The sequence below is a fragment of the Halioglobus sp. D3-4 genome, assembly GCF_055809315.1.
In genome coordinates, this window is sequence record NZ_CM147907.1 from 57,672 (window position 1) to 980,417 (window position 922,746).

General features: G+C 55.7%; 774 protein-coding genes, 4 tRNA genes, 6 pseudogenes, 4 riboswitches and 1 other annotated feature (2 of these 789 running past the window's edge). Of the genes and pseudogenes, 463 read left to right on the forward strand and 321 right to left on the reverse strand.

Annotation, left to right across the window (positions count from 1 at the left end):
- Positions 1 to 942: the 5' portion of an efflux RND transporter permease subunit gene (locus AC0L6S_RS00245; RefSeq protein ID WP_473426407.1), read on the reverse strand. Its footprint begins 2,196 nt before the window's first position; 942 of the gene's 3,138 nt are visible here — the first part of the coding sequence; the start codon lies at positions 940 to 942; the stop codon falls past the left edge of the window.
- Entirely contained in the window at positions 942 to 2,258 is a 1,317-nt protein-coding gene (locus tag AC0L6S_RS00250; protein WP_473426408.1) for an efflux RND transporter periplasmic adaptor subunit, read from the reverse strand. Before AC0L6S_RS00250 ends, AC0L6S_RS00245 begins: the two co-directional genes overlap by 1 nt.
- Before the next feature lie 219 nt (positions 2,259 to 2,477).
- On the opposite strand from AC0L6S_RS00250, the gene AC0L6S_RS00255 reads away from it, so the two are divergent.
- The 4 genes from AC0L6S_RS00255 to AC0L6S_RS00270 are packed head-to-tail and all read left to right on the forward strand — an operon-like array spanning position 2,478 to position 5,646.
- Positions 2,478 to 2,933 (forward strand): MaoC family dehydratase, encoded by a 456-nt coding sequence (locus AC0L6S_RS00255; RefSeq protein WP_473426409.1) that lies wholly within the window; start codon positions 2,478 to 2,480, stop codon positions 2,931 to 2,933.
- A gap of 59 nt (positions 2,934 to 2,992) precedes the next feature.
- On the forward strand, positions 2,993 to 3,685 hold the full coding sequence (locus AC0L6S_RS00260; RefSeq protein ID WP_473426410.1) for an NUDIX hydrolase: 693 nt from the start codon (positions 2,993 to 2,995) through the stop codon (positions 3,683 to 3,685).
- Positions 3,686 to 3,706: 21 nt separating this feature from the next.
- Positions 3,707 to 5,245, forward strand: a complete 1,539-nt coding sequence (locus tag AC0L6S_RS00265) for an FAD-dependent oxidoreductase (protein WP_473426411.1) — start codon at positions 3,707 to 3,709, stop codon at positions 5,243 to 5,245.
- On the forward strand, positions 5,242 to 5,646 hold the full coding sequence (locus tag AC0L6S_RS00270; RefSeq protein ID WP_473426412.1) for a c-type cytochrome: 405 nt from the start codon (positions 5,242 to 5,244) through the stop codon (positions 5,644 to 5,646). The genes AC0L6S_RS00265 and AC0L6S_RS00270 overlap by 4 nt, the downstream gene beginning before the upstream one ends.
- 36 nt (positions 5,647 to 5,682) lie before the next feature.
- Here the strand turns inward: AC0L6S_RS00270 and AC0L6S_RS00275 are convergent, their stop codons facing one another.
- Entirely contained in the window at positions 5,683 to 6,870 is a 1,188-nt protein-coding gene (locus AC0L6S_RS00275; RefSeq protein ID WP_473426413.1) for a lipid-transfer protein, read from the reverse strand.
- Positions 6,871 to 6,898: 28 nt separating this feature from the next.
- On the reverse strand, positions 6,899 to 7,333 hold the full coding sequence (locus AC0L6S_RS00280; protein ID WP_473426414.1) for a Zn-ribbon domain-containing OB-fold protein: 435 nt from the start codon (positions 7,331 to 7,333) through the stop codon (positions 6,899 to 6,901).
- A 150-nt stretch (positions 7,334 to 7,483) separates the two neighbouring features.
- Between AC0L6S_RS00280 and AC0L6S_RS00285 the strand changes: the two genes are divergently transcribed.
- Together AC0L6S_RS00285 and AC0L6S_RS00290 are read left to right on the forward strand one after the other, a co-directional pair.
- The gene (locus AC0L6S_RS00285; RefSeq protein WP_473426415.1) at positions 7,484 to 8,170 is read left to right on the forward strand and encodes an SOS response-associated peptidase; all 687 of its coding nucleotides are present in this window, start codon (positions 7,484 to 7,486) and stop codon (positions 8,168 to 8,170) included.
- Between the two features lie 146 nt (positions 8,171 to 8,316).
- Entirely contained in the window at positions 8,317 to 9,081 is a 765-nt protein-coding gene (locus AC0L6S_RS00290) for an SDR family oxidoreductase (RefSeq protein ID WP_473426416.1), read from the forward strand.
- Positions 9,082 to 9,169: 88 nt separating this feature from the next.
- Here AC0L6S_RS00290 and AC0L6S_RS00295 read toward each other — a convergent pair whose 3' ends face one another.
- From AC0L6S_RS00295 to AC0L6S_RS00315, 5 genes are all read right to left on the reverse strand, one after another.
- Positions 9,170 to 9,775, reverse strand: a complete 606-nt coding sequence (locus AC0L6S_RS00295) for a PqiC family protein (RefSeq protein ID WP_473426417.1) — start codon at positions 9,773 to 9,775, stop codon at positions 9,170 to 9,172.
- Entirely contained in the window at positions 9,772 to 10,737 is a 966-nt protein-coding gene (locus AC0L6S_RS00300; RefSeq protein WP_473426418.1) for an MlaD family protein, read from the reverse strand. Before AC0L6S_RS00300 ends, AC0L6S_RS00295 begins: the two co-directional genes overlap by 4 nt.
- On the reverse strand, positions 10,734 to 11,519 hold the full coding sequence (locus tag AC0L6S_RS00305) for an ABC transporter ATP-binding protein (RefSeq protein WP_473426419.1): 786 nt from the start codon (positions 11,517 to 11,519) through the stop codon (positions 10,734 to 10,736). Before AC0L6S_RS00305 ends, AC0L6S_RS00300 begins: the two co-directional genes overlap by 4 nt.
- Positions 11,516 to 12,646: an MlaE family ABC transporter permease gene (locus AC0L6S_RS00310; RefSeq protein WP_473426420.1), complete on the reverse strand. Its 1,131-nt coding sequence runs from the start codon at positions 12,644 to 12,646 to the stop codon at positions 11,516 to 11,518. Before AC0L6S_RS00310 ends, AC0L6S_RS00305 begins: the two co-directional genes overlap by 4 nt.
- Before the next feature lie 63 nt (positions 12,647 to 12,709).
- Entirely contained in the window at positions 12,710 to 13,216 is a 507-nt protein-coding gene (locus tag AC0L6S_RS00315; protein ID WP_473426421.1) for a DUF3806 domain-containing protein, read from the reverse strand.
- A gap of 166 nt (positions 13,217 to 13,382) precedes the next feature.
- On the opposite strand from AC0L6S_RS00315, the gene dapA reads away from it, so the two are divergent.
- The 3 genes from dapA to AC0L6S_RS00330 are packed head-to-tail and all read left to right on the forward strand — an operon-like array spanning position 13,383 to position 16,074.
- A complete protein-coding gene (gene dapA / locus AC0L6S_RS00320) occupies positions 13,383 to 14,255 on the forward strand; it encodes a 4-hydroxy-tetrahydrodipicolinate synthase (protein WP_473426422.1) in 873 nt (290 codons plus the stop codon).
- Positions 14,256 to 14,260: 5 nt separating this feature from the next.
- Positions 14,261 to 15,310: an outer membrane protein assembly factor BamC gene (gene bamC, locus AC0L6S_RS00325; protein WP_473426423.1), complete on the forward strand. Its 1,050-nt coding sequence runs from the start codon at positions 14,261 to 14,263 to the stop codon at positions 15,308 to 15,310.
- Positions 15,310 to 16,074 carry an MBL fold metallo-hydrolase gene (locus AC0L6S_RS00330; protein ID WP_473426424.1) on the forward strand — a complete coding sequence of 255 codons (765 nt, stop codon included), beginning with the start codon at positions 15,310 to 15,312 and terminating at the stop codon, positions 16,072 to 16,074. Before bamC ends, AC0L6S_RS00330 begins: the two co-directional genes overlap by 1 nt.
- A 186-nt stretch (positions 16,075 to 16,260) precedes the next feature.
- On the opposite strand, the gene AC0L6S_RS00335 is transcribed toward AC0L6S_RS00330, so the two are convergent.
- A complete protein-coding gene (locus AC0L6S_RS00335) occupies positions 16,261 to 16,761 on the reverse strand; it encodes a hypothetical protein (RefSeq protein ID WP_473426425.1) in 501 nt (166 codons plus the stop codon).
- A 36-nt stretch (positions 16,762 to 16,797) separates the two neighbouring features.
- Between AC0L6S_RS00335 and AC0L6S_RS00340 the strand changes: the two genes are divergently transcribed.
- From AC0L6S_RS00340 to AC0L6S_RS00355, 4 genes are all read left to right on the forward strand, one after another.
- Positions 16,798 to 18,273 (forward strand): hypothetical protein, encoded by a 1,476-nt coding sequence (locus AC0L6S_RS00340; RefSeq protein WP_473426426.1) that lies wholly within the window; start codon positions 16,798 to 16,800, stop codon positions 18,271 to 18,273.
- A 7-nt stretch (positions 18,274 to 18,280) separates the two neighbouring features.
- Entirely contained in the window at positions 18,281 to 19,183 is a 903-nt protein-coding gene (locus AC0L6S_RS00345; RefSeq protein WP_473426427.1) for an HD domain-containing protein, read from the forward strand.
- 15 nt (positions 19,184 to 19,198) lie between these two features.
- Positions 19,199 to 20,008 (forward strand): class I SAM-dependent methyltransferase, encoded by an 810-nt coding sequence (locus AC0L6S_RS00350; protein WP_473426428.1) that lies wholly within the window; start codon positions 19,199 to 19,201, stop codon positions 20,006 to 20,008.
- A 104-nt stretch (positions 20,009 to 20,112) separates the two neighbouring features.
- The gene (locus AC0L6S_RS00355; RefSeq protein ID WP_473426429.1) at positions 20,113 to 20,868 is read left to right on the forward strand and encodes an SDR family NAD(P)-dependent oxidoreductase; all 756 of its coding nucleotides are present in this window, start codon (positions 20,113 to 20,115) and stop codon (positions 20,866 to 20,868) included.
- Here AC0L6S_RS00355 and dapE read toward each other — a convergent pair.
- The 7 genes from dapE to map form a co-directional block, all read right to left on the reverse strand.
- A complete protein-coding gene (dapE, locus tag AC0L6S_RS00360) occupies positions 20,860 to 21,987 on the reverse strand; it encodes a succinyl-diaminopimelate desuccinylase (RefSeq protein ID WP_473426430.1) in 1,128 nt (375 codons plus the stop codon). The genes AC0L6S_RS00355 and dapE overlap by 9 nt on opposite strands.
- Positions 21,988 to 22,011: 24 nt before the next feature.
- The gene (gene dapD / locus AC0L6S_RS00365; RefSeq protein ID WP_473426431.1) at positions 22,012 to 23,031 is read right to left on the reverse strand and encodes a 2,3,4,5-tetrahydropyridine-2,6-dicarboxylate N-succinyltransferase; all 1,020 of its coding nucleotides are present in this window, start codon (positions 23,029 to 23,031) and stop codon (positions 22,012 to 22,014) included.
- Between the two features lie 28 nt (positions 23,032 to 23,059).
- The gene (locus AC0L6S_RS00370; RefSeq protein ID WP_473426432.1) at positions 23,060 to 23,416 is read right to left on the reverse strand and encodes an ArsC family reductase; all 357 of its coding nucleotides are present in this window, start codon (positions 23,414 to 23,416) and stop codon (positions 23,060 to 23,062) included.
- A gap of 73 nt (positions 23,417 to 23,489) precedes the next feature.
- Complete coding sequence (gene nth, locus AC0L6S_RS00375) at positions 23,490 to 24,143, reverse strand: endonuclease III (RefSeq protein WP_473426433.1); 654 nt, start codon at positions 24,141 to 24,143, stop codon at positions 23,490 to 23,492.
- A gap of 10 nt (positions 24,144 to 24,153) precedes the next feature.
- A complete protein-coding gene (gene dapC / locus AC0L6S_RS00380; protein ID WP_473426434.1) occupies positions 24,154 to 25,344 on the reverse strand; it encodes a succinyldiaminopimelate transaminase in 1,191 nt (396 codons plus the stop codon).
- Positions 25,344 to 28,016: a [protein-PII] uridylyltransferase gene (gene glnD / locus AC0L6S_RS00385; RefSeq protein ID WP_473426435.1), complete on the reverse strand. Its 2,673-nt coding sequence runs from the start codon at positions 28,014 to 28,016 to the stop codon at positions 25,344 to 25,346. Before glnD ends, dapC begins: the two co-directional genes overlap by 1 nt.
- A 7-nt stretch (positions 28,017 to 28,023) precedes the next feature.
- Positions 28,024 to 28,812: a type I methionyl aminopeptidase gene (gene map, locus AC0L6S_RS00390; protein ID WP_473426436.1), complete on the reverse strand. Its 789-nt coding sequence runs from the start codon at positions 28,810 to 28,812 to the stop codon at positions 28,024 to 28,026.
- A 362-nt stretch (positions 28,813 to 29,174) separates the two neighbouring features.
- Between map and rpsB the strand changes: the two genes are divergently transcribed.
- The 15 genes from rpsB (at position 29,175) to AC0L6S_RS00465 (ending at position 45,857) form a co-directional block, all read left to right on the forward strand.
- Positions 29,175 to 30,011 carry a 30S ribosomal protein S2 gene (gene rpsB / locus AC0L6S_RS00395; protein ID WP_473428530.1) on the forward strand — a complete coding sequence of 279 codons (837 nt, stop codon included), beginning with the start codon at positions 29,175 to 29,177 and terminating at the stop codon, positions 30,009 to 30,011.
- A gap of 121 nt (positions 30,012 to 30,132) precedes the next feature.
- Complete coding sequence (gene tsf / locus AC0L6S_RS00400; protein ID WP_473426437.1) at positions 30,133 to 30,990, forward strand: translation elongation factor Ts; 858 nt, start codon at positions 30,133 to 30,135, stop codon at positions 30,988 to 30,990.
- A 207-nt stretch (positions 30,991 to 31,197) separates the two neighbouring features.
- On the forward strand, positions 31,198 to 31,923 hold the full coding sequence (gene pyrH / locus AC0L6S_RS00405; RefSeq protein ID WP_473426438.1) for a UMP kinase: 726 nt from the start codon (positions 31,198 to 31,200) through the stop codon (positions 31,921 to 31,923).
- Positions 31,924 to 31,977: 54 nt separating this feature from the next.
- Positions 31,978 to 32,535 carry a ribosome recycling factor gene (frr, locus tag AC0L6S_RS00410; protein WP_473426439.1) on the forward strand — a complete coding sequence of 186 codons (558 nt, stop codon included), beginning with the start codon at positions 31,978 to 31,980 and terminating at the stop codon, positions 32,533 to 32,535.
- A 9-nt stretch (positions 32,536 to 32,544) separates the two neighbouring features.
- Positions 32,545 to 33,327 (forward strand): polyprenyl diphosphate synthase, encoded by a 783-nt coding sequence (gene uppS, locus AC0L6S_RS00415; protein WP_473426440.1) that lies wholly within the window; start codon positions 32,545 to 32,547, stop codon positions 33,325 to 33,327.
- A complete protein-coding gene (locus AC0L6S_RS00420; protein WP_473426441.1) occupies positions 33,320 to 34,156 on the forward strand; it encodes a phosphatidate cytidylyltransferase in 837 nt (278 codons plus the stop codon). The genes uppS and AC0L6S_RS00420 overlap by 8 nt, the downstream gene beginning before the upstream one ends.
- Before the next feature lie 5 nt (positions 34,157 to 34,161).
- Positions 34,162 to 35,373, forward strand: a complete 1,212-nt coding sequence (gene ispC / locus AC0L6S_RS00425; protein WP_473426442.1) for a 1-deoxy-D-xylulose-5-phosphate reductoisomerase — start codon at positions 34,162 to 34,164, stop codon at positions 35,371 to 35,373.
- Positions 35,373 to 36,728: an RIP metalloprotease RseP gene (rseP, locus tag AC0L6S_RS00430; protein WP_473426443.1), complete on the forward strand. Its 1,356-nt coding sequence runs from the start codon at positions 35,373 to 35,375 to the stop codon at positions 36,726 to 36,728. Before ispC ends, rseP begins: the two co-directional genes overlap by 1 nt.
- Positions 36,729 to 36,809: 81 nt before the next feature.
- A complete protein-coding gene (gene bamA / locus AC0L6S_RS00435; protein WP_473426444.1) occupies positions 36,810 to 39,377 on the forward strand; it encodes an outer membrane protein assembly factor BamA in 2,568 nt (855 codons plus the stop codon).
- 32 nt (positions 39,378 to 39,409) lie between these two features.
- Positions 39,410 to 39,928: an OmpH/Skp family outer membrane protein gene (locus AC0L6S_RS00440; protein WP_473426445.1), complete on the forward strand. Its 519-nt coding sequence runs from the start codon at positions 39,410 to 39,412 to the stop codon at positions 39,926 to 39,928.
- Between the two features lie 72 nt (positions 39,929 to 40,000).
- Positions 40,001 to 40,429: a 3-hydroxyacyl-ACP dehydratase FabZ gene (gene fabZ, locus AC0L6S_RS00445; protein WP_473426446.1), complete on the forward strand. Its 429-nt coding sequence runs from the start codon at positions 40,001 to 40,003 to the stop codon at positions 40,427 to 40,429.
- Between the two features lie 32 nt (positions 40,430 to 40,461).
- A complete protein-coding gene (gene rnhB, locus AC0L6S_RS00450) occupies positions 40,462 to 41,061 on the forward strand; it encodes a ribonuclease HII (RefSeq protein WP_473426447.1) in 600 nt (199 codons plus the stop codon).
- 118 nt (positions 41,062 to 41,179) lie between these two features.
- Positions 41,180 to 44,674, forward strand: a complete 3,495-nt coding sequence (gene dnaE, locus AC0L6S_RS00455; RefSeq protein WP_473426448.1) for a DNA polymerase III subunit alpha — start codon at positions 41,180 to 41,182, stop codon at positions 44,672 to 44,674.
- A 75-nt stretch (positions 44,675 to 44,749) separates the two neighbouring features.
- Positions 44,750 to 45,541, forward strand: coding sequence for an SDR family oxidoreductase (locus tag AC0L6S_RS00460; protein WP_473426449.1), 792 nt, complete (start codon positions 44,750 to 44,752; stop codon positions 45,539 to 45,541).
- Between the two features lie 28 nt (positions 45,542 to 45,569).
- Entirely contained in the window at positions 45,570 to 45,857 is a 288-nt protein-coding gene (locus AC0L6S_RS00465; RefSeq protein WP_473426450.1) for a DUF1244 domain-containing protein, read from the forward strand.
- 94 nt (positions 45,858 to 45,951) lie between these two features.
- On the opposite strand, the gene AC0L6S_RS00470 is transcribed toward AC0L6S_RS00465, so the two are convergent.
- Positions 45,952 to 47,178: a hypothetical protein gene (locus tag AC0L6S_RS00470; protein WP_473426451.1), complete on the reverse strand. Its 1,227-nt coding sequence runs from the start codon at positions 47,176 to 47,178 to the stop codon at positions 45,952 to 45,954.
- Positions 47,179 to 47,320: 142 nt separating this feature from the next.
- Between AC0L6S_RS00470 and AC0L6S_RS00475 the strand changes: the two genes are divergently transcribed.
- Positions 47,321 to 48,859: an MBOAT family O-acyltransferase gene (locus tag AC0L6S_RS00475; protein WP_473426452.1), complete on the forward strand. Its 1,539-nt coding sequence runs from the start codon at positions 47,321 to 47,323 to the stop codon at positions 48,857 to 48,859.
- Positions 48,860 to 48,877: 18 nt separating this feature from the next.
- On the opposite strand, the gene AC0L6S_RS00480 is transcribed toward AC0L6S_RS00475, so the two are convergent.
- From AC0L6S_RS00480 to AC0L6S_RS00505, 6 genes are all read right to left on the reverse strand, one after another.
- Positions 48,878 to 49,735, reverse strand: coding sequence for an SAM-dependent methyltransferase (locus AC0L6S_RS00480; protein ID WP_473426453.1), 858 nt, complete (start codon positions 49,733 to 49,735; stop codon positions 48,878 to 48,880).
- Entirely contained in the window at positions 49,735 to 50,457 is a 723-nt protein-coding gene (fabG, locus tag AC0L6S_RS00485) for a 3-oxoacyl-ACP reductase FabG (RefSeq protein ID WP_473426454.1), read from the reverse strand. The genes AC0L6S_RS00480 and fabG overlap by 1 nt, the downstream gene beginning before the upstream one ends.
- The gene (locus AC0L6S_RS00490) at positions 50,454 to 51,830 is read right to left on the reverse strand and encodes a class I adenylate-forming enzyme family protein (RefSeq protein ID WP_473426455.1); all 1,377 of its coding nucleotides are present in this window, start codon (positions 51,828 to 51,830) and stop codon (positions 50,454 to 50,456) included. Before AC0L6S_RS00490 ends, fabG begins: the two co-directional genes overlap by 4 nt.
- A gap of 2 nt (positions 51,831 to 51,832) precedes the next feature.
- The gene (locus AC0L6S_RS00495; RefSeq protein ID WP_473426456.1) at positions 51,833 to 52,069 is read right to left on the reverse strand and encodes an acyl carrier protein; all 237 of its coding nucleotides are present in this window, start codon (positions 52,067 to 52,069) and stop codon (positions 51,833 to 51,835) included.
- A gap of 126 nt (positions 52,070 to 52,195) precedes the next feature.
- Positions 52,196 to 53,455, reverse strand: coding sequence for a hypothetical protein (locus tag AC0L6S_RS00500; RefSeq protein ID WP_473426457.1), 1,260 nt, complete (start codon positions 53,453 to 53,455; stop codon positions 52,196 to 52,198).
- A 48-nt stretch (positions 53,456 to 53,503) separates the two neighbouring features.
- Positions 53,504 to 53,908: a hypothetical protein gene (locus AC0L6S_RS00505; protein ID WP_473426458.1), complete on the reverse strand. Its 405-nt coding sequence runs from the start codon at positions 53,906 to 53,908 to the stop codon at positions 53,504 to 53,506.
- Between the two features lie 223 nt (positions 53,909 to 54,131).
- On the opposite strand from AC0L6S_RS00505, the gene AC0L6S_RS00510 reads away from it, so the two are divergent.
- The gene (locus AC0L6S_RS00510) at positions 54,132 to 54,470 is read left to right on the forward strand and encodes a hypothetical protein (RefSeq protein ID WP_473426459.1); all 339 of its coding nucleotides are present in this window, start codon (positions 54,132 to 54,134) and stop codon (positions 54,468 to 54,470) included.
- A 149-nt stretch (positions 54,471 to 54,619) separates the two neighbouring features.
- On the opposite strand, the gene AC0L6S_RS00515 is transcribed toward AC0L6S_RS00510, so the two are convergent.
- A complete protein-coding gene (locus tag AC0L6S_RS00515; protein WP_473424440.1) occupies positions 54,620 to 55,828 on the reverse strand; it encodes an IS256 family transposase in 1,209 nt (402 codons plus the stop codon).
- Between the two features lie 115 nt (positions 55,829 to 55,943).
- Between AC0L6S_RS00515 and AC0L6S_RS00520 the strand changes: the two genes are divergently transcribed.
- Complete coding sequence (locus AC0L6S_RS00520; protein WP_473426460.1) at positions 55,944 to 57,575, forward strand: NHL repeat-containing protein; 1,632 nt, start codon at positions 55,944 to 55,946, stop codon at positions 57,573 to 57,575.
- Positions 57,576 to 57,927: 352 nt separating this feature from the next.
- Here AC0L6S_RS00520 and AC0L6S_RS00525 read toward each other — a convergent pair whose 3' ends face one another.
- Entirely contained in the window at positions 57,928 to 58,191 is a 264-nt protein-coding gene (locus AC0L6S_RS00525; protein ID WP_473426461.1) for a hypothetical protein, read from the reverse strand.
- Positions 58,192 to 58,716: 525 nt separating this feature from the next.
- Between AC0L6S_RS00525 and AC0L6S_RS00530 the strand changes: the two genes are divergently transcribed.
- The 3 genes from AC0L6S_RS00530 to AC0L6S_RS00540 all read left to right on the forward strand — a co-directional run bounded on the left by AC0L6S_RS00530 (position 58,717) and on the right by AC0L6S_RS00540 (position 61,377).
- On the forward strand, positions 58,717 to 60,273 hold the full coding sequence (locus tag AC0L6S_RS00530; protein ID WP_473426462.1) for a hypothetical protein: 1,557 nt from the start codon (positions 58,717 to 58,719) through the stop codon (positions 60,271 to 60,273).
- Between the two features lie 236 nt (positions 60,274 to 60,509).
- Positions 60,510 to 60,971 carry a DUF2141 domain-containing protein gene (locus AC0L6S_RS00535; protein ID WP_473426463.1) on the forward strand — a complete coding sequence of 154 codons (462 nt, stop codon included), beginning with the start codon at positions 60,510 to 60,512 and terminating at the stop codon, positions 60,969 to 60,971.
- Between the two features lie 169 nt (positions 60,972 to 61,140).
- Positions 61,141 to 61,377, forward strand: a complete 237-nt coding sequence (locus AC0L6S_RS00540) for a hypothetical protein (RefSeq protein ID WP_473426464.1) — start codon at positions 61,141 to 61,143, stop codon at positions 61,375 to 61,377.
- Positions 61,378 to 61,428: 51 nt separating this feature from the next.
- Here AC0L6S_RS00540 and AC0L6S_RS00545 read toward each other — a convergent pair whose 3' ends face one another.
- From AC0L6S_RS00545 to AC0L6S_RS00555, 3 genes are read right to left on the reverse strand one after another with little or no spacing between them, the layout of a single operon-like run.
- Positions 61,429 to 61,788: a nuclear transport factor 2 family protein gene (locus AC0L6S_RS00545; RefSeq protein WP_473426465.1), complete on the reverse strand. Its 360-nt coding sequence runs from the start codon at positions 61,786 to 61,788 to the stop codon at positions 61,429 to 61,431.
- A 15-nt stretch (positions 61,789 to 61,803) separates the two neighbouring features.
- Positions 61,804 to 62,943, reverse strand: a complete 1,140-nt coding sequence (locus AC0L6S_RS00550; protein ID WP_473426466.1) for an acyl-CoA dehydrogenase family protein — start codon at positions 62,941 to 62,943, stop codon at positions 61,804 to 61,806.
- A 13-nt stretch (positions 62,944 to 62,956) separates the two neighbouring features.
- Positions 62,957 to 64,144: an acyl-CoA dehydrogenase family protein gene (locus AC0L6S_RS00555; RefSeq protein WP_473426467.1), complete on the reverse strand. Its 1,188-nt coding sequence runs from the start codon at positions 64,142 to 64,144 to the stop codon at positions 62,957 to 62,959.
- Positions 64,145 to 64,422: 278 nt separating this feature from the next.
- Here AC0L6S_RS00555 and AC0L6S_RS00560 point away from each other — a divergent pair, with 278 nt between their 5' ends.
- Positions 64,423 to 65,172: an SDR family NAD(P)-dependent oxidoreductase gene (locus AC0L6S_RS00560; protein ID WP_473426468.1), complete on the forward strand. Its 750-nt coding sequence runs from the start codon at positions 64,423 to 64,425 to the stop codon at positions 65,170 to 65,172.
- Positions 65,173 to 65,189: 17 nt separating this feature from the next.
- Here the strand turns inward: AC0L6S_RS00560 and AC0L6S_RS00565 are convergent, their stop codons facing one another.
- Positions 65,190 to 66,263 carry a S1C family serine protease gene (locus AC0L6S_RS00565; protein ID WP_473426469.1) on the reverse strand — a complete coding sequence of 358 codons (1,074 nt, stop codon included), beginning with the start codon at positions 66,261 to 66,263 and terminating at the stop codon, positions 65,190 to 65,192.
- 7 nt (positions 66,264 to 66,270) lie between these two features.
- Entirely contained in the window at positions 66,271 to 66,993 is a 723-nt protein-coding gene (locus AC0L6S_RS00570) for a DUF1499 domain-containing protein (protein WP_473426470.1), read from the reverse strand.
- A 224-nt stretch (positions 66,994 to 67,217) separates the two neighbouring features.
- Between AC0L6S_RS00570 and AC0L6S_RS00575 the strand changes: the two genes are divergently transcribed.
- Together AC0L6S_RS00575 and AC0L6S_RS00580 are read left to right on the forward strand one after the other, a co-directional pair.
- Positions 67,218 to 67,988, forward strand: a complete 771-nt coding sequence (locus AC0L6S_RS00575; protein ID WP_473426471.1) for a glucose 1-dehydrogenase — start codon at positions 67,218 to 67,220, stop codon at positions 67,986 to 67,988.
- Positions 67,989 to 68,009: 21 nt separating this feature from the next.
- Positions 68,010 to 68,720 (forward strand): hypothetical protein, encoded by a 711-nt coding sequence (locus tag AC0L6S_RS00580; RefSeq protein ID WP_473426472.1) that lies wholly within the window; start codon positions 68,010 to 68,012, stop codon positions 68,718 to 68,720.
- A gap of 100 nt (positions 68,721 to 68,820) precedes the next feature.
- On the opposite strand, the gene AC0L6S_RS00585 is transcribed toward AC0L6S_RS00580, so the two are convergent.
- From AC0L6S_RS00585 to AC0L6S_RS00615, 7 genes are all read right to left on the reverse strand, one after another.
- A complete protein-coding gene (locus tag AC0L6S_RS00585) occupies positions 68,821 to 70,980 on the reverse strand; it encodes a sulfatase-like hydrolase/transferase (protein ID WP_473426473.1) in 2,160 nt (719 codons plus the stop codon).
- A gap of 36 nt (positions 70,981 to 71,016) precedes the next feature.
- Positions 71,017 to 71,898, reverse strand: coding sequence for a protease HtpX (gene htpX / locus AC0L6S_RS00590; RefSeq protein ID WP_473426474.1), 882 nt, complete (start codon positions 71,896 to 71,898; stop codon positions 71,017 to 71,019).
- A gap of 50 nt (positions 71,899 to 71,948) precedes the next feature.
- Positions 71,949 to 72,245 carry a hypothetical protein gene (locus AC0L6S_RS00595; protein ID WP_473426475.1) on the reverse strand — a complete coding sequence of 99 codons (297 nt, stop codon included), beginning with the start codon at positions 72,243 to 72,245 and terminating at the stop codon, positions 71,949 to 71,951.
- A gap of 153 nt (positions 72,246 to 72,398) precedes the next feature.
- Positions 72,399 to 73,121, reverse strand: a complete 723-nt coding sequence (locus AC0L6S_RS00600; protein WP_473426476.1) for a DnaJ domain-containing protein — start codon at positions 73,119 to 73,121, stop codon at positions 72,399 to 72,401.
- An 8-nt stretch (positions 73,122 to 73,129) separates the two neighbouring features.
- The gene (locus AC0L6S_RS00605) at positions 73,130 to 73,816 is read right to left on the reverse strand and encodes a VWA domain-containing protein (protein ID WP_473426477.1); all 687 of its coding nucleotides are present in this window, start codon (positions 73,814 to 73,816) and stop codon (positions 73,130 to 73,132) included.
- Positions 73,817 to 73,840: 24 nt separating this feature from the next.
- The gene (locus AC0L6S_RS00610) at positions 73,841 to 74,029 is read right to left on the reverse strand and encodes a hypothetical protein (RefSeq protein WP_473426478.1); all 189 of its coding nucleotides are present in this window, start codon (positions 74,027 to 74,029) and stop codon (positions 73,841 to 73,843) included.
- Positions 74,030 to 74,200: 171 nt separating this feature from the next.
- Positions 74,201 to 76,219, reverse strand: a complete 2,019-nt coding sequence (locus AC0L6S_RS00615; RefSeq protein ID WP_473426479.1) for an alkaline phosphatase D family protein — start codon at positions 76,217 to 76,219, stop codon at positions 74,201 to 74,203.
- A 65-nt stretch (positions 76,220 to 76,284) separates the two neighbouring features.
- On the opposite strand from AC0L6S_RS00615, the gene msrA (AC0L6S_RS00620) reads away from it, so the two are divergent.
- The 8 genes from msrA (AC0L6S_RS00620) (at position 76,285) to AC0L6S_RS00655 (ending at position 88,111) form a co-directional block, all read left to right on the forward strand.
- On the forward strand, positions 76,285 to 76,929 hold the full coding sequence (gene msrA / locus AC0L6S_RS00620; protein ID WP_473426480.1) for a peptide-methionine (S)-S-oxide reductase MsrA: 645 nt from the start codon (positions 76,285 to 76,287) through the stop codon (positions 76,927 to 76,929).
- 107 nt (positions 76,930 to 77,036) lie between these two features.
- On the forward strand, positions 77,037 to 78,497 hold the full coding sequence (locus tag AC0L6S_RS00625) for a tyrosine-type recombinase/integrase (protein WP_473426481.1): 1,461 nt from the start codon (positions 77,037 to 77,039) through the stop codon (positions 78,495 to 78,497).
- A 3-nt stretch (positions 78,498 to 78,500) separates the two neighbouring features.
- Entirely contained in the window at positions 78,501 to 82,127 is a 3,627-nt protein-coding gene (locus AC0L6S_RS00630) for a VPA1269 family protein (RefSeq protein ID WP_473426482.1), read from the forward strand.
- Positions 82,120 to 82,839, forward strand: coding sequence for a hypothetical protein (locus AC0L6S_RS00635; RefSeq protein ID WP_473426483.1), 720 nt, complete (start codon positions 82,120 to 82,122; stop codon positions 82,837 to 82,839). Before AC0L6S_RS00630 ends, AC0L6S_RS00635 begins: the two co-directional genes overlap by 8 nt.
- Before the next feature lie 842 nt (positions 82,840 to 83,681).
- A complete protein-coding gene (locus tag AC0L6S_RS00640) occupies positions 83,682 to 84,695 on the forward strand; it encodes a DNA cytosine methyltransferase (RefSeq protein WP_473426484.1) in 1,014 nt (337 codons plus the stop codon).
- Positions 84,695 to 86,563 (forward strand): hypothetical protein, encoded by a 1,869-nt coding sequence (locus AC0L6S_RS00645; RefSeq protein ID WP_473426485.1) that lies wholly within the window; start codon positions 84,695 to 84,697, stop codon positions 86,561 to 86,563. The genes AC0L6S_RS00640 and AC0L6S_RS00645 overlap by 1 nt, the downstream gene beginning before the upstream one ends.
- Positions 86,553 to 87,392 carry a hypothetical protein gene (locus tag AC0L6S_RS00650; RefSeq protein ID WP_473426486.1) on the forward strand — a complete coding sequence of 280 codons (840 nt, stop codon included), beginning with the start codon at positions 86,553 to 86,555 and terminating at the stop codon, positions 87,390 to 87,392. The genes AC0L6S_RS00645 and AC0L6S_RS00650 overlap by 11 nt, the downstream gene beginning before the upstream one ends.
- On the forward strand, positions 87,389 to 88,111 hold the full coding sequence (locus tag AC0L6S_RS00655) for a DUF6339 family protein (protein WP_473426487.1): 723 nt from the start codon (positions 87,389 to 87,391) through the stop codon (positions 88,109 to 88,111). Before AC0L6S_RS00650 ends, AC0L6S_RS00655 begins: the two co-directional genes overlap by 4 nt.
- Positions 88,112 to 88,366: 255 nt before the next feature.
- On the opposite strand, the gene AC0L6S_RS00660 is transcribed toward AC0L6S_RS00655, so the two are convergent.
- Together AC0L6S_RS00660 and AC0L6S_RS00665 are read right to left on the reverse strand one after the other, a co-directional pair.
- Positions 88,367 to 89,176 carry a hypothetical protein gene (locus tag AC0L6S_RS00660; protein WP_473426488.1) on the reverse strand — a complete coding sequence of 270 codons (810 nt, stop codon included), beginning with the start codon at positions 89,174 to 89,176 and terminating at the stop codon, positions 88,367 to 88,369.
- A gap of 106 nt (positions 89,177 to 89,282) precedes the next feature.
- Positions 89,283 to 89,495 (reverse strand): helix-turn-helix domain-containing protein, encoded by a 213-nt coding sequence (locus AC0L6S_RS00665; RefSeq protein WP_473426489.1) that lies wholly within the window; start codon positions 89,493 to 89,495, stop codon positions 89,283 to 89,285.
- A 170-nt stretch (positions 89,496 to 89,665) separates the two neighbouring features.
- Between AC0L6S_RS00665 and AC0L6S_RS00670 the strand changes: the two genes are divergently transcribed.
- Entirely contained in the window at positions 89,666 to 91,000 is a 1,335-nt protein-coding gene (locus tag AC0L6S_RS00670) for a hypothetical protein (RefSeq protein WP_473426490.1), read from the forward strand.
- A gap of 455 nt (positions 91,001 to 91,455) precedes the next feature.
- Here the strand turns inward: AC0L6S_RS00670 and AC0L6S_RS00675 are convergent, their stop codons facing one another.
- The 8 genes from AC0L6S_RS00675 to AC0L6S_RS00710 all read right to left on the reverse strand — a co-directional run bounded on the left by AC0L6S_RS00675 (position 91,456) and on the right by AC0L6S_RS00710 (position 102,873).
- Entirely contained in the window at positions 91,456 to 94,029 is a 2,574-nt protein-coding gene (locus AC0L6S_RS00675; protein ID WP_473426491.1) for a TonB-dependent receptor, read from the reverse strand.
- Between the two features lie 274 nt (positions 94,030 to 94,303).
- A complete protein-coding gene (locus AC0L6S_RS00680; protein ID WP_473426492.1) occupies positions 94,304 to 95,011 on the reverse strand; it encodes a 16S rRNA (uracil(1498)-N(3))-methyltransferase in 708 nt (235 codons plus the stop codon).
- Positions 95,012 to 95,018: 7 nt separating this feature from the next.
- A complete protein-coding gene (gene rimO, locus AC0L6S_RS00685; protein WP_473426493.1) occupies positions 95,019 to 96,344 on the reverse strand; it encodes a 30S ribosomal protein S12 methylthiotransferase RimO in 1,326 nt (441 codons plus the stop codon).
- A 262-nt stretch (positions 96,345 to 96,606) separates the two neighbouring features.
- Complete coding sequence (locus tag AC0L6S_RS00690) at positions 96,607 to 97,908, reverse strand: mechanosensitive ion channel family protein (RefSeq protein ID WP_473426494.1); 1,302 nt, start codon at positions 97,906 to 97,908, stop codon at positions 96,607 to 96,609.
- Positions 97,909 to 98,053: 145 nt separating this feature from the next.
- Complete coding sequence (locus tag AC0L6S_RS00695; RefSeq protein ID WP_473426495.1) at positions 98,054 to 99,697, reverse strand: DcaP family trimeric outer membrane transporter; 1,644 nt, start codon at positions 99,695 to 99,697, stop codon at positions 98,054 to 98,056.
- Positions 99,698 to 99,719: 22 nt separating this feature from the next.
- The gene (locus AC0L6S_RS00700) at positions 99,720 to 100,019 is read right to left on the reverse strand and encodes a putative quinol monooxygenase (RefSeq protein ID WP_473426496.1); all 300 of its coding nucleotides are present in this window, start codon (positions 100,017 to 100,019) and stop codon (positions 99,720 to 99,722) included.
- Between the two features lie 114 nt (positions 100,020 to 100,133).
- The gene (locus AC0L6S_RS00705) at positions 100,134 to 100,793 is read right to left on the reverse strand and encodes a thermonuclease family protein (RefSeq protein WP_473426497.1); all 660 of its coding nucleotides are present in this window, start codon (positions 100,791 to 100,793) and stop codon (positions 100,134 to 100,136) included.
- A complete protein-coding gene (locus AC0L6S_RS00710) occupies positions 100,780 to 102,873 on the reverse strand; it encodes a DUF3604 domain-containing protein (RefSeq protein ID WP_473426498.1) in 2,094 nt (697 codons plus the stop codon). The genes AC0L6S_RS00705 and AC0L6S_RS00710 overlap by 14 nt, the downstream gene beginning before the upstream one ends.
- Before the next feature lie 148 nt (positions 102,874 to 103,021).
- On the opposite strand from AC0L6S_RS00710, the gene AC0L6S_RS00715 reads away from it, so the two are divergent.
- Positions 103,022 to 103,798, forward strand: coding sequence for a crotonase/enoyl-CoA hydratase family protein (locus AC0L6S_RS00715; protein WP_473426499.1), 777 nt, complete (start codon positions 103,022 to 103,024; stop codon positions 103,796 to 103,798).
- Between the two features lie 6 nt (positions 103,799 to 103,804).
- Here AC0L6S_RS00715 and AC0L6S_RS00720 read toward each other — a convergent pair whose 3' ends face one another.
- The 10 genes from AC0L6S_RS00720 to AC0L6S_RS00765 all read right to left on the reverse strand — a co-directional run bounded on the left by AC0L6S_RS00720 (position 103,805) and on the right by AC0L6S_RS00765 (position 112,157).
- Entirely contained in the window at positions 103,805 to 104,275 is a 471-nt protein-coding gene (locus AC0L6S_RS00720) for a DUF2244 domain-containing protein (protein WP_473428531.1), read from the reverse strand.
- Positions 104,276 to 104,459: 184 nt separating this feature from the next.
- Positions 104,460 to 105,773, reverse strand: a complete 1,314-nt coding sequence (locus AC0L6S_RS00725) for an ATP-binding protein (RefSeq protein WP_473426500.1) — start codon at positions 105,771 to 105,773, stop codon at positions 104,460 to 104,462.
- Positions 105,770 to 106,438: a response regulator transcription factor gene (locus AC0L6S_RS00730; protein ID WP_473426501.1), complete on the reverse strand. Its 669-nt coding sequence runs from the start codon at positions 106,436 to 106,438 to the stop codon at positions 105,770 to 105,772. The genes AC0L6S_RS00725 and AC0L6S_RS00730 overlap by 4 nt, the downstream gene beginning before the upstream one ends.
- Positions 106,438 to 106,749, reverse strand: coding sequence for a PepSY domain-containing protein (locus AC0L6S_RS00735; protein WP_473426502.1), 312 nt, complete (start codon positions 106,747 to 106,749; stop codon positions 106,438 to 106,440). The genes AC0L6S_RS00730 and AC0L6S_RS00735 overlap by 1 nt, the downstream gene beginning before the upstream one ends.
- A 22-nt stretch (positions 106,750 to 106,771) precedes the next feature.
- On the reverse strand, positions 106,772 to 107,071 hold the full coding sequence (locus AC0L6S_RS00740) for a PepSY domain-containing protein (protein WP_473426503.1): 300 nt from the start codon (positions 107,069 to 107,071) through the stop codon (positions 106,772 to 106,774).
- A gap of 161 nt (positions 107,072 to 107,232) precedes the next feature.
- Positions 107,233 to 108,045 carry a DUF4198 domain-containing protein gene (locus AC0L6S_RS00745; protein ID WP_473426504.1) on the reverse strand — a complete coding sequence of 271 codons (813 nt, stop codon included), beginning with the start codon at positions 108,043 to 108,045 and terminating at the stop codon, positions 107,233 to 107,235.
- A complete protein-coding gene (locus AC0L6S_RS00750; RefSeq protein ID WP_473426505.1) occupies positions 108,042 to 108,536 on the reverse strand; it encodes a DUF2271 domain-containing protein in 495 nt (164 codons plus the stop codon). The genes AC0L6S_RS00745 and AC0L6S_RS00750 overlap by 4 nt, the downstream gene beginning before the upstream one ends.
- Positions 108,533 to 109,123 (reverse strand): PepSY-associated TM helix domain-containing protein, encoded by a 591-nt coding sequence (locus tag AC0L6S_RS00755; protein ID WP_473426506.1) that lies wholly within the window; start codon positions 109,121 to 109,123, stop codon positions 108,533 to 108,535. The genes AC0L6S_RS00750 and AC0L6S_RS00755 overlap by 4 nt, the downstream gene beginning before the upstream one ends.
- Before the next feature lie 57 nt (positions 109,124 to 109,180).
- Positions 109,181 to 111,277, reverse strand: a complete 2,097-nt coding sequence (locus AC0L6S_RS00760; RefSeq protein WP_473426507.1) for a TonB-dependent receptor domain-containing protein — start codon at positions 111,275 to 111,277, stop codon at positions 109,181 to 109,183.
- A 217-nt stretch (positions 111,278 to 111,494) separates the two neighbouring features.
- Positions 111,495 to 112,157 carry a pseudouridine synthase gene (locus AC0L6S_RS00765; protein ID WP_473426508.1) on the reverse strand — a complete coding sequence of 221 codons (663 nt, stop codon included), beginning with the start codon at positions 112,155 to 112,157 and terminating at the stop codon, positions 111,495 to 111,497.
- Between the two features lie 91 nt (positions 112,158 to 112,248).
- Here AC0L6S_RS00765 and AC0L6S_RS00770 point away from each other — a divergent pair, with 91 nt between their 5' ends.
- The 15 genes from AC0L6S_RS00770 to AC0L6S_RS00840 all read left to right on the forward strand — a co-directional run bounded on the left by AC0L6S_RS00770 (position 112,249) and on the right by AC0L6S_RS00840 (position 126,373).
- A complete protein-coding gene (locus AC0L6S_RS00770; RefSeq protein WP_473426509.1) occupies positions 112,249 to 112,902 on the forward strand; it encodes a class I SAM-dependent methyltransferase in 654 nt (217 codons plus the stop codon).
- 186 nt (positions 112,903 to 113,088) lie between these two features.
- Positions 113,089 to 114,036, forward strand: a complete 948-nt coding sequence (locus tag AC0L6S_RS00775; RefSeq protein WP_159171406.1) for an acetyl-CoA carboxylase carboxyltransferase subunit alpha — start codon at positions 113,089 to 113,091, stop codon at positions 114,034 to 114,036.
- A gap of 6 nt (positions 114,037 to 114,042) precedes the next feature.
- Complete coding sequence (gene tilS, locus AC0L6S_RS00780; RefSeq protein WP_473426510.1) at positions 114,043 to 115,389, forward strand: tRNA lysidine(34) synthetase TilS; 1,347 nt, start codon at positions 114,043 to 114,045, stop codon at positions 115,387 to 115,389.
- Between the two features lie 127 nt (positions 115,390 to 115,516).
- Positions 115,517 to 117,166 (forward strand): CTP synthase, encoded by a 1,650-nt coding sequence (locus tag AC0L6S_RS00785; protein ID WP_473426511.1) that lies wholly within the window; start codon positions 115,517 to 115,519, stop codon positions 117,164 to 117,166.
- Positions 117,163 to 118,014 (forward strand): 3-deoxy-8-phosphooctulonate synthase, encoded by an 852-nt coding sequence (gene kdsA / locus AC0L6S_RS00790; protein WP_473426512.1) that lies wholly within the window; start codon positions 117,163 to 117,165, stop codon positions 118,012 to 118,014. Before AC0L6S_RS00785 ends, kdsA begins: the two co-directional genes overlap by 4 nt.
- 20 nt (positions 118,015 to 118,034) lie before the next feature.
- Complete coding sequence (eno, locus tag AC0L6S_RS00795) at positions 118,035 to 119,324, forward strand: phosphopyruvate hydratase (RefSeq protein WP_473426513.1); 1,290 nt, start codon at positions 118,035 to 118,037, stop codon at positions 119,322 to 119,324.
- 11 nt (positions 119,325 to 119,335) lie between these two features.
- Complete coding sequence (gene ftsB / locus AC0L6S_RS00800) at positions 119,336 to 119,635, forward strand: cell division protein FtsB (protein ID WP_473426514.1); 300 nt, start codon at positions 119,336 to 119,338, stop codon at positions 119,633 to 119,635.
- Positions 119,636 to 120,367: a 2-C-methyl-D-erythritol 4-phosphate cytidylyltransferase gene (ispD, locus tag AC0L6S_RS00805; RefSeq protein ID WP_473426515.1), complete on the forward strand. Its 732-nt coding sequence runs from the start codon at positions 119,636 to 119,638 to the stop codon at positions 120,365 to 120,367.
- 28 nt (positions 120,368 to 120,395) lie between these two features.
- Positions 120,396 to 120,875: a 2-C-methyl-D-erythritol 2,4-cyclodiphosphate synthase gene (gene ispF / locus AC0L6S_RS00810; RefSeq protein WP_473426516.1), complete on the forward strand. Its 480-nt coding sequence runs from the start codon at positions 120,396 to 120,398 to the stop codon at positions 120,873 to 120,875.
- Complete coding sequence (gene truD, locus AC0L6S_RS00815) at positions 120,872 to 121,927, forward strand: tRNA pseudouridine(13) synthase TruD (protein ID WP_473426517.1); 1,056 nt, start codon at positions 120,872 to 120,874, stop codon at positions 121,925 to 121,927. Before ispF ends, truD begins: the two co-directional genes overlap by 4 nt.
- Entirely contained in the window at positions 121,914 to 122,576 is a 663-nt protein-coding gene (locus tag AC0L6S_RS00820) for a protein-L-isoaspartate(D-aspartate) O-methyltransferase (protein WP_473426518.1), read from the forward strand. Before truD ends, AC0L6S_RS00820 begins: the two co-directional genes overlap by 14 nt.
- Positions 122,576 to 123,517, forward strand: coding sequence for a DUF368 domain-containing protein (locus AC0L6S_RS00825; RefSeq protein ID WP_473426519.1), 942 nt, complete (start codon positions 122,576 to 122,578; stop codon positions 123,515 to 123,517). The genes AC0L6S_RS00820 and AC0L6S_RS00825 overlap by 1 nt, the downstream gene beginning before the upstream one ends.
- A gap of 9 nt (positions 123,518 to 123,526) precedes the next feature.
- Positions 123,527 to 124,459 (forward strand): peptidoglycan DD-metalloendopeptidase family protein, encoded by a 933-nt coding sequence (locus AC0L6S_RS00830; protein ID WP_473426520.1) that lies wholly within the window; start codon positions 123,527 to 123,529, stop codon positions 124,457 to 124,459.
- 173 nt (positions 124,460 to 124,632) lie between these two features.
- Complete coding sequence (gene rpoS / locus AC0L6S_RS00835) at positions 124,633 to 125,703, forward strand: RNA polymerase sigma factor RpoS (RefSeq protein WP_473426521.1); 1,071 nt, start codon at positions 124,633 to 124,635, stop codon at positions 125,701 to 125,703.
- A 217-nt stretch (positions 125,704 to 125,920) separates the two neighbouring features.
- On the forward strand, positions 125,921 to 126,373 hold the full coding sequence (locus AC0L6S_RS00840; protein ID WP_473426522.1) for a VOC family protein: 453 nt from the start codon (positions 125,921 to 125,923) through the stop codon (positions 126,371 to 126,373).
- Positions 126,374 to 126,423: 50 nt separating this feature from the next.
- Here the strand turns inward: AC0L6S_RS00840 and AC0L6S_RS00845 are convergent, their stop codons facing one another.
- From AC0L6S_RS00845 to mutS, 3 genes are all read right to left on the reverse strand, one after another.
- Positions 126,424 to 127,155 carry a hypothetical protein gene (locus AC0L6S_RS00845; protein WP_473426523.1) on the reverse strand — a complete coding sequence of 244 codons (732 nt, stop codon included), beginning with the start codon at positions 127,153 to 127,155 and terminating at the stop codon, positions 126,424 to 126,426.
- Between the two features lie 145 nt (positions 127,156 to 127,300).
- Entirely contained in the window at positions 127,301 to 127,624 is a 324-nt protein-coding gene (gene fdxA / locus AC0L6S_RS00850) for a ferredoxin FdxA (protein WP_473426524.1), read from the reverse strand.
- A 112-nt stretch (positions 127,625 to 127,736) separates the two neighbouring features.
- Complete coding sequence (gene mutS, locus AC0L6S_RS00855) at positions 127,737 to 130,361, reverse strand: DNA mismatch repair protein MutS (protein WP_473426525.1); 2,625 nt, start codon at positions 130,359 to 130,361, stop codon at positions 127,737 to 127,739.
- A 261-nt stretch (positions 130,362 to 130,622) separates the two neighbouring features.
- Here mutS and AC0L6S_RS00860 point away from each other — a divergent pair, with 261 nt between their 5' ends.
- The 12 genes from AC0L6S_RS00860 to AC0L6S_RS00915 all read left to right on the forward strand — a co-directional run bounded on the left by AC0L6S_RS00860 (position 130,623) and on the right by AC0L6S_RS00915 (position 147,006).
- Positions 130,623 to 131,663: a phytanoyl-CoA dioxygenase family protein gene (locus AC0L6S_RS00860; protein WP_473426526.1), complete on the forward strand. Its 1,041-nt coding sequence runs from the start codon at positions 130,623 to 130,625 to the stop codon at positions 131,661 to 131,663.
- Positions 131,664 to 131,942: 279 nt separating this feature from the next.
- Positions 131,943 to 132,977, forward strand: coding sequence for a phytanoyl-CoA dioxygenase family protein (locus AC0L6S_RS00865; protein WP_473426527.1), 1,035 nt, complete (start codon positions 131,943 to 131,945; stop codon positions 132,975 to 132,977).
- 163 nt (positions 132,978 to 133,140) lie between these two features.
- The gene (locus tag AC0L6S_RS00870) at positions 133,141 to 134,700 is read left to right on the forward strand and encodes a B12-binding domain-containing radical SAM protein (protein ID WP_473426528.1); all 1,560 of its coding nucleotides are present in this window, start codon (positions 133,141 to 133,143) and stop codon (positions 134,698 to 134,700) included.
- Between the two features lie 40 nt (positions 134,701 to 134,740).
- The gene (locus AC0L6S_RS00875; RefSeq protein ID WP_473426529.1) at positions 134,741 to 138,151 is read left to right on the forward strand and encodes a glycosyl hydrolase; all 3,411 of its coding nucleotides are present in this window, start codon (positions 134,741 to 134,743) and stop codon (positions 138,149 to 138,151) included.
- 186 nt (positions 138,152 to 138,337) lie between these two features.
- Complete coding sequence (locus AC0L6S_RS00880; protein ID WP_473426530.1) at positions 138,338 to 139,204, forward strand: hypothetical protein; 867 nt, start codon at positions 138,338 to 138,340, stop codon at positions 139,202 to 139,204.
- A gap of 142 nt (positions 139,205 to 139,346) precedes the next feature.
- Positions 139,347 to 140,561 (forward strand): acyltransferase family protein, encoded by a 1,215-nt coding sequence (locus AC0L6S_RS00885; protein WP_473426531.1) that lies wholly within the window; start codon positions 139,347 to 139,349, stop codon positions 140,559 to 140,561.
- 305 nt (positions 140,562 to 140,866) lie between these two features.
- On the forward strand, positions 140,867 to 142,054 hold the full coding sequence (locus tag AC0L6S_RS00890) for an acyltransferase family protein (RefSeq protein WP_473426532.1): 1,188 nt from the start codon (positions 140,867 to 140,869) through the stop codon (positions 142,052 to 142,054).
- Positions 142,055 to 142,129: 75 nt separating this feature from the next.
- Entirely contained in the window at positions 142,130 to 143,206 is a 1,077-nt protein-coding gene (locus AC0L6S_RS00895) for an NAD(P)H-dependent amine dehydrogenase family protein (RefSeq protein WP_473426533.1), read from the forward strand.
- A gap of 7 nt (positions 143,207 to 143,213) precedes the next feature.
- Positions 143,214 to 144,008 (forward strand): hypothetical protein, encoded by a 795-nt coding sequence (locus AC0L6S_RS00900; protein WP_473426534.1) that lies wholly within the window; start codon positions 143,214 to 143,216, stop codon positions 144,006 to 144,008.
- A gap of 49 nt (positions 144,009 to 144,057) precedes the next feature.
- Positions 144,058 to 144,798 (forward strand): SIMPL domain-containing protein, encoded by a 741-nt coding sequence (locus AC0L6S_RS00905; protein WP_473426535.1) that lies wholly within the window; start codon positions 144,058 to 144,060, stop codon positions 144,796 to 144,798.
- A gap of 40 nt (positions 144,799 to 144,838) precedes the next feature.
- The gene (locus tag AC0L6S_RS00910) at positions 144,839 to 146,137 is read left to right on the forward strand and encodes a spinster family MFS transporter (protein WP_473426536.1); all 1,299 of its coding nucleotides are present in this window, start codon (positions 144,839 to 144,841) and stop codon (positions 146,135 to 146,137) included.
- A gap of 11 nt (positions 146,138 to 146,148) precedes the next feature.
- Positions 146,149 to 147,006 carry an SDR family oxidoreductase gene (locus AC0L6S_RS00915; RefSeq protein ID WP_473426537.1) on the forward strand — a complete coding sequence of 286 codons (858 nt, stop codon included), beginning with the start codon at positions 146,149 to 146,151 and terminating at the stop codon, positions 147,004 to 147,006.
- Positions 147,007 to 147,052: 46 nt separating this feature from the next.
- On the opposite strand, the gene AC0L6S_RS00920 is transcribed toward AC0L6S_RS00915, so the two are convergent.
- Complete coding sequence (locus AC0L6S_RS00920; protein ID WP_473426538.1) at positions 147,053 to 147,934, reverse strand: LLM class flavin-dependent oxidoreductase; 882 nt, start codon at positions 147,932 to 147,934, stop codon at positions 147,053 to 147,055.
- 10 nt (positions 147,935 to 147,944) lie between these two features.
- Positions 147,945 to 148,910 (reverse strand): 3-oxoacyl-ACP synthase III family protein, encoded by a 966-nt coding sequence (locus AC0L6S_RS00925; protein WP_473426539.1) that lies wholly within the window; start codon positions 148,908 to 148,910, stop codon positions 147,945 to 147,947.
- Positions 148,911 to 149,250: 340 nt separating this feature from the next.
- On the opposite strand from AC0L6S_RS00925, the gene AC0L6S_RS00930 reads away from it, so the two are divergent.
- The 5 genes from AC0L6S_RS00930 to AC0L6S_RS00950 all read left to right on the forward strand — a co-directional run bounded on the left by AC0L6S_RS00930 (position 149,251) and on the right by AC0L6S_RS00950 (position 154,970).
- Positions 149,251 to 150,444 carry a glutathione S-transferase C-terminal domain-containing protein gene (locus AC0L6S_RS00930; RefSeq protein WP_473426540.1) on the forward strand — a complete coding sequence of 398 codons (1,194 nt, stop codon included), beginning with the start codon at positions 149,251 to 149,253 and terminating at the stop codon, positions 150,442 to 150,444.
- Positions 150,445 to 150,684: 240 nt separating this feature from the next.
- On the forward strand, positions 150,685 to 151,740 hold the full coding sequence (recA, locus tag AC0L6S_RS00935; protein ID WP_473426541.1) for a recombinase RecA: 1,056 nt from the start codon (positions 150,685 to 150,687) through the stop codon (positions 151,738 to 151,740).
- A gap of 92 nt (positions 151,741 to 151,832) precedes the next feature.
- On the forward strand, positions 151,833 to 152,303 hold the full coding sequence (locus tag AC0L6S_RS00940; protein WP_473426542.1) for a regulatory protein RecX: 471 nt from the start codon (positions 151,833 to 151,835) through the stop codon (positions 152,301 to 152,303).
- 113 nt (positions 152,304 to 152,416) lie between these two features.
- On the forward strand, positions 152,417 to 152,953 hold the full coding sequence (locus tag AC0L6S_RS00945; RefSeq protein ID WP_473426543.1) for a phosphate-starvation-inducible PsiE family protein: 537 nt from the start codon (positions 152,417 to 152,419) through the stop codon (positions 152,951 to 152,953).
- A gap of 7 nt (positions 152,954 to 152,960) precedes the next feature.
- Complete coding sequence (locus tag AC0L6S_RS00950) at positions 152,961 to 154,970, forward strand: neutral/alkaline non-lysosomal ceramidase N-terminal domain-containing protein (RefSeq protein WP_473426544.1); 2,010 nt, start codon at positions 152,961 to 152,963, stop codon at positions 154,968 to 154,970.
- A gap of 108 nt (positions 154,971 to 155,078) precedes the next feature.
- On the opposite strand, the gene AC0L6S_RS00955 is transcribed toward AC0L6S_RS00950, so the two are convergent.
- Positions 155,079 to 156,704, reverse strand: coding sequence for an FMN-binding glutamate synthase family protein (locus AC0L6S_RS00955; protein WP_473426545.1), 1,626 nt, complete (start codon positions 156,702 to 156,704; stop codon positions 155,079 to 155,081).
- Between the two features lie 43 nt (positions 156,705 to 156,747).
- Positions 156,748 to 158,496 carry a thiamine pyrophosphate-dependent enzyme gene (locus tag AC0L6S_RS00960; RefSeq protein WP_473426546.1) on the reverse strand — a complete coding sequence of 583 codons (1,749 nt, stop codon included), beginning with the start codon at positions 158,494 to 158,496 and terminating at the stop codon, positions 156,748 to 156,750.
- 161 nt (positions 158,497 to 158,657) lie between these two features.
- Between AC0L6S_RS00960 and AC0L6S_RS00965 the strand changes: the two genes are divergently transcribed.
- On the forward strand, positions 158,658 to 159,380 hold the full coding sequence (locus tag AC0L6S_RS00965) for an alpha-ketoglutarate-dependent dioxygenase AlkB family protein (protein ID WP_473426547.1): 723 nt from the start codon (positions 158,658 to 158,660) through the stop codon (positions 159,378 to 159,380).
- Between the two features lie 44 nt (positions 159,381 to 159,424).
- Here AC0L6S_RS00965 and AC0L6S_RS00970 read toward each other — a convergent pair whose 3' ends face one another.
- Positions 159,425 to 161,161 carry an N-acyl-D-amino-acid deacylase family protein gene (locus AC0L6S_RS00970; RefSeq protein ID WP_473426548.1) on the reverse strand — a complete coding sequence of 579 codons (1,737 nt, stop codon included), beginning with the start codon at positions 161,159 to 161,161 and terminating at the stop codon, positions 159,425 to 159,427.
- Between the two features lie 216 nt (positions 161,162 to 161,377).
- Here AC0L6S_RS00970 and AC0L6S_RS00975 point away from each other — a divergent pair, with 216 nt between their 5' ends.
- The 4 genes from AC0L6S_RS00975 to AC0L6S_RS00990 all read left to right on the forward strand — a co-directional run bounded on the left by AC0L6S_RS00975 (position 161,378) and on the right by AC0L6S_RS00990 (position 166,209).
- Positions 161,378 to 162,475 (forward strand): NADP-dependent oxidoreductase, encoded by a 1,098-nt coding sequence (locus AC0L6S_RS00975; RefSeq protein ID WP_473426549.1) that lies wholly within the window; start codon positions 161,378 to 161,380, stop codon positions 162,473 to 162,475.
- A gap of 62 nt (positions 162,476 to 162,537) precedes the next feature.
- Complete coding sequence (locus AC0L6S_RS00980; protein WP_473426550.1) at positions 162,538 to 163,506, forward strand: LLM class flavin-dependent oxidoreductase; 969 nt, start codon at positions 162,538 to 162,540, stop codon at positions 163,504 to 163,506.
- Positions 163,507 to 163,709: 203 nt separating this feature from the next.
- Entirely contained in the window at positions 163,710 to 165,230 is a 1,521-nt protein-coding gene (gene exaC / locus AC0L6S_RS00985; protein WP_473426551.1) for an acetaldehyde dehydrogenase ExaC, read from the forward strand.
- Between the two features lie 49 nt (positions 165,231 to 165,279).
- Complete coding sequence (locus tag AC0L6S_RS00990; protein WP_473426552.1) at positions 165,280 to 166,209, forward strand: hypothetical protein; 930 nt, start codon at positions 165,280 to 165,282, stop codon at positions 166,207 to 166,209.
- Positions 166,210 to 166,218: 9 nt separating this feature from the next.
- Here AC0L6S_RS00990 and AC0L6S_RS00995 read toward each other — a convergent pair whose 3' ends face one another.
- Together AC0L6S_RS00995 and AC0L6S_RS01000 are read right to left on the reverse strand one after the other, a co-directional pair.
- The gene (locus AC0L6S_RS00995; RefSeq protein WP_473426553.1) at positions 166,219 to 167,157 is read right to left on the reverse strand and encodes an alpha/beta hydrolase; all 939 of its coding nucleotides are present in this window, start codon (positions 167,155 to 167,157) and stop codon (positions 166,219 to 166,221) included.
- 80 nt (positions 167,158 to 167,237) lie between these two features.
- Positions 167,238 to 168,473, reverse strand: a complete 1,236-nt coding sequence (locus tag AC0L6S_RS01000; protein ID WP_473426554.1) for a NupC/NupG family nucleoside CNT transporter — start codon at positions 168,471 to 168,473, stop codon at positions 167,238 to 167,240.
- A 206-nt stretch (positions 168,474 to 168,679) separates the two neighbouring features.
- Between AC0L6S_RS01000 and AC0L6S_RS01005 the strand changes: the two genes are divergently transcribed.
- Positions 168,680 to 169,807, forward strand: a complete 1,128-nt coding sequence (locus AC0L6S_RS01005) for an Rv3169 family protein (protein ID WP_473426555.1) — start codon at positions 168,680 to 168,682, stop codon at positions 169,805 to 169,807.
- Between the two features lie 83 nt (positions 169,808 to 169,890).
- On the forward strand, positions 169,891 to 170,784 hold the full coding sequence (locus tag AC0L6S_RS01010) for a ThuA domain-containing protein (protein WP_473426556.1): 894 nt from the start codon (positions 169,891 to 169,893) through the stop codon (positions 170,782 to 170,784).
- Between the two features lie 8 nt (positions 170,785 to 170,792).
- Here AC0L6S_RS01010 and AC0L6S_RS01015 read toward each other — a convergent pair whose 3' ends face one another.
- The 10 genes from AC0L6S_RS01015 to AC0L6S_RS01060 form a co-directional block, all read right to left on the reverse strand.
- Positions 170,793 to 171,977, reverse strand: coding sequence for a DUF1214 domain-containing protein (locus AC0L6S_RS01015; RefSeq protein WP_473426557.1), 1,185 nt, complete (start codon positions 171,975 to 171,977; stop codon positions 170,793 to 170,795).
- A 49-nt stretch (positions 171,978 to 172,026) separates the two neighbouring features.
- Complete coding sequence (locus AC0L6S_RS01020) at positions 172,027 to 172,446, reverse strand: nuclear transport factor 2 family protein (protein WP_473426558.1); 420 nt, start codon at positions 172,444 to 172,446, stop codon at positions 172,027 to 172,029.
- 28 nt (positions 172,447 to 172,474) lie between these two features.
- Complete coding sequence (arfB, locus tag AC0L6S_RS01025; RefSeq protein ID WP_473426559.1) at positions 172,475 to 172,891, reverse strand: alternative ribosome rescue aminoacyl-tRNA hydrolase ArfB; 417 nt, start codon at positions 172,889 to 172,891, stop codon at positions 172,475 to 172,477.
- Positions 172,892 to 172,914: 23 nt separating this feature from the next.
- On the reverse strand, positions 172,915 to 174,099 hold the full coding sequence (locus tag AC0L6S_RS01030; protein ID WP_473426560.1) for a hydroxymethylglutaryl-CoA reductase: 1,185 nt from the start codon (positions 174,097 to 174,099) through the stop codon (positions 172,915 to 172,917).
- Between the two features lie 500 nt (positions 174,100 to 174,599).
- The gene (recQ, locus tag AC0L6S_RS01035) at positions 174,600 to 176,390 is read right to left on the reverse strand and encodes a DNA helicase RecQ (protein WP_473426561.1); all 1,791 of its coding nucleotides are present in this window, start codon (positions 176,388 to 176,390) and stop codon (positions 174,600 to 174,602) included.
- Positions 176,391 to 176,480: 90 nt separating this feature from the next.
- Positions 176,481 to 178,808 carry a putative bifunctional diguanylate cyclase/phosphodiesterase gene (locus AC0L6S_RS01040; protein WP_473426562.1) on the reverse strand — a complete coding sequence of 776 codons (2,328 nt, stop codon included), beginning with the start codon at positions 178,806 to 178,808 and terminating at the stop codon, positions 176,481 to 176,483.
- A gap of 260 nt (positions 178,809 to 179,068) precedes the next feature.
- Positions 179,069 to 179,338 carry a hypothetical protein gene (locus tag AC0L6S_RS01045; protein WP_473426563.1) on the reverse strand — a complete coding sequence of 90 codons (270 nt, stop codon included), beginning with the start codon at positions 179,336 to 179,338 and terminating at the stop codon, positions 179,069 to 179,071.
- Positions 179,339 to 179,532: 194 nt separating this feature from the next.
- Positions 179,533 to 180,945 (reverse strand): TIGR03013 family XrtA/PEP-CTERM system glycosyltransferase, encoded by a 1,413-nt coding sequence (locus AC0L6S_RS01050; protein WP_473426564.1) that lies wholly within the window; start codon positions 180,943 to 180,945, stop codon positions 179,533 to 179,535.
- Between the two features lie 405 nt (positions 180,946 to 181,350).
- Positions 181,351 to 182,598, reverse strand: a complete 1,248-nt coding sequence (locus AC0L6S_RS01055) for a pyridoxal-dependent decarboxylase, exosortase A system-associated (protein WP_473426565.1) — start codon at positions 182,596 to 182,598, stop codon at positions 181,351 to 181,353.
- On the reverse strand, positions 182,595 to 184,199 hold the full coding sequence (locus tag AC0L6S_RS01060) for an acyl-CoA ligase (AMP-forming), exosortase A system-associated (protein WP_473426566.1): 1,605 nt from the start codon (positions 184,197 to 184,199) through the stop codon (positions 182,595 to 182,597). Before AC0L6S_RS01060 ends, AC0L6S_RS01055 begins: the two co-directional genes overlap by 4 nt.
- 138 nt (positions 184,200 to 184,337) lie before the next feature.
- On the opposite strand from AC0L6S_RS01060, the gene AC0L6S_RS01065 reads away from it, so the two are divergent.
- From AC0L6S_RS01065 to AC0L6S_RS01100, 8 genes are all read left to right on the forward strand, one after another.
- Positions 184,338 to 185,132 (forward strand): S1C family serine protease, encoded by a 795-nt coding sequence (locus AC0L6S_RS01065; RefSeq protein WP_473426567.1) that lies wholly within the window; start codon positions 184,338 to 184,340, stop codon positions 185,130 to 185,132.
- A gap of 175 nt (positions 185,133 to 185,307) precedes the next feature.
- Positions 185,308 to 185,799: a low molecular weight protein-tyrosine-phosphatase gene (locus AC0L6S_RS01070; protein ID WP_473426568.1), complete on the forward strand. Its 492-nt coding sequence runs from the start codon at positions 185,308 to 185,310 to the stop codon at positions 185,797 to 185,799.
- Positions 185,800 to 185,899: 100 nt separating this feature from the next.
- Positions 185,900 to 186,733, forward strand: coding sequence for a PEP-CTERM/exosortase system-associated acyltransferase (locus AC0L6S_RS01075; protein ID WP_473426569.1), 834 nt, complete (start codon positions 185,900 to 185,902; stop codon positions 186,731 to 186,733).
- 170 nt (positions 186,734 to 186,903) lie between these two features.
- On the forward strand, positions 186,904 to 188,868 hold the full coding sequence (locus AC0L6S_RS01080) for a ThiF family adenylyltransferase (RefSeq protein ID WP_473426570.1): 1,965 nt from the start codon (positions 186,904 to 186,906) through the stop codon (positions 188,866 to 188,868).
- Between the two features lie 6 nt (positions 188,869 to 188,874).
- Positions 188,875 to 190,119, forward strand: a complete 1,245-nt coding sequence (locus tag AC0L6S_RS01085; protein WP_473426571.1) for a glycosyltransferase — start codon at positions 188,875 to 188,877, stop codon at positions 190,117 to 190,119.
- A gap of 144 nt (positions 190,120 to 190,263) precedes the next feature.
- The gene (locus tag AC0L6S_RS01090; protein ID WP_473426572.1) at positions 190,264 to 190,941 is read left to right on the forward strand and encodes an acyltransferase; all 678 of its coding nucleotides are present in this window, start codon (positions 190,264 to 190,266) and stop codon (positions 190,939 to 190,941) included.
- Between the two features lie 100 nt (positions 190,942 to 191,041).
- Positions 191,042 to 193,843 (forward strand): XrtA/PEP-CTERM system TPR-repeat protein PrsT, encoded by a 2,802-nt coding sequence (prsT, locus tag AC0L6S_RS01095; protein WP_473426573.1) that lies wholly within the window; start codon positions 191,042 to 191,044, stop codon positions 193,841 to 193,843.
- A gap of 332 nt (positions 193,844 to 194,175) precedes the next feature.
- On the forward strand, positions 194,176 to 195,135 hold the full coding sequence (locus AC0L6S_RS01100) for an EDSAP-1 family PEP-CTERM protein (RefSeq protein ID WP_473426574.1): 960 nt from the start codon (positions 194,176 to 194,178) through the stop codon (positions 195,133 to 195,135).
- Positions 195,136 to 195,288: 153 nt separating this feature from the next.
- Here AC0L6S_RS01100 and AC0L6S_RS01105 read toward each other — a convergent pair whose 3' ends face one another.
- From AC0L6S_RS01105 to AC0L6S_RS01115, 3 genes are all read right to left on the reverse strand, one after another.
- Positions 195,289 to 196,512, reverse strand: a complete 1,224-nt coding sequence (locus AC0L6S_RS01105) for a hypothetical protein (protein ID WP_473426575.1) — start codon at positions 196,510 to 196,512, stop codon at positions 195,289 to 195,291.
- A gap of 68 nt (positions 196,513 to 196,580) precedes the next feature.
- Positions 196,581 to 197,417: an outer membrane lipoprotein-sorting protein gene (locus AC0L6S_RS01110; RefSeq protein WP_473426576.1), complete on the reverse strand. Its 837-nt coding sequence runs from the start codon at positions 197,415 to 197,417 to the stop codon at positions 196,581 to 196,583.
- Positions 197,410 to 199,749 carry an efflux RND transporter permease subunit gene (locus AC0L6S_RS01115; RefSeq protein ID WP_473426577.1) on the reverse strand — a complete coding sequence of 780 codons (2,340 nt, stop codon included), beginning with the start codon at positions 199,747 to 199,749 and terminating at the stop codon, positions 197,410 to 197,412. Before AC0L6S_RS01115 ends, AC0L6S_RS01110 begins: the two co-directional genes overlap by 8 nt.
- Before the next feature lie 504 nt (positions 199,750 to 200,253).
- On the opposite strand from AC0L6S_RS01115, the gene AC0L6S_RS01120 reads away from it, so the two are divergent.
- Together AC0L6S_RS01120 and prsT (AC0L6S_RS01125) are read left to right on the forward strand one after the other, a co-directional pair.
- Entirely contained in the window at positions 200,254 to 200,790 is a 537-nt protein-coding gene (locus AC0L6S_RS01120) for a hypothetical protein (RefSeq protein ID WP_473426578.1), read from the forward strand.
- A 311-nt stretch (positions 200,791 to 201,101) separates the two neighbouring features.
- A complete protein-coding gene (gene prsT / locus AC0L6S_RS01125; RefSeq protein WP_473426579.1) occupies positions 201,102 to 203,885 on the forward strand; it encodes an XrtA/PEP-CTERM system TPR-repeat protein PrsT in 2,784 nt (927 codons plus the stop codon).
- A 105-nt stretch (positions 203,886 to 203,990) separates the two neighbouring features.
- Here the strand turns inward: prsT (AC0L6S_RS01125) and prsR are convergent, their stop codons facing one another.
- The gene (prsR, locus tag AC0L6S_RS01130; RefSeq protein WP_473426580.1) at positions 203,991 to 205,346 is read right to left on the reverse strand and encodes a PEP-CTERM-box response regulator transcription factor; all 1,356 of its coding nucleotides are present in this window, start codon (positions 205,344 to 205,346) and stop codon (positions 203,991 to 203,993) included.
- On the reverse strand, positions 205,343 to 207,490 hold the full coding sequence (gene prsK, locus AC0L6S_RS01135; protein ID WP_473426581.1) for an XrtA/PEP-CTERM system histidine kinase PrsK: 2,148 nt from the start codon (positions 207,488 to 207,490) through the stop codon (positions 205,343 to 205,345). Before prsK ends, prsR begins: the two co-directional genes overlap by 4 nt.
- A gap of 155 nt (positions 207,491 to 207,645) precedes the next feature.
- Here prsK and AC0L6S_RS01140 point away from each other — a divergent pair, with 155 nt between their 5' ends.
- Positions 207,646 to 208,680 carry an SDR family oxidoreductase gene (locus AC0L6S_RS01140; protein ID WP_473426582.1) on the forward strand — a complete coding sequence of 345 codons (1,035 nt, stop codon included), beginning with the start codon at positions 207,646 to 207,648 and terminating at the stop codon, positions 208,678 to 208,680.
- 12 nt (positions 208,681 to 208,692) lie between these two features.
- Positions 208,693 to 210,003 carry a nucleotide sugar dehydrogenase gene (locus tag AC0L6S_RS01145; RefSeq protein WP_473426583.1) on the forward strand — a complete coding sequence of 437 codons (1,311 nt, stop codon included), beginning with the start codon at positions 208,693 to 208,695 and terminating at the stop codon, positions 210,001 to 210,003.
- 49 nt (positions 210,004 to 210,052) lie between these two features.
- Here AC0L6S_RS01145 and AC0L6S_RS01150 read toward each other — a convergent pair whose 3' ends face one another.
- The 5 genes from AC0L6S_RS01150 to AC0L6S_RS01170 all read right to left on the reverse strand — a co-directional run bounded on the left by AC0L6S_RS01150 (position 210,053) and on the right by AC0L6S_RS01170 (position 213,491).
- On the reverse strand, positions 210,053 to 211,129 hold the full coding sequence (locus tag AC0L6S_RS01150) for a nucleotidyltransferase domain-containing protein (protein ID WP_473426584.1): 1,077 nt from the start codon (positions 211,127 to 211,129) through the stop codon (positions 210,053 to 210,055).
- Positions 211,126 to 212,046 (reverse strand): HprK-related kinase A, encoded by a 921-nt coding sequence (locus AC0L6S_RS01155; protein ID WP_473426585.1) that lies wholly within the window; start codon positions 212,044 to 212,046, stop codon positions 211,126 to 211,128. Before AC0L6S_RS01155 ends, AC0L6S_RS01150 begins: the two co-directional genes overlap by 4 nt.
- Positions 212,047 to 212,313, reverse strand: coding sequence for an HPr-rel-A system PqqD family peptide chaperone (locus AC0L6S_RS01160; protein WP_473426586.1), 267 nt, complete (start codon positions 212,311 to 212,313; stop codon positions 212,047 to 212,049).
- A gap of 116 nt (positions 212,314 to 212,429) precedes the next feature.
- On the reverse strand, positions 212,430 to 212,819 hold the full coding sequence (locus AC0L6S_RS01165; RefSeq protein ID WP_473426587.1) for a hypothetical protein: 390 nt from the start codon (positions 212,817 to 212,819) through the stop codon (positions 212,430 to 212,432).
- Positions 212,820 to 213,284: 465 nt separating this feature from the next.
- The gene (locus AC0L6S_RS01170; RefSeq protein WP_473426588.1) at positions 213,285 to 213,491 is read right to left on the reverse strand and encodes a hypothetical protein; all 207 of its coding nucleotides are present in this window, start codon (positions 213,489 to 213,491) and stop codon (positions 213,285 to 213,287) included.
- Positions 213,492 to 213,667: 176 nt separating this feature from the next.
- Here AC0L6S_RS01170 and AC0L6S_RS01175 point away from each other — a divergent pair, with 176 nt between their 5' ends.
- From AC0L6S_RS01175 to AC0L6S_RS01245, 15 genes are all read left to right on the forward strand, one after another.
- Complete coding sequence (locus AC0L6S_RS01175; RefSeq protein ID WP_473426589.1) at positions 213,668 to 216,082, forward strand: AAA family ATPase; 2,415 nt, start codon at positions 213,668 to 213,670, stop codon at positions 216,080 to 216,082.
- 216 nt (positions 216,083 to 216,298) lie between these two features.
- Positions 216,299 to 216,955, forward strand: coding sequence for an XrtA/PEP-CTERM system exopolysaccharide export protein (locus AC0L6S_RS01180; protein WP_473426590.1), 657 nt, complete (start codon positions 216,299 to 216,301; stop codon positions 216,953 to 216,955).
- 32 nt (positions 216,956 to 216,987) lie between these two features.
- Positions 216,988 to 218,610: an XrtA system polysaccharide chain length determinant gene (locus AC0L6S_RS01185; protein WP_473426591.1), complete on the forward strand. Its 1,623-nt coding sequence runs from the start codon at positions 216,988 to 216,990 to the stop codon at positions 218,608 to 218,610.
- Positions 218,611 to 218,667: 57 nt separating this feature from the next.
- Positions 218,668 to 219,708, forward strand: coding sequence for an AAA family ATPase (locus AC0L6S_RS01190; protein WP_473426592.1), 1,041 nt, complete (start codon positions 218,668 to 218,670; stop codon positions 219,706 to 219,708).
- A 2-nt stretch (positions 219,709 to 219,710) separates the two neighbouring features.
- Positions 219,711 to 221,204 carry a TIGR03016 family PEP-CTERM system-associated outer membrane protein gene (locus AC0L6S_RS01195; RefSeq protein WP_473426593.1) on the forward strand — a complete coding sequence of 498 codons (1,494 nt, stop codon included), beginning with the start codon at positions 219,711 to 219,713 and terminating at the stop codon, positions 221,202 to 221,204.
- Between the two features lie 11 nt (positions 221,205 to 221,215).
- A complete protein-coding gene (gene wecB, locus AC0L6S_RS01200) occupies positions 221,216 to 222,358 on the forward strand; it encodes a non-hydrolyzing UDP-N-acetylglucosamine 2-epimerase (RefSeq protein WP_473426594.1) in 1,143 nt (380 codons plus the stop codon).
- A complete protein-coding gene (locus AC0L6S_RS01205) occupies positions 222,355 to 223,230 on the forward strand; it encodes an XrtA system polysaccharide deacetylase (RefSeq protein WP_473426595.1) in 876 nt (291 codons plus the stop codon). Before wecB ends, AC0L6S_RS01205 begins: the two co-directional genes overlap by 4 nt.
- On the forward strand, positions 223,227 to 224,258 hold the full coding sequence (locus tag AC0L6S_RS01210) for a FemAB family XrtA/PEP-CTERM system-associated protein (protein ID WP_473426596.1): 1,032 nt from the start codon (positions 223,227 to 223,229) through the stop codon (positions 224,256 to 224,258). Before AC0L6S_RS01205 ends, AC0L6S_RS01210 begins: the two co-directional genes overlap by 4 nt.
- A gap of 5 nt (positions 224,259 to 224,263) precedes the next feature.
- Complete coding sequence (gene xrtA / locus AC0L6S_RS01215) at positions 224,264 to 225,805, forward strand: exosortase A (protein WP_473426597.1); 1,542 nt, start codon at positions 224,264 to 224,266, stop codon at positions 225,803 to 225,805.
- The gene (locus tag AC0L6S_RS01220) at positions 225,805 to 226,962 is read left to right on the forward strand and encodes a TIGR03088 family PEP-CTERM/XrtA system glycosyltransferase (protein ID WP_473426598.1); all 1,158 of its coding nucleotides are present in this window, start codon (positions 225,805 to 225,807) and stop codon (positions 226,960 to 226,962) included. Before xrtA ends, AC0L6S_RS01220 begins: the two co-directional genes overlap by 1 nt.
- Before the next feature lie 18 nt (positions 226,963 to 226,980).
- Positions 226,981 to 228,882 carry an XrtA/PEP-CTERM system amidotransferase gene (locus tag AC0L6S_RS01225; protein WP_473426599.1) on the forward strand — a complete coding sequence of 634 codons (1,902 nt, stop codon included), beginning with the start codon at positions 226,981 to 226,983 and terminating at the stop codon, positions 228,880 to 228,882.
- Between the two features lie 5 nt (positions 228,883 to 228,887).
- The gene (locus tag AC0L6S_RS01230) at positions 228,888 to 229,958 is read left to right on the forward strand and encodes a glycosyltransferase family 4 protein (protein WP_473426600.1); all 1,071 of its coding nucleotides are present in this window, start codon (positions 228,888 to 228,890) and stop codon (positions 229,956 to 229,958) included.
- Positions 229,955 to 231,304 (forward strand): phenylacetate--CoA ligase family protein, encoded by a 1,350-nt coding sequence (locus AC0L6S_RS01235; protein ID WP_473426601.1) that lies wholly within the window; start codon positions 229,955 to 229,957, stop codon positions 231,302 to 231,304. Before AC0L6S_RS01230 ends, AC0L6S_RS01235 begins: the two co-directional genes overlap by 4 nt.
- A 24-nt stretch (positions 231,305 to 231,328) precedes the next feature.
- Positions 231,329 to 232,648, forward strand: a complete 1,320-nt coding sequence (locus tag AC0L6S_RS01240) for a putative O-glycosylation ligase, exosortase A system-associated (protein ID WP_473426602.1) — start codon at positions 231,329 to 231,331, stop codon at positions 232,646 to 232,648.
- Positions 232,649 to 232,691: 43 nt separating this feature from the next.
- Entirely contained in the window at positions 232,692 to 233,678 is a 987-nt protein-coding gene (locus AC0L6S_RS01245; protein WP_473426603.1) for a polysaccharide deacetylase family protein, read from the forward strand.
- 2 nt (positions 233,679 to 233,680) lie between these two features.
- On the opposite strand, the gene AC0L6S_RS01250 is transcribed toward AC0L6S_RS01245, so the two are convergent.
- The 3 genes from AC0L6S_RS01250 to AC0L6S_RS01260 form a co-directional block, all read right to left on the reverse strand.
- Positions 233,681 to 234,427 carry a tetratricopeptide repeat protein gene (locus tag AC0L6S_RS01250; protein ID WP_473426604.1) on the reverse strand — a complete coding sequence of 249 codons (747 nt, stop codon included), beginning with the start codon at positions 234,425 to 234,427 and terminating at the stop codon, positions 233,681 to 233,683.
- A gap of 118 nt (positions 234,428 to 234,545) precedes the next feature.
- Entirely contained in the window at positions 234,546 to 235,322 is a 777-nt protein-coding gene (locus tag AC0L6S_RS01255; RefSeq protein WP_473426605.1) for a hypothetical protein, read from the reverse strand.
- Between the two features lie 26 nt (positions 235,323 to 235,348).
- A complete protein-coding gene (locus AC0L6S_RS01260) occupies positions 235,349 to 236,365 on the reverse strand; it encodes a glycosyltransferase family 2 protein (protein WP_473426606.1) in 1,017 nt (338 codons plus the stop codon).
- Positions 236,366 to 236,700: 335 nt separating this feature from the next.
- Between AC0L6S_RS01260 and AC0L6S_RS01265 the strand changes: the two genes are divergently transcribed.
- The 4 genes from AC0L6S_RS01265 to AC0L6S_RS01280 all read left to right on the forward strand — a co-directional run bounded on the left by AC0L6S_RS01265 (position 236,701) and on the right by AC0L6S_RS01280 (position 241,050).
- On the forward strand, positions 236,701 to 238,446 hold the full coding sequence (locus tag AC0L6S_RS01265) for an arsenate reductase/protein-tyrosine-phosphatase family protein (RefSeq protein ID WP_473426607.1): 1,746 nt from the start codon (positions 236,701 to 236,703) through the stop codon (positions 238,444 to 238,446).
- A gap of 11 nt (positions 238,447 to 238,457) precedes the next feature.
- Positions 238,458 to 239,234 carry a hypothetical protein gene (locus tag AC0L6S_RS01270; RefSeq protein ID WP_473426608.1) on the forward strand — a complete coding sequence of 259 codons (777 nt, stop codon included), beginning with the start codon at positions 238,458 to 238,460 and terminating at the stop codon, positions 239,232 to 239,234.
- Between the two features lie 107 nt (positions 239,235 to 239,341).
- Positions 239,342 to 240,166 carry a hydrolase 2, exosortase A system-associated gene (locus AC0L6S_RS01275; protein ID WP_473426609.1) on the forward strand — a complete coding sequence of 275 codons (825 nt, stop codon included), beginning with the start codon at positions 239,342 to 239,344 and terminating at the stop codon, positions 240,164 to 240,166.
- Positions 240,163 to 241,050, forward strand: a complete 888-nt coding sequence (locus AC0L6S_RS01280) for a hydrolase 1, exosortase A system-associated (RefSeq protein WP_473426610.1) — start codon at positions 240,163 to 240,165, stop codon at positions 241,048 to 241,050. Before AC0L6S_RS01275 ends, AC0L6S_RS01280 begins: the two co-directional genes overlap by 4 nt.
- Positions 241,051 to 241,085: 35 nt before the next feature.
- Here AC0L6S_RS01280 and AC0L6S_RS01285 read toward each other — a convergent pair whose 3' ends face one another.
- Entirely contained in the window at positions 241,086 to 242,192 is a 1,107-nt protein-coding gene (locus AC0L6S_RS01285; RefSeq protein WP_473426611.1) for a GNAT family N-acetyltransferase, read from the reverse strand.
- Between the two features lie 185 nt (positions 242,193 to 242,377).
- Here AC0L6S_RS01285 and AC0L6S_RS01290 point away from each other — a divergent pair, with 185 nt between their 5' ends.
- From AC0L6S_RS01290 to AC0L6S_RS01300, 3 genes are read left to right on the forward strand one after another with little or no spacing between them, the layout of a single operon-like run.
- On the forward strand, positions 242,378 to 242,626 hold the full coding sequence (locus AC0L6S_RS01290; protein ID WP_473426612.1) for an acyl carrier protein: 249 nt from the start codon (positions 242,378 to 242,380) through the stop codon (positions 242,624 to 242,626).
- 3 nt (positions 242,627 to 242,629) lie between these two features.
- Positions 242,630 to 243,457 carry a hydrolase 2, exosortase A system-associated gene (locus tag AC0L6S_RS01295; RefSeq protein WP_473426613.1) on the forward strand — a complete coding sequence of 276 codons (828 nt, stop codon included), beginning with the start codon at positions 242,630 to 242,632 and terminating at the stop codon, positions 243,455 to 243,457.
- The gene (locus AC0L6S_RS01300) at positions 243,454 to 244,308 is read left to right on the forward strand and encodes a hydrolase 1, exosortase A system-associated (protein WP_473426614.1); all 855 of its coding nucleotides are present in this window, start codon (positions 243,454 to 243,456) and stop codon (positions 244,306 to 244,308) included. The genes AC0L6S_RS01295 and AC0L6S_RS01300 overlap by 4 nt, the downstream gene beginning before the upstream one ends.
- A 24-nt stretch (positions 244,309 to 244,332) precedes the next feature.
- Here the strand turns inward: AC0L6S_RS01300 and AC0L6S_RS01305 are convergent, their stop codons facing one another.
- Complete coding sequence (locus tag AC0L6S_RS01305; protein ID WP_473426615.1) at positions 244,333 to 246,219, reverse strand: asparagine synthetase B family protein; 1,887 nt, start codon at positions 246,217 to 246,219, stop codon at positions 244,333 to 244,335.
- 271 nt (positions 246,220 to 246,490) lie between these two features.
- Between AC0L6S_RS01305 and AC0L6S_RS01310 the strand changes: the two genes are divergently transcribed.
- Positions 246,491 to 248,050, forward strand: coding sequence for an MBOAT family O-acyltransferase (locus tag AC0L6S_RS01310; protein WP_473426616.1), 1,560 nt, complete (start codon positions 246,491 to 246,493; stop codon positions 248,048 to 248,050).
- Between the two features lies 1 nt (position 248,051).
- Positions 248,052 to 249,182, forward strand: a complete 1,131-nt coding sequence (locus AC0L6S_RS01315) for a hypothetical protein (RefSeq protein WP_473426617.1) — start codon at positions 248,052 to 248,054, stop codon at positions 249,180 to 249,182.
- Positions 249,183 to 249,202: 20 nt separating this feature from the next.
- Here the strand turns inward: AC0L6S_RS01315 and AC0L6S_RS01320 are convergent, their stop codons facing one another.
- A complete protein-coding gene (locus AC0L6S_RS01320) occupies positions 249,203 to 250,429 on the reverse strand; it encodes an HAD-IIIA family hydrolase (protein ID WP_473426618.1) in 1,227 nt (408 codons plus the stop codon).
- 136 nt (positions 250,430 to 250,565) lie between these two features.
- On the opposite strand from AC0L6S_RS01320, the gene AC0L6S_RS01325 reads away from it, so the two are divergent.
- From AC0L6S_RS01325 to AC0L6S_RS01350, 6 genes are all read left to right on the forward strand, one after another.
- Complete coding sequence (locus AC0L6S_RS01325; RefSeq protein ID WP_473426619.1) at positions 250,566 to 251,774, forward strand: TIGR03087 family PEP-CTERM/XrtA system glycosyltransferase; 1,209 nt, start codon at positions 250,566 to 250,568, stop codon at positions 251,772 to 251,774.
- A complete protein-coding gene (locus tag AC0L6S_RS01330; RefSeq protein ID WP_473426620.1) occupies positions 251,774 to 252,991 on the forward strand; it encodes a TIGR04063 family PEP-CTERM/XrtA system glycosyltransferase in 1,218 nt (405 codons plus the stop codon). The genes AC0L6S_RS01325 and AC0L6S_RS01330 overlap by 1 nt, the downstream gene beginning before the upstream one ends.
- 2 nt (positions 252,992 to 252,993) lie before the next feature.
- Positions 252,994 to 254,025: a GHMP family kinase ATP-binding protein gene (locus AC0L6S_RS01335; protein ID WP_473426621.1), complete on the forward strand. Its 1,032-nt coding sequence runs from the start codon at positions 252,994 to 252,996 to the stop codon at positions 254,023 to 254,025.
- Positions 254,007 to 254,603: a D-sedoheptulose 7-phosphate isomerase gene (gene gmhA / locus AC0L6S_RS01340; RefSeq protein ID WP_473426622.1), complete on the forward strand. Its 597-nt coding sequence runs from the start codon at positions 254,007 to 254,009 to the stop codon at positions 254,601 to 254,603. The genes AC0L6S_RS01335 and gmhA overlap by 19 nt, the downstream gene beginning before the upstream one ends.
- Before the next feature lie 81 nt (positions 254,604 to 254,684).
- Complete coding sequence (locus tag AC0L6S_RS01345; RefSeq protein ID WP_473426623.1) at positions 254,685 to 255,095, forward strand: hypothetical protein; 411 nt, start codon at positions 254,685 to 254,687, stop codon at positions 255,093 to 255,095.
- 111 nt (positions 255,096 to 255,206) lie between these two features.
- Positions 255,207 to 256,658: a lipopolysaccharide biosynthesis protein gene (locus tag AC0L6S_RS01350; RefSeq protein ID WP_473426624.1), complete on the forward strand. Its 1,452-nt coding sequence runs from the start codon at positions 255,207 to 255,209 to the stop codon at positions 256,656 to 256,658.
- Between the two features lie 58 nt (positions 256,659 to 256,716).
- On the opposite strand, the gene AC0L6S_RS01355 is transcribed toward AC0L6S_RS01350, so the two are convergent.
- Together AC0L6S_RS01355 and AC0L6S_RS01360 are read right to left on the reverse strand one after the other, a co-directional pair.
- Positions 256,717 to 258,030 carry a pyridoxal phosphate-dependent aminotransferase gene (locus AC0L6S_RS01355; RefSeq protein ID WP_473426625.1) on the reverse strand — a complete coding sequence of 438 codons (1,314 nt, stop codon included), beginning with the start codon at positions 258,028 to 258,030 and terminating at the stop codon, positions 256,717 to 256,719.
- Positions 258,031 to 258,057: 27 nt separating this feature from the next.
- Positions 258,058 to 259,440, reverse strand: coding sequence for a KamA family radical SAM protein (locus tag AC0L6S_RS01360; protein WP_473426626.1), 1,383 nt, complete (start codon positions 259,438 to 259,440; stop codon positions 258,058 to 258,060).
- 439 nt (positions 259,441 to 259,879) lie between these two features.
- On the opposite strand from AC0L6S_RS01360, the gene AC0L6S_RS01365 reads away from it, so the two are divergent.
- The 5 genes from AC0L6S_RS01365 (at position 259,880) to AC0L6S_RS01385 (ending at position 266,806) form a co-directional block, all read left to right on the forward strand.
- Complete coding sequence (locus AC0L6S_RS01365) at positions 259,880 to 260,122, forward strand: acyl carrier protein (RefSeq protein WP_473426627.1); 243 nt, start codon at positions 259,880 to 259,882, stop codon at positions 260,120 to 260,122.
- 140 nt (positions 260,123 to 260,262) lie between these two features.
- Positions 260,263 to 261,858, forward strand: a complete 1,596-nt coding sequence (locus AC0L6S_RS01370; RefSeq protein WP_473426628.1) for an acyl-CoA ligase (AMP-forming), exosortase A system-associated — start codon at positions 260,263 to 260,265, stop codon at positions 261,856 to 261,858.
- A gap of 224 nt (positions 261,859 to 262,082) precedes the next feature.
- A complete protein-coding gene (locus tag AC0L6S_RS01375; protein WP_473426629.1) occupies positions 262,083 to 262,421 on the forward strand; it encodes a hypothetical protein in 339 nt (112 codons plus the stop codon).
- A 75-nt stretch (positions 262,422 to 262,496) separates the two neighbouring features.
- Entirely contained in the window at positions 262,497 to 263,402 is a 906-nt protein-coding gene (locus tag AC0L6S_RS01380) for a hypothetical protein (protein WP_473426630.1), read from the forward strand.
- Positions 263,403 to 263,683: 281 nt separating this feature from the next.
- A complete protein-coding gene (locus AC0L6S_RS01385) occupies positions 263,684 to 266,806 on the forward strand; it encodes an HzsA-related protein (protein ID WP_473426631.1) in 3,123 nt (1,040 codons plus the stop codon).
- Between the two features lie 7 nt (positions 266,807 to 266,813).
- Here the strand turns inward: AC0L6S_RS01385 and AC0L6S_RS01390 are convergent, their stop codons facing one another.
- Positions 266,814 to 267,161 (reverse strand): hypothetical protein, encoded by a 348-nt coding sequence (locus AC0L6S_RS01390; protein ID WP_473426632.1) that lies wholly within the window; start codon positions 267,159 to 267,161, stop codon positions 266,814 to 266,816.
- A gap of 247 nt (positions 267,162 to 267,408) precedes the next feature.
- On the opposite strand from AC0L6S_RS01390, the gene AC0L6S_RS01395 reads away from it, so the two are divergent.
- Positions 267,409 to 268,671 carry a hypothetical protein gene (locus AC0L6S_RS01395; RefSeq protein WP_473426633.1) on the forward strand — a complete coding sequence of 421 codons (1,263 nt, stop codon included), beginning with the start codon at positions 267,409 to 267,411 and terminating at the stop codon, positions 268,669 to 268,671.
- 359 nt (positions 268,672 to 269,030) lie between these two features.
- On the opposite strand, the gene AC0L6S_RS01400 is transcribed toward AC0L6S_RS01395, so the two are convergent.
- Positions 269,031 to 269,117, reverse strand: a tRNA-Leu gene (locus AC0L6S_RS01400).
- A gap of 201 nt (positions 269,118 to 269,318) precedes the next feature.
- On the opposite strand from AC0L6S_RS01400, the gene AC0L6S_RS01405 reads away from it, so the two are divergent.
- Genes AC0L6S_RS01405 through AC0L6S_RS01435 form a run of 7 tightly spaced genes read left to right on the forward strand, consistent with a single transcriptional unit; the run spans position 269,319 to position 273,460 of the window.
- Positions 269,319 to 269,582: a hypothetical protein gene (locus tag AC0L6S_RS01405; protein WP_473426634.1), complete on the forward strand. Its 264-nt coding sequence runs from the start codon at positions 269,319 to 269,321 to the stop codon at positions 269,580 to 269,582.
- Between the two features lie 49 nt (positions 269,583 to 269,631).
- A complete protein-coding gene (gene queA, locus AC0L6S_RS01410) occupies positions 269,632 to 270,702 on the forward strand; it encodes a tRNA preQ1(34) S-adenosylmethionine ribosyltransferase-isomerase QueA (RefSeq protein ID WP_473426635.1) in 1,071 nt (356 codons plus the stop codon).
- A gap of 14 nt (positions 270,703 to 270,716) precedes the next feature.
- Positions 270,717 to 271,820 carry a tRNA guanosine(34) transglycosylase Tgt gene (tgt, locus tag AC0L6S_RS01415; RefSeq protein WP_473428533.1) on the forward strand — a complete coding sequence of 368 codons (1,104 nt, stop codon included), beginning with the start codon at positions 270,717 to 270,719 and terminating at the stop codon, positions 271,818 to 271,820.
- Positions 271,820 to 272,143, forward strand: a complete 324-nt coding sequence (locus AC0L6S_RS01420) for a YqfO family protein (RefSeq protein WP_473426636.1) — start codon at positions 271,820 to 271,822, stop codon at positions 272,141 to 272,143. Before tgt ends, AC0L6S_RS01420 begins: the two co-directional genes overlap by 1 nt.
- Positions 272,140 to 272,751, forward strand: a complete 612-nt coding sequence (locus tag AC0L6S_RS01425; protein ID WP_473426637.1) for an NUDIX hydrolase — start codon at positions 272,140 to 272,142, stop codon at positions 272,749 to 272,751. The genes AC0L6S_RS01420 and AC0L6S_RS01425 overlap by 4 nt, the downstream gene beginning before the upstream one ends.
- Positions 272,748 to 273,272 (forward strand): gamma carbonic anhydrase family protein, encoded by a 525-nt coding sequence (locus tag AC0L6S_RS01430; RefSeq protein ID WP_473426638.1) that lies wholly within the window; start codon positions 272,748 to 272,750, stop codon positions 273,270 to 273,272. Before AC0L6S_RS01425 ends, AC0L6S_RS01430 begins: the two co-directional genes overlap by 4 nt.
- Positions 273,269 to 273,460: a DUF1289 domain-containing protein gene (locus tag AC0L6S_RS01435; RefSeq protein ID WP_473426639.1), complete on the forward strand. Its 192-nt coding sequence runs from the start codon at positions 273,269 to 273,271 to the stop codon at positions 273,458 to 273,460. The genes AC0L6S_RS01430 and AC0L6S_RS01435 overlap by 4 nt, the downstream gene beginning before the upstream one ends.
- 18 nt (positions 273,461 to 273,478) lie before the next feature.
- Here the strand turns inward: AC0L6S_RS01435 and AC0L6S_RS01440 are convergent, their stop codons facing one another.
- Both AC0L6S_RS01440 and AC0L6S_RS01445 read right to left on the reverse strand, forming a co-directional pair.
- A complete protein-coding gene (locus tag AC0L6S_RS01440) occupies positions 273,479 to 274,735 on the reverse strand; it encodes an HlyC/CorC family transporter (protein WP_473426640.1) in 1,257 nt (418 codons plus the stop codon).
- A gap of 102 nt (positions 274,736 to 274,837) precedes the next feature.
- On the reverse strand, positions 274,838 to 275,641 hold the full coding sequence (locus tag AC0L6S_RS01445; RefSeq protein ID WP_473426641.1) for a cytochrome C assembly family protein: 804 nt from the start codon (positions 275,639 to 275,641) through the stop codon (positions 274,838 to 274,840).
- A 140-nt stretch (positions 275,642 to 275,781) separates the two neighbouring features.
- On the opposite strand from AC0L6S_RS01445, the gene ffh reads away from it, so the two are divergent.
- From ffh to AC0L6S_RS01520, 15 genes are all read left to right on the forward strand, one after another.
- Positions 275,782 to 277,176 (forward strand): signal recognition particle protein, encoded by a 1,395-nt coding sequence (gene ffh, locus AC0L6S_RS01450; RefSeq protein WP_473426642.1) that lies wholly within the window; start codon positions 275,782 to 275,784, stop codon positions 277,174 to 277,176.
- 164 nt (positions 277,177 to 277,340) lie between these two features.
- On the forward strand, positions 277,341 to 277,589 hold the full coding sequence (rpsP, locus tag AC0L6S_RS01455; protein ID WP_473426643.1) for a 30S ribosomal protein S16: 249 nt from the start codon (positions 277,341 to 277,343) through the stop codon (positions 277,587 to 277,589).
- A gap of 31 nt (positions 277,590 to 277,620) precedes the next feature.
- The gene (gene rimM / locus AC0L6S_RS01460) at positions 277,621 to 278,178 is read left to right on the forward strand and encodes a ribosome maturation factor RimM (RefSeq protein WP_473426644.1); all 558 of its coding nucleotides are present in this window, start codon (positions 277,621 to 277,623) and stop codon (positions 278,176 to 278,178) included.
- 10 nt (positions 278,179 to 278,188) lie between these two features.
- Positions 278,189 to 278,941, forward strand: coding sequence for a tRNA (guanosine(37)-N1)-methyltransferase TrmD (trmD, locus tag AC0L6S_RS01465; RefSeq protein ID WP_473426645.1), 753 nt, complete (start codon positions 278,189 to 278,191; stop codon positions 278,939 to 278,941).
- A 37-nt stretch (positions 278,942 to 278,978) separates the two neighbouring features.
- Entirely contained in the window at positions 278,979 to 279,329 is a 351-nt protein-coding gene (rplS, locus tag AC0L6S_RS01470; RefSeq protein ID WP_473426646.1) for a 50S ribosomal protein L19, read from the forward strand.
- 359 nt (positions 279,330 to 279,688) lie between these two features.
- The gene (locus AC0L6S_RS01475; protein WP_473426647.1) at positions 279,689 to 281,023 is read left to right on the forward strand and encodes a hypothetical protein; all 1,335 of its coding nucleotides are present in this window, start codon (positions 279,689 to 279,691) and stop codon (positions 281,021 to 281,023) included.
- Positions 281,024 to 281,097: 74 nt separating this feature from the next.
- Positions 281,098 to 282,003, forward strand: coding sequence for a site-specific tyrosine recombinase XerD (gene xerD, locus AC0L6S_RS01480; RefSeq protein WP_473426648.1), 906 nt, complete (start codon positions 281,098 to 281,100; stop codon positions 282,001 to 282,003).
- A gap of 84 nt (positions 282,004 to 282,087) precedes the next feature.
- On the forward strand, positions 282,088 to 282,837 hold the full coding sequence (locus AC0L6S_RS01485; protein WP_473426649.1) for a DsbC family protein: 750 nt from the start codon (positions 282,088 to 282,090) through the stop codon (positions 282,835 to 282,837).
- Positions 282,838 to 282,986: 149 nt separating this feature from the next.
- Entirely contained in the window at positions 282,987 to 284,183 is a 1,197-nt protein-coding gene (gene alaC / locus AC0L6S_RS01490; protein WP_473426650.1) for an alanine transaminase, read from the forward strand.
- A 32-nt stretch (positions 284,184 to 284,215) separates the two neighbouring features.
- A complete protein-coding gene (locus tag AC0L6S_RS01495) occupies positions 284,216 to 285,523 on the forward strand; it encodes a homoserine dehydrogenase (RefSeq protein WP_473426651.1) in 1,308 nt (435 codons plus the stop codon).
- Between the two features lie 33 nt (positions 285,524 to 285,556).
- The gene (gene thrC, locus AC0L6S_RS01500) at positions 285,557 to 286,954 is read left to right on the forward strand and encodes a threonine synthase (protein WP_473426652.1); all 1,398 of its coding nucleotides are present in this window, start codon (positions 285,557 to 285,559) and stop codon (positions 286,952 to 286,954) included.
- A gap of 15 nt (positions 286,955 to 286,969) precedes the next feature.
- Positions 286,970 to 288,712, forward strand: coding sequence for a single-stranded-DNA-specific exonuclease RecJ (gene recJ, locus AC0L6S_RS01505; RefSeq protein ID WP_473426653.1), 1,743 nt, complete (start codon positions 286,970 to 286,972; stop codon positions 288,710 to 288,712).
- A 114-nt stretch (positions 288,713 to 288,826) separates the two neighbouring features.
- Positions 288,827 to 290,416, forward strand: a complete 1,590-nt coding sequence (locus AC0L6S_RS01510; protein ID WP_473426654.1) for a molybdopterin-dependent oxidoreductase — start codon at positions 288,827 to 288,829, stop codon at positions 290,414 to 290,416.
- A gap of 502 nt (positions 290,417 to 290,918) precedes the next feature.
- A complete protein-coding gene (gene cueR / locus AC0L6S_RS01515; protein WP_473426655.1) occupies positions 290,919 to 291,329 on the forward strand; it encodes a Cu(I)-responsive transcriptional regulator in 411 nt (136 codons plus the stop codon).
- The gene (locus AC0L6S_RS01520) at positions 291,326 to 292,486 is read left to right on the forward strand and encodes a permease (RefSeq protein WP_473426656.1); all 1,161 of its coding nucleotides are present in this window, start codon (positions 291,326 to 291,328) and stop codon (positions 292,484 to 292,486) included. Before cueR ends, AC0L6S_RS01520 begins: the two co-directional genes overlap by 4 nt.
- A 30-nt stretch (positions 292,487 to 292,516) precedes the next feature.
- Here the strand turns inward: AC0L6S_RS01520 and AC0L6S_RS01525 are convergent, their stop codons facing one another.
- On the reverse strand, positions 292,517 to 293,461 hold the full coding sequence (locus tag AC0L6S_RS01525) for a hypothetical protein (RefSeq protein WP_473426657.1): 945 nt from the start codon (positions 293,459 to 293,461) through the stop codon (positions 292,517 to 292,519).
- Positions 293,462 to 294,002: 541 nt separating this feature from the next.
- Here AC0L6S_RS01525 and AC0L6S_RS01530 point away from each other — a divergent pair.
- From AC0L6S_RS01530 to AC0L6S_RS01540, 3 genes are all read left to right on the forward strand, one after another.
- Entirely contained in the window at positions 294,003 to 294,533 is a 531-nt protein-coding gene (locus tag AC0L6S_RS01530) for a dockerin type I domain-containing protein (protein WP_473426658.1), read from the forward strand.
- A gap of 87 nt (positions 294,534 to 294,620) precedes the next feature.
- A complete protein-coding gene (locus AC0L6S_RS01535; RefSeq protein ID WP_473426659.1) occupies positions 294,621 to 300,212 on the forward strand; it encodes an RHS repeat-associated core domain-containing protein in 5,592 nt (1,863 codons plus the stop codon).
- 595 nt (positions 300,213 to 300,807) lie between these two features.
- Positions 300,808 to 301,416, forward strand: a complete 609-nt coding sequence (locus tag AC0L6S_RS01540; RefSeq protein WP_473426660.1) for a hypothetical protein — start codon at positions 300,808 to 300,810, stop codon at positions 301,414 to 301,416.
- Positions 301,417 to 301,567: 151 nt separating this feature from the next.
- On the opposite strand, the pseudogene AC0L6S_RS01545 reads toward AC0L6S_RS01540, so the two are convergent.
- The 3 genes and pseudogenes from AC0L6S_RS01545 to AC0L6S_RS01555 form a co-directional block, all read right to left on the reverse strand.
- Positions 301,568 to 301,699: pseudogene (locus AC0L6S_RS01545) on the reverse strand (IS3 family transposase); the annotation flags it as partial.
- 70 nt (positions 301,700 to 301,769) lie between these two features.
- Complete coding sequence (locus AC0L6S_RS01550) at positions 301,770 to 302,978, reverse strand: IS256 family transposase (RefSeq protein ID WP_473424440.1); 1,209 nt, start codon at positions 302,976 to 302,978, stop codon at positions 301,770 to 301,772.
- A gap of 103 nt (positions 302,979 to 303,081) precedes the next feature.
- Positions 303,082 to 304,155: pseudogene (locus AC0L6S_RS01555) on the reverse strand (IS3 family transposase); the annotation flags it as partial.
- Positions 303,761 to 303,877: a sequence feature (AL1L pseudoknot), on the reverse strand. Its footprint overlaps the pseudogene before it by 117 nt.
- A gap of 767 nt (positions 304,156 to 304,922) precedes the next feature.
- Between AC0L6S_RS01555 and prfB the strand changes: the two are divergent.
- From prfB to AC0L6S_RS01570, 3 genes are all read left to right on the forward strand, one after another.
- A protein-coding gene (gene prfB, locus AC0L6S_RS01560) for a peptide chain release factor 2 (protein ID WP_473426661.1) occupies positions 304,923 to 306,021 on the forward strand; the annotation gives its coding sequence in 2 pieces (ribosomal slippage) (positions 304,923 to 304,997 and positions 304,999 to 306,021; 1,098 coding nt in all).
- 10 nt (positions 306,022 to 306,031) lie between these two features.
- Positions 306,032 to 307,546: a lysine--tRNA ligase gene (gene lysS, locus AC0L6S_RS01565; protein ID WP_473426662.1), complete on the forward strand. Its 1,515-nt coding sequence runs from the start codon at positions 306,032 to 306,034 to the stop codon at positions 307,544 to 307,546.
- Positions 307,547 to 307,771: 225 nt separating this feature from the next.
- Positions 307,772 to 308,269, forward strand: coding sequence for a hypothetical protein (locus AC0L6S_RS01570; RefSeq protein ID WP_473426663.1), 498 nt, complete (start codon positions 307,772 to 307,774; stop codon positions 308,267 to 308,269).
- Here AC0L6S_RS01570 and AC0L6S_RS01575 read toward each other — a convergent pair.
- From AC0L6S_RS01575 to AC0L6S_RS01585, 3 genes are read right to left on the reverse strand one after another with little or no spacing between them, the layout of a single operon-like run.
- Positions 308,238 to 309,749 carry a sensor histidine kinase gene (locus tag AC0L6S_RS01575; RefSeq protein WP_473426664.1) on the reverse strand — a complete coding sequence of 504 codons (1,512 nt, stop codon included), beginning with the start codon at positions 309,747 to 309,749 and terminating at the stop codon, positions 308,238 to 308,240. The genes AC0L6S_RS01570 and AC0L6S_RS01575 overlap by 32 nt on opposite strands.
- Complete coding sequence (locus AC0L6S_RS01580; RefSeq protein WP_473426665.1) at positions 309,746 to 310,120, reverse strand: response regulator; 375 nt, start codon at positions 310,118 to 310,120, stop codon at positions 309,746 to 309,748. The genes AC0L6S_RS01575 and AC0L6S_RS01580 overlap by 4 nt, the downstream gene beginning before the upstream one ends.
- Positions 310,117 to 311,562 carry an adenylate/guanylate cyclase domain-containing protein gene (locus tag AC0L6S_RS01585; protein ID WP_473426666.1) on the reverse strand — a complete coding sequence of 482 codons (1,446 nt, stop codon included), beginning with the start codon at positions 311,560 to 311,562 and terminating at the stop codon, positions 310,117 to 310,119. Before AC0L6S_RS01585 ends, AC0L6S_RS01580 begins: the two co-directional genes overlap by 4 nt.
- A gap of 285 nt (positions 311,563 to 311,847) precedes the next feature.
- On the opposite strand from AC0L6S_RS01585, the gene AC0L6S_RS01590 reads away from it, so the two are divergent.
- A complete protein-coding gene (locus tag AC0L6S_RS01590) occupies positions 311,848 to 312,495 on the forward strand; it encodes a Crp/Fnr family transcriptional regulator (RefSeq protein WP_473426667.1) in 648 nt (215 codons plus the stop codon).
- Positions 312,496 to 312,651: 156 nt separating this feature from the next.
- On the opposite strand, the gene xseA is transcribed toward AC0L6S_RS01590, so the two are convergent.
- Complete coding sequence (xseA, locus tag AC0L6S_RS01595; protein ID WP_473426668.1) at positions 312,652 to 314,013, reverse strand: exodeoxyribonuclease VII large subunit; 1,362 nt, start codon at positions 314,011 to 314,013, stop codon at positions 312,652 to 312,654.
- Positions 314,014 to 314,168: 155 nt separating this feature from the next.
- Here xseA and guaB point away from each other — a divergent pair, with 155 nt between their 5' ends.
- From guaB to AC0L6S_RS01610, 3 genes are all read left to right on the forward strand, one after another.
- Positions 314,169 to 315,638, forward strand: coding sequence for an IMP dehydrogenase (gene guaB, locus AC0L6S_RS01600; RefSeq protein WP_473426669.1), 1,470 nt, complete (start codon positions 314,169 to 314,171; stop codon positions 315,636 to 315,638).
- A gap of 23 nt (positions 315,639 to 315,661) precedes the next feature.
- Positions 315,662 to 317,239: a glutamine-hydrolyzing GMP synthase gene (gene guaA, locus AC0L6S_RS01605; RefSeq protein WP_473426670.1), complete on the forward strand. Its 1,578-nt coding sequence runs from the start codon at positions 315,662 to 315,664 to the stop codon at positions 317,237 to 317,239.
- Between the two features lie 287 nt (positions 317,240 to 317,526).
- Positions 317,527 to 317,751, forward strand: a complete 225-nt coding sequence (locus AC0L6S_RS01610) for a hypothetical protein (protein ID WP_473426671.1) — start codon at positions 317,527 to 317,529, stop codon at positions 317,749 to 317,751.
- A 289-nt stretch (positions 317,752 to 318,040) separates the two neighbouring features.
- On the opposite strand, the gene AC0L6S_RS01615 is transcribed toward AC0L6S_RS01610, so the two are convergent.
- Positions 318,041 to 318,985: a helix-turn-helix transcriptional regulator gene (locus AC0L6S_RS01615; protein ID WP_473426672.1), complete on the reverse strand. Its 945-nt coding sequence runs from the start codon at positions 318,983 to 318,985 to the stop codon at positions 318,041 to 318,043.
- A gap of 295 nt (positions 318,986 to 319,280) precedes the next feature.
- On the opposite strand from AC0L6S_RS01615, the gene AC0L6S_RS01620 reads away from it, so the two are divergent.
- The 4 genes from AC0L6S_RS01620 to AC0L6S_RS01635 are packed head-to-tail and all read left to right on the forward strand — an operon-like array spanning position 319,281 to position 322,945.
- On the forward strand, positions 319,281 to 320,300 hold the full coding sequence (locus AC0L6S_RS01620) for an HAD family hydrolase (RefSeq protein WP_473426673.1): 1,020 nt from the start codon (positions 319,281 to 319,283) through the stop codon (positions 320,298 to 320,300).
- A gap of 57 nt (positions 320,301 to 320,357) precedes the next feature.
- The gene (locus AC0L6S_RS01625; protein WP_473426674.1) at positions 320,358 to 321,224 is read left to right on the forward strand and encodes a transporter; all 867 of its coding nucleotides are present in this window, start codon (positions 320,358 to 320,360) and stop codon (positions 321,222 to 321,224) included.
- Positions 321,225 to 321,277: 53 nt separating this feature from the next.
- Positions 321,278 to 321,997, forward strand: a complete 720-nt coding sequence (locus AC0L6S_RS01630) for a sulfatase-like hydrolase/transferase (protein ID WP_473426675.1) — start codon at positions 321,278 to 321,280, stop codon at positions 321,995 to 321,997.
- 3 nt (positions 321,998 to 322,000) lie between these two features.
- A complete protein-coding gene (locus AC0L6S_RS01635; RefSeq protein WP_473428534.1) occupies positions 322,001 to 322,945 on the forward strand; it encodes a sulfatase-like hydrolase/transferase in 945 nt (314 codons plus the stop codon).
- 398 nt (positions 322,946 to 323,343) lie between these two features.
- On the opposite strand, the gene AC0L6S_RS01640 is transcribed toward AC0L6S_RS01635, so the two are convergent.
- Positions 323,344 to 324,243, reverse strand: coding sequence for a LysR family transcriptional regulator (locus AC0L6S_RS01640; protein WP_473426676.1), 900 nt, complete (start codon positions 324,241 to 324,243; stop codon positions 323,344 to 323,346).
- A 150-nt stretch (positions 324,244 to 324,393) separates the two neighbouring features.
- Here AC0L6S_RS01640 and AC0L6S_RS01645 point away from each other — a divergent pair, with 150 nt between their 5' ends.
- The 5 genes from AC0L6S_RS01645 to AC0L6S_RS01665 all read left to right on the forward strand — a co-directional run bounded on the left by AC0L6S_RS01645 (position 324,394) and on the right by AC0L6S_RS01665 (position 327,642).
- On the forward strand, positions 324,394 to 324,837 hold the full coding sequence (locus AC0L6S_RS01645) for a DoxX family protein (protein ID WP_473426677.1): 444 nt from the start codon (positions 324,394 to 324,396) through the stop codon (positions 324,835 to 324,837).
- A 33-nt stretch (positions 324,838 to 324,870) separates the two neighbouring features.
- Positions 324,871 to 325,467, forward strand: coding sequence for an FMN-dependent NADH-azoreductase (locus AC0L6S_RS01650; RefSeq protein WP_473426678.1), 597 nt, complete (start codon positions 324,871 to 324,873; stop codon positions 325,465 to 325,467).
- Between the two features lie 2 nt (positions 325,468 to 325,469).
- Entirely contained in the window at positions 325,470 to 326,429 is a 960-nt protein-coding gene (locus AC0L6S_RS01655; RefSeq protein WP_473426679.1) for a glutathione S-transferase family protein, read from the forward strand.
- Between the two features lie 29 nt (positions 326,430 to 326,458).
- Positions 326,459 to 327,292, forward strand: coding sequence for a pirin family protein (locus AC0L6S_RS01660; protein ID WP_473426680.1), 834 nt, complete (start codon positions 326,459 to 326,461; stop codon positions 327,290 to 327,292).
- Between the two features lie 107 nt (positions 327,293 to 327,399).
- On the forward strand, positions 327,400 to 327,642 hold the full coding sequence (locus AC0L6S_RS01665) for a hypothetical protein (RefSeq protein WP_473426681.1): 243 nt from the start codon (positions 327,400 to 327,402) through the stop codon (positions 327,640 to 327,642).
- A 164-nt stretch (positions 327,643 to 327,806) separates the two neighbouring features.
- Here the strand turns inward: AC0L6S_RS01665 and AC0L6S_RS01670 are convergent, their stop codons facing one another.
- The 4 genes from AC0L6S_RS01670 to AC0L6S_RS01685 all read right to left on the reverse strand — a co-directional run bounded on the left by AC0L6S_RS01670 (position 327,807) and on the right by AC0L6S_RS01685 (position 335,032).
- Positions 327,807 to 329,135, reverse strand: a complete 1,329-nt coding sequence (locus AC0L6S_RS01670; RefSeq protein ID WP_473426682.1) for a PepSY-associated TM helix domain-containing protein — start codon at positions 329,133 to 329,135, stop codon at positions 327,807 to 327,809.
- Between the two features lie 69 nt (positions 329,136 to 329,204).
- Positions 329,205 to 331,355: a TonB-dependent siderophore receptor gene (locus AC0L6S_RS01675; protein WP_473426683.1), complete on the reverse strand. Its 2,151-nt coding sequence runs from the start codon at positions 331,353 to 331,355 to the stop codon at positions 329,205 to 329,207.
- Between the two features lie 641 nt (positions 331,356 to 331,996).
- Positions 331,997 to 333,124 carry a PepSY-associated TM helix domain-containing protein gene (locus AC0L6S_RS01680; RefSeq protein WP_473426684.1) on the reverse strand — a complete coding sequence of 376 codons (1,128 nt, stop codon included), beginning with the start codon at positions 333,122 to 333,124 and terminating at the stop codon, positions 331,997 to 331,999.
- 3 nt (positions 333,125 to 333,127) lie between these two features.
- Positions 333,128 to 335,032, reverse strand: a complete 1,905-nt coding sequence (locus AC0L6S_RS01685) for a TonB-dependent receptor (RefSeq protein ID WP_473426685.1) — start codon at positions 335,030 to 335,032, stop codon at positions 333,128 to 333,130.
- A gap of 284 nt (positions 335,033 to 335,316) precedes the next feature.
- On the opposite strand from AC0L6S_RS01685, the gene AC0L6S_RS01690 reads away from it, so the two are divergent.
- Positions 335,317 to 336,300, forward strand: coding sequence for a helix-turn-helix transcriptional regulator (locus AC0L6S_RS01690; protein WP_473426686.1), 984 nt, complete (start codon positions 335,317 to 335,319; stop codon positions 336,298 to 336,300).
- Between the two features lie 245 nt (positions 336,301 to 336,545).
- Positions 336,546 to 337,589 carry a TIGR03857 family LLM class F420-dependent oxidoreductase gene (locus AC0L6S_RS01695; RefSeq protein WP_473426687.1) on the forward strand — a complete coding sequence of 348 codons (1,044 nt, stop codon included), beginning with the start codon at positions 336,546 to 336,548 and terminating at the stop codon, positions 337,587 to 337,589.
- 121 nt (positions 337,590 to 337,710) lie between these two features.
- Here the strand turns inward: AC0L6S_RS01695 and AC0L6S_RS01700 are convergent, their stop codons facing one another.
- A complete protein-coding gene (locus AC0L6S_RS01700) occupies positions 337,711 to 338,016 on the reverse strand; it encodes a hypothetical protein (protein ID WP_473426688.1) in 306 nt (101 codons plus the stop codon).
- Between the two features lie 9 nt (positions 338,017 to 338,025).
- Complete coding sequence (locus AC0L6S_RS01705) at positions 338,026 to 338,268, reverse strand: DUF2970 domain-containing protein (RefSeq protein ID WP_473426689.1); 243 nt, start codon at positions 338,266 to 338,268, stop codon at positions 338,026 to 338,028.
- A 110-nt stretch (positions 338,269 to 338,378) separates the two neighbouring features.
- On the opposite strand from AC0L6S_RS01705, the gene AC0L6S_RS01710 reads away from it, so the two are divergent.
- Both AC0L6S_RS01710 and AC0L6S_RS01715 read left to right on the forward strand, forming a co-directional pair.
- Positions 338,379 to 339,785, forward strand: coding sequence for an aminotransferase-like domain-containing protein (locus AC0L6S_RS01710; protein ID WP_473426690.1), 1,407 nt, complete (start codon positions 338,379 to 338,381; stop codon positions 339,783 to 339,785).
- A gap of 376 nt (positions 339,786 to 340,161) precedes the next feature.
- On the forward strand, positions 340,162 to 340,419 hold the full coding sequence (locus tag AC0L6S_RS01715; RefSeq protein WP_473426691.1) for a DUF3144 domain-containing protein: 258 nt from the start codon (positions 340,162 to 340,164) through the stop codon (positions 340,417 to 340,419).
- Positions 340,420 to 340,449: 30 nt separating this feature from the next.
- Here the strand turns inward: AC0L6S_RS01715 and AC0L6S_RS01720 are convergent, their stop codons facing one another.
- Complete coding sequence (locus AC0L6S_RS01720; RefSeq protein WP_473426692.1) at positions 340,450 to 341,877, reverse strand: tetratricopeptide repeat protein; 1,428 nt, start codon at positions 341,875 to 341,877, stop codon at positions 340,450 to 340,452.
- Between the two features lie 310 nt (positions 341,878 to 342,187).
- Between AC0L6S_RS01720 and AC0L6S_RS01725 the strand changes: the two genes are divergently transcribed.
- The 3 genes from AC0L6S_RS01725 (at position 342,188) to AC0L6S_RS01735 (ending at position 344,573) form a co-directional block, all read left to right on the forward strand.
- Positions 342,188 to 343,015, forward strand: a complete 828-nt coding sequence (locus AC0L6S_RS01725; protein WP_473426693.1) for an NmrA family NAD(P)-binding protein — start codon at positions 342,188 to 342,190, stop codon at positions 343,013 to 343,015.
- Positions 343,016 to 343,017: 2 nt separating this feature from the next.
- The gene (locus AC0L6S_RS01730; RefSeq protein WP_473426694.1) at positions 343,018 to 343,449 is read left to right on the forward strand and encodes an anthrone oxygenase family protein; all 432 of its coding nucleotides are present in this window, start codon (positions 343,018 to 343,020) and stop codon (positions 343,447 to 343,449) included.
- A gap of 137 nt (positions 343,450 to 343,586) precedes the next feature.
- Entirely contained in the window at positions 343,587 to 344,573 is a 987-nt protein-coding gene (locus tag AC0L6S_RS01735) for an AraC family transcriptional regulator (protein WP_473426695.1), read from the forward strand.
- Positions 344,574 to 344,639: 66 nt separating this feature from the next.
- On the opposite strand, the gene AC0L6S_RS01740 is transcribed toward AC0L6S_RS01735, so the two are convergent.
- Positions 344,640 to 345,554 carry a LysR substrate-binding domain-containing protein gene (locus AC0L6S_RS01740; protein WP_473426696.1) on the reverse strand — a complete coding sequence of 305 codons (915 nt, stop codon included), beginning with the start codon at positions 345,552 to 345,554 and terminating at the stop codon, positions 344,640 to 344,642.
- A gap of 142 nt (positions 345,555 to 345,696) precedes the next feature.
- Here AC0L6S_RS01740 and AC0L6S_RS01745 point away from each other — a divergent pair, with 142 nt between their 5' ends.
- On the forward strand, positions 345,697 to 346,599 hold the full coding sequence (locus AC0L6S_RS01745) for a pirin family protein (protein ID WP_473426697.1): 903 nt from the start codon (positions 345,697 to 345,699) through the stop codon (positions 346,597 to 346,599).
- Positions 346,600 to 346,720: 121 nt separating this feature from the next.
- Here AC0L6S_RS01745 and AC0L6S_RS01750 read toward each other — a convergent pair whose 3' ends face one another.
- The 10 genes from AC0L6S_RS01750 to AC0L6S_RS01795 all read right to left on the reverse strand — a co-directional run bounded on the left by AC0L6S_RS01750 (position 346,721) and on the right by AC0L6S_RS01795 (position 359,198).
- Positions 346,721 to 348,394 carry an aspartate:alanine exchanger family transporter gene (locus tag AC0L6S_RS01750; protein WP_473426698.1) on the reverse strand — a complete coding sequence of 558 codons (1,674 nt, stop codon included), beginning with the start codon at positions 348,392 to 348,394 and terminating at the stop codon, positions 346,721 to 346,723.
- 79 nt (positions 348,395 to 348,473) lie between these two features.
- A complete protein-coding gene (locus tag AC0L6S_RS01755; RefSeq protein ID WP_473426699.1) occupies positions 348,474 to 348,953 on the reverse strand; it encodes a hypothetical protein in 480 nt (159 codons plus the stop codon).
- Between the two features lie 327 nt (positions 348,954 to 349,280).
- On the reverse strand, positions 349,281 to 350,087 hold the full coding sequence (locus AC0L6S_RS01760; protein WP_473426700.1) for a PEP-CTERM sorting domain-containing protein: 807 nt from the start codon (positions 350,085 to 350,087) through the stop codon (positions 349,281 to 349,283).
- Positions 350,088 to 350,493: 406 nt separating this feature from the next.
- Positions 350,494 to 351,135: a response regulator gene (locus AC0L6S_RS01765; RefSeq protein ID WP_473426701.1), complete on the reverse strand. Its 642-nt coding sequence runs from the start codon at positions 351,133 to 351,135 to the stop codon at positions 350,494 to 350,496.
- The gene (locus tag AC0L6S_RS01770; RefSeq protein WP_473426702.1) at positions 351,128 to 352,975 is read right to left on the reverse strand and encodes a sensor histidine kinase; all 1,848 of its coding nucleotides are present in this window, start codon (positions 352,973 to 352,975) and stop codon (positions 351,128 to 351,130) included. The genes AC0L6S_RS01765 and AC0L6S_RS01770 overlap by 8 nt, the downstream gene beginning before the upstream one ends.
- 270 nt (positions 352,976 to 353,245) lie before the next feature.
- Positions 353,246 to 353,800: a Tll0287-like domain-containing protein gene (locus AC0L6S_RS01775; RefSeq protein WP_473426703.1), complete on the reverse strand. Its 555-nt coding sequence runs from the start codon at positions 353,798 to 353,800 to the stop codon at positions 353,246 to 353,248.
- A gap of 185 nt (positions 353,801 to 353,985) precedes the next feature.
- On the reverse strand, positions 353,986 to 356,157 hold the full coding sequence (locus AC0L6S_RS01780; protein WP_473426704.1) for a VWA domain-containing protein: 2,172 nt from the start codon (positions 356,155 to 356,157) through the stop codon (positions 353,986 to 353,988).
- A gap of 320 nt (positions 356,158 to 356,477) precedes the next feature.
- Positions 356,478 to 357,326, reverse strand: coding sequence for a DUF4437 domain-containing protein (locus AC0L6S_RS01785; RefSeq protein ID WP_473426705.1), 849 nt, complete (start codon positions 357,324 to 357,326; stop codon positions 356,478 to 356,480).
- The gene (locus tag AC0L6S_RS01790) at positions 357,326 to 358,132 is read right to left on the reverse strand and encodes an SDR family NAD(P)-dependent oxidoreductase (RefSeq protein ID WP_473426706.1); all 807 of its coding nucleotides are present in this window, start codon (positions 358,130 to 358,132) and stop codon (positions 357,326 to 357,328) included. The genes AC0L6S_RS01785 and AC0L6S_RS01790 overlap by 1 nt, the downstream gene beginning before the upstream one ends.
- 28 nt (positions 358,133 to 358,160) lie before the next feature.
- Positions 358,161 to 359,198 carry a zinc-binding alcohol dehydrogenase family protein gene (locus AC0L6S_RS01795; protein WP_473426707.1) on the reverse strand — a complete coding sequence of 346 codons (1,038 nt, stop codon included), beginning with the start codon at positions 359,196 to 359,198 and terminating at the stop codon, positions 358,161 to 358,163.
- Between the two features lie 104 nt (positions 359,199 to 359,302).
- Here AC0L6S_RS01795 and AC0L6S_RS01800 point away from each other — a divergent pair, with 104 nt between their 5' ends.
- The 8 genes from AC0L6S_RS01800 to AC0L6S_RS01835 all read left to right on the forward strand — a co-directional run bounded on the left by AC0L6S_RS01800 (position 359,303) and on the right by AC0L6S_RS01835 (position 366,966).
- Positions 359,303 to 360,238: a LysR family transcriptional regulator gene (locus tag AC0L6S_RS01800; RefSeq protein ID WP_473426708.1), complete on the forward strand. Its 936-nt coding sequence runs from the start codon at positions 359,303 to 359,305 to the stop codon at positions 360,236 to 360,238.
- Positions 360,239 to 361,989: 1,751 nt separating this feature from the next.
- Entirely contained in the window at positions 361,990 to 362,373 is a 384-nt protein-coding gene (locus tag AC0L6S_RS01805; RefSeq protein ID WP_473426709.1) for a TIR domain-containing protein, read from the forward strand.
- Positions 362,374 to 362,379: 6 nt separating this feature from the next.
- The gene (locus AC0L6S_RS01810) at positions 362,380 to 363,213 is read left to right on the forward strand and encodes a RipA family octameric membrane protein (protein ID WP_473426710.1); all 834 of its coding nucleotides are present in this window, start codon (positions 362,380 to 362,382) and stop codon (positions 363,211 to 363,213) included.
- A gap of 67 nt (positions 363,214 to 363,280) precedes the next feature.
- Positions 363,281 to 363,601 (forward strand): hypothetical protein, encoded by a 321-nt coding sequence (locus AC0L6S_RS01815; protein WP_473426711.1) that lies wholly within the window; start codon positions 363,281 to 363,283, stop codon positions 363,599 to 363,601.
- A 1,327-nt stretch (positions 363,602 to 364,928) separates the two neighbouring features.
- Positions 364,929 to 365,645 carry a hypothetical protein gene (locus tag AC0L6S_RS01820; RefSeq protein ID WP_473426712.1) on the forward strand — a complete coding sequence of 239 codons (717 nt, stop codon included), beginning with the start codon at positions 364,929 to 364,931 and terminating at the stop codon, positions 365,643 to 365,645.
- A complete protein-coding gene (locus AC0L6S_RS01825; RefSeq protein WP_473426713.1) occupies positions 365,614 to 365,778 on the forward strand; it encodes a hypothetical protein in 165 nt (54 codons plus the stop codon). The genes AC0L6S_RS01820 and AC0L6S_RS01825 overlap by 32 nt, the downstream gene beginning before the upstream one ends.
- On the forward strand, positions 365,779 to 366,447 hold the full coding sequence (locus AC0L6S_RS01830) for an AbiU2 domain-containing protein (RefSeq protein WP_473426714.1): 669 nt from the start codon (positions 365,779 to 365,781) through the stop codon (positions 366,445 to 366,447).
- A gap of 87 nt (positions 366,448 to 366,534) precedes the next feature.
- Complete coding sequence (locus tag AC0L6S_RS01835) at positions 366,535 to 366,966, forward strand: GFA family protein (RefSeq protein WP_473426715.1); 432 nt, start codon at positions 366,535 to 366,537, stop codon at positions 366,964 to 366,966.
- A 181-nt stretch (positions 366,967 to 367,147) separates the two neighbouring features.
- On the opposite strand, the gene AC0L6S_RS01840 is transcribed toward AC0L6S_RS01835, so the two are convergent.
- From AC0L6S_RS01840 to AC0L6S_RS01850, 3 genes and pseudogenes are all read right to left on the reverse strand, one after another.
- A complete protein-coding gene (locus tag AC0L6S_RS01840) occupies positions 367,148 to 368,014 on the reverse strand; it encodes an SDR family oxidoreductase (protein WP_473426716.1) in 867 nt (288 codons plus the stop codon).
- Between the two features lie 19 nt (positions 368,015 to 368,033).
- Positions 368,034 to 368,342: a DUF2218 domain-containing protein gene (locus AC0L6S_RS01845; RefSeq protein ID WP_473426717.1), complete on the reverse strand. Its 309-nt coding sequence runs from the start codon at positions 368,340 to 368,342 to the stop codon at positions 368,034 to 368,036.
- A pseudogene (locus AC0L6S_RS01850) lies at positions 368,306 to 368,602 on the reverse strand (alkyl sulfatase dimerization domain-containing protein); the annotation flags it as partial. The pseudogene AC0L6S_RS01850 and the gene AC0L6S_RS01845, both read right to left, overlap by 37 nt.
- 191 nt (positions 368,603 to 368,793) lie before the next feature.
- On the opposite strand from AC0L6S_RS01850, the gene AC0L6S_RS01855 reads away from it, so the two are divergent.
- The gene (locus AC0L6S_RS01855; RefSeq protein ID WP_473426718.1) at positions 368,794 to 369,702 is read left to right on the forward strand and encodes a LysR family transcriptional regulator; all 909 of its coding nucleotides are present in this window, start codon (positions 368,794 to 368,796) and stop codon (positions 369,700 to 369,702) included.
- Positions 369,703 to 369,770: 68 nt separating this feature from the next.
- Here AC0L6S_RS01855 and AC0L6S_RS01860 read toward each other — a convergent pair whose 3' ends face one another.
- From AC0L6S_RS01860 to AC0L6S_RS01870, 3 genes are all read right to left on the reverse strand, one after another.
- Positions 369,771 to 370,319, reverse strand: coding sequence for a hypothetical protein (locus AC0L6S_RS01860; RefSeq protein ID WP_473426719.1), 549 nt, complete (start codon positions 370,317 to 370,319; stop codon positions 369,771 to 369,773).
- Between the two features lie 247 nt (positions 370,320 to 370,566).
- Positions 370,567 to 371,151, reverse strand: a complete 585-nt coding sequence (locus tag AC0L6S_RS01865) for a TetR/AcrR family transcriptional regulator (protein ID WP_473426720.1) — start codon at positions 371,149 to 371,151, stop codon at positions 370,567 to 370,569.
- A 230-nt stretch (positions 371,152 to 371,381) separates the two neighbouring features.
- Positions 371,382 to 372,221 (reverse strand): metal-dependent hydrolase, encoded by an 840-nt coding sequence (locus tag AC0L6S_RS01870; RefSeq protein ID WP_473426721.1) that lies wholly within the window; start codon positions 372,219 to 372,221, stop codon positions 371,382 to 371,384.
- Between the two features lie 608 nt (positions 372,222 to 372,829).
- Here AC0L6S_RS01870 and AC0L6S_RS01875 point away from each other — a divergent pair.
- Together AC0L6S_RS01875 and AC0L6S_RS01880 are read left to right on the forward strand one after the other, a co-directional pair.
- Complete coding sequence (locus tag AC0L6S_RS01875) at positions 372,830 to 375,343, forward strand: TonB-dependent receptor (protein WP_473426722.1); 2,514 nt, start codon at positions 372,830 to 372,832, stop codon at positions 375,341 to 375,343.
- A gap of 244 nt (positions 375,344 to 375,587) precedes the next feature.
- A complete protein-coding gene (locus AC0L6S_RS01880) occupies positions 375,588 to 376,469 on the forward strand; it encodes an SDR family NAD(P)-dependent oxidoreductase (protein ID WP_473426723.1) in 882 nt (293 codons plus the stop codon).
- An 84-nt stretch (positions 376,470 to 376,553) separates the two neighbouring features.
- On the opposite strand, the gene AC0L6S_RS01885 is transcribed toward AC0L6S_RS01880, so the two are convergent.
- The 4 genes from AC0L6S_RS01885 to AC0L6S_RS01900 all read right to left on the reverse strand — a co-directional run bounded on the left by AC0L6S_RS01885 (position 376,554) and on the right by AC0L6S_RS01900 (position 382,397).
- Entirely contained in the window at positions 376,554 to 379,070 is a 2,517-nt protein-coding gene (locus AC0L6S_RS01885) for an arylsulfatase (RefSeq protein WP_473426724.1), read from the reverse strand.
- On the reverse strand, positions 378,970 to 379,818 hold the full coding sequence (locus AC0L6S_RS01890) for an SDR family NAD(P)-dependent oxidoreductase (protein WP_473426725.1): 849 nt from the start codon (positions 379,816 to 379,818) through the stop codon (positions 378,970 to 378,972). Before AC0L6S_RS01890 ends, AC0L6S_RS01885 begins: the two co-directional genes overlap by 101 nt.
- Before the next feature lie 28 nt (positions 379,819 to 379,846).
- On the reverse strand, positions 379,847 to 380,644 hold the full coding sequence (locus AC0L6S_RS01895; protein ID WP_473426726.1) for an enoyl-CoA hydratase/isomerase family protein: 798 nt from the start codon (positions 380,642 to 380,644) through the stop codon (positions 379,847 to 379,849).
- Positions 380,645 to 380,729: 85 nt separating this feature from the next.
- On the reverse strand, positions 380,730 to 382,397 hold the full coding sequence (locus AC0L6S_RS01900) for an AMP-binding protein (protein ID WP_473426727.1): 1,668 nt from the start codon (positions 382,395 to 382,397) through the stop codon (positions 380,730 to 380,732).
- Between the two features lie 250 nt (positions 382,398 to 382,647).
- Here AC0L6S_RS01900 and AC0L6S_RS01905 point away from each other — a divergent pair, with 250 nt between their 5' ends.
- The 16 genes from AC0L6S_RS01905 to AC0L6S_RS01980 all read left to right on the forward strand — a co-directional run bounded on the left by AC0L6S_RS01905 (position 382,648) and on the right by AC0L6S_RS01980 (position 398,462).
- Positions 382,648 to 383,166 (forward strand): hypothetical protein, encoded by a 519-nt coding sequence (locus tag AC0L6S_RS01905; RefSeq protein ID WP_473426728.1) that lies wholly within the window; start codon positions 382,648 to 382,650, stop codon positions 383,164 to 383,166.
- Positions 383,163 to 383,633 carry a MaoC/PaaZ C-terminal domain-containing protein gene (locus AC0L6S_RS01910; RefSeq protein ID WP_473426729.1) on the forward strand — a complete coding sequence of 157 codons (471 nt, stop codon included), beginning with the start codon at positions 383,163 to 383,165 and terminating at the stop codon, positions 383,631 to 383,633. Before AC0L6S_RS01905 ends, AC0L6S_RS01910 begins: the two co-directional genes overlap by 4 nt.
- A gap of 190 nt (positions 383,634 to 383,823) precedes the next feature.
- Complete coding sequence (locus AC0L6S_RS01915; RefSeq protein WP_473426730.1) at positions 383,824 to 384,981, forward strand: acyl-CoA dehydrogenase family protein; 1,158 nt, start codon at positions 383,824 to 383,826, stop codon at positions 384,979 to 384,981.
- A gap of 55 nt (positions 384,982 to 385,036) precedes the next feature.
- Positions 385,037 to 385,831 carry an enoyl-CoA hydratase/isomerase family protein gene (locus AC0L6S_RS01920; RefSeq protein ID WP_473428535.1) on the forward strand — a complete coding sequence of 265 codons (795 nt, stop codon included), beginning with the start codon at positions 385,037 to 385,039 and terminating at the stop codon, positions 385,829 to 385,831.
- Positions 385,832 to 385,847: 16 nt separating this feature from the next.
- On the forward strand, positions 385,848 to 386,588 hold the full coding sequence (locus AC0L6S_RS01925) for an enoyl-CoA hydratase/isomerase family protein (RefSeq protein ID WP_473426731.1): 741 nt from the start codon (positions 385,848 to 385,850) through the stop codon (positions 386,586 to 386,588).
- A 44-nt stretch (positions 386,589 to 386,632) separates the two neighbouring features.
- Positions 386,633 to 387,100 (forward strand): MaoC family dehydratase, encoded by a 468-nt coding sequence (locus tag AC0L6S_RS01930; RefSeq protein ID WP_159169402.1) that lies wholly within the window; start codon positions 386,633 to 386,635, stop codon positions 387,098 to 387,100.
- Positions 387,101 to 387,163: 63 nt separating this feature from the next.
- Positions 387,164 to 387,604 carry a Zn-ribbon domain-containing OB-fold protein gene (locus tag AC0L6S_RS01935; RefSeq protein ID WP_473426732.1) on the forward strand — a complete coding sequence of 147 codons (441 nt, stop codon included), beginning with the start codon at positions 387,164 to 387,166 and terminating at the stop codon, positions 387,602 to 387,604.
- Positions 387,605 to 387,692: 88 nt separating this feature from the next.
- A complete protein-coding gene (locus AC0L6S_RS01940; protein WP_473426733.1) occupies positions 387,693 to 388,658 on the forward strand; it encodes a VOC family protein in 966 nt (321 codons plus the stop codon).
- A gap of 26 nt (positions 388,659 to 388,684) precedes the next feature.
- Complete coding sequence (locus AC0L6S_RS01945; protein WP_473426734.1) at positions 388,685 to 392,245, forward strand: indolepyruvate ferredoxin oxidoreductase family protein; 3,561 nt, start codon at positions 388,685 to 388,687, stop codon at positions 392,243 to 392,245.
- Positions 392,246 to 392,276: 31 nt separating this feature from the next.
- Positions 392,277 to 393,167: an SDR family NAD(P)-dependent oxidoreductase gene (locus tag AC0L6S_RS01950; RefSeq protein WP_473426735.1), complete on the forward strand. Its 891-nt coding sequence runs from the start codon at positions 392,277 to 392,279 to the stop codon at positions 393,165 to 393,167.
- A 49-nt stretch (positions 393,168 to 393,216) separates the two neighbouring features.
- The gene (locus AC0L6S_RS01955) at positions 393,217 to 394,365 is read left to right on the forward strand and encodes a thiolase C-terminal domain-containing protein (RefSeq protein WP_473426736.1); all 1,149 of its coding nucleotides are present in this window, start codon (positions 393,217 to 393,219) and stop codon (positions 394,363 to 394,365) included.
- Positions 394,366 to 394,413: 48 nt separating this feature from the next.
- On the forward strand, positions 394,414 to 394,818 hold the full coding sequence (locus AC0L6S_RS01960; protein WP_473426737.1) for a VOC family protein: 405 nt from the start codon (positions 394,414 to 394,416) through the stop codon (positions 394,816 to 394,818).
- A gap of 69 nt (positions 394,819 to 394,887) precedes the next feature.
- On the forward strand, positions 394,888 to 395,604 hold the full coding sequence (locus tag AC0L6S_RS01965) for an SDR family NAD(P)-dependent oxidoreductase (RefSeq protein WP_473426738.1): 717 nt from the start codon (positions 394,888 to 394,890) through the stop codon (positions 395,602 to 395,604).
- A gap of 232 nt (positions 395,605 to 395,836) precedes the next feature.
- Positions 395,837 to 396,457, forward strand: a complete 621-nt coding sequence (locus tag AC0L6S_RS01970) for a TetR/AcrR family transcriptional regulator (protein WP_159169394.1) — start codon at positions 395,837 to 395,839, stop codon at positions 396,455 to 396,457.
- 119 nt (positions 396,458 to 396,576) lie between these two features.
- A complete protein-coding gene (locus AC0L6S_RS01975; RefSeq protein WP_473426739.1) occupies positions 396,577 to 397,767 on the forward strand; it encodes an acyl-CoA dehydrogenase family protein in 1,191 nt (396 codons plus the stop codon).
- 104 nt (positions 397,768 to 397,871) lie between these two features.
- Entirely contained in the window at positions 397,872 to 398,462 is a 591-nt protein-coding gene (locus tag AC0L6S_RS01980) for a carboxymuconolactone decarboxylase family protein (protein WP_473426740.1), read from the forward strand.
- A gap of 22 nt (positions 398,463 to 398,484) precedes the next feature.
- Here the strand turns inward: AC0L6S_RS01980 and AC0L6S_RS01985 are convergent, their stop codons facing one another.
- The 9 genes from AC0L6S_RS01985 to AC0L6S_RS02025 form a co-directional block, all read right to left on the reverse strand.
- A complete protein-coding gene (locus tag AC0L6S_RS01985) occupies positions 398,485 to 399,672 on the reverse strand; it encodes a cytochrome P450 (RefSeq protein ID WP_473426741.1) in 1,188 nt (395 codons plus the stop codon).
- Positions 399,673 to 399,703: 31 nt separating this feature from the next.
- Entirely contained in the window at positions 399,704 to 400,510 is an 807-nt protein-coding gene (locus AC0L6S_RS01990; protein WP_473426742.1) for an enoyl-CoA hydratase-related protein, read from the reverse strand.
- A gap of 10 nt (positions 400,511 to 400,520) precedes the next feature.
- Positions 400,521 to 401,690, reverse strand: coding sequence for an acyl-CoA dehydrogenase family protein (locus AC0L6S_RS01995; protein WP_473426743.1), 1,170 nt, complete (start codon positions 401,688 to 401,690; stop codon positions 400,521 to 400,523).
- Complete coding sequence (locus AC0L6S_RS02000) at positions 401,687 to 402,835, reverse strand: acyl-CoA dehydrogenase family protein (protein ID WP_473426744.1); 1,149 nt, start codon at positions 402,833 to 402,835, stop codon at positions 401,687 to 401,689. Before AC0L6S_RS02000 ends, AC0L6S_RS01995 begins: the two co-directional genes overlap by 4 nt.
- 78 nt (positions 402,836 to 402,913) lie before the next feature.
- Positions 402,914 to 404,215: an acetyl-CoA hydrolase/transferase family protein gene (locus tag AC0L6S_RS02005; protein ID WP_473426745.1), complete on the reverse strand. Its 1,302-nt coding sequence runs from the start codon at positions 404,213 to 404,215 to the stop codon at positions 402,914 to 402,916.
- Positions 404,216 to 404,249: 34 nt separating this feature from the next.
- Positions 404,250 to 404,987, reverse strand: a complete 738-nt coding sequence (locus AC0L6S_RS02010) for an enoyl-CoA hydratase/isomerase family protein (protein WP_473426746.1) — start codon at positions 404,985 to 404,987, stop codon at positions 404,250 to 404,252.
- Between the two features lie 38 nt (positions 404,988 to 405,025).
- Entirely contained in the window at positions 405,026 to 405,799 is a 774-nt protein-coding gene (locus tag AC0L6S_RS02015; protein ID WP_473426747.1) for an SDR family NAD(P)-dependent oxidoreductase, read from the reverse strand.
- A 25-nt stretch (positions 405,800 to 405,824) separates the two neighbouring features.
- Positions 405,825 to 407,042, reverse strand: a complete 1,218-nt coding sequence (locus AC0L6S_RS02020) for an acetyl-CoA acetyltransferase (protein ID WP_473426748.1) — start codon at positions 407,040 to 407,042, stop codon at positions 405,825 to 405,827.
- An 82-nt stretch (positions 407,043 to 407,124) separates the two neighbouring features.
- Positions 407,125 to 408,597, reverse strand: coding sequence for a 3-oxoacyl-[acyl-carrier-protein] synthase III C-terminal domain-containing protein (locus tag AC0L6S_RS02025; RefSeq protein ID WP_473426749.1), 1,473 nt, complete (start codon positions 408,595 to 408,597; stop codon positions 407,125 to 407,127).
- A 236-nt stretch (positions 408,598 to 408,833) separates the two neighbouring features.
- Between AC0L6S_RS02025 and AC0L6S_RS02030 the strand changes: the two genes are divergently transcribed.
- The 5 genes from AC0L6S_RS02030 to fumC all read left to right on the forward strand — a co-directional run bounded on the left by AC0L6S_RS02030 (position 408,834) and on the right by fumC (position 415,880).
- The gene (locus tag AC0L6S_RS02030; RefSeq protein WP_473426750.1) at positions 408,834 to 409,997 is read left to right on the forward strand and encodes an acyl-CoA dehydrogenase family protein; all 1,164 of its coding nucleotides are present in this window, start codon (positions 408,834 to 408,836) and stop codon (positions 409,995 to 409,997) included.
- A gap of 58 nt (positions 409,998 to 410,055) precedes the next feature.
- On the forward strand, positions 410,056 to 410,436 hold the full coding sequence (locus AC0L6S_RS02035) for a PaaI family thioesterase (RefSeq protein WP_473426751.1): 381 nt from the start codon (positions 410,056 to 410,058) through the stop codon (positions 410,434 to 410,436).
- A 290-nt stretch (positions 410,437 to 410,726) separates the two neighbouring features.
- Complete coding sequence (locus tag AC0L6S_RS02040) at positions 410,727 to 413,075, forward strand: TonB-dependent receptor (protein WP_473426752.1); 2,349 nt, start codon at positions 410,727 to 410,729, stop codon at positions 413,073 to 413,075.
- A 381-nt stretch (positions 413,076 to 413,456) separates the two neighbouring features.
- A complete protein-coding gene (locus AC0L6S_RS02045) occupies positions 413,457 to 414,371 on the forward strand; it encodes a sterol desaturase family protein (RefSeq protein WP_473426753.1) in 915 nt (304 codons plus the stop codon).
- Between the two features lie 105 nt (positions 414,372 to 414,476).
- A complete protein-coding gene (fumC, locus tag AC0L6S_RS02050; protein WP_473426754.1) occupies positions 414,477 to 415,880 on the forward strand; it encodes a class II fumarate hydratase in 1,404 nt (467 codons plus the stop codon).
- A 193-nt stretch (positions 415,881 to 416,073) separates the two neighbouring features.
- On the opposite strand, the gene AC0L6S_RS02055 is transcribed toward fumC, so the two are convergent.
- A complete protein-coding gene (locus tag AC0L6S_RS02055; RefSeq protein ID WP_473426755.1) occupies positions 416,074 to 418,206 on the reverse strand; it encodes a TonB-dependent receptor in 2,133 nt (710 codons plus the stop codon).
- A gap of 297 nt (positions 418,207 to 418,503) precedes the next feature.
- Positions 418,504 to 419,775, reverse strand: a complete 1,272-nt coding sequence (locus AC0L6S_RS02060) for an MFS transporter (protein WP_473426756.1) — start codon at positions 419,773 to 419,775, stop codon at positions 418,504 to 418,506.
- Between the two features lie 501 nt (positions 419,776 to 420,276).
- Here AC0L6S_RS02060 and AC0L6S_RS02065 point away from each other — a divergent pair.
- The gene (locus tag AC0L6S_RS02065) at positions 420,277 to 422,352 is read left to right on the forward strand and encodes a TonB-dependent receptor (protein WP_473426757.1); all 2,076 of its coding nucleotides are present in this window, start codon (positions 420,277 to 420,279) and stop codon (positions 422,350 to 422,352) included.
- Between the two features lie 215 nt (positions 422,353 to 422,567).
- Here the strand turns inward: AC0L6S_RS02065 and AC0L6S_RS02070 are convergent, their stop codons facing one another.
- Positions 422,568 to 422,858, reverse strand: coding sequence for a hypothetical protein (locus AC0L6S_RS02070; protein WP_473426758.1), 291 nt, complete (start codon positions 422,856 to 422,858; stop codon positions 422,568 to 422,570).
- Between the two features lie 17 nt (positions 422,859 to 422,875).
- Between AC0L6S_RS02070 and AC0L6S_RS02075 the strand changes: the two genes are divergently transcribed.
- From AC0L6S_RS02075 to AC0L6S_RS02090, 4 genes are all read left to right on the forward strand, one after another.
- Positions 422,876 to 424,579, forward strand: a complete 1,704-nt coding sequence (locus AC0L6S_RS02075; RefSeq protein WP_473426759.1) for a cation:proton antiporter — start codon at positions 422,876 to 422,878, stop codon at positions 424,577 to 424,579.
- Positions 424,580 to 424,820: 241 nt separating this feature from the next.
- A complete protein-coding gene (locus tag AC0L6S_RS02080) occupies positions 424,821 to 426,080 on the forward strand; it encodes an FG-GAP repeat domain-containing protein (RefSeq protein ID WP_473426760.1) in 1,260 nt (419 codons plus the stop codon).
- A gap of 94 nt (positions 426,081 to 426,174) precedes the next feature.
- Positions 426,175 to 428,304, forward strand: coding sequence for a hypothetical protein (locus AC0L6S_RS02085; RefSeq protein WP_473426761.1), 2,130 nt, complete (start codon positions 426,175 to 426,177; stop codon positions 428,302 to 428,304).
- A 203-nt stretch (positions 428,305 to 428,507) separates the two neighbouring features.
- Positions 428,508 to 430,622 (forward strand): PAS domain S-box protein, encoded by a 2,115-nt coding sequence (locus tag AC0L6S_RS02090; RefSeq protein WP_473426762.1) that lies wholly within the window; start codon positions 428,508 to 428,510, stop codon positions 430,620 to 430,622.
- 38 nt (positions 430,623 to 430,660) lie between these two features.
- Here AC0L6S_RS02090 and AC0L6S_RS02095 read toward each other — a convergent pair whose 3' ends face one another.
- Both AC0L6S_RS02095 and AC0L6S_RS02100 read right to left on the reverse strand, forming a co-directional pair.
- Positions 430,661 to 431,053: a hypothetical protein gene (locus AC0L6S_RS02095; RefSeq protein WP_473426763.1), complete on the reverse strand. Its 393-nt coding sequence runs from the start codon at positions 431,051 to 431,053 to the stop codon at positions 430,661 to 430,663.
- Positions 431,054 to 431,063: 10 nt separating this feature from the next.
- Complete coding sequence (locus AC0L6S_RS02100) at positions 431,064 to 432,818, reverse strand: putative bifunctional diguanylate cyclase/phosphodiesterase (RefSeq protein ID WP_473426764.1); 1,755 nt, start codon at positions 432,816 to 432,818, stop codon at positions 431,064 to 431,066.
- A 204-nt stretch (positions 432,819 to 433,022) separates the two neighbouring features.
- Here AC0L6S_RS02100 and AC0L6S_RS02105 point away from each other — a divergent pair, with 204 nt between their 5' ends.
- Both AC0L6S_RS02105 and AC0L6S_RS02110 read left to right on the forward strand, forming a co-directional pair.
- Positions 433,023 to 434,873, forward strand: a complete 1,851-nt coding sequence (locus tag AC0L6S_RS02105; RefSeq protein WP_473426765.1) for a 7TMR-DISM family protein — start codon at positions 433,023 to 433,025, stop codon at positions 434,871 to 434,873.
- A 302-nt stretch (positions 434,874 to 435,175) separates the two neighbouring features.
- Positions 435,176 to 435,808 (forward strand): response regulator transcription factor, encoded by a 633-nt coding sequence (locus AC0L6S_RS02110; protein ID WP_473426766.1) that lies wholly within the window; start codon positions 435,176 to 435,178, stop codon positions 435,806 to 435,808.
- A 116-nt stretch (positions 435,809 to 435,924) separates the two neighbouring features.
- On the opposite strand, the gene AC0L6S_RS02115 is transcribed toward AC0L6S_RS02110, so the two are convergent.
- The 3 genes from AC0L6S_RS02115 to AC0L6S_RS02125 form a co-directional block, all read right to left on the reverse strand.
- Entirely contained in the window at positions 435,925 to 437,160 is a 1,236-nt protein-coding gene (locus AC0L6S_RS02115; RefSeq protein ID WP_473426767.1) for an EAL domain-containing response regulator, read from the reverse strand.
- A 138-nt stretch (positions 437,161 to 437,298) separates the two neighbouring features.
- A complete protein-coding gene (locus AC0L6S_RS02120) occupies positions 437,299 to 440,505 on the reverse strand; it encodes a PAS domain S-box protein (RefSeq protein ID WP_473426768.1) in 3,207 nt (1,068 codons plus the stop codon).
- Between the two features lie 1,127 nt (positions 440,506 to 441,632).
- Positions 441,633 to 442,184: a hypothetical protein gene (locus tag AC0L6S_RS02125; protein WP_473426769.1), complete on the reverse strand. Its 552-nt coding sequence runs from the start codon at positions 442,182 to 442,184 to the stop codon at positions 441,633 to 441,635.
- A gap of 429 nt (positions 442,185 to 442,613) precedes the next feature.
- On the opposite strand from AC0L6S_RS02125, the gene AC0L6S_RS02130 reads away from it, so the two are divergent.
- Complete coding sequence (locus tag AC0L6S_RS02130) at positions 442,614 to 442,769, forward strand: hypothetical protein (protein WP_473426770.1); 156 nt, start codon at positions 442,614 to 442,616, stop codon at positions 442,767 to 442,769.
- Between the two features lie 130 nt (positions 442,770 to 442,899).
- Here the strand turns inward: AC0L6S_RS02130 and AC0L6S_RS02135 are convergent, their stop codons facing one another.
- The gene (locus AC0L6S_RS02135) at positions 442,900 to 443,436 is read right to left on the reverse strand and encodes a response regulator transcription factor (protein WP_473426771.1); all 537 of its coding nucleotides are present in this window, start codon (positions 443,434 to 443,436) and stop codon (positions 442,900 to 442,902) included.
- On the reverse strand, positions 443,433 to 444,740 hold the full coding sequence (locus AC0L6S_RS02140; RefSeq protein WP_473426772.1) for an ATP-binding protein: 1,308 nt from the start codon (positions 444,738 to 444,740) through the stop codon (positions 443,433 to 443,435). Before AC0L6S_RS02140 ends, AC0L6S_RS02135 begins: the two co-directional genes overlap by 4 nt.
- A gap of 177 nt (positions 444,741 to 444,917) precedes the next feature.
- Between AC0L6S_RS02140 and AC0L6S_RS02145 the strand changes: the two genes are divergently transcribed.
- Positions 444,918 to 447,062 (forward strand): TonB-dependent receptor family protein, encoded by a 2,145-nt coding sequence (locus tag AC0L6S_RS02145; RefSeq protein WP_473426773.1) that lies wholly within the window; start codon positions 444,918 to 444,920, stop codon positions 447,060 to 447,062.
- 60 nt (positions 447,063 to 447,122) lie between these two features.
- Positions 447,123 to 448,445: a PepSY-associated TM helix domain-containing protein gene (locus AC0L6S_RS02150; protein WP_473426774.1), complete on the forward strand. Its 1,323-nt coding sequence runs from the start codon at positions 447,123 to 447,125 to the stop codon at positions 448,443 to 448,445.
- Positions 448,446 to 448,460: 15 nt separating this feature from the next.
- On the opposite strand, the gene AC0L6S_RS02155 is transcribed toward AC0L6S_RS02150, so the two are convergent.
- Both AC0L6S_RS02155 and AC0L6S_RS02160 read right to left on the reverse strand, forming a co-directional pair.
- Positions 448,461 to 450,011 (reverse strand): hypothetical protein, encoded by a 1,551-nt coding sequence (locus AC0L6S_RS02155; RefSeq protein WP_473426775.1) that lies wholly within the window; start codon positions 450,009 to 450,011, stop codon positions 448,461 to 448,463.
- Positions 450,012 to 450,185: 174 nt separating this feature from the next.
- Positions 450,186 to 450,971 carry an SDR family oxidoreductase gene (locus AC0L6S_RS02160; RefSeq protein WP_473426776.1) on the reverse strand — a complete coding sequence of 262 codons (786 nt, stop codon included), beginning with the start codon at positions 450,969 to 450,971 and terminating at the stop codon, positions 450,186 to 450,188.
- A 93-nt stretch (positions 450,972 to 451,064) separates the two neighbouring features.
- On the opposite strand from AC0L6S_RS02160, the gene AC0L6S_RS02165 reads away from it, so the two are divergent.
- Positions 451,065 to 452,051: an alpha/beta fold hydrolase gene (locus AC0L6S_RS02165; protein WP_473426777.1), complete on the forward strand. Its 987-nt coding sequence runs from the start codon at positions 451,065 to 451,067 to the stop codon at positions 452,049 to 452,051.
- 157 nt (positions 452,052 to 452,208) lie between these two features.
- Here AC0L6S_RS02165 and AC0L6S_RS02170 read toward each other — a convergent pair whose 3' ends face one another.
- Complete coding sequence (locus tag AC0L6S_RS02170) at positions 452,209 to 453,600, reverse strand: mechanosensitive ion channel domain-containing protein (protein ID WP_473426778.1); 1,392 nt, start codon at positions 453,598 to 453,600, stop codon at positions 452,209 to 452,211.
- A gap of 212 nt (positions 453,601 to 453,812) precedes the next feature.
- Between AC0L6S_RS02170 and AC0L6S_RS02175 the strand changes: the two genes are divergently transcribed.
- Complete coding sequence (locus AC0L6S_RS02175) at positions 453,813 to 454,277, forward strand: VOC family protein (protein ID WP_473426779.1); 465 nt, start codon at positions 453,813 to 453,815, stop codon at positions 454,275 to 454,277.
- Positions 454,278 to 454,312: 35 nt separating this feature from the next.
- Here AC0L6S_RS02175 and AC0L6S_RS02180 read toward each other — a convergent pair whose 3' ends face one another.
- From AC0L6S_RS02180 to AC0L6S_RS02210, 7 genes are all read right to left on the reverse strand, one after another.
- Positions 454,313 to 455,479: a dipeptidase gene (locus AC0L6S_RS02180; protein ID WP_473426780.1), complete on the reverse strand. Its 1,167-nt coding sequence runs from the start codon at positions 455,477 to 455,479 to the stop codon at positions 454,313 to 454,315.
- An 82-nt stretch (positions 455,480 to 455,561) separates the two neighbouring features.
- Positions 455,562 to 457,670: a molybdopterin oxidoreductase family protein gene (locus AC0L6S_RS02185; RefSeq protein ID WP_473426781.1), complete on the reverse strand. Its 2,109-nt coding sequence runs from the start codon at positions 457,668 to 457,670 to the stop codon at positions 455,562 to 455,564.
- Between the two features lie 113 nt (positions 457,671 to 457,783).
- Complete coding sequence (locus AC0L6S_RS02190; RefSeq protein WP_473426782.1) at positions 457,784 to 460,051, reverse strand: TonB-dependent receptor; 2,268 nt, start codon at positions 460,049 to 460,051, stop codon at positions 457,784 to 457,786.
- A gap of 45 nt (positions 460,052 to 460,096) precedes the next feature.
- Positions 460,097 to 460,618: a DUF1254 domain-containing protein gene (locus AC0L6S_RS02195; protein WP_473426783.1), complete on the reverse strand. Its 522-nt coding sequence runs from the start codon at positions 460,616 to 460,618 to the stop codon at positions 460,097 to 460,099.
- Complete coding sequence (locus tag AC0L6S_RS02200; protein WP_473426784.1) at positions 460,615 to 461,220, reverse strand: DUF1214 domain-containing protein; 606 nt, start codon at positions 461,218 to 461,220, stop codon at positions 460,615 to 460,617. The genes AC0L6S_RS02195 and AC0L6S_RS02200 overlap by 4 nt, the downstream gene beginning before the upstream one ends.
- Positions 461,221 to 461,264: 44 nt before the next feature.
- Complete coding sequence (locus AC0L6S_RS02205; protein WP_473426785.1) at positions 461,265 to 462,926, reverse strand: sulfatase-like hydrolase/transferase; 1,662 nt, start codon at positions 462,924 to 462,926, stop codon at positions 461,265 to 461,267.
- 69 nt (positions 462,927 to 462,995) lie between these two features.
- Entirely contained in the window at positions 462,996 to 463,850 is an 855-nt protein-coding gene (locus AC0L6S_RS02210; RefSeq protein ID WP_473426786.1) for a metal-dependent hydrolase, read from the reverse strand.
- Between the two features lie 408 nt (positions 463,851 to 464,258).
- On the opposite strand from AC0L6S_RS02210, the gene AC0L6S_RS02215 reads away from it, so the two are divergent.
- Complete coding sequence (locus tag AC0L6S_RS02215) at positions 464,259 to 466,178, forward strand: alpha/beta hydrolase family protein (protein ID WP_473426787.1); 1,920 nt, start codon at positions 464,259 to 464,261, stop codon at positions 466,176 to 466,178.
- A gap of 57 nt (positions 466,179 to 466,235) precedes the next feature.
- Here AC0L6S_RS02215 and AC0L6S_RS02220 read toward each other — a convergent pair whose 3' ends face one another.
- Genes AC0L6S_RS02220 through AC0L6S_RS02230 form a run of 3 tightly spaced genes read right to left on the reverse strand, consistent with a single transcriptional unit; the run spans position 466,236 to position 468,518 of the window.
- The gene (locus AC0L6S_RS02220) at positions 466,236 to 466,829 is read right to left on the reverse strand and encodes a uracil-DNA glycosylase family protein (RefSeq protein WP_473426788.1); all 594 of its coding nucleotides are present in this window, start codon (positions 466,827 to 466,829) and stop codon (positions 466,236 to 466,238) included.
- A 52-nt stretch (positions 466,830 to 466,881) separates the two neighbouring features.
- The gene (locus AC0L6S_RS02225; protein WP_473426789.1) at positions 466,882 to 468,198 is read right to left on the reverse strand and encodes a type II toxin-antitoxin system HipA family toxin; all 1,317 of its coding nucleotides are present in this window, start codon (positions 468,196 to 468,198) and stop codon (positions 466,882 to 466,884) included.
- Positions 468,192 to 468,518 carry a helix-turn-helix transcriptional regulator gene (locus AC0L6S_RS02230; RefSeq protein WP_473426790.1) on the reverse strand — a complete coding sequence of 109 codons (327 nt, stop codon included), beginning with the start codon at positions 468,516 to 468,518 and terminating at the stop codon, positions 468,192 to 468,194. Before AC0L6S_RS02230 ends, AC0L6S_RS02225 begins: the two co-directional genes overlap by 7 nt.
- A 311-nt stretch (positions 468,519 to 468,829) precedes the next feature.
- Here AC0L6S_RS02230 and AC0L6S_RS02235 point away from each other — a divergent pair, with 311 nt between their 5' ends.
- Positions 468,830 to 469,975, forward strand: coding sequence for a phospholipase D-like domain-containing protein (locus tag AC0L6S_RS02235; protein ID WP_473426791.1), 1,146 nt, complete (start codon positions 468,830 to 468,832; stop codon positions 469,973 to 469,975).
- A gap of 51 nt (positions 469,976 to 470,026) precedes the next feature.
- On the opposite strand, the gene AC0L6S_RS02240 is transcribed toward AC0L6S_RS02235, so the two are convergent.
- Positions 470,027 to 471,214 (reverse strand): hypothetical protein, encoded by a 1,188-nt coding sequence (locus AC0L6S_RS02240; RefSeq protein ID WP_473426792.1) that lies wholly within the window; start codon positions 471,212 to 471,214, stop codon positions 470,027 to 470,029.
- A gap of 300 nt (positions 471,215 to 471,514) precedes the next feature.
- On the opposite strand from AC0L6S_RS02240, the gene AC0L6S_RS02245 reads away from it, so the two are divergent.
- Both AC0L6S_RS02245 and AC0L6S_RS02250 read left to right on the forward strand, forming a co-directional pair.
- Positions 471,515 to 471,823 carry a hypothetical protein gene (locus AC0L6S_RS02245; RefSeq protein WP_473426793.1) on the forward strand — a complete coding sequence of 103 codons (309 nt, stop codon included), beginning with the start codon at positions 471,515 to 471,517 and terminating at the stop codon, positions 471,821 to 471,823.
- 214 nt (positions 471,824 to 472,037) lie between these two features.
- Complete coding sequence (locus AC0L6S_RS02250; protein WP_473426794.1) at positions 472,038 to 472,601, forward strand: PEP-CTERM sorting domain-containing protein; 564 nt, start codon at positions 472,038 to 472,040, stop codon at positions 472,599 to 472,601.
- Positions 472,602 to 472,720: 119 nt separating this feature from the next.
- Here the strand turns inward: AC0L6S_RS02250 and AC0L6S_RS02255 are convergent, their stop codons facing one another.
- Complete coding sequence (locus tag AC0L6S_RS02255; protein ID WP_473426795.1) at positions 472,721 to 474,595, reverse strand: alpha/beta hydrolase family protein; 1,875 nt, start codon at positions 474,593 to 474,595, stop codon at positions 472,721 to 472,723.
- A gap of 9 nt (positions 474,596 to 474,604) precedes the next feature.
- A riboswitch (cyclic di-GMP riboswitch) is annotated at positions 474,605 to 474,691 on the reverse strand.
- A gap of 176 nt (positions 474,692 to 474,867) precedes the next feature.
- Here AC0L6S_RS02255 and AC0L6S_RS02260 point away from each other — a divergent pair.
- From AC0L6S_RS02260 to AC0L6S_RS02310, 11 genes are all read left to right on the forward strand, one after another.
- Entirely contained in the window at positions 474,868 to 475,689 is an 822-nt protein-coding gene (locus AC0L6S_RS02260; RefSeq protein WP_473426796.1) for a 4'-phosphopantetheinyl transferase family protein, read from the forward strand.
- A gap of 469 nt (positions 475,690 to 476,158) precedes the next feature.
- A complete protein-coding gene (locus tag AC0L6S_RS02265) occupies positions 476,159 to 478,162 on the forward strand; it encodes a B12-binding domain-containing radical SAM protein (protein WP_473426797.1) in 2,004 nt (667 codons plus the stop codon).
- Between the two features lie 95 nt (positions 478,163 to 478,257).
- Positions 478,258 to 487,635 carry an SDR family NAD(P)-dependent oxidoreductase gene (locus AC0L6S_RS02270; protein ID WP_473426798.1) on the forward strand — a complete coding sequence of 3,126 codons (9,378 nt, stop codon included), beginning with the start codon at positions 478,258 to 478,260 and terminating at the stop codon, positions 487,633 to 487,635.
- Between the two features lie 80 nt (positions 487,636 to 487,715).
- The gene (locus AC0L6S_RS02275) at positions 487,716 to 488,507 is read left to right on the forward strand and encodes a class I SAM-dependent methyltransferase (RefSeq protein ID WP_473426799.1); all 792 of its coding nucleotides are present in this window, start codon (positions 487,716 to 487,718) and stop codon (positions 488,505 to 488,507) included.
- Between the two features lie 57 nt (positions 488,508 to 488,564).
- Positions 488,565 to 489,350, forward strand: a complete 786-nt coding sequence (locus AC0L6S_RS02280; RefSeq protein ID WP_473426800.1) for a class I SAM-dependent methyltransferase — start codon at positions 488,565 to 488,567, stop codon at positions 489,348 to 489,350.
- A gap of 60 nt (positions 489,351 to 489,410) precedes the next feature.
- Positions 489,411 to 491,396: a B12-binding domain-containing radical SAM protein gene (locus tag AC0L6S_RS02285; protein WP_473426801.1), complete on the forward strand. Its 1,986-nt coding sequence runs from the start codon at positions 489,411 to 489,413 to the stop codon at positions 491,394 to 491,396.
- A 67-nt stretch (positions 491,397 to 491,463) separates the two neighbouring features.
- A complete protein-coding gene (locus AC0L6S_RS02290) occupies positions 491,464 to 496,197 on the forward strand; it encodes a type I polyketide synthase (protein WP_473426802.1) in 4,734 nt (1,577 codons plus the stop codon).
- A gap of 77 nt (positions 496,198 to 496,274) precedes the next feature.
- The gene (locus AC0L6S_RS02295) at positions 496,275 to 496,601 is read left to right on the forward strand and encodes an acyl carrier protein (RefSeq protein WP_473426803.1); all 327 of its coding nucleotides are present in this window, start codon (positions 496,275 to 496,277) and stop codon (positions 496,599 to 496,601) included.
- 13 nt (positions 496,602 to 496,614) lie between these two features.
- Positions 496,615 to 498,225 (forward strand): alkaline phosphatase family protein, encoded by a 1,611-nt coding sequence (locus AC0L6S_RS02300; RefSeq protein ID WP_473426804.1) that lies wholly within the window; start codon positions 496,615 to 496,617, stop codon positions 498,223 to 498,225.
- Between the two features lie 51 nt (positions 498,226 to 498,276).
- Positions 498,277 to 499,236, forward strand: coding sequence for an alpha/beta fold hydrolase (locus AC0L6S_RS02305; protein WP_473426805.1), 960 nt, complete (start codon positions 498,277 to 498,279; stop codon positions 499,234 to 499,236).
- Positions 499,233 to 501,713, forward strand: a complete 2,481-nt coding sequence (locus AC0L6S_RS02310) for a CaiB/BaiF CoA transferase family protein (RefSeq protein ID WP_473426806.1) — start codon at positions 499,233 to 499,235, stop codon at positions 501,711 to 501,713. The genes AC0L6S_RS02305 and AC0L6S_RS02310 overlap by 4 nt, the downstream gene beginning before the upstream one ends.
- On the opposite strand, the gene AC0L6S_RS02315 is transcribed toward AC0L6S_RS02310, so the two are convergent.
- Positions 501,710 to 503,977 (reverse strand): HlyD family secretion protein, encoded by a 2,268-nt coding sequence (locus AC0L6S_RS02315; RefSeq protein WP_473426807.1) that lies wholly within the window; start codon positions 503,975 to 503,977, stop codon positions 501,710 to 501,712. The genes AC0L6S_RS02310 and AC0L6S_RS02315 overlap by 4 nt on opposite strands.
- Positions 503,978 to 504,218: 241 nt before the next feature.
- Between AC0L6S_RS02315 and AC0L6S_RS02320 the strand changes: the two genes are divergently transcribed.
- Both AC0L6S_RS02320 and AC0L6S_RS02325 read left to right on the forward strand, forming a co-directional pair.
- Positions 504,219 to 505,145, forward strand: coding sequence for a tetratricopeptide repeat protein (locus AC0L6S_RS02320; RefSeq protein WP_473426808.1), 927 nt, complete (start codon positions 504,219 to 504,221; stop codon positions 505,143 to 505,145).
- A gap of 50 nt (positions 505,146 to 505,195) precedes the next feature.
- Positions 505,196 to 507,487, forward strand: coding sequence for a class I SAM-dependent methyltransferase (locus tag AC0L6S_RS02325; RefSeq protein WP_473426809.1), 2,292 nt, complete (start codon positions 505,196 to 505,198; stop codon positions 507,485 to 507,487).
- A gap of 58 nt (positions 507,488 to 507,545) precedes the next feature.
- Here AC0L6S_RS02325 and AC0L6S_RS02330 read toward each other — a convergent pair whose 3' ends face one another.
- A complete protein-coding gene (locus tag AC0L6S_RS02330; protein ID WP_473426810.1) occupies positions 507,546 to 508,949 on the reverse strand; it encodes a condensation domain-containing protein in 1,404 nt (467 codons plus the stop codon).
- Positions 508,950 to 508,980: 31 nt separating this feature from the next.
- Positions 508,981 to 510,543, reverse strand: coding sequence for a carboxylesterase/lipase family protein (locus AC0L6S_RS02335; protein WP_473426811.1), 1,563 nt, complete (start codon positions 510,541 to 510,543; stop codon positions 508,981 to 508,983).
- Positions 510,544 to 511,135: 592 nt separating this feature from the next.
- Here AC0L6S_RS02335 and AC0L6S_RS02340 point away from each other — a divergent pair.
- The 4 genes from AC0L6S_RS02340 to gdhA all read left to right on the forward strand — a co-directional run bounded on the left by AC0L6S_RS02340 (position 511,136) and on the right by gdhA (position 515,788).
- A complete protein-coding gene (locus tag AC0L6S_RS02340; protein ID WP_473426812.1) occupies positions 511,136 to 511,714 on the forward strand; it encodes a sulfotransferase in 579 nt (192 codons plus the stop codon).
- 131 nt (positions 511,715 to 511,845) lie between these two features.
- Positions 511,846 to 513,228 (forward strand): MmgE/PrpD family protein, encoded by a 1,383-nt coding sequence (locus tag AC0L6S_RS02345; protein WP_473426813.1) that lies wholly within the window; start codon positions 511,846 to 511,848, stop codon positions 513,226 to 513,228.
- Between the two features lie 37 nt (positions 513,229 to 513,265).
- Positions 513,266 to 514,333: a phosphotransferase gene (locus AC0L6S_RS02350; protein WP_473426814.1), complete on the forward strand. Its 1,068-nt coding sequence runs from the start codon at positions 513,266 to 513,268 to the stop codon at positions 514,331 to 514,333.
- 102 nt (positions 514,334 to 514,435) lie between these two features.
- The gene (gene gdhA / locus AC0L6S_RS02355; RefSeq protein WP_473426815.1) at positions 514,436 to 515,788 is read left to right on the forward strand and encodes an NADP-specific glutamate dehydrogenase; all 1,353 of its coding nucleotides are present in this window, start codon (positions 514,436 to 514,438) and stop codon (positions 515,786 to 515,788) included.
- Between the two features lie 65 nt (positions 515,789 to 515,853).
- On the opposite strand, the gene AC0L6S_RS02360 is transcribed toward gdhA, so the two are convergent.
- Entirely contained in the window at positions 515,854 to 516,621 is a 768-nt protein-coding gene (locus AC0L6S_RS02360) for an enoyl-CoA hydratase/isomerase family protein (protein ID WP_473426816.1), read from the reverse strand.
- A 235-nt stretch (positions 516,622 to 516,856) separates the two neighbouring features.
- On the opposite strand from AC0L6S_RS02360, the gene AC0L6S_RS02365 reads away from it, so the two are divergent.
- The 4 genes from AC0L6S_RS02365 to AC0L6S_RS02380 all read left to right on the forward strand — a co-directional run bounded on the left by AC0L6S_RS02365 (position 516,857) and on the right by AC0L6S_RS02380 (position 521,315).
- The gene (locus tag AC0L6S_RS02365; RefSeq protein WP_473426817.1) at positions 516,857 to 517,591 is read left to right on the forward strand and encodes a ThuA domain-containing protein; all 735 of its coding nucleotides are present in this window, start codon (positions 516,857 to 516,859) and stop codon (positions 517,589 to 517,591) included.
- Between the two features lie 225 nt (positions 517,592 to 517,816).
- Positions 517,817 to 518,281 carry a hypothetical protein gene (locus AC0L6S_RS02370; RefSeq protein WP_473426818.1) on the forward strand — a complete coding sequence of 155 codons (465 nt, stop codon included), beginning with the start codon at positions 517,817 to 517,819 and terminating at the stop codon, positions 518,279 to 518,281.
- A 290-nt stretch (positions 518,282 to 518,571) separates the two neighbouring features.
- On the forward strand, positions 518,572 to 519,891 hold the full coding sequence (locus AC0L6S_RS02375; RefSeq protein ID WP_473426819.1) for a spinster family MFS transporter: 1,320 nt from the start codon (positions 518,572 to 518,574) through the stop codon (positions 519,889 to 519,891).
- A 170-nt stretch (positions 519,892 to 520,061) separates the two neighbouring features.
- Entirely contained in the window at positions 520,062 to 521,315 is a 1,254-nt protein-coding gene (locus tag AC0L6S_RS02380; protein ID WP_473426820.1) for a serine hydrolase domain-containing protein, read from the forward strand.
- A 57-nt stretch (positions 521,316 to 521,372) separates the two neighbouring features.
- Here the strand turns inward: AC0L6S_RS02380 and AC0L6S_RS02385 are convergent, their stop codons facing one another.
- The 4 genes from AC0L6S_RS02385 to AC0L6S_RS02400 form a co-directional block, all read right to left on the reverse strand.
- Entirely contained in the window at positions 521,373 to 521,630 is a 258-nt protein-coding gene (locus AC0L6S_RS02385; protein WP_473426821.1) for a hypothetical protein, read from the reverse strand.
- Entirely contained in the window at positions 521,627 to 522,085 is a 459-nt protein-coding gene (locus AC0L6S_RS02390) for a hypothetical protein (RefSeq protein ID WP_473426822.1), read from the reverse strand. The genes AC0L6S_RS02385 and AC0L6S_RS02390 overlap by 4 nt, the downstream gene beginning before the upstream one ends.
- A gap of 40 nt (positions 522,086 to 522,125) precedes the next feature.
- Entirely contained in the window at positions 522,126 to 522,437 is a 312-nt protein-coding gene (locus AC0L6S_RS02395; RefSeq protein ID WP_473426823.1) for a hypothetical protein, read from the reverse strand.
- A 91-nt stretch (positions 522,438 to 522,528) separates the two neighbouring features.
- Entirely contained in the window at positions 522,529 to 522,693 is a 165-nt protein-coding gene (locus AC0L6S_RS02400; protein WP_473426824.1) for a hypothetical protein, read from the reverse strand.
- Between the two features lie 400 nt (positions 522,694 to 523,093).
- Here AC0L6S_RS02400 and AC0L6S_RS02405 point away from each other — a divergent pair, with 400 nt between their 5' ends.
- The gene (locus AC0L6S_RS02405) at positions 523,094 to 524,449 is read left to right on the forward strand and encodes a sigma-54-dependent transcriptional regulator (RefSeq protein WP_473426825.1); all 1,356 of its coding nucleotides are present in this window, start codon (positions 523,094 to 523,096) and stop codon (positions 524,447 to 524,449) included.
- A 64-nt stretch (positions 524,450 to 524,513) separates the two neighbouring features.
- On the opposite strand, the gene AC0L6S_RS02410 is transcribed toward AC0L6S_RS02405, so the two are convergent.
- On the reverse strand, positions 524,514 to 524,765 hold the full coding sequence (locus tag AC0L6S_RS02410; RefSeq protein WP_473426826.1) for a PRC-barrel domain-containing protein: 252 nt from the start codon (positions 524,763 to 524,765) through the stop codon (positions 524,514 to 524,516).
- 577 nt (positions 524,766 to 525,342) lie between these two features.
- Between AC0L6S_RS02410 and AC0L6S_RS02415 the strand changes: the two genes are divergently transcribed.
- Both AC0L6S_RS02415 and AC0L6S_RS02420 read left to right on the forward strand, forming a co-directional pair.
- Positions 525,343 to 525,954 (forward strand): BON domain-containing protein, encoded by a 612-nt coding sequence (locus tag AC0L6S_RS02415; protein ID WP_473426827.1) that lies wholly within the window; start codon positions 525,343 to 525,345, stop codon positions 525,952 to 525,954.
- Positions 525,955 to 525,997: 43 nt separating this feature from the next.
- Positions 525,998 to 526,165, forward strand: a complete 168-nt coding sequence (locus tag AC0L6S_RS02420) for a DUF1328 domain-containing protein (RefSeq protein ID WP_473426828.1) — start codon at positions 525,998 to 526,000, stop codon at positions 526,163 to 526,165.
- A 98-nt stretch (positions 526,166 to 526,263) separates the two neighbouring features.
- Here AC0L6S_RS02420 and AC0L6S_RS02425 read toward each other — a convergent pair whose 3' ends face one another.
- Positions 526,264 to 526,434: a PLDc N-terminal domain-containing protein gene (locus AC0L6S_RS02425; RefSeq protein ID WP_473426829.1), complete on the reverse strand. Its 171-nt coding sequence runs from the start codon at positions 526,432 to 526,434 to the stop codon at positions 526,264 to 526,266.
- A gap of 238 nt (positions 526,435 to 526,672) precedes the next feature.
- Between AC0L6S_RS02425 and AC0L6S_RS02430 the strand changes: the two genes are divergently transcribed.
- Positions 526,673 to 527,254: a superoxide dismutase gene (locus AC0L6S_RS02430; RefSeq protein ID WP_473426830.1), complete on the forward strand. Its 582-nt coding sequence runs from the start codon at positions 526,673 to 526,675 to the stop codon at positions 527,252 to 527,254.
- Between the two features lie 86 nt (positions 527,255 to 527,340).
- Here the strand turns inward: AC0L6S_RS02430 and AC0L6S_RS02435 are convergent, their stop codons facing one another.
- The 3 genes from AC0L6S_RS02435 to AC0L6S_RS02445 are packed head-to-tail and all read right to left on the reverse strand — an operon-like array spanning position 527,341 to position 530,575.
- Complete coding sequence (locus AC0L6S_RS02435) at positions 527,341 to 528,669, reverse strand: MFS transporter (RefSeq protein WP_473426831.1); 1,329 nt, start codon at positions 528,667 to 528,669, stop codon at positions 527,341 to 527,343.
- A 26-nt stretch (positions 528,670 to 528,695) separates the two neighbouring features.
- The gene (locus AC0L6S_RS02440; RefSeq protein WP_473426832.1) at positions 528,696 to 530,009 is read right to left on the reverse strand and encodes a multiheme c-type cytochrome; all 1,314 of its coding nucleotides are present in this window, start codon (positions 530,007 to 530,009) and stop codon (positions 528,696 to 528,698) included.
- Between the two features lie 2 nt (positions 530,010 to 530,011).
- A complete protein-coding gene (locus AC0L6S_RS02445; protein WP_473426833.1) occupies positions 530,012 to 530,575 on the reverse strand; it encodes a cytochrome c3 family protein in 564 nt (187 codons plus the stop codon).
- A gap of 75 nt (positions 530,576 to 530,650) precedes the next feature.
- Between AC0L6S_RS02445 and tadA the strand changes: the two genes are divergently transcribed.
- A complete protein-coding gene (gene tadA / locus AC0L6S_RS02450) occupies positions 530,651 to 531,103 on the forward strand; it encodes a tRNA adenosine(34) deaminase TadA (RefSeq protein ID WP_473426834.1) in 453 nt (150 codons plus the stop codon).
- A gap of 24 nt (positions 531,104 to 531,127) precedes the next feature.
- On the opposite strand, the gene mltF is transcribed toward tadA, so the two are convergent.
- The gene (gene mltF, locus AC0L6S_RS02455; RefSeq protein WP_473426835.1) at positions 531,128 to 532,555 is read right to left on the reverse strand and encodes a membrane-bound lytic murein transglycosylase MltF; all 1,428 of its coding nucleotides are present in this window, start codon (positions 532,553 to 532,555) and stop codon (positions 531,128 to 531,130) included.
- 144 nt (positions 532,556 to 532,699) lie between these two features.
- On the opposite strand from mltF, the gene purL reads away from it, so the two are divergent.
- The 23 genes from purL (at position 532,700) to AC0L6S_RS02570 (ending at position 556,114) form a co-directional block, all read left to right on the forward strand.
- A complete protein-coding gene (purL, locus tag AC0L6S_RS02460; protein ID WP_473426836.1) occupies positions 532,700 to 536,596 on the forward strand; it encodes a phosphoribosylformylglycinamidine synthase in 3,897 nt (1,298 codons plus the stop codon).
- A gap of 112 nt (positions 536,597 to 536,708) precedes the next feature.
- Positions 536,709 to 538,589 carry a protein translocase subunit SecD gene (gene secD / locus AC0L6S_RS02465; RefSeq protein ID WP_473426837.1) on the forward strand — a complete coding sequence of 627 codons (1,881 nt, stop codon included), beginning with the start codon at positions 536,709 to 536,711 and terminating at the stop codon, positions 538,587 to 538,589.
- Positions 538,586 to 539,515: a protein translocase subunit SecF gene (gene secF / locus AC0L6S_RS02470; RefSeq protein ID WP_473426838.1), complete on the forward strand. Its 930-nt coding sequence runs from the start codon at positions 538,586 to 538,588 to the stop codon at positions 539,513 to 539,515. The genes secD and secF overlap by 4 nt, the downstream gene beginning before the upstream one ends.
- Positions 539,516 to 539,536: 21 nt before the next feature.
- The gene (locus AC0L6S_RS02475; RefSeq protein ID WP_473426839.1) at positions 539,537 to 540,331 is read left to right on the forward strand and encodes an inositol monophosphatase family protein; all 795 of its coding nucleotides are present in this window, start codon (positions 539,537 to 539,539) and stop codon (positions 540,329 to 540,331) included.
- Positions 540,332 to 540,361: 30 nt separating this feature from the next.
- A complete protein-coding gene (gene trmJ / locus AC0L6S_RS02480; protein WP_473426840.1) occupies positions 540,362 to 541,123 on the forward strand; it encodes a tRNA (cytosine(32)/uridine(32)-2'-O)-methyltransferase TrmJ in 762 nt (253 codons plus the stop codon).
- 108 nt (positions 541,124 to 541,231) lie between these two features.
- Positions 541,232 to 541,705, forward strand: a complete 474-nt coding sequence (locus AC0L6S_RS02485; RefSeq protein ID WP_473426841.1) for a Fe-S cluster assembly transcription factor — start codon at positions 541,232 to 541,234, stop codon at positions 541,703 to 541,705.
- 39 nt (positions 541,706 to 541,744) lie between these two features.
- The gene (locus AC0L6S_RS02490; RefSeq protein WP_473426842.1) at positions 541,745 to 542,959 is read left to right on the forward strand and encodes an IscS subfamily cysteine desulfurase; all 1,215 of its coding nucleotides are present in this window, start codon (positions 541,745 to 541,747) and stop codon (positions 542,957 to 542,959) included.
- 22 nt (positions 542,960 to 542,981) lie between these two features.
- Positions 542,982 to 543,365 (forward strand): Fe-S cluster assembly scaffold IscU, encoded by a 384-nt coding sequence (gene iscU / locus AC0L6S_RS02495; protein WP_159169294.1) that lies wholly within the window; start codon positions 542,982 to 542,984, stop codon positions 543,363 to 543,365.
- Between the two features lies 1 nt (position 543,366).
- Complete coding sequence (gene iscA / locus AC0L6S_RS02500; RefSeq protein ID WP_473426843.1) at positions 543,367 to 543,690, forward strand: iron-sulfur cluster assembly protein IscA; 324 nt, start codon at positions 543,367 to 543,369, stop codon at positions 543,688 to 543,690.
- 23 nt (positions 543,691 to 543,713) lie between these two features.
- Positions 543,714 to 544,250, forward strand: a complete 537-nt coding sequence (gene hscB, locus AC0L6S_RS02505; RefSeq protein ID WP_473426844.1) for a Fe-S protein assembly co-chaperone HscB — start codon at positions 543,714 to 543,716, stop codon at positions 544,248 to 544,250.
- A 20-nt stretch (positions 544,251 to 544,270) separates the two neighbouring features.
- Positions 544,271 to 546,154, forward strand: coding sequence for a Fe-S protein assembly chaperone HscA (gene hscA / locus AC0L6S_RS02510; protein WP_473426845.1), 1,884 nt, complete (start codon positions 544,271 to 544,273; stop codon positions 546,152 to 546,154).
- On the forward strand, positions 546,151 to 546,489 hold the full coding sequence (fdx, locus tag AC0L6S_RS02515; protein WP_473426846.1) for an ISC system 2Fe-2S type ferredoxin: 339 nt from the start codon (positions 546,151 to 546,153) through the stop codon (positions 546,487 to 546,489). The genes hscA and fdx overlap by 4 nt, the downstream gene beginning before the upstream one ends.
- Before the next feature lie 14 nt (positions 546,490 to 546,503).
- Positions 546,504 to 546,698, forward strand: coding sequence for a Fe-S cluster assembly protein IscX (iscX, locus tag AC0L6S_RS02520; protein WP_473426847.1), 195 nt, complete (start codon positions 546,504 to 546,506; stop codon positions 546,696 to 546,698).
- Between the two features lie 349 nt (positions 546,699 to 547,047).
- A complete protein-coding gene (ndk, locus tag AC0L6S_RS02525) occupies positions 547,048 to 547,473 on the forward strand; it encodes a nucleoside-diphosphate kinase (RefSeq protein ID WP_473426848.1) in 426 nt (141 codons plus the stop codon).
- Positions 547,474 to 547,494: 21 nt separating this feature from the next.
- Complete coding sequence (gene rlmN / locus AC0L6S_RS02530) at positions 547,495 to 548,652, forward strand: dual-specificity RNA methyltransferase RlmN (RefSeq protein WP_473426849.1); 1,158 nt, start codon at positions 547,495 to 547,497, stop codon at positions 548,650 to 548,652.
- 2 nt (positions 548,653 to 548,654) lie between these two features.
- Positions 548,655 to 549,449 carry a type IV pilus biogenesis/stability protein PilW gene (pilW, locus tag AC0L6S_RS02535; RefSeq protein ID WP_473426850.1) on the forward strand — a complete coding sequence of 265 codons (795 nt, stop codon included), beginning with the start codon at positions 548,655 to 548,657 and terminating at the stop codon, positions 549,447 to 549,449.
- The gene (locus tag AC0L6S_RS02540; RefSeq protein WP_473426851.1) at positions 549,446 to 549,925 is read left to right on the forward strand and encodes a helix-turn-helix domain-containing protein; all 480 of its coding nucleotides are present in this window, start codon (positions 549,446 to 549,448) and stop codon (positions 549,923 to 549,925) included. Before pilW ends, AC0L6S_RS02540 begins: the two co-directional genes overlap by 4 nt.
- Positions 549,922 to 551,055: a flavodoxin-dependent (E)-4-hydroxy-3-methylbut-2-enyl-diphosphate synthase gene (ispG, locus tag AC0L6S_RS02545; RefSeq protein WP_473426852.1), complete on the forward strand. Its 1,134-nt coding sequence runs from the start codon at positions 549,922 to 549,924 to the stop codon at positions 551,053 to 551,055. Before AC0L6S_RS02540 ends, ispG begins: the two co-directional genes overlap by 4 nt.
- Before the next feature lie 27 nt (positions 551,056 to 551,082).
- A complete protein-coding gene (gene hisS / locus AC0L6S_RS02550; RefSeq protein WP_473426853.1) occupies positions 551,083 to 552,366 on the forward strand; it encodes a histidine--tRNA ligase in 1,284 nt (427 codons plus the stop codon).
- Positions 552,367 to 552,390: 24 nt separating this feature from the next.
- A complete protein-coding gene (locus tag AC0L6S_RS02555) occupies positions 552,391 to 553,128 on the forward strand; it encodes a YfgM family protein (protein ID WP_473426854.1) in 738 nt (245 codons plus the stop codon).
- 4 nt (positions 553,129 to 553,132) lie between these two features.
- Entirely contained in the window at positions 553,133 to 554,308 is a 1,176-nt protein-coding gene (gene bamB / locus AC0L6S_RS02560; protein ID WP_473426855.1) for an outer membrane protein assembly factor BamB, read from the forward strand.
- A complete protein-coding gene (gene der, locus AC0L6S_RS02565) occupies positions 554,308 to 555,723 on the forward strand; it encodes a ribosome biogenesis GTPase Der (protein WP_473426856.1) in 1,416 nt (471 codons plus the stop codon). The genes bamB and der overlap by 1 nt, the downstream gene beginning before the upstream one ends.
- 4 nt (positions 555,724 to 555,727) lie before the next feature.
- Positions 555,728 to 556,114, forward strand: a complete 387-nt coding sequence (locus AC0L6S_RS02570) for a group III truncated hemoglobin (protein ID WP_473426857.1) — start codon at positions 555,728 to 555,730, stop codon at positions 556,112 to 556,114.
- A gap of 24 nt (positions 556,115 to 556,138) precedes the next feature.
- Here AC0L6S_RS02570 and AC0L6S_RS02575 read toward each other — a convergent pair whose 3' ends face one another.
- Positions 556,139 to 558,424, reverse strand: a complete 2,286-nt coding sequence (locus AC0L6S_RS02575) for a TonB-dependent receptor (RefSeq protein ID WP_473426858.1) — start codon at positions 558,422 to 558,424, stop codon at positions 556,139 to 556,141.
- A gap of 350 nt (positions 558,425 to 558,774) precedes the next feature.
- Between AC0L6S_RS02575 and AC0L6S_RS02580 the strand changes: the two genes are divergently transcribed.
- From AC0L6S_RS02580 to AC0L6S_RS02600, 5 genes are all read left to right on the forward strand, one after another.
- On the forward strand, positions 558,775 to 559,407 hold the full coding sequence (locus AC0L6S_RS02580; protein WP_473426859.1) for a c-type cytochrome: 633 nt from the start codon (positions 558,775 to 558,777) through the stop codon (positions 559,405 to 559,407).
- A 60-nt stretch (positions 559,408 to 559,467) separates the two neighbouring features.
- Positions 559,468 to 560,625: a cytochrome-c peroxidase gene (locus AC0L6S_RS02585; RefSeq protein ID WP_473426860.1), complete on the forward strand. Its 1,158-nt coding sequence runs from the start codon at positions 559,468 to 559,470 to the stop codon at positions 560,623 to 560,625.
- Positions 560,622 to 562,148 carry a parallel beta-helix domain-containing protein gene (locus AC0L6S_RS02590; protein ID WP_473426861.1) on the forward strand — a complete coding sequence of 509 codons (1,527 nt, stop codon included), beginning with the start codon at positions 560,622 to 560,624 and terminating at the stop codon, positions 562,146 to 562,148. Before AC0L6S_RS02585 ends, AC0L6S_RS02590 begins: the two co-directional genes overlap by 4 nt.
- 293 nt (positions 562,149 to 562,441) lie before the next feature.
- The gene (locus AC0L6S_RS02595) at positions 562,442 to 564,037 is read left to right on the forward strand and encodes an isocitrate lyase (protein WP_473426862.1); all 1,596 of its coding nucleotides are present in this window, start codon (positions 562,442 to 562,444) and stop codon (positions 564,035 to 564,037) included.
- Between the two features lie 258 nt (positions 564,038 to 564,295).
- Positions 564,296 to 564,814 (forward strand): winged helix-turn-helix transcriptional regulator, encoded by a 519-nt coding sequence (locus AC0L6S_RS02600; protein ID WP_473426863.1) that lies wholly within the window; start codon positions 564,296 to 564,298, stop codon positions 564,812 to 564,814.
- Between the two features lie 20 nt (positions 564,815 to 564,834).
- Here the strand turns inward: AC0L6S_RS02600 and AC0L6S_RS02605 are convergent, their stop codons facing one another.
- Complete coding sequence (locus tag AC0L6S_RS02605; protein ID WP_473426864.1) at positions 564,835 to 566,109, reverse strand: O-acetylhomoserine aminocarboxypropyltransferase/cysteine synthase family protein; 1,275 nt, start codon at positions 566,107 to 566,109, stop codon at positions 564,835 to 564,837.
- Between the two features lie 179 nt (positions 566,110 to 566,288).
- A riboswitch (cobalamin riboswitch) is annotated at positions 566,289 to 566,459 on the forward strand.
- A gap of 160 nt (positions 566,460 to 566,619) precedes the next feature.
- On the opposite strand from AC0L6S_RS02605, the gene AC0L6S_RS02610 reads away from it, so the two are divergent.
- Genes AC0L6S_RS02610 through bluB form a run of 12 tightly spaced genes read left to right on the forward strand, consistent with a single transcriptional unit; the run spans position 566,620 to position 577,175 of the window.
- Entirely contained in the window at positions 566,620 to 568,065 is a 1,446-nt protein-coding gene (locus AC0L6S_RS02610; RefSeq protein ID WP_473428536.1) for a cobyric acid synthase, read from the forward strand.
- Positions 568,059 to 568,769: an adenosylcobinamide amidohydrolase gene (locus AC0L6S_RS02615; RefSeq protein WP_473426865.1), complete on the forward strand. Its 711-nt coding sequence runs from the start codon at positions 568,059 to 568,061 to the stop codon at positions 568,767 to 568,769. The genes AC0L6S_RS02610 and AC0L6S_RS02615 overlap by 7 nt, the downstream gene beginning before the upstream one ends.
- Before the next feature lie 5 nt (positions 568,770 to 568,774).
- Positions 568,775 to 569,815 carry a FecCD family ABC transporter permease gene (locus tag AC0L6S_RS02620; protein WP_473428537.1) on the forward strand — a complete coding sequence of 347 codons (1,041 nt, stop codon included), beginning with the start codon at positions 568,775 to 568,777 and terminating at the stop codon, positions 569,813 to 569,815.
- Positions 569,816 to 569,817: 2 nt separating this feature from the next.
- Positions 569,818 to 570,591: a heme ABC transporter ATP-binding protein gene (locus AC0L6S_RS02625; protein WP_473426866.1), complete on the forward strand. Its 774-nt coding sequence runs from the start codon at positions 569,818 to 569,820 to the stop codon at positions 570,589 to 570,591.
- A 13-nt stretch (positions 570,592 to 570,604) separates the two neighbouring features.
- Positions 570,605 to 571,129 (forward strand): bifunctional adenosylcobinamide kinase/adenosylcobinamide-phosphate guanylyltransferase, encoded by a 525-nt coding sequence (gene cobU, locus AC0L6S_RS02630; RefSeq protein WP_473426867.1) that lies wholly within the window; start codon positions 570,605 to 570,607, stop codon positions 571,127 to 571,129.
- Between the two features lies 1 nt (position 571,130).
- Positions 571,131 to 572,171 carry a nicotinate-nucleotide--dimethylbenzimidazole phosphoribosyltransferase gene (gene cobT, locus AC0L6S_RS02635; RefSeq protein ID WP_473426868.1) on the forward strand — a complete coding sequence of 347 codons (1,041 nt, stop codon included), beginning with the start codon at positions 571,131 to 571,133 and terminating at the stop codon, positions 572,169 to 572,171.
- Positions 572,171 to 572,794, forward strand: coding sequence for a histidine phosphatase family protein (locus AC0L6S_RS02640; RefSeq protein WP_473426869.1), 624 nt, complete (start codon positions 572,171 to 572,173; stop codon positions 572,792 to 572,794). Before cobT ends, AC0L6S_RS02640 begins: the two co-directional genes overlap by 1 nt.
- A complete protein-coding gene (locus AC0L6S_RS02645) occupies positions 572,791 to 573,555 on the forward strand; it encodes an adenosylcobinamide-GDP ribazoletransferase (RefSeq protein ID WP_473426870.1) in 765 nt (254 codons plus the stop codon). The genes AC0L6S_RS02640 and AC0L6S_RS02645 overlap by 4 nt, the downstream gene beginning before the upstream one ends.
- Positions 573,556 to 573,559: 4 nt before the next feature.
- Positions 573,560 to 574,513 (forward strand): adenosylcobinamide-phosphate synthase CbiB, encoded by a 954-nt coding sequence (gene cbiB / locus AC0L6S_RS02650; protein WP_473426871.1) that lies wholly within the window; start codon positions 573,560 to 573,562, stop codon positions 574,511 to 574,513.
- On the forward strand, positions 574,510 to 575,547 hold the full coding sequence (gene cobD, locus AC0L6S_RS02655) for a threonine-phosphate decarboxylase CobD (protein ID WP_473426872.1): 1,038 nt from the start codon (positions 574,510 to 574,512) through the stop codon (positions 575,545 to 575,547). The genes cbiB and cobD overlap by 4 nt, the downstream gene beginning before the upstream one ends.
- Entirely contained in the window at positions 575,532 to 576,422 is an 891-nt protein-coding gene (locus AC0L6S_RS02660) for a cobalamin-binding protein (protein ID WP_473426873.1), read from the forward strand. The genes cobD and AC0L6S_RS02660 overlap by 16 nt, the downstream gene beginning before the upstream one ends.
- A gap of 42 nt (positions 576,423 to 576,464) precedes the next feature.
- Positions 576,465 to 577,175: a 5,6-dimethylbenzimidazole synthase gene (bluB, locus tag AC0L6S_RS02665; RefSeq protein ID WP_473426874.1), complete on the forward strand. Its 711-nt coding sequence runs from the start codon at positions 576,465 to 576,467 to the stop codon at positions 577,173 to 577,175.
- 170 nt (positions 577,176 to 577,345) lie between these two features.
- On the opposite strand, the gene cobO is transcribed toward bluB, so the two are convergent.
- The 9 genes from cobO to AC0L6S_RS02710 form a co-directional block, all read right to left on the reverse strand.
- On the reverse strand, positions 577,346 to 577,963 hold the full coding sequence (gene cobO, locus AC0L6S_RS02670) for a cob(I)yrinic acid a,c-diamide adenosyltransferase (RefSeq protein WP_473426875.1): 618 nt from the start codon (positions 577,961 to 577,963) through the stop codon (positions 577,346 to 577,348).
- Between the two features lie 25 nt (positions 577,964 to 577,988).
- Entirely contained in the window at positions 577,989 to 579,863 is a 1,875-nt protein-coding gene (locus AC0L6S_RS02675) for a TonB-dependent receptor plug domain-containing protein (RefSeq protein WP_473426876.1), read from the reverse strand.
- A gap of 101 nt (positions 579,864 to 579,964) precedes the next feature.
- Positions 579,965 to 580,100: riboswitch (cobalamin riboswitch) on the reverse strand.
- 68 nt (positions 580,101 to 580,168) lie between these two features.
- Positions 580,169 to 580,858 carry a DUF2894 domain-containing protein gene (locus tag AC0L6S_RS02680; protein WP_473426877.1) on the reverse strand — a complete coding sequence of 230 codons (690 nt, stop codon included), beginning with the start codon at positions 580,856 to 580,858 and terminating at the stop codon, positions 580,169 to 580,171.
- A 2-nt stretch (positions 580,859 to 580,860) separates the two neighbouring features.
- On the reverse strand, positions 580,861 to 581,502 hold the full coding sequence (locus tag AC0L6S_RS02685) for an OmpA family protein (RefSeq protein WP_473426878.1): 642 nt from the start codon (positions 581,500 to 581,502) through the stop codon (positions 580,861 to 580,863).
- On the reverse strand, positions 581,502 to 583,856 hold the full coding sequence (locus AC0L6S_RS02690) for a coiled-coil domain-containing protein (protein ID WP_473426879.1): 2,355 nt from the start codon (positions 583,854 to 583,856) through the stop codon (positions 581,502 to 581,504). The genes AC0L6S_RS02685 and AC0L6S_RS02690 overlap by 1 nt, the downstream gene beginning before the upstream one ends.
- A 4-nt stretch (positions 583,857 to 583,860) precedes the next feature.
- A complete protein-coding gene (locus tag AC0L6S_RS02695; RefSeq protein WP_473426880.1) occupies positions 583,861 to 584,625 on the reverse strand; it encodes a DUF3348 family protein in 765 nt (254 codons plus the stop codon).
- Between the two features lie 230 nt (positions 584,626 to 584,855).
- Positions 584,856 to 585,173: a DUF2149 domain-containing protein gene (locus tag AC0L6S_RS02700; protein WP_473426881.1), complete on the reverse strand. Its 318-nt coding sequence runs from the start codon at positions 585,171 to 585,173 to the stop codon at positions 584,856 to 584,858.
- Entirely contained in the window at positions 585,163 to 585,618 is a 456-nt protein-coding gene (locus tag AC0L6S_RS02705; RefSeq protein WP_473426882.1) for a MotA/TolQ/ExbB proton channel family protein, read from the reverse strand. The genes AC0L6S_RS02700 and AC0L6S_RS02705 overlap by 11 nt, the downstream gene beginning before the upstream one ends.
- Positions 585,615 to 590,009, reverse strand: a complete 4,395-nt coding sequence (locus tag AC0L6S_RS02710) for a cobaltochelatase subunit CobN (RefSeq protein ID WP_473426883.1) — start codon at positions 590,007 to 590,009, stop codon at positions 585,615 to 585,617. The genes AC0L6S_RS02705 and AC0L6S_RS02710 overlap by 4 nt, the downstream gene beginning before the upstream one ends.
- Positions 590,010 to 590,274: 265 nt before the next feature.
- Positions 590,275 to 590,479: riboswitch (cobalamin riboswitch) on the reverse strand.
- Positions 590,480 to 590,595: 116 nt separating this feature from the next.
- Between AC0L6S_RS02710 and AC0L6S_RS02715 the strand changes: the two genes are divergently transcribed.
- The 4 genes from AC0L6S_RS02715 (at position 590,596) to AC0L6S_RS02730 (ending at position 593,777) form a co-directional block, all read left to right on the forward strand.
- Complete coding sequence (locus AC0L6S_RS02715; RefSeq protein ID WP_473426884.1) at positions 590,596 to 591,090, forward strand: DUF501 domain-containing protein; 495 nt, start codon at positions 590,596 to 590,598, stop codon at positions 591,088 to 591,090.
- A 36-nt stretch (positions 591,091 to 591,126) separates the two neighbouring features.
- On the forward strand, positions 591,127 to 592,182 hold the full coding sequence (locus tag AC0L6S_RS02720; RefSeq protein ID WP_473426885.1) for a 3-deoxy-7-phosphoheptulonate synthase: 1,056 nt from the start codon (positions 591,127 to 591,129) through the stop codon (positions 592,180 to 592,182).
- A 163-nt stretch (positions 592,183 to 592,345) separates the two neighbouring features.
- A complete protein-coding gene (locus AC0L6S_RS02725) occupies positions 592,346 to 593,203 on the forward strand; it encodes a TIGR03619 family F420-dependent LLM class oxidoreductase (protein ID WP_473426886.1) in 858 nt (285 codons plus the stop codon).
- A gap of 13 nt (positions 593,204 to 593,216) precedes the next feature.
- Positions 593,217 to 593,777 (forward strand): PadR family transcriptional regulator, encoded by a 561-nt coding sequence (locus AC0L6S_RS02730; RefSeq protein ID WP_473426887.1) that lies wholly within the window; start codon positions 593,217 to 593,219, stop codon positions 593,775 to 593,777.
- Here AC0L6S_RS02730 and msrA (AC0L6S_RS02735) read toward each other — a convergent pair whose 3' ends face one another.
- On the reverse strand, positions 593,778 to 594,377 hold the full coding sequence (msrA, locus tag AC0L6S_RS02735; RefSeq protein WP_473426888.1) for a peptide-methionine (S)-S-oxide reductase MsrA: 600 nt from the start codon (positions 594,375 to 594,377) through the stop codon (positions 593,778 to 593,780).
- A gap of 237 nt (positions 594,378 to 594,614) precedes the next feature.
- On the opposite strand from msrA (AC0L6S_RS02735), the gene AC0L6S_RS02740 reads away from it, so the two are divergent.
- Positions 594,615 to 594,917 (forward strand): DUF4124 domain-containing protein, encoded by a 303-nt coding sequence (locus AC0L6S_RS02740; RefSeq protein WP_473426889.1) that lies wholly within the window; start codon positions 594,615 to 594,617, stop codon positions 594,915 to 594,917.
- A gap of 33 nt (positions 594,918 to 594,950) precedes the next feature.
- Here the strand turns inward: AC0L6S_RS02740 and AC0L6S_RS02745 are convergent, their stop codons facing one another.
- The 5 genes from AC0L6S_RS02745 to AC0L6S_RS02765 are packed head-to-tail and all read right to left on the reverse strand — an operon-like array spanning position 594,951 to position 598,381.
- Positions 594,951 to 595,832, reverse strand: coding sequence for a DMT family transporter (locus tag AC0L6S_RS02745; RefSeq protein WP_473426890.1), 882 nt, complete (start codon positions 595,830 to 595,832; stop codon positions 594,951 to 594,953).
- Positions 595,833 to 595,892: 60 nt separating this feature from the next.
- Positions 595,893 to 596,801 carry an RNA polymerase sigma factor SigJ gene (gene sigJ, locus AC0L6S_RS02750; protein WP_473426891.1) on the reverse strand — a complete coding sequence of 303 codons (909 nt, stop codon included), beginning with the start codon at positions 596,799 to 596,801 and terminating at the stop codon, positions 595,893 to 595,895.
- Positions 596,798 to 597,406: an SCO family protein gene (locus AC0L6S_RS02755; RefSeq protein WP_473426892.1), complete on the reverse strand. Its 609-nt coding sequence runs from the start codon at positions 597,404 to 597,406 to the stop codon at positions 596,798 to 596,800. Before AC0L6S_RS02755 ends, sigJ begins: the two co-directional genes overlap by 4 nt.
- Positions 597,399 to 597,800 carry a hypothetical protein gene (locus tag AC0L6S_RS02760; protein ID WP_473426893.1) on the reverse strand — a complete coding sequence of 134 codons (402 nt, stop codon included), beginning with the start codon at positions 597,798 to 597,800 and terminating at the stop codon, positions 597,399 to 597,401. The genes AC0L6S_RS02755 and AC0L6S_RS02760 overlap by 8 nt, the downstream gene beginning before the upstream one ends.
- Positions 597,797 to 598,381 carry a carboxymuconolactone decarboxylase family protein gene (locus AC0L6S_RS02765; protein ID WP_473426894.1) on the reverse strand — a complete coding sequence of 195 codons (585 nt, stop codon included), beginning with the start codon at positions 598,379 to 598,381 and terminating at the stop codon, positions 597,797 to 597,799. The genes AC0L6S_RS02760 and AC0L6S_RS02765 overlap by 4 nt, the downstream gene beginning before the upstream one ends.
- A gap of 141 nt (positions 598,382 to 598,522) precedes the next feature.
- Here AC0L6S_RS02765 and AC0L6S_RS02770 point away from each other — a divergent pair, with 141 nt between their 5' ends.
- Entirely contained in the window at positions 598,523 to 600,304 is a 1,782-nt protein-coding gene (locus AC0L6S_RS02770; protein ID WP_473426895.1) for a wax ester/triacylglycerol synthase family O-acyltransferase, read from the forward strand.
- Between the two features lie 97 nt (positions 600,305 to 600,401).
- The gene (locus AC0L6S_RS02775; protein ID WP_473426896.1) at positions 600,402 to 601,394 is read left to right on the forward strand and encodes a hypothetical protein; all 993 of its coding nucleotides are present in this window, start codon (positions 600,402 to 600,404) and stop codon (positions 601,392 to 601,394) included.
- A 41-nt stretch (positions 601,395 to 601,435) separates the two neighbouring features.
- Here the strand turns inward: AC0L6S_RS02775 and AC0L6S_RS02780 are convergent, their stop codons facing one another.
- Both AC0L6S_RS02780 and AC0L6S_RS02785 read right to left on the reverse strand, forming a co-directional pair.
- Positions 601,436 to 602,062, reverse strand: coding sequence for an START domain-containing protein (locus tag AC0L6S_RS02780; RefSeq protein ID WP_473426897.1), 627 nt, complete (start codon positions 602,060 to 602,062; stop codon positions 601,436 to 601,438).
- Positions 602,063 to 602,067: 5 nt separating this feature from the next.
- On the reverse strand, positions 602,068 to 603,546 hold the full coding sequence (locus tag AC0L6S_RS02785) for a MerR family transcriptional regulator (protein WP_473426898.1): 1,479 nt from the start codon (positions 603,544 to 603,546) through the stop codon (positions 602,068 to 602,070).
- Between the two features lie 187 nt (positions 603,547 to 603,733).
- On the opposite strand from AC0L6S_RS02785, the gene AC0L6S_RS02790 reads away from it, so the two are divergent.
- Entirely contained in the window at positions 603,734 to 604,597 is an 864-nt protein-coding gene (locus tag AC0L6S_RS02790; RefSeq protein ID WP_473426899.1) for a metal-dependent hydrolase, read from the forward strand.
- 222 nt (positions 604,598 to 604,819) lie between these two features.
- On the opposite strand, the gene AC0L6S_RS02795 is transcribed toward AC0L6S_RS02790, so the two are convergent.
- Positions 604,820 to 605,293, reverse strand: a complete 474-nt coding sequence (locus AC0L6S_RS02795) for a DUF2059 domain-containing protein (protein ID WP_473426900.1) — start codon at positions 605,291 to 605,293, stop codon at positions 604,820 to 604,822.
- Positions 605,294 to 605,561: 268 nt separating this feature from the next.
- Here AC0L6S_RS02795 and AC0L6S_RS02800 point away from each other — a divergent pair, with 268 nt between their 5' ends.
- The 3 genes from AC0L6S_RS02800 (at position 605,562) to AC0L6S_RS02810 (ending at position 610,047) form a co-directional block, all read left to right on the forward strand.
- On the forward strand, positions 605,562 to 607,160 hold the full coding sequence (locus AC0L6S_RS02800) for a cation:proton antiporter domain-containing protein (protein WP_473426901.1): 1,599 nt from the start codon (positions 605,562 to 605,564) through the stop codon (positions 607,158 to 607,160).
- A gap of 114 nt (positions 607,161 to 607,274) precedes the next feature.
- A complete protein-coding gene (locus tag AC0L6S_RS02805) occupies positions 607,275 to 609,041 on the forward strand; it encodes an ExeA family protein (protein WP_473426902.1) in 1,767 nt (588 codons plus the stop codon).
- A gap of 64 nt (positions 609,042 to 609,105) precedes the next feature.
- Positions 609,106 to 610,047 (forward strand): general secretion pathway protein GspB, encoded by a 942-nt coding sequence (locus tag AC0L6S_RS02810; protein ID WP_473426903.1) that lies wholly within the window; start codon positions 609,106 to 609,108, stop codon positions 610,045 to 610,047.
- Between the two features lie 93 nt (positions 610,048 to 610,140).
- Here the strand turns inward: AC0L6S_RS02810 and AC0L6S_RS02815 are convergent, their stop codons facing one another.
- Positions 610,141 to 611,556, reverse strand: coding sequence for an alkaline phosphatase (locus AC0L6S_RS02815; protein ID WP_473426904.1), 1,416 nt, complete (start codon positions 611,554 to 611,556; stop codon positions 610,141 to 610,143).
- Between the two features lie 279 nt (positions 611,557 to 611,835).
- Here AC0L6S_RS02815 and AC0L6S_RS02820 point away from each other — a divergent pair, with 279 nt between their 5' ends.
- From AC0L6S_RS02820 to AC0L6S_RS02830, 3 genes are all read left to right on the forward strand, one after another.
- A complete protein-coding gene (locus AC0L6S_RS02820) occupies positions 611,836 to 612,174 on the forward strand; it encodes a P-II family nitrogen regulator (protein WP_473426905.1) in 339 nt (112 codons plus the stop codon).
- 2 nt (positions 612,175 to 612,176) lie between these two features.
- Positions 612,177 to 613,496: an ammonium transporter gene (locus tag AC0L6S_RS02825; protein ID WP_473426906.1), complete on the forward strand. Its 1,320-nt coding sequence runs from the start codon at positions 612,177 to 612,179 to the stop codon at positions 613,494 to 613,496.
- Positions 613,497 to 613,558: 62 nt separating this feature from the next.
- The gene (locus tag AC0L6S_RS02830; RefSeq protein WP_473426907.1) at positions 613,559 to 614,533 is read left to right on the forward strand and encodes an alpha/beta fold hydrolase; all 975 of its coding nucleotides are present in this window, start codon (positions 613,559 to 613,561) and stop codon (positions 614,531 to 614,533) included.
- Positions 614,534 to 614,560: 27 nt separating this feature from the next.
- Here the strand turns inward: AC0L6S_RS02830 and AC0L6S_RS02835 are convergent, their stop codons facing one another.
- Positions 614,561 to 616,069 (reverse strand): Ppx/GppA phosphatase family protein, encoded by a 1,509-nt coding sequence (locus AC0L6S_RS02835; RefSeq protein ID WP_473426908.1) that lies wholly within the window; start codon positions 616,067 to 616,069, stop codon positions 614,561 to 614,563.
- A 110-nt stretch (positions 616,070 to 616,179) separates the two neighbouring features.
- Positions 616,180 to 618,237: a DUF3604 domain-containing protein gene (locus tag AC0L6S_RS02840; RefSeq protein ID WP_473426909.1), complete on the reverse strand. Its 2,058-nt coding sequence runs from the start codon at positions 618,235 to 618,237 to the stop codon at positions 616,180 to 616,182.
- Between the two features lie 202 nt (positions 618,238 to 618,439).
- On the opposite strand from AC0L6S_RS02840, the gene AC0L6S_RS02845 reads away from it, so the two are divergent.
- Positions 618,440 to 618,991, forward strand: coding sequence for a glycine zipper 2TM domain-containing protein (locus AC0L6S_RS02845; RefSeq protein ID WP_473426910.1), 552 nt, complete (start codon positions 618,440 to 618,442; stop codon positions 618,989 to 618,991).
- A 29-nt stretch (positions 618,992 to 619,020) separates the two neighbouring features.
- Here AC0L6S_RS02845 and acnA read toward each other — a convergent pair whose 3' ends face one another.
- Both acnA and AC0L6S_RS02855 read right to left on the reverse strand, forming a co-directional pair.
- On the reverse strand, positions 619,021 to 621,696 hold the full coding sequence (acnA, locus tag AC0L6S_RS02850) for an aconitate hydratase AcnA (protein WP_473426911.1): 2,676 nt from the start codon (positions 621,694 to 621,696) through the stop codon (positions 619,021 to 619,023).
- A 72-nt stretch (positions 621,697 to 621,768) separates the two neighbouring features.
- A complete protein-coding gene (locus AC0L6S_RS02855; RefSeq protein WP_473426912.1) occupies positions 621,769 to 623,286 on the reverse strand; it encodes an acetyl-CoA acetyltransferase in 1,518 nt (505 codons plus the stop codon).
- 232 nt (positions 623,287 to 623,518) lie between these two features.
- Here AC0L6S_RS02855 and AC0L6S_RS02860 point away from each other — a divergent pair, with 232 nt between their 5' ends.
- Positions 623,519 to 624,601, forward strand: coding sequence for an AI-2E family transporter (locus AC0L6S_RS02860; protein WP_473426913.1), 1,083 nt, complete (start codon positions 623,519 to 623,521; stop codon positions 624,599 to 624,601).
- A gap of 1 nt (position 624,602) precedes the next feature.
- Here the strand turns inward: AC0L6S_RS02860 and AC0L6S_RS02865 are convergent, their stop codons facing one another.
- Genes AC0L6S_RS02865 through AC0L6S_RS02900 form a run of 8 tightly spaced genes read right to left on the reverse strand, consistent with a single transcriptional unit; the run spans position 624,603 to position 632,121 of the window.
- Positions 624,603 to 626,117 carry a class I adenylate-forming enzyme family protein gene (locus AC0L6S_RS02865; RefSeq protein WP_473426914.1) on the reverse strand — a complete coding sequence of 505 codons (1,515 nt, stop codon included), beginning with the start codon at positions 626,115 to 626,117 and terminating at the stop codon, positions 624,603 to 624,605.
- Positions 626,110 to 627,189, reverse strand: coding sequence for an alanine racemase (gene alr / locus AC0L6S_RS02870; protein ID WP_473426915.1), 1,080 nt, complete (start codon positions 627,187 to 627,189; stop codon positions 626,110 to 626,112). The genes AC0L6S_RS02865 and alr overlap by 8 nt, the downstream gene beginning before the upstream one ends.
- Positions 627,189 to 628,046 (reverse strand): aminotransferase class IV, encoded by an 858-nt coding sequence (locus tag AC0L6S_RS02875; protein ID WP_473426916.1) that lies wholly within the window; start codon positions 628,044 to 628,046, stop codon positions 627,189 to 627,191. The genes alr and AC0L6S_RS02875 overlap by 1 nt, the downstream gene beginning before the upstream one ends.
- Before the next feature lie 48 nt (positions 628,047 to 628,094).
- The gene (locus AC0L6S_RS02880) at positions 628,095 to 628,964 is read right to left on the reverse strand and encodes a glutamate cyclase domain-containing protein (RefSeq protein ID WP_473426917.1); all 870 of its coding nucleotides are present in this window, start codon (positions 628,962 to 628,964) and stop codon (positions 628,095 to 628,097) included.
- Positions 628,961 to 629,893 (reverse strand): 5-oxoprolinase subunit C family protein, encoded by a 933-nt coding sequence (locus AC0L6S_RS02885; RefSeq protein ID WP_473426918.1) that lies wholly within the window; start codon positions 629,891 to 629,893, stop codon positions 628,961 to 628,963. Before AC0L6S_RS02885 ends, AC0L6S_RS02880 begins: the two co-directional genes overlap by 4 nt.
- Positions 629,894 to 629,895: 2 nt before the next feature.
- Positions 629,896 to 630,576, reverse strand: a complete 681-nt coding sequence (pxpB, locus tag AC0L6S_RS02890) for a 5-oxoprolinase subunit PxpB (RefSeq protein ID WP_473426919.1) — start codon at positions 630,574 to 630,576, stop codon at positions 629,896 to 629,898.
- 6 nt (positions 630,577 to 630,582) lie between these two features.
- Positions 630,583 to 631,323, reverse strand: a complete 741-nt coding sequence (locus AC0L6S_RS02895) for a 5-oxoprolinase subunit PxpA (protein WP_473426920.1) — start codon at positions 631,321 to 631,323, stop codon at positions 630,583 to 630,585.
- 15 nt (positions 631,324 to 631,338) lie between these two features.
- Entirely contained in the window at positions 631,339 to 632,121 is a 783-nt protein-coding gene (locus tag AC0L6S_RS02900; protein ID WP_473426921.1) for a putative hydro-lyase, read from the reverse strand.
- Between the two features lie 146 nt (positions 632,122 to 632,267).
- Here AC0L6S_RS02900 and AC0L6S_RS02905 point away from each other — a divergent pair, with 146 nt between their 5' ends.
- Together AC0L6S_RS02905 and AC0L6S_RS02910 are read left to right on the forward strand one after the other, a co-directional pair.
- Complete coding sequence (locus tag AC0L6S_RS02905; RefSeq protein ID WP_473426922.1) at positions 632,268 to 633,107, forward strand: acyl-CoA thioesterase; 840 nt, start codon at positions 632,268 to 632,270, stop codon at positions 633,105 to 633,107.
- Positions 633,108 to 633,176: 69 nt separating this feature from the next.
- Positions 633,177 to 634,748 carry an acyl-CoA synthetase gene (locus AC0L6S_RS02910; protein ID WP_473426923.1) on the forward strand — a complete coding sequence of 524 codons (1,572 nt, stop codon included), beginning with the start codon at positions 633,177 to 633,179 and terminating at the stop codon, positions 634,746 to 634,748.
- 6 nt (positions 634,749 to 634,754) lie between these two features.
- On the opposite strand, the gene AC0L6S_RS02915 is transcribed toward AC0L6S_RS02910, so the two are convergent.
- Entirely contained in the window at positions 634,755 to 635,957 is a 1,203-nt protein-coding gene (locus tag AC0L6S_RS02915) for an iron-containing alcohol dehydrogenase (protein WP_473426924.1), read from the reverse strand.
- Between the two features lie 188 nt (positions 635,958 to 636,145).
- Here AC0L6S_RS02915 and AC0L6S_RS02920 point away from each other — a divergent pair, with 188 nt between their 5' ends.
- The gene (locus tag AC0L6S_RS02920; protein ID WP_473426925.1) at positions 636,146 to 637,705 is read left to right on the forward strand and encodes a hypothetical protein; all 1,560 of its coding nucleotides are present in this window, start codon (positions 636,146 to 636,148) and stop codon (positions 637,703 to 637,705) included.
- Positions 637,706 to 637,743: 38 nt separating this feature from the next.
- On the opposite strand, the gene AC0L6S_RS02925 is transcribed toward AC0L6S_RS02920, so the two are convergent.
- Positions 637,744 to 640,806, reverse strand: a complete 3,063-nt coding sequence (locus tag AC0L6S_RS02925) for an efflux RND transporter permease subunit (RefSeq protein WP_473426926.1) — start codon at positions 640,804 to 640,806, stop codon at positions 637,744 to 637,746.
- Positions 640,807 to 640,812: 6 nt separating this feature from the next.
- Positions 640,813 to 641,880, reverse strand: a complete 1,068-nt coding sequence (locus tag AC0L6S_RS02930) for an efflux RND transporter periplasmic adaptor subunit (RefSeq protein WP_473426927.1) — start codon at positions 641,878 to 641,880, stop codon at positions 640,813 to 640,815.
- A 377-nt stretch (positions 641,881 to 642,257) separates the two neighbouring features.
- Between AC0L6S_RS02930 and AC0L6S_RS02935 the strand changes: the two genes are divergently transcribed.
- From AC0L6S_RS02935 to AC0L6S_RS02945, 3 genes are all read left to right on the forward strand, one after another.
- A complete protein-coding gene (locus tag AC0L6S_RS02935) occupies positions 642,258 to 643,898 on the forward strand; it encodes a DUF3336 domain-containing protein (protein WP_473428539.1) in 1,641 nt (546 codons plus the stop codon).
- 354 nt (positions 643,899 to 644,252) lie between these two features.
- Complete coding sequence (locus AC0L6S_RS02940; RefSeq protein WP_473426928.1) at positions 644,253 to 644,945, forward strand: PEP-CTERM sorting domain-containing protein; 693 nt, start codon at positions 644,253 to 644,255, stop codon at positions 644,943 to 644,945.
- A 161-nt stretch (positions 644,946 to 645,106) separates the two neighbouring features.
- A complete protein-coding gene (locus tag AC0L6S_RS02945) occupies positions 645,107 to 645,616 on the forward strand; it encodes a DNA-deoxyinosine glycosylase (protein WP_473426929.1) in 510 nt (169 codons plus the stop codon).
- Here AC0L6S_RS02945 and AC0L6S_RS02950 read toward each other — a convergent pair.
- The 4 genes from AC0L6S_RS02950 to AC0L6S_RS02965 form a co-directional block, all read right to left on the reverse strand.
- The gene (locus tag AC0L6S_RS02950; RefSeq protein WP_473426930.1) at positions 645,600 to 646,817 is read right to left on the reverse strand and encodes an acyl-CoA dehydrogenase family protein; all 1,218 of its coding nucleotides are present in this window, start codon (positions 646,815 to 646,817) and stop codon (positions 645,600 to 645,602) included. The genes AC0L6S_RS02945 and AC0L6S_RS02950 overlap by 17 nt on opposite strands.
- 178 nt (positions 646,818 to 646,995) lie before the next feature.
- Positions 646,996 to 648,231: an acetyl-CoA C-acetyltransferase gene (locus AC0L6S_RS02955; RefSeq protein WP_473426931.1), complete on the reverse strand. Its 1,236-nt coding sequence runs from the start codon at positions 648,229 to 648,231 to the stop codon at positions 646,996 to 646,998.
- Positions 648,232 to 648,242: 11 nt separating this feature from the next.
- On the reverse strand, positions 648,243 to 649,007 hold the full coding sequence (locus AC0L6S_RS02960; protein WP_473426932.1) for a crotonase/enoyl-CoA hydratase family protein: 765 nt from the start codon (positions 649,005 to 649,007) through the stop codon (positions 648,243 to 648,245).
- 57 nt (positions 649,008 to 649,064) lie between these two features.
- Positions 649,065 to 650,087, reverse strand: a complete 1,023-nt coding sequence (locus AC0L6S_RS02965) for a phosphotransferase family protein (RefSeq protein ID WP_473426933.1) — start codon at positions 650,085 to 650,087, stop codon at positions 649,065 to 649,067.
- Between the two features lie 337 nt (positions 650,088 to 650,424).
- On the opposite strand from AC0L6S_RS02965, the gene AC0L6S_RS02970 reads away from it, so the two are divergent.
- Positions 650,425 to 650,967, forward strand: a complete 543-nt coding sequence (locus AC0L6S_RS02970) for a C40 family peptidase (RefSeq protein ID WP_473426934.1) — start codon at positions 650,425 to 650,427, stop codon at positions 650,965 to 650,967.
- A 33-nt stretch (positions 650,968 to 651,000) separates the two neighbouring features.
- Positions 651,001 to 651,597 carry a SprT family zinc-dependent metalloprotease gene (locus tag AC0L6S_RS02975; RefSeq protein WP_473426935.1) on the forward strand — a complete coding sequence of 199 codons (597 nt, stop codon included), beginning with the start codon at positions 651,001 to 651,003 and terminating at the stop codon, positions 651,595 to 651,597.
- Here AC0L6S_RS02975 and AC0L6S_RS02980 read toward each other — a convergent pair.
- The 3 genes from AC0L6S_RS02980 to AC0L6S_RS02990 all read right to left on the reverse strand — a co-directional run bounded on the left by AC0L6S_RS02980 (position 651,594) and on the right by AC0L6S_RS02990 (position 656,680).
- Positions 651,594 to 654,410 (reverse strand): DUF748 domain-containing protein, encoded by a 2,817-nt coding sequence (locus AC0L6S_RS02980; RefSeq protein WP_473426936.1) that lies wholly within the window; start codon positions 654,408 to 654,410, stop codon positions 651,594 to 651,596. The genes AC0L6S_RS02975 and AC0L6S_RS02980 overlap by 4 nt on opposite strands.
- 88 nt (positions 654,411 to 654,498) lie before the next feature.
- Positions 654,499 to 655,500 carry an AraC family transcriptional regulator gene (locus tag AC0L6S_RS02985; protein WP_473426937.1) on the reverse strand — a complete coding sequence of 334 codons (1,002 nt, stop codon included), beginning with the start codon at positions 655,498 to 655,500 and terminating at the stop codon, positions 654,499 to 654,501.
- 7 nt (positions 655,501 to 655,507) lie between these two features.
- Complete coding sequence (locus AC0L6S_RS02990) at positions 655,508 to 656,680, reverse strand: GGDEF domain-containing protein (RefSeq protein ID WP_473426938.1); 1,173 nt, start codon at positions 656,678 to 656,680, stop codon at positions 655,508 to 655,510.
- A gap of 134 nt (positions 656,681 to 656,814) precedes the next feature.
- Between AC0L6S_RS02990 and AC0L6S_RS02995 the strand changes: the two genes are divergently transcribed.
- The 23 genes from AC0L6S_RS02995 to AC0L6S_RS03105 all read left to right on the forward strand — a co-directional run bounded on the left by AC0L6S_RS02995 (position 656,815) and on the right by AC0L6S_RS03105 (position 683,991).
- Positions 656,815 to 657,990 (forward strand): acyl-CoA dehydrogenase family protein, encoded by a 1,176-nt coding sequence (locus AC0L6S_RS02995; RefSeq protein ID WP_473428540.1) that lies wholly within the window; start codon positions 656,815 to 656,817, stop codon positions 657,988 to 657,990.
- A gap of 40 nt (positions 657,991 to 658,030) precedes the next feature.
- Complete coding sequence (locus tag AC0L6S_RS03000) at positions 658,031 to 658,822, forward strand: SDR family NAD(P)-dependent oxidoreductase (protein WP_473426939.1); 792 nt, start codon at positions 658,031 to 658,033, stop codon at positions 658,820 to 658,822.
- A 78-nt stretch (positions 658,823 to 658,900) separates the two neighbouring features.
- Positions 658,901 to 660,034 (forward strand): CaiB/BaiF CoA transferase family protein, encoded by a 1,134-nt coding sequence (locus tag AC0L6S_RS03005; protein WP_473426940.1) that lies wholly within the window; start codon positions 658,901 to 658,903, stop codon positions 660,032 to 660,034.
- A 26-nt stretch (positions 660,035 to 660,060) separates the two neighbouring features.
- On the forward strand, positions 660,061 to 660,849 hold the full coding sequence (locus AC0L6S_RS03010) for an enoyl-CoA hydratase/isomerase family protein (RefSeq protein ID WP_473426941.1): 789 nt from the start codon (positions 660,061 to 660,063) through the stop codon (positions 660,847 to 660,849).
- A 97-nt stretch (positions 660,850 to 660,946) separates the two neighbouring features.
- On the forward strand, positions 660,947 to 662,482 hold the full coding sequence (locus AC0L6S_RS03015) for an acyl-CoA carboxylase subunit beta (RefSeq protein ID WP_473426942.1): 1,536 nt from the start codon (positions 660,947 to 660,949) through the stop codon (positions 662,480 to 662,482).
- On the forward strand, positions 662,472 to 663,491 hold the full coding sequence (locus AC0L6S_RS03020) for an AraC family transcriptional regulator (protein ID WP_473426943.1): 1,020 nt from the start codon (positions 662,472 to 662,474) through the stop codon (positions 663,489 to 663,491). The genes AC0L6S_RS03015 and AC0L6S_RS03020 overlap by 11 nt, the downstream gene beginning before the upstream one ends.
- A gap of 76 nt (positions 663,492 to 663,567) precedes the next feature.
- Positions 663,568 to 664,338, forward strand: a complete 771-nt coding sequence (locus AC0L6S_RS03025) for an SDR family NAD(P)-dependent oxidoreductase (RefSeq protein WP_473426944.1) — start codon at positions 663,568 to 663,570, stop codon at positions 664,336 to 664,338.
- A 90-nt stretch (positions 664,339 to 664,428) separates the two neighbouring features.
- The gene (locus AC0L6S_RS03030) at positions 664,429 to 666,330 is read left to right on the forward strand and encodes a TIGR00341 family protein (protein ID WP_473426945.1); all 1,902 of its coding nucleotides are present in this window, start codon (positions 664,429 to 664,431) and stop codon (positions 666,328 to 666,330) included.
- Positions 666,331 to 666,383: 53 nt separating this feature from the next.
- Entirely contained in the window at positions 666,384 to 667,316 is a 933-nt protein-coding gene (locus AC0L6S_RS03035; RefSeq protein ID WP_473426946.1) for an MBL fold metallo-hydrolase, read from the forward strand.
- 244 nt (positions 667,317 to 667,560) lie between these two features.
- Positions 667,561 to 669,066, forward strand: coding sequence for a B12-binding domain-containing radical SAM protein (locus AC0L6S_RS03040; RefSeq protein WP_473426947.1), 1,506 nt, complete (start codon positions 667,561 to 667,563; stop codon positions 669,064 to 669,066).
- A gap of 305 nt (positions 669,067 to 669,371) precedes the next feature.
- Positions 669,372 to 670,472 carry an OmpA family protein gene (locus tag AC0L6S_RS03045; RefSeq protein ID WP_473426948.1) on the forward strand — a complete coding sequence of 367 codons (1,101 nt, stop codon included), beginning with the start codon at positions 669,372 to 669,374 and terminating at the stop codon, positions 670,470 to 670,472.
- Positions 670,473 to 670,749: 277 nt separating this feature from the next.
- Positions 670,750 to 672,213, forward strand: a complete 1,464-nt coding sequence (locus AC0L6S_RS03050; RefSeq protein ID WP_473426949.1) for a flavin-containing monooxygenase — start codon at positions 670,750 to 670,752, stop codon at positions 672,211 to 672,213.
- Positions 672,214 to 672,347: 134 nt separating this feature from the next.
- Entirely contained in the window at positions 672,348 to 672,989 is a 642-nt protein-coding gene (locus AC0L6S_RS03055) for a glutathione S-transferase family protein (RefSeq protein WP_473426950.1), read from the forward strand.
- Positions 672,990 to 673,055: 66 nt separating this feature from the next.
- Positions 673,056 to 675,422, forward strand: a complete 2,367-nt coding sequence (locus AC0L6S_RS03060; RefSeq protein WP_473426951.1) for a PEP/pyruvate-binding domain-containing protein — start codon at positions 673,056 to 673,058, stop codon at positions 675,420 to 675,422.
- Positions 675,423 to 675,560: 138 nt separating this feature from the next.
- On the forward strand, positions 675,561 to 675,878 hold the full coding sequence (locus AC0L6S_RS03065) for a UxaA family hydrolase (protein ID WP_473426952.1): 318 nt from the start codon (positions 675,561 to 675,563) through the stop codon (positions 675,876 to 675,878).
- Positions 675,875 to 677,074, forward strand: coding sequence for a UxaA family hydrolase (locus tag AC0L6S_RS03070; RefSeq protein ID WP_473426953.1), 1,200 nt, complete (start codon positions 675,875 to 675,877; stop codon positions 677,072 to 677,074). Before AC0L6S_RS03065 ends, AC0L6S_RS03070 begins: the two co-directional genes overlap by 4 nt.
- A gap of 3 nt (positions 677,075 to 677,077) precedes the next feature.
- Positions 677,078 to 678,097, forward strand: a complete 1,020-nt coding sequence (locus AC0L6S_RS03075; protein ID WP_473426954.1) for an aldo/keto reductase — start codon at positions 677,078 to 677,080, stop codon at positions 678,095 to 678,097.
- Between the two features lies 1 nt (position 678,098).
- Positions 678,099 to 678,929 (forward strand): amidohydrolase family protein, encoded by an 831-nt coding sequence (locus AC0L6S_RS03080; RefSeq protein WP_473426955.1) that lies wholly within the window; start codon positions 678,099 to 678,101, stop codon positions 678,927 to 678,929.
- Between the two features lie 39 nt (positions 678,930 to 678,968).
- A complete protein-coding gene (locus AC0L6S_RS03085; protein ID WP_473426956.1) occupies positions 678,969 to 679,709 on the forward strand; it encodes an SDR family oxidoreductase in 741 nt (246 codons plus the stop codon).
- Between the two features lie 39 nt (positions 679,710 to 679,748).
- On the forward strand, positions 679,749 to 680,597 hold the full coding sequence (locus AC0L6S_RS03090) for a fumarylacetoacetate hydrolase family protein (protein ID WP_473426957.1): 849 nt from the start codon (positions 679,749 to 679,751) through the stop codon (positions 680,595 to 680,597).
- Positions 680,598 to 681,109: 512 nt separating this feature from the next.
- Positions 681,110 to 682,435: an L-fucose:H+ symporter permease gene (gene fucP / locus AC0L6S_RS03095; RefSeq protein WP_473426958.1), complete on the forward strand. Its 1,326-nt coding sequence runs from the start codon at positions 681,110 to 681,112 to the stop codon at positions 682,433 to 682,435.
- Positions 682,436 to 682,465: 30 nt separating this feature from the next.
- Entirely contained in the window at positions 682,466 to 683,593 is a 1,128-nt protein-coding gene (locus AC0L6S_RS03100) for a mandelate racemase/muconate lactonizing enzyme family protein (RefSeq protein WP_473426959.1), read from the forward strand.
- Positions 683,590 to 683,991 carry an L-rhamnose mutarotase gene (locus AC0L6S_RS03105; RefSeq protein WP_473426960.1) on the forward strand — a complete coding sequence of 134 codons (402 nt, stop codon included), beginning with the start codon at positions 683,590 to 683,592 and terminating at the stop codon, positions 683,989 to 683,991. The genes AC0L6S_RS03100 and AC0L6S_RS03105 overlap by 4 nt, the downstream gene beginning before the upstream one ends.
- Positions 683,992 to 684,078: 87 nt before the next feature.
- Here the strand turns inward: AC0L6S_RS03105 and AC0L6S_RS03110 are convergent, their stop codons facing one another.
- Positions 684,079 to 684,657: a YSC84-related protein gene (locus AC0L6S_RS03110; protein ID WP_473426961.1), complete on the reverse strand. Its 579-nt coding sequence runs from the start codon at positions 684,655 to 684,657 to the stop codon at positions 684,079 to 684,081.
- Positions 684,658 to 684,761: 104 nt separating this feature from the next.
- Entirely contained in the window at positions 684,762 to 685,553 is a 792-nt protein-coding gene (locus tag AC0L6S_RS03115) for an SDR family NAD(P)-dependent oxidoreductase (protein ID WP_473426962.1), read from the reverse strand.
- A 99-nt stretch (positions 685,554 to 685,652) separates the two neighbouring features.
- Between AC0L6S_RS03115 and AC0L6S_RS03120 the strand changes: the two genes are divergently transcribed.
- Positions 685,653 to 686,402, forward strand: a complete 750-nt coding sequence (locus AC0L6S_RS03120; RefSeq protein ID WP_473426963.1) for a transporter substrate-binding domain-containing protein — start codon at positions 685,653 to 685,655, stop codon at positions 686,400 to 686,402.
- A 36-nt stretch (positions 686,403 to 686,438) separates the two neighbouring features.
- A complete protein-coding gene (locus AC0L6S_RS03125; RefSeq protein WP_473426964.1) occupies positions 686,439 to 687,473 on the forward strand; it encodes a phosphotransferase in 1,035 nt (344 codons plus the stop codon).
- Between the two features lie 33 nt (positions 687,474 to 687,506).
- On the opposite strand, the gene AC0L6S_RS03130 is transcribed toward AC0L6S_RS03125, so the two are convergent.
- Positions 687,507 to 688,412, reverse strand: coding sequence for a VOC family protein (locus tag AC0L6S_RS03130; protein WP_473426965.1), 906 nt, complete (start codon positions 688,410 to 688,412; stop codon positions 687,507 to 687,509).
- Positions 688,413 to 688,692: 280 nt separating this feature from the next.
- On the opposite strand from AC0L6S_RS03130, the gene AC0L6S_RS03135 reads away from it, so the two are divergent.
- The 9 genes from AC0L6S_RS03135 (at position 688,693) to AC0L6S_RS03175 (ending at position 699,040) form a co-directional block, all read left to right on the forward strand.
- Positions 688,693 to 689,133, forward strand: coding sequence for a Zn-ribbon domain-containing OB-fold protein (locus AC0L6S_RS03135; protein ID WP_473426966.1), 441 nt, complete (start codon positions 688,693 to 688,695; stop codon positions 689,131 to 689,133).
- An 11-nt stretch (positions 689,134 to 689,144) separates the two neighbouring features.
- Complete coding sequence (locus AC0L6S_RS03140) at positions 689,145 to 689,660, forward strand: Zn-ribbon domain-containing OB-fold protein (protein WP_473426967.1); 516 nt, start codon at positions 689,145 to 689,147, stop codon at positions 689,658 to 689,660.
- Between the two features lie 3 nt (positions 689,661 to 689,663).
- Positions 689,664 to 690,731 carry a lipid-transfer protein gene (locus AC0L6S_RS03145; RefSeq protein ID WP_473426968.1) on the forward strand — a complete coding sequence of 356 codons (1,068 nt, stop codon included), beginning with the start codon at positions 689,664 to 689,666 and terminating at the stop codon, positions 690,729 to 690,731.
- Complete coding sequence (locus tag AC0L6S_RS03150) at positions 690,731 to 691,894, forward strand: thiolase domain-containing protein (RefSeq protein ID WP_473426969.1); 1,164 nt, start codon at positions 690,731 to 690,733, stop codon at positions 691,892 to 691,894. The genes AC0L6S_RS03145 and AC0L6S_RS03150 overlap by 1 nt, the downstream gene beginning before the upstream one ends.
- A gap of 43 nt (positions 691,895 to 691,937) precedes the next feature.
- Positions 691,938 to 693,566, forward strand: coding sequence for an acyl-CoA synthetase (locus AC0L6S_RS03155; protein ID WP_473426970.1), 1,629 nt, complete (start codon positions 691,938 to 691,940; stop codon positions 693,564 to 693,566).
- A 363-nt stretch (positions 693,567 to 693,929) separates the two neighbouring features.
- Entirely contained in the window at positions 693,930 to 694,748 is an 819-nt protein-coding gene (locus tag AC0L6S_RS03160) for a crotonase/enoyl-CoA hydratase family protein (protein ID WP_473426971.1), read from the forward strand.
- A gap of 118 nt (positions 694,749 to 694,866) precedes the next feature.
- Positions 694,867 to 695,541 carry a nitroreductase gene (locus AC0L6S_RS03165; RefSeq protein ID WP_473426972.1) on the forward strand — a complete coding sequence of 225 codons (675 nt, stop codon included), beginning with the start codon at positions 694,867 to 694,869 and terminating at the stop codon, positions 695,539 to 695,541.
- Positions 695,542 to 695,557: 16 nt separating this feature from the next.
- Positions 695,558 to 696,319: an enoyl-CoA hydratase-related protein gene (locus AC0L6S_RS03170; RefSeq protein ID WP_473426973.1), complete on the forward strand. Its 762-nt coding sequence runs from the start codon at positions 695,558 to 695,560 to the stop codon at positions 696,317 to 696,319.
- A gap of 252 nt (positions 696,320 to 696,571) precedes the next feature.
- A complete protein-coding gene (locus tag AC0L6S_RS03175; RefSeq protein WP_473426974.1) occupies positions 696,572 to 699,040 on the forward strand; it encodes a penicillin acylase family protein in 2,469 nt (822 codons plus the stop codon).
- A 75-nt stretch (positions 699,041 to 699,115) separates the two neighbouring features.
- On the opposite strand, the gene AC0L6S_RS03180 is transcribed toward AC0L6S_RS03175, so the two are convergent.
- The gene (locus tag AC0L6S_RS03180; protein ID WP_473426975.1) at positions 699,116 to 699,571 is read right to left on the reverse strand and encodes a hypothetical protein; all 456 of its coding nucleotides are present in this window, start codon (positions 699,569 to 699,571) and stop codon (positions 699,116 to 699,118) included.
- 97 nt (positions 699,572 to 699,668) lie between these two features.
- Here AC0L6S_RS03180 and AC0L6S_RS03185 point away from each other — a divergent pair, with 97 nt between their 5' ends.
- On the forward strand, positions 699,669 to 700,652 hold the full coding sequence (locus AC0L6S_RS03185; protein ID WP_473426976.1) for a LysR family transcriptional regulator: 984 nt from the start codon (positions 699,669 to 699,671) through the stop codon (positions 700,650 to 700,652).
- A 223-nt stretch (positions 700,653 to 700,875) separates the two neighbouring features.
- Positions 700,876 to 701,478, forward strand: coding sequence for a PEP-CTERM sorting domain-containing protein (locus tag AC0L6S_RS03190; protein WP_473426977.1), 603 nt, complete (start codon positions 700,876 to 700,878; stop codon positions 701,476 to 701,478).
- Here the strand turns inward: AC0L6S_RS03190 and AC0L6S_RS03195 are convergent.
- On the reverse strand, positions 701,465 to 703,681 hold the full coding sequence (locus AC0L6S_RS03195; protein WP_473426978.1) for a molybdopterin-dependent oxidoreductase: 2,217 nt from the start codon (positions 703,679 to 703,681) through the stop codon (positions 701,465 to 701,467). The two genes, AC0L6S_RS03190 and AC0L6S_RS03195, sit on opposite strands and share 14 nt — an antisense overlap.
- Before the next feature lie 221 nt (positions 703,682 to 703,902).
- Here AC0L6S_RS03195 and AC0L6S_RS03200 point away from each other — a divergent pair, with 221 nt between their 5' ends.
- The gene (locus tag AC0L6S_RS03200) at positions 703,903 to 704,793 is read left to right on the forward strand and encodes a TIGR03619 family F420-dependent LLM class oxidoreductase (protein ID WP_473426979.1); all 891 of its coding nucleotides are present in this window, start codon (positions 703,903 to 703,905) and stop codon (positions 704,791 to 704,793) included.
- Here AC0L6S_RS03200 and AC0L6S_RS03205 read toward each other — a convergent pair.
- The 5 genes from AC0L6S_RS03205 to AC0L6S_RS03225 all read right to left on the reverse strand — a co-directional run bounded on the left by AC0L6S_RS03205 (position 704,738) and on the right by AC0L6S_RS03225 (position 712,576).
- Entirely contained in the window at positions 704,738 to 707,914 is a 3,177-nt protein-coding gene (locus AC0L6S_RS03205) for an efflux RND transporter permease subunit (RefSeq protein WP_473426980.1), read from the reverse strand. The two genes, AC0L6S_RS03200 and AC0L6S_RS03205, sit on opposite strands and share 56 nt — an antisense overlap.
- 4 nt (positions 707,915 to 707,918) lie before the next feature.
- Positions 707,919 to 709,019, reverse strand: a complete 1,101-nt coding sequence (locus tag AC0L6S_RS03210; RefSeq protein WP_473426981.1) for an efflux RND transporter periplasmic adaptor subunit — start codon at positions 709,017 to 709,019, stop codon at positions 707,919 to 707,921.
- Positions 709,020 to 709,063: 44 nt separating this feature from the next.
- Positions 709,064 to 710,176, reverse strand: coding sequence for a 3,4-dihydroxy-2-butanone-4-phosphate synthase (gene ribB / locus AC0L6S_RS03215; protein ID WP_473426982.1), 1,113 nt, complete (start codon positions 710,174 to 710,176; stop codon positions 709,064 to 709,066).
- 25 nt (positions 710,177 to 710,201) lie between these two features.
- Positions 710,202 to 711,383, reverse strand: coding sequence for a thiolase family protein (locus tag AC0L6S_RS03220; RefSeq protein ID WP_473426983.1), 1,182 nt, complete (start codon positions 711,381 to 711,383; stop codon positions 710,202 to 710,204).
- Positions 711,384 to 711,586: 203 nt separating this feature from the next.
- Positions 711,587 to 712,576: a GlxA family transcriptional regulator gene (locus AC0L6S_RS03225; protein WP_473426984.1), complete on the reverse strand. Its 990-nt coding sequence runs from the start codon at positions 712,574 to 712,576 to the stop codon at positions 711,587 to 711,589.
- A 125-nt stretch (positions 712,577 to 712,701) separates the two neighbouring features.
- On the opposite strand from AC0L6S_RS03225, the gene AC0L6S_RS03230 reads away from it, so the two are divergent.
- From AC0L6S_RS03230 to AC0L6S_RS03275, 10 genes are all read left to right on the forward strand, one after another.
- The gene (locus tag AC0L6S_RS03230) at positions 712,702 to 714,561 is read left to right on the forward strand and encodes a beta-ketoacyl synthase (protein WP_473426985.1); all 1,860 of its coding nucleotides are present in this window, start codon (positions 712,702 to 712,704) and stop codon (positions 714,559 to 714,561) included.
- A 25-nt stretch (positions 714,562 to 714,586) separates the two neighbouring features.
- Positions 714,587 to 715,390 carry an FkbM family methyltransferase gene (locus AC0L6S_RS03235; RefSeq protein ID WP_473426986.1) on the forward strand — a complete coding sequence of 268 codons (804 nt, stop codon included), beginning with the start codon at positions 714,587 to 714,589 and terminating at the stop codon, positions 715,388 to 715,390.
- A gap of 77 nt (positions 715,391 to 715,467) precedes the next feature.
- On the forward strand, positions 715,468 to 716,025 hold the full coding sequence (locus AC0L6S_RS03240) for a nitroreductase family protein (RefSeq protein ID WP_473426987.1): 558 nt from the start codon (positions 715,468 to 715,470) through the stop codon (positions 716,023 to 716,025).
- A gap of 37 nt (positions 716,026 to 716,062) precedes the next feature.
- Entirely contained in the window at positions 716,063 to 716,875 is an 813-nt protein-coding gene (locus AC0L6S_RS03245; protein WP_473426988.1) for a crotonase/enoyl-CoA hydratase family protein, read from the forward strand.
- Positions 716,876 to 716,956: 81 nt separating this feature from the next.
- Positions 716,957 to 717,889, forward strand: a complete 933-nt coding sequence (locus tag AC0L6S_RS03250; RefSeq protein ID WP_473426989.1) for a peptidyl-prolyl cis-trans isomerase — start codon at positions 716,957 to 716,959, stop codon at positions 717,887 to 717,889.
- Positions 717,886 to 718,890 carry a HupE/UreJ family protein gene (locus tag AC0L6S_RS03255; RefSeq protein WP_473426990.1) on the forward strand — a complete coding sequence of 335 codons (1,005 nt, stop codon included), beginning with the start codon at positions 717,886 to 717,888 and terminating at the stop codon, positions 718,888 to 718,890. The genes AC0L6S_RS03250 and AC0L6S_RS03255 overlap by 4 nt, the downstream gene beginning before the upstream one ends.
- Positions 718,891 to 718,912: 22 nt before the next feature.
- Positions 718,913 to 719,749 carry a polyphosphate kinase 2 gene (gene ppk2, locus AC0L6S_RS03260; protein ID WP_473426991.1) on the forward strand — a complete coding sequence of 279 codons (837 nt, stop codon included), beginning with the start codon at positions 718,913 to 718,915 and terminating at the stop codon, positions 719,747 to 719,749.
- Between the two features lie 136 nt (positions 719,750 to 719,885).
- Positions 719,886 to 720,842, forward strand: coding sequence for a calcium/sodium antiporter (locus AC0L6S_RS03265; RefSeq protein WP_473426992.1), 957 nt, complete (start codon positions 719,886 to 719,888; stop codon positions 720,840 to 720,842).
- A gap of 196 nt (positions 720,843 to 721,038) precedes the next feature.
- Positions 721,039 to 722,823: an SLC13 family permease gene (locus AC0L6S_RS03270; RefSeq protein WP_473426993.1), complete on the forward strand. Its 1,785-nt coding sequence runs from the start codon at positions 721,039 to 721,041 to the stop codon at positions 722,821 to 722,823.
- Positions 722,824 to 723,025: 202 nt separating this feature from the next.
- Entirely contained in the window at positions 723,026 to 724,153 is a 1,128-nt protein-coding gene (locus tag AC0L6S_RS03275; protein WP_473426994.1) for a zinc-binding dehydrogenase, read from the forward strand.
- An 8-nt stretch (positions 724,154 to 724,161) separates the two neighbouring features.
- Here the strand turns inward: AC0L6S_RS03275 and AC0L6S_RS03280 are convergent, their stop codons facing one another.
- On the reverse strand, positions 724,162 to 726,006 hold the full coding sequence (locus AC0L6S_RS03280; protein WP_473426995.1) for a carboxylesterase/lipase family protein: 1,845 nt from the start codon (positions 726,004 to 726,006) through the stop codon (positions 724,162 to 724,164).
- 34 nt (positions 726,007 to 726,040) lie between these two features.
- Positions 726,041 to 726,829, reverse strand: a complete 789-nt coding sequence (locus AC0L6S_RS03285; RefSeq protein WP_473426996.1) for a hypothetical protein — start codon at positions 726,827 to 726,829, stop codon at positions 726,041 to 726,043.
- A gap of 64 nt (positions 726,830 to 726,893) precedes the next feature.
- Here AC0L6S_RS03285 and AC0L6S_RS03290 point away from each other — a divergent pair, with 64 nt between their 5' ends.
- Positions 726,894 to 727,706 carry an alpha/beta fold hydrolase gene (locus AC0L6S_RS03290; RefSeq protein ID WP_473426997.1) on the forward strand — a complete coding sequence of 271 codons (813 nt, stop codon included), beginning with the start codon at positions 726,894 to 726,896 and terminating at the stop codon, positions 727,704 to 727,706.
- Positions 727,707 to 727,712: 6 nt separating this feature from the next.
- Positions 727,713 to 728,039, forward strand: a complete 327-nt coding sequence (locus AC0L6S_RS03295; RefSeq protein ID WP_473426998.1) for a DUF3301 domain-containing protein — start codon at positions 727,713 to 727,715, stop codon at positions 728,037 to 728,039.
- Between the two features lie 12 nt (positions 728,040 to 728,051).
- Here AC0L6S_RS03295 and AC0L6S_RS03300 read toward each other — a convergent pair whose 3' ends face one another.
- Both AC0L6S_RS03300 and AC0L6S_RS03305 read right to left on the reverse strand, forming a co-directional pair.
- Positions 728,052 to 729,500 (reverse strand): coniferyl aldehyde dehydrogenase, encoded by a 1,449-nt coding sequence (locus AC0L6S_RS03300; protein WP_473426999.1) that lies wholly within the window; start codon positions 729,498 to 729,500, stop codon positions 728,052 to 728,054.
- A 21-nt stretch (positions 729,501 to 729,521) separates the two neighbouring features.
- Positions 729,522 to 731,228, reverse strand: coding sequence for a GMC family oxidoreductase (locus tag AC0L6S_RS03305; RefSeq protein ID WP_473427000.1), 1,707 nt, complete (start codon positions 731,226 to 731,228; stop codon positions 729,522 to 729,524).
- A 93-nt stretch (positions 731,229 to 731,321) separates the two neighbouring features.
- Here AC0L6S_RS03305 and AC0L6S_RS03310 point away from each other — a divergent pair, with 93 nt between their 5' ends.
- Positions 731,322 to 731,963, forward strand: coding sequence for a TetR/AcrR family transcriptional regulator (locus tag AC0L6S_RS03310; RefSeq protein WP_473427001.1), 642 nt, complete (start codon positions 731,322 to 731,324; stop codon positions 731,961 to 731,963).
- 530 nt (positions 731,964 to 732,493) lie between these two features.
- Here AC0L6S_RS03310 and queD read toward each other — a convergent pair.
- On the reverse strand, positions 732,494 to 732,850 hold the full coding sequence (gene queD / locus AC0L6S_RS03315) for a 6-carboxytetrahydropterin synthase QueD (RefSeq protein WP_473427002.1): 357 nt from the start codon (positions 732,848 to 732,850) through the stop codon (positions 732,494 to 732,496).
- Between the two features lie 198 nt (positions 732,851 to 733,048).
- On the opposite strand from queD, the gene AC0L6S_RS03320 reads away from it, so the two are divergent.
- Positions 733,049 to 733,124, forward strand: a tRNA-Val gene (locus AC0L6S_RS03320).
- A gap of 23 nt (positions 733,125 to 733,147) precedes the next feature.
- Positions 733,148 to 733,224 (forward strand) — tRNA-Asp (locus AC0L6S_RS03325).
- A gap of 391 nt (positions 733,225 to 733,615) precedes the next feature.
- Here the strand turns inward: AC0L6S_RS03325 and AC0L6S_RS03330 are convergent.
- Positions 733,616 to 734,488 carry an esterase/lipase family protein gene (locus AC0L6S_RS03330; RefSeq protein WP_473427003.1) on the reverse strand — a complete coding sequence of 291 codons (873 nt, stop codon included), beginning with the start codon at positions 734,486 to 734,488 and terminating at the stop codon, positions 733,616 to 733,618.
- A 165-nt stretch (positions 734,489 to 734,653) separates the two neighbouring features.
- On the reverse strand, positions 734,654 to 734,923 hold the full coding sequence (locus AC0L6S_RS03335; RefSeq protein WP_473427004.1) for a hypothetical protein: 270 nt from the start codon (positions 734,921 to 734,923) through the stop codon (positions 734,654 to 734,656).
- A 503-nt stretch (positions 734,924 to 735,426) separates the two neighbouring features.
- Here AC0L6S_RS03335 and AC0L6S_RS03340 point away from each other — a divergent pair.
- Entirely contained in the window at positions 735,427 to 736,188 is a 762-nt protein-coding gene (locus AC0L6S_RS03340) for an SDR family NAD(P)-dependent oxidoreductase (RefSeq protein ID WP_473427005.1), read from the forward strand.
- A gap of 75 nt (positions 736,189 to 736,263) precedes the next feature.
- On the opposite strand, the gene AC0L6S_RS03345 is transcribed toward AC0L6S_RS03340, so the two are convergent.
- Positions 736,264 to 737,133, reverse strand: coding sequence for a hypothetical protein (locus tag AC0L6S_RS03345; RefSeq protein ID WP_473427006.1), 870 nt, complete (start codon positions 737,131 to 737,133; stop codon positions 736,264 to 736,266).
- A gap of 56 nt (positions 737,134 to 737,189) precedes the next feature.
- Between AC0L6S_RS03345 and AC0L6S_RS03350 the strand changes: the two genes are divergently transcribed.
- The 4 genes from AC0L6S_RS03350 to AC0L6S_RS03365 all read left to right on the forward strand — a co-directional run bounded on the left by AC0L6S_RS03350 (position 737,190) and on the right by AC0L6S_RS03365 (position 741,344).
- Entirely contained in the window at positions 737,190 to 737,456 is a 267-nt protein-coding gene (locus AC0L6S_RS03350) for a DUF4212 domain-containing protein (protein ID WP_473428542.1), read from the forward strand.
- A 21-nt stretch (positions 737,457 to 737,477) separates the two neighbouring features.
- Positions 737,478 to 739,232 carry a sodium:solute symporter family protein gene (locus AC0L6S_RS03355; RefSeq protein WP_473427007.1) on the forward strand — a complete coding sequence of 585 codons (1,755 nt, stop codon included), beginning with the start codon at positions 737,478 to 737,480 and terminating at the stop codon, positions 739,230 to 739,232.
- Positions 739,233 to 739,309: 77 nt separating this feature from the next.
- A complete protein-coding gene (locus tag AC0L6S_RS03360; RefSeq protein ID WP_473427008.1) occupies positions 739,310 to 739,726 on the forward strand; it encodes a hypothetical protein in 417 nt (138 codons plus the stop codon).
- A gap of 283 nt (positions 739,727 to 740,009) precedes the next feature.
- Positions 740,010 to 741,344, forward strand: a complete 1,335-nt coding sequence (locus AC0L6S_RS03365) for a DEAD/DEAH box helicase (RefSeq protein WP_473427009.1) — start codon at positions 740,010 to 740,012, stop codon at positions 741,342 to 741,344.
- A 112-nt stretch (positions 741,345 to 741,456) separates the two neighbouring features.
- Here AC0L6S_RS03365 and AC0L6S_RS03370 read toward each other — a convergent pair whose 3' ends face one another.
- Entirely contained in the window at positions 741,457 to 742,065 is a 609-nt protein-coding gene (locus tag AC0L6S_RS03370; protein ID WP_473427010.1) for a class I SAM-dependent methyltransferase, read from the reverse strand.
- A gap of 129 nt (positions 742,066 to 742,194) precedes the next feature.
- The gene (locus AC0L6S_RS03375; RefSeq protein ID WP_473427011.1) at positions 742,195 to 742,512 is read right to left on the reverse strand and encodes a hypothetical protein; all 318 of its coding nucleotides are present in this window, start codon (positions 742,510 to 742,512) and stop codon (positions 742,195 to 742,197) included.
- A 227-nt stretch (positions 742,513 to 742,739) separates the two neighbouring features.
- On the opposite strand from AC0L6S_RS03375, the gene AC0L6S_RS03380 reads away from it, so the two are divergent.
- Entirely contained in the window at positions 742,740 to 743,831 is a 1,092-nt protein-coding gene (locus tag AC0L6S_RS03380; RefSeq protein ID WP_473427012.1) for a ligand-gated ion channel, read from the forward strand.
- Between the two features lie 59 nt (positions 743,832 to 743,890).
- Here the strand turns inward: AC0L6S_RS03380 and mscL are convergent, their stop codons facing one another.
- The gene (gene mscL, locus AC0L6S_RS03385; RefSeq protein WP_473427013.1) at positions 743,891 to 744,337 is read right to left on the reverse strand and encodes a large-conductance mechanosensitive channel protein MscL; all 447 of its coding nucleotides are present in this window, start codon (positions 744,335 to 744,337) and stop codon (positions 743,891 to 743,893) included.
- 386 nt (positions 744,338 to 744,723) lie between these two features.
- Here mscL and AC0L6S_RS03390 point away from each other — a divergent pair, with 386 nt between their 5' ends.
- The 4 genes from AC0L6S_RS03390 (at position 744,724) to AC0L6S_RS03405 (ending at position 748,158) form a co-directional block, all read left to right on the forward strand.
- Positions 744,724 to 745,053, forward strand: a complete 330-nt coding sequence (locus tag AC0L6S_RS03390; RefSeq protein ID WP_473427014.1) for a hypothetical protein — start codon at positions 744,724 to 744,726, stop codon at positions 745,051 to 745,053.
- Positions 745,054 to 745,261: 208 nt separating this feature from the next.
- Entirely contained in the window at positions 745,262 to 745,453 is a 192-nt protein-coding gene (locus AC0L6S_RS03395; protein WP_473427015.1) for a hypothetical protein, read from the forward strand.
- 354 nt (positions 745,454 to 745,807) lie between these two features.
- A complete protein-coding gene (locus tag AC0L6S_RS03400) occupies positions 745,808 to 747,274 on the forward strand; it encodes a purple acid phosphatase family protein (protein ID WP_473427016.1) in 1,467 nt (488 codons plus the stop codon).
- 50 nt (positions 747,275 to 747,324) lie between these two features.
- Complete coding sequence (locus tag AC0L6S_RS03405; RefSeq protein WP_473427017.1) at positions 747,325 to 748,158, forward strand: tetratricopeptide repeat protein; 834 nt, start codon at positions 747,325 to 747,327, stop codon at positions 748,156 to 748,158.
- A gap of 15 nt (positions 748,159 to 748,173) precedes the next feature.
- Here the strand turns inward: AC0L6S_RS03405 and AC0L6S_RS03410 are convergent, their stop codons facing one another.
- Entirely contained in the window at positions 748,174 to 749,169 is a 996-nt protein-coding gene (locus AC0L6S_RS03410; protein ID WP_473427018.1) for a YhdH/YhfP family quinone oxidoreductase, read from the reverse strand.
- 388 nt (positions 749,170 to 749,557) lie between these two features.
- Here AC0L6S_RS03410 and AC0L6S_RS03415 point away from each other — a divergent pair, with 388 nt between their 5' ends.
- The 4 genes from AC0L6S_RS03415 to AC0L6S_RS03430 all read left to right on the forward strand — a co-directional run bounded on the left by AC0L6S_RS03415 (position 749,558) and on the right by AC0L6S_RS03430 (position 754,101).
- On the forward strand, positions 749,558 to 750,493 hold the full coding sequence (locus tag AC0L6S_RS03415; RefSeq protein WP_473427019.1) for a DUF5715 family protein: 936 nt from the start codon (positions 749,558 to 749,560) through the stop codon (positions 750,491 to 750,493).
- Positions 750,494 to 750,660: 167 nt separating this feature from the next.
- Entirely contained in the window at positions 750,661 to 751,563 is a 903-nt protein-coding gene (locus AC0L6S_RS03420; protein WP_473427020.1) for an MBL fold metallo-hydrolase, read from the forward strand.
- A gap of 125 nt (positions 751,564 to 751,688) precedes the next feature.
- The gene (locus AC0L6S_RS03425; protein ID WP_473427021.1) at positions 751,689 to 752,147 is read left to right on the forward strand and encodes a TerB family tellurite resistance protein; all 459 of its coding nucleotides are present in this window, start codon (positions 751,689 to 751,691) and stop codon (positions 752,145 to 752,147) included.
- Between the two features lie 124 nt (positions 752,148 to 752,271).
- On the forward strand, positions 752,272 to 754,101 hold the full coding sequence (locus AC0L6S_RS03430; RefSeq protein WP_473427022.1) for a cation:proton antiporter: 1,830 nt from the start codon (positions 752,272 to 752,274) through the stop codon (positions 754,099 to 754,101).
- Positions 754,102 to 754,129: 28 nt separating this feature from the next.
- Here AC0L6S_RS03430 and AC0L6S_RS03435 read toward each other — a convergent pair whose 3' ends face one another.
- Together AC0L6S_RS03435 and AC0L6S_RS03440 are read right to left on the reverse strand one after the other, a co-directional pair.
- Positions 754,130 to 755,884 carry a chloride channel protein gene (locus tag AC0L6S_RS03435; RefSeq protein ID WP_473427023.1) on the reverse strand — a complete coding sequence of 585 codons (1,755 nt, stop codon included), beginning with the start codon at positions 755,882 to 755,884 and terminating at the stop codon, positions 754,130 to 754,132.
- A gap of 34 nt (positions 755,885 to 755,918) precedes the next feature.
- Positions 755,919 to 757,337: a DUF1254 domain-containing protein gene (locus AC0L6S_RS03440; protein ID WP_473427024.1), complete on the reverse strand. Its 1,419-nt coding sequence runs from the start codon at positions 757,335 to 757,337 to the stop codon at positions 755,919 to 755,921.
- 241 nt (positions 757,338 to 757,578) lie between these two features.
- Here AC0L6S_RS03440 and AC0L6S_RS03445 point away from each other — a divergent pair, with 241 nt between their 5' ends.
- The 7 genes from AC0L6S_RS03445 to AC0L6S_RS03475 all read left to right on the forward strand — a co-directional run bounded on the left by AC0L6S_RS03445 (position 757,579) and on the right by AC0L6S_RS03475 (position 769,922).
- Positions 757,579 to 758,370 (forward strand): hydroxyacylglutathione hydrolase, encoded by a 792-nt coding sequence (locus AC0L6S_RS03445; RefSeq protein ID WP_473427025.1) that lies wholly within the window; start codon positions 757,579 to 757,581, stop codon positions 758,368 to 758,370.
- Between the two features lie 47 nt (positions 758,371 to 758,417).
- Positions 758,418 to 759,596, forward strand: coding sequence for an AI-2E family transporter (locus AC0L6S_RS03450; RefSeq protein WP_473427026.1), 1,179 nt, complete (start codon positions 758,418 to 758,420; stop codon positions 759,594 to 759,596).
- Between the two features lie 161 nt (positions 759,597 to 759,757).
- Positions 759,758 to 762,211 carry an acyl-CoA dehydrogenase gene (locus AC0L6S_RS03455; protein WP_473427027.1) on the forward strand — a complete coding sequence of 818 codons (2,454 nt, stop codon included), beginning with the start codon at positions 759,758 to 759,760 and terminating at the stop codon, positions 762,209 to 762,211.
- Positions 762,208 to 763,077, forward strand: a complete 870-nt coding sequence (locus AC0L6S_RS03460; RefSeq protein WP_473427028.1) for an SMP-30/gluconolactonase/LRE family protein — start codon at positions 762,208 to 762,210, stop codon at positions 763,075 to 763,077. The genes AC0L6S_RS03455 and AC0L6S_RS03460 overlap by 4 nt, the downstream gene beginning before the upstream one ends.
- 379 nt (positions 763,078 to 763,456) lie before the next feature.
- On the forward strand, positions 763,457 to 765,796 hold the full coding sequence (locus AC0L6S_RS03465) for a PKD domain-containing protein (protein WP_473427029.1): 2,340 nt from the start codon (positions 763,457 to 763,459) through the stop codon (positions 765,794 to 765,796).
- Between the two features lie 15 nt (positions 765,797 to 765,811).
- A complete protein-coding gene (locus tag AC0L6S_RS03470) occupies positions 765,812 to 768,625 on the forward strand; it encodes a DUF1592 domain-containing protein (RefSeq protein ID WP_473427030.1) in 2,814 nt (937 codons plus the stop codon).
- Positions 768,626 to 768,635: 10 nt separating this feature from the next.
- Complete coding sequence (locus tag AC0L6S_RS03475; RefSeq protein ID WP_473427031.1) at positions 768,636 to 769,922, forward strand: DUF1552 domain-containing protein; 1,287 nt, start codon at positions 768,636 to 768,638, stop codon at positions 769,920 to 769,922.
- 83 nt (positions 769,923 to 770,005) lie between these two features.
- Here the strand turns inward: AC0L6S_RS03475 and AC0L6S_RS03480 are convergent, their stop codons facing one another.
- Positions 770,006 to 770,602 carry a hypothetical protein gene (locus tag AC0L6S_RS03480; protein ID WP_473427032.1) on the reverse strand — a complete coding sequence of 199 codons (597 nt, stop codon included), beginning with the start codon at positions 770,600 to 770,602 and terminating at the stop codon, positions 770,006 to 770,008.
- Positions 770,592 to 770,960 (reverse strand): hypothetical protein, encoded by a 369-nt coding sequence (locus tag AC0L6S_RS03485; protein ID WP_473427033.1) that lies wholly within the window; start codon positions 770,958 to 770,960, stop codon positions 770,592 to 770,594. Before AC0L6S_RS03485 ends, AC0L6S_RS03480 begins: the two co-directional genes overlap by 11 nt.
- Positions 770,961 to 771,242: 282 nt before the next feature.
- Between AC0L6S_RS03485 and AC0L6S_RS03490 the strand changes: the two genes are divergently transcribed.
- A complete protein-coding gene (locus tag AC0L6S_RS03490; RefSeq protein ID WP_473427034.1) occupies positions 771,243 to 772,616 on the forward strand; it encodes a malonyl-CoA decarboxylase in 1,374 nt (457 codons plus the stop codon).
- On the opposite strand, the gene AC0L6S_RS03495 is transcribed toward AC0L6S_RS03490, so the two are convergent.
- From AC0L6S_RS03495 to AC0L6S_RS03505, 3 genes are read right to left on the reverse strand one after another with little or no spacing between them, the layout of a single operon-like run.
- The gene (locus AC0L6S_RS03495; protein WP_473427035.1) at positions 772,613 to 773,362 is read right to left on the reverse strand and encodes a fumarate reductase iron-sulfur subunit; all 750 of its coding nucleotides are present in this window, start codon (positions 773,360 to 773,362) and stop codon (positions 772,613 to 772,615) included. The genes AC0L6S_RS03490 and AC0L6S_RS03495 overlap by 4 nt on opposite strands.
- Entirely contained in the window at positions 773,359 to 775,341 is a 1,983-nt protein-coding gene (locus tag AC0L6S_RS03500) for a fumarate reductase flavoprotein subunit (protein ID WP_473427036.1), read from the reverse strand. Before AC0L6S_RS03500 ends, AC0L6S_RS03495 begins: the two co-directional genes overlap by 4 nt.
- A 3-nt stretch (positions 775,342 to 775,344) precedes the next feature.
- On the reverse strand, positions 775,345 to 776,073 hold the full coding sequence (locus tag AC0L6S_RS03505; protein ID WP_473427037.1) for a fumarate reductase cytochrome b subunit: 729 nt from the start codon (positions 776,071 to 776,073) through the stop codon (positions 775,345 to 775,347).
- Positions 776,074 to 776,235: 162 nt separating this feature from the next.
- Between AC0L6S_RS03505 and lipA the strand changes: the two genes are divergently transcribed.
- Together lipA and AC0L6S_RS03515 are read left to right on the forward strand one after the other, a co-directional pair.
- Positions 776,236 to 777,225 carry a lipoyl synthase gene (gene lipA, locus AC0L6S_RS03510; protein WP_473427038.1) on the forward strand — a complete coding sequence of 330 codons (990 nt, stop codon included), beginning with the start codon at positions 776,236 to 776,238 and terminating at the stop codon, positions 777,223 to 777,225.
- A 77-nt stretch (positions 777,226 to 777,302) separates the two neighbouring features.
- A complete protein-coding gene (locus tag AC0L6S_RS03515; protein WP_473427039.1) occupies positions 777,303 to 778,133 on the forward strand; it encodes a 1-aminocyclopropane-1-carboxylate deaminase/D-cysteine desulfhydrase in 831 nt (276 codons plus the stop codon).
- A 4-nt stretch (positions 778,134 to 778,137) separates the two neighbouring features.
- On the opposite strand, the gene AC0L6S_RS03520 is transcribed toward AC0L6S_RS03515, so the two are convergent.
- Entirely contained in the window at positions 778,138 to 779,604 is a 1,467-nt protein-coding gene (locus AC0L6S_RS03520; protein WP_473427040.1) for an HAD-IB family hydrolase, read from the reverse strand.
- Positions 779,605 to 780,054: 450 nt separating this feature from the next.
- Between AC0L6S_RS03520 and AC0L6S_RS03525 the strand changes: the two genes are divergently transcribed.
- Positions 780,055 to 782,019, forward strand: a complete 1,965-nt coding sequence (locus AC0L6S_RS03525) for a hypothetical protein (RefSeq protein WP_473427041.1) — start codon at positions 780,055 to 780,057, stop codon at positions 782,017 to 782,019.
- Positions 782,020 to 782,044: 25 nt separating this feature from the next.
- Here AC0L6S_RS03525 and AC0L6S_RS03530 read toward each other — a convergent pair whose 3' ends face one another.
- Together AC0L6S_RS03530 and AC0L6S_RS03535 are read right to left on the reverse strand one after the other, a co-directional pair.
- The gene (locus AC0L6S_RS03530; protein WP_473427042.1) at positions 782,045 to 783,553 is read right to left on the reverse strand and encodes an endo-1,4-beta-xylanase; all 1,509 of its coding nucleotides are present in this window, start codon (positions 783,551 to 783,553) and stop codon (positions 782,045 to 782,047) included.
- Between the two features lie 84 nt (positions 783,554 to 783,637).
- Positions 783,638 to 785,707, reverse strand: coding sequence for a TonB-dependent receptor (locus tag AC0L6S_RS03535; RefSeq protein WP_473427043.1), 2,070 nt, complete (start codon positions 785,705 to 785,707; stop codon positions 783,638 to 783,640).
- Between the two features lie 154 nt (positions 785,708 to 785,861).
- Here AC0L6S_RS03535 and AC0L6S_RS03540 point away from each other — a divergent pair, with 154 nt between their 5' ends.
- From AC0L6S_RS03540 to AC0L6S_RS03565, 6 genes are all read left to right on the forward strand, one after another.
- On the forward strand, positions 785,862 to 786,581 hold the full coding sequence (locus AC0L6S_RS03540) for an ABC transporter permease (RefSeq protein ID WP_473427044.1): 720 nt from the start codon (positions 785,862 to 785,864) through the stop codon (positions 786,579 to 786,581).
- 102 nt (positions 786,582 to 786,683) lie between these two features.
- The gene (locus AC0L6S_RS03545; RefSeq protein WP_473427045.1) at positions 786,684 to 788,030 is read left to right on the forward strand and encodes an NfeD family protein; all 1,347 of its coding nucleotides are present in this window, start codon (positions 786,684 to 786,686) and stop codon (positions 788,028 to 788,030) included.
- Between the two features lie 6 nt (positions 788,031 to 788,036).
- Positions 788,037 to 788,780, forward strand: a complete 744-nt coding sequence (locus AC0L6S_RS03550) for a slipin family protein (RefSeq protein ID WP_473427046.1) — start codon at positions 788,037 to 788,039, stop codon at positions 788,778 to 788,780.
- Positions 788,781 to 788,826: 46 nt separating this feature from the next.
- Complete coding sequence (locus AC0L6S_RS03555; protein WP_473427047.1) at positions 788,827 to 789,270, forward strand: nitroreductase/quinone reductase family protein; 444 nt, start codon at positions 788,827 to 788,829, stop codon at positions 789,268 to 789,270.
- Between the two features lie 75 nt (positions 789,271 to 789,345).
- Complete coding sequence (locus AC0L6S_RS03560; protein ID WP_473427048.1) at positions 789,346 to 789,726, forward strand: hypothetical protein; 381 nt, start codon at positions 789,346 to 789,348, stop codon at positions 789,724 to 789,726.
- A 61-nt stretch (positions 789,727 to 789,787) separates the two neighbouring features.
- Complete coding sequence (locus AC0L6S_RS03565; protein ID WP_473427049.1) at positions 789,788 to 790,636, forward strand: MOSC domain-containing protein; 849 nt, start codon at positions 789,788 to 789,790, stop codon at positions 790,634 to 790,636.
- Between the two features lie 26 nt (positions 790,637 to 790,662).
- Here AC0L6S_RS03565 and AC0L6S_RS03570 read toward each other — a convergent pair whose 3' ends face one another.
- From AC0L6S_RS03570 to AC0L6S_RS03580, 3 genes are all read right to left on the reverse strand, one after another.
- Entirely contained in the window at positions 790,663 to 791,073 is a 411-nt protein-coding gene (locus AC0L6S_RS03570) for a YkvA family protein (protein WP_473427050.1), read from the reverse strand.
- Positions 791,074 to 791,086: 13 nt separating this feature from the next.
- A complete protein-coding gene (locus tag AC0L6S_RS03575; RefSeq protein WP_473427051.1) occupies positions 791,087 to 791,962 on the reverse strand; it encodes a helix-turn-helix transcriptional regulator in 876 nt (291 codons plus the stop codon).
- A 122-nt stretch (positions 791,963 to 792,084) separates the two neighbouring features.
- Positions 792,085 to 792,978, reverse strand: a complete 894-nt coding sequence (locus AC0L6S_RS03580; RefSeq protein ID WP_473427052.1) for a DUF1853 family protein — start codon at positions 792,976 to 792,978, stop codon at positions 792,085 to 792,087.
- A gap of 94 nt (positions 792,979 to 793,072) precedes the next feature.
- Between AC0L6S_RS03580 and AC0L6S_RS03585 the strand changes: the two genes are divergently transcribed.
- The 7 genes from AC0L6S_RS03585 to AC0L6S_RS03615 all read left to right on the forward strand — a co-directional run bounded on the left by AC0L6S_RS03585 (position 793,073) and on the right by AC0L6S_RS03615 (position 799,170).
- Positions 793,073 to 793,957: an NAD(+) kinase gene (locus AC0L6S_RS03585; protein WP_473427053.1), complete on the forward strand. Its 885-nt coding sequence runs from the start codon at positions 793,073 to 793,075 to the stop codon at positions 793,955 to 793,957.
- Positions 793,957 to 794,814: a rhomboid family intramembrane serine protease gene (locus AC0L6S_RS03590; RefSeq protein WP_473427054.1), complete on the forward strand. Its 858-nt coding sequence runs from the start codon at positions 793,957 to 793,959 to the stop codon at positions 794,812 to 794,814. Before AC0L6S_RS03585 ends, AC0L6S_RS03590 begins: the two co-directional genes overlap by 1 nt.
- A gap of 16 nt (positions 794,815 to 794,830) precedes the next feature.
- A complete protein-coding gene (locus AC0L6S_RS03595; protein ID WP_473427055.1) occupies positions 794,831 to 795,085 on the forward strand; it encodes a YeaC family protein in 255 nt (84 codons plus the stop codon).
- The gene (locus AC0L6S_RS03600) at positions 795,086 to 795,922 is read left to right on the forward strand and encodes a DUF2797 domain-containing protein (RefSeq protein ID WP_473427056.1); all 837 of its coding nucleotides are present in this window, start codon (positions 795,086 to 795,088) and stop codon (positions 795,920 to 795,922) included. It begins immediately after the preceding gene.
- A gap of 4 nt (positions 795,923 to 795,926) precedes the next feature.
- The gene (gene pepN / locus AC0L6S_RS03605; RefSeq protein WP_473427057.1) at positions 795,927 to 798,584 is read left to right on the forward strand and encodes an aminopeptidase N; all 2,658 of its coding nucleotides are present in this window, start codon (positions 795,927 to 795,929) and stop codon (positions 798,582 to 798,584) included.
- A gap of 123 nt (positions 798,585 to 798,707) precedes the next feature.
- A complete protein-coding gene (locus AC0L6S_RS03610; RefSeq protein ID WP_473427058.1) occupies positions 798,708 to 798,878 on the forward strand; it encodes a hypothetical protein in 171 nt (56 codons plus the stop codon).
- 85 nt (positions 798,879 to 798,963) lie between these two features.
- Positions 798,964 to 799,170 (forward strand): cold-shock protein, encoded by a 207-nt coding sequence (locus AC0L6S_RS03615; protein WP_159169088.1) that lies wholly within the window; start codon positions 798,964 to 798,966, stop codon positions 799,168 to 799,170.
- A gap of 64 nt (positions 799,171 to 799,234) precedes the next feature.
- Here AC0L6S_RS03615 and AC0L6S_RS03620 read toward each other — a convergent pair whose 3' ends face one another.
- From AC0L6S_RS03620 to AC0L6S_RS03645, 6 genes are read right to left on the reverse strand one after another with little or no spacing between them, the layout of a single operon-like run.
- Positions 799,235 to 800,962: a BatD family protein gene (locus AC0L6S_RS03620; RefSeq protein WP_473427059.1), complete on the reverse strand. Its 1,728-nt coding sequence runs from the start codon at positions 800,960 to 800,962 to the stop codon at positions 799,235 to 799,237.
- Positions 800,946 to 802,931, reverse strand: coding sequence for a VWA domain-containing protein (locus AC0L6S_RS03625; RefSeq protein WP_473427060.1), 1,986 nt, complete (start codon positions 802,929 to 802,931; stop codon positions 800,946 to 800,948). Before AC0L6S_RS03625 ends, AC0L6S_RS03620 begins: the two co-directional genes overlap by 17 nt.
- Complete coding sequence (locus AC0L6S_RS03630; RefSeq protein WP_473427061.1) at positions 802,928 to 803,974, reverse strand: vWA domain-containing protein; 1,047 nt, start codon at positions 803,972 to 803,974, stop codon at positions 802,928 to 802,930. The genes AC0L6S_RS03625 and AC0L6S_RS03630 overlap by 4 nt, the downstream gene beginning before the upstream one ends.
- Positions 803,971 to 804,447 (reverse strand): DUF4381 domain-containing protein, encoded by a 477-nt coding sequence (locus AC0L6S_RS03635; protein ID WP_473427062.1) that lies wholly within the window; start codon positions 804,445 to 804,447, stop codon positions 803,971 to 803,973. Before AC0L6S_RS03635 ends, AC0L6S_RS03630 begins: the two co-directional genes overlap by 4 nt.
- On the reverse strand, positions 804,444 to 805,385 hold the full coding sequence (locus tag AC0L6S_RS03640) for a DUF58 domain-containing protein (protein WP_473427063.1): 942 nt from the start codon (positions 805,383 to 805,385) through the stop codon (positions 804,444 to 804,446). Before AC0L6S_RS03640 ends, AC0L6S_RS03635 begins: the two co-directional genes overlap by 4 nt.
- Before the next feature lie 7 nt (positions 805,386 to 805,392).
- Positions 805,393 to 806,349, reverse strand: coding sequence for an AAA family ATPase (locus AC0L6S_RS03645; RefSeq protein ID WP_473427064.1), 957 nt, complete (start codon positions 806,347 to 806,349; stop codon positions 805,393 to 805,395).
- Positions 806,350 to 806,582: 233 nt separating this feature from the next.
- Between AC0L6S_RS03645 and AC0L6S_RS03650 the strand changes: the two genes are divergently transcribed.
- Both AC0L6S_RS03650 and AC0L6S_RS03655 read left to right on the forward strand, forming a co-directional pair.
- Positions 806,583 to 811,442, forward strand: a complete 4,860-nt coding sequence (locus AC0L6S_RS03650) for an NAD-glutamate dehydrogenase (RefSeq protein ID WP_473427065.1) — start codon at positions 806,583 to 806,585, stop codon at positions 811,440 to 811,442.
- A gap of 69 nt (positions 811,443 to 811,511) precedes the next feature.
- Positions 811,512 to 811,901 (forward strand): hypothetical protein, encoded by a 390-nt coding sequence (locus AC0L6S_RS03655; RefSeq protein ID WP_473427066.1) that lies wholly within the window; start codon positions 811,512 to 811,514, stop codon positions 811,899 to 811,901.
- 6 nt (positions 811,902 to 811,907) lie between these two features.
- Here the strand turns inward: AC0L6S_RS03655 and AC0L6S_RS03660 are convergent, their stop codons facing one another.
- The 3 genes from AC0L6S_RS03660 to AC0L6S_RS03670 form a co-directional block, all read right to left on the reverse strand.
- Positions 811,908 to 812,480, reverse strand: coding sequence for a TIGR00645 family protein (locus AC0L6S_RS03660; RefSeq protein ID WP_473427067.1), 573 nt, complete (start codon positions 812,478 to 812,480; stop codon positions 811,908 to 811,910).
- A 365-nt stretch (positions 812,481 to 812,845) separates the two neighbouring features.
- The gene (gene rmf, locus AC0L6S_RS03665) at positions 812,846 to 813,049 is read right to left on the reverse strand and encodes a ribosome modulation factor (RefSeq protein WP_473427068.1); all 204 of its coding nucleotides are present in this window, start codon (positions 813,047 to 813,049) and stop codon (positions 812,846 to 812,848) included.
- A gap of 403 nt (positions 813,050 to 813,452) precedes the next feature.
- Positions 813,453 to 814,346, reverse strand: coding sequence for a DMT family transporter (locus tag AC0L6S_RS03670; RefSeq protein WP_473427069.1), 894 nt, complete (start codon positions 814,344 to 814,346; stop codon positions 813,453 to 813,455).
- A 262-nt stretch (positions 814,347 to 814,608) separates the two neighbouring features.
- On the opposite strand from AC0L6S_RS03670, the gene AC0L6S_RS03675 reads away from it, so the two are divergent.
- The 3 genes and pseudogenes from AC0L6S_RS03675 to AC0L6S_RS03685 form a co-directional block, all read left to right on the forward strand.
- Positions 814,609 to 817,140 (forward strand): TonB-dependent receptor, encoded by a 2,532-nt coding sequence (locus AC0L6S_RS03675; RefSeq protein WP_473427070.1) that lies wholly within the window; start codon positions 814,609 to 814,611, stop codon positions 817,138 to 817,140.
- A gap of 254 nt (positions 817,141 to 817,394) precedes the next feature.
- Positions 817,395 to 819,284: a bifunctional metallophosphatase/5'-nucleotidase gene (locus tag AC0L6S_RS03680; RefSeq protein WP_473427071.1), complete on the forward strand. Its 1,890-nt coding sequence runs from the start codon at positions 817,395 to 817,397 to the stop codon at positions 819,282 to 819,284.
- Positions 819,285 to 819,337: 53 nt separating this feature from the next.
- Positions 819,338 to 819,589, forward strand: a pseudogene (locus AC0L6S_RS03685) (IS6 family transposase); the annotation flags it as partial.
- Positions 819,590 to 819,608: 19 nt separating this feature from the next.
- On the opposite strand, the gene AC0L6S_RS03690 reads toward AC0L6S_RS03685, so the two are convergent.
- Positions 819,609 to 820,667, reverse strand: a complete 1,059-nt coding sequence (locus AC0L6S_RS03690; protein ID WP_473427072.1) for a hypothetical protein — start codon at positions 820,665 to 820,667, stop codon at positions 819,609 to 819,611.
- Between the two features lie 389 nt (positions 820,668 to 821,056).
- On the opposite strand from AC0L6S_RS03690, the gene AC0L6S_RS03695 reads away from it, so the two are divergent.
- A complete protein-coding gene (locus AC0L6S_RS03695; RefSeq protein ID WP_473427073.1) occupies positions 821,057 to 821,506 on the forward strand; it encodes a PEP-CTERM sorting domain-containing protein in 450 nt (149 codons plus the stop codon).
- Positions 821,507 to 821,674: 168 nt separating this feature from the next.
- On the opposite strand, the gene AC0L6S_RS03700 is transcribed toward AC0L6S_RS03695, so the two are convergent.
- Complete coding sequence (locus tag AC0L6S_RS03700; RefSeq protein ID WP_473427074.1) at positions 821,675 to 822,319, reverse strand: TetR/AcrR family transcriptional regulator; 645 nt, start codon at positions 822,317 to 822,319, stop codon at positions 821,675 to 821,677.
- Positions 822,320 to 822,522: 203 nt separating this feature from the next.
- Between AC0L6S_RS03700 and AC0L6S_RS03705 the strand changes: the two genes are divergently transcribed.
- The 6 genes and pseudogenes from AC0L6S_RS03705 to AC0L6S_RS03730 all read left to right on the forward strand — a co-directional run bounded on the left by AC0L6S_RS03705 (position 822,523) and on the right by AC0L6S_RS03730 (position 827,400).
- Positions 822,523 to 823,059, forward strand: coding sequence for a cupin domain-containing protein (locus tag AC0L6S_RS03705; RefSeq protein WP_473427075.1), 537 nt, complete (start codon positions 822,523 to 822,525; stop codon positions 823,057 to 823,059).
- A 177-nt stretch (positions 823,060 to 823,236) separates the two neighbouring features.
- Complete coding sequence (locus AC0L6S_RS03710; RefSeq protein ID WP_473427076.1) at positions 823,237 to 824,241, forward strand: alpha/beta fold hydrolase; 1,005 nt, start codon at positions 823,237 to 823,239, stop codon at positions 824,239 to 824,241.
- A gap of 321 nt (positions 824,242 to 824,562) precedes the next feature.
- Positions 824,563 to 824,823 (forward strand): hypothetical protein, encoded by a 261-nt coding sequence (locus AC0L6S_RS03715; RefSeq protein ID WP_473427077.1) that lies wholly within the window; start codon positions 824,563 to 824,565, stop codon positions 824,821 to 824,823.
- Between the two features lie 44 nt (positions 824,824 to 824,867).
- Complete coding sequence (locus tag AC0L6S_RS03720) at positions 824,868 to 825,530, forward strand: PEP-CTERM sorting domain-containing protein (protein ID WP_473427078.1); 663 nt, start codon at positions 824,868 to 824,870, stop codon at positions 825,528 to 825,530.
- A gap of 115 nt (positions 825,531 to 825,645) precedes the next feature.
- Positions 825,646 to 826,181 (forward strand): annotated as a pseudogene (locus AC0L6S_RS03725) (IS6 family transposase); the annotation flags it as partial.
- A 92-nt stretch (positions 826,182 to 826,273) separates the two neighbouring features.
- Positions 826,274 to 827,400 (forward strand): IS3 family transposase gene (locus tag AC0L6S_RS03730; RefSeq protein WP_473427079.1). Its coding sequence is split into 2 segments (ribosomal slippage): positions 826,274 to 826,523 and positions 826,523 to 827,400, totalling 1,128 coding nucleotides; the frame shifts between segments, so codons are not numbered across the junction.
- Between the two features lie 113 nt (positions 827,401 to 827,513).
- Here AC0L6S_RS03730 and AC0L6S_RS03735 read toward each other — a convergent pair.
- The 4 genes from AC0L6S_RS03735 to AC0L6S_RS03750 form a co-directional block, all read right to left on the reverse strand.
- Positions 827,514 to 827,915, reverse strand: a complete 402-nt coding sequence (locus AC0L6S_RS03735) for a hypothetical protein (protein WP_473427080.1) — start codon at positions 827,913 to 827,915, stop codon at positions 827,514 to 827,516.
- Positions 827,916 to 827,926: 11 nt separating this feature from the next.
- Positions 827,927 to 829,186 carry a hypothetical protein gene (locus AC0L6S_RS03740; RefSeq protein WP_473427081.1) on the reverse strand — a complete coding sequence of 420 codons (1,260 nt, stop codon included), beginning with the start codon at positions 829,184 to 829,186 and terminating at the stop codon, positions 827,927 to 827,929.
- Between the two features lie 440 nt (positions 829,187 to 829,626).
- Positions 829,627 to 831,216, reverse strand: a complete 1,590-nt coding sequence (locus tag AC0L6S_RS03745) for a peptidoglycan DD-metalloendopeptidase family protein (RefSeq protein WP_473427082.1) — start codon at positions 831,214 to 831,216, stop codon at positions 829,627 to 829,629.
- 15 nt (positions 831,217 to 831,231) lie between these two features.
- Positions 831,232 to 832,686: a hypothetical protein gene (locus tag AC0L6S_RS03750; RefSeq protein ID WP_473427083.1), complete on the reverse strand. Its 1,455-nt coding sequence runs from the start codon at positions 832,684 to 832,686 to the stop codon at positions 831,232 to 831,234.
- A gap of 653 nt (positions 832,687 to 833,339) precedes the next feature.
- Here AC0L6S_RS03750 and AC0L6S_RS03755 point away from each other — a divergent pair.
- From AC0L6S_RS03755 to AC0L6S_RS03770, 4 genes and pseudogenes are all read left to right on the forward strand, one after another.
- A pseudogene (locus AC0L6S_RS03755) lies at positions 833,340 to 833,727 on the forward strand (DDE-type integrase/transposase/recombinase); the annotation flags it as partial.
- A gap of 41 nt (positions 833,728 to 833,768) precedes the next feature.
- Positions 833,769 to 834,452 carry an IS6 family transposase gene (locus tag AC0L6S_RS03760; protein WP_473427084.1) on the forward strand — a complete coding sequence of 228 codons (684 nt, stop codon included), beginning with the start codon at positions 833,769 to 833,771 and terminating at the stop codon, positions 834,450 to 834,452.
- Positions 834,453 to 834,550: 98 nt separating this feature from the next.
- Positions 834,551 to 835,783 (forward strand): restriction endonuclease subunit S, encoded by a 1,233-nt coding sequence (locus tag AC0L6S_RS03765; RefSeq protein WP_473427085.1) that lies wholly within the window; start codon positions 834,551 to 834,553, stop codon positions 835,781 to 835,783.
- An 87-nt stretch (positions 835,784 to 835,870) separates the two neighbouring features.
- Complete coding sequence (locus tag AC0L6S_RS03770) at positions 835,871 to 837,421, forward strand: reverse transcriptase domain-containing protein (protein WP_473427086.1); 1,551 nt, start codon at positions 835,871 to 835,873, stop codon at positions 837,419 to 837,421.
- Positions 837,422 to 837,477: 56 nt separating this feature from the next.
- On the opposite strand, the gene AC0L6S_RS03775 is transcribed toward AC0L6S_RS03770, so the two are convergent.
- The 7 genes from AC0L6S_RS03775 to AC0L6S_RS03805 all read right to left on the reverse strand — a co-directional run bounded on the left by AC0L6S_RS03775 (position 837,478) and on the right by AC0L6S_RS03805 (position 843,632).
- Positions 837,478 to 838,260: a hypothetical protein gene (locus AC0L6S_RS03775; protein WP_473427087.1), complete on the reverse strand. Its 783-nt coding sequence runs from the start codon at positions 838,258 to 838,260 to the stop codon at positions 837,478 to 837,480.
- A gap of 146 nt (positions 838,261 to 838,406) precedes the next feature.
- Positions 838,407 to 838,853, reverse strand: coding sequence for a thioesterase family protein (locus AC0L6S_RS03780; RefSeq protein ID WP_473427088.1), 447 nt, complete (start codon positions 838,851 to 838,853; stop codon positions 838,407 to 838,409).
- Positions 838,854 to 838,875: 22 nt separating this feature from the next.
- Entirely contained in the window at positions 838,876 to 839,253 is a 378-nt protein-coding gene (locus AC0L6S_RS03785; protein WP_473427089.1) for a glutaredoxin family protein, read from the reverse strand.
- A gap of 31 nt (positions 839,254 to 839,284) precedes the next feature.
- A complete protein-coding gene (locus AC0L6S_RS03790) occupies positions 839,285 to 839,566 on the reverse strand; it encodes a SemiSWEET transporter (RefSeq protein ID WP_473427090.1) in 282 nt (93 codons plus the stop codon).
- 278 nt (positions 839,567 to 839,844) lie between these two features.
- Positions 839,845 to 841,080, reverse strand: a complete 1,236-nt coding sequence (gene glcF / locus AC0L6S_RS03795) for a glycolate oxidase subunit GlcF (RefSeq protein ID WP_473427091.1) — start codon at positions 841,078 to 841,080, stop codon at positions 839,845 to 839,847.
- A 13-nt stretch (positions 841,081 to 841,093) separates the two neighbouring features.
- A complete protein-coding gene (glcE, locus tag AC0L6S_RS03800) occupies positions 841,094 to 842,179 on the reverse strand; it encodes a glycolate oxidase subunit GlcE (RefSeq protein WP_473427092.1) in 1,086 nt (361 codons plus the stop codon).
- Positions 842,172 to 843,632 (reverse strand): FAD-linked oxidase C-terminal domain-containing protein, encoded by a 1,461-nt coding sequence (locus tag AC0L6S_RS03805; protein ID WP_473427093.1) that lies wholly within the window; start codon positions 843,630 to 843,632, stop codon positions 842,172 to 842,174. Before AC0L6S_RS03805 ends, glcE begins: the two co-directional genes overlap by 8 nt.
- A 257-nt stretch (positions 843,633 to 843,889) precedes the next feature.
- Here AC0L6S_RS03805 and AC0L6S_RS03810 point away from each other — a divergent pair, with 257 nt between their 5' ends.
- The gene (locus AC0L6S_RS03810) at positions 843,890 to 845,806 is read left to right on the forward strand and encodes a flavin-containing monooxygenase (RefSeq protein WP_473427094.1); all 1,917 of its coding nucleotides are present in this window, start codon (positions 843,890 to 843,892) and stop codon (positions 845,804 to 845,806) included.
- A gap of 21 nt (positions 845,807 to 845,827) precedes the next feature.
- On the opposite strand, the gene AC0L6S_RS03815 is transcribed toward AC0L6S_RS03810, so the two are convergent.
- On the reverse strand, positions 845,828 to 846,670 hold the full coding sequence (locus AC0L6S_RS03815) for a patatin-like phospholipase family protein (protein ID WP_473427095.1): 843 nt from the start codon (positions 846,668 to 846,670) through the stop codon (positions 845,828 to 845,830).
- 270 nt (positions 846,671 to 846,940) lie between these two features.
- Here AC0L6S_RS03815 and fusA point away from each other — a divergent pair, with 270 nt between their 5' ends.
- Together fusA and AC0L6S_RS03825 are read left to right on the forward strand one after the other, a co-directional pair.
- On the forward strand, positions 846,941 to 849,025 hold the full coding sequence (fusA, locus tag AC0L6S_RS03820; protein ID WP_473427096.1) for an elongation factor G: 2,085 nt from the start codon (positions 846,941 to 846,943) through the stop codon (positions 849,023 to 849,025).
- A gap of 204 nt (positions 849,026 to 849,229) precedes the next feature.
- On the forward strand, positions 849,230 to 850,105 hold the full coding sequence (locus tag AC0L6S_RS03825; protein WP_473427097.1) for an SDR family NAD(P)-dependent oxidoreductase: 876 nt from the start codon (positions 849,230 to 849,232) through the stop codon (positions 850,103 to 850,105).
- 63 nt (positions 850,106 to 850,168) lie between these two features.
- Here the strand turns inward: AC0L6S_RS03825 and AC0L6S_RS03830 are convergent, their stop codons facing one another.
- Complete coding sequence (locus AC0L6S_RS03830) at positions 850,169 to 851,425, reverse strand: cytochrome P450 (RefSeq protein ID WP_473427098.1); 1,257 nt, start codon at positions 851,423 to 851,425, stop codon at positions 850,169 to 850,171.
- Between the two features lie 149 nt (positions 851,426 to 851,574).
- Between AC0L6S_RS03830 and AC0L6S_RS03835 the strand changes: the two genes are divergently transcribed.
- From AC0L6S_RS03835 to prsT (AC0L6S_RS03850), 4 genes are all read left to right on the forward strand, one after another.
- On the forward strand, positions 851,575 to 853,014 hold the full coding sequence (locus AC0L6S_RS03835) for a lipopolysaccharide biosynthesis protein (protein ID WP_473427099.1): 1,440 nt from the start codon (positions 851,575 to 851,577) through the stop codon (positions 853,012 to 853,014).
- Positions 853,015 to 853,064: 50 nt separating this feature from the next.
- Positions 853,065 to 854,672 carry an AMP-binding protein gene (locus tag AC0L6S_RS03840; protein WP_473427100.1) on the forward strand — a complete coding sequence of 536 codons (1,608 nt, stop codon included), beginning with the start codon at positions 853,065 to 853,067 and terminating at the stop codon, positions 854,670 to 854,672.
- 184 nt (positions 854,673 to 854,856) lie between these two features.
- Positions 854,857 to 856,125, forward strand: a complete 1,269-nt coding sequence (locus AC0L6S_RS03845) for a cytochrome P450 (protein ID WP_473427101.1) — start codon at positions 854,857 to 854,859, stop codon at positions 856,123 to 856,125.
- A gap of 229 nt (positions 856,126 to 856,354) precedes the next feature.
- The gene (gene prsT, locus AC0L6S_RS03850) at positions 856,355 to 859,111 is read left to right on the forward strand and encodes an XrtA/PEP-CTERM system TPR-repeat protein PrsT (protein WP_473427102.1); all 2,757 of its coding nucleotides are present in this window, start codon (positions 856,355 to 856,357) and stop codon (positions 859,109 to 859,111) included.
- A gap of 42 nt (positions 859,112 to 859,153) precedes the next feature.
- Here the strand turns inward: prsT (AC0L6S_RS03850) and AC0L6S_RS03855 are convergent, their stop codons facing one another.
- Positions 859,154 to 859,882, reverse strand: a complete 729-nt coding sequence (locus AC0L6S_RS03855; RefSeq protein WP_473427103.1) for a sterol desaturase family protein — start codon at positions 859,880 to 859,882, stop codon at positions 859,154 to 859,156.
- A 258-nt stretch (positions 859,883 to 860,140) separates the two neighbouring features.
- On the opposite strand from AC0L6S_RS03855, the gene AC0L6S_RS03860 reads away from it, so the two are divergent.
- Positions 860,141 to 860,668: a nuclear transport factor 2 family protein gene (locus AC0L6S_RS03860; RefSeq protein ID WP_473427104.1), complete on the forward strand. Its 528-nt coding sequence runs from the start codon at positions 860,141 to 860,143 to the stop codon at positions 860,666 to 860,668.
- Between the two features lie 146 nt (positions 860,669 to 860,814).
- Positions 860,815 to 861,213 (forward strand): hypothetical protein, encoded by a 399-nt coding sequence (locus AC0L6S_RS03865; RefSeq protein WP_473427105.1) that lies wholly within the window; start codon positions 860,815 to 860,817, stop codon positions 861,211 to 861,213.
- Between the two features lie 80 nt (positions 861,214 to 861,293).
- Here the strand turns inward: AC0L6S_RS03865 and AC0L6S_RS03870 are convergent, their stop codons facing one another.
- The 13 genes from AC0L6S_RS03870 to AC0L6S_RS03930 all read right to left on the reverse strand — a co-directional run bounded on the left by AC0L6S_RS03870 (position 861,294) and on the right by AC0L6S_RS03930 (position 873,852).
- Positions 861,294 to 862,454 (reverse strand): hypothetical protein, encoded by a 1,161-nt coding sequence (locus tag AC0L6S_RS03870; protein ID WP_473427106.1) that lies wholly within the window; start codon positions 862,452 to 862,454, stop codon positions 861,294 to 861,296.
- 58 nt (positions 862,455 to 862,512) lie between these two features.
- Positions 862,513 to 862,956, reverse strand: a complete 444-nt coding sequence (locus AC0L6S_RS03875) for a hypothetical protein (protein WP_473427107.1) — start codon at positions 862,954 to 862,956, stop codon at positions 862,513 to 862,515.
- Positions 862,957 to 863,209: 253 nt separating this feature from the next.
- The gene (locus AC0L6S_RS03880; RefSeq protein ID WP_473427108.1) at positions 863,210 to 863,689 is read right to left on the reverse strand and encodes a Spy/CpxP family protein refolding chaperone; all 480 of its coding nucleotides are present in this window, start codon (positions 863,687 to 863,689) and stop codon (positions 863,210 to 863,212) included.
- Between the two features lie 28 nt (positions 863,690 to 863,717).
- Positions 863,718 to 864,104: a hypothetical protein gene (locus AC0L6S_RS03885; RefSeq protein WP_473427109.1), complete on the reverse strand. Its 387-nt coding sequence runs from the start codon at positions 864,102 to 864,104 to the stop codon at positions 863,718 to 863,720.
- Positions 864,094 to 864,624 carry an RNA polymerase sigma factor gene (locus AC0L6S_RS03890; RefSeq protein WP_473427110.1) on the reverse strand — a complete coding sequence of 177 codons (531 nt, stop codon included), beginning with the start codon at positions 864,622 to 864,624 and terminating at the stop codon, positions 864,094 to 864,096. The genes AC0L6S_RS03885 and AC0L6S_RS03890 overlap by 11 nt, the downstream gene beginning before the upstream one ends.
- A gap of 81 nt (positions 864,625 to 864,705) precedes the next feature.
- Positions 864,706 to 866,091, reverse strand: coding sequence for a DUF1501 domain-containing protein (locus AC0L6S_RS03895; protein WP_473427111.1), 1,386 nt, complete (start codon positions 866,089 to 866,091; stop codon positions 864,706 to 864,708).
- A 25-nt stretch (positions 866,092 to 866,116) separates the two neighbouring features.
- Positions 866,117 to 867,892, reverse strand: coding sequence for a DUF1800 domain-containing protein (locus AC0L6S_RS03900; RefSeq protein ID WP_473427112.1), 1,776 nt, complete (start codon positions 867,890 to 867,892; stop codon positions 866,117 to 866,119).
- Between the two features lie 220 nt (positions 867,893 to 868,112).
- On the reverse strand, positions 868,113 to 868,361 hold the full coding sequence (locus AC0L6S_RS03905) for a thiamine-binding protein (RefSeq protein ID WP_473427113.1): 249 nt from the start codon (positions 868,359 to 868,361) through the stop codon (positions 868,113 to 868,115).
- Positions 868,362 to 868,401: 40 nt separating this feature from the next.
- Positions 868,402 to 869,964 (reverse strand): FAD-dependent oxidoreductase, encoded by a 1,563-nt coding sequence (locus AC0L6S_RS03910; protein WP_473427114.1) that lies wholly within the window; start codon positions 869,962 to 869,964, stop codon positions 868,402 to 868,404.
- A gap of 40 nt (positions 869,965 to 870,004) precedes the next feature.
- Entirely contained in the window at positions 870,005 to 870,355 is a 351-nt protein-coding gene (locus tag AC0L6S_RS03915) for a hypothetical protein (RefSeq protein WP_473427115.1), read from the reverse strand.
- A gap of 53 nt (positions 870,356 to 870,408) precedes the next feature.
- The gene (locus AC0L6S_RS03920) at positions 870,409 to 871,230 is read right to left on the reverse strand and encodes an SDR family oxidoreductase (protein WP_473427116.1); all 822 of its coding nucleotides are present in this window, start codon (positions 871,228 to 871,230) and stop codon (positions 870,409 to 870,411) included.
- Positions 871,231 to 871,282: 52 nt separating this feature from the next.
- Complete coding sequence (locus AC0L6S_RS03925) at positions 871,283 to 872,554, reverse strand: outer membrane protein assembly factor BamB family protein (protein ID WP_473427117.1); 1,272 nt, start codon at positions 872,552 to 872,554, stop codon at positions 871,283 to 871,285.
- A gap of 110 nt (positions 872,555 to 872,664) precedes the next feature.
- Positions 872,665 to 873,852, reverse strand: coding sequence for a serine hydrolase domain-containing protein (locus AC0L6S_RS03930; protein ID WP_473427118.1), 1,188 nt, complete (start codon positions 873,850 to 873,852; stop codon positions 872,665 to 872,667).
- A 352-nt stretch (positions 873,853 to 874,204) separates the two neighbouring features.
- Here AC0L6S_RS03930 and AC0L6S_RS03935 point away from each other — a divergent pair, with 352 nt between their 5' ends.
- Complete coding sequence (locus tag AC0L6S_RS03935) at positions 874,205 to 875,776, forward strand: right-handed parallel beta-helix repeat-containing protein (RefSeq protein WP_473427119.1); 1,572 nt, start codon at positions 874,205 to 874,207, stop codon at positions 875,774 to 875,776.
- 193 nt (positions 875,777 to 875,969) lie between these two features.
- On the opposite strand, the gene AC0L6S_RS03940 is transcribed toward AC0L6S_RS03935, so the two are convergent.
- From AC0L6S_RS03940 to AC0L6S_RS03950, 3 genes are all read right to left on the reverse strand, one after another.
- The gene (locus tag AC0L6S_RS03940) at positions 875,970 to 877,016 is read right to left on the reverse strand and encodes a glycosyltransferase (protein ID WP_473427120.1); all 1,047 of its coding nucleotides are present in this window, start codon (positions 877,014 to 877,016) and stop codon (positions 875,970 to 875,972) included.
- 252 nt (positions 877,017 to 877,268) lie between these two features.
- On the reverse strand, positions 877,269 to 877,865 hold the full coding sequence (locus AC0L6S_RS03945; protein ID WP_473427121.1) for a HupE/UreJ family protein: 597 nt from the start codon (positions 877,863 to 877,865) through the stop codon (positions 877,269 to 877,271).
- Positions 877,866 to 878,450 (reverse strand): HupE/UreJ family protein, encoded by a 585-nt coding sequence (locus tag AC0L6S_RS03950; RefSeq protein WP_473427122.1) that lies wholly within the window; start codon positions 878,448 to 878,450, stop codon positions 877,866 to 877,868.
- A gap of 258 nt (positions 878,451 to 878,708) precedes the next feature.
- Here AC0L6S_RS03950 and folE point away from each other — a divergent pair, with 258 nt between their 5' ends.
- Positions 878,709 to 879,389: a GTP cyclohydrolase I FolE gene (folE, locus tag AC0L6S_RS03955; protein ID WP_473427123.1), complete on the forward strand. Its 681-nt coding sequence runs from the start codon at positions 878,709 to 878,711 to the stop codon at positions 879,387 to 879,389.
- Between the two features lie 235 nt (positions 879,390 to 879,624).
- The gene (locus AC0L6S_RS03960) at positions 879,625 to 880,569 is read left to right on the forward strand and encodes a thrombospondin type 3 repeat-containing protein (RefSeq protein ID WP_473427124.1); all 945 of its coding nucleotides are present in this window, start codon (positions 879,625 to 879,627) and stop codon (positions 880,567 to 880,569) included.
- A 143-nt stretch (positions 880,570 to 880,712) separates the two neighbouring features.
- Here AC0L6S_RS03960 and AC0L6S_RS03965 read toward each other — a convergent pair whose 3' ends face one another.
- The 3 genes from AC0L6S_RS03965 to AC0L6S_RS03975 all read right to left on the reverse strand — a co-directional run bounded on the left by AC0L6S_RS03965 (position 880,713) and on the right by AC0L6S_RS03975 (position 885,368).
- The gene (locus AC0L6S_RS03965; protein ID WP_473427125.1) at positions 880,713 to 881,873 is read right to left on the reverse strand and encodes an acyl-CoA dehydrogenase family protein; all 1,161 of its coding nucleotides are present in this window, start codon (positions 881,871 to 881,873) and stop codon (positions 880,713 to 880,715) included.
- 56 nt (positions 881,874 to 881,929) lie between these two features.
- Positions 881,930 to 884,077 (reverse strand): 3-hydroxyacyl-CoA dehydrogenase NAD-binding domain-containing protein, encoded by a 2,148-nt coding sequence (locus AC0L6S_RS03970; RefSeq protein ID WP_473427126.1) that lies wholly within the window; start codon positions 884,075 to 884,077, stop codon positions 881,930 to 881,932.
- Positions 884,078 to 884,159: 82 nt separating this feature from the next.
- Positions 884,160 to 885,368 carry an acetyl-CoA C-acetyltransferase gene (locus tag AC0L6S_RS03975; protein ID WP_473427127.1) on the reverse strand — a complete coding sequence of 403 codons (1,209 nt, stop codon included), beginning with the start codon at positions 885,366 to 885,368 and terminating at the stop codon, positions 884,160 to 884,162.
- Between the two features lie 161 nt (positions 885,369 to 885,529).
- On the opposite strand from AC0L6S_RS03975, the gene AC0L6S_RS03980 reads away from it, so the two are divergent.
- Positions 885,530 to 886,537 (forward strand): AraC family transcriptional regulator, encoded by a 1,008-nt coding sequence (locus tag AC0L6S_RS03980; RefSeq protein ID WP_473427128.1) that lies wholly within the window; start codon positions 885,530 to 885,532, stop codon positions 886,535 to 886,537.
- A gap of 141 nt (positions 886,538 to 886,678) precedes the next feature.
- Here AC0L6S_RS03980 and AC0L6S_RS03985 read toward each other — a convergent pair whose 3' ends face one another.
- Both AC0L6S_RS03985 and AC0L6S_RS03990 read right to left on the reverse strand, forming a co-directional pair.
- A complete protein-coding gene (locus tag AC0L6S_RS03985; protein ID WP_473427129.1) occupies positions 886,679 to 887,689 on the reverse strand; it encodes an NADPH:quinone oxidoreductase family protein in 1,011 nt (336 codons plus the stop codon).
- Between the two features lie 177 nt (positions 887,690 to 887,866).
- Positions 887,867 to 888,751, reverse strand: coding sequence for a LysR substrate-binding domain-containing protein (locus tag AC0L6S_RS03990; RefSeq protein WP_473427130.1), 885 nt, complete (start codon positions 888,749 to 888,751; stop codon positions 887,867 to 887,869).
- Between the two features lie 121 nt (positions 888,752 to 888,872).
- Here AC0L6S_RS03990 and AC0L6S_RS03995 point away from each other — a divergent pair, with 121 nt between their 5' ends.
- Positions 888,873 to 889,979 carry an S-(hydroxymethyl)glutathione dehydrogenase/class III alcohol dehydrogenase gene (locus AC0L6S_RS03995; protein WP_473427131.1) on the forward strand — a complete coding sequence of 369 codons (1,107 nt, stop codon included), beginning with the start codon at positions 888,873 to 888,875 and terminating at the stop codon, positions 889,977 to 889,979.
- Positions 889,980 to 890,216: 237 nt separating this feature from the next.
- On the opposite strand, the gene AC0L6S_RS04000 is transcribed toward AC0L6S_RS03995, so the two are convergent.
- Complete coding sequence (locus AC0L6S_RS04000) at positions 890,217 to 890,618, reverse strand: carboxymuconolactone decarboxylase family protein (protein ID WP_473427132.1); 402 nt, start codon at positions 890,616 to 890,618, stop codon at positions 890,217 to 890,219.
- 12 nt (positions 890,619 to 890,630) lie between these two features.
- Positions 890,631 to 891,677, reverse strand: a complete 1,047-nt coding sequence (locus AC0L6S_RS04005) for a MarR family winged helix-turn-helix transcriptional regulator (protein ID WP_473427133.1) — start codon at positions 891,675 to 891,677, stop codon at positions 890,631 to 890,633.
- A gap of 105 nt (positions 891,678 to 891,782) precedes the next feature.
- On the opposite strand from AC0L6S_RS04005, the gene AC0L6S_RS04010 reads away from it, so the two are divergent.
- Genes AC0L6S_RS04010 through AC0L6S_RS04025 form a run of 4 tightly spaced genes read left to right on the forward strand, consistent with a single transcriptional unit; the run spans position 891,783 to position 895,814 of the window.
- Entirely contained in the window at positions 891,783 to 892,664 is an 882-nt protein-coding gene (locus tag AC0L6S_RS04010) for an NAD(P)-dependent oxidoreductase (protein WP_473427134.1), read from the forward strand.
- A gap of 15 nt (positions 892,665 to 892,679) precedes the next feature.
- Complete coding sequence (locus tag AC0L6S_RS04015; RefSeq protein ID WP_473427135.1) at positions 892,680 to 893,453, forward strand: SDR family oxidoreductase; 774 nt, start codon at positions 892,680 to 892,682, stop codon at positions 893,451 to 893,453.
- Positions 893,454 to 893,496: 43 nt separating this feature from the next.
- Positions 893,497 to 894,963: an aldehyde dehydrogenase family protein gene (locus tag AC0L6S_RS04020; RefSeq protein WP_473427136.1), complete on the forward strand. Its 1,467-nt coding sequence runs from the start codon at positions 893,497 to 893,499 to the stop codon at positions 894,961 to 894,963.
- Between the two features lie 23 nt (positions 894,964 to 894,986).
- Complete coding sequence (locus AC0L6S_RS04025; protein WP_473427137.1) at positions 894,987 to 895,814, forward strand: SDR family oxidoreductase; 828 nt, start codon at positions 894,987 to 894,989, stop codon at positions 895,812 to 895,814.
- A gap of 51 nt (positions 895,815 to 895,865) precedes the next feature.
- On the opposite strand, the gene AC0L6S_RS04030 is transcribed toward AC0L6S_RS04025, so the two are convergent.
- From AC0L6S_RS04030 to AC0L6S_RS04040, 3 genes are all read right to left on the reverse strand, one after another.
- Entirely contained in the window at positions 895,866 to 897,029 is a 1,164-nt protein-coding gene (locus tag AC0L6S_RS04030) for a hypothetical protein (protein WP_473427138.1), read from the reverse strand.
- Between the two features lie 67 nt (positions 897,030 to 897,096).
- A tRNA-Arg gene (locus AC0L6S_RS04035) sits at positions 897,097 to 897,173 on the reverse strand.
- Positions 897,174 to 897,223: 50 nt separating this feature from the next.
- Entirely contained in the window at positions 897,224 to 898,732 is a 1,509-nt protein-coding gene (locus tag AC0L6S_RS04040) for a flavin-containing monooxygenase (RefSeq protein WP_473427139.1), read from the reverse strand.
- A 276-nt stretch (positions 898,733 to 899,008) separates the two neighbouring features.
- Here AC0L6S_RS04040 and AC0L6S_RS04045 point away from each other — a divergent pair, with 276 nt between their 5' ends.
- Positions 899,009 to 899,431, forward strand: coding sequence for an Hsp20/alpha crystallin family protein (locus AC0L6S_RS04045; RefSeq protein WP_473427140.1), 423 nt, complete (start codon positions 899,009 to 899,011; stop codon positions 899,429 to 899,431).
- Here AC0L6S_RS04045 and AC0L6S_RS04050 read toward each other — a convergent pair.
- Positions 899,428 to 900,084 carry a TetR/AcrR family transcriptional regulator gene (locus AC0L6S_RS04050; protein ID WP_473427141.1) on the reverse strand — a complete coding sequence of 219 codons (657 nt, stop codon included), beginning with the start codon at positions 900,082 to 900,084 and terminating at the stop codon, positions 899,428 to 899,430. The genes AC0L6S_RS04045 and AC0L6S_RS04050 overlap by 4 nt on opposite strands.
- 124 nt (positions 900,085 to 900,208) lie before the next feature.
- Here AC0L6S_RS04050 and AC0L6S_RS04055 point away from each other — a divergent pair, with 124 nt between their 5' ends.
- From AC0L6S_RS04055 to AC0L6S_RS04080, 6 genes are all read left to right on the forward strand, one after another.
- Entirely contained in the window at positions 900,209 to 901,489 is a 1,281-nt protein-coding gene (locus AC0L6S_RS04055; protein ID WP_473427142.1) for an aromatic ring-hydroxylating oxygenase subunit alpha, read from the forward strand.
- Complete coding sequence (locus AC0L6S_RS04060; protein ID WP_473427143.1) at positions 901,486 to 902,055, forward strand: aromatic-ring-hydroxylating dioxygenase subunit beta; 570 nt, start codon at positions 901,486 to 901,488, stop codon at positions 902,053 to 902,055. The genes AC0L6S_RS04055 and AC0L6S_RS04060 overlap by 4 nt, the downstream gene beginning before the upstream one ends.
- Positions 902,056 to 902,373: 318 nt before the next feature.
- On the forward strand, positions 902,374 to 904,248 hold the full coding sequence (locus tag AC0L6S_RS04065; protein ID WP_473427144.1) for a transglycosylase SLT domain-containing protein: 1,875 nt from the start codon (positions 902,374 to 902,376) through the stop codon (positions 904,246 to 904,248).
- 56 nt (positions 904,249 to 904,304) lie between these two features.
- On the forward strand, positions 904,305 to 905,261 hold the full coding sequence (gene arsS, locus AC0L6S_RS04070) for an arsenosugar biosynthesis radical SAM (seleno)protein ArsS (RefSeq protein ID WP_473427145.1): 957 nt from the start codon (positions 904,305 to 904,307) through the stop codon (positions 905,259 to 905,261).
- A complete protein-coding gene (locus tag AC0L6S_RS04075; RefSeq protein WP_473427146.1) occupies positions 905,261 to 905,938 on the forward strand; it encodes a TIGR04283 family arsenosugar biosynthesis glycosyltransferase in 678 nt (225 codons plus the stop codon). The genes arsS and AC0L6S_RS04075 overlap by 1 nt, the downstream gene beginning before the upstream one ends.
- Positions 905,928 to 906,608 (forward strand): TIGR04282 family arsenosugar biosynthesis glycosyltransferase, encoded by a 681-nt coding sequence (locus AC0L6S_RS04080; RefSeq protein WP_473427147.1) that lies wholly within the window; start codon positions 905,928 to 905,930, stop codon positions 906,606 to 906,608. Before AC0L6S_RS04075 ends, AC0L6S_RS04080 begins: the two co-directional genes overlap by 11 nt.
- Positions 906,609 to 906,656: 48 nt before the next feature.
- On the opposite strand, the gene AC0L6S_RS04085 is transcribed toward AC0L6S_RS04080, so the two are convergent.
- Together AC0L6S_RS04085 and AC0L6S_RS04090 are read right to left on the reverse strand one after the other, a co-directional pair.
- Positions 906,657 to 907,049: a hypothetical protein gene (locus AC0L6S_RS04085; RefSeq protein ID WP_473427148.1), complete on the reverse strand. Its 393-nt coding sequence runs from the start codon at positions 907,047 to 907,049 to the stop codon at positions 906,657 to 906,659.
- 331 nt (positions 907,050 to 907,380) lie between these two features.
- On the reverse strand, positions 907,381 to 907,746 hold the full coding sequence (locus AC0L6S_RS04090) for a translation initiation factor Sui1 (RefSeq protein WP_473427149.1): 366 nt from the start codon (positions 907,744 to 907,746) through the stop codon (positions 907,381 to 907,383).
- Positions 907,747 to 907,832: 86 nt separating this feature from the next.
- Here AC0L6S_RS04090 and AC0L6S_RS04095 point away from each other — a divergent pair, with 86 nt between their 5' ends.
- From AC0L6S_RS04095 to AC0L6S_RS04115, 5 genes are all read left to right on the forward strand, one after another.
- Positions 907,833 to 908,066, forward strand: a complete 234-nt coding sequence (locus tag AC0L6S_RS04095; RefSeq protein ID WP_473427150.1) for a SlyX family protein — start codon at positions 907,833 to 907,835, stop codon at positions 908,064 to 908,066.
- A 23-nt stretch (positions 908,067 to 908,089) separates the two neighbouring features.
- Positions 908,090 to 909,325: an acyl-CoA dehydrogenase family protein gene (locus AC0L6S_RS04100; protein ID WP_473427151.1), complete on the forward strand. Its 1,236-nt coding sequence runs from the start codon at positions 908,090 to 908,092 to the stop codon at positions 909,323 to 909,325.
- 9 nt (positions 909,326 to 909,334) lie between these two features.
- Entirely contained in the window at positions 909,335 to 910,459 is a 1,125-nt protein-coding gene (locus tag AC0L6S_RS04105; RefSeq protein WP_473427152.1) for an acyl-CoA dehydrogenase family protein, read from the forward strand.
- 60 nt (positions 910,460 to 910,519) lie between these two features.
- Entirely contained in the window at positions 910,520 to 912,229 is a 1,710-nt protein-coding gene (locus tag AC0L6S_RS04110; RefSeq protein ID WP_473427153.1) for an amidohydrolase, read from the forward strand.
- 134 nt (positions 912,230 to 912,363) lie between these two features.
- A complete protein-coding gene (locus tag AC0L6S_RS04115) occupies positions 912,364 to 914,001 on the forward strand; it encodes a hypothetical protein (protein WP_473427154.1) in 1,638 nt (545 codons plus the stop codon).
- Between the two features lie 31 nt (positions 914,002 to 914,032).
- Here the strand turns inward: AC0L6S_RS04115 and AC0L6S_RS04120 are convergent, their stop codons facing one another.
- The 3 genes from AC0L6S_RS04120 to AC0L6S_RS04130 form a co-directional block, all read right to left on the reverse strand.
- A complete protein-coding gene (locus tag AC0L6S_RS04120) occupies positions 914,033 to 915,184 on the reverse strand; it encodes an epoxide hydrolase family protein (RefSeq protein WP_473427155.1) in 1,152 nt (383 codons plus the stop codon).
- A 4-nt stretch (positions 915,185 to 915,188) separates the two neighbouring features.
- Positions 915,189 to 915,521, reverse strand: coding sequence for a hypothetical protein (locus AC0L6S_RS04125; RefSeq protein WP_473427156.1), 333 nt, complete (start codon positions 915,519 to 915,521; stop codon positions 915,189 to 915,191).
- 102 nt (positions 915,522 to 915,623) lie between these two features.
- Positions 915,624 to 915,839, reverse strand: a complete 216-nt coding sequence (locus tag AC0L6S_RS04130; protein ID WP_473427157.1) for a hypothetical protein — start codon at positions 915,837 to 915,839, stop codon at positions 915,624 to 915,626.
- Positions 915,840 to 915,966: 127 nt separating this feature from the next.
- Between AC0L6S_RS04130 and AC0L6S_RS04135 the strand changes: the two genes are divergently transcribed.
- The 6 genes from AC0L6S_RS04135 to AC0L6S_RS04160 form a co-directional block, all read left to right on the forward strand.
- The gene (locus AC0L6S_RS04135) at positions 915,967 to 916,710 is read left to right on the forward strand and encodes a lysophospholipid acyltransferase family protein (protein WP_473427158.1); all 744 of its coding nucleotides are present in this window, start codon (positions 915,967 to 915,969) and stop codon (positions 916,708 to 916,710) included.
- A 71-nt stretch (positions 916,711 to 916,781) separates the two neighbouring features.
- Positions 916,782 to 917,039, forward strand: a complete 258-nt coding sequence (locus tag AC0L6S_RS04140) for a hypothetical protein (protein WP_473427159.1) — start codon at positions 916,782 to 916,784, stop codon at positions 917,037 to 917,039.
- A 73-nt stretch (positions 917,040 to 917,112) separates the two neighbouring features.
- Entirely contained in the window at positions 917,113 to 918,297 is a 1,185-nt protein-coding gene (locus tag AC0L6S_RS04145; protein ID WP_473427160.1) for an acetyl-CoA C-acyltransferase, read from the forward strand.
- A 193-nt stretch (positions 918,298 to 918,490) separates the two neighbouring features.
- Complete coding sequence (locus AC0L6S_RS04150; protein ID WP_473427161.1) at positions 918,491 to 919,111, forward strand: class I SAM-dependent methyltransferase; 621 nt, start codon at positions 918,491 to 918,493, stop codon at positions 919,109 to 919,111.
- Complete coding sequence (locus tag AC0L6S_RS04155) at positions 919,108 to 920,883, forward strand: autotransporter assembly complex protein TamA (RefSeq protein WP_473427162.1); 1,776 nt, start codon at positions 919,108 to 919,110, stop codon at positions 920,881 to 920,883. Before AC0L6S_RS04150 ends, AC0L6S_RS04155 begins: the two co-directional genes overlap by 4 nt.
- A 71-nt stretch (positions 920,884 to 920,954) precedes the next feature.
- Positions 920,955 to 922,746, forward strand: the 5' end (the start) of a protein-coding gene (locus AC0L6S_RS04160) for a translocation/assembly module TamB domain-containing protein (protein ID WP_473427163.1). The gene runs 1,853 nt beyond the window's last position; only the first 1,792 of its 3,645 coding nucleotides appear in the window; it begins with the start codon at positions 920,955 to 920,957; its stop codon lies off the right edge, out of view.

The following is a 922,746-nucleotide window of genomic DNA, read 5'->3' on the forward strand; positions in this document are numbered from 1 at the left end:
GGGCAGGTTGGCTGTGCGCTCGGCGACAAACGCTTTGGCGGCATCGGCGGTTTCGATAATATCCTGCCTGCCCATCGCGAATACATTGATGCCCAGGGAATAGACACCATTAAACGCGGCGAAGCCGGCAGCGTCGACGAACCCGTCCTCCACCCTGGCAATATCCCTCAGCAGTAGGCGCGTGCCATCGGGCCAGGTCTTGAGCACAATATTCTCGAAATCCTGTTGGACATAGGCCTGTCCGGTGGTGCGCAGCATGATTTCGCCATTTTCGGTGCGCACTGAGCCCGCCGGAAGGTCCAGTGAGGAGGCCGAAATAATGTTGGCCACGTCGCCGAGTGTCAGGTGGTATTCGCGCAGCAACTGTTCTGAAATCTCGATAGCGATTTCGTAATCGCGTGCACCGACCACTGTAGCAGCCGAGATCGCCGGGTAGGTGAGTAATTCGCGCCGGATATTGTCCGCCAGTGATTTCAGGCTGCGTTCATCAATGTTGCCGGATAACTGCAGAGTGAGCGCTGGAAACATCACTTCCGGCTGGCTGACGATAGGCTTTTCAGCCTCCTGTGGGAAGTGCTGTATCGCATCGATCCGATTGCGAATATCGGCCATCAATTTGCTTAAATCCACGCCGTCCTGTGGGTCTATCCACATTCTGGCACCAGATTGAAACGAGTCGGATTCTACCCGCTTGATGCCCTCGATATCATTGATAGCCTCCTCAACCTTCAGCACAACGCCCTGCTCAACCTCTTCAGGTGCAGCGCCCGGGTAGGCGAGGCTTATGTAGATCGCTTCGATCTCGATCGCGGGGAACATCGCGCGCTGGATAGTAAACGCAGACCCCAGTCCTACGACAATAATGATTAACATCAGTAGATTGGCAGCGACCGGATTGTACGCGAACCAGGCGATGATCCCTTTCTTCGCGGGGGTTTGCATCAGCCGCCCTCGCTGTCGCCGGCTGTGGGCTCTGCGCCGGGTGAAGGTTCTGTGCTGGCCGATGGCTCCACCGAGGCGGTGACTTTACTCGCATCTTTCCGCCCGGATTGATCCATCAGGCGACCCTGCTGGTCCAAAATATTGCTGGGGGTGGACGATTCGATGATGACTTCCGAGCTGTCAAACGAGCTATCCAGTGTCGTCAGTGACACGCGGTCGCCCTCGTCCAGGCCTTCGCTGATATAGACAAGGTCGCCACCGGTGCGCAGTAGCGTCACCTGTCGATTGCGCAGGTGACCGCTTTCATCGACCACCCACAGATTGTTGCCTGCGCGCATCACGTGGCGGGGCAGCGTCACGATACCGTCGAACTCCTTGCCCTGAATGTTGGCGTTAACGAAAGTGCCAATGCGCAGCGGTGTTTTGTCGGGGTCGAGAACCGCGTAGGGGTCCTCGATGCGTGCCACCGCGTACAGCACTCGGGAGCGCTCGTCGAATACGCCCTCTGTGCGGTGTAACTGCGCCGTCCAGTGTTTCACTTCGCCACCCACATCGGTGTAAATGTCGATGGGAGAGCCGTTACCATTTTCATTCAGGCCCGGTAATTCCAGATAGGCGAGCTTGCTCTGGGGGATAGGCAGTCGGATCTCGGCGTAGTCCACTGAAAAAATATCAGCCAGCGGGCTGCCGGCAGCGACAAACTGTCCTAGCTCGACGTGTTTATCCCGAATCAATGCATCGTACGGTGCCTTGATTAGAGTCCGCTCTAGGTTGTCTCTGGCGGTGTTGAGATCCGCCTGCGCTGCCAGCATCTGAGCCTGGGCCTGCTCCAGTTGCGGTTTGCGCAGATAGAGATCCTTGGCCTCCTGGCTGCGCTGGCTGCCCTCGGGTAAACGCTGCCACTCCCGTTCGGCAACCTGGGCGCGGCCTTTCTCCTGCGCCAGATTGCTCTGGGCCGATTTCAGTGCGGCTTCGGCGCGCAACAGGTTGGTTTCGTAATCGCGGGGATCAATGCGCACCAGGATTTCGCCCTTGCGGACGAACCCGCCAACAGCGAAGGAAGGTGATGTATGGATGATGCGCCCATTGACCTCTGATAACAGTGAGGTCTCCTGCATTGGGGTAACGGTTCCCTGGGCCTGTACCTCAATGCGCAGTCTCTCCTTTACGGCTTCCGCGACGTCTACTGACACCGGCTGGTACTCCGGTTCGGCGATCTTCGCGGGGGGGCGGTTCAGGTAAAGCGCAAACGTGATAGCGGTGGAGATCGCCAGCAGGGCAACTGAGACTACAATTTGTTTTTTTCTTGAGGCCACAATAGCTACCAGTACGTATGCGAGGAAACCGGTCACCGTGGCCAGGCAAGGGGCAGGGCACCAATCTACAAGGGGCGCATTTATACCACATTACGGCCCTGTAAATCTGTTAAATACTGGTAATGAACAGCACACGCGCAAGCTGCGGTGCCACGGTTAAAACCGGCTGGCACAATGGTATAGTGCCGGATCATTTTTCAAGCCGGGGAGCGATAGAGCATGACCACAACATTTGAAAACCCTTCCGCACTGCTGGGCGCAGTGGGGCAGCATCTGGGGTACAGCGACTGGGTCGAGATTGATCAGCAGCGAATTGACCTCTTTGCCGATGCCACGGGCGATCACCAGTGGATACACGTCGATCCCGAAAAAGCGGCAACTGGCCCGTTTGGCTCGACCATTGCGCACGGGTATCTCACCCTGTCGCTGGCCAATCTGTTCCTGCCGCAGATCATGCGGGTCGAGAATACCTCAATGGGCGTCAACTACGGCTGCGAGAAGGTGCGTTTTCCGGCGGCGGTACCGGTGGGCAGTCGCGTTCGCGGTGGTGGTGAAATTGTCAGCGCGGAGGAAGTGAAAGGGGGCGTGCAGGCGGTGGTGCGCATGACCATCGAAATCGATGGCGGTGAACGCCCCGCTTGCGTCATCGACACCATCAGTCGCTTTTTCCCCTGACAGTTTCTGCGTTAGTGTAGAGTGTAGACTGCCCGGGACCCGAAAACAGGAGATTACAGTTGCTGGAGACCAGTGATATTGTCGAGCCCGTCTTTCCCGCCGCCACAGTGGTACTTGTTCGCGACGGTGATGAGGGCCTGGAAGCGCTGCTGGTACAGCGCAACAAGACCGTGCAACACATGGGCGGCATGTGGGTGTTTCCCGGCGGCAAGGTGGACGAAGCGGATTACCCAGGTGATCGCGACGAATACCGGGCGGCAATCAATGCGGCAATCCGCGAGACGCAGGAGGAAGCCGGACTAAACGTCACGGCAGAGCAACTCGTCTACCTGTCGCACTGGACAACCCCCGAGGGTGCGAAAAGACGCTTTGCCACCTGGTTTTTTCTCACCATTCTGGAGGACGGGCAGGAGGTTGTCGTCGACGGTGGTGAGATCGCGCGACACCGCTGGGTGAATCCCGGGACGGCGCTTGCCGAGTGTGCGGACGATGCCCATCCCCTGCGCCTGATGCCGCCGACCTATGTCAGCCTGTCCGATATTGCGGACTGCCAGAATTGCGCTGAGGCGCGCGCGCGTATGGGGCGGCGCGAGGCGGTGATGTACGAGCCGCGCATGGTCGGTGTAGACGATGGCATCTGTTTTCTGTACGAGGGCGATGCCGGTTATCAGGAGGTCGCAGTGGATGCAGAAGGCCAGCGTCACCGCCTGTATATGATCGATAACCGCCTCGAATACATCCGGCACAGCTGATATCCGTGATAGAGAAATTCTGTGACTGAAACCTCAGGAAAACCCGGTGTAACACGCCGTCGCTTGTTGGGCGGTATCACCGTCACTGCGGCAGCGACGCTGGCAGCCGGTGCCGCCGCGGTGCCGCGAGCAGAGGTTAAATCCTGGGATATGCGCACGGCAGTCCTCGTTGTCGGCTCCGGCGCTGCGGGTGTCAGCGCCGCGATCGAGGCGCGCCGGGCCGGTGCCAATGTGATGCTGATTGAATCCCTGCCACGCTTCGGTGGTTCCTCGGCCATGTCCGGTGGGGTGGTTTACGCCGGCGGCGGCACCGCTCTGCAGAAAGCGCTGAATGTGCAGGACAGCGCTGAGCAGATGTACCGCTTCCTGACGCTGGCCGGTGCCTTGCATCCGCCACTGGACAAGATTCAGTTGTACTGTGAAGGCAGCCCCGGGCATTTCGACTGGCTGGTAGAGCAGGGCGTTCCCTATACCGACAAACTCACCCTGGCCAAAGGCCTGCCGATGGGTGATGAGTCACTGTATTTCTCTGGTACGGAACTGGCGTGGCCGGCGCGTGATTTGGCGGTACCGGCCCCGCGTGGGCATGTGCCCGGCGTGCCCGGCATGAATGGCGGCAGGCGCCTGATGGAGGCCCTGCTGTCTCAGGCCGAGGCCCTCGGGGTGCGAATGCAAGCCGGTGTGGGTGCGCACCGGCTGGTGACAGAGAGCGACGGTCGTATTGTCGGCGCCATCGTAACGGTCGAGGGTGAACAGCGCAGCATCGCAGTACACCGTGGTGTGGTGTTGGCCTGTGGCGGTTTTATTCACAACCGTGAGATGCTGCGCCTTTATGCACCGCATTTGTACGAGTGCTCGGTGCCCTGGGGCAATGCCGCAGACCTTGGTACAGGCATCAATATGGGAATTGCTGTGGGAGCGGCCGCGCTGCGCATGAACGAGGGCTTCGCAATCGCCCCCATCTATCCGCCCGAATCTGTGCTTTCCGGTATCATTGTCAATGCGTCGGGGCAGCGGTTTATATCGGAGGAGTCCTATCACGGCGTGCTCGGGGATGCGATAGCCTATCACGAGGGCGGGCGCGCATGGCTGATCACTGACCGCGACAGCAGTTACGCCTTCCATCAGGACAACTTCCTGCCGGTGGCGACAGCCAGCACGATCGGCGATATCGCAGCGCAGCTGGCGTTTCCCAAAGGCGCCTTGCAGCAGACCGTCGCCTACTACAACCTGCACGCCGCCAATGGCGAGGACCCGATGTTCCGCAAGAGCACTGCCTATCTGCGCCCATTACAGGGACCGCCGTATACCGCCTGGGATCTGTCGACGTCGCAGGCGTTCTTTCCCGCCCACACCTTTGGCGGCCTGCAGACCACTACCGATGGGCAGGTGCTCAGCAGCTTCGGTGAGGAGATTCCAGGCTTGTACGCCGCCGGCCGAAACACCGCCGGGATACCCACCGCGCCGTATATCGCCAGCGGCCTGTCCGTGGGCGACTGTACGTTTTTTGGCCGTCGTGCGGGTCATGCGGCCGCGTCCAACAGGAGGGCGCCGGCGTGAAATCTCCGCTGATCCCAATACTGTTGCTGGGGTTGCTTGTCGTGGGCGGGCCGCTACAGGCGCAGCAGCTAATGCCACCCGGAGACCCGGCCAGGGGCCGGCTGGTGTTCGCCCCCTGTCGTACCTGCCATTACCCGGAGGCGGCAATGGGGCACAATAACGGCCCGAATCTGCACCGTATTTTCGGCAAGGTAGTCGGCGAGCAGCCCGGCTTCGAGTATTACTCCGAGGAGTTCAAAAACGCTCGGTTTGTATGGACGCCCGAGTTGATGTTCGCCTGGCTGGAAAACCCGATGGCGATGTTCCCCGGCTCAACCATGATGAGTCTCGGTGTGCCTGTCGCGCAGCAGCGGGCCGACCTGATCGCCTACCTCAAGCAGGCCTCGGTGCGCGAGCCCTGATCGAGCCCGCACAATCTTGCCGATTAACCGATGCGGCTATTTCTTGACGATAACCGAACTGCCGTGGCCGAACAGGCCCTGGTTGGCGGTAATGCCGACTTTTGCACCTTCCACCTGCCGGTCGCCGGCCTGACCGCGCAACTGCCATGTCAATTCGCAGACCTGGGAAAGCGCCTGGGCAGGCACCGCCTCACCGAAGCAGGCCAGGCCTCCGGAGACATTCACCGGAATCTTACCGCCCAGTGCGGTGTCGCCGGCGCGCAGCAGGGCTGCCGCCTCGCCGCGGGGAGCCAGTTGCAAGTCTTCAATCCAGTCCAGTTCCAGCGCTGTCGACAGGTCGTAGACTTCAGCCAGATCCACGTCCTCGGGACCAAGGCCCGCTTCCTCATAGGCTTTTACCGGCAGGCTGGCTCGATAGGCCTGCGCTTCAACACCTGCTGCTGCCGCTGAATCTGTGGCGATATCGGGCATTTCCACCACGCTGCTGGCGAAAGTCGGTGTCACTGTGGAAATAGCCGCCACGCGCGGGGCATCGGTTTTGCCAATTTTACGCGCGTATTCCAGGCTGGATACGATGATGGCTGCACCGCCGTCGCTGGTGGCGCAGATATCCATCAAGCGCAGCGGGTCGGCGACCATGGCAGATGCCGCGACGTCCTCGGCACTGAAGCATTTGCGGTAGCGTGCACGCGGGTTCTTGCTGCCGACCAGTGAGTTCTTCACCTTGACCGCAGCGAAATCCTCGAGTGTGTCGCCGTAGAGGTCCATGCGGCGGCGGGCGTACAATGCAAAATACGTCGGGTTGGTGATCCCGAGATAGAAGCGCACCCAGTCCGGGTCCTCCGGGCGATAGCCACCGGCCGGGGCCAGAAAGCCCTTCGGCGTGGTGTCCGCACCGACTACCAGTGCAACTTCGGCTTCGCCGGAGAGAATCTTGTTGCGTGCAGCCGCCAGTGCCTGTGAACCCGAAGCGCACGCTGCGTACGAGGTGTTTACCTCCGCCCCCTGCCAGCCCAGCGCCTGTGCAAAGGTCGCGCCGGCAACGTAGCCGGGGTAGCCGCAGCGTATGGTGGCGCCGCCGGACACAAAGGAGATGTCCTGCCAGGGCACACCTGCATCCGCCAGTGCTTCGCGGGCTGCAGCAACGCCGTATTGAACAAAGTTGTGACCCCATTTACCCCAGGGGTGCATACCGACGCCGAGAATAGCGATTTCGTTGGACATTGCGTTCTACTCCAGATTCAGTTGGCGTCTACTGCGCGGCGGGTTGCCACTTCCAGGTGACTTTGATGTCGTCGTCGGTCTCGTGCAGGGCCTCCAGCACCAGTTCCATCGGCATCCCGACTTTCAGGTCTTCTACGGATACACCTTCGATCACCTGCCCCAGCACCACCATTTGTTCTTTTTCCAACTGTACGGCCGCTATCGCGTAGGGCTCAAACGGTTCGTTGGCGACATAGGGTGCGGGCGGCTTGTAGCAGGCATTCGTGTAACTCCAGATGTGTCCGGTGCGGCTCAACTCCACCTCGCGGAATTCAGTGCTGTCACACTGTGGGTTGCGGCAGTAGTCGTTTTGCTTCGGAAAAAAGTAGGTGCCGCAACTCTCGCACTGTGTGCCTATCAAATGCGGTTGCGCCGCCATGGTGTGCCAGCCTTCGATGGCGGCGACCTGTGGTTTTTGGCTCATGGTTAACTCCCGGAAAAAACGTCGAACAGGGTACTACTGCACCTTGGATGCAAGCAAGCGCGCATTCCATGTCGCGCGGACAAGCCGCAGCGGGTCTACTATGGCAGACCTGTGCTTGCCCCGCCTCCCGTCTTTGGGCACAGTGAGTCCATGTGCGGACGTTTTAATGTGATAGACAGCCCCGGCCTGCAGCAGCTGCTGCGGGATTTGGGGATCGACTTGTCTCTGCCCCAGGCGGTAAATGTGGCGCCTACCGAGCAGGTATCGCTGGTGCGCAGCGGCGTTACTGGGCAGGCGGGGGATGCATGCGTGGACGCAGCACGTTGGTGGCTGACACCCTCCTGGGCAAAAGAGGTGAGCCAGGCCTATTCCATGTTCAACGCCCGCAGCGAGACGCTGGCCAAAAGCCCGGCTTTTCGCGGCCCGTTCCGTTCCCAGCGGGGTCTGGTGCCGATGAGCAGCTTTATAGAATGGCGCGTCGAGGACGGCGTTAAACAACCGTGGCTGATCTCTACCGAGCGACAGGCGTTGGCAGTGGCTGCACTGTGGGATGTATGGGAGGGCGCGGATACCCCGCTGCTGTCCTGCACTCTGGTAACCACTGCAGCGGCGCCTGAATTCACTCCCTGGCACAAACGCATGCCGGTGATACTGGCCGCCGATGAGCGCGAACGCTGGCTGGACAATACCCGAGCGATACCCCCCGATGATGCAATATTTCGCAGCGAGTTGAAGACGCCGCTGCATCTCACACCTCTGGCGCGAAGCGTGAGCAATGCCCGCAACAAGGATCCTGCAGCGATGGCGGGGGTGGGCAACACTGTCGTGCTGGCCTGACGAGTACTGTTGCCGTGCTTTTCCGGGAAAGTGACGCAACGCGGTATTACATATTGGCCGCCTGGCACATTTCACCCCTGCACCCACTGGAACACAATCCCGCTTCTGTTCAGAATTAACGATCAACCACTACGATGGAAGCGACTATGCGCATATATGCAATGACAGGCGGAGCAACAGGCATCGGTGCCCAATTGAAGCAGCAGCTACTGAGCGCCGGCCACAAGGTTATTTCGGTTGATATCAAAGAGGGCGATATTCTTGCCGACCTGTCTACCGCAGCCGGGCGTGCAGCCGCGGTCGACGGCATTCGCGCCATGGCACCGGACGGACTGGACGGCTTTATCCCCTGTGCCGGCCTGCCGCCCGTGGCCAAACCGCTGTCACTGATTACGCAGGTAAACTATTTCGCTGTCATCGCCACGGTAGAGGGCGTACGCGACCTGCTGGAGAAGAAAAAGGGCAGCGTACTGTTTGTCTCCTCAAACTCTGCGCCGATGGTCCCCGGTGACGATTCCTACATCCAGTCTTGCCTCGCAGGCGATGAGGAGGCGGCCTGTGCGGAGATAGAAGGTCGCGATGGGCACACTGCCTACGCCGGTGCCAAGCGCGCATTAACCATGTGGATGCGTCGCCACGTGGTGGAGTGGGCGACGTCCGGTGTACGCCTGAATGCGGTAGCCCCCGGCATTACCATGACGCCACTCACCGAGCGCGTTTATGCAGACGCCGAACTCGGTAGCGTCATGAAAGAATTCGGGGATTCTGTGCCTGTTGGCAGAACCGCCCAGCCAGCCGATATCGCCAATGTGATGCGCTTCATGCTGAGTGACGAATCGAGCTACCTGTGTGGCTCACTGGTGTTTGTCGACGGTGGGTCGGATGCCATGTTGAGGCCGGACGATTTTTAGAGTCTGGTATCGGTGGCTTTAAACAGATCGCAGTTTGCCGCCGTATTGAGGCGGCGAACAAGGCAATTTCGTTTCTGCAGCGGAGTATCTATTGTTCGTTCGGGCCACTGCGGTCTGCTGCAATCGCCGCTGCAATAATCTCACTCAGCTGGTAAAGCAAATCGCTGTAGGCAACAGCCACTTGCTCCGCCTCCGCTGTGCCCGCGCCCAGAGTAGCCTGCAGCGCGCTGATACGACGCTTCACCTGTGCGGAGCTGTTCGGCCGATAGACCAGCCACTCCGCGGTGAGTGATACCTGTTGCTCAGAGGCTTCCAGTTGCAGCACATTGACCTTTACGCCGTACTGCGGCGCGCGCTGTGGGTGCCAGGGGAAGGACTGTACATCCTGCGTGTTTAATAGCCCCGCCAGATTGAGCACCATGACGCGCTCCACCCCGTTGACCAGTGGTTCTGCCCACAGGTCCAGACTGGCGACCTGCAGCGAATTGCCCTGGCGGTTGTAGACCATGCTCTTGCGGTCGAGGTAGGCGGGTATTTCAATCGGGCCGACGCCAACTGACGGTGTCTCGCCGCTGATGTCGGAAAACTGATGGGCCGAGAGCAGATAGTAGTTGTTGGGCGGGCTGGTGCCGCAGCCAGCGAGCAGCAGGGCCAGCGTAAAAGCGGAGGTCAGTGACAGGATTCTGGGTTTCATGGTGTGTCTCCGCGCTTGCCCCGAAGCAGTGATTCGGGTTGTGCTTCCAGTGTGTTGGACAGGGATTGTAATGATCTGCCGGCTCGGGTCATTTCCTGTAGTGCCATGTTCAATTGGTACAGCGTTGCTGAATCCGGAGACACCAGTCCGTCAATGCCGTTCATGCCTTTCTCGAAGGAGGCGATGGCGGCATTGAGCGTTTTCAGGTTTGTTTCGATCAGTGTCGCAAGCTTGGGCAGCTGCGCATTCGCGCTGGCCACGGTGACCGCAGCCTCATCCAGTACGGTGTCCAGTTTTGGCCCGCTGGTGGTTAGCTGCGCCTGCAGCTGTTGTGTCAACTCGCGCACGGATTCCAGCGTGCTGGCAAGATCGGCCGGCAGTTGTTGAAACTGCTTGCTGCTGACGAGGGAATTCACGCCGTGGCTGATACTTTCCAGTTCATCGGTAAGCTTGGATATGTCGAGATCCTGCAGCTTCTTGGTGATGCGTTCGAGGTTGGTCGGAATAGTGGGGAACTGCAGGTAGGGCGAGTCGATATCCACGAGGTTGAGCGGGCTCTCAGGGTGAAAATCCAGCTCGACATAGAGTAATCCGGTCAACAGGCTCTGGCTGTTCAATTGCGCTCGCAGCCCACGCGAAATCAATTCTTCAGTCAGGTTGGCATCAGTAATACCTTTGCGGTGAATATTCTCGGCGTCAAAATTGGCTTCAATCTGCATGATCACATTGGTTTTGGCCGAGTCCAGGATCAGGTCAATGTCGGTTACTTCGCCAACCTTTACACCGCGCAGTGCCAGCGGCGCACCGATGTTTAGCCCTTTGACTGAGCCGTCGAACACCATAACGACTTTCTCTGTTTTTCCGAAGCCGGAGCCCAGCAGGTAGATCAGCAAGAGCAGGATGATCAGGCCGGCGCCGATAACAAAGGCACCGATGGCGACAGTTTGTTGTTTTTCACTCATGGTTTGTCCTCAATGGCGGCCGCTGCACTGCGTGTCAGGAACTGCCTCACCACCGGCTCGGTACTGTGGTCTCGCAGATCAGATGGGTTGCCATAGGCGATCATCGTATGGCTGATATTATCCAGATACACCGAGTTGTTTGCGATAGCGAAAATGCTCGGTAACTCGTGCGTTACGATCACAACGGTGGCGCCCATGGATTCCTTGATTTGCACAATCAATTCATCGAGCAGGCGCGAGCTGATTGGATCGAGGCCGGCGGATGGCTCATCAAAAAACAGGATTTTCGGGTCCAGCGCGATAGCGCGGGCCAGCGCCGCCCGCTTTTGCATGCCTCCGCTGATCTCGGACGGGTAGTATTTCTGGTAACCGGCCAGGCCGACCAAGGCCAGCTTATACGCGACAATATCGGCGATTTCAGCGCGTGTGTATTGCGTGTAGAGCTCCAGTGGCAGGGTGATGTTTTCCGCCAGCGTCATCGCGCTGAACAGGCCGCCGGACTGATAGGTGATACCCCAGCGCTGGCGCATCGCACCCTGCTCGTTTTCGCTGGCTTGAAAAAAACTGTTGCCGCTGTAGAGGATGTCGCCGCTATGGGGCCGCAGCAGGCCGAGCATATGCTTCAACAGCGTACTCTTGCCGCAGCCACTGCCGCCCATGATAACGAAGATATCCCCTTCGTTAATTGTGAAGTTCAGGTCGCGCTGTATCACCGATTTGCCGTACGCCATGGTGAGGTTGCGAACTTCGATGTCAGTGGGCTGTGGCTTGGCGTCTGTCATATTTTCAGCTGCTGGAAAATAATATTGATCGCGGCATCGGCGACAATAAGGTAGACAATGGCGGTAACCACGGCGTTTGTTGCAGCCTGGCCCACTGCCGCGGAGCTCCTGCCAGAATTAATTCCCGCGCGGCAGCCGGCAACGGCGATGAGCACGGCGAACACCAGCGCCTTGAGCAGACCCACCGCGACATGCGAAAAGCTCAGCGCAGTCTCGCCCTGGGTGATGTATTGAATGGGTGTGATACCCATACCGCCGGCAACGATGCCGCCGCCGACAATGCCCAGCAGATCGGCATACAGTGTCAGCAGCGGCATGATCACGATCAGTGCCAGCATGCGCGGCAGCACCAGAAATTCAATTGGCGAGATGCCCATTGTGGTCACGGCATCGATTTCCTGGTTGGTCTGCATTGTGCCCAACTGGGCAGCGTAGGCTGCACCGGTGCGGCCGGCCATCACCACCGCTGTCATCAGGACGCCCATTTCCCGCAACATGCCGATGACCACCAGATTCGCGACGTAAACTTCGGCGCCGAACTGCTTTAATTGCACCGCGCCCAGATAGGCCAGGATCATGCCGACCAGCACACTGGTGAGACTGATGATGGCGAAAGCGTGGGGGCCGGCCTGATAGCAAAAATTCTTGAAGTCGACAAAGCGGGTATTGGCTTTGCCGCGCGCCAGGCGTAGCAGGGCGACCGTGACCTCGCCGGTAAATGCCAGCGATTCCCGCAGGTGTTCCATAAGCTCCCGCGCCAGGCGACCGGGTTCGAGTTGTGACAGCCAGGAGGTGCGCACCTGCGGTTGTTCAGCGCGAGCTTCCACGGCTGTCGCAACCGCGAGCAGTTGGTCGACGCCCTCGGGCATGTTTTTCATGTCAAAGGCAATACCCTGCGCGGTGCAGTAGTCGTGACATTTCAGCAGGAAGCCCATCAACAGGGAATCCCATTCGCCCAGCGCCGAGCCCTCAACGCAGAGGTGGTTGATATGGCGACTGGCCAACTCCGATCGTACGCGGCTGAAACTGGCCGTGTGTTGCCCCTGTTGCCATTCACCACAGAGCACTAACGTCGCCGCGTCCTGTTCGTCGTCCTGGATTGTGTATTGCGGTGGTTGTGAACTCATGCAGCATCGCTGGCTATTGCTGAAGCCCTAAGTCTACTGGCTGCTCAGTGCAAATACCATGCACTACTGAAACGGCATTGCGGGCCGACGCTTATCGATGATGTCGTAGGCCTTCTGGTAGATGTCCACTACCGGGGTTTGGTTGCCCACCTCGCGGCGCCTGGCGATCATGGTGATCGGGAACAGGTAGTTCTCGCTCTCCTGCCATCGCAGGGCACGGCTGCGGCCCGCGTCGTCTTCGTAGATCACCCAGTGCATGTCGAGGTCTGCGGCCAGCAGATCGCCCAATATGACGCCCATCGCCTGCAGTTCACGCACCTGGTCTGGGCCTACCAGGCCCTGGTCCAGCATGGTCTGCAGCAGTTCGAGATCTCGCGCTTTGTCACCGCTGAACTGCCGCCCCAGATTGCCGGCAGCCAGATCCTGTAATATCTGCCGCTGCTGTTCCATGTATTGCAAATCCAGCGCGGACAGCTCGCTGATCTGTACGGTCTGCTCAGCCAGGCCGGTGCTGGATACCCAGTAACAGCACAGGAGCAGTGTCAAACGGATGGTATTTTTGATGAACATGCTCTATCTCCTCAGTTGCCCGTGTGTGCGGGGGAGGGTGCCCCCACACGTTCATTTTAACCTACAAGGTTGTTATCCTGACGCTGTCATGGATAATGGCGGGCTTTCCCCCGGCGAGTGCGGGTGCCTGTCCCGTACCCCAATCCTCATGATGCGGAGAGAGTAAATGATTACCGGCAGTATTGTCGCTCTGGTTACCCCAATGAGTGCCGATGGCAGTGTTGATTGGGAAGCGCTGGAACAGCTTCTGGATATGCATCTGGAAGCGGGAACCGCTGCTATTGGTGCTGTGGGCACCACCGGCGAAAGCGCTACCCTCAACGTCACTGAACACTGTGATGTCATCAAGTTTTGTGTGCGACATACCGCCGGGCGTATGCCTGTGGTGGCGGGCACTGGCGCGAACTCCACCCGCGAAGCCATTGAGTTAACCAAAGCCGCCGCCGCCGCCGGCGCCGCCGCCTGCCTGTTGGTGACGCCCTACTACAACCGCCCCACGCAGCGCGGACTTTACGAGCATTTCAAGGCCGTCAATGATGCCGTGGCAGTACCCCAGATATTGTATAACGTACCCGCGCGCACTGCTGTCGATATGAGCAATGACACCGTTATGCGCCTCGCCGAACTGGAACACATCGTCGGCATCAAGGACGCGACCGGTGATCTGCCGCGCGGCGTGGAGTTAATCCAGCGCAGCGGTGGCTCGATTGCGGTTTACTCCGGCGATGACCCCACCGCGATGGAACTGATGCTCGCCGGTGGCAATGGCAATATTTCTGTCACTGCCAATGTTGCACCCGCACTGATGGCGCAGCTCTGTACCCATGCCCTGGCCGGGGAGCGCGCTGAGGCAGAGGCGATAAACGAGCGCCTGACACCGCTGAACAAGGCGCTGTTTCTCGAGCCAAACCCGATTCCCGTCAAGTGGGCGCTGTTCCACCGCGGGCTGATCGCCGAGGGGATACGCCTGCCCCTGACCACCCTGGATGAGCGATACCACGCCCAGGTTATTGATGCCCTAGATACTGCAGGAGTGTGATAGTTATGCTGATTAGAGTCGTGCAATCTGTTTTGGTTGGCTCCCTGGTGCTCTCCGGCACGGGGTGCGGCTATATTTTTGGCGATGACGGCATTTTTCGCGACCGCTCAGAAGACTACAAGGCCGCCCCCGAGTTGCCGCCTATTTCAGTGCCCCCCGGTATGGACCCCGTTCCGCTGCGCGAGATTTACGTGATCCCGCCGGTGGAGGACAAGTTCTTGGCGCAGGGCGAGTTTGTGGTGCCAAAGCCGGCGCCTTTGTCTGCCGGGGCCGGTTCAGATGTGGTTCGTATACAAAAATTGGGTGACGCCAGCTGGGCCCTGATCGGCGTCGCGCCCGGCCAGGTTTGGCCACAGGTGCGCAATTTTATTTCGGCTTCGGGTATGCAGGTCACGCGCGCCGATGCTCAGGCCGGCATCATGGAAACCAACTGGGTGACGGTTGAGGGCAAAAACCTGACCAGTCGCTTTCGGTTCCGCATCGACCAGGGCGTGCAGCGCGGAACCAGCGAGTTGCATGTCCTGCAGATGAACCAGACAGCTGGCGATCCCTCATGGCCCGCCGAATCTGATGACCCGGCTCAGGCTCGGGAAATGCTCATGGCTGTCTCCCAGTACCTTGCCGACAGTGCAGAATCGGCGCCGGTATCCATGATCGCCGAGCAGGGGATTAGCGCCGGTGGTCGTATCGCGATGCTGGAGGGGCCGGATGGCTCCAGTTACCTGCAGTTGGATCTGCCGTTTGACCGCGCCTGGGCCTCGCTCGGGCGGGCGCTGGAAGAGGCCTCCTTCGAGATAACGGACAAGGATCGCAGTAGCGGTGTCTACTATGTGCTGTTCACCGGTGAGGCCGAAGCCAAGGAGGAGGGCTGGTGGGGTTCACTGTGGAATAGCGATGATGATCAGCCCATGGTTGGCGAGGCATTTGTGATCAATGTGCAGACGATCTCGGAGCGCGCGGTGACTATACAGCTGCGCCCGCAGGATGCGAGCATCCCGTTTGATAATCGTGACGGCCAGCAATTGCTGTCGCTGATCAAGGGCAATATCGATTAGTGCAGTTTGCGTCTCTCGGCTCCGGTAGCAAGGGTAATGCTACGCTGGTGAGAGCGGGGGAGACCCTGGTCATGATCGACTGTGGGTTTTCCCTGAGAGAGACCGTGCGACGCATGGGACGACTGGGTGTCGAGCCGCAGCAGCTGGACGCGATTCTGGTAACTCACGAGCACTCCGATCACGCCAGTGGTGTTGCAGCGCTGTCTCGCAAGTTCCAGATACCCATGTACCTGACCCACGGCACATTCAGCACCGGTCGCTGCGATGGTGGTTATGAACAGCGCCTGTTCAATTGCGGCGACACTCTGACTATCGGCAAGCTTTCGATCAGTGCAGTGGCTGTGCCTCACGATGCGGTCGAACCCTGCCAGTACCGGCTCAGCTGCGGCGAATATACGCTGGGCGTACTTACCGACCTGGGTAGTGTTACACCGCATGTGCTCGATAGCTTCAGTGCCTGCCACGGTCTGTTGCTGGAGTTCAATCATGATCTTTCGATGCTGCTGGACGGTCCTTACCCACCGCAACTGAAGCGCCGTGTCGGTGGCGACTGGGGGCATCTCAATAATGAGCAGGCGGCCGATCTGCTACGGCAGATCAATAGCGAGCAGCTGCGGCATCTGGTGGTCGCGCATATCAGTGAAAAAAATAACAGCCGATCACAGGCCGAGCGAGCATTGTTGAGCGTTCTGGATACGCTCGACCGGGTAGTGTTTGCCGGACAGTCGGGTGGTTTTGATTGGCTGGATTTGAGCGGCGCCTGACACCTTAGACACTTTTTCCAGAAGTGTGAATTCCCTCCCGTTCCTGTCGGCAAAATTTGTCCTGGACTTTTCCCTGGCCGGCGCCTGCGATAGCCTGCGAAACGTTAAGCGTGAGGGGCGTGAAACCCGCTAAGGCGCTAGTTTGTCACTGAGGTGCGAGTAGGGCCGAATTCAGGCATTAAGTGGTCAGAGGCAGTGTTCTGGCAGGATGACGGTGGTTACCTGGGACAGGGTTCCGGGGCGCGGACACTGCAGTGTGGGGTTGCCGGACAGGTCGAGATGACGCAGGGCCGACAATTGCTCCAGCGGCACCGGGTCCACAACACGATTATCGTCCAGGTACAGGGCTTCCAGTGAGGTCATTTGCGTGAGTTCGAGAAGGTTTCGGACCTCGTTGTCTGACAGTCGCAGCACGGTGAGGCCGGTGAATACGGACAGACCCTCGAGGTTGTCAATGCCTGCAAAGCTGCAATCGAGGGTGGTTAACTGCTGCGCGCTGGTGATAACACCGTCATTGATGGTCTGCTCCAGACAGCTGTTCAAGCCGGTGTCAGGGACGGAATACTCTTTGAACAGTGGCTTGGGCGCGTACACCACTTTGTCATTGACCGTGACATCGTAGCCCTGGCAGGCGCTGAGCAGGATAAACGCCGGAAAAATGACGAAATTAACCAGACGGTGCGGCATACAGGATGCTCCTTCCCACTCACGGAAACATGAAATTTGACAAGTTCCAACGGCTCAGACGTGGCTAGCACGCCAACAGACACCTATAATGCCAGTAGTTGCGAATTACTTCACTACAACTTTGAGCCTATGGGGGCCTATTTCGACATGCCAACATCCAGTGACAAAGGTGGTGCAGGACAGGTGGTGCACGGTGAGGGCAGCGGTGCAGGCAAAGCAGCCGGAGGTGGCGATGAATCGCCCAGCGCCATCAGTATTGTCCAGCGTGGCAATCTAAAGTCGCTCGAAAAGACGCTGCGCAAACAGTGGCGTATGGGCCAGAATATCGTGCTGTGTTGGAGCTCTGATGAGCGCGGTGTGCTGGTTATTCTGGTGCCACACTATTTCCTCGGCAATTTCTGTGCCGACGTGGATATCACCACAGATCAGAGCCGCGACAACGAGGCGTTTATCCGCAAGTTGATATCGGGCGAGCGGCGCAAATCGCGGGAGGCGCTGTTTGAAATCAGCGCCCGGCTGGATGTCTCCCCAACCTTTATCAAGCTTGAATCGGCGTTGTCGGAGGAACCCCAGGTCCTGCAAGCAGTAGAGCAGGTCATCAAGCGCTATGGCCTCAGTTATGTTGAAAACCGTGCCGTCATTCTGTTCGATATTGTCGATTTCTCGCTCTATACACCGTTCGAGCAGGCGAGCCAGCTGAACAGCCTCTCTTACTCCCTCAACTCCGCCTATAACAAGTTGCTTGCCCAGGGGATTGAGATCAATTTTGCGCGCACCACAACGGGCGATGGATATTACATCTGGAACCGTGATTTCAGTCCCAGTGCCAACCAGGACTTATTCGTCTTCATGTTGCTGGTGGTCGCGGACAACATGGTGGCGCAGGTGGCCTCGAAAGGGCACACGGTGCCGGTGATTCGTACCGGCTATCATATTGCCGGCCACTATGAGCTTTATCAGGCAGAGGGCGTTAACCCCTCAGTGTTCAGTTATATTGTCGGTGATGTCACTATTGATTTAGCCCGTATGCTGGATCTGGCCAAGGCCAACCAGATATTGATCGGCGACTTTCATTGTGAACCGGCGCGTTGGGGGTCCAATACGGTCAAATCTATAACGGCGGTGTCGGCGGTCACCTTTGTCAATGCTTGCAGTCGAATGCTGCCATCGCTGCAGGGCATCCAGCTGTCGGGAAAGCGGATCGACGCAATTTCCTGTCGGCTGACTGAAGGTTCAGATGTCGATGGCGAGTCGCGACCACGGCGATTTCGTATTGTAGATAAACACGGTTTGTCGCGGTCCGCATACAACCTGCAGATTGAAATAGATCTGGCCGGTAAAAAGCTGGATTTGGGACTGGACGAGCGGGGTCTGCCCGTTACCACGGATGATGACTACAATGAACCCGTTTCCACCAAGCCTATAGAGGCTGCACCCACTGCGGAAGCGCTGTTCGACGATCTGGCAGGGTTATTGAAGAAAAAATCACCCAATATAATTAGTGAGGACTGAGTTCGTTATGGGGATTCTCGAACGAGCCGGACACATGGATGTCAGCAACACGGTGGACGTGTCGGACACTGTGAGCGTTGCCTCTACAGTCACCTCCATATTATCGGCGTGTTACCCGGGGGTGGATCTGTCTCCGCTGGCGGTACTGTTTCACGATTTTGATCGTTTATACAGCGGCGCCTATCCGGGGTACCGAGCCTGTGATGTCCGCTACCATAACGCGCAGCATGTTCTCGATGTCACTCTGGCAATGGCGCGCCTGTTGGACGGTCACGAACGCAGTCACCCAGCGGAAGAGGCGCTGGGGCCAGAGAGGGCGATGATAGGTATCGCCGCGGCACTGTTCCACGATTCCGGCTATATCAGGCGCACGCGAGACAGCCGCCACAAGAATGGCGCGGCCTACACGCGAATACATGTTAGCCGTGGCATTCGATTCGTTACCGACTACCTGCCGACCGTCGGGCTGGATCACATGGTGGCGCCTTGTGCTCGCATTCTGCACTTCACCGGCTATGAGGTAGACCCGGCCGATGTGCCCGTGGCGGACGGGCGTGAGCATCTATTGGGCAAATTGCTCGGCACGGCAGATCTTATTGCCCAGATGGCAGATCTTGAGTATGTACAAAAGTGCCGTGAATACCTCTACGAGGAGTTTGCCGCCGGCGGGCTCGCGGGAAAGGAAGGTGGGGAGGGCTATAAGGGCGTGATATACAAGTCGCCCGAGCAGCTGCTGGACCAGACACCCGAATTCATGCGTACTGCGATTGATAAGCGCCTGAACGGGCATTTCAATGGTGTGCACCGCTATGCCGCCAGCCATTTCGGTGGTCGCCACCTTTATATGGACGCCATTCAGGAAAACTGCCGTGACCTGGTGGCGATGCTGGCGCGCGGTGAACACAGCTGACCAGGGATCTGCCCCTTGCCCGCTACAACCGGACAGCCTGAACTGGCGCTTCTGGCGGCGTGCGAAGCCGATGCCGCCAGAGCCGCCGATCTCGCACAACGCCTCGATCTTCCGCTGCTGACAATCGGCATCGATCCCGTCCTCTGTCGCGCTGCAACCACTGTGTTGATTGTTGAAGACGGGGTGCTGCGTTTGCAACTTACGGGGCGAGGCGCACCCGGGCCTGTTTGGGTTAACTTCGGGAGTGCGGGTATGCGTCATCGGCGTAATTCCGGCGCGCGTGAACTGCTTGGCAAGGCTGTCGGGTATGGTAAGAAGGCGGTGTTGAACGTGTTTGATGCCACTGCTGGGCTAGGTACAGACGCTTTTGTGCTGGCCGACCTGGGCTGTGAGATAGTGCTTTGTGAACGCGAACCGGTGATTGTCGAACTGCTTCGCTCAGGACTGCAGGTTGCCCTCGGCAGTGGCGACCGCTGGTTGGAAGGCGTGGTTCAGCGCATGCGACTGTCTCCAGGTGATGCCCGCGGGAAAACTTCGATCGAAATGCAGGGAGTGGATGTCATCTATCTCGATCCGATGTTTCCGCCGCGCCGCAAAAGTGCCGCAGTCAAAAAGGAGATGGCGGTGTTTCAATCGCTGCTGGAACGAGCCACAAGTCCGCAGGACGCCGATGACCTGCTGGAATGGGCGCTGCGGCAGAATACGCCGAGAGTTGTGGTGAAGCGGCCTGCCAAGGCGGCCAGTCTGGCCGGGCAGCAACCCTCGCACTGTATCAGCGGCAAGTCTGTGCGCTACGATGTTTATGTACATCGCAAGCTGTTGTAATCTTGACCCCGCAAAAAGTACACGATGTCCCGGCTGTGCATGCAGGCATCCTCCGCTTTCACCCCATCGCTGCACGTACGCATTCACTATAAACAGGAGCAATCATGTCTGGAGAAAAAGTAACCGCCCTGGTCACAGGCGCGTCCTCCGGTCTAGGCGTCGAATTTTGTCGGCAGTTGGCCGACCGTTGTGATGTCATCATTGCCGTGGCGCGGCGTGCAGAGCGACTAAATGCGCTGGCCGAGGAACTGGTGGGTAGCGTTGAGGTGCACTGCCTCGCGGTGGACCTCGAGAGTATCGAGGGTGTCGCCAGAACGCTGGAGGCACTGCGCCAGAAAGGGCCGGTCAATTATCTCATTAATAATGCCGGGTTTGGAGAGCTCGGGCGCTTCGACAGCCTGTCGATAGATCGTCAGCGCGCGATGGTGAACCTGCACATCGATACGAGTATGACACTGTGTCGCGCTGCAATCCCGTTTATGCGTGAACTGGGCGGCGGAACCATTATCAATGTTTCCTCGCTGGCCGCGTTTATGTCGGGTAAGGGGATGGCGGTTTACGGCGCATCCAAGGTCTTTCTCAACTACTATTCCCTGGCACTGCAAGCGGAACTGGCGAGCAGCGGCATTGAAGTTCAGGCACTCTGTCCGGGCTATACACGTACCGAATTCCACGATGCCTTGGCGAAAGAAACGTTTGATCCCACACGTATTCCCGAACAGAGCTGGATGAGCAGCGAAGCGGTGGTGACGTCCAGCCTGGAGGCGCTGGGTAGTGGCAATGTGCTGGTGGTGCCCGGCGAGGATAACCTCGCAGTGGCGCGATCCGGGCTGCGGCAGCAATTAGAAAGCCTACAATAGCAGGCGCGCCATTATCCCCTTGTAGATTGCCGACAGTTGCGACAGATCCGCAGCGCGCACGTGCTCATTGAGCTTATGGATGCTGGCGTTAACGGGGCCGATTTCGATTACCTGGGCACCGGTGGGTGCGATAAAGCGCCCGTCGGAGGTGCCGCCCGCGGTCGAGAGTTCCGGTGTGAGGCCGGTGATCTCATCGATACTGGCGACGGCGGCATCGACCAGTTCACCGCTGGCCGTCAGGAAGGGCTGACCGCTCAGTTGCCAGTCGAGGGTGTACTCCAGTGGGTGCTTCGCCAGAATCGCTTCGGTTCGCGAGCGGAGTTCGGTATCGGTCACCTCGGTGGAAAAGCGGAAGTTGAACACCACCTGCACGTCCCCGGGAATCACATTGGTGGCCCCTGTGCCGCCATTGATGTTGGAAACCTGCATCGAGGTGGGCGGGAAAAAGTCGTTCCCTTCATCCCAGACTTCCACTGTCAGCTCATGCAGTGCGGGCAGGAGGCGGTGGATAGGGTTGTCGGCGAGGTGGGGGTAGGCGATATGCCCCTGCACACCATGGACAGTCAATGTGGCGCCCAGCGATCCGCGGCGGCCGTTCTTGATAGTATCGCCCAACATGTCTGAACTGGAGGGTTCGCCGACCACGCACCAGTCAATCGATTTGCCGTTTTCTCGCAGGTAATCGAGTACCTTGACCGTGCCATCGACGGCCGGACCCTCTTCGTCCGAGGTGATCAGAAAACCGATGCGGCCCGCATGATCGGGGTGTTCGGCAACGAAGTTCTCGCAGGCTGTCAGCATCGCCGCCAGACTGCCCTTCATATCGGCCGCGCCACGGCCGTACAGCAAGCCATCGCGCAGCGTGGGCTCAAACGGCGGCGAGTGCCACTGCTCAATGGGGCCGGTGGGCACCACATCGGTGTGTCCGGCAAACGCCAGTAGCGGCCCCTGTGTGCCGCGTTCCGCCCAGAAGTTGCTCACTTCGCCAAACGGTAGCTCCGTACACTGGAAGCCGAGTGCCCGCAGACGCTCCATCATGAGGTGCTGGCAACCGGCATCCGCTGGTGTTACCGAAGCGCGGCGGATCAGCTCGCAACAGAGATCCAGTGTTTTTTCCACGTCGCCTAATACTCGCTGTTGGACTCAGTTGTGAGCGTGCAGTTCTTCGTTCAGCTCTATCGCTGTGCGATTGGTGAGGCACTCCACAGCCCCGGTGCTGGAATTGCGGCGGAACAGCAGGTCGGACTTACCGGCGAGATCGCGGGCCTTGGCAGTCTCTGCGGGCATGCCATCGGCATCGAGCAGCGTCACCTTGGTGCCGGCGGTGATAAACAGGCCTGCTTCGACGGTGCAGCGATCACCCAGCGGGATGCCGATACCCGCATTGGCGCCGATCAGACATTTTTCGCCCACCGAAATCACGATATTGCCGCCGCCGGACAATGTACCCATCGTCGAACAGCCGCCACCGAGATCCGAGCCGCTGCCGACCATGACGCCGGCTGAGATGCGTCCCTCAATCATGCCGGGACCTTCGGTGCCGGCGTTAAAATTGACGAAGCCCTCATGCATGATAGTGGTGCCTTCTCCCAGATGTGCGCCAAGGCGCACGCGTGCGGTGTGCGCAATGCGAACGCCTTCGGGCACCACGTAATTGGTCATCTTCGGAAATTTATCGACACAGCTGACTTCCAGCACTTCTCCGCGCAGTCGGGCCGCTAGCTGGCGTTGGGGCAATTCAGCCAGGTCGATGGCGCCCTCGCTGGTCCAGGCGACATTGGGCAGGACGCCGAACAGTCCCTCCAGATTGGTGCCGTGGGGCTTCACCAGACGGTGCGAAAGCAGGTGCAGTTTTAAGTAACCCTCCGGTACATTGGCCGGGGGTTTGTCACTTTCAAGCAGTACCGCGACCACAGGACGCCCGCTTTCCAGCAACTGCGCCGCCAGCTGTGCCTGCGATTTCTCACCCGATTCGGCGAGTGCTGCCTGCAGTGCCGCCAGTTCGTCACGGTCGAGCGCGTGGTCGTTATCGCAGTCTTCCAACACTGCCGCCAGTGTTGGTGAGGGATTGAGCAGCGGTTGGGGGAAAAATATTTCCAGCCACTGTCCGTTGTCATTGCGTGTGCCCACGCCAAGGCCGAGGGCAAATGCGCCGTCTGTCATGCTGTCTCCATTGTGAGTGACACGCCGGTCAGAGCGTGTGTGCGTTAAAAATCTTTGCGTAGTTCGCTGCGGAAAAGCCGGTATAGCGCTGTTCCCCGGTATCCAGTAGTGGCCGCTTGATCAACGTTGGATGTGCCAGCACCGCCTTGTGGGCAGCCTCATCATCCATGGATGCGCGCGCACCTTCATCCAGTGTTTTCCAGCTTTGACTGCGCCGGTTCAACAGGTTCTGCCATCCCAGTTCGTCTATCCAGGCAGCGACGGCATCGCTGTCCAGGCCATCTTCGCGGAAATCGTGAAACTGGTAGTCGATATTGTGCGTATCCAGCCACTTGCGCGCCTTTCTTACCGTGTCGCAGTTCTTGATACCGTAGAGTGTAATCACAATAATCTTCCATTGGGTAGCGTGGTCGCCACGGCCGGGTAGCATAGCAAAGCCTCGGCGGTAGGTGTAGCGCTCAAGCCTTGTGGCATTTCTTTGGGTGTTTGCGGTTGGGATAGCATGTTCGGCAAATTTCACAGACCCGCCCGTCGCAGCCGCGCGCCGTGCAGTACTGGCGGCCGTAGAAAATAATCTGCAGGTGCAGCCTGTTCCAGTACTCCCTGGGGAACAGGCGTTTCAGATCACGCTCGGTCTGGGTCACGCTTTTGCCGCGCGTCAGACCCCAGCGTTGCGCCAATCTGTGGATATGCGTGTCCACCGGGAACGCCGGTACGCCGAAGGCCTGTGACATCACCACACTAGCTGTTTTGTGGCCGACGCCGGGCAGGCGCTCCAGCGCCTCCATGTCCTCTGGCACGACCCCGCCGTGTTCTTCAAGAAGAATCTCACTCAGGCGTTTTATCGCCTTTGATTTCTGCGGCGAGAGGCCGCAGGGGCGGATGATGGCCTTGATCTGGTCGACGTCCAGCGCCGCCATGTCTGCCGGGTTGTCGGCCAGTGCAAACAGCGCGGGAGTGACCTGATTGACACGCTCATCAGTGCACTGGGCGCTGAGCAGTACGGCGACCAGCAGCGTGAACGGATCGCTGTGATCCAGTGGCACCGGTGTTTCCGGGTACAGCTCCTGCAGGCGGTGCAGTATGTAATCGGAGCGTTCAGCGATCAGCATAACGTTGTCTTTACAATTCGCCCAGGCGGTGAACAATGCGCTGCGCGGCTTCCACGCAGTGCTCTTTGCTTGCGACCAGTGCCATGCGCACCCTGTTTTCCCCCGGGTTTATGCCGTGTGATTCACGTGCCAGATAGCGCCCTGGCAGCACCACGATATTCTCACCGGCATAGAGCTGGCGGGCGAACTCTGTATCGCTCACTGGGGTGTTTGGCCACAGGTAAAAACCGGCATCCGGTGCGCTGACGGCCAGGTGTCCGTCAAACTCGGCCAGCACAGCAGAAAACTTCTCGCGGTACTTCTGACGGTTATCCCTGACATGCTCCTCGTCATTCCACGCAGCGATGCTTCCCAACTGGTGATGTATCGGCAGGGCACAGCCGTGATAGGTGCGGTATTGCAGAAACGAACGCAATATCTGTGCATCGCCGGCGACAAAGCCCGAGCGCAGGCCGGGCAGGTTGGAGCGTTTGGACAGGCTGTGGAATACCACGCAGCGCTGGTAGTCCGTGTCTCCCATCGCGGCACAAGCCTGTAGCAAGCCGGGGGGTGGCGCTGCCTCGTCGAAATAGATTTCCGAGTAACACTCATCGCTGGCGACGACAAAGTCGAACTCATGTGCCAGTCCGATTAGCTCCTGCAATTGCGCAACTGACAGCACGGCGCCGGTCGGGTTGCCCGGGCTGCACAGATATAACAGCTGGCACTGCTGCCACTGCTCGGCGGTGACACTTGAAAAGTCCGGCAGCAGCCCTGACGCCTGCGTGCAGTTGATAAAATGCGGCCTCGCACCTGCCAGCAACGCCGCACCCTCGTAGATCTGGTAGAACGGGTTCGGGCTCATCACCAGCGCCTGCGGCCCGGGTGTCACCACGGCCTGGGCAAAGGAGAACAGGGCTTCGCGTGTGCCGCTCACCGGCAGAACCTGGTTGTCAGCGTCAATCGCCTGCAGTGCGAAACGGCGTGTCAGCCAGCCTGCGATGGCGCTGCGCAGTTCAGGCAGTCCCGCTGTTGTGGGGTAGTTGGCCAGGCGGTGCAGGTTATTCGCGATCACATCGAGTACAAACTGCGGTGAGGGATGTTGTGGTTCACCGATAGACAGCGCGATCGGGGATTTATCACCTGCCGGTGTCAGGTCACTGAACAGCTGTTGCAGTTTGGTGAACGGATAGGGTTCCAGGTGTTTCAGGTTGGGATGCACTAGGCCGCCGCCTGTTCGTCAAGTTCTTCGCAAATCCTGCGTTGCAGGGCGGCGCAGGTTTCTGCATCAGTAATGGGCTGTTGTTTGTCATCGGTGATAAAGAAAACGTCTTCCACTCGTTCGCCCAGTGTCTGGATTTTTGCGGCCTGCAATTCGATATCGAAGGCGACAAATATTCTCCCGAGCCTTGCCAGCAGGCCAGGGCGATCCGGCGTCGAGACTTCCAGCACAGACATATTTTTTATCTCGTCGAGATAAATACGCGTTTCGGTAGGTACAGAAAAAGACTTCATTTTCCGCGGTGTGCGCCATTCCGGTATGGCCACTTTGCCGGTGTCACTGGCAAGTGCGTCGCTCAGGTATTCCTTGATGTGGGCCTGCCGGGCGACATCGTGGGTAATCGGTTTTCCGCTTGAGTCCAGTACAAAGAAGGTATCCAGGCTCATACCGTTGTTGGCATCGTAGATGCGTGCGTCGTGGATGCTCAGGTCCAGTTGTTCCAGCGCTGTGCAGATGCGGGAGAATAACTGGCCTGAGCTGCGTGCATGAATAAAAATCTGTGTGGTATTGGCGACGCTTGACTCGGCATCGTGGCGAATCAACACCAGTGGTGTGTCGAGTTTGTGGTGCCCCGCGACGGCCTCTGTATGCCAGGCGATATCCTCCGTGCGCTCGCGCAGAAAATAATCTTCTCCACGGCTCTGCCATAGTTCATCCAACTCTTCGAGGGTGAATCCGCGCCCTTCGAGAATATCGCTGGACGCGCGACGCACCTGTTCTGCCACCACCTGCTTGTCGACCGGGTTGTCCAGGCCCCGGCGCAGGGCTCTTCGCGTCTCGGTGTACAGCTGGCGCAGCAGGCTGCCTCGCCAGGCGTTCCAGAGCGTGGGGTTGGTGCCATTGATATCGGCAACGGTCAGCGTCAGCAGGTAGTCAAGATGCTCTTCATCCCCCACATGTTCGGCAAACTGCTGGATGACTTCCGGGTCCGAAATATCCTTGCGTTGCGCCACGGCGGACATCAGCAGGTGGTTGCGCACAAGCCATACCACCAGTTCACTGTCTTTCTCATCCAGGCCGTGATTTTCACAGAACCGCTGGGCATCCACAGCACCCAGTTCCGAGTGATCGCCGCCGCGTCCCTTGCCGATATCGTGGTACAGCGCGGCGATATACAGCAGTTCAACTTTGCGCAGCCGCCGCGCGACACGACTGGTTACCGGGAATTTATCTTCGCTGTCGTAGGCCGCAAAACGTCGGGCATTCTTGATCACTTCCAGCGTGTGGGCATCCACCGTGTAGGTGTGAAACAGATCGTGTTGCATTTGCCCCATAATGTGGCCGAATTCCGGCAGGTAGTCGCCGAGGATGCCGTAGCTTGTCATGCGGCGTAGTTGTCGTGTCATCTTGTTGGGGCTGCGCATGATTTGCAAAAACATCTGCTTGTTCTGCTCGTCAGCTCGAAATGTGTCATCGATCAGGTGCCGATTGTCGCGAATGAGACGGGTCGTGGGTGCCGCAATTCCGAGAATTTCCTTGTGCTGTGCACACAGCAGAAACACCTCCAGCAGGGCATTGGGAGTCTTGCTAAACAGGTTATCGTTGCGCGCTTCGATATAGCCATTGCGTACCTGAAATCGCTCGTTAAGGATGCTGACATCATCCTCCTTGTCCTGGTGCAGTATCGCCTGATCGAAGTTCTGTATGAGAACTTCATTGAGCTGCCCCAGCGCCAGTGCCCAGCGATAGTACGTTTGCATGAACTGTTCTACCGCCAGCTTGTCGCCGTCCTTGAACCCCCACAGTGAGGCGAGTTCCCGTTGGTGGTCGAACAGCAGCCTGTCTTCCTCGCGGTCGGCGATCATATGTAGTGCGTAGCGTACCTGCCACATAAAATCGCGCCCCTTGGTGAAGATCGCCATTTCCTCCGAGTTGAGAAATTCCTTAGCGGTAATCTTTTCAATGGATTCGACGCCGAAGTGGCGCTCGGCGATCCAGCCGATGATCTGCAGGTCGCGCAAACCACCGGGCGAGCTTTTGACGTTGGGCTCGAGGTTGTACTCGGTATCGGCAAATTTCTTGTGTCTGGCCAGTTGTTCTTCCAGCTTGGCCTGAAAGAAATCCTTGCTGGACCACATTTTGTCCGGGCCAGTGCGCTCTTGCACCTGCTGCATTAACCGTTCGGGGCCGCGGATTACCCGCGCCTCCATCAGGCTGGTCAGTATGGTGATATCACCGGCGGCGCGCTCGACACACTCGTCCAAATCGCGGACGCTGGGGCCAATATTGAGACCTGTGTCCCACAGCAGGGTCAGAAAATCAGACAGTACGCTCTTGCAGCTGTCGGAGTTCTCGCCCAGTAGGATGAGCAGGTCGATATCTGAATAGGGGTGTAGTTCGCCGCGCCCGTAGCCGCCGACCGCAACGAGCGCCAACTCCGAGGAGCCCCAGTCCTGGTGATCCCAAAGTGCTGCCAGAAATGCATCCATGAAGCCAGCGCGCTGGCGTATCAGGTCTCTGGCTTGAGCGCCGGCGCGAAACTGCGAGTGCAGGTAGGCAGTGGACTTGTCGATGGCTTCCTTGCAACACCGGATAGCATTTGTCTGAGAGAGTTGAGCCCTGAACGCAGCGGCATCAAACATTTTTGGCGGCAGTGTGGTCTCTTCAGTCATTGTCAGCTCAGGCGCTTGTAGCCAGGCGGGTTTCGTCACTGCGCCTGGTGAGGACTTCGCAGCCATCTTCGGTCACCAGAATGGTGTGTTCCCACTGGGCCGACAAGCGTCCGTCACGCGTGGTGACAGTCCAGCCATCGGCTTTGTTGAGTCGCGTATGGCGGCGTCCGGCGTTGATCATCGGCTCGATGGTGAATGTCATGCCGGGTTCCAGTGCCATCCCTGTGCCTTTTTTGCCGTAGTGGAGTACCTGCGGGTCCTCGTGAAATATCCGGCCGATACCGTGACCACAGTATTCGCGAACCACAGAGTAGTAGTGCTTCTCGGCGTATTGCTGAATCACATGGCCGATATCGCCCAGCGTGGCGCCGGGCTTTACTAGCTCAATCGCCCGGTACAGGCATTCCTGGGTGACGTCGATCAGGCGGCTTGCATGGTTTGGTACATCACCCACTTGCACCATGATGCTGGAGTCACCGTGGTACTCGTCCTTGATCACAGTGACATCAATATTCACAATGTCGGCATCCTTCAGTTTTTTTGTATCCGAGGGGATGCCGTGACATACCACGTCATTGATGGATGTGCAGATAGAGCGCGGAAAGCCATGGTAGTTGAGTGGCGCAGGTATGGCCTTCTGTGTCTGCGTAATGTAATCGTGGCAAATACGGTCCAGTTCACCGGTTGTCACGCCAACCTGGACATAAGGTACGATCATTTCCAGAACTTCCGCGGTGAGGCGGCCCGCGACGCGCATCCGTTCAATTTCGTCGGCGGTTTTGATCGATGCTGTCATCGTTAACCTATTGAAAAATAAGAATTAATAAAGAACTTTCCGAGCCGATGCCCAGGCGCGGGGTGGATATTCTACCCTATCCGAAGCAAAATATAGTACCGTCTCGCCCGGCGGCGACTATTTCCGACAGATAGCCTGACTTTATGGGTTGGCTCTTTTATCCCTGCCGCCATTATGATATAAAGCGCGCCTCCTGCTGGCCCGAGTCCGAAATCTTTGCAATTACGGCGCGGTGCACAGACAGGAAAAACCAAAACGACACACACATATCAGCACCTGAATCAGGGTGCCATCGCGCTTTCGGGCTGGGATGGTTTGATGTCAGGGATATGTGGAGGATTAACCCATACAAGGTAACTATTATGTCTCAAGTGCAAGTTAGCATGCGCGACCTGCTTCAGGCGGGCGCTCATTTCGGTCACCAAACACGCTACTGGAATCCTAAAATGGACCAGTATATCTTCGGTGCCCGCAACAAGATCCACATTATCAATCTCGAGCACACCGTACCGGCGTTCAATGAAGCGCTGGAACTGGTCAAACGGCTCGCAGGCAACAAAAACAAAATTCTGTTTGTTGGTACCAAGCGCGCTGCCGGTAAGGTAATTAAAGAGCAAGCCGAGCGAGCTGGTATGCCTTATGTCAACCACCGTTGGTTGGGCGGCATGCTGACTAACTACAAAACTATTCGCGCCTCCATCAAGCGCCTGCGTGATCTGGAAGCACAGCAGAGTGATGGCACGTTTGAGCAACTTACCAAGAAAGAAGCGCTGATGCGTACCCGCGATATGGAAAAGCTTGAGCGCAGCATTGGCGGTATCAAGGATATGGGCGGTCTGCCCGACGCGCTGTTTGTGGTGGATGTCGATCATGAAAGAATTGCGATCAGTGAAGCCAACAAGCTCGGCATTCCGGTGATAGGAATTGTTGATACCAACAGCAACCCCGACGGCGTTGATTACGTTATCCCCGGAAATGATGATGCAATCCGGGCGGTCAAGCTGTATGTCACTGCCGTAGCGGATGCCGCTGTGGCTGGTAAGGTTGAAGCCGGTGAAGCGGTTGCTGCAAGCAATGAGTTTGTCGAGGAAGAGGCCGCACCTGCCGAAGAGGCTGCACCAGCAGCTGAGGAAGCAGCTCCGGCAGAAGCAGTCGCTGACGCCGCAGCCGGTGAAGAGGCTGCAAAGTCTGCAGAATAATTCATATGGGTTGACGCCGGACCATTGACCGGCCGTGGCGTCATAACACCCCTGGTATCACAGCCGGGGGTTTTCGTTTTTGGGGGGGCGCGTTCCCCGATATTGATTAGGAGGTGTACCAATGTCAGCAGCACTGGTAAAAGAATTGCGTGAGCGCACAGGTTTAGGGCTTCTGGAATGCAAAAAGGCATTGGCAGCGGTTGGTGGCGATGTGGAAAAGGCCATTGAGGAACTGCGCAAGTCCAGCGGTATGAAGGCCGCGAAGAAAGCAGGTAGAACAGCTGCCGACGGTGTGGTTGCCGTACGTGTGGCCGATGACTGCAGCTTCGGTGTGTTGGTGGAAGTGAACAGCGAAACAGATTTTGTGGCGCGCGACGAGGGCTTCTTGGGCTTTGTCGATAGAGTTGTCGAAGCCGCGTTTGAGAGCAAGCAGTCTGACACTGCTGCCCTTATGGCGGGTGAACTGGAGTCCGTGCGCGAGGCGCTGGTCCAGAAAATCGGCGAAAATATCGGCGTGCGCCGCATCGAGCTGGTCGAAACCGAAGCTGGCGTAATTGGTTCTTATGTGCACAGTAATAACCGCATCGCTGTTCTGGTGAAGCTCAAAGGCGGTGACCAGGATCTGGCAAAAGATGTGGCTATGCACGTAGCGGCTGTAAACCCGCAGGTGGTTTCTGCTGCGGACATGCCTGAAGAGCTGGTGGCTAAAGAGAAGGAGATTTTTATGGCCCAGGCGCAGGAATCGGGCAAGCCAGCCGACATCATTGAAAAAATGATCGGTGGGCGTATCAAGAAATTCCTGGCAGAGAACAGCCTCACTGAGCAGGCGTTTGTCAAAGATCCGGATGTCACAGTCGGCAAGTTGGTTGCCAACGCTGGCGCCGAAATCGAGTCCTTTGTGCGCTTTGAAGTGGGCGAGGGGATCGAAGTGGAGAAGGTCGACTTCGCCGACGAGGTTGCCGCTCAGCTCAAAGGCTGATTTGCAGCTGCAATAGATTCGAATACGGGGCTCTGCCCCGTTTTTTTCGCCTTGATTCAAGGTCGGAATCCCGCGGGCACACAGCCCCATTGAGATTCCAGTCGGCGGGTTGGTTTATTGCAAAAAGAGCCGTAAATATCAATCGAAGCTACTAGGGAGATCGCCTGATGTCCTGTAAGATACGACACAGCTTTTGGAGGGAGTTTTATGCCCAACGTGGCAGGTGATAAAAAATATAAGCGGATACTACTCAAGCTCAGCGGTGAGGCACTCACCGGCAGCGAAAGTTTTGGTATAGACCCGAAAATTCTCGACTCAATGGCGCTGGCCATTGGGCAACTGGTGGGGATCGGTGTACAGGTGGGGCTGGTAGTAGGTGGCGGCAACCTGTTTCGCGGTGCGGCCCTGCAGCAGGCCGGGCTGGACCGGGTAACCGGCGATCACATGGGGATGTTGGCTACCGTAATGAATGCGCTGGCCATGCGGGATGCGCTGGAGCGCTCCAATATAGCTACACAGGCGATGTCGGCCATTCCAATGACTGGCGTGGTGGATCACTACGACAGGCGGAAGGCCATCCGGGCGTTGATGAATGGCGATGTCGTGATTTTCTCGGCCGGTACCGGCAACCCTTTCTTTACGACAGACTCCGCCGCCTGCCTTCGTGCAATTGAGATGGATGCCGATCTGGTGCTCAAGGCGACAAAAGTCGACGGTGTGTACTCTGCGGACCCGATGAAAGATCCCGATGCCGTGAAGTATGAACGGCTCAGCTACGATGAAGTGTTGGATAAAAAGCTGGAAGTTATGGATTTGACAGCGATTTGCCTGTGTCGCGATCACAATATGCCGGTGCGAGTCTTCGAGATGGAAAAGCCCGGTGCACTGTTGAATATTGTCAGGGGCGGTAACGAAGGCACTTTGATCGAGTAATGGCCGACTGCGTGTTATGTCGAAGTCGAACGGTGGGCCAGTGGAGGATTGAATATGATCGACGATATTAAGGAAGAAGCCAGTGAGCGGATGGCGAAAAGCCTCGAGGCACTGTCGCATAATTTTAACAAGATACGCACCGGGCGGGCGCATCCCAGTTTGCTGGATGGCCTGCGGGTAGAGTACTACGGTTCAGATACGCCGCTTAACCAGGTTGCCAATATCAGTGTTGAAGATGCCCGTACACTGAGTCTTTCTGTGTGGGACAGATCCATGATTCCGGCGGTAGAAAAGGCCATTTATAAATCAGACCTCGGGCTGAATCCCGTTACTGCGGGAGAGGTTATCCGGATTCCGATGCCTATGCTGACCGAGGAAACCCGCAAGGGCTATACACGGCAGGCCCGGACTGAGGCTGAATCCGGCCGCGTCTCGGTGCGCAACGCCAGACGCGATGCGATGGCGATGCTCAAGGAAATGGTCAAGGAAAAGGAAATATCCGAGGATGATGAGCGCCGCGGGCAGGATGAGATACAGAAGCTGACCGATAGCCATATCGCAAAAATTGAACAGATGTTGGCAGAGAAAGAAGCCGACCTGATGCAAATATAGCATTCGTCAGTGGCTACCCACGAACCCCTGTCTCCCCCCGCAGACGACGTTCCCTTGGTAATTCCTCGCCACGTGGCCATCATTATGGATGGCAACAACCGTTGGGCTAAACGCAGGAGTGTATCTGGCCCGACGGGGCACCGTGCCGGCGTCGAGGCCGTGCGTGGCGTTCTACGTGCCTGTAAACACCACGGTGTGGAGGTGCTCACCCTGTTCGCATTCAGCAGTGAGAACTGGGGCCGCCCCGTGCCCGAGGTGCGCGCATTGCTGGCGCTGTTGTCGCGTTATCTGCGCAACGAGGTCAGGGAATTGCACGAGGATGGTATTCGTATCCGCTTCATTGGCGAGCGCAGCCGTTTTAGTCGGCGACAGCAGAAACTGATGGAGCAGTCGGAGGAGTTGACGCGCGGGAACACCGATGCAACGGTGGTAATTGCGGTCGACTACGGCGGCCAGTGGGATATCGCCCAGGCCACCCGGAGGCTGGCGCAGCAGGTGAAAGACGGCGCATTGCAGGTAACAGATATCACCCCCGAGTTGATAGACCGCAATATTTCGATCAGCGATTTACCCCGGCCGGATTTGTGTATCCGCACCGGTGGCGATGCCCGCATCAGCAATTTCATGTTGTGGCACTTTGCCTACACGGAGCTGTATTTTACCGGCACGCTGTGGCCTGATTTTACCGAAATTGAATTCGCGCGGGCGTTGACAGAATACAGCCAGCGCGAGCGGCGCTTTGGTGTGCGTGAACCGGATGGCCTGGTCACCGGTGGCAAAGGCAATGCTTAAGCAGCGGGTCATCACGGCGCTGATAATGGCGGGCCTGTTTTTGGCCGCTATCGCCTACGTGCCGATTCCCGGCCTGGCCCTGTTGTTTGGTGTTCTGGTCGGCCTGGGTGCCTGGGAATGGTCGGGTATGGCGGGCTGGCAACATCGCGCCGCCCGAGGTGCCTATGTGGCACTGGTGCTGGCAGCGATGGCTGCGGTGTATGTCTACTGCCAGCTCGGTGATGAGCCGCCGCGGGTGCAGGTGCAGCCGCTGCTGGGCCTTGCATGTCTGTGGTGGTCATTCGCGCTGCTGTGGGTAAAGGGTTATCCTGACAGTGCCGTACTCTGGCGAACAGTGCTGATGCGCAGCCTCATGGGGCTGCTGATTCTCGTGCCCGGTTGGCTGGCAGCAGTGTATCTGTTGAGCTTTCCACCAGGTGGGTTGATGATGGTGATTCTGGTGATTGTGGCAGCGACAGCGGATATCGGAGCATATTTTTCAGGAAAGCGCTTTGGTAAGCACAAACTGGCAGTGTCGGTCAGTCCGGCCAAGACCTGGGAGGGCTTCTGGGGTGGTGTCGCCGCCAGTACGCTGCTGGCGATCCTGCTGTGGAGCCAGCTGCCGGAGACGGCCGCACACATTGGTTTGGCTTCTGTTGTAGTGGTGATTATCAGCACCGCTCTGGCGTCTGTGGTCGGAGATTTAACTGTGAGTATGGTCAAGCGCGAAAGTGGTATCAAGGATTCCGGCAGCCTGCTGCCGGGTCACGGCGGTGTGCTGGATCGCCTTGACAGTCTCTGTGCCGCAGCTCCGGTGTTTGCGCTGGGTCTGCTGTTGGCGGACTGGTAGCCGCGGTGAATACCAAACGGGTGGTCAGCGTGCTGGGTTCGACCGGTTCGATCGGGGTCAATACCCTGGATGTCATCGCGCGTCACCCGGATCGCTTCGAGGTGTATGCGCTGGCGGCAAATACCTCTGTTGACGCGATGCTCGCCCAGTGTCTGGCCTGTGCGCCGCGCTATGCCGTGATGATGGATGAAGCCGCCGCCACTGAGTTGCAGCAGCGCTTGCCGGCGGAGGCGGTCACCGAGGTGCTGCAAGGAGAGATTGGCCTGGCAGCAGTGGTGACTGCACCCGAGGTGGATGTGGTGATGGCGGCTATTGTCGGTGCTGCCGGTCTGCCATCAACACTGGCCGCTGCCCGTGCCGGCAAGACCCTGTTGCTGGCGAACAAAGAGTCACTGGTGATGGGCGGGCATCTGTTGATGCAGGCGGTGCGGGAAAACGGTGCCTGCCTGTTGCCCATCGACAGCGAACACAATGCGATATTTCAGTGTATGCCCGTGGACGATTGTGGAACGCCATCGCACCGGGGCGTGAGCAAGGTGCTGTTGACAGCTTCCGGCGGGCCCTTCCGGCAGTGGAGCCACGCACAGATGGCAAATGCCACACCGGATCAGGCCTGCGCGCACCCCAACTGGTCTATGGGCCGCAAGATTTCCGTGGATTCCGCCAGTTTGATGAACAAGGGGCTGGAGTTTATCGAGGCGTGCTGGATTTTTGATCTCGCGCCCGAGCGCGTCGAGGTCGTCGTGCACCCGCAGAGCATTATTCATTCAATGGTGCAGTATCTGGATGGTTCGGTGCTGGCGCAATTGGGCAACCCCGATATGCGCACCGCCATAGCATATGGCCTGGGTTGGCCGCAGCGGCTGGAATCCGGTGTCCCGCCGCTGGATCTGGTGGCCACAGCCCGGCTCGATTTTGAAGAGCCGGATGAGTCACGCTTTCCCTGCCTGCGCCTGGCCCGCGAGTCCGTGGCGGCCGGCGGTACGGCGATGGCCGTGTGTAATGCGGCCAACGAGGTGGCCGTGGACGCCTTTCTGGACAACGGTATACACTTCACTGATATTCCGGTGGTAATAGAGCACACGCTGGAGCGGGTCGACAATGTCGAGGCTGTCAGCCTGGTGGTGGTTGAGGATGCGGATGCCCGGGCGCGGCAGGTAGCGACCGAGTTTCTGGCGGATTTCCGGCACACCGGTGCGATGGTGAAACGAGTCTGATGGAACTTCTCTATACAATTCTGCTGACGCTGGGCACGCTGGCTATTTTAGTGGCCATCCACGAGTTTGGGCATTTTTGGGTGGCGCGTCGCTGTGGCGTGAAAGTGCTGCGGTTCTCTATCGGCTTTGGTACGCGGCTTTACAGCTGGCACGACGCGCAGGGCACCGAGTACAGCCTATCGGCGATTCCTCTCGGTGGCTACGTCAAGATGCTGGACGAGCGAGAGGGGGAGGTGCCTGCAGAGGAACTGCACCGGGCGTTCAACCGCAAACCGGTGTTGCAGCGCATAGCCGTTGTCAGCGCAGGTCCGCTGGCAAACCTGCTGTTGGCAATCGTGGCTTACTGGTTCCTGTACATGGCCGGAGAGTCCGGTTTTGTTCCCCTGATCAGCGATGTCGAGCCCGATTCGGTGGCCGCAGTGGCGGGTCTGGAGCCGGGGCAGGAAATCGTGGCTGTCGATGGCGGCGAAACCCCGACTTGGCAGGCACTTAATTTCCGGCTGCTGGACCGTATCGGAGACTCCGGGACCATCCGCTTTGCCGTGAAGTATCCCGATTCCGATGTTATCTATGAATCCGAGGCAGCCATTGATCAGTGGCTGTCCGAGCAGGAGCAGCCGGACCTTTACGGTGGGCTGGGCATCGAGCTCTACACACCGCCGTTCCCGCCGGTAGTAGGTGAGGTGGTAGCGGATAGCCCCGCTGCTGGAATCGGCATGCAGCCCGGCGACACGGTATTGCGCGCGGATGGCCTGCCGATGGATTTGTGGATGGACTGGGTCGATTACGTACGGGCCCGCCCTGGGCAGGCAATCGACGTGGAGTTTCAGCGCGATGGCGATATTTTACAGGCGGTACTGGTGCCCGAGGGCGTCACTGACGACGACGGTGAAACGATCGGCCGTGTCGGAATTGCCGTGGCAATGCCCGATATGCCGCCGGAACTGCAGCGACAGTTCGCGCGAGGGCCGTTGGAGGCACTGGGTGCCAGCGTCGTACGCACCTGGGATCTCTCGGTATTTACCCTCAATTCAATTAAAAAGATGTTGATGGGCCTAATCTCACCAAAAAACTTGAGTGGACCTATTACCATTGCTAAAGTGGCGACCGCTTCTGCCAAATCCGGTCTGGAGTCCTATATAAGCTTCCTGGCGTTGCTAAGTGTCAGCTTGGGAATATTGAATTTGTTGCCTATTCCGGTGCTCGATGGAGGTCATCTTTTGTTCTATACAATCGAGCTATTGGCGGGACGCCCGGTACCTGAGAAGATACAGGCCCTGGGTTATCAGTTGGGTCTGTTTATGGTACTCGGGATAATGGTGTTGGCCTTGTACAATGACTTCACACGCCTGTAGAGGGCGCCGTGAATAAAAAACTTACAGGATTCCTGCAACCTGCAGCTTCCAGGGCGATTGGGTAGATTTTTGATTAGACATATGCCGAAAGTAATGGTGCTGGTGCTACTGCTTGTCGCACCTTTCGTTGCCGCGCAATCCTTTGTCATTTCTGACATTCGCGTGGAGGGACTACAGCGGATATCCGCTGGAACCGTGTTCGCGGCGCTGCCTGTGGGCGTGGGTGATACCGTAGACTCACGTGCGATCAGGGAGGCCACGCGCAGTCTGTTTTCGACAGGCAATTTTGACGATATCCAGATTGGTCAGGACGGCAATGTGCTGGTAGTGGTCGTGACGGAGCGGCCGAGTATCAGCGAGATCAATATCGAGGGCAACAAAGCCATCGAAACGGAGGCCCTGCTGGAGGGTCTGAAGGGCGCTGGTCTGGCCGTGGGGCAGGTGTTTCAGCGGTCCACACTGGAGGGCATGCAGTTGGAGCTGCAGCGTCAGTACGTGCTGCAGGGTCGCTACGATGCAGCCATCGAAACAGAGGTAATACCTGAGCCACGCAACCGCGTTACCGTAAACATCGATGTCGACGAGGGTACTGTTGCCGCGATCAAGCATATTAATGTCGTGGGCAATAAGGTCTTCACCGACGAAGAACTGCAGGATCAATTCGAACTGCAGACTACCGGCTGGCTTTCCTTCTTCACGAACGACGACAAATATTCCAAAGAGAAACTGACAGGTGATCTGGAATCGCTCAGGTCCTACTACATGGACAGGGGCTATCTGGAGTTCCGTATCGACTCTACGCAGGTCTCCGTATCGCCCAACAAGAAAGAGGTTTACATCACGGCCAATATCACCGAAGGAGAGAAGTTCACCATCAGTTCGGTCGATCTCTCCGGTGATCTGGTGCTGCCCGAAGCTGACCTGCGCCGTTTCCTGCTGGTTTCCGAAGGACAGATTTTCTCCCAGATTATGGTAACCAACTCAGAGGAATACCTGACACGCCGCCTCGGCGATGAGGGCTACAACTTCGCCAAGGTTACCGGCATTCCAGAGGTCAACGACGAGGACAACACCGTCGCGATGAAGTTTTTCGTCGATCCGGGTAAACGCACCTATGTGCGCCGCATCAGCTTCAAGGGAAACCTGAAAACGGCCGATGATGTGCTGCGTCGGGAGATGCGCCAGATGGAGAGTGCTCCGGCTTCCGCAGCGGCCATTGAGCAGTCCCGGGTGCGTCTGGAGCGGTTGGGCTACTTTAGCAAGGCGACAGTGGAAACACCTGGGGTGGCCGGACATGATGATCTTATCGACGTGGATTACACCGTTGAGGAGCAGTCTTCCGGCAGTATTGGTGCCAGCATCGGTTTTGCGCAGGACGCCGGGGTTATTCTCGGGTTGAATCTGCAGCAGGATAACTTTATGGGTACCGGCAAGCGGATCGGTATTGGCGTTAACTCATCCAAGTATCAGGATTTCTACAATTTCAGCTACACCAACCCCTACTACACGGAGGACGGGGTGAGTCGCGGTTTCAACATATTCTATCGCTCTACGGATCTCGATGAGGTCAACGTGGCGAACTACAGTACTAATACGCTGGGTGGCGCTGTCAATTTTGGTTATCCCATCAAGGAGACGGAACGCCTGGGTTTCAGCTTCGGTGTGGCTAATACGGACATTAATACCGGCGAGTATGCGGTGCAGGAGATCGAGGCCAGCCCGAGGCTGCAAAGCGGAGTCGGTTGGTTCCAGAGTACCCTGCAGGAAGATGGTACCTATAGCGGCATTGAAACCATTCAGCCCATAAGTGAAGCTGAGGCGTTAGGTTACGTGATTGAGCCGGCTAATGAAGGCTTTCTGGACGAGAATGGTCACGAGTTCCTGAACTACACCATGACGGCCAGTTGGACGCAGTCCACCTTGAACCGCGGCCGCATGGCGACTCGCGGTGCCTCGCAGACAGTAGCGCTGGAAGTCTCCATGCCGTTCTCCGATCTTGAGTTCTACAAGATCACCTATGCCGGTGAAATCTATCTGCCGGTGCCTGTGCTGGATGCCTGGACATTCAGGCTGCGTACCGAGCTGGGTTACGGTGGCGGCTACGGAGATACCAACGGGTTGCCATTCTACGAGAACTTCTTCGCCGGTGGTTTTGGGTCGGTGCGTGGATATGAAAGCAATACCCTGGGGCCGCGCAGTACCCCGGCTGATATTTATGCGGCACAGCGGCCGGTAACCGCGATTGATGACGAAGGCAACCCCACCGAATTTGGGTCCGAGTTTGCCTATTACCGTAACGATGGAGATCTGGTCTATTTTGTGGCGGATGATGAAGTCGACCCCTTCGGCGGTGATATCCTGATTGAAGGCAGTGCGGAACTGTTATTTCCCTTGCCCTTTATCAAAGATCAGAGTCAAATACGCACCGGTTTCTTCCTCGATGTCGGTAACGTGTTCGATACCGATTGTGGCTCCACTCAGGCGGCCTGCTACGATCTGGATTTCGGCGAGTTACGTTACTCGGTGGGTGTTGGTTTGACATGGGTGACCGGTTTCGGCCCCATGTCGTTCAGCCTCGCCAAACCGCTTAATTCGGGTGAGTATGATCAGGAAGAAGTATTCCAGTTTACGCTGGGCCGTGGTTTCTAATTTTATGTTTGTGCAATTAACCGGAGGGGAATGTGTCTAGATTAATCAAGGTAACGCTGGCAGTAATGGCACTGTCGTTATCCACGCTCAGTTGGGCGGAGGAGAAGATTGCCGTGGTCGATGTTCAGGGCGCAATTCTGCAGACTGATTTCGCGCAGAAGCGCCTTGGTGAAGTGCGCGATCAGGCAGACTACAAGAAGAATAAAGAGGAGTATGAGCGCCTCAAGTCTGAGGGCGAAGCATTGCTCAAAACCTTTCAGAAGGATGCGGCTGTAATGAGTCAGGATCAGAAGGTTGCGGCGCAGAATAAACTGACCAGTATGCAGGAAGATCTCGATCATGTGACGGGCAAACTGCAGCAGGCGGAGCAGGTTGCCGGCCAGGCGCTGTTGCAGGAAATGGCGCCCCGAGTACAGGAAGTACTGCGCGAAATTATCGAGAAAGAGCAAATCGGCCTGCTGTTGCAACGCAACGCAGTGATTCATGCTGAGCCCAGCTACAGCATTACAGCCGCGGTGACGGACAAGCTGAACCAGCTGGTCGCCAAGTAATCATTTAGCGGGGGCTCGGCGGAGCGAGTCACCCCGTTCAGTAGTCAGTACAGGTAGGAGGGGGTATAGCGTATGGAGATTACGGATATTCGCAGGTATCTTCCTCATCGCTACCCCTTTCTGTTAGTCGACCGAGTGGTCGAGGTGAATGCTGGCGAGTCCATTATCGCCTACAAAAACCTCTCCGTGAATGAACCCTTCTTTACCGGGCACTTCCCTGACAACCCCATCTTTCCCGGCGTGCTGCTGTTGGAGGCCATGGCCCAGGCAGCCGGTATTCTCGGTTTTTGCACGCAGGGCAAAACCAATGATGACGGCTCCACATATTATTTTGCCGGCGCGGACAACGTGCGCTTCCGACGCCCCTGTGTGCCCGGAGACAGGGTGATGTTGCGCGCCGCCCTGGTGTCGCAACGGCGCGGGATATGGAAGTTTGAGGTCAGTTCCGATGTGGACGGCGACATGGCGGGGTCTGCCACTATACTCTGTGCGGATCGCTAGCGTGTGTATCGCGGGGTGTTGTCCCGCCGATCATGAATGACTTGTTTGAGCCAAGCTACCGCGGCGAATATATCGCCGGGGTAGATGAAGTTGGGCGTGGACCACTGGCCGGCGAGGTGGTGGCTGCGGCTGTGATTCTTGATTCACAGCGACCCATCGAGGGCTTGCGGGATTCCAAAAAGCTGTCGGCAAAGCGTCGCGAAGCTCTGGCGCCACTGATTCGCGAGCGCGCCCTGGCCTGGTCCATAACCAGCGCCACAGTGGCCGAAATCGATGAGCTCAATATATTGCAGGCCTCTCTGTTGGCGATGCACCGCGCCGTTCAAGCGCTGGACCCACAGCCGGGCTATGTGTTGGTGGACGGCAACCGGTTGCCGCGTTGGGACTATCCCTCTGAACCGGTGGTGGGCGGAGATGACAGGGTCCCGGCTATCGCCGCTGCTTCCATACTGGCCAAGGTTTACCGGGACAATGCGCTGGTAGAGCTGGAGTCAATCTACCCTGGTTATGGCTTCGCAGCGCACAAAGGCTATCCTACTGCCGCACATCTGCAGGCGTTGCAGACCCTCGGCGTAACGCCTGTCCACCGTCGCAGCTTCGGGCCGGTAAAGAAATTGCTGTCGCCCACGTAGTCGTTCACCCTGTAGCCGCATAGCGAGGGTTTGTTAGAAGCGGCAGGACAGAGCACTGGTACTGTTTCCTGAACCAGTACCAGTGCAACCGCTTGGATAAGTCGCGTAGAATCAATCCATGACTGATTTCGTTCACCTTCGAGTACATACCGAGTTTTCACTGGTCGACGGACTGGTCCGCATCAAACCGTTGGTGGCGCGTACCGCCGAGCTCGGTATGCCAGCTGTCGCTGTAACCGATGTCTGCAACTTTTACGGCCTCATCAAGTTCCGCAAGGCCGCTTTTGCGGCTGGTGTGCAGCCGATATTCGGTGTCGATCTGCGCGTGATGGAAGCGGACGATCCCGAGCGCTCTTATCCACTGTGCCTGCTGGCAATGAATCATAACGGGTATCACAACCTGACCCTGCTGATTTCACGTGCTTACACCGAGGGTCAGTATTTGGGTATGCCCTATGTCCATAAGGAGTGGCTGGAGGAAACGGCAGAGGGTGTCATCGCGCTGTCGGCCGGCGTCGCCGGGGATGTCGGGCAGGCGCTGGTGGGAGATAAGGAAGAATTGGCCTACGAGCGCGCCCGCTACTGGATGAAGCTCTATCCGCAACGGTTCTACCTCGAATTGCATCGCACAGGCCGCGATGGTGATGAGACCCACCTGCACGCTGCGGTGAAACTGGCGCAGGACCTGCAATGCCCTGTGGTCGCCACCAACGACGTGCGCTTCTTGTCTGCGGATGAGTTCGAGGCGCACGAGGCACGGGTGTGTATTCGCGAGGGCCGCACACTGGACGATCCGCGCCGGGCCCGACTCTACACCGAGCAACAATACCTGCGTTCGGCGGAGGAGATGGCAGAGTTGTTCGCGGACATTCCCGAGGCGCTGGCCAACAGTGTGGAGATTGCCCGGCGCTGCAACGTAGAACTGGAGCTGGGGAAACCTTATCTGCCCGACTACCCAGTTCCAGAGGGGCTCACGATGGATGAGTTCTTCCGGCAGCTATCGCACGAGGGGCTGGATAAGCGGCTGGAGGTATTGTTCGACAGCGCTGCAGAGGACTTTGCGCAGAAGCAGGAGGAGTATCGGGCACGGCTGGAGTTCGAGCTCGAGACCATCATCCAGATGGGTTTCCCCGGCTACTTCCTGATTGTTATGGACTTTATTCGCTGGGCTAAGCGGAACGATATCCCGGTGGGCCCCGGGCGCGGTTCCGGCGCGGGCTCACTGGTGGCGTACTCCTTGGAGATTACCGACCTCGACCCGCTTGAATACGACCTGCTTTTCGAACGTTTTTTGAATCCCGAGCGGGTATCCATGCCGGATTTCGACGTGGATTTCTGTATGGAAAAGCGCGACCTCGTGATCGAGTACGTGGCGGATACCTATGGGCGCGAGGCGGTGTCACAGATTATCACCTTCGGCACGATGGCGGCCAAGGCGGTGGTGCGCGATGTGGCCCGGGTGCAGGGCAAGTCCTACGGGCTTGCCGACAAACTCTCCAAGATGATTCCCTTCGAAGTGGGCATGACGCTGGAGAAAGCGCTCGAGCAGGAGGAGCCGCTGCGGGAGTTTCTGCAGGAGGACGAGCAGGCGCATGAAATATGGGACATGGCCGAGCAGCTCGAGGGCGTTGTGCGCAACGTCGGCAAGCACGCCGGCGGTGTGGTCATCGCGCCCTCCAAGCTCACGGATTTCTCTGCACTGTATTGCGATGAAAGCGGCTCCGGGCTGGTAACTCAGTTCGACAAGGGTGATGTCGAAGATGCGGGGCTGGTAAAGTTTGACTTCCTCGGTCTGCGCACGCTGACCATCATTGACTGGGCGGTGAAGATGATCAACCCGGCGCGGGAGCGAGCGGGGGAACTGCCGCTGGATATTATGCAGATCCCGCTGGATGACGGCCCCAGCTTTGAATTGCTGCGTTCGGGCGAGACCACCGCCGTATTCCAGTTGGAATCGCGCGGTATGAAGGAACTGATAGAGCGCTTACAGCCCGATTGCTTTGAGGACATTGTCGCCCTGTTGGCCCTCTTCAGGCCCGGCCCATTGCAGTCGGGCATGGTGGACAACTTCGTTAACCGCAAACAGGGGCGGGAGAAACTGGCCTATCCCGATGCCCAGTACCAGCACGAATCGCTGCAGCCCATTCTGCAGCCCACTTACGGCATTATCCTCTACCAGGAGCAGGTGATGCAGATCGCCCAGGTGCTGGCCGGCTATACGCTGGGCGGCGCCGACATGTTGCGCCGGGCGATGGGCAAGAAAGATCCAAAAGAGATGGAGCGGCAGCGGGAAATCTTCGAGGCAGGCGCTAATGCGAAGGGTGTGGACGGCAATCTGGCGATCAAGATTTTCGATCTGGTAGAGAAGTTTGCCGGCTACGGTTTCAACAAGTCGCACTCGGCGGCTTATGCCCTGGTGTCCTATCAGACGGCCTGGCTGAAGGCGCGGTACCCGGCCCACTTCATGGCGGCGGTAATGAGTTCCGAACTGGATAACACGGATAAGATCGTGGTGTTCGTGGACGAGTGCAAGCGCATGAAGCTCTCGCTGAAGCTGCCGGATGTCAACGAAGGCCAGTACATGTTTACTGTCAACACCGCGAACGAGATCATCTATGGCCTGGGTGCTATCAAGGGGCTGGGCGAGGGTCCAGTGGAGAGCATCCTGAACGCGCGCAATGAAGGCGGACCATTCACTGATCTGTTCGATTTCTGCGCCCGCACGGACCCGCGCAAGGTCAATCGGCGGGCGCTGGAGGCATTGATCCGATCCGGCGCGTTGGACTCGCTGAACGTGGAGCGGTGGGTGCTGTTGGCGGCGCTGGATGATGCACTCAAAGCCGCGGAGCAGAGTGCGAGTAATCTCGAAAGCGGTATGGCTGACCTGTTCGGGGAAGTCGTTCCCTCGGCGAGCAGTGGTAACGGCGACGTGTATGCAGAGTTCCGCCATGCCCGCGCCTGGTCTGACAAGGAGCGTCTCGGTGGCGAACGGGATACCCTCGGCTTGTATATCAGCGGGCATCCCATCGACGAATACCGTGCAGAAGTGCGCAAGTTCGCACCCAACCGTATCGCCGACCTGAGCCCGGATTCTCACGGCAGGGCGGGGAATCAGGTGATCGTCGGTTTGATTATGGCGACACGTACCATGAACAGCCGCCGCGGAACAATGGCGGTGATGACACTGGATGACAGCAGTGCACAGATTGAAGTCACATTGTTTTCTGACGCGTATACCGAGTTTCGGGAACTGCTGGTCAAGGACACGATTGTTATCGCCGAGGGAAGAATTTCCACCGACGACAGAACCGGTAACCTTGCGATGCGTGCCACCGGCCTGCGCAGTCTCGCCGAGGCCAGACAGAACAGTGTCTCGGATTTGACCATAGAAGTTAGCGCAGAAAAGGCCAACGAGCAGTTCGCGCAGTTGCTGGAGAAAACCCTGGCTGGTGCCAGTGGCGGCAGTTGTCCGGTGTCCCTGGTGTATCGACAGCGTTGCAACTCGGCGCGGATCAGGCTGGGTGAGCGCTGGCAGGTCATGCCAACCGATGAATTGCTGCAGGAGTTACGCGAGGTGCTAGGGGCTGAAAAGGTCGCTCTGCAGTACCGCTGAGCCCGCTCGTTATCGCTTGCATCTGAACTTTGGAAACCATTATTAATTATCCCAATAAAACTGGAGAACCTTACGATGTTGCTAAAAGATAAAGTGGTTATTGTTTCGGGTATCGGCCCTGGACTGGGGCAGGAGTTGTCTACGCTGGCTGCAAAAGAAGGCGCCAAAGCTGTAGTACTGGCAGCGCGTACCGCCGCGAAACTGGAGGTGGCAGAGCAGGAGATAAACGATCTGGGTCTGGGAACAGCGGTACTGAAAGTTGCCACCGATATTTCCGATCAGGCGCAATGCCAGGCGCTGGCCGATCAAGCCGTGGAAGCATTCGGCCGCATCGACGTGCTGTTTAACAGCGCCTATGACCCCGGTAGCTTTGAGCCCATTGAAGAGGCCGATATGGATGGTTGGCGGCGCGCCATGGACGTCAACTTATTTGGCACAATGCATCTCACGCAGGCCTGTGTCCGCTATATGAAAGACAGTGGCGGCGGTGCAATTGTGATGATAGCGACCATGGTGGAGCACAAGCCGTTGGCTACACAGGCCGGTTACGGTGCCTCGAAATCGGCGTTGCGCTGCGCTACCAAACACCTTGCGCTGGAACTGGGGAAATACAATATCCGCGTCAACAGCTGCCATATGGGTTGGATGTGGGGTCCCAGTGTGGAGGGCTATTTTAGTTGGCAGGCGCAGGCAACTGGCAAAAGTCAGGAGGAGCTGATTGCAGAGGTCACTCGCAGTATTCCGCTGGGCGTGATTCCCGATGACGGGGAGTGTGCGAAGGCGGCGATGTTCTTCGGCTCCGATTATTCAAGTGTGGTCACCGGCGCAGCACTGGATGTGAATGGTGGAGAATTCATGCCCATTTAGCGGGCGCGGAGGATAAGGAGCAGCGCAAATGAGCGATACAGACAACATTGAAGCGGCGGTGTTTCGCCGCCTTCTCGAACATCTGGACAGCCGCAAGGATGTACAGAATATAGACCTGATGAACCTGGCGGGATTCTGCCGTAACTGCCTGTCCAAGTGGTATGTTGCTGCGGCAGATGAGGCAGGACAGGAAGTTGACTACGAGCAGGCTAGGGCGCGTGTCTACGGCATGCCGTACGATGAGTGGAAGGCGAAGTACCAGACCCCGGCAACGGCAGAGCAGAAGGCGGCCTTTGACCAGCGTAAGAAGGACTAGTCGCGCAATCGATACCGCGGCTATCAGGTAGTATGTAGCAGCGGGATACCGAGAATACTATAATTATGGAGTGTTTCGCTCCGGTAAGATGGCACTATTTGAGGCCCAGACGCCAGCGCGTTTTTGAGAGAAGTTTTGAATGTTCTTTGGCATACGAGTCACGCAATTCTTCTGTCTTTTGTAGATAGCTTTCAATGGAGCCTTCGTCGAGAAGTGTAGGTTGAATGTTCAATGCACAAGGCCCAGAAAGGCATTCGAGAATCTGGGCTCCTGCCGTGCGACTCAAGTGAACTCCGTCAATAAACAGTGCATGTGGTGCGCCCAGCGCCTCCATTACAATTTTCTCCTGATCTTCTACGCCATAAATTTTGGTATCAGAATTGTGTAGCGTTACCTGTCTTACCAGCTCTCGCTGCCAGTCGAGGTGTAGTTCCCAGCCATCGGAAAACTCAAGCGTATTCAAGAGAAGCCCTTGCATCGGTAGGATGAAAAGAATTGTTTGAATCTGATTTCGCTCGGTGAAATTGAGCAACTCGGTCAGTTGGTCCATCTGGAACCCGGCAGATTCAGCCGCGAGTGAACTCGCATACACCTGCTGCGCCATACGTTGATAACGGGCCATGGGGGGGCTTTGATTTTTTCCTGCGAGGTCCCAGGTGCCATTGTCGTGAAATGCATCTCCGTCTGGGCCGCTCCCGAATGTAATACGCCAGGAATCCATAATCGCATCAAGCGAAAAGAGGCTGCGCCAGTAGTCTTCGATTCGGTGGAATGTGAAGCTTAACCTCTCAATCAGGCTGGGATTGAGCTTACGGTAGCGATTAGGGTTTTCTGGAATTGAATGGTTGGCTAATACGTCGGCTAAATGCTCGAGTTGCGGTGCAACCGATGCTTGCTTTAGTGCTTCGACCGGATCAGATGTATCCCATGCACTCTTCAGGAATAAGTCTGTATCGACACCAATAAATACAACTTCTAGCGGGTTGATGGCATGCGCGTGTTCTACCATACGGCGGATGTCACGCAATGAGGTTCCTGGAATCGAGGCGTTATAAGCGCTTTCCCCCGATTGACTTAACAGGTCGGGAGGAAAAGTCGCAGAGCGAGAATTACCGGCTATCAGTGCGGAAGGCCGGGCGAACTCCACAGCAAGGGGCGTTTGCATATGCTTTACAAACAGCAAATCTATCGAAGTCTCCGGACTGAGACCCGCAACCGATGGATACATTTTGTAAGGATCTACAACGAAAGAAAATGCCACGATGCTAATTGAGACGAGAATCGCAGTCCCCAGCGCAGTAACCTTGTAACTTCGAGACATATTTCTACTAAGGCTCCTGGGCCAGTGGTTGCCGGAGGTTCGTCCCGTGGCGATGATATCCTACCGGTTGATTAGAAACAAAGTTATACTGCCGCTACAGGGGTGTCACCAGATAATAATCTAAAGCCAAGCCGCGCTATATATGTTGTTCAATTCGATTGAGTTCCTCTTCTTTTTCCTGCCGGCGGCGTTGCTGGGGTTTCTGCTGTTGCAGAAGGTGGAGAATCTGCGCCTGATCAAAGCCTGGTTGGTAGTATGCTCGCTGTTTTTCTATGCTTGGTGGAATCCGGTCTATCTGCTGTTGCTTCTTCTCTCAGCGGCAGTGAACTATTCTCTGGGTAAAGTTGTTGCGAAGGGAGGGAAAGATCAGGGTCGACGTTGGATGGTGCTTGGTGTCCTGTTTAATCTGGGATTGCTCGGGTATTTCAAGTACGGCAATTTTTTCCTCGATAGTGTTACCCAGGCTTTACACTTAAGCTTCAACTTCGAATATATTATTCTGCCGCTCGCGATATCGTTCTATACATTCCAGCAAATTACTTATTTGGTTGATTCCCAGAAAGGTTTAACGGATCCACATAACCTTTTGGATTACCTTCTTTTCGTTAGCTTTTTCCCGCAGCTTATCGCTGGCCCGATTGTCCACCACAAGGAGATACTTCCGCAGTTCAATGGCCTCACCAACAGGTCAAACACCTCGGCAAACATTACCATTGGCCTGTCAATCCTGGTTGTTGGTCTGTTCAAAAAAGTGGTTGTCGCAGACGGGTTTGGCTTTTTCTCAAACGGCGTATTCGCACTTGCAGCGCAGGGTAGCCCACTTGCGACATTGGATGTACTTGTCGGAATTTTTGCATACAGCTTCCAGCTCTATTTCGACTTCTCCGGCTACAGCGATATGGCTATCGGTCTTGCTTGCCTCTTCGGTATTAAGCTACCTGTGAACTTTTTCTCCCCGTTTCGAGCGCAGAACATCAGTGATTTTTGGCGCATGTGGCATGCCACCTTGTCACGGTTCCTTCGAGATTATGTGTATGCACCCCTCGGTGGCTTTTTTTGCAGCCCCACAAGGCAAAGGTTCAATTTGTTTGCGACGATGTTTGTCGGCGGTGTATGGCACGGAGCAGGTTGGACCTTTATCGTGTACGGCCTTTGTCATGGGAGCTATGTCATCATTCATCAGCTATGGCGCGTTAAGGTGTCGGGACCGCTCGGGTTGGTGGGGAAGAGAAGTTACAACGCGCTTGCGCAGGTGTTCACGTTTCTGGTGGTTGCACTCACCCTCGTCGTTTTTCGCGCAGATTCAATGGTCACAGCAGGGCGAGTTTACAGCGCGCTATTTAACTGGAATGGCCTGCAGTTTCTGCCTCAATACGAGTTCAAAATCCTCGGTAACAAAACGCTTGAGTTGGCGTCGGATTTGTTTGGTGTCAGTAATAAAGAGAGTGTCATTTTCTTCTTGTTGGCAATGGCGTTGGCCGCCTGTTGGCTACTCCCCAGCACCTACCAGCTGTTCCGTCACTGTGATATTGCCATAGATAAGCCGCTCGCAGGACGTGAGCCCATTGTGGCGTTGCGGTGGCAGGCGAACTGGCGGTGGGGCTTGTTTGTTGGATTTCTAGCCATCGCCTCAATGGTAAACCTTACACAGGTCAGTGAGTTTCTATACTTTCAATTTTAGGCTGGCCGTGGGAGGTGATCAGCGACTTTTCTGTGCGCTGATTATCCCGTAGCAGAGTATGTTGTTCTGCCAAAAATTTTCGAGTACGTCACAGGACAACGAAAACTGCTCCCATGCGCGTTCGCCCATCAGTTGGCAGACACTTTCGCGGTTCTCCCTGGCATTCTGCCGCCAGTGTTCAAAGGTGGGGTAGGTCTGTGAAGATATATCAGATGCTGTAGTCGTCAGCAGTCCGTGGGACTCAAGTTGCTCTTGATAGAACGACAGTGGTTCCATGATGGCGCGACCGAAAACATCTCTAAGCAGCAGGAATTCATCGCGGTACTGGATCACATCCTCGATCGCCAATTTTTGTTTTACCATAATATCGCACAGTACGACCCGACCGCCTGGGCGAAGAACTCGAACGCACTCCCGGAGCAGGGCAGGTTTGTTCTGCATGAGGTGTGAAGATTCCATCACCCAGACACAATCAAAGCTCTGGTCGGCATATTGCATGTCTGTGCCGTCACCATTACAGAAATCAACAGCGTCCTGCAGATTCATGCTTCGGGATAGCTCCAAGGCTTTTTCTACACAAACTTTACTGGGAGAGATACCCACTACCTTCGCGGAATGCTCACCAGCCATTCTGCAGGCCGCTTTGCCGGTTCCGCAACCAACATCGAGAACATTATCGCCCCGCTGCAACGCGGCCAGCCTCAACATTTCATCGGTCAGGGCATTTGTTGCCTCTACAAGTGGTTCTCGTCCGGTGCGGAAATATCCATAGTGTAAATCTTCCTGAAGTAACTCTCCCCACGCGGTAACCACAGTATCGTAGTGCTTCGCGGGCGCGCTGTCAGGAGAGATTGCAGATACAGGTAGCTTGGCCATCAGGCGCTGATACCTCCATCGACGACCAGTACCTGACCGGTGATGAAATTGGCGCTCTCGCTAGCCAAAAACTCAACGGCGCCCGCCACATCCTGAGCCGTGCCCATACGACCCATGGGCGTGCGACCAACAATTTGTGCACGTTGTTTTTCGCTGATCTCCTCCGTCATTTCTGTGGTGAGATAACCGGGTGCAACCGAGTTGACTGTAATGTTGCGCGCACCCAGCTCCCGGGCAAGCGAGCGGGTAAAACCATCAAGTCCCGCCTTGGTAGCGCTGTAAACTGACAGGCCTCGGTATCCGGATAACCCGACAATTGAAGATATATTGATAATGCGCCCCCATCCCAGGGATAGCATCGGGCGGCAGACCATGCGTGTAAGGTAAAAGGTTCCCTTGAGATTGGTATCGATCAATCGATCAATGGTATCGTCGTCGGCCAGGGCAAGCACTTCGGTGTGTGCCACGCCAGCGTTATTTACCAGGATGTTGATGTCGCCCAGCTTGTGTTGAACATTCTGCACATAGTGTTTACAGGCTGTCTCATCGCCCAGACTCAGTGTTTCAAAGTAAAAGTTGTCGCCGTACTGCTTCTGCCAGGCCTCAGTCTTGGCAGTTGCAGAGCGACTGAAGGTGGCGACCTTAAACCCCCGTTCCAGAAAATTTTCCACCAAGCCGGCACCCAGCCCTTTACTGCCACCACTGATCAGCACTACTTTCATGAGCTCTGCTTCTGCCTTTTTAGCTTAAAATTATGCGTTTCCATAGTATCAACAAATTGGATACTGCGCGGACGCGCGTGACGACCAAGCTCCAGGCAGGCCGCGCGGATAGCGTCCTCCACAGCTGGCTCTGTGTAGCCATCTCGGATCACCACCTCGACAGCGACTATTTGCCCTACTACCGGGTTATCCATGCCAAACACGCGTGCCAGCTTAACGCCAGCAACGGCTGATATCACATTCTCCACTTCCAGGGGGTGGACCTTGACGCCTCCGACATTGATTGTCTCTGTACGTCTGCCCATAAATAGAATGCGGTTATTCTCAATGCGGACCAGATCACCGGTTGCCAACCAGCCGCCCTCATCCCGGTCAGCGCGTTCATCCGTGCCCGCATAGTCACGCATCCCATGGGTACTGCGGATATAGAGTTCTTCTTCTCTGATCTGGAACTGCACGTCAGCATCTTCAGGCCTTTGCAGAATCGAGGCAGGCAGTCCAGGCAGCATATCGCTCACGCTGAGACATGACCCCGCTTCCGTTGAAGCGTAGATATGCACAATGCGAGTGTCTGGAAACACTTTCCGCAGCTGCTCCAATAGTGAAGCCGAAACCGGTTCGCTCCCCAGTGTAATGTGCTTGAGCGCCAGCCCATGGTCTGCTACGGGTAAAGTGGCTAATGCATACCGCCAGAATGTCGGGGTCGAGCTGACATGTGTGACAGGATATTGCCGCATAGCGTCCAGGGCATGGCTGACCTTGCTTGATTTCGCAACTACCAGAGTGCTGGTGTTGTATAGCACGTGTACCAGCATCTGCAGGCCGGCGAAATGATTCAGGCGATACGCCAGCAGCCAACATTCAGGTTCGTGTGCGTCCCGCTCCCTGACCTGGGCGAATAGGTCGGCCCAGGTGTAACGAGCACATTTAGGTTCGCCCGTGGTCCCCGAGGTGAGAATCAGTACCTCCGCTTCCGTTTCAGAACCGTCGCTGGAATGTGCTTCTTCGGCTAGTGCATCCAGTGCCTTCTGGTCCAGCATCCTGGCGCAGAGTTTGTCTCGCGGGATTGAGTCACATAGCAGCGTGTCCACATCGTAGCGCTGTAATAGGGACGGCAATTGTTGCTCACTGAAGTCCCGGCTCAGGACCAGCAGTGACTTGCCGCTCATTCCCGCTGACAACATGACAGCAATCAGCTGGGCCGAGTCTGCCATGTAGCAAGCTATGCGGTGCCCTGGCAGGCGAGTGAAGCCAGCCGCTAACCGGCAGCAATAGTGATAAAAGTCTGAGTAGTTGTACTCGTTCTTGCCTTCGAGCAGAAAAGCCTGTTCGGGACAGCGAGCTAGCGCGTCACGAAAGCGCTGCTCTATCACGTTCAGGCGTTACCGTAGAAACTGACAATGTCACCAACAGTCCGAGGCATCTCTTTGCTGGTGTATGGGTCTCTGCCGTAGGTCTTCTCCAGTATCGCGGACAGTTCGGCGACACACAGGGAATCCAGACCTATGCCATCATCGTATAGTTCGGAGGAGGGTGTGACGTCGTATTCTGGCATGGCCTGATGCTTGAGAATTGTCTTTATCATCTCAATGATTTCTGCTTCTTTGCTCAAGTCAAAGTCCCCTGATATACGCCTTTCGGCGGTTATAGTTAGTAGAGGAGCAGTGTATACGTCAGTGCAAATTGCGTCTACTGGCTCGGTTTCTGCGATGATGCGAGATAACGTAAGCGCCCAGGCTTAGGACTCAGGGGCCTGCATATCGAGATTCCGGTGAAGGCCCAACAATTTCCGTAACGTCGCGAGATGGCCGGGATTCTCCCTGGCATACCGTATACGCAAGCCTTCTGACGTGTTGAGATAAGCGTCGATAGAATCCTCATCCAGATGGGTGGGTTGAAAACCCAGTTCGCAGGGTTGGGCTATGAGACAGGAGAGTATCTCGCGCCCCGCTTTGCGAGTCAGATGTGCCCCATCGACAAACAGGGATTGTGATGTTCCCACCTCATCCAGTACAACTCTGGCTTGATCTTCTACACCGAAAATTGTTGTGACGGAATTGTGTGCATTGACCAGCGTTACAACGTCGCGTTGCCACAGGAGGTGTTGGTCCCAGGTCCCCGCCAATTCAATGGTGTTAAGCAGTAGCCCGTGCATAGGAAGGAGGAATAGGGTGGTTTGTATCTGATGCGTTGCGGTAAAATCGAGTAGTTCACTCAATTCATCCACATTGATTCCGGATGCCTCTTCATTGATTGAGCGTGCATATTTCTTTCGTGCCAAGTGCAAGTAACGGGCCATGGGTGGGCTTGGGTTTTTTCCCTCAAGGTCCCAGGTGCCGTTTGTGTGATATGCACTACCGTCGGGGCTTTTCCCGAATAGTATGTTGCAGGAGTCTCCCACCGCATCCCGCGAGAATAGGCTACTTCCGAAATCTTCGAGCCGGCTCAAAGCATAATGCCAGCTTTCAGACAGACTGGGGTCGAGCTTGCGATAGCGGCCTGGATTGTCCGGTACCATATTCTCGGCGAAGAGTATCTCCAGCCTCTGCAGACCAGAGTCGGTTCTGCGGTTGGAGTTTTCATTATATGCAGCAGTGTTTTGCGCCCGGCTCTTCAAGAATAACTGAGGATCGAGGCCAAGAAATAACTGCTTCAGGGGGGTGATCGCGTGTGCATGTTCCACCATGCGACGAACCTCAAGTAACGAGGCTCCCGGCAGCGACGCATTATAGGAAGCTTCGTTCTCCTGAGCGAGAACTTCCGGCGGAAACGTCGCTGAACGCGAATTTCCCGTTATCAGCACACTGGGCCGGACATTTTCTACTGCATACGGTGCTTGCATGCGCATGACAAGCAGCAGATCCATCGATCTCCCCGGGCTGACGCCGGGCACGTCCGGGTACATTTTGTACGGATCCACAGTGTAGGTGAAGGCTATGATACAGATTGAGGCCAGGACCGCAGCAGCCAGTACTGTGATCGAGTAGTTTCGTGGCATGACAATTACCGGGCTCCTGGGCTGATCGCGGCCATAAGGCCTCGGAGCCTACAGCGGCCCGTAGGGCAGGTAGCGGTTTTCATTCACTTCGCGAAGCCATTGCAGCAGCGATTTATCCAGACGTACACCGCGTTGACGCAGTACTTTTGCCAGTGGAATGACAGGAGATTCAGCACCTGCCTCCCAACCGGGTAGGTTTTCTGCGACGGCGAAGAAACGAATCAGGCGTATCAGATCAGCTTCGGCAAGGTCTTCGGCAGCAGTTCGCCATGCGGTGTGATCGAGTTTCATCAGTCCCGCCAAACGTTGCTTTTCCTCGTCATTGAGCAACTGCTCCAACCGGGACAGGGCGTCCTCCTTGTCGTATTCGATAAGTCGGTTCAGAAGGGCGGAGGTCAGCAGCAGTTCGCTGTTTGCCGATGCCAGTTTCGGATCCCAGGTGCCCAGTGTCATTTGATATTCGCCAGCAGAGAATGAACTCATAGTGTACTGAATTAGCACTCGGAGTGTGTAGCTCAATCGTTGGCCTTTTGCTTGAGGATAGAACGAAGGCAGTTGACAAGACAGAATGTGTTTCGTAGAGTGATAATCGGTCATAATTATTCCACGTAGTCGTGCCGAGTCGCATAATCAGGCTTGTATTCATATAATCAATACTAAGAAATCGGAGCAGGATATGAAGTGGATGAGAATAATGATCACATTTGCAACGCTGATGGCTAGCGCTATGAGCGTTAATGCACTTACCGTTCTGGAATCTAATAGAACTATTAAGTATCTAGCCATAAACACTTCCGGCGAGGCACATATGACAGTCAATGATCCGCTCACTTTAAATGGTAATTGCGGGTTGTTTTTAGCCGTTGAAGTCCCCGTCGATACACCAGAGGGCCGTATGGTCTATGGCACACTGCTTGCGGCCAAAACTGCTAATCAGCCAGTCTCCTTCAATTATGACGATCACGATAACGCGACAGACTGCACACTAATACAGGTGAACCTGGAAGAATTCTAAATAGAACGTAAACTTCGCGAGCTCATTTGTTCTAGTAGATTGTGTAATGCCCAGAGAGAACCCCGCATGGAAAACGCAGTAGTTCAACTGGTGCTTGGTAGTGTAAATATTTTTTCGCACTTTTTTCTCGGGGGCTTCCCGGTCCCTGGTCATGCTACCGAATAGATGGCCTCCTGATCCATCTCGTTGAGAAGTTGCATATTCATGTACTTGCGGGTTCCCCACGTAGTGCTGGAGACGTGCCGCAACCTGGCTGCCACAAGCATCAGAGCAGAGTTCCCATCAGGGAAGGCACCGACAACTTTGGTTCTCCGCCTCGCTTCCTTGAGTAGCCGCTCCATGGGATTGTTGGTTTTGAGCTTCAGCCAGTGTTGAGGTGGATAGGCAAAGTAGGCGAAGGTTTCATGGATCGATTTCTCGACCAACTCAGCAGCCGCTTTCAACTTCATGCCCTGCAGCTTGATGACGACATCTTTGGCCTTGCTCTCCGCTGCATCTCGACTCTCCTGAGCGTGAATCGCTTTTAGCATAGCTGCCACCTCTCGTATCTTGCCACGGGGCACATGGGAGAACACGTTGCGATAGAAGTGGACCGCGCAGCGCTGCCAATCCACGTCCGGGAACACCTCGGAAATCGACTCGACCAACCCCAGACAGGCATCGGAAATCATCAGCCGGACGCCAGTAAGGCCACGTTGTTTAAGCTCCTTAAGGAAGCCCAGCCAGCCTGCTTTGTCTTCCTTGTGTCCCTCTGAAACGCCCAGAATGCGCCGATAGCCGTCACTATCGACCCCGATGGCCGCCAGGACGGAGACGTTCTTGATCTCGCCGCCCCAGCTGCGCTTGAGCACAATGCCGTCCAGGTAGACGTAGGCGAACTTGCCTTCGATCTCCTGGGTGCGCCAGCGCTCGATATGCTTGTAGACCTTCTTGTTGAGGTTGGAAACCGTGCCGGAGGAGACCCTGGTGCCCCACAGGGCTTCGGTGACATCCTCGACTCGACGGACGGAGACGCCCGCGAGGTACATCTGGACGATAGCTTCCTCAATAGAAATATCCCGGCGTCGGTAGCGCTCGATAATGGCCGTCTCGAAGGTCTGCTTCCGCAGCTTGGGCATCTTAACCTCGACCTCCCCGGCCTTGGTATGCAGTTTGCGTTTGTAGCTACCTGCGCGCGTATCAATACGATCCGGTGAGTGCTCGTAGCGTTGGGCGTTGCACATCTCGTCTGCCTCTGCATCCAGCATGGCGTTCAGGGTCTCCTCTACGGTGCCCCGGACCATCTCATCCAGGTGCCCACGGATCTCGCTCTCGTCGATGCGTATCACTTTGCTCAATGACTTTGTGCTATCGTTCATTTGGGTGGTCCTCATTGGGTTCGTTACTGTGGTTTGGCGATTACAGTTTTAACAAACCGGGGCCACCCCCTTCAAAAAATGTGCGAAATATAATTTACGTTATCTGGTGCTTCGAATGACGGTGGCACTTATCTTCTTCATCCCTGGCGCGACGCTTAGCGCGAAGCGGACTCATATCATGTTGGGCGATGATGGCAATGTCATACCAATCACCAGTTATAAGCGAGCAGATTCCTCCAAGTACTTTCTAAAAGAAACTTATTCCTTAGATTCAAGCGCTTCACTTTTCCCATGGGCTTTAACAATATCCAATGACAGCGTATGGGCCATTGGGGAATTAGCATTTCGGAGTCTCCAAGGGCTGATCCCTGATAGTTCTGGAGATTATCCTCCCTCGACAACGGCTTATAAAATTCCTCTAGAAATTAAGGGCGAAGTTTCCACAAATGCACCTTTTCGAGGTAAGGTTCTTGGGGGTCCTGAGGAGCAGGTCGACTTCAGTACACTCGGGGAAGAAATTATCGCGGATGAACTAGGTCGGATTTGGTTTTCTCAGGCTGGAAGCAATACCACTCCACTGAGCGTAACGAATTACAGTCGCGTTATATCCTATGTACCTCCGAGCGCAGAGGATAGTGATGGCGAGTTTTGTGTCTACAATATCCCAGACGACAATGCAGATGTTTTAGCCGTGGCTTGGGATGCAGATCGAGATTTACTTTGGTTTGCTCAAAGCAGTGTTTACGGAGGAATAGGAGCTATCGTTTCTTTTAAACCGTCTGATATGACCACATGCAGCAACTTGTACGAATGGGAGCTCAGTCCCGAAGGCGTTGCGGTTACAGATTTCGACTACGACTATTGCGACGTTCCTGACACGCAGGGTTGTTTTACAAAATATCCATTACCAACGAATTATCATGTAGAGTTCTCTGCCCTCCCATGGTTAGGCTTACCTGACATGGATACAACGGGATCGGCGGCCTTTTTGACTGTCCTTCAAGAGCCACACCCTGACGCCGGTGCAGTTTGGTATTCGCTTAGTTTTGGTGATGCCATAGGGCGGCTGGATCCAGAGGCACCGGGTGGCCCAACACAAACCGCTTTTCCCATTGGAGATGATGCGTATTCTAGAGAGTGGGTTACCAGCAACAACGCTGGGGTATGGGACATTGACGTGCATCCGCTCTCAGGGGACATTGTTTTCACAGGTTACTCCGGACGACTTTTAGGGCGTTTCGATATGGACACATATCTGGACATTTCATATGAAGGGGAATGCGAAGCTGCGCTTGGAATTGGACAAGTTAATCCTTGTATGCAGTTGATGTCGGTTCCGAGGCTGTCATCTGTTCATCGCGTCCACCAGTTGAATTTTGATAAATACGGTAATGCTTGGTTCTCGGTAACTACGGAAGGATGTCTACTTGAATACGACGATTTTCCTCATGAGCCAGCATCGGTTGGTTTTATAAATTCTGATTGGACAGAGGTGATCTATTTCGACGCACTAAATTTCAATTTTGATGAAGCGGATGAGGCCATTTTTGCAACCATAGATACCTCGGGACGTTTGGAGTGCAACAATGCGAAAGACTATTTTTACACAGGAATTGTTACGGATTTCGTAGAGGATAGATTGAATGTTTGGTTTACAGACAGTTTTAGCAGGAAAATTCGCCGACTCGAAGTGAAGCCAGAGTATATTGGAGAAAATCTATATTGCGCAATGACTGCTTGTAGTTAGTCGGGTCGTTTTTGTATTTTGAATAGCGGACATAGCGCACTGTGGGAGCACTGCACTAGTAGTGGATTTCGAGTCTTTTTCCTGATGACAACGGTCACCATCTTTCATTCACTAGCTGTATCGTGTTTGTGATCACTCTGCGTGCCGAAATGATCAAATTGCTACCAGTTTATAGCGATCTGTGAACTAAAATTGCCTGTGGTTAAGAACGTATCTGACACAATGCGACGATCAGTTTTAGTAGAATGTCCACTAGATTCTAAGACGGTGCCTCATGCCGCATACCGAGCGGTGGGGCTTGCAAGTCTGCTCCCGTTTAGGGCAATTGCTAGCGGATCAAAGAACTAGCTTGTTAACGATCGGCATTCATCATATCTCGGAAGTACACATACCGGCTGGAATAGGGCTCCACGGCGTCATCGGCGATGTTCTGCAACAGTGTAGAGATAGACCGGTCATCGGCCTCATCGCGTTGTGTGATGTGTCTGCCCAGTTGCGTGATGCCGTCGCCGATAACTGAGGCGCTTTCTATCGTCGCTTGTACGAGGAACATCTCCGCCATGACGAGGTCATTGACGGTCCGGCGGACACGGCCAGGTGCGAGGTTTGGTGGCATTGTGCTCTCTCCTGTATTGATTAATCGTGGCTACTGGCGCGGGTAATGCCTCCAGCCACTATGAATGCTCGCCCGCAGTGCAATCCACAGAAGTAGTGCTCTGCTGCGGGGCAATTTGGGCTGCGCAACGCCAATTTTGTGGCATTTCGTACGCCTTTTGGTTTATAAAGCAATCACTATGCCAAGGCGGCGACATGATAATGCGATTTAATGACAGTGCAACGGCTGGTAGGGACTAATGGCTGTGAATTTTTGCGCATAACATGGTTGGTCGACTGAATATAGGCTTTGTAGCTTGTTCAGTTTTGATACTGCACATTGAGGAAGCCCCGAGTCGATAATCGGGTTAACCCCATCTTTTCCGGCAATGAGATGGATGTGGTAGACTGAGCGGCTGCAGAGAAAAACTGAAAGAAAAGGAGATGGTGCTAGTCGATCTTCTGCGTATGGAGAATGAGCAGGCGAAGTTATGTACGGGCTACTTTTAGTCTAGTTGTGTAGCTTCGTAAGCCCCATGGAGGGAGCTTGAAAACTTGGATTGCCGCATTAAGGACTTTTTTGTCTGGTGATAGATGGTTGCCTTGGTTGCCTGTTGTCGCCTCCTTTTTGGTTTACGTGAGTGTGTTGGGTCGCGGTTTTCTTTGGGATGATTTCCTGCACTTATACGATATTGCGAATAGTAACTCTCTGATAGACGTGCTGTTTGCGAAGCACGAACATTTGCTTCAAAGCTTCAGGCTTTCCCTGTGGTTGAATTATTCCATTTTCGGCTCGAATCCCCTTCCACTTTTTGTGCTTGGATTGTTACTTCATCTCGTTAGTGTTCGCCTACTTTTCGGAATTACTCTCTTATTGACACACAAAATTAATCTCGCCGCGTTCGGTGCATCGATATGGGGGATGAGTCCCTTTATTGGAGGAACGCTGGGTTGGATTTCCGTTCATGGCTCGATCTACTCGACCGTGTTGGTACTTTGGGTTTTGCTTGATTTAGTGAGATGTAGTGAATGTCCAGCCAGCTTGACCAGTAACATGCTATTTCGACATGTTTTTCTAATGCTTATCTCTGCTACGAGCTTCGGAATTGGGTGGGTATTGGCCATGGTTTTTGTACTGTTCAGTGCGCTATGGAATCCGGTCCCTACAGAACGCCGGAGACTGATGATAGCTTATGGGTCTACCGCAATACTTGCGCTGCTAATTTATGCTGTTTCAAACAGCATCCAGGGTGATACGACAGTATATTTTGAAAAGTATGTCGACGGAGCTTATTCCAATTACATGTCACCAGTGATTATCTTCTACAAGATGCTTGTTATTGGTGTCGCGCAGCTAATTCTGGGGCCGGCGATTGTGGGACAAGTTTCATTGTTCGAAGGGGGTGATTTCGTAGGTGTTTACGGTTGGACCGGTTTTACTACTGCATTGCCTATGCAGGTTTCTACCTTAACCATGTTTATTTTTGCTCTGCCGCTTTATCTCTTGGGATTTTTACAGGCAAACAAATTTGAACGGCGCACTCTGCTTGCGATGATGATGCTTCCGTGTGCCGTTTATATGGCCATTGCCCTGGCTAGGTTGGGCTTTTGGGCCGATTTGGTTCCGGCAATGCCGCGCTACTATTATTTTTCGACGACAATCTTGACGATCGTTTTCTGTGTTCTGTTGGGTAATTTAGTTGATCGCCTTCCTTGTCGCTTTGCCCAGCTCGGTCGTCCGGCATTGTTGATTTGGTTAGTGTTTGCAATCTACCCATACCATCTGGGAGCGTCCCCGGTAGCTAGCCGAGAAACGATCGAAATGCAGGAGCAGCGACTTACAGTGGCGATGGATGAGATTCGTATCGCAATTGAAAAAGGTAAAGATGGAGAAAATGTCTATATCAGAAATCGCCCAACCGAGTTGGCTGGTCTAGCCAAGATTCCGGAACTCGCTGCACTTTATATAATTTTGTATCGTGAGAACATTGTGGACGGTAAACGGATTTACTTTCTTGAGGAGTCAGAGGAGGAGGTGAAGTTCTATCAAGCTAAGCAAGGATCGAGAATTTCTGAGATTCTTGTGATTGATAAGGGTATATAAAGAGCTAAAGAAGCACCAACTGACGGGAGTGGGCGTCGCTCTTGGGGGCGTAGGCAGGGAGGTTGCAGTCTTATGCGCCTTTGCGCTCGCATTCCAGCGGTGAGTTAGGCCTGAGGATGGAGCTTGGATCAGTTTGAAGAATGTCCCTCTGGTTTATCGGGGAAGGGTGTATACTTGAACAAAAGTTACCTTAACGAATAAGCCTTTCAAAGGAGCCCATACTTGGGAATATCAGAATGAGGAATCGATCGCTGAGTTTAGTACGCACAATTGCATTTCTGTTTTTGGGAGTGGCCAGTCAGCTAGCACTGGCAGATGAACTCACCGGCATTGTCACCGTCGAGATATCCGGCCTGCAGGATGCGCAGGGCAATGTCTATATCGCGGTGTATGATTCCGATGACACCTGGTTGGGTGATGAGGTGGTGCTTCAGAAGAAAGTCGCGATTGCCGAAGCGCTCGACGGCGAATTGGTCCGAACTGAATTGCAATTGCCGCTGGGAGAATACGCCTTGTCAGTATTCTACGACCGCGATGACGACGGGGAACTGGATACAAACTTTATCGGCATTCCGAAGGAGCCGGTTGCGTTGTCCAATAATGCAACGGCGAAGTTCGGCCCGCCCAGCTATGAAGACGCGGTGTTTGTGCTGGGTGCTCAACCGATCATCCAGAGCATTATCATGCGCGATATCTAGCTCTGATCTGGCTGCCAGACTGCGGAATCAGCTCACAATTGCGTGCTAATCTGGGAAATACTGTGTATTGCTTCACAACGCTGCGCTGGGAAATCTGACTTTTGTATCTGTGGCTGCTATGAATAAGGTGAACGGGGCGCAGTACGAAACAGGGTGCTCAGGGGGCAACGTGAATAATCTGGCAGAGCAGCACAGGGCAGGTCCGGATAGCGCAGGGCGCAACGCAGCGCAGATACTTTCCCGCGATGAAATGTTCCGCATGCGTATGGAAAGCCAGTGTCAGCAGATAAAGCGTTACCGGCTTCAGGTGTTCCGCGAGAGTGGCCGCCTGCTCAATATGGATGACGCGGCGCTAGAGTGGATAGCGCGGTTCGCTGCCAGTTTTGACCACAACACGCTCGATTGAGATCAGCGGCCGGGGCCTGTTGACTGAGACACCCCGGCCACTGCCGGGCGATCACGCCGACTTCATATTCCCGTCACTCCAGTACGCTTTCATGCTGTTGACCTTGCCCGCGTCGTTGAACTCGAAGACATCGATGATATCAATGGTGACGCCTGGCATCACAACCTGAAAGGGGAAGGCAACAGCATTACCCGAGCAGCGTGGCTCCCCAGTGAGGCTGAGCTTGGCGCCTGACTTCAGGGCGCCCTCGTAGAAGGCGCACACCGCTTCGATGCCTACATGAAGGTCTGTGCCAACCGGGTCCTCAACCTTGGCGTCGTCGGCATAAATCTCCCGGATAATGTCCATGTCCTGCTTTTCGAATGCTTCCACGTACTTGTGGACCATTGCGATCTTGTTACTGGCTTCCATAGTTATTCCTCGTTGTCAGTAGCCACTGAGAGTGGCGTAGCGATCCTTGTGAAAACCGGCATCACCAAAAATTTGCATGGTGACCCGGCCGCGTTTCAGAAAGAAGCCAATATCCAGTTCATCGGTCACCCCGATACCGCCGTGCATTTGCACCGCTTCATTGGTGATCAGCTTGACCAGTTCGTTCAGCTTCGTCTTGGCCAGGCTGGCCAGCAGCGGTAAATCCTGCGGGGCATCGTCCACGGTGGACAGCGCCTGCAGTACCACAGAGCGACACAGTTCGATTTCCGATTGCATGTGCGCAGCGCGGTGTTGCAGTGCCTGAAAGCTACCGATCAAGGCGCCGAATTGCTCGCGCTCCTTGAGGTATTCCATGGTGCGCTCAAAGGCCTCCAGCGCTACACCCATCATCTCGGCGGCAATCGCCACCCGACCGCGATCCAGCACAGGTTCCAGCACGGCCCAGCCCTGTCCTATCTCCCCGATGATATTGCCGGCGGGCACAGACACATTCTCAAACTGAATATCAGCGGCATTGCGGCTGTCCATCAGGATGGTGCGCTGGCTGCTCACGCCTGTCGCCGTGCGGTCGACGAGCACCAGGGTAAGCCCGTCGCTGTCGCGCTCAGCACCGCTGCTGCGCGCAACGACAATTAGCTGGTCAGCGCTGTGGCCGTCGAGTACAAATCGCTTGCTGCCATTGAGCACTACGGTGTCGCCCTGCACCTGTGCCGTGGTGCTGATGTGTGTCGGCCGGTGGTGGTTGGATTCTTCCAGCGCCAGCGCCAGGGTGAGTTCACCGCCGGCAATAGCCGGTAGTAGCGTTTGCTTTTGCTCTTCACTGCCGCCCAGAATCAGCGTCGATGCGCCCACCACGGCAGAGGCAAACAACGGAGAGGCAACCAGTGAACGGCCGGATTCTTCCAGCACCACACCCAGGCCAGCGAAGCCGAATTCGAGGCCGCCGTAAGCTTCGGGCAGGATTATACTGGCCCAACCCATCTCCACCATCTGCTGCCAGAGCTCGGTAGAGTAACCCAGTGGGTCTTTCTCATCGCGCAGTTTTCGCAGCGCAGCCACCGGTGCGTTGCTTTCCAGAAAATCTTTTGCAGTGTCCTTTAACAGGCGTTGCTCTTCAGTCAATACAAGGGCCATCTATTATTGTCTCCTAAGACTGGGGTAACTTGAGAACATTCTTGGCGATCAGGTTCAACTGAATCTCGGTACTGCCGCCGGCAATTGTCATGGCTTTGGACATTGCCCACAGGCGTGCCGTGTCAATTTCCTGATCGGTAAATTCATCGCCCTCCCAGCCCAGGCCCCGACTGCCCATTATAGCCAGCAGCAATTCGCTCTTGGTTTTTTCGGCTTCGGTGCCCACGTACTTCATGACCATGCCCGCAGCGCTGCGGATGCCGGCTGCTTTCTCCTCGAACGTGCGAAAGTGTGTCAGTGCCACGGCCTGCATCTGCATATCGTAGTCGACCAGGTCGCTGCGCAGCCGCGGATCTGCAATCTTGCCGTCTTCAAACTCCAGATATTCGCGCGCGGCCGCATTGGGCACCAGCACACGGCGCGGGCTGTCGCTGCCCATTTCCGACATCAGCTTGCGCTCGTGCACCAGCAATGCTTTGGCGACTGACCAGCCCTTATTGAGCTCGCCGATCAGGTTTTCCTTGGGCACTTTTACATTGTCGAAAAAGGTCTGGCAGAATTCTGATTCACCACTGATCAGTGGGATAGGGCTGGTGCTCACACCGGGGTCGTCCATATCGATCAACAGGAAGCTGATACCCTCCTGTTTCTTGACGTTGGGATCGGTGCGCACCAGACAGAAGATCCAGTCGCATTTGTCTGCGGCAGTGGTCCAAATTTTACTGCCGTTCACCAGAAAGTGGTCGCCCTTGTCCTCCGCCTTACACTGCAGGCTGGCAAGATCGGAGCCGGCACCGGGTTCGGAGTAGCCCTGGGCCCAGCGCGTTTCGCCGTTGACAATGGCGCGGATATGTTTCTGTTTCTGTTCTTCATTGCCGTATTCCAGCACCGCCGGTCCCAGCATCCAGATGCCGATACCGTAGACCGGTGTACGCGCATTAATACGCTTCATCTCTTCTTTGAGGACTCTGCCCTGCTGTGGGGTGAGTCCGCCGCCGCCGTACTGCGTGGGCCACTCGGGAGTCGTCCAGCCCTTGTCTCGCATGCGTTCAAACCAGATCTTCGCATCTTCGCTGGGGAACTTGCCGCGGCGACCGCCCCAGTACTGATCTTCACGTTGCATCGGCTGGCGCTGCGACTCGGGGCAGTTAGCTTCCAGCCACTGCCGGGTTTCCATTCGGAATTGTTCCAGGTCTTCCACGTTATTTCTCCTGACAAGTGCTTATGTGGCCGCCCCGATCGCACAGGGCCAGCGGGGCGTGCCGCAGTCGGCGTATGATACGGGCGCATTACAGGTAGATAAAGGTACACCGGCTGTCGTACCGCACAATGGCTTAATAAGTCAGTCCGACCTGACGTAATCGATCGCACAGACCGTGTTCGTTAATCATATGGTTCCGGTTTATTGCCGCGAACCGCGCGGTTTGACCCAACCGATCGCGATAGGCATTCTGCTTGACTCACTCAGGGGGATGGATCATGCAACGTTTTACTGACAAAGTGGTACTGGTGACGGGCGCCGGCAGTGGCATTGGCAAGGCCAGCGCATTGCGCCTAGCGGTAGAGGGCGGTTCGGTATCCTGCGTTGACCTCAATCGCGAGGCGGTGGAAGCAACAGTGGCAGAGATCGCCGCCGCAGGTGGTGAAGCTTCATCACAAGTCTGTGATGTGGGCGATGAAGCCAGCGTACAGGGTGCAGTGCAGGCCTGTATCGATCGTTACGGCAGCCTCTACAGCCTCGTCAATATGGCAGGAATATTGCGTTTTGATGATACCGAGGAGTTGCAAACCGACCACTGGCAGAAAGTGATTGATATCAACCTGACGGGCACCATGTACCTGTGCCGCGCTGTGTTGCCGCACTTGGTAGAGAGCAAGGGTAGTATTGTCAACGCAGCGTCAACTGCGGCGCTTTCGGGGCTGCCCTGTGGCCTGGCGTATTCCGCCAGCAAGGGTGGGGTGTTGGCCATGACACGCAGTATTGCGGTGGAGTACGCCAAACGTGGCGTGCGGGCTAATTGTGTGTGTCCCGGCGATATCAATACCAATATGACGGACGGTATTGCTTTTCCCAAGACAATGGATTTCGATCTGATGCCGCGCATCATGTCGCTCAGTGGTGCCAAGTCACCGGAAGTGGTCGCAGGTGTTATTGCAATGCTGGCCTCCGAGGACGGCATTCATATCACTGGCGAGGATATCCGCGTCGACGGCGGCACACTTTCCTAGCGCGAACGCTACCGGGCTTACTGCGATTCTATGAGTACAATATCATAGGAGCGCGTTTCGTCTCCCCGGCGAGTGGTCACCTTGACGGTATCGCCGGGGTCGTGATCTTCAAGCGCGCTGAAGTAATCGTCCTGGGTGCGGATCGGCTTGTCGTCGATATGGGTGATAATGTCACCCAGCACCACTTCACCACGGCCATTGCGATACGCACCGCTGATGCCGGACTCGGCCGCCGGCAACCCCGGATACGCCTGGACGACAGGCAGGCCTTCAATGCGGTAGCGTTTCACCCAGCGATCACTGGCCAGCTCCACGCCGATCATCGGGCGTAGCACGCGGCCATAGCTGATCAACTGCGGCACCACATCCTTGACGGTATTTACTGGAATGGCAAAGCCGATACCGGCACTGGCACCGCTGGGGCTGTAAATTGCCGCATTAACGCCCACCAGTTGCCCCAGTGAATTCAGTAGCGGGCCACCGGAATTGCCCGGGTTGATGGCTGCGTCCGTCTGGATCACGCCGCGGATTCTGCGGTTGCCGGGTGCCTGAATTTCACGGCCCAGTGCACTGACGATTCCTGTGGTGAGCGTGGTGTCCAAACCGAACGGGTTGCCGATGGCCAGTACCTTGCGCCCCACCGTCAACTCCGAGGAATCACCCAGCGGCAGTGTCACCAGATCATCAGGGGGATTGTCGATACGCAACACAGCGAGGTCCTTTTCTGGTGCTACCCCTATGACCTCGGCGGCATGTTCTGAGCGATCCTGCAAGGTCACTGTCAATTTCTGCGCACCGGAGATTACATGGTAGTTGGTCACTACCAAGCCGTTTTCATCCCATACAAAGCCGGTCCCGGAACCGCGCGGAATTTCCATAATGTCCAGGCTGAAAAAGTTGCGCCGCAGGGCGCTGTTGGTGACGTACACCACAGCTGGGCTGGCTTTGCGAAAGATCTCAGTGGTATTGGTTTCATCCTCGGTGGCAAAGCTGAGGTAGTCTACGCCGCTTGCCTTTGCGCAGGACGTGAGCAGTATAAAAGCGGCGCAATACCAAAGGGCGTGAGTTCTACAAGATCGTGATGTGGACACGCTGTTACTATCCCTGCTGCTGGAATGCCTCGATAAAGGTTCGAATACGTTGTGCATTGGCGCCGATATCGCTCTGGCCAACGCGGGACACTGAGCGCAGGTCTACTAATGTTCCCTGCGCATTGGTGCGCAGCCGTATCACGATATCATCCTTGAATCCCATGACGGCGGTGGTATCCACGGCCTCAATGACACCGGCATTACGATCCTCGTGATAGATCTCCCAGCCTAACTCGGTAGCGACCTGTACCGCCCGGCTATAGGCCGCGTCAAACGGTTGGACTGTAGTCAGCGTTTCGAGGTCCGGATAGCCCTCCTGTTGCAGTGCGATGACATCCTCGTCGAGCTCCAGTGAATTGGCGTTCGCACCGCGCAGTTCAGGGGCTTTACTGAAAATCGGGGGGTCGGCTGTATCAGTGGTAATGTCGTGAATTCGCGGCACGGGAGTGCCCGAGAAGAGCATAATCAATATCGCTGTGCCCGGCAGAGCGGGGAGGGCGCGCAGCAGAATGGCTTTACGCCATGCAGAAAAACGCGGCAGTAGCAGAAGTACCACTGAGAGCGCCACTAACAAAGCACTGCCGAAGCAGGCGATGGCGTAGAGCAGCAAACCTTGCTGCCAGGCGCCGGAGCGTACGGTAAGTACCGACAACGGCAACACCACCAACAGTGTCAGCGCGAGGTAGAACGTCCAGTTGATCAGGCTTGGTGTTTTGTTTTGTCCCGTCATTATGGTTCTCCCGGTGATGTTGTTGAATAGTGGCGTAAGAATACTACCCCGCCGCCTGTGGCTCAACGTGGTTCAATTGGATAGTCCTATTGCGTGTTTAGCACCCAGCAGTTTGAGCTGGTCGGAGGCATCTGATTAACTTGCATCCAGTTTGACAAGCGCTGTAGTCCGTCGAGGAAAGCGGGGTCGCAGATTTTAGAGCAATTCGTAAAGAGAGTGGGTTTATGGCTAGAGTAGCGGGCAAAGTCGCCCTTGTAACAGGCGCAGCCAGTGGTATGGGCAGGGCCGACGCACAATTGCTGGCTGCTGAAGGCGCCACCGTGGTAGTGGCTGACCTGAATGTGGAGGAGGGCGAAGCCACTGTTGCATCAATAGGCGGGAATGCTGTATTTATGCGCCTCAACGTGGCTGACGAGGAAAACTGGCAGAAGGTGATTGCCGACATCGTCAACAAGTTCGGCAAGCTCGATATTCTGGTGAACAATGCAGGCATCATCGCTCTGGGTACCATCGTCGATACCACGTTGGAATCCTGGCGGTTGGTGAACTCAGTGAACAGCGACGGCGTTTTTCTGGGCTGTAAACACGCCATCCCGGCAATGGCCGAATCCGGTGGTGGTTCCATTATCAACATGTCGTCAGTGGCGGCTATTCACGGCCAATCGTTTGTCGCGGCCTACACAGCCAGCAAAGGTGCAGTCCGTGCGCTGACCAAGAATATTGCGATGTACTGCAAGGAACAGAAGAACGGCATTCGCTGCAACTCGATACACCCGGACGGGGTGAAAACGCCGATGGTAGTGAAGGTTGCTACCGGCAAAGAGACAGCGACGCAGGAAGATATCGATGAGATCGGCAAATTCGGCAATATGTGCGAACCGGAGGATATTGCCAATCTGGTCTTGTACCTGGCATCCGATGAGTCACGCTTTGTGAATGGGGCTGAGATGCTGATCGATAACGCCTCTACAATTACACCACCATTGGGCGTGTAGCCCATACCCGGGGAGTACCGTATGGAAAAGCTGTTGTATCCGTTGTGGAAACCCGCCCCGCTGGACGGGGATGCATTTCGCGATGTGCTACTGCAGCAGCTGGCACCGCAGTTGAGCGAGCTTGCCGGTGTGCACAGTGTGCGTCTGTGCGTTGCCGACAGCGCAGTGGCGCCTGCAGCGGCGCGACGTATCGAGAGTCATGCGCCGGTCCCGGATGCCATGCTCTCGCTATGGGTTGATTATGCCGGCGCTGCAACGCGCTGGGAGCCGCTGCTCGATGAGTTCGTACAGCGCAAATGCGCCTATCTCGTCGCCGAGGCGGAGCCCTTGGTAAATCAGGAGCGGCACCCGTCAAAGTCGGGCGAACGCGTATACGGTATGTGTCATGTGGTGTTTATGTCGTCGCCTGCGACCATGGAGTATCAGGAGTGGTTGGCCGTGTGGAAAGACAGCCACTCGCAAATTGCCATCGACACACAGTCCACATTCGGCTATCGCCAGAACCTGGTCGTGCGACGCCTTAGCGAGGACGTCGTGCCGTGCCATGCCATTGTAGAGGAGAATTTTCCCCCTGAGGCAATGACATCGGATCATGCGTTTTATGCGACCGGGGGTGATGAAGAGCTTCTGAAGAGCAATATGGCAGCGATGATCGAGAGTTGTGCCCGCTTTATTGATTTTGAGCAAATTGATGTGATTCCAATGAGCGAGTATCTGTTCAAATCGGTATAGAGCTGGTGCAGCCTGTTTCCTAACGTGCGGCATGGACGTCCTGAATACCTGCATGGTCTGAGCGGATAACCGATTTGGCTGCGGTTTGTGGTGCGATCCCCTACTCAATATCCAGCTCGTAGAGCTTCTCGTTTGCGACGAGGTATACGCCGATATTGTTGTCAGTGCCAAGCACATTTTGCGGCAGCATTGCCATAAACCGCTGTTCAACACCTTTAAACGTCACCAGCGGCGATGCCGTCACAAAGGTGCCGTTGACAGCGATCAGAACCTTGCTCTGTGCAGCGGGTGTGAATTCAAGGTTACCCATGACGACGCCCAGTGGCGGCTTGTCCGGTGACGGGTGATGCAGCTTTTCCAGTTCCTCGACGTGTGCACGTCTCCCGTCAACAACCTCGAATTCCGCGGGGGATCGGCCGATAAACTCCTGCAGGCCAAGACGATCGTTCAGTAGCTCCAGTACATCACTCGCGCCCTGCGAACTCCCTATCGCTCGAGAAGTGTATTGAGGAAAGTGTTTAGTGTCACTAAACCGCTTCGGCTCGCCCAGTGCGGGATTTCTGCTAAAGGCGGTGCTCGCCTGAACACCATAAAATAGTTTTTGATCTCCACGTTGGGATATCCCGGGATGACTGGCCGGGAGGCCTGACACCTCCCAGGGAATGTCGATATTGAGGGTATCGGCAAGTGTCGGCAGTAGGTCGAAAGCCATCAGGTTGCTGTCATCGATGGAGCCACGTTGTTGCATGGGCTCTTTGATAAAAAGCGGGACGTAGGCAATCGCGTCGCTGGATATCTGTGTGAACCAGCGTGCCGGCGTGTCTGCCTTGAACGAGCGGCCATGATCTGCGGTAACCACCACCACCGATTTATCCCAGATGCCCAATTCCTGTAATTGGGCGAACACCATACCGAGTAGCAGATCGGTGTATTGCACCTGGTGCAGAAAACGGTATTCCTGTAGATTTCTCATCCACTCTCCGCCATAGCGGTTGCTCGTCCTGGCGGTGTTTATCGCAAAGGGCAGTTCGTACATTTGTCCATCGCCAAAAAAACGCCAGGGTGCGTGCGGCATCTGAAGGTGGATGTAGTACAGCGCAGGCTGATCACCCGCAGTGAAGGTTCGGATAAATTTTGCGAGCCGTTTTGGTCCAGTGCTCGCATATTCGACGTGTCTGGCAGGATCAAAAAGCGCAGCCAGATTTTTGTCGACATCGGCGGCTGGATTGGCAGCTGAGGCAGGTTGATCGCTCAGCTCCTCCGCGAAGTCGTCCATTGCATTACCTGTGTACTGTGACAACGCAACCCTGCGCATCCACAGTGTGGCAGTTTTTGACAGCAGAGCCTTCATGCGAGGTGCAGGTTTCTCTATGGCATCGCCTGGTGCACTTTGACTGCATTGGTCCAGCCCGCACAAGTTGGTCAGGTTTTCAAAGACGGTCAGATGGTGTGTCGGCGCTAGAAGGCGGAACAGATTGTTGGGCTGAGCTGCCATGTTGGGTGTTAGAGATCGGGGTATGCTGCCGGTAAGAATCGATGGGACAGAAAACCCCGTCAGGTCGGCCATTGCGGTATAGTGCCGGTACCAGGTGGCTTCCTCAGAGAGCGTGCCTAGATTGGGGAAGCGGGCCTTGTCCAGGTTCCCTTCGCTGTCCAGCAGTGCCATGGTGGGGAATTCGTCCAGCATTATAAAAATGATAGAGTGTGTATCAGCTGGTGCGACGCGCGCCACCTTGCCGGCTACGTGGCGCATCGCAGTAGCGGTTTCCGAGGAGGTTATGAACACTCCCATTATTATCAAGGGTGCGATGGCCGCCACCTTCAGAATGGAGTGGACTGCTGCCCATCGTCGATAGGCCAATATGAAAGCAATAGCTCCCGCTGCCGCGAGGCCAGTGAGCAGCCAGGCGCGTTCAATCCCCAGACTCCATTTACCCAGTTGAATCAGCCACAATGCACCGAGGCCAAGCACAAACAGCTGATATAGCGCTCTGGCAGCCTTCTTATTGACGAGCGCGGTCATTGCGGTGATGAGCCATAGCACCAGCGCAGGGAGCAGCGCAGCAATAAGCGCATACAGAACAACCTGTGGCGTGGTGTCGATGTTGTAAAAATAAAAGATCTCGGGGTTGACGCCAAAAATCGTCAACACCGGCTCCGTGATGGTAAAGCCCGTGAGGGCTAGCAATACCAGCAGGCGATCCGGAACACTGTCCCTGCTGCGTTCGCTCGTGGCAGGGCCGCTAGCGCTGTCGTTCAAGCGTCGACTCGATGTTCATGCATGTAATCGAGGTACTCAAGATTGTTGCAGGGCTCGAATTCTGTCATCCAGCGGTGGGTGCGAACTGAACAGCTGGGCAAAACCCTGTTTTAACGGTTCGCTGATACCAAACGCTTTCAATTCACCCGGCATTGCCTGGGATTGCCCCTGTTCGAGTTGCAGCCTTTGTAGCGCGGCAATCATACCGGGCTTGCTGGCCAGCGTAGCGCCGGCCTGATCTGCCCTGTACTCCCGCCAGCGGGAGAACCAGAAGACGATAGCACTGGCCAGAAAGCTCAGTACCAGCTGTGCGACGATAGTGACCACATAGTAGCCGATGCCGTAACCGCGTTCGTTTTTGAATATCACCCTATCCACGGTGTGTCCGATAATACGCGCGAGGAATAATACGAATGTATTCACCACGCCCTGTATCAGCGTCAAAGTGACCATGTCGCCGTTCGCTACGTGTCCGATTTCATGTGCCATGACCGCGCGGGCCTCTTCGGGCTCAAAGCGTTGCAGCAGCCCGGCGCTTACCGCTACCAGTGCCGCGTTGCGGTTCCAGCCGGTAGCAAAAGCATTGGATGCCTCGGACGGAAAAATCGCCACCTCCGGCATTCCGATACCTGCTTCCTCCGCCAACTCTTTTACCGTCGCGACCAGCCATTGCTCCTGTGCGTTGCGCGGTTGGTCGATAACGTAGGCACCGGTGGAGCGCTTGGCCATCCACTTGGAAAGAAAGAGTGAGATCAGTGAACCGCCGAAGCCAAATACGGCGCACATCAGCAACAGCGGCCCGAGGTTTAGGTCGACGCCGTTTTCCGCCAGTACGCCCTGCAGTCCCAGCAGATTGAATACGATGCCCACCAAGAGCAGCACCGCCATGTTTGTGCCAAGAAACAGAAGAATTCTCATGGCGTTTCAATCCTCCTCATAGCAGAGATGTTTGCGTTGACTATATGCGTTCACGGTGCGGGGTGCGACTCATGTTCTTCCTCAGGCTTGGCGGCCTCCTGTTCGGAATCGTCCAGCAGTGGTATCTGGCTGGGCTCGATAACAGGCTCGCCCCGTTCGCAAAGCTCAGTGCAGACGACTTCACCGCGCAGTTCGGTATCGCGGGAGCTCAGCTCAAACAGGGTATTTACCGCCTCGTCCTGGTGTTTGGTGCGTAAAACCGCCTTCGGGCTCGAGCCGTCCACCCAGGTTTTGGCTTTGCCCCAGTAGTGTCCAAGTTGATTGCGAACGACAAAAACGTCAGTCATGACAGTGCTGAAACCTCACTAAAATTTGCGCCCAAGTGTAAGCATTTGAGCGCCCTGAATCCAGTAGTGGCAGCATCTGATAGTAGCTCGATTTGCAACAGTTACGCGAGCGCCTTGCGAACCGCTGCGAGCCGCAGGTGGAACGCTTACTGGTCACCCCAGAAGCAGGTCTTTGGCCTGGTTGATTTGCGCGGCGAGGTAGTCATTGCCGCCGCGGTCGGGGTGCAATTTCTGGATCAGTTTACGGTGCGCCGCTGCGATTTCTTCCTTGCTGGCACCCTCGCTAAGGCCCAGTACCGCGAAGGCCTCGGCGCGGCCCAGCGTGTGGTTGCCGGCCGGGGTTCCCTGATGCTGCCCGCCGAAGCTGGCTTCACCGGGGAATCGTTGTTGCAGGTAGCTGTCCAACAGTTGCACCGAGTCGCTGTCCTGCGCGCGGCAGTAGCTGAAAAGCTGCTCGAGTTGTTGCCGGTCCATGTCGGCGAGTCGCCATCCCTGAAAGCTGCCGCCGAGCACTTCACCCTCCAAATTGCCGGTATCGTGATCCAATTGCATGCGCAGCAGGGGCGTTTCCACGGTGGAAGTCTGGCCTCCACTAGTGCCACCGCCAGCGCTTTTGTGGCGCAGGCTGGCCAGCATTGGAAACAGGCGGATAATGAGCGGTAGCCCCTGCCGTGCAGCCACCAGCAGGGCGGTAAAAGCAGCGCCGAGCCAGTTCATCTTGCCTGTCGCCGCCAGCAGAATGGTACCCACCAGGGCGATACCGAGTCCGAGCTTGATGTATTCGGCGCGGCGTTTGTGGGGCGGCATGGATCGCGCGCGGCGCAATAGAATGTAAATAACGGCAATAACCGCGATCAGCAGTATCAGTCGGGCCACATTGTCTCTCAGTGATTGAGCTGTTGGAGCAATAGTTTAGCACTGTCACTGCCACGTTTTTCAAGTGCGGTGCGACCACCGGTGGCAAAGCTGGCCACGGCACCGAGCAGTTCAGCCAATTTCCCGGCGCTGCTGGTGTCGAAGCGGGCATAGGCACCGCGGCTGACCTTGGCCATGGCGCGAAATGTCTGTTCCACCGAGTGGTCGGCCCCCTCCTGGAACAGGAATAGCGGCAATTGCATTATGCCGCACTGTCCGGCGAGGTCGCAGAGCGTATCCGGGTTCTCCTCCATGGCATCGCCGATGAACACCAGCGCTCGCACTGCGGTGTTGCGGTGCTCGCGCTGAGCATGCTTGAGCAATCTGGCGATTTGCGTGTGGCCACCTTCGCAGTGTACCCGTCCCATCAATCTTGCCAGTGCAGCACTGTCGGTCAGCCAGCGGCTGGCCTGGAACTCGCCGAACCCCCGGAAGTAGCACAATTGCACTGCGAGTGACGCGACTTTGCCGCTGGCGAGAAACATCTCCTGTTGCAGGTGGGTGGCGTGATCCCAGGTGGGTTGACGACTGGCTGTGGCATCGACGGCAAACATCAATCGAGGCTGCTTTTCTACGAATTCGGAGATGGCCCGGCTCTTTTGCAGGAACTGCGCGATTTCTTGGGGGGAGGAGCGTTTGGCGGGTGCCTTGGCCATTGTCAGAGCGGGTCAGGCAACGCTTTAATTGCGTTGCAGGTTCTTTAGCTGGTCGATCTCTTGCAGTTTGTTGAGGTCGTGACAACGCTTGGCGAGCTCGGCGATCACTTCGGATAGCTCGTCAGAGCTGATTTCATCCCTGTAGGGGGTGTCTGCCAATTGCCAAAGTTTTCTGCTGGAAAGCTCCTCTGGATTAATTCTTTGAGTATTCATCGTTTTCTACCATCCATTTACGGGTCCCTTCTGTATGGTGCCGGGGACTTCCCCCAGGCCTGTGTTGCATCCGGGGCGATCTTAATTAGTGATTGTGACAGTGGTGTGAAAATACTGATCGGCGCATACCCACCGGGCTGCACCGGCATTTTCACCAGCTCATAGCCCAGCTTACACCGTCTCTGGCTCGAAAGGGAAGGGTACGCCGCCCTCAAATTCGGGCCCTTGCAGCTGTGGCGATTCGCCGGCTTGCCAGCGCGGCAGGCTGAAACGTGCAATATGGGCAATGGCCGGTGGTTTGACGAACTCCCTGCGGCAATCCTGCATAGCGACCAACTGCACACTGACCTTGTCGGTCTCGACCGTCGCCAGGCCGTAGCCATTGACAGTGGTGTCGACATAGCGCAGGCCGGGGTTGGCGGCGTTGGGACCGAGCCAGTCGGTGAGGACACTGATCCCGGTCTCGGCGTAGGTGTATGCCGCCAGTACCCCGTCGAGCATCGAGATGTTCCACACTGGCTCCACGGCGTCGTCAGTCTGGCGGTAGACCACCGGGGCGAAATCGGGGTGGTCGTTGCGGGCAACGGCGAGCAGGTCCTCAAAAATGGGTGTCGAACTGATGCCCGCGACGGTAAAGTCCACTGCGACAGGCTTGGCAGTGGTATCTGTGGTGGAGTACGCGACCGAACCCGCGCCGTGCATGTGGTGGTCGCCGGAGAGTGAAACCACACCGGTGACCCCACCCTTCTCAAACGCCTGCATCAGCAGGCCCTGCTCGTAGGGGTAGCCCGCCCAGCCATCGATACTGAATATGCTGTCTTCATAGCCCGTCATGGGCAGGGAGGACAAATCCAGCCGCATCGGCATCAGGGGAAGTGCATTGGCCCATAGTTTCCACGCTGCGGTGGAGTTTGTTACCGTCTCCAGAAACCACTCGCGCTGCTCGGTGCCCAGCAAGCTGCCGGGCGCGCGATCCCGAGCGGGGTTGGCCACGGTGCCATCGCCATAGGGCAGTGTGGCGGGCGGCTGGCCGTTGGCATAGGCGCTGCCTGCGTCGGCAATAGCGACGAGCTCGACCGTATTCATCGGCATGCCCAGGCTCTCAGCGAAGCCGGCAGGTAGGCAGGGAGCGCTGCGATAACTGCGGTTGTCGGTGAGGACGACGTCCAGGTTTTTGCCCCAGTTCAATTTGCGATAAATGCGCAGACTGTCCAGTGCAGCCCGATTGCGTGTCGCCTCGTCCCGTCCCTGTGGCTGTCGTTGGAAACCGTGCGCGGGCTGCTCCTGCACTTCGTCCAGTACGGCCGGGATATACTCGAACCATGCCTGATTCGCGTCGGTTTTACGCTGTGCATCCAATACCCCGGGGCCGTCGTAGGTGGTATAGCTCTGGTAGTTGTCGTTGGCGAACTCGTGGTCGTCCCAGGTGCAGATAAAGGGCCAGTTCGCACGCGCCTCCTGCAGGTGTGTGTCGCTCAGGTAGGTCTTGTAAAGGTGGCGGTAGTCCGCCAGGGAAACGGCATAGCGGTTTTCGGGCGTGTCCACGCCATTTGGAAATGGCGGCACTGTGCGCGAATTGGGGCCGCCATCAGGGCGTTCCTTCCAGCAGCGCTCGTAGATGAAGTCGCCCAGATGCAGCACAAAATGTATGCGCTCGTCATCTGCGGCGGCGTTGTCGTCTTCCAGCATACGGGCCCAACTGCCATAGAACGCCTGCTCATAACTCTGGCAGCTGGCAAAAGCCAGGTTGACCCTGCCCGTGTGGTCCGGCCCAGGGGCCGTGCGGGTGCGCCCGACGCGTGAAACAGACTCATCCTGCCCGGCGGTGCCACTGACAAAACGGTAGTAGTACTGGGTGTTCGGCGCGAGCCCGTCGATGTAACTGCGCACCGTATAGTCGCTTTGCGGATTCGCGCGGAGTTGCGCCTGCAGCAGCGGGGTGGAAAAATCGGCGTCCCGGCTGAGTTGCACCAGCAAACTGACCGCTTTATCACTGTCGGTTCGCGGGACCGCCCTCGTCCATAACATGATACCGTCCGGCTGCGGGTCGCCGGAGGCAACCCCCTGAGGGAAATCCAGCGGCATTGATCCGGCTGGCAGTTGTGCTGCCAGCGTGGTGCCGGGGGACACAGTGAGGAAAAACGTACTACTGGACATCAGTCCCAGCAGCTTACGGCGTGTTATTGGCATGATGACCGCGTCTTTTGTGGCTGAGTCAGGTCACTTTAGCGCATTTGTGGCTATACTTGGAGCCTATGAACCTATTCAATATTCGCAGGAAACATACCATGCCGACGCCGGAAACTGCACTCCCTGGACGGGACGATGCCATGCCCGTTCCCACATCCCATTTTGTCAACGGCAATCCGCTGCGTGGCCCCTTCCCCGAGCATCTGCAACAGGCCGTGTTCGGCATGGGCTGCTTTTGGGGTGTAGAGCGTAAGTTCTGGCAACTCCCCGGTGTGTATACGACCGCGGCGGGTTATGCCGGTGGTTTGACGCACAACCCCACCTATCAGGAGGTCTGCAGCGGCAAGACCGGGCACAACGAAGTCGTACTCGTTGTTTTCGACCCGGCGCAGGTCAGCTACGAGGCACTGCTCAAGGTGTTCTGGGAAGGACACGACCCCACCCAGGGCATGCGCCAGGGCAATGATATGGGCACGCAGTACCGCTCGGGAATCTATACATTTGGCGATGAGCAGGCGGGCTTGGCTGCCGCCTCCAAAGCGGTTTTCCAGCAGGCGCTGGACGCGGCTGGCTACGGCAGTATCACGACAGAAATTGTCCCTGCTGGAGAGTTTTATTACGCCGAGGACTATCACCAGCAATACCTCGCAAAAAACCTTAGTGGGACCTGCCCAGTTATATCGAAGCCCCTTATTCCATATCCCAAATAGCGAGTAAAAGAGCCTGAAATTCTAATAAAAGCCGCTTTTTGACCTTTCTGGAGGGTTATCCACCCGTATATCATACAAATACTGTATGAATAAACAGGGGTGTATAGATGTCCAGGCAATATCACGTAAAAGTGATCTCTGATTGTACCGATTTTAGTGGTCGGCCTTTTCCCATGATCTACTTAGCAGACGGGGAGAAGGGCTACGTCATTAACCAGTGGATCTACTGGTTAATGCGCGGAAAGATGCCTGAATCTACCTTGAATGCCCATATTGATCACTTGATGTCGCTTTATGATTTTCACTATCACCGGTATCAGGATAGAGAGCTTGACCAGCAGAAGGCTAATAGTCTTATACCTGATTTTCTTGCGGCGAAAGAAAACGGTTGTGAATCTTTGGGCTGGAAACCCATCCGGCGCACAAAGACTTTACAGAAAATATGGAAATCAATCTGTCTTTTTGACGAGTGGCATGTGGCCCACCATGAAGCGATCTCGTTAGCGCCGTTTGAATCTCGGATGATGTCTGCGTGGGATACATGGTGTCGATGGCGTCAACGCGAACAGTGGTCGCCAACCTTTCACCTCACAGGATCTCTTGATAGGTCCATTAAGTCCCGAAATTTTGAACCGTTTCGTTTCGAGCATAGAAGTTTGAAACGAGGGAGTTTTGTAGCGAAGCGCGCCTTTCCTTTGGGGCGCTTCGAAGAGCTTATAGAGACAACACCGAATCCGAGGGATCAGATGGCATGGTTGCTACAGGGTGGGTGTAGTCTTCGGATGAGTGAGCCTTTACACCTGTTTGTCGACGATGTGTTGCCTCTGGAAGTTAATGGTCAACGTCAAATAAGATTGGATCACCCAGTTGAAGGGCGATATATCTACGAGAAGGACGGTCGCTCTATCGAAAAAAGCCGTGATTTTTATCTTCGCGACCGTTTCGAGAATAGTAGGTTTCGCGAGACCAGGCCCAAGCTCTATAAACTCAGAAATCGAACTTCTTACTCCCTAAACGATTCTATGTATTCGGGTTGGAAAGGTATGACTTACCACGACCCAAAAGAAATGACGCTACAGGACGGTAGGGTTGTCCACTTCAATTTTGCTCATTGGCTACATCCGAATCTTGCAGCTCGGTTCGCTCGTGCCTACGACGAATATATGGAAAGGTACTTCTATAGTCGACCTCCGGGCTGGCCATATCACCCCTGGCTTTTTATAGATGTGCATGGAGATCACCTCGGCCTCCCATGGTCGATCTCTTCATCTACAAAGGCATGGAAGCGTGCCCTAAGGCGAATAGGCCTTGATAACACCAATCTGGGCGAGCATTCGCTACGTCACATGTATGGATACTGCATGGCTTCTGCGGGTTTAGATTTGGCCACTGCAAAAATTGCCATGCATCACTATTCGACGACATCAACAGAGGTTTACTACCACCTTTCTCACGAGAAAGTTCGGCAGAGTATTGAAGACGCTATGAAAGGAATTCCTACGGAAAAGCAGTTCTATGTATTGCCTGGTGGGGAAGAGCAAAAAGCACTACTAGGGAGCTGGAGATAGCAAATGCTAGAAAATGGAGCTGTACTCGTAACTGCAAACAATGTCACAGAAGCAGAGGGGTTTTGGTCAAAAGAAAAAGTCGTCTTTAACCAAAGTCTATCCGACTTTATTGTATTGGATGAAACACTCTCCGCGAAGGGAGTTGAGGAATTGGTATTTGTATATTTAGATGAATTTCTCCCGCAAGCTATAGAAAGTTGGTTGAGAGTAGGAACCAGGCGACGGAGAAGTACACATTCCTGTGAACTCTGGCCTACTCACGGCACAATGAAGACGCAATTTCTAATCGCTAATACACACCTTCAACGTGAACTAGCGTTACCAAATGGGAGTGGATGGGACTCGATCTATAGCTGGGCTGAAGAAAATTTCCACACTGAAGAAGACCAAATTGGAGGTGTTGCCACTGTAATTTCGCGAGAGATAATTCAGAATCCTCAGGTAGTTTGTCGTAGAAATACGATTCCAGTAGCGCAGCTTGGAGGTGAGGTATCAAAGCAAAATATGCGCCTTTGGTCCCACCAAGATTTGTCAGGTCTCGATACCGTTCAGCGCATGACGATTGCAGCGAGGCTGAAAAATATAACCAAGGTGAATGATCAAACAATTAGTGATTATAAGGCGTTACTGCTAGAAAGCGGATGGTACTTCCCGGAGGGATGGGGTGAATCGTCTCTCTCAAATGCCAGCTTCGTTAAGGTTGCTCAAGCACTTAGTCGTGCCGCATTGGCAATGTTGCGTTTTCGCAAGAAGTTGCTTTTTCCACCACTCGATGAGCTCGTAGCCTACCTCCAGTATACACCTAGCGCTAACCTGAAGTTCGTGGATCAAGTTCTTTCAGATAGAGCGTTAGGAGAAAAAATCGCTACCTCATGGCGCCGGCTTGTACTAAATATCCTTGTTTCAAGCACCATCGATACGATTGATGATGTTCCGGCAAATATAAGTGATATCGTGCAGCCGTTTCCTGATTCTAAGCTTCTCAATAAGGCATTTGGCACGGGATTATATGCCTATGGTGAGACAAAAGGTGGCGAGCGATTCCCGCTGAAAACGTTACATAGAAACAAATCAAGAAGAGGTAAGATACCTAAAAGAGGGTCTATTGAGTGGGTAGAAAAAGAATCTCTTCCGGAGCCATGGGTGTGTTACACAAGGATCATTATCAATAGCTCAAAAGCAGCTGAGGGAACTAAGCGGAAGAAGGTGATCTCCCTTATCGAGTGGGCATGGTATGAGAGAGGATTTGCGAGCCCACGAGATATCCGCATCAGTGATCTTCTAGATGTGAGTAATCCAGAGCGAGAAGATACATTTTTTGCTTACGTAGATAAACGTGAAGGTAAATGGGACCGTTGGAATGCAGCGGCTCATGGCTTCAGAATGGTCTGCAACAATGAAAAAGTAGTCGCAGACCTGGCGAGTCGGCTTATTGAAAGCGACATATTTGAGCCCTTGGAAAATCCATTTTTGGGGAAAAAAAATAAGGGAGCAACGCTGAGAACGCGGCTGCCAAATGACTATCATGAGGCAATGATGCAAGTATTGCTCTCGCCGGATAGTGATGGGGTTCCAACGTTCCATTTTGTTAAGTATGAGCTGGGCTATGATTGGTTTGAGCATAGGGGTGAGGACGCCGGTAGTGTAGAGAGAATTTGGTGCCCTTCTAGGGCTAGAGCCCTTGCTTTCCAGCTGTCTCTTGGGATTCGTAGGCATCAAATTCAATGGCTTGATCAGGGATTATTGGATCAGCGTAGATGGGATTGTTCTAAACACAAATATGTTGAGAACAATCATCCGCTTAGTGGCTGGGTTCATCCCGATACTGGTGAAAGCCACGAGCGATTCTATGGTCGCGCTACTGGAGTGATTCAACCAATAACCGACGCCGTAACTATGGAGGAAACTGCTTGTCTATTTGTCTGCACGAACAAGACTCAGATGTGGAATCCTGAAGCAAGAAGAGGGTATGAGTGTTGGTGGCCGCGCTCCACACAGCTTCAGAATAGCGATATTGCGCTTACTTTGCGCCAAGAGGAGTGGTTGGATCGCCCTTGGGAATTGATAGAGGAACAGGTTACATGGTTGGAAAAATATGATCCTAATCCAACTCCGGTAACGTTTTCGGAATTCGGAGACAACGAGTCGCGTCTGTCAAAAAAGTGTTGCTACCCATATCTCACGCCGATCTTTCGAGATCTATCGAATCCGCACTATCGTGAAGACGGAGCTCAGATATTTTTACCAGTTACGTCTGCACGGATTGAAACTCTATTTAGTGCTATTGCAGTTGAAGCAGAGAAGCGTTTACGCGATCAAGGGGTAAGCGCGACTCTTACAGAATCGGTAGGCAGACGCAATGGAGCTTACAAGGGCAAAAAATGTAGATGGCCAGGGCACCATTCAAGAGTATTCGGTATCAGTTATCTCCTTGAGCTAGGTATACCATTACCAATTGTTCAAATGGTTGTCGGTCACGCTACGCCAGTGATGACTTTGCAGTATAACAAAGCAGATCCACATTTCGTTCAATCGCTACTTCTTGGAAAAATCGCTGAGTCCGGGCTCTTTGATGGGTGGGGAAAAAGTGCTGAAGCACCTGATCTAGAGTCAAGATTTGTAACAACTAACCCTGCTTTCCAGGACAATCTTATACCGGTCCTACAGATTGATCAGAAAAACTATTCCGGCGTAACTTCGACCCATGGAGGACTATGCTTGGCCGGTCGTACTGGCTGTCACGAGGGGATGCTAAAAGAGGAGTATCAGAGTCTCGTGAAGTTCCAGACAGTTCAGAGTGGGTGCGGAAACTGTCGGTTCTTTGCTGTCACTCCTTCACAACTTTTCGAGCAGGCTTTTGTGCTAAATGATCTCTTTATCGAGATTCGCTCACATGGCAAGAAGCAGATCGCAACCGCCCATGAACTCACCAACCTAAGATTTTCTGAGAACACATACCAGGACCAGCAGAAAATGGAAGAGTTGACTCACCAGCTTGAAGAAATAGAAAGACAGTTGGCTCCGAAAGTCCAAGAGTGGATGAATAGGTTTGAGATGTTTAGAGAATGCCATGAACAGCTGGATCAATACGTGGAGTTTATACGGGACAAGCAGGGAGAGGATTCAGGGTTAATTCTTCTCTCGAGCATGACTAGACAGGAAGCAGCCCCGGAGATCGAGCTTAGGCTTGAGAAAAGTGGCGAGTTTCAGCTTGCGAGACAGACCCTACTTGGTGCGCACATCCAAGGAGGGATTGATAAAGCCAGTGAACTCAGTAGAAGGCAGTTAAGGGATTTTGTGGACCGACTGCTCATTCATGATGATCCAAGTAGCTTGCTCATCAGAATTTCCGATGAGTCAACTCGTGACAAAGTAGCTTTCTTGGCGTCAGAGATGATGGCTTCAATGGTTGGGGCAGGCTCAGTGCAAGAAGCGCTCGATAGCGACAAGGGATTGTCGTCTATCGCCACAGACAAGGACCTTTTCACATCGCTACGATCCTATCTTGGAGATTTGTTTGACAATGCGATGAGTTCACAGGCTAGAGGCGAGAAGCCTACATTAGAGAGCTTGATGCCCGCGTCTTCGAAGTTTGTTTTGGAACCAAGGGGAGTTGATTCGAATGAGTAATGATGAAGGAAGTTCAGCGGAGGTATATCGGGAGCTACGGAAAGTTCATGCCGACACCAAGGGGAAGAAGACTTTGGAAAATTTGGTGAAGGCCTGTGACCACATTGAAGAGCATAAGATGCTAATGAACTATTCATCTGTCGCCAGAGTGGCCTCAGAAGTACTTAGGCTGGTAGGTGGCCCCGCTCATTCGACTGTCCAGGGCAGTACTGATTGGAAGCGGTATATCGCAGCGCGAAAGTATGAGTATGAAGAGGGAAAAAAGTTCGTAAGGCCATTGACGCGAAGCGGAAAGGCCGAGTCTGCTAAAGCGTACCCCGAGGCTGGTTTAAGTGCCATAGTTAGAGAGTGCATAGATACGCTTCGAACGAAGCTCTCAGCTCAGATATCTATCACGAATGGATTACGCAAAGATTTGATGCGGCAGCGGCGAGAGAACCCTATAGATGTCGGCGCCTCAGTTTCCCGTGGGCCATCAGCGTGTATGGGATTGCAGATAAGTGACCCAGTACGCCTCGATGAAGAAGTGAGCGTGTTGCGTGGAGCCGTAGCGAAGATTTTACAGCTCCCGGATAAGGACGGCAGTGGGTTGATTTCTCATCGGAGAGAAGATCAGGAAATAGTTGAGCTTGACGGAGATCATAAATGGTACTTGTCGAGCAAAGAAATGGCTGTCCTAAAGCGCTTTGCTTCGTCTGAAAACGATATGTAGATACAGTGGGGCTCCATTAAATCAATTCGAAGAGCATTAAAGCATCCGGAAAATATCTTTGCCGAATTTCTCGATCTATGGTGATGCAAGTGAGAATATTGTCGACGAACACTGGTCATGAGAATTTTTAATGTCGCACGAATGTATTAGGTCCCATGGTGCAAGCATTTCGGTCTCCAGGAGGGAGTATGATGCAGCAAGCAAGGAAGAAAGGGTCAGACAGAATTTGAAGGTTAGGGCGGAAGGGCAGATGATTCTGCCTCGGCATGCTTCGATACATCGTGCCGAGTAATGGAGTGTGGCGTTATTTTGTAGCTGTTTTTGCCTTTGGTCTAATAAGTCGCTGTGGGCTTGCTCGAGAGCTCGAAATTTTGTTGGCGCTCAAATAGGGTTAGGTGGCATTATTAGAGTGTTCGAGGGCCTAAGTGAGGCACGTTTCCGTATCTAGCTGAAATATAAAAAAATAAAGAGCTCAGATCTATCTTAGAGGTTTCTAGTAGTCTACATATAAAAAATGTAGCCATATAATCATAAAGTTGCTATTATCCCTGCTTGTGCATTAATTTCCTTCATTTTCGAGCCATTATTGTCTATTAATTGAGCTATATATGTCATGAGTAGGGATAAGTCCGCGAAATTTGTTGAGCTCGCTAATAAGAGAGTAAACCGCGTAATTAAGGACCTTCGTTTAGTGGGTAATCTTGCAAACCGTCGAAATTATGACTTTTCGAATGAGCAAGCAAGAAAGCTAATTGGTGCAATCCAGGTTGAGGTGGATAAGTTAGCCCGTCAGTTTGAGGACTCTAAAGAAGTGTCACCCGAAGAATTTAAGCTGTGATCGAATGAGCCATGAGTATAAAGCAGCCGCGCTTTTCGCGGGAATAGGTGGATTCTGTAGCGGCTTCAAATCCGTTGGAATAGCTACGTCTTGGGCGATTGAAAATGACCAGGCGGCAGTAACTACCTACGAGAAGAACTTTCCAGACGTCCAGGTAATTAAACATGGCGACGCGCCAGCTGACATTCGCAATGTTTCAGTTAGCGGGGATAGTCTTAGCCCTGTTGATGTATTACATGCAGGCTTTCCCTGCCAGAGTTTTTCGGGAGCTGGTGACAAGAAAGGGTTTGAAGACGAGCGAGGGAAGCTTTTTTACGAGGTAATCCGGATTTTACGAGAGTTCGGAGATGATCGACCGTCAGTGCTGGTTCTGGAAAATTCCCCGTACTTGAAGATTGGGAATGGTGGAGAGTGGTTTCTTGAGGTTTCCAAAGAGATCAAGCGTGCTGGGTATTGGTTTCGCGAAGCGAATAGTGCCGAGCTCAATTCTTGGGATATCACTCCACTACCGCAGCAACGTAATCGACTTTTCATGGTCGCGTTCTCTACCAGTCGATTTAGAAATGGGCGAATTGACTTTCCAATTAAGAGATCCAGGGCGAAAAAGAGCTTAGAGAAGCACATAAAATTTGACTCGAAGTTAGACGACGATTTTTATTACCTTCCAAAGGAAAATCGCTATCACAAGCTTATTAGTAAGCACATAGATGAGCCGCGTGCTATTTACCAGTTGCGGAAGTACTTCGTACGAGCGAAAGATCCAAATGTTTGCCCCACACTAACCGCCAACATGGGCCTAGGCGGACATAATGTGCCGTTCATCATGGATGCTGGCGGTCTTAGAAAGCTGACTGAATACGAATGCCTTTCATTGCAGGGTTTTGAGCGCGGTTTCAAGTTCCCTGATGAGGTTATTCGTTCTAAGAGGTATGTGCAGATAGGAAATTCTGTGTGTGTGCCGGTAGCAAAGCTATTAGGCAAGGCCGTTTACGAGAAAATAGAGAGGGATCGTAAGTAATGGATGATGCTATAGGATGGAACCACCCGATCGACGACGCGGACCAGTGGGACGGATTTAATGACCCTGGGATAGAGCATTTTGCAGGTAGTCCAATCAGAAGCCTTGCTCGGGAAGTTACCCAAAATTCTATGGACGCGGTCGACAAAGGAATTGTCGACCTCAGATTTCATGTGAGTTCGGTATTGACTGATTCAGTACCTGGAATTGATCAGCTGAAAGCGACGATGAACGCGTGTTTGGCTGATGCTGATGCTGAAGGCCCGAAGGCAAAAGCATTTTTTGAAAATGCTGTGAAATTGTTGAAGCAGAAAAGACTGAAAGTTTTGACAATATCGGACTACAACACCAAGGGCATGAGGGGGCCTTGTGAGAACGGAACTCCGTACTACGCCTTTATGAAGGCCAAGGGGCAGAGTGTTAAGCCTGATCCTAGTTCGGTAGGCTCATTTGGTATAGGTAAGTTTGCACCCTATGCAAACTCAAAGCTTCGTACCATCTTCGTATCCACGGTGTTTGAGACTGTTACAGGTGATTACGAGCAGTTCACTCAAGCCAAGTCCGTATTAATGTCGCACGACCTTGAAGGAAAGAGACGACAAGGATATGGCTTTTGGGGTGTGGCAGACCGGTGTCAGCCCGTAATCGGAGCAAATGAGCAAATTCCGGATTGGTTACTGAGGTGTGCCGACGAAAAAGAATTGCCAGATTCTGTGGGCAGTAATCTCGCATTGTTGGGGTTTGAACCTGTAAAGGATTGGGAGGATCATCTGGTTGCTTCTTTGGCGGAGAATTTTTTCGGTGCAATTTTCGATGGAAAGCTTCGTGTCGAAATTACCGACAAATATGTCATAGACCAAGGAACCATCAGCGATTTATTGGCTAATACCAAAATCCGTTCCAAACTGGATGGAATTAAAGATGAACCCCAGAGGTTTGACCGTGGATCGCACTATCTACGGTCGCTTGATGATACGCCTGATGTTGTAGTCGAGGAGCATGAGAACCGTGAGCTAGGGTTATGTGAGCTCAGGATATTGTTGGGGGAAGATTTGCCAAAGAGTGTCGCAATTTTAAGAAATGGCATGTTTATTTCTGACTATTTGGACGGGCTAAAGAGCTTTTATGATTTTAAGGATTTCGCTGCTGTAGTTCGTTTTCATAGTGAGAAAGGTAATGCTTTACTGCGGGCTATGGAGCCCCCCAAGCATGATGACTTTGAGCCAGATCGGCTAAATGGTGCAAAAGAGCAAGCCCGTGGTGCAAAAGCGCTTCGTGAGCTGGCTAAGTGGGTCCGCGATTCGCTAAAAAGGCATGCAAAAGACCCGGTAGCCGAAGTTACCGAAATTGATGAATTGAAAGAGTTCTTTGCTCACGAGGGTGATGAAGAGTCAGGAAAAGGGATGGATGAGATTAATCCATTTGGGCAAGTTATTATCAGGGCCAAACCTATCAAAACTAGAATGCTTGGCGCTCAAGTCGGGGGGGGCTCCGGTTCATCCGGCGGAAAAGGTAGTGGCAGCGGTGGCTCCGATAGCGGCTCAAGTGAAAGTGGTAGCTCGAAAGGGGGCAGTTCGGGTAGCGCTGGGAACTCTATCATGCTTAATGATATTAGGGCTGTGGTAGATGGGCCTGACTCGAGGGTAGTTTCCTTTACGCCGACAAGGTCGGGGAAAGTTTCGATTCAATTGTTTGAAGCTGGTGCTGACGCTGATTATTTGGTTAATGTTTCCAAGTCTTCAGCCGGTAAGATTTCGAAAGATGGCTCGGTGAAACTAAGCGTTAGTGCGGGAAAGAGGGTAAGCCTCGAAGTCACGCTTGCTGAAAAGTTTGATGGCGCGATGAAGGTGATTGCTGATGAAGTTTGATTACAACAAAGCTTACCCCTACCCAGTGCTCCGTCCGCATAGCGATGACTTTATTGATTCAGAGTTTCAGGCTGCGGTCGAATTCGATATCTCAGCTGGATCCAGTGAGGCGAAAGTAAACTTGGAGTATGCCATATCAGTACCTGAAATTGACGAGCTAATCGGGAAAAAGAAAGCTGCTTATGTGTCGATTGTCTCATGCCGGGACACTTACTTTCGCGAGGTTATTTCATCTCATGATCAAGTGGCGGTGATCGAGATGGATGCTAATGCTCTCCGAGGAGAAGTGAGGGTTGACTCGTTCGTTGTCGTTCAAAAATCTATCAAGACTTTCTCGTGCCCTGATATTAACCCTGAGTTTGGTAAAGGGAAGTTCTCTTATGGTCCCGGAGATCTGCTGGCACAAGACGAACCCCAGGTCTTTTTTATTGACCGAGATATGTTCAAACCTGTCACGTCTGTCTTTGATCTGGTCAAAAGAGATGGTCTCGCGGAGGGTGATTGGACAGTGGGGTTTGATGATCAACATATTCAGATAGGGCTAAATCAGAAGACTAAAGAAGCAATAGATGACGCTAGAAACAACCAAAAAAACAGGATCATTTTGGTGAACTCGATCTATTTCGCTGCGGTTATGCAGGCGATCGCAAAATTGCAAACTAATTCCGCAGACTACTCACATTTGAAGTGGGCTGAGGTGATTGCACGACAAGCACACAATATAGGATGCGACATAGAGAAAGGGGAGCCATACTTTATTGCGCAAAAGCTCATGAAGTCGCCACTATCTTTATTAAAAGCCTATGTTTTTGAAGGAGGTGCAGAGTGAAGCTTACTCTACTTAAACAAGCAAAACTCGAAGAGCTATACAAGGACGTAGAAGCCAATCTGGACTCGTACCGTGAAGGAGATTTTGCGTCGCTTGCCATCGACCCATCTGCATATATAGAGACTGAGCTTGATATCGACGCTACCGAACTTGCCAAAGTAGCTTGTTCTGCTGATGATCATGATGAAGTGAACAACTGTATTCGAATATACAAATCACTAAATGGGCTGACTCCATACCTGGCTCGTGATCATCGATTATGGGCGCACCTCGTGCACTTGCATTTGCTAGCCTATTCGCGCAATAGATGGCCTATTCCAGATGATGACGAAAAAGCAGTAAAACATATACGGACGCACTATTTTGTAAGAGATGCTAGGGGGTTCGAGAGGGATAATGCTGCATCCAGACTTTGGTGGATGGCCGCATTGTGTGATCGTGTAGATGGTGTCAGCCTGAAAAGGGCGCTAACGCTTTTATTGCATATGTATGATGTTAGAGCAAATATTATTGAGAGACCAACAACATCTCAGAGCAAGGTTGTTTTTTCTTCAATAATCAAGGCACTAGATTCGTCTTATAAGAAAGATAAGTTATTATTCGAGCGAGAAAGGTTTCGTGGTGTCATGGCATCTCTCAATCTTAAGGGTGGGACGAAGCTCCTTGAGGCCTTGCCGGAAAAGGAAATGGAAGCGGTGTTGGCGCAGTGCCTGAAGTAGATTGAACTTAGTCAGGTGCACTTGTAGGTTTTTGCCTAGGCATTTGTTCAAGTTGATTTGGGTGTTATAGCTCAGGCCCGTCCTGGTAGTCATTGTAGTACCAATCGCTAACCCTGTAGCGCGCTTTCACGGAATTCGGGGAAAATATGGGCCGAAACCTAGGGTTAGATTCTGCGGAGAGCTGCCGCTTAGTAAAGTACAGAGCAGCGGTGCGCTAGTGGATTAAAAATTAAGGAGTGATGTTGTCTTTCCCTTTTAGTTCTCGTTGCTCGCTACGTCCTGCTCTTCCTGAAGCTCCCTCTTGAGTCGCGCAAATATCGCCAATATCTTGAACATTGTGTCTGCTAGTAGCAGCATATTGATGCTATCTTGAAACGTGGCGTGTTGCTCGGAATATCCATGCATGTGATCGTGGCGATTAGGGAGTTGAAATCCCGAATCTTGGTGCCGGGAATCTCTATATACATGCTCCGTGAGAACCTCGTAAACAACACTTGCCCTCATCTCGGGTGGAAGTAGTGAAACAGGCAGATCGCCTAGTACTGCGAGAACTGGCTTCAGACCGGCATTGATCTTGTTGTTTAGTTGAACTCCCTCGAGCGCCCCTCTAGATGCCATTTCGATCTCGGCGAATAGGGTTCGCGGTATGCACCGAAACAGCTCTTCCTCGTGGGCAGATAGACACTGACGCATTGTCTCCTGATGGTCGCCACCAAGTTCTTGATAAGCATCGTTACTTTCAAGTGTCTTCCTAATGTCGACCCAGTTTTGTTTTATGTACCTCATCACGAAGCCGTCGACGTCCTGGGAGGTTTTGTCTATTTCCGCACTTATGTCGTCAAGTGCGAGGCACGCATGCGGGAACCACCCATATTGAGCGATCTTCTTGTCGCGTTCGGCCTGCGCGAACACATCTTGAAAAATTGCATTAAGCAGCGATAAGGTTTTCTCCGCTCGGGTTACCAGACTCTTTGATGGAGCAAGCGCATCTTCAACTCGACTTAAGAGTTTGCCGATCTCTCCAGCGCTCCTTCGAATGGATTCGCCTGCTTGTTCTTTGGTCATTTCACCACCTCTTTTTCATTGCGAGTATATAAAGCAGCAAAGCATCATTGCTGAAGGGGGCATCTGCGTGATCGAATAGAAAGTATTGACTACTATGATTCTTAGATTAGTTTGTTTCCAGAAAGGCAACAATAGGGACGTCAAGTGCGTCAGCGATCCGCTTTAGAGTTGTGATTCGGATATCCTTTTTCCCTCGTTCAATAAATCCTATGTGGCTTCGGTCAATACCTGCCATGTTGGCGAGTTGCTCCTGCGAGACCTTTTTATCCCGACGAATTTTTTTGATTTGCTGGCCGAGTTTGCTCAGTAAAGGATCCACTGCCTTTCCTCTTACCCAAAGGTAAGAAATATTGACATTTGAGCGCAAAAACACCACGGGCTATAATGCTCATTTTGGTGAGGGTAAAAGATGGCAGCGCTTTTGGAGGATAAGCAATCAAGAGGTCCTGTCTTCTACTGTGTCAACCTGGAAAGCGTCAACTCTTTGACATGCCCATAATTAGAAGAACTCCAGCGGACGTTGAATGTCCGCATATCTATGAGATCTTTTTTTCTCTCCAAGGCACAAAAATAATTTCCTATATTGGGAAAACAGTCGGCGAGAATGGTTTGTATGTCTCTGGGTCTTCTGAGTTGGATAGAGTCATCTCTAATACAATTTTGTTCTACGGCCAGGAGACTGCATATGAAGGCTGGCACAAGGTTGTTTTGGCAGAATTTCCTCCAGGTACATCCGACGCCATAATTAGTGAAGAAGAAAAGAGGTTGATCCTTAGATCATACGATCAGTGCAGTAAATTGGGGCCGGGGCAAAGCTGGGAGATCCTAAACAAAAGTTTTCTCATGAAGACCTGGAAAGAGGATGCTAGACATGTGTTAAAAAAATTGCGCACGGATCAGTGTGAAAACTTGCATCCACGCCCCTTTTCTCAATCGAGAAGGCTGTTTCCTACGAAATTTATAAGTCAACCTGATAGCGCTGGCGAGCTGGCCAATCAAGCACCATCTGAGCCTGAATCACGAGAAAGCAGGCTCCTTGTGCAGCCAAACTTTCCACAAAGGGTAATTGCTAGTATTGGGCGAGAAATAGCCGTATCTTTGGATTTGATGGCTTTTCCGGGGCTGGGGCGAGCTTCAATCAAGTTGAGATTGTTGTTCTCGTTACTTGCGAATTTTTCGAGGTTTGAAGGTACAGAAAAACAATACTACGAGATCAAAACGTCGACTCTCCGTTATCTTTTGGATGAGCCAAATTTGACAAGTGCTAGGGCGAAGGTTGCGTTCTACGAGTTATCAGATGCAGTCGAGTCCGATAGTTTGGTGAGGCTGACGGAGCTACACTCGGGTAAAAAATCTACGAATTTCTGTATTGAGCTTGCATCTGATAATCCAGCAACCATGAGCGCTTTAGTTAGCATAGACTACGATAAGTTTATACGCCTCGCCAGTAGTGGTCAGCAGTCAGCTCTCGGGAGGAGATATTTTGCCGTATTGGCTGCTTGGCAGACATACAAGCGCACGGGCTATGGACTACCGTTTGATATTGCAATGACTTTAATTTCGGGAAGGCCGTTGCCAGTGCTGGCAGATGTTGCGGGGCGAAAGGAGCTGCAAGCATCTTGTAGGAAGGCGATAAAGCAGTCTGAAACCTGGTTGGCTGATGCCTTGGGCTCTTCATTTGTAACAAATTACTTTACAAAGAAGAGGCTCAGGCAGCTCTCAGGAGAGTTTTCCGATTGTACTAGCGACTTTCAAGTAGTCTTCGAGTTCGCGGAAGTGCCGCTCGCAGATTTCGTGGTTCTTATGGCAGATCGAAGACTTTAGAGCAGTTCATTGTTAGATGCTATGTGCCCTAGGCACATAAGAGGCCAACTTCTTGTAAATTCTCCGACCATGTGTCAGCTTTGGACTCGATGATGGCTTTTCGCCCACAGAGACGTAGCGATAGGTGCATCCATACATCCATATAGCAGCATTTCATATATGTATGAACTCCTCTTTCTTGGTGAGGCCTGTAACATTATGATAAATATAGATAAGTTAGGAGTTTTCTTCACGTCACATGGTATCCATATAGAAAAGGGGCTGCTCCACAAGGCTGGCGGCTATTGTGGGCTGGGCGGCACCGGAGTGAGTTGTCCGGAGGGTTTGTGCAACGCTTAGGGTGAACGCATCTGCGGATGCAGGCGGTGTTCAGTGGCTCTTGCTGCAGATTATGCGGGACGAAAAAAAGCCCGGCGTGATGGACGATCATGCCGGGCTCCGTTTTGCGAGTCAGCTTACCAGGTGTAAGCGGCCTCGATACCGTAGGTGCGCGGCAGGTTGTAGCTGGTGGCTGCCACGCCGGTATTGTCTACCAGCGGTGTGCCGCCCTGAACATAGCGGTCGTCGGTCAGGTTGTTACCCCAAGCGGTGACACGCCACGCCATATCGGGTGAGTTCCATGTAAGGCGTGCTGTGACATCTGTCTGGTCTACTTTCCATATGCCGGAAACACAACTGGACGCGTCAAAGCAGTTATTCAGGTTCGTGCGATAGGACGCCGATAGTAGCGGTACGATCGTGCCGTACTCTGTCTCAAACGTGTACTGTGCTGCCAGATAGAACACACTGTCTGGCAGACGCGGCAGGCTCTCGTTGGAGCGATCAATATCGCAGTTCAAAACAGTTTGGCCAGAGCCCGGAATCACGATTTCAGAGCAACCGTCCGGGATGGGCTCCCCTGCGGGGGGAACCGCACGGATCTGCTCATCTTCATACTCGTCAATTTTGCTGTCGTTAAACGTCACATTGGCTGTGAGCTGCAGGTTTTCGATCGGCAGTACCACTGCCTCAAACTCAATACCTGAGATGTATGAGGATTTGGCGTTGATCAGAGCGCCCGAAATACGGCCCTCCGGGCTGATCCTGACGGTGGACAGCTGCCGGTCCTGGTAATCGGTATAGAAAATCGCTGTATTCAGCCGCAGTTTTCTGTCCCAGGCGTCCATTTTGAAGCCTATTTCATAGTTCCAGACCTCCTCCGGTTTGTATTCACCCATCAGGCCGGTGACCGTATCCACGGTGTCTGTCAGGCCGCCGGAGAGGAAGCCGTTGGCGACGGTGAAGTATGCGTTACCGAAGTCCATAAAGCCGATACCGTCAAAGGTACGCTGGATGCTGGCCATCGGGGTAACCTTGGTCTTGTCATACCTCTGCGTCTGGTTGGCTGTCGGGTCGGGCATCCCGTCTATCATTTCTGTGACGAACCCGTGATTGGGGTTGAATGACTGTCCACCATCGGAAAAGGCGTAGACTTGAGGCGCAAGGCCCGGGAATGGTTGAGTCACTGTTCCTGAGGTCGCCATGGTGTTTATATCGGGAATCATGAAATTGCGCGTCAGTTTGCGCTCCTCCCAGGTGTATCGTGCGCCGACGGTCAGCGTCCAGTAATCGTCAAAATGCCAGTCGGCCTGGCTGAAAAGTGAGGCTGATGAGTTTTTCGCCAGCAGTTCGGTGAGGCTGTTGATGTAGAAGGCTGTGCTAGCGTTCCCGATAGGTGCGGGCGCGTTGAAGAAGGGGCCGGTAGGCGAGGAGGCGGCACCTTTGTCGGTATGCTCGTGGAACCCGAAGACACCAACCACATAATCGAGTTTCTCATCGAATGCGCTACCCGCCAACTGGAATTCCTGGCTGTAGGCGTCGGTATTCCGCTCATCGGCACCGATGCCCATGTAATTACTGCGGCCCAGCAACGAGATTCCTATTGCATCGAGTTCGTTGGCTTCACCGCCCTCTGTGTTACGCCAGGCTGTGATGCTCTTGAAGTTCAAATTATCGTTGATATCCCAGTCAGCGGTGAGCGATAGTGTGTTCACCTCAGCCCTGTAGCGGTTGGGCGTCACGTTGGCCATGATCTTGTCTTTACCGAGATCGTGGTTTGCCTGACACCAGTCGGCGATCGACTGGCCTGTCGAGGGTATTATTACCGAGTTGTCCTGTAATCCCGCCTGCCAGCCGGCACCCGGTATATTTGTCACTACCTGACAGTCCTGGCCGGTGGCCTTCTGGTCTGTTTTACCGTAGTTGTAGTTCAGGTCGAGAATGAGGTCATCTGTGGCTACCCAGCGCAGTTGAGCCTGGCCTCCCCAACGGTCGATATCGTTGTACTCATCCTCGATAAACGGTGAATTGCCGACAGCCTGTGCCGGCAGGTTATCCGGTATTTCGCTTTGCACGTAACCGTCATTCTTGGTTTTATACAGAGAGAAACGCGACATCAATGTGTCGCCAATCAACGGCACGTTGACGGTAACCTTACTGTCCAGTTTGTTGTAGTTCCCAACCCGGACTTCCGCGTGACCGCCGTATTCTTCATTGGGCTTGTTGGTGGTGTAGAGAATGGCGCCACCGGTGGTGTTCTTGCCAAATAGCGTGCCCTGCGGGCCGCGCAATACCTGCACACTCTGCACATCGACATTGTCGAGCACTGCGCCGTCTGCACGTGATACGTAGACGCCGTCGACATAAATGCCCACGCCGGAGTCGAAGTTCACACCGGTATTACGGGCGCCGATACCGCGGATGAAGACGTTGGCTGCACCGGTCGTACCGTTGCCGGAGTACATATCGACATTGGGTACGACCCTGGTCAGGTCAGAAATATCGTTGATGCCCAGTTCCTGCAGGTTTTCGCCAGAAAAGGCCGATACAGCGACGGGTGTCTCCTGCAGTGTTTCCTCCCGTTTACGCGCGGTGACCACCACTTCTTCGAGCATGGATTGGCCCAGCGCTACAGTAGGTATGACTCCCGCTGAGGTTGCGGCTACTACGGCCGAGAGGTGAGATACGATTAAACGTTTTTTTGCAGACATTGTAGGGCCTCTCAAGTCTCTTATGTTATTAACATCATAATAGAAGCAATCGCGTAACTTCTGCACGGGAAGTCACTGTGACTTTTTCACTGGATTCGGAACAGTTGCGAGATACTCCAAAGCCAAGCGGGAAGCTAGCACTATGTTCTCGCAAATACTACGCTCGGAGCGGGTTTGATCAGGCCGCGTTTAAAAAGTCATTTCTGAGTTTAAAATATTGTGTGTCGGTGGGTTTTTTGGCGTGGGGCGAAAGGGCATGCTCGCGCTGTGGCGGCTAGAATAAACGCCCCAACGAACTGGTAACGGCGTTCTCCACGCGCAGGATACGCGTGCCAAGGGAGACCGGCTGGCAGCCGCTGTCCTGCAGTTTTTCCACCTCGTAGGGGATGAAACCGCCCTCCGGCCCGATAACCAGCAGACAAGGCCGCCCGATGTTTCGCGGGCAAGGCGGATGCTCGCCGGGCTGGGCCAGCAGTGCCATTCGCCCTGTGAGCAACCCGGGTAGGCTGTCTTCCACAAAGGGCTTAAAACGTCGGTGGTAGTGAACTGCGGGCAGACGGGTATCCCGAGACTGCTCCAGGCCCTGTAACAGGTATTCCCGCACAGTCGCCTCCTCAAGTACGGGGCTTAGCCAGTAGCTTTTTTCCACGCGGTAGCTGTTGATAAGGTGCAATTCAGCGACACCCAGTTCAGCCACATTGCGCAGTATACGGCGCAGCATTTTCGGGCGGGGCAAGGCCAGTATCAGGGACAGCGGCAGTTTCGGGGGCGGAGGCTGATCCAGCGTAACATCCAGTACGGCGGCCTTATCGTCAATTTGCAGTATCCTGGCCTCGCCCATCAGGCCGTTGATTTCGCCTGCGCGCAGTGTGTCGCCAGCCTGGGCGCGGTGCACCTGCAGCAGGTGCTGCAAGCGACGGTCGTGCACGGTCACCCGATTGGCACTGCGTCGATCGGCGTCACTAAACAGCAGCAGATTCACAGCGAGTTCAGCCGACCCACAAATCGTACTCGTCGGCGGCAGTGACCTGTCCCTCTACAAAATCTCCCGGGTGCAGGCTGGTGGCCCCGTCCAGATACACCTTACCGTCGATTTCCGGCGCGTCGGCGCTGGAGCGACCTATTGCACCGTGTTCATCGACCTCATCGATCAGAACTTCAATAGTGCTGCCGATTCTGGATTGCAATTTGGCAGCGCTGATTTCCTGCTGCAGTGCCATAAAGCGCTCCCAGCGCTCCTGCTTCACCTCGTCGGCGACGGGGTCGGGCAGTGCATTGGCACGCGCACCTTTGACCGGGGAGTACTGAAAACAGCCAACCCGGTCGAGTTGTGCTTCGCGGATGAAGTCCAGCAATACGTCAAATTCCGACTCTGTTTCCCCGGGGAAGCCGACGATAAACGTGCTGCGTAGGGTGATATCCGGGCAGATGTCGCGCCATGCTTTTATCCGCTCCAGCGACTTCTCTGCTGCGGCGGGCCGTTGCATACGCTTGAGTACGGCGGGGCTGCCGTGCTGAAACGGCACGTCGAGATAGGGCAGAATTTTGCCCTCGGCCATCAGCGGTATCACTTTATCCACGTGCGGGTAGGGGTATACATAGTGCAGCCGTACCCAGATTCCGAATTCGCCCAGTGCCTCGCACAGCTCCTGCATCCGGGTTTTCAATGGGCGGCCGTTCCAGAACCCGGTGCGATACTTTGTATCTATACCGTACGCGCTGGTGTCCTGTGAGATAACCAGCAACTCACGTACGCCGGCTCGCACCAGACGCTCGGCTTCTTCCATCACGTCACCGATGGGCCGGCTGACGAGGTCGCCGCGCATATCGGGGATGATGCAAAAGCTGCAGCGGTGGTTGCAGCCCTCGGAAATCTTTAGATAGGCATAGTGGCGGGGGGTTAACTTGATGCCTTGTGGCGGAACCAGGTCAGCAAAGGGATCGTACACGGGTGTGTGGGGTACATACTGGTGTACCGCACCGACCACTTCTTCGTACGCCGCAGGCCCGCTAACGCTCAATACCTTGGGGTGTAAAGCCTTAATGGATTGCGCGTCATCCCCCTTCCCCATGCAGCCTGTAACGATCACTTTGCCGTTCTCGCTGATGGCCTCACCGATCGCGTCCAGAGACTCCTGTTTGGCACTGTCGATAAATCCACAGGTATTTACGACGACAACATCCGCACCTTCATAGGTGGGTACGATGTCGTAGCCGTCCATCTTGAGTTGTGTGAGAATGCGCTCGGAATCGACCAGTGCCTTGGGGCAACCCAGACTCACGAACCCAACACATTTCTTGTCCGAATTGCTCATTCAATTACCATTTACTGTGCTTTTGGGCGTAACGCGATCTGCCAGCGCCTGATTGATGATTGCAGCCTTAATAGCGCGCCGAAGCGAAGTGTTAAAAAGTCGCGCGATCATACCCCAAAGCGCCCTGTTATGCAGGCCAATCTGTACGAAATTTGGGCAGCCGGGCAGGCCAATGCCGTGTGGATATGGCCGGCAGTTGCAGTGCTTTAGCGCGACGAGTGCAACAATACCGGTCCTGCCCCAGCCGGTTCTGCGGCGTATCTTATTGCCCGGGATTGAGAATCTTAACTTCTCGCTGCGGAAAGGGTATTTCGATGCCGTTTTCTTTCAGCGTCTCCAGAATAATCAGCATCAGATCTCCGCCAACCCGGTTTCTGCCGTCATCGACACCGATCATCCAGAATTCGACAAACATATTGATCCCGGAGTCTCCAAAGCTGTCTATTTCACAGTCGGGTCTCTCCTCAAACGGTACATCCGGACCACTGACCACCTGCTCGTGTTCAGCCACTGCCGCTTTGATTAACTCGACCATACTGCGCACGTCAGTGGAATAGGGTACCGAGAAATCAACGCGGTATCGTTGCTTGGGGTCCTTGTGTGTCCAGTTCACCATCAAGGTTGAAATGAAGGTTTCATTCGGAACCAGGATATCCTTACCATCGTAGGTCTCCAGAATGGTATAGCGCATCCTGAATTCCCGGACAAAGCCCACTTGTCCACCTTCCAGTTCTATAAAGTCACCAACCGTCAGTGAGCGGTCGAGCAGTATGATGATGCCGGAGATAAAGTTAGAAGCGATAGACTGTAAGCCCAAGCCGAGGCCAACGCCGACAGCTCCGCCAAAGACTGCCAACGTGGCCATGCTGACGCCCATAATATTGAGCAGCGACAGTGCGACAATGCCGAAAATCGCAATCTCAAACAGCTTGCTGAAGACCTCTTTGGTCGGCACATCGAGCGAGTCCTGCTTTCTGATGACAGCCTTGCCAAAATTATTGGACGCGCGGCCCAGCCAAAAGAGAAAGCTACCAAAAATAAGGACCCTCACGACACCGTAGGCGGAGATGCTGAAGTTGCCCGCATGCAGCGATATTTCCTCCAGAGCGCTGATGACAGTCGGCAGCAGATCCAGTAGGTGCAAGAGCAATATAGGTAGGCCAATCCATCTGAACAGGGATGCGGCGAGTGGGTTTTGAACAAAGACGCGTATTAACGAGTTAAAAAACAGCAAAACAGCAATGGCCAAGGCGGTTTCGATTAGCCAGGGTGTAAATGTCAGGGTTTCACTGATTTTTGTTGATATCTGCAGCAGGACAATAGCAAATAGTGGAAAGAGTATTCCGCCGATTCTGTACCCGAGTTTGCGCACCGGATGGGCGCTCTCCAGTGGCTCATTCTGAGTGAGGCCGATACTGTTGCGGACCTTGTGGGCTGCAGCAAAAGACAGGAGATAGATGAGGACAATACCGAGAACCTGGATATAAGTACCACTGTCACTGGCAGCGACCTGAGCGGTTTGCGCAAGTTCCTCTATTGTTGCAGAGCCTGATGTGATATCCATTTGGTGCTAACCCACACTTACTGGCCAGTTAACGGAATAGAACCAAAAGGAAGACATTTGTCTTTAGGTCCCAGCCGATAGGCAGTTGATGAAAAATTGTGCAGTTCCCCTCGCCGTAACGCAGTAAGATTTTCGGCTGATGCCGTCAGAACCGATATTTTACTGCAAACTGAAACTGCGTGGCATCACCGTACTCGCCATCTTTATTTTCCCGGCGCCCCCACAGGTATTCCCCACCCAGGTCGATACGGGGAATGGGAGACCAGATCAGGTTGGTTGAAAACCGGTATGTTCGCTGGTAGGCGTCTCCCTCTGCAAAGCCAGGGTTGTTGAGGTCGACAAAGCCAAACGTGATGTTGGATCTCAGTTGGTTGAGCCCCCACCAGTGTTGCCACGACGCATACCCGGCTGTGACGTCGAAGAGTTGGAGTTTGTTAGTGCTGGGATCGAAGATGCCATCGTAATTGCCGATACTGGACAGGTCGTTGACGTAACGGCCGATGGCTCTGCCGTAATTCAACTGGAACAGCAGGCTGTCACGCTCGTCCAACATCGGTGTCATAAAGCGCCCGCTCAGCGAGGCGCCCCATGCAAACTCTTTCTCGACGTTGCCGGTGGTATCATCCTGGCCACGTATTTCACGCATTAGCAGGGCGAGTTTGACGTGCAATCGAGCGCGAGGCTGAAACCGCCCTGCAATAACAACATCCGGTGTGCGGGTAACCCCAGAGCCATTCTGAACCTGTGGGTTCGGATCTTCGAGCGCAAACTGCAGCTCATATTTCTTGCCAAAGGTAGGCATGAATCGAACTTGTGCCTGACGCACATTGATGCGAGCGTTCAACCCTTCGAAGTCAATTTCTTCGGGTGATGCATCCGGGTCCATGAAGGTGGACCAGGTCTTGCCGGCGAGCATTTGCCGCCACTGGCCGAAAGCGTGGCGCAGGCGGAAGGTGTCGTTACTTCCAGCGAAATCTCCTTCGATAAATGCGCGCATGATGCCGTAGTCGGTCTGTGACCTCAGGTCAAAATTCAGCCGGGATTGATCAGCGGTGATGCTGCTTTGAGCTTCGTCTCCAGTAGTTTCATTAACTCCGACCGGGATGGAGCCGGTGATAAATCTGTCCTTGATCTGCAGCGGGTCAAAGTTGTAGACAATGTCGGTTTTCACAAACCCGCCGATCGCCAGTGCGGCATCGGTGCCGGGCAGGCGCCAGGCGCCTTTGAAATCGTCTAGCAAGTCCCGGCTGGGGTCATCTGCCTGAGCCTGCGCGACAGCGTTGCCGGTGGCTATTTCCTGTTCCTTCTCTGTTTGGGGCGTCTCCGGTTCAGGTTTTGTGGCGGGTTCGGGAGATGTGGCGGCGGCGACCGAGATTTTGGTGGAGGTCGTGCTCGCCTTTGGCAGAGGCTCCTGCATGGTCTCCAGTTCGCTTGTCAGCGTAGAAATTTTCTCCGATTGACTGTTAAGCAGCGTGCGCTGTGCAGTCATTTCCTGTTTTACTGCAGGTAGCGGTGCCCGAACGGCTTCCAGCTCCTTGGTGAGTGCGTCGATTTGTTCAGCCTGTTTCTCGAGCAGTTTTCTTTGTGCGGCCAGCTCTTTCTGCTGCTCACGGAACAGGGCGATGACATCGCCCATGTCCATGTTTTCCTCGAACGCTTTCAGTGTGCCGTCTGCAGCCATCTCCGAGAGGTGCGAGACCGAATCCTGAGCCTGCTCCGCTTGCACGGGCGCTATGGCCAGTATTCCCAGCAGGGCGAAAGCGGATGCTCGGAGCGTCACAATGTTCATACAGCGTCGTTAGCGGGATCGCTCAGAATGGTTGTATTTCTTTGACCTCGTAGAACTTCAGGTCCATCGCAGTGGGCGGGTTGGCGCCTATAGCCTGCTGGAATTCGGCCATATGCGCTGTTCCCATGTGTTCCATAAGCGCTTCGAGGCTCTGCCATTTCTCCACTATCCGCAGCGTGCCGGGGTTGTTCAGTTCGACGCTGAATGTATAGTCATCGCAGCCGGGTTCTGCTCGACTGGCCTTTTCCATTGTGCCGATAGCGTCTTTTAAAGCGGCTATGTCATCCGGTGTGCTTTCTATTATGGCGTTCACAACGATCATTATTTATTCCTCGGATTAAAGTGTATGCGTCTGTTTCCTGAGCGCGATAAATTTACCGCAATCGCGCTGCGGTTGACAGTGAATATGCCTGATTGACCGGTTTCTGCTATTGCTTCAGCGCTTGTTCCTGCGCCACTCCCACGGTGCGACCGGGTTCGGCTCGGCCCAAAGTCCCAACTTTTGCGTGCGTGCCTGCCGCTGCGCGGTCTGTAATAAGTGTTCATGCGGTGCGTAGTACTGGTACCACCAGGCGTAGCCGCTGGCGACCATGGCGGCATTGATATTGCGTCCGCCCTGATAAAGCGTGCCTACTATGCGGCCGTAGCTGTCCGTCTCCACGATCACCACACCTACTGGTTGCTCATCGACAAGCTGTAACAGGGCTTTTTTTGCCGCGTTACCATAGGGCTGGTCGCGCTCCGGCGTGTCGATGCCGTAGAGGCGCACCTTGTGCTGTGTGTTGCTGCTGTCGAGAATGGACACGGTATCGCCGTCGGCAACCCGCACCACGCGTCCTGTCAGATCAAAATCAGTGGCAGTCTCGCCCTCGCGCGCCGCACCGATTTCTTCAAGCGATGTGGCCGCGCGGCGCCAACCGGCCTCGGGGCGTGAGGCGTACTCCGAAATCGTTGAGGCGACTTTCTGATAGATGGCGAACGGCCAGCGAACTGTTCCTGTGTTGACGTACTGCACCAGGCTGAACAGCGCCAGTACGATCACCACTTTTCGAAGTTGGCGAAATCTCCTGTTTGGTCTGGTGTTACGGCTTCTCACTGGCTTCTCCATCGCCGATTGCCATGTCTACCGTGCTCTGTTCCGGTAGCGTCAGTGTGCCCTGTGTTTGCGCTACAGTGTTTGGGCGGAACCAGATGGGCGAGGACCAGGCCCTTTCCTGGATGGTTTTTGGCAGATCGGAGCGCGGCTCTTCGTCGGCGCGTATCGCGTCCCAGGTCGACCAGCGACAACTGGGGTTTTCCAGTACGCGGACATAGTAGAAGGCCTCCTGATCGGGGTTGAAATCAGGATCGTGCCACAACGCTTTCAGCTCGCTCGCACCGCTGCCGGTGGTGGAACAGTCATTCAGGTTCACCGCAGCGCCGTTATCGGGGCACAGTCCGGTGGATGGATCCGGATGAAGGTCGTTCGCGCAGGCGGCATCGTAAATACGCTCCTGATGCGCGCCGTTCTCCAGATAGCCTTTGATGATCTGCACGCGCTGCAGGGCTGTGCCCGATGGATCTGCGGCGGCCCAGACAATAAATGCAGGTGATCTAGCTCCCTCTCCGGGTAAATCGCTGCCCATGGTGACACCGCGCTGGTAGGCAATGCGGGTCAAGCGCGGGCTGTCGAGCATCCCGGGGGCGAAATCATAGCCGCCGAAAAAGCGAACTTTTATTCGCGGGCCGCTGGTGGCAAACGTCTCCTTGCGGCGGAAGGCGCGGTAGATCGACTCGCGTGTGTTTTCCTCGGCCCAGACGCCGGCCATGCCGGAGGCAGACCAGTATTCGAACGATGAACTGGCCATGTAGTCCTTGCCGTCGACCTCTTTTACCAGGCCGGGATCAAGGAACTTGACGACGGTTCCAGTGAGGAATGATGCTGGGATGGAGCCGCGCAGTTCGGGGGTGCCGTCCAACATGCCGGCCTTGGAGAAGAACGTCTCTTCATCCTCTGAACTGGCGGCATCGTGCGTGTCGCTGGAGCCGATCAGGCCAAATTTGTAGGGGTTTACGACACCTTCTGATTGAAGGTGCAGACCGCGCAGATAGGCATCGCGCACGTAGCTACCAAGTGGTTCGCTGTGCAGCTTGGTGGCGACACGGTACGGCGCGATTTCGAAATTAGCCCATTCGTCATTGGGGGAGAGCAGTGGATGGGTATCCGAGGTGCCCTTGATCTGGGTGATTTCCACCAGTGGCTCGTTGCGCATGCGCTGCTCCGAGTAGGCATCGTCGATAGGGTTGCCTGCCCAGTCCGACATTTTAAACATTTGCCCGTTGGAGCCATTGGAGTTGTGCGGAATCGCCAGGCTCTCTACACCCTGCGCGCGCAGATTGTCCATCCACTGCCATAACCCCTCGGGATTCTGCGAGTTGAAACGCGAGAATGGTATCGCCGGAAGGCGGTCGCTGTCGCGGAAAATCACGTTGCGGTGCAGGTTGCCCTGATCGTCGGAGGAGGAGGTGTATTCGAACGCGGCAAATGTGGTGAATGCGCCGGGGACGTAGGCCTCATTCGCTGCCCTTATTGCATCTCGCCACGCCGATTTTGTCACTTCCTCCACCATCGACATATCAATACTGCCATCGAGTAGTCCACCTACCGCGCCGGGTAGAAAACTGGCGAACGCGGTACCGCGGTCCGGCAGGCTGTATTCGTTCATATTGTCAGGTGCATTGATGTTATGCAGCGGTTCGGATACCGCATAGCGAGAGAACTCGCTGTCGGTGTCTGCCGCTTCCTTCACCAACCCCATCAGCATGGCGTGATCCGTCACGGCGTAGAAATCCATCGGCTGCTGCAATTGCACCTCATAACCACTGGGGTGCTCCAGTGCCTGGCCCTTGGCATAGCGGTAGGCATCATCGGGCGTGCTGACAGTGCCGAAGACATAGGCGTCGAAAGAGTACGCGGTATGTACGTGGAGATCGCCGAAATAGGCATTGCGATCCGGGTTGGGTGGCGGCCGCAGCGTCAGGATTTCCTCGTTGGGCGGGAACAGGCTGTTGGTGCCGCGCGAGACGCCTGCAAAACCGACGTCTTCATTCTTTTGCATCTCGTCGAGAGAGCTCTCCGGGCCGGAACAGGCACCGAGTAATAATAGAGTAGAGAGTAGAGTGAGCTGGATTCTCATGCGGGAGGTCTCTTTTTTTTGCGTGAGAGGATGATAGGCGGCGCGGGTATGGCAGTCCAGTGCTCGGACTGTTGAGAGACTGGTGTCACAGTACACGCTAAAAGCAGTATGCTCTATCGTCAGCGTGACTTTTGGAAGAGGTGGGAATATGGATAAAGTACTAGTGGAGGTTCGGGAGCGTATCACTGTGGTCAGCATCAGGCGGCCAGAGGTGCGCAACGCTGTCGATGGTGATACAGCGCGGGCACTGACACAGGCTTTTCACAAATTCGAGGACGATCCTGAATCGGATGTCGCGGTGCTGTATGGCGATTACGGCAATTTTTGTGCCGGAGCCGATCTCAAGGCCATTGCCAGAGGGTCCGGCGGCAATTCATTGACTCCCGACGGGGACGGGCCGATGGGGCCGTCACGTATGCTGCTGGGCAAGCCGGTGATTGCAGCCATAGCCGGACATGCGGTGGCAGGCGGTCTGGAACTGGCGCTGTGGTGCGATATGCGCGTGGTGGAACGCAGCGCGGTGATGGGGGTTTACTGCCGTCGCTGGGGCGTTCCACTGATTGATGGTGGCACTGTGCGTTTGCCGCGCCTGATCGGCCACAGCCGCGCGATGGACCTGATTCTCACCGGCAGGGGGGTGGCGGCGGATGAAGCGCTGCAAATGGGGTTGGCAAATCGCGTGGTAGCGGACGGGGAAGCGCTGTCGGCGGCATTGGAATTAGCGCAGCTGCTGAGCCGGTTTCCGCAAAACTGCCTTCGCTCCGACCGCCTCAGCGCCTATGAACAATGGGGGATGCCCCTGCAGGAGGCCTTGAGCAACGAGTTCGCACGGGGGCTCACAGTTGTCGATTCCCGCGAAACAGTGGAGGGCGCTACCCGGTTCGCTTCCGGAAAAGGCCGCCACGGTGACTTTGAGGAGATTTGAGGTGGCCTAGAATTCCCGCAGCGCGCCTGAGCCGAGTGCGCGAACCCGGATCTCGCGTTGCAGCAACTCGAGCAGCTTCAGGCTGTCCTCCCGATTCAGGAATTCACCCAGCGGAATGAACACGTTGTGATCGTGTAAGCACAGTTGCGGAGCCTCCCAGGGGTGTCGCTGTGCGGTGACGGTCAATCCCGATTTGTGCCTGACAAGCTGCCAGTGTTCCAGCGGCGTGCTGTAGCCTTTGTCGATACAAACTGTGTCGCCGCTAACGGTGATAACATGCTGGTACTGTAAGCGGTGGTTTACCCGGTAGAGCGCTATGCCCAGCGCGAGCAGTTCCAGCCCGGCGAACGGGAGAATCAGCCAGGCGCCCAGCAGGGCAAAGGGAATGGCGATACCCAGCATCGGTACAGCAAGGGCCAGCAATACCGATACATTGGTGTTCCAGTGCGCCGATCGGTTCGGTCTCGCCACGATCATGACGCGTGTTGAGGTGCGGCTACTACTGACCAAGGTGAGCGCCCCATACGTGTTTTTTCTCAGTCTAGACAATTTCCCCCGCTTCGCCTACTCAGACAGGAAGTTTATCCGCGCAAGGGGCTGCCTGCGGGAGCGTCGGGTGCTGCCAGTTGTTGTGGCACCGGAAAATGCCGGTACCGCTGAGCTACGGCCATGGCAGCTGTACACGTACAGTCAGCCCGCCAGCTTTACTCCTCTCAAATGACAATTTGCCCCGATAGGCCTCCACCTTGTCCGCAACAATCGCCAGACCGAGTCCGTGGCCGAAGACGTTTTCATCCAGCCGCGTGCCGCGTTGTATGACCTGCTCCAGTTTGTGCGTGGGAATGCCGGGCCCATCGTCGTCTACCTGTATAAGCAATGTGTCGGCAGCACGGCCCATCGTCAGGGAGATGGACGCCCGACCCCATTTGCAGGCGTTGTCCAAAAGATTGCCGAGAATTTCCAGTATGTCTTCCCGCTCCCATGGAATCCGACCGTGCAGGTCTATACGTTCGCCAATGGTCATCTTCTGTTGGTGAGCGCTGCTTACGCTGTCGAGCAGCAGTGGCAGGTCTGCTTCAATGTCGAATAAGTCATGCGCGCTGTGCATGCCCGCAGTTCGCGCATGTGCCATCTCTCGTGTGATACGCTGGCGTATGTACTCAATCTGCGAATTCAGCGCCTCCTGCAGGGCCGGGTCGCCACGGATGATGTCGCGATCCGCCAGATTGCGCAGTACGGCCAGCGGCGTCTTCAGCGTGTGACTCAAGTCGCCGACTGCGACCCGTGACCGGTGCAATTGTTGCTGCGTGTCGCGCAGCAGACGGTTGATTTCGTGCACCAGCGGCGCGAGCTCTTCCGGAACATCTTCCATTAGTGTCGTTATCGAGCCATTGCGCAGTTGTTCAACCTGCCGGCGTGCGAGTTCCAGCGGGCGCAATGAGCGGCGCACCAGAAATCGCTGCAGCAGCGCCAGCATCACCAGCACAGCAACGCCACTGGCCAGCAGTACAAGCCTTATATTGCGTATGTCCTGCAAAACACCGGAGTAATCGATGCCTACTACCACTTCCAGAGATTCACCCAGGCGCTGGTAACCTGTGGCCAACCACAGCAGGCGCTGCCCATTGGGGCCGTCGACCAGTTGATCGGTCAGGCCAACTCGCTCGATCGGCGTCAGCTGCTCGTCCCAGAGTGAGCGTGAGCGCCACTGCCGTTCACCGACAGTTACCAGGAAGTACCGCCCCGACAGCGGCTGCTCATAGGCGGGGTCAATGACAGCGCTATCCAATAGCAGTCCGTTGGGGCCGCGCCTGATCGCCTTGAGCAGGCTGCGACTCTCTTCTTGCAAGTCGGCCATCATGTAGTCGCGCAGGGTGTTGTCCAATAACCAGTTGGCCGTCAGCGTCATGGCGATGCCCGCCAGCAACAGGCTGCCGATCACTCCCACCGTCAGCAGGCGGTTGATGGATATCATGCCGAGACGCCGCGAAACAGGTAACCCTGGCCGCGCCGGGTTTCTATCACGCCGCGGCCGAGCTTGCCGCGCAGGCGATTGATATGTACCTCAATGACATTGCTGTCGCGCTCCCGTTCATTGTCATAGAGGTGTTCCGCAAGGTGTGAGCGCGACAGCAGTTTGCCGGCGTGCAGCATAAAGTAGCGGAGCAACTGGAACTCCGCGCCCGTTAACTCGATGCGCGTGTTGCCGCTGGTGACACAGTGGCGGTCTTCATCCAGCAGCAGCCCGCCCGCTTCCAGTACTGGCTGGTTTGCCAGATTGTGTGTGCGTCGCAACAGCGCCTGAATTCGCAACAGCAGTTCTTCGGGGTGAAAGGGTTTGGTGAGATAGTCATCTGCACCTGCTTTCAAGCCGTCTATGCGGTCGGCCCAGGTGTCTCGCGCAGTGAGGACGAGCACCGCCGTCGACAACTTTGACGCGCGCCATTCCTGCAGGATATCAATGCCGTCCCGGCCCGGAAGTCCCAGGTCGAGCACGATAATGTCGTAACAGTTGTCGCTGGCCTGCACGCTGGCGTCGCGGCCATCGACCAGCCAGTCCACTGCGTAGCCGTTGCGTTGCAGCAGCGGCATCAACTCATCGGCCAGTGCGACATTGTCTTCAACCAGCAGCAGTCGCATCAGTCCTCCAATTCGTCCTCGAGGAGGGTGCCGCTGACGGCGTCGATTTCCAGTTCGCGCACGCTGCCATCGCCGACGAGAATCTCTATTTCATAGAGGTAATTGTCATCCTCAGCTTCCAGTTCCACTTCCAGTATCTGCATATCGGGGTAGCGCTGGGCAACGGATTGCACAATGTCTTGAAATGGCGCGACGGCACCGGAGCGTCGAAGTTTCAGCACTTCATCCTGATTGAGCTCATCGGCGTTGCCGGCAACACCGGCAACGCACAGAGCTACAGCGACAAAACAGCTGGCGAGATAGGGCGACATAGCTGTCGCAATAGCCCCTTGCCTAGTTGTCCTGCTTGGTTTTGAGGATGTCACCGGTCGTGGCATCAATGTCGACATCCCATTCCTGACCGTCGGCATCGTGCAGTTCGACCTCGTAGATGTACTTGCCGTACTTGTCTTCGAGTTCGGTGTCGGTAATAGTCGCGCCGGGATGTGCCTTGAGTGCGATTTCGTTCAGCGTTTCAAACGGCTTTATTTTTCCATCGCTCTGCAGCTTGGCGGCTTCGTCGACGCGGACGTCGGCAAGGGCGATACCTGCAATAAAACTGGATGTGAGGATAACGGCGGTTACTCTTTTCATACGATTCTCCCTTTCAGTTATGTGGCTGACTTTGCCACGGTTCCAACCTTAACGCGATAACATTAACTGAAACTTAAATTACCCGATGGAGAATCTGTCACCTTCGCGCAACTGCCCGTGCACTGCAACGTCGCGAGGCGCGAAGCTGACCCCGCGTTTCCTCAGGGGGCCAGCACTTCGAGCGTCAGGTAGTAGCTGTAGTAGCGCTCGGTGATCTCGCCGTCATCCGGGGTCTCCTGCAAGCCCGCTTCTATCAGATAACGACCGGGTTCCGGCCAGCTAACGGTGACAGTTCCGCTGGCGTCTGTTACATACTGCTGCTCCTCTGGGTCGTCGCGGTAGCGGCTGCCATCGGGTTGTACGGCCACTGCCAGTCCCTCCACTGGCTCCCCGTTCAGTGTGAAACTGAACTGCGCTGACTCGTCGCTGTACAACTCATTGGGATGGTAATCGCTGATCTGCAGTTGCAGTCCGGCGCTGTCGTCAGCTGGTGCTGGAAGGGTGCCGGCGCCCAGCGTGACATAGGTTTCTATCAGGCTGTGTGACTCTGCAAATTCAACGGCCGATGCGTTTTCCGGAAGCCCGGCTTTCAGCTCGTCGAGAGAGCCGCGCGCGTGCTGCTTCTCGGGCTGGTCGGGCAGTTGATAGGAGACAAAGTACATCGGCGGCCCACCCGCAGCAATGCGGTAGGTGCCACTCGACTCGACATCGATGTCGAAGCTCGAGCGCCGTGCACCTTCTGTCGGGTTAGCGAGAGGAACTTGCGCACCGGCGGGGTTTGACACGGAAACGATCGCCAGTGGCATACCTTTGTCCACGTAGAAAATATTGTTTGATGCGGTGAAATCAACAGTGACGGTTTCCGCATCACTGAGTGTGAAATCGGTGGGCATAAACCACCGTTTGTGTGCATGTCCGGTCGAGCTGAGCAACGCGGTTGTCAGGAATAATGCTGCAGTGCGAGAGTATGTCATGGTGTCGACTCCGGAGTAATGGTTAGAGAGACTTCGCCGAGTTCGGAACTGCCACGCTCGGCGATGCTAAGGTCCTGCACAGGCCAGTCGAAGGGTATTTTGATATGCTCGCGACCGCCGACCTCGCGAACAGCCTCGATATTCAATGTGTATTTGCCCGCCGGCAGATCCTGAACCGATGAGACGGTATAGCTGCCCGGCTTTCGCGTGGCGCCGGAGACCCCGTCAACCGGAAGTGCGAGCTTTTTACCGCCGCGCCTCCACCAACTGCGCAGATCCCTGTGCCATTTTTCCTGTTCCAGCCACAGTGCGAGCTGCGCGACCTGTTGGCGTTGATCGTCCTCAATCCACAGGGCGATGTAGGGTCGGTGATATTCAGCGGCGTCGATGGATGGAATCTCAAAATCCACTGTCACCTCGGCAGCGCTCGCAGCGCAGGGCACAAGCGCAAACATCAGGGAGCTGGCAAAACAAAGCGATTTTAGTTTCAAGGTACAAATATCCAGTAGAGTAGTAGGGGCAGCGCGGTGCCCAGGGTAACCAGAGGCCATGTACTGCGTCGCTTGCTCGCGTGAATATAGAGTAGCAGCAGCCCGGTAATGGAAAATACGATGCAGATGATGGCCGTGATATCGATCAGGTAGAACCACACCAGGCCGGAGTGGCGCCCTTTGTGCAGATCGTTGATGACCGCCACGAGGCCGTCGCTCACCTGCTCCAGAGTCAGGGTGCCACTGTCCAGTTCGAGTACTACCGTGGACAAGCCGCCCGGGCGCTGGTAATCCAGTACCCACTCGTATTCATCGCGATCGATATTGCGCGGCACCCCCAGGCCCCAGCGTGCATCCAGTTCTTTCGCCAGATAGTCCAGACGCGTGACCTCGTCGGCCCGCTCAAACGCCTGTAACCACTGCTCTGGCAGTTCCACTTCCGTGAACTGTTCCGTCGGTGTTGCCGAAAACCACTGCGGGTGATTCAGCGTGATACCGGTGACGGAGAAGAACAGCAGGCTGGCCAGCCCCAATGCGGAGCTGATCCAGTGTATTGTCCGGCTGGCTTTGGCCAGTGTGGGATGCATCTCAGTAATCTATCCGGCCTGTGGTGTTTACCGTGTATTCCCCGGGTTTGAAACTGCCTAGAATTCGTAGGAGATCGTCGCCTTGTAATTGCGCCCGGGCTCGTAGTCTGTCAGTTGCAGCTCGCCAAAACGCGGGTGCGAGGACAGGCCTGTGCGCGAGGACTGCGAAGCGTAGTACTCATCCAGCAGATTGTCTACGCCGACGGTCAACGAAAGACCAGACACCCACGGGGGTGACCAGCGCGCAGATACATTGACGACGGTAAACCCATCCTTGCTGTTGTCCAGTGTCGCCCCGTCGAGGTCAAGCCCGGAGCCGAGACTTTCAACCCACAGCACATCGGAGTGCAGCGCTACGTTGTACGCGTCCAGCATATAGTCGACATTGAGGCTGTAAGTATCACCCTGCTCGCGGTCGAGGCGGGCGCCATCGAGATCGGTGTAATCACTATTGGCGGAGAGGTCGCTGTCAGACAAAGAATAGGTCAGCATCGTTTTCAATGCACCCCACTCGTAGCCGATGTAGCTTTCCACGCCATCGATGCGCATATCACCGACGTTGTCCTGCCAGTAACCACTACCCTGTGATGGCGGAACGGCGGCATACTCGTAGATGTAGTCCTCGATGTCGGTGTAGAACAACGTAAATCCGGCTGAAAAGCGATCAGCACCGAACAGTTGATCGTTGTAGGCAACGGACAGTTCAGCGTTGTATCCCGATTCGTTGTCGATATCCGGATTGGCCGTGTCGTAAAGTCCCGCGCCGGTAAATACCTCGCTAATCTCCGGCCCCTGGAATAACTGCGTTCCGCTCAGTTTGACCACCAGCGTATCGATGACCGTCCATTCAACGGCGAGCGCGCCGCTGAGTGCGTCGTAGTTGTCGTCAACCACGTTGGAATCAATATCATAGTAGTCGTAACGCACGCCTGGAATCAGTGCCAGTGAGGGGTTCAAATCAATACGGTCCTGTAAAAAGATCGCCGAGTTTGTCGCGTTCTCTCTTGATAGAACGGAGCCGTCGGGTTTGTATTCGGTATCGTATTCAATGATGTCCACACCGTAGGTGAGCTGATGCGTGATATTCTCGCCCAGAGTGCTCAGGGCCAGTACATTGAAGCCTTTATTCTCAGCCTTTCCTTCCACATAGGCCGGGTCTTCCGGCCACAGGGCATGCACTGCCGACTCGTCGCGCGAGAGCGTACTCTTATTGCCAAACAGCGCGGCAGTCAGCGATGAGTTGTCGCCCCACTGTAACTCGTAGTTCAGGGTCACCGTATCGCGGTCGAAGCGGGTGTCAAAGGTCAATGGCAGCCCCAGGCTGTCGCCTATCGCAATATCAGTCGCCAGCCCCATGTCCGGGCGATAGCTGTAGTCGCCGGCATCCTTGTAGTGCTCATAGGATAGTTGCAGGCGCTGGTTGGGCGTGAGGTCCCAACCGACCTTGACCAGCGTGTCGTCCAGGTTGCCCTTGAGGCCCTTGACCTGACCATCGGTTCCGGGAATTTCCTGGCCGTTGGAGTCCTCAATTTTGCCGCCGCCGACCTTGTAGTTGTCGCGGTCCAGGTGGTGGTAATAGGCGAGAGCATCGATGTTATCGGTGATCTTACCGAAGGCGATCGCGGAATAACCGGTACCGGTGTTGTCGCCGTACGTACCTTGTAAACGCATACCGTAACGCTGGCCGTCGTTGAGCAGGTGCCGCGCATCTTTTGTCTCAAAGCGGACCGAGCCGCCCAGGCCGCCGTGGATCACCGAGTTGGTACCCACATCGATATCCACCGACTGCAGTATGTCGGCGTGAATCTGCAGGTTGCCCATGTGGTGGTACATATACGTGTTCTGGTTGGCCCCGTCGATACTGACTTTTAGGTCCCTGTCTCCGAGGCTGCGGATTGTGATGCGCTGATTGAGGGAGTGTGCGCCGCCGACGTCGACCCCGGGGATAGTGCGCAACAGATCGCTGAGGTGGTCCGCCTGCTTGATACTGAAGGCCTCTTCACCGAGTTCCACGGAGGAGGTGCGCACCTGCGTGGCCCAGACGACAACCTCCTCTAATTTTGGTGGCTCCTCGGCAAGCGTTCCGTTGGCGATGCTGAGCGCGGCGGCAAGAGCGGTCAGTTGGGTGGCAGTGGGTAGGCGGTTGTGGGTCATTCCTGTGGGCTCCGTGGCGTAGTGAACGTCGAATTTGTTCGCGCAGATGATAATGATTCTCAACACTATGATCAAGTGAATAAGAATCGTTATTAATATTTATATTATTTATTTTATGATAAGGCACGAGAAGTGCCCTTTACCCGGGCTGGGTAAGGGGATTGGGCGTGATTGTCGGCCTGAGCAGCGGCCTATTGGGTGGAGCAGTGTGAGAGAGCTAGAAATCCGGCGGGCATTCGCCGCGCAACCACTGGCCCGTGGTGGGGTGTGTAAATTCCAGTGTGGTGGCATGCAACATCAGGCGGTCCGCCATCCCCAGCGCGGTTTCATGCGCGTACATATCGCAGCCCAGAATAGGGTGACCCAATTCGCGCATATGAATGCGCAACTGGTGAGAGCGCCCGGTGACGGGTTTCAGCAACAGCCGGCTGCGGTCTTCTTTTCGCGCCAATACCTCGAACCGGGTGAGAGCGTTGCGGCCATTTTCGTGGCATATTTTCTGCAGTGGGCGCCGTTCCCAGTCGCAGGTGATGGGCAGGTCTACCTCGCCCTCATCGGGTTGCACTGCGCCATAGACAATAGCGTGATAGCTTTTTTTGACTTCGCGTTGCTGAAACTGCCGACTGATGTGCGCGTGAGTCGGCTTGTTCAGTGGTATGACCATAATGCCCGAGGTGTCCAGATCCAGCCTGTGCACGATACTGGCGGTCGGGAAGCGCTGTTGCAGGCGCGTTATCAGACAGTCCTTGTTGAGTGGGTGACGCCCCGGAATACTCAATAGCAGTGTCGGTTTGCGCACCAGTAGTAAATCGCTGTCCTCGTACAGTATGCTGATCTCTTCAGTGCTGTGGGGAACAAGGTAGGGTGGTAGTTCTTCCATGTCGGGTGATCTGTACTCTGGCGCGCCGCAGCGGTTTTTAACCCGCGCGGCGCTTATACTGCGGCCACGCTAAAACGGAGGCGTCCGCGAAATGATTGAGCCACACAGCTTACAGCAACATCTGCAGGGAATCATTCCCTGCGCCCGGCTGGAACAGACCGGGCTGCCGGACTGCCCGTCGATTAAGCTGTGGTTGCTAAATGGTGACTACCCGCAGGGCGACCTCGAACCGGAGCAGGTGCAGCAGGTGATGGACAATCCGCTGTACTGGGTGTTTTGCTGGGCCTCCGGGCAGGTGCTGGCCGATTTTCTGCTGTCTAATCCGCACTGGGTAGCGGGCAAGCGCGTGCTGGATTTTGGCTGCGGCAGCGGTGTGGTCGCTGTTGCTGCGGCGCTGGCGGGCGCAGCCCAAGTGATAGCCTGTGATATCGACCCGATGGCGCAAGCGGCCACGGCGCTGAATGCCCGTCTCAATGAGGTAAAGCTGATAGTAGCGCCGGACTTCGACGCGGTGGCGGGGCCGCTCGACCTCATTATTGTGGCGGACGTACTCTACGACAAGGCCAATTTTCCCTGGTTGCAGCGCTTCACGCAGCGCGCCGAGCGGGTGCTGATCGCCGACTCCCGGGTAAAGAACTTCGATGTTCCGCCGTACCGGCAGATCGCGCAGCGCGCCAGTTTCACCGTGCCGGACCTCGATGAGTCGGCCGAGTTTCGCGACGTAAGAATCTATCTGGCCGACTGACCGGAGGCACTGGCGAGGGTCGTGCATCTGCAGGTTCGGCAATTCGCCACACGGCTGTGTTGGTCACTTTCCCGCAAAGGCTCTCGACTCTGGCCAAGGGCCATTCTCGTGAATTCTGGCTATTGGTCTGCGCAGGATTAATTTTGTACACTGTGCGCCAATTCAATCTGTTGAGACTACCCGAGCATGAATCCCAATTACCTGGACTTTGAACAGCCTATCGCCGAGCTGGAGGTCAAAATCGAGGAGTTGCGACTGGTCGGCTCTGATAACGAGATCAATATCAGCTCGGAGATTGAGACGCTGCGGGCCAAGAGCACCAAGCTCACTGAAAAAATCTATTCCAATCTCAGCAGCTGGGATATCGTCAAAGTGGCGCGCCACCCGAGGCGCCCGTATTCCCTCGATTACATTCCACTGGTATTTACCGAGTTCGATGAACTGCACGGTGATCGTCACTTCGGTGATGACAAAGCTATCGTTGGGGGCGTGGCCCGTATCGATGGCCAGCCGGTAATGGTGATCGGACAGGAAAAGGGGCGGGCGGTGAAGGACAAGGTGCTGCGTAATTTTGGCATGCCCAAGCCGGAGGGCTACCGCAAAGCGCTGCGCCTGATGGAGATGGCCGAACGCTACCGCATGCCGGTGGTGACACTGATAGACACACCGGGGGCGTATCCGGGCATTGATTCCGAGGAGCGAGGTATCAGTGAGTCTATCGCCCAGAACCTGGCGGTGATGTCGAGACTCGCGACGCCCATCGTCTGTATTGTGATTGGTGAGGGCAGTTCCGGTGGTGCACTGGGTATCGGTGTCGGGGATCACCTGGCCATGCTGCAGTACTCCACCTACTTTGTGATTTCTCCCGAGGGCTGTGCCAACATTATCTGGAAGGATACCGCGCACGCGCCTGACGCCGCAGAGGCGATGGGCGTCACCTCGAAAAACCTGCAGGACCTGGGCATCGTCGATGCCACGATTCCGGAGCCCCTGGGCGGTGCCCACCGCGATGTCGGGCTGATGGCCGAGCGCATCCGCGAGCATATCGTCACCCAACTGGGGTTGTTGCAGGGATTACCGCTGGAGGACTTGCTGTCCAAGCGCTATCAGCGGCTTATGTCCTACGGGAACTAGGCCGGATTGCTCCAGCACACCGATCTGGATGCGCCGTTAACCGAGCTGCTCGCCGCCCCCGGCTGGTATGTGGCCTATAGCGGCGGTCTGGATTCAACCGTTCTGCTCCACCTATTGCAGCGCTGGTGCGCGGCCAATCCCGGGGCGCCTCCACTACGCGCGATCCATGTTAATCACGGCCTGCAGGAATCTGCCAACAGTTGGCAGCAGCACTGTGAGGCGCAGTGCCTGGTATGGCAGGTGCCCTGTGTGACCTGCGCAGTGGAGGTCGCCACCCAGGGCAGTCTGGAGGCGGCGGCGCGGGAGGCGAGATACAGCGCTTTCGAAGCACAGCTGGAAACTGGCGCTGTCCTTTTTATGGGGCATCATCTCGATGATCAGATTGAGACATTTTTCCTGCGCCTGCTGCGCGGCGCGGGGGTTGACGGGCTCGCTGGCATGCCGCGCCAGCGGCGTCTTGGCAGTGCGGTGCTGGTGCGCCCCCTGCTCGATTATGCGCGCGAGGAACTGGAGGGTTATGCGCAACAGCATGCGCTCACTTTTGTCGAGGACCCCAGCAATCAGGATACCGCGATGGATCGCAATTACTTGCGCGCCGAGCTATTGCCGGTGTTGAGTTCAAGATGGCCGACATACCGCAACTCTGTGGCACGCGCGATGACTCACCTGGCGAGTGCCGGCGAGGTCGTGGCCGCGGTAGCGGGGGTGCCGGATACCCTGCGCAGTGTGATGGGCGATCCCGGGGTGCATATTTCTGCATTGCTTGAGCCAGCACAGGAAGTCGCCGCGGTGCGGCTGCGAGCCTGGCTGTCTGCACGGGGAGTGCAGGCGCCGGATCGCGCTGCGATGCTGGAGTTTTTACGCCAGCTGCAGGTCGCGCCGGTGGATGGCAGTCCACGGCTGGACTGTGGCTCATACGCGCTGCAGCGCTACCGCGACGCTGTGTATTTGGAGCCCGGGTCTGTGGCGTCCGCGCCGGGGGAGGCCGTATACCTGGCGCCGGGTGAACACTGTGAGATACCCGGTGTCGGGACATTGAACCTGAAGCAGCAGCCCTCCGATGGACTGTGTTTGCAGCCCAAAGAGCAGCTGACCGTGCGCTGGCGCGCAGGCGGGGAGCGCTGCCGTCTGGCGGGGCGCGCCGGTAGTCGCAGCCTGAAGGCCCTGATGCAGGAATGGGGGGTGCCGCCCTGGTGGAGGAGCCGCGTGCCACTGTTATGCCTGGGTGACGAGGTGCTCGCAGTGGGGGATTTGGCGCGCTGTGAATCCAGTCGCTGGCGGGCCGTGGCCCCCGAGGGTGAGTCGCTGTGGGTTTTCGAATGGAAGCGGCCTTGTGACACCGGTTCTGATTGAGGTCACACGCCCTTTCTGGTAGCCTAACTGCCCATCTTTTGCAGGACCAGCACCGGTAGATAAAACTCCCCGAGAGCTCCGGAAGCAGGGACTGTATGTCCGGCACTAAAGCATACATAGGCTATTCATGACGCGTTATATTTTCGTCACCGGTGGGGTGGTTTCGTCCCTGGGGAAAGGCATTGCTGCCGCATCTTTGGCCGCAGTGCTGGAGGCCAGGGGAATCAAGGTGACGCTGCTGAAGCTGGACCCTTATATCAATGTCGACCCGGGCACTATGAGCCCGTTCCAGCACGGTGAGGTTTTCGTCACCGAGGATGGCGCGGAGACCGACCTCGACCTGGGCCACTACGAACGTTTCACACACACGGTGATGAAGCGTACCAATAACTTCACTACCGGCAGGGTCTACAACGCGGTGCTGCGCAAGGAGCGGCGCGGTGATTACCTCGGCGGCACGGTGCAGGTCATTCCCCATATTACCGACGAGATCAAACGGCGTGTGGTACTGGGTGCTGGCGACGCCGATGTGGCCGTGGTCGAAATTGGCGGTACGGTCGGTGATATCGAAGGCCTGCCCTTTCTGGAGGCGGCGCGACAGTTGAAGGTGGAGATGGGCCCCAGTCGCGCCCTGCTGATGCATCTCACACTGGTGCCCTATATAGCGACCGCCGGTGAAATCAAAACCAAGCCTACCCAGCACTCGGTCAAGGAGTTGCGCTCCATCGGCCTGCAGCCCGATATACTGCTGTGTCGCTGTGCGGTCGAGATCGAGGAGAGCTCACGCAAGAAAATCTCGCTGTTTACCAATGTGGAAGAGCGCGCTGTCATCCCACTGCTCGATGTCGATTCGATCTACAAGATACCGGGTATGCTGCGCGACTTTGGTCTCGATAAATTTGTCGTCGAGCGTTTTGGTATCGATTGTAAGGATGATGCTGACCTGTCTGATTGGGCAGATGTTGTCGAGCGTGAATTCACTGTCAGCAGCGGACGGGTGAGAGTGGCCATGGTCGGCAAGTATGTCGACCTGCAGGATGCCTATAAATCACTCAATGAGGCCCTGGGCCACGCAGGCCTGCAGACGCTGACAGACGTGCAGATCGAATACATTGATGCGGAGGATATCGAGCGCAATGGAACGACCTCGCTAGAGGGAGTGGATGCCATCCTGGTGCCGGGCGGTTTCGGAGATCGCGGTGTGGAAGGCAAGATTACCGCCGTGCGTTTTGCGCGCGAGAATAATATCCCCTTCCTCGGTATCTGCCTGGGTATGCATGTCGCTCTCGTGGAGTACGCGCGCAACGTCTGTGGGCTGGAGGGCGCTGATTCCACCGAGGTGAATCCATCCACGCCGCATCCCATCGTCGCGTTGATTACCGAGTGGAAGAATGCGGACGGCAGTGCCGAGCAGCGCGATGAAGCGTCCGATAAGGGTGGCACCATGCGCCTCGGCGCACAACCCTGCCATCTGGAGCCCGGTAGCAAGGTGCGGGAAATCTACGGCGCGGATGTGATTTCCGAGCGCCACCGTCACCGTTACGAAATCAACAACAACTATATCGAGCGATTGCAGAATGCCGGCATGCGCATTGCGGGCTGGTCTGCAGATCGCTCCCTGGTGGAGATGGTTGAGTTGCCTGATCATCCGTGGTTTGTCGCCTGCCAGTTCCACCCGGAGTTCACCTCCAGGCCGCGCGGTGGACATCCCTTGTTTACCAGCTATATCAAGGCCGCCATCTCTCATGCCCAGAGGGGCAAGCAGGCAAGCGAATGACCGGGAAAGCTGTTTCCATTGGTAAACTGAGTATCGATAACGCGGCACCTTTTGTTCTTCTGGGCGGTGTCAATGTGCTGGAGAGTCGCGACTTTGCGCTGCGGGTGGCCGAGCACTATGTACAGGTATGCACCAGACTCGGCATACCCTACGTGTTCAAAGCCTCTTACGACAAGGCTAATCGCTCGTCCATTCACTCTTTTCGGGGCCCCGGCCTGGAAGAGGGGCTGAGTATCCTGGCAGAGGTGAAAGCCACGTTCGACGTGCCCATTATCACCGACGTGCACACGCCCGAGCAGGCCGCACCTGCTGCCGAGGTCTGCGATATTATCCAGCTACCCGCATTTCTGGCGCGACAGACCGATCTGGTCGCGGCGATGGCGGCAACCGGTGCGGCCATCAACATCAAGAAGCCACAGTTCCTCAGCCCCTCGCAAATGGCCAACATCGTGGAGAAGTTCGCCGAATGCGGCAACACGCGGGTGATGCTGTGCGAGCGCGGCAGTAATTTCGGCTATGACAACCTCGTTGTGGATATGCTGGGCTTCGGTGTGATGAAGCGCAGTTGTCATGATGTGCCCCTGATCTTTGATGTGACTCATGCACTGCAGTGCCGCGACACCGGCGGCGCGGCATCCGGCGGGCGGCGTTCGCAGGTGGTGGAGCTGGCACGTTCGGGCATGGCACTGGGTCTGGCGGGTTTGTTTCTGGAAGCTCATCCAGAGCCCGACAAGGCGCGCTGCGACGGCCCCAGTGCGCTGCCGCTGGCGCAATTGGAACCTTTTTTACAGCAAGTGAAGGCGGTCGATGACCTGGTGAAGTCATTGCCCCCGCTAATTATTGAGTAGCAACTACGGAGTTTGACCGCATGACATCAATAACAAACGTACAGGCCTTTGAGGTAATGGACTCACGTGGCAATCCCACGGTGATGGCCGAGGTAACGCTGGATACAGGCGAGGTCGGCGCCGCATGCGCGCCCTCGGGTGCCTCTACCGGTTCGCGTGAAGCGCTTGAGTTGCGCGATGGAGATGTCAAACGCTATCTGGGCAAGGGTGTGCTGAATGCCGTGGGCCACGTGAATGGGCCGCTGCGCGACTTGCTGCTGGGTGCTGATGCTACTGCGCAGCGCGATCTGGATGCCGCGATGATTGCCGCAGACGGTACCGACAACAAAGGGAAGTATGGGGCCAATGCGATTCTCGCGGTCTCTCTGGCGGCCGCCAAAGCTGCGGCGCTGGCGCGCAAAATACCGCTGTACCAGCACATCGCCGATATCAATGGTACCTCCGGTTTTACCATGCCGGTACCGATGATGAACATCCTCAACGGCGGAGAGCACGCAGACAACAACGTCGACATTCAGGAATTCATGGTGCAACCCGTTGGCGCCCCGAGCTTCGCAGAGGGTTTGCGCGCGGGTGCGGAAATCTTCCACCAGTTGAAAAAAGTACTGTCTGCACAGGGCCTCAATACAGCGGTGGGTGACGAGGGCGGTTTTGCGCCCAACCTGCCGTCCAATGAAGCCGCGTTGGAGGCCATTGCCGATGCGGTTGATAAAGCCGGTTATACGCTGGGCAAGGATATTACCCTGGCGCTGGACTGTGCCGCGTCTGAGTTTTACCGCGACGGCCTCTACGACCTGGCCGGCGAGGGCAAGCAGTTCAGCAGTGCGGCCTTTACCGACTACCTCGCCGATCTCGCTGCCAGTCACCCGATCATATCTATTGAGGACGGACTGGACGAGTCCGACTGGGACGGGTGGAAACTGTTGACGGACAAAATTGGTGACAAGGTGCAACTGGTTGGTGACGACCTGTTTGTGACCAACACGAGTATCCTCAAGGAGGGTATCGATAAGGGCGTGGCCAACTCGATACTCATCAAGTTCAACCAGATCGGCAGCCTATCTGAAACACTGGATGCGATCGCGATGGCCAAGGCGGCTGGATACACGGCTGTCATCTCTCATCGCAGCGGTGAAACCGAGGATACAACCATTGCCGATCTCGCCGTCGCCACGGCAGCGGGTCAGATTAAAACCGGCTCGCTGTGTCGCTCTGACCGTGTGGCCAAGTACAACCGCCTGCTGCGAATCGAGGCCGAACTGGCCAGCAGTGCGCCGTACCGCGGTATGGCGGAATTCTCTCGCGCGTGAAGGGCTGACATTTGCGCTGGCTGTTGCTGACATTGCTGTTGCTGCTGGGTGTGATGCAGTATCGCCTGTGGTTTGCAGAAGGCAGTTTTGCCGAGCGACACCGCCTGCAGCTTCAGGTCGAGGAACAGACGCGCATTAACGCGGAATTGAAAGCGCGCAACGCTGTGCTGGAGCGCGAAGTACTGGAACTCCAGACCGGTAAGAAAGGTGTGGAGCAGCGCGCTCGTGAACAACTGGGTCTGGTGCGAGAGGGCGAGATGTTCTACCAGATTGTGGAGACGCCCGAGGGCGCGTCAGAAGAGGCGCAGTGAGTGAGCACAACGGATTCGGCGCTGCAGGAATCACGATGCTGGGCTGTGTTGCCCGCTGCCGGTATCGGCTCCCGTATGGGCGGCGAACTCCCCAAACAGTATATGCAACTTGCCGGTGTCACATTGCTGGAGCACAGTCTGCAAGCATTGTTGGGCTGTGCTCGCATCACATCAGTGGTGGTGGCGCTGCATCCGCAGGACATCAGGGCGCGGGAGTTCGACATTCTTGGCAACGATCGGGTGCAGACGGTAATCGGTGGCGAGCAGCGCAGCGATTCGGTACTGGCTGGGCTGGATGCCCTGTTTGAACAAGCGTCGGCGCGGGACTGGGTGCTGGTGCATGATGCGGCGCGCCCCTGCCTGCGAGCGGCCGATATTGACGCGCTGATTGAGGCTGTCATTGCTCGCGATACCGGCGGCATACTGGCCGAACCTATTGTGGATACAGTGAAACAGGCGTCTGCCGATGCACTGGTAGAGCGCACACTGGACAGGACGACGCTATGGCGAGCGCAGACGCCACAGATGTTCCGTCTCGAGGAACTGCGTCGGGCACTGCGCCGGGCGCAGGAACAGGCATTGGCAGTGACCGACGAGGCATCGGCGATGGAGTTGGCCGGCTATCCAGTGCAACTGGTAGTTGGGCATGCCGCTAACCTCAAAGTAACCGTCCCCGCCGATCTGCCGCTGGCGGCCTGGTATCTGCAGGCAGCGAGCACAGGAGGGAAATAATGAACGACACCGACATGAGCGCCGCTGCATGCGTATAGGCCACGGTTATGATGTCCACCGCTTCGGCCCGGGTAATGCAGTGGTGCTGGGCGGCGTTAGTATCCCCCATGATCGCGGCCTGCTAGCCCACTCGGATGGCGATGTGTTGATTCACGCCGTCTGTGATGCACTGCTGGGCGCGCTCGGTGAGGGTGATATCGGCAGGCACTTCCCCGATACCGATCCCGCCAATGCGGGGATCGACAGTCGCAAGCTGCTGCGTCGGGTTATGGAGATTGTGGCGAGCGCAGGTTGGGAGCTGGGTAATCTGGATGCCACAGTGATCGCGGAGTCGCCGCGTATGGCGCCGCACATCGCGCAGATGCGTAACAATATGTCCGCTGATATGGCCGCCACCGCGAGCCAGGTGAATGTCAAGGCCACGACCACGGAAACGCTGGGTTTTACCGGCCGGAAAGAGGGAATCGCTGCCCATGCGGTGGTGTTGTTGCAGACTGCTCAAGCATGAAGAACGACTGGCCTCGGGTTTGGGGCGAGCCATGCGGTAGTGCTCAGATTCGCTGCAGCCCCGAGGATTTCCAGGTCAGTGAGGAATTGGGGTTTGAGTTGTCCGAAGCGGGCGAGCACTGTTTCCTGTATCTGCAGAAACGACAGCTCAACACTCTGGATTTGCTACAGCGCGTATCTGCGCTCAGTGCGGTGCCGCTGCGGGACATTGGCTATTGTGGGCTGAAAGATCGCAATGCGGTAACCCGGCAATGGTTCAGCGTGGGCATGGCGGGGCGTGCCGAGCCCGATTGGCAGACGCTGGCGCGCGAAGGTGATGTACAGGTGTTGTCGGTGGGTCGCCACACGCGCAAACTCAAGCGCGGAGTGCATCGCGCCAACCGCTTCAGGCTGGTGCTGCGCGCGCTGACTGCAGAGCGGGCCATATTGGAACAACGTCTGCAGCTATTGCACACCTGGGGTGTGCCCAATTATTTTGGTGAGCAGCGCTTTGGTCGCAATGGTTCAACACTGGAACAGGCGCGGCGCTGGATGCGCGGTGGGTGGCGGATTTCACGCAACAAACGCAGCCTGTATTACTCGGCGCTGCGCGCCTATGTGTTTAACCGCATGCTGGCCCTGCGGGTAGAGCAGGGTGAATGGAATCAGGTGGTGGCGGGCGATATGTGCATGTTGCAGGGTACGCGGAGTCATTTCCGTTGCGAGGAGGTGACCGACGACATTCGAACACGCGCAGCCAGCGGTGATCTCCATCCGGGCTTGCCGCTGTGGGGGCGGGGACAGGCGGATACCGACGCAGCAGACCTGCAACAGGCGGTCGCTCTGGACGAGTGTGGCGAGATTTGTGCGTTTCTCGAGGCCTCCGGTCTGGCGTTGGCGTGGCGGCCGGCGCGGTTGCTGGCGGATGACTTTTACTGGCAGTTTTGTGATGATGACATGCTGCAACTGGACTTCTCCCTGGGTGCTGGCAGTTATGCCACCGCGCTGCTGAGAGAGTTCGTGCAGTACGAAGAAGGGTATACACACAGTGGTATCAGTAGTGAACAGGATTGACCTTCACGGGATCGGGATGACCTCCCAGCGTACCCGGGAGCGTCTGGTGCAGCGATTGGTTGAGCAGGGCATCAAGGATGCCGCAGTGCTTGATGTCATGCGTATCACGCCACGTCATCTGTTTCTGGATGAGGCGATGGCGCATCGAGCCTATGAGGATGTCGCGCTGCCCATCGGGTTCCAGCAGACCCTGTCGCAACCCTATGTAGTGGCGCGAATGACGGAGTTGTTGCTGGCCGAAGGGCCGCGCTCACGCGTGCTCGAGATTGGCACTGGCTCCGGTTACCAGACTGCGATTTTGGCGCAGCTGGTCGCCGAGGTTTACAGTGTCGAGCGTATCAAGGCCCTGCAGCAGAAGGCGCGTCAGCGCATGCGCCAGCTCAAGTTGCGCAACATACAAATGAGTCACGCCGATGGTGGCATGGGATGGGAGGAATGCGGACCTTACGACGGCATCGTGGTAACTGCCGCGCCGGAGCGTATTCCCGAAGACCTGCTTTCACAACTGGCCACCGGAGGACGATTGATTATTCCGGTGGGCAAAGAGCGGCAGCACCTGCAGGTGATAACGCGCACCCTTGAGGGCTACGAAACCGAAATCGTCGAGGATGTTTTCTTCGTACCGCTGCGACCAGGAAAAACCCGGTAATGTCCCTATCTACAGCAGGCATATTCCTGCGCGGTTTGCTCATGGGCGCTGCCGATATCGTACCCGGCGTATCCGGCGGCACGATGGCGTTCATCACAGGCATATACGACACATTGCTGGCCAGTATACGCGCCTTCGATCTAGCGCTGCTGGGCAAGCTTTTCCAGCTTGATATCGCCGGTGCCTGGGAACATGTTAACGGTGCGTTTCTACTTGCACTATTTGCCGGTATCGCCACCAGTATCTTTTCGCTGGCGCAGCTTGTCTCGTGGCTTCTGGAGTATCACCCGGTGCCACTCTGGGCCTTCTTTTTTGGACTCATTCTAGCTTCTGCATTGGTCCTGCTCAGTGAGGTTCAGCGCTGGTCATTCGCGCCGGTGCTAAGTCTTGTCACGGGCGCGGCGATAGCGCTGTTTATAGCCCTGTCACCGGTTATGACCTTGGATATAGGGCTCCCTGGGGTGTTTTTGGCTGGCTTTGTAGCCATTTGCGCGATGATACTGCCGGGTATCTCAGGCAGTTTTATCCTCGTGTTGCTGGGAATGTACAGCACCGTTCTGGTGGCGATAAAATCTCTGGATCTCGTTTTCGTGGGCGTGTTTGTGCTTGGCGCCGGTTCGGGCCTGCTGTGTTTTTCACGGTTGCTGCACTGGCTCTTACATCGCTTTCACCAGTCGACAATGGCATTGCTGACTGGTTTTCTTTTTGGTTCCCTGGCTGTGGTCTGGCCCTGGAAACGGGTGCTGGCTTGGGTGGAAAACAGCCACGGCGAACAGACGCCGGCTCAGCAGTTACCGGTCCTGCCCATGGATTTTCAGGTCTATACGGGTCAGGAGCCCCAACTGTGGCTTTGCATCGGCCTGATGTTGTTAGGGTTTGGGCTTGTCTGGTTGATACACACCCGCTGGGGCAATACCGGATCGGCTGGGGCGTCACAGTGAGGAACGCTCGTGCTCGCTAGAATTCTGTTGACTCTGATAGTCTGCAGCCTGCTGGGGTGTGGGACGACTACCCGCGCGCCGGTGGAAGACCGGAACGCGCAAGCTCCAGGCAGTATTTACACCGTAATGCGCGGAGATACGCTGTACTCCATTGCATTTCGCTCTGGGATGGATTATCGCAAAGTGGCGGCGGCCAATGATATTTACCCGCCCTATACGATTTACCCGGGTCAGAGCATCAAACTCGTTGAGACCTCCACCTCACCGGCCGGGAGCGCGTCATCAGCGCCGCAGGTGCAGTCCCGCTCTCATGCCTCGGAGAGTGCCGCAGGCGTGACTGTGCCGTTGCGTTCACACGGTTCCTCAACAGCGCACTCGTCGGCGGCGGAGCCCGCCGAGCAGGGCGCTGCGGCTAGTACTTCGCCGCTGCCCATCACTGGCGGGGCGGCCATTATTGCAGCGACTCCCAGCCCGTCAGTGACACCGACAGTGACGCCTGTTCCCACTCCGGAGCCTACCCGCACAGAGCCCGAGGTGGTAAAACAGCCGCAGACGGCAGAGTTTGTCGGGGAGAAGGTGGACGTGTGGCGCTGGCCGACAACGGGGCCCGTGACCCGAGGATTCTCGGAAAGTGTGCACAAAGGGATCGACATCGGGGGCGCACGCGGTGATCCCGTGGTAGCTGTGGCCGCTGGCAAGGTCGTCTATGCCGGCACCGGTATCGTCGGTTTTGGAGAATTATTGATCATAAAACACAACGAGGAATATCTCAGTGCCTATGGTCACAATAACCGCCTACTGGTCACAGAGGGCCAAGCAGTCACCGCGGGGCAGATTATTGCAGAGAAGGGCAGTTCCGGTACTGATACCGTAAAGCTGCATTTTGAGATAAGGGTGGAAGGTAAGCCCACTGACCCGCAAAGGGTATTGCCGCGACGGTAGTCACTGCCGAAATACGGCATTATGGCAAAACTTGCAAGGCCTGAAATATAGCAACAACTAGAAAAACATCAAAGTTCCTGTGATTGCAATTGACATTGCAACTGGGTTAGTCTGACAGGCCGGGCGAGAAATACTCTAATTCTAAGTAGTAACCAGTAGAGTGGGTTAAGGCCATGGATGTGGATCAGACCAGTGTGCGTTCGAAACGGAATTCGAAGTCAGCAATTGTCACAAAGCAGCCCGATATTGCATCGTCTGCGAGCTCATCAATTTCTGAGCATGATTGTTCAGATGAACCCGGCAGCCCCGGACGACCTACCATACCTGATACCGACAATTTAGCGGCTTCGGTCGATGACAGCGATGCCGAGTTTGCCCGTGCCAAGCTTGAAAATCCCCGTAAGACAGAAAAATCTCTCGATGCCACCCAGTTGTATCTCAATGAGATAGGCTATTCGCCTCTGTTGAGCGCCGACGAAGAAAAATACTACGCACGTCTGGCGCGCAGTGGCGATGAATCAGGGCGCAAGCGAATGATCGAGAGCAATCTGCGTCTCGTGGTCAAAATATCCCGGCGCTATATCAACCGCGGCTTGACGCTGCTTGACCTTATCGAAGAGGGAAATCTCGGCCTGATCAGGGCAGTGGAAAAGTTCGACCCGGATCTGGGGTTTCGCTTCTCGACCTATGCGACGTGGTGGATACGCCAGACCATTGAACGTGCGATCATGAACCAGACACGCACCATACGATTGCCTATTCATGTGGTGAAAGAGCTCAACATCTATCTGCGGGCCGCGCGTGAGTTGACGCAAAAGCTGGATCATGAACCCGCGCCGGAGGAGATCGCTGATCTACTCGATCGGCCTGTCGCCGATGTAAAACGCATGCTGGGACTGAATGAACGGGTCGTTTCCATGGATATGCCTGTGGGGCCCGATTCAGACAGCTCTATGGCGGATATGATACCCGACACTCAGGTCGTCGACCCTTCACTGGTGTTGCAGGATACGGATATCAAGGACAATATTGCTCTCTGGCTGGAAGAGCTCTCGGAAAAGCAGCGCGAAGTCGTGTCCCGTCGCTTCGGCTTGCGTGGCTACGAGAGCAGCACGCTGGAAGAGGTGGGGAGGGAGATCGGCCTTACCCGGGAGCGCGTGAGACAGATTCAGGTGGAAGCGCTCAAGCGTCTGCGCATCATCATGGAAACGCAGGGACTTAGCAGCGACTCATTGTTTAGTTAAGACAGCCTCAGTTAAATCAGGTCCAGCTGAGAAGGGTTAAGCCATACAAAGTCTAACAAGAAAAAGGCCCAGCTAAACAGTCCAGTAATGAGGCTTCAGCTCGATTGGTTTTGTCAGAACGGGCATCTTTGCCAGTGCGCGTCTACCCGGTGTACAACCACTCCCAATCTGCCAAGCGGCCATTGTAAAGTAGTGATCAACATAGTGAGCATATGTCATGGGTGGAGATATCAGGACGCAACTCAATCTGCCGGACCTGGATCAGGTTGGCTTTGTGGTACGCGATCTGGAACAGGCGCTCGCCCTGTATGAGCCGCTTTTCGGGCCATTCTCACGGATGGACCCCGGCCCGATGGTGTACGACTATCGGGGAGTGCAGGAGGAGTGCACGATGCGCCTCGCTTTTGGGAGTAGTGGCGATGTTGAAATCGAGTTGATCGAGTGGATTGAAGGAGGGTGCCCGCACAAGGAGTTTCTGGATGCGGGGCGCGAGGGAATGCACCATTTGCGCTTCATCGTCGAGGATCTGAATGCAATAGTGGCTGAGGCCCGTTTGTTCGGTTACGAGGCGATCTGGGCCAAGCGTTACGGGGCGGGGCTGGCGGTGGCTTACATGGAGCGTGCCGGTGACCCGTTGCTGATCGAATTTTTTGAAAACCATGCCGGGTGAATTGTTGTCGGCGGGAAAACTCAGTGAGCGAGTAATACCCGGGGATTGCGCTAAGCCGCTTTCCCCCGATCGGTGTTGGCACCGATGGGCGGCGGGGGCGTCATATCCAGAGTGGCTTCCCCTTTGGCATGTAAAATAATACGGTAGTACAGGCCCTCGGCGGACCCATTGAGCAGGGCGTCTGCCACCATATCATCGGTGTCTACCGCCTGTCCGGCCCTCAGTAGTTTACTGAAGGTTTTGGTGTAGTTGTCGCTGTGTCGGATGCGCGTGGGCGTGCTGAAAAATATCTCGTGCAACACCGCCTTGTTGTCGAGGTCACCTATCGCCAGCGCGATCATTTTCCGAATAAACCACGCGTGGTCACCCGTGGAGGAAATGGCACGTTGTTCAGTGAATTCCTCCCCGGTTATTTCTCCGGTGCCGGTAGGCCCGCATACTGACATATAGTGAAAGCCGGCAATGGCGCCCAGTTGCTGCTGTACCAGATTCAGTAGCTTGAAATAGCTGTCCTGTTGGGAGTGTAACTCCAGCCGGCGGGCGCTTTGTTCCTGTAGTTTGATAGCCCGGGTGTTGGCACCGATTTCCTTTTGCTGCATGAAGTGGCCGATGACCAGCCACAAAAAAGCCAGCGGTGCGAATGCGCCCTCCAGAAAGCTGCCAATATCGGCGGTCGCCAGATGGATAAAATTGTTAGCACCGACAATCCCCAGCAGATAGAACAGCCCGGCGCTGATCCACAATACCGTAATGGACAACCCGAGGGCGACGCGCCAATCCATTTATACCTCCGACCAATCAATTATTATGCTGACAGTGTGTACGGTGTACGCCCAGTGTAAACTGCCTGATATCCAGCGGCCATGTGTTGCGCAAAAAAAAGCCCCGTCACGACGCCATGACGGGGCTTGCTTTTTTTGTTGGCGCCTAGCGCTCGAGCAGGGCGAGCTTATCGGGTTTGCCGGCCCATTCTTCTGCATCAGGCAGGGCGGGTTTCATTTCGGTGATGCAGGGCCATACTTCGGCCAGCTCGGCATTCAGTTCCAGGAATACGGCCTGTTCTTCCGGTAACTCGTCTTCTGAGAAGATCGCGTCAACCGGACACTCCGGCTCGCAAAGAGCGCAGTCGATACATTCGTCCGGATGGATAACCAGAAAGTTTGGTCCCTCGTAAAAGCAGTCAACCGGGCAAACTTCCACACAGTCAGTGTGCTTGCAGTTGATGCAGTCTTCACCTACAACAAATGTCATTCCTGATACGCCTCTTGAGTATTGATAGCTGGACTAAGGGGCGGTAGTTTACCTGCTGCAAGCGCAGAAAAGAAGGCCTCTGTGGTGGATAATCCATGCTCTGTGAAGGGGGTCACACGCGGCTCCGGTCAGCCCTGTCGGGCGCTGCTTCGTCGATTTGCGATTTCAACTCATACAGCTTTTCGAGAGCCTGACGAGGCGTCAGGTCATTCACATCCAACGCACTCAGCGCGTCGATAACCGGGTGGGCAGCGGCGCTGAACAGGTCATTTTGTGCCGGGGGTGCAGCGCTCACCTGCGCAGGCACCGCGGCACCTGCAACGCTGTGTTCCAGCTCGCGCAGTTTCTGCTGTGCAGCTTGCAATACCGGCGCTGGAATACCGGCCAGTTTGGCCACCTGCAGGCCGAAACTGCGGTTGGCGGGGCCCTCCTGGATGTTGTGCAGGAATACCACGTGATCCTCGTGCTCGGTGGCATCCAGGTGCACATTGGCCATTGAGGGGCACTGCTCCGGCAGGCTGGTCAGCTCGAAATAATGGGTCGCAAACAGGGTGAAGGACTTCACTGAGCGCGCCAGTTGTACCGCCGCGGCCCAGGCCAGGCTGAGTCCGTCGAAGGTACTGGTGCCTCGGCCCACCTCGTCCATCAGCACCAAGCTGCGGGGCGTGGCATTGTGCAGGATGTTGGCGGTTTCGGTCATTTCTACCATAAATGTGGAGCGCCCCCCTGCCAGATCATCCGATGAACCGATACGGGTGAAGATGCGGTCGATGGGCGCCAGTTTAGCGCCGCTGGCCGGGACGTAACTGCCGATATGCGCGAGCAGCGCAATCACCGCGTTCTGGCGCATATACGTGGATTTACCGCCCATATTGGGCCCGGTGATGAGAAGCATGCGGCGCTGCTCATTGAGCAGTGTGTCGTTGGCGATAAAGGGCTCATCCAGCACCTGCTCCACTACCAGGTGGCGCCCGGCGACGATCTCAAATACCTGCTCCTCACAAAATTCTGGTTGGCACAGCCCGAGATTATCGGCGCGCTCGGCAAGGTTGGCGATGACATCGAGTTCGGCAACGGCGGCGGCACTGTCCTGCAGTGGTGACAGGTGCTCGTTGAGGCGCTCCAACAGTTCCTCGTACAGGCGCTTTTCACGCGCCAGTGCGCGGCTCTTGCTGGACAGGGCCTTGTCCTCGAACGCTTTTAACTCGGGGGTGATGAAGCGCTCGGCATTTTTGAGTGTCTGGCGCCTGACATAGGCATCCGGGGCCTTGTCAGATTGGCTGCGGCTGATTTCGATGTAATAGCCGTGTACCCGGTTGTAGCCGACTTTCAGGGTGCTGATTCCGGTCGCCTGGCGCTCGCGCTGTTCAATCTCCAGCAGAAAGTCGCCGGCATTGCTGCTGATGCGGCGCAGTTCGTCCAGCTCTATATCGTAGCCATCGGCGATCACACCTCCGTCGCGGATAACAACCGGCGGGTTTTCGATGATGGCGCTCTCCAGCAGTGTGCACAGCTCGGGGTATTCGCCGGCCTGCAGATCGAGCGCCTGCAATAGCCCGGAGTTGGCGCCGACCAGTTCCGCGCGCAAGCGGGGCAGGGCCTGCAGTGAGCTCAACAGCCGGGTCAGGTCGCGTGGGCGCGCCGAGTGCAGGGCTACACGGGTCAAAATGCGCTCCATGTCGCCAATGGGTTTGAGCGCACTGCGCACGGCCTCATAACGATAGTTGTCGCACAGCGCCTCAATGGCCGCATGCCTCGTTCGCAATACCTCAATGTCGGTCAGGGGGCGGTGCAACCAGCGCCGCTGCAGGCGGCTGCCCATTGCCGTCTCGCACCTGTCCATCACCGACAGCAGGGTATTGTCCTGGCCGCCCAGCATATTGCTGTCGATCTCCAGGTTGCGTCGGGTCGCGGCGTCCAGAATGACGCTGTCACTCCGGCTTTCCTGCCCGATGGAGCGGATGTGGGGAAGATTCCCGCGCTGGGTATCTTTTACGTACTGCAACAGGCAGCCGGCGGCGCCCAGCGCCAGTTCCAGTGTCTCGCAGCCGAAGCCCCGTAAATCGTGGGTCTGGAACTGGGTGTTGAGGGCGCGGCGCGCACCCTGCGTGTCGAACTCCCAGGCTGGCTGGCTGCGTGCGCCACGGCGCGCGGTAATGTCCGGGTGATAGATTGATTCGTGATACAGCGTCTCCGCCGGGTCCAGTCGCTGCAATTCCCCGACCAGTGCTTCCTCGCCGCTTATTTCCAGCACGCGAAACCGGCCGGTGCTGAGATCGAGGTAGGCAATCCCGTAGTCCTGCTGATGCTGGGTTATCGCCAGTAGCAGATTGTCGACCTTGTCTTCCAGCAGCGCCTCATCTGACAAGGTGCCCGGTGTGACCACGCGCACCACTGCACGCTCCACTGGCCCCTTGCTGGCAGCCGGGTCGCCGATCTGCTCGGCGATGGCGACGGATACACCGGCTTTTACCAGCCGGGCAAGATAATTCTCGGCCGCGTGGTAGGGAACCCCACACATTGGAATGGGCTCGCCGCCGGATTTTCCACGCGCGGTCAGTGTAATATCCAGCAACTGAGCGGCGCGTTTGGCATCGTCAAAAAACAATTCATAAAAATCACCCATGCGGTAGAACAGCAGGTCATTCGGGTGATTTGCCTTGATGCTGAGAAATTGCTGCATCATAGGTGTGTGATCGCCGTGATTGGGCGTGGATTTTTCTGCAGTTCCTGCCATTGAGTCTCTTAAAATACAGTTGTAACAAGCGGTGCAAAGGATTGATCAATTTGATCAATGTTGCCTTCACTCAGTTTCTTGACTTATTCTGGCTACACTCGAATGGCGGTAACAACCCGAGCCAATCGCCAAGAATACCCATTGCGCAGCTAAACCACTATCAAAGCAGTCGAGGTCGGGCCGGCTGTGTAGAGTATAAGGACAGCGGGGCCGTTGCAATCGGCGGGTGGGCCTGGGTCGATAATGATAGAAGGAACACATTTGAAACGTTTATTTGCCAGGCGATCAGCCCCTGTTATCCCCGAGCCCAAATACGATGTGCGCGGGGCAGATAACGAATTGAGATGGATCGCAAACCTTTCCGAGGCGGTACGTGAAACCGGCGATGCTGCGGCAGCGGCCGAGTTGATCAGGTTGCGCCACGAAGTCTGGCAGATTGGCGAGTACCCGCAGCCCCCTGAGCCCTGGCCAACGGCGCCGCAGGCTGTGGCTGCGGCCAGTGGGATTCCGACCGTGCGGCCCGGTGAACTCACCGCCGAAGCACTCCAAAATGCTATCAGCAGCCGCTCGTGTCTGCTGGTTCCCGGTCTGATGTCCAAGCGGGATGCCGATGAGCTGGTCGCCGGCACAGACCGCGCCCTGGAGGCTAGCCAACGGCTTGCGACCGGCGATACAGACCCGGCGCTGGATGGCTGGTTTTTACCCTTCATACCGGAGGGCACTAAAGACCAGTATTCGCGAGCCCGTAAATGGACCACCGAAACGGGGACCGTTTACGCCGCAGACTCCCCGCGCAACTTCAATCGTATGGTCGATATCTGCCACTCCATGGGCATTCTCGAACTGCTGACGGATTACTTTGGTGTGCGTCCGGTTATGTCTGTCCCCAAAGCCGCTTTCAAGCGCGTGCCGCCTACCGGCGCACCGGTGGGGTGGCACCAGGATGTCCACGCCTATGGGGCGAACACACGCGCATTGAATATGTGGGTCGCACTGTCATCGTGTGGCCGGGATGCGCGCGGTCTCGGGCTGGTTCCCATCAACCCGGGCGGCGTGGTCGAAGATCTTCCACCGCCCCCGCCGCTGTTGTCCATCAGCGATGAGACCATCGATCGACTGGCGGCAGAGGGAACGCCCCCTGTGGAACCTGTCTTTGAAAAAGGTGACGTACTGTTTTTTGACACACTCCTACCCCATACGACGCAGCAAGGTGACGGGTTCACCAGGGATCGGTATGCATTGGAGTGTTGGTTCTTTGCACCTACTACTGTCGATGAAATTTGGTTGCCACTGCAGGTATGAGCCGCCGGTGTTGTGTGGCGGCATTGATATAAGTCATTGAAATAAAAACTATAAATAATTCCGCAATCTACCCGGACAATCCCGATTTGCGTTTGACCTGCGACTGGGCTTATTGTGTCTACTGGCGTGCTGGGAGGATTAAACTATAACAACTTCTGGTGCTATCAATGGCGCGGCCGAACAACTGCAAAAGCTGCCCGAGCCTGATCCAACGGTACTTCCAGTAATCACCAGACCGGATCGCTGAGCAGGCTCCCTGAACAACGCAGAGGCGTTTACATGGTACATCCAGATGGTGAACAACTTCTTTCCCAGACAAGTGATCTCCCGGGTGGAGTGGACAATGAGCTACGTTTGATCAGTGCGCTTGTCGAAGCAGTGCGAACTGCGGGCGATGCAAAAGCTGCGGCAGAACTGATTCATTTGCGCTATAAGGTCGGCCTGACCGGGCAACATCCGACACCCCCACAGCCGTGGCCACGTGTCGTGTCTAGCAGTGTTGGAGGTACTGAAATACCGACCGTCAGCCCGGACGCACTCAACGTAGAAGTGCTGCAGGATGCCATTAGCAAGCAGTCGTGTTTACTGGTGCCGGGGTTGATGCCTGAGCGTGATGTGGATGAAATGGTCGCTGGCATAGACAAGGCTCTCGATGCCTTCCAGCGCCGCAAGGCAGGCGATAAAGACCCTGCACTGGAATCCTGGTTTCTACCGTTTGTGCCCGAGGGCAGTAAAGATGCCTACGCCGAGGTGCGTCACTGGGCGAATATGTGCGGTACTGTTTTTGCAGCCGACTCGCCGAGAAATTTCCAGCGATTCGTGGATATTTGCAATGCGATGGGTGTATTCGATCTACTGACAGATTATTTTGGCGTGCGGCCGGTGATGTCGGTTCCCAAAACGACCCTCAAGCGCGTGCCACCGGAAACCCCTATCGGGTGGCACCAGGATATCCGGGCCTACGGTGAGAATACGCGGGCACTGAATATGTGGATCGCACTTTCACCCTGCGGCAAGGATGCGCGCGGTCTTGGGGTGGTGCCGATCAATCCGGGCGGCCCTGTGGAGGACACACCACCGCCTCCGCCTCTGGTCCCTATCAGCGATGAGACAATTGCCCGCTTGGCCGCAGAGGGAACCCCGGCGCATGAGCCGCTTTTTGAAAAAGGTGATGTGCTATTTTTCGACACTGTGCTCCCGCATACCACGCAGCAGGGCAATATCGAGAAGTTCACCAAGAATCGCTATGCCATGGAATGTTGGTTTTTCTCACCGACAACACTAGAGGAGATATGGCTGCCTTTGCATGTCTAAACCCCGTGCTGCTGACATGCTGGTCATTGACGAGTGTGATTCTGGTCACCGAATAAGAATAAGAAGCAAGCGTTTTAACTATATTCAGAGTCTATAGCAATGATAAGCTCGGCGTAGTGTGCGCTGAAGCATCGGTATACTCTAAAAACTATAGGCATATTCCGTGAGTAATATTGCGATCATTAAAATTCACCCGGGCTTGAATATGGCCCTCCCCCAACTCTCCGGTGATTTGAATCGGGCGGGTCATACAACCAAAATGTTCTTTTTCAAGGACTACAAAATCGAAGAGCAGTATTTCAAATCCTTTTCACGCGAGCAATCGTTGGAGTTGCAACAAGCTGGAGAATCTTACGGCGAGTTTGAGGAAGAGTATCACCTGCTAGCTGCAGAACTGAGGGAATTCAACCCGGATGCCATCGGACTCTCGGTGATCAGTCTTTCGATTCCGGAGGCCATCAAAACGACGCAGTTTTTGCGAGAAAATTTTGATATGCCGATTATCTGGGGAGGGGTCGGCGTCACACTGCAGCCGGAGATTGCGATTGAATACGCAGATATGGTGTGTGTCGGCGAGGGCGAAGAGGTTTTTATCGAGTTTGCCGACTGTATTCAGCACAACCGGGACTGGGCCACGATTCCGGGTACTTGGGCCCGTACGCCCGATGGGGAGGTTATACAGAACCCCAAGCGTCCGATACCCAATCTGGACTCTATTGCCGTGCCCAACTGGGAGCCGAGGAGTATTCGTTATATTACCGGCAACAAAGTGGTAAAACACAAACTCGCTTTTCAGCGGCTCACCAATGGCGACTACCAGATCATGACGCAGCGGGGCTGTCCATTTTCATGCTCGTTTTGTGTCGAGAGCCGCTATCAGGAAATGTTTGGCAAGAAAAACTCGCTGCGCCGGCGCAGCGTCGATGTTGTGATAGATGAGCTGGTTGCCGCCAGAGAAAATTACAACCCGAAGGTGCTGTGGTTCTGGGATGATGTGTTCACAGTCAACCCGCGCTGGTTGAAAGAATTTCTGCCAAAGTACAAGGAGAAGGTGGGAATTCCTTTCTGGTGCTATACCTATCCGACAACTCATAATTTTCAGTTATTGAAAGATCTCAAAGAGGCCGGCTGCAATACCATGACAATGGGTATCCAGTCCGGTAGCAAGCGAATTCTGGAGGAGGTCTACAACCGCCCGACGCCGCTGGACCGGGTGGTGGAAGCGGCGCAGGAAATCATCGATGCGGGCATTATCGGCTACTTTGATCTGATCACTAAATCGACATTTGAAACAGAGGCTGATTTGCGGGCAACGTTTGAGTTTCTTCTGGATTTGCCGCAGGAGATGAACTACGGCGGACACGGCGAAATGAAAAGTTACCCAACGTACGCATACACCAACAAAGAGAACGCGGCCAGAGAAGGCAATATTGCGACGTCTATTGTGACCCTCGATGACAAAACCTACGACTACTACCACAACCTGTATTGGGTCGCTCGAAATCCCTATATCGATAGAAGTGAGAAGCTCAGCATTGCCGATGAACCTGTGTTCAGGGCGCAGCCCGATTTGTTGACGCAATACTTCTACGGCATGCGTAGCATGCATGAGTCCATTGTCCTGATGCGTGAAACTACTGCAAAGGGCCAACATCCGAATGTCCTGTACCCGCCGCCGGAGTACGTACACACACCGCTGATCCAATACAGTCAGACGGTGTGACCTGCCCTTTCCCTCGTTGTTAATGGCAATAACTGCATGCATGCCTGAGTGTTCAAAAGGCCGCTTCTCGCAAGCGGTTTTCACCGCAATCTGGGCTGTGCTTCTTTTGCTCTGTGGTGCAGCGCCCTGGGCCTGGGGCGACGCACTCGAGCAGCAGTTCCGCTCACCTCCCGAATCAGCCAAGCCCCGTGTGTGGTGGCACTGGATGGACGGCAATGTATCAGAGGCAGGTATCGCGGCCGATCTGCAGTGGATGCGCCGCGTCGGCATAGGTGGAGTGCACCTTGCTGATGTCGGGCTGAATACGCCGCTATGGGTTGACGATCGCAAACCGTTTATGAGCCCTGGCTGGAAAAAAGCCTTCTCATACAGTGTCAATCTGGCCGCCGATGAGGGACTGGAGTTCGGCGTTTTTTCCTCCCCTGGTTGGAGTGTCACCGGGGGGCCGTGGGTAAAGCCCGAGCAGGCGATGAAAAAACTGGTCTGGTCAGAAGTCCGGGTTGCAGGTGGCAGTGTCTTCAGGGGCACACTCCCTAACCTACCGCTAGCGACAGGGCCGTTCCAGAACGTCGGCAAAATTTTTAGTGGTAAGAAGGTCGCCGGCGGAGTGCAGCAGCAGTTGCCGGAATATCACCGTGACACCATTGTCATTGCCTACCGTGAGCCGTCTGCTATACAGCCGATGCCAGTTCCTGTGGTAGAAGCCAATTTCGAACTCGACAGTGCAGCCACGCTGATCGACGATGATCCAGAAAGTGGCCTGACGCTGCCGCCACGGACAATGGGCAAGAAACCGTTGTGGATACAGATGGATTACGGGCAGTCCCTGCCTGTGCGATCGGCGACAGTGTCAGCCAGCCCTGCGGGCACCATCGTCAACCTGGCGGTTAGTGAGGACGGTCGAAAGTTTCGGCATCACAAAACGTTCTTCCTCGGTGCCATCGGGCAGGCCACTGTGGATATGGAGCCGGTTACCGCGCGTTATTTTCGTTTCTCTTTCCCGCTTCTCCCACCCTCTGCCGGTTTCTTCTCGCCGAATGCCGCGCCGGGCGCGTCCAGGGTCGGGGCGGATGAATTACTCGGTACCCCACTGGCAGAAAAGCCGCCTGTCGTGGTGCGCAGCCTGTTGCTGCGGCAGGCTGCGCGCGTAAACCACTTCGAAAAAAAGGCCGGTTTCGAACTACCGCATAATTACTATGCGATTGATACGCCCCCCGTGCCGCAGCACCTCAGCGTTCCCGTGCACGATGTGATAGATCTAACACCGCTGATGCAGGAAGATGGCTATCTTGAGTGGCAGGCGCCGCCGGGCGACTGGATAGTGTTGCGAATGGGTTATTCGCTGACGGGAAATGTGAATCAGGCCGCCTCGGCCGCAGGTACCGGGCTGGAGGTCGACAAACTGAATCGACGCTATGTCGAGCAGTATATGGCGTCCTACCTGCAATCCTATGAAGACATCCTGGGGCCAGAGCTGATGGGGGAGCGCGGGCTGAACGCGTTTATGACGGATAGTTTCGAAGTCGGTTTGCAAAACTGGACAGACGATATCCTCGAGCAGTTTGAGCGCTTGCGCGGCTATGATCCGCGTCCGTGGTTGCCAACCCTGACGGGTATCGTGATAGCCAGTGCCGAGGAAAGTGATAGGTTTCTCTGGGATTTTCGCCGAACCATAGCGGATCTCGCGCGCGACTCACACTACAAAGTCATTGCTGAAGCCGCGCAGGCGCAGGGCCTGACAGTGTACGGTGAAGCGCTTGAATCGCAGCGCTATTTTCTCGGTGACGATATGGACTTTCGTCGTTTTACCGATATCCCGACGGCAGCGATGTGGATGTTCTCGCCAGAAGTAGGCCCCCAGCCGGGTTTCGTCGCCGATATTCTCGGGGCGGCATCGGTGGCGCATGTCTACGGCAAAGACCTCGTAGCTGCCGAGTCGTTGACCAGCGCGCTGGCGCCTTGGGTCTCGGCGCCGCGGGAACTGAAGCCCGTAATCGACCTGGAATTTGCACTCGGTATCAACCGGCCTATTATCCACAGTTCAGTTCACCAACCGCGCGATGATCGAAAACCGGGTCTATCGCTGTCTATTTTCGGGCAGTATCTTAACCGCCATGACACCTGGGCGGATTCAGCCAAGGCCTGGATAGACTACCTGTCTCGCACTGCGTATTTGCTGCAGCAGGGACGCTACCAGGCCGACATCGCCTATTTTTACGGCGAGGAGACGCCGCTCTCCGTGATGTTCAATGCCGCGCTGCCAACGGAAATCCCGCGCGGTTACGGTTACGACTTCGTCAACGCCAATGCGATCCTCACGCGCCTGTCAGTAGACGACGGATATATCGTGACGTCATCCGGAATGCGTTACCGCCTGCTCTATCTCGGTGGTACCAGTAAACGGATGACGCTGCCGGTGCTCAGGAAGTTGCAGACATTGGTCGCTGCGGGCGGTGTGGTGGTGGGGCACAAACCAATCAGCTCTCCCAGCCTTGCGGACGACGAAGCTGAGTTTCACCGTATTGCCGCAGATATGTGGGGACCGGGTGCTGGGGCAAGCGGTGCGCCTATCGCCTATGGCGAGGGCCTGATCTTTGCCGACACGAATATCGATGTGGCGCTTACGCAATTGCAGATTGCAAAGGATTTTGACTATGCGGCGGCAGACTCGGACACCAACATCGTGTTTAACCACCGTGTACTGCCTGGAGCAGAACTGTATTTTGTCAGCAATCAGTCAAATCGCGCGGAATCGGTCGAGGCAATATTTCGAGTGGGTGGAAGACGAGCCGAGTTGTGGCATGCGGACGATGGCAGTATAGAGGATGTATCGTACCGCACAGTAAATGGCAGGACGGCTGTGCCGCTGAACCTTGCGCCGTTTGAATCAGTGTTTGTTGTTTTTCGCGAAGATACCCAGCTGGATTCACAGCAGATTATACCACCGGAGTCGGTCGTCGTTGGGCAGTTGGACCGTGATTGGCAATTGGCTTTTGCGCCCCATGGTAAAGCACTGACACGTATTGAAAATCTCGCAACCGGCTCTTGGAGCGGACACCCGAACGAGGATTTGAAGTACTTTTCTGGCACCGCCACTTACTCCAGGGAATTTGATGTTCCCGGCGATTGGCTCGACTCAGGAAGCCGTTATGTGATGGAGCTGGGAGAGGTGCGGGAACTTGTGGAGGTTTTTCTCAATTCGCAATCTCTGGGCACTCTGTGGAAGCCGCCCTACAGGATGGATATTACCGGGGCTCTGCGCGAAGGCCCGAATGTGATCACTCTCAAGGTCACCAACCTGTGGGTCAATCAATTGATTGGTGATCAGCGACCCGGGCGTGAGGCTGCGACTGCCACCGGCACGCCGACGTATCTGCCCGACGCCAGCTTGCGGCCATCGGGGCTCATCGGCCCTGTGTATATTGAGAGATTGTCTACGCAAAAGCAGTGACTGGTGGCCGGGAGTTGTTTCTGCAGACGCCGGTGCCGGTTTCAATCGAATTCATCACCTTCACGGACTCATCGCTGTTAGCTTCGATTCTCGATTCGGAGGGTTTCCCGGGTACTGTGCTGCTTGCAAACAGAGCTGTCTGATATTAGTCTGTGCCGTTGCAATTTACCGTGAAATTAAAGCGATATGAGGTATTTTCCCACATCGGTTCAACGCACTTTCCGCGGCAATTGGAAGTTCCAGTGGCGACTCCTTTTATTCTCTTTTGGCATCTTCAGTGCAGGCAGTGCCGCTGCTGACGGTGCGATGGATGTGGACGCTGCAAACCCTGTCGCTGTCACTGATTTTGTTTTCAATGATGACTTTGAGCGCGATAACGCCGATACGCTTGGCTCACAGTGGACCGATTGCAACTCGGTTATGCCGGACAGTTATGAGCCGCTTGGCGTCTACGATGGCGGTGTAGTCATCTCGGATCCCTATACCCGGCCAGGGAATTACGGTGCTCCCCCATTGGTGGATCCCGCCAGGGAAGGAGAGTTATTCCCCGGCATCGGGTGTGCATTTGTCGATACCGGTTCGACGTCAGTTTCTGTCAAAATCGTGTGGAGTGGCAATCACGGTATCGAGTCGGGCATGCCGTACTCGCATGTTGAAGCGACGCCGTTACTGTATATTACACCCTCCAATCCGCGGTTTGGATTCGGTACATGGATTTCAGAACTTTGGGGGCAGCCGGTAGTGTTCGTGGGCTATATTGTCTCCCCGCCGGAAGCTTTTGAGATCATTGCCACCGCGGTACTGCCGGAGCATAAGAGTGGTACACCCCGAGAGCTGGAACTGCGGGCTGATAAACCGGGCGAGGTGACAATGTGGCTGGATGGTGAGCAAATTATGTTCAATCCGGGTGGGGTTCCTACAGCAAGCGTCGATCCGACGATGATTGGGAGCACCTTGCACGGAATTGCGATTGACGCACATATTGTTGCGCCGCAATCAAACATACAGACAACCAAGGGTATTGAGACTGTCACGATTAAAACTCTGGATTAGTCCGGCTTCAGGCAAACAGGTATTGTGCAAAGTCGGTCTGTTCTGTTTTCCTTCAAAGCTCTCGTAAATTTCATGAATAACACTCACCGCTGGCTGCGGTTGAGCTATTTTTGGCCGAATGTAACTTGATAGAACTACCGTAATGACGACCAACACTGCGCCACGCCGCTCCCCATTGTTTCCCTACTATCCCGCATTGGATGGGCTGCGAGGGTATTTCGCCATCGCGGTGCTGCTGCATCACTTCAGTGGCAATGACTGGTTTGGCGGTGCGCTGCTGCTAATGCCCGGCTTTTTTGTACTGAGCGGTTTTTTGATCGCCAGCCTGCTTATCGCTGAACACGAGCGAGACGGGCGGATCGATATCGGCAACTTTCTGATTCGCCGGGCGAAACGTCTGCTGCCCGCGTCCTTCCTCACCATGTTCATTGTGGCCGTATTATGGAACCTCTATGAGCTCAGGTTTCCTGGCAGTGTTGATCCGGAGGAGGTCAGGCACAACACCAATATGCAGATTCTGGCATCAGTGTTTTATGTGCAGAACTGGTATGTGGCCACGGGCCCTGTGTGGACAACCTTCGGCGCCTATTTTTATCCGGGTGCTCCAGGCCCCAGTCCTGTTGGACATTTCTGGTCGCTGGCCGTTGAAGAGCAGTTCTATCTGGTCTTTCCGTTCATTGCAGTGGTGTCACTGGGCTTGCTGGGTGGGAGGCGCGCTCTGGCAGTGGTAATCATTATCGGACTGATGCTTTCAGTTGGCCTGCAGCCGACAATTGACGGTACACACGGTATGGAAAAATTCTACCGGATGCACCGAATCTATGTCGGTACCGATGTGCGGGCGGCGGAGTTTCTGATTGGCACGCTGATGGCGGTACTTTTTTCCTATCCTGCCATCCGGCGATGGATCACCACTAGTCGATGGGTGACTGTCGCCGGGATAGCCGCTATGACACTGGTAACCTACTGGGTGTTTACCGAACTGGTGATTTCCTACTGGCTTTATGAACGCGGTGGGTTCGCAATGGTTGGCGCCGCGTTTGCACCATTGATTTTTTCACTGACGCAGTCGCGCAGCGTGCTGGTACGGCTGCTGGATGTCCGGCTCTTGCGCTGGATCGGCGAACGCTCCTACGGTATGTACGTGTATCATGTGGTGTTGATGACAGGGTTGTGGGGGCCGACGGACAGTTGGCCAGTGGTTGCTCGCGTGGCCCTGCTGTCCGTCTGTACGATGATTGTCAGTGGGCTGTCGTACACCTATTTTGAACAGCCAATCCGCAGAGGCTATCGGCCCTGGCGGAAACACAGGAAAGGGGGCCCTGCGCAGTCTCGTGCGGCTAAGGCCAGAGAGTAGTTACACACAATGGCAGGACATATCCCGCTGTTATAGCGCAGTGTGGCTTGCATAAATCGCTGCCTGATATTAATGTGGATCGCTGAATATTAATGTGAAGATGAAGGCTTTTTTGCGCTTTACCCTGGATGTTTTCGGCGCAATCTCCATGACGAACAGAATATCCGGCGGCAGCTTTTTATTCTTTTTCCACTGGAAGTTTGGGAACAGGCAATGTGATCGCGACAGGGCGATCAATGTTGGCGCGTACCGATGATCTCAGCGGTGCTTCAGCCCGCAAAGTGGAAGATGACGGAATTATAATAATGACCTCCAATTCAGCGCCACGCCGCACCCCACTATTTCCTTATTATCCCGCTTTGGATGGCCTTAGAGGATATTTTGCAATTGCGGTGTTGCTGCATCACTTCAGTGGCAACGACTGGTTCAGCGGCGCGCTGCTGCTGATGTCCGGTTTCTTCGTGCTGAGCGGATTCCTTATTGCCAGCCTACTGGTTGCTGAGCATGAGCGCGATGGGCGGATCGATATCGGCAATTTTCTGATTCGCAGGGCGAAACGCCTGCTGCCGGCGTCGATACTAACAATCATTATTGTGGCTGTGATGTGGAATCTGTTTGAGCTCCGTTTCCCGGGTGGCGTAGACCCGGAGGAGGTAAAGCACAACACCAATATGCACCTGTTGGCGTCGGTGTTTTATGTACAGAACTGGCATGCGGCCACAGGGCCTGTGTGGTCAACATTTGGCGCCTATTTTTACCCCGATACGCCGGGCCCGAGCCCCGTCGGTCACTTCTGGTCGCTGGCCGTTGAAGAGCAATTCTATCTGGTCTTTCCGTTTATCGCGGTGTTGTCACTGGGGTTACTGGGCGGGCGACGCGCGCTGGGCTTCGTGATCATTGTCGGCCTGATGCTCTCGATTGGACTTCAGCCAACAATTGATGGCACACAGGGTATGGAGAAGTTCTACCGAATGACCCGCATCTATGTCGGAACGGATGTTCGCGCGGCGGAGTTCCTTATCGGTGCGTTAATGGCGGTAGTGTTCTCCTACCCCGCAATCCGGCAATGGATAACGACGAGTCGATGGGTGGCGGCTGCCGGGTTAGCCGCGCTGGTATTCGTAACATTCTGGGTGTTTACTGAAAAAGTCACTTCCTATTGGCTATTTGAACGGGGTGGGTTTGCCAAGGTTGGTGTTGTTTTCGTACCGATCATTTTCGCCCTGACGCAGGCGCACGGTGTGTTGATTCGCCTGCTGGATATCTCGTTTTTGCGCTGGATAGGCGAGCGCTCCTACGGCATGTACGTTTACCATGCGGCGCTTATGACGGGCTTCTGGGGGGCGACGGACAGTTGGCCTGTTATGGCTCGTGTCACCCTGCTGGTGGTTTTAACGGTTATAGTCAGCGGCGTATCGTACACATATTTTGAGCAACCGATACGAAGAGGCTATAAGCCCTGGCAGGGCAAGGTGGGAAAAGTGTCTGCCTAGCAGCCCGATTTCAGCGGTGCCTTGCTGCTACTCATCTTATATACTGCTCACACAGTTCTCGGAGGTAGTGGGTACATGGCACTAAAAATTGTAGTTTGGGGAACGGGAAACGTGGGTAGGCCGGCGATCCGAGCGGTACTTTCGCACAGTGAACTGGAACTTGTCGGTGTCATCGTATCCAGTCGGGAGAAAGTCGGGCTGGATGCTGGTGCGATAGCGGGTGTCGAAGCTACTGGTGTACTTGCCACAGACGATTGGCGCAACGTGCTCGACTCCGGTGCTGATGCTGTGATTTACACGGCCACCGCCGATATCCGTCCGGTTGAAGCGATGGAAGATCTGATGGCCTGCCTGGAGGCGGGTATCAATGTGGTCTCCAGCGCTTTCTACGCTTTCTTGCATCCGGCATCGTGCGCACAGGAAGTGTTGCAGCCCGTTACCGATGTCTGTGCCAGAAGCGGTGCTTCCCTCTTCGTGTCCGGCATAGATCCGGGGTGGGTTATGGATATGCTGCCGGTAGTACTCAGTGGTGCTGTCTCTGGGATTCGCGAAGTTCGCACCCGGGAAATATTCAATTACGCACTCTATGATCAGCCACAGGTTGTGCGCGAGGTCATTGGTTTTGGCGGGTCGATGGACGAACTGCCAATGATGTTGCATGATTTTGCGATCGAGATGGTGTGGGCACCGATGGTCCGACTGGTCGGGGAGGCCCTCGGGAAGCCGGTGGAGAAGGTGGAGGTGCGGGTTGAACGCCTGCCGCTGGAGCGTACCATCGAGGTGCCGGGTATGGGAGTTTTTGAAGCCGGTACGCAGGGCGCTTTTCGCTTTGAGGTACTTGGTTATAATAATGGTGAGCCCTTGTATGTGCTGGAGCACGTCACCCGTATCGACGATGAATGTGCTCCGGATTGGCCCTACCCGCCGCAGGGACAAGGTTGTCATCAGGTGCTTATCAGTGGCGACCCCGATCTGCATGTCAGTGTGCATGCAGAGGATCATTTTGAGCCCGGTGTCGCCGGGGGCGGAAATGCCTCGGCTGCGAGTTGGATAGTCAATGCGCTGCCGGGTGTATGCAGCGCTAAACCCGGTATAGTGACAGTTATGGATCTTCCGCAAATCACAGGAGCGGGTCAGTTAAGGAACGGATAAATTTGCTATGAGTACTGAGTCAGCTGAAAGACCTGAAGAACACGCAGCGCCTGCACACGAGCCGGAGGAACATGAGCTGGAGGCTCACGCACCCGAAGAACACGCGCAAGATCAGCCTGCCGCTGAAAGCACAGGCTCCTTTGAAGACGTGGGAGAAAATCCGCTTGTTGGCCAGCCATTTCCACTGGAAGAAGACGAAATTCCTGAATCGGCAACTCAACCCGAGCAAAGTCGTTCGCGGCTGAATAAACTGGCACGGAATCACGGTCTGGTGTTTCTGGTGGCGATACTGTCCTTTGCGGCCGCTGACACCTGGAGCACGCTCAGTGGATTGCTGATTGCCGACCTTCTCAGTGTGATTACCGCAGCGCTTGCGGGGATCACTATCACCACGCTTGCGCACGAATGGTTTCACTACTTTGGCGCGCGATTTTCAAGAGCGCATATTAATATTCCTACCCGACAGGGGCTGTTTGTCTATCTCTGGGATTTTGATCGCAACAGCGCAGGTCAGTTTTTGATTATGAGTGTGGCGGGCAGTATAGGCGGTGCACTGGCCGTGCTTCTGCTGTGGACCACGGTGCCGGCTGATACATTGGCTCGCGCAGTTTTGCGCAGCGCAGCGGTGGCAAGTTTTGTATATTCCGCCCTGATCGAGTGGCCGGTGCTCAGGCGCGCGAGGCACAGCGGTGATCCGCTGGCGGAATTGTCGCAAATCGATAAACGGCTCTTGTCGCGCAGCTTACTGGTCGCGAGCGTGTCCGGCATTGTGCTGACCATACTGATGATGGCTGTGAACTGAGCCACACCACCGCGACACATCAAACCACCAAGATTGGCAGGAGATTCAGGTGAAAAAACAGTTGAAAGCCCCAGCGTTAGCAGTTGCAGCCCTCTTGGTAGTGCTGAGCTTCATCGGCCAATTTGCCCATGCCGCAGATGAGCCGCAGCCGCGTATTACGGTGACAGGGGAGGGCAGTGTTAACATCGCACCGGATATGGCGGTGCTGTTGCTGAGTGTCAGCCGTGAAGCGCCGACAGCGCGGGAAGCATTAACGGACAATTCCGCGGCCATGAGCAAAGTGCTCGAGGCGATGACAGGACTGGGAATAGACAAACGCGATCTACAGACAGCCAGTTTCGATATTCAGCCGCGCTATATCTATCCCAATCGTCAGAGTGGCGGGCCAGCAGACCCACCGAAGTTGGTGGGTTACACGGTGCGCAACGCACTGTCGGTGCGCGTGCGTGATATCAGCAAAGTCGGCGAGGTGCTTGATACGTCGGTGACGCTGGGTGTCAATGAAGGCGGTAGTATCCACTTCACTAATGACGATCCATCCGCAGCTATTACGAAGGCGCGGGGCGCGGCGGTGGAAGCTGCAATGGCAAAAGCCCGTACATTGGCCGATGCGGCTGGCGTGGGATTGGGTGACATACTTGAAATCTCTGAGCAGAACTTCGCCTCGCGGCCCGCGCCGATGATGGCCAAAGGTTTGATGGCCATGGATAGCGCCGAGTCAGTGCCCGTTGCAGCTGGCGAGAACAGTTACAGCGTCACTGTAAACCTATCACTGGCGATAACGCAGTGAGTGCTTCTGGCGGCTTTGCCGGCGGCTCTGGCACAGCGTTTTGAAACAGCCTACGGTGCCGGTGCAGGACAACCCCTACGCGGTCCGTAAAAAGGCGTACTACACTCTCGTCATACTGACTATTGTCTATAGTTTCAATTTTATCGACAGGCAATTGCTGGCAATTCTGCAGGAGTCGATCAAAGCTGATCTGGCACTTTCTGACGCCCAACTCGGTTTGCTCACCGGCTTTGCCTTTGCCGTATTCTATGTGACAGCGGGTATTCCCATCGCGCGTTGGGCAGACCGTTCCAACAGGCGCAATATCGTGGCGTTATCGCTTTTTGTCTGGAGCTTTATGACGGCGATAAGCGGCCTGGTGCAGAACTATGTTCAGTTGCTGTTGGCGCGCATCGGCGTCGGTGTGGGTGAGGCTGGAGGCAGCCCTCCTTCGCACGCGATTATCTCTGATATTTTCGGTCCGAATGAGCGCGCTAGCGCCATCGGTTTCTACTCCATGGGTGTCAGTATTGGGATACTCTTTGGTTTTCTCGCCGGCGGTTGGTTGAATGAGTTTTTTGGCTGGCGCGTTGCGTTTATGGTGGTCGGTATTCCGGGTATCGTGTTGGCCATTATCGTGCGCTTTACCATCACCGAACCGGTTCGCGGACTGAATGAGGAGCGCCAGGACCACGATGCGGTGGTACCCCTGCGCGATGTACTTGCGCTGCTGTGGAGCCGACGATCTTTCCGGCATATGGCTCTGGGCGCCGCACTGAATGCATTTGCCGGCTACAGTACCAGCAACTGGATAGCATCGTTTATGATCCGTTCGCACGATATGACCACCGGTGAACTCGGTACGTGGTTGTCGCTGACAATTGGACTCGGTGGCGCAGTGGGCGTGTTCTGCGGAGGTTTGCTGGCCGATCGAATGGGGCGGCGGGACCAGCGCTGGTATTTGTGGTTGCCCTCGCTGGCAGGTTTTATCTGCGTGCCTTTTATGGTTGCAATCTACCTTGTTCCCAACGCCTATGCGTCTCTCCTACTAGGGATCGTGCCCGGTATTCTCTTTAATACTTATCTGGGGAATGTCATCGCAACCACCCATGGGCTGGTAGGTTTACGCATGCGCGCGCTGTCCTCGGCAATTCTCTTCCTGATCATTAATATCATTGGGCTCGGGTTGGGACCCTGGAGTACGGGTATGCTCAGCGATGCGTTACAGGGTTCGCTGGGCACAGATTCCCTACGTTACGCGATGCTCTATCTGTTGCCCGCCATCATGTTTTGGTCGGCCTGTCACTTTTATCTGGCGGCGCGCACACTGCGCGCGGATCTGGCAGCCGCGCCCCCGTGAAGGAGAGTTCCATGCCTGTTACACCCGGTACAGTAGAGAGCGCGTTTGCTCAGCAGGTGGTCTGGATAACCGGCGCCTCATCTGGCATAGGAGAGGCGCTCGTGAGGGCTTTTGCAGCTGCCGGCGCGAGTGTGGTGCTGTCGGCGCGCAATGTGCCTGAACTGCGCCGTGTGCGCGATGGGTGTATTGCAGCGGGTGCCGATGATGGCGCGTTGCTGCTTCTGCCACTTGACGTACAGGACTACGATGCTCTGCCCAAAGCGGTGCGCGCAGTGCAGGATGCGTATGGACGCATCGACATGTTGATCAATAATGCCGGTACTTCGCAGCGCTCTTTCTGCCTGGAAACCGAGCTGCAGGTTTACCGCACTTTGTTCGAACTCAATGTCATTGCACAGATTGCGCTGACCAAGGCTGTACTCCCGATAATGGTGGAGCAGGGTAGCGGTCATGTGCTGGTAACGGCGAGCGTGGCAGGTAAGGTTGGAGTGCCGCTGCGCACCGGGTACTGTGCCGCCAAGCACGCGGTAATGGGTTTTTTCGACGCGTTGCGCACAGAGGTTGCACACAGCGGTATCAGGGTAACCACCATCGTCCCCGGTTTCATCCGCACTAATATCGGCGCCAATGCCCTCACGGGAACGGGAGAACCCACCGGTATGCAGGACGCTGATATAGAATCGGGTATGGACGTCACTGTGTGTGCCGAACGTATCTTGCAAGGCATCGCCGAGGGTGTCGAGGAGATTACGGTCGGGGATGGACCCGAGATGGAACTGCTGGAACTCAAGCGGCAGGATCCGACTTCGACGTTCCGGTTACTGGAGTCTATGGCTGAAGATGTACGCAGTAAGCGCGACGATGGATAGCTCTGGCTGCCCCTACAATCTTTTTTGACGAAATAGACGCCGCGGCTTAGTGCCACTTTTTGGCGAGGGCGCCATGCGCCTCTACCGCATCATCAGAGGCGATGAGAACGGCGATATGCCCGGCTCCGGCCTCGCGGAATGCGTGGAGGCTGTCGGCGACTTGTCCCGCGGAGCCAGTGATGACGTGGCGCTCTATCGCCGCTGGGTCGGCGCGGAAAAGATTGGTCGCCCATCTACGGGCATCGTCTGCGCTCCAATCAGCCCGGTCGACCGAGGCGATTACCAGCACCGCCCTCTGCACTTCAGCCGGGTCCCTGCCGGCGGTTTCCGCCAGTTCGTCGAGTTGTTTTAAGCGACGCGAAAAGCTCGCCGCGGAAATAAACATAGGGAACCAGCCGTCGCCCGCAACGGCGGCTCGCTGCAGCGAACGCTCCGAGCGACCGCCGACCCAGATGGGAATATCGGGTGCAGCCGGGCGCTGCTCAAACCAGCTGTCTCCGGGTGACCATAATTCTCGCAGCTCGCCAATGCCGTGGTCCAGGGCAGCACCCCTGTTGGCGAATGTAGCCCCCGCGCGCTCGTATTCCTGCCGGTGTTCGCCGACACCGACGCCGAGCACAAAACGCCCGCTCGACAGCGCCGCTAATGTGGCGCAGGATTTGGCTACCGCGGCAACCTGACGCAACGGCAACTGGATGACACCGGTGCCGATCAGGCACTCCTGTGTTGCACTCGCTGCAACGGCAGCCATGGTGAGAGCGTCGGGTGTATCTGAGGGAAAGAAAAGGTGGTCCGTCAGCCAGATTGCCGAACAGCCGTCGGACTCCAACTGGGCGAATGCCTCGCCTGCGCTGGGCCACTGGGCGACGGGGCCTGGGCCTTTCGGCAGCACCAGCCCGAGTCCGGGCGCCATTGCTTGCCCGGTCAAGGGAGGGCGCTCATCCCAGCCATCGCAACAGGACAGCTGCAGCGGTGTAGCCGGAACCGACTGTGTTGAGCAGCACGCGGTCACCGCTGGAAAGTGTGTCGAGGTTTTCGTACCACGCGCCGCAAAACGCGGTGAGGACACCAGCTGCGCCCTGGTTGCCGGCCCACTCAAAATTGTGCCACTGTCGCCCCCAGGGGACGCCAAGTCGTTCGCCCAGCGAGCCTAATACGCTTTGGTTGGCCTGGTGGCCGACGATATGGGCTATGTCCTCGACACCCAGACCGGCGCCCTCAAGTGCGGCGCGAGATACTTTCTCGCCCATTTCCATCACATGCCGAAATGCACTGCGATTGTCGTGCTGGAAATGTCCGTTGCGAGGTACCCGCACAGCCTCGGAATGCCTCGCGTCATTCAACATGGAAATGACCTCGATGCCAAAGCCCGATTCGGTATCGCTGCGCTCTACCAGCAGGCAGGCGGCGGAGTCACCGAAGAATACTGACGAGTGGGAATCACGGTAATCTGCGCTGGCTGTCGGTCGCTCGACAACACACACTGCCGCGCGCTTTAGCGAGGAGTCCGCACTCATCATTGAATGTGCGACGGCGATGGCATACAGCGCGGACGAACAGGCCGCGTTGACATCGAAGGCCACTGCATCAGGGTTCACAGCCTGCGCAATTACCGACGCTCTGGCTGGCATCAGGTCTTCCAGAAAGGAGGCGCCGCACACTATGAGGTCGAGGTCGTCGCCACTCCATCCGGCCCGTGCCAGAGCCTGTTCGGTTGCAGAAATGCCGAGGTCAACGACGCGTTCGTGCGGGAGTGCTACACGACGGGTCTTCATGCCCAGCCGCTCCCCAACCCAGCCCGATTCGAGATTGGGTAGCACCTCTTCGAGCTGATGAGTGTCGAGAACCGTGGTGGGATGTCCATGCCCGCCAGCGACAATACGAAAACCGGTTACTTTTATCATGCGGCGAGTGTAGCAGGGAAAATAAATATTAAGAAGTCGATGGCGACCGCGAATTCTTCAATCTGTGACGGTATCTGTGAAACTGTTCAGTGCCTCACAAAACACCTGTAGACAGGTTGCGTATGAACGCTATTCGCAACTTCGGACACTGTCGGGTAGTGTCTGCTGGCCTGTCTGTTATCGCCTCCGGCATGTCGTTCAGCGCGCGATTACTAGCAGGTCCGCGACGTCGGAGGTTTACCTTAGTTATGCCGTGGATTGTGGGGCTGTGCACCGGAATAATTGCGCCGGTAGCAGATGGGTGTCAGTATTGTCGGCTTGATTGCGGTAACTGCGGATAATGGCGAAATTTATTCTCTGGGGCCTGACGGCGTCACCCTACCAGTTGAAAATGCAGGCGCTACTGGATTTTTCCGGCCACGCCTGGGAACGCTGGCCAGAGCAGGGTGGACGACTGTCGTCCCTGTGTATGTTGGTGCGCCTCGGCAGGGCGAAACGCCGCGGCACAGTCGGGCGTTTCCCGTCGATGTCCGCCGAGTTGGATGAGTATCCGGCAGTGCCGTTCTACACCGAGGATGGTCGTCGCTTTTACTACGACTCCTCCTCGCTCGCAAGCTATCTGGACCAGCATCCTGAACGTCGTGCAGAGGCGCTGCAGCCGGTTGATCCCCAACTCGCGTTTATCTGCCAGTTGATAGACGAGGCCTTCGATGAGTTCGGCCTGTATATGGTGCACCACATGCGCTGGGTCGGCTCTGCGCGTAGCACGCCGATGGGTGACATGACCGCGCGGGAGTTTCGGCCACTGCTATTACCGGGGCTGGCGCCGCTGCTTGCCGCGCGCCTCTACCGGCGGCAGGTCTCGCGCTGCCCGTATCTGTTCAGTGTTGCGCCCGAGGGTTACGACGCCGGTGTAGGCCGCGATAGAACGCCGCCGTCGCGCGCCGGTTTTCCCGCTACCCATGAACTGCTGGACGAGGCCTGGCGCGGTTATCTTGCGGCCATGGAGCAGCTGTTGGCAGAACAGCCCTATCTGTTGGGAGCCCGCTTCACACTGGCTGATGCGAGTGCCTACGGTCAGCTCGGCATGAACCTCGTAGACCCGGAGGCCATTGCTCTTCTGGAGAAACTCGCGCCGCAGACTTTGCGCTGGTTGTGCGGCATCCGCTCGGGCCTGCACAGAGACGAGGGGGGGCAGCTGATGCTGACCCCGGCTCTACAACCACTGCTGCAGATGATCGGCAAGACGTTTATACCGTTGATGGTGCAGAACGAGAACGCCTACAAAGCCGCAATTGCTCGTGGCGAAACACTGTTCAATGAAGCCGCGTTCGACTGCCACCGCGCACTGTATAACGGATACTTGCTCGATTATCCCTTCCGGACGGTGGTGAAAACTTTCCAAGTGCGTGTCTGGCGAGAGTTGAGGGTCAGTTGGATGGCTCTCGATACCGCTGCCAGAGCGACATTGGAGCGGGATTACCTGCCCGGTATCAGTGCTGCATTTGCAGCGCAGGGCAAGCCCGCAGCGTGAACACCGCTGTGGTCTTGCACCTGTCGATAATTCAGGCAGGTATTTTCCGGTAGCGTCAAATGGCCAAATTTAATCGCTTTCAGGGCTTGCAATCCGAATTCAAACAACTGAGTATATATACAGTAGTTTTGCTGTACAGCGCTTGCAATCAAACCAACGTTGCTGACAGCGGGATGAACGGGAACCAGGGCGGGATTAAACGGGAATTCGCTGATTACCAGCATAAAGAGAGAGGCCATTATGGACGCTAACAAGACGAAAGCACTCGACGCAGCACTGAGCCAGATCGAGAAACAGTTCGGCAAGGGAACTGTTATGCGCATGGGAGACAAGGAGCGGGTGGCAATTCCCTCCATTTCTACGGGCTCTCTGGGTCTGGATATTGCGCTGGGTATAGGCGGGCTGCCACGGGGGAGAATCTGCGAAATCTATGGTCCTGAATCATCCGGTAAAACAACCCTGACCCTGCAGGTGATCGCGGAGTGCCAGAAACTGGGCGGCAATGCAGCGTTTATCGATGCGGAACATGCACTCGATCCATCATACGCGGAAAAATTGGGTGTCCAGGTGGATGATTTGATCCTGTCCCAGCCCGATACGGGTGAACAGGCACTGGAAGTGGCGGAGATGCTGGTGCGTTCCGGCGCGGTGGAAGTGCTGGTCATCGATTCGGTAGCGGCATTGACACCGAAAGCCGAGATCGAGGGTGAAATGGGTGCGTCGCATATGGGCCTGCAGGCCCGATTGCTCAGTCAGGCCATGCGCAAGTTGACGGCATCCATCAAACAGACCAACTGTCTGGTGATCTTTATCAACCAGATTCGTATGAAGATTGGTGTGATGTTCGGCAGCCCGGAAACGACTACCGGCGGTAACGCGCTCAAGTTCTATTCTTCGGTGCGCCTGGATATCCGCCGTACCGGCTCGGTTATGAATGGCGACGAAGTCATCGGTAACGAAACACGGGTGAAAGTCGTGAAGAACAAGGTCTCCCCACCTTTCAAACAGGCCGAGTTTCAGATCATGTATGGCTCCGGTATCTATCAATTGGCAGAGGTTCTCGACTGGGGCGTCAAGCTCAATCTGGTGGACAAGGCTGGCGCCTGGTATTCCTATAAAGGAGACAAAATTGGTCAGGGCAAAGCCAACGCCGCCAAGTTTTTGGGTAGTAATCCTGCGGTAGCCAGTGAAATTGAAGGGCAGATTCGCGCGCAGATGCTCAATCTGGATGCGCCGAAAAAAGACGCCGAGGCCGCTAAGGACGAAAGTGAAGAGGAATCCCTGTCGGAGGAATAACACGCAGTTGGATACCGTGTTTTTAATGAACCCTTTCCACAGGCGCCGGGGTCCCGCTTCCCCCATTCACGTACTCGGCGCCTTTTTTTTTCATGGCTGACGAAGCGGAGGCGGTGGATACCGCCATTGACCCTGCTGACATCCGCCTGGCGGCGATGAACCTATTGGCACGCCGGGAACACTCTGTTTGGGAGTTGCGCCGGAAACTCAAACGCCGTTTCCCCGACGGTGAATTACTGGATGAACAGCTGGCTCGGCTCGCCGAGGAGAACCTCCAGAGTGATATGCGTTTCGCTGAAAGTTACGTCCGCCAACGTATTGAACGCGGCTATGGGCCTGTGCGCCTGCGTGAAGAGCTTCGTGAGCGCGGCATTACCCGGTCTGACATAGCGCTGACGATGGACGATCTGGAAATTGACTGGCATGCGCATGCAGCAGAGGTGTTGAAAAGCAAGTTTGGTGAACAGCCGCCGGCGGATATCAAGGAGGAGGCGCGGCGCGCGCGGTTTATGCAACATCGCGGCTTTACCACCGAGCACTACCGGCGATCGCGCCACGATTGATACACCACAGAGGGTTAATCTGTCCCCGGGTCTTGCCTGCAGCGGGAATTCCCAGTACTTTCGTTGCGTGAGCCTGGCGGTCGGCGCCGGCGACAGTTTGGGAGTGAGCGGAAATGACGGAGGAGGAACCCAGAGACGAGTCTGCTTTCCATCAGGAACTTTCCACAGACTTCCACGATCCATTGATCCGTGTACTGCACAGTGCGATTCGCCTGTGCATCAGAATGCTTGCGATACTGATGGTGCTGGTGATCTTTCTCGGCGTACTCGACGTTGTGTACCACCTCTACGACGCGCTGAAAGAGCCGCCAATATTACATTTGACTGTCAGCGAGATATTCGAGATTTTCGGCGCGTTTATGGTGGTACTGATCGCCGTCGAAATTTTTATCAATATTCGCCTGTATCTAGGCTCCAATACTTTACCTATCCAGTTGGTGGTTGCGACAGCATTGATGGCTATCGCGCGTAAAGTCATCGTACTCGATCTCACTGACACTCCCGCATCTTATGTGTTCGCCATCGGCGTGGTAACGCTGGCACTGGGTGTGACCTACTGGTTGGTTAGCGTCAGTTCCGCGACGAAAATTCGCAGCACAAAAAAGGAGGAGCCGGAGTCGGAGTTCTCGCCGGCGCAGTCTGCGGATTAACAGGCCATTGACCAACCGGGCGGTTCTGCGCAGCCTGTTTGGACTGGCAGCGGTTTTCTATGCGGCAGTTTGCGCTGCGCAGCCACCGTATCACTACAGTATTGGGCGCGGCATCGCCGATGTGACCGGTCCACTTGTCGGTGTGCAGCTTTGGGGCTTTGGTCGTCCGGATCAGCTAGGAGAAGGGCTGCATACCCGCCTGCGTTCACGGGCATTCATTATTGTTCAAGCGGATGATCCGACCCGGCGACTGGTGTTTGTCAGTGCCGATCTCGGCAGTATCGATCACCATATCACCCTGGATGTTGTCGATCGGCTGAAGCGGCAATTCGGCACTGCCTACGATCTGGACAATGTCATTATCACCGCCACCCACACGCATTCCGGCCCCGGCGGCTACTGGCAATCGCGCACGGAAACCGGGCTCGATGGCGGACTTTATCCCGAGCATTATGAAACCATTGTAGGCGGTATTACGGCATCGATAGTAAAGGCGCACCGGGACCTGCAACCGGGGAATATCTTTATCGCCAGGGGAGAGTTGCACAATGCCGGGGCCAATCGCTCTATCGTGGCGTATCTTGAGAACCCGCACGAGGAGCGTGCCCGCTATAGTACAGATACCAATACAACCATGACAGTGCTGAAGTTTGTCGATGACTCGGGGGCGATCGGCATGCTCAACTGGTACGCATTGCACCCCACCGCGATGAACTTCTACAACCACCTGATTTCCGGCGATCACAAAGGGTTTGCCTCTTTGCAGATGGAGCGCGAGGCGGGTGTTACCTATGCATCGGATGAGGATTTCGTCGCGGCGTTTGCGCAGTCCGACCCCGGTGATGTCACACCGAATACCAATCTGGACAATACCGGGCCCGGTGCCTCGGATGTGGAGACTACGCGGATTATGGGTGAGCGCCAGTTGCAGCTGGCAAAGCAGCTGTTTCAAGAGGCGGACAAAGAACTTCGCGGCCCGGTAGATTCGCGGCGCGTCTATGTCGATTTAAGCGATTACCGAGTTATGCCTCGCTTCAGCGGTGACGGGGAACAGCGCACCTGCCCGTCGGCCTATGGTTATTCCTTTGCCGGGGGTTCTACAGAGGATGGCGGCGGACACTTTCTGTTCCGCGAGGGCATGGTGGAGCAGCGCATATGGCTGGACTGGTTGATTCGCGCTGTGACCGGAGCGCCGAAGTGGACGGAGTCGGTTCACGCCTGCCAATCACCCAAGCCCATCCTGTTTGAGACCGGCACCGGTGACCCCCCTTTGCAATCACAGATACACTCAGTGACCGTTGCACGCATTGGCCAGTTGGTGATACTTGCTTTACCTGTGGAAGCTACGACCATGGCGGGTAGACGCTTGCGTAACAGCGTGATGGAGGAACTCGGCGACTGGGCACGCTATATCGTTCTTGCCGGTTACGCCAATGGATACGCTGGTTACGTGACCACCCCGGAAGAATATCAATTGCAGCAGTACGAGGGTGGCCATACATTGCATGGACGCTGGAGTTTGCCGGCTTACCAGCAGGTCGCCAGTGAACTGGCCAGTGCCCTGCAATCTGGTGCGCCGGTGTCTGATGATATTCCCTATGACGACTGGCGCGGCAAAGCGCGTGGTCAGCCGCTTCCCATCGGCGAAGCAACGTCGCCGCGTGCGGGGACGCATTACGGAGATGCACTGATCTCGGCTGAGTCTGAGTACGGGCAGGGTGAGACCGTTGAGATCGACTTTCTGTCAGTTAACCCCACGGCGCATTTCACGACAGGGAATAACTTTATGCTGGTGGAGCGCAGAACACCTGCTGGCTGGCGAGTCGTTGCCGACGACGGGGATTGGAACACCCGCGTGCACTGGCGATTTGAGGACGATGCCTATATAGCACAGCTTAGCTGGGCGATTCCGGTGGATGCCCCGGCCGGCGAATACCGCATCACTCACTATGGCATCGATCATGCCGGCAACGCGTTCAAGGGGCAGCCCGAAAGTTTCCACTACGCGACAGAGTAATCCTGCCAGTCATACCGGATGTCGTATTGAGCAGACTGGCGCGCGAATACTTCCACCGCGTGGCAAAGTAATCCGGCCAGTTCCCCGGGACTAGCGGTCAGCCAGTGTTCATTTGTCTCCGCCCGCCTGCTGGGCCATTCGCAAGATCTCGGTATTGGGCGCAAAACTGTCCGCTGATGCGAGCTGCCAGTCCAGTATCCAGTCGCTGGGAATTTTCTCTTCCTCAAGCAGCACATTGGGCGCCAGCGGTGGGAAAACATCGTCAAAATGTTGATTGACGCCATCTGCACTGCGCCGCCAGATCAGGTGTGGGAATAGGGTATCGGGATCATCTATCCCCATTGCACCAATCATTTCAAACGCTGAGTGAAGTGTGCGCTTTTGGAAACTGGCAACGCGTTTGTGCCGCGCTTCGACATCCAGTGCCTTGCCCCGGTTCGGGTCCTGGGTGGCGATACCGGTCGGGCACTTGTTGGTGTTACATGACTGGGACTGAATGCAGCCCAGCGAGAGCATCATGGTGCGCGCTGCATTGGTCAAGTCCGCGCCGACGGCCAGCTTGGTAACGATATCAAAGCCGGTAGCGGTCTTGCCCGATGAAATGACCCGGATCCTGTCTCGTAAGCCTGTCCCGACAAGACAGTTGTGGACGAAACTGGTGCCTTCCAGGCAGGGTACGCCCAAGCGGTTGGTGAATTCGACCGGCGCGGCGCCAGTGCCGCCTTCTGCACCATCCACGGTGATGAAATCAGGCGTTATTCCCGTTTCCAGCATGGCCTTGCAGATCGCCAGAAACTCAAATTTTCGGCCGATGCACAACTTGAATCCCACCGGCTTGCCGCCGCTCAAATCGCGCAGTTTCACGACAAAATCCAGCAGGCCCTTGGGGGTATTGAACTCGCGATGACCCGGAGGCGAGATCACATCTTCGCCTATGTTGACCAGGCGAATGCGCGAAATTTCTTCGGAGACTTTCGCAGCGGGCAGTACGCCGCCATGTGAAGGTTTCGCACCCTGCGAAATTTTAATTTCGATCATTTTGACCTGTTCGAGGGTCGCTGATTTCTTGAAAGATTCAGGGTCAAAGCCGCCATCGGGCGTGCGGCAGCCGAAGTATCCCGTGCCTATCTGCCAGACGATATCACCGCCCTGGCGGTGATAGGGGCTGAAGCCGCCTTCACCGGTATTGTGATAGAAGCCGCCCAGCTTGGCGCCTTTGTTGATAGCCATAATGGCGTTGGCACTGAGGGCGCCAAAGCTCATGGCCGAGCAGTTCAGGCGCGCGGCGCTATACGGCTGTTTGCATTGATCTCCGCCAATCAGCACGCGCTTGGTGTCTTCTTTCACCACGGTTGGCGCTATCGAGTGAGCGGCGCCCAGCCAGCCCGTCGCGGTGATCTCATGTTCGGTACCAAAGGGTTGGGTGTCATCCAGACCCTGGGCGCGTCGGTAGACAAGATCGCGCTCCTCTCTGCTGAACGGCAGCTCCTCTGTGTCACCGGCAATAAAGTACTGGCGAATTTCAGGACGAATGAATTCCAGCGCATAGCGAATGTAAGCCGCCACAGGATAAAGGCGATTCAGTGTGTGGGGGCTGAACCACAAATCATAGATGCCGACAATGACATAAAGCCCGAGAATAACAGCGAGTACCTGCCCCGTGATGGTCCAGGTGGAGAGGTAGACTGCTGCCGGGAAGGCGAGCAGTGCGATGACCCAAAAAAGTTTCTGCATGAATGTCACGGTGTGTGCTCCCGGTGGCAGTTAATGGTATGTATCAGGAAAAAAATGCTTTGAATTCATCGCGCCATTCCTTCCAGACGCTGTGGTCCCCCTTGACGCCCAGAATACCTTCCTTGAGCTTCGATATGCCAAACCCGTAGAACTCCTCCATACCTATGTGTGGCGGCATCGAGAGTTCTCCAGCGCTGACGATTGCATCGATAATAAAGGGTTTGTCTGAGGCGATGGCCTGCTTGATGGCTGGTACGATATCGGCGGCGTGTTCGACGCGAACACCATCACCGCCGCACGCTTTGGCGTAGGCGGCGAAGTCGGGGTTGGTCAAACCTGTTGCCTCGTCGTTCTTGGGCATACCCGCTACCTGCATTTCCATCGCCACAAAACCGAGCTCGCTGTTGTTGAATATCAACACTTTCAGCGGCCAGCCATAGCGGACTGCGGTAACAAAGTCGTTCATTGACATGCCAAATCCGCCGTCGCCGCACAGCGCCCATACTTGTCGGGAGGGGTCCAGTGCTGAGGCGCCCAGCGCGGTGGGCAGACCCGAACCGAGCGAGCCGTGATTGAAGCCGCCGATCATTCGACGGTTGCCCCCCATCGACATCTGCCGGGCAACCCAGATGGCACACTCGCCGACGTCAATGGCAAATATCGCGTTGTCGTCGGCAGCATCACTGATGGCCTTGGCAAATAACTGCGGGTGCAGTGGTTCGTCAGTGCGTGACAGGCTCGCCTGCGCATCCATGTGCTTGCACCACTTCTGTCGCACCTGTACCAGATGATCCCGGAATTTGACCGACTTCCTGTCATCGTTCAGCAGGGTGAGCAGCGAACGCACTGTCTCACCCACATCGCCCACCAGTCCCAGCGTGACGGGCGCACGTCGACCGATATGATCGACATTGTTATCCACCTGAATGATGGGGCGGCCATCCGGGAGGAATTCGGCGTAGGGGAAGTCTGTGCCGAGCATCAACAATACATCGCAGTCGTTGACCGCGTGCAGGCCGGCCGGGTTGCCGATATTGCCGGTGAGCCCGACGACAGGGCCGTCATCGTATTGAAAGATATCGAGCGCCCGTAGCGTGTGGGCGACAGGCGCTCCCAGCTTGTCTGCCAGCGCCAGTACATCGGCTTTGGCAGCGCGGCATCCGATACCGCAAAACAGCGTCACCCGGCTACCCTGTTGCAGCAGTTCTGCGGCTTTCTCCAGTTCAGCTTTGGGTGCGGAGACGGCGGGTAACGCGTGTACCAGCGGGTGGGTGTAGTGCTCGCTGCTAATGTCTTTGACGAAAATGTCGGCGGCTACCTCGACCCGGGTGACCACGCGTTCAGTCAGTGATTTCTGCGCTGCGATTTCCACCATGCGTGGCACCTGCGCCGGTGTCTCGATAACGGCTTGGTAAGCACAGACATCATCGAACACCTTGGTCAGGTCCATCTCTTTGTGGAAATCGCTGCCGCGTTGCGCGGTTGGCACCTGGCCGGTGATGGCGATCACTGCGGCACCTTCTTTTTGCGCATTGTACAAACCGTTGATCAGGTGCAGTGCACCCGGCCCGGCGGTGCCGGCACACACTCCGATGCGTCCGGTCAGCTGGGATTGCGCGGCGGCGGCGTAGCCAGCGTGCTCCTCATGACGGACTGTAATCCAGCGGAAGCGCGGGTCTTTTATGGCCGCCAGTACGAACGGGTTGATCACATCCCCGACAACACCGAATATATCGCGGGCTCCCGCATCGGCCAATACATCCAGTATTGCTTCAGAAATACTGCGAGCCATAAAAAATCTCCTGACATTGGATTGCTTTCATCGGGGTGATGGCAGCCATAATACTAACTTACCTTTTATTACACAGGCAATTTCGACGCGCTGCAGTGTCGGTATTGGCCGGCCCGGAACTCATCTGTGATAGTGTACACGGCGTGATACCGGGTGGGGGAATGATATTTGAATCTGAGCATATTGTGTGGTGCGCCAGCGCTTATCGCGGTGAGCCGGTTGTGCGGAAGCGCCCACGATCGACGGGTCTGGACCTGTCGATGACCTACGATCTGTTTTCGTCTTACAGTGAGTGTTCGAACACGGCCTACCGCATCGATATGCCAGACGGGGATGTGCGCCTCTACGCGGCCCTGTTTTCACCGTGCGAAGCGACTCAGTTGCTGGAGCTGCTGCAGCGCGAGATACAGTGGCAGCAGGAAACGATTCGCCTGTATGGCAAGGTCCATAAACAGCCGCGGTTGAGCGCCTTGTACGGTGACGCTGGTATTACGTATCGGTATTCGGGAATTACCATTGAATCGACACCGTGGATACCGGCCCTGTTGCACATCAAGGCGCGTATCGAGCAGGTGTCCAATGCGCGCTTTAACAGTGTGTTGCTGAACCGTTACCGCGATGGGCGGGACTCGATGGGCTGGCATGCCGATGACGAACCCGAACTGGGCCGCAATCCGGTTATCGGCTCGGTGAGCCTGGGGCAGAGTCGCACCCTGCAAATGAAGCATAGGTTCTACAAGTCCGAAAGGCGGGACATCCCGCTGGCCAATGGCAGCTTCCTATTGATGCAGGGCGAGGTTCAACACTACTGGTTGCACCAGATTGCAAAGTCCAGGCGTCACCTCGACGAACGAATAAATTTAACCTACAGACTCATCCGTTGAGGACGGCGCGCAGCGCCTCTGCTGCGCCGGTATCCGTGCTGTGATCAGGCTGCTTGTGGTGCTGCCTGAGAACCCCGAATCAACTTGCCGGGCACAGCGCCGGTGTACTTCCCATTCTCCATTATGATTTCGCCGCTGACGATGGTGGCGATATAGCCGCGCGCATCCTGAAACATGCGTCGTCCACCGGCCGGCAGGTCGAAGATGATTTCTGGTGCGCCCAGTTGCAGGTTGTCAAAGTCGATCAGGTTGAGGTCTGCCTTCATGCCGACTTCCAGTGTGCCGCGATCCTCCAAGCCGACACAGCGGGCGGTGTCGTGGGTTTGCTTTTTCACTACTTCCTCCAGCTTCAGTCGATGGCCGCGCTCGCGGTCGCGAACGTAGTAGCTGAGCATCTGGGTGGGGACGCTGGCATCGCACAATACGCCACAGTGGGCACCGGTGTCCGCCAGCGATATGACCGTGCTGTCGTCTTCCAGCAACGCGACCTGGCGGGTGAGGTCGTTGGCGCCGTAGCCAAAGCACGGAAAGTAGACAACGGTTTTGCCGCCGTTTTCCATCATCAGATCGTAGCAGTATTCCTGCGGAGGCACGCCAGCTTTGGCCGCTCTGGCAGCGATGCTGTCCTCGGGTCCCGGCTCATAGTTGGGCGGGGTGCCCAGCGGGTAAAGTTTGTCGTAGCCTCCGATGATGGTGTCCATAAAGGCATCGCCCATCAAAGGTAAATCCTCCGCGAGTATGGCTGCACGTACTTCCGGCTTTTGCAGTTCAGCGTACCGTTGTTCGTGGGTCATCACCGACAGCGGGCCGTAATGGGTGTGAAAGCTGAAAGGGTTGATGGTGCCGTCCCAACTGAGCAGGATATTCACCGGCCGCGCGCCCACATGCGGGATAAGTTTCGCGCCTTCGGCCTGTGCCTGACGGCAGTAGTCCAGCTGTTTGAGGACGCGATCCCAGTCGGCTTCCTCGCGGAAAAACAGGACGAAATTAATCTGGCAGTTGTTCTCGATGGATAGGCGCTTCATCCAGTCCATCTCCTGCTCCCAGTTGTGGAAGTCCGACACCAGTCCGAAGATACCCTTGCCGCCCAGTTCGCCGATCGCCTTGCCGATACCCAGCAACTCTGCTTCGTCGGCGTAGGTACCGGGCATGGCCTGGTCACCCCCCGTGGTATGCAGTTCGGTGCGAGAGGTGGTGAAGCCCAGCGCACCGCGCTCTATGCCTTCCCTGACGATAGCCGCCATCGAGGCCACATCCTCGATGGTGGCTTTCTCGTTGTTGGCACCGCGTTCGCCCATCACGTAGGTGCGTACCGCACAGTGTGGCACCTGTGCGCCGACGTCGATGGCTCGCGGGAATTTTTCCACGGCATCGAGGTACTCCGGAAAACTTTCCCAATCCCACTTTACGCCTTCATGCAGCGCTGCACCGGGGATATCCTCCACGTCTTCGACCACGGTGATCAATCGGGCCTGGGCCTCGGGGTTCGGCTTGCAGGGTGCGAAGCCGATGCCGCAGTTCCCCATCACCAGTGTGGTGATGCCGTGATTAGCGGCCGGGCTGCACAGGGGGTCCCAGGTGGCCTGTCCGTCCATATGGGAGTGCACATCCACCCAGCCTGGCGTCAGCAATTTGCCATCGGCATCTATTTCTCTCCTGCCCTTGTCACTGACCTCACCGAGGCAAGCAATTTTGCCGTCACTGACAGCCAGATCGCCCGTAAAAGCAGGCTTGCCCGTACCGTCTACTATCGTTGCATTTCGAATAACCAGATCATACATGTCCTTCGCTCCCACAAGCATTTGTCTGCAGTTTACTCAACTTTTGGGTGTAAGGCTGTGCCGTGGACGAGGATTCGTTCTATCGGTTCAAATTTGACTACCTGTTGTGGCAGGTATTCTTTTTAATGGACTGATTACGCGTGCTGATAACGCGACAGTGTGAGCTGAGTGAGCTATGGTTAGTCTTTGCAATCTAATTCTAAAATGAGGCTTACCATGAATATGAACCGTCGAGAGTTTACGCTGGCTTCACTCACCGCACTGGGTACGCTGGCAGTGAACCCGGCTCAGGCCGCAACGTCCGCGACCAACCGCCGCTGGGTTTTGGCATCGAGGCCGGAGGGCAAGCCGGGCGTCGAAAATTTCCGTCTTGAGACAGCACCCGTGCCGCAACCGGAAGAGGGGCAGGTATTGCTGCAGACCCGGTTTCTCTCGCTGGACCCGTATATGCGTGGCCGCATGAACGCGGGCAAGAGTTACGCCGAGCCGGTGGCGTTGGATGACGTGATGGTCGGCGGCACGGTGAGCGAGGTGGTGGCGACACGCAACCCCGGTTTTGCCGAAGGCGAATTGGTAACGGCGTACGCCGGCTGGCAGGACTACGCACTATCAGATGGCAGTGATCTGATGAAGGTGGACCCGCGTATTGTCCCATCCTCCTACGCGCTGGGTGTGCTGGGTATGCCGGGGCTGACTGCCTACGTGGGGTTGCTCGATATCGGTCAACCCCAGCCGGGCGATACCGTCGTGTTGGCAGCGTCAACGGGTGCAGTTGGGTCGGTGGTGGGACAGATCGCCAAGCTCAAGGGGTGCCGGGTGGTCGGCATAGCGGGCGCAAAGGAGAAGTGTGAGTACGCCGTGGAGGAACTGGGCTATGATGCGTGTGTCAGCCATTACGATAAGGACATGGCTGCACAACTGGCCGCAGCCTGCCCGGACGGTATAGACGTGTATTTTGAAAACGTCGGTGGCAGCTCCTGGGAGGCAGTGATGCCGCTGCTCAACAATTTTGCCCGCGTACCGATTTGCGGTCTGATCGCACACTACAACCAGACGGAGTTACCGCCCGGGCCGGATCGCATGAGTATTATGCAGGCACTTATCCTGCAGCGCAGTTTAAAAGTGCAGGGTTTCATCGTTGGTAACTATCGGGCGCGCATTCCGGAATTTGTCGCGGATATGAGCCGCTGGGTGGCAGAGGGAAAAATCAAATATCGAGAGGATGTTGTCGACGGGTTGGAGAATGCGCCGGAAGCGTTTTTCGGCCTTTTTTCAGGGGCAAATTTCGGCAAACTGGTGGTGAAGGTTAGCTGAGTCTAATCCAGGTTGGTTTATGATCAGCGTTCCCTGGAGCCACTAACTATTGTGAAATGGGCATGACAACGGGCCTCGTGGTAGGTACGACGGCCTGGGCTTGGCATGCGCTTGGCTCCGCGCAGGCATTATGCGCGCAGGCCGAGCAGGCCGAAGCTCAGGGGTTCCACTCATTCTGGTTGCCGGAGAATCATTTCAGTGGCAGCGCTGCCATTCCATCGCCGTTGATGCTGTTGGCCGCTATAGCCGGGCGGACACAGCGTATTCGTCTGGGGTGTACGTCCTATCTGCTGCCCATTCGCAACCCGCTGCTGGCTGCCGAAGAAGTAGCGGTGCTTGATCAGTTGTGCGAAGGGCGATTAATTCTTGGCCTTGGGCGCGGCCTGTCCGGCACCATGTTCAAGGCGTTTGGTGTAGATGCTGGCGACAAACGTAAACTGTTTCAGGCCAATCTCGACATAATGCAGCGCGCGTGGAGTGGAGAGGCTCTGGATAGCGATGAAAATGGCCAGCCTGTCAGGCTCTCACCACTGCCAATACAGCGTCCCTCTCCTGCGCTGTGGGTGGCGGCATTCGGACCGCTGGCGCTGCAGCAGGTAGCTCGGCTGGGTCTGCCCTATCTGGCGTCACCGATTGAGTCTATCGATGTGCTGGAAGGCAATTACCGGCGTTATCACCGCGATGTGGCCGACGCCGGACAGGACGCGGTGTCGACGATTCCTGTTATGCGCACCGTCTTTGTGACGGAGGATGCCAGGCAGGCGGAGCAGGTGCGCACGGCACTTGCTGAAAGCGTACCGAGCGCTTTCAGAAAAAAGCACATTGCCGTAGACGAGTGGGCGATTGTCGGCGATCGCCACTACGCACGCGATAAACTGGCGGAGTATATCGATCGCATAGCTCTCAGCCATCTGATTGTGCGGGCTGGTTTGCCGGGAGTCGACGAGGCAACGCAACTGTCGAGTCATGAGCGCCTGCTCAAACTAACCGCTGAACTCAGATCGCCAGGGCCTCAGTCGAGCTGCCAGTAATCGCTGCTTTGTGCCCCAGCAGCCTGCGTAGATCGGTGCTGTGTAGCGACATGCTTGACAACATGGTATCAACAAGGCGTAAAGTGTTCCTGTTCGCCGGAGGGGTCGCTGTGTCCGCTCCTCGAACACCATAATCTGCGCTGTAAATTGTTGCGGATTGGACTATATTGAATGTCAACATAAGAACTCCAGAGGAGTAGCCCATGCTGTACGCCATGCCAGGGTCAGAAGGCGCCCTGTTCAATTTCCGCGACAAATATGACAATTTCATCGGGGGCGAGTGGGTCGCGCCGGCCGAGGGACAGTATTTTGAGAATGTAACGCCGGTTACCGGCGCCGCCTTCTGCGAGGTGGCGCGTTCCACGCCCGCCGACCTGAATCTCGCCCTGAATGCGGCGCATGGGGCCGCCCCTGCGTGGGGCAGGGCACCGGTAGCGGAGCGCTCCAATACGCTGCTGAAAATAGCCGATCGCATAGAGGCCAACCTGGAGACGCTGGCTTATGTGGAAACCTGGGAGAATGGCAAGGGGATACGTGAAACCCTGAACGCCGATATCCCGCTGCTGGTGGATCACTTCCGCTATTTTGCCGGGTGCCTGCGGGCTCAGGAGGGCAGCGCCAGCGACATTGATGGCAACACGGTCAGCTATCATTTCCACGAGCCACTGGGTGTGGTGGGGCAAATCATTCCGTGGAATTTCCCACTGCTGATGGCGGGCTGGAAACTCGCCCCGGCTCTGGCGGCCGGCAATTGCGTGGTATTGAAACCCGCCGAGCAGACACCGATCTCCATTCTGGTGCTGATGGAAATGATCGCCGATCTGGTGCCGCCGGGTGTGATCAATATTCTCAATGGCTTCGGCGAGGAGATCGGGCAGGCGCTGGCCAGCTCCGACCGTATTGCCAAGATCGCGTTCACGGGATCCACTGCGGTGGGGCACCTCATCCTTTCCAGCGCTGCCAAGACACTGATCCCGTCGACTGTAGAACTGGGGGGTAAGTCACCCAACATCTACTTTGAGGATGTGATGGCGCAGGAGGACGAGTTCGTCAGCAAATGTGTTGAGGGCCTGCTGCTCGGTTTTTTCAATCAGGGCGAAGTCTGTACCTGCCCCTCGCGGGCGCTGGTGCAGGAGAGCATCTATGATGACTTCATCGAGCGTGTGATGGAGCGGGCGAAAATGATCAAGCAGGGCAACCCGCTGGATACCGAGACCATGGTAGGAGCGCAGGTGTCGCGCGAACAGTTTGATCGCATCATGGGATATATGGATGTCGCCCGATCCGATGGCGCCAAATTCCTGCTCGGCGGTGAAAAGGCTGTTGTCGGCAGTGATATTGCCGGTGGGTTTTATGTACAGCCCACCCTGCTGCAGGGCACCAACGACATGCGTGTGTTCCAGGAGGAGATATTCGGCCCTACGCTCGGTGTGACAACATTCAAGGATGAAGCCGAGGCACTGGCCATTGCCAACGCCACTGAGTACGGCCTCGGTGCCGGCGTCTGGACGCGGGATACCAACAGGGCATTTCGCATGGGTCGCGGTATACAAGCGGGCCGTGTGTGGATGAATTGTTACCACGCGTATCCGGCTCACGCCGCTTTTGGTGGCTATAAAAAATCGGGTATTGGCCGTGAAACCCACAAGATGGCGCTGGAACATTACCAGCAGACCAAGAATCTGCTGGTGAGCTATGATACCAACCCGATGGGTTTTTTCTGAGTGATATAGCTGTCACGCAGTTCCCCGACATTGACGTCCGGAGTGCCAGATGAACATTATCCGCGTAATAGCGCTGCTACTGTTAGTGCCCCAATGGCTTGTCGCATGTAGTGCCAGTGACTCGATGAATAAAATTGTGCAGAACGGCGGCACAATTCTCATCGGTCTGGGGTCGCACGAAGAGCTGGGGCAGGTGAATCTGTCTGCTACCGACCTGAGTGCTACTCTGACAGATGTCGGCAGTACCCAGGCCGATGTGACCGTCAGGGAGGTGTTTCCGCTCAACGTAGACCGGACCAGCGAACTGAATCACACAGAGGACCTGGGAGAGGATGGTTACAGTGGTTTCTGGTTTGCGGCGATCGATCTGGTCGACCCCAATTCCGGTCTGGCGACAACGTTGTCCGATGGTACAGCGACGCTGGAAATACAGGGTTTGGGATCGGCGCTGACGCGCTCGCTGAAAATCCTGCCGGGCGCCGGTTCGGTCAACCCCATCATGTCAGTCAGCGGGCTGAATACGCTGAACATGTTGCGGCCCGCGGATCAGGTCAAGTACATACTTCGAGATCCGCAAGTGGTGTTTACAGAGCAAAACCTGCTCGGCGCTATCGAGTTCCGGTTCGAATATCCGACGATTGATGTCGACGGCCTGCCACCGGCGCAGTGGCCGCGAGGTGTGTCGGCCAGCAACAATGAGCACCTGCAGGTTCACAGCTACACGCGCTCCGAAAATGGCACGAACACACTGTATGTCGTGGTTCTGAATCCAGCGGGCATTGGAGCGGTGTCAACTCAGAGTGCTGCTATGCCCGAGTTTTACCAGTCCAGCAAGGTGCAGGCGGTCCGCTTCAGTGTGGTCTACCCACCACAGTTCAGTGCCGCCCAGTTTGCCAGTGCCAGTGACGTCACCGGGTATGGCACCGATGGTGCCGAGATGAACATCGATCAGCTGGTTATCGCGACCCCGACTATTTGACCCCGGACACTAGTCGGCAGCGGCGGCGAAGGCCTTCTGCAGAAACTGAATGCGCTCTAGCATGGATTGCCTGGCGAGGCTGCTTTTCGCATTGCCGTCGTAGCCGTGAATGGTTCGCTGGGTTTCGTTGGCGACAACCTCGATATTCTCTACGCGTAGCGCCGCGATGTAATTCAAGCCCTCATCTCTCAACGGGTCGAATTCTGCTGTCTCCACGTAGCTCAGCGGAAGGTCCCGCAATTCACCGTGCCCGGGTGCGGCATAAGGTGGTGTTGCGTCACCTGCATACCGGCTGAGATACATCTCCCACATGCGGCCGTTGGAGATGGCATTCCACAGCGGCACATCGACAAAGTCTGTGGCGGATGGCGTGGAGCAACTGTTGTCCAGCACGGGGTATATCAATAACTGCCCGCACAGCGTGACCAGTTGCTCATCGCGCGCCTTTTGCGCGACACCGGCAGCCAGGGCGCCGCCCGCGCTGTCGCCACCCACAGCAATCTTCGAGGCATCAATGCCAAGGGAATCGCTTTCTTTGACGACCCACTCCAGTGCGGTGTAGCAATCATCAAAAGCGCAGGGAAACGGATGCTGCGGCGCGAGCCGGTAATCGACAAAGACCACCACACAGTGCGCCTCATTGGCGTAGCGTTCACAATTCGCCAGGTGGTTACTTGCGTAGCTCAATGCGAACCCGCCACCGTGATAGTACAGCAGTACAGGGGCCGGCCGCTGCAGTGTGTGCGGTGTCATTACCATGACCTTGAAGTGACTGCCATCGGCACTGCTGAGCGTGTGGTTTTCGGTTGCCAGATCAAAAGAGCGTTTGCCCAGCCAGCGGGTCACCCTGATCAGTAAATTCATCAGCCACACGATCGCTGCGCTGAATTTGAAGGTAAATACCGGGAACTTTGCAAAGTCCGGGTGGATGTCGTATTTGGAGGGCATTGGATTTTTTAGTCTCTCGCAAGTGGATATCTAGAGTAGCAAACGCCGGTGCGTCGACAAACGCTTTTTCTGCGAGCCGCTCACAGGATCAGGCCGACGATACAGCCCGTCATACAGGTTGCCAGCAAGCCCGACCAGATCGCGCGCGGAGCCAGGCGCAGAATATCGGCCGAGCGCTCCGGGCACATTGCCGTCAGCCCGCCGATCATGATGCCGAGGCTGCCGAAGTTGGCGAAACCGCACAACGCGTACGTCATAATGAGCTGACTGTGTGCGCTCAGTGCGCCCGGCTCCAGCGCAGCGAGGTCCAGGTAGGCGACCAGTTCATTGATAAAAACCTTGGTGGCCAGCAGTTCGCCCGCTGTGGTTGCCTCAGCCCAGGGGATGCCCGTCAACCAGGCCAGTGGTGCCATCAGTAGACCAAACACGCCCACCAGTGTCAGTGGTTTGCCCCCTGTTGGTACCAGGCTCAGCACGGCATCTGCGAGATACACCAGAGCGACGAAAACGATCAGCATGCCGATAATACTGGACAGCAGGCGCAGGCCTTCCCCGGTGCCGCTGACAAGTGCATCCATGCTGCCACTATAGTGCGACTGCATGCGCACAGGCGCACCCTGTTCACTGCGTTCGGGTGGGAGCATCACGGCGGCGAGCATGATGGCTGCCGGTGCGCTGATCAGCGAGGCCACCAGAATATGGCTGAGTGAGGAGGGTATAGTCGCTGCGAGAATGCCCGCGTACAGCCCCATTACGGTGCCTGCCACCGTGGCCATTCCGGCGCTCATCAGCATAAACAGTTCACTGTTGGACAGCGTCTTCAGATACGGCTTGATCAGCAGCGGCGATTCAACCATGCCCACAAAAATTGAGCTGGCACCACCCATGCTGACAGCACCGCTGAGGCCCATGGAATGCTGCAGCAGACGCGCCAGTGCTGAAATGGCGACCGGAATCACCCGCCAGTGCCACAACAGTGCGCTCAGTGCAGCGAAGACAATGACGATTGGCAGTGCCCTGAACGCCAGTACAAAACTGTATTGTGGTGAAGTTGTCTCAAAAGGCGCGGGAGCCCCGCCGAGGAAGCCGAATACCATTGCCGTGCCCTCTCCAGTTGCGGCTTCCAGTGTCAATACCAGTTGATTGATCAACAGCAGGGCATCCTGCAGCAGTGGTACCTTCAGGAACGCGGTGGCCAGCACCAGTTGTGCCAGCAGTCCGCTGACGACCAACCGCAGCGGAAATTGACGCCGATTGCTGCTGCTCAGCCAGGCGAGCAGGATGATACAGGGAAGGCCTAGCAGGGCCTGCGACATAATGCGTTTCTCATCACAAATGATTGACGGTAGAGGAGGGCGCCGGAAAAGTCCATCACAAGGCCCCAGTCAGGGTTACTGGGCGCGGCACGCTGGACCGGGTTTGAATTAATATACGCGCAGGCAGTGATTGTGCGCATGGCTTGTTGATGGGAGCAATGTAGTCCATGCTGGCTGGCCTAATAAGTTCGGGAGTGACAGTTGCCATGCTATCCAAATTTGACGATTACCCCATTCACCAGACCCCTGAGCCGGTCTTTCATACCGCATCCAGTGATCGGTTTTTCTACGATCGCTACTGGTACAACGGCCACGCTCAAGATGGCAGTTTTTATTTTGGCATCGGCATGTGTCGCTATGCCAATCTGGGTATTCTGGACTGTAGCCTGAGCCTTGCTATTGACGGTCACCAGTATGCGTTTCACGGCTCGCGTCGCGCCCCCCATGAACCCACTGATACGTCGGTAGGGCCTTTTGCGTTGCAGATACTGGAGCCGATGGGGCGCCATCGGCTGGTCATCGCCGCCAATGAAACCGGCATCGAGTGCGACCTTGTGTTTACCCCGCGCACGGCGTGTATAGAGGAGGGGCGGCAGACCCTGCGCAATGAGCGCCACATAGTGATGGACGCCACCCGATTGGATCAGTTTGGTTTCTGGGCCGGCTGGATACGTTATGACGGCAAGAAAGTTAAGGTAGACGGTCGCACCACGTACGGTTTGAAGGATCGTTCCTGGGGCATTCGCCCTGTCGGGGATGCTTACACCGGTGGAGCTCCGCTGGCGGAGTACCAGGCGGTGCACTTTAACTGGATGCCTGTGCACTGGGAGGATGAGTGCAGTCTCGCCGGCTGGTTTGAGGACGGAGAGGGCCATCAGTGGCATACCGATCAGGTGTTCCTGCCGCACTATCCGAGTGTTGACGCCATTCCTGGCACAGTCGACCCCAACGCCCGCGTATGGCAGGGTGAGGTGGAGCACAAGTTGACGATGATCCCCGGCACGCGCCGCGCGAGTTCGGCTGTCGTTACCATGCACGATCGCTCCGGAGAGAGTCTGGAGGTACACCTTGAGCCGGTGCTCGTGCACCGGATGAAAGGCCTGGGTTACCAGCACCCGGAGTGGGGGCACGGCAAGTGGCATGGGGAGTTGGCCATCGCGGGCGAGAGTTGGAAAGACAGCGATCTCGATCCGCTGGCACTGGAGAACCTGCACATTCAGCAGATCGTAAAAGCCACCTGCGGCGACCGGGTAGGACACGGTGTGCTGGAACAGATGCACATCGGGCCCTCGACCAAGCTGGGTTTTGACGACTGGTTTGATGGTGCTAAATAGCGTTACCCTTTGCCGGAGTGCAGCAACCCGCTCCTACTGTGGACCGGGCTGGCTGCAGTGAGAGCCATTTGGAGTGAAACGCGATGTCCAAGTCGAAAAGCCTGCCGCTGAAAATCCTTAAAATTGTGTTTGCTATTGCTGTTATCACCCTGGCGGCAGCGCTTATCGCAGTCTGGCAAATCGGTGCGTGGAATCTCGTCTTCCCGAACAGGAGCCATGACACAGCAGCACCGAAAATCCCCGCCGACCTCGAAACACCTGCAGTGCTAGTGTTCTCTAAAACCAATGGTTTTCGCCACGTTGAGGGCATTGAAGGTGGGGCAAAAATTTTGCAGTCGATTACTAGCAAACATCAGTGGGGGATATTCCACACGGAGAACGGCGCCGTGTTCAACAAGCGCGATTTGCAGCGGTTCGACGTGGTAGTGTTTCTCAATGCCACAGGGGATATGCTCAGTAAAGCGCAGGAAAAGGCGTTTCAATCGTGGATGCTCTCGGGAGGCGGATGGTTGGGTATTCACGCGGCCGGCGATTCATCCCACCTGGAATGGCAGTGGTACCGGGACAATCTGATCGGAGCGACCTTCACGGCGCACATTATGGGCCCGCAGTTCCAGAGCGCGTCTGTTGTGTTGGAAAATCATCAGCATCCCGCCCTGCAGGATCTGCCGGATATCTGGCAACACGAGGAGGAGTGGTACTCCTGGGAGAAAAGCCCGAGGCTGGAAGGCTTTACTATTCTCGCTACGCTGGACGAATCCTCCTACGTGCCGGAGGCGGATTTCATGGGTACGAAAACAGATCTTCGCATGGGTGATCACCCGGTTGTCTGGGGCAATTGTGTCGGCCAGGGCAAGAGTGTCTACACGGCTATGGGCCACCGAGCGGATGCTTTTGAGCAGCCGCAGAACCGCCGCCTGCTGGATAATGCGCTGACCTGGTTAATCGATATGCGCGGCCAGCCCTGCGAGCAATAGCCGGGTGACTAGGATAGCGTGATGACCTCGGTTTCCAGCGGGGCGATGTCGCCCTTGGGTAACTGGAATCGCCAGAACATAATGCCGTAAGGTCGGCCCTCGGTATCCAGCCAATTCGGGCGACCCGGGTCGCGGTGCGCCAGAATCATTTCGAAATTGCCATCGTTATCCAGCACTGTCTGTGCCCTGTTCAGCGAGATGTTGCGCTCCTCATAATCCAGCGTCTGGAGAAAGCGGTTGAACAGTACCACGTTGGAAAAACGGCAATCGGGGAACCGCCCCCGAATCAACAGGGCCTGGTCGGGTCCCAGCACAAACGGTGCCATCGCATAGACATTGTCGCGGGCGGCATAGGTGATAGCCTCGTGACTGTCATCCTTTTTTGGCGGCACGAACTGGTTCGGTACCCGCGACACCCAGGCCGGGCTGTTGTCGTTGTTCATCGTGATGACATTGCCTTTTACGAACGTTGTGACGCGACGAATTCCGGCGGCGATATCAGCGTCGTTGGGCGATTGTCTCGGGGCTACCTTTTCAAGATTCTGGATGTCTATAGGGATATGGTGCAGCCTATCGTTGTTAATCGATTGCTCGCGTTCATAATAGTGACGTGTGGTGACGCTGGACGCCCCCTTGGTCAGCGGCAGCCAGTTGCCCTCGGCTTTCTCGGTGCTGAGAATGATTTCGTAATCGCCATTTTCATCGGAGTTGAACTGCGTGTCGTTCAGCGTGGAGCCAATGCCGTCACCGTCAGTCCCCGCGCCCAATTCGATGGTAAAGCTGGTGTAGGTGGCGCCCGCGAGATTGCCGCGAATGCGATAACTGTGCTGATCATCAATGACTGCCGTGTAGTAGCGCGCGTCGGGGTTGTCGCCCAGTAGCTTCTTGTGCTGGTTTATAAACGCGGTGAAAAAGGGTCTGGCGGGGTCCGCCTCCAGCCAGCTTTGCAGGCCGTGCATCAGGGCATGCAGCATCACACGCCGGGCCTCGGCGTAATCCTGGGGGGTGCGCAGCTTCCACTCAGGGCTGGCGAAAGCGACCTCCAGTTCATCCAGTGCCTGCTGCAGTTCTGCCAGCGCCTGTGCGGCCTCGCTGTCGGCCTTGTCCTGCGCGGCAGTTGCTATTGTCGGCGCTAGCAGGGTGCCAGCCAGACTGCTCAGTGCTGCGCCTTTGAGTAAATCGCGACGATGCATAGTCATTTCTCCCGCGTCATCCGCTCTGGGATGGCGCATGTTTTATTGTTTAACTGTCAAGTAATGGGCGCTGCCCACCACAGAGGATATCCGTTACGCGCTCTGTATCCATGTACTCCTTCAGTTTGAGAAGTTTTCCATCCTCAAACTCGAACAGAAAGTGATACTCATTGGAGTAGGTCTGGCCAGAGACATGCTGGCCTTCACTGGAGGCCTCCACGGCGACCTTTTCTCCCTCTGCGACCATGCCCGTAGGTGTAAATTTCAAACCCTGCGGGAATACCTCGAAAATTCCGCGCACACTGTCGGCAATCTGATCACGATTGAATACGCCGGAAATAAGGGTGTGTCCCAGGGTCTGAACGCAGCCCTGCGGAGAATAGGCATTGACGATATAATCCACGTCTCCCCGGTTAAGGGCATCGAAAAAACGCGTGACAAGGGTTTTGGTGGATTCGCCGTTGCGCATGTGTATATCCTTGTACCCAATTGACTTATTATATTTTGACACGACCGCGCTGGGATTTCAGTTGGCCGTGCTTTGTTTTGCTGTCCATCCGTTTTTGCTGGCTGCTGCGGCTGGGTTTGGTGGGCTTGCGCTTCTTTCGCGTTGCCCCTGCAGCCCTTATTAGCTCAGCCAGACGATTGAGGGCGTCCTCGCGATTCTTTTCCTGACTGCGAAAGCGCTGTGCTTTGATGACAACCATACCGTCTTCGGTAATGCGTTGATCGCGCATGCGATGCAGACCCTCCTTGTATTCGTCGGGCAGGGAGGAGGCATTGATGCTGAAGCGCAGGTGAACAGCAGAGGACACTTTATTGACGTTTTGCCCACCCGCGCCCTGCGCGCGTATCGCCTGAAACTGTATTTCTGACAGCGGCACAGCAAGCTGATTGGTGATTTTCAGAGTCATCGTCAATATACGACGTAGCGCATTCAGCGATTGCGGCCGAGTCGCTCGTGCGCATCCACCCACTCATTAGTTCGCGTTTCCTTGTCGATTTTTGCTGCTGCCCCCAGCGAGAGTTCACCGGCGAGCGCCAGAGATGCGGCAATTTCAGCAAGCTTCATGACTTTGCCAGGACCGTAACAGTCCATGATCTGCAGGCATTCGCGCTGCGTTGGCAAGGCAGTGCCGCCGCCGTAAGTGGCCAGAATCAGTGCTGGCAGGGTAATGGAAAAGTAGTAGTCGCCATCACGAGTCACTTTGTTATAGGTGGTGCACTGGTTGGACTCCCCGATATTAGCGATATCCTGTCCGGTTGCCAGGTATAGCGCCGCCAGGCCATTGGCCGGGTGTGCTGCGTTGTTGGAGGAACTGGACAGGAAGGCGCTGAGCGTACTGATGCCCTGACCGTAATGCATCTGCTGCGGTGATATACGCAGGTTCTTGATCATGACGTCGCGGGGAATCGTGATCTCGGCGGTAACGCGTCTGCCGCGCCCTTTGAGCATATTCACAGACGAGGTCTTTTTCTCTGTATCGAAATTTCCGGACAGCAGATAGTGTGAAATGCCCTTGAATTCCTTGTTGATCCACTCGCAGGCGAAGAAGGTTGCCTTGCTGGTCATATTCTGGCCAGCAGCATCTCCGGTACTGTAGTCGAAGCGCGTAAAGACCATATTGTGCGCGTGGTAGTGCTCGATTTCATTCAGCTTGCCCACTGAGGTGGTGGACTCCGCAATCTCCTTGATGCGGTCAAAGTGCTCGTCCAGCCACAGGCCGAAATCCCGTGCTTCGCGAGCGCTGGGGAAAACGAATACCGGTGCGCGTTGCATCGCATCTCCCGAGACTGTGGTAATGACACCGCCACTTTCGCGGATAACCCGCATGCCACGGTTGTAGCTGGCCAGCATGGTACCCTCGACAGTCGCCATCGGTACAAAGAATTCACCCTTGGCGTGCTCGCCATTGATCAGTAGTGGGCCGGCCAGGCCAATGGGTACTTGTGCCACGCCGAAAAGGTTCTCGATATTGCCCGACATATCGCCGGGTTCGAAGGAAAACTGTTTGGTGTGGTCCAGTTTTGCCGGCGTATTTTCCTCTATAAAGGCCTGACGCTCGCGGATGATGTCGAGGCTGTAATCATTGTCGTTTGATCGGGGTATCTTTTTGCTCACTGGAATATCTCTCAATTAACTGATGGATAGAAATTACGCGCTTAGCAGGCGCGGGTCAATCCATCCTGGGGATCAGACGGCTGTTCGGTGACGACATGGAATTTTTAATAAGGGAGGCGGGGTTTGTTTTGGTTCACGGGCTCGTATCCCGGCAGGCGTTTCAGTCGCTCCACAAAATTCGCTTGGTGAAACTCCCGCCGGGATACGAGCCCTGAATCGCGAAGCTACGGCGACTTTGGGAAGATGATTCCAGAACGAGAGAAAGCGCGTAACATTCTATTGTGACAGTGAGTTTGAGAAATGGCACTAACTGAGGTTGCGGATAGCGAGGTGTTGCTCTCCAAGCGAATTTCGTGGAGCGACTGAGCAACACCTCGTTATTCGCAAGCGCTCGCTAGCATCTCAAACCAAGCCGCACCGTCCCCCCTGTTTATTACCGCCCCCTCACATAGCTTCAAAACGGTTCAATACGCTGCTACAGCAAGTGTTTTGTGATACCCCTAGAGATATTCATTGATAGCCCGCAAAAACGCCGCACCGTACTTGTCCAGTTTGCGCTCACCCACACCCGTGATGTAGCCAAATTCCTCGGGCGTTCGCGGCAACACTACGCACATTTCCTTTAGGCTGCGATCGTGGAAAATGACATAGGGCGGAACGCCCTGCTCTTCGGCGAGTACCCGCCTGCATTCGCGCAACGCTTCCCACAGGCCGACATCGATATCGGCGGGCAGTGCGGTTTTCGTGTGCTGACGGGTAATTTTGCCACCGGTATCGCGGCGCAGCTGAATGTCCTGTTCTGCGCGCAACAGCGGACGACATTTCTCTTCCAGACGCAGTGCGCCAAACTGTGCGATATCCACGCTCAGGTAGGCGCGTGCCACCAGTTGCCTGAATACCGAGCGCCACTGTGTGTTATCGAGTTCTTTGCCTAGTCCGTAGGTCGAAAGTTGCTGATGCTCGAACTGCCTGATCTTGTCATTGTCTGCGCCGCGCAGTACGTCGATCAGGTGATTGACGCCGAAACGCTGGCCCGTGCGGTAGACAGTGCTCAGGGCTTTACGGGCCGCTTCCGTGCCGTCCCATGTGTCCACTGGCTCCAGGCAGGTATCGCAGTTGCCGCAGGGCTGCGGCAGGGCGTCGCCAAAGTAGTTCAGCAGGCTTTCGCGTCGACAGGTAGTGATCTCGCACAGGCCCAGCATCGCATTCAGCCTATGCTGCTCCGCCCGTTTGTGTTCTTCGCTGCCATCGGAGTTGGCCATCATCTGCCGCAACTTGATCACATCCTGTAAGCCGTAAATCATCCAGGCATCGGCCGGTTCGCCGTCGCGTCCTGCGCGCCCGGTCTCCTGATAATAGGACTCCACGGTTTTCGGCATGTCCAGATGAGCGACAAACCGCACGTCCGGTTTGTCTATTCCCATGCCGAACGCGATGGTGGCGACAACGATGACGCTTTCCTCGCGTAAAAAACGCGCCTGATGATCCGCCCGCAGGGCGGGGGGGAGGCCGGCATGGTAGGGCAGGGCGTTGAATCCCTGGCCCTGCAGCCACAGAGAAATCTCCTCTGTCTTTTTACGGGAGAGGCAATAGACTATGCCGGAGTTGCGCGCATGTTCGTCTTTCAAGAACTGCAGGAGTTGCGCGCGTGGATTGGTTTTGAGTGCGATGCGGTAGCGAATATTAGGGCGATCGAAGCCCGCGATAAACTGCTCGGCCTGAGCCAGGTCCAGACGCTGGATAATCTCGGCACGGGTACGTTCATCCGCAGTCGCGGTGAGAGCAATACGGGGGACATTGGGAAAGCGTTCGTGCAACAGTGTCAATTGCAGATAATCGGCGCGAAAGTCGTGCCCCCACTGAGACACACAATGTGCTTCATCAATTGCGAACAACGCTATGTCTGCCTGCTCCAGCAGGGCCAGGCAGCGGCCCTGTGTCAGGCGTTCTGGTGCGATGTATAGCAGGTCCAGTTCACCGCCCAGCAGTTCACGCTCGACGCGACGCGCCTCATCAGCACCCAGCGTCGAGTTCAGATAGCTTGCCCGCACGCCAAGTTGCCGCATTGCGCTCACCTGATCCTGCATCAGTGCAATCAGTGGGGAGATGACGATGCCGCAACCGGGTCTGGCGAGGGCGGGAATCTGGTAGCACAGCGACTTTCCGCCACCAGTTGGCATCAGTACCAGCGCATCATCACCGGCGATAACGCTCTCGATTATCGCGTCCTGCGGCTCACGGAAGGATTCGTAACCAAAGACTGACTGTAGGATTTGCAGGGCATCTTTCATCGCCGCGCAGTATACCCCAGAGCCTTCCATCTGGTGGAATATTCGCTCGAAACTGACTGGAAATGGCAGTACAGGCCTCGCCGGGCTGACTCAATTGGTATTTAGTTCAGCGATCTGGTCCTTGAAATACCCGGGTACGAGCATCGCTTTGAGTTCTTCCAGCGGTACCGGTTTACTGAATAGGTAGCCTTGAATAATGCTCGAGCCGTTGTTGCGCAGAAAGTGGTATTGTTCTCGCGTTTCCACACCTTCGGCAACCAACTTCAGGCGCATACTCCTGGCCATTGCAATGATAGCTATCACCAAGCTGGCGTCGTTTTCGCTTTTGTCAAAATCGATCACGAAGCTGCGATCAATTTTCAGTTCATCTAGCGGATAACGGCTGAGATAGCTCAGCGAAGAGTAACCGGTACCAAAGTCATCGATGGACAGTTGTACACCAAGCTCCTTGAGGTCGCTTAGGGCGCGTATGGTATCCTCCTTGTTGTCCATCATAATGCCCTCGGTCAACTCCAGTTGCAGCCGTCTCGGGCGCAGCCCCGTCGTTTGCAGAACTTCGGACACGCGCCTGATGAAGCTTTGGTTGAACTGCAGCGCAGAGACATTGACCGAGACCTTTGGTAATTCCAGCCCCAGCGACTGCAGTTCCACCATTTGGCGACAGGCTTCCTCCAGACCCCATTCCCCTACTGCCCCGATCAGCCCCATTTCCTCCGCCAGCGGGATAAACTTGAACGGCGGCACCATCCCGAGTTCCTCGTGCGGCCAGCGCATCAGCGCCTCGGCGCCGGTGACTGTGCCGGAGAGCGTGTCTACCTGTACTTGATAGTGTAATTGCAGGCCGTTGTTTTCCAGCGCCTTGCGCAGTGCATTTTCCAATTCCAGTCGCTCGACGCCGGCGGCATCCATGTCGCTGCTATAAAACATAAAGGTGTTCTTGCCCGAGGATTTGGCGTGGTACATCGCGGTATCCGCTGCTTTCAACAGGCCCTCGACAGTTTGTGTCTCGGTGGTATCAGAGCGGGCGATTGCGATGCCAATACTGGGGGTAACGACAATTTCATGCCCTTCGATGATAATGGGCTGTGTCAGCACATCGAGCAGTCGCTGTGCGACCATCGCCGCCGAATCCTGGTCGTCGAGCTGATTGAGCACGACGGTAAATTCATCACCGCCGAGGCGGGACACATCGATCTGCGAGGCGGGCTCCACATAGTGGGCAATCACGTCACTCTCCCTGATGCATCGGGCGAGACGCTTGGCAACCTCGCGCAGCAGCAAATCGCCAGAGCTGTGCCCCAGTGAGTCGTTGATGCGCTTGAAGTTGTCCAGATCGAGAAATAGCAGTGCCAGCGTTTCCTCGTTGCGTTTTGCCAATCGCAGCAGCAGATCGAGTTGCTCGGTGAACAGGCGGCGGTTAGGTAGCCCGGTAAGGCTGTCGTAGTAGGCCAGTTTTCGCAGGCGGTTTTTCGTTTCGGTGACCTGTTTTACCGCCTGGCTCAACTCCTCATTCCGTTTCGACAACTGCGATGTGCGCTCCTCTACTTTCATGCTAAGCAGCTGGTGGTCGACATCCATCCGGGTCTTATAGGTGTTGAGACCACCGATGATAGTGTTGAGTAGCACGACGACTTCCTTGAACTCGCCGCTGTCAGCAAGCCCGCGCTGTTGCACAGCCGTACCTGATGAAATATCGTCTGCCATGCGTTTTATCATGGAAAAGGGTGCGGTGATTCTGCCTGCAATGTGTCTGCTGAAAATGCTGCACAGGAGTATGAATGCCATCGCCAATCCCACGACGGTCAACATACCGGGAAGAATCTGTTGCAACATGAGCGAGCGGCTGATTCCCAGTTGGATGTATCCCACAACATACAGGCTGCTCGCTTTGCGTGACTCTGCGAGTAAGGCCCCCAGTGCTTCGCGGCTGACGTTCTCGTGCAGGGGGTTGATCACCGATAACACTGGAATGGTCAGATCCCAGATGAGGTCGCTGCCGGGTAGGGCCTGGAACGTTGAAGAATCGGTACCGGCGGAATCACTGTGCCGCGTCCTGATATTGACATCCAGTATGGAGGTGCTGCCGCGGATCTCATCGAAAGGCGTAGAGTCAACTTCCCCTGTATCCGGCAGTTGCACTCGGTCGAGTTCGAGGCCTGTCTGATCGCGGGCAATGGCGTACAGGATCGTGGGTGAGGACTGCAGTATGTCCTGCAGGGTTGCCTGCAACTCCGTATTGTCTCTCAGGTAGATTGCGACCTGTAACTGCGGCTGACTCTGAACCAGATTGATGGACTGTTCGATGATCTGCTCGCGGGTCGCGGAGTACTCGCGCTGGAACACCGTGGCGGTGAGAAGGCAGCCAGCGATAACGGCAGTGGATATCACCAGGGCATTAATTTTGCCAGCGATCGTCATGGGCCCGAAATCCTCACCTCGGCGAGGTCAGGCGCAACACGGGTCTCGATTGTTGCCATTCATTATTTCCCGGTCTGCGGAACCAGCCGCTGGAGTATCGCCTGTCAATTTGCCGCGTTAACATGGCGTTATTATTGCGGATAGATTTTTATATAAAAACAAGCACTTGCGTGAAAATAGCATGAATTGAAACAGCGGTGCAATCATAGAAAAGGCGCAGCAATACCAGATGACCGGAATGACCCGGCCAGATGACGCGGTCAGCTTGTCATACGCCTGTCCGGTCGGGTACGCCGGTCATTGGCAATTAGAATGCTGTTTACGGTGAGGGGGAAAGTCACAGGTCTGCCGCTTCGCCTATCGACGGGATTACGCACAATGCGCGCGCGGGGGTGCGCATTGTCTGCGTTTCCCCGACGGTTCTCATGGTCATCAGAAACGTAGGTTCGGGCGGCCACGGTAAATACATAGGTGGATACCGCCACAGCGCCCAAACCTGAGAGCCCGAGGATGATGAGTACCACATCCATGACAATAACAGTCCTCTAACCCGCTGAATCAGAAAGTGCAATAGATATGCAAGTATCGCGCCTATTTGGTTAGTACTTAGTACAATAAGAGCGCTAGCGGGATGTTAGCGCCTGAGTTCGGCGCCAACAATAGGAGAGTGTAAAAATTCCTGACACATTTGGGTCAGCAAACGTGTCGGGCCAGACGGTGTTTTCTACCGCGCACCTTTGCCGAACAGAACGACTTCGACGGTGCTCAGTGTGACCATTAAGTCCAAAAACAGGCTCTGGTTTTTTACATAGTAAAGATCGAACTGCAGTTTCTGCCGGGCATCATTTTCTGAAGCACCATAGGGATAACACAGTTGTGCCCAGCCGGTGATGCCGGGCTTAACAGCATGTCGGGAATTGTAATAGGGAATGCGTTCAGCCAGTTGCTGGACAAACTCGGGTCGCTCCGGACGGGGGCCGATAAAGGCCATTTCACCCGACAGTACATTAAATATCTGTGGTAGCTCATCGATACGGGTGCGGCGAATGAAGGCGCCGACTTTAGTGACCCGGCTGTCGTTCACAGTGGCCCAGCGCGCTTTGCCATCACCTTCCGCATCGATACTCATGCTGCGGAACTTGAGCACCTGAAAGGCTTTGCCATTGAGTCCGACGCGCTGCTGGCTGAAAAAGATCGGTGCCTTGAAGCCGTCTTCTATCCAGATGGCCAGCGCAGTCACCAGCATGATTGGCCAAGTCGACATCAGCAGGATAAAGCTGGCAAAAATATCGAAACAGCGCTTTGTCAGGCTGTTGGAAGCGCTGCTGCGGAGGTCTTCGGTAAGAGTCATCCAGCCCGGTGTAGCAAAGTCCACCAGTATTTTGCCCGCTTCGCGCTCAAAAAAGTTCACCAGATTCATGACTTTTATGCCCTGCAGGCGGCATTTGAACAGCTCATCAGTCGGTGTCTGGTCACGCTTGTTGTCCAGTGCAACGACGATCTGGTCGATCTCTGTCTGTTTGGCATATTCAGCGAGTGGCTGGCGCAGGTTGATCACCCGCTCACCGGTGACTTTGGGCTCCTCGTCTTCGACCCTGACAAAGCCGACGATGGTAAATCCCTGACGATCGGTTTTGCGCCGCATAGCGCTGGTAATGGTAGATGCCGCTGAGCCCGAGCCATACACCAGTACACGGCTTTTGAACTGTTCCAGATCAGTGAGGTTTATGAATACGATGCGGCTGATAAGGTTGGCGCTGAAAGAGAGTAATACTGCGTATAGCAGTATGCCGCGCCACTGTTGGACGTCCGGCAGGAGTGCAAAGACACCTGCGGTGAACAGGCTGGCAGTGGCAAAGCCGCCCAGTGTTCTCACCAGTACGCCTGATCTGCCTTCGCGCATGCGCGGTTCGTAGAGGCCCATCGCAAACAGACACAGCACTGCAATCACGGCGTAGATCAGGGCGCGGTTGGGAATCTCGGGTACCATGGCCTGGAAACTGCCGGGGTGCATGGCAACGAGGCTGTGGATGTAAGCCCCGGCATACAAAGCCATCACAAACAGCGCTGCATCTACCAGGGCTAGCCAATAAAATGATGTATGAACGTGGTGGTTGAATACCCTGACGGTAGCCATTCTCCAATCCTTTCTACTGCTCTGATCTCGGTTTTCGCCTGCTGGTAAACCCTTGAGGTTTGATGCCTGACTGGGGGCGAACTGTCTCCGATCCGTTATTTGACACTTTGCTGTCGTTGCCAGTAGCCCAATAGAACGGGCGGGCACTTATGCACAGCTAGTTGCGATACTTATCCACAAATGAATCCGTGGAGTAAACAAAAGTAGCACGGGTTTTTTGTGGCTGCTTGGATTCTTGCGAAAAATGTGAACTTAGTCCCGACCTTATCAATGCGATATGACACACGGGTGACAGCGGTATGTCCGCCGATCTCGCAGATGCCAGCCGCTGCGTAAAAAAATCTAATAAAAACAATGGGTAATGGTCGGGGGGAGTTTCGCTTTGTAGTGGTTGCGCTGCAACCGTCAGAGCAGCACCTCGGCGGGGTGTGGGTGGCTGAGAAAACCCCGGGGACTGGCCGTCAGGCCATAGGCGCCCGACTGGAAAATGACGATTAGGTCTCCCGGTTCGGTGACAGGCAATGCGATTCGGTGTCCGAGTATATCCAGCGGCGTGCACAGTGGTCCCACCACATTGACCTCTTCGGTCTCCCCGGATACACGATTGCCAACGCAAACTGGGTAGTTTTTGCGAATGACCTGTCCGAAATTGCCGGATACCGCGAGATGGTGGTGTAAACCGCCATTGGTGACCAGAAAGGTCTCTCCACGGGACACTTTCCTGTCGATAATCTCACTGACGTAGATGCCCGCTTCCGCAGTGAGATAGCGGCCCAGTTCCATCACGATTTCCACGCCCGGCAACTGAGTTCTGGCGGTATCGACCAGGCCGGTCAGATTGTCCCCGATGGGGGTCAGATCCAGCCGTTGCTCGCCGGGAAAATAGGGGATGCCCAATCCACCGCCGATGTTCAGCCAGCGCACGGGTGCAGGTGCGGATTGGCTCAGGCGCAGGGCGAGCTCGAACGTCTTTGTCTGGGCCTCGATGATCGCCTGCTCGCGCAGATTCTGCGAACCGCTGAAAATATGGAACCCGATAAAATCCAGTGGCAGGTCGGCCAGCTCCGCCAGCATGGCAGGTACCTGCTCCGCATCGACGCCAAACGGTTTGGGGCCGCTGCCCATTTTCATGCCTGCAGATTTGAGTTCAAAGTCCGGGTTGACCCGAATCGCAACTTTTGGGCGTTTACCGGTATCTAGCGCCAGTGCGGCGATGCGCTGCATCTCGCCGGCCGATTCCATATTGATAATGACGCCGCTGTTCACCGCCGCGTTGAGGTCTTCAGTGGATTTACCCGGTCCGGCGAAACTGATATTGCGGGTATCAACCCCGGTATCCAGCGCGATGCGCAGTTCACCTGCAGAGGCGACGTCCAGTCCGTCAGTAATTGCTGCGAGATGGTGCACTACCTCCGGCATCGGGTTGGCCTTCATCGCATAATGCAGGTGAATGCCCGGGGGCAAAGCGTGACGCAGAGCCTCTACCCGGGCGTCCATCACCTTGCGGTCGTAGGCGTAAAATGGCGTGCTGCCAATGGTTTTGGCCAGATCGGGTAGAGATACGCCACCGATGTGCAGGCAGTTGTCCACCACCTCAAACTGGTTCATCGTCGCATGTTGCGGCACATTTTCGGCACTGTGTGAGTCGCTCATGCCGGGGTCACCTGAAATATGTCCCGATACTCTTCGGCGAGCAGTCGCCGATCGATTTTACCGTTCTGGTTGAGCGGCAATGCACTGCGTACGACGATGATGCTGGGCACCATGAAATTCGGCAACTCCCTGCGACAATGTGCCATCACGTCCTGTTCGATGTCCTGATCGGCAGTGGTGTCTGCACCGGGGGTTGCAATCAGCAATATGGCTTGTCCCAGCGCAGCGTGTGCCAGCCCCACTGCAGCCACGGCGGTCACAAGGCCAGAGGCGTAAGCGCATTCTTCAACCTCGGTAGGGCTCACACGATAGCCGGAGGTTTTAATCATTTCGTCCTTGCGGCTGATGAAATAAAGATACCCTTCCTCATCCCGCATGACCTGATCCCCCGACCAGACCACCAGTTCTGGATTGGGTAGTTCCGCGGGTTGGGTCGGGCACGGTTTGAAGCGTTCCGCCGTTTTCTCCGGGTCGTTCCAGTAGCCCAGGCTTACAAGCGCCCCGCGGTGCACCAGCTCGCCGGGTTCGTGTGGGGCGCACTCACATCCATCTTCATTGATCACCATAATTTCAGCGTTGGGTATGGCTTTGCCCATTGACTCCGGTCGCACGCTGACCTGATCCGGTGGTAGATACGTCGAGCGGAATGACTCAGTGAGGCCATACATTAAATAGATCAGTGTCTGCGGCAGCAATTTCTGCAGGGCGAGGGTGGTCGGCACTGGCATGGCGCCGCCCGTATTGGTGATATAGCGCAGCGACGCAACGGCCTCCGGCGGCCACTCCAGACTCTTCAGTTGATTCCACAGTGGCGGCACAGCCGCCAAACCCGTGATGCCATAACGCGCGACAGCGCGGACAACATCGCGAGGCAGAAGGTAGTCCATCAGGACAACCGAAGCGCCAACCGTAAATGCCGTGGTGAGCTGGCTGAGACCGGCGTCAAAGCTCAGTGGCAACACCGCCAGAATACGGTCCTCGGGGACGTTGTGCAGATAGCTGGCGACGCTGCGCGCTCCCGCCACCATATTGCGGTGTGACAGTACCACGCCCTTGGGATTACCGGTACTGCCGGACGTATAGAGGATGGCTGTCATGTCGGTATCGATCCGGCGGTGCGGCGTACGCTCGCTGCTCCCCGCTCGGCAAAACTCAGCAAAACTGAACAGTTTCTGTGAGAAATCGTGTGCATTGTCCGGCACGCGATCTTCCACGACGACAATCGTATGCAGGTCGGGGCATGCCTTGACGACTTCCGCCAGCAGTTCCAGGCGCGGGAGGGAAGTTACCAGTACCCGTACGTTGCAATGAGGCAGGATGTGCGACACCTGACGCGGTTTCAGCAGCGGGTTGATCGGTACGAAACACGCGCCGGCTGCTGCCGCGCCAAACATCCCGAACACGGCTTCCGGCTGCTTCGGCAGGTAGACGGCGACCCGTTCGCCCGGTGCTATACCCAAATCCATAAGCGCATTGGCAAACAGCTCAACCTGATGCTGCAATTGCGCATAGCTGAAGTGCTTGTCCTTGAACAGCAGGGCGGGCGCGTCGGGCGAGGCCTGCGCACTGTTGGCGATACACTGGTGAATCAGGTCTGGCATTGTCGTGTGGTTATATGCTTGTGGCTCGTCGCGGCTGGGGTGCTATTGTAGCCTGAATCATTTCCGTCCCGGCGTAGATTGTGCGATGAATACGAGGTTGGGACAATGGCAACAATAACGAACTGTGAGTAATTGTACATGAAGAGCCGAATTGTGTTGTTTCGAGTGTGTACCCTGATTTCGGTATTGCTGGCGCCTGTTGCCTGGTCCGCTGGGCTGCCAGACCTGATTGAGAAAATCACCCCCGGTGTGGTTGGGGTGGGTACGGCCTATCCACCGCGCCAGCCAAATGTAAAAGGCGAGCGCGTGGTTTACCTTGCCACAGGCTTTGTGGTGGGCGATGGACGGCATATCATCACCAATGCACATGTTACTGCATTGCCGCTGGATTCAGACAACAACCAGACGCTGGCAGTCTTCACCGGCCGTGGTGTGGACGCCACTGCTCATCCCGCGCGGGTGGTGCGTGAAGATGAGGAGCACGATCTGGTAGTGCTGCAGATAGAGGGCTCGAAACTGCCCGCCTTGCAACTGGGGAATTCTGATTTGGTGCGCCCAGGCCAGGATATCGCGTTTACCGGTTTTCCGCTGGGCATGGCACTGGGACTCTATCCGGTGACGCATCGCGGTATCGTTTCGGCGATCACACCCGCTGCCCACCCCTCGGCTCACTCAGACAGGCTGAACTCCATTAAAATAAAACGCATGCGCAGCGGCTTCGATGCCTTTCAGTTGGATGCTACGGCTTATCCCGGGAACAGTGGCAGTCCCGTGTTCGAGCTCTCCAGTGGCCGGGTGATTGGCGTGATAAACAGTGTTGTGGTCAAGGAGACCAAAGAGACAATGTTGGCTAATCCCTCGGGCATTACCTACGCCATTCCCGCGCGGTATATTCAGCCACTGCTGTCTGGTTTGGGTGTGTCCGGGCCCTGAGTCGCGGTGATTATTAACAGGTCGGTACCAAATCCGGGCGAAAACCTTCGATCAGTGCACGCTCTGCGCAGTCCGTAACGCCAAAGCTGCAGCCCGGATTGATTCTCTGGTAGCATGTGCGGCAAATAATCGTATCGCAGCCCGCACAGCGTGCCGCTCCCCCGGAGGCTTTTGCTTGGCCCTGTTTCAGCGCAAGACCCGCATATTGTTGGTCTGTACGGAGAATATTTGTCGCTCGCCCATGGCCGAGGGCTTGCTTCGGCATTATATCCAGCAGTCCGAACTGAATGGGACGGTGGAAGTGAGCTCTGCGGGCACCCGCTGCTCGATGCCAGGTTGCAGGCCGGATCAGCGCGCGCAGAAAATTGCCGCGCTCCGGGGTATAGACCTGTCGGGGATCAAGGCGCGCCGAGTGACTGAACGCGAATTGCAGCGCAGCGATTTTGTGTTCGTGATGGATGAATCCAATATGAGGGATGTCCGGCAACTTTGTCCGACTGAGCAACACAGCAAGCTGGCGTTTTTACTCAGTCACCACGCCTGGCAATCGCGGACGGAGGTGCCTGATCCGTACTTTGGCAGCGCCGATGGCTTTGCACGGGTATTTCAAATTATAGAGGATGCAATGGACAGCTTGGTATCCTATATAGGGAGCAGGATAGAGTGAACAGCGACTATACTCATCAGAGGTTCGGTGCTCCGGTGTCAGTGACTCCGGCGCATGCGGCAGGCGGCGTTTGTTTAACAGTGACAGGCGGGTGAGTCTTATGGAGAAGAAGAACGCATCCCTGGTAGAGGAATTCCAGCGATATTTCAGTATTGAACAGGCGACTACGCGAGCGCAACTGGAGAGTGTGTACAGGGTGCGGTATCGGGTGTACTGCGAGGAGTTTCAGTATGAACCCGCTGATGCCTGCTCCAATCAAATGGAGACAGATGAGTTCGATGCTCATTCCGTACACAGTCTCGTTGTTCACAGGGCCTCGGGTATGCCCGCCGGTTGCGCGAGATTGGTGAAGGCCAGTGAACAGCGTCTGATGCCTATGGAGAGATATTGTTCCGAGGCGATTGACGAGAAGATTCTCCGCTCCTTTGATGGTCGGAGAGATACGATGTGTGAATTTTCCAGGCTGGGGGTGGACGGAGCTTTTCGTCGCCGACCTGGTGAACACGAATCACGATTCGGGGAAATCTCCGCACTTGAATACAGTACACGGGAGCAACGCACCTTTCCGCTGGTCGCGATGGCCACCATTCTCTCGGCACTGGCTCTTAGTGAGTTGATCGGTCGTCCCTACTGCTTTGCGATGATGGAGCCTTTTTTACCCCGACTACTGAGGCGCTCCGGCCTGTTGGCGCGTCCTGCTGGTGAGCAGATTGAATACCATGGAACCCGCTCGCCATTCTACTGGGAGACCAAAGAAGGGGTCAGTACGCTCGAGGACGAGTTCAAGGAGTTCTACGATGCCATTCTTGCGGAATTTGCCCGCTCGCAGTCGCCCCGCGCGAATGGCGCGGTTGCCAACGCCCGTGCCAGAACTCAGGGGCCGGACGCCCACGGCGTATGGGTACCGTACTTTCAACCACACTTCGCTGTTTAGGGCGCCGCCCCGATTCCCCGACCTGTACTGCCCGGTAATTATGATGAGTACTTGTCATTGGATCGGGCGCTGCATAAGATGCGATACGACCAGCCGGGTCACCGCTTTGGGCGGGGCGATCGCCCGGCGGCAGAACTTACGCACAGGCGCACAGGATTGTGAGGCTCTGAATGTCCTTTGATTACCACGAAGCCTTTTCCCGAAATCTTGGCTGGGTGACGGAGACGGAGCAGGAGGTCCTGCGCAATAAACGTATTGCCATAGCCGGTATGGGCGGGGTTGGTGGCAGTCACTTGCTGACGTTGACGCGGCTTGGCATAGGCCAGTTCAATCTTGCCGATTTTGATCAGTTTGAGCTCGCCAACTTCAATCGTCAGGCCGGTGCCAGTACCGCCCACCTCGGCAGAAACAAACTTGAGGTGATGGTAGAGATGGCGCGGGGCGTCAATCCGGGCCTGAAAATCGAACAGTTTCCCACCGGCATCAGCGTCGACAATCTGGATGCATTTTTGCAGGGAGTCGATCTCTATGTCGACTCGCTGGACTTCTTTGCGCTGGATATCCGGCGGGCCGTTTTTGCCGCCTGCTACGCGAAGGGTATTCCAGCAATCACCGCTGCACCGTTGGGTATGGGCGCAGCTCTGTTGTGCTTCTTCCCGGGACAGATGAGTTTTGAAAAATACTTTTTGCTAGAGGGCCAGCCCCGAGAAGAGCAGGCACTGCGTTTTATGTTGGGCTTGGCACCCAGGCCACAGCAACTGGCTTACCTGGCGGACGACAGCAAGGTCGATCTGGAAGCCGGGAAAGGCCCCTCTACGCCCATGGCCTGTGAGCTCTGTGCCGGATTTGCCGGGACGTATGCGCTGAAGATCCTGCTCGCCCGCGGCGGCGTGCCGGCCGCCCCGCGCGGCATTCATTTTGATGCCTATCGCAACCGGCTGGTGACCACGTGGCGCCCCTGGGGAAATGCCAACCCCATACAGCGGCTGGGCCTGAAAATTGCCCGTAAAAAAATCAGCTCCGGCGTGTCTGGCCCCGAGGCTGACAGCACCCCACGGGAGCGATCGGTGGAACGGATTCTTGACCTCGCACGCTGGGCTCCCAGTGGCGACAATGAACAACCTTGGCAGTTCGAAATAGTCGATGACCACCACGCGGTCGTGCACGGCAGGGATACCCGCGACTGGTGTGTCTACGATCTCGATGGTACCTCTAGCCAGATTGCACTGGGCGCGCTGCTGGAAACAGTGCGTATCGCCGCATCGGGCGAAGGGATGACGGCGGAGTGTGTGTTGCGCCCCGACGCCCCTGAGGATGCCCCTGTAATCGATGTCAAACTGACCCACAATGCGGGGGTGAAGCGTGATGCGCTGCAACCCTTTATCACGTCGCGGGTCACGCAGCGTAAACCATTTTCCACACGGGCGTTGACAGCACACCAGCGCCGGGCACTGGAGCAAGCCGTGGGGGAGGGGTTCAGTGTGCGCTGGATCGATGATACGGGCGGCCGCCGCCGCATGGCCAAACTGCTTTTTCACAATGCCCATATCAGGCTTACGACACCGGAGGCCTACGAGGTTCACCGGCAGAATATTGAATGGGGAACACAGTTTAGCGAACACCATTTACCCGAGGGTGCGCTGGGGCTGGATCTACCGACACGCAGGATAATGCGCTGGGCGCTGAAAAGCTGGGGCCGCGTCCGTTTCCTGAACCGTTTTTTTGCCGGTACATGGCTGCCCCGTTTACAGATGGATTGGCGCACTGCGCTGGGTTGTGCGGCGCACTTTGTGATTGTCGCGGACAAACCCTTGCATACGACGCAGGATTATTTGGCCGGCGGCGGCGCCACACAGCGCTTCTGGCTCGAAGCCACCCGGCTGGGGCTGCAGCTGCAACCGGAAATGACCCCGCTGATCTTTTCTCGCTATGTTGCCGACGCGCGAACGTTTACGTCCGTAGCCAGCGAACAGCGGCTCGCGGAGAACCTGGCGCGCGAGTTGAACAAGCTGGTCGGGTCGGTGCAGGACCCTCACCAGAGGGTCTATATGGGCAGGATCGGTTACGGCCCGGCGCCGCAATCCCGCTCCGTGCGCCCGCGTTTGGAATCCATGCTGATCACTGCACCCAACTGACAGCGCATGACTGACCGTACAATCAGTGCGCGCAGAATACGTATACTGTTTATTGCTGAGGCCGTGACACTGGCGCATGTTGCGCGCCCCGTCACGCTGGCCGGGGCGTTGGATCGGCAGCAGTTCGATGTGCACCTGGCGCATCATCCACGCTATCGGAGCTTGATGGGTGAGCTGTCCATGGCAGAGCATGAGATTCACTCCATTTCCCCGCAGCAGTTTATGCAGGCGCTGGCATCGGGTAGTCCCGTCTACGATCTCCCGACATTGAGTCGCTACGTTGAGGACGATGTGGATCTCATTACTAGAGTGCAGCCGGATATCGTCGTCGGAGACTTCCGGCTATCCCTCGCTGTGAGCGCAGCGTTGGCAGCAGTGCCGTATGTGGCGCTGAGCAACGCCTACTGGTCGCCCTATAGCCAGCAGGACTATACCGTTCCCGATCTACCCCTGACGAGAATGCTCGGCGTTACGCTGGCCCAGCAGGTGTTTTCTCTCGCCCGGCCACTGGCGTTCGCGCTGCACTGTCTGCCCATGCACCGGCTGTGTCGTCGCTATGGGCTGCGCAGCCCAGGTTTTGATTTGCGCAGGGTTTATACGCGTGCCGATTACACGCTCTACGCCGATATCCCCGAGCTGTACCGGATGCGAAACCTGCCCTCAGACCACCGATTTATTGGGCCTGTTGTCTGGTCCCCCGCCGACCCCCGTCCCGACTGGTGGGACGATGTGCCGCAGGCCGACCCCATCGTGTATGTGACACTGGGCAGTTCCGGAAATGCCGGCCTGCTGCCGCGATTGATTGCCGCACTGGGCGAGGTCAACGTCACTGCACTGGTGTCAACCGCCGGTATGCCCCTGCCGGGTGCAGCGCCAAAAAATGTCTATCTGGCACCCTACCTGCCGGGCGAGGAAGCCGTGAAGCTCGCCAGTCTGGTTATTTGCAACGGCGGCAGTCCCAGCACCCACCAGGCACTGACGCACGGTGTTCCTGTCATCGGAGTGGCGAGTAATCTGGATCAGTATTTAAACATGAATGCGATTGTCGGCGCGGGTGCGGGTTGTCTGGTACGGGCGGGCACATGTAACTCCGGTGAACTGGTGGCGGCGATCAGACGCATGTTGTCTGATTCGAGCTGTACCCTGGCGGCGCGGCAACTCGCCCAACGACTTGCAGCGCACAGAGCCGCCGGTAACTTTATTGAAACTATTGGCGAGATAGCCGGTGTTGCAGGGTTGCCCGGTAAATAGCGCGTTAAGCAAGGGGGAGTGCGGCTGTCGTTGCCGCCACAATTGCAAGCTTGCCTTGCGTAGCGTATAAACTGAAATCTACCGGCTAATCAATAAGATAGGTGTGTAATCTTAGTAGGTAGGCAGATTGTAAGGGGGCGACATATGCGTAAAATCACAGCGGGTCAGATTGGTTGTTTCACGCTGTTGCTCACAGTGATCATACTGTTGGCGGTGTTTACTACCAATCTTCTTGTACACAGGTCGTGGTTGGGTGATTTCTACGCAGTGGTCTACGTCATGATGCTGATCCTGTCAGTCTACTGCTGGGCGTTTGTGGTTTACCGGCTGTTCTTGCGCCGGTGCCCGCTGCAGGAAGGCTATATCGAACCTGGTTCCAGTGCCGAATTTGCCGCCCAGGTAAACATACTGTTTTACCTGATGTTATTTAATACATTGATTCGCACGGAGTTTCTGCCCGTTCCAATCAAAACGCTGGTGTATTCGTGTCTGGGTACCAAGATTGGCTCAAACAGTTTCAGTCCGGGTACGATATTGGACCCACCGCTCACCGAACTGGGTGACAACACGATCATCGGGCACGCCGCGACACTCTATTCACACGCGATAGAAGGGCACCATTTTTCGCTGGAGCGCATCGTGTTGGGCAATAATGTGACAGTAGGTGCGCACGCTATCATCATGTCCGGTGTGACGGTCGGAGACGGCGCCATTGTGTCTGCTGGTGCAGTCGTTAAAAAGGGCACGCAGATCGGTCCGGGGGAACATTGGGGAGGCGTGCCCGCGCGCCGTTTGGGCAGTGGTCCCGATGAATCCGTGTGACGGGCCATACAAAGACAGGTATGTGGGCAGCGGGTCCGAATGACCCGCGGGTAAAGCCAATAATTTCATCGATAATTGTAATGTGGAGCGACCGGGGTATATGAACAGGGAATTAGTGAAACGTTTGGCGCTTGGCGCAGTCTTTCTGGCGGCTTCCAGCCTGCTGGTCTCATGTGCAAAGGATTTGACGCCGACTGAGCACATCGACAAGGCGCGCAGCCATATCGAGGCCGGTGAGTTTGATGCTGCGACTATTGAGTTGAAGAATGCCGCGAGTAAGGACCCGCACAATTCCCAGGCCCGCTATGAACTGGCAAACGTCGCACTCGCTACCGGGGAGGCTGCCACAGCCGAGAAGGAGGCTCGCCGTGCCGAGGAGCTCGGGATGCTCTCCCGTGATGTGATTCTTCTGCAGGTGCAAGCGATATATCTGCAGGGCGATTTTGACAGGCTGCTGGAAAAGTCCGAGAAACTGCCGAAAAAGGTGCCCGCCCCGGCGCTTGCCGATATCCACGGCTACCGCGCACACGCCCTGATTCAAAAGCAGCAGTTCAGGCTGGCCGACGCCGAGATTGCCAAGGCACTCAAGTTCAATGAATCGTCGGTAATTGCGATACTGGCGCGGGCCAGCTACGAGGCTCAGGTCGGACGACGTGAGACGGCTATGACGTTGACCGACGATGCTCTGAAAATTGATCCCAAGTCGGCGGAGGCATGGGCTTTGAAGGGGGACTTACTGGTAGTCGACGGTGAACTTCCCGCTGCGCGGGAAGCTTATGATAACGCGGTTGTGAATCGCAACTATGAATCTCTGTTACTCGCCAGGCGCGCGTTGGTCGAGGCTCAACTCGGCGATTTTGACGCGGCCAAGAACGATATAAAAACCTTGAATGACGGTGGGTTCAAAGAGCACCCCTACGTCAATTTTGTAAAGGGCTATATCGAGTTCGAGCAGGAAAATTTCGCGGTTGCATCAGAGGTGCTGGAGATCGCAGTTGCCGGTAACCCGCAGGATCCGCTCGCCAAGCTCTACCTCGTGGCCAGCTACATGGCTGAGGGCAAGCTGGAGCAGGCCCAACTGATTGCCAATCAGCTTTACTACGACATCCCCAACTCCGTTGAAGTGGCTCGGATGTTCGCCTCTCTGAGTATTCAGCAGCAGGATCTGGGCGCGGCCAAAGAAACGCTGGGTAAACTGCTTGAACAGCAGCAGGAAGATACGATGGCGTTGGGCATGCTGGGCACAATAGCGCTGATGGAAGGCAAGGGCGATGAGGCGATTGACTATTTACAGCGGTTGTCTGATCTGTCGCCACAGAATATGTCGGTGCAGAGTATGTTGAGTCTGGCCCGGACCATGCGGGGAGACTTTGTTGACGAGATTATCGCAGCGGCAGAGCTGAGGGTCTCTGAAGAAGAATTCTCCAAAGTGTTGATTTCGGCCGGTGCGGCGCTGGAGCAGGGCCGCTTGAAGGAGGCGGTCACAATCGCAGAGAATCTGCAGCAGCAGTATCCCGATCGCGTGGACCCGCTGAACATGCTGGCTGCAATCTACCTCTATGGTGGAGACTGGCGCAGGGGCCAGGCGTATCTGGAAAAGTCCCTGCTTATTGCACCCATGGACCCCTCAGCCGTTAAAAACCTGGCGAAGATATACATGCGAACGGGCGAGGAAGCGCGTGCCGAGGAGATGTTGGCAGCCTACCTGAAGGAGAACCCGGATGACCTGGAAGCAGTTGGGGTGCAGATGGAGTTAGTCGTTGCCACCAAGGATTTCCAGAGTTCGGAGAAACTGCTCGCTGAATTGCAGAGTCAGTACCCGGACAATCTGGAGATACAAGCCCGGCTGGCCAAACTCTATTTTGACAATAGACGGTATGAGCAACTGTCGGTACTCACTGAAAACCTGAGTGAAAAAACCATCAAGCAGCAGCCTTCACTGATGGAATTACGCGGAAAATCATTGATGAATCTCGGTAATGCAGAGGGTGCGTCCAAGGTATGGGAGAGGTGGGTTGAGATATCTCCCGACTCAGTGCTGGCAAATTTTTACTATGCCGACTCCCTGGCAAATTCGGACGATCTTGAGGAGGCGTTACAGCATCTGGAGATCGCCCGGGAGCTGAAACCCGGGTATATGCCTGCTAGGCTCTCTATCATCAGGTTTACAGCGCTGTCAGGCGATATGGACACTGCATTTGAGGAGATGGAAAAACTGCAGTCGGAGGTGCCACAGGATCGCGCAGACGTCTGGTATACGCAGGGCTGGTTAAATGTCCGTGCAGGGAATATTGAAGCCGCTGAGCAGGCGCTGCAGACGTCGCTGGCACTGCAGCCCACTCCGGATACCGTGATGCTGCTCTTCACTACGCTCAACAGCTTGGGTAAAGCGGCTGAGGCGTTGCAGGTATTGGAAGCCGGGTCTGAAAATTTTGTACGCAGTATTAGCCTGATGGCGGTGTTGGGGCAGAGCTACCTCGCGCGCGATGAGAAGGAAAAGGCGATTGGTGTTTACAAGCGGTTGCTCCGGGTTCAGCCGGAATCGGTGCTGGCGCTTAACAATCTGGCGTGGTTGACGCGTGATTCAAACCCCGAGCAGGCGCTGGAATACGCCACTCGGGGGAACGAACTGGCTCCTCAGGATCCCTACATGCTGTCGACATTTGGAACGGTATTGGTGGCCAATGGCGATGTGGACAAGGGAGAGCAAACGCTGCGTAAGGCGGTCGCGCTTTATCCGGAAAATATGCAGTTAAAGCTGGACCTAGGCCGTTTGTTGCTTGATATTGGTAAAAACGGGTCTGCCAGACCGTATCTGGAATTGGTAGTAGAAGGCGCTGATAACGCGGACACTGTGGCTGCGGCCAAGGAATTGCTGTCCACAATTGTAAAAGGTGGGTAGCATATTGCTGGTTTAGTCGGAAACCTGCGTCAGAAGAATGTCACTTAAACAGATTGAAGCTCAATAATGAGACTTGGTTCCTGTTTTTAGGCGACCGGTGAGAGGTATAATCGGGCCAAATTTTAGGGCATATTTGGGGTGTCAGCTTTTTTTACAACTGCGTGATATTTGAAGTTTTTAAAGTACTAAAAGTTTTTCAAGTGTTTGTATTTAAAGTAAAAAATATTCTTGGCACACACTTTGCTAAATAAGATTCAGAAGGATTCAATAGCCAGTGAGCAGCAACTGGTTGTAGAACAGCAGGCAGAGTTAACATTTTTTAGGAGCTCGACATGAAATTCAGTAAAGGGAAATTAGCAGTTGTATTCAGTGCGGCACTGGGGCTCGGTTTGAGCGGCCAGGCGTCTGCTGATGTTTATGGTCTGAGTTACCTGAACGTCGATAATCTCGGCGTCACGTTCAATGCCACCAGCGGTAGTGCAGGGCTGTATACCTTCAGCGCCAACCAGGACGCGATCCTTAATGGTGTTGACGATCCATTAAGTGGTGCGGCGAACTGCGCTGGCAGCTTTGGTGTGTTCACCTCCTGCTCCATTGCCCCCCCAACCCTGAGCGGCAAAGTGCAGAATGCACCGCCTGCCAGTGCTGGCGTTCGCGGTGAGGGCGACTACACAGTATTCGGGATGGCGGGGGACTACTCCAATGCGGAAGCTGAAGTGATTTCAGCGGCGCTGACTGGCGATGCGTTCACTCACGTGACGTCAATCTCCGAGAGCAACCTGGATCTTGGCGCCAGCGCCCAGTCCAATACCAATGCCGGTTCAAACACCAGTCTGGCCCTGACGTTTACTGGTACTAGTGGAACGCTCAGCGTGGCGTTTGACGCTGATATCAATGTTCACACCGAGGTGACAGAGGGTGATCTGGGTATCGCGCAAGCGGCGTCTGGAGCGACACTGTTGCTACAGAAAGATGGGGTAACAATCGCATCATGGGCACCTACTGGCACTAACACAGTAACAACATGTGAGGCAGGTCTGACCTGTACAGCAACAGAGACAGCATTGTCACTGAACAACACCTCTTCAAGTGATGGTGTGGCCAACATCGTGGCTGGCAGCGGCAGCTACAAAATCGATATCTCTGGCCTGTCTTCAGGTAATTATACTCTGGCCTTTAACACCACTACTTCTACGGACTTGTTCCGAGTAGTACCGGTGCCCAGCTCTCTGCTGCTGATGGGTACTGGCCTGCTGCTGGGTGCGCGCGCTACACGACGCAACAAGAAGTAAACATGCCGGTTGCCTGACAATTCAGGCAGCTTTATAAAAACCGCACTGCAAAGTGCGGTTTTTTTTGCCTGTATAATCCTATCCAGATACGCACGAGCTGTGGCTGGCGTGGAACCCTCGCTGAGCTGCAGGCTTTTCCGCGAAACAAGCCTGCTAAAAATATCGTGTGAGCTCGATGCCGAGATAATCATCGGACCTGAAGAAATAGAGGTTGTCCTTGTCGTCCGTGTTTGTCGTAAAGCGCAGTTCCAGTGACAGCACCCAGTTTTCACCGAGGCGGCGCGATGCCTCTATGTTGCCGAAAACCGCCTGCGTGTCTGTGTCGTAAAGTACGCCCGCCAGTGCCATGGTGCTGGCAAGATCGTTTGCCGTGAGCCGCAGCCCGAGGTAAATATCGCTCTGTAGGCCATTGGTGGCCTCGTCGCCGCGTTCATCGTAGTGATATTCCAGCAACAGGCCCAGATCGATGTTTGAAGTGGCCACTCCAAAACTGGTTCTTTCGAAACCACCCACATAGGCATAGTAATCTTCGAGGGTATTCCAGTTATAAATTGCCTCTAGTTTCCACAGCCATGCCCCTTTGGTGGCTTGCGCATCAAGGCTGGTCTGATCGATCTGGATATAATAGGGCAACAGCTTCAGGTCGCTGTTCAAGACGGCCGGGTTCAGATAGGGCTCACGGCTTGTGCCCGAAAAATGCGCCAGACCAATATCCCAGTCACCCAGGTTATGGCTCCAGCGGAGTGCGAAATCGATGTGTTTCTCCTTGGCGCCAGATTCATACTGTGGGTCGCGCGTATCGACTTCGGGATCTGTGCGCAATCGACCGTGCTTGCCTGGAAAGGTTCTTTCCCGGAAGTAGGGCAGGACATAGATCTGCCAGTTACCCCAGTCACTGTAGTAATCGAGGTTCAGCATCGGCTGGCCGAGCTTTTCCTCGCCGTCGATGTTTTCGACCAGGTCTGTCTGGTTGATGATGTCGACAAGGTGCTGGGATTCTGTAACCCCCCAGAAGACGACGTCCAGGCCTACTTTACCCACCCAGCGCCGGTGCTCAATCTGCCAGTACAATTCTCTGATGTCGGCGTGTGTGCGCTGATCGTCCGCTGTGTCGTAGCGAAAGAAGGGACTGAATGCGAATTGCTGGTCGCCGTTGTCCCAGTCGGTATAGTACTCAGGCTTGAAGGCCAGTGAAAAATCCTGATCCTCCTGATCGGCGAACTCCGGTGACTTTGGAAATAGCCGTGCATCGATACTGAGGTAGCCTGACCACTCCCCCCAATTTATTGAGCGCTCAGAGGCAGCATCGGCCTCTGTGTTTGAAACCGCGGTTGCAGGTGGTGCGATATCACCCACGGCACGTTCTGTGCCGGACAATATCGATAAAACCATCGCTACAGGTAGCGCCGACCGTACCACTTAATATCCTCTACACTATTTGTGTGCTAACGGATGCGGGAGATGGCGCTCGGCGTGAAGTCCGAATCACGCAAGCCGGCCCTGAATTGATAGTTGCCGAATTTCAATGTTGTGCTTTTACCCGTCTGGTGATTGCGCATAATCATTTCTGCCGGGCGCCAGTACTGGTTCAGGTATTGCTGATAGTTCACCGGGCTCATCGTTTTCAGCAGCGTATTTTTGCGATCATAGTAATCCACGCGCTGCAGTCGGTACTCCGCCTGGTCCACCCAGATTATCTGCCGTGTATATCCCGAGTTTTTGTCGGTCGGGATACGTTCCACCACAAAGCAGGGTTCGCCGTTGATCGTTTCGTCCCGCAGATACTTGTAACTGTACTTCTCCACCTCCTGCGATGAAAGGTCTTCATACGCGAACTCACTGCCCATAAAGGGCCCCGATTTATCAGCCGATGATATACGTTTGACGCGCTTTAGTGCCGGTAGGTACAGCCACTGCTCATCAGAGTCGAGCTTATGGGTGAATGTAAGGATTGCTGTCCCTTTCAGGTCTCTGGGGCGATCGAAGACCATGATACTTTTATCGCCGTCGCCTTCCACTTCCAGCACCATTTGGCGCATTTCACGGGTGGTAGCATTGTCCGCAGACGACGCTATCACCATCGTCAGGTCAACAGCGGTATCGCCAAAGCCACTGTCACGCCGATCCGCTTCAATGGCAATGGCCAGGCCTTTGTCGGTATCAGGGCTTGCCAGAGCAGCTGGTAAGCCAAGGAGGCAGAGAAAAACAGTAATCAGTGCGCGCATCGAATGCCTGGCGGTTGAATGATGGCTTTCAGCGATCTCGCGGTTGGGCTTATACATTGGAATGTCCCGGGTGTTGTTTGTCTGGCTGGGGGTGGATCAGCCACCGATCTATCTTCAAAAGCAGTGCTGGCAGGAACAGGAGATCCAGTACAATCGCTGCGGCTATTGTCAGTGCCACAAGCAGCCCGGACGTTGAATTAACTGCAAAGTCCGAATATACCAGCACTAGAAAGCCTGCAGCCAATACGATAGAGGTGGATACCAGTGCGTTGCCGACGGTGGCAAATGTGTGATGTATCGCCTGCGGTGCGGGCATTTTTTCGTGCACGCGCGCCTCTCTGTACTTGACCAGGAAATGTGTGCTGTCATCGACTACGATGCCGAGTGTGAGACTGAATACCACCGAAGCCGCCATGTTGATCTCGCCGACGAGGGCACTCCAGATGCCGAGAATGACGAGGGCGGGGAAGAGGTTGGGCAGGAAACTCAGCAGGCCAAATTTCATTGAGCGGAAGGCGATTATCATACAGGTTGAAATGACAGCGATGGCAAACAGGGAACCGCCCAACATGCTTTCTATATTGCGCATGCCAATACGGGCAAAGCTGATGGACTGGCCAGCCCCGCGCGCGACGATATCCGGAGTGTTGGCCTCCATCCACTGCCGCGCGCGTTCCTCAAATGCAATCAGGCCCTGCGATTTCTGGTTCTTGAGTACAGCCGAGACCTTTAGAGCAGTTTTTTCGGCATTTATTTGATGGGTCACATCGAGCCCGTACGGGATCGAAATTTCGTACAGGAGGAGGTATTGGGACGTCATTTCAGATGTGTCCGGCAGGCGATGCCAGGCAGGGTCATCCTCATGCAATACCTGGTTGAGGCGTTTCAGCGTGTCTGTGAAAACCTCCACATTGACAACTTCGGGCTGTGTCCTCAACCAGCGCGCAAAACTGGCTACCGATTGGAGGAACTCGGGGTCCGCGACTCCCCCCGGGCTATTAGCTTCAACCGAATAGTGCAGAGACTGGTTCCCCGATAACTTGTCTTCAACGACTTTAATGGCGTTGGTCAGCGGGACATTGGAGGAGAAGTAGTCTGTTGGGTCGTCGTTCAGTTCAAGGCTGGGTATATAGCTGATTGCCAGCGCAGTCAGCGCAAGAGAACTCCATAAAATGGCCGTGTGGTGGCCTGTAACAAACCGCGCCAGTCGCATTAGCGGCAGGCCCGTACCGGTTGCACCGGAGCCGATTTTGAAGGGCAGGGCAAGCATCAAACCAGGAAGAACTGTTAAAGTCACCCACAGAGCACCCAGTACACCGACAGCAGAGATGGTACCCAATTCCCGGAAAGGCGGAGAGTCGCTGAAGTTCATACTGATGAAGCCCAATGCCGTCGTGATGCTGGTTAGCACAATCGGGTACAGCGTCTGTCGTAGACTTGAGGTCACAGCGGCCGCTCGGGATTCCCCGCCGCGCAACCTGGCAAGAAAGGCGCTGAGGACGTGCACGCAGTCGGCAATAGCGAGCGTCATAATAATCGTCGGAGCGGAGGCATTCACACTGTTGATGCCGATGCCAACCCAGCCTGCATACCCCATGCCGACGACAACACTCAGAATTATCGCAATCACGGTGCACAGCGATGCAGCCGCTGATCGGAGCAGCAGGGCCAGCAGTAGGAGCACGATGAAGAACATCATTGGCATCAAGCTCACCGAGTCTGCCTGGGTGATCTCTGCCAGAGTCTGTTCGGTCAGGGCCCAGCCGGCAAGGTGAATCTGCAAGTCGGGGTTGTCGCGGATTGCCTGGTCCCGAATGCCGCGCGCATACGCGACAGATTCGGCGATCGCTGTGGCTTTATCGGTACCCGGCATGGCAAGGTTCAAGCTGACGTTGACCGCTGCCACGCCCCCACTGTCAGACAGCAGGCGGCCCTTTAGTGGTTCCTGCGACAGGGCTGTTTCCCTTATTTGCACAATGTCAGCCGCCTCCAGCGAGGCTGCGTCCTCGACCAGGGGACCAATATGTATGTCATCCCCTTCTACGACTGGATAGAGATAATTGTTGAGAGAATCCACTCGTCTTGAGTGGGGTATGAGCCAAGATTGTTCTGTGATCTGCTGCAGCGAGATGAGGTTGTCGGTTGAGAAAATGTCGCCGCTGTGCGCCTCAATCACAAAGAGGATGTTGTCCTCTCGACCATAGGTGCGTTCAATATTCTCCTGCGCAAGTAGATTAGGGTCGTTTTCACTGAAGAAGACTTTGATGCCCGACTCCAGTTGTAGCCGGCTCGCACCAAACCCAAGCGCGAGAACCATTATCAAGCTGCACGCAGCTATCGCGCCAGCGTGGCGGACCAGCGTCGCTATAAATGTTTCTTTAAGCGTCATCTTCACAGTACTAATATAGCGGCCAATTGCAGTGCGCAGCGCGTCAACGGCCCCGATGATAACGCATTCAAGCTCGACCCCGAGAGCATAGTTTCTCCATTGCTCGCTGCTCCCCGAACAGGCTCAGCCTGCGTTTTGCGGGCGAGGACTTCCCAATTTGTGCGGAGCAGGCCCGCATGTCGCGGATAATACCCTGTTTCTGTACCGACAATAGGGGGGAGGGCGTTCATCTGGACAATGGATAGATTATTCCTATCTCTTTTTGGGATTAAAGTAAACATACATTCTTGCTTATAAGCGGTATTTATTTTTCAAAAGTGTCGTATTTCTCACATTATGGCCATACAATAAATGTTCTGTTGAGCCCCGTGCCAGGCTTTTTAGAATAATAGCAATAGCTATTTATCCTGCTGATAACTGTGGTTTGATGGCGAATGTATACGCTGTCTCAGGCCTTTAGGGCCTCTTTAAGGACATTATAAGAAGGAATGGAGGGTCACCACTGTGTCACTTGAGTTCAAAATAACCCGAGACCCTCACATACTGGATCAGTATTACCTTTTGCGGGAGCAGTGTTATCGTTCCGAACTGGGGCTTGCGGAGTTCGATGGGTCGGAAGACGATCAGGACAAGCATGCAAAGATTATGGTGGCGATGGAAGGTGACCGCTGTATAGGTGGTGTTCGAATTTCATCGCATATCACACTCACCAGCCAGCTGGAGCAATTGGGCCTCGATAAAGATCGGTGTTGCATGTGGGAGCGTTTCGCCATCAATCCCGTCATGCGGACGCTGGGCGTATTTCGAGAGTTTAATGATTATCTGGTCGCCGCCTCGCGAGAATGTGGGTACGAGAATGCGATGGTTTTGAGTTCGCTTACAAATGCGCGCTTCTATCGTCGCTGCCATTCGGCACTGGGTGTTAAGTTTCAGATTCATCGCCAGGTACCGCACTGTGCACAGGGCATTTTTTCCGGTCTGGAGCATTATCTGTCAGTCGCTCATTTGCAGCCTCGCAACGCGCTTCAAATCGCTGTTTGACCAACATCATTCGCGCTGGTTGACGCGCGATTTTTAGATGCACTTCACAAAACGTGCATTCGCTGGTTCCAATACACCCGACACCCTGTGGTGACAGCCACTTCACGAAGACAATTCGTATAGACTGCTTTCACTCGGGAGTATTGTTTCCAACTCTGGCCAACCCTTTCTCGTTTGCTGTGCGGTTGACTTTATGGATAATGATCTGGCGACGTGTTTCAACGTGCTGTCTCCTAACCCATGAACAGTGATGCCGCTGCCGATGGGCCCCGACCCCTTTGGGAACTCGAATAAACAAGTGAGTAGGTAGAATGAAGACATTATTACGTACCCTCCCAGCGCTTTTTTTTGTAAGTCTGTTTATTGTGGGGTGTGGTGAAGACCTGAGTAGTGAGGAACACCTCAATAACGCCGATAAGTTTGTGGAGGAGGGCAAGTATCAAGAGGCCATAATCGAGCTAAAGAACTCGCTGCGTAAAGATAACAGTAATGCGCGGGCGCGCGCGACCCTAGGTGCTATCTACTTTCAGGAAGCGTTCTATGCGGACGCGGACAAAGAACTGTCCAGAGCACTTTCATCCGGGATGGACCCAACAGCTGTGGTGCCGGTGCTGGCTCAGGTGCTGTTGAATCTGCGCGAGTATGACCGGCTCGAGGATCTGTCGCTAGATGGGCTGGATGCTGAGAGTCGATCTACGCTGCTGGCTGCACAAGGTCTTTCCAAGCTCTATTCGCAGGAGTCGGAAGCGGCGTTTGAACTTGTCGATGCGGCAATGGAGAACGAGCCAAGTTCGATCTATGCCAAGGTGGCAGCGGCGAGAGTATCGATGCTAAGGGGGAAACCGGACGAAGCTCGCGCTCAGTTGCGGGAGGTATTCAAGGTCGATAAAAATTTCGCCCAGTCGTGGATATTGTTGGGAGATATAGAACGTGCGCAGGGAAACTCTAAAAAGGCGAAGCAAGCGTACTCCAGAGCCTTTCACCTCACCAAAAACAAGTTTGAGCCTCTGTTGAACCGAGCGATGGTGCGAATTGATCTGGGTGAGTTTGAAGAAGCGGAAGAGGATCTTAATCGGCTGGAGCGCGCCTACAAATCGGCTGGTGAGCACCCTGGCGTGCAGTTTGCGAAAGGTCTGGTCTATATTGAGTCCAAGCAGACAGATGATGCCGAGGATGCGCTTGAGATAGCCTCGCAGTACCCCGACAACTACCCGGAAGCACTCTACTACCTGGCAGCTATTCAAGCTGACAAAGGTCGTACTACCAGAGCATTGAATCTGATCAGCCAGTATCTGGTGCTAAGGCCGGAAAGTGCAGACGGTGCAAAACTGGCCGCAAAACTCGAGCTGCGCAAGAAAAATTACCGTAGTGCGGAGAGGTTATTGGTCCCCGTAGTCAACGCTAACAAGGATGATGTGGAAGCCATGAATCTCTTGGCCAATGCACGTATGGCTCAGGGTAACAATGATGCAGGTATAGATTTGCTGGCGCAGATCGTAGCTTCTCAGCCTGATTCCAGCGACGCCAAAGCGCGACTGGGTGCCGCTTATCTTGCGGCGGGTTCCGAGGAGCAGGGGATTGAGACGCTACAGAGCATTTTGAAAGAAGCCCCGAATTACGATAAGGCCGACAATTTAATCGTAATGTACTACCTCAGTAAGCAGGAGGTGGATAAGGCGATTGAGTCGGCGCAACAGTATACGCAACGAAATCCGTCACCCAAGTCCTATGTGCTGTTGGCGCGCACCTACATCGCCAATGACGAAGCCGATTCCGCCAAGGCCGCTTTTGGCCAAGCGCTGGAAATCAAACCCGGTCACCCCATCGCGGGCAACAGTCTGGCTGAGTACGCCCTCAGAGAGAGCGATTATGAGACGGCGCGAAGCTACTACAATCAGGTGCTTGAGCAGAATCCTGATCATATGGACACGCGAATGAAGCTCGCTTCCACGTATGCGATGGAAGGCAATTATGAGGAGATGCTGGCCTATCTCGACGAGACATTAGCCGAATATCCGCGTTCCATGGAACCCCGTCTGGTGAAGGCGCGGTACTTTATCTCCATTGGTGAGATGGAGAAGGCTATCCCGCTGTTTGAAGCGCTTTCCGAAGAACAGAAAGAGCATCCGGATGCGCTGGAAACTATAGCGACTTTTGAGTTGGAGACGGGACGTTTCAACCAGGCTGTTGGAACCATCGGTACGTTGATCGACAAAAAACAGAATGTGGCGAACTACCACTTTATGAAATCCAGGGCGTATGCAGGTCTGGGTGAGCAGGAAAAGATGTCAGCGGAACTTGCCACGACATTGCGACTGGATCCTAACCATTTTGGTGCAAAGATTGCGAGTGCACGCGTCGCCCTCCTTGATGATGACCTGCCGGAATTTGAGAAGAAACTGGCAGGACTGAAAAAAGTTGCACCAGATAACCCTGAGGTTATCCGTCTGGAAATTGCCTACGCACACAAGGAAGGTGACAACACGCGAGCCAAAAAATTGTTAGAAGGTCTCTTCGAACGAGAGCCCACGACAAGCAATGCAATCGCGCTGGCCACACTAAAACAGAGTTCCGGTGATATGGACGGTGCGATAGTGCAGCTTGAAGAGTGGGTTCAGAAGAATCCGGGTGATGTGGCGGCAAGGGGTCGATTGTCGGAACTCTATGGCAGTGTTAATCGGGTAAGTGATGTGATGAAACAGTGTCGCGAGATACTCAAGCTGGAGCCGGACAATATCCCGGCACTGAACAACCTGGCATGGTATCTACTCAAAGACGATCCCAAGCAGGCGCTGGCCCATGCAGAACGCGCAGTGGCACTGGCTCCGGACTCAAGTGCTGTGTTGGATACGCTTGCTCTGGCTCAACTCGAGAACGGCAATATTGTCGACGCCAGGCGAAGCATAGACCGCGCGCTCGCCGATTCACCCAAGAGCGCAGATATTCGATTTCACGAAGCCAGGATAAGGGCTGCTGAGGGCGATCGTAGCGGTGCTGTCGTCGCATTGAACTCGCTGCTTAACAGGGACGAGGAGTTTGCAGAGAAGCAGGCTGCGGAGGCGTTACTAAAAGAGTTGCAATCACAAGGCAGCTAGCGGTTTACCGGACAGCGCACCACAGGGGTAACACCTCACAGTTGTCGCAATCGAGGGAGGTGGGCGCGGCATCGGGTCCTCCGACCCGCTTCCGTGCCCCTGTCATCACACTTTCAGGCCCAGTCGCTCCAGCAGTTTGTACAGCGTCGGACGGGTGACACCCAGTGCGTTGGCGGCGTCGGTAATATTCTGGTTGCTGTGGTTCATCGCGCGGATGATCGCCTTGCGTTCTGCTTCGTCGCGAACTTCCTTCAGGTTGAGCGGCGTGGGCTCCATAACGGCCTCAGCTAACTGTAGGTCATCCGGTCGGATAAGGTTACTATCAGCCATAATGACCGCACGTTTCACGCGACTTTCGAGTTCGCGTACGTTGCCGGGCCAGTCGAAAGCTTCCATTGCTGCGATGGCCTCAGTGGAAAAGTTCATGGCCGATTTTCCGTATTCCTTGCTCCATACATTCAGGAAGGATTTCGCCAATACCAGAATGTCACTTTCGCGATCTTTCAACGGCGGTATTTCGAGAACGATCTCGCTGATTCGATAGTACAGGTCTTCGCGAAACAGGCCTTTCGAAATCAGGGACTGGATATCCTGGTGTGTCGCACAGAGAATGCGCACATCGACGGGGATTTCCTTGCGACCACCAATTCGTTCCACGACACGCTCCTGCAAAAAGCGCAGCAGTTTGGCTTGCAACTCCATTGGAAGGTCACCTATTTCGTCGAGAAACAGGGTGCCGCCATCAGCGTACTCTATTTTTCCAGGCGTTTGTTTTGCCGCTCCAGTGAAGGCGCCTTTCTCATAGCCAAACAATTCACTTTCCAGCAGGTTGTCCGGAATTGCCGCGCAGTTGATGGCAACCATCGGCCCCTGCGATCGTGTACTCAAATCGTGTAAGGCCTGCGCGCATCGCTCTTTACCCGTCCCGCTTGCACCCAGCAGCAATGTGGTGATATCTGACGGTGCGATTTTTTCTATGGTACGACACACTTTGAGCATCTGCGGGCTCGCTGTGATAATACCTTTGAGTGGCATGTTCTGATCGTGTTGTTGCAGTCGGCGATTCTCAACTTCAAGTTGATAGACGTGGTAGGCACGGCTCACCAGCAGGGCCAGCAATTCCGGGTCTGCCGGCTTCTGGTGAAAGTCGTAGGCGCCCATGGCGATAGCCTTTACCGCATTCGCCCTGTCATTGTCTCCGGTGACAATAATCACTTTGGTTTCAGGTGCCAGAGAAAGTATTTCATTCAGTGTTGCCAGGCCCTCTGTAACCCCGCCTGGATCCGGCGGCAGCCCCAGATCCAGCAGTACTACACCGGGCTGAATCCTGCGTAGCTGATTGATAGCTTCGGTACGATCTCCCGTCACAGTGACTTCGAAGTCGTCAAAGGCCCAGCGCAACTGGCTTTGCAGTCCCTTGTCATCTTCCACAACCAAAAGATGTTTTTTGTCGTTTTTCACGAGATTGTTACCTTTTGTGGTGTATTTTCGTGTTCATCTGTCGCTACTTCCGTGCAGGGTATAAAGACACGGAACAGCGAGCCGGTACCCAGTGTGCTCTGTACTTTTATACTGCCACCGATACTGTGGATGAAATCACGGCTTTCAAAAGCACCTATGCCCATTCCCGTTAAACCCTTGGTGGAGTCGAACGGTTTGAACAGGCGCTGGCGGATAAACTCCTCATCCATTCCTATGCCGGTATCTTCCACTTCTACCACGGCGCCGCCCCGCTCACGCAACAGGCGAACGGTGACAGTCCCGCTTTTATCCGTGGCCTCCTGGGCATTCTGCAGGAGGTGTCCAAAAACGGTTTGCAGGCGATCGCGATCGCAGGTCAGGGAAAACGTGCAGTCGCCCAGTTCCATGGCGGGAGCTGGGTCCCTGTGTCGTGCCTCGGTTACTACCGTTTCCAGCAGGTCGGCCAGATCAAACTCTTGCTGTTCTGTTTGACCTGCGCCGCTGCGCAGTTGAGCCATCAGCTTGCTCATGCGTGTGACAGTATTGCTGACGGTGCTGACCATGTCATCAATAAACTCGGGATTGTGCTTGTGCTTCTGTGCGTTGGAAACCATCAGAGAGAGTTGCGCCAGAATGTTTTTCAGATCGTGAATGACATAGGCTGAGAGACGATTGAACGCCTCAAACTGGCGTGATTCCATCAGAGCCTTATCCGCCTGAAACTGAGCCAGGTGACTGCCGGCCTGCTTGCCCGCCACCTTGAGAAGATCGCGATCCTCCCAGTTGAATTCCTGCGGTAAATCGGATTCTCGCAGCAGCAAAATACCCTGCAGGCGCTCCCCGAACAACAATGGGATAATCAGCCACGCGCGGGGGATACTGGTAAGCTCCTCAGGCAACTGCAATCCGCCGTACAGGTCGGGCACCTGACGCCACTCTCTAAGATCGATGATCCAGCCCTCTTCCTGTAGCCACAGTGCCAGACCGCCAAGGTCTGCCTCGTTGCTGGGCAGCGGCATCTCCCAATTGGCGACAATATTGAATCGTCCATCGTCTGTTCTGCTCCAGAGTATGCCTGCCGGGCTCTTGACCAGATGGGCAACTGCGCGCGTGATATTCTCGGGGATGTCGTTATTACCACTGGCCAGCGTGGCAGTGAACTGCAGCCATTCCAGACGGTAGTCGTATTTGTAGCTGAAGAAGTTCTTACTGAGCCATACCCGTGCGCTGGCCCGGATGCGTCCCGAAAACAGCAGTACAACCAGGGTCAGGCCTGCGGCACACAGAAAAGTAATTTGCAGTACGCCGCCCCAGCTTCCGCCCAGATAGCGGATAAAATAGGCGGCAAGGGCCATGGTGATCAGGTAGATACCTGACACCATGAGCGTTAGTGAATGGAAGGCGACGTGACGCGAGAGGTGAATGCCCGGTGCATTATCCGGCGCCTCACTGCGATCGGTGCGACTGATGCTGATGGCCATCAGTATGGCAGCCATCGCGCTGACAATGCCTCTGGCCTGCCATGAGTTGCTGTCCAACTGGCGGAACAGCAGAGCCTCGGCATACATAAAGAAATCGAATGCGAACAGGATGCCCAAACCGAGACAAAGATGCTTTGTCGCCCAGAGTTCACTCTCATTGCTATTGCGGAAAAACTGCTCCAGTAATAGCATCCCTACAACCGACATGGCGATCCAGGTACTGAAACTCAGGTTGACAGACAGGCTGTACAGCGCCGGTACATAGTTAGTCAGAATTTCCGCACCCGGCAGGGCAGCCAGCACCAGAACAAAACCGAGGGTAAACCAGGGAATCCAGCGACTGGTCGCCAGAATGTGATCCGTGCCCTGCACCCTCATGCCAATAAGTTTTAGAAGAACGAAGATCCATGCCGCATTTCTGGCGATCTCTGTCAGTTGCATAAGAAGAATCTGCGGTTCGGCGAGCAGCGTTGAAGCGGTAACCACAGCAGCCCACAGCGCACTGAGGGAACTGGCCACCAGAAGTGCATTTCCCAGTGGGTTATGACGACGGACAATAAGAACCAACAGCAGCAACATCGAATAGGCGAGCAGGGCTGTGCCGTAGCTGTATGAGCCAATATTGCTGAGGACTGTCGTTTCTGTCTCCAATTCTAAACTCATCAAATCGTGTGCCAAGTCACGTTCCGCGATAGCGGCGCTGGGACAGAAACACTATACTGCTGCTCCATTGGAGTAAATCCTGTCAGGGGATAAGTGGGATACGCCGCACAATAATACGCGTACCCATTCGGGGAATTGTAGTAAGGGGCCACACATTGTCCAAGTCTGCCTTTGAGGCGCTAGAACCAGAGCTTTTTCAGCGGTCATCCCGGTGGCTGGTGACGGGTGCTGCGGGATTTATCGGATCTCATCTGATAGAGAAATTGCTGACCCTTGATCAGGAGGTTGTAGGGCTCGATAATTTTGCTACTGGGTCACGTGCAAACCTTGAGCATGTGCGCGCGGGCGTAGGTGAGGAGAAGTGGCGCCGCTTTACTTTTTTTGAGGCTGATATTTGCGATCTACAAGCCTGTCAGCAAGCCACCAGCGGCGTGAAATATGTTCTGCACCAGGCGGCGTTGGGAAGCGTGCCGCGCTCGGTTGCCGACCCGCTGCTGACAAACAGAGCCAATGTCGATGGCTTTCTCAATATGCTGGTGGCGTCTCGGGATGCCAATGTAGAGCGTTTTATTTATGCAGCTTCATCCTCGACCTACGGTGATCACCCCGGGCTGCCAAAGGTGGAAGACCTGATAGGTAAACCCCTGTCTCCCTACGCGGTCACCAAGTATGTGAATGAACTCTATGCCGACGTCTTCGCTCGGACCTACGGCATGAAGTGTATCGGCCTGCGATATTTCAACGTGTTCGGGCCAAGGCAGGATCCACAGGGTGCTTATGCCGCGGTCATCCCCCGGTGGTTCGAACAATTGTGCCAGGGTGTCGCACCACAGATTAATGGCGATGGTGAAACCTCCCGAGATTTCTGCTTTATCGACAATACAGTGCAGGCCAATTTGCTGGCGGCGACCAGTGAGCACCCCGATGCCTGTAATCAGGTTTACAACGTTGCGGTAGGCGGGCGGACTTCCCTGAATGAATTGTTCTATTCCATCCGCGCTCTGCTCGGTGCCGCGAACGAAACGGTTCTGGCTATTGAGCCGTTGTATGCCGGTTTCAGGGAAGGGGACGTACGTCACTCGCAGGCGGACATCAGCCGGGCGCGCGAGTTGCTCGGGTATCAGCCTACGCATACGGTCGACCAGGGGCTGGCAGTTACCTGTGATTGGTTTTTGGGACTTCAAAGATAGGATTTTCTGGGCATGGAAAAAGACACAGTTGCAATTGTAGGCTTGGGGTATGTCGGTTTGCCTCTGGCCGTGGCTTTTGGTCGTACGCGCCGGACGATAGGTCTGGATCTGAATGAGGAGAAACTCGCGCATTACCGCAGCGGTGTCGATCCCAGTGGAGAAGTAGAGCCTGAACAGCTGGCTGAGGCAAACCAGCTTGAGTTCACCAGTGATGCCAGCCAGCTGTCGCAGGCGCAGGTGATTATCGTTGTCGTGCCCACGCCCATCGATCAGGCGAGACGTCCAGATCTCTCGCCACTGGAGGGGGCCTGCCGCGCAGTGGGAGCGCACCTGCAAGCGGGTGCGACGGTCATCTTTGAGTCGACGGTATATCCAGGCTGCACTGAGGAGATTTGTGTGCCGCTGCTGGAGAAAGCATCTGGCCTGCCCTGGGCTGGCCGCAGTCCCGGTAGTGATGAGAAGGGTTTCTATGTCGCGTATTCTCCGGAGCGGATAAACCCCGGTGACAAGGAGCACAGGCTGGAGACCATCACCAAAGTGGTGTCCGGCGATACACCTGAGACACTGGAGAAAGTCGCCAATCTCTACGAGACCGTCGTAATGGCCGGCGCACACCGCGCGGCCAGCATCAAAGTCGCTGAAGCGGCAAAGGTCATCGAGAATACCCAGCGCGATCTCAATATCGCATTGATGAACGAATTAGCGCTTATTTTTAACCGTCTGGATATCGATACGCTCGATGTGCTGGAAGCGGCCGGCACCAAGTGGAACTTCCTGCCGTTTCGGCCGGGCCTGGTCGGCGGTCACTGTATCGGTGTTGATCCGTATTATCTTACCTACAAGGCTGAGGCTGTGGGTCATCATCCCCAGGTCATCCTCGCGGGGCGTCAAACCAATGACACCATGGGTAAATTTGTAGCCGAGCAGACCGTCAAACGACTGGTACAACACGGACACCGGGTGAGCGGCGCAAAAGTGGCGGTGCTGGGTTTGACGTTCAAGGAAAACTGCCCCGATCTGCGCAACTCCAAGGTGGTGGATATCATCGACGAGCTCAATGAGTACTGCTGTGATGTGCTGGTGCATGACCCGCTGGCTGAGCCGGCGGAGGCGCAGTCGGAGTACGGTATAACACTGCGTGACTGGCAGGATCTGAAAGATTGCCAGGCGGTGATACTGGCGGTTCCACATGCCAGCTATCTGCAAACGAGCGTGTCGGATTTCGGCGCGATGATGGCAGAGGGGGCGACACTGATAGATATCAAATGCGTTCTCGACCGCAAAGAGCTTGAGGCCGCCAACCTGAATGTGTGGCGCTTATAGCGCCGATGGCAGGTGCGCGAAAGCACATCGTTTCGGCGCGCGTAGTTGCTCAGTCAGTTTCTTTTTTATCAAACCGGCGCACCCAGGCCTTTCTGGCCAGATGTGGCAGTAGCAGATACAGAGGCATGCGCAGGTAGTGCGAGCGCAGATAGAGTAGATTGAGCGCCAGCTCTGTATACGGCAGTTTGCACTGCGGATGGTCTGGCCGGAACGCCCTGAGGAACAGGAAGTCCATTATCGGTTTTCGCCAGGTCAGCGCGCGACTGGCAGCGGCATCCAGAATACCTGCCGGCAGCGGTGTGCCGAATACTTGTTGCGTATAGTTGAGCCCGTGGAACAGGGAATCCGCCAGCTGTAATTCCTGCGCTCTGTAAACCAGTCCCTCCCAGAAATGCGGATCGCGGTCCGGAAAGTCGCGCAGCATACGATCCAGATCCCATAGATCCCGCAAGCCGTGGTGAAACTCGCCTTCGTGGAAGAGGTGAGTCGCGCTGTGAATGACCATGTCCTGCCAGGAGAGTGTGTAAACGCCGGGCTTGATCTCTATAAGGTTCTCAAAAAGCAGATCGGCGTTGACGTCAGGGCCTGCGGTGGGCGGTAGTATATTGTGGTGCACGTCCAGTGTTGTGCCCCGTTTTGCATGACTCAGCGGCGGAATCTCATGTCCCCACTTTCGATAGTAGTGGTCATCGTAGGCGCTGACCTCCCCTCTGTGCCAGTCGAAGTTCATCAGGGCTTTTTCCGCCGCATCGATATTGCGCTGGGGTACGATAATATCGATATCGGTGATAAATCGCCCGCGCCCTACCGGTAATTCCGCCAGTAAATAGGCGGCGCCCTTCAGCAGCACCAGTTTTTCATTGGCAGAATCCAGCGCTATTTTTATCTTGTCGGTATCGTAGGCAAGGTCTTGCTTCTGCTTCTGATGCACCAGACGCGCGGACTGAAAGTGCCGCTCGACGTTATGGGGAAGCTGTGAATCGATTCCAAGCCTGTGCAATTCCACCGCGAGGGAGCCCAGCAGCCTCGCGTTGCGTCCCTGGGATAACAACAGGTTCAGCTGCGCATTGTCTAATTCAAGCACGCGCTGTGGCTCAAGGAGCATCTGTTGTAGCAGAAAACTCATTGGCGGGCCGGCAGGTTGGGAACCTGATCCATTGCGTAAATGGCCCAGTCGAGATCGTGATAGACAAGGTCGTAGCAGTCGATACCTTCGATCAGGGTTTTCATCGCGGTGAAGCCGCTTTCACAGAGCAGGCTGTAGTTGAAGGAATGGTAGGCCGCCAGAATAAAACTGTCCGTTTTCCTACGCCGGGTGAGCTGTTGCTCCTCCTCCCTTGAGTATCTCGGGAAGATCATTGCCTTTGCCCGCAGGTGGTTTTTGTCGTGGCTGTCGGCGTGAATATCCGCTTTCATATGGGAGACAACACCCTTGTGTGTCTCCTTGCTCACCGGGCCCAGCACGGCCTCCGGGGAGAACGATTTGATCACCTCGATACTCTCATTCTTCAGGCTGACCGGGCGACAAAGTGGCACGACTTCCGTGGTGCCCGGTGGGATCATTGCGTGTTCATCAGACAGGATACGCCACCCGCTCAATCCCAGTGCTGCGCACAGCGTACTTTTGCCGGCTCCGGGTACGCCTGGCATGATGACGGCGGAATCTCCGCGCGAAACAACTGCCGCGTGTAGTTTCAGGAACTCGTTGGTGTGCAGCGATACACACCAGTTCATCCCCCACTCCAGAAACGCATATTCCTGACCGAGGGGGATTGTCTCGAACGGGTTTTTCCCATCAAACAGGAACTCTGATTCACCCCGCAGGCGTTGCAGGCCGCGTCCGCGCATCAGCGCGATGTTGTAGTCGACAAAGTCACCGGGGTCAGCGAGGCTGAAATCGCGGTAGAGTGTGTGGATGCCTTCTGCCACGGAGGGGCGATCACTTTGCAGGCAATAGACATACGGGCCAATGCGAAGTGGAAGGTCCCCATCGTTCAGCCGCCTGCTGAACTCGTTGGGAGCCAAGTCGTTGAGTAGTCGCATTCAGGGTTTGAGGATATCGAGGAGGACGAGCTCTTCCAGTACGCTGGTGATAGCATTTTCCAGGTCCGGTATATCCTCGGGATCGATGTCCCGGGAAGCCCGTTTCACCAATTCCTCAGTGCTCATTGGTTGGTTGTTCAGCTGTTGCATTACATAGCCAGCAAAGTCGCTGAGCAGGTGGGTATCGCCACTGTAAGCGTCGAAGTACACCACGGTACTTTCATTCGCGTCATATAACTGACCCTTGGAATAAGTTTGCCACATCATAGATAAAGGAAATACCTTGTTGGGGCGATGATTATTCCAAAAGGCTGGGTACAAGGCCAGCAGCGGGGGTGTCTGGTTGGAGGCTCGGTTGAGCCGGGCTCATCGAAAACGCACTATTACGGCGGGCCGCAGTTGCCCTTGACCAGACATACACCATCGACTGAGCCGGGCTCCTTGCAGGAGGACCATGTGCCATCGGTACCCAGATAATTGGGCGCCGAGGAAATTCGGTGGATTTCCGAAGCGAGGTCTTTGTTATGTTCGGGTCTTCCGGCGGGCGCTGAGATGAAGTTTTGCGATCCCGGGTCGAAGGAATTTAGTGTGGCCACAGACATACAGCCTACGGTCTGCCCCCAAGCTGCCCTGTTACCCAGAGACAGCAGCACCGCGCTGCCGGCGATGGCCGAGCGGGAGAAGCGGCGGCGGCCGGGATCGGGAACCTGATTGGCAGGTGCCGTACCGTCTGTACTCTCTGTGTTGCTGTCCTTGTCGGTGAAGCTGCTCACATTAACCCCCGGATAAGCTTGCCAAAACGATAATTGCCGTGCCCCAGTGTCGCCCTGTTATAAAGATAGTCGACAGCGTCAACACTACCACTCTCGGATTGCTCCCGTACAGCGGCATGAAAGACGCTTGTGAATCAGTTCACATTACGTCACGGCCTGTTGTTTCAATGCGATGCAAATTCTGTACCGCTCTATCTGCTAAGTCAATAAATACAATGACTTAACTGCACTTTTTGCTGCCGTAAGCGTGTCGGGGAGGGGCGGCTATGCAAATTTGTAAAGAAAGCTGACGGAGGTTGGGCGCCGTCGATCCATTCGGCGACCGGGCACACTGCTGGTAGACGCCATCGATGCCTTTCTGAAACCGGCGCCGCGACGGCCCGTACGGCATGATGCGAGGCAGTCCGGGAGGGTGTTATGCGCCGCCTCTGGTGAGGGGCTCCGCGCGCTCCCAAGGCTTGGGCACTATTCTTCGCGTTTTTCAGTATGCAGGTTTTCCAGCTTGACCAGACACGCGAAAACCATCAAGCCAACGCCCGCAGTGAAAAGGGTCGTCGATTGATAGCCCGCCAGATAGTAGAAACCCGCCATGCGGGCAAGCCCGGCAATGAGGCAGATAATGGCTCCCAGAATGCCTGCTATTGAACCGGCCAACACAAGGTTTTTATACATAGTTTATTCTCATTGAGTTGTATACGACGCGAGCAGTTCTGCTCCCGGATGCGCCTCGCCCGGAAGGTATTTCAGTTTAAATCAAAAAACCGTGAAGCGTAACGACAAAGTGCCTTGCAAAGGGTCTTGAAGTCTGTAAAGTCTTTGGCAGGTTAATATGCAAGCGAAAAATCCGGATGTACGAAATCTTCTATAACTTTACCGCTGAACCCTTCCGGCTCAGTCCGGACCACCGGTTCTGCTTCGAGCACAACAGCTACGGTAAGGCCCGTGCCTATCTAGCTTATGCCTTCAAGCGTGCGGAAGGATTCGTGATGATTACCGGTCGGCCCGGTACCGGTAAAACCACCCTCATCGGTGAGTTGATAGAGAGTCTCTCCACCGACAAGGTGATCACGGCTAACCTGGTGTGCACACAGTTACAGGCTGACGATTTGCTGAAAACGGTGGCCTACAGTTTTGGTGTCAGTCCCGCCCAGGCCGGCAAGGCCGAACTCATGCAGCACCTTAGCCAACTTCTGCACAGCTGGCATAGAGAGGGTCGGCGCGCGCTTCTGGTGGTAGATGAGGCACAGGACCTTTCATCCTCCGCGATGGAGGAACTGCGACTATTGACCAATATCCAGTATGGCGGACAGCCGCTGCTGCAGATATTTTTGCTGGGGCAGCCGGAGTTGCGAGACCTGATTCTCTCGCGGGAAATGGAACAGGTTCACCAGCGAATTGTGGCCGCAAGCCATATCGAGGGTCTGGAGGCAGATGAGACTGAAGCCTATGTCATGCACCGCTTATCCAGAGTGGGTTGGCAGGGTGATCCGGCAATCGACAGGGCCATCTTTCCGCTTATTCACAGGTTCAGTGAAGGCGTGCCCCGGCGGATCAACCTTATCTGTAGTCGTTTGTTTTTGCTTGGCAGCGTGGAAGAGCGCCATGCGATAGAAGTGAAAGATGTGAGCGTGGTTATTGGCGAGCTTCAGGCGGAAAACCTCGCAGCAGGGACCGGAATATCCCGAGAAGATTTTCGCAACAGCGCTGAGCCCGATTGGGTGCCGGTGCCCAAGATGGAAGGGCAGGCGGCGCCCCCATTGCAGGGGGATAACAGTGCGCCTGCACAGGCCGCAGACGACAGTTCGGCTGAGCAATCGGTCGAAGTAAAAAAAAAAGACAATCCTGACACTCGCCCAGTAGCGGAAGTTACGGCAGTCAAAGATGCAGTAGCTCAGGATACAGCCGAGCCAGGTCTGGGTGGCTCTACCGACACACCCACTGGATTGGTAGAGGGCTCTGACGCTCCAGCGGAGGAAGATGACACGGATGTGTTGACCGAGATAGAGTTGGATGTTGTGGAAGCCGAGGAGTCCGCTCTTTCAGCTGAGCCGGAATCAGGGGTTGAGGCTGCCAGTGAAGCGGCAGAGGATGCACCGGCTTCAGAGGACGATAGTGAGGTATTCCCGATACGGGAGAATGCCCCTGCTGCATTATCAACGGTTGATATGCTTGCCCAATCCTCGTCAAACCCGGAGACAGCGAGCGCAGCGTTCGCCGAGGCCAGTGGCGAACCACATGGCGTTAACGAAGCGGAAAATCCTCCGTTGGCCAGCGATGGGGCGGTAGTCTCCCCCGCGCCACGCAAACGATTGATGCTCATTGCATGCCTGGTGGCGGTGACGCTGGCAGCAGCCTTCGTTTTGAAAACCTGCGGCGTCACTCGGGATGAAACGGCTGTGCCGGATATGGGGCCGGAGGCTTCGATCGGCGAAAGTCCGGCGCTAGTGTCATCAAAACCAGCGCCTTCAAAGCCAGCGACTCCAAACGTCGCTACCTCGAAACCGGAGACTTCGAAAGCAGTGACTCTTAAGCCCGCGCCTTTAGCGTCCGCATCTTTACGCAAGGTTGACGATAATGTCGAGGCGCTTGCTGTTACCGACCAGGTGCCGGATTCATCGGCTTCTGAACGCGCGGTGAAACCTAACAAGAACACAGCGGCATCGACGGCGGAATCCGCTGCCGATACAGAACAGGAGCTGCTGCCGATGGTGGTCGAGGCGGGTTTGCGCGTGCTGATTCCCGTGGCAACAGCAGAGGATACTGCGCTGGCTGAGGTTACAGCGCAAATTAGTCCGGCTAACACAGAAGCGCCAATTGATGCGAATCTACTCGCGACGGAGTCGGCACCCAATACCGAACCAGCAGGGCCAGCAGAGGATGCCGTGGCCGTGGAGATTGCCGCGCAGCAGCATTGGCAAGAGACTTTTCTGATCTCCTTTTCCTTCGATAGCGATGCTCTCGATTCCGATGCGCTTCCTAAACTGGACAGGGTGGTCGCGATGTTGCGTGAGAGCGACGCTGCCACTGCTGCAATCACCGGGTTCACCGACAACCTTGGAGATTCACAATACAATCTGCGCCTGTCCAAAAAACGCGCCGATGCGGTGGAGCGCTATCTGGTCGATGCCGGTATCGCGCGGGATCGGTTACAGGTTGAGGGTCGCGGTGTATTGAGTGATCCGGTGAAGCCCCCTGTAGAAGAAATAGGTGACCCCATGGAACCGTACCGAATTGTGCAGATAAAGCTACTCAGCGAAGGGTAAAAATTCGCACTCAATCTTCATCTGTATGCTATACAGTTCACAGGGGAAAATGGTGAAATACTTGCAGCAGGCGCCCGTGTTACAGATGGGCATCAGAGAATCAAATTATCTGTGTGACGTTGTTCACAATGTTAGTCCGGCAAGTGAAATACACTGCTGGGCGCGTGATAAAGTCTAACAACTAAGACGGGTGGTCGCATGCCCAAGGAGATATCGATGACTGACAAAACTGGCGCGCACTTGAGTGCTTTCTCACCAATGCAGAGGGTAACCTCTGGGATTGCAATTCTGTTTTTCATGCTTTGCGCAGCGTGTACGACTCCCCAGCATCCCCCGGTGCCACAATCGGAGCGGAACATAGAAGTTGATTATGACTATGTTTTGGCGCCGGGCGATTCGGTAACCATCTTTGTATGGGGTAACGAGGAGTTGAGTTCCCAGGGAACAATTCGCCCCGACGGAAAGCTGACGACTAACCTGGTGGAAGATCTGCAGGCCGCAGGCAAGACATCCACGCAACTGGCCCGCGATATTGAAATAGCCTATTCGGAATATGTACGCCAGCCGGTAGTAAGTGTCATTGTCGGTGGGTTTGTCGGCATACCCGATCAGACTATCCGCGTGGTGGGAGAGGCCAGTAACCCCACTCGCGTACCTTACGTAAAATACATGACGCTGCTGGATCTTATGATTACCGTCAATGGCTTGACGGAATATGCAGACGGCAATAACTCAGTGTTGGTTCGCATGGTTGATGGAGAGCAGGTGACGTACAACCTGCGTCTCGATGACCTGCTCAAGGATGGCGATATTACCGCTAACGTGTCCATGATGCCGGGCGACATTCTGATCGTTGCGGAATCCTGGTTCTAAGGCTAATTACGGCGGTTTAAGGGGAAAAGCGGATGCAGGAAATTCTTGCACAAGTATTTTCATATATCTGGGGAGTGTGGCGCCATCGCTGGTTGGCGCTGGCAACAGCCTGGGTGGTTGCCATCGGCGGCTGGATATGGGTGTGGCAGATGCCTGAGGCCTATGTGGCGCGCGCCAGAATATACGTTGATACGAATAGCCTGTTGGGGCCGCTCCTGGAAGGTTTGACCATTCAGAATGATTCCGGAGACCGCATCGGTTTGCTCAGTCGTACCTTACTGAGTCGTCCAAATATTGAAAAACTGATGCGCATGACCGACCTCGACCTGCAGGTGACAACCGCCAAAGAGAAAGACAAGCTGCTGACAGACCTGATGGACTCGATTTCCTTTACCGGAGGTCAGCTGGATACATCACTTTATTCTGTACGCGTGCAGGATCCAGATCGCGACACTGCGAAACGAATCGCACAGGCCCTGATTACCGTTTTTATTGAAAGTTCATTAAGCGGCAAGCGTGAAGATGCTTCTGGCTCTCTTGGGTTCCTCGACAATCAGATCAAAGCCTATGAGCAGCGCCTGATCGCAGCGGAAAACCTCGCCGCCGATTTCAAGCAGAAGCACGTCGATATTCTGGGTACACAGGGAGGGTTTTACGCGAATCTCAACAGGGAGAAGTCGAAGCTCAACTCGGCGAAGATGCTGTTGAAAGAAGAGGAAAACCGGGCGATTGAACTGCAGCGACAACTGGATGGTGAAGATCCGCTTTACGATCCACTGTTTATCTCTGAAGCGCCTGTTATTTCCAGGAATTCTGCGATTACGGATCCCCTAACACCGCTTGATAACCAGATTATATCTGTTCAGCAGTACCTGAATGACCTGACCATGAAATACACGCCCCGTCATCCGGAAGTGCGTCAAATGACAGCGCTGCTGGATCAACTGGTGGATGAGAAGAACGCCGAGGAAGCCAAAATGGCTGCGGCGAATCGCGCCATGCAAATGGCGCAGATGGCCGAAATGGGCGGCTCCGGCAGTGCCCTGCCCTATGATGGCCTTACCAGCAGCCCGGTATATTTGGCAATGCGTGAGGAATTGGCTGAAACCAATGGCAAGATCGCAGCGCTTAAGGCCCGGGTCGCCACGTATCAGGCCCGAGTCTCTGATCTGGAAGAGAAGGTGACCACTATTCCGAAGATCGAGGGGCAGCTCAAACAATATATTCGAAATCGCGATATCCTGAATATCCAGCACTCTGAATTAATGCAGAAACGTGAGCTGGCGAGACTCGGCCAGGATGTCGAAGAGAAGGCCAGCGATGTGACGTTCCGAGTGATCGATCCGCCCTATGTGCCTCTGAAGCCCAGCGAACCAGACAAGTTGATTCTGAACGCAGTGGTCCTCGGTGTGGCGATCGCAGCGGGTATCGGTGTCAGTTTACTGGTCTCACTTATCTACCCGGTCATTTTCGATGTGCGTACGCTCATGATGATCACTGGCCTGCCGGTTCTCGGGGCAGTCACCATCAATGTTCACAGTGATCAGCGACGCAAGGAGCGCTACGGCATTATGGCATTTACGTCCCTGAGTATATGCCTGCTCCTTGTCTTCGTAGGAATGGCCGTTGGACAGAGCGATTTGCTTTCAAGCTGAGCGATATCCCATGCAAAACAAAAACCAAAACCGGAATGTTAACGAGCGGGATCAGTCATGAGTATTATTGAAAAGGCGGTCAACGCGCTTGGTAAGGGTAAAGCATCCGGGAGCGACAACGCGAAGGAAACGGGCTCCGAAGTCGACGCACCGGCCCCTGATCCCACGAATACCGTACAGAAAGCTGCCAGTCATCCTGTTCCACAAAATTCCACCGGTGCTGATGCGACCCCCGAAGCCACTGGTCGCCGCTCTGGCAGTGGAACTGTTGCGCAGGAAGAGTCGACCATTTCATATGACCCGAACGTCGAGAATATGGTCAAGATTCCATTTATGGAGCTGCGCGAAGCCGGTATGTTGACGCCCGCTGTTCCGCGCAGTGCAATCGCGGAAGAGTACAGGACTATTAAGCGTCCCCTACTGACGAACATCTCTGGGGATTCAGTTACGCCGGCTATTCCGCATGGCAACCTGATTATGGTTACCAGTGCTTTGGAGGGTGATGGAAAAACGTTTAGCTCGATCTGCCTGGCTCTCAGTATTGCGATGGAGCGAGAGAAAAACGTGCTCTTCGTAGACGCGGATACCGCTAAGGCGGAAGCCGGACGGCAGTTGGGTGTGCCTTCGACAAGCCCTGGACTGATAGATGTGCTGGAAGATGAAGACGCCCGAGTTGAGGACTTCATTTTACCGACTAATGTTGAAAAGCTGCGCATCCTGCCAGCCGGTGGTCTGCATACCCATGCGAACGAGCTGTTGGCCAGTGCCAGAATGCACCGCTTGATGCTGGCGTTGTCGGAGGAGGACCCGGACCGCGTGATTGTGTTTGATTCTCCGCCGCTGCTGTTAACCACAGAAGCTGCAGTGCTGGCGAGCTTTATGGGGCAAATCGTATTCGTGGTGAGTTCGGATTCCACACCGCAGTATGCGGTTACGCAAGCCATCGAACATATTGGTGAGGAGAAAATGGTGGGTATGATTCTAAATCGTGCCCGCAAGCGAACCAACCCGTACTCCTATTACACCTATGAGTACCGTGGCGGTCCCTATGGCTATGGGCACCGGGAAGGCGAATCGGCGGCAGGCATGGGGCAATAGGGATGAAGTCCGTTTCCGCTAACTTATTGCTCAGGTCGTTGCCATTGGCTGTTGGTTGCTCCCTGCCTGTCAGTGTATTGGCTGCGGAATTCACCACATCCGCGTCTGTAGCTCCTGGTATCACCTATACTGACAATGTATGTCAGAGCAATGACAACAAAAAGGATGCTTGGGTAGGTACATTGACCCCGTCCGGCTCGATTAAGGGCAAGGGCAGGAATGCCGACTTTACCGTAAGCGGGTCTGTCCAGCTTAATACGCTCACCGATAGTCAGCTCAGAGATAATGATTGCAGCGGCGGCTCCTTCGGCAACCGCAAGCAGTTTGCGCCCAGTATTAACGCCAAGGGATCGGCAATATTAATTGAGGATTGGCTCAAGGTTTCAGCCAGCGGCAGGGCGAACCAGAACGAGGTTACTCCTACGGCCGGTGGTGCCAACTCATTTGACACCAATGGCAACACCAACACCTACTACCGCTATTCGGTCAGCCCCGAACTCTCGAGGAGGCTGAAGGACTTTGCCACCTACTCCCTGCGCTATAACTACAATGAAGTGATCAATACCGCGGATAATCTGAGCAACAGCGCTAGTGATTCCTGGTCCACCAATCTGGCGGGAGGGACAGCTACTCGCATATCCTGGGATCTGTTCGGTAACTACCGCAAGGTCTCATACGATGACAATGACTTCTTCCTTGAGGAGGATGGCACCCTGGTACCCCGCGAGAATGCCGAGCTCAAATCGGCAGGTTTGAATATGGGTTACCGCCTGGACAGACGCTGGCAGCTGACCGGAACATACGGCTGGGAGTGGAACGATTTTCAGACCTACAACGACGACGACATAGACGGTCAGTCCTGGGAACTGGGTGTAAACTGGACGCCGAACCCCCGCACCAAAGTAGGCCTGGGTATTGGCGACCGTTTCTTTGGCAAGACACCCCGTCTGAGTATTTCTCACAGGCATAAACGCAGCGTGTTCTCAGCGAGTTATAAAAAGTCGATTACATTCGGTCGCGATATCCTGACCGAGGGTAACGATTTTAACCAGAGTATCCGTAATTTTTCCTCCCAGAATTCGCAGAGTCCAATCATCGACGAACGCTTTACTGTCGGCTACTCCTACGATGGTCGTCGCGCCAAGATCAACTTTATCGGCAGCCATTCTGATCAGACACAGGAAGACAACGGGGAAAAGTCTACGTATGACGACCTGGCATTGACAGTTTCACCGCAGGTCTTCATCTCCAGAGCCTATAGCCTGTCTGCGACGATAAGCTGGAGACAGGATGAGCCGCAATCGCTGTTTGGGCAGTCCAATCAAAACTTCGCTAATAATAGCGAAGCTTGGATTACAAGTGTGACGGTGGGTCGAGTGCTGAATGATCGCATGAGCGTGTCGTTGAACTACCGCTACACAGATCAACAATCTGACAACTCCTTCAATGAATATCAGGAAAACAGGGTCATGGCGACTCTCAATATCCGCCTCTAGGGAAAACAACTATGGGCGCCTTATTGGGGTCCCGGCAGATTCTTTGCGTCGTCGGAGCCCGACCAAACTTCATGAAAATTGCCCCAATTATGCGGGCCTTCGCTCAACCTGAGTCGGCCTTGTCCGCTCGGCTGCTGCACACGGGGCAGCATTACGATGCGGCGATGAAGCACTCGTTTTTCGAGCAGCTGGATATTCCCGAACCGGACGTAGACCTCGGCGTTGGCTCCGGCTCCCATGCCCAGCAGACAGCAGACATCATGAAGCGATTTGAACCGGTTCTGGATGAATCGCGGCCATTTGCAGTTCTCGTGGTGGGAGATGTGAACTCCACGATTGCCTGCGCTCTGGTGGCCGTTAAGAAAGGTATTCCGGTAATTCATGTGGAGGCAGGATTGCGCAGCGGCGATCGCGGCATGCCCGAGGAGATAAACCGGATTCTCACCGACCAACTTTCCGACCTGCTGTTCATCACCGAGGCGGACGCGCGCGAGAACCTGAAACTCGAGGGCATAGCATCTGAAAAAGTGCATTTTGTGGGCAACGTGATGATCGATTCGCTGCGTTACAACCTCACCAAAGCGGTGCCTGCAAGTACAACATTAGCCAGCCTGAACACTGCATTTGCTAAAAGCCCAGAATCAGATTACGGACTGATAACCCTGCACCGGCCATCAAATGTGGATGATCCTGCTGTGCTCACGCGGCTGTTGAAGGTGCTTGCGAAAATCAGCCAGCGCACACCATTGATATTCCCAATGCATCCGCGCACCAAATCTTGCATAGCGGCCGCCAATCTCGAGGGTTTGTTGACGGATTCCGCCATAACGACTATCGGCCCCCAGGGGTATCTGGAAATGCTGGGTTTGATGAAGGATGCCCGCGTTGTGCTCACCGATTCCGGCGGAATACAGGAGGAGACAACAGCCCTGGGTGTCCCGTGTATTACGCTGCGCGAAAATACCGAGCGTCCCATTACAGTGAGCCAGGGGACTAATACTATCGTGGGTACGGACGCCGATGCGATACTTACATGTTACGAAGACGTGATGACAACGGGTGGCAAGACGGGGCGAATTCCCGACCTCTGGGATGGCGAGAGCGCACAGCGGATAGTCCAGACCCTGAATGCGTGGGCGGACACAGGGGGATGAATCAACCCGACGCTACAGCGACTGCAGCCGGCGTCATCAATGCTATGACCGTGGATGTTGAGGACTACTTTCAGGTCTCCGCGTTTGAGTCCCGGGTTGATAAAGCGCAGTGGCAAAAATGGCCACTGCGAGTGGAGAACAATACCCACCGGATACTCGATTTGTTTGCGGCGCACGATGTGCAGGGTACGTTTTTCACGCTGGGTTGGGTTGCACAGCGCTTCCCCGATCTAGTTAAACGGATCGTCAGTGAAGGCCATGAAATTGCCAGCCACGGCTGGGAACATATCAGAGTGAACACCCAGACTCCCGAGGCGTTTCGGGAGGACATTGAGCGTACACGAAAACTGCTGCAGGATATCAGCGGAGAGCCGGTACTGGGATATCGCGCTGCCAGTTATTCCATCGGTGCCAACGAGTCCTGGGCTTGGGAGCAGCTGGCCCAGGCAGGTTATCGCTACAGCTCCAGTATCGTCCCGATCAAGCATGATCTCTACGGCATCCCCGGCGCGCCGCGATTTGCGTTCGATACAGCGGGTGATCAGCTGATGGAGATACCCATTACTACCGTGCCGCTGCTCGGGCGCAATATCAATTGCGGCGGGGGTGGGTGGTTTCGACTGTTTCCCTACGGGTTCTCCCGCTGGGCGATGTCACGGGTTAATAAGGTTGATAAAGAGGCGGGCATCTTCTACTTCCACCCATGGGAGATAGACCCCGAGCAGCCGCGGCCAGAGGGGCTGGGTATGCGAACCCGTTTTCGACATTACCTGAATCTCGATCGCACTTACGCCCGTCTGGACCGGTTGCTCGGCGATTTCCGTTGGGGACGAATGGACGCTATATTTTTGCCCGGAGAGACTCACTCGTGACGTTGACCGTTGAAACGCTGAACAACCAGGATATGGGCCGCTGGGACGATTACGTGAACAGCGCTGCGGCTGCGACTTTCTTTCATCGCGCTGGCTGGAAGACTGTACTGGAGAGTGCCTTTGGGCACAGCACCCATTTTCTCTATGCACAGGACGGCGAAAATATTGTAGGGGTGCTGCCTCTCGCCCAGATCAAAAGCGCGCTGTTCGGAAATAGCCTCTCTTCGCTTCCGTTCTGTGTCTATGGAGGTATCGTTGCTGACAACGAGCAGGCGGCCGCAGCGCTACGGGAAGCGGCGTGTCGGCTCGCAGAGCGCCTTAAAGTCGGTGCCCTTGAACTGCGCAACAGGGAGGCCAGCGACGCCGATTGGCCGGTGAAAGAACTCTACTTCACGTTTCGCAAGGAGATTGATCCCAGCGACGATGTCAACCTGAAAGCCATTCCCAACCGACAGCGTGCGATGGTGCGAAAAGGTCTCAAGGAAGGCCTCAGTAGCGAATGGGATGACGGTATAGAGCGCCTCTACCGAGTGTATTCGGAGAGCGTGAGAAACCTTGGCACACCGGTATTTTCGTCCAGGTACCTCGGCATACTGCGGCAGGTCTTTGGCAGTGATTGCAGTGTGCTGATGATTACACATGAAGGGGAGGATGTTGCAGCCGTGATGAATTTTTACTTCAGGGATGAGGTGATACCTTACTACGGTGGAAGCACAGCCGCTTCCCGCGCTCTCAAAGGCGTCAATCACGTGATGTATTGGGAATTGATGCGCCATTCAGCGGCACAGGGCTATCGCCTGTTCGACTTTGGTCGCAGCAAGGCGGGCACCGGTCCTTTCAGTTTCAAAAAGAATTTCGGCTTCACGCCGCAGCCGCTACCGTATGAGTACTATCTGGTAACTTCCAGCGCTGTACCCGATGTCAATCCGCTGAACCCGAAGTATCGTCTAATGGTGAATGTGTGGAGTAAACTGCCGCTGCCGATTGCGAATTTCGTCGGCCCATTTCTAGCGCGGTCGCTGGGGTAGATGTAATGGGTACTGCGCGATTAACCGATAGTTTGACAGTACGCGGCAGTCTGTGGGCGGCCGGTCTCTTTTCTCTGGCGCTGTTACTCATCTACCATGAAACCGCGTGGTCGATGGTGTCTATCTGGTCGCGTTCGGATACATTTGCCCACGGTTTTCTGATATTGCCGATCTCACTCTGGCTGATCTGGAATCGACGGGAGTATCTTGCCTCGGTCAACCCCCGTCCCGCTTGGTGGGTGGGGCTGTTGCTGTTGCCCATTGGATTCGGGTGGCTGCTGGCGTGGCTTGTTGATGTTTCCGTGATTCAGCAGTTCGCGCTGGTAGCAATGCTGGTGGTGGGCGCCTGGGCAATTCTGGGACACAAGCTGGGCGCATTGCTGGCTTTCCCGCTGTTCTTTCTCTTCTTCGCGGTACCCATCGGCGAGGGGCTGGTTGCCCCTATGATGGAGTTTACCGCCACGACTACGGTCTGGATGATTCAGATGACAGGGATTCCGGTTTATCGGGAGGGTTTGTTCTTTACTTTGCCCACCGGTAGCTGGTCCGTGGTTGAGGCCTGCAGTGGCGTGCGCTACATCATCGCGTCGATCACCGTGGGCGTGCTGTATGCCTATCTTACCTACCGTAGCTGGACGCGCCGCCTGCTGTTTGTGCTGGTCTCGGCGATAATGCCTATCTTTGCGAACACCGTGCGCGCCTATATGATCGTAATGCTGGGTCATATGAGTGACATGACCATTGCCACGGGTGCCGATCATCTTGTCTACGGCTGGGTCTTTTTCGGCCTGGTAATTTTCCTGCTGTTCTGGGCGGGCTCTTTTTTCCGTGAGGACCATTTGGATAAGGCGCCGGTGCGCGCGGATACTGCTGCAATCGCAAGTCACCCCGGAGTCACCAATAAACTGCTGTGGGCAACGTTTGCCAGTACATTGTTGCTGGCTTCGATAGCCCCGATGCTTGCACATATGGTTTTTGACCGAGACTCCGCGGTGCGATCCTCCGTATCGCTTCCAGTACCGGATGGCGGGTTTCGCACGGTGGCGACGCCCGACTGGAATTGGAATCCTCCCTCCAGGGTGTCCGGACAAACGGCCTCGTACTTTGACGATGGTGAGGATGACATCGGCGTTATTGTGCAATTTGCGAACGGTACGGTTGAAGGTGAGGAAGTTATCGGCAGCAGTGCGTGGTTTACGCAGGAGGACAGCGGTTGGCGCGTAGTTGCTAAGGAAAAAGCCGAAGTGCAGGGTCCCGATGGCACTATGGTAGTGGATGTTGCGCAGTTACGCGGTGTGCGTGACAACCTGCTCGTCTGGTCCTGGTATGTCGTCGGAAGTGTCAGTACTTCTAATGATTACCAGGCAAAATTTCAGCAGACTCTGACGCGCCTCGGTTTTGGTGATGCTGGAACCTATCGGATTATCGTAGTAACGCCTTTGGAGTCACAGCGCGGGAACGCATCCGGTCGATTGCAGCAATTTGTAGCGGAGTATATGCCTGCGTTGTACGAAAGCTTGCGGCACCCGACGCCTGCGGCAGATTAATGCGAGATAGGCCGTTAGTCGCTCATATTATCTATGCCCTGTCCACCGGTGGTTTAGAGAACGGCCTGGTCAATATCATCAACCGATCTCCATCCGAACGCTATCGACACGTCATTATTTGCCTCACGACAGCGGATGATTTTGCCCATCGTATCACTGCCCCGGATGTGCAGGTTATTGAGTTGCACAAGCGCGAGGGTCACGATTTTCAATGCTATGCAAAACTGCGGCGGTTGCTGCGAGAACTTAGACCGGCAATTATCCACAGCCGTAATATGGCGGCGCTGGAATCCCAGCTGTGCAGCCTTGGTCTTCCCGGCGTAAAGCGCGTGCACGGAGAGCATGGGCGCGAGGTGAACGACCTCGATGGTAGCAATTGGAAGTATCTGCTCTTTCGCAAATTCATGCGCTTTTTTATTCATCGGTATATTGCCGTCAGCAAGGATCTGGAGAGCTGGCTCAAAGCCAGGGTCGGTGTTCGAGAGAGCCGTGTCACACAAATTTACAATGGCGTCGATCACAGCCGATTCGCGCCCGAAACTGTGAAGCCATTGGCATTATTGCCAGCGCAGTGGCAGTCCCTAGATGGTATCTTGGTGGCAGGCACCGTGGGGCGTTTGACTCCCGTGAAAGATCAGCAACTCCTGCTGCGCGCAGTTGCGCATTTACGGGAAAGTGACCCTGAATTGAGTGAGCGGCTGCGTCTGATCGTCGTCGGAGACGGGCCTTTATTTACACAGCTGAATGAATTGATCGACCAGCTGGCGCTGCGCGATAGTGTTTGGATGGCAGGTGACAGACAGGACGTACCTGATCTGCTACAGGCGATGGATGTCTTTGTGCTTCCCTCACTCGGTGAGGGGATATCCAACACGGTGCTTGAGGCGATGGCGAGTGGCCTGCCAGTAGTTGCAACCGCAGTCGGCGGCAACGTCGAGCTGGTTGAGCAGGGTTTTAACGGTAGCCTGATCCCCACGGGGGATCATGTCGCACTCGCGGTTGCGATGGCTGCACTGCTAGAGAATGACGAAGATAGAACAAGGCAAGGTGAGAACGCGCGGCAACGCGTGTGTCACCGATTTGACTGGAATCGAACGGTGAATGCCTACTTGCATGTTTATGACGAGCTGCTGGGGCGCGCAAGCGCCGTAGATTGAGAGATAACAGGATAGGCTATGTGTGGTATTGCCGGGCTTTTCGATACTGTCGGATACAGTGAGTTCGATCGGAACCTGTTACAGGCGATGAACCAGTCGCAGTTTCATCGCGGCCCCGATGAGGGCGGCGATTTTCTCGAGCGGGGCGTTGCGCTGGCTCACCGTCGTCTTTCGATTATCGATTTGTCTTCCGGTCAGCAACCGATGTTCAGTGCCGATGGCAATGTCTGCCTGGTGTACAACGGTGAGATCTACAACTTTGGTGAACTGGCGCAGGAGCTCAAGGGCCGCGGCTACCAGTTTCGGACCCGTTGCGATACCGAGGTCATCATCTACGCATGGCAGGAATGGGGCGAAGCCTGTGTAAAGCGCTTTCGCGGTATGTTTGCATTTGCGCTGTACGACAAGACGCGCCAGTGTATTTTTATGGCGCGCGACCGGCTTGGTATTAAACCGCTGTTCTTTTCGTTTATCGATGGTAAGACGCTGGCCTTTGGCTCCGAGTTGAAAGTGTTGAAGGCGCATCCGGGGCTGTCGCGGAAACTTGAACCGCAGGCCGTGGAGGACTACTTCACCCTCGGCTACATTCCCGAGCCCAAGACCATCTACCGCGATGTTTATAAGCTACGCCCCGGACACACCATGCTAGTGGAGCGCGGCAAGCCGCTGCCAGCACAGCAGGAGTACTGGGATGTGCCCTTTGACCCGGTGGCGGTGGGTTCAGAGCAGGACCTGTGTGATGAACTGTTTGCGCGCATGCGCGAGGCCGTGGATATCCGTATGGTGGCGGAAGTACCGCTGGGTGCATTCTTATCTGGAGGTGTGGATTCAAGTGCCGTCGTAGCGGCGATGGCGCAGTTGCAGAGCGATCCGGTCAATACCTGCGCGATTGGATTCGACGTCGCTCAGTACAATGAGACAGATTTCGCCCGCGAAGTAGCCGAACGTTACAAGACCAACCATCTGCAGCGGGTAGTCGCCAGCGATGATTTTGATCTGCTGGATACACTGGCGGGACTGTACGATGAGCCCTATGCCGACAGTTCTGCAATGCCCACCTATCGGGTGTGTCAACTTGCGCGGGAGCGAGTGACGGTGGCGTTATCCGGCGATGGCGGGGATGAAAACTTTGCCGGGTACCGGCGCTATCGCTGGCATATGAACGAGGAGCGGTTGCGTGGTGCATTGCCGCTGGGAGTGCGGGCACCGATATTTGGTGCGCTGGGTCGGCTCTATCCCAAACTTGATTGGGCGCCGCGTGTGTTTCGTGCGAAGACAACCTTTGAATCTCTGGCGCGCAATTCGGTGGAGGCTTACCTGCACTCGGTGTCACTGACATCCGAGCAACAACGCAAGGCGATGTTCAGTGATGCCCTGCAACGCGAATTGCAGGGATACCGCGCGGTCGAGACATTCAATTACCACGCCCAGCGCAGTCCTACCGATGACCCTCTGTCACTGATTCAGTACCTGGATATGAAAACCTATCTGGTCGGGGATATTCTCACCAAGGTCGATCGCGCGAGTATGGCGCATTCGCTGGAAGTGCGCGTGCCACTGCTCGATCACAAGTTTGTGGAATGGGTGTCCGGCTTGCCGGTGGATTACAAATTACGCGGCCAGGAAGGGAAGTACATTCTCAAAAAGGCGTTGGAGCCACACCTGTCGCAGGAGGTCTTGTACCGCCCGAAAATGGGTTTTGGTGTGCCACTGGGCAAATGGTTCCGCGGGCCCCTGAAGCAGCGGCTGCGCGATTCACTACTCGGGGGTGGGCTGGCGCAGACCGGTCTGTTCAACCAGGACTTCCTCGAGAAACTGGTGAACGATCATCAATCCGGTTTGCGTGAATACAGTGCGCCGCTGTGGTCGTTGATGATGTTCCAGGCCGCTGTTGCCGATGACGAATTCTCGGTGAGATGAAGCGCATGCGTTTAGGGCTTGTCGGGCCGCTGCCACCGCCGAACGGTGGAATGGCGATGCAGACCTTGCAACTGGCGCGATTGCTGGCGGAAGAGGGCGTGGCCGTGGAAACGGTGCAGACCAATCCCCCGTACTGGCCAGCAGCGGTGGGGAAGGTCAGAGGCCTGCGCGCCCTGTTTCGCATTCTGCCCTATCTGTGGCGAGTCTGGCGTATGGCCGGCAGGGTCGATGTGATTCACCTGATGGCGAATTCCGGCTGGTCGTGGCAGTTGTTCGCCGCGCCGGTGATTTGGATCGGTTGGTTGCGTAAAAAGCCGGTGCTGGTGAATTACCGTGGTGGTGAAGCGAGAGAGTACCTGCGGGCGTCAGCGCGCTGGGTCAAACCCACACTGGCGCGGGCAGCACAACTGGTCGTACCCTCCGGCTTTCTGCGGCAGGTGTTCAGCGAATTCGGCGTGGCGGCCGCTGTGATCCCGAATATTATCGATCTGAAACTGTTTACCCCGGCGTCTGAACCGCCATCAGAGACTGGGTTCACCCTCGCTGTTACCCGTAATCTGGAGCCGATATATGGCCTTGAAACGGCCTTGCGCGCCCTTTCACTGGCCAGAAAGACCGAGCCAGCGCTGCAACTGAAGATAGCCGGCAGCGGGCCGCAGGGAGCAGAACTGGAGCGTCTGGCTGACACTCTCGACCTGGGCGATGCCGTCAGGTTTCTGGGTAGACTGGACCGTGCGCAGATTGTCGAGCTCTATCACAGTTCCCACGCTATGCTGAACCCATCGAGGGTGGATAATATGCCGAACTCCGTGCTGGAGGCACTCGCCTGCGGGCTGCCGGTCATATCTACTGATGTGGGTGGTGTGCCGTATATCGTGGAGGATGAACAGACAGCACTGCTGGTGCCGCGGGATGACGCATCGGCAATGGCACAGGCGATGATCCGGCTCTACCGTGACAGTTCGCTGCGCAGTCAACTGCGGGAACAGGGGCGTCGCACAGTCGCGCAGTATGCCTGGGACGAGGTCCGGCCGCAGTGGCTGGCGCTATATAACAAGCACGCGGTGGCGGCATGAATCTGTATACGAAACTGGTCTCCGGCGCGCTGTTTCCGCTGCACGAGAGACTGAAGGGGCACACCTCAGTACAAGTGCTGCGCGATATGGAGCGTACCCAGTGGTTGCCGGTCGGGGAAGTGGCGCAGTTGCAGGTGCGCTATTTGCGGGAGTTCCTCGTGCGCATAGGGCGCGACGTACCGTATTACCGCGCGCTGTTCAGTCAGTTGGAGTTTGATCCCGCCAGCGTGACGAGTGTGGCTGATCTGCAGCGTTTGCCGCTGACAGGCAAGGCCGACATTCGCGCGAATATGGAGCAGCTAAAGGCGGATAATGCCGGCGCGCTGGAAAAATTCAGTACCGGGGGTTCCAGTGGTGAACCACTGATTTTTTATCGTGGTAAAGAGCGGGTCAGTCACGATGTTGCGGCAAAGTGGCGGGCCACGCGCTGGTGGGATGTCGATATCGGTGATCCAGAGATTGTCGTGTGGGGTTCCCCGATAGAACTGGGCTCCCAGGACAGAATACGGCTGGTGCGCGATAAACTACTGCGCACTGAATTGCTGTCCGCGTTTGAGATGTCCAATGCCAACTTGCTGCAGTTCACCCAGCGTATTAAAAAATTGCGGCCACGCATGCTGTTCGGGTACCCCTCGTCGCTGGCGTTGATGGCCGAGTATGTGACAAGCAACGGCTATGCCGTTGATAACCTCGGCATCAAGGTGGTATTCGTCACGTCTGAGAAGCTCTATCCCCATCAGCGTGAGGCGATTGAAACCGCCTTCGGCGCGCCGGTAGCGAACGGTTACGGTGGCCGCGATGCGGGATTCATCGCACACCAATGTCCGCAGGGCGCGCTGCATATTACGGCAGAGGATATTGTGGTGGAAATCGTCTCTGAGGATGGCGAGGTGCTGCCGCCTGGGGAGAAAGGGGAGATCGTCATCACCCATTTGCGCACGGGTGACTTTCCCTTCGTGCGCTATCGCACGGGCGACGTCGGCAGTGTGTCAGGGGAAAGCTGTGCCTGTGGGCGCGGTCTACCCATCCTCGCTGAAATTGAAGGGCGCTCAACAGATTTTGTCACGGCCGCCGACGGCACGGTGTTGCACGGCCTGGCATTGATCTATGTGCTGCGGGAGATACCGGAAGTTGAGGAGTTTAAAATCGTACAGGAATCCCTGACCAGAATGACGCTGCAACTGGTGACGTCATCAAGCGAAACCGAGCACCTGGAGCGCACCGTCACGGAGCAGTTCAGGCGCCGGCTGGGCGATTCGCTGGTAGTGGATTTTGTCTATGTCCGTAACATTGAACGTGAGGCTTCGGGTAAATTTCGGTATGTTGTCAGTAAGCTTGCAAACTAGCCCGGCGAATCGGGAGAGGATCTGATGCGCGACATCCTAATCACCGTGATGGTGTTCGGAATACTGCCATTCATTCTGCGCTACCCCTGGTACGGCGTCCTGGCCTGGTCTTGGCTGAGCTATATGAATCCGCACCGTCTGGCGTGGGGCTTTGCCTACAATATGCCCTTCGCCCAGATCGTCGCGATGGTGCTGCTGGTCTCGTTGCTGCTCAGTAAGGAAAAAAAGAGTTTACCAGCAAACTCGATGGTGGTTGTGTGGGTCGTGTTTCTGGTCTGGCTGTCGATTTGCTCGGTATTCGCGTTCTATCCCGATCTGGCGTATCTGCAGTGGAGTAAGGTGATGAAGATACAGCTCATTACCATCGTCACGCTGATGTTGCTGCGTGACTTTGAACGGGTCAATCAGCTCATCTGGGTGATTGTGTTTTCCATCGGTTTCTACAGCGTCAAAGGCGGGATATTTACCATTATGACCGGCGGTGGCTATCACGTGTTCGGGCCCGACGGCAGTGAAATTATGGAAAACAATGCACTGGCGATCGCAATCCTGATGATCGTGCCCTTGATGGTCTATCTCAACAAGTTTCCACCTAAGCCGTGGGTCAAAAAAATTATGCCCTATTGCATTTTCTTCAGCCTTGCCTCGGTGATTGGTTCCCAGTCGCGCGGTGCGGTGTTGGCGATACTCGCGGTGGGCGGTTATTACTGGTGGAAATCCAACAGTAAGCTGGTCACGGCGACGCTGTTCGCCTTTCTTGCAACGCTGACAGTGTTGTTCATGCCGCAGAGCTGGCACGACAGGGTAGACTCGATCTCCGAGTACCAGCAGGATTCGTCATCCATGGGGCGCATCCGTGCCTGGCAATACAGCATTGAGGTAGCGAATGATCGGATCACAGGTGGTGGCTTCGGGTCCTGGTCGTTGCAGAACTACTATCGCTACGGCATCAATACGGAGAGGGCGTTTGTCGCACACAGTATCTACTTCAGCGTACTCAACGATGCGGGTTGGCCAGGGTTGATTATGTTCCTTTTGATACTGTGGCTCATGTGGCGACAACTCAGCAAGGTGATCAAGTTAACCGAGAACATTCCCGAGCGGGCACAGCACAATTTTCTGGCGCGGATGATGCAGATCTCTATCGTCGCTTTTATGGCCGGCGGCGCGTTTTTGAGTCTGTCCTATTTTGACCTCGCGTGGCATTTTATGGCCATCACTATCACACTTTATAATCTGGCCAGGATGCCGTACGAGGGTGAAGGCGTCGCCAAAGAGGAACCCAAAGTTGTGCGGCGGGGCGTCAGGGCACCGCTGCGCGGTCCCAGAGCCGAGTCTTCCTGATGGTGCCCTGCGCTAGCAGGCCTGCCGTGAGGGTGGGCAAATCGTGAGAAGCCTGAGTGCAGGTATTGCCACCAGAGTGGTGCCGTTGGTATTCAATGCCTATCGCAAGCAGCGCCTGTCCATTCTCATCTATCACAGGGTGCTGGCACAGCGCGATCCAATGCGGGCCGCTGAACCGACTACCGCAGAGTTCGATACGCAGATGAGGATACTGCGTGAGTACTTTCACCCGCTGCCACTGCTGGAGGCTGTGGAGAGAGTGAACGCCGGAACACTGCCTGATGGCGCAGTCTGCGTGACCTTTGATGATGGCTATGCCGACAACGAAATACATGCCCTGCCCGTGCTAAAAAAATACGGTATACCGGCGACGGTTTTTGTCAGCACCGGTTTTTTGAATGGAGGGCGGATGTGGAACGACTCTGTGATAGAGGTGTTACGCGGTTGTAGCGGCGAGGTGTTGGATTTGCGCGAACTGGAGCTCGAATGTTACAGCATTGAAACGATAGAACAGCGTGTGGCCGCCGCCGAGAGTATTCTGCAGCAGATTAAACATCTCGATCCGCAGGACAGGTTGGCGTTGGTCAATGAGATACAAAAGCACAGCGCTAAACTGCCTGATGACCTGATGATGACCGATGCCCAGGTGCAGTCGCTGGCGCGAAATGGTATTGCCATCGGTGCGCACACCGTCAACCACCCGATACTCTCCAGTATCGAGAATGATCATGCGTATCGGGAAATCCAGGAGAGCAAGCAGTCATTGGAAGCACTGCTGCAGACCTCGGTCGATGCTTTCGCCTACCCCAACGGCAGGCCGGAACTTGACTATAACACCCGGCATCGGGATATGGTCAGCGAACTCGGGTTCAAGGCAGCCGTATCGACACACTGGGGTGTAGCGACCAGCCAGAGTGATCTCTACCAGCTGCCGCGATTTACGCCCTGGGACAGGCACCCCGTGAAGTTTACGGTGCGCCTGTTAGCCAACTACAGGAACATCGACCCGTTAATCGGCATACCAAGCTGATACTACGGCGTATTCAGTTCAACTTTCGGCGGGGATTTCTCTGCGGGGACGGCGCTGGTCTCATCCCCTGTTGGCCACTGCCCGGCAGCAATCAACTTGTTCTTCAAGCCGGGTAGCGGCATGCCGGCAGCATACACGGCATTGGCCACTTTTAGTGCTTCTTCGTACTGCTCAAGTTCCACCAGTGTCAGGCCCATATTGTATTGCATTATCACGTCATTCGGCTGGAGCTTTACAGCCACCTGATAGACAAAGAGTGCTTTTTCGTACTGCTGCCATCTGTGCAGTAGCAAGCCGTACATCATGTATGGAATAGGATCTTCCGGGCTAAAGGCCATGGCGCGTTGCAGCTGGCATTCCGCCGGAGGCACTGTAGCTTTTTCCGGCCATGGATTGTTCGTCATGCGGAATTTTATCGCACTGTGCAGCGCCCGGTGATGGTTCGGCCAGGCCATGATGGTGTAAGCAATATCATTGATGGCGGTGGATGTATTACCCGTCTGTAGCGCTTCGACCTCGGGTGTAAAGTGCGCGTTCTCAACAACAGCCAGTTGTTCCGGCAAGCGCGTACGATTGCGGTAGTCATAGGGGCCAAAGCCGATGCTCTTGCCGACACATTTTTCCCCCTCGAGGGTTTCTCCAACCCATGGCGCTCGTGTGTCTGCATGCCCAGGTGTGCTGGAAAAGCCGATCGTCAGAGCGGCGATAGCAAGGGTAAAAAGGCTGGTTTTTCCTAGATGTGTGGGCATTTTTTCCCTCTGCTGTGTTGGTGGATGACTGATCTTATCGTACTTGCTACCGGTGTGTCAGGTAGTCGGTGCGCGCGATCGCAGTGCATAGTGCTCATGTGCCATCGGGAATTCATGGTTACGCCAGATTTGCTACGCTGCTGCGGTCACTACGGCTAATCAGTGCACTTCGCGCACCGCTGTACGCGCTGTAGGCATCATGCATTAGAGTCTCATCGACCGCCCACTGCTCGTAGTGTGATGCCTCCCTGCGAATACGGCCGGCTCTCAGAGCCTCGGAACTATCGCCGTATCGCTCCCGTGATGTATTCTTCTGCAGTGAATATGTGTCTGAGAGTGGCGTGTCCAGTTGCAGCCAATCGCTAAGGCTGCCAAGGAACTCGTCTGGCTGCAATTTTATCGATTCTGCATCAAAGTAGAAAAACGGCTGCTCGACAGACTCCGCGATGCTTTTCAGCATGGCCAGGCGCTCCACGTAGTAGCGGGTCGCAAACGCTTCAGAATTGAACTCATGCGCGGGGTCTATTTTCCGATACAGCTTCAAAATACTGGGAATGACCTCCTGGGGACGTCGCAGACAGAACAGCGACCTGGTCCTGCGACTATTGAGTACATTCAGGGCAACGCTGTGCTCATTGTGCAGTATCTTGTCGAACATGCAGGAGAAACCTGGCTTGGGACTTTCCTGTTTGAAGTACAACAACTTCTGCCGAATCGGGCTCTTCCAACTGTGGTAGCCTATGTGCATCTCATAGTACCCGCAGATTGCCGGATTAGAGCCCATAATGTGTCCAAAGAGACTGGTATAGGCGCGCATATGACTCAGCAAGAAAATATGCGTCTTGGGTACCACGATTGCGGCTGCCTTCTGCACTGGGGCGAGAATCTTGAGCATAGCGCTATACCCCGTGTCGGCTGCGTTCAGGAATCGATGTCACTGGACGAACCGGTGGGGTTTAACCAGGCCTTGAACGTGAGATACACGGTATAGGCGAGCCAGCGCGGGTTGAAACCGTTCAGCAGCGTCGCCCGGGCGTACTGGGCTGCGCTGCGGTAGCGCTTGTTTTCGGCGAGCAGGGTTGCGGCATGTTTCAGTTCATACATTTTTCCCTTGCAACAGAAGCGTATCACAACGTCCTGTTTACAGAGGGCTATGCCCTTGTCGTACACGCGCATCTGGTAGAGCTTTTTCTGGATGCTGGAACTCACTGTCGACATATTGTTTTTGGCATTGACATCTGGAATGTTGTGCAGTGATGAGTAGCGTGTGCTGAACAGGATAACCCTGGCAGCATCAATTGACCGGATGAAGATATCCCTGTCGTTCTCATAGCGGATGCTTTCATCCATACCGCCGAGAGCCTCGTAAAAATCGCGTTCAAAAATGCTGCAGTTCAGGTGAGCGAAACCGCTACCGGAAAGCAGAAATTCAGTGTCAACGAGGTAGCTGTCTTCGCCGTTCCTGGTTTGCTGCTGCGCTCTTGGAATAAGGTCATCCAGCCACAGGTTTTTCGTTTGCATCACGCCATGGGAATCGACAGCCCGCTGGTTACTGTAGTGTAAATCCACCGGCTTGTTGGCGGCTGTAATACTGTTGTAAACGTGATCGAGGTAATTTTCGTCAGTCCACTGGTCATCATCGTCCAGAAAACACAGATACCGCCCCCGGGAGTTATTCGCGCCGAAGTTCATGGTATAACTCTGGCCATGGCCGTTTGGCCGGTGCAACAGCCTCAGGAACGTGACGTCCTGATTTTGACTTTCCAGCTCCGTGTACTGTGCGAGGTTCTCATCGGTTGAGCCATCGATGACGACGATGATCTCCTTGTGCACAAAACGTTGCTGCAGCACAGAGCTTAGCGCAACCTGAAACAGTGCTGGCCGATCCCTGGTGGAAATTATAATAGAGAAAAAGGGGGGCTCGTCATCTGATGCCATTGCCGACTCATTACGTTTTTATGGTAGATACGGGTTTTATGGCCTGCTGTAGCCGCCGGAAATATTTGCAGGCCTCCGGCCGCCAGCTATGCGCCACGCTTGGGTTCATTGTAAAGGCTTGGCTCCTGCTCTGTCTCAGGTATTTTGGGAATTAGTGGAGGGGACATGGGAAGGCGCTCACAATTTCAATAGAAAATTGTATAATAACCGGGCCATCGCTGGCATAAACGTCTTTCGTAACCCTGCCGGTATTTCACACTGCATGATACTTCGGAGATTACGTCCACCGATCAGGAAATTTGGGATAGAACAGCGCCAGTGATTGAGTCCTCACAATGAAGCGAGAGAACAAGCCCCGAGTGCTGGTGTTGGATGCGGATTTAGTGCCGTGTTTGAGCATCTCTCGCTCATTGTTCCGCCGTGGTTGCGTTGTCGATGCTGCCAGCCATACGCTGCGCCCCCTGAGTCGTTATTCCAATACGGTGAATGCCGTGTTCCAGTACCCCGATCCGATGGCTGCGCCCGATGCGTTCATCGAGTGGCTGCTCGAGCAAGTGCGCACCACTGCCTACGATTTAATCGTCCCCGTGACCGAACGGACTCTCGTGGCGTTATCGGATCGCCGCGAGCGCTTGTCGCATGTTCATATAGCGATGCCAGAGGCTTCGAGCCTGGAGGTTGCGCTTGACAAGGCCCAGACACTGGCACTGGCTGACAGGGTTGGAGTGCCGCGGCCCATGGGGGTCACCCTGACATCGCTGGCTGAGCTTGACGAGCTGAAGAAGACACTCAAGTTTCCCGTCGTGCTTAAACCCGCCCGATCAATCGGTTCTGCTGCCGGGGGGGCCAGCCAGTTGCAGGTCAGCTACGCTTTTGATGCCTCGGAATTACAGGCCGGCTGCGCGCATGCACTGCAGTTCGGCCCTGTGTTGCTGCAAGAATTCTTTTCCGGTATTGGAGTGGGTGTGGAGCTTATCGCCAAAGACGGAGAAATCGGTTACGCCTTTCAGCACCGGCGCCTGCACGAGGTCCCGCTTACCGGAGGTGGCAGCAGTTTACGCAAGAGTGAGCCGGTGATGCCACAACTGCTTGAGGCATCCCAGCGCCTGATAGCCGCGCTGAACTGGAGTGGTGTCGCGATGGTCGAATTCAAAATGGATCCGCGGACACAGGAATACAGCCTGATGGAGATCAATGGTCGATTCTGGGGTTCGCTGCCGCTGGCAGTCGCGGCCGGGGCAGATTTCCCATCGATGCTGCTGGATCTGGAGCTGGACGGGGAATTGAAGCCCTGTGCTCCGTACCGCAACAATATCTATTGCCGCTTGCTGTCGCGGGATCTGTCCTGGTACGAGGCGGTCCTGCGCGGCGGAACTGATCAGCGGATCGCGACAGTCCCCAGTCGTTGGGAGGTGTTCAAGGGCCTGGGGCTTTTCTTCCATCCCGGGCACCGTTACGACGTGCAGGGTATCCGCGATCCCTTGCCGGGGATTGCGGATGTTAGCAGGCTTTTCAAAGGATATACCCAACGGCTGCTCACACTGACCAATGAAAAGCGCTTTGCCGCGCGACAGCGACGAGCCTGGAAAAGTGGTGAAGTTGCCACTGCGATTTCGCAGGCCAGATCCATGCTGTTCCTTTGTTACGGGAATATTAATCGCAGTGCACTGGCGGATGTCATGGTCCGGGCCTATGCCGAGGATTCGGGTATTTTGGTGGCATCCGCCGGTTTTCACCGTGAATCCGGCAGATCCGCTGATCCGGTTATGATCGAAGTGGCACGGCAGTCGGAGGTGGATATGACGGGCATTCGTTCGACCTGTCTCACCGAGGCGCAACTCCACGACAGCGACATTATCTTTGTGATGGAAAAAGCGCACTATGATCGACTGGTAGCCGTTGATCCCAGCGTCGCCCAGAAAGTGTACCTGCTGGGTGCACACCGCAATGGCGCGGGCTGGCCCGTTGAAATTGCCGATCCCTACGGGCAGTCCCGGGCGAATTATCAAGCCTGTTATGAACGTATCGCAGAAGCAGTGGATAACATCAAGGCGTTGATTGCTGAAGGCGCCAGTGATTAGAGTGGCCCCCGATGTCCGATTCCAGTAAAAAAGTTCTGATAGGTCTTGGGTCCGGCCGCTCTGGCACTGCCTCGCTGACATCCTTGATCGATCGTCAGCCCGGCGCGATCTGCTTTCATGAAATGAACCCGTCCTGTGCAGTATTCAGTGGAAATCCACAGCCTCACATCAATGCGGTTAGCGAGTTCACCCGACTGCTAGCTGGCGGTGACAGAGCGCGGTTAAGTATCGACTATGGGCGTCCGTCATCTGTGAAAACCTATGCGGATCTGCAGGCTATGCCCGAGCTGACGTTGATCGGCGATATCGCCTACTACTACCTCAATTATATCGAGGATTTGTTCGAGCAGTTTCCCGCATGTGTGGCGGTGTGTATGAAGCGGGACAGGGCGGCAACGGTGAACAGCTGGATGAAAAAGTCTGCGATAAATCGCTGGCCGTCACTTCACCTGGCAGACAGGTTGAAATCTTGGCTGACGCGAACCCCTTTTTACACAGAGTACAATTACTGGCAGGACCACGACGGCAGCCAGTGGCAAAAAGACCCAGTGTGGGACAGTTGCTTCCCCAAGTTCGAGGCCGCTTCGAAGCGCGAAGCGATTGGCATGTACTGGGATTATTATTACCTGGAGGCCGATCGATTGGAGAGGAAATTTCCGGATCGCTTCAGGGTATTTGACGTGCGGGATCTGAGTGATCCGGCTGGACAAAAGAGCATTCTTTCCCTGCTCGGAATTGCAGAAGACGCGATGGTTTTTGGGGAAGACGTGCATCTGCACCAATCGTAGTATTGCTCACCGATTGAATGCCCCGAGGGCTGGTGCGAATGTGGGCGTGTTGAAAGTCTGTCACCGGTTGTGTGCTGAATCGCTGTAAAAACAGGAATTATGATGGAATGAAGAACAACGATATACAGGTTTGTCCCCGCTTTCTGGGCGAAGAAGGGGAGCGATTCTTCACGTTGCAAGTCCGTTGTCGCCAGCAGCCCAAGGCCCACATCGTCTTCGTGCCGCCTTTCGGGGAAGAGATGAATCGCTGCCGGGCACTGGTCGCCGAGCAGGCCAGAAATTTTGCGGCGGCAGGGTATGCGTGCACCCTGATTGATTTTTACGGCTCGGGTGACAGCGAGGGGGAGTTGTACGAGGCCTCGCTGAAGATTTGGCAGGCGAATATCCGGCTTGCGATCAATACGCTGCAGAGTGAGGAAAACATCCCTGTTAATTTGTGGGGCCTGCGACTCGGTGCATTTGTCGCGCTCGATTTTGCCGCAGCATCGCCCGGTGCGATCGAAAATGTTCTCCTCTGGCAGCCGGTGGTGTCAGGCAAACGGTATGTTACGCAGATCCTGCGCCAGCGCGTGGCCTCTCTGGCCGGTAAGAATCTTCCGCCCGAGACTACCGCGCAGATTCGGGAGAAACTCAACAAGGGTGAGCACGTCGAAATCTCTGGCTACACGGTGGGTGGTACCCTGATGGATGACATCGAGAACCTGTCGCTGGCTGAAATGACTGCGCTCTGTTCAGGAAAGATTCATTGGTTCGAGAATATCAGTGAGCCCGGAGAAGAACTGACTGGGGCAACACAGAAAGCGGTCAACCAGTTGAAGCAACTCCAGAATGATGTTCAGGTATACCCGTTCACCGGGCCGCAGCTATGGCAATTACACAAGCGCGATACTTTGCCTGAATTGCTATCCCTTACCAGCAGTTTAACGTTATGAACGCAAACACGATGAAAGAAATACCACTGGTTTTCGATTGTTTGGGTGACGGCCTGGTGGGCATTGTTCACAAGCCCTTAGAGCCGTCGGAGATTGGCGTAATCACCATCGTTGCAGGCGGGCCGCAATACCGTGCCGGTGTCGGCAGGGGCATGGTGAGCCTGGCGCGAAGTCTGGCCCGCCAGGGTGTAGCTGTCATGCGCTTTGATTACCGTGGGCTCGGAGACAGTACCGGCGATTTTCTCGGATATGCGAGTATGGCCGAGGATATTCAGGCCGCTGTGCAGGCGTTCCAGCGAGAAGTGCCGCAGGTGAAAAAAGTAGTGTTGTGGGGCGGTTGCGATGCCGCGTCCGGCGCCATGATCCACGGCTGGAAAGTCACAGGCGTGGAGAGTATGGTGCTCGGTAATCCCTGGGTAAGTACGGACGAGATTCGCTCTGCTGTACTCAGAAAACATTACACCAAGCGTCTGGGGGAGGCACAGTTCTGGCGAAAACTTATCCGCTTCGAATACAACCTGCTGGAGTACGCGGTGGCGGGTATGAAGAAAGTTAAGGATAAGCTCGCGCAACGACTGGCACCACCTGCGCACTCTGACGGCGCAAAAGTCGGTGGAGACCCGGGGCGTCCCATCGATCTGATGCTGTCGGGGTTACGTGAGTTCAAGGGGCCGGTGTTGTTCCTGATGAGCGGTCGCAGTCTGGTGAGCAATGAGTTTGATGAACTGATCAATGGCAGCCCCGATTGGCGCGCCGTCTACAATCGACCCTCCTGCAAACGCGTTGATCTCCCCGATGCGGACCAGACTTTCTCGGACGGCGATTCCAGAGAGCGGGTGAATCAGGCGATATTTGATTGGGTCACAGAATTAAAGCGGGGGTGATGCCCTGGCACTGTGGCATCGCGCTTTAGCAGGATTCAACGGCGGGCGAGCTTTTTCAGCAGGCGCTTCAGCGTGTGAGCCGCCAGCATCGTGATGCCTGTCAGCGAGCGCGGATTATACGCGGCGAGGCCGTGCCGCTCTCTGCGCTCCGTCATCCAGTCCGCCTTGTAGGTGTCATCGCCGGAAAGATAATCGATTCGGTCTATATGATCTTCCTCTATCACCCGCTGCATCATATAGGCTGTGAGTACAGTGCCGGGTGAGAGTTGCTTATAGTCTTCGTGGTAGGCGAGCTTGAATATGTAGGCCGTACCGCTGTGCACCAACCAGATCTGACTCGCGACGGGCCGGCTTTCGTAGCTCGCAATTCCCAGGCGCAGCCAGCCCCTGTGGGCGGCCAGGCGCAGCAGTTGCGGCACGAAATCCCGATAAGGCTCCTCATTCTTCCAACTGTTGTTATAGACCGCCGTGTATTGTGCAATGGCCTGTTCCAGCTTGCTCCCACCTGTAACGAGTTCCAGGCACCCCGCATCCTGCGAAAGAAATTTCTTTGACTTGCGACGGACAGTACTTCTTAATTTTGACGGTCGCGATGCTAGATAGGTTGCATAGTCCGCGCCACCCGTATCGTGAATCCAGTTCCCGAAACAGAAATACTCATGGCAGCCCTTCCAGCCGGCCCGCACCAGTGCATCCCGCTGCACAGGGAAGTGGGGCGATAGGATATCCATTGGCGCAAGTGTCAATGTGGCGAAACGCTCCTCGCGCGCGAGGTATCCAAAAAGCGCGGCAAACAGTGTCTCGGGGTTGTCGGATCGAACAAGTGGCGAGTACGCTGATGTGTAGAATGTGCTCAGCGAGGTGGCGTGTTTGTGATCTGATGCAATTTTGATCGGGCAGGCCACGAACTCATCAGCGCTCAGTCTGGCGACATAGAGCACCGCTTCGTCGCCCTCATCCAGCGCATGGAGAGCAAGGTTATTTAGCCAGTCCTGCCCATATTGCGGGTTCTTTGCCTCGTACTCAGAGAATGCCCGATACAGGGCGTCGTCGATTGAGTCCTGCGGCAGACGCAATTTCTCTATCTGAATGTGATTATTCTGGTCTGCCAACGCGAGGATGCCGGATACTGAGTCAATCAAACACTATCGATGAAATGGCTGGGAATGGCAATACTTCTGTCGATTATGATAGCCTGATCTCATTTCTGCCTTGAGAAGAGACAGCCGCAAGGTTAGCATTGACCCGACGCTAACAGGCCAGCGCATTTTCCCTGGATTCTCCTTTGGCACCGCAAACTTCAGCCATCAGTAATAGTGTTAAGTATATGGATATTCAGTCAGACGTCATTGTTATCCTGCAGTCCACACTCGGCGTTCCCGAGGGTGCGATTGCGGCTCATCCCGACACCCGGATTCTGGGTGCCATTCCCGAGATGGATTCAATGTCGGTAGTGGGTATTCTGGCCAGCCTGGAAGAGCAGTACGGCATCGTCGTGGATGACGACGAAATTGATGCTGATGTATTTGCCACCGTGGGCAGCCTTACAGCGTTTGTTGAGGCGAAACTTGGCTAACCCATGAACCCGGGAAAATTTAGTATCAGCGGTGATTTTCTCGAGCATAAGGGCAGGACGCTATTCTATGTGTTGTTGGAGCCGACCTCTGTTGATGCTCGTGGCTCGATACTTTTTTTACCGCCCTTCGCCGAGGAAATGAACAAATCCCGACATATTATTGCGAGTCAGGCGCGGGCCCTTGCAGAGAAGGGCTATAGAGTCATGCTGCTGGACCTCACTGGTTGTGGCGATGCCGGCGGCGATTTTTCCGACGCCAGTTGGCAGATCTGGCTGGAGGACGGGCTGGTTGCAGCCGATACACTGGTAAAAATGGGATCTGGGCCGCTGCATCTGTGGGGACTTCGGCTCGGCGCGTTGTTGGCCTGCGAACTGGCAACTACGCGGTCAGATGTTGAGAAGCTCATACTCTGGCAACCCGTGTTGAACGGCGAGCAGCAAATCGATCAATTTTTGCGCCTGCGCACGGTGGCGACAGCTGTCAATAGTGCGGGTACTTTCGATCGCAAAACCCTGTGGAGTGAACTGCGCGCCGGGCGTTCTCTGGAGATAGCAGGCTATGCGCTGTCCTCCTCTCTGGCGCAGGAAATGGCGAAGTCGAGGCTGAGTGATCTCAAACCCGCTTGTAGTGAGATTCACTGGTTGGAGATCGGCGCTCTGGCACGCAACAGCCTTTCCGTCGCATCCGAAAATGTTATCGCGAACTGGGAAAAACAGGGGATCACCCTGTCCAAAAGCGCCGTGCTTGGCGATCCTTTCTGGCGAACAGTGGATGCCGGTATCAATTTCTCCCTGCAGCACACCACCTCAGAAGCGTTTGCAAAGACATGACAGCATACAGCGAACAGGCGGTGGTGTTCAGCGTCGGTAGTGATCGCCTCTTTGGGATTGCCGCCGTGCCCGAGGCCGCCGCCAGTGTCGGTGTACTCATTCTGGTGGGCGGGCCGCAGTACCGGGTCGGCAGCCACCGTCAGTTTACCCTTCTGGCCAGAAGCCTTGCTGAAGCGGGCGTTGCCTCGCTGCGTTTTGACTACCGCGGCATGGGTGACAGCGAGGGTGAGAAAAGCGAGTTTGATGACACTGAAGACGATATAGTAGCGGCGATTGACGCGTTGATTGCCAACGCGCCGGACGTTACCCGCGTGGTGTTGTGGGGTCTTTGCGATGCCGCTTCCAGCGCGCTGATTTTTGCTCATCGGCACCCTCGCGTCGGCGGTCTGGTGCTGCTCAATCCATGGGTGCACAGTGGGGATTATTCGCCCCAGGTGAAGTTGGCGCACTACTATCGCCCGTCACTAGCGAAGTCGGATCAGTGGCGTCGCCTGTTTTCCGGGCAGATACGCCTGCTGCCTGCGCTTTTAGAGTTGGCGCAGGATGGCTTGGCGCTGCTGGGTAGATATCTGTGGCGAGGTTCGCGCGATGCGCCCAGCCGCTCCTTCGTCGAGGTGATGCTGGAGGGCTTGCAAGAGTTTAGGCACACAATTCTGATCGTTCTGAGTGAGGCGGATCTTACGGCGCGGGAGTTTTCGACCCTGCTATCCACTGATCCGGCGTGGAAAGCAGCTGCGGCGAAATCCACGGTGACGATTCATACCGTTGTGTCTGCTGACCATACTTTCTCGGAGAGCCCGTGGCAGGAGGAAGTATCACGGTTGACTGTCGACTGGGTTAGTCGACAGTAGCGCAACCGCCGCTTTTTTAGCGGGTCATGTGGCGCTGCTTTGTGGATGCCCCTGCATCCATAGTTCAAACACCGTAAGAATCCAGACCAATTCGCCGTAGTACGCCGCGTGCTGACTCTGGTGCATCTCGATCGCCTTGTCGATGAACGCCGGCTGAATCAGCCCTCGATCTTTCAGTTTGAGTAAATTGTCGTAGGCCATTTCCCGCAGGGGTTGGTAGGTACGCATCCATACGCCGAACGGCAGGCCGAAGCCTTGTTTGGTTTTTTCGATGGTCTCGCGGGGCAACCAGCCCCTGAGCGATTCCTTGTAGAAGTGGCGCAAATCCTTGCCCTGTATTTTCCAGGCGCTGGGCACCGTGCAGGAGAACTCTACCAATTCGTCATCCAGCATCGGGTAAGCGACCTCCACTCCTGCCAGTGAACAGGTGTGGCTGACCTTGCGCAGGTCGTTATCGGCCAGTGTTATCTGCCAGTCAAGATACAGCATTTTATTCAACCGCGAAGCAGGTTCCGGCCGGTGATAGATGGAGCGCAGCAGGTCCAGCGGCAGTGCCTTGTTCACGTCCCTGAGAAAGGCCTCCGGGAAAATTTCGTTGGCGGCATGGCGGTGCAAAAAGTTGTAGCTCTGCAGTCGGTCGGGGAGCGGCGTATTGGCCTGTACGATATAGCTTTTCGCCTTGGGGGCCAGTGGCAGACCAGTCGGCATCAGTTGTACTAGCGGCTCGATCAAACCCTTGCGCAGCACTGTGGGGACTTTCCCGTAGTGCTCGAATACTTCCTGTTTCAGGTACCGTTCATTCCCACCGAAAAACTCATCGCCACCATCTCCGGCCAGCAGTGTGTCCACGCCATTCTCGACAGCCATTTTGGCGCAGAAATACGCCGGCAGGGCAGAGGAGTTGCCAAAGGGTTCATCGTAGCTGGCGGCGATGCGGGGCAGGGCTTCAACCACGTCCTGCGGCGTTACGTAGTACTCGTTCAGCTTTACACCGAAGTGCTTTGCAGTAATTCTGGCAAAGGCCATTTCGTCGTAGCCTTCTGCGGAAAAGCCGATGGAATACGCTTCTGCGTCTTTCTGACCCAGTTCCGACAGCATTCCCGTTACCGTCGAGCTATCGAGACCACCGCTTAGAAAGGCACCTACTTTCCCGGAGTTGGGCAGGCATTTTTCTACCGACGATCGCAGCCTGATTTTAAGTTCCCGGGAGAACTCGGCAACGGAACTGCCCTGGGCTGCGTCAGAAAATTGTGGGCACCAGTAGTTTACCAGTCGACTCACGCCGTTCTGGTAGTCGAGGTAGTGGGCGCCGGGTAATTTCCTAAGGCCGGAGTAAACGGTGTCGGGGCTTGGTACCATGTGGAAGTAGACATAGTTGTAGACACCCTGATTTTGTAGTGGTGACTGCGCATCGACACAGGCCAGTGCCTCTGTGGCAGAACTGCCAAAGGCCAGTGCCTCTTCGCTGGTGTGATAGTACATGGAGTGTTGGCCCAGCCGGTCAATCGCAATCAGTACACGGTTGGATTGGGTATCTACAATGACGCAGAAAAACGCGCCATACAACTTCTTGAATATATCCTGTGAGTGGCTTTCATAGCCGCTGGCAACTGCCGCGCTGATGCCCTGGGCCTGCGCCATCTGGGCGAGGTCGGCGTCGCGAAAATGTGGGCGCCCACCGATCACAACCAGGCCACCCTGGGACAGGCGATGCGAGGACGCGGTGGTCGACACGGCAAAATCGTCAGCGCATTCAGTGACTGCCGGAAAGGATGACTGCAGCGCTTGCTGCATCGCTTCAGTACAATCTCCCGCGGCTACTGAGCTATCAGTAGGAGTGTACCTCCCAGCGATACTGTGTCGTTTCAAACCGTTCTCAGCGCTGTCGTTATTGTCCGGGCGGTGCTTCATTACGGTGCTCTCACTCACGATAACCAGGGGCTCCAATGCTACCATTTGACCACAGTAAGGGTAAGCTGACGGGTTCACATACTGGAGAATCGGCATTCAGGTAAAGCCGCTTATGACCGTCTGTGAAGCCCTCGGGTGCGCACAGCAGTGTTGCCGCGCCGGACCGACTGTGACCTGCTTAATAAAACGTGGGTATTTTTGTGGTCTGGGTTGCTAGAATCTGCGAGAGTAGTTCAAATAAGAGCGCGTTCTCCCTCGAGGGTTGTTGGCCTTGCTGTTTAATTCTTACGAGTTTATTTTTCTCTTCTTTCCGCTGTGCGCGCTCGGCTTTTTTATCTGTGCCCGGTATTTTTCACTGGATACCGCTCTAGGGTTTCTGGTGTTCGCCTCACTGGGTTTCTACGCGTACTGGAAACCGGAGTACCTGCTGCTGTTGCTGTTTTCCATCGGCTTCAACTTCGCTGTCGGGCGGGCGCTGTCGCGGGAAAATTATTGGCGGAGGCGAAGCACGCTGATCTTTGGGATTGCTGTCAACCTGGGCCTGCTCGCGTACTTCAAGTATGCCAATTTCTTTATCGACAACGTCAATGCCGTTTTTGGCATGCATTGGGATGTGGGCACCATATTTCTGCCGCTGGCGATTTCCTTTTTCACGTTCCAGCAGATTTCGTATCTGGTCGACGCCTGGCAGGGCAAGACCCACGAGTACAACTTCCTGCATTACGCGCTGTTCGTGTGTTTTTTTCCACAGCTGATTGCAGGGCCCATCGTGCACCATAAAGCGATTCTGCCGCAGTTCATGAAGCCGGAAAACCTCACGCCAAGGTGGTCCAATTTTGCTGTGGGGATCTCTATTTTTGCGATCGGCCTGTTCAAGAAGACGGTGATAGCAGACAGCCTCTCGGCCTATGTCGGTCCCGTGTACGACGCTGGTTCAGTGGGCAGCAACGTGGATTTTTTCCGCGCCTGGGGAAGCTCGCTCGCCTACACCTTCCAGCTGTATTTTGATTTTTCCGGTTACTCCGATATGGCGATCGGGGCCGCCCGCGTGTTTGGCGTACGTTTGCCGGTGAATTTTTTCTCGCCCTATAAATCAACCAGCATCATTGAGTTCTGGCGGCGCTGGCATATCACCCTTTCGCAGTTTTTGCGCGACTACCTGTATATCGCGCTCGGTGGCAATAGAAAGGGGCCGACGCGGCGCTACGTCAACCTGTTCCTGACCATGCTGCTCGGTGGCCTGTGGCATGGGGCCGGCTGGCCTTTTGTTATCTGGGGTGGGTTGCACGGCAGCTACCTGATGGTGAATCACGGCTGGCGGCACATCATGTCGCGCCTGGGATGGGACTTCACCCGCGCACCGCTCTACCGGGCGGCGGCCTGGCTGCTGACATTCATTGCGGTGGTGTTTTCCTGGGTGTATTTCCGCGCTCCTACACTGGAGCATGGCAACCAGATCGTTATGGCCATGCTGGGCATGTCGGGTTTCCATATCCCCGCTGGCATTCTGGCTCGCCTCGGAGATGCCGGTACGTCATTGACAGCAATGGGTTTTGTACCTGTACAGGGCGGTGGTGCGACCATCATCAGCAACTATCTCTGGATTATGATTGTGGCGCCCATAGCGCTGGTGTTGCCCAATGTCGCGCAGATATTCTGCCAGCATGATCCGGTGCTGTATGAGAACGACAAGGCCTTCAGGAATATTCGTGGCAGTACGCTGCTGAGCTTCGACTATAACAACCGATGGGCGGTGGCGGTGGCGTTGGCCGGAGTGGCTGGGATTCTGACGCTGCAGCAAGTGTCCGAATTCCTGTACTTCCAGTTCTAATATGAAAGCAAGAGCCTATATCCTGCGAGCTCTACTCTGCGCCCTGGCCGGCTGCTTCGTGGTGGCGGGCCTCAACTATCTGGTCGATCCTTACGGGATTACCGGGGTGTCGCGGATACCCGGGTTAAATGAGTATAAATCTGAGATCAACGAACACACGCGCGTGTTGAAAAAATATCAACCCCTGTTCTCCCCTCACAATGCGCTGATCGTTGGAAACTCACGGGTCGAGTTGGGCATTCCGCCCGAACACGACTGTTTCCTCGGCGCCGAAATGGCAGTCTACAATCTGGGCATGCCCGGTGCGGAAGTGGCGACGCAACTGGCCTATGCGCTGAATATGATATATCAACAGCCGGTCGAAACGGTGTTCCTGAGCGTTGATTTCACTGATTTTGTCTCAACCAGTGAAACCCCTCGGCCCGGTGCCTCGGCGCGGCTGGAAACGGCGAGTGAGGCATTCAGGTTCACAGTAGACGAACAAGAGAACCCCGATTATCGCTGGACGGTACTACGGGATTATTTCAAATCCCTGTTTTCACTCGATGCCCTGGTGGCTTCGGTAAAAACGCTGCTGTTACAGCGCAGTACCTCTGCCGACCGCGATCTGGCGGGTTTTAATCCCGCGCGGGATTTTGCTGCAGCGGTAAAAATCGAAGGCCCACGGGCGCTGTTTGACCAGAAGATGGCCAACTTGAGCAAAAAATACAGTCGCCCCTGGTACTTCCGCGATGCGCAGGGGCAGCCGAACGCCGCGATGGAGGAACTCGCCAGGTTCCTGGATATCGCCACAGCGCGCGGCATCAAGGTGTATCTGTTCACCAATCCCTTCCATCAGAACTTCTGGGAGCTGTTTCGCACTCAGGGACATATGCCGACCTACAAGGATTGGCTGAAGGCGATTCGGCAGTTGGCGCAGCAGTACCCGGGCGGTGCCGTTGAACTATGGGACTTTTCCGCCGATTCCCCGTTTATTCACGAGACTGTGCCGGAGGCGGGTGTTCTCTCCGGGCCGCTGCAATGGTTCTGGGAACCCGCTCACTACCGGCGCGAACTGGGGGATTTGATGGTTGAGGCGATGCTGTCAGAGAGTTGCGACACCGAGGGCGCCTTTGGTCACAAGCTTTACTAGCGCGCTGAAAACGCCGGCGGTCAGTGCTGTGCCAGTAACTGTTGCACTTCCTGCAGGATAGCGGCGGGCTCAATTTTTTTACCGAGTATGCCCGCTGCCGTACCCGCCTGCGCATCCTTGTCGGTATCCCCCAACATAAAGCTCCCGGATAATTGCGGGTTCCACTGCGCGATCAGGCTGTCCAGCATTCCGGTGTTGGGTTTGCGGCATTCACAGGCTATTGCGAGCTCCGGTACGCTGCCCTCGGGGTGGTGCGGGCAATAGCGGATATCGTCAATATGTGCACCCGAGCGGGCCAGTTCATGCGCTACCCATTCGTGGAGCGCCTCGACCGTTGCGTTGTCGTAATAGCCTCTGGCGATACCCGCCTGATTGGTGACAATGAACACCAGATAGCCGGCATCGTTCAGTGCCTTAATCGCGTCGATGGCGCCGTCGATCCAGCGAAACTCCTCAATTCTATGGGTGTAACCATCATCGTGGTTCAGGGTGCCATCGCGGTCGAGGAAGGCGGCCGGTTTTCTGAGGTTCTCGGTAAGGTTGGCTCTGGCCGCTTCCAAATCCTCCGGAATACCGATATCGATAAAGAAGCCACTGTAGGCCCGGCCCACGAGACGACCCTCGCGCGCCAGTTTGGGAAACACATCCTGCTCCAGTGAGCAGGGTGTCTCCGGCAGGGCATCGAGCATGCTGGACTTGATCCAGTACACCCCGCTGTTTATCAGCCCTGATTGCGGCTCTGTGGGCTTTTCCCTGAAAGCGGTAATCTGCGAGCCCTGCAACGCCACAAAGCCATAGCGCGTAGCGTTCTCAACCGGTAACAGTGCCACGCGACACAGCCAGTCTGCCGGTTCGTTGTCGCGCTCACAGTTCGACAGATCCAGATAGTTAAAATCGAAGATCGAGTCACCGTTCAGCAACAGGAATTCCTCTTTCAGGTGATCCCGGGCATACTTCAGTGCACCGCCTGTTCCCATCGGAGAGGGTTCTACAACGACTTTGATGGTGGCCTGCACCTCCCGGGCAAATGCCGAGTTCTCACCGTAGGCCTCGGAAACCACGCCGGCCTGGTAGCCCGCCAGTAGCACAAACTCGCTAAAACCGAAGCGCCGCAGATTGAGCATAACGTGCTCGACAAACGGGCGTCCGCAGACTTCCAGCAGGGGTTTGGGTGTGCTGCGAACGGCGTCGCCTAAACGGGTACCCTTGCCGCCGATGAGAATGGCGGCTTGTTTCACAATTTTCATAAAAATATGCTTTCCGCAGGCCGCTGAGCGCTTTAACTATGACTGCCGGCCCATTAGTATTTGGAGGTCAATATAACTGTGCCCTTGCGGTGGGGCAAGGATACACCTTGCTGCAGTCAATCTGAAAAGAAACAGAATGAAAAAATTGCTGTACCTGGTTCACCGGTTGCCTTTTCCCCCCAACAAGGGCGACAAGATTTCCTCCAATAATATGCTCAACTACTTTTCCGGTCGTTGGCGCGTGCATCTGGGCACATTCGTCGACGACCCTGAGGATTGGCAATACGTCGATCTCGTCAAGGAAAAGTGTGAGGACAGCTGTATCGTCGATCTGCCGAGTCGCAAACGGGTGACGGGCAGCATCGCCGGTCTGTTGACCGGGCAGGCCCTGAGCCTGAGTTATTACGACAATGCAGAATTGCAGGACTGGGTGCGTAGCAGTGTTGAGCGGGAGTGTCCGGATGCCGTACTGGTTTTCAGCGGCGTTATGGGGCGCTTTGTAAAAGGCCTGTTGCCCGCGCATGTGCCGGTAGTCTTCGATGCCGAGGATGTCGACAGCGAAAAATGGCGCAGTTATGCCCAGGCGAAGCCCTGGCCGGTGTCCTGGCTGTATCAACGTGAGGCCGATAAACTGCTGGCCTTTGAGCGCGAGATGGCGGCCTCGACGCATGTCAGTATTTTTGTTTCTGAGGAAGAGGCCGCACTGTTCAGGCAGTTGGCGCCGGAAAGTGCCGAGAAAGTCCATTTCAGAACACAGGGCGTCGACAGTGCGTATTTCGATTCGGCACTGCCATTTGACAATCCCTACCAACCCGGGCAGAAGGTGCTGGTGTTTACCGGCGCGATGGATTATTGGCCGAATGTCGACGCAGTGAAATGGTTTTGCGAGCACGTGCTACAGTCATTGCTTGCGCGCGAACCGAATTTTCTCTTTTGTATCGTCGGCATGAAACCGACCGATGAAGTGCTGCAACTCGACAAGTTGCCCGGTGTCCGGGTGACCGGGGGAGTTCCCGATGTGCGCCCCTACCTGCATCATGCGCACGCGGCCTGTCTGCCGTTACAAATTGCCCGCGGTATCCAGAACAAGGCGCTGGAAGCGATGTCGATGAAACTGCCGGTACTCGCCACGCAGGATGCAATGACCGGCATCGTGGACTATCCGGGTGTACTCTCCGTGGTGGCCAATGATCCCGCCGCGATGACGTCTGCTGCTCTGGCGTTATTGGCGCAACCGCGGCAAATGAACACTGCTGGCCGCGAGTGCGTGTTGGAATATTACAACTGGGATACCAACCTGCGACGTATGGAAGAATTTCTGATTAACGAAGAGGGTGTTCAGTAATGCACGTGTTACACGTACTTGATCACTCCATCCCACTGCAAAGTGGCTACACCTTCCGTACGCGCGCCATTCTGAATGAACAGCGCGCGCTGGGGTGGAAGACCACGCAGGTAACCGGGCCAAAACACAACCCCGGCAAATCGGTGCCTCCCGTTGAAGAGGTCGACGGGCTGGCGTTCTATCGTTGTCAGGGGGCAGAAAGCCTGCTGGAAAAATTGCCAGTACTCGGGCAGTGGTCGGTGATCAGTGTGTTGACGAAACGCCTGATCGAGGTGGCGCGCAGGGAGAAGCCGGATGTCATTCACGCGCACTCACCGGCATTGAACGGTGTGGCCGCGATCCGGGCGGGCAGGGCGCTCGGCTTGCCGGTGGTTTACGAAATTCGCGGCTTCTGGGAGGATGCCGCCGTCAGTCATGGCACCAGCCGCGAGGGCGGGCTGCGCTATCGCCTGACGAGAGCGATGGAAACCTGGGTGCTCAAGCGCGCCGATGAAGTGACATGTATCTGTGACGGTATCCGCCAGGACCTGATCGCGCGGGGCATTGATCCGCAGAAAATTTCGATAGTGCCCAACGCGGTCGATGCCAGCCGCTTTCAGCCGGTGGGTGACCGCAATCCCGAGATCGAGCAGCGCCTGAATCTCACCGGAAAGAAGGTGATTGCCTTCATCGGGTCGTTCTATGCCTATGAAGGTCTGGATTTACTGGTGGCGGCGATGCCCAGATTATTGGCGGCGCGCCCTGATATCCGGCTGTTGCTGGTCGGTGGTGGGCAGGTATCCGAGGACATCAAGCAGCAAATCGCGCAACTGGGATTGCAGGACAGCGTCATCATGACGGGCCGCGTTCCCTATGAGGAGGTTGAGGGCTACTACTCGGTGACGGATGTGCTGGTCTACCCGCGTAAATCGATGCGCCTGACCGATCTTGTTACCCCGCTAAAGCCACTGGAAGCGATGGCGCAGAAAAGTATGTTCCTGGCCTCGGATGTGGGTGGGCACAAAGAACTGGTGCGCGACGGCATCACCGGGACCTTGTTCAAGGCGGATAATCTCGATGACCTGGTCAATTCCCTGCTGGATTTGCTCGATCGGGAGGAAAGCTGGCCTGCTATTCGTGAGGCGGGTCGCGATTTCGTTGAAAATGAACGCAATTGGGTCAACAGCGTGGCAAACTTGAAACCCGTTTATCAGCGACTCGTACCCGGAGAGATTTAGTCATGTTAATCAGGTCAAAGGCACCACTGCGGCTCGGTCTGGCCGGTGGCGGCAGTGATGTAGCCCCCTATTGCGATCTCTACGGGGGTGCTGTCCTGAATGCGTCAATCAACCTGAGCTCGTACTGCACGATAGAGCCCTGCGATGACGGCTCGGTTACGTTTGTCGCGACAGATCGCGAGGAGATATTTACCGCGCCCTCAGCGCCGAGCTACAGCTACGATGGACTGCTGGATCTGCACAAGGGCGTGTACAACCGTATCGTGCGCGACTTCAATGACGGCGAGCCGTTGTCGCTGAAAATCAGTACTCATTCAGACGCCCCGGCGGGGTCGGGCCTGGGGTCGTCATCCACTATGGTGGTGGCGATTCTGACAGCGTTTGCCGAACTGCTGCACCTGCCGCTGGGTGAGTACGATGTCGCGCATCTGGCGTTTGAGATTGAGCGTCAGGATATCGGCCTCAGAGGGGGGGCACAGGATCAGTACGCCGCCACTTTTGGCGGCGTCAACTTTATGGAATTTCACGAGCAGAACCGGGTTACCGTCAACCCCTTGCGCATCAAGAAATGGATTTTGAGCGAGTTGGAGGCCTCCACGGTACTCTATTACACCGGTGTTTCCCGCTCCTCCGATATGATCATTGCGCAGCAGATCGAGAGCTTCAAGTCGGGGCAGGGCAAGTCTGTGGAGGCGGTGCACCAGCTCAAGCAGGATGCGAGCGCGATGAAGGACGCGCTGTTGCGTGGCAATATCCGGCGCTTTGGTGAAATACTCGGTCGCAGCTGGGAGGCCAAGCGCAACCTCGCGGACAAGATCAGCAACCCGCACATCGAAGAGATCATGCGCGTGGCGCTGGATGCCGGTGCCTGGGCCGGGAAAGTCTCCGGTGCCGGCGGTGGTGGCTTTATCGTATTTATTGTCGACCCGGTAGAGCGTGTGCAGTTGATCCGGGCGTTGAATCAACAGGACGGCGATGTCGTTCCCTTTCAGTTTGAACCACATGGAGCCAGCGCATGGAACGTCCCGACCTGAGTTACGTCGTCAATGAATTTCAGGCGTCAGTCGCGGTCAAGCAACGCATTCTCGATGATACCGCGTTTATGCAGCTGATCACGGATATGGGCCACCTGCTGATCGACCGCTATGAGGCGGGCAACAAATTGCTGGTGGCAGGGAATGGCGGCAGCGCGGCCGATGCCCAACATATCGCGGCGGAGTTTGTCAGCCGGTTCAATTTCGATCGGCCCGGGCTGCCTGCACTGGCGTTGACCACCGACACTTCTATTCTTACGGCTGTCGGAAACGACTACGGCTATGACCAGCTATTTCGTCGCCAACTGGAGGCAAATGGCCAGCCCGGCGATGTCTTTCTGGGGATATCGACCTCCGGCAACAGCCCGAACATTCTGATGGCACTGGAGGCGGCGCGTCTCAAGGGTATTACGACCATCGGGCTCACTGGCCAGTGCGGCGGTAAAATGCGCGATCTGTGCGATCACTGCCTGTGTGTGCCCAGCGACGATACTCCCAGGATCCAGGAGGCGCATATTGTAATCGGGCATACACTGTGTGCGATGGTGGAGCTGGCGTTATTTGAGGACCCCCGCTAGCGATTTGCGCTGGTAACGCGCGTTGGAGTAAGCTGTCCGAGCGTCAGTAGATGAAGCGCTAGCGCTCCGCTGGAGATCAAAATGCAGCTTACTATTCTTATTGTCGCGATGATGCTGGGGCTGCTGGTCCTGTTCAGGTTGCGCCTGATCCGGTCCGCGCACCCGAATAATCGCAAGCACGACAGAAGAAGGGGCTTTGCAGCCTCCCACCCGTTTCGTGCGGTCTCCATTGAAACCACATCCGGTAGTTGTAATGCCGCACGGTCAATCGCCGAGCAGCGATTTTTGCGGGAGGGGGCGCCGCCGCTACCATTGGCAAAATGCAATGCGGCGCAGTGTCGGTGCCGTTACCGGTACCATGAAGATCGACGCAGCGGCGATCACGATCGCAGGCTGGGGCCGGTAGAGGAGTCGGACGAGTCGGAATTCTGGAGCATGCGTAATCGCCGCAGTTTCCTCGGCCGTCGGTTAACAGAGAAAACATCCTTATAATATATCGCTCATTTAACCGCGTAGTATTTTGTGGTCTACTGAATTATTGTTCGTGCAGGTGTAAATTTTTGTGTTGATAGCTTTTGAATCCTTTCAGCGGCAGGCGGTGGCGTGAGCGTTCGTCGGTCTGTCACTATCTTCTTTAGTGCCAAGTATGTTGAGTTGTTGTTGGGGCTGGTATCCAGTCTGATACTGGCTCGACTGCTCTCGCCTGAAGAGTTTGGCATCTACAGTATTGCGGCTTCCGTAGTCATTATCGGCTACCTGTTCCGCAACTTTGGCGTCGGACAGTACATCGTTCAGGTCGAAAAACTCAATGACGGCATCCTGCGCTCAGCCTTTGCGGTCACACTTGCCATCTCGTGGACAATCGGCCTGCTGCTGATAGTCGCAGCGCCCTGGCTGGGCGGTTATTACGAGAACTCTGGCATTACCACGGTATTGCGCTTTCTCTCGCTGAACTTCTTTTTACTGCCGTTTGGTTCGATTGCCGATGCGGTGCTGCGCCGCAATATGTCGTTCGACAAGCTGGCTGTGATCAATGTCAGTGCGGCGTTTGTCACGCTGGTTGTGGGTGTCACGGCGGCCTATCTGGGTGCCAGTTATCTCTCCATCGCCTGGGCCGCGAATGCGTCGACGGTCACCTCGATTGCCCTGACACTGTTTTTCCGCCCCGCTGGGCTGCCGTGGCTTCCCGGTACCAGCCATCTGCGAGAGGTGTGTAAGTTCGGGCTCAAGGTCGGCATGATGGATCTGGTCAATCGCGGCAGTGATGCGGCGACAGAGCTTATTATTGGCCGCGCCCAGGGCCTGTTTAGTCTGGGTATTTACTCCCGCGCGTACGGTACGTTCTGGTTATTTGAGTACGCGTTCACGCAGGGTATTCGACCGGTAATCCTACCGTACCTGTCAAAGGCCAAGCATGAGAAGGCTGACCTCGGCGAACTCTATATTACTATCGTCAAGTTCACTTCAATTTTCCTGCTGCCGTTTTTTGTCTTTCTTGGCCTGAATGCCCATGATGTCATCAATGTCATGTACGGCGATCAGTGGACTGCAGCGGGTACCGTGCTGCAGGTGCTGTGCATCGCCGGTTTGTTTTTCGCGCCGACAATCTTCTTCGAACAGTTGATGATTGCACAGGGGCGTCCCGGTCAGGGGTTGAGATACATTGTGATATCCCAACTGGTGCGTGTCGTTGCGCTGGCGGCGTGGGTCGGGATCAGTCTGGAGGCAGCCGCTGCCGCTCTCATCGTCTGGGCGCTGGTGAAGGTCGGGTTGGTGTTCTCCATGGCCAGGCAGCATTTCAGTCTGCGTCCACTGGCCTTCCTGAAAGCGCTGTGGCCGGCCATACTTACGGCCTTTTTCCTGGCGCTGGCAATCTGGGGGATGACGAATGCCACTGCGACCTGGGAGGTGCCGCTGTTCAGGCTTATGGCGATTGGCGTGTGTGCTGCGGTAACGTGGTTTGCGTCGATCTTTGCGTTTGATCACCCGATCACCGTGGAGGTGCGCAACCTGGTGATCAAGCTCAGGGGCGGTGTGCCACAAAAGCAACCTTAGAAGGGGGCAATGGGGTTTTGCGCGGCGGTAGAAGACGCGCTGGCATGTGCCAGCGCTGTCAGCGGGTCGGCGCTTCCGGCAGAGCACTGGCCCAATGACAGATGGCATCGATGGCTGCGACGCAATCAGCGCAGTGGGTCTCGCTGAAAGTATCCGGTAGAGGCGCGTCCCGAGGGATGCGGCTCGCCGCCTCCAGTGCCAGGCCCCCGTCAAAATCGACAAACGCAATTCGCACGGTCAGCTCAGACGCCGGCCGGCCGAAAGCCACCCCCGGCAACAACGCCACACCGGTCTCATTCAGTAACTGTTCACACAGTTCAACACTATTCCCAATGCCCTTTCCGCTGAGGCCCGGCTGGAATCTTTCGAAATCCAGAAACAGATAAAAGCCTCCCTGGGTCGGTGCAATATCAAACCCGGCCCTGTTCAGGCGCCCTACCAGTGTGTAGGACAAATGTGCCAGTATCCGACGTGATTGAAACAGGTATTCATCAATCTCCGGTCCGCCCTCAAAGGCTTTGATAGCAGCATACTGGATGGGCGCGGACGTCGATGTGTAGGTCTCGCTGGCCGCTGTCGCCATCGCATTTTTCAGCCACTGCAGCTGGGCCGGAAACGTGAACGTACCGAGGCGCCAGCCACCCGCACCGCACCACTTGCTCAAACCGCTGCTGACGATAGTGCCCTCCGGATAGAACTGGGCGATAGATGTCTGCTCACCCAGGAAGTGAACCTCGCCATAGATCTCGTCAGCGAGTACTAGCATGCTGTACTTGCGGGCCACTGCGGCAATAGCTTCAAGCTCGCTATTGCAATAGGTATAGCCGTGGGGATTGGACGGGTAGTTGAGTATTATTAGGCGAGGGCGGTCGGGGTCTGTGCTGCACAGTTTTTCCAGGTTCTCCGGCGTAACCTTCCAGTTGTTTCTCGCCTCGGTTTCCAGCCATTTGATCTGCCGCCCGATGATGTGAGCCTGCGGCGCGTACGATACCCAACTCGGCGTGGGGATCACCAGCTCACCGTAGTACACCAACTGCAGGATAAACATCAGTTCTTTGGAGCCGGGGCCGATCATGACATCTTCGCCCGCGAAGCTCAGCCCTTGCGTCCGCTGGTAGTACTCGGCGACGGCCGAGCGCAGTTCGGGCAGGCCCAACACGGGCAGGTAGTTTTTCTGGAAGGCATTTTCCTTGAGCGCGTTCACCACCACGTCCGGCACCGGAAAAGGGGATTGGCCCAGCCCGAGTTTATAGATGCGCCTGCCTTCCTTGATCAGCTGGTGGCTGCGCTCATTAATCCCCAGCGTTGCTGAGATAGGTAAACCGCGAACATTGAGGTTCAGGTGGGAGGTGAGTCCGGGTTTGTTGGGCATGTCGATCCTGCCATGAGAAGGACGCGATTAGTTGATGTGGCGAGCCTGCTGCATCTCATTGTACTCGCGTTCGAAGAAAAACGCTTTCTCGCCGAAAGCGGGTTTGAGCTGGTCGAGCCATGTGGCTTTTTCGCAGTACTGTGCAAAAAATGGTCGGTAGGCCCAGTCGGGGTTGCGGCTCTGCAGAAACCGCAGTACGAATACCTTTTCACCGTGTATTTCAGCGACGCCCTGAACTTCGACTTTCCCCGGCGAGGCGCTCATGACCGGCCCGCGCGCTGTGCGTCCCAGTCCGGACACTTGCTTGACTGCGCCGCTGTAGATCGACCAGGCCTTCGCCAGCGGCATTTCAAAGTACTGTCTGGCACCGGTATCCCGCTCTACAAACATGTAGTAGGGGATGATGCCCGCCTTCACCTGCATGCCCCAGGTTTTGGCCCAGCTGTCTGCGTCGTCGTTGATATGGGCCAGTACTGGCCCCTGGCTGCGGATCTCCACTCCGGTCTGGCGCAGCAGTTCGATGGCGTTTTGCGCGATCGCGGTATCCAGCTCTCGCCAGTGATTGAAGTGCGCCATGATGGCCACGTGCTTGCCGGACTTCACCAGGTGCGAGAGCAGCTCCAGCAGCTCCGGCGCATCGCTGTCGCTGACGAAGCGCTGCGGCCAGAATGTCAGTGACTTGGTGCCGATACGGATTGTTCTAATATGGGCATATTGCGGGTCTGTCAACGGTTTCAGCAGTGCTGCCAGATGCCGTGTTTTCATCACCATAGGATCGCCACCTGTTACCAGCAGATCGCTGACTTCCTGATGCTCTCTTAAATATGTGTGAAGCTCGGCGGTATCCGTGGAAGCCATACGAAGGTTTTCATCGCCGACAAACTGTGCCCAGCGGAAACAGAACGTACAGTAGCTGTGACACGTTTGCCCCTGTGTCGGGAAGAACAAAACCGTTTCCCGATATTTGTGCTGAAGGCCGTTCAGGCGTTTGCCGTTGCTATCCAGCGGTACGTTCATTTCCAGCTGGCCACTTGGCTGTGGGTTGAGTTGCGTGCGCAGTTTTGTGGCCAATGCCTGAATCTCTTTGCGCGGCGCATCCTGCTCAACCAGCTGTGCCATTTGTTGATACAGCTGTGGGGGTAGCATATCCCGCTGCGGGAAAGTTAATTGGTACAGGGGATCATCCGGCACTTTGGACCAGTCGATCAGGTTTTCGATCACATACTGATTAACCCGAAATGGCAGTATGGAGGAAACCACTTTCATTTCAAAAAGTGCCGCACTGTCGACAGCGTCCAATTGTGGTATATCGTCAATATCTTTGTGTGTGTAAACCTTGAACTGCGACAGGATGCTGGTCGGTATGACGTTGTCAGTCTCGGTTCCGTCAAATACTGAAATGTGGTTCATACGTCCTTCCGTCCGTCCAAAGATATGCGGCTTGTTATTGGTGGTGCGACTGTGGATTTTTAGAGACAGTCGATTGTCAGGCGGGGTGCAAACCCGGTTCTGGAAACCACCGTTCAGCATTACCGCAATTTGAGTATCGAAGAGGCCTGCGTTCGACCATCAACGAGACACAAGAATAATTCTAGCGCGACCGTTGCAATGTACCTTCCTGCAGAATATGCTCAGTTCAGTACAGCAATACCCGAATGGTAGAGTAGAGTCGACTTATTTTCTAGTAGATTCCCCAGAATCTTCTGGTTTGCGATCTAGCGCACATAATCAATAGCCTATTGGTATGTATTTCTCTCATCTCAAAATATAGTGTGATGCTTGGTGCAGATGAGCATTCTCTGCCATCGAGTGTGGGTGTAACGTTCTTACAATAAAGGGGGTGTAGTCTGTGGAAGCCTTGAATCTGGCAAAGAAAGTGCTTGCGACCAATCTGCAGTTGGAACTGGATGAGCTGACAGAAGACACGGAGATTCTAGGCAACTATCCGCAGTTCAACTCGCTCACGATTGTCGGTGTTATCGGCTCGATCGAAGACGAACTGGATTGTGTTATCGACGATGAGGATATCACCACCGATATTTTCGCCACCGTTGGCGATCTGGCTGAGTTTATCGAGGGCCTCGACAGCTGACAGTGTGTCAGCGACTTCCGCATGTCATAGGGAGTGTCACCACCGCGCAGAAAATCGTGCGCTTGGCATCGCGGTTCCGCGAATCATCCCGCATGGAAAAGTGAAGTTACCATCTGTTCAGAGATAAACTGGAGTAAGCAATGAAGGCAAGGCGCGTGCGGTTGTTACATGACCTGGTCTACGCCACGGCGGAAGCAACCCCGGAGTCAACGGCGCTGCTTTTCAAAAAGGAGGCCCTGACGTTTGAGCAATTGGCCGCAGGGGTAGATCGCTTCTCTGAGAGTGTTTGTGGGCTCGGCTTAAACCCGGACGAGCGAGTGGCAATCTATCTTCCGAAACAGGTGGAGGTGGTAACCGGCGTGTTCGGGGCAGCCGCAGCGGGTGGCGTGGCAGTGCCGGTCAACCCCATGCTGAAGGCGCAGCAGGTTGCGCATATTCTGCGCGACTGTAATGTCCGCGTTCTGATCACGTCTGCGAGCCGCGCCAAGCAGCTTCAGGAAATCCTGCCCGAGTGTCCCGATCTTGAGTTTTTAGTACTGACAGGCAAGGTAAAAGAACCGCTGCAAATCCCCGCAATCAAAACGCTCACCTGGGAGGAATTGCACGATACACCGCCCGTCAAACCGCACCGGCGCATAGATTCAGATATGGCGGCCATTCTCTACACCTCGGGTAGCACGGGGTCACCCAAGGGGGTGGTGCTGTCGCACCTGAATATGGTTGCTGCCGCCGAGAGCTCGGCTGACTTTCTAGAGTTAACGGCCAGTGATCGCCTGTTGGCGGTGCTGCCACTCAGCTTTGACTATGGGCTCACACAGCTTACGACAGCCTATTATGTCGGCGCGTCAGTTGTATTGATGGACTACCTGCTGGCCAAGGAAGTAGTTGCGGCAGTGGATAAATTCGGGGTGACCGGCATCTCGGCTGTACCGCCTATCTGGAACCAGCTGGCGGTGCTGGAGTGGCCGGAAAGCGCGCGCAAAACGATGCGCTATATCACCACCTCTGGCGGTGCGGCCAGACGCTCCACGCTCGACAAACTGCGCACCAAGTTGCCCGACACTGTCATTTTCCAGATGTACGGGCTTACCGAGGCATTCAGGTCTTCCTACCTGCCGCCCGCCGAGATCGATCAGCGCCCCGGCAGTGTCGGCAAAGCACTACCCAATGTCGAACTGATGATTGTGCGTGAAGACGGCACGCGCTGCGCGCCGGATGAACCCGGCGAGCTGGTTCACAGGGGGTCGCTGGTTGCCAGGGGGTACTGGAATGATCCCGAGCGCACGGCGCAGCGTTTTCGCCCCGCACCGGGGCAACCGGCCGGTATTCCGCTGCCCGAGATTGCCGTGTGGTCGGGCGACCAGATGCGCATGGATGCCGACGGCTATCTCTATTTTGAAAGCCGAAAAGACGAAATGATCAAGACATCCGGGTACCGGGTCAGCCCTACGGAGGTAGAGGAAATCATCTTCGCCTCCGGGCTTGCCGCCGAAGCGGTGGCGCTGGGTGTCACGCACCCCGAACTGGGGCAGGCTATCGTCTTGCTGGTAGATCCCGCCAATGACGAGGTCGATGTCGAGGCGCTGCTCGCACTCTGCCGCAAGGAAATGCCCAGCTATATGGTGCCTGAGCATATTAAGCTGAGCAGCGATCTGCCGCGTAACCCGAACGGCAAAATAGATAGGGCGAAGCTGTCGGTGCAGTATAAAGCGCATTTTGAGACGGGCGACAGCTAGTTTGGTATAAGCGCGTAGCCAGTCAGTATCGGCACCTTCTGGGGTGTCTGTGCCGGCGATTGCTGATGCCCGGGCCACACCCGCTTCTGTGAAAGCTGCCGGTATATCAAGGTGGCACTTCGCCGCAAAATGTTATCCAATAATTCAATTCGTCCGAGATACGGTGGTATCCTGTCGTGCTCATGAGCAGTGATGCGCCCAATTTACAGTTTAGGAGTAGTTGAATGAGTATACCGGTATTTGTCAGCATCGACCCCAAATCGACGGCCACCTTCGATGGAAAGCCTGTCGAGGGCCGGTTCATGGGCGATGAAATCGGCATCACTGTAGATATTCAGGATGAAAGAGCCACATTGACGGAGCCTTTTAACAATGTGGAAGTCTCTATGGCGGCCATCGGGCTCAATGGCATCAACGTTATCGTCAACGGCGAGCAGGTACATGTAGTCGGTAATTACGAGCCAGACAATATCACCTTCCGAGCCTGTGCCGCACTCGGCGGTACTTTTGCCGTTTGCAACAGTGCTCGCCTGACCCGTGCCGGGGAGACCGTGCGCAGCTAGTACTGCGCAATTGCAGTCGTCGCGCGCAGGGATTGCCAGTGAGCCCCGTGCTTGCACTTCGATAAGGGAACTATCATGACCAGGACACACCTTCTGCTGGCCGCCTGTGCCGCGCTCACCTTAACCGGTTGCAAACTTGATGTGGTGGTTCCCCCGGGGGGAATGGTGGCGTCAGCGTCCGGCGCGCGCGACTGTGATGCGGCTCTTGAAGGCAAATACTGCACATTCGATCTCTCTGCCGTAACGCTTCCCTTCAGTGAAACCTTTACCGCCAGCGCAAAGCCCGGTTACCGGTTCGTGCAATGGAATAAAGGCGACGGGTTCAAATGCGGTGGCTCAACCGACCCTGTCTGTACGCTTGAAATTGAAGACAGCGCATATACCCGGGCAGCGCTGGCCGGGTTCAAAACCGTCTACCTGATGCCGGAGTTTGAGTATCTGGGCATCGATACCGATGGCGATGGCATTCTGGACCCGCATGATAACGATGATGACGATGACGGGCGCAATGATACGGAAGACAATTGTCCGTTGACCTGGCCGGACGAGGACGGTTTTGGCTGTCCGAATCCGTTGCCGAACTCCAACATTGCCGATGGTAAGGAATGGGCGCAGCCCATCGATTTCCTTAATCTCACCTGGGAGGATGTCCACGAGGTCTGCCCCCCTATACACGGCCTGCCGCTGTGCCGGGGGCAACTCAACGGTGTAGATTTGAGAGGGTGGAGATGGGCGACCTCGGCGGAGGTGGAGCCGTTTATTCGGTCATATGGGGGCGGTTGCAGTAATCTCGGCGATGTATTTACATTTGTAACGACTTTCGAGTTTGGTCCGATAATCTCAGGCTGGGTTTCCGACACCAGTACCCATAAATTCTTGACGACGGGCGACCAGCAACAGTTCGGCTGTTACATGGGTCTTGTTTCGGCGCAATTAGAGTCAGCATCGACTGGAAGCTGGTTCTACCGCCTCGTTCAGTAAACGGTATTCAACGCTCTGCTGACAGCCGGCCTGCGGGGGGTATCTGTTGGGAGCAATACCCAATGGTCGTCCCTGTACTGTATGTGCAGCTAACTCGGCGCAGGCTTTAGCAACACTTCGCCAGACTGCTGTTGTCGCCTCGACCTCCGTTGCAACTGCTGCCATCGTGTCTGCCCATTTCCCGGCCATGGGCAGAGGTGATTGCGATGTTCTGTTATGCTTTGCAGATATGCTTACCATAGGGTGCCGTGCCAAATGTTTGTCTGCTTTGGAATGACCGGATGTTCAAGCCCCTGAATATTGTATCGCTGCGCTGGGCACTGGTGCCACTCCTCGTGTGTCCTGTGCTTTCACTCTCGGCTATGGCTGACGACTCTTTTGTGTTCACGATTGGGTCGACTTCGGTCCCCGCCGGCTACACCGTAGCCAATGTCAATTCCTGGGACGAGTTCAAGCGCATCAAGCAGGGTGACAACCCGGAAGCTACCGATGTCGATAACGACACTGATACGGGTGCTGCATCGCTCGCCGAGCGCGTTCTCGCCGCCAGTAAAGCAGACAGTACGGCAGACAGTACGGCAGACAGTACGGCAGACAGTACGGCAGACAGTACGGCAGACAGTACGGCAGACAGTGGAGCAGGCAGTGGAGCAGGCAGTGGAGCAGGCAGTGGAGCAGGCAGTGAAGCAGGCAGTGAAGCAGATAGCCTGCCGCTGTCAGAGCCAGCGCCGGCCAAGGCTAAAGCCGCGGTGAAAAAACCGGCCCCCGCCACAAAAAATGTGCCCCTCCCCGCTGCGGGAAAGCTCGCTGCAAAACAGTCCTCGGCGACACCAGTGAAAGCGGTACCCGTTAAATCTACAGCAGCGCCCACCGCGAAAGTCGTGCCGCCGGCTGACATGAAGGGCACAGCCCTGGTTTACACCCGCCAGCCCTACAAATCCGCACCGATACCCGGTAACACCGCCGATTCCGAGGTGGCCAATTTCCAGTACGCAACCGATGTGCGCCGCATCAACGATCTGCTGGCCGAGGCGGACGTGGTGATTGATCCGCTCGATGGCAGTACACCGGAGGTGATCTTCGACTGCACCGGCAACGACGCGCTCAACTGTGTTGCACAGGAAGCGCGTGTCAGCCCCGATGGTAAAAAAATTGTGTACAGCGTGGGCTTTGCCGCGCCAGGCAAGAATGGGATTCTGCCGCAGTTTAACGGCCGCATTGAGCAACTCGCCCCACTGCTGTGTGCGCAACTTTACATCTACGATATTGAGACAAAAACCAATACCCCCATCGGCAATCACCCCGGCGGCGGCTGTGCCGAGAATTATGACAATGTGCCCAAGGCGATAGACCGACAGCCGGCCTGGCTGTCCAACACCGAACTCGTCTTCGTGTCCAATCGCGCTGGCAAGTGGCCCAATCGCGAGGGTGGGAACCAGCATCTGAAGTACTGCAACAATTTTCCATATTGCGTTTCCCAGACCTATCCCTACGGGCCGGCGGGCAAGGCGATGCAATTGTGGAAGATGAACATCGATGGCACCGAGGCCGTTAACTGGGGGCCGCAGGATCTCAACGCGCTGTCACCGGAGGTGATGGCCAACGGCGATGTGGTGTACTCCTGCTACAACGCACACGCCGACAAGGGGTTCTACCCCGGCCAGAATATACAGGTCGCGCTGCCCAACCTGATGTGGCTGTGCCGTGTGGATGGCAACGGCGCGGATATGACAGTGAAACTGCACGGCCACAAACAGAATATTCTCAAGACGAAAGGCTGGCTACCCACAGCGCCTACGATTGGAGGCGTAAGCAAAACCAAAGGCGGCTTGATAGGGTTTGAGGAAATCCGTGGATTGCGCTCAGTGGCAGAGATTTTCAAGAACAAGCTGGCGCTCACCACCTATTACCGTTCCAACCACAATGGCAGCAACGGCGCAGTGTACGCTTTTGACTACGGTCACCCGCATGTTGAAGGATGCAGCAAGGCATCCTGTATCCAATACCCCTATCTGCAACCGGCCAGCAATGCGCCCGGTAGCGGCACCTTTCTGCCATCGTCGTTCAAGTCACTGACTCCCTGGGGGCAATCAGGCGATGCCCAACCGGGTTTCGAGTACCGGGGCCACGGCCTACCGGATCGCTCATTCGGCAAGGCCGGTTATCCGGCGGCACTGGATGCCGATCACTTCCTGATCACGCATGCGAGGGGGCAGTGCTATGCCGTCGCGACAGGCGCGCAGGTAACGAAGAAGTGGCTGGGGGACGACTCGGTATGCCGTAGAACTATCATGCGAGTAAACGCACCGGCAGGCGCGACCAGCGAGCTTCCCACCACAACCAACCCATTTGACCCCGCGCAGATGACGCCGGTAGTGGATGATCCCAACTACCAGGTGTGGGACGCCAAGCCGATCAAAACCTATCAGGAACTCTTTGGACAACACGCACCCCACAGGCCAGAACCACTGACGCCGGGAAAATGTTATCTGCAAGTGGTAGATGCGCGTCAATCGGAACTCTATGCGCGGCCGGGCTCACACCCGCAGGCGGCTTCCACCCAGCGCTGTGCATGGCAGGGTTGCGCGGTGCAGCCGCAGACAGAGAACCCGAACTATTTTGCAAACAACATCAAGTATCTGTCCATCTCACTTCCCGAACTTTGGGATATCAGCTACAACGGCAATAGCGAACTGTACAAGATGACGATGAACACCCTGGGTTTTCGCGACATAAAGGGATACCAGAGGGTGCCGCTGCAAGCGGATGGCTCGGTGAAGATGGAAGTACCCTGCGATACGCCCCTGATGATGAGCGGTGAGAATGCCAATGGCGAGGTAATCGCCCACGACGATATGCTGCACTCCCTGCGCCCCGGTGAGACTAGAACCTGTCACGGCTGTCACGATGCCCACTCCGAGGAGCGCTTTGCCGAGCTCGGCGAGGTCCCGGCAGTTAAACGATTTGCCAGTACGCTCGCCGCGCAAACGACGCTAAAAGCGGGGACGCCCCACGATCTGCCGAAGTTCGCGCAAGTGCAACCCATTATCACGCGTTCCTGCGGCGGCTGTCATAGCGGCTTTGAAAACGATGAACTACTGTATTCGAGGGTTGTCTGGGACACGCAGCAGCGCGATTTCAAACCGTGGCTGCCTGTCGTCCCGGTAACGCCGGGCGTGCGTGATAACTCCCTGTGGCGGCCGCTCACCAGCCGCTTCGTCTCCAAGTTTGCGCTGGAATCACCGCTGTACTGGTACGCCAACAACAAGCGTATGGACGGTAGGACCAATGACACGTTCAACTGGGATATCGATTACAAAACAGGGCATCCCGATACCGGGATTTCGAAAGAGGAGAGGGTGATACTCAAGGACTGGCTCGATCATGGGGCGCCTTACCAGTAGTGCGGCGTCAGCTCTGTGCGGCTCGGCACTCCAGAGGTATTGCCAGCGGCATGTCCTCTTTCAATAAGATCTGCAGGAAAAAGGTGTCGGGAATCATATCGCGCACCGCATGACGGGCCAGGCACGCCGTCCTTTCTTCAGCGATGCTGGGCTGGGCCACTCTGGCCCCTTCGAGCTTGGAGACCTGAATAAGGTAATCCCCGTAGCAAAGCAACTGGTCGAGTTCCTGTTCTGAGAGTCGATATGTATCGCGCTCGATCAGACGGCCGAGTTCAGCGACTGCAGCAGCCAGCTTCGCCTCGACAGGATTTTTGAGTCGCAGTGCCGCAAGTACCAGTTTGTTCAGAATGCCCATGTCAGCCCACTTTGTCTCTTGGGGATATTAGCTATAGCTATCATGGTACAGGGGCAAAGCAAAACTCTTTTTGGCTAAAAGCGCCATTCTTATGGCCTAAGACGACAGTTGTGCGTGTTGTTTCACCTTTTTGCGGCGGAAGTGACTGCGTTGACCTAAGGAATCTGACCCTTTGCCTGACTCCCTGCCTCCCTGCCCCCAGCGTTGTGCTAACCTGTGAGTAAGCGATTTTGCAGGGAGGTTTAAATTGAGGCGTTTCGCGAATAATCTACCTGTGCAGTGTCGCTGTATTCTCACGCTATTACTCTTCTATGCCAGTGTCGCGAGAGTCATGGCGTACTCCCCCGATCCCTCACTGACGACTGACGAGATCATTGCGTCGGCTGATGTGGTATTGAAGCGCATTTCCGTTAATAACGTTCAGGCAGCAAAGGAGGTCGATACGATATTCCTGGCAGCCAACCGTCTCGTAGAGGAGGGTGAGCCAGAGAAGTCCCTCCGCTACTTCGAGGCAGGGCTGCAGTTGTCTCCCTGGGACATGGCCCAGCAGATGAATTATGCCGATGCCCTGAACGTATTGGACGAACCGCAGCGCGCGGCTGGCGTGGCACGCTTGGTTGCGCAAACGACGGAGACGGCCAGCCTTTTGCATCGATCCCAAAAACTTGCGGGAATTCCAACCCCGAATAGCGTTGCGCTGCTCCCGGAAGGGGCTTTCGAGCACCCCGTGATCGTTCTGGTGCGCGTTGGCGATGTAGCGCAGTGGATTCTGCAGCAGGCGGGCCAACGCTTGCAGGACACCCTGGGAACTCCTGTGTATGTACTGGAAGAGGTAGTACAACTGCCGCCCTATCATCGCAGCTATTTCCAACGTTGGTCCGAACAACTCAAAGACAATATTGTGTGGGATCATCCGTATATTAAGTGGCAGATGCGGGACCTATCGATTGCATCGCGCGAAACCGCAACACTCGATGAAACCCTGGAGTTGCTGGCCCGAATCAGTGTTGCGCAAGGTGAGGATGACCCACGTGCGTCCTTCCCTGAACTCAAGCAGCAGGTACAAGCGCAGGACCAGCAGTGGGATGCAAAGCAGTTGTGGGGGGCTGTCCAGCAGATTGCGCAGGAACGGGAGAACGCTATTTTTCTCGGTATCACGCAGGCCGATATTTATACGGACGATAATAACTTCGTCTTTGGGCTGGCCGACATAGGCGCCGGCTACGCGATAGTCTCAACGCGACGTTTTGAAGCGCAGTTTAACGGTGAACGAGAAAATCAGCAGCGCTTTCTCGACAGGCTCCACAAGCAGCTTTTGTCATCGGTTGGGTTTGCTTTTGGCATTGCGCGGCCAACTGATCCGAGGTCTGCGCGATCCTATCCCAACGGGTTGGCAGACCATGACCTGAAAGGCACCTGGTTATCGCGGGAAGATCTTGAAGCCTTTGAGGAAGTGCTGGGGTACAAGCTGCCACAGGGGACTTGGGACGCCTCAACGGTACATTGGTGAACTGAAGAAGGCATCAAGTGGGTAGGTTCAAGGGGTGGTTTCTTGTTGCGTATGGTCTGAGTGTAATTCAGCAAAGCCTTTAGGTGTCGGACTCTTGTAGATCAATCTAACGTGCAGTTGTGATCAATGCACCTGACGTTCTATTTAGCTATTGTGTGACTATGGCAAAGTTTTGAGGGGCCAATACTCAGGTGAGCGAGTTTGTTCTGTCACTAGTCGCAAGGCGGATGTGCGAAGGTTCCGAAAAGTTTTTTGTGCTAGCCGCGAGCGATACGAATAGCCTGAGCGTTCTGCTGGACTAGATCTTTATATCGAGATTTAGAAACGAGGATATACAAAAAACTGAATATATAACGTGATGGTACCGGAGGCCGGACTTGAACCGGCACGCTATCGCTAGCATCGGATTTTGAATCCGACGTGTCTACCAATTTCACCACTCCGGCATTGAGAGGTAGGTGAGGGCTGAAAGGCCTCCCCCTGGAGAGCGCGGGATTATAGCAATCGGCGGGGAAACTTCAATATTTATCCTTAACTCCCGGCGACTTTGCGGGTACACTGCCGCCCGGTTCGATTCTGAACCAATAATCTGAGTTTCGCCCCAGTGGGCGAGTGATCTGAGTATCCCGGGAGAAAAGAGCATGGGCATGAAGTTAGTCAAGAAGACAGCCGAGTACAGCATCTACCAGCGCGGTGATGAGCGGTATGCGGTGAAAGACGCCAACAAAAAGGCGGTAAACGGTGATGAGAAAGTACGCATCCTGGTAGAAGAGGAACTGCTTAAAGTCGCTGTGCCCGCTGAAAAGCCGGTAGTTGAAGAAGCGGCTGAAGAAGCGCCTGAAGCCGAAGCGTCTGAAGAGGCTCCGGCAGAAGAAGCTGCAGCTGAAGAAGCGGCAGAAGAAGACAAGTAAGCTTTTCAGCTTATGCAAGAGAGCCGGCCACGCGCCGGCTTTTTTATCGATGAAACGCAGTGATTTTAATTACCAATTGCCCCCGGAACTGATCGCCCAGCACCCGCTGGCCGAGCGCAGTGCGAGCAGGCTGTTGGTGCTGGACGGCCCCAGCGGGGCGGTCAGCCACCATCAGTTCAGCGAACTGCTGGATTATCTCAACCCCGACGATCTGCTGGTGTTCAACGACACCCGAGTGATTCCCGCCCGGCTCTGGGGGCGCAAGGCCACCGGTGGCAATGTGGAGATACTGCTGGAGCGCCTCACGGGCCCAGACACCGCGCTGGCACATATTCGTTCCAGCAAGTCGCCCAAGGCGGGCGCATTGTTGCACCTGAGCCGTGAACCGAGGAGTGAGCCCGGCGAGCACCGCTTGCAGGTCACGGGCCGCGAGGGCGAGTTGTTCTGCATCGCCTCGCAGGAGGGGCATACACTGGCGGATATCTTGCAGGATATCGGCCATATGCCGCTGCCGCCCTATATCGAGCGCGGCGATCAGGCCGAGGATGAAGAGCGCTACCAAACAGTGTATGCAAAGCGCGAAGGCGCGGTGGCCGCCCCCACGGCGGGCCTGCATTTTACCGAGGCACTGCTGGCGCAGATCGATGCCCGCGGAATCCGCCGGGCAACGGTTACCCTGCATGTCGGTGCCGGAACGTTTCAGCCGGTGCGCGCCGATGACATTGAAGATCACCTGATGCACAAAGAGTATTTCGAGGTGGATGAAAGCGTGTGCGAGGCGGTGCGTGAGACGCGCGCGCGCGGCGGGCGGGTGATTGCGGTGGGGACTACTGCGGTGCGCTGTCTGGAATCGGCCAGCCGTGCCACCGGGTCGATAGAACCGCTGCGCGGCGATACCGATATCTTCATCTATCCCGGATACACTTTCTGCAGTGTGGACGCGATGCTGACCAATTTTCACCTGCCGGAGTCGACGCTGCTGATGCTGGTGAGTGCCTTTGCCGGTCGGGCGCCTATAATGGCGGCCTACGCGCAGGCAATTGATGAGAAGTACCGCTTTTTCAGCTACGGCGATGCGATGTTTATCACCGCCAGGGCACCAGCACAGGGCACCGTATGAGCCAACCATGTGATATGCAGTTCGAACAGCTCGGCAGCGATGGCCAGGCCCGTCGCGGCCGCCTGACATTCCCGCGCGGCTCGGTGGAAACCCCGGCGTTTATGCCGGTGGGCACCTATGGCACGGTGAAGGGCATGCTGCCGCGCGATATTCGCGCCACCGGTGCAGAGATTCTGCTCGGCAATACGTTTCACCTGTGGCTGCGCCCCGGCACGGACATCATTGAGCAGCACGGCGATCTGCATGATTTTATGGGCTGGGATGGCCCCATCCTCACCGATTCCGGCGGCTTTCAGGTGTTCAGCCTGGGGGCGATGCGCAAGATCTCGGAAGAGGGGGTGAAGTTCCAGTCGCCGGTGGATGGTGCCAAAGTCTTTCTCGACCCGGAAACTTCCATGCGCATCCAGAAGAGCCTGGGTTCGGATATCGTGATGATCTTCGACGAATGCACGCCGTACCCGGCGACCGAGAGCGAGGCCCGCGAATCCATGGCGCTGTCACTGCGCTGGGCACAGCGCAGTAAGGCCGCGCATGCAGGCAACTCCGCTGCGCTGTTCGGCATTGTGCAGGGCGGCATGTACCCGGCGCTGCGCAGGGAGTCGCTGGCCGGCCTTGAGGAGATCGGTTTCGATGGCTATGCCGTCGGTGGCCTGTCGGTGGGCGAGCCCAAGGACGATATGCTAAACGTACTCGAAACACTGGCGCCCGTGCTGCCGCAGGATAAACCGCGCTACCTGATGGGCGTGGGCACACCGGCTGATCTACTGGAGGGGGTGCGCCGCGGTATCGATATGTTCGATTGCGTGATGCCCACGCGCAATGCCCGCAACGGCAACCTGTTCACATCGCGTGGCGCGCTCAAGCTGCGCAATGCACGCCACAAAACAAGCACGCTGCCGCTCGATGAAGACTGCGATTGCTACACCTGCCAGAACTTCAGCCGCGCCTATTTGCACCACCTGGACAAATGCAATGAGATACTGGGGTCGCAGCTCAACACCATTCACAACCTGCATTTTTATCAGCAGCACATGGCAGCGATACGCAGCGCCATCGAAGCCGGGCGCCTGGAGCAGTTTGCCGGCGAGTTCTACGAACAACAGGCGAGGGGCGTGTAATGTATAAACTCTGCTTCTATGTACCGGAGTCTCATCTGGAGGTGGTTAAGGCCGCAGTGTTCGCTGCCGGTGCCGCCAGAATCGGCGACTACGACAGTTGCTGCTGGCAGGTACTGGGGCAGGGCCAGTTTCGTCCGCTGGACGGCAGCAAGCCGTACCTTGGCCAGCAGGGTAAGCTTGAAGTAGTGCCGGAATACCGCGTGGAAATGGTTTGTGAGAAGCGCTTTGTACGCGCGGCCGTCGCGGCGCTGATCGAGGCGCACCCGTTTGAAACACCGGCGTGGGATGTGGTCGAGATGGTCACCGAGTTGCCCGAGGGATGACAGCCTCCGTCCTCCAGCGTATCGATGCAGGCCTGCCGCTACACGAGCGCAAGTGGCCGCGCCCGATGGAAGAGGGGCAGTGGCCGCAGGCGGCCGTGCTGGTTGCGCTCACCACTGAACAGGCACCACGCGTACTGCTAGGGCGTCGCGCGATGCACCTGAACAACCATCCGGGGGAAATCGCCTTTGCCGGCGGCAAGCGTGAACAGTCGGATGTGTCGCCGTGGGAGACAGCCCAGCGCGAGGCGATGGAGGAGGTGGGCCTGCCCGCTGACATTATCAACCCGCTGGGCGAGTTTGAGCCGCTGATCACGCGCACCGGTTTTGAGGTATACCCCTGCATAGCCGGCATACCGGCTGATCCCACCCTGGTGGTGGACACGGGCGAATTTGACAGTGTGTTCTTTGCCCCGCTGGCGGCATTCGCCGATGCCGGCATCTACCGGCTGGAAACGATGTCCGACGGCAGGGTCAAACGAAAAGTCCCGCATTATCAGTTGGGCGACGACAATGTGTGGGGTGTAACCGCAGCGATACTGGTGATGTTGGCCAATGTCGCCTACGATGCGGGTCTGGATTTACAGCGTAATTGGGAGCAAGCACCGTGAAATACAGTTTAGGTGATAAACGCGTCACACTGGTGGGCAGTGGGCATTACATCGCTCCGAATGCCATCCTCATCGGGGATGTCACCCTGCAGGAAAACGCCAGCGTATGGTTCGGCTGCGTCCTGCGCGGCGATGCGGATCATATCGAAATCGGGCCGGGCAGCAATGTGCAGGATGGCACGGTTATGCACGCAGATCCGGGTTTTCCGCTGACCTTGGGCGCCGATGTCACCGTCGGGCACAACGCGATGTTGCACGGCTGTACGATTGGCGACGGTTCGCTGGTCGGTATAAACGCCGTCGTGCTCAATGGTGCGAAAGTGGGCAAGGGCTGCCTGATTGGCGCTAATGCGCTGGTAACAGAGGGCATGGAGGTGCCGGACGGCGCAATGGTGCTGGGTTCTCCCGGCAAGATCAAAACGCAACTGTCAGAAGAGCAGCAACAGGGCCTGAAACTCAGCGCCGCGCACTATGTGCAGAACGGTCAGCGTTACACCGAACACCTTCAGGAGCAGGAATGAGTGAGGTCAGCCCCAAATCGCCGTGCATCTCTGTCTGTGTGCTGGATGACGACGACATCTGCATGGGGTGTTACCGCTCCGCGGTTGAGATCACCGATTGGGCGATGAGTTCGGATGAGCAGAAGCGGGAGATTTTGCAGAAAGCGCGCGAGCGCCTGCAGGGGAGTTCCACGATCCGGCTGAGCTAAATAGCGCCGCGCGCAGCTCTACACAGCCAGTTGCGCGCGGGCCGATTGCACCACATTGCCTTCCAAAGCGAGTATTTCCAGCCGGTAGCCGCCAATACTCAGCCCCGCATAGGCATCGGGGAATGATTCCAGATGTTCCAGCATCAGGCCGCTCAGGGTCTTGGGGCCATCCGTGGGCAGATCCCAGTTCAGCGACTTGTTGATATCGCGAATATTGGTGGTGCCATCGATGATGTAACTGCCGTCGCGCTGCAGGAAGATACTCTCGGTCATCTCTGCCATATTGGAGGTGAACTCGCCCACGATCTCTTCAAGTATGTCCTCCAGCGCCACTACGCCCATCACTTCGCCGTATTCGTCGACGACCACAGCCAGCGGTGATTTTTTCTTCTGGAAGTTCAGCAGTTGGGTGTGCAGCGGCGTGATCTCGGGAATGAAATAAGGCTTTTGCATTTCGCGTTCCAGCGCCACGCGATCGAGGCCGTCCCGGTGGATCACGCGGCTGATGTCGCGCATGTGCAGCACGCCGACAATGTTGTTGATGTCATCGCGCCATACCGGCAGGCGGGTGTGCGTGCTGGACTGGATTTTCTGCAGAATCTCCTCGTCGCTGTCATCGAGATCAATGCCGTATACCTCGTTGCGCGGTACCATAATGTCATCGACCGATACGTGTTCCAGATCCAGAATATTCAGTAGCAGTTCCCGGTGTCTGGCGGGAATCAGCTTGCCGGCGTCAGTCACGATAGTGCGCAGTTCCTCAGCGGAGACGTGTGCATCACCCTGTTTTTCAGGGTCTACACCAAACACGCGCAACATGCCGTTGGTGATGAAATTGACCATCGCCACCAGTGGATACATGATTTTCATCAGCGGTAGCAGTATCAGGCTGGACGGAAATGCGACGCGTTCCGGGTGCAGCGCGGCGATAGTTTTTGGCGTGATCTCGCTGAAGATCAAAATCACCAGCGTCAGGAAACCGGTGGCGATATACACACCTGCATCGCCCCACAGGCGAATAGCAATGATGGTGGCGATGGCCGAGGCAAAGATGTTCACCAGGTTGTTGCCGATCAGGATCAGGCCGATAAGGCGGTCCGGCCGGGCCAGCAGTTTGCCAGCGCGTATCGCGCCCTTGTGATGTTGCTTCTGCAGATGCTTCAACCGATAACGGTTGAGCGTCATCATGCCAGTTTCAGAACTGGAGAAGAATCCGGAGAGGAAGATCAGTGCAACGAGAATGGAAAAGAGTAATCCCAGCGGTGCTTCGTTCAAAGCGGGTTTAGACCTCGTAGTTGAAAGCGGTTTCCATCTTGAAGAAAAAGCGGGGTTGGGGCAAGCCCTGCCAGCGGGTTTGTGCAGTGCATCAAACTGCGCCTAGGTGCGGTGCAGAATCAGTTCCAGCACCAGTTTGGAGCCGAAAAATGCCAGCATCAACATGACAAAACCCGCCAGTGTGAAACGCACCGCAGTTTTGCTGCGCCAGCCCAGTTGATAGTGCCCCCATAGCAGTGTGGCAAACAGCACCCAGGCGACGATGGACAACACGGTTTTATGCACCAGGCTCTGGGCGAAAAAATCGTCGACGAACACTACGCCCGATACGATGGCGATGGAGAGCAGGGCGACGCCGATCCAGAGCAGCTCAAACAACATGCCCTCCATTAACTGCAGCGGCGGTAGTATCTGGATGATGCCGCGCGTTTGGCGGTGCTTGAGCTGGTGGTCCTGCAGGGCCAGCACGGCCGCCTGAATGGCTGCCAAGGTGAGCACCGCATAGGCCAGAATGGAACTGCTGATGTGCAATATCATGCCGCTGCTGAGGTGGCTGAGAATCGGCGCAGTATCGGGTGCGAAGGTGGACACCAGCACCGCCAGCGCAGACAGCGGGAACAGTGCCAGCAGCAAGTTTTGCAGCGGCCTTCTTGTCAGCGAGGTGATACAGGCGAGATTGATCACCAGGAAAAGCAGCGCGGCGATCTTGAAAAAGCCCAGATCGACACCCGTGTCAGGAAATGCCGTCTTCCAGACAATGACCGCGTGCAACAGCAAGGCGGCCAGGCCCAGCATCAGCACGCTGCGATTGATCTGCTTGCGATTCTGCGAGAGGTGCAATAATTGCAGGCCGGTCGCGGCCATATACAGCAGTGCGCAGAGCGGGGCGAGTAAAGTGATAGACATCTCTTTGGACCGGGGGCCGGTGTAAAGTATACTGCGCCCTTTGTACCGACTTGTTACCGCAGAATCAATAGTGACACCCCTCGCGCACGGTTTGTTGCATATGCACTGCGCCGGTAACGGTGACACAGGAGAGAGGCACCATGTTTGAGAGTTTAAGTGATCGATTGTCCCACAGCCTGCGCAGCATTACCGGCAAGGCGCGGTTAACCGAGGACAATATCCAGGACACTATGCGCGAAGTGCGTATGGCGCTGCTGGAGGCCGATGTCGCGCTGCCGGTGGTCAAGGATTTCGTGGAGTCGGTGAAGCAGCGTGCGCTGGGTCAGGACGTGATGAAGAGCCTCAGCCCGGGCCAGGCCTTCCTGAAGATCGTACAGGCAGAACTGGAAGCGGTGATGGGCACCGCCAACGAGGGGCTGAACCTCGCTGCGACGCCGCCGGCCGTGATCATGATGGCAGGCCTGCAGGGTGCAGGTAAAACCACCACCGTTGCCAAGCTGGCCAAATTGCTGAAGGAGCGTGACAAGAAGAAGGTAACTGTCGTCAGCGCCGACGTCTACCGCCCCGCCGCGATCAAACAGTTAGAGACGCTGGCCACTGAAGTGGGTGTGGATTTCTTCGCCAGCAACATTGAACAAAAGCCGGTCGATATTGTGGAGGCTGCGCTGGCGCATGCACGGATCAAGTTCAGCGACGTACTGATTGTCGATACAGCGGGTCGCCTCGCCGTCGATGAGGAAATGATGGCCGAGATCGCCGAGCTGCATAAGGCGGTCAAGCCGGTGGAAACGCTGTTCGTGGTCGATGCCATGACGGGCCAGGACGCCGCCAATACCGCCAAGGCCTTCGGTGAAGCCCTCCCTCTGACGGGTGTGGTACTGACCAAGGTAGATGCCGATACCCGTGGCGGTGCCGCGCTGTCGGTGCGCTCGGTAACAGGCAAGCCGATCAAATTCCTCGGCGTCGGCGAGAAGACTACCGCGCTGGACCCGTTCCACCCAGACCGTCTGGCCTCGCGCATACTGGGTATGGGCGATGTGCTGTCGCTGATCGAAGAGGTCGAGCAGAAGGTCGACAAGAAAAAGGCCGCGAAACTTGCGCGCAAGGTGAAAAAGGGCAAGAAATTCGATCTGGAGGATTTTCGCGACCAACTGCAGCAGATGAACAATATGGGCGGCATGGCGGGCATGCTGGATAAATTGCCCGGCATGGGCAATATGGCCCAAATGGCCCAACAGAACCTCGACACCAAAATGTTCACGCAGATGGAGGTGATGATCAACTCCATGACCCCGAAGGAACGCCGCAACCCCGAGCTTATCCAGGGTGGCCGCAAGCGCCGCATCACCAAGGGCTCGGGCACGCAGGTGCAGGATCTCAACCGCCTGCTGAAGCAGCACAAGCAGATGCAGAAGATGATGAAGAAGATGAAAGGCGGCGGCATGGAGAAAATGATGCGCGGCCTCGGCGGGATGATGCCCGGCGGTGGTGCTGGCGGCCAGGGTGGTCCCGGTGGAGGCTTTCCGTTCCGCTGATCGCCGGGCGACTGATCCGGTTAAAAAACTTGGCGTGCGGGGTTTAAACTCAGGCGCATTTTCCGTATGATACGCCACCTTTCCGGCTTGCCAGCCGGTTTTTGTCGTGGGCGTTGATGTTAGATCGCAGCAAATCCCCACTCATTTTTAGGATATTACGTCAAATGGTAACAATTCGTCTTGCTCGTGGTGGCGCCAAGAAGCGCCCCTTTTACCACCTCACGGTGACTGATAGCCGCAAATCACGTAACGGTCGCTTTATCGAGCGTGTCGGCTTCTTCAACCCGACCGCACGCGGCCAGGAAGAGCGTCTGCGCATCGATACAGATCGCGTTGAATACTGGCGTGGCCAGGGCGCGCAGGTGTCTGAGCGTGTTTCCCGGTTGTTGAAGGATGTCGCTGAAGCGGCTTGATTGATCGAATCCGGCTTGCGGGACGGAATCGATGAGTGAAGTTCACGGTGCGAAGATGCTGGTAATCGCTAAGATAACCGGCTGCTTTGGCATTAAAGGCTGGGTGAAAATTCACCCCTATACCGAACAGCCGGAGAGTTTCCAAAAGTTCGGAGCCTGGCAACTGAAGCGCCGTGGCACGTATGAGGCCGTAGAGTTTGATGCGGTCAATACGAAAGGTAAGGGGCTGGTAGCCCATATCCGGGGTGTGGATGATCGCACCCAGGCAGAGCAGTACCGAGGGCTCGAGATAGCGGTGCCGGCCGAAGCGCTGCCACCACTGCCCCAGGGCGATTATTACTGGCGCGATCTGCAGGGTTTGCAGGTGTGGTGCCAGGATGCTGAGAAGGACGGAAAAGAGAAGGTGTTGCTCGGCAAGGTCGACTACCTGATCGATACCGGCGCCAACGACGTGTTGGTGGTGAAAGCCTGCGAAGGCAGCATTGATGAGCGGGAGCGCTTAATCCCGTATTTGCCCGACGAGACAGTGACCCGGGTAGATCTGGAAGAGGCAGTGATAGAGGTCGACTGGTTCGTCGACGAGGAATGAGGCGCTCGAAATGCGCATAGCGCTGGTGAGCCTGTTTCCAGAAATGTTTGCCGCCGTTGGCGAACACGGTGTTACCGGCAGGGCTGTGAAGCAGGGACAGGTGAGTTTGACCTGCTGCAACCCCAGGGATTATACCGTCGACAAGCACAGGACGGTGGACGACAGACCCTACGGCGGTGGCCCGGGAATGTTGATGAAGATAGACCCTTTGCAGCAGGCGATAGCCGCTGCGAGGGAGGCAGCAGGGCACAGTGCCCGGGTGATTTACCTGTCACCGCAGGGTCGGCCCTTCCATCACGAGAAAGCGATGGAGCTGGCGCAACTGGAGGGTTTTGTACTGGTTGCGGGTCGCTATGAAGGCGTCGATGAGCGCCTGATAGAGGCCGAGGTGGACGAAGAACTGTCCATCGGGGATTATGTATTGAGCGGCGGCGAACTGGCTGCCATGGTGGTCATCGATGCGGTGACGCGCCAATTGCCCGGTGTGCTGGGGCATGAGTCTTCTGCGGAAGAGGATTCATTTGTGGCAGGGCTGCTGGATTGCCCGCACTATACCCGGCCCGAGACGTATCAGGGTGTGAGCGTACCGGACGTGTTACTCAGCGGGAATCACGAAGAGATTCGCCGCTGGCGCCTGAAGCAGGCACTGGGAAGAACGTCAGAGCGTCGCCCCGACCTGTTGCAGAACAGGGCCATGACGGCTGAAGAAGAGACATTGCTGGCGGAATATATCCGCGAGCGGGAAACATCAACAAAACGCTAGCTGTGAAGCTGCACCGTTTTTATATCAGGAGTACCACATGAGCACTAACAAGATCATATCCGAGCTGAATGCGGAGCAGATGGGCAAGGAACTCCCCGAGTTCAGCCCCGGCGATACCGTGGTTGTTCAGGTGCGAGTAAAAGAAGGTACTCGCGAGCGTCTGCAGGCCTTTGAAGGCGTTTGCATTGGCAAGCGTAACCGCGGCCTCAACTCTGCATTCACCGTACGCAAAATGTCTCACGGTGTTGGCGTAGAGCGTACCTTCCAGACTTACAGCCCACTGGTTGAGAGCATTGCCGTCAAGCGTCGCGGCGATGTGCGCCAGGCCAAGCTCTACTACCTGCGTGATCTGAGCGGTCGCGCAGCCCGTATCAAGGAAAAGCTGTAGTCACAGCCGTTTCTTATACCAGCATTCAAAAGCGGCCCGTGTGGCCGCTTTTTTGTGTATATGGATAATGTCTATAGCCGAGTGATGTGGAAGGTGTAGCGCGGGACTCCGCAGCGGGCCTCGTGCATCTCGGCCCGCATCTGCGATGAGTCTGCACGTGTACTGCGGCGTTGCAATTACCCGTGCTAAACGTTCTGGGCGTATCCTGCCATTTGAATACCATTAGCTTTATACTTTCCAGGCTTTCCGTTGAGTCGAGCCCACATATGAAGTCATGTAGTTCCCCCCTTGCAATGATCACGGTTGTCATACTCTTATTGCTCGCGGCATGCAGTGACAGTAATAGCAATAGCACTGGAGTGTCCGCACCTGAGCGTTCAGAGTCTCCGGACGATGCACTTGGCCGATTCGGCGCCGTACTGGATGCTTCGTCCTTTGAGGGAGCGCCGATTGCACTGCCGGTAGAGGCCTTCCTGCAGCCACCGAACCCGCCAGTGCTGCCGTCGAGTGTGATGCTCACTAATCTGCCGCCGGTGGGAATGCAGGGGACAGCGCAACACCTAGGCGCTCCTGGCTCCTGTGAAGCGTGGTCATTTGGCTATGGTCTGGGGTCTTACACCGCAGCACAGTTACCCGCTGGTGGCGTGCGTTGGAGCCCGGCGCAGACGTCGTATCAGGTCAGTCCCGCGTGGCTGTACATGTGGCAGTTGGGAGGTGCATGTCCGGGCGACACTGAAGCGCTGCCCTATCTATCTCGCCTGGTTTCCCATGGGGCGCCGAGTATGAGCGACGTTGCGTACGAGCCTAATTGTCAGTACCTGCAGAGTATCAATCTATCAACGCCTCATTCCGATCACAGCAACTTTATGATAGGAAGCTACGCGACACTGAAGCTCGACCCGAATTCGACCACCCAGGTCGATCAGATCAAGCAGTATCTTGCGAATAATCAAGTTGTCGCTTTCACCGGCCTGGTGCTCCAGGATTATGCCAAGGGTCCAGCGCTGACAAACGGCGTCATCTATGGTGATGCAGTCACTCCCAACAGTGGCCACGGGCAGATTCTTGTCGGATACGACGATACTCTGGGTGATCCGAACAACCCTGGCGCGTTCCTGGTACAAAACTCGTTTGGAACGGATTGGCCGCCCAGCACTGGAGCCGGTTCCAGCCCAGCGCCACCGGGAATGATCTGGTGGTCGTATGATACTTTCATGACCACCCAGAAATACGCGGCGATTGCCTATCCGCGGAGCACGGCAACCCCGAGCGGGACTCTGCTGACTGGCTCAAGTGGCGCACCGGTGGCGTCAATTGTCCGAGCCTGGCAGTGGTCGGCCTCGTCCTCAGCTGACACGACACTGCTGCTCTCCCACGCTTTCGCAGAGCCTGTGTTGCTGGATACGGTCATGCTGACCGGGCCAGATTCCAACGCGGTGACGATTAGTGTGGCCTATGGGGAACATATCAGTACGGGTACCAGCTACATTCAGCGCTCGGACTCGATGCAGTTCCTCAGCGGAGATTGGTCGATACAGCTTGCGGGGAGTCTCGTGGACGGTACCGCTGTGACCTACTCGGGTTCGATTTCGGTAGGCGAGGCCAGCCCGCAGTCCCTGCCTGCGGCAGCAGTGGCGACGGATACCCCGTTGGTTGGGTCATCGGGTGCCGCAGCGACCATCACAGCGCCCTAGCTTAGCCCTCCATGCCAGGGTTGGGGGTGCCCGAGGCGGGCATTTCCGTCGACAATTCATGTTAGAGTCCAGTGATGTCAGCTAACCTCGCAGCAAACGCCGACCTCGAACGTTATATCGATGCACTCTGGATGGAAAAGGGCTTGAGCGATAATACGCTGTCTGCCTATCGCCGCGATCTCACGCAATTCAATGAGTGGTTACAGCGCTCAGAAGGATGCTCCATTATTGAGGCAGACCGCTCCAGTTTGCAGTCCTATCTCGGCGCTCGATTGCAGCAGGGCATGTCACCCCGCTCTTCAGCGCGGTTTTTGTCCTGCGTGCGTGGATTCTTCCACTATCTGCTGCGCGAAGGAATGGTCGATGTTGATCCCACACTTGAGGTGGAAAGCCCGCGGCTGGGGCGCCCTCTGCCCAAGGCGCTGAGCGAGGCGGAAGTCGACCGGCTGCTGATGGCGCCTGATACTGAGATAGCGCTGGAAATGCGCGATCGCACCATGCTGGAATTGCTTTACGCCTGCGGGCTGCGGGTCAGTGAACTCACCAGTATGCAGATCGGCCAATTGAGTATGAACCAGGGCGTGGTGCGCGTGTTCGGCAAGGGCAGTAAGGAGCGCCTGGTGCCGGTGGGCGAGGAGGCATTGGGCTGGCTGCACCGGTATCTGGCCGGTGCGCGCACTGAATTGCTCAAGGGGATACCGTCTGATGTGCTTTTTCCCAGCCGCCGCGGCACGCAAATGACTCGCCAGACGTTCTGGTATCGTATTAAAATCTATGCGCAGCGCGCGGAGATCAAAAAGCATTTGTCGCCCCATACGCTGCGCCACGCATTTGCGACGCATTTGCTTAATCACGGCGCTGATTTGCGCGTGGTGCAGATGCTGCTGGGTCACAGTGATCTGTCGACCACTCAGATCTATACACATATCGCCCAACAGCGTATGCAGGAATTGCACGAGAAACATCATCCGCGCGGGTGAGGAACTAAAGGGTCAAATCCGGCTCCAATGAGCTGTGATTTGACAAAGCCGGTGGGTTTGGCCCACAACGACAGAGGATACAAGATGAGTTACCGAGTATTGAAAGCCGCATTGCTGGGAATGTGCGCACTGGCGGCCCAGTTCACCATGGCCGGTGAGCCGCTCGATAAGGCCCAATTGCAGAAACTGAGCGCGGCGATGGAGGCACCCGGTACCGGTTTGAAGGTCGTTTCCGCCCAGACCAGTGAAATCCCCGGGTTGTATGAAGTGGAGCTTTCCGACGGCCCGCTGGTGTATGCGACCCTGAACGGTGACTTTTTCATTGTCGGCGATCTGTATTCAGTGACGCCCGAGGGTTACGTCAATCTCGCCGAAAAACGCCGCGACGGTGAGCGTAAAGAGGCCCTGGCGAAAGTCAAAACGGAAGATATGATTATCTTCTCGCCGGAGGGTGAGACACGCGCCCATGTCTCAGTGTTCTTCGATGATACCTGTTACTACTGTCAGAAACTCCATCAGGAAGTGCCGGCGCTGAACGAAAATGGTGTAGAAGTGCGCTATCTGGCGTATCCGCGCGCTGGTGTCGGTTCCGATGCCTTCAAGCAGCTGGCCAGTGCCTGGTGTGCCGAGAATCCACAGGAGACGCTGAACAAACTGGTCGCCAAGGCGTCGGTGCCAGAGAATATCTGTGATGGCAACCCGATTGCGGCGCAGTATCAGTTGGGACAGCAACTTGGGGTGCGCGGCACGCCGGCGATCATCACACAATCCGGTGAAATGATCCCCGGCTACCGCACAGCGGCCGAACTGATCAGCGATCTAGGACTGAACTGATACAGTGCGCCATCGGCGCCTGGAATACCGCCAATAGTGCCTATGTGCCCCCACACTGCGTTGACAGTGTGGGGCTGACTCAGTACTGTTTGCTCCCTTTTTTTGAATCGCGGCGCAAGCGCCTGCGTACCCTGTAGAGTTGGATTATCGTGGACGATCAATTTCGGCGTATTGAGCGCCTGCCGCCTTACGTTTTTAATATTATCGGTGACCTGAAGAAGAAAGCCCGGGCTGCAGGCGAGGACATCATCGATTTCGGTATGGGCAATCCGGATCAGCCCACGCCCGACCATATTGTCGACAAACTGGTCGAAACCGCCCGTCGCGGCGATACGCACGGCTATTCCCAATCGATTGGTATTCCGCGTCTGCGCAAGGCGATTTGCGACTGGTACCAGCGGCGCTTTGATGTGACGCTGGATCCGGCATCCGAGGCCATTGTAACGCTGGGCTCGAAGGAGGGTCTCGCCCACCTCGCACTGGCCACTACCGGCCCGGGTGACGCCATACTGGTGCCCAATCCCTCCTACCCGATTCACCCCTATGGCTTTGTGATTTCCGGTGCGGATATTCGCCATGTGCCGATGGGCGAGAACGAGGAAGAATTCTTCGCGGAATTGGAAAAGGGGATTCATACCAGCTGGCCGCGCCCCAAGATGCTGGTGCTGAACTTTCCGTCCAATCCCACGGCGCAGTGCGTGGAGCTGGAGTTCTACGAGCGCATCATCAAGATAGCGCGCGAGCACTCCATCTGGGTAGTACAGGATCTGGCTTACGCAGACCTCTGTTACGACGGCTATGTCGCGCCCTCCATTCTGCAGGTTGAGGGTGCGAGAGAAGTGGCAGTGGAATTTTTCAGCATGTCCAAGAGCTACAACATGCCGGGCTGGCGTGTTGGTTTCTGTGTCGGCAACAGCGTGTTGATCGCGGCGCTGGCGCGTATGAAATCCTATCTGGACTACGGTATGTTCACGCCCATTCAAGTGGCCGCTATTGCCGCGCTGGAGGGTGACCAGACCTGCGTGGCGGAAATCCGGGATATGTACCAGTCGCGCCGGGATGTGCTGTGCAATGGCCTCAATGCGATTGGCTGGCCGGTGACGCGTCCCAAAGCCACGATGTTCGTCTGGGCCAGAATACCGGAGCCCTACCGCGAGATGGGCTCAGTGGAATTCAGTAAGAAACTGCTGACCGAAGCGCAGGTCGCCGTCTCACCGGGTATCGGCTTTGGCGAATACGGTGAGGGCTATGTGCGTTTCGGCCTGATTGAAAATGAGCACCGCACTCGTCAGGCCATTCGCAATATCAAGCGCATGATCAAGAACGACGGTTTCGCGCCGGCGTAGCATCCCCTTAACACGAGATAGCAGGAACGAGTTTGAAACCAGTAAAGATAGGCATTTGCGGATTGGGTACCGTCGGCAGCGGTACCATAGCGGTATTGCGCGAGAACGCCGAAGTGATCGCCGCGCGGGCACACGCCAGCCTGCAGGTTGTGCATGTGGGCGCGCGCCGTGATAACCCCGCCTGTGATGTATCGGATTTGCGGGTCAGCCGCGATATTTTTGAGGTCGCCCGCGATCCTGAAGTGGAAATCCTGGTCGAGTTGATCGGCGGTACCACCACGGCTCGCGAACTGGTCGAGATGGCGATACGCGCTGGCAAGCACGTTGTCACCGCGAACAAGGCATTGATTGCCGAGTTCGGTAACGAGATTTTTGCGCTGGCGGACGAGCACGGTGTGGAAGTGCGCTACGAGGCCGCTATCGCCGGTGGCATTCCCATCGTCAAGGCATTGCGCGAGGGGCTGGCGGGCAATCGCATCGAATGGCTGGCGGGTATTATCAACGGTACGGGCAATTTTATCCTGACCGAAATGCGCGACAAGGGTCGGGAGTTTTCCGATGTGCTGGCAGAGGCGCAGGCGCTTGGGTATGCCGAGGCGGACCCGACGTTTGATGTCGAGGGCATCGACGCCGCTCACAAACTGGTTATTCTTGCCTCGCTGGCCTTCGGCATGCCGCTAAAATTTGACGACGTCTATACCGAAGGCATTACTCAGCTGACTACGCAGGATGTGGGCTACGCGCAGGAACTGGGCTATATCATCAAACACCTGGGCATCGCCAAGCAGAATGGCGGTGGTGTGGAATTGCGGGTGCATCCGACGTTGATACCCGACAACCTGCTGCTCGCCGATGTCGATGGCGTAAAGAACGCGATCCTGGTGGAAGGCAACGCTGTAGGGCCCACACTGTATTATGGCGCTGGCGCCGGTGCACTGCCGACAGCCTCGGCGGTAGTGGCGGACCTGGTTGATCTGGCGCGCGATTTCGGCGTCGGGCAGAGCGGGCGGGTGCCTGCACTGGCCGTTGCTCACAGCAGTTTGCGCGATCTGCCAGTGGTTCCGATGGCGCAGGTCGAAACGCCGTGGTATTTGCGCATGGAGGCCGAGGACAAGCCGGGTGTGCTGTCGCGGGTGGCCAGTATTTTCAGTGAGCAGGGTATCAGCATAGAGGCGCTGATTCAGAAAGCACCGGCACAGGGGCAGACACTGGTGCCGCTTATCGTGCTGACCAACAAGGCGTTGCAGGGCAGTGTGGATACAGCGGTAGAGTTGATAGAGGCGCTGGACACCATCAATGGCCAAGTGGTGCGTATTCGTGTGGAACCGCTGGACGGTTAGTCGCAAGCGTAAAGAGACGGGAGTGAGAGACAGGTGAAGTACATCAGCACCCGGGGCCGGGCACCGGCGCTCAATTTTGAACAGGTTCTGCTGACGGGCCTGGCAACAGACGGTGGCCTCTATGTGCCTGAGACACTGCCGAGCTTCAGCCGTGAGGAGATCGCGGCGATGGCCGGGATGGATTACCCGCAGCTCGCGCATAAGATCATCGCACCGTTTGTCGATGACTGTATTCCCTCGGAGGATCTGCGCGAGCTGATTGCCGATACCTACGCAGAGTTTCGTCACAATGCGGTTGCACCGATGGTGCAGATCGACGCGAACCAGTGGGTGCTGGAATTATTCCACGGCCCGACACTGGCGTTTAAGGATTTCGCGCTGCAATTGCTCGGCCGCCTGCTCGACTACGTGCTGGAGCGCAAACACCAGAAAGTGGTGATACTCGGCGCGACCTCCGGTGATACCGGCTCGGCTGCAATCGAGGGCTGCAAGCACTGCAAGAATATCGACATTTTTATTCTGCACCCGCACAACCGCGTCTCCGATGTGCAGCGCAAGCAGATGACCACCGTGCACGGCGAGAACATTCACAACCTGGCTGTCGAGGGCAATTTCGATGATTGCCAGGCGATGGTGAAAGCCAGCTTTAACAACCAGGGCTTTCTCGCCGAAGACCGCTCGCTGGTGGCAGTGAATTCGATCAACTGGGCGCGCATCATGGCCCAGATCGTCTATTACTTTTACGCGGCCGTTGCACTGGGTGCGCCGTCGCGCGCTGTTGCGTTCTCTGTCCCCACGGGTAACTTCGGCGATATCTTTGCCGGCTATCTGGCGCGGCAGATGGGTCTGCCGATAGAGCGCCTGATCATAGCCACCAATCGCAATGATGTGCTGCACCGCGCGATTACGCAGGCCAGTTACGGTCGCCAGCCGCTGGAGCACTCGCTGTCGCCGAGTATGGATATCACCGTGTCGAGCAACTTCGAGCGACTGTTGTTCGATCTGTATGATCGCGATGGCGCGGCCATCGAGCAGTTGATGAAAGACTTTGACGACGGTGCCATTCAGTTCACCGATACCGCGATGGAGCGTGCGCGCGCGCTGTTCAGCAGCCACTGTGTATCCGACGAGCAGACCTGTGAGCAGATCGCCAGTACCTGGCGCGAATGCGAATACCTGCTCGACCCGCACAGCGCAGTCGGTGTCAGAGCCGCACTGCAGAGCGATGTCGATAAAGCCACGCCGGTGATTACGCTGGCCACGGCGCACCCGGCGAAGTTCCCCGAGGCGATCAAGCAATCCGGCCTCAGCCAGGCGGTTGCACTGCCGGGGCACCTCAAGGACCTGTTCGAGCGCGACGAGCGCCTGGATGTGGTGCCCAATGAGCTGGCGGCCGTGCAGGCCTTTATTTCGGCCAACATCAGGGCCTGACCGGCCGACCGACCCGTGGAGAAACTCATCCGTCGCCGGCAGGTCAGCGCAACTGCGCCACCGCCTGCCGAGCGCTTGTCCGACGCGGGTATCCATCCGCTGTTGGCGCGGGTGTACAGTGCCCGTGGTATCGACGCTTGCGAGCAACTCGACCTCGGCCTGGCGCAGCTGCTGCCACCGGGTGAACTGCTGCATGCCGATGCCGCCGCGATCCTGCTGGCTGATGCACTGGCTACCGATCAGCGCATCGTCGTGGTGGGTGATTTCGATGCCGATGGTGCCACTAGCACGGCGCTGGTGGTGTCGGCACTGCGCGCGTTCGGCGCCCCTCACGTCGGGTATCTCGTCCCCAACCGGTTTGAATATGGCTATGGTCTGACGCCGGAAATTGTCGCGCTGGCCGCGCAGGACAAGCCCGATCTCATCATCACAGTCGACAACGGCATCTCCAGCCTGGAAGGTGTCGCCGCGGCCAATGCTCTGGGCATCACCACGCTGATTACCGATCACCATCTGGCGGGCAGGGAGCTGCCGCAGGCAGCGGTCATCGTGAACCCCAATCAACCGGGCTGCAGCTTTGCCAGCAAGGCGCTGGCGGGGGTGGGGGTGATCTTCTACATCATGTTGGCGCTGCGCGCCGAGCTGCGTGAAAGAGGCTGGTTTGCGCAGCGTGCGGAGGTCAATCTGGCGCAGTATCTGGATCTGGTTGCGCTGGGTACCGTGGCCGATGTGGTGCCGCTGGATAGAAACAACCGCATTCTGGTGGCTGAAGGCCTGCGCCGTATTCGCGCCGGCCACTGTCGCCCCGGCATTCTCGCATTACTGGAAGTAGCCTCGCGCCGGTGTGCCACGGTAGTGGCATCCGACCTTGGCTTTGCCGTGGCCCCGCGTATCAATGCAGCAGGACGGCTGGAGGATATGTCCATTGGTATAGAGTGCCTGCTGAGCGAGGATATGGACAGCGCTCGCGCGCAGGCATCGCGGCTGCACCAACTGAATCAGGACAGGCGCGTCATCGAGCAGGACATGCAGGATGAGGCGCTGCAAATACTGAAAAAACTGGCGCTGGCGGAAGAGGGCAATGCACCGGTTGCAATGACGCTCTACCAGAGCGGGTGGCACCAGGGGGTGATCGGCATCCTCGCCTCGCGCATCAAGGACAGGCTGCACCGGCCAACTATCGCCTTTGCCGATGGCGATGCCGGAGAACTGAAAGGCTCGGCACGCTCCATCCCCGGTATCCATATACGCGATATTCTCGATGCCGTGGCCACCCGACACCCCGGGCTGGTAACGCGGTTTGGCGGACATGCCATGGCCGCGGGGTTGACGCTGCCACGCGCGGGCTATGAAGCTTTCGCGGCAGCCTTTGTCGAGGAAGTAGAGCGGCATGCCCAGGATGTGCAGCTGCAGGCGGTGATCGAGTCAGACGGCGAGTTGTCTGCCGATGAGTTCCAACTGGAACTCGCCACGGAGCTGCGTTTTGCCGGCCCCTGGGGACAGCACTTTCCGGAGCCGGTGTTCGATGGCCGCTTTACCGTAGTAAGTCAGCGGCTGGTGGGCGAGAAACATCTCAAGTTGGTGTTGACCCCGGTTGGTGGAGAGTGCCTGCTGGATGCGATCGCCTTCAATATCGATCCTGAAATATGGCCCAACCCGGCGGTGGCAGAGGTTGAGCTCGCCTATCGCCTTGATGTGAATGAGTTCCGCGGGCAGCGCTCTCTACAACTTATGGTGGAGCATTTGGTAGCCTGTTGAGTGTGAACTGACGGGCGCTTGGTGCGGAGGCCGCATTACTCACTCGCTCCCGCACCGGCTGGGCTGCGTCTTCTGCGATGGCTTCCACCGAAGGGCAAGCTGTAAGTCAAGCCGATGAAATGGCATGATGGCGGTTTCTCACTTTCGATGTACCGCGGGGTCTGGCTGATGCACAACTTCACACGGCGTTCTCTTCTTAAGGCTATAGCAGTGACCAGTACCGTTGGCGCGCTGCAGCCGTTGTCGGCTCTGGCTGCAGTGTCGGCACAGTTGCCCCGTGGCAAGAACGAAGGCGACTTTATGATTCACAACGAAATACCCTGGGCGCTGGAGACACGTCGTTCCAGTTTCGGGTTTGGCCCGATCACCTCAACCTCCAGGCTGTTCGTGCGCAACAACCTGCCGATGCCGCCCGCCTCAATCAACGAAGACCCGGACCGCTGGGAATTGACAGTGAGTGGTACCGTAAATCCCGGAAAACTCAGCGTACGCGAACTGAAATCATTGGGTGTGACCTCAGTGGCCACCGTGCTGCAGTGCTCGGGAAATGGCCGTTTATACTTCCCACATAAGCCCTCCGGTTCACCCTGGGAATTGGGCGCCGCCGGCTGCGTACTGTGGTCGGGTGTGCCGGTTTCTGCCGTGCTGGAACATTTTGGTGGTATTGCAGAGGGTTCCGAAGCACGCTTTCTCACCGCGCTTGGCGGGGAGCCATTACCGCCGGGCGTTAATCCCGAGGACGTTGCCGTAGAAAGATCCGTACCACTGGAAAAAGGCCTGCAGGATTGCCTGCTAGCCTGGGAGATGAACGGGCAACCACTGCCTTTGATACACGGCGGCCCACTGCGGCTGATCGTACCCGGCTACTTCGGTGTCAACAACGTCAAGTGGGTCAAGCAACTCGCGTTGACGCAGGAGCAGTCCGGCGCGCGCATCCAACAGTCCGGCTACCGCCTGCGGCCAATCGGTGAAGACGTCAGCCCGGCGCACCCCTCGATGTGGCGTATGCCCGTCAAATCCTGGCTGAATGGCCCCGGTGCCGACGACGAGCCCGTGTTGCGCGGCCCCGCCGTGCTCTATGGCGTGGCCTTCTCCGGCGAGCGCGGTATCGCGAAGGTTGAAGTATCGGGCGATGGCGGTGACAGCTGGCAGGAGGCGAGTTTTATCGGCCCGGACCTCGGGCCAAATGCCTGGCGCGCCTTCGTCCTGCCGGTAGAGTTGACCAGCGGGCAGCGCAGCTTCGTATCGCGGGCAACCGATACCGCCGGCGACACCCAGCCCAGAGAACGCAGCGAGAATCACCGCGGCTACGGACACAATGGTTGGCAGGACGCCGCACTCACTATCACCGTGGTCGACAAGCTCCCGGAGCCGCCCGTCCCCGTCAGTGAGCCAGCCACATCTGCGCCCACAGAAAATGCGGCAGCCCCTGTTGCCACAGCACTGGCGCTGTCCCCCGACGCACTCGCCGGAAAAGCCCTGTTTGAAACCGGCACCCAACCCGGATGCGGTGTCTGCCACACACTGGCAGACGCCGGCAGCACCGGCGCCGTAGGCCCCAACCTGAATGTCCTAAAACCCAGCATCGCGCAGTTGGAAACAGCCATCAAAAACGGCGTAGGCGTCATGCCCGCCTTCGGCGCGCAATTAAACAACGAGGAAGTCGCCGCACTGGCAGCCTACGTAAAAGAAGCAACCCGCTAGCCCATTCGTTCGTTCGAGTCCAAAACTCCCGCTGGCACTCTCCCTACTACAGCGTCCAGCGTTGCCCGGAGCAGGCGGCAGTCTTTTACGGACTTGAAGGGCGTCGGTGCGAACCCACACCCACTTAGTGCCTCCGCCCCTCAACCCCGGTTCCCGGACTACCCCGATCAAAATCAACCCACCACCAGTTCCTTCCGCGCCACCTGCAAGGCTGACCCATAACTCCCCCAGCTAGAAGAATCCCCCACGGCGCACCGCAAGCGCCCGTAATGGAGTAAAAGACTGCCGCCTGCTCCGGGCAACGCAGCGGTCCAAAGGACCGCCCCCAAGAACCGCCCCCAAGAACCGCCCCCAAGAACCGCCCCCAAGAACCGCCCCCAACAACCGCCCCCAACAACCGCCCCGACAAACCATCCCCACCCAAAAAATGATGACGCCACACCCTTGACCTTACAGCCACAGGAAGGTTTACATTAAAAACATGAACCACCCCGAGGTGCCTATGAATATCTCCGAAGCCGCCCGCCGCAGCGGGCTCACTGCCAAAACCATCCGCTACTACGAGGATATCGACCTGATCGCCCCCGCCGCCCGCGGCGAGAATGGCTACCGCCAGTACGATCACAACGCCGTGGAAGAACTCCATTTTCTGGCCCGCGCGCGGGAGGTGGGTTTTGATCTGGGTGAATGCCGACAGTTGCTGGAGTTACAGCGCGACCACACCCGGCAGAGCCGCCATGCGCGGCAACTGGTGCTGGAGAAGAGCCAGCAGTTGCAAACGCGTATCGAACAGTTGGTCGCGATGCAGAAAGTGTTACAGGATATGGCCGACCGCTGCAAAGGCGACGAGGGCCCCGAGTGTGCCATTCTCGAAGACCTCGCCGGTGCAACAGACGGGGGACAGGTCCAGTGAGTCACTGTGAGCCAGATCAAGCCAACAATACGGGCACAGCGGGGAGTGCCAGTTGTGCGTCCGAATCAAGTACATCGAACGGTTGCTGCGATACAGCGCCAGCATCGTGTCATGGCGAGACCTCGACAGCGCAGGGTGATTGCTGCGATGTCCCCCAGCGCCGCGATTATCTGTTCTGGGGCAGCCTGATTACTGTCGCAGTGGCCTACCCGATAGGGGCGACCCTGCACCACAGTTCGGATTCAGCGCTGGCCATTTTTACCGGCGGTATTTTCGATCTGTTCAACCAGATGTGGTGGGGCATCGCCATCGGTGTGCTGTTCGTGGGCATCCTCGGTCGTATGCCGCGCGATCTTGTGATGGGTATTCTCGGTCGCGACAGCGGGCTCAACAGCCTGTTCCGCGCAACCCTGGCCGGCGTATTCCTGGACCTGTGCAGTCACGGCATACTCGCCGTGGGTATGAAGCTCTATGAACGCGGTGCCAGCGCCGGGCAGGTGATGGCATTCCTACTGGCCAGTCCGTGGAATTCCTTTTCCCTGACCCTGATCCTCATCGGCCTGATTGGCATCGGGTGGACCCTGCTGTTTGTGCTGCTGTCACTGGTGATCGGGATCGTGACCGGATTAATTTTCGACGCATTAGTGCGAGGCGGACAGCTTCCGGCCAACCCATGGAAGGACGAACTGGGTGAAGAACAGCCAGTGGGCGAGCTTTGGAGCGAGTTTCGTCAAACGCTGCGCTTTTCAGCCGGGGGCACGCTACAACTGCTGCGCGAGGGCTTTGCCGGTTCGCGAGTGGTGATCAGGTGGTCACTGTTTGGGCTGGTGCTGGCCGGGCTGATTCGAGCACTGGTGCCGGAAGAGGCTTTCGCCGCCTGGTTCGGCGCCACCATGGGTGGCCTCTGGCTAACCCTGCTGGCGACGACCGTGATAGAGGTGTGCTCAGAGGGCTCCACGCCCATCGCTGCCGACCTGATGAACCGCGCCGGCGCGCCCGGTAACAGCTTTACCTTTCTGATGGCGGGGGTCGCCACCGACTACACCGAAGTGATGTCGATACGCGACACCACCAAATCGTGGAAGATCGCCTTGTTTTTGCCCCTGATTACGGTGCCACAGGTCGTGTTAATTGGCGCCGTACTGAATCAGTTCTAGGCCCTAAGCTGTCCTGAAACTGAGGCTGTTTTATTGACTCATGCCAATCTGCGGTAAGAGCGCAGTAATCTCTTCGCCCTCGGTATCGTAGTAAGTGATCGTAGCGTTCGCTAAGTGAGTTTGCCAATAGGAAGAGTTATTGCTGATGGCATCCTGCTCACTGGTCAACACGAAATCGAACGCGGCGAGGTCTCCTTGTTCCAAACCTTTTGTCGATGTCATCACAATTCGGACATCGGTGCCTGACGGACTGGTTTCCGTGCGATCAAATTCAAAATAGATTTGCTCCTCGGTGGGTAACTTGGCGGGGGCGACTGCCTGCAATGTTTGGTAGAGTTGGACATCTGCCGCATCCGGAATCGAGAACTGGAATTCGGCGCCTGCGAGTTTCGTATTAGCAGGGAGAGTGCCTCCAACGCTGACCAATGCTTGCTTTGCGGGTCTAAGGAACTCAATTTTATCAATGTTGAGAGGTTCCTGTGGAGACGGTGGTTGAGGTTCGTTCTGCGAAACGAATGGATGTCTCTCTCCGGTTCCAGAAAGGATATGCGTCTTCACTATCTGAGGGTTGATAAACTTGCTTGAATTGAGTTCAATTTCTGCTTCGCCAATGGCTAGATTTGGCACCGTTTCGCCATCTGGGTCAACCAAATCGATGACCGCCATCCACTGAGCTCCTCCGCGTGCACTGGCATTTTGAGCTGTTGGGTCAGCGTACACTCGAAATACGTGACGAACCGTCACATCATGAGTCGTTAAATTGACGTCTGTGAGTTCGGCAGTGACATCCGTTTCGCGAATGAGCGTGGCATTCACATTAGAATACGTTCCATTTGTGTTCGCATCACCTAAGGATACTACCAACGTATCGCCGGTGCGTACGGCCCTCGATAAGGTAATGTCACTTTGGCAGCCGCCGAGTATCAGCAAGCTCACCAATAGGCCGCTGATAAGTTTAAGTCCATGATTTTTCATTGTTTTGTTCTCCTTAACGCGATAACCAAACGGAGTGGAGCAAGATATTTTGGGTCAATGCGTGAGTCACTAAATAGCATCAATGCCGAAGAAGATATTTTTGAGTGTAATCGGCATTTGGGTGTTTGTGTAGTACGAATTGACATTTTCGCAGCGCGATGCCTGCTTTCACCCCATCGAGTTTGATAGAGATCCACGTGGATCGCGAGAACGTCATAAGATTTTTTGGCGCGCTTGCACGGTTATATGACAACTGCTATTTTGTTATGAAGGCATCAGGTGCATCAGGTGCATCAGGTGGACATTGGGCGTTATGGAACACAGATCTATCCGTCAATGTGCAGGCTGCCTATAAAAATGCTTGATGAAAAGGATGTCATTCATAATCCCATGAACACGCTTAACAACCTCGCTCACCGTTACAGGCCTGCGGCGGATGTCGCAAACCTTGGGGATTTCTATGTCTCTTAGCTCATTCTTTACGTATCGGCTTAGACGCGTTCGGCACGCCGTACCCATCATCTTATCCTGCGGGTCGTTGTTGGGACTGTCGGGGCCCAGTATTGCGGAGGTGACGATTGTCTACGAGTACGACGACTTAAACCGGCTTGAGCGCTTTGATAGAACGGACGGCGCGCTGGTAGTCTATGACTACGATGACGTATCAAACATCGATACGATCACAATCAGCAATCGACCAGACTTTGACATGGACGGCATCGCTGATTTTGCTGATACTGACGACGACAATGACGACATTCCTGACGTTGATGAGATTGCAGCAGGCTTAGATCCATTTAATCTGTTAGATGCCTGGTTGGATCGTGATGAAGACGGAATCCTAAACATAGACGAGTACCAGCAAGGCTTCGACATCAATCACTATCACGGCGATTTGGACAGTGATGGCGATCTGGATTTGGGTGACATCGTGGTGCTCAAGCGTATCGTTTTTGAAGAGGTTCCCGCCACATCAGACCAGGAGATGCCTGGCCACGGCGATGTCAACGCGGATGGCAAGCTCGATACGGGTGATTTGGTGATATTGAGGCGACGGTACTTCGATTATTGATCCAGAGTCTGCCTGGCCAGCAGGCTGTCAGCGGGGTTACAAGGATTGGTGTTCCAAACGGTAGGCGTTGGCGGCAAAGAGAATAGCATGAACGAAAAAGGAAAATGGGCTATGCATCACACTGTCAAGCGGAGATTCCGCAGCAGCTGGCTGAAAGTCGTAAGTGCTGCATTAGTGCTTTCATCCTCCGCAGCTAATGCGCAACTAGCCGTGGCGACGCTAGAGCCAACACTGGAGGCGCCAGTAGTAGAAGCTCCAACTGCTGACCCCGGCTGGAGCGTTGCTGTTGGGGAGTGGGTCTCTCCGGCAGCGGCGCGCCAAATCCTTGGGAAGCCCGTCGACAATGCGCCGCTCGCAAGGAGTGCAGCTTTTGCGACCCCATCAGATTTTACAGCCCTGGCTGAGGCGCTGGATAATGACCCGGTAAGAATTTATGAGTATGTCCACAATCACATTGAGTACGTGCCCTATTTTGGCTTGATGAAAGGCCCCTATCTGACCTTGCACGAGCGTGCCGGAAACGACTTTGACCAAGCGGCGCTGTTGATCGAACTCTTACGAGCAGCTGATTACGATGCTAACTTCCGCTACGGAGAGGCTTCGGTGAGTGGGAGCGATACGGCGCAGATGCAGGCTCTCGCCGATTGGCTCGGGACTGAAGCAGACTTTACAATTATCGGGAATACGCTGGCAAATGGCGGCGTGCCGGTCGAAGGTGGCGCAGCACTGACGTTTAATCGGGTTTACGTGGAGGCTGATATCAATGGTCCTGTTGACCTTGACCCGGCTTTCAAGACTTCAACGACTTACAGCCCCATCAATCTGGACACGGCGATGGGCTATAGCGAGAGCGGCCTGTTGACGGACACTGGGGGTACTTCAGGCGCAAACTTTATACAAGATATGAGTAAAACGGGACTTGATACCCATCTCACTGGTCTGGCGACGACCTTGCAAAGTTACCTGAAGACGAACCACCCCAATGACCGGGTGGAGGACGTTTTCGGCGGCAGTAAGATCCAGCAGCAACATAACAGCAGTCTACCAGCAAGCCTGTCATTGCCCATCTCGCCGACGCTACCTGCGTGGGAAAGTGTGCCGAGCGAGTTCATCCATACCGTGCGATTTAAGAGCGGAGGCATTGATGTCGAAAAAAATATTCCGGATATCGCAGGACGCAAAGTCAGCCTGGTGTTCGAGGGCGAGACGGTGGTTATTGATCCACCGCCGGTCGGAGTTGATCAGGACCTCGGTTCTGTGGAGGTTGGGAAGGTGTCGACTAGTCACTGGTCCTTCCCCCCCTATATCAATGAAAATCCGGTTGCGGTGACCATTGACGCGAGTTTAATTGGCGGAGATGAGGGAGCCGTCGAGTTCATTACGGGTGGGGGTTCCAACGTTGTACCCGTAAACGGCTCATTGACTATCAGTTATCGGCTCACTGGTGTAGGGCAAACACCGGGTCGGAAAAATCCGACATTGCGACTCCATTACACCGCCCCCGGGTATTCGCCTTTAACGCAGACTTATACGCTTACCGGTGCAATTACCCCCAGCAGCCTTGCCACACTCTACATCGACGACGTGGAGAAAATACAGGAGGCGACGTCAAGTGGTGCTACCAAACTGGTGTTGGATATAAACCACCCTTATGCGGCTGATGATGGGGACTTTGCTGACCAAAATAATGTTAATTTCAATATCAAACCTACGGGCGAATATGTGATTGTCTCGGCCTTTGGTGGCGATAAGCATTCCACATTGCTAGGTGAGCGTCAGCGCCGCTTGACTCGCATGAGCATTGACGGCTCCTCACCAGAGGAGTTGCTGACGGAGACACTCAACGTCATGGGGCAAACCTGGATGCAGCAAACCCAACTCGATTTGGACCTGATTGATGCCCTCTCGGGCGAGCGAACTATCGTCCATCATCGCTTCGGTATTGCGGGGCAGGAAGACAACTACTTTGTCGATATGGCCGCTCAACAGACCTCGACTGCCAAGAGAGTGGTCAATCCTGAGAGCGGCGGCTTTCCAGCATGGGGCTTTATAGCCAGCGCGATGGAGCACAGCGTGCTGGATCAGACTCAGGGCACGACCGACTTGGCACTGTCTACCATTGAGGCGATCGCGCTCAACAACCAAAACGGTGATAAGTTGTTTGTTGCAACCAACGCCAATTATTCCTCAATTAAGGGACAGTTGACGGGCTATTCGAATCAGCTGCTTAATGTGGACTTTCCAACATTGGTTGGCCAGGGCAAGACGCTAGTCCTGCCTAAAAATGGGCAGATACAGCGGAACCAGTGGACTGGCCACGGCTATGTCGCCTACGACGGCACATCTAGTAGTAGCCGCTCGATTCTGATGTCTATCGCAAATGGCATCAATGGCGGCTACAACAGTATCCCGGCAACTGCAGATTCTGAAAAAACGGTAGAAGCGAACAGGTCGAAGAATACGCCGCAGGCCGAGATCCCAGAGACGCAAGCTGTTGATCCGGTGGACCTTGGAACAGGGGCTTTCGTGTCTTATCCCACCGATTTTGCAGTGGGTGGCAGCGGTGCTCGAGGTTTGGCCTTTAGCCGAAGTTACAATAGTCAAATGGCGACTCAGGATACGGCAGGGCTTGGCCGAGGCTGGACGCACAACTACAATATTTATCTTTCAAAACACAGCAATGGCGAAGCAGCCCTGGGCGAGCGAACGCCTTTTGATGCGGTGCCTCTGGTCGTGGCTAACCACGTTGTACGCAGCTTGCTGGAAAACCCGACACCGACGCCGGCCCAATGGGGTGCCGCTGCTTTGGTCGCCGACTGGGCGGTGGATCAGATACTGAACAAAACCCTCACCGTACACATGGGCTCTAAGGCGCTGAGCTATCAGGAAATGCCGGATGGTAGCTTTACGCCACCAGCGGGCATCACCACGAGCCTGGTACGCCTTGTTGACGACACCTACGAATTGCAGGAGCGCTTCGGTACAGTGTGGAAGTTCAATGCGGATGACAAGTTGGAAACCATAACGGATCTCGACAGCAATGTCATGTCGTTCACCTACACGGCCGATGGCGTCTATCAGGTGACGGATGCCTACTCACGCGTGCTGACACTTGGCTATTCTGGCGGGGAGCTAACCACGGCTTCTGATTCCACAGGAAATTCTGTTTCCTACGCTCAGTCAAATGGCAATTTGACCGACGTTGACGGATTGGAAGGGAGTGACTGGGTCTACACGTATGATAGCTTGAATCGGCTGGCTACGGTTACGAATCCGGAGAATGTCAAAATCGTCGATAACACTTATGACGACTTCGACCGGGTGACGGAGCAAGTGGTCCCGATGGAAGATGGCCCTGAAACGTATAAATTGCACTACGGCGGATTTTTGTCGTCTGAGGAAGACCCTGAGGGCAATCGCACTACTTACCACTTCGACCTTCATGGCCGTCGGGTTGCCGTTGAGAACGCTCAAGGAGACATCGTACGCATGGTTTATGATGGGCAGGGCCATGTAATTGAGCAAATTGACCCGCGAGGCAATGTATCTACTTTCGTTTACGATGGCTACAATAATCTGGAGGAAAAAATAAATGCCAATGGCAAGAAAGTGAGATTTTCTTACGATACGCGGCATCGAGTCTTTCGAATTAGGGATCAGCTGAATCACAGAGTCAACTTTGCCTATAATGACAAGAACCACCTGACCGTACAGAGAGACCACTACGCGAATCAAGTGGTGACCGGTTACTATCCAAATGGCTTGGTCAGATTTAAAAGAGATCCTAGGCAGTTCCAGACGACATTTGGCTATGACACCAATGGCTATCCCGATACAGCACAAACAGAAAGTCATCCTGAAATCAGCTGGGACTACAACGATAAGGGATACCTGGAGAGTCTGACTGATCAGTCCGGAGCGATTACGTCATTTACGCATGACGATCGCGGCTTGGTAGAAACGCGTACAGACCCGCTGGGTAGGTTGACTATCTATGACTATACCGATGCGGGACAACTGAAAAAACTAACAGACCGAAAGCAGGATATCACGGAGTTTACCTATACTGACACCGGTAAACTCAATGTCATCACTTATCCAGGTTCTACCGTTAATTTCAACTACGATCGCCGTGACAACCTCAAGGAGATGATTGACGCAACGGGCACCACCACCAATACCTATGATGCAGTGGGCCGGTTGACTGGGCATACCGATGGCTACGGGAAAAGCGTTGGCTATGAATACGATGCGGCAGGCAATCTTACCAAGTTGAAGTATCCGGGCAGCGCCAACAAGACTGTAAGCTACACCTATGACAACTTGAACCGCCTGGAGACGGTGACCATTGATTGGCTTTCCGTGACGATGCGGTATATCTATGATGCGGCGAATCGCCTGGACCGTATTGAACATTTCAATGACATGGAAACAGACTATACTTGGGATGATGCAGACCGCCTGACGGGCATTGCCCATGAGGGGGCGACCGATCTCGTTGCCTACAGTTTCGTTCTGGACCCCAATGGTAATCGCATACAGGAAACGATTTCGCCAGAACCGGTGATGGCGGGGGACTACACCCCAAAGGTCAACAATCTTCAGTACAACGCCAAACGCAATCGTCTGACCTCAACGTCCGATGAAACCTATAGCTATGATCTGGAAGGGCAACTAAAAAACAAGGGTACTGTGGTTCATGGTTTTGATGATGCCCACCGATTGGTACAGCGAGGCAACGATAGTTTCGTGTATGACGGCGTTGGCAATCGTATGAAGGCGATTCGCGATGGCGTGGTACGCCGGTATGTCTATGACGCAGCGGGCAATCTCCTGGCTGAAACCAACAACGGGGGTGGCATCTTGCGCTACTACATCTATGGCGCCGGTCTGACAGCGATCGTGCGAGGTGGCAATTACGATGTCTACCACTTTGATGGAACTGGTCATACCGTGGCGCTCACGGACAAGAACAATGCGATAAGCAACACTTATGCCTATTCGCCCTATGGCGAGCTGCTGGACCAGTCTCAAAGCTTTGCGCAGCCCTTCAAGTACGCGGGCCAATTCGGTATTTTTGCTGAGAGCGATGACCTGTACTACATGCGAGCGCGGTATTATGACGCAGAGACTGGTCGGTTTATTAGCGAAGACCCAGTGGGATTTGTGGACGGGCCTAACCTTTATGCGTACGTCGGTGGAAATCCGATTATGGCTGTTGATCCGAGTGGGCTATGGACACTGAGTGCGGGCTTTGATGCGCATGGGGCTGTTGTAGTCGGAGGCGGCCGTGGTGCTGGTTACTATGTGACATCTGATAATGGACGAGGTCACTGGGAAGTGGGCCAATACGAGACAACTAGTGGCATGTTTGGTGGAGAATTTGATGCGTCGGTTGGAGTAAATCTAACTTTTGGAGATTTGAGCAACTTTGCAGGCAGTGGCCAATCACTTGGATTTGACGCGGCCGTTGTTTCTATAGACTTAAATTTCGCTGGGCAAGATGCAGGGCAGGACCTTGTTGGTATTGGCTTTCGTCTTAGCACGCCGTATCCTGGCTTCTCTATGGGAGTTTCAAATACAACAGTTAATCCCCTCGCTAGCACGCAAGTATTTGAGGGGGTCTCGCTTCCATTCCCGCGGAATTCTGGCCAAACTAGCTCTAGCGGAGGTAAGTAGATTGAGCCTTTCATCGATTTGAAAAGCTGACAAGATGTCCGGTCTAAAAATTATTTTATATGGTATTGTGTCTGGCGGTATTGCTAGTTTGTTTTGGGCTCTAATTTTTGTTTTGCGTTTGAGCGGGACTGTTCAAAATGTAGTGTATGTTATTATGTTGATTGTGTGCTTTTTAATTCCAATGATGTATTTGTTGACTACTAAAATTGAAAATGAATCGCACACAAATTATCGAATGAGGAACTACCGGATTTTCAGTTACTTCATGATTGGTGCATTAATCCTGCCATCTGTTGGGTTACTGCTTTGGGCTTGAGGCTGATATGCTTTTGCAGGCAAAGACGCGACTGAGTACGCCTTTGATAAGGCGCATCTTCTGATTCAGCGTAGTAGGTGTTGATTTGGATTGAATGTTGATCCACTTCCCGCAACTATTTGCATTTCGGACTGACCCTGCACTAGTTGTGAATTTACCGTCAAATGGGTTAGTTCCGCGCCTTTCAACGGATCATTTTTCGATGCAAGTGGAGGCTCAAATCCAGTTGGAATTGTAGCAGCTTCAGTGTTTTTGAGGAGCACCAATTCTAGGAAAATTATGAAGATTATTAGAAATTTATTAGCGTTGCTAGTAATAATATCCGTACTGTTTTCTTTTCCAATTCTAGCTGTTGAGAATCTGAAATATATATCGGCCGAAAAGAGCTTGGTCGTCGATGATTTTATATCTGTTTTGGGCTCAGGAAACCCTGAAACGGTCGCACTATCAATTTCATATCCAGCATCATTTACCCCTGATGAATTGATAAAAGATCAGGAAGGAATAGGCGGAATGTATAAAGTGCTGCTTGATAGATTCGGAAAATTTGACGACCTATTGGTCGTTGATGATGGGGCAAAATTTTATGAGGCTGGTGGTTCAGGTGGCTCCATTTTTTGGTGGTCTTCAGACCCTGCTGTCATAACAAAAAAATATCTATTTTCTGCAAATTTCTCAAATTATGGTAAGGGATATATAAAGATTTTAACAAGCAATAATAACAGTATTGAAAAAGTGGTAGGATTTTACTATGGGCTTCCTGTAGAAGTTAGCAGCTCTAAGGAAAACATCATAAAGGTTATGAATAAATTTCTTGACCTTCAAGGAATACCTAAGGAGCACCAGTACAGGAAGCAGATGGAAAATGGCCTTAATACTAGTAATTAGGCTCAATAAGAGTGGAACGCACTACTTTCCCATCGTATATCCTCCCGGCATCAAGCCCTTCGGGTTAACATAATGCAGCATTATGCTCAGTCCAGAGGACTGTTATCGTAGGTGAATCGCCCCGGGTTTGTCGGAGGGCGTTCTGTTTAAGTCATGCCGCACTAGCAGACTCGCTTTCATAGTACATCATTTCGTATTCAGCCGGCGGCCTGTCACCGATAGGGCCAAGCAGCCGCTGGTGGTTGAACCAATCCACCCAGGTGAGCGTTGCCCGCTCGACTTCGTCTACCCCTTCCAGGGGGTAGTGTAAATATTTTTTCGCACTTTTTTCTCGGGGGCTTCCCGGTCCCTGGTCATGCTACCGAATAGATGGCCTCCTGATCCATCTCGTTGAGAAGTTGCATATTCATGTACTTGCGGGTTCCCCACGTAGTGCTGGAGACGTGCCGCAACCTGGCTGCCACAAGCATCAGAGCAGAGTTCCCATCAGGGAAGGCACCGACAACTTTGGTTCTCCGCCTCGCTTCCTTGAGTAGCCGCTCCATGGGATTGTTGGTTTTGAGCTTCAGCCAGTGTTGAGGTGGATAGGCAAAGTAGGCGAAGGTTTCATGGATCGATTTCTCGACCAACTCAGCAGCCGCTTTCAACTTCATGCCCTGCAGCTTGATGACGACATCTTTGGCCTTGCTCTCCGCTGCATCTCGACTCTCCTGAGCGTGAATCGCTTTTAGCATAGCTGCCACCTCTCGTATCTTGCCACGGGGCACATGGGAGAACACGTTGCGATAGAAGTGGACCGCGCAGCGCTGCCAATCCACGTCCGGGAACACCTCGGAAATCGACTCGACCAACCCCAGACAGGCATCGGAAATCATCAGCCGGACGCCAGTAAGGCCACGTTGTTTAAGCTCCTTAAGGAAGCCCAGCCAGCCTGCTTTGTCTTCCTTGTGTCCCTCTGAAACGCCCAGAATGCGCCGATAGCCGTCACTATCGACCCCGATGGCCGCCAGGACGGAGACGTTCTTGATCTCGCCGCCCCAGCTGCGCTTGAGCACAATGCCGTCCAGGTAGACGTAGGCGAACTTGCCTTCGATCTCCTGGGTGCGCCAGCGCTCGATATGCTTGTAGACCTTCTTGTTGAGGTTGGAAACCGTGCCGGAGGAGACCCTGGTGCCCCACAGGGCTTCGGTGACATCCTCGACTCGACGGACGGAGACGCCCGCGAGGTACATCTGGACGATAGCTTCCTCAATAGAAATATCCCGGCGTCGGTAGCGCTCGATAATGGCCGTCTCGAAGGTCTGCTTCCGCAGCTTGGGCATCTTAACCTCGACCTCCCCGGCCTTGGTATGCAGTTTGCGTTTGTAGCTACCTGCGCGCGTATCAATACGATCCGGTGAGTGCTCGTAGCGTTGGGCGTTGCACATCTCGTCTGCCTCTGCATCCAGCATGGCGTTCAGGGTCTCCTCTACGGTGCCCCGGACCATCTCATCCAGGTGCCCACGGATCTCGCTCTCGTCGATGCGTATCACTTTGCTCAATGACTTTGTGCTATCGTTCATTTGGGTGGTCCTCATTGGGTTCGTTACTGTGGTTTGGCGATTACAGTTTTAACAAACCGGGGCCACCCCCTTCAAAAAATGTGCGAAATATAATTTACGTTATCTTCCAGGGCCCGTCCTTGTGGATAACCTCAGCCTTGTAGAGCCCATTGATTGTTTCGGCCAGCGCGTTATCGTAGGAGTCTCCAACACTGCCCACAGACGCATTGAAACCAGCTTCTGACAGACGTTCAGAGTAGCGGATAGAAAGGTACTGACTACCACGATCACTGTGATGAGTAACGCCCCGTGGCTTGCCTCGGGCCCATAGGGCCTGCTCCAAGGCATCCAATACCAAGTCGGTTTGCAGGCTCTTTAGAACACGCCAGCCAACGATGTAACGCGAATAAACATCGACGACAAACGCCACATACACTACCCCCAGACCAGGTCGCCACGTATGTGATATCGGCGACCCAAAGCTGGTTGGGACATGCGGCTGTGAATTGGCGGTTCACAAGGTCCAGCGGCCTATTGGCAAGGTCTGAAGGAATTGTTGTGACGCAACGCCTGCCTCGTCTGACGCCTTCAAGGCCGAGTTTGTTCATCAGGCGCTCCACGGTACAGCGGGCTGTTGGGATCGATTCCCGGTTGAGTTGCTTCCAGACTTTATGGGCACCGTACACGCAGTGATTGGCGTTCCAAACACGCTGAATTTCCTTGGACAAGGCGTCGTCCTGCTTCGCCCTATCACTTCGTCGTTCAGGGTGCCGTTCCAGATCTTTATGGCGATGGTACGTGGACGGTGCAATCGGCATTACCTCGCAGATCGGCTCGACACCATAGTCCCCCCGGTACTCATCGATAAAGTCCACTAGTACTTTGGTTTGCGGTCGAGCTCCGCCTGGGCGAAAAAAGCAGAAGCTTTGCGAAGGATCTCATTAGCGCGCCGAAGCTCACGAATCTCTCGTTCCAGCTCCTTCATCCGAGCTGCCTCATCGCTGGTTACGCCGGGGCGCACGCCGCTATCAACTTCAGATTTACTCACCCAGTTTCTGAGAGTCTGAGGCGTACAACCAATCTTTGCTGATACGGATTGAATGGCCGCCCATCGGGATGTATGTTCGTGTTCGCCGGCCAAAACCATGCGAACGGCGCGCTCTCGCACCTCGGGGGAATATCCAGGTCTTCTGTTCATAGGGTATCATTCTCCTTCTAAAGAATTATACCCTCCGATAAACCCGGGGCGATTCAATGAATTGGTGGGCAATAATTATTTCCATCATTTCTATTTCCTTCCTTTTAAATAGAAATGTTTTAGTTTTAGTGATTTTGGATGTTTTACTATTGGCATCGGCATTTTGGTTATTAGTAATGACGCCCACATTTGAGATTCGAAGAGTTGCGAAATTGAGAGTTCGAGATTTTGGGTTCTCACAAGATTATATCGATGGGGTTCTAGCAATGAGTGAAGGGTTAAAGGACATGCATATAATAGTGTTTGTTTTTTTCACTGCCGTATTGCTTATCGCGAATTACTATTTTTTCAAATTGCGAAAGAATCGTGACTGATCCTGCCTGATACAGATGTAACGCAGCACATTCCCATCTATGGCTCTCCGAGAGCGAGGGGCGCTAAGATCTGGCTCAACGTGCTCACAGTTGCTGATCTCTCGTACGGCGTCTTCACCGATTTCCGGCAGCATCCTACCGAGACGGGGTGTTTCACGGAACGGGGTTGACAACATTTGTTGTCAGCACGACACCGACACCGTCCCAATGGACACGGCTTCCCGCCTCGCACTGTCCCGATCTCCCTTGCTGGCTCCAGCGCCTCCAAGCCACGCATATGCGTAAGATTGTCCCATTCAATGCGCTCCATTTTCCGGGGCAGAATTTGGCCTGTCCCCGTCAGGGCCTCTGCGGTAGAATGCGCCCCGGTTTTATTGATGACAGGTTTTTGACATGCTAGAGATTAACCCCCTACTGAATCAGCTAAAAGACATAGAGGCGCGCACTGGCGTGCTCAGGGGGTATCTTTGACTTCGATGTACGCAAGGAACGACTCGCCGAAGTAGAGCTGGAACTGGGCGAACCCAGCGTCTGGAACGATCCGGAGCGGGCGCGGGAGTTGGGGCGAGAGCGATCGTCGCTGGAAGATACCGTTCACACCATTGAGAAGCTGGACAGCAGTGCGGCCGATGCCCGCGATCTGCTGGAGATGGCGGCTGCGGAAGACGACGAGGCCACGGTCGCGGAAATTGAAGGCGAGATCGACGCGTTGGTCGCGCTGCTGGAGAAGCTGGAGTTCCGGCGTATGTTTGCCGGTGAGATGGACCCCAATAACGCTTACCTGGATATTCAGGCCGGCTCCGGCGGCACCGAGGCCCAGGACTGGGCGGAGATGCTGCTGCGTATGTACCTGCGCTGGGGCGAGGGCAAGGGGTTTGATACCGAGCTGATCGAGGCCTCCGGCGGCGATGTGGCCGGTATCAAGAGCGCCACCATTAAATTTTCCGGGGAGTACGCCTTCGGTTGGCTGCGCACGGAAACCGGTGTGCACCGCCTGGTGCGTAAATCGCCATTTGACTCAGGCAGTCGCCGTCACACCTCGTTTGCCTCTATTTTTGTGTCGCCCGAGATCGACGACAATATTGAGATTGACATCAATCCGGCGGATTTGCGCACCGACACCTATCGCGCCAGTGGCGCGGGTGGCCAGCACGTGAACAAAACCGATTCGGCGGTGCGTATCACCCACATTCCCACCAATACTGTGGTGCAGTGCCAGACAGAGCGCTCCCAGCACCAAAACCGCGACAACGCGATGAAGCTGCTGCGCGGCAAGCTGTATGAACTGGAAGTGCAAAAACAGAATGCTGAAAAGCAGGCGATGGAAGACAGCAAGGCCGATATCGGTTGGGGCAGCCAGATTCGCTCCTATGTGCTGGATGACTCCCGCATCAAGGATTTGCGCACAGGCGTAGAGACAAGCAACACCCAGGCGGTGCTCGATGGTGGTATCGACGATTTTATAGAGGCGTCGCTGAAAAGCGGCCTGTGAGAAGAGAGCTATGAGCAAGCAGGAGCAGCAGGACAGTGCCGGTGGCGCAACAGCAGATGCGGCCGAAGAGAACAAACTGATCGCCGAGCGCCGCAGTAAACTGGCGGCGATGCGCGAGCGCGGTAACCCTTTTCCCAATGATTTTCGCCGCACTGCCGAGGCGGCCGACTTGCAGCGCGACTTCGGTGAACAGTCTAAAGAAGAACTGGAGGAGGCCAATCGCGTCTATTCCGTCGCGGGGCGATTGATTCGCAATCGCGGCGCCTTCCTGCTGATCCAGGACGGCACCAGCCAGATCCAGCTCTACGTCAATCGCAAGGGCCTGCCCGAGGACACACTGGCCGACATCAAATCCTGGGACCTCGGTGATATCGTCGGCGCCAGCGGCCCGCTGCACAAGTCCGGTAAAGGTGATCTCTATATCAATATGGAGAAAGCCCAGCTGCTGACCAAGGCACTTCGTCCATTGCCAGACAAGTATCACGGCCTGGCGGATCAGGAATTGCGCTATCGCCAGCGCTATGTCGATCTGATCGTAAACCCTGAGGCGCGGCAGGTGTTTCGCACGCGCTCCAGAATCATCGAGTTTATTCGCGATTACATGGCGGGCCTGGATTTTATGGAGGTGGAAACCCCGATGATGCAGAGCATCCCCGGTGGCGCCGCTGCCAAGCCCTTTGTCACCCATCACAATGCGCTGGATCTCGATATGTACCTGCGTATTGCCCCGGAGCTCTACCTCAAACGCCTGGTGGTTGGCGGCTTTGAGCGTGTTTTTGAGGTCAACCGCAGCTTCCGCAATGAGGGCCTGTCGACGCGGCACAATCCCGAGTTCACCATGCTGGAATTCTACTGGGCCTATGCTGACTATCAGGATGCGATGAACCTGACCGAGGACATGCTGCGCAAGCTCACCGAAACGGTGTTGGGGAGTACCACGGTGCAGTCCCAGGGCAGCACCTACGATTTCTCCCAACCCTTTGCGCGACTATCCGTGTTCGATGCGATCCTCAAGTACAACCCCGATATCGACGCAGCGCAGCTCGCCGATGATGATGCAGCGCGCAATATTGCCAGCGGGCTGGGGATTGAGGTGCAGGGCAGCTGGGGCCTTGGCAAAGTGCAGATCGAGATATTTGAGAAAACCGTAGAGCATCTGCTCGATCAGCCTACGTTCATTACCGCCTACCCCACGGAGGTTTCCCCACTGGCCCGGCGCAGCGATGACGACCCCTTTGTCACGGATCGCTTCGAGTTTTTTGTCGGCGGCCGCGAACTGGCCAACGGCTTTTCGGAGCTCAATGATGCGGAGGACCAGGCTGAGCGATTTTTGGCGCAGGTGGCGCAAAAAGAAAGTGGCGATGAAGAGGCCATGCACTACGATCACGACTATATCCGGGCGCTGGAGTACGGCCTGCCTCCCACGGCTGGTGAGGGCATAGGGATCGATCGCCTGGTGATGTTGTTGACTGATTCAGCGTCTATCCGGGATGTTTTGCTGTTCCCGCATATGCGGCCGGAATAGGGGAATTGTTAGCTCCGAGGTTACATTTTTTTGAAGTGTGCGGCGGTTCCTCTACAGAAGTGCCAGCGCGATTCTAATGCGCTACACTGCCGCCTAATCGCCATGCCTGAGGATGCAACTTTGCGCGCAACCCGCCTTCAGATTATTGCTTTTGCTGCCTGTCTTTTTTTGCTGCAAGCTTGTGCTACATCGCCAGCCAGTGACGCTCCCGCCGATGAGGCTTCGGTGAAAGAGCCGCGTGATCCGGTAGAGTTGACGCTGAACCTGCCCGAGAATGCCTCGACAGCCTGTGATTGCACGCCACAGGAGGCTGTGGACAGGACGTTTCTGGACAAGGGTGTCAGCAACCTGGCCGCCGGCGATTACCGCGAGGCGGTGAATTACTTCAGGCGCTACCAGCGCCTCGAATCCTCCCCCGGTGTCGACTGGGAGGCCGGCATTGCCATCGCCTATGTGAAGATGATTCCGACGAGCCCCTATTACAATTGGCGCGCGGCGCATGAATCCTATCTCCGCTTGATGCGCAAGCCGCCCACAGGCATGCAGTTGAATGAGCAGATCATCCTGATGCGCGATATGCTGGCGATTCTAGTCGATCTGCACCTGCAGGTTGATGGCCTGCAGAGCGAGAAAGCGGCAGTGACTGAGAGCCTGGAAAAGCGTGAGGAAGCGCTGCGCCGTTTGCGTGAGCTTATGCTGGGTCAGAAGGAAGCAATACAGTAAACGTGGAGCCCACCCCCGGCTCGCTCTCAACATCGATACGCCCGCCCATCAGGGCGCAAAAATCACGGCAGATCGCCAATCCCAGTCCGGTGCCGCCGTAGTTTGCACTGGTGGAAGAGTCCGCCTGCACAAACGCATCGAATACCCGGGACAGTTCCTCTTCCGTCATCCCGATGCCGGTGTCGCTCACGGTGTATTCTATCCAGCCTGGACTCTCCGGTAGAGTATGCGCGCTTACAGTGATAGTGCCGGACTGCGTGAATTTATTGGCGTTGCTGAGCAGGTTGGTAAAAATCTGCCGAAACTTGGCGGCGTCGTTATAACACTCGGGCAGCTCTTCGAGGCCGTCAAACTGCAGTGTGTTGTCGTTATTGCGTAACAGTGGTGCCAGCACTTCAAAGGCTTCATGGAGCAGCGCCGTGGGATTGAACGTCTCGCAGTGCAGCGACATATTGCCCGTCTCGACCTTTGACAGATCGAGGATGTCATCGATCAGCGTCAGCAGCTGTCGCCCCGACTTAATAATGGTATCCAGGTCCTGCTGAAATTGCGGCCGGTCTATTTCCTGCGTATCCCCCAGTTCATCGTGCAGCATTTCGCTGTAGCCGATAATGGCATTTAGCGGGGTGCGCAACTCGTGGCTGACATTGGCAAGGAACATACTTTTTGCGGCGTTGGCTTCATCGGCAACATCCCTCGCTTTGTGCACGTCGTAAATCGCGTTGCGCAGTTTGTCGGACATATCATTGAAGGCATCGGCGAGGTCGCCCAGTTCCCCGGAGTCATTGATATCCGCTATGCGGTAATCGAGGTCCCCGCTGCCGAAACGTTCAGTGCCAGTTTTCAGGCTCTTGAATGAGGCGTTGGTATAGCTGACCAGAAAGTATCCCAGCGTGGCGGTGAGGAAAATCGAGGAGAAGAACGCGATCACCGTTATGCGGTCGGTAAGCGAAATAGTGCGGTCGATAATATTAGCGCGCTGGGCGGCGATAAAGGCCTGGCGCTGTTCCAGTTCCTTCAACTTCTGGCTGACCTCGAGAAACGGCAGCGGATCATTCATGTCCATCTGGAAGTCGGGATCGTTGTAGTTGCGATAGAACGTGAGCCAGCGCTTCAACATCTGGCTGCTCTTGTCCCAGAGGCGTTCGAAATCGAGCTCCGTGACATTGTGGCTGAGGCGGCCGAGCTTCTGGATCTTGCCGTTAATCGTCATGATAGCTTCTTCGGCACGATTGAGTTCGGCGTCCTCGAGTTGATCCTCGGTGGTTTCCCGCAAAGTCGCCAGTATCAGGATCTGCTGCCGTTGGTCTTCAAGCAACTGCTCTACCTGCGTCGATAGCTGTGTTGCCGACACCGAATTGCGGTAGGCGAGCATACTTTCGTTTCGCGCGTAGCTGCCCCAGAAGTGCGTTCCCACGTTTACTGCAAACAGGATCAGTATGGTGATAAGTGAGAGCGTTAGCTGGCGGCGTAAACTCATTCGCAGGTAAGCCGCTTTATTTTGGCCAGCAGCCCGGGGAAGTCCACAGGTTTGGTGGCATAGTCATCGCAACCGGCTTCCAGCGCATACTGTTTGTAGTTTTCAGTGGCGTGTGCGGTGAGTGCGACAATGGGGATGTGCTGGATGTCGGTGTCCTCCTTGGCGCGCCGGCTGGCGGCCCAGCCATCGAGAATCGGCAGGTTCATATCCATCAGCACAATGCTCGGCTTTTCAGATTTCATCAGGTCCAGCGCTTGCTGTCCGTTCCCGGCGGTGATGACGGTCAGCCCTGCGCGTTTCAATCTGCGCACCAACATATCGCGGTTGAGTTCATTGTCTTCGACCAGTAGTACAGGCCTCTCGGTGGTCATACTTTCTCCGCGATGATTTGGTGGACAACAATGGTTTCATCGATGCCCTTGACATTGATTTCTTCGCTGCGCCCGACTGCAAATTGCCCCTTCAGGCTCTTTAGCGTGCTGTCGGATATCAGGATTTCGCCGCCGCGAGTCACATCCTCTATCCGTGAGGTCACGTTCATGGGGTGTCCGACAAACCCGTATTTACTGCGTCGTTCCGAGCCGATATTGCCGGCAATGACATCGCCGGTGTTGATTGCAATACCAGTGTGCACGGGTGGAAAGCCCTCCGCCTCGTTCAGCGCATTTATCTCGACCATCGCCGCCTGCATGGCCAGCGCGCAGTTCACAGCGCGATCGGCATCGTCATCCCTGTGCTGGGGCGCGCCGAAAACGGCGAGAATGGCATCGCCGATGAATTCGTCGATAGTTCCCTGATGCGCCATGATGATGTCGGTCATCTTGCCCAGATAGCGATTCAGCATCGTCACCACCTGCGCTGGCTCCAGCGATTCGCTGAGTGAGGTGAAGCCTCGAATATCGGATAACATGATGCTGACCCGGCGCAGATCACCGCCCAGCTCCAGTCCCTCGGGGCGCTCCAGTATGTCGGTGACTATCTCATCGGAAAGGTAACGCCCAAACGTCGCGCGAATAAACTTCTCGTTGCGCTCCAGTTGTTGTCGGTATTGTTCCTCCTTGTCGTGCCAGCGTTTGCGTTCAATACCGGCCTTGATTCGCGCCTGCAGCAGCACCGGGTTAAATGGCTTGAACAGGTAGTCATCTGCGCCTGCCTCGATACATTCGATAATGCCGTCCATATCCTGGCTTCCCGAAATGACGATCACCGGGGTGGCCCGCCAGTCGGGGTGTTCCTTGATACGTCGCAGTACTTCGCGGCCGTCCATGCCCGGCATTAAGAGATCCAGCAGCACCACATCGACATCGCTTTGCTCCAGGGCGTGCAGTGCCTCTTCTCCGCTGGCGGCGGTCACTACGAAGTGCCCGCTGCGGGAGAGATTTCTGGCCACCAGTTCCCTGTTTTCCTGCAGATCATCTACGGCGAGAATAAACCCCGGTTCTGAGGGAATGACCCGGTTCTCAACCCTCTCTGGTGCGGCATCGTCCCCGTGTGCGGCATGTACCGCACTCAGTAGGGATGAGAGCCTCGTGTCCAGCGCCGGAAAGTCGCTGCCGATATCTTCACGCAACATTTCCGCGTAGCCACGCAGGGCCGTCAATACATTCATCAGGTCGTGGTTGTTGCCCGGCTGATCGGTGCTGCCCAGCATGGTTTTGAGCCGTCGCGCGGCTTCCAGCAGGTGAGTGATGTCCTCGGCCGTCTCTGGGCTATAAGTCTCCAGCGGGGCAGTAAATGTCTCCGGCAACACAGCGATCTCGCTCAGGAGGCGCTCTGTCCAGGGAGGTGCAGCACGATTTGTAGAGGTCGTCATGATTCTTTGCGTAGGGTACCGCCTTGGAAGTGGTACCATCGTTCTCTTGTGTCGTATGCTGATGAGTGTACCAATAAGGTGCCAGTCTTACACGGCGTTTAAAATGGATCTGCTGCGGTCCCAGCGCCTGTATATTTTGCACAGGAGAAGCGATATCCTCGAAATGGTGGCTGCAGCGGCTGGGCTGCATCAAATTTGCGTACAAACGTGCGTTTTGCCAAAACTTTGAGGTACTATTATCGCAATGGTCAAAGTGGGCGAGCTTAAAAAGGGTCAGGTGTTCTCATGCTGCAGCAAGTAGAAATTTTCAGAGGCTTATCACCGACAGAGCTGGAGGCGCTTTCAGCCAGTAGTACGAGCCGATCCTTTCCCAAAAATACCGTGGTCATTCACGAGAATGACCCTGCAGATTCGCTGTTTGTGATCGAGAGCGGCAAGGTCAAAGTCTATTGCAGTGACAAGAATGGCAAAGAGTTCATTATGAATACCCAGGGTGCCGGCGACTATTTCGGTGAGCTGGCCCTGCTCGATGACTCAACCCGCTCAGCTTCGGTGCGCACGGTAGAGAAATCGAGCTTTTGCATCATCTACAAGGAAGATTTTAACCGGGTTCTGGACGAGCACCCGAATATCGGCCGTCAGCTGGTGAAGAACCTCGCGCAGCGTGTGCGTAAACTCACCGCCGATGTCAAAAGCCTGGCCCTGCAGGATGTCTATGGCCGCGTCGCCAATGTGCTGATGGATCTGTCCGAAGAGCGTGGTGACGGTACGCTGTATATTCCCGAGAAGCTGACGCAGCAGGACATCGCCGACCGTGTCGGCGCCTCACGCGAAATGGTGGCGCGTATCCTTAAAGACCTCACAATCGGTGAATACATCCGGTTTGAGGGGCGGCATATCATTATCAATTCCCGGTTGCCGGCGAAGTACTAGGCGCTATCTTCCCCTTCAGGCCAGTGCCAGTGCGCTGGCTTGTGAGTATTGCCGTCCAATCCCTCCCTTTATCAGCGCTCAGCCTCCCTTAGAAACGGGCTTGGGTTGTCTGCGGCGCTCGCTGCTTGCAAGCGTGCAATCGCGCCGTACTTGACGCTACTCTGTGTGTTTTACCACCAACCCGAGGTGACCCCGGGCCAGCCGGGCCTCAACTTCATCCCCGGCGGCGACCTGACTGGCATCGCGCAGCACCTTGCCTTCGCTATCGGTCACAATCGCAAAGCCGCGCTGCAGGATGCCGAGCGGGCTCAGCGAATCCAGCATTTGCGCCAGATGGCCCAGGCGCCGCGCATCAGCCTGTAAGCGCTGGCGCATGGCTGTCTCCAGACGTTGGCGCCACTGCTGTGTGTCGCGCTGCAACTGTTGCAGCTGCGCCAGTGGCGAGTGCGACAACAAGCGGCTTTCCAGCAGTGCCAGCCTGCTATGGTGTCGCTGCAGCAGGTGCTTCTGCGCTGTCAGTAGCCGTTGCTCAAGATCGTCGAGACGTTGTGCCTGTTCCCGCAGCTGTGCACCGGGGTGTTTCAGGCGCTGTTTCAGATGCGTCAATTGCAGTGTCGCGTCGCCCAACTTGCGCCGTATCAGGCGCGCCAGGTCACGCTCGGCATTGAGCAGGCGCTGTAGCCACTCCCGCTGGTCCGGGCTCAATAATTCTGCGGCGGCCGAAGGCGTGGGTGCGCGGTGGTCTGCGACCATATCCGCAATGCTGAAATCCACTTCATGCCCGACGGCGCTGACAATGGGCAGGTCGCTTGCCGCTATCGCGCGCGCCACTATTTCCTCGTTGAAGGCCCACAGATCCTCCAGTGATCCGCCCCCGCGCCCGACGATCAGTGCATCCAGATGAATTTTGCCCTGTGCCTGCCATCGATTGGCGCGCTCAATGGCGCCGGCGATCTGCGCGGCCGCACCGTCACCCTGTACAGCTACCGGCAGGAGGGAGACGGCGATGGAAGGGCAGCGTCGGCGCAGCACCGTGAGTATGTCGTGAATCGCGGCGCCGGTCGGCGAGGTGATTATGCCCAGTTGCGATACCGAGTCTGGCAGTGGCTTTTTGTTTGCGGGGTCAAACAGGCCCTCGGCCAGCAGCCGCGCCTTGAGTTTCTCAAAGGCGGCCTGTAGTGCGCCAGCCCCGGCGGGTTCAAGGTGTTCCACAATGAGCTGGAACTCGCCCCGGCCCTCGTATAGCGATACGCGGCAGCGCAGGCGGATGGCATCACCGTTTTGCGGTGTGACCTTCAGCCGCTGATTGCGGTTTTTGAACATCGCGCAGCGCACCTGGGCCCTGCCGTCCTTGAGCGAGAAGTACCAGTGCCCGGAGGAGGGGCAGACAAAGTTGCTGATCTCGCCCTCGACCCAGACAAAGTCAAAGTGACTCTCCAACAGGCTCTTCGCCTGCCGGTTTAGCTGGCTCACAGTGAGCGCTGCGGGCGGGTTATCCGAATTGCCGGGTATTCTCATGCAGTTCTGGTTCCAGTCAGGCCTTTCGTGTGACAGCGAAGTGTACTGTATTCGGCCATGCAGTACATAAATGACTGCCCGGCCAATTGTGCTGCAGCGCTCTAAGATTTATAATTGACCGTTTAACTCAACCCCGCCAGCCGGAGGCCGTCACTATGTTGCGTATCGCTCAGGAAGCCCTTACTTTTGACGACGTTCTGCTGACGCCCGGCTACTCTGAGGTGGTCGCCAGCGGGGTCTCCCTCCGTACCAGGCTCACCCGCGATATTGACCTTAATATCCCCATGCTATCTGCGGCTATGGATACCGTCACCGAATTTCGCCTGGCCATCGCAATGGCTCAGGAAGGCGGCATCGGCATTATCCACAAGAGCATGACGATAGCCGAGCAGGCCGAGCAGGTGCGCAAGGTCAAGAAGTTCGAAAGCGGTGTGGTCAAGGATCCCATCACGATCCAGCAGGACGCCACCATCGCAGAGCTGATCGAACTGACCAGTGCACACGGTATCTCCGGTGTGCCGGTGCTCAATGGCAAGGATCTGGTGGGTATTGTTACCCGCCGCGATGTGCGTTTTGAATCCAATCCGCAGAAGCTTGTCTCCACCATTATGACGCCGCGCGACAAACTGGTGACAGTGAAGGAGGGCGCCGGTCTCGCCGAAGTGCAGGAGCTGTTACACGAGCACCGCATTGAGAAAATTCTTGTCGTGAACGACGCCTTTGATCTGTGCGGCATGATCACCGTGAAAGACTTCGACAAGGCGGAGAGCTTCCCTTACGCGTGTAAGGATTCCTACGGACAATTGCGCGTCGGTGCTTCCGTTGGCACCAGCGCCGACACTGATGAGCGCGTCGCTGCGCTGGTGTCAGCAGGCGTGGATGTGCTGGTGGTAGACACCGCGCACGGTCACTCCCGCAATGTGATCGACCGGGTCAAGATGATCAAGAGCGATTTTCCCTCGGTGCAGGTGATCGGTGGGAATATCGCCACCGCTGCCGCGGCAGTGGCGCTGGCCGAGGCCGGTGTGGACGGTGTGAAAGTGGGCATTGGCCCCGGTTCCATCTGTACCACCCGCATCGTCACGGGCACCGGTGTGCCGCAGATCACTGCGATAGCCAACGTCTGTGAAGCCTTGAAGGGGACGGATATTCCGCTGATTGCCGATGGCGGCATCCGCTTCTCCGGCGATATCGCCAAGGCGATTGTCGCCGGGGCGCATTCCGTGATGGTAGGGAGCATGTTTGCCGGCACTGAAGAAGCCCCCGGCGAGGTAGAGCTGTACCAGGGCCGAACCTACAAAGCCTACCGAGGCATGGGATCACTGGGCGCAATGTCGCAGACGCAGGGGTCATCGGATCGTTATTTCCAGGATGCCAGTCGCGGCAGCGAGAAATTGGTCCCGGAAGGTATCGAAGGGCGCGTCCCCTACAAAGGGCCCGTATCAACCATTATTCATCAGCTGATGGGTGGTGTGCGCTCTGCAATGGGTTACACCGGCAGCGCCAATATGGAAGCCATGCGCACTCGCCCCGAATTTGTACGTGTGACCAACGCCGGTATGGCCGAGAGCCACGTACACGACGTATCGATCACCAAGGAAGCGCCAAACTACCCCGTCAGGTAAGGCCTCCTCAGTCAGGACACCACATGAGCGCAGATATTCATGCCAGCAAAATCCTTATTCTGGATTTTGGCTCCCAGTACACCCAGTTGATCGCGCGCCGTGTGCGCGAGGTGGGTGTTTACAGCGAAATCCGCGCCTTTGACCTGACCGAAGAGGAAGTCAGGGCCTTTGCGCCCAGCGGCATCATCCTCTCTGGCGGCCCCGAGTCTGTGGCCACTGAAGCATCGCCGCGCGCTCCTGCTTGCGTGTTCGAGATGGGCGTACCGGTGCTGGGTATCTGCTACGGCATGCAGACGATGGCGGAACAGTTTGGCGGCAAAGTCAGCAGCTCACCGATTAGCGAATTTGGCTACGCACAGATTCGCCAGGTCGGGAACGGCGGCCTGCTGCACGATATTCGCGATCATTTCGATGATGAGGGCCGGGGCCTGCTGGATGTGTGGATGAGCCACGGCGACAAGGTGGTGGAACTGCCGCCCGATTTCGAGTTGATCGCCGAAACCGCCAGTTGCCCCATCGCCGGTATGGCGCATAAAACCAAACCCTTCTACGGCATCCAGTTTCACCCCGAGGTGACACACACCTTACAGGGCGAGCGTATATTCGAGCATTTTGTGTTGGAACAGTGCGGCTGTGAAGCACTCTGGACGCCCGCGCATATCGTTGAAGATGCGATAGAGCGGGTGAAAGCCCAGGTCGGCAACGACAAGGTGTTGTTGGGCCTGTCGGGTGGCGTGGATTCCTCCGTGGTGGCGGCCCTGCTGCACAAAGCCATCGGAGACCAGTTGACCTGCGTGTTCGTCGACAACGGTCTGTTGCGCCTGCACGAGGGCGATCAGGTGATGGAGATGTTCGCGCGCAACATGGGCGTGAAAGTACTGCGCCGCGATTGCGAAGACCTTTTCCTGGGCCGCTTGAAAGGCGTGTCCGATCCCGAGGACAAGCGCAAGGTGATCGGTAATACCTTCATCGATGTATTCGATGAAGAGGCGGGAAAACTGACCGAGGTAAAATGGCTGGCACAGGGCACCATCTACCCGGATGTGATCGAATCGGCCGGTGCAAAAACCGGCAAAGCCCACACCATCAAATCGCACCACAACGTGGGTGGCTTGCCGGACGATATGGCACTCGAACTGGTTGAGCCACTGCGCGAACTGTTCAAGGATGAAGTGCGCCGCATCGGGCTCGAACTGGGCCTGCCTTACGATATGGTCTACCGGCATCCGTTCCCCGGCCCGGGGCTGGGTGTGCGCATTCTCGGGGAGGTGAAAAAAGAGTACGCCGATCTGCTGCGTCAGGCCGATGCTATCTTCATCGAGGAACTGCACAGCGCAGATTACTACCACAAGACCAGCCAGGCGTTCGCTGTGTTCCTGCCGGTGAAGTCTGTGGGTGTAGTGGGCGATGGCCGCCGTTACGAATACGTGATTGCACTGCGCGCGGTGGAGACGATCGATTTCATGACCGCGCGCTGGGCGCACCTGCCCTATGACCTGCTGGAGCGTTGCTCGAACCGTATTATCAATGAGATCTCCGGTGTATCGCGGGTCACCTACGATATCAGCAGCAAGCCGCCGGCGACGATTGAGTGGGAGTGAAAATAGGTCTTTCAGGGACCATCGTTAGCAATCAGGAAAGTTAATGACCTTGGCAATTTACGTCTCATTGCCTATCGGTGGCTATCAACGGCAAGCGGAAACATTTGTCGGTAAAAGCGACGGTATCGCGAATTCCTTAGATTAAGATTCTCCCATTTACCGTCATGCCTTTTTTCGGCATGACGGTAAAACTACGCCCTGACTTCTTTTGATATCAAGAACCTAGGGACATCATCAGGCTCCTGACCCTTGACGGTAACAAACCGCAAACACAGGAGAAACCTGATATGTTGACCGATACAGCACTACGCAAACTCAAGCGCAATGGCGCCACCTACAAGGTCGCCGACCGCGACATTCTGGTAGCGCTCAAGACCTGTGCCGGTCGATCCAAGTACATGTTTCCGGCTCGCTATGAAGGTGACCAGTGCACGTCCATGGGCACGCTGAATCGAGTGACCTTGATGTTATCAGACACCCGATACACAGACGGGGCAACATGCAGCTGTTGACGGCATAGCCATGAACTCAATTATTGCGAGAGCGCCCAGTCCCGCCAATTGCGCCTGTATTTTTTGTTCCATGGTTTGCACATAGAGCACCTGTTTCCCTGTGGTTAATCCCGCTGCGCGCATAACATTATGCTTGGCGGTATCATGGGTGACGATGCGTCGATGATGGGGTAACTGCTCGGCGATAGTGTGGGGGTCGTGCGAGTCGTGCAAGAGGATGACTGGCCGTTTGGATCTCAAACTCGGGAAGCGCAGCAAGCCCATAGCTTCATTGGTATCCGGGCCGGCGTCAGCCTCCGGGGAGTGTTTCCCGAGGTAGTTGCCCGAACAGGCGCTTGTAGTACTGGGAAAAACGCCCTGCATGGGGGATGCCACAGGCGATTGCCACGTCCTTAACCTGCTCGTACTCTCCCTTCAGCAGCATGGCCCTGGCTCGGTGCAGTCGATGATGCATGAGATACTGCTGCACCGTGACGCCGGTTGCGCCACGAAAGACATATTCAAGGTTTCGCTCGCTGAGGCTGGCGATCTGGCAAATGTCCGTGACGGTAATCGGGTTGATGTGCTCCGCCTGTATGAAATCAATCACCCGGTGCACGGCGTGCATGTGACTGCCGCGTTGCACTTTCCTGGAAGCGGTTCCGGGATTCATTGCCCGTAAAAATGCGCGGGCCAGTTCGTCTTCCAGTTCCTCATCGGTAACATCTTCATAACGCAGTCCCGCGGCCGTCCGGCAAAGCAGGGTTTTCAGTTCAACGAGGGCGGGAATGGGGATGCCACAGGAGTGATCGCCATCGGGAATAGCGTAATCGTGTGCTTCGGCGATCGAACGAATCAGGTCCCAGTCGAATGAAATGGTACGCCAATGACTGCCAGGTTCCAGGCGCGCGATCATTCCGTTCTGGCCGGCGATGCAAACCATGTTCGAATTAGTCAGCGCGTTACCGAAAAGCTTGACGATTCCGCTCACGCGGATAGCGACGCTTAGGCGGGGAAATGGGTTGTCTGCGGTCATAACAATACCCGCACGGAAGGCTGCATCGCGGACTTCGACGCGTGGTGTCAGGATGCTGTGCACCTCGGCCCCGAGCGGTCCGGATGTCGTCTGAATACGTTGCAGTGGCGCTGTACGAAAATAGCCAACCCAGTCGGCCAGAGAGTCGACCTCATCCACTTTGCCGGTGAAGCGTAGCCGGTTCTGCCTGGTTGGGCTTGTCTTTACCATCGTGGCCATGGCCCTATACATTACTTTTTGTAGTTTATGTAACCGCAGCACAAAAATAAATCTCTTTTCGGATATCGGATATTCGAATTGACGACAGAACAGTTGTAGTTTCAAATTAAATAGTCTGAACAAGCAAAAATTTGTCTGTGTGCCTAGCGCAACGGGTGGCTTTTGTTTGACGTACCTGAAACCTGAATCAGGTCAGGCGGCCCCACCTCGTGCGCGAAAGCCGCGAGGTTCGTTGTTATCGAGTCACTGCCTTAAAGTCGATTCAGTCATAGAAGAGTTTGGAGAATCCCACAACATGACCCCACTGGCATTTATACGTTTCAGATTCACCGTGGTGGTAGCCTGCCTGGCTCTGTCTGCCCCCGCCTTCGCCGCAGGCGCACCGCTGCCCTCGTGGAACGACGGCCCGACCCGGCAGGCCATTGTCGATTTTGTGAACAAAGTGACGAACGAGTCCGGCGATGGCTACGTGGCTCCCGAGGACCGCATTGCCACGTTCGACAATGACGGCACACTGTGGGTGGAGCATCCGATGTACACCCAACTCTCCTTCGCCCTGGACCGGATCAAGGCGCTCGCCCCGCAGCACCCCGAGTGGAAGACCACGCAGCCCTTCAAGGCGGTGTTGGACGGTGATATGAAGACGCTGGCAGCCAGTGGTGAAAAAGGTATTTTACAGCTGGTCATGGCTACGCATGCCGGCATGAGTACCGAGGAATTCGAAGCGGAGGTGCGAGCGTGGTTTGCCACCGCGAAACACCCGCGTTTCAAGCGGCCCTATACGCAGTTGACCTACCAGCCGATGGTGGAATTACTCGAGTATTTGCGCGCCAATGGTTTCAAGACCTTTATCGTTTCCGGCGGCGGCATTGAGTTCATGCGTCCGATCACCCAGGCGGCCTACGGGGTTCCCCCCGAGCAGGTGGTCGGTTCCAGCATCAAGACACAGTATGAAATGAAAGACGGCAAACCGGCGCTGATGCGCCAGCCCGAGATCAACTTCATCGATGACAAGACCGGCAAGCCGGTGGGCATCAATATGTACATCGGCCGCAGGCCGATCGCGGCCTTCGGCAACTCCGATGGCGACCTGCAGATGCTGCAGTGGACGGCGGCGGGCGAGGGTGCGCGGCTGATGGGTATCGTGTTTCACGACGATGCTGAGCGCGAGTATGCCTACGGTCCCGCCAACGGGCTGCCGAGCTCACCCTTTGGCACCTTCTCACAGTCAACCATGGATGCGGCGAAGCAGGGCGGCTGGCAGGTGATTAGCATGAAAAACGACTGGCGCCGGGTATTCGCGTTTGATGACTGAGTGATAATGAGCAGCGAGAGTTCGAGGGTATTGGAGAAGCACAGGCCGGGCGCTAGCATGGCGCGTAGTATTAGCGCCTGCCTGTTGGCGATTGCTGGCCCCGCTCTGGCCGCGGCGGAAGACAGTGCAGCTGAGATCGGCGAGAAACTGGCCAACCCACTGAGCAATGTCTGGGCCCTGTTTACCGAAATAGACTACAACTGGTCTGAAGGCGACCTCAGTAACGGCAAGTGGCGTACGGGTCAGGCGATTATCGTGCAGCCCGTCATGCCGTTTTCCCTGACAGAAAACTCCACACTCATTACACGGCCAACCTTGCCGCTGGTTACCAGCCTTGACCACCCCGACGGTATCAAGAACCCCGAGACAGGGGAAGCCAGCTTCAGTTCGAAGGACGGGCTGGGCGATATGCAGCTACCCATGTTATACACCAAAAAAACCACGCCGGGTGATCGCTGGCAGTTCGGCTATGGTCCCACCTTCCAGTTCCCCACCCACAGCGGCGACCTGGGCACGGACACTTGGGAGGCGGGTCCTGCAGGTGTCGTTATTTACAAGACCGAAGCGGTCACTACCGGTTTACTGGCACAGTACTGGTGGAGCTACGCCGAGGATGGCAACGACGTAGAAGATACTAGCCATGGCTCGCTGTTATATTTCGGATTCTGGAACCTGCCTAATGCCTGGCAGGTGGGTTTCAACCCGACCATCACCTACAACGACAAGGCGGCGAGCGACAATAAGTGGAACGTGCCGGTGGGGCTCACCGTCGCCAAGACCGTCAAGTTCGGCGACCTGCCCATCAAGTTCCAGTTCGGCGTGCAGAAATCCGTCGTGCGCCAGGAGTCGCTGGGCAATGATTTCCAAATCAAGCTCAATATCATTCCCGTGATACCGGGACTGGTAGAAAATCCGCTCTTCTGAATTGACGAAAAGCGTATAAGTTGTAACCCGGAGTAATTCGAAAGGAGTACCAGATGAAACTCACCAGAGTCTTAGCTATCGCTACAGCGGCGATCCTTTATATACAGGGGGCTGCGTTTGCGGCCGACAAACCCAATATCCTGTTCATCGTTTCCGACGATACCGGGTACGGTGACCTCGGCCCTTACGGTGGCGGGCCCGGGCGCGGGATGCCCACCCCCAGTATCGACCGACTGGCCGACGAGGGGATGACCTTCTTCTCGTTCTACGCCCAGCCCAGCTGCACCCCCGGGCGCGCGGCCATGCAGACGGGGCGTATTCCCAACCGCAGCGGCATGACCACCGTGGCCTTCCAGGGCCAGGGCGGCGGCCTGCCCAAGGCAGAGTGGACCCTGGGCTCGGTGCTGAAAAAGGCAGGCTACAATACCTACTTTACCGGCAAGTGGCACCTCGGCGAGGCGGACTACGCGCTGCCCAACGCCCAGGGCTACGACGTGATGAAGTACGTGGGCCTGTATCACCTGAATGCCTATACCTATGCCGACCCGACCTGGTTCCCGGACATGGATCCGAAATTGCGGGCGATGTTTGAGAAAGTCACCAAGGGATCCTTGTCTGGGAAGGCGGGTGAAGAAGCGAAAGAAGACTTCAAGATCAATGGGCAGTACGTGGATAAGCCTGACGAGAATGTCACTCTCCACGGTGTGACCTATCCAAACGGCGTGGTCGGTATCCCTTATTTCGATGCCTACGTCGAGAAAGCCGCCATCTAATTCCTGGAGGAGGCGGCGAAAGACAAGAGCACGCCCTTTTTCATCAACGTTAACTTTATGAAGGTGCACCAGCCAAACATGCCGGCACCGGAGTTCGAGCACAAGTCCCTGTCCAAGAGCAAGTACGCGGACTCGGTCGTCGAACTGGACACCCGTATCGGCCGCGTCATGGACAAACTGCGTGAGCTCGGCCTGGATGACAATACCCTGGTCATCTATACCACAGACAATGGCGCCTGGCAGGACGTCTACCCGGATGCGGGCTACACGCCCTTCCGCGGCACCAAGGGCACCGTGCGCGAGGGCGGCAACCGGGTGCCAGCCATCGCGGTCATGCCGGGCAAGATCAAGCCTGGCAGCCGCAGCCACGATATTGTTGGCGGTCTCGACCTGATGGCTACCTTTGCTTCTATTGCGGGTGTCGATCTGCCCAAGGAAGACCGGGAAGGCCAACCAATCTATTTTGACAGCTACGACATGTCACCAGTGCTGTTCGGGACCGGCAAATCGGAGCGTAATGAATGGTTCTACTTCACCGAGAATGAGTTGTCCCCGGGCGCCGCCCGAGTGGGTAACTACAAGGCGGTGTTCAACCTGCGCGGTGACAATGGCATGGCAACCGGTGTCCTGGCAGTGGACAGCAATCTGGGCTGGAAGGGAGCTGAGAAGTATGTCGCGACGGTACCTCAGGTGTTCGATCTATGGGCAGACCCGCAGGAGCGATATGACATTTTCATGAACAATTATACCGAGCGTACCTGGACGCTCGTCACGATAAGCGAGGCGATCAAGGATCTCATGAAGACCTATGTGAAATATCCGCCGCGCAAGCTGCAGAGCGAGACCTATACGGGCCCGATAACCATCTCGGGATACCAGCGATTTAAGTACATCCGTGATTCGTTGGAAAAAGACGGTATCTCCATACCGATACCAACAGGTAACTAGCCGGTACCTGAAAGGTGGGGCGGTTTGCAGCTATGGCATGCTGCAACCGCTCGCCGTTTCGTTTGCCGTTTCGTTATAAGTGTAAAGAGAACTACGTCGTACTCGAGATTGGGAATGGAAATGGGATGGCTGTTTGTCCCCGAGTTCTTTCACTGGTGAGTGTTCTACGCCGCTCGAGTCCCGCTCGTTCAATGACTGGGAAGCTGGATCATTGGGACGGGGTGTTGGGGCTGCGCGGAGAGTATGCCCTCGCCGCGAATTGGTTCTTGCCCTACGAGGCCGACATCGGCACCCTAGATGGTCGGCTTCAGCGCAGATCAACTGGCACTGACAAAGTCTGTCGTTGAAAGGCAGTAGGTGTATGTCGCCGCATTTGTTTTACTCGTGCAAATCGATCGCTAAAAAGTGTCGTTCAAAAGTTGGCTGAGTCGTTTTAATGCCTTGCCCTTGTTACTGATTTTCCAGGCTATATAGTATTCCAGGTTTTCAGTAGTCCGCGCTTCTGTGGTCAGTTTCACCAGCGCGCCGCTCTCCAGATGCGTCTGAATAAATTTTCGCGGCAAATGCCCGACGCCCAGTCCCGCCAATTGCGCCTGTATTTTTTGTTCCATGGTTTGCACATAGAGCACCTGTTTCCCTGTGGTTAATCCCGCTGCCCGCATAACACTATGCTTGGCTGTATCGTGGGTGACGATGCGTCGATAGTGGGGTAACTGCTCGGCGATGGTGTGGGGGTCGTGCGCGAGGCGCGCAAGAGGATGACTGGCCGCAGCCACTAACACCATATCCGCAGGCGCGATGGGCAATGCTCGGAAGCCTTTTTGCAATGGTACCGGCGCGGGCGCTCCCACCAGTAGGTCAATGCTGTCCATTTCCAGTGCCTCCCAGCCGCCACTGAGAACACATTCCTGAATATCGATCTCCATGTTCGGCTGCTCCTCCAGCAGTTTACCCAAGGCCAGGAAAAAGGGCTGACGCTCAAGAGTGGATTCAAGCCCAATGCGTAATCTCGGCTCCCAGCCCGTAGCCAGCTCTTTCACCTGGTCAGCCAAATAGGCGGTAGCACCGAGAATTTTGCGGCCCTCATTGAGCAACAACGTGCCGCTTGGTGTGAGCACCGAGCGTCGTCCCTGCCGTTGAAAGAGTGTTACGCCCAGTTGTTCTTCGAGTTTCTGCACGATGTAGGAAAGTGCTGAGGTCGCCTTGTTCAACTCCTCAGCGGCCTTGGCGAAGCTGCCGCGTCGGTCGATGGCGTCCAGCGCCTGCAGTGCATCAAGGGTAATGGGGGAATGGCCCATGATCGGCTCCTCGGGATCAGCTAACGTCAGTATTATTGTTCAATAAATTAGAACATTTTAGACGAATAACTACGCTTATTCACGGGTTGATCTAGTAATAGAGTGTATCCGTCAGATCAATAAATCTTACATTTCTATCTGGAGACCATCATGAAAACGTTATTGAGACAGATTACCTCTTCCGCTGCGGGCTTTGACGCTTTGCCGGTGCGTGTTGCCGCTGGCGTTATCTTTACTGCTCACGGTGCGCAAAAACTGTTTGGCTGGTTCGGCGGCTATGGCCTTGAGGGTACGGGTGGCTGGATGGCCTCTATTGGCCTGGAGCCCGGCGTGTTGATGGCGGCTCTGGCGGGTAGCGCTGAATTCTTCGGTGGCCTGGCCCTGATTTCAGGTTTGCTGGTGCGTCCCGCCGCCGTGGTGTTGGCGTTAACCATGGTGGTGGCCATCGTCACGGTGCATCTGGCAAACGGCCTGTTTATGGCGAACAACGGCTATGAATTCGGCCTGGCGCTGCTTGCGGTGAGTGTCAGCCTGGCAATACGCGGCGCGGGAAGTGTGAGTGCCGATCAAGTGATCAGCACCAGGCTTCGCTAGTACAACCCAACACATTCCAACAGGAGATATCCTATGACTGTACTGAAAATTGATTCCAGCGCCCGGGTGGAGGGCGCTAACTCGCGCATCATTACTGATTATCTGGTGCAACAACTGGGGCAGCCGGTGATGGAACGGGACCTGGTTAAGAACCCCCTGCCGCCGATAAGTCCGCAGGACCTGGTCGGCGTGCACGGCTCACACCAGGATGACCGTGCCAGCTTGCAACAGCATCTGGCGATGTCCAATACATTGATCGCCGAATTGCAGCAAGCCGACACGCTGGTGCTGGGCGTGGCAATGTACAACTTTGGTGTTCCCGCCTACCTGAAACAGTGGGTCGACTATGTCTGTCGTGCCGGGGTTTCATTCCGTTACACAGAGAACGGCCCGGAAGGGCTCACCGGTGTGAAGCGAGCGTTTATTGTAACGGCTTCCGGCGGCACGCCGATTGGCGGTGACTGGGATTTTGCCAGCCGCTATATGGAACACATCTGTCGCTTTCTGGGTATCACTGAGGTGGTTCATATCGATGCCAGTGGCTCCAAGGGTTCCCCGGAGGTGGTGATAGCATCGGCCCGGCAGCAGATTGATGCATTGTTGGCGCAGCCTGAAGTAGAGGAGGCCTGATCATGGGGTTGTTACAGAACGGTCAATGGGTGGACCAGTGGTATGAAACCGAATCAAGCGGCGGCGAATTCCGCCGCCAGGACAGCCGCTTTCGCAACTGGGTGACGGCGGACGGCGCCGCCGGTCCGACCGGCAGAGAAGGGTTCAAGGCGGAACCCGGGCGCTACCATTTATATGTGTCACTGGCTTGCCCCTGGGCGCATCGCACGCTGATTTTCCGTCAACTCAAAGATCTGCAGGAGCTGATTGATGTCACGGTGGTCGAGCCATTGATGCTAAGCCATGGATGGGAATTAAAAAACGATCAATACGGCCTGGACTATCTGTACCAGTTGTATTTGAAGTCAGATCCAAACTACAACGGTCGGGTCACTGTGCCGGTATTGTGGGACAAGGAAACTCAGACGATTGTCAGCAATGAATCGGCAGACATTATTCGCATGTTTAACAGTGCGTTTAACGAGCTTACGGGTAATGACACGGACTATTACCCCCACGCCTTGCAGACGCAGATAGACGCCATTAATGAACGAGTTTACGACTCGATCAACAATGGTGTGTACCGAGCCGGCTTTGCCACCACCCAGGAGGCCTACGAGGCAGCGTATTACAAGCTTTTTGACGCTCTGGACTGGGTGGAGGCGACCCTGACTCGTCAGCGCTACCTGGCGGGCAGTGTGTTGACCGAAGCAGACTGGCGCCTGTTCACCACGCTGATTCGCTTCGATGCCGTGTACTACGGGCATTTCAAGACTAACCGCCAGCGCATCGCCGATTTCCCCGCGATCAGTCATTATCTGCGCGAGTTATACCAGCAACCGGGCGTGGCGCAAACGGTAAACTTCGAACATATCAAGCAACATTACTACGGCAGTCACGTCACCATTAACCCAACGCAAGTGGTGCCACTGGGGCCCGATCAGGATTTTACGCTACCCCATAACCGGGGCCAGCTTGACTGAAAACGTCAGTCGCAACGCAGGAGGTGCAAATGTATAGACAATTATCGCAGGTGTATTCGTCAAAACTATCCCGTGATGGTGATGGCGTCAAAATCAACCGCATTGCCGGCGCATCAATGCACAAGATATTGGACCCGTTTCTGATGGTCGATGAAATCAACTCGGATACTGCTACGGATTATATGGGCGGCTTTCCAGAGCATCCCCACCGAGGCTTTGAAACCATCACGTACATGAAGGCCGGTCGCATGCGCCATCGCGATCACATGGGTAACGAGGGCGTGATCGGCCCCGGTGATGTGCAGTGGATGACGGCAGGTCATGGCGTCATTCACTCGGAGATGCCTGAGCAGGAGCAGGGCCTGATGCACGGCTTTCAAATCTGGTTGAATTTACCCGCCAGGGACAAATTCAAGCCGGCTGCCTATCGCGATATTCGCAGTGCGGAAGTCGCCTACTACCGGGATGATGTTGGCGATGAGGTACGACTTATCGCCGGTGAGATGAATGTGGAAAAAACGACACTTAACGGTTGCTTGCCGGCCATGGCCACCCGACCGTTGCTGGCAGATGTGTCAGTAGTGAGCGGCGCGGAATTTATTCTGGATGTCGGAGACTACGAACGGGTCCTGGTGTTTGCTTATGCTGGATACAGCACAGAGTTAAAGACCAGGCAACTGGGTGTTTACGGCACTGGTGACAAGCTGGCACTGCGGGCAGGCGAGCAGGGTTTCGAGGCGCTGGTCCTGGCTGGTGAGGTCTTGCGTGAACCCATTGTCCAGCATGGCCCCTTTGTGATGAACCAGCCTGAGGAAATCGAACAGGCTATTCGTGATTTCCAGCAAGGGAGGCTAGTGACGTAGCGCGCACCGGGCAGAGCTAATCTCTGACCCATTCGACCGCATCGCTCGTTGCATCCACCAAACAGCCGGTACTATTCATCCCACACGGCGCGGGTCCGTGTTTCTTCATGGACTGGGATCCCGCCTATGCGTGGCATGGTATGGCGGCCCATCTGGCTGCTGGTAAGGTTTTATCAGTGTTGCGAGATGAAGGGGTGCTGAGTGGCGGTACTGATCGGCAATTTTTCGAGTACCTGGAAGGATATTCTGGGCATGGCATTTTTCATGCTATTTCCAAAAATGTTGATTTTTGGCTATCACAAAAAAGAGGAAAATATGTGTTTGTTTACTATCGCGTGGGAGTGACTTAAGTGTCTAAACATTAAAATATAATTTTCAAATTCAATCTGCACCAATGAAGCGTGACTTATCGGAAAGCCCAGCACGATGTACAGTTGAATATCCGCCAGGGAATACTGGGGATTATCAAAGTCATGGGCCGGTGGTACAACAAGTGTTTTGATTTCCGTTGCAGTTACGGCTTTGTGTGGAAGGAATCCGTGCTTCGAGTAACGGAGGTGGTTTTGGCGTTGCGCGCTCCGCGCTTGCGCCACCAAATGACCACGCCAGTGACAGACAGCAGTGCGATCACAATACCCATAATCGAAATGAGTATCCGTCCCGGTAGCCCGAGAATACGCCCAGAGTGAATCGGAAACTGGGCTTGTACAAACAGATCAGCAATTGTGCCCTGCCATGGTTCATACGCACCTAGTTCTCTTCCGTCCACGGCGTCCAGATGAATTGTTCGGTGCCCGGCACCGCCTGCCCCGTGCCCGTCTTCCGGGTGGAAAAAAGCCACGCCGTATATGCCAAAGTCTGGTGAATAGAAAATCGAGCCGGCGGGTTCTTCCCAGCCCTTGGCGTAGGCTATCCGGGATGCATGTGAGATTGCTGTGGCAAAGTCCTGTTGCGGAACCACTGGGTCGGTCTCAGGCCGGGGCTCGCGGGTATCAAATACGCTGGGCGTGACATCTGAAACCAGACTCATGACGGGAAAGAACACTTCGCGGTAGAGGTTCAGTGAAAATGCAGTAAAGGCAACGACGAACAAGAGTATCCAGGTCCAGAGACTCAGGGCGCGGTGCAGATCGAAATTCAGTTTATAACTGTTGCCATGCCAACGAATTTTCCACGCGGGCAGCCAGCGCTGTAACCAGGAGCGCGGTTTAAGGTCAGGGCAAACGTTACTAGTGATATCCGGCGCGGCGAGGCGCCCAGCGTTGTTTTTCAATACGCGAGAATGGTTGCGACGACGCGACGGCAGCGTCAAGTAAAGGCCGGAAAAGCAGTCAATCATCCAGATTAGCGCGATGATGCCCATCAGCCAAACGCCCCACCGGTCGATACCCAGGAATTCAGGCATGTGCAGACTGTAGTGCAGTACGTACATGAACGACACCAGGTTCCGGCGCGTGATAGGCCACACTGCTCCCCATTCGCGCTTACCCAGTTCCATACCGCTGACCGGATCTACAAAAATCTGATTAAAGTCGACTTTATACAGTTCACCGGTATCAGGATTAATCCGTGGCATGACAAACAGGGACAATGTGTGTCCCGGTTCTGCGCGCAATGGGGCAAAGGTTATCTGTATTGTCGGATGCCGCGCCTCAACCGCCTGTATCAGGTCCAGTGTTGGCAGTGCTGTGCCGACCGATTGAGTTTTGGTCAGGTCGGCGTTCAGCCATTCGTCCAGTTCGTGATCCCATGAGATCACTGCACCGGTCACGCCAGACAGAATGAGGAAGGCCGCGATAAATAGACCGGCCCAGCGATGCAGCAACACGAAAATAGTACGCACTTTAATATTCCGCAATAAAAAGCGTATCTTGCACAGCAGTACCATGCAAGACACGAAAGACCCCCTGGGTCAAAATCGGTAGCGCAGTTCCGCGCTGACATCAAACGGGCTGCCGTATGCCAGCTGGCTGTAGAAGCCGATCTGGCTGTAATAGGTTTTATCCAGCAAGTTGTTGATGTTGATCTGTGCTGAGAGTTGCTCACTGAAGTCGTAGCGCGCCATCAGGTTGATCAGGCTGTAGTCGTCCTGCACCAGATTTTCCTCGGCGCCGGTGGTGGGATTGAGGGCAGGTGTGTAGTTTTCTCCCTGCCAGTTGATGCCGCCTCCAAGGGTGAGGTCTGACAGGATACCGGTGAATGCGTGGTAGGTAGTGAACAGTTTGAACATCTTGCGCGGTTGGCTCGTGTTGACGTTGATGTTGTCCGCATCCTGCGCTTTGAATTGCGTGTAGCTGGCTGCGATTTCCCAACCTTCGGTAATGGCACCAACCGCTTCCAGTTCAAAACCTTCGCTGGTTGCGCCCTCGGCAGCCCGAGAGGCCTCGAAAATGGTGCCAGGAATAAAGTTCCCGGTATCGATCTGGGCGAGATTGTCCTGCTTGATGTGGAATACTGCGACGGTTGTGCTGAGTGAATCGTTGAAAAAACCGCTCTTTAGACCGATCTCGTAACTCTCGCCAATAATTGGATCGAGCTGCTGACCATTGCGGTCTAGCGCGTTCTGCGGTTTGAAGATCTCGGTATAGCTGAGGTAGGCCGAGGTCGATTCGGTGATGTCATAGAGTGCGCCGACGTACGGTAGAAACACATTGCTGTCGTGGTAGTCGACCGATGCGCCATAGCTTTGCCCCTTGGATTCCCAACTGGCGAGTCGGCCACCGAGCACCAGTTTCAGTGCGTCGGTTAGGGAGACGCGCGTCGCGGCGTAGAATCCAGTTTGTTCCGTGTCCAGTTCAATATCCGTATTGCGATCACCCCACTGAGGTTCGGGATACGAGCCGTCCCAATCAAAGAAATTGCCCACTCCGGGGGATTCACCCAGCGGGTCAAAAGTGTGGGTTTTCTCATTCTGGTCCATCCAGCTATAGCCCACTACCGCTTCATGCTCTCGCCCCAACAAAGCATACGAACCCGATACGTTCACTCCGATGCTGTCCTGTTCACGTGTGGTGTCAGAGCGATAGGGCGAGGTGCTCATGCCCTCACCGGTGACTTTGTCTGGTGTGCCGGAAAGATACAGTAGATGCAGGTTGGCATCGTTCTCGGCTCGATTGTAATCTAGCGAGGCGGTCCACTTGTTCAGAAATTCGTGCCTGAGCGTCGCGAAGTATGTCGTGCTGGTGGAGGCCCAGCGTGTCCAGTCGGCGCCCACTGTTTTTGAGTCAGGCCAATCGGTCCGTGAGCCGTCACTGAACCATGCCGGTAGACCGCCCCAGGTGGAGCTGGTGGGGTCATTATCCTGGTAGCTGGCGCCAACGCGCAACAGAGTGCTCACGCCCAGATCGGCGTCCATGGTGCCGTAGGCCACTTTCTTGGTATTGCCCAGCAGGTCAGTCCACGAGTCACCATCAGCGTAACTAAGCACCGCACGCGCGCGTATCGAGCCGTCACTGGTGATCGGTGTACTGATATCGGCCATCGCGTCGTAGTTATTCCACCGGCTGGCCCCTATAGATGTAATCCCAGTGAGTTCCTTGCTGTCGGCGTGCTTACGCACCAGGTTGATGGACGCGGAAGGGTTGCCCGCACCGGTCAGCAGGCCAGTGGCGCCCCGCACTATTTCGATGCGTTCATACGCGGCCATATCGGTTTGGGTTTCACCGGCATCGCCACCGGGGCTCCAGCTGATGGGCACGCCATCCAGTTGATAGTTGTCGATTTCAAAGCCCCGCGCTGCAAATGTGGACCGCGAACTGTCGAGTTCCTTGGCGGAGACTCCAGTAGCGTTGAGCACCACGTCAGTAAGCGAGTTCAGATTTTGGTCTTCGATGCGCTGGAAGGTCATCACACTGACAGATTGTGGCGTTTCCCGTATCGAGAGGCCAAGGCCTGTCGCGGAGTTGAGTTGGTCGTCGGTGGTGTAGGAGCCGCGTACGATGACCTCTTCCATCGCCGGGCTTTCTTTCTGTGCGGTAACCTCCGCTGCGGTCTTCTCTTTGGCTACGGTAGACTCCTGCGCGAGCGCGGTTGTGGTAGGGAATCCACAGAGGATGAGGGTCATGGCAGTGGCCCTTTGTCTCAGGCGGCTGGATGTGGCGATGGGGCAGTGGTGGTGCATGACCTATTTCCATGTTCGGAACAAAAGGAAGGCACATGGTAATAATAATCATTATCATTTGCAATAAGATGTTGTGCAATCCTGCCTTGTGTAACATTCGAGCGTGTACGGACGTGGACGAGACAAATTCCGCGGGCTTGGAAACGACACGCGGCCGTTCCTACGTCACTTGACGTCTCCCAATGCCGATCGGCGTTGACATATGCTGCAGGAGTTGGACAACAGGATTGATGCTTGGGCGAATGGGGGGGGCTACACTGTTTTGTTCTTCATAGCCCTCTCGGAAAGTTGGAAAAGCGACTCACCTTACTACAATGGTTGCCCGGCAACCTGCTTTGTATAGTTGGCACTATTTGGTTTCGATCAATGCCCCAGAGCATTGTTACCGGAATACTGCCTAAAGCCAGAAAGTTCATCATTTGTGAAATTGCCTTCTAGTAGGCCGCAGAAACAACGCAAGACAGGTCAGCGATAGCAATATCCACGAAGCCATATCCCACAATTTGTCTCCTAGCAGTGCTAGCGATAACCCTGCAACGGACATTATCAGCAACACGAGAGGGATGGCGTAAATGTGCTTCAGTTTAGATCGACTGAACATTGTTTATCCCCCTGTCCTTCTTGAAAGGACGTCGCCGGTCCAGCCACAAATACACGCCACTGCCCAGGAGCACAATGGTTAAAATATCAAACACTGCCCAGAGAATTTTCAATGGCATCCCACCATAATTTCCGAAGTGCAAGGGCTGGCAGAGAAGTAACGCGTTAATGTAAGCGGGCAAGGCCGGGGCGGCTGTTACTTCAGCAGTGCGGGCATCGACCAGTACCGGGTGCAGCAAAAATTTGGTGCGAGCTGTATTGCCTCGCATAAAGACGCTGTAGTGATGGGCTGTGGACATGAATGCGCCGGGCGAGGAGATATAGTACAGCTCGCCATCTGGTAGGGCCAATTGCGCGGCAGCCACCACTGTATTTAGTGAAGCGAACTCTGCGACAGAAGGGGGTGGTATTGTTTGATAATCTGCAACCGTTTCTGCCAACTGTCCTGAACGCCAGCTCATCAGGATATACTCCCCCCAGCTGTTGATCATGCCAGTCCCTCCCACGACTAGCGCCCAACCTAATGTGACCATGCCAATCAGGTTGTGAAGATCCAGCCAGCGAAGTCGGCTAGAGGTGCTTCTGACTTCGCCGAATTCCAGTCGGCGCATGTGTGGTGCATATACAACCACACCACTGATCAGGGCGACCATCATCAGCAGCGCAACAAAACCCATCAAGGTGTAGCCGAAAGGGCCCATCGTCAATGTGGTGTGCAGGTCGATAAAAAGCTGCAGTGGCGAGGGTGCACTTTCTACAAGGTCACCGCTGTACTGATTCATGACAACATTAAAGTTCTTGCTGAAATGAGAAGTGGGGGTGTCGCCAATATTGAGAATTACCAAGTCAGGTGTATCCTCTTCCCACACAATATAGTGAACAGCCTTTCCGGGAAAGTTTGCTTGTGCAGACACCAGCAGCTCATCGAGCGACGTGCTGCTGTCTCCTGTAGCGGTGCTAGATGGCTCAGTGCCATATCCTAACAGGAACTCCAGTTCGCCTTTGAATATTAGTGGCAGACCACTCGCAAACAACACTATTAGTACCAAGGTCGAAGCCAGGCTAGACCACGAATGTATGCTTAGCCATCGCTGCAGCGTAGCACTCGACATCAATCAAAACTCCGCACTAAAACGCACGCCGGTCTCTCGGCCAGCACCGAGTTGGTAGAGTTCACCCACGCCCGTGTACTCGAAGCCGTAGGTGGTGTAGGTTTTGTCGGCGAGATTGGTGCCGTAGAGCTGGATGCTGTAGTGCTCGGCCAGTTGCCAAGCCACTGTGAGGTTGTATAGGGTGAAAGCATCCTCGCCGATAGTGTTGGTTTCATCGAAATACATCTTGTCGATATAGTTCGCGTGCAAGCCTGACGTGATACTGCCCCACTGACCGGGAAGATCCACACGGTATGTCACTGACAGGTTGAGCGCCTGCTCTGGGGTGTATGGCAATTTGTTGCCCTGCAAATCCAGCCCAGGTGTTAGAGGGTTGTCGTAGTCAGTGAATTCTGTGCGGTTCCATGCATAGCCAAGAGATGCATTTATGGCTTCAGTTATCATCCACCGAATATTCAGGTCCAAACCCTTGGATTCGGCTTTGCCCACGTTTTGCAGATATTGGTTGGGTGTGACGCCTACATAAAGTTGGTAATCATCATTACGCGTCCAGTATGCGGCTAGATCAATTTGTGCCCGGTTGTTCAGGAAAATATGTTTGATACCCGCCTCTATATTGTCCACATTTTCTGAGTCGTAGCTAAAGCTGGCATTCTCGGGGGTTAGCAAACGCGTATACCCGCCGGGCTTATAACCGGAGCTATAGAGCGAATAAACGCGTGTAGCATCATTGAGTTGATAGCCTAGTGTCAGGGCCGGTGAAACGGCAGAAAAATCGTCATCTTCCTGCTCATAGAGCGCGCCAGAAGAGCCGTTGGCTTTGACTTTACGCTCTTCCGCTCGTGCCCCGGCAATAACTGATAGGTCCTCGGTGAATTGCAAAGTGAGCTCACCGAAAAGTGCCAGCGTCTCGATATCCTGATGAGAATACATTGCATATGCAGGACGTGAGAAATCAAAATCGACCGATTCGTAGTAAACCCCGGTCGTGTAAGACCATTTTTCACTCGCATCGGGATCGGAGCTTAGGCGCAGCTCCTGCGTGGTAGTGTTTTGATCTTCTGGGCTGTAGGACCCGAATACTGTGCGTTTCAGATTGCGATCCTGGTAGGAGGTCAGGGACGTCAATGTGATATCGCCAAGCTCATAGATTATGGTAAGCCCGTACTGGTAGGAGTCCAGCGTGTAATGATTTTCTACCGGGTAGGCTATGCGCTGCTGCAGTTGAGCGACCGGGACGTATTGCTCTTCTGTCGATTTAATATTCGCGCCCGATGTTTCAAGGCGCATCGACCACGGTGAGTCTGCAGAGTCATAGTAGATTCGCGCGCGATAGGTTTTGTTAGTGGAATCTCCCAGTCTGGACCCGGTTATTTCATCCTTATATTCTCCATCGATATCCTGGCGTATACCCGATACATCTGCAGACCAGCCCCGGTATATGTCGGTGCTAGCGGATAGCGAATATTCCTCAACGAGATTGCTTTGGCGTGTGTTGAAGCTGGCGGTGGGTGATTCCTCAGGGGTTAGTGTGACTACGTCTATTACACCACCGACGGCACCACTGCCGTACAGTGTCCCCTGCGGGCCGTAGAGAACCTCTACCTGCTTGACCGAGCCCGGAAGTAGTGTGCCAAAAGTGGCCTGATCCTGGATAAACCCATCGATGTAGACTTGCACTTTAGGTTCATAGAAATCGACAGAGGATTGCCCGCGAAGGGTAACGTTGTCATAGGCGCGATTCCCTCGTGGGCGGAATACTAATCCCGCTACTGTTCGACCGAGTTCATCAATGGCCTCTACCTGTTGCTGTGTAAGCGCCTCTTTGCTGACTACGCTGAGCATGCCTTCATAGTCGAAAACGGATGTTGTGCGCTTGGGCGCGGTTACGATTACCTCCTCAAGCATTTGCTGAGCCGAGACGACCATTGGTGCCAGTCCCAAACAGAGCATTACGCACGGGAAGGGACCGACTCCGATTCTCAATTTGCGATTTCTGTAGCTAACTTTCATTTGGCGCAGGTCCTACTAGTTAGTGGCTGTTTCGTGTCAATGGTGCCTATCCAGGCAAGAATGGTGCTTTCCATTGCTAGCAGCCACCGTGATCGGGGTGGTTATGGACGTGATCAGGGTTTATTTGTAATAATAATCATTCTCATCACAGGTTTGCCGCTTTACAGCCGGGTTGGTCCATGGTCAATGAACGTAATATCGCCCAGAACATCAGGTCAGCCGTGCCAGAGGCTGTTGGTATGAACATCAACAACTACCTGCCTTCTGCCTCTGATCTAGGCGGACAGGTTCGTCGGCTAAGTTTGCGAGATGGATTTGACCTGTCTGTGTACGACATATGTACAGGTCAGTCACAGCGAGTGGATGCGGCTACCGATCCGTGTGTATCGATCAATGTGATATTGAAGGGGGGCGGTTCAGCGCTAATTCATGACCAGGACCTTCAGTCTCCGAACATTCCTTATCTGTCCGGAACTACCTATGTCTGCGTCATGCATAACCGTATGACTAACACTATGCGACTCCCTGCAGGTGTGAGTCTGAAAGGTATCGATATACGTTTGGGGTTCGCTTTTCTGCAGCGTTTGTCAGGTGCGCCGATGATGAACGAATTAACGGCTGTGCACCCCTGGCATTACAGTTCTGGCCGAGGCGCGTGGATTGGCTTGCGTCAGGCTACGGGAAAGACACTTGCGCATGCAGGATATGTGCTGCAACAGGTTCTCTGTGAGCGGCCAGACGACTTGGTGATAGAGAGTCGGGTGTTAGAAATACTTTCCACTACTTTCTCCCAGTTAAAGGTATCGCAGAGCGATCCCTGTTCTAAAATTAACTCTAAACACGCCCGTTTGATAGCTCGCGCATATCAATTACTCCTCAGTGATATTACCCACCCTTGGACGATCCGGGAAATTTCGAGCCAAATTGGCCTGAACGAGAAATGTTTGAAAGCAGGATTTAAACAACAGTATGGCCAACCCATTTTCCAGTTTCTACAAAACCAGCGTTTACTGGAGGCCCAAACACTTTTGCAACAGGCCAACGTCCGGGTCGTGGATGTCGCGATGCAAGTTGGCTATGCGAACCCTAGTCACTTTGCTTATCTGTACAAGCGGCAATTTGGAGTCTCGCCCTCGCAGGTGGCAAATGACTCAGATTTTTGAGTAACGTCAAAACCAATACAGTAAACAGAGTATCCGCTTAAAACAGTGTTCGAATGAGGGATTGAGCGGGAGTGATCTCACTATGTCCTTTGTTCGATGTTTGGCAGAAGGTTGATCGTTTTACGGGAGTATTCTAGATCAATGAGACTGAATACGCGTACTATCACATTGATCTTTGTGACTGTCTCTATACTTTTCTCGGAGTAAAGTACAGATTACAAGGTGATGAAAAAGGAATTGGAAGAATGACGCAACCCCTGGATTTCCCAGAACTGAGTTGTTATCTGTTACCGGGACATACGATGTCTCCCGCCGATGCCATCGAGGAAGCCAAGCAAGCGGAATCGCTCGGTCTTGGCAAGGTATGGTTGTCAGAACGGTTTGATGTCAAGGATGCCGGCGTGATTTGCTCAGCGGCCCTGGCGGTCACTGAGCGAATTCATGTGGCCACAGCGGCAACCAATATTCATACTCGCCATCCATTGGTTCTGGCCTCCATGTGCAGCAGTCTGCACTATTTGTCGGGCGGCAGGTTTGAGCTGGGTCTCGCTCGCGGCGTGGGAATTCGCAATGACCTGATGGGCCTTAAGAACGTCACTAATGCGCAACTAGTCGAGGGGTTAGAGGTGTTGCGCACATTATGGCGCGGCGAAAAAGTTATGGGTCATGAGGGAGAGATGGGCAGCTTGCCTTACTTGTCTATGGGCGACTGGATGAGCGCAGACATTCCGATCCATTTCGTAGGCTTTGGCCCTAATAGTCTGCGCTTTGCCGGTCGCCACTTCGATGGCGTTCATCTGCATACATTTATCACCGATGAGGGGTTACAGCGAGCGAAAGCGCTGGTCCGTCAGGGTGCTGAAGAGGCGGGTAGGGACCCGGATGCTATTCGCATTTATTCTGTATACGCTACCGTACTTAATCCGACTCGAGAGGATTATCTGAGGAAGCTAGTCGCGCGCATGGCCACCTATATGCAGGCGCCGGGTTACGCAGAACACTTGGTTGCCCTCAATGATTGGGATCCTGCGATCCTTGCGACATTTCGTAGCAACGACGTTGTGACCTCGATGTTGGGGGGAATCGACAGTGTCGCGACACTGGAGCAACTTGAAAAAATTAGCGAACTCTTACCTGAAGACTGGCTACCCGCCGGTATCGGTTCTGTAGAAGATTGTGCCCGGGGTTGGAAAAATCAGCTGGAAAATGGTGCCGATGGCGTAGTGATTCATGGCTCCACACCATCAGAATTCGAGCCGATTTTAGATGCATACCGAAAACTGGATTAGCGCTCAGGGAGTGCGGGATTGAAGCCCTACGGAACGCGAAATCATTCTTTTCTATCTGCGGAGCGCAATACGATTTGCTCGTAAGCATCGCACGCATAAGCCTCGGCAGCTGTTCCAGGCATTAGTCATAACGCCCCTGCCACCATCTAAAGCCGAGATCTACCAGCTGTTGTTCAGAAACAGGTCGTTGAATTTCTTGCAGGAGCGCGTCGAGCACAGGTTTATCAGATAAGGGGCGTTTGTAGATAAGGCCGCTATTCTCGCTCGTGTGGACAAGAATACGACAGTAATCCTCGTCGCCAATGAGTCCCGGATTGTACTCGTCGTAATACACCCAGACCGTGTTACCAAGAAAGTAACTGGGCCAATGGTCGTCGGCGTTCCAGAATTCGTCCACATGGACAAAGTCTCTCGGATTTTTGATCACGAGGAGTACCTATCTGGCGATATGCAGCACGAGGGTAACCGCCAAATAGATCAACAGGTACCAGACTACCGTCATCAAAATTCCCACGGCTATAAAGGCTCCCGCCTTCCCTGACTGAAAGTCCCGGTGACGATTTTTTGAGCTTTGGACACCATAGAACGAAGCCAGAATACTGCCAACCATTTGCAGGAGGGAAACATGGGGCACAGACTCTTCATCGTGGGCGCTAGTTGGCTGATTTTTGGATTTCATTGCAATGCCTCGCCGGTAAATCGAACAGTACAAGTAGGATAGGTGATGTTTCAAAATCAGTACAGAATCAGAAATTGAATTAAAAACCATATCAGTTTAATCTCGGCCGGATGAAACGCTATGAAAAGCTGGCCGAACAAATCGCAGAAATGATACGCGGCGGGTTGTTGGGGCCGGGAGATAAAGCGCCTTCCGTCCGTCAGGCGAGTGCCCGTTTTGGCGTTAGCCCATCCACTGTATTTCAAGCCTACTACCTGCTGGAGAGTCGTGGACTTGTGCGCGCGCGAGAGCGCTCCGGATATTATGTTTGCGACAACGTGCACCAGCAGTTGCCAGAATTAACTCGGACCAACCCTGTCGTAAGATCTACCGAAGTGTCGATTAACGAACTGGTGTTTTCTGTGTTGGATGCGGTTGGCGATTCTGACATTGCGCCACTAGGTGCCGCTTTCCCGTCGCCGGACCTATTTCCATTGGGGAAATTGAGCCGGTCACTCAACCGTGCTAATCGAGCGCCCCAAGTGAATGCTGGCAGTAAAAACCTGAGCCCTGGCAATGAGGTGCTGCGTCAGGCTATAGCCCGGCGCTACATGAGCGCTGGTGTGCCAGTTTCGGCTGATGAAATTGTCATCACCAACGGCGCATTGGAAGGACTCACGTTGGCGTTACAAACGCTGACTAAACCGGGTGACACAGTGGCGATCGAATCGCCCGGGTTTTATGCGGCGCTACAGCTGATTCAGCTTCTGAATCTTCGGGCTATAGAAATTCCAATGAATCCGCAGGAAGGGTTAGATTTGGAAGTGCTTGAAGAGGCATTGGAGCAGCACGACGTTCGGGTATGCTGGTGTATGACGAACTTTCAAAACCCATTGGGTTCCAGCATGTCGGAATCCCGAAAAAGAGCGTTGGTCGCGTTGCTGAAATCACACGATATTCCACTTATAGAGGACGATGTCTACGCGGAGCTGTATTTTGGGACGACTTATCCGCAGCCGGCGAAAACCTTTGATGAAAGCGGGCTCGTTATCCACTGTGGCTCATTTTCCAAGTCATTGGCGCCCGGGTATCGCATCGGTTGGGTACTGCCTGGGCGCTATTTTGAGCCGATGCGTCGCATCAAGTTAACGACGTCACTCTCGGCCTCTGTGCCGGCTCAGCTGGCTATCGCGGACTATTTACTGCTAGGGCAATACGATCGTCATCTGCGCAAGCTGAGAATATTGTTGGAGGACCAGCAAGCAGAAATGGCGACGGCTGTTGCCAACTATTTCCCCAGCGGAACGAAAATTTCTCGCCCGAAAGGCGGTTACTTCCTATGGCTTGAGTTACCGGGAGACATAGACACGATGTCCCTTTATCAGCTGGCATTGGAGGAGGGTATAAACTTTGCTCCGGGGCCCATGTTCTCCGTTTCAGGCGAATATCGAAATTGTATGCGGCTGAACTATGGGTTGCAGAGGAGTTGCATTCGCAGTGCTATTGAAGCGCTTGGTCGGTTAGCGAAACAGATGTAAAGTAAATGGCGAGGTATCAAGTTGCAACGAGTATTGATCTGGTAGGCTGCAATAGTTGCATAGCATAATGACCTACGTGCAAGCTTTGAAATCAAGCGGAGTTTGAGGTTTAACAAAGTACAGACGGGCTAATATTCTTCGCAAATTGAAGTCGCGATTGCAAAGGCCTGGCCACTGATGCCATGCAGAACTGGTTTGAACTTGCGTTGGGTCATCTGGTCGGCTGCACTTCGAAATCGGTCGACGGATGCTACCTTAAACTTGGAAATATCGAAAATTATTTTGTATCATCGCGGAAGGAAACCGAGGCCGAGAATAACTGGAGGTGGTAGAATTCGGGTCCTCCTCAATCGTTACCAAAGGTGAATTATTCAACATGGCCAAGTCAAAGGAAGAGCTTCATAAAGAGTGCGTAGATCGCTTCATTGATCTCGCGAACACCATGAAAGATGAAAACATTGATATCAACATTATATCCGGGGGGCTGATGACTGCATCCTGCATCTATGGTAGTTATGTGGTGGGCGGCAACGACGGCGGTTTGACGGAATCGGGTGTGGAGAAGGTGGCTGGCGTGTACAAGCGCGAATTGGCCAGAATTCAGGTACTGAAGAAACAGGCTGCCAGCCAGTAATCTGCGCTGGCATGTTGTCTCCCAGCCCGTTCAGCTTCGGGCCAGCATAGAGCAGAAATACCTTGCGTCGCGCTGGCCCTGTACCAACACTTGTGCTGATGGGGAGAGATTCCCGCCATTCGTCCTCACCGTTCGCTCTGACTTACCCAGGTCGCCCAGAAATCCGAGTTTAGCGGAAAAAATCGCGGGCATTAGCCCGGCCCACTCCAACTCCCGATTCAGCCACGTGATGGCAGTACGGCCGTTTCCATCGCCAAACAGATGCATATCCGCCAGTGCTATTAACAGTGTGAGGGCACGCGGATACCCCGGCGGGAGTTGGTTGTATATATTCTCGATAAAGCTTCTGAAAGTAGCGCTGGCAAAGCCCGGCTCCAAGCGTCGAGCGATCTGGTCACCCGCAGTCATATTCTGCGCGTATTTGAAATGCCCGGGCAAAAAACCGGGTAACTGGTGGCAGGAAAGCGCATGCCAGTGCCGCAGGTGAACTTCTGCTTTGACCGGGTCCGCCAAATCAAGCTGGCACAAGCGAGCAGCTTCAATGGCAGGCACCATATTCAAGGATTGTCGCAATTGAAAAGAGGGCTCCGATTCCTGCTCGATATCCAGCTGGAGCTGCCGATACTCTTCGACATTTGAAACCATCGGAATCATGAACATTGCTTCAATTATCGGCCAATCAGCCGGCAAGTCGGGAATAATCTCCACCGGTTCAATTTCAAGGCTTCTCGCTGATTCGGCATAGCGCTGCAACGTTTCAATCATCGCTTCATCAACGCGATCGAGTTCGTCGGGGAGTTCGCGCAGGGCGGACTCCAGCGGCGCCGGATTGTTGTGCGTCGTCAACTGTGAAATCGCGTCGTTGAGCCGTTTTTGCTCTGACAATGCACGCTGGGCGGATTCTACTTCCTTTTTCTCCATCGGTGTAAGCGGCAGTTTAGACACCTCTTTTAGCTGTGTAGCGGCATTGTCGAAACGCGCTAGTAGAATCTGAAGCGTAGCCAGGTTAACGCGTGCCATAGTGAAATTGGGGTCCATCGATATGGCTTCTTCGAACAGGCCTTCCGCAAAATCCAGCTGGCCCTGTGACGGCATCGCGCAAGCCAGCTTGTTCAGAGAGAGCGGCGTACGCTCCAGAGCAACCGCCTGTTTATAGCTGGAGAAGGCCTCGTTCGAGCGGCCTAACATCCGCAAAGCGTCCCCAAACAACAGGTGCGAAATCATCAGCTTCGGGTTCATTTCGACGGCCTTTCTAAGTGCCGTGGCGGCGTAATCAAAATGCTTCAATTCAAACAGCGCCGAACCCAGGTTGATCCAGCCCTCCACTCGTTCGGGATCGAGCGAGGTAGCGTTGGTAAAAGCCTTTAGCGCGGCCTCCATCTTACCCTGCTGAAAATTCTGCTGACCGGCCTGCATGGATTCCAGCCAGGCTTTTTGTGCTGTTGTTGATGTATTCACTGAGTTTTTCCGTTTGGGTTATCTGTATCCAGCGCAGAGAATAGCCCAAGAGAGCAATCCAAAACAGGCATATGGCTGAAACGCGGATAAGTGTAACGTAAATTTTTGGTGCCGACGAATGGTCGCTTAAGTCAGTTCAAACAATACTGATGCGGTGACGGTTTCGAGCGCCGGGACAGTAGCTAACCTCCCCGTTCTTTCCAATGTGGCTGTACGATATGCAAAGCATCTTGAACGCGCGGCAAATTTATCCTGTCCGCTCGCCACTACACTGACCTTGTCATATCAACAATTACACGAGGGCAGTATTATGGACTTGGCAACACAGTACTTGATCATTGGTTCGACCGGTAAGACTGGCTCACGCGTTATGGCGGGCTTGCAGACGCTTGGGTTAAAACCCAAAGGAGCGAGCCGCAACGGCGAAGTGCATTTTGACTGGGATGATCCGACAAGCTGGGCAGCAGCACTCAATGGTATCGATGCGGTTTACCTGACGTACTACCCTGATCTGGCGATACCCAAAGCACCTGAAGATATCTCCAGGTTCTGCGCGCTGGCAAAGATGAAGGGGGTCAGGCACATTACCTTGCTTTCCGGTCGCAGTGAGCCTGCAGCCAAGCTATGCGAGAACATCATCATACAATCAGGTATCAGCTGGACGGTCGTGCGCGCCTCCTGGTTCAATCAGAATTTCAGCGAGGGCCTGTTTCGCCAGTTCATCATGGATGGCAATATCGCGTTGCCTGTCACGGATATTACCGAGCCGTTTATCGATATTCGCGATATCGCTGACATTGCCGTTGCGTCGCTCATCGACGACAGGCACAGCGAGCAACTGTATGAAGTCACCGGGCCTGAATTGATCAGCTTTGCCGATATCGCCGCCAGATTCAGCAAGCACCTGAACAGGCAGGTAGGCTTCGAGTCGATCAGTATCGGCGAGTTTCAAGCTCGAATGGCCAGGGATGCTGTGCCGCAAGATGTTATCGAAACAGTGGCCTATTTGTTTGGCGAGGTGCTCGACGGTCGCAGTGAGTCAATCACCGATGGTGTCCAGAGAGCGCTGGGCCGTCCTGCAACGAGCTTCGATCAGTATATTCTGAAAAACATGCAGTACTTCACCGAGGCAGCTTGATCATGAGTATCCAGATCCTGCAAGTCTTTGAGTCATTGATTCAGCTTTCGATGATAATCATGGTTGGGCTGTATTTTACGTTCTCTAACACCGTCATGGCATCTCTCGCCAAGTTTGAAGCGGGCGCGGATGTCATGGTTGAGATCAACAAGGTTATTCTCAATCCGGTCTTTATGGCGGTGTTCTGGATTTCCGGACTGGGCTCACTGTATCTCGTGGTCGCTGCGAAGGGTTTGTTATTCATCGCTGCTCTCGTATTCCTGGTCGGTACGACACTGGTGACGATATTCAAGAATGTGCCGTTGAATAATCAGCTGAAAGAGGCGGGCGCGCAACGTGAGCAGGTCTGGCAGCGTTATCTCGACAAGTGGGTGTTCTGGAATCATGTGCGCACGGTGGCTGCAATTAGTTCCGGCTTCCTGCTGGTTGTCTGAGCCTTGAATTTTGGATGCAACGAGATAAGAGCCCGCCCAGTACCGGTTTTATCTGTACAGTGTTGGCAAACAGTTCGCCATGTGAACACGAAGCGGGTTATAGTTTTTAGCGCAGCTAGACGTGCAAGAGGCCAGGTATGTCGTTTGATTACAAATCACGAGCAGCCACACAGATTGTAGATCATCCGGTTGGCAAGCTACTCGACAGCTTGAGAATGCAAAGCGCGTTTTACACCAGCTCGAGACTGACGCGTCCCTGGGGCATGACCATGCCCCCAATGCCCAACTGCATGATGTATCACATCATGCTTGAGGGTGAGGCAGAGTGTCGCGTGAAGGATTCTGTATTCAGCCTGGAAGAGGGGGCTTTCGTACTGTTGCCTGCTGGCGATGGGCATATTTTGTCCGACGGACAGTGCAAAACGCTAACGCCGCTAAGCGCGCTGCCCATCGAAAGCGTCACCGAGCGCTACGAAACACTGGATTTTGGTGGCGGTGGTCATGTCAGCCGGATGGTGTGTGGCGCCATGTTGTTCCAGCACCCACTTGCGATAAAGTTGCTCGGGATCTTGCCGCCCTTTATCAAGATCCATCCCGATTCAGAGGGATCAGCCAGTATTGTTACCAGTGTAGCAGAGTTGCTCAAGGCGGAGGCACAGTCGGTCTCGGTGGGCGCAGAAGCGGTCATTTCACGGCTTGCCGACATTCTCGTGATAGCCGCCATGAGAGAGTATCTATCCGGACTGGACGACTCGCAAACCGGTTGGCTGACTGCGCTCGAAGATGACCGCATCGGGAAATCACTCAAGCTGATACACGATCAGCCCGCCAGGCACTGGTCGCTGGAAGAATTGGCGACCGCTGTTGGCATGTCCAGAACCAGCTTCGCTACGCAATTCAAGAAGCTGGTAGGCAATACCCCGATAGACTATCTGACCGAGTGGCGTATGTCGTTGGCGTACTCCAGTCTGCAACTGACGAGGGACACGGTGCTTTCCATCGCACTGGATATTGGCTATCAGTCAGAAGCGGCATTCTCACGGGCTTTTAAGAAAATTATCGGCAAGAGCCCGGCGGAAGTCAGGAAAGATTATCAGGCTTTAAACGCATCTGCTCACGCGTAAAAGTCGTACCCCGGAAGGATACTTTAGACACGGGGAACTGATTTGCTCTTTCGAGGCGGCTTCCTGCTATCCCGGCAGATCACCAATCCGATCATTCAGGTTTTCCAGCAGATAGTCCGCCAGCACCCGCACGGCAGGCGATTGTCCACGCCGAGAAGGCATCAGTAGACTCAACTGCGCCTTGCCAGTGTTCCAGTCAGGCAGCACCCGCACCAGTGAGCCGTCCTTGAGTTCATCCCTACAGGTATAGGCAGGCAAGCTCACAATGCCCAGGCCTTTCGCCGCTGCCTGCTTTAAAGTAGCCATGTCATCGCTGCAAAGTTGCGGGCTAAAAGAGAGCGTAGTTTTTAACCCTTCGGTATTCTCCAGGTTCCAGTGACCGGTTGCAGGCTGCCAGCCGACCTTCAAGCTTTGCCTCTTAATTAAATCATCGGGTGATGTTGGTGTCCCGGTTTGGGCCAGGTATCCCGGGCTCGCGAACAGATGCCAGGACACAACAGCCAGGTGCCGCTGGATAAGAGCCGAATCAGGGAGGGGGTCGGTGTGGCCACGAATGGCCATATCGATGCCCGAGGATACGAGGTCAATCTCCTGGTTGGTGACCTGCTGAACCATTTTTACCTCTGGGTGTTTTGTCAGGAAATTAAACAGCAGGTCCTTGATCGCAAACTGGGCAACACCCACCGAACAACTCAGGGTAACGCGCCCGCTGAGTGACGCCTTGCGACTTTGAATCGCCGCTTCGGCCGCCTCCATTTCCTCAATCAGAGCCCTCGCATGCCGGTAAAATACCTGGCCGGTTTCAGTCACTTTAAACTGTCGCGAGCTGCGCTGTATCAACCGGGTATCGAGCCTTTCTTCCAGCCTGGAGACGTGTCGACTCAAGCGCGATTTGGGCATATCGAGCGCTCTCGCGGCCGGAGAAAATCCCTGCTTTTCGACCACGTGAACGAAATAGAAGTAATCATTCAGATCAATCATAGCGTCTGGCGTCCTCTCGGATCAGTTGGTTATTGTTCCAATTATAGAACGAAGTATTCATTTATTGTATCTACAAGCGGTTATCGTTCCATTGGTAATATCAATTCATACATAGAGCGTAATCTAACCAGGAGATCGAACAATGAACGCAGCAGCCTCTTTGGCCGAAAAACCGGAATTGAATGTTGATCCGACCGCATGTGTCACAGCGCCCCAAAGTGGACGCCAGCTCGAGATCGGCGCGGGATTTACCGCGCTCTCTTTTCGGGAGCGCGATTTCTCCGGCGCGATGGACCCGCTGGTGATGGTTGATCACTACCGCATGTGTGAGCCGACCTTTGGTGCGCATCCCCACGCCGGTCTCTCCGCGGTGTCCGTACTCTTTGAAGACAGCGAGGGTGAATTTCACAACAGGGATTCACTGGGCAACGATTTTGATTTGATGCCTGGCGATCTTTACTGGTTAAAGGCGGGCTCCGGCGTTGTTCACGATGAGGCACCAAGGGCCGGCGCAAAAATTCACGGCTTGCAGGTATTTGTGAATCTGCCTGCGCGGATGAAACAGGATGAGCCCGAATCGCTGCATGTGAGAGCTCTGGACATGCCCGTGCTGGAAACCCATGCCAACCGCGTTCGTATTGTGCTCGGAGAGAGCAATGGCGTCATGGGGCAGGTATCACCCGCGCTGCCCATGACCATTCTGGACGGCAAGATAGCTGCCGGTTCCAGCTTTGCCCATGAACTGAAGGCCCTGGAACACGCCTGGGTTTATGCGATGCGAGGTGGGATCGAGCTCGTTGTTGCGGGTAAGAGGGTAAAACTACAGGAAGGCAAATCCATTGCCATTGAAGCAAACTCGGCTTTCTCCGCGCATACAATGGAATTCAACAATATTGCTGCTTCAGAAGCGCACTTTGCATTATTTGCAGCCGAGCCCGTAAAAGAAGCTTTCGTCCACAAAGGCCCGTTCGTGATGAATACTGAAGCTGAAATAGCCAAGGTGGAAGCGGATTATGCTACCGGGAAACTCGGTCGGCTCTCATGACTACCTCAACATGAACGGCACACTTTGCGAAAGGACAACATGGCGTTGTTTACGGCATAGCGCTAAAAACAGTGGTTATAGGCGTGATCTACCCCCGAATACTTCTTATTGTTGTCCGTGGTCAGTGAATCAAGAGCGCCATGCTGCCCGCGATTGTCAGCAGTACATTCGCGAATGCATAGGCGCCAGTGTAGCCGAGCGACGGCATGGGACTCTTCGCTGCAGCGGTCACTACGCTGAGCGAGGCACCGCTGGTCATAGAACCTGTGATGCCGCCGAGTAGCAGCACCGGATGTATCTTTAACACCTTGCGTCCAAAAACATAGCCGATTATGACAGGGATAACAGTCACGAACGCACCAGAGATGATCAATACAGGGCCTGCCGCTGCGACAGTTTCAATAATATCTGCCCCAGCGCGCAGCCCCACGCCGGCCATAAATAGCAATAGACCAAACTCCATCAAGAACCAGCGGGTGCTGTCTGGCATGCGCCCGAAAACAGGATATATGCTACGCAGGTAGCCGATGATCAGTCCGGACGCCAACAAACCGCCGGCGGAACCCAGGCCGATGGAGAACTGGCCGATGGCTATACTGAACAGGCCCAGCACGACGCCCGCTGCAATGCCAAAGGAGAATGTCACCATGTCGGTCTCGATCATGGCTCGGTCAACGTGACCGATTTCTTCTCCCAGCAGGTCGATGCTCCCATTCATACCGACCACGGTTAAGATGTCGCCCCGTTGCAGCGCCACTGCTGCTGTGAGCGGCACATTGATTCGACTGCGAGTCAGCTTTGTTACCATAACACCGAACCGCCGCGGGAGTTCCAGCTGTTGTAGCGTCTTTCCTGTGGTATCAGGATTGGTGACCACTATCTGCGCGGTTTGTGTCGCCGCTCGTTTGTCGACCGCTGGTGTAACTTCTGCGCCAATTTTTGAAACCGTATCGGCGAAAAAATTTACATGGCCTATTACGAGTAACTCATCACCTAATATCAAGTGGTCCGGCTTTTCCAGAAGCTCACCATCGCGGCGGACACGGACTACTGAGTGGCCATCCCAATACTGGTTTATGACTTCGACGAATGGCAAGTGTGTGATATCGGAATTAGTGACCCGGTAGATACGCGCATCGATGTTAGTGGGCTGCGTGCCGACGAGTTCCTTGTTTGCGTTCTCTAAATCGGCAGACTCCTGCACAAGGTTGATTCCGACAATTTGTGGCAGCAGTTTGATGATGGTGATAAGGCCTGCCAAACCGAAGATATACGTGATTGCATAGCTGGTCGCTACGTTGCCCATCATTTCATCGGCAGTTATGCCCGGCGGAGGCATCACTTGACCTGATCTCAATGCTTCCTGCGCAGCGGCGAGCGTGGGTGAGCTGGTCAGGCCGCCCGCTAATATACCGGCGGCAGAGCCGGGTTCCAGTGCCAGCAAACTCGATGCAAGCACTGCGATGCCGAACCCGGAGCCGGAGATGACGACTGCCAGCAGAAAATAGCGGAGGCCATCGGTTCGCAATACGTCGAAAAAGCGTGGCCCGGCCTGGTATCCGACGGAAAAAATAAACAGGGCAAAGCCAACGGATTGGGCTCCGGGCGACATCCTAAAATCGAAATGGCCGAGGAACAGCCCGGCAAACAGTACACCGGCAACGGGCCCGAGTGAAAAATTGCCGATACGAAAACCGCCAATCAAGTAACCCGCGCCAAGAATGAGAAAGAGGGTTAATACAGGTTGGGTGCGCAGTACGTCGAGCAGTTGTGTGAAAAACGCTATATCTTCCATCAAGCGAGCCTATCATGAACGACTGTGGGTAAGCATTGTCGAAGCTTTTGGTGGAACGCTAGCAGTATCGCCAGCATGTTTACGGTGAAGATGCGTTGTCTGATTCGCCCGGCCGTACGCTCATCGGGTGATGCTCGCTAAAAACCACCGCCTCATAACACGGCTGATAGCCATAGCCACCGCATTCGGTGCCGTGTTCCGCCAGCAACAATACCTTGTCCTTACCCCAGTCAACAGTTCGCCAGCCATTGATTTGCCAGCTGAACACGGCGCCATTCACTATCGCATGCAGCATGTAACCGCCGTTCGGCGTAAACAGTGAGGCCGAACTGGAGCAACTGAAGTGGCTTTCATCCACCAGTTCATCGGGTTCGCCATCGCCGTCGAGATCCAGGGTGACGAAGTAATCGGGATCGACCTTAAATTGGCCAGCGTCCAGCGCCTCACAACTTTTGCGCGCAGTGTCCACAAGGCTTTCGGCAAGCTCGGACGGAGACGATGCAGCGCAGCTAAGTGCGTACAAGGACGCGGCTAACCCGCAGATATAGCGGAATTTCATAAAGACCTCGACATGTTTGTCAGCTGCGCGGTGGCTTGGCTACATAAAACTGGTGCTGTATTGCAGGCAGGAACATTGCTAGCCTACCATAGCGGGGGCTACTGCGTGGAGGAGCAAAGTGCTCTTGGTTGCTCTGGCCGATCGATGTGTAGATCCTTGGCATGAAAAGGAGCAATCGGGCTTTAGAGTGCTGGATATGATTGACAGTATCTGTGGCGATATCATCCAGCGGCACATGGGCACCGCTGGATAAGGGTTTCTCGGCGCATTTACCGTTCGTTGGCTGCCAGAATGATACCCCAGTAGATTCTATACTAAACCAACGTATTAACTCGCTGAGACAGTACGGCGGCGCCCCGCTATGCCAAGTAATCCGATACCGAAAAGGGCCAGGGTGCCAGGTAACGGTACGGTGTTTGAATTTGTGGAATCCAGAAAGACGCCGGACTCTGAAGTATAGGTGACACCATCGGCCACTTGAATGCCGAAGGAACCGGTGTTGAGGAAGTCCAATTTTACCCTGACTGGATTGTTCCCTGTGGAGGTGAACACTCCGAGGCTGGCGAAGACATCAAAGTCCTGAGCCTCGTCAATGAGTATGGATTGGCTGAGCATATCATTTACGACTGTAGACACGTCAGTTTCCGGGTTCGTAAAGCTAGCAAACTTACTGCGACCAATGAGTTCACCGCCGATTGAGGTGTAGTTCGCGTAAGTGGCACCGCTGCCGGCTTCGAAAACGTATAAGGTCGCTGAATAACCATACTGCATAAAAGCGCCTTGATTCACAACGTTGGTGATATCGATAGTGCCGTCGAACAGAAATGAAAAGTTCACCGAGGTGCCGACAGAATTATTGCTAAATGAAACCCTGTCACCAAAACCGCCAACTGCCTGACCGAATTGGTTGGTGCCGGTTAGATCTACCAACGCTCTTGCCTTGCCGGTATTCAGGTCAGCTCCGGCCCTTAGCGAGCTGGTGAAACTTTGCGACGCACTTGTAGCGCCGTTTTGAACAAGGCCGTCGACAATTCCGCCACCTAACTGCAGATAGGGACGAACATAGTAGGCATTAGCATTGGCGGCTGCAAAAAATAAGGTCGCTAACAAGCACTTCGGTAGAATCCTTTTCATCGTTTTAACTCCAACTTGTAATCATTAAGGTGAAAGAGAAAACTGTTTCTCACTCACGGTGGTGCTGCTAGTAGAGCGCAGCAAGAAGTATTCCAACTCAGCGAATGGCGCTTAGTAACAAAGACTTGAAGAGCTATTATTATTCCCGGTGCATAGGGAGGTCGGCTCTGTAAAATTTGTGGACGATATGCTGAGTACTCTTACTCAAGAATAAATTGCCGCTCTTTCTGCTTGGAATTGTTTGTAGATTTCTTAGCCCTAAATAGTACGAAAAACATACAAAAATACGGGCTTATTCTCATTCTGGAGTTCTGCGAAATCTCATACTGTAAAAATTCCTGACTACCCTTAAGTACTTGTACTCAAGCGAATACGTTATTTCCGCATGATGTCTGTACTCATTTTTCTATAGCCAGGCCTGGTTCTCTATGGCGAGTTTCAACAATGTGTTTGAACCACTGATGCCAAGCTTTTTGCAGATATTTGCCCGATGGTTTTGAATGGTCCTTATACTCAACGAAAGGTGTTTGGAGATTTCCTTACTTGTTTGGTTTTTGGCTATCAGGGATAGAATCTCCTTCTCTCTGCTACTGAGTCTCTCCAGGTCTTTGCGGGTTACCTGGGTTTGAGGCATTGCAGTCTCAAAACCATTGCCTACAGACTTACTGACATACTCTCGCCCGTGCATGATGTTGTACAGGCACTCCAGCACAATTCGGTCAGGATCTGTCTTCAGAATATAACCTTGAGCGCCCCTGTTTCGCGCGCCAGTAACGAACTCTGTGTTGTTGTACATGCTGAATATAATGCATCTGGTATCAGGTGTTTTCGCCTTAATGCGCTCAAGAGTTTGTAAGCCATCGATTTCCGGCATGGCGATGTCTAGCATTACGCAGCCGGGTCGAATTCGGTGTATCAGGTTTAGAGCTTCCCACCCGTTATCCGCTTCAAATACGTCGTCGTAAAGGTCGCTCTGTGAGAGGATCAACTCTCTTACGCCCCTGCGAAAAAGTGGGTGGTCGTCGACAAGTAAAAGCGTTCTATCCATTGAGCTCTCCTTCGCTACGGTATGGGAGAATGATTGTAAGCGTGGTGCCACTTTCCGGGCTGGATTGGACATCGAGTAGAGCTGCCAGAGCTTTGCAGTGTTCGTTTAGAGTGCGAAGTCCAAAGCGCCAACTTCTGGATGATGCCATAAATCCCTGGCCGTCGTCCTTTATAACGAATCGAATCTCACCAGTTGTCTTGCTGGCTTCGAGTCTAACAATGCACTCAGTGGCCTTTGCATGTTTAATGATATTGGTGGTGGCTTCCTGTACAGCTCGATAAAGTAATAGCTGCGTATCTTCGCTAAGGTAAATATCTTGTATGTAGAGATTCCAGGTGATACTGGTGCCAAAGGTACTCTTCAGTAATGCGGACAGAGCCGATTCCAGTCCGAGATGTTTGGCAATGCGTGGGTGTGAGAGATGAGAGATGTTCCGTATGTCATTAATCGTGGTACTGAGCTTTGTGTTAATGTCGTCGATCCTGGCGGCGAGGCTGAATTGTTGCGGTATATCTGCACTACCAAGTTGAGAAATCTTCCGCTGAATAACAACAAGGTCGTGACTGACACTGTCGTGAAGTAGTTTGCTGATCTCGCTTCTTTCATGTTCTCTGGCCTGTATAAGCTGCTGGGCCAACTCTTCCTGCACAATCCTCTGCGCTCTTTCTGACTGCTCGTTTTCGATGCGCAGTTTAGCGATTCGCTCTGACAGGCCTATTGAGAGAACAATTGCTTCGAAAATAATCCCCACTGACATGCTGAAATCGGTGTATGAATAATATGAGATAAGGCTGGCTTGAAAGAGTAGCGCCAGTACGATAGTGCTGAACAATATGCTATAGCCCACCAGTAGATACATAGTGGGTCTTATGTTGTGTCGGAATACCCGAATGATGACAAAACCAATCGTAACCATCGAAAATAGGTTTAGTCCATGAAGAAAGTATTGTGTATATGCGTATTGCGGAAGCAGTAATGTGGGAATGCACAGTAAAGCGGTCCATGCGATGCAACGCAGTGGCGTTATCAGGTTTGGAGCGTATGACTTTAGATCGAGGAAATATATGACGAAAAATATCATAAAGAAATTCGTCGATGCTATGGCGAGCAGCGCAATACGAGTAGTGGCGTTCTCCAGGTCAGGCCAGAGATACTGCTGACCTATCCCGGTGGTAGTTGCCTGTACCAGAGAGAACGCAAGAATATAGAGAACATAGTATAGATAACTTTTATCGCGGAGAGAGACATACACGCCGGCGTTATACAAAGCGAGAATGAAAATGGAGCCATAGAAAATTCCGTATAGGAAGTACTCATTTTCCTCAGTAGAATCTCTATCCCGCTGGGAAATTACTTCAATAGGCAATATTAGTGGCGTTTCACTAGCGATTTTGAGATAGAATTTTGCGCTCCCTGGCGTTGGCACATTCAGGGGTATAGAGGGCTTTCTGTAGCTGAGGGGCCAATCGTTGAAAGCCACTTCATCACCAACCAGAAAACGATCAACGCTACCGTCATCATGAAGGATAAACGCTTCAACTCGATCAATATTCGGGAAATTGATTTCCAGAAACCACTGGTCCGCGTCGCGGGCTTCCTTCAATTCGATATCACCAAATATCCAGTGATTCCCTCGCCCTACGGGTATATCTGCGTTATCGAAGGGTACGAAGCGACCCGTTGATTCAATGCTTGCAATGAATTCGTCGAGGTTTAGCGATCCCTCTGAATCGTAGTGGTAATTAGTTTTTGAAATCTCAACTTGCGACTGAACCCCTGCAGAACAAAGAAGCGCGGCCATCATCAACAATAGTCTGACAGTTGTTCTTTTTCGTGGCATGAATGGGCAACTCTAAAGGGGCATGCGGTTACTCAAATATCAGATGATGCATCTACGAGACTCTTTTCTAGGTATATGTACTCATAGGGCCTTGGATATCATCCCAATCTGTTTCAAGTAATATTACGTCAGATTATGCCAGCTCAGCCCGCAAAGCGAAATTACACTCCACTTCCGTTAAGGAGGGAGCGATATTTCCGTGATCAATTCCTCGGGGATTTTATACTTGGTGTTCTGCATGGGCACGGCATGTCTAAAGGACAAACCGTGCTATAGAGTGCCGGATATGCTGATGGCACCGCGCACCTCTCCCAGTTTGTAACCGGTGGCCCAGTCATCCGGGTAGTACTGCTCCAGCGTCTCCTGAACATCGTCGGCCAGGGCTTCACCGTGACACACCAGGCATAGAGGTTCGACCACCTGGGCTTGCATGTATCGGTACTGCCCGTTGCTGACTTCACCGTAGTACAGAAGCTCTGGTGCGGTTCCCGTGGCCTGTTTCCGATCAAAATCCAAAAGGACTTCGCGCTCCCACGCATCTGGCACCGCCCGGCTTGCATTACGTGATTTGAGACTGACGCGCTTTACGAGCCAGCCTGGCTCGGCGCTCAGCGCATCGGCGATCCCGGGTGCTATGTCCGCGCATACGGCGATGGCTTGTGTCGGGCCGCCCGCAGTCATGGCCTGCTTGAGTTGTGGCTTCAGCATGCCGACAAACCTGTCCGCCAATGCGCGGGCCTGTTGTTGTCGTTCATCGGCGGTGTCAGCCGCGATGGGTACGGTATAGCCGATCGTTAGAAATGCGATGTAAATTGCTATCCGCATGTGATTGTATCCGCTGCCCATCCAGGAGTTTAAGCATACATTCCGTTTGCGCTGCTATGCCATGATCTAGCTCAAGCGCCTTTGACTAGCAGGAATGAGCGATTCGACGCACGCTGAACGAGTATGAACGCCTCAACACACTCGTGGATGATCAGGCGAGAGTCAGGTTCTCCTTGATAATCCCGTCAGGGCAATTCGACGATTGCTGTTTCCTCGGACTTTATCTCAGCTATCGCTTCAGCGGTCTCCCCACCCAGGGAATACTCCACTGTATAGAGACCAGGTGGCAACTCCAACGCCGCACCGTTTGTCATGCCACGTGCTACCGTCGCGCCCTCACTATCCATTATCTTGAAGCCGGTTTCGACCGACTGTCTGATAGCTGCCGCCAGTTCATCGGCATTGGAAGCGCTCAAGTACTGTCCCCGGCCCAGTGCTGCCCAGCTTTTGAATGTCTCTTGCAATGCGTCATCATCAATGGCATAGCCTACGATATTAACTTTGATGTCCCACCCGTTGTCGCGTAGTTGCCTGATCGCCAGGGCAGGGTCGCCGTCGCAGGTCTCTTCGCCGTCAGTTACCAGAATGATTATGCGCTCGCCGGTAACGTCCCCAAGGTCCTGTTCGACGAGTGCCAGGGATTTGCCGATAGGGGTCTTGGCCAGATTCATTGCCTGGATGTTCTCAATGACTGCGATGGCTGCCGGAGGGTCAAGCGGGCCGAGGGGAATATCGAGGTCAGTGCGGCAACTGCCACTTTCCCTGTGACCAAACACCCTCAGTGCAAAGCCGGTTTCCGCAGGAATGGTATCGCGGATCAGTTGGGTCAGGGTTTCCCTGGCGATTTCGATACGCCGTTTGTCGCCTTGCTTTTGTAGCATACTGCCTGATGCATCCAGTATAACTTCAACGGCAGCGCCGTCACCAAAGCCGTTGGATAGGTCACGGGTAACCTGCACGTAACCGGGCTCTTGGGCGGCGGGGGTGATGGTAATTGCTCTGGTGGCCAGTTCACGTTTACCACGCGTGCGGTAAACCAATTGGTAGTCTCCCGGTGTTTTGGGGGCTGCCATTTGTACGTGATTTTCCAGTGGGTCGATGTAGCGGTAGGCCAGTGGTTTCTCCTCTGCCGGATCCATTACTCCTATCCAGTCGCCTTGATTACCCGGGCCTTCCCATTGAACGTCAAACAACAGTTTGCTTTGCACCTGTGCAGGGGCGTCAAGCGTCACTGTCACTTCCTTGACCGTCACGGGCGAGCGCGCCAGCACACGTTTGCTCTTGGTGGCGTACACTACATCATAGTCGCCCGTTTGTTCTGGCATGATAAGGGTTACTGCATTGTCGGTCGAATTACCGGTATACGCATAGCTGCTGCCCTTGATGAGACCGCCATCACGGGCGGCCAGGGCGATATAATCGCCGCTATTGTTCGGCCCGCTCCAGTTGACCACCAGATCGGAGCCCGCGCCGGCTTGTGCTTCGGTTGTAATTTTTGCGTTGGTGCTGGTAATCGCGATCGGCATTCGACCCAGAATCTTACCGCTGCGCGTCACATAGACAATATCGAACTCGCCAGCCTGTTCTGGCAAGGCGATACTCACCGCGTTGTTTTTGGCGTTACTGGTGTAGACATAGTGTGCTTTGGGGATGCGTTCTCCGTCGCGCTCGGCGAGAGTGATGTAATCACCGCTGTTGTCAGGTCCCTCCCAGGAAACGGTGACGGCGCTGCCAGCAGAACCCTCATCCGGACCGATCAGGCTCGCGCTTACGCCAGTGACCTGTAATGGTACGCGCGCCAAAACCGTGGAGCCGGTTCTATAGATAATATCGTAGGTACCGGGCTCCTCAGGTGCGGTAAGCGCCAAGGTGCCATTCCTGGAATTGCCGGTGTATACATAGGCTGCCCCTTTGCGGAGATCGCTGGCATCGGGCTCCGCCACGCCTACATAGTCGCCCCGGTTATTCGGGCCAGTCCAATTGATGTCGAAACCGGCGCCCGCTGGAACTGATTCCGGTGTGTCCACCGAGGCTTCGACCATTACAACGGTGATTGCGTCGCTTGCCAGCGTCTCGCCGTTTGCCTGGAATTTTACAATATATTTACCCGGCTCTTCCGGTGCCAGCATCGACACGGAATGGCCTTTTGCGCTATTGGGATAGCCAACGCCTGAACTGCGGACGACCGAATCATCCGGCTTGTAAATACGTATACTCGCGCCTGAGGTGTCGGGGCCGCTCCAGATAATATCGATAGAGCCCCTGATTCCTATCTCATCAGGTACGTCCAGAGTGGTTTCTGCAGCAAATGATGAGGCGATGAAAAATGCGGTGATAAGAGCGACAAGAATCTTCAAAGGGTGCTTCTCCTCTATCTATTATTGCATTCTCCTGCCAGTTGAAAATGGCAGGCAGGGAAGATGAATGTGCCTGAACCTGGCTAAGCATAGTATATCGGCGCTGTCGAAACAAAATACTCGATATTGCTATGTTGCCTGCAGAGAAACGGAAGAGGAGGAGGGCGATCTATGTCGAACTGATCGACCCTGCTCGCTACACAGTGGTGATAGCGAACTTTGCTTGTAAGTTGGGGGAGTCTGATTCCCCCAACTGGGTCAGGATAGCTGGGTACTTTGTTGCGTTTTTCAGCAGAGCAATCGGATGGATTTTCCTTCGCCTATTCCGTCAGGATATCGAATGTATCGTCGCTGCGAATATAGAGCGTCAATGCTTGCCCGGGCTTGGCAGATATCTCGTGTACGAAATCGCCAGTAGAGCCAAAGCAACTTCCGGGTTCCAACGTCTTCGTGACTTGCTGGCTTTTGTAGTCCAGCTCTCCCTCTATAACGACTGCCCTGAATTCATCCGCGTTGGTACTGATATTCCCCGCGAAGCCTCCCGAGAGTTTCAGCATCGTGCCGCGCAACCTACCCTTCGCGGTATCTCCCCACAAGTAGGCGACTCGAATGTCGGATGGCACGTTTTCATCAGCACTGGCCGGATCCAGCCAGACAATATTGGACGGGTAAACATTCACTGGCCGTTCGCCATTGTCATATGCCTGCTCGGTAGGCTGCACAAGGTAGGGGCCACTGTTGATTTCGATATAGGCGACGTTGTGTTGGCCGTTGGCTGCTGTCACGTGGGCCTCGCCGGCCGGTTGTGTCCAGAATGAGCCAGTAGGCAGCCACATAGCTTCTGCGTCGGGGTCGTCGTTATGCAGTTCGCCCTCAATAACGACACCACGGTAAGTGATGTTGTGAATGTGGGGCGGCGAAGAAAAGCCCTCAGGAAACTGCAGCAGAATACCCGCTGCTGTATTCTTCGTTCTGTCGCCCCATAAATCAGCAGCTCTGGGGCCTTTGTCACCCCTGGCGGGGTTCAGGTACCCCCAGGTTACGTCATCTACTGATACTACCTCTGAACGGGGTTCGGGTATTTCGGCACGGGCGGTCACTACAAGGCTAAACGTCGTTATAGCCAGTACAGCGAATAAAGCCAGGGCGGAACTTTTTCTGGATTGCATCATAAGTCTCCCAAGATATTTTCAATAGCGCTTACGACTGCAGTAATTTTTTGCCGGCTCAGCGCATCGGGGTGCGGATTGCTGAATGCGCCTGAGTCATTGTCAAAGTACTGTCCGGAAGCATCTGCAAATTCTTCCGTCAGGGCGGCGCGGCACAAAATGTCTACGCCTTTTGACAGATCGCCACCGGCGACGCCAAACCCCTCTTTGAGCATTTTGCTGCCGAGCATCGAACCGGGGTTCACTGCAATTATCGCTGGCCCCGGACGCCCCAGCTGTTGTGCCGGCTGAAGAGACCACATGGTGAGCGCCAGTTTACTTTGCGCGTAGGCTTCGAACGCATCGGGTATCTGAAGGCGGCCGGCCAGTGCATCGATGTTCACTGGAGACTGGGCGGCGGACGACAGATTAATCACGCGCCCGCTTTCGCCTAACAGTGGCAGCAACCGCTGCGTCAACAAATAGGGAGCGAGAGAGTTGACCGCAAAGCGTACATCCAGTCCGTCGCGGGTTGTCGGCTCTGCAACCCGAAACACACCGGCGTTATTGATCAACACATCGAGCTTGCTATGCTGCTGCGCTATGGCCCTGGCAAATGTTTCCACCTCAGCCATAACAGACAGGTCGGCCAGATACTTCTCGACGAGCGGGTTGCCTGCCTGCCCGGTGAGCTCGGTGTACACCTGATCAAGCTTTCCTGCATCGCGCCCATGCAGCAGGACCCTGTGCCCCTGCGAGAGCATTTCTGTCGCGGTGGCGAGGCCGATGCCATCAGTGGACCCCGTAATAAGAATCGTTTTTCGCATTGGTAATGCTTCCTCTGGGGCGGCGTGTTTAGAAACCTTCCAGTACGATTTTCCCGATAGCGCGACGAGACTCCAACTCAGAGTGTGCCAGCTTCAGGTTCTCGGCATTAATTCTCCCCAGTGTCTTGCCCGCTGTGGTTTGAATAATACCCTGATCAACCAACTCCGCGACCCGGGTCAGCAAGCGGCCTTGCTCGTGCATATCCGCCGCTTGAAACATCGACCGTGCAAACATGAACTCCCAGTGCAATGACAGGCTCTTGGGTTTCAGCTTAGCGACATCAAATGTCTCTGGGTCGTCGATCATCGCGATTTTGCCAAATGGCACGAGCAGCTCTGTATAGCTGTCGAAATAGGCATCTGTGCCATTCAGGCTGGCAACATGGGTCACCTGGCCTACACCGTCACTGTCCGTAAGTGCTTCGAGTTGTGGCTGCAGGGGTTTGCTGTGATCGATGACATAGTGCGCGCCCAGTTTTTTGACCCACGCTATTGAGCTTTCACGCGAAGCGGTGGCGATGATGGTGGCGCCGGTAATTGCTCTGGCCAACTGCAGCAGGATAGAACCTACTCCCCCCGCCGCGCCGACCACCAGAATGACTTCTGCGGAGCGTGCTGTGGAATCCGGGTGTTGCTGCGCGATGCCCAGATGTTCAAACAACAGTTCCCAGGCGGTGATGGTCGTCAGTGGCAGTGCTGCGGCCTCGGCATTAGACAGGCTCTTCGGCTTGCGCCCCACCAGTCGCTCATCCACCAGCTGATACTCGGCATTCCCGCCCTGGCGATTGAGGTCGCCCGCGTAAAACACCTGGTCGCCCGGCTTGAACTGCGTCGCAGATTGTCCTGTCGCCACGACCTCACCGGCGGTATCCCAGCCGAGTACTTTGTACTGACCGGATTCGGGCGCGACATTCTGGCGAATTTTGTAATCCACAGGGTTCACCGCAACGGCATTCACCTTGACGAGCAGGTCATGCCCCTCGGCATTGGGTTGGGGCAGGTCGATATCGAGCAGCGATTCGGGGTGCTCGATGGGCAGTGATTGTTGATACGCGATGGCTTTCATGGGTAGGTCTCCAGTGCTTGAGTAACTGGAGTGCAGGATATGGCTTGATCATATCTCTATAAACAGCATAATAAACGAAACATTATCAAAAAATCTTAGATAATATGCTTCTGGAAGACTTACAAGTCGTACTCAAGGTGGCGGAGTTCCGCAGTATCACGGCTGCAGCCACGCACCTGGATATGCGCACGGCAACGGCCAGTGCCGCGTTGAAGCGCGCGGAAAAAGCGCTGGGGGCAGAGTTGTTCATTCGCACCACGCGGCAGCTTCGCCTCTCCAGTGCCGGTGAGCGTTTTATCCCGCAGTGCCAGCAGGCGCTCGCCATGCTGGAAACGGCCCGGCAGAATATACGCGATGATCTGGATGTGGTGGAAGGGGAGCTGCGTTTGTCCCTGTCATCGGATCTGGGGCGCAACCTCGTGGTGCCCTGGCTGGATGACTTTATGATGACCTATCCCGACGTCAGCTTAAAGCTGAATATCGGCGACAGTAATATCGACTTCTATCGCGATGCGGTGGACGTCGCACTGCGCTACGGGTCTCCCAGCGATGCCAGCCTCTACGGCTTCAAAATCTGCAATGCACCGGCACTATTGTGTGCAACCCCAGATTACCTCAAATCGCACGGCACGCCGCAACACCCACACGACCTGGCGGCCCATAACGGCTTGTTCTACCAGCTACACGACATTATCTACGACGACTGGATATTCACGCGCGATTCGAGCGACTACAAGATCAAAATGAGCGGCGACCGTGCGGCCAATGACGGTGAACTGGTCAGGCGCTGGTGTGTTGCGGGTAACGGCTTGGTTGTCAAATCCTGTCTGGATATGTCGAATGATCTGCTGTCGGGGAACGTGGTCAACGTCATGCCTGAGTATCAACCGCGCTCAACGGAACTGTGGTTGATCTGCCCGAGCAGGCAATCCATTACCCCCGCCGTGCGCCTGTTGCGGGATATGTTGCGGGAAAGATGTAAGGATGTTTTGAAGCGGCTGGTTGCGCGTGGGTTGTTGGGTGAGGACGTTCTTGCCTAACGGTAAGTACCCAGACCTTATCTGACAGACAGTGTACGATCATGCGTGGCTCTAGCGTCCGCTTTCCCGAAAGGGTACCTTCTGTGATGGTTAAATAAGGGGAGTTGAATGGCCGCCTTCGCCTATGAACGGCCCTTAGCTCTGTGCTATGGTTTTTGGCAGGGAACGAACAAAAGCGGACACTTATGTTACATCACTTGTAGGCGAGTAATTCCTCATATGTACGGATATGTGCTCCAGCTAAAACGACAGGCTATTGATTGATATGAAAATCCAGCCGCGTTCAATTCTGCATATAGTGAATCGGTGTTATAGAGACCGATTCCGTATATGTAGCTGTTATGTGCACTAACCATCGTGCGTAGAACCATGATCGTTTTCTTTCTTCTGTCATGCCTGGGAGCGGCAGCACTCCTGTATCTGACCCCGAATAGCTGGGAGGAGAAAGGATCTAAGCCATCCCCTGATGGCCATACCTCAATATATGAGTACTACTATATGTCTGACGGGGACAGGCACGCCCCCTACGGAACATATCTTTTTATCGGACCAGCGAATGGAATCCTACCTCCGACTTCTCGACATGTGGTCTATGCAGGGTACTGTGACGAATTGGCCTACGAATGGGCAACAAACGACGTTATTGAACTTTCATTAGGGGAATGTGAAAGTAAGAACATTAGGACATTGGCAGAGAAAGCATATGGAGTTGATTTTGTCCTTAAGTAGCCGTGCACATAACAAGAGCCGGCAGTGCGCCCCTACGGGGCCGGACGCCCAAACCGCTGCGCGTTTTGTGCGCCGCTGCGGCAGGCGTTAAATTGCCTAATGAAGACGTATCCGACCTACACCGAAGATAATCGATTGCATTCTTTCGAGATCGAGAACCTTCTCTGTGGTAGGTGGAAGGCGACCAGGATCATAGAAGGAATTCCTGGAGTAACGATAACTAAACGCCCAAGAAAGTGGTTTTCATGGTTCCGAGAAGATGTATTCTGCAAGTTCGAGCTTGATGGCGTGAAGTTCCAGATTGATGAGCCGTTCGGCGACAATTCTAGATATTGGATCGGCTCGCCTCAAAAGGAGAATTGCAAGCCAATTGAAATCGTACTTGAGGCGTTCAATGCAGCGTAATCGGCAATTTAACAAGGCGCAGCACTTTGCACGCCTGTGGCGTGCCGGACTTCGCAACTGCGTTGCTCGCCCGTGTGCGCGGCGTTATGTGCACTAACCATCGTGCGTAGAACCATGATCGTTTTCTTTCTTCTGTCATGCCTGGGAGCGGCAGCACTCCTGTATCTGACCCCGAATAGCTGGGAGGAGAAAGGATCTAAGCCATCCCCTGATGGCCATACCTCAATATATGAGTACTACTATATGTCTGACGGGGACAGGCACGCCCCCTACGGAACATATCTTTTTATCGGACCAGCGAATGGAATCCTACCTCCGACTTCTCGACATGTGGTCTATGCAGGGTACTGTGACGAATTGGCCTACGAATGGGCAACAAACGACGTTATTGAACTTTCATTAGGGGAATGTGAAAGTAAGAACATTAGGACATTGGCAGAGAAAGCATATGGAGTTGATTTTGTCCTTAAGTAGCCGTGCACATAACAAGAGCCGGCAGTGCGCCCCTACGGGGCCGGACGCCCAAACCGCTGCGCGTTTTGTGCGCCGCTGCGGCAGGCGTTAGGAAGCGAAGCTCACTCAGCGCAAGTTTCAAAAAGATCAGAATTGGAGAAAACATGGCACAACCTAAAGCATTTATTAGCTTCGAAATGGAAGATCGCTTCGCACGGGACTTTTTAGTTCAACAGGCCAAGGACAAGAGAAATGATATCGCTTTTTATGACTATTCTGTCCAGGATCCTTTTGACTCGAAATGGAAAACAGAGTGCAAAAAACGCATTGCGCAGACGAAGGGCACGATAGTTTTGGTGGGGCCAACCACCTGGAAATCAGAGGCGGTGCTCTGGGAGATTGCGGAAACAATTCGTCAGGGAAACTACATATTCGGCATTCAGATAAATCGCGATAAGACCCACACAGTCCCTAATGGTCTCCCTTCCCAGAACGTAATTCGCTGGAATTTCGAGCAAATGATCCAGTGGCTGCAAACATGGACGTAGTTCTCTATGTACCTCGATAAAATTGCGGACAGTATTCGATCCCAGATACCGGATAGCCAGCTGCCAAGCGGCAATTCTGACGAGCTATTTCGTATCTATGCCGTGCTGCTAAGGTCAAAGGGAGCCAATGTAACTCAAAGCGATGTCCACGATGCTTGGTCAGCCTGGATGTGTGATCGAAAAAACGATCATGAATCCCTAATTGAATATGATGATCTTCCCAGTGAGGTTCAAGAGCAAGATAAAATATATACCATAGCAATTCGACATGCAGCTAAAGACCTTGGACTGGTTTCTGGCTCAGCTCTATCATTCACCGAGATCCTTTTTCCACAAGGCAACCCCAAAGAAAGTGCGATTCCTGAACAAACTCTGGATCTGTACAAAGTTATGGTGGATAGCTCTGAGCGTTTGGTTGGAAGAAGACAGGCTGTTAATACGTTCTTCCTTACAATTAATGGCGCTTTACTTACTGCATCAGGCCTTATTGTCCAGGGCTCCGGTGAAAGTAGGCTTGAAGCCTTGGGAGTCTTTGTCTTATCTTTAGCAGGGATAATTTTGTCTTTTGCTTGGAGGAGTTTAATCACTTCATTTGGACAACTGAACACCGGTAAGTTTAAGGTTATAAATACAATTGAGCGGTATTTGTCTGTGGCTTTATACGCTGCTGAGTGGGAAGCATTGGGTAGGGGTGAGGACCCAAAAGTTTATAGGTCATTTACATCCCGCGAAATCTGGGTACCAAATGCCTTGCTGGTTTTGTACTTCCTTGCCGCTATCGCTGCTATCCTTGTTTTTCTTGAATGCGTTTCACTGAGCGGCAGTGCAGTCGCATCCTAACAAGAAAAGGAACAGGACGGCTTCGCCGCCAGTTCTTTAGGCGTTATTGGGCCTACGAGCGATGGCGATGAGTTCCAAAAAATGGATTGTTTTGCTGGCTATTGCTTTAGCGGGATCCAACGTATTCTGGCTCACACAGATATTGGACGCGGGTATATCCTATACATACATGGAAAGTAGCCGCGATATCGCAGAAGAAAAGGCATCTGCTAGCATCGCAATCGCCAACCTCGATATCGTGGGTTTAGCCAAGAGCGAAGCGCTTGAGCTTCTCCAGACTTTGGAGGGCTCGTACTCCATTTTCGAGAAAAATGATGGTTGTGTTTATGTGTCTCAGATCTGCATATACATTGGAGAAAATGGTCTGGTTCAGGAGGTGCGTCAGTGAGGCCCAATAACAAGAACCGGCAGTTCGCCCCTACGGGGCCGGACGCAAAAACCGCTGCGCGGTTTCCGCGCCGCTGCGGCAGGCGTTAAAAAGCAACGTGAGTATGGACACTGAGTCAAAGACCAAAGGATCAAAGCCCCTAATCGTCGTTCCTTTAGTGGCCCTCGTTCTGTACGGCTTCTATAGGCTTAACCAGACTATCCCTGAATTCGCCAAATCTTTTGAGTCATTCGGAGAGGAACTATCGCTTGCTACAACTCTCGTTCTTGACTTTCATGGGGCAATATTCTTACTGCTAGCGTTACTCACACTGATTGCGGGCTTGGCATCGTTGGCCCCGTCTCTTGCACCAAGACACAAAAGAGCGGCCTTTCTATGCGCACTTAGCAGTCCTGGAGTACTACTCATCTCATGGCTGTTAGTACTTGCGGCAGTGTATTTGCCAATTTTCCGTCTAGGGCAGGCTTAGTGCGGTTGCATTTTAACAAGTGCCGGCAGTACGCCCCTTCGGGGCCGGACGGCAAAACCGCTGCGCGGTTTCGCCGCCGCTGCTGCAGGCGTTCTGTGCACCGAATCGAATATCGCGAGGAGTTCTGATGGTCACACCGTATATCGTTGCTTTGTTCTGGATTATTAGCGGCGGCATAGCTTGGCGGATTGCTACAAATCGTAATGGAAGCGGGCCCCTATGGGCGGTGATCGGCCAAGTGTTTGGGCCTTTTTCTATCCCGTTTGCATTCTTGGCCAAATCGCAGGCATCGTAGATGTTTAGTCCTTGCCGGTTCGGTGCACAGAACAAGTACGGGCAGTACGCTCCCTTCGGTCGCCGGACCGCGCTACAGCGCGTCCGCTGCCGCAGGCGTTAAGTGTCTCTCAGCATGGAGCGTATGCCGAATTACAAGAAAATTGAAATTGCTGTTTTCGGCCTCATTCTTCCTCTATCCTTAGCCATATATACAGCATTTCTTCTAACGCAGAGCGAGGCAGTGTTTTGGGGGCGCTCTTCCACTCTTATCTATCACGGCAATGAAGCCTATTCTGTCGCGGCCCTATGGTTTGGCGTATCAAGCCTAATGTTGAGCCAATTTTTTTTGCGTCCGTTAGCACTATTGTCTAGGTCGGCGAATATGGTTCTAATCTGCATATCACTGTTTCTAGTCGTAACCGGCCTCGTATCGGCCACGGTGCTAGTATGAAAACACTTAACAAGAAGCGGCAATGCGCCCCTTCGGGGCCGGACTTCAAAACCGGTGCGCGGTTTCGTCGCCGTTGCGCTAGGCGTTATGTACAGCTATGACGAGCCCCATTTCTAGAGTGGAGAAACGCTATGAAAGAGCTGAATGAGGGAAAATCACTTGAGGCCGCATTAGACCAATTACAAGATCTCGCAGAGAAAGAGTACAAGACTGATATAGGGTCCATTTTGATTGACGCAGCTGAGAAAGATGAGCTTGCTCTTCTGCGCTTCAGTCGGCTGCTCGGAGTTTTGGTAAAACAACCATTCGCAGAGCCTTACCCAATCGTTTCTAGAGAAAGCAAAACTGGAGCGCTACGTGGCTGGAAATACACACAAGAATTGATTGTGTCTGAGTCTGCTTCTTCGTCTTGGCAATATGGCTTGCTTGAAGCATACCTTAGCGCCGAAGACTTAGGCGAATTCAAGAGTAAAGAAGATATTCACCTCTATCTACAAATTGAAGGTGCAATGGAGAGTAGGCTGTCCACTTACCTCCTCATATCTGTGCACAAGCACCTGTGCGGCGATGAAGACGCAAGAAACAAAGTTGACGCGGCCATTGAAGAGGCAAGAAATCAAGGCGTAGATCTAACTTTCCCCACGCCAGAAAGACTAATTCCTGCGGCTGGTCTGTCCGTATGCTCATTGATCGCTACGACCATACCTTATGGTGTGGCCCTTGGTCCTTTGGCCGGGGGAATTACCATTCTAATTTTAAAAATTGGGCTAGATGCGTTTTGCAACTGGGTGAATGACAAAGCGTGGGAGTTGCGAGATGAAGAAGAGCGAGAGCAACGAAGCACATAACAAGGGTTTAGAAGATGGGGATTCCTTCAGAACAACCATACAAGCCGCGGCACTGCGCACGCTACGCGTGCAGTACGGCCTGCTAAGCAGTCTGCCTCTGGGCGGAGCGTTGCGCATCCTGAAAGGGCTATGAATGTACCTGAAGTGTCATGACCATTTCTCCAACGAGGTTTACCAAGCTACGGCTTGTTATGTGATATGGAAGAATTTGCAAAATGAACCAGCTTCAGATGAAGCTCTTTTAGAGGCTCTAAACGATACGCCGTTAAGCTGGATCTTTATTCGTCACTCCATGATGGTGACTCTCATCATGACCTTGGGTCGAATATTTGATACTGATGGCGATACATTATCAATAGATGACTTTATAAAGAGCTGCATCACTGATATTCATCTCTTTTCCAAAGAAAGCCTCAGAGAGAGAAAGGGAAAGTCCAGTAATGCAGAAGAATGGATTGATGAGTATATCGAGCGGGCTCATGAGCCAACCGAGGAGGATTTTCAGAGGCTAAAAGCTCCGATAAAGAAATTTCGGAGTATTTATCAAGAGTACTATAGGCCCCTACGACATAATATCTTTGCTCATTCAAATAGAGAATATCAATCGCAGACGGGCGAGTTATGGGGAGCTACGGGAAAAGCAAACATGGAAGAGATGCTCAGTTTCCTTGAGGATCTTAATATTTCTATCCGTGAAGCATACGATAATGGCAGAAAACCCGAGCTAGTGAATAGAAGGTTTGATGAAGAGTGGTTTTCTAAAGATATAAAATTACTCCTAGATCGAGTAAAAAATGCATAGCAAATCAATCAATATCGCCTCACGGTTGGGCCTCCGCACTGCGTGCTTCGGCCCATTATTGAGACGTTATACATCTAGGAGAGTACCGTGCAAAAACTGACAGGGCGATGCCTTTGCGAAGGTATCGAATATGAGATCACTGGTGAGATTGGCCCAATTTATAATTGCCACTGCTCTCGTTGTCGGCGGTGGCACGGGGCTGCTTTTCGTACTCGCTCAACAATAAGGAAAAGTCAGTTTAAGTGGCTTAAAGGTGAGGATATGCTATCGAAATTCTACTCTTCCCCTACTACAGCAAAGACATTTTGTTCTAATTGTGGCTCTAGCTTAATTAGCTTGTATGATGAAGAGCCGGACAAAATCGGCTTTCCGCTAGGTGGTTTGGATCAAGCTCCCTCTAATAAGTTAGAGGGTCATTTCTTTGTTGCTTCAAAATCTCCCTGGTACGAAATCACAGATGACCTACCGCAACACGAAGAATTTCCTGGTTCACGGAGTACAGTGAGGTCAACGGAGTAAATGCATACAAGTCAAGCCACGCGGCCAAAGCGGACACTGAAAACCAAGCAATGGAGTGCCTTATATGGTCGCCTTTGAGGTGTTTCGAGACATTAGCATGATTAAACTGGCTTCGTCCGCTATCGGGAAAGGAGACATAAAATCTGGTGCTTTGTGTCTGGTCAAGTCTGGACTCTTACACCTAACCTTGCAACATCATGGACTTTGACCTGATGTCGGCGAAAAAGCGTTCCCAACTCAGGTGCGGGCGTCCGGCCGCTCGCGCGTAGTCACTGTTATTGTCCACATAGCCATTGCGAATCCCTTCGTAGATACCAGCGATAACCGTCCCCATAAATTCACCCAGCTCGGCGATACGTTCCTGGCGGTAGGCTTCAACGCTCATCGACCTGTACTCAAGCTGTGTACCAAAAGCCCTATTCAGATACCCGGCCAACTGTGCTTGCGTCATTGCCTCGCCGTGCAAGTTGTAAGTATGTCGGCTGTGGTTTGGTTCCAGTAGCATGCGCGCGTACGCATAGGCGAGCTCTAGTCGCGTGGTATATCCACAGCGGCCCTCAGCGGCGCAATTGGCTATTTCACCGCGTTCCCGATAGTTGTCGATGTACTCTATGTCCGGTTCAATGTAGATACCGTTTCGCCCGATGACCCAGTCCAGGCCGCTGCTGCTTACATCGGCTTCCGTCTGGCGATTGCTCTGTACAATCTCTGAGAATGCGGTGCCCTGCTCAGCGCCCTGTATACTGGTATAGACCACCTTGCTTACCCCGGCATCCCGCGCTGCCTGCAGTACATTGCGGTGCTGTTCGATACGTTTATCCGGTGCATCCATTCCTGATACGAGCAGCAGCGTATCCAGCCCCTGCAGCGCTATCTCCATTTCCTCGCGCTTGTTGTAGTCACCCGCTCTGACTTCAATACCCAAGTGGCGCGCCTTCTGCGGGTTGCGTGCGACACCAACAATATTATTGGTGTCGGTCAATTGCGATAGTGATCGTGCAATCGCTGTACCGAGCTGCCCTGTTACGGCTGTAACGCCTATCTTCATCGTTGTTCTCCCGATCGGTTCAGCCGGACATCGCGTGGCGATTCCACTGTACAGTTGGCTCGTCGCGATTGGCAATTTGAATCAGATGCCTGGAAACCACTTCCTCGGCTCGGTCGAGGTCGGCAGGATTTTTCACTTCAATGCGAAACAACATCTGATCGGCATCAACATCTATCCGGCACGCGCCAAATGGAAGCTCGATACGACCCTGTGTATCAGTAACCGTGGTTGGAACCTTGTGTGAAAAATGTCGACATAACCGCTTCAGGTAGGAAGCGCCGTGTAAGGTTGCTACTTTCGATTCTGTGATTGTTTGTTGCTCGTCCATGGTGATACCTCTTGTGAATGGGTGGTACTTTGTCGAAGTTGTTTGGCCACGGTGAAGTAGTAGTTCCTGCCTGTGGCCGTTAATAATTGATTGCCGAGTTCGTCGAGCGCATCTGCCTTCAGGCGTTTTGCCCGATTAACTTCATAATCCAGAGCCAGCAGGTAGTCACACAGTTGCGCTGTCCACTGCGGATCATTTGGCAGTGCCTCCTGTGCCTGCTGCATGAGGATGTCACTGCCGCCAGCCAGTGAGGCAATTCGACGTGCTTCCTCCTATAAGGTGTGTCGGGTGTTTCTCAAGCATGGATGAAAGGCTGTTTATCCGTGCGAGCACGTCCCGGTAGGGTGTGCCACAAATGGCATACAGGTTCGGCTCTCGCCTTCTTGCATTTCATGGTGTAATCATGGACTCTTCAATTAATCGTAACAACTAATGAAAGATAATAATATCTATGAAGAAAATTGATTATTTGGGTTTGGATGGCCACGCCCTGCTGACGTTCATGACAGTGCTGGAGGAGTTGTCCGTATCCAGGGCGGCCGAACGCCTGGGTGTCACTCAGTCAGCCGTTAGCCATACATTGACCAAGTTGCGACTGGCGCTGGGCGATCCGCTGTTTGTCAGGTCAGGTAGGGGTATCAGTGCGACGGCGCAGGCTCACGCACTGGGCGAGCCGGTGCGTAGCTTACTTGATGACCTCAAGGGATTGACTGATGCTCGTGTGTTTGACCCAACTATTGGTACGTTGGAATTTACTATTGCTGCGAATGACTTTCAGCGAGACCTGATATTCCCTGATTTTTTGCGAACACTAGACCATGAAGGGATCACCGCCCGCTTTCAGTTCGTTGCCTCAGGCATTCCTTCAACAGCGCTGTTACGCAACGCACGCTGCGACATGATTGTGACTCCCTGGCCACCTGAAGGGGATGACATCTATGCCGTTCGATTATTTGATATGCAGATGGTCTGTTTCTACGACGCCACAGTAAGAGAGCCGCCGAAAACCTGGGAGGCGTTTTGCAATAGCCCCTACATTGAGACCCGGTTCGAGGACAATATGACTTCGCTAAAGCAGTTGTCGACAATCGACCATTCGCAACTCACCAAGCCCAGGGTTTCTGTTACAAACTTTGGAGCGCTGGCAGCCTTTATGAAGGGCACTGACCTCATTACCGCAGAAGCGGATCTGATGTCTTACGGTCCATTGCGCGGATTAGCTCAAGCGCCTCTCCCGTTCCCGACGGATACTCTGGTTATGTACCTTGTGTGGCACAGGCGAGATCACACTGACCCGGCACACAAATGGCTGCGAGAGAGAATAAAGTCTACGGCAGAATTGATCGGGCCAGTGTCATAGGTCGTAGCGCCAGAAGGTTATAGCCCATCGACATCAGCTGTAACGCACACCGATGCTGTCACTGCACGTCATGGGCTCAGTGCCTCCGCTTGGCGCTTGATGCAGCGCAGGGCAGATTTGCGGGTCATCCCGCTGATTAAACTCATATAGGCGGCATAGCGCCGGAATTTTTTCAGGCTTTGTGGGTCGCCGCATTGTATGCGGGTATGTGTCGTCAGGTGTGTGCGATTACATTCTAGCGGCTCGAGAGAAAAGCTCCAGACGATTTTGGCGAGTTCGGGGTCAGAGAAGTCGCGAAACTCTGTTCCGCTCACCTTGCGAATGCCTCCCGCCGGTGTCCATATCTTGCCGGCGAAGCCCGTCACGAACTCCTGAGGCGGCGCTTCATCCAGTATCGAGAGCCCGGCTCGCTCCAGATCCGCGAGCGTTGGCCCCAGCGGGTTTTTGCCCGCGAGTTTGCCGGGAATACTTCTAAGCCAGAACAGTAGCCTGAGCAGATAGGCCCCCCTCAAATCCAGTTTGCGAACGACAGGGTAGACGCGCTCAACGGGCGCATTGATTTCGGTATCATAGGATGCTTCAAACTGGTACTGCGGCAAGTATTCATCTATCAGCATAACGGCTCCTGGGGAGTATGCACGGTTGTCAGGCGCAGCATTATTGTGCTGCGCCAGTGCGGGGATGAGCTAAAGTTTAGGGTGATAGCCGGGCGAAAAATACTCGCTATGGCTGCAGTATTCGCGCCGTCATAAGTTGTTGAAAATGATATTTTTTCTTGCGATCGCTGTGCGCAGCGACCACACCCATACAGATATTACTCGCGATTGAAGAGGCAGAAATGCACGTGACAGACCCGCGGCGCCCCTACTTGATGTCGGGCATAGTGAGATAGGCCAACTGCAGGCGCAGACCCTGTTCCAGTAAGTCTGCGGCAGTGTAGACGCTGGTATTGGCGTTGACGATAAAGCCTTCGTTGGCACTGACGATGGTCAGGGCAGCCAGTTGCAGGTCCGGCACGGTAATCTCATCCCGGTGTGCCTCCAGCAGTCTGGCGACAGCGATCAGTGCTTCGGCTCTGGCGCTATTGCGAATCTCCAGAAAAGGCCCGTCCAGCAAATGGCTCAATGCCTGCACCAGTTTCGGGTTATTGTCCTGTGACTTGAACACCTGCGAGTACATATTCGTCAGCGTTTCTCGGAGTGTGTCATGAGGGGTGGACTGCTCCACTGCGACGAGGATTTTGCCACATTCGTGGGCCATCAGTTCGAGATAAATATCCTCTTTGCCCTCAAAGTATTGATACAGCGTGCCCACGCTAAAGCCTGAACGCTCCGCGATCTTGTTTGTGGTGGCGCGGTTGTAGCCGAGTTCTATCAGGAGTTGGGCGGCACCGGCGAGGATGGTCTGGATGGTGTGCCTGGACCGCGCCTGCTTACCTTTGCTTCTCACGGTGCATTCCTCCGCACGCGATGCCGACGTTGTGCGTGGGTGGATGCCGAACAGGCTGAAAAGCCAATTCGGGTTCGGTGCGTGCATGCCACAGTTGCACTTAGCTGCAGACTAGCGGGAAACAGGTCAAGGATAGCTCGGCTCATGTGCGCCTATTCTACGAGGAACACAGCACAATGAAAGCCACGGCTGTAAAAAGGGGGGAGGCTGGAAAACGACGCGGGCGGGTGCTACTTGGCGTAAAGTTCCTCATTCCACTTTTTCATCTTGTCCATATCCTCGTGGTTAAAACCGAGTTTGTACCACGGCGATATGTACGCGAGTATCCGTGTCACCATGCCCCTTAAAGGCCCGGGCTTACACCACTTGTAATAGAAGAGGTGGCAGCGATCCCTGAGTGTGACCCGGTGATTGAACCCCTTGGCGGCTATGCGAATCCCCTCGTTCAACATGCTGAAAACAAACCGCGCACGCCAGGCTGTGCGCAATCGATGCAGGTAGTCATCACCGAAAAAATAGCGGTACTGATCGTGGCTGACAGCACCGTGTTCCGCCTCTTCCAGAAAGTGATAGAGGAACAGGCGATCGACCTGCGGATGAATCTGGCGTCTTAGCGCAGCGGAGCCCAGGTAGATATGCGCGATGGAGTACAGGCCGTGTTCCCCGGCAGACACCACGCCGAGCATATCCAGTGGCGAGAGGCCATCCGTTGCTCTTGCGAGTATGCGTTTAAAATGCGCCTGTATTGCATCGATGTCGTAGCCCAGGGTTTGCAGGTGATTATTTAATTTGCGATGGCTGGCAGAGTGCTGGGCCTCCTGCGCAATCATGGCTCTCACATCCTGTTCCAACTTCGGATCATCTGTGATGGTCTCGAGCGTTGGCAGCAACGCGCGGATGAAGAAGCTCTCAATCGGGGTGGCACCGGCTGAAACGGTTGCCCACAGGTAGCTGATCAGCGGTGTCGAGGCATCCGCAAATTGTGCCGGAACGTCGCTGAAGTCCCACTCAATATCTTTGCGCACTACCAGCTCAAAAGGCGTTTGGGAAAGTGTTCCTGGCGTGTCCATAGAGGTTTCTCCGGCTCTCACTTGCACGATGCGGTCTTCGTGTAGAGCGTTACTTGAGTACACGGATCAATATAGGGAATGTATAGACAGGCCACTACTCGCATTAACCCAGACGGGCGGGTGTAACGTAAGCCATTGAAAAATCGATAAACAACAGGGAATGCACAACACAGTCGAGCGGCATTTCGGGTGGAGTTTCAGGTTTCGTTTCAGCGGTGGGCATGGAGCGCCAACAGCTACAGGGCGTTTGATGCGTGTAGCGAAAACTTTGTGGCGCAGCTTTTGGCTGAGCCATGGATGTATCCGGCTACTGAATCAGCAGGTTTGATGCAGCCCAGTTTCTGTCCGAAAACTGCGTTCTCACGCTTGATCCACAATGGAGTTTGGCGATTGAAATCAGAGCAAGCCCTGCGTTGAGAGACATTTATTTTCGCGACAATTCCAAAAAACCTCAATTTTATCAATGATCTGCAGCACACGGACTGTACCAAACCACGCCCTGAAAACCCGAGTAGAAATACCTGAGTAATCTCTTACCATGGCAAAGCATTGCCAATGCTGATGCGTCACCCTTGGTCAGCAATCATTATAAAAAGACCGGAGCCGTAATGAGCACCCTGAAAAATTCGATCCTCGCGAGCCTTGTTGCCCAGTACCTGATGGCCAGCCCACAATTTGTTGCGGCCCAGATGCTGGAGGAGGTGCTCGTCACCGCCCGCAAAAAAACTGAGAGCCTGACAGACGCGCCGCTGGCAGTATCGGTAGTGGATGGTGACTTGCTCAACCGCGAGGGAATCACCAATATGGAACAGTTGAGCGGCCAGGTTCCGGGGCTGCAACTGGGTCGTGCAGCGCTAAGCAGCAGCATCTATATTCGGGGTATCGGCTCCTCTACCAACGCCGGGTTTGAACAGTCAGCAGGGATGTATGTCGACGGTATTTACCAGCCGCGAAGCCGGCAGTTTACGCAGTCGCTGATCGACCTGAACCGGATAGAAATCCTGCGCGGTCCACAGAGCCTGTTGTTCGGGAAGAACACTGTAGCCGGTGCCATCAAAGTGGAAACAGCCGACCCGGCGCTAGACGAAGAGCTTGGCGGCTACGTTCTGGCCGATGTCGAGCCAGAGTACAGCACCGCGCGCGGCACTGCGGTGCTCAGTGGTGCGCTGTCGGATACCGTTGCTGCGCGGGTGGCGCTGCGCTATCAGCAAACGGACGGTTACGTTGACAATGTGTATATCGACGAGGATGTGCAGCGCAGTGATGATACCATCGGCAGGTTGTCATTGGTGTGGGCGCCAGTCGAGCAACTGCGAGTTGTCGGCAAACTGGCGCGAACAGAGATGCACGGCAAAGGCATTGAACAGGTCAATCCGGTGGCCGACTCCAACTTGTTGGGCGATACACTCGCCGGCAACACGCAGCTCGAACTGGTCAGTGTGGCCGGGTCTATTGCGGCCTTTGATACCCCGGGCTTCCAGGCCGCTACAGGTAGCAGGGAGTACAAATCCTGGACGGGTAATCTCGATTGGGAATCGCATGACAAGGAGAAAACCACCTCCACCCAGGCGTCACTGCGAGCCGACTGGCAGACTGACCAGTTTACTCTCACATCACTGTCAGGTTATACCGACTTCAACTTCAAGCAGCGACACGATGTGGATTTTCATCCCGGCAATGTGGTGCAGGGTAGCAATCGGGAAAGCCTGGATTTTTTCAGCCAGGAGTTTCGCATCGCCAGTGACCTCGACGGCTTTTTCAATTTCACGGCAGGCCTGTACTATGAGGACCAGAACCTTGATGCCGGTGCCCAGGCGTTCGTTGACGGCACGCTCGGTGGCTTGGTCGGCGGCCTCACCGCAAGTTCATTGAACCCGGCGCTGCCATCTGTGCCGTTGTCTTCGCTCGGCATCAACAGTCTGTGGAATGGCACGGTAATGGCGCAGCTCGACCCCTCGGTGGGTGGCTCGCTGATCGGCGCTGAGGTGAATGCGATTCAGTCGCAGGTACAAAACAAAGGCGACAACAGGACGACCTCTGCCTTTGCGGAACTCAACTTTGAGCTGACGGATACCCTGTCGCTGGATATTGGCGGGCGCTGGTCACAGGACCGCAAGAAAATGTCCAAGCTGGTCTCTCTCGGCTCGGGGTCGCCGTCGAATCCTGTGGTGGTGATAGACAGTAACGGTGTACCCACCGGTACGCTGGACGCAAAGAACACCGAACTGGTAGCCGTCGCGGGAAGTGCGCTGTCTATTTATCCCTCCGATCAGAAGTTAAAACTGGACGAGAGCCACTTTGATCCCTCCTATCGACTACGCTGGGACGCACTGGAAAATGTCATGGTGTACCTGTCCTACAGTGAGGGGTACAAGTCTGGAGGTTTTAACCCTTCACCCGATACCTCTAACCCGGATGGCTCCGCCGGGGAGGGTACGGAGTTCAAGCCAGAGCAGGCGAAAGCGTGGGAGCTCGGTGCCAAAGGCAGCTTCTGGGATAACAGGGCACGGCTGGCCGCCACGGTGTTTCACACGAAGGTAGACGACCTGCAAGTGACCTCCTGGCAGGGCACGAGTTTTATCGTCGGCAATGCGGCCTCCATGACCAGTCAGGGTATAGAACTGGAGGGGCAGTTTGCGGTGACGTCAGAGTGGGAGTTGGGCGGGGCGATTGCCTATCTCGATTCAGAGTTTGACGATTACGATAACGCGCCGTGTACTGTGTATCAGGCAGCCGAGCAGGGTGCGAGCTGTCTGCAGGATCTGGGCGGCGAACGCGGGCCGTTTGCACCCGAGTGGAGTGGTGTTGTCTATGCCTCGTATCAGCGGCCTGTCTGGGGCAACCACGTGTTTAAATTCTATACCAATGCCTCGTATACCGACGATTACTTCCTCGATGGTGATCTGGATCCGAATACGCGCCAGGACAGCTTCGTAAAGATCAATGCCAGTGTTGCAATCGCCGCCGATAGCGACCGCTGGGAGGTCTCAATCTACGGTTGTAACCTCACGGATGAAACCACTTACACCTATGCCACCGACGCCCCCCTGAGTGCCGGTATTTATGGTGGCTGGGTGGCGGAGCCGAGGATTGTCGGTGTGCAGGGGCGCTATAATTTCTAAAGCCGTTTGAAATTGGGTTGTGATCTAATTTAAACGGAACACCACTTGCGCGCCCCAGACTATTCGATCGTTTCCTTCATTTGCTTGTGCCTTTAATGGAGAACAGATCGCGGCATACCGCGACGAAACGCCCTCTAACCTGCTAACCTGTGAGCCACGGTTTACACAAAAAATGCATTGTATTCCGGGCTTAACGCAGGCGAGCCAGAGTCCCGTTTGCGCACGCAGTCATTAGGGGAGCAGCATGAGGTTACAAGATAAAGTCGCAGTGATAACCGGCGGAGCCAGTGGCATGGGTCTGGCGTCGGCGATGCGTTTTTTGCAGGAGGGAGCCCGCGTTGTGATCGCGGATTACAATGCCGACACTGGGCGGGCGGCCATTGACTATGCAGAACAGGCGGGCTTTGGCGGTGCGGTGTCGTTCTATCGCGCCGATGTGGCGGTGGAGTCGGATATTGAAGGTATGCTGCACAGCGCTGTCAGTGAGTTTGGTGCGCTGGATATCGTTTTCAATAATGCCGGGGTCGGTGGCGCTTTTGGCCCGTTGACAGAGATCACCACCAGTGACTGGGATTATACGTTCGACGTGCTGGCCAAAGGTGTATTCCTCGGTACCAAGCATACAGCGCGCATCATGCGGGCCAGAGGGTCGGGTGGCTGCATCATCAACACCGCTTCCATCGCTGCGCTCAGTGGTGACGGCGGCGCGCTGGTGTATTCTGCAGCCAAGGCGGCGGTGCTTTCCCTCACGCAATCCTCGGCCGTCGAGTTGGCGGGCGATCGCATTCGGGTCAATGCGATTTGTCCGGGGTGCATCGTTACCCCCATGTCGACCGGTGCAGACGAGGAAAAAACCCGAGCACTATTTACCACCAGCCAGCCTTGGCCGGATTATGGCAGGGGAGAGCATATAGCCGGCGCAGCCGTGTTCCTGGCCAGCGATGACGCCGGGTTCGTGACCGGAGAAGCACTCACTGTTGATGGCGGCCTCACCGCGGCGGGCCCGGAATTTTCGAAGAAGTTTCCGGCTATCGCGGGGCGCACGTCCAGTGTCTCGGGTATCAGTAAGGGGACGACCGGCAGCGAAAATGAAGTGCGCCGCCGAGAGGGTGGTGAGCGCCGGTAAAGTGTAGAGGGGTGAGCCTGCTGCCCGTCAGCGGTGAGCACCGCCATTCCCGCAGCGATATCGCCCAGCCGTGTCGCAGCAGGCTTACTGTAGCTCGAGGGTGACACTCTCCAGATTGCCGCGAAACGGAAATCCCGGCGGGTAGTCCCCGACCGACGAGCCGTAGTCGGCACCGACGCCAAAATACTCGTCCAGGGAAAACGCCGCCAGCGGTGTTCGCTCGGTGCGTGTGCTTCCGATCTCGCGGCCATTCACAGACAGCGTTATCGTGGCACCGCCGCCCGGTCCGCCCGGGTCGGCCGTAAAGGTCAGCAGCGCCGACACCTTGCGCTGGGGCAGCGGCACCTCGTCGACAATGGTGTGCACGTGTTCGCCGAAATCGCTGTATACATATTTCAGTACACCGTCTTCCACATAGAGCGACCAACCGCCAGCGACGCCGCCAAGGGCGACGATGGTGCCGTGGGCATCCCCTGCGGTATTGTCCAGTTCGGCGCGCACGGTATAGCTCCTGCCCAGCGTATACGGCGCGCTGCGTTCCGGTATACGCAACCCGCCGGGCCTGTAGGTATAAGACTTTCGCGGACCGCCAGCGAGCGGCAAGTTGCGCGGATCAAAGCGGGCGCCGGCGCGATCGTCGAGAGGATAGACATTGTATTTGCGTGCCTCGCTGTCAAATAGCGCGATCAACTCGGCGAGTTTCTCCGGCTCCTCTTCGGCGAGGTCCCGCGCCTGCGAGAAGTCACTGTCCATGTGGTACAGCTCCCAGCGATCCTGGTCGAAGGATTTGGTCGCGGTCAGTCGCCACGGCACATCACCGTGTTTGGCTGCTGCGAACCAGCCATCGTGGTAGATGCCGCGGTTGCCGAATAGTTCGAAGTACTGTGTGGTGTGACGCGTGTTTGTATCGGCGTTGTCCGCGTCCCAGGTGTAGACCATGCTGGTGCCGGCCAGTGGTATTTGCTCAATACCGTTTACGTAGCGAGGGAAATCGATTCCCGCCGCCTCGTAGATGGTCGGTGCGATATCCACTACGTGATGGAACTGGCCGCGTTCGCCCCCGGTGTCGGTGATGCGATCCGGCCAGCTCATCACCACCGGGTTGGCGGTACCGCCATAGTGCGATGCGACAAATTTTACCCATTGAAAAGGCGTGTTGGTGGCCCAGGCAAAACCTGCCGGGAAATGGTTGTAGGCTTTTGCGCTGCCGATCAGCTCGGCTTTTTCCAGTATGACCGCGGTGTCCTCGGAAAAGCCGTTGAGACTTGTCATCTCGTTGAACACACCGTATTCCTGCCCCTCACTGGAGGCGCCGTTGTCGCCAACCATGTAGATGAAAAGCGTATTGTCGAACTCACCCATCTCCTGCAGTGCGTCTATCAGTAGACCCGCCTCGTAATCTGTCTGCGCTGCGAACCCGGCGTAGGTTTCCATCAGCGTTGCAGCGATGCGCTGTTGATCGTCGCTCAGGCTGTCCCAGGCCGGTATTACTTCTGGACGAGGTGTCAGCAGGGTATTTTCAGGTATCACGCCCTGTTCCAACTGGCGCGCGAAAATTTCCTCTCGCAGCAAATCCCAGCCCTGGTCAAATTTACCCGCGAACGGTTTCACCCATTGCGGCGCGACCTGATGGGGTGCATGGGTCGCCCCCGGAGCAAAGTATACAAAGAACGGTTTTTCCGGTGCGACCGCTTTTTGCAGGCGCATCAATTCGATAGCCCGTTCGCGCAGGTCGTCATTCAGGTTGTAATCGTCGTGGAGTACTGGTTCTACGGGTGTCGTACCGTCGTACAATGCAGGATGAAACTGGTGTGTCTCACCGCCGATAAATCCATAGAACTTGTCGAAGCCCTGGCCGGTGGGCCAGGTGGTGAAGGGCCCGCTGGGATTCGCCTCCCATACGGCGGTCTGGTGCCATTTGCCCCAGGCCGACGTACTGTAGCCGTTGTGCTTGAGAATCGTCGCGATCGAGGCCGCTGTATTGGGCACGCCCGATGAATAGCCCTCAAACCCTGTACCGATCTCAGTAACCGCCCCCATATTGACCGAGTGGTGGTTGCGTCCGCTGAGCAGGGCGGCGCGGGTGGGGCTGCACTGTGCCGTGCTATGGAAATCGTTATAGCGCAGGCCCTGTGCGGCGATCCTGTCCAGTGCTGGCGATGGGATCGGTCCACCGAACGTTTCCAGTGCGCTGAATCCCATATCGTCGATCAGAAAGATCACGATATTGGGCGCGCCCTTCGGCGCCTGCGGGATAGTGACAGTCCCAGGTTGTGAGTCGCGATACGTGGTACCCACGTCGGCTTCGATAACTGCCGTCGGGAGCGGCAGGGCGGATGCGTCCGCATCGTCCGGTATACCTGTTTGTGCGACAGGCGAGGGTGGTAACGCGGCACTGCATACCAGTAGCGCAGCCAGCAGGGTGTGCTTGCGGCAACGCCGGCTCAGCGTCGCTACCTCATGCTGTACAGGGCCATGCCGCGCATCACGGCACTGCCGTTCAATGCGCAACTGAACCGCCAAAGGCGCTGTCGATGGCGCCTGAGCGCTGCTTGAACAGCGCCAGCCATTCGGGGTGGGTAGCCACGTAGAGCTGCTCATCTTCCACTGCTGCCAGGGTGATATCGGCCACTTCCTGTGGCGATAACATGCGCGTGTAGGTCTCTTCGAAATCGGTTTGCATCGCACTGCCGTCGTCGGTAGCGGCACTCGCCGCTGGCGGTTGCGTCGACGTATCGCCACCGTCAAAACGATTGCGCTCGCTGGCAAATATTTGTGTATCCACGACCCCGGGACACAGTATGGAAACCCCGGTGAGCGTATCGGCAAGTTCCTGATGCAGTACCTCTGACAGTCCTACCACGGCGTATTTACTGGCAACATAGGCGCCAAAGCCCGGCAGCGGTATCAGCCCTGCCATTGAGGCCGTGTTGACGATGTGGGAGGCCTCAGTCTGTCCGCGCAGCATCGGCATAAACGCCTCGATGGCGTGGGTGATACCCGCCACGTTGACTGACCACACCCACTCCCAGTCGGCAGCGGTGCACTCTGCCACCGGGCGGTTGACCGATACCCCGGCGTTGTTGCACAGCAGATGGCATGCGCCAAAGGCTTCCCGTGTGCGCTCTGCAAGGTGTTGCACCGCATCGCGACGGGCGACATTGACCTCCACGGCCACCGCCTCACTGCCACGGCTGCGCAATTCATTCACCGTGCGCTCGGCAGCGTCCAACTCAATATCGGCTGCGACAATATGCATGCCCCGGCTGGCGCAGGCGTGTGCCAGTGCCGCGCCGATACCACTGCCAGCACCGGTTATCACGGCGACCTTTCCGGCTTGTATTTTCACTGTCTACGCTCCCGTATTGTGCTGTGGCTCAGCGACCTTTGAACACCGGCTTCTCGCGATTCTTGAATGCGAGCAGGGCAGTTTTGTGATCTTCGGTCAGCATGGTCAGGTTTTCGTAAGCGCCCGACCGGTCGATGATGGCATTCGCCAGCAACTTCAGGCCTGCATTGATGGAGCTTTTAGTCCAGCGTATGGCGTAGGGCGCGCCCTCGGCCATGCGTTTTGCCATCGCGTCCACAGTGGCATCGAGATCTTCTTTGGGGACGGCCTCAGTGATCAGTCCGTACTCCGCTGCGGTAGCGCCATCGATGAAGTCTCCGGTCAGCAGGTAGCGTTTGGCCCGGGCGTAGCCGATGAGCTGTGGCCAGATGACGGCGCCACCGTCTCCGGCGACCAGTCCCACCGAGACATGCGGGTCAGCGAATTTTGCGTCGGGGGTGGCGTAGATAAAGTCGCAGAACAGCGCCAGTGTGCATCCCACACCTACGGCCGGTCCGGTGACTTTGGCAATGATTGGCTTTTCCAGGTCCAGCAGGGAATTCTGGATCTTGCGATCGTTCAGAATACTGTTCGCAGTGGCCACCGGGTCGCCGTTGATGTCCATCAACCACTCCAGGTCTCCACCTGCGCAGAACGCATTGTTCGCGCCAGTGAGAATCACCACATCGGTACCCGTGTCGCGATCAATGTCGGAGAATATCCGCGACAGCTCTTCGTGCACAGCGGGGTTGACCGCATTCTTGGCTTCCGGGCGGTCCAGGGTAATGGTCAGTATCCGGTTTTCCTGGCTGATCTTGAGCGCCTTGTAGTTGTCCTGATAGTTCATCGTTACGTCTCCATCTGTTGCGGTTATGGGTATAAAAGCGTGTGATCCCTAAGGTGCTGATAGACAGATCACGGTGAAAGTGTGATTACGCAGTGCTATCGGTAGTCTCCGGCGGCGCGCTGGCGGACGCATCGTCAACAGCTTGCAGGCCCAGCGCGGCGATCATGCTGTCGCGCAGCAGGAACTTCTGTATTTTTCCAGACGGTGTTTTCGGATAGTCCGCGACAAACTGGATGTATCTGGGCACCTTCCAGCGCGAGAGTCCCTGTGCGCACCACTGGCGCAACGCCTCTGCATCGACATGCGCAGCTTTGTTGGGAATCAGGACAGCGCAGACTTCCTCACCGTACTTGGCATCGGGTAAGCCGATGACAGCGGCTTCTGCCACGTCCTCGTGCTGTACCAGAAAGGCCTCAATTTCGGACGGTGAAAGATTCTCTCCGCCGCGAATGATCATTTCACTGGCGCGTCCGACAATACGGATATAGCCATTCTCGTCCATGGTTGCCAGGTCGCCCGAGCGCAACCACCCGGCATCGGCGACACTGTCCTTCGCGCCCTGATGATTGAGGTATCCCAGCATCTGACCCGGTCCCCGGTAGCACAGTTCACCGGGCTGGTCGCAGGGCAGGGTGTGGCCGTTGTCATCGACGATATTGAAACTGACCCCCGGCAGTGGCCTGCCGCTGGTCCTTGATTTGATGTCGGCGCTATCCGCTGCCACGGTACTGCAACTGACACCGCTGGTTTCGGTCTGCCCGTAGCCATTGATGATGTCGACACCAAAGGCCTCCTCACACTGGCGGATCAGTCGCGCGGGTACGGACATGCCACCGGCGACGATGTATTGCAGTGACGACAGGTCTCTGGAGCTGAAGCTGAGGTCTTCCATCATTGCCGTCAGCATTGATGGCACGCCGATGAATCCGGTACAGCGTTCACTTTCCAGTATGTCCAGTGTGCGCCCGGCCTTGAAAATATACAGTGGCAGCGTGGTGGCACCTACCAGAGCCGCGCCCGGCGTCGAGTTGCCGGAGCCGCCGACGTGGTACAGCGGAAATCCATGGCAGACCTTGTCACCGCTGCCAAAGCCCCACGCCTGATACGAGTTGCGCGCGGTGGTAGCGATGCCCCTGTGCGCCAGCACGGCCGCCTTGGGCATTCCTGTTGTGCCAGAGGTGTACTGAATCATAAAAGGAGAATCGGGATCTACCGCCGGCAGGGTCCGTGACTCTATACCCTGCTGCGCCATCAGTCCGGTAATCCCCGAGCCCAGCGAATAGATGCCTTTGAGTGCTGGCAGCGTTGTCGCCACACGATCAACAATGCAGCGCAGGTTGGTGTCACCAACGCTGTCGGCGTGAAAAATCGCCCGCACATCAGCATTCTCCAGTGCGAACGCCAGCTCCGCTTCCTTGTACAGCGGGTTCAGCGCGACGATGACCATGCCAGCCTTGGCAATCGCGTACTCCAGTAGTATCCACTCGGGGTTATTCGGCGCCCAGATCGCGATGTGATCGCCGGGCATATAGCCGGCCGTGAGCAGGGCTTTCGCCAGCGTCGTCGCCAGTTCGTTGAGTTGCGCATAGCTGAGGCGGATATTCTCCACTTCGCTGTGGCAGGCGTAGACGACCGCCTCGCGCTGTGGGTAGCGCGCTGCGAGTTGTGTCAGCAGATCGCCGATAGAACGGTCCACCGGGCGGGCGTCATCCGGGTCTGCCAACCACAGGGCTTCTGAATTTTTCCCTGGCATAAAGTCGTTTCCAAGAACGGTTTTTTGTCACTGTGCTGATGATGTCTGTGGCGATACTAAAATGAGTAAGAACTCACAGTGAACTCGCTTTAGCCGCAGTGCTCATGGCCCCCCGCTCGCGTTGAGGCCGCGCCCAAAGCGAGTAAAAACTGAAACCCGCATCGATTACTTTAGCGCTCAATACCACTATCGAAGACGTGGCTGCAGTGGTCTGCACGATTGCGTCTGACAACCCAAAGAGTTGACCCCAATGACTTCCCTCCCTGAAAAGGTACGTAACTGGATTGGAACACCGGTGGTGACACTGGCGCCCGTGATGACGGCAGATCAGGGCCTGTGGCTGAACTTCTGTGTCGCCGTTGAAGATGGCAATCCACTGTATTGGAGCCGCGCCGGAGATACTGAAGGCAGTGAGCCAATAGCACCGCCAGCGATGCTGCCGTCGTGGATGATCGATCACGAGTGGTCGCCCGAGCCGGATCACGTACCGCTGCGTACGCTGGAGCTGCATTTCATGCTCAAGGATGAACTCGGCCTGCCGTTTGGTGTGGTAACCGCAGTGGATCTGGAATTTCACGAGCCTGTCAGGGCGGGAGATCGGCTGCGTGCTGAACAGATTCTGCTGGAGGTGGGCGACGAGTATCAAACCCGCATGGGTCCGGGTCGCCGCTGGTCGATAGCGGTTCACTACTACCACCAGAACGACACACTGGCAGGCATACAGACACTGCACTTCGTCAGCTATCGAAAAGAGGAGCAGCAGCCATGACAGATGCAGCACCGCGTCCGGACGCAGGTGACAAACTGCCGGAGCTAGCGATAAGCATCACCCGCAAAAAGATCATTATGGGAGCCACCAGCTCCAGGGATTGGCAGCCGATTCATCACGATGGTGAGTGGGCGCGGGAGCGGGCGGGACTCCCCGATATCATCATGAACAATTACACGCAGGCCGGCTGGCTCAGTCAGTACCTGACCCGTTGGGGTGGGCCGCAGGCGCGCATTGCACGCATGCGGTTCTCGATGCGCAGCCCGTTGTGTCCCGGTGATGAAGCGCTGCTCTGCGGCGAAGTCGACAGCGTTACTGCCATTGGCGACTTTAACTGGGTGGATATCAGTCTGTCGATCAAGGTCGGCGAGCGCGTTGCCACCACTGCCTCGGCCCGGCTGGCATTGCCCGGTGAAGAACAACAAAGCTCGCCCTGGGCGCTTAGCGGTGACGCCTGGCAGCCCTGAATCGGCTGCTTGTCGTAAAGCGAGTGTCAACTGAGTAAGCGCTCATATTAGTATTTTTCGATACCGACGCAGCGGCTGTGCCACGACCGATAGGCGATGCTACAGGCGCTGCGATCACTGACTGTCGTCAGGGTTATGTATAGCGAAGAGCCGTTGTACGCCCCGACCACCACTGCAAAGAGCGTGTGAAATGGACCTTGGTTTCAGCGAAGAACAAATCATGTTGCGCGATATGGCGCGCAAAATCTGTGAGGAGATGATGCCGTTGACGGTGCTGCGTGGACACGAGGGTACCGAACCCGGCTACGCGATTGGATTCTGGAAGCAACTCGGTGAACTGGGGCTGACCGGAATAGCGATCGCGGAGCCGTTTGACGGCATGGGTCTCGGAGCGGTCGAATCCTCGATCGTCGCTGAGGAGTTCGGTCGGGTGTTGGCCGTGTCGCCCTATCTGGGTAGTTCCGTGCTGGCTGCCAGCCTGATTGAGCATGCGGGCAGCGCGCAACAGAAAAGCGAATGGCTGGGCTCTATCGCCCGAGGCGATCGCGTGTTTTCTGTTGCTGCCTCCGAGCCGGGGAACAGTGCGGACCGTGAAGGCGTACGCGCGTCGTTGCAGTGCAGTGACGAATTCGCCGTTCTCAACGGCGAAAAGCAGCTGGTGCCATTTGCCGGTTCAGCGGACGTTTTGATCGTGCTCGCCAGAGTCCAGGGCGGCGATGACATTGTCGCAGCGGTCGTCGATCGGGCGACGCTGGACAAGGGTATTGCTGCAGGCGCAGTGAGCATGACCTATCAGGCCAACCACGCAATGGACCCGCTCTACAAAATTCAATTCAACGAACTGCAACTGCCGCGCGACCAGTTGCTCGGCGAGGGTGGGTGTATCTGGTCTGGCTGGGAGAAAGCGATGGCACAGCACATGCTGTCATTGTCCTCCTACGCGATCGGTGCGGCTGAACGCGTGCACGAGATCAGCGTTGAGTACGCCAAATACCGGCGCGCATTCGGACGCGCAATCGGCGGCTTTCAGTCCATTGCGCACTATCTTGCGGAGGTGACGGTAGCGATCGAGGGCGCTCGTACCCTGGTGTATGAAGCAGCCTGGTGCAAGGACGAAGGCAGGGGCTACCAGCACCTCGCAGCGATGGCGAAGTTACAGGCCAGCGATGTGTTCTGTCGCGCCGCTGCCGTTGCGATACAGGTTCACGGTGGGCTGGGGTACACCATCGAAGCTGATCCACAACTGTTTTACCGCCGTGCCAAGCAACTGGAGATGACGCACTGGGGCCCGGACTATCTGGAACAGCAGATTGCCGCGCATCTCTTTACGGATCGGGAGTGCGCTTGAGTGAACATCACAGCGCCGCAGCGTCACGCCATTATCACGCAAGGAGTCTGTTGTGATGTTTGAGTCGCTCAACTACGAAGTCTCCGACGGTGTTGCCCTGATCACTCTGAACAGGGAGCACCGACACAATGCAATAGACACCGCGATGGGGCGTGAACTGCCGCAGGTCTGGTCGGCATTCAATAACGATCCCGAGGCCGTGGTGGCGATTGTGACGGGCGCCGGTAATAAGGCGTTCTGCAGTGGCGCAGACATTGGCGATGTGCCCGAGCTCGATCTCTCCAGCAGGGCGGCTGCATCGGCGAGTATGAAATGGACATCGCAACACAATGACGTGTGGAAGCCGGTGATCTGTGCGGTTAATGGGCTGGTAAACGGTGCCGGCCTGCACTTTCTGGCGGACAGCGATATTGTGCTCGCCGCAGACACGGCCACGTTTTTCGATAGCCACGTCAATGTCGGGCTGGTATCTGCGCTGGAATCGGTGGGGCTGGCACGACGCATGCCATTCGAAGCCGTGCTGCGCATGGCGCTGGTCGGTTCCAAAGAGCGTATGTCTGCTGCGCGGGCACTGCAGTGCGGATTGGTAGGTGAGGTCGTTCCCGCTGACCAACTGTTAGAGAGAGCCTTTGCGATTGCCCGGATGATGCAGGGCAACTCGCCCGTCGCGATGGCCAGAACCAAGCGCGCGATCTGGGCCGCGAAGCAGCACAGTCTGGACGATGCGCTGGAGTACGCCTGGGATCTCATTATCGAAAACAACCAGGGTGCCGATTACGAAGAGGGTATGCGCGCATTCAGCGAGAAGCGCCCGCCCCAATGGCAGCCCTATTCACCGGATGCAAACTGAGCCAACAGAGGAATCTATGTCGTATAAGGAAATAAGCTATGACGTTGACCGGGGTGCCGCGCTGGTCACACTGCAGCGCCCCGAAAAGCTCAACGCGTACACACCGGATATGGGCGAGGAGCTGGTCGATGCGCTGCGCACAGCGATTGACGACGAGGCTGTTACAGCGATTGTGCTGACGGGCGCCGGTCGCGCCTTCTGCGCGGGCGCCGACCGCGGTTTCTATCACGGAGAAAAGGGCCGTTGCGGCTTGCGATTGGGCGAGGAACACTTTCTCAACGGCTTCGTTGCTGAACTGCAGGCCTGTGAAAAGCCCTTGATTGTCGCGGTCAACGGTGTCGCTTCCGGTATCGGCTCCACCATGCTGTTGCCTTTCGATATACGGCTGGCGTCAGAAAACGCCGCACTCGATTTTCCGTTTGTCCGTCTCGGTGTCTCTCCGGGGTTCGGTTCCAGCTATTTCCTGCCGCGCCTTGTTGGTATGGGCTCGGCCAGCGACATCCTGCTCAATAGCCGGAAACTGAGTGCGCAGAGTGCGAAGCAACTCGGACTCGTGCAGCAGATTATTCCGCCTGCCCAGTTGCTTAGTGCTGCGCTGGCGATGGCCCGATACATCGGCGCATCCCCTGCGGGCATCGTGTCGCGCTGTAAAAACCTGCTGAAGGAAGGGTGCGATGGCTCTCTCGCGTCGGCCCTCGAGCGGGAACAGTTCTCGGCACAGGAAATGATCACTAATTTCCAGAACAAGACGCATTAGTGCAGAGCGCACCAGGTCGCTTTCAACCACAGGAGTAAAAGAACATGCAGGAAATCCGGTTTGATGATCTGTCGACATTGTCTTCGATGGTGTCGCAGGAGTGGGGTAACTGGAGTGAACCCGTCGCAATCACGCAGGACATGATCAATGTGTTCGCCGATATGACCGGTGACCGACAGTGGATTCATGTCGATGTCGATCGCGCGCGAAGCGAGGGCCCCTTTGGTGAGGCGATTGCCCACGGGTTTCTGGTGTTGGGTATGTCCACGCTGATCAAGAATACCGGAGACTACCTCATTGTAGGTCATGGCTCGGCGCTGAACTACGGCCTTGAGAAAGTGCGATTTGTGAGTCCCGTTCCGGCCGGCTCACAACTGCATGGCCATACGCGCATTGTCGCGGTAGGAGAAGAGAAGGGCGGTGTGATGCTGACAGTCGGTGTGGCAATTCACGTTGTCGGCGCGGACAAGCCCGCCGTCTGCTTCGACTGGAAGCTGCTGTACAGGCCGTGACCCAATCACCGACCACGGCGATGCTATGACGATCACATATCACAGAACACTGCGGGTTATTTGATGATAGAAAACATTCCACTACCGGCGACCGATGATCCCGTAGACGCTCCTTTCTGGGCGGGCACCCGCTGCGGCGAATTGCGTATCCAGACGTGTCAGCAGTGCGACCAGATGCGTTTTCCGCCGCGCCCGATGTGTCCATCGTGCCAGTCACAGGAGAGTTACTGGCAGCCCGTATCCGGGCGCGGCAGGGTGTGGTCGTTCGCGGTGCCGAGTTCGCCGCTGCTGCCAGCCTTCGAAAAACTGACGCCGTATGTCGTCGCTCTGGTTGAGTTGGAGGAATCGCCAACACTGCGCGTGATCGGCCCCCTTCTGCACAGTGCCGGCGGCGAGATCAGCGGTGTCAAGGCAAAGGATGTTCGCATCGGCGCTGAGGTCACTGTCGATTTCAAGCGCTACAGCGACGATGTCGCCATGCCCTGCTGGGAGTTGGGTAAGTAGGAACACCCGGTTGTGCGCGCAGGGGCATTGCCCGTGCAAGAGCGACTGAGTGCTGGCAGAAAATTCTATAACTGAGAGGTCTGGTTCTGTGAATATCAAATCCGTTGGCTATATGGGAATAGGCGCCTCTGATCCGTCAGCGTGGTTGGCGTACGGTGTCGATGTGATCGGCATGATGCCGGCGCGCGCTATCCCCGGGCAGGGCTGGGGTGTGCCGCAAAAAACTGGCCTGACATCCACAGAAGGTGTCGGGCCGGACGGTTCGGTCTACCTGAAAATGGATGAGCGCCAGTGGCGTTTGGCCGTTCACCCCACGCAGGGGCGCGAAGGGTTGTTGTACCTGGGCCTTGAGGTAGAGGACAAGCCTGCGCTTGAGCAAGCGGTAGAGGAGTTAAAGGTCGCGGGTGTCGAGGTCGCCATGGGCACCGAAGAGCAGGCCTTTACGCGCTCTGTTTCCGGTATCGCCCACCTGCGTGACCCGGCGGGAAATGCGTTGGAACTCTACTACGGCCCGGTACAGGACTACAAATTCCACTCGCCGGTCGGCGGTCAGGAATTCGTCGCCGGGCACCTGGGTATCGGGCATATGAATATCTTTGTCGAGGATTTGGAGACGAACTACAACTTCTACACCCGTACGCTCGGCTTCCAGTTGTCGGACTATATCCGCATGGGCCCGGGCAGTGCATTGAAGTTCCTGCGCTGCAACCAGCGACACCACAGTCTGGCCATCATCGGTATGGGCAGCGTCAACGGCCTGCAGCACACCATGTTCGAAATGCAGACTATTGACGATGTGGGCAAGACGCTGGATCGCGCGATCGCAGCCGGCGTCACCATCACCAGCAGTCTCGGCCGCCACCGCAATGACGGTATGTTGTCCTTCTATATGCGCAGCCCCTCCGGCTTCGATGTTGAAATCGGTTGCGGATGCCTGCTGATCGATGACAGCTGGACGGTTAACGAATTCTGTGAAGGCGACGTGTGGGGACACCACGGGTTGGTGGATGCGGTGATGGCATCGAGTGAATCCCTGCGGACAGACGGCGAGTAATTCAGGCTTTGCAACGGAGCGACACCATGAGCACAGACACCTCGAATCAGCACAGCCCGGATACCGACCTGCAGGACTATCAGCTGGAGGACAGATACCTGCGGCGCGAGGGGCGCGTTTACCTCAGCGGTTCGCAGGCGCTGGTGCGCCTGCCGATGATGCAGCAGCAACTGGATGCCGCCCACGGGCTCGATACCGCCGGCTTTATATCGGGCTATACCGGCTCGCCACTGGGTGGCTACGACACTGCGCTGAAACAGGCGCATGCCGAACTGGAGCAACACCAGATCCATTTCCAGCCCGGCGTCAACGAGGATCTCGGCGCCGCTGCAGTCTGGGGTTCACAGCAGGTGTCGATTGTCGGCCAGCAGAAATACGACGGTGTGTTTGCGCTCTGGTACGGCAAGGGTCCGGGGGTTGACCGCTCCGGGGATGCGCTAAAACACGGCAGCTATTCGGGCAGCGCTGAAAACGGCGGTGTGTTGGTGCTCGCCGGCGATGACCACGGGGCCAAGTCATCGACGCTGGCGCACCAGAGCGATCACGCATTCATTCATTTCGGTATGCCCTATCTGAACCCGTCCAGTGTTCAGGACTATCTTGATTTCGGGCTGTACGGCTTTGCCCTGTCGCGTTACTCCGGTTGCTGGGTGGGCATGAAATGCGTCACCGATACGATAGAGAGCTCGGCGTCGCTCAACGTCGATACCAGCGACTTCACCGTGGTGACACCGCAGGATTGCACGCTGCCCGAGGGCGGTCTGAACGCCACCGCGCCCATCCCCGCGAAGGCAGCCGAAGTGCGACATTATGAGCAGCGCCTGCCGGCAGTGCGTGCCTTCGTGCGGGCCAATGGGCTCGACAAGGTGATCATCGCGCCGCGCGAGCCGCTGCTGGGCATTGTCACCACCGGCAAAGCCTATCTGGATGTGATGCAGGCGTTGACGCAACTGGGGCTGGACCCGGCTGCCTGCAGTGAGATCGGCATCGGTATCTACAAGGTCGCCATGCCCTGGCCACTGGAACCGCAGAACATCACGCAGTTCGCCAGCGGGTACCGCGAACTGCTGGTGATTGAGGAGAAGCGTCCGGTTATCGAGGAGCAACTGGCCAGCCTGTTTGTCAATCTGGCCGAGCGGCCAGTGTTGACCGGCAAACGCGATGAACAGGGCAACCCGCTGGTCAGCGAGGTCGGTGAGCTGGAATCGCATGGCCTGGCGCGTATTCTCCGGCGCCGGCTCGAGGCGCTGCTGCCCGATGCCAGTGCCGCACTGTTGCCGGCGCCCGATGTACAGTGCGCGCAGGGCCATCTGATCAGCGCTGCGGGCCTTAGCCGCAAGCCGAGTTTTTGCGCTGGCTGTCCGCACAACACATCCACCAATCTTCCCGATGGCAGCATGGCCTTCGGCGGTATCGGCTGTCACGGCATGGCCACATTTTTGCCGGAGCGGCGCACGCCAACACTGTTTCACATGGGCGCGGAGGGTGCGCCGTGGATCGGTATTGCGCCTTTCACAAAGCAGGAACATATTTTCCAGAACCTGGGTGATGGCACCTACTATCACTCCGGGTTGCTGGCGATTCGCGCCGCCGTCGCCGCCGGTGTCAATATCACTTACAAGATACTGGTTAACGACGCTATCGCGATGACCGGTGGCCAGGAGATCGAAGGCAAGATGCGCGTGGACACACTCAGCCGCCAGCTGGAGGCAGAGGGTGTGCGTCGCATTGCTGTCATGGGCAACGATCCCGACAGCTACCGTCCCTTCAGGGACAGCTTCGCCAACGGCGTCACACTGCACCACCGGGATGAGCTGGATGAAGTGCAGCGTGAGCTGCGCGACTGCAAGGGTGTGTCGGTACTGGTGTACGACCAGTTCTGTGCTACTGAGTTGCGCCGTCGTCGCAAACGCGGCAAGGCCGAGGATCCCAATCGCAGAATCTTCATCAACCCCCGGGTCTGTGAAGGCTGTGGCGATTGCAGTATCCAGTCGAACTGCATTGCGGTTGAGCCTGTCGATACCGATTACGGTCGCAAACGGCGCATCAACCAATCGGCCTGCAACAAGGACTTCTCCTGCACCAAGGGGTACTGTCCCAGCTTTATCACCGTGACGGGTGGCACGCCACGCAAGCGCAATCTGACGCAGGCCGGGTCAGCGCAGGCGTTCGACCTGGAGGCGGCGGTCGCCGCGTTGCCGGCACCGATAAGCGCCTCAGCCGAGCAACCTTTCAGTGTGCTGATTACCGGTATCGGTGGTTCGGGTGTGGTGACCCTGGGCGCGCTGATCGGCATGGCAGCATTTCTGGAGGGCAAGGGCTGCTCCGTGCTCGATGTCGCCGGCCTGGCACAGCGCAACGGGCCGGTGACCAGCCATATCCGCGTGGCAAACCGGCAGGAAGACATTTTTGCTACCAGAATTGTGAAAGCTGATCTTGTCCTCGGTTGTGACATCGTCGTCGCGGCCAGTGACGATGTCGCCGAAAAAATGCAGGCCGGTGATACCCGCGCGGTGATCAACAGCTGTGTCACGCCCACCTCTGATTTTGCCACCAACCCGGATCTCAACCTGTCCGCTGAGACTATGATCGCCGGTATCGAGTCCCTGCTCACCGCCGGCCACGCGGATTTCGTGCCCTCCAGCGATATCGCTACCCGGCTGATGGGCAATGAGGTGGCGGGCAATATGTTCCTGGTGGGCTATGCGATGCAAAAGGGTTGGCTCCCGGTCGGTCTGCAGGCCGTCAGTCGCGCCATTGAACTCAATGGGGTGTCGGTCGAGATGAACATGCGCAGCCTGTGCTGGGGACGTCTGGCAGCAGTGGATCTGGCGACTGTTCTGTCCGCCGCCGCGCCGGCGTCGCCGGAGTCGACCATTGATGCCCCCGAGCAGGCGACGTTGGCAACGTTGATTGAACAGCGCTGCGCCGAGCTCGTCGAGTACCAGAATGCCGGCTACGCCGAGGCCTATCGCAGCTTCGTGAACAAGGTGGTTGCGCGCGAGCAGCAGGTGCGGCCGGGTGTGGAGCAATTTTCAACAGGTGTGGCCAATTACCTGTTCAAGCTGATGGCCTACAAGGATGAGTATGAAGTGGCGCGCTTGCACAGTGCGCCGGCATTAATGGACGCGCTGCGGGAAACGTTTGAGGGTGATTTTGAGCTGGCATTTCATCTGGCTCCCCCGGCGCTTGGCGGCGTCGATCCGAAGACCGGGCGCTATCCCAAGAAAGTGTTTGGCGGCTGGATGCTGCATGTGTTTCGCGTACTCGCGAAATTCAAGGTGTTGCGCGGTACCGCGCTCGACCCCTTCAGTTACTCCGCGCACCGCAAACTGGAGCGCGCACTGATCGGGGAATACCGGACGATGATAGAGACAGTGCTGGCCGATCTGACAGCGGACAATTACGCGCTGGCCGTGGAAATCGCCTCGCTGCCGGAGCAGATACGCGGTTATGGCTCAGTGAAAGAGCAGCACCTGGCGCAGGCACAGCGACGCCGCGATCAGTTGTTGACGGATTTTACCGATATCGCACGCAATGGTGGCAAGCCCAATCCGGTCAAGATTATGGCGGTAAACGTAGGATGAATCGCAGGCACAGACTGCACAGGAGGCAGCAATGAAGTTACTCGAAGGTAAGGCGGCAATTGTCACGGGCTCCGGTCGCGGTATTGGCCGTGGACACTGCGAGCATCTGGCACGCGCGGGCGCGGCGGTCGTGGTCAATGATATCGACGAGGACCAGGCGCGCGAGGTGGTCAAGGCAATACAGGGCAGCGGTGGGCGAGCGATCGCCTGTGACGCCAATATCGCGTCAAGAGAGGGGGCGCAGTCGCTGATCGATGCCTGTCTGGAATCCTTCGGTCGTGTCGATGTGTTGGTCAACAACGCCGGCAACCTGCGCGACAGAAGCTTCCTGAAAATGTCCGATGAAGAGTTTGATGCGGTCTGGCAGGTGCATGTCAAAGGGACGTTCTGGTGCAGTCAGGCAGCGGCGTTGGCCATGCGCGAGCAGGGCCGTGGTGGGTCAATCGTCAATACCACTTCCGGTGCGCACTTCGGCAGTTTTGGGCAGACCAACTACGCTGCGGCAAAAGGTGCGATCGCATCAATGACATACACCTGGGCGCTGGAGTTGAGCCGCTACGGTATTCGCGTCAACGCCATCGGGCCACTGGGTACGACGCGGATGTCTGACACCTATCGCGATGCCGCAGGCAACGAAGTGGCGTTGCCCTACATTGACCCGAGCCTCAATGGACCGTTGGTGGTGTTCCTGTGCAGTGAACGCGCCGAGACGATAAGCGGGCAGATATTCGGCAGTGGCGGCGATCGCGTCGCGCATATGGTGCAGCCGCACTATGGCAAAACGCTGGTGAAGGAGGGCGGTTGGGATGTCGAATCGATTGACCGTTCGATGATCGCGCAGTTGCAGGGTGAGTTCGGGGCGCTTGGCATGCTGGGCAAGCCCTATCCATTTCATCAGGGTGTCAGGGTCGGCGAGAAGTGAATCCTGCCGCTGTGAGCACGCCATTCCATATTGAGTTGGGAGAAAACCATTGCTGAAGGACAGGACAGCCATCGTCGGAATCGGTGAAACAGATTTCGCCAAGCGACTGCATGATACAGAGTGGGGCCTGGCCTGTGCCGCCATCAAGGCCGCACTGGATGATGCAGGCATAGCGCCGTCGATGGTGGATGCCATGGGGTGTTTTACGCAGGAGACGACACCGGAGTTTGAGATCGCGCGCAGCCTCGGTTTTGGCGATGTGCATTTTTTCAGCCAGACCGCGCACGGCGGCGGCGCTGCCTGTGGTGTGGTGGGGCAGGTGGCGCTGGCGGTGGCCAGCGGTGTTGCGAACGTTGGCGTGGTGTGGCGATCGCGCAAGCGCGGTGATCCCGGCAAGCGACAGTGGGCCGGGGTGCAGGAGCGCGTCACTGACCACTGGAAATGGTCGCGTTGCCAGGGCCTGTTGCGACCAGTAGATGAAATCGCGATAACCGCTCGTCGCTATATGCATGACTTTCAGGTGACACGGGAGCAATTGGCCGAGGTCGCTCTGACACAGCGCGCTTACGCGGCCAATAATCCCAAGGCGATCATGCGCGACAAGCCGATGGCGCTCGATGACTATATGACCGCGCGCATGATTTCCGACCCGCTGTGTCTGTTCGATAACTGTCTGGAGAGCGACGGTGCGATCGCGATGGTGATAGTGCGCGCCGAGGACGTGAATACAGCCACGCAGCAACCGGTCTATATTCACGCGTTTTCGCAGGGGCTCTCGCCGCAGCACCAGTTGATGACGGACTACCACGGCGATGATCCGCTGCGCAGTTCTTCCTACACCACTGCCGCCAATCTGTGGCGCCAGTCGGATATACAGGCGCAGGACATCGATGTCGCACAGTTCTACGACGCTTTCTCGCCAATGGTGCTGTACTGCCTGGAAGCATACGGCTTTTGTGGGCGCGGAGAAGCGGCATCCTTTATTGCCAATGGCGGTATGTCAGTGACCGGTGGGTTGCCGGTTAATACGTCAGGGGGCAGCCTGTCCGAGGTCTACCTGCACGGTATGAACCTGCTCAGTGAAGCCGTGCGGCAGTTGCGTGGCAGCGCCGTCAATCAGGTGGCCGGTGCGCGCAGCGCACTGGTGACGACCTGTGACAGTACGCCCAATGGTGCACTGGTGCTGCGCGGTGCATAAGCGGCGCCGACCGGGTAATAACTTTAATGGAACTTTGAGGTAGCGAATATGAATCTGGTTGACGACGGCTTTTCGATGGGAATCGTGACCAGCAACGGTGAGCGTATGCTGGGCTTTTATACCGAGACACTCGGTTTTGCCAGTACCGGCACTGTCAGCTTTGCCGGGATGGGTACCGTGCACAAGCTCGCTCATGGCCGGTGTCAGATCAAGGTACTGGTGCTGGACAGCGACCCGCAGGCGGCCAATCCCGGGGGCGGCTTCAGTGCCGCTACCGGTTTTCGGTACTGCAGTTTTCAGGTGGCGGAGATTGAGGCATTGGTGGCGCAGTGCCAGGCGGCTGGCTCGCAAGTCATCGTCGCGCCGACTGAGATCAGGCCCGGCGTGAAAGCGGCTGTGGTCGAGGACCCGGACGGCAATACGCTGGAGTTCATGCAGTTTGACGCGCAGTGATAAGCGGCTCATATCGTCAGCCGCCAGCAAGTAGCACACCGATATAATCAACAACACTGAGGTACCGTCATGAATAACAACGCCGATACACCCTCGCGCGCGCTGGTGATCACCGGAGCCAGTCGCGGCATCGGTCTGGCCACGGCCAGCCGATTTCTCGAATCGGGCTACAAAGTGGTCAATATCTCCCGCACGCCGGTGGCCATTGATGGTGTAGTGCAACTGTGCGCGGACCTCAGTGCGCCCAACTGGCAGGACGCGATCGCGGAGGATCTGCTGGCGGCGGTGGACGGTGTGCAGACGCTGGTGGCGGTGCACAACGCCGCGTTGCAACCGCCCGGCCCGGTGCAGGATCTGCAGCCGGAAGTGTTGCGGCAGGTAATGGAGTTGAATCTGGTGGCGCCCACGATCCTGAACAGCTTGCTGCTGCCCCACATGGGCCGCGGCTCGGCGATTATTTACATCGGCTCTACGATGAGCTTCAAGGCCACCGCCGGCATTGCCGCGTATGTAGCCAGCAAACATGCCGTACTGGGCCTGATGCGCAGTACCTGTCAGGACCTCGCCGGTAAGGGTATCCATACCGCCTGTGTCTGCCCCGGGTTCACCGACACTGAAATGTTGCGTGGCTTTGGCGGTGATGCACTTGAGCATCTCGCCAGCCGCTCGACGCAGGGGCGTCTGGTGCAGCCGGAGGAGGTGGCGGCCAGCATACAGTTCTGCGCCGAGAATCCGGTGGTTAACGGTTCACTGGTTAAAGCCGATCTGGGCTTTGTCGAGGGCTAGGCAGCAGCGTATGTGTGCATAGGCGCAAAATGCGAGTAGCATGTGAGCTTTCTATCACATTTAATACCATGGCGGCGCTTGAGAGCCGTGCTGTATCAGAATAATTGTTTAACTTTCAAAACCTTACATATAAAAACGACCTGTTTGGCAATGCTCGCAAAATGTTCCGACAGGTTTCAAAAGGCGCGGGAGCCCGGTTTTCAGGGTTCTCCTATAACCTGAGGTGACTTCTATGAGAGCGACAGAACAGCAGATTGAACCCCGTAAAACACCCAAGCAGGGCCGGGCGATGCATACCGTGGACAGCATCATCCAGGCCACCCAGAAAATCCTGACCAATGAAGGCTATGAACGCGCCTCGACGAATTATATTTCGGATGTGGCGGGGGTGAGCATCGGATCGCTCTATCAGTACTTCCCGAGCAAGGAGGCGATTGTGGCGTCCCTGGTCGAGAAAACGGTCGTCGCCGCGGCGGAAACCATCCGCGAGGAATTACTGGCGTGCATGGGGCTGCCGCTGGAGGAAAGCACGCCGAGACTGGTTCGGGTGCTGCTGGAAACGCGCCGTGAAAACGCCTTTGTGTTCCTGCGGCTGCCGCGTGAGATGCCCGGTTTCCGCTCGGTGTCACGGCAACTGACCACGGAAAAATACCTGCACACCACGATCCATTCATACTATATGCAGCACCGCGACAGCATTCGCCTCGATGATCTGGAAACGGCGATCTTCGTCACCGAGCATATGGTGATCGGTTGTATTGATGCCTATCTCGATAACGAGTCCCCGAAAATTGATGAAGAGACACTGATCGAGCAACTATCGCTGGCAGTGTTGAGCTATCTGGGCGCCTGACGCAGGCACCCAAACCATCCTCGATTATCTGGTGTGCCACCGCCATAAGGTGAGCGGTACACCAGCCGAGCGATCCTACTAACCACGAATTCCCTGCGGGGCACAGAGGTAAGCTGACGATGAATTTTGATTTTTCTGCCGCAGAGCAGGCATTTGTGGCAGAGGTACGAGAGTTTATTGCGGAGGAATCGACGTCCGACGATGCCGCTGATGTGATGAACCCGAACAGGGAGTCCGATTCCATTCTGTCGGACACACCCGCCAGAAAGCGTTTCAACAAGAAGATGGCTGAGCGCGGTTATATCGGTATGTCCTGGCCCAAGGAATACGGTGGCCAGGAGCGGCCGGGCATCTACGAGTACCTCCTCAATGAGGAACTCTCGCGGGTCGGCGCGCCGCTGATCGGCAAGGGTGTTGGATGTGTCGGCCAGACATTGATACGACACGGTTCCGATAAACTCAAGTCGGAATTCCTGCCAAAAATCCTGCGGGCGGAGGTTGAGTTTGCACTGGGCTATACCGAACCGGGTGCCGGCTCGGATCTCGCATCGCTGAAGTTGAAAGCCGAGCGGCAGGGCGAGGGCTGGTTGCTGAACGGACAGAAGATGTTCACGACATCGGCGCATTTTGCCGATTGGTACTGGCTGGCCGCACGTACCGACCCTACGGCGAAAAAGCACAAGGGTATCAGTCTCTTTCTGGTGCCGATGGATGATCCCGGCATCACCATTCACCCGATCGAAACGCTGGGCGAACATGTGACCAACCAGGTCTTTATTGACGATGTCTGGGTACACGACGATTACCTCGTGGGTGAACTCAACAAGGGCTGGACCTATATCTGCGAGGCGTTGGACTATGAACGCTTTACCTTTTACACATTCAGTCCGCTAGAGGAAAAATTCAACGCGCTGTTGTCCCTGGTGAAATCCACGCGTCGCAATGGCCGCGAAATATCTGAAGATCCATTGGTGCAGCGCCGCGTGGCGCGTCTGGCAACGGATGTCGAGACCGCGAAGATGCTGCAGCGCCGGGTGATCTACGCGGCCTCGCAGGGCGGTGTGCCCTCGATTGAAGCGGCCATGTGCAAGCTGTTCAGCACAGAACTGCACCAGCGCTTGTCGCGCGCCGCAATGGATTTTCTCGGCGAGGAGGGTTTGTTACACAAGTCGAGTGCGGATGCCCCTGCCGCCGGTAAGTGGGAGTGGTCTTACCGCGCCACGGCGCTGGACACCATCGGTGCCGGCACCTCAGAAATACAGAAGAACATCATCGCCCGCAAGAAACTGGAACTCCCGCTGGAATACTGATCGCTGCTCAGCGCGCAGCGCGAGTTCTTTTCCAGCCCTTCTACGCTGTGCCGGCCTGTGCGCTGGTACAGCATCGTCCCACGTGTCTTTCTCTGGAGTCTCTTATGCCCAATATGTCCCCACTTGAACCGCAGGCGCTCACAGCCTTCGAACCGCTGTTTGACGCCATGCACGAACGCATGGGCTTTATTCCCAACAGTTTGAAAACGCTCGCCAGGAAGCCGCGCCTGCTGGAGTTGTTTGTCGAGTTCGCACTGGAAACCAGCAAGGATGACGCGGTCGATATGCAACTCAAGTACCTGCTGGGCCTGATCGCTTCCACTGTCTCGGGGTGTCGCTACTGTCAGGCCCATCTCAGTGAAACGGCGTCGCGGGAATCGGTGGATCCGGAGAAAATCGCGCAGGTGTGGCTGTTTGAGACCAGCGAACTGTTCAGCGAGGCAGAGCGCAGTGCACTGCGCTTCGCCAGGGACGCAGCGTCGCAGCCGAACGCGGTGACGGCGGAACATTACACCGAGTTGTACACACACTATAGCGAGGAGCAGGTTGTAGAACTGCTTGCAATTATCTGCCTGTTTCGCTGGCTGAACTGCTGGAATGACACGATGGCGACAGAGCTGGAAGCGAAACCGATGGAGACAGCCAAGCGTTTACTGTCCGCTCAGGAGTGGGAGGCCGGCAAGCACCGCGTGTAGTGCCTGCCGCGATACGCCGCTGCTATGGCAGCGGCGTGAATGATATGGGCAGATAGCAATAGCCCTGCAAAAACTCACCGAAGATACGTTTGCTCTGGTCCCGGTGTACTTCGAAGTCTCCGAGCTGCGAAAACAACTCCTCCAGAATTACTTTACCCTCCAGTCTCGCCAGGTGCTGGCCGAGGCAGAAATGCTGTCCCGCGCCAAAAGACAGGCTGCGGCGGGATTTGCGGTGCAACTGAAACTGCTCGGGGTTTTCGAACTCGCGCTCATCCCGGTTTGCGGACGCGTAGAGAAACAGCACCGGCTGCCCTTTCTTCATTGTCTTGCCGTGCATCTCCACGTCTTCGCTCAGCACCCGGCCCAGTATATTGGTGGGTTGATCAATCCTGGCGGCCTCGGCAAAGGCGTTCGGGATCAGCGCGTTATTATCGCGTACGGCCTGCATATCCGCCTCGTTGAGGGACAGGTAATACAGGGTAGCGGCAACTGTCAGCGGCAGGGTGTCTGAACCGGTAATAACCAGTGCGAAGATACTGAAGAAGATCTCATCGTCTGTCATCTGTGCATCGTCGATAGCGCTGTTCAGCCAGGTATATATGTGGCTGTTCTGCGCGGGTGGCTTGTCGCGGTATTTGCCGATTATCTGATGAATAAATGCCGCAGCCTCCTCGAAGGCGCGCATACCGCTTGCGGTGGTCCCCTTGTGACCGGCCTCGCGCGTGTAGTACGTGTCAATCAGTGACCTGATGTACGTAATCTCGTCCATCTCCAGTCCGATATAATCGGCGATGGTTTGCAGGGCGACTAAGCTGACCAGTGCATTCACGTTCAGTGTGCCGGTAGTCAGGTGTGGCGCTAACGCCCGTCGTGTCGTCGCCCTGATCTCTTCCTCCAGCGTTCCTACCGCAGCCGGTGTATAGCGATCACCGATCATATTGCGGTGCTTGCGATGGTGCGGCGGATCCATGAACAGAAACGTTTTTGGCGGACTGTTGGGATCCAGTAGCAGGGCTTCGGGAGAGGTGCCCTGTGTCGCTGTAAAGCGCGTCTTGTCCAGGCTGACCTGCCAGATGTCCTCGAACCGGGACAGCGCCCAGGCGTCAAATTCCTCAATATAATAGACGGGGGCCGACTCCCGCATGCTCTTGTAGGTGGGCCACGGGTCTTTCCAGAGTGATTCGTTAAACGGACTGTAAGTTATTGGCATTGGGTCACCTTATTGTGAGCGCGTGGTTGATTCATTGGTTGTCGAGCATGGCGGCAAGTGCTTCAAGGTGCTGATCGCTGCCATGACAGAGACTCTGCTGGCTGGCGCAGTAGTCGAGGAAATCCTGCAATGGCAGCCTCTGGCCGGCCTGTAGTAGACGCTTGCTGATGCGCAGTGCGTGTCGGGGTTTGCTGGCAAAGGTCTTCGCCATCGCCACTGCGGTGTCCAGCAGTTCGTCACTGGGGGTGATCTGCAGCAGCAGGCCATAATCCAGCGCCTGCTCGGCATTGATCAGCCTGCCGGAGAAGGTCAGTTCTGCGGCTCGCTGTGGGCCGATGAGTTTGGGTAGGAACCAGGCACCGCCGTCACCGGGAATAATACCCAGATTGACAAACGTCTCACCGAAGCGCGCGTACTGTGAGCCGATGCGGATATCGCACATACAACTCAGATCCATGCCTGCGCCCACTGCGGCTCCGTTGACGGCGGCAATAACGGGCACCTCAAGGCGATAGACATGCGTTGTCATGGTCTGGATGCCGTGGCGATAGCTGTCCTGTAGCTGCAGGCCATCGCCGGCAAACATGCCCTTTTTCTGCTGCATGTCCTTGATATTGCCCCCGGCAGAGAAAGCCTTGCCGACGCCGGAAATAACCAGCGCGCCGACGTCTGGCGTGCGGTTAATCCACTGGCAGACACGTATGATGTCATCCATCAGGTGGGTGCCTGTCAGCGCATTGCGCACGTCGTCGCGATCGAGCAGTAGTGTCGCGACGCCATCTTCAACGGAGAACCGTGCATCGTGGGTAGTGGGGAGTTGGTCTGGTGTGAGTTGCATACTGTGTTCGCTATGCCTCGCTGTGATGCGCCGCGGTGTCAGCGCCTTGTGTAGGAAGTGAGCCCGCCACCTGTCTGTCACTGCGCTCAGTGAGAAACGGCCAGAGTGCTTCTCCGCTAAGTCCACGCAGCCTGTCGCCCAGTGTTTTGGCCCAGTGACGGTCGTTGCCAAATTCCGGTCGCCAGGCGAAAAGGCGCTGGGTAAATCGGTGTAGTGGATGTTCGATAGTGAAGCCAATCGCGCCGTGTACCTGATGGGCGATTGTCGTGATCGGAGGTACTGCCATATTGGCACGCAGCTTTGCTGCGGCGATTTCAAACTCCGCTCTCTCAGGGCCGCCCTCGGCATCTGCTGCGCGTGCTGCATTGAGTGCGGCACATTGTGTTGCCGCTGCCTGTTCGGCGAGTCTGGCCAGATCGTGCTGTATCACCTGGAATTTTCCGATGGCGCGGCCAAACTGTTTGCGCTCGAGCGCGTAGTTGATCGTGCTGCCAAGTATCGATTGCATCGCGCCGGACATCTGTGCGCAGCGCAATAGCGCGCCTGCCACCTGCAGATTGACTGCGCTCGGCAGGCGCCAGAGTGCGGCGACCGGTAGCTGCTGGTACTGCATACGTACGCGCTGTTCTCCCGCCGTATTGTTGTAGTGGGTAACGGAGCAGGCATCCTCATTTTTCAGGGTATCGCGTGGCAACAGTGCGAGTAGGCTGTCACCGTCGATTGATGCACTTATCAAGAGATCCGACGGCGAACCCATCGCCACATTGCGCAGTGAGCCAGAAACTTCATATCCGCTTGCTCCCTCACGTAATACCGCATCGCTGCAGTGTGCGATGGCCAGTGGCCTGTCAGTTGCAAGCGACTCGTAGTTTCGATGCGGCGCCACCGATTGTGCAGTGTGTAGATAGCGACGGGCGATAATGGTCTCGCCAATAGGCAGGGGCAGCGCATATTCGCCGATTAACTGAAATAGCTGTGCAGCCTGCGCCCAGTTGCCTCCAAAGCCGCCGGCGTCCTCCGGGAGCAGGAACAGCGGCAGGCCAAAATCCTCGATCTTCTGCCACTGTTGCGTGAAAGACGTGCTGTCCCCGGTCGTTGAGTCCGCTTGCGTCCGTGTGTCGCTCAGCTCAAGGCAGAGCTTGCGGACCATATCGATCAACAGTGCATTATCAGAATTCATCTCAGGCCCAGACCTCGTGCAATGATGCCGCGCAGAATTTCCCGCGTGCCACCGCGCAGCGAAAATGAAGGAGCGGCGTTGAGTAGGTAGTCCAGAACAGGCGTCAGTTGCTCATCGCCCTTATTGTTAACGCCGTCATCGAGGCAGGCCTGAATGCGGTGTGGCAATTCCTGTTCAAAGGTTGCGCCCAGATCCTTTACCATCGCCGCTTCCAGTGCGGGATCGGCGCCGTTGGATATCTGCCCGGCGACGGACATCGACATCTGTCGCAGTGTCCATAGCTCGGCAACGATTTCACCCAGGGCGCAGCTGCTGGTGTTGTCTGTGGCGCTGCACAGCGCATCCAGATACGCCGGTATCAGCCGGTAGCTACTGAGGTAGCGTTCGGGGCCGCTGCGCTCCAGCGCCAGTTCGTGATTCACCTGTTGCCAGCCTTCGCCCTCGGTGCCAATAAGACAGTCGTCGGTAACGAACACATCGTCGAGGAAGACCTCACCGAAATGTTGCTCGCCAGTCTGGTCGGTAATCCCGTTGATGGTGACGCCTTCCAGCGAAAGATCGATGAGAAACTGGCTCAGGCCCCGATGGCGTGAATCTCCGCCATCACTGGTGCGAACCAGCGCGATCATCATGTGGGCCCTGGTGACGTGCGTGGTCCACAACTTTGCACCGCGAATTCGCCAGCCGCCCTCAACACGGACTGCGCGTGTGCTGATGGAGGCCAGGTCAGAACCTGAATTGGGTTCGCTCATACCGATACAGAAGAACAGCTTGCCGCTGGCGATGCCCGGCAGGCACTCGCTCTTTGCGCTGGGACTCGCATAGTTGATCAGATGAGTGCCGCTCTGTCGGTCGGCGATCCAGTGCGCTCCCACCGGCGCGCCGGCGGCGAGCAACTCCTCGATCACGATATACCGTTCGATGGCGGGGCAGTCCCGACCACCGTGGTGTGCAGGCCAATGCATGCCGATGAACCCGGCTGCCCCGAGGTATTCACTGAACTCGGCATCAAAGCCGGTCCAACTCTGCGCGCGTTGAGCGGCGGGCATCTCGCGCACTTTTTCATCGATCAGCGAACGCACGGTGTTTCTCAACGACTGTGCGTCAGCAGTGTATTCGACAGGATCAAAATGAAACAAGGACAATTGGGGAGGCCTTTTTTGTGGGTGATGGTCGCCGATTCATGGCGCTTCCGGCGTTGGAGGAAATACTAATACGAGCATCTACTCAGCTTGTACTCGCTTCGATTGAGCGTTTTCCCAGTCCTGCCACAGCTGATCGCGGAATTCCGGTGCCGCGATAGCAACCAGCGATGTTGCCCGCGCTTGAACGGATTGCCCGAACAGGCTGGCACAGCCGTATTCAGTGACGACGTAGTCGACGTCGGCGCGGCACAACGTGACCATGCGTGTGGACAACTGCGACACGATTCTCGATCGGGTGCTGCGCATCGCAGTGGCCGGTAGAGCAATAATCGATTTGCCGCCGTGGGAGGCGCGTGCACCGCGCGCAAAGTCCACCAGACCACCGGTCGCGCTTACTTGCTGGCTATTCATCACCTCCGCGTTGGCCTGTCCCTGCAGATCGATCTCGATGACAGAATTGATCGAGACAAACTGGTCGATAGCAGATAGCGTCCGCAGATCATGGGTGTAGTCGACTGGCCGAAAGGCGATATCGGGTCGATCGCCGAGCCAGCGATAAAATTCCGCGCTGCCCCAGGCCAAACCCGTGACATGGCTGTGCCTGTCGATGGTTTTTGATTCGCCAGTGATGACACCCGACTCAATCAGGTGCTGTGCAGCATCACTGATAAGACCGCTGTGAAGGCCGAGTCGTCGGTGGCCGGACAGCTCTTTCAATATGCCACCCGGTAATTTGCCGATACCGATCTGGATGCAGCTGTCATCATCGATGAGTCCGGCGACATTGCGGGCGATGGCCAGTTCTGTCTCTCCCGGTTCCGCAGCTTGACTGCACGGCAGTGGATGATCGACATCGACCCGGTAGTGGATTGTTGACAGTTGTATCTTCAACGAGTCTGGCGGGGCGGGCATCTGCGAGTTTAGCTCGGCAATGACAATGTCGCAGCTATCCAGGATGGCCGGTACAAAATCCACAGAAATCCCCAAACTACAAAATCCCTCAGTGTCGGGAGGCGTCACCTGAATCACGGCGATATCGAACCTCTCACCGCTCTGCAAATACCGGTAGGTATCGCGGTAGTGCATGGGCAGAAAACTGATAGGCCTGCGCGTATCCCCCACGCCGAGGCGAGGGTGCAGGAAGGTTGTGTGCAGGTGTGCATCGCGGTGCAGGTGGCGCGGCGCCAGCGCGCTGTTGATACCCGGAATGGATACCGTCAGATAGTCGACAGCAGCGTCACCATGGTCGCCTGCGCCGCCGGGAGCTTTAGCCAGTGCTTCAATGATTGTTCGTGGTTCACCGATACCGGCCTGTACGAATACACGGTGTCCCGGCTGAATCAATCGCCGAACGTCACTCGATTTGATGGTTTCAGGCATATCCATTTGCTGTTCGAATCTCGCATTTGTTTGTTCAGGATTTGGCCGGTAGATTCAATGTTGGCAGCAAACGGTTAATCGCTTGTGTTTCAGCATCGATTCTCTGTTGTAGCGCTTCCACACCATCGCGTTTCATCAACTGCCTGGTTGCCAACACAGCGGCGGTAGGTTGTCTGGCCAGCGCCAGGCAGTAATCCAGCGCCTCTTGATAGACAGTTTCAGCGCCGGTGACGGTGTTTAGCAGACCGAGTGCATGTGCCTCGGATGCGTCCAGCTTTTTGCCCAGCAGCAAGATTTCAGCGGCCTTCTGGTAACCCAGGCGTTGCGGCAGCAGGGCGGTGGAGCCAAATTCCGGTACCAGGCCGATGGTCACAAAGGGGAAGCTGAGCCGCGTGGTGGTGCTTGCGCAGATCAAGTCACAGTGCAGTAAAAGCGTGACGCCCAGGCCGACAGCGCTGCCGTTCACAGCACCAACCAGCGGTTTACTGAATGCGGCCAGGGTATTCATAAAATTGAATCCCGGTCGTTCACGGTAGGGGATGTCAGCCAGCGAGGCGAAACTACCCACATCGTTTCCGGCGCAAAAGAAGTCACCCTTGTTGGTGATCATAACGACATGGACGTCGTCATCGGTTTCGGCATTGCGCAGTGCGTCAACCAACGCCCAGTACATACAGTGTGTTAGCGCATTCTTCTTCTGTGGCCGGTTGAGCGTAAGCACCAGAATAGTCTCGATACGCTCAATCGATATGTACTCTGATTCGGCTGGCATTGTGGGCACCTGCTGTGGTTGCGTTGTGAATGAAAAAATCAGGAACTGATATAAAAACCGCCATCAATGCTCAGATGCTGGCCGGTGATGTAGGAGGCTGCATCACAGAGTAGAAAGCACGTCGCCGGTGCGACATCCTCGGTGGTGGAGAACCGCCCCAGCGGGATCTGTGAGAGATACTTGTCGCGAAACTTCTCCTGGCGAATCGTCTCCGTCATAGCCGTCTCCACCATGCCGTAGCACACGCTGTTGACGTTAATGTTGTAGCGACCCCACTCGCGCGCGGAGCACATGGTGAGTCCCAGCACGCCCGATTTAGCAGCGCCGTAGTTGATCTGTCCTATGGTGCCGCGTCGTCCGGCATCGGAGGAGATATTGACGATGCTCCCGGGATTGGGGTCGCCGTTTTTGGCCTTGCTGATCAACTGCTTGCCAACCGCCTGTAGACAGATGAAAGCACCGGTCAGATTGACACCGATCACCTGTTGCCACTGCTCCAGACTCATTTCGCTGGCCATAGCGGCTCTGACGATACCGGCATTGTTGATCAGCCCGTGGATATCGCCGATATCGGCGACTATATTCTCGACAGTTGAATTGACGAATTCAGCATCACTGACGTCACCGCAGTAGGTTTGTACACGGTCCGGCCCCAGCGCCTCGCGCGCCTCGGCCAGCACATCGGCGTCGATATCGACAAGGGCGACCTTGGCTTCCAGTGACAGTAATTGCTCGGCCAACTGGCGACCGATACCCTGGCCGCCTCCGGTGACCATGATTACACGGTCTGTCATCATCATTGGGTTTTGCATTGTTCAGGCTCCTTGGTTGAGCGTGTTAGCGAGTGGCACCGCTGTCGTAGTGCCCGAGAATGGATACACTGCAAACGTTCTTGTTGGGAAATCCGCCGAGGTTGTGCGTGAGTCCTGTGCGCGGATTGTCCAGTTGGCGATCGCCGGCGCGGCCGTGAAGTTGCAGGTATATTTCATAGGCCATGCGCAGGCCGGTGGCGCCGATAGGGTGGCCGAAGCATTTCAGGCCGCCGTCTATGTTGCAGGGGATTTGGCCGCTGGCGTCGAATTTTCCAGCGAGGATATCTTCACAGGCGTTGCCGACCTCGGACAGGCCGAGGTCCTCCATGGTGACCAGTTCTGTTATCGAAAAGCAGTCGTGGACTTCAACCAGATCGAGTTCGTCCACTGGGTTTTCAATGCCCGCTTCGCGATATGCGCGCTCTGCTGCCACGCGGGTGGTGAGGGCGTAGCTGCCGTCCCAGGAATCGTGGGAGAGTTCAGAGCCGTTGCTCAGGGCCAACTGCATCGATTTGATACTGACCAGGGTGCCGGTTTTTCCCAACTCGGCAGCTTTCTCAGGCGTGCACACGATGGCGCAGGCGGAGCCGTCGCTCACACCGCAGCAATCGAACAGGCCGAGTGGGTAGGCAATGGTCGGTGCCTTGAGGATCTTCTCTACGGTGGTGCGGCTGCGCAGGTGGGCCTTGTCGTTCAAAAAGCCATTTTCGTGGCTCTTCCACGAGACGTGCGCCATGGCCTGTTTCAGCTTGTCCATACTGATACCGTGGCTGGCACTGTAGGCGCTGGCGAGTTGCGCGAACGAACCCGGCGCAGTGGCACTGGGACTCCATAGATCATCGAACGTGCCCTTGGTTCTCTCCGGCAGGCCGCCGTAGCCGGTATCCTTGAGTTTGTCCACGCCCAGCGCAAGAGCGATATCGCAGGCACCGGAAGCCACACCGTAGACAGCGCCGCGCAGTGCCTCGGTACCGGTGGCGCACATATTCTCCACTCGGGTCGCGGGAATATTCGGTAGTCGCAGCGTCTCCGACAGCGACAGGGCCGATTTCCCGAGGTTTTGTTCGTCCACGGACAAACCAAACCACGCGGCCTCAAGCTGGTCGCGCTCGATACCGGCGTCCGCCACTGCCTCTGTGAATGCTTCCACAATCAGGTCCTCAGCGCTGCAATCCCAGTGTTCACCAAATCGGGTGCAGCCCATGCCGATAATTACCACCTTGTCTTTAATGCCCTGGGCCATGATGCTTTTCCTGTAAGTTCTGTCTGTCAGTCGCAACGGTGGTCGTTACCGATGCGCGAGTTCGGTGTGCAGTGTTGTGAGATTACCTGCCGCTATAGCTCGGTCCGGCTTTCCAGAAGTAGCGCCTGAAACCGCGTTTGTTGTCCTCATCCTTGATGCGGAACTCCATGCGCAGCGGGGTGCCTACCTGTACCTCCCCCACGTCGAAGTCGGTGAACTCCATCATCACCACGCCACCGCCTTCAAAGCGCACATTTCCATACTTCAACGGTGGGTTGTAGCACAGCGCAAGCCAATCTTCGGTAAAGGACTTCACCTCTCCCGGCTTGTCCTTGAACGGTTCATCGTGTTGCTCGCCGGGACGGCGACATTCGGGGTTAGCGCAGACCGGCCTTCTTGGAAACTGCGGGGTATCGCAGTGCTTGCAACGCCCGCCGATGAAGCCTGTAACTGTTTTACGGTGACGGAAAAATGCAGACTGTGATGTCTTGTTATCGCGCTCGGCGCGCATGCCCCAGTCGAGCTGAACCAGCTGATTTATCGACAGATAGCGTTGATAGTTGTCGTCTTCGACACCACCGTCGAGCAGGCTCTGAACCGGCTTTTCACTGCCCAGTCGTGCGACGAGTTCGGTCGTTTCAAACAGCAGTACATCGCAGCCCTGCCCAAAGCCGACCAGCAGTATTTTCTCTCCCGGCTGTGCATTCTCCAGCGCAAAATTGAGCAACAATAGAGGGTGGGCGCTACCGCTGTTGCCGCATTCCAATTCCAGATTGTTGCACACCGTCGTCTGCGCGATATCGCAGCGCCTGGCGATAGCGGCGCCCGTCCTGCTGTCCGCGCCCGGTAGGATGAGGTGCGCGATCTCGCCGGGATCAAGCGCTAGCTGTGCCAGCAATGTCTCGATGGCCTGTGGAATGAGCTTCAGCAGTCCCTCTTCACGAATCCAGCGCTCCTCCAGTTGGTAGTCGAACTCGGCGTGTTGGGCGCGGTAGTGGTCTGTCATATCGACAGATGTTGAGTAGCTGCCGAGGTAGGTGGCCATCAGCTCTTGCTGCCCGGTGACAACCGCCGCAGCGGCGTCGCCAACGGTCATTTCCATTGCGCTGGCCGGCTGTGTTTTGCGCTTATCAGCAGCTACCAGTAACTGTGTTTCACCGGATGACAATGCAGCAATCAGCGATGAGGTGGCACAGCGCAGTGATCCGGTTGCATCGAGAGTTTTCAGGGACGTGGGGAGGGACAGTGCCTCGCTGATGATGCCGGCATTCTGGCGATCGGCGAATGGCAGGGTAGTGGATGCAAAATACAGTGCCTGTATAGCATCACAATCACCTGCTGACAGCGCGGCCCTCGCCGCGGCAACCGCCATGGTGATGGCATCCTCATCGTGTGAGCACACGGCGCGGTGGCCCTTGCCTTTGCTGACCAGCCCCGGATTCGCCCAGCTGTTTGCCGCCGCAATCGCTTTGCGTGACAGTCGCGTTCTGGGGAGGTAGGAGCCGACCAGGGTGATACCGGTTACGGGGGTGGAAGTGTTGTGCACCTGCTGCATAGATTGGTCCCTGCCATGCCCTGCACGGGCTTGGTTGAAAGTTGTATTCACTGAGGGCTGCAATCGTAATCTGAGAGAAAACTCACATTAAACTCGTATGGTTCCACCGGGGTGAATCCGGGAGTGTGGCGGCGATCTGTCCTCGTGCGGCGGGCGTTGAGAAGGCGAGTTCAATGTAAGCAAACTATCACATTACCATCTTCGGACTATTGCTAAATCACCACGGGAGAGTGCCAGTGAACCACTTCGAGGAGTCCGAACAAACTGCGATGATCCGCAGCAGTCTCAAGAGTTTTGTCGAGAAGGAGATGCCTCGGGATCTCGTCAAGCGCTGGGACAAAGAGAACTACTTCCCCCGCGATGTGCACGACAAGCTGGTGGAAATGGGCTGTATGGGTTTGACGGTGTCTGAGAAGTACGGCGGCAGTGGTAAGGATATTGCCGCCACTGTTGTTGTGATTGAGGAGCTGTGTTCGCGCAGTATGTCAGTGGGGTGCGCGTATATACAGTCGACGTGTTATGCGGGATTGAATCTTGAGGAGGTCGCCAGCGAACAGCAGAAGGAAATGCTGCTGCCGAAAGTTGCGCAGGAAGGACTGATGTTTGCGTACGGCTTGTCCGAGCCGGATGTGGGCTCCGATGTCGCCAGCGTCAGGACTTCAGCGACTCGCGACGGCGATACCCTCGTGGTAAATGGCAGTAAACGATTCTGCTCCGGTGCAGCTATATCAGACTACATTTATACACTGGTAAGAACCGGCCCGGTTGACGAGCGTTACAAGAACCTGTCGTTGGTACTGATTCCTCCGACGACGCCGGGTGTGCTGCTTGAGCCGCAGGATACACTGGGGCTCAAAGGGGGTGGCACCTTTGATGTGAACTTTGCCGACGTTGAGGTGCCGGTTGCGAATATTGTCGGCGGCGAAGAAGGCTGGAATCGCGGCTGGGAGAAACTGGCTGGTCCCGGTCTCGATATCGAGAAAGTCGAAGTGGCTGCCATGGCATTGGGTATTGCCAGGGCAGCGGTCGATGATGCTTGGGCCTATGCGCAGGAGCGTATTCAATTCGGTAAGCCGATATGTACCCTGCAATCGATTCGCCATATGCTCGCCGATGCCAAAACCCGGCTCGAGGCCTGCCGCCTGATGACGTACAACGCAGCCTACCTGGTTGACCAGGGTAGACCCGCTGCGGTGGAAACCGCGATGGCCAAACTTTTTGTCTGTGAAACCGCGCGCGATATTGTCCTCAGTTGCCAGCAGATTCTGGGTGCCTACGGTTATGTAGGAGATTTTGATATGGAGCGCTACGTGCGTGACATTCTGGTGATGCCCATTCTCGGTGGTTCATCGGCGATACAGAAAAACAATATCTGCAACCGCCTGAAGCTTCCCAGATAGATGGTGTTTCACGAGGTCATAAGTGCTCTTTCTATCATGTGCAAGCCTGGAGCCCGCTTTGCAGGACTTTAATGAACTGCTGGATATTCAATTCCGGGGATATCAGAACGACATTTACCAGCTGGAACTTGAAGTCGGGCCACAGCACCTGCACAGCGCAGGCAGTGTGCACGGCGGGGTGTTCCTGACCCTGCTCGATACTGTAATGTCGCGAGCAGTGCGCGCAAGCCGGCCAGAGCGCTGCTACACGCCGACCATGCAGTTGTCCGGTAATTTTTTTCGGCCGCTGAGCGATGGTTCGATATATGCCGAGGGGAGGGTGCTCAATAGCAGCAGGAAGACGGTGTTTGCCGAGGGCAAGCTCTACGACAGACAGCGCAGACTATTGGCGCAAGGCACTGCGACTTTTATTGTGGCGGAACAGGCGACACTTGCGTGATCGATTTCAGCCTATTACCCTGCCCGGCACTGTTGATTTTCAAAAGCCTGCTTTTTGTGAAAAGAAAGCACGGTCGTGTCCTTTGGCCGGCCGTAGTGCTGCGACGGATTGCCTACCAGAATAACTATTTGAATTCGAATGTGAGCCGAATACAAGTTCGATGGCATCAAGGGTGCTCGACAATAATCCGGCTGAAACAAGCAAAACACGAGTACTTAATAAGCAATCCAATGCACTAGAATTTTTTGCGTTCGTACAACAAAACTAACGCAAGTATGGAAATTAATGACATGACTATACATAAGAAAAGCCGCTCCGAGACTTTTGTATCATCCCAGGGCGTCAGCACTTCTCCTTCGGTCAGCGGTGCCGTTGCAATGGCAACGTGCGCTCTGACGCTAGCGGTACAGACGGTGAATGCACAGCAGGCATCTATGCCGGTACTTGAAGAGACTGTGGTGACGGCAGAGAAGCGTGAGCAATCGCTGCAGGACGTGCCCATCTCGATTGTTGCAATGGGTGTGGAATCACTGGAAAAGTTCGGCATTGATGAAATCGAGGATATCGGTGCGAAAGTGCCCAATGTTATTACCAATGAATACTTTGGTATCGCCACCACCTTCCGTTCATTTATTCGCGGCGTCGGCGCTGTCACGGTAGAAGTAACGCAGGATCCGGCAGTAGCCCTTTATACCGATGGCATTTACGTGGGTTCATCCTTCGGCGGTTCCTTTGAAGCATCCGACCTGGAGCGCATCGAGATTCTACGTGGACCGCAGGGTACACTGTATGGGCGCAATGCAACCGGTGGTGCGATAAACCTGATCAGTCGCAAGCCGGAGATCGGCGAGTTCACACTCAACCAGTCGTTCACTGCCGGGGATTACGATAGGTTTAAATCCAATACCGGAATCAACGTCCCGTTGGGTGACAGCACGGCAGCGCGTTTGAGTGTGCTGGTTTCAAAGCGTGATGGATTGGTGGAGAACACTGGGGTCGGTGATGACTGGGGCAAAGAAGACCGCACCGCGGGTCGGCTGGCTCTCAGGACTGAGCCGACCGATACGCTGCTGGTGGACTTTGCCGCCGAGGTAACGAAGATCAAGGACACGGCGCGCTACTCCCAGGTGCTTGACGGATATGCCAAGTCAGTTGCCGGCACAGATACTCCGGTTGTGGTGCCACTCGGACCTCCGGGGGCGCCGGTTGCCAGTATCTACTATCCGGACCCTATTACCGACGGTCGCCTGGATAAAGGGTATTCGATCTTCGATGTACAGCCCGATGACAACACCGTCTGGGGGAGCTCACTGACGGTCGCCTGGGAGCTGTCTGACAACATGCAGCTTAAATCGATCAGCGGCTACCGCGATGTCGACGCGAAACAATTCACCCAGGTTACGGGAACCGTACAGACCTACCTTGAAATTCCAGGCGTACCTTTTCCTGTCGGCCCCTCAACTCTGGGCACCGGTGGTGAATATCGGCAGAAATTCACCCAGGCCACCCAGGAATTCCAACTTATCGGCGACACCGATTTTATGGGTGGGGATGTCGAGTATGTGTCCGGTATTTACTACTACTATGACGACAGTAAAAATGAAGATTTGAGCGCGAGTATATCGGGGCAGAAACTGCCGGGTACCGACGAGACCGAGACAGAGAACAAGAGTATTGCGGTCTATGGTCAGGGCACCTACACCCCGGCGGGAAGTAAGTTTCATATTACCGTTGGCGCGCGCTACTCGGATGATCAACGCAAGGCTGTTCGCAACAATACCAATTCTACCAACCCATTTATCGACACCAAGTACAAGAAGGATTTCAGTAACTTCAACCCGTCACTGACAGTCGCCTACGACCTCACGGACTCAGTAAATATCTACGGTTCTGTAGTCACTGGCTATCGCTCGGGAGGTACGTCAACGCTCTCCTACGAGGATTTCCTGTTCCAGGAAGGTGCCGATGAAGAGACGATTATCTCCTACGAAATTGGTGTCAAGGGCGAGTACTGGGATCGCAGAGTACGCCTGAATGCGGCCGTGTTTGATATGGAGTATCAGGATTATCAGGGCAGTATCCAGACGGGTCCTACGCCGGCGGACAGGGATAACCTGAACCTGGGTGACGCGACTATCCGGGGAGCTGAATTTGACCTTACCGCACTGTTGTCGGAGTCCTTCACTCTGACACTCGCGGGTGGATACCTCGACACAAGCCTGGGCAAGGACAGTATTGATCCGAACACCGGTGCACCGCCGACGCCTCTGGTGGATGAGCTGCCCTACGCTCCCGAGCTAAGCTATAACGCAAGCCTCGACTATTCGCGGGATGTGTTTAATGGCCTGCTCTTTGAGGCCAATATCAATTACTACTATCAGGATGAATCCGAATCCGGGATCGTAGTGGGCACCTCCAATCGCAACGACAAATACGGGTTGCTCGACGCCAGTGTGTCCCTGTCACAGTTCCGCTTGGCCAACGGCGACGTGAAGGTGTCTCTGTGGGGCAGAAACCTGACCGATGAAGAGTACGCAGTCAGTGATATCGGGGCATTCGCCGACTTTGGAGCCTCGGGCATCTCGCCCTTTGGCGACCCGAGAACGTACGGGGTGACAGTGAGTTACGTCTACGAGTGAGAACATGAGGAACTAACTCCAGGTCTTCTATGGGGGTTTTGTTGGGGTCGGATTTATCCGGCCCTTTTTTTTGCTTGAGAAAGCACTGATAATCGCCTGGAAAGCCCGTTTTCTCCGATTCACTGATTTTTGCTGTATGTTAACGGTCGGAAGTGGCTCAGTCTGACAGTCGGGCAGAGGGCTATATCAGCAAAGCATCGGCCAGTGCACTAGGCCCTGCTAACGGGTATGCCCCAGACGATAATTCACAACGTGGCAACATCACAAGCTTTTTTGCTATCCTCCGAGATCACCAATAGAAGAAAGCGGACGAATCACTCGTTGACAATCTATTGGAAGAGGCCTCCTATCCGCTTCGACAGCGCAGTTGGATCATAATAGATGGAGCTAGAGAAATACGCAGTACTGGCTGGCGTCGTGTTTGCGATATCACTGTTAATCTCGTTCGTGGAGATGCTGTGGATAACGTATATGACTCGGCAGGAGTCATTTAGGCACGCCTACGCGCAGCCTATAAAAAACGCGGTTTTTGTGGGGCTGGTGACCAGTGTGCTGCCGATATTGAGTACTGTCGCATTTGCCACGTTAGGTGCCAAACTGGCGCCCCTGCCTCTGGGTGATAGTTGGTATGTCTGGCCATTGGGTTTAGTCATTTTTGAGTTCTGGTATTGGGTTCAGCATTGGCTGGCGCACAAAGTGCGGGTTTTGTGGTGCATACATTCGGCTCACCACGCCCCAGATACACTAACTTCTCTCATTGGGCTGGGCCGCCATATTTTGGAATTGCCTTACCTTGGTTTTTTTCTTGGCTTCATGACTGCGCTATCTGGCGTGTCAGTAGAGGTCATTTTTGTCATCAGTCTCATCGATGGCTTTTGGGGTAAGTTTTTGCATGTCAGCCCGAAGCTGGTGCCGGGCAAGTACGGCTTTCTGGAGAACTTTATGCAAACTCCCTCCTATCATCGCGGCCACCATGCAAAAAACCTGCTCTACATGGATACGAATTACACGTCCATCACCCTGTTGTGGGATTGGCTGCTCGGTACGCTGCAGCCGCTGCGGGAAGATGTAACCGTTGAGTACGGTATTACCCGTGAAGTGAACTCTGAAAGTTGGCGAGACGTTCAGCTGGGCGAGTTTCAGGCCTTGTGGAAAGATATGAAACAGGCGCCAGGCCTTAAAAATAGGCTGTACTACCTTGTGATGCCTCCCGGGTGGTCACATACCGGTGAGCACAAAACTGTCTCAGCGCAGCGGCGACGCCTTGCTGACGAAGGGCGTATGGCACCCGGCTAATCTGGCAAACGCTTTATCGCAGTAGAATTTAGCGCTGGCTTACGAAGGGTATGCGCGTAGAGTAACTACATTGAAGGTGTTCACAAGTACTAAGGAGTTCTGTTGATGAGAAAAATGCGCGAAGAGAGTGACAGTCTCGGGCTGGTAGAGGTTCCTGCGGATAAACTGTGGGGCGCGCAGACCCAGCGTTCAATTGAACACTTTTCTATCGGAGACGAGCTGATCCCCCGTGAAATGATTGGGGCCTATATGTTTCTAAAAAAAGCGGCGGCTCTGGTAAATGGCGCGGCTGGGCATTTGCCGGATGAGCAAATGAGCCTGATTGTGCAGGCGTGTGATGAGATTAGTGCCGGTCAATATCAAGATATGTTCCCGCTTCACGTATGGATGACTGGCAGTGGCACGCAGTTTAATATGAATGTGAATGAAGTGTTGGCCAATCGTTGTTCGCAGCTGGCAGGGCAGCCGCTGGGAAGTAAGAAGCCTGTCCACCCGAATGACCATGTCAATATGTCACAGTCGTCGAATGATTCGTTTCCGTCTGCGATGTATATAGCGGCTGCAATTGGAACAGTGCACACGCTGATCCCTGCGGTCAGGGAACTGCGCGACGCTTTGCATAAAAAGGCAGAAAGCTGGAAGGATATAGTTAAAATCGGGCGTACCCATATGCAGGACGCCACACCGTTGACGCTGGGCCAGGAGTTCTCCGGTTATGTCGGCATGCTCGATGACAACGTCAAGCGCCTTGAGCAGTCGCTGCAAGATGTTTTCCAGCTGTCACTCGGGGGTACGGCAGTGGGTACCGGTATCAATGCCGCGCCGGGTTTCGATAAAGAAGTTGCCGCCAGGATTGCCGATCTCACGGGTCTGCCGTTTATAACCGCGCCCAATAAATTTACTGTTCAGGGCGCGCACGATGCTTTGGTTCAGCTCTCGGCGACCATGAAAACGCTGGCGACATCGCTGTACAAAATTGCCAATGATATTCGCATACTTTCCTGTGGCCCGCGCGCCGGCATCAACGAGTTGATCCTGCCCGCCAATGAACCGGGGTCTTCCATCATGCCCGGTAAAGTGAACCCGACGCAGTGTGAGGCGATGGCCATGGTTGCCGTTCAGGTGATGGCCAATGATGTTGCAGTCAGCATGGGAGGAGCGAGTGGTTACCTCGAAATGAATGTTTACAAGCCGTTAATGATTCACAATGTGATGGCGTCAATCAGGATGCTGTCTGACAGCATGGCCAATTTCCGCAAGTATCTGGTTGAGGGTATGGAGCCCAACATCAGCCAGATCGAGTCCTTCGTGAGTCGCTCATTGATGCTGGTAACTGCGCTGAGTCCTATTATTGGTTACGACAAGGCCTCTGAGGTGGCGCATTACGCCCTTGAACACGACCTGTCTCTTAAGGAGGCTGCGCTGAAGCTTGATTACGTCAGTAGTGAAGAGTTCGACAGGGTGGTTGATCCGGCGAAGATGGTTCACCCCTATATCGCAGAAGACTAACCTTCAATTCATAGCAGGTTATGACGCTGCTGCGTTTGTGATTTTCGTTTTCCTGTGTCAACGTTGTCAGCGATATCCCTCGAAGTAATGTCCCCTTCCATGCTGGTACCACGGCATGAAATGTTCTGTCCTCCTTCAAGGGAGCCGCGCCTAAAACATGTGCACCGCTGCGCCGTATTTCCTGTCGCTGTGGTTAGAAGGTTGCCAACACCTCCACACCCATGGCGCGAGCGTCACCCACATACGCCTCGTTCGGTGAATTGATGCCCGTCAAATAGTTTTCATCCAGCAGGTTGTTGGCGTAGGCGCTGACCTGGAATAGCCCGAAGTCGTATCCGATCTTGGCATCCACGACAAAACTGCTACCTACCTCCAAATCGTCACTGTTGATGATGCCTTTGTAAAACTCACCCGTGTAGCTGGTCGCTATACTGCCGAATACACCGGAGTGGTGTCGATAGTCACCGCCGAATGAAGCGGTGACTTCAGGCGCTTCCCCGTACTGATTGCCGTCGCACCGTTGATCCGGACAGGCTTCGAACGGGAAATCTCCCAGTTCTGTTTTCAGCAGGCCCAGTGAGCCGTAAAGGCGCAGTCCGAATTCGAAGCCGTATTGCGCTTCCAGTTCAGCACCCCAGGAGCTTGAATCGCCTGCATTTAAAGTGTTGCTCAGGGGAGCAAACTGAGGGTCAACAACAGCGACCTGTTGATCCGTGTAGTCGTTGTAAAACAGGTTGCTGCCCAAAACCAACTTGCCGCCGAGCGCCGAGATTCGATAGGCAATTTCGTACGACCATACATATTCCGGATCCACGTCGGCGATCTCATTGGTGCCAACGAGCGTTTCCGAAAAGCCTTGTCGGTATCCGCGGCTGGCGGTGAGTGCAAGCGTCTGATTGTCAGTCACATCCAGTGACAGGCCGAGCTTCGGCAGGAATACGTTGAAATCGGAATCCAGGTCATAGGCGCTGCCGCCGGCGGGTATCAGTTCGACATCGCCCGCATTGCGAACGCTGTCTTGCTGGTAGCGACCTCCAGCAAGCAGTGACAGCCGATCGGTCAGGCGGTAACGCAGGTCGGCATACGCAGCCCAGGTCTCCGTCCGGTTGTGGAAGCTGCCGATCTGGGTGAATGTTGGAATACCATTGGAGGTGTATTGAATATTGGAGTCTACCTTCTGGTCAAAGTCCGCGTAGAAAAGCCCTGCCACACCGGTGAAACCCAGGATCGCTTCATTCAATTCAGCGCGGAACTCCTGCATGAAATCGCCATCCTTGCGCTTGTCTTCACGGAAGAATGTTGCCGATGAGGGCACGCTGCTGATTTTCAACTCGGTGTTATTGTAGCCGGTGGTGGACCGCAGGGTGAGGCCGCTACCCATGTCCCAGGAAATATCCGCGTTGTAATTCTGCAGATCCATTTTCCTGCCCTCAGCGAAAACAGAGTCACCTGAGAAGTTGCGGTCGTAAAAATCGGGTCCTGTTACCGGGGAGGAGGAGGGTGAGTCGTAGACATCACTGGCCGTAAGCAGCACCCGCAGTTGTTCGAGCTGTTTTGGCGTGTACAGTAATTTACCGCGCACATTGTGGTATTTGTCCCTGGCGAAACGTTTGTTTGCCGAATCCGCGAAATCGATATCGCTGGTCTTTTCGGCGTATTCACCGCTGATTCTAAATGCGAGCTCGTCGTCGATAATCGGCGCGGAGACTACGCCTGCTGCCTCTTCGCGGTCGAGTTCACCGTATAGCGCACGCAGCTTGTATTCAGGCTCAAAGGTAGGGTCCTCGCTTTTGATCACAACGGTGCCGCCCAGTGCGTTGCGCCCCTGTATTGTGCTTTGGGGGCCGCGGTAGACTTCCAACTGGGCTATATCCCACAATCCACGTGAGCCTCGCTTCAAACCCTCGGCCGATTGCGTGACGCCATCCACGACCATCGAGATCAGTGCCGCAGAATTAGTGGGCTGGGTAACGCCGTCGGCATTGAGGCCGCGAATCTCAATGCTCTTGCTGCCCGCACCCTGGGAAAAGGCGCGCACATTTGCCAGCCGCTTGTAGGCATCACTGGTATCGGCGATATCGTAATCTTCCATCTCCTGTGCAGTGACAATGCCGACGCTGCTGAACGTTTCCAGATAGGGGCGTTCGAGCTTTTCGCCCAGTACCAGAATGTACTCCAGCGGCAAGTCGTTATCAGGCTGTTTCAGTGTTTCTGCATCGCTCTCCTGTGCGGCTACTGTCAAGGGCAGTGTCGTCAGGGCGATTGTTGTGAGGACTCTGGGGAGGTTTAGGCTGGTACCTGCCCAGGTGGTTTTGACGGATGGCATGTCTGACTCCAATAACAGGGCGTTGCTGATGCGTCGCCACACAATGACAAATGACTCAGCTGTTTATGGCGCTTGGCGCGCGAACGCAGCGGTCGTCCATCGGCGCCGATGTGTAAGGTTACGAACCAAAATAATAATGAGAACTATTATCAATATGATAGGGGCTGTATAGAGGCGGGTCAATAGCGCTGTCCGACTTATGGGGTTTGGATCAGGGAAGATCTTGCGTTGGCCGAACACTGGGTGACTGTTGCAGCTGCGCCAGTGTCTGCATGTGAACGGGAACCGCTGATGTGCTCAGCCAGACCGGCTGCGCACCACCAGTGCCCAGATAAACACCGCGCCATTCAAAATCCCGAACAGGACGAAGGGTGCAGAGGGACCAATATTGGCAAACAACCAACCACCGCCGGCGGTTCCTATTAATATTCCTATGGCCCCTGACACACCAAACAGACCGATGATTGCACCGCGGCGCTCCGCTGAAGCCCGCTCACCCACCAGCGCCTGGCTGCTGACAAACGCGCTAATCTCCGCGACACCCATCACACCAAGCAGGGCCATGACCCATGGCGCGGTCGGGTCATCGACAAAGAAAATGGCGAGGTAAACGACGGCTGCCAGTCCTGCGGCCATCGCGACAGCGGTTACTCGGGTCACCCTGTCGCTGATATAGCCCATTAATAGTGAGCCAATCAGAGCGCCTCCAACAACCGCCAGTACTCTGGGCACCGCCAGTTGAAACATCGCTTCGCTGGGTTCCAGGCCCATTACACCGGTACCGAACTGAACCAGCCAGAGACTCATGAAGGCGCCGGTAACAGCGAGATCGCCACGGGAAATAAATGCGGCGCCGTAGGACAGTGCGATACCCGCATTTCTGGAGGCTTTCGCCCCCTCTCGCAACATATAGGCAATCGATTCGCGTGCCGCGCTGGAAACACTAGCGACATGAGGTGCCAAACCAAACGTGGCAACGATAGCGCCAATCACGCCCAATGCACCAGCGCAGGCAAAGGTCATCTGCTGCGCGGCCAGTTCGTCGAACCCCTGATCCACGAAAACCTTCGGGAGTGCGCCTAACAGGGGAGGGAGAAATGCACCGAGGGTGGCTATGAGGCCCTGTAGGCCATTGGCTTTACCGCGAGTGGAGTCTCTGGAGTAGTCGGCTATGACGGTTACCATCATACCTATCATCGCCGCGCTGCCGAAGGCGACGATGATACGATATGCAACCAACTCGGTGATGCTGTCGGCGTGGGGATAGAGCGTAAAGCCCGCAGCGGTGGCTAATAACCCAAAAACATAAACCGGTTTGCGACCGAAGCGGTCCGCTAGCGCGCCCATCACACCCATGAGAATGATGAGGATGATTTCCTGCATTGCGCTGAGGTAGCCAGTCAGCATTGCCTGATTCGCTGGCTCAATTTTCATGACCTGCAGCAAGCCGGGTTGCAGTATTGCCAGCGCGCCCGCGTAGCTCGATGATACAAACGCAGCGATGAAATAGGCGATCAGGTGACGCCGCTGTATGCCCTCACTGAGGTCAATGCCAAGGAAACGGTTCATAGAATCAACCGGTGTGGGCGCGGGATTTTTTCTCGCGCCTGCAGGGGCTATTGGAATAGATATCGCTCGGATGCCGGTGTCGCTGCCTGGAAAAATTACAGCGAATGGCGCAGTCGTTGGTCTCGCTCATCTCTTCATCTCGTGTCTTTATCGCGTGAGGTCAAGTTCAAATAAAATGCGGGCTCCAACCGCTGCACAGATCGACATCGAGCGATGAATGCCATCCCTTGCAGCAAACTTTTCGTGGTCGCCCACATGTCATTTGAGTATCAGGTCTGATGGGCTTGCGTGTGCAATCATCAGTTGTACCCAGAGTAGATACTCAGGCGAAGCGAGACAATTTGCAATAGCTCTCTATCTGCGACTGTGCTGTTTCACTAAAATTTCTCCGTAGTGAACGATTAAGTGTAACAAGAGTATTGAATTTAAAAAGATATATTGATATAACATTATGGCCTGTTTACTTTTTTGCTTGTCATTTGATCCAAACACGGGGTATCTATGAAGCAGTTTTCCAGATCGGTGCTGTTGGCAGCGCTGTTTGTACATGCAAACCTTGCTGTAGCGTCTGACCCAGATGTGAGTTCCGGTCCGGGAACGCGTTATCTTTCTCCCGAATTTATTTCTCGATATGCACACACCTATGATCCCTATGGGCTGGCATCGCTGTTGGCGACGCAACCGGGTGTCGCGCTGCAGAGCAGTGGCGATCCCGGCGGGGAAGACTGGGTGACGTTCCGGGGGAATCCGCGCGACAGTTCGCGCATGACGCTGGTGCTACTTGACGGAGTGCCCTTGAATGGTGCATCCAACAGTACGCTGGAGTTCAACAGTATTCCGCTGACCATGTTGCACGATATTACTATTTACTACGGCCCGTTGCCGGCTCGATATGGTGGCTACACTTCGGTTGTTGAACTGCGTACGAAGCAGGCGTCTGACCGTGTCGAAACAACAGTATATGGCGGTACTCACGATACCTACGGCGGTGGATTTACGGCCAGCAAGAGTGCGAGTGACTGGGGGATCACCTTCGATTTACAGGCTCAGGAAACCGACGGACTAGAAGGTAAAGAAACTACATTGCGCACGGTGGATGACAGCGATCCGTTCAATCCCACCGTGATCACTGAACACCCGGTATACGGCAACCGTGATTATCAGCAGGTAGTACCAATGGTGACGGCGCACAAAACATTTAACGACAGTGTGCGCCTGGGCTTGATGGCGCAGGCAGTATGGACGAAAAAGCATTACGCCGATGGCCACTCACACGAAGAACCGGATCGCCCCGCCAACCGTGAGCGGGAATTCTATAATTTTGGTTTGTCTCTGGCTCCGGCAGCCGGCAGTGATCAGGACTATGTGCTCCATCTCTATTACAAGGATGAAGACCATGAAACTCTGGCTCTGGACGATGAGTTCGTCAACTACGGTGAGCAGAACAAATCGCAGTACGGCGCGCGCGGCCACTACGGTTTGTCCTTGATTGACAACGTTCACCTGCGAGTGGGGGGCGAGTACAACAAGTTCGATGGCGATCTGAAGAATGATACGGCCTGGGACGAAATCCTGAACGAGATTATATATTACGACAATAACGCCGATTTCGATTCCCCCTATTTTGCTTACCAGGATAACCTGGATAACTATGCGATATTTTCCGAGATTGAATACCAGTGGGGAGAGCGGGCTACCTTCGGTGCCGGGGTGCGACACGATAATGTGCAGGACACCAAAAGTAATACCAGTTACCAACTCAGTGCATCAATTCAACTCACCAGCAGCCTGCAATTGCAGATGTCAGGAGGTGAATCTTCCCGTTATCCCAGCCTGAACGAGTACAATAACGCGTTGCGAGACCCAACTGTGCTCGGCCCGCCCATTCCCGGCCTGGTAGACCCGGATGATGTGGCGCAACAGAACGGAAAGCTGGAGATGGAAACCCAGAAGGGGGGTGAGATCGGTTTGGTCTGGACCACGCTCGGCGGTTCACTGGTTACCGAGCTGGTCGCCTTCGATTATCAGCATGAGGGCGAAATATTTATCGATGTGCGCACCGTTCCAAACAACCTCGATCCCTCCAACCCCCTGTACAACGTGCTTGGGCCGGAAATCAATTTGCTGTTGCGCAATAACCGACCTACCAAGGATGAATCCCATGGTGCTGAGTTGGCGTTTAACTACAGTACAGAGAACCTGGGACTCTATCTGAACGGTACCTGGAATAAACTGGAGAGAAAATACTCCGATGGGCGCACATCCCATAATCAGCCCTTCATGCCTCCTGAGTACTATGCAAATGCTGGCGCATGGTATCAATGGGGTCGTAGCAAGATCGATATGGAGATTGATTATCGCGGCAAAACGGACGACAGCCTGCAGGAGCGCGGAGCGCTACCTGACGTCAAACTGGGTTCCAGTACACTGGTACACTTGGGTTACAAGTTCCAGGTGACGGACAAACTGCAACTGTTTGCACGAGCCTACAACCTTTTTGACGAGAGCTACGAGACTTTCTACGGTCTGCCCATGGTTAAACGGCATATCACCGGCGGGCTGACTTACCGCTTCTAGCGCTGGCGCAACGATGCCTTAGGGGTGAGTGGGGCGAGTAAGGTAGATCCAACCCGCTCCCCGCTAGCTCATTTCAGGCTAACCTGCGAGCCAGCGTTCCTCATCCGCTGCGCTTTCGCTCATATGAGAAGGCGCATGCAGCCTACCACGAGTTGTGGCCACATCCCGTTGTGAACAAACCCGTCAGTCAAATTGCTATGTAGCATCATCAGGTATCACAAGCGAATGGGATTCTCGTCAGTCCCACCTGTATGATCGCCGCCAGGGTGATCCGCCCGGCTGTGCTCCGGGTGTTGGATTGCGAGGCGAATAGTGGTTGAATGGTGGCTGATCACGCCCAATGCCCAGTCCAGTTTGATCAGGGTGTCGGCATCCCGGTCGCGGCAAGCCTGCAGCATCCGCCCGCACAGAGGCGGTAGCCCGCTCCCATAGTCATCGTCGGCAGTTCTGGCCTCTACGATGCCCATACGTTGTTGTGCGTCTCGGGAGTCATTGGCAGGTCTCACAACGGAATCAATTCACCATGGAACATCTGGCACAAATTCTTCTTCTTCTGGCTGTTGCAATTACCATCGTGGTGACATTCCAGCGCCTGCATATTCCCACTAGTCTCGGCTATCTACTGGTGGGTGTAGTGCTTGGCCCGTATACGATGGGGCCTGTTGTCTCCATGCCGCAGTTGCAGACGCTGGCCGAGTTTGGCGTGGTCTTTTTATTGTTCACCATTGGGCTCAACTACTCGATACCCCGGCTAAATGCGCTGCGGGACCAGATTCTCGGCCTTGGGACAGGGCAGGTGGCCTTTACAACGCTCGTGGCTGGTACTGTGATGTGGTTGGCGGGACTGCCGGTGGCGGCTGCGTTCGTCTTTGGCGCGGTGTTTGCACAGTCATCCACAACGATTATCTCCAGCCTGCTGACAGAGCAGGGTGAAGAAAACAGTCAGCACGGGCGACTGGGGCTGGCCATGTCGGTATTCCAGGATGTCACGGCGGTACCTTTCCTGGTGATTATTCCCGTACTCGGCATGTCGGTGGCAGCCGATGTGCTGGCGATGACCGTCGCAGCGGCACTGGCGAAGGCGGTACTGGCATTTGTATTGGTGTTTTTCGCCGGTCGCTGGCTGCTCGGCCCTCTGTTTCACCTAGTCACCCGGCGCAGATCGTTGGAGACATTCACGCTGGCGATTCTATTGGTCGCACTGTTTGCCGCATGGACCACCAACAGTCTGGGCCTGTCGCTGGCATTCGGTGGGTTTCTGGCGGGCATGATGCTGGGGGAAACTGAGTTCCGTCATCAGGTTGAGTCCAGCGTCAGTCCGTTTCGCGATGTATTGCTAGGCCTATTCTTTATTGGCATAGGCATGCGCTTTGACCCCTCCTCGATCCCGCCTATCTGGCAGTGGGCTGTATTTGGCGCGCTTCTCATACTGGTAAGCAAGATTCTTATCGTGGCATTTATGGTGCAGCGCACGACCGCCGACAAGCGCGTCGCGTGGCGCACCGGGTTGATGATGAGTGTCGGCGGCGAGTTCGGTCTGGCCCTCATTGCGATTGCGCTCGATGCCCAGGTGCTGGATATCGAACTCGGCCAGATTGCGATTACCTCGGTATTGCTTTCCATGGTTGCTGGTGCCCTGTTGATTCGCTTTAACGGCCCCATTGTGGAACGCCTGGTGAAGATGCCCAGCGCCGCCGGCCACTCCACTGACGAATTGAAGGAGGCCGCAGAGCAACGTGTTGTGGTTGCCGGTTATGGCCGTGTTGGCCATACCATCGCGGTGTTGCTGCACTCACGCGGGATTCCGTTTGTAGCCGTCGATACAGATATCCAGCGAGTGGCACAGGGGCGAAAGGATGGGCATCAGGTGTTTTACGGTGATATCACTGATCCTGGATTACTGTCAGTCATTCAGGTGGAGAAGGCATCCCTGCTGGTGGTGACCGTCGATGACGCCGAGTCCGCGCTGGGTGCACTCTCGTATATGCGCAGAATCTGCCCGCAGGTGCCGGTGATAGTCCGCTCACGCGACCTGGAATCCAGTACGCGTCTGTTGAATGCCGGGGCCACGCATGCCTACCCTGAGATGATCGAGGCCAGCCTGCGACTGGGCGCCAGTGCCTTGCAGATTCTCAATGTACCTGACGCGGAAATCGACGAGATGGTGCAGGGCGTTCGGGATTGGGGTTATCGACCGGTACTGGAAAAGGATGTCAACGAACCGTAGTTCTTTACGCTGCCGTCATGAAATGCGGTCGGTCCGGGCTGTGGGGCGCTATGGGGTAACAGGCAGGCAAGGCTCCGGTGCACTCATTCGGGGCTGACCTCGTGCTATAATCGCGGGGCAGGCATCTCCCCCGGCCCGCTGAGTCCGTGCCTGACTATCACTGCTTGTTCCTCCTTGTCGCAGCTGGCTTCCCAATTTCACCGGAGCACCCCTGACGTTTTCCCGGCGCTACAAAACAGCCTTGACCTCGTTACTTTGCCTCAGCTGGGCGGCGCTCAGTCATGCCCCGAATATTTACTGGAATATGTGGAAGATCGATACGCTTGGCAACGGTGCCGACGGCGTACATCTCGGTGATATCAATCGCGATGGTCTGATGGATGTGGTGTCCGGCTGGGAGCAATCGGGTGACCTGATGCTGTATTTCAATCCGGGGCCAACGTTGGTCCGCGATGAAATCGCCTGGTCACAGGTTGACATTAGCGGCGGGTTGCCGATCAAGGGAATCGAGGATGCCGCATTTGCGGATTTCGATATGGATGGCTTTGATGACGCCATTATCTCCAGTATCGAGGGCGATACGCAGAGCCTGGGTATTCACTGGTTTGACGGTGACGACATACTGGATCCGGGCGACTGGCGTGGTGTCAATATGGCACCCGAGCAACTCTCCGGCTATATGAAGGCCAGGGTCGCGCAGATTGACGGTGTGGCTGGCGCCGATATCGTCGCCGGCAGCCGGGCTATGGACGGCATGCCGGCGGGGATCTACTGGTTCAAGGCACCGAAGGGAGGGTATCCCGGTGAGGGTGACCAGTGGCAGCGTTTTTATGTGGGGCCCGTAGATTACAAAACTGTAACCTTGCAACTCAGGGATATGGACGGAGATGCGCTGCTGGATATCGTGGCCTCTGGTCGCAATGGTGTGCACTGGTTCAAAAACCCCGGGCGAGAGGCGTTGGCTAACTTTCCTGAGCACGCGTTTTGGGAGCGTATCGTCATTACCGACACGGGCAGTGAGTTTACCTTCTGTGACCATGTCATCGACGGTATGGAGGACATTATTATCACTACCTCCAGTCATTCAGGCATGGTGGCAAAGTGGTTGAAACGCATGGATGCCGGCGGTCGAAACTGGGAGGAATACCCGATCACTTCAGACACGCTGCGTGCCGATGACAGCTATGTCCGCAAGTTTGTGCTCAAGGGGGTGATGTGCGGATACGTTGATGGCGACGACACCATAGATCTTGTGTTTACAGGCAGTGGCGATGGTTACGGCGTATTTATGATGAGTCCGCGCACAACCATCTCCAGCGGCATGACATGGAACCTGACCTTTTTGACACCTTACGCAAATCTGATGAAGTTCGACAATCTCAAGCTGGTTGATCTCGATGGCGATGGTGATCTTGATGTGGTGACCACAGAAGAGGGCGAAGGGGTCTTTACATCCGGCAAGGGTGTGCTCTGGCTGGAGAATCCACTTTTTCAGCAGTAGATTTCGGCATCTATCCCGCCGCGTACTGGCAATAGACATTGCATAGCACTTCTACTATTCTCCATCGCATAACTATTATGAAGGAGAGTTTACAGTGAATGTCACCGTTCGCGCGAAGAAGATCTTTTTATTGCTTGCCTTAGCCGGTTCACTCGCAGCCTGCAGCAACAGTAATAATAATGGAAACGGCAGCATCGCAGAGCCGATGGAGCCAACCGAACCGACAGAGCCTGTCGAGGTCATCTCCATTGATGATAGCAATGCCGAATTCTGCGACTTACTGGATGCCGCAAAGTGTCTACTGCCATTCCCCAGTAATTTCTTCACACGCGACAGTGACACCACGGATAATGGTCTGCTGGTGAATTTTTCAGATCATGCCATGCCGGTAAACAAAGACGGCGTCGCTATTGATCCTGCGGAATGGAATCGCAACGACGGCTTCTCGCCGGGCACCGTGATGATTACCCAGGTGCCAGGCCTGGACATGGAAGCGACCGGTGCGCCGCGACTGATTGATCTGTCAGACAGCCGTAAGGAGGACAGCCCCATTGTCGTCATTAATGCGGCAACTGGCGAGCGCCAGTTGATCTGGAGCGAGCTGGATGCCAATGCCGAGGCAGAAGATGAACTGAGCCTGTTAATCCGTGTGGCCAAAAACCTCCAGGACGGACAGCGTTATATTGTCGCCCTGCGCAATCTGAAAAATGCCGATGGCGAGATCATTCCTCCCTCAGAACTGTTCCGCGCCTACCGCGATAACGTCCAGACCGACAGCGACGCGGCAGAAGCGAGGCGTCCAGCGATGGAAGAAATCTTTACCGCGCTGGCCGGAGCCAATATTGCGCGCGAAGATTTGTATCTCGCGTGGGATTTTACAGTCGCCTCTACGCGCAGCCTGAGTGAGCGTATCCTGCATATGCGTGAGACCGCATTCGCAGCGTTGGCGGGGGGTGCTCCCGAGTACACCATCGATAGCGTAGAGAACCTGACAGACACCAACTGGGGTCGCAGAATCAGGGGCACTATCACCATTCCCAATTTTATGGACAGTGACGATGCCGGTCCTGGTTCAGCGTTATTCTATGCCGATGACGGTGATTCACTGCCCGATCGCATGAATGGTGACAATACTACTGAGCAGCCCTTCATCTGCAACATCAGTAACCAGTCTCTGGACAATATGATGTCTGAGTCTGCGGGTTCCACGCGGGTATATTTGTATGGTCACGGCTTGCTGGGTTCTCGGAATCAGTCCACCAACGGTGCGCATCAGGGTACGCTCTCCAATCAATATAACCTGATGAACTGTGCGATGGATTTCATCGGAATGGCAGAGAGTGATGTCGGTAATGCGATTTCAATTCTGCAGGGCGCCGGAGATTTCTGGACCATTCCCGATCGCACACAACAAGGTTTTATTGGCTGGATGTATCTCGCTGAACTACTGCGTCATCCCGATGGCTTTACTACGGATGAAGCGTTTCAGGTGGGTGGTAATAGTGTGTACGATGGTTCCCGCGTTTACTACTACGGCAATAGCGAAGGCGGGATACTAGGCGGCGCGCTGGTGGCCACAGCTCATAATATTGAGAACGGTGTGCTGGGTGTCCCCGGGATGAATTATTCGCTGCTACTGCGGCGCAGTGTCGATTTTGACCTCTATGCCGCGTTCCTGAAACCCGCTTATCCGGATGTGCTCGACCAGACGCTGCTGCTGTCGCTCTACCAGATGCTGTGGGACAGGGGTGAGAACAATGGTTATGCCAATCACCTGGTTTCCGATCCACTGCCGAACACGCCTGCTAAAAATGTACTGCTGCATGTAGCGTTCGGCGATCATCAGGTGACGCATACCAGTGCTGAAATCATGGCGCGTACATTTGAAATCCCATTGCATCAGCCCGCTCTGGTCGAAGGGCGTCATCATGACATCAATCCCTATGTGGAACTGATGCCTATCAGTACGTATCCGCACATGGGATCAGCCATGATCTATTTTGATGGAGGTCCCGGTCCCAATGACTGGGCTGAGACCGGCACGCCCGTTCCTCCCATCGTAAACTTGCCGCCACGGGAAGGTGATGATCCCCATGAGCGACCCAGACGTGACCCAGGTGCGATGGAGCAGATATCAGGCTTCATGTCTCCTGACAGCACTATTGTCAATGTCTGTGGGCCGGGGCCATGCCTGGTGGACGGTTGGGACGGTGTCCTGGAATAACCGGAAATTGTAAGCCGGGTTATAACATGCGCCTGTGGAAGCGGACAGCACAACCTCTCTATGCATGAGGGGGAGTGCTGCGCCGTCGGGGTAAAGCAGGTGCGGAAAGTTTACCGTATTGCTCGGGTACGTTTGGGGATGTAGTTTGCGACAATTGTAGTGAGGTGTAATTGTAGTGAGGCGCAATTAATGAAATTAGATAAATGTCATTTTTGTCGGCTCTGAGCATATTCGCAACCCTATGTATCATATTGTGGCTGGCATATCGCCTGTATGTCACCAAGAAAGCACTGGCAACACAGAGCGAACGGGTGGAGGTCTCAGACCTCTCCCTGGCAGATTTGCGCGCGGCACTGGACGAGCATTCGCTTGTTGCCATTACTGATGCATTCGGAAAAATTACCTATGTAAATGAAAAATTTTGTGAGGTGTCCCAATTTGCTGCGCATGAACTGATCGGTAATGACCACAGTATAGTCAATTCCGAATATCACTCAAAAGAGTTCATGCGAAATCTGTGGCAGACCATAGCGAGTGGCAGGGTCTGGAAAGGAGAACTGCGCAATCAAGCCAAAGACGGTAGCCACTACTGGGTTGCGACGACTATCGTCCCCTTTCTTGACGATGCGGATAAACCACGCCAGTACGTAGCAATTCGCACGGATATCACGGAACGAAAGCGTATTGAGACAGAACTGCAGTCAAGCCAACGTTTGCTGGAACAGGCGATGGATGCTACTGATCTGGTGGCTTGGGAGTTTGATCCTCGCACCAGTCTGTTTACTTGGAATGCCAGATTCTACGCACTGTTGGGTACTTCCGCTGCAGCGGAAGGCGGATACGAAATGCCAGCGGACCAGTATCTGGAACGTTTTGTTCAACAAAATGACCAGGGTCGTGTACGCGATGAAATTCTCAGGGCCATTTCCTCACCACCGCATGACTCTGTCTTTACCATCGAATACTGTATCGTGCGACGGGACACGGGCGAGAAGCGTGACGTATTGGTTAGGTATAGTGGCGTTCATGATGAAGCCGGTCATACGCTCAATATTGTTGGCGCATTGCAGGATATAACGGAGAGAAAGCAGGTGCAGCGCGAGCTAGAGTCCGCACGACAAGCGGCTGACTTGGCTAATCGCGCCAAAACAGCCTTTTTGACGAATATGTCACATGAGATACGTACACCGCTGAATGCTATTTCAGGATTCGTGGAACTACTTGGGCACACCGCGTCACTGGAAGATCAGGCCAAAATGTTGAGCGCAACACGCGAATCGATAAATGCACTTTCAGGTATCATCGATGACGTGCTCGATCTTTCGAAGATTGAGGCGGGAAAATTTGAAATTCGTCCCGAACCCATGTCTCTGCAGAAGGTTGTTGATTCCACCCTTAGCGTTTTTTCCGGTAGTGCCACCAGTAAAGGTCTTTACTTGCGTGAGCATTATGACGATCGCATTCCCGAAGTGGTGCGCTGTGATCCGCTCAGGCTCAAACAAATTCTCTTTAATCTGATAGGTAATGCAATCAAGTTCACGCTCGATGGCGGGGTTGAATTGAGAGTTCTTCACAAGCAGTCCGCCGAAGGTATCCTGGACCTGGATATTGAGGTGGAAGACACGGGCATTGGAATCAGTGATCAGGATCAGCTGAAATTGTTTCGGCCCTTTGCCCAGGCTAGTCACACGGCTGATCATGAGTTTGGCGGCAGCGGACTTGGTTTGTTGATATCCCGTCGGCTGGCGGAAATGCTCGGTGGTACCTTGGATCTGCGCAGTACGTTCGGCAAGGGTACGACGATGACCCTGGCCCTGAGCCTGCCTATTGAAGACGTCAGCTTGTTGACTGCCAATACCCGCAAACCTCGCATACGTCAAAAAAGGGCGACAAAGGACGTTGCAACTCGAAACGCCAGAATACTCATCGTTGATGATAATGAGTTTAATCGAGTTGTACTGATGAAACAGCTCACACTTTTGGGTTATGACGCAGATGATTCGGTCGATGGCAGAGATGCTCTGGATAATATTGGCCGCAATGATTACTCGCTGATCATCACTGATTGTCACATGCCGAGGATGGATGGCTTCGAATTAACCCGGAAGGTTCGGCAGATACAGGGTGCTATGCCTGCGGCCGACAGGACTGTGGTTATAGCCTACACCGCTGATGCCATGTCCGAATCAAGAGAGCAGTGTCTCGACGCAGGCATGGATGATGTGTTGATAAAGCCAGTCGACCTGAATGCTCTGGATGCCATGATACAACACTGGCTTAACAATACGGTTGGTCCAGAGGGCGAACACCTGCGCTAGGCACCACCTTTGTGCGGCACTTTCTGGACATATTCCTATTACAAAAAGATGCTGATCAGTGCTCCAGCTACAATTGCTGAGCTAGTGAAAGCGAGTGCAGTTAGAGGTTGTGAGAAATTGTATTTGAGTTCTTCCTTGGGCGAGCATTCCTCCTGAAAAGCAAACCAGATGTCTCCCCCTGGCTTCATACCATTGAGCTGACGCCGGAAGCTCGATTCAAAACGAAAGTAGTTTTCGATAGTGAGCTGGCTGCCATCTTTAAAGACCAGTATCAGGCGATCCTGTATTCTGGTTAGGCTACCTATTGTTTCGGGGTCGACATTGACTAGCGCCTCAATTCCAGAAAACCCGGATGCTTCGGCTGCTTCGCTGCTCTCTAGTCCGGGGTTGGCAGAATTGATCAGGCTTGTTGCATCTGTCGATGTCTGCATAATATAGTCCTCAGGATGCCAACCAATATTTGGGGTTCTCGATGGAATCAATGGCCCATTCCAAAGCGATGTCATTTGGCATTGGCTCTGCAATTCCAAATCCCTGACCGAGTGTGCAGTTCATGTCCTGAAGCATTCTGGACTGGTCTGCAGTTTCTATGCCCTCGGCGACTATCGTCAATCCGAAAATATCGCTCAACTGAGCAACAAGGCGCACGATGCTCTGATCTTCTATATCAACGAGAATATGCTTGATAAATTCTCTGTCGATTTTGAGTTCATCAATGGGCAATCTGCGCAGATAAGTTAGCGATGAGAAGCCAGTGCCAAAATCGTCTAAGGCAAATTTTGCCCCCAATCTTTTGCACTGCAATATGACGTTGATCGCCGTTCGCAGATTAGTGAGAGCGGCTGACTCGGTAATTTCTATTATCAGAGAGCCTTCTGTCAAATTGCTGTGTCTTTCAAGCAACGTTTTAACTAAACCCACAAAACTGGGATGTTGTAGGTGAAGAGCCGCAATATTGACTGACACAGAATGCGGTAGACCGTGGTCGAATAGTGTTTGGGAAAACATCAGGGCTTGTTCTAACATCCACTCACCGACCATAAGAATCGGGTAGTCATTTTCGATGACAGGCAAGAACTGGTTGGGCAGTAAGAGGCCGCGTTCGGGATGCTGCCATCTGATCAGGCTTTCAAATCCTACTAGAGTAGAAGATGCAAGCTCGATTATCGGCTGAAAGAATATCCTGAACTCACCATTCTCCAGACCTGAAAGAATCTCTTTTCGAAGCTGTACATTCTGCTGTGACTTGAGTTCCTCGTTGGCATCGAATATGCGCCAGCAGTTTTTGTTTTCTGACTTGGCGCGGTACAGTGCAATATTGGCGTGTCGAAGTGCTTGGTCAACGTCGACTTGCTCGTCATTGGGACAGAGCCTTATTCCCATACTCGCACAAATATTCAGCTGTGCACCTCCTATCCAGAACGGAGTTTGAAGGGCAGAGAGGATGCGAGTGCAGATCTCTGGTAGATATCGATCAGAGTGGCATAGTAGCAGCGCGAATTCATCGCCACCAATTCGAGCTACGGTGTGTTCGTTCTGTAGCTCAATGCTGAGGCGACGTGCAACCTGGACGAGCAACTCGTCGCAAATATACTGGCCGTGCAGGTCATTGGCGGTTTTAAAATCGTCGATATCCAGGACTGCTACGGCATATTCCTTTTTCAATGCTGCGGCATTGTTCATCCTGGCGGAAAAAATTCTGGAGAACTCTGCTCCATTGGGCAGGTTAGTTAGCATGTCCCGCTTGCGCATTGCGTCCATTTTGTTCAGCAATTCCCGCTTGTCGGTAACATCGAATTGAATACACATGTATTTTTCTATACTGGTACTGCATGGCGATAGGATAGGAATAATCGTAGTCAGAACCCAGAACATTGTATTGTCTCGTGCACGGCAGCATAGTTCACCGTGCCATACAGATTTTCCTTCGATGGTTTTGAGAATGTCGCGCACGAAAATTTCACTGTGCTCCCCGGAATGGAGGAGATGGTGACTGTTTCCTATGAGTTCTGCGCGAGAGTAGCCCGAGATGTCGAGAAAGCGTCTGTTGACGTAGGTGATTTTCCCTCGGGTGTCGATCTCTGAGAAGATTGCAAAAGCTTCCAGGGCAGCGCGGTATTTTTCCTGAGCAGCCTCTCTGCCGAATATCTGAGGCTTGCCAAAGTTTCCGGTAGAAACTACATTGTTGGATCCCATCCCCAGTCCATCCCTCTAAAGGTTGCTGAGCTTATAAGATAGTGTGTTCTACCGCACTATAGTATTAGTGCTACTACGTAGTCTCAATGGAAATGGCCACTATCTGTCAATTTCAGATTGCTTAAGTATTGAAAATGCGGTTCTCTCTGTCTTGTCGTTCACATTACAAAACAGGTTTGGTGCGAATACTATGAGTTGCCCTGAATGATCACTTTTGCACTGCCCTGTGTTTGGCAGGTTGTACGGGTGCAGTTGCCCTCGAAAGTCTCGATTATTCTATTGGTACTATTGCTTCATATCGCACACACTGCCATTGCCCAGCCAGGCGTTTACACGGTTAGCGGACAGGAGGAAGGTGTGTTTGTTGGGTCACATCTTGGTATCTGGCGCAGTTCTACCGAAATACATGATCCAACGGGCGCATTCGAGGCTGCGGGAATTGATCCACACACTATAGCTCAGTTTCACAATGCGAGTTCCGATGGCAGTCGTTGGCATGTACTGGAGTTGTACAATCCTGGCTCTCGTGCGCGCTCAATGCTTATTGAGCTAAGGTATCCTTTTCTAACTGATGTTGAAGTGTTCAGCTTTATGGACGGCCAGTTGCAGGCCAATTATCGCGCGGGAATTCGTATTCCATTCTCTGAGCGCTCTATTTCGCATCGGTATCCTGTATTTCCGGTAAGTATTCCCGCCGATGGCACCGCCCTTGTACTGCTGATTTACAACATGAACCACGGGATGCTGGCTGACCAGTTGCGTGACAACGCTTATCTATGGGATGAGAAAAAGTACTTTTATAACTCGCGTACGTCCGAGCAGGTTTACTGGCTATTCTTTGGTGCGTTTCTGATTGTTATCCTTTACCACGCTGTAGGTGCTGTCGCGACGCGAGGGCGCCTATACTGGTTCTATACAGCCTTTTGTACAACGTATCTGTTAATGCAGATGTGTTTGTCCGGTTTTGCCTTCCAGCTTTTTTGGCCCAATTCGCCTGAACTGAATCTGGTTGTCCTGCTGACGACTATTACAATGATGCCAACTATTCTGGCCCATTTCACGCTCGCATTTCTCGATCCGGATCAGCGGTACGCATGGCTGAAGAAGTGTATATGGCTGGTTACAGTTCTGTGCTTCGCTGGAATATTGCCTGTCTATGTTTATTTCAGCAGAGATTACTCGGTGATCTCTGTCGTAGCCATTCTCGCGGTGCTGACCATCTGCGTAGTGTACTTGATGGGGGCGCTGGCGTTGGCGTTGCTCGAGTGGCGCCGGGGAAACCCCCGTGGCCGGCAGTTTACTATTGCCTGGGGCCTGTTCCTGGTCGCTCAATCTTCTGGCATATTTGTTTGGCTCGGCGTTTTCGAATCAAGTGTGAATCAGTCTTTCCTTAGCATGGCTGGTGCATTGTTTTCGCTGAGCCTGATCAGTGGGTATATGGCAGAGCGGGCCTCCCGATCACGGGCGAAACATCAGCTTGCGCATTCCCTGATGGATATCAATAATCAACTGGCTGTCGAGGTTCAGGAACGCAAGTTGGCGGAGGCCCGAGCATGGCACCTGGCGAATCACGATTCACTGACTGGTCTGCCTACCCTTCGACTCGCCCGTGAGCGATTACCTCAAGCGATAGAACTCAGCCAGAGTAGTGGCCGAAAAACTGCGATTCTGTTTATTGATCTGGATGGCTTCAAGGCGGTCAATGATACCTATGGCCACGCGGTAGGTGATCAATTGCTGCAGCAAATGGCAGCCCGGATGTCAGCTTGCGTGAGAGAAAACGATACCGTGGCACGATTGGGCGGTGATGAATTCCTGATCATTCAGACTGGTATATTGAATGTGGCGGTGATCAGCGCTGTGGCGCAGAAGCTTTTGTCCGTGCTGAGCCAAAGGTATGAGATTAATCAGCAGGTAGTCAAAGTTAGCGCCAGTATCGGTATCGCCCTATGCCCGGATCACGGTACAGATATGGAAGTTTTGGTAAAGCTTGCTGATACTGCGATGTATTCCATCAAGCAGGCGGGCAAGAACAATTTCGGCTTTGTTGGATGATGTGTCCTCTATATTGAACGGATAAGTGCTACTTGCCTGGTAAGCCATTCCGACGGTTGCAGTGCGTCACATGTTTGATGCCAGCAGAACAAATGGCATGGTACGGAAACTGCACTTCGCCCGGGAATTGTTTTGTTGAGTATGGCCGTCGTAATTTTCCGCTAGAGGAGACGTATGATCCAATAATACCCGGTAGAGTGTTCCACAACCAACTATCTGGTACAGAGATGGATTCGGATTTTGTAGTCAGATAGAATGCAGTACATACTTTCTAATAAGAAGTACTGCGCGAGGTCAGACGAATGGCTTGTCAGGATGATGACGCGACACCGATTATTGAACAGTCTGTTTATATTGTCGAAGACGATGAGGTCATTCGTAAACTTCTTCATGAGATACTGGTGCAGGAGAGTATCCCAGTAAAAACCTACGCATCAGCTGAGCAGTTTTTGCTGGAGTACAGCGTGGATAACTCCGGCTGCCTGTTGCTCGATATTAAAATGCCGGGTATGAACGGCATGGAATTACACAGGGTCGTTACCGCGCTAGGCAATAAATCACCAGTCATTTTTTTAACGGGTGTGGCGGATGTTGGTATTGCCGTCGAGGCGCTTAAAGCGGGTGCGATGGATTTAGTCGAGAAACCCTTCGACAGGGAAACAGTTCTGGACAGGATTAACAAGGCGCTCGCCTGGGATCTTGATGCCCGGCTCCGGGATATGGAAATTCAGGATATAAAGCTACGGATTGAGCGGTTGACACCCCGGGAGCGTGAAGTCATGGACAGTATCGTTCAGGGCCTGGCGAACAAAGTGATAGCTCGAAATCTTGGGATAAGTAGCAGAACCGTAGAGGTACACCGAAAGAATGTTATTGAAAAGATGTGTGCCGATTCGCTAGCTGACCTTGTCAGAATGTCTCTAGCCGTCAAATAGTTATCTTTAGCCAGCTCGCCCTGAGTCCGGGGTGGCCGGCTGCCCATTCTATGAAATAGGCATTTGTTTATTGTGCTTGCCAAGCAAGCTTTTCCTCTGTTAGCAGGTCCTGTGAACTAGACCGGTCGTGTCGGGCTGGACAGCAAGCCTTCTGCGTGTATGCGCTGCTGCCATTCCGATAGCCATTCAGGCAGTGCTGCGGCAGGCATGGGGCGGGCGATAAAATACCCCTGCGCGACGTCGCAACCCATTTGGCGTAACCAGTCCCAGTCGTTGCGGTCTTCAACACCCTCCGCCACAGTTGACATCTCAAGTTGATTGGCCATGTCTGTACTGGCTATGAAAATGGCCTGCGCAGTAGGGTTGCCAGAAGCACCATGTACGAATCGTTTGTCGATTTTGAGCTGGTCGAACGGCAGGTCGCTCAGTTGTGCCAACGAGGAATACCCAGTACCGAAGTCATCAACAGCCAGCTCGATCCGCTTCAGATGCAGTCTGCTGAGAGTATCAAGCACGGTCGCAAGGTTGGGTATCAGCTGGCGTTCAGTAACCTCCAGCTGAATGTCATGGGCCGATACACCTGACTCCTCCGCCATCGTTATAAGGTCATCCGGAAAACTCAGGGAGTTGAGGTCATCCATAGAGATATTGATGGCTGCTTTCACTTTCAGGCCACTGTCCCGCCAGATACGTATTTGGTGGAATGTATTGTGCAACACATTCATCGTGAGCGCCTGTATCAGCCCATTGTCTTCCGCCATGGGAATGAAGTCGTCCGGGTAAACTAGACCGTCGCGGGGGTGAAGCCAGCGTACCAACACTTCTACGCCCTCGAAGGTCCCTGTTTGTACGTTTACTTTGGGTTGGAAATAATTAACCAGCTCACCGTTGGCGATTGCCGCTTGCAAGATATTGGGTTCATAAGTGCTAGTTTTTGAGGGGCTCAATGATGGCAGCGTGCGTGTTGAAAAGGTAGTCAGCAGCTCTTTCAATGTGTCTGGCGCAACGGGTTTTTTTAGGTATCCAAGCACATTGATACCGCGAGCGTTCGCCAGCCGCATTACCGCAGACTGAGCCCGTTCTGACTCTCCGCTGACCAGTACCAATGAACCTTGGTATTCGAGTGTCACCAGAGAGCGAATGAACTCAACGCCGTCTATACTCGGCATATTAATATCAAGCAGTATCAACTGTGGTGTTTCACCAGAGTTGAGTATCTGTAGAGCATTCTCACCGCTACTTGCGGTTGTGATAGATTCAAAACCCAGTTGGCCCAGCATATGTCTGAGCAAATTCAGAATAAAGGGCTCGTCATCAACAACAAGGACGGTGAGTGCTTTATATTCTTCCACCAATGCCTCTCACGCGAAATATCAGCAATGACATTGCTACTACTATTCGCATTTCCTGACTCTCCTTAATGGTTTGTCGCACACACCGTTCCCAGGTATCCATTTGTGCACCACCTAAAATCACATGTGTTTAGCACTTCAACAGGATTGAAGGTAATTATCAACCTCAACCATAGTTTGATTGAAAAACTCTACCAAGCCCTCTACCTTCTCAAAATCTCCGGTGCGTACGGCAGTTTCAATTTGTGCACAACAATCCCCCAGTTGCTCTGCTCCAACAGCGCGAGCAGACGATTTTAACTTGTGAGCCGCTGCTCCCACCCGCTCAAATTCGCCAGACTGGGATGCGGTACGCAGATCCTGACTAATTGCCGCGGAAGTTCGCTGGAAGTCGTCGAGAAACCCTTGAATGACATCGGGGTCGTTGCCTACCAGGTTCCTCAGCACGTCTACATCGATGGGTAAGTTGGGAGATTGCTCCCCATTCGCAGGGGACGGGAGTTTGCTGAAGGAGTGATCTTCCAGTACCTCCCCAGATAGCCGAAGAGGTAATGGTGGTAACCATCTGTTGAGGATATCCTCGATGTCTTCCAACGGTGCAGGTTTACTTAAATAGGCGTCCATACCGTTTTGGATACAATAATCGGCCTCTCCGGACAGTGCGTTGGCGGTGAGAGCAACTATGCCGATATGCTCGAATTCATCTTCCTCTGCGCGTATGGCTGCGGTCAGTTCGTAACCATCCATCTCTGGCATGTGCAGATCAGTCACTAGTACGGGATAACTACCTCTACGCCAGAGTTCCAATGCTTCGCGGCCGTTTTTCGTCATGTCTGCGTATATACCGAGAAGGGCAAGCTGGTTCAGGAGTACTTTCTGATTAGTGTCGTTGTCCTCCGCAACCAGGATCAATCGCCCATATTCTATGGCTTCGTCACGCGATAGCGGTGAGTTTCTTTTACTGTGGTGTTTATCCGAGGTAGCAATAGAGGATTGTTCCAGTGTTTTTCGACCAGCTGCGACCTCAACCGCGGATAACAGGCTGCTTCGGCGCAATGCGTTACCATCAATCATAAACACGCCTTCACCTTTCTGCCGAAGGTTATGTCTTTTGCCCCGCTCTATTACTACAGTAGCGAAGCGCAGTGCCGACTCGCTCTCCAATCCCTGCGCATCCCTGATCTCGGCAGTTCTCAGGTGGCGTTCTCCGGCGTCAATTACCCAGATCCATGTACCCTGCTGTTTACCTTCTGACCAAACGCGCGCTTCAGCCATGCTGCTGTTACGCGCAACGTTTGCGCCACAGTGCAATAGATAAGCTGCCAGATTAGGGGAGAGTCCATCGGGGTCGCCGATCACCAAACAAGACAGCCCTGCAAGTTCTTCGCCCGCTTTCTGTGGTAGATGAGTGTCCACATCTACTGTGAATGGCAGTTGCACAGTGAATGTTGAACCGACGCCAACCTCGCTGCTAACGGATATATCACCATTCATTAACTGTGCAAGATTGTGAGATATCGCCAGTCCGAGCCCGGTTCCCCCAAACTGACGCACAATGGAAGCTTTGCCTTGCTCAAATGGCGCGAACAGCTGAGCCTGGGTGGCGGCATCCATGCCAATACCGTTGTCACTTACACGAAATTCCATAACAATTTTATTATCATTCTGTTGTACAACTTCGGTTCGTACAGAAACCTGGCCGCGTTGATCTTTTCTCTTGCTGCAAAACTTCACGGCATTACTGATGAGATTTACCAGAATCTGACGCAGGTGCTGGGCGTCACCACGTATGATGGGGGGAGTATTGGGATCAATAAATACGGTGAGATCTATCTGTAGCTTTTCTGCGAACCGGTCCATCATCAGGCAGATACTTTCTACACTCGACGCCAAATCGAAAGGTGCCTGATGAAGCTCCATCTTGCCGGCTTCGATTTTGGATAGATCGAGAATATCGTTGATAATGCTAAGCAGTGACTGAGCCGAGTCCTGGATCAAGGTAACCATTTCCACCTGGTAGCCCTTCAGGCTGGTTCTGTGCAGTACGTCGAGCATGCCTATCACGCCATTTATCGGCGTTCGGATCTCATGGCTCATGGCGGCGAGGAAGCGAGATTTTGCCGCGTTGGCGGAATCAGCCTGTTCACGGGCGCTTTTTAGTTCTTCGATAAAACGCGTACGCTCACTGACATCGCGCACTACTCCTGTGAATCGCCACTCACCTGAACTGGCCGTTTCGACAATGCTGAGTTCCACTGGGAAAAGCTTGCCATCCTTTCGTAAGCCCATGACTTCACGCCCGATACCATCGCTTTTGTGCGGTAGTGTACGGGTGTGGTTGTAGAGGTAATCATCGAACTCGTCCTGAAATCGATCTGGTGACAACATGAGAATATGATGGCCGATGACTTCGCTGGCTTCGTAGCCATAGAGTTGTTCTGCCGCTGAGTTGAAGGATTGCACTTCGCCCTCGGCGTTAAAACCAATGACCCCGTCAACGACAGCGTCAAGAACCAGATTCAGACGCTCGGTTTCTGATTGTGCGAGCTTATGCGCAGCTTGGAGCTCTCGCGCTACGCGTCGCTCTTTAGACACGTCTCGAAACGTGAGTACCGCACCGACAATTTTGCCGTCTCGGTTACGAATCGGTGCGCAGTTATCAGCGATGGGGCGTTCTTTCCCATCACGTGACAACAGCAACGTGTGATTGCCGAGTTCCCGGATCTCGCCCGTCGACAGCGATGCAATAATGGGAACCGATGCCGGCTCTCGTGTGAGTTCATTCAGGATGCAGAAAACCTGATCCACGGGAAGCCCGATTGCCTCATCCTCTGACCAGCCCGTAAGGCTTTCGGCCATTCGGTTGAAGCGTGTGATTTTGCCGTCAACATCGGTACTTAATACGCCGTCGCCGATGGAATGTAGCGTTATCGACAGTTCTTCTTCGCGGGTGTTCAGGGCTTCCTGAACGCCCAAGAAATCAGTGATATCCCTTGCAGATGCATAGATAATGCCCTCCTCGGGCAGGGAGCTTGACGCCCAGGAAAGGTGTCTCCAGGATCCGTCCTTACAGCGATATCGATTCACAAAGCGCGTTACTGTTTGCCCAGCATCCAGTATGTCTATCGCTTCGAGAGTGGATTGCATATCCTCTGGGTGGACAATATCGAGGAAAGGACGTGCAAGTAGCTCTTCTTCAGAGTAACCGAGAGTCGTTTGAAAAGCCTCATTGACCTGCAGGAAGCGACCCTCTGTATTGGCAATACATATGAGATCAAGGCTCAGGTCAAAGAAACGGTCGCGCTCATCTTTGGATTGCAGCCTGCCGAGCTCTGCGTTGCGCATGATCCTGGCACCCCATAACAGGAGCAGGCCGATCAGCAGAAGGTTCAGCGGGGTAAACAGCGCTACACCCAGTGTTTCGCTGAAAATTCCCTGTGCCTCCCCTTCGAAACGAAACAGTGCTGTTGCCACTTCTGTTAACGCTATCAGTGGATATCCCCAGATAAGAATAATCGCGCCTGGATAGTTACTTGTGGTCAGGGACATCAACCCCACTCTGGGACGCGCAAACAGAATTCCCAGAGCCAATAGCGCGCATGCGATTGCAGAATGCAATGCCATAGATGAGAAGATTTCTTCTGAATAGCGGTGCCCGATGCCAAAAAGGTACTGTTCTACACCGAAGAAAGAGACCAGTGACATCGCGATAGCGATAAACTCTGACGGTCTCCAACCGCGTTTGCTGGTTACGTCGATAAACAGGAGCGCCATGCTTGCGAATGCCAGACAGATTGCTGTGCCCGGTGCTGTGCTGCTACGCATTCCGGTGAGAGCATTTGTGAGTTCCCCAGTGAACAAAAATTGGTCCGCGCCTAATTGCCATCCCAGATAGTGTTCTGAAAGGACTGCTAAACCAAATACCAGTATTGCGCTAAGCCCAGCTGTCGCCGCCAGCGCGCTAAACCGCGAGTTGAATAGTGTATTGCTGCCTGTACTCTGGTACTGCCTTGCGAGCGCCAGCCCGGTGATTATCAATGCACAGGCTGTCATTGGATTCATGGAGGGAAAGTCTGGCGCCAGTCGTTTGATGGAATCAATATCCATAAACCAGCCATATAGCACCACCGCACCACACAGCGCCACCGCAAGTCCAATGATGAGCGATAGTTTCTCCAGCTGGCCAAATCTAGCGTTAAGGAGGGATGGTGGGGATATTAACGGCATAGCGCCTCCGCTATAGATTCAGTTGGGCAATAGCGTAACTACGTTCCAATTTTGCTGTTTTGGATGGCAGCAAGTACTCGAATGTTAGCACGGTCCGGGGTGTGGGGTATGAATGGATGCGGGCCGGGTGGGGCTGCCCGGGATGAGTGCAAACCCTGCGTGTCGTGATGTCAGACTATCCAGCTAACCAGATCAAGATGAATAGCGTTTTGGAGTAGGTGGTAGCCTTAGTCGCGGAGCCAGTTTTACCAGTTGTAGACCGCAGGTGCCATCGCGATAGCCATCGCGGCGTCATCCATCGGGAACCAGTTGCCAGCTCGGGCTACTTCCTTTGCCTGAAACTCCGGCCCCATAGAAGAGAACAGCTCAAACTGTGGCCGGTAGTGACTCCACCCCCTGCAGTGTCTTTCTTCATGGCTTATGGTGCCGGGTGTGGCTAATTTGCCCACAAAGATGTCGCAGTGATTTCCCCCTAGATACGAACAGGCTTGTATCCATCGGCTGCCGCAATATTCCCTTATAGACTCAACATAGTGTATTTCAATCGTCGGGTTGAGTAAGTACGGGTAGTTATACATCGACTCCACCTGCAGAGTTGTATTTTCCGCCAGCCAGTCGCCCGGTCCATAGTTGTAGTCGGACCAGTCGCCAGTAGCGCAGCCTGGAAGGAGTATGACGAGCGCCAGTTGTCCAAGACGTTTGCCCAGCAGGAAGAACTTTCTTGTCATCATTAGCACGGTATGTTTACCCCCTAATATTCCAGAAATTGCCACTCTAAAAAGAATGGAGAACGTCATTGTTCTAGCCAGGGTTCAGTATTCGGTGCCTGAACCACATTGCCATGATTACATTCTGGGGCGATACAACAATTCGTATGATTACGTGGATGGAGATAGGTAGATTTACCTATCTCCAAGCAGCGTTATGCAGTTCCGGGTGTCAATGTGTAAGCGCTAGTACAGGGTGCCTGATGCTCTGTTCGGTAGAGTACCTCATGCGTATTCTCGTAGAAAATCACTAGTTGAGTATCTTCCGAGTAAGTAATGCTACTAATTGAATCTTTATGCAATCACGTTATCTTGCAGTCGTTGCCCCGCGCTTCCCGGCGTGTTGGCATCACGGGCTCATTTGCATAGCGTGGTAACGCTGTGCGTAAGCGGTTGAATGAGTTGACGTAATCAAATGGCAGGTTGGGCGTTCGCGTTCTTTTGGATGGGAGAGGTACGATGATTGAGTTGCTACAGTCTATCGGAGAGATAATTTCCATTCTGGTTGTTTTTCTGCCAGTTGTGGCAGTTATTGCAGTGATAGCACGTGAGGGAATACGCAGCGCTAGAGCGTTGTTCTTCAATGAGGAGAGTGGTACGGATATCTCTGCGTGAAATAGTGATTGAATACTCTAAGCGTTGTGATCGTTGGAAGCGGCAAAGACTGATGGAAACAGCTTACATTCTGGCTACTTAGTCTACTCTGCCCGTGCTCGGCAATACGTTTTCGTAGCCACAGATGTGACTACTCACGCACGGGTCTTTTCGCGAGTTTGCGCTGCAACGTGCGTCGATGCATCCCAAGCGCACGCGCAGTAGCTGAGATATTGCCATTGTTGTCCAGTAGTACCCGCTGCATATGTTCCCATTCCAGGCGATCCAGTGATGTGGGTGATGTCGGTATCGGTGTTGACTCTACGACTCTGTCCTCTTCAAAAGCCAGCAGGATCTCATCTACAGTCGCCGGCTTGCATAGATAATTACAGGCGCCACTGCGTGTCGCCTCTACGGCCGTGGCAATGCTGGCATACCCGGTCAGTACTACCAGTTTAGCTTGCGGAGCGGCGCGGATTAGCGCGGGAATCGCGACCAGGCCCGATTCCTCCGGCATGTTTAAGTCAAGCAGGATGTGGGAGGGTGTAAAAGTTGTACAGGCTTCTATCGCTGACGCAGCGCTGCAACATTGCAGGCACTGGAAACCACGTCGCTCAAACCCACGTGTCATGACGCCGGTAAATATCGGGTCATCATCCACCAACAATATTCTGGATTTCCCACTCATGCTGCGCTTCCGTGGGCTACTGTCGGACTGGAGACGGGCAGAGTGATTTTGGCAATGGTGCCACCGTCCGGCGCATTACGCAGGTTCAATTGACCCCCGTGACGTTCTACCGCACTGCGGCTTAGAAGCAGACCGATACCGAGGCCGCCGGTGTCGCTATTCCTGTCACCACTGTGTAAACATTGCAGCAACTGTGGTGGAATACCGGGCCCCCAATCCCTGATTTCCATTACGATAGATTGCGCGTCCCAGTCGAGCGTCACGGCTATGCGCTGTGACCCGGAATCAGCGGCGTTATTCAGCAGGTTCTCAATGGCCTGGCGCAGGGTGAGGTCGCACACCAGCACCGGTACCGGCTCTTTGCCAAGACATTCGTACTGTCGCGTCACACGGGGTCGGCGCAGCCCCCAGCGTGTGACCGCCGATTCCACAAATTCCTCCGCCGAGACCTGTTCAAAACCGCCCGAGCGACTTGTCTCTGCGGTATGACTCAAGGCAGCGAGGGTGCTGCGGCATTGCTGTAATTGATCACGCAGCAGTTCGCAATCCGCGCGCGTTGTCTCACTCAGTGTCTCATCCTGCAGTAATTCGTCTACCAGCATGGTCATGGTGGCGAGCGGGGTTGCCAACTCGTGCGCTGTGCCCGCCGCCAGGCTGGCGACAGCCAGTATCTGGTCGTTGCGCATGCCCACTTCCCTTCGCTGGGTCTCCCGGGCGTCCTGTTGCCTGAGGAGAGTGGCCATGCGAACGACAAAGAAGGTAATCAGGCCGGCGCTGAACAGGAAGTTCAGCCACATGCCGAGGGTATGAACACTGAATCCATCGCCGTGATGCATGCCGCCCGGCGGTGCGAACAGCGGGAAGGGCTGACTGTACAAAAACAGTGAACTGTAGGCTGCCAGCGACACTGCCGCGATCAGCCAGGTATAGCGCCACGGTAATACCGCCGCGGCCACCACCACCGGTACGATGTAGTACGAAATAAACGGGTTGTCTGCTCCGCCGCTGAAATACATCAGGGCTGTCCAGCCGATCACGTCGACAAGCAGTTGGCACAGGAACTCGCGTGTGCTCACCGGCCACGGTTTTGTTGTGCGCCATAGACTGATCGCCGTCAGGATACCCAGCACCATCACACCGACGCCCAGCCCCAGTAAACTCTGCGTTGATTCCTTGACGCTGGAAACGTAGATCAGGACCCCTACCTGCCCCATCAGCGTGATGGCGCGAATGGCCAACAGACTGCGCAGGTTGGTCAGCGACAGGGCGTAGGGTATCGGGTTTGAAGGCGGTATCTGGTTCACGGGGTGGATTATAACGACTTCCCGGAGATTTTCGTCACAATTGCGCCCCCTGCGACATTTTGTCACATCCTCGGACGTTAGCCGCGTTGCTATACTCGCCGCCGCCGTCAGCCACCCTCATGCGACTTTTACGGCGCCTGGGTGGCGCACTTCGTTAGTCCGTTGCAAGGAATAAACATGAATGTTATATCCCGCGCAGGTTCATCAAAGAACCCTGTCCGAACGATTACTTTGATTGCTGCGAGCGTGCTCGCCGCAGACCTTCAGGCCCAGCAAGAAACGGGCGCACAGGCGTCCAGCGTACTGGAAACCGTGGAGGTGCGGGCGCAGAAACTGCAACTCGATCTGGCCAGGCAAAACGCGTTGATACCCGGTGGTGTCAGCCTTATCGACAGCGATTTGCTCTACCAGCGCAATGTGGCCAACCTCGCTGACATGCTGCGCTACACCCCGGGGATATGGTCGAACAGTACCTCCGGCGGCAGCGGCATTTTCCTCTCGTCACGCGGCTCCAATCTGGACGCCACCGACTACGATATGAACGGCATTAAGATGATGCAGGACGGTTTGCCGCTCTCCACCGCCGACGGCAACAACCACAATCGCCTGATCGATCCGCTCAGTACACGCTATGCCACAGTCGCACGCGGCGCCAACGCACTTACCTGGGGTGCCAGCACGCTTGGCGGGGCGATAAATTTCGTGTCGCCCACTGCGCGCAACAGCGAGCCGCTTGAACTCTATCTGAACGGCGGCAGCCACGGGCGTATCAATACGCGTGCTACCGGCGCCCAGATTTTCGACAATGGCCTGGACGGACTCGTCACCATTGAGCGCAATCACTGGGACGGTTACCGCGATCACAGCCGTGAAAAACGCGAGGGTATTTATGCCAATACCGGGTGGCAGTTTTCGGGGGACTCTGAAACCCGGCTCTATGCCTCCTATCTGGACAGCGATCAGAAACTACCCGGTGCACTGACAGAGCAACAGTACAAGAGCGACCCGGATCAGGCATCGGTTAACGCGCAGGGCGGCAACTTTCAGAAGAATGTTAATTCCTGGCGGGTGGCCAGCAGGACACAGTGGGCGCTGGGTGACAATGAGTCACTCACGTTCGGAGTATCGTGGGAAGAGCAGTCACTCTATCACCCGATCGTCGACAAGGTATTGGTCGACTTTGACGGCCCCGGGCCGATGCTCCCTACCGAGGTGTTCAGCTTGCTGATTGATACCGATCACCGGGATCTCGGGGCGAGCGTGCGTTATGAGGCGACGATAGGTGACCATGATCTCCTGTTCGGATTGAACTACGGTGATGGCAAGGTCCACGGCGGCAACTATCGCAACGATAACGGCAGGAAAAACGGCTTGACCACTCGCGTTAACAACAAGGCGCAGAATGCCGAGGTGTTCGCGATGGATCGCTGGCGTATCGCCGACCAGTGGACACTGGTGTACGGTATGCAGGGCGTATGGGCCGATCGCGATGTCGAGAATACCGAGGTTGAAACGGGGCTGCGCCGCAACCCCAGCGATGATTACAGCAGCCTGAATCCCCGCGTGGGGGTACTGTACGATGTCAGTGATCAGGTCACACTGTTTGCAAACGTCAGTAAACTGTTCGAGGCGCCGACCAATTTCGAGCTGCAGGACGATTTTAGAGACAACGATGACACCCTCGATGCGATGAAGGGCGCGGTGTTGGAAATAGGCAGCAGAGGTACGCAATCACTGGGCGCAGTGGGCGAGTGGTACTGGGATGTCGCGGTGTACTACGCGCAGATCGACGATGAGATTCTTTCGGTGGATGACCCTCTGGAGCCCGGAACCAGCTTGTCGACCAATATCGACAACACAATCCACGCCGGCGTGGAATCCCTGTTTGGCGCCAGTCTGGCACTGGACGGTGCAGGTGTACACCGGATCGACCCGACCATCAGTATCACCCTCAATGACTTCAGTTTAGATAGCGACCCGTACTACGGCAATAACCAACTGCCGGCAGCACCGGATTACGCCGTGCGCGGTGAGCTCCTGTATCGCAACGCCAACGGTTTCTACGTGGGGCCCACATTTGACCTGATCGACAGTCGCTATGCCGATTTCAGCAATAGCTACAAGGTAGACAGTTACGGTCTGCTCGGCTTGCGCGGCGGTTACAACGCAGAGCGCTGGGAAGTGTTTGCCGAAGTCACTAACCTGCTCGATACACGCTACGTATCCACCGTGACAGTGAAAGATTACGCCGCTGCTGATGCCGATATCCTCTATCCCGGTGCGCCATTGTCTTTCTATGCCGGTATACGGTTTCAATTGTGACGCTCGCCCGAGTGCGTAACGGTCTTTCTCGTGTCGAATCAGCTTGCAGGGAGCGACAGTATGGATAGTGAGGCTTCCCCGCGTTATCGCGCGGCCTGGCGCTGGCACTTTTTTGCCGGCGTCTTCGTCGTGCCTTTTCTGTTGGTGTTGGCCATTACTGGCCTGGTGATGACGTATTATCTGGCGGTGGACGGTGTCAGTGGAGAGCGTCTGGTCGTCGATAGCCGGGGGCAGGCGGCCAGCTCTCCTGTGCAACAGATGGCCGCTGCTATGGCGGCGGTGCCGGACAGTTCTGTGACGCTCTATGTGCCACCGCGCAGCGCTACTGACAGTGCGCAGTTTGAATTGCTGCAGGCAGGGAGTATACAACTGGTTGACGTCGACCCCTACAGCAACGCGGTGTTGCGTGTGCACAGTAAAGACGACACCATTTATGCGATAGCGCGCGCAATACACGGCAGCCTGTTGCTGGGAGATGTCGGCGATACCGTGCTGGAAATCGTTGCAGGGCTGGCGCTGCTGTTATTGGTGACGGGTGTCTATATGTGGCTGCAGCAGCGCAAGCTCACCCGCGCGAGGAGGGCAGTAGTACGCAGCGGATGGCGTCGCTGGCACTTGCTGACAGGCTTGTGGTCGACACTGGGACTGGCGTTCTTTCTGGTGTCAGGCCTGGCCTGGACAAATATCTGGGGTGGCAAGTTTGTGCAACCGTGGAACTCATTCCCCGCGGAAAAATGGGGGCCCGTATCTCTGGCCACCGCCGATCATGCCAGTATGAACCACGGTGTCGCCAAAGTGGTGCCCTGGGGACTGGAGCAAACGCCGATGCCGGCCTCGGTTGGTGATACTCATCATCATCGCAATGTCGATCTGGATACGGTTAATCAGATGGCGCTGACACTTGGGTTCGCTCCCCGTTACCGCATCAATCTGCCACAGGGGGATGACGGCGTATACACGATCAGCCGCAATACCATGACCGGTGACGCCGACCGACCAGCTCAGGAGCGTACGCTGCATATAGACCGCCATAGCGGCGAGGTGCTGGCTGAGGTCGGTTTTGCCGACTACCCGGTGATGGCCAAGAGTATGGCGGTCGGTATCGGCCTTCATCAGGGCAATATGGGGCGATGGAACATCGCGCTGAATGTTCTGGTTTGCCTGGCACTGATCTTTTTGTGCGTCAGCGGTACAGCAATGTGGTGGCTCAGGCGGCCGTCGAAACGCGGCTTGTTGCCGGTGCCGCCGCGCACCGTTGGCCTGCCACTGCGCAGCGGTCTGACCGCAGTATTGCTGGTAATGGGTATCTTCGCGCCACTGTTGGGGCTGTCGCTACTGGTCGGCCTGTTGCTGTACTGGTTGAGCAGGCGCCGCACAGCCTAGGCGAGTGGGGCGCTGTCAGTGTACCGCCGATACCGGTCGCATCTGTGTGTCGCACATCCCGCCGACCACTACGGTGACCGTCACCGCGTCCTGATCACAGGATTCGCCGCGCTGCGCGATCGCGCAGGTCAAACCCAGCGGTTTGCCGGCATCCAGCCAGAATGGCGTTTTCCGATATCGACCGATGTCATCGGCCGGGCAGCCAGCGGGAATTCCATAGGGTGAGCAGCCGGTGCTGCCGGACAGTGATACCTTGCGACCGTCAACGAGAAAGCCGGGGTAGTCGTCCCGATACTCGATGACATCGCGTTCATATTCCTCGTTCAGTACAAAGGTGCGGAAGCGGTAGTCGCTGCCGACCTTGTCGCCCGCCTGAATACGCGTGTTGGCGATCAGCGCAAAGTCATCGCCATTGCGCGCTACCGCGCCCGTCATGTACTCAACGCGCGGGTGCTCTGGAAAGCACTTACCCATTGCCGGTGCGTGGTAGTAGTGTGCTGTGCGATCCAGGTCGGGTAGTGGGGTGCCCGGGAACAGTGCCGACAGGTCCGCGTCGTCGCCGAACAGGATGCGTTCTACATCGGGTGCGTTTTGTGTGTACATAGCCTGCAGCTTGGCGTAGTAGGGGCGATCGGCAAGATCGTCGCGCAGGTAGCAGGAGGTGAGCCCGGAGATCTGGGTGAGGTATTCATCCCATATGTTGTACTGTGAAACCTTGGTGGCCACACCGGAAAAATCGCCTTTGGCCGTGCAGCCCTCGCGGTCGAAACAGCGCTCAAGCGCACGGTTGCGGATGGTCAATGCAATGATGTTGCGTTCACAGGCGCCGTAGGCGTTGCAACCGCGATCGAGGTGCCCCTCGAACAGCGCGGTACGCATCGTCAGGTCGAGATGGCGGGCGCGGGCGAGTTCATCGCGGTGCCAGTCACCCGGATTGGTCTGCTCAAAGTCACGCCAGGCGGCCAGTAGCGAGTCGCGTCGGCCTGTCAGCTGGTCGTTGGCCTGTGCGCACTGTGCGCTGTTGTGGAAGGCGCGTACGATCGTATCCGGGCCGCCGATATCGACCAGGTCACCACCGCGTTCCAGTTCCAGCGATATATCAGTGGCGGGCGGTGGATCGAAGAAGGGGACCTTCTCCATCGCGTACAGCTTGCGCACACTGATCACAAATTTCTGGCCGGGCTCACAGTGATGGTTCTTTACCTTGAGTACTTTGCGTTCGGCAATGGCCTCGGACACCTTGGCCGTGCTGGCCGCTGTGGCGGTGCGTGGATCGGCAACAATATCAAAGCCGACATACGGCGTACCGCCGGCGTCCGTCAGCGGGCTGCCGTTCGCCATGACCAGACAGGGGATCAGTGTCGTGCCCTGTGGCAGTGTGCCGGCGGGGCTGCCCGGGCCACTGCTGCGAAAGCGCTGCACATCGTAGTAGGGCATATCGAGATCGCCGTTGAACTGGTACAGCGTCATCACCGGCGTCGCCGGAATGTCGGCAAGCGAGATGTGGGATACACCCAGTGCAAGCGCGCCAGCTAACAGTTTCAGGCCGATCATTTGTATCCGCATTCTACGGTATCCAGGCAGTGTGATGTGTCGTTGCTAACAGGTGTCGTGGCTCGCCATACGATCAATGGCAGTGACGGCAATATTCTGACGCTTGCTCAATCGCAGGGCAAGAGATTTGACGGCGCCGCGCGTCACTTTCTCGCGACAGATATGGGCTACTCCCTACCGGCGCTGTCAGGCCAGCGTGGTGCCGCCATCCACAGCAATGATTTGACCGGTGACAAACGCACCTGCGCGACTGGCCAGCATCAACGCGACGCCCATAATATCCGGATCTGTTCCCCAGCGATGCAGTGGAATGGCCCTAATTTCGGCTTCGTATGCGGCGGTATCGCTGCTCGCGTACTCGGTCATGCGGGTGTGAAAGCGCCCGGGCGCGATCGCGTTCACACGGATATGTTGCTCAGCGAGGGTCGCCGCGAGGTTGCGTGTCATTTGGTGGATCGCGGCCTTGCTGGGGGCGTAGCTGAACGTATCCGTACTGCCCATGATGCCGGCGATTGAACCGATATTGATAATGCTGGAGGTGTTCTCGGGTGTGGCGTTTTTGGTCAGTAGCGGAAGCATCGCCTGCGTCAAAAAGAAGGGGGTTTTTACATTGAGGTTCATCACCTTGTCCCAGCCCTGTTCAGGAAAATCGGCCAGCGGTGCCAGCCAGCCCACACCTGCATTGTTCACGAGGACATCGATGTGCTTCTCCTTTTTCTCCAGTTCTGCCACCAGCCGCGCAATCTCATCCATACTGCTGATATCGCCGGGCAGGGCGATACATTCCCCGTTGCTGAAGTCCGCGCAGAGTTGTGCTGCCGCCTGTTCGCAGGCCTCTGCCTTGCGTGCAGTGATATAGATACGCCTCGCACCCGCGGCAAAAAAAGCCTGGGCAATTGCATAGCCCAGTCCTCGTGAACCACCGGTAATAACGCAGACTTTATCTTGCATGGAAAAGAGTTGATCGATCATGAATGCTCCTGATGTCTATTTGTTGGCCGGGTAGCGCTCCGGTTTCAGCGTGAATCGTGTAAAATGCGGCGTTCGTTTTTTTGAGTGTGCTGTATGAAAACTGTCGTGGCGTCTTCCCCTAATCTGACTGATGAAATTCCCGCCGATTCAAGTAGTACACCGCCCTGGTTCGAAACGGCGATCGCCACGCCGCGCCGGGAGGGATGGCTGGATAGCGCCGGGTGTCCGATACATTACTTCAGCTGGGGAGACCCTGCAAAGCCCGGCATTTTACTATTACACGGCTTTCTCGCACATTCGAGATGTTTCGCGTTTATCGCGCCGCTACTGGCTGAAGACTATTATCTGGTCGCGTACGACTTCTCCGGCATGGGTGATTCCGGTGCGAGAGAGGCATATCCCGATGCGGTACGTCTGCAGGAACTGAGGGATGTCGCGCAGGCTACCGGACTGTTCGAGTCAGGCCAGAAGCCAACTATCATTGCGCACTCCTATGGTGGCACTGTCGGCCTGCTAGCGATGGAACAGTACCAGCACGATTTTGCCGGTCTGGTGATCTGCGATCTGATGACGCTGCGGCCAGAGCGTTTTAAAGCACACATGATGGCGGGCGGCGGACCACCCGGGTCGCAGGATCCGAAGCGCCCCAATCGAATTTATCCAGATTACGAAACGGCCAAGGGCCGCTTTGTCCTGTCGCCAGCGCAAAAGGTCAATGAGCCGTATTTGTTCGACTATATGGCCTACCATTCGCTGAAAAGGGTCGACGGCGGCTGGACCTGGAAATTCAGCCCCAGTGTGTTTGAGCGTGTTGAAAATATCAGTGAACGCCTGTTGTCGCAGGCCACACGAATCGCGCAGGTACCGGGGCGCATCGTCATTGTGTACGGTGAAGAAAGTGAACTGTTCGATGCCGACTCTGCCGACTATATCCGCGAGGCGGGAGGCGGGCACATTCCCATGATTAGCATTCCCGATGCCAGGCATCACTTGATGCTGGATCAGCCGGTGGCGTTTGCATGCGTGCTTAAGGCAATTTTGGCGCTGGAGTTAAAGCAGGTGGCAGTTGACCATACGTGAGTGCCTGAGCGGCATATGGGCCCTGGACGGAATCGATTTTCTGTTGACTCCTCCCGCTTGAGGGAAATATCCAATCTCCCTGGAATGTCGAGAGCGATGTTCCGGCAGAGCGTCGCTACTTATTTTCATTACCATCAGGCAGTTGGCCGCATTTTTCTCACTCATGCGGCTTCGATTGATCCAGCAGGTCATCACCGCTCTCCGATTGTATCTCTTCCTCGACCTTTTCCACCAAATGCGTCTCCGGGGCTGTGTCGATGACGTCCCCTTCGGGGGCAGTGAATTTAGCCGAAGATTGAATGCGTGCTGTATCCGAGCCGGCACGCGATACATCCTGCTCTGGCTCCGTGGTTGTCTTGCTGCCCAGCGCAGCACTGAGTTCAGGGTCAAAGCGCAGGCGATAAATGGGTTCGGGCAGGGTGAACCCCTGATCCTCCAGCACTCGCATCGCCGCGCGTATTGCGTGGCTGCGTGCCTTGCCATAATCCGTCTCGCGCTGATCAACCCAGGCGGCAAACAGGATGACGATATTGGAATCGCCCACTGTTTTTATGATGGCACTGGGCTCCGGCTCACTGAGCACAAACTCGAGTTCACGTATCGCATCCAGCCCTGTGTTCATAGCCGCCACGGGGTCATCCTGGGCATCAACTCCCAACTCAAATGTCAGGCGGCGTTCTGGATTCGTGGTGTAGTTGAGAATAATGCCTTTGAATACCGCAGAGTTGGGGATGCGTAAATGATTGCCGTCGAGAGTCATCAGAATGGTCGCGCGGGAGGTTAGACGCACAACAATTCCTTCGTGCTCATTGATAATGACATGGTCTTTGGCTCTGAAGGGTTGGCGCAGGCTCAGCATAATACTGGAGATATAATTCTCCATGGAGTCCCGCACAGCGAATCCAATCGCCAAACCCAGTACACCGGCCCCTCCGAGAATAGTTGCTATCAATGCGCCGGCACCCAGTATTTCCAGCGCCAGAATGACGCCCAGCAACAGCACGCCCAAGCGTACTGCCTGGCTGAGTAGTTCTGCGAGGAAGGGATTGGGCGCAATACGTTTCCATAGCGTTTTTCGTCTGGCCAGGAAAGCACCAAAAAGACCTGACAATACCAGCACCAACATTGCTAGCCCGATCAAGGGCAGGGCCTTAACGAAGTCCGCAATCATAGCCCCGAACTTGTCGATCAGCGGTTGCACATTGTCACCGACAGCTAGCGTGCGATTGATGTCGTCCTCAACTGTGACGACACCGACCAATCGTATAGCGAGCCGCTGCGCTTTCTCTGCGGCGGCCTCATTTGCAACATTACCTCCCAGGGTCACCACACCCTCTGTCACTGCGACGGTTACTTCGTTGAGAACGTCAATTTCTGCAAAAATATTCTCGATGCGAGAGCGGATTTTTTCATCCAGTTGCGCACTATCATGCACTGTTTCAATAACCGGTTCGGGATCCGCGATGTCGCTATCTGAATCCTGGCCTAGCGCAAGAACGCCGGCCAGAGTGAGCCAGCAGCATAGTAATAAACGAAAAAATGCGAACACCCATTACCTCCTATCAGCCTGCTTCCTGTTGCAGAACAAGAGCTGTTTCACAACAACGGTGCAACTGAAGATGGCACCGTATGAAAGGCTTCAGTGAAATCACACTACCATATTCACGCCCTTTCCATCAGGCTCATTGAAATCCGTGTGCCAGGGGAGCAAACTGGGTAGTGGATAAGCGTTTTCCAAAACCCTAATAACAGGACTGTATTATGCCCGCATTTCGAATAAACCATATGGAATTGACCCTACCTCCAGGTACGCTGGAAAAAGATCAGGATGCAATCTGCGCATTCTACAGCGAGGTGTTCGGTTTTGAAGCCATTCCGCTGCCAGTGCCAGCGATGGAAACCCCCGGACTGGTTTTGCGCACTGATGAACACACCAGTCAGTTCCTGTTGTTATCGGAGCAGGAGCAGCACATACAATCACCCGGTTTTGACCATCTGGGTTTTATCTATAATTCCCGCGCCGAGGTGGATACCATTCGGGAACAGTGCGGGCGGTGGGCCAGTAAGGATGAGCGTCTGCAGATCAAGGATTACGACGATATCGTCATAGGCCCCTCCACTACGCGGGCGTTTTACGTGCGTTACCTACTTCCGATATGGTTCGATGTGCAAACCGTGGAGTATGAGCCCGGTACAGAGCCGACGAATCGCTGGGTTTATCAGTGAGTTGGTGTCGGGCGAGCGCTGTGACTCGCTCTGTTTCAATCGGGTAGCTGCTCGCGCAGAAAGCGCTGCATGTTGCCGCCCATCACGGCGCGAATTTCTACTTCGGTAAAGCCCTGGTCGAGCATGGCCTGTGTCAGTGCCGCCAACTCAGAGGTATCGAGAGAGGTTGTTACCGCGCCGTCGTAATCCGAGCCCAGCGCAATATGCTCAAGCCCCAACAGGTCGATACCATAGCGAATCGATTTTGCGATACCCGCGGGTGAGTAGTCACAAGCAGTAGCATCCCAGTAGCCCACTCCGATGATTCCGCCCACCTCAGCGACCTGCAGCATCAGGTCATCCTCGAGGTTGCGCGGCGAGTCACAGTGCCCTTTAAAACCGCCATGGGAGAGGATTACCGGGCGTGTCGTCAGCGCCAGTACATCGCGTACCATCTGTGGCGACGCATGCGCAATATCTATCGTCATATTCAGTTGATCGGCGCGCACGATGACACTGCGGCCAAACTCCGTAAGCCCTTCGCCGCTGATGCCGTGCAGTGAACCGCCCAGTTCGTTGTCGAAGAAATGTGTCAGACCGACAAACTGCAGCCCCTGTGCCTGGAGTTTGTCGAGGTTTTGAATGTCACCTTCCAGCGGGTGGGCACCCTCTATCAGGTACATCGCACCAACGACATTGCGGTCTGATTGGCGGGCGGCCTCCAGTGCTTCCAGATCGGCCTTGCGGCGGATGAATATGAGTTGCGGCTTATTGGCCTCTACAAGATCGTGCAGCTTGTTGAGCTGGTATTGGGCCCGCGCAAACAGCGAGCCCCAGGTCGAGCTGGGCCAGCCGCTGACGATAGCCAGTGGCGTAATGGTGTCAGTACCGGCCTCGTTGCTCTCGTAGTTTTGGCCGGTGGGACTTTTGGTCGTGGCCGAAAAGACTTGTATGGCGACATTGCCCTGCCGCATCCGGGGCAGGTCGACCTGGCCGCGATCTGACTGCTCGCTGAGGTCGCGCGCCCACAGTAGGGAGTCGCTGTGCAGATCGACAATAAACAGTGAGTCGTGCAGTTGCCGGGCGCGTTCCGATATAGTGTACGGCTCATGCTCATCGACAACATTCATCGCATTCTCCAGAATACCCGGCAGTAGTACACGGCCAAGTACTGCGACAATGATCAACAGCGCCAGAGCTGCCAGTAGGATTTTTTTTATCATGCGTTGGTGCACCTCAATGATGATCTATAGCGATTCAAGCGCCCTTTAGTAGTGATGACTGCACCGTTAGCTACCTGCGTGTTTATACCGCGCGAACGGTGACGGGTACGCCGTTGACCGCAGCGTTGCCGGAGAGCTCATCCAGATACTGCTCATCAGTCACATCATTGCAGCTGACGCCTGCGTGATGGTTTGCGGTGCGCATCCGCGTACCTTGTCGATTGTGCCCAAAGCCGTGGGGCAGGCTGACCACGCCGGGCATCATATCGTCGGTCGGCTCCACGGCGACCTCGACTGCTCCCACGCGCGATGACAGCATTACGCGATCGCCCGGAGCGATGCCCTTGGACGCCATATCACGCGGGTGCATCATTAATGTACAGCGGTCACGGCCTTTCATCAGGCGGTGGTAGTTGTGCATCCAGGAGTTGTTGGAGCGCACATGGCGCCGACCAATCAAGCGCAGTTCGCCCGAGTCAGGTTGTTGAAATTCTGTCCACAGGCGTTGCAGGTCTGCCATGGCCTGGGGAACGTCGCACCGTATCGTTTTATCCGCTGTTGCCAGCCGCGCCGGCAGTTGCGATTGCAGTGGGCCCAGATCAATACCTGAGGGGTGCTGGCGCAGCTTATCCAGCGACAGGCCGGCATCGGCCTGGGCACCCATCTGCAGCCCCATCTCGATGATCTCATGTGGGGGCACGGGAGGTTGCTCCGGTTTGTCCAGCAGGCGCGCCAGACGGTTGCCCAGCTGATTGAAGATTTCCCAGTCGTGCAGGCTGCCTTCGGGTTTATCGAATACGGCCTCATTGTAGCGGGCGGTATTGCGTACGGCGAAGACGTGGAAGCTTATATCGTAATGATCGTGCTCCAATGCGGAGGTGGGTGGCAGGATAATATCGGCGTGGCGGGTGGTCTCATTGATGTAAGGGTCCAGCGATACCATGAAATCCAGCGCCTCCATCGCGCGGTCCAGCTGCCGCCCATTGGGGGTGGATAACACAGGGTTGCCGGCGCCGGTAAACAGCGCGCGAATCTGCCCTTCGCCCGGTGTACTGATCTCCTCTGCCAGACAGGCTGCGGGTAGTTCCCGGTCAAATTCGGGTAGCTTGCGTACCCGGCTGCGGTGGCGTCCGTGGCCGCCAGGGCCGCTGGTCTTCAGTGTATCTACCGCGGGGCTGGCAAAGAGGCTGCCGCCCGGCTTGTCCAGGTTGCCGGTGACAATATTGATCAGCTGTATCACCCATTGGCACAGGGCGCCGTAAGCCTGCGTTGAAACGCCCATGCGGCCGTAGCAAACTGCTTTATCCGCTGTCGCAAACTCCCGCGCGATACGCCGGATGGCAGCGGCGTCGATGTTTGTATGTGCAGCGGCAAATTCCGGGGTAAATCCTGCAATTGCCGTCGCCACTTCCTCCAGTCCAGTGGTGAACTCGGACAGCGCACCGGGATTGGTGAGATTCTCGCCGAACAGCGTATTCAGCAATGCCAGCAGAAACAGGGCGTCGGTGCCCGGACGAATGAACTGGTGTTCGCTGGCGATGGCGGCCGTTTCTGTTTTGCGCGGGTCGATAACCACCAGTTTGCCATCGCGCGCCGTCAACGCCTTCAGCCGCTTTTTCACATCCGGTACCGTCCAGATACTGCCGTTGGAGGCCAGTGGATTGGCGCCGAGCATCAGTAAGTAATCGGTGTTGTCGACATCGGGTACCGGTATCAGCAGCTTGTGCCCGTAAAGCCACAGCGAGGTGAGGTGGTGGGGCAGTTGATCCACGCTGGTCGCGGAGAAGCGATTATTGCTGCGGATATGCTGAAACAGGTTGCCCTGATGCGTCATCATGCCGTAGTTGTGCACCGAGGGGTTGCCCATATAGATGCCGACAGCGTTGACGCCGTGTTCGTTGATAATGTGCGCCAGGCGGGAGGCCGTGGTATCGAGTGCCTCATCCCAGCTGATCGCCTGCCACTGGTCTTCACCGCTGTCGCCACGTACTCTTCTCACTGGGCTGCGCAGCCGGTCCGGATCGCTGTGCAGATCTTTCAGGGCAATGGCTTTGGGGCAGATGTGGCCGCGGCTGAGCGGGTCGGCCTTGTCTCCCTTGATCGAGACGATATCGGCGCCCTCGGTTTCGATCACGAGACCACAGATGGCTTCACAGAGATGGCAGGCGCGGTAATGGGTTTTTCGGGTCATTGCGTCACTCGTCTGGATTCCAGTTTACGGGTTCGCAGGCTGCCAACCTTCTCCGACCTGCGCCTATCGGGGGCCAGTTTACAGAGTCGCGTGTGCTATTCCTATGTGATGTTTCAGAAATCGTATCTCAGTGTGGCGCCATAGGTTCGCGGAGGAGAGAGGAAATAGGCGTCCATAGTGGTAATGGGAAAGGTCGCGGCAGTGAGCCCCGCATATTTGTTGTCGGACAGGTTTTTTCCCCAGATGGACACGTTCCAGTGCGTGTTGCGCCAGCCGAGCTTGGCATTGACCAGGTTCCTGTTCTGATAGTCCCTGTCTGCAGCATTGGCGGAATCAGTGGTCAGATGGTCGTCCATATAGCTGTAGTCCATGCGCAGATAGATTCCGCCATCGGCCAGTGGAAATACCACCGTGGCGGAGGCGGTAGCACTGTATTCCGCAGTAAACGGTAGCTTATTGCCTTTTTCCGGACCCTCGGTGATTTCATATTTGTGCATATACAGCACGCCACCGGTCAGCGTCAGGTTTGGCAGCGGTTGCGCCTGCAGGTTCACGTCGATGCCTGATGTTTCTACCTCGGGCAGGTTCGATACCAGTGTGCCGAGGCCAATCTCCTGTTGTTGCTGGTATTGGTAATCGTCTATCTCGGTGTAAAAGGCGGCTGCGTTGATGCGCAGTCGATCTTGCAGTACGGTGGATTTAATGCCCAGTTCGTAGCTGTCGGTGGACTCGTCTTCGAACTCGCGTTCCTCAGGGGTGCCATTGACGGTATTGAAGCCGCCGGATTTCGAACCGGTGGCGACTCTGGCATAGATCATCGTTTGCTCGAACAGGTCGTAGCTGCTATCGAGCAGCCAGTTGACATCGCTGGTGCTGCGTGAAAAGTCCTGATCGACGGGCGTCGTTACTGCAGTGAGAAAGGACAAACCGGTGAGTTGCGCGGACAATGCGGTGGAGTCGACCACGGTCAGGATGTCGGCATCTTTTTCTTCATAGGTCCAGCGCAGTCCGCCGGTGATGCGCCAACGCTCACTGATATGCCAGGTGGTCTGGCCGAACGCGGCGAAGGTTTCGGTTTCAAGTTTGACCTTGGCACTGATGGAGTCTCCCGGCTGTGCAATAAATGCCATATTGGGCACACCAGCGGGCAGCAGGGAATCAATATCCGGTTGTTGATTGGCTTGGCTGAGAAAATCCTCACCCAGAAACACGAATGCAGATCCATCACCGCCGTTGGTGGTGGACTGGAAATAGAATGCGCCAAGCTGATAATCCAGCGGACCGCCTGTCGGTGAGGCAAAGCGCAACTCCTGTGAGAGGCTGTCGCCCTTGCTCACGGCGTCGACGTAGGCCATTACATCAAGTTGCGAGCGGTCGACATCATAGCTTGCGGTGCCATCTGCCTTGCCCCAGGCGCTGATAGATTTCAGCGAGCCCCAGTCGCGATCGTAGTCGATAACCATGGATAGGCTATCTGACTTGTTTTTAAATTTATTGTCGACGTTGACGGCGATTTCGTGATCAAAGGGATTGTTCTTGTCGGTGGCCAGGCCGCGCGCCGCCAGCGTGGGGTTAACGGAGGCTCCCTGTATTGAATCCGCAGCGCAGCATCGGGTATTGCGTTTAACGTGCGAGCCTTTCAGCAGGACACTCAGGCTGTCGCTGGGGACGTAGAGCAGCTTGGCAATCACATTCCAGTCATCGGCGGCGTTCAGGTCATCGCCCGCGCCGTTGTCGAAGTAGCCATCACGCTGATCCACAGTACCGGTGATGCGGTAGGCAAGGGTGTCATTCAATGGCCCGCTGGCGGCGGCCGTCAGTTTCGCTAAATCGTAATCTCCGATGCTGGTTTCAACATACCCCTCGAACGCTTCGAGATTGGGGTTTTTGGTAAAGATACTTATCGCACCGGCGTTGGTGTTCTTGCCATAAAGTGTGCCCTGCGGCCCCTGCAGTACCTCTATGCGCTCTATATCGGTCAGATCAGACATGCCGAGGCCGGAACGACTCAGGTAGACATCGTCCACAAACAATCCCACGGACGGTTCCAGTGCAATGTCGTTCTGCGATGTACCCACACCGCGAATGCGGAATGAGGCAGTGAAGGGCTGGTTGTTTGTGGATATGGACAGGCTGGGTGTTAAAACAGCCAGATCGACAGCATTGTTGATTCCCGCCTCCTGTATCACCTGCGCGCTGAACGCGGTAACTGCCATGGGCACGTCCTGCAAACTTTGTGTGCGTTTGCTGGCTGTGACAATGATTTCCTCGAGTGCGTTGGCCTGAGCGGTTACCTGTACCGAGGTGCTGGTAACCAGCAGTGCGCAAAGCGACGCAAGCGCGGCCGGTGGTGCGCACCACCGCCATTTCGACTGCAACATAAAATCCTACCTGTTCTAATTATCATTGGCATTGATACTTTTGGATTAAGCCGGGTCGCAGCGGCTGGCGAGCAGAGCCGCCTGCTGTTGTTCGCGATCGCCGATAGCCGATGCACGTAGTAGCATGACACCGCGCTGCGTCGGTGATTGGATTACCTCACCGCTAAAGCTGTCCGCTGAGTCATCGGCGCCGGTCAGTGTGACCTTCACTGTACTGCCTACGCGGTAGCGCTCATCGCGCTGGTTGGTGATGCCGGCGTAATTGTCTGTATTCATCTGATAGAACTGCATCGACCAGTAGCGCGGCGGAACCGGCGCTTCGATAACAACCGGGCCATTCTCAAGATTGTAAAAACAGCTCGCGTATAACAGGTCGGGGCTGGGGCGGACAACGGTGCGAAATTCCTCATCCGCCAGTTCGCTGACCGCCAACTGATTGTAACCCTGTTGTTTTGTGCCCAGCATATAGAGGCCTTCCATAATCAGGCTGGGCAATGCCAGTGCCAGCAAATACTGCCCGATCCAGGCGCATATCAGTATTCCCAGTAGCCATTTCAACAGTTTCATTGGCAGGCCTCCAACGTCACGCTGGGTAGCGCAGCAGACTCGGGTGTATCCAGATAGGCTGCGCCGGGGGTGTACAGGCGCAGCAGCAGGTCATAATCGTAATCGCCGGGCTTGCGCCACAGCGGTGCGCCAGAGGGGCCTACTGGCAGCCAGTTGCCCGGTTGCTCAGTGGCTGCAACGGTTATCACCCAACTGCCATCGGGGTTGCGCATCAGGTTTTCATCGTTAAATGAATAGCGCTTCTGCGCGTTGGGGATCAGGTAGTTGTCCCAGCCATAGGCGGTGATGCTCCACCAGTCGGCGTCGTAATCATCGCCCTCGATCCGGTAGCGGCAATTCAGGCGCAGGGGCTGGCCCTCAACGCTGCTCAAGCGGTAGTACATTGAGTTCTCTTGCGTAGAGGCCAGCAGTCCGCCTATCGCCACGGCGGCTTTTAGCATCACCCCGGCGCCTTCCGAGCCGGTGGCAACACTGGTCATCCAATTGCCGTTGCGGACGCTCATAGCTTCGAGGTCCTGGTTAAGATTGCGCGCGAGAAAAACCGCGGAGAGCAATACCGTTGCCACTGCTGCAGCCAGCAGTTTCAGCACAAGTTTGAGCACTGTATTTCCTTCTTTTTCGTCGTTTTCTTTATGATCTGTCCAGGCTAGTTCGACCAGTATATATATTCGTCGTCAGGTTCGTCGGGCTGGCTTAAATCCTTATCGATATTGATTGGCGCCAACGCCTGGCTGGGCCACAACGGGGCGGCCTGTGCGGCGTTGTGTTCTACCAGCGCGGCCTGCAGTTCCGTCAACTTGTCGGGGCGGGCCTCGGAAAGGTCGTGTTGTTCCGTCGGATCCCGTTGCAGATCGAACAACCAGGTTCGCCCCGGCGGATCGCTCACATTGAGCTTCCAGCCATCGACCAGTGCCGATTGCGATGCCCCGCTGCGCCAGAATAGTGCCCGGTGCGGTACGCCCCGAGCAACGCCTGTTGCAAAGGGTACCAGATCGACGCCGTCTATGATGCGATCGGTGGGAACGCTGGCGCCGGCAGCCGCGGCCGCGGTTGCATAAAGGTCGAAGTGGTGAACCGGGTCAGAGACTTCTGTGCCGGGTGCAATCCGGGCTGGCCATTTGGCGAAGTAGGGTACGTGAATACCGCCCTCGAACAGGGTGATCTTCCAGCCCCGGTATGGGCTGTTTATGTCCGGTAGGCCGATGTAGCCAGCCCCGCCGTTGTCGGAGGTGAACAACACCAGCGTATTGTCTTCCAGGCCGTTGGCTTTCAGTGCCTCCAGTACCTGCCCGACACCGCGATCGAGCGCACGTATCATCGCGGCATAGACGCGTTCGCGATGATTCTCGATATGTGAGAGCACCTCGTAATCCTCGCGGGAAGCCTGCAGAGGCGTATGCGCAGCCCAATGCGCCAGGTAGAGAAAGAACGGTCGATCCCTGTTGGCCTCGATCACCTCAACTGCCTGTGCGGTGAAGTAGTCTGTGAGGTAGCGGTCTGGTGCAAACGCCGGCTGGCCATTGAACGACACAGCGAAGTCCATGACGGCCCACAGAAAGCGATCGATGGGGTCGAATTCCTGCTTTGAGTTCACCACATCCGGATGGTCCTCTGGTAAGTAGAGGCCGCTAAACATCAGCAGACTCTCATCGAAACCCTGTTTGTGGGCCTCCATGCCGTTAGCGCGTCCCAGATGCCACTTGCCGATATGGGCTGTGTGGTAGCCGCGCTCAGATAGCAACTCAGCGAGGGTTATTTCTGAGGCGGGCATCCCCATGTTGTCGAAGAACACGGATTCGGCACCGCGTTGCGGGATAATTTCCCGCAGGCGATTGGGGTCGCTTGGAACCAGAGCTGCGAGTTCCATCATGCCCGGCGGTGTCGGTGTGAATTCGAAACCAAAGCGCGTGCCGTAGCGTCCCGACATGATGGCCGCGCGGGACGGGGCGCAGGTGCCATTGGCCGCATAGCCATTCGTGAAACTGACGCCCTGCTGCGCGATCGAGTCGATGTGCGGTGTTGGCACAGTACCTCCGGCGACGCCTCCACCAGCGAAGCTCAGGTCATTCCAGCCCAGGTCATCCGCCAGAATCAGTACGATATTGGGTGGTCGCTCCGCGGCAGTTCGGCCCTGCGGGTCCTTGCCTGTAGCCCAGACGATTTCCTGTGTCTCTCCCACCGGTCGGTATTGCTTCAGCGCAAAACTCAGTAGATTGAGCACGATGCTTTCGCGGTTCGGGTAAATAACCAATCCCAGTACAACCAAAGTGGAGATAATGCCGGCAGCCCACTTTTTCCCGCGTGTCATTGTTCTCCCCCTTTCGCTGCGTTATGAGTAGGTGTTGCTAAAGCATCGTCTCTGGCGGTGGTCATCCGGCTAGCCAACCTGCAGGGCGGCCACTTCAGGGTATCTCTGATGCCACTGTTCGATCAGGTGGTGCTGGTCGATATCATCCGGATGAAAGCCGGGCTTCAGGTAGCGTTTGAATTCCGGTGCCGACCAGCGTCTGAAGCCGCCTTTGCCCCACATAAAGTTCCAGGCCTCGCGGATGTGTGTCAGAGAGGGTATTTTCCTATCGCGCCACAACAGGATCATCTGTGCGATGGCCATCTGTATCCAGAATGTGCGAAAGACGATTTTCGCGACAACGATTCGCTCCTTCTCTTTGTTCACAGTGGCCCTGTACACATCGAACGCGACCGATTTGTGTTCGATCTCCTCCATCGCATGCCATGCCAGCATCTCGCGCAGTGGGGAATTGTTTTCACCATTCAGGCCCGCCTCGGGATTTTCAAGCGTCCACTGAGCCAGAGTGGCGGTTATGTGTTCTAGCGCGGCGGTTATCGCCAGTTGCCGCCCGGGATCCAGCGTGCGTTTGACAGTGTCGATGCGCCGTTTGAAGCGTTTGCGGATTCTCTCCATTGCCACTCCGAGGGCCTCGGCGCGGGTGTTGAAGTCTTCATGAATGCGACTGTGATGCGCTTCCTGACCAATGAAACCACGAATCTGGGCCGACAGAATGGGGTCGTCGATATCCTTCTGATAGTGGCGGACAGTATCGATAAAAAAGCGTTCACCATCTGGGAATGACGCCGACAGGGCGTACATCAGCGTGCTCAGAATGGGGTTGCCACGGAAGAAGTATTTGTGTTGGAGCAGGGACATATCGAACGCCATGCGCCGTGGTTTGATGATCCTCGCTTCGCTGGTTTCGGATTGAATTGCTGTCATTATGCACTCCCCGTTAGCTGCTGTATTCGTGGTGGGGCATGCTGTCAGGCGCAGGCGCGGCGATTGCTCGTCTGAACACTGCTGCTGAAACAGTATGGATCCCGGTTTCCCTATCCTACAGATAATTAAATTATCTGTTAGTCGGTGGGTATCGGAACATATATCGCCATGTTGGTCAATAGTTCGTGCCCATTAAAGTGCCGCGAGTCTTGGTTTGGCGTCACACTGACGACTACGCTAGCGATAACTATCCTCACAGTCACGGGTGGCTTCAGTCCGGTGATACCGCTACCAGGTGGGAGTAGAATCGAAACCCGTCCGTTCGGGTAAAGTGCGCGATGTGCGATAGTGTGCGCGATTCGTGTCAGGTATTGTTTTTCAGGAGTCAGTATGTGCAGGGATTGGGGCTTGGTTTTTTTAATGGTGATTGCCGTGTTCAGTGCAGCGGTTCACGCGGCGCCCGCCCTGCCTCCCCAGGCATACAGCCACCTGCCGGATGCGGAGGGTTTAGCCCTGTCCCCGGACGGGAACTACATTGCGTATATTCTCAATACGGAAGAGGGGTCGATGCTCGTGACCCTGGATTTGGAGAAACGCGAGACACACGGTCTTACTGCATCAGACAATGAGGAATTCAAATTTAACTGGCTGCGCTGGGTAAGCCCGGAAAAACTCATTTTCAGTATCTATTTCCCGCATTACAGGGGGCTTGGGGTGGATACCACTGAAACCCGCTTGCTCTCCGTCGGCCCGACCGATAGCAATCCCAAAATTCTGTTCCGGCCCGCCCGAAAGTCAATGACATCGTACAAGCACTACTCGCAGATTCAGGACGATGTCATCAGCATACTCCCGGATCTATCCGACAAAATTCTGATGAGCTTCGACACCGACAATCCCACCTTTCCCAGCGCATACAGTGTAGATGTGAACACCGGGGGAAAATCGATTGTCAGGCGCTCCAAGCCTCCCATTAGGGACTGGATAGCCGACCGGCAGGGCAGGGTTCGCGCGGGTGTCGGATACGATGAAGGTGACGGTGTGCGCTCTGTTTGGGTCCTTGATCTGGAAGCCGATAAATGGAATAAGCTGTGGGAATACAGATACTTCAGCCAACCCGATATCACCCCACTGGGCTTTAGCGTGGACCCAAATGTGCTGTACATACGAGCGGATCACAATGGCCGGCAAGCTGTATTCACCATTGATACGCGTGAGCAATCACCGCAGATGACGCTGGTTGTGGCTGATCCGAATTACGATATTGAAGGCGGTTTGATCTACTCTCCCAAGACCAATGATGCGGTAGGCGTAAGTCACGGTGAAGCGGATAATTCGGTGATCTACTGGGATGACGTGTATAAAGGCTATCAACGCGCTATCGACAGGGTGCTCCCCGATACCAGTAATCACCTGGTGAGCTTCAGCGACAATGAGTTGCGCTATATTGTCTACGCCAGCAGTCAAAGCAAGCCGGGCGTCTACTATTACGGGAACCGGACCAGCAATACCCTGGAACCCCTCATCCATCAGTATCCCGAGTTGATGAACGAGGAGCTTCCAGAGGCGAGGAAAGTGAGCTATAAGGCGCAGGACGGGCTGGAGATCGAGGCATACCTGACATTGCCCAATAATTTCGATGATAAGCCCGTCCCGGCCATTGTTCATCCGCACGGTGGCCCGATGGTGCGGGAGTACGGTGGTTTTGATTACTGGGCGCAGTTTTTTGTGAGTCGTGGTTACGCTGTTCTGCAGCCTAACTTCCGCGGCAGTTCAGGCTATGGCCATGAGTTTCAAATGAAAGCAGTCGGGCAATATGGCATGGCCATGCAGGATGATCTCACCGATGGCACACGTTGGCTTATAGCCGAGGGTATCGCGGACCCAGAGCGTATCTGCATCGTCGGAGCGAGTTACGGAGGGTATGCCGCCATGTTAGCGGCTGCCAGAACGCCCGAGTTGTTTCAGTGCGCGATCAGCTTTGCGGGTGTCTCTGACTTAGTGGCACAGCGGAATCGGTCTCGTCACTACCTCAACAGAGCGGTGGTCTTCGATCAATATGGCAGGGATGACGAGCAGCTTGAAGCAAACTCCCCGGTGAACCTTGTTGAGCAGATCACCATACCTCTGCTAATGGTTCATGGAGAAAAGGATCGCGTGGTGGATGTTGAGCAGAGCCGTGAGATGGTGGAAGCGTTGGAGGGTCACGATAAAACCTTTGAGTACATCGAACTTGAACACGCTACCCACCATCTCGACAATCACCAGCACCGCACTGCGTTATTTGAAGCGATGGACGCATTCCTGCAACGGTACCTCGGCAGTTGACGCGCTTTGCGCTGGCTGGCCGCGATGGTCAAAGCGCCAGCGGCAACGCCGCCGCCTTTAGTCAGGCGCCGCCAGTGCTTGTTTTACTCGCTTTCGAATGACCGGCAGCAGCTGCGTTTCAAACCAGTGATTTTTCGACAGCCAGATATTATTACGTGGGCTCGGGTGGGGCAGCGGGATGATGTCGCTGCTGTAAGCCTTCCAGTTTTTCACGGTTTCCGTCAATGTTGCGCATCGGTGTGGCAGGTGCCAGGCCTGCGCGTACTGTCCGATTACCAAGGTAAGTTGTATAGCGGGCAGCGCATCCAGCAATCGTTTGCGCCAGGTTTCGGCGCATATGGGAGGAGGGGGCAGGTCGCCTGACTTGCCCCTGCCCGGATAGCAGAATGCCATCGGCAGTATCGCTATCTGTGTCGCGTCGTAGAATGTGTACCGGTTGACTCCCATCCAATGTCGCAGCCGTTCGCCGCTGGCGTCGTCAAAGGGTATGCCGGAGGCGTGGACTTTGGCACCCGGCGCCTGTCCGGCGATCAATATTCTCGATTGTCTTTGCGCCTGAAGTATGGGCCGTACGCCGTCCTTGAGTTCCTTTTCGCATAGTGTACAGGCGCGAACTTCACTGAGCAGTGTATCCATTGTCGGCTTCGGCATAGGGGCTCCTCCGTAGTACCTGTGATCGACAAGCAGTCGCCGGTTATCGCGACTACAGCTTTAGTCTCAGGTTGCCCGCGATCTCTGCGGCAAGGGATTGCGGCACCTCGTGCTGCCTGGCAAGCACAGGCCATTGGGAAACATATTCAACAGTGGCGTCGATCACCTGATCGATAAACGTGCGGGAAAATCTGGGCACCAGTTTTTCCAGTGTGTAAACATCCTCCCGTGTAAAATCATCGCGCTTGCCGTTGAGGCTCATCCAATGGCTGTTTACCCATTTACTGCCGGGCTTGTAGCTGTAGGCCAGATCGTATGCCGGTGACAATCGCCAGCCGCTTTTGGTGAGCGTAAAGGAAAAGTTCTTTGAATGGTCGTCATGGTTTCTGGCTACGATATTAAACACCATGCGCCGCAGTAGTTGCTCAGCATCTTTTGCCGAAACACGGAGTTGCCGAGCGATGCCAAATAGTTCGGCATAGGAATAGGCGCCGGGTTTTTTGTAGTCGATATGTGCCAGTCCGTTCAGTGTTTGCACGTGAATTTTGGTGTTGCCGTGGCGGTCGAATCGCTGTGTCAAAAAGTGGCGGCGATTGCCTTCATGTAGCAGGTAACAGGGCATCATTCCAATGCCGCAGGAACGGGCTATTGTGGAGTATACGTACTCCATTGCGCCGAAACCCTGAGGGTCGCCGAACGTTTCCCTGTCAACACCGTGCTCGTAAACACCATCAAACTTCATCAGGTAGTGAGAAAAGCCCTCCGGGACATCCACCTGGCCACTACGTGCCTGCGTAAAATCGGCATTGAATGCCAGCACAGCCTTGGGTCTCGCGCCGCCGGCGCTCATCCCTACGGACAGCAGCGACAGCATGGCATCGCGGTCATCCTCACCGTTGCTGTTCAGGTCCAGAGAAAATGTCTCCCGCTTATCGAGGATCTCCTGGGCAATCTCGACCAGCGGCTCGATCTCAACTCTGGTAGAGGCATTCAGGCTTTTCTGTCGCTTTGCCGGCGCATACTCAAGCGCACCCATGCCGCGTTTGCCGGTGTACTGCAGTCTTTCCAGTGGGGTGATGTCGCCCGGGAGTTTGCCCTCGCTGGCGACCCAGGCATTAAGCACCGCGTTGCCAAAGTCATCCGGCAATGAGTCCGCGACCAGGCCGGGCAAGCCTTTAAAGGTTTCCTGGCCAAGTTCAGGGAAGGAATAGATCTGCCTTGCCAGCGGCATTTTTATTGGCGAGAGCTCGATGCCTGTTGCAATGAACGATGAGTGATATTCAAAGGCGCCCAGTCCGGTGGCGCTATCAAAGCTCACCGCTCCGACCTCGCTCCCCTGATAGTTGACATTGATGACCTGCTTCACCATTCAGAGGGCTCCTGCTCAGTGCTGGCGCTCTGCCCCGAGGCGCGCTGTCGCCTGCGGCCCCGAAGTCTGGCCAGTTGAATGGGGGATATGTCCTGCACCGGTAAGAAATTGTCGAGCTGAGAAGTCAGGTTGAGAGCCCCCATAATGGCGACGAAAACCTCCAGCGAGGCCTGGCCTTTCTCGGCATTGATAACGGCTTTTCTACTCACCCCCGCGAGTTCCGCAACGTCTACCTGTGTTCTGTCGGCATTCAGTCGCGCCTGCTTAAGGCGTGCACCCAGTTCTTCGGCAATCGCGGTAGGAGATTTATTCTCAATCACAGATAGCGTTCCATTTTTGTAACTTTAAAGAAATTTTATTGAGTATAGTCCTAAATTTGGAACATTAAAATTTAATGATAGATATATCTATATAAAGTGCAATATATTGCACTTTATTGTCGTTTACAGGGATTAATGTACCTAAAAACGAACATAAAATATATTGTGATATGCTGGGCAAAGAGGGATGTTGCCCGTTAAGCTTCGTCGGGGCTTCTTATCAGGGGCCAAATTGGCGCTTGAAATACCACTCGGATATGCTCGGCTGACTTGAATGGCTGCCGGTGGAAAATGGTGGGGAGCGTAATTGCGTGAATCGTTTGTGTGAGCTGCTGGAAACGGAACTGGGATACGGGTTTATCCCGGGCAATCGAGTGCAGGTGTTGAGCAATGGTGATGAAATTTTCCCCGCGATGCTCGACGCGATCAACGGTGCCCAGAGCAGTATCGACATGGTGACCTTTGTTTACTGGACAGGTGAAATCGCGGTTCAGTTTGCCGAGGCACTTTGCCGTGCGGCCCGGCGCGGTGTCAAAACGCGGCTGCTATTGGATGCCGTCGGCAGCATGCGCATCAGTCAGTCGCTGGTAGACAATATGAATGCTGCGGGCGTGATTGTGGCGTGGTTCAGGCCCAAAGCGCAATGGAAAGTGTGGAAATGGGATAACCGCACTCACCGCAAGTTATTGCTTTGTGATCAGCAGGTGGCGTTTACCGGCGGCGTGGGTATTGCCGAACAGTGGGAGGGAGATGCGAGGAATCCATCGGAATGGCGCGATACGCATTTTCGCATTACAGGCCCGGTGGTATTGAATATGCACAGTGGCTTTCTGACTAACTGGAATGAAACAGAGGCTTCAGATAGCACATCCTTTGTTCAGGCGAACCGCCAGACGTCGGCCGGAAATGCGAGCATACAGGTTGTACGCTCCCCCTCGTCTGTTCACTGGAGCGATATCGCCACTGTTTTTCGGGCGTTGCTGCGTGAGGCGAGCGATTCGGTCTGGATTACAACGGCATATTTTGTTCCCGACGAAGCGTTGATGAAGCTACTTTGTTCAGCGGTAGAGAGGGGTGTCGATGTGCGCATTCTGGTGCCGGGTGAGCATACCGATGAAGCATTCTGCCGACTTAGTGGCGAGGACCAGTTCCGGCAGTTGCTGGATGCCGGTATTGCCATCTATGTGTTTGAACCTACGATGCTGCACGCAAAAATCCTGACAGTGGATCATGCGATTGCGGTCGTGGGATCAGCCAATATGAACCATCGCTCAATGTCCAAGGATGAGGAGTTCTGCCTGGTGATAGAGGATGGCGATACTCTGCAAGAGCTGGAGCGGCAGTTTGAAGCAGATCTGGGACGTAGCAGGGAACTCGATCTGGCCACGTGGAAAAAGCGTGGGCTGTGGCAGCGCCTGGGTGAGCGGGTGGCGCGCCTGTTCCGCGATGAGCTGTAGTGACGGTTGCGACACTGCATGGCAAGCAAGCGATGGCTGATGAGGCCCCGCCTACCGGTAAACTCCAAAGGAATCTTTCAATCTCAGTATCAGCATCCTTCTGTTCGTACCGCGCGCATATAAATGTTGTGCCCTGTGTTTTGCCCGCTTGGCCAGCTGTTTGATCCGGTTCTCCCACGCCAGCGATTTCATGAGCTTGCCGGATAAGTCCTGATACTCGCTAGCGGCGGAAAGTTTGTCGGCCAAAGTTTCTATCGCGAGTTTGTCAATTTTTGCGCTGTTGTCACAAAGAATGCCCACAACACGTTCCAGGCTGGTTCTGTCCAGCGGCGAGTTGTGGGTTTGGGTAAAATAATGGCGGTTGCTGAGAATGGACAGTTTGAAATCGAACTGTCTTTCACAGACTTTGTTGAATTGATCGAGCTGGTCACCGAATCTCTGGGAAAGGTATTGATAGACATTCTCGCTGTACATCACTTCGGATTCAACTTCCGGAAATTTGTGTACCAGCTCATCTGACACCGTGTTGGAGAAATTTTCCACCACAAGCCTTTCGTCCGCGAGCCAACTGCCCAGCGTTTGTACAATCGCTATCTCTCCAGCGGAAAGTGTTCGGTTCACCTGCTTCTCGGGGAGGGGGTGGAGTTTTGCGTAATCCAGATTAGCGGCGTCGCAAAATGGCAGGGCGATATTGTCGATCACGGCGTCGTAGTGAATTAGCGTGACGTCAAAAAACGGCGAGAAATTTCGGTAGGTAAGAAAGTGCCTGAATTGCTTTTCATCCAGCACTGCGTTCTCAAAGCTGGTCAGACGATTGGTTCTTTTTACGTGCTGGACGTGCGCCGAGTAGAAAAAATCATACAGGTTCCGAACATAGGCGACTACCTTCACCTGGATCCGGTGGTGGTCGAGAAAATGCCTTAACGTTTGTATGTTTACAGTGCTGAAGCCGCTCAGTATTTCAGAGGAAACAATAGCCTTTTCGCAACCGGAGAAGTACAGGTCGAGGATGGCCTGACCCTTTTTGCTGTCATTGTTCACCTTGCTATAGGTTTGCCTGATAAAGGTATCCAGCAGCTCTCCATTACCTGAGTTGATCCTGAATTTTTTTGCCTCTCTATCCAGCACTGTGAAATGGTAACCCTGGTTTGCAAGACCGCTCTGATTGATCGCGAGCCAGGATTGTAACGCCGAGGAGCCTGTCTTCGGACAACCGATATGCAGAATCAATTCCTTCATTGCGCAGCTTATATCCTGTCGTCACGTTGAACGCACGAGTTGTCGATTGCACTAGCCATATCTGAGTTTCCGGAGAATTGGTGGGCACTGTGTTTGCCGGTGTAGCTGCGGGGGAAATTGTAGAGCATCTGGATACGGGAGTCTTGCTGTGCCTGCTTTCCTCACCCTGGAGTATGAGAACTGGATCAATCCGTCGGCCTGTTTATCGACGGTGTATGGGCTGGCCAGTTGAGAGATTTTCAGTAGGCAATTTTCGAATTCGAACGTGTTGAGGTGATCAAGGGTTCCCAGTGCACTTTGTTGAGTAAGAATGCCAGCTTCGGTGCTAGCAGTATCCTGTTGCGTCGAATGGGCGATGCGTTTGGCCACTGTATCGAGGGCGGCTTCGAGGTTGAGTACGAGAGTGTCGTAGGCTATGCGTCGTGGGCCACCACCATTGGCAACCTTAATCGGCCGCTCACCGTCGCTCTACAGGCGCGGTACAACCTTAAGTTCGCCGCACCGTTGCTACCACTGTTCGCTGGCGATGCGCAGGTGTGCCCGCTGTTGGTGCAGGGAAGTGTCAGTTTTTTTTACATGCTCGGATCGTCACCGATGGTACCTTGTTGAAAAATAAGGCAATATCAGCTTGGCCCGCAAATTGCATTGATTATATAGCGCGCATTTCTGGTTCGGAAACACGTTTCTCGACAGACAATCGCCTCGGCGGTGACTGCGTGATGAATGCGAGTAAGAAGATTGCAATTTTGGCGATATGTGCTTTGCTTAATAAGTGCGTTTCCAGATTGTGATAAATTTTATCTGGGGAGGTCAGGGAGAGGACATGAAATATAAGGCGTTGAAGCTCGTTTCTGCACTGGCTGTAGCCTCGGCGTCATCGCTGGCGCAGGCCGTACCCGTTGCCTTTACCGATGTGGTTGCGCCGGTTAACGTCCCTATCATTGCGGTAAACTCGATCTTTCCCAGCTTCTATTACACGCACAGTATTCTCGACGATGGTTACAATCCTGCCACTGATACGCTGATCAGTGCCGAGATAGTCTTCAAGGTGCGCGATGATATCCGCAATGAGGAACCTTTCCCCTACGACCCCAGTGCTGACCCGATGGTGGCTGTTCTGGACGATGCGGCGCACATCTATTCCTACGAAGTGAATTTTTCCGATATTGTCCAGAATGTCGATCTGGCCATCATCACTGATGGCGTGCTGATCGTTAATCTGCGTATTCCCCAGCCGCGATTACCTGAGTGGAGTTGGGATTTCTATCAGTCGACGCTCAATGTGGTCGCCGACCGAAATACCGATATTCCCCTGCCAGGTACGCTTTTGCTGATCGGTGCTGGACTGGCATCGCTGGGTCTGTCACGTCGGCGGGTACGCGGCTAGAGCAGCCGCGGCGTGAACGGTTGCATCTGGGGAGCGCCCACCACCGAAGCTATCGATTAGAAGTTCAGACGTGATCCGGCACGCGGTAGACGCATGCCGGTCGGGTGCAGGCCGCGCTTCTATTCCTCGGCCACGGACTCGAAGAATTCCAGTATTTCCGGGCCGTATTCAGGCTGCCAATAGTGCGCTTCCAGGCTGCGCGGCGTTTCGTCGTCGACCAGGAAGGTGCCGTGAAGGTTGTAGCCTCGGGATAACAGATTCCCCTTCGCTTTGTCCATGCAACTCAAGTCAACAGCGCCATCCTGTTTGTGGTGCAACAGCATGAATGGTGGGTAGTTCACAGGGTTCTTTGACTCCCACGCCATTTCCCGGGTGCTGCTAGGAAGGGCGCAGGCATCAATGACACTGATGGCTTGCATGGACTCCTTGTCGAGGTAGCCCCCGGGACGAAGTTTGTCTTCTTCGACATCTGTCGCAGGGCAGGTAATCAATGCGCCGTACGGGTCGCCGGCGGCAACGGGGGCAAAGGCCGCGATGCTGTCGTCAAAATGTGTGGAGGCTCTGGTGGTCATAAACCCACCGTTGGAAATGCCTGTCATGAATATTTTCTCGTTGCTTCCCGCTGGTCGTAGGCCGGGAATGGTGGTGCCGAGCACCTGTTCGATATAGGCAATATCCCTGTTCTCTTCGGGCGGGCTAAGGGCATCAAAGCGCTTGCCGCAATCCTGCCCGGTATCGTCCGTAAAGCCGCTGGAGTTCAGCGAGAACACCGCAAAACCGGCATCGATGGCGGCTTCAGTGAGCGCAAGCATATCGTGGGTAAGCGCTCCCTCAACACACCAATCCGAGCTGGCGCCGCCACCACCGTGCATAACGACAATGGCACCTTTGGCCCAGGCTCCGTCAGCTGGTGCCCGCCACAACAGGTTTCGTTGCTCTCCCTGTATATCCAAAGACACTGTCTCCCAGAGACGCTCTCTGCATTCGGCGACAGGATCGGGAGCGGCTTCGGAGAAGATGGATGAGTAGGTGGAATCCGTGTAGTACCAATCTCCCTCTATCAGAGACCACAAGCGCATATAGACCGGTGTGCCGTCTACGGGGATACCGGTGACAACCAGGTTGGTATCAGCGGTGAAGCTGCTGAAAATGTCTGAATCGGAGGGTTTATCCAGAATTGCCGGATCGCTCGCTACGGAGAGCGCGTACTGGGTTGCACCCTCAGCAGGTGCCCACTCGATACGCTGGGCATGTTGCTGTAATTGACTGTCTGGGGCAGGAGACACAATTTCTGCGGGTTCAACCACTGCTGAAGTAAACTGAAAGTCCTGCCAGGTCCAGCGCGTTTTGATTCGCGAATAGAGGCGAATGTGAATCTCAGATCCGTCCTGGGGTAGTCGAGGGAGTGTTACGGAATTCCCGGTGCCGTACCAGGCAAATATGTCGACCCAGGGTGGTTGTGAAATAACTTCATACGAAGAACCTACCGCCAACAGATAGGCATCGGTTCCAACGCCGGCCCACTCGAGAATATCACCGGATTTCAGCGGCTCAGACGGGAGTGGCGCGGTGATTACGGCAGGTCCGTCCTGCACGCCGCTCTCAGTGCTAAAACTGGAATCCTGGCTGCTCCAACCAGAAGCGGTTAAAGTCCAGAGCTTGAGGTAAACCGTTCCGCCGTTCATCGGAACGTTGTAGACGTCCACAGATGTTTTCTTGCGGGCGTCCTGAAAGCTGATATCACCCCATACTCCCGGAGCGACTGCGGCCGCACTGGTACCCACGCCCAGCATATAACCCTGAGCTCCCGGTTCTTCAGTCCAGGAGACCGTGATAGTGGAGCGGGTGACTGTCTCACCTGGCGCTGGCTGGACGATGCCGGCAGTAACTTGCGTCGAGCCGGCGGCAAATAGCAGTGACAGGGCGAGGAGTTTCAAGGAGAGGTCAAATCGCGACCCCGCTAGATATGAAAAGACACGTAAAATACTGTTCATTGTTCCCATCCAGGTGGTCCCGCTGCCATCGCACTTGCGCGCCTTAGGCCGGTGACTTTGCGTCCCTGTCTTTCGACAGGTTTGCCGTTTACAGAATGCTTCGAGGTCAATGTAAGCCATAGGGCTTGTGATATGCAATATAAGAATGGAGAAATAGCATGAAAATTCTATTGGATTATGTGATGGAGTTGGCAATCTCGAGTCAGGCATCGGATAATTCTGCGGCGTCCACCGCTTGACGCAAAACAGGGTGTATGAATAGGGAGGGCGGATTGCCACTACCATCGAGAGGTCTGCTGGAGTTGCCCGAAACAGGTATCCACTTGTGGCGTACCCGGCCGCAGGACTGCGTCGACAGTGATTTACTGGCGCGCTATCAGGATTTGCTGACTGAAGCGGAAAAAGCTAAACAACAGCGCTATAGGTTTGAGAGAGATAGGCACAGCGCACTGGTGACCAGGGCCTTTGTGCGCGATCTGCTCTCTACCTACGCAGATGTGGACCCCGCTGATTGGCGCATGGAGATCGGGCCTAAGGGCAAGCCTGAGCTGCATAATTCACCTGTGCCGTTGCGTTTCAACCTCAGTCACACACCGGGGCTGATCGTGTGCGCGGTTACGCCCCTTTATGACATTGGTTGTGACGTAGAGTCGCTGGGCCGTCGCAGCGATATCCTGTCGATTGCAGACCATTATTTTTCGGCGCAGGAGGTTCAGGAGCTTTTCAGCCTGCCCCAGGAACAGCAGCGCAGCCGCTTTTTCGACTACTGGACCTTGAAAGAATCTTATATCAAAGCCCGCGGTCTCGGGTTGTTCGCCCTGCCTCTAAAGAGTTTTTCTTTTGCAATAGGTCACGCCACTGTGCCGGAGGTCAACAGCAACGTCCGGCTCAGTTTTGCACAGGATATTGATGATGAGCCGGCGCTATGGAGCAGTTGGATTTTTTACCCGAGCCAGGAACATCGAATTGCCCTGTCTGTCCGTACCGGAAGGCGCGAGGGGGGGCAGTGCCTGTCGCCGCAGGATTATTCTATCCGCCATTTTGAAACCATTCCCCTGGCTTTCAAGCGGGAACTTAGCGCATTGGGCCAATAACGCGCGCCTTTTTTGTGCACCCAATCACTTTTGTAGGGACTATTGTGCCAAATCTTTACACATCTGTGGTATTGGTGGTCACTGAAACGTCGATATTAAAGCCAAGGTGCTGTTAATCGGGGGATTCTGCGCTTTTGGACTGAATATTGCTTGAAATATAGTTTCACAATAGCGGGCCTGTCTCAAGGTGCTAAACTCAGGACGATTGAGGTGCATTACCGTAAATCCAGGATATTTAGGAAAATACATTGCATTTAGTATGGCTTTCCAGTGGTATGGGATAGAGCAGGGGTATACGTTTGGGTCTTGTCGTATCAAGTGAAGCCTCCTTTTGTTGGTGTAGCAGCACCGTGTATCTGTTTGAGGATAGGCCGGGTTGGTTAGCTCTCTACTCCCTGTGGCGGGATTGGAATTGCTATATAAATGTCGAGAACTGCTGTATCCAGCAGGTATTGGGGGAATCGCGAGGATGAAGAAGATCTTACTGGTAAGTCCACTATCGGATAACGAGTCACTGTGGGTTACCGGTGAGGAGTCGGTAGAGGTCAAGAACAACTTCCCACCGCTGGGCCTTGCAACACTGGCTGCAATGACGCCAAAAGACCGTTTCGAGGTGCAGCTCTGGGATGAGATCGTACACGGCCCGATTACCGCTGCAACCTTGGAGCAACTCAAGCCGGACCTGGTGGGCGTTACCGGGTACAAACACCATCTCCCCCAGTGTCGCACCGTCGCCAGACTTGCCCGGGATGCAAATATTATTACTGCTATCGGCGGGCCGGGTGTGTCGGGCTCGCCTTACGATTACCGCGCCGAATTCGATATTCTGTTTATCAATGAAGCAGAATTTATTTGGGGCCAGTTTCTGGATGACTGGGATGCGGGTTCCTATCAATCCGAATACCGCCAGATCGACAAGCCCGATCTCGATGAATCACCGTTACCCTGCTGGGACAGCATCGCCGACGATATGTGTAAGTATGCTATGGGCGTTGTCCAGACTACCCGGGGCTGCCCCTTCGACTGCGAGTTTTGCGATGTCATCTACCTGTTCGGCCGTCGCATGCGCCACAAGCCTATCCCGCAGATTATCGAAGAGGTACGCATGCAGGCCTCATTCGGCCTGACTAACATCTTTTTCTGTGACGATGAGTTCAGCGGGGATCGCAAATACGCCAAAGCACTTCTCAAAGAGGTGATCGAGCTCAATAAAGAGTATGACGGAGAGCTGGTATTCTCCACGCAGATGACGATAGCTGTTGCGACAGATCACGAGTTTCTTTCCCTGTTGGCCGAGGCCAATTTCGATCTGGTGTTCATGGGTATTGAGTCGCCCAATGAAGAGGCTTTAAAGGGCGCAAACAAGCGGCAGAATCTGAAGGGCGATCTTATCGAGAACGTGCATATGACGCTCGCGCATGGCATGGGTATACGCGCTGGAATGATTGTCGGCTTTGATGACGACGATAAAGATATTTTTCAGATGCACTACGATTTTATTCAGGAATCGTGTTTGACGAGCATCGCGATCAATATGCTCAAAGCGCCACTGGGCACGCCGATGTGGATTCGTATGATGCGCGAGGGGCGTGTCCTGAATATGGCCAAGAACAAGAATCTCGGCCATGCCAGGACATATACCAATATCCTGCCGAAGAAAATGAGCCGGGTGGAGTTGTTGGAGGGTTATCACTGGCTGCTGAAGAATGTTTATTCCTGGTCCAGCTTTGCCCAGCGAGTAATAGGTTTTGTCGACCTGGTGAAGAATCCCCCAGAGCCCAATGCAGTTACAAAAGCGATAACACAAGACGAAATACTCGCCCGGGTGCCGCAGACCGACGAAGCCAGGCGAGCGATCGCTGACATGATGCAGCACACACTGGCAACCAAGCCCGGCTTGATGCGCAAAGTGAAAATTCTGATTATGCAACATGCCAGTTACTACGTGACGATCTGTGAATTGCTGCCGCAGTTGGAAAATCAGATCAGACTTGAAAAACTCGGAGAAGTCATTCTGGAGAGTGATGATCGTGCGACGCCGCCACCGGTGGAGTTCAGGCCGGCTTTTGACAAGCTGTTTCCGGAGCTCTACAAACGCAGCTACTACAGCCTGAAGGACCTTTCGAATCAGAGTCAGTGCCTTACCGAAGTCTTTCTGGAATTCCTGGTGCGATGGGGAGCAGATTTTGCCGGTCTGGAGAGTTATCACTTCGATATGATGAGTGAGCTGGTGGATCGCTCCTGCGCAAAATTCAACGATATGAACCCTGAGGATTTCGAACCCTGCAATGAACGCAGCGGCGAAGTTCCAAGGTACAAAAAGTTGCGCATTGCTGACGATATCTACAAGAACGTATGGATAGAATTATCCGAACTGCAGCATCAGACGCAACTTCAGAAGGAGGCGGGCAATCTGCAGCATTCACAGCCAACGGCAGCCGCCCAGGTGGTTGAGGTTATCAATCTCTCTTGAGTGATTTGAGGGTGGTTGTCGACACTGTGATCGATGCGCAGATCAGGGATGTTTCGGGGCTATGAAGCCGGCGAAAGTGGCGGGGTAGGGAAGAGATGAGTCTGGAAATTTTCGTAAATTCGTTACCGGGTATTTGTGACGCGGGCCTGCCGGTTGCGGCTTCCAGATCCGGGCACGCCGGATTGCTGGATTTATCTTTTCTCGATCCCGAAAATTCCTCCTCAGCAGCCAGTACCTCCCACGATCCCCTTGTTAATATTGAACGCCTGATCGAGCAGGGCACTGACGACCGGTTCGGTTTCATTCTGCCTCCGCAGGAGAGCGTGTTTGATCAGTTCATTTCAGCGCAGCTTACCGAAATACCTTATATCGTTCTTACGCTGCCATTGCGCGATACTGCCAGCGATGATGACGTTAGTATCGATGCAGATTATATAGCTTTCTGGCGACAAAGGGCGCGCCGGCTCGGCCTGGTTGTCACATCTGCCGAAGAGGCAATCGCCGCTGCCCAACTCGGGTTCGACTTCCTGCTGGCAAAAGGCAGTGATGCCGGTGGATTGGTCGGCCAGCAGACCAGTTATGTATTACTGCAATCCGTGCTCGCAGTCACTGATCTGGATACCTATGCGTGGGGAGGTATAAGCCGCTACACCGCTCTGGCCTGTGTCGTTGCAGGGGCGGCAGGTGTCGTACTCGACTGGCAATTTGCTCTTCTCAGGGAGTCGCCGTTGGAGGGTGCCCTGAAACGTCGTCTGGAGGCATTGGACGGCAGCGAGGCCACCGCGCTAAGACTGTCAATGTTCCAGCAATGGCAGGCGCTGGACCTGCCTGGCATGACCGCAGTGGGTGCATTGTCCCGAACACTGGTATCTGCTGCCGGCGGCGGCGCAGGGCAGGCGTTGCGCGACGAGATCATCCGCCTGTACGCCCATAACAGTCCCAAGCACCGGTTGGTTTCATTGGGCCAGGACGCCGTGTTCGCCCGGGGGTGGGCAGAGGAATTTCCCACTGTGGCGAAGGCGCTTGCTGCGCTTTCTCACTATGTGGATGAGCAGTTACCGCTTACAGCAGAGAATGCGTTTAGTGAGGATAGCCCGCTAGCGCAGTCCCACCGTACCCGATACCCCATTGTCCAGGGTCCGATGACCCGGGTGAGTGATGTGCCCGCGTTCTGTGACGAGGTGGAGCAGGGTGGGGCGTTGCCGTTTCTCGCCGTGGCGTTGCTCAGCGGCAGTACATTGACGTCCATGTTACAGACGACCAGAGAATTGATGGGTGAGCGTTCCTGGGGTGTCGGTTTGTTGGCGTTTAATGAACCTGAATTGTTCCGCGAGCAGATGGCGGCTGTCGATGAGGTCAGGCCGCCTTTCGCAATATTGTCCGGTGGGCGAGCAGACCAGGCATTGGCGATGCAGGAAAGCGGTACGCTGACCTATTTGCACGCGCCCTCGCCCTCGATTTTGACGGATTACCTGCAAAACGGTGTGCGCAATTTTATATTTGAAGGGCGTGAATGCGGCGGACATATCGGGCCGCGTACGAGTTTTGTTTTATGGTCCTCAATGATAGAGACGCTGCTGGGCGCGGGGCTGTCTGACAAGGATTTCGCCGAGCTCAAGCTGCTGTTCGCCGGCGGCATTCACGATGCAGTCAGCACGGCCATGGTATCGGTGCTGGTCGCACCGTTGACGCAGCGCGGTGCACAGGTTGGTGTCCTGATGGGGACAGCGTACATCTTCACCGAAGAAGCCGTTGCCACCGGCGCTGTGGTGCCAAAATTCCAGCAAGTTGCGCAGTCTTCCCGCTACACCGAGATCGCAGACACCGGTGGCGGCCATGCTATCCGAATGGCACCGACACATTACTATGAGACATTTCTGCAGGAGAAGGCGCGCCTGGAAGCGCAGGGTCTGAACGCCCAGCAAGTGCGCAAGTCACTGGATGAAAGTAATATTGGACGGCTGCGGATAGCGTCTAAAGGGGTCTGTCGGCAGGACGCAGAAGCGGGTTCCGCACTGGTTGAGATTGACGAGACCGAGCAGCAGCGCGAAGGTGTCTACATGATCGGCCAGGTCGTGGCACTCAATGATGACTTGTTGTCGATAGAGGCGCTGCACGAGCGAGTGTGCGAGGGCGGCTCCCGATTCCTGCGTGAACGGCAGGCGTCACTGCAACTCGACGCAACGCCGGAAAGTCATGGTGAGGCGCTCACTGGGGAGCCCCTGGATATAGCCATCGTGGGCATAGCGACGTTGTTGCCGGGTGGGGCGAACGACAGGCAGAGCTACTGGGAGAACATTCTCCGCGCGCACGATGCGATAACCGAGATACCTTCCGATCGTTTTGCCTATGAAGACTGGTTTGACGCCGACCGCAATGCGCCCGACAAGATTTACGGCAAGTGGGGCGGGTTCGTCGATGACATACTATTCGATCCACTGAAGTTCGGTATCCCGCCCAATTCCATACCGCAGATCGAACCGATGCAGTTAATTGCGTTGAAGCTGACAGAACAGGTCCTGCAAGATGCCGGCCTGCTCGAAGACAACCCCTATCTGGATAGAACCGGCATTATTCTGGGGATTGGTGGTGGGGCGGCTGAACTGGGTTCCAATTATATTGTGCGCTCCATGCTGCCTGCCTTGCTTGAAAACCCCAGCGAAGAACTGTTACAAAACCTGCCACAATGGACCGAGGACAGCTTTGCCGGCATCCTGCTCAATGTTGTGGCTGGCAGGGTGAGTAATCGCTTTGATTTCGGTGGTATAAACTTTTCTGTCGACGCAGCCTGTGCTTCATCGCTGGCCTCTGTGTATCTGGCGTGTCGGGAACTCAGCGCCGGGACAAGTGATGTTATGGTCGCCGGTGGTTGCGATACCACGCAAAACCCCTTCGGCTATTTGTGCTTTTCCAAGACCGGTGCCCTGTCTCCACGCGGCAGATCCAGCACCTTCGATAGCGATGCCGACGGCATCGTAATCAGTGAGGGTCATGCAGCGGTTGTGCTCAAGCGTTTGGCCGATGCAGAGCGCGATGGTGACAAGATATACGGCGTTATCAAGGCTGCCTCCAGCGGCTCCGATGGCAAGAGCATGGGCTTGACCGCGCCGCGCGTCGAAGGGCAGTTGCGAACACTCAAGCGGGCCTACCAGCAGGCAGGTTACAGCCCTGCCAGTGTTGGACTGTTTGAGGCGCACGGTACCGGCACAGCGGTGGGAGATCGCACAGAAGCACTGGCACTGGGTCAACTGTTGCAGGAATCAGGTGCCCCTGCCCAGAGTATTGCGGTCGGCAGCGTGAAATCGATGATAGGCCACACCAAGTGTGCAGCAGGTATTGCGGGGCTGATAAAGTCGACATTGGCGCTGCATCATAAAGTCCTGCCGCCGACAATGAACGTGGCCCAGCCCAGCGCCGACGCCAATCTGGTAGACGGCCCGCTCTACGTTAACAGTGAATTGCGCCCGTGGATATCGCCGCAACACCCGAGGCGGGCGTCCGTGTCTTCGTTCGGCTTCGGTGGCACCAATTTCCACATCGCTATGGAGGAGTACACGCGCTCGGCGATACCGCAACACGAATTACGCCTGCGCAATGCGATGGCCTCTGAACTCTTTGTGTTCAAGGCACGGTCTGTGGCGCAGCTGCAGCAAAAGCTTGTCAGTTTTGCGGCCGAGCTGTCGACGGCAATTGAGAAGGAGGTTGAGGTATCCATTGCCGAGCTCGCCTACGGCCTGCATCTGGATAATGAACGTGTGCAGTTTTCGTTGTTGGACGAGGACAACCGGTTTGAGAGTGTTGCAATCGTCACGGGCTCGCTGGGGGAACTGCTCGAACAGGTCGGTCTTGCGCAACAATTACTGGATGACAGCAGCACCCCTGTCGACACGTTGCAGGAAGCCCTCGAACAGGCACAGTTAAACAATGTATTCGTCACGAATGCCCCGCTGGTCGATGGTGGCAATGTCTGTTTTCTGTTCCCCGGACAGGGCTCCCAGTACCTCAATATGCAGAGAGACCTGGCGCTGGAGTTCAGTGAGCTGGCGCAAAGCCATCACCGGGCTGACACTGTGTTGGCATCTTCACTGCCCGCGCCCCTGAGCCGCTACATTTTCCCCAGGCCGTTTTTTCACGATGAGGCGCGCCGCGCAGCGTTCGAGACCCTGAAGCAAACGGATATCACCCAGCCCGCGCTGGGCGTCAGCTCTGTGGGAATGCTGCACCTGCTGCAATCTTTCGGTGTTTCGCCTAATGCCGTTGCCGGGCACAGCTACGGCGAGTTTGTCGCACTGTACGCCGCCGGTTGTCTTGACGAGAACAGCTTGTACGAAGTGTCATTCGCCCGCGGCGATGCCATCATGCAGATGACGGCAGAGAATGCCGATGTCGACCTCGGGGGCATGCTGGCGACATCGGCGGATCGGGAGATCCTGACCGAACTGCTTGACGGCATTGATAACTGCTGGATATCCAATCTCAACAGCCCTCGGCAGACAATCTTAAGTGGCACCCGGGAAGGGCTGGCCAAGGCTGCCGAGTTGCTGGAAAAGGCCGATCTTGGTCAGGTTCCCATTCCCGTTGGTTGTGCGTTCCACAGTCCGATTATGACGGGGGCGCGCGAACGTCTCGTGGCAGCATTGGCGCAGGTTGATTTCTCACCGGCCAGTATTCCGGTGATGAGCAATACCACCGGTGAAGCCTATCCGCAGGGTGATACGGGCGAAATAGTGAGTGAATACCGCTCGCTGCTGGAAGCGCAGTTGACGTCACCTGTCCGGTTTCAGGAACAGATCGAAAACCTCTACATCGACGGCTACCGCGTATTTGTCGAGGTCGGGCCCGGTAATGTGCTCTCCAAGTTGGTCACACAGATTGTCGGCGACAGGCCACACGCTGCCATCAGCACCAATGTAGAAGCGATCAACGATGTGACCTATTTCCAGTGCGCGCTGGCGCGAATGATTGTTCAAGGTATGGCGGTGGATTGTGAACGGCTATACAGCGGCCGCGATATTCAGCCGGCCCGATTGGCAGCGCTGAATAAGCAGGCAAAGGTAGAGCCCGCTGCCAGTATGTGGTGGTTGAACGGCAGTTACGCCAGACCCGTGGGCGAGCCGCCACGCAAGCCGCGTCCAAAATTCAAGCTACAGAATGAGCAGGAGATGGCGAAGATAAAGCAGCAGCTGCAGGCACAGCAAACGGCACCCCGCATTGCGCAGCAACAACCTGTTCAGGATATACCGGTATCCGCACCCGCCTTCCAAGCTGGCTCGTCCGATATCAGCGCACCAGCCGCGCCTGGGATGGCAGGGGCTGCAGACGATGTAAGAAGCCAGATGATGTTGGGTTTCCAGCAGAATATGCGCAAGTTTATTGAGACCCAGCAAGCGGTGATGACAGCATATTTGCAATCCAGAGGTGCATCGACTACTGCACCGTCTATTGCAGTGCCCGGTGTCTCGCAACAACCCGGTATCCCCGCTTCATACACTGCGCCTGTAGCGATGGATACAGGAACATCAGTCGCTCCCGGAACGCCACCGGAGAAAACGCCAGTGCACGATACACAAATCGTTCCACCGGCACTCAGCGACACCGTCGTTGCGCCGCCGGTAAGCGCACCAGTGCAACCGGCGCTGGATTTGCAGCAGATATTGATCGACATGATTTCCGAGAAGACCGGCTACCCGCAGGATATTCTCGACCCGGATGCCAATCTCGAGGCCGAACTGGGTATCGATTCGATCAAGCGTGTGGAAGTCGTGGCAGCGTTTCGAAAGATCGTGCTGCCCAATATGGATACGCCCAGTCAGGAGTATATGGAGCAGATGTCTGCGGTGCAAAGCATCAATGACATCCTCAATGTGATCCGCCCCTATGTTGGCTCCGCGGCTGCCTCGACGGTGCCGACCAGTGTGGTGACCGCACCCGATGCCGCTCCAGCTGCAGCGGCACAACCGGCGCTGGATCTGCAGCAGATTCTGGTCGATATGATTTCCGAGAAGACCGGTTACCCGCAGGATATTCTCGACCCGGACGCCAACCTCGAGGCCGAACTGGGTATTGACTCGATCAAGCGTGTGGAAGTCGTGGCAGCATTTCGAAAGATCGTGCTGCCCGATATGGAGACGCCTAGCCAGGACTATATGGAGCAGATGTCCGCGGTCCAGAGCATCAATGACATCCTCAGCGTGATTCGTCCCTACGTCGGCACTGTGGATACAGCGTCAGCGGTGGAGGCAGCCATTATGGTGTCCACTCCCGTTGCCGTTGTTGTAGCACAGCCAGCGCTGGACCTGCAGCAAATCCTGGTGGATATGATTTCCCAGAAGACCGGATACCCACCGGAGGTGCTGGACCCGGATGCCAACCTTGAGGCCGAGCTGGGTATTGACTCGATAAAACGTGTGGAAGTCGTGGCAGCATTTCGAAAGATCGTGCTGCCCGATATGGAGACGCCCAGCCAAGAGTATATGGAGCAGATGTCCGCGGTCCAGAGCATCAATGACATCCTCAACGTGATTCGTCCCTACGTCGGCACAGTGGATACAGCGTCAGCGGCGGAGGCAGCCATTATGGTGTCCACTCCCGTTGCCGATGTTGCAGCACAGCCAGCGCTGGACCTGCAGCAAATCCTGGTGGATATGATTTCCGAGAAGACGGGTTACCCGCCGGAGGTCCTGGATCCGGATGCCAACCTCGAGGCCGAGTTGGGCATCGACTCGATAAAACGTGTAGAGGTTGTCGCAGCGTTTCGCAAAGTTGTATTACCCGATATGGAAACGCCGAGCCAGGACTACATGGAGCAGATGTCTGCGGTGCAGAGCATCAATGATATCCTCAATGTGATCCGGCCCTATGTGAATCAGGGGAGAGACACAGCTGAAGCTTCCCCGACAGCAGCGGATGCAACAGCCGCTCAACTGAAAAAACCCGTATCGATCACACCGGCGATAAAGCGTGCACGTGCCGAAGAAATCTGTCCGCGCTGTGTGGTAAGACCGGTGCCGGCAATAGCCGGGCCAACTTCATCATCGGGGCTGGCTGAGGGCGCACTCCTGCTGATATACCAGCAGGAGGACAAGCAGCAGGCCGCGTTATGCAAAGCCTTGAGTAACGCGGTAGCCGAAAAAAATGTCATAGGTGTTCCTGTTTCTCTGGCCGATCTCGGCGACCGTGCGGCCGCCGAGACACTGGTTCAGGCAACGCGCAGCAAGCACGGCAATATCGTGGGGTTTGTTCACCTGGCGGCGACGGGCGCCTCGACAGACCTGACGGAGGTGGATGCTGCCGCCTTCCATACATTGCTGGATCAGGAAGCGGGTTCGCTGCTGTTTCTCCTGCAGGCGCTGGATGAGGAACTGCGCGCCGCCGATGGCAATACGTTTACCGCATTGTGTGCCACGCTGGGTGGCGGCGAGTTCAGCGCCTTCGATGCAGCGGGTGCTGGCGCTCCGGATGTGACGGAAGAATGCCGTTATCCCTGGCGGGGTGCGCTTGCCGGTTTGATTAAGTGCGCTGCAAAAGAATGGCCGTTTGCGCATTTTTCAGTCGTTGATTTTGATGAAAACCCGACTGCGGAGCAGATGCTGTCCGAGCTTGCGTCCGCCGGAAGCGGGGAGATAGAAATTGGTTACCGCGGCGGCGAGCGGCTGGCGTTGATAGTTGCCGCTGAGACGGTTGAGCCGCTTACGGATTCCGCGATCGAACTGGGCCCCGATGACACGGTACTGGTTACCGGTGGTGCCAGAGGCATAACCGCAGAGGTAGCGAAATCCTTTTCACTGGCCTGTGGGGCCCACATGATACTGGTGGGTCGTTCACCCGTGCCCATGCCTGAATCGGCGGCCACGGCCGCCATAGACAGCCCGATAGAACTGCGTAAACACCTGGTGAACGCAGCGAAAGACTCGGGCGAAATACCCCAGCCCAAATTGCTGGAACAGGCGCTGAAGCAGCTGCTTGCCAACCGGGAAGTCAACAGGACACTGGATGCTATTCGTGCAACGGGCGGCTCAGCGGAATACGTCAGTTGTGACGTTTCCGATTCGGACGCGTTTGCGCAGTTGCTCACAGAGCTACAGTCGAAGGATAAGATTTCAGGTGTTATTCACGGCGCCGGCATCATTGAAGACAAGGTGATCGTCGATAAATCGCCAGAGTCGTTCCGCAGGGTTATCAGTACGAAGGTCGATCCGGTGCTGGGTATGCTGGAACATCTGGATCTGGCGAATCTGAAAGTCTGCCTGCTGTTTTCATCGGTAGCGGGCTATTTTGGCAACCGCGGGCAGGGCGATTACGCCGCTGGCAACGAGATACTGAATCGCATTGCCCGTTGGATGCAGCAGGATTTCAAGCGCAACGGCCTGAACTGTAAAGTCGCGGCATTGAATTGGGGCCCCTGGTGTGGGGCCGGTATGGTAACCGAGGAGGTTGAACGCCAGTTTCGGGCTCGCGGTGTGGGACTGGTCGAGCCTCAGGGGGGCTGTAAGGCCGCCTGGAACGAAGCTCTTAGCGTACCGGGCGCCCCGGTGCGGGTGATACTTGGCCCGGGTAGCTGGTGCGATATTACACCCGGCAGTACCCGAATCGCCACAGATCTGCCGCTGCTGCATGATCAGTCCGTTTTTCGACTGGCAGACGGCTCGATAACCGCGCAGGTTACGTTGGACAGCAGGGCGCAGGCCTATCTGGAAGACCATGTCATCGACGGCAATCCGGTACTGCCGCTCGCGGTTGCGACGGAGTTGATGGCAGAAACGGCTGCGCTGGCAAATCCGCAATGGCAATTCAGTAAGGTTGAGGCCCTGCGCCTGTATGAGGGTGTCGTGATCTCCGCCGACTATCGGGAAGTTATTGTCCGCGCCGAACTGGAGGATGAATCTTCGGAACACTCCCGCTGGCGCCTGGCAATGTTCGATCCGGCGCGCAAGATCCGGCCACTGTATGAGTGCCTGATGACACTGGAACCGGCAGTGCACGATGCGGGTAGTCTGGATGTGGATGTTGTTCCGTGTAAAACGCCGTATCCCAAATCTGCGGAAGATTCCTACAGTGACTGGCTGTTTCACGGTCCTGCGTATCAGTCGATTCGGGCGATAGCGGGGTACGATCACTACGGTATCGACGCGGTTATCAATACTGACAGTAAAGCACTGGTGGCCAGCGGGCGCGACAGGTGGATAGTAAATCCATTGGTGCTCGATACCGTTGCGCAACTTGCGATCCTCTGGTCGCGGGCCACACACAACACCACTCTGCTACCGAATGCGCTTGGCAGCCTGCAGCGGTTTGCTTCTGACTCCAGAGTCGCCGACGCGGACCAGGTGATCATTCTGACGCGGTTTGCTCCCGAGACAGGCGATGAGACCTACAGCGCGAGAGCGTGGGTTGTCGCCGACGGGCAGGTGATTTATGAAATTGACGGCCTTGAAGGTTTCGGCAATGCGGAAATTAACAGGATTGCTTCATGATCGACGCCAGACGAGAAATGACGGCCAACAGGCGATGGCTCATGCAGCCAAAAAGTGAGGGAATATGAGGATTGAATATCATGTCTGAAGCAGAATCCATCGAAAACTATATTCTGCAGCGTTACGACCAACTGTGTAACTGGCAGGAGGTGGGTAGCTACTATGGTGATAGCGATTTTCTCAACTTTGGCTATTGGACCGAAGACACAAGGGATCAAAAGGAAGCCTGTGAGAACCTGATGGCGCAGTTGATGGACTATATCCCGGATACCTCGGGAAATATTCTGGATGTGGCTTGTGGTAAGGGAGAGACCACGGCCTATTTAACGCGCACCTATCCGGTGGAAAACATCACTGCCATCAACATCTCTGAGAATCAACTGTCCTTTGCGAGAAAGAATGCACCGGGCGTGAACTTCCAGATTATGAGCGCCACTGACCTGACATTTGATGACAACCACTTTGACAATATTATCTGTGTGGAAGCGGCATTTCATTTCTGTACCCGCGAGGATTTTTTCAAAGAGGCACTGCGGGTATTGAAGCCGGGTGGTCGTCTGGTGTTGTGCGATGTCCTGATGACGCTCGATGCTGAGCGCAGACGCGAGAGCCGTACAGAGAAAAACTATCTAGAGGATCTGCAGTCCTACCGGGCATTGATGGAAAAGACCGGTTACCAGAATGTCGAGATAGACGATATTACCGAGCAGAGCTGGCGGCAACATTATTGGTACGCGGTGAAGTATTTTCACAGTCAGTTTCTGGCCGGGAAAATTACCGAAGACGTACTAATCGACAGGTTAAGGCCGACGTATTCCCGTGTCCCAGATATGCTTTACTACTTGAAAGGTGCCGGACAAAAACCTGTTTAGACAATCGGGCCGTTTAGGCTTGGGTTGCCTATTTTTTAATTGAGCTTTGGAAAAACCATGAATGATGCAGCTGTAAAAATTGAACAGGTTGTTGAACACTATGACAGGCTGGCCGACTGGTCAGCCGTGAAGGATTACTATGGTGGCAGCGACTACCTCAATTTTGGCTATTTCGAGGAAGATACCAAAACGCAGAAAGAAGCCTGCGAGAACATGATGGCCCAACTCCTGTCCTGCATTGACGACAAGAGCGGGAACATTCTCGATGTGGCCTGCGGCAAAGGCGCTACGACTGCCTATTTGTTGCGCTATTACCCTCCCGAAATGGTTGTGGGTATCAATATCTCCGACCGACAACTCGAGATCGCTCGGCAGAACGCCCCCGGTGTTACTTTTCAAAATATGAGTGCCATGGAGATGAGTTTCGCCGATGAAAGTTTCGACAATATGATCTGCGTCGAGGCGATTTTCCATTTCGTGACCAGAGTGAATTTTCTTAAGTCCGCGTTGAAGTTACTCAAACCCGGCGGCTCGATTGCTTTTTCCGATATGTTGATGACCTGGGATGGGGAAGATCGTCGAGAGCGCCGCACTACTGAAAACTTTGTGCCCGATCTTGAGACTTATCGCAGCGTACTAGAGAGTATTGGCTTCACATCCGTTACCGTTGAAGATATTACCGAGCAGAGCTGGCGTCGCCATTATCGCCACGCGACAGGGTATTTCAATGAACAGTTCCTTGCCGGAAAGATATCCCGGGAAGAGCTGTCACAGCGGTTGCACGAGACATACGGGCGGGTACCCGATTTGAACTATTACCTGAAAGTGTGTTGCACAAAGTAAGTTAGTTGCATTGGAACTTGAAATTCACTGAATTGAAATACAGATAGAGAGGCACTCAAAATGATACGCATACTGTTGGTAGCACCGGTTCCCTTGCGATTTGACCTGACACAGGATCAGTCATTCCTGCAGTTGCCATTCTCGCAGACCAAGGCCTTTATGATGCCGTTGCATATCGCGACGATAGCGGGTCTAACGCCCGAGCGATTCCATGTGGAAATATGGGATGAGGCCGTCAGAGGGCCCGCGAATGAGAAGCCCGATTTCGCCAGCTTTGACATCGTCGGCTGTACTGGCTTTACCGCTCACCTGAGCCGCGCAGCGGAAGTAGCGGCGGCAGCAAGGAAACTCGGCATACTGACGGTGGTCGGTGGCCCGGGTATTTCGAGTGGCCCGCAGAATTACTTCAATGATTTCGATGTGTTGTTTATCGGAGAGGCAGAGCTGACCTGGCCACAGTTCCTGGAAGATTTTGAGAACAAGGATTATCAAAAAACTTACCGTCAAGTGGCCGCACTGGATCTCAGCAAGACAGTGCCTCCAAAGTGGGACACCATCAAGGGCGACGTAGGTAACTATTTGGTTGGTGCCGTTCAGACATCGCGGGGTTGCCCGTTTGATTGTGAGTTCTGCGACGTCAGCTATCTATTCGGTGACCGCTTCCGTTTCAAACCGCATGAAACAGTGTTGGAAGAAGTTGCCAATATGGAGCGTCTCGGCGTCCGCAGGGTTGTTTTCTCGGATGACAATTTCTACGGCAATCCGCGCTATACCCGCGAGTTGCTGGTCAAATTGAAAGCGTTGAACGACTCCTTTGACGAGCCGCTGGCGTTTGCCAGTGAAGCGACCATCAACTTTGCCAAGCACGATAAGACCTTGGAGCTGTTGGCCGATGCTAACTTCGCGGAAATATTCATCGGTATCGAGTCGCCTAATATGGACAGTCTCGTGGAGACCAAGGCGATCAAGAATGTGAACAGCGATCTCGTGGCCGATATTCGCAAAATCCAGTCCTATGGGATTTCCATACGTGGTTCACTGATCGTCGGATTCGATCATGACGACAAGTCGATTTTTGATCAGCAGTTTGAGTTCGTACAGCAGGCACACCTTGCGGTACCGTCGATCCGCGTATTGATGGCGCCACCGGGAACAGCACTGTGGAAGCGCGTCAAGGACGAGGGGCGTTTGTTAAAGGGGGACAGCCACGGTCGCTACTACGGCAATCCAGGGACAACAAATATTCTGCCCAAGCAGATGACTCGGATCGAACTGCACCAGGGCTATCTGGACATGATCGACAAGGTCTATTCCTGGGAGAACTTTTCGTATCGCCTGAAAGCCTTTATCTCCACGGTCAAGCGAAAGCCCGATGTGCCGAAGTTGAAATACCCATGGGCACGTATGGCCCAGTTCGTGTATTTCATGCTGTTCAGCCTAGACAGCAATACCCGCGGCATTGTCTGGGATATCGTTAAACACACTATGCGTTGTGCGCCGTTCATGCTACCGCGGGTGACTCGTATCATCATGCGCCAGTACGGCTATGCCGACCGTCCCAAACTCAAGCTTGCTATTCAGGATCAGATCGATCGTGAATTGTCAGGTGACTTTGTGCCGGAAATCTCGGACGCCACTATGATGATCTCGGATGAGTTCAAAGAAAAGTATGCCGAGCTATTCGTCACACTGCATGCGATCGTCAACGAGAAGATTCTCGATCTCAACGATTTTGAGTTTGTGCTTATCAGTGTGTTTCAGACCCTCTCCACGGAAAAAGGCGGTGAGTTGAATGACATCACCGAGGGAGATCGGGAGAAAGTCGTCGAACTGACACACAAAGCCGTTGAGGAATCCAATAGCCGCTACAGAAAGAAATTTGGCGACGAAGCGAAAGAGAAGGGCGAACTTTCACTTTCACGACGCTTGATGGGCGATCAGATATTGCGGGCGCTGGAGCAGGAATTGTCGATCGATAAACTGCGCGGCGGCAAAGCCGGCGCTGTTCAGGTCGAGGCCGAGCCCGTGAAAATTATGTCTGCTTGATTAGTAGCGCAATATTTGTTTACACGGGTATTTGTCCCACTGGGAAATACGCCAAGCCGGGAATGAGATGGACGATAGTCAGCAAAAAGCAGGGAAGAGTCATTCGCCAACAGATATAGCGATTGTTGGAATGAGTTGCGTGTTCCCCCAGGCGCCTGATATTCAGACCTTCTGGGGAAACATTGTCAGCAAGAAAAACGCAATTACTGATCCCCCGGCAGATCGCTTGATTGATGAGGTGTTCGACAGTGACTTAGACGCCAATGATCGTATCTATTGTCGTCGCGGCGGTTATATCGACGACAATACCGAATTCAATCCCATCGATTACGGCATTATGCCGGTGAGTGTAGAAGGCGCTGAACCAGAGCACTTTATGGCGCTGAAAGTCGCTCAGGCCGCATTAAAGGATGCAGGCTTCGGTGAATTGCCGTTTAACAAGGAGAAGTTTGAGGTCATTCTTGGGCGTGGCACCTACGTCAATCGCGGCTATGTGAACCTGTTGCAGCACGGGCTTGTTGTCGACCAGACGCTGGCATTATTGAAACAACTTCACCCGGACATCGATGCACAGACACTCGCCGACATCAAGTCATCGCTAAAGAGCAGCCTTCCGCCGTTTACAACGGAAACAGCTCCGGGACTCGCGTCCAGTGTGATGACAGGCATTATCGCCAATCGCATGGATCTCAAAGGGCGGACTTATACCGTCGATGCTGCCTGTGCTTCTGCGCTTATAGCACTGGAAAATGCGGTACAGGATCTGGCCGATGGTCACAGCGATGCTGCGCTCGTTGGGGCAGTTCAGATATCGACGCCAGCGGTAATTCACATGCTGTTCACCCAGCTCAATGCGCTGTCGCGACACGAGTCGCTCAAGCCTTTCGACAGCGATACCGATGGCACCATGCTAGGCGAAGGTATCGGTATGGTGGTGCTGAAACGTCTGGATGATGCCATACGTGACGGACACCGAATTTACGCTGTGGTTAAAGCGGTTGGGTCCTCCAGCGATGGCAAGGCCAAAGGCTTGTTGGCGCCCCGGCCGGAAGGTGAGGCGATGGCGTTGAGCCGTGCCTATGCCAAGGCATCGGTAGACCCGGCTTCCATCGGCCTGATCGAGGCGCACGGTACGGGGCTTCGTCTGGGTGACGCAACCGAAATAGCCTCTCTCGGCAGCCTGTTCGGAAACGACGGTGCGCGAAAGGACAAAATTGCCGTAGGCACAGTGAAATCCATGATCGGTCACCTTATTCCCGCCGCGGGCATAGCCGGGATAATCAAGACCGCGCTGGCGCTGTATCATAAAACACTGCCCGCGACACTGGGGATAGAGAACCCCAACGAGGAACTTGGCATTGACAAAACCCCGCTGTACCTCAATACCGAAACCAGACCGTGGATTCATGGCCGTGACGGTGCGCCGCGTCGGGCCGGTGTCAATGCCTTTGGTTTTGGTGGGATAAATGCACATACAATTCTCGAGGAATACAGTGGCTCGGCTTCCGCTCAAGTCTGTCTCAACCGACAGCGCGAGTGCGAGTTCGTAAGCGTCAGCGCCGATTCGCGTGAGGCCCTTGTCGATGAATGTAGAAAAGTGCTCGCTTACCTGCAGGCGCGACCGGATACTGAATTGCTCAATGTCGCCTATACGCTCTGGCATGATCACCAAAGCCGTTACCCCCGAGGGCATGCAGCTGCGCAGGCGCGCTTGGGAATCGTCGCCAACAATATCGCCGATCTACAAAAAAAGCTGACAACATCGGTAAAGCAGTTGCAGGAACAGGACAGGCAACAGATTCGCAACCGCAAGGGCGTGTTTTACACCGAGAGCCCCCTGGGTAAACAGGGGACTCTGGCGTTGCTATTTCCCGGCGAAGGTTCCCAGTACGTCAACATGTTGAAGGATTTAAGTCTGGCCTTTCCGGAGGTAAGAGAGTCCTTCGACTTACTTGACCGCGCGTTTGTCGATCACGAACGCGGTTTTGTGCCGAGTGAGTTCATTTTTCCAACACCGCTGTCAGACGAGCGCGAGGCCGAGGACAGGCTCTTCAATATGGATGGTGCTGTTGATGCCGTGATATCGGCGGACCGGGCGCTTTTCCGCCTGATAACGTCACTGGGTATCAAGGGTGATGTGATAGTGGGCCACAGTTCTGGTGAGATTATGGCGCTTGAGGCCGCCGGCGCGATACAGATTCCGAATGAGTCGGACCTGATTCGTTTTATTCAGGAGGGCAACCGGGCGATTGAGGCACTGGCCAAGGCCGACAATATTCCCCAGGGGCAACTGCTGGCGGTCGGTGGTGTCGAGCGACAGGATATAGAAGATGTCATACAGCGCAGCGATGGCCGCCTGATACTCGCAATGGAGAATTGCCCGCATCAGTTTGTGCTGTGCGGCAAGCCGGCGGATATCGAAGAGTTCTTGCCATTGTTGGCCGAGCGCGGTGCCCTTTGCCAGAATTTGCCATTCAGCCGGGCGTATCATACCCACCTGTTCGAGCGTGCATTAGGGCCGCTCAAAGCATTTTTTGATACCTTGCCGATCAGTGCGCCTACAGTGCCACTTTACTCATGCCTGTCGGCTGATCGCTTCCCCGATGATGAAGCGTCTATTCGCGAGCTCGCCGTCCTGCAGTGGGCGCGTACCGTTCGCTTCAAGGACACCATTGAGAAGATGCATGACGATGGTGTGCGTATTTTTCTTGAAATCGGGCCGCGTAGTAATCTGACCGGTTTTGCAGGTGATATCCTGAAAGAGCGCGATGCGCTGGTGGTGGCTTGTAATTCGCAGAGGAAAACGGGCCTCTCGCAACTGCTGCATACGCTGAGCCAGCTCTTTGCGCATGGCGTGGAAATGAGCCTGGATACACTCTACGAGTCCCGCCAGCCCGAATTGCTGGATCTGTCTGAACTGAGCCCGCCCGTGACTAAATCGGCTTACAAATTGGCGCTGGGGCTTCCGGTTATCAAGATTGCTGAGGATCAGGCACGCGATTTTGCCACGCGACTGGCGCGAGCCAACCCTGTGTCAGCGCCACCGGCCGCAGGCACACCATCTGTATCAACGCCGCTGGAATCGGGTAGCCCTGAAGACCGCAGCCAGGTGGGTTGGCAGCAGCCTCGTGTCGCGGCTTCAGCCGCCCCATCCTCGACTGCGACGGGTATTGCTGACAATGATGCCGCTACGGCGGTTGTTGCTGAATACTTCAAGACGATGGATGCGTTTCTGGAACTGCAGCAGCAGACAATGGTTGGCATGATGGGGGTAGATGCGTCAACACCGCCGGGTAGCGGCGGTGGGGGGGAGCCGGTTACAGGGCCATTGCAGGGCCTCGTCACAGAATCTGAACCCGGTCTTCGTCTTGTTATGCAGCATCAAATCAGTCTGGGAGAGCAACAGTACCTGCATCACCACACGCTTGGCGGACAGATTTCCCAGTACGATCGCGATCTGGTCGCGCTGCCAGTCTTTCCATTGTCGATGGTGATCGAAGTGATGGCTGAAGCGGCGATCGCTTTTCAATTGCGCAGCAACCCCACGCGGCTAGTGCTTGTAAAAATCACGCGCATCGAGTTGCTCGATTGGTTGTTGCTGGAAGGTGAGGCACCGCTGTTGTTGCGGTCGTCTGTCACTGCGGATGAGAGCGGTGCAATAGCTGTAAGCGTTGCGGTAGGAAAGGGTGACGTCATTGTGAACGTGGCGAGTTGCCATTGCATATTCAGTGACAGCGAGAATGCCACGTGGAGGAGTCACGCACCAGGTATTGGTGCTGAAACGCGCGGCGGGATCGACAGCGCCGATTTTTATCCGGGCATGCTGTTCCACGGTGCAGCATTTCAGTCTGTGAAATCTGTCGATATCGTAGGCACAGAGGGTAACCAGAGTGTCCTGCAACTGCCGAAAGACAATTGGTACCAGCGTGGCGGGGATCAGTCTGCCCGGTTTGTCGCGCAACCGATCTTGCTCGATTCGATCGGTCAGACCATCGGTCTCTGGCTTGCCAGTCAGTATGAACATAACTTTGTCGCCTTTCCCACTGGCATCGATGAAATAGCATTCTTTGGAACTGCATTTGAATCGCAGGATGTGGCAACAGTCAGGGTCCGTAGCGTAAGCAGTGCCGGCGCCCCTGTCGGTGAGAATGATCTCAGTGTGGTATCAGACGCTGTTGTATCAGATGCGTCGGGACAACAACGCGTTATTGTGAGTGGCTTGAGGCATCGGCGCGTGATTATGCCGAACCTGTTTCATGCGTTCCGCGGCAGCCGGGATGTTCGATTGACTTCCAGAAATGATCATCTTGTACCTTCTCTGCCCTCTGGCGGCCCGTTCCACTGCCGAGTCGCCGACCTGATAAAAGCGGAGTTCTGGTCTGCGGAAAATGGCATATGGGAGAAAGTACTGGCGTATATTATTTTGAGCCGGCGCGAGCGCAACCTCTGGCTACAGATGGTAAATCCCGGTGAGCGTATTGAGTGGCTGTTACGGATGCTGACGATTAAGGAGACCGCGGTCGAGTTTCTGCAGGCACAGCGGGCACTGTCGATCTGCTGCGCTGATGTAGAAGTGGATATCCAAACAGATAGCAGTGTTTTACTCGGCGGCGCATGGCTTGAGAGCGCACAGGAAGCCCCATTGGTTGTCAGCAGTAAGGTGAGCAATGAGGCGGGTGAATTATTTGATTTTTGCTACATCACCTGGGCTGCGATGAGCCAGGATGTGAGTAGCGCATTTGAAGCCGGTTTGGCGGTAGCGCGCGATGGCAACTCCCCGGCGGGGCATACGATTCAGTAGCGTGACAGTAGTTCGATTTTTCCGGCCTGCCACAGCGGTAACCGGGTAGTGTATCAAAGCAATTTTGAGGGGATTCAATGACAAACGGGATTGGAAGTACACAAGCAGCAGCGCCTAACAGTGGCGGGGAGCAGGCCATTTTGCCCGTACTGGTAGAGATTCTTGAAGACATGATTGCGGACTGGGATATGGATCTAGATGAACCGCTGGGCAGTAATACCCGCCTGATTACCGATCTCGGTTTTGAATCCATTGATGTCGTGCAATTCATCGCCGCCATCGAGGAGCACTATCGTAATCGTGCCATTCCATTTGAGGAACTGGTGATGAAAGATGGCCGTTACGTTGATGAAATCATTGTAGGGAATGTCGCGACATTCCTCGTGCCGCATCTGTCTCATTGATAGGGGAAATTTTATGCAACCCACATTACTGATAGGCCTCGATGGCGCCACCTGGACAGTCCTTGATGACCTGATGGAAAAAGGTGTTATGCCTTTCCTGAAGAAATTCACCGAACGCGGTGTTAAAGCGGGCCTGAACTCCACACCCAATCCGCTGACGCCGCCGGCATGGACAACCATCATGACGGGTCGAACGCCCGGCAATCACGGGGTGTTTGATTTTATTTATGCCGAGAAACGCAAAAGCGATTACTACTTTACGCTGTCGACGTTTAATGACATTAAGACGGAAACCATATGGTCCATTGTCAGTCGATCGAATGGCAGGGCGACAACCCTGAACTATCCGTTGATGGCGCCACCTCCCCCGGTTGAGGGTACGGTGGTCCCGGGGTTGGTGTCCTGGCGGCATTTGCGTCGCCACGTTTTTCCCCGTGAGCGCTTTGACGAACTCAAACAGATACCCGGTTTTGATCCCCGCGAACTGGCCTGGGATTTCGATATGGAGAAGAAGGCCTCGCAGGGTATCTCGGAGGATGAGTATGAGGCGTGGGCAGAATTCCACATCAGTCGTGAGCGGCAGTGGTTCAATGTAGCGAAACACCTGATGAAGAATCACCCCACCGAACTGACATCCATCCTGTTCGACGGGCCCGACAAGATGATGCATATGGGTTGGCGCTTCGTCGACCCGGATAATTTTCCCGAGAATCCCACCGACTTTGAAATCAAAATGCGCGATCTGATGCAGAAGTTCTTCCGCGAAGTCGACGGCTTTATCGAGGAGTTAGTGGCGTTGGCAGGCCCGCAAACACGAGTGGTGATGGTTTCAGATCATGGCTTCGGGCCCACCTGGGAGGTGTTTCGGGTCAATACCTGGCTGGCGCAGGAGGGCTATTTGACTTGGCGTACCTTCGATGAGGATATGGACGAGAACGACAGGGCCGCTTTCGACAAACTGAAGGACAAGCACTTTGTGTTACTCGACTGGGATAAAACCACGGCTTACGCACGTTCAACAACCTCCAATGGGATATATATCCAGGTCAGCTTCAAGCCCGATGAGCCGGGTGTGCCAGTTGAGGAGTATTACGCATTCCGTGAAAAGCTGATCGAAAGATTGGCGACTATTGTCGACCCGGATACCGGCGAACGGATTGTGATTGACGTATTGAAGAAAGAGATACATTTCCCTGGCGATTTCAATGATCAGGCACCAGACCTGACAGTAGTCATGCGAGATCATAGCTTTGTTTCAATCCTGGATAAGGAACCTGTGGTTTGTCCGCGACCGGCGATTGACGGCACTCATTATCCCACTGGCATATTCGCCGCAGCGGGGCCGGGAATCAAACAGGGTGTGGTGCTGCCAGACTTGGAGATTGCACAGGTAGCGCCCACGGTTCTCTATAGTATGGATATGGATATTCCCTCGAATTTTGAAGCGCCGGTTCCGGCCGATGTATTTGAGAGTGAATACTTCGCAGAGAATCCGGTTCGCATTGGTGAGCCGACTTTGCCGCCACTGTCGGCGTTGGGGCAGGAGGGCGATTTCGTTCGCCTGGACGAGGACGAAGAGGCGCAGCTGATGAAGCAGATGCAGGCGTTGGGATATATGGAATAGCGTAGAGCCAATCAAAACCTGCGTGTCTAACTTGGAAACTGGGGCAGTGTAATGGGAAGTGTGGTCTGTGGCAGGGGCGATGTAGAGGCCGTCAAAATCAGTTATCGGCAAGTAGGCGAGGGGCCCGATGTTATTCTGATCCACGGGCTGGCGGCGAATTGTGCTTTCTGGCAGATGGATCTGTTGCTGCCGCTGTCCGCCAATCATCGGGTGACTGTCTATGATCTGCGTGGTCACGGCTACAGTGGTATGAGTGAAACAGGCTATCGGCCATCTGATATGGCCGAGGATCTGCTCTCGCTGATGGATCAGTTGAATATCGAGAAAGCCACCATCGTCGGCCATAGTTTCGGTGGGGCGGTGGCGCTGCGTTTTATCGAAAGATTTCCATCGCGAGTCGAGAACCTGGTGTTGGCGGACACAAGGGTTCACGCTATTCAGCCGAGCAATTTTGCACGCGACTGGCCCAACGCTACTGAAGCATTGCCCAAGCTGCACGCGTTGGGTCTGGATATTCCCGAGAATGAGAGAGACTCGGGTATCTGGTTGCTGGAGCAGTTGGCCAAACCTGAATGGCGTTCGGAACGCCACAAACTTAAAGGCAGTCCTCTGTTTATGCCGTTCGCCCCTTTCGGCGGAGGCGCCCGCTCTGCTGACAAATGGTTGAAGTTACTTCAGACAACGAAGGCGCGGGAGGAAATATCGTTTGTTGACGGCCCCACCGCAGAACAGATCAGCCAGATCACCCAGCCGGTGATGGTTTACTACGGGTCGCACACCACACTGCAGGATTCCTTCCATGGCTTACAGAAACTGTTGCCAGGTTGCAGTGCGGTGGTGGCACCGCAGGCGGGACACTTTTTCCCCTTGTCACAGCCGCAGACCTTTGGCATTGAAGTGGCAGCCTTTCTTGCCGCCACCCAGAGCGCCAGGACTGCGCTAAAAATTCACGACCGTAAAGTGGCCGCGCAGGATCCGGCACGGGAGGCGGTGGCAGCGGAGAGCAAATGACAACAGAGCACGTAAAACCCGGTGCGCTCGATACTATTCGGGTCGTTGATTTTACTCACCGTGTTGCTGGTCCCTATTGCACCAAACTGCTGGCCGGATTTGGCGCCGATGTCATAAAGATCGAACCTCCCGGGAGTGGCGATCCGGAGCGGACAATGCCACCGTTTGCGAAGGGGCCGGGAAAGTCAGCTGACAGTCTTTCTTTTCTCTGGCTGAATACAGGAAAGAAAAGCGTTGCGCTTGATCTGAAAACGCCCGCCGGAGTTGAGAAAGCGTTGTCCCTGATAGAATACGCGGATGTAGTTGTTGAAAATTTTTCTCCAGGGGTAATGGCGCGTCTCGGATTGGACTACGAGACATTGAAGCAAGTTAACCCCAAGCTAGTCATGCTTTCAATTTCCAATTTCGGTCAAACTGGGCCCTACCGCGATTTTAGAGCTGAGGAAATACAGCTCAGTGCGCTGAGCGGCATTATGGACAGTACCGGTTCTCCTGAGCGGGAGCCACTGTCTGCTGGGCCAAAGTTGAACCAGTACATTGCCGGCTTGCACGGTTATCTTGCGATTCTCTTCGCATTGGAACAAAGGCAGTTTAGCCGCGTTGGTCAATACATTGATTTGTCCATTATGGAAAGCAGTATTGAGCAAATCGAAAATCGGGTCCACGGTTTCCTGGCTAAAGGTACAGTGGCTACCCGGGGGGCGCATCCCTTCGTTCCATGGGGAAATTTTGCCTGTAAAGACGGGTATGTCACGGTGATTGGAGCACCGTTTCGGCGTTGGCCACAGGGGTCAAAGTTGTTCGGAGATTCGGTGCTGGCAAGTGAGGACTTCTATCATTTACGCGACAGGATCGAGAACCGGGCGCTGATAAACCAGCATGTAAAAGACTGGGCTGAAGCACTGTCCAGACACGATATCTTTGATGTCGGCCAGCGCAATGGTATGAGTTTCGGCTATGTCGCCGATCTCGATGAAGCGCTGAATTCAAGCCAGCATGAGGCTAGGCAGTTTTTCCAGACCATTGAACACCCGCAGTTGGGCGCAGTCCGCATTTGTGATGCCCCTTTTAAAATGCATTTAACGCCATGGGTAACCGGGCGTACACCCGCATTGGGAGAGCACGACGCCGTGCTTGATCATCTCGGCTCAGGTATGCCCGCAGGGGGCTTTGGAAGTGATTCTCCTGCGCAGGATCAGGCAACTGCCGCCAGTGAAATACGACAGCCGCTGGCAGGTATTCGCGTTGTCGACTTTACCCACAGTTGGGCCGGGCCGCACTGTACAAGGCTGCTCGCCGATTACGGCGCCGATGTTATCAAAATAGAATATCCTGGCAGGCTGTGTTTTTTTCGGGGAGGACGCACGCAGGATCAGGCATACAACAAGCAGACACCCTGGGATCAGATTAATCGCAATAAGCAATCCGTGGCACTGGATTTGAATCGCCCGGCGGACCGCGCCATGCTGTATGAACTCGTCGCGACTGCAGACATATGCGTATCGAACTCCCGCCCGGGTGTCATGGAAAAGCTTGGCTGCGACTACGCCACTCTTGCGGGCCTGAAACCGGACATCATCATGCTCTCGATGTCGGCATTCGGGGAGACAGGACCCTATGCGGGTTACTGCGCTTACGGAGCCGTGATGGAGGGCCTCGGTGGTATCCAAAGCCTCACGCGCTACAGGGGTGACGATACGCCGCAGCGCATTCGTGAGATGGATGTGATCAATGGTATAGGCGGTGCCGCGGCGATTGCCACTGCATTACACCACCGCAGGCTTACGGGGCAGGGGCAGTTTATCGATCTGTCGCAGATGGAGTTGGCCACCCACGCGCTTATTGGAGAACAATTACTACAGTGGGAGATCGACGGAGAGTCCAGTGCACCATTAGGCAATGCCAGTGCGTATTTCGCGCCGCAGGGGTGCTATCCCTGTGTCGGGGAGAATCGCTGGCTAACATTGTCGATTACAAGTGAGCAGCAGTGGCTGTCGTTTTGTGACATTGTGCAGGCAGATCAATCTCATGAGGATGCCGGGAGTCACCTAGGATTGGACCTCAAGAGTGACTCCCGTTTCGTGACTAACGAGCACCGACTTGCGAACCGCGATGCGCTGGATGATTTGATTATGCGGTGGACTGCTACAAGGGAGTCTTCCGCACTGATGGCTGAGCTGCAGGGAGCGGGTGTCAGTGCTGCTGCAGTTGTGAATGTCGCCGAACTAACCGAAGATCCTCACCTGCAATTTCGCCAATACTTTCATAGCGCCGCCTCGGGTAGCGTCGCTGAACGTGTCAGCCAGGCGAAATTCGTAGGTGTGCCCTTCAAACTGAAAGGTATGAAAACGACGGTGTACCCCGGCCCTCGACTCGGCGAGCACAATCTCGACGTTGGGCGGTTATTGCCAGGCCTGAACAGAGACGCGATTCCAATACTGGACGAATCCAGTATTGGAACAGCATACGACTATTAGGGTAGCCAGGACCAGACGTCGACGCGGAAGAAACGCAGAATCGGTTTGGCTATCGCACCCCAGAGGGTTCCGGAGCTGATATAAATTCGTGCAGTACCCGTCATACCGGGCACGAGGCCTTCGTCCCGCTCTTCGAGGGTCGCATAGATACGGATTTTCTTATCTGTTTTTGTCTGCCGCTGCAGTTCCAGTTGAGCTTCCCTGTCTGTTCGGAATAAATCCACCTGGAAGTCGGATTCTTTGACAGCATTCATTGATACGCGGGCGACTTCCCCCGATAACAGTTGCCCATCAAGCCCCCGCAGCCTGATCTCAACCGGCATGCCAGGCTCGATGCGCCCCGCCGCAGACTCCTGGGCGGCAATTTCTGCCTCCAGCGATGAGGTGTCCTGGACAACGAGGATCAGGTCGCCCGGAGCAACGGTATTGCCGACACGATCTGATGTATTGACCGTGATAACCTGGCCTGAGAGGTTAGTGCGAATCTCGCAGAGGGAAAGCATCACCCGATTGTGTTCCAGCAGCGCTTCCAAGCGATTGACTTCGGCGCGAGCCGCGCTGATTTCATACGGGCGCGGGCCGTTAATTGCCCGCTCGAGATTTGCCTCTGCTAACGCGATACTGTTGGTGGCGTCGTTGAGGCGCATTATCGTCTCATCCAGATCCTTTTTTCTGGCATAGCTGCTCTGATCAAGTACCTTCAATCGCTCGACTTCGGAACGCTGGAATTTCTGCTGAATCCGGTACTCTTCTACTTGCTGGCGCGCAATAGTGATGTCTTCTTCGCGTGTGCCCGCCTCGAGTAATTCCAGTTGCGCTTTTGCCGCGGCTAATTCAGCCATAGTTGTCTGCACTGCTGCACGTTCTTCGCGGCCTGCCAGGGTTGCGACAACATCTCCTTCCTGTACAAAATCGCCTTCTTTGACGTGGACAGCTTGTATCTCGTCTTCTATCTGCGCCCGAATGCCCTGCTGTGCGACGGGCATGAGCCTTACCTGACCAGACACTTCATAGTCGTAGGGGACGAAGCCTATAAGGATAACTATCCCAACGAACGACAATCGCAGGAGCCAGTCGGCTCGCTCTTTCCCAATTGCCTTTACGAGTTTCTGATACCAGCCAATTTTCACGAATTTATTCTCTATTGAATCCCTGTACCACCAGATAAGCAAAGTGATGAAGAGAAGTACACCAAACCCCTCGAATCGGGATATAAGGAGCCATCCAATCAACCCGATTATGAAAGAAAACCATAGTAACTGAAAGATATAAATGCCCGAACCATATATTCGCAGCCAGAAGCGGCGGTGCTCACTGCACGCTCTCTTACCCGGCCTGAATAACAGCATATTTCGAGCTTCTGACATCGCCCAGTCTCGCAGATCCTGGATGCCGTAGTGATAGGAGATCAGCATGTAACCATCGCCGCGACCAAATGGGTTAAGCATTACCAGTACTGATATGATGGCTGCCGCCATAACGATCAGGATAAAAAGGGAAATCGCCGAGTCATTCGGGGCAAGCCGCCATAGAATCGCCGCGATTGATACGATAACAATATTGCCCAATGGCCGCAGGATCAGCAGCGTCAGCTGACCGCGACGGCTTATTCGGGCCAGGGAGTCCTGAATATCACAGAAAAAGTAGGGTACGAGGTGACGGAAAAAATACAGCCTTATACTGGCGATATGCCCAGAAAACTTGCGGCAGGCCACGCCCATCAAAACCTCTCGCGGCAAGGTCACAACAAAAACATTTCCGAGAAAGATAAACAGTACCAGAAACAGCCCATAATCAGCGGCGGCTGATTGGAACTGATCCAACATGGTATCCGCAGACTTGATAAAAATAGTGGCAGCGAGAATAACGAGAAGAAAGACAGGAACCAGTGTAGCGGGGTGCAGCATCCAGCCGATAACTTTTTCCACCCAATCGATGCGTCGATTTATCCAGGTTTGGCTCCGATAATCTCTCCTACGATTGCGTTGCTTCTCTGCAACCGCGGAGCCTGCATCCGAGAGTAAACCTACATCTGTCAGCTGATTCAGGAACTCCTGCAAGTGCCGGGAGGCAAGTGACTGTCCTGTCCTGCGTGTATAGTCATCACAAATCTGCTGCGGGGTTCTCGAGCCGTCGATCAGGGAAAGCAGTTCGACTTCCCTTTGGCCGCACTGTATACGTCGATCATCAGCTTTATTAACGATAATAAAGCTGTTCGATTTGATCTTTAGAATTTCAGCTTCTCGTGAAAGCTCTGGTTGCATGTGAATTGCCCTATTATCGGCAGCTGCGGAGGGGGCGTGCCCGTTTTTTGGGCTCATTCACGATTGAACTGTTATTCATGTCACAAATCACTTTATTTTAGGAGGCCCCGATACACCGCTTCAAATAGTAAACAATGCATTATTAGCATATTATAAGTCGCGCGGCATTTTTTTTGATTGAATTTGATACGCGCGTTTAACGAATCGGGGTTTTTAGTTACAGCATGTGTTGGCATCGACAGTGAATGAATATATCCCCACACTGAAAGACCTGGGAACGGGCAATCTATCGCGCCTTCAGGTGGTCCAGGCTTACGTTCAAAAAGGTAATGTCGATCAAGCGCTCACCGAATGTCTCGATATCATCGAGCACGATCCTCAGCATCCCATGGGACATCTTGTGCTGGGTTGGATCTACCTGATCCGCGGCCAGTTGGAAGCCGCTACCACTGCATGTGAAAAGTCTCTGTCGCTGGATCCTTCTCTGGCGAAGGGTTATCTGATCCTCTCCCATCTAAAATCAGAAGCTGGCGATATTAGCTCAGCGATCGATCTGTGCGAGCTTTCCGTACGATACGCTCCTGAGGACAGTTTCGGTTATCTCATGTTGGGTGATCTATACGCGGGGAGAGAAGCTGTTGAGGAGGCTATCAGGGCCTACCGTCTGGCAGTGAAGTACAATACGCAACTGCCACTTGTTCACTTCAAGCTGGCATCCGTTTTGGCGGAGCAGGGAAGAGAATCGGAGGCGATTCACGAAGTTCAGCAGGCATTACTGTTAAACCCCGGTGCGGCACGTGCGCATCAATTGCTGGGCGATATCTATTTCGCCAAGCAGGAATATGCCGACGCTGTACGGGAGTTCCAGAGGTCTGTGCAACTCAACCCTCAACTGTACGAAGGCTTTCATAAAGTTGGCATGGCGTTCCTGGAATTGGAGCAATTCGGACTGGCGCTGACAAATTTTCGTCAGGCGCTTTTGGTAAACCCAAAATCGGCGGAGACGCATTATGCTCTCGCCAGGCTCTATGCCAGGATGGGGCAACCGGAGCAGGTATCCACAGAAATAGACGAGGCCTTGGCAATCAACCCCAGGCTGGGCGTATTGCACCCTGATATTGATGGTCTGCTTGCCGGGCTGAAGAATGCTCACAGCATTCCAGAATAACAGTGTCTACCCGATAGCATTTGAATAGTAACCAACATGATGATCGAAGTATGTCGATTCCCGGTGGATTGAGCGCGGGAAATTTTCGCCCGGTCGCTGTCCGGGGGTTCGGCGATGGTTACAACTCCTATCCACACTCAATGGCCTGGTACAAGGGGCATCTGTATGTGGGTACTACGCGCGCTGTGTTAGCGCACCGCGGGCGCTGGCGGAAGATGGCCGGTGGCGTCGGCTGGAACTCTGACATGTGGCCGGTAAAGACACCGGAAGGCCCTTTCGACTTTGATCTGCGCGCAGAGATATGGCGTTACTCGCCAACTCTGGCGCAGTGGACGCGCGTCTATCATGCCCCTTTAGTTATCGGCGCAGATGGTTTTGAAGTGCCGCGCAGCATTGCCTTCAGAGCCATGCTGGTGTTTCAAGGCGCCAGTGATTCAGAGCCTGCACTGTATGTACCGACCATGGGAAGTCACCAGACTCCCGAGGCAACGCTGTTGCGCTCGATTGATGGTGAAGAGTTTGTGGAGGTTTCTGAGCCGGGCTTACGATTTCCCGATGAATACAAACCACGGGGCGTGCGCGCGCTTATAGAATTTCGGGGGCTGATGTTTACAGCGCCCGCTGTTGGCGCTACAGCGCGTGAACCCAATAAGGCGGGTTATATGGTAATAGCCGTCAATGCCGATCCGTCGAACGATCGCTGGCAGTTGGCGTGCGAGCCTGGCTTTGGAACGTCCAACAACGCAACAGTGTTTGATATGGAGGTGTTCGACGACCACCTCTATGCCGGCACAATGAACCCGAATGAAGGGTTTCAAATCTGGAAAACGTCTGCCCAGGGAACACCACCTTACAAGTGGGAATTGGTGATGGACAGAGGCGGTTACCGTGGCCAGTTGAACCAGATAGCGATGACACTCAAAGCCTTTAATGGGCACTTATATGTGGGCACCGCGATACAGGGAGGCGGCCGCGATCCGGACCTTAATGTTGGTCCCGCACCGTGTGAGATTTTAAGAATCCGACCCGATAATTCATGGGATATTATCGTGGGTGATCCACGCGTCACGCCGCAGGGATTGAAGGTACCGCTCAGCGGTCTTGGCGCGGGTTTCGGTAAGTTTGCGGCCGGCTACCTGTGGTCAATGAACGTCCATGATGGATGGCTGTATGCAGGTACGTTTGACTGGATGATGTCGCTACCTTTTATACACCGCGATAATTGGACGGAAGCCATGCGCCAGACGGCCGCGCATATCGACCTCGATGATTTGGTCCGCGATTATGGCGGGTGCGATATTTGGCGAACCCGCGATGGTGTGCACTGGCTATCGGTCACCCATAACGGTTTTGACAACCATTTCAACTATGGTGCCCGTACCATGGTATCAACGCCGCATGGGCTGTTTATTGGCATGGCAAACCCCTTCGGCCCCGAAGTCGCGGTGAAGCGCAAAGCGGGGTGGCGATACGAGCCCAACGCTCGCGGTGGAATTGAGGTATGGGTTGGAGAAACGGGTGGTGGCAGAGACAGCGAGTGTGATATCGCGAACCGCCTGCCACTGGATACTGCAATTGATTACGAACAAGGAGCCAGTGCTGTCGCGCTGCGCATAATCGAACACTTTTTTGGTGACACGGGGTGTTGTCACCTGGGTTTCTGGGCGGATAGCCGGAGCGACGGACGGGCATCCAGCGAAGCGCTGCTGGCAGAGGTGTCCGCCTTCCTGCCGGCGTCGCCAGAGCTTATCGTCGAGTTGGGGTGCGGTATCGGTGCGACAACCGACTATTTCAAATCCTCATTCCCTGATGCGTCTGTGGTGGGTATTACTACCGATAGAGAGAAGCTGCTCGCTTGCTCGCCTGCCGATACGTCTCTGACGTTTGAGAAATCCGATCTCGCCAAAATCAAGCGGCCGCCTGCTTCAGCCGACGCGGTTGTCTGGATAGCGGGGCAGGACAGGCTGTGTCGCAGAGAAAAGTTGCTCAGAAGTGCCTTCCGTCTTCTCAGGCCCGCCGGTGTGCTCGCGTGCTTTGAGCAGATCTCGACGGATTTCACCAACGATAGGACTTTTTTATCCAAAATTAGGCCGCAAACTGTTCTGGATATCGAAGAGGTGTATCAACGTATTCTGTCTGATCAGGGTTTTGTTGATATTCAGATATTCAATGTTACAGAAGATACTCTTGTGGCAACCCGCGAAAATTTCGATTTATACCTCGCTTCGTTGAAAGTCTCGCGCACGATTGATGATGAAGTCACCGCCGCGGCAAAAGACATGCTGCTGGGTGATCATGCTAGTGTGTGTCTATTGATCTCCGCAAAAAAGCCAACGGGATAGCCAGCCGGGTCAGGGTGAAAAGGCTCAATTGTCCTGACGTGAATCCGTTTGGGCTCTGTCAGCTGCCAAATTCATGCGCAATTATCGATTCAAACGTCGCCACATATTCCGATACCGTCGCTTCGTCGATACACTCCTTGATAGAACTGAACACCAGATTGAGGCAGCCGTCGTAGGTAATAGCTCCAAATGCCTTTTCGAAAATATCAGACGTGCCCGGGTAAAAGAATAACTTCTCCACTGTGAGCCCGCCTTGCTCTGCGGGGAAATTTACTCGAGCCAGGTTGGTCAGCAGGACGCCACGTTTGGCGTTCTGTGCTCTGTTTTTTTCCATGGTGGCGATCACATCGTCACGCTTGCAGAATTCCTGGATTTTTTTGTAACCGCTGGCGTCGGGGCCTATCCAGCTACCGAAGCGCTTCATCTGTACTGCATCGAGAAGCGTGGGGTCAATTGAGTCCGCGTAAGCCAGGCCTTTCAGTATGCTCTCACTGGATGCTGACACTGCGATGGCTTTGTGCAGTTTGCGAGCAAACTTCCACAGGGAATCGCCGGTGTTGCAAGGGAAGTCGAACATGGCACCCGCTGCGTAAAGGCCCACTGCCTCTCCTGGGTTGTGCAGTAGAAAGCTGCGGGTGCTGACAGCGACTCCGGTACGCCGCAGAAAGGTCTCGGCGTCTCCCTGAACGCGATATTGAGTGTGCAGTAGCAGGGCCAGCAGCCCGGTATTGGCGGTTACCCGTTCCCGCTTGCAGTGTTCGAGCAAGCGGGAGGTCTGGTTGCGACTGAGCGTTATGGTGCAGGCATCGAAAGTGTAATTGTTCCAGTACGAGGTGAACAAATCCTGGTAATCAATCTCGCTAAAGAGGACTCTCTGCTTCTCCCAGGCTGCATTCACATCCTGAATCGCACTCAGGCGCTGCTGGTCTAGCACAACACCTGCATCAATATTGGCACGTTCTGCGGGCACCTGATCGCCCAGCGGAGCGACAGCCCTGTCGGGCTGGGCGAGCGCTGTCATTATGTCACGCACCAGATAGGTGAGTGACAGGCCGTCACAAATCATGTGGTGACAGGAGATAATGAGATCTGATCGATCAAAGGCGTGTAACAGCCTGAATACTATCGGAGGTTGGCTGGCAGTCCTGAAGGGTATTTTCTGGATGTCCAGAGCCTCCTGCAGCCACTGTTGGTTGCTGTGCCGGTCTACCGTCGACAGTTCAATAGGCTCAACGCCCTCGGTGGTAAACCACGCATTGCCTCTTTCATCTACCGCAGTGCTTGTCTGGAGCAGGCGGTGGCGTGTTTGTACCGCAGCAATAGCCCTCTGTAACGCTGCGGGATCAACATGGCCTTTGATCTGCAGGGTCAGAATCACGCAGGAATTCGGCGCTCGGAAGAAACGCCGCTCCAGCGGCGTCAGGTTTCGCAGGCAGCCAGTTTCAGTTTCGACCCGGTTCATGGGTAGAGATACTCTGCAGTCACTGTGAACGTCATTGGCCCCGTCTGTTTTCGCGGCGCTCCACTTCAATCTCTGAGACCAGGTCTATTGTATCTTTGCGGAGATTTTCCCTGGCGACCACAGTCTCATTTAATTCCAGATAGGCACCCGTGTCGGTTTTGAATTCAGGCCATTGGGGTAAACTCTGGCCATTGGGGTTGCCCGTCTTCGCAAAATTAGTCCAGTAACTGCTTATTATGTCAGCCATTTCTCTGTCGCGCGGTTCAACTTTGGCCCTGCCGTTGTCGAGGCTATTCATGACAAAGCGGATTTCACTACCGTGCCACGCACCCAGTCGCTTGCCGAGGAAGTCGTTGCGCACATAGGAAAAGTAGTACAGCCAGACCGGGTTGCCCGAGGCTGCCATGTTTCTGGCAATAGAGCGCATCGGCGCTGCACAGTTCATATCTGATGAAAGCAGGTTCAATACTTGCTTGGGTTCTATGTCGTCAGCGTTCAATTGATACGCGGCGGCAATCTTGTCGCCGTATTTGGGATAGGCCGCGTCGATCGATGCCTGTGCTCTGCGCGTTGTCATAAAAAAGGCCTTGCGCAAGAACAGAGTTCCCTCATCTGCATTTGAACCGAGAAGGACCGGGACATCGTGGGCTTTGTGGCGGTCGAACAGATCGCCCGGGTCATCGGGTACGACCCAGCCATCAGCGATTGGCTCAAAAGGATAGCCGTTGTCGCCATCGTCATCCGATGAAACAGTCATTCCCGGCAATCTGGGCTTAGCGGTCTCAATCAGTTCCTCAACAGATTTACTGCGCATGTCGGCGATGGGGTCTTCGGCCTGTGCACTGCCGAGTTGTCGAGCGATATCTTCACCCACTTTTTCCATGGCCGGTCGGCCATACCATTCCTCCCGTAAGTGCTGTATGGGCCTGTAGGTGGAACTGCTCTCCATAATCGCGCCGTGGAAAAGTCCGTCTGCCAGTGGGCTTACCAGTAAGTGAGCGACGCTTCTTCCGCCAGCGGACTCCCCAAACAGCGTTACCCGGTCAGGGTCGCCGCCAAAGGCTGTAATATTGTCCTTCACCCATTGCAGTGCGGCGATCTGATCCAGCAATCCATAATTACCTGACACATTGTGTTCAGATTCCTTCGAAAGTAGAGGGTGAGCCAAAAAGCCCAGCGGTCCGATGCGGTAGTTGAAATTCACAACAACGACATCTTTCAGCGCTAGTCTCTCCCCGCTGTAGAAGTCCTGTGACGCGGTATCCGATATAAAACCACCACCATGTATCCACACCATGACGGGAAGCCTTTCGCTGGCCTTCTTTGCAGGGGTCCAAAGATTGAGGTAGAGGCAATCTTCAGAGGCGGCATCAGCATCAAACATCGGGCTGTCCGCATCGGCGGGTTGCGGGCAGGGAGGGCCGAATCGCTGCGTGGGTTTAACATCCGTCCACGGTTTTTCCGCTTGTGGTGGTTTCCAGCGCAGACCGCCTACCGGTGGCGCAGCATAGGGGATACCCTTGAATTCGAGGACGCCTGTACTGAGTTGATTGCCGTAGATAGCGCCCGATTGAATAGTCACAGTGCGATTCATGGTGGAATTCCCTTCATCGGAGAGGGCGGGCGGGGATGTCAGGGGCGATAATGAAGCAAGTCCGAAAATGACAGACAGGACAAGCGCGGTTGCTGTTCTTGCCCCGGGGAGCATTCTTTCACTACTCAATGAGCGCATGCAGTTTCCTCTGACGAATCTCCTGTACCCAACGTCCAGGAAAGATAGGGGGTTTGTCCGGCCTCGGTGGGCCGGTGCAGGCAGGCCCGAAATACTGAATTGGAAGTGAAGATCGACAATTACGGCGTACGTCAACATGCTCTCAATGCGATTTCGGTGTTATTACAACACCTTCGACGCAACCATTCAGGTATCTTCTATACCGATACGCACTTCATAATAGTCCATAAAACGGGCGCTTGTGTAGAGGCACTTTGCCTGTCACGGTTTGCGCAGTGGAAACTTGCTACCGCAGACACAGTGCGCATGAAATCGCGGGAAAAATTCGGAAAATGCCTCCAAATTTGCGATTAATACCGCTATGCTAGAGCCTCAGGCCCGCTTTTCGTGTGGTGACTTGCCCGGCAAGCGATACGGTTGTTTTCCCTCCGATGACATGGATCGAGTAAACAGTATGAGCGACAGGATCACTATTATTTCGGGCCTTCCCCGGTCAGGGACATCGGCAATGATGCAAATGCTGGTCGGCGCGGGTATGGAAGCGCTGACTGATGATTTGCGCACACCCGACAAGGACAACCCGAAAGGGTATTATGAATTGGAAATCGTGCAGCGACTCAAGGACGATGCATCATGGATTGATGATGCGCAGGGTAAGGTTGTGAAGGTGGTATCGCCCTTGCTGAAGTATCTGCCCGATGGGAAGGACTATGACCTGATTTTTATGCGTCGCGACCTCGATGAAATAATTGCCTCACAGTCCAAAATGATCGAGCACAGGGGAAGTGATGGTGCTGAACTTGAAGCGGAGCAACTGACACGCGCTTACAAGAACCACCTTAAGGATATCTATATCTGGATGGGGCCAAAGTCTAACCTCCGCGTGCTCAGCGTAAACTACCGAGACTTGATTGATCGCCCCGCCGAAGTGAGTGCAGAGGTGGCCAGCTTTCTCGGTGGGCGTCTCGATCCCAATCAAATGGCTGCGGCAGTGGATGCTGATCTCTACCGCAACAGGGCTTCAGGCAGCTAGTTTTCGACAGCCAGCATGCGGCGGGCTCTGGACAGACTCACAGGGCGTGGCGGGCGATGTTCTCTGACCTGTCGTAGATGCGCTTGCCCCCGCCTGTCTTCCAATCTATCCAATGGCGAAATTGAACCACGATGCTTAAAACGCAGGAACTTGCAGGGTTTATAGCATCCTACCCCAAGCGGGGGTTGCCGGGTGACGTGGTCGGTATGATCAAAGCCGCTATCACCGATTATTTGGGCGTGACTTTGGCCGGATCAAAGTCTTCAGTGTTCCTCAAGGCAATGACGCTTCATAGCGTCGCCGAGGGGCCTGCAAGTATCTGGGCGACGGGTTTGTCCGCATCGATAGCGGATGCAGCATTCTACAACGGCATCGCCGCGCACAGTCTCGAACTGGACGATATCAATACACATATGGTTGCTCACCCCAGCAATCAGTTATTGCCGGGACTGTTTGCACTTGCCGAGGGCGAGTATAAGAGTGGTTACGACATCATTCGCGCCTATCAGGTGGGCTTCGAGGTCGGCATCGCTATCGCCAATCAGACTCACCCGGTGTTGATTCAGCGAGGGTGGTTTCCCGTCGGGGTGCTGGGCCCTGTGATGCAGGCAGCCGCCTGCGCGTGCCTGCTTGAACTGAATCAGGAAGCTATCACCAATGCACTCGGTCTGGCGGCAAATACTGCCTCCGGTTTGCGCGAGAACAGTGGAAGTGACGCCAAACCGATTGCTGCTGGCCACGCCTGTGCAGCTGGCGTAAGAGCCTCGCTGCTTGCGCGGGCAGGTGTTGGTGCCAGCAGTGCTGCTCTTGAGGGCCAGTTTGGTTATCTTCGCTTGTTCGGCGAAGTCGACGCTCCAGGTGGCCAAGCTGGTGTGGGTTTGGCAGGTGCACACCTTCCGGCGTACGATCAATTCTCACTGCTGGAAAGTGGCTTGAACTTCAAGCCCTACCCCTGCTGTGGGGCAAACCATTCGTCCATTGATTGTGCGCTGGAAATCATCACATCGAATGCTTTTTCGACGGATGACATTGCAAAAATCAGTGTCACCATTCCCGAATCGGCCAGAACAATCCTGCTACACACCGATCCGGCCACTGCCGACGAAGCGCGGTTCAGTGTCGAGTACTGCACGGCCCAGGCACTGTTGCAACGTGAAGTCGGGCCGGCGCAATTTACCGATTCCGAGGTGCAGAGTGAGGGCGTCCAGACACTGATAAAGAAGGTCACGCGACACTACCGGAAGAACCACTCTTCGCCCGATGAATTGAAGCGGGGGCATTTCCCGGTCGAGATGGAAATTACGTTGAACGATGGGCGTATGCTCTCGGCCAGCGTCGAATATGCCAAAGGCAGCGCCGCAAACCCACTTGCCGCGGAACAACTGGAAGAGAAGTTCGTCACATGCGCATCTGTCGCAGCCAGCGAAGAACGCATCAGTTCCCTACTCAGCCTGCTTCGCCGCTTTGATCAGATGGAATCTATGGTAGAGCTGCAGCGCCTCGTCAGGGACTAATTGAGTCTGCACTAAAATCCCCTTAGGAGTGAACGTAGTGGTAGAAATTGTCACGCAACCAGAAAAAGTCACAACCCAGTGGCTGACGCAGGTCCTGCAAAGAAGCGGATACCTTGGCGAGGGCGCAGTTAAGGCGCTGGATTATCAGGTCATCGGTACGGGCAAGATGGGCGACAATGCCCGTTTTTCACTGGCATATGAGGGTGAGCAGGGTAGTTGCCCGCACTCAGTGATCATAAAATTTCCTGCGGCAGATGAGAAAGCGCGGGAAATGGCAGGCGCCCAAGGCGCATACTACAATGAGGTGATGTTCTATCGCCACCTGGCGAGACGGACGAGTATGCGCACGCCCGCCATATACGCGAATGAGATCACTGACGATCGCCAACTGTTTGTCACTGTGATGGAAGATATGGCACCGGCGCAACCCGGCAGTCAACTGGTCGGTGAATCCCTGGCTCATGCACAACTGGCGATGCGCGAGGCGGCGAAACTTGCTGTTGCATTCTACGGTGATGAAAGCGTGGGCGCACATGATTATGTCATGAGTCAGGTGCGCGATGATGGCGGAGCATTCGGGCAGGCACTGTTGCAGGAGTACTGGCCGGGGTTCCTTGCGCGGTTCGGCAGTGGTATCAGTGCGGAGTGCGAGGCATTCGGAGCATACTATGTCGACCGGCACAGTCGTTTCGTCTCGTGTTTTGAGGGGCCCAGAACACTGGTACACGGAGATTTCCGCAGTGAAAACATACTCTTTAATGACGACGTAGTGTGTATCGTCGACTGGCAGACGACCAGTGAGAGCAGCCCCCTGACGGATCTGGCTTATTTTATGGGCGGCAGTGTCGATACGGATGATCGCAGGCGCTGGGAGCAAGATGTTGTGCGTGAATACAGCGAAGTACTGCAGGAAATGGGTGTTGATCTGGGCTTTGAAGCGTGTTGGGAGCAGTATCGAGAGCAGTCTATGCACGGTCTGTTAATTACCATACTGGGCGCCAGTTTCTCAGCCGCTGGAGAGCGCAGTGACCGGATGTTTCAGGTGATGATTCAGCGGCACCTCCAGCACTGTGTCGATCTGGATGCAAAAGCATTTCTGACGTAGTCACCGGGTAGGAGGTGCGCACAGCACTCCCCGGCGCGTGACACGTGCGCCGTCGAAGGCGCCTGCAATTGGCCAAAGCTGAAGTATAAGGAATTTGTAATCATGTCGTATATTCACGAGACAATCACCAAACTGCAATCCAGTAGCCCCGCACAATCAGAATTCTATCAGGCAGTGGAGGAGGTGCTGGATTCGCTGCAACCGCTGCTCGAGGCAAATGAGCAGTACCGCAGACATGCGATTATTGAGCGCATCGTTGAGCCTGAACGGCAGATTATGTTTCGCGTACCCTGGGTGGATGATCAGAAGAACGTACAGGTCAACAAGGGGTATCGCATTGAATTCAACTCGGCGCTGGGGCCTTATAAAGGCGGCTTGCGTTTTCACTCCAGCGTAAATGCCAGCATCATCAAGTTTCTGGGTTTCGAGCAGATTTTTAAGAATGCCCTGACAGGGTTGCCCATCGGCGGCGGTAAAGGCGGTGCAAACTTTGATCCAAAGGGGAAATCCGACGCTGAAATTATGCGCTTTTGTCAGTCATTTATGAACGAACTATACCGACACATTGGCCCGACGACCGATGTGCCCGCCGGCGATATCGGTGTGGGTGCGCGGGAAATCGGGTATTTGTTCGGCCAGTACAAGCGCCTGACTGGACGCTATGAGGGGGTGCTTACCGGCAAAAGCCTGCTCTGGGGGGGATCCCGTGTGCGCAAGGAGGCCACCGGCTACGGCTGTGCTTACTTTGCCCAGAATATGCTCGAGGATGGCGGTGAGTCATTGGATGGAAAAACCTGCCTGGTTTCAGGCGCCGGCAATGTGGCGATTTACACAATTGAAAAGCTTTACCAGTTGGGCGCCTGCCCGGTAACTTGTTCCGACTCCAGCGGTACTCTGTATCACAACAAGGGAATTGACCTCGATACGCTCAAGGACTTGAAGGAAGTGCGCCACGAACGATTGCATAAATATCTGGAGGTCCATGCAGAAGCAGAATTTGTCCCGACCAGCGATTACCCGAAAAACGGTCATGCGGTGTGGCGCTTCGACGGTCAACTGGCCTTTCCCTGCGCTACCCAGAATGAACTCACAGCGGAAGATGCTGAAGCACTACTGGCCAATGGGTGCCTGGCTGTCGTGGAAGGGGCCAATATGCCTACGACACAATCTGCGGTTGATGTTCTGATTGATGGCGGTATGTATTTCGGGCCGGGCAAGGCGGCGAATGCCGGCGGTGTTGCCACCAGTCAGCTCGAGATGGCGCAGAACGCCAGTATGCAGTCCTGGAGTTTCGACAAGGTAGAGGACAGGTTAAAAGGCATCATGGCCGATGTGTATACCGGCGTGCGCGACACCGCTGCTGAATTTGGTGCCGCTAACAATTTGGTGCTCGGTGCCAACATCGCAGGCTTTCGCAAGGTGGCAGATGCGATGATTGAGCAGGGTGTCGTTTAGCGCCCCGAGTGCTTCCTTCTGAGGCATTCCTGCTCGGGTATATGCACGCCGAACGCACTGTGGCGCTATTGCCCCGTCCACTTTGGACGCCGTTTTTCAGCAAAGGCACGGGGGCCTTCCTGGGCGTCCACACTGTTGTAGCAGTATTCTGAGGCATGTCTGGCAGCCTGTAACGCCGCCGAGCGGCCCATTTCGGTGGAGAGCATGACAGTCTCTCGCGCCGCTTTCACAGATAGCGGAGCGCCGTCCATAATTTCCCCGGCCAGTTCAATGGCCGCGTTTAGCAATTGCCCGGGTTCAGCCAGACGGTTAACCAGGCCAATTTCGTAGGCGCGCTGCGCGGTGATGGGTTTGCCGGTCAGTAAAACCTCCATCATGATCCGTTGTGGAATCATATGAATCAGCGGTGCTGCCCAGGGAGAACTTCGCCCCACCTTGACCTCGGTGACCGCAAATTTTGCAGCGGTACTGGCCACACACAAGTCGCAGGCTTGTGCAATCATCCAACCGCCGGCAAAGGCGATGCCGTTGACCGCAGCGATAGTCGGTTTTGACAGCTCCACGGTATCGTAGGGCTGTGGAAACATATCGCGCGGTGGTACCTTCAGCCCGGTATCCACCATCTCTTTCAAGTCGCCACCGGCGCAGAAAGCCTGCTCTCCGGACCCTGTCAGAATTGCCACGCGTAGTTCAGGGGTCTGTTCAAACTTGTCCCACGCGCTGAAGAGACCCTGGCGAATCTCTTTGCTCAGCGCGTTGCGAGTATCCGGTTGATTAAGCGTAATGATTGCGATGCCGTCATCGCGGGCATCGAACAGTACTGCGTCACTCATGTATATCCTCGGCTGTGGTGTCTGACAAGTGCAGACAACTATACCGAGATGCAAGGCGGCTTGGCCATAATAAAAGCGTGACATGCGCATGGCGAGTTGCGCAGGTACAACACGCTCATGTTCGCGCCAGTCCACCGATGTTCTCACAAGGTGAATAACCGCCACTTATTCGATGACGGCACTGGAATAGCCGGCTATGCTGGTGATCTGTCGCAACGCCGGGAGGAGTGCTGATATGACAAACTCTGAGGTGCCTGTTTTCAATAGGCCGGCCGTACTCGTATTTAACAGAACTAACGGTTTTCGCCACGGTGATGCGATTTCTGCGGCCGATCGGGCATTCAGTGAATTGTCTGAAGCAAACGGGTGGGATGTATTCATTACCGATAATCCGCAAGTGCATGAACGGGCCAGTCTGCGCAGTTTCCAGCTGGTGGTATGGAACAATGTATCGGGGGATGTTCTCACTGCGCCACAGCGCGTGGCATTCAGGGAGTGGCTCGAAGGGGGCGGCGCCTGGCTGGGTGTGCATGCTTCCGGTGGGGATTTGTCCTACGACTGGGACTGGTATGTCAGCACATTGATAGGCACACAGTTTCACGGACATACTATGGACCCGCAGTTTCAGGATGCCCGAGTGCTGGTTGCGGACGCGCATGCGCCACTAACCGAGCATCTCGACGGCAGCTGGCATATCCCTGCCGAGGAGTGGTATGCCTTTGCCTCAAATCCCCGCGATAAGGGATACGAAATTTTGCTGACGCTCGATAAAAGCTCGTATGTGACTCGCGGTGAACTCTCTCCCGGGTGGGTCGATAACATGCCCGGCGAGCACCCCCAGGTCTGGCGCCACCGTGTTGGGAAAGGCAGGGTGTTTTACTCGGCAATAGGCCATCAACCCGACACCTACGGGCTCCCGGAGTATCGTGAATTGCTCTGCAAGGCCATGCGCTGGGCTATGCAGATATAGGCTCACAGGACGCGTCAGCAGACGCCAATTGTTGCGAAACCCTGCCTGTAAACAGCAGGGGTATCGGGTGTCACGATTCTTTACACTTGTGCGGTGTAAACAGATCGAAATTTCAGCTAATTTTTGGATTTCGTTGTGCTAGTATATTTCCAGCTTCATGATTGAGAGCACTGTTACCAGTAGGCGCCCTCACATTTAAACTTTGTACTATGGAATGCTTTCCCTATGATTAAATCATTGATTTTTGCAATCGCCAGCGTAATCACCTTTGCCGCCAATTCGGCTGCAGCAGCAGACGAAGGTGGTGCCCCCCTGCAACTCGCGCAGGCAGACGCGACTGAATCGGCAGCTGCACAGGAGCAGCGAGCGCAAATCGAGGCTGCAGTAAAGATCGTACAGGAGTACATGACGCTGCTAAGTGAGACAGGCATGGATGGAGAGACGGTGTATGATATCTCACTACTTCCCGATACCAAGTCAAACCTGAATGACGCGCTGGTTATGTTGATGCAGGTTGCAGAGGAGCCCGAGGCCAAGTCAACCTACAAAACAGGTGTGCTGGTATTGGCGTTCTTCCAACCCGACGTCGGCGAGACTGGTATCAACATCGATGAAATTGGGCCTAACGATAAGCCATGGCGTGAAGTGGTTGACGTGGAAATAACAACGCGAGCCGCCACGGTAGAATAGGGCGCGCTTCGGCAACCAGTTATATATTGCGAGCTGGTACCTGATTTCATCAGGCTTGCCCGCTCGTTCGCTTGGCGGATTTGCCGCTCGCGTGCAGAAACTTTATCGGGCCCCCGTCAGGGGCCGGCCTTCGCGGCTGTTGTACCAGCCCGATGTCCACAACAACCGGTACATCTTCAGGCACCCCCTGCGGCTTACAGCCCAATTGATCGCCAGATAGCTTTCGTCATACTCAATTCAGTATGACGATCCAGCGGCAACCTGTCCTGCCTGTTGTCGAAAATAGTACTATGAATAACAACAAGACTGCGAAGATAGCTTCACCACCAGCAACAGAAGACAGCCATTCGCAAACGCTGTCGCCGACGTATGCGAACTATGTGCTGGGTGTGCTGTTCGTTGTCTACGTATTCAATTTTATTGATCGTCAGGCCATGTCTGTTTTTATCGGGCCTATCAAGGAGGAATTCGGCGCGTCTGACACAGCGATGGGGTTGCTTGTCGGGTTTGCGTTCGCACTCCTTTATACCATTGCCGGTATCCCGATAGCCCGATGGGCCGACAGTGGAAATCGCCGCAGTATCATTGCTATCGGGTTGGCTCTTTGGAGCGCGATGACCGTGGCCTCCGGCATGGCCCGGAGTTTCGCGCAACTGGCGCTGGCCAGGGTGTTTGTCGGCATTGGCGAGGCCGCCGGAACGCCTCCGGCACATTCCTTACTGGCTGATTATTTCCCAGTGAGCCGCCGCGCCACCGCGCTTGCCATATACAGCGCTGGCGCTTTCGTGGGGTCCGGGCTTGCCTATCTGGGCGGCGGTTATTTGCGCGAGTATTTTGACTGGCGCATGGCGTTTATTGTGCTTGGCGCACCGGGGCTGTTGGTGGCCCTGTTGGTGCGATTCACAGTCAGAGAACCACCGCGCGGCTATTCCGAGCAGCGGGTAGCCAGCACGGAGTATTCGACGTTCACGCAGACCTTGCGCTTTCTTGCCTCCAGCCGGTCCTGGGTAGTCATGATGGCGGGTTTCTCCCTGTTGTCGCTCACTGGCTACGCCGTGCTGATGTGGGGGTTCGAATTTTTTGGCCGGGTCCACGGCATGGCACCCATCAGTATTGGTAACTGGATGGGACTCGTTGTCGGTATCGGTGGCACGGTGGGGACCATCGCCGGTGGACGTCTGGTCGACTGCATGGCGCAGAAGACCCCTGCGCGCGGGCTCTGGATGCCGGTCGTGGTCACGCTGGCCGGCTTTCCATTGGGCGCAGCGTTTCTGCTGGCGGACGAAAAGCTCGTATCCTTGTTATGCTTCATCCCGTTTTATGTACTGCTCAATGTCTATGTTCCAGCGATCTATGCCTATAATCAGAACATGGCGAGGCTTCGCATGCGCGCTACAGCCGCAGCGATCATGCTGTTTATCACCAATATTGTCGGTGCCGGTCTGGGGCCATTGGTGGTGGGTTTCCTGAGTGATTTTTTTGCCCCGAGTTTTGGTGTTGAGTCAATCCGCTACGCGCTGCTGTGTGCAGTGGGATTGGGTGGGTTAGGTGGTGCGCTGCTATTAGTGTCCAGCCGCACTGTCGAGCGCGATCTGTTGCGGACACTGTAGCGGGCGAAACAGTCAGCGTCCCGAAGCTTGCGAGGCATGGTAAAGTACGCGTCGTCCGTGCCCCGCCATCGCGTGTGTGTGAGCGGGCGTCGCTTGGCGGATGGCCTGCCGCCAGAGAAAGTGCTTAGTTGAATGCGCCAATGGCGCGCAGATAGAGTGAGGTAGCGTCAGTGAGAAACCGTGTTCTTGACTATGCAGCTGGCAAAATCCGCGTACCCGAAGATATCGCAGGGCTCACGGACATAGGGGTGGAGTCCGATGTTTCAGGAACCGACGCCATATGGGATCGTGCGCTTGATGTGTATAGAAGTGGCGTTCATCCGGGGCTGCAGTTGTGTATTTACCACCGGGGGAATGTCGTTCTCGAACGCGCCGTGGGCCATGCGCGCGGCGTCTCTGTGGGGCAGGTGCCCGGGCGCGATGCCGTCCCCCTGCTCGTCGATACACCGGTGAACCTGTTCTCTGCGGCGAAGGCTGTTACCTCCATTCTGATGCATAAACTTGAGGGCGATGGTGTCGTTGATCTGGAGGTTCCGGTAGCCAGCTATTTATCCGGTTTCGAACGCCATGGGAAGGGTGGAATCACGCTGTCCCAGATACTTAACCATCGCGCCGGCATCCCGGTTCTGCAAGCCGAGGCGCTTGATCTCGATGTGCTCGAGGATATTGATGCGATCCGTGAGTTTGTGCTCGATCTGAAACCGACACAGGCAGTAGGGGGCGCACCTGCATACCATACCATCAGCGGTGGTTTCATCATGGACCTCGTTGTGCGAGAGGTCACAGGCAAGAGTGTGCGAGATATTCTGATCCGAGACTTCAAGCGACCGCTGGGCCTGAAATGGTTTGATTACGGCGTAAAGCCGGAACAAACGGAACATGTCGCCCACAATGCCATGACAGGTTTTCGAATGGGCCCGATGATGTCGAAAATGTTTCAACGAATATTGGGCATTCCCTGGGACGAGGTGGTAACGCTTTCCAACGACCCGCGGTTCCTCGCGGGTATCATTCCCTCCGGCAACCTGATCACTACCGCACGGGGTATCGCTACGCTTTATCAGTGTATGTTGGATCATGGGGGCTACAACGGTAAAAGCATTCTGTCGCCGTCTACTGTGGCCAAACTGGTTAACGTGCCAAATACCAGCCTCGAATTAGACAGAATGCTTGGGATGCCGATGCGATATGGCAATGGCTTTATGATGGGAACGGACTCATTCAGCCTGTATGGATGGAATCATCCTCGCGCCTTCGGGCATGTCGGGATGTCGAACACCTTTACCTGGGCGGACCCCGACCGCGATCTGGTAGTTGCGCTGCTGACAACAGGTAAGCCGATTCTGGGTACCCACCTCATAGCACTGCCAAAACTGATCGCAGAGATCCACAAGAGCTTTCCAGCACATTCCGGCGCTGCTTGAAATTCATCGGTAGGCTATGTTTTGACACGCGCCGTTCAGATTGTACGGCTAGCGTTGTCAATCGCTGTAAGGCGACCCCAACTCGCCATAGTCTGCGAGGTATCCGGATACCATTGTCAACAAACTGTAGGTCGAACGCCAGCCGATCCGATGTACCAGCGCGCCCGCGGCGATGCCCGCGGCTATAAGCAACAGCGGGCTATAAGTTTGCAAATGCGCCTGTGCGCTGGCTTGTGATCGGATCAAACGCCGGTTGCGAGTCGTCAGGCGCTGATCCAACTCTTCGATATTGCGTACCCGGTCTTTTCGACTCACGATTGCCGCTCCCTGCCCAGCAGCGCTCCGAGGTGTTCGCGGGTACGCGGCAGCGTCAGACTGGCACTGTATCGTCGAATCATCCATAGGACGAGCAGAGCTGCAGCAACCTGCAGAGAAAGAAATGTCAGCGCTGCCAGTGGACCTGATCCTGTGGCGTCGAAAACGATCCACGAAACAAGTATCGCAAAGCCCAGCCAGGCGAGCGCCGCCAAATGAATCAGGGTGCGGCCGAGCATGGCGATGCGAATCGAATCGCCGAGTGCGAGCAGTAATTCCTGTCCCAGCAGGGTTGTGATGTCTGCACCTGTCCCGGCCAGTTGCTGGAGAAGATCCGTGACAGCTTCCGCGCCCACTCTCTCATCAGCTGCGGGGCTGCCGTTTGCCGCACCAGCAGAATCACCTCTCGACTGACCTTCCTGCCCAGTCGTCTGTGCAGTCGGTTGTTCAATCACGGCTATTCACCCGCTGCAGTTAAACCGATGTCGAATATCATCAGTTACGCGACATCAGTTTGGAGAAAATGAAGCCAACAAGGAATGCGATACCGATAGCGGCGAGCGGGTTTTCCTTGGTAGATGAGACAACCTGTGAGCCCAGCGCTTCGAGGTCCTCGCGCCTCTTCTGCACTTTCTCTACGGCCTCATCTTTGAGGTCCAGTCCGGCTGCTTCTGCTGCTTTTCGGAAGTGAGCTTTCGCCTCCATCAACTTTTCGTAAGCTTCGGTAACGGCATCTTTGCCAGCTTTAAGATCGCCGGTAGAGCCTGTGCTGTCATTCTGGTTCGATATTGTGCTGCTCTCGTTCATGGTTGCTCCTGAAGTCAGGTGTAGGTTTAGCTAAGTATAACGGCCTCGGTGAAAAACATGATAATTACAAATATGGTAGGTACTATAGCTACTAGTCAGTAGTATCTTCGAGCTTGCGCTTTGCGTCATCCGTAGCCTCATCCAATTTTTCCCCGAACTCCTCTGCGGGGCCGTCCTGATCACATGCGGACAACGCAAACAGCCCAAATGATCCGGCCAATAATAATGTAACAAGTTTTCTGCCTAAGAGTGTCATCGGTATTCTCCCGTTTCACTGAATTGAACGATCATAGTTGCGTCATGCTGACGTCACACGTTAAGGGTGCAATTATCAGGCCACCTTTTGAGAATTCCCCATAAGACGCTGTGCATGGAAAACGATTATGCAGGGTAATAATGGCCGTTAGCTCGGCTGTCCTGACAGCGTGCAGTTCCCCGCCTGAGAATCTCATTCCCGGTATCCGAACGGTTGAAAAATAGGTACACAGCGCCATATTCAAGTTGTGGGGTATGCTATACCACCGGGCGCTTTCTGTTATATTGCCCTCCGGCGGGTCCTTTTTCAGGATGCTGATGGGCTGCCGCTCACACACGATACGAACGACCCTATAGAATGCTGTGGATCCAGCCAACACCACCCCTGGAGTTTGTAAGTAATGACGAACAGCAAGCAACCGCAATCACTCATTGTCGATGTTGACTCTCCACACACCGAGGCGCTGCGTGCACTGTTGGTCAACAGTGGGCTGAGTCCTGTTGTCTGCAATAACCTGGCGGATGCCAAGGCCTTGCTCGAGACACAATCCCGTAGTTTCGCTGTGGCCTTTGTTGCACTCGATCTTGAAGATGGGGAAGGGCTGGACTTACTTGGCGAGTCCACACCATTTTATGAAGATACTGAGATCGCTTTAATGCACGATGTGGATGATCCGGTGCGTGCCCGGCGGGGCATTGCGCTTCAGGCGAGCTATTTTTTTTGCAAACCTCTGGACGAAAAATTTGTCGGAGAGTTGCTCGAAGATATTCAGCAGGATTGGACCGCACAATCTGAAGTGACCGGTGAAGTGATCAACTGCGCCGTAGATCAGTTTGGGTTGTTGCGGGGCAACTCCTCGCCAATGAGGAAACTCTATCGTGTGATCCGGAAAGTTGCTGCCACTGACGCGACGGTGCTATTGGTCGGCGAGAGCGGAACCGGCAAGGAACTGGCGGCGCAAACGATACACCAGATGTCCTGTCTGGATGGCCCGTTTGTCGCGATGAACTGCGGCGCTATATCGGCAGAGCTCGCAGAGAGTGAACTGTTCGGTCATGAAAAGGGCAGTTTCAGTGGCGCCGACAGGCAGCATGCCGGCTATTTTGAGCGGGCAGAGGGCGGGACTTTACTTCTCGATGAGATCGGTGAGATGTCACTGGATTTGCAGGTGAAATTGCTGCGCGTTCTGGAAACAAGAAAGTTTCGCCGCGTGGGAGGTACCAAAGATATCTCGATGAATGTCAGGTTTGTTTCGGCCACCAATCGCGATCCAGAGACGGCCATCCACGATGGCTTGTTGCGCGAGGATCTCTATTTTCGCATTGCACAGTTTGTGTTGAACATGCCTCCGCTCAGAAGTCGGGGAAGTGATATTCAGGGGCTGGCGCAATATCTGCTCAATGAACTCAATGACGCTAACGATACGGCAAAGTATTTCTCGGAAGAATCTCTGAGTGCACTTCAGAGCTACCCTTGGCCGGGCAATGTCAGGGAGCTTAAGAGCGCGATAGAGCGGGCGTACATCATGGCCGATCAGCAGCTGGAGAGAGAGCACTTTCCCGATGGGCAGATCGACCTCGTGGAGGCGGGAGACTACCTGCGCGTGTCTGTTGGGGCATCGCTTGAACAGACTGAGAAGAAGCAGATTATCGCGACTCTGGAGTCGTTTGATGGGGACAAAAAGGCAGCCGCAGACAGTCTGGGTATCTCCCTTAAAACACTCTATAACAGGCTTAACGAGTACGAGGCTCCTTGATACCGATTGCGTAGAATATTTCGGGCAGCGTTTCACGCCCAGCTGAATGTAAGTGGTGCTGTTATCAGTTGAGCACTCGGCGCCGCATGATGGATTCCCCCCTGTGTGTAAGCACAAAGCCACTTTTTGATTTGGAAAAAATCATCGCGGCCCAGGGCATCATTATCGACACGTCATCGCTTACCCTGATGCAGGCAAAGCGGACAATGCCTGACGAAGGGTCTACCATAACGTTTTCGATTGCGCCCTCCTGAATGCCCGATGTTGTGTAGACCCGTTTGTCGATAAGGTCGTTCAGCGATATTACATCGTTCACAAAAACTGCTCCTGACGGGTGGAATTTGTCTCATTGTGATCATGCATTTTTTGTACCAGCGCGTATTGGCTGCACAGATAAAGCGACGGGGGGCATGATCCGTTCCTGTAACCTGTTTACCATTCATCCGTGTTGGCAGGTGTGCCGCTCCTGTTGGTATCTTCCCGGTAGCCACAGCTCCGGATTTTGTAATAGTTTCTCTGGCCATTGTCAGATTTGCAACGTATTGATGGCAAGTACACTAGCCGAGAGCTTGCCGAGGAAATAAAGTAATTGTCGATTTTTTTGTCCAGCTCCGGCGTTTGTAAATCATACAGTTAACTTTGTCACATCTTCCACCAACTGGATAACTTTGGGATTTTGGAGCACGGCATTGTACTCGTCCTGCCAGCCTCAGAAATTCTCAATTTTTCGGTAGAGTACTTACAGGCAGCTATTTTCCCCGATATAGCGTATTCATTTTTAGCCAGTGTTCTCGTGCTGGCATGCTTTTCGCAACGACTTTGCTGAAGCCGGTCGTGGTGTCCGCACATTTTTTCCATGCGTACCGGCATTGATGAAACTACAGGAGAGATACATGAACAATATGAATGCTATCAAACTGGCATGTACGACCCTGGCATTGAGCTCGGTGTTATCCATGCCGGCCTATGCTGGTCAGGAGGCGACGACCAGCGAGCCCACAACATCCTCCAGCCTTGAACGACACGCCAGTGATGCCTGGCGCGAGGGCAAACTCGACACCATCTACCTGTTCAATCGTCACCTCAACAACTTCACTATTGATCCCGAGGTGATGGGTACAACTGTTGTGCTCACCGGCAAGGTGGAGTCGGAAGTCGACAAGGAACTGGCCGAGCGGCTGGCACTTGGTGTCGATGGTGTGACCGAGGTGACTAATCGTCTCATGGTCGTGGCGCCGGAAGAAGCCAGGTCAGGGCAATCAGAAGATGATCGCGCACTGTCAGCGAAGGTTGAAGACGCCACCCTCACTGCCGAAGTGAAGACAAAGTTACTTGCCAATGAGCAGACCGATGGTCTGGATATAAACGTCGACACGGTTCGCAATGCGGTGACGTTGAGCGGCACAGTGGACTCCTCTGCAGAGAGGGATCTGGCGGGCGAAATCGCCAGGCAGGTAGAGGGTGTCGCGGAAGTAAGCAATAAGCTGATGGTCAGCGAGAGCTAGACATTGGTCGACATCCAACACTCAACAATTAAGGAGAAAGACGATGCTTTATTGGGCTTTAGTATTTCTGGTAGTGGGATTGGTTGCCGGTCTGCTGGGTGCTTCAGGGATCGCCGCTATCGCAGGGCAGATATCCTGGGTACTGTTTGTGATCGGTATCATCCTGCTGGTCATCCACCTGGTAACTGGACGGGGCCCGCCCTCGGTGTAACCATCGCTTGAGTAATGAAGCGACAATAAAAATGCGGGGCCATTACTGGCCCCGCATTTTTTTCTCACTGGAAAGTGTTTGACAGGTGTTGTCAATACCTATTTCGGGCCTGCCACATACCAGACGATCAGGCCGATGACAGGCAGCAGTATAATCAACAAAGTCCACAGTATTTTCTCGCCAGTACCTGCGCCGGATCCTACTACTTTCACGATCGCCCAGATATCGAGTATCAAAACGATCAAACCAAGTACTCCGCCAAATTCCATGATGATCTCCCTTTTAGTTTGTGCTGCGGGATTAAAGCCGGAGTGCAGCAAAAAGCCTCCGTATAGCACCAGCATAGGTAGCAATAACCATGCCGTTCATTTTTTTACACAATTCAGGCATGAAAATTGCGACCGGAATGTAGCAAATGTAAAATCAGCCATTCACGATATATCGTTGCAGCCGATAGTATCGATCAGTATAGCTGCTAAATTCATATTTAATGTCATAGGAGGAACCATGACAATCGAACTACCAGACTTACCCTACGCCAAAGACGCACTGGCCCCCCATATTTCCAGTGAAACGCTGGATTTTCATTATGGCAAGCACCACAAGACTTACGTGGACAAAGTGAATGCAGCGATTGGCGGCACTGAGTTTGAGGGCAAATCGCTGGAGGATATCGTCAAAGGCGCCAGCGGCGGGCTGTTCAATAACGCAGCACAGGTCTGGAACCACACTTTCTACTGGAACTGTCTCAGTCCCGAGGGCGGTGGTACAGCAACAGGTGATATTGCCAGTGCAATCGAGGCCTCCTTTGGTTCATTTGATGCGTTCAAGGAGCAATTCACCGAATCAGCGATCGGGAATTTTGGCTCTGGCTGGACCTGGTTGGTAAAAAAGCAGGACGGCAGCCTTGCAATAGTTAACACCGGCAATGCAGAAACACCGTTGACAGACGATTCTGTTACAGCGTTGCTGACAGTGGATGTGTGGGAGCATGCCTACTACATCGATTATCGCAACAAGCGCCCAGACTACCTGGCTGCTTTCTGGGCTCTGGTGAACTGGGATTTTGTGAACGCCAACCTGAAGTAATAAGGTAACACCACCCACCTGTGCCGTATATTCTGTGAATGACGGCGCGGGTGTCTTGCTGGACAGCAATATCCGTACAGGCCTTCTCAGGTGCTGTGGTCTGCAGCACCTGTATCTGCGTTATTTTCCATACTCGCATCCGGATCTGGCTCCGGTGTTCGCGGGTCCATTTCATAAGCAGCCGGCGTGGCCATATCCGTGGTTGAGCGGAACGGCTCATTGTCTTCGTGCAGCGGCAGCACATGGGTACGTCGTCGGACGGCGATGGCGGTGGCGAACACAAACAGGCAGACAGCGGAATAAATGAATAGCCCCTCGGGCCCAATGAAGCGCATGGTCAGTGAAGCCAGCGGAGCGCCAATAGCGGAGCAGATTCCGAGGGTTAGCAGCATGCCGCTGCCAACCATGACAAAATCCTCCTGCGCGGCGCGGTCGTTGGCATGGGCCAGGCAAATCGCGTACTGGGGCATTACCGCACCGCCCCATAAAAATGCCAACAGGATTGGCAACCAGGTGGTTTTATAAGGAACGAGAGAGGGCATCACTGCTACTACAATGGACATGGCCGCGCCAGCCAGCGCCATAGCAAAAACCACCACTCGCCTATCATACCTGTCAGAGAGTCGCCCCACAGGCAATTGAAACACCGCACCACCGAGCACGACGGCGGTCATAAATATCGTTAGTTGAAACGTTTCGTAACCCTGGCTGCGGGCGTACAGTGGTCCCAGTGCCCAAAACGCGCCCGTCACCAGACCGCCGACGATGGCGCCACCGAGCCCTACGTGCGACTGTTGCCACACTTTCCTGAGGTTGAGGCGTACTCTGGGCAAGGGGGCGGGTGCCAGTGACAGCGTTAGCGATACGGGGATGATGGCCAGAGCGAGCAGTATCGCTGCCAAACTGAACAGCTGGAAACTGCCAGCGTCGGCCAGGTTCAGCATTTGTTGTCCGACGGTAATCATCAGCAAGTTGATAACCGTATAGATAGACAGAATAGAGCCGCGCGTTTCATTGGTTGAGCGTTCGTTCAACCAGCTTTCTATAATCATGTACAGGCCGGATATTGCTGCACCGACAAGAAAACGCAGCAGCAGCCAGGCTACAAACTGAGGCAGAATCGAAAAGGCCAGTACCACCGCTGAATAGCTTGCCCCCAGTACAGCAAAGCTGCGGATATGACCAACACGCCTAACAATTGCTGGTGCCAGCAGGCACCCGGTCACAAAGCCGATAAAATAGGACGACCCGGTCAGCGCCACCTCCGTGGCCGAGAACCCGGCGGTCTGCGCTGCGAGCGGTAACAGCGTCAACAGCATGCCGTGCCCGATCAGCAACAGTGCATCAGACAAAAGCAACGCCGCGATCGGTATCAGCAGCGGTACCATTCGCGGTGGAAGTGTTTTCGCATTCACAGCGAGACTGCCTGCATATGGAAGGGTTACTCTATCTCGCCGCTGTTCAAGCGTTGATCGTAAATAACTTCAAGCTTGTACAAATCCTGCTGCAGTTCGAAGAAGCCGTGCCAGTGTGCATAATCGGGAGCCCCCATCATCGCGCCCTGACGCGCACGACGACCCTCATGGTGCCAGAGATGGTAGTAGGTGATCTGGAATTCATCCGTCCACGGGTTATCTTTTAACAGGCCTTTCTCCTTCAGGTCTTCCAGCATTTCTGTCGCCGGTTGGTAATACGCCTCATTGTACAGGCGTACCGCCTTATCTCCCTGTTTGAAAAAGTTATCGGTATGTGTCGAAGAGTGACAATTGCTGCACACGGTCTTCATTTTTTCCCTGCCGGCCGGGCCGTCGCCCAACAGCGGGCTGAGCACATCGTCTGAGCCGCGCACTTTGGATTCTTTATCCCAGAGATTCCAGTACAGGCGTTCGCTGACATTATGGGTCACCGATAACTCGCCGATGCCACTCATGTGGCAGGTAGCGCACGTCGGCCCACGATAATCGCCGGGTTCCCAGGCTCCCGGGGCGGTATCGAAATCCCATTCATCGCCCTCGGTGTTATAAAGGTGACCATGTTTGGAGTTCTCAAAGATCTCGATGTTGGGGTGATCCGGGCCCAGGTGGCAGGACGCACAGGCGTGGGGGTGGCGCGCTTCTGCGATATCGAATTTGTGACGACTGTGGCAGGCGGTGCAACTGCCGGTGGCACCATCGGGGTAGACATTACCCATGCCATTGTTGGGCCAGGTTTCAGCCGTGGGCCGATTGTTTGCGTCCAGCTTTATTTCAGTGCCGTGGCACTGCATACAACCGGTCTCTCCCGGCGCACCGGATAACTCGGGGTGGTTGCGACCCTCGTGCACTATCTGAAGCGCGTGCAGGTTGTCCTTGGGAACGATCTGGTGATAGGCGCGGAAGTGTCCACTGGCGTCAAATTGCTCTTTGGCAGCCACATGGCAGCGGCCACATACCTTGGGTGACACCAGCGGCGAGACAAACACCGGCGTGTCCTCCACATTGGCGTGTTGCATCGCATGGGGTGCGTCCTGGGCCACCTGGTGGCAATCGATACAGGAGATGCCCGCATGTGCATGGCGGCTCTCTTTCCAGTCGGCGACATGCCCCGGTGTGGTCTGCTGATGACAGCTGATACAGGCCTTGCCCTCTGCGGTCAGCCCACTATCGACTTTCAGTGTGCGGACATCCGCCAGGGCGATTCCGTCGGACTCGGCCAGCAACGTGGCGCCTGGCAACAGAAAAGCGAACAGCAATACATAGTGTGTCAAATGCTTCATCGTCATTCTTCTTGCTGAGGTTTTGGCCAGCCGGCGTTCTCAAGATGGTAGCCCAGCCTGTTGTGGCCTACATGCTCGTGACAGCTGACACAGTTGCGGTCAGTCTCGCCGCTAAAGTACTTGCGATGAGAGCGAAATGCCATTCGATTGCCTTCAGTGGCCTCCAGCAAATACTTGTGGCAGTTGAGGCAGGAGGAGTCGTAGACGAATTCTTCACGGCGCTCCCGAATGGCATGCCAGTCAATCTCGTGAGGCTCTTTGATCAGTGCCATCGTGGGGTCGACCACGCCGTGTTTTGCTTTCACCCAGAAGTAATGCAGTGAATTGTCGTGCGGCAGGTGACAGTCATTACAGGCCGCCCTGACACCGAATGGATTGTTGCCACCGTGAACATCCTCGCGATAGGCCAGGGCTATGGGTTCGTAGCCGTGACAACTGGTACAGAATTCGTAGTCCCCGGTAGCGTGAAACGCGGTATCGAGTGCAGCCCAACTGAGAATTGCGGCCACACCAAGCGCCGCCAGCACGGAAACCACCACCATCAGTCGCTTGTTAAAAAACCTCACTGCACTGTCGTCCTTCTCTGGCGGGCAAGTCATAATAGTATGACAGTTCTAATGGCTTTGGAGTAGTTGAAACCCGTGTCTACTAATCACGATGCCTGGATGCGCCGCGCACTGGCGCTGGCAGACCGTGCTGCCGATGAAGGTGAGGTGCCCGTGGGCGCGGTGGTGGTGCGCGATGGGCAGTTACTGGGCGAGGGCTGGAACCAGATGATCGCCACGCAGGATCCCAGCGGGCATGCGGAGATTGTTGCCCTGCGCGACGCCGCGCGGGTAGTCGGAAACTATCGACTGCCCGGCGCCACACTCTACGTCACGCTGGAGCCGTGTACGATGTGCGCCGGAGCGATGGTGCATGCCCGAATCGAGACACTGGTCTTTGGCGCACCGGAACCCAGGGCGGGGGTTATTTGCAGTACCTGTCACTTGCTGGACGAGCCGTGGTACAACCATCGTGTGGACTGGCACGGCGGTGTGCTGGCCCAGGAGTCGGGTATGCGCTTGAAGGCCTTTTTTCAGGCGCGCCGCTAGTGCTGCATTGCTTTCGGGGTCAGCTTAGAGCGCCTGGAGTTTAAGATCGCGCAGTGTCTCTGGCAGATAATCGTCGGCTCGCAGTGGTGGCTGCGGCTGAATTTCGGGAATCTCCTGCCAGGCGAGAACGCTGTAGTAATGGCGAATATTCTGTACCAACGTGACCGCTTCGCGGCCCCTGGCATAGCCGTGACGCGTGTTCTTGTAGTACTGCGTTTTTTGCAGTAACGGCAATCTCTGCATGACATCCTGCCAGATATCGGGGTTTCCACCCTGTCGTTGTGTCAGTCGCCGGGCGTCTTCTAGATGTCCCAGGCCAATATTGTACGCAGCCAGTGCCAGCCAGGTTCGATCCGGTTCGTGTATTTTCTTCGGCAGGCGCCGCTTGATATTCTTCAGGTAGCGCGCGCCTCCGCGCAAGCTCTGGGCAACATCCAAACGGTTGTCCACGCCCAGCTCTCGGGCGGTAGCCTTGGTCAGCATCATCATGCCACGCACGCCGGTTGGCGAGGTGGCCATCGGGTCCCAGCGCGATTCCTGATAGGCGATGGCGGCCAGCAGATGCCAGTCCATTTGATATTCATTGGCAACTTTTTTGATCAGGGACTCATACTTTGGCAGCAGGTTTTCGACGTTTTTTGCAAACTCGAACGCGTTCATTCGCGAGACACCCTCGGTGTGCCCAAAATATTTTTCCCGCAGCGCAGTGAGAGTACCGTCTTTTTGCAGGCGCAATATGAAGTCGTTGATAAATGCCAGAAGCCGCGTGTTGTCTGTACCAGGAGGGAGGTACCAAACCATGTCTTGCTCCCGTCCGAGATCGAATGCGACCTGTTGTCGTGGATACAACGTTTGTTGGACCGTGAATTCGTTGGAATCGACGATGGCCAGCGCTGCCCGACCCTCCCTGAGCTGCTCTAGCAATTGTGTGGTATCGGCCTCGTCCACCTCGTCCCACTGCAGGCCGGGAACCTCACTGCTTCGCAGTGCTTTTAGCATTTCAACGTGGCTTGAACCGGCCAGAACGACCATTTGTTTGCCGACGAGATCATCGAGGCTGCGCGGCCGCTTATTACCGCTGACATAAATGACCTGGGGCGTCAGTTTGTAGTATGGAATTGAGTGCGGGTACCTCGCTGTCCGTTCCTCCGTCAGCGTGAGGCCGGCGGCAGCGATGTTTGCACTGTGGCGGTCCAGTTTGGCAAAGAGATCACGCAGGTTGTAAACCGTCTCCATTCGCAGCTCGACTTGCAGTGCCTCGGCCAATAGCGTACTCAGCGCGTACTCGAAACCGGTGGGGCCATTCTTGTCCTGGTAGTAAGTAGTAGGGCTGTTGCGGCTGACCACCACCAGTTCTCCGCGCTCGCGGATTTCAGCCAGGGAGTCCAGTCGCTCACAGCCCCCTAACAGGATTGTCAGTACCGTGACCAGTATCAGCGTGCCGTGTCTCATGGCATGTATTCTAGCGACGAGGAGTCGGCCCATACAGTCCAAAATAGTATGGCAATTTGGGGGTGATTTCCGGTAACGGTGCGCGGCCAAATACAGTACAATGCCGCCACCCCTGAAATACCTCCAACTGGAGCTCTTCACAGCATGCTATCTCTGCGCGGTGCCGCCGCTCTGTCTGATTTTCGCCTGGATAAACTGGCGCAAAGGATCAATGGTATCCATCCCGATGTTCGTATCCTGCACACTGAATACGTGCATTTCGCCCAGCTTTACCGCCCATTAAGTGAGCAGCGCGAGACCACGTTGGCCAGCCTGCTCGCCTACGGTCCGCAACCTGAGATCCAGAGTATTGGCGAGCTGGAAGATGCCACGTTGATGTTGGTTGTGCCGCGGCCGGGCACGATTTCCCCGTGGTCCAGCAAGGCGACAGATATTGCGCACAACTGCGGGTTGGATGAAGTCGAACGGTTGGAGCGCGGTATTGCGTGGTATCTGGCATTACCAGACGACCTTGCAGAATCTGCACGGGGCGAGATTGAAGCGCTGGTGCACGATCGCATGACAGAGACTATCCTGACGTCACTGGAGGCCGCTGAAGCGTTGTTCGCCCACGCCGAACCGCAGGCACTCACCAGTGTTGATATCCTGGAAGGAGGGCGGCAGGCCCTGGAGGATGCCGACCGCAGTCTGGGCCTTGCGCTGGCAAGTGACGAAATCGACTATCTGCTCGAGAGTTTTACCGCGTTGAAGCGCAATCCCAATGATGTCGAACTAATGATGTTCGCGCAGGCCAATTCAGAACATTGCCGACACAAGATTTTCAATGCGGATTGGACTATAGACGGTCAGGTTCAAACGCACTCCCTGTTCAAGATGATCCGCAACACCAATGAATGCGGTGGCGAGAACGTACTTTCCGCCTACTCAGACAATGCGGCGGTGGTGGCTGGCCCTGTGGCAGGACGTTTCTACCCGGATCCACAGTCCTGCGAATACAGCTTTTCGCAGGAAAATATTCACCTGCTGATGAAGGTGGAAACGCACAATCACCCCACTGCGATCGCGCCGTTCTCTGGCGCTGGCACTGGCGCCGGCGGTGAGATTCGCGATGAGGGTGCAGTGGGGCGCGGGTCCAAACCGAAAGTTGGGCTCACCGGTTTTTCGGTGTCAAACCTGAATATTCCCGGCTACGGTCAGCCCTGGGAGAACGATTACGGCAAACCCGATCGCATAGTCAGTGCGCTGGATATTATGGTGGAAGGCCCTATCGGCGCCGCTGCCTTCAACAATGAATTCGGGCGTCCCAATCTCTGCGGTTATTTTCGCAGCTTCGAACTGGAAGCGGCGGGTGCGGATGGCAAGGCCGTGCGCGGCTATCATAAGCCCATCATGCTCGCCGGTGGCTACGGTAATGTCCGTCAGGAGCATGTAGAGAAAGGTGAGTACCGTCCCGGTGCCAAATTGATCGCTCTGGGTGGTCCCGCGATGCTGATCGGCCTTGGTGGTGGTGCTGCGTCGTCAATGACGAGCGGGCAGAGCCACGCCGACCTCGATTTTGCCTCTGTGCAGCGACAGAACCCGGAGATGGAGCGCCGCTGCCAGGAAGTCATTGATCGCTGCTGGCAATTGGGCGAGGACAACCCCATCGCGTTCATTCATGACGTCGGTGCGGGGGGGCTCTCCAATGCCTTTCCCGAGCTGGTGAAAGACGGGAACAGGGGCGGTCGTTTTGAACTGCGTAATGTGCCCAATGACGAGCCGGGTATGTCGCCGCTCGAAATCTGGTGCAACGAATCGCAGGAGCGTTACGTGATGGCGGTGGAGCCGGAGAATCTGGCAAGGTTTACCGCCATTTGCGAACGCGAGCGCTGCCCCTTTGCGGTGGTAGGGGAAGCCACGCAGGAGATGCATCTGCAGCTGACCGATAGTCACTTCGGCAACGCCCCCGTGGATATCCCTATGTCGGTGCTGTTCGGAAAGCCGCCGCGCATGAGTCGAACCATTGAGCGTCGGGCAGTTAAACACCCGGTGCTGCACCTGGATATGGCGGTGCCGGATGCACTGCGGCAGGTTTTACAGGTGCCGAGTGTGGCCAGCAAGAACTTCCTTATCACCATCGGCGATCGCTCGGTGACCGGGTTGGTCGCACGCGATCAGATGGTGGGTCCATGGCAGGTGCCCGTGGCGGACTGTGCTGTGACGACGGTGTCCTACGAATCCTACGCCGGTGAAGCCATGGCAGTGGGAGAGCGCACGCCGCTGGCCTTGGTAAGCGGCCCAGCCTCCGGGCGCATGGCTGTGGCGGAGGCGATCACAAATATTGCGGCCGCTGCCATCGGGGACATACGCAATATTAAACTCTCAGCTAACTGGATGTGCGCCGCCGGTCACGGCGCGGAGGATGAGGCGCTGTATGACACCGTACGTACGGTGGGCATGGAGTTCTGTCCGTCGTTGGGGATCACGATACCTGTCGGCAAGGATTCCATGTCCATGCGCACGACCTGGAATGAGGGCGGGGTGGAAAAATCCGTCACCGCACCGATGTCTCTGATTGTATCCGCTTTTTCACCGGTGTTGGATGTCCGCCTGACAGCGACCCCGCAGTTGCAACCAGAGGCCGATGCGGCGCTCGTTCTGCTGGATCTGGGCCGCGGCGCCAACCGCCTCGGGGGTTCGGCGCTGGCTCAGGCCTGTGGTCAGGTCGGCGATGTGGTGCCCGATATCGACAACGCTGCCGACCTGAAGGCGTTTTATGCGCTGGTGCAGGAGCTGCTGGCAGCGGGACAGGTTCTGGCCTATCACGATCGTTCGGACGGCGGTTTGCTCGTGACGTTGTTGGAAATGGCGTTTGCCGGCCGTTGTGGTGTGCAGGTCGAAGTGTCGTCCCTACCCGGCACGGGGCTTTCAAAGTTGTTTAATGAAGAGGCCGGCGCGGTACTGCAGGTTGCCAATGCCCAACTGGCAGCACTGCGCGCGCGAGCTGCAGAATTGGGCTTGGGCGACTGCCTGCACGTGATAGGGCACGCTTGCAGCGGCGATACCATCAGCGTTGTCGATGGCACGCTGGCGCTATTGAGCGACAGCCGCGCCGGCCTGCAACAGCTGTGGTCGCGCACCAGTTACGAGATACAGGCGCTGCGCGATAACCCGGACTGTGCGCTGGAGGAGTACCAGCGGCATACCGCGCACGACCCTGGGCTTTCTGCTGCTCTGAGTTTTGATGCATCAGATGACATCTGCGCACCCTATATCAACACCGGTGCGCGCCCCCGGGTGGCAGTCCTGCGAGAGCAGGGTGTCAACGGGCATGTGGAAATGGCGGCAGCGTTTCACCGCGCCGGTTTTGCACCGGTGGACGTCCACATGAGTGATCTGCTCAGCGGCCGGGCCGATCTCGCGCAGTTTCGCGGTCTGGTGGCATGCGGGGGCTTCTCCTATGGCGATGTGCTCGGTGCGGGTGAGGGCTGGGCCAAGAGCATTCTGTTTAACGACACCATGCGCGAGAACTTCAGTCGGTATTTCCAGCGCGAGGACACGTTTACGCTGGGCGTTTGCAACGGCTGTCAGATGGTTTCCACATTGAAGGAGTTGATTCCCGGTGCCGAGCACTGGCCGCGTTTCGTGCGCAATCGCTCAGAGCAGTTTGAGGCGAGATTGGCCCTGGTCAGAGTGGAGCCCAGCCCGTCGATCCTGCTCGCGGGTATGGAGGGGTCACACCTGCCGATAGCCGTGGCACACGGCGAGGGCAGGGCAGAGTTTACGGATCAGGCTTCGCATACCGCCTGCGACGCCAGTGGCACGGTGGCGATGCGCTATATCGAGAACACCCTGGCCGTGGCAGAGCAGTACCCGGCAAACCCCAACGGCTCGCCCACCGGGATTACCGGCCTGACCAGCACAGATGGTCGAGCGACCATCATGATGCCTCATCCGGAGCGGGTATATCGCACAGTGCAGAACTCCTGGGCTCCCGCACAGTGGGGCGAGGATGGTGGCTGGTTGCGCCTGTTCCGCAATGCGCGGGTCTGGCTGGGGTGAGCGCTACCCCGAAACAGCCCTTGTGACTGCTGCCTGTTAATTTATAATGGCGCACTTTTCGCGCGGGTGCAGTCTTGGCACCCGTATTCTGTTTTCCAGTTAGAGCGACACTATGCTGAACAAGTATCCATTGTGGAAATACCTCCTTGTACTGTTTGTGCTCCTGCTTGGGTTGTTTTATGCCGCGCCCAATCTCTATGCTCCCGATCCCGCCCTACAGATCACCGGTGAGAGCAGTGCCCAGCAGATCGACCAAAAAACCTGGGATCGTGCGCTGACGGCGCTGAATGATGCCGGGATCGAGCATTTCGGCGAGCAGATAGACCCGGATGGGCGCAATGCGCTGGTGCGCCTGGCCGATGCCGATCAACAGCTAATTGCGCAATCCAGTGTTTCGAGGGCGCTGGGTGATGGTTATATCGTCGCTCTGAACCTGGCGCCAACCACTCCTGAGTGGCTTAGCACATACGGCGCTCAACCGATGAAGCTGGGGCTGGACCTCAGTGGTGGCGTGCATTTCAAATTGGAAGTCGACGTCGATGCTGCAATAGAACGGCGCATGGAGTACTACCTGAACTCCACCAAACGTGTGCTGCGCGAGAACCGGGTTCGCGGATTTGTCACACTCAATGACGACGATAAGATAGAGGCGCGCTTCAAAACGGAGGAGGCGCGTGAGCAGGCGCGTGAGCTAATTGCTGAAGAGAATCCCGAACTGGTACTGGACCGCGTAGATGACGGCGACAGCTGGAATCTGTTGGCGGCCATGTCCGAACAGACACGCAAGGAAATCGCCGATTACTCTGTGACCCAGAACCTGACCACGCTGCGCAACCGGGTGAACGAACTGGGTGTGTCCGAACCGCTGGTACAGCGCCAAGGCCAGAACCGGATCGTGGTGGAGCTTCCCGGTATTCAGGATACTGCGGAAGCGAAGCGGATTTTGGGCAAGGTCGCCAACCTCGAATTCAGACTGGTGGCGAATCTGGATGCCGCCCCGTCAGAGAAACAGCGTTTCCAATACCGCAGTGCGGACCGCTACGGGGCCACTGAATGGCTGGAACGGGATGTCATCATAACCGGTGAGCGCGTCTCCACTGCGCAGGCCAGCTTTGACCAGAACGGCCAGCCCAATGTGCAGATCAGTCTGGATAACGAGGGCGGTACGCTGATGTCGCGTGCGACAAGGCACAATATCAAGCGTCGCATGGGCGTGTTATTCATCGAGCGGAAGTACCGCACGCGCTATGAGGTGGATGAGGCCGGCAACGAAGTCGTGGTCAAGGTCCCTTACGACGAGAAGAAGCTGCTCACCGCGCCGGTGATACAGTCTGCGCTGGGCGCACAATTCCAGATCACCGGACTGGACAACCCGCTGGAGGCGTCTGAATTGGCCCTGATGTTGCGCGCAGGTGCCCTGGCGGCACCGATTTCGTTTGTCGAGGAGCGCACAGTCGGGCCCTCTCTGGGCGCTGAAAATATCCGCAAGGGCGTGCAGTCCGTCTACTATGGACTTGCGCTGGTAGTGTTGTTCATGGTGCTTTACTACCGCGTGTTTGGCGTGGCCGCGGTGGTGGCACTGAGCTTTAATATGGTATTGCTGGTGGCGGTAATGTCCATGCTGGGCGCGACGCTGACTCTGCCGGGTATCGCGGGCATCGTGTTGACCGTGGGTATGGCGGTGGATGCCAATGTGCTGATCTTCGCGCGGATACGGGAGGAACTGGCCAACGGCTTATCGCCGCAAATGGCTATTCACTCCGGTTTTGCACGTGCCTTTACCACGATTTTTGATGCCAACATCACTACGCTGATCGTCGCGGTTATTCTGTATGCCGTTGGCACAGGGCCGATCAAGGGCTTCGCTGTGACATTGTCTGTGGGGATTGTGACGTCCATGTTCACAGCAATTCTAGGCACCCGGGCCATGATCAATCTGATTTATGGCGGGCGGCGTGTGAAAAAACTGTCCATCGGGGGGCGTCAGTCATGAAAGTGATTAATTTTATGGGCCAGCGCAAGCTGGCGATGTGGTTCTCGCTGCTGTTACTGGCTGTTTCCATCGGTTCGCTGGCGACCCGGCAGTTGAACTGGGGGCTGGATTTCACCGGCGGCACCCTGATCGAGGTTCACTACAGTGCGAGCGCCGACATGAATGCCATTCGGAACACGCTGGAGACTAGCGGGTTTGCCGGCGCAACGGTGGTCAGTTTTGGCAGTGATCAGGATGTGATGATCCGGCTACCGCAGGGTTATTCTGACAAGGAGGGTCTTGAATTACTGGGAATCCTGCAAACGGAGTTCAGCGCCGCGGTGCCCGGCGGCACAGTCGAGTTGCGGCGCTCGGAGTTTGTGGGTCCGCAGGTCGGCGATGAATTGCGCGAGCAGGGCGGGCTGGCCATGTTGCTGGCACTGGGTCTGGTGACGCTCTATGTCGCGTTCCGTTTCCAGTTGAAGTTCGCGCTGGGCTCTGTCGCGGCACTGGCCCACGACGTCATTATCACGCTGGGCTTTTTCTCTGTAGTGGGGATGGAGTTCGATCTCACGGTACTGGCGGCGCTGATGGCAGTGATAGGCTATTCGCTGAACGATACGATTGTGGTGTTCGACCGGATTCGGGAGAACTTTCGCAAAATTCGGCGTGCAGACCCACCCGAAGTGCTGAATATTTCGATCACCGAAACGCTCGACCGTACACTGGTCACCTCTGGTACAACCTTGCTGGTGGTAATCGCGCTGGCGCTGTTCGGTGGTGAAATGATCTTCGGATTCGCGATCACCCTGATTGTCGGTATCACAATAGGTACCTATTCTTCTATCTATGTCGCTTCAGCTGCCGCACTGGCGTTGGGAGTGACGAAAGAAGATCTGATGCTCCCCGTCAAAGAAGGCGCCGAGCAGGACGACCTCACCCCGTAATTTACTGCTCAGGAAGCACCCATGGAACCGATGATCAATATAGCGCTGCGAGCTGCCCGCAAGGCCGGTGAAAATATCGTGCGGGCATCGGATGAACTGCACCGCTTTGAAGTAAAGGCTAAAGGCGTCAATGACTTTGTCACCGAAGTCGATGTCAATGCTGAGCGAGAGATCATCTACCACTTGCAGAAAGCCTACCCCGATCACGCCATACTCGGCGAGGAGAGCGGTCTGATTGGCAATGCGGATGCGGAGTACCGTTGGGTCATCGACCCGCTTGATGGCACCACCAACTTCGTTCGCGGTATTCCCCACTATGCGGTGTCCATCGCCTGCCTGTACCGCGGCAAGATTGAGCACGCCGTCATCGTGGATCCGGTGCGGCGCGAAGAGTTTACAGCTTCTCGCGGGCGCGGTGCACAGCTCAATGGTCACCGTATCCGGGTCAGCGATCGGGTGAGCCTGGACGGCGCTTTACTGGGTACCGGTATTCCGTTCAAACAGCATTGCGATGACAAACTGGGGCCCTATAGCAAGTCCATCGAGCAGTTGGCGTCGCAGTGTGCCGGTATCCGGCGCGCGGGCGCGGCCTCACTGGATTTGGCCTATGTGGCCGCAGGTCGCCTCGATGCCTTTTGGGAAATCGGTCTGGCGCAGTGGGATATTGCCGCCGGTGTATTGTTGATTCGTGAGGCCGGTGGTCTGGTGGCTGATATCGATGCCTCCGACCGCTATATGGAATCCGGCAATATTGTGTGTGGCAACCCCAAGTGTTTCAAAGCGGTATTGCGGGTAGTAAAACCGTTGTTGGGGTGAGCCAGCCACACATTCGCAGTGAGTCAGCCCATGAACCCGGATAATATTCGCATCGTTTTGGTCAATACCACCCATCCCGGGAATATCGGCGGTGTGGCGCGTGCGATGAAAAACATGGGGCTGGCGCGGCTTTATCTGGTCGCGCCGCGCGACTACCCCAATGAGCAGGCGGTCTGGCGTGCAGCCTCTGCCGGCGATGTGCTCGATAATGCCATCGTCGTGCCAACCCTGAGTGAAGCCATCGATGATTGCCAGTTTGTCGTGGGCACCAGCGCCCGCGAGCGACGGATTCCATGGCCGTTGATGGATGCGCGGCGGTGTGCCGAGCGTATGGCAGAGGCATCGGGACGTGAACAGGTGGCTGTGTTGTTTGGTCGCGAAGACCGGGGCCTGACCAACGATGAACTCAAAGTGTGCAATCTGCACCTGAATATCCCGACTTCAGGCGAGTACAGCTCTCTAAATCTGGCCATGGCTGTGCAAATAGTTGCGTATGAGCTGCGCATGCTGAAGGCGACGACTACAGAGTCATCAGGTGATACTGATGAGTGGGATGCGCCGTTTGCCTCGCAGGAGAATATGGAGCGATTTTATGCGCACCTCGAGGAGGCGCTAATTGACATCGAATTTCTGGACCCCGCGGCGCCGCGCCAGTTGATGTCTCGCCTGCGACGCCTGTACAGCCGCGTACGCCTAGATGAAATGGAGCTCAATATTCTCCGCGGTATTCTTACCGAGACCCAGAAGTGGGTCGCGCGCGGCAAAACTAGCGAGCGCCCGGACGGAACATAATCGTGCGCATCGTCGGTGGCTATTACCCGACATAAACAGTGGGCTTTATAGTTGACCATTTTAGTCGGTTATTGCATACTTCCCGTCAAGTGATGAGGGAGAAGAGTAATGAGGCTGACGACAAAAGGCAGGTATGCGGTAACCGCAATGCTGGATCTTGCGTTGAACGGGATAGATCGTCCCGTTAGTCTGGCTGATATATCTGGTCGCCAGGATATTTCCCTGTCCTATCTGGAGCAGCTTTTTGCCAAGCTGCGCCGCAATAATCTGGTTAGCAGTGTGCGCGGTCCCGGTGGCGGATATCGCCTCAGCCGCAGCGGTGATCAGATCTTTGTCGCCCAGATCATCGATGCCGTAAACGAGACTGTCGATGCGACGGGTTGTGGCGGGTCAGGCGATTGCCAGCAGGGTGAAATGTGCCTCACCCACCATTTATGGTGTGATCTCAGCGATCAGATTCACGGCTTTCTCAGCGAAATCAGCCTGTCCAATCTGGTCGAAAGAAGGGAAGTTCAAAGTATTTCAGCGCGTCAGGTCGCGCGCAGCCCTCAGGGTGTTGCACTCTCCCTGACAGAAGTCTAGCAGGTCGGACAGCGCGAATTTTTACGGAGCAACAGCGGTATGCAAAAACCTATTTACTTCGACTATCTGGCAACCACACCGTGCGATCCACGTGTGGTGGAAAAGATGGTCCACTGCCTGTCCATTGAAGGCAACTTCGGTAATCCGGCCTCGCGCTCTCACCTGTATGGTTGGAAGGCAGAGGAGGCCGTTGAGAATGGTCGTCGTCAGGTCGCTGACCTGATCAACGCAGATCCGAGGGAAATCGTCTGGACCTCCGGCGCGACGGAATCGGACAACCTGGCGATAAAAGGGGTAGCCCACTTCTACGTGAAGAAGGGCAAACACATCGTCACCTCGAAAATCGAACACAAGGCCGTTCTGGATACTTGTCGGCAGCTGGAGCGCGAGGGCTACGAGGTCACCTATCTCGACCCCACGCCAGAGGGCCTGATCACTCCACAAGCTGTCGCGGACGCGCTGCGTGAAGATACGATTCTGGTAAGTGTGATGCATGCCAACAACGAAATCGGCACCGTGAATGATATCGCCGCGATCGGTGAGGTCACGCGCGCAGCCGGCGTGCTTTTTCACGTTGATGCAGCCCAGAGCGCCGGAAAAATTGAAATTGATATGGAGCAGATGAAAGTCGATCTGCTGTCCATGTCCGGCCACAAAATGTACGGTCCCAAAGGCATCGGAGCACTGTATGTGCGCCGCAAGCCGCGGGTACGGCTGGAGGCACAGATGCACGGCGGCGGGCACGAGCGCGGTATGCGGTCAGGCACGCTGGCAACCCATCAGATCGTCGGCATGGGTGAAGCTGCCCAGATTGCGCGCGAGGGTATGGCGCAGGAAGCGGTAAGAATGCAGGCACTGCGCAAACGATTCTGGGATGGCATCAGCGACATTGAAGAAGTGCATATCAATGGTGATGACGTACAGCGTTTGCCGGGTGCATTGAATGTCAGCATCGCCTTTGTAGAAGGTGAGTCATTGATCATGTCGCTCAAGGATCTCGCTGTTTCAAGTGGCTCGGCCTGCACCTCGGCAAGTCTGGAGCCATCCTATGTACTGCGCGCGTTGGGGTTGAATGATGAGTTGGCGCACAGCTCTCTGCGGTTCAGCTTTGGGCGTTTTACCACTGAAGAGGATGTGGATGCTGCAGTCGCGCAATTGCGTACTGCGGTAGAAAAATTACGAGAATTATCCCCGTTATGGGATATGTATCAGGATGGTGTAGATCTGGACAGCATTGAATGGGCTGCCCACTAAATTCCAATTGGAGGAATACGACATGGCATACAGCGACAAGGTATTAGACCACTACGAAAATCCCCGCAATGTCGGCAAACTCGATGCGGGAGACGATAGTGTGGGTACGGGGATGGTTGGCGCACCGGCTTGTGGCGATGTTATGCGCCTGCAAATCAAGGTGAATGCCGACGGGATTATCGAGGATGCCAAGTTCAAGACCTATGGCTGCGGTTCAGCCATTGCCTCCAGCTCGCTGCTGACAGAGTGGGTAAAGGGCAAGAACCTGGATGAAGCAGAACAGATTCGCAATACCGAAATTGCCGAGGAACTGGCGCTGCCCCCGGTCAAAATTCACTGCTCTGTGCTGGCGGAAGACGCGATCAAGGCGGCGGTGAAGGATTTGCGAGAAAAGCGAGGCAGCTAGTATGGCGGTCAGTCTCACACAAACTGCCGCTGCGCACATAGCGGGTCAGCTGGAGTCCCGGGGCAAGGGCCTTGGGATTCGTTTGGGTGTCACTACATCCGGTTGCTCAGGTATGGCTTATGTGCTGGAATTTGTTGACGAATTGCAGCCCGAGGACCAAGTATTTGAAGATCATGGCGTCAAGGTTGTGATCGATCCGAAGAGCATGCTGTATTTGGATGGCACAGAGCTGGATTTTGTGCGCGAGGGCCTGAACGAAGGCTTGCAGTTTCGCAACCCCAATGTCTCAGCGGAGTGTGGCTGCGGGGAGAGTTTCACCGTTTAAATATGGCGGTGTGACACTTCGGCATGTCGATTCCCGATTTTCAACGAAACTACTTCGAGCTGTTTGACCTGCCTCTGGATTTTGCGCTGGATCAGGGGAAGCTGGGGGAACGCTACCGTCAACTGCAGCGCGAATTGCATCCTGATCGCTATGCCGGTGCTTCAGCGCATGAGCAGCGTCTGGCAGTACAGTATTCATCCCTGATCAATGAGGCTTACGCCGCCTTGCGCAAGCCCTTGCCGCGTGCGCTATACCTGCTGGAGACGGCGGGAATGAACAGCGAAACAGTTGCCGCCCAGCCCGTCGATGGCGGGTTTCTGATGCAGCAAATGGAACTCCGTGAGAAACTTGAGGAAATGGATGATCTGGTGGACCCGGAAACGGCACTGGACCACCTGATCACTGAAATTGGAGCGGATGTTGCTGAATTGCAGGACCAATTTTCCACAGCGTATGCGGCCGGAGATATTTCTGCTGCCGCCAGCGCCTGTGTCAAAATGCAATATTTGGATAAACTGCTCAGTGAAGCCGAGCTGCTCGAATCCAGATTGATCGACTAACGGGATAACCAAGGCCAAGCATGGCATTACTCCAAATCGCAGAACCCGGACAATCACCGCTGCCCCACCAGGTAAAACGCGCGGTGGGCATAGATCTCGGCACAACCAATTCGCTGGTGGCCACCGTACGCGGCGGCAGGGCGACAGTCCTGCCCGACGAGAGTGGTGAGGTGATGTTGCCCTCCGTGGTTCATTACAGTGGCGACAAGGACGCGCTTGTTGGTGTGGACGCTGTTGCATTGGCTTCTCAGAACCCGGCGGACACCTTGATGTCAGTCAAGCGCTTTATGGGCCGCGGCAGTGCTGATGCATTGGGAGATGCGCAGCGTTCCCACTACCGTATGGCCGAGGGCGATGAAGGCATGGTGCGTTTTCTCACCAGTGGTGGCGAGGTCAGCCCGGTCGAGGTGTCGGCTGATATACTGCGTGTACTGCGACAGCGCGCGGTGGCCACACTAGGCGGAGAAATTGAAGGCGCAGTCATCACTGTACCCGCCTATTTTGATGAGGCGCAACGCCAGGCGACCAAGGATGCTGCCACGCTGGCTGGGTTGCGCGTGATGCGGCTGCTAAATGAACCCACCGCAGCAGCTGTCGCCTACGGCCTGGATTCCGCTGAGCAGGGCGTTATTGCTGTCTATGACCTCGGTGGAGGCACGTTCGATATTTCCATTTTGCGCTTGCAAAGGGGTGTGTTTGAAGTGCTGTCGACCGGTGGTGATACGGCGCTGGGCGGCGATGATTTCGACGGTGCGCTGGCCGACTGGGTGTTGCAGGAATGTGGTTCTCCAACGTTGGAGGCCGGTCAGTACCGGCAGCTGCAAGCCGCTGCGCGGTCCGCAAAAGAGCGCCTTTCTGACAATTCCGAAGTCGATCTGGATTTGCAGGGCGTGCTGCCGGCGGGCGGTTCGCTGCGCGTGACGCGTGAAACTTTTGAACGCCTGGTTCAGCCGTTGGTGAAGCGTACTTTGCGCGCCTGTCGCAAGTGCCTGCGCGATGCCGAGCTGGATGGGGAGGTCGACAATATCGTGATGGTCGGCGGTTCCACCCGTGTGCCGCTGGTTAGAGAAGCCGTCGGAGACTTTTTTAAACGTTCGCCACTTATCGAGATAGACCCCGATCAGGTGGTGGCAGTGGGCGCGGCGATACAGGCCGATATCCTCGCCGGAAATCGTCCCGAGGGGGATCTGCTGCTGCTGGATGTCATTCCGCTGTCGCTGGGCATTGAAACCATGGGCGGTCTGGTGGAAAAGATCGTGCCGCGCAATACCACAATTCCCGTCAGTCGGGCGCAAGAATTTACCACCTTCAAGGACGGGCAGACGGCGCTGGCGATTCATATTCTGCAGGGAGAGCGCGAAATGGTCAGCGACTGCCGCTCGTTGGCGCATTTTGAGTTGCGCGGCATTCCGGCGATGGTCGCAGGTGCCGCGAGAATTCAAGTGACCTTTCAGGTCGATGCCGACGGTTTGCTCAACGTGTCCGCCCAGGAGGCGATCACCGGTGCGCAGTCGAGCATAACAGTCAAGCCCTCGTTCGGCCTGAGTGACGAGGAAATTGCAGGTATGTTGCAGTCGTCGTTTAGTCACGCTGCCGAAGACATGCAGGCGCGGCAACTGGCCGAGGAGAGGCTGGGTGCATGGCAATTGCTGGAGGGTTTGAAATCGGCCCTGAAGGCGGATGGTGATGCCCTGCTCAGTGCCGAGGAGCGCGAAGCTATCAGTGCGCAGATGACCGAATTACAGACCCTGGTGGAGGGTCTGGACGCGGATGCGATACACAGCCAGACAGAACAGTTGGGACGCTTGAGCGAGGCTTTTGCCTCGCGGCGCATGGACAAGAGCATCCGGGAAGCACTCGCGGGTGTCTCGCTGGATTCGTTGGATGATGAGGTGACGCAGTGACTAAAATCGTAGTGCTTCCCAATGAAAACCTCTGTCCGGAGGGAGCATTGATTGAAGCTGAGCCCGGCGAGAGTGTCTGCCGTGCGCTACTGCGCAACGATATTGAAATTGAGCACGCCTGCGAGCTCTCCTGTGCCTGCACCACGTGCCACGTACTGATACGTGAGGGCTATGACTCGCTGGATCCCCCCGATGATCTGGAAGACGACTTTCTGGATATGGCTTGGGGCCTGGAGCCGGACTCGAGACTCAGCTGCCAGGCTATTGTCGGAGATGAAGACCTTGTCGTGGAAATTCCACGTTACACAATCAATATGGTATCTGAGCAACACTGAGTGGGAGAGCGCTGATGCGGTGGACAGACATAGACACTATTGCGATCGAGTTGGTAGAAGCCCATCCGGAAATAGACCCTCTGACAGTAAATTTTGTCGACCTGCGTAACTGGGTGATTGCACTGCCTGACTTTGATGATGACCCCAGCCACAGTGGGGAGAAAGTGCTGGAAGCGATTCAGGCCGCGTGGATCGAGGAGCGGGATTAGTTCTTGCGTTGAAGTGCGCACACCCATAAAACGGGGTGGGTTCCTTCTTTTCGCTCGGAGCGCCTGCCTGCATACCCGGCACTCGAAACCGCCGCCTGGTGCCGTTCGCGGGAGCTAGCAGTATCTATTTCGGCTGTTGCTCGCTGTTATCGCTAATCCGTATATACCTCTGCGCGAGAGCTGGGAGATGCCTGAATTGAGGTAAAATCCCCGCTTTTCCTTCCTGATTTGTAAATAACTGATTTACAAGAGAAAAAAACTTCCGCGAGACGCTGATTGCAGGTGAAACGCGGGCCCAAAATCCGTATAATTGCGCGCTTCCCAAAGTGAGCCTTTCTGGAGATATCTCATGGCTGTTGAACGTACCCTGTCTATCATCAAACCCGACGCTGTTGGCAAAAATCTTATCGGTAAAATTTATTCCCGATTTGAGGATAATGGCCTGCAGATTATCGCGTCTAAAATGCTGCGACTGAGTGATGTCGTTGCCGGTGGTTTCTATGCTGAACACGAGGGGCGTCCCTTTTTTCCGGCCCTTATCGAATTCATGACGTCCGGCCCCGTGGTGGTGCAGGTGCTGGAGGGCGAGGGCGCCATCGCTAAAAACCGCGAATTGATGGGAGCGACCAATCCGGCCGAGGCCGAGGCCGGTACGATTCGCGCAGATTTTGCCTCATCGATTGACGCCAATGCAGTGCACGGCTCGGATTCGCCTGAATCAGCTGCCCGTGAGATCGCCTATTTCTTTGCATCCAGCGAAATTTGCGCGCGCTAGGAAGCCGCCCGCGCATCCCCGATGACAACGCTCTCACCGACCAATAACCCAGCCGCTGCGCTTTGTCCGAAAGTGAATCTGTTGGGTTTGTCGCGTGTGCAGATGGAGGACTTTTTCCTCAGTCTGGGTGAAAAAAAGTTTCGCGCACAGCAGGTGCTGAAATGGATTCATCACGCCGGTGTTACCCGGATTGAGGATATGTCCAATCTGGGCAAAGCGCTGCGCGATAAACTGATCGATATCGCGGAGGTTCGCCCACCCGAAATCGCCAGTCAGAAGGACTCCAGTGATGGCACACGAAAGTGGGCCATACGGGTCGATGGTGGCGGCCTTGTTGAAACGGTACTGATACCCGCAGGAAACCGCGCCACGCTGTGTGTATCCTCGCAGGTGGGTTGCAGCCTCGACTGCAGTTTTTGCTCGACGGGCAAGCAGGGTTTTCAGCGCGACCTCAGTGCCGCTGAGATCATTGGTCAGGTGTGGTTGGCGATTAACTCCTACGGTGCCTTCGGGCCCGGCAAGGACAGGGTCGTTTCGAATGTGGTGATGATGGGCATGGGAGAGCCGTTGCTGAATTTTGACAACGTGGTCGCAGCGATGGACCTGATGCTCGAAGATCTTGCCTACGGCTTGTCAAAACGTCGGGTAACGCTGAGTACTTCAGGCGTGGTGCCGGCACTGGATCGTCTTGCGGGTGTCAGCGAAGTGTCGCTGGCCGTATCTCTGCATGCACCCAATGACGAACTGCGCAACCAGCTGGTGCCGATCAACCGCAAATACCCGATTGCCGTTCTGCTGGAGAGCTGTCGCAACTATATGGCCGCGCAGAGCGATAAAAGCCGTGTAGTGACTATCGAATACACGTTGATCAGGGATATTAACGATCAGCTTGAACACGCCAGAGAACTGGTTGAACTCTTGCGCAATCTGCCCTGCAAGATCAACCTGATACCCTTCAATGCCTTTGCCCAGTCCGACTATCGCAGGCCCAGTGGCAACGCAGTGCAGCGTTTCTGGCAGGTGTTGGTTGATGCAGGATATATTGTGACCGTCAGAACCACACGCGGCGATGATATCGACGCTGCCTGTGGCCAACTGGTAGGGCAGGTTGTGGACCGTACACGTCGTAATGCACGCTATCGCGCGGCGGAGTCTGCGCAGATAATTACAGTGGGGTAGGCATGTTTTCTGATTCGCTGGCCAGCATGAAAAAACCGCTTCATTCTCTCTGCCTGGTATTGTTGTCCCTGTGTCTGGCAGGATGTATCACCACAACCGAGGGTGGGTTCACCGAGGAAGCTTCTCCCAAAAAAGCATTGGATAAGCGCGTGGCGCTTGCCCGGCAGTACATCGGGGAGGGCAACTGGGAGGCCGCCAAACGCAACCTGCAGCTGGCTGAGGAGATTGATGCCAATAACCCGCAGGTGTTCGAAGCATTTGCACTGGTTTACCAGAGCACGGGAGAGTACGAACTGGCTGAGGAGAGTTTCAAGAAGGCCATAAGTCTGGACAGAAACTTTTCTCGCTGCCGCAATAACTACGCCGCGTTTCTCTACAGCCAGCAACGCTATAAGGAAGCGGAGGAGCAGCTGGACTATGTCGTTAAGGACACACTGTATTCCGGGCGACCGAATGCGTTTGTGAACCTGGGTTTGTGCCGCCTTAAATTGTTCGATACTCAGGGTGCTGAAGAGGCTTTTGTTCGCGCCCTCGCGATGGATCGGACAAACCCGATAGCGCTGTACGAGCTTGCCCGCATTCGCTACGAGGCACAGGATTATCCCACCGCAAATAGGTACTACGATACGTATCGGACCGTGGTTCGACAGCAGTCGGCAGCGGGTTTGCTTTTGGGTATCCAGTTAGCCAAGGCCGATGATGACCGCGACTCCGAAGCCAGCTATGCGCTGGCACTGCGGAACCTGTACCCAAAATCCGCTGAGTACCAAGCTTATAAGCGGACCTTGAACAAGTGACAGGGAACGTTGAACAGATTGATGCCTTTACTACACCGGGGTCATTGTTGAAGGCCGCCAGAGAGGCGCAAGGTTTATCTGAACGGGAGGCGGCCGACCGCCTCAAGCTGATGCCCAACTATGTGGGCATTCTCGAGCGTGATGACTATCAGGCGCTGCGCAGTCCGCCGTTTGCGCGGGGATATGTCAGGTCCTATGGTCGACTGTTGGGCCTTGATGAGCAGCATCTGCTGGCGGTATTCGACGAGGTTGCCGACGTGCCCTCGGTGCAGTACGAGGTGCGCGAGGCCAGCCGGCCGGTGCAACTGCAGCGCACTGGTTTGGGTGTGTTTATTGGTCTGGGTGTGTTGCTGCTGCTGGTACTCGCACTGTGGTGGTGGCACGAAGGTACAGACGGGACACTGCCGAACGCATTCAGCCGTGCTGCGCACAATACCCTCGATGTTCCCCAACAGTATGCAGGAGGTGGTAAATGAAGGTTGAGTCTCCTATCACGCGTCGTGTTTCAAGGAAAATTCATGTCGGCAATGTGGCGGTCGGAGGAGACGCGCCCATCAGTGTCCAGAGTATGACCAATACCGACACCTGCGATGTGGCGGCAACGGTTGCTCAGGTCAAGGCCATTGCCGATGCCGGCGCAGACATCGTGAGAATTTCGGTGCCAACGATGGACGCAGCAGAAGCGTTTCGGCAGATTCGCGCGCAGGTCTCCGTGCCGCTGGTGGCCGATATACATTTCGATCACAAGATAGCACTGAAGGTTGCCGAGTATGGCGTCGATTGCCTGCGTATCAACCCCGGGAACATCGGTCGTGACGACAAAGTGCGTGAGGTGATCGACAGCGCCCGTGACAAGGGCATTCCGATCCGTATTGGGGTGAACGCGGGCTCATTGGGTAAAGAGCTCCAGCGCAAATACGGTGAGCCTACGCCGGAGGCGCTGGTGGAATCGGCCATGCATCATGTCGATATCCTGGACAAGTTCAACTATCCGGATTTTAAGGTCAGTGTTAAGGCCTCCGGTGTGTTCATGGCCGTCGCGGCCTACCGCCTGTTGGCCACAAAAATTGACCAGCCATTGCATCTGGGCATCACCGAAGCCGGTGGCCTGCGTGGTGGAACGGTTAAGTCCGCCGTGGGGCTGGGAATGCTGCTAATGGACGGCATCGGTGATACCCTGCGCGTTTCGCTGGCAGCGGATCCTGTCGAGGAGGTCAAGGTTGGCTTCGATATTCTGAAAAGCCTGCAGTTGCGGGCCAACGGTATCAATTTCATCGCCTGTCCCAGTTGCTCGCGACAGAATTTTGACGTGGTGGCCACGATGAACACGCTGGAGCAGCGACTGGAAGACATTCGCACACCGATGGATGTGGCCGTTATCGGGTGTATCGTCAATGGGCCGGGTGAGGCCAGGGAAGCGGATGTCGGGCTCACCGGAGCGACACCCAATAATTTGGTCTATGTCGACGGAGAACCACACCACAAAATCAGTAATGAGGATTTTGTCGATCATCTCGAGGAGGTGATCAGAAAGCGCGCAGCTGAACTGGAACTGGCGCGCAATGAACTGGAAGAGAAACTGATCATCAAATCGTCCAACAGTTGACTGTTGGCATCGTGTACTGGAGCTCAAGTGAGTGAAATAACCGCCATTCGGGGGATGAACGATATCCTGCCGAGTGATACAGCCTGTTGGCAGTTTCTGGAGCACTCAATCGCTGAAGTGCTAAGCAGCTACGGCTACGGCGAAATTCGCTTGCCGGTGGTGGAAAAAACCGCGCTGTTCAAGCGTTCTATCGGCGAGGTCACGGATATTGTCGAGAAGGAGATGTACACATTCGATGATCGCAATGGCGACAGTATGACGTTGCGACCGGAAGGTACAGCGGGGTGTGTTCGTGCCGCCATCCAGCAGCGCCTGCTCAATACCACCCAGCGCCTGTGGTATACCGGCCCCATGTTTCGCTACGAGCGGCCTCAGAAGGGTCGGCAGCGGCAATTCCACCAGACAGGAATCGAGGCATTCGGCGTCGCTACACCGGACATGGATGCTGAGCTCATTGTTCTGTGCGCCAGACTGTGGCGGCAACTGGGCTTAGCTGGCGATATAGAGCTGCAGCTCAACTCCATCGGCAGTGCAACTGCGCGCAAGGCTTACAGAGCCGCACTGGTAGAGTTCCTGCAAACCCGGGTGGAGCAGCTCGACGAGGACAGTCAGCGTCGACTGCACAGTAATCCCCTGCGGATTCTGGACAGCAAGAACCCTCAGACACAGGCGATTCTGGATGAGGGACCGAGTCTGGAGGATTTCCTCGACGACGAGGCGAAGGTCGATTTCGCGCGTCTTTGTGAGTTGCTTCAGACAGCAGGTGTGAACTATGTAATCAATCGTCGCCTGGTGCGCGGTCTGGATTATTACAACAAAACTGTTTTTGAATGGGTGACGCAGAAGTTGGGAGCACAGGGTACCGTTTGCGCGGGCGGCCGCTATGATGGCCTGGTGGAGCAACTCGGCGGAAAGTCGACACCCGCCATAGGATGTGCGATGGGAATGGAGCGTCTCGTCCTGCTACTGACGGAGCAGAACGAGTCTTTGGCGCCCCGCGGTATCGACGCGTACGTGGTTGCAGTGGGTGAGGACGCGCAGAGCCATGCGCTCGCTGCAACGGAAAAACTGCGCGCGCAGTTGCCCCGGTTGCGCATTGTGCAGCACACCGGTGGCGGCAGTTTCAAGAGCCAGATGAAGAAGGCAGACAAAAGCGGTGCAGAAGTCGCCCTGATCTGGGGAGAGGATGAAGTGATGGCACAGTCAGTCACGGTTAAATCGATGCGGGCGAGTGCTGGCGAGCGCGCCACGCAAGTGACTGTGGCGTTGCAGGATTTGGAAACCACACTGTGCGCAGCGCTTGCGCACTAAAATAATGTAAGAGGAAGGAACGACGTGGAACCGTACAATACCGAAGAAGAGCAGGTCGAAGCGCTGCGTCGCTGGTGGAATGAAAATGGTCGATCCACCGTCGCGATCATCGTACTCGCACTGGCTGGTGGTTTTGGCTGGCAGGCGTGGCAGGCCCGCAACATAGGCCAACTGGAGCAGGCATCTGAAATGTACCAGGCCCTATTACGTGCGGTGGATACGCCAGACTCACCGCAAACTGCACAGGGCGTGGAATTGGCTGAACAGCTGAAGCGTGAGTTCAGTAGCACGACGTATGCACAGTTTGCAGCCCTGCAACTGGCTGCTATAGCGGTTGAAAACGGCGATATGGCGGAAGCCGAGGCGCAGTTGCGTTGGGTGCTGGGCAAGGCCGACGCCGGTAGTGATACCGCGCAGATTGCACAGTTGCGATTGGCCCGCGTGCTGGCTGCTGCAGGAGGTACCGATCAGGCTCTGGACATACTTATGGACGCCGATCCGGGCCCGTACGGTGCGTCCTACGCGATTGCACAGGGAGATATCCTGCTAGCCGCAGAGCGACCGGATGAAGCACGTACAGCTTACAACGTGGCAATGACTATGGCTGCCAGCGGTGGGCAGGGTGTGAACCTCTCCGTGCTGCAACAGAAGCTGCAAAGCCTGTCGCCCGTGCCCCCGCGGCAAATTGATGAGAGTACCGTGTTAATCGATGCCCCTGAGGTATCCCCGGTCGACGACGATTCAGACACTCTGGAGGAATAACAATATGCGATCGATCTACCGTCACGTCATACCGCTCTTCCTGATAATCAATCTGGCAGCGTGCAGCACCATATCCGGGTGGTTTGAATCGGATGATGATGATGCGACTGCGCCAGCTGAACTCACGGATATAAACGAGAGTGTGGAAATCGACGAGCTCTGGTCGATTGATGTGGGCGATGGTCAGGGTGATGGGTTTTATCGATTGCGGCCAGCTATTCGCGGAGAAATGATCTATGTCGCTGCAGCTGATGGCGAAGTCGCCGCGATAAACCGGCTTTCCGGAGACACTGTGTGGGAGGTGGAGTTGGAGACCCCGCTGTCCGGCGGCGTTGGCGTGTATGAGGATGCATTGTTTGTCGGCAGCGCCGAGGGCTATGTGCTGCGGTTGGATGCGAGCTCCGGTGAGCGTGTGTGGTCCACGCCCGTGCGTGGAGAGATTCTGTCCGCGCCACAGGGTAATGGAAAAGTCGTCGTTGCGCAGACATACGACGGCCGCCTGCAGGGGCTCGATTTCGGTACGGGAACGCTGCTCTGGACCTACGATAGCAATGTACCGGTATTAACCATTCGCGGTACCAGTACACCGGTTTTCAATAATAACCAGGTCTATGCCGGGTTTGCCAATGGCCGGGTACTGGGCTTTGATGACGAGACCGGTGCCCTGTTGTGGGAGGTTCGTGTGGCGATACCGCAGGGCCGCTCCGAAATCGAGCGTATCGTCGATGTAGACGGCACCATGGAGCTGGTCGGCAATGAGTTGTATGCGGTGAGCTACCAGGGCAGTGTCGTGGGTATTGATCTGCAGAGTGGTCGCAAAGTGTGGCAGCAGAGTGCCTCCTCATTTTCCGGTGTATCACAGGGGTTCAGCAACGTATACGTTGCTGACGAGGACGGCACGCTCACTGCCTATATGCGCAATGGTCAGGGTATACGTTGGACACAGGGTGCGCTGGCCTACCGCGAGCTTTCCAGGCCGACTCCAGTGAGCAGCTATGTGGCGGTGGGTGACTTCGAGGGCTATGTACACATACTGTCACAGGTCGATGGCAACTTTGTCGGTCGCTTCCGTGTCGATGATGAGGGTGTGCGCGCTGATATGCTCAGCGAAGGCAATGTACTCTATGTGTACGGTAATGCCGGTGAATTGGCTGCGTATGAGATTACTGCCAAAAACTGATGATACCTGTCATCGCTCTGGTCGGGCGCCCTAATGTTGGTAAATCCACGCTGTTCAACCAGCTTACGCGAAGCAGGGATGCGCTGGTCGCAGATTTTCCCGGGCTGACCCGGGATCGAAAATACGGTGAGTCCAAAGTCGGCAGCCGTCCGTTTGTCGTCATTGATACGGGCGGCATCACCGGCGATGAGGCCGGTATCGATACGCCGATGGCGCAGCAGGCGCTGACCGCAATCGAAGAGGCTGATGTCGTGCTGTTTATAGTCGACGGCAGACAGGGCTTGAATGCCACAGACGAGGCCCTGGCCAGTCGGTTACGACAGCAAAACAAGGCATTTCATGTTGTCGTCAACAAGATTGATGGCCTCAATGAGGATGTCGCCACTGGGGATTTTTACTCGCTCGGTGTAGATTCCATGTTTGCGATAGCAGCGTCACACGGTCGCGGCGTCTCCAATATGATCGAGCAGGTGCTCGCGCAATTTTCTGAACCTGCCGATGAGCCGGAGCGCGAACGTTATCCGGACAGTATTCGCGTGGCGATTGTTGGCCGCCCGAATGTTGGGAAATCCACACTGGTAAACCGGCTGCTGGGCGAAGATCGGGTGGTAGTTTTCGATCAGCCCGGAACAACCCGCGACAGCATCTATATCGACTACGAGCGCGGTGATCAGAAATATACCCTGATCGATACCGCTGGCGTGAGACGTCGCAAGAACGTAAAAATGGTTGTCGAAAAGTTTTCCATCGTGAAAACGCTCAAGGCGGTGGATGACGCCCATGTTGTAGTGCTGGTGATGGACGCCCACGAGGGCATTGTGGATCAGGACATGCATCTACTGGGTCACTGCATGGATAAAGGTCGCGCACTGGTGCTGGCGATCAATAAATGGGACGGTATAGATACCGACCAGCGAGATTGGATCAAGCGGGAGCTGGATCGCCGTTTACGTTTTGCCGAATACGCCGATACGCACTATATTTCGGCACTGCACGGGACCGGCGTTGGTCACCTCTATGAGTCAATCAACAGTGCGTACGCTTCGGCCACCCGTAAACTCAGTACCAATGCGTTAACCCGTATTCTGGAAGCGGCTGTGTTTGATCATCCACCGCCCATGGTGAACGGGCGGCGCATCAAATTGCGTTATGCGCACGCAGGTGGCCAGAATCCACCACTGATTGTGATTCATGGTAACCAGACAGGCAGTGTGCCAAACAGCTATCAGCGGTACCTGGAGAAAGTCTATCGCCGTGAACTTGATCTGGCCGGTACGCCAGTGCGTGTCGAATTCCGTGCCAGTGAAAACCCATTCGCCGAAAAGCGCAACAAGTTGACGCAGCGCCAGGTGCAGCGGAAACGCCGCCTGATGTCGCATGTCAAAAAGGCGAAGAAGAGTAAAAAGAAGAAGTAAGCTGATGGGCGCTGGTGAAAGTAGGCCCGATCTGGATACCCGCGAACACATCGAGTTGTTCGTGGACCGCTTTTACCAGCGCATGCTGGCCGACGAACAGTTGGCACCAATCTTTATCGATGTCGCTGAAATCGATCTCTCCGTACACCTGCCACATATCAAGAATTACTGGTGCAAGCTGCTCCTGGGTGAGAAACGATACCAGAGGCACACCATGGATATTCACCGACAGCTACACGGCAAACGTGCTCTCCAGGGTGAGGATTTTCAGCGTTGGCTGGCACTCTTCGTAGCGACAGTGGATGCCTATTATGCTGGAGATCGCGCCGAGCGAGCAAAGCAGGTGGCGGCAACCATTGCCGCCAATATGGAAAAGAGCCTGCAACCCTGAAGGTATGTGGCTAACCCGGTAGACCTAGAAGGAATACCGGATATCCATTCCGTAGGTCAATGGATCTTCGATCGAAGTACGATAGGCACCGAGGTTGGCGGCTGCAAAACCGCCCGGGTTATCGGCAATTTCGTTGTCCTGCAGGTTTTTACCCCATATCGCCACTTCAAAATTTTCAGCTTCGTTGGTCCAGGCGATTCGTGCGCTCAGAAGTTCGCGATCCTGGAAGTACCATTCGCCGGTGGTCCAGATGGTGCCGTTGTAGTCGCTGGGGTCTTCAGATTCTTCAAAAACATAGTCGACATGCACCAGTAGGTAACCGTACCCAGCAGGCAACTCAGGTGTCCAGTCAAGCCGGAGGGTGTAATCTGTATTGGTGCTATTACTCTCTTTTCTGCCGCCTACCGGCTCGCCACCGTCGTTGAAATAGGGATCGGGAGTGACATCCTGATTCCGTACAGTTGTCATGCCGGTGAGTAGCAGCGTATCCAGAGCACGCCATTGCAACATAATCTCTATGCCATCAGTGTCGACGTCCCGAGAAACAATAGTTGGCTGTGCAGTTGGGTCCTGAAGATTACATTCATCCTGCGTCGAACCGGGTGTGCAATCCTTGGTGTCGGTGGAATACTGCTGTCCGTCGAGTTGTTGATAGAACAGGGAGGTTTCCACACGCAGTCGATCGTCGAAAAAGTCGCCTTTCAGCCCGAGCTCAGTGCTGGTCATTTCCTCGGGGTCAAAGGGGCCGGTCACATAGGCTGAAAATACCTGGCCGTCATAGCCACCGGATTTATAGCCGGTGGCATAGGATGCGTAGACCATCGCCGTGTCCATAAACGACCAGTCCAGTACCAGTCGCCCGGTCATCTTACTCCAGTCATTGGAATCCTCGAACTTGTTAAAGTAGTCTGCGGGGCTGGCGCCAGTTTCAGCCGGGTTGAACGCGACACGGAAAGGTGCGTAAGGCCAGCCCAGATCGTTGGGGTAGGTTTGCCAGGAGTATGTCTTGTTGTCATAGCTGTAGCGCAGCCCGCCGGACACCCTGATAGTGTCTGTCAGGTTGTAGGTGACATCCGCAAAGATGCCCGCATTCTGGAAACTTCCCGTGTTGTCCATGGTTTCAGTGAAGTATTGGCCTGCAAAGCTTGGCGGTAGCACCGCCACAGGCATACCAAACTCCTCGGTTCCGACAAGCTCGGAGAGGGTCAACCAGAACGAATCGGGGGCGTCCGGGAATGTGGCCCAGAGGCTGCTGTCGTTGTTGGCATTGGGGTCGCCCAGCGCTTGCAGCACAGGGGGACTGAGGAACTGCATATAGGAATCAGTGTATACACCGATGTCGGTGCGCTGCCTGACATCTTCTGTGCTGTAGTTGGCCCCGGCAATGACATTGAATTTGTCGTTGACGAAGTTGAATCGTATCTCGCTGTACCAGATATTGGAATTTTCTATATTATTGGTATCAACGTAGCGGCGGATGTCCGCTGTACCGTCCTCGTCCTGCAGGTTTGTCGTATCCCACTCTCTGTAGCTGAGGATGCCGAATACTGAAAGCTCGTCATTAAAGCTGTGATCTGCTTGCAGTGACGTACCCCACATATGACGATTCTCTTCGCGGTTGAATACATCGTTCGCGGCCTTGTTGTTGTAGGGATCAGTGCTATAACCGTATTTGCTCACCCCGATGGAATACTGGGGGTCTTCATTGCGGTTTTCATAATCGCCGGCTAACTGAATGGAGGTGTCCGGTGATAGATCATAGAGGATGGACATTCTCAGTGCGTAAAAACCCTCGTTGCGAAGGTCATCTCCAATCCCTTCATTCTTGATGATGCCATCGCGCTGGTGAGAAAATACATTGGCGCGCACAGCGATGTCATCGGTGACAGGCTGGTTCACCATGCCTTCTACGTCAAACCTGCCGTAGTTGCCCACACGACTCCTGATGAAGCCTTCAAATTCATGTGCCGGTTTATTCGGTACGATATTGATAACACCGGCTGTAGCGTTCCGGCCGAACAAGGTACCCTGCGGGCCCTTTAGCACTTCGGTGCGGGCGATATCAGTAAAGGGGATGGATGTTGCGGCCCTCGGCATATAGGAATTGTCATAGAAGGTGGCAACAGAGGGGTCGCCGCCGGTACTGATGTTCGGACTCTTGATACCGCGAATCGATATTCCCACCTGAGTCGCACCGCCGGCATCGATTTCAACACCGGGCATAAAATCGGAAATATCCTGAATGTTGTCCGCGCCGGTATTGAGCATGTCCTGTGCTGAGAACGAGTTTACGGTAATAGGTACACTCATCGTGTCCTCTTCACGCTTTTGGGCGGTTACGAGGACCTCTTCCAATTGCAGCTGGTACCCTTTCTGCCTGGTTTCCTGGGCCAAGCCGTTAGAGGACGCGACGCCGGCAGCACAAGCGAGCACTAGCAGCCGGACAGCAGGAGGTTTGCCAGAGAGTTTCTTAGGTGGGAGCATTCATTTCATCCTGTTGAATTTGAATATGGATTATTATTCGAACTGATAGTGGCAGCGATTATAAATGAAATGCAACTAAATTAATATATGGTAGTCATAACTATAATCATGTGGTTTACTTGCATCCCCAAAATCGCCGTATGACCCTTTATTGCTAGATGGAGGCAAGAAAAACGATGAGGATACGATTGGGTTTCATCGGTTGTATGTTGCCGATTATGTTCTTGTTTCCCGCTACCGTTCACGCCGAAGCCGCTGCACAGGCAAAGTACCAGCCCTGTGCTGCCTGTCATGGTGAGCAGGCGGAGGGCAATGTTGCGCTGAAAGCTCCGGCACTGGCGGGGCAGGATGCGGCTTATCTGGCGCGTCAGCTGCGACACTTTAAGGCGGATATTCGCGGCGCTGACCAGAGGGATGTGCAGGGTGCACAAATGAAAGCCATGGCCGCCACCCTGTCAGAGGATGATGTGGTGCTACTTGCAGACTATCTGGCGGCACTTCCCCCAGCGGTGCCGGCTGCTGTGACAACAGGTGATCTAAAGAATGGGAATAACTACTATCACGCCTCCTGTGGCGCCTGTCACGGCGGAGAGGCGCAGGGGAATCCCGGTTTGAATGCACCGGCGTTGGTGATTCTGGATGCCGGCTACCTGAAGTCGCAAATGCAGAATTTTCAGCAGGGTATACGTGGAACGCACGCGGATGACAAGTATGGCAAGCAGATGAAGATGATGTCCAACAGTTTGCCTTCCGACAAGGACCTGGATGATGTAATTGCTTATATCCAGAGTCTGGCTGTTTCACCGTAGCGAGCCGTGATAGTGCGCGTGGCATTGTTGGCCGCCTCAATCCCGTTGTGGTGGATTGGGATGGCGAAAGCAGAAACCGGCAGTTTCCAGCTTCGCAATACCTGTCCGCCGAGTTTTGAGGAGAGCGCGACGGGAACCTGCCAGCTTCGTACCATGTACGATTTTTACGATTCTGTGCAGGGGGCCGGGTTGGGAGGGACGCAGACATCCCTGCCGGCTCATCGCGATGGCTTTACCCCGCAGCAAATTGACCTCGGCCGTTACCTCTTTTTCGACCCGGTACTGTCCGGTGATGGCACAGTGTCCTGTGCGAGTTGCCATGACCCCGATCAGGGTTTTTCGGACGGTCTGCCGCGCAGCCGGGGTATCGGTGATCAGGAGGTCTCGCGCGCGGCACCCTCGCTGTGGAATACGGCATTTCTGAACAAGTTTTTCTGGGATGCGCACGCCACCACACTCGAAGAACAGATGGTAGGACCCTTGTTTGCGCCCAATGAGATGGGCAACTCTCCAGATAATCTGCTGGCGACGCTGAATACTATTCCCGCATACCAGGCCCTGTTTCACCAGGCCTATCCACAGCGGCAGGATGAACGCATTCAACTTGAGGAGGTCTACGATGCGCTGGCAGCGTTTCAGACAACACTGATATCACTGAATAGCCGCTATGATCGATATGCGCACGGCTATCATGCTGCACTCACGGCGCCGGAGGTTGAGGGCCTGAATATCTTTCGCTCGTTCGTGGCTCGCTGCGCCGAGTGTCATACGCCGCCGCTGTTCACTAATCAGCAGGTGGCGGTCATCGGTGCGCCGGAGCCAGAGGGCTGGCCCATCGATATCGGAGCGCAACTGACCTATGATGCGCCTGAACTGAAGGCGGGTTTCAAGGTGCCGACACTGCGCAATATCGTACAGACCGCGCCCTATATGCACTCGGGCCGGTTCCATAATTTGCGCGAAGTGGCTGAGTTTTATAACGGCGGTCGCGGCCACGCAGTCCCTGAAGGGGTGGATTTACAGTTGCACTGGCATATTTCATCACCCGATTTGACCGACTACGAGCTGGATCGTCTGGTCGACTTTTTGGGTGCGCTGACGGATGAGAGCCTGAAACCTGAGGTGCCGAAGCAACTGCCCTCGGGACTGGCACCAGTCCATGGCGAGACGCAGACGAGTAATATATCAACACAGAAATCATCGGGAGATGCTACATGAGCACAGGAAAAATTCTGGCTGTGGTTCTGATTCTGGCCGCATTCGCGGGCGGAATGTTTATCGGTAGGGGCACTCAGGAGCAGCGACCTCCGGCCATCGTAGAATCCGCCAGTAGTGGAGCCACCTATGGCGCCGGATTCAACGCTGAGAATAATGAGTTTACGCTCAGCGGCAATAGCAAAGCGGTTGCCGGCCCACCGATGACTGATGTGGTTGTGGTTGTCAACGAGGGCGAGTCCATTCAACAGGCAGTGCAGGCTGCGGAGCCCGGCACGACGATTCAAGTCATGCCCGGAACCTACAAGGAAACGGTGTATATCGATAAAGACGGTATCCGCTTGATCGGCGTCATCCTGGGAGGAAAACGCCCGGTTCTGGATGGCGAGGGAGAGCTGAACGATGCGATTCTTTACTCGGGCAATAACATCGTCGTCGAAAACTTCAAGATCACCCGTTACAAGGGCAATGGCATTATGAGCCAGGCTGGGAACAACTGGGAGATTCGCAACAATTACATCGTCGATACCGGTGTCTACGGTATCTTTCCGCAGTTGGGCCAGAATGGTGTGGTAGAGCATAACGTGGTATCGGGAATCGAGGATGCCGCTATCTATGTGGGGATGAGCGACAACGTGCACGTCGCGTACAACGATGTCTACGACAGCGTTGCCGGTATTGAGATCGAGAACAGCCGCCATGCCATCGTCGAGGCCAACCGGGTGTACAACAACACAGGCGGTATTCTCGCCTTCATCACGCCCGGCCTGCCCATCAAAACCACTTACGATGTAATCATTCGCAACAACTTTGTTTTGTCCAATAACCATGTCAATTTCGGCGCACCGGGCTCGACGGTGGCCGGTATACCTGCGGGTACCGGCATATTGATTATGGCTGCGGACGATGTCGTGGTGGAAGGCAATATCATCAAAGACAACAAGAATGCAGGTATTCTGGTAACCGATCACAGCCACGCGGCCAATGTCACGATTGACCCCGAATCGGAGCCCAACTCAGATCGCGTCAAAATCCTGAACAACACAATGATCAACAACGGGTACGACCCGGTGACAGAGATCAAGGCGTTAATGTTGACACAATTGAAATCAGGCCAGCCCGATATTGTCAGTGTCGGCCCTTCGGCGGATAGCTGTATCGTAAACCGGCAGCAATACATCACCGTGGGATTGGGGGATTATGGGGATTGCGATTTCACTAATACCGCCAGTATCGGTAATTACCTGCTGCCGCCGGTGCCTGCCCGTGAAATCAAGGCAGAGGACAGGGGCAAGATTGCCTATCTGGGTATCTGTGCCGGTTGTCACACCTACACCGGTAGGATGATCGGTCCGCCGGTGCAGATCATACAGGCCCTGTATATGGATAATCCGCAGGGCATCGCAGACTACATCACCAACCCGATCAAAAAACGCGACGACTATCCCGAGATGCCGCCACAGGATTATCTGGACGAGGAGACGCGTCTGGCGGTGGGTGAGTACATGCTTCAAGTTAAAAAGTAATCCGAGCCATTCCCACCCTATAGCCGCCCCGTTCAGGGGCGGCAACACCGATGCCGCGCAGATAGCTCTGCGGGTAACCAGCTTTAGAACGTCTCGATTTCCCCCCACCGGCTGTGGTTGGCCGACCGGGATTTTTAATTCACGCAGTGAATAGTAAAAATCGCCACTATTAATTTCAATTATATAGATCGTATCACTACACTAGCGCCAATCTGATCTGAGAGGCGCCGTGCGGCCTGCGACGTCCTTTCGGGTATTGGAAATAACCGCAACAGAAATCCAGAGGAACTACCATGTCCACATTTCAAGACGAAATTGCTGAATTGGCCCAGCTGCGAGAAAAAAGCGGCAGTGCCTGGGATCATATCAATCCTGAATCCGCTGCGCGTATGCGATTGCAAAACCGCTTTCGCACTGGTCTGGATATCGCCAAATACACGGCGGCGATCATGCGTCAGGATATGGCAGAGTACGATGCGGACAGCAGCCAGTACACGCAGTCCCTCGGTTGCTGGCACGGCTTTATTGGCCAGCAGAAACTGATCGCCATCAAAAAACACTTCAACGATACCAGCAAGCGCTACCTGTACCTGTCCGGCTGGATGATCGCAGCACTGCGCTCCGAGTTTGGCCCGCTGCCTGATCAATCCATGCATGAGAAGACAACTGTCCCCGGCCTGATCGAGGAGCTGTACACCTTCCTGCGCCAGGCTGATGCGCGCGAGTTGGGTGGCTTGTTCCGTGAACTGGATGCAGCGCGCGAGTCTGGCGATGCGGCCAAAGAGAAAGCGGTTCAGGACCAGATTGATAACTTCCAGACACACGTTGTACCGATTATTGCTGACATTGATGCGGGCTTCGGCAACGCGGAAGCCACCTATCTGTTGGCCAAGCAGATGATCGAAGCGGGCGCGTGTGCGATCCAGATCGAGAACCAGGTGTCTGACGAAAAGCAGTGTGGTCACCAGGACGGTAAAGTAACCGTTCCTCACGAAGACTTCCTCGCCAAGATCCGCGCAGTGCGTTACGCATTCCTTGAACTGGGTGTGGATGATGGTGTCATCGTTGCCCGTACTGACTCTCTCGGTGCTGGCCTGACCAAGCAGATTGCGGTAACCCACACTCCGGGTGACCTGGGCGACCAGTACAACAGCTTCCTCGATATGGAAGAGCTGGACGTGTCCGAGATGAGCCACGGCGACGTGATTATCAAGTACCACGACCAACTGATGCGTCCCAAGCGCCTGCCGTCCAACCTGTACCAGTTCCGCAAGGGTACCGGTGAAGACCGCTGTGTGCTGGACTCCATCACGTCCCTGCAGCACGGCGCTGACCTGCTGTGGATCGAGACTGAGAAGCCTCATATTGGCCAGATCGCGGGCATGGTAAACCGCATTCGCGAGGTTATCCCCAATGCGAAGCTGGTGTACAACAACTCGCCGTCCTTCAACTGGACACTGAACTTCCGTCAGCAGGTGTTTGATGCGTGGAGTGAAGCCGGCAAGGACGTTTCTGCCTATGATCGCGACGCACTGATGAGCGTGGACTATGACGAAAGCGAATTGGCTGCAGAAGCTGATGATCGTATCCGTACCTTCCAGGCAGATTCCTCACGTGAAGCGGGTATCTTCCACCACCTGATCACGCTGCCCACGTACCACACTGCGGCGTTGTCCACTGATAACCTTGCCAAGGAATACTTTGGCGAGCAGGGCATGCTGGGTTATGTGAAGGGTGTGCAGCGTAAGGAAATCCGGCAGGGAATCGCCTGCGTCAAGCACCAGAACATGGCAGGCTCCGATCTCGGCGATGATCACAAGGAATACTTCGCTGGTGAAGCTGCTCTGAAAGCCGGTGGTAAAGACAACACCATGAACCAGTTCGGCTAAGCTTTCCCGGCACAGCTGACTGAAGCGGGGCGGGGTTTTTACCCGCCCTTTTTTTTGCCTGTACCCTACAGGTGAAGATTTGCCTACAGTAATCCCGCAACAGAGGATGGCGGGGTCAGCGGGCGGTCCGAGCCCTGTGTTTACAGGTGTGTGGCGGCCGGCTACAACGCTGCCAATATTCAGGATTCTTGCCAGAATCGAATGTGATACCTTTTATCTGCACCGTGACATTAGTGCGAAGAAGGGGGGAAGAAAATCATGCGTTGGGATGATATCGATAAACAAGTCTGTTCTGTCGCCCGGGCACTTTCCGTCGTGGGTGAACGCTGGACGATGCTGATTCTTCGCGATGCCTTTCTGGGCACCCGTCGTTTCGATCAGTTTCAAAGCAACCTCGGAATAACCCGCCATCGCCTTGCAGAACGTCTCGGCAAGCTGGTAGAGCAGGGCGTGTTGGTCAAAGTGCCGTATCACGATCGCCCTGTGCGTTACGAGTACCGCCTGACGCGCAAGGGCCTGGGGCTCTACCCGGTGCTGATGAGTCTGTCTCGCTGGGGAGACGAGTGGATGGACAAGGGCGAGGGAGCACCGCTGGAATATGTGCATCAGGCCTGTGGTGAGAAAACCCGGCCTACACTCACCTGTAGCGTCTGCGGCGAACCGCTCCGCCCCGAGGGCGTCAGGCCGCAACTGGGCCCCGCCCTGTGCGACCCTGAGCACCCGGATGAAGCGACACCCCTGAAGGAAATCCCCGCGCTGCTGCGGGGAAATGCCTAGCTGCGTCTACCCGCTGGCGGCTATTTTGCGGCGGCCAGCGCCTGCTCTATATCGGCCAGAATATCGTCGATATGCTCTATGCCTATCGACAGACGCACCATATCTTCGCTCACGCCGGCCGACGCCAATTCTTCAGCATCGAGCTGGCGGTGCGTGGTGCTCGCCGGGTGACACGCCAGAGACTTGGCGTCGCCAATGTTTACCAGTCGCAATATCAATTGCAGTGCATCGATAAAACGCGTTCCAGCGTCGATTCCGCCTTCAATACCAAAGCTCAGAATACCTGCTGCCTTGCCATTACAATATTTCTTACAGTTTTCCCGGAAGGGGCTGTCATGTAATCCGGCATAGTTCACCCAGCTTACCTGCGGGTGCTTCTGCAGATACTTGGCTACTTTCTTTGCATTTTTACAATGCTGCTTCATGCGCAGACTCAGCGTTTCCAGACCCTGCATGATGAGGAAGGCACTGTGTGGTGACAGCGCGGCACCCGTATTGCGAAGCGGTACCACACGGCATCGACCAATATAGGCCGCCGGCCCCATCGCTTCGGTGTATACCACACCGTGGTAGGAAGGGTCCGGGGTATTCATGATCGGGAAGCGGTCCGCATGTGCGGCCCAATCGAACTTACCTGAATCGACAATCGCCCCGCCGATAGTCGTGCCGTGGCCACCGATATATTTGGTTAGCGAATGCACGGCGATATCTGCACCGTAGTCGAATACGCGGCACAGAATCGGCGTCGCAACTGTGTTGTCGACAATTAGCGGCACGCCCGCAGCGTGGGCGATATCTGCCCAGCGTTGAATGTCCACAATGTTGCCGGCGGGATTGCCGATCGATTCGCAAAAAAGTGCTTTGGTATTTTCGTCAATCAGTGATGCGACCTTATCGAAATCATCCGCGCTGGCAAAACGTGTTTCAATGCCTTGCCTTGGAAAGGTGTGCGCGAACAGATTGTAGGTGCCGCCGTAGAGTTGCGTGGTGCTGACTATATTGCTGCCCACCTCGGCAATCGCCTCGATAGCGTAGCGAATCGCCGCCATTCCTGAACCCACTGCCAGTGCGCCCACGCCGCCTTCGAGTTCTGCCAATCGCTGCTCCAATACAGCGTTAGTGGGGTTCATGATGCGGCTATAAATATTCCCCGGGACTGCCAAATTAAACAGGTCGGCGCCGTGCTGGCTGTCGTTAAAGGTAAACGATGTCGTCTGGTAGATAGGTGTGGTGGCAGCATTGGTTGAGGGGTCACCCTCGAAGCCAGCGTGCAAGGCGATAGTTTCTGGTTTCATGATCTGGTCCCGTTGTTGGTATTGGATTGGGTTTGCAGCGCAGAGCTTAGCAAAGAGGAGAGGTGTGGCAAGTCCGCAATTTACCGAGGGCTGGGCTGAATATAGAGGCCTGAATCCAATACTACACCCTGCAGGCTAAACTGGCGTCAGGCATTTGACAATCCACAGCCAAGTCACTACAGTTTGCGGCCGAGTCAGGTGCCCGATGTGGCCGCTGTTTACAGTGAATTCATCAGGCTAAATGGGAAGTGTGGAACTGGATTTCAGCTACCACCGCTGCCCCCGCAACGGTAGTCAGTCGCGTGTCAACGTACTGAGAGCCCGATACCAGCCTGGCATAAGCGGCAAAGAAGCGGAGGGCTTCTGCAAAGGTTGTCCAGCCAAGTATGCTGCGTTCCTTTTCCTGATCTCTCCCGATACTGCCCCACTGTTATCAAGTTTGTCTTTAGCGTTGGGTGAGCCCCCGGGAGCGATACATACGTGACAGAGCCCGAAAAGGCCAAAACCCTGATGGTTCAGGGTACGACATCCGATGCGGGGAAGAGTATTCTCGTGGCAGGTTTGTGCCGGGTGCTGGCGCGCAGGAACTGCAGGGTTGTGCCCTTCAAACCGCAAAATATGGCGCTGAACAGTGCTGTCACTACCGACGGCGGTGAAATCGGCCGGGCCCAGGCGCTGCAGGCCATAGCCTGCAATCTGCCTCCGCATACCGATATGAACCCCGTACTGTTGAAGCCCTCCAGTGATACCGGCGCACAGGTTATTATTCATGGCAGGGCGGTGTCCGAACTGGATGCGCGTGCATTTCACGATTACAAACGCGTGGCCATGACTGCGGTGCTGGAGTCGCATGAAAGATTGTCCAGGCAGTATGAGTATATTGTCGTCGAGGGGGCGGGCAGTCCTGCGGAAATCAATCTGCGCGAGAATGATATCGCCAATATGGGCTTCGCCGAACGCGTTGATTGCCCTGTGATAATCGTTGCCGATATCGACCGCGGTGGTGTTTTCGCGCATCTGGTTGGTACGCTTGCGTTGTTGTCCGAATCGGAACAGGCTCGTGTGGTCGGCTTTGTGATCAACAAGTTTCGAGGCGATGTCAGTCTGTTACAGCCGGGCCTGGACTGGCTCGAGAACCATACCAATAAACCTGTGTTGGGGGTGCTGCCGTATTTGCACGGCCTGTATCTGGACGCCGAAGACGCCGTGACAACCGCACAGGTCTGCGCTGAGAGTGAACAGGTGTTGCGCGTGATCGTGCCGGTATTTTCACGCATCAGCAATCATACAGATTACGATGCCCTGCGACTGCATCCGCAGGTTGACCTGCAGTTCATCGGGCCCGATCAGGAACCGCCGGCAGCGGATCTGATCATTCTTCCCGGTAGCAAGAATGTGCGAAAAGATATGCAGTGGCTGCTGGATAATCACTGGCCGGAAGCAATTTCACGGCATCTGCGCTACGGTGGCAAGATTATTGGTATCTGCGGTGGCTTCCAGATGTTGGGACAGGACATCGATGATCCTCACGGCATCGAAGGGCCCGCTGGCGCCTCCCGGGGATTGGGTTTGCTGGCGATGTCTACGGTGCTACAGCAGCAAAAGCAGTTGCAGCAGGTTAGCGGCAAGCTCGCCCTGAATGCGGCAGAAGTGACCGGCTATGAAATTCACTGTGGTCAGTCCAGCGGTACGGCGCTCGAGCGCTGTGCCGCGACACTCTCTGACGGCACGCGTGATGGTGCGATTTCCGAAGACGGGCAAGTTCTCGGTACCTACCTGCACGGTCTGTTCGACCACCCGCCGGCACGGGATGAACTGCTGCGCTGGGCTGGCCTGGAGCCCGTGTCCGCGCCCGGACTGTCCGATATTCGCGAGCAGCAACTGGAGCGATTGGCCGATATGCTGGAGAGTGAGTTGGATTGTGCGGCATTGTTTCCGGCGGTGGACCAGTGGTAGCCGGACTCGCCGAGGCTGTGACTTTGATGCCGGGTGTACGCCTGTCAAATAACGCGGAGTGTGTGCATGTACATTTTTCACGGCCGTTTCACGCGTTGAGTTCTGCCGTGCTGAACGGCGGATTCTGTCAGGCCGACGATTTCGTGAACGTGCGTGTTGCCCGCCACAGTCCCGCTGAAACCGAGGATCCGGCGGATACGCTGGCGTGTCTCAGCGAGCAGTTACAGTGCTCGGGAACCACGGTGGGTATGATGACGGCGGCGTCGTTGGATTCTCTGCGTGTGGTCAGCGACACTATAGATGGCGAGACTCTCGCGGTGCTGGTGACGACCGGTATGGAAAATGCACGCAGTGCCGGTGATCACGCCGAGTACCGGTCGCTGGGTGATGTGCCGGCCAGGCGCGGAACTATCAATATGGCTGTCATCACCAGCGCACAAATTTCGGCAGCGGCACTGGTCGAGATGGTGTCGATCGCCACTGAAGCAAAGGTGGCGGTGTTGCATGAACTGGCTGTTAAGAGTCCAGTATCCGGAAGGCTGGCAACCGGCACGGGAACCGATGCAATCGCCGTGTTCAGCGGCCACGGTCAGGCGCAGGTGCGCTTCGCCGGCAAGCATACGCTGTTGGGTGAGCGACTCGGTTGTATGGTGATGCAGGCCATTCGAAGTTCAGTGGACTATAAGAAGGGGGCGGCCGCTTGAGGTTCATGGCCCCCAATCGCCTGTTGCTGATACTGGGGTGTGCGCTGCTGCCTTTGATGCTGCTGGCATTGATGATGGGGCCGGTGTTTATCTCGCCCGGCAGCCTGCTGCGCGCGACGCTGGAATTGTTTGGCGCATCGGCGGCGGCAGGCAATAGTTCCCAGGATGGGCTAATACTGTTTTCGATACGCTTCCCCAGGGTAATACTGGCCGGGCTGGTGGGTGTCTGCCTTGCCGTTTGCGGCACTGCCATGCAGGGCCTCTTTCGCAATCCGTTGGCCGACCCCTCTCTTATCGGTGTGTCCAGCGGTGCTTCTGCAGGTGCCAGCCTGATGATTGTTATGGGCGGCGGCGCGCTGTTGCAGGGCGGGCAATTCGCCGGCCTCTCTGTGGTTGCACTGGGCGCGTTTGGCGGCGGTTTTCTGGCCGTGATTCTGGTGTATCGGCTGGCCACCTCGGCAACCGGCACCTCGGTAGCCACGATGTTATTGGCCGGTATCGCGATCAGTGCGCTCGCCGGTGCGCTCAACAGCCTGCTCTCCTTTGTCGCTGATGATGAAATGTTGCGGCGTATCAGTTTGTGGCAGATGGGCAGTCTGGATGCCGCCAACTGGCCCAGGGTGTGGATTGCTGCCGTTGCGGTTGCAGTGGTCATGCTATTGCTGCCGCGCGAGGGTGCAGCGCTGAACGCATTCCTGTTGGGTGAGTCCGAGGCCCGCCACCTCGGTATCGCTGTAGACGCGGTGAAGCGACGTTTGATCCTCATGACAGCCCTGGCCATTGGTATCTCTGTGGCAGTGGCCGGAACAATATCGTTTGTGGGGCTTATCGTGCCGCATATTATTCGCCTGTTGATAGGCCCGGATCACCGCTATCTGATACCGGCCTCGGCGCTGGCCGGTGCCATGTTGTTGATCGTGGCCGACGCCTTTGCGCGCGTTGTTGTAGCGCCCGCAGAACTGCCCGCTGGTATACTGACAGCGCTGCTGGGCACGCCGTTCTTCCTGTCCCTGTTGGCACAGAAACGGCGTGTGGAGGAGGGCTGAGCATGTCACTGTCTGCGCACAACCTGTCCCTGACCTTGTCCAATACACCGCTGCTGAACGCGATCGATCTCGATGTGCAGCCGGGAAAAATTTCCACTGTACTGGGCCCCAATGGTGCGGGTAAAACCAGTCTGCTGCGTGTGCTGGTCGGCGAGTTGGCTCCGGATACCGGCAGCGTTACGCTCAATGGTCGCCCGCTGCAGGATTGCTCTGCCCTGCAGCGGGCGCAAACACTGGCCGTCCTGCCGCAGCACTCGCTGTTAAATTTTCCGTTCACTGCCGCAGAGGTGGTGATGCTGGGTCGGACACCTCACGCCACCGGCATCGCCCACGACAGGGAGATCGTGGCACAGGCGCTGCAGGCCGTAGACGGGGATTATCTCGCCGAGCGCATTTACACCCAACTGTCCGGCGGTGAGAAGCAACGGGTGCATCTGGCGCGGGTGCTCGCACAGATATGGGAGCCATCCCCCGAAGGTGAGCGCTATCTGGTACTGGATGAACCGACCTCGTCATTTGATCTGGCGCACCAGCATCTCACGCTGGAAGTGGTGCGCAATCTCGCCGAAAAAGGCGTCGGTGTGCTGATGGTGATTCACGACCTCAATCTGGCAGCACGCTGCTCGGATCAGATGTTCCTGATGCAGTGCGGCAGTATGGTGGTTTCGGGGACGCCGCAGGCGGTACTGCAGCGCGAGACTATTTCCCGTGTGTTTCAGGTGGATGCGAGTATTGGTGTACATCCGCGCAGTGGTACACCACTGGTGATTACGTGAGGACGAGCTGGCGATGACGCAGTTTTGTGAATTGATCCTCGGTGGCGCGCGATCCGGCAAAAGCAAACTGGCCGAGCAGCGCGCCGTGGCGAGTGGACTAGAATTGATGTATGTGGCGACAGCGACCGCCGGCGACGGCGAGATGCGTGAACGTATCGCACACCACCAGCAACGTCGCGGCGAGCAGTGGGCGTTGACAGAAGAGCCCATTGCGTTGGCCGATACGTTGGCGCGGCTTCACAGCAGCACGCGCTGCATCCTCGTCGATTGCCTGACGCTGTGGGTTAGCAACTGTCTGCACCAGCAGTGCTGGGAGCGCGAGAAGGCGCGATTACTTGAGGTACTGCCTGTGCTCACTGGCCATATTGTGCTGGTCAGCAATGAAACGGGTCTCGGCGTCGTTCCGATGGGTGAACTGTCACGTGAGTTCGTCGATGAATCGGGTTTTTTGCACCAGCAACTGGCGCAACTGTGCCAGCAGGTAACCCTGACTGTGGCGGGTCTGCCTCTGGCGTTAAAATCGCCAGTGGAGGTGTAACGTGGATTGGTGGGTGACACCCGTTGCGCAACCCAGCGCGCAGGCGATGGAGGCCGCAGATGGGCGGCAGCAGCAATTGACCAAACCCCCCGGCTCACTCGGTGAACTGGAGCGGATCGCGGTGCAGTTCGCCGGTTGGCAAGATTGCAGCGCGCCGCGTGTCGACAATGTACAAATCCGGATCTTTGCCGGCGATCACGGTGTTGTCGCCGAGGGCGTGTCAGCGTTTCCCCAGGCTGTTACCGTCCAGATGATTCAGAACTTTGCCGCCGGTGGTGCTGCCATCGCTGTACTGGCGCGGCACTGCGATGCCGAGTTTGCGGTGGTCAATATGGGGACTGCAATAGCGGCGCCTGCGATACCCGGTGTGGTCAATGTACAACTGGCATCGGGTACTGACAATTTCTGTACTGCAGCGGCGATGAGTGATGCGGTGGTGCGTGCAGCGCTTGCCTGCGGTGCCGAACATGCACCCGCAAAGGGCGACATCTTTATCGGTGGTGAGATGGGTATCGGCAACACCACCGCCGCTGCGGCACTTACCAGTGCGCTGCTCGCTCTTCCCGTCGATGCCACCGTGGGTAGAGGTACAGGTATTGATGATAGAGGGCTGGTGCTGAAGCGCGATGCCGTGCAGCGTGCGCTCGATCGCCATCGGCGCGCCGACGATAATGCCCTGAATACCCTGCGCTGTCTGGGCGGTCTCGAAATCGCGGCGTTAACTGGCGCGTATATCGCCTGTGCCCAGCGCGGTATTCCGGTGTTGGTGGATGGTTACATCTGCACCGCAGCAGCGTTGCTGGCCTGTCGCTTGAATCCTGGTGTGCGTGCGTGGATGCTGTTTGCGCACCAGTCGACCGAGCCGGGTCACCGACATCTGCTGCAAGCATTGGATGCTACACCACTGCTGGATATTGGTATGCGTCTCGGTGAGGGCAGTGGCGCGGCCGTTGTGGTGCCGCTGTTGCAATCCGCCTGCCGCCTGCATAACGAGATGGCGACTTTTGCCGAGGCCGGTGTCAGCAGCGGGGAGGCAAGCTAGTGTCTTCGCCGGACATCGTCACCACCGTTGATCTTCTGCGACACGGTGCCTGTGAAGGGGGCGAGATCTACCGCGGCACCACCGACGTCGTACTCAGCCCTGAAGGGTGGCGACAGATGGAGCAGGCGACTGCGCAGGCACCTCGCTGGCAGTGTGTCGTGACCTCGCCGCTAATCCGGTGCCGCGCATTTGCTGAACACTGCGCAGCGCGTTTGGAGGTTCCGCTGAAGGAGGTCGCCGGCTTGCGGGAAATGGATTTCGGCGAGTGGGAGGGCCGCCTGCTGAAGGATGTCTGGCGCAGCGATAAGGCTACTGTCAGCGCCTTTTATAAGGATCCTGAAACAACGGCTCCGCCCGGTGGAGAACCAATACTTGAGGCCCAACAGCGTATAGTCGAAGCGTGGTACAACGTGATGCAGGAATACGCCGGGCAGCACTTGCTGCTGGTCTGCCACGGCGGTGTCATCCGCTTGCTGTTAAGCCATCTGCTGGATATGCCGCTGGCGGCGATAGCGCGGCTGCATATTCCCTATGCCTCGGTTTCACGTATCCAGGTCCATCAGCACGAGGGTCAGGATTTTCCGGTCCTGATGTCACTCAATGCCGCAGGGGAGTTGCAGTGATCGATACATTGATGAGGCAAGCGCGCGCATTTTTCCTGGCGTTACAGTTCCTGACGACATTGCCCACACCCAGACAGGGGTTTACTGACGCTTCGTTACAGGGCCTGTCACTGCTGTGGTATCCGTTTGTCGGGCTTGTCATCGGGGCATTGTTGTTACTTGCCGCCACAGTCCTGCCGCTGCCGTTCTATCTCCAGGCAGTTGTCCTCGTGGCGCTTTGGGTGGTACTGACCGGCGCACTGCATCTGGACGGGGTGGCTGATTGCGCCGACGCCTGGGTCGGTGGTCTCGGCGACCGGGAAAGAACCCTGCATCTGCTGAAGGATCCGCTGTGCGGCAGTATGGGCGTCACGGCCCTGATACTGCTTATTTCGCTAAAAGTAGCAGCATTGGCTGCGGTGATCAGTCACGGACAACTGTACTGGCTGTGGACGGTGCCAGTGCTGGCGCGACTCTCGCTGCTGCTGCTGTTTCTGACCACACCCTATGTCCGCGCACAAGGGCTGGGGGAGGTTCTGGCGCAGCACTTTTCGCGCGCCTGGGCCAAGCGGCTGCTGGTGGCCGTGACCGCCGTGTTGCTGTTGCTGTCTCCGCTGGATATCTGGAGCGCTTTCGTGATGATTACGGCAGCGATTTTTTTTATGATCCGTGCGGCTGCTGTCCGCCGCCTCGGGGGCTTTACCGGCGATGTTGCAGGCGCCCAGATAGAATGGGTGGAGGTCGGCTTGTTGCTCGTACTGGCTTCTCGCAGCGTGGCCTGAGGTGGTGACCAGTCTCAGTCTGTTGGTCGCTCTGGCGATGGATCGCCTGCTGGGTGAAGTCCCGCGGTATCATCCACTGGTGGGTTTTGGTCGCCTCGCCAACGCCGTGGAGACCCGTGCCAGGGCATCAATACAGGCAGGCGGGGATGCATTGGCTGAAGATTCTCACTCCACCGCGCGTGAACTGCGGGTGCAGGGCATGCTCGCATGGGTGTTGCTGGTGATCCTGCCGGGTTGTCTGTTGTGGGTCGTACTGGCGATGGCCGGCGGTGTTGCAGCGATACTGCTGAGCATTGTGGTGTTGTATTTCTGCATCGGCTGGCGCAGCCTGATCGAGCATGCCAACGCGGTGGCGGGGCCGTTGGTCAGCGGCGATCTGGCGGGTGCGCGGCAACAACTGAGTCGCATTGTCAGCCGCGACACGGCTGATCTCGACGCGGATGCAGTGGCGAAAGCGACGGTGGAATCCGTACTGGAAAATGGCAGCGATGCAGTACTGGCGCCGATTTTCTGGTTCGCGGTAGCGGGTGCACCCGGTGTGTTGTGCTATCGCCTCAGTAATACCCTCGATGCGATGTGGGGCTACCGCAACGCGCGGTTTCTGCATTTTGGTTGGGCTGCGGCGCGTATGGATGACCTGCTCAACTGGATTCCGGCGAGAGCCTGTGCGTTAAGTTATGCGCTCGCCGGTGACCGCCATGGCGCACTGCGCTGTTGGCGCACACAGGCGGCCCTGTGTGACAGCCCCAATGCCGGTCCGGTGATGTCCTCCGGTGCCGGTGCATTGGGCATAAAGCTCGGCGGAGCTGCGCGCTATGAGAATGTGGAACACTGGCGGCCGTTACTGGGGGAGGGCAGGCCGGTAGAGCCTGCGGATATCGGTCGTGCGCTGGTGTTGTTGCGCCGCGCTGTCGCTGTTTGGCTGCTCGTCATCGTATTGTCCGGGTTGCTGCTGTGAAGCTGGAACACGGAGGCAATATCAGCGCCGCGGCACAGCGTTTCGGCATTCCCGAGGAGCGCTGGATCGACCTGTCCACAGGCATCAGTCCCTGGTGTTGGCCGGTACCGGATGTGCCGCAGCATGTCTGGCAGACGCTGCCGTACCCGGATAATCAACTCGAATCACTGGCCGCGCAATACTATGGCTGTGATCCCGCGGCGATTCTCGCTGTACCGGGGTCACAGTATGCGCTGCAGTATACGCCGGGGTTCCTGCGCAGGGGTTCAGTGGCACTGCCGCAGCGGGGGTATGCTGAACACCGCGCTGCCTGGCAGCGCGCCGGCCACCGCGTTGTAGAGTATCGCGATGCCGCCGCACTGGTGGAACTGGTCTCCGCCGGCAGTGTGGATCACGCACTGGTGATTAATCCGAACAACCCGACTGCCGAGTTGATCCCTGCGCAACAGTTACAGGCGTTGCACCACTGTCTTGCTGGCAGCGGCGGCTGGTTGGTGGTGGATGAAGCATTTGGCGATGTTTCCCGCTGTGAAAGCCTGGCGTCACTGTGCCCCGCACCCGGTCTGATTGTGTATCGTTCGCTGGGCAAGTTCTTCGGATTGGCGGGCGTGCGGCTGGGTTTTTTGCTCGCCCCGCACAGCCTGTCTGCCCGGCTGGACGAAACGATGCCACCGTGGAGTGTGTCCCATCCCGCGCGCTGGATAGGCACGGCGGCGCTGGCTGATAAAGCCTGGCAGGAACAGCAGCAACACCGGCTGCAGCGCGGTGCACAGCAGTGGCAGCAGGTGCTGCAGGCGTCCGTGCCGGGTTTGCGGTTCAAGTCCACAGATCTGTTTGTCAGCGGTTCAGGTGAAACCGCTTACTGCGAAGCATTGTTTCAGGCAGTGGGGCGACGCGGCGTATTATTGCGACTGTTCGAGCCCATTGCGGGGTATAGTGTGTTGCGGTTCGGCCTGCCATTGCCGGAAATTTTTGCCGAGGTTGCGCAATTGATACGAGAAGCTGTGGAGGAATGTGAATGCGAACTGTCGTGATCGCTATGCTGTGGATTGGCCTGGCATCCGGCGTGCTGGCGCAAGTCGAGGTAGAGGATTCGCTGGGGCGTACACTGCTGATGGACAAGCCGGCAGTGCGAGTGGTCAGCCTGGCACCTCATATGACGGAAGTGGCGTTCGCTGCGGGTGCGGGAGATGTGCTTATCGGCGCTGTTTCATACAGTGATTACCCGGAGGCCGCAAAGGACATTCCACGGGTGGGCTCCTATGACAATGTCAGTTACGAAACGCTGGTCGCGCTCCGTCCAGACCTGGTACTGGCCTGGCGTAGCGGCAATGGCGATGAGGTGATAAGTCGTCTGGAATCACTGGGCTTGACGGTCTATATCGATGAATCGAAAACGCTGGAGGATGTCGCGCGCTCAGTGCGCGCTGTCGGCGGGTTGACTGGCAACGACGAGATTGCAGACGCGGAGGCACAGGCATTCCTGCAGAAGCTTTCCCAGTTGCGTGACACCTACAGTACCAAAGCAGAGGTCGGCGTCTATTATCAAATTTGGGACGAGCCCCTGTTAACGCTAAATGGCGATCACCTTATTTCAGATGTCGTACGTCTGTGCGGTGGCCGCAATGTATTCACCGACTCCCCGGCACTGGTATCCAGGATCAGCGTAGAGTCCGTGATCAGGGCGGACCCCCAGGTCATTATCGCCAGCGGTATGGACAAGGCGCGGCCGGAGTGGCTGGATGAGTGGAGAGAGTGGACATCGATGACAGCGGTGCAAAACGATCAACTGTACTTTGTGCCGCCTGATTTGTTGCAGCGGCATACGCCGAGGATTATCGAGGGTGCTACGTTGATGTGTGAGAAACTGCAGCTTGCCCGCGAGCACTATGCGTTGCAGGATAAATGACCATGCTCCCAACCATCGAACGCGCATATCAGAGATAACAGCATGCAAGGTTTTTACGAGACACTGTTCGGTCGACGCGATGTGCGCGGTGAGTTCACGCACAAACCCATACCGGAAGACCTGCTGGCGCGGTTGATTATTGCAGCACATCACGCGCCCTCGGTCGGGCTCTCGCAACCGTGGAACTTTATTGTGATTCAGCGTGCGCAGGTGAAAGCGGCGATTCACGAGGCGTTCTGCGAGGCGAATGATGAAGCCACCGCAATGTTCGATCGCGAGCGGCAGGACAAGTATCGACAACTAAAGCTGCAGGGCATTCTGGATGCGCCGGTCAACCTGTGCATCACCTGCGATCGCCAGCGCGGCGGCGATGTCGTGTTGGGCCGCACGCACCAGCCGCAGATGGACCTCTACAGCACAGTGTGCGCAGTGCAGAACCTGTGGCTGGCGGCGCGGGCTGAGGATATCGGCGTCGGTTGGGTGTCGATCATATCGCCGGAAAAACTGGCCGCGATTCTGGGCCTGCCCGATCATGTGGTGCCAATAGCCTACCTTTGCCTGGGGTATGTAGAATATTTCCGCAACCGCCCGGAACTGGAGGAGAAGGGTTGGGAGAAGCGTCGTCCCGCTGATGAGCTGGTATTTACCGATCAGTGGGGAGAGCGCGGCGAGGGGCATTCCATCTATACTGGACTGGCATCACAACAACACTGGCCAGCGCAGTTTATCAACGCGAAAAAGCCTGAAGATTAGCGGTCGCAACGACTGCTGCCCGGCCGATAAAAGGGGAGCAAAGCGCAATCGCTGTCGGCTTGATTGTGGGGGGACAGCAGCATCAGTCCCCGTGGCCCGAACCTCGCGAATGCGCAGGCTTGATTGCCTCCTGCAACGCCTGCACAAACGTCGGTTTTGGGTGTGCTGCGTCAGTAATCCACGCCCTTGCGCGCCTTGATGCCGGCTTTGTAGGCGTGTTTGACGTCCTTGACTTCCGACACCGTATCCATGATCTCCTGCAGCGCCGAGCCGCCGCCGCGACCGGTGACGACAACGCTTTGGTTCTCCGGGCGTGAGGCGAGTGCATCCAGCACCATAGCTTCGTCCAGGTATTTGTAGCCGATCATGTAGGTCAGTTCGTCCAGCACAACAAGGTCATAGCTTGCATCGGCGAGCATGGGGGCGGCGACCGCCCATGTTTCCTCCGCGGCGGCAATATCACCTGACTTGTCCTGGGTATTCCAGGTGAACCCCGTGCCCATCTGGTAGAAACTCACCTGCGGACAGTGCTCCCGGATATAGATTTCCTCGCCGGACAGTTGCTTACCTTTGATGAACTGTACAACACCAACTTTCTGGCCATACCCCAGTGCCCGCATGACCATCCCGAAGGCCGAACTGGATTTTCCTTTGCCATTGCCCGTCAGCAGAAGGGCGATGCCACGCTCGGTATCAGCGGCAGCGATAGCAGAATCCACTTTCTCCTTTTGCTTCTGCATCGCCGCTTTGTGCTTGGCTTCGTCGCGATCCTTATCCTGGCTTGTCATCGGTTGTCTCCGTTGTTACATCAGGTTAAAACGTAAGGCGTACACCCGCGTAACCCGCAGCGCCCGGTACATTATAGTTAGGTATGTCATTGTAGTTTTCATCGGTGATGTTTTCTACGCGACCATAAACCTGTAGATAGTCGAGCACTTGGTAGCTCGCGCTGAAATCCAGTACTTCATAGTCATCCAGGCTACCGTTGGACTCATCGGGAATGTCACGCACAATGCGATAATTCAGGTTGAACTGCAAGCGCCCGTCCCACGGGGTGAACAGTACCCCAAGGTTCCCCATATTCTTGGGTGTTCTGCGGCGTTGGTCGCCGTCAAAATCCTGTGTATCGGTATGGGTATAGTTGCCTGTCAGCCTCACCATATCATTGATAGCGATCTCGCTTGTGACTTCCACACCTTTGGAGGATGTTTCGCCGTCACCTTGGAGGTAACCGTAGTAATTGACTAAATCGAAATAGATTTCGTTGTCTATCTTCTGATCGAAGTAGACGACATCCAAATACCAGCCCGAAGTCGCGAAGTAACCGACACCGATATCGAATCCTTTACTTTCCTCTGCTTCCAGTTCAGGCAACGGCTCCAGTTGCTCGTAAGGTGGTTCGGACGAATACGGTGGATTGTTGATGTTGTAGGCGATCTCATTCAGGCTCGGCGCGCGGAAGCCGGTACCGTAAGTGCCCTTGAACTTGAACTCACCAGCACCAGCTGTGACCAGATATACTGCACCGGCGCGGTAGGTGGTTTTCGTGCCAAAATCCTCGTTGTCGGTATAACGCGCACCAGCGGTGAGATACACGCTGTCGTAGAACCCACCCTGATACTCGAGAAAGTAACCTTCTTCGTCACGACTTTCATCACCGTTTCCGGCATGCATTGAATCCCTTTGGAACTCGGCCCCGTATACAAGACTCAGCATTTCTGACTGCTTCCAACTACCTAGATAGTCGATTTCCTGAAAGTCGCTTTTGTAGCTGTAGTCGTTCACGCCTTCGGTGTAGAACTTGCGATCAGCCTGATTGGCATTGTAGGAAAGGGTGTTTGAGAACGCTTCCCCACTGTGGATAAGCGCGAGTCGACCAAAGTCCTGCTCGTATTCACTCCGACAGTTATCGGAGCGCTCAAAGGTCACCGGGAGTGAGCAGTTGTCGTAGTCGCTCTTACCATCCACGGTACGGCCCACCAGTTCAGCACGAAGGGTATCGTTGATGTTCCAGCCCGCTCGACCGTGGAATGTGGTGTTTTTGTAGCCATCGTCATCCTGGAGAACGGTGTCGGTAGTTAGCGTGTTGTAACCATCTGTTTCCAGGTGCTCGACCATTGCTGCTCCATCGAGTACCTCGGTACCGCCGGAGACATGTCCGCTGTACTGCTGGGTTCCATAGCGCCCGCCTTCGACTTCAGCTCCACCCGAAAAGCCTGCCTGCGGTTTGGCTGTGTACATTGTGATAACCCCACCAGCATCCGCGCCATAAGTCAGGCCTTCGGGGCCGCGAAGAATCTCAATGCGGTCGATGCCTCCGGTTAGGAGGTTGCCAAAATTGGGTCCTGCCTGAGGTGAAGAGTTATCAGTGATATCAATGCCATCGATATAGACTTTGGTGCGATAGCCGTCTTCGCCGCGTATGCGAACACTGGTAGACGTGCCTGGTCCGCCACTGCTAGTGACCGATATGGCTGGCTCGTAGCGCAGGGTATTCGCCACTGTGCTGAAGCCTCGCAGTTGAATTTCTTCTTGCGTGACAATCGAGACAGAGGTGGCCACCTCTCGCAGCGGCATTTCGATGCGGGAGGATGTAACGACGAGTTCTTCGAGTTTGTTGTTCGCCTGTGCACTCACGGTGGAAATGCCACCGAGTGCCACGAGTGCGGCAGTAGATAATTTATACATATGTTTCCCCAATAGCCTTTCAGATTGATGGCGATTGAGAGAGGGGATCTGGGAACGCAATGCCTGGGCACTGAGCAACCGTGTATGAAGCCCTCCGCTCCATCGTTGCGCTAGACCAGGCAGGTGTCGGGCTCACAGTCAGACTGTATACCGTTGCGGGGGCAGCGGTGGATTAAGCATCAGCTCTTCCACACTTCCCATTTAACTCACCCAGAGACCTGCAAAAACAGTTCCCGGTGAGCACCTGGTTCCGGCGTGCACTGTAGTGAGGTCGGGGTGGGTTGTCAACCGCTGGCGGGGAGGGGCTACTTTGCGGGTGGCTGTGAGTCGATCTTCTCGAGCCAGAACAGTGTATCCAGATAGGACACAAAGTGCCCCAGATACGCCGGTGAGATGTCGCGCATGATCGTCAACGATTGCAGCGCCAGTTTCTGCGGATTCAGTGGGCCAGCATCTTCCGGGGCATCCCTGAGTGCGTGAGAGACCAGCCTGTCAGCGTGCTGTCGCTGCAGGGCATCGCGAAAATAGCGCACGGATTTCAGCTCCTGCGAATCACCGGGCAATTTACCCTCTGTACCGGCGGCGGCTTGTAATCGCTCGGTGAGAGCCGCAAACGAATCCTCTTTGCCGGATGTTGCTTGGCGTCGTGCCAGGCGTTTTACAGCGCTGAAATCACCGGCCTCAAACAGGCTTGCTAAATATTCAGTCTGTGCCGGTTGCTGTTCAGATGTCTTCGCGACCAGCGATGCGATCTTTGCCGATTGATCGGTCCAGCGTGATTCATAGGCTTCAATAGCCCGGTTTGCCTTCTCTACCAGCAGCGCGGCGACGGCGCTGTTCTGTTGCAGGCTTTTTTGTGCCAGGGATTGGATATAGCGAAAGCGAACTGGGTCAAAGCACTCTGCTCCGCGGGCTTCCAGCGCGGCAAGTGCCTCCAATACAGCATCGGTTCCGGTGCTGTTTGTCGCGTCTTTCCTGTCGACCTTGTCTGGCATTGTCAGTCTGGTATTTCTGGTGCTTTTGCTGTTCTGGGTACCGGCGCCATTTCTACCCGCCGATTCTGTGAGCGGCCGCCATCATCGACGTTGGGAGCGACCGGCTGCTGTGCGCCAAAGGCCGCCGCAAAGACCATCGCCGGCGGCATGCCTTCCTCGATCAGTGCCCGCGTGACAGTCAATGCGCGCTGCGCTGACAGCTCCCAGTTATCGGCATAGTGGCTGTTACCTTTCTGAATTGGCAGGTCATCGGTGAAACCGCTGACCATCAACAGTTCCTCGCGCTCGCCGAGATAGACCTGCAGTGGCCCCACCAGCGTTTTCAACAGGGCGCGCCCCTCGGGCTGCAGTTGATCGGAGTTTAGTGAGAACAGCACGCTGCCACTGATGCCGATACGGCCATCGCGCAGCGTTACCCGCCCGGTGGCAAGCGGGTCTGCCAGTGCCTCTTCCAAGGCCATCCTGCGCTGTTCCTCAACCTGGCGTTTGCTCACTTCCTCTTCGAGGGTCTGCGCCAACTGCACCTGATAGCCCAGCACCCAGATCAGCAGCAGCACGAATATGCCGACCACGCCCGCCATGAGGTCGCCAAAGATCGCCCATACGGGCATATCCTGCGACGCGTCGTGTTCCAGTTCTTCCACTATGAGGACTCGCTTGCGAGCTGGCGTGTTTTGCGATTGAGGCGACGCATGTCATCCATGATTTCTTGCTGTGACAACATGCTTTGATCGATGATTTCCCGCGCCTGCGCCACGTAGTATGCCATCTGCTCATCGTTGCGATTATTGGAGCGATCCATGGATTCCTCGACCTTGGCCAGGTGTTCCATCATGGCTTCGTTCGAGCTATTAAATAGATTGACCGCGTGGCTGAATGCCTCGCCCAGACTGCTCAATTCGATGGCGCCGCCGGCAACGTTGGCGCTTGCCTCGGTCATTTTTTCGACCTCGGTGACAAGGCTCTCGCCGAAACGCTCGGTGATTTCCTGCAGCCTGTCTGAAGAGGACGCCACGAGATTTTCCACTGCGCTGCGCTGTCCGTCAGCCGCCGCCTGCAACGATGCCGACAGGGCATTCAATTCTTGCATCACGCTTACGCGCTCCTCGAGGAGTTGGTTGTCACGCTCAACGTTATTGGTAATTTCCGCGCGCAGCTGGCCGATGACCTCAGCAGCGGCGCGCGGTGTTTCCGATGCTGTCTCGATAAGCCGTGTCATGGGCTCTTCGAGACCCTGACCCAACTGCGTCAGGTGTGATGTCACCGTTGCTTCGAGTTCGGCAAAGCGGGCCAGTGCATTGGCCTGACCCTGTTCCTCCTGCGCGCGCAGGGCTCCCAGCTGCTCGGTGAGTGTCGCAGTCAGTTGTTTCAATCTCGTCTCCTGGCTTTCGAGCAAGGCAGCTTCGGAAGCCGTTCGCGCCTCTACCAGCGCCTCGGTAGACTGCAGCAGCGCGGCGATCTCGGAGAGCATGGCGGTGGCGCTGCCGCGCGCACTTTCCGACAGGTCGCGCGCCGATTCTGTCAAGGTGTTCTTTATCGTCTCCTGCAGCGTTAATGTTTGTTCAGTCCACGCTGAAGAGGTTGCGGCGAAATTCTCCAGCATGCTGGAGGCATTGCTTCTGGCAGTATTGGACAGCTCGTGAGCGGACTCTGTCAGCGTGTTCCTGATGGTGTCCTGCAGTGCCAGCGTCTGTTCACTCCAGTCAGAGGAGGTTGCGGCGAAGGCTTCCAGCATGCTGGCGGTATTGTGTCTGGCATTGTCCGACAGATCGCGAGCGGATTCTGTCAGCGTATTCTGGATGGTGTCCTGCAGCGCCAGCGTTTGTTCAGTCCAGGCGGAGGAGGTTGTGGCGAACTCTGACAACAGATTGGCGGCACTGCTGCTTGCGTTGTCTGAGAGATCACGGGCCGCTTCGGTGAGGGTGTTCTCAATGGAGCTCTGCAGCGCAATGGTTTGTTCTGTCCACGATGAGGAGGTCGCGGCAAACGCATCGAGTAGTGAGGTGCCCGCGGCGCCGAATTCATCCCCCAATGCCTGTAATTGCTCGCGCGCTGCCTGTGCCTGTTGTTCCTGTGCCGCCTGCAACATCTTGCTGATATCCGCCACAGCGCCCGTCATGATCGGTTGCATGCTGGCACCCGCTGCGGCCCCGCTGGCGGCGAGACTTTCGCGCAGAGAGGTATCGACCGACGTGGCGAGTTCATTGAAGCGCCGCTCGGTCTCCGCCTGGAACTGGTGTTGATTGGCCAACAAGGTGTCACCCAGCTTTTCGCCCATCTGTGCCAGCTGTGCTGCCACCGACTGTAAATCGGCGGCCACGGCGGGCAGTGCGCCGGCCTGTGACTGCAGTGCATTGAATGCCTGTTGTCGCTGGTGGCCGAGAGAAAACAGTTTGAGTTCACTGGCAATTTTGCCATCCAACTGGCGGGTAGCCTGGATACGCTCATGCCTGGCCATCGTGGAAATCAGTCCCAGCATGGCTGAGGCGGCTACACCGGCTACTGAAGTGCCAAATGCTACGCCCAGCCCCTGCATCGGTGCAGTCAGGCTGGCGCGAATGGCATCGAGTTCCGTGCTGCCCTGCAGCGCAGAGACCGCGCCGCCGAGGGTATCGACCATGCCGACGAAGGTACCCAGCAGGCCGAGCATTACCAACAGGCCGACCAGATAGGGTGTAAAAGCCGGTGTGGGCAGGCCGATCCGCTCGCCGATCACGCGAGAGCGGACACCACCGCGTATCGTCGGGTCGATCTGCCCCAGCCACTGTTCAAGCCAGTCGTCGGCGTCGGTCTGCGGTTTACAGCTGTCGAGTGCCTTGCTCAGCGAGGCCGTGGCGCGACGAAATCGCAGCAGCTCGATAATGCCGATCAGGTACACGCCGCCGATGCTGGCGGTGACCGCAAATGCCAGCGCATTGGCACCGGCAAAATCCATGGCCATCCAGAGGATTGCGAACGCGCCGAGTAGGGAGGCGAGGATAAACAACAGTTTATTCATAGGATCAGTCGTCGTCATTGTCGTTGAATTCATCGAGTGCTTCGATCAGGCCCAGTGTGGGCAGCAGGCGTGTTTCAATTTCTGCCAGCAGCAGCCCCTGCATTTCCTGGCGAAACTGTGCCACGGTTCGCTCCCAGCGTTCGCGGCTATGCGTTTCATCCGGGTTGTTGCGTTGGTGTTCTTCCAGCAGCGCCTCGAAGCGGCGCCGCAGCAGGCGGGGCACCGCGACAAACGAGCGTCTGGCCGGTGCGAGCAGGGGTGCGGACAACACAGAATCCAGCGCCGCCAGTCGCGCAAGTTGCGGTGACAGCCTGGTGAGCGTGTCTCTGGTCGTCACATGCAGATCGCGGATGCGAAAATCAATATTGCGCTGCTGTGCCAGGTAAAAAGCCACATAGGGCTCTACAGACATGGCCTCTTCGATGTCAGTTTCGGCGCGCAGCTGTGGGAATCGTATTCTCGTGTTGGTCGCTCCGGGGTTGAAGCTCTCCAGGGCACTGTTGATGATCGATGCACGCACGCGCTGGAATTCGTCTTTTACAGCGTCCTTATCCGCATCGGCTGGCGTCTCTGCCGCCTCGATTTTCTGTGCGTGGACAGCCGAGATCTTGATGGAGTCGGCCAGGTCGAACGATTGCCCCAGACGCTCGATAAAGCGCTGGTGCGAGAGCTGGACATCCACGTCGAGCAATTCCGCCAGAAAGCGTACCAGTCGTGAGGACTTGGCGGGGCTCTGGTGCGCGGTACTGAGTAAGCTGGCCTGCGTCATAAATATTTATGACAAGCGAAATGTTGCCATTTAACTGCCTGAATTAGGGTGGGAACAAATTGGAGCGAAAAGTCGTGATATGTCACGAGTTCGCGTCGTTATTAGCAGCAACGCGGGCTGTACGACTGGGGAACAGTGGCGGACAGTGCGTTTACACCGCCCGCATTATCGCTATTTCCCCCAAATATTCAAGGAGCAGTGTCGCGCCCTGATGGACCGGGGCAGGGGGCCTATCGGTCGATGAGAATCAACTTCCCGGTTTTGGGGTCGCGGTACACCTGTCCCAGTGACTCCATGCCGTCGCCACCGTCGCGCAGCTGTTGCTGCAGCGCCTCGGGGGGCTCAGCCAGCTCGCGCCCCTGGCGGATATCGACGGTATTCTCCAGCTGGAAATGGCTGCGCAACTCCTGGCTCTGGGCGATCAGGGTAATCAGCAGGCCCAGAGCGAACACCAGCATTACATCCATAATATTGGCAAAACCGGATAGTGGGTCGGTATCCGGCTCGCTGAACGGGCCCTGCTTCCACGGGGGCCTTTTAGCGCTCATCGGCTTGTGCCTCGATGGCCTGCCACGTGACCTCGTACCAGCGTCGCCGCACGCGCCCGATCAAATAGGCTATCAGCCCGACCAGTAGGCCGATGACCGTCGTGTCGAAAGCGACGGTTAGCGCCGTGGCGAGGATTTCGATATCGCCAGTGCCCAGCGCCGAGAGCCCCGGTCCCAGCGGTATGAGCGTGCCCATCAGGCCGAGAATCGGCCCGCTGCGCGCCAGTAGATCGGCGCGCTCCAGTCGCCGCTGCGCATATTGCTCAAAGTGTGCGAGGTCTGCCCCGCGCCGGGAACGTGCCAGCGTTACAAAGCGCTCGGCAATGGCGGTACCCAGCTCCCATAGCGTCAACAGCAGAGCCAGGCCCAAACCGGCGATCACCGGGTAAAGCAGCCAGCCGACCACCTGGTGCAGCACGCCCAACGCCATGCCATGGATAATCATGCGCCTGCTCCCTTGGATTGTTGCACCGTGCGGTAGAACCCCGCGCTGACCACCAGTACCAGCACTGCCAGCAACCACCAGCGCCACGGTGGGGCTGCGTCTTGTTGTGTCGAAGCCTCATTCGATGACGCGTTGTCCGTGCCTGGCGCGTCTGCGGCCTCAGTGACGTCCAGCTCGATCTCTGTCATTCGATACACCTCCTGAGATTGCTCCTGTGGGGCACTGCGTGCGCGCTCAATCACCTGCTGCAGTGCCGACCAGTCCTCGGGGGAGAGATGATCTGCAAGCCATGGCAGCATCGGGTGATCGGGCGTGGTGTGGCCGCTACCGGGAAGACCGTTGACCGTTACCAGCGCGGTAAACTCGGCAGCCAGTTGCGCCGTGGTCGCTGCATCGGCTTGCCAGAAGTCTTTATGGATGGCGACTAACATAATCGCCAACATATTGGCCTTTACATGTGCGTTATGGCCCTGCGCCAGAAATTCATCCAGCCCGAGTTGATAGCGGTCGTCCATGTACACCTCCTTGACCTCCTGCCAGGCCCAGTCGCCCACCAGCGTCGGGTTGGTTACCTGCCAGCCCCACAGGTACTCCAGAAATTCCGTGCCCATGGTGCGCGCACCGGCATAGCCGTGTTGCATCAGACCCTGCAGCCATTCGGGGTTGAGATAGCGCCCGCGTAGTTCCTGTCGCAGTGCAACGGCCAGTGGTTCAGTGGTTACTTTCTCCGGGTTGGCATGGTTGAGCACAAAATTGTTTGGTACCTCGCCGGTGAGTGTTTCCACTGCGAGGCTCAGGCCGCCCAGATAATCAAAGGCGTCGTTGTTGTCGATCAGCCCGTACAGATTGCTGGAACGGCCAAAGTAGGTGTTTTCAACACCTTGCAGATTGGCGCGGAACGCGGCCTCCGCCGGCGTACCGAAGCCGCCGCCATCGCCAGTATCGCGGCCGTAGCTGTGGCCGAGGCGGCGCATGTAGACGTCTGCCAACTCATCTCTGCGCTGCCATGCTCCGGAGCGTTCTACCAGGCGGTTCACACCGGCACCGTAGCTGCCGGGCGCGTCGCCAAATACGCGCAGGCTGGCCAGTGCGCCGGCCTCCGTCTCGCTGTGGCCCTGTGCCAGTAGTGCTTGTGCCTGTTCCACCCAGTGCGCCGCGACCTGGTTCCTGTCGAGGCTTTCATCGCCAGCATTGAGGTCATTGTTAGCATCAGCCCCGCGCAGTGGCACCAGTGCCTGTTGCAGTGCCAGCGTCAGTGCGGGGTAGTCGCGGTAGATCGTCGTGGCACTGGCATTCAGTGCCATCAATACCGCCTGATCGAGCAGCACCATCTGGCTGCTGTACAGATCGCGGAACAGGCCGGAGGTGGTGAACACCACATCGCGACGCACCTCGCCCTGCGCCAGTGGCCGTAGTTGCAACCCCTTGACCAGCCCGCGGCTGTTCCACACCGGCTCCAGCCCCAGCATATCCAGCCCGAAGGCAATCATCACGCCTTCGTCGCGCACCACATCCGATGCCCACAGTACCAGCGCTTCGCGCTTATCCGGGTTCTGTGGATTGTTGGCCCTGGCGTCGGCGGCCATCTCCCGCCCCAGTTCCCATGCGACCGGGCTGGGAATCAGGCTGTTGTCCAGTGCGTAGAAATTGCGGCCGGTAGGGAGGCTACCGGGGCTGCGGATTGGGTCGTTGCCGGGGCCGGGTGCGACAAAACCGCCGTCCAGTGCACGCAGCAGGGCCGCCATTTCCAGTGCCGGCGATTGCTCGAGCAGTTGCTGCCAGTCGTGTTGCTCGACGTCGTTTTGCGGTGCCATCGATGTCAGCATCATCGCCACGGCATCGTCGTGCCAGTTGCGACCGAACACATGCAGTCCCAGCGGCATAAAGCGCTCCTGCAGGTCGGTGAGATAGTGCCCGACCTCGTGTACCAGCATGTCGTCATCCACTTCGTCGAAGCTGATACCCATCACGGCGAGTTCGGCGGACATGGCCTGCGCCAGTTCGTCCTTCAGTTCCAGCGCATCCACCTTGTCGCGGATCTGCGCGACCAGACGGCTGGACAACGCTTCATTGTCGCTGCCGTGACTGGCTTCAAAGCTCTCGATCAACTGCCGCAATTGCAGCAGGTCGTCGTAGAGCGGGGTGTGTTCCAGCGGCGGCGTGAGATGATCCACCATCACCGCCAGTCCACGACGTTTGGCCTGGATTCCCTCGCCGACACCGTCGACGATGTACGGGTAAACGCCGGGGATATCGCTGGCGATAATCCGTGAGTAATCGTCCTCTGCGAGGCCGACAGAGCGGCGCGGCAAAAACTCATAGGTGGAGTGTCGGCCCAGATGGACAAACGCATCGGCGCCGAAATCGTCGCGCAGGTAGTGATAGAACGCCAGGTACTGGTGCGGTGGCGGAAAGGCGAGGTTGGCGTGTAACAGCTCCTCGTTGATCTCCCAGCCGCGCGGGGGTTGTGGGCCGATGAAGATGTTGCCAAAGCGCAGTCCGGGCAACAGGATTTCGCCGTCGTAGGTCATCACTTCGCCCGGCGCCTCTCCCCAGCCGCCGAGCCCTTCAATGCCCGTCTGTTGCAGCGCACTGATTAGCGTCAGCGCTTCATTCCAACAGGGTTGGCCGGTTTGCTCCAGCGTCTGGTGATAGCACTGCTCCAGTTGTTCCAGCAGCGCCAGCGCGCGGTCCCGGCCCGGGTGGTCCACGCCCTCCAACAGGTGCAGCATCTCCTCGGTGGTATGGTGCAGGGCATCGTTGGCCAGTTCCGGTTTGCCCGCTGCCAGCGCCGCTTTGAGTTGCTCGTGCAACAGGCCGAAGGGCCCGTCAACCATCTCCCGCTGCACCGATGCTGGCAAGGTGGTGAACCACTGCTGATAGTCCTGTGCCGACATATGCTGTATCAGCGGGCTCATTGTGGCCAGCGCGCCGGCGTCGTTGGGCAGATTAACGCCGTGCGCCTGCATCATATCCAGCAGTGCGTCCTGTGATTCGGGCAATTCGCCAGTGTTGTAACCCGCTGCCTCCAGTTGCTTCAGTATCTGCCATAGCGATGCGGGGACATCGAGATTGTCCGCGCCGATATTGTGTCGCCCGGGCGGGTGGTTGTAGTAGATGATGGCGAGGCGTTTGTCACTGTTGGGCGTGGTCTGTAGGTGCTGCCAGCGGGCCATGCGCGAGAGCAGGCTGTCCATGCCCGTCGATAGTGCCTCAATGGGCTGGATGCGGATGCCGGTGAGTGGGTCATCGGTCTCTGTGCCGGCGGCGGCGATCACCAGCGGTTGGCTGGCACCCTGCATCTCGGGCATTGCGATTTGATAATAGACTTTATCGTGAGCAAGTCCGTCGGAGGACAGCTGTCTTTCCTGTGCAGTGCGATCACGCATCTTGATTGCTTTAAGCACCGGCACGTTCAGCGCGTCCAGAGCCTCGGTGACGGTTTCCCGCCCTTCACCGCCGCCGATGACAAAGTCCTGCAGCATCACGATACCGCTGAGCCTGTCCCCAACCGTCTGCAGAGCCTGTGCAGCAGCCACACCGGCTTCACCCCAATAGGCGAGGCCAATCAGGCACTGGAATTGATGCTGCGTTTCCGCGCGCCGGCACAATTCTCGCAACAGGGCACTGTCTGCCGGGCGGTCGCCGCCGGCATGATCCAGCACTACCAGCAAGGGTGTGTCGTTGGTCAACGCTGGCAATTCAGTGGTGACCCGGTTGCGATATTGCCAGCGCAGCCGTGGTTGCGGGTGTGCTGCAGGTACCTCAATTTCTTCACCGAGGAAGCCAAAGCTCCAGGCAAACAGGTTGGCGGTATTGCTGCTGCCCCCTGCTTGCCAGTAGCGGCGCGCGCTGATCCAGTCGGCCTGTTGCGGATATTGCGCGATCAATGCATCCAGTTGCTGATCAAAGTCGTGGCCCGGCTGTATGCCCGCAATATGGCCCAGCTGTGCGTCGTCGGAGAATACCGCTTCGCCGTGTAGTTGACTGAGGCGTATCAGGCGGTGGTCACTGTTCATGATCAGCAGCGGTGTTGTGGTGGCTTTCAGATGCGGTTCCAGTTCCGCGACGGATGCACCGAACAGGCCCATGCCAAGCACAAGGTCGGCACCGTCCAACAACGCCTGTATCTGCATCGGGGTCATTTCCCAGAGTTGGGTCTCGCTGCGGGCGGTGATGCGATAGTCCGGGTATTGGTCAGTGAACAGGCGCGCAGCATCTGCGATGGTTTCGGCATTGCGCTGCGAAGTCAGCACCAGCAACTGGGGTTTCTCGTGCGGTAGGGGCTGGCTACCGTTATCCACCTGTGCGGCCAGAGGAACGCTCAGCAGCAGCCAGCACGCCAGCAACAGGCGTTTCAGTGGTCCTTGTGTGCTCGTTATACGGGCCATGTATGTCTCTCTATGTCGCGACAGATGGTTGTAGCGCCGGTGCAGTGGAGCCGTTGTTGATGTCTGGCGAACAGAGGAATGCGTAATGGGCGCAACCCGGGAATCGGGTAAATGCCTGCGCGTAGAAGCCCTCCGCTCCGTCATGCAGATGTCAAACGAAAACGTATCAGGGAGGAGCAACCGGCAATGGTTGCGATATTGGCGAGGTAGTCAAGCCAACGCGAAGCCCTCCGCTTCATCGTTTGCGCATGCATACGTGGTGAATAAAAAAATTCACCACCAGGCCGGTTCCGGGCTTGTGAGCGCAGGCTTGCACTCATTCACCGTTGCGGGGCAGCGTTGGACTCCTCGACGGCAGCCAGTCAGGAGAGTGTTTCTCCGGCCATCGATACACCAAACTTCCCGTTTAACCTGCTCCGACACACCCCGGCAAGGGAGCGCCAGCAGGCACCTGATGCTGAGCGCGATTCTATAGGCTGCCCGGTATAAGTCAATCGGCGAGTCCCCGGTCGTCATGCCAGGGCTGCGAAAGCCGGCACCTTTGCGTAGAATGCGGCCAGAATTTGGCTGTGGTTGGTGATGTTTGATGCTTTCCCCTGAAATAACACAACGGGTTGCAGTGCTTCTGGGCAGGGAACCCAGGGGGCTGGAGGCCATAGCGGTGGCGGGGCCCGCGGGTGAGCCACGGGTGATACGGGTGGCCTCTCTGGTAGAGGATAAACCGTTTCCGACGCTGTTCTGGTTGATTGATCCAGAGCTGTGCTATCGCATAGACCAGGTGGAAGCCACCGGCCTGATCGCGCATTTCCAGCAGCGCATTAATGCCGACCCTGTATTGCGTCTCACTATGGTAGAGGATCATCGAGCCCATATTGCGCTGCGAGACTCGTATATGTCTGAATCCATCCGGCGGCGACTGGCGGAGTTGAACTTCAGTGAAGCGCTGGCCGACAGGGGCATCGGTGGTATCGCCAATTTCAGCCGTATCCGCTGCCTGCACACCTGGTATGGCGCTCATTTGGTGGTGCCAAACACGGTGGGTCGTATGCTCGATGACTGGTGGAGCGAGCAATCCACCTGATGGTATAGTGTGCGCCCCCTGAATATGGAACCTATTATGACTGCGAGAACCGACGATTTGCGCATCCAGCAGATCAACGAATTGATATCCCCACAGCAACTGATCAAGGATATCGGTATCAGCGAGCCGGCGGCAGATACAGTCGCTAAGGCGCGCGATGCTATCCACCGAATTCTCACCGGAGAAGATGATCGCCTGGTTGTCGTTGTGGGGCCCTGTTCAATCCACGACCCGGAGGCGGCGCTGGAGTACGCGCAGTTGTTGCAGCGCGCGGCGAGTGAGCTGGAAAAGGACCTGTTTATCGTCATGCGGGTCTATTTTGAGAAGCCGCGCACAACGGTCGGTTGGAAAGGCCTGATCAATGATCCCGATCTGAACGACAGCTTTCATATCAACAAGGGTCTGCATCTGGCGCGCAAACTGTTGCTGGATCTGGCGGAAATGGGGCTGCCCGCAGGTACCGAGTATCTCGACCTGATCAGCCCGCAGTATCTGGCGGATCTGGTGTCCTGGGGAGCGATTGGGGCGCGCACTACAGAAAGCCAGACCCACCGCGAGTTGACCTCCGGCCTGTCCTGTCCGGTGGGTTTCAAGAATGCCACCGATGGCGATATCCAGGTCGCTATCGACGCGATCAATTCAGCGTCCAGGCCGCACCACTTCCTGTCGGTCACCAAGGCCGGTCGTTCGGCGATTTTCCAGACCACCGGAAACGAGGATTGTCACATCATCCTGCGCGGCGGCAAGCAGCCCAATTACGATATGTTTTCGGTGGAGGATGCCCAGACTATGCTGGAGAAGGCCGGTTTGCCGGCGCGTATCATGATTGATGCCAGCCACTCCAACAGTCGCAAGACTCCCGCCCGGCAGGTGGATGTCGCGATTGATATTGCCACTCAGGTCGCGCGCGGCAACCGCAGTATTATCGGATTGATGCTGGAGAGTAACCTGGTCGAAGGGCGACAGAATGTCGTGCCCGGCGAACCACTGACATTTGGTCAGAGCATCACAGACCCCTGCATTAGTTGGGACAATACGCAGCCGGTGCTGGAGAAGCTGGCCGATGCGGTGCGACAGCGCAGGGCGGGTTGAGCCCTGCGTGCACTGCCAGTATCTGGGCTGGCTCAAGCGCGTGTATGCGAATCTGAACCGCAGGCGATGTTCTGGCGATCGCGCTGGAGTGCGCGCAGCAACAGGGCTAATGTGTCACGCTTGAATCGATCGCAGCCAACTTATTACAAGCGAGGTATCTAGCATGCACCTGGGTTTTAGCTCGATGAACACAGCGGACGATCCCGCGCCCGACCTTCTGGCAAAAACACTGGAGGAGGCCGGTTTTGAGTCGCTTTGGTATGGCGAGCACAGCCATATTCCGGTGTCGCGGCTGACACCGTATCCGGCGGGGGGTGAGTTGCCCGAACCCTACAAGAAAATGATGGACCCCTATCTCTCCCTAATGGCGGCGGCTGCTGCAACCACTACATTGAAACTCGGTACGGGTATCGCGCTGCTTATGGAGCGCGAGTTGTTCTCGCAGACGAAAACGATTGCCACACTGGACAGGCTTTCCAATGGTCGGCTGATGATCGGTTGTGGCGTTGGCTGGAATCAGGAGGAGTTTGAGAACGCGACCACGCTGCCGTTCAAGCGGCGCTATCTCGGCCTGAAAGAAACCGTACTGGCACAGCGCGCACTGCTCAGCGATGCCGAGCCGGAGTTTCACGGCGAACTGATCGACTTCGACCCGGTGTGGTTTGAACCCAAGGCCACGCGCCCCGGCGGCCCGCCCGTCATCCTCGGGGCAATGGGGCCGCTGGGTGTCAAGCATACCGCGCAGTGGGCCGATGGTTGGATGCCGGTGGATGTGGCGATGCAGGATGTTGCGCAGGACATCAAAAACTTTAAACAGCTGGTCCGGGACAACGGGCGAGACCCTGACGCGGTGGAAATTACACTCGTGGTCATGTCGCCTGTCACCGTCGATCTTCTGAAGTCCTACCGCGACATGGGTGTCCATCGCTGCAATATCGGTGTCGGAACAGAAAACTGGGATAAACCGGAGATTGTCATGCCGATGATCGAGCAGTTTTCAAAATTGATTCCGGAACTCTGAGTGCAAAAATAGCATGTCGCTTGCCCACGCCATTATGACAGCCCTGATCGATGCCGACCTGTCGGGTTATGAGTTGGCCAAGGATTTCGAAACCTCCATGGGCTTTTTTTGGCACGCATCGCATCAGCAGATTTACCAGGAGTTGCACAAACTCGCGGAGAAATCGCTGCTTAACAAGCGCGAAGTGAAGCAGAGCGGTAAGCCGAATAAGATAGTGTATGGCCTGACCAAGGCGGGTCGCGAAGCGCTGGCCGAGTGGGTGTTCAAGGAGAGCAAAAACCGCGCTGCCAAGGATGAACTGGTCATCAAACTGTACAACCTCAGCGCCGATAATGCTGCGCATCTGGCGGCTGAGATTTCAGAGCGCCGTAAACAGATGATGCGGTTGCTTTACGTGTACGAGAAGATTCGCCTGCGTCACTACAGTGATCCGACCTCCCTGCCAACGCGCAGCAAGGGCGCCTATCTGGCGCTGGTACGCGGCCTTGGGCAGGGGCAGCATTTTTTGGCGTGGTGCGACGAGGCGCTGGAATTGATCGGTACCGTCGATCCATCGATACGCAGCGGAGCCTGATCAGCCGTTGTCACCGCTGTCCGCTGTACTCTGTTCACCCCACAACTGCTCGAGGCGCTGGTCGCGGCCGCAATTCCATCGATAGTATTTGTAGCGAATCGGGTTCTTCAGGTAGTAATCCTGGTGATATTCCTCCACCGGCCAGAAGGTACTGGCATCGCGTATTTCGGTGTACACCGTTTGATCGCTGAAGCGCTTGGCTACCGCCGCCTTTGACGCTTCTGCCAACGCGCGTTCCGTTGCATTCCGGGGAAAGATGGCGCTGCGATAGCTGGCGCCCTTGTCGCAGAATTGACCGTTGTTATCGAACGGGTCGATGGAGAGCCAGAACCGGTCGAGCAGTTGCTGGTAGCTGATGGTCTCGGGGTCGTAGGTGACTTCCACCGCTTCAAAATGCCCTTCGTGATTCCCGGAGTAGGTCGGGTTCTGCAATGTGCCGCCGGTAAACCCCGATACGACTGAGGTAACTCCGTCCAACTTCTCGTAATCAGATTCCATACACCAGAAACAACCGCCAGCAAAAACGGCGGTGGCTGTCTCCGCCAGTGCGGTGAGTGGGCAGGCGAGGAGGGCTATCAACAGTGCGGCGGTGCTTCGCATGGGCAGGTCCAGGGTTAATGCGGGTGTCTGGGTAGACAGGTATACGGTGGGATAGTTCAGTGGCGAACACACTATCTAAATAATTGTTGAATATTGGTGTAATAAGCTATTAAAGGCTAAAAAAATGGACACTATGAGTTATCTGGAGAAATCTCCACTTTTTTGTCGCTTACCGCACCGAGGTCGTTCTACTCTGGCAATGGCTGAGATATAGCCTGAGAGAATGAGGAAGATAGAATGAGTCGTATTATTGTAATAGTACTATTGCTGCTGGCGCCTCAGCTGGCATCCGCGCGTGTCTATATGTGTGTCGATCATGCAACGGGTGCTACCAGCTTTACCGATAAAGCCTGTGAAACGGTCAGTTCGCGTGAAGAGGTCAGGGTGGACCCTGCCAACCTGGATTCCGGTAGCCGCTATGCGCCGAAGGCCAAGAAGAAAACCTGGCGCAGCGAAGAGGACACGCGCAAGAGCGGCATGGACTACAATGCCGAGCGGCGCAGCATCTATGAAAACAAGGCGACTGCCAGTACCCGCTAGCAATTCTTCACCGTAGCGGTCGCTGTATGATGCCTATGGCACAGCGGCGCTATTGCCCTTGTCGCGCGCGAGGTAGATGGTCAGCAGGCCGCCGATAACGACCAGCACGCTGCCCACTACCGACCAGACATCCGGCACCTGATCCCAGAATAACCAGCCCCACACACCGGCCAGTACGACTGCAAAGTAGTTGATGGGGGCGATAGCCGCTGTCGGCGCCATGCCGTAAGCCCGTGTATACAGTTCCAGTACCCAGTAGATCGCAGCGCCGATATAGATCATCGCCAGCCAGTCCAGCAGGGACAGGCCACCGTAGTCATTGATAGTAAACGGTAGTACGCAGGCCAGTGACAGCGCGCAATAGTAGAACAGAATCCGCACGGTGGGTTCTGTGGTGGCCAGTTTGCGCGTCGCCACCATGGAGATGCCCAGACACAGCGCCGACAAAAAGCCACCGGCGTGCCACCAGCTGAGCCCTACCGGGGTGGGTCGAAGGATGATGGCGATGCCGACAAAGCCGACGAGCAGTGGCAGCCAGGCATCTCTGGGTATCACCTCACGACTCCAGAGCCACACCACCAGCGGCACAGTTAGCGGGGCGCTCTGGCGCAACATCATTGCATCCATCATCGGGATGTTATCGAGTGCGGCATAGAACAGGTAGAATCCGGCCACACCCGCCAGACCGCGCAGCAGGTGCAGGCCCACGCGCTCGGTGCGCAGGTCTTTCAGGCCAGGGCGCAGTATGCGCGGCAGGCACAGTAGAGTGCACACCAGATACTGTACCGCGACAATTGCCTCGATCGAGACATGGGCAGACACGTATTTGGTGGCGGCCGCAGCGGTGCTCGCCAGCAGGACCATCAGCACAGAGAGATAGATCGCGTGCCGTATAGCATGCGCTTCGGGGGTCATGGTCTATTGCTCGAAAAAAGAGCCATTGTAGTGGAAGCTTGCCCCCTTGCGGTACCAGTATTACGGAGCGCTGTCGCCGCGCTGCTGCAGTTGGTATTGCTTCTTGACGCTGGTTAGTTTCTGTGGGTTGCGCAACGTATATAGCCAGCAGATTTCGCCTTGTTGATTGAGGCGCAGGGTAAAAACCATGTCGTCCTCATTCCCGTTCAGTTGCGCCAGCGCGGGCTGTCCATTGACAGATAGCAACCTGAGTGCACCGGGTGCAGATGCCCGTTTGCTGGCGATATGGGTGAACACCTGTGCCACCCGCTCGGGGCCTTCCAGTGGGATACGGGCCGCACTGACCACGCCACCACCGTCGGTTAATCCGAGTACATCCGGTGCCAGCAGGCGCAGTACTTCCTCTTTGTCGCCACTGGCGGCTGCCGTTACAAACGCTAACAGCGTACTCTCGAGTTGCTCTGGCGTGGTGTCGAATCGCGGCGAGGCTTCCTGTACGCGCTGCCGTGCGCGACTCACCAGTTGCCGGCAGGCCGGCTCGGATTTATCCAGCGTGCGCGCGATGTCAGCGTACGGGGTTTCGAAGACTTGGCTCAGCACGAATGCCGCACGTTCTTCCGCTGCCAGCCGTTCCAGCGACCACAGCAGTGCCAGTTCACATTCCTGGGCTAATGCCGTCAGGTGGCTGGGGCCGCCGTCCGCCTCATCGATGATGGGCTCGGGCAACCAGGGACCGATATACACCTCACGCCTTCGTTGGGCGCTGCGCAATTGATCGATGGCGAGTCGGGTGACTACCCGGCTCAGCCAGGCAGCGGGTGAGCGTATATCGTTCGCGGGTGCGGCAGCCCAACGCAACCAGCTCTCCTGCACAATATCCTCGGCCGCCTGTACCTCGCCGAGCATGCGATAGGCCAGGGACAGCAGTCGCGGGCGCTGTTGCTCAAACAGTGTGGCATTGCTATTCACGAGGCAGTCAGTAGCTTGACGTCGATTTCACGGGCTGCCTTGTGTACATCAAAGCCCGGGCGCAGGCGCCCGCGAAGATAGCCTTCGGGGCCGATCAAAGCGATTGTGGGTGAGTGGCTGATCCGGAGGGAGGTGCCGGCGCCGTCGTGTCGAAAGTCCATTCCTATCGAATTAGCGAGCTGTCGCAGCTGTTGTCGCTCGCCGGTGATACCGGTGATTCCAGTACCGAAGAAAGCGATATAGGCTGCCAGCTCCGCCGGCGAATCGCGCTCGGGGTCAACGGAAACAAAGAACACGCGCAGAGGTTCATCGCCTGACAGCGTCAGTAATCGGGACAGCTCGGCCAATGTTGCCGGGCACAGGTCGGGGCACTTTGTAAATCCCAGCACAAGCAGTTGCCAGTGGCCGCGCATCGTGTCCGCGGTTACCTCTCCCTTATCGGACATGAGAGTAAAGTCTGCGATCGGGCGCGGCTGAGTGAGCCACTCGAGCGTAGTGTTTTCTACGCCGTTAGGCGCTGATTGACTGCATAGCTGGCTGATAATCAGCCCGCAGGCGACGGCGAGGGCAATAGTGATGCCCGCTGCAAAAGGTGGCCTACTCACCGTTATCTCCGCGGCGCGCATAGATTAGCAACACAACGCTGATAATGGCGGGCAGGGTTACCCCGGCAAAATCCTGCAGCAGTGATGTCGGGCCGCAAATACCCACCAATACTTCCCACACGTGAAAGAGTGCGTGTCCCACCAACCAGAAAGCCGGCGCCCACCAGTAGGCGAAGCGCTGTTGTGGTCGCGCAGCGCCCAATATCAGTCCGATTCCCGTCATCGAATAGATGATGCCCAGATCGCGTACAAAGTGTTGGTTGAACGGGCCTCTGTCGGGAACTCCTGGAATTGCCCAATACCAACCCTCGGGAGCCGCCAGTTGCCAGCAGCCATTGGTCAGCATTAAGAATCCCAGAAGCGCTGCGGTGTATGTCACGATGCGGTCTGTCACTGCGCTACGCCTCGAATTACTATGTCGGATAGTGTAGCGGATGCTGGACTGGCGGGGGTAACACTCCGCTGTTCAACGTTTACGCGTTGGCATGTCTGCCCATAACCGAGTACGTATTTTACGGTGGGGTAGACCCGCGTGGTACTGATGGTCATAGCCAGAGAGATCAGTCCGTCCTCCCCCCAGCGCTGTCGAATCTCGTCGCGCAAGTGCTCTGCATCCGGGTGATGGGCGAGCACGTATTCGGTAAATCGCAGCACCAGCGCACAATCTTCATCCAGCGCTGTCAGGTCTGACGCGATAACAGCGCTGACAATGGCTGGATCAACACCGCTCTCCAGCGCCATATTGCATGCCAGTTGGACACAGGGGCCGCAGTCTTCCCGCAGCGCCGCGCGAATGCGAGCAGTCCACCACGGCGCTCTGGGAATGCCGCGGCGGTGTGAGGCCAGCAGGTTCAATATGGAGTACTTCGCCAGTGCTGCAGGGCTATGTTCCAGTATTTCTGCCATATAGTGGGTGTCGTAGTCATAGCGTTGAGAAAAAGCCCGCAGCCACCGGTGTGCAAGTAGTCTGATCATGTTTGCGCAATCCTGTTTGGTTTTCTATCTAGACGAGACAGGACGTATCGTTGTGACAGCGCATTCAGAATTATTTTGAGAAAGCACCCGACCCTGTACTATAGTCAGCTCATCAACCTCACGAGTGATAAGGCGAGAATAATGCGACGAATAGAATTGGCAGATGCCGCGTTCCTGATGGCTGAAAAACGCGAGACTCCCATGCATGTTGGCGGGGTGGCGCTATACACACTGCCCAAAGGTGTCAGCGCGCAGGAATTCGTCGGACAACTATCGCTGGATGGCTTGGGTCCGGACGACTTCCGCGAGCCCTTTGGTGAATATGTCACGACCGGTCGTGCGGGTCCGCTGGGGCCGCTCTACTGGGAAAAGGACAAGAGTATCGATATCGACTACCACGTACGGCATTCGGCTTTGCCGAGCCCGGGGCGCTACCGAGAACTGTTTGCGCTGGTGGGTCGGCTACACAGTACGCTACTGGATCGCAATCGGCCACTGTGGGAAATTCATCTGATAGAGGGTCTGCAAAATCATCAGTTTGCGGTCTATTCGAAAATGCATCATGCCGCGATCGATGGCGTGGCGTCCATGCAATTGACCCGCAGTATCTCTTCAACCGATCCGAATTTCCGAACACCTGATCTGCCGATGTCGATGAAGGCCTATAAACGACACCTGGCCGCTGTCGGCGCGAAACGGGCGCGGCGGGTAGTGCCCGAAGAGCGGGAACTGCTTGCAGTTGCCGACGCGCTGAAACAGCAGTTTGACAGCTCTACACAGATACTGGGGGCACTGCGGCGTTTCGGTGGCGCTTTCTTTGGGCGCAGCGGCAACCTCGCCGTGCCCTGGCACAATGTGCCGCGAACATCGATCAATACCCGGGTGGACGGAGCGCGGCGGTTTGTCGCCCAGTCGTGGGATTTCGAGCGTATCCAGTCTGTTTGTAAAGCGATCAACGGCACTGTGAATGACGTGGTGCTGGCGATGTGCTCGGGCGCATTGCGGCGTTATCTGCAAGGCCATCACGAGTTACCCGAGCACTCATTAAAAGCGATGGCACCTGTGTCGCTCAGGGAGAAAGATGATTTCAGGGCCGGCAACGCCGTGGGCTTTATCACCGCAGACCTGGCGACGAATATTGCTGATCCGGAACTGCGTCTGAGAACCATTCAGGAATCCATGCGCGCGGGTAAGGATTTGCTCAAGGGCTTGAGTGCACGCGAGGCGATGATTTTCATGCAGTTGACGCAGGTGCCGGCGCTGCTGACTACGATGTTGGGGCTGGCCGCGCAGTTTCCGGCATTCAGTACGGTGATCTCCAATGTGCCTGGCCCTCGCGAGCAGCTCTACTGGAATGGCGCCAGAATGGATGGCGTCTACCCGGCATCCATCGTGTTCGACGGCTTTGCGATGAATATCACGCTGGTGAGTTACGCCAAAAGTCTCGACTTTGGCATTATTGCCTGTCGTCGTTCGCTGCCTGAAATTCAGCGCATGATCGATTATCTCGAAGATGCTCTGGTGGAACTGGAGGAGGTGGCAGGACTGCGCGCCAGTGGCAAGAAAAAGGCGCGGCCGAGCAAGGCGGCATCTCGCAAGGTGGCTGCCAGGGCGGCGTCACCGAAGAGGGCGTCACCGAAGAAGGTGGCTCAGAAAAAGGCATCTGCGAAAAAGGCCTCTACAAAGAAGGCTGTTACAAAGAAGGTGACTCAGGCGAAGTCATCTGCGAAGATGTCTGCGTCCAGTAAGACCGCCCCGAAAAAAACATCTCCGAGAAAAGCTGCTACGAAAAAGGTCGGATCCAGCAAAGCAGCATCAGTAAAGCCTGCGACCGCAGCCAAAGTTAAAGTGAAGGCGGGGGTTAAACCCAGGCTTAAAGCCACGCGCAAAACGCAACCGGCAAAGCCAGCGGCTAAACAATAATATGGTACGCTGCCGGCTCAATGCAGGCGTCGTCGGCGTGTTCGTATAACGAGTGCCCCAGCGGCCGCCATTGACCCACGACAGGTAAGCAGGGACTATGCCATTGCGCCGAATCTGGCTGCTCAAACTGGTGTTGCCGATACGCCACGGTAGAACCGTCACAGGCTTGCTATTGCTGTCGCTGTTGCTCCCGCTGTTTTACGCCGGTGCAGCGGAGGCCAGCGAGCACACACCTCCAGCACTGTTTTTTGGATTGATAATCGCCTATATCATTCCAGTCTTCAGTTATATCACGGAAAAAGCACAGGAAACGCTATGCGCTTTGCGGCCCATATTGGCGTTGCGCGATACCGACTTCGAGCGCATCCATAAGGATCTCGATTCGACCGGCTTGCTGCTGCCGCTGGCAAGTTTGTGTGGGGGCGTGCTGGGTGCATCTGTGCACACGGTATTTATTTATCAGTCGGTAGCCGACGCCATAGCGACGGTGATTACCAGCGTCCCGGGTTTTTTAAGTGTCGTGGGTACCTTGATGGTCTGGGTTGTGATGACTACGGTCATTGTCATGCTGATCCGCCAGGCACGCGTATTCGGTTACCTCGGCGGCTCTGTTGCTCGCGTGTCCCTGCTGGATATCCGAGCGCTGTTGCCTTTCGCACGCGTTTCAATTATTTCCAGCCTCGCGATTATCGGCGCGCTGGCACTGTTTCCGTTAATAAACCTGGAAGGGGGGCTGAACCTCGCAGAAAGTGTGCCTGGCGTTGTCGCCATCCTCGGTCCGCTGGTGGTTATTTTCATTATTCCGGTGTGGCCTCTGCATAATCGACTGGTCAAATTGAAGGAAAAAGAACTCGCGCGCGTGTCCGATAAAATCGAGGCCTCGCTCGATGATCCCGGTGAGGTTGATCTGGAATCCGCAGATATTGACACCCTGTTGCCACTGCTGACCTACCGGCGAGAAATTGCCCAGCTGTCCACGTGGCCATTTAACCTCGGCAGTTTTACCACGCTGGCGTTCTACCTGATCATTCCTCCGCTGACCTGGGCGGGGGCGGCACTGATTGAAAAGCTGGTCGACTCCCTGCTCTAGGACAGTTGCTGTCTGATCGGTGCTTGGTGATAGGCTGTTTTTTATTGCTCTGCCAGCGTCTGCAGCCGTTTCACGTCCTCGTAGGTCGACTCAATCACACGCGGGTTGGCCAGATTGGCTGACAGGTCACCGCCGAGATCAGTATGCATGATATAGGTGAGAAAGACCTGTTCTTCATCGAGCGCCTTTATCTCATACTGGCCCGTGGTGGTCGCCCGTACATAGCCTTGCTCAGGGTGGTTCGAGGGGGCGGGACCCAATTGTACGGTCACTGTTCGGGCAATTCTGTCAATCTCGATAGTGGAGTGAATCACCATGTCGCGATCCTCAACCGGCCACGGCATATCGAGCACCATATAGATCGTGCGTTCGGTGTCAGAGGGGGTGCCTAGCACTTCGGATGATTTACATCTTGCGCGCCACTCACTGCAGCTCTGGCCATCGCCCATCACGGCGGCCACGTGCTCAATGGGCGCGTTGATCAGCGCGGTGGCTTTGACTTCCAGAAACGGTGAGCCCGCGACGGCCCGAGTGTAGATCTGTATGTCGTCCTCTTCCTGCTCCAGCGCCCAGGGTTCCTCCGTTGCCGAGACGAAGCAGGGGAGCGCCAACACGAACCCTGCGAGAGTGTTGCGGAGCCCGGATAACACTGTAGTGAGTTCTGGCATTGCAATTACCCCAGTTTCAAATAGGCCATCTCACCAAAGTTGGAGGACGGGTCCAGTTGGATAACCTTCTCAAAGTATGTTCTGGCTTGCTCGGTAGCGCCAGCTGCATCGTGCAATTGCGCCAGGTAAAAATTGGCATAGACCTGATAGACCAGGCGGGCGCCCTCTATCGGCAAGCCCAGCGCGTCATAGGTATTGGCTTCCAGTGATGCCAGCATAGTCTCCAACTCCGTGATCGTCTCTGCCTCGGCGTTGATTGCATCGGGAAAAATCGTGTTGGCCCTGGCCCGTAACAGGCAGGATTCGAGTTCGTCGAACCCGTCTCTGGCGGTCACCGGCAGGGGCTCGCGGAACAGGTCTGCAGCCTGTTTCATCAACTCCGTCGTGTCGGACACGCCACCCAGTTTGGCCGCCTGCATCAGCAGTGTGAGGAGCCGCGCTTCCAGCGCAATCGTGTGTCGGCTTTGGCTTGCCTCCACATTTTTGGCATGCAGCAGTGCCTGTTCGAGATTATTGTCCATCGCGTAGGCCAGGCATTTGCAGGCAATTGCAAGGTCATCATCGCGCTTAAGTGTCAATGCGGTGTCTGCGAACCCCTGCGCGCCCTCAAAATCCGCTAGCAACAGACAGGCGCGGCACGCATTGTGCAGCGCCTTAAGGTCACGCGGATGTTTCTCAATCGCCTGCCGCAGCGCTGCCAATTCCTCGTCGATGCGAAAGCGCTTGCGAAATACCTTGCTGGGCAGGTAGATGGTGTCGTGTACGGTGGATAGCGCCTTTTCAGAATTCTCAATGACCTGTTGAAACATCTGTCTGGCCAGGCGTGTCTTCTCGCTGATCATCCAGCGATTGATCACTCTGTCGGTACCGGTAACCGCTGCCACGACGTCCGCAAAATGCAGCTTCGGGCGCTGGATTGCGATCAGTGCTCTGACTTCGGAGTCTGCCAGGGCCTGCAGCTTTTCGCGCGCAGATTCAAAGAATGAGAGCGGCACGCCGTCATTGCTGGCCGCCCAGAGCAATCCGGCAATTTCTTTCTGGTTTTCGTCGAGGTGTTCAGCGGTGTCCAGCAAGCCGTGTCGGTGCAACTCGTCGAGGAATTCCTGCGGTGCACTCAAGCTGACGTTGGGCCGGGATTCAGCCTCGAAGGGAATGATGTAGTCGCGGCGCCCTGCGTGGTACTTGTCGGATAGTAATTCGATTTCAATGATTGCCGGGTCATAGTCGGCAGTTTGGAACGCAGTGGCAATTTCCGGTAGTGATAGGCTGGTTTGCTGTTGGGCGTTCAGGATTAGCTGAATCAGCCGCAGATGATTTTCTGTATACAGCGAAAGGTTGCGCCGGGGTTTGTGCGGTTGCGGCAGCAGCCCTGCGCGCAGGTAATATTTGATCATATCGCGGGAAACGCCGGATATTTCTACCAATTCGGACATGCGGTAGTGTCGACTCTCTGCGCTGTGCTTTTTCTTCGAGTGTCCTGCCATACATTTATTCTTCAGCGAGTTGGGGATGGGGTTGTCAGGTTACAGTGTAACGCTTGAGTGGCCAGTTCATCCCTAGACTGGTTCAGTTGTGAGTCCAATTATAGATAATTTCTTGACGCACTCAATGGATAATACTATTATCCAGTAAGTCGGGGCATCAAGGCCCGCAACATTGGAGGTTTTCCCCATGGGTGTCGCAGAAACGTTCAGCCAGTCCAACACACCGCTGGACATAGAGGTGAGGAAGTTTGATCCTGCCGCCACGGAGAGCGCGCCCGAGTATTTTTTCGATGGCGACCCGTTCAAAACCCATTTCATGAATGCACTGTCTATCCTGTTTCCCGAAGGAGAGCGGTTTTTTATCCGCTCCGTTCTGGCCTATCGGGATGAGATCACAGACCCCAAACTGCTGCAGGAAATCAAGGAGTTCTGTGCTCAGGAAGCGCAGCACACACTGGTGCACGAGGCTATGAATGATCTGGCAGCCCGTCACGGTTATCCAGTGGCAGCGTTGGAAGGGATTGTGCGCCGTGATCTACGACGGTTTAGCAAGCGCGGTAAGAAGCACGCCTGGGCACGCCGGGCCGCGCTGGCGATGACAGTGTGTATGGAGCATTTCACGGCGATTCTGGCCTATCAGGTTCTGACCAATGCAGACGCTACACAGCAGGGGCTGGAGCCCAGTGTGAAAGCGTTGTTCCAGTGGCATGCGCTGGAGGAAACCGAGCATAAGGGTGTTGCCTTCGATGTTTATCAGGCCACTGGCGGCAGTCCAGTCTTCCTGCGTTTTGCGATGTTCCTATCCAGTTTTTTCTTCTTACTGGGGCTTTTTGTGAACCTGACAGTACTGCTCTACAAAGACGGCAGCCTGTGGAAGTGGTCTACATGGAAGACGGGCATCAAGTTCTGTTTTGGCTTCAAACAGGGCTTTCTGACGCGACCGTTCCGCGACTGGCTGGCCTTTTTCAAGCCGGGTTTTCACCCGTGGAAGCAGCACAATGATCTGGATACCCGCAGTTACGTGGGGCAACTGAAAGCGTACTTGGCGTAATACAGGGCCCTCGAGCACTGTGCGTTCGGTGGCTGGGCGTCGCCGAGTCCGCTTCTGCCCGGTCCCGCCGCTACTGCTGGAGCGCAGGATATGCGGGTCTCGCTGAGCAGCGTGCGCAGCTTGCGGCCCGCTTGCTGTAATTGGCAGATCAAGGGTGCTTGAACGCGTGCCAGTCTGGTTGCCAGACTGGCACGAGACAAATCGCGGACAGATGCTTCTGGGTTATTGCTGTTGCAACAGCTGAATTCGCTCAGATTCTGCTTTGATCATTTCCTGTAGCTCGCCAATATTTTCTTGCACTCTGTTGACACCCATCTGCGCGCCGGCTGCCATAAGCCTCGGCATTTCCTGCACTACTTTCTGACCGACGTCAGTGGCGTAGAAAGCGTTTATATCCTGCAGCTCGTCCAGGGTAAATGCATCGGCATACGCCTGGGCCATCTCGGGCTTCAGGCTCTTGAAGCTCATGTACTTGTCGAAAAACGTCATCATCACGCCTTTATAGGGAGTCAGCGCGGGATTTTGCTGCAGCTGGACATCGAGCATTTGCGACATGGATTGTTCAAGCGCGGTCTCCGTACCCATGGTCTGGAGTAGCTTTTCGGCTTCTTTTAACGATGCATCGTCCGCCAAGGCCAAGGCCACGGCAGCGGTGGCGAAGGCAACCGCAATCAAACCGGTTTTCAAGATATTCATGTTTTATCCTTATCCAATCAATGAGAGGTCGTCGAGGCGCTCAGACGCTTAGGGGCACGCTGTGGGACTGTAGTCATTTATACAACAGCTATACAGAGACGTGAACAAAAAAACATGGAATCTGATCGCATCTGAGCGTGTTTGCAAAAAATTGTTGCGATGGATGTCCAGTACCCCCGTCAATTCGATCACTGCACAGGATGTGGTGTAAGATAGTTCCGCGAAGCCTGTTGTACTTTCCTGTAATTGTATTGAACCCTGGATCCCCATGGACAGCCTGATCATATTAGCCGCCTTTGGCTGTGGATTTGCCGCCAGGCAGATTGGACAGCCGCCACTGGTAGGCTATCTTATTGCGGGGTTCGGGCTGGGCATGGCGGGCTTTGAACCCTCGGAATTCATCGAGACTATCTCCAACATCGGCATTTCTCTGATGCTGTTCATTATCGGGCTGAAACTCGATCTGGCCAGCCTGCTGCGGACAGAGGTCTACCGCTCTACCTTTGAAAACCTCGCGAGCTTCGGCACGCTAACGTTCGGATTCCTGCTATTTCTGGGGGTGCTGGGAATCCCGCTGGTGACTGACATCAGCATGCAGCACGCGGCACTGGTGGCATTTGCGCTCAGTTTCAGCTCCACGGTCTGTGCCGTGGCCATTTTGGAAGATCGCGGTGAGTTTCGTGTGCGCCATGGCCAGATCGCGGTAGGAATCCTCATTGTGCAAGACATTATCGCCGTGCTGTTTCTCACGGCCTCTACCGGCAAGGTTCCCTCGGAGTGGGCGCTGTTGCTGCCCCTGTTGATACTGGCGCGTCCGCTGGCCAGCTATGTCTTGCGCGCCAGCGGTCACGATGAGGTGCTGATTTTGGCCGGCATCATTATCACTTTCGCCGGCAGTGCGCTGTTTGAAGCGGTAGGGATGAAGGCCGACCTCGGTGCCCTGGTGATGGGCATGCTGCTCAGCGGGGACAAGAAAGCGGGCGAATTGAGCAAATCGATGATGAGTTTCAAGGATATTTTCCTGATTGGCTTTTTCCTCAATATTGGGCTCGCGGTGCAGCCCTCGCTGGGGATGCTGGGGGTAGCCGCGCTGCTCTGCCTGCTGTTACCTCTGAAGGGCGCTGCGTTTTTCTTTCTTCTGGCGCGCTACAAAATGCGTGCCAGAACAGCGCTGCTGGCCGCGCTGGCACTGACCCAGTTCAGTGAATTTGGGCTGATTGTGGCGGCGCTCAGTGTCAAGAAGGGCTGGCTCACCGAGGACTGGATGGCCATTCTGGCACTGGCAGTGGCGCTTTCTTTTGTACTGTCCACACTGCTTAATGGCCGTTCTCACACCTTTTACAGTCGGTACAAGCACACCCTCAGGCGATTTGAATCCCTGTCCGATTCCGAAGATAGTCCGCAGAGCCCCGCCAGAAATGTGGAGGTGCTCATTATTGGTATGGGCCGCGTGGGTTCTGGGGCCTACGATACCATTGAGTCCCAATACAATTTGCGGGTGTGTGGTGTGGACACCGACAAGTCCAAAATGGACCAGCACAATGCGGCTGGGCGCAGGGTCATCTACGGCGATGCCGAGGATGCCGATTTTTGGGAAGGTTTGCAGGCGACCAGCTACAAGCTGGTGATGTTCACGATGCCATCGTTGGCAGAAATGGTGGATGCAGTGCAGCAGCTGCGCAATTCAGGCTACACCGGCAAGGTGGCGGCGGTGGCCAAATATGAGGATGAAAGGGTTCGTATGAGGGAGGCCGGGGCCGATGTGGTCTTTAACTACTACGCAGAGGCGGGCGCGGGTTTTGCTGAGCACGCCCTGTCCAATATGCTGGATATACTCCCGGACAAGCCTGCCAGTGCAGCGGTGTAACGCCCCCCGCGCTGAGAGGGCTTGCCGAACGCCTGCCAGCGTCATAGCATTGCCGCCGACCCTTGGGCATAATGCCCGCAGGTTAAAACGTACAGGCCCGCAGCGCGCAATTGCATGTATTACCAATACTTTGGATTAACGGAAGCACCTTTTTCCATTGCGGTGAATCCCCGCTACCTGTTTATGAGCGCCCGCCACCGGGATGCATTGGCGCACCTGCTCTATGGGGTGGGGGCCGGCGGTGGCTTTATCCTGCTTACCGGAGAAGTCGGGACGGGCAAGACCACCATCAACCGCTGTCTTCTGGAGCAACTGCCCTCCGATACAGACGTTGCCATTATTCTCAATCCGGCACTGAATGCCATCGAACTGCTCGCCAGCGTCTGCGATGAGTTGGGAATCGATTACGATCACCAGCAGCATACGCTCAAGACCCTGACGGACAACCTGCACAGCTTTCTGCTAGAGAATCATGCCCGGGGCCGCAAAACCGTGCTGATGATCGACGAGGCGCAGCACCTCGATTTTGATGTGCTGGAACAGATCAGGCTGCTCACCAATCTGGAAACGAACAACGAAAAGCTGTTGCAGATCATTCTGATCGGGCAGCCGGAACTCGCGCAGATGCTGGCGCGCCCGGAACTGCGCCAGCTCAACCAGCGCATAACGGCACGATACAATCTCGATCCGCTGAACCTCGATGAAACCAGTGCCTATATCCAGCACCGTATGCAGGTGGCTGGTATGAGTCCGGAACGCGTGGTCTTTTCTCCGGCCGTCGTGCGCGGAATTTACAAGGCAACCCGGGGTATTCCCCGTGTCATAAACGTCGTGTGCGACCGCATGTTGCTCGGTGCCTACGGCCGTAATACCTCGCATGTGGATCACGATATGTTGCGCCTGGCGCTGCGCGAGGTCCTCGGCGAAGAGGAGGCGGAATCGACATTCTGGCGCTGGCTGGCGATCGCAGCGGCGGTGTTGCTGCTGGTATGGGGCGGTGGATGGCTGCTGGGGAAGTACAGTGGGGCAGAGGTGGTTGATTCCCCGAGTGTGCCGGCATTGCAGGCACCTTTGCCGGCGACGGCAGAACCCGTCCAGATGACTGCAGAGCCGATCCAGGTGCCCGCTGTCGAGCCATCATCGACATCCGCAGACACACTTCCCGAGACCACCGCTGCGGATGTGGCTAAATTATTGGTGGCGACACCCGAGTCTGCCATTCCAGTTGACGGACAGTCGTCGCAGGTGTTCGACATTGCAGATGCCCTGTTGCCACCGGGCGATGCTCTGGCCAGGCTGTGGCAATTGAACACCGATCAGCCGGTTCCTGCCGTGCCCTGCTCAGATCGCGTGCAACAGGGTTTGGCCTGTCTGGAAGGGGAGGTCTGGACCTGGGATGAACTGGCAGAGATCGATCGACCAATTTCTCTGGAGGCGATCACGGCGGAGCGTTTTTCCGCTGAGGTACTATTGCTCGGGATCGACGGTTCTAACGCCTGGGTATTTACCGTGGCCGGTATCGCGCAGGTGAGTCTGGCTGACCTGGCACCCTACTGGACGGGCCGGTACCGTTTTTTCTGGCGGCCACCGGAGAATTTCTCTACAGCACTATCGCTGTGGGATGAAAGTGACGTCGTTGGAGTCGTTGCGCAGCGCTTTGCCGAACTCGATAAGCAGCCCAAGCCCCTGGCCTTCAGGGGGTTCAACCGGGCACTGGAGCAACGCGTACGCCTTTTTCAGCAGCAACATGGCCTTGTCGAGGATGGTGCGGTGGGAGTACAGACATTGCTCAAACTCAACGAGCAGTTGGGAGTGGATGTGACTGCGGCGCAGGCGCGGGAGCAACTGCAAGCGGGCTCAGAGACAGGGGTGGTTGAATGAACCACGCAGAGATCTTATCCACAGGTTTGCATGCCGGCGACTTTATCCGTTGGGGGGCGCCTCTGTGTCGCTGATTCTGGATGCCCTAAATCGCGCTCGCCAGGATGATAATCCGGTGCCGGGACTGTCGACGTATCACCCGGTAGATCAGGTGTCCGTCAACCGCAGGCAATATGCTCTGTGGGTGGCACTTTCTATCGCGGTGGTACTGATCGCATGGTTGATCGTGGAACGCTACAGTGCACCGCAACTGCCCGCTGGCGATGTTGGTGTCGCCGACATCCGTGCAGTCAATCGGGAGGCGCCTCTGGTGTCGCCTGCGCCAGCCGCCAGTGCTGTGCACCGCCCGGCAGTGACACCGGGGCCAGCATCCGCTGTGGTGCGCGTGTCGCCCGAGCATGAGCGTGCCAGGAAGACACAGGCAGTCCAGTCATCCCTGGCCGCCGTTGCCAGCGCCGGCATGGATGAGCTGCATGGTGCGCAGGCTCAGTTGGTGGATGACGCACTGCAGGAAGAGGCCCAGTCGCAAATCGCCGCCGCTGTGCCAGGGTCAGGACCGCAAGCAGCCGTCGAGTCCGAGGAAAACAGCGCTGTGGCCGAACTCTATCGCAACCCCCCGGTGGAGCCGGCCTACCGCAAACCGCAACCCGCCGCGCGTGCCGCAGAACGTGGCGATGACGCTGATGTGCCCTACGATGTCAACAAGCTGGTGCAGCTGGCGGATGAAGAAGCCAAAAACCTTGATTTGACCGAAAGCCCGGTGCCGTTGCTTATCGACTTGTCACAGCAGGTCAAGGATAGCATCCCCACGATTTACTACCTTCGCCATGATTATTCCAGCAATACATCGAATTCCACCGTCGTGTTGAACAGCAAAACCCTGAGCGTTGGTGACAGTGCTGCAGTGGGCCTGAAGGTGGAAGAGATACTGCCCGACTCCGTGGTACTGAATTACCAGGGAACGCAATTTCGACTGCGGGCTCTGAATAGCTGGATCAACCTGTAGTGCACTGATTGCAGCGTATTCCAGGTTGCCAGTTTAGCTTTTACGGGTCACCGCACTGTCTATCCTTCCACTCCTAAGGTCGCGCTGGAGCTTTTATATTCCAAGGTAGTCCCGCGTGATCTCAAATATCTGCGCCTGCTGTATAAACGGGGGAATTCTTCCCACACCTTCGCTGTTGCTGAACAACGGTACAGCGGCACCAGTGTGTTCTTCCATTAAAAAATTATTGGTGGCGTAATTTATCGCCATGCGACCCCCTTCGGGTGTAGTGATGCGTGCCAGTTTGCCGGGCGTATAGATGGGGATGGGAAATTCCGAGAACAGGCTTTCGTCGGGAATTAGCTGCGCCGCCTGGGCGTGATCGGCCGTCACAATAATCAGTGTGCGGGGGTGGCTGCGGGCGAATGCCAGAGCGCTGTCCAGCGCCTCCTCCAGTTGTTCCAGTTCGCCAATGGAGCCACAGGGCTTGCGTTCATGCGACTGTTTATCGATGGAGGCTGACTCGATCATCAGGAAAAAACCTCTTTCATTGGCATCGGCCAGGTGTTGCAGTGCTGCATCCGTCATTTGCCGCAGCGAGGGAACGTTGCTGAATTCCGGGTTGGGTTCGCAGGCCATGGGTGCTGGGAGTGTGCTGCTGCCGAGATAGGGGTGCAGGTGGTGCAGCCAACTGGTTTGTGGGGCTTCTGCTTCGCGGCCAGCCTCACCTCGCAGCCGTACCGGCATAGTGCCCGCTGAAAACAGCCCCAGCAGTTTTTTCTCCGCTGCCGCCTGTGTCAACTCAGCGGCGCTGGTCACCACTTCGTAGCCATTGCGCCGCGCGAGATCCAGTGTGCTGACAGTTTCACCCTCGGCGGTAGGTGTAAAGTGCGCGCTGCCGCCACCGAGTATGACATCCACATCCGATTCAGCCAGTTGCTCAGCGATGGAGCCTTTGCCGCCGTTTGCTTTCAGGTCCGACTTGCATTCACCGAGAAAAATATCGCGGTAGCGGACATCCTCCATGGAGTCGGCATCTTGGCACAGGCGCATCTTGATATGTGTGGCGAAAGCCGCGGGGGTTGCATCGGTCACGCTGGCTGTGGTCACAATTCCTGTACGCAAGCCAGCCGCGATGGCCAACTCAGCGATAGTGGTGAGATCTTCGTCTGTGCCGGCGGCGGTGCTGATACGTCCGATGCTGGTGACGGCGCCAGTCGCCATGGTACTTGCAGTATTGGCTGAGTCTGCGACGTAGACGGGCTGACCAGCGGCTGCATCAGTCGATGTCTGTATCTGTACCGCGCCTCGCAATGGCATGCCATCCAGCAGGAGTTGCCCTGCGGCTCCGCGTAAGTAGTTGCGCGCGATGGTAATCTGCTGCTCATCCATACCGTCGCCAATGATCAGAATCACCTGGCGCGGCTGCCCGGCCTGAACAGGCTGCTGTTGCGCCGCCGCATTCTGGGCGGATATCGTAGCGGAACTGATTACAAGGCTGGCTAACAGTAAATATATTTTGCGGGGCATACGGGAAATCCACAGTTCTCGAGCAGGAAGCGGTTATAGATACCATGCCACCCGTGTTGATGCACGGAAAAATCGGATTTCGCCCTGCCACCGGCGGCTGCGGCCGCCGGTGGCAGGATATCGCACTCCCCATTTTTGCAATCGCGCCTGTTAACCTTTGCACGTCACTGTGGCAGGATGCGGGTTCCGCTGCGATGCGCGGCGGGAGTATAAGCACCTGAGTCCCCGACAGTCGATAATGAAAAGATCAGCGGGGCACTATAATCGCGAGGAAATAACATGAAGATGATGACCGCTATCATTAAGCCCTTCAAGCTGGATGACGTTCGGGATGCACTGCAACAGATAGGCATCATGGGTATGACAGTGGAAGAGGTGAAAGGCTATGGTCGGCAGAAGGGCCATACCGAACTCTATCGTGGTGCGGAGTACCTGGTTGAATTTCAGCCCAAGGTAAAAATACAGATCGGTATTCCCGACAGCCAGGTGGACGCTGCAATTGAGGTGATCTGCAATGCCGCCAGTACCGGAAAGATAGGCGATGGCAAGATATTCATCACGCCACTGGAGCAAAGTATCCGCATTCGTACAGGTGAAACCGGAGAGGAGGCGCTCTGATCATGCTTTCTTTCATGAGCAATTTTCGGCTGAACCTGCTGCCGTTTGCTGTCCTGTTGCTGGCCAGTTCCGGTGCCAGCGCGGATGAGTTGAACGGCGCGGACACGGCATGGGTACTGACGTCGACGGCGCTGGTTTTGTTTATGACAATTCCGGGACTCTCGCTGTTCTACGCCGGGCTGGTGCGTGTGAAAAACGTGCTGTCTGTGCTGATGCAGTGTTTTGCGCTAACTTGTCTGATGTCAGTGCTGTGGTTTGCCGTAGGCTATACCATGGCATTTGGCAGCGCAGGTGTTGAACAGGGGCCATTTATTGGTGATTTTGGCAATGTCTTTTTCTCCTCCATCACCATGGACTCGATGAGTGGCACGATCCCCACCAGTTTGTTTGCTGTTTTCCAGATGACGTTTGCGATAATCACTCCGGCATTGATCGTGGGTGCCTTCGCCGAGCGTATGCGCTTTTCTGCAATGCTCATTTTCTGCTCCATATGGCTGCTGGTAGTGTATGCGCCTGTTTGTCACTGGGTGTGGGGCGGCGGCTGGTTGGGTGAGATCGGTCTGCAGGATTTCGCCGGTGGTACGGTTGTACATATTACCGCTGCAGTAGCGGCGCTGGTCGCGGCGGTGGTGATGGGGCCGCGCAAAGGCTTCGGTACCGTGCCGATGCCGCCACACAATCTGGCCATCACCGTGGCCGGCGCGGGTATGCTGTGGGTCGGCTGGTTCGGATTTAATGCCGGCTCGGCACTGGGTGCCAACAATACGGCGGCGATGGCGATGCTGGTCACTCATCTGTCAGCGGCCTGCGGCGCGCTGGCTTGGATGACGATGGAATGGGTACGTCACGGTAAACCGTCCGTATTGGGTATCGTTACCGGTATGGTCGCGGGCCTTGGCACAATCACACCTGCCTCCGGTTCAGTAGGACCTGCGGCCGCGGTGGTTATCGGTCTGACTGCCGGTGTGGTCTGCTACTTTGCCACCAACTTGCTCAGAAACGTACTGAAAATTGATGACAGCCTGGACGTTTTCCCGGTGCATGGTGTAGGCGGCATACTCGGCACATTGCTGGCGGGTATCTTCTGCTCGACACAACTTGGTATTTTTAGTGGCAACGGTTTTTCGGATGGCATTAACAGTATCGGAGCCCAGTTTGGCGTACAAGCGATTGGTGTTATAACGACATTTGTCTACACTGCGGTGATGAGCTTTATCATTCTCAAGCTAGTCAATGCCATAGTCGGACTGCGGGTTGATGCAGATGAAGAAAACCAGGGACTCGATCTGGTGCTGCACGACGAGCGTGGATACGATCTGTAAACTGTATCTGTATTATCTGAAGGTCACCCTCTGGTGGCCTTTTTTATAGGGGGTAGGGCACAGTGAACTGGCAGCACCACCACGCGACTATCAACGGAATCCATACACATTACGTGGAGCAGGGGCAGGGTGTGCCGGTGGTGTTGTGCCATGGGTTTCCGCATTTGTGGTTCAGCTGGCACCGACAGATCACCGCACTGGCAGCAGCCGGATATCGGGTGATCGCCCCCGATATGCGCGGGATGGGCCAAACGGAGGCACCAGCAGACCCGCGGGCTTATGACATAGACCATATCACTGGCGATCTGCTGGGCCTACTCGATCACATCGGCGTCGAACGCGCTGTGTTTGCCGGGCTGGATTTCGGTGCCTTTGCGATCTACGATCTGGCCCTGCGCCATCCTGAGCGGGTGATCGCAATCATCGGGCTGGAGAATCCCGCAGCGCCGCACAATCCCGAGGAGTCACCACTCACCGAGTATCAACGCATCGCACAGGAGCATTTCCTGCATATCGAGTACTTCCGTGTTCCGCCGCGAGCGGATAAAGAACTTGCCGCCGAGCCGCGCCGTTTTCTGCACAAGGTATTTCATACGCTCAGTGGCGCAGGTAACTACTTCGACGTATTTAACTACCCGCCGGGTACCTCTTATATCGAGGCCATGGCAGAACCGCCCCCGATGCCCTGGCCGTGGTTGTCTGAGTTGGAACTTGAATTTTTTGTCAGCGAGTACAGCCGCAGCGGTTTTACCGGTGGGCTCAACTGGTATCGCTCGTTCGATCTTAAGTGGGAGCAACGCAAACCCTATGAAGGTGTACAAAGTGCGGTGCCGGCCTATTTTTTGGGGAGTGAACACGATGTTGATCTGGAGGGTTTTCATGGCGATGACCCGATAAGCCAGATGCGCGCAATCTTCCCCGATTTACGCGAGGTACGGATGATCGCTGGCGCGGGTCACATGGTGCAGTTGGAAGCCTCAGAAGCGGTGAACGCCATTTTGCTCGATTACTTGCAGGACATTCAGCTGCGGGATTAGATACGCCCCGCGCTGTCCCCAGACGGTTCAGCTTATCTTCAGTTTTAGCCCGGCCTTACCCAGCACCTGTTTTTCCGTTTCCAGTTCTCGCTCGGTGAGGGGGTGGTTATCAAGCCAGTCGTCGGGGAACGCCAGAGTCAGGGTATGTTCACCCGCTACGATGGAGAAGTCCGGCAACTGCTCGAGTATTTCGACGTGTTTGAAACAACTGGCGAGCCGAATAATGGCCAGCAAGTAGATTATACGTGTCAGCTCTGTATCCGCGATTTCTGCAAAGAAATCAGCCTTCAGTTTGCCTTTCTGCCCCAGCGCGAGTGTAGCCAGTAATTCCTGCTCATCCTGTGAAAAGCCCGGTAAATCGGCATTGCGCAACACATAGGCGGAGTGACGATTAAAATGCTTGTGCGCGATAGCCATGCCGATTTCATGCGTGCGGGTGAGCCAGTGCAACAAGTCCCAGTCATACTGCGTCAGTTGCCAACTGGCTCGTGTCGCCATGAAAAACGTGCGTGCTCTGCGCTCAAAAATGTCGGCCGTATCGGTATCGACCGCGTAGCGCTGCATGAGAGCGTTGACGGTGCGCTCGCGCACATCCTCGTGGCTGAGGCGCCCCATTAGATCGTAGATTACGCCTTCGCGCAGAGCACCCTTGGAGGTGCGCATGTGCTCGATTCCCAGTACATCGAACAACGCACTGGTGATTGCTACACCGGGCAGAATGACATTGCGCCGCTGCGCTGATAGGCCGTCTATCTGAATATCGTCCATCGATTTAAATTTGAGCAGCCGTTTTTCCAGTGTCGCAAGGCCGCTTCGGGAGATTCCGCCGTCCTCCCAGCCATTTTGCGAGAGTATTGTCTCAATCGCCTGTAGAGTTCCCGATGAGCCTACGCACTCAGCCCAGTTTTTTGCGCCAAAGCGGCGGCGAATCGGGTAGATTTGAGCGCGCGCCTCTTCGTATGTGCGGCGATAGTTTCCACGGCTGATGCGGCCACCTGGGAAAAAGGCATTGCCATAGGAGACACAGCCCATCTGCAAACTCTCCAGAAACTGTGGTTCGAAGCGTTGGCCGACTATGCACTCGGTGCTGCCACCACCGATGTCGATGACCAGTCGTGAATGCGCGTCGTCAGCCAGCGAATGCGCCACTCCCAGGTACACTAGCCGGGCCTCTTCGAGGCCGTAAATGACATCCACACGGCTGCCCAGTATTCGTTTGGCCGGCACCGTAAACGCTCTTCGATTGTGTGCCAGTCGCAGGGCATGCGTGCCCACCACCCGAATGCGCTCGGGGCCGACGCTTTCCAGCAGTTGCGCGAAACGCGACAGGCAATCGAGACCGCGTTGAATTGCTTCGGCACTGAGGATGTCGTTTTTCAGCCCTGCGCCGAGCTGCACTTTCTCCGCAAGGGCCTGTACCGGTCGCATCTCACCGTGTTCGATCTTAACGATGATGAGGTGGAACGAATTACTGCCCAGGTCTATCGCAGCGAGCTGACTACCCTCGGGGAGAGTGTTCTGATTGTCTACATCCAATGGTCCGTGATTCCATGTGGTTTAACACTGGGCAATGGTAAAGCATTCGGCGTGCTCACGCACTTGCCCAGCGTCCACTGCTGACACACTATAAACCTGCTGCAGCGAATCTATCCCGGTGCCGGTCGATACCAGATGGGCGAGGTCCAGGCTCGCTCCTGAATCTGCCATGGCAACTCCGGGTCAGTACAGCCCGGCGGTCGCTCCGCCTCCGGCAGTGTCAGGCAGTCGTAGTGACTCCAGCGGCAGCTGGGGTTTTCAAGTACGCGAGCGTAATAGACTGCGGCTACTTGCGGGTCAAAGTCGGGATCTCGCCAACTCGCGCAAAGCTGGGGGTAGCCCTTTCCTGACACAGCGCAGGTTTGCCGGTCTACTGTGGCCTCTGTTGCGGTTGCCCCGGCGACATCAAACACGGCCTGATGTGTGCGCCCATCATGGTCGATCCAACCCTTGATGATCTGGATACGCTGCAGCAGATTGCCACCCTCACGCGGGTCGCGAACGGCAGAGGCGACAAACATCGGACTGCCGCTGGCATTTTGGGGTGCGATGGGCAGGTCGGCGCCCATTGGCACACCCTGTTGATAGGCATCGGTCAGATACTCGCGACTGTGGCATACGTCGGGGTCGAGATTCCACCCGGCAAAGAATCTCGGTTCAATTCGCGGTCCGCTGGTGCCGAAAGTCTCTCGCCGTTGCATCGATTCAAATAATGCCTGGCGGCTGTTTTCACTGGCGTAAATGCCGGCGATGCCGCCGGGGTTGTAGCGCACCGGTGAACCGGTGGCGACATCTCCTGGGACTTCGATCTTGCTGAGGAGACGGTCCTGCAGATTACGGTCATTGCCATGCGAACCCTGGTAGCCTTTTTCAGTAACAGCCGCAGGCGCGCCGATGTGTGTATCGGTGGAAGCCAGTATGCCGAACTTGAATGGGTTCACTCCGAGTGACGCTTCCTCAGCGAGGCCGGCGGTTAGCGCGTAGCGCACGAAGCTGTAGCGGGAGACGCAGCCTTTAAGCATCATGCCGCCACTGCCGACCGTTTCGCCGCAGTCCTCTATCACTTCATCGGCGGGACGGAGTTTTTCAAAATCGCAGAACTCGTCGGTGTCGCCGAGCACACTGGCTATCCCATTGCGGCATTCTGAGTCTCCCTTGACCTGAACAATTTCAGCAAGGGGTTCCAGCCGAGCGCGCAGTGCCGCTTGTGCCTGTTGTTCCCGTAGAGGAATATCCCGATTGGTGTAGGGATACCACATGCGGCCGCTGCTCCAGTTGCTGTTGTGGGGTATCGCCAGCACGTCGCATTGCTCATGTCCGGCGATGCAAACCTTGTCCAGCCATTGCCACAACAGCTCCGGCCTGGGTGCATCTTTGGCACTCATCGCCGCCTGGGGAATTGTACTGGATTTGAAAATTACATTGCGGTGCAGGTTGGCGGCATCTTCGGCCAGCGAGTATTCGTAGGCGTGAAATGAAGTGAATTCACAGCGTGTACTTTTATCGTGAAAGGCCTCAGTGCTGAGCTGGTTGTCGCGCCACACTGCGATTGCTCGGTCGCGGCAGAGAGAGCCATCCTCGCCACAAACGCGGGTGGAGCGGTCCTGACCAAATACCGCAAAGCTAGCCAGACGAACCAGCGAGCCCAGCTTGTCATCCATGGGCAGAGTAATGTCGCCGCGATATAGTCCACAGACCAGGCTGTCGTAGCCGGCTGAATCACGGGTATAGCACAACTGTGTTTCTCCCAGTGCCTCAGCGTGATCGGTCACAGCCGCAAAGTCCAGCGGTGTTTCGAGTTGCAGCAGCGGAGGCTGATAGTCATCGGTGTCGCCCTCCAGCGACAGCGGCAGAGCGGCACCGCGCGCGAAACGGTAGGCATCATCGACTGTGGTGGTGACACCGAAGGAGGTGGCGTCATAGGACACTGCCGTGTGTACGTGAAGATCGCCGAACCAGGCTCTGTTGTAAGGGTATTGTTGCGCGCATGGTGGCGCGATATCGTCGCCTTCCTGCAGCGAACGGACACTTACACTGTCCCAGCTGGCGAGTTCTGACGCATCGTGCTGCACCCGTTGAAACTCATACCGCAGGTACAAAAGCACACTGCCGCCGGCCACTGCCAGGGCGAGTGTAATGAAAAGTAAATATTTGAAAAGTTTTTTCACGCCGTGTCCTGTATCGGCCGCTGGATTTTATTGTTGCTGGCATCCTAGCGCAGTATGGAATTCATAGACAGCATGGCCTCGCAATGGATTTGCTCACAGTTTCAACGGTGCATTTTTTCGTACCAGATAGCGTGCTGTGAGTATTGCAAGGTCGGCGAATGGCATATAATTAGTTATCGTTCATCATGCGGGAGAGAGTGATATGAACAAATCAATGCTGGTTGGAGCGGTTTTTGGAGCGGGCCTTGCGACTGCGGCCGGCGGTATTGCCGGCTACAAGATGTTGAATGGACCGGAGTACGCGCAGGTGACTGCAGTAACACCCGTGACGGAGAGTATCAAGACGCCGCGTGAAGAGTGCACCGATCAGGTGGTTACCAAACAGGAACCGGTCAAGGACAAACATAAAATCGCCGGGACGGTGCTCGGCGCCGTAGCCGGTGGCCTGCTGGGTGATGCAATTGGCGGCGGCGGCAAGAACACCGCTGCCAAAATTGCCGGTGCGGCAGCCGGTGGTTATGCGGGCAATAAGGCCCAGGACACACTGCAGAAGAACGACACGTACCAGACCACACAGCGGACATGTAAAACGGTGTATGACGTCAGTGAGCGAACCGTCGGTTACGATGTTAAATATCGCATTGGCGATGAACCGGGTGAAGTGCGCCTGGATCACGATCCGGGCGATACCATCCCGTTACAGGATGGCAAACTGAGGATCGCCCGGGATTCCGCCGCTACTGAGGCCGGCTGATTGTCCGCGTTGCGGCCGTGTAGCTCCCTTCAGGCTTCGCTGACAATGCGGTTCAGTACGAACGTAAGGACACCGCCAGCGCGGTAATACTCAACTTCTACCGCAGTGTCCAGTCTGGACTGCAACTGGATTTCACGCCGCTCGCCTGAGGGGTAGTGTACGATGGCGCGCAGTTTCTGCTGCGGTTTCAGCTCTCCGTCCAGGCCGAGAATGTCGAAGGTTTCATCGCCCTGCAGAGCCAGTGTTTTGCGGGTTTCACCTGGTAGGAACTGCAGCGGCAGTACCCCCATCCCCACCAGGTTGGAGCGATGAATGCGCTCGAAACTCTCGACAATGACGGCTTTTACGCCCAGCAACAGTGTGCCCTTGGCGGCCCAGTCGCGGCTGGAGCCCGTGCCGTATTCGCGCCCGGCCACTACCACGGTACTCATTCCGCGCGACTGGTACTCCATTGCCGCATCATAGATGAACATCGGTTCTGTTTCGCCCACAAGGTGGGTATAGCCCCCTTCCCTGGACGGTGTCATTTCATTGCGGATACGTATATTGCCGAAGGTGCCACGCATCATCACTTGATGGTTGCCACGGCGTGAGCCGAAGGAGTTAAAATCGTCCTCGGCCACACCGTTGTCGCGTAGATATCGCGCAGCCGGACTGTCTCCGGGAATCGCACCCGCGGGAGAGATATGATCCGTGGTGACCGAGTCGCCCAGCATTGCCAGCATCGGCGCACCGAGAATATCGTGCCGGTTGCCCTGATACTGATCTTCAAAGAAGGGTGGCAGCTGTATATAGGTTGAATCCGGGGAAAAGTCATAGGTGGCGCCGCCGCCGGTTTCGATAGCCTGCCAGGTGGCGTCGCCGTCGAACACCGCGCCGTACTCCGTTTGGAACATGTCTGTGCTGACGGTTTGTACGACAGTATCGATCTCGGCATTGGTGGGCCAGATATCACGCAGGTAGACCGGTGCGCCGTTGCTGTCCTCGCCCAGTGGATCTGTACTCAGGTCGATACGGGTGGTGCCGGCGAGGGCGTATGCGACAACCAGCGGCGGCGATGCCAGCCAGTTGGCTTTCACCAGCGGGTGAATACGGCCCTCAAAATTTCGGTTGCCTGACAGAACGGAGCAGGCGACAACGTCGTTCGAGGCGATACTATCCTCAACGGCATCGGGCAGCGGGCCGGAATTACCGATGCAGGTGGTACAGCCGTAGCCCACCAGGTTGAAGCCCAGCGCATCGAGCGAGGGTTGCAGGCCGGCTTTCACGAGGTAATCTGTCACCACTTTCGAGCCCGGCGCCAGCGAGGACTTCACCCAGGGTTTGCGTTGCAGGCCGCGCGCCAGCGCTTTCTGTGCAACCAGGCCGGCGCCGATCATTACCGCCGGATTGGAGGTGTTAGTGCAGGAGGTAATCGCTGCGATTACCACATCGCCATGGTGCAACGACCCCGGCATGCCCTCCAGTGGGAAGGCGGTGTGCTGTTGTTCGGCCTTGCCATCGAGTTCGATAAACTGGTCTATAGCCTCGCGCAAAGCCTTTACCGGGACCCGGTCCTGTGGGCGCTTCGGCCCGGCCAGGTTGGGTTCCACCGTGGACATATCCAGATGTAGCGTGGCGGAAAAGGTCGGTGTGATGTAGTTTTCGTCGCGCCACATACCCTGTGCCCGGCAGTAGGCTTCTACGAGTGCAACAGTGTCATCATCGCGTCCGGTAAGCCGCAGGTAGCGGATGGTCTGGACATCGACCGGGAAAAAGCCGCAGGTGGCACCGTACTCCGGAGCCATATTGGCGATGGTGGCGCGGTCGGACAGCGGTAACTCATCGAGCCCGCTGCCATAAAACTCCACAAATTTGCCGACTACACCGTGCTGGCGCAGCATCTGTACGACCTGCAGTACGAGGTCGGTTGCGGTGATACCTTCGCGCATTTTTCCGGTGAGTTCGAAGCCCACGACGTCGGGAATCAGCATGGAGATGGGCTGTCCGAGCATCGCCGCCTCGGCTTCGATGCCACCGACACCCCAGCCGAGTACGCCCAGGCCATTGATCATCGTGGTGTGGCTGTCGGTTCCCACCAGTGTATCGGGGTAAGCAACGGTCATGTCACCGGCCGTGCTCTGCCAGACGACCTTCGCCAGATATTCCAGATTAACCTGGTGGCAGATGCCCGTGCCCGGCGGGACAACACTGAAATCATCAAACGCGCCCTGGCCCCACTTGAGGAACTGATAGCGCTCGTTGTTGCGCTGCATTTCCAGGGCGACGTTTTGTTCGAAGGCTGTCTCAGTGGCAAACTTATCGATGCTTACTGAGTGGTCAATGACCAGGTCGACCGGCGATAGCGGGTTGATTTTCTGCGGGTCTACGCCGCGTTTGACCAGTGCGTCGCGCATGGCAGCGAGGTCGACGACTGCGGGAACGCCGGTGAAATCCTGCATCAGTACGCGGGCGGGGTGGTAGGCGATCTCCTGATCGGCGCCGCTGCCGGCGCTGGCCGCGAGCGCTTCGATATCCCCGCGCGTGCAGCTGACGCCATCTTCGTGGCGCAGCAGGTTTTCAAGCAGGATCTTGCTGCATACGGGGAGTTTTCCAACGCTCTCATGCGCAGCCAGTTCGCCGCCGTTGACGGCATAGTATTGGAAACGCTTTCCGTTCACTTCAAGGGTTGATTGAGTATTGAAGGTGTTATCCGATGACTTCATGTTGACTCGCCTGCGCTGAAACTGAAAGCCAGAGTATAGTGGATAAAAAAGCTCCCTGCTTGCGTTGCCAGTTTACAGTTCCAATATATTGATGCCATCGCGCTGGTGAATGTTGCCGCTCTGTCCAATCGGATCCCCGGTCATCATCTGCTTGAGCGTGGCGTCATCATCGGGCGTGTTGGCTACGACTCTTTCACCCGCGCGATTGCGCGCGATTACAATGCCGCGTTTTGGGCCTTCGCGGTCAAACCCGACCGTGAACGTCTCGATCGTGGCACGGCCGGACGGGTCGGTGGCCACCGCAAGGCGTGGAGCACTGTCGATTTCCTGTTGTAGCGCAGGGCTATCGGTATCCCGCCAGGCGCTTTGCGGCGCCTGTGTTGAGTAGATTCCGAGAGAGTGCTTGGTAAGGTACATACCATTGGCAGTGACCAGTCCGTGACCGCCGTTGCCGTGGCGCAGTGTTTCCAGCATCTGTGCTATGGCATGCAGCGAATAGTTGTTGCCGGGGCCGCCGAAGAAGGGCAGTCCACCGGTGATGGTGACACCGCGCTCATCCAGCGGATTCAGGCCTATTTCATTGCAGGCGACATGCACTGCGCTGGGGAAGCAGCTATAGATATCAAAGTGTGCGATGTCATCCAGCGCGATTCCTGCCTGGCTCGATACTGCATTCCACGCCAGCCGGATTGCGGGTGAGGCGTGCAGGGTAGGGCGCTCACTGACGTACCAGATGTCGTTCACATCCGCCCCGGCGCGAAGGTAGATCCAGCGGCTTTCATCGATCCCCAGCTCGCGTGCCCGGCCCACTGTTGTCATGATCACGGCGGCCGCCATATCCACTTCCAATATGGGGTTCATCGCGCGGGTATAGGGGTAGCCGATATAGCGGTTGCGCTTTTCTACGGTGCTGATCTGTTGCGGCGTTTGAAACTGCGGGCGCCACGCGTACGGATTCTCTGCTGCGACTGCGCTCATGCGGCTGCAGAGCTTCGCTATCTGTGCCGTATGCGCTTCCTGACTGATGCCAAGGTGATGGCGCAGGCTGTTCTCAAATAGCGGATAGGTGTTGATAGGTTCGTACAGACCGTGTGCCAGTTCTACGGCGGTGTGTCCCTCCCGCTCTACACCGACAGTCGGCGGCTCTGTGCCTGCGTCGGCCCAGGCAGATATATCCTCGCCCGAGCGCAGGACTGCGAACAGGGTGGCCAGCAATTCCGCGCCCGCCAGCATGACCGCACTGTGTTCGCCCCGGGCGAGCTTGCCGGCGAAGTGGTTGACCAGATACTGTGGCGTATTGCCGCCGATGGTACCCTGGTAAACGTCGGGGTCGACGATACCCAGACGCTGTGCCAACGCACTGCCCGGATTACGTGGAAATAGCGCTCCTACGCCGGGCGTGGTGTCGGCGATAAACCTGACCATCGCGAGCGCGTCAATCGCGCCGGTGATCTTAGTTGTACCGACATCTGTGATGGCCTTTGCGCCGGCCTCGTGCAGGGCATCCAACGGGGTTCGGCCGGCGTCTGTGTCGTGCCAGGTGTGTTGGCCCGCGCCGACGAGTATGGGGGTGTTGTCAGGTGTCGTCATAATCGTATCTGTTCGGTTGGCAAATTTTGAGGGGGACAACATAAACAGTCCTCGCGATGAAATCCAGTCGCATTGCGTGCTGCAATTCCACGTCAGAGTTACCCCCGTCAATTCTGGCGATGCCATCGGCGTTGATTTTTCCTGAAAAAGCTCTATGTTGGAGGCCAGCCCCCTCACGCGGCAGCAAATCGATAACACATCGGGCCAGCGGTCCAGCAAAGGAAATCAGCGCATGAACCCCCAGTTTGAAGGCCGTGCTCACCGCTTGGTGTTGCTTCTGTTTCTCGCGATATCACTGTTCGCAAGTTACACCCTGATAGCGCCGTTTCTGGAGCCTATTATTCTGGCGATCCTGATCGGTCTGCTCGCTTATCCCGCGCATGAGCGGCTGGTGTCGGCACTGCACGGGCGCAAAACGACGGCCTCACTGCTCAGCTGCCTGATCCTGTGGTTGATTTTTTTGATACCGACAATGGTGTTACTGGTTGCCGTTCTCAGGCAGGGTATCAACTACTCTGTCGTGGTGAGGGAGTGGGCGACGCAGGAGAATATCCACCAGTTGATGTCACAGCCCTGGGTGCTGGAAGTGCACTCGCGCCTGACCAGTATTCTGCCGGAGGGCACGCTGCACCCGGACAATATACGTGAAAAAGCACTGGCTGCTGCCGGTATTATGGGGAAGCAGTTCGCAGGAGTTTCCACGACAATCGTGGGCAGCCTGACTCGCTCTGTGATGAACGGTGTATTGCTGCTGTTTGTGCTGTTTTTTGTGCTGCGCGATCACGACAAGCTGATCGCATTTATCCACCGTGCCCTGCCGCTGTCGCGCAGCGAAGAGGAGACGCTGTTTCAGGAAATCAAGACTGTTAGTAAGTCGGCCCTGCTGGGGACGCTGGCGACTGCTGCCACGCAGGGTGTAGTGGGTGGTTTCGGGCTGTGGTTGGCCGGGTTCCCGGGTGTGTTCTGGGGTGCCGTGATGGCGTTCACCTCATTGATACCGCTGGTGGGTACTGCCCTGATCTGGGTGCCGGCAGCCCTGTTTCTGTTGGTGACAGGGCAGTGGGGTTGGGCACTGTTTCTGGTACTCTGGGGAGTTTTAGTCGTGGGCTCGGTGGATAATTTCCTGCGGCCGTTGCTGATGCAGGGCGCCAGTATGAATACGGTTGTGGTGTTTTTTTCACTCATTGGTGGCCTGCAGGTGTTCGGGCTCATCGGCCTGATCTACGGTCCACTTATTTTCTCCATCACGCTCGTGATGTTCCGCTTGTATGAGAATGCATTTACCGATTTTCTGGATTCACAGGACGGCCGCTAGGTCATTCGCTGTAGGTACGTCGCAGCAGTGGTTTGTCCACTTTGCCGGATGCATTGAGGGGAAGTTCATCGACTCGGATCCAGCGTCTGGGCGTTTTATAACCGGCCAGTAGCTGCCGACAATGCCCGGCCAGCTCGCCATCGCTGAGCGTGCGTTTGAGTCGCACGACGGCACAGGGACTCTCACCCCATTGCGGGTCAGACAGGCCAATGACTGCACAATCTCCAACATCCGGATGCTGGCGCAATACTTCCTCAATTTCCCTGGACGCGATATTTTCTCCGCCGCTGATGATCATGTCCTTCTTGCGATCGACAATGAACAGGTAGCCCGCCTCATCAAAGCGACCGATATCGCCCGTGTGTAACCAGTCATCGCTGATAGCCTGTGCGGTGGCACTGGCATCCTGCCAATAGCCCAGCATGCACTGTTCGGCCTGTACCCAGATTTCCCCGGCCTCACCTGGGGCAACCGGCTCGCCCGCATCGTCAATCAATTTGATCCGGGCAGTGGGAAGCGGGCGTCCGACGGAGCGCAGCAGATCGGGGTTGTTATGTGCGGCGTCGCGGTGGTCCTCCGCCGTGAGGAAGGCGACGCTGCCGGACAGCTCTGTCATACCGTAACTCTGGCACAGGCCGACACGGGTCTGCGATAACAATCTTTGCAACAGCGATTGCGGCATAGCCGAGGCGCCGTAGCCGATCGACCGTACAGAGGCCAAATCTGTCGCGCAAAAATCCGGGTGATCCAACAGCAGGCCGATCATGGTTGGTGCCAGCGACATCGTGGTGATGTGCAGTTCGCGGCAGGCCTTTAGTGTGTCGGTGGCATTGAACGAGCGCGCCAGCACGACGGCGGCGCCGTACAGGTGCTGCAGCAGGACATTGTGTGCGGCGACATGAAACAGCGGGAAAGGATAGTAGTATTTGTCTGTGGCTTGGACAGGCCTTGCAAATGCTGCTGAGCGCAGTCCGGCTATAAATGAGCGGTGTGTCAGTACTGCGCCCTTGGGACGGCCAGTTGAGCCGGAGGTGAACAGTATCCACGTGGGGTCATCAGCGCGGGTTTGCGGTAGAGCCGCCTTGTCGGCTGTGGAGCGCCAGTCGGAGTACGCTTCATCCAGCGTGATGATTCCCAGGCCCGCCGGAAAGTCGGTCTGATCCTGCAGGGCTGCCAGCAACGCGCGGTCAGCGAAAAGGCAGCTCGCCCCGGATGAGCGCAACTGATAGACCAATTCGGCCGGCGCAAGGCGGGCGTTCAGGGGAACCATGATTCTTCCGGCGGCCGGTATCGCGTACATTAGCTCGACAAACTCGGGGCAGTTCCACGATAGCACGGCGACGCGATCTCCGGTCGCGCCGGTGGCGGCAATGGCCGCCGCAGTTTCTGCGATGTTGCTTTGCAATGTGGTGTAGTCGACGGATTTACCCTGCCACCACAGTGCGATGCCGCCGGGCTGTTCGAGCGCTTGTTGCTCGATGATCTGGTGCAGCTGTTCGCAGTCGAAGTCAGTCACGTACAACAATCCTGGGGGTGCGCGCCGGCATGCGTGTGAGTAGCTCATAGCCTATGGTGTTGGCGCAGCGCGCAACTTCTGCTAACGGCAGCCCCACTCCCCACAGTACGACTTCGGAGCCGAGTGCAATGGCGCCCAGGTCGGTGACATCGACGGTAATCATGTCCATCGAGACCCTGCCCGCCAGCCGGGCGCGCTGACCATTGATCAGCACCGGGGTGCCGTTGGGTGCCTTGTGTGGGTAGCCATCGCCGTAACCGATCGCTACGGTGGCAATACGTGACGCGCGTTCGGCGACCCATGTGCCGCCGTACCCCACGGCCTGGCCTACGCTGACCTCACGTAGTGAGATTACCGCGGAGCTGAGCGTCATAACCGGCTCTAGTGCGCGCGCATGGGAATGGCTTTCCAGCATCGGTGAATCGCCGTACAGCATATAGCCCGGCCTCACCCAGTCATAATGTGCAGCCGGCCACCCAAGCACACCGGCAGAGTTGGCCGCGCTGCGCGGCCCGCAGAAGGTTAGGGACTCAAAGGTCGAAATTTGTTGCGAGGTTTGTTGACTGCACATATCGTCTGCGGATGCGAAGTGCGTATACGTCACCACCTCATTGCTGGCATTCTGCGTGTTTTGCAAACGCCGAAAAAAGGCGGCGGCCAGATGAGGCTGTATGCCCATGCGACTCATCCCGGTATCCACCTTGAGCCAGCAGCGTATCGGCGCCGGCAAGCGGGCCTCTTCGAGCCAGCATAATTGACGTTCATTTTCGATAGTGATCCACAGGTCCAGCTGCGCTGCTTTTGGCAGTTCATCTTCTGCGAAACAGCCTTCCAATAGCAGTATCGGGGCAGAAATGCCGGCGTAACGCAGTTCCAGTGCCTCTTCGATACAGGCCACTGCTAGTGCATCCACCTCAGACTGCAGTGCGTTTGCAATGGTGACCGCACCATGACCGTAGGCATTGGCTTTGACCACCGCCATGATTTTGGAGTTTAGTGCCAGCTGGCGCGCAACGCCCACGTTATGGCGCAGTGCACACAGGTCCAGCCGTGCCTGGCTTGGGCGCCCCATCAGAAGTCGAATTTGTGCCGACTGTACAGCGTTTGCGCCGCCAGCCAGACATCGCCAATGTCACCGTTACCCACAGCGCTGCCATCGACGGTGACGACCGGTGCGATGTCCTTGCTCGAACTGGTGAGCCACACCTCGTCGGCCGCTCGCAGTTCGGCCAGAGTCACCACGCGCTCCTCCACTGCGATAGAGCCATCGCGCTTGAGTATCTCCAGCAACAATTGCCGGGTGATTCCGGGGAGTTTTTGATCATCCAGTAGGGGGGTTGCAACAACGCCGTCCCTGACCACAAACACGTTGCAGGCAGCCGCTTCGGTAACTTCTTTACGGCTGTTGTAGAGGATGGTTTCATCCTGGCCGTCGACATGACTCTGTTGGTAGTGCATGACATTGCCCAACAGGGATGTGGACTTGATATTGCAGCGCTGCCAGCGCAGGTCTTCCGCTGTGGAGACAGTGAGCCGCCTCGTAGCCTGTTTATCCGGCACCGCAGGTGGCGGGATTTCGTAGGCAAACGCAAAGACTGTGGGTGAGATACCTTGCGGATAGGCGTGGTGGCGCCGTGTGTCTGCGCCCCGGCTAACATGGAAATACAGGCCGAGGTTGCCACCGCCATTGCGGGCGATCAGCTGCGCCGCAATCTCGCGCCACTGTTCCGGATCGACACGCAGCGGTATTTCGATGGCGTCCAGCCCGTTCTGCATGCGCGCCAGATGTGCGGAAAAACCCACCAGCGCGCCATCGTAGGAGGGGATGACTTCGTAGATTCCGTCGCCGAACAGAAAGCCGCGATCCATCGGAGAAATCCGTGCTTCGTTCATCGGTAGGTAGCTACCGTTCAGATAAACCGTACTCATTGTGGGTACCCGTTGTTACTTCGCTGTGATTGCGTCACGGCTGTTGCGTCACTGTGCGCCAGATGGCGGTGGCTGCTGAGTGCGCGAAAACTGTGTCAGTTGGCGCAATTCTTTTATTACGCTCAGGCTTTCCTCTGCTAACAGGCCGTCTTCGGTCAATGTGTTCTGCCCAGTTACACCGTCCACGCTACCGCGCGTCGAGAGGTAGTCGAGCAGTTCCAGTGGTGCGATATCCGCCAGCAAGTCCCGCTGGGACCAGATGCCCAGAAAGGCGATCAGGCCATACGCACCCCAATTGGAAACATCCGCTACCAGCAATTCGTCGCAGCAGGTGACAGACGGTCTGATGTCGAGGTCGGCCAGCATCTCAGCGATGTTGCCCATGCCTGCTTCATTTCCACCATCGCCGATCGCTATGGTAGGGCAATTGGCCTGACTGATGAAGGGGTCGAATATCGTACAGAACTCAGAGATGTCTTCACCGCGCATATTATAGTAGCGGCCGTCAGCTGCAAGCCCGGGGCTCTCAATAGCGACCACAGCCTGTGGTTGCAGGGCTCTCAGAAGAGCCGCTGCCTCCATGCGGGCGGCCGGCAGATCGCGGGCGTGCAGTTCCAATACCTCGTAATCCTGCCGCAATGCAAATGACAAGGGGGCGCCGCAGGCGATGACGGGGCGTGCCCCCAGTATTTGCAGGCTTCTATAGAGTGCCATTGTGCCGACCGGCCCGTCGGTTTCAAAGGTACCCGATACCGGGAAGCCGGTGGCGATGATGACGGTCCCGCGCAACGGGTGCAGGTGTCTGGCGGCGCGCAGATAATACCCGCCTGGCAGCGCTTTCCGCGCGCGTTGCATCTCGCGCAGGTTTCGAGCGACCAGCAGTTCTTCCACCGCTGAGCTCAACTGCATCTCGTTCATGGAGAGCGCTCCAGCAGCGGGCGCTGCAGAACAAATCGCTGTGCGAGGTCCAGTGCGCGGTGTGCGGTGTGTACCGTAATGGGTGCGAAGTGTACGCTGCTTCCCGGCACCAGCTGGCTGAGGCGGGCGGTATCCAGCGACAGCGCCGTACCGATTTTCGGGTAGCCGCCGATGGTTTGTCGGTCGTTGAGCAGCACGATCGGCTGGCCATCAGGGGGAATCTGAATGGCGCCGTGGCAGATGCCCTCCGACAATACGCCCTTGATCTCGCAATCGATAGGGGGGCCCTCCAGCCGGTATCCCATGCGGTCGCATTGCGCGGAGACTTCAAAGGTACTGCCGAAGAAACGCCGCTGTTCTGCGCGACTGAAATGAGATTGCTGGTAGCCGGGTATCACGCGCACCGTCAAGGTTTTTTGGTAGCGTGGCTGGTCTGTCGCTGGTAGGTACAATCGTTTGCGGGCAGTGGTGGCTGCGCACGACAACTGGTCGCCCTCCTGCAAGGGGCCGCCGTGCAAACCGCCGATCTGTTCCCTGGCTACAGTGGCGCTGCTGCCGAAACAGGGTGCGATGTCAAAGCCCTGCGCCACTCCCAGATAGGCGCGACAGCCGGACCTGGCAAATCCGATACGCAGGATGTCGCCGGTGTTGACCGGGTGCGCTTCCCACAGTGTTTTTTCCTCACCGTTGATGCTCAGGGGCATATCCGCGCCGGTAAGGCATACATAGGTGTCAACCTGCGCTAACAGCTGCAGTCCCCCCACGCTGATTTCGATGGCAGTGCTGTCGCCCGGGTTCTGCAGTAGCCGGTTGCAATAGTGGTATGCCTCGCGGTCCACAGGGCCGCCATTGGTCAGGCCGAGCCGCTGTTGTCCGTAGCGCCCGCTGTCCTGCAACAAGCTGAGCACGCCCGTTTGCAACACTGTCATACTCACGTGAGTTCACCACCGAGGGCGAGAAAGCGGGCGCGGTCAATGGGCTCAAAGTTCACACTGTCGCCGACTGCGACCGGCATGCAGGGCCGGGCATTGGGCGTAAACATCGGGGTCGGGCAGCGGCCTATGATGTTCCAACCACCGGGTGATTCACTGGGATAAACTGCGGTCTGCTGATCGGCGATGGCGACGGAGCCGCGCGGCACTTTGGCCCGGGGGGTGGACAGGCGTGGTGCGGCAATGCGCGGGTCCACCTCGCCGAGGTAGGCAAACCCCGGCGCGAAGCCTATCGCGTATACCCGGTATTGCGTTGCGCAGTGCAGGTCGATGACTTCGGCCGTCGTCAGTCCCGCAGCGGCAGCGAGTGACTCGAGATCGGCACCGGTTTCGGTAGCGTAGTAAACCGGCAGCACGACGCTGCGACCCGTCGCCGCAGGTTTGGCGGCAAGGGATTGCAGTGCGTGGCGCACCCGGCGGGCGATATCGCCACGGTGACTGCGCAGCGGGTTATACAGAATCAACACTGAAGCGTAGGAGGGCACCAGATCGGTCAGCTCTTCCCCCAGCGCCGCTTCTATCGCAGCCGCTGCGGCCTGTACCAGCGCCAGCGTAGTCTCATCCGCGCGATCGCCGAGATAGAGCATCAGCGCGTCTTCTCCCACTGCCTGTAATTTCACCGCGCGTCAGCCGCCATTGATCAGCGTGCGAATAGCGGCAATAGCGGACACAGCTTCGGGGTTGTCTCCGTGCACACACAGGGTGTCGAATTGAAGTGTCAGGGTCTTGCCGCTGTCTGTGGTCACCGCGCTGTCGCGTTTTAAACGGGCGACTTGCGCCAGCATGCGTTCGCGATCGAGTACCGCGCCCAGTTCGCTGCGCGGTAACAGGCTGCCATCATCGCAGTAACAGCGATCGGCAAACACTTCGAACAACAGGGGTACGCCGACCGCCTTGGCTTCCGCGCTGTGATCGGCTGCGTGAGCACTGGCCTGCAGCATCAGCGCCAGCGGCTGTGCCTGGCTGGCATAGCCGGCGACGGCGGCAAGTATCGCAGTGCGCACAGTGCGATTTGCCATCATGTCGTGGTACAGGGCACCGTGAGGTTTAATGTAGGTCAGGGCCAGACCTTGACTGCGCGCCATGCCCTCCAGCGCGGCTATCTGATAGTGTAGGCAGGCGATAATCTCCTCGCGGCTGAGCGCCATGCTGCGGCGGCCAAAGCCGACGATGTCGGGATAAGCCGGATGCGCACCGATGATCACACCGTGTGTCGCCGCCAGTGCGAGTGTCCGCTGTATTGTCATGGGGTCACCGGCGTGGAAGCCGCAGGCTATGCTCGCCTGATCGATATGCGGCATAACACCGGCATCGTCCCCCATGGCCCAGTTGCCATAGCTTTCGCCCAGATCGCAATTGAGTAGCACGGCCTTCTCCTGTCCTTACAACACAGCCAGCTGGCTGTTGCGCATGTCGGTCACCAGCATACAGCCCGGACTGTGGGTGATGGCCAGCGGCAGCCGGGCCGCCTGCAGGGCGAGTTGGGGCGTAACGCCACAGGCCCAGAACACAGGTAGTTCTGCATGATCCAGTCGCACTGCATCGCCGAAGTCGGGTTGCGACAGGTCTTCGATACCGATCAGCTGTGGATCACCGAGGTGGATGGGGGCGCCGTGCACGGCTGGAAACCGCGAGCAGATCTGAATGGCACGGATGGCATCTGCGGAGTGAAACGGACGCATGCTGACGACCAGTTTGCTGCGAAATGCACCGCTGTCGATGCAGTCGATGTCGGTGCGGTACATCGGCACATTACGCCCCTGCGAGAGGTTACGTACCTCCAGTCCACCTTCGAGTAAGGCTTCTTCAAAGGAAAATGAGCACCCCAGGGCAAACACCACGAAATCGTCGCGCCAGAGGGCTTTGATATCAGTGACGTCTTCGCCGGGTGTACCATCGCGAAACACGCGATAGGCCGGCACGTCTGTGCGTATATCAATGTCGCCCAATGCCGGGAGTGCGACATCGCCGGGTTCCCCCACGGCAATCAGCGGGCAGGGCTTGGGGTTGCGTTGGCAAAACCGCATGAAATCCTCGGCGTGGCTGGCCGGAAGAATAACGATATTGCACTGTACATAGCCCGGTGCCGAGCCAGACGTGGTGCCGATATGCTCCCCGGCGCGTATCATGCGGCGCAATTCGGCAGGGGATAGTGTGTCACTCATGGCCCTTCCTGGCAGTTGGCGGGTACGGCTGTGTCGAGAGTACCAAATATCACCCCGACAGTGCACTTGCACTGAGTATCCATAGTATTTGGCAAGGGTGCTCAAATCTGGATAATAGCCGCTCCATCGATAGTGAAGGGACCAGCATGCTAGACCAACTGCTTCAAGTGTTAAGCCCCAGTCCTGCGGGAAAAGACCGGTTCACGGCGCAGAATATGCATCCCTCGGCATTTCGCGTCTACGGTGGTCAGGTGCTGGCGCAGTGCGTGAGCGCCGCTGTTGCCACCGTCGACGAACAGCGCATGCTCCACTCGCAGCACGCCTATTTTCTGCGCCCGGGCGACCCCTCAAAAGACATTGTGCTGGAAGTTGAACGTGCCCGGGACGGCCTGAGTTTCAGCTCGCGCAGGGTGGTTGCACTGCAGAACGGCAAGCCTATTCTGGTCAGCTCCCTGTCGTTCCAACTACCCTCAACCGGGGATGACTATCAGCCGGAGATGCCACGGGTACCACCGCCGGAGTCGCTACCCAGCGAGCGTCAACTCAGCTTGGAGGCGGGTAATCTGGATGAGAGCTTTATGATCACCACCGGGGAGGATCTGGATATTCGTGTGGTAGAACCCGTGGACTGGGAGAATCCGGTGGCGCGCGAGCCGGTGCTGCAAGCCTGGATGAAGACCACGGGGCCGGTGCCGGACGGGGCGGGCCTGCACCAGTCGCTGTTGGCCTACCTGTCGGATGCCTTTCTCATTGATGTGTGTTTGATTGCGCACGGAAGGCATTTCGCGAGCGGCAATTTTCAGGTCGCAAGCCTGGATCATGCGCTCTGGTTTCACGAGGATTTTCGCGCCGATGACTGGCTGTTGCACACCGTTGAGGCAGAGCGTATCGGGGGCGGTCGGGGGCTGGCGCGGGGTAATTTTTACAACCGCCAGGGGCGCCTGGTGGCCACCACCATGCAGCAGGGTGTTATGAGGTTTCGCTAACACGCTGTCACTTTTTGCCCGAAGCTCCTATAGTAGCGGCTGAGCCAATTTAGCAGGGAATATAAGACTATGCCCCATCCCAGTATTACAGCACAGACCTATCCCCATAAACCCGCGATCATCATGGGGGAGTCCGGTGAAATGGTCAGTTACAGGCAGCTGGACGAACGCTCCAATCAGGGCGCGCAGTTGTTCCGGTCCCTCGGCCTGAAGACCGGCGACCACATCGGCATGATGCTGGAAAACAATCGCGAGTTTCTGGAAATTGTCTGGGCGGCGCAGCGCAGCGGCCTGATTTTCACGCCTATCAGCACTCATCTGAAGAAAAGTGAGACAGCTTATATTCTGCAAAATTGCGGCGCCAAACTGTTTATTGGATCGCTGGCGCTGGCAGAGGTTGCCGAGCAACTTCTGACGGAGGATACCGGCGTTGAACACTATTTTATGGTCGGGGGTATCAAACCCGGCTTCGAATCCTGGGAAGAGGCGATCGACGCGCAGCCGGACACCCGCATAGACGACGAGAGCAACGGCGTGCCCATGCTGTATTCTTCGGGTACCACCGGCCAGCCCAAGGGTATCTTTGTCGCCGGCTATGATACTGATGTGAATACCCCTCCGGCGATTGTAACAACGATAGGAGCGGTGTTTGGATTCAGCGATGAATCCGTCTATCTATCGCCTGCGCCGCTTTACCACGCTGCGCCCCTGCACTACAACATGATGGTGCTGTACAACGGCGGCACCTCGGTTGTGATGGAAAAATTCGAACCCGAACTGGCACTTAAACTGATTGAGGAGCACCGCGTCACGCACAGCCAGTGGGTGCCGATAATGTTCAATCGCATGCTCAAATTGCCCGAGGACGTTCGCGCGGCCTACGATGTCAGCTCCATGCAGGTAGCCATTCACGCGGCGGCACCGTGCCCGGTTGAGATCAAGGAGCGGATGATCGAGTGGTGGGGTGAAATCATTGTCGAATACTATGCCGCCAGTGAAGGCGTGGGATTCACGCTGATTGACTCCAAAAGCTGGCTGGCGCACAAAGGTTCAGTGGGGCAAGCACTGTTGGGTGAACTGCATATTGTCGATGACGACGGCAATGAACTGCCTGCCGGCGAGACGGGAACCGTCTATTTTGGTGGCCAGGCGTCGCAGTTTCACTACCACGATGAGCCGGAAAAAACCGCCGAGGCTTACAATGAAAAAGGCTGGGCTACCACGGGTGATGTGGGCTATGTGGATGACGATGGCTTCCTGTACCTCACCGATAGGAAAAACTTCACCATTATCAGCGGTGGGGTGAATATCTACCCGCAGGAAGTGGAAAATATTCTGGCCGGTCACGATAAAGTGGCTGATGTGGCCGTGTTCGGTATTCCCAATGAAGAGTTTGGCGAAGAGGTCAAGGCCGTCATTCAGCCGATGAACTGGGCCGATGCGACCGACGAGACGGCGATAGAGATTATGGAGTGGCTGCGCGAGCGCATCTCCAAGCTGAAGATGCCCAGGTCTCTGGATTTTCATCCCAAGCTGCCGCGAATGGATAACGGCAAGCTCTATAAGCGTCACCTTGTCGATGAATATCGTAGGCAGGCGGAGGGTGGCGCGGAGACCCCGGACGGCGCGAAAAAAGACTAGGCCGCGTTAGGCCTTAATAGCCCGCAATACACCACGGCATTCCTCCTCACTGAGAAAGCGCGGTGAGGGGTAGCTGCCACCCTCGGTTATCGCAGCGGCGACCAGCGCCTCAATATCCTCGTCGCGAATGGCGTCGCTGCCCGGTGGTATACCGATTTCCCTGTTCAGTTCCCAGACCCGGTCGATCAACTTGCGCGCCAGTGCGGAACTCGACTCTGAGCGCTCGCCCATGCCACAGTAAACGGCGATATCGGCCAGTTTGTCGGCGGCATCCTCCTGCAGCAGTTCGAGTATGTGGGGCAATACCATCGCATTGCCCAGGCCGTGTGGGATACCATACTTCGCCCCCAGATTGTGGGAAATTGCATGGACATAGCCCACCAGCGCGTTGGTGATAGCCAGGCCGCCGTAGTGCGAGGCCAGCGCCATCGCCTCGCGCGCCTCAAGATTGCTGCCGTTGCGACAGGCCTCGGGCAGGTTGTCAAATATCAGCCGACAAGCCGAGAGGCCGTAGTAGTTGGTTTCATCAGTTTCCCAGCGGCCGATGTACGATTCAATGGCGTGAGTCAGTGCATCCATACCGGTGGCGGCCGTAATATGCGCAGGCAGCCCACGCATAATCTCAGGGTCCAGCGCAGCGGCTTTTGGTATCAGGCTGGGGTCTATCACCGGGCCTTTTTCGTGTGTGTCATTGTTGGAGATCACAGCGATGAACGTGGCTTCCGATCCTGTTCCCGCAGTCGTTGGCACGGCGTAGAAAGGCACGGTGGGTAACTTGCATTTATTGGCACCTATGCAAGCCGCCGTTTTACAGCGGTTGGCAGCTCCCAATGCTATCACCTTGGCTGCATCAATCGATGAGCCTCCGCCGAAAGCGAGTACCGAGTCGCAGCCCTGCTCGTTGTAGCAATCGATACCCAGGTCGACGACCTGCTCTGTCGGGTCCGGCAGGACGCCATCAAACACGGCGTATTCAACACCGGCATTCTGTAGTGCCGCGAGTGTGGCATCGAGAACGCCTAGCTCACGCAGGGGTTTGTCTGTCACTACCAGGATTTTGCGCAGACCAAAACGGCCGATGGCCTGGGCCAGTTGTTTTGTTGAGCCCGGTCCGACAAAGACCAGCGGCTTGGGTTGGGGCTTGGTGATAAAACTTCCCAACAGGGTCTGGCGTAAGCGGAACCATACTTTCTTGTGGACAGTAGTCATATCAAACCCTCGAACTGTTTATGGTGTCTAATTCAAGACACGCAAGATAGCGCATATTCGCCAGAATGCCCATGTGGTTTTGTTGCCCCAGTGATGTGATCGCGTTAGTATTTTTGCGCAGATAAATTCGGCAGTTTGACACTGCGGAGAATACCCTTGAACGATAAACAACTCCCGGTGCTGCTCCAGTGTACTATCGCCGCGCGCTTTTTGCGGCGGACGATTTCGTGAATGTACGCTTGCCACTGGTGATCTGGCCCCTGCTCGCGACTCTGGTTGTGCAGGCCCAGATGCTCTTTAACGGTTTTTTATACGACGATTTTGTGCATCTCTATACGGTATCCAACTTGCCGTTAGTGGAGGCCGTCGCCGTACCGATGGGAGGACATCTGCTGCATACGTTCACCACCGTTGTGTGGGCAGTGAAATCCGTCTTTGGCATGAACCCGTTCGCCTTTCTATTGATCGGTCTGCTGGTTCATTTGGCGGCTGTGTACCTGCTATTTCAGATTGTGTCCGTATTGACCGGGCGGCCGGTGCTGGCAGCATTCGGCGCGACACTATGGGGAATCAGTCCTTTCGTGGCCGGTGCTCTGGGCTGGATATCGGTACACGGGCAGGTATTTGCCACGGCCGCTGTGCTGTGGGTGCTACTGGATATCGCCCGCTGTAGTCAGTCGGCGAGTTTGCTGAGCAACAGTGTTCTGGCTCGTCATGTCATTTTACTATTGATGGCCGTCACCAGTTTTGGTGTCGGTCTGACATCCGCCGTGGTATTTCCGCTGCTGATCGTGTTGTGGAACCCTGTGCCGGCCAAGCGCTACCGACTGCTTGTTGTCTATGGCTGCGTGGCACTGTCAGTTGTGGTGTTTTATCTGCTGACCATGAAGCTACAGGGCAATACCCAGGATAACCTTGATGACAAGGTGCATCTTGTGAAGCGAAGCCTGCACAATATTCCGCTCATCAGTGGCGCGTTCGCTGATCTTATGGCGATCGGTTCCTCGGCGTTGGTGCTGGGGCCATTACTCGTCGGAAAACTGTCTGTGGTGCCGAAGGAGTCACTGCCGATGGTGGCCGGCATGTTTGCGGTTTTTTTCTCTTTGCCGCTGCTGCTCTGGGGATGCTGGGTAGCAGGGCCCGGTGATCGACGGCGAATGCTGGCGTTGTTGCTCCTGCCATGTGCCGCCTATGGCCTGATTGCAGTGGCCCGCAGTGGCGGTTTTCTCACGGTGCATGCGGAGACGCCCCGATACCACTATTTCTCTCCGGCCATCCTGGCTATCGTCTATTGCCTGATAGTGTCGAAGATGCTGGATCGCCTTCCCGCGAGAAAGCTGAGTGACGGGTATGTGCCTTACTTCATCTGGCTGATTCTGGTGATTGTACCCTTTGCTATGGGCACGTCGCCGGTAAACAGTAAGGAGTCCCGCCTGCAGCGGCAGGAGGCGCAACTGCTGCAGTCGACACGCGTGCTGGAAAAGGCACTGGAAAACCCGTCAGGGGAGGGCGACATTTATATTCGCAACCGGCCATATGCTGTGTTTGTCTGGGGTTACACGCCGGAAGTTTTTCCCGGTCTTGCCGGCCTGTTTGTCACTCTCTACCCGGACAATATTGTCGATCGCAGGCGCGTGTATTTCCTGGAGGAGTCCGAGGAGTTGGTAGATATGGCCCGGGCGCAGCGCGGAAGTCGGATTTCTGAGCTTCTGGTTTACCGGCCCAAGGGCGAAATTCGAGCCCGATAAACACAACAGAGCCGATAGTGTGAAATGACGTTGTCGCACTATTGCGAGGTTGCAGCGGAGACATTTATCACTGCGGCTTCCAGCTCTGATTCCTCTTTGGGTTTTCTCAACGGCAGGTAAAATACCGGTATCACGAACAGCGTGAAGATGGTGCCCACCAGCATGCCGGCAGTAATCATCAGCCCGATACTGAAACGGCTATTGGCACCCGGCCCCGTGGCGATGACCAGCGGCCATACCCCCATCACGGTAGCAAATGTCGTCATTAGAATAGGGCGCAGTCGCAGTGAGGCCGCTTCAATTACAGCCTCGTGCCGCGTCATTCCTTGTGTTACCAGTTTGTTGGAAAATTCCACGATCAGAATGCCGTGCTTGCTGATCAGGCCAATCAGCGTCAGCAGACCGATCTGGGTGTAGATATTCAATGTCGCGAATCCCAGAGCGATCGGGACGACGGCGCCGAATATAGATAGAGGAACGCTGAGCAACACCACAAACGGATCGCGGAAGCTGTTGAACTGGGCGGCAAGTACCAGGAATATCAGTACCATGGACAGGAAAAATAGAATCGGGAATGATGACGTTTCCTGCATGAAGCGCTGCGATGCCCCGGTATATCCGGCCTTGTAGCCACTTGGCGCGATCTCCTCCAGCTTGTCACGCAGGAATGTCAGTCCGGTACCGAGGCTGTTGGGCGGCATCATGATGCCCTGAATGGTTGTACTGTTCAGCTGTTGGTACTGCGTGAGTTCATTGGGTTCGACTGACGCGTCAAGAGAGATAACCACGGAAAGCGGAACAAGTTCATCGCTGGCGGTGCGCACATAGTATTTTTCAAGCTCCTGCTTGGTCAACCTGAACCCTCTGGCTGCCTGCGGAATCACTTTGTAGGAGCGTCCCTCCAGGTTGAACCGGTTTACCTCCGACTCGCCTAACATGATGGAGAGGGTTTCACCGATGTCGCGCATCGATATCCCCAGCCGTGAGGCGAGCTCCCTGTCGATGTTGATCTTGACCTCGGGGCGGTCAAAATCCAGGGACTGGGTGACAAATATAAACAGCCCGGATTCACTTGCCGCCGCCATCAACTCATCGCCGATACGTTTTATCTCCTTATAGTCTGCAGTGGAAGCCACCACAAAACTGACGGGTAAACCCGCGTCAAAACCCGGTAACGGCGGTGTTCCAAACGCAAACATTTCCATGCCCGCAATCCCGCTGATTTTCTGCTGGAATTCTGTCTGTACTTCCTGCTGTGTGCGTTCGCGCTCCGACCAGGGGTGCAATGTGATACCGCCGAAATTGCGGTTCGGGAACATGACTTGCCAGGAGTGACTGAACTCCGGTATTCCCTTCCATATCTGGACCACCTCGTTCAGAAAGTAATCCGTGTACTCCAGGTTTGCATAGCGAGGCGCGATGCCGGTAACGTACACACCACCGGTATCCTCCTCCGGTGCCAACTCCTCCTGAGACAGAGAGAACAGTATTGGCAGGCTGCCGAGGATACCTATCGCGAACAGGAAGATTGCACCCCGATTGCGCAGGCAAACAGTCAGTAGGCGACGGTAGCGACGATTCAAGGCGTCAAAACGCTGGTCCAGCCAGTTCGCAAGCCTGCCCTGATGATCGTTGTCCTTAAGTACCCTGGAGCACATCATCGGGCTGAGTGTCAGCGCGACGATTCCAGATACCAGTACGGCCCCGGCCAGCGTCATCGCGAATTCGCTGAACAAGGTGCCGGTCAGGCCGCCGATAAAGCTGATGGGGGCATAGACGGCAGCCAGTGTCAGCGTCATCACCACCACCGGCAATGCGACTTCCCGCGCGCCAACCAGAGCCGCATCGAGCGGGGATGCGCCCATTTCAATATGCCGGTGCACATTTTCCACCACGACGATAGCGTCATCGACCACCAACCCAATGGCGATAATCATGGCCAAAAGCGTTAGCAGGTTGAGGGAGAACCCCATCATCAGTATCAGGAACACCACACCGATCAGTGACAGCGGTATCGCCACAAGTGGAATCAGCACAACACGGAGAGAACCGAGAAACAGGTAGATCACCAGGATGACAATCAGACTGGCCTGCAGCAGGGTAATCAGGACTTCCTTGAGTGCCTCATCGATGACAATACTGCCGTCCCAGTCGAGAAACAGCTCCATATCGGCGGGTAGGCGCTCGCGAATGCGCGGAATGGTTGCGTGTACTACCCGTGAGACATCGAGCGGATTGGCATCGGGTGTAGGTGTAATCGACATAAAAACCGCATCGCGTCCACTGGACAGGGTTTTGAGCTGGGTGGTTTCGGCCGACAATTCCACGTCCGCGACATCGCCGAGTCTGACGCGCTCCTCGCCCACCTGTCGGACGATCAGGTCTTCAAAGTCTTTCACGTCTTTCATGTCTGTGCGGGCATCCACCGTTGCTCTCACCAGGTTCCCCTCAGTGGCCCCGGAGGTAGCGATGTAGTTATCGCGCTGGATCACTTCTTTTACATCGGAGGCGGTAACACCAAATGCGGCCATACGCACTGGGTCAAGCCACACGCGCATCGCCAGGAAGCGACCAAAAATACGTACTTTTCCGACACCCTTCAGTGTTGCCAGCTCCGGTTGAACGGAGCGCAAGAGGTAGTCTGTGATCTGGTAGGGGCTCATTTCCCGCGAGTAGAACGCCATGTACATCATGGCATCACCGCCGGCAGCGGTGGTGACCACGGGGTCTTCAATGTCGGTTGGAAGATCAGCACGAGCCTCGTTAACTTTGGCGATAACCTCAGACAGCACATCGCTGCTGTTTTCGCCGAGTCGCACATGAACTTCGATTTCTGATATGCCCGGATTGCTGGAGGAAGTCATGTACTCGATTCCACGCGCACCGGCGATACTCACCTGTAACGGCGTGGTGACGAAGCCCTGTACTGTGCGGGCACTGGCACCTCGATAAACCGTCTCGACATAAATGACGCTGCGTTCCAACTCCGGAAACTCCCGTATATTGATGCGTGATAATGCCGAACCACCGAGCAGGAGCAGCAGGCTGCTGATGACGATGGCCAGTACGGGGCGTTGTATAAAGTGGTCGGTGAAAGCCATTGGGCGTCAGAACTTCACTTTGTCGTCGATGACAACGCGAGCGTCACGATACAACTTATTCTGGCCGACGGTGACAACCCATTCGCTGCCGAGCAGGCCTTTGGTGATAACAATTTGACCGTCACGCGTCCCACCGGTTTCAACCACCCGGGGTTGAACTGTAGTTTTGCCTTTGCTCTGCAGCAGTACGAAAACCGTATTGCCGTGGAGGGAGTAGGTGACAGCGGTTTCCGGCACAGTGACCACACGTTGGGGTTTGTCGAGGTCGATCACCATACGCGCAAACATGCCTGGCAGCAGCCCCTCGCTGTCCTCCAGTGTTGCGCGCAGCATCAGGTTGCGAGTGCTGGTGTCCACTTTCGCGTCTATCGCACTGAGCGTCGCCCTGAACACGCGGCCTGGAAAGGCGGCCACGTGCACGGCAATTGACAGGCCCGGTTTGAGGCTGGGGAAGTAGCGGTCGGGCACCGAAAAGTCGATTTCCAGTTCCGACAGGTCCTGAAGGTTAGTGATCGGAGTGCCTGACTCAATGAAGTCACCCACCTTGACCTTGATAATACCGGTGGTGCCAGCGAAGGGCGCGACAATGCTTTTATTGTCTAGTTGTGCACTGGTCTGCGCTAGTTGGGCGATGGCGCTGTCCAGATCTGCACGGGAACGGTCGTACTGGCTCTGCGGGATGGATTTTTGCTTTATCAGGCTGGCATCGCGCTCGTGTAGCAGGCGTGCCAGTTTCAGGTTTGCCTCCTGCTGTTTGCGGTTAGCCTTTTCCACGCTGTCATTGAGCGTCAAAATAAGCTGTCCCGCTGACACTTTTTCTCCTGAGGTGACCTCGACCCTTATAACCTCACCACTGGTTTCGGCACTCAACTCTACACCTCGGGCCGCACGAATAGTGCCAACTGTTTCCAGTTCCGACGGCCAGATGGCCGATTGAGCCGTCGCAGCAGCGATGGTAATGGGCGGCGGCGTGAAATTCGTATTCGCCAGAACAGAAAACTTATTGTAGAGGTAGCCCGCAATTCCGCCGAATATCAGCAGCAGCAGAAAAATAACGAACAGATAAGCGCGCAACGCCCGGCCCCTTCTCGTAGTTGTTCGATTTATTGAAAGTAAGTGCTGCACGCAATATTACCTGAATCTGTCCTCGCAGGGCACCTTTGGTGAACATGCTCAGGGATTATCTCATCGGACAGATGCGTTTCCCTTGCATGGCCGTATCGTGGAGCACCAGCGGGTGTGCACGGGTATAGACGGGTGGATAGATCGACATTTTCTGCTGTTTCACGCTTGTAGTGCCTACTGGATGTGAACTCGAAATGCAAGAAACGAATATATGGTGGGGGCTTTGGTTCATCCGCTATTTGGCTTATCCTAGAGTCATTGAGCGAAATTTGGTCAACCGCTACTGGAGAACCTGTCCCTTGCTAAAAGCGCGTAAATTGAAGAAATTGGAAAAACAGATGGACAATGCCACCAGCTACGAAGAGTGGAGCGAGGCCGCCCTGCAGCATGACGAAATAACGGGCGAGAAGCGGTGGCGACAAATGGACCACACCCGCCAGTACGACTATGCGCAGATTCGTTTGCGCCTGGACAAACTGCGCAGTTTACGCGCGCGCCACGATCATCAGGGGTTGTTGTTCACTTTGAATGAGGGAATTCACGGTAACATGGGCGGCATGGGCCGGCACAGTCTGTATAACCGCGCAAAATTTGGCACCAAAACCCTGATAGAGCAATACATTGACGAGGTTGACGATTCACTGCGATTTCTCGCAGAGCTGGACGACATCGATGTGCAGGAAAAACTCGACTTTTTCTACCGCGCGAATATCTGTTTCGGACGATCTGCGCTGATGTTGAGTGGGGGTGGGGTACTGGGCTTCTACCACCTCGGTGTGGTCAAGACCCTGCTTGAGCAGGGCTTGCTGCCGCGTGTGATATCGGGGTCCAGTGCTGGCTCTTTGGTCGCAGGTACTCTGGGGACTCATAGCGACAAGGAACTGGAACGTTTTTATGAACCGGCGAATGTGGTGACTGAAGCGGAGCGTGAGGCCAGCGCTTTCACCCGCATGTTCTTCGGCGCCAATGCGCAGATCGACGTCGGCGACCTTGAAAAGCTTATCGCTCGGATGATCCCCGATATGACGTTCCAGGAGGCATACGAAAAGACAGGTCGGCAGATTAGCATCTCAGTGGCACCTGCCGAAACACATCAGCGCTCCAGATTACTGAATGCAATCACCTCACCCAACGTCTATGTCCGGTCAGCGGTAATGGCTTCATGCGCCGTGCCGGGTGTCTTTCCGCCTGTGATGCTGATGGCCAAAAACCAGCATGGTGAGCGGCAGCCCTATCTGCCCACCCGGAGGTGGGTGGACGGTTCAATCGCCGATGACCTCCCTGCCAAGCGCCTGCAACGGCTCTATTCAACCAACCATTACATAGTGAGTATGGTGAACCCGGTTGCCATTCCCTTCCTGAACAATGACTCAAATCGCGGTGCGTTGAACAAGGCATTGGGAACTCTGGGGGTTGGCGTTGGCCGCGAACTGCTGAATTTTTATCGCGGTATGGTGCAGGATCGCAGCGATACCTGGCCGCGGTTCAATATGCTGATGAGTAGCGTTCATGCCCTGGTGGATCAGGAGTACAGTGGTGATATCAATATTGTTCCGAGGTTCAAATGGTACAACCCTGCCAAGCTATTGTCCCATTTGTCAGAGAAAGATCTAATCGACCTGATGCATGGCGGTGAGAGGTCGACCTATCCTGCGGTGGAGGCGATTCGAACCTGCACCAAGATCAGCCGCACAATGGAAGAAATCCTGCAGCGCTTTGAGCAGGGGGACCTGCGTCCGGATGATTCCGAATATCATCGTCCCCGCACGTCTCGACGCAGGCCGGCCCCGACACGCGCTGATCGGCAGGCATTGCGTGAGCACCGCTTGCACTCCGGTCAAGTAGAGAAGCCTGCGGCTACCAAGTCAGCGGCCCCACGCAAAAAGAAAGCGGCGCGTGGCAAGTCGACCATCCAACGCAAGCCCAAGGTATCCCGAAAGTCGGAGGGCTCGCGTCAAGTAGCCTGAGCTATCTGAGTTTGTCCCAGAACGCACCAATGCATGCGGTCTCGACCTGTTAAGAGGGTGTTTTGGTGGTACCCGACACCATTTTCCGGTAATTGTGCTGCTGTGCACGACGGTGCCATGGGGGTCTTTTCGGGTGTCAGTTTTTTTTACGATTTTTCGCATAAAAAACCATCTATTCCCATAACTTATTGATAAATAAGAAAAATAAAAACTGGCACGAATAGTGCTTTATGTCCATCGGGATTTAAACTTTTACTTGGGCTGCTTCGAAGCGTGTCAATCCCACAGTCGACTCCTCAGGATGTCAGTTGTCGATTTCGAAGTCAGGGCCAAGCGAAATTGGAGTGTGAAGCTATGTTAACCAGTAAATTAATGAAGTTTGTAGTCGGGGCGTTGGGACTCGGTGTAGTAAGCGCAACCCAGGCCGCAGTTATTACTCTGGATTTTGAGAATATTGCGCCGTACCCCAACAACAACGACGTTTTTGTTCAGGATTACTATAATGGAGGAACCTCTTCCATTGGTACCAGCGGTACGAACTACGGTATTAGCTTTTCCAGCAACTCGCTGGCGATTTGTCTGAACTCCACCTCCGTGTTCTGTTCAAACACTTCGCGCGGTGGTCTGGACCCCGCGTCTGATGAAGGCGGCCTGTTCTTCCTGACCGGCTCCGAGTCCATCATGAATGTCGCGGCAGGGTTTGATACTGGCTTTGCCTTCAACTATGTGTCCCTGAGCAATCCCGGTTCAGTGTCCGTCTACGACGGCCTCGATGGCACAGGTAACCTGCTCGCGACAATTAACCTGAGCCCCAACGCGGGTTCATGCCCGGGCTACGGCGCTGGTTTCTGTCCGTTTTCCCCGATCGGTGTCGGCTTTGCGGGTACGGCTAAATCTGTCTCATTTGCCGGTGTAGCCAACCAGATCGTGTTTGACGACATTACGTTTGGCGCTGTGGCACCGCCGACTGTACCGGTACCTGCGACTGTCGCACTGCTGGGTCTGGGTCTGGCCGGCCTTGGCTGGACACGCCGCAAGAAAGCGTAGTCATTCAAGCTGATTCTCTAAACCCGCTGCGGCGGGTTTTTTGTTGCCTGCGAAACGGGTTGCGTTAGTATTGTCCGGCCCCGGCGCGCACTGCGGATAAGCGGTGATGCCCCGTCGAGCATAAGTGCATGTATTGCCCCCGTGCAGGGACACTGAGAATTATGAGCAGTATCTACAGTTTTCCACCCGTTGCCGATGCTAGCGCCGAGCGTCTGATACTCGGCTCGATGCCGGGAAAAGTGTCGCTGTCAGCACAGCAATATTATGCCCATCCGCGCAATCTCTTCTGGCGTTTCATGTCATTGGTGATGGGGGTGCCGGAGTCACTCACTTACCAACAGCGCTGCAGGGCATTGGTCGAGCGACAGATTGCGTTGTGGGACGTGTTAAAAACCTGTGTTCGAAGCAGTAGTCTCGATGCGGATATTGACGAAGCGTCCATTGTTCCCAACGATTTCGAAACATTTCTCTGCGCCCACCCGAATATTCGATACATCTATTTCAATGGCGCAAAAGCAGAAGCGAGCTATCTGCGGTATGTGCAACCGCAACTGCCCGCCCATTTGGCGGCGATTGAAAAGCGTCGCCTGCCCTCTACCAGTCCGGCAAACGCCGCTACGCCGCTAGCGGTTAAACTTGAGCACTGGCAGGCGATCACGCATAGCGCGTAATCACCTGTTTGCCTAGCGCCATCAAATGCACCTGGTCGGGGCCATCCGCCTGGCGACACCAGCGCGCGTAGTTGAACGCCTCCGCCATGCAGTAGTCCTCGGTCAGCCCGCCGGCGCCGTGCATTTGCATGCAGCGATCGATCACGGTCTGGGCCAACAGCGGCACCGTCGTTTTACTGGCGGCGATCATATCCAGCGCACCCTTGGCGCCGACCTCGTCCATTTTCTTGCAGGTTTTCAGTACCAGCAGACGCGCCATTTCGATCTCTGAAAAGCAGCGCGCGATATCTTCACGCACGGACTGGTGTTTGCTCAGTGTACGGCCAAAGGTGGAGCGCGAGGACACGCGTTGACAGGCCAGTTCCAGTGAGCGCTGGGCGGCCCCGATCAAGCGCATACAGTGGTGAATACGTCCCGGCCCCAGCCTGCCCTGAGCGATTTCAAAGCCCCTGCCAGGGCCCAGCAGGACATTGTCCAGCGGTACACGCACATTGTCGAATACCATCTCGGCATGGCCGATAGGGGCATCGTCATAGCCCAGTGTCGTCAGCGGACGAAGCAATTGCAGCCCGGGGGTATCCTTGGGAACCAATATCTGTGTCTGCTGCATGTGGCGATTCGGGTTTTCCGGGTCCGATTTTCCCATCACGATGAATATACGCGTGCGTTCGTACAGCGCGCCGGTGATAAACCATTTGCGGCCGTTGAGCACCCACTCGTCGCCATCGCGAACGATACTCAGTTCGATATTGGTGGCATCGGAAGACGCGACCTGGGGTTCTGTCATCGCATACGAGGAGCGGATATCACCCGCCAACAGCGGCGTCAACCATTTCTCCTGCTGTTCACGCGTGCCGTACTTCATGAAGACTTCCATGTTGCCGGTGTCAGGCGCGTTGCAGTTGAATACCTCGGGAGACCACAGTACACGCCCCATGATTTCAGCCAGCGGCGCGTAGTCAAAGTTGCTCAGGCCATCGTTATCACTGAATTCAGAGAGTGCAGGTGGAATAAACAGGTTCCACAAGCCCGCCGCTTTCGCCTTGGTCTTGAGTTCATCCATGATGGGCAAGTAGCTATAGCGGTTGCTCGCACTATGCAACTGCTGCGCATACTCGGCCTCACGCGGATAGATGTGTTCATCCATAAACTGTTGGAGTGATGACTGATACCTGAGGGAGTCTTCGCTGAATTCAAACACGGCAGTTTCCATTATGGGCTGGGAAAAAAAATCGCATGGCGAAGAAGTCGCCATGCATATGAGGTGTGAAGGAGTGAACTCGGCAGTGCGCCCACCCTCCCAGTGGCTATCTGCGCCGGGCAGTTTCCCCGCGTGATCTAGCGGAGCCAGAGACTGCCCGGGAATTAGGCAGACCGGGCTAGATGCGTTCGATGATAATCGCTGGCGCCATGCCGCCGGCAGCACACATCGTCACCAGACCGAACTGTTGGTCGCGTCGCTCCAGTTCATCCAGAACAGTGCCGATCAACAGGGCGCCGGTAGCACCGATAGGGTGACCCAGCGCCATCGCGCCGCCGTTGACATTGACTTTTTCGCGGTCGAGATCGAGGTCGCGAATGAATTTCTCTGTGACTACAGCAAAGGCTTCATTGATCTCGAACAGGTCGATATCCCCGATGGACAAACCCGCTTTGGCCAGCACTTTACGCGCTGCCGGAACCGGCGCGTTCAGCATCAGGGTAGGGCAGTCACCCATATTACACATCGCCTTGATACGCGCGCGAGGCTTCATTCCGTGTGCTTTTGCGTATTCAGGTGAGGCCAGCAGTACCGCGCCAGCGCCATCGACAACGCCCGAGGAGTTGCCCGCGTGGTGCATGTGAGTGATTTCCAGCCCCGGGTACTTTTGTAGCACCATGCTGCGGTAGGTGGTGCCGCTTTCGTCCAATGGGTAATCCGCCACAGGGGCAAAAGAGGGCTGAAGTTCGGCCAGACCTTCCAGTGTTGTCTGGGGTCGCGGAAACTCCTCTTTATCCAGCGCCAGGGTGCCGTCTACCGAGTACACAGGTATCAGGCTCTTGTTGAAATATCCGTTCTCGATCGCGTGGGCTGCACGCTGTTGAGAGGTGTATGCCAGTGTATCCAGTGCGGTGCGGTCTATGCCTTCCATGCTGGCGATGGCGTCGGCGCATACACCTTGGTGTGGCTGCGGGTGCAGCGCACGCAGTGCGAGGTTGCCGTTATCCAGAAACATGCTCGGCATCGAGCCCTCTTCACTGTAGAGCGACATCATTTCCGCGCCGCCTCCGATAACCAGATCCTCGGTGCCGGACATGATGCTCATCGCGGCCAGATTGACCGAGGTAATACCGGAGCCGCAAAAGCGATCCAGCGTCATACCGCTGGAGCGGATGTCGTAGCCTGCCTCCAGAGCGGACATACGCGCGAGGTCGCCACTTTGACGGCCGCGCTGGGAACTGGTGCCGAAGATCACATCGTCGACTTCTGCTGTGTTCAGGTCATTGCGCTCTGCAATGGCCTTGAGCACGGTAGCACCCAAGTGCTGAGGGTGTTGCTCTGCGAGAGAGCCCTTACCTTTTTTACCTATGCCGCGGGGTGTGCGGCAGGCATCTATAATCCATGCTTCTGACATTGTTCTGCTCCTTATTTACCTTTCCAGTTGGGGGCGCGTTTCTCAGCGAAAGCGATGGACCCTTCCATTGCATCTTCACTGCCAAAAACCGGCATAACGATTTCCTGCTGTTTTTGCCACATTTCGTCTTCTGACCAGTTCACTGATTCCTGGATAACCTGTTTACTGATGGCGACAGCCAGCGGACCGTTGGCGACGATTCTGGCGGCCAGCGCCTTGGCGGCTTCCAGTGCGGTGCCAGAGGGGACAACCTGGTTCACCAGACCGATTTCGTAGGCGCGCTCCGCGCTGATAAAATCACCGGTGATTGCGAGTTCCATCGCCAATCGGGAGGGAATCTGACGGGGCAGCCTGATCAGGCCACCGGCTGCGGCTGCAAGGCCGCGCTTCACTTCCGGGATACCGAATTTGGCATCGTCGGCTGTTACCAGCAGATCGCAGGCAATCGCCAGTTCCAGACCACCGGCCAGTGCATAGCCTTCAATGGCGCCGATCAGCGGTTTACGCGGCGTGGATTCTGTCAGGCCGGCAAATCCACGACCTTCCACCATCGGCATTTCGCCGCTGACGAACGCCTTCAGGTCCATACCGGCACAGAACGTACCACCGGCGCCGGTGAGAATAGCGACATGGATGCTGTCATTGCTGTCCAGTTCATCCATTGCGGCAGCAACGCCCTCTGCAACGGCGCGATTAGCGGCGTTTTTCGCCTTGGGCCGATTCAGGGTGACGGTCATAATACCGTCCGTTACGTCTACCAATACTTCCTCAGACATCGTTATGGTCCTCTTCGTTGAAACAATGGATAGCACAGCTAAGTGCCGGTGGGTTAGTTAGTCAGTTAGCATCATCGCCAGGCTGGAAAGTTGTTCCACCGCCTCGCCCTGAGAGTCTGCCTCGGCGCTCGATGCGGTACCAATCTGTGCGCGCTTTACAATCCCCTGCAAAATGGCCGCCAGGCGGAACAGTGAGAACACCAGATAGAAATTCCAGTTGTCGATGCCGTCGCGTCCCGTGCGTTCGCAGTAGCGGGCAATATACTCTTCATCGGTGGGGATACCCAGTGCAGCTCTATCTACACCTGCCAGCCCCTTGATTCGGCCCTCGCGCGGCAACATCCAGGCCATACACTGGTTAGCGAGATCCGCCAGTGGGTGACCCAGGGTGGACAATTCCCAGTCGAGCAGGGCGATGACTCGCGGTTCAGTGGGGTGGAACATCATATTATCCAGGCGGTAGTCGCCGTGAACCAGGCTGATAGTACCGTCATCCTCGGGCATACGTGCGGCAAGCCACGGCATCAGGGATTCCATTGCGGCGATTTTGCGTGTCTCCGATGCGCGGTACTGCTTGCTCCAGCGTGCCAGCTGCCTCTCAAAATAGTTGCCGGGCTTGCCGAAGTCACCGAGCCCCACTGCATTGACATCTACATTGTGCAGGGCTGCCATAGTCTGGTTCATCGCATCGTAGATCGCAGCGCGTTCGGTGTTGTCTACTGCTTCCGGCAGCAACGGGTCCCATAGAATACGACCCTCCTTGTACTCCATCACATAAAACATGGAGCCGATAACGCTGTCATCTTCGCACAGGACATGCGTCCTGGGGACAGGGACATCAGTGTCGCGCAATGCGCTGATGACGCGGAACTCGCGGTCTACGGCATGCGCGGATTTAAGCAATTCGCCGGGTGGTTTGCGCCTAAGCACATAATGCTGCCCGTCGGCGGATGTCAGCTTAAAAGTCGGGTTGGATTGGCCGCCGGCGAACTTTTCCGCAGTTACCGGGCCCTTTAAACCGGGGATGTGTTGCGTCAGGTAGTCGCTGAGGCTTTGGGTGTCCAGTGTTTGTGTTTTCATAGACCTTTCGTTTCGCAGTGCAGCACGGATTTAGACCGTGGCAAAGTCTGTGCTGTGGGTGAGTCTGTAACAATGACAGGTCGCAACAAAAAAATGTACCGGAAATTACATCCCTAATACAATTATAGGCTGTCTCAATTGAAGAGCGATTCAAATTAACCGTTGTACTGTGCCAAGCGGCGGTGTTTGGCTGTTAACGGCCCTACTGGAAACTCGCGAAGGACAGCGCTATTATCTGTACTGGCCAGACGGGGTTGGCGCGCTAGGGGGTAGTGCGCCTGCCGATCATGTGCACGAATTGGCCGTGCCGTGGACGGATCTAGAGCAGTGACACAATATGTATAAGAACAAGCTTGGCAGATGCAGGCGAAGTGCCAGTGGCGCATTGATCGTGCTGCTGGCTTTGATGGCGGTGGGGTGCACTACCCAGACGGTGCAACCGGTCCCGCAGCAGGTGCAGTCAGCGCCACCGTCAGACAAACTGATTCTCGGCAACGACATCCTGTTTTCCGCGCTCGGGCAGGTCGGGATCCCCTACCGCTATGGCGGTAGCAGCCCGGATATGGGCTTTGATTGCAGTGGCTTGATCCAGTATGTCTATGCAGAAAGCGTCGATATCAAGTTGCCCCGCACTGTCGCGGGTATGATACAGATCGATGCACCCACCATAGACGAAGAAAACCTGGAAGCGGGCGATCTCGTCATTTTTGCGACAGGGTGGGGTGATCGTCCCAGTCATGCGGGCATCTATGTAGGTGAGGGGCGGTTTGTCCATGCACCCAGTAGCGGTGGTGTCGTGCGTATGGATCTTTTAAGTTCCGACTATTGGCAGCGCAGTTATCTCAAGGCGAAACGACCGTTGGCCAGTCTTGGTAGGTAAGCCGCTGACAATCTGCGCACGGTGCCAGCACGAATGAATTTACCCGGGGACAGCGCCACTGTGGTTCAGCCGATCAACAGTGCAGAACAACGGCAAGTCGCGCAGCGAACAGAAGAATTTATTGTCCGCGCTGAGCAGTTTTTTTCCCGCCGCTTTGACCGTGTGCCAGTGCTCTTTGATCTAAAGGGGCGCGCAGCGGGGATGTTCAAGGTGATTGGCAAGCGTCGACTCATTCGCTACAACCCATGGATATTCGCCAAGTACTTTGAGGAAAACCTGCGCGATACTGTACCGCATGAAGTGGCGCACTACATTGTGCACGAGGTCTATCCGCGGCGCACTACTAAACCGCACGGCCGTGCCTGGAAAAACCTGATGGCAGAGTTTGGTGCCGACCCCGGTGTGACATTTGATCTTGATCTTGACGGTGTGCCCCAGCGCAGCCAGAAAACCCACCCTTATTATTGCGGGTGCCAGCTGCACCAAGTTTCCACAACGCGGCACAACCGTGTACAAAGGCGCCGAATGCGCTATCACTGTTGCTCCTGCAACGGCCTGCTCGTGTACACACCGCATCAGCAATTTGAACTGCCGCTCTCTGCTGAACAGCCGACCGGCAACGCCGTTTAGTCGCTGATCCCCAGCTCGACACCACTGAATTCATTGTCGCTCTCTTTCAGGTTTGCCTGGGACACTACCGCCCGTTCAGCCGCCAGATTCACTTCACTCACAAGGTAGAGCTTTACCGCAGCGGCGCGCGCGCCAGCCAGGCTGATCATCTCTTCGTCGGAAATGGTGATACTGGCCTCTATCATCTTGTACTGCTCCAGTGCGGTGGGCTCCAGGCTGTCTGTCCCCGGGTCGGGGAGGCCAGAGTACAGCTCAGCGATCTCCTCTTCCCACTGCAGGCTTCGGGCTTTGATCTCTTCCTCGGAGAGGCCGCGTTCCAGCAGCACGGTGTTGAGCTTACTGCGCTGAAGTTTCTCCCGATCGCTCTCCAGATTGAGGCGACCGGTGATAACCAGCGATAGCTGTGGTCTCTGGCGAAGGGCTTCGGCCAGTTCATTTAATTTTTCCTGGCTGCGTTCTGTCAGGGTCGCTGAGCCGGACGGAAACGTGATTCGCTGCAGGTCATCCTTAGTATTGACGAGATTGGCCAACAGGGAGAAGGGCGCTGTGACCGCTTTGCTCAGCAGGTTGACAATGGCATTGGAAATCACACCGCTGAGATCAAAACCGGGGTTGTTGACATCGCCGCTTACCGGCACCGAAATATCGATCACTCCGTTGGAATCTGTGAGAATCGCCAACGCGAGTTCCAGCGGAAGGTCGAGAGCCTTGTCACTGGAGATTTTTTCACCCAGCTTGAGTTTCTCTACCCGAATCGAGTTCTCTCCCTTCAAGAGATCTTCCTTGAGCGAGTAGTGCAGATTTAGGTCGAGCAGGCCGCGGTCTATCACATAGCCAGCGTAGGTGCCGGAATAGGGCGAAAGCAGTGCCATATCAACGCCGTCGAAAACCAGTTTCAGATCGAGGTTGGTCGGCTCGGCCAGCGGAATGACTTCGCCTGAGAGGGTCACAGGGGCATAGCCATCAACCGATCCCTTGAGGCCGACGGTTGCCGCTCGCTCGGGATCTGAGCTCAGGTTGCGCACGTCCCCCTGCAGGTCACCGATAACAGTGCGGAACTGAATGGGGAGTGATTCATCCATAAAATCGATAGCGCTATCGCTGATCTGTATCATGGGAAGACTGAATGTCCAGGGCTTGTCAGCGGTCAGATCCTCAGCAATTTGTTGAGCCTCTTCGCCCACTTCTTCCTGCCAGATTTTTGACGCGTTGATCGAGCCGTCCTGATTGATATGCAAACGCCCGGTGTAGGCATTGATGGTCAACTGCTCCAGTAACAGGCTGTGCTCTGTCATGTCGACAGCCAGCCCGTCAATACGCAGTAGATCAAAGCCAGTGAGTCGGACCTCGGCGCCCTCGCGGCGGGCGGAAAATTCTCGAAATCTGCCATCCAGGGTTATGGTGGTGGGTGAATAGTCCTGCAGGGCCACCTGTCCTTCCACCGCCACATTGCCGCCGGTGATGGTCGCTTTGAGTGCCGAGGGCAAGTTCGGATTAAACCAGGTCAGCGGCAGTCCTTGCAGTGAGTAGTCGATGCTGCCATTCCCCGGGCCAAGAGCGAGATTTCCTGTCACGTTGAACTGCGCTTGCTGGTTAATCGACAGGCTCAGGGACAGCTTTGTATCGCCGGACAGTGGCCAGCTGAGTTGCTCCAGCGACGCCTCCAGTGGCTTTATTTCCAGCACTTCGGGGTCAGTGAACTCGGAGCGCCAGCGCACGCGGCTGTCGCGAAGCTGCACTTTATTGAGCGCCACGGCCCAGGATGTTGCATCAGTGTCCTCGTCTGTATCTGCTGCTCCAGCGGGCAGATTAACGGCGAACAAGTCTTCCAGGCTGATACGGGACTCCTCCATCCAACCCGCCACGGCGAGCGTATCCAGTGTCACTGCATTCAGTGTGACTGTCTGAGTTGCGCTGTCGACTGCGATATCATCAATATCGAGTTCAGTGAGGCTGACCGCGGTTTCAGCCAGTTGCGTCGGATCTTTAGGCGCGATATCGAGTTCGGTGAGTTTGAGGTGGCCGCGGCTGATGTCATAGCGCAGTTCGTCGTTCCAGCTTACCGTGTAGTCAGTCTCAATCAGCAGTCGGCCGGAGCGGAGTTCGAACGCCACCCAGGGTTGGGCGTATTCCCACAGCTTGTGTAAATTCAGGTCAGACAGGATGAGACGCCCCTTGCTTTGGCCCTGAGGAATAGAGATGTCGCCGGTCCATTGCAGTTTGCCGCCATCTGCAGCCTCGACTTCGACGCTGAACGCACGCCCCTCCTCGAACACAGTGGAGATGTTTTCCACCTGAATTTGCAGTCCGTTCCAGCGGCTTACATAAACGGTGTCAAGGGTTGCATCGTTGAATACGATGGATTCGGAGTGCAACTCGAGATCGTGAATAGTCACGCCGGGAAGCGGGGCATCTTCCTCCACGGCGGGTTCTTCAGGAGGGGCATCGCTGCTGATTAGATCGGAAAAGTTGAACTCATCCTCGGTTAGCCGAGTGACCTCAATATACAGATCGCGGATTCTCACCGTGTCGAGTACCCAGCCGGGTTGCCACAGGCCCTGCAGCGACAGGTCGATGGAGGCTTCACTGAAGCTGATGAAGCGTTCGCCGCTATCGTCGTTTAGCTGTGCGTCATTGATGTCCAGGCTGAGTGTAAAGGGGTTGAGTAGTATCCAGCCCGTGTGCAGTTCCCGGCCGTAATTGTCCATGAGGTATTTGTGCGGGAGTATGTTCAGTGCAGGTGTGAGTACCAGCAGAAAAATCGCCAGATATAGGGCGTATATTATAGCGAGGACGCGCAGAAAAATTCGCACAAAAAGAATTTCCTTGGTTGTTTTGATATGTGTTCAATATAGAGCATATGGAGGGGAATGCCCACTGTGCGGGTTGTTGGATACGTGCTCAAAGTCCCTTGCGATAGGTGTAGGGTGTGACACCGGTCCACCCTTTGAATGCACGGATAAACGCGCTGGATTCAGAGAAGCCCGCACGGAATGAAATTTCCTCAATGCTCAGGCCCTGCTTACCCAGAAAGTGCAACGCTGTGTCACGGCGGACCTGGTTCTTGATGTCCTTGAAGGTGGTGCCCTCCCCGGCGAGTCGACGACGCAGGGTCTGAGGGTGCACCTCCAGTGCAGTGGCTACTTCATTCAGTTCCGGAATATCCCGCAGCTGCCGGCGTACCAGGTTTCTGACCCTCGAGGTCCAACTGTTTGCAGCGTACTCCTGGGTCAATAGAATCAGCGACGGGTGACGCAGGAAGTGGCGCAGCGAGGTTTCGTTCTGTGCCACACGTTTTTCCAGCGCGTTGCTGGAGAGCAGTAGCTGGGAGTGGGGCTGCTCGAACTGCATCGGGTTGCCCAGAAACATGTGCCGGTAGTCCAGCGCAGGGGCTTGTGCCGCTGATTCAAGCTGCACCGCCTGCAGTGGCAAGTGTTCCTGCACCAGCCAGCTGGCAAAGCGATGGGAGTTGAACAGCAGCAGTTCGTGTAGGTAGGAATGCGGCGGATAACAATTGTCCTGTGCCTTCAGCACAATGCGTGCCTGATCCCCGTCCTCCTCGAGTGTCGGAGTCAGACCCATCTCAAACAACTGGTAAAAACGGCAGAAGCGATTCAGTGCCTGGCCCAGTGTTTCGCTGCCGATCACCGCGTGGCACATCATCGACCAGCAACCGACGGGCATGGGGCGGGAGCCATAGCCTAGTGTTTCGTCATTCATCGCTTGCATAGTGCTGACCTGCAGATCGGCAAATCGCTCGATAGAAATCCGCGCATCGTTCTCCAGCATCAGTCGCGGAGAAATGCGATGTTCGCGCAGCAGGTTAATCGGGTCTAGCCCCTGGGCGACCGCATTTTTTAATACGGCCCGTGCAAAATAGACTGAGACGGATAAGTCGCGCATACGGTGGTCAGACGTTGCTGAATTGGGTACTGAGACGTATCGGCTGATTGTCTACCGAGGCCACTCGGTTGCGCCCGCCGTGTTTTGCCAGATGCATTGCTCGATGCGCCTCGTGGGTGAGTTTGTCCAGGTCAGTTTCTCCAACCGCACCTGCTACCCCCACGCTCACCGTGACTGGGATGCGCTGCTGGTTCACTACCAAGGGCCGTTCAGCGATCTCCGTGCGGATGCGCTCCGCCAGTATGCGTGCACCGTCGAGAGTAGTATGGGGCAGGATCAGTAGAAATTCGTCGCCGCCGGTGCGGGCTACGACATCGCTGGCACGGGATAGCCGCTGCAGGCACTGCGCTACCTGGCGGATCACCTGATCACCGGCTTCGTTGCCGAAATTGCTGTTCATTTCCTTGAAATGATCGATGCCGGCCATCACAGCGCCAGTCGGCTGTTGCCCGCGAGTGGCCTCTGCCAGCGTCAGGTGCAGTGCATTTTCCAACCCGCGGCGATTGAGTAACTGGGTCAGGGGATCTTCAGTGGCAAGGTGTGACAGGCTGCGTTGGTATTCGATCAACATGCTGGCCATAAAGCCCATCGCCACAAGCGAGTAGGCTGAACTGTAAAAGCCGAAGCTCACAGCCTGTGCCAGTGCGAAATTGCCCTCTGCCAGCCACTGGTAGAGGGCCACGCTGACCCCGATAAGCATCAATAGGCTTGCCGCGGCGATAATTCCGTCACCGACGTTGCTCTTTCTCCAACTGCGCCAGCCACATAGTATCCCCGCCGCTACAAAAAAGAATGCAGCGCTAATCATCTGGACGCCGAACATCTGGGGAGGCTTGAGAAAGAAGACACTCAGGCATGCCAGCAGGCAGATGATGCCCATGCTGACCCGCCCCCGGGTAAATCCCGCCCGTTGCCCGGCGGCGGTGAACAGGATGTAGCTGTTGAGTATGGACGCGACGGATGGGATATCCACTACCATTGGAATCGCTGAGCCCTGCTGTAGGGCAAAGGCGATCCAGCCTAGCAGTGCGGCCATAAAGTATACGGTGTAGAGGCCCAGGCCGGGTGATGGGTTGCCTGCATCGCTGAGAACGTAGACCACAAGCATCTGCGCGAAGGTGATTACGAAAATCAGCCCAAAGTACATGATGACCCAACTTTCGGGGTGAATCTGTTCCATAGCCTTTCCAGATTGTGCCGTTGTGAGCGGCTGTAATGTCAAGTCAATTTAATTGTCAGGACGGGTCATTGTTGGCCCACCCGGCGCTCACCATACTGTTGCCCGAATATTTTTACGGCCTGCAGGAGTGCACCATGTTGCAACGAGCATTCACCGAAGAGCAGCAGATGTTTCGCGATGCCTACCGCAAATTTCTCGCAGCGGAGATTGTGCCACATATGGAGAGCTGGCGTGAGGCCGGAATTGTCGATCGCGCGGCGTTTCGCAAAGCGGGGGAGCAGGGCTTTCTGATGATCTGGCCGGACGAAAAGTACGGCGGCATGGGCGATCCCGATTTTCGCTTTGAACAGATCATTATTGAGGAAACCAGCTATGCACGAGTTGGCGATTGGTATAACAGCCTGCACAGCCGCTTGGTGGGCCCGTATCTGACGCGGTTCGGCACTGAAGAGCAGTGCCAGCGACTGTTGCCTGCGTGCGTCAGTGGTGAGAGTATTCTGGCCATTGCGATGACCGAGCCGGATGCAGGCAGTGACCTTGCCGGCATGCGTTCCACGGCGGTGGAGAAGGATAATCACTGGGTACTCAACGGCTCGAAAACGTTTATCTCCAATGGCGTAAATGCCGATATCGTGATTGTTGCGGCTAAAACCGACCCCGATAACAATCCCCACCACATGACGCTGTTTATTGTCGAGCGCGGCATGGAGGGCTTTGAGCGCGGACGCAACCTGAAAAAGATGGGCCTGAAGGCGCAGGATACCGCCGAGCTATTCTTCAACGATGTCAAAGTCCCCAAGGCCAACGTGCTGGGAGAGCCAGGTCAGGGCTTTGTTTACCTGATGAAGGGACTGGCTGAGGAGCGCCTGATCGGTGCCGCCGGCTATCTGTCTGCCGCGCAATTGTCCTGGGATCTCACACTGGATTACGTAAAAGAACGCAAGGCCTTCGGCAAGCCAATTTCCGCTTTCCAGAACACCCAATTCAAGCTGGCTGAACTGCGCACCCAACTGGACTTTGCCCAGGTGTATGTCGATCAGTGTGTCGCTGCTTTTAATGCCGGCCAACTCACGGCCGTCGACGCGGCCAAAGCCAAACTCGCCGCCAGCGAACTGCAGGTGATGGCGGCCGATCTTGGTGTACAGCTTCACGGGGGCAACGGCTACATGGACGAATACCCCATTAGCAGGCAGTATACCGACGCGAAGATTTCAACGATCTACGCCGGCAGTTCCGAGGTAATGAAAATCATCATTAGCCGGGATTTTCTGGGTGAGGATTACACCCCGTTTAACACCCGTAACTTTTAACGCTTTTGTGCTCAACAACTGACCCTCTAGGAGAAACAAAATGGATCTGAAAGATAAAGTAGCCGTCATCACCGGTGGTGCATCTGGCCTGGGCCGTGCAACAGTCAAGCGCTTCGTTGCCAATGGCGCCAAGGTGGCGATTTTTGATATGAACGAGGAGAAAGGCAATCAGCTGGTTGAGGAGTTTTCCGGCAGCGTGATTTTCTGCAGTGTGAACGTCACTGACGAGGCATCTGTTGCGGCTGGTATTGCGGCGACAATGGAGGCCTTCGGCGGAATTCATATCTGCTGTAATTTTGCCGGTACCGGTAATGCGATGCGGACCATGGGTAAGAAAGGTCCGTTTCCGTTGGATGAATTCAACCGCATTATCCAGATCAACCTCGTGGGCACGTTCAATGTGCTGCGATTGTGTGCTGAGAAAATGGCCGATAACGCTGTTCTCAACGATGACGGTGGTCGCGGTGTCATTATCAATACTGCCTCTATCGCAGCGTACGAAGGACAGGTTGGCCAGGCTGCCTATTCCGCATCCAAAGGTGGTGTTGTGGGAATGACTCTGCCGATCGCCCGTGATCTCGCGGTTCTGGGCATCCGCGTGAACACCATCGTACCCGGCCTGATCGCCACACCTCTCATGATGGGCGGCGCAGAAGAAATGACGCCGGAAATCGCTGAGTTCCTGCAGCCGTTGGCCAGTCAGGTACTCTATCCAAAGCGCCTCGGTAGAGCCGATGAAATCGCCCAACTTGCGCAACAACTGGTGGAAAATGATTACATCAATGGCGAGTGTATCCGCATGGATGGTGGTATCCGCATGCAGCCCAAATAAGGCTGCGTAGAACGCTATTCCTTCGACGCGCCGGAGTTCTCCGGCGCTGTTACGCTCTCTAGCAACAGGAGAATTCCAATGGGGCCATTACACGGCTATACAGTGATAGAGCTCGCCGGAATCGGACCTGCGCCCATGGGCGGCATGATGCTGGCTGATATGGGGGCAGAGGTGATTATTATTGATCGTTATGCCGGACCCGACGCACCCGTTATGAAGGACGTCAGTTCCCGTGGCAAAAAGTCGGTGGGCATCAATCTGAAGGACCCCGGCGGGCTGGAAACCCTGCTGCGCATGGTAGAGAACGCTGATGTTATCATCGATCCCTTCCGCCCCGGTGTTTGCGAAAAACTGGGCATAGGCCCGGACGTTTGTCTGGCGCGCAATCCCCGGTTGGTATTTGCCCGTATGACCGGATGGGGCCAGGAGGGACCTCTGGCACAGAGTGCCGGGCACGACATCAACTATATCTCCATCACTGGTGCGCTCTATGCGATGGGACGCAAGGATGAAAAACCCGTGCCGCCCCTGAACCTCGTCGGGGATATGGGTGGTGGTGGAATGCTGTTGGTCAACGGCGTTCTCGCCGCACTGTTAGAGACGTCAAACTCCGGCAAAGGGCAGGTTATCGATGTAGCAATGGTCGACGGCGCCGCGCAGCTGATGTGGATGTTCCACGGCTTTCAGTCATTTGGTCTTTGGGACGAGACGCAGCGTGAATCCAATATGCTCGATGGCGGCGCGCATTTTTATGACACCTATGAATGCGCCGATGGCGAATATATATCAATCGGCTCCATCGAGCCTCAATTCTATGCGCTGCTGAAGGAGTTGGCAGCGTTACCTGAGGAGGATTTCGGGGCGCAGAATGATAGGGCTGCCTGGCCAGTGATGAAGGAAAAACTGACAGCGGTCTTCAAGCAGAAAACCCAGGCCCAGTGGTGTGATCTCATGGAGGGGACTGATGTCTGCTTCGCCCCGGTGCTGAACTTTATGGAGGCACCAAAACACCCCGCCAACGTCGCGCGCAATACATATATTGAAGTCGATGGTGTCACTCAGCCAGCGCCAGCCCCGCGCTTCACCCGCACGCCGTCAGAAGTAAAACACGGTGCGCACGAGGCAGGGCAGGACACTGATTCGGTGCTGAAATCAATGGGGTTTGCTGAGCAGGAACTGGCCAGTCTTAGAGGCGCTGGTTCAATTTTATAAGATCGAAAGGCTGGAGGAATCGCATCATGGCTAATTACGAAACAGTAAAGGTAGAGCGACGCGGCGCGATTGCCGTTGTCACTCTCAACCGTCCCGATAAGCTAAACAGCTTTGATGCCTCACTACGCCGTGAGTTGCTGCCGGCGGTGCGCGAGGTGAACGACGACGATTCCGTGCGTGTGGTTGTGTTGACCGGCGAGGGGCGTGCATTCAGCGCTGGAGCCGATTTGCAGGATATGCCTGAGGATAGAACGAGCTTTCGCGTGGAGGATCAACTCAACGGTGAGTACAAGCCTATTCTGATGGAGATTTACGAGGCACCAAAGCCCTGGATTAGCGCCATTAACGGTGCCTGCGCCGGTATCGGCAGTGCTTTTGGCATGGTCTGCGATCTGACTGTGATGGCGGACAACGCCTATCTCTATCAGGCGTTTGCCGCCATCAGTCTGGTGCCGGATGGCGGGGCTACCTGGCACCTGGTTCGTACCCTGGGGCGCAAGCGGGCGTATGAGGTCATCGTGACTGGAGAGAAGCTCTCGGCAGAAAAATGCCTGGACTGGGGGCTTTGCAATCGTGTGGTTTCAGCCGATGCATTGTTGACGGAAACACTGGCCTGGGCCGAAGAGATTGCCAGCAAAGCACCACTGTCGCTGCGCTATGCCAAGCAGGCCCTCAATGCAGCAATCGAGGAGTCAGTGGGCGAGACCATTTCCAACGAAGCCAAGCTGCAGCATGTCTGTATCACCAGTGAGGATGCCGCGGAAGGCGTGGTGGCCTTTATGCAAAAACGCGCACCGCTCTGGAAGGGTCGCTGAGCGACCGTCACGGCTCTCCCAACTCCCACTGCGCGATCGCTGTTCCAGGTCGCCATCTGCGTTATAGTGTTCCGTTGACAGTAATGCGGAGTTATCGATGGACGGTGAGATCAGACCAGAACTGCAGGCCCTGCGTGAACGCATAGCCCTTACGCTCGATGATGTGCGCGATGAAGCGCGTCAAAAGCGCTACGCAAGGGGCTATCGTACTGCGCGTGAAAACGTCGTCGATCTAGTCGATGCTGATTCATTCCAGGAGTACGGCCAACTGGCAGTGGCGGCACAGCGCAGCCGTCGTGATTACAAGGAACTGCAGAGCAGCACCGCCGCCGATGGTGTGATTACAGGGACCTGTACCATCAATGCTGGTCTCGTCGGCTCTGTGCGCGCTCGCGCGGCTGTAATCGTCAATGACTACTCCGTACTCGCCGGTACGCAGGGGTACTTCCACCACCGCAAACTGGATCGTATCTGTGAACTGGCTGAACAGCAGGCACTGCCATTGGTGATGTATACCGAGGGTGGTGGCGGGCGGCCGGGGGATACCGATGTCGCCACCCAGATTGCCGGACTGAATATCCAGTCATTCAGTACCTGGGCGTCGCTCAGCGGTGTCGTACCGCGAATTGCAGTCAATAACGGTTACTGCTTTGCCGGCAACGCAGCGTTGTTCGGCTGTGCCGATTTTTCCATCGCCACGAGAAACTCCTGGATCGGAATGGCGGGGCCGGCGATGATAGAGGGCGGTGGCATGGGCAAGTACGAACCCACCGAAATCGGGCCCATAGACGTACAGGAAAAAAACGGTGTCGTTGATATCGTTGCCGACGACGAAGCGCATGCCACCGCTATTGCAAAACAACTGCTGTCCTATTTTCAGGGAGAGGTGGCCGATTGGGAAGCGGCACCACAGTCATCGCTGCGCGACGCCATCCCCGAGGACAGGCGCTGGGGCTACCCAGTGCGCCGCATCATCGAAACGCTCGCCGATACAGGGTCTTTCCTTGAATTACAGCGTATCTACGGGCGTGGCATTATCACCGGTTTTATCCGTCTGGAAGGGAAGCCGGTCGCGCTCATCGCGAATGATTGCCAGCAACTGGGTGGGGCTGTCGATGCGGTTTCCTCTGAGAAAGCGGCGCGTTTTCTGCAAATCTGCGATGCCTTTTCAATGCCGGTTCTGTCCCTGACAGATACCCCCGGATTTATGGTCGGCCCCGATAGTGAGCGTGATGGCGCTGTGCGCCGGATGTCGTCGTTGTTTCTGGTGGGTTCCAGGTTGCGCGTGCCGATTGTGACCATTTTCTTGCGCAAGGCTTACGGTCTCGGCGCGATGGCGATGACCGGAGGCACATTTGCCGCTCCGGTGTATGCCGCAGCTTGGCCGACTGGCGAGTTTGGTGGCATGGGGCTGGAGGGGGCCGTACGCCTGGGTTTTAGAAAGGAGCTGCAAGCGGAGGAGGACGCCGAGGCGCGCGAGCAACTGTTTCAACAACTGGTCGCACGGATGTATGAAATCGGCAAGGCCACTGAAGCGGCCTCCTATCTCGAACTGGATGCGGTGATTGATCCTGTCGACACGCGCGCAGTGGTGCTGCGCGCACTGCGAGCTGCGAAGCCCAGTGGTAACTGACAGCGGGGCCAGTGTCACCACACCCTGCCTCAACGCGGTATTGCAGGCCGTATCGGTGCTGGGTGTGGATAGCATTCAGCTGTTGCGTGATGCCGGTATCAGGAATGACCTGTTGCGCGCGCCCGGTGCAAGGATACCGTTGGCGCAGTACCTGGCTGTCTATCGTATGGCCGTCGAACGCAGCGGTGATCCGGATATCGGTTTGTATGTGGGACGCATCATCTACTTCAGCGGAATGAATCTGCATCTGTATATGACGACTATTTGTCGGAACCTGAAGGAGTACTTCAATGTCATTCCCAGTACGATACGGTTGCGCGGCGATACGGGGCGAGTGTTGATACGTCCGCAGGGTGATTTCATCCGCCTCGAGTGGCATCCGTTGAACGCAGAGACGGCCGCATGGCGTCCGCTGACCGATGAAATGTTGAAGTCCTCAGCAGACATCGTCAACGCCATTTGCACACTGCCTGTGCCTGTTCGCAGCGCTGAGTTCACCTATCCGGCACCGGCTGACACCCGAGCGTTGTCACGGACTTTTGGACCTGATTTAAAATTTGGCTGTGAGGTCAGTTGCCTGTATTTCCCTCGCGAGGTGGTGCGCTACCCTCTGATTGATGTGGGCTTTGATCCGGGCGGCGATTTTTGGGAAGGCGCTCGCTCGGTCTTTGAAGAGCCCGTCAACGTCGCCCCTTTTCTGCACGAAACTCGTGTGGCAATACGCAGGGCGCTGCCTGGTGGTGGATTGACAATCGACAGGCTTGCCGATGAACTGGGAATCTCTCGACGCACCTTACAACGCCGGCTCAGTGCACTCGGGGTAAGCTTCAAAAAGGTGCTGCAGGATGTACGGGAGGAGCAGTCGCGCCGTTACCTCGATGACCCTCGCCTGGCGGTGACCGAGATTGCACTGCTACTGGGATACTCCGATCAAGCGTCGTTCTCCAACGCTTTCAGGGCCTGGTGCGGATGTGCACCAACCGAATACCGACAGCGCACCAGTGGCTGACAATGAAAGGCCGTGGCATCATCGTTCTGCAGTGGCCGTTGTGATAAATTCAATGTAATTCAGTTAAGGATCGAACATGAAAAACCTCTTTAATATCGAAGGTAAGGTGGCCGTGGTAACCGGCGGATCTCGCGGCATCGGCGCGATGATAGCGCGCGGGTTTGTCGAAAATGGCGTGAAGACCTATATCACTGCCCGCAAGGAGGAGGATTTGCGGGCCACCGAACAGGAGTTGGCAGCGCTGGGGCAGTGCGTTGCTATACTTGGCGATCTTTCCACACTGGAGGGGGTGAGCGCATTTGCCGCGGCGGTGCGGGCCGAGGAACCCAGAGTGGATATTCTGGTGAATAACGCCGGAGCCACCTGGGGTGCAGGGATCGAAGAATTCCCCGAGAGCGGCTGGGACAAAACTATGGATATCAATGTGAAGTCGCTGTTCTTCTTGACGCAGCAACTTCTCCCGGCACTGCGCGAAGCTGCTGACATGGGCGATCCTGCACGGGTTATCAATATTGGCTCTATCAATGGCATAACCCACCCCCACATGAACAACTACGCGTATTCTGCCAGTAAGGCGGCGGTACATCAGTTGACCAGGCATCTCGGGGCTGACCTCGCTCCCGAGGGCATCAACGTCAACGGCATAGCACCGGGTTTTTTCCCCAGTAAAATGACGGCGCATTTCCTGCCGCATGAAGCCGAGTTGGCCGCGAGCTTCCCGTGTCGTCGACTCGGCAATGCCGAAGACGCAGCGGGCACTGCCATCTATCTCTGTTCGCGCGCATCTGCGTTTATTACTGGTCAGACTATCGTGCTGGATGGTGGGTCCGTCGCAAACGCGGGATGAACTCGGGACTGCTATTTTATGTTGTGACGACTTTGGCCGTGTGCGCAGTCCGCTTGCGGTGTCCGAATAACAACCTCTGGAGCGCAAAGAATGGCTGAAGACATGGCGTTGGCACCCGAACTGCCCCCGCTATTCCTGATACACGACTCCAAGCTGCTGGCTGCGGATATTGAGGAATTGTCGGCCCTTGCCAGTGTGACATTCATACCCTGGGCAGAGCGTGATGCCGCGCCCCGCAATGCGCGGGTGTTGCTTTATCTCGGGGATGAAATGATTCGCGAGGTTGCCACCACGGCGCTGGAGTTGCAGTGGGAAGTCGGCATACTGCCGCACTCCGAGGCCAGACAGGCGATGATCGCACTCGGTGTGCGTGGCGATCTGAAGCAGCTGTTTCAGCACTATCTGACAGCGCCTGTGGTGATGGCGGATGCGCTCACCTGTAATGATGAGCTGGTTTTTTCCTCGGTGGTAATCGGGCGCGTACTGGCGCTGCGCCCCTATGATATCAATCGTCCGCAAACGCCCTGGAGCCTGATTGCCGGCGCTTTCAAGGGGCTGGGGAAGCTGAAGTTGGCGCTGTACCACCTCACCACTGGAAAGGAGAAAGACATTCATCTGGCGGCATTGGGTATGGTGGTTATGGGTCAGGCCCGCAGCCCATTGGTCGGTCATACCATTGCCCATGACCTTGGAGCGGGCGACCGCCGCTTGTCCCTGCTGGCGCTGGCACCGCGCAGTATCACCAGCTATCTGTGGTTTCTGTTGCGCTTGCTGTGGCCGAAAAAAATTAGTCTCTCGCAGCTGCCGGCGTCGCTGGGCCTGATCCAGACGGACCGGCTGCGCATCTTGGCGCCGCGCGGCATGGAGTACCTGCTTGATGGCAAACCGGTACATACCTCCGAGGTGGAGTTCAAAGTGCTGGAGGGACGTCTGCACCTGCTGCCGGGGCCGGCCATGGCGCCGCGCGCCGAGACACCACCGGCCGTGTCCAAGGAGACAGTCCGCCTCAATCACATACCCCTGGAAGAAGAAGCCGGTCCGCTTTTGGCGCGCGAATTACCTGTTTTCAGTCACGCCACCGAGGAAGAATACCGGGAGTTGTTTGTGTCTCTGCGCGATAATGCGAGAGTGTCTCCCTCCTATCAGGTGCTGATGGTATTGAGCGTACTGTTGGCTTTGGCGGGCCTGTACGCGAATTCAGCACCTGTCATTATCGGTGCGATGATACTGGCTCCGCTCATGTCGCCAATTGTATCTTTGGCGATGGGACTGGCGCGTTCAGAATCGGGCCTGATTCGCACAGCGATACGTACGCTGGTGTTGGGCGTAGCCTGGGGGTTGGCCTGCGGAATCCTTATGGCGTGGTTGATGCCGCTGGATATTCCCACCAGTGAAATGAAAATGCGTATGGCACCGACACTACTGGATTTGTTGGTGGCTATAATTTCCGGTATTGCTTGCGCGTATGCCAACGCCAAGGAGGAAATCGCGAAAAGCCTGGCGGGTGTCGCCATCGCCGTTGCCCTGGTGCCGCCACTTAGCGTGGTCGGCATCGGTCTGGGTTGGGGCGACTGGGGTATGGCTGCTGGGGCATCGCTGCTGCTGGTCACCAATCTGGTAGGGATTGCGCTGGCAGCCAGCGTCACCTTCCTGGTTCTGGGTTTTGCACCGTTCAAGCGGGCGAGGGCGGGGTTGGGTGCCACCTTATTGATATTGCTGGTTATCAGTGTGCCGCTGTCCCTGTCTTTTTCTCATCTTGTGGAACGTCAGCGCATTCTTGAGCAGATACCTATCGGGTCTATTCAGTTGCAGGGTGTGCAGGTGAATGTGGACCACGCGGAAGTGAGACTGTCTGAACCCCCGCTGGTAAGATTGGTGCTCAGTGCCAGAGAACAGCTGAACGCTGCGCAGGTAGGTGAGCTGAAGGCATTGATCAGCGAGCAGCTCGCACAATCGGTGCAACTCGAGGTGCAATCCAATATCAAACTTTGATGCGGCCGCAGCAACCTACCGCCAGATGCGCGGGGCGAGGGGAAATCTCTACTATGACTTACACTTCCTTGGGGTTTGGAATCACCTGCGTCGATGCCGACTATGTCAGCCCCGGTATTGCCTGCTTCTACCTCCTGCAGGAGGGCGATGAGTGCGCTGTACTTGAAACGGGCACCAGTCACAGCGCTTCAGTTTTTATGGATTTGCTGCAGCAAATGCAGATCGCGCCGGAGCAGGTGCGCTATGTCATCCCCACACACGTGCATCTGGATCACGCGGGCGGCGCCGGTGCACTGATGGCGGCATTGCCAAAAGCACAATTGTTAGTCCATCCGCGCGGTGCCAGACATATGGCAGATCCTGAACGGCTTGTCTCTGCCTCTAGAGCGGTTTATGGCGACGAACTGTTCCACAGCCTCTACGGCGATGTGATAGCGGTGGAAGAAGATCGAATACGCACGATATCCGACGCAGAGACCGTGATGCTGGCGGGTCGAACACTCGAATTTCGCCATACCCGCGGCCATGCGGAGCACCACTTGTGTATTTGGGATGCAGCCAGCAGAGGGTGGTTCAGCGGCGATATGTTCGGGGTTTCATACCCCTGGTGCCGTTTTCCAGAAGGCGACTTTGTGTTGCCATCCACCACCCCCAGCCAGTTTGATCCCGGCGCTTTTCTCGAATCCCTCAAACTGCTGAGCAGTTATGCGCCACAACGGATGTACCTGACGCACTACGGAGAACTGGCCTATTCTGCTGATAAGGCACAGTTGCTGGTACGACAGATCGAGGTCTACTGTGAGCTGGCAACCAGTGGCGCTCCCGATGCTGTGCAATTGCAGCAGCAGTTGAGCGAGTACACACTTGGGCTTCTGCAGGAAATTGCACCGGGAGGTAACGGTGTCGAGCAGCGCGAGCGCATTGCTTTTGATATGCAGCTCAACGCCCAGGGGCTGGGAATATGGCGGCAGCGCGCGGTGAAGTGAGGGTGGCTGCAAAGCGGCGCCAGCCAGACTGCGGTGTGCGGCAGCAGAACCCGTCTGGATCGCTTGGGACCCGGATCGCAACTCCCCAAAACGGCAGTTCAATTAGTCTGCTAAACACCCTATACTTGACCCAAGTCAACCGTTAGCAATGTCTCCGCCTCGGATTAGCTTGTTTTTTGTAGGGGTATTTATTGATGCAGAAAAAACCGAAGTAGAGAGACAACAATAAGTTCGGAGTAGGTCTATGGCTCGTGTCGCTATCATCAAACTTTTCACCGGTCTGAACCTCGCCCCCGCACAGTTATCGGGGGAGTTGCTGCGCGCCGGTCATAAGTCGAAAATCATCTACCTCAAAAATTACGAGGCGCACTCAGTTGAGGAAGCAAAAGAATATGAAGTTGCTGAATTTTCCGGTCGCCTGTTTTCTGTCGATGGCAGGGAGGTTATCTGGAATTGCTATAAGCCCTTTAGTGACACAGAGTTAGAATTACTGATCAACGAGTTGCGTGATTTCCAACCCGATGCCGTCGGCTTCAGCCTTTACTCCGGAATTATAAAGGAGTGCGCGCTGGTAACGCAGAAAATACGCGAGCACTTCGATATCCCCATTATATGGGGTGGAGCGGCCCCCACTCTAGAGCCAGAGCTTTGCATACCGCACGCAGATATCATCTGCATTAACGAGGGCGAAGAGGTTATCGTTGATCTTGCGAATCGTATCGATGCCGGACTTCCCTGGGACGATATCGAAGGGACTTGGGTCAAGACTGCCGATGGCACAATCAAGAAACACACGAACCGCCCCAATATTCCACTGAATGACATCGCGATTCCTGACTGGCGGCGGGGCAGTTATGTGCATATAGACGCAGACCAGTTGAAGCGAGGACGCTTTCCGGTCAACCTGGGTAAGGAATATCCGATTATGACCCAGCGGGGTTGCCCCTTCTCCTGTTCTTTCTGCATAGAGAGTCGCTATCAGGAGCTATTTGGTAAGAAAGATTCCCTGCGTCGCCGCGATGTGGATGTTGTACTCGAGGAACTGCGCTGGGCGAAGGAGCACCTCGATGTCGAAACGATCCTGTTTTATGACGACGTGTTCACGGTAAACCCGAAATGGCTAAAAGAATTCCTCCCGCGTTACAAGGAGGAGATTGGCATGCCTTTCTGGTGTTATACCTACCCGACAACCCATAATTTGGAACTGTTGAAGTCTCTGAAGGATGCGGGGTGTATTTCGATTACCATGGGCGTGCAGTCGGGCAGTGAACGTATTCTCAAAGACTATTACAACCGTCCCACCAAGATGACGCGGGTGATAGAGGCTGGTAAGGAGATTGTTGAGGCTGGATTGACAGGATTTTTTGATCTGATAACGATCAATGAATTTGATCGAGAGGAAGATCTGCGGGCGACTTTCGACTTCCTGCTGGAGTTTCCAAAGGAGCTCAAATGCGTGGCCTTTGGCGAGATGATCAGCTTCCCGACATACAGCTACTCTGTTATGAGTGAGAAGAACAAGCTGGCCAAGCAGGATCCCAACCAGATCGCGGTAGCTGTGGCCGATGAGCAGCCGCCGAGGGAGGTCTATGATTATTACCATAGACTCTACCGGCTGACGCGTTCCGATATTCCGGTGGAAACAATCCGGGAGATTGGCGAGGACACTCGTTATCGTCAGGATCCGACGCTGATTGATGCCTTCCTGAGTAGAAAGAAGATCCGCCAGTTCACCGGCTTGTCTGCGTGATGTGCTGCACCAGTTCAGCGCGAGGTAGCCTATAACAGCGGCTGTTTGCTCTCAAATGGTGCGCCAGGGGCTGCATTTTACAGCCCCGATCTGAAGCGCCATCCACCTCGCTCTGCGACGAACATAAATTTCATTCCGGTCTATTGCCAGAACGCGACTATTCTTTGCGACATGGTAGTGTATATGCTTTACTGAAGTACCCGCATAGCTTCTTGAGCGGTCTCGCCCATGCGTGTTCTGGGCGATTCTGTAATTGCGAAGATACGCAAGCTCAGTTTAATTTAATCGAGGACTGGAGAAAATTTATGCACAAACAACCTGTTAGACGTTTAGTAATGGGCCTGTCGCTGATGGCACTGGCTGCATGCGGTGGCGCACCGTATACGCCTGTCGTGCAGCAGGGAGAACCCATCGATGTTAATGCGTACACCAAGCAGGTGGATACCTTTGTCGTGCTGCTGGATACATCGGGTTCCATGAAAAAGGATGCCCAGGGGAAATCCAGAATGCAGTCGGCCGAGGACTGGACTGCCAGTTTCGGTAATTCTGTTCCATCCATGGGGTTCAATTCCGCGATTGTTACATTCGGTAAGGGCAACACCGGCTCCTGTATCGGCTACGGTATAGCATCGACGCTTTACGGTCCGGCCACGTTCAGTTCAGCTGATTTTAACAACGCGCTGGGAACCATCAAGTGCGCAGCCAGCACCACGCCGATTGCTGAGGCCATCGATGCAGCGACAGGGTTGGTAGCCGAGGATGAAGGGCGTATCGGTGTGATCATTGTCAGTGACTTCAACTGGAGTGACCCTGACGCGGTGGAGTCGGCGCTGTCTGGCTTGAAATCAGCGCACCCCGACAAGGTCTGTGTGCACACGGTAAAAGTCGGTAATGACACGACTCACGATGCGATAATATCCAGCATTACTGGTGGCTCTGCCTGTGACAGTGCTGTCGCTGCCAGCGATGTCGCTTCAGGTCCGGCATTGTCCACGTATGTTGCCGATACCCTGCTGACCCCGAAAGAGGCAGGCATGGAGTACAAGACACATACTGTTTCTGCAGAAGTGTTGTTCGACTTCGACAAGTCCATCGTCAAGCCGGAAGGTAAGGCAGAGTTGCAGAAGCTGGCCGATATTATCAGGGCTCAGGGTCTGGCTGTCGGAGATATCGATGTCGTCGGCCATACTGACAGTGTAGGCAGTGACGAGTACAACCAGGCGTTGTCGATTCGACGTGCTGCTGCAGTCAAAGCCTATATGGTTAGCAACGGGCTTTCTGCAGACATCATCGATGTTATCGGTATGGGCAAACGCGATCCTGTCGCCACCAACAGTACTGCTGCGGGTCGTGCGATGAATCGTCGTGTAGATGTGCTCGTAGGCACGAAAAAGCCGGTCAAGTAATATCCATTGCTGTACTTTTTCGCTATCGCCCGGGTCCGGGCGGTAGCGACTCTTATCCCCCCCTCAATTGTAAGCCAACACGTTTTGTCCCAGGGCATCGTCCCATCCTCATCCAGTATCGCGTTGTTCCGCTGAATCTTTACCCCTGTTTTTCGCAGCGGTAGCATGAGCGCCTGCTCCGAATATATTGAATGAGCGCGACGAATGGTTCACAGTACACCAATGGCATATGCTTTGGCCTTGATGCCACAGCAGTGCGCGAACAGGAAATCCGTATATGGTTTCGTCAACTGACACAGAGTTTGTGGATGTACTTATAGTGGGCGCCGGCCTGTCGGGAATCGGCAGTGCCCGACATTTGCAGCAGGCCTGTCCGGACCGCAGTTTTCTGCTGTTGGAAAGTCGTGATTCACTGGGGGGCACCTGGGATTTGTTCCGTTACCCCGGCATCCGTTCTGACAGCGATATGTATACGCTGGGTTACTCTTTCAAGCCTTGGTTGGCGCGCAAGGCCTTGGCCGATGGCCCTTCCATCTTGAGCTACCTGAAGGAAACAGCGGCGGAAACCGGCGTGGACCAGCATATCCGTTACGGCCATAAGGTGCTGGGTGCTAGTTGGTCCTCGGAGTCCGCGACCTGGACTATCACAGCTCAGCGCACCGACGCAGGGGAGCCCGTTGAAATAGCTTGCCGGTTTCTGCTGATGTGCAGCGGCTATTACGATTATGAGAACGGATACACGCCTGATTTTAGTGGCACTGAAGATTTTAGCGGTCAAATCGTGCACGCCCAGCACTGGCCGGAAGATCTGGATTATCGCGACAAGAAGGTCATAGTCATCGGCAGTGGTGCCACGGCGGTTACACTGGTGCCTGAGCTGGCCCGGACAAGTGCGCATACGATTATGCTGCAGCGCTCTCCTACCTATATTGCCTCGGTGCCGGAGGAGGACCAGACCGCTGTCAAACTACAGCGTTTTCTACCCGGCTCCTGGGTCTACCGGATTACGCGATGGAAGCGTGTTCTTTTCCAGATCTATATCTATGCGCTGTCGCGCTGGAAGCCGGAGCTTGTGAAACGGTTCCTGCTGGGTCAGGTGCGCGAGGCACTGGGCAAGGATTACGACGTCAAAACACACTTTACGCCATCCTATAACCCCTGGGACCAGCGCCTATGTGCGGTGCCTGAGGGCGACATGTTTGCCGCGATTCGCGAGCAGCGCGCGGAGGTGGTGACCGACCACATTGACCGCTTCACCAAGGCGGGAATAAAATTGCAATCCGGCAGGGAGTTGGAAGCGGATATTGTCGTTTTGGCTACGGGGCTGAATCTCAAGTTCATGGGCGGTGCCCAGTTGACGGTTGACGGCAGCGCCGTGGACCCTTCCGAACTCTATGTCTACCGAGGCATGATGTTCGGCAACATCCCCAATCTGGCGCAGGTCTTCGGCTATACAAACGCCTCCTGGACGCTTAAAAGTGATCTGACGGGTGATTTTATCTGCCGCATACTCAACTACATGAAGAAGACCGGAGCGATGGTAGCTGTACCCCGGTTGCAGGAGGGTTCGGTGGAGGAAGAACCGATGATGAACCTCAGCTCAGGCTACGTGATGCGCTCGCTTGGCAAGTTTCCCAAACAGGGTGCCAGGCTGCCCTGGCGACTCTACCAGAACTATATTCTTGACTTTCTACAACTGCGATTGCGGCCGCTCAAGGACAAAGTCCTGCAATTTGAGTAGCGCATATCGGACCAGTTGATCATTTCCCCCCAGAACATTGATTACGGAGAACCAGATCCAATGCCAGTTTACACCTTGTTGAATACGCTTTCACGCGGGCGATCTCCTACCACAGGCCGTGCAGGTGGTCAGCCATGATGGTTCTCCATGGCGCGTCCGGGTCACCGTTTGTGCGCAAAGTGCAGGTCGCGCTTGCGATCAAGGGGCTACCGTTTGAACAGATCCAGCAGATGCCGTTCACTCGTGATGCCGAGTACCGCAAGATCAACCCGCTGGGGAAAATTCCGACGCTGCAGGATGGTGATCTCACGGTATGTGACTCGACGGTGATCTGTGAGTACCTCGAGGAGGCCTACCCGCAGCCAGCGCTATATCCCACACAGACTGCGGACAGGGCGAGGGCCCGCTGGCTCGAAGAGCTGGGTGGTTCGCGCGTCGCGGAACTCGCTGCGGGGATTTTTTTCCAGCGCTTTATGCGTCCAATGGTGCTGCAACAGGAAGCGGATGAAGAGCTGGTCGCCAAGATCATCGACAAGCAGTTACCGCCGATGCTCGATTACCTGGAAGAACAAGTGCCTGAACAGGGGTTTATTTTTGGCGATTTCATGATGGCCGATATGAGCCTGATGAGTCCTTTCGTGAACGCGTCCTATGCAGGCTACGAGATCGATGCGCAACGCTGGCCTGTATTCACAGACTTTATCGCCCGTGTAAAAGCCCATCCAGTGGTGAGCGAAGTACTGGCGACAGAGGCCGCGACAATGGGGCTGAGCTAGCTCTCACTGCAGTGACGGTTGTAGCTTTCCCAATTCCCGCATTCCCGAGCCGAGGATACATCTGGTATGAGTAGTCGTATCTGTACGCTGGCGGATATCACGGATGCCAGTGCAGGCGGCAAGGCCTATGGTCTCTCGCGGCTGGTGTCCATGGGGCTCGCCGTGCCGCCTGCATTTGTGCTGTGCGATGCCAGCGCCGAAGAATTTCCTGCGGAACTGGAGCAGTGTTACCTGAATCTGGGCAAGGCGGCGGTAGCCGTGCGGTCATCAGCGCTGGGTGAGGATGGCGCGGATGCCTCCTTTGCGGGCCAGTACGATACCGTGCTCAATGTTACCGGTATCGAGCAGTTGCGTGAGGCGGTGGCGCAGTGCGTGGCGTCGGCGTCACATGAGCGCGCTCGCAGCTATCAACAGGTGCATACGGGTGCCACCGGAATGACCATGAATGTGGTGGTGCAGGCGATGGTCAATGCCCGGGTGGCCGGTGTAGTGTTCACCGCAGATCCGGTCAGTGCCAGGCGTGACCTGCTGGTGATAGATGTGGTGGCGGGCCTCGGTGAGGCATTGGTCAGCGGCGAGGCGACGCCTGATCACTATGGTGTTAACAGCAGTGGCGCTATTGTGCGGCGACAGTTGACGGGTGATATGCCCCTGATCAGTGACAGCGAAATTTCCGCGATTGCACAACAGGCGCGCGCCGCAGCCCGCCATGAGGGTCACCCACTGGATCTGGAGTGGGCCATCGATGAGGACGGCACGTTGTATTGGCTGCAGGCGCGCCCTGTCACAACCCTGCCCGCAGACCTCAACGAATTTGACACCGACTTGCCGCGTCCCGACGATGTGCTGACGATCAGCAACGTCAGCGAGATGATGCCGGGTGCCGTATGTCCGCTCACCGGTTCCTTTACCGGTTGGGGTATTGATTACGGTCTGCAGCATATGCAGGTGGCAGTAGGGGCCAGGCCGGGGATAGTGAAAGCCTGGCAGGTTACCGCCTGGGCATACGGGCATCTATTTCTCAATATGACCGGCAACATCGTGCTGTCAGCCGCAGTGCTTGGTTCAACGGTTGAACAGTCAGCGCAATCACTGTGCGGGCGGCTGGTGCCGGAGTTGAAACCCTTTCCGCCACAGCCGCTGTTGCGCCGCATCCTGAATACCGCAAAATTGCTGCGCTATTGCCTGCGGGCGCCCGCTGTGGTCGATGCGTTTGATCGTGAACTGGTAGGCTTTGTGATCGAAAAGAGAGCTAGCAGCGGCGCAATGTGGGCGGAGTTGGCAGACAAGTCGGGTTTTTTTGATCGCACAATGGCGGTGCATATTCAATCCTCGGCGCTGTCCGGTTTTCTGTGTTCCATCGTCGAGAACATGGTGTCCGGTCGCTCCAACGACAGTACTGGCGAGGAACAGGCCGAGGCGGTGCGCTTGCTGGCCGGCGCCACTGGTGTTGAGAGTGCGGTGATGCTGGAAGAGTTGGATACGCTTATCGACGCTATCGCGGCTCATCCACAGGCACTGGAAAAATTTAAGCAGGTGTCTGAAGCCGGTGCACTGGCGTGGTTGCATGAAACTCCTGGGATCGCGACGGCTTTTGCCGCATTCCTTAACAAGCATGGACACCGCGGATACCGTGAACTGTGTATGCGAGATCTTTCCTGGGGTGATGATCCAGCACCGCTGATTCAGAGCATGCAGGCTGCAGTGCATGCGCGTCTTGCGACCGGGGGACTCAGCAAGGTCCACGCAGAGACGATAGACTGGTCGGGCCTCAGTCACGGCCTGCGCTGGATTCTGCCCAAGGCGCATAATGCCATTCGTCGCCGCGAACATACCAAGTCGCAACTGGTGGAAGTTGCGCACCGTTTCAAACAGGGTTTTCGTCATCTGGGTCAACTGCTGCAGACGGAAGGAGCATTGCCGGACGCAGATCTGGTCAATTTTTTCAGCACCGAAGAACTACCCGGATTTGTCGCCGCGCCAGACCCGGCGTCGGTGGCAAGGGCGCTCGCGCGACGGGACGCCCTGTCCTATCAACAGCGCCTGGAGTTCCCTGAGATATCCGTGGGGGCGCCGGCACCGCCGGAACCGCGTGTGATAGATACCACCGATGGCGTGCTCCATGGCAGGCCGGCCTCCCGTGGCGTGGTGGAGGGTGCCGTACGTGTGGCCAATACGCTACAGGAGGCCGCTCAGTTGCAGCCGGGTGAAATCCTCATCACGCCCATAACAGACATCGGCTGGACGCCCTATTTCAGTCTGATCGGAGGGTTGGTTACAGACCTGGGCAGCGCGGTCTCGCACGGCGCAGTGATCGCGCGCGAGTATGGTTTGCCCTGTGTTGTGAACACACGCGACGGCACACGATTTTTCAATACCGGGGACCGGGTTCGGCTGGATGGGGACAAGGGAACCGTGACGCGGCTATTCTGAATTGTGAAACGATGGACACGGCAGGTACGCCGCCGGATTGCGGCGACAGCTTCTAGTCGCCGCCTATATATCGAATAAATATCACGCTATAGTAGGCCACGAAAAAATTGCGTAGTAGAACCTTGAATAATAAATCTAATGGATAAACGCATCCTGTTATTACACCCAAAAGACAACGTTTTCGTCGTCTGCCAGTCTCTTAAGGGCAATGAGAGCCTTGTGACAGACGATGGCGAAATGATCGCCATCGAGCCCATTGATGTGGGCCACAAAATTGCGCGCAGAAGCACACTTAAAGGCGAGGCCATTATCAAGCACGGCGTACCTATCGGCTCGGCGCTGCGTGATCTGAGCTGCGGTGAACACGTGCATCTACATAATATGCGCAGCGACTACATTGCCAGCCATGAGCGCGGCGGTAGAAGGCCGGTGGCGGCTGCGGGGAATGGCGAATGAAGGGCTGGTTGCGACAGGACGGACGCAAGGGTATCCGCAATGTCATTGTGGTCGCCTACCTTGTCGAATGCGCCCACCATGTGGCTCGTTTGATTGTCGATAAGAGTGGCGAATCGAATGTGCATTTAGTCGGCTTCCCTGGCTGCTATCCGAATGAATACGCGTACAAGATCATGCGCGCCGTGTGTGCGCACCCCAATGTGGGTGGAGCGGTCTTACTTTCGCTGGGTTGTGAAGGTTTTAACCGCGAGGCACTGGCCGAGGCCATCCGGGCCAGCGGCAGGCCAGTGGAAACGCTGGTAATCCAGGAAAACGGTGGTACCCGCAGTACTGTCGCGCGCGGGGTGGATGCGGTAGCACAGCTGCAAGTTAGCCTTGCGAAGCAGGAGCGCACGGAGATTGCTCTGAACGAATTGGTGATCGGCACTATTTGCGGTGGCTCTGATGGCACCAGCGGCATTACTGCCAACCCTGCGGTGGGCCATTGTTTCGACCGCATGGTTGCAGCGGGCACTGCCTGTATCTTTGAAGAAACCGGCGAGCTTATCGGCTGTGAAGACGTCATGGCCGAGCGCGCGGTCACTCCGGAGCTGGCGCTGGCGTTAAGGGCCAGCGTCGAGAAAGCCGCGCGCTATTACGAAGTGCTGGGCTATGGCAGTTTCGCGCCGGGCAATGCCGAGGGCGGGCTGACCACCCAGGAAGAAAAATCCATGGGTGCCTACTGCAAGTCGGGCGACTCAAAGATTTCCGGCCTGCTCAAACCGGGCGACCAGCCTCCCGGTGGTGGCTTGTACCTGCTCGATGTAGTACCCGACGGCGAGCCCTTGTTCGGCTTCCCCAATATTTCCGACAATGCTGAAATTGTAGAAATGATCGCCTGCGGCGCCCACATTACGCTGTTTACCACCGGTCGGGGATCGGTTGTGGGTTCTGCTGTATCCCCGGTGATCAAGGTCTGCGCAAACCCGGAGACCTACTGCAAACTGTCTGAAGACATGGATATCAACGCCGGAAAAATACTCGAAGGGGAGGCGACAGCATCACAGGTGGGCGATGAGATCTACCAGCTGGTACTCGATGTGGCCGGCGGCTCGCCAACGGTCTCGGAAGAGCTTGGGCATCAAGAGTTTATTTTGACCTACAAGCAGTTCGAGCCTATTGGCCCCACCTGCCTTCCTGTATCAGTGAAGGGCTAGGGCGTGTTCAAGACGCGACCGTTGGGATCAACCGCATTATCCCTGCCGGAACTCGGCTTTGGCGCAGCTTCGCTGGGTAATCTCTATCACCCAGTAAGCGAGGAGCAGGCGCAGGCGATTCTTGCGCTGGCGTGGAAAGACGGCTTTCGATACTTCGACACGGCGCCACATTACGGTCAGGGTCTGAGTGAACGGCGGCTCGGCGACAGCCTGCGTCAACATGGGGGTCAAGACTATATTTTATCGAGCAAGGTAGGGCGTTTACTGAAACCCGCGACGTATGCAAAGGAGCGATATGGCTTTCGTTCGCCGATGCCTTTTGATATCCATTACGACTATAGCTACGATGGCGTGATGCGTTCCTTTGAGGACAGCCTGCAACGCCTCGGGCTGGAGCGGTTAGATATTCTCTTTATGCACGATATCGGGAGCGCAACTCACGGCAGTGCGAATAGCGAGTTGTTCCCTATTGCCATGTCTGGCGGTTACCGCGCCCTGAACGAGCTGCGTGAACAGGGGCTGGTGCAGGCCATCGGTCTGGGTGTGAATGAATTTGAGGTGTGTGAAGCTGCCATGGAGCACGGCGATTGGGATTGTTTCCTACTGGCGGGACGTTACACCCTGTTGGAACAGGCGTCGTTGGATTCCTTTTTGCCCAAGTGCCAGCAGCGCAATTGTGCCGTGGTGATTGGGGGTCCCTATAATTCTGGCATTCTGGCGACAGGTACTAAAGCCGGTGATACGCCTAAGTACAATTACGCACCCGCGCCGCAGCAGGTGATCGACAGGGTGCAACAACTGGATGCCGTGTGCGAGCGCTATCAGGTGCCGCTCGCCGCCGCCGCGCTGCAGTTCCCGCTGGCTCACCCTGCAGTGGCCAGTGTAATTCCCGGCATGGGCAGCACGCAGCATATCGCCCAAACCCTGACGTTGATGGGTGCCGATATTCCCGATGATTTCTGGCGCGACCTGCGCAGCCAGAGCCTTGTGCATCCCGAAGCGCCTTTGCCCGGAGGTTTGTGATATGCGTGTAGATAGCCACCAACATTTCTGGAGCCTGCAGCGGGGAGACTACGACTGGTTGACCCCCGAGCTGGAAGTGCTGTACCGGGATTTTCAGCCTTCGGATCTGCAGCCACTGCTTGCAACGGCCGGTGTGCGGCGGACGATACTGGTACAGGCCGCTGCGACGGTAGCCGAGACGGAATACCTGTTGGCCCTGGCCGACAAGCACCCTTTTATCGCGGGCGTTGTCGGCTGGGTGGATATGGATGACCCTGATGCGGCTTTGTCTGATCTTGATCGATTGCAGCGTAATCCTTACCTGCTCGGTGTGCGGCCCATGATCCAGAATATCGCCGACCCAGACTGGATGCTGAGCGGCAGTCTCACACCCATCTTCGAGCGCTTGATTGAGTTGGGACTGCGATTTGACGCACTGGTTCTACCCATACACCTTAAGAACCTGCGGACATTACTTGATCGTCATCCACAGTTAGCGTGCGTGATAAACCATAGTGCGAAGCCGGATATCGCAGCCGCCAGTTGGCAGCCGTGGGCAGACAACATAGCCGCACTGGCCAAAGGAACGAACTGTTGCTGTAAACTTTCGGGTTTGCTCACTGAGGCGGGAGCGCGGACCCACGACGGTTCGCTGCGGCCCTATGCTGAGCATTTGTTGAACTGCTTCGGCGCGCAGCGGCTTATGTGGGGTAGCGACTGGCCGGTGCTGACGCTGGCCGGCGACTACGGGAACTGGCTGGAACAATCGGAGCGGTTGTTGCAACACCTGACGGGTGCGGAGCAAGCTGCGATCTTTGGTGACACCGCGAAAAACTTTTACGGTCTGGATTAATGCGCACCGCTGGTGCCATCGAAGGAGAATCAACACACCATGCGATTGAAAAACAAGACCTGTGTCGTAACGGCGGCCGGCGCTGGCATAGGCAGAGCCACGGCAACAGCGTTTGCTGCTGAAGGAGCGACTGTGTGGGCGACAGACATTGCGGAGGACGCACTGGCATCACTGTCAGCAGAGGTACCAGCCATTCAAACTGCGCTTCTTGATGTGACAGATACGAACGCCGTGCAGGCTTTTGTGCGTGAGCGGGGCGCGATTGATGTGTTGTTCAACTGCGCCGGTTTCGTGCATGCCGGAACGTTGCTGGAGTGCAGTGAAGACGACTGGGATTTTTCATTCAACCTCAACGTCAAATCCATGTACCGCACTATTAGTGCCGTGTTGCCGGGCATGATCGAGAACGGTGGAGGCTCCATCATCAATATGTCTTCCGTCGCCAGTTCGATTATCGGCGCTCCGGGACGATGCGCTTACGGCACTACCAAGGCCGCCGTCATTGGTTTAACCAAATCAGTGGCAGCCGATTACATCATGCAAGGTATTCGCTGCAACGCTATCTGCCCCGGTACCGTTGCATCACCGTCGCTGGAACAACGTCTCGCTGCCACCGGTGATTACGACAAGGCGCGCAGCGAATTCGTCGCCCGGCAACCGATGGGTCGCATCGGCCTGCCAGAAGAGGTCGCTAACCTGGCCGTGTATCTGGCCAGCGATGAATCAGGTTACACCACCGGCCACGCTCATGTCATCGATGGTGGCTGGAGCAACGGCTGATACCACCCTCACGAATAATACAGGACTGCAGAATACGAAATGAAGTTACTACGCGTAGGAGAAAAGGGCTGTGAAAAACCGGCCATTCTGGATCAACAGGGTAGAGCGAGAGACCTTTCCGCCATTGTTGATGATATTGGTTCAGAGACGCTAACGCCCGAGGGGCTGGCGACGATTGCCAGTGCCGACATAGAGGCACTGCCACTGCTTGCACCAGATCTGCGGATTGGCGCCTGTGTGGGTAGCGTCGGAAAGTTTATTTGTATTGGCCTGAATTATGCAGACCACGCGCGCGAATCGGGCGCGCCGATTCCGGATGAACCGGTGGTGTTCAACAAGTGGACCAGTGCGATTTGCGGGCCGAATGACGATGTGATCAAACCGGTGGGTTCTTCCAAACTCGATTGGGAAGTGGAACTTGGGATCGTGATCGGTAAAGGGGGTGTGTACATCAGTGAGAAGGACGCTCTCGATCATGTGGCGGGCTACTGCGTGATCAATGACGTGTCGGAACGACACTTCCAGTTGGAGCGCAATGGACAGTGGGACAAGGGCAAGGGCTGCGACAGCTTCGGCCCGCTTGGCCCCTGGTTGGTAACCCCGGATGAGATTGAAGACGTCGGCCAGCTGTCTATCTGGCTGGAGGTTAACGGGCATCGTTACCAGAATGGCAATACCCGCACCATGATCTTCAATTCCGCCTATATTGTGAGCTATCTCAGCCAGTTTATGAGCATGCAACCTGGAGATGTGATTTCAACCGGCACACCGCCCGGTGTTGGGTTAGGGCAAAAGCCGCCCAAGTATCTTGAAGTGGGTGATCGTATGCGGTTGGGGATTGAGGGGCTTGGGGTGCAGGAGCAGGTTGTGGTTGCAGTGGGTGAATGAGTGGGATAGTGGCTGGTGGTGGGCATAAATAGCATAAACGGCTACCCCAACTTCTTGTTTGAAAATGCACTGGTCGTCACTGTCAGAAAGTTCTGAGGGAGTCTGCACGGTGACATGCATCATCATGGCGCCCCGGGTGCAACGGTGTTCATCGGAGCCATAAAAAACAGTGGGTTTGAGCGCGCTTGCATGATGTTTGCAAGGCGCTGTTACCCAATGGGCTTGAGCACAAACTACTCAGGGAGAATCGATGCTGGTGATTCCGCTCACCGGTAATTCGACAAGCGCTTCATTACCTTTTTCAGGTATGGGGCTCACATCGCTCCAGTACCATCCGCATACGAAATGTATTCCAGATAGTATAAGTATGGCTTAGTATACAGACGACAAATACATAAAAACCAAGTTCGCTCGATTGCACAAAGCAGATTCGAGGGGTATCTCAAGCCTGCGCTAGCTTTGTACAGCGAACAATGACAACCCTGTTCTCAGGGTGATGGGGGTGGGCTGTTATGTCTCTCAGTGGCATTGAAAGTGGCGTTGACAGCGGCGTTGATCAACGAGCATCCCGGGTGATACCTTCAGAGTATGTCACTGCATTTGTCCTGGTGACCAGTCTGTTCTTTATGTGGGCAATTGCGCACAATATGAACGACATTTTGATTCGCCAGTTTCAAAAGGCCCTGGATTTGTCCCGTGGGCAGGCCAGCTTTATTCAGGTGTCGTTTTACCTCGCCTATGTTTTTGCCGCAATACCTGCGGGGTACGCGATGAAGAAGCTGGGATTCAAGCGGGCAATTCTGATTGGCTTGCTGCTTTACGCGCTGGGTGCAGCGCTGTTTTACCCGGCGGCGGAAGTTGGCAATTACAGCTTTTTCCTGATTGCTCTTTTTATCATCGCCACCGGTATTGTCTTTCTGGAAACCTCCGGCAGTGGCTACATCACCCTGGTCGGCGATCCGGCTACAGCGGCCCGGCGGATCAATTTTGCCCAGTCTTTTAACGGCCTTGGGGGCTTTGTAGCGCCGCTGATTGGCGGCGTGTTTATTTTTTCGGGCATTGAACATTCGCCGGATGCAATCGCTGCCTTGTCGCCCCAGGCGTTACTGGAATATCGTGCGTTGGAGGCACGGCAGGTACAACTGCCCTATCTAAGTCTTGCGGGTCTTTTGCTTTTTGTGGCGTCGCTGGTGGCGCTCACGCGGTTTCCAGCCCCGAGAGCTCGCGCCAATGCGGATAACAAATCTTCTCTGGCCGGTGTCTTTAGCCACAGAAGTTTTGTCTGGGCCATTGTTGCGCAATTTTTCTACGTTGGCGCGCAAATTGGCGTGTGGAGTTACTTTATCGATTTCACCAAAGAGGTGGCGCCGCTGACACCGGAGAAAATGGCGGCGTATTACCTCTCGGCCAGCCTGTTATCGTTTATGGTGGGACGCTTTATCGGCACGTATCTGATGAAGTTTATTGCGCCGCGCAGGTTACTGGGCATTTACGCGCTCATCAACATTGGCCTGGTGTGTATCGCGTTAATGACCAGTGGCATAACTGCAGTGGTCGCTTTGGGTGCCACCAGCTTTTTTATGTCGATTATGTTTCCCACTATCTATGCCCTGGGTCTGGAGCATTTGGGTGACAATGCTGAGATGGGTTCCTCGTTTATTATTATGACCATTATCAGCGGCGCGATTATTCCCCCAATAATGGGCTACTTGTCTGATAGCCAGTCTGTCCAGTGGGCATATGCGGTGCCGTTGGCCTGCTATTTTATGGTGTGGTTGTCTACCCGATTGGGCGGGCTGCAACAGAGCGGGCGGCAAACAGCCGGGCAAGCGGCTTAGCGTGCACACCTACCGGAGATGGTATTGACTATGAGTACAATTGAGCGAGTAGAGCTGTCGATGGTTGACCTGGTGCCCAAGGTAAAGCGCACCGACGCCATCCAGAGCTTTGTGAGTCAGGAGACGCCTCTGGTCAGGATCATTGATTCCGACGGTGCCGAGGGGGTGGGATACAGTTACACCATTGGTTCAGGTGGTAGCTCGGTCATGGGCTTGTTGCGCGATCATCTGGCGCCGCAACTGCTGGGGCGCGATCCAGCATGTATTGAGTCTATCTGGCGCGATTTGAAATTCTCCAGCAATGCCACCACCGTTGGTGTTATCACGGCGCTGGCTTTGGCGGCTATTGATACCGCTCTATGGGATCTGAAGTCCAGGAAGGCGGGCCTGCCGCTGCATGTTGTTGCCGGCGGCGCGAAAGATCGGGTAGGGCTGTATACAACAGAAGGCGGGTGGCTGCATTTAGAGCAAGCCAAGCTGGTGGACGATGCGCTGGAAGCGCAGGCGAGCGGCTTTGGCGGTGCGAAAGTAAAAGTCGGCAAACCACATGTAGCGCAGGATATGCAGCGCATCATGGCCGTGCGCGAAGCAGTGGGCCCGGCCTGGGAGCTTATGGCCGATGCCAACCAGGCCTTTACGGTTGACGAGGCCATTCGTCGGGCGCGTTGTTTTGAACCGGCTGATCTGGCCTGGCTGGAGGAGCCGCTACCAGCCGATGACCTGTCAGGACATGTACGATTGTCGAGTGCCACAACGCTGCCCATCGCCACCGGCGAATCAGTGTATTCCATCGGCCATTTCCGCGAATTTATGCAGCGCGGCGCCTGCTCTATCGTACAGGTTGACGTTGCCCGGGTAGGGGGCATTACACCCTGGCTCAAAGTGGCGCATACGGCGGAGAGTTTCAATCTGCCGGTGTGCCCGCATTTTCTGATGGAACTGCATGTATCGCTGGTGTGCGCAGTGCCCAATGGTCGTTGGGTGGAGTACATTCCCCAGCTCGATGAAATTACCACACAGCCGCTGGTGATCGACAACGGCGAGGCGCTGGCACCGAGCGAGCCTGGCCTGGGCATCAACTGGGACTGGGAGCAGATCAACAAGCGAAGAATCAACGCGCACACGGCAGTGATACGAAAGGGCGGGGGAACAACATGACTGACTCTCATAAAGCTGATGCCGTCTACGGTGTCACCAATCCCCAGTCCTGCGAAGATGGTGTACAGCGTTTCGGCTCAGTTATCGGCTTGAAACCGGAGATGGAGAAAGTTTACCGTGAGTTACATGCCAACGCCTGGGATTCCGTAACTGCGTGTCTCGCTAAATTCAACATACGCAGCTACTCTATCTTCATTACCGAACTCGAGGGCAAAAAGTATTTGTTCAGCTATTTTGAATACACCGGTAGTGACTATGAGCAGGATATGCGCTCGGTAGCGGCAGAGCCAGAAACCCAGCGCTGGTGGCGCGAGACAGATCCCTGTCAGATCCAATTACCAGGGCGTGAGCCCGGTGCGAATTGGAACGCTATGGAGCGAGTGTTTTTTATACGGTGAGTGGCTTGCAGGACAGCCGCTAAGGTCGCAACCGGGGGCTGCGACCTTTTACTGATGGGTGGTGAGGCTGCGTTCACCGTATGGTGACTAGTCCTCGATGGGGTCGAAGCTGTACTTTTGTCCGCCCAGTGTTGCCTGATACATCAAACCACCCTTGGCGATTGTAAATATCGCCATGCCTTTGCGATAGCCCAGAGACGTGGTGTCAGCATTATTTTGACCGCCGCTGAGCCCGGCAGAGGCGCCGCCACCGGTATTGGCGCTGGCGTGAGCACCGGCAGTAATCGCGACCGCGCTGGCGTCCGCACTGAACTCAAAATTACCTGATGTAAAGTTGTCGAGTGCAGCCTCGTTCTCAAAGAAAATAATCTGGCTGAATGCCTCTCCGCCGAGTTGAAAGCCGATTGTCAGCTGTGTCATATCAGCGGTGCCGATCAGCTCGCCTTCTTTGTAGACCCGGCCCGAACCGTGAGCGCCGCCGATACCGATGCCACCCTTGCCGATGGTGGGGAACACCGCGTAGCCGATACTCTTATCAAAATAAACGCCGCTTTCGCCAGCTTCCCTGAAGCTGTTGATGGCGTCATCGTATTCATCTGCGTGTGCGGAGAGACTCGACAGACTGATGAAGAGAAAAGCCAGTGTGGCCTGAACTAGTTTTTTCATGATGAATTTCCTTATTTGCGTTGTGATATGGGGTGTGGCTGGCATTGCCGGAAGCATGGCAAACGCGCTCTGGAGCGTCAAGCACAATAATCGGTCCCAGCGCGCTAAACGTGGGCGATGGCGCCCCCATCGACACGGATGTTCTGGCTGTTGATAAAGCCCGCATGCTCGCTGCACAGGAAGGTGACGAGGTCGGCCACTTCCTCGCGGGTCGCCAATCTGCCCACGGGGTTGGGGAAGTCCTCCGCCACAATGTGGCGTTCAATCTCCTGCCAGTCATCACCCCAACCCTTCTTTTGAGCGCGGGCGCGGTAGCCTGCTTCCAGCTCCGGTGTTCTGATCAAGCCGGGTGACACCGTGTTTACGGTGATACCCGTGCCGGACAAGTCCTGGGCAAGGCTGACCCCGAGGTTGGCCAGGGCGCCTTTGGCCGCGTAATAGTGCGGCATGATCCTGCCAGGGCGGTGTGAACCAATGGTTCCAAGATTGACTATCCGGCCCCATCCCCGGTCTTTCATTCCCGGCACAATACCCTGTACCAGGCGCGCCACCGACAGAACATTCTTCTGGTACATGTCCAGCCAGTCTTCACTGCCTGCGGTATCCCATTTGGCAAAGCTGGCTGTGCCGTAATTGTTGACCAGAATATCGACATTGAGGGACTGTGTTTGCAGCTGTGAGAACACAGCCTGGCAGCCTGCATCGGTAGCGATGTCGCCCTCGACGGCATGCTTGCACCCAAGCTCTGCAGCGGCCCTGGCAGCGCTGCCATCGCTGTGATTGCTGTGCAGGATGACGTTGGCACCAGCGCGTGCAAGGGTGCTGGCAATGACGTAGCCGGTATTGCGATCGGACCCGGTGATCAGTGCTGTACGTTTGTTGCAAGTGAGCTGCATGGTGGCGACCTCCGTGATGACTTCCCTAGCTGTGCAGAGCAGTGTTACATTGTGATCCGCACTGTTGAACCAGACCCGAAAAAGACACAGAGGTAGCCCATGTTGGTCAGACTACTATTTACAGCCCTTCTTACTATTGTTGCGGTCGGCGCTACAGCGGCCGGGCTCAGGGTCGGAGTGTCAGCGGATTATCCGCCAATGGCCTATAAACAGGAAGGGCAGATTGTCGGAATTGAGGCCGATAATGCTAAAGCTGTCGGCGCCCTGATAGGTCAGGAGTTGACATTGGTCGATATGCCTTTTACGCAACTCATACCCGCACTACAGGCCGGAGATATCGATATTATCATGTCGGGCATGAGTGTTACTGAGCAGCGCAGTGCGCAAGTCCTGTTCACCGACCCCTTTATGGAGGTCGGTCAAATGGCGATCATGAGTACCGAGAAAGTGGGGCACTTCTCGCAGCCATGGGCGATGTTCAGCGACGGTGTCCGAATAGGCGTGGAACCGGGCACCACCGGTGCCGAGTATGTCGATGCCCAACTCCCGAAAGCAAAAGTGACTTTTTATCAGGATTCAGCCGCGGCGTTTGCCGGGCTGCGCAACAATGAAATCGATCTCTATATACATGATGCCCCCACCAGTTGGCAGCTGGCCACCTCCGGCGAATACGGTGACCTGATCAGCCTCTATAAGCCTCTGACGAAGGAGGAACTCGCCTGGGCAGTGCGCAAAGACGACACGCTGCTGGCGGGTAGACTCAATGATGCATTGAAGACACTCAAGCGCAACGGCACACTGGGTTACATTTTCAATCGCTGGGTTCCGGTTACCGTTGAGGTACGCTAGTAATACGTGGCCAATTAGTAACCGAGGTCAATACCGGTGATTCCATCAAATTTGAGCGGTCTATCCTGCGACTGGCTGTCAGAGGTACTGCAACGTCCGGTACTGGAATTCACCGTTCTCGATGCGCATGCGGGTACCACAGGACGCGCCCTGATTGAATTGGATTATGGTAAAGCCGTGAATTTGCCGCGGCGGTTTTTCGTCAAATTACCGCCAACGGATGAACAGCAGCGGCTGTTCGTCACCTCCAGTGGGATGGGGCGGCGCGAGGCGATGTTTTATCAGCGCCTGGCAGCAGAGCTGCCGATTCGCGTGCCGCACTGTTATTTTGCCGCCAGCGATGAGGCCGGTGAAGCCTATATTATGTTGCTGGAAAACCTCGTTGATAGCGGCTGCACGTTCAAGAATGCCAGCAAGCGCTACTCCCTCGATTTTATCCGCCAGATACTAGTCGCCTTTGCCCGGTTGCATGCCGCGTACTGGAAATCGCCGCGCTTTGCGTCAGATCTCGCCTGGATACAGCCGCCATTGCAGCATGAAATCGGTGCGCAGTTGATTGACCGGGCACTGCAGCTGTATAGCAACAGTATGCCGGCGATATTTCGGGAGATGGGAGAGTTATACCTGGCGCAAACCGACGCTATTCACCAACTGTGGCTGCGCGGCGACCCCACGCTGATTCATGGCGATGTGCACGACGGTAACCTGTTCTACGATGCAGGTCAGCCTGGATTCCTTGATTGGGCAATGGTGGCCCATGGCCCGGCTATGCGTGATGTGGGTTATTTCCTGGCCGGATACCTAACGCCCGAGGATCAGCAGCGGCATGGCAGAGAGATGCTGGCATACTATCGCGAGCAACTGCTCTCGCTGGGTGTGCCAGCGCCAACTGAAGCCGAATTGTGGCAGCAGTACCAGTGGCATGCCGCCTATGTCTGGATGGGCGCCGCCGTGACGCTGGCCATGGGCGATGCGTGGCAGCCGGTCAACTACCTGAAGGCATCGATGGAGCGCCTGCATCGCGCTCTGGATACTCTTGGGAGCGTTGCGGCGATCCGCACGGCGCTATAGCCTGAAACCGCCTGGCCTATTCCTGCCCGGATGCTATTCGCTTAATCCGGGAAAGTTGTACTCATGCCCCCACAGGTCCCCTTCTACGCTGACGGTGGGCACATAATTTTCCCAGTCAATCAGCAGCCCGTCGTAGCCGTACTCCACTGCTATGCCTCCCGGCGCGAGTATGTAGATCGAGCACATATTGTCATTGACGTGCCGTCCGAGTGTGGCGAGAAAATGTACGCCTGCCTGCTGCGCGCGTTTCATCGCAAGGCCGACCTCGTCGAGAGTCTGCACTTCAACCATCATATGGACAATACCTGCCGGATGCGGGCCACTGAACAGCGCGACGGAGTGTTGGCGCGGATTGTTGGCGTGCATGAACTTGATCTGTAGTCCGTCCATTCCCGGTGGGTACAATGTGTCGGTCAGGCCAGTGCCGATAAACTGGGTGTAGAAATCGACACATTCCTCGACATTGGGCGCGGGCAACACGGCGTGTCCAAACCCCATATCACCGGATTGCTGGTAGGTGGTGATAAACCGTTCGACACCGGTGGGGGAAGACAGTGGCACATAGTCCAGCTTGCGGCCCCAGTAGAGTTCCAGCGTATTACCCGCAGGGTCCTGTACTGTGCAAAATGCAGTGACGCAGCGGCGCTGTGCATCCTCTGGCGATCCGGCCTCCACGCTATGGCCTGCATCTTCCAATGCAGTGATGGTTGAGCGCCACGCGGTTTCATTGGGAAACTCAAGTCCCGTTGCGATCAACTTGTCGGCATCACCTGGCTCAATCATGAAACGGAACGGGTGGTCGTCCATGCGCAGGAAGCGCGCGCCGGCATCGTCCTCGCGCTGTGCATCCATCAGACCCAGCACGCCAGTGCCGAAATCCATCCAGGCCGCTGTATCGGTTGACGCTATTCTCAAATATCCAACAGCTGAGACAGACATAGGTGTACTCCTCGTGTAGTCGTTCGGTGTCGCAGTGAAAAGGCGAGTCGGCATTCTGCCGTTGCCGGTACCTTTTAATCAACCTTTGTCGCAGCTTAATCGTTGATTGAGCGTGATTTTAGCCGTACGCAGGGACGGGATGCGGGGTGTGGCCTTGTTGCATTTGTCGAATTGATCTGAAATGTCATTTTCACATGATCCTTTGCGTCATTGAGTGACTGCTGTGCCTCGCTGATACTGGCCGTCCAATCCTGTACCGCTACCACGGAGGGCTGTGACTGTGTCGCAACCAGAAATTCTCAACCAGGCGTTTGAACTTGGTTATACCTACACCCGCTCGACCGGGCCGGTGATCGGTCGTTTCCTCACTGAACTCAAGAATCGCAAGATCGTTGGTATCAAGGCCAGCGACAGCCGGGTGATTGTGCCGCCGATGGAGTATGACCCCGACACTGCCGAGGAACTCAGCGAGTTCGTCGATGTGGGTGAGCAGGGCGAGATTGTCAGCTTTGCCTGGGTCAAGGAGCCGCGCGAGTCGCATCCGATGCAGGTGCCTTTTGCGTGGGCAATGATCAAACTCGATGGCGCCGATGTGCCGATGGTTCACTGCGTGGCAGCCGCCGCTGAAAGTGATATTGCCACCGGCGCGCGTGTTCGCGCCGTGTGGGCTGATGAAACGGTTGGCTTCATCACCGACATTCGCTGCTTCGAATTGGTATAGGAGAGCAAACTATGAGCGAAGAACAGGACGTAGTAACCGGCATCAATGCACCGGTCTACCTGAAATACAATTTCACCGCAGGCAAGGCTCCCGCGCGCTATCTTTCGCAGCTCAAAAAAGGCGTTTTGACCGGGCAGCGTTGTCCGAAGTGTTCGGCGGTCTATGTGCCGCCGCGCGGTTCATGCGCGCTGTGTGGCGTACCGACTGAGGAAGAGGTGCAACTGTCTGACAAGGCCACCGTCGAATCCTTCACCATTGTTTCCATCCCGATCCCGGGCAACCCGATTGAGCCGCCATTCGTTGTGGCCAACCTGGTGCTGGACGGCTCCAACATCTCCCTCATTCACTTGCTCAGCGAATGTGTGAACGAGGAAGTTCACATCGGCCAGCGTGTGCAGGGCGTGTGGAACCCAGAATCCGAATGGGATTACTCAATGAATAATATACGTTACTTCAAACCGATTGATGAGCCGGATGTGCCGGTAGAGAAAATTGGCAAGTTACCTGTTACCGGCTGGGAGGGATAAGCTATGAAAGATATTGCAGTAGTTGCCTACCAGCAAAGTGACAGCGTCTCCGACGCCGGTGCGGTCAACGAAGTTGAATTGATCATGCCAGTATTGGCGCGCACTTTTGAACAGGCCAGCCTGAACAGTGCACAGGATGTCGACTTCGTCTGCTCCGGCAGTTGCGACTACCTGCAGGGCGCGGCCTTTGCCTTTGTCTCCGGTGTTGACGCACTCGGCGCGGTGCCGCCGATCAAGGAATCGCATGTTGAGATGGATGCGGCCTGGGCGCTGTACGAATCCATACTGAAAATTCGTATGGGTCACGCGGATTCCGCGTTGATCTATGGCTTCGGCAAGTCCTCGCCGGGCGAATTGCCCACGGTGTTGTCGCAACAGCTGGATCCCTATTATCTGGCGCCCCTGTGGGTAGACAGCATTTCGCTGGCCGCACTGCAGGCTCGAATGATGCTGGATCAGGGTTTGATCACAGAGCGGGATATGGCGGAAGTCGTCTCGCGCTCACGTCGTAATGCGATGAATAATCCTCACGCTCAGTTGTCTGGCGATGTCTCTGTGGAGGATGTCCTCGCGCAAGAGACTTACCTGTCACCGTTGCGCAAGGGTGACTGCAGCCCGGTATCCGACGGTGCCAGCGCGATGATTATCGCCACGGTCGAGCAGGCTAAAGCGTGGGGCCTGCCCTATGCTGTCATCAGTGGTATCGATCACTGTATCGAGACCCACAATCTGGGCATGCGCGATCTTACTGATTCCGTTTCGACACGTATGGCAGCCAATCATGCCGGTATGAACACTGGCAAGGTCGATGTGGCCGAGCTCTATGCACCGTTTAGCCATCAGGAACTGATTTTAACCAGAGCTCTGGGGCTGGATAAAGAAACTGAGGTCAACCCCAGCGGGGGCGTATTGGCCGGCAACCTGATGATGGCCTCCGGTCTGTCGCGTATTGGTGAAGTCTTTAATCGTATCGTGAAAGGTGAGGCGCAAAGGGGCATCGCTCACGCGACTTCAGGTCCTTGTCTGCAGCACAACCTGGTAGCGGTACTAGAGAAAGGGGAGAACGCATAATGGCTAATTTGGCAGCAGTGGTCGGCATTGGCCAGACCAAGTACATGACCAAACGAACTGATGTTTCGATTGCCGGATTGGTGCGGGAAGCGGCGTTGAATGCGCTGCGCGATGCAGAGCTCACCTGGGATGATATCGATGCAGTCATTATTGGCAAGGCGCCGGACATGTTCGAGGGCGTTGTCATGCCGGAGGTGTATCTGACCGATGCGCTGGGCTGCAATGGCAAGCCCATGCTGCGCGTGCACACGGCCGGTTCCGTCGGCGGTTCGACGGCGCTGGTGGCCGCTTCACACGTACAAAGCGGCACCTTTAAACGGGTACTGACCGTGGCTTTCGAGAAGCAGTCAGAATCCAATGCGATGTGGGCGCTGTCCAATGCACAGCCGTTCTCCACGCACTTGAACGCCGGTGCGGGCGGATATTTTGCACCCATCATCCGCGAGTATATGCGCCGTTCCAACGCGCCGTATAACGTCGGCATCAAGGTTGCTGTGAAAGATCGTTTGCACGGCGCGCGCAACCCACTGGCACATTTGCAGAAGCCAGATATCACCATGGAGGAGGTTGAAGAATCTTTCATGTTGTGGGATCCAATTCGCTTTCTGGAATCCTGCCCATCCTCCGACGGGGCCTGTGCCATGGTCATTGCCAATGAAGAATTGGCGGAGAAATCACCGAAACCCCCGGCCTGGATTCGCGGTACAGCGATGCGCTCGGAGCCCACGATGTACGCCGGGCGTGAAATGGTGAATCCGCAGGCCGGTCGCGACTGCGCTGCCGATGTCTATCAGCAAGCGGGTATTACCGATCCGCGCAAGGACCTCGACTGCGCTGAGGTCTACGTACCGTTCAGCTGGTACGAGCCCATGTGGCTGGAAAACCTCGGCTTTGCACCCGAGGGTGAAGGCTGGAAGCTCACGATGGAAGGCGCCACATCGCTGGATGAGGGCGGTGATATACCGTGGAACTGTTCCGGCGGTGTACTGTCATCCAACCCCATTGGCGCCTCCGGCATGATCCGCTTTGCCGAGGCTGCCAGGCAGGTGCGCGGCGATGCCGGTGCACATCAGGTGGAGGGTGCGAAACTGGCATTAGGTCACGCCTATGGTGGTGGTGCACAATTCTTCTCAATGTGGGTTGTCGGTTCGCATAAATCGTAACCGCGGTACACCGGTACACTCAGGACAAGGGAGAACACTGGCAATGGCCAAGCATTACAATATCGCCGATCTGTATGAAATGGTGGCGGACAAGGTACCCACGCGCAGTGCGTTGGTGTGTGGCTCACAGCGCGCTTCGTATGCGGAGTTAGAGCAGCGAGCCAACAAACTGGCACACTATCTTGCGGAGCAGGGCGTAAAAGCTGGCGATCACGTCGGCCTTTACCTCTACAACTGCAACGAGTACCTGGAGGGGATGCTCGCCTGTTTCAAAATTCGCGCAGTGCCGATAAACGTCAATTACCGTTATGTGCAGGATGAACTGCTGTACATTTTCGACAATGCCGACATGGTCGCCTGTATCCACAATCAGGAGTTCACGCCGCATATCGATGAGGTGCGTAAATCCGCGCCCGACCTGAAAACCTTTATCTACGTGAAAGACGATTCCGGCTGTGATCCCGTCGCGATCGGCTCCATAGAGTATGAAGCGTCGATGCAGGGCCAAAGCGACAAGCGCGATTTTGCCGAGCGCTCCGATGACGATCTGTTCATTCTCTACACCGGCGGCACTACCGGGATGCCCAAGGGCGTAATGTGGCCGCACAAAGCCGTATTTTTCGCTGCAATGGGAGGGGGTGGCTGGTTCCATCCGGACGGCGCGATCACCGAACCGGAGCAGATTGCCGGGCGCGTGGGGGATTTTCCCATCGTCGGTATGGCGCTGGCGCCGCTGATGCACGGCGCCTGCTGGTGGTATGCCTGCATACAGTTGCTGGCCGGTAATTCCGTGGTGCTGAACCCCGGTCGTTCGCTGGTTGGCGAAGAGGTCTGGGATATCGTCGCTAAAGAGAAGGTGAACTCTATTTCCATTGTCGGCGATGCAATGGCAGTGCCTTTGCTGGATGCCCTGGATGCCAATCCCGATCGCTGGGACCTTAGCTCCGTATTTAACATAGGCTCGGGAGGCGCAGTGTTCTCAGAGAGCAAGCAGGAGGCCTTCCGGCAGATTTTCCCCAACGTGTTTATCTCCAATTCCTTCGGTTCTTCCGAGAGCGGCAACATGGGTTTCGATGGCGGCGGCAAAAAGGGCCAGGGCCTTGGCAATATCACCAAGAGCGAATTCATGTCTGTCATCACCGATATCGAAGGCGAGCCAAATCGCCATGTAGAGCGCGGCGAGATGGGCATCTTCGCGCGCAGTGGTCACATCCCCGTCGGTTATTACAACGATCCAGTGAAAACAGCGAAAACCATCGTCGACGTCGATGGTAAACCTTGGTTGTTGCTCGGCGATGAAGCGCGCCTCGAAGAGGATGACACCATCACCGTCTACGGCCGCGGCTCCAACTGTATCAACTCCGGCGGCGAGAAAATCTTTCCCGAAGAGGTAGAGCAGGCATTGAAGGCCAACCCCGATATTTTTGATTGTCTGGTGGTGGCAACGCCGGACGAACGTTTCGGTAGTCGCGTAACCGCCGTCGTAGCACCGCGCGGTGATGCCACCCTGACATTGAGTGGCGTGCAGGAACACGTGCGCCAACACATAGCCGGTTACAAGGTGCCGCGCGAGTTACACGTGGTTGACGAAGTGCCTCGCGCGCCCAGTGGTAAGCCTGCTTATCCGAAAGCGTTGGAGATCGCATTGGCGGGGTCGCATAAGGTCGCTTGATGGTCTTTTGTGCGCCTTTGTTAGCGGGATCGTTGGCGCGGTGAGTGCAGGGCCCACAGGGTTCGCAGGGCTGAGATACTCACTCTGTGGGCCCTGCACCCACCGCGCCTGAGCCTGCGAATTCTGTGTGCTGGCGAGAACCGTATCGACAGGATGCAAGGCGTTGGTTGGGTAAGGGCTCCCGCGACGAGTATCTCAGCCCTCCCAGGAGCGGGGGCCCTTACCCAACCAGCGTCGACCTACTGCGACCCAAACCAGCAAACCCTAAATACACAAGCCTGCGAACCAAAAAATAAATAAGCAAGACCCAGACCAGACACACAAACACCCTGCAATACACTAATAGTAAACAAGGTAGCCACCATGCCAGAACTCGATATCAGCACCAAGAACTGCACCGTAGAACAAGAGGGCAAAGTCCTCATCGTCACCCTCAACCGCCCCGAGGCCAAAAACGCGTTTAGCCCCGAAATGCTGCTGGGCATGTACAAGGCCTGGCGCCGACTCGATGAGGACGACAGCCTGATGTGTGCCATCCTGACAGCCAATGGTGATACCTTTTCCGCGGGGATGGACCTCAAGGCTGGAGCCGACGGTGATCAACGCTCTACCGGCGAGTTTATGGAAGTCATGGGCAAAGTTCCCAATGTACACTGGCAGGCGCTGCTGCGTGACAACCGCCCGAATAAGCCCCTGATCCTGGCGGTGGAAGGGTATGCCTTGGCCGGCGGTACCGAAATTCTGGCTGGCACCGATATTCGGGTCGCCGCTGAAGATGCGACGTTTGGTGTTACCGAAGTCGCGCGCGGGCTCTACCCGATGGCCGGTTCCAGTATCCGTCTGCCCCGTCAAATCCCGTATTGCCTCGCCGCGGAAATACTGCTGCTGGGCCGCCATGTGACGGCGCAGGAAGCGCTCGACTGGGGGCTTGTCAATCACGTTGTGCCCAAGGGCCAGACGCTGACTCGGGCCAAGGAAATTGCCGCCCAGATCTGTGAGACGGGCCCGTTGGCGCTGAAGGCGATCACGCGTTCGTTGCGTGAAATCCAGACAGATGTGAAAGAGGCGGACGCGATGCTGCTGTCAGATGAACTGGCCAATCCGGTTTTCGCGTCTGCCGATGCGAAAGAAGGGATGCGAGCGTTCAAGGAAAAACGCAAAGCCAATTTCACTGGGCAGTAAATACGATACCGGATATTCTGATCCCGGGCGTTTTGCTGTGTGCTGTGTCCAAACTGGAGCGCAAAACGATCGGGATTTTTGTTAGGCTAGCCGTCCTGTGAACAACATGAGTGTATCCATGCCCAGCAAAGCTGAAGTATTTGATGAGATTGTCGCTTCACGCCGTTCACTGCGCGCATTTCTGCCGCAGAGTGTGGATGAAGAGACACTGCACAGGATATTTTCTGTGTCGCAACGCGCACCAAGTAACTGCAACACCCAGCCGTGGGTGGTGCATGTGGTGTCCGGCGAGAGACTCAACACGCTGAGAGCAGCTATGCCAGAGCGTTTCGTAGCGGGGAATATCAGCATGGATTTCCCCTATGACGGCGTTTATGAAGGGGTCTATAAAGAGCGCCAGTACGGCGCAGCGCAGTCGCTGTACGATGCAGCCGGTATTGCCCGTGAAGACAAAGCCAGGCGCCATGAGCAGTTTATGCGTAATTTTACTTTCTTCGACGCACCGCATGTGGCCTTCCTCTTTTTGCCAGAGCCGTTTGGTTTGCGCGAGGCGGCGGATCTGGGCATGTACGCCCAGACCCTGATGCTGACGTTCACCGCCTGCGGGCTCGGCAGTTGCCCGCAGACAGCACTGGGCTTCCAGGCCGATTATGTGCGCGAACAACTCGGTATAGCGGATAGTAACAAGCTGCTATTTGGTATCTCCTTCGGCTACCCGGAACCCGATGACCCCGTCAACGCCTGTGTCACCGATCGCGCCGGTGTCTCTGACGGCGTAACGTTTCATTCCTGAAACTACAGGTACTCACATGACCGATTTTGTTACTTCCGACAACTGTGACGGCGTGCTCGTTGTCACCCTCAATCGCCCCGAGAAGAAGAATGCGATCAACACGCAGATGTGGATAGATCTGCGCGAGACGTTTCGCGCTGCCGCACTGGATGATGATGTGGTATGTCTGCTGCTGTGTGGTGCTGGCGAGAACTTTTGTTCCGGTGTAGACCTCGCCAGTTTTGGCGATGTGGGAGAGGGCGAGGAACACCCGTTCGAATCCGCTGCGCGCGCCGTGGTCGAGTTCGACAAGCCGATGGTGGCGGCGGCGCAGGGCGTGGCAGTCGGTGGCGGCGCAACTGTACTGTTCCACGCGGATATTGTCTACGTCGGCAACAGCCTGCGTATGCGCCTGCCCTTTGCCAACCTCGGGTTAGTGCCGGAGTGGGGCAGCAGTTACATGCTGCAGGCCAACATCGGCGCGCAGCGCGCAGCTGAGCTGTTTTATACTGCGCAGTGGGTCGACGCTGACAAAGCGTTTAACAGCGGCATAGCTGCGGCGGTGTTGCCCGATTCCGACCTGTTTGAACACGCGCTGGCAAAGGCGCGCGAAATTGCCCAGTGGCCGGTGAATTCGCTGCGTGAAATCAAGCGCACACTGCGCCTGCATCACCTGCCCGCCATCGATAAAGCGATCGAGGCAGAGCAGGCCGCAATGGCGCGTCAGGTCGGGTCTGCGGAAAACATTGAAGCCATTACGGCGTTCATGGAGAAGCGCCCGCCGGTGTTCAGGAAGTAATACCACTTAGCACACTATCGGCAGACCATGCATCACGTCACACGAACGGTGACAGTCAATCCGGCAGTACCCCGCAAGGGTAGGGGCTCAGTTTGAACGTCGCAGAGGTTGGTTTGAGCGACGTGACCGTAGCACTTTTAGACTGAGCCACTGCCGCCGCACGCACTGTCTTTTGGGATGGTCGCCGATGAGGTACACTTCGGCCTCAAGCGATGATAATCCCGTCCGTAAATATAATTATAGAGGTAGTTGATGAATTCCATGACTTCCAGCTGGAAGCACCTTTTCGGTGGTTCACTCTTGGCATTGATGCTCTCGGCCTGCGAGTTCGGCTCTGGTAACCACAACGGCAACGATGGTAGCGATAACAGCCCCAGCAATCCCAGCAATCCCAGCAATCCCAGCAATCCCAGCGGTTACGCCGCTGACATCGTGTGGACGGAATACGGCATACCGCATATCACCGCCGAGGACTACGGCAGCGCCGGTTATGGTGTCGGTTATGCCTATGCGCGCGAGAATTTCTGCACTGTGATGCAGGAGTATGTGCGCGCCGCGGGTGAGTCTGCGCGCTATCTCGATGACGAGGGTGATCTGAACTCGGACTTTGTGATGAAACTCTACAACAGTGACCAGCGTGTCGCCCGAATGATTGAGGAGGATTTGCCGGACTACATCGTCGAGAACCTCACTGGCTATGCGGCGGGCATCAATCGCTATCTGGCTGAAACTGGTGTCGATAACCTGGCCGAGGGCGACGAGGGTTGCCGCGATGCGCCCTGGGTGCGCGAGATCGCTCTGGAGGATGTGGTGCGCCTGGTGCACAGGGCCATCCTGTACGGTAGTGCGCTGCCGTTGACGGATTACATTGTCGCCGCCGAACCCAGTGCTCAGATGGCACAGATAGATATCCCTGAAGACATGACTTCGGATGCATTGATAGCGGCAAATCTCAGTCAGGCGCAATTTGATGCCGCAATCGCACTGCCCAAGGGAGGTGCGTTGGGCAGTAATGCCTACGGCGTGGGCGCAGAGGCTTCGCAAACCGGGATGGGTATTCTGTTTGGCAACCCGCATTTCCCATGGCAGGGCCCGCAGCGTTTTTTCATGTTTCACGTCACACTGGGGGATGAATACGATGTGATGGGCGCCGCTCTTGGCGGTCTACCCGCGCCCGTGATCGGGTTTAACCGCGATCTCGCGTGGTCGCACACTGTCAGCACCGCCTCGCGGTTTAATTTCTACGAGTTGGAACTGAATCCAGATAACCCGCTGGAGTATCTGTATGACGGAGAGTTCCAGGAGATCACCAGCGAGACCGTCAGCGCCCAGCGTCCCGGTCAAGGTGGCGATTTGGAGACAGTCGAACACACTTTTTACTTCTCTCACTACGGCGCGATTATTAATCTCGGCGGAGTCAACAGCTTGCTGGACGGGTGGCCTACGATCAATGGCTCGGTACTGACCTATTTCGACGCCAACCTGGAGAACCTGCGGGGTCTAGACCAGTGGATCAATATGGGCAAAGCGGAAGACCTCGGTGAGTTTAAAACGGCGCTGCGCAGCCTCGGTATACCCTGGGTGAACACCATCGCTGCAGATCGTCACGGCGACGCATTCTATGGCGATATCTCGGTGACACCTCATATCACAACCAGCCAGACCAACAACTGCGTGCGTGGCTTGTTACAGTCGTCAGTGACTGACTTTGGGTTCCTCACCCTGGACGGTTCCGATTCTAGTTGTGCAGCCGGCAGTGACGAGGGCACAGTTCCCGGTATCTTCGGATATGACAATCTGCCGAAACTGGAGACACGCGAGTACGGTGCAAATGCCAATGACAGCTACTGGTTGTCGAATCCGCGCATGTTGCTGGAGGGTTTCCCTCCGATAATAGGCGAGGAACGTATAGAACAGAGCCGCCGTACCCGAGCGACTTTCTCGCAGGCCGAACTTCGCCTGGCCGGGGATGACGGGCTGGGTACTGGCGGCTTCAATGTAGATAATATCCGTCAGTTGCTCTACAACGCCACCAACTATACCGCCGAACTGGTGATGGACGACGTGCTCACCATCTGCCGCGCAGATGATGAGGAGAGTACGCCAGGGACGATTTCGATGACGCAATATGCCTGCAATGTGCTCGGTGGCTGGGATCGCACCCATCGGGTGGACAGTGTAGGCGGGCATATTTTTACCGAGTTATGGAAGGCCCTGCGTTCGACACCCAACCTCTGGGCCACCCCCTTCGATCCCGCCGACCCGGTGAATACACCGCGTGATCTCAACGATTCAGATCCTGCGGTCGTTGCCGCAGTACGCAGTGCGCTGGAGACAGCGGTAAATACGTTGGCGGACGCGGGCGTTGAACTGGATGCGCCGTGGGGCGAAGTACAGTTTGTGGAGAAGAATGGCGAGCGCATCCCCATACACGGTGGCTCCAGTGACATGATGTTTAGCGTGATTACCTCGAACCTGGTCGATGGTGAGGGGTACTCTGGTATCCGCCATGGCAACAGCTATATTCAGGCCGTTACCTGGGATCAGAGTGATTGCCCGGATGCCTTTGCAATACTCACGTATTCTCAGTCAACCGATCCCGCCTCAGCGCACTATGCCGATGCAACCGAGTTGTACTCAAGGGGTGGCTGGATTGACATGGCATTTTGTGAAGCGGACCGGGACGCGCAGGAAATCAGTCGCCAGACGATTTCTGAATAGCGTTGACGGTCCCGTTTTTACGGTGCTTGGGGGGCGCTCCGGGTCGTGTTGTTACCCCAACGGGCGGGGCGGCTGCTAGCGTCCCGCTATTGCAAAATCGGCCGTTGCGACCGGTACCTGTGCATTCATTGCAGAGACTTTTTTAAGGTCTGCAACCCCCTCATTGATGCGGCCGAGCAGCAACCGCATCACCCCGCGGTTGTACAGATACTGCGCATTCGCCTCGCTGGCAGCGAGGTATGCCCGATCACAGGCCTGCTCGGCACGGTGGTAATCCCCTATCTGAAAGTAGGCCTGGCAGACCAGAGCATCACCCTGGGCCTGTGCGCGCCAACGGCGCAGTTCCGCAGTGCGGCTCTCCAGTAGCGCGAGGGCGCGCTCGGGATTCTCCCGCTGCAGTGCCCACTGCGCCTGTCGCACCACCGGAGGCTGGAAGTCTCCGAGTGTTTGCGCCGTCGCCCGGGCCTGCCAAAGCAAGGCCGTCATTGCTATTACGGCTATTGAGGCAATCATCATCCGTTGGGTTCGCATAGTCGTTTCTCCTAACAGCTCAGCTGACTCTCAGCAGTTACATTACTCTGTTCACAAACGTATAGATATTCTATTTATATATAGTTACCATGCGTAAATGCATGGTTATGATCCTCTACGTGATTGGGCAGACATCCGTCTGTTTCTGGCGATCTTCGATTGGGGCAGTCTGGTTGGGGCCGCAGAGCATCTCGGGCTGACCCAACCGACGGTCGGGCGGCGCCTGTCCGCAATGGAAAACCGCTTTGGTACACCGCTGTTTGTGCGTGCGGGCCGACGCATGCAACTGACGGACGCCGGTAAGGCGATTCTGGAAAGTGCCCGCCGGATGGAAATCGAAATGCTGGCGATTGAGCGGAACCTCCAGGCGCAGTCCACAGCGCTGCGCGGTGAGGTAACGATTTCCGCAACAGAGGGGACGGGCACGGAGTGGCTGACTCCGGTATTGCGCGATTTTCACCGCGAGTACCCGGAAATTGTACTCAATGTCCAGATAGACAGCCGTGCGCTGGATCTGCTCCATCGCGAGGCAGACATCGCGTTGCGACTCGGTCAGCCGGAGCAGGCACAGTTGATTGCGCGCAAACTGGTGACTGTGGGGTTCGGGCTATACGCCAGTCCGTCCTACCTCGATAACGCGCCGCCGCTGCATGAACTGGAGGACCTCGCAGCACACCAGCGTGTAGGGCTGCGGACACCAGGCAACCGGGATCAGCTGTTCGAGAGCCTGCCTTTCTCCGAACCACTGCCGGGTGAGTACACCTATGTCAGCAACAGCCCTACCGCACAGATGGCCGCAGTGAAGGCAGGGTTTGGCATCGGTTTGCTCTCGCATCGCTGGGCGACAATGACAGGCAAGTTGACGCGCGTACTTCCCCAGTACAATGCTTCGCCGATAGACTTGTGGTTGGTTACGCACGAGGAATTGCGCTACAGCGCACGCATTCGTACCACCTTTGATTTTATCGCCGAGCGCGCGTTGGCGGATGCCGAATTGTTTGCCCGAGGCGACTTCGGGCTGGTCAGCGAGCCAACACCGGCGGCCGCAAAAATGCCGCGCAGACGTAAGCGTTCCTCTTGAGTAGATTTACAGCGTCGACAGCGGGCAGCGTGCAGTCCATAACGTTGACCAGGAGATGGTGTCAGTTATCTTTACAGTGTCTTAGCACTCGAATAGAAAATGTTAAATAAGTCAATGCCATGATTGCTTGGCTCAAAAAGTGCTTGCTTAAAAAGGAGATCAGAAATGGCAGAGCGCAATCAATGCGATATTGTCGATGTAAGCAGGCCCCATGGAGAACACAATGAAGAATTTTCTGTCCTGTCTAGCCCTAGTGCTGTCTGCAAGCGCGGCTAACGCGGGGCTGATCGGCGACACTGTTCATGTCGCCCATAACTGGTCTACGCTGGGCACGGAGGTTTATACACCGACTGATGTATCGGTCGCTGATGGTGTTGGAGATGCCGTGCACGTCTCCCCGCACTATTACGTGAATATCGATGATCTATCCGTGTTCGTCGGCTTCAGTAGCGTCGATACCTGGAGTTGGGGCACATTCAACGGCCTGGTGATCAGTGACATTGATACAGCGTTGTCCGACTTTGACGTGACCACCAATCTGGCCGCATGGCAGGACACACGATTTACTTCTAGCGGTGATTCCCTGATGTTCAACTGGTATGGATTGCCGTTTGACAGGGATACATTCTTCCAACTCACATTTGCCGATGCCGGTACAGCACAAGTACCGGAACCGGCATCTCTTGTGCTATTGGGATTGGGTCTGGTCGCGTTGTGCTTTTACAGAAGACCGGCGCGGTGCCACATTGATGGCTCGCGGCGCTGCGAGACAGTCCGCACCCGTCAGGTGGCACATTCGCTGCGCTATCGATTTAAAGTGCGGTGACCGTCACCGGAACGCCGTTGACCACACTGGTGCCGGAAGGCCTATCCATCTCGTTATCATCCACCAGGTCATTGGCCGAGACGCCGGGTGTCAGCTTGGTGGCCACAGATTGCCGGGTATTGCGATAGGTGTGGCCGAAGCCGTGGGGCAGGCTGACCACGCCCGGCATAATGCTGTCGCTGACGGCGACTTCCGCTTCGAACTCACCTACCCGGGAGGTGATTTTTGCCCGGCCTGAATCCACGAGTCCTATGCGCGCGGCATCCTCTGTGTTGACTAGCAGGGTGCAGCGGTTCTTGCCGCGCGCATAGTTGTTCAGGTTGTGTAACCAAGAGTTCATGTCGCGAATATGTCTGCGGCCGATCAGCAGCAACTGCGACCCCGGGCCTTTCTCCAACGCAGTCTGCAGCCGGGGAATGTCGCGGGTGATTACATCGGGCGCGATATCGATACGTTTATTTGCAGTGGCCAGTAACGCCGGCAAACGCGGTTGCAGTGGTCCGAGGTCGATACCGTGTGGCATTGTTTTGAGTTGTGCCAGTGTCAGGCCGTCACCACTGAACTTGTCGCCGTAGGGCCCCGCGCGCAGCATGATGTCCAACAGGCGTTCAGGTCCCTGATGCTCGGCCGTTTTCTGTCTGATATCGTCGGCAGACAGGTGGTCCAGATCAGGCGCGTTGGCCTGCAGCTGGTCAATCAGGCCGTCCAGCATCATACCTTCGAGGTCGGCCCGCGTCATGCCGTTCATGCGGGCGGTCACTTCATTGAGAATCTGGTACTGGTCCAGCGCACCCGCTGGCGCATCAAATGTCTGTGGCGAGTACTGTGCAAAGTTACGCACGCAGGTCGAGGTAAACATGAAATCGTAGTTGCTGTGTTCCAGCTGTGTCGTTGAGGGGATAATGATGTCGGCCCCACTGGTGGTCTCGTTGATATAGAAGTCGAACGCAACGACAAAATCCAGCTGCTCCATAGCGGCATGAATGCGTTTGCCGTTGGGCACGCTGAGTACCGGGTTTCCCGCAACAGTTATCAGCGCGCGGACCTGGTGTTCACCTTGTAACTCCATTTCTTCTGCCATCAGTGACGCAGGCAGCATACCCATGTATTCAGGGAATCCGCGCGCCTTCGACTGCCAGCGATTGTAGCCCAGTTCGGGTGGTGCTGGAGCCGGATCATTGTGCGCCGTCGCAGGGCGCGGAAACATCGCGCCACCGCGTGCATCGAGGCGCCCGGTCAGTATGTTCACGACATCGACCAGCCAGGAGGCGAGGGTGCCGAATTGCTGGGTACACAACCCGATACGCCCGTACAGTACGGGCGCGTCGGCGTTGCAGAAATCATCCACTAGCTGGCGCAGGCGCTCAGCCGGGACGCCGGTGATGGCCGCGACTGCTTCGGGGGTATACGGCGCACTCAGTGACTCGAGTGTGTCGATACCATCTGTGAACGCCACCAGCTTACCGGGAGTAACACGCTCTGTGGCGAACAGCTCGTGCACAAACGCCATCAACAGGAAGGCATCTGCGCCGGGGCGTACGAACAGGTGCTGATCTGCTATATCGGCGGTTTCAGTGCGTCTTGGATCGATCACCACCACTTTGCCTCCGCGCTGTTGCACGCCTCTAAGACGATTCTCAATGTCCGGCGCAGACATCAGTGAGCCCTGCGAGACCATGGGGTTGCCGCCCATGCAGACAAAAAAGTCGGTGTGATCTATGTCTGGAATGGGGAACACCCAGCCGTTGCCATAAAGCAATTCACAGCTCAGGTTTTTCGGTTGCTGATCCACCGAGCCAGCCGAGAAAAACCGTTCGGTGTTCAACAGGGTGATAAACATCTGTGTGTATATCTGGGTGCTGAAGTTGTGGCCGTTGGGGTTGCCATAGTACATCGCAATAGCGTCTTTGCCGTACCGGTCACGGATAGCGGCGAGTCGCGCGGCGGTCTCTGCAAGCGCCTCTTCCCATGTTATCTCCTGCCACTGCCCATCCACCTTTTTCACCGGGCTGGTCAGGCGTTCCCGGTCTTCGTAGATGTAACGAAAGGCCTGGGACTTGGCGCAGACATAACCGCGGGAGCGATGATTATCCGGATCACCTTTTATCGAAATAATTTCCTTGTGTTCGCGGTCAACTTCCATGATCAACCCGCAACTGGCCTCGCAGGTTGGACAGCTTCGATAGATAGTTTCAGTTGTCATAACGATCTCATCCTGTGTGCCGTGCAGAGAGGTAAGCTTGATAATAGCTGAACCGATCCGCATGCGTGCAACCGCGCATGCCGACTAAAGACGCGGTAAGTACAGGAATTTGACCTTACAGGTACTGTTTCTTTCCTGCGGAGGGCGTACGGTGTGATCTATTGAGCGCTGGCCAGCGTAATCACCGTTAATAACATCCATTGACCGGAGCAACGATAACTATGAAATTCGCCTATCACGCAACCATGTGTCCACCCGATCAGTACCTGCCTCTGGCGCTAGCCGCCGAGGCCGCCGGTTTCGATACTTTCACCTTCCCCGATAGCATCTGTTACCCCAAAGAAGGTTCCGATGTCTATCCCTACAACGATGACGGCACGCGAGAATTTCTCGATGGCGTACCGTTTATTGAGCCTTTTATCGCGATACCCTATCTGGCCGCGAAAACGGAGAAGCTGCGTTTTACCACGTCGGTGGTGAAACTGGCGATTCGCCAACCCGTGATCGTCGCCAAACAGTTGTCCAGTCTCGGCGTGATGATTGGGGACAGATTTGGTTTCGGTGTGGGTATCAGTCCATGGCCGGAGGATTTTCTCGCCTCGCAGATTCCGTGGGAGAAGCGCGGTAAGCGCATGGACGAGATGATGGAAATCGTCAATGGATTAATGAGCGGAGAGTATTTCGGTTACGACGGTGAAATCTTTCAGCTCGATGAGATCAAGCTCTGTCCGGTGCCCGATCACCATATTCCCTTGCTGGTAGGGGGGCATGCCAAACCCGCATTGCGCCGCGCTGCGCAATTGGGCGATGGCTGGATTTCAGCCGGGTCCTCGATCGCGGATTTACAGCGTATGATTGGCCAGATTGAAACCCTGCGCAAGGAGTGCGGACGTGACAAGATCCCGTTCGAATACCATGCGATGACCGAGGCCGCCTATTCGGTAGACGGCCTGAAAAATCTCGTCGATGCGGGGGTGACCGAGGTGATTATCGCGTTCCGCAACCCCTACGATGCCGAGCCTGATACGCAGTCAGTGGAAGAGAAAATCGGCATGATCAACTGGTATGCGGAGAACGTGGTACAGCCTTATCGCGCAGCTGCAGGACGATAACCGTCAGCGCAGGTAACATGGTCAATGTCACCAGCGCGGCGCCGACGATGCCGAACATGACGATGGCGCCGACGCCGCGGTAGAGCTCGGTACCCGCGCCAGGTAGCAAAACCAGCGGTGCCAGGCCCACCAGAGTAGTGATGGTCGACATCGCAATGGGGCGCAGGCGTACCTCTACGGCTTCGGTGACAGCGGCGACGGCATCCATGCCGCCGTTATCTATGTTTTGCACCGCCCGGTGCACAACCAGGATGGGATTGTTCACCACCGTGCCCATCAGGATCAGGAAGCCCAACATCGAGATCATATCGAAGGGCTGTACGACGGCATTCAAGCCCACAACCGGTAGCAGGCCGCCAATGCCGTTGAGCAGTGACAGGCCCACGATGCCGCCTGCGATACCCAGCGGAATGGAGGTCATGATCAACAGCGGATAGCCCCAGTGACTGAAGATCGCAACCATCAACAGGTAAATCACCAGCAGTGCGACCATGTAGTTGCTGACCAGGGCTTCGCGGGTGGCATCCAGCTGGTCGGCGGCGCCAGAGATCACCACATCGACATTGGCGGGTATCTCGCCTTTTTCACGCAAGTGCTCCACCAGCTCCTGCCGTACCTTTTCGACCCCGGTCTCCAGTGCGATTTCACGCGGCGGAATAATATTCAGGGTGACCGTGCGGCGGCCGTTGACGCGCCGCAGCGAGTTGGTATCCACGCTTTCGACAATGTCGGTCAGCGCGCCCAGCGGGAGCACCTCGCCGCCGGGCGTGTACACCGGTAATTGCGACAGTTTGTCCAGCTCTACGTCGCGGCCCGATTCACTGTATAGGTAGATGTCGATCTTGTCGTCGGCCAGGAAGAACTCATCGACATAACTGCCGTCTGTCAGCGCCGATACGATGAAGCCGATATCGTCCCCCGACAGACCGAGTTCCGCGACGCGCTCCCAGCGCGGGTGAATTTCTATCATCGGCTGCGCCAGCGACAGTGAGGCTGGCTGGCTCTGTATGCGCGGTTTGTCGAAGATTTCACCGGCGCGCTGGTAGGCGGCCTGCGCGACCTCATAGAGAGTGGCGAGATCCGTGCCGGCAATATCGAGGTTGATGCTGCGCGTACCACCGTTGTTGCTGGTGATAATGGAACCGCGTGCCGCAAATGCGCGCATTCCCGGATATTCGTTATATTTCTCGGTCAGCGCGTCCATTAGCGCGTCGACATTTGCCGCCTCCAGTGGTTCGGAAATAATGCGCATAGAGTCGGCGCCGACACGCATATTGAAATAGGCGATCGGCGGTACATTGGTTTGCCCACTGCGAAACGCCTCGGGATCAGCCTGCACATGTGGCAACAGCCAGCTTTCTATCTCGACTGCAATCTCCGCCATGGCATCCAGACTGTAGCCAGGCGGCGCATTCATAGAGGCGAATACTTTGGGTTCCTCGCCCTCGGGGAGATACTCCGCTGCGGGTGTCAGCCACCACATCACCGCAGCACTGAGAAAGACCGTTACGCCGATGCACAGCAATCGGCTGCGCTGGCTGGACAGGACACCGGCTACCATCCGCAATGTGGCCTTATGGGCGCGCCTGCCCAGATGCATACCGGGTGCGCTATCCGCGCCCGGGATGTCGGCAGCGGCAAAACTGAGGCGCGCGGCGGCCGTCGGCAGCACGGTTACCGCCACCAGCATGGAAGCCAGAATGGCGGCGGAAATGGCGATGGCGATATCGGAGTAGAGCTGCCCGGCCTCCTGCTCGACGAAGGCCACCGGCACAAACACCAGCACCGTGGTCAGGGTCGAGGCAAACACAGCGGGCCATACCTGTGTCACGCCATCGACTGCTGCCCGGAACCGGTCGGCGCCCTTGCGCCGCTCCATTGCGATACTCTCCAGCACCACAATACTGTTATCCAATGTCATGCCAATGGCGAAGGCAATCCCCGCCAGTGAAATGACATTAATGGTGCGCCCGGCCAGTAGCAGGCCGAGAAAGGCTACGATCACACAGATCGGTATGCCGGCCACACCGGCTAGCGTCACCCGGAACGAGCGCAGGAAGAGGTACATCACGGCGGTGGCGAGCAGCGCGCCGAGGACAAGGTTTTGCCAGACATTGGCGATGGACTCCTCCACATACACCACGTCGTCCGCCATACGCTCGATCTGTAGGCCGGCCTGTTCCAGCACTTCGCGATTCAGCGCCGCGACCTCCAGCGTAATATCGCGCTTGGCATCGATAACATTCGCGCCGGGTTGCTTGCGCAGCATAATGAAAAGGTGTGGCTTGCCATTGAACGAGGTCACCACGCTCTCTTCGAAATGATCAAGATGAACCACTGCGACATCGGAGAGGCGGATGACGGTATCGCCGCGGCGCGCGAGGACCAGCGAGGAGAGTTCATCGAGTTCGTCAAATCGACCGACAGTGCGGAGCAGGTACTGCCGTTTACCCGCATCGATAGTGCCCCCGGAGCGGTCGCGGTTGCGGCTGCGCAGCGATTCGCGTACGTCGAGCAGGGTCAGTCCACGCTGCGCCAGACGCGCAGGGTCGACGAGTATTTGTATCTGGCGCTCGACACCGCCCCAGACACTGACTTCAGAGATGCCGGCAACACTGGCCAGCCGCGGTTTCACGGTATCCTCCACAAAGTCCAGCGTGAGCCCCATATCGAGGTGGCGCGGATTTCCAGGCAGCGGGGTGACGCTGAAAAACATGAACGCGTTGCTGGAAAACGAGTTGGAGAAGATGCGCGGTTCGTCGACAGCTTCGGGGTAGGAGGGCACCTGGCTGAGCGCGTTGTTCACCTGAATCAGCATTTGTGTGATGTCAGTGCCGAGCGGGAATTCCAATTCAATCTGCGCGCCGCCGCTGTTCGCGGTGCCGACGATACGCGATAGGTTGGGCAGGCTGCGCAGGTATTCCTCCTGCTCCACCAGGATTTCCTTCTCGACGTCTTGCGGTGTCGCACCGGGCCAGTTGGTGCGTATACTGATTACACGTACATCCAGATCGGGGATCATCTGCACCGGAATCCGCAGGGCTGCGACGATGCCCAGCACGCAGACGATCAATACCGTGACGGTCATCAATGTGCCGCGCTGTATAATTTTCCCGAACATGGCGTTAGCTCCGTCCCGGGAGGATGCTTACCTGCTGGTCATTCTGTAAGGCCTCATTGCCCTGCACAACGACTCGCGCATTGGCTGTGAGGCCCTCGATAATCTCGACCCTGCCATCGAACACAACGCCGGTTTTCACCAGTGTCTCAGTCACTCTGGCGCCGTCGGCATCCTCAGTTATCACCCATACGACCACGCGCCCATCCGGATAATTTAATATGGCGTCACGCGGCACCGTCAGGCCACGACGGCCGGTCGCCAGTGTCAACTGCGCGCGCGCGGACATCCCCGGAAACATACGTGGATCGGCAGCGCCAGGTTGCACACGCAGGAGAAAGGTGCGCGCGCCCGGATCAGTGACGGGAACAGTGGTCGTGATGACACCCGGTCTGGCATCGCGCGAGTTATCGCCGAGGTTATAGGTTACCGGCGTCTCCAGCGAGACATCCATCAGATAGTCTTCTGACACGGGGAAATCCATGTACAGACCCTGTGTGGCGACCAGCGTCAGCACAGGTTGCCCCGGCGTGACCCATTCGCCGAGCTCCGTTTCTTTCGCGCTGACCACGCCGCTGAAGGGCGCGCGCAGTTGATGCCTGTCAAGCACACCTTTGGCGTACGCCGTTTCGGCCCTTGCGCGTTGCAGGTCTGCGGCATCCTGCGCGACTTCAGCTTCCAGATCGCGCACCGCAGATTCAGCGATGCTCTTCTGCGGGATAAGCGCACGTGCTTCCTGCAGGCGACGTTCAGCGTCCTTCGCAGCGAGACGCGCAATGTCCGAGCCGGCTACTGCACTTTGCCACTGACTCTGTGCCAGCACCCGGTCGAGCTCCATCAGTAGATCGTCTTTTTTGACCTGGCTCCCAACGTCCACCTGTAGGTCTGTGACCAACCCGGCGGTTGCGGCGGAAAGACGCGCGAAACGCGGCGACATCACCGTTCCGGTCAGTTCTATAATCCGCTGAATGGGTTGTTCTGCGACGACATCGACGCGGACGGGGACGCCCTGGCCGGGCTGCGAAACTGCAAATGTTGAGACAAGAACGCCGGTCGCAGTCAGTAGCATTGCTACGACCCGGCGCGTTGAGAATGTAAATACGGTCACGCTTGGTACCTGATCTAACGGTGAACGCGGAGTATACAGATTACTCAGGGTTGTATGAAATCCGTTACCTCAAGATTGAACCCGGACAGCGCATTGAAATGCACTGGAGCAGACAGCAGGCGCATCTTGCCGACGCCCAGCCGTTTGAGAATTTGCGAGCCTGTGCCAATAACGCGGTAGTTCTGCACGCCGGCAGAGCTGCCTGTGTTGGTCACACCGGAGGGCTCCGGAAACTGCAGCACTTCCTCCAGTTGCTGTTGAGCCGAGAGGTGTTGTCCGATTAGCACCATCACACCGTTGTCTTTTTCCGCAATCAGTTGCATCGCCCGCCGGTAGGACCAACCCTGGTCGCCCTCGAGGCAGGTGCCAAGGACATCGCGCAGGGTGTTAATAGTCTGCACACGCACCAGTGTTTCAAGTTGATCGTCGATTGAGCCGCGTGTCAGTGCGTAGTGTACGGTGTCATCGATCAGATCGAGGAAGGTATGCAGCTCGAAATGGCCAAACTCTGTCTGCACCGGCTTACTGTCGCGCAGTTCGACAGATTGCTCGTGCAGTGCGCGGTATTGAATCAGGTCTGCGATGGTGCCCATGCGCAGATCGTGTTTCTCGGCAAACACTTCCAGCTCCGGACGCCGGGCCATGGTGCCGTCTTCATTCATAATCTCCACGATCAGTGCAGCCGGTTCGAAGCCTGCCATGCGCGCGAGATCAACGCCTGCTTCTGTATGGCCAGCGCGGCGCAGTACGCCACCGGGCTTGGCCACAAGCGGAAAGATGTGACCGGGCTGCACGATGTCGGCCGGTTGGGCATTCGCGGCGACGGCCTGCAGCACGGTGTGCGCACGCTGTACCGAACTGATGCCAGGCCCGTTGCGCTGCGCAGCATCGATCGAGACGGTGAAATTTGTTTCGTGCTGTGAGCGGTTATCGCGCACCATCAGGGGAAGTTGTAACTGCCTGGCGCGCTCCACTGTGATCGGCATACAGATCAGCCCGCAGGCTTCACTGGAGAAGAAGGTGATGATCTCGGGTGTAACGGCTTCGGCGGCGACAATGAGGTCGCCCTCATTCTCGCGATCCTCGTCATCCATCAGGATAACCATCTTGCCGGCACGGATATCATCGAGGATATCGGGAACACTACTCAAAGCCATGATGCTGCCTCCGGGTGGGGCGTTACTATAGCAGTTCTATGGCGACAGCGGTGGCTTCTCCGCCTCCGATACACAGTGCCGCGATACCGCGTTTGAGGCCGCGTTGCTGTAAGGCATGCATCAGTGTGACCACGATGCGTGAGCCGCTGGACCCAATGGGATGGCCCTGGGCACAGGCGCCGCCGTTGACGTTGACTTTGGCAGGATCGAGCTGCAGGTCCTCTATCGCCATCATCGTGACCATCGCGAAGGCCTCATTGATTTCGAACAGGTCTACATTGGCGGCAGTCCAGCCTGTCTTGTCGAGTACTTTTTTGACTGCACCGATGGGGGCCGTGGTGAATTCCCCCGGCTCCTGGCTGTGCCGGGCATGAGCGAGCATTCGCGCCATCGGTTTCAGGCCTTTGGCCTGAGCCTGTGAGGCGCTCATCAACAGCAGTGCGCTGGCGCCGTCTGAAATGGAGCTGGAATTGGCCGCAGTAATACTGCCATCGGCTGCGAAGGCCGGGCGCAGTTTGGGGATTTTGTCGATAACGGCTTTATGCGGCTGCTCGTCGTCGCTGACGACGGTTTCGCCCTTGCGTGTTTTGACTGTCACCGGGGCGATCTCCGCCTGCAGTGAACCATCGTCAATCGCACGTTTGGCGCGGGTCAGTGATTCAATCGCGAAAGCGTCCATCTGCTCCCGCGTGATGCCACGCTGATCCACCGTTTCCTGTGCAAAGCTGCCCATGGCGCGACCAGTATAGGCATCCTCAAGACCGTCGGTAAACATGTGATCAACCATACTCTTGTGGCCGGAACCAACACCACCGCGAGCGCCTGGCAGCATGTGTGGTGCGCGGCTCATACTTTCCATGCCACCGGCAATGACGGTGGTATTCGTACCAGCAACAATGCTGTCATAGGCAAATATTGCAGCTTGCATGCCGCTGCCGCAGGCCTTGTTGACGGTGACTGCGCCGGCCGATTTGGGAATGCCAGCGCCGATAGCCGCCTGGCGCGCCGGGCATTGTTTCAGTCCCGCCGGCAGTACACAGCCCATGAATACCTCGTCGACGTCGCTGGCATCCAGGCCACTGCGTTCCAGTGTTGCGGCAATCGCCGTGGACGCCAGCTCGGGTGCAGGTACTGTGGACAGGGCGCCGAGCAGGCCGCCCATAGGTGTGCGGGCACCGTTTACGATAACTACTGAATCATTGCTCATGTATGAACTCCATTGCGCGCTTATGCGTTAGTCCTGTGGCAGGCATCCCTGTGATAGGTAGACTAGCCTCAAACAAAACCGCATGTTGCTGTTGTCTGCAGGCGTTGCAAGCGCCTGGACGCGTTGCAATCGTCAGAAAAAGGGGCGCTAATTTAGCCACACACCACCCTTTTTCTCAAGGCTGAGGCGTCGTCTTGCTAGCGCTACACATCGGGCGCGAACAGTTTGCCGCGAACAGCGTTGCGATATTGCAGAGGGCTCATACCGCAGTGACGACGAAATAGTTGGGAAAAGTAGCTCACATCCGCAATACCGATTTGCCAGGCAATGTCGCCCACCGTCAGGTTGCTGTGGCGCAGTAAGTCTTTCGCGCTGGCGATACGCAAGCTCTGCAGGTAATTCAGCGGCGCCATTCCGGTGGCGCGCTTGAAGCGGCGACTCAATGTGCGCGCACTCAACCCTGATTGCTCAGCCAATTGGGCCACGGAGATGGGGGTGGACAGGTGCACCTGCAGCCACTGCTGGACCTGCGCGACGGCCTCGTCGTGGTGCGAACTGTCCGCTTCATTCTGATATGCGGCGGCGCGGAAGCTGCGCCGAATTTCTGGTGAAAACTGATTCTCGATCGCTTTGGCAATGGCGCTGCCGAACCACTCTTCCACTAGATGTACCATCAGGTCAGCGATGGAGTTCACGCTGCCGGCGCAGTAAATGTTGTCGCTCTGCGTAATCAGGTGACGGGTTTTCAGGTCGACCGCGGGATAGCGTTTGCTGAAGGCCTCAAAGTAGTTCCAGTGAGTCGTGGCGGCTTTGCCCTGTAACAGGCCTGCCTCTGCCAGCAGGTAGCTGCCAGTGCCGACGCTACAGATACGAGTACCCCGGTCGGCCTGCTCTCGCAGTAGGTCAGCCCAATCGCGCGAGGCCTTGACTGCGGGTAGCGGGTTGCGCCAGATGGCGGGCAGTAACAACATATCCAGCGGGGGCAGATCAGCGAGGGCGATATCGGGCTTTAGGACTATCCCGCTGCCGAGGGCCATATCCGTGCAGGTCGGCGCCGCCAGCAGGAAGCGCACTCTGGCCGAATTGCGCGCGTGCACCTGCGCCATTTGACTAGCAGCCTGCAGGATTTCCATCGGCAGCGTAATGCTGGTAGCCAGAGCTTGTGGGTAGAGCACAGCGGCGGCGATATGCATGGCGTTTTCTAACTGGCTGTCGTTGTGGCTAAAATACCATAAAAAGTGGCTTAAATGACATGCTCGAAGTAGGGTCGGCGTCATACACTGTTTTCAGGTTTGACTAACGGCAAGGCAGAGGATGTATGGGCGGACAGCGTTTACCGGTGATTGTGGGATTTGGAGGCGTGAATGCCGCCGGCAGGAGTTCGGGGCATCATGCCTATACCAGGATGACCTGGTCGGCTCAGTCCGACGCGCAGCGCAGTCGCACTTTGGCAGCACTGACTACGATGATGGGCCTTGAGACTGGGCAATCCCATGAGCAGTACATACTTGATCACACGCTGATCAGGCGGATCGAGGCCAGTCACTTTGATGTCGATGCCGTTGACTGGAATCAGCGGCTGCCCATGCAGAACGACGATCAGCCCGTGCATTTTGATCTGGAACGCAGGTATCTTCCGGATGTCATTCCGCCGCACTGGCAAGTGATAGATAATTCGGTAACACATGTCAGTGTGCAGATTACCGGCCAGCAGGCGTTTCTACTGCCGACCAAACGAGCATTCGAGGTGAAGTCGGCGGGCCAGTTGCCGACCGGTTTTGAGCCGGGCAAGTTGTACCCATCGCGCAATCACCCGCGCGGGCTGCAGATGACGATCTATGCGGCGTCCGATGCACTCGGTAGCCTCGGTCTGGATTGGGAGGATGTCACCCGTCGGGTGGCGGTGGACCAGATCAGTGTCTACGCTGGCAGTGCAATGGGACAGCTGGACGCCGCCGGCGCAGGCGGTATGCTCAAGTCACGCTATAACGGTCTGCGCGTGACATCCAAATATTGTCCTTTGAGCTTCGCTGAAATGCCGGCCGATTTTATCAACGCGTATGTGCTGGGCAGCCTTGGGTCAACGGGAGCCAGTCTCGGTGCCTGTGCCTCGTTTCTGTATAACCTGCGCAACGGCATCGACGATATCCGTAGTGGCCGTGCGCGCGTTGCTTTTATCGGTGCTGCGGAAGCACCCATCACTCCGGAAATCATGGAGGGTTACGCTGCCATGGGCGCACTGGCCACGGAAAAAGGCCTGCGCCAGCTCGACGGCCTCAGCAATGAAGAGGCGCCCGATTTTCGCCGCGCCTGTCGCCCGTTTGCGCAGAACTGCGGATTCACCATCGCCGAATCGTCACAGATGGTCGTGTTGTTCGATGACGAGCTCGCGATGGAGTTAGGCGCTACGATCTTTGGTGCGGCCGCCGATGTGTTTGTGAATGCCGATGGACACAAGAAGTCCATCTCCGGCCCCGGTGTCGGCAATTACATCACCATGGCCAAAGCGACTGCGGCCGTTCGCGCCATTGTGGGCGACAGGGCGCTGCGCAGTGGCGGACTGGTGCAGGCACATGGTACAGGCACGCCGCAGAACCGGGTCACGGAATCGGAGATACTCAGTCGTACTGCACAGGCTTTTGGCATTGAGGCCTGGCCTGTGGTGGCGGCGAAGTGTTATCTGGGCCACTCCATCGGCGCGGCGGCGGGTGATCAACTGATCACTACGCTGGGGCTGTGGCAGCACGGCATTCTGCCGGGCATCACCACTACCGATAACATTGCCGCCGATGTCCATCAGGACAATCTGGCATTCAGTCATCGTCACCGCGAGGTAGATCCGCAGCAGCAGTACTATGCGATCATCAATTCCAAGGGATTTGGCGGCAATAATGCGTCGGCGGCGCTGATGAGTCCGCAGGCTACAACGCGCATGTTGCAGGCGCGTTACTCGTCTGTGCAGTGGCAGCGGTGGGAGCGGGCAAATGAGACTGTGCGCGCACGACAACAGGCCTACGATGACGAGATGATTGAGGGTACTATTGCACCGGTCTACAGGTTTGATCACGGCGTGCTGCATGACAGCGATATTGCAATGGATACGCAATTGCTCAGTATCGGCGGCCAGGAAGTTCGCCTCGACCGCGAATCACCTTACGGCGATATGAAATTTGACTGAATCCATTTGTTAACAGGTCCCTGCATTGAACCAAAACACTATAGTCGCCCTGCAAATTCCCGACCTGTCACAGCCGCTGCATATGCATGTCCATGCGCGAGATCAGTTCGTTTCCAAGCGCATTCTCGAGGATGGGCTATGGGAACCGTATGAAACCTCGCTAGTGCTGGAATTCCTGCGCCCAGGTGATGTATTCGTCGATGTGGGGGCGAACATCGGTTATTTTTCTGTGCTTGCGGCGAGCGCAGTCGGTGACGCGGGTGCTGTTTTTGCATTCGAACCGGATGCGGATAACTTTCGACTGCTGCAGACCAATGCTGCGCTCAATCATCAGCAACACTGTATTCATGCGGTGCAGGGCGCACTCTCCGACACCGCGGGCGAGGGGCGACTTTTCCTGGCCGATGACAACCTCGGTGACCATCAGGTGTACGTGGGCGAGGACGACCGGCCCAGCGTACCGATCACCCTCTATCACGGTAGCGATTACCTACAGCACCGCCTGCGGCGGCTGGATTTACTGAAGGTTGATACCCAGGGGTCGGAATTTCACGTCATCACCGGTTTGATGCCGCTGCTAACGCGGTTGCAGCACCCCCCCAGAATCATTATCGAGCTGACGCCGCACTCGCTGCGCCAGGCCGGTGCCACTGGTCGGGCGCTGATAACACTGCTAGCGATGCTGCAGCAGCCGTTCTGGATTATCGATCATATTGAACACAATTTGTATGCCAGCACAGCGCAGGATCTGATGGCGTGGTGTGACAACTGGGATCAGGTGCCAGATTCCCGGGGGTTTATGAATATCCTGGTAGGGCCGGGTATCTGACCCGCTGCGCTCAGGGCGCTACACAGTTTGAAAATGCTGGTATGATTGTGGCACAAAATTTTTGACAGTACGTGTCTATGAATGAAATTCTGCAGTTTCTGCAGCAGCGTAATTCCTCGCCAAAGTTACAGGCCCCGGCACCGTCTCCTGCGGAGATGACGGAAATATTTCGAGCGGCGCTGCGCGTTCCCGATCACGCCTGGATGCGGCCCTGGCGATTCCTCACTATTGAGGGGGAGCGCCGTCATGCATTTGGCGAGCTGCTGGAATCCTCATTGCTGTTGCGCACGCCCGATGCCGATGAAGCAGCGCGCACCAAGGCAAGCAATGCCCCGCTGCGAGCGCCATTGCTCGTTGTCGTGATCGCCTCTGTTTCCCCACACCCGAAAGTGCCGGCGCAGGAGCAGCGCTTATCCGCGGCCTGTGCAGCTCACGCGATTGTGTTGGCGGTGGAAGCATCCGGTTATGCGGCTATCTGGCGCACGGGTGCTCCGGCGTTTGATCGCCATGTAATGAATGGGCTCGGCCTTGCAGAGAATGAAGAGGTCATCGGTTTTCTGTATATCGGTTCCCGGCTGGGGCCTGCCAAGACAATTCCTCAACTGGATACTGCCGACTTCGTAACAGCTTGGTAGTATTCGCCCACCGTCATTAATTATCGGAGAACACGCCATGCTCCCGAGTTTTGAGACTCTCGATCTGTCAATTGAACAACACGTTGCAACTGTATCGTTGAACCGGCCCGACAAGGCCAACTCCATGAACGACACGATGTGGGATGAACTGCAGCGCTGTTTTGAGTGGCTCGACCAGGAGCCCTCCGTACGCGCAGTAATACTGGCGGGAAATGGCAAGCATTTCTGCGCCGGGATGGATCTGGCCGTCTTCGCGAATGAAGCAGGTAACTCCAGCGATCCCGCTCGGCGCGCAGAACAGTTGCGACGCACTATCCTGCGCCTACAGGGGAATCTCACTGCGATCGAGAATTGTCGCGTACCGGTCCTGGCGGCCATCCATAAGACCTGTATCGGTGGCGGTGTCGATATGACCTGCTGTGCGGATATGCGCTATGCCACGGAGGATGCCTATTTCTCCATCCGCGAAATCGATATTGGGATGACTGCAGATGTGGGTACATTGCAGCGACTACCAAAGCTTATTCCCGATGGCATAGTGCGGGAACTGGCCTACACCGGGCGCGATATGGATGCTGAGGAAGCGCGCGAACTGGGCTTAGTGAACAAGGTCTTTGATACTCGCGAAACCATGATGCGTGAGGTAACCAAGATTGCCAGGGTTATTGCCGCAAAATCGCCGCTGGCAGTGCGTGGCAGCAAGGAAATGCTGCTCCATTCGCGTGATCACACTGTCGCACAGGGGCTAAATTACATTGCGACCTGGAACGCAGGCATGCTGAGCAAGGCGGATTTGCAAGCCGGAATCGAAGCGCAAATGAATAATACACGGGCGGTTTATGAAGATTAGCTGCACCAACGATCGACACGGCTGACAGCCACAAGGTGCTGCCAATAAGCGCCAGGGCAATCGCTTTCTGGAGAATACAGGATGAAGTTTCTTTCCCGGCTCAACCGGCCGTGGCTGCATTTTATTGTATTGGGTAGCCTGCTCTACTATTTGCAGGGAGAGTTTTTTCCTGCGCCGCGTCCGGTGCTGGGCCCGCTCAGTGAAGCGCGCGTCGAGTCGTTGCAACAGCAGTGGTTCGCCAGTGTCGGCAGAGCGCCGACGGCCGAACAACTGCAGCGAATGGTACAGGCCGAACTCGACCGCGATATGCTGTTCCAGCGCGCTGTTGAGATGGAGCTTTATCTCTACGATACCGTGGTCTACCAGCGTCTGTTGATGAACATGCGCTTCCTGCAGATGGGGGAGGGCAAGAGCGACGATGAGCTGTACCAAATGGCGCTCGATATGCGACTGCACCTCGGTGACGAGGTGATAAAACGCCGCATGATACAGGTCATGGAACAGCTGCTGTTGGCGAGTAATCCACCGCAGGCGCCCAGCGAAGAGGAGATCGTCGCTGAATTTGAAAAGCGCCGGGAGGAATTGCGGCGTCCTCCGCGTTATACACTTGAACACATCTATTTCAATAGAGAGCGGGAGCCTGAGGCAAAAGCCATTATTGAGAAAATCCAGCAGGAGAATCTCACACCCGAGCAGGCCCGACAGCTGAGCTCGCCATTTCTGCCGGGTTATCAGTTCACCTCACAGACACCCGATCAACTGGCGCGACATTTTGGCGCCTCATTTGTCGAGAATCTGCAACAGGAAAACCCCCGGGCGGGTCAATGGGTGGGACCGGTGCGCTCTACCTATGGCCTGCACTATGTGTGGGTCGAGGCACTCGAGCCCGCCAGGGATGCGACAGTGGAAGAAGTCCGCTTACAGTTGCAGCGCGATCTGGAGTTACTGGCGAAAGAGGCCGCCTTGCGCGAGAGCATGGATGCCATGCGTCAACACTACGAGATCAGACAATGAAGAGCACGCCGATATTGTTGGCCCTGATACTGGGTTTCTGTTTGGTACAGGGTGCTCAGGCGCACCGCTTTGCGCCCTCCCTGTTGAATGTGCAGGAAATTGCCCCGTTACAATACAACGTGGTGTGGAAGACGCCGGCACAGGGCGTGAGCAATGTGCCACTGCGCCCGGTGTGGCCCGAAACATGTGAGGTGACTAGCGCCAGTGAGCCCCAGCTCGAAGGTACCGGTGTTGTCACCAGTTGGCAGTTGCGATGCGAACAACTGGGTGAAGAAGGGTTGGTAGGGGAAACGCTTGGCGTATCGGGGCTGGGCGCGAACCAGGCCTCTGCGATGGTGATGGTGAGCCTGCTCGATGGTCGTGCCTACCAACAGGTACTGGATACGGAGCAGTCTGAGTTTATTGTGCCCGCTGAGTCCACCGCCGGGGATGTCGCGGGCAGTTACACCTGGCTGGGTATCGAACATATCTGGGGAGGTTTCGATCACCTGCTGTTTGTATTCGGCCTGTTGCTGTTGGTTGGGGGTGGCAGCCGCCTGCTGTGGACGATCACGGCGTTTACCCTCGGCCACAGTATTACCTTGTCGCTGGTGACCCTGGGTTTCTTCGACTATCCGGTCGAGCTGGTAGAGTTCGCTATTGCCCTGAGTATATTTATACTGGCGGTGGAGTTAACGCGGACAGCTAAACACGATGCACTGTGGCGCAATCCCTGGTGGCTGGCGGGCGGATTTGGCCTGTTGCACGGCATGGGCTTTGCAGGCGCCCTCGCCGAGACGGGCTTGCCCCAGGACAACGTGCCGATGGCGTTGCTGTTTTTCAATGTTGGCATTGAAGTCGGGCAGATAGCGTTTATTCTGGTGGTACTGGCGGTATGGTTCGTGATTCGCCGTCCACTGGCGCCGTGGCAGGATAGACTGCTGCCGGTGCCCATCTATATTTTAGGGGCTCTGTCGGCCATGTGGTGTATCGAGCGCGGGCTGGCGGCTCTGGCGGCCTGACCGGTTCCCGAAGGAGATTGTTGTGGCAGATAAATCAACAAAGCGAATAAAGAAATCCGGGTCAAGCTACCGCACGGCGGCCAAACCGGAAACGATGAAGCGCAAACCATACGAAAAGGAACTCGCACGACTGCACATTGAACTGGTCCACCTGCAGCGCTGGGTGGTGCACCACGGCCTGAAAGTCTGCATTGTTTTTGAGGGCCGTGATGGCGCGGGTAAAGGCGGGGTTATCAAGGCGATCACTGCGCGTGTCAGTCCGCGCATTTTTCGTGTCGTCGCGCTGCCTGCCCCGACTGAGCGCGAGAAAAGCCAGTTGTACTTCCAGCGCTACATAAAGCATTTTCCCTCTGCTGGCGAGATCGTGATATTTGACCGCAGCTGGTACAACCGGGCGGGCATCGAGCGTGTCATGGATTTCTGTACAGAGGACGAGGCAGAGCACTTTCTCAGCCAGGTGCCAATGATGGAGCATGCCATGGTCGATTCCGGAATCATCCTGCTCAAGTACTGGTTGGAGGTTAGCCCCGAGGAACAGCAGCGCCGCCTGGAAGATCGGGTGGACGATGGCCGCAAGACCTGGAAACTGTCGGATATGGATCTGAAGTCCTATCACATGTGGGACGCGTACACGCAGGCTCGCGAGGCGATGTTTCAGGCCAGTGATTCGCCTTGGGCGCCTTGGTATGCCGCTAGATCAGAGGACAAGCGTCGTGTGCGGTTGAACGTCATCAATCACTTGCTGGAGCACATCCCGTATAAGGAACTGCCACTGGCCCCGGTTACACTCGGTAAACGTAAAGTGGGTAGGGATAAGGCGGAGAAATACCCCGTGACGTATGTGCCCGAGCGCTATTGAGTCCAGCAAACCCGCCTGAATACCATTTTCTGCACTCTACAAGCGTGGCTTATTGCGGCATTCTTTGCAGCGCGATAGCGGTGGCGGCGATGGTTATTTATTCAGAACCCGGGCTTTTGAAAAGAGTAATCTGTTTATGCAGGACGTACTACAAACCTTAGCCGGCCTGGCTTTGCTGGTGGCGGCGGCGGACCTGCTGGTCAAGGGGGCCTCGTCCGTAGCGGCCAGATACAAGGTTTCACCATTGATGATCGGTTTGACCGTGGTGTCCCTCGGAACCTCTATGCCCGAGATGCTGGTTAGCGTCACTGCCGGGCTGCAGGGTAGTGCAGACCTGGCTGTCGCCAATGTTCTCGGCAGTAACCTGTTTAATATCCTGGTCGTACTTGGAGTCGCAGCGATGATTTATCCGTTGCGTGTGCACAACTCCACGGTGGTGTCCGAGATTCCTTTTTCGCTCAGCGCCGCCATATTGCTTGGGTTTCTGGCCAATGCTTCGCTCTTTACCACAAAGCAGGAATTGAGCATTAGTCGGTTCGATGGCGGGATCCTGTTATTGTTTTTCCTGTTGTTCATGCTCTATATATTTTCGCTGTCCAGCTCGGCCAACAATGGCGATCTTCCCGATCCCGTCACGCGTTCCGTTTCGCGTTCGATCGCGTTGATTGTCGCTGGTATTGCGGGCCTCTACTTGGGCGGAGAATGGGCGGTGGAAGGCGCGGTTGCACTCGCCCGGACCTGGGAGGTGGACGATGCCGTAATCGGCCTGACCATAGTTGCCATTGGTACCTCGCTACCTGAATTGACGGCGTCCGCTGCGGCGGCGATGCGCAAGGAAGCGGATATCGCCGTGGGGAATGTTGTGGGGTCGAATATATTCAATATCCTCTGGATCTTGGGCGTGACGGCCAGCATCAAGCCATTGCCGTTTGATGCAATCAGCAATTTGGACATTGTCATGGTCATCGCTGCCACGATGCTGATTCTTATGGCGGTTGTCACCAGCAGGTCCGCTACTATCTCGCGTCTATGGGGAGCCGCGTTTGTCTGCATTTATTTGGTCTATATGGTCTATGTGGTGCAACGAGGCTGAGTTGGGCGTTTTCAAAACAGGTATTTTTCACAACTCGACTGAATGCTGGTGACTCTCTACGACGGGGCATTGTCAGGCAAAAAAAGCGGATATATGATGCCGCTGCATTCAATCGCAGTCCTGGCGCGGTTCGAAAGGCTGGCGGTTGAGCACCCTCCATGTAAAGACAGGATTTCATAAGAGGGAGTGCAAAGCGATGGAAGCGAGTATGTCCGCTGACGCCTGGCTTACGCTGCTTGTTGTCCTGTTCAGTCTGTCCGCTCTCGTTAGCAACCGTTTCCCTCCAGAGACAGTGTTGGTCGGTGCGCTGACATGCCTGCTACTGGCAGGTGTACTTGATACCCCGCAGGCTCTTGTCGGGTTTTCCAACCCCGGGCTGGTCACTGTCGCTGTGCTGTATGTCGTGGTCTCAGGTTTGGTCGACACTGGTGCGGTGCAAGCTCTGGGCTCACGATTGTTGGGCAAGCCGCGCAGCACGGTCAATGCGCAGATACGCTTGATGCTGCCGGTAATGGGGCTGAGCGCGTTTCTCAACAATACGCCTGTCGTGGCGATGCTGGTGCCGGTGGTGGAGGAGTGGTGCCGACGCCACCGCCTGTCGGTATCCAAACTGATGTTGCCGCTTAGCTACGCGGCAATTCTCGGCGGTTGTTGCACATTGATTGGTACCAGCACCAATCTGATTATTCACGGCCTGGTGCTGGAACATACGTCGCTGGGCCCGATGGGTTTCTTCGATGTCGCGGCCGTCGGCGTCCCGCTGGCGCTGTTGGGTTTTGTGTATCTGATCACAACCCAGCGCTGGCTATTGCCCGAACGCATTCCGCCGTTGTTGCAGGGCACTAGTGCGCGTGAGTACACCATAGAATTCATGGTGAGTACCGCCAGTCCGCTGGTCGGCAAAACTGTGGAACGCGCCGGCTTACGACATCTTCCGGGAGTCTTTCTGTCAGGCATATGGCGCAGTGACAATGTTATAGTGGCCGTATCGCCAGAGGAGGTATTACACGCCGGTGATCGACTGGTCTTTGTCGGTGCTGTCAACTCCGTGGTCGAGCTGGTGCGCCAGCCAGGCCTGGTCCCCGCACCGGAGAACCTGTTTGATCTGGCGACGCCGCGCAGTAACCGTCAGCTGGTGGAAGTCGTCATTTCTGCTACCTGTCCAATGATTGGTCACTCGATTCGCGATGCGAAATTTCGCTCCCAGTACGATGCAGTAGTCATCGCGGTGGCGCGCAATGGTGAACGTATCGAAGGGCGAATTGGCGATATCGTTTTGCATACCGGCGATACTCTGTTGTTGGAAACACGGCCGGTGTTTGTGCAGCAACAGCAACAGAATCGCGACTTCCTGCTGGTGCACCCGCTGCTGGGAGAGGCAGTGCCGCGCCACGACCGCGCCTGGTTAGCGACCTTGATTTTATTCATGATGGTGGTAGTGGCAGCGGCGGGCTGGTTGTCGATGTTGCAGGCGGCTTTGCTCGCCGGTGGTACTATGCTGGTCACGCGATGTACCAGTACCGCTTCAGCGCGAGCCAGTATCGACTGGTCGGTGCTCGTGATGATCGGCGCCTCCCTTGGACTGGGGAACGCACTGGAAGTCAGTGGCGCCGCGAGTGCCATCGCTGCCAGCGGACTTTCTCTGGTCGGCGATAATCCCTGGTTGGCGTTACTGGTGATTTATGCCCTCACCACTGTGCTCACCGAAGTCGTCACCAACAATGCTGCTGCCGTACTGATGTTCCCGATCGCACAATCCGCAGCAGAGTCGCTCGGTGTGTCGCTCTGGCCGTTTATTGTCAGCCTGATGATGGCGGCGTCGGCCAGTTTTGCGACGCCCATCGGGTACCAGACCAATCTGATGGTCTATGGCCCCGGCGGTTACCGTTTCTCGGATTATCTGCGCATCGGTGTGCCGCTCAATATTCTGCTTGGACTGGTAACCGTATTGCTCGCGCCCCTGATATGGCCATTCAACTAGTATTTCGCCTTTGATGGCAACTGAATGTCGGGAGATGTCCGTTATCACTCTCCGCGGTGGCCTGTGTGTGGTGGGAGCGAGCGTATCGGACCGAGAGAGCCATGCCCGATTATTACTTTAAGGGTCAGCGGCGCGGGTAAATTTCAGCCAGAAGCTGTAGGATACCGGAAAACTTTCCGCACCGTAGACTGAGGATAGACCTATGGCAAGTACAGGACTGCAACTCCGCTCCACCATCACCGAAGACCGAATGCTGGAAATCACATTGTTGGATGTCGCCATTCCCAAGCCCGGGCCAGATGAAGTACTGGTGAGAGTTGAAGCCACACCGCTGAATCCGTCCGATCTGGCACTGTTATTCGGCCCGGCGGACCTGAGTACTGCCAGGGTGTCCGGAACTGCCGACAGACCCATGGTGAGGGCTGAGGTGCCCGAGGAAATGATGAAAATGGTCGCCGCGAGGGTGGGGCAATCGCTACCTGTGGGCAATGAAGGCGCCGGCACCGTGATCGCCGCCGGTGACTCGGAAGCCGCGCAGGCGCTGCTGGGCAAACGTGTGGGTATTATCGGTGGCGAGATGTATAGCCAGTACCGTTGTGTCAATGCTTTCATGTGTCTGGAGCTGGAGGAGGGCACAACAGCCGCTGAAGGTGCTTCCTGTTTCGTCAATCCACTAACGTCATTGGCGATGGTCGAGACCATGCGTATGGAAAACCACACAGCGCTGGTTCACACCGCGGCGGCATCCAATCTCGGTCAGATGCTTAACCGCATTTGTATTAATGAGGGGATCGAGCTGGTAAATATCGTGAGAAAGACAGAACAGGAAGTGGTACTGAAAGAGCTGGGCGCCAAATATATAGTAAATTCCTCGAGTGAGCGTTTCTACGACGAACTCACGGATGCACTGGAGGAAACCGGTGCGACGTTGGCGTTTGATGCCACCGGAGGCGGTAAGCTCGCCAGCCAAATACTCTCCTGCATGGAGGCTGCTGCCGTGCGCAGTATGACGGGATACAACGGGTATGGCAGCGATGTGTTCAAGCAGGTCTACATCTACGGCGGTCTCGATCGCAGCCCCACAGTGCTTAACCGGAACTTCGGCTTTGCCTGGAGCCTGTCCGGTTTCCTGCTGACGCCGTTCCTGCAGAAAGTCGGTATGGAGAAAGGACTTGAGATGCGGGCCCGGGTCGCGGCCGAAATCAAAACGACCTTTGCCAGCCATTACACCCGAGAGGTGTCGTTGGCAGAAGCGTTGTCACTGGAGGCTATTCAGGTGTACGGCCGGCAGGCTACCGGGGAAAAGTACCTGATCAAACCACAGGCGTAACAGCGGCTTTAACGACTCAACTCGAGAGACCAGGGGTCAAATTCAGCGCAACCCAATGTGTTGTACTGCTTTGCACTCCACACATCTGCGCCGGCGTTGGCCAGTAGAAAGAGCTGAACATACAGTTCGCAGCGCGTGCGCAGATCCGGTATGTCTGGATCTTCGGCCACACGGCGCTTGAGCATTGCCGCCGTCATCGGCTCCCTGACCATATGCAAGCCGCCGTCGGCGGCTCTATCCAGTATCATCATGTTGGGCCCTTTACTACTCCAGGGCTTCCAGAGGGGCAGGGAGCCGCTGCGACCGCGCCCCGGTGCTCCGTTGCGGGCAAATTCAGACCAGTAGCTGCGCATTTGTGCGCCGAGCAGATCGCGTCCGGGTATGTTGTCGCGGTTGTACAGCCCGGGTACGCTGATGCCGCCCTCGAAATCGTTGAATATGTAGGCCACTTCAAGGCCGTGGGCGGCGCCTAGCAATTCGCTGTAATCAACCAGCCAGTTTTTACCGCCCTCATCCCAGTCCCAGCGGTAGGCAAATACGGATTGTGGGCTGTGTGTGGCGATAGTATCCGCGGGCATATCGACAGCCAGCGCTTTCCAGTTGTCGCTGAGGTAGGCTGCGAGCGCGTTGTAGGCTTTGGGATCTTTTATCTGTGGAATGAACCCCAGGCGCAGCGAGACGAACTCCGGGTTCTGCGCCAGAAACAGTTTCATCTCGTCGCGGTTGGTGCCGGTAATCAGCGGCACGTTATTGTAATTGCCGGGGTCGCTGAATACCTTGTTGAGTGTGGTTCTAGGTAACACCCTGCCATCGCGGAAACCCTGCGGGGCTCGGTACATACCGGCGCCGCCGGAGATGCCCTCGAGAATCTGTGCGGTGCCGCGCGAGTACATAAAATCGTGTATTTCATTATCCGACATGCCGGCGAGGACCATTTTAGCCGCATGCCGGTCCGCTGCTTCGCCGGCGTTCTGCAATTGCAGCAGAAGCCATTCCCTGGAACTGAGCGCCATCCCGGGTTTAGGATCATCGTGAAAGTTCTCGGCGCGCCAGCGCGGTGTGGTACTCACTGAACCACTCTGCGCGATAGCGCGCTGGAAAAGACCTTTAGCCAGAGGTGAACCCATCAGCGCATAGACGTTACGACCGCCAGCGGATTCACCAAATACCGTAACCTTGTCCGGGTCTCCACCGAAATTGGCGATGTTGTTCTGCACCCATTGCAATGCGGCAATCATGTCGAGGTTGGCATAGTTGCCGCTGGCATCGAGCGCATCGCGGCCATCTTTACGCAGCGCAGGGTGGCTCATCCAGCCAAAGAAGCCCAGCCGGTAGTTGATGGTGACTACAATGACCTGCTCGCCCGCGGCTAGCTTGGAGCCTGGATAGGTGTTGGCGGTGCCGATGGTATTGCCACCGCCGTGGATCCAGAACATGACGGGGAGTTTTTCCGACTCAGTGCCGCTGTGGGTACGCGGAGCCCAGATGTTGAGGTAGAGACAGTCTTCGCTGCCTACAACTGCGCCACTGTCATCGGGGAGCCCATCGAGTGGCCCGGACAGTTGCACACAGGGGTCGCGAAATTCGATGGCCTCTCTAGTCCGGCTCCAGGATTCTGCCGCCTGTGGCGCGCGCCAGCGCAGATCGCCAACAGGGGCAGCGGCAAAGGGAATGCCCAGCCAGACAAAGGTATTGTCGGCATCACTGCTGCCTATGACGGGTCCGCTGGTGGTATCGCGCAATGTCTCTGCGTCCGTTGTACGGGGCACTGTATCGCGTGCTGCAGACGGCCAGAAATACCAGGTCAGTAGTGCAACAACGGCCGCACTCAGAAAAAAGAGGAACTTCTTCAAGCTTGTGCCCCTGGTTTGGCCGCGCGGTTTGCCGTTAAGGGTTACCCGGCCAGTCGTCTGTAGGAATAAACGGGTAGAAAGCCAGGCGAATACCCTCGTCGACACTGCTGTCATTCTCCAGAATATTCCGCCGTCGGATATAACGCCCCGAGGAGGAGCGGCTGTCAATGGCGTCTGTGGCGTCCAGGCCGCCGCGACCGGAAAATACAGCTTCCAGATCCATATTGTAGATAGTCACCTGTAGGGATGCGACGGCTGCCAGCATATTCCAGTCGAACTCGGTGCTGACGCCGTCACCCGGCCCTTGCATAGTGGGGGTGCGGCTGACACCATCCCAGCGTGCGATGTGCTTCAGGCCACTGCTGAACGCTACTTCGAACTCCACCAGATCGGTGAAGATGAAGGCATCGAGGTTGGTCGATTCCTGCATTTCATCGCGCACCTGATGCATGATCAGCGCGAAGGTTTTGCGGTTCAATTTGCCGGTGGTGGGATCCACCGGGTTGCCGAAGGCGCGTTCTGCGACATTCCAGTGCTGCTCGAATTCTCTCTGAGGCAGTACCTTGAAGCCGTTTTCTTTCAGGTAACTGGCGACGCGGCCGTCGATACGGGGGGCTTCTTTTTCCAGATAGTTGCGCGATTGTGTGCCGAGGTTGACATGTGCAATGACTACCGTTTTGATCGGCTTCTCATCGAGCTTTGCCTGCTCGATCTGATAGGGGAACGTGGTGGGGTTGTACGTGGGTGTGCCGCTACAGGCTACCAGCGCGCTAAACGCAATGAACAGGGCGGCGAGGTGACAGTGGGGTTTAAAGCGGCGCATACGGGGTTCCAATCCATTATAGTGTGGCCATGGTAGCAAAAACTGGCAGAGGACACAGCGGTAAATGACAGCGGATTTGTACGCCAAGCGCGAGGGTGCCGGAGCAGCGGTCGTTCTGTTGCACGGTCTGTTTGGTTCGGCCAACAATCTCGGTGCGTTGGCACGTGCTTTGCAGCCGCACTACACAGTATTTAGCCTGGATTTGCCAAATCACGGTAGGTCGGCGTGGCTGACATCGCTGAGCTTGCCGGTGATGGCCGATAAGGTAGCGCAGTGGATGGGTGACGAGGGGCTGTCGCAGGCGCACTTTGTGGGCCATTCGCTGGGCGGTAAAGTAGCGATGGAATTGGCGTTGCGCCGGCCGCAGTGCGTATCATCACTGACCGTTGCCGACATCGCCCCTGTGGCCTATGCCGCGCATCACGAAAATATATTTGCGGCGCTGGAAGCGGTGGCGACACAGCCGTGCAGCCGTCGCGATGAGGCGGCTGCGCGTATGGCTGCGTATATCCCGGAGGAGGGTGTCATACAGTTTTTGCTGAGTAGTCTGCAGCCAGACAAGCAGGACGGTTATCAATGGCGATTTGATGTCGCTGGCCTGAAGGCATCATTGCCCGAGCTGTTGATCGCTCCCGGGGCAGGACTGGAGTATGAAGGGCCTGTTTTATTTGTGAAGGGCGGTGCTTCAGATTATATACAGGCGCAGCATTGGCCGACTATACAGGCATTATTTCCCGCAGCGGAGCTGAAAATCATGCCCGATTGCAGCCATTGGCTGCACGCGCAGAAACCGCAGTTGTTCAATGGCATCGTCCAGCGCTTTCTTGAGTCCGCCGAACAACGTAAGCTTGCGCATTACTTCGAAGACGAGAGTTAGTTTAGCGTGTACTTTACCCTTCTTGATGTAGTGGCACTGTTTGTATTGGGCGTGCTCTGCCTGCATTTTTTGGGCGCGGTACGCGTGCGAGAACTCGCAGTACAGGCGGTGAAGCGCAGCAGTGAGCGCGACGATTTTCAGTTGCTGGATCAATCAGTGCACATACAGCGCGTCTCAATGAGTCGCGATGACACCAGGCGCTGGCGAATCTGGCGACAATACCGGTTCGACTACAGCTGGGACGGTGTCGAGCGCCGTCAGGGATTCGTCATCATGCTGGGCAAGCAATTACAGTCAGTGGTGGTATCCGAAAGCGCGCCCACCTTGCATTAGCCTAGTGCGATCCTACTTCTTGATTTGTGACTCCAGCATGTCGGCCACTTTCTGGCCGTAAGGAGGCAGTGTGCCCGCCAGCTTCGCCATATCAACAAAACCCTCACGATACACACCGCGAGCGTGACTGAATGTGCGGAAGCCGTCGCGGCCACGGTAGTTACCCATGCCGCTGTGTCCGCTACCGCCGAAGGGCAGGTCATCGCAGGCCACGTGCAGTGCAATAGCGTTGACAGCCACCCCGCCTGAGTGCGTCTCATTGATCACCCGATCCTGCTCTTTTTTGTCTTTGCCAAAGTAGTACAGGGCAAGTGGGCGTTCGCGAGCGTTGATAAAGTCGATCACTTCCTGCAGGTTGTCGTAGGTCTTGATGTTGAGCATGGCGCCGAAGATCTCATCCTGCATACAGGCCAGCTCATCCTCGGGATTTACCACCAGGTGCAGGGCGATCTTGTGATCCTTTTTCGTGGAAAACTCCTCGCCGGGCGGGCAGAGCGGGATGACGCGGGCACCCTTTTTGGCGGCTTCACTGATGTAGCCTTTGACACGCTCAAAGTGTCGCTCGTTAATGCACGCAACAAAGTCGGGGTTACCCTGTACCGTGGGGAACTGTTCAGCAATCACCGCCTTGCTGCGGTTGATGAACGCTTCCAGCCGGTTCTGGGGTACAAAGCAGTAGTCTGGGCTGACACACAGTTGGCCGCCGTTCATCGCTTTGCCGGTGATGATACGTTCTGCTGCCACATGAATATCGCAATCCTCGCCGACAATGACCGGCGACTTGCCGCCGAGTTCCAGCGTCACCGGTACCATGTTCTCAGAGGCGGCGCGCATCACTAGCCGGCCGATGCTGGTGGCACCGGTAAAGATCAGGTGATCCAGCGGTAGCGCAGAGAAGGCCGCACCGACTTCAGGTCCACCGGTTACAACGGTGATCTCCGAGACTTCGAAATACTGTGCGAATAGCTTTTGCATGATCTCAGCCGTATGCGGCGTATACTCTGACGGTTTTATCATCGCTCGGTTGCCAGCGCCCAGTACATCAGCCAGAGGGCTGAAGATCATATTCACCGGCACGTTCCATGGCGTCATAATGCCGACAACACCCTTGGGTTGGTAATGCACATGCGCTTTGGCGCCGAGGAAATTCATCGGCATAAAGGGTGATCGCTTCTCGGGCTTCATCCATTTCTTCACGTTCTTCTTCACGAACTTGAGGCTGCCGACGGAGTTCATCACATCTGTCATCAACGTGACGTACTTGGAGCGGCAGCCAAAATCCTTGTCGACGGCATCACAGATGGCTTCCTTGTTGTCGACCAGCATGGCAATACAGCGGTCAATTCGGTCAATACGCGTCGCGAGCGCGACAGGCCCCTCTGCTCGAAACGCATGGCGTTGACTAGCGAGGATGGTGCGCAGGTCGGTGTCGGTGGAACTGTCTTTTACAGGTGCATTCATCTCAGGTTCCTCTGTTTGCGCTTAGGCGGTGGCAGCAGTTTTTGCGGTTCTGTGCTTCCTGGGTTTGGTTTTTACAGTTTGTGGTTCAGGCAATGTGACATTGACCCCGGCATCCTGAAGCAGCATGTCCGCGCATTTTTCGGCGATCATGATGGCCGGAGCATTGGTATTGCCGGAAACGATTGTCGGCATGATGGAGGCATCTGCGACACGCAGGCGTTTCACGCCATGTACGCGCAGGCGTTCATCGACCACAGCCATTTTATCGGAGCCCATTTTGCAGGTGCCCACAGGGTGATAAACTGACTCGGCCTCCGCCCGGATATAGTCAAGAATCTGCTCATCGCTCTGTACCAGCGCCCCCGGCCGAAATTCTTCACCGAGGTTCTTGTCCAGCGCGGGAGAGCGAAAAATGTCTCTTACTCGACGCAGCGCCGCGACAATCGCCGTGCGATCATTTTCCGATTCCAGATAATTGGCGCGAATCGCCGGGGCTTTGTCTGCCTCCGTGCTTTTTATATGCACGCTGCCGCGGCTTTCGGGCCGCAGGTAGCACACGGTGGCGGTGGTGCCGGGTTTGGGTTTCAGATTGCCCTTGGCGTCGGGCTCACTCGCTGCGGGCGCAAAGTGAACCTGCGCGTCAGGGCGTTTTACTTTTTCATTCGTGCGGAAAAACACACCCACCTGTGCTGCCGGGTGTGCCAGTAGCCCGCGGCCTTTCAGTAGGTATTTGAACACATTTTTTACCATGGCCAGCGGCCGGCTCTCCTCGTAAAAGGTTGGCACGCCATGCAGCCCCTGCTGTACATTGATCGTCAGGTGATCCTGCAGGTTTTCTCCGACGCCTGGCAAGTCCTTCTCAACCGGAATATTCAAGGATTCCAGATGTGCCTTATCGCCAATGCCCGACAACTCCAGTAGCTGTGGTGTATTGATCACGCCACCGCACAGAGTGACTTCGCCGCTGGCATAGGCGCGCTGAACCTGAGACTCTTTCTTTCCGCTGAGGCGGTATTCCACGCCGACCGCTGCGCCGTCCTCAATCAGGATTCTCTCACACAGCGCGCCAGTGACGACTGTCAGGTTAGGTCGGTTCTGGCATGCGCGCAGGAAGGTGCGCGCGGTGCTCTGGCGCTTGCCGTTGCGGATATTGACCTGATAGTAACCGGCGCCTTCCTGAGTGGCTCCGTTGAAATCCGGGTTATAGGGTAGATCACTTTGTATCGCAGCCTGGATATAGATATCGGCGAGTTCCAACTTCTGCTCGTTAGCGACATCCTCCACCCACAGCGGGCCCCCGTAGCCGTGGTAGTCACTGCCACCCTCTGCTTTGTGTTCGGAGCGTTTGAAGTAGGGCAGTACTTCGTCATAGGACCAGCCGGCGTTGCCCAGTTCACTCCAGTGGTCATAGTCTTCGCGTTGCCCGCGAATATAGACCATGCCGTTGATGCAACTGGTACCACCCAGCACTTTACCGCGCGGCCAGGAGATACGGCGGTGGTGCATGTTGGGTTCAGGTTCTGTCTCGTAGCACCAATTGACCTTGGGGTTTTTCATCAGGAAGGCAAAGCCCAGCGGGGTGTGGATCAATGGGGAGTTGTCCTTGCCTCCGGCTTCCAGCAACAACACTTTACGGCTGGCCTCACGCGATAGTCGATATGCCAACGCGCAGCCGGCAGAGCCGGCGCCGACAATAATGTAATCATAGCTGGAACGTGATTCGGCCATGGGTGCCACCTTTTCTTATCAGAACTGATATCCGGGATTCGTGCGTCTGGCAGAGTAATCGCCGCTCTGCACAAATAGACAAATGTACAAAAAATGATTATTGTTCAATACTCATCAATGGTCAAGGCAGTGCTGGACACAATGTCGGAAATGCAGTTTAACGCTCTGAACTATGACGATCCGATGGTCATCAGAATACTGGATGCAGGTGAACTGTGTATCCAGCGCTTTGGTATCCGCCGCACATCCATGGGCGAGGTGGCGCGAGTTGGCAAGTTGTCCCGCGGTTCAATCTATCGCTACTTCAGGACCAAGGAAGAACTGGTTGAAGGTATCATCAGGCGACAGCAGGAGCGTTTCCTCAATCACACCGAGGAACAACTGGGCCAGGAGAGCACCCTGGTAGATAAAGTCACGCTCTCGGTAATGGCTGGCCGTAAGGATATGCAGACGGGTATCTTCGCGTCGCTGGCCGAGGTCGAGCCAGAGACACTGGCGATGATGTTTCTGGACCGGAATTTTTACCAGCGCAGCCTCTCATTCTGGCCGCCTCATGTGCGCATGGCGCAGGAGGCGGGAGAAATAGGTGAGCAAGTCCGTGTTGATTTTATGACGGACCTTATCGTGCGGATGGCAGTATCGCTGGTAATGTTTCCAAAAATGGGGGTAGAACTCAAATCTCGCAATGCAGTGAGAGATTATCTGCTACCAGTGCTGTGCGTTGGCGTGCGCTGAATTCGGTATTGTAACGCTCAATTAAGCCAGCCGGGGCGGTGCAACTATGAGTAACTTTGTTTCCTAACCGAGCGCTTCTGTAACACTTTACGCTGTCATCATTTTTCCACAGAAACTGTGGATAACTCCGTGAATAAATTGTTCAGGTAGCCCTCAAGACCCGTCATACGGTACTACGTCACAGATTGGTCAAAAAACATACAATCCGGCAATATCTATAAAAAACATATAGTTATATCGATAATGTGAGTATTTAAATGCAAAGAAAAAGCTAACTGCGTGAAACAGACTTGCGCTGTGCATGGTGTGCATAACATTTGTGATAGTGCTACTTCAAGTAACTTTCGCAACTGATTTGGAAACAACTTGGGGTGTGAAGAGCGGTAACGTTACCCAGGCAGATTGCAAAAGTACTGATTGTGTAGTCTCTGCGCGTTCGTCAAGTAGTTTTCGCTATGTTACCGCATTTTTACAGAGCGGGGATTTATGCGTGTGTCGCTGTCATAATGTTACGACCAGATGAAGAAAAGTTAGTCCCCGCGGTACACGCAGCCACTGGTGCAGGTCTCGCGAATCTCCACTTCGTACAACAGCGGAACAGCAGGTTTGAGTCTGTGCCATATCCACCTGGCGATATTTTCGCTGGTCGGGTTCTCCAGGCCGGGAACATCATTCAAGTAGTGGTGATCCAGTTGGTCGTACAGCGGCTTGAAGGCCGTTTTCAGTTCCGCGAAATCCATCACCCAGCCCGCGGGCTCGGGCGCATCGCCGGACACCACCAAGCGGACATGAAAGGAGTGGCCATGCAGTCGCGCACACTTGTGTCCCTCCGGGACATTGGGCAGGCGATGCGCGGCTTCAAAGTGAAATTCTTTGTAGATTTCCATTAGGGTTTACTCGATGGTTGCGCGTGAAATAACAGGAGGTCTCTACCGCTGTCGTTGTTGCGCGCTTGGTCAGGGATTGTCCAATCGATTTTACTACTAAAATCAACGGCTTTTAATATTTCTATTTTTTTTGCAATTTATCGGGCCAGGCATTGACCGCTCAACCAGAATCTCTATAATGCGCGTTCTCGGTTTTTGGGGTGGTTAGCTCAGCTGGGAGAGCATCTGCCTTACAAGCAGAGGGTCGGCGGTTCGATCCCGTCACCACCCACCAATTTACCGAGAGTTTTCTACCGTGGAGCGGTAGTTCAGTTGGTTAGAATACCGGCCTGTCACGCCGGGGGTCGCGGGTTCGAGTCCCGTCCGCTCCGCCATTTATTATCGTGAAACCTCTATTTTTATAGGGGTTTCGTCGTTTCTGGGGTATGTGTTTGTCCCTCCATTGTGCGCTTTGGCATTGGCGTCCGGTTTTTTTCAGTAAAGCTGTAGTCAGAAGGTTGTCAGGCGTCTTGGTGTGGCTATATGGCGCGCGACAGGTTGATTTGTCCGATAGCCTGCACATTCCCCATACCTTCCAGATACACGGCTTTAAACTACTTCTGTCGAAAGTTCATCATTACTGAATTCATAGCGGGTACCATCCGCTCTGCGTTGTTGCGAATGAGTTAGAACATTTTAGAGCGTCAGCTCTGCGACATGATCTAACAGGCGCTGTCTGTATCGCCGTTCAGCAATGTAGAACGCAGCTTAGGATTGTACCTTGCCCTAGATAACGACAGGCGGCAGCCAGCAGGTGAAGAACGGCACTGAAATACTTCTGCCCGCCAGTGCATCCAGTGTCATGTGGATGGGCACAGGGTCTGCGATCATGCCCAGATGGCCGACAATACGGAACGGGCACATCTGGCCGATTTCAATATTGGTGGCGCCTGGCCCGAGTTTGGCATTGTCATAATTTACGAACGGGATGCCAAATGGCCCTTCGTCCCAATACCAGACCAGTTCATCGTTATTCGTATAGAAAGCAAAGTACTCCACGTTTCCAGGGGTCATGTCGCCGGCGTTGAGGTCGGTGATAAAGTCCGAGCCTATCTGCATTTGCACGCACGGTGCGACTTCCTCACAGTCGACACCGAAGGCGCCGAGTACCGGTCCGATGAAAAAATCCAGTAACGGAATAGAATCGACACCGGAGTTCGGCCCCGACAGCGACACCAGTTTCCCCACGTGTGCTGCTCCGCCGAAATCCTTGATGTAGGAGCGCGCCGCCAGCACACCCTGTGAGTGCCCTACCAGATCGACGGCTGTGGCACCTGACCATTCCAGCACGTCGTCAACAAAAAGCTTCAACGCACCAGCCGATACCAGAATATTCATCGTGCCGGGAAGGTCACCGAGTTCCTCCGTACCTTTCAGCTCCAGTACACAATGCGTATGGCCCTCAGCCTGTATAGCATTGCCGAGAAATAGTTCATTGGCAATGGCCGGACTGAAGGTGCCACCTACAATAATCACCGGATTGCCAGCCTTGGGACCGGCAACACATGCTTCGGCAATGGTGGGGTTGTCTTTGCAGCCGCTGACAACGGCTAGGGTAAACAACAGACTGAGTAACGCCTTGGTGGGGGATAAATTCATAACTGGAACCTCTTATTAATTATGGGTCCAGTGTATTTGACGCCTACTGCCCGGTCCAGCGCAAATTCCTCGCGTCGGGTGCACTAGTGGCGGCGTGTATCGAAGCCGTGCAGACTAATGGTGCCCACAATTTTCTGTGACTTTACGGACAACTGCCCGGCCAGTTTATCCCGCCTTGCCTCCGGGCGAAGTGTCGGTGTCCGGTTCATGTCCCAGCGCACGCATAGCGTTGTGAACGTCCTGCAGCGTCACGGCGGCAGTGGCGCCCATATTTTCTTCAGTGGCCACCGCTTGTTGCCGGACGTCGAACTCCCACTCTCTTAGCGCGGCAATTTTGTCGGCCGGTTGTAACCGCTCGCTTTCGACAATGTCTTCGGGACAGGCAAAATACATGGCAGGTTTTGACGTCATATCAGTGATATCGGGGGTTTCCATGTATGCACTCCTCTGTGCGTGAGCAGGGTTACTGGGCAAAGTGCATCTACCTTCCTGTCATCGCAGCTGACAGTTCACAGTTATATACCTTTCCTCTGTGTTGAGTGTCGCAATTGTTGTGCCAGAAGACAGCGCCTGCGGCAGTGGTGTGACTGTTGATGCTGGCTGTACCACAGGCGGTTGAGTATCGAATGGCATGTAAATATTTCAACAGCATACGTAATCGCTACAAACGGACACAACCCAATCAGTCATTATTGGCTGTTGCCTGTATTGTCTGAAGTCGCCGGTTACCGACAGGACGTTGATTTGCTGAAGCGTTCTCCGGCCGCCGGCCCCTCTGGGTATCTGTGGGTAGGGTTGTGTCCTTTCTTTACATGGCGTGTCATCGTCGGGACCGGCATCTTGAATAATACAAGCCAGCTTGATTGTTTTTTTTTCTCATTCAGTTACTATCATTCGTCCAGGCCAAATGGCGTACATAACTCAAACGAGAGGGAATCATGGATCTCAATCTGAATGGTAAGAACGCAGTCATCGTCGGTGGAGCCAGGGGTATCGGCCGAGCCTGCGCTGAACTGTTGGCAGCGGAGGGCGCAAACGTCGCGCTTTGTGCCCGCAATCAGGAGAACATTGATGAAGCTGTGGCGTCGCTGGCTGCCAAAGGTGTCAAGGCCACAGGCGCGGTTGTAGATGTCACCGATGACGCCGCTTATCGCGCCTGGATTGGCAAGGCGGCAGAGGAACTCGGTGGTATCGATATCTTCATCGGAATGGCTAGTGCCGGTGGTGGCGTCATGGGTGAAGAGGGCTGGCGCAATAACCTCGAAACCGACATCCTGGGCACCACGCGCGGTATTGAAGAGGCATTGCCCTATCTGGAAAAGTCCGATGCCGGTTCTATCATTCTGATGAGTTCCACTGCTGCTGTGGAAACCTTCCTGATGCCACAGCCCTACAACGCAATGAAAGCCGCGTTGATCACGTATGGCGCGCAGTTGAGCCAGTCGGTAGCGGGTGCCGGTGTGCGCGTGAATACGGTGTCTCCAGGCCCCACATTTGTCGATGGCGGCAGCTGGGATATGATCAAAAACCACGCTACCGACATTTATGATAGCACGGTTGCATCATCGCCGACTGGTCGGCTCGGCACACCTGAAGAGGTGGCCAATGCGGTGGTCTTCCTTGCGAGCCCTGCTGCAGCGTTTATCACCGGCGTGAACCTGGTAGTCGACGGTGGGTTTACCAAGCGGGTGCAGTTCTAGCCGTCATCATAGTAGAAGACAAAAAAGCCCGGCAGGAGAAATCCTGCCGGGCTTTTTTATGCATCCAAGCCGCGATTATTTTTTCGCAGCGACTGTCCTCGCCTTTCTAGTCGTCGCAACAGCTCTTTTTGTCGCAGCTTTACTTTTCGGAGCCGTCTTTCTTACCGGTGCAGTTTTCCTTTTCGGAGCCGCCTTGGCCTTAGGTGGCGTTTTTTTCTTTGGAGCTGCTTTTCTTTTCGGTGCCGTCTTCGTCTTCGCTTTCGCCTTCGATGTTGTTTTAGCCCTGGCTTTGGGCTTGGCCGTAGGCGTTACTTTTTCGGTGATCTCCTGAATGCTTTTTGTCAGCTCCTTGCCCTGCTTTTTCGCCTTTTTTTCGGCCGCTTTCGCCTGTGCCTTTAGTTTTTTCTCGGCTGCACGGAGTTGCTTCTTCAGCTTTTTCTCATAGGCTTTGATTTTTTTGGTGTCGGACTTGATACGGTCACTCATCCATTTTTCTGCCTGATCTGCAAGATGCTTGGCGCGGTCGACTTCAGCTTTGATAGCGAGTTCTGCCTTTTTCTGCTGTAGTTTTTCTTCCGCCGCCAGTTCCTTCGCTTTCAACTTGGCCGTATCGACCCATTCGTCCAGTTGATCCCACGCTTCCCTGAATGCATTGCTGAAAAAACCGCTGACATCTGACTTTTTCACAGCGACTTTTTTTGCCGGTGCCCGCTTGCTGACCGGTGCTTTTTTCCTGACAGGTGCTTTTCTCTTGCTGGGTGTCTTTTTCTTTGCTGTGGTCATGTGTTCGATCTCCAGTTGCTGACGACGATATGCGCCGGTTCCCAAAAAGAAAATAGCAACAAAGGCAATTGCATACAATACAACTTTGTCGGCTATTGTTGCGGGATTCAGGTTGCTGGCCGGTCCTGTATAGATACCGTTGCACCGCGGTGTGGGATGCATCGAGCGTGGAATCCAACTATAGTAGTGCCGACAATAACAAGGGCAGGGAGAGTGTTGTGCCGCGATTATCTCAAGCGCGAGCCAGGCAATACTGGCGACGGAATATATCACTGGTGATTAAATTGCTAATGGTGTGGTTCGTCGTCAGTTTTGGATGTGGCATCCTGCTGGTGGATGTACTGAATCATGTTCAGGTTGGTGGTTATAAGCTGGGTTTCTGGTTTGCGCAGCAGGGTTCCATTTATGTCTTTGTTGCATTGATCTTCTACTACGCGAAAAAAATGGCCGCACTGGATCGCGAGTTCGGTGTGGAAGATGAGTAGCGCAGATTAGGAGCTTACACGATGGACCTTCGGACTCTTACCTATCTTGTAGTCGGGGCGAGTTTTGCGCTCTATATCGGGATAGCGTTCTGGACCCGAGCAGCTACCACCCGGGATTTCTATGTAGCCGGCGGTGGCATCCACCCGGTCCTCAATGGCATGGCGACAGCCGCAGACTGGATGTCGGCTGCTTCTTTTATCTCCATGGCCGGCATGATCGCCTTTATGGGTTATGGTGGCAGTGTCTTTCTGATGGGCTGGACCGGTGGTTTTGTGATTTTGGCCATGCTGGTCGCACCCTACCTGCGCAAGTACGGCAAGTTTACTGTGCCCGAGTTTATCGGCGACCGTTATTATTCCAAGGCGGCTCGCGCTGTCGCTGTCGTATGTCTGATTATCTGCTCCGTTACCTATGTCATCGGGCAGATGAAAGGTGTGGGTGTGGCGTTCTCCCGATTTCTGGAAGTCGAATACGACACCGGCCTTTACGTGGGCATGGTAATCGTCTTCTTCTATGCGGTACTCGGCGGCATGAAGAGCATCACGTATACACAGATAGCGCAATACTGCGTGTTGATACTGGCCTACACGATTCCGGTTATTTTTATCAGCCTGCAGCTGACCGGCAATGTGATTCCGCAACTGGGGCTCGGTAGCACGCTGGTCGACTCGAATGTCTATCTGCTCGACCGGCTGGATCAGGTGGTCACCGAATTGGGTTTCAGGGAATATACCTCTGACGTGCGCCTCAGCGGGCTCAATATGTTCGCGTTCACCCTGTCTCTGATGATAGGGACGGCGGGGCTGCCACATGTCATCATCCGGTTTTTTACCGTGCCCAGTGTCAAGGATGCCCGCTCATCAGCGGGGTGGGCGCTGGTGTTCATCGCCATTCTTTATACGACTGCACCAGCGGTTGCCGGCATGGCGCGACTCAACCTGATCAGTACGATGGAGCCCGAGCCGGGGCAGTATCTGGCCATTGACGAGCGTCCGCAGTGGTTCCAGAACTGGGAGAAGACTGGATTGCTGGCTTTCGAGGACAAGAATAACGATGGCCGTATCACCTACACAGCCGACCCCGCAGACAATGAACTGACTAAGGTGGACCAGGATATTATGGTGCTGGCCAACCCCGAGATTGCGCGACTACCCAACTGGGTGATTGCTCTCGTGGCGGCGGGGGGGCTGGCGGCGGCGCTGTCTACTGCAGCCGGATTGCTATTGGCCATCGCCTCTGCGATTTCTCACGATATGCTCAAAGGCATGCTGTTTCCCGGCATCAGCGAGAAGCAGGAGCTACTGGCCAGCCGCCTTTCCATGGCCTGTGCCATTGCCGGCGCCGGTTATCTGGGTTTGAATCCACCGGGGTTCGCCGCCGGCACGGTGGCACTGGCGTTTGGGTTGGCAGCCTCCTCCATTTTTCCAGCGCTGATGATGGGTATTTTCTCATTGCGTGTGACCCGCGAAGGCGCGATTGCCGGAATGATCTCGGGTATCAGTATTACTCTATTCTATGTATTCCAGCATAAGGGCATTATGTTCATTCCGGGTACGGCATTTCTCGGGGAAAGACCCGCCAACTGGTTTCTGGGAATCGAACCGAATGCGTTTGGTGGCGTAGGTGCACTGGTAAACTTTGCAGTGGCGTTTGCCGTCTCGCGTGTCACTGCCGCGCCGCCACTGGCGGTGCAACAGTTGGTTGAGAATATTCGCACGCCAGACCATGCCCCGCTCGCACACGATCTGGAGCTTGTGATACACGACAAACCTTAGAGGTATCACGTTGAAGGAGCATTCCGGCCATTAATAGGCATTTCCTCATCGCCCTTGTTGTCGCGCCGATTCTCGCCATGCTGGCCTGGACGGTGGTCGGCCGATTGGGCGCCGAAAACCCGGAGCCCGCCAGGGCAGGGCATTCCTATCCATTGCAGGCGCAAAGCAATTGTCGATATGCCAGCGGAACCTGTGATCTTGAAAATGTTGAGTTCAGGGCCAGGCTTGTCTATCGGGAAAGCGCCGACGGGCAATTGCTGCAACTGGACGCCTCGCATGCGCTGGCGGGCGCAGTTCTGAGTCTCGGTCCCGCGGATACTGACCCGGCCCCGCAATCAATGCAGCGTGTGCAGGGTGGTGCGAGGCGCTGGGTGTTGCCGTTGGCCATTCGTCCCGGTCCCACGCATCGCATTCGTCTGGTATTGAGTGCCTCGCTCAGCACGTACTTTGCTGAGACCGGCACGGCGTTTCTCCAAAGCGAGTCGCAGCCCTGACGGAGTAAATTGCCTGTCTGTCGATGCGAACAGAGGCACGCAGCTGCGGCGCAGGTATCACGGGTGTGTCTGAGGGTGTACTTTCCGCCCTATCTTTTACCAGTACCTCTGGTATAGTGCGCTCCCGGGTGCACTTCGGTCTGCACCTCGCATCGGTCTCATACACTGTGACGGTCGATTCCACTTAGTATTTCAAGCCTGGACCGAACCATTCTCCGGTATTTTACTGCCGCGCATTCTGGTCAGGCGCTCTCATATCGAGAGATTCAGGAGTTACATATACATGTTATTCAAAAACCTCGGCCTGTCGGCCGAACTGCTGCGTGCTGTCGAAAAACAGGGCTATGCAGAAGCAACACCCATTCAGGAACAGGCAATACCTATCGTACTTAAAGGCAGGGATTTGTTAGCGGGCGCCCAGACGGGCACCGGTAAAACAGCCGGCTTTACACTTCCAGTCCTGCAGCGGTTACAAGAGACGCATGATGAAGGACAAAAGCGGCACCCCAGGGTGCTGGTGTTGACACCTACCCGTGAACTGGCCGCACAGGTGCATGAAAGCGTGCGCGACTACGGGCAGTTCCTGCCGTTTCGCTCAGCGGTTGTTTTCGGTGGTGTAAGTATCAACCCGCAGAAACAGAAGCTGATCAAGGGCGTTGATATCGTCGTAGCAACACCGGGCCGTCTGCTCGATCATGTGCAGCAGCGCAGTATCGATCTGTCAAAAATTGAAATTCTGATTCTGGATGAAGCGGATCGAATGCTCGATATGGGTTTCATCCGCGATATTCGCAAAATACTCAAAGTGATTCCCAACAAGCGACAGACCCTGTTGTTCTCCGCGACGTTTTCGCGCGAGATCAAAGCCTTATCTGCTGAATTCATGCACGAGCCCGAACAAATACAGGTGACGCCAGAAAACACTGCGGTGGAATTGGTGAGCCAGGTGGTCTATCCGGTAGACAAGCACCGCAAGCGCGAGTTGTTGTCGCAGAAGATTGGTGAGGAAGACTGGCAGCAGGTACTGGTATTTACCCGAACCAAACACGGCGCCAATAAGCTGGCAGAGCAACTCGGTAAAGACGGTATTACATCGGCAGCCATACACGGGAACAAGTCCCAGGGTGCACGGACAAAAGCACTGGCGGATTTTAAAGCCGGGACAGTGCGGGTACTGGTGGCCACGGATATTGCCGCGCGCGGAATCGATATCGACAAATTACCGTATGTGGTGAATTTTGAGCTGCCGAATATCCCCGAAGACTATGTGCATCGTATCGGGCGAACGGCGCGGGCCGGCCAGGAAGGCCACGCGATATCGCTGGTATGTGTGGATGAGCTAAAACTGCTTCGAGATATTGAGAAGCTGCTGGGCTCGCCGATCCAAAAGGTCAATCTGCCTGGATATGACGTCGACCCATCCATCAAAGCCGAGCCAATTGTAAATGGTCGGGGCGGTGGTGGTCGCGGGCGTAGCAATGGCGGGAACCGCGGTAATAGCGGGAATAGAGCTCGCGGCAACAGCCGCGCAGCAGGTGGCGGCAAGCCGGGTGGGCATGGTGATCGCTCGGGGAGGGCGCGTGCGCATTCCGGCGGTGGTAACCGACGCGCCGGCTGAGCATGACCCGAAAAAGCAGTGATTTACAGCGGGCATGGATGCCGTGTTGTTGTAGCGATTAATTACGCCGGCAGGTGCCCATTCGCGGGGCCTGCCATTGTTTTTTGCAGGCCTAATTACTCACTATCAATAAGTAGCCATCGTAGTTCGCTGGGTCGGAAACACCATAGGGCACCAGAAACGCCCTGAAATCCTGTTTGCAGCGCTGCGCCAGATCATGAAATGTGGGGCGCCCGGGGTCGGCGATGATGATTGTCTTCACGCCATTCTTCAGGCCGCGCTTGATCGTGTCATACAGGGCGTCTACCTGTTCGTCCCAGAAACAGATATCGCCTCCGACGATGATGTCCTGTTTGGCCAGTACAGCATTGCTTATCTCTTCATAGCGGCTGACTTTTGTCTTAATTTTTACGTTGTTTTCCCTGGCATGCAGCTTCAGGAATGGAAATACCCGTTTATCTGCATCCGTGGCCAACACCTTTGCTTTGAATTTTTTGGCACAGTACAAACCGAGTACTCCCCAGCCGCAACCAATTTCCAGAATAGAGGAGTTTTCTGGAGGGGGGTTGTCATCGAGAAAATCCATGACGAAATAGCTTGAAGCCCAGACCTTGGTGCCGTGGATTTCAGGTGCGCTTTTTTCCTGCATCAAAGCTTTAATATCTGGATGTCTTTTTGTCAGAATAATAAGGTCGCGAACTTTCTTGGTGTGCTTGGCCACAAACTTGGTCTCGGTGGTTAAGGGTTGGGGTTGGGTATTCTAGGGTAAGCACGGGCTAAAGTACAAAAGGGTGAGACTATTCTGGCGACTCGCCGGGTGCTGCCCCCGGCGCATGGTGAAATCGTGCTGTTAGTTCTCTATTGCCTGTTGCAGTTGATCGGTCGCTTCGTTGCCAGCTTCTGAAGAGGCATTGCAGCCGCAGGCACTTGCTATCAGTGCTTGCATATCCGGGCCGCTGTAAGTGCCCTGCGGGCCTTCACAACTCAATCTTTCCGTATTCTTGCCATCACTGAAACAGCTTAAGGCGGCGCCGCTGTTGGAGCATTCGCCGGCAACACCAGTACTGGTACCTACATGCACCTCGCGCTGATTTTCAAGTTTACAGGTAGCGACAGCTTCGACCGTCGGCAGTGCGAACAGGCAAAGCAATAATAGAGCACTTCTCATATTCTCTCTCCGCTTGCGCGATAACTAGTTGACGTGATCTCACACAAATCTAACACACAGCGCAGGCGCCGAGTAGTGATTCGTACCATCATGGTATTGCGTGCAGTGCATGTTGCTCCATAACATGGCTTAGAGCGGGTAACAAAGGGCAGCACTCAGGCCGTATCTGAGTCATAATTCGTCGCCACTCTTGGGAACACAACAAACAGCTATCATTGGGATATGTCATGGCAGAGAAATTTACTGCATTTACCCGCCTCCACCTGGCGTTAACGGGTGTCTTCCTTTTGACAATGTACTACACGCAAGCGGTGCAGGCATTTGATGCCGGCATGCCGAATCCCCCGGGTTCACCCACCGAGGTCAAGCTGGGAATTTTTCTCGCTGACATAATCGATATGGATGAGGTGGAAGAGGCGTTTCAGGCTGAAATTATCGTGATCGCCGAGTGGCAGGACCCGCGATTGGAGTTTGACGCTAGCGCAGAGGGTAGCGATTACAAACTCTTCCAGGGAGAGTTTCAGTTTAATGAATTGTTTACGGGTTGGTGGCCGCAGCTACTGATCGTCAATGAAATAGGCAACGGTGACATCAACGCAATGCGTGTCACTGTGAGAGCTGACGGTACCGTGCGCTATAAAGACCAGCGTAATGTCACGCTGGAGACACCTATGGCGCTGCAAAGCTTTCCGTTCGATGTGCAGACACTGCAGGCCTCTATTATTTCCTTCGGTGATTACAGCGATCAGGTCAAACTGGTGGTAGATCAGAATGTATTGGGCGCCACAGAGGAATATGCCGAGGTGAATAAGAAGGTGAATATAGCGCAGTGGGATCTGCGCAATCTGGATCTCAAAGCCGGGTTTGCCGACTTTCGATACTACGGCAGTAAGGCCGAGTTCTCCGAGGTTACTATGACGATTACCTTGGAGCGGAAGTCCTCCAATATGCTCTGGAAAGTCATGTTTCCACTAGTGCTGTTGGTGTCGCTGATGTGGGCCGTATTCTGGATGGATATCGAAAATCTGGCCGACCGCCTCAATGTGGCTTTTATCGGGATACTGACCATCGTTGCCTACCAGTTCCTGATCGATGGAAGTATGCCGCGAATTTCCTATTTTACCTTCACGGATGCGGTGCTGCTGTACTCCTTTATCGTGATGTGCCTTTGCATCTATGAGAGCCTGTTGGTCAACAGCCTGTGGAAACGAGGGCATCGCGATGTGGCCAAACGTATTGATACCGCGGCGCACTGGGCATTCCCGATTGTTTATACGCTGGGCTTGGTGTTCAATTACTTTTATTTCCAGCACGGCTAACGAGGCGCGCACTTGCCAGCGCGCTCTGTAGCTTTACCACTGAGGCGGGTAGGAACTTCTCAGAGTGTGGATGTGCAGTTCGGGCAGCGTGTTGCCTCGATCGCGATTTCAGTCACACAGAATGGACACTTCTTGGTCGTGACTTCCTCTTCGGGCTCGGGTTCTTCAGCCTGCAAATTATTGATTCCCTTGATCAGTAAAAAGACAGCAAAGGCGACAATGAGGAAGCTGATCACTGAATTGATAAACAAGCCATAGCTGATGGTGACAGCGCCGGCTTCCTGTGCTGCTGCGAGTGTGGCGTAGGGGCCGGCAACAGCGCCTTCCTTAAGCGTGACAAACAGATCAGAAAAATCTACGCCGCCAAGCAACAGCCCAATAGGCGGCATTATTACATCGGAGACGAGGCTTTTGACAATCGTTCCAAAGGCTCCGCCGATGATGATCCCGACAGCCATGTCAACGACATTGCCGCGCATTGCAAACTTCTTGAATTCTTCGAGCATAATCTAATCCTCAGCGGGTCATTTTATTGTGTGTGCCAGTGTAGTTTAACTCAAGCATTGTCCACTTACGCAGGAATGTCAATTTCTCAACCGAACCGCTTTGGGGCATTCTCCGCGCGGTTCCCGACTGCGGCTCCGGCGCTTCCGCGGGTTGAAGGATCGGCGAAACTGGACTATATATAAAGTGATCGCGTAGGCATGCAGCAATACATTGGTGCAGCCCGTCTCACACCACCGAAGGTGGCAATTGGGGAGGTCTCTCACTCAGACAGTCGACCATGAAGAAAACGTCAAAAGCCGTGACTTTACTGTCAGGTATTTTCGGGATATTCAAAAGTAAGCCAACTAAAAGTTCAATGGAAGTTGCGCGGCGAACACGTGCGAGAGTGTATGAAAAGCATGGTAAGAGTGGCGGCCAGAAGGCCTCCTACAGGGCCGCTGAAATTGTTGTTGCAGACGGCGCATGTGAACGGGCAAGAGCGCTGGCAGGTACCCGATTTTTGCTGAAAGAGGTGCCGCATATCCCCGTTACCGATTGCGCATCGCGTAAGTGCACCTGCACCTATGTACACCACCCGGACAGGCGGGATACGGACGGTGACCGACGCGCCCACTACGATACTTTAACCAATGCTTACACAACTATCGGTCACAGTGAGCGCCGGATAAGCAGCGGCCGACGCGCGGACGATTTGCCTCTTGGCCAGTTGCGCTAGTGCCGCAGAAGTGTCGAATTGTTTTGCGCTCTTGTTCTGAAAACGTCTAGCAGGTCTCATACTTCAGTGATTTTCTCTACTTATCTCCAGTAATCCGTTGACGCTGCACGTAGCGCAGGCCTAAATACCCCTAAGCGCTACACAATCCATTGCGCTGGAAAACGCCTTAAGAAGGGTCTTCAAGAGCCTGGGCGAGGGGAGGGGTAAATTGTTTAATTACATTCGCATACTGATGTTGTGTACGGTGGCGGGGTATGTCCTTGCACTGCTGTTTATGACACCTGGCGGTGTCTATATTGGCGCGGCGAAAGGGCTGTTGGTCGGTTTGCTGGTTGCGCTGGCTGAATGGAAATCACGACGCGGCAAGCCGGTGCCCATTCGCGGTACCCGGGTGGTGTGACGGAAGGGACGGAGCCTGCAAATTTTAGTTTTATATAGCAGTTGACCAAGGGCCGAGTTTCGCCTCCTGACGACGGGCTGGGCTCACGTCGAGGGCCTCTAATCTCACTGTGCTATTTGATGCCGCTGAAGGCGCTCAATTCGGCGCAGTGCTCCCGGCTTTGCCGGAGGCTCTCCACTGCACTGAGTCTCTTGGTTTCGCCGAAGGCTCTGGATTGTGCTGAGGGCTCTCGATTGTGCTGAGGGTGCGAAACCTCCGCAGAGACTTGTAAATCCGTGCTATTGCGCAGCGCTGTATGGATCACTTATGCTGGTGGCCGTATTCTAACAATAAGCAATGTGCAGAGGCGGCCAGATGATCAAATTCATAATTCCTGTGCTGGTCAGTAGCAGTCTGGTGCTGACAGGCTGTAGCAATAACAACAATGACGGTAATAATGCTTCGACCAACTGTACCGGAACAGCAGTGGAAGCTGTACGGCTGTTCCTGCAGCAGCTGAGTTCGGACAGTGTCATCATCAAGTGGCGCGGCAACGCCGATGGCGGAGCGGAGGCGGACAATGTTTGCTTCGGTACGGATATAGCCGCGTTGCCGGCGGATAGCAGGACTCAGGCCACTGTCACTGCTACTGGACACAGTGAGGTGTTGTTGAGTGGGCTTGAGCCTGACACCATCTATTACTACTCAGTGGGAGGCGCTGGTGTTGCCGACGAGGCGCATCATTTTCGCACTGCGCCGCCGCCTGGTGAACTACCTGCTGATGGTAATACCCGAATCTGGATAGTCGGTGATTCGGGGGTGGGTGGTACTGGCAAGCCTGAGTCAGCTTACGTGCGCGATGGTTTTATGACCTTTGCTAAAAACCAGGGCGATGAGCCGGCCGACCTGTTTTTAATGCTGGGCGATAATGCCTACGATCAGGGCACAGATATGGAACATCAGAGTGCGGTCTTTGACGTGTACACCGAAGTGCTGGCTACAACGCCGGTGTGGCCCACTATCGGCAACCATGAGATGGGGAGTATTGGAATTTCGTCCTCGACCAGCCCGAACGATTATATGGTGCTGGGCGATGGTTCCAATGGCGGACCAGATCCGGCACCCGACAGCCCCATGCCGTATCTCAATATCTTTACACTGCCCACGAATGCGGAGGTCGGTGGCTTGTCCTCTGGAACGGAGCAGTATTACTCCTTTGATTATGCCAACGTGCATGTTGTGAGTCTCGATTCACAACTCTCGATTCGTGATGCGGATAGCCGAGCAGCCATGATGCAGTGGCTCAAGGATGATCTTATGTCCAACAATCAGGATTGGACAATCGTGATTTATCACCACCCACCGTATACCAAGGGCAGTCACGATTCAGACAGCGAACTCGGCGGTATCGATCAGCCTATCTTTGCGATCCGAGAGGAGTTTACGCCGATCTTTGAACAGTATGGTGTTGATCTGGCTTACGCCGGGCACAGCCACATTTACGAGCGCTCATACTACATCAATGGACATACAGGTCTGTCGGACTCGTTTGATGCGACCACCATGGCTGAGCAGAACGCTGTGAATATGCCCGCTACGGGACAGGGTGATCAGGCCTATAGCCAGATCGCCCGCAATGGGCTTGACGATAAAGTTGTTTACACTGTCGCGGGCAACGGTGGCAAGATAACCTATACAACCGAGGGTTTTCCCCACCCGGCAAATTTTTTCAGCCAATTGGAACTGGGCTCGGTGGTGATCGATCTCGATGAGAACCGTCTGGAGGCCAGTTTTGTGGATGTCAATGGCGCGGTTCTGGATTCATTTGTGATGACCCGTTAGCGGAGTACTGTGTGACTGGGCTGCCCATCTAGTGTGCCTGGGCTTAAACGATGAAATTATTTCAGGGAGCGATCATCATACTGGCGATACTGTCGCCCCCGCTGCTGTGGGCGGATGCAGGTGTTGCTGAGCGTATCCAGTCGCTGTCATACAAGGTCGAGCAAAACCCCAAGAACCTGGTGCTGCGGCTGCAGCGCGCACTAGCCTATATGGAAAACAACCAGCCTGAACTGGCATTGGCGGATGTGCGCTGGGCTGAATCCCGGGGCGACCCGGCAGAGACTGCCTACATCCACGGCGTGCTGCTGTACCGGCAGAAACAATACACCGAGGCCCGGCCCTACTTTGATCGATACCTCCGCGCATTCCCAACACATTGGTCGGCGCTGAGCTATCGCGCTCGATTGCTGCGCGATAGTGGTGAGAACCAACTCGCGCTGGCCGACTACGAAACCTTGATGCGTGTGAATGACACGCTGGACCCCGGCTACTATCTGTCCGCCGCCCGGCTGATGGCCGATATGCCGCTGCGCGGAATCGATGAAGCATTGTCGTTACTGGACAAACGAATAATGGAGCGTGGGCAGGTTTCCAGTCTGCAGCGTTACGCCATTGATTTGGAGATCAAGCGAGACAACTATCAGGGCGCCATTGAGCGCATGGCATTGCTCGATGAGAAACTGCGCGCGACGCCGCAGTGGCAGCTTGAGATTGCGGAACTGCTATTGCTCGCAGGACGCACCGATGAAGCTCTCCCTTACCTTGACGTCGCGCAAGAGCAACTGGCTGCGCGGCGACAGACAGCGGTTAACAGGCAGTTGATGGAAACTGCGCAGCAACTACAGGAACGGGCGGTGTCCACTGCGCAGTCAGAACCGCTGTGACTGGTGCTTGCAGTATCAGCGTCCCATTTTGACAAAGGTATGACCGACCATTCCCCCGCCGAACAGCTCCTCCACTGCGGCGGGCACTTGCTGCAATGATATCTCCCTGTTGAGTAACTCAATCGCTGGCAGCTTGGCATTGCGAGCCAGTTGCTTCCATGCCGCCTGCTTTGCCGGCAGAGGGATTTCTACTGAATCCACGCCCAGCAAGTTGACGCCGCGCAGGATGAACGGCAGTACGGTCGCCTCGAAAGTAGGGGACTGTACCAACCCGCAGCAGGCTACACTGCCGCCGGCCCGCAGTGATTTGATCACATTGTTGAGCGTATCCCCGCCGACCACGTCGACTGCCCCAGCGAAACGTTCCTGCAGCATTGGCCGCCTGTTGGCTTCGCTTAACTCCGCGCGGTCTATCACTTCGCTGGCGCCTAGCTCACGCAGCAAGCCCGCCTGTTCCGCTTTGCCGGAACTGGCGACTACCTCGTACCCCTCACCGGCCAGCAGTGCCACGGCGATGCTGCCCACGCCGCCGGTGGCACCGGTCACCAATACCGGCCCCTTTTCCGGTGTCACACCCAGACGCTGCAATTTGTTGATGCACAGTTGTGCGGTCAGGCCGGCTGTGCCGAATAACATGCTGCGTTTGGGATTCAAGCCGCGGGGGCAGCGCAGTACCCAAGCCGCCGGTACGCGTATGTACTGAGCCAGACCGCCTGCGGTATTCATTCCCAGGTCATAGCCGGTTACGATCACCTTGTCACCCGGCTTGAAATCACTGTTGCTACTTTCCTCGACGACCCCTGCTGCATCAATGCCCGCCTGATGTGGGAACTCCCGTGTCACGCCCTTGTTGCCGTGCGCCGACATCGCGTCCTTGAAATTGAGTGAGGAATATTGCACTTTAACCAACACCTCGTTGGCGGGTAGGTCGTTGGTATCGCGCTGTACCACCGAGCGCAGCAGGCTGCCGTCGCTGTTTTCCTGAATGTAGAACGCATTGTATGTCGCCATTGATTGGTCTCCGTGCTGGCTGTGATGTGTATGCCGACAGTCGCGGGCGACTCAATCTACCAGACGGCTCTGTCGGAGAACAGTGTATTGCTTGCCGCTAGAGATAGCAGGCGCGGCGGGGTGCGGTTGAGCGCGTATCCTATTCTACGTCGCAGAGAATTCGCGTAGTAAGGAGGAGCGGCGGCCAACTGTGAGCCGATCGACGGCCATAATCACGCTGGATCGGGTCTTAAATCAATCGGAAGTGTTAAAAATATTACTAATAAATTCAATAAGGTACTGGACAAACATGATAATTCACGAGAGTATTATGCAAAGGCACGGCTCAAGCGCGTCGTAAACGTCTGATTCAACAATCTCTACACAGCATTTACGCGGGGGACACGACTTGAATAATCTAATAAAAATCCAGCTCATAATGATTTTGTCCCTGTGCGTCAGCGTGGTTCACGCCCAGACCCTCAAAGGGTCGCGTGCATCCATCGACAAACAGTACCGTAAAGCCGTTTCCTATGGATTTACGTTTGTCCAGAGTGCGAGCACATTGAATTCCGCTATCAGAACCAACGAATTGATACGGGTATCGCCAGATCGCTATATGGACTTGCATGATGTCTCCTTCCCTTATGCAGTGCCCGGCACCCGATTATTCCTGTCGAGACTCAGCTCGCAGTACTACAGCCGTTGTGGCGAAAAGCTGACAGTCACCAGTCTGCTGCGCCCGCGCGATCGGCAGCCGGCTAATTCAGTTGCTCATTCCGTACACCCGACAGGTATGGCGGTAGATCTGCGCATACCGAAAACGCGAAAGTGTCGGGCCTGGCTTGAAAACACGCTGCTGTCTCTGGAGCGAGAGAAGGTGGTGGATGTCACCCGTGAGCGCTATCCTCCGCATTATCACGTTGCTGTTTACGCAGAGCACTATGAAACCCGAGTGGCGAGGCTTACCGGAAAGAGTGCGGGCAGCAAAGAGTCTGCATCTTACGCCGGTGCATACCAGCGATATGTCGTACGCAAAGGAGACACACTCTCCGAAATTGCGCAGCGGAACAGTATTAGTGTGGCGCATCTGCGCGCGGTGAATACCTTGCGCGGGAACCTGATTAACGTGGGGCAGAAGCTACGCATACCCACTGGAGCGGCAACCAGCGCAAATGGGGAGGTAGTTGCAACGTACGAGACCACTCACCGTGTCAATCGAGGTGATACGCTGTGGCGAATTGCGAATCGCTACGGCACAAGTGTGCAACAGCTGCGCCAGGTAAACGGGACTGACAGCGATGTGCTGCAGGTTGGCCAGGTACTGAAAATTTCCAAGGGTTAGGTCGCTCCTGCTGGCGCGGGCGTATCACTTCATCGTTCAAAGTTCCCGCTTACGCGCTTCAACCCGGTGCTGGCAGTTATAAAGCCAGCGTACAGCCCTGTCGTGAGACCTGTGCGCTTCGGGTGGTGCTATAGCCACTTGTACAATGCGATGGAGGCAGGTACCGCGTGCGTAAATCTCTACTGTATCTGCTGAGCTTCATCCTTCTGTGCTGTGTCTCGCTCCTCCTGTATACAGTGCCAGCGCGGTGGCAGATCCTGCACATCACGCCCGAATTACCCGACTGGGATGCATTACATTCCTCACTGGATGTACCCGGCGGTCCGACTGGACTCGCCTACGTCAATACTGCCAGTCAGCAGACATTTATCGGCGAACTCGGTCATCCTGGAATCCTGATCGATTGGCCCGGTGGTCGGCGCTTTCTGATTGACACCGGAATGCCTCCCGAGAACGCTCTGGCCTTTGGCAAACCTATGGAGTTACTGGGGGCCGCTCCGACCAGCACGTTCGGTTCGGTGGCGGTACAACTGGGGCAGGCTGTAGACTCTGTCGCCGGCGTCGCCTTTACCCATCTGCACAACGATCACACCGAGGGCCTGCCTGAACTGTGTGCTGCCCAGAGCAGTCCAGCCACTGTATTCCAGACGCCGCTGCAGATGCGGAAACTCAACTACACCACAGAGATAGGGATGGTGGCGCTGGACGCAGCCAACTGTTCACGGGAAATGTTGTCTGAAGGCGTTATCAAAACGGTACCGGGCTTTCCGGGGCTGTTGGCGATCTCGCTGGGCGGTCATACCCCCGGCAGTACGCTATATGTTGTCAGGGTGAATGGCACCACTTGGGTATTTTCTGGCGATATCACCAACGACAGGCGCTCCCTCGTAGACAACCTGCCCAAGCCCTGGTGGTACAGTACACTTGTCGTGCCTGAAAATGTTAATCGCACTGCGCAGTTGCGTGCGTGGTTGGGGCAGTTGGATCAACGGCCCGGTGTCGTGGTGTTGCCCGCTCACGATGTGGTGGCGATGGCTAGCGCCGGCCTGCCGAGCTGGCGCAGCGACTAGCGCGTCGGCTGAGTCCCGTTCTGCCTGTTTTCGCAGTGTTGTGCCGACAGCTCGCAAAAGAGACGCTATACTGAGTCGGATAAGAACCCCAGCAGAGAGATTTGCGCCTTTTTTGGAACTGCGTTATGACATATCCGACAGACGACTCGCGCTTTGAGGATTCGAGCCCGCTAGGTACCGCACAAGAGCGGTCGGAAACCTACGATGCCCGCTATCTGATATCTACCCTGCTGGTGTACGTCGCCAAGAGCGACGGAGAGATTTCAGAGCAGGAAAGCAATCGGATGATTGATCTGCTCTCCACGCAGATGGATATTTCCCGACCCGAAGCGCTGGAACGGCTGCGTGACGCCATTATGGTTCTTTCGGATGACGAGAATATTATGACGCGCTTGCAGGATGTCGCGCGGGGCCTGTCCGATGAACAGAAGTTTGAGATTCTGTGGATGATGCTCGACGTCATGGCTGTTGACAATGTCATGCAGCGCAGTGAGTCAGAGGCTGTTGCGTTTGCGGGGCAGATACTCGGTCTGCCACTGGATACTATTCACGCGCAACTGCGGGCAATTTCAGCTGATAAATAAGCACCCGCCGGCCAACTCCGCTGCGCCAGTGTGCGCAAGTGGAAAAGTACCCTCGCCGGAGCAATTGACTTTCCCTCACGCCTAACGCACCGTGCGTTTCTCGGTTGATAGAGAGTAACGTTCGATGCATGACACCCTGCTATATGTGATCTCCGCTGTGATAGTGCTGGGCGTATTTGCCCAGTGGCTTTCATGGCGTATACGTGTGCCGGCTATTCTGGCCCTGCTGGTAATAGGGGTTGTCGCCGGCCCGGTAACAGGGTTGCTGCGCCCCGATGAAATGTTTGGCGATCTATTGTTCCCGATGGTTTCTCTCGGGGTTGCCTTGGTGCTTTTTGAGGGAGGGCTGACGCTCAAGTTCAGTGATCTGCGCGGCCACGGTGCTGCGGTTAGTAACCTTGTTAGTTGGGGAGCGTTACTCAACTGGGTGCTCATTGCTGGAGGCTGCTGGCTGCTGGTGGGGTTCTCAGCCGAACTGGCCCTGCTGTTTGCGGCGCTGGTCATTGTGACTGGCCCGACTGTGATCAACCCCCTGTTACGTACCATGCGTGCCACGCATGAGGTCAGCCAGTTGCTGCGTTGGGAAGGTATCCTGATCGACCCGGTGGGCGCTTTGCTTGCCGTTCTGGTCTTCCAGTTTATTGTGGCTGGCAACGAATCCTATCTGCTGTTTCTGGAAAGTATTGCGGTTGGAGCGGTGGCCGGCGCCGTGGCGGCACTGACGCTCGGTTTTCTGATTCGTCGCCACTGGATTCCGGAATACCTGCTCAATGTAGTGGCGCTGGCCTGGGTTGTGCTCGCATTTACCGGTAGCAATTACCTCGCTCACGAATCCGGTTTGCTTGCGGTCACCATTATGGGTGTTTGGCTTGCCAATACACGCGGTGTTGATATGGCTGAGGTACTCAGTTTCAAGGAAAGCCTGTCGATACTCATTATTTCCATGCTTTTTATTGTCCTGGGTGCCCGCACCAATCCCTCGGATATTCTGGCCACCGGCTGGGGTGGCGTGGCGGTGTTGGTGGTAGTGTTGCTGGCGCGACCGATTGTGGTCTGGGCCAGCACGATTGGTGGAAGCTATAACTGGCGTGAACGGGCTCTGGTGGCATGGGTTGCGCCGCGCGGCATCGTTGCCGCAGCCGTCTCCTCGCTGTTTGCACTGCGCCTGCAGGACGCCGGCTATCCCGACGCCGATTTGCTGGTGTCCTATACCTTTCTGGTGATTATCGTCACGGTGGTGCTGCAGAGCCTCACTGCACGGGTCGTCGCTCGGGCATTGGGGCTGGTTGAAGAGGACCCACGTGGCGTCCTGATTGTCGGTGCCAACCAAGTGGCGCGAACGATTGGTAAAGCGTTGCTGGATCAGGGCTTCCGGGTGAAGCTAACTGACACTACCTGGTCTGAGATTCAGGCTGCGCGTATGGACGGCCTGGATACCTACTATGGCGAACCGGTGTCAGCACACGCCGACCGCCAGCTTGAACTGGAGGGAATAGGGCGGCTGTTCGCGATGTCCCGGCGGCCGGCACTCAACACCCTGTCGGCGATAAAATTCCGCCGGGAGTTCGGGCGCAATCGTGTTTTCACGCTGCGCACCTCGCAGGAAAAAGATGCCTCCGAGAAGCGCCGTGTCGCAGAGGGATACCGTGCGCCGCGGCTGTTCGGCGAGGGTGTGACGCTGCAGAAACTGGCCAGCCTGATCGCTCAGGGAGCAGAGATCAAGGCAACTCTGTTAACAGAGAACTTCAAGCTTGAAGATTATCAACAGGCTAGGGGCAAGAGTCACATTCCGCTGTTTGCACTGGACAAGAAAGGTCATCTGCGGGCGTTTACCGATGACTACCAGCCGGAGGTCGCGCCCGGCTGGACACTACTTTCGCTGATCCTGCCGGAGCAGTTAGAGAATGAGAAAGCGGAGCCCGAGGAATCCGCAAAAAGTCCCAGCGGCGGCTGAGCGTCCTAAACCGCGCGTGCTTGGGGTCTCAGGAAAGGCTGTTGTTTACATTGAGTACGCGCGTCAGCATATCGGCGTCCACCGTCCCCACGATGTCTCCGGCGCGTTGCAATTCGGGGTTGCGTGAAACAAGTATCAATCTTGCCTGTGAATTCCATAGTGCGCTTAAAGCGGCCAGCGGAGTAGCCTGTTCGCTCAACAGTATGTATTGCACCGAGCCAGAGATGCCGCCGTCCTCAGCCTGCGGCAGTAATTGCGCAGACACTCCCAGTATTTTGTCGCCGCTCGTGTGTACAACAACCGCAGCAGCTTTGGCGCTGTTACCGTCGCTGTCAGCGAGAGTAAAATCCGTGTTCTTCATATCCCCCAGTCGCTGTGAGGTCAGCACTGCAGAGTGCAGGCCCTCGGGCACCGAATGGCCCCGCGCGCGCAGTTTCATGCTGTAAATACTGTCCTGCATGATGGATTTTCGCACCACATAAGCAGCGGCGCAGGCTATCGCCAGTGCCATCGTAATAGAGGAATCCATGGTCATTTCTGTCAGCATGATAATGGCGGTGAGTACTGCGCCAGTCGAGCCGGCCACTGCCGCGGCCATACCGGCAATGGCAAACGCCGGGATGGCTATGTCGAGACCGGGGTACACTGCCAGGCAGAGGTGACCGAATGCCGCGCCGCCTGTTGCACCCATAAACAGGGCTGGGGAGAAGACGCCACCGGAAGCGCCCGAGCCCAGCGACAAACAGGTCGCCAACAGCTTCAGTGCAGTGAGCAGGATGAGAAACCATGGGTCACTCAATACGCCTTGCAGGATCGCCATAATTGTTGCGTAGCCAACGCCTTCAACATAATACTGGCCACTGTATTGCAGCATCAGGTACATCATGATGCCGACGCACAGCATGCCCAGAGAATGATGCAGGTAGTAGTCGCCGGGCAGCGCGTCGAACACATCCTCCATCGCGTAGAGCCCGCGGATAAATGCCACAGACAGTAAGCCGATCAAGGCGCCCAGCACGGCAAAGACTGGTAGCCCCCAGTTATTGAGCAGGTGAAAGTCCGGTATTTCGAGGCTCGGTATATAGAAAGACGGCGTGGTACCGAGCAGGTAGTGACTGATCTGCGTGGCCACCACGGTCGCCGTTGTCAGCAGCATGATATTGCGTGCATTGACTGACACCAGCAGCAACTCGATGGCAAAGACCATGCCGCCAAGTGGCGCGTTGAATGTCGCTGCAATGCCGGCGCCAGCACCGGCAGCAATCAGCGTGACCCGGTCGCTGATGGACATCGGGAACAGGGCACCGAGCGTGGAGCCGAAGGCCGAGCCGATCTGCACGATGGGGCCCTCGCGCCCCACGGATGCGCCACTGCCGATGGATATCGCCGAGGCCAGCGATTTCACCAGCGCCACACGCGGGCGTATCCTGCCTTCGTTGTAGTAGATGGCATCCATCACTTCCGGTACACCGTGGCCCTTGGCTTCCGGTGCAAAGTTTTTCACCAGCCAGGCGACCACCAGAGCGCCGGCGACAGGCACCAGTATCACGCCGAGTCCCCAGGGGCTGTCCGGGGTAAACACGTTTGCATCGTAGTTGACATTCACCTGTCCGAGAAACAGGGTGTTGTGAATCAGTCCGATCAGCAGTCGAAACGCCCAGGCGCCGACACCTGCGACACCGCCGACGGCCACCGCCATGCAGATCATAAAAACAAGATTTCGGGAGGGGCGCGCTGTTGTGGTTGCCCTATCGGACGCGAGCGCGTCGTGGTTGTCGGTCACTTGCGAATACTCTCAGCTAACTAGTCAGGCACACTCAGGGTGTGCGTTGGATTCCAGGTGGCAGCCAGGAGCCGTCGAGGACAGCCTCCTTGGGCCAGTAAAGGCGCATCACCATATAGATCGGGCCATTGGGTGCCGGTAGCCAGTTCGCGGTGTGCGCCGGATCTGTGGGCGTGTCTTTCTGGATGTACAGTGTCAGCGACCCGTCGGCATTTTTCTGCAACTCATCCAGCATGCCCGAGTTGATAAGATAGCGATTGCTGGGGTTCTTTACCAGCAGTTGGCTGTCGCCGTGATACATAGTGACTGACCAGAAGGCGTTCACCGGTGGCAGCGCATCGGCGGCAAACGTCAATGTGTAATTGGCGTTTGCACCGTCCAATGATTGCCCTTCGCTGTCGTGCCGTGTGATGGCGTACACCGCTTCGGCCGGATCGTTGGCGAGAATGCCGCCGACCGCAACGGCCGCGCGCTGCGTCCAGTCGCCATTGTAAACAGCGCGATCGCCTATCCCTTTGGTGACCAGCAACCAGCCCTCGGCGGGCGTGCCAATGGTTTTGAGTTTTTCCTCGATCAACGCTTCTGCCTGTTTGGCGGCATCTGCTATTGCAGCTCTATCGGCATCGTTCAATGCAATGCTGGGGAACGGTCGGCCGGCCCTGACGCCTATCAACGCAAATTTTTCACGCAGTGGAATCTCCACGGCAGCCGCTCCGGTGGTGGGTGCGAAATCCAGCAGGAATGCGAGGTAGTCGAGTAGCTCAGATTTCTCCGTTGTTTTATCGATTTTAGGCCAGTTGACGGCAGCGGTGGGTCTCGGTCGGGGGTTGCCCTCGTAGACTGACAGGGCGCGGGCGCTGTACTTGGCCTGAATGGCTTTAACATTGCCGATGTCCGCGGCATTAAAAAGTTGAGTGCGGTATGTCGCCAGCGCAAAATCAGTTTCCGATGTAAAGACAGTGTTGATACCCGCAGGCATGGTGCCCGTCCACGAGGGCCCGGCAACGCCATAGCAGCCGGCGTCATTACCGGTGGTCCGCGTACCGATATAGCCGAAGTTGAAGGTGTACTGCGAAGTCAGCATTATCGAGTAGTAGCGATCGGGCTCAATATCAGGCACGCAGAGCACCATGGGTTCTGCCCGCAGATCCATCCACAAGAAAGAATAGGGGGTGTCGCTATTGGGTGTCACAATTGCAGTGTCTGCGGGTGTGTACACCCTGGCGATATTCGCTATGGTATTAAACGGCGCTTTAAACTGGCCGGAGCTTTCATTGATCGCGTAGTCATTCATGATGCCGTAGAGCATGACCATCGGCAGGCCGTAGATATAGGCTTCCTGCGCAATCGCCTCGAGGCTGCTGGATTGTGATTCATCCTGTGCGTAGGTAGTGGAGGACAAAACTGTCACTGTGGTCAGTGCCGTCACTTTTAGCAGTTTGGCTGCACGCATGAGTTATTCTCCTTTTTTATTGGCGGATATCGTCACGATGGCGCTATGTTACTACAAGCCTGCATTCTGCCGCTGCAGTCTTACGGTTCGATAGTGCCCAGCGCTGACAGCGAATTCATCTTGTCAAGTTTTGCTTTGAACGACAAGCGCTTCTTCGTCAGGTCTTTTACGTTGGGCAATGGTAATGAACAGGCCGGCGCTGCTATCATCGCGGTCTATCAGCGCAATGAGGGAGTACTGTATGATCGTCGAGCAGATATGGACGGGCAACGCATACCGCAATTTCAATTACCTGATAGCCTGTGGTGAAACAGGTGAGGCAATGGCGATCGATCCTCTGGATCACGAAAAATGCCTTGCCCGGGCAAAAGAACTCGGGTGGGATATCACCCAGGTACTGAACACCCATGAGCATCCCGATCACACCGGCGGTAACGCGCCTGTTGTCAATGCAACCGGCGCGCGCTTGCTGGCACATGCCAATGCCGGTGCGACTATTGCGGGCATAGATCGCGGTTTGCAGGCGGGTGATGTTATAAAAATTGGTAAAACGGTGGAACTGGAGGCACTGGATACACCGGGGCATACTATGTGCCATATCTGCCTGCTGTCCCACACGGATACACCGGCGATATTTTCCGGCGACACACTGTTCAACGCAGGTGCGGGTAACTGCCATCATGGTGGCCACCCCCCTGAGCTGTACGCAACATTTTCCGGGCAATTGGGGCGCCTGTCGGATGAGACGCTTGTCTATCCCGGGCATGATTACATGGCGAATAACCTCGCATTCACGTTGGATCGAGAGCCTGATAATCAGCGTGCTGCAGCGCTACTGGAACAGGTGAAGGATCAAGACCCGGACGATCCACTGGTCTCCACCATGGCGCTGGAGCGACAGATCAATACTTTTATGCGACTGGACAGTGCCGCCGTTATAGCCAGATTGCGCGAAAGCTTCCCAGAAATGCCATCTGAGCCCGATTCGCTTACGGTGTTCCTGAAACTGCGGGAGCTTCGCAACAGCTGGTAAGTTACCCGCGTTCGACCACAGCGCGCGAGAGCGTGCAGGGGAACAGTATGAGTGAAACTGAACGAGAAGATACCTCGGTGCAGGCCAAGCCCATGGCCGAACGGATGGGTGAGCACTTCGGCGTTCGCCTGTCGCTGTACTGTCTGGCAGCCCTGGCGGTGCTGTATAGCATGCACGCCGCCAGATCGCTGTTAATGCCGGTCGTTGTAGCACTGCTGTTCTCTTTATTGCTTAGCCCGCTTGTGACATGGCTTAAGCGACTTCGCATTCCCCGCCCCATTTCCTCGGTGCTGATTCTCTGCTTGTTGGGTGGACCCTTTGTACAGTTGAGTATAGAGCTCGCTGAGCCCGTACAGAAATGGATGGGCAAGTTGCCGGAGTTGACCGCCCGGGTAACAGAAGAACTGACAGAAATCACCGATACCTTAACGCCCAAAGAACTACAAAAAGTGGAAGAAGAGCCGGAGCGGGAAACCGGCTTCAGTTTCTCCCGCTTCTTTCAATCGGATGATGATGAGGTTGTCCCGGAAGAAACCGAGCCTGTCGCAGAGAACGTGCTGGTTAAAGGGGTGAAGACAAGTGGCGTAGAGATTCTGTTATCAGTGCTGGGTGCGGCTCCCTTCATTGTTGCGCAATTTGGTGTATGGTTGATTCTGGTGCTGTTCCTGCTCATCTATGGCCCGGGCTTGTACAATAATTTCATTAACCTGCTGCCAATGATCGGCAACAAGCGCCGCGCTGTGCTGCTGGTCGGACGGCTGCGCCAGCAATTGTCACGCTATATTTTGACGGTGACAATAATCAATGCAGCACTCGGACTGACAACGGGAGCCGCGCTGTGGATGCTCGGTGTGGAAGACGCCATTCTCTGGGGTGTGCTGGTCGGATTACTGAATTATGCGCCCTACGTCGGAACCATGGTCAGCACTTTTATACTATGTATCGCCGGGTTCGTGCAGTTCGGTTTGGTTATGTCTGCGCTCTTTCCCGCGTTGGTTTTTCTTGGATTAAACCTATTGGAATCACAAATTTTTACCCCGACTGTCCTCGGGCAACATATGCGTCTGAATCCCCTCGTGATGATTCTCTGGTTGTTGATCTGGGGGTCACTCTGGGGTGCTGTTGGCGTCTTGATTGCAGTGCCCCTGCTGATGTGTTTAAAACTTGTCGCCGAACAACTCGACATTCTGGGCTATTGGGTTGAACTGTTTGAAACCGAGTCCTGAGCCGTAATCAGAAGTTAGACTTTTCGCTCCTGCTGCAGTGCATCTTATATTGGGTGCGGGCGCTGCATTGCCCCGTGCCATTTTACGCAGCCGTGGTTGTCTACTATTGTTAGTGGAGTGTAATACTGACTGCGCTTCCAACATCTGACGGAGGAAATTGTATGCTGATGTCCCTATTGTTGTTGCTGGTACTTCTCACCGTGTTGCTTTACTACCGACTGCCACTTCTGGCGGGCTCAGTATTCATGGTCGTCGGCTCCGCCGTACTGGCCATTGTTGCCGACGGCGCATGGTTGTTCTTTGTCCTGACCGCTGTGGTTGCCGTTGTGCTGAACGTTGAGGCATTGCGTCGTCAGTTATTAACCGAGCCCGTTTTTCGCTTGCTGCGTCGCTCACTGCCGGCTATGAGCAGTACCGAACAGGAAGCGCTGGAAGCTGGAACGACCTGGTGGGAAAAAGATCTTTTCAGTGGCAATCCCGACTGGGAGAAGTTTGAAGGTATCGGTTTGCCGCAGTTAAGTGAGGAAGAGCAGGCCTTTATCGATGTCGAAGTGGAGGCCCTGTGCCGACTGATCGATGACTGGGACGTACAACAGCGCCAGGACTTGTCACCGGAGACTTGGTCGTATCTGCGAAAGCACGGGTTCTTTGGCCTTATCATTCCCAAGGAGTTTGGCGGCCGGGCATTCAGCCCGTACGCGCAGAGCCGCGTGATGAGCAAAATAGCCAGTCGCTCCATTACTGCGGCAGTAACCGCGATGGTGCCGAACTCTCTCGGGCCGGGCGAGTTGCTGGTCAAATATGGAACAGAGGATCAGAAACAGCGCTGGTTGCCCGGTTTGGCAGATGGTTCTGAATTGCCGTGTTTTGGCTTGACCGGTCCGGAGGCTGGTTCAGATGCTGGGGCCATTCCGGATATTGGCACCGTCTGCAGGGGTGACTACGACGGCAAGGAAGTTCTGGGACTCAAACTCACCTTCAGCAAGCGCTGGATTACGCTTGCGCCTGTCGCAACAGTGGTGGGGCTGGCGTTTCAGTTGCGCGACCCCGACGGCCTGCTGGGCGACCCGGAGAAAGTGAACTATGGCATTACCTGTGCACTGCTGCCTGCCACACATCCCGGTATTGAGATCGGCAAACGCCACAACCCCGGTGTACCTTTCATGAACGGACCGATCAAAGGCGAAGATGTCTTCATCCCTGTGGACTGGATTATCGGCGGTGCGGAAATGGCGGGCAAGGGCTGGCGTATGCTGATCGAGTGTCTGGCCGCCGGGCGCGGTGTCTCGCTGCCCGCACTGGCCACGGCAAGCGGTGAAATGGGATATATCACGGTTGGGGCTTTTGCTCGCATCCGTCGGCAGTTCAATATCGAGATTGGAAAATTCGAGGGTGTGCAGGAGGCCACAGCAGATATAGCTGCTGGTGCATACACGCTGGAGGCTATGCGCCAATTGGTGACGCGCGGATTGGAAGGTGGCGCGCCGTCGGTGCTCACGGCGATGGCTAAATACCATGCAACAGAGCGCATGCGGCATCTGGTGAACCACGGTATGGATGTTGTGAGTGGTCGCGCGATCCAGCTTGGACCGCGCAATTTTATGGCATCGGCCTACCACGCCCTGCCGGTGGCGATAACTGTCGAGGGAGCGAATATCCTGACCCGCTCGCTGATGATATTCGGGCAGGGTGCACTGCGCTGCCATCCCTACCTATTCGATGAAATGCAGGCACTGCAGGCAGATGGCGAGCAGGCTGGCGTCGACCAGTTTGAGCCGTTGTTGTTGCAACACCTCGGTCATGTCGGCGGCAACTTTTCCCGGCTGCTGCTGTACGGTATTAGCGGCGCACGTCTTGGGCAGGTACCAGCGCAAGCCAGCGTGTTCAGCAAGCGCTGGTACCAGCGTCTGAACCAATTGAGTGCAGCACTCGCCAGTTGTGCGGATGTCGCACTGGGAGTGCTCGGTGGAGACCTGAAACGGCGCGAGCTGCTGTCGGCGCGCCTCGGGGATGTACACAGTGAGTTGTTTATCGCCTGCAGTGTCCTAAAATACCGCGATACCCAGACACAGAGTGAGGCTGCGGATCTGCACGCGGAGTACGCCCTGCGACAATCCGTGGCTGCTGCGCAGCAGGCGTTGGCTGACTTCTGCCGCAATTTCCCGATGCGCTGGCTTGGGCGGATTTTGCATGTGCTCTGCGTACCTCCAGGCAGTACTGTGCATCCGCCGAGTGATGATGATATCCGCGCATTGGGCGATCTGTTACTTGAGCCCAACCCCGTGCGCGCGGCGCTGGCTGATATGGTATATGTCAGCCATGATCCCGAAGATGCTGTGGGGCGGCTGGAAACCACTTATCAGCTGTTGCTGGAAGTGGATTATGCATGGCAGCTGTTTACTCGCGCACGCAGTAAGGGTGAGTTCACGGCTGTGGATATTGCCGGTGCATTGCAGGAGGCCACTAATAAGGGTGTGATTACCGCAGAGGAGGCGACTGCACTGGCCGAGTACGATGCGCGGCGCTACGATTGCCTGCTCACCGATCACTTCGACCAACTGCCGCTAAAGCCACCCCCCAAGACCCAGCGACGTGCCCGGAAGAAAACGCCATGATTGATACCCGGATTCTGGTGCAAGGACTGTACTTCGGTGAGGGGCCGCGCTGGCACGAAGGACGTCTCTGGTTCAGTGATTTTTACGCGCATGCGGTTAAGTCGGTCGACGAGTCGGGTAAGGTGCGCACAGAACTTGAATTGGATGACCAGCCCTCTGGACTCGGTTGGCTGCCGGATGGACGCCTGCTGGTAGTGGCCATGAAGGAGCGCGCGGTGAAGCGCCTCGACGCTGGGCAGCTGGTGCTGCACGCCGACATCAGTCATCTCACCGCGCACTTGTGCAACGATATGGTGATGGATGAACGGGGTACGGCGTGGGTCGGTAACTTCGGTTTTGATCTGGATGCCGAGTTGCGCGCGCGGGGTGTAGAGGTATTCAACGATCACCCGGTAACCAACCTGGTGCGCGTTGATGCTGATGGCAGTGTGCACTTGGCTGAGCGCGATATGCATTTCCCTAATGGCAGTGTGATCACGCCTGACGGCAAGACGCTAATTGTCGCGGAAACCTTTGCCAGTTGCCTGACAGCTTTCACCATAGCCCGCGACCAGACACTGACTAACCGCCGTATCTGGGCATCCTTGCCCGGTGTTGCGCCCGACGGTATCTGCCTGGATGAGAACCAGCGGGTATGGGTAGCCAATGCGCTGGAACCTGAAGTGCTGCTGGTGGCTGAGGGTGGCGAGATCGTTAATCGAATCGTCACGAGCCAGAACTGCTACGCCTGTATGCTGGGCGGGGAAGCAGGGAACACCCTGTTTGCCTTGACAGCTGATACTTCAGACGGCGAGGACGCACGGTCCAGGGCCACTGGCAGAATAGAGACAATCGACGTGGACACGGCTCGAGCAGGTTGGCCCTGACGCTATCTGGTGACCCGGTGTGTCTAGCCATTGCGGCAACAATGGCTTCAAACCAAACGATCAAACAATTTCCACGCTCAGGGCATCATTTGCGGAACCTGGGGTCGCTGCGTGAGTCAGAACAGTGTCTGTCAAAAAAACTGTAGTTATCTCCAGGTAGTTGTTGACAGCAGGGGGCCGCACTTCCGAAGATGAAACGAGTCAGTGGGGAGCCGCATTTCTACGTTGTAACTGCGCTGAGATAACACTGAATCGTGTTAATCCGTGTGAGTGTCAGTCGCTGTGGCCCGCAATTAATACTCGTGACGCCAGCCCTCGAGCTAACGAGTGAACAACAAGTCGGATAGGGAAATTCGTAGAACAATTAGGGGTTGGTGTTATGACCATACACCAGTTTTGTCGCGGCGTTTTTGTGTCTGCGGCGCTGCTTATGAGCACGGGCGTCTACGCCGCTGTCTGTGAATTTACGGTCTCGAATGAATGGGGCTCTGGATTTACCTCCAGTGTAACGATAACCAACGATAGCAATCAGGCGATCGATGGTTGGGAAGTCGTACTCAACTTTTCCGACGACACACGAATCTCTGGTATGTGGAATGCAGACCTGGGCGGGAACAACCCGTTTACAGCTGGCAGCAAAAGCTATAACAGCACCATTGCGCCGAACAGTTCCACCACCTTTGGTTTCAATTCACAGAAGGGAGTAGCGAACGCGCCAGCCACGCGACCAGCACTGTCAGGCATCTGTTCGGATACGGGTAACACGCCGCCCATTGCCAGCGCCAGTGCTAATCCGGATAGTGGGGAAGTGCCGCTTCAGGTAAGGTTTGATGCCAGCGGCTCATCCGATACCGAGCAGGATACGCTAAGCTACTTCTGGGATTTTGGCGACGGCTCCAGTTCAACCGAGCTTGCCCCGACGCATACTTATACCGAGGAGGGTAGTTATACCGCTTCGTTAACAGTGAACGATGGTGAGTTCGATTCCGCAGTTAGCCAGTTACAGATAGCAGCCCTGCCTGCTAAGCCCGGCGGTGTCGATTGTGAAGTCACTGTTCACTACGAGTGGAACAGCGGTTTCACCACCAGTGTACGCCTGATAAACACAGCGAATATCGCGCTGACGAACTGGGCGGTGACATTGGACTATAACGGGGCCGCTTCGATCGCCACCCTGTGGAACGCTGAGCTAAGCGGCAATAAACCCTACACTGCGAGCAACCAGAGCCACAATGCAATGATTGCACCCGGCGGTAGTGTCGCATTCCTCTACAACTCCACAAAAACCAACACCGGAAGCCCGGCCCCCATTCCTTCACTCGGTGGCGTGTGTACAAGCAGCAATACCAATAGCGCACCTGTGGCCGTGGTATCGGCAACACCCGTGAAGGGTAGTGCGCCGCTGGAAGTGCTTTTCTCCGGCGCTGATTCCAGTGATCCCGACGGCGACATGTTGGACTATAGCTGGGATTTCGGCGACGGCAATACCGCATCGGGTGCCGAGGTATCACACAGTTATACCGGGGCAGGGGAGTACAGCGCTACCTTGACTGTGAAAGATCCGGCGTGGGCATCAGGATCAGAGTCCATTGCCATTACGGTGAAACAGCCACCACCTCCGATAGCCCATTGTGAGTACAGCGTCAGTGAAGAATGGGATCACGGCTTCACCACAGCAGTTCGTATTACCAATACTGGCGAGCAGCCGATTGTCGGTGGTTGGGCGGTCTCTTTCGATTTCGGTGGCAGCGCAGTCATCACCCATGCCTGGAATACAACTATCAGCGGCGGCTCGCCCTATACAGGCACCAACAAGGCTTACAACGCCACTATCCCGGTCAACGGTACGATAGATATTGGCTTCAATGCGGCCAAAACGACGCCTTTCACCGCAGCGCAACCACCGATTCTGGGAGGCCTGTGTGATGGCAGCACCATCAACCAGCCACCGCTTGCGACAGCCACCGCCGATCCAGTTTCCGGTGCCGCTCCTCTGAGTGTGACCTTTACGGGAAGCGAATCCTCGGACCCGGACGGGGATGTACTGAGTTATCACTGGGATTTTGGCGATGGCAGCAGTTCTACGCAGGCCTCACCGGTACATATTTTTAGCGATGTAGGCCGCTACAAAGTGACGCTGACCGTCACCGATACCGAGGGTCGAACCGATAGCAGCGAGCTGGAGATCAACGCTACCGATCCGTGGGTATTGGATAGCGATGCATCATCCCTGCACTTTGTATCGACCAAAAAAGTCCATGTGATAGAGACGCATACTTTCACGGACATCAGTGGTGCTATTTCGGCTGACGGCGATGCCGAGGTGGTGCTGAACCTGGACAGTGTGGAGACCGGGGTTGATGTTCGCAATACGCGAATGCGCGACTTCCTGTTTGAAACAGCCGCCTTCAACAATGCAGTTGTCACAATGACTGTCGATATGAGCCAGATCGAATCGATTGCGGTGGGCACCGCTATCGATCAAAACATTACCCCGACAGTAAGCCTGCATGGATTTGCTGTCGAGGTGGAGGTACCTGTGAGAATCACTAAGGTCAGCCCGCAGTTGATCCTTGTTGAGAATACCAGTCCGATTCTGGTTAACGCGGCAGACTTCGGACTTGTCAGTGGTATCGAGGTATTGCGCGATCTAGCCAGTTTACCGGTGATCAGTTACACCGTGCCGACAAACTTCATGCTGCTCTTCCGAGCACAGTAAACGGGAGGACAAGCGATGAAAATGTTGTGGAACTGTTTACTATCACCGCGCCAGCTACTAGGCGGTATCGCATTGTTACTGGTTCTTTTGGTTGCGCCGATTGCCGCAGCCGACGACATACTGTGGGTGCTCGATGGCGATGCCTCTTCTCTCAAATACGTATCCATGAAGAAAGATCATACCGCCGAGATCAATACGTTTGTTGCAGATACAGGTGAACCGGCAGCGCTAAGCGGCTCGATCGCCGCGTCAGGAGATGCGATTTTCTCCATCGATTTGAACCATGTATCAACCGGTGTCGATGTTCGCGATGGTCGTCTGCTCGAATTCCTCTATGAAACCGGGTTCCTACCCAATGCCTATTTTCGTATGGCGCTGGATACTGATCAACTTGAGGCGATGGCCGTCGGTGCGGTGCAGAGGGAAACACTGGCCGGGGATCTCAGCCTGCACGGCGTCCGCCAGCCCATTGAGGCCGAAGTGCTTATCGTCAAAATATCGGCGAGTGAGCTTCGGGTTTCGAGCGTCCAGCCGATCAATATCAGCAGCAGCGATTTTGATATGGCATACGGTATAGAAACACTGCGCACCATCGCCAACCTGAGCTCTATCGGCAACGCTGTACCGGTGTATTTCCAGCTCCGGTTTATCGCTAGTACCAACCCTGAAGATAACGCTGTCGACATGCCGGATGCTCCGGCAGCCCCGAGCAATCTGAGCGGCGAATTCAGCGCCGGTATCAATCAGACCCAGCTGATGTGGCAGGATAACAGTGACAATGAATCCCTTGTGCTGGTGCGTCGCAAGCCCTCTGATGGCGACTGGCATACCGTCGCGGAACTGGCCGCTGACAGCAACAGTCTGGAAGAAGGCCTGCCGGATGTCGGTGAGTTTGATTACAAGGTGATTGCGCTGAACAATGGCGTGCCGTCATTGCCATCCAATATAGAGCGCATCACCATTACCGAGAGTACCGCGCTGGTGCGTGGGCAGCATATATACGAGCAGCAATGTGCCGGCTGTCACGGCAGCAATGGCGAGGGAAATGGCAACTTTCCGGCGCTGAATACCGAACGCGAAACGCCGGCCATGATCGACTATATCGCGCAGTTCATGCCGCGCGGGAATAGCGCTTCATGTGATGTTCAATGTGCCGAGGATGTCGCTACTTTTATTGAGACGCTGTGGGTCACCGAGCCCGTTTGCAACCTTGCGGTCAGCCCGGTGAGTTATGGTGCCCGACAACTGAAAATACTGACTCGATCCGAGTATCAAAACAGTGTGGAGGATCTGCTGGGGGTAGATTTCAATGCGGCAGAAGGATTGTCCGCAGACACTCAGATCGGCTATTTCACCAACAATACCCATTCCACCCTGGTGCCTGCTTCATACAGTAACTTCCTGCTGGTGGCCCAGGAGATAGCACAGTGGTCTGCCGCGCAAAATTTTGCACCGGCCCTGAATTGCAGCAGTATCAACCAGGACTGCGCTGATCAACTGCTCCAGAATCTGGCTCCAAGAATTTTCCGTCGACCGCTGACGGAGGAAGAGCTGACCCGTTGGAAAGCCATTGCAGACGGCGATCATACGGGGGGTGATATTGCCAAAGGAATGCAGCTCGCTCTGGAGGGACTGTTGGCGTCGCCACAGTTTTTGTACCGACATGAGCTGGGTGAGGCGAACCCTGATAATCCGGAGCTGGATGCGGATGCCTATGAGCTAACCTCCTACGAAATGGCGACATTCCTTGCCTATACCTTCACCGGTTCTACCCCGGATCAACAATTGCTGGATGCGGCCGCGGCCGATGAGTTGCGCGGCGAAGCCAATATACTGGCGCAGGCCCAGCGCCTCGCAGCAGAAGCGACGCCTGTACTCAGTGATTTCGTCGGTAGCTGGCTTGGCACAGCCAACCTCGCCGCAGCCGCGAAAGACGCCGCCGTGTGGCCGGGGTTCGATGCGCTGGTGCCGCACCTGCAGGGAGAGATCAATCAGACCTTCGCACATATTCTGCTGAATCCGGAGGAACAGTTCAGTTCTCTGTACAGCGGGAACTTCAGTTTTATCAACGCCACGCTTGCCAATCACTATGGCTTATCCGGCGTAGTGTCCGGCAATGAACTGCAGAAGGTAACGACACCGTATCGCGGCGGCATTCTGGCCAATGGCGCCTTTATGGCGCGCTGGGGCGAGGCGCTGGAGACGTCACCCATTTTGCGCTCTGTAAGGGTGCGCCGGCGCATGCTGTGTCAGGATCAGCCCGATCCCCCCGCCGGAACCTTTGCTGCACGCGAAGCGAAGTTGGCGGAGCTATCAAGTTATCTGCAGCAGCCCACGACCACCAACCGCGCTAAGTATCACCGTTTGACCGAGGATACTCCCTGCACCAACTGTCATTCGCAGTACATCAACCCACTGGGTTTTGGTATGGAAGATTTTGACACGGTAGGTCGCTTCAGGACCCAGGACCTCAATGGCAATGAGATTGACGCCAGTGGCAAACTCTATGCGCCCTCCGGTTACAGCAACCTGGATGAGGTAGAGTCCTTCCACGGTGCGCAGGGCCTGGGCGTTTTACTCAGTGGATTGCCCTCTGCACAACGCTGCCTGCCGAAACAGATGTTCCGCTACATCACCGGCGTCGGTGACCAGAGCATAGATGCCTCGAACCCGGAAGGTCCGCAGTTGAGCGCAGCGGAAAAATCCGGCTACGCCTGTGAAATCGATCAACTGACTAACGCCATGATGAATGATAGTCCCAGAGCCATGCTTGAACAGTTCGGGTCACTGAAGGCAGTGCGCTACCGAAAAGCCTGGGCCAGAGACTGAGGAGGCGACCATGTACAAGCACGAGCAGAAGAATCCCAGTGAGCACGCCAACGGGGAGCCGGACAAAGAGGTTCTGCAGGAACGTATAGCGCAACGCCGTGTCTCGCGGCGCGCTGTGCTGAAAACCTTTCTGGCCTCGGGGATTTCAAAAGCTATGATCAGCAGCTCACCGTTGATATCGGGGTTGCTGCTCGCGCGGCACAGCGATGCACTTGCTGCGGGCACGCCTGACAAATGCGTATCAATCTATATTCCCGGCGGAGCGATTCACGATTTCTGGGCACCCAGTGGTAGCGGCAGCGAGATGCAGATGGGGCCGATGTCCAGCGGCTATGCAGCGGTTAAGGCCGAGTGCAATTTTCTGTTGAATATGTCGCATGAAAACGGCGGGCATGGCCGTATGCCCAGGCTGTTGTCCAACAATTGGCAGGACGATTCCTTCGATGTTTTCATGGGGCATGCGCTCGGGCCGGACCGGCCCTTTACCTATATTAATTTGGGCACACACAGCAACGGCAGCGGTTACATCACTCGCGATGGTGGCAGCAGTGTGCCGTTTCAGGACAACCCGTTTACGGCCTACAAGCTGTTGTTTGGCGCAAGCACAGGCGGCAGTGAAAAATCGCCGATTCTGGATGCGCATGCCGCGGCTGCGAGTGCCATCAGGAACAAGCTGGCCGGGTATGAGGTTCAGCGGCTGGACGAACACCTGCAGGCCATCTCCGAGACACAGCGCCGGTTGGACGATCTGGCCGGTGGCAGTAGCTGCTCTGGTGCACCCGTTGCCACTGAGTTTCCCCTGAATTACGACAACTTTAGCCAGCAGGCGCGGCTGCAGGCGGATATAGCCGTATCGGCTCTGCAATGCGGGCTGACCAGTTCCGTGTCCATCGCCTTTGGCAACCATCAATCTGAACTGCGGATACCGGAGTTGAACTACACCGGCGCTTACCACCAGTCAATTCACGGCGGTAGCGGAGGCCTGCCCAACTATCCTTACTATACCGAGATGCGTAACCATCTCGGAAGTCTCAGCGCGTATCTGATTCAACGACTGTATGAACGTGGGCTTCTCGACAGTACAGTGGTGCTGGAGACGACCGACATGGGGCACGCAGATTTGCATGGTAATACCGATGTGCCACTGATGATCGCTGGCGGTGGCACTGCCATCAATCGCGGAGTCACCACCGTCGCAGGGGGTGGTTACAACAACCTCGATTTGCTGCACACGGCGGCGAAAGCCTGTGGTGTCACGCTGAACTATGGTAAGGAAATTCCCGGAGTAATTGCATAGTCACAGCGGCGGAACTGCAAGGCCAGGGAGACGGCCGTGGTCCATTGCACGCGTGCGGCCTCCCGCGCCGACATGCTGTGCTTTCAGTCCATCTCCAGAGACTGTTGCCCGGCGGCCGTGGGGGTGCCGCGTTGCTGCAGCCCACTCTGGCCGGTGTCGAGATTGGAGTTATTGTTCAGCGTACCCGGAAGCCGTTGCAGAAGCGAACTGCCCCAGCGATGCTGCGGCATGACCTCGGTGAGGTCCTCGACATCCACCACAGAGACAAAGCCGAACAGGGGCTGAATGGCTTTGCCACCGCCACCGTAGTTGTCCCACTGCGATCGGCTGGCGCTGGTTAACAGGTGTTGTTTGTCAAAGGTTAGTAACAGAAACTCACCCTTGATACGCATCTCACCCCAATCGGCGGATAGAAAATCTGCACCCAACGCTCCCAGTCGGAAACCGACAGAGTTTTCGCGGATATGCCAGTGCTCCCAGGCGAGGACAAACCCGTTGTCTGTGGCTGTCATTCGCAGGGGAGGCCCCAACAGGGAAAGTGCTTCTGCCAATGGCGTACGCTCGGGGGGGAAGGGCGTCTCTGTGAGCGGAGCACCCAGGTCGTAGCGCCATTGGGAGCAGCCTGCTAACAGTGCACAGGCGAGCAGGGCAAATAGTGGTTTTAAAAGGCTACCCTTCATCAGTCGGGTACAAGCGAGTGGCATACTCTGTCAGTACGTCGTTTTTGTCGAAGAAGAAAATGGCCCGGTCATACCGTGTATCGATATGCATCCTGTTGTAGAGTATCAGGATCAAACCTTCCCCCTCAGAGCGCTCAAACAGATAGTAAAGGGCGGATTCGCCGTCTAGAGCAATAACCTGTGACGGCGGGCCGAGCATTTCCAGCACGTCGCGCCGTGTGCTCTGGCCATTGATCAACTGCTCGGTTACGGTGGCTTGCCAGTTAACCTCCACCCCCCGATTACTTTCAAACTGGGCGCACCCGCCCAAAAAGCCGGTGCAGAGCAGCAGTGCGGTTATTGCGGCCGATAGTTTCATAAGGCGTTTTCCAATAGAATGGCGGGTAAGGCGACAGAATAGGCCATTATCGGCATCGTCGCCAAGTGGTATAGGGTGCCTTTTTGGTATGACTGCAACATCAAATCATACTCCCGCACCCTTTGAAGTGTTATCTGCCGCACAGTTTGCCGGGTTTCTACGTCTTTCATTAAGGTTCGGGGGTAACAACACGCAGGCCCATATCCTATAGTGGAACTGGAAAACCAGTGTTGGCGAGGCGTACCTGACGCGGCAGCAATGGAACGAGGAAGGAAGTACACAATGGCCGAAGAACAAGTCAATGACGAAGCTTCATCGGAGATTGCCGCAAGATCATATGCGGATATTCCCGCACGTACCTTTACAACATTGGGCCGCACACTGAGTTCCGTGCTAGTGGTGGGACGAGAACTGCTGGAGAGACGACGTGCCTCACAGCCGTCACCGCAGTCATCCGTTGCCAATCTGCTAGCGTTGTGTGACGACTTGCTGGAACATCGGGGTGAGGCGTCAGGTCTGGCGCTGGCCAGTGAAATTGCGCAGCGTTACCAGAATCTGTCGGTGGCGGACCGGCTGGCGTTTTTCTCTGGGCTGGCTACCGAATTCGATGTCGATCGCGACGCCGTATTGGCGGCGGTAGAGCATTACCGCGAAGACGACTGCATTGAAAATCTGTGGGCCATCAATCACGCGACCGAAGCGCCCAGGCAAAAGCTGTTCCGCAGAATCAATATGGGGCCCGAGGGTACCCGCACACTAGTGGCCATGCGTGGTCATTTACTGGACGTGTTGCGAACGCACCCGCAGCTGCGTGGTGTGGACTCTGATCTCAAGCACCTCTTCATTTCCTGGTTCAACAAGGGCTTCCTTGAATTACAGCGTATCGACTGGTCCTCGCCGGCCAGCGTGCTGGAAAAAATTATTCACTATGAGGCCGTGCATGAAATTAATGGTTGGGACGATTTACGCAGCCGCCTGCATGAGAACCGACGCTGCTTTGCGTTTTTTCACCCAGCGCTGCCCAATGACCCGCTGGTGTTCGTCGAAATAGCGCTGACCAACAGTATCCCGGAAGCCCTGCCGCCGTTGTTGCAGCCCCGTCCGGATATGGCGCAGGATGAGCGCGTAAACACCGTCGTGTTCTATTCGATCAGTAACTGCCATCCCGGCCTGGCCGGTGTGACCTTCGGCAATTTTCTGATTAAGGGTGTGATCGAAGAACTGCAGAAGGAAATCCCGACACTCAAATATTATGTCACTCTGTCCCCGGTGCCAGGTTTTCGCAACTGGCTACTCGATACCGATCTGGAAGGCCTCGTGCCCCAGCATCTGGCGGATCGGGTCAAAGGCCCTCTCGGAGCGGTGGTAGACGCGCAGGTCTATGACGCGCTGCTGAAGCTCTGCGCACACTACCTGTTGCGCGTGAAGTCGGGGCGCCTGCCACACGATCCGGTGGCACGTTTTCACCTCGGTAATGGTGCGCAGTTGCACGGTATCCACGGCGGCGCAGACCTGTCGCCGAAAGGCCGTGAGCAGTCTGCCGGCATCATGGTAAATTACCTCTATGACCTGCCTAAAATCGAAGAGAACCACGAGGCCTATTTCGAGGAGGGTAAGATTGCTGTCTCCAAAGCCGTGAGTCGTCTTCTGGACTAACTGCTGGCCGCCACCATGCGCCCGCGCAAAAAGGCAATTTGCGCGGCCAATGGCAGGTCCTTGGGGCAGTAATCCTCGCATCCCAGTAACGTCATGCAGCCGAACACGCCTGATTCGTCGCCTACGAGCGTATAGAAGTCGGCATCTGTGCGTTCATCCCTGGGATCGAGGCGAAAACGGGCGATCTGGTTCAAGCCTACAGCGCCGACAAAATCGTCCCGCATACGCGCAGTTCCGCAGGCCGCAATACAGCAACCGCACTCAATACAGCGCTCCAGTTCATAGATTTTCTCTGCCAGGTCGGGCTCCATACGCTCTTCGTGCGCGTCGATATCAATCTGCTCCAGATTGCGTTGGTGAACCCAGGTTTCCAGGTGTTCTGACATACCTCGCATCCACTTCCCGGTGTTCACGGAGAGGTCGCCGATAAGTTCAAAGCCGGGCAGTGGTGCGAGCGTGATATCGTCAGGCAGGTTCTTGGTCAGCGTGCGGCAGGCCAGCCCCGGTTTGCCGTTGACCAGCATGCCGCAACTGCCGCAGATGCCAGCGCGACAGACAAAATCAAACTGCAGGGAGGGCTCCAGCGTCTGGCGGATTTCATTCAGGGCGATGAACAGCGTCATGCTTTCAGCCTCCTCCAGCTCGAACGTCTGCCAATGTGGCGGGGAGCCTGTGTCCTGTGGGTTGTGGCGTAGAATCCGGATCTGCAGTGTTCTCAGTGCGGCGTCGGTGGCGATCGGGGTCACGTAACATCTCCAAGGCGTTGATTGCGTGCTCGTAAATGTGCGGGCAAAAGGTGTTCAAACGGCATCATGGCCTGCTGTCGCTGGTAGCGGTCAGCCTTGTCACCAAGCGCTGCCAACACTGCGTCGATCTCGCCCTGTCGCCTGCCGGTATCGGGATGTGCGATGTGGTCCTTGTCGCCGTAGCCACGCCAGCCAGGCGGCAGTTCCATTGCCATGATGTCCAGTTTTTCGTAACCCAGCTCCGGTAGCTGGGCTTCAGCGCCCGGCCACCTGGCAAGCGTTCGACATAGCCATTTTTCATCGTTGCGTTGCGGGTAGTCCGCGCGATAGTGAGCACCGCGACTTTCTGTGCGCTGCAGTGCGCCATAGGCTGTGCATTGCGCCAGTTTTAACATGCGCTGCAGTCGGTACGCCGCGATCAGCTCGGGATTGGCCCCGCGCGCGCTGCTGCGCAAGGTAATGTTGCCCGCGCGTTGCTGCAGTTCAGCCAGGGTATCTACTGCAAGTTGCAGTTGATCGGCGTGACGGAAAATCCCCACATTTGCCGTCATCGTATCCTGCATCAGGCGTGTCAGTTCAAAGGCATCCTCTGTGCCGCGACTGTTGACGATTGCTGCCAGGCGCTGTTCTTCGCGGCGACCGAACGCCTCGATCAGCTTAGTGGAAATTTGCAACGCACTGTCGCTGGAATCACAATAATCGGCCATGCTGTCCCCAACAACCATGCCAGCCACCACCGTCTCCGCGACGGAGTTGCCACCCAGACGATTAAAGCCGTGTATATCCCAGCAAGCGGCTTCACCCGCTGCGAACAAGCCGCGCAGGTGTGGGGAGTGCCCGCGGTGGTCGGTACGCACACCGCCCATTGAATAGTGTTGCGCAGGCCGCACCGGGATAAGCTCACTAACGGGATCGATACCCAGAAAGTAATGGCATATTTCCTTCACTTCGCGCAGGTTTCGCTCGATATGCGCTTTGCCAAGCAGGCGGATATCCAGCCAAAGATGTTCTCCAAAACGACCCATCACGCCGTGGCCGGCGGCGATATGTTGTTCCATGCGTCGCGACACGACATCTCGGGAGGCGAGCTCCATTTTTCCCGGCTCATAGTCGGGCATGAAGCGGTGTCCGACGGCGTCCAGCAACAGCCCGCCATCACCGCGGCAGCCCTCGGTAACCAGAATACCCGCCGGCACTATAGCGGTGGGGTGGAACTGCACCGCCTCCATATTGCCGAGTTGCGCGATACCGGTTTCCAGTGCGATTGCGGCGCCCATACCCTCGTTGATGATGGCGTTGGTGGACACCCGGTAGATCCGCCCAAAGCCGCCGGTGGCGATGCAGGTGGCCTTGGCGACATAGGCCAGCAGCTCACCGCTTTGCAGATTGCGTACGATGGCGCCGCAGCAGCGCTCGCCGTCGTGAATCAGCGCCAGCGCTTCCATGCGCTCGTGCACCGGTATGCCGGCGGCAATGGCCTGATTGCTCATCGTGTACAGCATTGCATGGCCGGTACCGTCTGACACGTAGCAGGCGCGCCACTTTTCCGTGCCGCCGAAATTGCGCGAGGTGATCAGGCCGTGTGCCGCCGCCGGTTCTTCGATGCGCTGTTTCTGGCCGTTGACCGTGATGTCATGGGTGCCGTGCTGCACCCGGTTCCAGGGTACGCCCCAGGCGGCCAGCTCGCGGATTGCCTTGGGCGCGATATGGGTGAACATACGCACCACCTGCTGGTCTGCGCCCCAGTCGCTGCCGCGAACCGTATCGACGAAGTGAATGTCTTCATTGTCGCCGGAGGCGCCCAGGCAATTCCCGAGGCTGGCTTGCATGCCACCCTGTGCGGCAGCCGAGTGTGAGCGTTTGGCTGGAACCAGACTTAGCACTATGGCGTCATGCCCCCGCCGTCTGGCACCGATCGCGGCACGCTGTCCGGCCAGGCCACCGCCGATGATGAGCACATCTGTGTAGATAATCTGCATGAGCTAGTGACCCTCGACCTGCTGTGCTGCGGGGACGTAGCGTTCACCTGCGTTGTCCGCGTGCAGGTAGCCGATGCGCATATAGGTAATCAGGCTGGCGCTGCCCAGCACGATGAAGAAAATGAGGATGCACCACATGGCAATTTTGAGCCTGGCCCGGGTGCGTTTGGCGTTTGGCCCGGCAGGGGCATACCATTTCATAATCAGGCGATAGATGCCGATAGCCGCGTGTACATGTACCGTTAGCAATAGCAATGCATAGACAATCCAGAAGCGCTCGCTCCACACGCGGTCGGAGGAGGCATAGGGGCCGATGTTTTCCGGTTGCGTTATCACCGTGTACAAATGCGCGGGGATCAGGAAAAACAGGCAGAAGCCGGTGATCACCTGTGCATACCACGCGGTGGTATCCGGGTGGCGGATAGCGCCCATGTGCTGGTGAAATTGCCGGTACTGGCGGCTGGTGCCAGGAAATTTACGCAGTGCCAGAATCGCGTGTACGGCCACCAGCAAAAACACCGCTATTCCCACGCCGGACACGATAAGCGGGTAGGGCTTGCCGAACAGCGGCTCGCCTTCAAACATTCTGGATACCTGGTACATCGCATCTTCGCCCAGCAGAATGCTGGACTCAAAAAACATGTGGAACCAGATGAACAGTACCAGCAGTAAACCCGAAAGGCTTTGCAGCACATCCATGCGAGCTGGCCATGAAGGCGGGGTACTGGGCATAGCTGGTATAGTCCTGAAATAATAAACCTGAGCATAGTGTAGACGTTTCTGGCGCGACTACCTTGTCTTGCCTCAAGGGTCGACGCAATCGGCAGGTGTGTTGTGTGCAGCCGATCCGCTATAATCCAGCCTTTGCATTTTGCATCATCGGGGCCAGAACCTATGTCAGACCGTGACCGCATTCCCGCCATACAGGTGGGCAGCGGCGATAAATTCGTTAACGATAGGGGTATTACCGCTATCAAGGACGGTATCAAGGCCACGGCCAGTCCCGGTGAGCGCGCGCGCAAACCCGATTGGCTGCGTATCCGCGTACGCGGCGGCAGCAAACTCGAAAAAGTGCAGGCAATTGTGCACGAGCACAAGCTGGCTACGGTATGCGAGGAGGCCAAGTGTCCCAACATGGGTGAGTGCTGGAGCGCTGGTACCGCCACTATCATGTTGCTGGGCGATGTCTGCACCCGCGCCTGCCGTTTCTGCGCCGTCAACACCGGAAACCCAAAGGGTTGGCTGGACCCGGAGGAGCCCGAGAATACCGCGCGTTCCGTACAGCTGATGAACCTCAAGTACGTCGTGCTGACCTCCGTCAATCGCGATGATATCGACGACGGCGGGGCAGCGCATTATGCCGCCTGTGTAAAGCGCGTGAAGGAGGTCAATCCGGACACGGCCGTGGAGGCGCTTACCCCGGATTTTCTCGGTGTGCTGGCGGATGTCGAAACCGTGTTGGATTCCGGTATCGCCGTGTTCGCCCAGAATATTGAGACAGTCCGGCGCCTGACTCACCCGGTGCGCGACCCGCGGGCGGGCTATCAACAAACCCTCGACGTACTGGCACATGCCAAGTCGTACCGCCCGGACGTATTGACCAAAACCAGCTTGATGCTGGGGCTGGGCGAGAGCGAGGACGAGATCAAGGCCTGTATGGATGACCTGATCGCGGCCGGGGTTGATATCCTGACGCTGGGTCAATACCTGCAGCCCACGATCAATCACTATCCCATCGATCGCTATGTCACGCCTGAGCAGTTTGAGGAGTACCGCCAGTGGGGGCTGGAGCGGGACTTTCTGGAAGTTGTGTCCGGTGTGTTCGTGCGCTCCAGCTATCGCGCCGAGCAGGTCTTGGCAAAAAATAACGTGGGCCTGTCATAGCACAGCACAGCGACGCTTTACTGCAACATCTGGTCGACGAGCCCGTTCTGGGCGTCTCGCTCGGTGCTGTCAGCCTGTTGCGCCTGGACCGTACCGGTGGTCTCGCTCCCGGCAATAAATCCTTCAAGTTGCGCGATTACAATGCGCAGGCAAAACGCGGCGGGATCGAGCGGCTGGCCTCCTTCGGAGGCGCCTGGTCCAATCATTTGCATGCACTGGCGGCAATGGGGCAGCAGCACGGGGTCGAAACCGTCGGTATAGTGCGCGGCGAGGCCGCTGAGGGCGAATCGGCCATGATGGCTGACGCCGCGGCCTGGGGTATGCGTATCCACCGTGTCAGCCGCGCTGAGTATCGACAGCGCAACGACAGCGCCTACCAACAGGCGTTGCGAGAGTATTTCGCGCCCTGTCTGTTGATCCCCGAAGGCGGTGCATCCATTACCGGAGCACAGGGTTGCACGGCTATTGCCGAGATTATCCGGCGTGTTGCACCGCAGTCCAGGCGTATCGTGTTACCGGTGGGGACAGGTACAACGCTTGCCGGCCTGGCATCGTCCGCTGCCGCAGACAGTGAAATTGTCGGTATCTCTGCGTTGAAGGGGGCGGCTGATCTGGAGCAGCGGGTTGCCAGCCTGCTGGCGGAGCCGGGCATGGGTCACGCGGTACGCTGGTCTATCCGCCACGATTTTCATTGCGGCGGCTTTGCGCGGGTCAATGCCGCGCTGCGTGAATTCATTCTGGCTTTCGAGGCGGTGCAGGGCGTGGAACTGGAGCCCGTGTATACCGGCAAGATGCTGTTTGCGATTCACCAGTTGATCAATCAGGGAGAGTGGGACGCCCAAGCCCCGGTCCTTGCAATACATACAGGCGGGCTGCAGGGGCGCCGTGGCTACCCCTGGCTGAGCTGACGTTTCAGGCGGCGCCTTTTACCGCAAAGGGCAGCGCTGTCAGCTCCGATTTGCCCAGCAGTTCGATATAGGTAGCTTCGAGGTCCTGACACGCGCCGCGGATGCTCCGTATGGATTTCGCGGGAATCGGCGGTAGCACTGTCACCCGAATGGTTGCCGGGCGAATCAGCCAGCCGCCATTGGGCAGCGCATCCTTCACATTGTGCAGCACGATCGGCACGATGGGGACACCCGCCTTGCGCGCCAGATAGAAAGCGCCGTGTTTGAAAGGCTGTATATCGCCCAGCGTACTGCGCCTGCCCTCCGGTGCAATAACCAGGGAACGGCCGCTATTCAGCACTTGTTGTGCTCGCTGTAGCACTTCGCGCTGGTCCGATTCGTCGCGGTCAACAAAAATCGTATCCGCTTGGCGCAGCAGCTGACCGATTACCGGTGTGTCGGCCATTTCCTTCTTACACATCGCAACCACGTCTTCGCGCAGCAGGTGTGCCAGTACCATGGAGTCCAGTAAGCTCTGGTGATTGAACACAAAAATCGCAGGGCGTTCCTGACGCAGATTGGCCAGTCCTTCAATTTCAAAATCCAGCCCGGCAAAGGCGCTGCCAATATCTCCGAACAGTCGCGTCAGCTGATTGGCCGATCGGTAGGGCGAGCTTCCCAGGCCCTTGCTCAACATGCCGAAAGCGGTGGTGCCAATAATGGTCTGCGCTGTCAGTAGCGTACGTGCCAGACTTTCCGCACTCGGCAGGCCGCGGGTTGAGAAAAACAACTGCGGCCATTGTTTGGTGCGGGCGTGAGCACCCAGTCGGTCAGATGGGTTAACCGCGACAGGGTGGCCGACTTTGCGCAGCAGTGGCAAATCGTCGCTGGAGTCGGAGTAGAACCAGCAGTCATTCAGGCTGGCCTTGTGCCGGCGCGCACTGCGCTGCGCGGCCAGTAACTTGCCTTCGCCGAAGCACATGGGTGCGATAACCTTTCCGGTAAATCGGCCATCCACGACCTCCAGCCGGGTACAGTGAATCTCCTCGATACCCAGTACGCGAGCTACAGGTTCGATCTGGTAGCGGCTGGCGGAACTGATAATGGCCAGTTTATGTCCGGCGGCGCGGTGCGCCTCGACAAGGGTGACGGCTTCCCGGTACAGCGCCTTGGCGAGGTGCTTGCGATACGCCTGTTCGCCGAGGTCGCACAGGGTGGACTCCGAAAGGCCGGTAAGCGCCTTGGTAGTTCGTTTCACCAGACGGTGGTAGTTGCGGCCCGAGCTGTAGACTTTGTGCTTAAAAATCTCCCGGGCGACCTTGCTGGCCTGGCGCAACCTGCCTCGTTTTGCGCCCAGTTCCGCTGTTTCCCGGGCGACGGCCAGAATGGAATAACCTGCGATCAGTGTGCGGTCGAGATCGAAAAAGGCAATCGTCGGCTGCGACGGGTCAGGCGTTGAAATTGTCTGCACATGAGATTCTAGAGCTGTCATCGTTCGTCCTTGCCAGGGCCGCTGGTCCCGGGTGTGTTGTCCGGTATACGTTGATCTGTCGCTACATGGCAGGAATCAATGCAAGAATCCGGCCAGCAGCGATGATAGACAGCGTTCGTGTCAACTAAGTTGCAATATCGGTGGTTTTTACTGTTTGACTGATCCTGTGCTACTGCCGTGTTCATTCTGTGTGCAAGCTTTTGGTGCGCGATTGCACCGTACAGAGGCGCATTTTTATACGTATGGCTGGGTTGCCCATCCTCGACTCCCAGTCGTGCACACAGCCTTTTTCCAGTTGCTTGAACTTGAGTTATCGCGATAACCAAGGTCTAATTGCGCGTTGAGACATCACCGTTAGTCGAGCTGGTGTTATTTGGCCTTGCAGGCAACCCCTGTTCTTACCCACGAAACCTCTACCTGTTTGAAGGTCCACATAGAGCCTGGAGTACCATGGCGAATATTCTCAAGTTTGGTCTGCCAGTACTATTATTGGTGACCGCGCTCACGGCGTACGAAGTCGTCCGTAACGCTGGGATAGAAAAAATTCCGGCCCGTGACAGTAGTCTTGCGCTCGACGTAAGAAGTGATGTGGTACTGCGTGAACTGGAAAATGGCAGGCCCTACGATGCTTCGATTCTTGAGGATATCCAGACCTATGTAGGTCACCGCTTCGACACCTCCGATTTCCGCTTGCAGAGCCTCGCGCGGATTGTCTACGAGCATCGCGATGCGCTGACGCGCGAAGACTACGAGACTATTCGCGATACCTTCATCGAATTCAAATACTGGATGGATCAGCCAGGCGCCGACAGCATGTGCTACTGGTCGGAGAATCACCAGCTGCTGTTTGCGGCATCGGAGTATCTCGCCGGTCAGTACTGGCCCGACGAGGTATTCCCGAATACTGGCCAGACTGGCCGTGATCACCAGGCATTGGCGCGTGAGCGTATTCTCATCTGGCTGGAGCAGCGCTGGCTCTATGGGTTTACTGAATGGTATTCCAATACCTACTACGTCGAAGATATCGCACCGCTGGCAAACCTTATCGATTTTGCTGAGGATGAGGAAATCGTTGTGAAGGCCCGGATTATCCTCGATCTGCTTCTCTATGACCTGGCGACGCAGTCTTATCGGGGGCGTTTCGTGTCCTCCAGTGGTCGGATGTACGCAAAGGGCAAACGCTTCCCGGAAAAAAACAGTATGCGCGCGGTGATTGACAGCATCTGGGGTCCTACCCGCTGGGGCGGTGAGCCCAGTAAGCGCACTGGGATGGATTTGAATTTTATCTACATAAACAACTACCAGGTGCCATCTGTGATAAGGGCCATTGGTGCTGATGATCAGCGAGACGTCGTGATAAAAGCGTCAACGGGTCTAAATCTAAACGAGCTTGCCGCAGAGGACCTGGTCGGGCTGCAGGATCGCCAGATCATGATGCAGCTAGCTATAGAGGCGTTCAGCAACGAGTTGGTCATCGATAATACCCTGGCCTATATGCAACGGCATGGCATGTTCTCCAACGAGTTTTTGCATGATTTTAATACCTTCAACCTCACTGTCCTGACAAAGACTGGCCTTCTGCCACTGATCAGCCGGTTGCTCAACCCAGTGACCAATGGCACCGCGATACAACGCGCCAACACCTATACCTTTAAAACGCCTGACTATATGCTCGCGTCGGCACAGGCCTATCAGCCGGGTACCTATGGCGATCAACAACATTTATGGAACGCATTACTGTCACGGGATGTGAGTGTATTCACCACTCATCCGGCGAAACCGTTATCTGACGCGGGGGCACTGTCCGGGTCACCGGGTTACTGGGTAGGCAGTGGACGGTTGCCACATGTCGTGCAGGACCTCAATGTGGTGTTGAACATCTATCAAATTCCGGAAAAGAAAGGCTTCATGGAAAAGAGTATCCAGGACTATACCCACGCGCATTTTCCGCAGGAGCGCTTTGACGAGGTGCGCCTTGACGGACGCTATGCGTTTGGCCGCGTCGGGCAAACCTACGCTGCTTTCATTGCGCGTAATCCGCTGCACTATGCTGAAGGGACAAGCGATGATCTTATCCAGCCGGGCAGGGATACATACTGGGTGTTTGAGGCCGGTAGCCGCAGCGCAGATGGCGACTTTGAGGGTTTTATTGCACGCATCAGATCCAACCCGGTAAGCTATGAGAGTGGCGTGCTGACGTATCAGTCTGGTGAGCGACAGCTGGAGTTACGCTATCAAGGCGATTTTCAGATAGACGGTATTGTGCAGGACCTCGAGTATCCCCGTTTCGACTCCCCCTACGCACAGGTGCAAAGAAAGCCGGAGAGCATCACCATCCGGTATCAGGGCGAGTCGCTCTTGCTCGACTTTTACAATGGCCGGCGCGAGGTTGCCCCTGAGACAGTCGTTGACTGAGCGAGCGTGGTGCGAGCTGTCAGTGTTAAGGCGCTTCCACGGCGGGCATGTCATCGGTGGGCGTGTGGATCGCAAAACCGTCGATGTCATCTGATTTGGCCACTGTAAACGGTACGTGATAGGTAGTGCCATCGACTGTCCAATAAGCGATATAGTCGCCATAAAACGCGTTGACCGAAAATAATCCATCCTCATCGGCAGTCACTGTCACATTGGTGCGCCACTCGTCGTTCAATAGCGAAAACACCGCCTCGCCGTGGCGAGTAATCGCCTTGTCATTATCCCAGAAACCGACGTTGAACTCGTCGCGTCCGGCGACCTTGTTCCACGGCCCCCAGAACACCACCATGTCCACCGAGGGGTGCCCCCACCATAGCCGCATCAGGGCCTCGGCGTGGGCGGCGCGCAATTCAGGTTCTTCCGGCGCGATAAAGTTGGTCTCAGTGATATGAATGGGCAACCCTGTCTCAGCCATAATATCCAGTGCATCGGCATACTCTGCGATATTGGTGCGCCCGCTGATATCCTGAGTGGGATCGGCAAACGACAGCGTGGGCGCAAAATGTCCCTGTTGCCCGATGGCGGCAATGGGTATGTCCCGCGATTGCAGTTGCAGGATACGGTCGCGCACATCGGCTGCGGTCGGGGAGTTGAAGCCGGTAAAGACTTCAACAATCCACTCGTTAAAGACTAGCTCAACATCCGGGTCTATCTCCCGGGCCCATCTGTATGCGTCTTCGACAATGCCGGGGCCGAGCCTGTCGATAAACCATTGCGCCAGCGGTTGCAGTGTTTCGTTTGTCACATCCCAATACGCGAGCCGGCCCTTGAAGTGGGCAACACTGTCCTGAATGAACGCTTTCAGGATACGCCTTAGCTCAGCGGCTTCGTTGTCGGTAAGGTCAGTCGAGGGAAATTTTTCCTCGGCCCACTTTGGCAGCGCGGCACCGGACAGCGGCATCGGCAGCCCCCATAGCAGGGTATGTCCCTTGACCTCAAAGCCGTTTTCCTCTGCCCAGGCGACATTTTCGTCGGCAGCGGCAAATTCCCGGGCGCCCTCGGTAGGTTCGACCACGGCCCATTTGGCATCGCTTTCAAGTACCGCCAGACTGAAGTGTTCAGACATGCGCGCGGTATACCACTGCAGGTCTTCAGGGTCTCTGTGCGCGAAGCGCTTCAGCTCAATCGGGAAGCCGAAGGTAAAGCCGTGGCCAACCTGCTGGATGGTCACCTCGATGCCGGGTTGATCTATCCACAGGTTTACGGGCGTTGAGCGAAACTCGGCAGCGCGGGCATTGGCGGCGGCAACAACGTCCTGCTCTGCCGGTTCCAGTAGTTCAAGGTTTGCCGGACGACCCAGCGGCAGGTCTGGCAGATCAGGAATACCTGCAGCGGCTGTCAGTTCGACATAGTTGCCGGTTTTCTGCAAGGAATCACTGACACCGCTGGAGTTATTGGAACTGCAGGCGGCGATACCGCCGGCGGCTAGCAGGTAGACAAAATATCTGTTGAACGACCCTCTGACGACTTGCATTTCGGACTTTCTCCTTTTTTATTCTGGCTGAAATCCACACTACATTATTGCTTTTAGCTTATCCCTAATGTAGCTGTGGCGGACTCAACCGCCAAACTGGTAATTAATCTGCACATAGGCGCCGCGCGGCTGACCCACGAAATAGCGGTATTCACCAAAGCCGTAGTCCGCGCGTTCTGCGTACTCGACATCAAGCAGGTTGGTCAGGCGCAGGCCCGCTGACCAGCGCGGGGTCAGGTCGCTGGTAATACGCAAATTGAGCAGGGAGTGCCCGTTGTACTGGTGTTCATTTTGGGGATCCAGATAATAGGAATCCATGTAGACCCACTCCAGTTCCGCGCGGCTGCTGCGATTGACCAGTTCGGAAAAATCCCATCCCAGACGGGCGCTGCCAAATGCCTTAGGCGAAGTGTCTATGTCATTGCCGTTGATGTCGTTGCTGCTGCCGAGCAGTTCGATACTATTGTCGTAGGTGTGTGAGGCGTAGTTGGCGTCGACCCCGACAGACCAGTTGTCGCCGAGCAGGAAGTCGACACTCATTTCTGCGCCGTAGTGGTTGGTCTTGGCGCCGCTGACATTCTGACGATCGGCATCCTGGAAAATGACATCCTCCTTGTTCATGTAGTATACGGCGATATCGTAACGCGTGTTACGTCGCCAGTAGCCGCGCAGGCCGAGTTCCACGTTGTCGATTTTTTCCGAATCGAGATCGGCCGTTTGCTGGCCAGCTTGCAGGCGGTATAGCTCGGTTGCCTCCGGAGCGCGGAAGCCGTGTGCATAACGCATATAGACAACGTGATCCTCACTTACCGTGTAGCTTGCGCCAATATTCATAGACCAGTTGCTGAAATCATCTTCCCGGTCTGCGGGGCGATAAAAACGACAGGCGGAGGCGCTGGGCTCGCAGGGTGCGCCGTCACTCGTGCGATTGTTGTAGTCGTAGTTGGTGTACTCGAAGCGCACACCGACATCGAGTTCCCACGGAGAATCGAACTGCGTGCGCAGCTGACTGTACAGCGCTCCGACACTCGCATTCACCTGATAGTCATAGTGCACGCCGATGGGCTGGTTGGGGCTGAAGTCTTCATCCTGGGTTTCTTTCAGCGTGGCGTCGGTGTATTCCAGGTCCATGCCGTTTGTCCAGCGCAATACACCGGCATCGGTGTTGACCGTGGTTCGCAGCCCGAGACTGCTATGGGCGTTTTGTTCCTCCGGTTGCCAGGCCAGGAAGTGCTGCAGGAACTGCATGTCGTTCACGCGCAGATAGGGCGTGATCGTGAGTCGGTTGCTTCTGTTTAGCGCGACGCTGGCTGCGCTGTATAGTCGCACTGACCAGGCGTCCCGGTAGGCGTTGGGATTGGGGTTGTCTTTGCGCGAGTCACCGTCCTTGTAGGATTTATAACCCTGGATATAGCCAGCGGTATCCTGCTTGAGATTTGCGGTATCAAGTACGGTGCGAAAATCCCAATCCTGACCGCTATAGTCGTGTCGCATGATAGCCTTCTGCTGGTCGTAACCGGAGTTATCCTTGTAGCCGCCGTCATGGGTTGCGTTGGTGCTGACACTGATTCCGTTTCGTCCTATGGTGTCGCTGTAGCGGTACTTGGCGCGGAAGTAGTCATCCGGGCCTCCCTCCAGAGACAGCCGGCTGTCCAGTTCCTCGGTCGGCGCGGCGCTGATGACGTTGATGACGCCGTGCATCGCGCTGGAGCCGTACAGCGCTGTGGCGGGACCGCGAATTACCTCGATACGGCCGGCCTGTTCGAAGTTGGAATCGAATAGCTGGTTGACGTTGCAAAACCCCGGTGCGCGCAGACTGATACCGTCAGCGGCCGAGAAAAAAGCGCCACAACTGCCACTGCCGGTGAGGACAGGGGAGCGCAGAGAGATGATGCTTTCCTGGCCATTCCCGCGGCTGATCCAGGCGCCCGGCACGCGTTGCATGATCTCATTGATATGTACCGGATCCACCAGTGTCAGCGTCTCCTGGTTCACGCTGGACCAGGACATCGGCATCCTTAGCGCGTCCTCCTGCAACCGGCTGGCGGTGACCAGAATATCGTCCTCAATCGGTGCGGTGTAACCGTGCACAGTGAAAACCAGCAGGCTGGCCATAATCGGTGTGCGTTTGTGCCTGGGCGATAGAGCGGGCATGGCGTAGACCAATAACAGAACGAAGCGCGATTGTAGCGGATTGCGCGGGGTAGCCCAATGACTGTCTGAGTGCGTCGCGATGCAGCGAGATTCGAGTGTGGCAGCCAATGTTTCAGGCGGGTGTCACCGCAGGATTTATCGGCTACAGTAAGGCATGGATAATCCCGTTCTCAATCTCTCCCTGGCGCAGCTTGCACTGGCCTTTGTGCCAGTGGCGATCACGCTGGGTATTCTGTTCAAATGGTCTTACGACCTGGGACACGCCATTTATGCATTGGCCCGGATGCTGGCGCAGTTGTTGCTGATCGGCTATGTGCTGGCGTGGATTTTCGGCGCCGGCAACGGTCTGTTGATAGTACTGGTATTGGCGATTATGTTGCTGGCGTCCAGCTGGATCGCGCTGGGCACTGTGCCTACCGAGCGCCGCTTACTGTTGGGTGCCGCGGTACTTGCCATTACAGCCGGCGGCGGGCTCACGCTGGTGCTGGTTACGCAGGCGGTGCTGCAGATCGAGCCCTGGTATCTACCAAACTATATGATTCCACTGGCGGGTATGGTCTTCGCCAACGCGATGACTGCAGTCAGTCTGGCAGCAGAGCGTCTGTACGCTGAACTGGCGCACGGGGCGGACTGGGCAGCGGCGCGACTACAGGCTTATCAGGCGGCCATGATTCCAGTGATCAACTCCCTGTTTGCGGTTGGCCTCGTCTCGCTGCCCGGTATGATGACCGGGCAAATACTCTCAGGCGTATCTCCGCATATTGCCGCGCGCTACCAGATAGTGGTGATGTGTATGATTTTTGCATCGTCCGGGATTTCCACTGCGTTATTTCTATCGCTGGTCCGTCGGCGAGTGAACGCTCCAGGCGCGTGATTCGGGCGGCCTTTGCAGCGCCGACCCTGAACAGATTATGCTGTGTAGTGAACGCAGGGAGTTGTTCTATACTGGTGACACAGTAATCATAACGGGGCCGCGATGTTATACAGATACATGTTGATACTGCTGGCACTGGGCACACTGAATACCCACGCCCACGCCGATGCCTGGTTGATTGAGGTCGACGGTGCAATCGGCCCCGCGACGGCCGATCACTTTGTTCGTGGATTGGAACAGGCAGAGGCGGCCGGTGCTGAGCTCGTAATCATGCGCATCGACACCCCGGGCGGGCTCGATGTCGCCATGCGCGAGATGATCAAGGCCATTCTGGCCGCGCCGCTTCCGGTTGTAGCCTACGTGGCACCCGGCGGGGCCCGCGCAGCAAGTGCCGGTACCTACCTGTTGTATGCCTCTTCCGTGGCGGCCATGGCGCCTGGTACGAACCTGGGAGCGGCCACGCCGGTGCAGATCGGCAAGCCTGAACTGCCACAGTTTGGAAAAGACCAGCAGCCCGACGATGCCAGTGGTGAGGAGCCATCATCTGCACCGTCGGCGATGACCCCGATGGAAAAGAAAGTGGTCAACGATGCGGTGGCCTATATACAAAGCCTGGCGCAACTGCGCGGTCGCAACGAGCAGTGGGCAGAAAAAGCCGTGCGAGACGGGGTCAGCCTGTCGGCGAATGCTGCACTCAAGCGGGGTGTGATCGAGATTATTGCCCCCTCTGTAGCCGACCTGTTGAAACAACTGGATGGCCGCGAGGTACCGGTGGGTGAGGGCAGTGTCGAACTGCACACGGCGGATATAGCTGTGTACAAGCACACAGTAGATTGGCGCAGCGAGTTTTTGGCCGTCATCACTGACCCGAACGTCGCCTATATCCTGATGTTGGTAGGGGTCTACGGCTTGCTGCTGGAGTTTTACAACCCGGGCGGCGGGCTGCCGGGTATTACCGGCGCAATCTCACTGTTGCTGGCGCTGTATGCGTTCCAGACCCTGCCGGTCAGCTATGCCGGGCTCGGCCTCATTCTGCTGGGTATTGCGCTGATGACCGCCGAGGCCTTCAGTCCCAGTTTCGGGGTGCTTGGGCTGGGTGGGCTGGTGGCTTTTGTGGTCGGCTCGGTACTGCTGATGGATACTGAAATGCCCGCTTACCAGATCGCTCTGCCGGTGATACTGGGCGTTGCTGCCTTTAGTGCAGTATTGCTGGTGATGGGCGTGGGAATGATGCTGCGCGCCCGCCAGCGCCCGGTGAGGAATGGCCTGGATCACCTGCTTGGCGCCACCGCCGAGGTGGAGGCCGTGCCCGGCGGGGTCGCGCGCGTCAATCTCGATGGCGAGTTATGGACGGTGGCCTGCGAGGATTCGCTTGCGCCGCATGATAGAGTGACGGTAGAGGCTATCGATGGCCTCACACTGCAGGTCAGAAAACTCAAAGAGGAGTAAGGCACCGTGTTTGGATTCCCATTTATTGGCATTATTGTTTTTCTGGTAATCGCACTGCTTGTGACCATGTTCCGTGTGCTGCGGGAGTATGAACGCGGTGTGATTTTTATGTTGGGCCGATTTTATAAAATCAAGGGACCGGGATTGATCATCATCATTCCTGTCTTGCAGCAAATGGTAAAGGTCGATCTGCGGACCATCGTGATGGATGTGCCCACACAGGATGTGATTTCACGCGATAACGTGTCCGTGCAAGTAAACGCTGTAATCTATTTCAAGGTGGTTGATCCGGAGCGTGCGATAGTGCAGGTGGAAAACTATCTGGAGGCCACCAGTCAGCTGTCGCAGACCACATTGCGTTCGGTGCTCGGTCAGCACGAACTGGACGATATGCTGGCCGAACGCGAGCGGCTCAACGCGGATATCCAGAATATTCTGGACAAGCAGACCGCGGCCTGGGGTATCAAGGTCGCCAACGTTGAGATCAAACACGTCGATCTGAACGAATCCATGGTGCGGGCACTGGCCAAGCAGGCCGAGGCCGAGCGCGAGCGCCGCGCCAAGGTAATTCATGCGATCGGTGAAGCGGAAGCGTCGGAAAAACTGGCCGAGGCCGCCAAGGTGTTGTCTGCCCAGGACCAGGCGATTCAATTGCGCTACCTGCAAACACTGGTGGAGATTGCAGGCGATAAAAGTTCCACGCTGGTGTTCCCCGTGCCGATTGACCTGATCGACAAACTGCGTTCGTAACTCTCTCACCCAGCACTGCGGATAATTGTATAAGGTAGCCACTGCTATGTTTGGTTGGAAGGATTTTGGCAAGGCCCATATGTGGCTCTATCGCAAAAGCGGTGGTCGTATCGGTGCGCGTATGGGCTCAATTGATGTGGCGCTGGTGGAAAGCATCGGGCGCAAGAGCGGCCTGCCACGCTGTGTGCCAATTGCCTGCTATCCCTATCGCGATTCGATTGTCGTCTCCGCATCCAACAGTGGCAAGGAGAGCCACCCAGCGTGGTATCTGAATATGCAAGCCAATCCGCAAGTGACGGTCTACCAAGGCAGAGATCATTATCGGGCGATCGCGGAAGAGGTACCCGATGCGGAGCGCGAGGCGCTGTGGCAGACCATCATCGCCAACAACAAGCATCAGGGCGGCTATCAGGCGAAGGCAAGACGGAAAATTCCGCTGGTATGGCTGCGACGGCTGAACGACTGCCCAAGCAGCGGTCTTGCTTCATAGTAGTGTAAGGCAGTACTGGGGCAGGTGAGGATATGCGCAACATGCGCGCAATGCGGAGTGTTCGGGAGAGTGGGTATGGAATCCATTGAAACAGCGGATATGGTTGAGATTGCGCTGCTTCAGAGAGAGGCAATAGGCGCACAGCTGCAGTTCTGGCTCTCTGCGACCTTTGCCGTGATAGTGGCGTCATTTGTGGCGGGCTCGAGGCTCACCGCAGGTCATCGTTTCTCCATCGGCTTGCTCTATCTCCTGGCTACAGCGATGACCTTTGCCGGTTGGGCAGAGAGCGGCAGGGAGATCGTGGGCTGGTACGCTGAACTGGAGTCTCGCGGAATAGAGTTTGAAGCACCGATGTTTACCGTGGTGCTGAGAATGTTGCTGATGACCACAGGCACTGTCCTTACCGTTATTTTCCTGTATCAGGACCGTGGCAGTGGCGATGACAGTAGACCCTAGAAGCCACGGTTGCGATGTCCCCTGATTATGCTTAACAAACACAGTGCCGGAGAGCAATTTCATGTCGACTACCGTTAGCCAGTTGTTTCGCTACCCGATCAAGAGTCTGCGCGGTGAAGCGCATACCAGCCTAGAGGTTACGCAGCGCGGCGTGACAGGCGATCGGGTCTGGGCTGTGCGCGATGAGGTGCGCGGGGGCATACGCGGCGCGAAGAAAATACCGGCGCTAATGACATTGTCAGCCCGGTTTTCTGGCACGGTGGCAGCAGAGGGAGCCAGTCCCGCTGTGCTGAGGGCCCCTGACGGCAGTTCCTGTGAGACGGGCAGCGCCGACATCAATGAATGGCTGAGTGAAAAGTTGGACCATCAGGTGTCGTTGTGGCCACTACTACCGGCTGAAGCGCTTGATCACTACCGCCGAGGGGCCCCGGATCACGACGATCTGGAAACAGAATTGCGTGAGATGTTTGGTCGCGCGCCGGATGAAGCGCTGCCGGATCTCAGTATCTTTGCCGAGGTGATTGAGTTTGAATCGCCACCGGGCACCTATTTCGATGCGTTCCCCATTCATCTGTTGAGCCAGCAATCGCTGAATAGCCTCGCAGCGCAGTCCGCGGAATCCAACTTTCATGTCGATCGATTTCGGCCGAACATCCTGCTGGAAATTCCTGACAGCGATCACCCGTTTCCGGAGACCCAGTGGGTGGGGCAACGGGTGAAGATAGGCGATGTCGAGTTGGAAGTGGTCGGCGACTGCCCGCGCTGCTCCATGACCACGCACGGTTTTGGTGACCTGCCAAAAGACCCGGACATCATGCGCACGCTGGTACAGGCCAGCAATGGCAATGCCGGCGTTTACGCGAAAGTGGTTAGCGCAGGTACGCTGAATATCGGTGACGTTGTGGGCTAGCGCACTGCGCTGTTCAGTGTCGGAGCTCAGTTGTCTTGTGGTGGCTCTGCAGCAGGCTCTTCGGGTAATTTATCGGGCAGTTCATCGGGTGAGCCCTCGCCAAACCAGTCGCGCATTTTGGTGGCTGTTTTGGCCCGTACGTCTTCATTGATATAGGTCGCAACCGCGGCAATTGCCAGAGCCAGCACGCCCAGGTCGTCGGCGTAGCCGACAGCAGGTGTCAGGTCGGCTATCGCGTCCAGTGGCACGATGAAATACCCAAGCGCCGCCGCGATGGTGCCTTTGGCCCAGGCTGGCGCCTTTTCTTCCTGTGCGGCGTAGTACAGAAGAAGCGCCTTTTCAACCACTTCCGTGCCAGCGGTTTTTGCGTAGCGCTTCAGCTTGGCCCAGAATCCACTTTCTGAATAAGCGATTTCAAACGTGTTTTTGTCATTCATCTGGCACCATCCTCTATCCAAACAACCAGGGAGCCAGCGCGTCGCGATTTTCTACCACGATCTGCTGTGCTGTAGGATCTTCTGCCGGTTCCCCGGGTTCGATGTGCAGTAACTGTAATACGTAGGGCACCAGGCGAGCGCGCGTGGGAATGGCCAGAACGCCGTCCACCATGCCGTAATCCACCTCGATTACCTCGCGTTGCTCGGGACTCAGTCTCGGGTCGGGTGTAATTCGCACCACAAGCTGGGTATGCCACTCGGTGTCCTGTTCGGCACCGTGTTCGGATTCATCCATGATTTCAGGGATATCCCTGAATCGACTGAGCACAAAATCCCGATAGGCACTGTTTTTTTCACACCACGCCCGCACGTGCCAACGCAGGCCGCTATATACCAGTGTATGAGGGACGATAATACGTCCCTCGCGATCAGGATGATTAAGCGATACATAATCGACTTCCAGCCGGCGCTGTTGCCGCGCCGCCTGCATGATAGGACGCAGGACTTCGGGTTTGACATCCCGAACCGGCAGTGACAGCACCTCGACATTGGCCACGTTCAGTGACAGCGATTCGAAGACATTCATCAACTCGTTGTTGCGCGCCATCAGGTGTAGGTACTCATCGGCCAGGCCCTGTGTCACCTGTGGCTCGAACTGCGCCGTCGGTTTATAGCCCTTGAGGTACTTGTCGTATTCGAGATTGCCGGGGCCGACCTCCCGAATGTAGTTGTTGATGTCCTTGCTGGCCTGCTGTCGGCCGATGCCGAAGGTATCGCAGAGGTGACGCGTGGTGAGCCGCCCCTCCCACAGGACCAGTGTCTCGATAAAGCGGTAACGTAGGAGAAGGTCCCAGCGAAAAGGCCATTTGGCATCTTGAGGGTTAGCCATGCGTGCTGCTCATCAGTCGAATAACCACTGCAGTATAAATTGCTGCGGCGGACAATAGTACCGCGTATCTCAACGCCGTTGGGCGATGGCTGCAAGGCGCGACGCGGTGCTGGCCGGGCGGTTTAATCCGGCCAATTTCCCGGTGTGACAAAGAAGCGGCTAGATTCGGTGTGCGCTCCGTCCAGTGCGGCGATGAGTAGTGGATAGTGATCCTCCTGCCATCGGTCTGGCAGTTGCGCGTGCAATTGCTGACGCGTCAGCCGTGTCTCCGGGGCGTCACATTGAGCTGGGCTCAGCCATTGCATTTTGGGCAGAATCGCAAAGCTCGCCGCGTCCAGACCGGCGCAGTGCAATTCCAGCTGCTGGTAGCTGACCCATTTGCTCATGGTGCAGGCCTGGTTAAATCCCGGTGGGGAGGGCGGGGCCTCTTCCAGCGGTTGGAATAAATACCCTTTTAGCGCGATCTCACGTGCCATATTCCCGATACCCATGTCCAGCAGCTTTTGTTTGGCTGCAGGGGCCTCGCCCAGCACTATCTGGCGTTGCAATAACTGGTCCAGCTTGGTTTTCAGGCGATCGCGCTGGTCGGGCCCCAGCCACTCGTGCGTATTGGCCGCCGTGGTGGTGTCGCCTGCGCGCGCTACCCCCAAAAAATACTTCACCGCCAGTTCGAGGTGTACATGACAGGCGCGGGCTGTGCAGAAATAGATGCAGTCGAATTCGCCCAGGGTGCGGCCCGCGTCGTGTACAGCCAGGTTGTGGGCAACCAGTTCCACTGCCGGGTCGCTGTGTAGGAAGAAGTGCCAGAGTTGTTCGAAATAGACGCCAAAACGGTGGGTGGGGCGCCTCGACAGGTGTGTCAGCAGCGCCGACGGGTCCCGATCCAGTTGCTTAAGCCACAACGCGCGCGCCGGCGTCAGGGGCATTGCGTTGGCAAAGACGCCTGGCGGGGTGTCCGAGAGTTGCTCCAGATGCAGCATTTGCGGCGAGAAGCAGGCCCATGCGAGGTCTCGCACGGCTTGTGTCCGATAGGAATTAATGATGATCGCTGCGCTACGGTGTGGGTTCGTGGTTATAATAGCAGCCCTTCAGTGAAGAGAAGCAGGGTCAATGCGGACATCTTTCAAAAAAATTGGTCTGGCCGGGCGCAGCCGTCAGCGCGGACAGACAGACGTACTGCGGGAATTGATCGCACTGCTGCAGGCGCGGGGTCTGGATGTCGTGCTCGAGGATGCCCTTGGTGACGTGCTGCCCGAAGATGCGACGCGCCTGGCGACGCTGGACGAACTCGGTGCCGAGGTGGATCTGGTCATCGTTGTCGGCGGCGATGGGAGTCTGCTCAGCGCCGCGCGTACACTGGCGAAATATGACACCCCGGTGCTGGGTGTCAATCGCGGCCGGCTGGGCTTTCTCACCGATATCACGCCCGACGAAATTGGCCAGCAGATCCCCGCGGTACTCGATGGTGAGTTTGAGCGCGAGAGCCGCTTTCTGCTGGACGCCGAGGTGCGCCGGGACGGCGAGGTGGTGGGGCGCGGCGAAGCCCTGAACGATGTCGTCGTCAACTCAGGCACCTCCGCACAGATGATAGAGTTCGAACTGAATATCGACGATACCTTCGTGTATCGCCAGCGCGCAGACGGCCTGATCATTTCCACGCCCACCGGCTCCACCGCGTATTCCCTGTCCGGCGGTGGCCCGATTATGCATCCCAGGCTCGACGCCATCGTTCTGGTGCCGATGTTTCCGCACGCGCTGAGCAGTCGGCCCATCGTGGTGGATGGGAACTCCGAAATTCGGCTCGATATCCTCGCAAGGAATCGTATGCACCCGCCGGTGACCTGCGACGGGCGCTCCAATATGAAGGCGCGGCCGGGCGATGCTGTGCACATCACCAAGTACCCACACCACCTGACGTTATTACACCCGTTGGGCCACAGTTTTTATGCCAGTTGCAGGGACAAGCTGCGCTGGAGCAATGCGTTGGTCAATTGATGCAGGATTTCTACCCGGCCCTCTCGGTTGCCGTCGAGGAGGATCTGCTTCCCCTGAGTGCACTGTTGCATCAGCGCGGCGTGATGCACCGTATCTTCGAAGAGAATGGACGGCAGGTGGTGATGGTGGCCGATGCCGGACAGGCGGAGCAGGTAGAAGCGTTGTATCGGGCCTGGCGGGCGGGCGAGGTACGCATCGAACTGACGCCTGGTAAGCCGGCGAATCAGCGCCAGTCCTCTGCGCCGCTGCGCCTGCGGGCCCCGGTTACCCTGGCACTGGTTGTGCTGAGTGTCTGCGGCTTTTTGCTGGTCTACCTGAATGCCGGGCTGAACTGGCTGAGTTATCTGACATTCACACCGATTCGCATCGCTGGCGATCACCTGCTGTTCGATGGCATGGGTGGCCAGTACTGGCGGCTGGTGACGCCGGTTTTCCTGCACTTCGGCTGGATGCATATCGTGTTTAACTGCCTCTGGCTGTGGGAGCTGGGCGGCCGGGTTGAACAGGCGTTGGGACATTTCAATATGTTTATGCTATTTCTGGTGATTGCGGTGGTCTCCAACGCCAGCCAGTTTGCCTTCGACGGAGCCAGCCTGTTCGGCGGAATGTCCGGCGTTGTCTACGGTTTGCTCGGTTTTTCCTGGGTGGCGCCGCACTTGCAGCCGCTGTGGCAAATTCAGCCCTCGCGGGGCATTATGATATTAATGATCGGCTGGCTGCTGGCCTGTATGCTGGGCGTGGTTGAGGTGCTCGGCTTCGGGGCTATCGCCAATGCGGCCCATGTCGGCGGCCTGCTCTGTGGTGCGGTGCTGGGCGCTGTGTTTGGCGTATTTTCCAAGTACAATCACACTCCCTGACAGCATGAATGTATCGATGGATTACCAAAAAACGATTGAAACCCTGTCTCCCGAGATCTATCAGCGCCTTTTACGCGCTGTCGAGTTGGGGAAATGGCCCGACGGCAAAGTGGTAACAGCACAGCAGCGGGCTCACGCGATGCAGGCGATCATCGCCTGGGGTGAGCAGCACCTTCCTGAGGAAGAGCGCGTAGGGTATATCCAGAAGAAAGAGAAAGACGGTGAGCAGTGCGATAACCCACCGGAAACCCCCCTGAAGTGGAGAGAGTAGGTGGCTGAAATACTGGCGACGGGTGCCGTGCGCAAGATGAAGACTGCGCTGACGAGTCCAGTGTCGTACACGATGATACTGGGTGAGCACGAAGTTCCGCTAAACCCTTTTCTGGGCAAGCAGTTGCAGTTGGAGTACCTGGGCGCCATCAACTGTATTCACTGCGACCGCAAAACCAGCAAGAGCTTCAATCAGGGATACTGCTATCCCTGTTTCAAGCGGCTGGCGCAATGTGACAGCTGTATCATGAGCCCTGAGAAGTGCCACTATGCGGCGGGCACTTGCCGTGAACCCGAGTGGGGCGAGCAGCACTGCATGATCGACCACTTCGTTTACCTCGCCAATACCTCGGGTATCAAAGTGGGTATTACGCGCGGCTCGCAGGTGCCTACCCGCTGGATGGATCAGGGTGCCACCCAGGCGCGACCAATCTTTCGCGTATCCAATCGGCTGCAATCAGGTCTGGTGGAGACGATATTCAAGCCGCATATTGCGGATAAGACCAACTGGCAGGCCATGCTCAAGGGCGACGAAGAACCGCGCGATCTTGAGGAAGTCCGCCAGCGACTGATGCAGGAGTGCGCCGAAGAACTTGAAGCGCTGTCTCAGCAGCACGGCCTGCAAGCCATCACCGAATTGCCGGATGAGCCCGACGTGCACATCACCTATCCCGTGCTGGAATATCCGACCAAAGTAAAATCCCTTAACCTGGACAAGACACCTGTTATTGGTGGCACCCTGCTCGGCATTAAAGGTCAGTACCTGATGTTCGATACCGGTGTGATCAATATGCGTAAATACGGTGGTTATAACCTGTCCCTGCAAACAACCGGATAACATTATGCGAGATGCCCAACCGGTATCCATACTTCTCAAAGACTACAGGCGCCCTGCCTACCTGATAGGCCGCACCGAGCTACATTTTGAGCTAGGGGAGGACTGGACCGTAGTGACATCGCGCCTGCATCTGTTGCGCGATGGCTCGGTGGCCGAGAACGAATCACTGGAACTGCACGGTGAAGAGATGGAGTTGCTGTCGGTAGCCATCGACGGGGTAGAACTGCAGCCCTCGGCCTACACGGTCAGTGACGAATCGCTGTGTATCCACGAAGTGCCTGAGCAGTGTGTTGTGACCTGTAGGACCCGGATTCAACCGCAGTTAAATACCTCTCTTTCAGGTTTATATAAATCGCGGTCACTGTTTTGCACACAGTGTGAGGCGGAGGGCTTCCGCAGAATTACCTATTACCTCGACCGGCCGGATGTCATGTCGGTGTTTACCGTGACAGTCGAGGCCGATCGCGCGCGCTATCCCGTATTGCTCAGCAACGGCAATCTCTTCGATAGCCAGGAACTGGCCGACGGTCGACACCAAGCAGTCTGGCACGACCCCTTTCCCAAACCGGCTTATCTGTTTGCACTGGTGGCCGGTGATCTCGCTCACGTCGAGGACAGTTTCACAACCGCCAGCGACCGCCGCGTTACCCTGCGTATCTACGTCGAGGAAAAGGATCTGGACAAGTGTGATCACGCAATGCACTCACTGCAGAAGTCGATGCGCTGGGACGAGGAGGTCTACGGGCGCGAATACGATCTGGATATTTTCAATATCGTGGCGGTGGACGACTTCAACATGGGCGCGATGGAGAACAAGAGCCTCAATATTTTTAACACGTCATGCGTGCTGTGCAGCCCCGAGACGACAACGGACAGTGGTTTTCAGCGTGTTGAGGCAATCGTGGCACACGAGTACTTTCATAACTGGAGCGGCAACCGCGTCACCTGTCGCGACTGGTTCCAGCTCAGTCTGAAGGAGGGTTTTACCGTATTCCGCGATGCCCAGTTCTCCGCGGACATGGGCTCGCCCACCGTCAAGCGCATCGAGGATGCCTCGATGCTGCGCACGGCACAGTTTGCCGAGGACGCCGGTCCGATGGCGCACCCGGTGCGCCCCGAGTCGTATATGGAAATCAACAATTTCTACACGCTCACGGTGTATGAAAAGGGCGCCGAAGTGGTGCGCATGTTGCACACATTGCTGGGAGCTGAGCAATTCCGACGCGGGTCGGACCTGTACTTCGAGCGACACGATGGCCAGGCCGTCACCTGTGAGGACTTTGTCTGTGCGATGGAAGATGCCAGCGGCATGGACTTGCGCCAGTTCCGCAACTGGTATTCCCAGGCAGGAACACCGCAGCTGGCGGTGCGTGACGAATACGATGAGTCAGCACAGCGCTATACGCTGCATGTCGAACAATCCTGTCCTCCCACCCCGGGTCAGCCCGACAAATCACCGTTTGTGATCCCGCTGGCAGTGGGCCTGTTAGGCGACGCCGGTAATCTGCCCCTGCGGCTGGCTAACAGCGAGCCCGATGCGGATACGGCGGACAACACCAATATTGTGCTGACCGTGAATCAGCCGCAGCAATCGTTTGTATTCGAGGGTGTGATGGAGCGCCCCGTGCCGTCGCTGTTGCGCGGGTTTTCCGCACCGGTGCGATTGCATTACGAGTACAGCAAAGAGGACCTCTGTGCCCTGATTCGCCGCGACAGTGATGGTTTTGTCCGCTGGGACAGCGCCCAGGCACTGGCGATACTTGTGATCAATGAGGTGGAGAAACAGCTGCAGGCCGGCGAGGCACCGTCTGTCGAGGGCCTGTTTATCGAGGCCTGCGACGACCTGATGTTGGATGAATCACTCGACCCTGCAATGGTGGCTGAGATGCTGCGATTGCCCAGCGAGGATTATCTGGCCGAATTGGCCAGCCGCAGTGGCGGCGCCAATGTTGACACCATTCATCAGGCCCGCGATGCAGTGCGCACTGCGCTGGGCGCGGCGTTGGAGGAATCGTTTCTCGCGCGCTACCAGCGTTTGGACAACTCACAGCCCTATGCGCCAGATGGCGAGCAGATCGCACATCGTAGTCTGCGCAATATATGCCTCAGTTACCTGGTCGCCGCCAACCCACAGAATATGCCGCTGGCGGTGGAGCAGTATCGCGTTGCCGACAATATGACAGATCGCCTCGCGGCACTGCGGGAGATCGTCTTTTACGGTGATTTTGCACTGCGCGAAGATACCCTCCAGAGCTTTTACAGTGACTGGCAGCATGAGGTACTGGTGGTCAATCAATGGCTGCAGTTGCAGGCGGCGATTCCCGATGAGCAAGCGCTTTCACGGGTGCAGGCGCTGCTGCATCACGCCGACTTTGATATACACAACCCCAATAAGGTACGCGCCCTTATCGGCGGTTTTGCCAACCAGAACCCCGTTAATTTTCATCGTCGGGACGGCTCTGGCTACCATTTCCTGGGCGATATCGTGATCCAGTTGAACGCGCTGAATCCGCAGCTTGCTGCACGCCTGCTCAATCCTTTAACCAAGTGGCGCAACTACGCCGGCAGGGCAGAACTGATGCGCAAGGAGTTGGAGCGTCTAGCAGAGCAGCCGGCGCTGTCCCCGGATGTGTTTGAAATTGTCACCAAATCCCTGAATTGACCCCTAGGCTCGCTGAATCTCTTTTTCGCTGTCACAAAGCAATTGCGCACCGGGTGTGTTAAATTGGGCCATCGGTGGTCCGTATGGCAGTGGGCTCCGCTCATTTGATACCAGAGGATTCTGATGGCTAAACCCAACTACAGCTTTGAAAAGCGGCAGAGAGAACTCGCTAAGAAAAAGAAAAAAGAAGAGAAAAGGCTGAGAAAAGCCGCAATGAGCGGCAGTTCAGACGATGGTGGTGATGACACCGCAACGTCAGAAGTCAGTCCGAGCGCGACCACCGACGTGGAGTAATCCCGTTACAGAATTTTCCACTCCGTACCGGTGAATGCGGGGATGGGAACCTACAGTAGTTCACCATTCATTTTGAGTAAGTAATATGAGCAAAGGTACGGTTAAATGGTTCAACGCAGACAAAGGTTATGGATTTATTACGCCTGAAGACGGCGGTAAAGACCTTTTCGTCCACCATTCAGAAATCAAGAACGGCGGTGGTTATGCCACTTTGAATGATGGTCAGGAAGTGGAATTTGAAGTTGGTCAGGGCCAGAAAGGTCCTTGCGCCAACAACGTTATTCCCGGCTGAGAAAGCCGTCCTGAAACACCGGCAGCCGAGGCGTTCAGCCAAGGCTGCTTTTTTTTGTGCGGAGTTATTGTGCCGAGGGGTACAGTTGTACCTCGGACTCCCCGCCTGGCTTGCGCTTGCTGTTGGTGCTGTTGCGTACGCGACGGACACAGGCAGCCAGTATATTGCCGTTCCAGTTGCTGCCCTGTGGGCGATACAGCGCCGCATCCAGCGCTTCGAGCTGTTGCCGGACATCCTCATCCCCCAGCATCTGCGCCGCCTGGTCGAGAGAGACTACCGCTGTGCCCGGGTGAAGTGCTGCGGCCCAGGTAATCATCGCGGCGCGTGCGCTGGCGGGACTGCCCCGTTCACAGGCCTTTAGGAGGTCCTTAAAGGCTTTTTTCTCCGACACGCTCTCCGCGCTTGCCACAGTTTCCGTAGTCTTCGACGGGCGCCTGCGCCACAGGTAGACGAGTGTCAGCAGCCAGCCCAGTGTGCTGACAACAGCGAGAATTTGCCAACCGAACAGCGCTTGCCGCGTGACACCGGCGTTATCTGGACGGGTTGCTGGGCCCAGATCGATGGCCGAGGAGGGGGAGGGTATTGCCCCTTGCGCGGCAGCTTCATCGACAGACGCAGCAGGATTAGCTGTCGCCGCGGGCAATGTACCCGTCGCAGTGATGGTCCGCTCTGGCAAAACCGCGAATTGTAGTTCTCCGGTGTCAGTATCCCACCAGGGTATACGAATCTCAGGGATGACATAGGTACCGGCGCGTGTGGGGACGACCGCTGCGCTGTCTTCCCGGATACCTTCCAGACCATCAGCAACTTCCTGCTCGCTGATACTGGGTTGGTCCGGGTAATATTTGAGTCCGTCCGGGGGTGTAAACAGGATGGGCGGGAGTTGTGCGCCCTGCAGTCCCTCGCCGACGATACGAATCGTGCGGGTCGCCGATTCACCTACCCGTAATTGTTCCGGCGGCGTGGACCAGGTTTCTTCCAGTGTCAGCTGTTTCGCCGGCAGCCAGTCGGCTGCCGGGTAGTTTGCGGGTTTCGGGAGAACCTCAATGCTGATCGGGGCTGAGGTGCGCCGCACCGGTTGCCCGCCGCCGCCGAGGTCGAAGAAGCTGCGGCGACCCCTGTCAATTCGCCCTGAGAATACCAGCGCGGGTATTTCCAGTGTGCCGCTTTGCTCGGGAAATATGGCGTAGCGTACCTCGTCAACCAGCCAGGGACGCCCATCTATCACTCTCCGGAACGATTGCTGTTCCAGCGGTTTGACGAAGGCATTATCCAGTTTTAACGGCGTGAGGCTGCGTCCTTCGAGATTGACAGACTGTTGCACACGCAGCGTCAGGATAACCTGGCCCTGCACATAGACTTCATCGCTATCCACAGAGGCTTCAAAAACAACACTCTGTCCAGCACCAGGGGTATCAGAGGGCGGCAGGACGGCGATGCTCATCGCGGGCGTGGTGCTCTGTCCAAATGTCATCGCCGGAATTTGCAGGGTGCCTTCGCGCCGTGGCGCGAGATCGACAATCAGTTTTCGCGTGTGCGAAAAGCTGCCATTGATAATACTGGTGTTGCTGCTGGTAGAGCGTTGGATGATGTCAAAATCCTGCTGCAGCGCCCCGAGCTTGGCTTCGTCAATTTCCTCGTCATCGGTAGCGGTGATGGTGAGCCTCAGCGTGTCACCGAGTGCGACCCGATTGCGATCCACACTGGCGGTTACCGCCGCGAGGGCAGTATTGGCAGTGAGAGCCAATACCACGATGAACAACGCGATCAAGCTGTTACCAATAGGTTTCATTGTCTCTCCCCATACCCTGTTGCTGGCGCTTCTGGCTTTCGTAGCGAAACTTTTGCCGCAGCAATCCCGACGGGTCGTCGGGCACGCGGCGCAGCCATTGCTGCATGGCCTGTTCCTGCTCTTCGTCGCCTGACTCCGCACCCGCCGCAATCTGTTCCTGTTGTGACTCATCGCCTTCGCCCGGTTCCTGTTCCGCGCGTGCCGCCTCGGAGGGCTGCTCTTCCTGGCCCTCGGGACTGGTTTCATCGTCACCGGATTGCGACTCCTCACCCTGGGCCTGTTCCTCTTGCTGCTGATCCTGACCCTGCTGCTGATCCTGGCCCTGCTGTTGATCCTGGCCCTGCTGTTGATCCTGGCCCTGCTGCTGATCCTGGCCCTGCTGCTGATCCTGGCCCTGCTGCTGATCCTGGCCCTGCTGCTGATCCTGGCCCTGCTGCTGATCCTGGCCCTGCTGCTGATCCTGGCCCTGTTGCTGATCCTGGCCCTGTTGCTGATCCTGGCCCTGCTGCTGATCCTGACCCTCTTGCTGATCCTGGCCCTGCTGTTGATCCTGACCCTCTTGCTGATCCTGGCCCTGCTGTTGATCCTGATTTTGCTGTTGTTCCTGCAGCTGTTTTAGCAACTCCAGATTTTGGCTGGCGTCGGGCTGATCCGGTTTCAATTCCAGCGACTTCTCGTAGGATTCGATGGCTTTTTCCAGCTCACCAGCCCTGGCCAGGGCATTGCCCCGGTTGTACAGGCTGTCGGCATCGTCGGGATTGTTAAATTTCTCTATTGCAACCTCGTAATCACCACTCTGATAAGCCGCAGTGCCAGCCCACTCAGGGTTCTCAAACAGTGAGGTTGCGGCTTCTGCGTCACCGCGTTGTAAGGCCTGCTGGCCTTGCTGGTCTGCAGTGAGCCACAGGTCGTCCCATGTCTGTGCAGAAGCCTGGTTCGGCTGTACCAGCAGTAATGTGGGCAGCAGTAGGGGCGCGAGTGTCAGCAGCCAGCCACGCCGAAACAGCGCCAGTACCAGCGGCAGCAGGGCGAGAATTAGAAAGTATCCCTGGTCCTCCCAGGCATCTGCAGTGCGGTCCAGCGAAAGCGTTTCCTCCGTCTGTGTCAATGGGTTGGAGGCGAGCAGGTTTGCGAGGTCGCTGTCGTCGATGCGCATACGCTGGTAGGTTCCGCCGGTGGCGGCGGCTAACTCCCGCAGGCCCTGTTCCTCAAGGCCGGGCATCACGATGGTGCCCTTGTCGTCTTTGATGAATCCTCCACCGGGCAGGGGAATGGGCGCCCCGGTGGGAGTGCCTACCCCCATAATGGTCAGCTCAACGTCACTGGTCTGCAATACCTTCTCTATACCCTCTCGGTCTTTTTCCGAGATGCCATCGGTAATCAGTAGAATTTTTCCAGCACGGATTCCCGCTGAGCGCAGTAGATCCAGTCCCTGTGTTACAGCGCTCACCGGCTCACTGCCCGGGACCGGCATCATCTCTGGGTTGAGGGCCGGCAGCAGATTGGCGATGGTGGGCGTGTCGTCGGTCAGTGGCGTCACAATATGGGCATCGCCGGCATAAGCGATTAGCCCGGTCTGGCCCTCCCGTCGCTGTTTAAGCAAGTCCAACAGTTTCTGCCGCGCACGGTCCAGCCTGGAAGGGGTGAGGTCTGCCGCATTCATCGATAAACTCAGATCGAGCAATACCACCAGCGCATCCTGTTTCTGGTGCACGGGTTGGGGTATTTTTTGCCAGCTAGGCCCGGCAGCGGCAAGGGCCGCCAGCAACCATCCCAGAAATACAAAAGGCAGCAGGTTGCGGCCGCGCGTTACGGTGTTGTCGGTGACCAGATGGCGCAGTAATTCAGGTGCGATCACCGCCTGCCAACTCCCAGAGCGGCTGCGCTGACGCCACAGCAGCACCAGCAGAATCAGCGCCGGAACCAGTGTCCACAGCCATTCCGGACGCATCCAGTGAACCGAGATCATCGTTCCTCCTGTGGCGCGGCTGCTGCACTGGCACGACGCCAGTCAAAGACTGAGCTGCAGTGCCGCAGTGCCAACAAAAAACTGAGAAACAGCGCACCCAGCAGCGGCAGGTAGCCCAGTGCCTGGCGTGGCCGGTACAGCGAGGTTTCCTGCTCTACGGGCTCCAGTTCATCCAGCAGTTGGTAGATGGTGACAAGCTCCTGCGGGTTGCGGGCGCGGAAGTACTCGCCGCCAGTCAGTTGTGCAATTTCTTGCAGGGTGGCTTCGTCGAGTTCCGCCGAAGGGTTGACCTGGCGACTGCCAAAGCTGGAGCCGAACAGACCGGGCAGGGTGAGCGAGTCGGCGCCGATACCGATGGTGTAGATACGAATCCCCAGTTTGGCGGCCAGTCTGGCGGCATCCAATGGTTTCACCGAACTGGCGGTGTCCTGTCCGTCGGTCAGCAGGATGAGTACCCGGCTTTCGGCCGGTCGCTCTTTTAGGCGTTTAACGGCCAGCCCAATGGCATCACCGATGGCGGTTTCTTCACCGGCGAAGCCGATCTGCGCCTCGGACAAAAACCGCTCCACTGTGCTGGTGTCAAAGCTCAGTGGCGATTGCACATAGGCGTTGCTGCCAAACAGAATCAGTCCGAGCCGGTCGCCGCTGCGCTGGCTGATAAACTGCGCGCCGACCTGCCGGACAGCTTCCACGCGTGGCACCATGGTCTGGCGTACCTGCATATCCTCGATGCGCATCGAGCCGGAAATATCGACCGCCATCATCAGGTCGCGGCCACTGTTGGGAAGCTCGATGGCTTCACCGACCCACACCGGTCGCGCGGCGGCCAACAGCAGCAGCAGCCATAGCAGCCAGAGACCAATCGCAGGTACCGCATTACCCGCTGAGGCGCGCCCGCCCGATACTTCGGATATCTGCTGCCATTCCGCGTAGAACGGCGCACGCATGGCGGGTTGTTGGGACGTAGCAGGCGGTAGCAGGCGACGCACCAGCCAGGGCAGGGGTGCCAGCACTAACAGCCAAGGCCAGATCCACTCAATCATACGGCCGCCCGGTGTTTTTTGATCCAGTGGAGCGCCGCGTTATGTACCAGTGCCGGATCGATTTCCGGTGCCTGTGGCTGGTAGGCGGCATTGTCGAAGACCTCCGGTAGCTGCATGTCGGGCGGCAGGGTGAGATTGAGAAACGCGCGCCAGGATTCGCCGTGCTGACTGGCCACGCTGGCGCGGGGATAGGCCAGCAGTGCGACACCCTTGAGCAGGGCGTTGATACTCCCCAGATATACCGCGACATCGCCATCGCTCTGGTACTGGTTTTGCAGCGCCTGCAGCTGGCGCAGGGCCTGGCGCCTATACGCATTCTTTCTGCGGTGTCTGCGCAGGAGGTAAACAACAATGCACAGTGCCAGAATCGTCAGGCACAGCAACAGCCACCAGCCCGGTGCCGGCGGCCACCAGCCGATCATCTCCGGCTGCCGCAGTGGCTGCAAGTTGGCCAGTGGGTCCTGCGGGTTCACCGGCGTGTCTCTCCGAAATAGGTCTGTAACAGATTGAACGGCGACAGGTGGGTCGATGCCTGTAACAGCGGTACTCCCAGCCGAACCAGATCATTGCTCAACAATTCACGCTGCTGTTGCTGGCGCCGTCTATAGCTGTCGCGCAGCTGCCGTATGCCGGTATCCAGTTCACTGCGCTCCTGGCCGTTGGTCACCGCGTAGGTCCCGGCCCTGGGCAGATCAGCTTCCAGAGGGTCGGAACAGGCCAGTGCAGTAAGCTCTGTGTGCTTGGTCAACTCGAACAGGTGTTCCCGCGCGCCTTCCTCGGAGGAACCGCGAAAATCACTGATCAGGAAGATACTGCTGCCAGGGCGTGCGATGCGTCGCAAATTGGACAACATTTGCGCGAAACTGTCGGCCTCGTTGCTGCTGTCCACCGGTAGTGCGGCATTGTAGCTACTGATCTGGGACAGCAGTGTCAGCACGGTTTTACGACTGCGCCGCGGCCTGATTTCCTGATGACCGTCTTCATTGAATACGAGTCCACCCACGCGGTCACCGCCGCTGAGCGCGCTCCAGGCAAGCAGGCTGGCCAGATGACCTGCCAGCACCGATTTGAAACAGTGGCTGGAACCGAAAAACATACTGTTGCGCTGATCGACAACCACCAGCACCGGGCGCTCGCGTTCCTCGCGAAACAACTTGGTATGCGCATTGCCGGTTCTGGCGGTTACTCGCCAGTCGATGGTGCGGATATCATCACCGGGTTGGTAGCTGCGAACCTCCTCAAAATCGATGCCGCGCCCGCGAAAATTGGATTTGATCGGCCCCGCCAGATTGCTGAGCGCACGCGTCCTGCGCCCGAGCTTTAATTGCCTGGCTGGAAAGCGCAGCGCGATAAGCTCGTTGAGCTGCGTGTAGGCACCACGGGCGGGGGTATTGATATCAGCCAGAAGCATGTCGACTTCAGCCTACCGGAACAGTCGCCAGCAGTTCCTCTATCGCCATGTCCGGCGTCACGCCATTGGCCTCGGCCTCGAAGCTGAGTATCAGCCGGTGGCGCAGCACATCTGCGGCGATCGCCTGTATGTCGTCGGGGCTGACAAAATCGCGGCCCTTTAGCCACGCATGGGCGCGGGCGCAGCGGTCGATCGCGATGGTGGCCCGCGGGCTACCGCCATACTCTATCCAGCCCGCCAGCTTATCGCTATAGCTGGCAGGCGTACGAGTGGCGATCACCAGCTGCACCATGTACTGCTCTACGGCTTCAGACATGTGCAGGGCCAATATTTCCTGGCGTGCACCGAATACCGTTTGCTGGGACAGCGGCGCGGGTGGCTTGTCCAGCCCACGGCTCGCCTCGTTGCGGGTCAAGCGCAGTATTTCGGTTTCCGCTGCGGTATCCGGGTAACCGACATTCACATGCATCAGAAACCGGTCCAATTGGGCCTCGGGTAGCGGATAGGTGCCCTCTTGTTCGATCGGGTTCTGCGTGGCCATCACCAGAAACAGGTCGGGGAGCGGGTAGGTTTCGCTACCGACACTCACCTGTCGTTCGGCCATGGCTTCAAGCAGGGCTGACTGGACCTTGGCCGGCGCGCGATTGACTTCGTCCGCCAGCACCAGGTTGTGAAACACAGGGCCCTTCTGAAAGTGAAAGCTGGCCTCCTGAGGCCGGTAGATTTCTGTACCGGTGACATCCCCCGGCAACAGGTCCGGTGTAAACTGGATTCGATGGAAACTGCCTTCTATGCCGTCGGCCAGCGATTTGATCGCCCGTGTCTTGGCGAGTCCGGGAGCACCCTCCACCAGTAGGTGCCCATCTGCCAGTAGGGCGATGATCAGGCGCTGTACCAGATGCGCCTGGCCGATAACCTGGCCGCTCAGCCAATTCTCGAGTGTTCGGATGTCTGCGTTTGCCACGATTGCTCCTGTGGTGTTGTTTAACGTGATCGCCCCGTGGGCGCCCCGCATTGTAACGAATGCCAGCGGCCCGTCCAGTGAGACGCTGCACAGCCTGTCGACTTGCCTTTTGTGACTGGTGCACAATGAAAAAGTTCCGGACTGTAAGGCATGCGCCCCAGAATGCGTTAGACTGATTTGAGAAAGATAATGACTGGAACGACCAGCAATACTGATACTCGAGGATGCAAGGTATGTCTATAGGAGATTTCAAAGAGCGTCTGTTGGGGGAGTTGGCAAACCGGATCGATCGCGATAGTGATACTGCTGATCGTCAGGCGCTACACAATCTGATATCGGCCTTTTTCAGACGCTTTTCGCCACAGGAACTGCAGGGTCGGAGTGTCGATAAGCTGTTCAGTTCTGTCACAGGCCTGCTCGATTTTATTCGTCAGTGGCCGGCGGATGCTCCCAGGGTGCAGATATTCACCCCGGACGATGACGGAGACGGAGACTGCTGGGACGAGCGCTACACAACACTGCTTGTACTGTGTGAAGGCATCCCGTTCTGTACAGCATCTGTGCGCGGCGAACTGAATCGGCGCAACCTCAGTATTCACACCGTAGCCAGTTCCAACCTGCCCATCAAGCGCAGTGCCAGTGGGGAACTGGTAGAAGTGCTGCCCGTTACGCAGGAGGACAGTGATTCCGCTGCGCTGGAGGCGTTGCTCTTTTTCGAGATCAGTCGGCAGTCACGCCCGGAAGAGCTTGCCGATCTACGCGATACGATCGTGGATATCCTAAATGAAGTCTCTGTTGTGGTGCGAGATTTTGAGCCGATGGGCAGGCGCTTGCGGGATGTTGCCCGGCAGATTGCGCACAGCGATTGTGTCGCTCAGGATATCCGCGATGAATCGATAGCGTTTCTGCACTGGCTGGGTGATCAACATATGATCTTGCTTGGCTACGAATATCTTGAAGTCGCACCGGGTATACCCTTCGGTCGGGTCACTGTTAAAACTGAGCGCAGTCTCGGCCTGTTGCGCCACTTGGCAACCCGAGGTGTGCAGGATCTCGAACTGGATCTGGCCCGACTGTCGCCGCAAGAGTTGCGTGACGAACAGTTAAGTTTTTCCAAATCGGGAAAGCGTTCGCGTGTGCACCGGGTTGCCTATCCGGACTACGTGGAAATCCGCGAGTTTGATGACAGCGGCACATTGGTCGGCCAGCATCGCTTTCTCGGTCTGCACACCTCCGGTGTATACACCATGGACCCTGAGCTCATTCCCATTGTGCGCCGCAAGGTGAAACACGTGATGGCTTTGTCCGACCTGCACTGGTCGGAACACGAGAGCAGGGAACTACGCCGGGTGCTCAACAGTTTTCCCAGGGACGAATTGTTTTTGTCCACCACTGAAGAACTTTGCGCTACTGTAAATGCAGTGAATGCGATACAGGAACGCAGGCAGACACGGCTTTTCGTGCGCCGCGATGTGCATGGGAAGTTTGTCAACTGTCTCGTTTACGTGCCGCGTGATCAATACAGTACCGAGCAGCGCGCCAGGATAGAGGCGATTCTGGTCAGTGTCTTCAATGTCGAGGAACTCCAGTTCAACGCATTCTTCTCCGAATCAATTCTTGTGCGGGTGCAATTTGTGCTGCGGGTGGATCCCAACACACCGATCGAGTTCGATACGGCACTGCTGGAAGGCGAAATCGTACAGGCCCTGATGGCGTGGCCGGACCGGCTCGCCAGTCAGCTGGTCAAGGCCTTCGGCGCAGAGCAGGGTGAGCCGCTGGTGCGAGATTTCGCAGACGGCTTTCCGCCGGGCTACAGAGACGATTTCGACCCACAGGTAGCGGTTTCCGATATTCGCCATTTTCTCAGCCTGCACAGCGGACAGTCACTGGCACTGGAATTTTATCGTCAGGGCGAAGGAGAAGACAGCCTGCGACTGCGTCTGTATCACTCCGACAGCAGTCTGCCGCTGTCGGATGTGTTGCCCATGTTAGAGAATCTCGGGCTGCGTGTGGTCACTGAGCGGCCCTATGCAGTTCACCATCGTGCAGGGCAGGTCTTCTGGGTCCAGGAGTTCAGCCTGATCTACTCCCTCTCTCACGACATCGATGTTGCCGAGGTCAAGGACGAGTTTGAGGATGCATTCGCGCGGATATGGCACGGTGAGGCAGAAAACGACTGCTTCAATAAGCTCCTGCTCGGCACACAGCTCGACTGGCGGGAGATCGCCCTGCTGCGCGCCTACGCCCGCTACCTCAGGCAGCTACAGTTTCCCTATAGCGTGGAGTATGTTGCCGAAACACTCGCCGCGCATCTGCATATTACCGGCACCATCGTCGAATTGTTTTTAACGCGCTTTTCGCCTGACTTCGAAGGTGATGAAGCCACTCGACAATCGCGAGAAGAGGAAATAGAACAGCGTATACTGCAGGCACTTGAGGAGGTGCCCAATCTCGGACAGGATCGTATCATCAGGCAGTTCGTGTTGGCGGTGAAGGCGACCCTGCGCACCAACTTCTTTCAGCTCGATGAGCACGGTGCAAGAAAACCCTATTTTTCCTTCAAGCTGCACCCATCCGATATCCCCGATGTGCCGCAGCCGGTGCCGCTGTATGAGATCTTTGTCTATTCGCCCCGGGTTGAGGGGGTGCATCTGCGCGGTGGCAAAGTGGCGCGCGGCGGGTTGCGCTGGTCGGATCGATTGGAGGATTTTCGCACCGAAGTGCTGGGACTGGTAAAAGCACAGCAGGTGAAAAATGCCGTTATCGTGCCGGTGGGCGCCAAAGGTGGATTCGTATGCCGGCAAATGCGCGCGGGCATGGCTCGCAACGAGGTGCAACAAGAGGGAATCGCCTGTTACGAATTGTTTATCCGCGGCTTGCTTGACATCACCGACAATCGCACGGAAGACAGTGTCAGCCGTCCGCCGCAGGTGGTGTGCAAGGACGATGAAGATCCCTATCTCGTAGTGGCAGCGGACAAGGGTACGGCATCGTTTTCGGATATCGCCAACGGTATTGCGGCAGAGTATCAGTTCTGGCTGGGCGATGCGTTTGCCTCCGGCGGCAGTGCCGGATACGACCACAAGAAAATGGGCATCACTGCGCGTGGGGCCTGGGTCTCTGTACAGCGTCACTTCAGCGAGATGGATATTGATATCCAGACTACCGACTTCACGGTGGTGGGCATTGGCGATATGGCGGGCGATGTGTTCGGCAATGGCATGCTGCTGTCAGAGCATATCTGTCTGGTCGCAGCCTTTAACCACCAGCACATCTTTCTGGACCCGAACCCGGATGCTGCCAGCAGTTTTGCCGAGCGCTCCCGGTTGTTCGGGTTACCGCGCTCCAGTTGGCTCGATTATCAGCCCGAACTGATCTCTGCTGGCGGGGGTGTATTTGAGCGCTCGGCCAAATCGATCCAGCTCTCTCCCGAAGTCCGCCAGCGCTTTGCTATCGAGGAGACCCGACTCACGCCCAATGAGTTGATCTCCTGCCTGTTGCGCGCTCCGGTCGATCTACTGTGGAACGGAGGTATCGGCACGTATGTCAAAGCCTCCGTTGAGTCGCATATGGCGGTGGGTGATAAATCCAATGATGCGCTGCGCGTCAACGGCGCAGACCTGCGCTGCCGCGTGGTCGGCGAGGGCGGCAACCTGGGGTTGACGCAGTTGGGGCGGGTCGAGTATTGCCTCGCCGGTGGTCGCTGTAACACTGACTTTATCGACAACGCCGGAGGTGTCGACTGCTCCGATCACGAGGTCAACATCAAAATCTTGCTGAACGCGGTCGTGGCGCGTGGTGAGCTGTCACCGCAGGATCGCAATACACTACTGGTAGAAATGACCGACAGTGTGTCTGAGTTGGTGCTCCAGAACAACTATCGCCAGGCACAGGCCATCAGTCTCGTGGAATATCAGGCCGAATCACGAGCGGCGGAGTATCAGCGCTTTATCAAAGACTTCTCAGATGCCGGTCGTCTGGACAGGGAGCTGGAGTTTATTCCCAGCGATGAGGAATTGCTGGAACGGCGGGCGCAGGGCAAGACACTGACGCGCCCGGAGCTCTCTGTACTGGTGTCCTACAGCAAGGCGGCCCTGAAGGAACAGTTGATTGAGTCAGAACTGCAGCACGATGCCTGTTTGACCGGTGCACTCCATCACGCGTTTCCACCCCGGTTGGCCGAGTTGTACCCGGATGAAGTGCAGGACCACAGGCTGCGAAAGGAGATTATTGCGACGCAGATCGCCAATGATATGGTCAATCGGATGGGGTTGAATTTTGTACTGCGGCAGCAGAAGGCGACGGGGACTTCGGTCGATGATGTGGCCTGCGCCTATGCCGCGGTTATGGAGATTTACCGTATACCCCAGTTGTGGGATCAGATCGAGGGTTTGGGCCACGCGGTCACCGCCGGTGCCCAGATGGATATGATGCTGGTGCTGGTAGGCCTGGTGAAACGCGCGACGCGCTGGCTACTGCGCAATCGTCGCCGACAACTGTCACCGACGACACTGATTGCGCAGTTCCGAGAAGGCGTGGAGCAGTTGTCCGAAGCATTTCCGACACTGCTGCGCGGCAGCACTGCTGAGCACTATGAAAACCTGCGCGAGCACTATGAGGAACAGGGCGTTGACCCGCAGTTGGCCTGCACGGTTGTCGGCACACACTACAGCTACAGGGCGCTGGGGATCGTCGAGGCGGCGCTGCAGGACGGCGCACAGCTGATGGAGGTTGCCAGGGTGTACTTCGCAATAGGTGAAGAACTGCAGTTGGACTGGTTTGCTGGTCAGATCCTGTTTGCCAAAATTGATACCGAGTGGCAGGCCATGGCCCGCGACAGCTATCTTGAGGATCTGGAATGGCAGCAGCGCACTCTGGCGATGGGCGCACTGTGCTATCTCGAGGAGGACGGCAATCTGCTGCACTGCCTGCAGCACTGGGAGGAGCAGGAAGAGCGTCTGCTCAGCCGCTGGCGCCAGATGCTCACCGAATTACAGGCGGCACCGGCACCGGATTTTGCGATGCTGGCGGTGGCGAACAGGGAGTTACTGGATCTTGCCCAAAGCACAGCGCGCGGTGCGGTGGCACATTAAACGATCGCCGGCCGCGCTTCGCCGCTCGATTTGGGACCCAACGAGAGGATGTCGGCGAGGTTGATCGTTATGTATGAGTTGAACACAGAAGTGGTAGCGTTCTTTGATCGTTTTGTAGATGCGTTTGCCACATTTGATGGAGAGGTGGTCTCGCAGTTGTTTTCCCACCCGTATCTGGCTGTCGATCAGAACGGCCAGCAGCGTGTTTTTACGGACGCCAATACCACAGCCGGCTATTTTCAGCAGCATCTGGATAACTACCGTTCCATTGGCAGCGAATCTTGCGATTATCAGGGACTCGAAGTGGTGCCAATGGGGACACAGTCAGCGCTTGCCTCAGTAACCTGGCACTTGAGGGGCGCAGATGGTCAAGCGTTGCGCCGGTGGCGAGAATCCTATTGCGTCGTGCGTAACCGCGATAGGCTCAGCGCCTGCAGTTCAATTGATCACGCCGAATAAATACGCTCAGTGAGAAGCGCCCTGGTGCCCCTGTTTAGCAGATTTTACCGCCATGGACATCAGGTAATCCGTCCAGGCGATGCCCAGCGCAGACAATATAAATACAATGTGGATTATAGTTTGCCACATCACACCGGCTTCGGTGTACCCCGATCCCTCCTCGCCCAGCGTGCCTATGGCGATGAACGTTTTCAGCAGATGGATAGAGCTGATGCCGATGATGGCCATGGCTAGCTTCACCTTCAGCACCGTCGCGTTGACGTGGTTCAGCCATTCAGGCAGGTCGGGGTGGTTCTGCAATCTCAAGCGGGATACAAAGGTCTCGTAACCGCCGACAATCACCATCACCAGCAGGTTCGAGATCATTACCACATCAATCAGGCCGAGTACCGCCAGCATAATGAGCTGTTCGCTCAGGCTGGTGGCGCCGCCAATCAGGTGGATCAACTCTTTAAGGAACAGCACAACGTAGACGCCCTGGGCAACGATCAGGCCCAGGTACAGTGGCAATTGCATCCAGCGAGAGCCAAAGATAAGCGCAGCGAGGGGTGTTAATTGTGGAGGTGTATCGTTGGCCATGGGTGATTCCTGGGTAATCCGGTTGCTGTGGTTGCGACGAGCGTGACAGGAGCAAGCGTACCGCTGGTATGCTTTCGCGTGTTGCGCTGGCGTCCGCTGTGCGGAGCATGGCGCATAGTAATGTAGTCAATAATCCGGGTCAAAGCAGAACTGTCTGTGTCGTCACTGTATCGCGTCGTTCGGCCAGTGGGGGCGATTTGCAGTCGAATATCAAGTTGAGCGGTAGTGTGCAGGTGGCGATACGACCTGCGGTCGTTTGGATGCTCGAATCGAGTTGTCCGGTGGCAGTGAGCCACCGGTATTGCGTGTGTTAAATGCCCGGGTGTCTGGTTTTCGCGTTCTGAACCCGGCGTTTTGGTGAGTTTTTAGAGAGCGCGCAGTTTGTGTACGCCGGATACGCCGGTGAGACCATCCCATTGGTCGCTGCGTCCCTCCCGCCAGCCGGATACCCAATGCTGTCGATGGGCCTCTTCTTCATGTGGGCAAAAATCGAGGCTGCGCCCCGCGATTCCGGCCTGATAACCCTTGTCAAATGCCCTGGTGTTCATATCGCGCTTCTGTCTTCTCATAGAGTATGCCTCCGTGGCAGACTAATGCCCCCGAGGCCGCGCGAAACAGACGCCTGCGACCCCTGACGGCATGTTAATTAACGATGTGGTGTGCATGTATAAGCTTTTCATCATGTAGCGAAGCAATACAGCGAAGGTGCCCTGAGGCACAACTACGATAGAACCAAAAGTCAGGCCATAAGTCGACTGTTTTTTCGATATGAAACGCGCAATTGATATAACTGCTGGTGAAGTGTGGTTATATCAACAGCATAGCGTCTCAGGGTCGGTCAAATAGCTCTACCCAGTGCGTCATCGGCCACACGCCTTTGCCTGTAAAGGTAACCGGCTGCCGAGATCATTGGACTGATATTCCTAGCTCCCCCGATAGATGGGAAAACTGCCCCCCTGATTCTCCAGTCCCTTAACTGGCGGTATGCCCACGCTTTCGCGTTAACACATAACGCACGAACTCTCCACCGCGAAAAATAAAGAGTGCAGTAAAGATTAGCACGCAGCCAAACCACTGCTGCAACGACATGCGTTCGCTGAGCAGCAGCGCGCCAAGGAGCGCAGTCCACACAGGCTCCGCCAGAAAGATCATGCTGGCATGACTGGGCATGAGGGTTTGCAGAGCCCGCGTTTGTAGCGCAAAACGCAGGCTGGTCGCCAATAGCGCACTGCACAGCAGCCAGCCCCAGGCAGTAGCGGAGATTGGAGTTACCCACCCCGCGGTGACAAATGTCGCCATTGAGGCGATCAAGCCGGCCATGCCAAGTTGGATGGTTGCCAATGCCATGGGGGGGATGTTATTCACATAGTAACTGGAGAGATTCAAGTGCAGGGAAAAGCCCAGCGTTGCCGCAAGAAACAGCGATTGATAAGGGCTGAAACGAAAGCCCTGATTGAGACTTAGGCAAGCCAGGCCTGCTATTGCAGGCATCAGCGCCATGAGGAGTTTCACGCTCAGTTTACTACCAAACAGTAGCCGTCCAATAATGGGCACGGTGACGACCGTCAGGCTTGATATAAATGCAGCCTCGCCAATAAAAGGCGTCTTCTGTAGTCCTGATACCCACAGGAGCAATGTGAAGCCAAAGACAATGCCCGTGAGCAGACTGCGCAGTAACTGATCCCGGTTCAACTGGTGAAATTGTTGATAGCAAAACAATAGCAGTACCAGCGATGCCAGCAGGAAGCGCATGGCAATAAATTGGAAGGGAGAAATTTCAGCCAATGCATTTTTGGAAAACACCCAGCCCATGGCTGCTAGAAGGGTAACCAGAAATAGCAGTAATTCCGCACGGCGGTTTGTCATAGTGGACAATACAACATAGAGATGTAGATAGGGGCTGGAGGACCGGTAGTGCCTGCTCCCGGAGTAAACTTCCACCTATCCGCTAAGAAGACACAATGTAACAAGGGTAGCACGCATTCTACTGAAATTGGCTTTTTAATAATGTAATGCCTCTATAGCGGATCTCATGCAGACCTCCGGAGAGTTGTTTGCAAAACACTGTTGACTGCTTAAGCCAAGCCTATACCATGCCTTCCTATAACTATAATTTGAGCATATTTTCATGAAGTCAGTGTCGCGTCTGGCGATGAGCAACCATTCATCTCGCCATTGCAGTGTCAAACAACTTGTATGCTTTTCAGTGCTAGGTACAGCTCTTACCAGCGCCGTCACGTTCGCGCAGCCTGGTGTGCTGGAAGTCGTCATCGTAACGGCCGAAAAGCGCGCGAGTACAGTGCAGGATACACCTATAGCAGTAACTGCATTTTCCGGTGCAGAGTTACAGCGGGCGCTAATCAGCAAGCCTATGGATTTGCAATTCAGCGTGCCCAATATGCTGATGAGCAAGGGTAATTTCTCTACCGCGGCTATTTCCATTCGGGGAATTGGCAACCTTGCTGTGGGTTCTGCCTCCGACAGTGGCACGGGTAATCACTTTAACGGTGTCTACCTGAATAACGGCAGAATCTTCGAGATGGAATTCTATGATGCCGAGCGGGTTGAGGTACTGCGCGGCCCACAGGGCACACTCTACGGCCGAAATACGACTGCGGGCGTGGTCAACTTTATTAGTAGAAAACCGGATGATGAATTTGGTGGCGATATCATCGTAGAAGCGGGCAACTACGCCTACGCAAAGGTAAAGGGAGCGGTAAATATTCCCATGACGGACAACATCGCACAGCGTTTTTCCATGTTCTACACAGAGCGCAACGGCTATGTCGATAACCGATATACCGGTGATGATATCGACGGTCGCGATATGTACTCCCTGCGTTCAGGAACACGCTGGTCGAATGACACGACTGATATCACGCTGACGGTGAACTATTTTAAAGAAGACTCCGATCGCATGCGCGGCAGTAATCAGGCTTGTGTGCGCGACCCGGATGGCATCATCGGCTGCCTGCCGACAGGGCTGTCAGATGATAAAACCAACAGTGCCGCCACAGCTTCTGGTTTTATGATCACCACGTTTGTTGAGCCATTAACAGGCCTGAACTTCCCCGCGGACGAATTTGTGAACTCACCCGGCTCCAGCGACCCGCGCGAACAGTGGATGGACTTCAAGCCCTCTTACAAAGTTGAAGATACTATTGTTGCGTTCGAAATTAGTCACAGCTTCAACGATTTGACGCTGACGTCATTAACCGGTTATCACAACTCTGATTACAAGGCACAGAATGATTACGACTTTACCGTTGCCTCGGAGCCCTGGCCTGTTGAAGTTACCATGCAACGCGGTGAGGCGGGGCCAATTACGGTCGACCGTATTTACAATGTTGATAGCTCCGAAACCAAGCCTGAACAGTGGAGTCAGGAGCTGCGTCTGGCCTCAGACTATGAAGGCGATTGGAATTTTATGCTGGGTGGCTTCTACCTGACCTACAAAAGTGATGATGTCTATACGATTTATTCGTCAGCGGTGGAACTCACGGGTGAGTTATTGGGTATCGATCCAGCGCAACGCCTGTACACCAATGAAGCCCGGCCCTATGAGTTGGACACCTATGCAGCGTTTGGCGAGTTGTACTGGCAAGCGCGTGCGGATTTGGCGTTTACCTTCGGCCTGCGCTATACACGGGAGGAGAAGAAGTCGCGTCAGCGCACTGTGTACCTCAATTTCCTGAGTGATCCGAGCGGCCCCAACAATGGCTACAGTGATTTTGATGGCGACTGGGATGAACCGACGGGCAAATTTAACATCACCTGGGACGCTGCAGACGATGTGATGGCCTATTTGACGCTTTCCAGAAGCTACAAGAGCGGCGGTTTCAATCCGATATCAGCAGAATCGCCATTGCTGGACCCGGCTTTTGGAGGAGACCCAAGCCTGGCTGAGTTCGATCCGGAATATATTAACGCTGTCGAACTGGGCCTCAAGAGTCGCCTGTTTTCCGATACTGTGCAAGCCAACATGACCTACTTTTACTATGACTATGAGGGACTGCAGATTGGTAAGATCACCAATCAGACGTCATTGAATGAAAACTATGATGCCACCATACAGGGGTTTGAAGGAGAGTTTATCTGGCTGCCGGATGATCGCTGGCGCCTCAGTGCTAATCTGGCGTGGCTGTACACTGACATGGGCGATGGCGAAAGTGTCGATCCGGCGAACATAAACCAGCTGGGCACGACTGAGAATATTGTGTCGTCACCTTTTTCCAATGTCTATACCGGCCCGGGCTGCCCATCCGGCACGTCCAACTGTGAGGGTCTACCTATGCAACTCAGTGGTAACGAGCTGCCTAATGCACCTGAATACTCTATCAATATAGGTGTGGGCTATACCTGGCCTCTGGCTAATGGGATGCACATCAGCGCCAATACCAATTATTACTGGCAGGATGAGTTTTACACGCGAATCTTCAATACCAACAACGACAAGGTCGATAGCTGGGAAGTCTGGAATGCAACAGTGACACTGTTCAGTGCAGATGGTAGCTGGTCCGCCGGACTGTGGGGCATGAATCTTTTGAATGATGATTATATTACCGGTCAGGCACTGGGCGACCAGAATGTCGGGTTGGCAACCAATCAATTTCTTCTTGAGCCTCGCACCTACGGCGCGAGCCTGAGCTACAACTTTTAGCGATTTATTATCGCATCAAATCCCACCATGCGAAATAAATGCTACTTGAAACGCGGTTCCTTAGGCGCTGGAACTTTGGCCCTTTTTCTATGTATCCGTCCCCATTGATTACAAACATCACAAAAACTTCATCTTCTGTCAACGATACTGCCAGAATTGATGCTTACTATCGCAGCCCATGCCTGAGGAGCTAAATCAAGATATCCGCTGTGGATAAATGCTGTTCGGGTCAAAAATCCTGGGTAATGAACGCTATGAACAGATTTTTCGTCTTCAGTTTTGTCAGTTGTCTAACGCTTATGAGCGGTTGTAGTGACAATAACAACAACTCATCGTCACTCGTATCTTCTGTAGATACCCCCGTTACTGATACTCCGGTTGTGGATCCCATACCTGACCCGGGCCCAACAAATGACGAAGCACAGCCGGTTGATATCACCATACTCCATACCAATGATCATCACTCCTATCTGGAAGGCCAGACCTATGATCTGAAAATTGATCATGACGCCAGTGTCGCGGAAGCTGACGATATACGCCTGAATCTGGGTGGTTTTTCTCGTATCGCCAGCGCGATATCAGAGTACAGGGACGAGAATACGCTGGTGTTAAACAGCGGTGAGCTCAACGGTACATTGTATTTCAGCTTGTACAAGGGGGAGGTTGACGTCAAAGTGTTTAACTATCTCGACCTGGACGCCTACCAGTTAGGCAACCATGAATTTGACGAGGGGGAAGCGCGCCTTGCCGAGTTGATTGAGATGGCGAATTTTCCGTTCATCAGTGGCAATGTGCACCCGACCGTGGCGAGCCCGCTGTATGGCTCCAGTATCGAGCCTTATGTGATCAAAGAAATTGATGGTGAAGAGATTGCCATTCTGGGCGTATTGAAGGTCGAAAAAACGCGCGAATCTTCACTGGTCACCGACGCGGTGGAATTCACTGATGAGATTCAATCGGTCAAGACACATGTTGCCGATCTCACTGCACAGGGCGTAAACAAAATCATATTGCTCAGCCATTTGGGCTACGATTTCGACCAGGTGCTGGCGGCGCAGACGACGGGTGTTGATGTGATCATTGGAGGCGACACCCACAATGCGTTGGACAGTAGCGGTGAATTGGCAGGATTGGGGGTTAACGTCACCGGTGAGTATCCAACGACCATAACCAATACCGACGGAGACCCTGTTTATATCGTGCAGGCCTGGGAGTACGCCAAGGGTCTGGGTCGTTTGAATGTCAGCTTCGACGCCGAGGGAGAGGTCACGGAAATTGACGGCCACCTGGAACTGTTGGTGGGTCAGCCCTATCAAGTAAAAAATGAATCAGGTAGCTGGATAGATGCCGATGAACAGAAAATTGCCGATATCAGAAACGCAATCTCCAATCTAAAAAGTATTCGGGAGATAGACGGTGACATAATGGTAAACAACATTATTCAGCCCTACAAAGAGTCGCTGGAAGAGTATCAGACGGTACAGCTTGGAACGGTAACGCAAACAATGCCCTTCACCCGCATACCAGGTGATTTCATTCTCGGTGAGCAACCCGGTGGGAGCTATGCCGCGCAAGTTGTAGCCGATGCCTTCTTGGCCTACCTGCCCAAGGCTGATGTCTCCATTCAGAATGCCGGTGGTGTGAGAGCCGAGATTACCAGTGGGCCATTCACTGTTGCCGATGCCTATACCATCCTGCCATTCTCCAATACTGTAGTGACGATCGATATGACAGGTGCGGAGATTATTAAGGTTTTAAATGAGGGGCTTAGCTACGCACAGGGGATTACCGGTTCGACAGGATCATTCCCCTATTCATCCCATTTACGCTATGACGTGTTCCTCGGAGCGGCTGAACAGCAGGGCATAGTGAATGTGGAAGTCAAAGACCGAGTGACCAATGAATGGAGCGATATCGATGTTAACGCTACCTACACGGTTGCCACCAACTCCTTCACTGCGCAGGGCAAGGATGGCTACCTGACGTTCGCCGATGTCCGCGAGGCAAATCCCGACGCGTTCGAAGAGTCCGACGTTGTGTACGTGGTGCCGCTGATAGAATACTTCCGCGATGAGTTGGAGAACAGCGTTCTTCCAGTGCTCGATACGGGAGAGTACTGCTTGAAATCCACCACTACGCTGTAAACGTTAGAGGGTGGTAGTCGAATTGAACCTGCCGATTTTACTGGAATCGGCAGGTGATCACGTATGAAGGTCACCGATTGCCCCCCGACACTGTTTTCTTTGCCGCATGGTTGTACGGCAGATTCGATCTGAGCTACATGGATATTGAAGGTATCCTTGCTGAGCGAGGACTTATAGTCAGTCGGGAAGCAGTCAGGCTTCGGTGTAAGAGGTTCGGCGCTTTATATGCTAGATACTTGAAGCGAAAGCATCGTGGATATGGCGATAAAGTCTACATCGATGAAGTCTTCGCAGTGATAAATGGCTAGCAGCATTATCTAATGGTCAGGCTAGAGCATTGCATACATCATCGTAAGAAATCGCAATGTGAGGGTCGGAAAGCGAAACCGTAGCGGCGATTGCGATCGCTTTCTTTATGTTGATACTGATGGGTATCTGGTGCTCTTCGGTCAACAGGTAGGCTAGGGACCTTATGTAATCGGCCTTGCTATCGGGCTCCTGCGACTGTCTGCCTGTGCGCAGACCTCCGGCCTTTGATTCTGAAAAACGTGAAGCTGAATGTTCCAGTGTTCTCAAGAGTGCCTGAACAGGTGGCGCAGAAGTCCATGCAGCGTGAAGCGCCGGCAGATCCTCGAGGGGCGCAGTTGAATTCTGGATGCGTGCCAGGCAATCGCTCAGGTCATCCTTGATCAAGTCGTACGCTGGACTCGGATGATCCATGGATTTCAAGGCGGTTGAAGGCTCTGGCCACAGTTGCGATTCTCCCAGTACGGTGTTTTTTACGTCACGCCACTTGGAAAAGCCGGGTTCTGACCAGTCACTTTCTCTTGTCTTCTGTAGCAGCTGCCATAGGCTAAACAACTCTTTTGGTGTGTTGTCCAATTCTATCGCGTACATTTGATTGAGTTGATCAGCTAGTTTTCCTGCCGTAGAGGCGATTTCATCCGCCAGGTATTTACTGTGCGCTACCATTTCCTGATAAGGGTTGGTGTCAACATTTGCCCGCAGCGCCGAACTGAGAAATACACGCCATTGAGGTTCTTCTGGTAGCTCGGCAAGCAGGAGAGGGTACAGCCCCTGCAATTCATCGCTGCTCATGAACAAATTGATGCGCTTGATAATGCTGCCCAGATGGTTAACGGTGCGTTTCAGGCTGGCGAGTTTGCGCTGTGGGCCAACAGAGTAGGGGTCGCTGGTTGGCGTGTTATCAGGCGTTGATTCCGGCGAACTTTGATCGTCGGCCGTACTTTGCATGTTGGAAAGCGCGCTATTGAGCCCTTGATGTAACGCGATAAGCCCGCCGTCCTTGCCCGTCGTGCCGCGCAAAAGCTCCTGATAATAGATTTGCGCTGCATGGGATAGAGTGTGCTTTGTGGAAGTCATATCGGCAAGTATAAACGCTAGAGCCCTCATGCGATGTTAAAAGAAATTATCATGCCCTGGTTCAGTGCCACAATTGCTTCGTTTTACTCACGGCATTCCTATGTTTACTAGTATAGGAGCTGCTCGGATCAAAGCCCGGATACTGAGAGGCCACTGGTGCCCAGAGCCTTTGACTAATCAGGCGCTCCGGCAGGCCATTCAGCTTTGTCAGGATATTTTACACGCTGGCGTTGCGCTCACGAGACCTTGCGCGTAACGTATTGATTTAACTGTGATGGAATGAATATTGCATCGGTTTTACCTAACACTGTTCTTCGAATAACTAAGAGGCTGGCATGAAATCATTTACTCGGTCCCTTCTAATTTTCGTTTTCTCAGGATGGGCTGGGATGGCAAATTCAATGCCGGTAACCGTCGGTTTCGACTTTGAAATTTTGGGTGGAGGAAGTTTCACCAACGTCACGATGCCCTCATTTGCCGTCGTACCGCAGGTAGGTCCCTATGAACTGGCCTTGTTTGACAATGTACTGATGGATTTCACATTACAAGGCTTGCTCTCTCCTGGAGAGACGTTCGACTTCGGGCTGGGCGGGGTCGAACAATTCAGGATTACCGGCATCAACAAAGCGTTGATGCTCGACCCGCTTGATCCATTCGCTTTTCCTGTCGCCTTAAGTTTCCAAAATTCCACGGTAAATACAACAGTTAGCGCAACGGCTCTGGTAGAGGAGGCAGACACTGTTCCAACACCTGCCACAATGTTGCTGATCGGCATTGCCTTAGCTGGGCTTGGGTGGTCGAGGCGCATGAACTATTATGGACGCCCTTTGAATGGCTAAAGTATTCCCGGTATAGAATTCAATTAGCACTAATTTCTGGAATCGTCTGATGGAAACCTCTACAGCCACCGATTCCCCGAGGTACCTTTTGTGCCGTCTGGTAGTACTTCCGATTCAATCCCAACGACAGAGATATAGAGGATCTGCTAGCTGAATAAGGCAGCATCGTCAGTTGCGAAGTGCCATCACTCCCCCTGTCACAAACATCGCCAGGTCGTCACATAAACTGTCGAGATCGTGAGAGCTGTATTTACCGTCAGACAGGGAATCCAGTCGCTCATTCTCGGTAAACAGGTAGATTGTCGCGCCTATCATGTATTGAAATGCATAGTGCGCCTGGCGGTCTTGCAATCCCGGCAGTATCTTTTTCAGCTGAGCAATCAATTCAAGCGCAAAGGGGTTAAAGAACTCCGAAGTGATATCTGTGCTTTGCCGGAGGGTCGCCTGCTGAGCGATGAGCCTGCAATAGCTCTTCCAGCCTTCATCGCCCTCGGTACTGCGCTGGTACATGGGACCGATGAATGCGTGGGCGATGGCCCGAACGCCATCCTCGGGCGTTAAGTTGGCAAAGGGAATCGCATCGAGGGCGGTTTTGCGATCTTCGTTTAGTACCGTTGCGCGCCTTGATACCACCGCCAAAAACAGCTTACGCTTTGATTCGAAGTGATAATTGACGCTGGCCAGGCGAACGTTTGCCGCATCCGTAATATCTCGCACTGACACCGCGTCAAAGCCATGTTCAGCAAACATTCTTTCGGCAACATCGAGTAGCTTATCGCGTGTTTTCTTCTTTGGTTGTTTCTTCGCTGTCACTGATCGCTTCCACAAAAACAATTTAGCCGACGTGAATGGGGGCGAGCGTTTCAATTCGCTTGACACCAGAATGGAACGAACGTACCATTTTTTAATAATGGAACGATCGTACCAAAACGTCTCGTGCATATCAACGGAACAGGGCTTGTAGTGAGGTTCAATAGCGACTGTTTCAAGGGCATTTAGAGAATGGGGAGAATAGCTTGAAAGTACACCAGTTTGTTACAGGACATGATAGCGATGGTAATGCCGTCTTTATCGCGGACTCAGAGGTGTCCCCGGTAGAGGTGTCGATGATACCCGGGTACAAAACCTATGAGCTCTGGTCGACCGAGGGTGAAAGGTCGGTGCCACATGAAGGCGAGTTGCCGGGCGTTCCGGGGTATTTTCCCGGCCGCAATGGCTCGGTATTCAGAATGATAGTGTTACCCCCAATGCTGGATGGCAATACAGACGTGGCTGTCTCTGAAGCTGCTTTGGATGAAATTGACCAGAAGCTGCCGGGGTTCGTTGAACACCTGGAGCTCGACAACCCCGGGATGCACACCACGGACTCTGTGGACTACGGCATTGTTATCAGTGGTGAAGTCTTTCTGGAACTGGACAATGGCGAGGAACGCCTGCTGACTGCGGGGGATTGTGTTGTCCAGAACGGGACGCGCCATGCCTGGAGAAATCGATCTGGCAAACCCGTCACCATGGCATTCGTTTTGTTGGGTGCTAGCAGAACAAGCGCATAGTGAGAGCACACTACCTGAGGCATGAACTGCATGTACCGTGAAATCGTTGGTTATCGGAACTTCCATCCTGATACAAATTTCAATTTCCAGCTGAATCGATGGCTGCCTTTCTTATCCGAAGAGGAAGTTAGGCAGGCAGCCTCTGAAATTTCTGACTTTGACGACTGGAAGCGAGTCATGTGGCAACGCGCTGAACTGGCCGAAGCGGAAAGCCGGTTTTCTGAAGCTGCCTTCCTGTACCGGGCAGCCGAGTTCTTTCTGCTGTCTGCTGACCCCGACAAAAGCATTGCCTACGACAAGTTTTTGGCACTGTACGAAAAAGTAGATTGGGAACTGGATTGTCGGCGTGAGGAAGTGCCCTACGAAAGCGCCTGGTTGCCAGCTTATGTTGTCGAGCCGGAGGGCGCATTCATAGATACCCTGGTAGTGCATGGCGGCTTCGATTCTTTTGCGCAGGAGCTGATACACCAGGTTGCTGCCTATGCTCGTCACGGCTTTCGGGTGATTCTATTTGAGGGACCGGGCCAAGGTTATCCCCTAAAAGCATTGGGCATGAAAATGACCCCTGACTGGCACAAGCCCGTGGGGGCAGTGCTGGATCACTTCAAGCTTGAGGAGTGTTCATTGCTTGGAATATCTCTAGGAGGGTGCCTGGCGACTCGCGCGGCGGCTAAGGAGCGCCGCGTAAAAAGAGTCATAGCGGATGATGTACTGGAAGAGTTTTTCGGTTGTCTCGCCAATCGATTGGGGCCGCCGAAAGCAAAAGTTCTGGAGCACCTGCTTAACTGGAGAGCACGAGGCCTGGTAAACCGTGCCTTGGCAAAAGCCGTCAAGGCTGAACCATTAACCAGTTGGGCAGTCGATCACGGCATGCATGTCAGTGGGGCAGGCGATCCCTACGAGTACTTCCGGTGGGCCAGAACGATGAACACGCGGGACATATCTGGCGAGCTTAAACAGGACTACCTCCTGCTGGGTGCACAGGACGATCACCTGGTACCACTGGCCCAGTTCTACAGCCAGGCCAGCACGCTGTGTAATGTACGGTCCTTCACCAGTCGACTGTTCACAAAAGCTGAAAATGCAAGCAACCACTGCCATGTCGGTAACCAGGGCTTGGCGCAGGGCATTATACTTGGGTGGTTAAGGAGTACGTTGGAAAAACAGGCTGTCTACTCGTGAAGCAGCGACAAAGGGATATCGAGGACTCAGTTCCTTCGCTTGCTTCAAGTCAGATAACTCCATCCCGCCGTACTTAGGGTATTGCCAATTTAGCTGCCCCTGTTTCCAGGATCAGTGGATGAATACTTACAAACGCTACCGATTCTCACCCGATATTATTTCCTATGCTGTTTGGGGGGGCGGGGACAGGTTACTTAAATCAGCATTGTGACTAGTTTGAAGGTGTCAAGGACGGCACCGAGGAATCCAGTATGGTAAGGATGCCAAGATTGGTGCTGCCTGCGTATCACACATCATGTGACCCAACGCGGCAACCGCCGAATGAAAACGTTTTTCTGCGAAGATGACTATCTGGCATATCCGGAGTTGATATCTGATGCCAAGGTAGAAGAAGCCGGCCCCGAAAAAGAGGAGTTAGGTAAACTGTCCTCGGAACTCCCTATTGTGATTACCCGGGACGACGGCGGCGGCGAGATCAGTGCCTGGATAAACTATCATGCCACTGTCATGAAGTCTTCATCTGGTAGCTTGTATATTGGTATTGCTGTGCAGCCAGCTCTTGGTTTGGCAGCCATGCAATAGTGTCTTTTTGCCCACTCAATTATGTCCAATCATAGGAGCTTTTGATGTACATTCCTGTTTTGTTATCTTCTAGTCGCCAGATTATGGCAGCGGCCTGTGCACTGTCTTTCATCACGGCCAGCTCAGTAGCCAGTGCCACAACGATCGACTTTGAGGGTTGGGCACAGCCCAACGGTGCCATTGCGCAGGTTGCCAACGGCACAGGGGGATTCGATTGGCTCGGTGTCTATGCCAGCAACCCTGAAATCGTAACTAACAAGCCGAATGGCCAAAAAACCGGGCTGCACAATGGTGTTGTCTCCGGCGACGAAATCGGCTTTTCCCAATACGGCTATTCCAAAATCAGCAACGACATTGATTTTACACTGAACAGTCTGTATCTGACCTCGGCCTACAAAAACAACCGCAGCCTGAGCATCACCGGCTTCAATGATGCTGCAGAACTGTTTAGCACCACCGTGAATCTGGGCATCGATCAACCTACACTGGTTAAGCTGGACTGGATCGGTATTGATGCGCTGGTTATGCAATGGGCCGACGGCAGTGCGGGTGAGGTCGTTGCTGGCTTCCCTACGGGTAACCAGTTCGCCTTCGATGACATCGTCTACAATGAACCTGTCGCGGCCGTCCCGGCACCCGGCACTGCCTGGCTGTTTGGCTCGGCACTGCTGGGACTAATCGGAGCAAAGCGACGAAGCAAAAAATGAAAACGGCCGCTGCCTGCGCGCTGGCAATAATTTTGTCTTGCCGGCGCTATCCAGCAGACTCGAATACTCACTACGGTATCGCCAAGTTAACTCGCCGAAATGAGACAATCTGGCGATGAATACATATAAACGCTATCGATTCCCGCCAGATATCATCTCCTATGCTGTCTGGCTCTACTTCAGATTCAATCTCAGCCATCGAGATATCGAAGATCTCCTAGCTGAACGAGGCATCGTCGTCACTCGGAAATCAATCCGCCTCTGGTACCCAAAGAACTCGCTGCGCTCGCGGGGCAGGCTCTGTATCAAGTTCGGAGCTCTATACGCCAGAAGATTGAAACGAAATCACCGAGGCTATGGCGACACATTCTATATCGATGAAGTCTTCGCCGGTGTGCCGGACCATTCAGATCAACGGCAAGCAGTATTATCTGTGGCGGGCTGTGGATCAGGAGAGCCTGCCCCACGAAGTGCTTTGGGTATGGCGAAGTCGTTGATGTGTATCTTCAGGCTAGGCGAGATGGAACTTCTGCGAAGCGATTCTTTAAGCAAATACTGCGATCACATGGAGCCGAGCCTAGGAAGATTGTGACCGATAAACTTTGCAGCTATGCCGTCGCTCATCGTGAGTTGATCCCCGAGACCATCCACAGCAGAGGTGGCCCCAAAAATCTGAACAGCGCTATAAGTGGATTCTCTGCCTTACCTAGGGCATCGTATTGCTCATACTTAGGAGAATCAACATGGCCAGAAGACCACGCCGAAACCACAAACCACAGTTCAAAGCCAAGGTGGCCCTGGAGGCCATCAAAGGCGAACAGACAGCAGCGGAGCTTGCTGAACGCTTCGATGTGCATCCCAACCAAATCACCCAGTGGAAGACACAGCTATTGGAGCGCTCTGCCGATGTGTTTGGCGGCGATGAACCCAAAGAGCCACCCGTCGATGTCAAAGTCCTTTACGCCAAGATCGGGGAGCTAACCTTGGAAAACGATTTTTTAGAAGGCGCGCTCAACAAGGCGGGATTGCTGAGCGAAAGAAAATGATCGACCGCGACCACAAGCTGCCCGCCAGTCGACAGGCCAAGTTGTTGGATTTTAGTCGAGGCACGGTGTATTACTGTCCAAAGCCGATCAATCCGCGCGATCAGATGCTGATGAACCGCATTGACCGTCTGCATTTGGAACTGCCGTTCGCCGGCGCCCGAATGCTTCGTGACCTATTGCGTCAGGAAGGCCATGGGGTGGGCCGCTCCAAACTCAGTCGATTGATGCGGTTGATGGGCATCGAGGCGCTGTACCGCAAGCCCAAAACGACCAAGCGGCACCCGCAGCACAAGGTCTATCCTTACCTGCTGCGGAATCTAGCTATCACCCGGCCCAATCAGATCTGGGCGATGGATATCACCTACATCCCGATGGCAAGAGGCTTTGTATATCTCGCCGCAGTCGTGGACTGGTGTTCTCGGCGCGTGCTGTCCTGGAAGGTCTCCACGACCATGGATACGCACTTCTGCCTGGAGGCCGTTGAGGAGGCCATGGAGAAGTTCGGCAAGCCGGATATTTTCAACACAGACCAGGGCAGACAGTTCACCAGCCTGGCATTCACAAGCCTGCTCAAGGACAACGGCATCCGGATCAGCATGGATGGCAAGGGCGCCTGGCGGGACAACGTGTTCGTGGAACGACTGTGGCGATCCGTGAAGTACGAGGAGGTTTATCTTCATGCTTACGATACGGTCTCGGCTGCCAAAGCAGGGCTGGATTGCTACTTCCGGTTCTACAACAACCGCCGGCCCCATAGTAGCCTTGACCGGCAGACACCGGATCAGTTTTACTTTGAATCGCTGCCACTACCAATGGCAGCTTAAACCCAGTGCAGGAATCCACTTATAGAATCGGGTTTGCTGTTCATAGAACTGGGGCCACCTCTATCGTTCTCCATGACGCTCTGGGGCTTCTGAGACTCTTAAGCGCTGAAGCTTCACTTTTCGAACATAAAATTAAAAATGAGAACAAACATTCCCCCAAAAGCCGATTCGACAATGGTATAGTAGCTATTGAGCGCATCCGGAGCTAAAGTGTTCTCCAAGTACAAATAAGCGCCTAGCGGTAGACTTAAAAGGAATGTTCCGACAACAATTGTAGAAATCGCCACCAGAAAGTATCCGATCTTCTCAGTTCCAGAAATAATTCCCCGGTTGTTGATAAACCAGGCAACAATAGTTAGCGAATAGGCTGCTGTAGTGGGCAAAACGATTTCTCCCGCCGCAACAATTTTGTCTGCATTAGGCTGTAAGACAAGAAATAAATAGGCAGTCATTGCTATATGTACAGCAACTATCACCAACCCAAGAATACTCGCAAATAGCTGCTTATTCATCATTACTCGCGTCCTTACAGTGCTGCATTATAAGCGAGACAATATTTGGAAACTTCCGCAGCACTACCTCTGCTACTCAATGAAAGCATCTCTTGCTCCTCCATTAGATTACAAACGCGAACATACTCTTCGATCAAAGGGCGGCCTGTTTCAGAACTAACGAGAAACTGCGCCCCATCATCGCTCAGGCGCCGATCTGCATTAGGTAAACCGCTATTAAACTCGAAGTAATGCTGCCCACACACAGTTGTTTGCAGCAGAATTCCATATAGATTCTTAGGAAAATGCGTGAAAACAGCATTCAAAAGATTTTTATCCATTACACCAAGAATGGTCTTCGAAAGCGTAACGCACTTCTCAAACTCACGGATCTGGAGTAACTTAATAAGACTGATGTTCGCCTGCTCAAAACTACTTAGTAATCGTTCTTGGTATAGTTGCATAAGCTGACCGTGCACATAATCTGTCAAGTCTTCGCTGCTGAAGACTTCCCGCCCCGTATAAGAGATAACTCCATTCATGAACTCAGCATAGAATAGCGATACTTCTGGCTCACTAGAGGCAGCATTGTATGTTTTAAGATAATTTAGTATCTCTGAAAGTTCGTTAGACCCACCGGTTCTAAAGAAATTTCTATTCACTTTAAAGAATGTATGAGTTCTATTCCAAACCTTAGGAGATAGCCTAGATGAAGTTTCGCCTTTGTAGTCCATCATTAGTCGAAATGATCGCAACACTGGTCGTACGTTATCACTATCAATAAATCCCCTATCACTACCTAAATCGAGTGGGTAGCTATCTAGGAATGCAGCGTTAAAATCATCTCTGGTCGTAATGTCGATTTCTATCTGGGTGAATGATGGAAAGCTATCTCCGTCATACAACTTTGCTGGTACAAATCGAATTGTTCTATCTGAGCTATCTTGTATCCGTCCGTAAATTATAAAGCTCTTTACGTCTTCTGGTATGCGAACAGTATCTAACGTTATTTCTACTGTACGAGAAGAACGGCGTCCGCCTATACTAAAGTTCTGATTCCTAAGAAGATACGAGGGAGGGGCTGTTAATCTAGCGCCCCAAGCCACATAAAGTTGAATTTCAATATTCGCTGGGGAGGGCACTTCATGAAGACTCACTCTAATTCTAGCTGGTATGTCAGCGAAGGAGTAAACAGGAAAAAGAGCAATAGACAAAACCATTGCAAGCCTTATCAATGCTAAAAACTTGAAGTCAACTAGGTTCCTCCTATTGGAACTAATGCTGTAGGCATGCATCGGAAAAAATACTCCGCGTTACTATAAAGGAGAATACATTCTACTCAATGACCGTTTGAGAATTATCAGTTAATTCGCAAAGACTAGTCTACTATACGGATTTTGCAATTGCTTAAGATCAGTACTACTGGCAACTAGCCTCAATCGAATTATGAAACTCGTCCTCCCGCTTCAACTGAATGCGTCTATGTATCGAATCAGCAATTCCACCTAAGTAGGCCACGACAAGGGTGTTTCACAGATCGCAATCAATCCATTTTCTGGTATTAAAGACTGATGGCGACCTTTCAGTTCAGACTTATAAAAGGTGCCAGTGCCATAAATACATCTCTACTGGTCATGCAAAGCGTCAAATAATTCGCTCGATCCTTCGCTATGTAGTTAAATGAACTTAGCTACTCTATAATACCGAAGTAGAAGACGGAGGAGTAGTCGCGTTTCTAAGTTAGCTCAAAAGCTTGGGCAATACCTTCGCGTACGGTACTGTCATCCACTATATCCGCCCCCGCGCGCCCGTTGGAAGAGACTCCATTCTCTGCAACCATTATTCCCCGAACAACTCCGAAGAGTATCTGTTTATCAGTCAGCTCAATCTCTGTGTCGAAATCATCTAAACGACCATCAGAATGAGCAACGACAATAGCTGCGTACTGTGTGGGATAATTATTGTCCTCTGCTGGCGCCCACCGTGCTGCCAGTTCTAGCACAGTGTCGATGTCGTGATTCCTTGAATAATTCATGAGGATACGAGCCATCGCACGCACCCCCCACTTCATTTCGATAAATTGGAAGAACTCGGGATCCAGTTGCATGTCCGGTGTTCGGAGCCCCTTCCAGTTATCCCCTGTCAATCTCAGGTTTCCGGGGTTATTGTTTCGAAGCCCACGAGGATCAGCAGATGAGACTTGAGTGTTGGGGAATGCAAGGAAATTACCTGGATTGTTGCTATCCAGTTCCGGAACATCCGGCAGTTGAGCGTGGCTCTCTAGCCTGTCGCCCGGCTGCAGCGCATAAACATTGCAATTTTCAGGGTCCGCACGAAGAAAACTAAAAAAGTCCAAGGGGTTTCTGGTCGAATCGAAGCTTCTGAACGCGGGGGCATCTGCTAAACGAACTTCAAAATGCAAATGAGGGAGGGCCGCTGACTCAGATATGGGGCGGCCTTCCTCTATTGCCGCACCACGCTCTGTACCGGTTGACCCTAAAGTGCCTATCCTTTCTCCCTGCCTCACGTGCTGGCCTGGATTTACCTCCACAGAGTCGAGGTGAGCGTAGCGGGTAACCAAACCGTTCCCATGGTTCAAATCTATCATCTGGCCATAGTTACCGACTTGTCTCCTAAAAGTAGGACCTTTCCGGAAGCGGTTACCGCGCTCGACTATGCCGTCTGCGACCGCATGTACCGGTGGGTTACCAGAACCTAGATGAAACACATCTATGCCGTGATGGTCTCTAAGTCCGCCGCTGCGTACTCCTCTACCATAGAGGTGGTTCCGACGCCCGGTTACGCCTGTAACAGGGAATAAAAACACTCCGTTGTCAGGAGCCGCCATATTTGCGACAGGATCGAACCACGGACCATGATGACGATTCCATACGGCCTTTTCAAATTGCACACCACTTTCCGGATATTCTGGGTCCGGAAGTCCCTTCTTATTCCTGCCATAGTGTATCAGCTCGTGCAGCGCCACCGCGAGGATAGTGCGTTGCGCTAGGTCCAACTGGTAGTCCTGCTGAAATCGATGTGCGATATCGATACCCAGAGCAATTCTATTTGGGAGCGCAGGATCAAAGCGACCGATCGCATATTGCCCTGAAGTATTGATTCGTAAATCTTTGATGTCAATCCATGGATGTGACCTATCACTCGTGAGCACCGTCTTCGCCTCGCTTGAACTTAGCCCACTGAACGTGCAAAAAACCTCAAGGGAAGCGTCATCATCATAAAAATCGCTCAAAGCAACCGGAACGAAATCGACTAGCTGTTCAAAGCTGTTATCGTTTCTTACGGAAGCAGGAAATTTAGCCATACCGATTTTCTGACTTCAAATAATACTTTCAGCTAAAGCAATCAGCTGGCTCTTGGAGCGAGTCGAAAAATCTGGGGGCTCTTCGCTAGTATAATCAGAATATTGCGAGTGAAACTCTTCTTCTTGTTTCAGGTCATCAAAGTTCAACCGTAGAAATCTCCGTATGGCAGCTTGAGTTTTCTCTCCCCATAACCCGTCAGCGCCGGTTGGACCAAGCTCGTATGGTGGTTCTATTGCGATTTGCATAAGATGCGCTTGGATGACTTTGAGACCTTCATCTTTGACAACAGACTTTGGGTTAGACGTATTGCGCCCCCCGAGGACCTCATTCTCACCACCCTCGCCAGATACAAAATTGAGAATCAAGTTTGCACTAGCTGACCGGCTATCCATAACCGGCACCAGTACCGGTTGACCAACTTTTGCGGCTTCGGGTAAAAGAGTCACTGAAATTAGGTCATTAGAATCAATCGAAGCACTCACCCCCTTAGGTAGCGCATCATCAAGGATACGATAGGGTCGCTGGCCGCCCCGAATCATCGCCTGAACAGTCATATTAGTCTCTGCTGGTAACGCAGGTTGAGATGAGGGACGAATTGTTAGTGGAGCTAGACCAATGGATTCGTTGAGAGCGCAGTTATTGAATAGGTCTGGAGAGTAACTCAAGGCGCCTGAGGAGACAGCCACCTCCAAGCTTCTAATGAGCTCGGCTCGCTGCTGAATTACTAAAGCGATGGCTGATTCAAGTTCCTCGAGTGCTCTTAGAAAAGCATGGTCCATTACTCCAACAAATGCTCCAGACAATCTAACTCCGCTCGTAGAATCCACTGCTTGTAAAAATTTCAGCTCGTCGGAAGACAAAAAATCAAGATGTACGCTACCCAGCAAAGACTTGAGCGCCTGATCATAGCTCAGTAGATCGGGCTCAGTTTTGATAATCTCCGCCTCTACCTTAAGCCTGATTTCAATGACTTTGGAGAGTAGCACTTGTCCCATCGTATCGAGTCGGGCCCCTGCGCGTTCGACGGACATGGCTATCGCGCTGCCCTCACTCAATAGCGACGTCGCACGCGACACAATGTACTCGGATTTAGTCTGGTTGGTGCTATTCAGGGGCATCCTTTGCGCTTCGTATTCATAAGCTGACAACGCTGCGGCCAGTAAACTATTCGCTGCCCTGAATCTCTCTAGATTGACTTCAAGAAGTATATGACCCACATCCACTGCGGGAACGGTGTTGGCTGCTCCGACCACGCACTCCAGAGCGAGAGCACCTTGTAGCCAAATTCTTTTGCGTGTCGAAATAAGGAATCGATCTCCGCCCATAGACAATGCGGCGGCGCTCAAACCAATAACACCCGCTGTTTTCGCGCTTCCACCGGTGGCCGCTACCCCGACCGCAGCCGCCGCGGAAGTGAGAGTCAAGGCGTCCAGTGCTACTCGAGCCTTGACTTGCCCCGAGGCAGCCATCCGATATGCGTCCTGAAGTGATCTAGCATAAAGTCGAGCTTCCTCGACTGTCACCCTTCGTGGTTGATACGTACCATATGCATTGATCTTGGGTACGTAGACATCAGATCCGATTGATTCTGGCTCCCATTCCAGATCGGGACGGGGCATATCTGGACCGACTAGTGGATTTGCTACTGTACAGCCCCATAGAAAAAATGAGATACCAAAGACACAGATGAGAAGACTTAGAGGTTTGAGAAAGCTTTTCACTGATCCGCATCCATTCATCAATCAATCATTGAGTTCCTTGCTACAGAACGAAAATGCTCTTTCAACAACCATACAACAACCATACAACAACCATACAACAGCCAAGGCATTCCCATAGGATGCTTGCGATCCATTCTAGAGCTATACATCTGAAGACTAGTGCTCATTCTCAATAAATCAAGCTTTTGCTAACAATATTGTGTAATCGATATTGTGTAATCGATTTTCCATAATGCGATTTCGATAATCCACTGCCTCTACCTCAACGAAATGAAAACTAGGATCTCATCCCACTCTCTACAGGCACATTGGCTCGCACAGGCCGTCAAAGTTTGGGGGCTGGCAAAAAGCTATTCGAAGGGTATCGCCAAGTTAACTCACCGAAATGAGATAATCTGGCGATGAGTACATATAAACGACACAGATTCCCGCCCGATATAATCAGTTACGCCGTCTGGCTGTACTACAGATTCAATCTCAGCCATCGTGACATCGAAGATCTCCTGGCAGAGCGTGGCAGTATCGTCACTAGGGAATAGATTCGCCTATGGGGTATTAAGTTCGGAGCAATCTACGCCCAAAGATTGAAGCGAAAACACCGTGGATATTGCGACACATTCTACATCGATGAGGTTTTCGCCGGTGTGCCGGACCATTCAGATCAATGGCAAGCAGCATTATCTCTGGCAGGCTGTCGATCAAGAAGTTGAGGTTGTCGACGTATACCTACAAGCTAGGCGTGATGGTGCTGCAGCAAAGCGCAGGCGCCTGATACAAAGCCATGGCGGGGTATCGCCAACTTAACTGGCCCATATTGATAGAATCGGCCAATGAATACCTACAAAAGACACAGATACCCGCCAGATATCATTTCCTACGCCGTCTGGCTGTACTATCGATTCAACCTTAGCCATCGTGATATAGAAGATCTCCTGGCTGAACGCGGAATCATCGTCACTCGTGAATCGATACGGCTCTGGTGTATCAAATTCGGGGCCATCTATTCACGCCGATTGAAACGAAAACACCGAGGTTATGGCGATACCTTCTACATCGATGAAGTCTTCATAAAAATCAACGGCAAGCAGCACTACCTGTGGCGGGCAGTTGATCAAGATGGTGAAGTTGTGGATGTGTACCTTCAAAAGAAGCGGGATGGTGCTGCCGCGAAGCGTTTCTTCAGGCGTTTGTTGCGGAGCCATGGGTGTGAGCCTAGGAAGATCGTGACAGACAAGCTGCGTAGCTATGGAGTCGCTCATTGCGATCTGATCCCCGAGACGATCCACAGTACTGTCCAGTACGAGAACAATCGGGCCGAACAATCACACGAGGCGACCAGGGTGAGGGAGCGAGGGATGCGAAGGTTTAAGTCGATGAGGCAGGCGCAGAGATTTGTCACCGCTCATGCCGCCGTATCCAACCTCTTCAATTTGGGCAGGCACCTGGTCAGGGCTCAACACTATCGTGACCTTAGGGTTAGTGCGTTCGAACAATGGGGTAGGGCGGTTGCATGACAAACGGCCTTTGATTTCACTTGACTGGCGAAGTTAATTTGTCGGAACCCAGAAGAGCGTGTTGGCGGAGGCGCTGGGATTGGCGGAAGACGCTTAGAATGAGTGAAATTAAAGAGAGATTGGGCTGGCAAACGACTCCACTTGGAGACCTCGTCACCTTGTCCACGGGAAAGTTGGATGCCAATGCAGCCGATGAAGATGGAGAGTATCCATTTTTTACGTGCGCCGAAGTGCCTTCAAAAATTAACACCCATGCATTTGATACTGACGCAGTGCTTTTAGCAGGAAACGGTTCGTTTGGTGTTCAGCACTATTCTGGGAAGTTCAACGCTTACCAAAGAACATATGTTATTGAAGGTAACGCAGTCGACACTCGCTTTCTGTATTGGTTAATACGAGCAAACATCGGCGAGATAACCAAGCAGGATCGTGGTTCGACAATCAAGTACATCCGCAAAGGCGATATTACTGACACGATCGTTCAAGTGCCCCCTCCTCAAGAACAAACCCGCATCGCTAATAAGCTCGATGAACTTCTCGCCCAAGTCGACACTATCAAGGCCCGCGTAGATGCTATCCCGGGCATTCTCAAGCGCTTCCGGCAGTCTGTCCTGGCTGCTGCTGTGAGTGGGAGGTTGACGGAGGAGTGGCGTGATAAAAACGATCTGGAGCCTTGGCCGGAAGTTGCATTAGAAGAAGTCGGAGAGGGATTCAATTACGGAACTTCGGCTAAGTCCCAAAAGACAGGCGAGGTGCCGGTACTTAGGATGGGTAATATTCAGGGCGGGGAGCTTGATTGGGGCGATCTTGTGTATACGAGCGATCAAGCTGAGATTCATAAGTATGCACTAGAGAATGGAGATGTGTTATTTAATAGAACCAATAGCCCTGACCTCGTAGGTAAAACAGCTATCTATAGAGGACAGCAGAGAGCAATTTACGCTGGATATTTGATTAAGGTTCAAGGGACTGAGCAGCTCAATAGTGAGTATTTGAATCTGGTTCTAAATAGCCCATTAGGCCGAGAATATTGTTGGTCGGTAAAAACAGATGGTGTTAGTCAATCAAACATTAATGCCCAGAAGTTAAAAGCGTTTCGCTTCAGACTACCTTGTATGGCTGAGCAATTAGAGATAGTCGGAAAAGTAGCCAAGTTATTTGCAATCGGAAATCAAGTTCAATCGCAGGTGCTAGGTGCTCAAACAAAGATCGACGCCCTAACTCAGTCCATCCTCGCCAAAGCGTTCCGTGGCGAACTCTTGCCACAGAATCCTGACGACGAGCCTGCCAGTGTCTTGCTGGAGCGTATCTGGGTTGGGCGGGCTACGTAAACCGGATACTGGTATATAGATTCCTTTGCACCTGTCGAACTTCCTCAGTTACACTGCTGAGACATTTTTGTGGAGTGAGCCAGTTGCATGCCTGGGCTTGATAGGGAAATTATCCAAGCGGTTGACCATGAGAATCTGATTCAGCGAGTGCAGTCCGATATTCGGTCAGACTTCATTTTGGCTCCCCACATTGATTCGATTTTCGTTCACGCGGGTCAAGAGCTATGGCAGCGTACTTCTGATTTGCTCTCTGCTGGAACCTACCAGCCAGGCCTGCCGCTTACCATTAGCGTGCCTAAGGAAAGGGGGTTTGTACGACCTGGAAGTATCCTCTTGCCCATAGACAGGATTGTATATCAGATGCTAGTTGACGCTTCGTCGGATATTTTAGAAGGTCAGCTGGATAGAACTCGAGCATTTAGCCATGTTGTATCCGGTGAAGATGACGTGATGTTTGAGCCTGCTCATGAGTGTTGGGATGCGTTTCAACAGCGTGTACTACAGATGTGTGGAGAAGGCTCGCATATAGTAAAAGCCGATATTGCGAACTATTTTGAACGCATTCCGCAGCATCATTTGATCAATCTAATGCGAGCGGGTGGTTGCTCGGGGTCGATAGTTAATCTAACAGAGGAGTTGCTGCTGGCTTTTCAAGAGCGAGATTCTTTTGGGATTATTCAAGGTGTTTATCCTTCAGATCTACTTGGTAATTTTTTCCTCTCAGAGTTTGATTCTTATTGTGAATTGAATGGTATTTCATCCGCCCGGTATGTCGACGATATATATATGGCCTTTGCTTCTGAGGATGAAGCTCAAAGAGGACTCATAAACCTGATAGAACACCTCCGTACTGAAGGTTTGCATCTCAATGAGTACAAGAGTGGAATACATCATTCGAATGAGGTCATGCGTCAGGAAAGTGCGCTTGATAGTCTGTTTGAAAATGCACGTGAAGAAGCGCGCGAGTTTCTTGTTGATTTTGTAAACTCGGGATATGGATTTTCTGCAGATTGGGACCTTCTAGAGGAACCAGATAGTGAGGATGTTCAACTTATAGCAACAAACATTTTGTACAATTCCAAACATGATTACTTAGAGCAAGCTGATAAGATTGATCGTTTCTGTCTTCCAATGATGAGAGCGACCGGTTCCGACTATGCTGTAGATGATGTTGTAGAAAATTTGACAGCGAAACCTCATCTAACTCGACTCTACTACTCCTATCTCTCTCGTTTTGTTCCTGATAGTACCGACTTGGTTGCAGCCCTGAGCAACATGATCCAGGGAGATACCTTCGTTACAGGTTATCAGCGAATGTATATACTCGGTGCTTTATTTAATGCAGAGAGGCTGCCTAGAGTGGCTATAAATGTGGCACTACAATGGTTTCGGTCTCCCGGTGTCGAGCGGGAAACGAGAGCGCTCTCAGCTATTTTCGTTGCTAGGCATGGTAACCCAAACCAAAAAAGGGCGGTAAGGTTGGCGTACGAGGGAGAGCAATCTGAATACGTTCGAGCCGCTATCTTTTTCGCTTCAAGGTACTTCACTGGTGCCGAACGAAGAACCTGTCGATTGGCTTGGGGTGGGCACAGTTACCTCAATGCTCTAGTAGGGCAGGCGATCGCGAATGCTGCGTGAATCAGGAGTACGTCTGATTAGACACCCCGACTTCCATCGGTTTCCAAATCAACAGTCTAATTTCCAAGAATTTCAACAGCCGCAATTTCGTAAGAAATGGTAGTAAGATTGTCTGGAGATGTACCGATCATGGCTCTTTCAATCACGTCGCCTTGATTCCCGCTATTATCTCCATCGCATCCCACTTTCTTGGCAGCGAATTGGATTGACTCTCCAGGCATAATTTTGGTTGGCGGCCCTGATGTACTAGCCACACCTCTTACACCAGATGTGAGGCTACCGTCTTGGCAAACAGTCCCATGATTGTCAGTGTAACTAGGCAGATCAAAGTATACGTAGACTGGAACGTCTAACGTGTTTCTGGCTCGAAAATTAACATCTACACGGCTGCTGCCATTACGGCGTACACTAATCACACCTAGCGCAACACCGTCCTTTACAACATGCGGAAAACTCCACGCTAGTTGTCCTGGTTGCGGCTTGGAACCGGCTAAGTCCCGCAACTCACGGAAAATCTCAAGACGACAACTTTGCGCTGATATCAAAAAGTCTTTGAGCTCATCTCGAGGTACGTTTTCAAACTTCGAGACATACCCGCTAATGTCTAGCTCAACTGCAGCTGAGCCAAGACTTTTCAGAAGCAAGCGTGCTTCCGCTTCGGCTTCAGCTGAAAGCGCGATAGTTGATGAGCTTCCACTCAATTGCAGTTGATTGCATATTATGTTCGCTGTTTCGTTGATCTTATCAATATCAACGGACGTCAATGATTGCGAGACTGCAACCGAAGGACCAAGCGTAGCACAGACTCCAAATAGCAGAGCGTTAGTACGAAAACCCATAAGAATTCTCCCGATTAATCTGTCAGCAGGTTGGATGATCGCCTAGAACTTTGCAACAAATTTTACCAATTCTCTTGTAGCATGCGGCCGAGAGTCGCGCCGTCTGAGGAGCAGGTGGCCGACTTGGGGAACAGGCTGGGAAGTGCTTACTGCGCGGTACCCCCGGCCTGCCCAACCCTCTCCAAAAAACTCCCAGGCACCGGAATCACACAAGTCTTCTGATAATCAAAAAACAACAACGTAGTAACCACCCTCGCCATCTCACAATCCCTGCTCCGGTTGTTGATACGGTAAACCAGCTCAAAGCTTTTCTCACGCAGATTGTCCACGGCCAACTCAACCAGCAACTCGTCACCGTACTTCGCCTCGGCAAGATACTGCACCTCCGAATTGCCCATGATCAGCCCCGCATCTTCAAATGCCGTGGCACTGTCATACCCCAGATGCTTGATGAATCGCAGCTGGGTTTCCATCGCGATGGGAAGCACCCGGTCAGCGCTGAGGTGATTGGCTGAGTTCACATCCGAATACAGCACCCTGTAGTCGCTGGAGAAAATGAATTCTTGGGGCAGGGTTATAGTCTTCCTGGTCATCGGCGGTTACTCGGGAATCGTGTCAGGGCTGGGAAGTCGCCGGGAAGCGCACGGCGAGGTAGTTGATGATGTCGTTGGATTCATACATCCACTGAGGCGGCCCGTCTTCCTGCTCGATACGCAGGCAGGGTACTTTCAGGTGTCCTCCACCTGAGAGCAACTCATCGCGAGCGTAGGGTATCCGCTTCACATCCCGCGTCTCAATCTTCAACCCCTGCCGCTTCATAGCCCGTCTCACCTTCACGCAAAACGGACAAGCTCGATACTGATACTGGATAAGGTCGGCAGTCTGCCCGTCAATGACCGCCTGCTGGGCTGGGTCTCGCTTGAGGCTCCTGGGAGGAAATGCCCAGTCGAAGAACAATATGAGCTTGCCGAGGATGAAGCGGATGATGGCCATTGGGGGCTCCAGTGAGTTGTTGTGATGGGCGTTATTCCCGCCCGGCCAGTTTGTTACTACTCTTGACGAAGAGGATCGGCAGCGAGAAGAGCAGGGTGACGCTGTTGGCGAGGATGAGGACGATGTCATCTCGCACTACGCCATAGACTAGCCAGCATACGATCCCGATATTGAGCATCAGGTACACCACCAGGGAGATTTCGTCGGTCTTGCGCGTCCGCAGTGTGAGAATCGCCTGTGGCAGAAACGAAAACGTCGTCAGTATAGCGGCCAGAAAACCGATATTCTCCATGGTGGCTTTGTCTCCTGACACCCGCCGACTCCGGGATGATGAGTGTCACCCATGTGCCCGGAATAGTCGGATGCTCTAAGCGGCTATAAGTCTATGAAATTTATGGAAAATGGTGGGCCCAGAAGGACTCGAACCTTCGACCTGCCGATTATGAGTCGGCGGGCCAATGCTGGGCAGAATCCTGGACATTCAAAGCGGGAGCGCTTTTTCTCTTTTGAGCTGTTTGCAACCTTACCGCGTCCAAGGGCTGAGGGACCTTTATCAAAAACGGGTCGTTAATTCTAGACTGGAGAAACGTCTCAGGCACAATCCAGCAATTCGATCCAGTGCACCACAGGAACCCCAGCCGCCGCCTGCAAATGCAACTGGCACCCAATATTGGCAGTAACGATAAGCGCAGGTTCATCACCAGTCAGCGCCCCCAACATCCTCTCTCTCACCCGCTCGCTGGTCGCCGGCTGCAGGATTGAATACGTGCCCGCCGAGCCACAGCACAACAATTTCTCGGTGATACTGGCGATGTCAAACCCTGCGCGCCGCAACAGTGTGTCCAACAGCAGTGGTTGCTGCAGTGCGTGCTGCATCGTGCAGGGCGGGTGCACGGCCACCTTGCCGACCTGGGTGTCTATCACAAGTTTCTGTAGATCTTCATTGACCAGTATTTGCGCCAGATCACGGGTCAGTTCTGTAACGCGTCGGGCTTTTTCGGCGTAGGCCGGGTCGTCGGCCAGCAGGCGTCCGTAATCTACCAGCATCGCACCGCAGCCGGTGGCACTGCTGACGATCGCTTCGGCGCCGTTTTCTATATACGGCCACCAGGCGTCGATATTGCGGCGCATATCGTTCAGGCCGTCGTCGTGTGCAGCCAGATGGTAGTTCACCGCGCCGCAGCAACCGGCGCGGGGCGCGCTGATCAGTGATATCCCCAGTTTGTCCAGTACGCGACGCGCGGCTGCATTGGTGTTGGGGGTTGCGGCTTGCTGCACGCAGCCCTCCAGTACCAGCATTTTACGTGGATGATCCAGTCGCGGTTGCGCTGTCGTTGCTAGCGTCGATGAGTGATCAGAGGTTTGGCGCGGTGGTACTTTCTGGCGCAAGAAACCTGGCAGGGCAGGGCGGACGGCCTGACCCAGTCGCAGCGCTGGTGTGAGTAGCTTTGGTCGGGTGAGAACATTGCGCAATAGCCAGCGAAACGCTCTGGAGTAGACAGGTCTTGGGGTTTCCTGTTCCATCAGCCCGCGGCCGATGTCGACCAACTCGCCGTACTGCATACCCGAGGGGCAGCTGGTTTCGCAATTGCGGCAGGTGAGGCAGCGATCGAGATGCAGCTGTGTCCGCTCACTGGCCTCACCCGTTTCCAGCAGTTGCTTGATCAGGTAGATGCGGCCGCGCGGGCTGTCCCGTTCGTCGCGCTTGTCGAGGTAAGTGGGACAGGTGCTGAGGCAGAAGCCGCAGTGCACACAGGCCGCCGTGAGCGCTTTGGCAGACTGGCCCTCGGGGGTGTCGGAAAAACGTGGATGTAGCTCTACATGCATACCGGCGTTGCTCCTAGAGCCAACTGTACAGGCGGCCCGGATTGAGAATGCCGTCCGGGTCGAAGGATGCTTTCAGTTCTCGCTGTAAGCGCTGTGCGACGGGATTTAGCGACGGTTGCAGCTCACTCTCGCGGTCACCGCCGCGAAACAGCGTGACATGGCCTCCCGCATCCGTGGCCGCACGGTTGAGCTGATCCCGGCTGTGCTCTCCCCGCACCCAGCGCTGCGCGCCACCCCAGTCAATCAACATCGGCCCGAAGTCGGCCACCACGCGCGCCGAGGCTTGCACTGAGAAGCGCCACAGCGGTGCGTCGCCGGCAAAGAAGGGGAGTGTCATTTCGCGCAGTTCGCGCCATACCGCCTCGTCATCCTTAACGACTTCTCCGCCCCATTGACGCGCGGTACTGTCCACCGCGCTGGCGGCACCCGACAGCCTCAGGTACAGCGTTTCATCCACCCAGAATGCGCCGGACAGCGGCTTCGGTTTCCCGGCGCAGCGATTCATTGTCTCTATCGCTTCCTCAGCCGACATCGCATATTGCAGGGTGAGTGTCTTCTGCGGCAGGGGCAGGACTTTCAGGCTGATCTCAGTTAGTACACCCAGCGTGCCCAGCGCACCGGCCTGTAGACGAGAGACGTCGAAGCCTGCGACATTTTTCATGACTTTGCCGCCAAAGTTCAGCAGCTCGCACTTGCCGTTGATTAACTGTACGCCCAGCACCATATCGCGTATTGAGCCGCGCCAGGGCCGCGCGGGCCCAGACAGATTGCAAGCCAGTGTGCCGCCCAGCGTGGCTTTACCGCCGAGGAGTGGTGGTTCAAACGGCAGGCACTGGTTTTCGCGTGCCAGTGTACTGACCAGCTCGCGCAGCGGGGTACCGGCGCGTGCGGTTAACACAAGTTCTTGCGGCTGATAGTCCACAATACCGCGGTGTGCCGATACATCCAGCTCGGTGGCGCTGCAGTGTCGACCTATCATTTGCTGTTTGCTGCCGCCGGCGCGGATATAGACCGGCGACTTTTTCTCGTGCGCGCTATGCAGTGCGGCGAGAATGTCCGCACTGCGATCGCCGTCGAGTAGGGCGCTTCGCTCAGTCATGGTGATGCCGCTCGGGCAGGGCGCGGTATTCCTGGCAGCGCTTCAGAATCGGTATGCCCTTGCCGGGGTTCAGCGTGAGCGCTGGATCGAAGGCGTACTTGATGTCCTCAAACTGCGCCAGCTCCGCTGCGCTGAATTGGCTGGGCATCTTGCGCAACTTCTCCACGCCCACACCGTGTTCACCTGTGAGGCAGCCGCCCACGCGCACCGATAACTCCAGTATATCGCCGCCGAAGGCTTCCACCCGGGCTATTTGCTGTGGGTCGCTGGCATCGTACAGGATCAACGGGTGGAGATTGCCATCACCGGCGTGAAACACATTGGCCACCGGTAACCCGTAGTGCTCCGAGAGGCGGTAGATTTCGTTCAGCACGTAGGTGACCTGGCCGCGCGGAATGGTGCCGTCCATGCAGTAGTAATCGGGGGCGATGCGTCCCACGGCGGGAAAGGCGGATTTGCGCCCTTTCCACAGCAGTGCGCGGTGGGCTTCATCGCTGGATACGGTGATGGACGTCGCGCCCCTTTGTTCAAACATCTGCGCGACTTCATCCACGTGCTGGTCGACTTCTTCGCGGGTGCCATCCACCTCGCACAACAGTATCGCCTCTGCCTCGCGCGGATAACCGGCGTGCGCAAAATCCTCGGCCGCCTGAATCGCGAGCCGATCCATCATCTCAAGGCCAGCGGGGATGATGCCGGCGGCGATTACTGCGCCCACCGCATCACCGGCGGCGTCGATACTGTTGAACCCCGCCATCACCACGCGCGCTATTTCAGGGGCCGGCAACAGGCGAACAGTCACTTCCGTGACAACACCCAGCAGACCCTCGGAGCCGGTGAACAGCGCCATCAGATCGTAGCCGGGGCTGTCCAGGCCCTGGCTACCGATGGTCAGTTCTTCGCCGGCCACCGTCAGTACGTTCAGGGCGAGGATATTGTGTACGGTGAGGCCGTATTTCAGGCAGTGCACACCACCGGAGTTTTCCGACACGTTGCCGCCAATAGAGCAGGCGATCTGGGAGGAGGGGTCGGGGGCATAATAGAGACCATGGCTGGCCACGGCTTCGCTGATCGACAGATTGCTGACGCCCGGCTGTACCCGTGCGGTGCGTGCCAGCGGGTCGATGTCGAGGATGCGATCGAGTTTACTCAGGCAGAGCAATACGCCTTCGTGATGCGGCATGGCACCGCCACACAGCCCGGTGCCGGCGCCGCGCGCGACAACGGGCACACCCAGTGAGTGGCATATCTGTAGCACGGCCTGTACCTGTTCCACGTTCTCAGGCAGTACGACTGCCAGTGGCAGATCGCGGAACAGCGTCAGTGCGTCGCATTCATAGGGGCGCTGCGACTCGTTGTCTTCAATGATGCACCCGGGAGACAGACAGGCACGCAGTTGGCGTAACACCGTCTCAGCGTTTTCAACTGCTGAAGAAGAGACAGCTGTATTCACGGGTTTACACTCACTTGTTCTGTGCCTCATTGCTAATGACTGCGGAGAAGTCCATTGCGCGGATACTAGCAGATTTGCGAGCGCGCTGAATCGGGGATGTCCCGGATTCTCGCATGCGCCGCATTGTGCACTGACGATGAAAGTGGTCTGTTCGGGTATTGTTTGTATACTGCGTACTGGTTCACGCGCTGCTGATGCGGGTGGATTCGGATCACGAATTACACATTACATTATAACGAGAGAACGAGGATAAGCCTGTGGCCGACGATTGGCAGAAAACCTTGACAGAGGTCGACGATGTGCAACTGCGCGAGGCCCTGCAGTATGCCCACATTCCGGCATTGCTGGCATCCATGGTGCACCTCACCGGCAGTGCGGCGCACTTCGACACGGTACAACCCCGTTTCGAGTTGTTCGCAGAAGACGTCGATGGTTTGAATGAGGAACAACGCGAATTGGCGCGGGAAATGGCGTTCGAGGCGCTGCGCACCGCGCGTGCGGGGGAGACACTTTTGCGGCCTGCACAGGCAGAGATAGAAGCTGCCATGCACCGCATAACCGGCGAGGACTTCGAGCCACATCTGCTGCCGATGTTGCAGGAGGAACTCAATCTGTTCGGCGAAGATTCGCGTCGTGTTGAAATCGATACGCAAGCGATGCCCGCAGACTACCGGGTATTGATTATCGGCTCGGGCATGTCCGGTATCGCGGCAGCTATCCGGCTGCAGCAGGAAGGCATTCCATTTCTCGTGCTGGAAAAGAATGCCGAAATCGGCGGCACCTGGTTTGAGAACACCTATCCCGGGTGCCAGGTGGATTCTGCCAACCATCTCTACAATTATATTTTTGCGCAGAATACGCAGTGGCCGAATCACTTCTCCGGGCGGCGGGAGTTGTTCAAATACTTTAATGGCATGGTTGAGCAGTACGACCTGCGAGAACACGTGAGATTGAACTGCCCGGTTGAGCGCGCCGACTACGATGAATCAACCGGGTTGTGGTCGGTGACGGTTGAGTGCGGGGGGGTAAAGGAAACCTTGTCTGCCAGTGCCGTCATCAGCGCGGTGGGACAACTCAATATCCCCCGGTATCCGGACATCGAAGGCATTGATAACTTCGGCGGTGTCAGCTTTCACTCAGCGCGCTGGGAGCATGAACACGATCTCAGCGGCAAGCGGGTGGCGGTAATCGGCACCGGCTGCAGTGCCGTACAGTTCATCCCCGAAATCGCCGGAACCTGTGCCGAACTCACGGTGTTCCAGCGCTCGCCACCCTGGTTGTTGCCGGTGGAGGAATATCATGCCCCCATGGCGGAGCAGGAGTTATGGCTGCTGCGCGAGCTGCCGTTTTATGCGCGTTGGTATCGATTCTTCCTGTTCCGCACCAAGGCTGTGGACGGTGAGCTGCCGCTGATGTGTGTCGACCCGAACTGGCGTGGCCCGGCCAATACGGTCAGTGAAGGCAGCCAGATGTTGCGGGATGCGCTGATCGAATCGCTGGCGGAACAACTCGCAGACGACCCCGATCTGCTGGCGCAGCTCATTCCCAATTACCCGCCCGGTGGCAAACGCCCGGTACTGGATGACGGCTCCTATATCAGTGCACTCAAACGGGAGAATGTAAGCCTGCTCTCCAGCCCCATCGATAAAATCGTGGAGCAGGGCATTGTGACGGCTGATGGCACCCTGCATAAATTTGATGTTTTGATCTATGGCACCGGATTTGCCGCTGATCAATTCCTGGTAACGATGAAGGTTTATGGTCGCAATGGTCGTGAACTTGTCAGCAGTTGGGGTGGTGATGCAAAGGCGTATAAAGGTGTGATGGTATCGGACTTCCCCAATTTTTATACCTTGTACGGGCCCAATACCAATATCGTGATCGGCAGCAGCATAGTCTTTTTTGTCGAGTGCCAGCTGCGCTATATCTGTGGCTGTTTGAAACTGCAGATTGAGCAGGGATATCGCTCACTGGAATGCCGGCAGGAACTGATGGATGCCTACAATGCGCAGCTGGATGCGCTCAACAGCCAACGGGCCTGGGGCGCACCTGCGGTATCGAGTTGGTACAAGAACAGCGCCGGGCGGGTGACACAGAACTGGCCAGGTACCCACGGGGAGTACTGGCAGCAGATGCGCGCGCCCGGTGAGGAAGAGCTGATTCTGGAGCGCTGACCCGTAGCGGCGATGCGCCGTTTACAAACGACCCTGTGCGAAGCGGATGCCATCGCGCAGGCCCAGGTCGTAGGTGTCCTGCAGCGCGGCGGGGTTGGCGTAGTCAAACTTGTCAATCCTTATCGGTTCGCTGGGCTGAACATAGACGCGCCGGGAGGGCGGCGGTAGGGGTTTCTTGTAGCGCTTGCTCAGCAGTACCAGCGTCTGTCCCTCGCGCTCGTCAGCCAGATGAGCGGGGACGTTGTCGATAATCCCGCCGTCCAGCACCCGCAAACCTTTGTAGCCCTTTCCCGGCAGTACCGGCGGCACACACGAGGAAGCCAGTATGATATCGATCAGGTCTGCCACATCATCGGCGTCCTGGTTGCTTTTCGTCACGGGCTCAAACCCCAGTTTTTGCGTCCAGCGCGGATGTAGTACCCCTGTCAGGTGCTTTTCCAGCCCATAGATCGTAAATGCTGCCATTGTGCCCAGGCTCGATGGCAGGAAGTCGGGAAACCGGGCCATCAGGAACTCCAGGCGTTTACCTGCCAGGCGCTCCAGGTCCGCTGGGGCCAGAAAGCGCTCCAGCGCTGTGCGGTACATCCCCATGTGCGGCAGTAGCGGTTTGCCTGAGCGGGGGCGCAGATTCTGCCAGTGGATGTTGCGCGGGTTACCCGCGGTGAGCTCTTTGAATAGTTCCAGCGCTTCATAGGGCCGGCCCACCAGTGCGGCGGTGGCCATCGCACATCCCGCACTGGTGCTGGCGGCATAATCGACCGTGTCCTGCAGTGCCAGGCCGGTCTCGTTGGCACCTTCCCAGAATCCCAGTTGCCACAGGCAACGGCTGCCGCCACCGGCAAAGATGACATTTCTGAATTCCACGGCGCGTTCCCACTAGATACCTTGTACAGGCGACCAATTTTATAGGGGGAGGGGGAGCAGGGCCAGAACTGTGATAAAGACCATGCTATTAGTAAGGTTGCTGAGCTGTGGGGCGTCGCCTATGGGGAGACCACATGACGCTGCGGCGAGCAGCACGGCGGTTGATTGTGTGGAATTTTGCAATTTCACTACTCCCATTATGTACCGTTTTCCTGTACCCTGCGCCACCTGAAATTACGCCTCGTTAACCTTAATTGACTGAGAACTTCAATGTCTGACTTATCCCTGTACAGAAACATCGGTATTTTCGCCCATGTTGACGCCGGTAAAACCACCACCACCGAGCGCATCCTGAAGCTTACCGGTAAGATTCACAAGACCGGTGAAGTGCACGATGGCGCGGCAACCACGGATTTCATGGAGCAGGAGCAGGAGCGTGGTATTACCATCCAGTCTGCGGCTACTACCTGTTTCTGGAAGGATCACCGCCTCAACATTATCGACACGCCCGGGCACGTTGATTTTACTGTTGAAGTGTACCGTTCACTGAAAGTTCTCGATGGCGGCGTCGGCGTTTTCTGTGGCTCTGGCGGTGTAGAGCCCCAGTCTGAAACCAATTGGCGCTATGCCAACGAATCAGAAGTTGCCCGTATCATCTTCGTCAACAAGCTCGACCGCATCGGTGCAGACTTCCTGCGCGTTGTCAGCCAGGTAGAAAACGTGCTGGGTGCCAACCCGCTGGTGATGGTGCTGCCAATCGGTCGTGAAGACGATTTCACCGGCATCGTTGATCTGCTGACACGTAAAGCACATATATGGCCCGATCCGACCAACCCCGATGTGTACGAGATCACAGACGTACCCGAAGACATGGTCGACCAGGTCGAGGAGTGGCGCGAAAAACTGATCGAAACGGCCGTTGAGCAGGATGACGAAGCCATGGAGCTGTACCTCGACGGTACTGAACCCGATATGGACGTTATCAAGCGCTGCATTCGCGAAGGTACGCGTAAACTGGACTTCTTTCCGACCTACTGTGGCTCGGCGTTCAAGGACAAAGGGGTTCAGTTGGTTCTGGATGCCGTAGTTGACTACCTGCCGGATCCTACGGAAGTAGACCCACAGGACCTGACCGATGAATTTGGTGAGCCCACTGGTGAAGTGGCAACTGTGGCACTGGATGAGCCGCTGCGCGCGCTGGCGTTCAAGATCATGGACGACCGCTTCGGTGCGTTGACGTTTGTCCGTATCTACTCTGGTGTATTGAACCGCGGCGATACCATCCTCAACTCATTTACCGGCAAAACTGAGCGTATCGGTCGCATGGTGGAGATGCACGCGAACGACCGCAACGAGCTGGAGACCGCGCAGGCTGGCGATATCATTGCCATTGTCGGTATGAAGAATGTGCAAACCGGCCACACGCTGTGTGACGTCAAGCACCCCTGTACACTGGAAGCTATGGTGTTCCCCGATCCGGTAATTTCTATCGCGGTGGCGCCCAAGGATAAAGGCGGCTCCGAGAAAATGGGTATCGCGATTGGCAAAATGGTTGCGGAAGATCCCTCATTCCGGGTTGAAACAGACGAGGATTCCGGCGAGACGATCCTCAAGGGTATGGGCGAGCTGCATCTCGATATCAAGGTGGATATTCTCAAGCGTACCTACGGTGTTGATCTGGTCGTCGGTAAGCCACAGGTGGCCTACCGCGAAACGATCACCGAGGAAGTGGACGACTCCTACACCCACAAGAAGCAATCCGGTGGTTCTGGTCAGTTTGGTAAGATCGACTACCGCATCCGCCCCGGCGAACCCGGTTCAGGCTTTGTCTTCACGTCGACGGTTGTCGGCGGTAACGTACCCAAGGAATTCTTCCCGGCTATCGAGAAGGGCTTCAAGGGCATGATGGATCAGGGTACCGTCGCTGGCTTCCCGGTACTGGATGTGGAAATCGAACTGTACGACGGTGGCTTCCACGCGGTGGACTCCTCGGCAATTGCATTTGAGCTTGCCGCACGCGGCGCCTTCAGGCAGTCAATGCCGAAAGCTGGCGCGCAGTTGATAGAGCCCATCATGAAGGTCGATGTGTTCACGCCTGAAGATCACGTCGGTGATGTTATTGGTGACCTGAACCGCCGTCGCGGCATGATCAAGGATCAGGACGCTGGTGCTACCGGTGTGCGTATCAAGGCGGATGTGCCTTTGTCCGAGATGTTTGGCTACATTGGGCAGTTGCGCACCATGACATCTGGCCGTGGTCAGTTCTCCATGGAATTCTCCCACTACCTGCCGTGTCCGCAGAATGTGGCCGAGACGGTTATCGCCGAGGTCAAGGAACGCAAGGCAGCGAGCTAATCGCGCAGCGACCGAACCGAAAACCCGGCATATGCCGGGTTTTTTTTGTCCCGAATTTCCACCGCGCCGGTTCAGTCATTTAGCCTGATGAAAGCCGCTTGCCGGAGAAACCTCCTCACCATCCGCCAAAGCGGTTTTGGCGGTGGAGTCGCCGTTATAAATATGGCATAACGGGTGCCCGCTCAGGCTATGGAGAAGAACACAGTGAAAGATTTTGCAGGTAAGGTGGCAGTGGTAACCGGGGGCGCCAGCGGCATTGGGCGTTCGCTGGTCAAGGAACTGTTGGCAGAGGGTGCCAAAGTGGTTATCGGCGATGTCGAGCAAAAAGCTCTGGATCGCGTGCTGGCTGAGTTTGCCGGGGCCGGTGAGGTGAGCGGGGTAGTGACAGATGTCTCCAGCGCAGACTCCGTCAATGCCTTTGCCGACAAGGTCTATGACATGCATGGCGCCTGTCATCTGCTGTTTAACAATGCCGGTGTTGCCGCTCCCTCTGCCAACGTGTGGGAGACCACAGATAACGACTGGAAGTGGGTGCACGGTGTCAATGTGCTGGGTGTGGTGCACGGCATACAGGCGTTTGTACCGCGCATGATAGCCGCCGGTGAAGAGGGCCACGTGATCAATACATCCTCGGGCGATGGCGGTATCTCGCCGCTGCCGTATCAATCGGTCTACGCGTCCAGCAAAGCGGCGGTGTCGTGCATCAGCGAGTGTCTGGCAGCGCAACTGCAAAGTGAGGGCACGAAGCTGTCGGCCTCGGTGTTCTACCCCTCAGGTGGCCTGCTGGACACCGGTATCTGGACGACGGATCGCAACCGCCCCAAAGACCTCGCGCGCGAGAAGCCCTATGATCCGGTGCCCACAGTGGAGGACTTCAAGGTGGCTGCCGAGAAGGCGGGCTGGGAGCTGGAGTTTCAGGATCTGGATGAGTTGGCGCGCTACTGCTTGCAGGGTATTCGTGAAAACCGCTTTGTGATTATGATCCGGGTGGAGGAGGCCGAGGCCACACTGCAGGAGCGCGCCGCGCGTATCGGCCGCAGTGAGCTACCCATCGACCAAGCGGAAATTCCGCAGCTTTAGTCTCAGGCAGGTGGTGAAGCAAGCAGATGACGCTTGCTTCACCATCAGGCAGCGTCCGTCGTGCTACAGCGGGTGCAGCCTGACAGGCATGGATGTGAAGCCGTGCACGAACGAAGATACCGTGCGCTCGGGTTCGCCCATAACCTCAACGCTGTCAAAGCGTTTGAGGATTTCCTGCCACAGAATCCGCAACTGCAGCTCAGCCAGCCGGTTGCCCATGCAGCGGTGTATGCCGAATCCGAAAGACAGGTGGCGCCGCACATCGGGTCGCTCAATATCGAAAGCGTCTGGATTCTGCATAAAGCGCTCGTCCCGGTTGCCCGATACGTACCACATGACAACTTTGTCGCCGGCTTTTATCTTCTGCCCGCCCAGTTCAGTATCCACTTTGGCAAGACGACGCATATGGGCCAGTGGTGTCTGCCAGCGGATGGTTTCTGCAACCATGGAATCGATCAGTTGGGGGTTCGCGACCAGTTTGGTGTACTGATCTGGATTCTGGTGCAGCGCCAGCGCACTGGCGGTCATGGTGGAGCGGGTGGTGTCGTTGCCCCCGACGATGAGCAGCACCAGATTACCCAGATACTCCATCGGCTCCATGTTGCGGGTCGCCTCGCCATGGGCGAGCATCGATACCAGATCATTCTTCACCGGCAGCTTGACCCGTTCATTCCACAGTTCAGTGAAGTAGGCCAGGCAGCCCTGCAGTTCCTCGTTGCGCTGCTCGTCCGATTCGATGACGCCAATACCGGGAATGGCCGTGGCGACATCGGACCAGCGCGTGAGCTTGCTGCGCTCCTCAAATGGGAAATCAAACAGCGTTGCCAGCATGCGGGTGGTCAGCTCTATCGAGACATGCTCCACCCAGTCGAAGGTTTCGCCCACGGGCAGGTTGTCCAGCACTTCGGTGGTGCGCTCGCGGATAATAGGTTCAAAGTGACGCAGGTTCTCGGCACCGGTTACCGGGCTCACAACCCGGCGTTGTTCATCGTGTTTGGGGCGATCCATCGCAATAAACATCGGCAGGTGGAAGTTGTCCTGCGTATCGCCGATGGTAATAGCCGGCTCCGAGGAAAAGATCTCGTGCGAGGTGTCGACCTTGACGATGTCCTCGTAGCGCGTCACCGACCAGTAGGGCCCAAAGAAACTCTCCGGACAGTAGTGCACGGGGGCTTCATCGCGCAGTCGTTTGAACCAGCGGCCGTGGATATCGCGCGCGAACAGGAATGGGTTGGCGACATTAACTTTTTCCAGCGGCAGCGAGTAGGGATCCTGGTCGGCGCGTTCGGCCGCATCCATCAGCAGGTCAGACAGTTCCATATGCAGCTATCTCATTCAGCGATTTCTCTGCAGTGTATGCCATCTGGGCTATTTGGCCAATTCGACAGGATATCGGGGCTTTGGGTAACTGGTCCCTTGCCGTATCCTGTGCCCCTAAACAAAAAAGTAGAAAGCCCGAGAATTTAAACATGGATATTCGCAGCAAGGTCATGTCGGCATTGCGTTGGAGCGCGGCGGCCCGCTTTCTGGGTCAGGCTGTGTCCTGGGGCATTACCATCATGGTGATTCGCCTGCTCTCGCCCGGTGATTACGGCCTGATGGCAATGGCCATGGTGGTTGTCTCCCTCCTGATACTGCTTAATACAGCAGGCCTGGATGCCGTATTGGTACAGGACAGGGAGATCGACGAGCAGATGACACGGCAGATTTTCGGCGTCATCATTGTCATCAATGTACTTTTTTTCCTGCTGCTGTTTCTCAGCGCGGACACGGTGGCCACGTTTTATGGTGAGCCGGCGCTTACCCCGATTGTGCAGGTGCTCTCGTTTCAGTTTTTGCTGTTGATCTTCGAGACCCTGCCACAGTCGCGATTGGAGCGTGACATCGAATTTGCCCAACGCTCTGTAGTCGATTTCGCCACCCTGGTGATGGGCAGTCTGGTCACGCTGGTGATGGCCTTGGCCGGGTTCGGTGTCTGGGCGCTGATCTGGGGCATGCTCGCCACCAATGGCACACGCATGATCGGTCTGAACCTGATCACACGCAATCTGGTCTGGCCGAGTTTTTCGCTGCGCGGCATGCGCAAGCACTTTGCATTTGGCGGCTTTGTCACCACGGACAGGGGTCTGTGGTATCTGTTCAGTGAATCGGACAAGTTTATCGGTGGCAAACTGCTGGGCAATCATCTGCTGGGCTATTACGCGGTTGCCAGCCAGTTGGCGTCACTCCCCATTCATAAGATCAGTGGCCTGTTGAACTCGGTCGCGTTTCCAGCATTCTCGCATGCGCACGCCAATACCGATTCAAAAACGGTGCAGAACTATCTGCTGAAGGCCACCCGTATCTTGGGCATAGCCGCATTTCCGGTGTTTTTTGGTATCAGTTGCACTGCAGAGCCTCTCATCGCCTGCCTGTTAGGTGACAAGTGGTTGCCGGCGGCGCCGCTGCTGCAGTTGTTGGGTGTGGTGATGCCGTTCCGATTGATGAGCAATGTTTTTCCGCCATTATTGTGGGGCGTGGGAAGTCCCGCTACCAGTGCCTCCAACTTCCTGATTGCCGCAATTTTGATGCCTGTCGCTTTTTATGCCGGAGCACGCTGGGGTGTGATTGGCCTGGCCTATGCCTGGCTCTGCATGTATCCGGTGGTTTTCTTTATTACTGCGTTGCGAACATGTAGCACCGTGGGTGTCGGTCTGGTGGACTATCTGATTCAGATGCTGCGCCCTGTCGCAGCAGGGATGACAATGTATGCCACCGTGTATTTTATGCAGGATGCGGTGTTTGGAAGCGTCGGTGATTGGGTATATTTGTTGCAACTAGTGGCGATCGGCGTGGTTGCCTACGGTGTGGCAATGCTGCTGATCGACCGCAAGGGCATGCTTGAGACGCTGCAGCTGATTCGATCCTAGGATGCCGCCTTTAACCTTGCGATACCGCTGTTCAGGAAGCTAATAGCCGTATGAATATTTTGCAAATTTCCGACGCCGGTGAGCGTCACCTGGGCCGCGCGATTCAGTTACAGGCCGAGCAGCACGGTGACAAGCCCTATCTGTTGTTCTCTGATGAAGTCTATACCTTTGCTGAGGTCAATCAGCGAGTCAATCAGCTCGCGGCCGGTTTGGCAGGGTTGGGGCTGCAGTCCGGTGAGCGGCTGGTGTTCTTTATGAGCAGCGCGCCGGAGGTAATTTTTCTGGTGCTGGCGGCTAACAAACTCGGGGCGGTGTGGGTCCCGGTCAATACCGATTACAAAGGCCAGTGGCTGATCGATACGATTAACGGCAGTCGCCCCACGGTGCTGGTGAGTGATGATGCGCACGCCGAGCGACTGCTCGCGGTGCGCGATTCCCTGACGGTGCCCACTGTCGCCATGCACGGTGAGCATACGGCGGTTCCCGGCGCTGTGAGTCTGCAGTCATTGTATATCGCGGGGGCAGGTGAGCCGGACATGTCGGCGCTCGACACAGGGGATACCTGTTCAGTCTTGTGGACTTCCGGCACAACGGGCAAGGCCAAGGGCGTGATGCAGAGCCACAATGTCTGGTTCAATGCCGCACTGGCCTGCAATGAGGCGTGCCAGTATGGCATCGCCGAAGACGACATTATCTATACAGTGCTGCCGATGTATAACTCTGCAGTGTGGGTTACGGCTATTTTCCGGGCGCTGTTTGCCGGTGTCCCGCTGGCGGTGGATCCCGGTTTTTCGGTAAAGACGTTCTGGCAGCGAGTCGACCACTACAGGGCAACGCAGTGCTTTACGCTGGGCGCGATGCACATGTTCCTGTGGGAGACCCCTGAACGCGAGGACGATGCCACCCACAGCCTGCGCAAGCTCATGGCAATCCCGATGCCGCCGGCCGTGGCCGAACCCTTCTGCCGGCGTTTTAATCTGGAACTGGTGCCGCAGGGGCTGGGGCAGAGTGAAGCCATGCGCCTTATCGCCCCGGTAGCCGGGCGCAGCCAGCCGCCCGGCAGTTGCGGCAGCGTGGTGGCTGGCGTTCAGGCCAGGTTGGTTGGTGATGATGGCCAGGATGTGGCCACGGGGGAGGCGGGTGAGTTGTGGGTCAGGCCGCTGCAACCACATTTTATTTTCAACGGGTATTTTGACAACCCCGAGGCGACCGCCGCGGCATTTGAGGGGCCCTGGTACAAGACCGGAGACTTGCTGAAATGCGATGAAGACGGCTTCTATTTTTTCAGCGATCGTAAAAAGGATGCGGTGCGGTACAAGGGGCGCAATATTTCTACATTTGAAGTAGAACTGGCAGTGCGCAGGCATCCGGCAATTGCGGATGTCGCAGCATTTGGCATTCAAAGCGCAGAGCTGGACTCAGAGCAGGAGATCATGCTCGATGTGATTCTCAAGCCTGGCGCGACGCTGGAAGCGGACGAACTCGCCGTGTATATCAATGACAATGCCCCGTATTTTTTCGTGCCGCGCTATATTCAGTTCGTCGATTCGCTCCCCTATACTCCCACCAACAAAGTGCAGAAATTTCGTTTGCGTGAACGCGGCGTGACTACATCGACCTGGGATGCCAGGGCGGCGGGGTTCAGGGTCAGCCGCTAGGTCGTCGCGGCAGTGGTATGTTACCGTCACCCTTGTCCCGCCACTACCGGTGTGTGGCGCGCGACGCAGTTTGGCCAGCGCCTTCAGATTTGTGATCAACCGGACAATTTTTGAATTGACAGGGCAACTAACGCCTAGTAGTCTCTAGCTTTTCGTCCACATAGCCTGCCTGGAGAGGATTCCTATGAGTGAATGTCCCTTTGCAAACTTTCCGAACCTGATCGACCCTGAGACATACGTCAATGGAATGCCCTACGATACCCTCGCGGAAATACGCCGCTCAGGACCGGTGCACTATATGGACGGCTCCTATCAGGGCGTTCCCTACTGGCTGGTAACCGGGCGCGACGAAATCGATTTTATATCGAAGAACCCGAAACTGTTTTCCAGTGAGAAGCGCTCAGCGCTGGCGGAAGAGTATCCCGAAGAAGAACTGGATATGATTCACCGCAACATGACGATCAACCAGGATCCTCCCCGACAGATGAAGTCCCGCAAGATTGTGCGTGCCACCTTCACGCCGGGCGCGGTTGACTCCTACGAGGCGAGCTTCCGGGCACACGCCAAGAATATTGTCGACAGAGTGGCCCATCGCGGCGAATGCGAGTTTGTCGAGGAAGTAGCGGCGGAACTGCCGCTGCTCGCGATTCTCGAGCTCTGTGGCATTCCGCCGGAAGATCGCAAGGACTTCTTCGAGTGGACCAACAAGATGATGTTCAACCAGGACCCTGAAATGGCGGCGACCGAGGAAGAGACCCAGGAGGCCTCCTTCAAGGTGATTGAGTACGCCATGAAGTTGATGGCGGAGCACAAGGAAAACCCCAAGAAGGACATTATTGGCGCCCTGATCGAGGGCAACGGCAAGGACGACGGGCTCAGTGACGACGAGTTCGTATGGTTCTTCCTGATGCTGATCGCCGCCGGCAACGAATCCACACGTACGGTCACCACGCAGGGCATGCGTCTGCTGATGGAAAACCCTGATCAGTTGCAGTACCTGCTGGACAACCCCGATAAGATTCCCGGAGCGTGTGAGGAAATGCTGCGCTACAACACCGCATTCACGCTGATGCGTCGTACCTGTCTGGAGGATACCGAGGTCGGTGGTCATCTTATCAAGAAGGGTGACAAGATCATCATGCACTACCATACGGTGAATCATGACGAGAGCATCTTCGGTGAGGACGCCATGCAGTTTGATGTCCGCCGCGCCGAGCGGATGCCCGATCTTTACAACCAGCACCGCGCATTCGGTATCGGGCAGCACTTCTGTCTCGGTACCCACCTTGCGCGCCTGGAAATGCGCGTTATGTTCGAGGAAATTATTCCCCGCCTGCGCAACCCCAAACTGGTGGGTGAAGTCGCCTACACCCGCTCAAACCTGGTGAACGGTATCAAGCGTATGCACATCACGTTTGATCCTGAAACCAAAGCATCGGAAAAAGCTGCCTGATATTCACGCGCGCAGCGAAACCCGCGGGGATATTCCCCGCGGGTTTTTTTTGCCTGTCGGTTTGCAGGCGTGTGCCGGGGTCAGCACAGCCCGCATTGCGAATGTAATCACACTCTGTCACAGGCTGCCTTTCTTGTTGGCGTGGTCTGAGGTATGTTAATTGCCGATAAATTACCCTGACAGCCTTATCTGTCGGGGTGCCATGCGTTATTTCCAACAGGTACAGGCTATGTTTCGAATACTCCCGGTTGTACTCACACTGCTAGTTCTAGCGGCATGCGGTGGAGAGGAGTCCACGGAGCAATATATTCAACAGGCTAAAGACGCGATGGCAGCGTCCGAATACCGCACCGCCACCATCGCACTTAAAAATGTCCTGCGTCAGGACCCGAACTCTGCGCAGGCGCGTTGGCTCCTCGGCAAGGCATCGCTTGAAAGCGGCGATGTGCTCTCGGCCAGTAAAGAGTTGAAGCAGGCGCTTGATCTGGGTTGGCCGCCCGATGATATTCAGCCGGCGATGGCGCAGGCGCTGTACGCACAGGAGGAGTTTGAAGCAGTTGGCGAGCTGGATCCCGAGGGCATGACGCCCACTGCCCGAGCCAGTCTTTTCGGCCTGCAGGCGCAGGCTGCACTGGCACTGGGCGACGAGGAGACGGCAGAAGTACTAATCGATCAAGCATTGGCTCTGAAGCCGGAAGATGTTGAGGTGTTGATAGCAAAAGCGCGTTTGTTGGAGAACGCAGATGACTCGGAGGGTGCTCTGGCAGTGGTCGACCAGATAATCGCCATTGACCCGAATCGCGGCGACGCCTGGAGCCTGAGGGCAGCAATCCGTACGAAGCAAGAGAATTACAAGGGCGCACTGGCTGCCCTGAACAAAGCCGTCCAGCTGAAGCAGGACAATGCCGAGGATCTGTTCAAACGTGCACTGCTGAAGATGCACCTGGGAGATTACGAAGCGGCACAGCGCGATGCCAGGGCACTGATGTCGAAGAAAGCCAAGCATCCCGGCTCTAACTATGTGCAGGGGCTGCTGCACTTCGAGGCCGGCAACTATGAGGAGGCTGTAGCCTCGCTTTCCGTCACGGAACCCGCGTTTAAACAGTATCCACTGTCCATGTATTTCCTAGCCAGCGCCAACCTGATGCAGGGGAATATGGATTTGGCGACTAACCAGGCGGTACGCTTTCATAACTTGAGCCCAGGCAGCGTGCAAGGCAGAAAACTGCTGGCGGTAATTCGTCTTGAACAGAATGACTTTGTCAGTGTTCAGCGCCTGCTGCAGCCAGTGTTGGACAGCAATCCCGATGATATCGACGCGCTCAATCTGATGAGTGATGCCTTGCTGAAACAGGGCAAGACCAGTGAGGCCATCGAACTGCTGGCCAAGGTCGCCGAATTGCAGCCGGATTCCGCCGAGGCGAAGGTGAGGCTGGGAGCCGGCATGCTCATGGGGGGTGGAGGTGATGAGGCAATCCAGCCGATCCAGACAGCGCTGGAGATGAGCCCTAACCTGCCTATGGCTGATATTCTGCTGGTGCTAAACCATATGCAGAAGGAAGACTATGATGCTGCCATCAAGGCGGCTAAAGCCTATCAACGCAATAACCCGGACAGCGCGGCACCTTTTAACCTCTTGGGCAGAGTTTATCAGGAGGCCGGTAAGCCCGAGCAGGCGCGCAAGGCATTCAAGCAGGCTCTGAAGGCGGACGGCACGGACTCGAGTGCAAACTTCTACCTCGCACAGATGGCTCTGGCTGATAACGATACGTCGGCCGCACGGGAATATTTTGAGGCGATACTGAGAGTGCAAACCGATTCCCCGCAGGCACACCTGCAACTAGCGATACTGGATGCGCGGGCAGGGAAAGGGGAGGCGATGGCCGAGCATCTTGAGAAGGCCATGTTGGCTGCGCCTACGGCACTGGAGCCAAGGCTGTTGCTCGCGCGCTACTACCTCGATCAGGGTAAACCGGAACAGGTTGCGCAGCTGTTTACGGATCTCACTTCACAGCAACAGAATACCTCGGAGGCTTTGCTGTTAAATGCGCTTGCCCAGTTAGCCATGAAAGAGCCCAACGCTGCCCAATTTTCGCTGGAAAAATTGCTGGAGGTATCCGAGGACAGTGCGAAGATACGTCACCTGATGGCGATGGCTGCGGCTGACCAGGGTGATGCAGAGCGCACTGAGGAGCAATTGCGCCTGTCGTTGGAACTGGATGAAGAGTACCTCCCGTCCAGAATCACGCTGGCGAAAATATTGCTGGCAGCCAAAGATATGGATGCGTTCAACCAACAAATGGAAAAGCTGCAAGTGCTGGCGCCGAAGAACCCCGATGTTTTGCTGATGCAGGCCACGGCCGCTCAGTATCAGGGCAATCTGCCTGCGGCCAAAAACCTGGCGGAGAAGGCCTTTAAAGCTGCACCATCCAGCGAGGCACTGGTAACATTGGCAGCCTACGAGGAGGCGGTAGGTGAGCGCAGTAGCGCGCTTGCGCGCCTTGCACAATGGCTGGAGAAGAACCCGGATGATGTAGCCGTCCGGCTGGCCTACGGCAGCACCTTGATGTCGGACGGGCAGGTTCCGCAATCCACCACGCAGTATGCAATTATCCTGCAGGCTGCACCGGAGAATCTCACAGCGCTGAATAATCAGGCCTGGATTCTGAGGAACAAGGAGCCAGAGCAGGCGCTGGAATATGCTCGAAGAGCGGCCAGTCTGGCACCTGAATCGGCCGCCATTCTGGATACGCTAGCACTGGTTGAATACAGCAATGAGGAGTATCTGCAGGCTCAGCGCAGTATCCTGCGCGCGCTAAAAGCCGCGCCTGACGATCCCTCGATTCGATATCACAGTGCGATGATCGCCGTGGCTAACAATGATAACTCCACCGCGCGTTCAACGTTGAAAAAGTTGATTGCTGCCAACAAGCCATTCCCCGAGTTGGCAGAGGCGAAATCACTGCTGGCCAAGCTGGAAAATTAGCCTCCAGTTGCGTGTCGGTGCCTGTTCCGGTGCCGGTGTAAGTCAATCGAGCGTGCCGAACAGTTTGTCGTAGAACAGCGTAATGGTGGCGTAGTTGCCTTTATGCATATTCTCGTGATGGACATGGTGCTTCGCGACAACCCAGTTTATCGACTTGTACGGAAAGTACGGCAGGTCCAGAAAGACGTGATTGATCTGATTGATATTGGTAAAGATCACAAACGTTATCACCACGGTGGCGATGTGAAAGGGCCCCATGATCGCAGCAAGCAACACAATCGATGCGATAAACATTCCCAGTCCGACGAAGGTTTCCAAAGGGTGCACATAGTGCGCATCCAGATAGGTGGGATTGCGTGCCTGGTGGTGTACCGCGTGGATTTTGCGCATCGGGCCCTGCCCGTGGAACCAGAATCGATGTGCCAGATAATAGAAAAAGTCGTAGAACATCAGTATGACGAAGGTGTGCAGAAGCACCGTCCACACAGACTGGCTTTGAAGCGTAATGCAAAAGGGTAGCAGCACCAGGAAAAAGGTGAGATTGCAATACAGGCCCGTTTTTTGCGTGGCGCGAACAATCGGTCGGTATTTCTCCTGTGCCCACTTGGGCTTATCCTTTTCCTTATTGAGCGCACGCATGTTCGCCAGCGCGGGCACGCGAAACAGCAGGCGCTTGCCGACTACGGTAATGGCGACTATCGCCGCCAGTGCCAATAGCGAGCCGACAATATTGTAATGTTGCCAGATGTAGGAAAGCCAATTGTTATCCATGCTTCTTTACCTCGTGATTCGGGTGGTGTGTAGCAACAGCACTGGTATTGGGATTTGTTTGACTGATGACGCCGAAAAAATAGTAAGCGTATATTGACGACTAGTCAATTTGAATTGACATAATGACTATTGTCGTTACACTCTCCCGGATCATAGGAGTCTGGGTTACCGCGCTGTCACAACTGCCTGAGAACGTCAGTGCACAGGGTTTTTGGGACAAATACGGGGCCGTTCCGCAGGTTATTCGGGGAGTGAATTATGAGTTTGTTAAGCGAAAGTAAATTGCGGGGAACAGCAGAGAAGCTGATTGCTGCGCACGAAGAGGCCTCCCGAACTAACGACTGGCTATTTTTTGTCGATCAGATCTATGCGCAGGACTGTATCTACACGTGCCAGTACGCGGGTGTGATGGATGTGACCGCCAACAGCATAGATGAGATCAAAGCCACACATTATGGTCGGGATATGAACGTCGGCTGGGAGGGCTGGACATTTCCTTATATGGGGGTGTACACCGGTATCGAAAACCGGCTGATTACCCACTGGATGAACCGCGGCCCGGGTACCCGGGAGGATGGTAGTTACTTTGAATCGCCGGGCATCTCGTTTCTCACACTGGATGCACAGGCCCGCATATGCCGCCAACTCGATATGTTCGATCTCGCTCACCAGATGAAACTGTGTGATGAGCTTGAGGATGCCGGCCTGTTATCACCGCAGTTGAAGGCGCAGTGGGTGCTGCCCATGAAACAGAAACTGGAGGCGCAACTGGCGATGAACCGTTAGCACGCGTGCTGCGGCGGTACCTCGCTCGCGCCCAGCTCCAGTGTAACGAGCGCTGAAACTGTCGACCGTGTTGGGTGGCAGAGATTCCCTTGCTGCCATGCAGTGTTTATCATATCGGCAGCAGGACTCACACGCGAGAGGGGATCATGAGGTTCAGGGCTTTGATGTGGACTAGCGGGCTGTCACTGGCCCTGTGGACTTCGCTGGCCGTGGTCCAGGCAGCGGATATGAATCGCCAGTACGGTGTGCGCGCGTACGACAAGGTTGAGAGTTGTTATGCACTTAACCGCGCGGTGAACAGTGCCAAAAAAGACGATGACTGGGCTGCGTTGTACGGCTTTTCGCTCTATACGATGGGTTACCTGACCGGTGTCAGTCGGCTGGCCCACGATACATATGATATCGGTGGCCGCAAAAATACCAAAACGCTGATGGTATGGTTAGAGCAGTACTGTCGAGACAACCCGGATGAGAGTTTCGATGCTGCGTTGAATCAGCTGATTGCGGAGATATACCCTCATCGCACTACAATAGCGCCAGATTAGTGTCGCTCTCTCGTAGATTCTGCCTGCCGCCGCTCGGTGTCAGTGTTGCCTAACTACCGCGAGTACACTTTTCTATCCGGTTATTCAGTGGGCTCGTAACGATCCGGAATGCCGTTGTCATCGGCATCGGGATATATATCAGGAGGTGCCACGTAGGCGACGTTATGTGTTGCGATGATTTCGCTGGCAATCGCTTTCAGGTCAGTGGTGTAACCCGGGGCATAGTTATAGCTGGCCAGATCGACGCCGTAAATGGCCTCCAGCCACACCAGGCTGCTGAGTTCGACCAGAATGTCACCGGCATGTCCTAGGTTGTCAGTGTAGATAGCACTATTCGCGCTGCCCTGCAGCGTGGAAACGTCACCGTTGCCAGTAAGGGTGCCATCGGCATAGAGGTTGCGTAATTCCACTGCACTGAGCCCGTAGGGAATGCAATAAAAATCCACGCCCGGAAACTCAGTGCGAAGTGTATCTATGAATGCGTGGGTGATTTCCGGGTGAAATACATGGTAATCGCTCTCGTATTGTTCGGCGGTAACGTCCGCCGGATAGGTATTCCAGGGCAGGGCGATAAAAAACCGGGTGTCCGGGTTCTTGCTCAGTGCGTACTGAACCCAGTTTCTATAACCATCGATGGTCGGGTAGGTGGGGTAGTAGGTCATTCCGACAAGGTCGATGTCACCGCTATCAAGCTCCGCCTGTATCTGCGGACGCACAGTATTGTTGTTCCAAAACGCCATCGGTGCGCCATTTGCGCCACCTGCAGAAAAGTGGATAGTTTCGTGGTCGGTAAAGCCCGCGGCGTGTGCATGGCCCTCCAAATTCATCGCCATGGGGTTAAAAAAGCTATGGCCGAATGACACCATTTTGAAGCCGGTATTCACTTTGGGCCGGAAGATGGCCTGCAGCGGTGGCACTGTTTCGAAGTAAAATTTCTTTACCACCGATGCCGAAACATCGAACGAACATGCGTTGGTGTCTGCGCTTTCACAGTAATTTGCCCAGCGATGGAACTGGGCATCAGATCGGGGTACGGCCGTGTATGTTTCATCGTAGTCGCCGACAATGTAGTTTTCGGCGCAATTCGCCAGCCCCTGTTGGTAGTCCTCCATAAAACAGTCACGTGTTGCGGTATAGGACAGTACATCCCCGGCGCCCTTGCCGCGAATTTCGATGGGGTGACTACAGCCGTAGGTGACAGACAGTACGGCAAGTACCCACAGTGGTTTGACGAATTTCATAGGGACAGAGGCCTGAAGGTGTCGAAAAGGAAGGATCCAGTCTAGCAGCGTCAGATAATTAATTCCCCTCTGAATTCTCCGGTAGATAGGTTTGGAAGATATCGCCCAGCTGGGCATTGTCGTGTGCTGGAACCCGGTAGTAGGTGCGGATGCTCACTGAGTCATCGTCGCCAAAGCGGTAGGTCTCCAGACTGTATTGCACCTCTGCGCCATCAGGCCCTTCAAAATGATTCTCCAGACACCAGGCGACTTCATTGGCGCAGACAAACAGCGTGCCCGGTTGAATACGGAAAGTGACCCTTGGCTGGAACAGGTCCCAGGAGTCTTCACAGCACGCTTTGAAGCCACGCTTCTCCGGCGTTCCCACCGGGTCCAGCATACGAAACTCACCACAGGCAACCGAGCGCCAGTTATCCACCCAGGCGTTCTTGTCACCGGCGTTCCACAGCAGCGGGTATTTTTGCGCCCAGTTCAGAAGGGCTTTTTTAGTCGGATAGGGCATGGTGTGGAGCCTCAGTTTTTCTTCAGATCAGTGGCGTTCAAATCCTGGGTAGCGTTAGCGGGAGTATTGCCCATGGCGTGCCATGGTAGCTATCGCCAACCACTTGTTGTTTTATTCGCTGCCCATTCTATTGGGGTCCGAGTTAAAACGCCAACGACACGAAAGAAGGGTATTGAAAACACTGTAGAGCCTGAAGCCTATTACATCCAATATTTCGCTTCACGGTGTGATAGGCGAGTGCCAGTAGTCTTTTTCATCTCTCTTTGTTGGTTCCCATCGATTTACGCCTGAGTGTAATCTCCTGATTGATTTTATCGATCTGCTCTTTGGTGAGTGCATTCTTGATTGTGATCAACAGCTTCAGGTGGGCCAGTTTGAAACGGGATTCCAGCGCCAGTACTTTTTCGGCCAGCGCCAGGGACTCGTTCGAGTCGATGGTATACGCAGCGAATACCTGCTGCATTTTCTGCTGTTCGCCCTGCATCGTCCACTGCAAGTCTGCGACGTCTGACTGAAAGCGCTTCACTGCATCGATAATTTCCTTACGCTGTGCCATGGTGATACCGAGTGTCTCCTGATGTCGCATAATGACATCCGGAGGGTATAGCCCCATTTTGAGTGCTTCACGTTTGACCTGAATGCTACGTGTGAAATCTGCCTGTGCCGCGGTTCCCAGACTTGTAGTTGCCAGACTGACGCAGGCGGCAACTATCAGTAACTTGACCAGTCTCATCGCCAATTCCTCCAAAATATTCCAGTGTTCAATTTGTGCGTTGTAACTCGCCGGCCATGGCTTCGGTTTCATAGACCTCCGGCAAGTTGGTCATTGCCGGCAGAGTGCCCGGGGATACCGATAACAATGTGTCGGTGGTGACGCTGTTCGCGCTCATGATGTCTGCGTATAGCTGCGCCGGATCCTGCGGAGCAGGTTCTCTACTGAGCAGCAGCAGGAATGTCGCCAACAGTGCTATCGCAGCGGCCACTTTAGGCATCGCGCGATACACCGGCCGTGCGGTACCCAGAGCGCCCGGCTGTGAGAGTGTCGCTTCGTCGGGAAAAGCGGGTGCCTGCGTCATCTCCTCGCGGCGCATCTGCCGGAAGTGTTGCTCCAGGCGCAGCTCTGGTGCAGTAGTTTGTCTAGTGTTCATTGGTCTCATTCTCCGTCAGTATCTCCAGCAGCCTACCCTTGCCACGGTGATAATGTGTTCTAGCGGAGCCAACGGTGATTTGAACCGTTGTCGCAGCCTCCTCCAGCGACATGCCACTGTAAAAAACCAAATGCAGTACTTCTCGCTGTCGCTGCGAAAGTAGCAGTAGGGCAGACTGCAATTTCTGTGATGTCTGATCACTCTGCAATGCCTCCGCCACGGGGTTGTCATGGCCGGGTGCTGAAGGCGCGGTTTCCGGGTCATTGGCCACTATGCGCAGGTTCAGTAATGAGCGTCGTTTCTGGGTGCGCTGTATATCAGCTGCTACCCGTTTGATCACAGCAAAGAACCAGGTTTTCAGAGAGGCGCTTTCGCTGAAGATGGCGCGCCCGTCCAGCACGCGTAAGTAGGCTTCCTGCAAGACATCCTCAGCGAGTTCGCGGTGCCAGGCGCAACAGGCCAGCGCCCAACCAAAACTGTCAGTGTGCAGGATCTTTAGTTGTTCAAGCTGCGGTGACACAACAGATTGTCTCTCAATGAGAAGCTCACCAGTGTACCCCGCAACGTCACCGGGGAAATACACCGTGCCTCACCTGTGCGGTCATGCCAAAAAGCTCAAACCGCCGGCCGGGAAGTTTGCCAACCCGGGCAGGGCAGCGCTCAGTTCCTGTTGATTCAATCCGAACCAACTTCCCATCGGCGCGGCGAACTGTTCGACGGACACCGAGGGAATCAATCGGCCATTGCCTGCGTCCTGGTCGTGCTCCAGTTGTGACACTGGAATGTCGCCGTAAATATCGCCGCCTTTGACGGCGCCGCCAACCACGAAGTGATGGCTGCCCCAGCCGTGATCAGTGCCATCGCCATTGACGGTTAGCGTACGTCCAAAATCTGCTGCCGTAAACGTTGTTACCTCGTTAGCCACACCCAACTCTTCAGTTGCGGCGTAGAATGCGCTGATGGAATCGCTTATATCTTGCTGCAGGGCGGGCAGGTCCGTAGCCTGAGCTGAGTGTGTATCAAAGCCTCCCAGTGACACAAAGAATACCTGTCGCGAAGCGCCCAATGTGTCGCGTACAGCGATGGTCTGGGCTACCGCGCGCAACTGTGCGCCCAGACCGCTGGTGGGAAAGGGTGTGTTGATGGATGCACCGGAGAGCAGGGCGTTCTCCAGTGTGTCGTTGGCCTCCAGCGAAGTCCTGCTGAGATTAATGATGTCGCGCTCAAACAGATTGCTGCGTTCGGCACCTGCCGCGTCGAAGTGGTTACGCAGGAGAGGCCCCAGTTGCGCTGGCGCTGCATCAATCATTTGAATGGACGGCACACCGCTGGCGCTGATCTGATATGGCGAGACACGGTCGCCAGTGAGGAAAACGGAATTTCCGGCCAGCGATATCTGCGAGAAGATACTTTGTGCATTTGCTGCGATAGTCGCGTCACCAAAACGTCCGCCCCAGCCTAATTGTGAACCTTCAGGAGCAAACGACATCCAGGTGGATTGCTGGTCGTTGTGGGAAAACAGGCGCGCTGGCAGTAGCGACGAGTTGTTGTAGAAGCTCGCGCGATCGGTGGGTTCGCTCAACGGACCCACATTGCCCACTATCGCTGCGCGGCCCTGTGTGAACAGGTTGTGTATTGCGCTCATTTGTGGCGGCAGTGCAAACTGACGCGAGCCGAAGTGGCTATTGAGTGGCGTCAGCGCCAGCAATGATTCGCGAGTGCGGGAGGAGCCACCCGGCAGCGCAGCGTAAGTTTCAAGCAGCGGTGCGCGGATACCGGCATAATCGTTGTAGGAGGCCTCGTCATAAGGCAGTACAGTGTCGTGGCAATCCATACCACCGAACAGGAAGACACATACCAGTGCGCGATATCCCGAGATGTCTGCAGCGTGTGCGTTAAACCCTGCCAGTGATCCCAGCATGGAGCCGCCGGACATCATCATGGGAAGGGCCAGGGATGATTTCAGAAACTTTCTTCGGTTCTGCATGGTCAGTATCCTGTTTGGTTTGCGCTTAACGCAACACGATGTATTCGGGGGATGTCATCACCAGTACGCTGGCAGCGCGTGCGCGCAGTAGCAGATCTTCTTCAGTGTCAGAATCCAGCGCATTCAGAATGTCGGAAATTCTTCCCCGTGTATCTTCCTGCAGGGTGCCGTATGTCAGCAGCAGATCAAGATTGTCCAACAGTGCCACGGGGTCGGCTGCCAGCGCCATCTGAGGCGAGTAATCCGGTACATAGGTCGGTGGCTGGTTGCTGTCTATTTTGCGGGACAAGCCAAACGCAAATGTCGTCAGGAAGTTGGGATACCCAACCACCGTAGTGGCATTGGCTATTTGCAGTTCTGGCGCGGTGAGCCCGGCAGTGCCCGTTTCGGTACCGGGAGCGATGTATCCCGGACGATAGAAATTAAACACTGATGGCGAGCGATAGGCCTGCTGGCCCAGCGCTTCCGGTGCGGTGGTATTGCGCAGCATAGACTCGTTTGCCGCATCTGCGCTGTTGATCTCGAAGGCGCGTGCCCAGTGTGTGAAACGCAGTAACGGCTCGCGCAGTTTACCAAACTGCGGATTGTCGAGAGACGCCGCAGAACGCGCGTCCTCATCCATGAGTATTGCCGCAATGACGGCTTTAAGATCGCCGCGTTCCCCGCTGCCAACGATTGCGCCTGAGGGAAGCTGGTAGTCGCCACTATCGAATGCGGCGGCGACGCGGCGCACATAATCATTGCTTGGAGCGCTGGTCACAAAGCGCTGAATCAGTTGTCGTCCCACAAAAGGCCCGATATTCGGGTGCGCGAAGATCCCATCCAGCGCTATATTGATACTTTCCTGGCCAGTGGTGTTTGCCGGTATATTGATGCTCAGGAATCGCTTGGCCTCCTCTGAGTGAAAGCCATTAAACATGGACAGCGCAGAGTAGTACGACGAGGGTGGCAGGCGCTGGAAGGGGGTTCTGAAACTGGGTGCAGTAAAACTCAGGCCGGTGAATACCTTGGCCAGTTCGGTAATGTCGTCGTTGTCATATAACTCCACTTCACTGCCGTCCGGTAGGGTCACGGGCGTACCGTCCGGGTTTAACTCCACCAACCCTATCGTGAACAACTGAAGCAGCTCGCGGGCATAGTTTTCATCGGGCACGCGGCCTGTTGCGGGGTCGGCCTTCTCGTTTCTCAGATAAGTCAGAAACACCGCCATTGCAGGCGAATAGGTGACGTTCTGTAGCAGGTCACGGTAATTTCCGAACGCGCCTTCTGTCAGTATGTCAGCGTAGTGGGCCAATGCCTGGGGGGCGCGACCCGCATTGCCCTCACCAGAGACAACCAGTATCTGGGACAGGGCAAAGGCCATGCGTTGGCGAAGCTGATCATCGCCTTCAATTGCCGTTTTCCAGAACGAATCGGAAGGGAGAAATACCAGTTCCGGCAGAGGCTGACCGTTGTCTCCAAGAAAGCTGCCATCTTCCGGGAAGTGTGACAATACACCCTCAAGATGTAGCGATGCCGGTTTCTCGAATTCGTTCAGCAACCATTGCTCCAGACCAAGAGATACCACTTCCTCTATACCTGACTGGTTTGGCCCAAAGGTGGCCTGACTGAGAAATCGGCTGGCTTCTTCCTCAGTAACTGTCACTGGCTGTGGTGGTTCGACTGGTGTGTCGATCGGTGTTGTCACCTCGTCGAATGCAGATGACCCGCCACCACCGCCACCGCCTCCACAGGCGAACAGTAGCAAGGAAGAAAACAGTAGCAGCAGGGTTCTCAGGTGTCTTGGGCTGAAATTGTGCATAGCTTCCCCGGATAGGTGGTTTCCTACTTAGTTGTTCAGTGAATACATCTATATGACAGGAAACGCAAAAAAATATGATCTTTTTTGGCGACGGCTACCTTCGCAGAATTCAGCATGGAACTGCGTTCAGGTGGCCGTTCGGAGCGAGCGGGCGGGGAGTAGGCGGTTTGCTAGTGCGGAGTACGCTGCAGATCACTGGTCTGCAGCGTACCTATACGGCTTACTCAGCTTCATAGTCGAGTATAAATTTGGTCACAAACACCGATTGTCCGTGTTCCTTATGACTCCATTCGAGCATTTCAGTAATGGCTTCCATCACGGTCCGGTATTCGCCAATTATCACAGTCGAGGTGGAGCCGGGATTGACTCGTAGGTTTTGTCGGGACTCCAGCTTCTCGATGAAGCCCAGTACCCGGTCCCTGAAGTCCGCGTTCAGCGGATACATGCTGATATCAACGGTAACGATCATGGTGTTGTCCTCTGTTCAGTAGTATATATTCAAGTTTGTGTTAGACCCCGGGCGCGGATTGCGCCAAATGGTCCGCCAGTCGGGCTGAGAGCGCGACGATAGTCAGCGTGGGGTTGGCATAACCTGTCGTGGGGAATACCGCAGAACCAGCAATGTACAGGTTGGCCAGACCGTGCACACGGCAGTTCCGGTCGACGACACTGCTGCGTGGTGAATCACCCATGCGGGTAGTCCCGTACTGATGATTGCCACCGTGCAGGAATTTGCCTTGCGCCTCCGGTATGGCCCATTGACGGGGGCCTGACTGGACACGCCCAATACCGTTGCGCGCCATGCTACCACCCAGTAGACGCATGCCGTTCTCCATGCTCACGCGATCCAACTCGCTGAGGCGCCAGTCCATTACTGCGCGGCGCAGCCCCAGTTCATCGCGCGCGGTATCAAGAAGTATACGGCTGTCGGTATTCGGCGCCTGTTCTGCACGAATCTCCAGTGGTACATAGAGTGTCTCTACGTCTGATTGTGGCGTCAAAAGTGACTGCAACTCACTCAGGTACTCGGGTACTTCACCCACTTCGCCCGCTCGAGCGGCGGGCAGTCCCTGTATTACCCTGCGAATGGCCGTAGGCAGGGTACGCAGTAGCCTTTCCCTTTCACCCGGTGGCTGTGGCTCCTGTACAAAAAAATGAAAATTGAGAAGTTGTTGCTCTCTGGCAGCGCGCGCAGCGATCGCCGTCAGTATTGCTACCTTGCTGGTATTGGTGCGACGCAAGCGCAGCCGGTCTGATGTGTTGAACAGCAGTAATCGCGGGCCGTAAAAGACCGGATGTTGCAGAAAATTGCGGCCAACCATGTCATGCTGGTTACCCAAACCACGCTTGTGCACGCTGTCGGCATTCAATAGCAGGCGTGCGTTCTGGATGGCGCCTGCGGCGAGGATGAACCTCTGCGCGCGTACCTGAAAGCGTCTGCCGTGCAGCGTCGAGACGTCCAGCGCTGTGACTTGCGCTCCCGTGCTATCCGTACTGATATCCACCACAGTGGAATCCAGAAAGGTTCGTACACGGCTGGAGGATTCCAGCTGCGGGCCATAATGGGGGCCAAAGCGTATCGGTGAACTGTCGTAGTAGAAAACAGAATTCTGAAAATCCCTGTCTGCCAGCAGAGGCCCTTTGTCGGCGCCGCTGGCATGCAGTTGATGGAGATCGTACTGTGCTGCGGGCAACGCCAGAATTCTATGCGCAGTGTCATAGTGCGGCAGCAAATCGTCCAGGCCGATGGGCCAGCCACTGCCGGGAACCCAGGGTCGGCGCTCCATATCCAGAGCGTCCAGACGCCTGCACAAGCCGCCCCAAAGCGCGCTGGTACCGCCGAGGCCGCGTACTCGGTTGGCGACACTGGGGTCTGTTCTGATACCGATCTGTGGTGTCTGATTAAGTGCTGTGTGCGCTTGATCCGGCACGCGACCGCCACTTTCCAGCAATACACAATCAACGCCCAGTCGCTCTAGTTCCAGTGCCACTGTCATGCCGGCCGGGCCGGAGCCGACAATGCAAATGTCAGCGTGAATCTGCTGCGGTGCGTCGCTGCCACTGACTATCATGTGGTGTGCACCGGTTTTATGGTAAGCCCGCTTGAATGTATCATGGGTTTTGCATGTAGATGTGAACGCATAATCGGAGCTCCGTCTCCGCCAGCCACCAGCCATCCACCTGCACCAGGCGGTTGTTGTCGAAGTCGTCACTGATCATGCTGCGCAGGCGCATGACCCATTGATCCGCCGATGCTGGCGGTACGTCGCGCCAGAGTTTACCGGGGTCTGGGAGGATACGGGCAAAGCGTTCACCGAGTCTGCGGGCGGCGTAGCTGTCGGCCAGCGGACTGTCGCTGCCGAATACGTGATCGAGCAGGAGTACAGCGGAACCACCGGCAACGCTTGTGGCGCCAGCTATCAGTACACCTCGCCGTGTGAATCGAACGGGGCGTGTACTCATGGCTGAAATCCGTTGCGCTGCTTCATGGGCATGACATCGTGGCTCTGGTGAGACTACCAGGGCTGCGTATCTCCATCGCGCGCAAGGAAGCGTCCTGTATCCTCGAGGGTCAGGCCATCGATAGTCTCGATCATTGCGGCGACAACCTCGGAGGGGTCGAGTTGACCCGGCTGACGGTTTTTCTCGTTTTTGCCTGTCCAGGTCCAGCCGGGTTCAAACATCACTACCGTAATACCCGCCTTGCTGGCCGTGGGTACCATGGTTACCATCAGGCCGTTGAGTGCCGTTTTGCTGGCGCGGTACCACATATTGCCGGAGTGGGGAGGAGGACGCGACACCCGGCCGGAACTGGAGCTGATGTTGACGATTTTCTTCAGATTGCTGGCTGATACCTGCGAGAAGAAGGCCTCGGCAACCTTGATTGGCCCGAAGGCATTCACGCGCATATATATCTCGGCATTGTCGTGGTCCAGGGTGCCGAAGGTCTGTGCCGATGCGGGATCTCCCGTAGACATGATGCCAGCGTTGTTGAGTAACAGATCGATCGGTGTGTCCTGCAATTTGTCTGCCAGTGCATCGATCTGGTCGTGGTTCAGCACATCCAGTGTCTCTATGCGGACGGAGTCATACTGCTCGCTGAGCGCTTTGAGACTCTCTGGAACAGTGTCCCGCCGGTGCGTTGCGATCACTGTCCAGCCCTTTGCTGCATACTGAGTGGCGAACTCCAGGCCGATGCCTCGGTTGGCGCCCGTGATCAGGACGGTGCCGGTCGGGGCATCCGTTTTCTGAGCATTCAGCACCGCGACGGTAACTGCGGCCAGCGCCAAAACTAGCAAGCTCCCGAGAGCGGTAATCTTCAGGTTTCTCGATGCCAACGCAAAGCCTCCTCAGCCGTGTGCAGGTGCCACTATGGCGTCTCCGTACTGCTTACTTCTTGCTAAAACCGTACAGTCTGCCCGTGGCCTCCGCGAAAAACACCATGCCACTGGAGCTTAACGCTGTTCCCACTGTTTTCACAGGGATGTCTGTTTCGGCAAGACCGATAATCTCACCTGTTATCGCATCCAGAATAACGGCTCCGTTCTCGGAGGAGGTGTAGGCGAGGTCATTGCCAGCCTGCACCAGCAGGCCGTTGAACGGTGTGCCGCTTTGCGTCCACAGCAATTCGGCGTGATCTCCCCGGTCCATCAGCGCAACTGCCACCCCGTCCAGTGGCGCGGGGATAATGCGTCCATCGGGCGTTGCCGATGGGCTGCCAATTGGGGTATAGCCTATCGGGTACAGCCACAGCAACTGCCCGGTATCGGCATCCAGTGCATAGGTATTGTCGGCACCATCATTGCCGTAGAGTCTTGTCCCATCGCCGGAGATGACAATGCTGGCGCCACTGCCACCGGTAAGTACTGAACTCTGCCAGACCGGGTCTATGCTGGGTGTGCTGTTAGCGGAGTAGCGCAGCGCCGCAACAAGGCCGTTTGGTTCAGAGGGTATGTTCAGGGTGATATAGAAAACACCAGTGTCCATATCGATAGCGAGGGTGTTGGGCACGACACAACTCCCGGAAGAATCGCCACTGAGGCAGGTGAGCAGGCTGCCCGGTGTGCCCGCACTGGGCACCAGGTCATACGGTGTTATGACGTGCTCGCCGGTTTGTCGGTCGAGTACATAAATCCGGCCGCTGAAGGAAGGAAAGATCAGGTGTCCGTCCGGGGTGAACTGTGCGCTGATCGGCGCGGCCACAATCGGGGTTTGCCAGCGAAGCCGGCCCGCCGCATCGTAAGAGCGCATGTGCGAGGTATCGCCGATATAGAGGTTGTTATCGCTGTCGATGAGTACGGACGAAGCCGCCGCACCGAGATCGGTTGCATCGAGACACCACAGCTCTTCCCCGGACAGGCTGTCAAACGCGTATACGGTGCAACCGGTTTTGGCGAGTGTGATGTAGAGCTGGTCATCGGGCCCTACAGTGGGCGCGGCCAGAGTCAGCCCATCGACTTTGGCCGACCACGCAAATTCCAGATCCGTAGCGCCATCACTCGGGATGCTGTCGGTATTGCCAGCATCACGGTGTATATTGGGCCAATTGACATCGGGGTAGTAGGACGTAGAGCCCGAATTGGAGTCAGAACCGCTGGAGTTGTTATGGTCACTGCATGCCGTTGTCAGCAGTGCGATGAAAACCAACGTGTAGAGCTTCAAGTTCTGTGTCCTCAGTATTAAATTATCAGATCGTGTTTTCGCGCAATAACCGGCCAGAATACACGCGACCCGTCATGCGCCACTGATTGGACATCGTAACAGTATGCCGTTCAATTCGCTTCGGCATCGATAGCGGCCTGTACAGCCCGGTAAAACGCCTCGCGCTGAGCACCCACGGTTGCGTAATCAGTGGCTCTGGGCCAGTTGCTGTTGGAGGCAATGACAAGCTTCCGCGCTGGATCGATAAAAATGCCCTGGCCAAAAATTCCCTGCGCCGCAAAACTGCCGTTATCGTACGTCCACCACTGGTAGCCATAGCCCTTGCCCGGAAACGCTATGTCAGCTTGCGTGGTTGTAGCGGCGCCTAACCAGTTGTCGGGAACCACCCGCTTACCATCGACCATTGCTCCGCCGAGGATAAACAGGCCGAAGCGCGCGAAGTCGCGCGTGGAGGCCTGAATACAGCAGCCGCTGACCTCGTGCCCGGTAGAGCCCAGCAACCAGCTCGCATCCTGTTCCATGCCGAAGGGCGCCCAGATCTTCTCGGAAAGATAGTCTGACAAGGTTTTGCCGGTGGCGGAGCTCACTAGCACGCCAATCAGGTTTGTTTCCCCGGTCTTGTACACCCAATCCCTGCCGGCCGGTGCCTCGCGGGGGAGTTTGCGCATATAGCTGACAGTGACATCGACACCCGGCTCTGCCTCGTGTTCATTGAACAGGGCGACATCGCTGTTCCTGTCTTCATAGTCCTCGTTCCACTTGACACCCGACGTCATGGTCAGTAACTGCGCTATCGATACGTCATCGTAGACAGAGCCTTTCAGGTCGGGGATATATGCGGATACTTTATCGTCAACGCTCTTGATATAGCCGTCCTTTACTGCCGCTCCTACCAGTGTGGAGGTAAACGATTTTGCGACCGAGAAACTGGTCCATCGTCCGGTGGCGTCAAAATCCAGCCCGTATTTTTCCAGCCGCACCTTGCCATCCTGCACGATGATCAATGCGGCCGTGCGCTGCTCATCCATATAGGCCTCGACATCAGTGGCCAGGTTCATGGGTTCACCCGGAGGGAGAGGGAAGGGGTGTCCGCCGGCCTCAATCACGCGGGAATCGGCGACGATGGGGACGAGGTCGAGTGCCCGGAACAGCGCATCACGTTGTGGCACTGTCCAGAACAGCACATCGCGATCTGTGGGCAGATTGGCAAGTATCCTCCGTGTGTCCTTGTCTATGCTGAAATAGCCGATGGCCAACACCACCGCGATCAATACAAGTATCCTGGTTATCCACTTCACCTGATGTGCCCCCTGGGGTTTATTGTTTGAATGGCCGAGCCCTGAGCGGCAGCCGGTTGGAATTACCGAAATTACGCAGCGTAGTAGTCAGCTGACGTAGACGCTCTGGGCACCGCAGTATAGAACGACTGATACTTTTCGACCACAGCCCCAGCCGGGGCAGGGTGGCGGTTAAGTAGATTGCTCAACCACGCTATTTGCTCGAACCGGTTAAATATCCCCTTGCAAACTATGGGTAAGCCCCGTTAATGTGCCGATGTTACAGTGGGCGTAATAACAATAGCTGCAACTATATACGGTTGCTTGTGCACTGAGATTGCTGATACACGCAAAGATATCGGTGAGGAAAAAAATGAACAACGCAGGTTTGCGATCAACCGCGTGGTGGTTGGCACTGGCAATCTCCATCTCCGCATGTAGTGATCTATCGTCAACGAGCCCCGGGCCGACAACGGGGACATCGTATTACATCGACTGTCAGTCATCGGTGCCGGGCGAGGGGACGATGGAGGCGCCCTGGCGTGATTTCGACATGGCTAATTCCATCACTCTGGCTCCGGGTGACCGGCTTTTGTTGCGCCGGGGTACCGTCTGCAATGGCATGCTCAAGCCCATGGGGTCGGGGGCTGCGGATGATCGCATCCATATTGGGGCCTATGGCGAGGGCGCGCTGCCGAGGATTGATGCGCAGGGCCTGCAGACTGCCGCGGTGCACCTTGAAGATGTCTCACATGTCGTTATTGGCGATCTCGAATTGACCAATCCTGGTAACCCGAATGAACCGCACCGTGGTGTGTATCTGACATCGCTGGAACGCCAGGTAAGGGATGTAGAGATACGCGACCTGTATATCCATGACGTAACCGGTTTGGTAACTTTCAACGGCACAGCCAAGCGCGGCGGTGCCATCATTGCGAACTCTGCATTAGAGAGCCAACAGGCGCAGTTCGACGGCGTGCTGATCGAGAACAACCGCATTGAGGATGTGGGTCGAAGCGGTATTTATTTTGACGGCTCGTCAGCCGGCTCCAGTGAGCGCCCACGGGCGACTGAAACGTGGCCAGCGGGAGGGCAGAATATTGTTATTCGCGGCAATACACTGAAACGATTACAGGGGGATGCAATTGTCGCCCATGGTACGGACAGTGCCGTAATAGAAGACAACATCGTCAGTGTCGGAAATCTTGCGGGCAGGGATTGGCTTAGCCCGGAGCGAAACTGCTCAGCGGGCATCTGGACCTGGAATTCCATCAACACATTGATACAGAGAAACGAGGTCTCCGGATATCGTTTCGGGCAGAGCCCTACCGATGGCTGTGACGGCACCGGATTCGATATCGATAATGAGCAGGAAGGCACCATTATCCAATACAATTACAGCCACAATAATGAGGGGGGCTTCATACTATTGTGCAGTGACGATGAACCGCATACTGCGCATGTGCGCTACAACCTCAGCATAGACGATGGAAAAGCCATCAATACCAGTCCGTGCAAGGCACCGGTCATCGGTACGTTCAGCGATATCCGCATGTACAACAACACCTTCGTAATGCCCAGGCCCCATACTGCGCTGGAGACGATTCCACTTGAAGCGATGGGCAACGCTGGGGATTTTCAGTTCGCCAACAACATCGTTTACGCGACGTCAGCGCAGACGTATCCCCTGGCCTGTGGCGATCGTTGCACCAATAACCTGTTCTTCGATATGCCTGTATCCGGCACAGAATTTGTCGTCGGAGACCCTCTGTTCGAGAACGTACAGTGGCGCGGTTCGGGTCGCCTTCAGGCAGGGGAAGCGTTTCAAATCCGACCGGGCTCACCGGCGATCGCCGCTGGTATCGGTCTCCATCCCCCACAGGTGGACTATTTCGGTAATGAGACCCCGGCGAACCCGGCTATTGGAATGCATCAGCCACATTGATCGCAATATTTGTCGCAATGCGTTGCGATAGAGCGAGATCAGATATCCCGAGGTGGGTCATTATTCCCTCCGTCGCACGACGGTTCTATGACCGACCTGTGCTCAACCTCGAATTAACCTGTAATACCGGCAATAACAAACCCGATAGCGAGTACACGCATCTACGGCACTTCGGCAAAGCGCATTGCTAAAATCACAAAGTCGCTTCTTTTTCGAGCAAATGCATATTGTGTTCAATCCGTTGAGCAACCTCCGGTACATGTGCCGCCATCGGCAGGGCCTGCTTGAGTAATTGCGCAGCCGCTTTGTGCGCGCCTCCCCGGACAAGGAGGTTGGCCAGGTTATTGAGTAGACTGAAACTCTGGTAGCCTGATTCGTACAGCGAACGGTACGCCTTGAGAGCACCTGCGTGGTCACCTAGTCTATACAGTGCTTCTGCGATACCCTCCCTATTTACTTGCGGTTGATAGCCCATCTCGATAGCGCGCTCAAAATAACGAATAGCCAGGTGGTAGTCCTGTTTGTGTCGAACCGTCAAAGCACCTGCGTTGGCAGCCATGCGCCCTGTATCGGGGTTGCTTGTAGCGCCGGTATCTTCCTCCAGTGCTTTTTCCATCAGTGCGAGATACACCAACTGACGGCTGGACTTGGGCTTTGTGGGGTCGCTGTCCTCATGATGGTGCAAAGGAATATCCAGATGATCAAAAGTCCCTGCTGGTAAACACCTGTCGACCAGCTCATGAACCCGTCCGCTAAAGCGAATGTCTGGTCTATTTCTAAACAGGCGGCAGATAGGGTTGTCCCGGAAGCCAGAAAACCCTCCCGTGTAAACGTTGTTTTCGCTCACCGGTATCCAGTCCGGCTCCAGTGCGTTGTTACTGTAATTGCGCTGTTGTAGAAAAAAACCATCCAGCGTTGTCGTGGCAATGCGCTCTCGGAGCTGTTGCAAATGCGCTGGCTCTATCCATTCGTCGGCATCCAGCACAAGAATCCAGTCGCCCTGAGCTTGCTCCAGAGAATAGTTGCGTGCGGCAGAAAAATCATCGCACCAGGTAAAGGTTTCAACCTTATCGGTAAAAGCCCCGGCAATCGCCGCTGTGTCGTCGGTTGATCCGGTATCGACAATAACCATTTCATCAACCAGCCCATCAACAGACTGCAGACAACGCCTGAGAAAATGAGCCTCGTTGCGCACTATCATGCACAGTGACAGGCTATTCATCACCTTGTTTTTAGACACGGGTAGTTACACCAATGGGTACACTGGAGGAGATGAAGTATATGTGGGGTTAGCGTTGCTTGCCAATTTTTTCTCTTTCGCTATGCCCCTTTGCGCCCCCTCGGCCTCGTGGGTATTGCGTCTTGTCGCAACGTGATTATTGGAAACGTTGGCAGTCAACTTTCGCAGTCGACGATGAGGCGCGAGCGCATGATAGAGTGACCTCGATATGGCCATTCAATCACTCAGGGATTGGGTGGCCAACCAGTAGTGTCATGTGACGGGCCTGAACGCAAGTGCCAGCACAAGTACTGCGCACGCCGTTGTCCATGAGCCGATAATCCTCAAGGCAATACGTTGCCAAACGTGTTGCGCCATTTCGGCCACGCCTGCTACCACCACTAATAGCAGTACCCCTCCCAGCCAGCAGCCGAGTAAAGCGGCGAAGGTTTCGCGTCTGTCCAGGCCGGTAACACCTGAGTCCATGCCGACCAACAGGCCAGTGATAGCGGCGATGACTGCCAGCGCAATTTCTGGCGGTGAACGCTGGGCCGCTACACCGAGCCCGCAGAGCATGGCCAGTACCAGCAGTATTTCCTGAAATGGCAGCACGGGTTGCAGCTCGAAGCCTGCAACTGTGAGTCCTATAGCGAGTGCAAGTATGTACGGTGGATAGGCAAAGCGCATCGCCCGTGTGCCGCGCTGGCCCAGCATGAGCGCAAAAACAACCAGTGCCAACGCGTGCGACAGTACCAATAGGGGGTGAAGCATGCCTCCATAGAACTCGCCAATCCCCGCCATCGGGCTATGGGCAAATGCAGTGCCCGGCATCGCGACGAGCACCAGCACATGAAGAAAGCGGGGCGACACTTAAAAAGCGCGTAGCAGAAATATAGCTCCAGCCATCGCGATGATGGCGCCACCAGCGCGAACAAGCACCTGGCCAGCGCGCCAGCGGCTGAGGAGGCTGATAAGTATGCCGCAAAGGTGTAGCAGGCCGGTGGCCAGCACGAAGCCAATACTGAAGGCCAGTGGGCTGACAGCGTGCGGTAGTTCGGTGCCGTGCGCGTGGCCGTGGAATATCGCAAACAAGCCGACAATGATCGCCGCCACCCACAGTGGTGGCCGCGCAGCCAGCAATACCATACTGCCTAACACCAGCGCAGACATGGCGATACCAACTTCCACACTTGGCAAGGGAATACCGGTGACACCCAGTGCTCCGCCAAATGCCATTACCAGCGGAAACACGACTGGCAAGATCCAGATAGCCGAGCGACCCAGTACGGCACCCCAGAGGCCGACAGCCACCATGGCTGCGACGTGATCCCATCCCAGCAGAGGGTGCATAAAGCCACTCGAGAAGCCCCCGGCAAGCCCTGCGGCTTCGTGTGCATTTGCGTTAGTCGCAGCGCCAATTAGGAGTGCGCCGAGTAAGAGATTCTTAAACAACATAGTGAAATGGCCCGGTTCAAAGGATGTGCCGAGGAGGATACCCTAAGAGCTGGTCTGCTGCATGTGTGCGGTCCACAAATGACAGCCCTCAGTCATCAGTAGTGATGTATGCGAGAACTCTCCGGCGAAAATCCTCGCTATTTTTCAAGAAATTGATCTGACTGCTGTTTGGCTGCGTAACTAGTTCTGGCTTCATATGAATTGCGGTCGATATTGGTGTCGGCCGACGCTATGTAACACAACAAGAGAAAAAGTATTATGAAATCAGCCCTTATGGAACCTGTGGTTTCTCCTTCTCTGGCAATATCCCAGGACGCCAACCTGGTCAGAGAAGCTTTGATAGCGCGAGGTCTCGAGACTCCCCTTTTAAGTAACGGTTTAGACCGCGACCAGCGGTACCAACGCATCAAGGCGTCTTTTTCCGACATTGCAGATACCCTGGGTCTTGATTTGTCCGATGACAGTCTCTCTGAGACGCCGCACCGGATTGCCAAAATGTATGTCGATGAAATTTTTGCGGGTCTGGATTACGCTCATTTTCCGAAAGCTACTGCTATCGAAAACAAGATGGGTGTCGATGAGATGGTAAGGGTCAGCGACATCTCAGTAATAAGCACTTGTGAGCACCATTTCGTGACCATCGACGGCCTAGCCGACGTGGCCTATATTCCCGACAACAAAATCATTGGCCTGTCAAAAATCAACCGCATCGTGCGCTTCTTTGCCCAGCGCCCGCAGGTGCAGGAACGCATGACTCAGCAGGTATTAGTAGCATTGCAAACATTGCTTGGTACCGATGATGTAGCGGTTACTATTAATGCTGCGCATTACTGTGTGAAGGCGAGGGGCGTAATGGATGCCAATTCCACTACGCGAACCTGCGCACTGGGTGGCAGATTCAGGACAGACCCGTTAACACGGGCAGAATACACTGCCTGAAACTGCACATTTCATCGGGATTCGGGCTGCATCGGTAACCGAGAACCGCAATAAATGCGGAACACGGGTCCTTCCCGATGGAGGGGAACCATTCGCTTTGCCCCTTATCGTTGTTGGCGCCGGTATGATCCATGCTTGCATGGACAATGAATTGTGATCGTGTAAAGCTTGCCTCATCGGGCGTATCGATGAGCTTTTCTTGCCCACCATAATTCTAATAGAAGGTTGCCAGATTATGAAGCGCGTTCAGACAATGCTGTCAGTAATCCTGTGTCTGGCATTGTTTGCCAACAAAGTATCATCTGAGGTGCCGGAAACCGGGTTCAAATCGCTGTTCATCGGGCACAGCTTTTTCTGGCCCTTTGCGTATGGAATGCCGGATTACGTGAGCGCTGCAGGCATCACTGGCCACACGCAGAGCGTCATTACCCAGGGAGGCGCCGGCGGCGCGCCAGAGGCGCTGTGGAATAACACGGCTAAGCGCGTTGCGATCCAGCAGGTGCTCGATCAGGGGGACGTTGAGTTGTTTGTGATGACTTATTACCCCACCTACCCGAGCACTACTGGTTATGTGAACTGGATCAACTACGCGTTGTCCAAAAATCCCACCACGCGTTTCGCCCTGGCTTTACCCTGGACCCCTTACCCATCGAGTATGGATGCCGCCACCTATGCGTCAACCTGGCTTCAATTTCAGGCCACCGAGTGGCACGGCCTGATAGATACGCTGCGTGAAACCTATCCCGGCGTGGATATCTTCAGTATTCCCTATGGCCAAAGCGCCTCTGAACTGCGCCTGCTATTGGCCGCGAATAACCTGCCTGATGTGGCTAATCTTCAAGGCAATGCGGGTAACGCTATTTATATCGACAACCTGGGACACCCCGGGGATATCCTGGTTGATCTGGGGCGACTTGTTTGGCTGAACGCGCTTTACGATGTAGACCTGACCACCTATAGCTATGGCCCCGCGTACAATACAGATTTATACCTTATCGCGCAGGCTATTATGGACGGTCATAACTCCAGCTATGACGCCGCATATCACGTCGATGCCGACGGTGACAGGGTGGGCGATGCCGTCGACAATTGTCCCGCCATATCGAACCCGGATCAGGCACCCAGTACGTTTGAATCCGGGCGAGGTGTCGCTTGTGAAGGTCTTCCGCCCGGTTGTTAACAAATTAGGGACGTTTTTAACGGCCTTCCACACCTGCTTGGGGAAGGTTCTGTCCGTATCCCATGGGTTTATCTGAAGACTACTGCAGCACCCATCATCCGCCAGTACCTCCAGAAAGGGACGCAGCTAGCGGGAGTCATGTGTCAATCCAGAATACTGCTGTAGTCGTCTGAGAAAATATCGCGCCCAATAATGAACTTCATGATTTCGGAGCTTCCCGCCAGAATTCGGTTGACGCGAGCATCGGTGAACATTGTGCAGATCGGGTATTCCTTCATATACCCCGCTCCACCGTGAAGCTGTACGCCAAGGTCCAGCATACGCCATTCAATCTCGGTGGCCTGTAGCTTGCCCTTGGCAGCCATGTTGACCGTTAATTGACCATCGTTGTGTTGCTCGACGCAGTGGTCGATATAGGCTTGCAGAATATCGATTTCACTGTCCATCTCGGCCATTTTGAACTGCGTATTCTGCATATGCGCCAGCGGCTTGCCGAATACCTTGCGCTCCATAACGAACTGGCGGGTCAGGTTAAATGCACGGCGGGCATTGGCCGCGGAGCCAACCGCGCTAATCAGCCGCTCTTCGGCCAATCCCTGCATGAGGTAGAAGAAGCCGTGCCCGACTTCGCCCAGAATGTTTTCCCTGGGAATCTTGACGTTGTTAAAAAACAGTTCAGCCGTATCCTGGGCTTTTAGTCCCATTTTGTCGAGGTTACGGCCACGTTCGAACCCCTCCATCCCGCGCTCGACAACACACAGCGTCATCGCATGCGGGTTGTTATCCGGGTCAAATTTTCCTGCAACGATAACAATATCGGCGTTGATACCGTTGGAAATATAGACTTTTGAGCCATTCAGTACGAAGTGATCGCCGTCCTCAAGCAGGGTAGTGCGCATGCCCGCCAAATCACTGCCGGCGTCGGGCTCGGTCATCGCGATGGCGAGAATTTTCTTGCCCGAGACGCAGTCTGGCAGCCAGCGCTGCTTTTGTTCGTCACTGCCGAAGTGGTCGATGTAAGGGCCCACTAGTCGGCTGTGAAGGGTAGCGAACCATTCGCCGGTGCCAGCGCGTGCGTTTTCTTCGATGATAATTTGTTCGTAGCGGAAGTCCCGGTCGCCGAGGCCACCGTATTGTTCGTCCGGCCAGATCATCAGAAAGCCCTGTTCGCCGGCTTTCTCAAAGGCTTCCCGGTCAACAATGCCCTGTTCCTGCCACTTTTCCACATGAGGTGCGATTTCAGCCTCGAGGAACTTGCGATAGGCATCGCGAAACATCACTTGTTCTTCAGTAAATTCACGCATGCTTGTCTCCTTTGATGGGGCCCGGTGGCGCCGGACCCCAGTTGTCAGTCAGCTTTTTACTGGAAGGCTTCGCCTGCAGCGATCTTTTCGGCGACAATCGCAGGGCAGGTGAACCGTGCACCGTAGGTGGCAGCCAGTTCCGCGCAGCGCGACTGGAATTTTTCGAGTCCGTAGGTGTTCACGAACTGGATAAACCCGCCGGTCCAGACCGGTGCGCCGATACCCATGATGGAACCGATATTGCCGTCGGCAACGGAGCGCAGGACACCTGTCTCCAGGCATTTCAAGGCCTCGATGACCTGACGGAACAGTAAGCGATCCTTGATATCCTCGTCACTGATAGTCACCTCCGGCTTATAGAGCTTCTCGACCAGACCCGGCCAGATGGTTTTGCTGCCGTCGTCGTGGTACTCGAAGTAACCGCCACCGTGGTGTCGACCGCCGCGATTGTTCTCACCGATCATGAAAGCAATCATGGCCTCCAGGGCATCCTGCTCACCAAACTTGCCTTTGACACCCATGGCATCCCAGGTTTCCATGGCCTTGCGGCTCAGCTCCAGACTAGTCTCATCGTGTACGGTCAGTGGGCCCACCGGCATGCCGATGGCTTTCCCGAGATTGTCCACCTTGATCGGGTGTACGCCCTCGGTCACTGCGCGGACGCCCTCGTCGAAATACGTACCGAATGTGCGCGAAGTGAAAAAGCCCAGAGAGTCATTGACGACAATTGGTGTCTTCCTGATCTGCTTGGCGTAATCGAACGCCTTGGCCAGCGCGATATCACTGGTCTGCTCGCCACAGATGATTTCCACCAGCGGCATTTTGTCGACCGGTGAGAAAAAGTGGATGCCGATGAAGTTCCCTGGCTTGCTGGCAGCCTCAGCCAGTTGGGTAATAGGCAGCGTTGAGGTGTTGGAGCCCCAGATACCATCATCCGACAGATACTTCTCGGTGGAGGAGGTGATCTTGTTTTTGAGTTCGACACTTTCAAACACGGCTTCGATGATCAGGTCGCAACCCTGAAGGTCCTCGTCGTTGGCCGTAGGTTTGATCAGCGACAGTACCTGTGCTTTCTTGTCTTCTGTCATGCGGCCACGGCTGATGGCTTTGTCCAGTAACTTCTCGGAGTAGGCTTTGCCTTTTTCTGCGGCCTCTGCAGAGATATCCTTTAGCACGACCTCGATGCCGGCCATCGCCGATACGTAGGCGATACCCTGGCCCATCATGCCGGCACCGAGCACACCCAGTTTTTTGGTTTGCTGTGGTGGGATGTCTTTCGGGCGTGAGGCACCGCCGTTGATCTTGTTCATCTGGAAGAAGAACGTGGTGATCATGTTCTTCGCCTGGGGTGTCGTCACCAGGTAGGCCAGGCCGCGACTCTCGATTCGCAGAGCCGTTTCGAAATCGAGCCGGGCGGCCTCAACGGCACAGTCCATGATCTGCTCAGGGGCGGGGAGAAGCCCGCGTGTTGTTTTGGCCAGCATTGCCGGTGCCGCCATCAGCAGCTGTGCCACTTTGGGCGAACTGGCGTTGCCACCGGGAATCCTGAAACCTTTCTGGTCCCAGGGCTGCACAGCCGCCGCCTCGTTACCCTTGTTTTCCAGAATCCAGGCTTTGGCGCGTGGCAGCAGTTCCTCGAGCGAATCGACAGTCTCGTGGATCATGCCGGCTTGCAACGCCTGCTCAGGTGTCACTTTCTTGCCTTCCAGCAAATAGGGCAGGGCGTTCTGCAGGCCCAGCAGGTTGACCATTCGAACCACGCCGCCACCGCCGGGCAGCAGGCCCAGGCTCACCTCTGGCAGGCCGATTTGAACGGACTTGTGGTTGTAGGCTATACGATGATTGGTGGCCAGGCAGATTTCAAAGCCGCCGCCCAGAGCCGCACCATTGATGGCTGATACAACGGGAACGGGTAACTTCTCCAACTCGCGCAGATGCGCTTTGGTCGTTCCCAGCACCGCCATAAACTCGGCCTCATCGCCCGGTTGGGCGGCGAGCAGATCATTCAGGTCGCCCCCGGCAAAAAAGACCTTCTTCGCCGAAGCAAAGATGACACCGGTCAAATCACTCTCGGACTTCAGTTTTTCTACTGTTTCGGACATGGCGCCGCGATACTCTTCGTTCATCGCATTGACCGGGCCGGTCATATCCATGGTGACGGTTACGATGCCGTCGGCATCTTTATCGTAGTTAAATACACTCATTGTCTTTGTCCTAAATTCTGTCGTACGTCATTGGAAGCTGTTTTTGAATCGCTACAGGTTTTGCTTGTTGCCTGCAGTCGTTTCAAACACGTTCGATGATGGTGGATATCCCCATACCGCCACCGACACACAGTGACAACATCGCGCGCTTGAGCCCGCGTCGTTCCAGCTCGTCCAGCATGATGCTGACCAGCATGGCGCCTGTGGCACCCAGTGGGTGGCCCATGGCGATAGCGCCGCCATTGACGTTGGTGATGTCATGACTGATACCGAGATCTTTCATATAGCGCATGGCGACCGAGGCAAACGCTTCGTTGATTTCCCACAGGTCGATGTCTGAGACTTGCATGCCAGCCTTGTCCAGCGCTTTTTTGGCGGCCGGGCCCGGGCCTATCAGCATAATGGTCGGGCAAGTGGCGAGTACGGCGGTAGCGACTATGCGACCGCGGGGCGTCAGGCCGAGATCCTTGCCGGCTCTTTCGCTGCCGATGAGGACGGCGGAGGCACCGTCGACAATGCCGGAGGAGTTACCGGGCGTGTGTACATGCTCAACGCGCTCCAGTGTGTTGTACTTTCGTAGAATGATGTCATCGAATCCAACGCTGCCCATCATTTCAAAGGAGGGCTTGAGGGCGCCCAGGCCTTCCATCGTTGTGCCCGGTTTAATGAAATCGTCCCGCTCCAGAATGGTCAGCCCGTTCTTGTCTTTTACCGGCAGTACGGATGCATCGAAATAGCCGCTGTCGCGGGCATGCGCGGCACGCTTCTGCGATTCCAGTGCGAAGGCATCGACATCTTCGCGGGTGAAGCCCTCAATGTTGGCGATGACATCAGCACCGATCCCCTGCGGTACAAAACCGGTTTTGAATTGAAAGGCGGGGTCGCTGCCCATTGCGCCGCCGTTTGATCCCATCGGTACACGCGACATGGACTCGATGCCGCCGGCCACCACCAGATCTTCCCAGCCAGAAGCGATTTTCTGCGCGGCGATGTTGACGGCTTCCAGTCCCGAGGCGCAGAAGCGATCCAGCTGTACGCCGGGCACGGACTCATCCCACTCAGCGTTTTGCACGATCATCTTTGCAACATCCGAGCCCTGTTCTCCCACCGGTCCCACGCAGCCCATTACGACATCGTCGACATAGGCTGTGTCCAGATCGTGGCGAGATTGCAGCCCGCGAAGCAGACCCGCACCCAGGTCAATCGGCTTCACCTCGTTCAGGGTGCCGTCTTTTTTCCCTTTGCTGCGCGGTGTGCGCACCGCATCGTAGATATAGGCGTGATTAGTCATGGTATTCCTCGTTTCTGGTGGTCCAGCCGGTCAGGCGCTCAGTGGTGCGCTAGTTTGCGCAGGTTTTCGGGACATAACCATAGTCTGAGCTGTCATAAAAATAGGCATTAGCTTACAACTTGAGTAGAATCCCTATGGGATCGGTAAAGAGGACAGGTGTGATGGAAGCGGTTACCGTATCGCCGGTGTATGTAAAATCGATACTGAAAGGTGCGGTAAAACAGGGCTACAATGCAGAGGAAATTCTGCGCGTACAGGGCCTTCCGGGCCAGATTCTCTCCAACCCGCGACTTAGGATATCGACATTAGCGTTTGCCAGCCTGACGCGGGCTCTAACCGGGCTACTGCGCGATGAAAGCGTCGGCCTGTTGGCCGCGCCCACCCCGGTTGGTAGTTTCGCGCTGATGGCAAGGGCCTGCCTGAGCTGCCGCGATATGCGAGAATCAATGCAAATCTGGCGCGATGCCATCAACTGGCTGCCCGCCAGCACAGCAGCGTACACGTTGTTCGATCCTGACGGCGGTCTTATTGCATTTGAGTGCCAGAAAGCCGCCAGTATCGATGACAATTACGTCATCGAATCGCAGTTGACCAGTTGTCATCGGTTCCACTGCTGGCTGGCGAATGAGTTTTTGCCGATTGAGCGTGTCGATCTCACCTATCCCGAGCCTGCCTTCAGTGCGGAACACCGCTTTGTGTTTTACGGCGCTCCTGTCCATTACGCACAGAGCCGAAACTCGCTTTATTTCAACAGCAAGAGCCTGGAGCAGGGCAATTTCAGAACGCGTGATGAATTGCGGGACCTGTTGGATAAGCCGTTGGCACACATCATGACGCAGCCGCGCCAGGGCAATACAGTGGCCGTGAAAATACGCTTGTGGATGGAGCGCTTGTTTCGCGAGGGCGATGGGCTGCCAGTGCTTGAGGAGGCCTCTGCGTATCTGGGGTTGACAGAACAGACCCTGCGTCGCCGACTGAGGCAGGAAGGCTACACGTTTATTCAGCTAAAAGCGGATACCCGGCGGGATGTCGCTATCTACTATATTAAACAGTCTGATCTGAGCGTAGAAGAGATCGCAATGAAGCTGGGGTTTTCCGACGCAAGCACGTTTATCCGATCATTCAAGAAGTGGGCGGGCGTGACGCCGCTGGTTTACCGCAAACTGTGAAAGGCATCATCAAGCGCCTTGCACAGCACTACTGCGACCAATTGCTAATATTGATAGCGTGTGGGCGGTTGCCGCCCTAAGGGCAGTTTTATTGTCCGCTCCTGTCTTGCGCCGAGCCGGGCCACCGTAGCTCCAGCGCTATTATTGCAGCCGGATCACAACCTTGCCCTCAACCTTGCCTGTTGCGATGTGTGCTATGGCCATACGCGCGTCTTCGAAATCGAACACCTGGCAATTGGCTGTGTTCAGTTCGCCCCGGCGCCAGTGATGCAGCAGGTCGTGATGGGCGGCCATTACCTGATCAGCTGTATAGCCAACTGGCATAGCGCCCACCAGCGAGATATTTTTCATCAATGTCTCAGGCAGGGTTATCCGTGCCCACTCGCCACTGGCATAGCCTATAACGATGAATTTTCCCTCGAATGCAGTAGCCTTGAAAGCCGCTCGGCCCGCCTTTCCTCCGACCGGATCAAAGACCATGGATACACCCTTGCCGTCTGTCAGCCGCAGTGCGGCTTCAGTGATGTCCTGCTGTTTTCTGTCGATGACTTCATCGGCGCCGATACTCTTGCAAAAAGCCGATTTCTCAGGTCCCCCCGCGACAGCGATCACCCGGGCCCCCTTGGCTTTGGCCAACTGCACAGCGGCACAACCCGAACTGCCCGAAGCACCCAAAACCAGCAGGGTATCGCTGGTGTTAATCTGGGCGCGTCGAACCAGCGCCACCCAGGCGGTCTGGTAGGGTACAAAGAAGCCGGCGGCCTCTACGCCACTCATTTCATCGGGCACCGGTAGAATGCCGGAGAGGGCCCCCGCTCCAGAGCCGGGCGCCTGCATTAAGCACTCATCCGCCAGGCCACCGCGCTGCGCCTGAAACAGCGTCGGTCCGAGGACCCTGGAGCCGATCAGTGCTGTGTCCACGTCTTCACCGACTGAGACTACCCTGCCAGCCGCTTCCTGAGAGGGTGTGAAGGGTAATGCCGGCGTCAGCGGGTAATTGTTCTGGCACATCAGCACATCGGGCAAGCCCAGACCGGCGGCCTCCACTTTGATTTTGACTTGCCCGGGACCGGGCTCAAAGGCCTCGGCATTTTCCTCCAGTCGCCAGACATCCTGCGGCTCACCGAACGATTCCACTACCCATCTTCGCATTGCTATCTTCTCCCACTGAAGTGTTTTGTATACATCCTGCCGTCGCTATCGATAGTGACATCGTGATCCGTGTAGGGTGACCTATCCCCGTAGTTTGGTCCTATTAAATCACATCTGGGTCGTGACCCCTGCGAGCCATGACAAGTTGCAGGTTTTGCATGCGCCGGTAGGCCGGGCTCAGTGAGATTGACCTAGTCTTTCGGCCAGGAAATTGACGAATAACCGCACTTTGGCCGAGAGGTGCCGGTTGTGTGGGTACACGGCCCACACGCCTGTGTCAGTAGGATTGAACGCTTCGAGCACTGTTACTAGTTCTCCCTCGTCCAGGGCCTGCTCTACGTAGAACACCGGCAGCTGTACCAGCCCCAATCCTCGTCGCGCGGCATGCAGTAATGCGCGACCGTTGTTGCTGCGCCAGCTACCCTGCACCCTTAAATCCCGATGGCGGCCGTTTTCGCGAAAGCGCCAGGTATCCAGTGTACCCAGCAGGCAGTTGTGATTAGTCAGGGCGTGAATGGTGCCGGGAGTACCGTGACGCTCAAGGTAAACGGGTGAGGCGCAGGTAAGCAACTTGCGCGATGAGATCCGGCGCGCGATCAGTGAAGAATCCTTCAGTGTGCCTGCGCGTATGGCCAGGTCGTACCCTTCGCCAATCAGGTCAACCAGGCGGTTGTTGAAGTCCAGTTCTACCGCCAGCCCCTCGTGCAGTTGCATGAACTCAATGGCGGCGGGCGCGATAAAATCCTCGCCGAAGGCGCCCGCTACACTGACGCGCAATATGCCGCGCGGCCTGGCCTGCAGATCCTGCACAGCCTGCTCGGCCTCGTCCAGGTTGTGCAAGATGCTTTGGCACTGCAGATAGAAAGCCTGGCCGACCTCAGTCGGGGACACTTTGCGCGTGGTCCGGAGCAGCAACTGTGCATCAAGGCGGTTTTCCAGCGCGCTGATCTGGCGGCTGATGTGGGAGCGCGATACGCCCAGGTCTTCCGCGGCCCGGCTGAAGCTGTTAAATCGCACGACGCGTTCAAAGGCTTCTATACTTTCCCAACGGTGTCCTGACATGAGTAAAATCTCATCATTGTTTTTGGTGTGCAACAGTAATGTGCAACATAGGCTATTTATCTTTATTTCGGCAACTATTTAAATAGACGTTATTCTATTGACTATGAAAGGGATACAGACGATGAAAACACGTGCAGCTATAGCATTCGGTGCCGGCAAGCCGCTGGAAATCTGCGAGGTGGACCTCGAGGGGCCGCGTGCAGGCGAGGTTCTGGTGGAAATTAAGGCCACCGGCGTTTGTCATACGGATGCGTTTACGCTGTCCGGGGATGACCCGGAGGGCGCATTTCCTGCCATCCTCGGTCACGAGGGCGCCGGTGTGGTGGTCGAGGTCGGCCCTGGCGTAACCAGTGTCAAACCCGGTGATCATGTGATCCCCCTTTATACGCCCGAGTGTCGCAGCTGCAATTTCTGCCTGAACCCGAAAACCAACCTGTGCCAATCCATTCGCGAGACCCAGGGCCAGGGTGTGATGCCCGATGGTTCCAGTCGCTTCTCTCTCGATGGTAAGCCTATCCTGCACTACATGGGCTGTTCGACCTTCTCCAACTACACGGTATTGCCTGAGATCGCCCTGGCCAAGGTGCGCGAGGACGCGCCATTCGACAAGATCTGTTACATCGGCTGTGGCGTTACTACAGGCATCGGCGCTGTGGCGTTCACGATGAAAGTAGAGCCGGGCTCAACGGTCGCCGTATTTGGTCTGGGCGGGATCGGCCTCAATGTGATCCAGGGAGCGAAGATGGTCGGTGCGACACGCATTATTGGTGTGGACCTGAACCCCGCCAAAGCAGAGTTGGCGAAGAAGTTCGGTATGACTGACTTCGTCAACCCCAGCCAGGTGGATGATGTTGTCGGACATCTGGTGGAGATTACCGGTGGTGGGGTGGATTACAGTTTCGAGTGCATTGGCAACGTCAATGTGATGCGCCAGGCGCTGGAGTGCTGCCACAAGGGGTGGGGCGAGAGTTGTATCGTTGGTGTAGCCGGCGCGGGTCAGGAAATTTCTACGCGTCCGTTCCAGTTGGTCACCGGCCGCTCATGGAGAGGGACGGCGTTTGGCGGCGCGCGCGGTCGCACCGATGTGCCACGGATCGTCGACTGGTATATGGAAGGCAAGATCAATATCGACGACCTGATCACCCATACCATGCCGCTGGACGATATCAACAAGGCCTTCGACCTGATGCACGCCGGTGAAAGCATTCGCTCGGTGATTGAATACTGATGGCGTTGATAGCCCATATCCTCGAGCGCTACGCTGCAAGCGGTGTATTGACTCGGTAATCGCGTCTGTGCTCGCGCCATCGACATCGACCAGCTATACGCTGGTCGATGCCGCACGCTCTGATAAACTCACCAAAGGGTTTGCCCGGAAGCATGATGGGTGAGCAACTGTCGGGCTATGCCGCTAAGGGTGCCGCAGATTAAGCGTCGTAACTGTCTGCATCTATGATCAAATCGATTATGACTCGGGTTCTGTACTATCGCCTTCGAGATCTTTCTGAGCTTCGGCAATCGCCGTTTCCATGGGCATGACCAGGGCAGCAGCCTTTGGGTAGCCGCAGTACTGGGCAATAAAAATATGTAGCTCGCGGATTTCTTCCGGGGTCATTTCGCCGCGTTTGATAGAAGCCTTGGTCTGGATCTTGAACGTATCTGGTTGGCCCTGCGCGGCTATCATGCCAAGAAGCAGAATACGCTTGTCGCGCATGGACAGGATATCCCGCGTCCAGATTTCTGCGAACAGGGTTTCCAGCATGATGTCAGAAAATGCATAGGCGCCTTCAGGGGCGGTAACCACATCTCCGGCATAAACGTCCTTAATCTTCTCCTGACCTTTTTTCCAGCGTTCACTATGACTCATGGGGTTCTCCTGTCAGTCGCTTGATTCGCCGGAGAGAATCAAGCGCGCCAAAGCTTTGGCCCCATCATCTCCCAGCTTTCTTGTCAGTTGTCGGGCCAGTACGCCGATGTCGTCGCTATCGGCGTGGCCAAAGATGTCTTCCTCGAGGAGCAATGACCGGTAGATCCGGTCCATTACATTCTGCATTTGGGCGAGCCTCGCCGTACCCAGATGTGTAGAGAATTCAGCCTCGAGATCATCGACTGCGGCGATCGAATCTGCAATCAACTCCTTACCCTTGTCGGTAAACATCAGTACAACCTGCCGCGCGTTTTGAGGGTCCGGGCGTCGGACGATGTATTGCAGATATTCCAGTTCGGAAACGGTCGCACTGATGGCCTGTTTGCTAACATCCCGGACATTGGCAATTTGCTGGATGCGGCCGCCGCCTGGGCCGATTGCAGTTAATACAGAACCAAAGTTGGGCCTAAGCCCCTTGTGTCCGCGAGACATGGTCAATGTCAGCAGCCTGTTTGTGATGTAGTCGGCGAGGCGGGGCAGGAGTCCGGCAAGCGGGGAGGTCTGCGCCTGCTCGAAAGGCAGCAGCAGGTCCAGAGCGTTGTCCAACTTGGCGATACTGGCGGTAGCCTGTTGCAAATCCTGGTCGCCCACGAAGCCGGCAAACTGCTGCTGCAGCCTCTGTGCCTCGCGCGCGCCTTGTTTCAGCAGGACCTTTGTCCGCGGTGTGGGCGTCAACAGCTTGGCGCGCCCGTCAGACGGGTCCGGTGTGCGCATCAGGTAGCCAGCCGCTTCGATTTGATTGGCAATCTGGTTCGCGGCCTGGCGGGAAATACCCAGCATTTGTGCAATGTCGGACAGGCGCGCGCCCTTGTCTCCGGCGATCGCGATATAGGGTTCAAAGTTGATGCGCAACTGGCTGTGGCCGTGCTTAAGGGTCAGCGCGTTCATGATCTCTGACTGCAGATACAGTGTTATGCTGAGAATGTGGCGCGCAAAATTGTCCCGATACTTCTGCTGCAGGTCGAAAGAGAGGTTGTTGTTAGGGTTTGCCGTGGTCATGAAAAATAATGTAAGTCTAAATTGTCACTGAGTCAATAATACTTGACATAAAGTTTTTTGCAGCCATATACTTTGCCTCGACGGAGTACAGCAGCGGAGAGCGCGATGACGGCAAAAACCAAGGTCGGTTATATCGGTCTGGGTAATATAGGTAAGCCCTCGGCGGAACGCCTGATCACCGAGCAACTCGACGTCCATGTCTATGATGTCAGCCAACCGGCGGTGGACGAACTGGTGGAAAAGGGCGCTACAGGCTGTCAATCCGTGGCTGAGTTGGCCCGTAAGTGCGTGCATATTGGTGTCTGTGTGCGCGATGATCAGCAGGTTGAAGCGTTGTTATACGGCGAGGACGGTATTCTGGCCAACGCAGCCAGGGACACGATCGTGGCGATCCACAGTACTGTCACGCAGGCGAGTCTGCTCAAATGGGCTAAAGAAGCCGCTGCGCAGGGGATTCACCTGCTTGACGCGCCTATCACTGGCGGGGCGCACCGCGCAGCGGACGGTACTCTCTGCTACATGGTCGGAGGTGAGGAGGACATTGTGCAGCGCTGCCGCCCGATCTTTATGACGTCAGCAGAAAAGGTGGTGCACGCCGGAGCGGTGGGTTCAGGTATCGCCCTCAAGTTGTGCAACAACTTTATCCAGTACACTGAGTTTGTCGCTATGGCGGAGGCCACTCGCCTGGCGGAGGCCTGTGGCCTGTCGGTAGATATTCTCAGGGAACTGGGTCTATCCAACGGTGTGGTCAATGAACAGATGCATATGTTCGTATCCGGTCGCAATAGCCTGGCCCGCTCCTGTTCTGAGGAAGACATGGAACAGTTCTTTGGCGCCATGGGTAAGTTAGGCCACAAGGACCTGCAGTGCGCTTTAGACACTGCTGCTGATCACGGCGTTGTATTACCCACCGCAGAATATGTGCGTGATCGCATCGAGAGTGTATTTCTGGCGCGGGATGAGTCCCGCCCACCCAAACAAGCTTAGAGTAGCAAGCGTCCTATGAGCGAAGAACTCAACGGTAGGGTTTATATCGTCACCGGTGGCTCAAAGGGCTTTGGCCTTGCGATCGCCAGGAGTCTCGTGGCACTTGGCGCCCGGGTGGGGCTGCTCTCGCGCAACCAGCAGGGCCTGGATAAGGCTGTGGCAGAGATCGGTTCGGATCGTGCTTTCGGGGTCGCCGGAAGTGTCGAGCACCGTGAAGATATCAGTGGCGCATTCACTCGTATCAAGGAGCACTTCGGCAGGCTTGATGGCCTGATTAACAACGCCGGTCTCGCCAGGCCAAACTCGGTGGAAAACCTGGTAGAGGCAGAAGTGCTGATGCAGGTAAACACCAATTTCCTCGGTACAGTTTTCTGTTGCCAGGCGGCCATTCCCTTGCTGCGCGACAGCGACAACCCACGCATCATCAATATTTCTTCGGCATCCGCCTATCACTTTGATGAGATGTGTCACCTGTCTGTGTACGCCGCTACCAAAGCTGCGGTGGAGCGTTTTACCCGGGATCTGCGCACCGAGCTACAAGCGGACGGGATCGGCGTGACCTGCATCCGCCCGGGCGCGGCCGGCACCAACTTTGCCGACGGCTGGGATACGGACGCAATCATCGCAGGATACAAGGCGTGGTTACAGGTCGGTACTCATATGGATACCGGTATGGAGGCACAGCAGGTGGGAGATGCGGTGACCTATGCGCTGAGTCTTCCTGCCGGAGTGGCGGTGGACCTGCTGGAGATCCGCCCCAATATTCCCATGCCGAAAAACCCCGAATAGTGGCCAGCGCAAACTTCTGGAATGAAGAACGAGGATATGTACGATGAGCCAGCCGAGTTACGGTGAAGATCGACTCTATATCAATGGTGAGCTGCGCGACGCTGAAGGTGGGCGGCGCTATGACAACTTCTCACCCCGTACAGAAGAAAAAATTGGCGAGGCGGCAGACGCCAGCCTGCACGATGCCGAGGATGCGCTGGCCGCCGCGCGCAATGCCTTTGATAACACTGACTGGTCGACTAATCACAGTGCCCGCGTCGATGTGCTGCGCCGCTTCGTGCAGATCATGAAGGACAATATCGAAGATCTGAAACAGGCCACCATGGTGGAAGCGGGGGCGACACAGTTCTTTGTCGAGGGCCCCCAGGCAGCTGGCCCGGTGGAGGAGGCGAGCTGGGTCATCGATTACCTGGAGAGCTTCGAATGGGGCCGGGATATCGGTAATAAAGAGGTGATGGGTATTGTCAGTCGCCGCGTTGTGGAAAAAGAAGCCGCCGGTGTGGTGGTGGCTATCTCTCCGTGGAATTTCCCGATTCAGGTCAATCTCGCCAAGTGCATGCCGGCACTCGCGGCGGGCTGTACTGTTGTTCTGAAATCAGCGCCGGATACGCCGTGGACAGCCGCACTGCTCGGGCGCTATGCAAAAGAGGCCGGCTTTCCTGCGGGCGTGTTCAATGTGCTGACAGCACAGGACCCAGCCGAGATAGGCAACTTTCTGACGACTGACCCTCGGGTGGATGTTATCTCCTTCACGGGTTCCACTGCTGTGGGTCGGCTGATTTCGAAAAATGCAGCCGATACGATTAAGCGGGTGTTTCTGGAACTCGGTGGCAAATCCGCGATGATTGTACTGGAGGACGCCGATCTGGCGACAGCGTTGTTCGGGGTATTCAGCGTTTGTGCCCACGCCGGCCAAGGATGTGCGATTACCACCCGTCTGCTGGTGCCAAAATCCAGACTGGCTGAGGCAGAGGAACTGGTTGTTGCCTATCTGGGAGGTGTCAGCTACGGCAGCAACGACACCAGTGGCGAGATGATGGGGCCGCTGATCAGCAAGAAACAGCAGTCGCGTGTGTTGGGCATGATCGAGGATGCCAAAAAAGAGGGCGCCCGGCTGATTCTCGGTGGCGGCCGTCCGGCGCATCTGGACAAGGGCTGGTTCGTTGAGCCGACAGTGTTCTCCGACGTCGCCAACGATATGACCATCGCTCGCGAAGAAGTCTTTGGACCGGTGTTGGTCATGATTCCCTATGACGATGAGGACGATGCAGTGCGCATCGCCAACGATTCGATATACGGCTTGTCCGGCTCGGTGTACTCCGCTGACGAGGATCGAGCGACCGCCGTTGCCCGCCGCATACGAACCGGCACCGTGAACGTCAACGGGGCGACGTTCCTGGGCGGCGATGCCCCATTCGGTGGTTACAAGCAAAGCGGCGTCGGTCGGGAAATGGGGCCTGAGGGTTTCGAAGAGTATCTCGAAACAAAGACGATCGCCTATCCGGCATAACATCCGCACTTTGAGAGGGCAAGATGGTGAGTAATATTCTGGGCTACCAAAACGAAAACGTGGTTGTTACCGGCGCTGCCTCGGGTATGGGGGCTGGGTGCGTCGAACGCCTGTTAGAGGCCGGTGCCAATGTTTACGCGCTGGATATCAATGAGATAGCTGCTCCCGTCACCAAAGCGATTACAGTCAACATCATGGACAAGGATTCCATCACTGCGGCTGTTGCAGAACTGCCCGATGAAATCGGCTCCCTGTTCAGTTGCGCTGGTGTTCCCTGTCCGCCCACACCCGCCTACAACACGATGATGATCAATTTTGTCGGCATGCGTGAGCTAACCCAGCAGTTGCTGCCGCGCATGAGGAAGAACAGCAGCATCGCCTCTGTCGCCTCCACTGCGGGTATGGCCTGGCGCTCCAACATGGACAACGTGCAGAAACTCCTCGCTACCGATTCCTTTGAATCGGCGGATGCCTGGCTGAAGACCGAAGAGGGTATCGCGATCAGCGCAGACGCCTATGCGTTTTCCAAGCAGTGCATGATTGTTTATATGTTTAATACTACGGCTGAGTTGGCTCGCATGCACATTCGCATCAATACCATCTGCCCCTCACCTACTGAATCGGCATTCACCGAACAGATGGAAGAGATCGGGCTGGGCAAGGATATTACCGATATGTTTACCCCCTCTAACGGAGAGTACGCAACCGGTAGCGATATGGGCGATGCCCTTGTCGCGATTAACAGCAAGCTGTTCCGTTTTGTCAGTGGCTGCCTGATACCCGTAGACTGGGGCTACACGGCGGAGATTACTGCGGGACAGCGCGATAACCTGTTGAATATATCCCTGTAAACTGCGCTTCGATGAGCGCCTACATCAAGCAGACAGGATAGGATTCGTCACCTAAAGTGCTTGTGAGTCCCGCCATTGTTTGCGCAGCTTGGCCAGAAACAATGACTCCGGGGGCACGCGACTTTCCTGTACCAATTGCCTCACAGCATTCTCTACTTGCTCGCTGGGCGCCGCACCTCTGAGAGCGGTATGGCGAATCCTGAGAAACTTGTCTTGCATAATCATCAGATAAGTGTGTGAGACATATTCATTGGATAAGGTGTCCTGCACTTCGTTACTGAATACGATGGCGGTGACAGGTGCATTGGGGTGCGGGAGATCGACAATTTCGTTGTCGCTCACATGCAGTGATTGCAGTGAGTTTTCCTTATTGAACAGGTCCAGGTCCTTTCTTATATTCTCCATTTCCTTTTGCAGTGTACTGGTCTCATCCGACCAGTGGCCAGATCGCACCGGGTACACAAAAACCTCGATATAGTCAGTTTCTAAGGAATCTCGCCCATACGAGACGTACGCGCCGTAAAGCGGGTTGTTGTATACAACCGTTTGCTGCTTGAAGTATTTACCCGCCTGCTCGGGGGTTGATAAGCCTTGGAAATAGTCGCTTGATTTGAGGGTAGTTGCTAAGTATTGCGCCGAAAGTAGATCCTCTGTTTGAAGGTCCCGCAGAATGTATGATGCGATACTCTTGGCAACATCGCGATCGCCATCTTGATCCATGCTCAGCAGAGACACTCTGAACTCAACTGGCAGTTCATACTGCAGTTCCTTTAGCTTGAACTCATACCAATAGAGTGATGCATCTACGCTGATATCAGCCGATATAATGAGCGGTGCCAGCAACATAGTAGCGCCGGAGAATGCTGCACTGGCCAGATCATCGCCACCCTCGGTGTTGTAATAGGCAGCGCTCACCCGGATCTGGTAGGGTACTTCCCGATTGGCATATAGCACTTCCTCAAAGGCGCCAATGGCGCTCAGCTCAGAGGCAAACTTGCCCAGATCCAGCTTGTTCAGCGTACAGTGCTTCAACACCGAATCGCGATCAAACGCTTCGCAGCGCTCGCGAAACTCCTCGGAGGGATGTTGACGGAAAACGGTGATGGGCGGCAGCGTGGCTTCGGCCTCCTTGACGTACTCCGCTACTGGCACTTGGTTGGTGGTTGCGCAACCGACCACGACCAGTGCCAAGGTCAAGCATATCAGGTACTTCACTAGCTGCACTTCCTGGTTTATAAAAACAGTCCTTTCTTGGCCTACGACTACTAGGTCCCCTTGTAGGTGGCCCGCCCTTCAGGATTCGAACCTGAGACCTTCCCCTTAGGAGGGGGACGCTCTATCCAGCTGAGCTAAGGGCGGTTTTGGAGGAGGCGCGAATTATTCCGGTTTGTCCCGGCAAAGGCAACCCGCTATTTTATCAGGTGGTATTCAGAGAACTCGGGGTTATGCATCTCCTTCAGATAGCGCATCGGAAACCACGGGTAGAGGTTGGGCACGCCGCTCTTGTCGATATACCAGCTTTTGCAGCCGCCGGTGGCCCATGTGGTGGTTTTAATCGCCTCGCTCATTGCTGCGTTGTACTGATCATACGCGGATTGTTTCGGTGTGATTGCGGCGAGGCCATCTGCTTTCATGCGGTCCAGCATGCTGATGATGTAATCCACCTGGTGCTCTGAGATGGCGATGAGGGACAGGTTTCCCACAGGGCCTGTGGGGCCCTCTATCATCCAGAAATTCGGGAAGCCCGGCATGGCTACTGCACGGTGCGCGCGGGGTGCGCCATCCCAGTACTCTTCAAGGTCTACACCGTTTTCGCCGGTGACGCGCGTCGGTAGTATAAATGCGGCGGCATTGAATCCGGTTGCCAGTACCAGCACATCCAGTTCATGCAATTTTCCATCGGCGGTGCGCACGCCCTCGGGTTCTATTTGGGTGATGCCCTCTGTGATCAGGTGGGCATGTGGCTGCGACAGCGCGGGGTAATAGTCGGAGCAGAAAATCATCCGCTTGCAGGTGGCCTCGTAGTCCGGTGTGAGTTTAGCGCGCAACTCCGGGTCCGGTACATTATCGGCGAGGTGCTTGAGGCAGATCTTGCTCATCCAGCGCTGCATGAACTTGTTGCCGACGGTGGCGGCGCTAAATGTGCGCACCATCAGCTGGTAGTAATACTGGTAGATAACGCGCTGCAATATCGGGAACGTTGCCAATAGTTTGTTCCAGCTCTTGGAATACGCTTTTTGAGGCAGTGGAGACAGCCAATGCGGCGTGCGCTGGAATACATGCATTTCAGATACCTGGTCGGTAATTGCTCCGACAATCTGGCACGCGGTAGATCCGGTACCGATGATGCCGACACGCTTGCCACTCAGGTCTATCGAATGGTCCCAGTGCGCGGAGTGAAAGGCATCGCCGTTGAAGGTGTCCAGGCCTTCGATATTGGGATAGACCGCCTGATGCAATATACCGGTGGCCGCGATGACGACATCGTACAGTTCCTGTTCGCCTCCAGCGGTGGTGAGGTTCCAGCGCGGCGCGTCATAGCGCAAGTCCGCCACCGCGCAATTGAACTTCACTTTTTGGGTCACTCCAAAATCATTGGCGACCTGTTCCATATACGCCTGGATTTCGGGGCCGTAGGCAAAGCGGTGTGGCCAGTCGGCCTTTAGTGCAAAGCTGAAACTGTACCATCGCGAGGGTACATCACAGGATAGGCCGGGGTAGGTGTTCTCTCGCCAGGTGCCGCCGACCCTGTCTGTTTTTTCGTAAACAGTGATATCGGTGTAACCGGCTTTTTGCAGTTTCACCACAGCGGCTATGCCGGACATGCCGGCACCGATAATCGCAATTCTTGGTTGTCTTCCAGCCCTCGTCCAGGGCTTTTCGGGGTTAGGGGGTGTATTGTGGATGTGGTCCGTCATATTGCGGTGTTCTTCCGTACAGTTATTTAGGTTTGTTATTTCACAGAGAGGGTAATGCTTCTAGCGACGTTGAACCAGAAGAAAATACACGACTAGCCCACAGCAGAGTTTAACAGCGTCGGGTGATACGACATGGCCCATGCTGGCAGAGCCGACCCAATCTTGATTTGAATCAATAGTAGAAAAATATCGTATTCAGAATTCTTGAAATCCTCTGATATACCCCAATTTATAGGGTCAAAGGCGCTTGTGCCTAAGAATTGGAGGACTATTATCATGTCATTAATATCACGAAACAATGTGTTTGATATCGACCGCTTCTTTCACGACTCATGGCCACAACTGGTGGAGCCGCAGGCGGGTACATTCTTTGCTCCCCGAGTAGATATCAGGGAGGAGGATGATCATTACGAGATTACTGCTGAGTTACCCGGTGTGGAGAAAAGTGATATCCACGTACACGTCAAAGAAGGCGTGCTGACGCTGGAGGCGGAGTCTACGAAAGAAGACAAGGAAGAGAAGCAGGGCAAGGTTATTCGTCAGGAGCGACGCTACGGGAAATTCATGCGCAGCTTCAACCTCGGTGCCGATGTTGAAGAGTCTGATATCAAGGCTTCATTCAAGGATGGTGTGCTGAAGCTGCAGGCCCCGAAGGTTGTGGAAAAAGTGCAGGAACGACGTCGCATTGAAGTGTCCTAACTGATTAGCATTGCGCGGATTACTCTGTGTAAGAGCTGCTTCTGCCTGGCGATGTTTTCTGGCGCCAGCAAATCGCCTCCCGCAAGGGAGGCGAATACCCGCTGCGAGAGGAAGTAGCCCGTTGTGAGGTTGAACATGGCGATCAGGTTGAGCGCCAGTGTCGTGCGCAGATCACTGTCTGTGTTCGCTTCCCTTGAGAGGGAGGCACTGTCAAATTGTTCCAGGTGTTCCATACCCTGCCTGAACAGTATTTCCAGCCAGCTGTTCATCAGCTGATTTCCCTTGGAGTGGCTGTCCCCTTGTAACGCCCGCTGAAACAGCGCTGCCATTTGTGGATGTTCCAGTAGCAAGTCCGTCATGATGCCGGGGAGATCGGTATACTCCCGCAGGCTTATCGCGCTGTCCATGTGTTGTGCCAGTGCCTCTGCCATGGGGTTCAGCGCGCGATAGAGCACCGCTTCGTACAGCGCCTGTTTGCTGGCAAAGTGGTTGTACAACCCCGGCTCCTTGATACCTGCCTCGCAGGCTATCTCCCGCAGGCTGGTACCGTCATAGCCTTTACTCGCGAACAGGCTTTCTGCGGCGTCCAGCAGGCGCTGGGCGGTTCGCTCTCCCTTGGTCAGTTTTGGCAGGCTGCTGGTGTCTGGCGGCATAAATTATCAGTCGATTGCTAAATAATATGCAAAAACTACCATACAGCCCTTCAAAATTCGATTCGAAGGGCTTTATACTGCCAAAATATTAATAAGCGATAATATTTTGAGGCGTAACTGGTCAATGCGTATACAAGACATGGTCAACGAGGAGGCGTCGCTTATCAGCCGGCGCTGCTGGTCTGATCCGCATATCTACGCGCTGGAAAAGGCGGGTATCTTTGCCAGGTCATGGCTGTTTCTGGGTCACGAATCGCAGATTCGGGCGCCGGGCGACTTTGTGCAGGCGTATATGTGTGAAACGCCCATCATTCTGTCGAGGGGGCAAGACAACGGTATCTACGCCAATATCAACAGCTGTACTCACCGCGGTCTTCCGGTGTGCCGCGCGGATCATGGCAATACGCGGCGATTTGTCTGTCCCTATCACAACTGGTCTTACAGCGTTGAGGGTGATCTGGTCACGATCCCCCAGGAGAGCGAGGTGCAGGCCAAGCCAGACAAGCGGCAACTGGGTTTGAAAGCTGTTCCTCGTGTGGAATCCTGGCGTGGGCTGGTCTTTGGCAGCTTCGATGAAACTATCATGGCGCTGGATGATTACCTCGGCGACATGCGTTTCTACCTCGACGCCTTTTTGGACCGTTTTCCGGGCGGCATTGAATTCATGGGTGCACCGCACCGCTGGGTGATCAACGCAAACTGGAAATTGCCGGTGGAGAATCAGCTGGGCGATGTGAACCACGGTGCGTTTCTGCACAGCGCGATCATTCCCCGCGAGGCGCAGGACGCCATAGAGAAACTCGGTTACAGCGTGGTGACAACACCCGGCCACGGGGCGACGTTTCGGTTGATGCCAAGAGATGCGCCGGTAGATGATGTGGCCTGGGGTATGGAGGGCACAGGTGCCATTTTTGGCGGCCTAGAGGTTCAGAACTACCTGCGTGAGATACAGGCACAAGCCCCGCAGCGGGTAGGGGAGCTGCGCTCGCGCATGAAGGGATTGACCTACGGTATCTATCCCAATCTTTCTTTTTTGTGGTCAAACACCTCGTTTAAAGTGTCGCACCCACGCGGTCCGGGCAAGGTGGAGTACTGGTCCTGGGCCGTTGTCCCCGCCGATGCACCGGACACCGTCAAGAAAGTACTGCGCACCAACTACAGTTCCTTCTTCGGCCCCGGCGGCATGCTCGAACAGGAGGATTCGGAGGTGTGGAGCCAGCAGTTTCTGGGCAGTAATATCGATTTTGCCGATGACAGGCCATATTTCTATGGTCTGGGCCTGGGCGAGGAAAAGCCGCACCCGGAGCTACCGGGGCTGGTAAGCGTGACTGCGAATGAGTTCTATGCCCGGCATTTTTTCAGGCGCTGGCGCGATGAACTTATGGCGGTGGAGGATGCGTCGTGAGTGGTTTGTCATTGGAGACCACACCCCAGGAACAGCGCCAACTCGAGCGCTTTTACTTTCACGAGGCGCGTCTGCTCGACGCCCGGCAGTACCTACAATGGATGCAATTACTGAGCGAGGACATCCGCTATCTGGTGCCCTCGAGAATCAATGTGCAGGTAGACAATCGCGAGCGCGGCCGCGAGGATATGATCAGCGTGGAGCGGGAGCTTGAAGGTGAGGCATCTTCGGGGTGTCCGCTGCGCGAGGAAAACTATCTGCTGCTGATGCTGAGGGCAGAGCGCGCCTACAAAATTAACTCATGGTCCGAAAGCCCGCCTGCCCGCACCCGCAGAATTGTCGGCAACGTTGAACTGATGGCCAGAGCATCCGGCGGTGATGAGCGCTGGTCGGTCGTCAGTAACTTCCACCTGTATTACGCGCGCCCAGGCACTGACAATGTCCTGTACAGTGGCCAGCGCCGCGATACGCTGGCACCTGAGTCAGGCGGATTTCGTATCTGCCAACGCGAGGTCGTACTGGATTACGCCAATATTGAACTGCCGACATTGGGCCTGTTTTTTTAGGCCCCATATAGCGGCACAATCATACGCGCACCCGCTGTTGTCAAAGGGCGGCGTCACCACCTATGCCAGCATGCGCAGTTGCTCAGCGGCTGCGTCACCCTTTTCGAAAAGCTGCTTTAGCAGTGCAGTGTCACCTCGGAATTTACGCGACAGCCCTTGCAATCCGCCTGCTTGCATATCACTCTAGCCGACATTGAGGCAGCGGCTGAAAACGCGCTGTCCCGGCCCGCGAAACATGTTTGAGGACAGATATTTTTGCAGTACCTGATGAGGCGATGCACGCGTGTTCTCCTGGTACTTCTGGCAGGGGCGGCTGCCGTGACAGCGTGGGCGAACATTCCCACCCACACATTGAGCGATCAACGGCGCGCCTATAGCGAAGCGCGGGAGGCATTGCGCGCCGGGCGGGCGACGCAGTATCAATCATTGCGCGCACAGCTGGAAGATTATCCGCTAGCCCTCTATCTCGATTATTATCAGCTGGTGCGAAATGCCGGTACCGTCTCGCCCATCGACGCGCAGAGATTTCTAGATCGCGCCGAGGATTCGCCACTGGCACTGCGCTTTTTGGGCGCCTATCTGCGAGCGGCGGGAAAGTCCGGCCATTGGGACGCGTTTCTGCAGGTCATGCCGGAGGAACCCAACAGCACGGATCTGAAATGTTATTTTTTCCGCGCGCAACTGGCACAGGGTAATGCGGAACAGGCGTGGGAGGGTGCGGCGCGGCTCTGGGTGGCAGGGCAATCCCAACCCGACGCTTGTGACCCGTTGTTCAGCGCGTGGCAGAAGGCCGGTGGTATCACTGACGAGATAGTCTGGACCCGGCTGCTCAATGCGTTTGATGCCGGTGAGGGCTCCCTGCTGAAATATGTGGCAGGAAAGAGCAGCAGCGCAATGCGGCCACAGGCTGATACCCTGCTGGCGGTCTACGACAGGCCGCGCGCGCTGGGCCGCCTGTCGCTCGATCCCGACAGTGCGTATTCAGCCGATATAGCCAGTCGTGCACTCGCCAGACTGGCCCGAACCAGCCCGGATCTCGCGCTGGAATACTGGCTTGAGTTGCAGCCTCAACTGCATTTCGATGCAGCGCAAACGCAGTATGTTGAATCCGCTGTCGCGCTGCGCATCCTGTTTGCTGAGAACGCGGACCATATACCATGGCTGGACGGCGCACTGGCGCGATTACAGGACGATAAGCTAACAGGTATCCGCCTGCGTTGGGCGCTCAAGGAACAGGACTGGGACGCGTTGGAGCAGAACCTGCCGCTGTTGACGAAATCGGAGCAGGATGAAAACGTCTGGCGCTATTGGTCTGCCGTGGTACAGGAGCGACGCGGTGAATCCGAGGCTGCGATGGCGGCGCTGGAAGCCTTGTCGGGTGAGCGGGACTACTATGGGTTTCTCGCTGCCGACAAACTGGAACGACCCTATGCCCTTAATCACCAACAGCTCACTCCCGCTGACGCGGAGGGAGTGCTGGCACTGCCGGCCGTTGCCCGAATCGAGGAATTGAAATACCACCGGGATGACATGCTAGCCCACTCTGAGTGGTATACGTTGTTACAGGCGACAGATGACGCTGCACAGCAGCGCGATCTTGCGCTGCTGGCCACACAGAAGGGCTGGCATCGCATGGCGATCGATGCCGCCACTCGCGCGCAGGTATGGGATGCACTCGATCAGCGTTTTCCCACCGCCTATCAGGATATCTTCAGCAGGAATGCCGGATTACAGCAGGTGCCGAGTTCCGAGCTGATGGCGATTGCCCGACGGGAGAGCGCTTTCTTTGCTGGCGCGCAGTCGCCTGTGGGCGCACGCGGCCTGATGCAGATCATGCCTGCCACTGGCCGAGAGGTTGCTGCCTCGCTCAATGTGCGCCACAGTGATTCCGCCCTGTTTGATGTAGAGCACAATGTGCGACTGGGCAGCGCTTATTACCGGCAATTGCTCGACCGTTTTGGCGGCAATCGCATCTTTGCACTGACAGCGTACAATGCAGGGCCGCACCGCGTTGTGCGCTGGCGCAATGACGCGGGGCAGGGGCTTCCAGTGGAGCTGTGGGTGGAGACAATTCCGTACAAGGAAACGCGCAACTATGTGCAGGCGGTGCTGTCCTATAATGTAGTCTTTCAGTATATGCAGGGTGCCCCACAGACCCTGTTGACTCCGCTGGAGAGAACGGCAAGCTACTGAACCCGAGTGCCGGATGCGATCCGCTGCAGTCTTGTAACCAGGGAATACCGAACATTATGCGCGATACACGTCCGCTGCTGCTAGAGAGTGATTTCCCCGCGGTACACCGAGCGGCGCTGGATACCCTGCAGGTCAATCTCGGCTATCTGTGTAATCTCAGTTGTGTGCACTGCCATGTGAACGCCGGGCCGACGCGCACCGAACAGATGGATGAGGAGACGGTTGACCAGGTCATCGCACTGTTGCGCAGCGCACAGATAAAAACGCTGGATCTGACCGGCGGTGCCCCCGAACTCAATCCGCATTTCCGCTATCTGGTGCGCAGCGCGCGCGCGCTGGGTGTGCGAGTGATCGACCGCTGTAACCTGACCGTCCTGCTCGAGCCGGGGCAAGAAGACCTCGCTGCCTTCCTGGCCGAACAGGGCGTCGAAATCAGTGCATCGTTGCCGTGCTATCAGCAGGACAACGTCGAGGCACAGCGCGGTAAGGGGGTCTACAACCGCAGTATAGAGGCGCTGCGCCAGCTCAATGCGCTGGGGTATGGCGACGAACACGTGTTGAACCTGGTGTACAACCCTGTGGGGCCGGTTTTGCCGCCGCCACAGGAGGGGTTGCAGGCCGATTACCAGCGCGAGCTGCAAGCCCGCTTCGGCATTCGCTTTAACGAACTGTTTACCATCACCAATATGCCGATCAGCCGTTTTGGCTCCGTGCTATTGGCAAAGGGACAGTACTACGAGTACATGCAGTTACTGCGTGACAATTACAGCGATGCCAACGTCCCGACCCTGATGTGTCGTACGCTGGTGAGTATCGACTGGCGCGGCTATCTCTACGACTGTGATTTTAACCAGATGCTCGATATGCCCATACTGGCCAGTGACCGGCGGCGTCATGTCAGTGATCTATTGCGAGACTCAAACCTCGAAGGCAACCCCGTCTATACCGCAGAGCACTGCTACGGTTGCACCGCAGGGCAGGGCAGCAGTTGCAGCGGCGCGCTGGTGGCCTGATGACCGCGGCGGTAAGTTTTGTGATACCGGTGTTGAATGAGCGCGAAGATGTGGCCGCGCTGTTGCGCGACTTGCGTGCGCGCTATCCCCGGAGTGAGTTGATTGTGGTCGACGGTGGCAGCACGGATGATACCGTCGCCATCGCACTGCCGCTGTGTGATCAGCTGTTACTGGGTGAACGCGGGCGCGCCCGCCAGATGAACCTGGGCGCCGAGGTGGCATCAATGCCCTATATTTTTTTCCTGCACGCCGACAGCAGACCGGGAGTAACGGCGCAATCACTGGACGCCGCTCTGGTCAGCAAGCCTGCGTGGGGATTCTGTCGCGTGCGCCTCAGTGGCAAGCAAGTTTGCTTCCGTGTGATCGAGTGGTTTATGAACCAGCGCTCGCGCCTGACTGCCGTCGCTACCGGTGATCAGATGATGTTCGTGAAGAAGGCCCTCTTTGAGCACACTGGTGGTTTTGAGGTGATCCCGCTGATGGAGGATGTCGCCTTGTCAAAACGCCTGCGAAGGCTGGCACCGCCGTTCATCATTGCCGCGCCGGTGGAGACCTCCAGTCGCCGCTGGGAGGAGGGGGGTGTTATCAGGACGGTCGTGCGAATGTGGCTGCTGCGCCTCGCCTATTTTTGCGGTGTGGCGCCCGCTCGCCTGTGGCGACATTATTATGCGCGCTGACCCAGATACTCCCATCGGTGACAGTCGTCACCGCACGGCGCGCAAAGACCTGTTACTGCTGCAGTTTAGCCGCGCACCGCAGCCCGGGCAGGTCAAAACCCGCATGCAGCCCCACCTGTCTGCGCAGCAGGCCTGTGATCTGCACTGCGATCTCACTCGCTGGACCTGTAGGCAGTTACTGGACAGTGCGCTGGGCGATGTCGAGTTGGCCGTGGCCGGCGACAGGCGCAATGCGCTGTTTTCCGAGTGCACGGTGCTGGGGGCCAATCGTATTCTGCGCCAGCGCGGTGACGATCTGGGGCAGAGAATGTACAACGCCATGCGTTGTGCCCTGGCACGGTATGCCCGTGTGATACTCGTAGGCAGCGACTGTCCGGGCATCGATACGGCCTACCTGCGCCAGGCGGTCGATGCGCTGCACGATGTTCCGCTGGTGCTGGGGCCGGCCCAGGACGGGGGCTATGTGCTGATTGGTGCGCGGGCGGTGGAGGCGCAGATGTTTCAGGGAATTAACTGGGGGAGTGCTGAGGTCTTTCAGCAGACGGTTGCGGCCCTGTCGCGGTTGGGAGTGCGCTGGGCGCAGTTGCCTTTCAAGGCCGATATCGACAGGCCGGAAGATCTTCCTGTCTGGGAAGCCCTGCAGCGCGATGACCGCACAACCCCTGCCTGAAGCTGGTGTTGCCGCAAAGGGTACCGTCGAGCGGGGCGACGCCGAGACTCAGGCGTGTGCCAGAGCGCTAGTTTCCGACTGTCGCTCGCTGATGCCGCCGGCCCGCTGTTGCATCAACCAGGCTATCGCCGTGCAATAGCTGAGGTTGGTTTGCAATTCGTTGTCGGGGTCACTCAGGAAAGCGCGCTGGCTGGCCAGCCCTCTCACCCTGCTGGCCAGATCCGGATTAAACGCCAGATACCGGTCCCACAAGTCACGGTGCTGAGCTGCCGTGATATTGAACAGGCCAAGGCCTTCAGCTCTCACGGAAAACAAGCCAACATCGGGTGAACTGATTGCGGCGTTGAGTAAGAAGGATTCGCGATCCGGTGTCCAAGCCCCCATATATTCCAGGGTCGGTCGAATCACATGGTCTCTCAGGTGTTCTGCAGTAACGTACATAACCCATTCCTCGCAGGGATGACTAATCCGTCAGGCGCTGCTGTTTCATTCTTATGGTTGCTGCTTTGTGGCCCGGTTATCGTGAGAAACGTCTGGAGAAACTACCCCGTTCGCGTCTTTTCCCGACTCACGAGAGACTTTTTAGCACAGTTATAAATAAAATCCAATAAAAATAAAGGGTTGTGGCCTTTAATTCACATAGATTTTGGAAGTCGTCGCTAAACTAGTTTTATTGTAGGCGAGTGGGGGCGAAGCTGCAGAGCTGGACCATGCTAAAATCCTTAAAATGATCACGAAAAGCTGCAAATGACTAAAAAACTGTCAGTAATGCTCAGCCGCCTGCAATCTTCACCTGGTAACCGAGTTTTTCCAATTCGGATTTTAGGGTTTCGCGCTGGTCGCCCTGAATTTCGATCACATCGTCTTTGAGTGAGCCGCCGACGCCGCATTTTTTCTTTAATTGCTTGGCCAGCGTTTTCAATGCATCACCCGCCAACGGCACGCCTTTCACTAGTGTCACGGCTTTGCCGCCGCGGCCCTTGGTTTCGCGGTGCAGCCGCACTATGCCGTCGCCAGTTGCGGCGGGCCTGGCGTCACCGCATACGCAGCCTGTGACGGGGCGGTGGCACTGTGGGCAGAGTCGGCCGCCATCGGTGGAATAGACCAGGCGGCTGTCCGTGTTTTTTTGCTTACTCATGGTATGACCGTGTATTTATTGCAAGGCGGGCAGTATATTAGGCCGCTGTGCCCGCGCAAGTCGGAATAGCCAGGAGAGTATCGGGAATGTCAGCAGACATCGACACGCTGAAACAACAAATGATGGAATTGCAGAGCCAGCTCGCGTTTCAGGAAGATGCCCTTGGTAGTCTGGATGCAGCGCTTGCGCAGCAACAGCAGGAGATTCTGCAGCTGCGTCGCCAGGTGCAGCTGCTGCGGATACGCCAGCAGGAGCAGGAAAATCATCAGGAGGCGGGCGCTGCCAGTGTGCCGCTGGACGAAAAACCACCCCACTATTAACCGTATTGGAAGGGAGCCCATCCATGTCAGAAAGTGCCCGTCAGGATACGCCGGAACAAGCTGAATTTCGCCAGTTTTGTCGCCAGTGGTTGCAGGCAAACAAACCCGCCGCACCGGATGTCCGGTTGCCGCTGTCACCGCTCGAAATTATGACAGAACCACAAATGTCCTATCTGCAGATATGGCAGAAATCGGCCTACGAGGCGGGGCTGGTAGGCTGCGATTATCCGGTTGCGGTCGGCGGTGGCGGTAGAACCGATTGCCAGCGCGTTGCCAACGAGGAAATGATTCGTGCGCGCACGCCCTTTATGCCCAATGTGATAGGTCTCGGTATGGCGGCCCCCACGGTGTTCTACCACGGGCAGGACGCACTGAAAGAGAAACTGTTGCCACGCCTGTTTTCCGGAGAGGATATATGGTGCCAGGGTTTCAGCGAACCCGGGGCCGGTTCGGACCTCGCCAGTGTGCAGACGTTCGCAGAGCGCAAAGGTGATAAATGGGTCATCAACGGTCACAAGGTTTGGACGTCGCTGGCGCACTTCGCCGAGTGGATGATCCTCTTGCTGCGTACCGACAAGTCGCATAAATACGAGGGCCTGTCTTATTTTGTCGTGCCGATTCGCGCGGCGCTGGGCAAGGGCGTGACTGTGCGTCCGCTGATCAAAATTACCGGCGAAACCGGCTTTAACGAGGTCATCTTCGAGGATTTGGAGGTCGATGACAGCTTGCGTCTCGACGAACTGGGCAAGGGCTGGCAGGTGGCGATGACGACACTGCTGCACGAACGTGGCGCAGGCGAGTTGCAGACGCCTCGGTCTGGCGGCATGAAGAGCAGTGCAACACATGCGACAAACACGGCTAACCTGATCGAATTGGCACGCAACACCGTGCGCAATGGCCGCCCCGCGGCCGATGATCCTGTGCTTCGGGATCGCATCATGCAAATGGTCATTCGCGAGCAGGGGCTCGCCCAGAACCAGCGCCGCTCGCGCGTGTCTGCATTGCAGGATCACCCCCTGCGCCTGCAGTTGCAGAACAAACTGCTGGCCAGCGAAATTTCGCAGGACACAGCGGCTCTTGCCGTGGAAGTAGAGGGTGCAAGCGCCTCCCTGTACCTCGGAGATGAAAATGCACCGGCGGGAGGCCAGTGGCCTATGGCCTACATGAACTCCTACGGCATGACGATTGCTGCGGGAACCAGTGAGGTGCAGCGCAATATTCTCGGCGAGCGTGTGCTCGGCCTGGCGAAATCGAAATAGGGGGCGATCATGGCACAACCGGATAATTTTGGCTTTGGAGAAGAGGCCGCGATGCTGAAGGACGCAGCTCGAAAATTTTTCACTGAGCATTTTCCCACCGATAAACTGCACGCGATGGTGGCCTCCGATACCAACCCGGAGCGAATGAGCAGCGCTGCATGGGATACCGAGCTCTGGCAGCAGATGGTGGAACTCGGCTGGACCTCACTGGCTGTGCCTGAGTCCGCCGGGGGTATCGGCATGCCACTGGTTGCCGTGGCTGGGCTGATTGAGGAGTTGGGTCGCGCAGCGTTTCCCTGTCCGCTATTGTCCACGCTGAATGCGACTTACGTGCTCGCCGCCTGTCGCGGCGGCGACGCCGCCCTGGCCGAAATTGCTGAGGGGAAAACGGCGAGTATCGCCATCACCAACCGTCAGGGCTCCTGGGATAGCGCCGACACTGATGTGCAGTACGCACACGGAAAATTGCGCGGGACCGCGTGGTTTGTGCAGGATGCGCGCAAAGTTGATCGCCTGCTGGTCAGTGCGCAAACCAGTTCCGGCCAGGGGCTGTACTGGGTTGCTGTCGACGCCCCGGGTGTTACCGTTGTCCCTGATGCCATCGTCGACCTGACGCGTGATCAGGCGCATATCAGCTTTGACAATGTCGAGGCCGAGGAGGTGGACAGTGATGGCCTGGCCAGCCTCGCAACGTCCATGCCTGCGATCTGGACGCTGCTTGCCGCCGACATTACCGGCGCCGCCGAGTGGCAACTGCAGACGACGGTGGAGTACGTCAGTACCCGTCAGCAGTTTGAGCGCACGCTGGGCTTTTTCCAGGCCGTCAAACACCCGCTGGTGGATGTGATGGTTATGATCGACCAGTGCAAGTCGCTGGTCTATAACGCTGCCTGTGCCTACGAGACGGAGCCGGCACGCGCTGCAGAGACCGCGCATATGGCCAAGGCTTCAGCCAGTGAAACAGCGGCCTTTGCATCAGGGCGCTCTGTGCAGTACCACGGCGGTATCGGGTTTACCTGGGAATGCTTTGTGCACCTGTACTTCAAACGCCAGAAACACAGCCAGCTACTGTGGGGTGATGCCGCGTGGCACCGTGCCCAACTCGCCAATCTGCTCATTGGCGAAGTTGAATGAGGCAGTGGGGTGCCGCACTGATCTGGAAAACTAAACATCGAACAGCGCGAGGCTGAGACAGTGAATTGGAAAACCGCAGTACTGATTCTGGTGGCTTTGATCGCAGGTTTGGGTGTGCTTGGCAAAATGGCGGTGCGCTCACCGCAGGCGCCCGCCCACCAGGTGTTCATCAACGGCAGCATACTCACCATGGATGCCAACAACCCGGTAGCCGAGGCGCTGTCGACTCGCAAGGAGCGTATCGAGAAGGTAGGTACCACAGACGAGATTATGGCGCTAGTCGATGAAGATACGGAGGTGGTGGATCTGCGCGGTCGCACCATGTTGCCAGGGTTTATCGATGCCCACGGGCATTTTCCCGGCTCGGGTTTGTCGGTGATAGCGGCCGACCTGAACAGCCCCCCGATCGGCAGCAATCTCACCATCGCTGATGTCTTGGAAGCGCTTGAGGAGCAGGCCGAAAAAATGGCACCGGGCGAATGGGTGAGTGGCTTTGGTTACGACGATACCCTGCTGGCCGAGCAGCGCCATCCGACCCGGGAGGAACTCGACAGCGTGTCCACCGAGCACCCGGTCGTAGCGATGCACGTTTCCGGGCATATGCTGGTAGCAAACAGCGTCGCGCTTGAGCGCGTCGGCATCAATGCTGATACGCCCGACCCTGAGGGCGGTATCATCGGACGCATGCCCGGGTCTCAGGAGCCCAATGGCCTGCTGGAGGAGACGGCCAGGCTGGAGGTTATGCGCGAACTGCAGGATATGAGCCTGGTCGATACCTATCGCCTGATAAAATCGGCGGCCAATGAGTATTCGGCAATGGGCGTGACGACAGCACAGTCCGGTGGTGTCACGCCGGAACTGGCGATGGGTCTGTCACTGTTCAGCAAGCTGGGGGTGATCCAACAGCGGCTGATCCTGTTTCCGTTTGAAACGGAGTGGGGGGAGCTGTTGTTAAATGGCGAGTACGACCCGACTGACTACAACAGCGATAAAGTGACCATGAGTGCGGTGAAACTGGTGGCCGATGGAAGTATACAAGGCTATACCGGATATCTGAGCGAGCCTTACTACACCCCGTATCAGGGTGATGCCGATTACCGCGGGTATCCGACGCTTTCCCGCGAGGAGTTATTTGATCAGGTAGAGGTGCTGCACAAGGCCGGATATCAGCTCGCCATCCACGGCAACGGCGACGCCGCTATTGAGGATATCCTGGATGCGTTTGAGGCCGCCCAGAAAGTGCACCCGGTGGAGGACCCCCGGATGATACTGATTCATGGCCAGATGGCGCGCAAAGACCAGATCGCAAGAATGAAAGCACTGGGCGTAACCCCGAGCTTCTTTACTGCCCATACCTGGTACTGGGGCGACCGCCATCGGGACATTTTTATGGGGCCGACACGCGCAGCGACCATCAGTCCTTCCAAATGGGCGCTGGATCACGGTTTGCGCTTCAGTTCCCATCTGGATACGCCGGTGACGCCAATGGAGCCGCTGCAGGCTGTGTGGAGCCAGGTTTTTCGCATAACCACCGGGGGTGACGTGCTCGGCCCGCAGCAGCGCATCGGGGTGATGGAGGCGCTGCGTGCAGTCACGATCGATGCCGCATGGCAGGTTTTTCAGGAAGATAACCGCGGATCGCTGAATCCGGGTAAATATGCCGATCTGGTGGTGTTGTCGGGCAATTTGCTGGACGATCCCAAGGCGATGCGTGATCTCAAGGTAGACCTCACTATCATTGGCGGGGCGACGGTCTACAAAAGCCAGTGAAATGCTACCCAACCCGGGGTAGTTTGTGCCGCTGGACGTGGACAGTGGCAGGGCATTCGGATATAACTGTAGCGAGGCTGTGGGCATCATTTCGCTCTGGCTAAAATGGACACGTGGGAAAGCGACTAATAACTATGTATCGCTATATTGTCGACAATGCCATGACGTACACCCCGGACGATCTCGTGCTGTTCCGAGAGTCACCGTTTGCCGTCTGGATGGAGCGCCTCACAGTAGAGAACCCCGAACACGGGATTCCCCCGGATCTGGAAAGCATCAGCACCTATCCACAGTCCCCGCAGCAGGATGATATCGTCGCCACGCTGCGTTCCGAGGGCCGAAATGTCGCCGTGATCGAGGAAGGTGAGGTAGAGCCTGACCGCCGTGTCGCGACACTCGAAGCCATGCGTCTTGGCGCAGACTTCATTGTCAATGGGCAGCTGGCGTTCGGCACACTCTCCGGTACTGTCGATTTATTGATGCGCACCAGTGGTTTCTCTGAGCTGGGCGATTTTCTCTATATCCCCTGTGAAACCCGTGTCGACAATTCGCTACAATCGCCTTTCCGTCTTTGCTTTGCGGCTGATCTACTGGCAACTCTGCAGGGCCAGTTACCAGCCCAGATGCTGATTATTCGCAACGGTGCAGAGGTCGTGCCTCTGCAGACCGAAGATCACATTCATTACTATCGCGCGGTGCAGCGGCGGTTTTTCCGCGCGATGCACAACTTTCGCAAACACCGCATGCCAGATCCGTCAGAGTCAGCACATTTCGGGCGCTGGGCCGAGTGCGCCAGTGAAGTTCTTAAGCAACGAGCGGCGTCGGAGCCTCAGCTGGAGCGGGAACCTGTCCAGGAAGCGCCAGAAGAGGTTGTACAGGTGCCGCAACTGCGTGTCGCCAGTGGTGCAAGCGCCGGGTCACAGTACGATGTAGAAGTCGCAGGGGCGGAATTTGCCGCCTCCGCTACACGGGGGGATGCCAGCGTATCCATGGATACCAGCGCGGGTGTAACGCTCGCCGAGCAGGCGCGTATGCTCAAGCCGGGCAGCTACGGTAAAGGCAAGCCGCCCGGTCACACTCCCAGTCTGGCGCGCATTGGCATCAAACCGCGAGCTGTGGCAACCCCTGCTCCCGCCGAATCACTGACTGAACCCGCCGTTGAACAGCCGGTTGAGCCCTCTGTCGAGCCCATCATGAAAGCGCCAGATGCTGCTCCTGTTAACGCTAAGCACACTGTCGAATCCGCGCCGGACGACGCCCTGGATAACCTGGAGTTTATCGGCAGTGGTCCGGGTAGTGTCCGTGATAGTAGCGCTTACGATGCGGATATCGGCGAGGCGATAGCCAGAGCACCGGCCCCAAATTTGAGACACACGCCAGCACGTGATGTCGACAGCGCGTCCGACAAAAGCCCGTCTGATGTGGTGTCGCTGCGAGAGCGAGAGCCGAGGCCGCCTGTGTTCCTGCCGCCGGACGAAGAGCAGGATCAACGCTTGGACGATGAGGTCGCGATGTCTGCGCCCAGGGAGCAGTTGAGCACGCATTCTCACGACGATCGCACGGAACCCGATAGCGACGAGTCAGACTCAGTGATAGATTTGGACAGCGCCCCCCCCTCGGGCCTCGCGCCAGTGGTGCAGCGCGCAGAAGAGGTGTTCAAGCGGTTCATCCACGATGATCCGATGTTCAAAAAGACGGATACTGAAAAGCCATCCGGCACGGCAAACTTCAGCAGCAGCCTGCAAACCAGCGAAGAGTTCGACGAGAACTGATCTCTGTACCCGGCGCTGCGCTCAGCTCGCCCTAACGCAACAGGCTGAAACAGTTGCGTACTTCCGCCAAAAACTGTTGCGGCTGCTCCAGCGCTGCGAAATGCCCGCCACGTTCCAGTTCATTCCAGTAGATGATGTTCGAATAGCGCTTTTGTGCCCAGCGGCGGCTGCCGCGAAACAGCTCCCGTGGGAAAATCGATACGCCTACGGGCATCGTGATCGGGTCCATACTGGGGTTGTTGAAACTCTCCCAGTACAGCCGCGCGGAACTGGCCGCGGCGTTGTTGAGCCAGTACATCATAACGTTGTCAAGTAACTCATCCTTGGTGAGGACGTTTTCCGGGTGGCTCTGTCCATCGGCTTCACAATCTGTCCAGCCATGGAATTTTTCCACGACCCAGGCCATCTGCCCAATGGGTGAATCTGCCAGGCCGTATCCCAGTGTCTGCGGGCAGGTGGACTGCTGTTTTGAATAGCCCGCGCCTTTTTCTGCGTAAGCGCCCATGTCGGCCAGTGCCAGTTGTTCTTTTTCTGTGAGGTCATTCATGGTGTCCGGGTCCGGCGCTACAATTGGCATCGTAATGTGAATACCCGCGCAGTGCTCGGTTTCTGTAACCCCCATACTCTGTGTAATCATGCTGCCCCAATCACCGCCCTGGGCGACATAGCGTGAATAGCCCAGGCGCTTCATTAACTCGCCCCACATGGCCCCGATTTTTTCCACCGAGGTGCCAGTGGTAGTGGGTTTGCCGGAGAAACCGTAGCCGGGCAGGCAGGGAGCGACGACGTGGAAGGCATCGTTTTCACTGCCACCGTGGGCTGTTGGGTTGGCCAGCGCATCGATAATCTTGTGGAACTCGACAATAGAACCGGGCCAGCCGTGGGACATGATAAGCGGCAGGGCATTTTCGTGCGGGCTCTTGACGTGAATGAAGTGGATGTCGATGTCGTCGATAGTAGTGACAAACTGCGGCCAGCTATTGAGCTTCTTCTCGAAACGCCGCCAGTCGTAGTCTGTCGCCCAATACTCTGCCAGCTCCCGGGTGTAGGCCAGCGGTATTCCCTGACTCCAGTCGTCGCAGGTTTCCTTATCTGGCCAGCGCGAATTGCTGAGACGTTGTTTCAAGTCCTGCAGCGCGGCATCGGGAATGGCTGCTGTGAAGGGGGTGATGTCAGTGCTCAAAATACTACTCCTCTGTCCAGACTCTGCGCAGCGGTTCACCAAAATCGTCGTAGATGATTTTGCGGCGCATTCGGGGTAATCGGTTCTTGGGGCCGGTTTTGGTGCGATATTTCTCTTTGCGTCGCGCTTCTATCGCAGCGACTACCTCTGGAACCAGTGTGCGTGGTGTTTTTGGTTCGATAAATAAGCGGCGATTGAGGAATGCTGGCGGATCGCCCGGGTTGTTGCCGGAGAGGCCCCGTGGAATTTCATTGACGGCGCCGCCCCTCTTGAGGAAACGCTCAGTCTCCTCAATAAGCTCGTCGCGAATATCTGCTTTTGAAACGGGTTTTTTCAAGAATTCCCTGTGCCCGGATGGCGCCTGTTGTCAACGACTCAGTATAACGATGTGGCGTCAGAATTACAGGCCATCGTGAGGCACGCCAATACCCTCGACAGCCTAATTTTTCCCCGGGAATCCGGCGAGGGTAACCATTCTGCTCATCAGTTCAAGCATGTCGGTCAGTTCCAGGCCATACACGGTATCGACCAGCAGTGACTCTTCGCTGTCGACGATCAGTCCGGCATTGCTCCAGCCCCAGCTGCTGTGGGGTGCCAGCAACGCGTAGGCGCCCTTAGACGCCGGGTGCAGGCCGGCAGTCAGGCTTGTTGTCATAGTGATTGATCCCCCTGCCGTTCAACCTCTAATATTAACGCGGATCCAGACAGAAAGCAGGTCTCGGGTTTTCGTCGAGGGCAACAATCTGGTTTAATGCAACGCAATTTAACTGTGGAATCCTATAATGAATGCTATTCGGTCGGTCATAGTATTTGCCTGGATCGTACTAACAGTGATCCCCGTCGGGCTTGTGCTGGTATTTTGCTCGTTGTTTCTCAGTGACAAAAAACTCTGGTGGTGGTTTGCTGCACCCTGGCTCAGGGGCGTTGTCGCCGCTGCGCGTATCGTGGGCGGAGTGAAATATCGTATTCAGGGTGAAGAAAATCTCCCCAGCGCAGAAGATATGCGCCGAACTATTTTGTGCCCCAAACACCAGTCGACCTGGGAGACGTTTTTCTTTGCCAGTTTTACATCACACCCGCTGGCGTATGTCTTTAAGAAAGAGTTGTTACGCATCCCCGTATTCGGCTGGTGCATCGGGCGCCTTGGCATGATCCATATCGACCGCTCGCAGCGCAACAAGGCCTGGGCCAAGGTCGCGGAGCAGGGTGAAAAATTGATGAACCAGGGAAAGTGGATCATTATGTTTCCGGAGGGGACGCGCGGCGAGCGCGGATCCAAAGGGACTTACAAATCGGGGGCAACCCGCCTGGCCGTCGCGACAGGGGCATATGTCGTGCCTATCGCGGTAACTTCCGGGCGTTGTTGGCCAAGGCGGACGTTTTCCATGATTCCCGGGACTATCGATGTGTCGATCGGTCAGCCCGTGTCGGCGGAGGGACGTGAACCAGGCGAATTAATGGACGAAGTTGAACGATGGATTGAGGCCGAAATGCGCAGACTGGACCCGGAAGCCTATCAGTCATAGAGACACATCAATCGATGTGCCTGCAGCGCATGAATATACATTTACTTCAACTTGAATAGCAGGAGCACTGCATGTCAACAGCAAAGAAAGTTCTATTAGTGGTTTATGCCATTCTGGCAGCGCTTGTTCTGGTGCAGGGCGACACTGTCGCCGGTGTCTGGGCCATGAGGCTACTGGCCATTCTCATCCTGATTCACCTTCTCGAAACCGCCGTCTACTTCAATCTCTGTAAGCAGGCACCGGGGTCGTTGGGCAAACATTTGTTCAACGTGTTTTTGTTTGGTGTGCTACATGTCAATGAATTAAAGGCCGTGCAGCCCAAGTCTTGATGCTCCAGCGCAATCGCGTCCAAAGCACACTACCAAATTATCATATCAACCTTAACTGTAAGGAGTTCGACAAGTGACAGATGCTTATATAGTGGGTGCCGTGCGCAGCGCGGGTGGCAAGAAGAATGGACGCTTGTCAAAGATTCACCCGATTGACCTTGGCGCAGAGGTGGTGGACGCACTCGTGGCTAAAACCGGTGTGGCAGTGGGCGAAATAGACGATCTTATCTTTGGTTGCGTGTCGCAGGTGGGGGCGCAGTCTAGCAATATCGCGCGCAATGTCTGTCTTTCATCCGTACTTGGCGAGGCAGTACCGGGCACTACCGTTGATCGACAGTGCGGATCCGGGCAGCAGGCCATGCACTTTGCCGCGCAGGGCGTACTCTCCGGTACCCAGGACCTGGTCATTGCGGGTGGAGTGGAGAGCATGAGCCAGGTACCTATCGGCGCTAATATCATCGATGGCTTTAAGGCCGATCACGGTGTGCCGTATGGGAAAAAGATCTCCGAGCGTTATCCGGGTGTGCAGTTCAACCAGTTTGCCGGCGCAGAAATGCTGGCAACAAAGTATGAACTGACGGCGGATGAATTGAATGCCTTTGCGCTGGCAAGTCACATGAAGGCGAAGCGATCAGTGGAGGAAGGCCGCTTCAAAGATGAAATTGTACCGATAGAAGTCGAGCTGGAAGACGGAACGCGTGAAATGCACTCCCAGGATGAGGGCATTCGTATGGATGCCACGATCGACGCAATCGCCGGTTTACAGCCGCTGCAGGAGGGTGGTCTGCTGACGGCTGCCAATGCCTCCCAGATTTGCGACGGCGCGGCCGCTGTGATGATCGCCAATGGCGCAACCTGCAAGCGACTTGGCCTGAAACCACTGGCGCGTATCGTCGCTATGAGCGTGGTGGGCTCCGATCCCGTCATCATGCTTGAGGGGCCGATACCTGCGACAGAAAAAGTGCTGGAGCGGGCCGGAATGAGCCTCGATCAAATTGATTTATTCGAAGTGAACGAGGCGTTCGGCTCTGTACCCCTGTCTTGGGCCAAGGCGCTGGGTGCTGATCTGGACAAGCTGAATGTCAATGGCGGCGCACAGGCACTGGGGCACCCACTTGGTGGCACGGGCGCGAAACTGATGACAACACTGGTACACGAGCTGCATCGCAGCCAAAAGCGTTATGGCCTGCTCGCGATTTGTGAAGGTGGCGGGACCGCCAATGGCACAATCGTTGAGCGTGTCGACGCGGTACTCTAACGGTCTGGCCGCGGCTGTAATCACCAACTGAGGCGTAGCAGGTCTTCTAGAGCCGGTATTGTGTCGGCTAATCGACAGTCCGTAAGGATTGCGGGAGGCACCGCTACGTTTCTTTTTCAATCCTGCCATATAGGCGTATTTTTGCGCAGCGCTTGGGTCTACAATCTGGGCAGATTCACTATAGGAGGCTGATATGGGATTTTACGACAAATACGTATTACCGCGGTTTATCAACTGCGCCTGCGGTACCAAACCGATTATGAAACAGCGCGAAAAAGTCGTCTCACAGGCCACAGGAACCGTCCTGGAAATTGGTATCGGCACCGGCCTGAATCTGCCGTTGTACGATGCCAGCAGGGTGGATCGCCTGATTGGTCTGGACCCGTCTGAGGAATCCTGGGAATTGGCAGCAGAGCGAGCGGCGCACCTTGATTTCGACGTTGAGTTCGTCGGCCTGCCAGGGGAGCAGATTCCGCTGGATGATGCCAGCGTCGATACGGTGCTTGTGACGTTTGCGCTGTGCACCATTCCCGACCCGGTAACCGCCTTACAAGGTATGGCCAGAGTACTGCGGCCGGGTGGAAAACTGATTTTCTGTGAGCATGGCAAGGCGCCTGATCGCAGTGTCTGTAAATGGCAGGACAGGATCAATCCATACTGGCGACGATTAGCCGGCGGTTGCAACCTCAATCGGAATATCCCCCAGTTGTTATCGGACGGTGGGTTCGCCGTATCTGAGTTGCACCGGGCCTATCTGCCGAGTACACCGAGGATTGCCGGGTATAACTACTGGGGCAGTGCCGCTCACGCTTGATTTCCAAAGCGACAGCTCTGGCGACGCTGCTACCTGCAATCCGCTGGTGTGTTGGCCTGTTGCTGCTTGTTCCGCTGACTGTGCAAGCGGCAACGCTGGAATATTCCGTAAAGGGCATCAAGGGCGAGCGCCTGAGAAATGTCCAGGCCTATCTGGGAGCCCCGCCGGACACTGACCAGGACAGGCTCAATTTTGTGATCTCGGCGCGCGCCAAGGTGCGCGAAGCGCTTCAGGCTCTGGGGTATTACAGTCCTGACATCTCGTTGGATGTGCAGCGCACCGACCCTGTCTGGTCACTTACTATCGCCGTGGATCAGGGTGAGCCGGTGCGCATTCGCGATATCGATATAGAGATAACCGGTGCCGCCGCCAACGATGACGTGATGATGGGGCTACTGGCCGATACCGGCCTCGTTGTCGGCGACAGGCTTCACCACGGCGTTTTCGAGAGTTTCCGTAGCAAGCTGCTGTCCACAGGACAACAGCGAGGCTATCTCAGAGGCAGCTTCTCACTCAGCAGGGTGGAGGTAAATGCCGAGGCCGAAAGCGCCGATATTTTTCTTCATTACCAGAGCGGTCCGCGATTTCGGTTCGGCGAGATACGCGTTGATCACACGCTGATTGATAGTGAGCTGCTGGACAGTCTGTGCCCTTTTCAACCCGGCGATTATTTCGATCAAATCAGTCTGCGTAAACTACAGTCCAATCTGCAAAAGACCAATTATTTTTCCAGCGTCATTGTGCAGCCTGTGCGCGGGCGCGAGTACGGTGAAATCGTGCCTATCGATGTGCGCTTGCAGGCAGCCAAACGACACAACTTTGAAGTGGGCGTGGGCTACAGTACGGATACCGAAGAGCGCGTTTCCATGACCTGGCGTACACCGCGAATCAATCGTTTTGGTCATAGCCAGGTCACCCGCGTCGAGTACTCACCGGTTAACCCCAGTGGCCGGTTTACCTATTCCATTCCCATCACAAATCCGCTCACCGATGTTGTCCAGTTGTGGGGGATGTTGGGTGAGAATGAATACGGCGATCTCGAAAGTCGGCAATTGGAAGCGGGCGTGCGGCGGGAGATCAAGGAGGGCAAGTGGGTCTATAGTTATTCGCTGCGCGGCCTGAACGAATCGTGGGACGATCTTAGCCGCAGTCCGTCTCACGATTACCTGTTGCTCGGTGGTTCGGTATCCAGCCGTCAGTATAAGGGCTCTCTGGTGGATCCCGAGGGTGGTTTTTCACAGCTCTATACGCTTGAAGGTGGAGCGCAGCATGTTGTTTCAGATATTGATTTACTGCGCTTCACGGCCGAGCTGCGCTATATCGTTACGCCCTGGCCACGTCATCGCCTGGTTATGCGAAGCGAACTCGGTGCGGTAGAAATTGCTAACGGTGATCGCAGTGATCTCGCCCCGTCATTGAGCTTCTTTGCCGGCGGCAACGAGAGTATCCGTGGTTACGCCTATCAGTCGATAGGTCAGGAGGAAACGTTGGTACGTGCAGATGGCAGTACCAAAACAGTGGTGGTGGGTGGAAACCGGCTGGCGATTGCCAGTTTCGAGTACCAGTACTATTTTACCGATAAATGGCGCGGTGCCCTGTATGTCGACGGCGGCGATGCCTTCGATGAAAGCCATTTTGACGCCAAGGTGGGTGCCGGCTTCGGTATTCATTACATGACACCGGTGGGTGCTGTCCGTTTCGAGTTGGCAAACAGCGTGAGTGAAAAGAACCCCGACTGGTATTTCCATCTGGCGATAGGCGCAGAGTTTTGAAGCCGCTTCGCCGCACACTGCTCGTTCTCCTGGTGTTTGTACCGGCTGCGCTTTGTGTAGCAGGGTTACTGGTGCTCTTTACAGAAGCCGGCACGCGCAGTGTTGTCCAGAGCGTGGAGCGGCTGCTGCCAGTGCGCATCGATTATCGCGGCGGTACCCTGGGCGGTCTGCTCCATTTAGACCGCCTGCAGTACGACACCGCCGATTTGCGCATCGATCTGCGGCGCATCGGTGCCGAGTTGGAACCGGATTGCCTGTGGCGGGCCGCGATCTGCTTTCGGCAGTTGCAGGTGGAGGAGCTGGATATCACGCTACTGACGGATGCGTCCAACGAGCAGGAACAGCGGTCTACTGGCGGTCAGGGGCCCGACTCGACGCCGCTTGAGTTTCCACTGACGCTTGAGACGCAGGCCCTGAACATCGCTTCCCTTCGCGTTGGCTGGAGCGGGGGACACTGGCAGCAGGGTTCACTCAGTGGCAGTGTGCGTCTGCAGGAATCCACAATTGAGGTGCATAGCGCGGTTATTGAACAGCCCAAACTGACCCTGTTTTCCAGCGACAACGAACAGGACGGACAAGCCTCACCCATAACGCTGCCAAGCATTGACCTGCCATTGACGCTGGCCGTGGACGAGCTTCATCTGGAAAAGCCCCGGTGGGATTTTTACGGCGCGGCACAGCAACTCGACGCACTTACCCTGCGTGGAACATGGCAGCGTACGGCGCTGGAGTTGAATACTCTGCAAGTGCTTAGCGCGGATCTCGGCGACATTTCGCTGAGCGGCAGTTTGGCGTTTTCAGGGCATTGGCCGCTGCAAGCACAAGCAAGTGTCGAGTTGCGGGAACAGTTTCACTATCCCGAGCTCTTCGATGGCTCCGTCACTCTGTCAGCAGACGGTGACCTGTCCGCCCTGGCACTGCGAGTGAGTTCTGACAGTGCGGTGAGCGTACAGGGCGATGTCGAGGTCGACGTATTGTCAGCGGGCATGCCGTTCTCGATGAATGCGACAGCGACATCCGGTGAATCACTCGCGCTGGCGGAGTTCGGCGCTGTGCCTGACGCGTTAAAGGACGCGACCTTGCAATTTCCTGTTGCCGTCACTGTCAACGGCTCCATCGAAGCGCAGTATTTTGAATTGCATGGGTCGGCCCGAGGGCTGGGCTACGGAATACTGGAGCTGGCAGTGCAGGGGCGGCACCAGAACGGACGGCTATCGCTGTCGGATCTCGCGGTAACGTCCGCAGAAGGCGACAACACAATGCACGCCAGCGGCGAGTTCCTTTTGTCGCCCGCTATCAACTGGTCGCTGGCATTGCAGTCCAGTGGGCTGGACCTTCCGGCTCTCAGTGACGTCGTGGTCGGTCGAGTCAATGGCAGTGTGCAGTTGTCCGGAAGCCTCCAAGGCCAACAGTGGCAGCTACAGGTAGCAGATATCGCCGTGCAGGGGCAGGTCAATGACATGCCTGCCAGTATTGTTGGCTTCACCGGTCTAGATAGCGAATTGCGGCTTGCACACAGCGATCTGCAAGCAGAGGTCAACGGCGCCCAGTTGACGGTGCAGTCTGCCACAGAGGCGGCTGGTAGTGCCCACCTTCGGCTTAAGGTCGACGATATCGGCCGCTGGTACGAGGGCAGCAACGGGCTGCTGGAAGTGGAAGGCGAAATATCTTCCGATCGAGATCAGGTTCAGCTAAGTGGGCGAGTGCTGCAGCTGAACTGGTCTGCGCTGCAGGTCGCGCAGGCAACATTTAGCGGTCACTACAAGGCTTCCGCCAATCAGTCTTTCTCGCTCGCTACTATGGTTAATGATCTACAGGTCGGCGCTCTGAGCTTCCCGGAACTGCAGTTGTCCGCGCGCGGGG

Bases quoted from the DNA above. Each gene is read 5' to 3' on its own strand.
- AC0L6S_RS00255 (WP_473426409.1), top strand. From the start codon at position 2,478: ATGACCACAACATTTGAAAACCCTTCCGCACTGCTGGGCGCAGTGGGG.
- AC0L6S_RS00275 (WP_473426413.1), bottom strand. From the start codon at position 6,870: ATGTCCAACGAAATCGCTATTCTCGGCGTCGGTATGCACCCCTGGGGT.
- AC0L6S_RS00280 (WP_473426414.1), bottom strand. From the start codon at position 7,333: ATGAGCCAAAAACCACAGGTCGCCGCCATCGAAGGCTGGCACACCATG.
- AC0L6S_RS00285 (WP_473426415.1), top strand. From the start codon at position 7,484: ATGTGCGGACGTTTTAATGTGATAGACAGCCCCGGCCTGCAGCAGCTG.
- AC0L6S_RS00290 (WP_473426416.1), top strand. From the start codon at position 8,317: ATGCGCATATATGCAATGACAGGCGGAGCAACAGGCATCGGTGCCCAA.
- AC0L6S_RS00295 (WP_473426417.1), bottom strand. From the start codon at position 9,775: ATGAAACCCAGAATCCTGTCACTGACCTCCGCTTTTACGCTGGCCCTG.
- AC0L6S_RS00300 (WP_473426418.1), bottom strand. From the start codon at position 10,737: ATGAGTGAAAAACAACAAACTGTCGCCATCGGTGCCTTTGTTATCGGC.
- AC0L6S_RS00305 (WP_473426419.1), bottom strand. From the start codon at position 11,519: ATGACAGACGCCAAGCCACAGCCCACTGACATCGAAGTTCGCAACCTC.
- AC0L6S_RS00310 (WP_473426420.1), bottom strand. From the start codon at position 12,646: ATGAGTTCACAACCACCGCAATACACAATCCAGGACGACGAACAGGAC.
- AC0L6S_RS00315 (WP_473426421.1), bottom strand. From the start codon at position 13,216: ATGTTCATCAAAAATACCATCCGTTTGACACTGCTCCTGTGCTGTTAC.
- dapA (WP_473426422.1), top strand. From the start codon at position 13,383: ATGATTACCGGCAGTATTGTCGCTCTGGTTACCCCAATGAGTGCCGAT.
- bamC (WP_473426423.1), top strand. From the start codon at position 14,261: ATGCTGATTAGAGTCGTGCAATCTGTTTTGGTTGGCTCCCTGGTGCTC.
- AC0L6S_RS00335 (WP_473426425.1), bottom strand. From the start codon at position 16,761: ATGCCGCACCGTCTGGTTAATTTCGTCATTTTTCCGGCGTTTATCCTG.
- AC0L6S_RS00345 (WP_473426427.1), top strand. From the start codon at position 18,281: ATGGGGATTCTCGAACGAGCCGGACACATGGATGTCAGCAACACGGTG.
- AC0L6S_RS00355 (WP_473426429.1), top strand. From the start codon at position 20,113: ATGTCTGGAGAAAAAGTAACCGCCCTGGTCACAGGCGCGTCCTCCGGT.
- dapD (WP_473426431.1), bottom strand. From the start codon at position 23,031: ATGACAGACGGCGCATTTGCCCTCGGCCTTGGCGTGGGCACACGCAAT.
- nth (WP_473426433.1), bottom strand. From the start codon at position 24,143: ATGCTGATCGCTGAACGCTCCGATTACATACTGCACCGCCTGCAGGAG.
- glnD (WP_473426435.1), bottom strand. From the start codon at position 28,016: ATGACTGAAGAGACCACACTGCCGCCAAAAATGTTTGATGCCGCTGCG.
- map (WP_473426436.1), bottom strand. From the start codon at position 28,812: ATGACAGCATCGATCAAAACCGCCGACGAAATTGAACGGATGCGCGTC.
- rpsB (WP_473428530.1), top strand. From the start codon at position 29,175: ATGTCTCAAGTGCAAGTTAGCATGCGCGACCTGCTTCAGGCGGGCGCT.
- tsf (WP_473426437.1), top strand. From the start codon at position 30,133: ATGTCAGCAGCACTGGTAAAAGAATTGCGTGAGCGCACAGGTTTAGGG.
- pyrH (WP_473426438.1), top strand. From the start codon at position 31,198: ATGCCCAACGTGGCAGGTGATAAAAAATATAAGCGGATACTACTCAAG.
- frr (WP_473426439.1), top strand. From the start codon at position 31,978: ATGATCGACGATATTAAGGAAGAAGCCAGTGAGCGGATGGCGAAAAGC.
- AC0L6S_RS00420 (WP_473426441.1), top strand. From the start codon at position 33,320: ATGCTTAAGCAGCGGGTCATCACGGCGCTGATAATGGCGGGCCTGTTT.
- rseP (WP_473426443.1), top strand. From the start codon at position 35,373: ATGGAACTTCTCTATACAATTCTGCTGACGCTGGGCACGCTGGCTATT.
- bamA (WP_473426444.1), top strand. From the start codon at position 36,810: ATGCCGAAAGTAATGGTGCTGGTGCTACTGCTTGTCGCACCTTTCGTT.
- fabZ (WP_473426446.1), top strand. From the start codon at position 40,001: ATGGAGATTACGGATATTCGCAGGTATCTTCCTCATCGCTACCCCTTT.
- rnhB (WP_473426447.1), top strand. From the start codon at position 40,462: ATGAATGACTTGTTTGAGCCAAGCTACCGCGGCGAATATATCGCCGGG.
- dnaE (WP_473426448.1), top strand. From the start codon at position 41,180: ATGACTGATTTCGTTCACCTTCGAGTACATACCGAGTTTTCACTGGTC.
- AC0L6S_RS00460 (WP_473426449.1), top strand. From the start codon at position 44,750: ATGTTGCTAAAAGATAAAGTGGTTATTGTTTCGGGTATCGGCCCTGGA.
- AC0L6S_RS00465 (WP_473426450.1), top strand. From the start codon at position 45,570: ATGAGCGATACAGACAACATTGAAGCGGCGGTGTTTCGCCGCCTTCTC.
- AC0L6S_RS00470 (WP_473426451.1), bottom strand. From the start codon at position 47,178: ATGTCTCGAAGTTACAAGGTTACTGCGCTGGGGACTGCGATTCTCGTC.
- AC0L6S_RS00475 (WP_473426452.1), top strand. From the start codon at position 47,321: ATGTTGTTCAATTCGATTGAGTTCCTCTTCTTTTTCCTGCCGGCGGCG.
- AC0L6S_RS00480 (WP_473426453.1), bottom strand. From the start codon at position 49,735: ATGGCCAAGCTACCTGTATCTGCAATCTCTCCTGACAGCGCGCCCGCG.
- fabG (WP_473426454.1), bottom strand. From the start codon at position 50,457: ATGAAAGTAGTGCTGATCAGTGGTGGCAGTAAAGGGCTGGGTGCCGGC.
- AC0L6S_RS00500 (WP_473426457.1), bottom strand. From the start codon at position 53,455: ATGCCACGAAACTACTCGATCACAGTACTGGCTGCTGCGGTCCTGGCC.
- AC0L6S_RS00505 (WP_473426458.1), bottom strand. From the start codon at position 53,908: ATGACACTGGGCACCTGGGATCCGAAACTGGCATCGGCAAACAGCGAA.
- AC0L6S_RS00510 (WP_473426459.1), top strand. From the start codon at position 54,132: ATGAAGTGGATGAGAATAATGATCACATTTGCAACGCTGATGGCTAGC.
- AC0L6S_RS00515 (WP_473424440.1), bottom strand. From the start codon at position 55,828: ATGAACGATAGCACAAAGTCATTGAGCAAAGTGATACGCATCGACGAG.
- AC0L6S_RS00520 (WP_473426460.1), top strand. From the start codon at position 55,944: ATGACGGTGGCACTTATCTTCTTCATCCCTGGCGCGACGCTTAGCGCG.
- AC0L6S_RS00525 (WP_473426461.1), bottom strand. From the start codon at position 58,191: ATGCCACCAAACCTCGCACCTGGCCGTGTCCGCCGGACCGTCAATGAC.
- AC0L6S_RS00535 (WP_473426463.1), top strand. From the start codon at position 60,510: ATGAGGAATCGATCGCTGAGTTTAGTACGCACAATTGCATTTCTGTTT.
- AC0L6S_RS00545 (WP_473426465.1), bottom strand. From the start codon at position 61,788: ATGGAAGCCAGTAACAAGATCGCAATGGTCCACAAGTACGTGGAAGCA.
- AC0L6S_RS00550 (WP_473426466.1), bottom strand. From the start codon at position 62,943: ATGGCCCTTGTATTGACTGAAGAGCAACGCCTGTTAAAGGACACTGCA.
- AC0L6S_RS00560 (WP_473426468.1), top strand. From the start codon at position 64,423: ATGCAACGTTTTACTGACAAAGTGGTACTGGTGACGGGCGCCGGCAGT.
- AC0L6S_RS00570 (WP_473426470.1), bottom strand. From the start codon at position 66,993: ATGACGGGACAAAACAAAACACCAAGCCTGATCAACTGGACGTTCTAC.
- AC0L6S_RS00575 (WP_473426471.1), top strand. From the start codon at position 67,218: ATGGCTAGAGTAGCGGGCAAAGTCGCCCTTGTAACAGGCGCAGCCAGT.
- AC0L6S_RS00580 (WP_473426472.1), top strand. From the start codon at position 68,010: ATGGAAAAGCTGTTGTATCCGTTGTGGAAACCCGCCCCGCTGGACGGG.
- htpX (WP_473426474.1), bottom strand. From the start codon at position 71,898: ATGAGAATTCTTCTGTTTCTTGGCACAAACATGGCGGTGCTGCTCTTG.
- AC0L6S_RS00595 (WP_473426475.1), bottom strand. From the start codon at position 72,245: ATGACTGACGTTTTTGTCGTTCGCAATCAACTTGGACACTACTGGGGC.
- AC0L6S_RS00605 (WP_473426477.1), bottom strand. From the start codon at position 73,816: ATGGCCAAGGCACCCGCCAAACGCTCCTCCCCCCAAGAAATCGCGCAG.
- AC0L6S_RS00610 (WP_473426478.1), bottom strand. From the start codon at position 74,029: ATGAATACTCAAAGAATTAATCCAGAGGAGCTTTCCAGCAGAAAACTT.
- AC0L6S_RS00615 (WP_473426479.1), bottom strand. From the start codon at position 76,219: ATGCCAATAACACGCCGTAAGCTGCTGGGACTGATGTCCAGTAGTACG.
- msrA (WP_473426480.1), top strand. From the start codon at position 76,285: ATGAACCTATTCAATATTCGCAGGAAACATACCATGCCGACGCCGGAA.
- AC0L6S_RS00625 (WP_473426481.1), top strand. From the start codon at position 77,037: ATGTCCAGGCAATATCACGTAAAAGTGATCTCTGATTGTACCGATTTT.
- AC0L6S_RS00630 (WP_473426482.1), top strand. From the start codon at position 78,501: ATGCTAGAAAATGGAGCTGTACTCGTAACTGCAAACAATGTCACAGAA.
- AC0L6S_RS00635 (WP_473426483.1), top strand. From the start codon at position 82,120: ATGAGTAATGATGAAGGAAGTTCAGCGGAGGTATATCGGGAGCTACGG.
- AC0L6S_RS00640 (WP_473426484.1), top strand. From the start codon at position 83,682: ATGAGCCATGAGTATAAAGCAGCCGCGCTTTTCGCGGGAATAGGTGGA.
- AC0L6S_RS00645 (WP_473426485.1), top strand. From the start codon at position 84,695: ATGGATGATGCTATAGGATGGAACCACCCGATCGACGACGCGGACCAG.
- AC0L6S_RS00650 (WP_473426486.1), top strand. From the start codon at position 86,553: ATGAAGTTTGATTACAACAAAGCTTACCCCTACCCAGTGCTCCGTCCG.
- AC0L6S_RS00660 (WP_473426488.1), bottom strand. From the start codon at position 89,176: ATGACCAAAGAACAAGCAGGCGAATCCATTCGAAGGAGCGCTGGAGAG.
- AC0L6S_RS00670 (WP_473426490.1), top strand. From the start codon at position 89,666: ATGCCCATAATTAGAAGAACTCCAGCGGACGTTGAATGTCCGCATATC.
- AC0L6S_RS00675 (WP_473426491.1), bottom strand. From the start codon at position 94,029: ATGTCTGCAAAAAAACGTTTAATCGTATCTCACCTCTCGGCCGTAGTA.
- rimO (WP_473426493.1), bottom strand. From the start codon at position 96,344: ATGAGCAATTCGGACAAGAAATGTGTTGGGTTCGTGAGTCTGGGTTGC.
- AC0L6S_RS00690 (WP_473426494.1), bottom strand. From the start codon at position 97,908: ATGGATATCACATCAGGCTCTGCAACAATAGAGGAACTTGCGCAAACC.
- AC0L6S_RS00695 (WP_473426495.1), bottom strand. From the start codon at position 99,697: ATGAACATTGTGACGCTCCGAGCATCCGCTTTCGCCCTGCTGGGAATA.
- AC0L6S_RS00700 (WP_473426496.1), bottom strand. From the start codon at position 100,019: ATGATCGTTGTGAACGCCATAATAGAAAGCACACCGGATGACATAGCC.
- AC0L6S_RS00710 (WP_473426498.1), bottom strand. From the start codon at position 102,873: ATGAGAATCCAGCTCACTCTACTCTCTACTCTATTATTACTCGGTGCC.
- AC0L6S_RS00715 (WP_473426499.1), top strand. From the start codon at position 103,022: ATGGATAAAGTACTAGTGGAGGTTCGGGAGCGTATCACTGTGGTCAGC.
- AC0L6S_RS00720 (WP_473428531.1), bottom strand. From the start codon at position 104,275: ATGATCGTGGCGAGACCGAACCGATCGGCGCACTGGAACACCAATGTA.
- AC0L6S_RS00725 (WP_473426500.1), bottom strand. From the start codon at position 105,773: ATGATATCCATCAACCGCCTGCTGACGGTGGGAGTGATCGGCAGCCTG.
- AC0L6S_RS00730 (WP_473426501.1), bottom strand. From the start codon at position 106,438: ATGCGACTGCTGCTGGTTGAAGACAATGTCGCACTGGCCGATGAGTTG.
- AC0L6S_RS00735 (WP_473426502.1), bottom strand. From the start codon at position 106,749: ATGTCGCCCTATCTCGCCAGCTGTTTTGTCGCTGTAGCTCTGTGCGTT.
- AC0L6S_RS00740 (WP_473426503.1), bottom strand. From the start codon at position 107,071: ATGAAAAGAGTAACCGCCGTTATCCTCACATCCAGTTTTATTGCAGGT.
- AC0L6S_RS00745 (WP_473426504.1), bottom strand. From the start codon at position 108,045: ATGACATACTCTCGCACTGCAGCATTATTCCTGACAACCGCGTTGCTC.
- AC0L6S_RS00755 (WP_473426506.1), bottom strand. From the start codon at position 109,123: ATGCATCCCACACTGGCCAAAGCCAGCCGGACAATACACTGGATCAGC.
- AC0L6S_RS00760 (WP_473426507.1), bottom strand. From the start codon at position 111,277: ATGACCCACAACCGCCTACCCACTGCCACCCAACTGACCGCTCTTGCC.
- AC0L6S_RS00765 (WP_473426508.1), bottom strand. From the start codon at position 112,157: ATGGAAGAACTACCACCCTACCTTGTTCCCCACAGCACTGAAGAGATC.
- AC0L6S_RS00770 (WP_473426509.1), top strand. From the start codon at position 112,249: ATGATTGAGCCACACAGCTTACAGCAACATCTGCAGGGAATCATTCCC.
- AC0L6S_RS00775 (WP_159171406.1), top strand. From the start codon at position 113,089: ATGAATCCCAATTACCTGGACTTTGAACAGCCTATCGCCGAGCTGGAG.
- AC0L6S_RS00785 (WP_473426511.1), top strand. From the start codon at position 115,517: ATGACGCGTTATATTTTCGTCACCGGTGGGGTGGTTTCGTCCCTGGGG.
- kdsA (WP_473426512.1), top strand. From the start codon at position 117,163: ATGACCGGGAAAGCTGTTTCCATTGGTAAACTGAGTATCGATAACGCG.
- eno (WP_473426513.1), top strand. From the start codon at position 118,035: ATGACATCAATAACAAACGTACAGGCCTTTGAGGTAATGGACTCACGT.
- ispF (WP_473426516.1), top strand. From the start codon at position 120,396: ATGCGTATAGGCCACGGTTATGATGTCCACCGCTTCGGCCCGGGTAAT.
- truD (WP_473426517.1), top strand. From the start codon at position 120,872: ATGAAGAACGACTGGCCTCGGGTTTGGGGCGAGCCATGCGGTAGTGCT.
- AC0L6S_RS00825 (WP_473426519.1), top strand. From the start codon at position 122,576: ATGTCCCTATCTACAGCAGGCATATTCCTGCGCGGTTTGCTCATGGGC.
- rpoS (WP_473426521.1), top strand. From the start codon at position 124,633: ATGGATGTGGATCAGACCAGTGTGCGTTCGAAACGGAATTCGAAGTCA.
- AC0L6S_RS00840 (WP_473426522.1), top strand. From the start codon at position 125,921: ATGGGTGGAGATATCAGGACGCAACTCAATCTGCCGGACCTGGATCAG.
- AC0L6S_RS00845 (WP_473426523.1), bottom strand. From the start codon at position 127,155: ATGGATTGGCGCGTCGCCCTCGGGTTGTCCATTACGGTATTGTGGATC.
- fdxA (WP_473426524.1), bottom strand. From the start codon at position 127,624: ATGACATTTGTTGTAGGTGAAGACTGCATCAACTGCAAGCACACTGAC.
- mutS (WP_473426525.1), bottom strand. From the start codon at position 130,361: ATGGCAGGAACTGCAGAAAAATCCACGCCCAATCACGGCGATCACACA.
- AC0L6S_RS00865 (WP_473426527.1), top strand. From the start codon at position 131,943: ATGGTACATCCAGATGGTGAACAACTTCTTTCCCAGACAAGTGATCTC.
- AC0L6S_RS00875 (WP_473426529.1), top strand. From the start codon at position 134,741: ATGCCTGAGTGTTCAAAAGGCCGCTTCTCGCAAGCGGTTTTCACCGCA.
- AC0L6S_RS00880 (WP_473426530.1), top strand. From the start codon at position 138,338: ATGAGGTATTTTCCCACATCGGTTCAACGCACTTTCCGCGGCAATTGG.
- AC0L6S_RS00885 (WP_473426531.1), top strand. From the start codon at position 139,347: ATGACGACCAACACTGCGCCACGCCGCTCCCCATTGTTTCCCTACTAT.
- AC0L6S_RS00890 (WP_473426532.1), top strand. From the start codon at position 140,867: ATGACCTCCAATTCAGCGCCACGCCGCACCCCACTATTTCCTTATTAT.
- AC0L6S_RS00895 (WP_473426533.1), top strand. From the start codon at position 142,130: ATGGCACTAAAAATTGTAGTTTGGGGAACGGGAAACGTGGGTAGGCCG.
- AC0L6S_RS00900 (WP_473426534.1), top strand. From the start codon at position 143,214: ATGAGTACTGAGTCAGCTGAAAGACCTGAAGAACACGCAGCGCCTGCA.
- AC0L6S_RS00915 (WP_473426537.1), top strand. From the start codon at position 146,149: ATGCCTGTTACACCCGGTACAGTAGAGAGCGCGTTTGCTCAGCAGGTG.
- AC0L6S_RS00925 (WP_473426539.1), bottom strand. From the start codon at position 148,910: ATGATAAAAGTAACCGGTTTTCGTATTGTCGCTGGCGGGCATGGACAT.
- AC0L6S_RS00930 (WP_473426540.1), top strand. From the start codon at position 149,251: ATGGCGAAATTTATTCTCTGGGGCCTGACGGCGTCACCCTACCAGTTG.
- recA (WP_473426541.1), top strand. From the start codon at position 150,685: ATGGACGCTAACAAGACGAAAGCACTCGACGCAGCACTGAGCCAGATC.
- AC0L6S_RS00940 (WP_473426542.1), top strand. From the start codon at position 151,833: ATGGCTGACGAAGCGGAGGCGGTGGATACCGCCATTGACCCTGCTGAC.
- AC0L6S_RS00945 (WP_473426543.1), top strand. From the start codon at position 152,417: ATGACGGAGGAGGAACCCAGAGACGAGTCTGCTTTCCATCAGGAACTT.
- AC0L6S_RS00955 (WP_473426545.1), bottom strand. From the start codon at position 156,704: ATGCAGAAACTTTTTTGGGTCATCGCACTGCTCGCCTTCCCGGCAGCA.
- AC0L6S_RS00960 (WP_473426546.1), bottom strand. From the start codon at position 158,496: ATGGCTCGCAGTATTTCTGAAGCAATACTGGATGTATTGGCCGATGCG.
- AC0L6S_RS00965 (WP_473426547.1), top strand. From the start codon at position 158,658: ATGATATTTGAATCTGAGCATATTGTGTGGTGCGCCAGCGCTTATCGC.
- AC0L6S_RS00970 (WP_473426548.1), bottom strand. From the start codon at position 161,161: ATGTATGATCTGGTTATTCGAAATGCAACGATAGTAGACGGTACGGGC.
- AC0L6S_RS00975 (WP_473426549.1), top strand. From the start codon at position 161,378: ATGAATATGAACCGTCGAGAGTTTACGCTGGCTTCACTCACCGCACTG.
- AC0L6S_RS00980 (WP_473426550.1), top strand. From the start codon at position 162,538: ATGACAACGGGCCTCGTGGTAGGTACGACGGCCTGGGCTTGGCATGCG.
- exaC (WP_473426551.1), top strand. From the start codon at position 163,710: ATGCTGTACGCCATGCCAGGGTCAGAAGGCGCCCTGTTCAATTTCCGC.
- AC0L6S_RS00990 (WP_473426552.1), top strand. From the start codon at position 165,280: ATGAACATTATCCGCGTAATAGCGCTGCTACTGTTAGTGCCCCAATGG.
- AC0L6S_RS00995 (WP_473426553.1), bottom strand. From the start codon at position 167,157: ATGCCCTCCAAATACGACATCCACCCGGACTTTGCAAAGTTCCCGGTA.
- AC0L6S_RS01000 (WP_473426554.1), bottom strand. From the start codon at position 168,473: ATGTCGCAGGCCCTGCTAGGCCTTCCCTGTATCATCCTGCTCGCCTGG.
- AC0L6S_RS01005 (WP_473426555.1), top strand. From the start codon at position 168,680: ATGCTATCCAAATTTGACGATTACCCCATTCACCAGACCCCTGAGCCG.
- AC0L6S_RS01010 (WP_473426556.1), top strand. From the start codon at position 169,891: ATGTCCAAGTCGAAAAGCCTGCCGCTGAAAATCCTTAAAATTGTGTTT.
- AC0L6S_RS01015 (WP_473426557.1), bottom strand. From the start codon at position 171,977: ATGCATCGTCGCGATTTACTCAAAGGCGCAGCACTGAGCAGTCTGGCT.
- AC0L6S_RS01020 (WP_473426558.1), bottom strand. From the start codon at position 172,446: ATGCGCAACGGCGAATCCACCAAAACCCTTGTCACGCGTTTTTTCGAT.
- arfB (WP_473426559.1), bottom strand. From the start codon at position 172,891: ATGACTCTGAAAATCACCAATCAGCTTGCTGTGCCGCTGTCAGAAATA.
- recQ (WP_473426561.1), bottom strand. From the start codon at position 176,390: ATGAAAGATGCCCTGCAAATCCTACAGTCAGTCTTTGGTTACGAATCC.
- AC0L6S_RS01040 (WP_473426562.1), bottom strand. From the start codon at position 178,808: ATGACGATCGCTGGCAAAATTAATGCCCTGGTGATATCCACTGCCGTT.
- AC0L6S_RS01045 (WP_473426563.1), bottom strand. From the start codon at position 179,338: ATGGATGTGGTACTCATCATCCTCGGGCTCTCAGGTTTGGGCGCTGTG.
- AC0L6S_RS01050 (WP_473426564.1), bottom strand. From the start codon at position 180,945: ATGGCTACCGTCAGGGTATTCAACCACCACGTTCATACATCATTTTAT.
- AC0L6S_RS01055 (WP_473426565.1), bottom strand. From the start codon at position 182,598: ATGAGCGACTCACACAGTGCCGAAAATGTGCCGCAACATGCGACGATG.
- AC0L6S_RS01060 (WP_473426566.1), bottom strand. From the start codon at position 184,199: ATGCCAGACCTGATTCACCAGTGTATCGCCAACAGTGCGCAGGCCTCG.
- AC0L6S_RS01065 (WP_473426567.1), top strand. From the start codon at position 184,338: ATGAAGAGCCGAATTGTGTTGTTTCGAGTGTGTACCCTGATTTCGGTA.
- AC0L6S_RS01075 (WP_473426569.1), top strand. From the start codon at position 185,900: ATGGAGAAGAAGAACGCATCCCTGGTAGAGGAATTCCAGCGATATTTC.
- AC0L6S_RS01080 (WP_473426570.1), top strand. From the start codon at position 186,904: ATGTCCTTTGATTACCACGAAGCCTTTTCCCGAAATCTTGGCTGGGTG.
- AC0L6S_RS01085 (WP_473426571.1), top strand. From the start codon at position 188,875: ATGACTGACCGTACAATCAGTGCGCGCAGAATACGTATACTGTTTATT.
- AC0L6S_RS01090 (WP_473426572.1), top strand. From the start codon at position 190,264: ATGCGTAAAATCACAGCGGGTCAGATTGGTTGTTTCACGCTGTTGCTC.
- prsT (WP_473426573.1), top strand. From the start codon at position 191,042: ATGAACAGGGAATTAGTGAAACGTTTGGCGCTTGGCGCAGTCTTTCTG.
- AC0L6S_RS01100 (WP_473426574.1), top strand. From the start codon at position 194,176: ATGAAATTCAGTAAAGGGAAATTAGCAGTTGTATTCAGTGCGGCACTG.
- AC0L6S_RS01110 (WP_473426576.1), bottom strand. From the start codon at position 197,417: ATGTATAAGCCCAACCGCGAGATCGCTGAAAGCCATCATTCAACCGCC.
- AC0L6S_RS01115 (WP_473426577.1), bottom strand. From the start codon at position 199,749: ATGACGCTTAAAGAAACATTTATAGCGACGCTGGTCCGCCACGCTGGC.
- prsT (WP_473426579.1), top strand. From the start codon at position 201,102: ATGAAGACATTATTACGTACCCTCCCAGCGCTTTTTTTTGTAAGTCTG.
- prsK (WP_473426581.1), bottom strand. From the start codon at position 207,490: ATGAGTTTAGAATTGGAGACAGAAACGACAGTCCTCAGCAATATTGGC.
- AC0L6S_RS01145 (WP_473426583.1), top strand. From the start codon at position 208,693: ATGGAAAAAGACACAGTTGCAATTGTAGGCTTGGGGTATGTCGGTTTG.
- AC0L6S_RS01150 (WP_473426584.1), bottom strand. From the start codon at position 211,129: ATGAGTTTTCTGCTACAACAGATGCTCCTTGAGCCACAGCGCGTGCTT.
- AC0L6S_RS01155 (WP_473426585.1), bottom strand. From the start codon at position 212,046: ATGCGACTACTCAACGACTTGGCTCCCAACGAGTTCAGCAGGCGGCTG.
- AC0L6S_RS01160 (WP_473426586.1), bottom strand. From the start codon at position 212,313: ATGATGTGGCAAACTTATTCCAAGGGTCAGTTATATGACGCGAATGAA.
- AC0L6S_RS01170 (WP_473426588.1), bottom strand. From the start codon at position 213,491: ATGTATAAAAACCTTGTGTTGGCCGGTTCAATAGCAGGCATTCTGGGA.
- AC0L6S_RS01175 (WP_473426589.1), top strand. From the start codon at position 213,668: ATGTACGAAATCTTCTATAACTTTACCGCTGAACCCTTCCGGCTCAGT.
- AC0L6S_RS01180 (WP_473426590.1), top strand. From the start codon at position 216,299: ATGACTGACAAAACTGGCGCGCACTTGAGTGCTTTCTCACCAATGCAG.
- AC0L6S_RS01185 (WP_473426591.1), top strand. From the start codon at position 216,988: ATGCAGGAAATTCTTGCACAAGTATTTTCATATATCTGGGGAGTGTGG.
- AC0L6S_RS01190 (WP_473426592.1), top strand. From the start codon at position 218,668: ATGAGTATTATTGAAAAGGCGGTCAACGCGCTTGGTAAGGGTAAAGCA.
- AC0L6S_RS01195 (WP_473426593.1), top strand. From the start codon at position 219,711: ATGAAGTCCGTTTCCGCTAACTTATTGCTCAGGTCGTTGCCATTGGCT.
- wecB (WP_473426594.1), top strand. From the start codon at position 221,216: ATGGGCGCCTTATTGGGGTCCCGGCAGATTCTTTGCGTCGTCGGAGCC.
- AC0L6S_RS01205 (WP_473426595.1), top strand. From the start codon at position 222,355: ATGAATCAACCCGACGCTACAGCGACTGCAGCCGGCGTCATCAATGCT.
- xrtA (WP_473426597.1), top strand. From the start codon at position 224,264: ATGGGTACTGCGCGATTAACCGATAGTTTGACAGTACGCGGCAGTCTG.
- AC0L6S_RS01220 (WP_473426598.1), top strand. From the start codon at position 225,805: ATGCGAGATAGGCCGTTAGTCGCTCATATTATCTATGCCCTGTCCACC.
- AC0L6S_RS01225 (WP_473426599.1), top strand. From the start codon at position 226,981: ATGTGTGGTATTGCCGGGCTTTTCGATACTGTCGGATACAGTGAGTTC.
- AC0L6S_RS01230 (WP_473426600.1), top strand. From the start codon at position 228,888: ATGCGTTTAGGGCTTGTCGGGCCGCTGCCACCGCCGAACGGTGGAATG.
- AC0L6S_RS01235 (WP_473426601.1), top strand. From the start codon at position 229,955: ATGAATCTGTATACGAAACTGGTCTCCGGCGCGCTGTTTCCGCTGCAC.
- AC0L6S_RS01240 (WP_473426602.1), top strand. From the start codon at position 231,329: ATGCGCGACATCCTAATCACCGTGATGGTGTTCGGAATACTGCCATTC.
- AC0L6S_RS01250 (WP_473426604.1), bottom strand. From the start codon at position 234,427: ATGCCCACACATCTAGGAAAAACCAGCCTTTTTACCCTTGCTATCGCC.
- AC0L6S_RS01255 (WP_473426605.1), bottom strand. From the start codon at position 235,322: ATGCTCAAGATTCTCGCCCCAGTGCAGAAGGCAGCCGCAATCGTGGTA.
- AC0L6S_RS01260 (WP_473426606.1), bottom strand. From the start codon at position 236,365: ATGGCATCAGATGACGAGCCCCCCTTTTTCTCTATTATAATTTCCACC.
- AC0L6S_RS01265 (WP_473426607.1), top strand. From the start codon at position 236,701: ATGAAGCGAGAGAACAAGCCCCGAGTGCTGGTGTTGGATGCGGATTTA.
- AC0L6S_RS01270 (WP_473426608.1), top strand. From the start codon at position 238,458: ATGTCCGATTCCAGTAAAAAAGTTCTGATAGGTCTTGGGTCCGGCCGC.
- AC0L6S_RS01275 (WP_473426609.1), top strand. From the start codon at position 239,342: ATGAAGAACAACGATATACAGGTTTGTCCCCGCTTTCTGGGCGAAGAA.
- AC0L6S_RS01280 (WP_473426610.1), top strand. From the start codon at position 240,163: ATGAACGCAAACACGATGAAAGAAATACCACTGGTTTTCGATTGTTTG.
- AC0L6S_RS01290 (WP_473426612.1), top strand. From the start codon at position 242,378: ATGGATATTCAGTCAGACGTCATTGTTATCCTGCAGTCCACACTCGGC.
- AC0L6S_RS01295 (WP_473426613.1), top strand. From the start codon at position 242,630: ATGAACCCGGGAAAATTTAGTATCAGCGGTGATTTTCTCGAGCATAAG.
- AC0L6S_RS01300 (WP_473426614.1), top strand. From the start codon at position 243,454: ATGACAGCATACAGCGAACAGGCGGTGGTGTTCAGCGTCGGTAGTGAT.
- AC0L6S_RS01305 (WP_473426615.1), bottom strand. From the start codon at position 246,219: ATGAAGCACCGCCCGGACAATAACGACAGCGCTGAGAACGGTTTGAAA.
- AC0L6S_RS01315 (WP_473426617.1), top strand. From the start codon at position 248,052: ATGAAAGCAAGAGCCTATATCCTGCGAGCTCTACTCTGCGCCCTGGCC.
- AC0L6S_RS01320 (WP_473426618.1), bottom strand. From the start codon at position 250,429: ATGAAAATTGTGAAACAAGCCGCCATTCTCATCGGCGGCAAGGGTACC.
- AC0L6S_RS01325 (WP_473426619.1), top strand. From the start codon at position 250,566: ATGAAAAAATTGCTGTACCTGGTTCACCGGTTGCCTTTTCCCCCCAAC.
- AC0L6S_RS01330 (WP_473426620.1), top strand. From the start codon at position 251,774: ATGCACGTGTTACACGTACTTGATCACTCCATCCCACTGCAAAGTGGC.
- AC0L6S_RS01335 (WP_473426621.1), top strand. From the start codon at position 252,994: ATGTTAATCAGGTCAAAGGCACCACTGCGGCTCGGTCTGGCCGGTGGC.
- gmhA (WP_473426622.1), top strand. From the start codon at position 254,007: ATGGAACGTCCCGACCTGAGTTACGTCGTCAATGAATTTCAGGCGTCA.
- AC0L6S_RS01345 (WP_473426623.1), top strand. From the start codon at position 254,685: ATGCAGCTTACTATTCTTATTGTCGCGATGATGCTGGGGCTGCTGGTC.
- AC0L6S_RS01355 (WP_473426625.1), bottom strand. From the start codon at position 258,030: ATGCCCAACAAACCCGGACTCACCTCCCACCTGAACCTCAATGTTCGC.
- AC0L6S_RS01360 (WP_473426626.1), bottom strand. From the start codon at position 259,440: ATGAACCACATTTCAGTATTTGACGGAACCGAGACTGACAACGTCATA.
- AC0L6S_RS01370 (WP_473426628.1), top strand. From the start codon at position 260,263: ATGAAGGCAAGGCGCGTGCGGTTGTTACATGACCTGGTCTACGCCACG.
- AC0L6S_RS01375 (WP_473426629.1), top strand. From the start codon at position 262,083: ATGAGTATACCGGTATTTGTCAGCATCGACCCCAAATCGACGGCCACC.
- AC0L6S_RS01380 (WP_473426630.1), top strand. From the start codon at position 262,497: ATGACCAGGACACACCTTCTGCTGGCCGCCTGTGCCGCGCTCACCTTA.
- AC0L6S_RS01385 (WP_473426631.1), top strand. From the start codon at position 263,684: ATGTTCAAGCCCCTGAATATTGTATCGCTGCGCTGGGCACTGGTGCCA.
- AC0L6S_RS01390 (WP_473426632.1), bottom strand. From the start codon at position 267,161: ATGGGCATTCTGAACAAACTGGTACTTGCGGCACTGCGACTCAAAAAT.
- AC0L6S_RS01405 (WP_473426634.1), top strand. From the start codon at position 269,319: ATGAAGTTAGTCAAGAAGACAGCCGAGTACAGCATCTACCAGCGCGGT.
- queA (WP_473426635.1), top strand. From the start codon at position 269,632: ATGAAACGCAGTGATTTTAATTACCAATTGCCCCCGGAACTGATCGCC.
- tgt (WP_473428533.1), top strand. From the start codon at position 270,717: ATGCAGTTCGAACAGCTCGGCAGCGATGGCCAGGCCCGTCGCGGCCGC.
- AC0L6S_RS01420 (WP_473426636.1), top strand. From the start codon at position 271,820: ATGTATAAACTCTGCTTCTATGTACCGGAGTCTCATCTGGAGGTGGTT.
- AC0L6S_RS01425 (WP_473426637.1), top strand. From the start codon at position 272,140: ATGACAGCCTCCGTCCTCCAGCGTATCGATGCAGGCCTGCCGCTACAC.
- AC0L6S_RS01435 (WP_473426639.1), top strand. From the start codon at position 273,269: ATGAGTGAGGTCAGCCCCAAATCGCCGTGCATCTCTGTCTGTGTGCTG.
- AC0L6S_RS01445 (WP_473426641.1), bottom strand. From the start codon at position 275,641: ATGTCTATCACTTTACTCGCCCCGCTCTGCGCACTGCTGTATATGGCC.
- ffh (WP_473426642.1), top strand. From the start codon at position 275,782: ATGTTTGAGAGTTTAAGTGATCGATTGTCCCACAGCCTGCGCAGCATT.
- rpsP (WP_473426643.1), top strand. From the start codon at position 277,341: ATGGTAACAATTCGTCTTGCTCGTGGTGGCGCCAAGAAGCGCCCCTTT.
- rimM (WP_473426644.1), top strand. From the start codon at position 277,621: ATGAGTGAAGTTCACGGTGCGAAGATGCTGGTAATCGCTAAGATAACC.
- trmD (WP_473426645.1), top strand. From the start codon at position 278,189: ATGCGCATAGCGCTGGTGAGCCTGTTTCCAGAAATGTTTGCCGCCGTT.
- rplS (WP_473426646.1), top strand. From the start codon at position 278,979: ATGAGCACTAACAAGATCATATCCGAGCTGAATGCGGAGCAGATGGGC.
- xerD (WP_473426648.1), top strand. From the start codon at position 281,098: ATGTCAGCTAACCTCGCAGCAAACGCCGACCTCGAACGTTATATCGAT.
- AC0L6S_RS01485 (WP_473426649.1), top strand. From the start codon at position 282,088: ATGAGTTACCGAGTATTGAAAGCCGCATTGCTGGGAATGTGCGCACTG.
- AC0L6S_RS01510 (WP_473426654.1), top strand. From the start codon at position 288,827: ATGAAATGGCATGATGGCGGTTTCTCACTTTCGATGTACCGCGGGGTC.
- cueR (WP_473426655.1), top strand. From the start codon at position 290,919: ATGAATATCTCCGAAGCCGCCCGCCGCAGCGGGCTCACTGCCAAAACC.
- AC0L6S_RS01525 (WP_473426657.1), bottom strand. From the start codon at position 293,461: ATGAAAAATCATGGACTTAAACTTATCAGCGGCCTATTGGTGAGCTTG.
- AC0L6S_RS01535 (WP_473426659.1), top strand. From the start codon at position 294,621: ATGAACGAAAAAGGAAAATGGGCTATGCATCACACTGTCAAGCGGAGA.
- AC0L6S_RS01540 (WP_473426660.1), top strand. From the start codon at position 300,808: ATGAAGATTATTAGAAATTTATTAGCGTTGCTAGTAATAATATCCGTA.
- AC0L6S_RS01550 (WP_473424440.1), bottom strand. From the start codon at position 302,978: ATGAACGATAGCACAAAGTCATTGAGCAAAGTGATACGCATCGACGAG.
- lysS (WP_473426662.1), top strand. From the start codon at position 306,032: ATGAGCAAGCAGGAGCAGCAGGACAGTGCCGGTGGCGCAACAGCAGAT.
- AC0L6S_RS01575 (WP_473426664.1), bottom strand. From the start codon at position 309,749: ATGAGTTTACGCCGCCAGCTAACGCTCTCACTTATCACCATACTGATC.
- AC0L6S_RS01580 (WP_473426665.1), bottom strand. From the start codon at position 310,120: ATGACCACCGAGAGGCCTGTACTACTGGTCGAAGACAATGAACTCAAC.
- AC0L6S_RS01585 (WP_473426666.1), bottom strand. From the start codon at position 311,562: ATGACGACCTCTACAAATCGTGCTGCACCTCCCTGGACAGAGCGCCTC.
- AC0L6S_RS01590 (WP_473426667.1), top strand. From the start codon at position 311,848: ATGCTGCAGCAAGTAGAAATTTTCAGAGGCTTATCACCGACAGAGCTG.
- xseA (WP_473426668.1), bottom strand. From the start codon at position 314,013: ATGAGAATACCCGGCAATTCGGATAACCCGCCCGCAGCGCTCACTGTG.
- guaB (WP_473426669.1), top strand. From the start codon at position 314,169: ATGTTGCGTATCGCTCAGGAAGCCCTTACTTTTGACGACGTTCTGCTG.
- guaA (WP_473426670.1), top strand. From the start codon at position 315,662: ATGAGCGCAGATATTCATGCCAGCAAAATCCTTATTCTGGATTTTGGC.
- AC0L6S_RS01610 (WP_473426671.1), top strand. From the start codon at position 317,527: ATGTTGACCGATACAGCACTACGCAAACTCAAGCGCAATGGCGCCACC.
- AC0L6S_RS01615 (WP_473426672.1), bottom strand. From the start codon at position 318,985: ATGGCCACGATGGTAAAGACAAGCCCAACCAGGCAGAACCGGCTACGC.
- AC0L6S_RS01620 (WP_473426673.1), top strand. From the start codon at position 319,281: ATGACCCCACTGGCATTTATACGTTTCAGATTCACCGTGGTGGTAGCC.
- AC0L6S_RS01625 (WP_473426674.1), top strand. From the start codon at position 320,358: ATGGCGCGTAGTATTAGCGCCTGCCTGTTGGCGATTGCTGGCCCCGCT.
- AC0L6S_RS01630 (WP_473426675.1), top strand. From the start codon at position 321,278: ATGAAACTCACCAGAGTCTTAGCTATCGCTACAGCGGCGATCCTTTAT.
- AC0L6S_RS01640 (WP_473426676.1), bottom strand. From the start codon at position 324,243: ATGGGCCATTCCCCCATTACCCTTGATGCACTGCAGGCGCTGGACGCC.
- AC0L6S_RS01645 (WP_473426677.1), top strand. From the start codon at position 324,394: ATGAAAACGTTATTGAGACAGATTACCTCTTCCGCTGCGGGCTTTGAC.
- AC0L6S_RS01650 (WP_473426678.1), top strand. From the start codon at position 324,871: ATGACTGTACTGAAAATTGATTCCAGCGCCCGGGTGGAGGGCGCTAAC.
- AC0L6S_RS01655 (WP_473426679.1), top strand. From the start codon at position 325,470: ATGGGGTTGTTACAGAACGGTCAATGGGTGGACCAGTGGTATGAAACC.
- AC0L6S_RS01660 (WP_473426680.1), top strand. From the start codon at position 326,459: ATGTATAGACAATTATCGCAGGTGTATTCGTCAAAACTATCCCGTGAT.
- AC0L6S_RS01665 (WP_473426681.1), top strand. From the start codon at position 327,400: ATGGACTGGGATCCCGCCTATGCGTGGCATGGTATGGCGGCCCATCTG.
- AC0L6S_RS01675 (WP_473426683.1), bottom strand. From the start codon at position 331,355: ATGACCCTCATCCTCTGTGGATTCCCTACCACAACCGCGCTCGCGCAG.
- AC0L6S_RS01680 (WP_473426684.1), bottom strand. From the start codon at position 333,124: ATGTCGAGTGCTACGCTGCAGCGATGGCTAAGCATACATTCGTGGTCT.
- AC0L6S_RS01685 (WP_473426685.1), bottom strand. From the start codon at position 335,032: ATGCTTGAGGAGGTAATCGTAACCGCGCCCAAGCGCACAACATCCGTT.
- AC0L6S_RS01690 (WP_473426686.1), top strand. From the start codon at position 335,317: ATGGTCAATGAACGTAATATCGCCCAGAACATCAGGTCAGCCGTGCCA.
- AC0L6S_RS01695 (WP_473426687.1), top strand. From the start codon at position 336,546: ATGACGCAACCCCTGGATTTCCCAGAACTGAGTTGTTATCTGTTACCG.
- AC0L6S_RS01705 (WP_473426689.1), bottom strand. From the start codon at position 338,268: ATGAAATCCAAAAATCAGCCAACTAGCGCCCACGATGAAGAGTCTGTG.
- AC0L6S_RS01710 (WP_473426690.1), top strand. From the start codon at position 338,379: ATGAAACGCTATGAAAAGCTGGCCGAACAAATCGCAGAAATGATACGC.
- AC0L6S_RS01715 (WP_473426691.1), top strand. From the start codon at position 340,162: ATGGCCAAGTCAAAGGAAGAGCTTCATAAAGAGTGCGTAGATCGCTTC.
- AC0L6S_RS01725 (WP_473426693.1), top strand. From the start codon at position 342,188: ATGGACTTGGCAACACAGTACTTGATCATTGGTTCGACCGGTAAGACT.
- AC0L6S_RS01730 (WP_473426694.1), top strand. From the start codon at position 343,018: ATGAGTATCCAGATCCTGCAAGTCTTTGAGTCATTGATTCAGCTTTCG.
- AC0L6S_RS01735 (WP_473426695.1), top strand. From the start codon at position 343,587: ATGTCGTTTGATTACAAATCACGAGCAGCCACACAGATTGTAGATCAT.
- AC0L6S_RS01740 (WP_473426696.1), bottom strand. From the start codon at position 345,554: ATGATTGATCTGAATGATTACTTCTATTTCGTTCACGTGGTCGAAAAG.
- AC0L6S_RS01745 (WP_473426697.1), top strand. From the start codon at position 345,697: ATGAACGCAGCAGCCTCTTTGGCCGAAAAACCGGAATTGAATGTTGAT.
- AC0L6S_RS01750 (WP_473426698.1), bottom strand. From the start codon at position 348,394: ATGGAAGATATAGCGTTTTTCACACAACTGCTCGACGTACTGCGCACC.
- AC0L6S_RS01755 (WP_473426699.1), bottom strand. From the start codon at position 348,953: ATGAAATTCCGCTATATCTGCGGGTTAGCCGCGTCCTTGTACGCACTT.
- AC0L6S_RS01760 (WP_473426700.1), bottom strand. From the start codon at position 350,087: ATGAAAAGGATTCTACCGAAGTGCTTGTTAGCGACCTTATTTTTTGCA.
- AC0L6S_RS01765 (WP_473426701.1), bottom strand. From the start codon at position 351,135: ATGGATAGAACGCTTTTACTTGTCGACGACCACCCACTTTTTCGCAGG.
- AC0L6S_RS01770 (WP_473426702.1), bottom strand. From the start codon at position 352,975: ATGCCACGAAAAAGAACAACTGTCAGACTATTGTTGATGATGGCCGCG.
- AC0L6S_RS01775 (WP_473426703.1), bottom strand. From the start codon at position 353,800: ATGCGGATAGCAATTTACATCGCATTTCTAACGATCGGCTATACCGTA.
- AC0L6S_RS01785 (WP_473426705.1), bottom strand. From the start codon at position 357,326: ATGCAATCCAGAAAAAGTTCCGCCCTGGCTTTATTCGCTGTACTGGCT.
- AC0L6S_RS01790 (WP_473426706.1), bottom strand. From the start codon at position 358,132: ATGCGAAAAACGATTCTTATTACGGGGTCCACTGATGGCATCGGCCTC.
- AC0L6S_RS01795 (WP_473426707.1), bottom strand. From the start codon at position 359,198: ATGAAAGCCATCGCGTATCAACAATCACTGCCCATCGAGCACCCCGAA.
- AC0L6S_RS01800 (WP_473426708.1), top strand. From the start codon at position 359,303: ATGCTTCTGGAAGACTTACAAGTCGTACTCAAGGTGGCGGAGTTCCGC.
- AC0L6S_RS01805 (WP_473426709.1), top strand. From the start codon at position 361,990: ATGGCACAACCTAAAGCATTTATTAGCTTCGAAATGGAAGATCGCTTC.
- AC0L6S_RS01810 (WP_473426710.1), top strand. From the start codon at position 362,380: ATGTACCTCGATAAAATTGCGGACAGTATTCGATCCCAGATACCGGAT.
- AC0L6S_RS01815 (WP_473426711.1), top strand. From the start codon at position 363,281: ATGAGTTCCAAAAAATGGATTGTTTTGCTGGCTATTGCTTTAGCGGGA.
- AC0L6S_RS01820 (WP_473426712.1), top strand. From the start codon at position 364,929: ATGAAAGAGCTGAATGAGGGAAAATCACTTGAGGCCGCATTAGACCAA.
- AC0L6S_RS01825 (WP_473426713.1), top strand. From the start codon at position 365,614: ATGAAGAAGAGCGAGAGCAACGAAGCACATAACAAGGGTTTAGAAGAT.
- AC0L6S_RS01830 (WP_473426714.1), top strand. From the start codon at position 365,779: ATGTACCTGAAGTGTCATGACCATTTCTCCAACGAGGTTTACCAAGCT.
- AC0L6S_RS01840 (WP_473426716.1), bottom strand. From the start codon at position 368,014: ATGAAGATAGGCGTTACAGCCGTAACAGGGCAGCTCGGTACAGCGATT.
- AC0L6S_RS01845 (WP_473426717.1), bottom strand. From the start codon at position 368,342: ATGGACGAGCAACAAACAATCACAGAATCGAAAGTAGCAACCTTACAC.
- AC0L6S_RS01855 (WP_473426718.1), top strand. From the start codon at position 368,794: ATGAAGAAAATTGATTATTTGGGTTTGGATGGCCACGCCCTGCTGACG.
- AC0L6S_RS01860 (WP_473426719.1), bottom strand. From the start codon at position 370,319: ATGCTGATAGATGAATACTTGCCGCAGTACCAGTTTGAAGCATCCTAT.
- AC0L6S_RS01870 (WP_473426721.1), bottom strand. From the start codon at position 372,221: ATGGACACGCCAGGAACACTTTCCCAAACGCCTTTTGAGCTGGTAGTG.
- AC0L6S_RS01875 (WP_473426722.1), top strand. From the start codon at position 372,830: ATGAGCACCCTGAAAAATTCGATCCTCGCGAGCCTTGTTGCCCAGTAC.
- AC0L6S_RS01880 (WP_473426723.1), top strand. From the start codon at position 375,588: ATGAGGTTACAAGATAAAGTCGCAGTGATAACCGGCGGAGCCAGTGGC.
- AC0L6S_RS01885 (WP_473426724.1), bottom strand. From the start codon at position 379,070: ATGAGCAGCTCTACGTGGCTACCCACCCCGAATGGCTGGCGCTGTTCA.
- AC0L6S_RS01895 (WP_473426726.1), bottom strand. From the start codon at position 380,644: ATGAACTATCAGGACAACTACAAGGCGCTCAAGATCAGCCAGGAAAAC.
- AC0L6S_RS01900 (WP_473426727.1), bottom strand. From the start codon at position 382,397: ATGCCAGGGAAAAATTCAGAAGCCCTGTGGTTGGCAGACCCGGATGAC.
- AC0L6S_RS01905 (WP_473426728.1), top strand. From the start codon at position 382,648: ATGACTTCCCTCCCTGAAAAGGTACGTAACTGGATTGGAACACCGGTG.
- AC0L6S_RS01910 (WP_473426729.1), top strand. From the start codon at position 383,163: ATGACAGATGCAGCACCGCGTCCGGACGCAGGTGACAAACTGCCGGAG.
- AC0L6S_RS01915 (WP_473426730.1), top strand. From the start codon at position 383,824: ATGGACCTTGGTTTCAGCGAAGAACAAATCATGTTGCGCGATATGGCG.
- AC0L6S_RS01920 (WP_473428535.1), top strand. From the start codon at position 385,037: ATGTTTGAGTCGCTCAACTACGAAGTCTCCGACGGTGTTGCCCTGATC.
- AC0L6S_RS01925 (WP_473426731.1), top strand. From the start codon at position 385,848: ATGTCGTATAAGGAAATAAGCTATGACGTTGACCGGGGTGCCGCGCTG.
- AC0L6S_RS01930 (WP_159169402.1), top strand. From the start codon at position 386,633: ATGCAGGAAATCCGGTTTGATGATCTGTCGACATTGTCTTCGATGGTG.
- AC0L6S_RS01935 (WP_473426732.1), top strand. From the start codon at position 387,164: ATGATAGAAAACATTCCACTACCGGCGACCGATGATCCCGTAGACGCT.
- AC0L6S_RS01945 (WP_473426734.1), top strand. From the start codon at position 388,685: ATGAGCACAGACACCTCGAATCAGCACAGCCCGGATACCGACCTGCAG.
- AC0L6S_RS01950 (WP_473426735.1), top strand. From the start codon at position 392,277: ATGAAGTTACTCGAAGGTAAGGCGGCAATTGTCACGGGCTCCGGTCGC.
- AC0L6S_RS01960 (WP_473426737.1), top strand. From the start codon at position 394,414: ATGAATCTGGTTGACGACGGCTTTTCGATGGGAATCGTGACCAGCAAC.
- AC0L6S_RS01965 (WP_473426738.1), top strand. From the start codon at position 394,888: ATGAATAACAACGCCGATACACCCTCGCGCGCGCTGGTGATCACCGGA.
- AC0L6S_RS01970 (WP_159169394.1), top strand. From the start codon at position 395,837: ATGAGAGCGACAGAACAGCAGATTGAACCCCGTAAAACACCCAAGCAG.
- AC0L6S_RS01975 (WP_473426739.1), top strand. From the start codon at position 396,577: ATGAATTTTGATTTTTCTGCCGCAGAGCAGGCATTTGTGGCAGAGGTA.
- AC0L6S_RS01980 (WP_473426740.1), top strand. From the start codon at position 397,872: ATGCCCAATATGTCCCCACTTGAACCGCAGGCGCTCACAGCCTTCGAA.
- AC0L6S_RS01985 (WP_473426741.1), bottom strand. From the start codon at position 399,672: ATGCCAATAACTTACAGTCCGTTTAACGAATCACTCTGGAAAGACCCG.
- AC0L6S_RS01990 (WP_473426742.1), bottom strand. From the start codon at position 400,510: ATGCAACTCACACCAGACCAACTCCCCACTACCCACGATGCACGGTTC.
- AC0L6S_RS01995 (WP_473426743.1), bottom strand. From the start codon at position 401,690: ATGAATTCTGATAATGCACTGTTGATCGATATGGTCCGCAAGCTCTGC.
- AC0L6S_RS02005 (WP_473426745.1), bottom strand. From the start codon at position 404,215: ATGCCTGAAACCATCAAATCGAGTGACGTTCGGCGATTGATTCAGCCG.
- AC0L6S_RS02010 (WP_473426746.1), bottom strand. From the start codon at position 404,987: ATGCCAGCCGAATCAGAGTACATATCGATTGAGCGTATCGAGACTATT.
- AC0L6S_RS02015 (WP_473426747.1), bottom strand. From the start codon at position 405,799: ATGCAAAACCCAATGATGATGACAGACCGTGTAATCATGGTCACCGGA.
- AC0L6S_RS02020 (WP_473426748.1), bottom strand. From the start codon at position 407,042: ATGGCCCAGGGCATTAAAGACAAGGTGGTAATTATCGGCATGGGCTGC.
- AC0L6S_RS02025 (WP_473426749.1), bottom strand. From the start codon at position 408,597: ATGCAGCAGGTGCACAACACTTCCACCCCCGTAACCGGTATCACCCTG.
- AC0L6S_RS02040 (WP_473426752.1), top strand. From the start codon at position 410,727: ATGACTATACATAAGAAAAGCCGCTCCGAGACTTTTGTATCATCCCAG.
- AC0L6S_RS02045 (WP_473426753.1), top strand. From the start codon at position 413,457: ATGGAGCTAGAGAAATACGCAGTACTGGCTGGCGTCGTGTTTGCGATA.
- fumC (WP_473426754.1), top strand. From the start codon at position 414,477: ATGAGAAAAATGCGCGAAGAGAGTGACAGTCTCGGGCTGGTAGAGGTT.
- AC0L6S_RS02055 (WP_473426755.1), bottom strand. From the start codon at position 418,206: ATGCCATCCGTCAAAACCACCTGGGCAGGTACCAGCCTAAACCTCCCC.
- AC0L6S_RS02060 (WP_473426756.1), bottom strand. From the start codon at position 419,775: ATGAACCGTTTCCTTGGCATTGACCTCAGTGAGGGCATACAGCGGCGT.
- AC0L6S_RS02065 (WP_473426757.1), top strand. From the start codon at position 420,277: ATGAAGCAGTTTTCCAGATCGGTGCTGTTGGCAGCGCTGTTTGTACAT.
- AC0L6S_RS02075 (WP_473426759.1), top strand. From the start codon at position 422,876: ATGGAACATCTGGCACAAATTCTTCTTCTTCTGGCTGTTGCAATTACC.
- AC0L6S_RS02090 (WP_473426762.1), top strand. From the start codon at position 428,508: ATGTCATTTTTGTCGGCTCTGAGCATATTCGCAACCCTATGTATCATA.
- AC0L6S_RS02095 (WP_473426763.1), bottom strand. From the start codon at position 431,053: ATGCAGACATCGACAGATGCAACAAGCCTGATCAATTCTGCCAACCCC.
- AC0L6S_RS02100 (WP_473426764.1), bottom strand. From the start codon at position 432,818: ATGGGATCCAACAATGTAGTTTCTACCGGAAACTTTGGCAAGCCTCAG.
- AC0L6S_RS02105 (WP_473426765.1), top strand. From the start codon at position 433,023: ATGATCACTTTTGCACTGCCCTGTGTTTGGCAGGTTGTACGGGTGCAG.
- AC0L6S_RS02110 (WP_473426766.1), top strand. From the start codon at position 435,176: ATGGCTTGTCAGGATGATGACGCGACACCGATTATTGAACAGTCTGTT.
- AC0L6S_RS02120 (WP_473426768.1), bottom strand. From the start codon at position 440,505: ATGCGCAACGCAGAGCTCGGCAGGCTGCAATCCAAAGATGAGCGCGAC.
- AC0L6S_RS02125 (WP_473426769.1), bottom strand. From the start codon at position 442,184: ATGACGTTCTCCATTCTTTTTAGAGTGGCAATTTCTGGAATATTAGGG.
- AC0L6S_RS02130 (WP_473426770.1), top strand. From the start codon at position 442,614: ATGATTGAGTTGCTACAGTCTATCGGAGAGATAATTTCCATTCTGGTT.
- AC0L6S_RS02135 (WP_473426771.1), bottom strand. From the start codon at position 443,436: ATGAGTGGGAAATCCAGAATATTGTTGGTGGATGATGACCCGATATTT.
- AC0L6S_RS02145 (WP_473426773.1), top strand. From the start codon at position 444,918: ATGAATGTTATATCCCGCGCAGGTTCATCAAAGAACCCTGTCCGAACG.
- AC0L6S_RS02150 (WP_473426774.1), top strand. From the start codon at position 447,123: ATGGATAGTGAGGCTTCCCCGCGTTATCGCGCGGCCTGGCGCTGGCAC.
- AC0L6S_RS02155 (WP_473426775.1), bottom strand. From the start codon at position 450,011: ATGCGGATACAAATGATCGGCCTGAAACTGTTAGCTGGCGCGCTTGCA.
- AC0L6S_RS02160 (WP_473426776.1), bottom strand. From the start codon at position 450,971: ATGATCGATCAACTCTTTTCCATGCAAGATAAAGTCTGCGTTATTACC.
- AC0L6S_RS02165 (WP_473426777.1), top strand. From the start codon at position 451,065: ATGAAAACTGTCGTGGCGTCTTCCCCTAATCTGACTGATGAAATTCCC.
- AC0L6S_RS02175 (WP_473426779.1), top strand. From the start codon at position 453,813: ATGCCCGCATTTCGAATAAACCATATGGAATTGACCCTACCTCCAGGT.
- AC0L6S_RS02180 (WP_473426780.1), bottom strand. From the start codon at position 455,479: ATGATAAAAAAAATCCTACTGGCAGCTCTGGCGCTGTTGATCATTGTC.
- AC0L6S_RS02185 (WP_473426781.1), bottom strand. From the start codon at position 457,670: ATGACCCGAAAAACCCATTACCGCGCCTGCCATCTCTGTGAAGCCATC.
- AC0L6S_RS02190 (WP_473426782.1), bottom strand. From the start codon at position 460,051: ATGTTGCAGTCGAAATGGCGGTGGTGCGCACCACCGGCCGCGCTTGCG.
- AC0L6S_RS02195 (WP_473426783.1), bottom strand. From the start codon at position 460,618: ATGAAACTGTTGAAATGGCTACTGGGAATACTGATATGCGCCTGGATC.
- AC0L6S_RS02205 (WP_473426785.1), bottom strand. From the start codon at position 462,926: ATGACACGCGGGAAAAAGTGGGCTGCCGGCATTATCTCCACTTTGGTT.
- AC0L6S_RS02210 (WP_473426786.1), bottom strand. From the start codon at position 463,850: ATGACAGCAATTCAATCCGAAACCAGCGAAGCGAGGATCATCAAACCA.
- AC0L6S_RS02220 (WP_473426788.1), bottom strand. From the start codon at position 466,829: ATGCCGAAGCCGACAATGGATACACTGCTCAGTGAAGTTCGCGCCTGT.
- AC0L6S_RS02225 (WP_473426789.1), bottom strand. From the start codon at position 468,198: ATGGTGAAGCAGGTCATCAATGTCAACTATCAGGGGAGCGAGGTCGGA.
- AC0L6S_RS02240 (WP_473426792.1), bottom strand. From the start codon at position 471,214: ATGAAGGAATTGATTCTGCATATCGGTTGTCCGAAGACAGGCTCCTCG.
- AC0L6S_RS02250 (WP_473426794.1), top strand. From the start codon at position 472,038: ATGAAATATAAGGCGTTGAAGCTCGTTTCTGCACTGGCTGTAGCCTCG.
- AC0L6S_RS02255 (WP_473426795.1), bottom strand. From the start codon at position 474,595: ATGAACAGTATTTTACGTGTCTTTTCATATCTAGCGGGGTCGCGATTT.
- AC0L6S_RS02265 (WP_473426797.1), top strand. From the start codon at position 476,159: ATGAAGAAGATCTTACTGGTAAGTCCACTATCGGATAACGAGTCACTG.
- AC0L6S_RS02270 (WP_473426798.1), top strand. From the start codon at position 478,258: ATGAGTCTGGAAATTTTCGTAAATTCGTTACCGGGTATTTGTGACGCG.
- AC0L6S_RS02275 (WP_473426799.1), top strand. From the start codon at position 487,716: ATGTCTGAAGCAGAATCCATCGAAAACTATATTCTGCAGCGTTACGAC.
- AC0L6S_RS02280 (WP_473426800.1), top strand. From the start codon at position 488,565: ATGAATGATGCAGCTGTAAAAATTGAACAGGTTGTTGAACACTATGAC.
- AC0L6S_RS02285 (WP_473426801.1), top strand. From the start codon at position 489,411: ATGATACGCATACTGTTGGTAGCACCGGTTCCCTTGCGATTTGACCTG.
- AC0L6S_RS02290 (WP_473426802.1), top strand. From the start codon at position 491,464: ATGGACGATAGTCAGCAAAAAGCAGGGAAGAGTCATTCGCCAACAGAT.
- AC0L6S_RS02295 (WP_473426803.1), top strand. From the start codon at position 496,275: ATGACAAACGGGATTGGAAGTACACAAGCAGCAGCGCCTAACAGTGGC.
- AC0L6S_RS02300 (WP_473426804.1), top strand. From the start codon at position 496,615: ATGCAACCCACATTACTGATAGGCCTCGATGGCGCCACCTGGACAGTC.
- AC0L6S_RS02305 (WP_473426805.1), top strand. From the start codon at position 498,277: ATGGGAAGTGTGGTCTGTGGCAGGGGCGATGTAGAGGCCGTCAAAATC.
- AC0L6S_RS02310 (WP_473426806.1), top strand. From the start codon at position 499,233: ATGACAACAGAGCACGTAAAACCCGGTGCGCTCGATACTATTCGGGTC.
- AC0L6S_RS02315 (WP_473426807.1), bottom strand. From the start codon at position 503,977: ATGCAACCAGAGCTTTCACGAGAAGCTGAAATTCTAAAGATCAAATCG.
- AC0L6S_RS02325 (WP_473426809.1), top strand. From the start codon at position 505,196: ATGTCGATTCCCGGTGGATTGAGCGCGGGAAATTTTCGCCCGGTCGCT.
- AC0L6S_RS02330 (WP_473426810.1), bottom strand. From the start codon at position 508,949: ATGAACCGGGTCGAAACTGAAACTGGCTGCCTGCGAAACCTGACGCCG.
- AC0L6S_RS02335 (WP_473426811.1), bottom strand. From the start codon at position 510,543: ATGAATCGCACTGTGACTATTCAATCGGGCGCTATCTACGGCAATCAA.
- AC0L6S_RS02340 (WP_473426812.1), top strand. From the start codon at position 511,136: ATGAGCGACAGGATCACTATTATTTCGGGCCTTCCCCGGTCAGGGACA.
- AC0L6S_RS02345 (WP_473426813.1), top strand. From the start codon at position 511,846: ATGCTTAAAACGCAGGAACTTGCAGGGTTTATAGCATCCTACCCCAAG.
- gdhA (WP_473426815.1), top strand. From the start codon at position 514,436: ATGTCGTATATTCACGAGACAATCACCAAACTGCAATCCAGTAGCCCC.
- AC0L6S_RS02360 (WP_473426816.1), bottom strand. From the start codon at position 516,621: ATGAGTGACGCAGTACTGTTCGATGCCCGCGATGACGGCATCGCAATC.
- AC0L6S_RS02365 (WP_473426817.1), top strand. From the start codon at position 516,857: ATGACAAACTCTGAGGTGCCTGTTTTCAATAGGCCGGCCGTACTCGTA.
- AC0L6S_RS02370 (WP_473426818.1), top strand. From the start codon at position 517,817: ATGATTAAATCATTGATTTTTGCAATCGCCAGCGTAATCACCTTTGCC.
- AC0L6S_RS02375 (WP_473426819.1), top strand. From the start codon at position 518,572: ATGAATAACAACAAGACTGCGAAGATAGCTTCACCACCAGCAACAGAA.
- AC0L6S_RS02395 (WP_473426823.1), bottom strand. From the start codon at position 522,437: ATGAACGAGAGCAGCACAATATCGAACCAGAATGACAGCACAGGCTCT.
- AC0L6S_RS02400 (WP_473426824.1), bottom strand. From the start codon at position 522,693: ATGACACTCTTAGGCAGAAAACTTGTTACATTATTATTGGCCGGATCA.
- AC0L6S_RS02405 (WP_473426825.1), top strand. From the start codon at position 523,094: ATGACGAACAGCAAGCAACCGCAATCACTCATTGTCGATGTTGACTCT.
- AC0L6S_RS02415 (WP_473426827.1), top strand. From the start codon at position 525,343: ATGAACAATATGAATGCTATCAAACTGGCATGTACGACCCTGGCATTG.
- AC0L6S_RS02420 (WP_473426828.1), top strand. From the start codon at position 525,998: ATGCTTTATTGGGCTTTAGTATTTCTGGTAGTGGGATTGGTTGCCGGT.
- AC0L6S_RS02425 (WP_473426829.1), bottom strand. From the start codon at position 526,434: ATGGAATTTGGCGGAGTACTTGGTTTGATCGTTTTGATACTCGATATC.
- AC0L6S_RS02430 (WP_473426830.1), top strand. From the start codon at position 526,673: ATGACAATCGAACTACCAGACTTACCCTACGCCAAAGACGCACTGGCC.
- AC0L6S_RS02440 (WP_473426832.1), bottom strand. From the start codon at position 530,009: ATGAAGCATTTGACACACTATGTATTGCTGTTCGCTTTTCTGTTGCCA.
- mltF (WP_473426835.1), bottom strand. From the start codon at position 532,555: ATGAGACACGGCACGCTGATACTGGTCACGGTACTGACAATCCTGTTA.
- purL (WP_473426836.1), top strand. From the start codon at position 532,700: ATGCTATCTCTGCGCGGTGCCGCCGCTCTGTCTGATTTTCGCCTGGAT.
- secD (WP_473426837.1), top strand. From the start codon at position 536,709: ATGCTGAACAAGTATCCATTGTGGAAATACCTCCTTGTACTGTTTGTG.
- secF (WP_473426838.1), top strand. From the start codon at position 538,586: ATGAAAGTGATTAATTTTATGGGCCAGCGCAAGCTGGCGATGTGGTTC.
- AC0L6S_RS02475 (WP_473426839.1), top strand. From the start codon at position 539,537: ATGGAACCGATGATCAATATAGCGCTGCGAGCTGCCCGCAAGGCCGGT.
- trmJ (WP_473426840.1), top strand. From the start codon at position 540,362: ATGAACCCGGATAATATTCGCATCGTTTTGGTCAATACCACCCATCCC.
- AC0L6S_RS02485 (WP_473426841.1), top strand. From the start codon at position 541,232: ATGAGGCTGACGACAAAAGGCAGGTATGCGGTAACCGCAATGCTGGAT.
- AC0L6S_RS02490 (WP_473426842.1), top strand. From the start codon at position 541,745: ATGCAAAAACCTATTTACTTCGACTATCTGGCAACCACACCGTGCGAT.
- iscU (WP_159169294.1), top strand. From the start codon at position 542,982: ATGGCATACAGCGACAAGGTATTAGACCACTACGAAAATCCCCGCAAT.
- iscA (WP_473426843.1), top strand. From the start codon at position 543,367: ATGGCGGTCAGTCTCACACAAACTGCCGCTGCGCACATAGCGGGTCAG.
- hscB (WP_473426844.1), top strand. From the start codon at position 543,714: ATGTCGATTCCCGATTTTCAACGAAACTACTTCGAGCTGTTTGACCTG.
- hscA (WP_473426845.1), top strand. From the start codon at position 544,271: ATGGCATTACTCCAAATCGCAGAACCCGGACAATCACCGCTGCCCCAC.
- iscX (WP_473426847.1), top strand. From the start codon at position 546,504: ATGCGGTGGACAGACATAGACACTATTGCGATCGAGTTGGTAGAAGCC.
- ndk (WP_473426848.1), top strand. From the start codon at position 547,048: ATGGCTGTTGAACGTACCCTGTCTATCATCAAACCCGACGCTGTTGGC.
- rlmN (WP_473426849.1), top strand. From the start codon at position 547,495: ATGACAACGCTCTCACCGACCAATAACCCAGCCGCTGCGCTTTGTCCG.
- pilW (WP_473426850.1), top strand. From the start codon at position 548,655: ATGTTTTCTGATTCGCTGGCCAGCATGAAAAAACCGCTTCATTCTCTC.
- ispG (WP_473426852.1), top strand. From the start codon at position 549,922: ATGAAGGTTGAGTCTCCTATCACGCGTCGTGTTTCAAGGAAAATTCAT.
- bamB (WP_473426855.1), top strand. From the start codon at position 553,133: ATGCGATCGATCTACCGTCACGTCATACCGCTCTTCCTGATAATCAAT.
- der (WP_473426856.1), top strand. From the start codon at position 554,308: ATGATACCTGTCATCGCTCTGGTCGGGCGCCCTAATGTTGGTAAATCC.
- AC0L6S_RS02570 (WP_473426857.1), top strand. From the start codon at position 555,728: ATGGGCGCTGGTGAAAGTAGGCCCGATCTGGATACCCGCGAACACATC.
- AC0L6S_RS02575 (WP_473426858.1), bottom strand. From the start codon at position 558,424: ATGAGTGTACCTATTACCGTAAACTCGTTCTCAGCACAGGACATGCTC.
- AC0L6S_RS02580 (WP_473426859.1), top strand. From the start codon at position 558,775: ATGAGGATACGATTGGGTTTCATCGGTTGTATGTTGCCGATTATGTTC.
- AC0L6S_RS02585 (WP_473426860.1), top strand. From the start codon at position 559,468: ATGGCGAAAGCAGAAACCGGCAGTTTCCAGCTTCGCAATACCTGTCCG.
- AC0L6S_RS02590 (WP_473426861.1), top strand. From the start codon at position 560,622: ATGAGCACAGGAAAAATTCTGGCTGTGGTTCTGATTCTGGCCGCATTC.
- AC0L6S_RS02595 (WP_473426862.1), top strand. From the start codon at position 562,442: ATGTCCACATTTCAAGACGAAATTGCTGAATTGGCCCAGCTGCGAGAA.
- AC0L6S_RS02600 (WP_473426863.1), top strand. From the start codon at position 564,296: ATGCGTTGGGATGATATCGATAAACAAGTCTGTTCTGTCGCCCGGGCA.
- AC0L6S_RS02605 (WP_473426864.1), bottom strand. From the start codon at position 566,109: ATGAAACCAGAAACTATCGCCTTGCACGCTGGCTTCGAGGGTGACCCC.
- AC0L6S_RS02610 (WP_473428536.1), top strand. From the start codon at position 566,620: ATGGTTCAGGGTACGACATCCGATGCGGGGAAGAGTATTCTCGTGGCA.
- AC0L6S_RS02620 (WP_473428537.1), top strand. From the start codon at position 568,775: ATGGCCCCCAATCGCCTGTTGCTGATACTGGGGTGTGCGCTGCTGCCT.
- AC0L6S_RS02625 (WP_473426866.1), top strand. From the start codon at position 569,818: ATGTCACTGTCTGCGCACAACCTGTCCCTGACCTTGTCCAATACACCG.
- cobU (WP_473426867.1), top strand. From the start codon at position 570,605: ATGACGCAGTTTTGTGAATTGATCCTCGGTGGCGCGCGATCCGGCAAA.
- AC0L6S_RS02660 (WP_473426873.1), top strand. From the start codon at position 575,532: ATGCGAACTGTCGTGATCGCTATGCTGTGGATTGGCCTGGCATCCGGC.
- bluB (WP_473426874.1), top strand. From the start codon at position 576,465: ATGCAAGGTTTTTACGAGACACTGTTCGGTCGACGCGATGTGCGCGGT.
- cobO (WP_473426875.1), bottom strand. From the start codon at position 577,963: ATGACAAGCCAGGATAAGGATCGCGACGAAGCCAAGCACAAAGCGGCG.
- AC0L6S_RS02675 (WP_473426876.1), bottom strand. From the start codon at position 579,863: ATGTATAAATTATCTACTGCCGCACTCGTGGCACTCGGTGGCATTTCC.
- AC0L6S_RS02680 (WP_473426877.1), bottom strand. From the start codon at position 580,858: ATGCCAGACAAGGTCGACAGGAAAGACGCGACAAACAGCACCGGAACC.
- AC0L6S_RS02690 (WP_473426879.1), bottom strand. From the start codon at position 583,856: ATGAATAAACTGTTGTTTATCCTCGCCTCCCTACTCGGCGCGTTCGCA.
- AC0L6S_RS02695 (WP_473426880.1), bottom strand. From the start codon at position 584,625: ATGACGCAGGCCAGCTTACTCAGTACCGCGCACCAGAGCCCCGCCAAG.
- AC0L6S_RS02700 (WP_473426881.1), bottom strand. From the start codon at position 585,173: ATGAGCGCTAAAAGGCCCCCGTGGAAGCAGGGCCCGTTCAGCGAGCCG.
- AC0L6S_RS02705 (WP_473426882.1), bottom strand. From the start codon at position 585,618: ATGATTATCCATGGCATGGCGTTGGGCGTGCTGCACCAGGTGGTCGGC.
- AC0L6S_RS02710 (WP_473426883.1), bottom strand. From the start codon at position 590,009: ATGGCCCGTATAACGAGCACACAAGGACCACTGAAACGCCTGTTGCTG.
- AC0L6S_RS02715 (WP_473426884.1), top strand. From the start codon at position 590,596: ATGCTTTCCCCTGAAATAACACAACGGGTTGCAGTGCTTCTGGGCAGG.
- AC0L6S_RS02720 (WP_473426885.1), top strand. From the start codon at position 591,127: ATGACTGCGAGAACCGACGATTTGCGCATCCAGCAGATCAACGAATTG.
- AC0L6S_RS02725 (WP_473426886.1), top strand. From the start codon at position 592,346: ATGCACCTGGGTTTTAGCTCGATGAACACAGCGGACGATCCCGCGCCC.
- AC0L6S_RS02730 (WP_473426887.1), top strand. From the start codon at position 593,217: ATGTCGCTTGCCCACGCCATTATGACAGCCCTGATCGATGCCGACCTG.
- msrA (WP_473426888.1), bottom strand. From the start codon at position 594,377: ATGCGAAGCACCGCCGCACTGTTGATAGCCCTCCTCGCCTGCCCACTC.
- AC0L6S_RS02740 (WP_473426889.1), top strand. From the start codon at position 594,615: ATGAGTCGTATTATTGTAATAGTACTATTGCTGCTGGCGCCTCAGCTG.
- AC0L6S_RS02745 (WP_473426890.1), bottom strand. From the start codon at position 595,832: ATGACCCCCGAAGCGCATGCTATACGGCACGCGATCTATCTCTCTGTG.
- AC0L6S_RS02765 (WP_473426894.1), bottom strand. From the start codon at position 598,381: ATGATCAGACTACTTGCACACCGGTGGCTGCGGGCTTTTTCTCAACGC.
- AC0L6S_RS02770 (WP_473426895.1), top strand. From the start codon at position 598,523: ATGCGACGAATAGAATTGGCAGATGCCGCGTTCCTGATGGCTGAAAAA.
- AC0L6S_RS02775 (WP_473426896.1), top strand. From the start codon at position 600,402: ATGCCATTGCGCCGAATCTGGCTGCTCAAACTGGTGTTGCCGATACGC.
- AC0L6S_RS02780 (WP_473426897.1), bottom strand. From the start codon at position 602,062: ATGCCAGAACTCACTACAGTGTTATCCGGGCTCCGCAACACTCTCGCA.
- AC0L6S_RS02785 (WP_473426898.1), bottom strand. From the start codon at position 603,546: ATGGCAGGACACTCGAAGAAAAAGCACAGCGCAGAGAGTCGACACTAC.
- AC0L6S_RS02790 (WP_473426899.1), top strand. From the start codon at position 603,734: ATGGGTGTCGCAGAAACGTTCAGCCAGTCCAACACACCGCTGGACATA.
- AC0L6S_RS02795 (WP_473426900.1), bottom strand. From the start codon at position 605,293: ATGAATATCTTGAAAACCGGTTTGATTGCGGTTGCCTTCGCCACCGCT.
- AC0L6S_RS02800 (WP_473426901.1), top strand. From the start codon at position 605,562: ATGGACAGCCTGATCATATTAGCCGCCTTTGGCTGTGGATTTGCCGCC.
- AC0L6S_RS02805 (WP_473426902.1), top strand. From the start codon at position 607,275: ATGTATTACCAATACTTTGGATTAACGGAAGCACCTTTTTCCATTGCG.
- AC0L6S_RS02815 (WP_473426904.1), bottom strand. From the start codon at position 611,556: ATGCCCCGCAAAATATATTTACTGTTAGCCAGCCTTGTAATCAGTTCC.
- AC0L6S_RS02820 (WP_473426905.1), top strand. From the start codon at position 611,836: ATGAAGATGATGACCGCTATCATTAAGCCCTTCAAGCTGGATGACGTT.
- AC0L6S_RS02825 (WP_473426906.1), top strand. From the start codon at position 612,177: ATGCTTTCTTTCATGAGCAATTTTCGGCTGAACCTGCTGCCGTTTGCT.
- AC0L6S_RS02845 (WP_473426910.1), top strand. From the start codon at position 618,440: ATGAACAAATCAATGCTGGTTGGAGCGGTTTTTGGAGCGGGCCTTGCG.
- acnA (WP_473426911.1), bottom strand. From the start codon at position 621,696: ATGAAGTCATCGGATAACACCTTCAATACTCAATCAACCCTTGAAGTG.
- AC0L6S_RS02855 (WP_473426912.1), bottom strand. From the start codon at position 623,286: ATGACGACACCTGACAACACCCCCATACTCGTCGGCGCGGGCCAACAC.
- AC0L6S_RS02860 (WP_473426913.1), top strand. From the start codon at position 623,519: ATGAACCCCCAGTTTGAAGGCCGTGCTCACCGCTTGGTGTTGCTTCTG.
- alr (WP_473426915.1), bottom strand. From the start codon at position 627,189: ATGGGGCGCCCAAGCCAGGCACGGCTGGACCTGTGTGCACTGCGCCAT.
- AC0L6S_RS02875 (WP_473426916.1), bottom strand. From the start codon at position 628,046: ATGAGTACGGTTTATCTGAACGGTAGCTACCTACCGATGAACGAAGCA.
- AC0L6S_RS02880 (WP_473426917.1), bottom strand. From the start codon at position 628,964: ATGAACGAGATGCAGTTGAGCTCAGCGGTGGAAGAACTGCTGGTCGCT.
- AC0L6S_RS02885 (WP_473426918.1), bottom strand. From the start codon at position 629,893: ATGACAGTGTTGCAAACGGGCGTGCTCAGCTTGTTGCAGGACAGCGGG.
- AC0L6S_RS02900 (WP_473426921.1), bottom strand. From the start codon at position 632,121: ATGAGTGACACACTATCCCCTGCCGAATTGCGCCGCATGATACGCGCC.
- AC0L6S_RS02905 (WP_473426922.1), top strand. From the start codon at position 632,268: ATGCTAGACCAACTGCTTCAAGTGTTAAGCCCCAGTCCTGCGGGAAAA.
- AC0L6S_RS02910 (WP_473426923.1), top strand. From the start codon at position 633,177: ATGCCCCATCCCAGTATTACAGCACAGACCTATCCCCATAAACCCGCG.
- AC0L6S_RS02915 (WP_473426924.1), bottom strand. From the start codon at position 635,957: ATGACTACTGTCCACAAGAAAGTATGGTTCCGCTTACGCCAGACCCTG.
- AC0L6S_RS02925 (WP_473426926.1), bottom strand. From the start codon at position 640,806: ATGGCTTTCACCGACCACTTTATACAACGCCCCGTACTGGCCATCGTC.
- AC0L6S_RS02940 (WP_473426928.1), top strand. From the start codon at position 644,253: ATGTTAACCAGTAAATTAATGAAGTTTGTAGTCGGGGCGTTGGGACTC.
- AC0L6S_RS02945 (WP_473426929.1), top strand. From the start codon at position 645,107: ATGAGCAGTATCTACAGTTTTCCACCCGTTGCCGATGCTAGCGCCGAG.
- AC0L6S_RS02955 (WP_473426931.1), bottom strand. From the start codon at position 648,231: ATGTCAGAAGCATGGATTATAGATGCCTGCCGCACACCCCGCGGCATA.
- AC0L6S_RS02960 (WP_473426932.1), bottom strand. From the start codon at position 649,007: ATGTCTGAGGAAGTATTGGTAGACGTAACGGACGGTATTATGACCGTC.
- AC0L6S_RS02965 (WP_473426933.1), bottom strand. From the start codon at position 650,087: ATGAAAACACAAACACTGGACACCCAAAGCCTCAGCGACTACCTGACG.
- AC0L6S_RS02970 (WP_473426934.1), top strand. From the start codon at position 650,425: ATGTATAAGAACAAGCTTGGCAGATGCAGGCGAAGTGCCAGTGGCGCA.
- AC0L6S_RS02975 (WP_473426935.1), top strand. From the start codon at position 651,001: ATGAATTTACCCGGGGACAGCGCCACTGTGGTTCAGCCGATCAACAGT.
- AC0L6S_RS02985 (WP_473426937.1), bottom strand. From the start codon at position 655,500: ATGCGCGACTTATCCGTCTCAGTCTATTTTGCACGGGCCGTATTAAAA.
- AC0L6S_RS02990 (WP_473426938.1), bottom strand. From the start codon at position 656,680: ATGGAACAGATTCACCCCGAAAGTTGGGTCATCATGTACTTTGGGCTG.
- AC0L6S_RS02995 (WP_473428540.1), top strand. From the start codon at position 656,815: ATGTTGCAACGAGCATTCACCGAAGAGCAGCAGATGTTTCGCGATGCC.
- AC0L6S_RS03000 (WP_473426939.1), top strand. From the start codon at position 658,031: ATGGATCTGAAAGATAAAGTAGCCGTCATCACCGGTGGTGCATCTGGC.
- AC0L6S_RS03005 (WP_473426940.1), top strand. From the start codon at position 658,901: ATGGGGCCATTACACGGCTATACAGTGATAGAGCTCGCCGGAATCGGA.
- AC0L6S_RS03010 (WP_473426941.1), top strand. From the start codon at position 660,061: ATGGCTAATTACGAAACAGTAAAGGTAGAGCGACGCGGCGCGATTGCC.
- AC0L6S_RS03015 (WP_473426942.1), top strand. From the start codon at position 660,947: ATGGACGGTGAGATCAGACCAGAACTGCAGGCCCTGCGTGAACGCATA.
- AC0L6S_RS03025 (WP_473426944.1), top strand. From the start codon at position 663,568: ATGAAAAACCTCTTTAATATCGAAGGTAAGGTGGCCGTGGTAACCGGC.
- AC0L6S_RS03030 (WP_473426945.1), top strand. From the start codon at position 664,429: ATGGCTGAAGACATGGCGTTGGCACCCGAACTGCCCCCGCTATTCCTG.
- AC0L6S_RS03035 (WP_473426946.1), top strand. From the start codon at position 666,384: ATGACTTACACTTCCTTGGGGTTTGGAATCACCTGCGTCGATGCCGAC.
- AC0L6S_RS03040 (WP_473426947.1), top strand. From the start codon at position 667,561: ATGGCTCGTGTCGCTATCATCAAACTTTTCACCGGTCTGAACCTCGCC.
- AC0L6S_RS03045 (WP_473426948.1), top strand. From the start codon at position 669,372: ATGCACAAACAACCTGTTAGACGTTTAGTAATGGGCCTGTCGCTGATG.
- AC0L6S_RS03050 (WP_473426949.1), top strand. From the start codon at position 670,750: ATGGTTTCGTCAACTGACACAGAGTTTGTGGATGTACTTATAGTGGGC.
- AC0L6S_RS03055 (WP_473426950.1), top strand. From the start codon at position 672,348: ATGATGGTTCTCCATGGCGCGTCCGGGTCACCGTTTGTGCGCAAAGTG.
- AC0L6S_RS03060 (WP_473426951.1), top strand. From the start codon at position 673,056: ATGAGTAGTCGTATCTGTACGCTGGCGGATATCACGGATGCCAGTGCA.
- AC0L6S_RS03065 (WP_473426952.1), top strand. From the start codon at position 675,561: ATGGATAAACGCATCCTGTTATTACACCCAAAAGACAACGTTTTCGTC.
- AC0L6S_RS03070 (WP_473426953.1), top strand. From the start codon at position 675,875: ATGAAGGGCTGGTTGCGACAGGACGGACGCAAGGGTATCCGCAATGTC.
- AC0L6S_RS03080 (WP_473426955.1), top strand. From the start codon at position 678,099: ATGCGTGTAGATAGCCACCAACATTTCTGGAGCCTGCAGCGGGGAGAC.
- AC0L6S_RS03085 (WP_473426956.1), top strand. From the start codon at position 678,969: ATGCGATTGAAAAACAAGACCTGTGTCGTAACGGCGGCCGGCGCTGGC.
- AC0L6S_RS03090 (WP_473426957.1), top strand. From the start codon at position 679,749: ATGAAGTTACTACGCGTAGGAGAAAAGGGCTGTGAAAAACCGGCCATT.
- fucP (WP_473426958.1), top strand. From the start codon at position 681,110: ATGTCTCTCAGTGGCATTGAAAGTGGCGTTGACAGCGGCGTTGATCAA.
- AC0L6S_RS03100 (WP_473426959.1), top strand. From the start codon at position 682,466: ATGAGTACAATTGAGCGAGTAGAGCTGTCGATGGTTGACCTGGTGCCC.
- AC0L6S_RS03105 (WP_473426960.1), top strand. From the start codon at position 683,590: ATGACTGACTCTCATAAAGCTGATGCCGTCTACGGTGTCACCAATCCC.
- AC0L6S_RS03110 (WP_473426961.1), bottom strand. From the start codon at position 684,657: ATGAAAAAACTAGTTCAGGCCACACTGGCTTTTCTCTTCATCAGTCTG.
- AC0L6S_RS03115 (WP_473426962.1), bottom strand. From the start codon at position 685,553: ATGCAGCTCACTTGCAACAAACGTACAGCACTGATCACCGGGTCCGAT.
- AC0L6S_RS03120 (WP_473426963.1), top strand. From the start codon at position 685,653: ATGTTGGTCAGACTACTATTTACAGCCCTTCTTACTATTGTTGCGGTC.
- AC0L6S_RS03130 (WP_473426965.1), bottom strand. From the start codon at position 688,412: ATGTCTGTCTCAGCTGTTGGATATTTGAGAATAGCGTCAACCGATACA.
- AC0L6S_RS03140 (WP_473426967.1), top strand. From the start codon at position 689,145: ATGAGCGAAGAACAGGACGTAGTAACCGGCATCAATGCACCGGTCTAC.
- AC0L6S_RS03145 (WP_473426968.1), top strand. From the start codon at position 689,664: ATGAAAGATATTGCAGTAGTTGCCTACCAGCAAAGTGACAGCGTCTCC.
- AC0L6S_RS03150 (WP_473426969.1), top strand. From the start codon at position 690,731: ATGGCTAATTTGGCAGCAGTGGTCGGCATTGGCCAGACCAAGTACATG.
- AC0L6S_RS03155 (WP_473426970.1), top strand. From the start codon at position 691,938: ATGGCCAAGCATTACAATATCGCCGATCTGTATGAAATGGTGGCGGAC.
- AC0L6S_RS03160 (WP_473426971.1), top strand. From the start codon at position 693,930: ATGCCAGAACTCGATATCAGCACCAAGAACTGCACCGTAGAACAAGAG.
- AC0L6S_RS03165 (WP_473426972.1), top strand. From the start codon at position 694,867: ATGCCCAGCAAAGCTGAAGTATTTGATGAGATTGTCGCTTCACGCCGT.
- AC0L6S_RS03170 (WP_473426973.1), top strand. From the start codon at position 695,558: ATGACCGATTTTGTTACTTCCGACAACTGTGACGGCGTGCTCGTTGTC.
- AC0L6S_RS03175 (WP_473426974.1), top strand. From the start codon at position 696,572: ATGAATTCCATGACTTCCAGCTGGAAGCACCTTTTCGGTGGTTCACTC.
- AC0L6S_RS03180 (WP_473426975.1), bottom strand. From the start codon at position 699,571: ATGCGAACCCAACGGATGATGATTGCCTCAATAGCCGTAATAGCAATG.
- AC0L6S_RS03185 (WP_473426976.1), top strand. From the start codon at position 699,669: ATGCATGGTTATGATCCTCTACGTGATTGGGCAGACATCCGTCTGTTT.
- AC0L6S_RS03190 (WP_473426977.1), top strand. From the start codon at position 700,876: ATGAAGAATTTTCTGTCCTGTCTAGCCCTAGTGCTGTCTGCAAGCGCG.
- AC0L6S_RS03195 (WP_473426978.1), bottom strand. From the start codon at position 703,681: ATGACAACTGAAACTATCTATCGAAGCTGTCCAACCTGCGAGGCCAGT.
- AC0L6S_RS03200 (WP_473426979.1), top strand. From the start codon at position 703,903: ATGAAATTCGCCTATCACGCAACCATGTGTCCACCCGATCAGTACCTG.
- AC0L6S_RS03205 (WP_473426980.1), bottom strand. From the start codon at position 707,914: ATGTTCGGGAAAATTATACAGCGCGGCACATTGATGACCGTCACGGTA.
- ribB (WP_473426982.1), bottom strand. From the start codon at position 710,176: ATGGCTTTGAGTAGTGTTCCCGATATCCTCGATGATATCCGTGCCGGC.
- AC0L6S_RS03220 (WP_473426983.1), bottom strand. From the start codon at position 711,383: ATGAGCAATGATTCAGTAGTTATCGTAAACGGTGCCCGCACACCTATG.
- AC0L6S_RS03225 (WP_473426984.1), bottom strand. From the start codon at position 712,576: ATGCATATCGCCGCCGCTGTGCTCTACCCACAAGCTCTGGCTACCAGC.
- AC0L6S_RS03230 (WP_473426985.1), top strand. From the start codon at position 712,702: ATGGGCGGACAGCGTTTACCGGTGATTGTGGGATTTGGAGGCGTGAAT.
- AC0L6S_RS03240 (WP_473426987.1), top strand. From the start codon at position 715,468: ATGAATGAAATTCTGCAGTTTCTGCAGCAGCGTAATTCCTCGCCAAAG.
- AC0L6S_RS03245 (WP_473426988.1), top strand. From the start codon at position 716,063: ATGCTCCCGAGTTTTGAGACTCTCGATCTGTCAATTGAACAACACGTT.
- AC0L6S_RS03250 (WP_473426989.1), top strand. From the start codon at position 716,957: ATGAAGTTTCTTTCCCGGCTCAACCGGCCGTGGCTGCATTTTATTGTA.
- AC0L6S_RS03255 (WP_473426990.1), top strand. From the start codon at position 717,886: ATGAAGAGCACGCCGATATTGTTGGCCCTGATACTGGGTTTCTGTTTG.
- AC0L6S_RS03265 (WP_473426992.1), top strand. From the start codon at position 719,886: ATGCAGGACGTACTACAAACCTTAGCCGGCCTGGCTTTGCTGGTGGCG.
- AC0L6S_RS03270 (WP_473426993.1), top strand. From the start codon at position 721,039: ATGGAAGCGAGTATGTCCGCTGACGCCTGGCTTACGCTGCTTGTTGTC.
- AC0L6S_RS03275 (WP_473426994.1), top strand. From the start codon at position 723,026: ATGGCAAGTACAGGACTGCAACTCCGCTCCACCATCACCGAAGACCGA.
- AC0L6S_RS03285 (WP_473426996.1), bottom strand. From the start codon at position 726,829: ATGCGCCGCTTTAAACCCCACTGTCACCTCGCCGCCCTGTTCATTGCG.
- AC0L6S_RS03290 (WP_473426997.1), top strand. From the start codon at position 726,894: ATGACAGCGGATTTGTACGCCAAGCGCGAGGGTGCCGGAGCAGCGGTC.
- AC0L6S_RS03300 (WP_473426999.1), bottom strand. From the start codon at position 729,500: ATGAATGCACCTGTAAAAGACAGTTCCACCGACACCGACCTGCGCACC.
- AC0L6S_RS03305 (WP_473427000.1), bottom strand. From the start codon at position 731,228: ATGGCCGAATCACGTTCCAGCTATGATTACATTATTGTCGGCGCCGGC.
- AC0L6S_RS03310 (WP_473427001.1), top strand. From the start codon at position 731,322: ATGATTATTGTTCAATACTCATCAATGGTCAAGGCAGTGCTGGACACA.
- queD (WP_473427002.1), bottom strand. From the start codon at position 732,850: ATGGAAATCTACAAAGAATTTCACTTTGAAGCCGCGCATCGCCTGCCC.
- AC0L6S_RS03330 (WP_473427003.1), bottom strand. From the start codon at position 734,488: ATGAATTTATCCCCCACCAAGGCGTTACTCAGTCTGTTGTTTACCCTA.
- AC0L6S_RS03335 (WP_473427004.1), bottom strand. From the start codon at position 734,923: ATGGAAACCCCCGATATCACTGATATGACGTCAAAACCTGCCATGTAT.
- AC0L6S_RS03340 (WP_473427005.1), top strand. From the start codon at position 735,427: ATGGATCTCAATCTGAATGGTAAGAACGCAGTCATCGTCGGTGGAGCC.
- AC0L6S_RS03345 (WP_473427006.1), bottom strand. From the start codon at position 737,133: ATGCATCCCACACCGCGGTGCAACGGTATCTATACAGGACCGGCCAGC.
- AC0L6S_RS03355 (WP_473427007.1), top strand. From the start codon at position 737,478: ATGGACCTTCGGACTCTTACCTATCTTGTAGTCGGGGCGAGTTTTGCG.
- AC0L6S_RS03360 (WP_473427008.1), top strand. From the start codon at position 739,310: ATGCTGGCCTGGACGGTGGTCGGCCGATTGGGCGCCGAAAACCCGGAG.
- AC0L6S_RS03365 (WP_473427009.1), top strand. From the start codon at position 740,010: ATGTTATTCAAAAACCTCGGCCTGTCGGCCGAACTGCTGCGTGCTGTC.
- AC0L6S_RS03375 (WP_473427011.1), bottom strand. From the start codon at position 742,512: ATGAGAAGTGCTCTATTATTGCTTTGCCTGTTCGCACTGCCGACGGTC.
- AC0L6S_RS03380 (WP_473427012.1), top strand. From the start codon at position 742,740: ATGGCAGAGAAATTTACTGCATTTACCCGCCTCCACCTGGCGTTAACG.
- mscL (WP_473427013.1), bottom strand. From the start codon at position 744,337: ATGCTCGAAGAATTCAAGAAGTTTGCAATGCGCGGCAATGTCGTTGAC.
- AC0L6S_RS03400 (WP_473427016.1), top strand. From the start codon at position 745,808: ATGATCAAATTCATAATTCCTGTGCTGGTCAGTAGCAGTCTGGTGCTG.
- AC0L6S_RS03405 (WP_473427017.1), top strand. From the start codon at position 747,325: ATGAAATTATTTCAGGGAGCGATCATCATACTGGCGATACTGTCGCCC.
- AC0L6S_RS03410 (WP_473427018.1), bottom strand. From the start codon at position 749,169: ATGGCGACATACAATGCGTTCTACATTCAGGAAAACAGCGACGGCAGC.
- AC0L6S_RS03425 (WP_473427021.1), top strand. From the start codon at position 751,689: ATGACATATCCGACAGACGACTCGCGCTTTGAGGATTCGAGCCCGCTA.
- AC0L6S_RS03430 (WP_473427022.1), top strand. From the start codon at position 752,272: ATGCATGACACCCTGCTATATGTGATCTCCGCTGTGATAGTGCTGGGC.
- AC0L6S_RS03440 (WP_473427024.1), bottom strand. From the start codon at position 757,337: ATGCGTGCAGCCAAACTGCTAAAAGTGACGGCACTGACCACAGTGACA.
- AC0L6S_RS03445 (WP_473427025.1), top strand. From the start codon at position 757,579: ATGATCGTCGAGCAGATATGGACGGGCAACGCATACCGCAATTTCAAT.
- AC0L6S_RS03450 (WP_473427026.1), top strand. From the start codon at position 758,418: ATGAGTGAAACTGAACGAGAAGATACCTCGGTGCAGGCCAAGCCCATG.
- AC0L6S_RS03455 (WP_473427027.1), top strand. From the start codon at position 759,758: ATGCTGATGTCCCTATTGTTGTTGCTGGTACTTCTCACCGTGTTGCTT.
- AC0L6S_RS03460 (WP_473427028.1), top strand. From the start codon at position 762,208: ATGATTGATACCCGGATTCTGGTGCAAGGACTGTACTTCGGTGAGGGG.
- AC0L6S_RS03465 (WP_473427029.1), top strand. From the start codon at position 763,457: ATGACCATACACCAGTTTTGTCGCGGCGTTTTTGTGTCTGCGGCGCTG.
- AC0L6S_RS03470 (WP_473427030.1), top strand. From the start codon at position 765,812: ATGAAAATGTTGTGGAACTGTTTACTATCACCGCGCCAGCTACTAGGC.
- AC0L6S_RS03475 (WP_473427031.1), top strand. From the start codon at position 768,636: ATGTACAAGCACGAGCAGAAGAATCCCAGTGAGCACGCCAACGGGGAG.
- AC0L6S_RS03480 (WP_473427032.1), bottom strand. From the start codon at position 770,602: ATGAAGGGTAGCCTTTTAAAACCACTATTTGCCCTGCTCGCCTGTGCA.
- AC0L6S_RS03485 (WP_473427033.1), bottom strand. From the start codon at position 770,960: ATGAAACTATCGGCCGCAATAACCGCACTGCTGCTCTGCACCGGCTTT.
- AC0L6S_RS03490 (WP_473427034.1), top strand. From the start codon at position 771,243: ATGGCCGAAGAACAAGTCAATGACGAAGCTTCATCGGAGATTGCCGCA.
- AC0L6S_RS03500 (WP_473427036.1), bottom strand. From the start codon at position 775,341: ATGCAGATTATCTACACAGATGTGCTCATCATCGGCGGTGGCCTGGCC.
- AC0L6S_RS03505 (WP_473427037.1), bottom strand. From the start codon at position 776,073: ATGCCCAGTACCCCGCCTTCATGGCCAGCTCGCATGGATGTGCTGCAA.
- lipA (WP_473427038.1), top strand. From the start codon at position 776,236: ATGTCAGACCGTGACCGCATTCCCGCCATACAGGTGGGCAGCGGCGAT.
- AC0L6S_RS03520 (WP_473427040.1), bottom strand. From the start codon at position 779,604: ATGACAGCTCTAGAATCTCATGTGCAGACAATTTCAACGCCTGACCCG.
- AC0L6S_RS03525 (WP_473427041.1), top strand. From the start codon at position 780,055: ATGGCGAATATTCTCAAGTTTGGTCTGCCAGTACTATTATTGGTGACC.
- AC0L6S_RS03530 (WP_473427042.1), bottom strand. From the start codon at position 783,553: ATGCAAGTCGTCAGAGGGTCGTTCAACAGATATTTTGTCTACCTGCTA.
- AC0L6S_RS03535 (WP_473427043.1), bottom strand. From the start codon at position 785,707: ATGCCCGCTCTATCGCCCAGGCACAAACGCACACCGATTATGGCCAGC.
- AC0L6S_RS03540 (WP_473427044.1), top strand. From the start codon at position 785,862: ATGGATAATCCCGTTCTCAATCTCTCCCTGGCGCAGCTTGCACTGGCC.
- AC0L6S_RS03545 (WP_473427045.1), top strand. From the start codon at position 786,684: ATGTTATACAGATACATGTTGATACTGCTGGCACTGGGCACACTGAAT.
- AC0L6S_RS03555 (WP_473427047.1), top strand. From the start codon at position 788,827: ATGTTTGGTTGGAAGGATTTTGGCAAGGCCCATATGTGGCTCTATCGC.
- AC0L6S_RS03560 (WP_473427048.1), top strand. From the start codon at position 789,346: ATGGAATCCATTGAAACAGCGGATATGGTTGAGATTGCGCTGCTTCAG.
- AC0L6S_RS03565 (WP_473427049.1), top strand. From the start codon at position 789,788: ATGTCGACTACCGTTAGCCAGTTGTTTCGCTACCCGATCAAGAGTCTG.
- AC0L6S_RS03570 (WP_473427050.1), bottom strand. From the start codon at position 791,073: ATGAATGACAAAAACACGTTTGAAATCGCTTATTCAGAAAGTGGATTC.
- AC0L6S_RS03575 (WP_473427051.1), bottom strand. From the start codon at position 791,962: ATGGCTAACCCTCAAGATGCCAAATGGCCTTTTCGCTGGGACCTTCTC.
- AC0L6S_RS03585 (WP_473427053.1), top strand. From the start codon at position 793,073: ATGCGGACATCTTTCAAAAAAATTGGTCTGGCCGGGCGCAGCCGTCAG.
- AC0L6S_RS03590 (WP_473427054.1), top strand. From the start codon at position 793,957: ATGCAGGATTTCTACCCGGCCCTCTCGGTTGCCGTCGAGGAGGATCTG.
- AC0L6S_RS03595 (WP_473427055.1), top strand. From the start codon at position 794,831: ATGGATTACCAAAAAACGATTGAAACCCTGTCTCCCGAGATCTATCAG.
- pepN (WP_473427057.1), top strand. From the start codon at position 795,927: ATGCGAGATGCCCAACCGGTATCCATACTTCTCAAAGACTACAGGCGC.
- AC0L6S_RS03610 (WP_473427058.1), top strand. From the start codon at position 798,708: ATGGCTAAACCCAACTACAGCTTTGAAAAGCGGCAGAGAGAACTCGCT.
- AC0L6S_RS03615 (WP_159169088.1), top strand. From the start codon at position 798,964: ATGAGCAAAGGTACGGTTAAATGGTTCAACGCAGACAAAGGTTATGGA.
- AC0L6S_RS03620 (WP_473427059.1), bottom strand. From the start codon at position 800,962: ATGAAACCTATTGGTAACAGCTTGATCGCGTTGTTCATCGTGGTATTG.
- AC0L6S_RS03625 (WP_473427060.1), bottom strand. From the start codon at position 802,931: ATGATCTCGGTTCACTGGATGCGTCCGGAATGGCTGTGGACACTGGTT.
- AC0L6S_RS03630 (WP_473427061.1), bottom strand. From the start codon at position 803,974: ATGATTGAGTGGATCTGGCCTTGGCTGTTAGTGCTGGCACCCCTGCCC.
- AC0L6S_RS03640 (WP_473427063.1), bottom strand. From the start codon at position 805,385: ATGCTTCTGGCTGATATCAATACCCCCGCCCGTGGTGCCTACACGCAG.
- AC0L6S_RS03650 (WP_473427065.1), top strand. From the start codon at position 806,583: ATGTCTATAGGAGATTTCAAAGAGCGTCTGTTGGGGGAGTTGGCAAAC.
- AC0L6S_RS03655 (WP_473427066.1), top strand. From the start codon at position 811,512: ATGTATGAGTTGAACACAGAAGTGGTAGCGTTCTTTGATCGTTTTGTA.
- AC0L6S_RS03660 (WP_473427067.1), bottom strand. From the start codon at position 812,480: ATGGCCAACGATACACCTCCACAATTAACACCCCTCGCTGCGCTTATC.
- rmf (WP_473427068.1), bottom strand. From the start codon at position 813,049: ATGAGAAGACAGAAGCGCGATATGAACACCAGGGCATTTGACAAGGGT.
- AC0L6S_RS03670 (WP_473427069.1), bottom strand. From the start codon at position 814,346: ATGACAAACCGCCGTGCGGAATTACTGCTATTTCTGGTTACCCTTCTA.
- AC0L6S_RS03675 (WP_473427070.1), top strand. From the start codon at position 814,609: ATGAAGTCAGTGTCGCGTCTGGCGATGAGCAACCATTCATCTCGCCAT.
- AC0L6S_RS03680 (WP_473427071.1), top strand. From the start codon at position 817,395: ATGAACAGATTTTTCGTCTTCAGTTTTGTCAGTTGTCTAACGCTTATG.
- AC0L6S_RS03690 (WP_473427072.1), bottom strand. From the start codon at position 820,667: ATGACTTCCACAAAGCACACTCTATCCCATGCAGCGCAAATCTATTAT.
- AC0L6S_RS03695 (WP_473427073.1), top strand. From the start codon at position 821,057: ATGGCAAATTCAATGCCGGTAACCGTCGGTTTCGACTTTGAAATTTTG.
- AC0L6S_RS03710 (WP_473427076.1), top strand. From the start codon at position 823,237: ATGTGGCAACGCGCTGAACTGGCCGAAGCGGAAAGCCGGTTTTCTGAA.
- AC0L6S_RS03715 (WP_473427077.1), top strand. From the start codon at position 824,563: ATGAAAACGTTTTTCTGCGAAGATGACTATCTGGCATATCCGGAGTTG.
- AC0L6S_RS03720 (WP_473427078.1), top strand. From the start codon at position 824,868: ATGTACATTCCTGTTTTGTTATCTTCTAGTCGCCAGATTATGGCAGCG.
- AC0L6S_RS03735 (WP_473427080.1), bottom strand. From the start codon at position 827,915: ATGATGAATAAGCAGCTATTTGCGAGTATTCTTGGGTTGGTGATAGTT.
- AC0L6S_RS03740 (WP_473427081.1), bottom strand. From the start codon at position 829,186: ATGCATGCCTACAGCATTAGTTCCAATAGGAGGAACCTAGTTGACTTC.
- AC0L6S_RS03745 (WP_473427082.1), bottom strand. From the start codon at position 831,216: ATGGCTAAATTTCCTGCTTCCGTAAGAAACGATAACAGCTTTGAACAG.
- AC0L6S_RS03750 (WP_473427083.1), bottom strand. From the start codon at position 832,686: ATGGCTGCCTCGGGGCAAGTCAAGGCTCGAGTAGCACTGGACGCCTTG.
- AC0L6S_RS03760 (WP_473427084.1), top strand. From the start codon at position 833,769: ATGAATACCTACAAAAGACACAGATACCCGCCAGATATCATTTCCTAC.
- AC0L6S_RS03765 (WP_473427085.1), top strand. From the start codon at position 834,551: ATGAGTGAAATTAAAGAGAGATTGGGCTGGCAAACGACTCCACTTGGA.
- AC0L6S_RS03770 (WP_473427086.1), top strand. From the start codon at position 835,871: ATGCCTGGGCTTGATAGGGAAATTATCCAAGCGGTTGACCATGAGAAT.
- AC0L6S_RS03775 (WP_473427087.1), bottom strand. From the start codon at position 838,260: ATGGGTTTTCGTACTAACGCTCTGCTATTTGGAGTCTGTGCTACGCTT.
- AC0L6S_RS03780 (WP_473427088.1), bottom strand. From the start codon at position 838,853: ATGACCAGGAAGACTATAACCCTGCCCCAAGAATTCATTTTCTCCAGC.
- AC0L6S_RS03785 (WP_473427089.1), bottom strand. From the start codon at position 839,253: ATGGCCATCATCCGCTTCATCCTCGGCAAGCTCATATTGTTCTTCGAC.
- glcF (WP_473427091.1), bottom strand. From the start codon at position 841,080: ATGCATGTAGAGCTACATCCACGTTTTTCCGACACCCCCGAGGGCCAG.
- glcE (WP_473427092.1), bottom strand. From the start codon at position 842,179: ATGACTGAGCGAAGCGCCCTACTCGACGGCGATCGCAGTGCGGACATT.
- fusA (WP_473427096.1), top strand. From the start codon at position 846,941: ATGTCTGACTTATCCCTGTACAGAAACATCGGTATTTTCGCCCATGTT.
- AC0L6S_RS03830 (WP_473427098.1), bottom strand. From the start codon at position 851,425: ATGGAACTGTCTGACCTGCTGATGGATGCGGCCGAACGCGCCGACCAG.
- AC0L6S_RS03835 (WP_473427099.1), top strand. From the start codon at position 851,575: ATGGATATTCGCAGCAAGGTCATGTCGGCATTGCGTTGGAGCGCGGCG.
- AC0L6S_RS03840 (WP_473427100.1), top strand. From the start codon at position 853,065: ATGAATATTTTGCAAATTTCCGACGCCGGTGAGCGTCACCTGGGCCGC.
- AC0L6S_RS03845 (WP_473427101.1), top strand. From the start codon at position 854,857: ATGAGTGAATGTCCCTTTGCAAACTTTCCGAACCTGATCGACCCTGAG.
- prsT (WP_473427102.1), top strand. From the start codon at position 856,355: ATGTTTCGAATACTCCCGGTTGTACTCACACTGCTAGTTCTAGCGGCA.
- AC0L6S_RS03855 (WP_473427103.1), bottom strand. From the start codon at position 859,882: ATGGATAACAATTGGCTTTCCTACATCTGGCAACATTACAATATTGTC.
- AC0L6S_RS03860 (WP_473427104.1), top strand. From the start codon at position 860,141: ATGAGTTTGTTAAGCGAAAGTAAATTGCGGGGAACAGCAGAGAAGCTG.
- AC0L6S_RS03865 (WP_473427105.1), top strand. From the start codon at position 860,815: ATGAGGTTCAGGGCTTTGATGTGGACTAGCGGGCTGTCACTGGCCCTG.
- AC0L6S_RS03870 (WP_473427106.1), bottom strand. From the start codon at position 862,454: ATGAAATTCGTCAAACCACTGTGGGTACTTGCCGTACTGTCTGTCACC.
- AC0L6S_RS03875 (WP_473427107.1), bottom strand. From the start codon at position 862,956: ATGCCCTATCCGACTAAAAAAGCCCTTCTGAACTGGGCGCAAAAATAC.
- AC0L6S_RS03880 (WP_473427108.1), bottom strand. From the start codon at position 863,689: ATGAGACTGGTCAAGTTACTGATAGTTGCCGCCTGCGTCAGTCTGGCA.
- AC0L6S_RS03885 (WP_473427109.1), bottom strand. From the start codon at position 864,104: ATGAACACTAGACAAACTACTGCACCAGAGCTGCGCCTGGAGCAACAC.
- AC0L6S_RS03895 (WP_473427111.1), bottom strand. From the start codon at position 866,091: ATGCAGAACCGAAGAAAGTTTCTGAAATCATCCCTGGCCCTTCCCATG.
- AC0L6S_RS03900 (WP_473427112.1), bottom strand. From the start codon at position 867,892: ATGCACAATTTCAGCCCAAGACACCTGAGAACCCTGCTGCTACTGTTT.
- AC0L6S_RS03905 (WP_473427113.1), bottom strand. From the start codon at position 868,361: ATGATCGTTACCGTTGATATCAGCATGTATCCGCTGAACGCGGACTTC.
- AC0L6S_RS03910 (WP_473427114.1), bottom strand. From the start codon at position 869,964: ATGATAGTCAGTGGCAGCGACGCACCGCAGCAGATTCACGCTGACATT.
- AC0L6S_RS03915 (WP_473427115.1), bottom strand. From the start codon at position 870,355: ATGAGTACACGCCCCGTTCGATTCACACGGCGAGGTGTACTGATAGCT.
- AC0L6S_RS03935 (WP_473427119.1), top strand. From the start codon at position 874,205: ATGAACAACGCAGGTTTGCGATCAACCGCGTGGTGGTTGGCACTGGCA.
- AC0L6S_RS03950 (WP_473427122.1), bottom strand. From the start codon at position 878,450: ATGTTGTTTAAGAATCTCTTACTCGGCGCACTCCTAATTGGCGCTGCG.
- folE (WP_473427123.1), top strand. From the start codon at position 878,709: ATGAAATCAGCCCTTATGGAACCTGTGGTTTCTCCTTCTCTGGCAATA.
- AC0L6S_RS03960 (WP_473427124.1), top strand. From the start codon at position 879,625: ATGAAGCGCGTTCAGACAATGCTGTCAGTAATCCTGTGTCTGGCATTG.
- AC0L6S_RS03965 (WP_473427125.1), bottom strand. From the start codon at position 881,873: ATGCGTGAATTTACTGAAGAACAAGTGATGTTTCGCGATGCCTATCGC.
- AC0L6S_RS03970 (WP_473427126.1), bottom strand. From the start codon at position 884,077: ATGAGTGTATTTAACTACGATAAAGATGCCGACGGCATCGTAACCGTC.
- AC0L6S_RS03975 (WP_473427127.1), bottom strand. From the start codon at position 885,368: ATGACTAATCACGCCTATATCTACGATGCGGTGCGCACACCGCGCAGC.
- AC0L6S_RS03980 (WP_473427128.1), top strand. From the start codon at position 885,530: ATGGAAGCGGTTACCGTATCGCCGGTGTATGTAAAATCGATACTGAAA.
- AC0L6S_RS03985 (WP_473427129.1), bottom strand. From the start codon at position 887,689: ATGCGAAGATGGGTAGTGGAATCGTTCGGTGAGCCGCAGGATGTCTGG.
- AC0L6S_RS03990 (WP_473427130.1), bottom strand. From the start codon at position 888,751: ATGTCAGGACACCGTTGGGAAAGTATAGAAGCCTTTGAACGCGTCGTG.
- AC0L6S_RS03995 (WP_473427131.1), top strand. From the start codon at position 888,873: ATGAAAACACGTGCAGCTATAGCATTCGGTGCCGGCAAGCCGCTGGAA.
- AC0L6S_RS04000 (WP_473427132.1), bottom strand. From the start codon at position 890,618: ATGAGTCATAGTGAACGCTGGAAAAAAGGTCAGGAGAAGATTAAGGAC.
- AC0L6S_RS04005 (WP_473427133.1), bottom strand. From the start codon at position 891,677: ATGACCACGGCAAACCCTAACAACAACCTCTCTTTCGACCTGCAGCAG.
- AC0L6S_RS04010 (WP_473427134.1), top strand. From the start codon at position 891,783: ATGACGGCAAAAACCAAGGTCGGTTATATCGGTCTGGGTAATATAGGT.
- AC0L6S_RS04015 (WP_473427135.1), top strand. From the start codon at position 892,680: ATGAGCGAAGAACTCAACGGTAGGGTTTATATCGTCACCGGTGGCTCA.
- AC0L6S_RS04020 (WP_473427136.1), top strand. From the start codon at position 893,497: ATGAGCCAGCCGAGTTACGGTGAAGATCGACTCTATATCAATGGTGAG.
- AC0L6S_RS04025 (WP_473427137.1), top strand. From the start codon at position 894,987: ATGGTGAGTAATATTCTGGGCTACCAAAACGAAAACGTGGTTGTTACC.
- AC0L6S_RS04040 (WP_473427139.1), bottom strand. From the start codon at position 898,732: ATGACGGACCACATCCACAATACACCCCCTAACCCCGAAAAGCCCTGG.
- AC0L6S_RS04045 (WP_473427140.1), top strand. From the start codon at position 899,009: ATGTCATTAATATCACGAAACAATGTGTTTGATATCGACCGCTTCTTT.
- AC0L6S_RS04050 (WP_473427141.1), bottom strand. From the start codon at position 900,084: ATGCCGCCAGACACCAGCAGCCTGCCAAAACTGACCAAGGGAGAGCGA.
- AC0L6S_RS04055 (WP_473427142.1), top strand. From the start codon at position 900,209: ATGCGTATACAAGACATGGTCAACGAGGAGGCGTCGCTTATCAGCCGG.
- arsS (WP_473427145.1), top strand. From the start codon at position 904,305: ATGCGCGATACACGTCCGCTGCTGCTAGAGAGTGATTTCCCCGCGGTA.
- AC0L6S_RS04075 (WP_473427146.1), top strand. From the start codon at position 905,261: ATGACCGCGGCGGTAAGTTTTGTGATACCGGTGTTGAATGAGCGCGAA.
- AC0L6S_RS04080 (WP_473427147.1), top strand. From the start codon at position 905,928: ATGCGCGCTGACCCAGATACTCCCATCGGTGACAGTCGTCACCGCACG.
- AC0L6S_RS04085 (WP_473427148.1), bottom strand. From the start codon at position 907,049: ATGTACGTTACTGCAGAACACCTGAGAGACCATGTGATTCGACCGACC.
- AC0L6S_RS04090 (WP_473427149.1), bottom strand. From the start codon at position 907,746: ATGAGTAAGCAAAAAAACACGGACAGCCGCCTGGTCTATTCCACCGAT.
- AC0L6S_RS04095 (WP_473427150.1), top strand. From the start codon at position 907,833: ATGTCAGCAGACATCGACACGCTGAAACAACAAATGATGGAATTGCAG.
- AC0L6S_RS04100 (WP_473427151.1), top strand. From the start codon at position 908,090: ATGTCAGAAAGTGCCCGTCAGGATACGCCGGAACAAGCTGAATTTCGC.
- AC0L6S_RS04105 (WP_473427152.1), top strand. From the start codon at position 909,335: ATGGCACAACCGGATAATTTTGGCTTTGGAGAAGAGGCCGCGATGCTG.
- AC0L6S_RS04115 (WP_473427154.1), top strand. From the start codon at position 912,364: ATGTATCGCTATATTGTCGACAATGCCATGACGTACACCCCGGACGAT.
- AC0L6S_RS04130 (WP_473427157.1), bottom strand. From the start codon at position 915,839: ATGACAACAAGCCTGACTGCCGGCCTGCACCCGGCGTCTAAGGGCGCC.
- AC0L6S_RS04135 (WP_473427158.1), top strand. From the start codon at position 915,967: ATGAATGCTATTCGGTCGGTCATAGTATTTGCCTGGATCGTACTAACA.
- AC0L6S_RS04140 (WP_473427159.1), top strand. From the start codon at position 916,782: ATGTCAACAGCAAAGAAAGTTCTATTAGTGGTTTATGCCATTCTGGCA.
- AC0L6S_RS04150 (WP_473427161.1), top strand. From the start codon at position 918,491: ATGGGATTTTACGACAAATACGTATTACCGCGGTTTATCAACTGCGCC.